773 protein-coding genes, 7 tRNA genes, 2 other RNA genes, 20 pseudogenes and 1 riboswitch (2 of these 803 cut by a window edge) are annotated in these 922,746 nt (G+C 60.2%); of the genes and pseudogenes, 418 read left to right on the forward strand and 384 right to left on the reverse strand.

The window, feature by feature from the left end:
• The 4 genes in view from PSH57_RS01225 to PSH57_RS01240 are tightly spaced (at most 40 nt apart) and all read left to right on the forward strand, a layout consistent with a single transcriptional unit that may run on beyond the window.
• Positions 1-5,478, forward strand: partial view of an Ig-like domain-containing protein gene (locus tag PSH57_RS01225; protein WP_305387349.1) — the 3' portion only. The gene continues 1,761 nt to the left of window position 1, outside the view; the window shows 5,478 of its 7,239 coding nt (coding positions 1,762-7,239); its start codon lies off the left edge, out of view; it ends in the stop codon at positions 5,476-5,478.
• Between the two features lie 40 nt (positions 5,479-5,518).
• Positions 5,519-7,030 (forward strand): TolC family protein, encoded by a 1,512-nt coding sequence (locus PSH57_RS01230; RefSeq protein WP_305387350.1) that lies wholly within the window; start codon positions 5,519-5,521, stop codon positions 7,028-7,030.
• A gap of 12 nt (positions 7,031-7,042) precedes the next feature.
• Positions 7,043-7,828, forward strand: a complete 786-nt coding sequence (locus PSH57_RS01235; RefSeq protein WP_305416285.1) for an aspartyl/asparaginyl beta-hydroxylase domain-containing protein — start codon at positions 7,043-7,045, stop codon at positions 7,826-7,828.
• Complete coding sequence (locus tag PSH57_RS01240) at positions 7,816-8,778, forward strand: sulfotransferase family protein (protein ID WP_305387352.1); 963 nt, start codon at positions 7,816-7,818, stop codon at positions 8,776-8,778. The genes PSH57_RS01235 and PSH57_RS01240 overlap by 13 nt, the downstream gene beginning before the upstream one ends.
• A 477-nt stretch (positions 8,779-9,255) precedes the next feature.
• Here the strand turns inward: PSH57_RS01240 and PSH57_RS01245 are convergent.
• From PSH57_RS01245 to PSH57_RS01255, 3 genes and pseudogenes are all read right to left on the reverse strand, one after another.
• A pseudogene (locus tag PSH57_RS01245) lies at positions 9,256-9,638 on the reverse strand (DUF6124 family protein).
• A gap of 461 nt (positions 9,639-10,099) precedes the next feature.
• Positions 10,100-10,861, reverse strand: coding sequence for a slipin family protein (locus tag PSH57_RS01250; RefSeq protein ID WP_256232415.1), 762 nt, complete (start codon positions 10,859-10,861; stop codon positions 10,100-10,102).
• A gap of 1 nt (position 10,862) precedes the next feature.
• Complete coding sequence (locus tag PSH57_RS01255; protein ID WP_305387354.1) at positions 10,863-11,387, reverse strand: NfeD family protein; 525 nt, start codon at positions 11,385-11,387, stop codon at positions 10,863-10,865.
• A gap of 146 nt (positions 11,388-11,533) precedes the next feature.
• Between PSH57_RS01255 and PSH57_RS01260 the strand changes: the two genes are divergently transcribed.
• The 6 genes from PSH57_RS01260 (at position 11,534) to PSH57_RS01285 (ending at position 20,482) form a co-directional block, all read left to right on the forward strand.
• Positions 11,534-11,779 carry a DUF2789 domain-containing protein gene (locus PSH57_RS01260; RefSeq protein ID WP_305387355.1) on the forward strand — a complete coding sequence of 82 codons (246 nt, stop codon included), beginning with the start codon at positions 11,534-11,536 and terminating at the stop codon, positions 11,777-11,779.
• Between the two features lie 216 nt (positions 11,780-11,995).
• A complete protein-coding gene (locus PSH57_RS01265) occupies positions 11,996-12,577 on the forward strand; it encodes an alpha/beta hydrolase (RefSeq protein WP_305387356.1) in 582 nt (193 codons plus the stop codon).
• A gap of 45 nt (positions 12,578-12,622) precedes the next feature.
• Positions 12,623-13,546: a sigma 54-interacting transcriptional regulator gene (locus PSH57_RS01270; RefSeq protein WP_305387357.1), complete on the forward strand. Its 924-nt coding sequence runs from the start codon at positions 12,623-12,625 to the stop codon at positions 13,544-13,546.
• Positions 13,547-13,803: 257 nt separating this feature from the next.
• Positions 13,804-14,751, forward strand: a complete 948-nt coding sequence (locus PSH57_RS01275) for a hypothetical protein (protein WP_305387358.1) — start codon at positions 13,804-13,806, stop codon at positions 14,749-14,751.
• Between the two features lie 35 nt (positions 14,752-14,786).
• Complete coding sequence (locus tag PSH57_RS01280; protein ID WP_305387359.1) at positions 14,787-19,517, forward strand: RHS repeat domain-containing protein; 4,731 nt, start codon at positions 14,787-14,789, stop codon at positions 19,515-19,517.
• 182 nt (positions 19,518-19,699) lie between these two features.
• Positions 19,700-20,482 (forward strand): MetQ/NlpA family ABC transporter substrate-binding protein, encoded by a 783-nt coding sequence (locus PSH57_RS01285; RefSeq protein ID WP_305387360.1) that lies wholly within the window; start codon positions 19,700-19,702, stop codon positions 20,480-20,482.
• 328 nt (positions 20,483-20,810) lie between these two features.
• Here PSH57_RS01285 and PSH57_RS01290 read toward each other — a convergent pair whose 3' ends face one another.
• Positions 20,811-21,971: an AAA family ATPase gene (locus tag PSH57_RS01290; protein WP_305387361.1), complete on the reverse strand. Its 1,161-nt coding sequence runs from the start codon at positions 21,969-21,971 to the stop codon at positions 20,811-20,813.
• A gap of 139 nt (positions 21,972-22,110) precedes the next feature.
• Between PSH57_RS01290 and PSH57_RS01295 the strand changes: the two genes are divergently transcribed.
• From PSH57_RS01295 to PSH57_RS01305, 3 genes are read left to right on the forward strand one after another with little or no spacing between them, the layout of a single operon-like run.
• The gene (locus PSH57_RS01295) at positions 22,111-23,214 is read left to right on the forward strand and encodes an efflux RND transporter periplasmic adaptor subunit (protein WP_305387362.1); all 1,104 of its coding nucleotides are present in this window, start codon (positions 22,111-22,113) and stop codon (positions 23,212-23,214) included.
• On the forward strand, positions 23,211-24,275 hold the full coding sequence (locus tag PSH57_RS01300; RefSeq protein ID WP_305387363.1) for an efflux RND transporter periplasmic adaptor subunit: 1,065 nt from the start codon (positions 23,211-23,213) through the stop codon (positions 24,273-24,275). The genes PSH57_RS01295 and PSH57_RS01300 overlap by 4 nt, the downstream gene beginning before the upstream one ends.
• Positions 24,272-27,319, forward strand: coding sequence for an efflux RND transporter permease subunit (locus PSH57_RS01305; RefSeq protein ID WP_305416286.1), 3,048 nt, complete (start codon positions 24,272-24,274; stop codon positions 27,317-27,319). Before PSH57_RS01300 ends, PSH57_RS01305 begins: the two co-directional genes overlap by 4 nt.
• Positions 27,320-27,478: 159 nt before the next feature.
• Here the strand turns inward: PSH57_RS01305 and PSH57_RS01310 are convergent, their stop codons facing one another.
• Positions 27,479-29,698 (reverse strand): heavy metal translocating P-type ATPase, encoded by a 2,220-nt coding sequence (locus PSH57_RS01310; protein WP_305387364.1) that lies wholly within the window; start codon positions 29,696-29,698, stop codon positions 27,479-27,481.
• A gap of 86 nt (positions 29,699-29,784) precedes the next feature.
• Here PSH57_RS01310 and cadR point away from each other — a divergent pair, with 86 nt between their 5' ends.
• Complete coding sequence (gene cadR / locus PSH57_RS01315; protein WP_305387365.1) at positions 29,785-30,231, forward strand: Cd(II)/Pb(II)-responsive transcriptional regulator; 447 nt, start codon at positions 29,785-29,787, stop codon at positions 30,229-30,231.
• Between the two features lie 193 nt (positions 30,232-30,424).
• On the opposite strand, the gene PSH57_RS01320 is transcribed toward cadR, so the two are convergent.
• The 3 genes from PSH57_RS01320 to PSH57_RS01330 form a co-directional block, all read right to left on the reverse strand.
• Positions 30,425-31,396 (reverse strand): thymidylate synthase, encoded by a 972-nt coding sequence (locus tag PSH57_RS01320; protein WP_305387366.1) that lies wholly within the window; start codon positions 31,394-31,396, stop codon positions 30,425-30,427.
• A gap of 48 nt (positions 31,397-31,444) precedes the next feature.
• Positions 31,445-32,254: a prolipoprotein diacylglyceryl transferase gene (gene lgt, locus PSH57_RS01325; protein ID WP_305387367.1), complete on the reverse strand. Its 810-nt coding sequence runs from the start codon at positions 32,252-32,254 to the stop codon at positions 31,445-31,447.
• A gap of 68 nt (positions 32,255-32,322) precedes the next feature.
• Entirely contained in the window at positions 32,323-33,105 is a 783-nt protein-coding gene (locus PSH57_RS01330) for a sulfite exporter TauE/SafE family protein (protein WP_305390253.1), read from the reverse strand.
• A gap of 299 nt (positions 33,106-33,404) precedes the next feature.
• Between PSH57_RS01330 and PSH57_RS01335 the strand changes: the two genes are divergently transcribed.
• Entirely contained in the window at positions 33,405-34,151 is a 747-nt protein-coding gene (locus PSH57_RS01335; protein WP_305416287.1) for an NRDE family protein, read from the forward strand.
• A gap of 131 nt (positions 34,152-34,282) precedes the next feature.
• Here PSH57_RS01335 and ptsP (PSH57_RS01340) read toward each other — a convergent pair whose 3' ends face one another.
• Together ptsP (PSH57_RS01340) and PSH57_RS01345 are read right to left on the reverse strand one after the other, a co-directional pair.
• On the reverse strand, positions 34,283-36,562 hold the full coding sequence (gene ptsP / locus PSH57_RS01340) for a phosphoenolpyruvate--protein phosphotransferase (RefSeq protein WP_047226814.1): 2,280 nt from the start codon (positions 36,560-36,562) through the stop codon (positions 34,283-34,285).
• Positions 36,563-36,584: 22 nt separating this feature from the next.
• The gene (locus tag PSH57_RS01345) at positions 36,585-37,064 is read right to left on the reverse strand and encodes an RNA pyrophosphohydrolase (RefSeq protein ID WP_003186867.1); all 480 of its coding nucleotides are present in this window, start codon (positions 37,062-37,064) and stop codon (positions 36,585-36,587) included.
• Between the two features lie 143 nt (positions 37,065-37,207).
• Here PSH57_RS01345 and PSH57_RS01350 point away from each other — a divergent pair.
• Positions 37,208-37,864: pseudogene (locus tag PSH57_RS01350) on the forward strand (histidinol-phosphatase).
• 120 nt (positions 37,865-37,984) lie between these two features.
• On the opposite strand, the gene PSH57_RS01355 reads toward PSH57_RS01350, so the two are convergent.
• Positions 37,985-38,410: a DUF2269 domain-containing protein gene (locus PSH57_RS01355; protein WP_305387370.1), complete on the reverse strand. Its 426-nt coding sequence runs from the start codon at positions 38,408-38,410 to the stop codon at positions 37,985-37,987.
• A 42-nt stretch (positions 38,411-38,452) separates the two neighbouring features.
• Positions 38,453-39,967 (reverse strand): threonine ammonia-lyase, biosynthetic, encoded by a 1,515-nt coding sequence (gene ilvA / locus PSH57_RS01360; RefSeq protein ID WP_305387371.1) that lies wholly within the window; start codon positions 39,965-39,967, stop codon positions 38,453-38,455.
• Positions 39,968-40,104: 137 nt separating this feature from the next.
• Here ilvA and rpiA point away from each other — a divergent pair, with 137 nt between their 5' ends.
• Positions 40,105-40,776 carry a ribose-5-phosphate isomerase RpiA gene (gene rpiA, locus PSH57_RS01365; protein ID WP_305387372.1) on the forward strand — a complete coding sequence of 224 codons (672 nt, stop codon included), beginning with the start codon at positions 40,105-40,107 and terminating at the stop codon, positions 40,774-40,776.
• A 173-nt stretch (positions 40,777-40,949) separates the two neighbouring features.
• Here rpiA and PSH57_RS01370 read toward each other — a convergent pair.
• From PSH57_RS01370 to PSH57_RS01385, 4 genes and pseudogenes are all read right to left on the reverse strand, one after another.
• A pseudogene (locus PSH57_RS01370) lies at positions 40,950-41,868 on the reverse strand (SdiA-regulated domain-containing protein).
• Between the two features lie 118 nt (positions 41,869-41,986).
• Positions 41,987-42,920 (reverse strand): annotated as a pseudogene (locus PSH57_RS01375) (SdiA-regulated domain-containing protein).
• A gap of 162 nt (positions 42,921-43,082) precedes the next feature.
• Positions 43,083-43,748, reverse strand: a complete 666-nt coding sequence (locus PSH57_RS01380) for a fumarylacetoacetate hydrolase family protein (protein WP_305387375.1) — start codon at positions 43,746-43,748, stop codon at positions 43,083-43,085.
• A 42-nt stretch (positions 43,749-43,790) separates the two neighbouring features.
• The gene (locus PSH57_RS01385; RefSeq protein WP_305387377.1) at positions 43,791-45,185 is read right to left on the reverse strand and encodes an FAD-binding oxidoreductase; all 1,395 of its coding nucleotides are present in this window, start codon (positions 45,183-45,185) and stop codon (positions 43,791-43,793) included.
• 205 nt (positions 45,186-45,390) lie between these two features.
• On the opposite strand from PSH57_RS01385, the gene serA reads away from it, so the two are divergent.
• Positions 45,391-46,620, forward strand: coding sequence for a phosphoglycerate dehydrogenase (serA, locus tag PSH57_RS01390; protein WP_305387378.1), 1,230 nt, complete (start codon positions 45,391-45,393; stop codon positions 46,618-46,620).
• A 130-nt stretch (positions 46,621-46,750) separates the two neighbouring features.
• On the opposite strand, the gene PSH57_RS01395 is transcribed toward serA, so the two are convergent.
• On the reverse strand, positions 46,751-47,176 hold the full coding sequence (locus PSH57_RS01395; RefSeq protein WP_305387379.1) for a DUF4399 domain-containing protein: 426 nt from the start codon (positions 47,174-47,176) through the stop codon (positions 46,751-46,753).
• Between the two features lie 133 nt (positions 47,177-47,309).
• Here PSH57_RS01395 and PSH57_RS01400 point away from each other — a divergent pair, with 133 nt between their 5' ends.
• Positions 47,310-47,876, forward strand: coding sequence for a transporter substrate-binding domain-containing protein (locus PSH57_RS01400; RefSeq protein WP_305387380.1), 567 nt, complete (start codon positions 47,310-47,312; stop codon positions 47,874-47,876).
• A 163-nt stretch (positions 47,877-48,039) separates the two neighbouring features.
• Here PSH57_RS01400 and PSH57_RS01405 read toward each other — a convergent pair whose 3' ends face one another.
• The 6 genes from PSH57_RS01405 to PSH57_RS01430 form a co-directional block, all read right to left on the reverse strand.
• Complete coding sequence (locus PSH57_RS01405) at positions 48,040-48,669, reverse strand: class I SAM-dependent methyltransferase (protein ID WP_305387381.1); 630 nt, start codon at positions 48,667-48,669, stop codon at positions 48,040-48,042.
• A gap of 100 nt (positions 48,670-48,769) precedes the next feature.
• The gene (locus PSH57_RS01410; protein WP_305387383.1) at positions 48,770-49,540 is read right to left on the reverse strand and encodes a hypothetical protein; all 771 of its coding nucleotides are present in this window, start codon (positions 49,538-49,540) and stop codon (positions 48,770-48,772) included.
• A 468-nt stretch (positions 49,541-50,008) separates the two neighbouring features.
• On the reverse strand, positions 50,009-50,770 hold the full coding sequence (gene tcyN / locus PSH57_RS01415; protein ID WP_305387384.1) for an L-cystine ABC transporter ATP-binding protein TcyN: 762 nt from the start codon (positions 50,768-50,770) through the stop codon (positions 50,009-50,011).
• A 3-nt stretch (positions 50,771-50,773) separates the two neighbouring features.
• On the reverse strand, positions 50,774-51,439 hold the full coding sequence (gene tcyL, locus PSH57_RS01420) for a cystine ABC transporter permease (RefSeq protein ID WP_047226833.1): 666 nt from the start codon (positions 51,437-51,439) through the stop codon (positions 50,774-50,776).
• On the reverse strand, positions 51,439-52,233 hold the full coding sequence (gene tcyJ, locus PSH57_RS01425) for a cystine ABC transporter substrate-binding protein (RefSeq protein ID WP_305387386.1): 795 nt from the start codon (positions 52,231-52,233) through the stop codon (positions 51,439-51,441). Before tcyJ ends, tcyL begins: the two co-directional genes overlap by 1 nt.
• 305 nt (positions 52,234-52,538) lie before the next feature.
• Entirely contained in the window at positions 52,539-53,537 is a 999-nt protein-coding gene (locus PSH57_RS01430) for a D-cysteine desulfhydrase (protein ID WP_305387388.1), read from the reverse strand.
• 481 nt (positions 53,538-54,018) lie between these two features.
• Here PSH57_RS01430 and betT point away from each other — a divergent pair, with 481 nt between their 5' ends.
• Entirely contained in the window at positions 54,019-55,980 is a 1,962-nt protein-coding gene (betT, locus tag PSH57_RS01435) for a choline transporter BetT (RefSeq protein ID WP_305390256.1), read from the forward strand.
• 12 nt (positions 55,981-55,992) lie between these two features.
• On the opposite strand, the gene PSH57_RS01440 is transcribed toward betT, so the two are convergent.
• A complete protein-coding gene (locus tag PSH57_RS01440; protein WP_305387389.1) occupies positions 55,993-56,733 on the reverse strand; it encodes an SDR family oxidoreductase in 741 nt (246 codons plus the stop codon).
• 433 nt (positions 56,734-57,166) lie between these two features.
• On the opposite strand from PSH57_RS01440, the gene mgrA reads away from it, so the two are divergent.
• A complete protein-coding gene (gene mgrA / locus PSH57_RS01445; RefSeq protein ID WP_305387390.1) occupies positions 57,167-58,204 on the forward strand; it encodes an L-glyceraldehyde 3-phosphate reductase in 1,038 nt (345 codons plus the stop codon).
• Between the two features lie 207 nt (positions 58,205-58,411).
• On the opposite strand, the gene gshA is transcribed toward mgrA, so the two are convergent.
• From gshA to PSH57_RS01460, 3 genes are all read right to left on the reverse strand, one after another.
• Positions 58,412-59,995, reverse strand: a complete 1,584-nt coding sequence (gene gshA / locus PSH57_RS01450; protein WP_305387392.1) for a glutamate--cysteine ligase — start codon at positions 59,993-59,995, stop codon at positions 58,412-58,414.
• Positions 59,996-60,205: 210 nt separating this feature from the next.
• Positions 60,206-60,589: a PaaI family thioesterase gene (locus tag PSH57_RS01455; protein WP_047226840.1), complete on the reverse strand. Its 384-nt coding sequence runs from the start codon at positions 60,587-60,589 to the stop codon at positions 60,206-60,208.
• On the reverse strand, positions 60,589-62,913 hold the full coding sequence (locus PSH57_RS01460) for a Tex family protein (protein ID WP_305387393.1): 2,325 nt from the start codon (positions 62,911-62,913) through the stop codon (positions 60,589-60,591). The genes PSH57_RS01455 and PSH57_RS01460 overlap by 1 nt, the downstream gene beginning before the upstream one ends.
• Positions 62,914-63,271: 358 nt before the next feature.
• On the opposite strand from PSH57_RS01460, the gene ompR reads away from it, so the two are divergent.
• Together ompR and PSH57_RS01470 are read left to right on the forward strand one after the other, a co-directional pair.
• Positions 63,272-64,012, forward strand: coding sequence for an osmolarity response regulator transcription factor OmpR (gene ompR, locus PSH57_RS01465; protein ID WP_025211284.1), 741 nt, complete (start codon positions 63,272-63,274; stop codon positions 64,010-64,012).
• A 113-nt stretch (positions 64,013-64,125) separates the two neighbouring features.
• A complete protein-coding gene (locus PSH57_RS01470; protein WP_139048809.1) occupies positions 64,126-65,439 on the forward strand; it encodes an ATP-binding protein in 1,314 nt (437 codons plus the stop codon).
• A 149-nt stretch (positions 65,440-65,588) separates the two neighbouring features.
• Here the strand turns inward: PSH57_RS01470 and rimK are convergent, their stop codons facing one another.
• Together rimK and rimB are read right to left on the reverse strand one after the other, a co-directional pair.
• Entirely contained in the window at positions 65,589-66,494 is a 906-nt protein-coding gene (gene rimK / locus PSH57_RS01475; protein WP_305387394.1) for a 30S ribosomal protein S6--L-glutamate ligase, read from the reverse strand.
• Positions 66,491-66,973 (reverse strand): retropepsin-like aspartic endopeptidase RimB, encoded by a 483-nt coding sequence (rimB, locus tag PSH57_RS01480; protein WP_025211286.1) that lies wholly within the window; start codon positions 66,971-66,973, stop codon positions 66,491-66,493. Before rimB ends, rimK begins: the two co-directional genes overlap by 4 nt.
• A gap of 233 nt (positions 66,974-67,206) precedes the next feature.
• Here rimB and PSH57_RS01485 point away from each other — a divergent pair, with 233 nt between their 5' ends.
• The 3 genes from PSH57_RS01485 to PSH57_RS01495 all read left to right on the forward strand — a co-directional run bounded on the left by PSH57_RS01485 (position 67,207) and on the right by PSH57_RS01495 (position 70,385).
• Positions 67,207-67,611 carry an RNA-binding S4 domain-containing protein gene (locus tag PSH57_RS01485; RefSeq protein ID WP_305387395.1) on the forward strand — a complete coding sequence of 135 codons (405 nt, stop codon included), beginning with the start codon at positions 67,207-67,209 and terminating at the stop codon, positions 67,609-67,611.
• Between the two features lie 148 nt (positions 67,612-67,759).
• Entirely contained in the window at positions 67,760-68,662 is a 903-nt protein-coding gene (hslO, locus tag PSH57_RS01490) for an Hsp33 family molecular chaperone HslO (protein WP_305416292.1), read from the forward strand.
• 178 nt (positions 68,663-68,840) lie between these two features.
• The gene (locus tag PSH57_RS01495) at positions 68,841-70,385 is read left to right on the forward strand and encodes a phosphoenolpyruvate carboxykinase (protein ID WP_305387397.1); all 1,545 of its coding nucleotides are present in this window, start codon (positions 68,841-68,843) and stop codon (positions 70,383-70,385) included.
• Between the two features lie 172 nt (positions 70,386-70,557).
• Here the strand turns inward: PSH57_RS01495 and PSH57_RS01500 are convergent, their stop codons facing one another.
• Positions 70,558-70,911, reverse strand: a complete 354-nt coding sequence (locus tag PSH57_RS01500; RefSeq protein ID WP_305387398.1) for a DUF1493 family protein — start codon at positions 70,909-70,911, stop codon at positions 70,558-70,560.
• A gap of 388 nt (positions 70,912-71,299) precedes the next feature.
• Here PSH57_RS01500 and PSH57_RS01505 point away from each other — a divergent pair, with 388 nt between their 5' ends.
• The 3 genes from PSH57_RS01505 (at position 71,300) to PSH57_RS01515 (ending at position 75,036) form a co-directional block, all read left to right on the forward strand.
• A complete protein-coding gene (locus PSH57_RS01505; RefSeq protein ID WP_305387399.1) occupies positions 71,300-73,228 on the forward strand; it encodes a RecQ family ATP-dependent DNA helicase in 1,929 nt (642 codons plus the stop codon).
• 107 nt (positions 73,229-73,335) lie between these two features.
• Positions 73,336-74,595 (forward strand): 3-hydroxyacyl-CoA dehydrogenase, encoded by a 1,260-nt coding sequence (locus PSH57_RS01510; protein WP_305387400.1) that lies wholly within the window; start codon positions 73,336-73,338, stop codon positions 74,593-74,595.
• Positions 74,596-74,616: 21 nt separating this feature from the next.
• On the forward strand, positions 74,617-75,036 hold the full coding sequence (locus PSH57_RS01515) for an acyl-CoA thioesterase (protein ID WP_305387401.1): 420 nt from the start codon (positions 74,617-74,619) through the stop codon (positions 75,034-75,036).
• Between the two features lie 85 nt (positions 75,037-75,121).
• On the opposite strand, the gene PSH57_RS01520 is transcribed toward PSH57_RS01515, so the two are convergent.
• From PSH57_RS01520 to PSH57_RS01535, 4 genes are all read right to left on the reverse strand, one after another.
• The gene (locus tag PSH57_RS01520) at positions 75,122-75,604 is read right to left on the reverse strand and encodes a glycine zipper domain-containing protein (RefSeq protein WP_256232368.1); all 483 of its coding nucleotides are present in this window, start codon (positions 75,602-75,604) and stop codon (positions 75,122-75,124) included.
• A gap of 338 nt (positions 75,605-75,942) precedes the next feature.
• Complete coding sequence (locus PSH57_RS01525; protein ID WP_305387402.1) at positions 75,943-78,291, reverse strand: FdhF/YdeP family oxidoreductase; 2,349 nt, start codon at positions 78,289-78,291, stop codon at positions 75,943-75,945.
• A complete protein-coding gene (gene fdhD / locus PSH57_RS01530; RefSeq protein WP_305387403.1) occupies positions 78,288-79,127 on the reverse strand; it encodes a formate dehydrogenase accessory sulfurtransferase FdhD in 840 nt (279 codons plus the stop codon). Before fdhD ends, PSH57_RS01525 begins: the two co-directional genes overlap by 4 nt.
• A gap of 93 nt (positions 79,128-79,220) precedes the next feature.
• Positions 79,221-80,108 carry a LysR family transcriptional regulator gene (locus PSH57_RS01535; protein ID WP_256232365.1) on the reverse strand — a complete coding sequence of 296 codons (888 nt, stop codon included), beginning with the start codon at positions 80,106-80,108 and terminating at the stop codon, positions 79,221-79,223.
• A gap of 133 nt (positions 80,109-80,241) precedes the next feature.
• Here PSH57_RS01535 and lysM point away from each other — a divergent pair, with 133 nt between their 5' ends.
• A complete protein-coding gene (lysM, locus tag PSH57_RS01540) occupies positions 80,242-80,682 on the forward strand; it encodes a peptidoglycan-binding protein LysM (protein ID WP_305387404.1) in 441 nt (146 codons plus the stop codon).
• Positions 80,683-80,795: 113 nt separating this feature from the next.
• Here lysM and yrfG read toward each other — a convergent pair whose 3' ends face one another.
• On the reverse strand, positions 80,796-81,458 hold the full coding sequence (gene yrfG, locus PSH57_RS01545) for a GMP/IMP nucleotidase (protein WP_305387405.1): 663 nt from the start codon (positions 81,456-81,458) through the stop codon (positions 80,796-80,798).
• Between the two features lie 88 nt (positions 81,459-81,546).
• On the opposite strand from yrfG, the gene nudE reads away from it, so the two are divergent.
• Together nudE and cysQ are read left to right on the forward strand one after the other, a co-directional pair.
• Positions 81,547-82,113: an ADP compounds hydrolase NudE gene (nudE, locus tag PSH57_RS01550; RefSeq protein WP_305387406.1), complete on the forward strand. Its 567-nt coding sequence runs from the start codon at positions 81,547-81,549 to the stop codon at positions 82,111-82,113.
• Positions 82,110-82,937 (forward strand): 3'(2'),5'-bisphosphate nucleotidase CysQ, encoded by an 828-nt coding sequence (gene cysQ, locus PSH57_RS01555; RefSeq protein WP_305387407.1) that lies wholly within the window; start codon positions 82,110-82,112, stop codon positions 82,935-82,937. The genes nudE and cysQ overlap by 4 nt, the downstream gene beginning before the upstream one ends.
• Positions 82,938-83,061: 124 nt before the next feature.
• Here the strand turns inward: cysQ and PSH57_RS01560 are convergent, their stop codons facing one another.
• Genes PSH57_RS01560 through rfbB form a run of 7 tightly spaced genes read right to left on the reverse strand, consistent with a single transcriptional unit; the run spans position 83,062 to position 90,172 of the window.
• A complete protein-coding gene (locus tag PSH57_RS01560; protein WP_305387408.1) occupies positions 83,062-83,517 on the reverse strand; it encodes a YiiD C-terminal domain-containing protein in 456 nt (151 codons plus the stop codon).
• 47 nt (positions 83,518-83,564) lie between these two features.
• A complete protein-coding gene (locus PSH57_RS01565) occupies positions 83,565-84,956 on the reverse strand; it encodes a sigma-54-dependent transcriptional regulator (RefSeq protein WP_305387409.1) in 1,392 nt (463 codons plus the stop codon).
• On the reverse strand, positions 84,953-86,761 hold the full coding sequence (locus PSH57_RS01570; RefSeq protein WP_305387410.1) for a sensor histidine kinase: 1,809 nt from the start codon (positions 86,759-86,761) through the stop codon (positions 84,953-84,955). The genes PSH57_RS01565 and PSH57_RS01570 overlap by 4 nt, the downstream gene beginning before the upstream one ends.
• Before the next feature lie 36 nt (positions 86,762-86,797).
• Positions 86,798-87,679: a dTDP-4-dehydrorhamnose reductase gene (gene rfbD, locus PSH57_RS01575; protein WP_305387411.1), complete on the reverse strand. Its 882-nt coding sequence runs from the start codon at positions 87,677-87,679 to the stop codon at positions 86,798-86,800.
• Positions 87,676-88,221 carry a dTDP-4-dehydrorhamnose 3,5-epimerase gene (rfbC, locus tag PSH57_RS01580; RefSeq protein WP_305387412.1) on the reverse strand — a complete coding sequence of 182 codons (546 nt, stop codon included), beginning with the start codon at positions 88,219-88,221 and terminating at the stop codon, positions 87,676-87,678. Before rfbC ends, rfbD begins: the two co-directional genes overlap by 4 nt.
• A complete protein-coding gene (rfbA, locus tag PSH57_RS01585; protein ID WP_305387413.1) occupies positions 88,218-89,093 on the reverse strand; it encodes a glucose-1-phosphate thymidylyltransferase RfbA in 876 nt (291 codons plus the stop codon). The genes rfbC and rfbA overlap by 4 nt, the downstream gene beginning before the upstream one ends.
• Complete coding sequence (gene rfbB / locus PSH57_RS01590; RefSeq protein ID WP_305387414.1) at positions 89,090-90,172, reverse strand: dTDP-glucose 4,6-dehydratase; 1,083 nt, start codon at positions 90,170-90,172, stop codon at positions 89,090-89,092. Before rfbB ends, rfbA begins: the two co-directional genes overlap by 4 nt.
• 188 nt (positions 90,173-90,360) lie before the next feature.
• On the opposite strand from rfbB, the gene PSH57_RS01595 reads away from it, so the two are divergent.
• The 9 genes from PSH57_RS01595 (at position 90,361) to PSH57_RS01635 (ending at position 100,020) form a co-directional block, all read left to right on the forward strand.
• Positions 90,361-93,273 (forward strand): aminotransferase, encoded by a 2,913-nt coding sequence (locus PSH57_RS01595; RefSeq protein ID WP_305387415.1) that lies wholly within the window; start codon positions 90,361-90,363, stop codon positions 93,271-93,273.
• A 246-nt stretch (positions 93,274-93,519) separates the two neighbouring features.
• A complete protein-coding gene (aguB, locus tag PSH57_RS01600; RefSeq protein WP_305387416.1) occupies positions 93,520-94,398 on the forward strand; it encodes an N-carbamoylputrescine amidase in 879 nt (292 codons plus the stop codon).
• A 3-nt stretch (positions 94,399-94,401) separates the two neighbouring features.
• Positions 94,402-95,508: an agmatine deiminase gene (gene aguA / locus PSH57_RS01605; RefSeq protein WP_305387417.1), complete on the forward strand. Its 1,107-nt coding sequence runs from the start codon at positions 94,402-94,404 to the stop codon at positions 95,506-95,508.
• Positions 95,509-95,752: 244 nt separating this feature from the next.
• A complete protein-coding gene (locus tag PSH57_RS01610) occupies positions 95,753-95,956 on the forward strand; it encodes a hypothetical protein (protein ID WP_305387418.1) in 204 nt (67 codons plus the stop codon).
• A 340-nt stretch (positions 95,957-96,296) separates the two neighbouring features.
• Positions 96,297-97,583 carry an OprD family porin gene (locus PSH57_RS01615; protein WP_305387419.1) on the forward strand — a complete coding sequence of 429 codons (1,287 nt, stop codon included), beginning with the start codon at positions 96,297-96,299 and terminating at the stop codon, positions 97,581-97,583.
• A 233-nt stretch (positions 97,584-97,816) separates the two neighbouring features.
• Positions 97,817-98,563: a 2OG-Fe dioxygenase family protein gene (locus tag PSH57_RS01620; protein ID WP_305387420.1), complete on the forward strand. Its 747-nt coding sequence runs from the start codon at positions 97,817-97,819 to the stop codon at positions 98,561-98,563.
• A 13-nt stretch (positions 98,564-98,576) separates the two neighbouring features.
• A complete protein-coding gene (locus PSH57_RS01625) occupies positions 98,577-99,014 on the forward strand; it encodes a GNAT family N-acetyltransferase (RefSeq protein WP_171061302.1) in 438 nt (145 codons plus the stop codon).
• A complete protein-coding gene (locus tag PSH57_RS01630; protein ID WP_305387421.1) occupies positions 99,011-99,724 on the forward strand; it encodes an AzlC family ABC transporter permease in 714 nt (237 codons plus the stop codon). The genes PSH57_RS01625 and PSH57_RS01630 overlap by 4 nt, the downstream gene beginning before the upstream one ends.
• A complete protein-coding gene (locus PSH57_RS01635) occupies positions 99,703-100,020 on the forward strand; it encodes an AzlD domain-containing protein (protein WP_047226873.1) in 318 nt (105 codons plus the stop codon). Before PSH57_RS01630 ends, PSH57_RS01635 begins: the two co-directional genes overlap by 22 nt.
• Here PSH57_RS01635 and PSH57_RS01640 read toward each other — a convergent pair.
• Positions 99,937-100,863: a LysR family transcriptional regulator gene (locus tag PSH57_RS01640; protein ID WP_305387422.1), complete on the reverse strand. Its 927-nt coding sequence runs from the start codon at positions 100,861-100,863 to the stop codon at positions 99,937-99,939. The genes PSH57_RS01635 and PSH57_RS01640 overlap by 84 nt on opposite strands.
• 449 nt (positions 100,864-101,312) lie before the next feature.
• On the opposite strand from PSH57_RS01640, the gene PSH57_RS01645 reads away from it, so the two are divergent.
• From PSH57_RS01645 to PSH57_RS01660, 4 genes are all read left to right on the forward strand, one after another.
• Positions 101,313-101,603: a type II toxin-antitoxin system RelB/DinJ family antitoxin gene (locus PSH57_RS01645; protein WP_305387423.1), complete on the forward strand. Its 291-nt coding sequence runs from the start codon at positions 101,313-101,315 to the stop codon at positions 101,601-101,603.
• Positions 101,569-101,883, forward strand: a complete 315-nt coding sequence (locus PSH57_RS01650) for a type II toxin-antitoxin system YafQ family toxin (RefSeq protein ID WP_256232344.1) — start codon at positions 101,569-101,571, stop codon at positions 101,881-101,883. The genes PSH57_RS01645 and PSH57_RS01650 overlap by 35 nt, the downstream gene beginning before the upstream one ends.
• 96 nt (positions 101,884-101,979) lie before the next feature.
• Positions 101,980-102,390, forward strand: coding sequence for an MbcA/ParS/Xre antitoxin family protein (locus tag PSH57_RS01655; RefSeq protein ID WP_305387424.1), 411 nt, complete (start codon positions 101,980-101,982; stop codon positions 102,388-102,390).
• On the forward strand, positions 102,390-103,067 hold the full coding sequence (locus tag PSH57_RS01660) for an RES family NAD+ phosphorylase (RefSeq protein WP_305387425.1): 678 nt from the start codon (positions 102,390-102,392) through the stop codon (positions 103,065-103,067). The genes PSH57_RS01655 and PSH57_RS01660 overlap by 1 nt, the downstream gene beginning before the upstream one ends.
• Positions 103,068-103,213: 146 nt before the next feature.
• Here PSH57_RS01660 and PSH57_RS01665 read toward each other — a convergent pair whose 3' ends face one another.
• Positions 103,214-104,821 carry a methyl-accepting chemotaxis protein gene (locus PSH57_RS01665; protein WP_305387427.1) on the reverse strand — a complete coding sequence of 536 codons (1,608 nt, stop codon included), beginning with the start codon at positions 104,819-104,821 and terminating at the stop codon, positions 103,214-103,216.
• A gap of 233 nt (positions 104,822-105,054) precedes the next feature.
• On the opposite strand from PSH57_RS01665, the gene PSH57_RS01670 reads away from it, so the two are divergent.
• A complete protein-coding gene (locus PSH57_RS01670; RefSeq protein ID WP_305390260.1) occupies positions 105,055-105,591 on the forward strand; it encodes a dihydrofolate reductase family protein in 537 nt (178 codons plus the stop codon).
• A gap of 296 nt (positions 105,592-105,887) precedes the next feature.
• On the opposite strand, the gene PSH57_RS01675 is transcribed toward PSH57_RS01670, so the two are convergent.
• Positions 105,888-106,166: a DUF3077 domain-containing protein gene (locus tag PSH57_RS01675; protein WP_305387428.1), complete on the reverse strand. Its 279-nt coding sequence runs from the start codon at positions 106,164-106,166 to the stop codon at positions 105,888-105,890.
• A gap of 1,155 nt (positions 106,167-107,321) precedes the next feature.
• Between PSH57_RS01675 and PSH57_RS01680 the strand changes: the two genes are divergently transcribed.
• Complete coding sequence (locus PSH57_RS01680; RefSeq protein ID WP_305387430.1) at positions 107,322-107,963, forward strand: BRCT domain-containing protein; 642 nt, start codon at positions 107,322-107,324, stop codon at positions 107,961-107,963.
• Positions 107,964-108,300: 337 nt separating this feature from the next.
• Here PSH57_RS01680 and PSH57_RS01685 read toward each other — a convergent pair whose 3' ends face one another.
• Complete coding sequence (locus tag PSH57_RS01685; protein WP_305387431.1) at positions 108,301-108,438, reverse strand: hypothetical protein; 138 nt, start codon at positions 108,436-108,438, stop codon at positions 108,301-108,303.
• Between the two features lie 146 nt (positions 108,439-108,584).
• Between PSH57_RS01685 and PSH57_RS01690 the strand changes: the two genes are divergently transcribed.
• Positions 108,585-109,484: a LysR family transcriptional regulator gene (locus PSH57_RS01690; protein WP_305387432.1), complete on the forward strand. Its 900-nt coding sequence runs from the start codon at positions 108,585-108,587 to the stop codon at positions 109,482-109,484.
• A gap of 33 nt (positions 109,485-109,517) precedes the next feature.
• The gene (locus tag PSH57_RS01695; protein WP_305387433.1) at positions 109,518-110,375 is read left to right on the forward strand and encodes a DMT family transporter; all 858 of its coding nucleotides are present in this window, start codon (positions 109,518-109,520) and stop codon (positions 110,373-110,375) included.
• Between the two features lie 42 nt (positions 110,376-110,417).
• Here PSH57_RS01695 and PSH57_RS01700 read toward each other — a convergent pair whose 3' ends face one another.
• The 29 genes and pseudogenes from PSH57_RS01700 to panM all read right to left on the reverse strand — a co-directional run bounded on the left by PSH57_RS01700 (position 110,418) and on the right by panM (position 134,594).
• Entirely contained in the window at positions 110,418-111,872 is a 1,455-nt protein-coding gene (locus tag PSH57_RS01700; RefSeq protein ID WP_305387434.1) for a glutamine synthetase family protein, read from the reverse strand.
• A gap of 24 nt (positions 111,873-111,896) precedes the next feature.
• Entirely contained in the window at positions 111,897-113,075 is a 1,179-nt protein-coding gene (locus tag PSH57_RS01705) for an aminotransferase class V-fold PLP-dependent enzyme (protein ID WP_305387435.1), read from the reverse strand.
• Positions 113,076-113,106: 31 nt separating this feature from the next.
• Positions 113,107-113,556: an ester cyclase gene (locus PSH57_RS01710; protein WP_305387436.1), complete on the reverse strand. Its 450-nt coding sequence runs from the start codon at positions 113,554-113,556 to the stop codon at positions 113,107-113,109.
• A gap of 11 nt (positions 113,557-113,567) precedes the next feature.
• Positions 113,568-113,969 carry an adenosylmethionine decarboxylase gene (speD, locus tag PSH57_RS01715; protein ID WP_305387437.1) on the reverse strand — a complete coding sequence of 134 codons (402 nt, stop codon included), beginning with the start codon at positions 113,967-113,969 and terminating at the stop codon, positions 113,568-113,570.
• 36 nt (positions 113,970-114,005) lie between these two features.
• Complete coding sequence (locus PSH57_RS01720; protein ID WP_305387438.1) at positions 114,006-114,767, reverse strand: 2OG-Fe dioxygenase family protein; 762 nt, start codon at positions 114,765-114,767, stop codon at positions 114,006-114,008.
• A 438-nt stretch (positions 114,768-115,205) separates the two neighbouring features.
• Positions 115,206-115,502 (reverse strand): hypothetical protein, encoded by a 297-nt coding sequence (locus PSH57_RS01725; RefSeq protein WP_305387439.1) that lies wholly within the window; start codon positions 115,500-115,502, stop codon positions 115,206-115,208.
• A complete protein-coding gene (locus PSH57_RS01730; protein WP_305387440.1) occupies positions 115,499-116,479 on the reverse strand; it encodes an integrase domain-containing protein in 981 nt (326 codons plus the stop codon). Before PSH57_RS01730 ends, PSH57_RS01725 begins: the two co-directional genes overlap by 4 nt.
• Before the next feature lie 896 nt (positions 116,480-117,375).
• The gene (locus PSH57_RS01735) at positions 117,376-117,705 is read right to left on the reverse strand and encodes a hypothetical protein (RefSeq protein ID WP_305387441.1); all 330 of its coding nucleotides are present in this window, start codon (positions 117,703-117,705) and stop codon (positions 117,376-117,378) included.
• 1 nt (position 117,706) lies between these two features.
• Positions 117,707-119,041, reverse strand: coding sequence for a tyrosine-type recombinase/integrase (locus PSH57_RS01740; RefSeq protein ID WP_305387442.1), 1,335 nt, complete (start codon positions 119,039-119,041; stop codon positions 117,707-117,709).
• A gap of 172 nt (positions 119,042-119,213) precedes the next feature.
• A tRNA-Thr gene (locus PSH57_RS01745) sits at positions 119,214-119,289 on the reverse strand.
• Positions 119,290-119,364: 75 nt separating this feature from the next.
• Entirely contained in the window at positions 119,365-120,189 is an 825-nt protein-coding gene (locus PSH57_RS01750; protein ID WP_305387443.1) for an FkbM family methyltransferase, read from the reverse strand.
• Positions 120,190-120,520: 331 nt separating this feature from the next.
• A complete protein-coding gene (locus PSH57_RS01755; protein WP_305387444.1) occupies positions 120,521-121,753 on the reverse strand; it encodes a methyltransferase in 1,233 nt (410 codons plus the stop codon).
• Complete coding sequence (locus PSH57_RS01760; RefSeq protein ID WP_256229479.1) at positions 121,734-122,423, reverse strand: ABC transporter permease; 690 nt, start codon at positions 122,421-122,423, stop codon at positions 121,734-121,736. The genes PSH57_RS01755 and PSH57_RS01760 overlap by 20 nt, the downstream gene beginning before the upstream one ends.
• On the reverse strand, positions 122,420-123,115 hold the full coding sequence (locus PSH57_RS01765) for an ABC transporter permease (protein ID WP_305387445.1): 696 nt from the start codon (positions 123,113-123,115) through the stop codon (positions 122,420-122,422). The genes PSH57_RS01760 and PSH57_RS01765 overlap by 4 nt, the downstream gene beginning before the upstream one ends.
• Before the next feature lie 78 nt (positions 123,116-123,193).
• Positions 123,194-123,961, reverse strand: coding sequence for an ABC transporter substrate-binding protein (locus PSH57_RS01770; protein ID WP_305387446.1), 768 nt, complete (start codon positions 123,959-123,961; stop codon positions 123,194-123,196).
• Positions 123,962-123,974: 13 nt separating this feature from the next.
• A complete protein-coding gene (locus PSH57_RS01775) occupies positions 123,975-124,748 on the reverse strand; it encodes an ABC transporter ATP-binding protein (protein ID WP_047226888.1) in 774 nt (257 codons plus the stop codon).
• 353 nt (positions 124,749-125,101) lie between these two features.
• Positions 125,102-125,548 carry a hypothetical protein gene (locus PSH57_RS01780; RefSeq protein ID WP_305387447.1) on the reverse strand — a complete coding sequence of 149 codons (447 nt, stop codon included), beginning with the start codon at positions 125,546-125,548 and terminating at the stop codon, positions 125,102-125,104.
• A 41-nt stretch (positions 125,549-125,589) separates the two neighbouring features.
• On the reverse strand, positions 125,590-127,824 hold the full coding sequence (locus PSH57_RS01785; RefSeq protein WP_305387448.1) for an ATP-binding protein: 2,235 nt from the start codon (positions 127,822-127,824) through the stop codon (positions 125,590-125,592).
• On the reverse strand, positions 127,821-128,426 hold the full coding sequence (locus tag PSH57_RS01790; protein WP_305387449.1) for a biliverdin-producing heme oxygenase: 606 nt from the start codon (positions 128,424-128,426) through the stop codon (positions 127,821-127,823). Before PSH57_RS01790 ends, PSH57_RS01785 begins: the two co-directional genes overlap by 4 nt.
• Before the next feature lie 110 nt (positions 128,427-128,536).
• Positions 128,537-129,091, reverse strand: a pseudogene (locus PSH57_RS01795) (PDDEXK nuclease domain-containing protein); the annotation flags it as partial.
• 298 nt (positions 129,092-129,389) lie between these two features.
• Positions 129,390-129,797, reverse strand: coding sequence for a hypothetical protein (locus tag PSH57_RS01800; protein ID WP_305387450.1), 408 nt, complete (start codon positions 129,795-129,797; stop codon positions 129,390-129,392).
• A 61-nt stretch (positions 129,798-129,858) separates the two neighbouring features.
• Positions 129,859-130,188: a DHCW motif cupin fold protein gene (locus PSH57_RS01805; protein ID WP_305387453.1), complete on the reverse strand. Its 330-nt coding sequence runs from the start codon at positions 130,186-130,188 to the stop codon at positions 129,859-129,861.
• A gap of 116 nt (positions 130,189-130,304) precedes the next feature.
• Positions 130,305-130,380, reverse strand: a tRNA-Phe gene (locus PSH57_RS01810).
• 102 nt (positions 130,381-130,482) lie between these two features.
• Entirely contained in the window at positions 130,483-130,755 is a 273-nt protein-coding gene (locus tag PSH57_RS01815) for an oxidative damage protection protein (protein WP_305387454.1), read from the reverse strand.
• Positions 130,752-131,819 (reverse strand): A/G-specific adenine glycosylase, encoded by a 1,068-nt coding sequence (mutY, locus tag PSH57_RS01820; RefSeq protein ID WP_305387455.1) that lies wholly within the window; start codon positions 131,817-131,819, stop codon positions 130,752-130,754. Before mutY ends, PSH57_RS01815 begins: the two co-directional genes overlap by 4 nt.
• Complete coding sequence (locus PSH57_RS29190) at positions 131,816-132,760, reverse strand: AsmA family protein (protein ID WP_422766064.1); 945 nt, start codon at positions 132,758-132,760, stop codon at positions 131,816-131,818. Before PSH57_RS29190 ends, mutY begins: the two co-directional genes overlap by 4 nt.
• 79 nt (positions 132,761-132,839) lie before the next feature.
• A pseudogene (locus PSH57_RS29435) lies at positions 132,840-133,118 on the reverse strand (AsmA family protein); the annotation flags it as partial.
• Positions 133,119-133,126: 8 nt separating this feature from the next.
• A complete protein-coding gene (locus tag PSH57_RS29200; RefSeq protein WP_422766066.1) occupies positions 133,127-134,053 on the reverse strand; it encodes an AsmA family protein in 927 nt (308 codons plus the stop codon).
• 141 nt (positions 134,054-134,194) lie between these two features.
• Positions 134,195-134,594, reverse strand: a pseudogene (gene panM, locus PSH57_RS01830) (aspartate 1-decarboxylase autocleavage activator PanM).
• A 261-nt stretch (positions 134,595-134,855) separates the two neighbouring features.
• On the opposite strand from panM, the gene PSH57_RS01835 reads away from it, so the two are divergent.
• From PSH57_RS01835 to PSH57_RS01865, 7 genes are all read left to right on the forward strand, one after another.
• Positions 134,856-136,517, forward strand: a complete 1,662-nt coding sequence (locus PSH57_RS01835) for an OFA family MFS transporter (RefSeq protein ID WP_305387459.1) — start codon at positions 134,856-134,858, stop codon at positions 136,515-136,517.
• Positions 136,518-136,790: 273 nt separating this feature from the next.
• Positions 136,791-137,384: an imidazoleglycerol-phosphate dehydratase HisB gene (hisB, locus tag PSH57_RS01840; protein WP_003186751.1), complete on the forward strand. Its 594-nt coding sequence runs from the start codon at positions 136,791-136,793 to the stop codon at positions 137,382-137,384.
• A complete protein-coding gene (gene hisH / locus PSH57_RS01845; protein ID WP_047226898.1) occupies positions 137,384-138,022 on the forward strand; it encodes an imidazole glycerol phosphate synthase subunit HisH in 639 nt (212 codons plus the stop codon). Before hisB ends, hisH begins: the two co-directional genes overlap by 1 nt.
• Positions 138,022-138,276 carry a DUF2164 domain-containing protein gene (locus PSH57_RS01850; protein WP_305387460.1) on the forward strand — a complete coding sequence of 85 codons (255 nt, stop codon included), beginning with the start codon at positions 138,022-138,024 and terminating at the stop codon, positions 138,274-138,276. Before hisH ends, PSH57_RS01850 begins: the two co-directional genes overlap by 1 nt.
• A 42-nt stretch (positions 138,277-138,318) precedes the next feature.
• Complete coding sequence (gene hisA, locus PSH57_RS01855; RefSeq protein ID WP_047226900.1) at positions 138,319-139,056, forward strand: 1-(5-phosphoribosyl)-5-[(5-phosphoribosylamino)methylideneamino]imidazole-4-carboxamide isomerase; 738 nt, start codon at positions 138,319-138,321, stop codon at positions 139,054-139,056.
• A gap of 9 nt (positions 139,057-139,065) precedes the next feature.
• Positions 139,066-139,836 (forward strand): imidazole glycerol phosphate synthase subunit HisF, encoded by a 771-nt coding sequence (gene hisF, locus PSH57_RS01860; protein WP_186658496.1) that lies wholly within the window; start codon positions 139,066-139,068, stop codon positions 139,834-139,836.
• Positions 139,837-139,899: 63 nt separating this feature from the next.
• Positions 139,900-140,646 carry a substrate-binding periplasmic protein gene (locus PSH57_RS01865; RefSeq protein WP_305387464.1) on the forward strand — a complete coding sequence of 249 codons (747 nt, stop codon included), beginning with the start codon at positions 139,900-139,902 and terminating at the stop codon, positions 140,644-140,646.
• 155 nt (positions 140,647-140,801) lie between these two features.
• Here PSH57_RS01865 and PSH57_RS01870 read toward each other — a convergent pair whose 3' ends face one another.
• The 4 genes from PSH57_RS01870 to gpmI all read right to left on the reverse strand — a co-directional run bounded on the left by PSH57_RS01870 (position 140,802) and on the right by gpmI (position 145,967).
• Positions 140,802-141,584: a divergent polysaccharide deacetylase family protein gene (locus PSH57_RS01870; RefSeq protein WP_305387465.1), complete on the reverse strand. Its 783-nt coding sequence runs from the start codon at positions 141,582-141,584 to the stop codon at positions 140,802-140,804.
• Between the two features lies 1 nt (position 141,585).
• A complete protein-coding gene (locus PSH57_RS01875) occupies positions 141,586-142,902 on the reverse strand; it encodes a S41 family peptidase (RefSeq protein ID WP_305387466.1) in 1,317 nt (438 codons plus the stop codon).
• Positions 142,903-142,934: 32 nt separating this feature from the next.
• Positions 142,935-144,221: a murein hydrolase activator EnvC family protein gene (locus PSH57_RS01880; RefSeq protein ID WP_305387467.1), complete on the reverse strand. Its 1,287-nt coding sequence runs from the start codon at positions 144,219-144,221 to the stop codon at positions 142,935-142,937.
• 216 nt (positions 144,222-144,437) lie between these two features.
• On the reverse strand, positions 144,438-145,967 hold the full coding sequence (gene gpmI / locus PSH57_RS01885; protein WP_305387468.1) for a 2,3-bisphosphoglycerate-independent phosphoglycerate mutase: 1,530 nt from the start codon (positions 145,965-145,967) through the stop codon (positions 144,438-144,440).
• A gap of 152 nt (positions 145,968-146,119) precedes the next feature.
• Here gpmI and PSH57_RS01890 point away from each other — a divergent pair, with 152 nt between their 5' ends.
• Genes PSH57_RS01890 through secB form a run of 3 tightly spaced genes read left to right on the forward strand, consistent with a single transcriptional unit; the run spans position 146,120 to position 147,310 of the window.
• On the forward strand, positions 146,120-146,533 hold the full coding sequence (locus PSH57_RS01890) for a rhodanese-like domain-containing protein (RefSeq protein ID WP_305387469.1): 414 nt from the start codon (positions 146,120-146,122) through the stop codon (positions 146,531-146,533).
• Position 146,534: 1 nt separating this feature from the next.
• Positions 146,535-146,789, forward strand: a complete 255-nt coding sequence (gene grxC / locus PSH57_RS01895) for a glutaredoxin 3 (RefSeq protein ID WP_047226909.1) — start codon at positions 146,535-146,537, stop codon at positions 146,787-146,789.
• 38 nt (positions 146,790-146,827) lie between these two features.
• Positions 146,828-147,310, forward strand: coding sequence for a protein-export chaperone SecB (gene secB / locus PSH57_RS01900; protein ID WP_047226910.1), 483 nt, complete (start codon positions 146,828-146,830; stop codon positions 147,308-147,310).
• Between the two features lie 103 nt (positions 147,311-147,413).
• Here secB and PSH57_RS01905 read toward each other — a convergent pair whose 3' ends face one another.
• The gene (locus PSH57_RS01905; protein WP_305387472.1) at positions 147,414-147,869 is read right to left on the reverse strand and encodes a tRNA (cytidine(34)-2'-O)-methyltransferase; all 456 of its coding nucleotides are present in this window, start codon (positions 147,867-147,869) and stop codon (positions 147,414-147,416) included.
• Between PSH57_RS01905 and PSH57_RS01910 the strand changes: the two genes are divergently transcribed.
• Entirely contained in the window at positions 147,868-148,308 is a 441-nt protein-coding gene (locus PSH57_RS01910) for a hypothetical protein (RefSeq protein ID WP_305387473.1), read from the forward strand. The two genes, PSH57_RS01905 and PSH57_RS01910, sit on opposite strands and share 2 nt — an antisense overlap.
• 507 nt (positions 148,309-148,815) lie before the next feature.
• Here PSH57_RS01910 and ntrC read toward each other — a convergent pair.
• The 7 genes from ntrC to glnA all read right to left on the reverse strand — a co-directional run bounded on the left by ntrC (position 148,816) and on the right by glnA (position 156,718).
• The gene (ntrC, locus tag PSH57_RS01915; protein WP_305387474.1) at positions 148,816-150,252 is read right to left on the reverse strand and encodes a nitrogen regulation protein NR(I); all 1,437 of its coding nucleotides are present in this window, start codon (positions 150,250-150,252) and stop codon (positions 148,816-148,818) included.
• Positions 150,249-151,334, reverse strand: a complete 1,086-nt coding sequence (glnL, locus tag PSH57_RS01920; RefSeq protein WP_025211354.1) for a nitrogen regulation protein NR(II) — start codon at positions 151,332-151,334, stop codon at positions 150,249-150,251. Before glnL ends, ntrC begins: the two co-directional genes overlap by 4 nt.
• A 231-nt stretch (positions 151,335-151,565) precedes the next feature.
• The gene (locus tag PSH57_RS01925) at positions 151,566-152,189 is read right to left on the reverse strand and encodes a DUF4124 domain-containing protein (RefSeq protein ID WP_305387478.1); all 624 of its coding nucleotides are present in this window, start codon (positions 152,187-152,189) and stop codon (positions 151,566-151,568) included.
• Positions 152,186-152,704: a DUF4124 domain-containing protein gene (locus tag PSH57_RS01930; protein ID WP_305387481.1), complete on the reverse strand. Its 519-nt coding sequence runs from the start codon at positions 152,702-152,704 to the stop codon at positions 152,186-152,188. Before PSH57_RS01930 ends, PSH57_RS01925 begins: the two co-directional genes overlap by 4 nt.
• Positions 152,705-153,104: 400 nt before the next feature.
• Complete coding sequence (locus tag PSH57_RS01935; RefSeq protein WP_305386055.1) at positions 153,105-154,067, reverse strand: IS110 family transposase; 963 nt, start codon at positions 154,065-154,067, stop codon at positions 153,105-153,107.
• A gap of 567 nt (positions 154,068-154,634) precedes the next feature.
• A complete protein-coding gene (locus PSH57_RS01940) occupies positions 154,635-155,189 on the reverse strand; it encodes a chorismate mutase (protein WP_305387482.1) in 555 nt (184 codons plus the stop codon).
• A gap of 122 nt (positions 155,190-155,311) precedes the next feature.
• A complete protein-coding gene (gene glnA, locus PSH57_RS01945) occupies positions 155,312-156,718 on the reverse strand; it encodes a type I glutamate--ammonia ligase (protein WP_186638815.1) in 1,407 nt (468 codons plus the stop codon).
• 328 nt (positions 156,719-157,046) lie between these two features.
• Here glnA and thiI point away from each other — a divergent pair, with 328 nt between their 5' ends.
• Positions 157,047-158,501, forward strand: coding sequence for a tRNA uracil 4-sulfurtransferase ThiI (thiI, locus tag PSH57_RS01950; RefSeq protein ID WP_305387484.1), 1,455 nt, complete (start codon positions 157,047-157,049; stop codon positions 158,499-158,501).
• Between the two features lie 138 nt (positions 158,502-158,639).
• The gene (gene typA / locus PSH57_RS01955) at positions 158,640-160,460 is read left to right on the forward strand and encodes a translational GTPase TypA (RefSeq protein WP_305387487.1); all 1,821 of its coding nucleotides are present in this window, start codon (positions 158,640-158,642) and stop codon (positions 160,458-160,460) included.
• Positions 160,461-160,685: 225 nt separating this feature from the next.
• Here the strand turns inward: typA and PSH57_RS01960 are convergent, their stop codons facing one another.
• Positions 160,686-161,123 (reverse strand): YkgJ family cysteine cluster protein, encoded by a 438-nt coding sequence (locus tag PSH57_RS01960; protein WP_305387489.1) that lies wholly within the window; start codon positions 161,121-161,123, stop codon positions 160,686-160,688.
• Between the two features lie 254 nt (positions 161,124-161,377).
• Here PSH57_RS01960 and PSH57_RS01965 point away from each other — a divergent pair, with 254 nt between their 5' ends.
• The 7 genes and pseudogenes from PSH57_RS01965 (at position 161,378) to PSH57_RS01995 (ending at position 172,119) form a co-directional block, all read left to right on the forward strand.
• Positions 161,378-163,828, forward strand: a complete 2,451-nt coding sequence (locus tag PSH57_RS01965; protein WP_305416296.1) for a glycogen/starch/alpha-glucan phosphorylase — start codon at positions 161,378-161,380, stop codon at positions 163,826-163,828.
• Positions 163,829-164,117: 289 nt separating this feature from the next.
• Positions 164,118-167,704, forward strand: a pseudogene (locus PSH57_RS01970) (DUF2339 domain-containing protein).
• Positions 167,701-169,062 (forward strand): DUF3999 domain-containing protein, encoded by a 1,362-nt coding sequence (locus PSH57_RS01975; protein WP_305416298.1) that lies wholly within the window; start codon positions 167,701-167,703, stop codon positions 169,060-169,062. The pseudogene PSH57_RS01970 and the gene PSH57_RS01975 overlap by 4 nt, the downstream one beginning before the upstream one ends.
• Before the next feature lie 240 nt (positions 169,063-169,302).
• Positions 169,303-170,313 (forward strand): class 1 fructose-bisphosphatase, encoded by a 1,011-nt coding sequence (locus tag PSH57_RS01980; RefSeq protein WP_305416300.1) that lies wholly within the window; start codon positions 169,303-169,305, stop codon positions 170,311-170,313.
• A gap of 3 nt (positions 170,314-170,316) precedes the next feature.
• Positions 170,317-170,913, forward strand: coding sequence for a DUF924 family protein (locus tag PSH57_RS01985; RefSeq protein WP_305387492.1), 597 nt, complete (start codon positions 170,317-170,319; stop codon positions 170,911-170,913).
• A gap of 350 nt (positions 170,914-171,263) precedes the next feature.
• Complete coding sequence (locus PSH57_RS01990; protein ID WP_025211369.1) at positions 171,264-171,518, forward strand: hypothetical protein; 255 nt, start codon at positions 171,264-171,266, stop codon at positions 171,516-171,518.
• 31 nt (positions 171,519-171,549) lie between these two features.
• Positions 171,550-172,119, forward strand: a complete 570-nt coding sequence (locus PSH57_RS01995) for a lipocalin family protein (protein ID WP_305387494.1) — start codon at positions 171,550-171,552, stop codon at positions 172,117-172,119.
• Positions 172,120-172,237: 118 nt separating this feature from the next.
• Here the strand turns inward: PSH57_RS01995 and PSH57_RS02000 are convergent, their stop codons facing one another.
• Positions 172,238-173,602, reverse strand: a complete 1,365-nt coding sequence (locus PSH57_RS02000; RefSeq protein ID WP_305387496.1) for a formimidoylglutamate deiminase — start codon at positions 173,600-173,602, stop codon at positions 172,238-172,240.
• Between the two features lie 144 nt (positions 173,603-173,746).
• Between PSH57_RS02000 and hutC the strand changes: the two genes are divergently transcribed.
• The 17 genes from hutC to mdoH all read left to right on the forward strand — a co-directional run bounded on the left by hutC (position 173,747) and on the right by mdoH (position 195,573).
• The gene (hutC, locus tag PSH57_RS02005; RefSeq protein WP_171061303.1) at positions 173,747-174,457 is read left to right on the forward strand and encodes a histidine utilization repressor; all 711 of its coding nucleotides are present in this window, start codon (positions 173,747-173,749) and stop codon (positions 174,455-174,457) included.
• Complete coding sequence (locus tag PSH57_RS02010) at positions 174,454-175,026, forward strand: HutD/Ves family protein (protein ID WP_422766067.1); 573 nt, start codon at positions 174,454-174,456, stop codon at positions 175,024-175,026. Before hutC ends, PSH57_RS02010 begins: the two co-directional genes overlap by 4 nt.
• A 398-nt stretch (positions 175,027-175,424) precedes the next feature.
• On the forward strand, positions 175,425-177,113 hold the full coding sequence (gene hutU / locus PSH57_RS02015) for a urocanate hydratase (protein WP_305387498.1): 1,689 nt from the start codon (positions 175,425-175,427) through the stop codon (positions 177,111-177,113).
• A 150-nt stretch (positions 177,114-177,263) separates the two neighbouring features.
• Positions 177,264-178,736, forward strand: coding sequence for a purine-cytosine permease family protein (locus PSH57_RS02020; RefSeq protein ID WP_305387499.1), 1,473 nt, complete (start codon positions 177,264-177,266; stop codon positions 178,734-178,736).
• 82 nt (positions 178,737-178,818) lie between these two features.
• On the forward strand, positions 178,819-179,787 hold the full coding sequence (locus tag PSH57_RS02025) for an ABC transporter substrate-binding protein (RefSeq protein ID WP_305387501.1): 969 nt from the start codon (positions 178,819-178,821) through the stop codon (positions 179,785-179,787).
• Positions 179,788-179,858: 71 nt separating this feature from the next.
• Positions 179,859-180,710, forward strand: a complete 852-nt coding sequence (locus tag PSH57_RS02030; protein ID WP_256229436.1) for an ABC transporter permease — start codon at positions 179,859-179,861, stop codon at positions 180,708-180,710.
• Positions 180,707-181,537 carry a quaternary amine ABC transporter ATP-binding protein gene (locus tag PSH57_RS02035; protein WP_305387502.1) on the forward strand — a complete coding sequence of 277 codons (831 nt, stop codon included), beginning with the start codon at positions 180,707-180,709 and terminating at the stop codon, positions 181,535-181,537. The genes PSH57_RS02030 and PSH57_RS02035 overlap by 4 nt, the downstream gene beginning before the upstream one ends.
• Positions 181,538-181,693: 156 nt before the next feature.
• Positions 181,694-183,217: a histidine ammonia-lyase gene (gene hutH, locus PSH57_RS02040; RefSeq protein WP_305387504.1), complete on the forward strand. Its 1,524-nt coding sequence runs from the start codon at positions 181,694-181,696 to the stop codon at positions 183,215-183,217.
• A gap of 115 nt (positions 183,218-183,332) precedes the next feature.
• A complete protein-coding gene (gene hutH / locus PSH57_RS02045; protein WP_047226936.1) occupies positions 183,333-184,865 on the forward strand; it encodes a histidine ammonia-lyase in 1,533 nt (510 codons plus the stop codon).
• Between the two features lie 207 nt (positions 184,866-185,072).
• On the forward strand, positions 185,073-186,275 hold the full coding sequence (gene hutI, locus PSH57_RS02050) for an imidazolonepropionase (RefSeq protein ID WP_305387505.1): 1,203 nt from the start codon (positions 185,073-185,075) through the stop codon (positions 186,273-186,275).
• 11 nt (positions 186,276-186,286) lie between these two features.
• Positions 186,287-187,090 carry an N-formylglutamate deformylase gene (hutG, locus tag PSH57_RS02055; RefSeq protein ID WP_305387507.1) on the forward strand — a complete coding sequence of 268 codons (804 nt, stop codon included), beginning with the start codon at positions 186,287-186,289 and terminating at the stop codon, positions 187,088-187,090.
• 258 nt (positions 187,091-187,348) lie between these two features.
• Positions 187,349-188,296 carry a choline ABC transporter substrate-binding protein gene (locus tag PSH57_RS02060; RefSeq protein ID WP_305387508.1) on the forward strand — a complete coding sequence of 316 codons (948 nt, stop codon included), beginning with the start codon at positions 187,349-187,351 and terminating at the stop codon, positions 188,294-188,296.
• 198 nt (positions 188,297-188,494) lie between these two features.
• Positions 188,495-189,409, forward strand: coding sequence for an alpha/beta hydrolase (locus PSH57_RS02065; RefSeq protein WP_305387510.1), 915 nt, complete (start codon positions 188,495-188,497; stop codon positions 189,407-189,409).
• Positions 189,410-189,514: 105 nt separating this feature from the next.
• Entirely contained in the window at positions 189,515-190,486 is a 972-nt protein-coding gene (gene pip / locus PSH57_RS02070; RefSeq protein WP_305387512.1) for a prolyl aminopeptidase, read from the forward strand.
• Positions 190,483-190,920, forward strand: coding sequence for a D-aminoacyl-tRNA deacylase (gene dtd, locus PSH57_RS02075; RefSeq protein WP_305416304.1), 438 nt, complete (start codon positions 190,483-190,485; stop codon positions 190,918-190,920). The genes pip and dtd overlap by 4 nt, the downstream gene beginning before the upstream one ends.
• Before the next feature lie 350 nt (positions 190,921-191,270).
• The gene (locus PSH57_RS02080; protein WP_305387515.1) at positions 191,271-193,010 is read left to right on the forward strand and encodes a glucan biosynthesis protein G; all 1,740 of its coding nucleotides are present in this window, start codon (positions 191,271-191,273) and stop codon (positions 193,008-193,010) included.
• Positions 193,003-195,573 carry a glucans biosynthesis glucosyltransferase MdoH gene (gene mdoH / locus PSH57_RS02085; RefSeq protein WP_305387516.1) on the forward strand — a complete coding sequence of 857 codons (2,571 nt, stop codon included), beginning with the start codon at positions 193,003-193,005 and terminating at the stop codon, positions 195,571-195,573. Before PSH57_RS02080 ends, mdoH begins: the two co-directional genes overlap by 8 nt.
• Before the next feature lie 140 nt (positions 195,574-195,713).
• On the opposite strand, the gene PSH57_RS02090 is transcribed toward mdoH, so the two are convergent.
• Entirely contained in the window at positions 195,714-196,637 is a 924-nt protein-coding gene (locus tag PSH57_RS02090; RefSeq protein ID WP_305444816.1) for a CgnE/CgnB domain-containing protein, read from the reverse strand.
• A gap of 442 nt (positions 196,638-197,079) precedes the next feature.
• On the opposite strand from PSH57_RS02090, the gene srmL reads away from it, so the two are divergent.
• Positions 197,080-198,228: a PheS-related mystery ligase SrmL gene (gene srmL / locus PSH57_RS02095; protein ID WP_305387519.1), complete on the forward strand. Its 1,149-nt coding sequence runs from the start codon at positions 197,080-197,082 to the stop codon at positions 198,226-198,228.
• A gap of 159 nt (positions 198,229-198,387) precedes the next feature.
• Here the strand turns inward: srmL and PSH57_RS02100 are convergent, their stop codons facing one another.
• The 11 genes and pseudogenes from PSH57_RS02100 to ubiE all read right to left on the reverse strand — a co-directional run bounded on the left by PSH57_RS02100 (position 198,388) and on the right by ubiE (position 208,325).
• Entirely contained in the window at positions 198,388-198,729 is a 342-nt protein-coding gene (locus tag PSH57_RS02100; RefSeq protein WP_305387521.1) for a DUF6124 family protein, read from the reverse strand.
• A 1,519-nt stretch (positions 198,730-200,248) separates the two neighbouring features.
• Positions 200,249-202,156, reverse strand: a complete 1,908-nt coding sequence (locus tag PSH57_RS02105) for a methyl-accepting chemotaxis protein (protein WP_422766086.1) — start codon at positions 202,154-202,156, stop codon at positions 200,249-200,251.
• A gap of 132 nt (positions 202,157-202,288) precedes the next feature.
• Positions 202,289-202,996: a 16S rRNA (uracil(1498)-N(3))-methyltransferase gene (locus tag PSH57_RS02110; protein WP_305387522.1), complete on the reverse strand. Its 708-nt coding sequence runs from the start codon at positions 202,994-202,996 to the stop codon at positions 202,289-202,291.
• Entirely contained in the window at positions 202,993-203,787 is a 795-nt protein-coding gene (gene tatC, locus PSH57_RS02115) for a twin-arginine translocase subunit TatC (RefSeq protein WP_256229421.1), read from the reverse strand. The genes PSH57_RS02110 and tatC overlap by 4 nt, the downstream gene beginning before the upstream one ends.
• Positions 203,784-204,203: a Sec-independent protein translocase protein TatB gene (gene tatB / locus PSH57_RS02120; RefSeq protein ID WP_305387524.1), complete on the reverse strand. Its 420-nt coding sequence runs from the start codon at positions 204,201-204,203 to the stop codon at positions 203,784-203,786. The genes tatC and tatB overlap by 4 nt, the downstream gene beginning before the upstream one ends.
• A gap of 10 nt (positions 204,204-204,213) precedes the next feature.
• Entirely contained in the window at positions 204,214-204,501 is a 288-nt protein-coding gene (locus PSH57_RS02125) for a twin-arginine translocase TatA/TatE family subunit (protein WP_305387525.1), read from the reverse strand.
• A 24-nt stretch (positions 204,502-204,525) separates the two neighbouring features.
• A complete protein-coding gene (locus tag PSH57_RS02130) occupies positions 204,526-204,858 on the reverse strand; it encodes a phosphoribosyl-ATP diphosphatase (protein ID WP_003186671.1) in 333 nt (110 codons plus the stop codon).
• The gene (gene hisI / locus PSH57_RS02135; protein ID WP_047736140.1) at positions 204,851-205,249 is read right to left on the reverse strand and encodes a phosphoribosyl-AMP cyclohydrolase; all 399 of its coding nucleotides are present in this window, start codon (positions 205,247-205,249) and stop codon (positions 204,851-204,853) included. Before hisI ends, PSH57_RS02130 begins: the two co-directional genes overlap by 8 nt.
• Positions 205,250-205,329: 80 nt before the next feature.
• Positions 205,330-206,934: a ubiquinone biosynthesis regulatory protein kinase UbiB gene (ubiB, locus tag PSH57_RS02140; protein ID WP_305387529.1), complete on the reverse strand. Its 1,605-nt coding sequence runs from the start codon at positions 206,932-206,934 to the stop codon at positions 205,330-205,332.
• Positions 206,931-207,555: pseudogene (locus tag PSH57_RS02145) on the reverse strand (ubiquinone biosynthesis accessory factor UbiJ). The gene ubiB and the pseudogene PSH57_RS02145 overlap by 4 nt, the downstream one beginning before the upstream one ends.
• On the reverse strand, positions 207,555-208,325 hold the full coding sequence (gene ubiE, locus PSH57_RS02150) for a bifunctional demethylmenaquinone methyltransferase/2-methoxy-6-polyprenyl-1,4-benzoquinol methylase UbiE (RefSeq protein WP_305416310.1): 771 nt from the start codon (positions 208,323-208,325) through the stop codon (positions 207,555-207,557). Before ubiE ends, PSH57_RS02145 begins: the two are co-directional and overlap by 1 nt.
• A 154-nt stretch (positions 208,326-208,479) precedes the next feature.
• On the opposite strand from ubiE, the gene PSH57_RS02155 reads away from it, so the two are divergent.
• The 3 genes from PSH57_RS02155 (at position 208,480) to PSH57_RS02165 (ending at position 210,358) form a co-directional block, all read left to right on the forward strand.
• A complete protein-coding gene (locus PSH57_RS02155) occupies positions 208,480-208,755 on the forward strand; it encodes a polyhydroxyalkanoic acid system family protein (RefSeq protein WP_305416312.1) in 276 nt (91 codons plus the stop codon).
• Positions 208,756-209,016: 261 nt separating this feature from the next.
• Positions 209,017-209,439 carry a phasin family protein gene (locus PSH57_RS02160; RefSeq protein WP_076383010.1) on the forward strand — a complete coding sequence of 141 codons (423 nt, stop codon included), beginning with the start codon at positions 209,017-209,019 and terminating at the stop codon, positions 209,437-209,439.
• Positions 209,440-209,449: 10 nt separating this feature from the next.
• Complete coding sequence (locus PSH57_RS02165; protein ID WP_305416315.1) at positions 209,450-210,358, forward strand: phasin family protein; 909 nt, start codon at positions 209,450-209,452, stop codon at positions 210,356-210,358.
• A 332-nt stretch (positions 210,359-210,690) separates the two neighbouring features.
• Here PSH57_RS02165 and PSH57_RS02170 read toward each other — a convergent pair whose 3' ends face one another.
• From PSH57_RS02170 to PSH57_RS02215, 10 genes are all read right to left on the reverse strand, one after another.
• A complete protein-coding gene (locus tag PSH57_RS02170) occupies positions 210,691-211,311 on the reverse strand; it encodes a TetR/AcrR family transcriptional regulator (RefSeq protein ID WP_305387534.1) in 621 nt (206 codons plus the stop codon).
• A 60-nt stretch (positions 211,312-211,371) separates the two neighbouring features.
• Positions 211,372-213,054: a class II poly(R)-hydroxyalkanoic acid synthase gene (gene phaC / locus PSH57_RS02175; RefSeq protein ID WP_305444819.1), complete on the reverse strand. Its 1,683-nt coding sequence runs from the start codon at positions 213,052-213,054 to the stop codon at positions 211,372-211,374.
• 112 nt (positions 213,055-213,166) lie between these two features.
• A complete protein-coding gene (gene phaZ, locus PSH57_RS02180; protein ID WP_047225979.1) occupies positions 213,167-214,024 on the reverse strand; it encodes a poly(3-hydroxyalkanoate) depolymerase in 858 nt (285 codons plus the stop codon).
• A 243-nt stretch (positions 214,025-214,267) separates the two neighbouring features.
• Positions 214,268-215,947: a class II poly(R)-hydroxyalkanoic acid synthase gene (gene phaC / locus PSH57_RS02185; RefSeq protein ID WP_305387537.1), complete on the reverse strand. Its 1,680-nt coding sequence runs from the start codon at positions 215,945-215,947 to the stop codon at positions 214,268-214,270.
• 275 nt (positions 215,948-216,222) lie between these two features.
• Positions 216,223-216,600, reverse strand: coding sequence for a gamma-butyrobetaine hydroxylase family protein (locus PSH57_RS02190; protein ID WP_047225977.1), 378 nt, complete (start codon positions 216,598-216,600; stop codon positions 216,223-216,225).
• 197 nt (positions 216,601-216,797) lie between these two features.
• A complete protein-coding gene (gene hslU, locus PSH57_RS02195) occupies positions 216,798-218,135 on the reverse strand; it encodes an ATP-dependent protease ATPase subunit HslU (RefSeq protein WP_305387539.1) in 1,338 nt (445 codons plus the stop codon).
• A gap of 38 nt (positions 218,136-218,173) precedes the next feature.
• Positions 218,174-218,704 (reverse strand): ATP-dependent protease subunit HslV, encoded by a 531-nt coding sequence (hslV, locus tag PSH57_RS02200; protein ID WP_003186641.1) that lies wholly within the window; start codon positions 218,702-218,704, stop codon positions 218,174-218,176.
• Positions 218,705-218,985: 281 nt separating this feature from the next.
• On the reverse strand, positions 218,986-219,690 hold the full coding sequence (locus PSH57_RS02205) for an SPOR domain-containing protein (protein ID WP_305387546.1): 705 nt from the start codon (positions 219,688-219,690) through the stop codon (positions 218,986-218,988).
• Position 219,691: 1 nt separating this feature from the next.
• On the reverse strand, positions 219,692-221,428 hold the full coding sequence (gene argS, locus PSH57_RS02210) for an arginine--tRNA ligase (RefSeq protein ID WP_305387547.1): 1,737 nt from the start codon (positions 221,426-221,428) through the stop codon (positions 219,692-219,694).
• 268 nt (positions 221,429-221,696) lie between these two features.
• Entirely contained in the window at positions 221,697-223,916 is a 2,220-nt protein-coding gene (locus tag PSH57_RS02215) for a primosomal protein N' (protein WP_305387549.1), read from the reverse strand.
• 287 nt (positions 223,917-224,203) lie between these two features.
• Here PSH57_RS02215 and rpmE point away from each other — a divergent pair, with 287 nt between their 5' ends.
• The 3 genes from rpmE (at position 224,204) to PSH57_RS02230 (ending at position 226,705) form a co-directional block, all read left to right on the forward strand.
• On the forward strand, positions 224,204-224,428 hold the full coding sequence (rpmE, locus tag PSH57_RS02220) for a 50S ribosomal protein L31 (protein ID WP_256229404.1): 225 nt from the start codon (positions 224,204-224,206) through the stop codon (positions 224,426-224,428).
• A 41-nt stretch (positions 224,429-224,469) separates the two neighbouring features.
• The gene (locus PSH57_RS02225) at positions 224,470-225,255 is read left to right on the forward strand and encodes a thermonuclease family protein (RefSeq protein WP_305387551.1); all 786 of its coding nucleotides are present in this window, start codon (positions 224,470-224,472) and stop codon (positions 225,253-225,255) included.
• Between the two features lie 181 nt (positions 225,256-225,436).
• Positions 225,437-226,705, forward strand: a complete 1,269-nt coding sequence (locus tag PSH57_RS02230) for a malic enzyme-like NAD(P)-binding protein (protein WP_305387553.1) — start codon at positions 225,437-225,439, stop codon at positions 226,703-226,705.
• 166 nt (positions 226,706-226,871) lie between these two features.
• On the opposite strand, the gene PSH57_RS02235 is transcribed toward PSH57_RS02230, so the two are convergent.
• Positions 226,872-229,316 (reverse strand): penicillin-binding protein 1A, encoded by a 2,445-nt coding sequence (locus tag PSH57_RS02235; RefSeq protein WP_305390263.1) that lies wholly within the window; start codon positions 229,314-229,316, stop codon positions 226,872-226,874.
• 207 nt (positions 229,317-229,523) lie between these two features.
• Between PSH57_RS02235 and PSH57_RS02240 the strand changes: the two genes are divergently transcribed.
• From PSH57_RS02240 to hemE, 11 genes are all read left to right on the forward strand, one after another.
• Positions 229,524-230,588 (forward strand): pilus assembly protein PilM, encoded by a 1,065-nt coding sequence (locus tag PSH57_RS02240; RefSeq protein ID WP_305416317.1) that lies wholly within the window; start codon positions 229,524-229,526, stop codon positions 230,586-230,588.
• Positions 230,588-231,154, forward strand: coding sequence for a PilN domain-containing protein (locus PSH57_RS02245; protein ID WP_305416320.1), 567 nt, complete (start codon positions 230,588-230,590; stop codon positions 231,152-231,154). The genes PSH57_RS02240 and PSH57_RS02245 overlap by 1 nt, the downstream gene beginning before the upstream one ends.
• Complete coding sequence (gene pilO / locus PSH57_RS02250; protein WP_305387555.1) at positions 231,151-231,774, forward strand: type 4a pilus biogenesis protein PilO; 624 nt, start codon at positions 231,151-231,153, stop codon at positions 231,772-231,774. Before PSH57_RS02245 ends, pilO begins: the two co-directional genes overlap by 4 nt.
• Positions 231,771-232,316: a pilus assembly protein PilP gene (locus PSH57_RS02255; protein WP_305387556.1), complete on the forward strand. Its 546-nt coding sequence runs from the start codon at positions 231,771-231,773 to the stop codon at positions 232,314-232,316. The genes pilO and PSH57_RS02255 overlap by 4 nt, the downstream gene beginning before the upstream one ends.
• Entirely contained in the window at positions 232,313-234,385 is a 2,073-nt protein-coding gene (locus tag PSH57_RS02260) for a type IV pilus secretin PilQ (RefSeq protein ID WP_305387557.1), read from the forward strand. Before PSH57_RS02255 ends, PSH57_RS02260 begins: the two co-directional genes overlap by 4 nt.
• 4 nt (positions 234,386-234,389) lie before the next feature.
• Positions 234,390-234,908: a shikimate kinase AroK gene (aroK, locus tag PSH57_RS02265; protein WP_003196983.1), complete on the forward strand. Its 519-nt coding sequence runs from the start codon at positions 234,390-234,392 to the stop codon at positions 234,906-234,908.
• 147 nt (positions 234,909-235,055) lie between these two features.
• Positions 235,056-236,156: a 3-dehydroquinate synthase gene (aroB, locus tag PSH57_RS02270; RefSeq protein WP_305387558.1), complete on the forward strand. Its 1,101-nt coding sequence runs from the start codon at positions 235,056-235,058 to the stop codon at positions 236,154-236,156.
• 10 nt (positions 236,157-236,166) lie between these two features.
• Positions 236,167-237,717, forward strand: coding sequence for an AAA family ATPase (locus tag PSH57_RS02275; protein ID WP_305387560.1), 1,551 nt, complete (start codon positions 236,167-236,169; stop codon positions 237,715-237,717).
• A gap of 349 nt (positions 237,718-238,066) precedes the next feature.
• A complete protein-coding gene (gltB, locus tag PSH57_RS02280) occupies positions 238,067-242,515 on the forward strand; it encodes a glutamate synthase large subunit (RefSeq protein ID WP_305387561.1) in 4,449 nt (1,482 codons plus the stop codon).
• Between the two features lie 33 nt (positions 242,516-242,548).
• Entirely contained in the window at positions 242,549-243,967 is a 1,419-nt protein-coding gene (locus tag PSH57_RS02285) for an FAD-dependent oxidoreductase (protein ID WP_305387562.1), read from the forward strand.
• Positions 243,968-244,236: 269 nt separating this feature from the next.
• Positions 244,237-245,301 (forward strand): uroporphyrinogen decarboxylase, encoded by a 1,065-nt coding sequence (hemE, locus tag PSH57_RS02290; protein WP_305387563.1) that lies wholly within the window; start codon positions 244,237-244,239, stop codon positions 245,299-245,301.
• Positions 245,302-245,489: 188 nt separating this feature from the next.
• On the opposite strand, the gene PSH57_RS02295 is transcribed toward hemE, so the two are convergent.
• Positions 245,490-246,743, reverse strand: coding sequence for an MFS transporter (locus PSH57_RS02295; RefSeq protein ID WP_422766087.1), 1,254 nt, complete (start codon positions 246,741-246,743; stop codon positions 245,490-245,492).
• Between the two features lie 140 nt (positions 246,744-246,883).
• Here PSH57_RS02295 and PSH57_RS02300 point away from each other — a divergent pair, with 140 nt between their 5' ends.
• Positions 246,884-247,774, forward strand: coding sequence for a LysR family transcriptional regulator (locus tag PSH57_RS02300; protein ID WP_305387565.1), 891 nt, complete (start codon positions 246,884-246,886; stop codon positions 247,772-247,774).
• Positions 247,775-247,943: 169 nt separating this feature from the next.
• Here PSH57_RS02300 and PSH57_RS02305 read toward each other — a convergent pair whose 3' ends face one another.
• The 3 genes from PSH57_RS02305 to PSH57_RS02315 form a co-directional block, all read right to left on the reverse strand.
• Entirely contained in the window at positions 247,944-248,486 is a 543-nt protein-coding gene (locus PSH57_RS02305) for a hypothetical protein (protein ID WP_305444820.1), read from the reverse strand.
• Positions 248,487-248,665: 179 nt separating this feature from the next.
• A complete protein-coding gene (locus PSH57_RS02310; RefSeq protein WP_305444822.1) occupies positions 248,666-251,788 on the reverse strand; it encodes a dermonecrotic toxin domain-containing protein in 3,123 nt (1,040 codons plus the stop codon).
• A gap of 373 nt (positions 251,789-252,161) precedes the next feature.
• Positions 252,162-253,139, reverse strand: coding sequence for an alpha/beta fold hydrolase (locus PSH57_RS02315; protein WP_305387569.1), 978 nt, complete (start codon positions 253,137-253,139; stop codon positions 252,162-252,164).
• 503 nt (positions 253,140-253,642) lie between these two features.
• Here PSH57_RS02315 and PSH57_RS02320 point away from each other — a divergent pair.
• The gene (locus PSH57_RS02320) at positions 253,643-253,855 is read left to right on the forward strand and encodes a PAAR domain-containing protein (protein WP_305387570.1); all 213 of its coding nucleotides are present in this window, start codon (positions 253,643-253,645) and stop codon (positions 253,853-253,855) included.
• Between the two features lie 119 nt (positions 253,856-253,974).
• On the opposite strand, the gene PSH57_RS02325 is transcribed toward PSH57_RS02320, so the two are convergent.
• From PSH57_RS02325 to PSH57_RS02415, 19 genes are all read right to left on the reverse strand, one after another.
• On the reverse strand, positions 253,975-255,201 hold the full coding sequence (locus PSH57_RS02325; RefSeq protein WP_305387571.1) for a beta-ketoacyl-ACP synthase: 1,227 nt from the start codon (positions 255,199-255,201) through the stop codon (positions 253,975-253,977).
• Positions 255,201-255,929: a 3-oxoacyl-ACP reductase FabG gene (gene fabG / locus PSH57_RS02330; RefSeq protein ID WP_305387572.1), complete on the reverse strand. Its 729-nt coding sequence runs from the start codon at positions 255,927-255,929 to the stop codon at positions 255,201-255,203. Before fabG ends, PSH57_RS02325 begins: the two co-directional genes overlap by 1 nt.
• On the reverse strand, positions 255,926-256,393 hold the full coding sequence (locus PSH57_RS02335) for a hotdog family protein (protein WP_305387573.1): 468 nt from the start codon (positions 256,391-256,393) through the stop codon (positions 255,926-255,928). The genes fabG and PSH57_RS02335 overlap by 4 nt, the downstream gene beginning before the upstream one ends.
• Positions 256,390-257,586, reverse strand: coding sequence for a beta-ketoacyl-[acyl-carrier-protein] synthase family protein (locus PSH57_RS02340; protein ID WP_305387574.1), 1,197 nt, complete (start codon positions 257,584-257,586; stop codon positions 256,390-256,392). The genes PSH57_RS02335 and PSH57_RS02340 overlap by 4 nt, the downstream gene beginning before the upstream one ends.
• The gene (locus PSH57_RS02345) at positions 257,583-258,065 is read right to left on the reverse strand and encodes a DUF3261 domain-containing protein (RefSeq protein WP_305387576.1); all 483 of its coding nucleotides are present in this window, start codon (positions 258,063-258,065) and stop codon (positions 257,583-257,585) included. The genes PSH57_RS02340 and PSH57_RS02345 overlap by 4 nt, the downstream gene beginning before the upstream one ends.
• Positions 258,062-258,790 (reverse strand): class I SAM-dependent methyltransferase, encoded by a 729-nt coding sequence (locus PSH57_RS02350; protein WP_305387578.1) that lies wholly within the window; start codon positions 258,788-258,790, stop codon positions 258,062-258,064. The genes PSH57_RS02345 and PSH57_RS02350 overlap by 4 nt, the downstream gene beginning before the upstream one ends.
• 10 nt (positions 258,791-258,800) lie before the next feature.
• Complete coding sequence (locus tag PSH57_RS02355; protein ID WP_305387580.1) at positions 258,801-260,048, reverse strand: NAD(P)/FAD-dependent oxidoreductase; 1,248 nt, start codon at positions 260,046-260,048, stop codon at positions 258,801-258,803.
• A gap of 23 nt (positions 260,049-260,071) precedes the next feature.
• A complete protein-coding gene (locus PSH57_RS02360) occupies positions 260,072-262,414 on the reverse strand; it encodes an MMPL family transporter (RefSeq protein ID WP_305387581.1) in 2,343 nt (780 codons plus the stop codon).
• Positions 262,398-262,991: an outer membrane lipoprotein carrier protein LolA gene (locus PSH57_RS02365; RefSeq protein ID WP_305387582.1), complete on the reverse strand. Its 594-nt coding sequence runs from the start codon at positions 262,989-262,991 to the stop codon at positions 262,398-262,400. The genes PSH57_RS02360 and PSH57_RS02365 overlap by 17 nt, the downstream gene beginning before the upstream one ends.
• Positions 262,988-263,413 carry an acyl-CoA thioesterase gene (locus PSH57_RS02370; protein WP_305387583.1) on the reverse strand — a complete coding sequence of 142 codons (426 nt, stop codon included), beginning with the start codon at positions 263,411-263,413 and terminating at the stop codon, positions 262,988-262,990. The genes PSH57_RS02365 and PSH57_RS02370 overlap by 4 nt, the downstream gene beginning before the upstream one ends.
• Entirely contained in the window at positions 263,406-264,950 is a 1,545-nt protein-coding gene (locus tag PSH57_RS02375; RefSeq protein WP_305387585.1) for an HAL/PAL/TAL family ammonia-lyase, read from the reverse strand. The genes PSH57_RS02370 and PSH57_RS02375 overlap by 8 nt, the downstream gene beginning before the upstream one ends.
• Positions 264,931-265,875, reverse strand: a complete 945-nt coding sequence (locus tag PSH57_RS02380) for an LpxL/LpxP family acyltransferase (protein WP_305387586.1) — start codon at positions 265,873-265,875, stop codon at positions 264,931-264,933. The genes PSH57_RS02375 and PSH57_RS02380 overlap by 20 nt, the downstream gene beginning before the upstream one ends.
• The gene (locus tag PSH57_RS02385) at positions 265,872-266,606 is read right to left on the reverse strand and encodes a glycosyltransferase family 2 protein (protein WP_305387588.1); all 735 of its coding nucleotides are present in this window, start codon (positions 266,604-266,606) and stop codon (positions 265,872-265,874) included. Before PSH57_RS02385 ends, PSH57_RS02380 begins: the two co-directional genes overlap by 4 nt.
• Positions 266,607-266,773: 167 nt before the next feature.
• Positions 266,774-268,453, reverse strand: a complete 1,680-nt coding sequence (locus PSH57_RS02390; protein ID WP_305387589.1) for an ApeI family dehydratase — start codon at positions 268,451-268,453, stop codon at positions 266,774-266,776.
• Positions 268,450-268,995: a COG4648 family protein gene (locus PSH57_RS02395; RefSeq protein ID WP_305387590.1), complete on the reverse strand. Its 546-nt coding sequence runs from the start codon at positions 268,993-268,995 to the stop codon at positions 268,450-268,452. The genes PSH57_RS02390 and PSH57_RS02395 overlap by 4 nt, the downstream gene beginning before the upstream one ends.
• A complete protein-coding gene (locus PSH57_RS02400) occupies positions 268,992-269,246 on the reverse strand; it encodes an acyl carrier protein (protein ID WP_305387592.1) in 255 nt (84 codons plus the stop codon). Before PSH57_RS02400 ends, PSH57_RS02395 begins: the two co-directional genes overlap by 4 nt.
• Positions 269,247-269,255: 9 nt before the next feature.
• Positions 269,256-269,516 (reverse strand): phosphopantetheine-binding protein, encoded by a 261-nt coding sequence (locus tag PSH57_RS02405; protein WP_305387593.1) that lies wholly within the window; start codon positions 269,514-269,516, stop codon positions 269,256-269,258.
• Entirely contained in the window at positions 269,497-270,306 is an 810-nt protein-coding gene (locus PSH57_RS02410; RefSeq protein ID WP_305387594.1) for a lysophospholipid acyltransferase family protein, read from the reverse strand. Before PSH57_RS02410 ends, PSH57_RS02405 begins: the two co-directional genes overlap by 20 nt.
• Complete coding sequence (locus PSH57_RS02415; RefSeq protein ID WP_305390265.1) at positions 270,282-271,001, reverse strand: beta-ketoacyl synthase chain length factor; 720 nt, start codon at positions 270,999-271,001, stop codon at positions 270,282-270,284. The genes PSH57_RS02410 and PSH57_RS02415 overlap by 25 nt, the downstream gene beginning before the upstream one ends.
• A 358-nt stretch (positions 271,002-271,359) precedes the next feature.
• Here PSH57_RS02415 and PSH57_RS02420 point away from each other — a divergent pair, with 358 nt between their 5' ends.
• Positions 271,360-272,130 (forward strand): ParA family protein, encoded by a 771-nt coding sequence (locus PSH57_RS02420; protein ID WP_305387595.1) that lies wholly within the window; start codon positions 271,360-271,362, stop codon positions 272,128-272,130.
• A gap of 151 nt (positions 272,131-272,281) precedes the next feature.
• On the opposite strand, the gene trxC is transcribed toward PSH57_RS02420, so the two are convergent.
• Both trxC and ycaC read right to left on the reverse strand, forming a co-directional pair.
• Positions 272,282-272,704, reverse strand: coding sequence for a thioredoxin TrxC (gene trxC / locus PSH57_RS02425; protein ID WP_256229352.1), 423 nt, complete (start codon positions 272,702-272,704; stop codon positions 272,282-272,284).
• Positions 272,705-272,821: 117 nt separating this feature from the next.
• Positions 272,822-273,448: an isochorismate family cysteine hydrolase YcaC gene (ycaC, locus tag PSH57_RS02430; protein WP_305387596.1), complete on the reverse strand. Its 627-nt coding sequence runs from the start codon at positions 273,446-273,448 to the stop codon at positions 272,822-272,824.
• A gap of 156 nt (positions 273,449-273,604) precedes the next feature.
• Here ycaC and PSH57_RS02435 point away from each other — a divergent pair, with 156 nt between their 5' ends.
• The 3 genes from PSH57_RS02435 (at position 273,605) to PSH57_RS02445 (ending at position 275,715) form a co-directional block, all read left to right on the forward strand.
• Positions 273,605-274,510 (forward strand): LysR family transcriptional regulator, encoded by a 906-nt coding sequence (locus PSH57_RS02435; RefSeq protein ID WP_305390266.1) that lies wholly within the window; start codon positions 273,605-273,607, stop codon positions 274,508-274,510.
• 248 nt (positions 274,511-274,758) lie between these two features.
• The gene (locus PSH57_RS02440; protein ID WP_305387597.1) at positions 274,759-275,040 is read left to right on the forward strand and encodes a hypothetical protein; all 282 of its coding nucleotides are present in this window, start codon (positions 274,759-274,761) and stop codon (positions 275,038-275,040) included.
• 273 nt (positions 275,041-275,313) lie between these two features.
• The gene (locus PSH57_RS02445; RefSeq protein ID WP_305387598.1) at positions 275,314-275,715 is read left to right on the forward strand and encodes a helix-turn-helix domain-containing protein; all 402 of its coding nucleotides are present in this window, start codon (positions 275,314-275,316) and stop codon (positions 275,713-275,715) included.
• Between the two features lie 139 nt (positions 275,716-275,854).
• On the opposite strand, the gene selO is transcribed toward PSH57_RS02445, so the two are convergent.
• The 4 genes from selO to PSH57_RS02465 all read right to left on the reverse strand — a co-directional run bounded on the left by selO (position 275,855) and on the right by PSH57_RS02465 (position 284,338).
• The gene (selO, locus tag PSH57_RS02450) at positions 275,855-277,318 is read right to left on the reverse strand and encodes a protein adenylyltransferase SelO (RefSeq protein ID WP_305387600.1); all 1,464 of its coding nucleotides are present in this window, start codon (positions 277,316-277,318) and stop codon (positions 275,855-275,857) included.
• Between the two features lie 37 nt (positions 277,319-277,355).
• Entirely contained in the window at positions 277,356-280,718 is a 3,363-nt protein-coding gene (gene mscK, locus PSH57_RS02455; protein WP_305387601.1) for a mechanosensitive channel MscK, read from the reverse strand.
• A gap of 34 nt (positions 280,719-280,752) precedes the next feature.
• A complete protein-coding gene (locus PSH57_RS02460) occupies positions 280,753-282,495 on the reverse strand; it encodes a potassium/proton antiporter (protein ID WP_305387602.1) in 1,743 nt (580 codons plus the stop codon).
• Between the two features lie 217 nt (positions 282,496-282,712).
• On the reverse strand, positions 282,713-284,338 hold the full coding sequence (locus tag PSH57_RS02465) for a methyl-accepting chemotaxis protein (RefSeq protein ID WP_305387603.1): 1,626 nt from the start codon (positions 284,336-284,338) through the stop codon (positions 282,713-282,715).
• Positions 284,339-284,596: 258 nt separating this feature from the next.
• Between PSH57_RS02465 and PSH57_RS02470 the strand changes: the two genes are divergently transcribed.
• Both PSH57_RS02470 and PSH57_RS02475 read left to right on the forward strand, forming a co-directional pair.
• Positions 284,597-284,827: a hypothetical protein gene (locus PSH57_RS02470; protein ID WP_305387605.1), complete on the forward strand. Its 231-nt coding sequence runs from the start codon at positions 284,597-284,599 to the stop codon at positions 284,825-284,827.
• A complete protein-coding gene (locus PSH57_RS02475) occupies positions 284,824-285,126 on the forward strand; it encodes a cell division protein ZapA (protein ID WP_305387607.1) in 303 nt (100 codons plus the stop codon). Before PSH57_RS02470 ends, PSH57_RS02475 begins: the two co-directional genes overlap by 4 nt.
• 212 nt (positions 285,127-285,338) lie before the next feature.
• Here the strand turns inward: PSH57_RS02475 and PSH57_RS02480 are convergent, their stop codons facing one another.
• Entirely contained in the window at positions 285,339-287,141 is a 1,803-nt protein-coding gene (locus PSH57_RS02480) for an acyl-CoA dehydrogenase (protein WP_305387609.1), read from the reverse strand.
• Between the two features lie 268 nt (positions 287,142-287,409).
• On the reverse strand, positions 287,410-291,363 hold the full coding sequence (putA, locus tag PSH57_RS02485) for a trifunctional transcriptional regulator/proline dehydrogenase/L-glutamate gamma-semialdehyde dehydrogenase (protein WP_305416327.1): 3,954 nt from the start codon (positions 291,361-291,363) through the stop codon (positions 287,410-287,412).
• A gap of 466 nt (positions 291,364-291,829) precedes the next feature.
• Between putA and putP the strand changes: the two genes are divergently transcribed.
• From putP to PSH57_RS02505, 4 genes are all read left to right on the forward strand, one after another.
• The gene (gene putP / locus PSH57_RS02490) at positions 291,830-293,314 is read left to right on the forward strand and encodes a sodium/proline symporter PutP (protein WP_305387611.1); all 1,485 of its coding nucleotides are present in this window, start codon (positions 291,830-291,832) and stop codon (positions 293,312-293,314) included.
• Between the two features lie 248 nt (positions 293,315-293,562).
• Positions 293,563-295,620: a type VI secretion system Vgr family protein gene (locus tag PSH57_RS02495; protein WP_305387613.1), complete on the forward strand. Its 2,058-nt coding sequence runs from the start codon at positions 293,563-293,565 to the stop codon at positions 295,618-295,620.
• Complete coding sequence (locus tag PSH57_RS02500; protein ID WP_305387615.1) at positions 295,617-296,351, forward strand: DUF4123 domain-containing protein; 735 nt, start codon at positions 295,617-295,619, stop codon at positions 296,349-296,351. The genes PSH57_RS02495 and PSH57_RS02500 overlap by 4 nt, the downstream gene beginning before the upstream one ends.
• Positions 296,352-296,445: 94 nt before the next feature.
• Positions 296,446-297,285 (forward strand): 23S rRNA (adenine(2030)-N(6))-methyltransferase RlmJ, encoded by an 840-nt coding sequence (locus PSH57_RS02505; protein ID WP_305387617.1) that lies wholly within the window; start codon positions 296,446-296,448, stop codon positions 297,283-297,285.
• Positions 297,286-297,425: 140 nt separating this feature from the next.
• On the opposite strand, the gene msrA is transcribed toward PSH57_RS02505, so the two are convergent.
• The 5 genes from msrA to aceE all read right to left on the reverse strand — a co-directional run bounded on the left by msrA (position 297,426) and on the right by aceE (position 307,041).
• Positions 297,426-298,073, reverse strand: a complete 648-nt coding sequence (msrA, locus tag PSH57_RS02510; RefSeq protein ID WP_305390268.1) for a peptide-methionine (S)-S-oxide reductase MsrA — start codon at positions 298,071-298,073, stop codon at positions 297,426-297,428.
• A 79-nt stretch (positions 298,074-298,152) separates the two neighbouring features.
• Entirely contained in the window at positions 298,153-300,846 is a 2,694-nt protein-coding gene (locus PSH57_RS02515; protein ID WP_305416329.1) for a putative bifunctional diguanylate cyclase/phosphodiesterase, read from the reverse strand.
• A gap of 182 nt (positions 300,847-301,028) precedes the next feature.
• Positions 301,029-302,435, reverse strand: coding sequence for an alkaline phosphatase D family protein (locus PSH57_RS02520; RefSeq protein WP_305416331.1), 1,407 nt, complete (start codon positions 302,433-302,435; stop codon positions 301,029-301,031).
• A gap of 305 nt (positions 302,436-302,740) precedes the next feature.
• The gene (gene aceF, locus PSH57_RS02525) at positions 302,741-304,384 is read right to left on the reverse strand and encodes a dihydrolipoyllysine-residue acetyltransferase (protein ID WP_305387620.1); all 1,644 of its coding nucleotides are present in this window, start codon (positions 304,382-304,384) and stop codon (positions 302,741-302,743) included.
• An 11-nt stretch (positions 304,385-304,395) separates the two neighbouring features.
• Positions 304,396-307,041, reverse strand: coding sequence for a pyruvate dehydrogenase (acetyl-transferring), homodimeric type (aceE, locus tag PSH57_RS02530; RefSeq protein ID WP_256229325.1), 2,646 nt, complete (start codon positions 307,039-307,041; stop codon positions 304,396-304,398).
• 382 nt (positions 307,042-307,423) lie between these two features.
• Here aceE and glnE point away from each other — a divergent pair, with 382 nt between their 5' ends.
• The 11 genes from glnE (at position 307,424) to PSH57_RS02585 (ending at position 321,828) form a co-directional block, all read left to right on the forward strand.
• Positions 307,424-310,363, forward strand: coding sequence for a bifunctional [glutamate--ammonia ligase]-adenylyl-L-tyrosine phosphorylase/[glutamate--ammonia-ligase] adenylyltransferase (gene glnE, locus PSH57_RS02535; protein ID WP_305387622.1), 2,940 nt, complete (start codon positions 307,424-307,426; stop codon positions 310,361-310,363).
• 342 nt (positions 310,364-310,705) lie between these two features.
• Positions 310,706-311,740: a lipopolysaccharide heptosyltransferase II gene (gene waaF / locus PSH57_RS02540; RefSeq protein WP_305387623.1), complete on the forward strand. Its 1,035-nt coding sequence runs from the start codon at positions 310,706-310,708 to the stop codon at positions 311,738-311,740.
• Position 311,741: 1 nt separating this feature from the next.
• On the forward strand, positions 311,742-312,800 hold the full coding sequence (gene waaC / locus PSH57_RS02545) for a lipopolysaccharide heptosyltransferase I (RefSeq protein ID WP_305387625.1): 1,059 nt from the start codon (positions 311,742-311,744) through the stop codon (positions 312,798-312,800).
• A complete protein-coding gene (locus PSH57_RS02550; protein ID WP_305387627.1) occupies positions 312,800-313,924 on the forward strand; it encodes a glycosyltransferase family 4 protein in 1,125 nt (374 codons plus the stop codon). The genes waaC and PSH57_RS02550 overlap by 1 nt, the downstream gene beginning before the upstream one ends.
• Complete coding sequence (gene rfaP / locus PSH57_RS02555) at positions 313,921-314,727, forward strand: lipopolysaccharide core heptose(I) kinase RfaP (RefSeq protein WP_305387629.1); 807 nt, start codon at positions 313,921-313,923, stop codon at positions 314,725-314,727. The genes PSH57_RS02550 and rfaP overlap by 4 nt, the downstream gene beginning before the upstream one ends.
• Positions 314,727-315,461, forward strand: coding sequence for a lipopolysaccharide kinase InaA family protein (locus PSH57_RS02560; protein WP_305387631.1), 735 nt, complete (start codon positions 314,727-314,729; stop codon positions 315,459-315,461). The genes rfaP and PSH57_RS02560 overlap by 1 nt, the downstream gene beginning before the upstream one ends.
• Positions 315,458-316,210, forward strand: a complete 753-nt coding sequence (locus tag PSH57_RS02565; protein ID WP_305387633.1) for a lipopolysaccharide kinase InaA family protein — start codon at positions 315,458-315,460, stop codon at positions 316,208-316,210. Before PSH57_RS02560 ends, PSH57_RS02565 begins: the two co-directional genes overlap by 4 nt.
• Positions 316,210-317,649 (forward strand): lipopolysaccharide kinase InaA family protein, encoded by a 1,440-nt coding sequence (locus tag PSH57_RS02570; protein ID WP_305387635.1) that lies wholly within the window; start codon positions 316,210-316,212, stop codon positions 317,647-317,649. Before PSH57_RS02565 ends, PSH57_RS02570 begins: the two co-directional genes overlap by 1 nt.
• A 252-nt stretch (positions 317,650-317,901) precedes the next feature.
• Positions 317,902-319,650 (forward strand): carbamoyltransferase family protein, encoded by a 1,749-nt coding sequence (locus tag PSH57_RS02575; protein ID WP_305416333.1) that lies wholly within the window; start codon positions 317,902-317,904, stop codon positions 319,648-319,650.
• Entirely contained in the window at positions 319,643-320,545 is a 903-nt protein-coding gene (locus tag PSH57_RS02580) for a glycosyltransferase family 2 protein (RefSeq protein ID WP_305387639.1), read from the forward strand. The genes PSH57_RS02575 and PSH57_RS02580 overlap by 8 nt, the downstream gene beginning before the upstream one ends.
• A gap of 566 nt (positions 320,546-321,111) precedes the next feature.
• On the forward strand, positions 321,112-321,828 hold the full coding sequence (locus PSH57_RS02585) for a hypothetical protein (RefSeq protein WP_305387640.1): 717 nt from the start codon (positions 321,112-321,114) through the stop codon (positions 321,826-321,828).
• 19 nt (positions 321,829-321,847) lie between these two features.
• Here PSH57_RS02585 and PSH57_RS02590 read toward each other — a convergent pair whose 3' ends face one another.
• Complete coding sequence (locus tag PSH57_RS02590) at positions 321,848-322,480, reverse strand: BUD32 family EKC/KEOPS complex subunit (protein ID WP_305387641.1); 633 nt, start codon at positions 322,478-322,480, stop codon at positions 321,848-321,850.
• Positions 322,481-322,759: 279 nt separating this feature from the next.
• Between PSH57_RS02590 and PSH57_RS02595 the strand changes: the two genes are divergently transcribed.
• The 5 genes and pseudogenes from PSH57_RS02595 (at position 322,760) to hldE (ending at position 329,146) form a co-directional block, all read left to right on the forward strand.
• The gene (locus PSH57_RS02595) at positions 322,760-323,872 is read left to right on the forward strand and encodes a capsular polysaccharide export protein, LipB/KpsS family (protein ID WP_305387642.1); all 1,113 of its coding nucleotides are present in this window, start codon (positions 322,760-322,762) and stop codon (positions 323,870-323,872) included.
• A gap of 113 nt (positions 323,873-323,985) precedes the next feature.
• On the forward strand, positions 323,986-325,062 hold the full coding sequence (locus tag PSH57_RS02600) for an O-antigen ligase family protein (RefSeq protein WP_305444825.1): 1,077 nt from the start codon (positions 323,986-323,988) through the stop codon (positions 325,060-325,062).
• A 129-nt stretch (positions 325,063-325,191) separates the two neighbouring features.
• Positions 325,192-326,986 (forward strand): annotated as a pseudogene (gene msbA, locus PSH57_RS02605) (lipid A export permease/ATP-binding protein MsbA).
• A gap of 60 nt (positions 326,987-327,046) precedes the next feature.
• Positions 327,047-327,625 carry an adenylyl-sulfate kinase gene (gene cysC / locus PSH57_RS02610; protein ID WP_422766068.1) on the forward strand — a complete coding sequence of 193 codons (579 nt, stop codon included), beginning with the start codon at positions 327,047-327,049 and terminating at the stop codon, positions 327,623-327,625.
• 99 nt (positions 327,626-327,724) lie between these two features.
• Positions 327,725-329,146, forward strand: a complete 1,422-nt coding sequence (gene hldE / locus PSH57_RS02615; protein WP_305387649.1) for a bifunctional D-glycero-beta-D-manno-heptose-7-phosphate kinase/D-glycero-beta-D-manno-heptose 1-phosphate adenylyltransferase HldE — start codon at positions 327,725-327,727, stop codon at positions 329,144-329,146.
• Positions 329,147-329,298: 152 nt separating this feature from the next.
• On the opposite strand, the gene PSH57_RS02620 is transcribed toward hldE, so the two are convergent.
• The 4 genes from PSH57_RS02620 to PSH57_RS02635 form a co-directional block, all read right to left on the reverse strand.
• On the reverse strand, positions 329,299-330,264 hold the full coding sequence (locus PSH57_RS02620; RefSeq protein ID WP_305387651.1) for a metal ABC transporter ATPase: 966 nt from the start codon (positions 330,262-330,264) through the stop codon (positions 329,299-329,301).
• 33 nt (positions 330,265-330,297) lie between these two features.
• Positions 330,298-331,110, reverse strand: a complete 813-nt coding sequence (locus PSH57_RS02625) for an aldo/keto reductase (protein WP_305387653.1) — start codon at positions 331,108-331,110, stop codon at positions 330,298-330,300.
• Positions 331,107-332,282 (reverse strand): NAD(P)/FAD-dependent oxidoreductase, encoded by a 1,176-nt coding sequence (locus tag PSH57_RS02630; protein WP_305387655.1) that lies wholly within the window; start codon positions 332,280-332,282, stop codon positions 331,107-331,109. Before PSH57_RS02630 ends, PSH57_RS02625 begins: the two co-directional genes overlap by 4 nt.
• A 208-nt stretch (positions 332,283-332,490) precedes the next feature.
• Complete coding sequence (locus PSH57_RS02635) at positions 332,491-332,823, reverse strand: DMT family transporter (protein WP_256229304.1); 333 nt, start codon at positions 332,821-332,823, stop codon at positions 332,491-332,493.
• Positions 332,824-332,927: 104 nt separating this feature from the next.
• On the opposite strand from PSH57_RS02635, the gene PSH57_RS02640 reads away from it, so the two are divergent.
• Both PSH57_RS02640 and waaA read left to right on the forward strand, forming a co-directional pair.
• A complete protein-coding gene (locus PSH57_RS02640) occupies positions 332,928-333,818 on the forward strand; it encodes a LysR family transcriptional regulator (RefSeq protein WP_305387656.1) in 891 nt (296 codons plus the stop codon).
• Positions 333,819-333,840: 22 nt separating this feature from the next.
• The gene (waaA, locus tag PSH57_RS02645) at positions 333,841-335,115 is read left to right on the forward strand and encodes a lipid IV(A) 3-deoxy-D-manno-octulosonic acid transferase (protein ID WP_305387657.1); all 1,275 of its coding nucleotides are present in this window, start codon (positions 333,841-333,843) and stop codon (positions 335,113-335,115) included.
• Positions 335,116-335,334: 219 nt separating this feature from the next.
• Here the strand turns inward: waaA and PSH57_RS02650 are convergent, their stop codons facing one another.
• Positions 335,335-336,774 carry a TolC family outer membrane protein gene (locus PSH57_RS02650; protein ID WP_305387659.1) on the reverse strand — a complete coding sequence of 480 codons (1,440 nt, stop codon included), beginning with the start codon at positions 336,772-336,774 and terminating at the stop codon, positions 335,335-335,337.
• A 154-nt stretch (positions 336,775-336,928) separates the two neighbouring features.
• A riboswitch (TPP riboswitch) is annotated at positions 336,929-337,034 on the forward strand.
• Between the two features lie 175 nt (positions 337,035-337,209).
• Here PSH57_RS02650 and thiC point away from each other — a divergent pair.
• Together thiC and cytX are read left to right on the forward strand one after the other, a co-directional pair.
• A complete protein-coding gene (gene thiC / locus PSH57_RS02655) occupies positions 337,210-339,099 on the forward strand; it encodes a phosphomethylpyrimidine synthase ThiC (RefSeq protein ID WP_305387661.1) in 1,890 nt (629 codons plus the stop codon).
• A gap of 170 nt (positions 339,100-339,269) precedes the next feature.
• Positions 339,270-340,562, forward strand: coding sequence for a putative hydroxymethylpyrimidine transporter CytX (gene cytX / locus PSH57_RS02660; RefSeq protein ID WP_305387663.1), 1,293 nt, complete (start codon positions 339,270-339,272; stop codon positions 340,560-340,562).
• Here the strand turns inward: cytX and PSH57_RS02665 are convergent.
• The gene (locus PSH57_RS02665; protein WP_305387665.1) at positions 340,531-341,277 is read right to left on the reverse strand and encodes a DUF3298 domain-containing protein; all 747 of its coding nucleotides are present in this window, start codon (positions 341,275-341,277) and stop codon (positions 340,531-340,533) included. The genes cytX and PSH57_RS02665 overlap by 32 nt on opposite strands.
• A gap of 214 nt (positions 341,278-341,491) precedes the next feature.
• Between PSH57_RS02665 and PSH57_RS02670 the strand changes: the two genes are divergently transcribed.
• From PSH57_RS02670 to PSH57_RS02715, 10 genes are all read left to right on the forward strand, one after another.
• Entirely contained in the window at positions 341,492-342,109 is a 618-nt protein-coding gene (locus PSH57_RS02670) for an NUDIX domain-containing protein (RefSeq protein ID WP_305387667.1), read from the forward strand.
• Positions 342,100-342,552, forward strand: a complete 453-nt coding sequence (locus PSH57_RS02675; RefSeq protein ID WP_024781420.1) for a DUF1249 domain-containing protein — start codon at positions 342,100-342,102, stop codon at positions 342,550-342,552. The genes PSH57_RS02670 and PSH57_RS02675 overlap by 10 nt, the downstream gene beginning before the upstream one ends.
• Positions 342,553-342,675: 123 nt before the next feature.
• Entirely contained in the window at positions 342,676-343,491 is an 816-nt protein-coding gene (cpdA, locus tag PSH57_RS02680) for a 3',5'-cyclic-AMP phosphodiesterase (RefSeq protein ID WP_305387670.1), read from the forward strand.
• Between the two features lie 584 nt (positions 343,492-344,075).
• Positions 344,076-344,432, forward strand: a complete 357-nt coding sequence (locus PSH57_RS02685; protein ID WP_305387672.1) for a DUF6124 family protein — start codon at positions 344,076-344,078, stop codon at positions 344,430-344,432.
• Between the two features lie 858 nt (positions 344,433-345,290).
• On the forward strand, positions 345,291-345,899 hold the full coding sequence (locus PSH57_RS02690) for a YqiA/YcfP family alpha/beta fold hydrolase (protein ID WP_305387673.1): 609 nt from the start codon (positions 345,291-345,293) through the stop codon (positions 345,897-345,899).
• A 41-nt stretch (positions 345,900-345,940) separates the two neighbouring features.
• Positions 345,941-347,845 (forward strand): DNA topoisomerase IV subunit B, encoded by a 1,905-nt coding sequence (parE, locus tag PSH57_RS02695; RefSeq protein WP_305387674.1) that lies wholly within the window; start codon positions 345,941-345,943, stop codon positions 347,843-347,845.
• Entirely contained in the window at positions 347,845-348,837 is a 993-nt protein-coding gene (locus tag PSH57_RS02700) for an esterase-like activity of phytase family protein (RefSeq protein ID WP_305387676.1), read from the forward strand. Before parE ends, PSH57_RS02700 begins: the two co-directional genes overlap by 1 nt.
• On the forward strand, positions 348,834-349,355 hold the full coding sequence (locus tag PSH57_RS02705) for a retropepsin-like aspartic protease family protein (RefSeq protein ID WP_256229289.1): 522 nt from the start codon (positions 348,834-348,836) through the stop codon (positions 349,353-349,355). Before PSH57_RS02700 ends, PSH57_RS02705 begins: the two co-directional genes overlap by 4 nt.
• 10 nt (positions 349,356-349,365) lie before the next feature.
• On the forward strand, positions 349,366-351,630 hold the full coding sequence (gene parC / locus PSH57_RS02710; RefSeq protein ID WP_305387678.1) for a DNA topoisomerase IV subunit A: 2,265 nt from the start codon (positions 349,366-349,368) through the stop codon (positions 351,628-351,630).
• Between the two features lie 179 nt (positions 351,631-351,809).
• On the forward strand, positions 351,810-352,514 hold the full coding sequence (locus PSH57_RS02715) for a PqiC family protein (protein ID WP_305387680.1): 705 nt from the start codon (positions 351,810-351,812) through the stop codon (positions 352,512-352,514).
• Between the two features lie 257 nt (positions 352,515-352,771).
• Here the strand turns inward: PSH57_RS02715 and PSH57_RS02720 are convergent, their stop codons facing one another.
• Positions 352,772-354,289: an AhpA/YtjB family protein gene (locus PSH57_RS02720; RefSeq protein WP_305387682.1), complete on the reverse strand. Its 1,518-nt coding sequence runs from the start codon at positions 354,287-354,289 to the stop codon at positions 352,772-352,774.
• A 133-nt stretch (positions 354,290-354,422) separates the two neighbouring features.
• Here PSH57_RS02720 and serB point away from each other — a divergent pair, with 133 nt between their 5' ends.
• On the forward strand, positions 354,423-355,637 hold the full coding sequence (gene serB, locus PSH57_RS02725; protein ID WP_305416336.1) for a phosphoserine phosphatase SerB: 1,215 nt from the start codon (positions 354,423-354,425) through the stop codon (positions 355,635-355,637).
• A gap of 156 nt (positions 355,638-355,793) precedes the next feature.
• On the opposite strand, the gene PSH57_RS02730 is transcribed toward serB, so the two are convergent.
• The 4 genes from PSH57_RS02730 to PSH57_RS02745 form a co-directional block, all read right to left on the reverse strand.
• Positions 355,794-357,554, reverse strand: a complete 1,761-nt coding sequence (locus PSH57_RS02730) for a molecular chaperone (protein WP_305387684.1) — start codon at positions 357,552-357,554, stop codon at positions 355,794-355,796.
• Between the two features lie 196 nt (positions 357,555-357,750).
• Entirely contained in the window at positions 357,751-358,611 is an 861-nt protein-coding gene (gene asd / locus PSH57_RS02735) for an archaetidylserine decarboxylase (RefSeq protein ID WP_305387686.1), read from the reverse strand.
• Positions 358,612-358,630: 19 nt separating this feature from the next.
• Positions 358,631-359,446, reverse strand: coding sequence for a thiosulfate sulfurtransferase (gene rhdA / locus PSH57_RS02740; protein ID WP_305387688.1), 816 nt, complete (start codon positions 359,444-359,446; stop codon positions 358,631-358,633).
• Between the two features lie 42 nt (positions 359,447-359,488).
• Positions 359,489-361,027 carry an HDOD domain-containing protein gene (locus PSH57_RS02745; RefSeq protein WP_305387689.1) on the reverse strand — a complete coding sequence of 513 codons (1,539 nt, stop codon included), beginning with the start codon at positions 361,025-361,027 and terminating at the stop codon, positions 359,489-359,491.
• A gap of 166 nt (positions 361,028-361,193) precedes the next feature.
• On the opposite strand from PSH57_RS02745, the gene motA reads away from it, so the two are divergent.
• Complete coding sequence (gene motA / locus PSH57_RS02750; protein ID WP_305387690.1) at positions 361,194-362,045, forward strand: flagellar motor stator protein MotA; 852 nt, start codon at positions 361,194-361,196, stop codon at positions 362,043-362,045.
• Between the two features lies 1 nt (position 362,046).
• Complete coding sequence (gene motB / locus PSH57_RS02755) at positions 362,047-363,084, forward strand: flagellar motor protein MotB (RefSeq protein ID WP_305387692.1); 1,038 nt, start codon at positions 362,047-362,049, stop codon at positions 363,082-363,084.
• A gap of 173 nt (positions 363,085-363,257) precedes the next feature.
• On the opposite strand, the gene rsgA is transcribed toward motB, so the two are convergent.
• Complete coding sequence (rsgA, locus tag PSH57_RS02760) at positions 363,258-364,289, reverse strand: small ribosomal subunit biogenesis GTPase RsgA (RefSeq protein ID WP_092395734.1); 1,032 nt, start codon at positions 364,287-364,289, stop codon at positions 363,258-363,260.
• A gap of 240 nt (positions 364,290-364,529) precedes the next feature.
• On the opposite strand from rsgA, the gene orn reads away from it, so the two are divergent.
• Both orn and PSH57_RS02770 read left to right on the forward strand, forming a co-directional pair.
• Positions 364,530-365,072 carry an oligoribonuclease gene (gene orn / locus PSH57_RS02765; protein ID WP_024780809.1) on the forward strand — a complete coding sequence of 181 codons (543 nt, stop codon included), beginning with the start codon at positions 364,530-364,532 and terminating at the stop codon, positions 365,070-365,072.
• 235 nt (positions 365,073-365,307) lie between these two features.
• Positions 365,308-365,922, forward strand: a complete 615-nt coding sequence (locus tag PSH57_RS02770; protein ID WP_186656755.1) for a trimeric intracellular cation channel family protein — start codon at positions 365,308-365,310, stop codon at positions 365,920-365,922.
• Here the strand turns inward: PSH57_RS02770 and queG are convergent.
• Positions 365,904-366,983, reverse strand: coding sequence for a tRNA epoxyqueuosine(34) reductase QueG (gene queG, locus PSH57_RS02775; protein WP_305387697.1), 1,080 nt, complete (start codon positions 366,981-366,983; stop codon positions 365,904-365,906). The two genes, PSH57_RS02770 and queG, sit on opposite strands and share 19 nt — an antisense overlap.
• Positions 366,984-367,046: 63 nt before the next feature.
• Here queG and PSH57_RS02780 point away from each other — a divergent pair, with 63 nt between their 5' ends.
• From PSH57_RS02780 to PSH57_RS02835, 12 genes are all read left to right on the forward strand, one after another.
• Complete coding sequence (locus PSH57_RS02780) at positions 367,047-368,546, forward strand: NAD(P)H-hydrate dehydratase (protein WP_305387699.1); 1,500 nt, start codon at positions 367,047-367,049, stop codon at positions 368,544-368,546.
• A complete protein-coding gene (tsaE, locus tag PSH57_RS02785; protein ID WP_305387701.1) occupies positions 368,534-369,004 on the forward strand; it encodes a tRNA (adenosine(37)-N6)-threonylcarbamoyltransferase complex ATPase subunit type 1 TsaE in 471 nt (156 codons plus the stop codon). The genes PSH57_RS02780 and tsaE overlap by 13 nt, the downstream gene beginning before the upstream one ends.
• Positions 369,004-370,434, forward strand: a complete 1,431-nt coding sequence (locus tag PSH57_RS02790) for an N-acetylmuramoyl-L-alanine amidase (protein ID WP_305387703.1) — start codon at positions 369,004-369,006, stop codon at positions 370,432-370,434. The genes tsaE and PSH57_RS02790 overlap by 1 nt, the downstream gene beginning before the upstream one ends.
• The gene (gene mutL, locus PSH57_RS02795; RefSeq protein WP_305387704.1) at positions 370,431-372,344 is read left to right on the forward strand and encodes a DNA mismatch repair endonuclease MutL; all 1,914 of its coding nucleotides are present in this window, start codon (positions 370,431-370,433) and stop codon (positions 372,342-372,344) included. Before PSH57_RS02790 ends, mutL begins: the two co-directional genes overlap by 4 nt.
• Positions 372,344-373,315, forward strand: a complete 972-nt coding sequence (miaA, locus tag PSH57_RS02800; protein WP_305387705.1) for a tRNA (adenosine(37)-N6)-dimethylallyltransferase MiaA — start codon at positions 372,344-372,346, stop codon at positions 373,313-373,315. Before mutL ends, miaA begins: the two co-directional genes overlap by 1 nt.
• 91 nt (positions 373,316-373,406) lie before the next feature.
• Positions 373,407-373,667, forward strand: a complete 261-nt coding sequence (gene hfq / locus PSH57_RS02805) for an RNA chaperone Hfq (protein WP_214913595.1) — start codon at positions 373,407-373,409, stop codon at positions 373,665-373,667.
• A 12-nt stretch (positions 373,668-373,679) separates the two neighbouring features.
• Entirely contained in the window at positions 373,680-374,981 is a 1,302-nt protein-coding gene (hflX, locus tag PSH57_RS02810) for a ribosome rescue GTPase HflX (RefSeq protein WP_305387706.1), read from the forward strand.
• Between the two features lie 85 nt (positions 374,982-375,066).
• Complete coding sequence (gene hflK / locus PSH57_RS02815; protein WP_305387707.1) at positions 375,067-376,236, forward strand: FtsH protease activity modulator HflK; 1,170 nt, start codon at positions 375,067-375,069, stop codon at positions 376,234-376,236.
• Positions 376,236-377,105, forward strand: a complete 870-nt coding sequence (gene hflC, locus PSH57_RS02820; RefSeq protein WP_305387709.1) for a protease modulator HflC — start codon at positions 376,236-376,238, stop codon at positions 377,103-377,105. The genes hflK and hflC overlap by 1 nt, the downstream gene beginning before the upstream one ends.
• Before the next feature lie 313 nt (positions 377,106-377,418).
• Positions 377,419-378,606: an ATP phosphoribosyltransferase regulatory subunit gene (locus tag PSH57_RS02825; protein ID WP_305387710.1), complete on the forward strand. Its 1,188-nt coding sequence runs from the start codon at positions 377,419-377,421 to the stop codon at positions 378,604-378,606.
• A gap of 54 nt (positions 378,607-378,660) precedes the next feature.
• Positions 378,661-379,953, forward strand: a complete 1,293-nt coding sequence (locus PSH57_RS02830; RefSeq protein WP_256229261.1) for an adenylosuccinate synthase — start codon at positions 378,661-378,663, stop codon at positions 379,951-379,953.
• Between the two features lie 150 nt (positions 379,954-380,103).
• Positions 380,104-382,038 (forward strand): methyl-accepting chemotaxis protein, encoded by a 1,935-nt coding sequence (locus PSH57_RS02835; RefSeq protein WP_305387712.1) that lies wholly within the window; start codon positions 380,104-380,106, stop codon positions 382,036-382,038.
• A 223-nt stretch (positions 382,039-382,261) separates the two neighbouring features.
• On the opposite strand, the gene PSH57_RS02840 is transcribed toward PSH57_RS02835, so the two are convergent.
• Together PSH57_RS02840 and PSH57_RS02845 are read right to left on the reverse strand one after the other, a co-directional pair.
• Positions 382,262-382,348 (reverse strand) — tRNA-Leu (locus tag PSH57_RS02840).
• Positions 382,349-382,523: 175 nt separating this feature from the next.
• Positions 382,524-382,610: transfer RNA gene (locus tag PSH57_RS02845), tRNA-Leu, on the reverse strand.
• Between the two features lie 226 nt (positions 382,611-382,836).
• On the opposite strand from PSH57_RS02845, the gene rnr reads away from it, so the two are divergent.
• From rnr to PSH57_RS02910, 13 genes are all read left to right on the forward strand, one after another.
• Entirely contained in the window at positions 382,837-385,482 is a 2,646-nt protein-coding gene (rnr, locus tag PSH57_RS02850) for a ribonuclease R (RefSeq protein ID WP_305387713.1), read from the forward strand.
• A complete protein-coding gene (gene rlmB, locus PSH57_RS02855) occupies positions 385,479-386,246 on the forward strand; it encodes a 23S rRNA (guanosine(2251)-2'-O)-methyltransferase RlmB (RefSeq protein ID WP_256229258.1) in 768 nt (255 codons plus the stop codon). The genes rnr and rlmB overlap by 4 nt, the downstream gene beginning before the upstream one ends.
• Positions 386,247-386,549: 303 nt before the next feature.
• A complete protein-coding gene (gene rpsF, locus PSH57_RS02860; protein WP_025211554.1) occupies positions 386,550-386,978 on the forward strand; it encodes a 30S ribosomal protein S6 in 429 nt (142 codons plus the stop codon).
• 28 nt (positions 386,979-387,006) lie between these two features.
• Positions 387,007-387,237 carry a 30S ribosomal protein S18 gene (gene rpsR / locus PSH57_RS02865; protein WP_002551829.1) on the forward strand — a complete coding sequence of 77 codons (231 nt, stop codon included), beginning with the start codon at positions 387,007-387,009 and terminating at the stop codon, positions 387,235-387,237.
• Between the two features lie 36 nt (positions 387,238-387,273).
• Positions 387,274-388,167 carry a YybS family protein gene (locus tag PSH57_RS02870; RefSeq protein ID WP_305387716.1) on the forward strand — a complete coding sequence of 298 codons (894 nt, stop codon included), beginning with the start codon at positions 387,274-387,276 and terminating at the stop codon, positions 388,165-388,167.
• Between the two features lie 18 nt (positions 388,168-388,185).
• Positions 388,186-388,632: a 50S ribosomal protein L9 gene (gene rplI, locus PSH57_RS02875; RefSeq protein WP_047227319.1), complete on the forward strand. Its 447-nt coding sequence runs from the start codon at positions 388,186-388,188 to the stop codon at positions 388,630-388,632.
• A 136-nt stretch (positions 388,633-388,768) separates the two neighbouring features.
• On the forward strand, positions 388,769-390,166 hold the full coding sequence (dnaB, locus tag PSH57_RS02880; RefSeq protein WP_003197253.1) for a replicative DNA helicase: 1,398 nt from the start codon (positions 388,769-388,771) through the stop codon (positions 390,164-390,166).
• Positions 390,167-390,356: 190 nt separating this feature from the next.
• The gene (locus PSH57_RS02885) at positions 390,357-392,657 is read left to right on the forward strand and encodes a YgiQ family radical SAM protein (RefSeq protein ID WP_305416344.1); all 2,301 of its coding nucleotides are present in this window, start codon (positions 390,357-390,359) and stop codon (positions 392,655-392,657) included.
• A 372-nt stretch (positions 392,658-393,029) separates the two neighbouring features.
• The gene (locus PSH57_RS02890; RefSeq protein ID WP_305387719.1) at positions 393,030-393,947 is read left to right on the forward strand and encodes an Ssp4 family T6SS effector; all 918 of its coding nucleotides are present in this window, start codon (positions 393,030-393,032) and stop codon (positions 393,945-393,947) included.
• On the forward strand, positions 393,947-394,408 hold the full coding sequence (locus tag PSH57_RS02895) for a hypothetical protein (protein WP_305387720.1): 462 nt from the start codon (positions 393,947-393,949) through the stop codon (positions 394,406-394,408). Before PSH57_RS02890 ends, PSH57_RS02895 begins: the two co-directional genes overlap by 1 nt.
• Before the next feature lie 175 nt (positions 394,409-394,583).
• Positions 394,584-397,859 (forward strand): transglutaminase family protein, encoded by a 3,276-nt coding sequence (locus PSH57_RS02900; RefSeq protein WP_305387722.1) that lies wholly within the window; start codon positions 394,584-394,586, stop codon positions 397,857-397,859.
• A gap of 101 nt (positions 397,860-397,960) precedes the next feature.
• On the forward strand, positions 397,961-400,447 hold the full coding sequence (locus tag PSH57_RS02905) for a circularly permuted type 2 ATP-grasp protein (protein ID WP_305387724.1): 2,487 nt from the start codon (positions 397,961-397,963) through the stop codon (positions 400,445-400,447).
• Positions 400,447-401,340: a transglutaminase family protein gene (locus PSH57_RS02910; RefSeq protein ID WP_305387725.1), complete on the forward strand. Its 894-nt coding sequence runs from the start codon at positions 400,447-400,449 to the stop codon at positions 401,338-401,340. The genes PSH57_RS02905 and PSH57_RS02910 overlap by 1 nt, the downstream gene beginning before the upstream one ends.
• 109 nt (positions 401,341-401,449) lie before the next feature.
• Here the strand turns inward: PSH57_RS02910 and PSH57_RS02915 are convergent, their stop codons facing one another.
• From PSH57_RS02915 to PSH57_RS02925, 3 genes are all read right to left on the reverse strand, one after another.
• Positions 401,450-401,641, reverse strand: coding sequence for a hypothetical protein (locus PSH57_RS02915; protein ID WP_047227327.1), 192 nt, complete (start codon positions 401,639-401,641; stop codon positions 401,450-401,452).
• 68 nt (positions 401,642-401,709) lie between these two features.
• The gene (locus tag PSH57_RS02920; RefSeq protein WP_305387727.1) at positions 401,710-402,297 is read right to left on the reverse strand and encodes an LOG family protein; all 588 of its coding nucleotides are present in this window, start codon (positions 402,295-402,297) and stop codon (positions 401,710-401,712) included.
• A 61-nt stretch (positions 402,298-402,358) separates the two neighbouring features.
• Entirely contained in the window at positions 402,359-402,484 is a 126-nt protein-coding gene (locus PSH57_RS02925; protein WP_305387729.1) for a hypothetical protein, read from the reverse strand.
• 156 nt (positions 402,485-402,640) lie between these two features.
• On the opposite strand from PSH57_RS02925, the gene azu reads away from it, so the two are divergent.
• Complete coding sequence (gene azu, locus PSH57_RS02930; protein ID WP_305387730.1) at positions 402,641-403,087, forward strand: azurin; 447 nt, start codon at positions 402,641-402,643, stop codon at positions 403,085-403,087.
• Positions 403,088-403,261: 174 nt separating this feature from the next.
• On the opposite strand, the gene nadE is transcribed toward azu, so the two are convergent.
• From nadE to PSH57_RS02945, 3 genes are all read right to left on the reverse strand, one after another.
• Positions 403,262-404,089 (reverse strand): ammonia-dependent NAD(+) synthetase, encoded by an 828-nt coding sequence (gene nadE, locus PSH57_RS02935; RefSeq protein WP_305387731.1) that lies wholly within the window; start codon positions 404,087-404,089, stop codon positions 403,262-403,264.
• Between the two features lie 23 nt (positions 404,090-404,112).
• Positions 404,113-405,318 carry a nicotinate phosphoribosyltransferase gene (gene pncB / locus PSH57_RS02940; RefSeq protein ID WP_305387732.1) on the reverse strand — a complete coding sequence of 402 codons (1,206 nt, stop codon included), beginning with the start codon at positions 405,316-405,318 and terminating at the stop codon, positions 404,113-404,115.
• Positions 405,319-405,561: 243 nt separating this feature from the next.
• On the reverse strand, positions 405,562-406,467 hold the full coding sequence (locus PSH57_RS02945) for a LysR family transcriptional regulator (protein ID WP_305387734.1): 906 nt from the start codon (positions 406,465-406,467) through the stop codon (positions 405,562-405,564).
• Positions 406,468-406,645: 178 nt separating this feature from the next.
• On the opposite strand from PSH57_RS02945, the gene amaB reads away from it, so the two are divergent.
• The 8 genes from amaB (at position 406,646) to PSH57_RS02985 (ending at position 416,651) form a co-directional block, all read left to right on the forward strand.
• Positions 406,646-408,136, forward strand: a complete 1,491-nt coding sequence (amaB, locus tag PSH57_RS02950; protein ID WP_305387735.1) for an L-piperidine-6-carboxylate dehydrogenase — start codon at positions 406,646-406,648, stop codon at positions 408,134-408,136.
• A 164-nt stretch (positions 408,137-408,300) separates the two neighbouring features.
• A complete protein-coding gene (gene amaA, locus PSH57_RS02955) occupies positions 408,301-409,584 on the forward strand; it encodes an L-pipecolate oxidase (RefSeq protein ID WP_305387737.1) in 1,284 nt (427 codons plus the stop codon).
• Positions 409,585-409,948: 364 nt separating this feature from the next.
• A complete protein-coding gene (locus tag PSH57_RS02960) occupies positions 409,949-411,085 on the forward strand; it encodes a branched-chain amino acid ABC transporter substrate-binding protein (RefSeq protein ID WP_305387738.1) in 1,137 nt (378 codons plus the stop codon).
• A gap of 170 nt (positions 411,086-411,255) precedes the next feature.
• Entirely contained in the window at positions 411,256-412,170 is a 915-nt protein-coding gene (locus PSH57_RS02965) for an ABC transporter permease subunit (RefSeq protein ID WP_256229239.1), read from the forward strand.
• 2 nt (positions 412,171-412,172) lie between these two features.
• Entirely contained in the window at positions 412,173-413,453 is a 1,281-nt protein-coding gene (gene livM / locus PSH57_RS02970; RefSeq protein WP_076382888.1) for a high-affinity branched-chain amino acid ABC transporter permease LivM, read from the forward strand.
• Positions 413,450-414,322 carry an ABC transporter ATP-binding protein gene (locus tag PSH57_RS02975; protein WP_305387740.1) on the forward strand — a complete coding sequence of 291 codons (873 nt, stop codon included), beginning with the start codon at positions 413,450-413,452 and terminating at the stop codon, positions 414,320-414,322. The genes livM and PSH57_RS02975 overlap by 4 nt, the downstream gene beginning before the upstream one ends.
• On the forward strand, positions 414,319-415,035 hold the full coding sequence (locus PSH57_RS02980) for an ABC transporter ATP-binding protein (RefSeq protein ID WP_076382886.1): 717 nt from the start codon (positions 414,319-414,321) through the stop codon (positions 415,033-415,035). Before PSH57_RS02975 ends, PSH57_RS02980 begins: the two co-directional genes overlap by 4 nt.
• A gap of 851 nt (positions 415,036-415,886) precedes the next feature.
• Positions 415,887-416,651, forward strand: a complete 765-nt coding sequence (locus PSH57_RS02985) for an SDR family oxidoreductase (RefSeq protein WP_214913572.1) — start codon at positions 415,887-415,889, stop codon at positions 416,649-416,651.
• A 158-nt stretch (positions 416,652-416,809) separates the two neighbouring features.
• On the opposite strand, the gene PSH57_RS02990 is transcribed toward PSH57_RS02985, so the two are convergent.
• The 7 genes from PSH57_RS02990 to PSH57_RS03020 form a co-directional block, all read right to left on the reverse strand.
• Positions 416,810-417,940, reverse strand: coding sequence for an AGE family epimerase/isomerase (locus PSH57_RS02990; RefSeq protein WP_305387743.1), 1,131 nt, complete (start codon positions 417,938-417,940; stop codon positions 416,810-416,812).
• 184 nt (positions 417,941-418,124) lie between these two features.
• A complete protein-coding gene (locus tag PSH57_RS02995; RefSeq protein ID WP_305387745.1) occupies positions 418,125-418,697 on the reverse strand; it encodes a HupE/UreJ family protein in 573 nt (190 codons plus the stop codon).
• Positions 418,698-418,741: 44 nt separating this feature from the next.
• A complete protein-coding gene (gene ureG, locus PSH57_RS03000; protein ID WP_077570691.1) occupies positions 418,742-419,356 on the reverse strand; it encodes an urease accessory protein UreG in 615 nt (204 codons plus the stop codon).
• Between the two features lie 9 nt (positions 419,357-419,365).
• On the reverse strand, positions 419,366-420,040 hold the full coding sequence (locus PSH57_RS03005; RefSeq protein WP_305387747.1) for an urease accessory protein UreF: 675 nt from the start codon (positions 420,038-420,040) through the stop codon (positions 419,366-419,368).
• Positions 420,037-420,537, reverse strand: a complete 501-nt coding sequence (gene ureE, locus PSH57_RS03010) for an urease accessory protein UreE (protein WP_305387748.1) — start codon at positions 420,535-420,537, stop codon at positions 420,037-420,039. The genes PSH57_RS03005 and ureE overlap by 4 nt, the downstream gene beginning before the upstream one ends.
• Positions 420,538-420,808: 271 nt before the next feature.
• The gene (locus tag PSH57_RS03015; protein ID WP_047227346.1) at positions 420,809-421,441 is read right to left on the reverse strand and encodes a TetR family transcriptional regulator; all 633 of its coding nucleotides are present in this window, start codon (positions 421,439-421,441) and stop codon (positions 420,809-420,811) included.
• Positions 421,442-421,595: 154 nt separating this feature from the next.
• Entirely contained in the window at positions 421,596-422,102 is a 507-nt protein-coding gene (locus PSH57_RS03020; protein ID WP_305387749.1) for a hypothetical protein, read from the reverse strand.
• 386 nt (positions 422,103-422,488) lie between these two features.
• Between PSH57_RS03020 and PSH57_RS03025 the strand changes: the two genes are divergently transcribed.
• Complete coding sequence (locus tag PSH57_RS03025) at positions 422,489-424,564, forward strand: AsmA family protein (RefSeq protein WP_305387750.1); 2,076 nt, start codon at positions 422,489-422,491, stop codon at positions 424,562-424,564.
• Between the two features lie 133 nt (positions 424,565-424,697).
• Here the strand turns inward: PSH57_RS03025 and PSH57_RS03030 are convergent, their stop codons facing one another.
• Both PSH57_RS03030 and PSH57_RS03035 read right to left on the reverse strand, forming a co-directional pair.
• Entirely contained in the window at positions 424,698-425,228 is a 531-nt protein-coding gene (locus PSH57_RS03030) for a ferritin-like domain-containing protein (RefSeq protein ID WP_256229230.1), read from the reverse strand.
• Positions 425,229-425,284: 56 nt separating this feature from the next.
• On the reverse strand, positions 425,285-426,226 hold the full coding sequence (locus PSH57_RS03035; protein ID WP_305387752.1) for a LysR substrate-binding domain-containing protein: 942 nt from the start codon (positions 426,224-426,226) through the stop codon (positions 425,285-425,287).
• A 138-nt stretch (positions 426,227-426,364) separates the two neighbouring features.
• Here PSH57_RS03035 and PSH57_RS03040 point away from each other — a divergent pair, with 138 nt between their 5' ends.
• The 4 genes from PSH57_RS03040 to PSH57_RS03055 all read left to right on the forward strand — a co-directional run bounded on the left by PSH57_RS03040 (position 426,365) and on the right by PSH57_RS03055 (position 429,710).
• Complete coding sequence (locus tag PSH57_RS03040) at positions 426,365-427,003, forward strand: FMN-dependent NADH-azoreductase (RefSeq protein WP_305387753.1); 639 nt, start codon at positions 426,365-426,367, stop codon at positions 427,001-427,003.
• Positions 427,004-427,072: 69 nt separating this feature from the next.
• Positions 427,073-427,963 carry an esterase/lipase family protein gene (locus PSH57_RS03045; protein WP_305387754.1) on the forward strand — a complete coding sequence of 297 codons (891 nt, stop codon included), beginning with the start codon at positions 427,073-427,075 and terminating at the stop codon, positions 427,961-427,963.
• 212 nt (positions 427,964-428,175) lie between these two features.
• On the forward strand, positions 428,176-428,466 hold the full coding sequence (locus PSH57_RS03050; protein WP_305387755.1) for a PsiF family protein: 291 nt from the start codon (positions 428,176-428,178) through the stop codon (positions 428,464-428,466).
• A 230-nt stretch (positions 428,467-428,696) separates the two neighbouring features.
• A complete protein-coding gene (locus PSH57_RS03055; protein WP_305387757.1) occupies positions 428,697-429,710 on the forward strand; it encodes an AI-2E family transporter in 1,014 nt (337 codons plus the stop codon).
• Between the two features lie 133 nt (positions 429,711-429,843).
• On the opposite strand, the gene PSH57_RS03060 is transcribed toward PSH57_RS03055, so the two are convergent.
• Positions 429,844-431,118, reverse strand: a complete 1,275-nt coding sequence (locus PSH57_RS03060; RefSeq protein WP_305416350.1) for an Hsp70 family protein — start codon at positions 431,116-431,118, stop codon at positions 429,844-429,846.
• A 297-nt stretch (positions 431,119-431,415) separates the two neighbouring features.
• On the opposite strand from PSH57_RS03060, the gene PSH57_RS03065 reads away from it, so the two are divergent.
• From PSH57_RS03065 to PSH57_RS03075, 3 genes are all read left to right on the forward strand, one after another.
• The gene (locus PSH57_RS03065) at positions 431,416-432,357 is read left to right on the forward strand and encodes a DnaJ C-terminal domain-containing protein (RefSeq protein ID WP_305387758.1); all 942 of its coding nucleotides are present in this window, start codon (positions 431,416-431,418) and stop codon (positions 432,355-432,357) included.
• A 138-nt stretch (positions 432,358-432,495) separates the two neighbouring features.
• Positions 432,496-432,795, forward strand: coding sequence for a chaperone modulator CbpM (locus tag PSH57_RS03070; protein WP_305387759.1), 300 nt, complete (start codon positions 432,496-432,498; stop codon positions 432,793-432,795).
• Positions 432,796-432,908: 113 nt separating this feature from the next.
• Positions 432,909-437,951 carry an NEL-type E3 ubiquitin ligase domain-containing protein gene (locus PSH57_RS03075; RefSeq protein WP_305387760.1) on the forward strand — a complete coding sequence of 1,681 codons (5,043 nt, stop codon included), beginning with the start codon at positions 432,909-432,911 and terminating at the stop codon, positions 437,949-437,951.
• Positions 437,952-438,150: 199 nt separating this feature from the next.
• Here PSH57_RS03075 and ureC read toward each other — a convergent pair whose 3' ends face one another.
• The 23 genes and pseudogenes from ureC to PSH57_RS03190 all read right to left on the reverse strand — a co-directional run bounded on the left by ureC (position 438,151) and on the right by PSH57_RS03190 (position 462,013).
• The gene (gene ureC, locus PSH57_RS03080) at positions 438,151-439,851 is read right to left on the reverse strand and encodes an urease subunit alpha (RefSeq protein WP_305387761.1); all 1,701 of its coding nucleotides are present in this window, start codon (positions 439,849-439,851) and stop codon (positions 438,151-438,153) included.
• 141 nt (positions 439,852-439,992) lie between these two features.
• Positions 439,993-440,298 (reverse strand): urease subunit beta, encoded by a 306-nt coding sequence (locus PSH57_RS03085; RefSeq protein WP_014336352.1) that lies wholly within the window; start codon positions 440,296-440,298, stop codon positions 439,993-439,995.
• Entirely contained in the window at positions 440,295-440,828 is a 534-nt protein-coding gene (locus PSH57_RS03090) for a GNAT family N-acetyltransferase (RefSeq protein WP_305387763.1), read from the reverse strand. Before PSH57_RS03090 ends, PSH57_RS03085 begins: the two co-directional genes overlap by 4 nt.
• A gap of 6 nt (positions 440,829-440,834) precedes the next feature.
• Positions 440,835-441,368, reverse strand: a complete 534-nt coding sequence (locus PSH57_RS03095) for a GNAT family N-acetyltransferase (protein WP_305387764.1) — start codon at positions 441,366-441,368, stop codon at positions 440,835-440,837.
• Positions 441,369-441,377: 9 nt separating this feature from the next.
• Positions 441,378-441,680, reverse strand: coding sequence for an urease subunit gamma (ureA, locus tag PSH57_RS03100; RefSeq protein ID WP_003197350.1), 303 nt, complete (start codon positions 441,678-441,680; stop codon positions 441,378-441,380).
• Positions 441,681-442,043: 363 nt separating this feature from the next.
• Positions 442,044-442,895, reverse strand: coding sequence for an urease accessory protein UreD (locus PSH57_RS03105; RefSeq protein WP_305387765.1), 852 nt, complete (start codon positions 442,893-442,895; stop codon positions 442,044-442,046).
• Positions 442,896-442,925: 30 nt separating this feature from the next.
• On the reverse strand, positions 442,926-443,624 hold the full coding sequence (urtE, locus tag PSH57_RS03110; protein ID WP_305387766.1) for an urea ABC transporter ATP-binding subunit UrtE: 699 nt from the start codon (positions 443,622-443,624) through the stop codon (positions 442,926-442,928).
• A gap of 200 nt (positions 443,625-443,824) precedes the next feature.
• Positions 443,825-444,685: an urea ABC transporter ATP-binding protein UrtD gene (urtD, locus tag PSH57_RS03115; RefSeq protein ID WP_305387767.1), complete on the reverse strand. Its 861-nt coding sequence runs from the start codon at positions 444,683-444,685 to the stop codon at positions 443,825-443,827.
• On the reverse strand, positions 444,682-445,761 hold the full coding sequence (gene urtC / locus PSH57_RS03120) for an urea ABC transporter permease subunit UrtC (RefSeq protein WP_305387769.1): 1,080 nt from the start codon (positions 445,759-445,761) through the stop codon (positions 444,682-444,684). Before urtC ends, urtD begins: the two co-directional genes overlap by 4 nt.
• Positions 445,761-447,260 carry an urea ABC transporter permease subunit UrtB gene (gene urtB / locus PSH57_RS03125; protein ID WP_305387771.1) on the reverse strand — a complete coding sequence of 500 codons (1,500 nt, stop codon included), beginning with the start codon at positions 447,258-447,260 and terminating at the stop codon, positions 445,761-445,763. Before urtB ends, urtC begins: the two co-directional genes overlap by 1 nt.
• Positions 447,261-447,386: 126 nt before the next feature.
• Positions 447,387-448,652 (reverse strand): urea ABC transporter substrate-binding protein, encoded by a 1,266-nt coding sequence (gene urtA / locus PSH57_RS03130; RefSeq protein WP_256229211.1) that lies wholly within the window; start codon positions 448,650-448,652, stop codon positions 447,387-447,389.
• A gap of 324 nt (positions 448,653-448,976) precedes the next feature.
• The gene (locus tag PSH57_RS03135; RefSeq protein WP_305387772.1) at positions 448,977-449,987 is read right to left on the reverse strand and encodes a FecCD family ABC transporter permease; all 1,011 of its coding nucleotides are present in this window, start codon (positions 449,985-449,987) and stop codon (positions 448,977-448,979) included.
• Positions 449,984-450,931 carry an ABC transporter substrate-binding protein gene (locus PSH57_RS03140; RefSeq protein ID WP_305387773.1) on the reverse strand — a complete coding sequence of 316 codons (948 nt, stop codon included), beginning with the start codon at positions 450,929-450,931 and terminating at the stop codon, positions 449,984-449,986. Before PSH57_RS03140 ends, PSH57_RS03135 begins: the two co-directional genes overlap by 4 nt.
• A complete protein-coding gene (locus PSH57_RS03145; protein WP_305416355.1) occupies positions 450,928-451,716 on the reverse strand; it encodes an ABC transporter ATP-binding protein in 789 nt (262 codons plus the stop codon). The genes PSH57_RS03140 and PSH57_RS03145 overlap by 4 nt, the downstream gene beginning before the upstream one ends.
• 203 nt (positions 451,717-451,919) lie before the next feature.
• Positions 451,920-453,299, reverse strand: coding sequence for a PepSY-associated TM helix domain-containing protein (locus tag PSH57_RS03150; RefSeq protein WP_305387774.1), 1,380 nt, complete (start codon positions 453,297-453,299; stop codon positions 451,920-451,922).
• Between the two features lie 353 nt (positions 453,300-453,652).
• Positions 453,653-455,779: a TonB-dependent copper receptor gene (locus PSH57_RS03155; RefSeq protein ID WP_305387775.1), complete on the reverse strand. Its 2,127-nt coding sequence runs from the start codon at positions 455,777-455,779 to the stop codon at positions 453,653-453,655.
• Positions 455,780-455,862: 83 nt separating this feature from the next.
• Entirely contained in the window at positions 455,863-456,255 is a 393-nt protein-coding gene (locus PSH57_RS03160; protein ID WP_305387776.1) for a DUF2946 domain-containing protein, read from the reverse strand.
• 57 nt (positions 456,256-456,312) lie between these two features.
• Positions 456,313-456,793: pseudogene (locus PSH57_RS03165) on the reverse strand (copper chaperone PCu(A)C).
• A gap of 47 nt (positions 456,794-456,840) precedes the next feature.
• Positions 456,841-457,245 carry a DUF2946 domain-containing protein gene (locus PSH57_RS03170; protein WP_305387778.1) on the reverse strand — a complete coding sequence of 135 codons (405 nt, stop codon included), beginning with the start codon at positions 457,243-457,245 and terminating at the stop codon, positions 456,841-456,843.
• 505 nt (positions 457,246-457,750) lie between these two features.
• Positions 457,751-458,473 (reverse strand): cobalt-precorrin-6A reductase, encoded by a 723-nt coding sequence (locus PSH57_RS03175; RefSeq protein WP_305387779.1) that lies wholly within the window; start codon positions 458,471-458,473, stop codon positions 457,751-457,753.
• On the reverse strand, positions 458,470-459,567 hold the full coding sequence (locus PSH57_RS03180; protein WP_305387780.1) for a cobalt-precorrin-5B (C(1))-methyltransferase: 1,098 nt from the start codon (positions 459,565-459,567) through the stop codon (positions 458,470-458,472). The genes PSH57_RS03175 and PSH57_RS03180 overlap by 4 nt, the downstream gene beginning before the upstream one ends.
• Positions 459,560-460,771 carry a precorrin-6y C5,15-methyltransferase (decarboxylating) subunit CbiE gene (gene cbiE / locus PSH57_RS03185; protein WP_305387781.1) on the reverse strand — a complete coding sequence of 404 codons (1,212 nt, stop codon included), beginning with the start codon at positions 460,769-460,771 and terminating at the stop codon, positions 459,560-459,562. The genes PSH57_RS03180 and cbiE overlap by 8 nt, the downstream gene beginning before the upstream one ends.
• Before the next feature lie 336 nt (positions 460,772-461,107).
• Complete coding sequence (locus PSH57_RS03190; RefSeq protein ID WP_305387782.1) at positions 461,108-462,013, reverse strand: zeta toxin family protein; 906 nt, start codon at positions 462,011-462,013, stop codon at positions 461,108-461,110.
• A gap of 403 nt (positions 462,014-462,416) precedes the next feature.
• Between PSH57_RS03190 and cobG the strand changes: the two genes are divergently transcribed.
• The 5 genes from cobG to PSH57_RS03215 all read left to right on the forward strand — a co-directional run bounded on the left by cobG (position 462,417) and on the right by PSH57_RS03215 (position 474,306).
• Positions 462,417-463,736 carry a precorrin-3B synthase gene (gene cobG / locus PSH57_RS03195; RefSeq protein WP_305387784.1) on the forward strand — a complete coding sequence of 440 codons (1,320 nt, stop codon included), beginning with the start codon at positions 462,417-462,419 and terminating at the stop codon, positions 463,734-463,736.
• Positions 463,729-464,355: a precorrin-8X methylmutase gene (locus tag PSH57_RS03200; protein WP_305387786.1), complete on the forward strand. Its 627-nt coding sequence runs from the start codon at positions 463,729-463,731 to the stop codon at positions 464,353-464,355. The genes cobG and PSH57_RS03200 overlap by 8 nt, the downstream gene beginning before the upstream one ends.
• The gene (locus tag PSH57_RS03205) at positions 464,355-465,086 is read left to right on the forward strand and encodes a precorrin-2 C(20)-methyltransferase (protein ID WP_305390273.1); all 732 of its coding nucleotides are present in this window, start codon (positions 464,355-464,357) and stop codon (positions 465,084-465,086) included. Before PSH57_RS03200 ends, PSH57_RS03205 begins: the two co-directional genes overlap by 1 nt.
• On the forward strand, positions 465,086-466,777 hold the full coding sequence (gene cobJ, locus PSH57_RS03210; protein ID WP_305387787.1) for a precorrin-3B C(17)-methyltransferase: 1,692 nt from the start codon (positions 465,086-465,088) through the stop codon (positions 466,775-466,777). Before PSH57_RS03205 ends, cobJ begins: the two co-directional genes overlap by 1 nt.
• Positions 466,778-467,232: 455 nt before the next feature.
• The gene (locus tag PSH57_RS03215) at positions 467,233-474,306 is read left to right on the forward strand and encodes a TcdA/TcdB pore-forming domain-containing protein (RefSeq protein ID WP_305387788.1); all 7,074 of its coding nucleotides are present in this window, start codon (positions 467,233-467,235) and stop codon (positions 474,304-474,306) included.
• A gap of 80 nt (positions 474,307-474,386) precedes the next feature.
• Here the strand turns inward: PSH57_RS03215 and PSH57_RS03220 are convergent, their stop codons facing one another.
• The gene (locus tag PSH57_RS03220; RefSeq protein ID WP_305387789.1) at positions 474,387-475,046 is read right to left on the reverse strand and encodes a hypothetical protein; all 660 of its coding nucleotides are present in this window, start codon (positions 475,044-475,046) and stop codon (positions 474,387-474,389) included.
• Between the two features lie 209 nt (positions 475,047-475,255).
• On the opposite strand from PSH57_RS03220, the gene PSH57_RS03225 reads away from it, so the two are divergent.
• A complete protein-coding gene (locus PSH57_RS03225; protein ID WP_305387790.1) occupies positions 475,256-476,104 on the forward strand; it encodes a hypothetical protein in 849 nt (282 codons plus the stop codon).
• Here the strand turns inward: PSH57_RS03225 and PSH57_RS03230 are convergent.
• The 8 genes from PSH57_RS03230 to prmA all read right to left on the reverse strand — a co-directional run bounded on the left by PSH57_RS03230 (position 476,082) and on the right by prmA (position 486,467).
• Entirely contained in the window at positions 476,082-476,678 is a 597-nt protein-coding gene (locus PSH57_RS03230) for a MarC family protein (RefSeq protein WP_076382842.1), read from the reverse strand. The genes PSH57_RS03225 and PSH57_RS03230 overlap by 23 nt on opposite strands.
• Positions 476,679-476,740: 62 nt before the next feature.
• Positions 476,741-479,515 carry a hybrid sensor histidine kinase/response regulator gene (locus tag PSH57_RS03235; RefSeq protein ID WP_305387791.1) on the reverse strand — a complete coding sequence of 925 codons (2,775 nt, stop codon included), beginning with the start codon at positions 479,513-479,515 and terminating at the stop codon, positions 476,741-476,743.
• Positions 479,516-479,614: 99 nt separating this feature from the next.
• Complete coding sequence (gene purD, locus PSH57_RS03240) at positions 479,615-480,910, reverse strand: phosphoribosylamine--glycine ligase (RefSeq protein ID WP_305387792.1); 1,296 nt, start codon at positions 480,908-480,910, stop codon at positions 479,615-479,617.
• Positions 480,911-481,127: 217 nt separating this feature from the next.
• Positions 481,128-482,735 carry a bifunctional phosphoribosylaminoimidazolecarboxamide formyltransferase/IMP cyclohydrolase gene (purH, locus tag PSH57_RS03245; RefSeq protein WP_305416357.1) on the reverse strand — a complete coding sequence of 536 codons (1,608 nt, stop codon included), beginning with the start codon at positions 482,733-482,735 and terminating at the stop codon, positions 481,128-481,130.
• Positions 482,736-482,818: 83 nt separating this feature from the next.
• Positions 482,819-483,139: a DNA-binding transcriptional regulator Fis gene (fis, locus tag PSH57_RS03250; RefSeq protein ID WP_025211617.1), complete on the reverse strand. Its 321-nt coding sequence runs from the start codon at positions 483,137-483,139 to the stop codon at positions 482,819-482,821.
• Positions 483,136-484,143 (reverse strand): tRNA dihydrouridine synthase DusB, encoded by a 1,008-nt coding sequence (dusB, locus tag PSH57_RS03255; protein WP_305387793.1) that lies wholly within the window; start codon positions 484,141-484,143, stop codon positions 483,136-483,138. Before dusB ends, fis begins: the two co-directional genes overlap by 4 nt.
• Before the next feature lie 185 nt (positions 484,144-484,328).
• Positions 484,329-485,558 carry a DUF3426 domain-containing protein gene (locus PSH57_RS03260; protein ID WP_305387794.1) on the reverse strand — a complete coding sequence of 410 codons (1,230 nt, stop codon included), beginning with the start codon at positions 485,556-485,558 and terminating at the stop codon, positions 484,329-484,331.
• Between the two features lie 30 nt (positions 485,559-485,588).
• Positions 485,589-486,467 (reverse strand): 50S ribosomal protein L11 methyltransferase, encoded by an 879-nt coding sequence (gene prmA / locus PSH57_RS03265; protein WP_305387795.1) that lies wholly within the window; start codon positions 486,465-486,467, stop codon positions 485,589-485,591.
• A 191-nt stretch (positions 486,468-486,658) separates the two neighbouring features.
• Between prmA and PSH57_RS03270 the strand changes: the two genes are divergently transcribed.
• Together PSH57_RS03270 and PSH57_RS03275 are read left to right on the forward strand one after the other, a co-directional pair.
• Positions 486,659-490,033, forward strand: a complete 3,375-nt coding sequence (locus tag PSH57_RS03270; RefSeq protein WP_305387796.1) for a dermonecrotic toxin domain-containing protein — start codon at positions 486,659-486,661, stop codon at positions 490,031-490,033.
• Between the two features lie 7 nt (positions 490,034-490,040).
• Entirely contained in the window at positions 490,041-490,634 is a 594-nt protein-coding gene (locus PSH57_RS03275; protein ID WP_305387797.1) for a hypothetical protein, read from the forward strand.
• Between the two features lie 80 nt (positions 490,635-490,714).
• On the opposite strand, the gene accC is transcribed toward PSH57_RS03275, so the two are convergent.
• The 3 genes from accC to aroQ are packed head-to-tail and all read right to left on the reverse strand — an operon-like array spanning position 490,715 to position 493,053.
• Complete coding sequence (gene accC / locus PSH57_RS03280) at positions 490,715-492,070, reverse strand: acetyl-CoA carboxylase biotin carboxylase subunit (RefSeq protein WP_305387799.1); 1,356 nt, start codon at positions 492,068-492,070, stop codon at positions 490,715-490,717.
• Between the two features lie 17 nt (positions 492,071-492,087).
• Positions 492,088-492,552, reverse strand: coding sequence for an acetyl-CoA carboxylase biotin carboxyl carrier protein (accB, locus tag PSH57_RS03285; protein ID WP_053118072.1), 465 nt, complete (start codon positions 492,550-492,552; stop codon positions 492,088-492,090).
• A 48-nt stretch (positions 492,553-492,600) separates the two neighbouring features.
• Complete coding sequence (gene aroQ / locus PSH57_RS03290) at positions 492,601-493,053, reverse strand: type II 3-dehydroquinate dehydratase (protein WP_063323112.1); 453 nt, start codon at positions 493,051-493,053, stop codon at positions 492,601-492,603.
• 659 nt (positions 493,054-493,712) lie between these two features.
• On the opposite strand from aroQ, the gene PSH57_RS03295 reads away from it, so the two are divergent.
• From PSH57_RS03295 to PSH57_RS03310, 4 genes are all read left to right on the forward strand, one after another.
• Positions 493,713-494,987 (forward strand): glycoside hydrolase family 68 protein, encoded by a 1,275-nt coding sequence (locus tag PSH57_RS03295; protein ID WP_305387802.1) that lies wholly within the window; start codon positions 493,713-493,715, stop codon positions 494,985-494,987.
• A gap of 635 nt (positions 494,988-495,622) precedes the next feature.
• On the forward strand, positions 495,623-495,982 hold the full coding sequence (locus tag PSH57_RS03300; RefSeq protein ID WP_305387803.1) for a DUF6124 family protein: 360 nt from the start codon (positions 495,623-495,625) through the stop codon (positions 495,980-495,982).
• Positions 495,983-496,213: 231 nt separating this feature from the next.
• Positions 496,214-496,480: a helix-turn-helix transcriptional regulator gene (locus PSH57_RS03305; protein ID WP_305387804.1), complete on the forward strand. Its 267-nt coding sequence runs from the start codon at positions 496,214-496,216 to the stop codon at positions 496,478-496,480.
• 574 nt (positions 496,481-497,054) lie between these two features.
• Complete coding sequence (locus PSH57_RS03310; protein ID WP_305387805.1) at positions 497,055-497,414, forward strand: DUF6124 family protein; 360 nt, start codon at positions 497,055-497,057, stop codon at positions 497,412-497,414.
• A 192-nt stretch (positions 497,415-497,606) separates the two neighbouring features.
• Here PSH57_RS03310 and darG read toward each other — a convergent pair whose 3' ends face one another.
• Genes darG through PSH57_RS03325 form a run of 3 tightly spaced genes read right to left on the reverse strand, consistent with a single transcriptional unit; the run spans position 497,607 to position 499,914 of the window.
• Positions 497,607-498,695 (reverse strand): type II toxin-antitoxin system antitoxin DNA ADP-ribosyl glycohydrolase DarG, encoded by a 1,089-nt coding sequence (darG, locus tag PSH57_RS03315; protein WP_305387806.1) that lies wholly within the window; start codon positions 498,693-498,695, stop codon positions 497,607-497,609.
• Positions 498,692-499,336, reverse strand: a complete 645-nt coding sequence (gene darT / locus PSH57_RS03320) for a type II toxin-antitoxin system toxin DNA ADP-ribosyl transferase DarT (protein WP_305387807.1) — start codon at positions 499,334-499,336, stop codon at positions 498,692-498,694. The genes darG and darT overlap by 4 nt, the downstream gene beginning before the upstream one ends.
• Positions 499,333-499,914 (reverse strand): DarT ssDNA thymidine ADP-ribosyltransferase family protein, encoded by a 582-nt coding sequence (locus PSH57_RS03325; RefSeq protein ID WP_305387808.1) that lies wholly within the window; start codon positions 499,912-499,914, stop codon positions 499,333-499,335. The genes darT and PSH57_RS03325 overlap by 4 nt, the downstream gene beginning before the upstream one ends.
• 226 nt (positions 499,915-500,140) lie before the next feature.
• Here PSH57_RS03325 and PSH57_RS03330 point away from each other — a divergent pair, with 226 nt between their 5' ends.
• Positions 500,141-501,256 (forward strand): endonuclease NucS domain-containing protein, encoded by a 1,116-nt coding sequence (locus PSH57_RS03330; protein ID WP_305387810.1) that lies wholly within the window; start codon positions 500,141-500,143, stop codon positions 501,254-501,256.
• Positions 501,257-501,425: 169 nt separating this feature from the next.
• Here the strand turns inward: PSH57_RS03330 and PSH57_RS03335 are convergent, their stop codons facing one another.
• The 3 genes from PSH57_RS03335 to PSH57_RS03345 are packed head-to-tail and all read right to left on the reverse strand — an operon-like array spanning position 501,426 to position 507,990.
• Complete coding sequence (locus tag PSH57_RS03335) at positions 501,426-504,626, reverse strand: type I restriction endonuclease subunit R (protein WP_305416359.1); 3,201 nt, start codon at positions 504,624-504,626, stop codon at positions 501,426-501,428.
• The gene (locus PSH57_RS03340; protein ID WP_305387813.1) at positions 504,626-506,017 is read right to left on the reverse strand and encodes a restriction endonuclease subunit S; all 1,392 of its coding nucleotides are present in this window, start codon (positions 506,015-506,017) and stop codon (positions 504,626-504,628) included. Before PSH57_RS03340 ends, PSH57_RS03335 begins: the two co-directional genes overlap by 1 nt.
• On the reverse strand, positions 506,014-507,990 hold the full coding sequence (locus PSH57_RS03345; protein WP_305387814.1) for a type I restriction-modification system subunit M: 1,977 nt from the start codon (positions 507,988-507,990) through the stop codon (positions 506,014-506,016). The genes PSH57_RS03340 and PSH57_RS03345 overlap by 4 nt, the downstream gene beginning before the upstream one ends.
• Here PSH57_RS03345 and PSH57_RS03350 point away from each other — a divergent pair.
• The 6 genes from PSH57_RS03350 (at position 507,983) to PSH57_RS03375 (ending at position 513,296) form a co-directional block, all read left to right on the forward strand.
• A complete protein-coding gene (locus PSH57_RS03350) occupies positions 507,983-508,231 on the forward strand; it encodes a hypothetical protein (RefSeq protein WP_305387816.1) in 249 nt (82 codons plus the stop codon). The genes PSH57_RS03345 and PSH57_RS03350 overlap by 8 nt on opposite strands.
• A 112-nt stretch (positions 508,232-508,343) precedes the next feature.
• Positions 508,344-509,606, forward strand: coding sequence for a tyrosine-type recombinase/integrase (locus PSH57_RS03355; RefSeq protein ID WP_305387817.1), 1,263 nt, complete (start codon positions 508,344-508,346; stop codon positions 509,604-509,606).
• 409 nt (positions 509,607-510,015) lie between these two features.
• Entirely contained in the window at positions 510,016-510,198 is a 183-nt protein-coding gene (locus tag PSH57_RS03360; RefSeq protein WP_305387818.1) for a helix-turn-helix transcriptional regulator, read from the forward strand.
• Positions 510,199-510,307: 109 nt separating this feature from the next.
• Positions 510,308-510,571 (forward strand): helix-turn-helix domain-containing protein, encoded by a 264-nt coding sequence (locus PSH57_RS03365; RefSeq protein WP_305416361.1) that lies wholly within the window; start codon positions 510,308-510,310, stop codon positions 510,569-510,571.
• Positions 510,568-512,724: a hypothetical protein gene (locus PSH57_RS03370; protein WP_305416363.1), complete on the forward strand. Its 2,157-nt coding sequence runs from the start codon at positions 510,568-510,570 to the stop codon at positions 512,722-512,724. The genes PSH57_RS03365 and PSH57_RS03370 overlap by 4 nt, the downstream gene beginning before the upstream one ends.
• 386 nt (positions 512,725-513,110) lie before the next feature.
• Positions 513,111-513,296 carry a hypothetical protein gene (locus tag PSH57_RS03375; RefSeq protein ID WP_305387822.1) on the forward strand — a complete coding sequence of 62 codons (186 nt, stop codon included), beginning with the start codon at positions 513,111-513,113 and terminating at the stop codon, positions 513,294-513,296.
• 52 nt (positions 513,297-513,348) lie between these two features.
• Here PSH57_RS03375 and PSH57_RS03380 read toward each other — a convergent pair whose 3' ends face one another.
• The gene (locus PSH57_RS03380; protein ID WP_305416365.1) at positions 513,349-513,606 is read right to left on the reverse strand and encodes a hypothetical protein; all 258 of its coding nucleotides are present in this window, start codon (positions 513,604-513,606) and stop codon (positions 513,349-513,351) included.
• A gap of 261 nt (positions 513,607-513,867) precedes the next feature.
• Between PSH57_RS03380 and PSH57_RS03385 the strand changes: the two genes are divergently transcribed.
• The 3 genes from PSH57_RS03385 to PSH57_RS03395 all read left to right on the forward strand — a co-directional run bounded on the left by PSH57_RS03385 (position 513,868) and on the right by PSH57_RS03395 (position 515,132).
• Complete coding sequence (locus tag PSH57_RS03385; protein WP_305387825.1) at positions 513,868-514,167, forward strand: hypothetical protein; 300 nt, start codon at positions 513,868-513,870, stop codon at positions 514,165-514,167.
• A gap of 133 nt (positions 514,168-514,300) precedes the next feature.
• The gene (locus tag PSH57_RS03390) at positions 514,301-514,822 is read left to right on the forward strand and encodes a hypothetical protein (RefSeq protein ID WP_305387827.1); all 522 of its coding nucleotides are present in this window, start codon (positions 514,301-514,303) and stop codon (positions 514,820-514,822) included.
• A 49-nt stretch (positions 514,823-514,871) separates the two neighbouring features.
• The gene (locus tag PSH57_RS03395; RefSeq protein WP_305387828.1) at positions 514,872-515,132 is read left to right on the forward strand and encodes a hypothetical protein; all 261 of its coding nucleotides are present in this window, start codon (positions 514,872-514,874) and stop codon (positions 515,130-515,132) included.
• Positions 515,133-515,224: 92 nt separating this feature from the next.
• Here PSH57_RS03395 and PSH57_RS03400 read toward each other — a convergent pair whose 3' ends face one another.
• The 10 genes from PSH57_RS03400 to exaC all read right to left on the reverse strand — a co-directional run bounded on the left by PSH57_RS03400 (position 515,225) and on the right by exaC (position 525,964).
• On the reverse strand, positions 515,225-515,536 hold the full coding sequence (locus PSH57_RS03400; protein ID WP_305387829.1) for a superinfection immunity protein: 312 nt from the start codon (positions 515,534-515,536) through the stop codon (positions 515,225-515,227).
• Between the two features lie 509 nt (positions 515,537-516,045).
• Positions 516,046-516,777 (reverse strand): LexA family transcriptional regulator, encoded by a 732-nt coding sequence (locus PSH57_RS03405; protein ID WP_305387830.1) that lies wholly within the window; start codon positions 516,775-516,777, stop codon positions 516,046-516,048.
• Between the two features lie 195 nt (positions 516,778-516,972).
• Positions 516,973-517,500, reverse strand: a complete 528-nt coding sequence (gene ppa, locus PSH57_RS03410) for an inorganic diphosphatase (RefSeq protein WP_045881121.1) — start codon at positions 517,498-517,500, stop codon at positions 516,973-516,975.
• A 111-nt stretch (positions 517,501-517,611) separates the two neighbouring features.
• Entirely contained in the window at positions 517,612-518,424 is an 813-nt protein-coding gene (locus tag PSH57_RS03415) for a M90 family metallopeptidase (protein WP_305387832.1), read from the reverse strand.
• 6 nt (positions 518,425-518,430) lie between these two features.
• Complete coding sequence (locus tag PSH57_RS03420; RefSeq protein WP_305387834.1) at positions 518,431-519,087, reverse strand: DedA family protein; 657 nt, start codon at positions 519,085-519,087, stop codon at positions 518,431-518,433.
• 769 nt (positions 519,088-519,856) lie between these two features.
• Positions 519,857-520,318, reverse strand: coding sequence for a GNAT family N-acetyltransferase (locus tag PSH57_RS03425; protein WP_305387835.1), 462 nt, complete (start codon positions 520,316-520,318; stop codon positions 519,857-519,859).
• A 106-nt stretch (positions 520,319-520,424) separates the two neighbouring features.
• Complete coding sequence (gene eutC / locus PSH57_RS03430; RefSeq protein WP_305387836.1) at positions 520,425-521,249, reverse strand: ethanolamine ammonia-lyase subunit EutC; 825 nt, start codon at positions 521,247-521,249, stop codon at positions 520,425-520,427.
• A 27-nt stretch (positions 521,250-521,276) separates the two neighbouring features.
• Positions 521,277-522,671: an ethanolamine ammonia-lyase subunit EutB gene (locus tag PSH57_RS03435; RefSeq protein ID WP_305387837.1), complete on the reverse strand. Its 1,395-nt coding sequence runs from the start codon at positions 522,669-522,671 to the stop codon at positions 521,277-521,279.
• 57 nt (positions 522,672-522,728) lie between these two features.
• On the reverse strand, positions 522,729-524,177 hold the full coding sequence (gene eat, locus PSH57_RS03440) for an ethanolamine permease (RefSeq protein ID WP_305387838.1): 1,449 nt from the start codon (positions 524,175-524,177) through the stop codon (positions 522,729-522,731).
• Positions 524,178-524,443: 266 nt separating this feature from the next.
• Positions 524,444-525,964 (reverse strand): acetaldehyde dehydrogenase ExaC, encoded by a 1,521-nt coding sequence (exaC, locus tag PSH57_RS03445; protein ID WP_305387839.1) that lies wholly within the window; start codon positions 525,962-525,964, stop codon positions 524,444-524,446.
• 506 nt (positions 525,965-526,470) lie between these two features.
• Between exaC and PSH57_RS03450 the strand changes: the two genes are divergently transcribed.
• The 4 genes from PSH57_RS03450 (at position 526,471) to PSH57_RS03465 (ending at position 530,907) form a co-directional block, all read left to right on the forward strand.
• Complete coding sequence (locus PSH57_RS03450; RefSeq protein WP_305387840.1) at positions 526,471-528,375, forward strand: sigma-54-dependent Fis family transcriptional regulator; 1,905 nt, start codon at positions 526,471-526,473, stop codon at positions 528,373-528,375.
• A 261-nt stretch (positions 528,376-528,636) separates the two neighbouring features.
• Positions 528,637-529,986, forward strand: coding sequence for a UDP-N-acetylmuramate:L-alanyl-gamma-D-glutamyl-meso-diaminopimelate ligase (gene mpl / locus PSH57_RS03455; protein WP_076383495.1), 1,350 nt, complete (start codon positions 528,637-528,639; stop codon positions 529,984-529,986).
• Entirely contained in the window at positions 529,983-530,630 is a 648-nt protein-coding gene (gene ubiX, locus PSH57_RS03460) for a flavin prenyltransferase UbiX (RefSeq protein ID WP_305387842.1), read from the forward strand. The genes mpl and ubiX overlap by 4 nt, the downstream gene beginning before the upstream one ends.
• The gene (locus PSH57_RS03465) at positions 530,623-530,907 is read left to right on the forward strand and encodes a YceK/YidQ family lipoprotein (RefSeq protein WP_305387843.1); all 285 of its coding nucleotides are present in this window, start codon (positions 530,623-530,625) and stop codon (positions 530,905-530,907) included. Before ubiX ends, PSH57_RS03465 begins: the two co-directional genes overlap by 8 nt.
• 212 nt (positions 530,908-531,119) lie before the next feature.
• Here the strand turns inward: PSH57_RS03465 and PSH57_RS03470 are convergent, their stop codons facing one another.
• The 3 genes from PSH57_RS03470 to PSH57_RS03480 form a co-directional block, all read right to left on the reverse strand.
• Positions 531,120-531,761 carry an oxidoreductase gene (locus PSH57_RS03470; RefSeq protein ID WP_305387844.1) on the reverse strand — a complete coding sequence of 214 codons (642 nt, stop codon included), beginning with the start codon at positions 531,759-531,761 and terminating at the stop codon, positions 531,120-531,122.
• 27 nt (positions 531,762-531,788) lie between these two features.
• Entirely contained in the window at positions 531,789-533,507 is a 1,719-nt protein-coding gene (locus PSH57_RS03475) for a C13 family peptidase (protein WP_305387845.1), read from the reverse strand.
• Positions 533,508-533,604: 97 nt separating this feature from the next.
• Complete coding sequence (locus tag PSH57_RS03480) at positions 533,605-534,060, reverse strand: MaoC family dehydratase (protein ID WP_092394624.1); 456 nt, start codon at positions 534,058-534,060, stop codon at positions 533,605-533,607.
• Between the two features lie 193 nt (positions 534,061-534,253).
• On the opposite strand from PSH57_RS03480, the gene PSH57_RS03485 reads away from it, so the two are divergent.
• The 3 genes and pseudogenes from PSH57_RS03485 to PSH57_RS03495 all read left to right on the forward strand — a co-directional run bounded on the left by PSH57_RS03485 (position 534,254) and on the right by PSH57_RS03495 (position 535,935).
• Positions 534,254-534,619: a CidA/LrgA family protein gene (locus PSH57_RS03485; protein WP_305387846.1), complete on the forward strand. Its 366-nt coding sequence runs from the start codon at positions 534,254-534,256 to the stop codon at positions 534,617-534,619.
• Positions 534,616-535,334 (forward strand): annotated as a pseudogene (locus PSH57_RS03490) (LrgB family protein). Before PSH57_RS03485 ends, PSH57_RS03490 begins: the two are co-directional and overlap by 4 nt.
• A gap of 10 nt (positions 535,335-535,344) precedes the next feature.
• Entirely contained in the window at positions 535,345-535,935 is a 591-nt protein-coding gene (locus PSH57_RS03495; RefSeq protein ID WP_305387850.1) for an LON peptidase substrate-binding domain-containing protein, read from the forward strand.
• Positions 535,936-536,089: 154 nt separating this feature from the next.
• Here the strand turns inward: PSH57_RS03495 and PSH57_RS03500 are convergent, their stop codons facing one another.
• The gene (locus tag PSH57_RS03500; RefSeq protein ID WP_305387851.1) at positions 536,090-537,406 is read right to left on the reverse strand and encodes a bifunctional DedA family/phosphatase PAP2 family protein; all 1,317 of its coding nucleotides are present in this window, start codon (positions 537,404-537,406) and stop codon (positions 536,090-536,092) included.
• A 177-nt stretch (positions 537,407-537,583) separates the two neighbouring features.
• The gene (locus tag PSH57_RS03505) at positions 537,584-538,264 is read right to left on the reverse strand and encodes a DNA-3-methyladenine glycosylase (RefSeq protein ID WP_305387853.1); all 681 of its coding nucleotides are present in this window, start codon (positions 538,262-538,264) and stop codon (positions 537,584-537,586) included.
• 186 nt (positions 538,265-538,450) lie between these two features.
• Here PSH57_RS03505 and PSH57_RS03510 point away from each other — a divergent pair.
• From PSH57_RS03510 to PSH57_RS03575, 14 genes and pseudogenes are all read left to right on the forward strand, one after another.
• Positions 538,451-539,724: pseudogene (locus PSH57_RS03510) on the forward strand (glutamate-5-semialdehyde dehydrogenase).
• Positions 539,725-539,752: 28 nt separating this feature from the next.
• Positions 539,753-540,427, forward strand: coding sequence for a nicotinate-nucleotide adenylyltransferase (gene nadD / locus PSH57_RS03515; protein ID WP_256231876.1), 675 nt, complete (start codon positions 539,753-539,755; stop codon positions 540,425-540,427).
• 72 nt (positions 540,428-540,499) lie between these two features.
• Entirely contained in the window at positions 540,500-540,994 is a 495-nt protein-coding gene (rsfS, locus tag PSH57_RS03520; protein ID WP_305387856.1) for a ribosome silencing factor, read from the forward strand.
• 9 nt (positions 540,995-541,003) lie between these two features.
• Complete coding sequence (gene rlmH / locus PSH57_RS03525) at positions 541,004-541,471, forward strand: 23S rRNA (pseudouridine(1915)-N(3))-methyltransferase RlmH (RefSeq protein WP_003185785.1); 468 nt, start codon at positions 541,004-541,006, stop codon at positions 541,469-541,471.
• Positions 541,472-541,481: 10 nt separating this feature from the next.
• Positions 541,482-543,377 (forward strand): penicillin-binding protein 2, encoded by a 1,896-nt coding sequence (gene mrdA, locus PSH57_RS03530; protein ID WP_305387857.1) that lies wholly within the window; start codon positions 541,482-541,484, stop codon positions 543,375-543,377.
• Positions 543,378-543,408: 31 nt separating this feature from the next.
• Positions 543,409-544,512: a rod shape-determining protein RodA gene (gene rodA / locus PSH57_RS03535; protein ID WP_214964344.1), complete on the forward strand. Its 1,104-nt coding sequence runs from the start codon at positions 543,409-543,411 to the stop codon at positions 544,510-544,512.
• Between the two features lie 17 nt (positions 544,513-544,529).
• Entirely contained in the window at positions 544,530-545,540 is a 1,011-nt protein-coding gene (mltB, locus tag PSH57_RS03540; protein WP_305387858.1) for a lytic murein transglycosylase B, read from the forward strand.
• A complete protein-coding gene (locus PSH57_RS03545) occupies positions 545,540-546,565 on the forward strand; it encodes a septal ring lytic transglycosylase RlpA family protein (protein ID WP_305387859.1) in 1,026 nt (341 codons plus the stop codon). Before mltB ends, PSH57_RS03545 begins: the two co-directional genes overlap by 1 nt.
• Before the next feature lie 170 nt (positions 546,566-546,735).
• Complete coding sequence (locus tag PSH57_RS03550; protein WP_305387861.1) at positions 546,736-547,893, forward strand: D-alanyl-D-alanine carboxypeptidase family protein; 1,158 nt, start codon at positions 546,736-546,738, stop codon at positions 547,891-547,893.
• A gap of 81 nt (positions 547,894-547,974) precedes the next feature.
• Complete coding sequence (locus PSH57_RS03555; protein WP_047229495.1) at positions 547,975-548,250, forward strand: DUF493 domain-containing protein; 276 nt, start codon at positions 547,975-547,977, stop codon at positions 548,248-548,250.
• Entirely contained in the window at positions 548,250-548,897 is a 648-nt protein-coding gene (gene lipB / locus PSH57_RS03560; RefSeq protein ID WP_305387863.1) for a lipoyl(octanoyl) transferase LipB, read from the forward strand. Before PSH57_RS03555 ends, lipB begins: the two co-directional genes overlap by 1 nt.
• 1 nt (position 548,898) lies before the next feature.
• Positions 548,899-549,921 carry a lipoyl synthase gene (gene lipA, locus PSH57_RS03565; protein WP_047229497.1) on the forward strand — a complete coding sequence of 341 codons (1,023 nt, stop codon included), beginning with the start codon at positions 548,899-548,901 and terminating at the stop codon, positions 549,919-549,921.
• A gap of 886 nt (positions 549,922-550,807) precedes the next feature.
• A pseudogene (locus tag PSH57_RS03570) lies at positions 550,808-552,359 on the forward strand (IS3 family transposase).
• Positions 552,360-553,135: 776 nt separating this feature from the next.
• Entirely contained in the window at positions 553,136-554,080 is a 945-nt protein-coding gene (locus tag PSH57_RS03575; RefSeq protein WP_305387864.1) for a S66 peptidase family protein, read from the forward strand.
• Positions 554,081-554,201: 121 nt separating this feature from the next.
• On the opposite strand, the gene PSH57_RS03580 is transcribed toward PSH57_RS03575, so the two are convergent.
• From PSH57_RS03580 to leuS, 5 genes are all read right to left on the reverse strand, one after another.
• Positions 554,202-555,524, reverse strand: a complete 1,323-nt coding sequence (locus PSH57_RS03580; RefSeq protein WP_305387865.1) for a lytic murein transglycosylase — start codon at positions 555,522-555,524, stop codon at positions 554,202-554,204.
• 73 nt (positions 555,525-555,597) lie between these two features.
• Complete coding sequence (arfA, locus tag PSH57_RS03585; protein ID WP_047229500.1) at positions 555,598-555,762, reverse strand: alternative ribosome rescue factor ArfA; 165 nt, start codon at positions 555,760-555,762, stop codon at positions 555,598-555,600.
• A gap of 255 nt (positions 555,763-556,017) precedes the next feature.
• Positions 556,018-557,055, reverse strand: a complete 1,038-nt coding sequence (holA, locus tag PSH57_RS03590; RefSeq protein ID WP_305387867.1) for a DNA polymerase III subunit delta — start codon at positions 557,053-557,055, stop codon at positions 556,018-556,020.
• Between the two features lie 39 nt (positions 557,056-557,094).
• Positions 557,095-557,700, reverse strand: coding sequence for an LPS-assembly lipoprotein LptE (locus PSH57_RS03595; protein ID WP_305387868.1), 606 nt, complete (start codon positions 557,698-557,700; stop codon positions 557,095-557,097).
• Between the two features lie 88 nt (positions 557,701-557,788).
• Complete coding sequence (gene leuS, locus PSH57_RS03600; RefSeq protein ID WP_305387869.1) at positions 557,789-560,395, reverse strand: leucine--tRNA ligase; 2,607 nt, start codon at positions 560,393-560,395, stop codon at positions 557,789-557,791.
• Positions 560,396-560,688: 293 nt separating this feature from the next.
• Here leuS and PSH57_RS03605 point away from each other — a divergent pair, with 293 nt between their 5' ends.
• A complete protein-coding gene (locus PSH57_RS03605) occupies positions 560,689-561,009 on the forward strand; it encodes a hypothetical protein (protein WP_047229504.1) in 321 nt (106 codons plus the stop codon).
• Between the two features lie 103 nt (positions 561,010-561,112).
• Positions 561,113-561,874 (forward strand): YdcF family protein, encoded by a 762-nt coding sequence (locus PSH57_RS03610; protein ID WP_305387870.1) that lies wholly within the window; start codon positions 561,113-561,115, stop codon positions 561,872-561,874.
• A 150-nt stretch (positions 561,875-562,024) separates the two neighbouring features.
• Here PSH57_RS03610 and lnt read toward each other — a convergent pair whose 3' ends face one another.
• The 5 genes from lnt to miaB all read right to left on the reverse strand — a co-directional run bounded on the left by lnt (position 562,025) and on the right by miaB (position 567,452).
• Entirely contained in the window at positions 562,025-563,548 is a 1,524-nt protein-coding gene (gene lnt / locus PSH57_RS03615) for an apolipoprotein N-acyltransferase (RefSeq protein WP_305387872.1), read from the reverse strand.
• Between the two features lie 27 nt (positions 563,549-563,575).
• Entirely contained in the window at positions 563,576-564,415 is an 840-nt protein-coding gene (locus PSH57_RS03620; RefSeq protein ID WP_025215634.1) for an HlyC/CorC family transporter, read from the reverse strand.
• A 40-nt stretch (positions 564,416-564,455) separates the two neighbouring features.
• Positions 564,456-564,914, reverse strand: a complete 459-nt coding sequence (gene ybeY, locus PSH57_RS03625) for an rRNA maturation RNase YbeY (protein ID WP_305387873.1) — start codon at positions 564,912-564,914, stop codon at positions 564,456-564,458.
• Positions 564,907-565,917 carry a PhoH family protein gene (locus PSH57_RS03630; protein ID WP_305387874.1) on the reverse strand — a complete coding sequence of 337 codons (1,011 nt, stop codon included), beginning with the start codon at positions 565,915-565,917 and terminating at the stop codon, positions 564,907-564,909. Before PSH57_RS03630 ends, ybeY begins: the two co-directional genes overlap by 8 nt.
• Positions 565,918-566,123: 206 nt before the next feature.
• Positions 566,124-567,452, reverse strand: a complete 1,329-nt coding sequence (miaB, locus tag PSH57_RS03635) for a tRNA (N6-isopentenyl adenosine(37)-C2)-methylthiotransferase MiaB (protein ID WP_305387876.1) — start codon at positions 567,450-567,452, stop codon at positions 566,124-566,126.
• Between the two features lie 133 nt (positions 567,453-567,585).
• On the opposite strand from miaB, the gene PSH57_RS03640 reads away from it, so the two are divergent.
• Positions 567,586-567,915: a DUF1820 family protein gene (locus tag PSH57_RS03640; protein WP_003185742.1), complete on the forward strand. Its 330-nt coding sequence runs from the start codon at positions 567,586-567,588 to the stop codon at positions 567,913-567,915.
• Between the two features lie 172 nt (positions 567,916-568,087).
• On the opposite strand, the gene PSH57_RS03645 is transcribed toward PSH57_RS03640, so the two are convergent.
• From PSH57_RS03645 to PSH57_RS03660, 4 genes are all read right to left on the reverse strand, one after another.
• A complete protein-coding gene (locus PSH57_RS03645) occupies positions 568,088-568,642 on the reverse strand; it encodes a tetratricopeptide repeat protein (protein WP_305387878.1) in 555 nt (184 codons plus the stop codon).
• Between the two features lie 218 nt (positions 568,643-568,860).
• On the reverse strand, positions 568,861-570,144 hold the full coding sequence (gene hemL / locus PSH57_RS03650; RefSeq protein WP_305387880.1) for a glutamate-1-semialdehyde 2,1-aminomutase: 1,284 nt from the start codon (positions 570,142-570,144) through the stop codon (positions 568,861-568,863).
• Between the two features lie 24 nt (positions 570,145-570,168).
• The gene (gene thiE, locus PSH57_RS03655; protein WP_305387881.1) at positions 570,169-570,795 is read right to left on the reverse strand and encodes a thiamine phosphate synthase; all 627 of its coding nucleotides are present in this window, start codon (positions 570,793-570,795) and stop codon (positions 570,169-570,171) included.
• A 16-nt stretch (positions 570,796-570,811) separates the two neighbouring features.
• Complete coding sequence (locus tag PSH57_RS03660) at positions 570,812-571,609, reverse strand: hydroxymethylpyrimidine/phosphomethylpyrimidine kinase (protein ID WP_076383510.1); 798 nt, start codon at positions 571,607-571,609, stop codon at positions 570,812-570,814.
• Between the two features lie 312 nt (positions 571,610-571,921).
• Between PSH57_RS03660 and PSH57_RS03665 the strand changes: the two genes are divergently transcribed.
• On the forward strand, positions 571,922-574,306 hold the full coding sequence (locus PSH57_RS03665; RefSeq protein ID WP_305387883.1) for a hybrid sensor histidine kinase/response regulator: 2,385 nt from the start codon (positions 571,922-571,924) through the stop codon (positions 574,304-574,306).
• A 74-nt stretch (positions 574,307-574,380) separates the two neighbouring features.
• The gene (locus tag PSH57_RS03670) at positions 574,381-576,030 is read left to right on the forward strand and encodes an acyl-CoA dehydrogenase family protein (RefSeq protein ID WP_305387885.1); all 1,650 of its coding nucleotides are present in this window, start codon (positions 574,381-574,383) and stop codon (positions 576,028-576,030) included.
• Between the two features lie 97 nt (positions 576,031-576,127).
• Here the strand turns inward: PSH57_RS03670 and PSH57_RS03675 are convergent, their stop codons facing one another.
• Entirely contained in the window at positions 576,128-577,336 is a 1,209-nt protein-coding gene (locus PSH57_RS03675) for an NHL repeat-containing protein (protein WP_305387886.1), read from the reverse strand.
• Between the two features lie 346 nt (positions 577,337-577,682).
• Between PSH57_RS03675 and amn the strand changes: the two genes are divergently transcribed.
• Together amn and PSH57_RS03685 are read left to right on the forward strand one after the other, a co-directional pair.
• Positions 577,683-579,182 carry an AMP nucleosidase gene (gene amn / locus PSH57_RS03680; protein ID WP_256231735.1) on the forward strand — a complete coding sequence of 500 codons (1,500 nt, stop codon included), beginning with the start codon at positions 577,683-577,685 and terminating at the stop codon, positions 579,180-579,182.
• Between the two features lie 158 nt (positions 579,183-579,340).
• Positions 579,341-579,907 (forward strand): pseudouridine synthase, encoded by a 567-nt coding sequence (locus PSH57_RS03685; protein WP_305390280.1) that lies wholly within the window; start codon positions 579,341-579,343, stop codon positions 579,905-579,907.
• Here the strand turns inward: PSH57_RS03685 and PSH57_RS03690 are convergent.
• Positions 579,902-580,111 (reverse strand): DUF2788 domain-containing protein, encoded by a 210-nt coding sequence (locus PSH57_RS03690; RefSeq protein WP_047230243.1) that lies wholly within the window; start codon positions 580,109-580,111, stop codon positions 579,902-579,904. The two genes, PSH57_RS03685 and PSH57_RS03690, sit on opposite strands and share 6 nt — an antisense overlap.
• A gap of 128 nt (positions 580,112-580,239) precedes the next feature.
• On the reverse strand, positions 580,240-581,685 hold the full coding sequence (locus PSH57_RS03695; RefSeq protein ID WP_305387887.1) for a SulP family inorganic anion transporter: 1,446 nt from the start codon (positions 581,683-581,685) through the stop codon (positions 580,240-580,242).
• Between the two features lie 281 nt (positions 581,686-581,966).
• Between PSH57_RS03695 and PSH57_RS03700 the strand changes: the two genes are divergently transcribed.
• The 4 genes from PSH57_RS03700 (at position 581,967) to PSH57_RS03715 (ending at position 586,171) form a co-directional block, all read left to right on the forward strand.
• The gene (locus PSH57_RS03700) at positions 581,967-583,316 is read left to right on the forward strand and encodes a GntT/GntP/DsdX family permease (RefSeq protein WP_305387888.1); all 1,350 of its coding nucleotides are present in this window, start codon (positions 581,967-581,969) and stop codon (positions 583,314-583,316) included.
• 27 nt (positions 583,317-583,343) lie between these two features.
• A complete protein-coding gene (locus tag PSH57_RS03705) occupies positions 583,344-584,204 on the forward strand; it encodes a MurR/RpiR family transcriptional regulator (RefSeq protein WP_305387889.1) in 861 nt (286 codons plus the stop codon).
• 1 nt (position 584,205) lies between these two features.
• Positions 584,206-585,678, forward strand: coding sequence for an N-acyl-D-amino-acid deacylase family protein (locus PSH57_RS03710; RefSeq protein ID WP_305387890.1), 1,473 nt, complete (start codon positions 584,206-584,208; stop codon positions 585,676-585,678).
• Positions 585,679-585,802: 124 nt separating this feature from the next.
• Positions 585,803-586,171, forward strand: coding sequence for a glyoxalase superfamily protein (locus tag PSH57_RS03715; RefSeq protein ID WP_305387892.1), 369 nt, complete (start codon positions 585,803-585,805; stop codon positions 586,169-586,171).
• 151 nt (positions 586,172-586,322) lie between these two features.
• On the opposite strand, the gene PSH57_RS29205 is transcribed toward PSH57_RS03715, so the two are convergent.
• From PSH57_RS29205 to katG, 3 genes and pseudogenes are all read right to left on the reverse strand, one after another.
• A complete protein-coding gene (locus PSH57_RS29205; RefSeq protein WP_422766088.1) occupies positions 586,323-587,186 on the reverse strand; it encodes a methyl-accepting chemotaxis protein in 864 nt (287 codons plus the stop codon).
• 42 nt (positions 587,187-587,228) lie between these two features.
• Positions 587,229-588,107 (reverse strand): annotated as a pseudogene (locus tag PSH57_RS29210) (methyl-accepting chemotaxis protein); the annotation flags it as partial.
• A 504-nt stretch (positions 588,108-588,611) separates the two neighbouring features.
• A complete protein-coding gene (gene katG, locus PSH57_RS03725; protein WP_305387894.1) occupies positions 588,612-590,876 on the reverse strand; it encodes a catalase/peroxidase HPI in 2,265 nt (754 codons plus the stop codon).
• 371 nt (positions 590,877-591,247) lie between these two features.
• Between katG and PSH57_RS03730 the strand changes: the two genes are divergently transcribed.
• Positions 591,248-591,886 (forward strand): hypothetical protein, encoded by a 639-nt coding sequence (locus PSH57_RS03730; RefSeq protein WP_305416369.1) that lies wholly within the window; start codon positions 591,248-591,250, stop codon positions 591,884-591,886.
• Positions 591,887-592,375: 489 nt separating this feature from the next.
• Positions 592,376-592,552 (forward strand): hypothetical protein, encoded by a 177-nt coding sequence (locus PSH57_RS03735; protein WP_305387896.1) that lies wholly within the window; start codon positions 592,376-592,378, stop codon positions 592,550-592,552.
• Here the strand turns inward: PSH57_RS03735 and pdxR are convergent.
• A complete protein-coding gene (pdxR, locus tag PSH57_RS03740) occupies positions 592,549-594,045 on the reverse strand; it encodes a MocR-like pyridoxine biosynthesis transcription factor PdxR (RefSeq protein WP_305387897.1) in 1,497 nt (498 codons plus the stop codon). The genes PSH57_RS03735 and pdxR overlap by 4 nt on opposite strands.
• 135 nt (positions 594,046-594,180) lie before the next feature.
• Between pdxR and serC the strand changes: the two genes are divergently transcribed.
• From serC to glyA, 5 genes are all read left to right on the forward strand, one after another.
• Positions 594,181-595,263, forward strand: a complete 1,083-nt coding sequence (gene serC, locus PSH57_RS03745) for a 3-phosphoserine/phosphohydroxythreonine transaminase (protein ID WP_305387899.1) — start codon at positions 594,181-594,183, stop codon at positions 595,261-595,263.
• Positions 595,264-595,386: 123 nt separating this feature from the next.
• Positions 595,387-596,640 (forward strand): benzoate/H(+) symporter BenE family transporter, encoded by a 1,254-nt coding sequence (locus PSH57_RS03750; RefSeq protein ID WP_305387900.1) that lies wholly within the window; start codon positions 595,387-595,389, stop codon positions 596,638-596,640.
• On the forward strand, positions 596,640-597,485 hold the full coding sequence (locus tag PSH57_RS03755) for a YggS family pyridoxal phosphate-dependent enzyme (RefSeq protein ID WP_305387901.1): 846 nt from the start codon (positions 596,640-596,642) through the stop codon (positions 597,483-597,485). Before PSH57_RS03750 ends, PSH57_RS03755 begins: the two co-directional genes overlap by 1 nt.
• Positions 597,486-597,509: 24 nt before the next feature.
• Positions 597,510-598,691 carry an aspartate aminotransferase family protein gene (locus PSH57_RS03760; protein ID WP_305387903.1) on the forward strand — a complete coding sequence of 394 codons (1,182 nt, stop codon included), beginning with the start codon at positions 597,510-597,512 and terminating at the stop codon, positions 598,689-598,691.
• Positions 598,692-598,715: 24 nt separating this feature from the next.
• Entirely contained in the window at positions 598,716-599,981 is a 1,266-nt protein-coding gene (glyA, locus tag PSH57_RS03765; protein ID WP_305387904.1) for a serine hydroxymethyltransferase, read from the forward strand.
• Position 599,982: 1 nt separating this feature from the next.
• Here the strand turns inward: glyA and PSH57_RS29215 are convergent, their stop codons facing one another.
• The gene (locus PSH57_RS29215; RefSeq protein ID WP_422766069.1) at positions 599,983-600,156 is read right to left on the reverse strand and encodes a YkgJ family cysteine cluster protein; all 174 of its coding nucleotides are present in this window, start codon (positions 600,154-600,156) and stop codon (positions 599,983-599,985) included.
• 15 nt (positions 600,157-600,171) lie between these two features.
• On the reverse strand, positions 600,172-600,681 hold the full coding sequence (locus PSH57_RS03775; protein ID WP_305387905.1) for an Lrp/AsnC family transcriptional regulator: 510 nt from the start codon (positions 600,679-600,681) through the stop codon (positions 600,172-600,174).
• 201 nt (positions 600,682-600,882) lie between these two features.
• On the opposite strand from PSH57_RS03775, the gene PSH57_RS03780 reads away from it, so the two are divergent.
• The 4 genes from PSH57_RS03780 (at position 600,883) to mdeB (ending at position 605,671) form a co-directional block, all read left to right on the forward strand.
• Complete coding sequence (locus tag PSH57_RS03780; RefSeq protein WP_256231695.1) at positions 600,883-601,899, forward strand: 1-aminocyclopropane-1-carboxylate deaminase; 1,017 nt, start codon at positions 600,883-600,885, stop codon at positions 601,897-601,899.
• A 129-nt stretch (positions 601,900-602,028) separates the two neighbouring features.
• Positions 602,029-602,493, forward strand: a complete 465-nt coding sequence (locus tag PSH57_RS03785; protein WP_305387906.1) for a transketolase — start codon at positions 602,029-602,031, stop codon at positions 602,491-602,493.
• Between the two features lie 59 nt (positions 602,494-602,552).
• A complete protein-coding gene (locus tag PSH57_RS03790; RefSeq protein ID WP_305387907.1) occupies positions 602,553-602,975 on the forward strand; it encodes a hypothetical protein in 423 nt (140 codons plus the stop codon).
• Positions 602,972-605,671: an alpha-ketoglutarate dehydrogenase gene (gene mdeB, locus PSH57_RS03795; RefSeq protein WP_305387908.1), complete on the forward strand. Its 2,700-nt coding sequence runs from the start codon at positions 602,972-602,974 to the stop codon at positions 605,669-605,671. The genes PSH57_RS03790 and mdeB overlap by 4 nt, the downstream gene beginning before the upstream one ends.
• Before the next feature lie 720 nt (positions 605,672-606,391).
• Here mdeB and PSH57_RS03800 read toward each other — a convergent pair.
• The 7 genes from PSH57_RS03800 to PSH57_RS03830 form a co-directional block, all read right to left on the reverse strand.
• Entirely contained in the window at positions 606,392-607,576 is a 1,185-nt protein-coding gene (locus tag PSH57_RS03800; RefSeq protein WP_305387909.1) for a M20 family metallopeptidase, read from the reverse strand.
• On the reverse strand, positions 607,573-608,997 hold the full coding sequence (locus PSH57_RS03805) for a M20 family metallopeptidase (protein WP_305387910.1): 1,425 nt from the start codon (positions 608,995-608,997) through the stop codon (positions 607,573-607,575). The genes PSH57_RS03800 and PSH57_RS03805 overlap by 4 nt, the downstream gene beginning before the upstream one ends.
• Positions 608,994-609,983: an ABC transporter ATP-binding protein gene (locus tag PSH57_RS03810; protein WP_305387911.1), complete on the reverse strand. Its 990-nt coding sequence runs from the start codon at positions 609,981-609,983 to the stop codon at positions 608,994-608,996. Before PSH57_RS03810 ends, PSH57_RS03805 begins: the two co-directional genes overlap by 4 nt.
• Entirely contained in the window at positions 609,980-610,996 is a 1,017-nt protein-coding gene (locus PSH57_RS03815; RefSeq protein ID WP_305387912.1) for an ABC transporter ATP-binding protein, read from the reverse strand. Before PSH57_RS03815 ends, PSH57_RS03810 begins: the two co-directional genes overlap by 4 nt.
• Positions 610,997-611,011: 15 nt before the next feature.
• Entirely contained in the window at positions 611,012-611,914 is a 903-nt protein-coding gene (locus PSH57_RS03820) for an ABC transporter permease (protein ID WP_305387914.1), read from the reverse strand.
• Between the two features lie 9 nt (positions 611,915-611,923).
• Positions 611,924-612,841, reverse strand: a complete 918-nt coding sequence (locus tag PSH57_RS03825) for an ABC transporter permease (RefSeq protein ID WP_305387915.1) — start codon at positions 612,839-612,841, stop codon at positions 611,924-611,926.
• Between the two features lie 85 nt (positions 612,842-612,926).
• Entirely contained in the window at positions 612,927-614,447 is a 1,521-nt protein-coding gene (locus PSH57_RS03830; protein WP_305387916.1) for an ABC transporter substrate-binding protein, read from the reverse strand.
• Between the two features lie 187 nt (positions 614,448-614,634).
• Between PSH57_RS03830 and PSH57_RS03835 the strand changes: the two genes are divergently transcribed.
• Complete coding sequence (locus PSH57_RS03835) at positions 614,635-615,552, forward strand: LysR substrate-binding domain-containing protein (RefSeq protein ID WP_305416371.1); 918 nt, start codon at positions 614,635-614,637, stop codon at positions 615,550-615,552.
• A 405-nt stretch (positions 615,553-615,957) separates the two neighbouring features.
• Here PSH57_RS03835 and PSH57_RS03840 read toward each other — a convergent pair whose 3' ends face one another.
• The 7 genes from PSH57_RS03840 to PSH57_RS03865 all read right to left on the reverse strand — a co-directional run bounded on the left by PSH57_RS03840 (position 615,958) and on the right by PSH57_RS03865 (position 620,794).
• Positions 615,958-616,230, reverse strand: a complete 273-nt coding sequence (locus tag PSH57_RS03840; RefSeq protein WP_305387919.1) for a heavy-metal-associated domain-containing protein — start codon at positions 616,228-616,230, stop codon at positions 615,958-615,960.
• A gap of 114 nt (positions 616,231-616,344) precedes the next feature.
• Positions 616,345-618,615, reverse strand: coding sequence for a heavy metal translocating P-type ATPase (locus tag PSH57_RS03845; protein WP_305387920.1), 2,271 nt, complete (start codon positions 618,613-618,615; stop codon positions 616,345-616,347).
• Positions 618,616-618,705: 90 nt separating this feature from the next.
• Positions 618,706-618,957, reverse strand: coding sequence for a DUF2933 domain-containing protein (locus tag PSH57_RS03850; protein ID WP_305387921.1), 252 nt, complete (start codon positions 618,955-618,957; stop codon positions 618,706-618,708).
• 125 nt (positions 618,958-619,082) lie between these two features.
• Positions 619,083-619,481 carry a hypothetical protein gene (locus PSH57_RS03855; RefSeq protein ID WP_305387923.1) on the reverse strand — a complete coding sequence of 133 codons (399 nt, stop codon included), beginning with the start codon at positions 619,479-619,481 and terminating at the stop codon, positions 619,083-619,085.
• 99 nt (positions 619,482-619,580) lie between these two features.
• A complete protein-coding gene (locus PSH57_RS03860; protein ID WP_305387924.1) occupies positions 619,581-619,976 on the reverse strand; it encodes a hypothetical protein in 396 nt (131 codons plus the stop codon).
• Positions 619,977-620,090: 114 nt separating this feature from the next.
• The gene (locus tag PSH57_RS29220) at positions 620,091-620,276 is read right to left on the reverse strand and encodes a DUF6538 domain-containing protein (RefSeq protein WP_422766089.1); all 186 of its coding nucleotides are present in this window, start codon (positions 620,274-620,276) and stop codon (positions 620,091-620,093) included.
• 344 nt (positions 620,277-620,620) lie between these two features.
• Positions 620,621-620,794, reverse strand: coding sequence for a hypothetical protein (locus tag PSH57_RS03865; RefSeq protein WP_305387926.1), 174 nt, complete (start codon positions 620,792-620,794; stop codon positions 620,621-620,623).
• A gap of 255 nt (positions 620,795-621,049) precedes the next feature.
• Here PSH57_RS03865 and PSH57_RS03870 point away from each other — a divergent pair, with 255 nt between their 5' ends.
• The 13 genes from PSH57_RS03870 (at position 621,050) to PSH57_RS03930 (ending at position 634,374) form a co-directional block, all read left to right on the forward strand.
• Positions 621,050-621,346: a hypothetical protein gene (locus tag PSH57_RS03870; protein WP_305387928.1), complete on the forward strand. Its 297-nt coding sequence runs from the start codon at positions 621,050-621,052 to the stop codon at positions 621,344-621,346.
• A 210-nt stretch (positions 621,347-621,556) separates the two neighbouring features.
• The gene (locus PSH57_RS03875) at positions 621,557-621,760 is read left to right on the forward strand and encodes a helix-turn-helix domain-containing protein (protein ID WP_159906430.1); all 204 of its coding nucleotides are present in this window, start codon (positions 621,557-621,559) and stop codon (positions 621,758-621,760) included.
• A 93-nt stretch (positions 621,761-621,853) separates the two neighbouring features.
• Positions 621,854-623,413, forward strand: a complete 1,560-nt coding sequence (locus tag PSH57_RS03880; protein WP_305387932.1) for a type I restriction-modification system subunit M — start codon at positions 621,854-621,856, stop codon at positions 623,411-623,413.
• Entirely contained in the window at positions 623,410-624,639 is a 1,230-nt protein-coding gene (locus tag PSH57_RS03885; protein WP_305387934.1) for a restriction endonuclease subunit S, read from the forward strand. Before PSH57_RS03880 ends, PSH57_RS03885 begins: the two co-directional genes overlap by 4 nt.
• A gap of 1 nt (position 624,640) precedes the next feature.
• Positions 624,641-625,216 (forward strand): hypothetical protein, encoded by a 576-nt coding sequence (locus PSH57_RS03890; RefSeq protein WP_305444829.1) that lies wholly within the window; start codon positions 624,641-624,643, stop codon positions 625,214-625,216.
• Positions 625,204-625,833: an ATP-binding protein gene (locus tag PSH57_RS03895; protein ID WP_305444832.1), complete on the forward strand. Its 630-nt coding sequence runs from the start codon at positions 625,204-625,206 to the stop codon at positions 625,831-625,833. The genes PSH57_RS03890 and PSH57_RS03895 overlap by 13 nt, the downstream gene beginning before the upstream one ends.
• 203 nt (positions 625,834-626,036) lie before the next feature.
• Complete coding sequence (locus PSH57_RS03900) at positions 626,037-626,213, forward strand: hypothetical protein (protein WP_305444834.1); 177 nt, start codon at positions 626,037-626,039, stop codon at positions 626,211-626,213.
• Positions 626,210-629,311, forward strand: coding sequence for a type I restriction endonuclease subunit R (locus tag PSH57_RS03905; protein WP_305387941.1), 3,102 nt, complete (start codon positions 626,210-626,212; stop codon positions 629,309-629,311). Before PSH57_RS03900 ends, PSH57_RS03905 begins: the two co-directional genes overlap by 4 nt.
• A gap of 482 nt (positions 629,312-629,793) precedes the next feature.
• Positions 629,794-630,330, forward strand: coding sequence for a LasR-specific antiactivator QslA (locus tag PSH57_RS03910; RefSeq protein ID WP_305387943.1), 537 nt, complete (start codon positions 629,794-629,796; stop codon positions 630,328-630,330).
• Positions 630,331-631,397: 1,067 nt separating this feature from the next.
• On the forward strand, positions 631,398-632,807 hold the full coding sequence (locus tag PSH57_RS03915) for a YfjI family protein (protein ID WP_305387945.1): 1,410 nt from the start codon (positions 631,398-631,400) through the stop codon (positions 632,805-632,807).
• The gene (locus PSH57_RS03920) at positions 632,791-633,144 is read left to right on the forward strand and encodes a hypothetical protein (RefSeq protein WP_305387946.1); all 354 of its coding nucleotides are present in this window, start codon (positions 632,791-632,793) and stop codon (positions 633,142-633,144) included. Before PSH57_RS03915 ends, PSH57_RS03920 begins: the two co-directional genes overlap by 17 nt.
• Entirely contained in the window at positions 633,128-634,108 is a 981-nt protein-coding gene (locus PSH57_RS03925) for an integrase domain-containing protein (RefSeq protein ID WP_305387948.1), read from the forward strand. The genes PSH57_RS03920 and PSH57_RS03925 overlap by 17 nt, the downstream gene beginning before the upstream one ends.
• Positions 634,105-634,374 (forward strand): hypothetical protein, encoded by a 270-nt coding sequence (locus tag PSH57_RS03930; RefSeq protein WP_305387950.1) that lies wholly within the window; start codon positions 634,105-634,107, stop codon positions 634,372-634,374. The genes PSH57_RS03925 and PSH57_RS03930 overlap by 4 nt, the downstream gene beginning before the upstream one ends.
• A gap of 166 nt (positions 634,375-634,540) precedes the next feature.
• Here the strand turns inward: PSH57_RS03930 and PSH57_RS03935 are convergent, their stop codons facing one another.
• The 8 genes from PSH57_RS03935 to PSH57_RS03970 all read right to left on the reverse strand — a co-directional run bounded on the left by PSH57_RS03935 (position 634,541) and on the right by PSH57_RS03970 (position 644,515).
• Positions 634,541-635,797 carry an integrase domain-containing protein gene (locus PSH57_RS03935; RefSeq protein ID WP_305387951.1) on the reverse strand — a complete coding sequence of 419 codons (1,257 nt, stop codon included), beginning with the start codon at positions 635,795-635,797 and terminating at the stop codon, positions 634,541-634,543.
• 186 nt (positions 635,798-635,983) lie between these two features.
• Positions 635,984-636,377: a transfer-messenger RNA gene (ssrA, locus tag PSH57_RS03940) on the reverse strand.
• A 96-nt stretch (positions 636,378-636,473) separates the two neighbouring features.
• Positions 636,474-636,761 (reverse strand): hypothetical protein, encoded by a 288-nt coding sequence (locus tag PSH57_RS03945; protein ID WP_256231732.1) that lies wholly within the window; start codon positions 636,759-636,761, stop codon positions 636,474-636,476.
• Positions 636,762-636,858: 97 nt separating this feature from the next.
• Positions 636,859-639,726: an FAD-binding and (Fe-S)-binding domain-containing protein gene (locus PSH57_RS03950; protein WP_305387953.1), complete on the reverse strand. Its 2,868-nt coding sequence runs from the start codon at positions 639,724-639,726 to the stop codon at positions 636,859-636,861.
• Complete coding sequence (locus PSH57_RS03955) at positions 639,723-640,394, reverse strand: LutC/YkgG family protein (protein WP_305387954.1); 672 nt, start codon at positions 640,392-640,394, stop codon at positions 639,723-639,725. The genes PSH57_RS03950 and PSH57_RS03955 overlap by 4 nt, the downstream gene beginning before the upstream one ends.
• The gene (locus tag PSH57_RS03960) at positions 640,391-641,848 is read right to left on the reverse strand and encodes a LutB/LldF family L-lactate oxidation iron-sulfur protein (RefSeq protein WP_305387955.1); all 1,458 of its coding nucleotides are present in this window, start codon (positions 641,846-641,848) and stop codon (positions 640,391-640,393) included. The genes PSH57_RS03955 and PSH57_RS03960 overlap by 4 nt, the downstream gene beginning before the upstream one ends.
• On the reverse strand, positions 641,845-642,669 hold the full coding sequence (locus PSH57_RS03965) for a (Fe-S)-binding protein (protein WP_305387956.1): 825 nt from the start codon (positions 642,667-642,669) through the stop codon (positions 641,845-641,847). The genes PSH57_RS03960 and PSH57_RS03965 overlap by 4 nt, the downstream gene beginning before the upstream one ends.
• 151 nt (positions 642,670-642,820) lie before the next feature.
• Positions 642,821-644,515, reverse strand: coding sequence for a lactate permease LctP family transporter (locus tag PSH57_RS03970; RefSeq protein WP_305387957.1), 1,695 nt, complete (start codon positions 644,513-644,515; stop codon positions 642,821-642,823).
• A gap of 263 nt (positions 644,516-644,778) precedes the next feature.
• Between PSH57_RS03970 and PSH57_RS03975 the strand changes: the two genes are divergently transcribed.
• On the forward strand, positions 644,779-645,546 hold the full coding sequence (locus PSH57_RS03975) for an FCD domain-containing protein (RefSeq protein ID WP_214963813.1): 768 nt from the start codon (positions 644,779-644,781) through the stop codon (positions 645,544-645,546).
• A 177-nt stretch (positions 645,547-645,723) separates the two neighbouring features.
• Here the strand turns inward: PSH57_RS03975 and smpB are convergent, their stop codons facing one another.
• Positions 645,724-646,206, reverse strand: a complete 483-nt coding sequence (gene smpB, locus PSH57_RS03980) for an SsrA-binding protein SmpB (protein WP_256231660.1) — start codon at positions 646,204-646,206, stop codon at positions 645,724-645,726.
• 118 nt (positions 646,207-646,324) lie between these two features.
• Here smpB and PSH57_RS03985 point away from each other — a divergent pair, with 118 nt between their 5' ends.
• The 3 genes from PSH57_RS03985 to PSH57_RS03995 are packed head-to-tail and all read left to right on the forward strand — an operon-like array spanning position 646,325 to position 648,478.
• Positions 646,325-647,728, forward strand: a complete 1,404-nt coding sequence (locus PSH57_RS03985; RefSeq protein ID WP_305387959.1) for a sodium-dependent transporter — start codon at positions 646,325-646,327, stop codon at positions 647,726-647,728.
• A gap of 7 nt (positions 647,729-647,735) precedes the next feature.
• Positions 647,736-648,179, forward strand: a complete 444-nt coding sequence (locus PSH57_RS03990) for a type II toxin-antitoxin system RatA family toxin (RefSeq protein WP_305387961.1) — start codon at positions 647,736-647,738, stop codon at positions 648,177-648,179.
• Positions 648,176-648,478 carry an RnfH family protein gene (locus PSH57_RS03995; RefSeq protein ID WP_305387962.1) on the forward strand — a complete coding sequence of 101 codons (303 nt, stop codon included), beginning with the start codon at positions 648,176-648,178 and terminating at the stop codon, positions 648,476-648,478. Before PSH57_RS03990 ends, PSH57_RS03995 begins: the two co-directional genes overlap by 4 nt.
• Positions 648,479-648,536: 58 nt before the next feature.
• Here the strand turns inward: PSH57_RS03995 and PSH57_RS04000 are convergent, their stop codons facing one another.
• Positions 648,537-649,064, reverse strand: coding sequence for an outer membrane protein assembly factor BamE (locus PSH57_RS04000; protein WP_305387963.1), 528 nt, complete (start codon positions 649,062-649,064; stop codon positions 648,537-648,539).
• A gap of 97 nt (positions 649,065-649,161) precedes the next feature.
• Between PSH57_RS04000 and fur the strand changes: the two genes are divergently transcribed.
• Positions 649,162-649,566 carry a ferric iron uptake transcriptional regulator gene (gene fur, locus PSH57_RS04005; RefSeq protein WP_003197684.1) on the forward strand — a complete coding sequence of 135 codons (405 nt, stop codon included), beginning with the start codon at positions 649,162-649,164 and terminating at the stop codon, positions 649,564-649,566.
• A 75-nt stretch (positions 649,567-649,641) separates the two neighbouring features.
• Here fur and recN read toward each other — a convergent pair whose 3' ends face one another.
• The gene (gene recN / locus PSH57_RS04010) at positions 649,642-651,315 is read right to left on the reverse strand and encodes a DNA repair protein RecN (protein ID WP_305387965.1); all 1,674 of its coding nucleotides are present in this window, start codon (positions 651,313-651,315) and stop codon (positions 649,642-649,644) included.
• Positions 651,316-651,556: 241 nt separating this feature from the next.
• On the opposite strand from recN, the gene grpE reads away from it, so the two are divergent.
• The 8 genes from grpE (at position 651,557) to PSH57_RS04050 (ending at position 662,073) form a co-directional block, all read left to right on the forward strand.
• Positions 651,557-652,123 carry a nucleotide exchange factor GrpE gene (grpE, locus tag PSH57_RS04015; RefSeq protein ID WP_092394299.1) on the forward strand — a complete coding sequence of 189 codons (567 nt, stop codon included), beginning with the start codon at positions 651,557-651,559 and terminating at the stop codon, positions 652,121-652,123.
• 101 nt (positions 652,124-652,224) lie between these two features.
• Positions 652,225-654,141 carry a molecular chaperone DnaK gene (dnaK, locus tag PSH57_RS04020; protein ID WP_092394296.1) on the forward strand — a complete coding sequence of 639 codons (1,917 nt, stop codon included), beginning with the start codon at positions 652,225-652,227 and terminating at the stop codon, positions 654,139-654,141.
• A gap of 321 nt (positions 654,142-654,462) precedes the next feature.
• Positions 654,463-655,587, forward strand: a complete 1,125-nt coding sequence (gene dnaJ / locus PSH57_RS04025; protein WP_047229065.1) for a molecular chaperone DnaJ — start codon at positions 654,463-654,465, stop codon at positions 655,585-655,587.
• A 9-nt stretch (positions 655,588-655,596) separates the two neighbouring features.
• Positions 655,597-656,403, forward strand: a complete 807-nt coding sequence (dapB, locus tag PSH57_RS04030) for a 4-hydroxy-tetrahydrodipicolinate reductase (protein ID WP_305387969.1) — start codon at positions 655,597-655,599, stop codon at positions 656,401-656,403.
• A gap of 294 nt (positions 656,404-656,697) precedes the next feature.
• Complete coding sequence (gene carA / locus PSH57_RS04035; protein WP_305387970.1) at positions 656,698-657,834, forward strand: glutamine-hydrolyzing carbamoyl-phosphate synthase small subunit; 1,137 nt, start codon at positions 656,698-656,700, stop codon at positions 657,832-657,834.
• Between the two features lie 105 nt (positions 657,835-657,939).
• Positions 657,940-661,161: a carbamoyl-phosphate synthase large subunit gene (gene carB, locus PSH57_RS04040; protein WP_305444836.1), complete on the forward strand. Its 3,222-nt coding sequence runs from the start codon at positions 657,940-657,942 to the stop codon at positions 661,159-661,161.
• Positions 661,162-661,163: 2 nt separating this feature from the next.
• Positions 661,164-661,640: a transcription elongation factor GreA gene (gene greA / locus PSH57_RS04045; RefSeq protein WP_305390284.1), complete on the forward strand. Its 477-nt coding sequence runs from the start codon at positions 661,164-661,166 to the stop codon at positions 661,638-661,640.
• 28 nt (positions 661,641-661,668) lie between these two features.
• Complete coding sequence (locus tag PSH57_RS04050; protein ID WP_305387972.1) at positions 661,669-662,073, forward strand: MFS transporter; 405 nt, start codon at positions 661,669-661,671, stop codon at positions 662,071-662,073.
• A 10-nt stretch (positions 662,074-662,083) separates the two neighbouring features.
• Here the strand turns inward: PSH57_RS04050 and PSH57_RS04055 are convergent, their stop codons facing one another.
• On the reverse strand, positions 662,084-662,392 hold the full coding sequence (locus PSH57_RS04055) for a YhbY family RNA-binding protein (protein WP_003177852.1): 309 nt from the start codon (positions 662,390-662,392) through the stop codon (positions 662,084-662,086).
• A 107-nt stretch (positions 662,393-662,499) separates the two neighbouring features.
• Here PSH57_RS04055 and rlmE point away from each other — a divergent pair, with 107 nt between their 5' ends.
• From rlmE to PSH57_RS04140, 17 genes are all read left to right on the forward strand, one after another.
• A complete protein-coding gene (gene rlmE / locus PSH57_RS04060; protein ID WP_047229060.1) occupies positions 662,500-663,150 on the forward strand; it encodes a 23S rRNA (uridine(2552)-2'-O)-methyltransferase RlmE in 651 nt (216 codons plus the stop codon).
• Positions 663,151-663,342: 192 nt separating this feature from the next.
• On the forward strand, positions 663,343-665,256 hold the full coding sequence (gene ftsH, locus PSH57_RS04065) for an ATP-dependent zinc metalloprotease FtsH (RefSeq protein ID WP_305387973.1): 1,914 nt from the start codon (positions 663,343-663,345) through the stop codon (positions 665,254-665,256).
• Between the two features lie 8 nt (positions 665,257-665,264).
• Positions 665,265-666,116 carry a dihydropteroate synthase gene (folP, locus tag PSH57_RS04070; RefSeq protein ID WP_305387975.1) on the forward strand — a complete coding sequence of 284 codons (852 nt, stop codon included), beginning with the start codon at positions 665,265-665,267 and terminating at the stop codon, positions 666,114-666,116.
• Between the two features lie 16 nt (positions 666,117-666,132).
• Positions 666,133-667,470: a phosphoglucosamine mutase gene (glmM, locus tag PSH57_RS04075; protein WP_305387977.1), complete on the forward strand. Its 1,338-nt coding sequence runs from the start codon at positions 666,133-666,135 to the stop codon at positions 667,468-667,470.
• A gap of 66 nt (positions 667,471-667,536) precedes the next feature.
• Complete coding sequence (gene tpiA, locus PSH57_RS04080) at positions 667,537-668,292, forward strand: triose-phosphate isomerase (protein WP_305387978.1); 756 nt, start codon at positions 667,537-667,539, stop codon at positions 668,290-668,292.
• Positions 668,293-668,296: 4 nt separating this feature from the next.
• Positions 668,297-668,680, forward strand: a complete 384-nt coding sequence (gene secG, locus PSH57_RS04085; protein WP_256231729.1) for a preprotein translocase subunit SecG — start codon at positions 668,297-668,299, stop codon at positions 668,678-668,680.
• A gap of 21 nt (positions 668,681-668,701) precedes the next feature.
• Positions 668,702-668,787, forward strand: a tRNA-Leu gene (locus PSH57_RS04090).
• Between the two features lie 97 nt (positions 668,788-668,884).
• Positions 668,885-668,961 (forward strand) — tRNA-Met (locus PSH57_RS04095).
• Positions 668,962-669,101: 140 nt separating this feature from the next.
• On the forward strand, positions 669,102-669,560 hold the full coding sequence (gene rimP, locus PSH57_RS04100) for a ribosome maturation factor RimP (RefSeq protein ID WP_305387979.1): 459 nt from the start codon (positions 669,102-669,104) through the stop codon (positions 669,558-669,560).
• Between the two features lie 59 nt (positions 669,561-669,619).
• A complete protein-coding gene (gene nusA / locus PSH57_RS04105; RefSeq protein WP_047229054.1) occupies positions 669,620-671,101 on the forward strand; it encodes a transcription termination factor NusA in 1,482 nt (493 codons plus the stop codon).
• 27 nt (positions 671,102-671,128) lie between these two features.
• A complete protein-coding gene (infB, locus tag PSH57_RS04110) occupies positions 671,129-673,651 on the forward strand; it encodes a translation initiation factor IF-2 (RefSeq protein ID WP_305387980.1) in 2,523 nt (840 codons plus the stop codon).
• 159 nt (positions 673,652-673,810) lie between these two features.
• Complete coding sequence (gene rbfA, locus PSH57_RS04115) at positions 673,811-674,212, forward strand: 30S ribosome-binding factor RbfA (RefSeq protein ID WP_003177871.1); 402 nt, start codon at positions 673,811-673,813, stop codon at positions 674,210-674,212.
• A 3-nt stretch (positions 674,213-674,215) separates the two neighbouring features.
• Positions 674,216-675,133 (forward strand): tRNA pseudouridine(55) synthase TruB, encoded by a 918-nt coding sequence (truB, locus tag PSH57_RS04120; RefSeq protein ID WP_305387981.1) that lies wholly within the window; start codon positions 674,216-674,218, stop codon positions 675,131-675,133.
• Between the two features lie 143 nt (positions 675,134-675,276).
• Positions 675,277-675,546 carry a 30S ribosomal protein S15 gene (rpsO, locus tag PSH57_RS04125; protein ID WP_003197723.1) on the forward strand — a complete coding sequence of 90 codons (270 nt, stop codon included), beginning with the start codon at positions 675,277-675,279 and terminating at the stop codon, positions 675,544-675,546.
• A gap of 194 nt (positions 675,547-675,740) precedes the next feature.
• Entirely contained in the window at positions 675,741-677,846 is a 2,106-nt protein-coding gene (pnp, locus tag PSH57_RS04130; protein ID WP_003197725.1) for a polyribonucleotide nucleotidyltransferase, read from the forward strand.
• A 125-nt stretch (positions 677,847-677,971) separates the two neighbouring features.
• A tRNA-Thr gene (locus tag PSH57_RS04135) sits at positions 677,972-678,047 on the forward strand.
• A 201-nt stretch (positions 678,048-678,248) separates the two neighbouring features.
• The gene (locus PSH57_RS04140; RefSeq protein WP_092394266.1) at positions 678,249-678,554 is read left to right on the forward strand and encodes a DUF6388 family protein; all 306 of its coding nucleotides are present in this window, start codon (positions 678,249-678,251) and stop codon (positions 678,552-678,554) included.
• 37 nt (positions 678,555-678,591) lie between these two features.
• Here the strand turns inward: PSH57_RS04140 and nadC are convergent, their stop codons facing one another.
• Positions 678,592-679,440: a carboxylating nicotinate-nucleotide diphosphorylase gene (gene nadC, locus PSH57_RS04145; protein ID WP_305387985.1), complete on the reverse strand. Its 849-nt coding sequence runs from the start codon at positions 679,438-679,440 to the stop codon at positions 678,592-678,594.
• 361 nt (positions 679,441-679,801) lie between these two features.
• On the opposite strand from nadC, the gene PSH57_RS04150 reads away from it, so the two are divergent.
• The 4 genes from PSH57_RS04150 (at position 679,802) to PSH57_RS29440 (ending at position 685,787) form a co-directional block, all read left to right on the forward strand.
• Complete coding sequence (locus PSH57_RS04150; protein WP_305416376.1) at positions 679,802-682,015, forward strand: DUF1631 domain-containing protein; 2,214 nt, start codon at positions 679,802-679,804, stop codon at positions 682,013-682,015.
• A 64-nt stretch (positions 682,016-682,079) separates the two neighbouring features.
• Positions 682,080-682,640: a 1,6-anhydro-N-acetylmuramyl-L-alanine amidase AmpD gene (gene ampD / locus PSH57_RS04155; protein ID WP_305387986.1), complete on the forward strand. Its 561-nt coding sequence runs from the start codon at positions 682,080-682,082 to the stop codon at positions 682,638-682,640.
• On the forward strand, positions 682,637-683,473 hold the full coding sequence (ampE, locus tag PSH57_RS04160; protein ID WP_305387988.1) for a regulatory signaling modulator protein AmpE: 837 nt from the start codon (positions 682,637-682,639) through the stop codon (positions 683,471-683,473). Before ampD ends, ampE begins: the two co-directional genes overlap by 4 nt.
• Before the next feature lie 283 nt (positions 683,474-683,756).
• A complete protein-coding gene (locus PSH57_RS29440) occupies positions 683,757-685,787 on the forward strand; it encodes a methyl-accepting chemotaxis protein (RefSeq protein ID WP_305387990.1) in 2,031 nt (676 codons plus the stop codon).
• Positions 685,788-686,043: 256 nt separating this feature from the next.
• On the opposite strand, the gene PSH57_RS04170 is transcribed toward PSH57_RS29440, so the two are convergent.
• On the reverse strand, positions 686,044-686,820 hold the full coding sequence (locus PSH57_RS04170; RefSeq protein WP_305387991.1) for a TatD family hydrolase: 777 nt from the start codon (positions 686,818-686,820) through the stop codon (positions 686,044-686,046).
• Positions 686,821-686,840: 20 nt separating this feature from the next.
• Positions 686,841-687,842 (reverse strand): annotated as a pseudogene (cra, locus tag PSH57_RS04175) (catabolite repressor/activator).
• Between the two features lie 289 nt (positions 687,843-688,131).
• Here cra and ptsP (PSH57_RS04180) point away from each other — a divergent pair.
• From ptsP (PSH57_RS04180) to PSH57_RS04195, 4 genes are all read left to right on the forward strand, one after another.
• A complete protein-coding gene (gene ptsP / locus PSH57_RS04180; protein WP_305387993.1) occupies positions 688,132-690,996 on the forward strand; it encodes a phosphoenolpyruvate--protein phosphotransferase in 2,865 nt (954 codons plus the stop codon).
• Positions 690,996-691,937: a 1-phosphofructokinase gene (gene pfkB / locus PSH57_RS04185; protein ID WP_305387994.1), complete on the forward strand. Its 942-nt coding sequence runs from the start codon at positions 690,996-690,998 to the stop codon at positions 691,935-691,937. The genes ptsP (PSH57_RS04180) and pfkB overlap by 1 nt, the downstream gene beginning before the upstream one ends.
• Positions 691,938-691,951: 14 nt before the next feature.
• Positions 691,952-693,694 carry a PTS fructose-like transporter subunit IIB gene (locus PSH57_RS04190; RefSeq protein WP_305387995.1) on the forward strand — a complete coding sequence of 581 codons (1,743 nt, stop codon included), beginning with the start codon at positions 691,952-691,954 and terminating at the stop codon, positions 693,692-693,694.
• A 200-nt stretch (positions 693,695-693,894) separates the two neighbouring features.
• Positions 693,895-695,436, forward strand: coding sequence for an alkaline phosphatase D family protein (locus tag PSH57_RS04195; RefSeq protein WP_305387996.1), 1,542 nt, complete (start codon positions 693,895-693,897; stop codon positions 695,434-695,436).
• Positions 695,437-695,603: 167 nt separating this feature from the next.
• Here the strand turns inward: PSH57_RS04195 and PSH57_RS04200 are convergent, their stop codons facing one another.
• From PSH57_RS04200 to PSH57_RS04225, 6 genes are all read right to left on the reverse strand, one after another.
• Entirely contained in the window at positions 695,604-698,129 is a 2,526-nt protein-coding gene (locus tag PSH57_RS04200; protein ID WP_305387997.1) for a sulfite reductase flavoprotein subunit alpha, read from the reverse strand.
• Between the two features lie 157 nt (positions 698,130-698,286).
• The gene (locus PSH57_RS04205) at positions 698,287-699,450 is read right to left on the reverse strand and encodes a type III PLP-dependent enzyme (RefSeq protein WP_214963741.1); all 1,164 of its coding nucleotides are present in this window, start codon (positions 699,448-699,450) and stop codon (positions 698,287-698,289) included.
• Between the two features lie 641 nt (positions 699,451-700,091).
• Positions 700,092-701,249: an osmoprotectant ABC transporter ATP-binding protein OsmV gene (locus tag PSH57_RS04210; protein WP_256233315.1), complete on the reverse strand. Its 1,158-nt coding sequence runs from the start codon at positions 701,247-701,249 to the stop codon at positions 700,092-700,094.
• Positions 701,246-701,899, reverse strand: coding sequence for an ABC transporter permease (locus PSH57_RS04215; RefSeq protein WP_139049130.1), 654 nt, complete (start codon positions 701,897-701,899; stop codon positions 701,246-701,248). Before PSH57_RS04215 ends, PSH57_RS04210 begins: the two co-directional genes overlap by 4 nt.
• Positions 701,900-701,914: 15 nt before the next feature.
• Positions 701,915-702,817 (reverse strand): glycine betaine ABC transporter substrate-binding protein, encoded by a 903-nt coding sequence (locus PSH57_RS04220; protein WP_305387998.1) that lies wholly within the window; start codon positions 702,815-702,817, stop codon positions 701,915-701,917.
• A gap of 25 nt (positions 702,818-702,842) precedes the next feature.
• Positions 702,843-703,559: an ABC transporter permease gene (locus PSH57_RS04225; RefSeq protein WP_305387999.1), complete on the reverse strand. Its 717-nt coding sequence runs from the start codon at positions 703,557-703,559 to the stop codon at positions 702,843-702,845.
• 331 nt (positions 703,560-703,890) lie between these two features.
• Between PSH57_RS04225 and PSH57_RS04230 the strand changes: the two genes are divergently transcribed.
• Positions 703,891-705,474, forward strand: coding sequence for a peptide chain release factor 3 (locus tag PSH57_RS04230; protein ID WP_305388000.1), 1,584 nt, complete (start codon positions 703,891-703,893; stop codon positions 705,472-705,474).
• 769 nt (positions 705,475-706,243) lie between these two features.
• Positions 706,244-706,486 (forward strand): hypothetical protein, encoded by a 243-nt coding sequence (locus PSH57_RS04235; protein WP_305388001.1) that lies wholly within the window; start codon positions 706,244-706,246, stop codon positions 706,484-706,486.
• Between the two features lie 165 nt (positions 706,487-706,651).
• Here PSH57_RS04235 and PSH57_RS04240 read toward each other — a convergent pair whose 3' ends face one another.
• The 8 genes from PSH57_RS04240 to PSH57_RS04275 all read right to left on the reverse strand — a co-directional run bounded on the left by PSH57_RS04240 (position 706,652) and on the right by PSH57_RS04275 (position 717,371).
• Complete coding sequence (locus tag PSH57_RS04240; protein ID WP_305388003.1) at positions 706,652-707,632, reverse strand: peptide ABC transporter ATP-binding protein; 981 nt, start codon at positions 707,630-707,632, stop codon at positions 706,652-706,654.
• Positions 707,632-708,600 carry an ABC transporter ATP-binding protein gene (locus PSH57_RS04245; RefSeq protein ID WP_305388004.1) on the reverse strand — a complete coding sequence of 323 codons (969 nt, stop codon included), beginning with the start codon at positions 708,598-708,600 and terminating at the stop codon, positions 707,632-707,634. The genes PSH57_RS04240 and PSH57_RS04245 overlap by 1 nt, the downstream gene beginning before the upstream one ends.
• 10 nt (positions 708,601-708,610) lie before the next feature.
• Positions 708,611-709,522, reverse strand: coding sequence for an ABC transporter permease subunit (locus PSH57_RS04250; RefSeq protein ID WP_256233324.1), 912 nt, complete (start codon positions 709,520-709,522; stop codon positions 708,611-708,613).
• 10 nt (positions 709,523-709,532) lie between these two features.
• Complete coding sequence (locus PSH57_RS04255) at positions 709,533-710,543, reverse strand: ABC transporter permease subunit (RefSeq protein WP_092394196.1); 1,011 nt, start codon at positions 710,541-710,543, stop codon at positions 709,533-709,535.
• Between the two features lie 74 nt (positions 710,544-710,617).
• Positions 710,618-712,213 carry an ABC transporter substrate-binding protein gene (locus PSH57_RS04260; protein ID WP_305388006.1) on the reverse strand — a complete coding sequence of 532 codons (1,596 nt, stop codon included), beginning with the start codon at positions 712,211-712,213 and terminating at the stop codon, positions 710,618-710,620.
• 75 nt (positions 712,214-712,288) lie between these two features.
• On the reverse strand, positions 712,289-713,668 hold the full coding sequence (locus PSH57_RS04265) for an OprD family porin (RefSeq protein WP_305388007.1): 1,380 nt from the start codon (positions 713,666-713,668) through the stop codon (positions 712,289-712,291).
• 171 nt (positions 713,669-713,839) lie between these two features.
• Positions 713,840-715,441, reverse strand: coding sequence for an ABC transporter substrate-binding protein (locus PSH57_RS04270; protein ID WP_305388008.1), 1,602 nt, complete (start codon positions 715,439-715,441; stop codon positions 713,840-713,842).
• Between the two features lie 304 nt (positions 715,442-715,745).
• Positions 715,746-717,371 carry an ABC transporter substrate-binding protein gene (locus PSH57_RS04275; RefSeq protein ID WP_305388010.1) on the reverse strand — a complete coding sequence of 542 codons (1,626 nt, stop codon included), beginning with the start codon at positions 717,369-717,371 and terminating at the stop codon, positions 715,746-715,748.
• 988 nt (positions 717,372-718,359) lie between these two features.
• Between PSH57_RS04275 and PSH57_RS04280 the strand changes: the two genes are divergently transcribed.
• Positions 718,360-718,746: a DUF6124 family protein gene (locus PSH57_RS04280; RefSeq protein ID WP_305416381.1), complete on the forward strand. Its 387-nt coding sequence runs from the start codon at positions 718,360-718,362 to the stop codon at positions 718,744-718,746.
• A 220-nt stretch (positions 718,747-718,966) separates the two neighbouring features.
• Here the strand turns inward: PSH57_RS04280 and PSH57_RS04285 are convergent, their stop codons facing one another.
• Positions 718,967-719,683 (reverse strand): SIMPL domain-containing protein, encoded by a 717-nt coding sequence (locus PSH57_RS04285; RefSeq protein WP_305388013.1) that lies wholly within the window; start codon positions 719,681-719,683, stop codon positions 718,967-718,969.
• A 366-nt stretch (positions 719,684-720,049) separates the two neighbouring features.
• Between PSH57_RS04285 and PSH57_RS04290 the strand changes: the two genes are divergently transcribed.
• The 4 genes from PSH57_RS04290 to PSH57_RS04305 all read left to right on the forward strand — a co-directional run bounded on the left by PSH57_RS04290 (position 720,050) and on the right by PSH57_RS04305 (position 724,688).
• Positions 720,050-721,312: an ATP-binding protein gene (locus PSH57_RS04290; RefSeq protein ID WP_305388015.1), complete on the forward strand. Its 1,263-nt coding sequence runs from the start codon at positions 720,050-720,052 to the stop codon at positions 721,310-721,312.
• Positions 721,305-721,865, forward strand: a complete 561-nt coding sequence (locus PSH57_RS04295; protein WP_047229017.1) for a response regulator transcription factor — start codon at positions 721,305-721,307, stop codon at positions 721,863-721,865. Before PSH57_RS04290 ends, PSH57_RS04295 begins: the two co-directional genes overlap by 8 nt.
• A gap of 93 nt (positions 721,866-721,958) precedes the next feature.
• Positions 721,959-723,686 carry an ABC transporter ATP-binding protein/permease gene (locus tag PSH57_RS04300; RefSeq protein WP_305416383.1) on the forward strand — a complete coding sequence of 576 codons (1,728 nt, stop codon included), beginning with the start codon at positions 721,959-721,961 and terminating at the stop codon, positions 723,684-723,686.
• A gap of 255 nt (positions 723,687-723,941) precedes the next feature.
• Positions 723,942-724,688: a FadR/GntR family transcriptional regulator gene (locus tag PSH57_RS04305; protein WP_305444839.1), complete on the forward strand. Its 747-nt coding sequence runs from the start codon at positions 723,942-723,944 to the stop codon at positions 724,686-724,688.
• 224 nt (positions 724,689-724,912) lie between these two features.
• Here PSH57_RS04305 and PSH57_RS04310 read toward each other — a convergent pair whose 3' ends face one another.
• Positions 724,913-725,311, reverse strand: a complete 399-nt coding sequence (locus PSH57_RS04310; protein ID WP_305388020.1) for a hypothetical protein — start codon at positions 725,309-725,311, stop codon at positions 724,913-724,915.
• Between the two features lie 374 nt (positions 725,312-725,685).
• Here PSH57_RS04310 and kdgD point away from each other — a divergent pair, with 374 nt between their 5' ends.
• The 5 genes and pseudogenes from kdgD (at position 725,686) to PSH57_RS04335 (ending at position 732,363) form a co-directional block, all read left to right on the forward strand.
• A complete protein-coding gene (kdgD, locus tag PSH57_RS04315; RefSeq protein WP_305388022.1) occupies positions 725,686-726,597 on the forward strand; it encodes a 5-dehydro-4-deoxyglucarate dehydratase in 912 nt (303 codons plus the stop codon).
• A gap of 67 nt (positions 726,598-726,664) precedes the next feature.
• Complete coding sequence (locus PSH57_RS04320) at positions 726,665-728,110, forward strand: aldehyde dehydrogenase family protein (protein ID WP_305388024.1); 1,446 nt, start codon at positions 726,665-726,667, stop codon at positions 728,108-728,110.
• 85 nt (positions 728,111-728,195) lie between these two features.
• A complete protein-coding gene (locus tag PSH57_RS04325) occupies positions 728,196-729,560 on the forward strand; it encodes an MFS transporter (protein WP_305388025.1) in 1,365 nt (454 codons plus the stop codon).
• 13 nt (positions 729,561-729,573) lie between these two features.
• Positions 729,574-731,125 (forward strand): annotated as a pseudogene (garD, locus tag PSH57_RS04330) (galactarate dehydratase).
• Between the two features lie 296 nt (positions 731,126-731,421).
• The gene (locus PSH57_RS04335; RefSeq protein WP_305388028.1) at positions 731,422-732,363 is read left to right on the forward strand and encodes an AEC family transporter; all 942 of its coding nucleotides are present in this window, start codon (positions 731,422-731,424) and stop codon (positions 732,361-732,363) included.
• Between the two features lie 143 nt (positions 732,364-732,506).
• Here PSH57_RS04335 and PSH57_RS04340 read toward each other — a convergent pair whose 3' ends face one another.
• From PSH57_RS04340 to gatC, 6 genes are all read right to left on the reverse strand, one after another.
• Positions 732,507-732,887 (reverse strand): carboxymuconolactone decarboxylase family protein, encoded by a 381-nt coding sequence (locus tag PSH57_RS04340; RefSeq protein ID WP_305388029.1) that lies wholly within the window; start codon positions 732,885-732,887, stop codon positions 732,507-732,509.
• Positions 732,884-733,945 carry a calcium/sodium antiporter gene (locus PSH57_RS04345; protein WP_305390287.1) on the reverse strand — a complete coding sequence of 354 codons (1,062 nt, stop codon included), beginning with the start codon at positions 733,943-733,945 and terminating at the stop codon, positions 732,884-732,886. Before PSH57_RS04345 ends, PSH57_RS04340 begins: the two co-directional genes overlap by 4 nt.
• Before the next feature lie 49 nt (positions 733,946-733,994).
• Positions 733,995-734,372, reverse strand: coding sequence for a septal ring lytic transglycosylase RlpA family protein (locus tag PSH57_RS04350; protein ID WP_092394136.1), 378 nt, complete (start codon positions 734,370-734,372; stop codon positions 733,995-733,997).
• Between the two features lie 284 nt (positions 734,373-734,656).
• Entirely contained in the window at positions 734,657-736,102 is a 1,446-nt protein-coding gene (gene gatB / locus PSH57_RS04355; RefSeq protein WP_305388030.1) for an Asp-tRNA(Asn)/Glu-tRNA(Gln) amidotransferase subunit GatB, read from the reverse strand.
• Between the two features lie 10 nt (positions 736,103-736,112).
• Positions 736,113-737,564: an Asp-tRNA(Asn)/Glu-tRNA(Gln) amidotransferase subunit GatA gene (gene gatA / locus PSH57_RS04360; protein WP_305388031.1), complete on the reverse strand. Its 1,452-nt coding sequence runs from the start codon at positions 737,562-737,564 to the stop codon at positions 736,113-736,115.
• A gap of 16 nt (positions 737,565-737,580) precedes the next feature.
• Positions 737,581-737,868 (reverse strand): Asp-tRNA(Asn)/Glu-tRNA(Gln) amidotransferase subunit GatC, encoded by a 288-nt coding sequence (gene gatC, locus PSH57_RS04365; protein ID WP_305388032.1) that lies wholly within the window; start codon positions 737,866-737,868, stop codon positions 737,581-737,583.
• 214 nt (positions 737,869-738,082) lie between these two features.
• On the opposite strand from gatC, the gene mreB reads away from it, so the two are divergent.
• The 8 genes from mreB to tldD all read left to right on the forward strand — a co-directional run bounded on the left by mreB (position 738,083) and on the right by tldD (position 749,264).
• Entirely contained in the window at positions 738,083-739,120 is a 1,038-nt protein-coding gene (gene mreB, locus PSH57_RS04370) for a rod shape-determining protein MreB (protein ID WP_002555108.1), read from the forward strand.
• 172 nt (positions 739,121-739,292) lie between these two features.
• Positions 739,293-740,360 carry a rod shape-determining protein MreC gene (gene mreC / locus PSH57_RS04375; RefSeq protein ID WP_305390288.1) on the forward strand — a complete coding sequence of 356 codons (1,068 nt, stop codon included), beginning with the start codon at positions 739,293-739,295 and terminating at the stop codon, positions 740,358-740,360.
• Positions 740,360-740,848 (forward strand): rod shape-determining protein MreD, encoded by a 489-nt coding sequence (gene mreD / locus PSH57_RS04380; RefSeq protein ID WP_092204996.1) that lies wholly within the window; start codon positions 740,360-740,362, stop codon positions 740,846-740,848. Before mreC ends, mreD begins: the two co-directional genes overlap by 1 nt.
• 43 nt (positions 740,849-740,891) lie before the next feature.
• A complete protein-coding gene (locus PSH57_RS04385; protein WP_305388034.1) occupies positions 740,892-741,488 on the forward strand; it encodes a Maf family protein in 597 nt (198 codons plus the stop codon).
• A 56-nt stretch (positions 741,489-741,544) separates the two neighbouring features.
• Positions 741,545-743,002: a ribonuclease G gene (gene rng / locus PSH57_RS04390; RefSeq protein ID WP_305388035.1), complete on the forward strand. Its 1,458-nt coding sequence runs from the start codon at positions 741,545-741,547 to the stop codon at positions 743,000-743,002.
• Between the two features lie 61 nt (positions 743,003-743,063).
• Complete coding sequence (locus tag PSH57_RS04395; protein WP_305388036.1) at positions 743,064-746,867, forward strand: YhdP family protein; 3,804 nt, start codon at positions 743,064-743,066, stop codon at positions 746,865-746,867.
• A gap of 85 nt (positions 746,868-746,952) precedes the next feature.
• The gene (locus PSH57_RS04400; protein ID WP_305388037.1) at positions 746,953-747,816 is read left to right on the forward strand and encodes a carbon-nitrogen hydrolase family protein; all 864 of its coding nucleotides are present in this window, start codon (positions 746,953-746,955) and stop codon (positions 747,814-747,816) included.
• Between the two features lie 5 nt (positions 747,817-747,821).
• Positions 747,822-749,264 carry a metalloprotease TldD gene (gene tldD / locus PSH57_RS04405; RefSeq protein ID WP_256232484.1) on the forward strand — a complete coding sequence of 481 codons (1,443 nt, stop codon included), beginning with the start codon at positions 747,822-747,824 and terminating at the stop codon, positions 749,262-749,264.
• 45 nt (positions 749,265-749,309) lie between these two features.
• On the opposite strand, the gene yjgA is transcribed toward tldD, so the two are convergent.
• Entirely contained in the window at positions 749,310-749,834 is a 525-nt protein-coding gene (gene yjgA, locus PSH57_RS04410) for a ribosome biogenesis factor YjgA (protein ID WP_092394115.1), read from the reverse strand.
• Between the two features lie 152 nt (positions 749,835-749,986).
• Here yjgA and pmbA point away from each other — a divergent pair, with 152 nt between their 5' ends.
• The gene (gene pmbA / locus PSH57_RS04415; RefSeq protein WP_305388040.1) at positions 749,987-751,333 is read left to right on the forward strand and encodes a metalloprotease PmbA; all 1,347 of its coding nucleotides are present in this window, start codon (positions 749,987-749,989) and stop codon (positions 751,331-751,333) included.
• Between the two features lie 123 nt (positions 751,334-751,456).
• Here pmbA and PSH57_RS04420 read toward each other — a convergent pair whose 3' ends face one another.
• From PSH57_RS04420 to PSH57_RS04465, 10 genes and pseudogenes are all read right to left on the reverse strand, one after another.
• Entirely contained in the window at positions 751,457-751,729 is a 273-nt protein-coding gene (locus PSH57_RS04420; protein WP_305388041.1) for an HPr family phosphocarrier protein, read from the reverse strand.
• A gap of 15 nt (positions 751,730-751,744) precedes the next feature.
• A complete protein-coding gene (rapZ, locus tag PSH57_RS04425; RefSeq protein WP_305388042.1) occupies positions 751,745-752,602 on the reverse strand; it encodes an RNase adapter RapZ in 858 nt (285 codons plus the stop codon).
• Positions 752,603-752,604: 2 nt separating this feature from the next.
• On the reverse strand, positions 752,605-753,069 hold the full coding sequence (gene ptsN, locus PSH57_RS04430; protein WP_305388043.1) for a PTS IIA-like nitrogen regulatory protein PtsN: 465 nt from the start codon (positions 753,067-753,069) through the stop codon (positions 752,605-752,607).
• A 12-nt stretch (positions 753,070-753,081) separates the two neighbouring features.
• Entirely contained in the window at positions 753,082-753,390 is a 309-nt protein-coding gene (gene hpf, locus PSH57_RS04435) for a ribosome hibernation-promoting factor, HPF/YfiA family (RefSeq protein WP_047228669.1), read from the reverse strand.
• Between the two features lie 76 nt (positions 753,391-753,466).
• Positions 753,467-754,960 (reverse strand): RNA polymerase factor sigma-54, encoded by a 1,494-nt coding sequence (locus tag PSH57_RS04440; protein ID WP_305388044.1) that lies wholly within the window; start codon positions 754,958-754,960, stop codon positions 753,467-753,469.
• Between the two features lie 163 nt (positions 754,961-755,123).
• Positions 755,124-755,849, reverse strand: coding sequence for an LPS export ABC transporter ATP-binding protein (lptB, locus tag PSH57_RS04445; protein WP_047228667.1), 726 nt, complete (start codon positions 755,847-755,849; stop codon positions 755,124-755,126).
• Positions 755,849-756,400, reverse strand: a pseudogene (lptA, locus tag PSH57_RS04450) (lipopolysaccharide transport periplasmic protein LptA). Before lptA ends, lptB begins: the two are co-directional and overlap by 1 nt.
• Entirely contained in the window at positions 756,387-756,959 is a 573-nt protein-coding gene (gene lptC / locus PSH57_RS04455) for an LPS export ABC transporter periplasmic protein LptC (RefSeq protein ID WP_305388047.1), read from the reverse strand. The pseudogene lptA and the gene lptC overlap by 14 nt, the downstream one beginning before the upstream one ends.
• Positions 756,960-756,966: 7 nt before the next feature.
• Positions 756,967-757,491: a KdsC family phosphatase gene (locus tag PSH57_RS04460; protein ID WP_047228664.1), complete on the reverse strand. Its 525-nt coding sequence runs from the start codon at positions 757,489-757,491 to the stop codon at positions 756,967-756,969.
• Entirely contained in the window at positions 757,492-758,466 is a 975-nt protein-coding gene (locus tag PSH57_RS04465) for a KpsF/GutQ family sugar-phosphate isomerase (RefSeq protein WP_305388050.1), read from the reverse strand.
• A 276-nt stretch (positions 758,467-758,742) separates the two neighbouring features.
• Between PSH57_RS04465 and PSH57_RS04470 the strand changes: the two genes are divergently transcribed.
• From PSH57_RS04470 to hisC, 10 genes are all read left to right on the forward strand, one after another.
• The gene (locus PSH57_RS04470) at positions 758,743-759,552 is read left to right on the forward strand and encodes an ATP-binding cassette domain-containing protein (RefSeq protein ID WP_305388051.1); all 810 of its coding nucleotides are present in this window, start codon (positions 758,743-758,745) and stop codon (positions 759,550-759,552) included.
• Positions 759,552-760,349, forward strand: a complete 798-nt coding sequence (gene mlaE, locus PSH57_RS04475; RefSeq protein ID WP_305416385.1) for a lipid asymmetry maintenance ABC transporter permease subunit MlaE — start codon at positions 759,552-759,554, stop codon at positions 760,347-760,349. The genes PSH57_RS04470 and mlaE overlap by 1 nt, the downstream gene beginning before the upstream one ends.
• On the forward strand, positions 760,349-760,816 hold the full coding sequence (mlaD, locus tag PSH57_RS04480) for an outer membrane lipid asymmetry maintenance protein MlaD (RefSeq protein WP_047228660.1): 468 nt from the start codon (positions 760,349-760,351) through the stop codon (positions 760,814-760,816). The genes mlaE and mlaD overlap by 1 nt, the downstream gene beginning before the upstream one ends.
• Positions 760,817-760,827: 11 nt before the next feature.
• Positions 760,828-761,481 (forward strand): MlaC/ttg2D family ABC transporter substrate-binding protein, encoded by a 654-nt coding sequence (locus tag PSH57_RS04485; RefSeq protein WP_305388052.1) that lies wholly within the window; start codon positions 760,828-760,830, stop codon positions 761,479-761,481.
• Positions 761,478-761,795, forward strand: a complete 318-nt coding sequence (locus tag PSH57_RS04490; protein ID WP_305388053.1) for an STAS domain-containing protein — start codon at positions 761,478-761,480, stop codon at positions 761,793-761,795. Before PSH57_RS04485 ends, PSH57_RS04490 begins: the two co-directional genes overlap by 4 nt.
• 115 nt (positions 761,796-761,910) lie before the next feature.
• Positions 761,911-762,150 (forward strand): BolA family protein, encoded by a 240-nt coding sequence (locus PSH57_RS04495; RefSeq protein WP_305388055.1) that lies wholly within the window; start codon positions 761,911-761,913, stop codon positions 762,148-762,150.
• 22 nt (positions 762,151-762,172) lie between these two features.
• Positions 762,173-763,438, forward strand: coding sequence for a UDP-N-acetylglucosamine 1-carboxyvinyltransferase (gene murA / locus PSH57_RS04500; protein WP_256232469.1), 1,266 nt, complete (start codon positions 762,173-762,175; stop codon positions 763,436-763,438).
• A 129-nt stretch (positions 763,439-763,567) separates the two neighbouring features.
• Positions 763,568-764,203: an ATP phosphoribosyltransferase gene (gene hisG / locus PSH57_RS04505; RefSeq protein WP_047228656.1), complete on the forward strand. Its 636-nt coding sequence runs from the start codon at positions 763,568-763,570 to the stop codon at positions 764,201-764,203.
• 123 nt (positions 764,204-764,326) lie between these two features.
• Complete coding sequence (gene hisD / locus PSH57_RS04510) at positions 764,327-765,670, forward strand: histidinol dehydrogenase (protein WP_305388057.1); 1,344 nt, start codon at positions 764,327-764,329, stop codon at positions 765,668-765,670.
• A complete protein-coding gene (gene hisC / locus PSH57_RS04515; RefSeq protein WP_305388059.1) occupies positions 765,667-766,719 on the forward strand; it encodes a histidinol-phosphate transaminase in 1,053 nt (350 codons plus the stop codon). The genes hisD and hisC overlap by 4 nt, the downstream gene beginning before the upstream one ends.
• Before the next feature lie 168 nt (positions 766,720-766,887).
• Here the strand turns inward: hisC and PSH57_RS04520 are convergent, their stop codons facing one another.
• The 3 genes from PSH57_RS04520 to algW form a co-directional block, all read right to left on the reverse strand.
• Positions 766,888-767,607: a DUF4198 domain-containing protein gene (locus PSH57_RS04520; RefSeq protein ID WP_305388060.1), complete on the reverse strand. Its 720-nt coding sequence runs from the start codon at positions 767,605-767,607 to the stop codon at positions 766,888-766,890.
• A gap of 12 nt (positions 767,608-767,619) precedes the next feature.
• The gene (locus PSH57_RS04525; RefSeq protein ID WP_305388061.1) at positions 767,620-769,725 is read right to left on the reverse strand and encodes a TonB-dependent siderophore receptor; all 2,106 of its coding nucleotides are present in this window, start codon (positions 769,723-769,725) and stop codon (positions 767,620-767,622) included.
• Between the two features lie 194 nt (positions 769,726-769,919).
• On the reverse strand, positions 769,920-771,080 hold the full coding sequence (gene algW / locus PSH57_RS04530; RefSeq protein ID WP_305388062.1) for a Do family serine endopeptidase AlgW: 1,161 nt from the start codon (positions 771,078-771,080) through the stop codon (positions 769,920-769,922).
• A gap of 104 nt (positions 771,081-771,184) precedes the next feature.
• Between algW and PSH57_RS04535 the strand changes: the two genes are divergently transcribed.
• From PSH57_RS04535 to cysN, 3 genes are all read left to right on the forward strand, one after another.
• Positions 771,185-771,943 (forward strand): Nif3-like dinuclear metal center hexameric protein, encoded by a 759-nt coding sequence (locus tag PSH57_RS04535; protein ID WP_305388063.1) that lies wholly within the window; start codon positions 771,185-771,187, stop codon positions 771,941-771,943.
• 275 nt (positions 771,944-772,218) lie between these two features.
• Positions 772,219-773,136, forward strand: coding sequence for a sulfate adenylyltransferase subunit CysD (gene cysD, locus PSH57_RS04540; protein WP_092394040.1), 918 nt, complete (start codon positions 772,219-772,221; stop codon positions 773,134-773,136).
• A gap of 9 nt (positions 773,137-773,145) precedes the next feature.
• Positions 773,146-775,044 (forward strand): sulfate adenylyltransferase subunit CysN, encoded by a 1,899-nt coding sequence (gene cysN, locus PSH57_RS04545; RefSeq protein WP_305388064.1) that lies wholly within the window; start codon positions 773,146-773,148, stop codon positions 775,042-775,044.
• A gap of 199 nt (positions 775,045-775,243) precedes the next feature.
• On the opposite strand, the gene PSH57_RS04550 is transcribed toward cysN, so the two are convergent.
• Genes PSH57_RS04550 through PSH57_RS04560 form a run of 3 tightly spaced genes read right to left on the reverse strand, consistent with a single transcriptional unit; the run spans position 775,244 to position 778,649 of the window.
• Entirely contained in the window at positions 775,244-776,152 is a 909-nt protein-coding gene (locus PSH57_RS04550) for an acyltransferase (protein WP_305388065.1), read from the reverse strand.
• Positions 776,153-778,252: a phosphate acetyltransferase gene (gene pta, locus PSH57_RS04555; RefSeq protein WP_305388066.1), complete on the reverse strand. Its 2,100-nt coding sequence runs from the start codon at positions 778,250-778,252 to the stop codon at positions 776,153-776,155.
• 58 nt (positions 778,253-778,310) lie between these two features.
• Positions 778,311-778,649, reverse strand: a complete 339-nt coding sequence (locus PSH57_RS04560; RefSeq protein ID WP_305388067.1) for a DUF3565 domain-containing protein — start codon at positions 778,647-778,649, stop codon at positions 778,311-778,313.
• On the opposite strand from PSH57_RS04560, the gene PSH57_RS04565 reads away from it, so the two are divergent.
• The 3 genes from PSH57_RS04565 to PSH57_RS04575 all read left to right on the forward strand — a co-directional run bounded on the left by PSH57_RS04565 (position 778,618) and on the right by PSH57_RS04575 (position 780,963).
• Entirely contained in the window at positions 778,618-779,103 is a 486-nt protein-coding gene (locus PSH57_RS04565) for an FKBP-type peptidyl-prolyl cis-trans isomerase (RefSeq protein WP_256232459.1), read from the forward strand. The two genes, PSH57_RS04560 and PSH57_RS04565, sit on opposite strands and share 32 nt — an antisense overlap.
• A gap of 115 nt (positions 779,104-779,218) precedes the next feature.
• Entirely contained in the window at positions 779,219-779,701 is a 483-nt protein-coding gene (locus tag PSH57_RS04570; protein WP_305388068.1) for a glutathione peroxidase, read from the forward strand.
• 158 nt (positions 779,702-779,859) lie between these two features.
• Positions 779,860-780,963 (forward strand): NADH:flavin oxidoreductase, encoded by a 1,104-nt coding sequence (locus tag PSH57_RS04575; protein ID WP_305388069.1) that lies wholly within the window; start codon positions 779,860-779,862, stop codon positions 780,961-780,963.
• A 115-nt stretch (positions 780,964-781,078) separates the two neighbouring features.
• Here the strand turns inward: PSH57_RS04575 and PSH57_RS04580 are convergent, their stop codons facing one another.
• A complete protein-coding gene (locus tag PSH57_RS04580) occupies positions 781,079-782,278 on the reverse strand; it encodes a glycosyltransferase family 4 protein (RefSeq protein ID WP_305388071.1) in 1,200 nt (399 codons plus the stop codon).
• A 39-nt stretch (positions 782,279-782,317) separates the two neighbouring features.
• Positions 782,318-783,073: a sulfate transporter CysZ gene (cysZ, locus tag PSH57_RS04585; RefSeq protein WP_305388073.1), complete on the reverse strand. Its 756-nt coding sequence runs from the start codon at positions 783,071-783,073 to the stop codon at positions 782,318-782,320.
• Between the two features lie 303 nt (positions 783,074-783,376).
• Here cysZ and trxB point away from each other — a divergent pair, with 303 nt between their 5' ends.
• A complete protein-coding gene (trxB, locus tag PSH57_RS04590; RefSeq protein WP_047228640.1) occupies positions 783,377-784,339 on the forward strand; it encodes a thioredoxin-disulfide reductase in 963 nt (320 codons plus the stop codon).
• A 170-nt stretch (positions 784,340-784,509) separates the two neighbouring features.
• Here trxB and PSH57_RS04595 read toward each other — a convergent pair whose 3' ends face one another.
• From PSH57_RS04595 to PSH57_RS04625, 7 genes are all read right to left on the reverse strand, one after another.
• Positions 784,510-785,760 carry a 2-aminoadipate transaminase gene (locus PSH57_RS04595; protein WP_305388074.1) on the reverse strand — a complete coding sequence of 417 codons (1,251 nt, stop codon included), beginning with the start codon at positions 785,758-785,760 and terminating at the stop codon, positions 784,510-784,512.
• 349 nt (positions 785,761-786,109) lie between these two features.
• Positions 786,110-786,448: a HopJ type III effector protein gene (locus PSH57_RS04600; protein ID WP_305388075.1), complete on the reverse strand. Its 339-nt coding sequence runs from the start codon at positions 786,446-786,448 to the stop codon at positions 786,110-786,112.
• Positions 786,441-786,737: a DUF1244 domain-containing protein gene (locus tag PSH57_RS04605; protein WP_076383573.1), complete on the reverse strand. Its 297-nt coding sequence runs from the start codon at positions 786,735-786,737 to the stop codon at positions 786,441-786,443. The genes PSH57_RS04600 and PSH57_RS04605 overlap by 8 nt, the downstream gene beginning before the upstream one ends.
• Positions 786,738-786,834: 97 nt before the next feature.
• Complete coding sequence (gene folX, locus PSH57_RS04610; RefSeq protein WP_047228636.1) at positions 786,835-787,215, reverse strand: dihydroneopterin triphosphate 2'-epimerase; 381 nt, start codon at positions 787,213-787,215, stop codon at positions 786,835-786,837.
• Positions 787,216-787,773: a GTP cyclohydrolase I FolE gene (gene folE, locus PSH57_RS04615; RefSeq protein ID WP_047228635.1), complete on the reverse strand. Its 558-nt coding sequence runs from the start codon at positions 787,771-787,773 to the stop codon at positions 787,216-787,218.
• A 20-nt stretch (positions 787,774-787,793) separates the two neighbouring features.
• A complete protein-coding gene (gene folM, locus PSH57_RS04620) occupies positions 787,794-788,504 on the reverse strand; it encodes a dihydromonapterin reductase (protein WP_305444840.1) in 711 nt (236 codons plus the stop codon).
• Positions 788,505-788,691: 187 nt separating this feature from the next.
• The gene (locus tag PSH57_RS04625) at positions 788,692-789,258 is read right to left on the reverse strand and encodes an antibiotic biosynthesis monooxygenase (protein WP_305388080.1); all 567 of its coding nucleotides are present in this window, start codon (positions 789,256-789,258) and stop codon (positions 788,692-788,694) included.
• A 220-nt stretch (positions 789,259-789,478) separates the two neighbouring features.
• Between PSH57_RS04625 and PSH57_RS04630 the strand changes: the two genes are divergently transcribed.
• On the forward strand, positions 789,479-790,438 hold the full coding sequence (locus tag PSH57_RS04630; RefSeq protein WP_305388081.1) for a MerR family transcriptional regulator: 960 nt from the start codon (positions 789,479-789,481) through the stop codon (positions 790,436-790,438).
• A gap of 26 nt (positions 790,439-790,464) precedes the next feature.
• Here PSH57_RS04630 and PSH57_RS04635 read toward each other — a convergent pair whose 3' ends face one another.
• Both PSH57_RS04635 and PSH57_RS04640 read right to left on the reverse strand, forming a co-directional pair.
• Positions 790,465-791,070 carry a hypothetical protein gene (locus PSH57_RS04635; protein ID WP_305388082.1) on the reverse strand — a complete coding sequence of 202 codons (606 nt, stop codon included), beginning with the start codon at positions 791,068-791,070 and terminating at the stop codon, positions 790,465-790,467.
• Between the two features lie 54 nt (positions 791,071-791,124).
• Positions 791,125-791,601 (reverse strand): PAS domain-containing protein, encoded by a 477-nt coding sequence (locus tag PSH57_RS04640; protein ID WP_305388083.1) that lies wholly within the window; start codon positions 791,599-791,601, stop codon positions 791,125-791,127.
• Between the two features lie 156 nt (positions 791,602-791,757).
• Here PSH57_RS04640 and PSH57_RS04645 point away from each other — a divergent pair, with 156 nt between their 5' ends.
• The 4 genes from PSH57_RS04645 (at position 791,758) to PSH57_RS04660 (ending at position 795,140) form a co-directional block, all read left to right on the forward strand.
• Positions 791,758-792,213, forward strand: coding sequence for a flavodoxin (locus tag PSH57_RS04645; RefSeq protein ID WP_305388084.1), 456 nt, complete (start codon positions 791,758-791,760; stop codon positions 792,211-792,213).
• 159 nt (positions 792,214-792,372) lie between these two features.
• Positions 792,373-793,155: a class II aldolase/adducin family protein gene (locus tag PSH57_RS04650; protein ID WP_305388086.1), complete on the forward strand. Its 783-nt coding sequence runs from the start codon at positions 792,373-792,375 to the stop codon at positions 793,153-793,155.
• Positions 793,155-794,057, forward strand: a complete 903-nt coding sequence (locus PSH57_RS04655; RefSeq protein ID WP_305388088.1) for an alpha/beta fold hydrolase — start codon at positions 793,155-793,157, stop codon at positions 794,055-794,057. The genes PSH57_RS04650 and PSH57_RS04655 overlap by 1 nt, the downstream gene beginning before the upstream one ends.
• 171 nt (positions 794,058-794,228) lie before the next feature.
• Positions 794,229-795,140, forward strand: a complete 912-nt coding sequence (locus PSH57_RS04660; RefSeq protein ID WP_305388089.1) for an SDR family oxidoreductase — start codon at positions 794,229-794,231, stop codon at positions 795,138-795,140.
• A gap of 43 nt (positions 795,141-795,183) precedes the next feature.
• Here the strand turns inward: PSH57_RS04660 and PSH57_RS04665 are convergent, their stop codons facing one another.
• The 3 genes and pseudogenes from PSH57_RS04665 to PSH57_RS29230 form a co-directional block, all read right to left on the reverse strand.
• Entirely contained in the window at positions 795,184-795,948 is a 765-nt protein-coding gene (locus PSH57_RS04665; protein ID WP_305416670.1) for an N-acetylmuramoyl-L-alanine amidase, read from the reverse strand.
• Between the two features lie 207 nt (positions 795,949-796,155).
• On the reverse strand, positions 796,156-796,407 hold the full coding sequence (locus PSH57_RS04670; RefSeq protein WP_305388090.1) for a bacteriocin immunity protein: 252 nt from the start codon (positions 796,405-796,407) through the stop codon (positions 796,156-796,158).
• Positions 796,404-797,488 (reverse strand): annotated as a pseudogene (locus PSH57_RS29230) (S-type pyocin domain-containing protein). Before PSH57_RS29230 ends, PSH57_RS04670 begins: the two are co-directional and overlap by 4 nt.
• Before the next feature lie 1,510 nt (positions 797,489-798,998).
• On the opposite strand from PSH57_RS29230, the gene PSH57_RS04680 reads away from it, so the two are divergent.
• The 3 genes from PSH57_RS04680 (at position 798,999) to PSH57_RS04690 (ending at position 805,011) form a co-directional block, all read left to right on the forward strand.
• Positions 798,999-800,792, forward strand: coding sequence for a DUF1302 domain-containing protein (locus PSH57_RS04680; protein WP_305388092.1), 1,794 nt, complete (start codon positions 798,999-799,001; stop codon positions 800,790-800,792).
• 22 nt (positions 800,793-800,814) lie between these two features.
• Entirely contained in the window at positions 800,815-802,182 is a 1,368-nt protein-coding gene (locus PSH57_RS04685) for a DUF1329 domain-containing protein (RefSeq protein WP_305388093.1), read from the forward strand.
• A 276-nt stretch (positions 802,183-802,458) separates the two neighbouring features.
• Entirely contained in the window at positions 802,459-805,011 is a 2,553-nt protein-coding gene (locus PSH57_RS04690) for a helix-turn-helix transcriptional regulator (RefSeq protein WP_305388095.1), read from the forward strand.
• Positions 805,012-805,033: 22 nt separating this feature from the next.
• On the opposite strand, the gene PSH57_RS04695 is transcribed toward PSH57_RS04690, so the two are convergent.
• Entirely contained in the window at positions 805,034-805,825 is a 792-nt protein-coding gene (locus PSH57_RS04695; RefSeq protein WP_305388096.1) for an IclR family transcriptional regulator, read from the reverse strand.
• 163 nt (positions 805,826-805,988) lie between these two features.
• Here PSH57_RS04695 and hmgA point away from each other — a divergent pair, with 163 nt between their 5' ends.
• The 3 genes from hmgA to maiA are packed head-to-tail and all read left to right on the forward strand — an operon-like array spanning position 805,989 to position 809,250.
• On the forward strand, positions 805,989-807,293 hold the full coding sequence (gene hmgA, locus PSH57_RS04700; protein WP_305388097.1) for a homogentisate 1,2-dioxygenase: 1,305 nt from the start codon (positions 805,989-805,991) through the stop codon (positions 807,291-807,293).
• A gap of 3 nt (positions 807,294-807,296) precedes the next feature.
• Positions 807,297-808,601: a fumarylacetoacetase gene (gene fahA, locus PSH57_RS04705; RefSeq protein WP_305388098.1), complete on the forward strand. Its 1,305-nt coding sequence runs from the start codon at positions 807,297-807,299 to the stop codon at positions 808,599-808,601.
• 10 nt (positions 808,602-808,611) lie between these two features.
• Positions 808,612-809,250: a maleylacetoacetate isomerase gene (gene maiA / locus PSH57_RS04710; protein ID WP_305388099.1), complete on the forward strand. Its 639-nt coding sequence runs from the start codon at positions 808,612-808,614 to the stop codon at positions 809,248-809,250.
• A gap of 142 nt (positions 809,251-809,392) precedes the next feature.
• On the opposite strand, the gene PSH57_RS04715 is transcribed toward maiA, so the two are convergent.
• On the reverse strand, positions 809,393-810,196 hold the full coding sequence (locus tag PSH57_RS04715; protein ID WP_305416390.1) for a SirB1 family protein: 804 nt from the start codon (positions 810,194-810,196) through the stop codon (positions 809,393-809,395).
• Between the two features lie 186 nt (positions 810,197-810,382).
• Between PSH57_RS04715 and PSH57_RS04720 the strand changes: the two genes are divergently transcribed.
• On the forward strand, positions 810,383-811,402 hold the full coding sequence (locus tag PSH57_RS04720) for a Glu/Leu/Phe/Val dehydrogenase family protein (RefSeq protein ID WP_305388100.1): 1,020 nt from the start codon (positions 810,383-810,385) through the stop codon (positions 811,400-811,402).
• A 71-nt stretch (positions 811,403-811,473) separates the two neighbouring features.
• Here the strand turns inward: PSH57_RS04720 and PSH57_RS04725 are convergent, their stop codons facing one another.
• Positions 811,474-811,734 carry a YebG family protein gene (locus PSH57_RS04725; RefSeq protein ID WP_047228616.1) on the reverse strand — a complete coding sequence of 87 codons (261 nt, stop codon included), beginning with the start codon at positions 811,732-811,734 and terminating at the stop codon, positions 811,474-811,476.
• A gap of 313 nt (positions 811,735-812,047) precedes the next feature.
• On the opposite strand from PSH57_RS04725, the gene PSH57_RS04730 reads away from it, so the two are divergent.
• Positions 812,048-812,548, forward strand: a complete 501-nt coding sequence (locus PSH57_RS04730) for a phosphate-starvation-inducible protein PsiE (protein ID WP_305388102.1) — start codon at positions 812,048-812,050, stop codon at positions 812,546-812,548.
• On the opposite strand, the gene PSH57_RS04735 is transcribed toward PSH57_RS04730, so the two are convergent.
• Entirely contained in the window at positions 812,545-812,862 is a 318-nt protein-coding gene (locus PSH57_RS04735; RefSeq protein WP_305388103.1) for a DUF3509 domain-containing protein, read from the reverse strand. The genes PSH57_RS04730 and PSH57_RS04735 overlap by 4 nt on opposite strands.
• Before the next feature lie 501 nt (positions 812,863-813,363).
• Here PSH57_RS04735 and PSH57_RS04740 point away from each other — a divergent pair.
• Positions 813,364-813,774 carry an HPF/RaiA family ribosome-associated protein gene (locus tag PSH57_RS04740; RefSeq protein WP_256232428.1) on the forward strand — a complete coding sequence of 137 codons (411 nt, stop codon included), beginning with the start codon at positions 813,364-813,366 and terminating at the stop codon, positions 813,772-813,774.
• A 225-nt stretch (positions 813,775-813,999) separates the two neighbouring features.
• Here the strand turns inward: PSH57_RS04740 and PSH57_RS04745 are convergent, their stop codons facing one another.
• Complete coding sequence (locus PSH57_RS04745) at positions 814,000-814,875, reverse strand: helix-turn-helix domain-containing protein (RefSeq protein ID WP_305388104.1); 876 nt, start codon at positions 814,873-814,875, stop codon at positions 814,000-814,002.
• A 139-nt stretch (positions 814,876-815,014) separates the two neighbouring features.
• On the opposite strand from PSH57_RS04745, the gene PSH57_RS04750 reads away from it, so the two are divergent.
• A complete protein-coding gene (locus PSH57_RS04750) occupies positions 815,015-815,917 on the forward strand; it encodes a DMT family transporter (RefSeq protein ID WP_305388105.1) in 903 nt (300 codons plus the stop codon).
• 42 nt (positions 815,918-815,959) lie between these two features.
• Here the strand turns inward: PSH57_RS04750 and PSH57_RS04755 are convergent, their stop codons facing one another.
• From PSH57_RS04755 to norR, 5 genes are all read right to left on the reverse strand, one after another.
• A complete protein-coding gene (locus PSH57_RS04755) occupies positions 815,960-816,931 on the reverse strand; it encodes a 2-hydroxyacid dehydrogenase (protein ID WP_305388106.1) in 972 nt (323 codons plus the stop codon).
• Positions 816,932-817,174: 243 nt separating this feature from the next.
• Positions 817,175-817,924 carry a YkgJ family cysteine cluster protein gene (locus PSH57_RS04760; RefSeq protein ID WP_305388107.1) on the reverse strand — a complete coding sequence of 250 codons (750 nt, stop codon included), beginning with the start codon at positions 817,922-817,924 and terminating at the stop codon, positions 817,175-817,177.
• A 77-nt stretch (positions 817,925-818,001) separates the two neighbouring features.
• The gene (locus tag PSH57_RS04765) at positions 818,002-818,328 is read right to left on the reverse strand and encodes a hypothetical protein (RefSeq protein ID WP_305388108.1); all 327 of its coding nucleotides are present in this window, start codon (positions 818,326-818,328) and stop codon (positions 818,002-818,004) included.
• A gap of 99 nt (positions 818,329-818,427) precedes the next feature.
• Positions 818,428-819,330: a chemotaxis protein CheV gene (locus PSH57_RS04770; protein ID WP_305388109.1), complete on the reverse strand. Its 903-nt coding sequence runs from the start codon at positions 819,328-819,330 to the stop codon at positions 818,428-818,430.
• A 200-nt stretch (positions 819,331-819,530) separates the two neighbouring features.
• Positions 819,531-821,087, reverse strand: a complete 1,557-nt coding sequence (gene norR / locus PSH57_RS04775) for a nitric oxide reductase transcriptional regulator NorR (protein WP_305388110.1) — start codon at positions 821,085-821,087, stop codon at positions 819,531-819,533.
• A 151-nt stretch (positions 821,088-821,238) separates the two neighbouring features.
• On the opposite strand from norR, the gene hmpA reads away from it, so the two are divergent.
• The 9 genes from hmpA (at position 821,239) to PSH57_RS04820 (ending at position 830,088) form a co-directional block, all read left to right on the forward strand.
• Positions 821,239-822,420: an NO-inducible flavohemoprotein gene (hmpA, locus tag PSH57_RS04780; protein WP_305388111.1), complete on the forward strand. Its 1,182-nt coding sequence runs from the start codon at positions 821,239-821,241 to the stop codon at positions 822,418-822,420.
• A gap of 728 nt (positions 822,421-823,148) precedes the next feature.
• Positions 823,149-823,658, forward strand: coding sequence for a disulfide bond formation protein B (locus tag PSH57_RS04785; RefSeq protein ID WP_305388112.1), 510 nt, complete (start codon positions 823,149-823,151; stop codon positions 823,656-823,658).
• Between the two features lie 792 nt (positions 823,659-824,450).
• Complete coding sequence (gene cyoA, locus PSH57_RS04790; RefSeq protein WP_256233194.1) at positions 824,451-825,395, forward strand: ubiquinol oxidase subunit II; 945 nt, start codon at positions 824,451-824,453, stop codon at positions 825,393-825,395.
• Between the two features lie 3 nt (positions 825,396-825,398).
• A complete protein-coding gene (gene cyoB / locus PSH57_RS04795) occupies positions 825,399-827,429 on the forward strand; it encodes a cytochrome o ubiquinol oxidase subunit I (RefSeq protein WP_305388113.1) in 2,031 nt (676 codons plus the stop codon).
• 3 nt (positions 827,430-827,432) lie between these two features.
• On the forward strand, positions 827,433-828,059 hold the full coding sequence (locus tag PSH57_RS04800) for a cytochrome o ubiquinol oxidase subunit III (RefSeq protein ID WP_014340103.1): 627 nt from the start codon (positions 827,433-827,435) through the stop codon (positions 828,057-828,059).
• Positions 828,060-828,395, forward strand: a complete 336-nt coding sequence (cyoD, locus tag PSH57_RS04805) for a cytochrome o ubiquinol oxidase subunit IV (RefSeq protein WP_214963438.1) — start codon at positions 828,060-828,062, stop codon at positions 828,393-828,395.
• Positions 828,396-828,405: 10 nt separating this feature from the next.
• A complete protein-coding gene (gene cyoE, locus PSH57_RS04810) occupies positions 828,406-829,293 on the forward strand; it encodes a heme o synthase (RefSeq protein WP_047228597.1) in 888 nt (295 codons plus the stop codon).
• A 139-nt stretch (positions 829,294-829,432) separates the two neighbouring features.
• Entirely contained in the window at positions 829,433-829,777 is a 345-nt protein-coding gene (locus tag PSH57_RS04815; protein ID WP_305388114.1) for a toxin, read from the forward strand.
• Positions 829,774-830,088: a helix-turn-helix domain-containing protein gene (locus PSH57_RS04820; RefSeq protein WP_305388115.1), complete on the forward strand. Its 315-nt coding sequence runs from the start codon at positions 829,774-829,776 to the stop codon at positions 830,086-830,088. The genes PSH57_RS04815 and PSH57_RS04820 overlap by 4 nt, the downstream gene beginning before the upstream one ends.
• A gap of 344 nt (positions 830,089-830,432) precedes the next feature.
• On the opposite strand, the gene PSH57_RS04830 is transcribed toward PSH57_RS04820, so the two are convergent.
• From PSH57_RS04830 to PSH57_RS04840, 3 genes are all read right to left on the reverse strand, one after another.
• Complete coding sequence (locus PSH57_RS04830; protein WP_186658520.1) at positions 830,433-831,137, reverse strand: hypothetical protein; 705 nt, start codon at positions 831,135-831,137, stop codon at positions 830,433-830,435.
• 138 nt (positions 831,138-831,275) lie between these two features.
• The gene (locus tag PSH57_RS04835; RefSeq protein ID WP_305444841.1) at positions 831,276-832,289 is read right to left on the reverse strand and encodes a GGDEF domain-containing protein; all 1,014 of its coding nucleotides are present in this window, start codon (positions 832,287-832,289) and stop codon (positions 831,276-831,278) included.
• A gap of 242 nt (positions 832,290-832,531) precedes the next feature.
• Positions 832,532-833,455 carry a LysR family transcriptional regulator gene (locus PSH57_RS04840; RefSeq protein WP_305416392.1) on the reverse strand — a complete coding sequence of 308 codons (924 nt, stop codon included), beginning with the start codon at positions 833,453-833,455 and terminating at the stop codon, positions 832,532-832,534.
• Positions 833,456-833,553: 98 nt separating this feature from the next.
• On the opposite strand from PSH57_RS04840, the gene PSH57_RS04845 reads away from it, so the two are divergent.
• Together PSH57_RS04845 and PSH57_RS04850 are read left to right on the forward strand one after the other, a co-directional pair.
• A complete protein-coding gene (locus PSH57_RS04845; protein WP_305388118.1) occupies positions 833,554-834,729 on the forward strand; it encodes an aspartate aminotransferase family protein in 1,176 nt (391 codons plus the stop codon).
• A gap of 113 nt (positions 834,730-834,842) precedes the next feature.
• Complete coding sequence (locus PSH57_RS04850) at positions 834,843-835,577, forward strand: YiaD family glycine zipper/OmpA-like lipoprotein (RefSeq protein WP_305388119.1); 735 nt, start codon at positions 834,843-834,845, stop codon at positions 835,575-835,577.
• A gap of 221 nt (positions 835,578-835,798) precedes the next feature.
• Here the strand turns inward: PSH57_RS04850 and ehuA are convergent, their stop codons facing one another.
• From ehuA to ehuB, 4 genes are all read right to left on the reverse strand, one after another.
• Positions 835,799-836,668 (reverse strand): ectoine/hydroxyectoine ABC transporter ATP-binding protein EhuA, encoded by an 870-nt coding sequence (ehuA, locus tag PSH57_RS04855; RefSeq protein WP_370695169.1) that lies wholly within the window; start codon positions 836,666-836,668, stop codon positions 835,799-835,801.
• Positions 836,668-837,324 carry an ectoine/hydroxyectoine ABC transporter permease subunit EhuD gene (ehuD, locus tag PSH57_RS04860; RefSeq protein ID WP_047228592.1) on the reverse strand — a complete coding sequence of 219 codons (657 nt, stop codon included), beginning with the start codon at positions 837,322-837,324 and terminating at the stop codon, positions 836,668-836,670. Before ehuD ends, ehuA begins: the two co-directional genes overlap by 1 nt.
• Entirely contained in the window at positions 837,321-837,980 is a 660-nt protein-coding gene (ehuC, locus tag PSH57_RS04865) for an ectoine/hydroxyectoine ABC transporter permease subunit EhuC (RefSeq protein WP_305388120.1), read from the reverse strand. The genes ehuD and ehuC overlap by 4 nt, the downstream gene beginning before the upstream one ends.
• Before the next feature lie 66 nt (positions 837,981-838,046).
• The gene (gene ehuB, locus PSH57_RS04870) at positions 838,047-838,904 is read right to left on the reverse strand and encodes an ectoine/hydroxyectoine ABC transporter substrate-binding protein EhuB (protein ID WP_047228590.1); all 858 of its coding nucleotides are present in this window, start codon (positions 838,902-838,904) and stop codon (positions 838,047-838,049) included.
• 290 nt (positions 838,905-839,194) lie between these two features.
• On the opposite strand from ehuB, the gene ehuR reads away from it, so the two are divergent.
• The 8 genes from ehuR (at position 839,195) to PSH57_RS04910 (ending at position 848,906) form a co-directional block, all read left to right on the forward strand.
• Entirely contained in the window at positions 839,195-840,589 is a 1,395-nt protein-coding gene (gene ehuR / locus PSH57_RS04875) for a MocR-like ectoine utilization transcription factor EhuR (RefSeq protein ID WP_305388121.1), read from the forward strand.
• 411 nt (positions 840,590-841,000) lie between these two features.
• Complete coding sequence (gene eutB, locus PSH57_RS04880) at positions 841,001-841,972, forward strand: hydroxyectoine utilization dehydratase EutB (protein WP_305388122.1); 972 nt, start codon at positions 841,001-841,003, stop codon at positions 841,970-841,972.
• Positions 841,973-841,996: 24 nt separating this feature from the next.
• On the forward strand, positions 841,997-842,989 hold the full coding sequence (locus tag PSH57_RS04885; RefSeq protein WP_305388123.1) for a cyclodeaminase: 993 nt from the start codon (positions 841,997-841,999) through the stop codon (positions 842,987-842,989).
• Positions 842,990-843,030: 41 nt separating this feature from the next.
• On the forward strand, positions 843,031-844,221 hold the full coding sequence (doeA, locus tag PSH57_RS04890) for an ectoine hydrolase DoeA (protein WP_305388124.1): 1,191 nt from the start codon (positions 843,031-843,033) through the stop codon (positions 844,219-844,221).
• A 3-nt stretch (positions 844,222-844,224) separates the two neighbouring features.
• A complete protein-coding gene (gene doeB / locus PSH57_RS04895) occupies positions 844,225-845,226 on the forward strand; it encodes a N(2)-acetyl-L-2,4-diaminobutanoate deacetylase DoeB (protein WP_305388125.1) in 1,002 nt (333 codons plus the stop codon).
• A gap of 200 nt (positions 845,227-845,426) precedes the next feature.
• Positions 845,427-845,906, forward strand: coding sequence for an Lrp/AsnC family transcriptional regulator (locus PSH57_RS04900; protein ID WP_305388126.1), 480 nt, complete (start codon positions 845,427-845,429; stop codon positions 845,904-845,906).
• 130 nt (positions 845,907-846,036) lie between these two features.
• Positions 846,037-847,524 carry an NAD-dependent succinate-semialdehyde dehydrogenase gene (locus tag PSH57_RS04905; protein ID WP_305388127.1) on the forward strand — a complete coding sequence of 496 codons (1,488 nt, stop codon included), beginning with the start codon at positions 846,037-846,039 and terminating at the stop codon, positions 847,522-847,524.
• Positions 847,521-848,906: an aspartate aminotransferase family protein gene (locus PSH57_RS04910; protein WP_305388128.1), complete on the forward strand. Its 1,386-nt coding sequence runs from the start codon at positions 847,521-847,523 to the stop codon at positions 848,904-848,906. Before PSH57_RS04905 ends, PSH57_RS04910 begins: the two co-directional genes overlap by 4 nt.
• Positions 848,907-849,521: 615 nt before the next feature.
• On the opposite strand, the gene PSH57_RS04915 is transcribed toward PSH57_RS04910, so the two are convergent.
• Positions 849,522-849,959 carry a Z-ring associated ZapG family protein gene (locus PSH57_RS04915; RefSeq protein WP_305388130.1) on the reverse strand — a complete coding sequence of 146 codons (438 nt, stop codon included), beginning with the start codon at positions 849,957-849,959 and terminating at the stop codon, positions 849,522-849,524.
• 148 nt (positions 849,960-850,107) lie between these two features.
• Between PSH57_RS04915 and PSH57_RS04920 the strand changes: the two genes are divergently transcribed.
• The 3 genes from PSH57_RS04920 to zapE all read left to right on the forward strand — a co-directional run bounded on the left by PSH57_RS04920 (position 850,108) and on the right by zapE (position 853,313).
• Positions 850,108-850,737: an alpha/beta hydrolase gene (locus tag PSH57_RS04920; protein ID WP_305390289.1), complete on the forward strand. Its 630-nt coding sequence runs from the start codon at positions 850,108-850,110 to the stop codon at positions 850,735-850,737.
• Between the two features lie 24 nt (positions 850,738-850,761).
• On the forward strand, positions 850,762-852,117 hold the full coding sequence (locus PSH57_RS04925; RefSeq protein WP_305416394.1) for a tryptophan--tRNA ligase: 1,356 nt from the start codon (positions 850,762-850,764) through the stop codon (positions 852,115-852,117).
• Positions 852,118-852,218: 101 nt separating this feature from the next.
• Positions 852,219-853,313 carry a cell division protein ZapE gene (zapE, locus tag PSH57_RS04930; protein WP_305388132.1) on the forward strand — a complete coding sequence of 365 codons (1,095 nt, stop codon included), beginning with the start codon at positions 852,219-852,221 and terminating at the stop codon, positions 853,311-853,313.
• Positions 853,314-853,502: 189 nt separating this feature from the next.
• Here zapE and PSH57_RS04935 read toward each other — a convergent pair whose 3' ends face one another.
• Complete coding sequence (locus PSH57_RS04935; protein ID WP_305390291.1) at positions 853,503-854,399, reverse strand: GlxA family transcriptional regulator; 897 nt, start codon at positions 854,397-854,399, stop codon at positions 853,503-853,505.
• Positions 854,400-854,644: 245 nt separating this feature from the next.
• Here PSH57_RS04935 and PSH57_RS04940 point away from each other — a divergent pair, with 245 nt between their 5' ends.
• On the forward strand, positions 854,645-855,781 hold the full coding sequence (locus PSH57_RS04940; RefSeq protein WP_305388134.1) for an acyl-CoA dehydrogenase family protein: 1,137 nt from the start codon (positions 854,645-854,647) through the stop codon (positions 855,779-855,781).
• Between the two features lie 134 nt (positions 855,782-855,915).
• On the opposite strand, the gene PSH57_RS04945 is transcribed toward PSH57_RS04940, so the two are convergent.
• A complete protein-coding gene (locus PSH57_RS04945) occupies positions 855,916-856,956 on the reverse strand; it encodes an NADP(H)-dependent aldo-keto reductase (protein WP_305388135.1) in 1,041 nt (346 codons plus the stop codon).
• Positions 856,957-857,201: 245 nt separating this feature from the next.
• On the opposite strand from PSH57_RS04945, the gene rplM reads away from it, so the two are divergent.
• The 7 genes and pseudogenes from rplM to PSH57_RS04980 all read left to right on the forward strand — a co-directional run bounded on the left by rplM (position 857,202) and on the right by PSH57_RS04980 (position 862,081).
• Complete coding sequence (rplM, locus tag PSH57_RS04950) at positions 857,202-857,630, forward strand: 50S ribosomal protein L13 (protein ID WP_003205365.1); 429 nt, start codon at positions 857,202-857,204, stop codon at positions 857,628-857,630.
• A gap of 14 nt (positions 857,631-857,644) precedes the next feature.
• A complete protein-coding gene (rpsI, locus tag PSH57_RS04955) occupies positions 857,645-858,037 on the forward strand; it encodes a 30S ribosomal protein S9 (protein ID WP_003205364.1) in 393 nt (130 codons plus the stop codon).
• Positions 858,038-858,293: 256 nt separating this feature from the next.
• Positions 858,294-858,887 (forward strand): ubiquinol-cytochrome c reductase iron-sulfur subunit, encoded by a 594-nt coding sequence (gene petA, locus PSH57_RS04960; protein WP_305388136.1) that lies wholly within the window; start codon positions 858,294-858,296, stop codon positions 858,885-858,887.
• Positions 858,887-860,098, forward strand: coding sequence for a cytochrome b (locus PSH57_RS04965; protein ID WP_305388138.1), 1,212 nt, complete (start codon positions 858,887-858,889; stop codon positions 860,096-860,098). Before petA ends, PSH57_RS04965 begins: the two co-directional genes overlap by 1 nt.
• Positions 860,098-860,880 carry a cytochrome c1 gene (locus PSH57_RS04970; protein ID WP_047228572.1) on the forward strand — a complete coding sequence of 261 codons (783 nt, stop codon included), beginning with the start codon at positions 860,098-860,100 and terminating at the stop codon, positions 860,878-860,880. Before PSH57_RS04965 ends, PSH57_RS04970 begins: the two co-directional genes overlap by 1 nt.
• A 152-nt stretch (positions 860,881-861,032) precedes the next feature.
• Positions 861,033-861,651, forward strand: a pseudogene (locus PSH57_RS04975) (glutathione S-transferase N-terminal domain-containing protein).
• 16 nt (positions 861,652-861,667) lie between these two features.
• Positions 861,668-862,081, forward strand: coding sequence for a ClpXP protease specificity-enhancing factor (locus PSH57_RS04980; protein WP_047228570.1), 414 nt, complete (start codon positions 861,668-861,670; stop codon positions 862,079-862,081).
• 1,047 nt (positions 862,082-863,128) lie between these two features.
• On the opposite strand, the gene PSH57_RS04985 is transcribed toward PSH57_RS04980, so the two are convergent.
• The 4 genes from PSH57_RS04985 to PSH57_RS05000 all read right to left on the reverse strand — a co-directional run bounded on the left by PSH57_RS04985 (position 863,129) and on the right by PSH57_RS05000 (position 866,583).
• Positions 863,129-863,707, reverse strand: coding sequence for a BON domain-containing protein (locus tag PSH57_RS04985; RefSeq protein ID WP_047228807.1), 579 nt, complete (start codon positions 863,705-863,707; stop codon positions 863,129-863,131).
• The gene (locus PSH57_RS04990; RefSeq protein ID WP_007928463.1) at positions 863,704-864,297 is read right to left on the reverse strand and encodes a phosphoheptose isomerase; all 594 of its coding nucleotides are present in this window, start codon (positions 864,295-864,297) and stop codon (positions 863,704-863,706) included. The genes PSH57_RS04985 and PSH57_RS04990 overlap by 4 nt, the downstream gene beginning before the upstream one ends.
• A 112-nt stretch (positions 864,298-864,409) precedes the next feature.
• A complete protein-coding gene (locus tag PSH57_RS04995) occupies positions 864,410-864,772 on the reverse strand; it encodes a YraN family protein (RefSeq protein WP_305388140.1) in 363 nt (120 codons plus the stop codon).
• Positions 864,772-866,583 carry a penicillin-binding protein activator gene (locus tag PSH57_RS05000; protein ID WP_305388141.1) on the reverse strand — a complete coding sequence of 604 codons (1,812 nt, stop codon included), beginning with the start codon at positions 866,581-866,583 and terminating at the stop codon, positions 864,772-864,774. Before PSH57_RS05000 ends, PSH57_RS04995 begins: the two co-directional genes overlap by 1 nt.
• Before the next feature lie 209 nt (positions 866,584-866,792).
• Between PSH57_RS05000 and rsmI the strand changes: the two genes are divergently transcribed.
• The 18 genes from rsmI (at position 866,793) to lpxC (ending at position 886,234) form a co-directional block, all read left to right on the forward strand.
• Positions 866,793-867,665, forward strand: coding sequence for a 16S rRNA (cytidine(1402)-2'-O)-methyltransferase (gene rsmI / locus PSH57_RS05005; RefSeq protein WP_305388142.1), 873 nt, complete (start codon positions 866,793-866,795; stop codon positions 867,663-867,665).
• 74 nt (positions 867,666-867,739) lie between these two features.
• An RNA gene (gene rnpB / locus PSH57_RS05010) (RNase P RNA component class A) lies at positions 867,740-868,093 on the forward strand.
• 308 nt (positions 868,094-868,401) lie between these two features.
• Entirely contained in the window at positions 868,402-868,857 is a 456-nt protein-coding gene (gene mraZ / locus PSH57_RS05015) for a division/cell wall cluster transcriptional repressor MraZ (protein ID WP_003205355.1), read from the forward strand.
• The gene (rsmH, locus tag PSH57_RS05020; protein WP_422766070.1) at positions 868,854-869,801 is read left to right on the forward strand and encodes a 16S rRNA (cytosine(1402)-N(4))-methyltransferase RsmH; all 948 of its coding nucleotides are present in this window, start codon (positions 868,854-868,856) and stop codon (positions 869,799-869,801) included. Before mraZ ends, rsmH begins: the two co-directional genes overlap by 4 nt.
• Complete coding sequence (gene ftsL / locus PSH57_RS05025) at positions 869,798-870,091, forward strand: cell division protein FtsL (RefSeq protein WP_256230642.1); 294 nt, start codon at positions 869,798-869,800, stop codon at positions 870,089-870,091. Before rsmH ends, ftsL begins: the two co-directional genes overlap by 4 nt.
• Positions 870,091-871,830 (forward strand): peptidoglycan D,D-transpeptidase FtsI family protein, encoded by a 1,740-nt coding sequence (locus tag PSH57_RS05030; protein WP_305390294.1) that lies wholly within the window; start codon positions 870,091-870,093, stop codon positions 871,828-871,830. Before ftsL ends, PSH57_RS05030 begins: the two co-directional genes overlap by 1 nt.
• Complete coding sequence (locus PSH57_RS05035; protein WP_305388143.1) at positions 871,830-873,293, forward strand: UDP-N-acetylmuramoyl-L-alanyl-D-glutamate--2,6-diaminopimelate ligase; 1,464 nt, start codon at positions 871,830-871,832, stop codon at positions 873,291-873,293. Before PSH57_RS05030 ends, PSH57_RS05035 begins: the two co-directional genes overlap by 1 nt.
• Positions 873,286-874,653 carry a UDP-N-acetylmuramoyl-tripeptide--D-alanyl-D-alanine ligase gene (locus tag PSH57_RS05040; RefSeq protein WP_305388144.1) on the forward strand — a complete coding sequence of 456 codons (1,368 nt, stop codon included), beginning with the start codon at positions 873,286-873,288 and terminating at the stop codon, positions 874,651-874,653. Before PSH57_RS05035 ends, PSH57_RS05040 begins: the two co-directional genes overlap by 8 nt.
• On the forward strand, positions 874,653-875,735 hold the full coding sequence (gene mraY / locus PSH57_RS05045; protein WP_305388145.1) for a phospho-N-acetylmuramoyl-pentapeptide-transferase: 1,083 nt from the start codon (positions 874,653-874,655) through the stop codon (positions 875,733-875,735). The genes PSH57_RS05040 and mraY overlap by 1 nt, the downstream gene beginning before the upstream one ends.
• Before the next feature lie 5 nt (positions 875,736-875,740).
• Entirely contained in the window at positions 875,741-877,087 is a 1,347-nt protein-coding gene (gene murD, locus PSH57_RS05050) for a UDP-N-acetylmuramoyl-L-alanine--D-glutamate ligase (RefSeq protein WP_305388146.1), read from the forward strand.
• Entirely contained in the window at positions 877,084-878,301 is a 1,218-nt protein-coding gene (ftsW, locus tag PSH57_RS05055) for a putative lipid II flippase FtsW (protein ID WP_422766071.1), read from the forward strand. The genes murD and ftsW overlap by 4 nt, the downstream gene beginning before the upstream one ends.
• Positions 878,291-879,361 carry an undecaprenyldiphospho-muramoylpentapeptide beta-N-acetylglucosaminyltransferase gene (gene murG / locus PSH57_RS05060; protein ID WP_305388148.1) on the forward strand — a complete coding sequence of 357 codons (1,071 nt, stop codon included), beginning with the start codon at positions 878,291-878,293 and terminating at the stop codon, positions 879,359-879,361. Before ftsW ends, murG begins: the two co-directional genes overlap by 11 nt.
• Positions 879,354-880,814, forward strand: a complete 1,461-nt coding sequence (gene murC / locus PSH57_RS05065; RefSeq protein WP_305388149.1) for a UDP-N-acetylmuramate--L-alanine ligase — start codon at positions 879,354-879,356, stop codon at positions 880,812-880,814. The genes murG and murC overlap by 8 nt, the downstream gene beginning before the upstream one ends.
• Positions 880,811-881,776, forward strand: coding sequence for a D-alanine--D-alanine ligase (locus tag PSH57_RS05070; RefSeq protein WP_305388150.1), 966 nt, complete (start codon positions 880,811-880,813; stop codon positions 881,774-881,776). Before murC ends, PSH57_RS05070 begins: the two co-directional genes overlap by 4 nt.
• Before the next feature lie 2 nt (positions 881,777-881,778).
• Entirely contained in the window at positions 881,779-882,645 is an 867-nt protein-coding gene (locus PSH57_RS05075; RefSeq protein ID WP_305388152.1) for a cell division protein FtsQ/DivIB, read from the forward strand.
• A 15-nt stretch (positions 882,646-882,660) separates the two neighbouring features.
• Positions 882,661-883,920, forward strand: a complete 1,260-nt coding sequence (gene ftsA, locus PSH57_RS05080) for a cell division protein FtsA (protein ID WP_076383614.1) — start codon at positions 882,661-882,663, stop codon at positions 883,918-883,920.
• A 96-nt stretch (positions 883,921-884,016) separates the two neighbouring features.
• Complete coding sequence (gene ftsZ / locus PSH57_RS05085) at positions 884,017-885,210, forward strand: cell division protein FtsZ (RefSeq protein ID WP_305388153.1); 1,194 nt, start codon at positions 884,017-884,019, stop codon at positions 885,208-885,210.
• A gap of 112 nt (positions 885,211-885,322) precedes the next feature.
• Entirely contained in the window at positions 885,323-886,234 is a 912-nt protein-coding gene (lpxC, locus tag PSH57_RS05090) for a UDP-3-O-acyl-N-acetylglucosamine deacetylase (RefSeq protein WP_003178240.1), read from the forward strand.
• Between the two features lie 783 nt (positions 886,235-887,017).
• Here lpxC and PSH57_RS05095 read toward each other — a convergent pair.
• The 5 genes from PSH57_RS05095 to PSH57_RS05115 form a co-directional block, all read right to left on the reverse strand.
• Complete coding sequence (locus PSH57_RS05095; protein WP_305388155.1) at positions 887,018-888,514, reverse strand: sensor domain-containing diguanylate cyclase; 1,497 nt, start codon at positions 888,512-888,514, stop codon at positions 887,018-887,020.
• Positions 888,515-888,665: 151 nt separating this feature from the next.
• Positions 888,666-890,033: a heavy metal sensor histidine kinase gene (locus PSH57_RS05100; RefSeq protein WP_305388156.1), complete on the reverse strand. Its 1,368-nt coding sequence runs from the start codon at positions 890,031-890,033 to the stop codon at positions 888,666-888,668.
• Entirely contained in the window at positions 890,030-890,701 is a 672-nt protein-coding gene (locus PSH57_RS05105; protein WP_305388157.1) for a heavy metal response regulator transcription factor, read from the reverse strand. Before PSH57_RS05105 ends, PSH57_RS05100 begins: the two co-directional genes overlap by 4 nt.
• Positions 890,702-890,710: 9 nt before the next feature.
• Positions 890,711-893,824 (reverse strand): multidrug efflux RND transporter permease subunit, encoded by a 3,114-nt coding sequence (locus PSH57_RS05110; protein ID WP_305388158.1) that lies wholly within the window; start codon positions 893,822-893,824, stop codon positions 890,711-890,713.
• A complete protein-coding gene (locus PSH57_RS05115) occupies positions 893,821-894,978 on the reverse strand; it encodes an efflux RND transporter periplasmic adaptor subunit (RefSeq protein ID WP_305388159.1) in 1,158 nt (385 codons plus the stop codon). Before PSH57_RS05115 ends, PSH57_RS05110 begins: the two co-directional genes overlap by 4 nt.
• A 236-nt stretch (positions 894,979-895,214) precedes the next feature.
• Between PSH57_RS05115 and PSH57_RS05120 the strand changes: the two genes are divergently transcribed.
• Complete coding sequence (locus PSH57_RS05120) at positions 895,215-895,469, forward strand: hypothetical protein (protein WP_305388161.1); 255 nt, start codon at positions 895,215-895,217, stop codon at positions 895,467-895,469.
• A 28-nt stretch (positions 895,470-895,497) separates the two neighbouring features.
• On the opposite strand, the gene PSH57_RS05125 is transcribed toward PSH57_RS05120, so the two are convergent.
• The gene (locus PSH57_RS05125) at positions 895,498-896,466 is read right to left on the reverse strand and encodes a LysR family transcriptional regulator (protein WP_305388162.1); all 969 of its coding nucleotides are present in this window, start codon (positions 896,464-896,466) and stop codon (positions 895,498-895,500) included.
• Between the two features lie 317 nt (positions 896,467-896,783).
• Between PSH57_RS05125 and PSH57_RS05130 the strand changes: the two genes are divergently transcribed.
• The 4 genes from PSH57_RS05130 to PSH57_RS05145 are packed head-to-tail and all read left to right on the forward strand — an operon-like array spanning position 896,784 to position 901,517.
• Complete coding sequence (locus tag PSH57_RS05130; RefSeq protein WP_305388163.1) at positions 896,784-898,253, forward strand: efflux transporter outer membrane subunit; 1,470 nt, start codon at positions 896,784-896,786, stop codon at positions 898,251-898,253.
• A gap of 7 nt (positions 898,254-898,260) precedes the next feature.
• Positions 898,261-900,453, forward strand: coding sequence for an FUSC family protein (locus tag PSH57_RS05135; protein ID WP_305416396.1), 2,193 nt, complete (start codon positions 898,261-898,263; stop codon positions 900,451-900,453).
• Positions 900,443-900,643, forward strand: coding sequence for a DUF1656 domain-containing protein (locus PSH57_RS05140; protein WP_024617598.1), 201 nt, complete (start codon positions 900,443-900,445; stop codon positions 900,641-900,643). Before PSH57_RS05135 ends, PSH57_RS05140 begins: the two co-directional genes overlap by 11 nt.
• Before the next feature lie 10 nt (positions 900,644-900,653).
• Positions 900,654-901,517 carry an efflux RND transporter periplasmic adaptor subunit gene (locus PSH57_RS05145; RefSeq protein WP_305388164.1) on the forward strand — a complete coding sequence of 288 codons (864 nt, stop codon included), beginning with the start codon at positions 900,654-900,656 and terminating at the stop codon, positions 901,515-901,517.
• A 223-nt stretch (positions 901,518-901,740) separates the two neighbouring features.
• Here PSH57_RS05145 and PSH57_RS05150 read toward each other — a convergent pair whose 3' ends face one another.
• Both PSH57_RS05150 and PSH57_RS05155 read right to left on the reverse strand, forming a co-directional pair.
• Positions 901,741-902,565: an SDR family oxidoreductase gene (locus tag PSH57_RS05150; protein WP_305388165.1), complete on the reverse strand. Its 825-nt coding sequence runs from the start codon at positions 902,563-902,565 to the stop codon at positions 901,741-901,743.
• A 31-nt stretch (positions 902,566-902,596) separates the two neighbouring features.
• The gene (locus PSH57_RS05155) at positions 902,597-903,061 is read right to left on the reverse strand and encodes a multidrug transporter (RefSeq protein ID WP_305388166.1); all 465 of its coding nucleotides are present in this window, start codon (positions 903,059-903,061) and stop codon (positions 902,597-902,599) included.
• Between the two features lie 173 nt (positions 903,062-903,234).
• Between PSH57_RS05155 and PSH57_RS05160 the strand changes: the two genes are divergently transcribed.
• Both PSH57_RS05160 and PSH57_RS05165 read left to right on the forward strand, forming a co-directional pair.
• Positions 903,235-906,057: an RHS repeat domain-containing protein gene (locus tag PSH57_RS05160; RefSeq protein ID WP_305388167.1), complete on the forward strand. Its 2,823-nt coding sequence runs from the start codon at positions 903,235-903,237 to the stop codon at positions 906,055-906,057.
• A 133-nt stretch (positions 906,058-906,190) separates the two neighbouring features.
• Complete coding sequence (locus tag PSH57_RS05165) at positions 906,191-908,968, forward strand: RHS repeat domain-containing protein (RefSeq protein ID WP_305388169.1); 2,778 nt, start codon at positions 906,191-906,193, stop codon at positions 908,966-908,968.
• Positions 908,969-909,046: 78 nt separating this feature from the next.
• On the opposite strand, the gene PSH57_RS05170 is transcribed toward PSH57_RS05165, so the two are convergent.
• The 10 genes from PSH57_RS05170 to PSH57_RS05215 form a co-directional block, all read right to left on the reverse strand.
• Complete coding sequence (locus tag PSH57_RS05170; protein ID WP_305388171.1) at positions 909,047-910,498, reverse strand: mannose-1-phosphate guanylyltransferase/mannose-6-phosphate isomerase; 1,452 nt, start codon at positions 910,496-910,498, stop codon at positions 909,047-909,049.
• Between the two features lie 220 nt (positions 910,499-910,718).
• On the reverse strand, positions 910,719-911,384 hold the full coding sequence (locus PSH57_RS05175) for an alginate O-acetyltransferase AlgF (RefSeq protein ID WP_305388172.1): 666 nt from the start codon (positions 911,382-911,384) through the stop codon (positions 910,719-910,721).
• A 14-nt stretch (positions 911,385-911,398) separates the two neighbouring features.
• Positions 911,399-912,574, reverse strand: a complete 1,176-nt coding sequence (locus PSH57_RS05180; RefSeq protein WP_305388174.1) for an alginate O-acetyltransferase — start codon at positions 912,572-912,574, stop codon at positions 911,399-911,401.
• Between the two features lie 11 nt (positions 912,575-912,585).
• Positions 912,586-914,151: an MBOAT family O-acyltransferase gene (locus PSH57_RS05185; protein WP_256230616.1), complete on the reverse strand. Its 1,566-nt coding sequence runs from the start codon at positions 914,149-914,151 to the stop codon at positions 912,586-912,588.
• Positions 914,152-914,371: 220 nt separating this feature from the next.
• Positions 914,372-915,496, reverse strand: coding sequence for a mannuronate-specific alginate lyase (locus PSH57_RS05190; RefSeq protein WP_305390297.1), 1,125 nt, complete (start codon positions 915,494-915,496; stop codon positions 914,372-914,374).
• A gap of 23 nt (positions 915,497-915,519) precedes the next feature.
• Positions 915,520-916,971, reverse strand: a complete 1,452-nt coding sequence (locus PSH57_RS05195) for an alginate O-acetyltransferase (RefSeq protein WP_305388176.1) — start codon at positions 916,969-916,971, stop codon at positions 915,520-915,522.
• 11 nt (positions 916,972-916,982) lie between these two features.
• Positions 916,983-918,575 (reverse strand): mannuronan 5-epimerase AlgG, encoded by a 1,593-nt coding sequence (gene algG, locus PSH57_RS05200; protein WP_305388177.1) that lies wholly within the window; start codon positions 918,573-918,575, stop codon positions 916,983-916,985.
• Between the two features lie 26 nt (positions 918,576-918,601).
• The gene (locus PSH57_RS05205; RefSeq protein WP_305390298.1) at positions 918,602-920,086 is read right to left on the reverse strand and encodes an alginate export family protein; all 1,485 of its coding nucleotides are present in this window, start codon (positions 920,084-920,086) and stop codon (positions 918,602-918,604) included.
• A 5-nt stretch (positions 920,087-920,091) separates the two neighbouring features.
• Positions 920,092-921,594, reverse strand: a complete 1,503-nt coding sequence (algK, locus tag PSH57_RS05210) for an alginate biosynthesis TPR repeat lipoprotein AlgK (RefSeq protein ID WP_422766072.1) — start codon at positions 921,592-921,594, stop codon at positions 920,092-920,094.
• Positions 921,595-921,609: 15 nt separating this feature from the next.
• Positions 921,610-922,746, reverse strand: the 3' portion of a protein-coding gene (locus tag PSH57_RS05215) for an alginate biosynthesis protein Alg44 (RefSeq protein ID WP_305388180.1). Its footprint extends 33 nt past the window's final position; the window shows 1,137 of its 1,170 coding nt (coding positions 34-1,170); its start codon lies off the right edge, out of view — the gene reads right to left on this strand; its stop codon occupies positions 921,610-921,612.

Consider the following 922,746-nt stretch of genomic DNA (forward strand, 5'->3'; position numbering starts at 1 on the left):
ACCATCAATACCAACTATGTGCCGGACGAAACGCCGCCCACCGCGACCGTCGTGGTGGCCAATACCAACCTCAACTCCGGTGGTACATCGACGGTCACCATCACCTTCTCCGAAGCCGTGACCGGCCTTACCGCGGCGGACCTGACGGTGCAGAACGGCAGCGTCGGCACCTTGACCAGTGGCGACGGTGGCATCACCTGGACCGGGACGTTGACTGCGGCCAGTGATATCGCCGACACCACCAACATCATCACCCTGAACAATACCGGCGTGGCCGACCTGGCCGGCAATGCCGGCGTGGGCACCACCGACTCGAACAACTACATCGTCAACGACACCGTGGCGCCGACGGCGTCCATCGTGGTGAGCGACACCGCCCTCAGGATTGGCGAGACCTCGACGGTCACCATCACCTTCAGCGAAGCGGTGAGCGGTTTCACCGCCGCCGACCTGACCGTCGCCAACGGTACCCTCAGCGGCCTGAGCAGTAGCGACGGCGGCATCACCTGGACGGCAACCTTCACACCGGACGCTGCGATTACCGACACTTCCAATCTCATTGTCCTGAATAACACTGGCGTGGCGGACCTCAATGGCAATGCTGGGGTGGGGACTACCAATTCCAACAACTACGCCGTTGACACGCAGCGCCCGACCGCCACCATCGTGGTGGCTGACACCGCGCTGCGCGTTGGTGAAACCTCGGTGGTGACCATCACCTTCACCGAGGCCGTGAGTGGTTTCACCACCGCCGACCTGACGGTCGCCAATGGCACGGTCACCGGCCTGAGCAGCAGTGACGGCGGCATTACCTGGACCGCTACGCTTACCCCGAGCGCCAGCATCACTGACACCAGCAACCTGATCACCCTGGATAACACCGGCATTGCGGACTCGGCGGGCAACGCCGGTAGCGGGACCACCGACTCCAACAACTACGCCATCGATACCCAGCGCCCGACCGCCACCATCGTGGTGGCCGATACCGCGCTGAACATCGGCGAAACCTCGCTGGTGACGATTACCTTCAGCGAGGCCGTCACGGGTTTCACCCTGGCGGACCTGACCGTTGCCAACGGCTCCTTGAGCGGCCTGAGCAGCAGCGACGGCGGCATCACCTGGACCGCGACGCTCACCCCGAGTTCCAGCATCAGCGACGCCACCAACCTGATCATCCTGGCCAATACCGGTGTGGCGGATGCGGCGGGCAACACCGGCAGTGGCACCACCAGCTCCAACAACTACGCGGTCGACACGCAGCGGCCAACCGCTAGCATCGTGGTAGCCGACACCTCCCTGAGCGTTGGCGAAACGTCCCTGGTGACCATCACCTTCAACGAAGCGGTGACAGGCTTTACCGCCGCCGTCCTGACGGTCGCCAACGGCACGGTCACTGGCCTGAGCAGCGGCGACGGCGGCATTACCTGGACCGGCACGCTCACGCCAAGCGCCAGCACCAGCGACACCAGCAACCTCATCACCCTGGATAACACCGGCGTGGCTGACGCGGCGGGCAACGCTGGCAGCGGCACCACCGACTCTAACAACTACGCCATCGACACCGCACGTCCGACCGCCACCATCGTGGTCGCCGACACGGCCATCGCCGTTGGCGAAACATCGGTGGTGACGATTACCTTCAGCGAACCCGTGACGGGCTTCACCCTGGCGGACCTGAGCGTCACCAATGGCAGCCTGAGCGGCCTGAGCACCAGCGACAACATCACCTACACCGCGACCTTCACGCCAAGCGCGGGTGTCAGCGATGCCACCAACCTGATCACGCTCAATAACACGGGCGTGGTGGATGGTGCGGGCAACGTCGGCAGCGGTACAACCGACTCCAACAACTACGCCGTCGACACCCAGCGTCCGACCGCCACCATCGTGGTCGCCGATACGACGCTGAGTGTCGGCGAGACGTCGCTGGTCACCATCACCTTCTCCGAAGCGGTGACGGGCTTCGACAATTCGGACCTGAGCATCGCCAACGGCACGCTGAGTGCGGTCAGTAGCAGTGATGGCGGCATCACCTGGACCGCCACTTTCACTCCGGCCCTCGGGGTCAGCGACACGTCCAACCTCATTGTCCTGAACAACACCGGCGTCAGCGATGGGGCGGGCAACACCGGCACCGGCACCACCAACTCCAACAACTACCAGGTCGACACCAACGTGCCGACGGCTACCATCGTGATTGCCGATAGCACGCTGAGCATCGGCGAGACGTCGTTGGTGACCGTGACCTTCAACTCGGCGGTCAGCGGTTTCGACAATTCGGACCTGACCGTCAGCAACGGCACGCTCAGCAGCATGAGCAGCACCGACGGCGGCGTCACCTGGACGGCCACCTTTACGCCTAGCGCCAGTATTTCCGATACCAGCAACGTGATCACCCTGGACAATACCGGCTTGATCAACGGCGCGGGCAACGCTGGCGTCGGCACCACGGACTCCAACAACTATGTGGTCGATACGGTGCGACCCACCGCGACCATCGTTGTGGCCGATACGGCTATTGCCGCAGGCGAGACCTCCCTGGTGACCATCACCTTCAGCGAGGCGGTGACGGCGTTCACCAGTGCCGACCTGACGGTTGCCAACGGCGTGATCTCCGGCCTGAGCAGCAGCGACGGCGGCATCACCTGGACGGCCACCTTCACGCCGAGCGCTGGCGTCACCGACACCAGCAACGTCATTTCGCTCAATAGCGGCGGCATCGTCGACCTGGCGGGCAACACCAACGTTGGCGCGACCGATTCGAACAACTATGCCATCGACACCGTGCGCCCAACGGCGACCATTGTCATGGCCGACGCCAACCTCAGCGTTGGCGAAACCTCGTTGGTGACCATCACCTTCAGCGAGGCGGTGACCGGTTTCACTAACGCTGATATGAGCGTTGCCAACGGCACCTTGAGCGCCGTCAGCAGCAGCGACGGCGGCCTGACCTGGACCGCGGTCTTCACCCCGACCCTCGGCGTGCGGGATATGTCCAACCTGATCATCCTGGACAACACCGGTGTGAGTGACGCGGCGGGCAACGGCGGAACCGGCACGACCAACTCGGCCAACTACGCCATCGACACGCAGGTGCCGACGGCGACCATCGTGGTGGCCGATACGTCCTTGAGCATCGGTGAAACCAGCCAGGTGACCATCACCTTCAACGAGGCGGTGAGCGGTTTCGACAACAGCGACCTGACCGTCAGCAACGGCACGTTGAGCAACGTGAGCAGTACCGACGGTGGCGTTACCTGGACAGGCACGTTCACGCCGAGCGCGAGTATTGCCGATACCAGCAACCTGATCACCCTGGACAATACCGGCGTCAGCAACATCTCAGGCAACGCCGGCGTCGGCACCACCGATTCGAACAACTATGCCATCGACACCGTGCGCCCAACGGCGACCATCGTTGTGGCCGATACGGCTATTGCCGCAGGCGAGACCTCCCTGGTGACCATCACCTTCAGCGAGGCGGTGACGGCGTTCACCAGTGCCGACCTGACGGTTGCCAACGGCGTGATCTCCGGCCTGAGCAGCAGCGACGGCGGCATCACCTGGACCGCGACCTTCACACCGACCGCTGGCGTCACGGACACCAGCAACGTCATCTCGCTCAACAGTGGTGGCATCATTGACCTGGCCGGCAACACCAACGTCGGTGGTACCGACTCCAATAACTACAGCATCGACAGCCAGCGTCCGACCGCCACCATTGTGCTGAGTGACGCTGCGTTGAGACCGGGCGAAACGGCTCAAGTGACCATCACCTTCAGCGAGGAAGTCACCGGCTTCAGCAACGCCGACCTGAGCGTGGCAAATGGCACATTGAGCGCCGTGAGCAGCAGCGACGGCGGCTTGACCTGGACGGCCACTTTCACGCCGGACCTGGGCGTGACCGACGCCAGCAACCTGATCGTCCTGGACAATACCGGCGTGAGCGACGCGGCGGGCAACACCGGGACAGGCACCACCAACTCGGCCAACTACGCGGTCGAGACGCGGGTGCCAACCGCCACCGTCGTGGTGGCTGATAACGCACTCAGTGTGGGGGAAACCTCGCTGGTGACGATCACCTTCTCGGAAGCGGTCAGCGGGTTCGACAATGCCGACCTGAGCGTGAGCAATGGCACACTGAGTAACGTCTCGTCCACCGATGGCGGCGTGACCTGGACAGCCACCTTCACCCCGGCCAGCAACATCAGCGACACCAGCAACCTGATCAGCCTGGACACCAGCGGCGTGGTCAACGTTTCGGGCAACAACGGTGTTGGCGTGGTGAACTCCAACAATTATGCGGTCGACACGGTACGCCCGGGCGCCACCATCGTGCTGGGCGACACTACGCTGGGTATCGGCCAAAGCACCACCGTGACCATTACCTTCACCGAGGCGGTGGCCGGCTTCGACCTCTCGGACCTCAGCGTTGCCAATGGTGTGCTGTCCAATCTCGCCAGCAGTGACGGTGGCCTGACCTGGACGGCGACCCTGACGCCTACCGCGGGCGTCAACGATGCCACCAACCTGATCCTGCTCGACGCCAGCAATGTGCAGGACCTGGCCGGCAACGCCGGCGTGGGCATCGCCATTTCCAGCAACTACGCACTCGATGCCACCCGGCCGACGGCAACCATCGTGGTCGCCGACCCGAACCTGACGGTGGGCGAGACGACCCAGGTGACGTTCACCTTCAGCGAAGCGGTGACTGATTTCGATCTGTCGGACCTGAGCGTCACCAACGGTGAGCTCACCAACCTGACCACCAGCGACGGCGGCAGGACCTGGACGGCAACGTTCACGCCAACGGTGAACCTCACCGACCCGAGCAACTTCATTGCCCTGGACACCAGTAACGTCAGCGACCTGACGGGCAACGCCGGAGCAAGCGTGGCGGTGTCCAACAATTACGCCATTGACACCGTGGTGGCCAACGATGTGAAGCCACCGCCCGAGTTCCTGACGTCGGATCCTGTCACGGTCGTGCCGCCATCCGAGGTGCCGTTGCAGCCGATCATCTTCACGCCGCCGACTGGTGACCTTGGCTCGCCGCTGGGCTTTCCACCCCTGTTTGAGCAACGGGACGTGGGCGGCGGCATTCGGCCGATTGGCGACATCTTCATCAACCGTGGTGCATTGGCGCCGAGCTTTATCGCCCAGGTATTCAGTACCGACGCTGCGGGCGATGGCTCCGGCCAAGGCTTCCTGGGGTTTGGTGGCGGTGATGGCGGGGTGTTTGGCAGTAGCACGATCGCCGGTCTGTTCAGCCAGGATGCCGGTTCCGATGGTGAATCGCTGGACGCCTTCGGCAGTCAGTCGATGCAGGGCGGTGATGTGTCCCAAGGGGTACGCGGGGTTTTCGGCGCACCGACCCTGGGTCAGCAACTGCAACAACTTAAAGACACTGAACAACGTCAGGTCGACAGCCTGGCAATGGCATTGCAACAGGTCGGCATCAGCCAGGCGCAGGCCTGAACAACTAAAAAAATTGGGGCAGCCAGGGGCAATCCAGGGAATGAATAGAAGTCAGAAGTTATTCGCAATGAGTGTGCTGGCGTTGACGGTCAGTGGATGTGCGGTCACCAGCGATCCGATCGAGCGTAGCGTCAGCGAACAGCGCGCCCGGACCGATCTGCAGAATATGTACAAGGATCAGGAGCCCCTCAGCGGGCCGCTGACCCTGCACCAGGCCATGGCCCGTGCGGTGAAGTACAACCTTGAAGGCCGCTTGAAGATCATGGAGGAAGCCCTGGCCAAGCGTCAGCTGGACCTGGCCAGTTTCGACATGCTGCCACGCATGGCCCTGGACGCCGGCTATGTGGGCCGCAATAACGTCAGCGCTTCCAGCAGCCAGAGCGTGGAAACCGGTACCCAGTCCCTGGAACCGTCGACCTCCCAGGACCGCGATCGCGAAGTGGCCGACCTGACCATGGTCTGGAACGTGCTCGATTTCGGCGTGAGCTACATCAGTGCCAAGCAGGCCGGGGACCAGCGGCTGATCGTGCAGGAGCGTCGGCGCAAGGTCATCAACACGATCGTCCAGGATGTGCGTTCGGCTTACTGGCGAGCCATGGCCGCCGAGCGCCTGCTCAAGCAGATCGACAGTCTGATGGTCCGGGTCGATACGGCCCGCGGCAACAGTCAGAGCATGAGCGAGCAACGCATTGGCGACCCGGTGCAGGCTTTGGGTTACCAGCGTTCGCTGATCCAGGCCACCCGCCAGCTCGAAGAGCAGCGACGGGCGTTGTCCCTGGCCAAGACGGAGCTGGCGACGCTGATCAACCTGCCCCTGGGCACTGAGCTGACCTTGGCCACTCAGGATGAATACGTGATCCCGGAACTCAAGGTCGACCTCGCGCGCCTTGAACAGGAAGCCCTGACCAGCCGTCCGGAACTGCGCGAGCAGGACTACCAGACGCGCATCACCGCTGCCGAAACCCGCAAGGCCATGCTGCGCCTGTTGCCGGGGCTGGAGTTTTCCGCTGGCGGGCATTACGACAGCAACTCGTTCCTGGTGGAGCAGGGCTGGGCTGACTATGGCGTGAAAGTCACCTGGAACCTGTTCAACGTAATCTCCGCCCCGGCGGCCATCAACGTCGCCAAGGCCGGTGAAGAGGTGGCGGCGGCGCGGCGTCAGGCCATGTCGATTGCCGTGCTGGCGCAGCTGTACGTGGCCAATGCCAATTACCGCGAGGCGCTGCGCCAGTTCAAGACCAGCCAGCAGTTATCGGATATCGATGGGCAGATCGTTGGTCAACTGCGCAACCGCTATCAGGCCGCCGGCTTGGGCGAGCTGGACCTGATCCAGGGCGAACTCAACACGCTGCAGGCGGATTTGCGGCGGGATCTGGCCTATGCCGACCTGCGCAACGCCTACGGCCAGATCTTTGCCAGCGCTGGCCTTGACCCGTTGCCCGATGAAGTGCAATCGACCCAAGTGCAGTCCATCGCCACGGCGCTGGCCAACCGCGAAGCGGCGTGGGCCCAGGGCGATATCGCGGCGCCGACGGCAGCGGTGACCCCATAACAGGCCGCCAGCATGGTGCGCCCGGCGTTTTCCCGGCTGCCGGTAACGGTGAACCTGCCCTTGCTGTTGCAGGCATTGGCAGCCGTTGAAGACGATCGTTGGCAAGGTCATTTCAACAGCGCCTATTACAGCGGCGACTGGAGTGGCGTGGCGCTGATTTCGGCGGTCGATGCCTTGACCCCGTTGTCTTGCGGGCGCGGTCAGCCCGTGCGCCGCGCGCCCTGGTCAGACGATGACCGTTGGCACGAAGCGTTGCGCGACTGGCCGCTGGAGATTGTCTCGGCACGGCTGCTGCGACTCGGCCCCGGCGGGTGTATCCACGAGCATCGCGATTATGACTTGGGTGGAGCGGACGCCGATCTGCGCCTGCATGTGCCGCTGCTCAGCCCGCCTGGCGTGGATTTCTGGCTGGATGGGCAACGCATTCCGATGACGGCGGGAGAATGTTGGTTTCTCGACCTGTCGCTGCCTCATCGCGTCGATAACCGCAGCAGTCAGCCGCGGATTCATCTGGTGCTCGATTGCCGCCCCAGCCCATGGTTGCAAAGGCAGGTTGCTGCAGGCCTGCTCAGCACACCGGCAATCGGGGCTGAGCGAAGTGATCTGGTGTGTTTTGAGCAACTCGTTGAAAGCGACCCTCAACTCGCCCGGACCCTGCAGAGCCTGCATGACGTGGACGCTTTCATTGAGTGTGCAATCGCGATGGCCGCCGAACGGGATTTGCACGTTACCCGCGAGCAATTGCAAGCGGCCATGCGCAACGGTCGCCGGCAGTGGAGTGACCAGTGGAAGGCCTGAGCCTGGATGGCTGGTTGCCGATCCGCGTGTGGCAAGCGACGGGGCAGTGGCGGGTTGACTGGTGCTGGTTCGGTGAGGCGCGATTGTCGCAACCGTTCTTCAGCGACGCGGTGGAGCAGGCCCTGCGGTTGCCCTTCAATCAGGCGTTCCGTCGCCAGACACCCTTGGGCGCTCTGGATCAGTGGAAGCAACAAAGCCCAGGTCTGCTTCCAAGTGCATTCATCTTCCATGCCTCCCGCTGTGGCTCGACATTGATCAGCCAGATGCTGGCGCAACTGGACGACCACATCGTCATTTCAGAACCGCCGCCTCTGGATACTCTGCTGCGCAGTGATATGGCGCACGCTGACCGGTGCATGGCACTCAGGGGGCTGATGTCGGCCTATGGGCAGCGCCGCCGCGGTGTGGAACAGCGGCTGGTGATCAAGCTCGACGCCTGGAACATCGGTGAGCTGGCGCTGCTGCGCGAATGTTTTCCCGATACGCCTTGGTTGTTCGTGTACCGCGACCCTTTGGAAATCGCCGTTTCCCATTTGCGTCGTCCCGGCATGCACATGGTGCCGGGGATGATCGGGACGAGCGTGCTGGACGACGGATTGCCCTTCAGCGGTCAGGAAGATTTCATCGCACGCCGACTGGGCCGATTGTTGCGGGTGGGGTTGGAGCGCTGCCATGAGTTTGCCGGGCTGGCGGTTAATTACGCTGAGTTGCCTGATGCGATGGCAGGGCGGCTGGCAGTGTTTTTCGGACTCGATGACGCCCAGCGCCGCCAAGTGTTTGCCATGGCGGGGCAGCATGCCAAGCAGCCGGGGCAGGCGTTTGCTGGTGACAGCGAGGACAAGCGTCGGGAGGCTTCATCAACGCTGCGTGATCAGGTGATGCATTGGGCGCAGGGGGCCTATGAGGCGCTCGAAACGTGGCGGCCTGATAGCCGGCCAGGATTTGGTTGACTGGGTACATATCCGTTGCTGCGGTAACGGCGGCTTAGGGTTCCGCCCTTACGGCGGGTCACTTTTGGCAAACGCCCCAAAAGTAACCAAAAGGTCTTGCCCCACCACTTGGTGCCTCGCCTAGGCTCGGCATGCCCGAACGCAGGCATTGCTCCGTGGGCCCGCCGCGAAGGGCCATCCATGGCCCAGCGCGGCTATCCCGGCATCCATGCCGGGATGCCCACTGCGCAATACCTGCGTTCGGCCAGCGTGGTTAACGGGGCCCCAAGATCAACATCCACCGCGAGGCGGCCTGACAGCCGGCCTGGCTTTAGCGGGTGTACACCCATCCGACCTGTTTGAGCAGAACCTGTGGGAGCAAAGCTTGCTCGCGAGGCGGCCTGATAGCCGACCTGTCTCTCCGGCCGTACCTCGATCCAATTGTGGGAGCGGGCTTGCTCGCGAAGGCGTCGGCACAGCTTGCATCAAAGCAAAGCGCTACCCCTTGGCCCCAGGCGCCGCCATCTCCTTCGTTTCCAAATGATCCAACGCTCGCTCAACCAACAACTGAACCCCATCGGCCATGCGGCTGATCGCCAGGGCTACGCAGCGGCGTGAGTCATCGACATCATCGGCCAGGTCGGCGGCGATGGTGCTGATGGAGAGCAGGTCTTCGGAGGCGTTGGCCAGCAGGGTTTCGGTGTCGATGTGAGGGGAGACGATGAAAAGCTGGTGTTTGTCGGGTTCGGGCGGTGAGGAAGGTTGGGGTTTGAGGTAGTAATCGAGGGCGCGGGTGGCGGCGTCTTCGAGCTTTTTTCTTCTTGCGCTTCGACGCGGGATTTGTGGCCGTTTTGCGGTGGGTTTGGAGTGACCTTGTACATAAATAATTACCCGATATGTAATTGAATGGAAACTGACACCTTTCGTTGCACCGAAAGAGGTGGCAGCTGTGCGCGGGTGTGCAAGACCGGGCATATCGGACCCCGGCAGACCTCGAGAGTCTCCCGCGCGCAGCCGCCATAAACGCGCCAATACGAGCATGAGCCGTTTGACGTGGTAGTTGCGCGCCGATATGTACCGGACTTGCACGTCCGTGTCACCGTTTTCTGGTGACGAACAAAGGTTATCGCCGCTCGAAAGCGCTGCCTAGTTCATGAACAACGCTGCGTATTGAAGGAAATGTCCGAGGGTTTGGCGGGGGAAAAGATCAAAGGATCGTCCGAACGCGGCCCGAGCCTTCGGCAGCTCCTACAGAAGTGGGTGTAGGAGCTACCCAAGGCTCGGGCCGCGTTCGGACGATCGTTTGATCTTTCGCCTGGGACTCCATGCCCTGCGCAACGGATCAAGACTTGTTGGGCGACAACTCCGCCATCCCCTTGAGCAACTCGATCGGCAGCGGAAAAACGATGGTGGAGGTTTTGTCGCCGGCAATGGAGCCCAGCGTCTGCATGTAGCGCAGTTGCATGGCGCCTGGCTGGCGACCAAGCATTTCGGCGGCTTGCATGAGTTTTTCCGAGGCTTGCAGCTCGCCCTCAGCGTGGATCACCTTGGCCCGTCGTTCCCGCTCGGCTTCGGCCTGTCGGGCGATGGCGCGGATCATCGATTCATTGAGGTCCACGTGCTTGATTTCCACGTTGGCCACTTTGATACCCCAGGCGTCGGTCTGGGCGTCCAGCACTTGCTGGATGTCGCTGTTCAATTGCTCGCGCTCGGCCAGCAACTGGTCCAGGTCATGTTTGCCGAGAACGGCGCGCAATGTGGTCTGGGCCAGTTGGCTGGTCGCCATGAGAAAGTTTTCGACCTGGATGATTGCTTTCTGCGGGTCGAGCACGCGAAAGTACAGCACCGCGTTGACCTTCACCGAGACGTTGTCGCGAGTGATCACGTCCTGCGACGGTACGTCGAGGACAATGGTGCGCAAGTCGACGCGGATCATCTGCTGCACCACGGGAATCAGCAGGATCAGCCCCGGTCCTTTGACCTGCCAGAACCGGCCAAGCTGAAAAACCACCCCGCGTTCGTATTCGCGCAGGATCCGGAACGTTGAAGCCGCCAGTGCTATCAACAGCAACAACAGCATCGTAAAACCGATTTGCATACCCATCTCAGCCTCCTTGGGAATCAGCGGCGGCCACTTCCAGTAGCAAACCCTTGCGTGCGATGACCCGCACAGCCTGGCCTGGCCGCAGCGGCGTCGCGCTTGCTACCTGCCAGCGTTCGCCTTCCAGCTGGATCCAGCCATGATGATTATTGCCGGTCTGTAACGCTGTCACCGCCGTGACACTGCCCAACAGCGCGGCATCGCCGCTGACGGGTTTGCGCGGTCGGGTTTTCAACGCGCGGATCAGCAGGACGATCAGCAAAAAGCCGCTGATCAGGCCCAGAGCGATCATCAGGGGGACCGGTACATCGGCGTTGGTCAGGATAACCGCGCCAATGACGCACAGAATGATGCCGCCCAACCCGGCGACTCCGTAGTTGGGCAAGGCAGCCTCGGCGATCAGCAAGGCCACGCCCACTGCAATCAGCCAGAAACCCAAGGGATTGGCCGCCAGTAGCGCGAGTCCATCGGCCGCCAATGCCGGCCCGCTCATGGCCAGCAGCGCGACCGTAAAGCAGTGAATGTTCACGGGACCTCCACAACGCATTCGTCGTGACGTTACCCAGAGTCTAGTCGAGTCAACGGTTGATTGAATTTTGATCAGTCTGAACGGTCATCAAAGGACTAGACTGCGGGGAAGAACCCAGCCATCTGCCCAATGCTCAGGAGTCCCGCATGGAATCCCCGATCCACAGCCTGCCCGCGCTGTTCAAACAATTGGGCCTGTCTGACGACCCTGTTGAGATCGAAAAATTCATCACGACCCATTCGCCCCTCAAGCCTGAACTGCACTTGGCTGACGCGTTTTTCTGGAGCACAAGCCAGCAGCAGTTACTGCGTGAAGAAATCCTCGAGGATGCGGACTGGGCGGAAGTGGTGGACCAGTTGAATGTGTTGCTGCGCAAGGGCCGCGATGAGTGACACGTAAGCAGAACCTGTGGGAGCGGCGGGCTTGCTCGCGAATGCGTCGTATCAGCCAGCATCACCGACAACTGGCCCAGTGCTTTCGCGAGCAAGCCCGCTCCCACAGAGAAAGGTGTTTATTCCTTATGATTATTAATAAATAGCTTCTTATTCCTTAAGCAATATAGCCCGCCTCCCTATACTCGCCTGCAACAGACACGCGGGAGAGTACCCATGCACAACGAATCGATTCGCTACCTGGTTGTGCCGGGCTGGCAAGGATCGCCGCTAAACCACTGGCAAACCCATTGGCAGAACAGCCTGCCCAATAGCGCCCGGGTCGAACAGGCCGACTGGTTGACCCCTCGGCGTGAAGACTGGGTTGCGGCGCTGACCCAAGCCATTGCCGCCGACAGCAGGCCGGTGATCCTCATTGCCCATAGCCTGGGTTGCATCACGGTTGCCCACTGGGCGGCCAGTGCGCCGATGCAGTTTCTGCGGCGGGTTCGCGGAGCGTTACTGGTGGCGCCGGCGGATGTCGAACGGCCGGCCTGCGCGCCTGCGTTGCGCAATTTTGCGCCGATTCCCACTGATCTGCTGCCGTTCCCAAGCCAGGTGGTCAGTTCCGACAATGACCCAGCCGTAAGCGTTGAGCGCGCGCTTGAGCTGGCGAGCCACTGGGGCGCCGACGCCGGGATTCTGGCCGGGGCCGGGCATATCAATGTGAAGTCTGGCCATCAGCGTTGGGAGCAGGGCTTCGCCTATCTCTATCGTTTGCAAAACCGCCTGGAGCGTCACGCCCTGCGTCGCGCCTGAGTTTTTTGCCCTCCCGTCTCCCGGCGGTTGGGCCGGGAGTCTGCCATGAGCTTGCATGAAACCTTGGGTCAGCCACTGCTGACGTTTCCCGACGCACAAAAAAGCCCCCTGAGCATCCGCGCCAAGGCGTTGGTGTTCGTCGACCCGCGTTCGCAGCAACTGCGCGACGCATTGGAGCAACTGGCGCCGCGCTCGATCGCGGTACTGATCCGCGGCCAAACCGGTACCGGCAAGGAGTTGCTTGCCCGTTACCTGCATCGTGAAAGCGCTCGCGGCGGGTTGTTCGTTTCGGTCAATTGCGCGGCTATCAGCCCGACTTACGCCGAAGCAGAATTGTTCGGTTATGCCGTCGGCAGCCACAGCGGCTCGGCCAGTAGCCGGGCCGGCTGGTTCGGCTCGGCCAATGGCGGCACCCTTTATCTGGATGAGATCGGCGATTTACCCCTGCCGATCCAGATCAAATTGCTGGCGGCCCTGGAAAACCACGAGGTCACCCGTGTCGGCGCCCACCAGCCCAGCCCCGTGGATGTGCGCCTGGTCGCGGCCACCAGCATTGATCTGGCGCAAGCGGTGGCCGTTGGAAAGTTTCACGAACGGCTCTATCACTACCTTCGCGAAGGTCAACTCGAGCTGCCGGCGCTGCACGAGCGGGTGGGCGATATTCTGCCCCTGGCTGAATATTTTCTGGGCATCTACAGCCAGCGCCTCGGTCTGAGCGTGCCTCTGATCAGCGAAATGGCGCAGCACGCGCTGGAGCGGCACAACTGGCCGGGCAACACCCGCGAATTGGAAAACGTCATTCATTTCGCATTGCTGGTAAGTAATGGCGATTACATATTGCCAGAGCATCTCAACTTGCCACATCCCACGGAACCTTCGGAGTTAATCAAGCACCTGGCGCTAACGTTGGTCGGGCAGGGTAAGCGTCAGCAACTTGAACAATTAAAGCAGTGGTTCGCTGGCCTCTGATTCGTACATCAATCTTGCCAGATTAATTAACCCCGATGATCTTTATGTTGTTGGGGTTTTTGTTATGTGAATATTAAGCGTGTTCGTGAGGTACGCGGTTTTTCATAAAATTGTAAGTTGTTCCTGCAAATAATTTGTGTGGCTTTCGAGCTTGATTGCTAACTCGGTAATTGTCATTAATTGAATGGCAAAAGCAAGGTGATCAACCGAACAGGAAGACGGTCACAATTCAATTAATAAATACCGAGTATTAGAAAATGAACGACAAAAATAACAAGCCTGTCATGGCACACGAATCGACATGGACGGATTTAAAACATTTTGGAATTGTTTCCGTAACGGGGGGTAATCAACTATACCGAAACGGCTATCAACAATTGCTGGTCAAAGTATTCATCGAGGTGACGGACTGGTGGGGATACAGCCTCCCTCTGACTCAGTCTGAATTTGATTCTATTGTGTTGATTGATGGCATCACCGGGGCGGCGTTAACTAAAGACAGGCATCGGGGTGACGTCGGTGTCTGGAAATACACTGAACAGCAAGACAGCCGTTTTCGCCAACTGCCTCCTAATGGTCCTGTCCAAGGGCCGGTGCCGTCGGGGGAGTTTGTCTACACAAAGGATTTTTATGTCACGTCCAGCTCCGACAGGCCGATTGACTTGCAGCTACGTATAGCGCGAGCAGACGGCGAACCGTTTCAGTCCGATAGGCAGAAAGATTTTGGCGCTCTTGCATTGGTTCCACTCGCTCCGGCCACTTATCGACCTGAGCAGTATTCGGTTCGTCGCACGTCGGCCCCCTATACCAGCCACGGAGATATCGAGAAGGTCGAGATTTTCAATCTGGAGCTGATAATTGATCAGCAGCGAATGGAGTTCGTAACGGATTTCAGTATGGGGGCTCATCTTCGGATAGGAAGCGCGGACAGCCGATATACAGGTTACTACGTTGCCGGGTATGGGAATGGACGATCCATACGAACGGGAATGCCGGTGTATTGGGATCTGCCGGATGCGCTGGGAAGGGACCGGAGCGAAAACTGGCGTGTTGCATGGGTGCTCGCCTATGGGAAACACGGTGGGCGCGTGTGGGTCCGAGACCCTGTGGCGAGAACCTCTTTCGAATTGCGCGATATGTATGGAAATCTCCATCAGTTGCACTTGGAACTCACCGAAAGCCCGCTGGCGGTTCGGATTTATTGATAAAAACAAAAACAACTTTTTCAAGGAAGAATCCCATGACTCTCTCGTCTTCTGCCGCCGGGCAATTAACTTCGGCGGCCTTCAAGTTTGACAGTTTCGTCCGCTCGGGCGTGGATCCCCGTACGGGGAGCTACAGTTGCAGCGTGGCGTTGGACGCGGCGCCGGATAACGCAACCGGGGGGGCGAAGGTCTCAATGACCCTTTCATACGATTCCTTTAATGATCAGAATCTTGGTCTAGGAATCGGGTGGTCCCTTCGCACCTGCAGCTACGATCAGCGCCGCCGGAAATTGACGCTGACAAACGGTGAGACTTATCAACTTTTCATGAGTGGAAGTCAGGTTGCTTTCCAGGATAAGAAACTCGATAACTTGAGGGTCACGGTGCAAGGTGACGAACTTGTTATTGAGCATATCGATGGCCGGGCCGAAATTCTGTCACGTCCGAGTACGGCTTATAACGAGTGGCTGCTGGCGCGTGAGTATTGCCCCGATGGCAAGGAAACACGTTATGAATATTGTCTTTTATCCGGACGACGACAGCTGGTGGCCGTCTATCATCAGCGTCGCCGCGTCATGCATATCGACTACGCCCAGAACAGACCGACGCCACCGACGATTACCGTGTGGCCGGATATTCCTGCCAAGAGGCTCCAGTACCTGTTTACCCTGGAGAGCGGAGTGCTCGAACGAATCAGGCGGGTCACCGCACAAAATAGTGCATCGGTCTGGTCCTTTGGTTATGTGCGAAGTCATGGTTATTTGGTAATGAACGAAGTTCGTCAGCCAAACGGTGCTCAGGAAAGACTTACCTACCTAGCTGACGGCCATAAGCTCCCCACTGGGGCGCCGGCAACCTACTTGCCCGTGGTCAGCCAGTCGGTTATGTCTCCTGGCGGCGGGCAGCCGACGATTACTAACGTTTACGAGTATTCCAGCAGCAACTTCCTTGGGTATGGTTCAGGGTTTCGTTGGTCCGCTGAACGTGATGTGCTTTATGACGTGCGGCGCAACTATGAATACTCCAGTACTCAAATTCAGATGGTTCCCGGCACCAGTGGTGGACGTGAGGCTTCTCGAATCATTCGCACCTACAATCGCTTTCATTCGATGATTTCGCAAAGGACCATCAGCGGCAGCATGATGCACCTGCGGGAAATCGAATATTACGCTGAACCCAATCTGGCTTTCAGTGATCAGCCCCCACAGTTCCAGATGCAGCGCGTTGTGCGTGACAGTTTTTTTGACTCCCGTGTGGCGCAGAGGGCGGGTCGCAGTCGTACCAGAAGTGAGGTTACCCGCACTTCTTATGATGAACATGGGAACCTGCTGGAAAAAACCAGCCCGTGCGGGGCGCGTGAGGTCTATGAGTATTTCCCGGCACAAGAGAGTGCGGATTGTCCTGCCAGCCCCATAGGCGTGCCTTGTTTTCTCAAGCAGAAGGCGATCATCGCCTCCCCTGATTTCGCCACCGCGCCGACGACGGTGGTTCGGTACACCTATACGCAACTGCCCTCGCTGCGTCCCGGTGATGGCGGCTGTATCCGGCTCGCCAGCGAAACACTGTACGAAGACGGCGTCAGCGAGCCACGGGTGAATTGTCGGTTACGGTACGTCAACAACAGCAAGGATTTCTTTCATGGACGGCTGCAAAGCAAGGTTGAAACCGTAGGCGGCGTGCGCAGTGAACACCGTTATGCATACCAGCGTGAAAACGATAACGTTCGCACCGATCTGACCTTTAGCGCTCAGGGCCTGAGCCATCGGCGGCAGGAATGGCATGACGAATGCGGCTGGCTGATCAAAATCTGTGAATCTGGCGGTAGTACCGTCAGCATGGAATACGATTCTCTGGGGCAACTGACCCGCGAAACGGTGATGCCCGACACTGACAGCTCAGCGTCCCGTCAATTCACCTATCGGGCAGCCACGTCCAGCGATCGGTTTGTCACCGTCACCGTCAAGGATGCCCGTGGCGGCCTGACAGCTACCCACAGCGACGGACTTGGTCGCACCATAAGGGTCGAGAAACAGGACGTCGATGAACCCGGCGCGCCCATGCGCGTGATCCATGAGGCCCAATACGACGGGCTCGGTCGCCTGCAGTCGGATAAACACACTGATTGGTTCAACGGCAAGCCGAAAACACTGGAGAGCCTGTATGAGTACGATCAGTGGGGGCACCAGAACCGGACCATTCGCCGTGGGCAAATGACCGTTCATGATGAGATTGATCCTGTAGCACGCACCCGTACCGAGTGGGTGGAGGGCGGCGGCAAGACTCGTACATTCATTAATGCCTTGGAGAAACCGTCGCGCGTCGAACGTGTGGACCTGTCAGGCGCTGTGCGAGAGGTAACCGCCTACGAATACGATGGTCTGGGACGGTGTATCAGGCAAACGGCTTCCGATGGGGCGGTTACCTGCTACACATACGACTTGGCCGGTCGCGTGCTGAGTACGATTTTACCCGACGGCACCGTGATCGGAAAAAGCTACGCGGCACAGAGCCAGGGTGACTACCCCACGCAAATCAGCGCAAATGACTATGTAGTGGGCAGTCGCACCTACGATGGACTGATGCGTATCACTGGCAACCAGTCAGGGGGGCGCACGGAACGGATGGTTTATGAAGGTTCCGGCAGGAGCGCTTCGCAGAAGATCACACCGGCCGGCAAAGTCCTGCGGTTCACCCTTGATCCCCTGTTGGGTGATTGCGTCACCGAGCGTTCAGGCAGCCAGGCGTCGGTTTTGACCAGGCACCGTTTTGATCCGAACACCGGCCTGCTCCAGGAGTCGGCCAACTCGCTGGTTCAGCGACGCTTGGAGTATTTTGCTTCCGGTCGGCTCAGCCGGGAGTCATGGGTAACCGCACTCGACCGGTTCGATAGTTTGCAAACCTATTCCTTGATGGGAAAGCCGATCGGTCATACGGATGTCAACGGCACGAACCGCACCTGCCTCTATGACGAGACGGGACGGTTGTCGGGAATCACTCAAGGCCCAATCGCTGTCACCTACTCGTACGACTCTCAAGGGCAGGTCAGTTGTATTGCCGTCACCGACTCTCAAACGGGTATTTCGATGGTTACCGATCTGGCGTACGACGAGTTTGGTCGCGAGATTCTTCGACGCTCCGGCTCGCAGGGAAATGACGCCATCGAGGTGGCGCAGTCGTTCGGCCCTGGCGATAAGCTCAGTCGGCGCACGCTCAAATCCAACAATGAAGTTCTGCGTCTTGAGTCGTTCACCTATGACTTACGGGGTCGCTTGACGCGTTACACCTGTGAGGGCAAGCAGGCACCCGTGGATACCCAGGGCAAAGTCATCGTTTCCCAGGACTACACCTACGACTATCTCGACAACATTTGTCAGGTGGTGACACGCTTCGCAGGCGGCGAAAACATTGCAAACTATCGATATGACCTGACTGACAAAACCCAACTGAGTGCTGTCACCCACAGTCATCCCGATTACGTGTCTGCCAATTCGACCTTCAATTACGACGTCGACGGCAATATGCTCAGTGATTCACAAGGGCGCAGGCTTTTTTACGACGAGTTGGGTCGCCTGGAAAACGTGACGTCGACAGACTCGAGGTCGACGTTGGCCTGCTATCGATATGATGCCTCGGACCGGCTCCATGCCTTTGAGTTGATGAATGAAAAGCCGTGTCGGCGTTTCTACCGTGAAGAGCAGTTGTGCGGCGAGGTTACAGGTGATGAGAGCCGCAGTGTCGTGCGCGAGGGGCAGCAGTTGTTGGCGTTGCTACAAGGTCCGCAGACGGCACTCTTGAGCACCGATGCCTATGGCAATGTCTTGCAGGCACTCTCTGGCGGCGACAATACCAGGCATGCCTATTCGCCCTATGGGCATCGCCCGGTGTCGGATGGATTGGTCAGCCTGTTCGGTTTTAGCGGCCAACCGCTTGACCCCGCGACCGGTTGTTACCTGCTCGGCAACGGCTATCGGGCCTACGATCCGGTACTCATGCGATTCCACCGGCCCGACAGTTGGAGCCCTTTCGATGGCGGCGGCCTCAATCCTTATGCCTACTGCCTCGGGGACCCGATCAATCTCAGCGATCCGACCGGCCATGTTTCTGTCTGGAGTTGGGTCAAGATAGGTCTTACTGCTGCTTTCGCCGTGGCTTCCGTCGCATTGACCATCGCGACCCTTGGCGCATCCGCGCCCTTGGTCGGGATGTCGTTTTCGGCCGCGACGGCGTTGACGCTGGAGGTGGTGTCAGGTGCGGTATCCATTGCATCGATGGTGTTGGAGGAAACGGCTCCGGACGCCGTGGCCACTCAGATCCTGAGTTACGCCAGCATTGCCTTGGGGGTTGCGTCCGGCGGGGCTTCCTTGGCGGGCAAAGTGCTAGGTAAAGGCACCTCAGTCGCGCTACGCAAAACCGTCGATTCGCTCGGTGACGTCGTGACAGTGAGTCGCCAAAATGCCTTGCGCGCCACACGCGTCGGAGCACATGCCAGGGCCGCGAGCCCTTTGATTCGTGGCGGCGGGCAGCGCAACCTCATCGCACTTCAATCAGAGCTGAGAAATGTACTGACAGCCAAGGATGTGGTCGGCTATGTCAAGTATCCGGTTGACGGCGTCAAGTATACGATCGATAGAGACCGGTACATCGAAAAGGCCAAAGGGTTTTTCCAGCAGGAGGACCCATGGTCAAGTAAGGACAGGAGCGGCCAGGCGTTCGACGACATCTATGGCGACGTCAGGGAACGAGGCTCGGACATCCGATTTGCATGAGGACGGGCAGGTGCACCTTTCTCTCCTATATGAGTTATCGGTCTAACTGTCTTAATAAAAGATATTGTTAGGGAATAAAAAATAACGGTATCGTCCACCTCACGCCAGCGATAGCACTTCGCTGGCACTTCCCTATTTTGACCGTGGTCCATGACGACGGTGATCTTCGATAAGGACACTGCATGAAAAAGGTTCTGTTATTCACCGCATTGGCAGCAGCCCTGACTTCGGGTCTGGCCCAGGCGGCGGAGAAACTGGTCGTGGCGGCCACCCCGGTGCCCCACGCTGAAATTCTTGAGCTGATCAAGCCGGCCTTGGCCAAAGAAGGCGTGGACCTGCAAATCAAGGTGTTCACCGACTACGTTCAACCCAACGTACAGGTTGATCAGAAGCACCTGGACGCCAACTACTTTCAGACCCTGCCGTACCTCAAGAGCTTCAACGAAGGCAAAGGCACCGATCTGGTGACCGTGATCGGCGTACATGTGGAACCGTTTGGTGGCTACTCGAAGAAAGTCAAAAGCCTGGCCGAACTCAAGGACGGCGCGACCATCGCCATTCCCAACGAAGGCAGCAACAGTGGTCGCGCCCTGATCCTGCTGCAGAAGGCTGGCCTGATCGAGCTCAAGGACCCGAAAAACGCCCTGGCGACGCCCAAGGACATCGCCAAGAATCCGAAGAACTTCCAGTTCAAGGAGCTGGAGTCGGCCATGCTGCCGCGTGTGCTGGATCAGGTCGACCTGGACATGATCAACACCAACTACGCTTTGGAAGCGGGTCTTAACCCGGCCAAGGATGCGCTGGTAATCGAAGGTTCGGATTCGCCGTATGTGAACTTCCTGGTGGCCCGCCCGGACAACAAGGACAGCCCGGCCATGCAGAAACTGGCCAAGGCCCTGACCAGTCCGGAAGTGAAGGCGTTTATCGAGAAGAAATACAGTGGCGCGGTATTGCCGGCGTTCTGATCGAACAGCAAGGATTTGAAGTTTCAACGCCGACGGCTTTGCCAGCGTCGGCGTTTTTTTGTGCCGACGCTCAGAACCCGTCTTCATCGACGCGGCTATGCAGGCGGTTTTTTCAATGCGCGGCGCAGGGCCACGAGCAGTTTGACGATGTCGCGTGGGTCGAGGTGCTGCGGGGCTTTCACGTCAGCCATTGTGATCTTCCTTGTGAGGGGGGGCAGGCAGTCTGGCCATAAGCTGCGGTTCCTTGGAGAGGTCCGTCGAGAAATAGACCTGTCCTACAGCCAGGGGAAAAATAGCCTTCTTACCTGGCCCCTGCAAATACCGTCGATCAATCCGGCCAACTCCAGGCCGGCGCATCCAGTATTCCCTGGCCGACGATCCCGGTCTGGCCCAGATCTTTCTCCAGCACGATGCAATTGCAGTCGCCGTCCTGCTGCAAGGCGGTGATCAAGCGTCGGGCATGGGAAACCACCCAGACCTGACAGTCCGCTGAAGCGCGGATGATCAACCGCGCCAGGGCCGGCAACAGGTCCGGGTGCAGGCTGGTTTCCGGTTCGTTGAGCACCATCAGCGAGGGTGGGCGCGGGGTGAGCAGTGCCGCTATCAGCAGCAGATAGCGCAGGGTTCCGTCTGAAAGTTCGGCGGCCGACAGCGGGCGCAGCAAGCCATGCTGATGAAACTCGATGCCGAAACGCCCGCCTTGCAGTTTCTCGATATGCAGCCGGGCACCGGGGAATGCGTCGCTGATGGACGAGTGCAAGGCTTGATCGTCGCCGATCTCAAGAATGGTTTGCAGGGCAGCGGCCAGGTCACGCCCGTCGTGGTGCAGCACCGGCGTGCGGGTGCCCAGTTGCGGCTGGCGCGCCGGGGCGTCGGCGTCGCTGCGAAAGTGATCGTAGAAGCGCCAGCGACGAATGAACTCGCGCATCTGCAGCACCTCCGGTGAGGCGCGCAAGCTGCCGACCTGGTCGAACAAACTGTCAAAAGTGGGCGTGTGCTGAGCCAGGACGTCCCAGGTGCGACCATCCCGGGCACGGATCATGGGCCCGTTGCGATCCACCAGCAGGCTGGCGGGACGAAACACCGGGCCGGCCCAGATGCATTCGCGCTTGATTTCAGGGTCCAGTGAAAACGCGGACAAACTCGGTTCCGGCAGGCCGAGGGAAATCGAATAGCTGAAATCTTCCCCGGCAAAACCCAGGCGCAGACGTTTCGTGCTGAGCCGCACCGTGGCCCCGATGGGCACCTCGCCGTTGCGCATACGCCGGCTGATCACTTCCGGCCCGGCCCAGAAGGTCGAGTCCAGCCCGCCTTCACGGGCCAGGGCGTTGACCACGCCGCCCTGGGCCGTCTCCGCCAACAGGCGCAGGGCGCGATACAGATTGGATTTGCCACTGCCGTTGGGGCCGGTGATCAGGTTCAGCCGGCCCAGGGGGATCACCAGTTTGTTGATCGAGCGGTAGTTGGCCACCGCCAGTGTCTTGAGCATGTGCAAATTTTCCCTGCTGCAGAGGCATTAGTCTGCCTGATTGGCGCATCCATTGTGATCCTGTGCTTGGTGTTGAACCCTGTTCTAAGCTCACAGTCGTAACGTCACTGGTACGTCCGTACAACGCAAAGGAGTCTGCATGGCTGGTCCTCGAAGCAAAGTTCTGGTTGGCCTTGGCTTGTGTGTGTTGTTGGCCGGATGCGGTGATGAAAAGCCCGAGGAAAAAGCCCTGCCGCGGGTTTTCGTGCAGCAAGCCGTGCCCTCCGAATATGCGGCCTCGGTGACCCTCACCGGGGATGTCCAGGCCCGGGTGCAGACCGATCTGTCGTTTCGCGTGGCCGGCAAGATCGTCGAGCGCAAGGTGGATGTCGGTGACCGGGTTTCGGCCCGGCAAGTGCTCGCCCGGCTCGACCCCCAGGACTTGCAGACCCGCGTTGATTCCGCCCAGGCTCAGGTGGCCGCCGAACAGGCGCGGGTCAAGCAGAGTGCGGCGGCGTTCGTGCGCCAGCAAAAACTCTTGCCCAAGGGCTATACCAGCCAGAGCGAATATGACACGGCCCAGGCGCAACTGCGCAGCAGTCAGAGTGCGCTGGCCGCTGCCCAGGCCCAGTTGGCCAACGCCCGCGAACAACTGAGCTATACGGCGCTGATTGCCGAGGCGCCGGGCATTATTACGGCGCGGCAGGCGGAGGTCGGTCAGGTGGTACAGGCGACGGAACCGATCTTCAGCCTGGCCCAGGACGGGGAGCGCGACGCCGTGTTTAATATCTACGAATCACTGTTGCGCGAACCTCCTTCGGACCCCGCCATCGTCATCAGCCTGCTGGATAACCCGGCCATCAAGACCACCGGTACGGTGCGCGAGATCACCCCGGCGGTCTCCGCCGAAACCGGCACCGTGCAGGTCAAGGTGACGCTCAGTGAGTTACCCGAAGGCATGCGCCTGGGTTCGGTGGTTAGTGCCACCGCCAAGTCTGCCGGCAAGACCGCCGTGGAACTGCCCTGGTCGGCGCTGACCAAGAACCTTCACGATCCGGCTGTGTGGCTGGTGGACGGCGAAGGCAAGGCGCAGTTGCACAATGTCACCGTCGGCCGGTATCTCACCGGTAAGGTCATCATCAGTGACGGGCTCAAGGGGGGTGAGAAAGTCGTCACCGCGGGTGGGCAATTGCTGCATCCCGGCGTGCGCGTCGAGATCGCTGAAAATACTTATGAGAAATCTCCGGCAGGAGCCCAGCCATGAAGCGTTTGTGGATGCTCTCAGCCGGCCTGTTGCTGGCAGCGTGCTCGAAGGAAGAGCCGCCACCTGAGCCGGTGCGCCCGGTGTTGTCCATCGAGGTTCGCGCGCTCGACCAGCAGGCCCTTGGGCGTTTCGCGGGCAGCATCCAGGCCCGTTACGAGAGCAATGTGGGTTTCCGCGTGCCGGGGCGGATCGCCAGTCGCAACGTCGATGTGGGCGCCGAAGTGAAGAAGGGCGACCTGCTCGCCACCCTCGACCCCACCGATCAACAGAACCAGTTGCGCGCCGCCCAGGGCGATCTGGCTCGGATCGAGGCGCAGTACATCAATGCCCAGGCCAATGCCCGTCGCCAGCAGCAATTGTTCGACCGAGGCGTCGGTGCCCAGGCGCAACTGGACATCGCCCAGACCGACCTGAAAACCACCGCAGCTTCCCTGGAACAGGCCCGTGCATCGGTGGAGCAGGCCCGCGACCAACTCAACTACAGCCAGTTGCACACCGACCACGATGCAGTCGTCACGGCCTGGAATGCCGAGGCCGGGCAGGTGGTTACTGCCGGCCAGCAAGTGGTGACCCTGGCTCGCCCGGACATCAAGGAAGCGGTGATCGACCTGCCGGCCGGCCTGGCTGAGCGTCTGCCCGCCGATGTCGTGTTCGAGGTCGCCGCGCAACTGGACCCGAGCATCCGCACGAGCGCCACCGTGCGCGAGATCGAACCCCAGGCCCAAAGTGCCACCCGCACGCGCCGCGCACGGCTGACTCTGAACGACACACCGCCCGGCTTTCGCCTGGGCACGGCCATCAGCGTGACCCTGAGTTCAACCATCGAGTCACGCATCGAGCTGCCGCTGAGTGCGTTGCAAGAGGTCGATGGCAAGGCGCGGATCTGGCTTGTCGATCCGCAGAGCCAGACCGTTTCCCCCCGTGAGGTGAGGATTCTCAGCCGCTCCACCGACTCGGTGCTGGTGGCCAATGGCATCAAGCCCGGCGACCGTGTGGTCAGCGCCGGTGTGAACAGCCTCCAGCCGGGGCAGAAAGTGAAACTCGACGAGGACGCACGATGAAAGGGCCTTTCAACTTATCCGAATGGGCCCTGCGGCATCAGTCGTTTGTCTGGTACTTAATGTTCGTCGCCCTGTTGATGGGGGTGTTTTCGTACATGAACCTGGGGCGCGAAGAAGACCCCTCGTTCACCATCAAGACCATGGTCATCCAGACCCGTTGGCCCGGCGCGACCCAGGAGGAAACCCTCAAACAGGTCACCGACCGCATCGAGAAGAAACTCGAAGAGCTCGACTCCCTCGACTACGTCAAAAGCTACACCCGGCCGGGCGAGTCGACGGTGTTCGTGTACTTGCGCGATACCACCGGCGCCGAGGAAATCCCCGGGATCTGGTATCAGGTTCGCAAGAAAATCGACGACATCCGTGGCGACTTCCCCCAAGGCCTGCAAGGCCCGGGATTCAACGATGAGTTCGGCGATGTGTACGGCTCGGTCTATGCCTTTACCGGCGACGGGCTTTCGATGCGTCAGTTGCGCGATTATGTGGAGCAAGTGCGCGCCGAGATCCGTGAGGTACCGGGCCTGGGCAAGGTCGAGATGGTGGGCGAGCAGGATGAAGTCCTGTACCTGAATTTTTCGACCCGCAAGCTCGCCGCGCTGGGTATTGATCAGCGCCAGGTGGTGCAGAGCCTGCAATCCCAGAACGCTGTGACCCCCGCCGGGGTGATCGACGCCGGGCCGGAGCGGATTTCCGTGCGCACTTCCGGGCAGTTCCAGTCGGAAAAGGACCTGGCCAACGTCAATCTGCGGCTCAATGATCGTTTTTATCGACTGGCCGATATCGCTGACATCAGTCGCGGATATGTCGACCCCGCGACCCCCATGTTTCGCTTCAATGGTACGCCGGCCATCGGCCTGGCCATTGCGATGAAGAAGGGCGGCAACATCCAGGAATTCGGCGAGTCACTGCACGCGCGCATGAACGAACTGACCGCCGATCTGCCAGTAGGCGTCGACGTGCATACCGTGTCGGACCAGGCTGAAGTGGTGGAGGAGGCGGTCGGCGGTTTCACCAGCGCGTTGTTCGAGGCGGTGATTATCGTGCTGGTGGTCAGCTTTATCAGCCTTGGCTTGCGGGCCGGGCTGGTGGTCGCCTGCTCGATTCCGCTGGTATTGGCGATGGTCTTTGTGTTCATGGAATACAGCGGCATCACCATGCAGCGGATTTCCCTCGGTGCGCTGATCATCGCTCTCGGCCTGCTGGTGGACGACGCGATGATCACCGTGGAAATGATGGTCACGCGCCTGGAGAAAGGCGAAACCAAGGAACAGGCCGCGACCTTCGCCTATACCTCAACGGCGTTCCCGATGCTCACCGGGACCCTGGTGACCGTGGCCGGGTTCGTGCCCATCGGCCTGAACGCCAGCTCCGCCGGCGAGTACACCTTTACCCTGTTTGCAGTCATTGCCGTGGCGATGCTGGTGTCGTGGATCGTCGCGGTGCTGTTCGCCCCGGTGATCGGCGTGCACATCCTCAGTACCAACGTCAAACCCCACAGCAATGAGCCGGGCCGGATCGGCCGGGCGTTCAATGGCGGCTTGCTGTGGTCGATGCGCAATCGCTGGTGGGCGATCGGCATCACCGTGCTGCTGTTTGTGTTGTCGGTGTTTTGCATGCGTTTTGTGCAGAACCAGTTCTTCCCGTCTTCGGACCGCCCGGAAATTCTGGTGGACCTGAACCTGCCGCAGAACGCTTCGATGGACGAGACCCGCAAAGCGGTTGATCGCCTGGAAGCGATCCTCAAGGGCGACCCGGACATCGAGCGCTGGAGCACTTACATCGGGGAGGGTGCGATTCGTTTTTACCTGCCGCTGGATCAGCAGTTGCAGAATCCGTACTACGCGCAGTTGGTGATTGTCAGCAAAGGCCTGGAGTCGCGCACGGCCCTCACCGAACGCCTGCAAAAGCGTTTGCGCGAGGACTTCGTCGGCATTGGCAGCTATGTGCAGGCGCTGGAGATGGGCCCGCCGGTGGGGCGGCCGATCCAGTACCGGGTCAGCGGCAAGGACATCGACCAGGTGCGCAAGCACGCCATTGAGCTGGCCAGTGAACTGGACAAGAACACCCACATCGGCGAAATCATTTACGACTGGAACGAGCCGGGCAAGGTGCTGCGTATCGACATTGCCCAGGACCGGGCGCGGCAACTGGGCTTGTCTTCGGAAGACGTGGCCAGGCTGATGAACAGTATCGTCAGCGGTTCGCCGGTGACCCAGGTCAATGACGATATATACCTGATCAACGTGGTCGGGCGTGCCGAAGACGCCGAGCGCGGTTCGCCGGAGACCCTGCAGAATTTACAGATCGTCACGCCGAGCGGCACCTCCATTCCGCTGCTGGCGTTCGCCACGGTGCGCTATGAACTGGAACAACCCTTGGTGTGGCGTCGCGACCGCAAGCCAACCATCACCATCAAGGCCGCGGTGCGCGATGAAATCCAGCCCACCGATCTGGTGAAGCAACTGCAACCGGCCATCGATCAATTCGCTGCCGGCCTGCCGGTGGGCTACAAGGTCGCCACTGGGGGGACGGTGGAAGAAAGCAGCAAAGCCCAAGGGCCGATTGCCAGCGTCGTGCCGCTGATGCTGTTTTTAATGGCGACGTTCCTGATGATCCAGCTGCACAGCGTGCAGAAAATGTTCCTGGTGGCCAGCGTCGCGCCCCTCGGGTTGATCGGCGTGGTGCTCGCGCTGGTGCCGACGGGCACGCCCATGGGCTTTGTGGCGATCCTCGGGATCCTCGCGTTGATCGGTATCATCATCCGCAACTCGGTGATCCTGGTGACCCAGATCGATGAGTATGAACGTGACGGGTACGAGCCCTGGGATGCCGTGGTGCAAGCCACCGAACATCGGCGCCGGCCGATCCTGCTCACGGCGGCCGCCGCGAGCCTGGGGATGATCCCGATTGCCCGGGAAGTGTTCTGGGGGCCGATGGCCTACGCGATGATTGGCGGGATCATCATCGCCACCCTGCTGACGTTGCTGTTCCTGCCGGCGCTGTATGTGGCCTGGTACAAGATTCGCGAGCCCCAGCGCGACTGAATAGGCGTTGAATCACTGGGGCTGCTGTGCAGCCCTATCGCGAGCAAGCTTTGCTCCCACAGCAGACCTGCAGTGATTTCAAAATGCTGTATTCACAAAGCTCCAACGGTGGGAGCAAAGCTTGCTCGCGATAGGGCCCGTCCAGCCACCCAGGACGTCTTACTTGCGCAACAACCGCAACCCATTGAACACCACCAGCAAGCTCACCCCCATGTCGGCAAACACCGCCATCCACATGGTGGCAACCCCGGCAAAGGTAAACCCGAGAAAGATCGCCTTGATGACCAGCGCCAAAGCGATGTTCTGTTTCAGGATGCTCGAAGTCTGCCGCGACAGGCGGATGAACGCCGGGATCTTGCGCAAATCATCGTCCATCAGGGCAACATCGGCGGTCTCAATGGCGGTGTCGGTGCCCGCCGCCGCCATGGCGAAGCCGATTTCCGAGCGGGCCAGGGCAGGGGCGTCGTTGATGCCATCGCCCACCATGCCGACCCGGTGACCCGAGGCATACAAGTCTTCGATGGCTTGCAGCTTGTCGCCTGGCAACAGGTCGCCTCGGGCCTGATCCATGCCCACCTGCGCCGCAATCGCTTCGGCGGTGTGGACGTTGTCGCCGGTAAGCATCAGGGTCTTGATGCCCAGCTCATGCAATTGCTGGATGGCTTCGCGGCTGGAGTCCTTGACCGTGTCGGCCACCGCAAACAATGCCAAGGGGCCTGAATTGTCGAGCAACAGCACCACGGACTTGCCTTGTTTTTCCAGGGCGAAGAGTTTCTCTTCCAGCGCGGGGGAGCACAGGCCCAGGTCCTCCACCAGACGGTGATTGCCCAAGTGATAAGTCTGACCGTTGATATCGCCGCGCACCCCACGTCCTGGCAGCGCTGCGAAGTTATCCACAGCGTGCGGCGCCAACTGGTTATCCACAGCTGCATTGGCGATCGCGTGAGAGACCGGATGGTCGGAACGGGTGGCAAGGCTGGCGGCCAAAGCGGGTGCGCTCGCTTCCACCGTCGGGTCGAGCGGTACATAGTCGGTCTGCACCGGCTTGCCATGGGTGATCGTGCCGGTCTTGTCCAGGGCCAGATAATCGAGCTTGTGGCCGCCCTCCAGATACACGCCGCCCTTGATCAGAATGCCTTTGCGCGCCGCTGCGGCGAGGCCGCTGACGATGGTCACCGGGGTGGAAATCACCAGCGCACACGGACAGGCCACCACCAATAGCACCAGCGCCCGGTAGATCCAGTCGAACCAGATCGCCCCCATGAACAGCGGCGGGATGATCGCCACGGCCAGCGCCAGGACAAACACCGCCGGGGTGTAGATTTTCGAGAATTGATCGACGAAACGTTGGGTGGGCGCGCGAGAGCCTTGGGCCTGCTCCACGGCGTGGATGATCCGCGCCAGGGTGGAGTGGTCGGCCGCGGCAGTCACGGTGTATTCCAGTTCGCCGGCCTGGTTGATGGTGCCGGCGAAGACCTTGTCGCCCACGGTTTTTTCCACCGGCAGGCTCTCGCCGGTAATGGGCGCCTGGTCGATGGTGGAGCGACCGGCGACGACGTCCCCGTCCAGACCCACCCGTTCGCCTGGGCGAATCCGCACCCGTGCGCCAAGGGTGATGGCCTTGACCGCTTGCACCTGCCAGGTGCCATCGGCCTGTTGCACAGTGGCCTGTTCCGGGGCCATCTGCATCAGGCCGCTGATGGCGTTGCGCGCCCGATCCAGGGACTTGGCCTCAATCAGCTCAGCCACCGTAAACAGGAACATCACCATCGCCGCTTCTGGCCATTGGCCGATCAGCACCGCACCGGTCACCGCGATGCTCATCAGCGCATTGATGTTCAGGTTGCGGTTTTTCAGCGCGATCCAGCCCTTCTTGTAGGTACCGAGACCGCCACTGAGGATCGATACCAATGCCACCATCGCGACCACCCACTCTGGCGCCGCGCTGGTGAAGTGGATCACCTCGGCACCCAGGGCGGTGACACCCGACAGTGCCAGCGGCCACCAGGGTTTGGCCGGGGCGGGCAGGTCGCTGGTTTCTTTTTCCTGGCCCGGGGTGAACGGCTCGGCCTGCATGCCCAGGGACTGGATGGCGGCGATGATCGGCGTGTCGTTGGGCAAGTCGTGGGTCACGCCCAGCACGCGGTTGATCAGGTTGAATTCCAGTTGTTGTACGCCTTCAAGTTTGCCGAGCTTGTTCTGGATCAGCGTCTGTTCGGTGGGGCAGTCCATGGCCTCGATGCGAAAATTGCTCAGCCGTGCGCCGTCCGTCGGGGCTTTGCCGAGGTTAACCACCGAAGGGGCCGCTTTCGCAGAGCAACAGGAATGCCCGTGGTCATGGCCGTGGTCGGGCTTGTGGGTGTGAATGGAATCGCTCATCGGGTTACGTCCGTGAAAAGTGCCTGTTGCACAGTAAAGACCCTGTAGCCACTATAGGGTCAAGCACCTGTTTTGGAGGCAACGCCATGAAGATCGGCGAACTGGCAAAAATCACCGACTGCCAGGTCGAAACCATTCGTTACTACGAGCGCGAAGGCTTACTGCCGGAGCCGGCCCGCAGCGACGGCAATTATCGCGTTTACACCCAGGCTCATGCCGAGCGGCTGACGTTTATCCGCAACTGCCGCACCCTGGACATGACCCTGGAAGAAATCCGCAGCCTCCTGGCGCTGCGCGACAGCCCCCAGGACCAGTGCGAAAGTGTCAACGCGCTGATCGACGAACACATCCACCACGTCAAGGCCCGCATCGACGGTCTGCTGGCGTTGCAGACACAACTGATCGACCTGCGCCATCGCTGCGGCGAAGGGCCGGACCTGGAGCAATGCGGGATCTTGCAGCGCCTGGAAGTGAGCGGAGCGGTGGCGCCGGAGGTGGCACATTCACATGTGGGGCGTAGTCACGGGCATTGAGCCCTTGCCGCCAATCCGAATACACAGAGCCGCCTATGGGCGAGCCTGTGGGAGCAAAGCTTGGCGCGACCTGTGGGAGCAAAGCTTGCTCGCGACGAACGATAACGCGATCTCCTGACGGATCGAGGCGTTTCCATCGCGAGCAAGCTTTGCTCCCACAGCCCCGCACACAGGGGCTGTTGGTGGGATTCTTTTAGACCGCCATCGGTGCCGTCATCGGTGCATGGTGCTGGTAGCCCTCGAGGGAGAAGTCGCTCGGTTCCACCTGCTCCAGCCACTCAGGCTGGTACACGCCGGTCCTGGCGAACTCCGGCACGCGCTCGGAAATCACCAGTTTGGGCATCGGGAACGGCTCGCGTGTGAGCTGTTCGTTGAGCATGTCCAAGTGGTTTTCGTAGACGTGGGCGTCGCCGATGAAATAGGTGAACCAGCGTGGCGTGTAGCCGGTCAGGCGGCCGATAAGGCTCAGCAGCGCGGCGCCTTCGGTGAGGTTGAACGGCGTGCCCAGGCCCAGGTCGTTGGAACGGATGTAGAGGGTCAGGGAGATTTCCTTCGTCTCGACATTCGGGTGGAACTGGTAGAGCAAATGGCAGGGCGGCAGGGCCATTTCATCGAGCTGGGCGCAGTTCCAGCCGTGGAACAGAATACGCCGGCTGCCCGGGTCCTTGATGATGGTGTCGACGCACTGGCGAATCTGATCGATGGCTTTGTACAGCACCACGTAGGCCTGACCGTTTTCCTCGCCCTCGGCGATTTGCCGGTAACCGTGGGCCAGGGTTTGCTCGATGGCTGCCGGGTTGCTCAACGGAATCTGTTTGTAGGCTGGCCACTTGCGCCATTGCACGCCGTAGATCTCGCCCAGGTCGTCTTCGCCCTGGCGAAACGGGTTGGCCAGCCATTGGGCGTTTTCGTTGGCGTTCTGGTCCCAGACCTTGCAGCCCAGGGCACGGAATTGGGCGGCGTTGTTGACCCCACGAAGAAAGCCGCACATCTCGCCGATGGCCGATTTGAAGGCCATTTTGCGCGTGGTGATGGCCGGGAATCCGTCCTTCAGGTCATAGCGCAACATGGCGCCGGGAAAGCTGATGGTGTTCACACCCGTGCGGTTGGCTTGCTTGGTGCCGTTCTTGATGACGTGGGCCACCAGATCGAGATATTGCTTCATGGGTTACCTGTGTCCTTGAACCCGGGACCAGCGCCCCGGGGTTCGAATTTAAATCTTGGCCGCCGCAGCCGGCGCACGATGATAAGCCAGCCAGATCAGTGCCAGGCCACCAACGATCATTGGCAGGCACAGCAACTGGCCCATGGTCAGCCAGTTCCAGGCCAGATAGCCGAGTTGGGCGTCTGGTACGCGGACGAACTCAACGATGAAACGGAAGATCCCGTAGAACAGCGCGAACATGCCCGACACCGCCATGGTCGGCCGTGGCTTGCGCGAGAACAGCCACAGGATGGCAAACAGTGCCACGCCTTCGAGCGCGAACTGGTACAGCTGCGAAGGATGACGGGGTAGCTGCGCCGGGTCGCTGAACGGCGGGAAGACCATCGCCCATGGCACGTCAGTGGCCTTGCCCCATAATTCGGCGTTGATGAAGTTGCCGATGCGCCCGGCCCCCAGGCCAATCGGCACCATTGGCGCGACGAAGTCCATCAGCTCGAAAAACGACTTGTTGTTGCGTTTGCCGAACCACAGCGCTGCCAGCATCACGCCGATGAACCCGCCGTGGAACGACATGCCGCCCTTCCAGACTTCGAAAATCAGCGTCGGGTTCGCCAGGTACGCGCTCAGGTCGTAGAACAAGACGTAACCCAGGCGTCCGCCGACGATCACGCCCATGGATAGCCAGAACACCAGGTCCGAGAGCTTTTCCTTGTTCCAGGTCGGATCGAAGCGGTTGAGCCGGCTCGACGCCAGCAGCCAGGCGCCGCCGATGCCGATCAGGTACATCAGGCCGTACCAGTGGATTTTCAGCGGGCCGATGGCCAGGGCCACCGGATCGATCTGCGGGTAAGGCAGCATTGATATTCCTCGTAAACGTCAAAAATATCCGGGCGACGCTGCCACCTCGGGATTAAGCCAGGATTGCGTCAGAGCAGAAAACTCAAGCCCACGCTGAACAGCAAAGCGGCGAACAGCCGTTTGAGCAAGCGCGGTGACAGGCGATGGGCCAGTCGCGCGCCGAAGCGGGCGAAAACCATGCTCGTCAGGGCGATGCCCAGTAGCGCCGGCAAATAAATAAAACCGAGACTATGGGCCGGCAGCAGCGGATCTTGCCAGCCCAGAATCATGAAACTTAATGCACTGACCAGCGCAATCGGCAAACCGCAGGCTGATGAAGTTGCCACCGCCTGTTGCATCGGCACGCTGCGCCAGGTCAGGAACGGCACGGTCAGCGAGCCGCCGCCGATGCCGAAAATCGCCGAGGCCCAGCCGATCACCGTACCTGCCACGGTCAACCCGGCCTTACCCGGCACCGTGCGGCTGGCCTTGGGCTTGAAGTCCAGGGCCAGTTGTACGGCGACGACCAAGGCGAACACGCCGATAATTTTTTGCAGGTTCGGGCCGGAAATCGCTTCGGCAGTGACAGCTCCGAAACCGGCACCGATCAGGATTCCTACGGTCATCCAGGCAAAAATCGGCCAGCGCACCGCGCCTTTACGCTGGTGCTCGCGCACGGCATTGACCGACGTGAAGATGATCGATGCCAGGGACGTGCCGACCGCCAGGTGCGTCAGCACCAGTGGGTCGAAGCCCTGCAAGGTAAAACTGAACACCAGCACCGGGACGATGATGATCCCGCCACCCACGCCGAACAGTCCGGCCAGCACGCCGGCACAGGCGCCGAGCAGCAGATAGAGCACAAATTCCACCAGCGTCCCTCGCCCATCCTCGAAACAAGAGCGGCATGGTAACGGATCCATGGCCCTGGGCTCCACTTAAGGCGATGGATGCGTCAGTGATGTATGGGTAGAGTGGCTAATGATTACTGTCCCTGTGGCGAGGGGATTTATCCCCGCTGGGCTGCGTAGCAGCCCTAAAACCTGGGAACTCGGTGTACCGGGTTGATCGAGTTGAAAGTTTTGGGGCTACTTCGTAGCCCAGCGGGGATAAATCCCCTCGCCACAAAAAGCAGTGTTGCTCAGCTCCATTTCTTACACAGGACAACCTGATGTGCCTGATCGTATTTGCCTGGCGACCCGGCCACGCCCGGCCGCTGATCGTGGCGGCCAACCGCGACGAGTTCTACGCGCGTCCGACCTTGCCCTTGGCGCAATGGCCTGACGCCCCTGATGTCCATGCCGGTCGCGATCTGGAGGCCGGGGGCACCTGGCTTGGCGTCGGTGCCGATGGCCGCTTCGCTGCCCTGACCAACATTCGCGACCCGGGACAATCGCCCGGCTTCAAGTCCCGGGGTGAGTTGGTGGCGCGATTTCTGAGCGGAAATAGTTCAATTGCCGATTATTTGAGCGAAGTGGTGCCCCGTGCCGGTGAGTACGGCGGGTTCAACTTGCTGTTGGGCGACGGCACCGAACTGTGGCACCACAACGCCCGCGATGCCCGGCCACAGAGGCTGGCCGAAGGTGTCTACGGCTTGTCGAACGCCGGGTTGAATACACCATGGCCCAAGCTGCTCAAGGCCCGGGCGGCGCTGGGTGAGGTACTGGATGACCCGCAGCCCCAGGCCCTGTTGACGCTGTTGAACGACCCGCAGCCTGCCCCGGTAGCCGAACTGCCGGACACCGGCGTGGGACTGGCGACCGAGACACTGTTGTCGAGTGTGTTCATCGCCAGTCCTGCTTACGGGACACGAGCGAGTACCGCGCTGATTGTCCATGCCGATGGGACGCGGCATTTGGTCGAGCGCAGTTACGGGCCGCTTGGGGGGCATTTGGGGGAGGTGGAGTTCAAGGTTTAGTTTTGTGGTGTTTGTGCCGGCCCCTTCGCGAGCAAGCCCGCTCCCACAGTGGATTTGGTCGTTCACAAAATATGTGGTCACCGAAGATCTACTGTGGGAGCGGGCTTGCTCGCGAAAGGGGCGCCGCAGATTCAGAGTGTTTTGTTCGAAGCCGGATTGATCATCCGCGCCAACCCAAGGTTCTTCAGCGCCAGTTGCAGGGAGCTGTGGATCACCTGCGGGTTATCGATCGTCATCACTTCGGCCAACAATTCCTGGGCCTTGCTGAGGTTGATCTGACGCAGCATCCACTTCACTTTCGGCAGGTTGGTGGCGTTCATCGACAGGCTGTCAAAGCCCATTGCCATCAGCAGCACCGCCGCCGCCGGGTCACCCGCCATTTCGCCGCAGATGCTCACCGGCTTGCCTTCGGCATGGGCGTCGCGTACCACGTTCTGCAGGGCTTGCAGCACCGCCGGGTGCAGATAGTCGTACAGGTCGGCGACCCGCGGATTGTTGCGGTCCACGGCCAGCAAGTATTGGGTCAGGTCGTTGGAGCCGACCGACAGGAAGTCTACCTGTCGCGCCAGTTCCTTGGTCTGGTAAACCGCCGCCGGAATCTCGATCATCACGCCAACCGGCGGCATCGGCACGTCGGTGCCTTCGTCGCGTACTTCGCCCCAGGCCCGGTGGATCAGGTGCAAGGCTTCTTCCAGCTCATGGGTGCCGGAAATCATCGGCAGCAGGATGCGCAGGTTATTCAGACCTTCGCTGGCCTTGAGCATGGCGCGGGCCTGGACCAGGAAGATTTCCGGGTGGTCCAGCGTCACGCGTATCCCGCGCCAGCCAAGGAACGGGTTGTCTTCCTTGATGGGGAAGTAGGACAGGGATTTGTCCCCGCCGATGTCCAGGCTGCGCATGGTCACCGGTTGCGGATGGAATGCGGCCAATTGTTCGCGATAGATCGCCAGCTGTTCCTTTTCGCTGGGGAAGCGCTGGTTGATCATGAAGGGCACTTCGGTGCGGTACAGGCCCACGCCCTCGGCGCCGCGCTTCTGCGCCCGGGCCACGTCGGCCAGCAGGCCGGTGTTGACCCACAGCGGCATGCGGTGGCCGTCGAGTGTCACGCAAGGCAAGTCCCGCAGCGCATCCAGGCCCAGGGACAGTTGCTTTTCTTCCTCCACCACATCGGCAAACTGCTTGCGCAGCAATTCGGTGGGGTTGGTGTAGACCTCGCCGTGGTAGCCGTCGACGATCATCTGGATGCCGTCGACCTTTGAATACGGCAGGTCCACCACGCCCATGACCGTCGGAATGCCCATGGCACGAGCCAGGATCGCGACGTGGGAGTTGCCCGAACCCAATACCGAGACCAGGCCCGCGAGCTTGCCTTCAGGCACCTCGCCGAGCATGGCCGGGGTCAATTCTTCGCTGATCAGGATGGTGTTATCGGGATAGACGAGGGTCTGCTGACGCTCCTGTTGCAAGTAGGCCAGCAGCCGGCGGCCGAGGTCCTTGACGTCGGAGGCGCGCTCGCGCAGGTAGGCGTCGTCCATCAGTTCGAAACGGTTGACGTGGTCGGTCACCACCTGGCGCAACGCACCCTGGGCCCACTGACCGGTCTTGATGACCGTGGTCACCTCGCTGCCCAAGGAGGCGTCGTCGAGCATCATCAGGTAAACGTCGAACAGCGCGCGCTCTTCAGGGCGCAGTTGCGTCGCCAGTTTCGCCGACAGCGCGCGCATGTCGGCCCGCACGCCCTCGATGGCCGTCTTGAACAGGCCCAATTCGGCGGGAATGTCGACAATGGTCTTGTCCGGCACTACATCGAGGTCGGCGGGCGGCAACATGACCACCGCCGTACCCACTGCCGCGCCCGGTGAGCCTGGCACGCCGACGAACTTGGCTTCCTGGATGCCCTTGCCCTGGCGGCCCAGGCCGCTGATCGAGCCGGTGGCTTCGGCGTGGGCGATAACCCCGGCCAATTGCGCGCTCATGGTCACGAGGAAGGCTTCTTCACCTTCGTCGAACTGGCGACGCTCCTTTTGCTGGATGACCAGCACGCCGACGACTCGGCGGTGGTGGATGATCGGCGCCCCGAGGAATGAGGCGTAGCGCTCTTCGCCGGTCTCGGCAAAATAGCGATAGCGCGGGTGATCCGCGGCATTTTCGAGGTTCAGGGGTTCTTCGCGCGTGCCGACCAGGCCGACCAGACCTTCATTGGGTGCCATGCTGACCTTGCCAATCGAGCGCTTGTTCAAGCCCTCGGTGGCCATCAGCACAAAACGGTTGGTCTCGGGGTCCAGCAGATAGACCGAGCAGACCTGGCTGCCCATGGCCTCTTTGACGCGCAATACAATAATCCCCAACGCCGCCTTGAGATCCTTGGCGGAGTTAACTTCCTGGACGATCTTGCGCAGCGTATTGAGCATGGCTCGGGGTCGAACTCCGTCGTCAGTCGCGCGTCAGCAGGCGCGGGGCAAGCTCTTTGAGGGCGCGTCGGTAGACCTCGCGCTTGAATGTCACCACCTGGCCCAACGGATACCAATAACTGACCCAGCGCCAGCCATCGAACTCCGGTTTACCGGTCAAATCCATCCGCACCCGCTGCTCGTTGGAGATCAGGCGCAGGAGAAACCATTTCTGCTTCTGGCCGATGCACAGCGGCTGGCTATGCGTTCTGACCAGGCGTTGCGGCAAACGATAACGCAACCAGCCCCGGGTGCAGGCGAGTATTTCGACATCTTCTCGCTCAAGCCCCACTTCTTCGTTCAACTCGCGGTACAAGGCCTCTTCGGGCGTCTCCTGAGGGTTGATCCCTCCCTGGGGAAACTGCCAGGCGTCTTGATTGATACGGCGAGCCCATAGCACCTGCCCTGCATCATTCGTAAGAATGATCCCCACATTGGGTCGGAAACCATCGGGATCGATCACGGCAACAACCTCGCAAACGCATGTCGCCGCATTGTTCCACAAAGGTTGTGAAAGCAGCAACGAGCCCGCCTACCTTATGTGCACTCTTGTGAAAAGTCCGTATTCTGGACGCCTTTCTTCAGATTCTTCAGCGAGTAACTGCAATGCGGCTGGCTTTATTCGACTTGGACAACACCTTGCTGGGCGGCGACAGCGACCACGCCTGGGGCGATTACCTGTGTGAGCGCGGCTTCCTCGACGCCGTTACGTACAAGGCGCGCAATGACGAGTTCTATCAGGATTAACTGGCCGGCAAGCTCGACAACGCCGAGTACCTGAATTTTTGCCTGGAAATCCTTGGCCGCACGGAGATGGAGGTGCTGGCACAGTGGCATCTGGACTACATGCGCGACTGCATCGAACCGATTGTGTTGCCCCAGGCAATCGAGCTGTTGAGTAAACACCGTGAGGCCGGCGACAAGCTGGTGATTATCACCGCCACCAATCGCTTCGTCACCGGACCTATCGCTGAGCGCCTGGGCGTCGAAACCCTGATCGCCACCGAGTGCGAAATGATCGACGGGCGCTACAGCGGGCGCAGTACCGACATTCCGTGTTTTCGCGAGGGCAAGGTGATGCGGCTCAATCGTTGGCTGGAGGAGACTGGCCATTCGCTGGATGGCAGTTACTTCTACAGTGACTCGATGAATGACCTGTCGCTGCTGGAAGTGGTGACCCATCCGGTGGCCGTGGATCCGGACCCGAACCTCAGGGCCGAAGCCCAGAAGCGGGGTTGGCCGGTGATTTCGTTGCGCGATTGACTGTGGGAGCAAGGCTTGCCCGCGATAGCTGTGGGAGCAAGGCTTGCCCGCGATGGGCTTTACGCGATGCAAAGGTACTGATGCCAATCGCGAGCAAGCCTTGCTCCAACAGACTGTGTATTAAACCGGCTTGGCCCCCATCAATCCCGCAATGGCGATAAAGCAGACAAAACTGAACAGCGCCAAAGCAAAGGTCAATTTCCCGTTACCTCCTGGCGCCTTGCGCAGTTTATTCAACCGCACCAATAACCAGAACCCCGCCAGCGCCGCCACGGTGTAGAGCACACTGGAAGCCAGCAACCAGGTCTGCCCCAGCGGCCAGCCGATCTGATGCACCATCCACCACCCCGTGAACGGCAGGCTCACCAAGGCAAGGGCCATCACCAGCCAGACAAACACCCGCGGGCGTTGCAGCGTGCGTGCGGCCGCCGTGGCATCGCCGTTACGGCGCGTCCTCCAGACCCAGATGGCCAGCCCCAGGGCACCCGCCAAGAGCAATACCGTGGCGACGACATGAGCGATCTTCAGCGCGGTTAACGTTTCCATCGTTGGATTTCCTTGAGTCTTGCGGGCCAGTCTAGCTCTGCTTTAGCCCAGGAACAGCTGATAGGCCGGGTTATCGCTTTCATCCCAGTACGGGTAGCCGATTTCTTCCAGGGCTGCCGGTACCAGATGACGTTCTTCGTGCGGTACTTGCAATCCCGCCACCACACGACCATCCGCCGCACCATGGTTGCGGTAGTGGAACATTGAGATATTCCAGCGTCCGCCCAGCTTATTGAGGAAGTTGAACAGCGCCCCCGGACGCTCCGGGAATTCGAAGCGCAGCACGACTTCGTCGATGACGTGGGCCGCATGCCCGCCCACCATGTGGCGAATGTGCAGTTTGGCCAGTTCGTTGTCGGTCAGGTCCACCACCGGGAAGCCTTGCTCGGTCAGGCTGGAGATCAGCGCGCTGCGCGGGTCGTTTTCCGGGTGCGTCTGCACGCCCACGAAGATGTGCGCTTCGCTGCCGGTGTTGTAGCGATAGTTGAATTCGGTGATCTGGCGCTTGCCGACGGCTTCGCAGAAGGCCTTGAAGCTGCCCGGCTTCTCGGGAATGGTCACCGCGATGATCGCCTCGCGGCCTTCGCCCAGCTCGGCGCGCTCGGCCACATGGCGCAAGCGGTCGAAATTGACGTTGGCGCCGGAGTCGATGGCTACCAGGGTCTGCCCGCTGATGCCGCGCGACTCGACATATTTCTTGATCCCGGCCACGCCCAAGGCGCCGGCAGGTTCGGTGATCGAGCGGGTATCGTCGTAGATATCCTTGATGGCCGCGCAGATTTCGTCGGTGCTGACGGTGATGACTTCATCCACGTAGTGCTTGCAGATGTCGAAGGTGTGCTGGCCGATCTGCGCCACGGCAACGCCGTCGGCAAACAGTCCCACCGTTGGCAGCACCACCCGCTCTCCGGCAGCCATGGCGGCTTGCAGGCAATTGGAGTCGTCCGGCTCGACGCCGATCACCTTGATCTCTGGTCGCAGGTATTTCACGTAGGCCGCGATCCCGGCGATCAGCCCGCCGCCGCCCACCGGGACGAAAATCGCATCCAGACGGCCCGGATGCTGGCGCAGGATCTCCATCGCCACTGTGCCCTGCCCGGCAATGGTGTGGGGATCGTCATACGGGTGAATGTAGACGTAGCCCTTTTCGTCGACCAGTTTCAGTGAATAGGCCAGGGCTTCGGGGAACGAGTCGCCATGTAGCACCACTTTGCCGCCACGGGAACGTACGCCTTCGACTTTGATTTCCGGAGTGGTCTTGGGCATCACGATGGTGGCTTTGACCCCCAGCACCTTGGCCGCCAGGGCCAGGCCCTGGGCGTGATTGCCCGCCGAAGCCGTGACCACGCCGCGTGCGCGCTCTTCGTCGCTGAGCTGGGTCAGCTTGTTGTAGGCGCCGCGAATCTTGAATGAGAACACCGGCTGCAAGTCTTCGCGCTTAAGCCAGATGTTGTTGCCCAGCCGCTCGGAGAGCTGGCGGGCAGTCTGCAATGGGGTTTCTACGGCAACGTCGTAAACGCGCGAGGTGAGGATCTTTTTGACGTACTGTTCAAGCATCGGAAAGCATCACTGAGCGGGTTGGGCAGGGCCAAGGAGTCTAACCCGGCTTTTGGCTGGGCGACCACACGAATCCCAAGGTTTTGTTGGGTTATACTCGCGCCCCTCTTTACTTCCCGCCCGCTTTCGGAGCCCGCATGACCCAGGATCAACTCAAACAGGCCGTGGCCCAGGCTGCTGTCGACCTCATCCTCCCGAAACTGGATGACAAGAGCATCGTTGGGGTCGGCACCGGCTCGACGGCCAATTGCTTCATCGACGCACTGGCACAGCACAAAGGCGCGTTCGATGGCGCGGTCGCCAGTTCCGAAGCCACCGCCGCGCGCCTGAAGGGCCACGGGATCCCGGTCTATGAGCTCAACACCGTGAGCGATCTGGAGTTCTATATTGACGGCGCCGATGAAAGCGACGCGCACCTGAACCTGATCAAGGGCGGCGGCGCGGCCCTGACCCGCGAGAAGATTGTCGCGGCCGTGGCCAAGACCTTCATCTGCATCGCCGACGCCAGCAAACTGGTACCAGTGCTCGGTGCGTTCCCGCTGCCGGTGGAAGTCATTCCGATGGCCCGCAGCCACGTGGCCCGCCAATTGGTGAAGCTGGGCGGCGACCCGGTATATCGCGAAGGCGTGCTGACCGATAACGGCAACATTATCCTGGATGTCCATAACCTGCAGATCACCAACCCGGTGGAACTGGAAAGCCAGATCAACGCCATCGTCGGCGTGGTCACCAATGGTTTGTTCGCTGCTCGCCCGGCGGATGTGTTGCTGCTGGGTACTCCTGAAGGGGTGAAGACCCTTAATGCTTGATCCGGTGGGATGACTGACGCAGTTGTGGCGAGGGGATTTATCCCCGCTGGGCTGCGTAGCAGCCCTGAAACCTGACTTTTCGGTGTCTCAGATAGGATGAGTTTCCTTGCTTGATTGGGGTTGCTTCGCAACCCGACGGGGATAAATCCCCTCGCCACAGGGTTCATTTTCGATCAATCGGGCTGCGGTTTTTTGAAGACGTAAAACAGATTCGGTTCACTCACCAGATAGAGGTTGCCATCGTCGTCCATGGCAACACCTTCGGCCTGGGGGACGGTTTTTTGCAGCCCTTGACGACCCTTGCTCAACGACAGCGTGCTCAGCGGCCGGCCGTCGATATCCAGTTCGATAATCAAGCGCGATTCATCGGACAGAGCCAGTAGATGGCCGCTGCGCTCGTCGTATTGCAGGCTCGAAAGATCGCGCACGAACAGTCCGGCATCGCGCTTGGGGTTGTTGATTACATGGACAGCGTAGGATTTGTCCGGTTTGTGATGGGGAAAGCCCCGTACTTCATAAATCAGCATGGGATCGCGCTCCTTGGCCACGAACAACCGTTTGCCTACTGAATCGTAGGCCAGCCCTTCGAACCCTTTGTTACCGTTCAGGTGCAGGCCAAGCGTCATTTGTTCTGCATCGGCGGCGTCGAGGAATTGGGTGTCGTCGTCCAAGTGAATCTTGATCAGCCGCTGCTGACGCTCGTCGGTGATGACGTAAATGTCTTCGCTGATGAACTCCACCGCCTCCGGGTCGCCAAAGCCAATCAGGGCGATACGCCTAAGGATCTTGCCGTCCAGTGACAGCTCGATCAGTTCGGCATTCTTGTTGGTAACGGTAAAGAGGCTCTTGCGGATCGGATCGTACGTCAGCGCCGAAACGTCAGTGTCCAGGCCTTCGATCACCTGCGCCTCAACCGTAACCCGATATTGGTCCAGGGCAATGGCCTGCTCGCTGGTTGGGCTGCCAGAGGGCATTGAAGTTGAACCAGGCACGTTCGAACAGGCGCAGGTATTGAGCCGCTGCGATCAAAGCGATTAGCACGATCGTTAACAGCAAGAGAATCAAGGGCTTTGGGCGGGCAAGTCGACGCATGTGGGTGGGCTCGGATGAGAACAGGTGGTTGGAAATACCACGGCTGCCTGAACTGAAGCTTAATGGCCGGATGCCACACCCTACAGCGAAGGATGAATTGCCTTACAGAGTTGCGCTATCAGCGTTGTTTTTCGAAACGATAGAACAGGTTCGGCTCGCTGACCACGTACAGGTTGCCAGCCTCATCGAGGGCGACGCCTTCGGCACGGGGGATCGTGTCTTTGATGCCGTTGAAGCCACCCAGTAACGTCATGAAACTGACCTGTTCGCCTTTATCGTCCAGTTCCAGCAACAGATGGGGAGTCGGCCGACAGCACCAGCGTGTGTCCCGTGCGAGGATCGATCGCCAGCGCCGACAGGTTGCGCAGGTCCAGTTCATCGCTGGCATGGATCTGTTTGTCGCCCTTGAGCAGTTGGCTGCCGTCGCTTTTCCAGGTAAACAGCGCTGGCGGACGCTCTTCGCCCAGGGCCAGTTGTTGGTTGCGGGGATCCCAGGCGACGCCTTCGAAGCCCTTGTTCTGGTTCTTTGAAGGGCCGAGATCGTACTGGGGAAAGTCTGTGCTGTTCAGTTCGCGGGTATCGGCATCGACCTGGATGATCGACAGCGTGTGTTTTCGCTCATCGGTAATCGCTAGCAGGCCATTCTCCATATAGGCCACGCCTTCAGGATTACTCCAGCCCACCAAGGGCATTTTGCGCAGCACGTCACCCTGCAGGGTCAGTTCCACCAGAGACGGGCGCTTGCCCATGACCGCGAACAGGGTTTTGGTCTGCGGGTTATAGGTCAGGTCGGAAGCTTCATCCTCTTCCATTCCTGGCAGGACCTTGGCGTCAATCACGGCGTGGTAGTTCGGCAGCCAGATGCTTTCCTGGCGCTGGGCGGGGCTCTCGAGACGTTCCGATGCCCACAGCAGGCCCCGGTCATCCCAGTGCATTGCATACGCCAGCCAGTAAAAGGCCCCGGCCGCTAACAGCGACCAGGCATACCAGGGCAGCGCCAAGCGAGAGCGGCGGACAGGGTTGGAGGAGGGCCGTGCTAGGGGGGTGGCCATCAGGGGATGCGTTCCAGGTATTCGGGCTAGGGAAATGAATGGCTCAGACGCCGTATTCCCCGGAATTATCCGGATGGCATGTGAAAAAAATGGTAAATGGCCGGGCCCGGCCATTCATGTGGGCACGAGCCGGCTCGCGCCCACAGGGGACAGGTCTTGCGGTTAGCGAACGCTGCTGTCGAAACGGCTCGCGCCTGGCAATTCCAGTACCAGTTCATCGCCGACGTTCAACGGTCCCACGCCCGCCGGAGTGCCGGTGAGGATCACGTCGCCGGCCTGCAATGAGAAGCAGCCGGCCATGTACTGGATCATTGGCACGATAGGGTTGAGCATCAGGCTGCTGTTGCCGTCCTGGCGCACTTCACCGTTGATGCTCAGGCGAACCGGGATGTCGGTCAGGTCGGCAAACGTGCCGTTGGATACGAAAGGTGCGATCACGGCCGCGCCGTCGAAAGATTTGGCGACTTCCCAAGGCAAGCCCTTGGCCTTGAGCTCGGCTTGCTTGTCCCGCAGGGTCAGGTCCAGGGCCGGGGCGAAGCCGGAGATGGCATCCAGTACTTCCTCGGCACTGGGCCGAGTCGACAGTGGCTTGCCGATCAGCACGGCAATCTCAGCTTCGTAATGCACCGCACCACGGTCGGCGGGGATGCTGAAACCGCCTTCCAGCGGCACCGCGCAGCTGCCAGGTTTAATGAACAGCAGGGGTTCGGTGGGAACCGGGTTGTCCAGCTCCTTGGCGTGTTCGGCGTAGTTACGGCCAATGCACACGATTTTTCCGACCGGGAAATGAATTCGGGTACCGTCGACATACTGGTGCTGATAGCTCATTACCGACTCCTGCTTCTGGGATTCATCAGGTGTTTTTTTGCATTAAACCGCGAAGATCTTGCCCGGGTTCATGATGCCGTTCGGGTCGAATACCGCCTTTACGGCCTTCATGTATTCGATTTCCACCGGCGAGCGACTGTAGGTCAGGTAGTCGCGTTTGGTCATGCCTACGCCGTGTTCCGCGGAGATCGAGCCGTTGTATTTCTCGACGGTTTCAAAGACCCACTTGTTCACGGTCGCGCACTTGGCGAAGAAATCGTCCTTGCTCAGGTTTTCTGGCTTGAGGATGTTCAAGTGCAAGTTGCCGTCGCCGATGTGGCCAAACCAGACGATCTCGAAATCCGGGTAGTGTTGACCGACGATCGTGTCGATGTCGCGCAAGAACCCCGGGACTTTCGAGACGGTAACCGAGATGTCGTTCTTGTACGGCGTCCAGTGGGAGATGGTCTCCGAGATGTACTCGCGCAACTTCCACAGGTTTTGCAGTTGGGTTTCGCTTTGGCTCATCACCCCATCCAGCACCCAGCCCTGTTCTACACAGTGTTCAAAAGTTTCCAGGGCGTGGTTGGCGACTTCTTCGGTGGTGGCTTCGAATTCCAGCAGGGCGTAGAACGGGCACTCGGTTTCGAATGGGGCCGGTACATCGCCCCGATCCAGGACCTTGGCCAGGGCTTTGTCGGAGAAAAATTCGAACGCCGTCAGGTCCAGCTTGCCTTGGAAGGCATGCAGTACGGGCATGATCGAGTCAAAATCGGCGGTGCCCAGGACCATGGCGGTGAGGTTCTTCGGCGCCCGGTCCAGGCGCATGGTGGCTTCGACCACGAACCCGAGGGTGCCTTCGGCGCCGATGAACAACTGCCGCAGATCGTAGCCAGTGGCGTTCTTGATCAGGTCCTTGTTCAGTTCCAGCAGGTCACCTTTACCGGTGACGACTTTCATGCCGGCTACCCAGTTGCGGGTCATGCCATAACGAATGACCTTGATTCCCCCGGCATTGGTGCCGATGTTGCCGCCAATCTGGCTGGAACCGGCCGAGGCGAAGTCCACCGGGTAGTACAGGCCGTGCTCTTCAGCCTTGTTCTGCAACTGTTCAGTGACCACGCCTGGCTGGCAGACGGCTGTGCGATCGGTGAGGTTCACGTCGAGAATCTGGTTCATGTAGTCGAATGACACGACCACTTCGCCGTTGGCTGCCACCGCGGCGGCGGACAACCCGGTACGCCCGCCCGATGGCACCAGCGCGACCTTGTGCTCATTGGCCCAGCGCACAATGGCCTGAACCTGTTCGGTGGTCTTGGGGAAGACGATGGCGCTCGGCGCCGGAGCGAAGTGTTTGGTCCAATCCTTGCCGTAAGCGTTCAGGGAGTCGGCATCGGTCAAGACTTTGCCAGGCTCAACCAGGGTCTTCAGCTCATCTATCACGGCAGGATTGGTCATCGACAGAACTCTCGAACAATTCATGGTCATCCTGAGAACGCTTCACGTCGCAGGAATGAGTGTTTAGCGGGGTGCGTATGCTAGCATACCGACCCCGCAGCGTAGTGCCCATTGGCTGTTCTGCGGCGACGGCTGTCATGCCGGTCGGACCAGCGTGCGCTGTCCGATTCCCTGCCATTTTTCTCCGGGACACAGGTTTACGCAGATGAGCAAGACTTCTCTCGATAAGAGCAAGATCAAGTTCCTTCTTCTCGAAGGCGTCCACCAATCGGCTGTCGACGTCCTCAAGTCGGCGGGCTACACCAGCATCGAGTACATCACCAGTTCTCTGCCGCAAGACCAGCTCAAGGAAAAGATCGCCGATGCTCATTTCATCGGTATTCGTTCCCGTACCCAATTGACCGAAGATATCTTCGACCACGCCAAGAAACTGGTCGCGGTCGGCTGCTTCTGCATCGGCACCAACCAGGTGGACCTCAATGCGGCGCGCGAGCGCGGTATCGCAGTGTTCAACGCGCCATACTCCAACACCCGTTCCGTTGCTGAACTGGTACTGGCCGAAGCGATCCTGCTGCTGCGCGGCATCCCCGAGAAGAACGCTTCCTGCCACCGTGGCGGCTGGATCAAGAGCGCGGCCAACTCCTTCGAGATCCGTGGCAAGAAGCTGGGTATCGTCGGCTATGGCTCGATCGGCACGCAGTTGTCGGTGTTGGCTGAAGGCCTTGGCATGCAGGTGTTTTTCTATGACACCGTGACCAAGCTGCCGCTGGGCAATGCCACCCAGGTCAACGACCTGCACGAGCTGCTGGGCATGTCCGACATCGTGACGTTGCATGTTCCGGAAACCGCCGCCACCCAGTGGATGATTGGTGAGAAGGAAATCCGTGCGATCAAGAAAGGCGGGATTCTGATCAACGCCGCTCGTGGCACCGTGGTCAAGCTCGACGCCCTGGCCGAAGCGATCAAGGACAAACACCTGATCGGCGCCGCCATCGACGTATTCCCGGTGGAGCCGCGCTCCAACGACGAGATCTTCGAGAGCCCGCTGCGTGGCCTGGACAATGTGATCCTGACCCCGCACATCGGCGGTTCTACTGCCGAAGCCCAGGCCAACATCGGTCTGGAAGTGGCGGAAAAGCTGGTCAAGTACAGCGACAACGGTACTTCGGTATCGTCCGTGAACTTCCCGGAAGTGGCCCTGCCGGCTCACCCTGGCAAGCACCGTCTGCTGCACATCCACGAAAACATCCCGGGTGTGATGAGCGAGATCAACAAGGTCTTCGCGGAAAACGGCATCAACATTTCCGGTCAGTTCCTGCAGACCAACGAGAAAGTCGGCTACGTCGTGATCGACGTCGATGCCGAATACTCTGACCTGGCGCAGGAGAAGCTGCAGCACATCAACGGCACCATTCGTAGCCGGGTGTTGTTCTAAGCAGGCCTGGCTTGCAATAAAAAACGGGAGCCCCAAAAAGGGCTCCCGTTTTTTTTGCCTGACACAACATCAAAACCCTGTGGGAGCAAGCTTTGCTCCCACAGGGTTTGTGTTGTGTCGACCGGTGCTGTTACTTCACATTCACCGTGATCTTCTTGGAAACGATCGTCGGATCGAACGGCATATGGCCGCTGTCGCCCAGTATCAGCTGCAAGGTGTGCTTGCCCGGTGCCAGTTTGATCGTGGCCTCGGTTTGCGCCTTGCCGAAATGCATATGGTTGGCGTCGGTTGGAATCGGCGCGCCTTCGGCGGGCAGTTTGTCGACATCGATCAGCAGATGGTGATGACCTGTATTTTTTGTCACATCACCGGCCGGGGCCAGTGCGATGTCCTTGACGCCGAACTTGACCTTGAATTCCTGGCCAACGGTGGCACCGTCTTCCGGGGAAACGATGAATACCTCTGCGCCCTTGGGCGCGGGGGTTGCGGCGGATGCCAGCATCGAAGCTCCCAGCAACAGGCCGGCCAAGGCCGCACGTGACATAAAGCTTTTCATTTTTTTCTCCAGTTTTTCCATGAAATCCGCGTGGTCATGACAACTTCATGACCATTCGTTGTCGAAGCCTGCAACAACCATAGCAAAGCGAGCCTGAAACGAGCGTCGCTTGTAACAATACAAAGGAGTGACCATGCGTTTTCTGCCTGGGCTGATCTGCCTGCTACCCCTCTTGAGCCCTCTGGCCCATGCCGAACTGATCGACGACGTCAACGACCGTGGCGAATTGCGCATCGCTCTGGAAGCCAACACCAGCCCTTTCAACTTCAAGGAAGACGGCAAACTTACCGGCTTCGAAGTGGAACTGGGTCAGATGCTGGCCGGTGAGCTCGATGTTCGCGCCGACTTTGTGGTCACTGATGCCGGGGATCTGTTGGCCGGCGTGGAAAGTGGCAAGTACGACGTTGCCATCAACCACATAGCAATGACCCCGGAATTGGCCGAACGTTTCGACACAAGCACCGCTTACAGCCAACCGGATGCGCAACTGCTGGTGCGCAAGGATGACTCGCAACGCCCGATGGTGATGGCGCAGTCTTTCCAGCCGGAAGAAAAAAACGACCCGGCACCGAGCCTGGTGATTCCGTTCCAGAAGGGCAACCCGGCGTTCAAGGCCAGCCTGGACAACGCTTTGGCGCGTATCAAGGACGACGGGCGATTGGAGCGGTTGTCGCAGAAGTGGTTGGGTAAGCAGGAGTAACAGTGGGGCGGTGGGCGACGGCGGTGTGTCAGTCGACATCAATGTTAATCCGCCGTCATCACGAGCAGGCTCGCTCCCACATTTGGATCATTGATGGTTCACCCATTTATGCTCGCAGTTGACCCATGTGGGAGCGAGCCTGCTCGCGATGCGTCCTGAAGCCTCAGTCAATCTTGCGCCAGACGCTTGCCAGCCAAGGCTGCTGTTCCCGTGGTAGCCCCGCCGGCCGGTAGTAATGCTCCAGTTCCTCAAAACCTGCCTCGGTGAGCAGCGCGCGCCAGGCCGTGAGATCGTGGTAGGCGCCGAAGCGCTGTCCGTTCCAGCCTTCCTGATTTTCTCCCCGAGGGTTGGAGCTGAACAGCACGCCGCCGGGCTTGAGGGTGGCGTGCAGTTGTTTGAGCACCCGAGGCAATTCCTGGACAGGGATATGAAACAGCACGGCGTTGGCGAAGACGCCATCGAAACGTTCGGGTGGCAGGTCGAGTTTCAAGAAGTCCTGTTGCCACACTTCACAGCCGCTGTCCTGGCGCGCCATTCGGGCAAATTCCTCCGAGCCGTCCAGACCGACTGCGACATGGCCCCTGTCGGTGAATGTCCGCAGGTCCCGCCCGGGGCCGCAACCGAAATCCAGAACGTGGAAGGGTGGCTGACCCTGGATATGCCGCAGCAACGCGTCGATATTCTGGCTGACGTCATGATCGCGGGTGCCTTCGCGAAAGCTCTCGGCGACCGCATTGTAATGGCCCAGGGTTGTGGCGGTGATGGTGTGCAGGTCGTCGGGGGTGTGTTTCATGGTCGTTGGCTTGGGTTAGGGAGCTTGGTCGGACTATACCGCAAGCAGCCTGGCCACTTCGCTGCCAATCATGACCAGGCTCGCCCCCGCATTGGGTCGATCAAGGATTTTTGCCGCGCGGTTCGGCAGCCATGAGCGCTTCTTTCTGCGGGGTTTTCAGATACGGATTGGCGCAACCGATTTTCAACGTTCGCGGCGGCGCCCATTGGGAATTGTTGCCCACGCGGTCGAGGATGCAGTAGGTCACTTCCAGGCGCAGGTCTTCCCCCGCCTCCAGGATGATCTGCGGCGGTACCCAGATATTGATGGGTAGGCCCACCTCACAAGGTTTGATGCGGGGCAGGTCCATGCGCACATCGCCCCAGCGCAAGGTAATCGCATCGTCAGCAGCCATGTTCAGATAGGGCTCTATGGTCAGGGGTACGCCACGTTTGATCTGACTCGGGTTCACGCCCTTGCGGCGGATAGCGTCAGGAATTCGCACCGGCGCCAGGCCCTGGTTTTCATCACCGCTCAGGGCCGACGGCTGGCCTCCGGGACAATCCAGCTTGACCTGCACCTGTTGCGTTGCTGACAGCGCCGGGCCGCGCCCCACTTGCATCACGCGATAATGGATGCGCGAAGTCCCATTGACGATGAAACTCTCGGGCACTCGCAACGTAACGCTACTTTGCGCATCGGCCTGTGACAACAGGCGGGAGCCGACGTAGCAGTTGTCCCAGAACAGCTCGATCAGATCCCCCGCGTCCATGCCGGGGTAGGGAGCAATCGCCACTTGCAAGTGCGCAGCGCTGGTAATGTTGATGCTGGTACGCAGGACGTTGGCCAGGGTGGGCGCAGCCAGTTCAGGAATATTCGACGTACATGTCATGGTGTTCTCCTTGATACTTTAAAACGAAGTCCGTTTCGGGAAGATCAAAGGCGCTTAATCATCGCGACATATTTTTATTGCGCAATATGGACCCTGTCTGCGGTTCATCGCGCAGAACTGAAATAGTTCGCATCGCCTGTGGGTGACTAGATAAGGGTTCGGCCGTTTCAGTGTCAATAGAGGAACTTGCTTAATAATTAATTGTATAAGGCTTCAGAAATGTCCTACGCCCTCAAGTTAAGAGTACGCGGCGTTGTACGCCCTTTTCCTCGGGCTCGTCCGTTTGGAAGAAAGGGGCGGCAGGAAGCCGGATAAATAGCGTGGCCCAACGAGAAGTATAATCAGAGGTATGTATATACCGCGCATCAACGCGGTGGGTATGTTAAATCCACTGGAAGTTTCAGTTTGTTGCGTTGGGATGTTAGTTGTTCCACTTCCATCCTTGGAAGTGGTGACAATATCAATAACTTACTGGGCGCCGTGTCCGGCTGAGAGGAACTTACTGAGGAACTGTCGAGTGCGTTCCTCCTTGGGGGCTGCAAACAAGGCCTTGGCTTCGCCTTGTTCGACGATCACGCCTTTGTCGAAAAATACCACGCGGTTCGCCACGTCTCGGGCGAAGCCCATTTCGTGAGTCACGATGACCATGGTGCGTTTTTCTTCGGCCAGGCCGCGAATCGTCGCCAGCACCTCGCCCACCAGCTCCGGGTCCAGGGCCGAGGTCGGCTCGTCGAACAGAATCACTTCAGGCTCCATCGCCAGCGCCCGGGCAATCGCCACGCGTTGTTGCTGACCACCGGAAAGACGTCGTGGATAGGCGTCCTCCTTGCCCGCCAGACCGACCTTGGCCAGCAGCTTACGGCCCAAGGCTTCAGCGTCGGCACGTGGGATCTTCTTTACCACCAGCGGGCCTTCGATGACGTTCTCCAGTGCAGTGCGATGGGGGAACAGATTGAAGTTCTGGAATACAAAGCCCACTTGTTGGCGCAAACGACGCACCAGGTTCTGCTGCTGGTTCAGCGGACGACTGCCATCGATTTCGATGTCGCCGACCTTGATCCGGCCACTGCTGGGTTCTTCGAGGAAGTTCAGGCAGCGCAGAAAGGTGGTCTTGCCCGAACCGCTGGGGCCGATGATCGCAACCACTTCGCCTTCTTTGATCTCCAGATCGATGCCGTTGAGCACCACCTGACCCTTGAACTGCTTTGTCAGTTTTTCCACGACAATCATGGGTCAAGACTCCTGGTCATGCCGATTGACCCGGGCTTCCAGGACGTTCTGCAGGTGCGCCAGCACGCTGGCCAGAATCCAGTAGATCAGCGCGGCGGCAAGATACATGGTGAAGATTTCGAAAGTACGGGCGGTGATCAACTGCGCCTGACGGAACAGCTCCGGCACCTGGATGGTCGCCGCCAGTGCGGTGTCCTTGACCAGGGAAATGAAGCTGTTGCCCAAAGGTGGCAAGGCCGTGCGTGCCGCCTGCGGCAGGATGGCCCGGCGCAGGGTCTGAGCGCGGGTCATGCCGATACTGGCTGCGGCTTCCCACTGGCCGCGCTCGATGGAGCTGATGGCGGCCCGCAGGATTTCACACGCATAGGCAGCCATGTTCAGCGAGAAGCCGATCAGCGCCGCCGGTAATGGATCCAGCTCGATGCCCAGTTGGGGTAACCCGTAATAGATCACGAACAACTGCACCAGCAGCGGCGTGCCGCGAAAAAACGACACGTAGATGCGAGCGATCCAGCTCACCAGTTTGAAGCGCGACAGGCGCATCAACGCCAGGCCGAAGCCCAGCAGCAAGCCGAAGAACATGCCGCCCAAACTGAGGATGACCGTGTAATACGCGCCCTTGAGCAAGAAGGGCGCGGAGTCCAGCGCGAGTTGAAAAGCCTCTTCCATTATTGGGTGACGTCAGCGTTGAAGTACTTCTGCGAAATTTTCGCCAGGGTGCCGTCGGCCCGCAGTTTATCGATGGCCTTGTTGATTGCGTCCAGCAGCTCAGGCTCGCCTTTGCGCAGGGCGATACCGGCTTCCTGGCGGGAGAACGGTTCGCCGGCCACAGCGGTGTCCTTGGCCTTGGCGGTCAGCTCCAACGCCGCCAGGCGGTCCACCAGAATGGCGTCGATACGGCCCACACGCAGGTCCTGGTATTTGGTCGGATCATCGTCATAAGTGCGGATGATGGCCTTGGGCTGATTTTCCTTGAGCCATTGCTCATAGTTGGTGCCCAGGCCAACGCCGACCTTCTTGCCGGCCAGGTCATCGGCGGTCTTGATGGCGTCTTTGTTCTTGGTCAGAACCAGCGCCTGGATACCGGAAACGGTGTAGGGCTGGGAGAAGTCGTACTTCTTCTTGCGCTCCTCGGAGATGGTGACCTGGTTGATCACTGCATCCAGGCGCTTGGATTCCAGCGCTGCGAGAATGCCGTCCCATTTGGTCGGTTGCAGTTTGACCTTCACGCCCAGCTCCTTGGCCAGGGCTTCGGAAAACTCCACTTCGAAACCGGCCAGCTTGCCGTCGGCGTCAACGAAACTGAACGGTGGATAAGTGCCTTCCAGACCGACGTTGATCACGCCCGCGTCCTTGATCTTTTGCAGTTGCTCACCGGCAACTGCCTGCCCCAGCAGACCGGAGCTCAGTGCCAGGCCCAGCGAACCCACCAACAGGTTGCGACGTAATGCGGAAAAATTCATGACAAGCCCCTGTGTTTTTTTATGGAGACGTTATTTCGAATGTAGAGAAGGCGTAGCCGCGATTAAAAAAAGATTGCCACATCCTGCCTCAAAGCAACCTGTGCGTCTCGTGGCAAATGCGCCGGTGGCGAGACTATAAGGCGGCTTTTATAGATTGGAAAATAATATTAAATCTTACAAGTATTCGAATTTTGAATGTTCCCCTGTGGAAGCGAGCCTGCTCGCGATAGCGGCGTGTCAGTCCAATCAATGCTGGCGGATCCAGCGCAATCGCGAGCAGGCTCGCTCCCACATTTAGAACTTCACTAAGCCTGGAACGCCGCGTTATACGCAAACAACGCTGGCGCGCCGCCCGTGTGCAGGAAGATGATCGGGCCGTCGTCGAAGCGGTCGCGGCCCATACCATCGAGCAGGCCGGCCATCGCCTTGCCGGTATAGACCGGATCCAGCAGCAGACCCTCCAGGCCTGCCAGCAGTTTGACTGCCGCCAGCGTACCGGCATTGGGCTCGCCGTAACGGGGGGCGAAATATTCGTCCCACAGGTTCACCTTGAAGGCTTCTGGAAGGGGTACATCAAGCAGTTGGGAGGTCCGTTCGGCCAAGCCCTGGACCTTGGGGCGCTGGTCTTCTTCGCTGCGTGACACCGTTATGCCAATCACCGGAAGTTGCGGCAGCGTTTCACTGAGCGCCAGCGTCAGGCCACTGTGAGTCCCGGCGCTGCCGGAGGCTAGCACCACGGCGGCGAAATTCAGACCGGTGTCCTTGATTTGCTCAGCCAGTTCCAGACCAGCACGCACATACCCCAACGCGCCCAGAGCGTTCGACCCGCCAATTGGTACCAGATACGGCTTCTTCCCATTGCTGCGCAGGCGCTCGGCGAGGGCTTGCAACTGCTCGTCGGCGTTGTCCAGGTTTTCTACCAATTCGACCTTGGCGTCGAACAACTCCAGCAGCAGCCGGTTGCCGTTGCTCAGGTAGTTGCTGTCGTCGGTGCCGATGGGGTTTTCCAGCAGGGCCACACAACCCAGGCCCAGCTTGGCCGCCAGTGCAGCAGTCTGGCGCACATGGTTGGACTGGATCGCACCGGCGGTGATGAGGGTGTCTGCGCCTTGCGCCAGGGCGTCGGCAGCCAGGTATTCGAGCTTGCGCAGCTTGTTGCCGCCCAAGGCCAGCGGGGTCAGGTCGTCGCGCTTGATATAGATGTCGCGACCGAGCCAGGTGGAAAGACGGTCGAGTTTTTCCAGGGGGGTTGGATGGCCGAGCAGGTCGAGACGGTTAAAGCGCGCCAGCTGTTGTTTGATCATGGGGCCGTACTGGTTGTAGGAAATCCATGGACTATAGGCACGCTGATATTGATGGGCAACCGCCAATCGTTTGCCGGGGCGTAAATGGGGGACGCATGAGAGGTGAGCACCGAAAACCTGTGGGAGCAAGCCTGCTCGCGATGGCGGTGGTTCAGTTGGTACATCTATTCGCTGACACACCGCCATCGTGAGCAGGCTAGCTCCCACAGGGGGCTGTTGAACACTGAACGAATGCTCTCCAGGCAACGTCATACCCTCCCGTAGGCTAGCGTAGGAAGCATGCCGCCCAGCCCCGGGATTAGTCCTTAGCTACCTATTTATGTTTAACTTGAACGTTCATTCAAGTTAAACCGTCGGTTTGCTGCCCGCTCACAACAGGAGGCTTGCCTTTGCCGAGTCCGTTTTCGATTTTCACGATTTCGCTTTCCGGGGGCCATCGCTCATGAGTGCCACGTCCCTTCCACCCAGCGGCCTGGTCCGTATGAATCCGCCGGTTTTTTACTTTGCAGCGACCTTCATTCTGCTGTTCGGCCTGGTGGTCATCGCCGTGCCGGAGCGGGCCGGTGCCTGGCTGCTGGCGGCGCAGAACTGGGCGGCCAATACGGTCGGCTGGTATTACATGTTGGCGATGACTCTGTATCTGGTCTTCGTGGTGGTCACCGCCTTGTCCGGCTACGGCAAGATCAAGCTCGGTGCTGACCACGACGAGCCCGAATTCAGTTACCTGTCCTGGGCCGGCATGCTGTTCGCTGCCGGTATCAGCATCACGCTGTTTTTTTTCTGTGTCTCCGAACCGCTGACCCATCTGGTGCAGCCACCGCAAGGCGAGGCCGGTACCGCGGATGCCGCGCGCCAGGCCATGCAGATCCTGTTTCTGCACTGGGGCCTGCACGGCTGGGGCGTGTTTGCTTTCGTCGGCATGGCCTTGGCGTACTTTGCCTACCGGCACAATTTGCCGTTGGCCCTGCGTTCAGCGCTGTACCCATTGATCGGCAAACGTATCAATGGCCCCATCGGCTACGCGGTGGACGGCTTTGGCATCATCGCGACCGTGTTCGGCCTCGGCGCGGACATGGGGTTTGGGGTGCTGCACCTCAATTCCGGGCTCGATTACCTGTTCGGCATCGCCCACACCCAATGGATTCAGGTCGGCCTGATCGTGCTGATGATGGGCGCGGCAATCATTGTGGCGGTGGCCGGCGTCGACAAAGGCGTGCGGGTCATGTCCGACATCAACATGCTGCTGGCCTGCGCGTTGTTGCTGTTCGTGCTGTTTGCCGGACCTACCCAGCATTTGCTCAACACGTTGATCCAGAACATCGGCGATTATCTCGGCGCACTGCCGATGAAGAGTTTTGACGTGTATGCCTACAACGAGCCCAGCGACTGGCTGGGCGGCTGGACGGTGTTCTACTGGGCCTGGTGGATCGCGTGGTCGCCGTTCGTGGGGCTGTTCATTGCGCGGATTTCTCGCGGGCGCACCATCCGCGAGTTCGTGTTTGGCGTGCTGCTGATTCCCCTGGGTTTCACCCTGGCGTGGATGTCGATCTTCGGTAACAGCGCCATCGACCAGGTGCTGAACCACGGCATGAGTGCCCTGGGTATGTCGGCCCTGGAAAACCCGTCGATGAGCCTTTATTTGCTGCTGGAAACCTATCCATGGAGCAAGACCGTCATCGCGGTGACTGTGTTTATCAGTTTCGTGTTCTTCGTCACGTCAGCCGACTCCGGCACGGTGGTGCTTTCGACGTTGTCGGCCAAGGGCGGCAACCCCGATGAAGACGGACCCAAGTGGCTGCGGGTGTTCTGGGGGGCAATGACGGCCCTGGTGACCAGTGCATTGCTGTTCTCCGGCAGCATCGATGCCTTGAAGTCGGCAGTGGTGCTGACTTCCTTGCCGTTCTCGCTGATTTTGCTGCTGATGATGTGGGGCCTGCACAAGGCGTTTTACCTCGAGTCCCAGAAGCAGATCGCGCAGTTGCATTCGCTGGCGCCGGTGTCGGCTTCTCGACGGGGTACGGGCGGCTGGCGACAGCGCTTGAGTCAGGCGGTGCATTTCCCGTCCCGCGATGAGGTCTACCGTTTTCTCGACACCACGGTGCGCCCGGCCATTGAAGAGGTGAAAGCGGTGTTCGCCGAGAAAGGCCTGACAGTGGTGACCCAACCAGACCCGGCCAACGACAGCGTCAGCCTGGAGATCGGCCACGGCGAGCAGCATCCGTTCATCTACCAGGTGCAGATGCGCGGCTACTTCACACCGTCCTTCGCCCGCGGCGGCATGGGCTCCAAGGAGCTCAACAACCGCCGTTACTACCGCGCCGAAGTGCACTTGAGCGAAGGTAGCCAGGACTACGATCTGGTGGGCTACACCAAGGAACAGATCATCAACGACATCCTCGACCAGTACGAGCGGCACATGCAGTTCCTGCACCTGGTGCGCTGAGTGGGCTGAACCTCAGACCAGGCCGCCGTTGGCTCGCAGGATTTGCCCGTTCACCCAGCCGGCGGCCGGGCTGACCAGGAAAGAAATGATGCTGGCGATGTCCTCCGGCTGACCGAGGCGTTCCAGGGGCGGCATTTTGGCGAAGTTCTGGATCTGTTCTTCGCTTTTGCCATGCAGGAACAGTTCGGTCGCGACCGGGCCGGGCGCCACGGCGTTGACCGTGATCTGGCGGCCGCGCAGTTCCTTGGCGAACACTTGTGTCAGCGATTCGACGGCGGCCTTGCTGGCGATGTACACCGAATAGCCGGGCAGGTTCAGGCCAACGGTGCTGCTGGAAAAATTCACGATCCGGCCACCGTCGTTCAAACGAGTTGCGGCTTCGCGCAGGGTGTTGAAGGTGCCGCGGGTGTTGATGGCGAATGTCTGGTCGAACAGCTCGTCACTGTGCTGGGCCAAGGGCATCACTTGCAGGGTACCAGCGTTATTGATCAGCACATCGACTTTGCCCAGGTGCGCTTCGGTCTCATCGAACATCCGGCAGACATCGACGGCAGAGGACACATCCGCCTTGATTGCTATGGCTTGGTGGCCGGCCTGGCGCAATTGCACCACCAGTTTCGAGGCTTCGGCGGCGCTGTTGGCGTAGTTGATGACGACGGCAAAACCATCGAGGGCCAATTGCTTGGCGATTTCGGCACCGATGCCGCGGGAGGCGCCGGTTACGATGGCAACTTTGGAGGATTGAGGGGGCATGGCAGGGGTCCTTTTGAAGTGGATGAAGCCAGATTCACATGTTTATCCTCGGCGATAAATGTCCGACGGTTGCCTTGACTGTTCAATAGTTGATAACAATAGCCGCGCTGGACGACTCCTCGTTGATTGGCCGACGCATTGCCAATCTGCGGCAGATCACCTGCGTCGACAAGCCCGCGTCCACACCTGATATGCGAACTTTCGGCCTGACGGAGGCGTCTGTGAGGTGTTAGCTTGCGCCTAGTGGCCTGTGTGGTTAGTTCGTTAGTTCAAGTTCGGATGCCAGAAGTCCATAGCCAAGGCGCTGTGACGAGTCATAGCCCGCTATGGCGAGGAACAGCAACGCAGGATATGGGCTTCTGGCGCCGAACTTGACTAACAGAACTAACCACACAGGCCACCAGCATCCGCCACCCGAACAGAGAGTCTTTCGATGACCTACACCGCTGCCGAGAACCGCTACGAGTCCATTCCTTATCGCCGTGTCGGCCGCAGTGGGCTGGTGCTGCCGGCGCTGTCGCTGGGGTTGTGGCACAACTTCGGCGACAGCACGCCGATCGACACGCAGCGTTCCCTGCTGCGTACGGCGTTTGACCTGGGTATCAATCACTTTGACCTGGCAAACAACTATGGCCCGCCCTACGGCAGCGCCGAGATCAATTTTGGCCGCTTGCTGCGCGAAGACTTCAAGCAGTACCGCGATGAGTTGATCATCTCCAGCAAGGCCGGTTGGGACATGTGGCCGGGTCCTTACGGCCAGGGTGGTGGTTCGCGCAAGTACGTGTTGGCCAGCCTGGACCAGAGCCTGCAACGCCTGGGCCTGGACTATGTGGATATCTTCTATTCCCACCGCTTCGACCCCGATACCCCGCTGGAAGAAACCGCCAGCGCGCTGGCCACGGCGGTGCAGCAGGGCAAGGCGTTGTACATTGGCATCTCTTCGTATTCCGGTGTGAAGACCCGGGAAATGGCTACGCTGCTCAAGGAGTGGAAAGTCCCACTGCTGATCCACCAACCGGCCTACAACCTGCTCAATCGCTGGGTGGAGAAGGACCTGCTGGACGCCACCGATGAACTGGGCGCGGGTGTGATTGCCTTTACGCCGCTGGCCCAGGGCCTGCTGACCGACAAGTACCTCAAGGGCATTCCGGTCGATGCACGGGTCAATCGCCCGGGTGGTGGTTCGTTGCAGGCTTCGCACCTGTCGCAGGAGAACATCGCCCATGTGCGTGCCCTCAATGAAATTGCCCAGCGTCGCGGCCAGAGCCTGGCGCAAATGGCCCTGGCCTGGACCCTGCGCGATCCACGGGTAACCTCCGCCCTGATCGGCGCCAGCCGGCCGGAGCAGATTATCGAGAACGTCGGGGCGTTGAAGAACCTGAGTTTCAGCGCTGAAGAACTGGCGCAGATCGATCGGTTTGCCCAAGAGGGCGGGATCAATCTGTGGGAGAAGCCTTCGTCGGCTGAATAACTCCTCTGCACGTCTAGAGAGCAACACAGTTCCCTGTGGCGAGGGGATTTATCCCCGCTGGGCTGCGAAGCAGCCCCAAACCTGAGCATGCGGCGCATCAGGTGGAATCAAGTTGGCTGCTTTAGGGCTGCTGCGCAACCCAGCGGGGATAAATCCCCTCGCCACAAAGTCATTCCCATGTGCGACATGGGAATGATTCATGAGCGCTTAGTGACTGACCGCCAGAATGCTCGCCTGGTACGCCCCGACAAACACATCGAAATCCTCCACTTCGCTCTGCTCAAGCTCAGCTTGCTGAATCAGGGATTGACGGGCGTTTTCTTCGAATGCGCTCTGTTGCGGGGTAGGCAACGGCTCGGCGCGGAAGAATTCGGCGTGGGCCTTGCTCTGGCGCAGGGAGAACTGGGCGAAACTTTCCTGGTGTTCTGCCATGGCGGCCAGGACTTGGGCGGAGGGGGTCAGTGACGGGTCCCGCACCTTCGCCAATTGCGCGTCCAATGCCTGGCGGTGGGCGTCGCTCCCCTGGCTCTGGTCGAGCAGCGATGCCAATGGCGCGATCTTCTCCAGAAGCTCGATAGCCCAGGCCTGCATGTCCACCGCTTGGCCTTGGCGTTGCAATTGCAAACCTGGCCGACGGCCTTCCTTGACCACCGTCAGGAAATTGTTCGTCGCATTGCTGCATTCGTTGTTTTCCAGGAGCGGACTGTCGTTGAGGCCGCAATACAGCAGGAACGCATCGAGGAAGCGCGATTCGGTGAGGTCGATGCCCATCGGCAGGAACGGGTTGATGTCCAGGCAACGGACTTCGACGTACTGGATGCCTCGGGCCACCAACGCCTGGACCGGGCGCTCGCCGGTATAGGTCACGCGTTTGGGGCGGATGTTGGAGTAGTACTCGTTTTCGATCTGCAAAATATTGGTGTTGAGCTGCACCCATTCACCGTTCTTATGCGTGCCGACCTCGACGTAGGGCGCGTACGGTGTCGCCACCGCCTTGCGCAGGCTGTCGGTGTAGCTCGTCAGGTCGTTGTAGCAGGGTGTCAGGCCGGCCTGGGCGTTGCTCTGGTAACCCAGGTCGCTCATGCGCAGGCTGGTGGCATACGGCAGGTACAAAGTGTCCGGGTCCAGCTGTTCCAACTGGTGCGGGCGGCCACGCAGGAAGCCGGCGTCCAGCGCCGGCGAGGCACCGAACAGGTACATCAGCAACCAGCTGTAGCGGCGGAAATTACGGATCAGCGCGATGTAGGCCGACGACTGGAAGTCGCGGTCGCTCGCTTCAATGTCTTCGGCCTGGCGCAGCAGCGGCCAGAGTTTTTCCGGCAGGGAAAAGTTGTAGTGGATCCCGGCGATGCATTGCATGGTCTTGCCATAGCGCAGGGCCAGACCCTGGCGGTAGACATACTTGAGTCGACCGATGTTCGAGGTGCCGTAATACGCGATCGGGATGTCTTCCTCCGCTGGCAGCGGGCACGGCATCGAAGGACTCCACAGGTACTCGTCGCCGAGCTTGCTGTAGGCAAACCGGTGGATCTTGTCGAGGCTGCGCAAGGTATCGGCTACGTCAGCCTGGGCCGGGGTGATGAACTCCAGCAACGACTCGGAATAGTCGGTGGTGATCTGCTCATTGGTCAGCGCCGAGCCCAGGGCCGCGGGGTGCGGGGTCTGCGCCAGATGCCCCGTGTCCGTGACGCGCAGGCATTCACGTTCGATGCCGTGCAGGCACTGCTCGAGCAGGGAGAGGTTGGCGCGCTCGCCGAGCAGAGCCAGGCGGCGGTTTAAAAGGTCGCTCAAGTTGAATTCCTTCACGCGTCAGTCGCCCCAATATGGGGGTGGTCAAGACGGTCTACAAGGGTGAAGTTAAAACTGGCGTTTTCGCCTGGTTTTTGTGCTGCCCAAGACAATTCGTCGCGGCCCCCTGTGGGAGCGAGCAAGCCCGCTCCCACAAGAGATTTCGGCACCGCATTCGCAGCGTCGAAATTACCGCAAATCGATGAGAGGGAGCTATAGGACTGCGAAGGTGCCTTGTGCTTTTGCGACCAGTTTGTCGCCTTGCATCACCTCAGCCTCGACCACCAGCGTGCGCCGGCCCGGGTGGATGACCCGGGCCGTGCAGAGCACCTCCCCGTCGGAGACGGCGCGAATGTAGTTGATCTTGCATTCGATGGTCGCGCTCTGCTGGTCAAAGCCGTGGACACTGGAGCAGGCCAGGCCCATGGCGATGTCCACCAGGCTGAACAGCGCTCCACCGTGCAGCTTGCCGCCACGATTGCGCAGCGGTGGCTCAAGGCTCAGGGCGACTTGCGCCACCCCGTCCCCGAGACTGTGCAGCCGGCAGCCGAGCAGCTTGAAAAACGCGCTTTCCACCAACCCGGCTGGCGCATCCATCAGCGTTTCTTCAACTGTTTGGCATTGGCGAACAGCGAGGCCATGGCGTTGTTCGCCGGGGTCTGCGTGGCGGTTTCCTTGCGCGGCGCGGTGTTTTGCGATTGGCGTGGCGTAGAACCGGGACGCGCCCCGCGGGCACCGTCGACTTTCTCGCCGGGCGTGTCGCTCATGCGCATCGACAGGCCAACGCGTTTGCGCGGGATGTCGACTTCCATGACCTTCACTTTCACCACATCACCGGCCTTCACCGCTTCGCGTGGGTCCTTGATGAACTTCTCCGACAGCGCCGAGATGTGCACCAGGCCGTCCTGATGCACGCCGATGTCGACGAAGGCACCGAAGTTGGTGACGTTGGTCACCACGCCTTCGAGGATCATGCCCGGTTGCAGGTCCTTGAGGTCTTCGACGCCGTCCTGGAACTCGGCGGTCTTGAACTCGGGTCGCGGGTCGCGGCCGGGTTTCTCCAGTTCCTGGAGGATGTCGGTCACGGTGGGCAGGCCGAAGGTTTCGTCGGTGAATTTTTTCGGGTCCAGGCGCTTGAGAAACGCCGCGTCACCGATCAGCGAGCGGATGTCGCGGTCAGTCTGGGCGGCGATGCGTTGCACCAACGGATACGCCTCAGGGTGGACCGCCGACGAATCCAGCGGGTTATCACCGCTCATGACACGCAGGAAACCGGCGGCCTGTTCGAAGGTTTTTTCACCCAGGCGCGGGACTTTCTTCAATGCGGCGCGGGTCTTGAACGCGCCGTGTTCGTCGCGGTGGGTGACGATGTTCTGCGCCAGCGTGGCGTTGAGGCCCGAGATACGCGCCAACAGGGCTACCGAAGCGGTGTTCACATCCACGCCCACGGCGTTCACGCAATCCTCCACCACAGCGTCCAGGCCACGGGCCAGTTTCAACTGGGAAACGTCGTGCTGGTACTGGCCGACACCGATGGATTTCGGGTCGATCTTCACCAGTTCCGCCAGCGGGTCCTGCAGGCGACGGGCGATGGACACCGCGCCACGGATCGACACGTCCAGATCCGGGAATTCCTTGGAGGCCAGTTCCGACGCCGAATAAACCGAAGCGCCGGCCTCGGAAACCATGACCTTGGTCATCTTCATAGCCGGGTATTTCTTGATCAGTTCGGCGGCCAGTTTGTCGGTCTCGCGGCTGGCCGTGCCGTTGCCGATGGCGATCAGGTCCACCGAATGCTTGGCGCACAACGCGGCGAGCACGGCGAGGGTCTGGTCCCACTTGTTATGCGGCACATGGGGGTAGACCGTGGCATGGTCCAGCAGCTTGCCGGTGGAGTCCACCACGGCCACTTTGCAACCGGTACGCAGGCCCGGGTCCAGGCCCAGGGTGGCGCGCGGCCCGGCCGGTGCGGCCAGCAGCAGGTCGTGCAGGTTGTGAGCGAAGACGTTGATCGCCTCGGTCTCGGCGTTGTCACGCAGCTCGCCCAGCAGATCGGTTTCCAGGTGAGTGTAGAGCTTGACCTTCCAGGTCCAGCGCACCACTTCGGACAGCCATTTGTCGGCGGCGCGGTTCTGGTTCTGAATGCCGAACTGCTGGCCGATCATGCCTTCGCAGGGGTGCATGGTGCCGGGCAATTCATCGCCTACCTTCAGCGCGGAGCTGAGAATGCCTTCGTTACGGCCGCGGAAAATCGCCAGGGCGCGGTGGGACGGCATGCTCTTGAGCGGCTCGTCGTGTTCGAAATAATCGCGGAACTTGGCGCCTTCCTCCTCTTTGCCAGCGATCACACGGGCGCTGAGAGTGGCTTCCTGCTTAAGGTAATTGCGCAGCTTTTCCAGCAGGTTGGCGTCTTCGGCGAAGCGCTCCATAAGGATGTACTTGGCGCCTTCCAGCGCCGCTTTCACGTCCGCCACACCTTTTTCGGCATCGACGAAACGCGCGGCTTCGGTTTCCGGGGCCAGGTTTGGATCGTTGAACAGGCCATCGGCCAGCTCGCCGAGACCGGCCTCCAGGGCGATCTGGCCCTTGGTGCGGCGTTTTTGCTTGTAGGGCAGGTACAAGTCTTCGAGACGGGTCTTGGTCTCGGCCAGCTTGATGTCGCGCTCAAGTTGCGGGGTCAGCTTGCCCTGTTCCTGGATGCTGGCCAGGATGCTGACGCGCCGCTCGTCGAGTTCTCGCAAGTAGCGCAGGCGCTCTTCCAGATGACGCAACTGGATGTCATCGAGGCTGCCGGTCACTTCTTTGCGGTAACGGGCGATAAAGGGCACCGTGGAGCCTTCATCCAGTAGCACGACGGCCGCTTCGACCTGTTGTGGGCGTACGCCGAGTTCCTCGGCGATGCGGCTGTTGATGCTGTCCATAAAACCACCTGAAAAATTGTGAAATCAGACTCGCCACCGCACAAAGCAGGGTTCGGCGCGACTGGTTGAGCGGCCTGGCGTGCGCCGCTGCCTGGGTCAAGAGGCTGCCTGTTGACCCGCGAAATTCAGAAAGTGCTGCCTGGGCAAGGGAAAAAACCATGTGCCGGGATCATGATCCGACATTCCCTGGCACAAAAGGCCGCGCATTATAACCAGCGTTGCGTTTCTTAGGGGGCACCATGGTCTGTAGGCTCGATACCCGGATTACTGGAGATAGAGGAAAAATCTGCTAACAATGCACACGGTGCGTATAACGGCAGCTAGGCCATAATGCGCGCCGAGATCAAAGGAGCTTCCTATGAGCAGCACAGCACAAACTGCTGAAGGCGAAAAAATTCTTATTGTTGACGACGATCCGGGGCTGAGCAGCCTGCTGGAGCGCTTTTTCGTCAGCAAGGGCTACCGCGCCCGCACCGTACCGAACACCGAACAAATGGATCGGTTGCTGGCCCGTGAAGTCTTCAACCTGGTGGTCCTCGACCTGATGTTGCCTGGTGAAGACGGTTTGACGGCCTGCCGTCGCCTGCGTGGTGCCAACAACCAGATCCCGATCATCATGCTCACTGCCAAGGGCGATGAGCTGAGCCGTATCAAGGGTCTGGAACTGGGCGCCGACGATTACCTGGCCAAGCCGTTCAACCCGGACGAGCTGATGGCCCGGGTCAAGGCGGTGTTGCGTCGTCAGTCGGCCCCGGTGCCTGGCGCCCCGGGCAGCGAAGATGAAAGCGTGACCTTCGGCGACTATGAACTGTCCCTGGCCACCCGCGAACTCAAGCGTGGCGACGAGATACACATGCTCACCACCGGTGAGTTCGCCGTGCTCAAGGCCCTGGTGATGAACGCCCGTCAGCCGCTGACCCGCGACAAGCTGATGAATCTGGCCCGTGGTCGTGAATGGGATGCACTGGAGCGCTCCATCGACGTGCAGATTTCCCGCCTGCGCCGGATGATCGAGCCCGATCCTTCCAAGCCGCGTTATATCCAGACCGTCTGGGGCGTGGGGTATGTCTTCGTGCCGGATGGCGCCGCCAGCAAGTGATCGGTGATTTGTAGGAGCGGGTGGCCCGGCTGGTTGAATGTCTTCCTCCAGGCGACTCGCGGTCCGTTATTGTGCGAGCATCGCTCGCTCCTGCAAGTGTGTAGCGGCTATTCATGAAAACCCCCGTTTGGTTCCCCCAGAGTTTCTTTTCCCGCACCCTCTGGCTGGTGCTGATTGTCGTGCTCTTTTCCAAGGCGCTGACGCTCGTCTACCTGCTGATGAACGAAGATGTGCTGGTGGACCGGCAGTACAGCCACGGTGTTGCCTTGACCCTTCGAGCCTATTGGGCCGCCGATGAAGCCAACCGGGAGAAGATTGCCGAAGCGGCGACCCTGATCCGGGTGGTTGGCGCCGGTGTGCCGGAAGGCGAGCAACACTGGCCTTACAGCGAGATCTATCAACGGCAGATGCAGGATGAACTCGGCGCCGATACCGAAGTGCGATTGCGCATGCACTCGCCTCCGGCGCTGTGGGTACGTGCGCCGAGCCTGGGGGATGGCTGGTTGAAAGTACCGTTGTACCCCCACCCGTTGCGCGGCCAGAAAATCTGGAACGTGCTTGGCTGGTTCCTGGCCATCGGCCTGTTGTCGACGGCCTCGGCGTGGATTTTCGTCAGCCAGCTCAATCAGCCGCTCAAACGCCTGGTCTACGCCGCCCGGCAACTGGGCCAGGGCCGTAGCGTGCGGTTGCCCATCAGCGACACTCCCAGTGAAATGACCGAGGTGTACCGTGCTTTCAACCAGATGGCCGAGGACGTCGAGCAGGCCGGGCGCGAGCGTGAACTGATGCTGGCGGGCGTCTCCCACGACCTGCGCACACCGTTGACCCGTTTACGGCTGTCGCTGGAGTTGATGGGCGAGCACACCGACCTGACCGATGAAATGGTCCGCGATATCGAAGACATGGACGCGATTCTCGATCAGTTCCTGGCGTTCATTCGCGACGGGCGGGACGAGTCCGTGGAAGAGGTCGACCTCAGCGAACTGGTACGGGAAGTGGCCGCGCCCTATAACCAGAACTCTGAAAAAGTGCACCTGCGCCTGGAACCGATCCAGCCGTTCCCGCTGCGCCGGGTGTCGATGAAGCGATTGCTGAATAACCTGATCGGCAATGCCCTGAATCACGCCGGCACGGGCGTCGAGGTGGCGGCCTATGTCTCCGGTGATACCAGCGCGCCCTATGTGGTGCTCAGCGTCATGGACCGGGGTGCCGGGATCGATCCGTCGGAACTGGAAGCCATTTTCAACCCCTTCACTCGGGGCGATCGCGCTCGGGGCGGAAAAGGCACGGGATTGGGCCTGGCCATTGTCAAGCGCATCGCTTCGATGCACGGCGGCAATGTCGAACTGCGCAACCGCGTCGGCGGTGGGCTTGAAGCGCGGGTGCGCTTGCCGTTGGGGTTGCTGCTACCACGGGATGCGGTGTGATAACTGGCTAACCGAGAACTTGTGGGAGCTGAGCTTATGTGGGAGCCAAGCTTGCTCGCGATGAACGATAACGCGGTAAACCGAGGTGCCTGCATCGCGAGCAAGCTTGGCTCCCACAAAAGCCCGCTCCCACAGGTTTTGTATTGGCGTTAACCCTTGCCTTTGGTCCGGGTCATGTTCGGCCCGCCATTCTTTTCCAGATGCTCGATGATGATCCCCGCCACGTTCTTGCTCGTGGTGGTTTCGATCCCTTCCAGGCCCGGTGAGGAGTTGACCTCCATCACCAGTGGCCCGTGATTGGAGCGCAGGATGTCTACGCCCGCCACGGCCAGGCCCATGACTTTGGCGGCGCGCAGGGCGGTCATGCGTTCTTCCGGGGTGATCTTGATCAGGCTGGCACTGCCGCCGCGATGCAGGTTGGAGCGAAACTCCCCGGGTTTGGCCTGACGCTTCATCGAGGCGATCACCTTGTCGCCGACCACGAAACAGCGAATGTCCGCGCCGCCGGCTTCCTTGATGTATTCCTGAACCATGATGTTCTGCTTCAGGCCCATGAACGCCTCGATCACCGACTCTGCCGCTGTCGCGGTTTCACACAAAACCACGCCGATACCCTGGGTGCCTTCCAGCACCTTGATGACCAGTGGCGCGCCGTTGACCATGGCAATCAGGTCAGGAATGTCGTCGGGAGAGTGGGCGAAACCGGTCACCGGCAAGCCGACCCCACGGCGGGACAACAATTGCAGCGAGCGTAGCTTGTCCCGGGAGCGGGCAATGGCCACGGACTCGTTGAGAGGAAACACGCCCATCATTTCGAACTGGCGCAGCACCGCGCAACCATAGAACGTTACCGACGCACCAATGCGCGGGATCACCGCATCGAACCCTTCCAGCGGCTTGCCACGGTAGTGGATCTGCGGCTTGTGGCTGGCAATGTTCATGTAGGCGCGCAGGGTATCGATCACCACCATTTCATGGCCGCGTTCGGTCCCGGCTTCAACCAGGCGACGAGTGGAATACAGACGCGGGTTACGCGACAGCACAGCGATCTTCATGCAACACCTGTGGCAGAGGTAGTGGACACCGGGAACACCGGCTTGTCTTGAACGTATTTGATGCCTGGATTGACTACCAACTGGCCGTCGATCAAGGCTTTTGAACCCAACAACAGGCGATATCGCATGGATTTGCGGCAGGCAAGGGTGAACTCTACTCGCCAGATCCGATCCCCCAGTGCCAGCGTCGTGCTGATCACGTAGCGGACCTGAGCGTGCCCGTTGGAGCTTTTTATCGTTTTGCGCGCCACCAACGGGGCTTCGCAGCGGCGATGGCGTAACTGCACCACCGTGCCCAGATGCGCGGTAAAACGCACCCATTTTTCACCGTCGCGCTCGAACGGCTCGATGTCGGTGGCGTGCAGGCTGGAGGTGCTGGCGCCGGTGTCGATTTTTGCCCGCAGGCCCGCGACACCCAAATCCGGGAGCGCCACCCACTCGCGCAGACCGACAACGGTCAGATGGTCAAAAGTCTTCAATAAAAAAACCTGCGATCAGTACATCGGATCGTGGAGCCCGCGAATCGCGGTATTCACGCAGAATAATCACAAAATGGCGACAGTTATCTACACACCTGTTTCCGCTCGTAACCGATACCGGCCCGCGTCGTGCCGCAAGTCAGTTCGGCCGACATTCTATCTGTCGGACCGAATTCGTGCGCTCGACAAAAACGGTAGTACAGTTCTGACTATTGGCTGAAAGAGGAATTGCAGTGGCACAAAAAAAGGAAGAAGACGACAAGGTCCGTCTCGATAAATGGTTGTGGGCAGCGCGATTCTATAAAACCCGCGCCCTGGCCAAGACCGCCATCGAAAGCGGCAAGGTCCATCACCGGGGCGAACGCTGCAAACCGGGCAAGGAGCCTCGCATCGGCGACGAATATGTCATTCGCACCGGGTTCGATGAAAAGACTGTGGTGGTCGAGGCTCTGTCGATCGTGCGTCGCGGCGCACCTGAAGCGCAGGCGTTGTACCGCGAAACCGAAGCCAGCATCGCCAAGCGTGAAACCGCCGCCGCCCAGCGCAAGGCCGGTGCCTTGGGGGTCAGCACCGATGGCAAGCCAAGCAAGAAGCAGCGTCGGGACCTGTTCAAGTTTCATGGCAGCAATAGCGAATAAAGGATCGGCAGTTTGGAGGCAGAGCGCCTGTGGCTCAGATGAGTACTCATCCCCATCCCGTCCGACAAACCTCGCCTTGCTTGGAACCCGCCCGGAATGTCCATAAAATGCCCGCCATCCTTTGTCTCCACCTCAGATACCAGACCCTATGACTGATTTGCCGGATACCGACTACACCCAACGCTTCATCTTTGATGACAGCGACACTCGCGGCGAACTGGTGGCGCTGGAGCGTAGCTACGCCGAAGTCCTTGCCAAACATCCCTATCCGGAACCGGTCGCGCAACTGCTCGGTGAACTGATGGCGGCTGCGGCGCTGCTGGTCGGCACCTTGAAATTCGATGGCTTGCTGATTCTCCAGGCGCGTTCCGAAGGCCCGGTGCCGCTGCTGATGATTGAATGCTCCAGCGAGCGCGAGATCCGTGGCCTGGCCCGCTATCACGCCGAGCAGATCGCCCCTGACGCGACCCTGGCCGACATGATGCCCGATGGTGTGCTGGCCCTGACGGTCGATCCAACCCACGGCAAGCGCTACCAGGGCATTGTCGATCTCGATGGCACATCCCTGGCTGAATGCTTCACCAACTACTTCGTCATGTCCCAACAGACCAACACTCGCTTCTGGCTCTACGCCGACGGGCGGCGCGCCCGCGGTCTGCTGCTGCAGCAATTGCCCGCCGACCGCCTTCGCGACCCGGAAGAGCGTGACGCCAGTTGGCAGCACATCACCGCTCTGGCCAGCACCCTGAGCGCCGATGAGCTGCTGAGTCTGGACAACGAAACCGTGCTGCATCGCCTCTACCACGAAGAGCAGGTGCGCCTGTTCGACGGTCAGTCGTTGCGCTTCCAATGCAGTTGCTCCCGTGAACGTTCCGCCAATGCGCTGGTCAGTCTGGGTCTGGAAGATGCGCAGCAACTGGTGATCGAGCATGGTGGTGCCATCGAGATTGATTGCCAGTTTTGCAACGAGCGCTACCTGTTCGACGCCGCGGACATCGCTCAATTGTTCGCCGGTGCGGGTGTCGACACACCGTCAGATACTCGTCACTAAAACGGTTCAGCGCAGGTAAATCTCCTGGCAAACGCCGGATTTACGCCGTACTGACGGGAGGGCCCTACTTTTTTTGGGCTTTTCTGGCATAATCCGGCCCACTTTTTTCGGGTAGTAGTGCGCGACTTCCTACTACAAAACGTTTGGAGCACTCGGCCACAGGCCGACGGGGAATCTCATGACGCAAGCCAATAACGCCGTGTACACCGATCTGAGTGTCGATGATCTGGTCAAAGAAGCCCTGAATCGCGGTGAAGGCGAGCTTGCCGATACTGGCGCGCTGGTTGTTCGTACGGGTCATCGTACCGGTCGTTCGCCGGTTGACCGTTTCATCGTTGAAGAGCCGACCACCCAGGACGCAATCGCCTGGGGCCCGATCAACCGCAAGTTCCCGGCCGACAAGTTCGATGCGCTGTGGGATCGTGTAGAAGCCTATCTGGGCGAGCGTGAGCGTTTTGTGTCCCACGTGCATGTAGGTTCCGATCCTGCGCACTACCTGCCGGTCAAGATGACCACCGAGACTGCCTGGCACAACCTGTTCGGCCGCTGCCTGTTCATCAATCCCGAGCAGTACAACGCCGGTGGCAAGGATGAATGGCAGATCCTCAACGCGCCGAACTTCGTCTGCGAGCCTGAGCGCGATGGCACCAATTCCGACGGCACCGTGATCATCAACTTCGCGGCCAAGAAAGTGCTGATCGCCGGCATGCGTTACGCCGGTGAAATGAAGAAAGCTCTGTTCTCCGTCCAGAACTTCCTGCTGCCAGCGGTTGACGTACTGCCGATGCACTGTGCGGCCAACATGGGCGAAGAGGGCGATGTGACCCTGTTCTTCGGCCTGTCGGGCACGGGTAAAACCACGCTGTCCGCCGATGAAAGCCGTTACCTGATCGGCGACGACGAGCACGGCTGGGGCGTTGGCGTGGTCTTCAACATCGAAGGTGGTTGCTATGCCAAGTGCATCGACTTGTCCGAGAAGAACGAGCCGGTTATCTGGAAAGCCATTCAGCACGGCGCCGTGCTGGAAAACGTCGTCCTCGACCCGGTCACCAAGAAAGCCGATTACGCCGACGACAGCCTGACCCAGAACAGCCGCGCCGCTTATCCGCGTGAACTGATCGAAAAACGCGCACCGAAAAACCTCGGTGGCGAGCCAAACGCGGTGATCTTCCTGACCTGCGACCTGACCGGCGTGCTGCCACCGGTATCGATCCTCAGTGAAGAACAAGCCGCCTACCACTTCCTGTCCGGCTATACCGCACTGGTGGGCTCGACCGAAATGGGGTCGGGCAGCGGCATCAAGTCGACGTTCTCCACCTGCTTCGGCGCCCCGTTCTTCCCGCGTCCTGCCGGTGAATACGCTGAGCTGCTGATCAAGCGTATCCGTGGCTTTGGCTCCAAGGTCTACCTGGTCAACACCGGCTGGACCGGCGGTGGCTACGGCGTCGGCAAGCGCTTCAACATCCCGACCACCCGTGCGGTGATCGCGGCAATCCAGAGCGGTGCGCTGATCGGTGTGGAAACCGAGCACCTGGACATCATCAACCTGGACGTGCCGCTGGCTGTTCCGGGCGTTGAGACTGGCCTGTTGAACCCACGCAACACCTGGACCGACAAGGCTGCGTACGACGAAGCCGCCAAAGCATTGGCCGGCTTGTTCATCGAGAACTTCAAGAAATTTGAAGTGAGCGACGCGATCAAGGCAGCTGGACCGCAGTTGTAAGGTTTGGTGAGCGAATGAAAAAACCGCCCTTTTCAGGGCGGTTTTTTGTGGGCGGGTTTTTTGTGGGGATGCGGACGCAAGGCTGCTCAGTTCCCGGTTCGAAAGCTGCCATTATTCCACCTGAAACCGGGGTAAACAGCCAGAATAATGCCACTTGCGGCATGCCGCTCGGCTACACCTCTTCCACTTCCTGCGTATCCCAGCGCTGAGCCTTGATTGCCTTGTAGAGCATTCCAATGGTCAGCGGAGTCTTGCTGCCACGGCCCTTGGCCCTGCGCTTTTGAAATACATCAAATCCTTCAGGCTGAAAATAGCGGTAGGCGTCGTAGTCGATGAGCTCGATGGCGAACCGCTCCTCCAAGGCCTCCATCAGATGCCGAGCATCCGCGCCATCGCAGCCAAGATCGAGATTGATCGCCGTGTCCAGGCGAAGGGTCTTGCGCTCCGGCAGGCCGATTTCTTCGTGGAGCAATTCCATGAGCTGGCGCATGGCGTGATCGTCGGGGAAGTCTGGGGCGAGGTGCATGGCGAGGTTTCCGGGGTGTATTGGGGCGCGTCTGTATGGGTGGAAAGTTTAGGGCGAAATCGTTGCTCGTTGGAAAAAGAAGAAACGTCTCACAGCAGTCTAGGAACTGTCTGCTGAGTAGCTCTCCGGGAAAAGCCAATGACGCCAATCGCCCAATTTCAATATTTTTATTTAACGTCGACTGACTGACCAGGATTGACGGCGAACCTTAACGCGCCAGGGCGTGGCGACGAGTGATCAACGTGCCCGGATTTGTATTGCCTCTTGGTAAGGCCTAGGGGGCTTCTGCCTGTATCATCCCGTATCGATTCGACCCCGACCTTTTCTCGACTCGCTGCGTTGTCCCGCTAGGCTTTGGGCATCGCAGCAGTCAAAGGAGCGACCGCGCATGCACAGCACCCTGGAACAGGTTTTCGGTTATCCACAGTTTCGTCCCGGTCAGGAGGCGGCCATTGGCGCCGTGCTGGCCGGTCGGTCGGCGGCGGCCATTTTTCCCACCGGCTCGGGCAAGTCCCTGTGTTATCAACTGTCGGCCCTGCTATTGCCGCACCTGACCCTGGTGGTCTCGCCGTTGCTGGCGCTGATGCAGGACCAACTGGCGTTCCTGCAGCGCCACGGCATTGCGTGCGCCACTATCGATTCGGCCCAGAGCCGTGATGAAGCCAACGACGCCATGGCAAGGGCCCGTTCGGGTGAGTTGAAGATTTTGATGATTTCTGTGGAGCGCCTGAAGAACGAGCGCTTTCGCAATTTCCTGCAGCAGGTGCCGATCTCGTTGCTGGTGGTGGACGAAGCCCACTGCATTTCGGAATGGGGGCATAACTTCCGACCGGACTACCTCAAGCTTCCCGATTACCAGCATGAGTTCAATATTCCTCAGGTATTGCTGCTGACGGCCACCGCCACACCCAAGGTCATCGCCGACATGCAGGCGAAATTCGCCATCGCTGCCGCCGATGTAGTGACGACCGGTTTCTACCGGCCCAACCTCAATCTGCTGGTCGAGCCGGTGAGTGGTGCCGACAAGCGCGCACGGCTGGTGCAATGGCTGGGCGAGCGAGCCGGGCAACCGAGCATTGTCTATGTCACCTTGCAGCGAACCGCCGAGCAGATTGCCGAGCATCTGAGCAGGCATGGAATTGGGGCCGAGGCTTATCACGCCGGCTTACCTCATGAACAACGCGAAACCATCCAGCGACGGTTCATGGGCGGCCAGTCCAATTGCATCGTCGCGACCATCGCTTTCGGCATGGGCATCGACAAGAGTGATATCCGCAACGTGGTGCATTTCGACCTGCCTAAATCCATCGAGAACTACAGTCAGGAGATCGGTCGGGCCGGGCGGGACGGGCAGCCGTCCGATTGCCTGGTGCTGGCCAACCGCGACAGCCTCAACGTGTTGGAAAACTTTGTTTATGGCGATACGCCGGAGCTTGTGGGTATTCGTTGCGTGCTCGACGAGTTGAAGGCCGCAGCTGCCGATGGGCAATGGGAGTTTTTGCTGGGGCCGCTGGCGGACAAGAGCAACATCCGCCAACTGCCGCTCAAGACGTTGCTGGTGCAGCTGGAGCTACGTCGGCTGATCGCACCGCGTTATGCCTATTTCGCGGAGTATCGCTTCAAGTTCCTGATCGAGCCACAGGTGCTGCTGGAGCACTTCGAAGGTGAGCGAAGGGACTTCGTCTCGGCCATCATCCAGACCTCCAGCCGCGCCAGAACCTGGGCCACGGTGGATTTCGACGGGATGTACCAGCAGTATCACGCCGAGCGTAACCGCGTGGTCAAGGCGCTGGATTACTTTCAGGAAAAGGGCTGGATCGAGCTGGAAAGCAAGCAGATGACCGAGGTGTATAACGTGCTTGAAGCAGGGTTCGACGTTCAGGCGCTGAGTGCCGAGTTGCACGACTATTTCACCCGGCACGAGCGTGGGGAAATCGCGCGGATCCACGCCATGCTCGAGCTGTTCGCCACTGATCGTTGCCTCGGTTATCGGTTGGCGCAGTATTTCGGCGATGAAAATGCTCCGCAGCGCTGTGGTCATTGTTCGGTGTGCGACGGACATGTCGCTCGTCTGCCGGAACCACCGGCACTGTCGTTACTGGTCGATAGAGACTTCGACGCACTGTGTAGCGACTTTATCAACAGGCACGAGCAACATACCGGCAGTGTGCCGTCTGCGGAACGGATGACCCGGTTCCTGTGCGGCATCAGCGTCCCGTTGTTCACCAAGCTGAAGGCGCGGACGATTCCAGGCTATGCGCAACTGGAGGATTACCCATACGCCGAAGTTCGCCGCTGGGTTCAAGCCGCTTTGTGATCTGCATCCATCCGATGAATGCCCGCCATCACACGAATAAATTTCAAAAATATTCTGCGGCTGACTAAGGTGAGGGCTGTCTTTGGATCGCCAACAAGAGAGCCAACATGAGCCAGACACCTTTCGATATTCAGCGCGCCGCCGTGGTCGGTGCAGGCACTATGGGGCGGGGCATCGTGATGTGCCTGGCCAACGCCGGCGTGACGGTGCAGTGGGTCGACAACAACCCGCAGATGCTGGAACAGGCGTTGGCTGCCGTGGCCGATACGTATGCCCATAACGTGCGCCAGGGCCGTATCGACCAGGGTGAAGCTGATGCCCGAATCGCACGGGTGACGCGGGCAGATGATTACGCGGCGATCCGCGATGTGGATCTGGTAATCGAGGCGGTTTACGAGAACCTTGAGCTCAAGCAGAAGATCTTCCGCGAGCTGGATGGCTTGCTCAAGCCCGAGGCGATTCTGGCGAGCAACACCTCGGCGCTGGACATCGATGCCATTGCCGCCGTCACCCGCCGGCCCAGCCAGGTGTTGGGTCTGCACTTCTTCAGCCCGGCCCACATCATGAAGTTGCTGGAAATCGTTCGTGGTGCGCAAACCTCCCAAGCAGTGCTGGATGCAGCCCTGGCATTGGGCAAGCGCATGGGCAAGGTCAGCGTGGTGTCGGGCAATTGCCATGGGTTCATCGGCAACCGGATGCTTCACCCCTATGTGCTGGAGGCGCGCAAGATGCTGCTGGAAGGGGCGTTTCCCCATCAGGTGGATGCTGCATTGCAAGGTTTCGGCTTCGCCATGGGACCGTTTCGCATGTACGACGTTGTCGGGATCGACCTGGAGTGGCGCGCCCGGGAACTGGCGGGCAAAGGCCAGGACGCGCCCGAGGTGCAGGTGGACAACCGCTTGTGCGAACTGGGGCGGTTCGGCCAGAAAAGTGGCAACGGGTACTATCACTACGAAGCCGGCAGTCGGCAGGCCGAGCATGATGTTGAGGTCGATGCGCTCGTGCAGCAGGTCAGCGAAGCGTTGGGTTTTCAGCGTCGCGAGATCGGACCCGAGGAAGTTCTCGAGCGTTGTTTGCTGGCGCTGGTCAATGAAGGTGCGAAGATCCTGCAGGAAGGTATTGCCGAATCGGCTCACGACATCGACCTGGTGTACCTCAACGGCTACGGATTCCCTGTGGACAAGGGCGGCCCTATGGCCTGGGCCGATCGGCAGGGACTTGAAGACATCCATGCACGGTTGCTGGAGCTCGAAACGAAGCAGGGGGACCAATGGAAGCCTGCGCGTCTGATCGGGGAGCTGGCGGCACAGGGCAAGGGATTTGCACAATGCCAAGCTTCAATTCCTGCACAACGTAAGAACCATTGAGCAACCGTAAAGGTCCCCCTGATGCCCCAACGTAGCGAATACCCACACCTGCAACCCATCACCACGCGCTGGCATGACAACGACGTGTACGGTCACGTCAATAACGTCACGTACTACAGTTTTTTCGACACTGCGGTGAACACCTACCTGATCGAGGTCGGTGGCCTGGATATCCATGATGGGGAGGTGGTGGGGTTCGTGGTGAGTTCGGCGTGTGACTACTTTGCCTCAATCGCCTTTCCTGACCGGATTGAAATCGGTCTGCGAGTCGGGAAGCTCGGCAGCAGTTCGGTGCAGTATGAGCTGGCGGTGTTCAAGGAAGGGGAGCAAGAGGCCTGTGCGGCGGGGCGCTTTGTGCATGTTTTTGTGGATCGGTCTTCGAATCGGCCAGTGGCGATTCCGGATCGGTTGCGCGGGGCGTTGGAACGGCTGGTGATTTAAACGAAAAATCGCAGCCTCCTGTCAGGCTCTTGAGCAGAGCTGCCGAAGGCTGCGATTTTTTACCCGCAGGTATTAAACCCAGCGGTCAGTCACGATAGCGATGTTTATGCTTGTGCTTGCGATGCCCGTAGGCATGGCCTCGGCCCGGATGGCCGTCACGGTAGTAGCGGCGATCACCACGGCGACCGTCATAACGACGGTCGTCGTCATCGTCCTTGCCCATGTAGTTGCCCAGCGCGCCGCCCGCGCCACCGCCTGCTGCAGCACCGATCAGGCTGCCGGTGGTGCCACCTACGCTACGGCCGACCACGTTACCGCCGGCTGCGCCCAGCGCGCCGCCGATCGCTGCTTCGCCGCGGCTGCGTTTATCCGCACCGACGGCACTGCCACCCGCGCCGCCCAAGGCTGCGCCGATGGTGGAACCGGTGTTGCCGCCCAAAGACTGGCCGACGACTGAGCCCAGAACCCCGCCCAATGCGCCGCCCACGCCTGCTTCGGTGGTGCCACCGGCAGAGGCTACGCCACTGACCAGGCCAAGGGACAACAAGAGAATCGAGGAGAACTTCATAGAGGAGCCTCAAAGGGATGACGGCGCGATCCTGAGGCTGGCTTCGCTTGGTTACAATCAAAATCCGACGAGTAACACGACTTGTGCACAATTCGATAAGTTATTGTTTTTTAGGCGGAACTTAACGGTTTTTCGCCGGTCTTTAGCTACTTCGGACAGGCCGTTTTCTATGGAAAACGGCCTTTTTTGTGGGCGTTCGAACACTATGATTGTGGGAGCAACGCTGTGTGGGAGCAAAGCTTGCTCGCGACACAGGCGACTCTATTTCTGAAAGACCGCACCGCTTTCATCGCGGGCAAGCCTTGCTCCCACACAACCTCATCTCCTCGCACGTTGGGTCAGGCCGATTTGGCCAGGATCAGTCCATTCTCGCTCGCCGCTTCCAGGCGGATTGCCACGAATTTCGAGGTCGGGGTATGGCTGCCGTCGCCAGTGCTCTCCAACGGCACCAACGGATTCACTTCAGGGTAATAGGCGGCGGCCTGTCCGGCGGGAATGTCGAATGCCAGCAGGGTAAAGCCTTTGACCCGTCGCTCGCGCCCGTCGTCCCAGAGCGAAACGATGTCGGCTTTCTGCCCTGGCTTGAAGCCCAGGCGAATGATGTCCGCCTCGTTGACGAACAACACGTCACGCTGGCCCTTCACGCCGCGATAGCGGTCATCGAGGCCATAGATGGTGGTGTTGTACTGATCGTGGGAGCGCATGGATTGCATGATCAGGTCAGGCAACTGGCCGGTGGCGCGGGTACGTTCATGCACCAGATCGGTTGGCAACCGGTTGGGCTTGAAGTTGGCGCGGCCGGAGGCAGTGTTCCAGCGACGCGCGCCGGCGCTGTTGCCCAGGTAGAAGCCGCCGGGGTTCTGGAGCTTCTCGTTGAAGTCTTTGAAGCCTGGGATGGTGTCGGCGATCAGGTCGCGGATGCGGTTGTAGTCGGCCACCAGCCAGTTCCAGTCCACCGGGCGACTGCCCAGCGTGGCGGCGGCGATGCCGGCGATGATCCAGGGCTCGGAACGCATCTGGTTTGACAGCGGCTGCAATTGGCCATTCGACGCGTGGACCATGCTGAAGGAGTCTTCCACGGTCACCGCTTGCGCGCCTTCGACTTGCAGGTCGATGTCGGTACGGCCCAGGCACGGCAGGATCAGTGCTTGTTTCCCGTGAGCCAGATGGCTGCGGTTGAGCTTGGTGCTGATTTGCACGGTCAGGTCGCAATTGCCCAAGGCCTGGAACGTCCGATGACTGTCCGGAGTGGCCTGGGCGAAGTTGCCGCCCAGAGCGATGAAGACCTTCGCCCGGCCGTCAGCCATGGCGTGGATTGCTTCGACCACGTTGTGGCCGTTCTCGCGCGGCACCTTGAACTGGAAGCGACGCTCCAGCGAGTCAAGGAACGCCGCCGGCGGACGCTCGTTGATGCCCATGGTTCGGTCGCCCTGCACGTTACTGTGGCCGCGCACCGGGCACAGGCCCGCGCCCGGCCGGCCAATGTTGCCGCGCAGCATCATCAGGTTGGCGATTTCCTGGATGGTTGCCACCGAGTGGCGATGCTGGGTGATGCCCATTGCCCAGCACATGATCACGTTCTTGCTGATGGCGTACATACGCGCCGCTTGCTCGATCTCGACCAGGGTCAAACCCGACTGCTCAACGATCTGCTCCCATGGCGTGTCATCGACCACGGCCAGGTAATCCAGCACGTCGATGCTGTGTTCGTTCAGGAACGCGTGGTCGAACACCGCTGCCGCGCCGCTGTTTTGCGCCTCACGTTCCCATTGCAGCAGGAACTTCGCCATGCCCCGCAAGACGGCCATGTCGCCACCCAGGGCCGGACGGAAATAGGCGGAATTGGTCGGTTTATCCCCGTTGGTGAGCATTTCGATGGGGTTTTGTGGATGCTGGAAACGCTCCAGACCACGCTCCTTGAGCGGGTTGATGCACACCACCTGGGCGCCGCGTTTCACTGCTTCACGCAGCGGCTCGAGCATCCGTGGATGGTTGGTGCCCGGGTTCTGGCCCCAGACGAAAATTGCGTCGGCGTGCTCGAAATCGTCGAAAGTTACGGTGCCTTTGCCCACGCCGACACTCTGGGACAACGCCACGCCGCTGGCTTCATGGCACATGTTCGAGCAGTCGGGGAAGTTGTTGGTGCCATAGGCGCGCACAAACAACTGATAGAGGTAGGCTGCTTCGTTGCTGGCCCGGCCCGAGGTGTAGAACTCGGCCTGGTTCGGGCTGCTAAGCCCCTGCAAGTGTTTACCGATCAGGGCAAATGCCGCTTCCCAACTGATGGGTTTGTAGCGGTCGGTTTCGGCGTCGTAGCTCAGTGGCTCGGTCAGGCGCCCTTGGTATTCGAGCCAGTAGTCGCTCTGCTCCAGCAGCGACGTCACGCTGTGTTTTGCGAAGAATGCGCCATCGACACGGCGCTTGGTCGCTTCCCAGTTCACGGCTTTGGCGCCGTTCTCGCAGAACTTGACCATGCCGCTTTCCGGCGAGTCGCCCCAGGCACAGCCTGGGCAGTCAAAGCCGCCGTTCTGGTTGGTCTTGAGCATCATGCGCAGGTTCTTCAGCGCATTGTCGCTGGTCAGCCAGGCCTGAGCGACGCTGATCAGCGCGCCCCAACCACCGGCCGGGCCCTTGTAGGGCTTATAGCGTGGTACGGGTTTCTGATCGGCTTGTTGATGATTGCTCACGCTTGATTCTCCATCGCAGGGCTGTAGACCCGCGGCGCACTTTTTTGCGGCAGGTGGATGAGATTGAGGTTGTGTCGGCGCGCCCATTGCACGGCAAGGCCGGTGGGTGAGGACAGGCTGACCAGGGTCTGGATGCCGGCGCGCAACACTTTCTGGATCAATTCGAGGCTGCAACGACTGGTGACGATCGCCACGCCTCCGTTCACTGGGATCTGTTGTCGGATCAGCGCGCCGATCAGTTTGTCCAGAGCGTTGTGCCGGCCGATGTCTTCACGCCCCAGTAGCAATTCCCCCTCGGCGTTCATGAACAGTGCCGCGTGTACTGCGCCGCAATGCTGGCCCAAGGGCTGGAACTGGCCAATGCGTTGACGCAGACCTTCCAGCCACTGGGGCGGTGGCAATGGTGCGCCGGGCAGCGCTTTGAGCTCCGGCAGTGCCTGCTCTACCGCTTCCACCCCGCAAAGTCCGCAGCCACTGGTGCCGGCCAGTTGTCGGCGTTGCTGCTTGAGGCTCCAGAAGGCGCGGTTGGCAATGGTTACCTGGGCGTATTGCGCAGAACCTGCACCGCTCAGTTGCACGTCATAGATGTCCGCAGGGTCTTCAATGATGCCGCTGCCGAGGCTGAAGCCGACGATGAAGTCTTCAAGGTCAGAGGGCGTGACCAGCATGACGGCCTGACTGATGCCGTTATAGGCGATCGCGAGCGCCACTTCCTCGGCCAGCGCGGCGCTGTCCGATTGGGAATGGTCCAGGTTGCAGTAGCGATAGCTCTGGCTGGCGGCTGGCGCGGGTGTTTTCTCCGCAGGCGCAGAACAGACCGGAGGCTTGTCGTTCATAGGCATCACTGACAGTGGGAATAGTGATAAGACTAAATGCGGCAATCTGCCACGTCTAATTGCTATTACTGATCTATCAATAGATGACGTCGATCAAGATGTCGCTGGTGATTTCTGATAGAGGGCGAAGCAAGCTTCCGCCAAAGCCGAGCGTGGAGCGCCGCGGCGCATGATCAGCCCCAGCGGGACCAGGGTTTGCGCGTCTTCGATGGGCTGGATGCGCAAGTCCTGGGTCAGGATACCCAGGCCACTGTCCAGCGGCATCACCGCGCAACACAGTCCGCCGTGTACGGCTTGTAACAATTGATGCACCGCGTCGGTTTGCAGCAGAGGGCGGGGTGTGAGGCCCCGACTGTGGAAGTTGTGGTCGATGGACTGACGAAAATGCATGCCGCTGGTGAGCATGCCCAAGGGCAACTCGATCAGCGCTTCCCAGCTCAGCGGCTGCTCACCGAAATAGAAGTATCGCTGGTCATAGAGCAGGCCCATGCGCGTATGGCTGAAGGGCAGGGAGTCGAAGCGCTCGGTGTCCAGGCGCTCCAGATAGGAAATGCCCAGGTCGATGCGGTTGTTCGCCAACTGTTCGAGGATGCGTTCGGAGCTCAGGGATGACAACTCGAAATGCAGGTTAGGGTGCTCGCTGTGCAGGCGCTGCATCATCGACAACGGGTCGAAGTCCGACAACGGCACCACCCCCAGGCGCAGAGTCCCCACCAGGTTGCCACGGCAGGCCGCCGCTTCGGCCTGTAGGCCGTCATAGGCAGCCATCACCGTGCGTGCCCAGGCCAGCACCCGTTCCCCTGGTGCGGTGAAACCTTCAAAGCGCTGACCTCGATTGACCAGCGGCAGATCAAGCTCCTCTTCAAGACTGCGCAGGCGCATTGACAAGGTGGGTTGGGTGATGTGGCAGCGCGCAGCAGCCTGGCCGAAGTGGCGGGTTTCGTCGAGCGCGATGAGAAATTTCAGCTGCTTGATGTCCATCTTCGTTCCAGGGCGCGGGAAGGTTCGGATTCTAGCGCTTGCGCGTGGTGGGGTCATTGGTCGGTTGGGAACCGGGTTCGTTTCGCCTGGTCTAGTCTTTGCGTCTGGACACTTAAATCAAGGAGCGTGTGCCATGAGTATCTTTAGCTTTGTGAAGGAAGCCGGTGAAAAGCTGATCGATCTGCTGACCCCCGGCAATGCCAATGCCAGCGAACAACTGAAAGAACATATTGAAAAGGTCGGCCTGGGTAATCCGAATGTCCAGGCGACCATCGAGGGCGACAAAGTCATTGTCACTGGTGAAGTCGCGAGCCAGGAAGAGAAGGAAAAGATCCTGTTGGCGGTGGGCAACATCGAAGGTGTCGGCAGTGTCGACGATCAGATCACGGTGACCGGGCCAGTGGCCCAGGCCGCTCGCTTTGTTACCGTAAAAAAGGGCGACACACTCAGCGCCATCTCCAAAGCCGAATATGGCGACGCGAACAAGTACAACAAGATATTTGAAGCCAACAAACCGATGCTGTCGCATCCGGACAAGATCTATCCGGGGCAGGTACTGCGTATTCCCGAGTAAAGCTTAAGGTCTGCGTCGTATCCATCGCGAGCAGGCTCGCTCCCACACTGGATCTGTGGCGAACAAGGAGTCCTTGTGGGAGCGAGCCTGCTCGCGATGAAGGTAGTGCGGTATCAAAGCCCGGCAATCAAATCCCGATAATCCCCCAACGCCTCAAACTCCCCGGTATCTTTCGGCCCTTTGCGGCTGTCCGGTACGCTAACCGCCAGCAGGTGCGCCACGCCAAATTCCCGGGCGCTACGCAGCACCGGCAAGGTGTCGTCGATAAACAGGCTGCGGGCCGGGTCGAAGTTCAGGTCGGCTTGCAGCGCATCCCAGAACTGCGGGCTTTCCTTGGGAAAGCCGTAGTCGTGGGAGCTGATCAAACGCTCGAAGTAGGGGGCCAGCTCGATGCGTTCCAGCTTCAGGGACAACGAATCGCGATGAGCGTTGGTGATCATCACCACCCGTTTACCAGCCCGCTGGATTGCCGTCAGGAATGTGTCGGCGTCCGGGCGCAGGGCAATCAGGTGCGCGGTTTCCAGCTTCAGTTCGCGCACCGGCAGTTTCAGCTCGGCGCTCCAGAAGTCCAGGCAATACCACTGCAATTGACCGGCGTTGCGCTCGAACAGCGGCTGCAACTCCAGCTCGGCCATGGCCCGGCTCACGCCATGCAGTTCGGCGTAGCGCTGGGGCAAGTGTTCCATCCAGAAATGGTTGTCGTAATGCAGGTCCAGCAGGGTGCCGTCCATGTCCAGCAGCACCGTATCGATCTCGTGCCAGGGCAGCAAGGCCATAAAACTTCTCCAGCGGTAATCGGATATCCGACTCAAACAATCAGAATAGGCCGGGTATAGTAGCCCGCTATCGCCCAGGGAGCCGTTTATGCGCCAGAAACCCACCATACTCGATCGACGGATCGTCGCCACCAGCCGCCTGTTTTGCGTGGAAGAACTGAAACTGCGGTTTTCCAACGGCGTGGAGCGTACCTATGAGCGTTTGGCGGGCAAGGGCGCCGGTTACGGCGCGGTGATGATCGTGGCGATGCTCGACGCCGATCACGCCGTGTTGGTGGAAGAATACTGCGGCGGCACCGATGCCTACGAATTGTCCCTGCCCAAGGGCTTGATCGAGCCGGGTGAAGACGTGCTGGCGGCGGCTGAGCGGGAGCTTAAGGAAGAGGCCGGTTATGGTGCGCGCCAATTGGAACACTTGACTGAACTGTCCTTGTCGCCCGGCTACATGAGTCAGAAGATCCAGGTGGTGCTGGCGACCGATCTCTATGAAGAGCGGCTGGAAGGCGATGAGCCTGAGCCGATGCGCGTGGACAAGGTCAACCTGCGTGAGTTGTCGGCCTTGGCGCAAAACCCCCAATTCACTGAGGGCCGGGCCTTGGCGGCGCTGTACCTGGTCCGCGACCTGCTGACCCAGCGCGGAGCGTTCCTGTCATGAATTTCCCCCATCCCCTGATGGCCCCCGTGGTCGAGTTGGCGCTCAAGGCCGGTGAGGCGATCCTGCCGTTCTGGCGAGCCAATGTGCAGGTCAGCCACAAGGCCGATGCGTCGCCAGTGACCGCCGCGGACATGGCCGCTCACGATGTGATTGTGGCCGGGCTGAGAGCACTGGCGCCGGATATTGCAATTCTCTCCGAAGAGGACGCCAACATTGCGCAAAGCGTGCGCGCCGGTTGGCAACGCTGGTGGCTGGTGGACCCGCTGGACGGCACCAAGGAGTTCATTTCCGGTAGCGAGGAGTTCACCGTCAATATCGCACTGGTCGAGCAGGGTCGGGTGGTGTTTGGCGTAGTGTCGATGCCCACCAATGGCCGCTTCTACGTCGGTGGTGCGGGGCTTGGTGCCTGGCGCGGCGACAAGGGAGGCGAGCCTTTGCCGATCGAAGTGCGTAACGTGCCAGCGCCGGGTGAGGCCTTCGCGGTGGTCGCCAGCCGTCGCCATACCAGTCCGGAGCAGGAGCGCCTCTTGGGTGGCTTGAGCGAGAGCCTCGGTGAGTTGCAGCTGACCAGTATCGGCAGCTCGTTGAAGTTCTGTCTGCTGGCCGAGGGCGCGGCCGATTGCTATCCGCGACTGGCGCCGACGTCCCAGTGGGACACCGCCGCCGCCCAGGGTGTGCTGGAGGGCGCGGGGGGCGCGGTGCTGGATCTGAGCGGCGAGCCGTTCTGGTATCCGCCGCGGGAGTCGCTGTTGAATGAATCTTTCCTGGCGTTGCCGGCAAAGGCGGCGTGGAGGGCAAAGCTATTGGAGCTCGCCCGCTCTTAAGCCGCCTCCGATCCTCTGTGGCAAGGGGATTTATCCCCGTTGGGGCGCGAAGCGGCCCTGTTTTTTGGGGGCTGCTGCGCAGCCCAACGGGGATAAATCCCCTCGCCACAGAGGCTGCGTTGCTTCAGCGGTGCAACACATACTGCCCCACAAATTGCACTGCAGGGGCTTCGCTTCCGGCATTTATCACTTGGGTCTGCAAGGTCAGCCGCGCGCGTCCGTAACGCCGGTAAGTGGCCAGGAAGCGGTTCCAGACCTTTTCTTCGGGGGCCTGGCAAATCACCGTGGCGTCGCTCGTGACCGGCAGGGGATAGCTGATCTGCCCTTCCTGAATGACGATATGTCCGTCCTCAATGCCTTCTTCGCGCAAGGCCAGGTGCAGCCAGCCCCAGCCGCCCAGCACCGCGCCGCAGTACAGGCTGCCGCCGAACATGGTGCTCTTGTGGTTGACGTTGGCTTGCAGCGGTAAAAACAGGAGCAATTGCCGGGCCTGCCAGTCGAGCACCTTCAGGCCCATGTCCCGCGTCAACGGGATGTCGTGGTGCAGGATCGATTCCAGGTAGCGACTGTCGCGGTTCATGCAGGGCCTCTTGTTTGAAAGGGAAGATGCAATAACTCAAGCAGGACTTAATCGGTCTCGTCGGCAGTGCCATGGCTGTTGTCGCCGAAATTCAGCCCATGCTTGCGTAACTTGTCGTGCAACGTCTTGCGCGGAATGCCCAAGGCTTCTGCGAGGCTGCGCACCGAGCTGTGGGGGCGGGCCAGTTCGGCGGCGATCAGGGTTTTCTCGAAGTTCTCCACCTGCTCACTCAAGCCGCCGCTGACCACCGCGATCGGTGCGCCGGGGTTGCCTTCCGGCGCGCTGTTGTCCAGGGCCAGTTCCAGGCCCAGGGCAAAGCGTTCGGCGGCGTTCTGCAATTCTCGCACGTTGCCCGGCCAGCTATGGCGCAGAAGCAGCGCCCGTTGCGCCGGTTGCAACGCGTGGGGTGGCAGGCCGTGACGGGTGCTGGCTTCGTCGGCGAAATGCTGGAACAGCATCAGGGCATCCTCGCCGCGTTCACGTAGCGGGGGTATGCGCAGCGGTGCGACGTTCAGGCGGTAATACAGGTCGGCGCGAAAACGACCCTGATCAGCGGCCTGGCGCAGGTCTTCCTTGGTGGCAGCGATGACGCGGATGTCCAACGGGATCTGTTGATTGCCCCCCAGTCGCTCCACTACCCGCTCTTGCAGCAGACGCAGCAGCTTGACCTGAACGTCCAGGCTCATGCTTTCGATTTCATCGAGAAACAGCGTACCGCCGTTGGCGAACTCGAACTTGCCGATGCGGCGCTTCTGCGCGCCGGTGAAAGCGCCGGGCTCGTGACCGAACAGCTCGCTTTCCACCACCGACTCGGCCAGCGCCCCGGCGTTGATCGCGACGAAGGGGCCGTTGCGCCGGCCCGACAGATCGTGCAGGGCTCGGGCGACTACCTCTTTGCCGGCCCCGGTTTCACCGAGAATCAGTACGTCGGCGCGGGTCGCCGCCAGCGCCCCGATCTGCTCGCGCAGGCGCAGCATCGAGGGCGACTGGCCGACGAGCCGGGCGCTGAGTTCATGACGGTCGCTCAGGGCCAGGCGCAGGCTGCGGTTGTCCAGCACCAGGCGCCGCAAAGCCAGGGCCCGGCGCACGCTGTCGAGCAAGTGATCACTGGGGAAAGGTTTCTCAAGGAAGTCATAAGCCCCAGCGCGCATGGCCTGGACCGCCAGCGGCACGTCGCCGTGACCGGTGATCAGCAACACCGGCAGCTCAGGGTCCTGGGCATGGAGTTCGCTCAGCAACTCAAGGCCGTCAATGCCCGGCATGCGGATGTCACTGACCACCACACCCGGCCAGTCGCGGGACAGTTGCCCGGCCACACCCTTGGCCTCGGCCAGGGGCAGGATTTTCAGGCCGGCCAGGTCGAGGGTCTGGCTCAAGGCCTGACGCAAGTGGGGATCGTCATCGATCAGCACCACCTCAATCCGGTTATCGATGGTCATACGCTACGGTCCTCGGACGGTTGCAGGCTCACACCGGGCGCGCCAGCGCGCAACTTCAGGGTGATCAGGGCGCCGCCTTCCTTGTGATTGGCGAACGACAGTTCACCGCCGAAGGCGCGCATCAGGGTGTCGCAAATCGCCAGCCCCAGACCAAGGCCCTGGGTGCGGGTCTTGGTGGTGTAGAAAGGCTCGCCGGCGCGGCCAAGGGCTTCCATGCAAAACCCCGGGCCGTTATCGCGGATGTACAGGTTGACGCCGGTTTCGGTGGCTTCGGCACTGAGCCAGAGTTTGCGCGGCGGGCCTTTTTCCGTCAGGGCGTCGAGAGCGTTGGCCAGCAGGTTGCCGAGCACCTGGCGCAAGCGCGTCTCCCCGGCCTCGACCCATAACGTGGCGGCCGGCAGGTCGCGGATCAACTCCACTTCCATGCTGCGACGACGTTTGGCGAGCAGTGCCAGGGCATCGTCCAGCGCCGGTTGCAGGGCGACGCTTTCCGGGGCATGACGGTCGCGGCGGGCGAAAGCGCGCAAGTGGGCGATGATCGAGGCCATGCGGCTGGTCAGCTCACTGATCAGCTTGAGGTTGCCCCGGGCGTCCTCGGTGCGCTGGTGATCGAGCAATATTTCGGCGTTTTCGGCATAGCTACGGATCGCCGCCAGCGGTTGGTTGAGTTCGTGGCTGATGCTGGCCGACATGGTGCCCAGGGCCGACAGCTTGCCGGCCTGTACCAGATCATCCTGGGCGCGGACCAGTTCCTGCTGGGCCTGCTCGCGTTCCAGCACCTCTTGCTTGAGACGCCGGTTCAGGCCTTCCAAGTCGCTGGTGCGCTCGGCCACACGGCCTTCCAGCTCCTGACGGGCCTTGGCTTCGAAGGCGATACGATCCAGGTAATGCCGCCGGCGCTGCATCATCAACCCGAGCAACAGCATCAAGACCAGTAACGCCGCGCCGCCGATGACCACCACGGTGCGCACCGGACGGTCGATCAGGGTGCGCGGGGCGAGAATGCTCACGCTCCAGCCGGTCTCTTCGATGGACTCGGTCTGGGTCAGCCAGGCGTTCGCATTCAGGTTCAGCGGCTTGGGATCGCGGGTCGGGTAGGGCTGTACGGCACTGATGGACTGGCGTTCTGCGTCACTTAAGGGGCGGGTCGAGCGGAATCGCCATTCCTGTCGCGAAGTGAGGATCACCACGCCGTTGTGATCGGTTACCAGCAGTTGCTCAGGGGTTTTGCCCCAGAGGCTTTCGGTGTGGTCCAGATCAACCTTGACCACCAGCACACCGATCACTTTTTCACGGTCGCGCACGGCAGCGGCGAAGAAATAACCGCGTTTGGCCGAGGTGGTGCCCAAGCCGAAGAAACGCCCTAGCCGCCCGGCCATCGCTTCGATGTAATACGGCCGGAAGGCAAAATTGCGTCCGACAAAACTGTCGTGTTTGTCCCAGTTCGATGCCGCCAGGGTCTTGCCGGTGGGGTCCATCAGGTACATGACTTCTGCACCGGTCTGGGCGCTGATGTTTTTCAGCAGTCGATTGGCGTTGCCCTGGATGATGCCGTCGTCCGGTGTCAGTAATGTCGCGCGCAGGGCCGGCAGTTCACCGAGAATCTGCGGCAGCACTTCATAGCGGTGCAGGGTGCCTAACAGGTTGGCGACGTAGAGATCGAGGGTCTGGCGGTTCTGCCCGGCCAGTTCACTGCGGTAGTAACGCTCGGCCAGATGCTCCAGCGGCCACAGCAACGGCGCCAGGCACAGCGCAAGCAAGGCCAGGCTGCGCCAGCGGGGTCTGCGGGGAAGAGTGGAATTCATGAGCATCAGGCGCCTGTGGGGACAGGCGCATTATGCCTAGTGTCCGGCGGCAAGGCACTGGTGCAACGCGCTTCGCCAGTCTGGCTGACTCACACCCCATTGCTGAAGCAGGCGCGTGCAATCGAGACGCGAGTTCAGCGGTCGTGGGGCCGGAGTCGGATAAGCGCGGGACGGGATGGGCTCAAGCACCGCGCACGGTTTGTGCTGCTCGATCAGGTGTTCGCCGATGGCCTGGGCAAAGCCGAACCAGGACGTCTCACCTTGCGCGGTCAAATGATAAGTCCCCCACGCACCACACTGGCCGGCCTGCCAGTGTTCGATCAAGTGGGCGGTGCTGTCGGCGATAGTCCCGGCCCAGGTCGGTGCGCCGATCTGATCGTCCACCACCCGCAGGTGCGATTTTTCCTGCAGCAGTCGTTGCATGGTCAACAGGAAGTTGCGGCCTTCGCTGGAGTACACCCAACTGGTGCGCAAAATCAGGTGCTGCCCGGCGGCGTCGCGAATGGCGTCCTCGCCGGACAGCTTGCTGCGCCCGTAGACACTCAGCGGATTGGGTGTATCGGCCTCGGTGTAGGGCTCACGCTTGCGGCCATCGAAGACGTAGTCGGTGGAGTAGTGGATCAGCGGGACACCCAACTCGACCGCCACTTGAGCCAGGACGCCCGGCGCCGTGGCATTGATGGCGAAGGCCCGCTCCGGTTCGCTCTCGGCCTGGTCGACGGCTGTGTGGGCGGCGGCGTTGATGATCAGGTCAGGCCGCAGGGCATTGATGGGCGAACGAAGGTGATCGGGGCGCGCCAGGTCGAGTTGGTCGCTGCCGCGCACGATCAACTCACCCATGCCGGCCAGGCGCGACTGGAGTGCTCGGGAGACTTGGCCGTTCTGGCCGATGATCAGGATACGCAGGGAGGTACTCATGGGAACAGGTCGGCCTCGTGCAGAGCCTTGCCGGCCTGGTCCTTGGGCGACAGGATCGGCGCGCTTGCCAGTTCCCAGTCGATGGCCAGGTCCGGGTCGTCCCAGCGAATGCAGCGCTCGGCCGAGGGCGCGTAGTAGTCGGTGGTTTTGTAGAGAAAATCAGCGTAATCGCTGAGCACGACAAAGCCATGGGCGAAGCCAGGTGGGACCCACAGTTGCCGATGGTTCTGCGCTGACAGGCGTACCCCCACCCATTGCCCGAAAGTGGCCGAACTGCGACGAATGTCCACCGCCACGTCGAGCACCTCCCCGGCCGTGACCCGCACCAGTTTTCCCTGGGCCTGTTCGATTTGATAATGCAGGCCGCGCAACACGCCCCTGGCCGAGCGCGAGTGGTTATCCTGGACGAACTGCAACGCGCAGCCGGTGGCCTCGATAAACGCCCTGGCGTTGAAACTCTCATAGAAAAAGCCGCGATCATCACCGAAAACCTTCGGCTCGATGATCAGGACTTCAGGCAGTCGGGTGGCGATGACGTTCAACGTGTCTCTCCAGCGATCTGGAACAGGTATTGGCCGTAACCGGTCTTGCCGAAGTACTGGGCGCGCTCAAGGATATGCTCGCGGCTGACCCAGCCCTGTTGGTAGGCAATTTCTTCCAGGCAGGCGACTTTCAAGCCTTGGCGGTGTTCGATGGTTTGCACATATTGCGAAGCCTCCAGCAGGCTGTCGTGGGTGCCGGTGTCCAACCAGGCGAAACCACGGCCGAAACGCTCGACATGCAGGTCGCCGCGCTGCAGGTAGACGTTGTTGAGGTCGGTGATTTCCAGTTCGCCTCGTTTAGAGGGTTTGATGGTCTTGGCAATCTGGATCACGTCGTTATCGTAGAAATACAGGCCGGTTACCGCGTAGCTGGATTTGGGCGCGGTAGGTTTTTCTTCAATGGAAATGGCCCGCCCTTGAGCATCGAAATCGATCACGCCAAAACGCTCAGGGTCTTTGACCCAGTAACCGAATACCGTCGCGCCAGTTTGCCGGGTGGCGGCCGTCTGCAGTTGTTCGCCGAAATGCTGGCCGTGAAAAATGTTGTCGCCCAGGATCAGGCACACCGGATCGTTACCGATAAATTGCTCACCAATCAGGAAAGCCTGGGCCAGGCCGTCGGGCGATGGCTGCTCGGCGTAGTTGAATTGCACGCCAAACTGGCTGCCGTCGCCCAACAGATTGCGGTATTGCGGCAAGTCCTGAGGGGTGGAAATCACCAGGATGTCCTTGATGCCGGCGAGCATCAGCACCGAAATCGGGTAATAGATCATCGGCTTGTCGTAAACCGGTAATAACTGCTTGGAAACCCCAAGAGTAATCGGGTGCAGTCGGGTGCCGGAGCCGCCGGCCAGAACAATGCCTTTCATCATGCAATCGCATCCTTGTTGTCGAGCGAGCCCAGGCGCTCGCCCTGGTAGCTACCGTCCTGGACACGTCGGCACCACAGCAGGTTTTCGAGGTACCACTGCACGGTTTTGCGCAGGCCGGTCTCGAAGGTTTCCCGGGGCGTCCAGCCCAGTTCACGCTCGATCTTGCCGGCATCGATGGCGTAGCGCAGGTCGTGGCCGGGGCGGTCTTTGACGAAAGTGATCAGGTCGGCATAGTGCTCCACGCCGTCGGGCTTGTGGGGCGCCAGTTCTTCGAGCAGGGCGCAGATGCCGCGCACCACGTCGATGTTCTTCTGTTCATTGTGGCCGCCGATGTTGTAGGTCTCGCCCACCGCACCCTCGGTCACGACCTTGAGCAGTGCCCGGGCGTGGTCTTCGACGTACAGCCAGTCGCGCACTTGTTGGCCGTCGCCGTATACCGGCAACGGTTTACCGGCCAACGCATTGAGGATCACCAGCGGAATCAGCTTCTCGGGAAAGTGAAACGGCCCATAGTTGTTGGAGCAGTTGGTTAGCAGCACGGGCAAGCCGTAGGTGCGTTGCCAGGCGCGTACCAGATGGTCGGAAGCCGCCTTGCTCGCCGAGTACGGCGAGCTGGGGGCGTAGGCGGTGGTTTCGGTGAACAAATCATCCACGCCGTGCAGGTCGCCATACACTTCGTCGGTGGAAATGTGATGGAAGCGAAATGTGCTCTTCTGCGGCTCGGCCAGGGTCTGCCAATAGGCGCGGGTGGCTTCCAGCAGGCTGTAGGTGCCCACGATATTGGTCTGGATGAAGTCTGCCGGGCCGTCGATGGAACGGTCCACGTGGGATTCGGCCGCCAGATGCATGATGGCCTCAGGCTTGAACCGTTCCAGTATTGCACTGATCGCCGGTTGATCGACGATATCAGCCTGGACGAACTCGTAGCGGCTGTCGTGATCGATGCTGCTCAGCGATTCGAGATTGCCGGCATAGGTCAGCTTGTCGAGGTTCAGGACCTGATGTCCGGTATCAAGAATCAAGTGCCGTATAAGCGCCGAACCGATAAAACCGGCACCGCCAGTGATGAGAATACGCATCGGATCAAGCCTTTTTCCGTGGAACAACAAAGCATTGGAGCATAGCTTGTCGGCATGTTGAGGGCGGTGCAAGCGGGATATTTCGGGGGATGTACGCGCGTTTGGCAATTGAGCTGTGGCAAGGGGTTGCTTATCCCCCGACTCAATGGCGAGATAGACATCCGATAAAACCATTCAGGGGTCGTTGTATGCCGCTCGCCACGTTGGTTCACCGTGCCAGTTTGCCAAGCCCACAGATCAGTGCCGAACAGGCGGTGGTGCTGCTGCGCTCGAATTACGGACTCAGCGGTGACCTGCGACCCTTGGGCAGCCAGCAGGACCTCAACTATCGCGTCGACAGCGAGCGCGGACGGTTTGTACTGAAGATTTGCCATGGCGACTACGCCGTTCAGGAACTCCAGGCCCAGCATGCCGCCCTCAAGCACCTGGCCGAGCACGGCGCGGTGAAAGTGCCGCGGGTGCTCGCCGCCAACAATGGCCAGGATCTGTTGACCCTGGAGATAGCAGGGCAAGCGGTTCATGTGCGACTGCTGGAATACATCGACGGCCAGCCGCTCACCCAGCTCAACCATTGGGGACCTGAACTGGTCACGGGGCTGGGGCGGTTGTGCGCACAAATCGACCTGGCGCTGGCCACGTTCGATCACCCTGGCCTGGAACGTACCCTGCAATGGGATGCCCGCCACGCCAACGCGCTGATCGGTCATTTACTGCCTGTCATCGACGATGATCAAGCGCGCAACCTGATCGCCGAGGCGGCGCAACAGGCTGAACGACGTTTGCAGCCGCTCAAGGCCAGCCTGCCGGTGCAGGCGATCCACATGGACATCACCGATGACAACGTGGTCTGGCAGCGCGATGTCCAGCGCCAATGGCAATTGCAGGGTGTCATCGATTTCGGCGACCTGATCCGCACCTGGCGCGTTACCGATCTGTCGGTGACCTGTGCAGCCTTGTTGCACCATGCCGACGGCGATCCGTTTTTCATCCTGCCGGCGATCAAGGCCTACAACGCGCTCAACCCACTGCAACATGAGGAGTTGCTGGCGCTTTGGCCGCTAATCGTTGCCCGCGCTGCCGTGCTGGTGCTCAGCGGTGAACAGCAGGTATCCATTGACCCGGACAATCAATACAGCCGCGACAACCTGGACCATGAGTGGGAAATTTTCCGGATTGCTCAGTCGGTGCCGTTCGAACTGATGGAAGCGGCGATCCTCACGGCTGTCGGCCATGACCTGCCACCCGTTGTCAGCGAAGGTTTCGTGCCGCTGTTGCCGACTTTGGTGGGCCGCGAGTTCGCCCTGATCGACCTGGGTGTGCTGAGCCCGCATTTCGAAGCCGGCAACTGGGAGCAGGAGGGGGTCGACCAGCGGCTGCTGAGCGAAGCCGCCGCGGTCCATGGATTGGCCGCCAGCCGCTACGGGCAGTACCGATTGTCTCGGACCCGGCCGGACAGCGCCGTTGAACCGGATACTTATCCATTACACGTGGAATTGCAGGTACCGCGGGGCACGCCACTGGAGTCGCCGTTCGCCGGGGTGGTGCACAAGGCCGCCGACGGCATGCTGCAACTGGACAGCGTACAACTGAGCGTTCGGCTGTGGGGCGTAACATCGCCGCTGCATTCCGGGGCTGCGCTGGTCAAGGGCCAGGTCTTGGGCGAAGTCGATGGGCCGTTGCGGGTGCAGTTGTGTCGCGGCGTCCAACTGAACCCGCCGTTGTTCTGCACGCCATCCAGGGCGCCGGCCTGGCAGGCGCTTTGCCCCTCGCCGGCGGTGCTGCTGGGGCTTGCCTGCGATGCCGAGCCAGAGATCGACCCCCAGGAGCTGCTGGCCCGTCGCGAGGCAAGCTTTGCCCGCTCGCAGAAGCACTATTACGTTGATCCGCCGCGCATTGAGCGCGGCTGGCGCAATCACCTGATCGACATGCAGGGCCGCTCTTACCTGGACATGCTCAACAACGTCGCAGTGCTGGGGCACGGGCATCCGCGCATGGCGGCGGTGGCCGCCCGGCAATGGTCGTTGCTCAACACCAACTCACGCTTTCACTATGCCGCGATTGCCGAGTTTTCCGAGCGTTTGCTGGCACTGGCGCCGCCCGGCATGGACCGGGTGTTTCTGGTCAACAGCGGCACCGAGGCCAACGACCTGGCGATCCGCCTGGCCTGGGCCTACAGCGGCGGTCGGGACATGCTCAGTGTGCTGGAGGCCTATCACGGTTGGTCGGTAGCGGCCGATGCGGTCTCGACGTCCATTGCCGACAACCCCCAGGCTTTGAGCAGTCGCCCGGATTGGGTGCATCCGGTGACCGCGCCGAACACGTATCGCGGTGAATTCCGCGGCCCCAACAGCGCGCCGGACTACGTGCGCAGCGTCGAGCACAACCTGGCGAAAATCGCCGAACACAAGCGCCAGCTCGCCGGCTTCATCTGCGAACCGGTGTACGGCAATGCCGGCGGGATCGCATTGCCGCCGGGGTACCTGAAGCAGGTCTACGCGCTGGTGCGCGAGCGCGGCGGTGTCTGCATCGCTGACGAGGTGCAGGTCGGCTACGGGCGCATGGGCGAATTTTTCTGGGGGTTCGAAGAGCAAGATGTAGTGCCGGACATCATCACCATGGCCAAGGGCATGGGTAACGGCCAGCCGCTGGGTGCAGTCATCACCCGCCGGGAAATCGCCGAGGCGCTGGAAGCAGAAGGGTATTTCTTCTCGTCGGCCGGCGGCAGTCCGGTCAGTTGCCAGATCGGCATGGCCGTTCTGGATGTCATGGAAGAAGAAAAGCTGTGGGAAAACGCCCAGGTGGTGGGCGGGCATTTCAAGGCCCGTCTGCAAGCCTTGATCGACCAATATCCGTTGGTCGGTGCGGTGCATGGCTCCGGTTTTTACCTGGGCGTGGAGTTGATCCGCAACCGCGACACCCTTGAGCCGGCCACTGAAGAAACCACAGCGCTGTGCAATCGCCTACGAGAGCTGGGCATTTTCATGCAACCGACTGGCGACTACCTGAACATCCTCAAGATCAAACCGCCGATGGTCACCAGCCGCCAGAGCGTGGATTTCTTTGTCGATATGTTGGCGAAGGTGTTGGAGGAGGGGTTTTGACTAACTGAGGCAAATGATTTCCTGTGGGAGCGGGCTTGCTCGCGAAAGCGGTGGGGCAGTTGTAGGCGATGTTGGATGTGCCGCCGTCTTCGCGAGCAAGCCCGCTCCCACAGGGTCTAGCATGTTTAGAATCGATTTTTGTCGAGTTTTTAGACATGAGATGCCAGTAGTTGAGTGATTTTGACTTTTAATGCCGATTTTTATCGGCTATAAAGTCGACACCACCCATGCTCTGGAGCTCCATTGATGAGTCGTATCGTCACCGTCGCCGCCACCCAGATGGCCTGTTCCTGGGATCTGGAGGCGAATATCGAGATCGCTGAACAGCGGGTCCGCGAGGCCGCCGCCAAAGGCGCGCAGATCATCCTGCTCCAGGAGTTGTTCGAGACGCCGTACTTTTGCCAGAAGCCCAACCCGGACTACCTGCAATTGGCGACCCCGGTCGAAGAAAACGTCGCCATCAGGCATTTCCAGAAAGTCGCCAGGGAGCTTCAGGTCGTCTTGCCCATCAGCTTTTTTGAACGGGCCGGTCGTGCGCGTTTCAACAGTATTGCGATCATTGATGCCGATGGCCGTAACCTGGGGGTATACCGCAAGAGTCACATCCCGGACGGTCCTGGTTACCATGAGAAGTACTACTTCAACCCTGGCGATACCGGTTTCAAGGTTTGGAATACTCGCTACGCCAGGATCGGCGTGGGCATCTGCTGGGACCAGTGGTTTCCCGAGTGCGCCCGCAGCATGGCGCTGCAAGGCGCGGAAATTCTGTTCTACCCGACCGCCATTGGCAGCGAGCCGCACGACAAAAGTATTTCGTCCCGCGATCACTGGCAGCGTGTGCAACAAGGCCATGCCGGTGCGAACCTGATGCCGCTGGTGGCCAGCAACCGCATCGGCAACGAAGAGCAGGACGGCTACGACATCACGTTCTACGGCTCCTCGTTCATCGCCAATCAGTTCGGTGAAAAGGTCCAGGAATTGAACGAAACCGAAGATGGCCTGTTGGTGCACAGTTTTGACCTGGACGAGCTGGAACACATTCGCAGTGCCTGGGGCACTTTTCGTGATCGTCGTGCGGACCTGTACGGCTCGATCAAAACCCTCGATGGCTCACTGGAGTCCTGATTTATGACAACGTTGCACAGCACTCCCCGCGTGGATGGTTTCCACATGCCCGCCGAGTGGGCACCTCAGACCCAGGTCTGGATGGTCTGGCCCGAGCGCCCGGACAACTGGCGCCTGGGCGGCAAGCCCGCGCAGGCCGCTCATGTGGCGGTCGCCAAAGCCATCGCCCGCTTCGAGCCGGTGACCGTGGCGGTGTCCGCGAGTCAATACGAAAATGCCCGGGCGCGCCTCGACGTGCCGAATATCCGCGTGGTGGAAATGTCCAGCGACGACGCCTGGGTCCGGGACACCGGCCCGACGTTCGTCATCAACGACAGTGGCGAAGTGCACGGTGTCGACTGGGATTTCAACGCCTGGGGTGGTTTTGAGGGTGGCCTGTATGCGCCGTGGAACCGGGATTCACAAGTAGCCAGCAAGATTCTCGAGATTGAACGCAGCCCGCGTTACCGCACCGAAGGCTTCGTGCTTGAGGGCGGCTCGATTCACGTCGATGGCGAGGGCACCTTGATCACCACCGAGGAATGCCTGCTCAACCGCAATCGCAACCCGCACCTTAGCCGTGAAGAAATCGAGGCGGTACTCAGCGCGCAGTTGGCGGTGGACAAGATCATCTGGCTGCCGGACGGCCTGTTCAACGACGAAACCGATGGGCATGTGGATAACTTCTGCTGCTACGTGCGCCCTGGCGAAGTATTGCTGGCCTGGACCGACGACCCGCAGGACCCGAACCACACTCGCTGCCACGCCGCGCTGGAGGTGCTGCAAAACAGCACTGACGCCAAGGGACGCCCGTTCACAGTGCACAAAATGCCGATTCCGGGGCCGCTGTATGCCACCGAAGAGGAATGCGCCGGCGTAGATGCGGTGCAAGGCTCCCAGGAGCGCAATCCGACCGTGCGGTTGGCCGGTTCCTACGTGAATTTCCTGATCGTCAACGGCGGCATAATCGCGCCGAGCTTTGACGATCCGCTGGATGGTGCGGCGCAGGCGCTTCTGCAAAGCCTTTTTCCACAGCACGAAGTGGTCATGGTGCCGGGTCGCGAACTGTTACTGGGGGGCGGAAACATCCACTGCCTTACCCAACAGCAGCCTGCACCGTGCACAAAATGAGTGGTGATGTAACAGCTTGGGAATAGCGCTGGCGGCGGCTCTGCGCCGGGTTTTTGGATCCATTTTGCTTTGGCCCGCGGCCTGATGGGGGACGCGGGCTTTTTTATGTCTGTCTACCGGCTGCGCGGACAGATTGGCACAGCTCTTGTATCTGCTTCCTGGCAGTTCTGGGGAGCGGAGCTGAGTTGTTTTGTCATAAACCTTGGATAAATTGGCCGCTCATCAACCAGGAGAGGGCGCTGGAATGAATATGATAAGCGAGCGCACATACCATCCCTTGGCCGTTGTGAATGGTGAGTCGCTTAAAGCCTTGGCACAGTGGTTGAAGTCCAACGGAACGCGTCAGATCAGAGAACCCGACCCGCGTCGGATGATCATGGAACGCTATCCCGCTGGCTTGTTCAGCGAGGCTGAGCTGGATGCGCTGTGGGACGTGATGCAAGGATAGAATTCGATGGATTGATAAAAGGCGTTTGCCAGGATGGCAGCGCTTTTTTTGTGGCTGATGGTTTTGTGTCGAACCCTGATCCCCATTTGAAAATTGTTTTAGCGGTTTTTCGCCTGATGACAGACGATTCACGAAATTGACACATTGTTGAAGGCGGGACTAGGATTCGTCCACGCCTGTGGCTAACAGCCATGACTCTTAAATAATAAAAAGGCCCGCCCCGATCATTCGTGGGCGGGCCTTTTCATTATTTTCAGGAGCAAGAGTCCGAAAAAGAGCGCAAAAGCGCCGTTTCGGCTGCCCGTCGCAGTGCGTATCAACCCGTACAAGGAAAATAATCATGTTGAACAAGCGCATTGCTCTGATCGCACTGGGGATTTTAAACACGACATACGCCATGGCCAGCGACCAGGCTGAGTCCAAGGGATTCGTTGAGGACAGCAGCCTGAACGTGCTGTTACGCAACGCTTATATCAATCGCGACTACAAAAACGGTAACCAAGACAAAGCCGAATGGGGCCAGGCCGCCATCGGAACGTTCTCGTCCGGTTTTACCCAAGGCACTGTAGGTGTGGGTGTTGACGCCTTCGGTCTGTACGCGCTGCGTCTGGATGGCGGCAAAGGTCGCAGCGGTGCGGGCGGCATCGACTTCTTTAAACAAGGCGACAGCGGCAACGCGGCCGATGACCTGTCCAAGTTTGGTGCGGCGGTCAAATTCCGTGTTTCCAATACCGTGTTGGCCTACGGCGACCAGATGCCGGCCCTGCCCGTGCTGAACTATGACAACTCGCGCCTGCTGCCGGAAAGCTACACAGGCACGCTGATCACCTCCAAAGAGATCAAGGGCCTGGAGCTGAACGCTGGACGCTTCACCGCCGAGTCGCGCAAGAGCGCCGAGGGTCGTGACAGCGGTGGTCTGAAGTCGATCAATGTATTGGGCGGCAGCTATCAGTTCACCGAGCAGTTCAAGGCTTCGCTCTATGCCTCGGATGTCGAGGACGTGTTGAAGAAACAGTACGTGAACGCCAACTACGTATTCCCGCTGGCCAAGGATCAGTCCCTGACCCTGGACTTCAATGGCTATCGCACCAAGCTGGACAACAGCTATGTTCGCGAAAACAACGTCACTGGCGACGACAACAAGATCTGGAGCCTGGCCGCCACTTTCGCCACCGGGCCGCACAGTTTCACCCTCGCTCACCAGCGCAGCACCGGCGACAGCAACCTGGGCTACGCCTACGGCGGTTATCAGCGTGAGCAGAATCGTGTGGGTGACGGCGGCAATACGATCTACCTGGCCAACTCCTACTGGTCCGACTTCAATGCAGAAGACGAGCGCAGCTGGCAACTGGGTTATGGCCTGGATTTCACCACGTTCGGGGTTCCCGGCCTGACGTACAACGTGGCTTATGTGCGTGGCGATAACATCACCACCTCCACCAGCGAAGGCGGCACCGAGCGCGAGATCTTCAACCAGTTCAAGTACGTGGTCCAGAACGGCCCCGCCAAAGACCTGAGCGTGCGGTTGCGCAGTTCGTTCCTGCGTGTTTCGCAGAAATCCAGCGAGTACAACGTCAGCGGCAACGAGCTGCGGGTGTTCGTGGATTATCCGATCAGCGTCTTCTGATGCCTGATCACGTTACAAACGCCTGATGAAAAACCCCGAGCGCAAACTCGGGGTTTTTTCTTTGGGCGGCGAAAATACCGTTGAAACAGTCTGTTTTCCCGAGAAAAAGTCGTACTAATGAAACTTTCTGCACCGTTTCAAGCACGGCTTGAAATGCCTCAAATACTTTCTCATGGACGTAAATCCTGTACCTACTAGATTAGGCCGCTCAATGCAGTGGAGACCTATGAAAAATGATCGTTCTGAACAGGGAAGTAGGCGAAGCACTGAGGCGTGACAAATACGTCAACGTCCGCGGTGGAGACTTCAATCTCTACGGTCATTTCGGCGACTTTGTCCGGCTGACCAAAAGCTGGGAAAACATGGAGCCCGACAGCTACTACGGCCAGTCCGAGTCAGGCATGCGTTTTCGCCGCTACAGCGACTTCGAATACAACCCCAGGACCCGCGACCTCGCGCAGCTCGAGCACCGGGCCTACATTCAGTCCAAGACCAACAACAGCTATGTCGGTGGACTGGAGCGGCACTTCCAGGACTTTTCCAACGAAGTGATCAACTCGCCGGTGATGCGCAGTCTGATCGACACGGACTTTGAGGTGTACAAGAACGTCCTCCCCCAGGAACTGCACGAGGAAATCTGGCAGTGCCAGATCCATCAGATCCGTATCGAGATCAAGCCGGGCAAGCAACTGGAAATCACCCCTGAGGGGATCCATTGCGACGGGTATCCGTTCAGCGGCGTGCATTTCTGGGGCCGTCATAATGTGGCCGGCGCAGAGAGTCGTCTGTACACCGCCCAGGAAGAACAACTGGCGGCGATGACTTACGAGGACATTCTCGACACCACGTTCTTCCTCGACCGCGACATGCGTCATTACGTCACCCCGGCCCGGAACGCCCACAGCCATGAAATGGCTTTCAGGCAGATCCTGGCGATTTCCTTCTCGCGGCCCGGGACCGCTTTTGACATTGTTCGCTGAACAGCTCGAACCCATGGACGATCTGGAGCAACAGGTTCTGTTGCGCCGGGCAATGGTCAGGGACGCCGAACGACTGGAGCAATTCTTTCGCGGTTTCGACGAAGTGTCGTTCTGCGAGTGGCAGGATGCCCGATTCTTGCGTGGGGTGTTGTTGCAGGACACCACCACTGCGTACCTGGCCGTCGATGTCAGCGGTGAAGTGGTGGGGGCAGTGATTGGCGGCATGCTCGGCACCCGTGGCACCATCAATCACCTGGCCGTCAGCCCAGGGCATCGCACCCGAGGCCTGGGCCAGCGTCTGGTAGAGGCTGCATCGGCCGACATGAAACGGGTCGGCGTACTGCGCATGTTCCTGTTCGTCGACGATGCTAATCTGGCCGGCAAGCGGTTTTGGGCAGCCCAAGGCTTTTGCGAGCCTCGGGGTGAAATCACTTTCGAGAGGGATCTATGAGCAAGACTTCCAGCCAGCCGCTGGTGGTCGAACAACAAGCCTCGCGTACCTTTGCTGAAGCCAGTCCGGTGGTAGCGGGTTATTTTACGGTTTCGTTTGTGTTCGGTCTGATGGCGGTCAACGCCGGGTTGCCCTTGTGGCTGCCGGTGGCGATGTGCCTGTTCGTTTACGCGGGCGCTTCACAATTTGCCGCGCTGGCGTTGATTTCCAGCGGAGCCTCGCTGACCACCATCGTGCTCACCACCTTTCTGATCAACGCGCGACACATGCTGATGTCGGTGTACATGGCCAAGGCATTGCGTGCGTTGGGGCTCAGTCGTTTCGAGCGCTGGTGCTACGCGGCGGGGCTCACGGATGAGTCGTTCGCCTTCCACAGCGTCAAGCTCGGCACCGGGGCACCGGTCAGCGTGCGTTACCTGATCGGCTTCAACCTCTTTTGCCACACCTCCTGGGTGCTTGGCGGCCTGTTGGGAGCGGTGTGTGCGCAATACGCGGCGCACCTGATCAAATACCAGCTCGACTACGCCCTGACCGCGATGATGCTCTACGTGCTGGTTTCGCTGTGCAACACCCGTAACAAACTGATCGCCGCCCTGGCGGCGGTCGCCTGCATGGGCGGGCTGAGCCTGCTGGGCAGCTCGCCGTTCAATGTCTTCATTGCCACGTTCGTTGGCTGCGGGGTGGGCGTATGCCTGACCAAACGTTCCTGATCCTGGTCGTGGCCCTGATGATGGCGGTGACCTTTCTGCCACGGGCCCTGCCGCTACAGGTCAACACTGAAAACTGGCCGCCTTTCGTCGCCCGAGCCCTGGAGTACCTGCCGGTGGCGATCGTCGCTGCCATCAGCCTCACCCCGTTGTTGATCAAGGATCAGCAGATACAACTCGACCGCCCGGAATTCTATGCCGCGATTCCGACGCTGTTATGTGCGTACTTCAGCCGCAACCTGTTTCTCAGTGTGGCGGTGGGCACGGCGGCGTACATCGCGCTCGGTTCGTTCCTTTAGCGTCAGGTCCACAACATCGTGCAGTGCCTGGCCGGACAACTCCGGATTATTCACCGCCAGGCGGACTTCGAGGAAATCCTCGAAGTCCGGGAAAATCGTCAAGTCGTTACGCAGCGCCGCTTCCCGGGACACCAGTCCCAGGCCATCGAGCTGAGTGATCAACGACAACGTCAGCGTTTCACTGCAGGAATACACCATTCGCTGGCTCGAGCCGTACTCGCCCAGCCCGGCATCCAGAAAGCGAAGGAAGCTGTGGGAATACGGACACTCTTCGGCCGGACGCACCTGAAACTTATCGCCGAGCAAACCGAGGGAATCGTCCTCCTCGCCGCAATGGGCGCCGACCACCTGTACCTGAACATCCGGCATGGTGATGCTGGAAAAGCCGCTCTGCTGTGGGCCGATCAGGATCGCCAGGTCAAAATCTTCATTCTTGAGCTTGCTCAGGTTCTCCATCGACTCGGCGTAACTGAACTCCAACTGATATTGGGGAAACACGGCGATCAGCCGATCGATCATCCGCCGGTTGAACTCCGCCGGCAGGGTGGTATTGAGCGCCACTCTCAGGGTGCGCTGCCGGGGCGTCTTCAGCGCCGCGACCTTCTCTTCCAACTGCCGCGTGGCAACCAGCACCTGATCCATGAACGGCGTCAGTTCCGAGCCTTGGCTCGTCAACGTCAAGCCCTTGTTCGAACGCCGGAACAGCCGGAAGCCAAACTGCTCCTCAACTTTGTTCAACTGTGCCGCCAATGCCTGCACCGTGAGGCACGAATGTTCCGCCGCCGCCGACAAGGAGCCGGTCTGCACGATGCGCATGAGGTTGCGTAAGGTTCTGCTATCCATAAGGTAATGCCCTCTGCTTAAGTGGGCTCGCTATTGTTGTGCACCTGGCCCGGGTCAGGCAGTGCATGCCGGCTATCATCATGTACCTTGCCACGATTGTCGCGGTTTTGTGGCGAAAAGCTCCGGCAGACGATGGTTGGAGCTTATGCGGGATTTGGGGATTTTGCCCAGTTGGTGCTGACCAGGATCAGTTAGCGGGGGCATATGGGGCGGCCTTGCGAAAAATCCTGCACGGATCTCGGAGCACTCTCAGTCTCATGGCTGATCGCTCTGATATTCGCCCTTGGAAACTCATGTTGAAATAGACCCCTTAATGCAGACGATGCCAAACCTGCCTTTTATCCATACAGGCCGCTTATCCACCTGACGTTGACCCATGGCGGCAGTCCTACCACAATGCTCTGAGGTAGCGCCAATGTAGCTACAAAGTTAATGATGAGGTTTATTCCATGGGTGCATTATTGAAAACCACCGACGTGCGTTGCCGCATTGATGAGGAATTGAAGGCCCGTGCCACCGAGGTTTTGAACGCTTGCGGATTGAGTGTTAGCGACGCGATGCGTCTTTTCCTGCGTCAGGTTGTTGAGACTCAGGGGCTTCCATTCGAGGTGCGAGTGCCTTCGGACAAGACCGCCCGGGCCATGATTGAGGCACGGGACATCCGTCAACGATTCAATTCGATAGACGACATGCTGAGAGAGGCTGATGGCGAAACCGGGAGAAAAGCAAAAGCGCGCTGAATTACCGAAGCAATGCGCATATACCTCTGAATTCAAAAAGTCCTGGGAGCGTTACAAAAGGGCAGGGCGGCGCGATATGAATGAAGTGCGGCATGTGATGGTTATGCTTTTTTTGGGTGAGCAGCTACCGAGTGAATACATGGATCATGCATTGACTGGTAACTGGGATGGATTTCGAGAGTGCCATATTGGCGGTGACTTCCTTTTGATTTATGAGCATTCGCGCTCGGACTTGGTTACGTTTGTTGACTTGGGAAGCCATGCCGAGTTGTTCAGATAAGAGGTCGATCGAATCCATTTGCGAATAAAAACTTACGAATGCTCCATATCTGTACTATCCTCTAAGCATCACCCCGCGACAAAGGAGCCCAACCTCATGGCGACTTCCTCCATCACCCTCAACCCACAGCAACAATTGGACTCTCCAGACGCGGGTCGGGTCGCGTTGAAGTTTTTCTTCAACCTCATGGCGTTGTGGGGCTGCAGCGTCGAGCAGCAGCGCACGTTGCTGGGCAAGGTAGGCAACACGACTTTCTATAAGTACAAACAATTACCGGAAAACGTAAGGCTGCCTCACGACACACTGGAGCGCATTTCCTACCTCATGGGTATTCACAAGGCGCTGAGCATCATCTTCAGCAACAGCCGGGACCGCGCTTACCAGTGGGTCAACAGCCCCAATACCGCTGCGCCCTTCAACGGCCAGTCGGCACTGGCCTACATGCTCGCCGGGCGGGTGGTGGACATTGCCGATGTGCGGCGTTATCTCGACGGAGTGCGCGGTTGATGACGCCACGACTGGCGGACCCGCAATGGAAGCGTGCCTACCGGATCGTCAACAGCAGCTTCCCGCCGATTGCGCTATTCGAAGACGTGCTTGATCCCGAGGACCTGCCCACCGCGTATGCCCTGGAAGCACTGACCAACGACCGGCTCATGGAAGAAGCCGGCGTGCTGTCCCGGGTCCGTCCCGAGGACCGCATTTCCGGGCCCGGCTCCTCGCCGGTGATGGCCGCGTTTACCCATATCGGCAAAAGCAGCCGCTTCAGCGATGGCACCTTCGGCGTCTACTACGCCGCCAGCAGCCAGGAAGCCGCCATTGCCGAGACCTGCTACCACCAGGCGCGATTCCTCGGGGCGACCAACGAGCCGGATCTGGAATTGACCATGCGCACGTACGTCAACAAGGTCATCAAGCCGCTGCACGACATCCGCCACGACTACCCGCACCTGCACGACCCGGACCCCACCGCCTACGGTCCGTCCCAGGTGTTCGCCCGGCAACTGCGCGAAACCTTGTCCTGGGGCTTGCTGTACAACAGCGTCCGCCTGTCCGGGCACGAATGCGTGGCGGCGTTTCGCCCTCCGGCGGTTTCGGTTCCGGTGCAGGGCAAGCATATCCGGTACGTCTGGAGCGCCCAGAAGCGGGAGATTTCGTTTGTGTTTGAGGTAAGTGAAGTGTGAGTCAGGCTTTTAGGGTGTTTTATGGCTGGGCAATAATTATTGCCCAGCCATAATTTTCAATAATTCGCGATTATTGAAAGCAGACGCTGCTACACAACCCAGCAGGAGCAAGCGTACTCGCCACAAATGTGAATGCAGCCGATTGATCAAATCTTGAACTGCTGCACCGAAGACTGCATCGACCCCGCCGCATCGTTCAGTTGATCCGCTGTTTGCGTCAGGTTGTGAATCGAGCGGGTGTTCTCGCGGGACTGCTCGGCAATCGACTCCACCCTCTGAGCCATTTCATCGCTGGCTTTGGATTGTTCGGCAATGGTCTGGGAAATTTCCTCCACCACTTCTGCCGCATGCCGGGCACCGGTGCGGATTTCGCTGATGGACACCCCGGCCTGCTGGGCCAGTGAGACGCCTTCGTCCACGCGGCTGACGCAAGCCTGCATGTTCGCCACCGCATCCCGGGCGCTGGTCTGGATGCGTTCGATCATCGCGGTGATTTCCTGGGTGGACTGGGTGGTGCGCGCCGCCAGGTTACGCACCTCATCGGCCACCACCGCAAAACCACGCCCCGCCTCCCCGGCGCGGGCGGCTTCGATGGCGGCGTTGAGCGCCAGCAGGTTGGTTTGCTCGGCGATGCTCTTGATCACCTGAATGATGGAGTGAATGTCTTCGGACGACGCATCCAGCGCGGTGATCTTGCTGGACGACTGATTGACCACTTCGGCGATCCTGTTCATGCCCTCCACCACGCCGAGAATCACTTGCCCGCCGCTGCTGGCCAGCTGTTCGGACTGCGCCGAAATCGTCCGGGCGCTGTCGGCGTGCTGATGGATCTGGCTGATGTTGGCCATCATCTGCTCCATGCTCGCCGCCATGCTGGTCGCGCTCTGAGCCTGATGATCGGCGCTGGACACAATTTGCCGCGCCGTATCGCCCAGCACGCGCGACGTGCCATGCAACTCGTCACTCTGGCTGCGGATCGTGGCGATCATCTGCCGCAAATTGACCTGCATCTGCTCGATCACACCTTGCAACTGACCCAGCTCATCCTTGCTTTGAGCCCCCATCGAGCGCTGCAAATCCCCTTGGGAAATCGCCTGGGTGTTGAGGATGATTTTATTCAGCGGCGTAAGCACCGCCTTGAGCAGGCTCCACGACAACAGCGCCAACGCCACGCAGGTGGCCAGCAACGTGAAAACCAGCCAGCGCTCCGACGTTTGAATGCTGTGGTCCTGATGCTCGCGGGTTTCATGGGCCTGGCTCTCGATCAACTCGCTCACCGCCTCGTTACGCTCCTCCAGCGCCGAAAACGCACCGTCGAACTCCGTCCGCAACGCCCGGCCGTCCTGGGCGCCAGCCAGCGCCTTATCGATCACCTGCTGCGCCGACGCGATATAACTTTCGACTTGTGGTTTCAACTCGGTAACGGCCTGGGCGATCGCTTGCGGCAACTGGGCCTCGGCATTCTCGGCGATGACCTTGCGCATCCGTTGCGCATGCTCATCGAACGCCTCTTTCACCTCCTTGGCTCCCGCGGCATCCCCCGGCGCCACCAGCAAAGCGGCCAACACATCACCACGAATGGCGTCGTGCATCATGTCCGCCTCCATGTGCTTGCGCATCGCCGAAATACTGGTCTCACTGCGTGCCAGGGCGCTGGTCATGCTGATATAGCCCCACAAGCCGATACCGCCGAGCACTAGGGCAAAGAAAAGGCTGATCAACCCCGAGCCTATGATCTTGGTCCTGATCTTCATCGCCTACTACTCCAGAGGGGACGGGATTTCAGGGCAAGTGTAGTTGAGGGCCGGCGGAGCGCTCGGAGGTTCGCTTTGATTGCTTCGGGCGCTCACGCCCGCTTGCCGATAACGCCAACGACCGACGGGCCCGAAGACAAGCGATGGGAGCGATTGCACAATGGATGATCAATGCCAGCAGGTGTTTCTCGACGCCGGGCATCGAAATACCCCGTATGAATAAGGAGATCCTGATGGCCACTGCACATGTTTTCATCGCCACCAGCCTGGATGGCTTCATCGCCAGGCCCGACGGTGACATCGACTGGCATTTACAGCGCGATGATCAAACCGAGGACCATGGCTACTCAGACTTCATCGCTGACAAGGACGTGATCGTGATGGGACGCGGAACCTATGAGAAGGTTCGGACCTTCGACACCTGGTTCTACGAGCGCCCCGTGGTGGTGCTGTCTGAAAGCCTGTTGGATGCGCCAGTGCCCGAGGCGCTGAAGGGCAAGCTCCGGTTCTCTAGCCTCGCGCCCAAGGACGTGATGGAGGAACTGACGAGACAAGGCGTACGTCGGGTCTATGTCGATGGCGGACAGGTGGTGCAGTCATTCCTGCGCGATGGATTAATCACCGACATGGTGATTACCACTGTACCTGTGCTGATCGGCTCCGGAAGGCCATTGTTCGGGGCTCTTGGGCAGGACGTAGATCTGAAACTGGTATCCAGCCGCTGGTTTGCTTCGGGGTTGGTGCAGTCTACCTATCGCTTGGCGACATGATGCGCTTGCGTGGGTATTGGGCCCGCAGCGCCAGAGCGTTCTTGTAGGAAACGGGGGACAGACCATGGTTGATTTGGTGTCCGCCTATTCATTACTGCCAGTAATCGTGCTCTGTCCGTAGCCCCCGTGGCGAGGGAGTGGCCGCCGCGTCTTCGACGCTGCGCTGTCGCGCAGTGAACCAGGTTCTGTGGCGAGGGGATTTATCCTCGTTGGGCTGCGCAGCGGCCCTTCGTTAATCCGCTCCTGCAAATAAAATTCAATGCTGCCCCCTCGGAGCAGCATTGCCCCCGCAGCTCTTAAGCAGGATGACTCCCCGGCGCCTCCAGCACCTTCACCACGTCATCAATCACCGCTTTGCTCATATCCTGCAAATAACACGACGCCCAGGCGTACCGATCCGTGCTGCGAATCATCGCCGCGTCCTCGGCCAAGAGCTTGGCAACGTGGAGCAGGTCGGAGGCGTGGGACAGGGCTTCGCCGATGGGAATGCCGCTGTTGACGCGGAACAATGGGCGATCGGAGTGGAAGGAGAAGGGGGTTAGGCCTGGGGTTTTGAGGTCTTGCGGGTTTGGCATTGTCTGGCTCCTTGACTTGAAAGAGCTGCCACCGACCTTCTCACAGGTTGGGGTGGCAGCCATGCGCGGGGTGAGAATCCGGCAATCAAGGCAACCGGTAGACCCGAAGGTCTCCCACGCACGGCCGCCATAAAACGACATCGCAGACGAAAAAAAACGCCACGATGGATTATGGGCGCTTTTGCGCCTTGATTGTTTCGGGTTCTCACGCCCGGTCGCTGAATTGGCAGCGACGGTCAGAGAGTAACGGGCGATTGGGAAGGCTGCAATCGTGGCGCGATGCTGGCGGGTGAGGTTTAGGTATTTTTATGGATGGGCAATAATTTACGTCGTTGTGGATGTCACCTGCCAACCACGGGGTAAAGGCAAGCGGTGAGAGTAATCAGCAAGGAATGATGAATGTAAGCATTCCGCAAGATTTGTTCGATTCTGTGCATCAAATGACAGCCGCGGAATCGGCTCGTCTGAGTGAGCGAGTTGAAACAGAGGATAGAGATGATGGAAAAGAATTTATTCGGCCGGCTGGTCGAGAGCATGACGCAAATGGACGAAATTGAGCGAAATAAGCGCCCACCTTCTCGCGTGCACCATTTCGAAGTGGCGAAAGACAAAGCGATTCGTGTCCGAGCTAAGGTCGCGAAATCAGTGAAGCAGTAAATTAATCGTGGTCTGTTCCTGGGAGTCTTACACCAGACACCATTGCTGCTGACGTTTCCAATCATTCGGAAACCCCATGAGTGTCAAATAACCCTGTTTCTGTTGATCCATGATTTCGGTGAGGCGAGACTTCCATTGGCTGTCCGTGTTGATCAAGTCGGTTACATCACATCGTTTTTAACTCAGAAAAAACCCGCACGATTTGAGCATGCTGATCGAGTCAACCTAGGCTTGGCGGGTATTTGGTAGGCATTTTAGGTTGCTGGGGGAGGGCGTCAACGTCCTGATGAGTTGGATTTGTAACCCTGGATACGATGTGGGTGGGGCCATCTGGCAGGAGCCCAGGGATTGTGGATCACTGGGTGTCACTAGCGAGGGGATAGCATCTGGTCGGACAGAGCGAGCTTGCGCATGTATGGCAGAGTGCTAGCTTTATTTGGTGTTGCCGTAAATGATCGCGCTTAGCGCCGAGCCAACACCCTCCAAGGAACGCTCGTAATGGACCTACACAACGAATTCGAAAACAGTAAGTTCTTCCACTGCGCCCGTATTGATCGACGCGCTGCTGACGCATTGGTCGGGCTGGCTGCCGGGATTGCGGCAGATGGTGTTGTGAATACCACTGAAGCGATGTTCCTGAAGCAATGGTTGGAAAGCAATCTGGCGCACCTGAACGATCCGGTGATCAATCTGTTGTATTCGCGTTTGGCGTGCATGCTTCAGGACGATGTTCTGGACCCGGATGAGGCTCTTGAGCTGCTTAATATCCTGCATGGTTTTTCTGGACTGGACATAGAGAGGCCAAAGGTCGGCGGTGCTGTTGCCGTTGCTCCTACGGATCTTCCATTCAACACGCCGGCTCCTGAGTTGGTGTGGGATGGCCGGATGTTTGTGTTTACGGGAGTCATGGCCTTTGGGCCGCGCAAAGATTGCCAGGCGTTAGTCGAAGAACGGGGTGGTTTGATTGGGGGCGGCGTGAGTAAGAAGGTGCATTACCTGGTGGTCGGCAGCGTGGGTAATGAGCAGTGGCGCCACAGTACCTACGGAACGAAGATCATGAAGGCAGTGGAACTGCGGGAGGCGGGGGCTTCGATCGCCATTGTGGGTGAGGATCATTGGCTAAAGGTGTTGTTTGGTTGAGGTTGTTTCGGGCGTGGTGCTTCAGGACGGACAGCTCTCCATCCCGGCCGGCAGAGTGTCGGTGGTGGTGATGGCCTCATCGCGAGCAGGCTCGCTCCCACAGAGTTCCGTGTGGGGACAGAAAGTGGACGTGCAGGAGCAGCAAAGCCCTCGATTTTTTTGCGAGGGCTTCGTTTTGTATGGTGGCACCAGGAGTCGAAGCAAACCATAACCTGCTGATAATTAGTATTTTATAAACGCTATGGGCTCAGGCTTATCTCAAAATCTACCCTTATGATGGCATTGACACCCGCGCTCCGTTGTCCGAGTGCAGCACAAGCGGTTCGCGTAAACACTGCTAGCCGATCACGCTGCGTTGCAGTAGCTCAGCGGTTTTCTCGCCGCTTTCCTCCTCGTAAACCTCCCAGCCCAGGGGCTCAGCGAGGGAAGCAGTCTTGAGTAATGCGGCTTTGCGTTCAGCTGAAAAGTACGGCACGACCAGTCTCTTTTCGCCCCCCCGAGGCGACAACTATCCTGACGCCGGAGTATGATTGCTACGCCAATTGTCAATGTGTATTGTACGGTACATGGTGTCGAGCACTAGCTAACTGCAAACTCAACGATCCAAGGACTGGAGCGACAATGGACTTTAACTACAATAGGGTTCTTGCTTACCTCAAAGTTGCCGAATTCAAATCGTTTTCCCGTGCGGCAGCGCAGCTCAATATTAGTACCAGTATGGTCAGTGTTCACATCAAAGAGCTTGAGCTTTCCCTGGGCACAACCTTAATCAGCAGAACCACTCGGTCGTTGGCCATAACAGAAGCCGGACAGCGTTTCTACGATGACTTTATCGACATCAAACAGAGAATCGACTGCTCAATTGAAACCTTGAAAGGCGAATCAGAGCACGTCTGCGGCGTACTGCGGGTTGTATCACCCAGGGAGTATGGCTCACGTTTTATTGTGCCGATCATCGCCGAATTCTCGAAGTTATATCCTCAGTTAAAAATCGTCCATGATGTCGGCCTGCCGCTTTCCAGTCTTGCCAGTGGAAAACACGACCTAGCTATTTGCCTTGGTAATCTCCAGGATTCGTCATTCAAGTACCGAAAGATATCGGAATTCCAGAGCTATCTGATCGCGAGTCCGGAGTTCACCGAACAACACTCCCTGGAGGACATTAGCTGCCTTAATACCCTGCCGTGGATTACCAACGAAAAATTCTATAAAGAAGGAAAGTGGATTCTAAGAAAAAGTCGGACAGAACAGTTTGTCATAAAACCCACCATTCGCTATGGCTCGAACTCGCTAACGTTAATTCACCGAATGGCACTTTTTTCTCTTGGGATAACCGCCCTGCCAGCCTGGATGATAAAAGACGATATCCAGGCCAACAAACTGATCCGGTTATTTCCAAACTATGAGCTTGCCGTGCTACCCGTTAATGTTCTTTACTCTAGCTGCATAAAATTGCCGTTAAAGGCTCGCCGTTTTATTGATTATCTGGTCGCCAAACTGGGCACCGTTCATCATGGATAACAAGAGCAATGACTGAGTAAAAAAGGATCGCAAATGCATCAAGTAAAACTGTCGTTAATTGGAGCATTATGGATGGTAGCGAGCCTGCTCTCATTCATTGGCATGGCCGTCGCCTCCAGAGAGCTTTCCGTGTTCATGTCGATCTTCGAGATCCTGTTCTTCAGGTCCTTTGTCGGACTGATCATTATTTCTCCGGTTATTTACAAACAGCGCGCTCAACTCAGGCAGGCGCTGGACTTGGGTCTGCAGGTCGGCAGGAATGTGGTTCATTTCGCCGGACAATATGCCTGGACCGTTGGCGTGGCGTCGCTTCCGTTGGTTAAGGTCTTTGCCCTGGAGTTCACCACCCCGATATGGGTTTCCCTGCTGGCATTTTTATTCTTGAAAGAAAGGCTCTCCGCCGCCAGGATGCTCGCCGCCATCGGCGGTTTTATCGGCGTGCTGGTCGTTCTGAGGCCTGGCTTTGACACTATTGAACCCGCAGCGCTTATCGTTCTGCTAGCCGCTGTCGGTTATGCAACGTCCATCATCATGGTAAAAAAACTGACGTTGACCAGCAGCCCCGCCATCATCGTGAGCTGGATGGTGCTTCTACAGTTGCCCTTGGGCTTTGTGCTATCTCTTGCACAATGGCGAACACCTACGCTCGAATGCACCCCATGGATTTTGTTGTTAGGTGTAACGGGTTTAAGCGCGCACTTCGCCATGGCCAAAGCACTGAGCGTCATGGACGCGTCCATTGCCATACCGATTGATTTTTTCAGGGTGCCGCTCATTGCCGTGGTGGGATTTTTTCTCTATGGCGAGAGCCTTGAAATCTGGGTATTAGTCGGAGCCTTGATTATTTTCGCCTCAAATTATCTGGCCTTCCGGATCGAGCAAAAGAACTAAGTATCCCGACAAGAGTACTCGCCCATGTCGGGGACAAGGCTGTTAGGGCGTGTGATCCAAGTAGGTGTCGAAATCCCAGCGGGTGACGGTGGCTAGGAACTCATCCCACTCATTCATTTTTATCTTGCGGAACAAATTACTCATGTCGCCGGGAAGGGCTGATAACACCACGGGGTCGTTATCTAGTGCTTCCAACGCTTGCCCGAGGTTTCGGGGGACGAAGGCCGTAGCAGCGGGATGATCCGAATAGCTGTCAGCGTCCGTTGCCGGGCCCGGTTCATGTTGGTTGGACAGGCCATCGTCGATTGCCTTCAACAATGCACCAGCCATGAGGTACGGATTGACAATGGCATCGGCGGTTCGGTACTCCACCCGGTCCGGCGCAGAAACTCGAATCGCGCAGGTACGGTTCTGGTAACCCCAATTGGCCCGTACCGGCGCCCAGAAACCGGTTTCCCACAGACGCTTGTAGGAATTGACCGTGGGCGCGGCAATGGCGGTTAAAGCCTTAAGGTGTTTCTGGATGCCGCCAATCGCGTACTTCCCGATATCGGTGAGGCCCGAATCGCTTGCGCTCGGCAGAAACAGGTTATTGCCGCCTTCATAATGGCAATAGACCTCTTCCATTCCATATTTCCGGGCAAACACACCCTCGCGAAACACCTTCCGCCCACCGTCCCATAACGACAAATTAAAGTGGCACCCGGAACCCGATACCCCGGAAAACGGCTTGGGTAGAAAGCATGCCACCAGATCGAACTCTTGCGCGACCTGATGACAGATTTGCCGGTAGGTCATCAGTCGGTCGCAACTGTCGAGCACATCGTCGAAGGCAAAATTAAGCTCCAGTTGACCCGGCGCATCTTCATGATCACCTTGAATCATATCCAGGCCCATGGCCTCGGCATACTCCAGGACTTTCATATACACCGGGCGCAAGGTTTCAAACTGACCGATGTGATAACAGCGCGGATCGGTCACGCCCACGTACTGGTGCTCGCCCTCCAGTTTGCGCAGCCACATCATTTCAGGTTCCATCCCGGCCCGCAGTTGCAGGCCATGACTGGCTTGAAAGGCTTGATGAATAGCCCGCAGGTTACCCCGGCAGTCAGCGTCGAGTCGCTGGCCCGGAAAGTCCCGGTCCCTTGGGTTGCGAAACAGGGTGCAGAACACCCGTGCGACGCGTTTATCCCACGGCAACTGAACCAGCGTCTCAGGTTCAGGGTAGGCCAGCAGTTCCGAGGCGTTGGGTGGATAGCCCAGGTAATTGCCGAATCGATCCAGCGCCACATTCACCGTGGCTCCGTACACCATGGAGAAGCCTTTCTCACAGATCTCGACAAAGTGCTTGGCCGGAATCCCCTTGCCCTGAAGGCGTCCGGTGATGGAGGAAAACTGCATATAAACGTATTGGATACCGTTTTTCTCAATGTATTCCCTGGCCCTGAGCAGGTTGTCTTTTCGCTCCGGCGAGTCCCTGAATACTTCATGCTCCATAGATCCATCCTCCCTTAGCTGAATTCAGTGCCGGCTTAGCAAATAATTTAGTATTTCAGCCGTTTGCTGCAGGTCATCCAGAGACGTGTAGAGCGGATTGAAGGCGATACGCAGCAGATCCGGATAGCGATATTCCGTCACGATATTTTCCGCCATCAAGCTATGGTGCAGCGCCTCGGCGTCCTTGACCTTAAAACCGATATGACCGCTGACGTTGCTGCGCTGAACATCGTGCAAGAGGTTGACTCTCCCTTTGCGCACATGGAGTTCGAGCGCTGCCATGAAGGTATCAAACAGCTCCCGGCTGTCGTGCTCGACAAGCTGTATTCCAGCCTCCAGCAGCAGATCCACGCCCTCCTCCAACGCGACCAGGGAAAAGGTGGTGGGCGTTCCGACCTGCAAGCGCTTGATCCCACTGGCCGGCACGTAATCGTCACTAAAGACAAAGGGGGCGGCATGCCCCAACCACCCTTGAATCGGGTTGCTTAGTCTATTCTGGAGGTCTGTTTTGACGTAAACGAAGGCTGGGGCACCCGGGCCGCCATTCAAGTATTTGTACCCGCAGCCCACCGCCATATCGACACCGCTGCTGTTGAAGTCCAGCGCCATGATGCCCACGCTGTGGGACACGTCCCAGAGCGTCAACGTCCCCAAAGATCTGGCTTTTTCATTGAACAAAGCCATGTCATAGGCTTGCCCCGAGCGATAGTCGACATGGGAAAGCATCAACACAGCAATGGACCGATCAAGGGTATCGACTATTGATGACCGCGGCACGATACGAACTTCGACATCGTGATGGATCAGGCCGACGCTCTTGGCGACGTAGAGATCGGTAGAAAAATTGCTATTGTCCGTCAGTATGACTTTGCGTTGAGGATTGACTGCCAGCGCCGCGTTCAAGAGTTTGAATAGATTGATTGAGGTGCTGTCGCACACCAGAGTCGTGCCCTGGTCAGCGCCTAATAACACCGAAATCTTGTCCCCAATGTTCTCCGGGGCGCTCAGCCACCCGTTTTTCTTCCAGGCGCCTGCCAGGTGCTGACCCCATTGATCGTTGCTGGTGTGCACCAGGCGATCCGCGATTGAGGCGATAGCGGGGCCCAACGAGTTGCCGGCCAAATAAGTGAGGCCCTTGGGCATGACGAACTTCTCACGTCGGTAGGCCTTTTCGGTTGCGCGATACATGTCTTCGTTACCCATGATTACTCCCATGCCCAGGGTTCTATATGGCCTAGATCTTTTTTTTTCGTTCGGCATCAGCCGCCAGGATCGGTTTGATAAAGGTGTCGAAATCCTCTTCATGCCACCAATGGCGCACCAGACCGTTCTCGAAGCCAAAGATGTCTATCCCAGTCAAGCTCACCGGGACGCCTGTGCCCTGAATGCCAAGAATCACTCCCGTATGGGTCCCCTCTGCGACATAACGAGCGGCAAGGAGATTCCCCTGGATGATCACGTCTTCAATGTTGAAGACCACGTCCGGGAACGCCTGATGCCAGTCGGCAGCCATCAACTTATGACCCTCGACATTGCCAGGGAACTGGGGAATGGGGCGATGATCTTCAAAGTCAGGGTGAAAAATCGAATCAACAAAGTTAACATTGCCCTTGTTCCAGACTTCCCCAATCCAGATATTTACATAGGTGTTACGCATTTTTTCTCGAGCGAAATCAATCGACATGATGCAACTCCTTAGAGGATATTTTTACCGCGACGAATCTCATCAACGAGCACTTTCGAAGGTGAGAATGATTGTTTTAATACTTCAACCGCCTTGTGCGGATCGGCATCGCCACACATAAAAATGTCCACCGCGGCATAGTTAAATTCCGGCCAGCTATGGATAGAAATATGGGACTCGGCAAGTACACACACACCGGACACCCCGCCATTGGGCGTAAAGTAATGGAAGTACTGATGCAGCAAGGTCGCTCTGGCAGCCTTGACCCCGGCAACCAATGCTTGACTGACACTCTCGACATTATCGATATTTTGCGCACCATATAAATCAACCAATAGATGTTTACCGGCATAGACACCCAGTTGATCCGACAGTAGATACAAGTTCGCGGCAACACATTCATTGTTTTGCATAATTCCCCCTGAAACAGTAATGAATAGCAGCCAACATTATTCCTTGACCGGATTCAGGGAAAAGCCACAAATGTCCCTGAGCCCAATGCTCGCTTGGTCCTGACAGTGGATGGGCGTGACATCGTGCAAGCCTTTCGCGTCGTCAAACAGCGCGGTTTCAAGGGGGCTCTTCAAGGTGTGCCGTAACCGGACAGTGGCCGTCTGGTCGAAAAACAGGCTCTCGCCGCCCTCTACGTTGTGCCGGTTCACCAGAGTAATGGAGGTGAACTCGTGGCCGTCACGGTGTGGCCCTTCCGGCACGGGATGGCCCGGTGCATCAGGCTGTGCGGTAATCCGGTACAGGTGGATACCAATATCCCATACCCGGGAAACACCCCTGCGCTCGGCAGGCAAGAGCAAGTACATATCGACGATCAGTTGATGCAGAAACGGATTACTGATCGTCGAAAGTTCAAGAGGCTGGTAGATCCGATCGACCCCGCCCGAATAGCCATTGACTGTGGTGGCTTGATAAAAACCTCGCAGCGGTTTCAATGTCAGCGAAATCCACTCGCCTTCGTCTCGAAGCAGCACTTCATTAAAGCGACGCCGACGGTAGGTATCGCCCTCTTTCATATATTCGTCGAGGGGCAAATTATCGAAATCGGTCTGAAACCTCAGAAAGTCTTGGTACAGCGAATCCTGCTTATCCAGGGTATGTTGTTTTAGTGCAACTTGTGAGTGCAAGAACGAGATCGACGGATCAAATATGCCAAGACGAGCGGGCACGACAGCCTTATCAAATACTTTGAGATCCATTTCTGAGTCCTTTGTTGGTCTTATAATTTTATTTGCATAAGCCAGCACTAGAGGCCTTAACCCAAAAACCGGTTATTCACCTCGCTTTTAATACCAAAAAGAATATGCGTTAGTGCACGAGTAATCCTGGCTAACTTACAATTGTTTGGTCAACACCCTTACTCAAAAAAAGCCCACCGACAAAATCATGGGCAGTAAAAACATCACAAAAACAGTGCCTTATGATTTTTCAATAGGATTAAACTGTGTGTTTAATATTTTTGCTCCATGCAAGTACTTATTTGTCAGCTAGCGACCCCCGCATGTTGAGTGTTCTCGCTCCAATAGGCCTTCTAAACAGATTCCCCGATGTTTTGTGATTGCTACGGCGCCCCCGGGCGCCCCATTCCAAATCCTTCAAGATCCAGGTTATTCAAGCGTGTGCCCACCCCCGCGCTTCTATTGCCAGCATTGCACTCGGCCGCGTTTGAAATCCCAAGATTTTCCTAGGCGCAGAGTGATCAGATTTGTGGTCAGCAGGTAGTAATAGCGCGTCGATTCAGTGCGTCGGTTTAGGTGGTGATTCAAAAACCACGCCAGATGTTTTCTCTTCCAAGTCCATGGATTGTCGCGTTGCCAGCGCTCAGCGATTGCTGTTTGGATAGCCTTCGCCTGACGCAGGTGGCGTCGGCGTGTGGTACGTGACCCGGTCAAGACGCCCGCCAGGAACAGGTCCATCTCGAATGCCGTGCTCATGCTCGACCGCCAATGTAAGCGGCCACCACGACGATACGGCCGTGCCCCAACTCATAGCTGATTTGTACTCGGGCCTCCTGATCGAGATGTCGGTTGAGCTGATAGCAATGACCTCCGTTGATGGGCGCGGGATGGTGCGTGATTTGCTCATAGCGTTCGCACGCATAGGCTGTCCGCAATTCGTGGAAGCCTTTGAGGTCGTGCTTATGGATGATGTCCCGCGCGGGGCGGACGACTCCCTGCAAGAAATCGAGGTAGCGTTCGTTCGGTGCAAGTAGGTTGCGGCTACCGTCCGGCGAGACCTTTTCGGCAAACCTCAGTGCGTCACGAATATGATCATCTACCGTAATCCAACGAGGTGCCGACGCGCCTGATCGGCCACCTTTGGTGCCATCCTGGATGTTGATCTTGCCGTACTGTTCGGCCTCACGTTTTAGACGGGGAAGGCCGGCCAAAATCGCCTCGCGTAAACGCATACCGGTGGCTCGCGCTAACTGAGCGATGGCCGCGGCGCGCGCCTGCTGGTTTTCGCAAAGCACCTCTACGATCCGCTTCACCTGTTCGCGGTCTTGGCCTTGCGGCACTGAACGACGAACACTGGTGCGGCGCATTCCCAGCGCCTTGCTCGGGCCCGGCACTTTCACATACTGATCACCGCGAAGCGCGGCCATGGTCCGATTCACACTGGACAACCGGTTTTGCGCAGTGGCGATGGCCAACTCACCTTGTTCAACTTGTTGGCGCAGATGCTCGGCGTAGTCCAGTAAGGTCTGCCAATTAATCTGCCGCGCATCGTTAAACATCGGCCCTTCCTCCGACCGACACCAGCGTACAAACGCCTGCCAGCGATCACTGTGCGCCTTGACCGTGCCGTAATGCCCGCCACCAAACAGATCGCGCAACGCCTGTGGCCCGGCATAACTCAATTGCCGGCCATAGCCAAAATTCCGCCCATCCCGTCTGCCTACCAATGCCATGATCAATCTCCTCTCGAAGCCAAAACCTTTGAAACCTTCCCCACGTCATCCCGCCACGAATGTTGAGTGTTATCAGGGATCAAGGCCCCTGCGACCTGTGAGGGTTGTCCACTAACGCGGGACTGGCGGCTCTTTACGACCGGGAGCTTGGGCATCTCATGATCTGGCCTCCTGAACACTTCCGGAGAAGTGGGCGGGTGGAGGCTGCACTGGCTGACGAGACCAACGCCGCGAGATCCTGAGTCGGGTGAAGGCAGTGATGCGATGACTGGGGCTACCTGACTGTCAGTCAGGTGCAGTCCATTCCTTGGGCTGCGGCGCCATCATCTACATCGCTGTTACGGGTGACTTCGGTGTTTGTCACGCCGATTGTCACGAGGGGGAATGCCGCAAAGCCTTGTACGAGTTGGGCTGCAGCAGCGGTAGGAGCGCCCGTCTCTTTCCGGGGGAAAGAGACGGGCGCAGGTTGGCACAATGAAATGGCCAAGCGGATAGATTGCTGCAGGGCAGCTATGAAAGGGTATGAGTTGCCGCAGTGGGCACACTGATAAAAGTAGGCATCCATCACATAGTTGTGACCGTGCGAGCTGCCGGACGCTAATCGCACTTTGGGCGAACCACCACGGTGTGGCGTAGCCTTAAAGGTTCTGGCTACCTGGGTTGCTGTCAACGACAGCGCTTTGCCAGATCTTTTCTACGCCTGTGGATAATTTGGGTCAAGGCTCGAATTTTCGGGAGCTCTGCGGCTGTGGATGAAATTATCCACCGGTGGAAATCAGTGGTTTTCCACAGACAGTTGCGTGGGCTTTAGATTTTTTAAGTGAGGTCCATCCAAGCAGGGCGGCTTTGCAGCCCTGTTTGGATGGACCCGCGTGGCAGAGCAGATTGCGAGAGTCTTACGGATGTACGCTTGCTTTACTGCGGCACTTTAAAAGCCAAAGCAGTGTTAGCACCGTCGGCCAAAACAACGTGTTGAGAACGTCGTGAGCGCTTGCCTGCCAGCGCCAGTATCCGAAGCTTCCAATATCGTCTCGCCGATCTACCCACTCGCCAGCACACGCGATGATGAAAACAACCAGCCAGCCAAGGTATGGCCTGAATCGTCGGGTGCCAACGATCAACGTTAAATAGACCGCCATGCCCAAATAGACATGCAGCGCGTCTTTTGACAGTCCGGTTGCCGACACAATGGTGAGCTTGATGCTTTGTGCGGTTGAGATATCCATATCAATTCCTCCTCTCTGCGCCAATGCCAGGCTTCGCCTTTATCCGAGTAACGTTATCCCCAATCTGGTTCGCGAATTCGTGTGGAGTGACATGCTCCTGCCGGTTGGCCTCCAGGTACCGGCTCCACCAGTTCATGATCAGCCTGCGCTCCTCGATGAACTCGGCCTTGTGGATGTAAGCGGCGCGGACGTTGTTGCGCTCCTTGTGGCTCATCTGCCGCTCAATGGCTGTCTCCGACCACAATCCTGACTCGATCAGTGCGCTGCAGGCCATCGAACGAAATCCATGCCCGCAGATATCGGTTTTGGTGTCGTATCCCATCGTCCGAAGCGCGTTGTTCACGGTATTTTCGGACATGGGCTTCCAGGGTTTGGCATCCCCTGCGAAGACCAATGCGAATTTACCGGTGAGGGCGTGGATCTGTTCAAGCAGAGTCACCGCTTGCGGCGATAAGGGTACTAAATGGATATCCCCTGCCATCTTCGTACCCCTTGTGGAAAAGGGTACTCCCTCCAACGCGGGTCGAGTGTCCGGTATCTCCCAGGTGCCCCGTTTGAGGTCGAACTCGCTCCAGCGTGCGAAACGCAGTTCGCTGGATCGTACAAACACATGCAGCGACAGCATCACCGTCAGGCGGGTAAGTGCCCGGCCTTTATAGGTGTCGATCCGCTCCTGCAGTTCCGGCAGTCGCGATAAGGGTAGAGCGGGGCGATGCACCACCCGCGGGGCCTTGATCGAGCCTTCGAGGTCGTAAGCAGGGTTTGCGGTGATAAGCCGGAGGCGTTTTGCCTCGCGCATGATGCTCTGCAGGTAGTTTTGTACCCTTAAAGCGACGTCTATCGTTCCGCGCTTCTTGATCGCTTCCAAGGGCTGCATGAGGTCATGGGTGTCGAGGTCGACAATGGCGCGGGCGCCGATCAGCGGGAACACGTGGGTTTTGAGGCGGCTCATCACTGTCTTGGAATGGCCTGGTGCCCACTTGGCCGACATTTCCGTATGCCAGTCGAGCGCAACACTTTCAAAGGTTCGGCCTTTGATTACGGCTTCCGCCTTAGCTTGGTGCTTGGTCTCTATAGGATCAACGCCATCCGCCAGCATCCGCTTCATTTCCAAGCGCTTGCGGCGCGCATCGGCGAGGCCAATGACGGGGTAGTTGCCGAACGAGGTCAGTCCTTCGCGTCCGTCAGGTTTGACGTAACGGAGCCGCCAGCCTTTGCGGCCATTGGGTTGGACTAGGAGGTAGAGGCCATCGCCGTCGAAAAGCTTGTAGGCGCGGTCTGTAGGTTTTGCCAAGCGGCAAGCTGCGTCGGAGAGCGGAGCTGTGGTGCGCGACATAAGGGTACTCCCTTTTATCGAAGTGACCTGTATCCCAAACTCTACCCTTAAAACGGTTGGAATCCACCAGTTTCTGACGGAAACCGATGGAACGCCAAAACGAAAAAACCCGCCAGAAGGCGGGTTTTTCGGGGGTTCCAGAGATTTTGAAAGCCTTCTCTGGAACCTTGGATGGTGCCGGCACCAGGAGTCGAACCCGGGACCTACTGATTACAAGTCAGTTGCTCTACCAACTGAGCTATACCGGCGTGTGGGCGACGATTATAGCGATTGGGTGCGTTCTGTAAACCCCTGAATTCTGACTATTTTTGCAGGGCCTCGGCTCATGCGCGGCGCACGAGGCTGCGTACTTTCTGCAAGGTTCGCCAGGTGCGGCTGTTTTGCAGGGCATGGAGTTGGGCTTCGGCCCGTTCGGCGCGTTGCAGGGCGGCGCTGAGTTGCTGGTCGGGTTCGCTGAGGGGGTGGCTGAATTTGTGGCCTTTGCAGAACTGGAACTCGTCGAGGTTGCACGGCGGGATGTCGAAAGCGGGTTTGAGCGCCAAGTGCTCTTCGGCGAGGTAGAAGGTGTTGAGGCCGTCGAACAGGATGGATTGGTAGCCGGCGTCGGTCACCAGGTTTTCCCAGGTCTGGTCGCGGGCCCAGGGGGTTTCGATGAGGATGATCCAAGGGCGCCAGCGGGTGAAGTCCATGCCGCGCAGCACGGTTTCTTCGTGGCCTTCGACGTCGATTTTCAGAAAGTGGATGGGGCGGTCCTGGGCGTATTGCTCGCAGATCGAAGTCAGGGTGCGGGACTGGACGGTCCGCTTGCTTACCTTCATGCCGGCGTCGCGGTGCTGTTGGGCGACGCTGGCTTCGACGGTGGACAGGCCCGTGTCGGCGATGGTGTAGAAGGTCAGGCCGTCGGCGTTTTCGCCGGCCACGCATTGCAGGTTGATGTCGTTGGGCCGCGCTTGGCAGAGAGCGTCGTAGTAGGCCTGCACTGGTTCGATGTTGATCCCGCGCCAGCCGTGATCGTAGAACGCCCGGGTCACGGAATCTTCTGTCGGATGGTTGGCCCCGACGTCGAGATAAAAACCGTTCTTTTCCGACTTAAGGGCGCGCCACAGGCGTATGTCTTCGAAGTTTTGTGCGTAGGAAATGAACGTCACGGCCAGTCCTTGTGTGTGTCGGCATTGTGTCAATCACGATACGTAAGGCTGTTGTACTGCACGGGCGCGGTGGGCGCAATTGTTGGCGTGCGGGAGCACTGAGTTCGGCGGTTATGTCGTTTTGCTTGAACGCTTATGCACAACGGGCGGGGCGGGGCGGCTGCCATCTTGCGATTTTGTGACAGCTTTCTCGTTTGCTCGCAAATGCCTGTTTTAATGGTTTTTTATCCATATGAACAAAAAATGACCAGCCTCAGTTGTAGAGGAAAAACGCGGATTTATTGGATCCAGGACTATTTCATCAACAGAGTTATCCACAGGCTGTGTCGTCTCAGTAACGCTCGGCGAGCAACATCAGATTTCGTGGCGTGAGGGGCGTTTCGCAGAAGGTGCCGAGGCGGACGTGGTAGTTTTTCTGGCTGAGGAAAAGCGCCCGATCCAGCACCAGCCACAGCTCCAGAGGCCGTCGGAAAAGACCTCGGACCAGTTCCAGGTTGCGCACTTCGGCCAGGCGTTGATGACCGGCCGCTTCCAGTGCCGACCAGTCAGGCGAGCCGACTGTGGATAAGTCTTTCAGGACTGCCAGATCGGTGCAGTACCGGATGAAGGATTTTTCCAGCCAGGCGCTGGGGAGCGAGGGGGTGGGCAGATAGTCGTCGCTGCCCCGGATCTGTCGTTGCAGCAGGTCAAAGCTCAGGCGCCGGGCCATGGACTGGTCCCGTTGCCGCCGGATGCGGGCGCCAGCGGTGACGGTTTCGGTCAGTGGCAGGCTGAGATCATCGAGCGTTAGCTGAAGGGCCGAAGCCTTGGCAGCGTCGGACAGTGGTTGATAACGTTCAGCACGGATGCGGTTGTAGCAGCACGGGGCGATTGCCAATTGCGTGCAGCCAGCGGCGCTCGCCAATTGCATCAGGCGCACATGCAGGTCGCCGCAGGCGTGCAAGGCTACCGGCGTGTGCTCAGGGCGGATCGCCTGGGCTGCTTCTGGTGCCAGCACGTCTTGCTGTAAATGCGTGGCGGGCAGACGGTGGCGTTGGCTCAGTTGCTGGCCGCTGGCGACCAGCGCGGGGTCGTACTCCAGGCACGTCAGTTGTTGTTCATCGTGCAGCAAGCGTCGGCCGAGGTGACCTTTGCCGGCGCACCAATCGAGCCAGTGGGTCGGTTTGGCAACGAAGTGCAGCCGGCTGGCGAAGGCTTCGATTTGCTGCCATTTGCGCCCTGGCACGTCGACGCTGAGGCGATGGGTGGCGGCTTCGAGCCCTTTGCCCGGCAGTTCTTCGACGGCGCTCAACGCATGGGAAATGGCCGCCAGCTCGGGAAATGGCGCGGGTGCATGTTCAATCAGCCAGGGTTGGTGATGGTCGTTTTCTGCATCTTCCAGCGAACGTTGGCGTAGCCATTGGGCCAGCTCCGGGTAGGACCCTTCCCAGGGCAGTTGCAGATGGGTGAACGGACGCGGTTTCCACAATGCCTGGTGCGTTGTGAGAAAAGCATCCAGCGCGGTGAAACGGGCGAGTAACGCCTCGCCCGTCAGCACGCTGCTGTCAGCGCCCTTGGCAGGCATCGACGCGCAACCAGCGCTCCAGCTGTTTGAAGCCCTGCACCAGCACGAACGCCATCAGCAGGTAGAACATGCCGGCCGCGAAGAAGATTTCCACCGGCAGGTAGGTCCGGGCAATGATCGTGCGCGCCATGCCGGTGAGCTCCAGCAGGGTCACGGTGCTCGCCAATGCGCTGGCCTTGAGCATCAGGATCACTTCGTTGCTGTAGGCCGGCAGGCCGATGCGCGCTGCACGCGGCAGGATGATGTAGAACAACGCCTTGGGTCGGGACATGCCCAGGGCTCGCGCGGCCTCGATTTCACCACGAGGGATGGCCTGGATCGCGCCGCGCAGGATCTCGGCGATGTAGGCGGCGGTGTGCAGGGTCATGGTGGCCGTGGCGCACCAGAACGGATCCCGCAGGTACGGCCACAGCGCGCTGCTACGCACGGCGTCAAACTGCGCCAGGCCGTAGTAGACCAAAAACAGCTGAACCAATAACGGCGTGCCACGGAAAAAGAAAATGTAGGCGTAGGGTAAAGCCCGCACGTACCACAGGCGTGAGGAGCGGGCGATGCCCAGCGGAATCGCCAGCAGCAGACCGGCGATCACGGCGATGGCCACCAGCTCCAGGGTCAGTGTCGCGCCCTGGGCCAGTTTCGGCAGCCACTTGATGATGACTTCCCAGTTCATTGGGTGCTCCTGGCAAAGCCGCGAGCGGCACGTCGTTCCAGCAAATGCATGCCGATCATGGCGAGCACGGTAAGGCCCAGGTACATGAACGCGGCCACCATATAGAAGGTGAACGGTTGCTTGGACACGGTCACGCCGATTTGTGCGTGCCGCATGATTTCTTCCAGGCCGATCACCGACACCAGCGCCGTGTCTTTCATCAGGATCATGAACAGGTTACCCAGCCCGGGCAGGGCGATGCGCCACATCTGCGGCATGATCAGCCGTGTGAAGATCCGCCACTTGGACAACCCCAGCGCCACGCCAGCTTCGCGATGGCCTTTGGGAATTGCCAGGATCGCGCCGCGAAATACTTCCGTGGCGTAGGCGCCAAAGCACAGGCCCAGGGCGATGACGCCGGCGGCGAAGGCGTTAAGGGAAAGGTCCGGGTTACCGAAGTATTCGCCCAGGGCACGCATGAGGTTGACGGTGCCGAAGTAGATCAGCAGCACCCAGAGCAATTCGGGAATGCCGCGAACCAGTGTCGAATAAGTACCGCCAAGCCATTGCAGCGGCTTGTACGGGGAAGTCTTGGCCAAGGCGCCGAGCAAGCCGAGCACCAGCCCCAGGCAGAGGGCCGAGAGCGCCAGTTTGACGGTCATCAGCGCGCCGGCGGCGAGCGCCGGGCCGAATCCGTAGAGATCGATCATCATGGGTGTGTGTTCATATCGCGGCAGGCTTTGCTAAGGGCCGGCGCCGCAGTGAAGCAGCGCCGGCCAGGCACGTCAGTATCAATAGATGCTGAACGGGAAGTACTTGTCGTTGATCTTTTTGTAGGTGCCGTCGGCAACGATTTCCTTGAGCGCGGCGTTCAGCTTGTTGCGCAGTTCGTCGTCACCCTTGCGCACGGCGATGCCGATCTTGTCGCTTTCCACCACCGGGTCGCCTTTGAATTCGTAGGCGGCGCCGTCTTTGCTCTTGAGCCATTCGTACTGCACGTATTTGTCCGCCAGGATGGCGTCAACGCGGCCCGAGAGCAGGTCGAGGTAGGCGTTTTCCTGAGTGTCGTAGAGCGTGACCTTGATGTTGTAGTCATCTTCCATGTTGCGGTCGTCCAGCCAGGTACCGGCCAGCGTCGCGCGTTGTGCGCCAATGGTCTTGCCGCTCAGGTACGCCTTGTCGGTCTTGAAATCGGTGGTGGCCTTCGGCGCGATGAATTGCAGTTTGTTGGAGTAGTACGGCTCGGTGAAGTCCACGGCCTGCTTGCGTTCCTCGGTAATCGACAGCGAGGAGATCAGGAAGTCGAACTTCTTGGCGTTCAGGGCCGGAATGATGCCGTCCCAGTCGGAGGTCACTACGCTGCATTCGACTTTCATCTTGGCGCACAGGGCGTCGCCAATGTCCTTGTCGAAGCCGACCACGTTGCCACTGGCATCTTTGTTATTGAACGGCGGGTAGGCCGCTTCGATGCCCATCTTCAGTTGTTCCGCGGCCATGGCGCTGGCCGAGAAGACCAGGCTGGCGGCAGCGGCCAGGAGGAATTTCTTGTAGGTCTGCATATGTACTGCTCCGTTAGCGGTTGCTGGACATGAATTGTTTGCAGCGCGCCGAAAGCGGGTTTTCGAAGACCTGCTGTGGCGATCCTTGCTCCTCGACCAGGCCTTGATGAAGGAACACCACTTCGCTGGAAACCTGACGGGCGAAGCCCATTTCATGGGTCACCAGCAGCATGGTGCGGCCTTCTTCGGCCAGGGCGCGGATCACACTAAGTACTTCCTGGACCATTTCCGGGTCAAGGGCAGAGGTGGGCTCGTCGAACAGAATCACTTTAGGTTGCATCGCCAGCGTGCGGGCGATGGCGGCGCGCTGCTGCTGACCGCCGGACAGCTCGGCAGGGTAGGCATGCCGCTTGTCGGCGATGCCGACCTTGGCCAGCAGGGCTTCGGCCACTTCCACGGCCTCGGCCTTGCTCTGGCCGAGCACTCGGCGCGGCGCTTCGATGATGTTGTCGAGCACGCTCATGTGCGGCCAGAGGTTAAAGTTTTGAAACACAAAACCGATTTCGCTGCGCATGCGGTTGATCTGTTTGCCATCGGCGGCCACCAGTTCACCGTTTTTTGCGGCCTTGAGCTTGAGTTCTTCGCCGGCCACCAGGATCTGTCCTTGGTTGGGATTTTCCAGCAGGTTGATACAGCGCAGGAATGTTGACTTGCCGGAACCGGAGGAACCCAGGATCGAGATCACATCGCCGTCGCGGGCGGTCAGCGAGACGCCTTTGAGCACCTCAAGCTTTCCGTAGCGTTTGTGCAGGTTGCGGATTTCAAGCGCGGGCGTGGCCTGGGCCATGTGCGGTCCTCATGGTGTGTGCTCCCTTGCTGTTGGCGGCCTTCCTGGCGAGGCGGCCAAGCTAGCATAGCGGCCGAATGGCAGCCAACAGCGCTACGGGGGGTAAACCGTGAATGTGCGGCAGGTTGTCGCATCGGCGCAGCAGACTGTCGCGCCATCAACAACCGAACGGCCGTTCGAACTCTGTTTACCGGTAAAAACCCCGGGGAGTCGCGTAAAAAAAGGCGCGATGGTGCCAGCTTTGGCTGGGGGTTGGAAGGGTTAATCGGATGAGCGTGCCGTTGCGCTTTTCCTTCTGCACAATTAATCGGTCCGATGATTCTCCGGGCAGTGATGACGAGTCACCGGCCAGCTTATTCGCTGGCAGGTTCCTCCATCGACTGACGATAACGATCCAGCGCCTCGCTGAAGTCCTTGATGAACTCCGGGGTGCTGAGCCAGCGCTGGGCCGTCTCGCGGTCCATGTCGTCGGCCCACATGCGGTAGTCCACCAGCATGTCCGCGGCAAGGTTGGTGGCGGCCATGCTTTCGTTCTCGGCGTTTTTCAGGTCCAGCAGGCCGGGGCGTTCGCTGATCATCTCGCTTACGGATGCGAGCAGGGTATCGAGCATTTCACTGCGGCCAACGGCCTCGGCTTCGCGTAGCTTGGCGAACAGCTCGAGCACGTAGACCGGTGGCTGGGCGGTGGCGTGGGCCGGGTCGCCATACATAGGGATGGATTTACGCCCGCTCATGCGCAGTTGCTTGGCTTTGTCTTTGGCACGCTTGGCGCGTTTTTGCTGTTTGTTCAGTGAGGCCATTGGGCTTCGGTTTCCAGTTTGTTAGGGGGGCGATGCCCGGCTCAGTTGATTTTCGGCACGGTAAAGCTGAATTCGCTGCCCTTGCCTGGCTGGCTTTCGGCGTGCAGTTTACCGCCATGGGCCTGGACAATCCCCTTGGAAATATACAACCCCAGCCCGGTGCCGTTCGGGTTGCCTTCCTTGACTGTCCAGTAGCGATCAAACACGTGAGGTAGCTGCTCCGGCTCGATGCCTTCGCCGGTATCACGAACGCTGAACACGATCTCGTCACCCACCGACATCGCGCTGATGCCCACGCTGCCTTGCTGGGGGGTGAACTTGATGGCATTTCCGATCAGGTTGGACAGCACCTGGAACAATCGTTCGGGGTCGGCATTGATCTTCAGGTTGGGTTCGGCGTGGAACGAAATATCGATGGCCTTGGCGGTTGCCAGCGGCGTCAGCAGCGAGCAGGCGTCTTCGAATATCTGGCTGACGTCCATCGGCTGGGGATTGATCGTGTAGCGCCCGGCGTCGATGCGCGAAGTGTCCAGCAGGTCTTCGAGCAGTACGTTCATGCGGCTGGCGGCCTGTTGCATGGTGTCGATGGCCGAGGCAATTCGCTTGGAACTATGGGAGCCGTCGGAGCTGAAGGCCTTTTGCATCATGCCGCAGAGCATGGATATGACCGTCATCGGGTTGCGCAGGTCATGGGACACCACCGCCACCAGTTCATCGCGGGCCTGCACGGCCTGGCGCTCCTTGTGCACTTGGCGGGCCAGGTCATTTTCCAGGGCCGAGCGGCGCAGGTCGTTGGCGGCAAACAGATCGCCGTGGGTCCATTTGGTGCTGATGCCGGCCATTTCGACTTTCCATATTTCGAAAGACGTCCGCGGTCGCAAGCGCAAACCTGTCTCGTTGCTTTCCAGGTCCAAGGGTTTTTGCGGGTCGCCGCTCCACTGAATGGTTTGTTTCACCTCCGGGCGGAACCACAGCACGCCATTTTCCACAGGCTTGGGCAAGTGGATCGCCAGTACACCACTGGCCACGTCCTGGTAAGCCTGGGCCGGAGCGAAAGCGCTGCTCAGGTTGTGGTGGGAGAAAACGGGCTGGCCGGTCTCCAGCATCCATTTATGCAGCTCGCGGATCTGCTCCGCTTCCGGGCACTGGCCATGGCGGTGCAGCTTGTTGTCCTCAAGGATCGCGACGCCGGTGGCGCCGGTCAGGTCCATCAGCCGTTGGGGTTCATGGGACAAGCCGTCAAAGACATTGTCGCTGGACTCGGCCATGGCCGTGGCGAGAACCTTGAGGTCCTCAAGCTTGGCGTCCCGTTGGCGGGTCAGCTCCAGTGCTTGCATGGCGCTGATCTGCAGCGACAGCACTTGGCCGATGGTCTGGCAGGCCATGCGCATTTCATGGGGCACGAGCAGGGGTTGACGGTTGCCGCAACTGATCAGGCCCCACAGTCGGTCGCCTTCCATCAGGGAAATGCTCATGGACGACAGCACACCCATGTTTTTCATGTATTGGCGGTGGATCGGCGAGACACTGCGCAAGGTGGAAAAGCTCAGGTCCAGGGGTGTTTGAGTGTCGGGGCGCAACGGCGGGACCAGCGGTACCGGCGTGTAGTCAGCGTTGGGGATGATCCGCAGCCAGTTGGTGCGATACAGCTCCCGGGCCTGTTCAGGGATATCCGATGCCGGAAAAAAAAGGCCTTTGTAGAGTTCCATCGACGGCGCGCTGGCCTCGGCGATCACCTGGCCGTGGCCCTCTTCTTCGAAGCGATAGATCAACACCCGGTCGTAGCCGGTCATGGCCTGAATTTCCCGAACGCTGATTTCGTACAGAGCCTGAAGGCTTTTCGCGCCTTGCAGGCGTTGCAGCATGCGCCCCAGGTTGGCTTCGCCGCTGACACCTTCGGGACGGTAGTCGCTCAGGTGCTGTTCCAGTTCGACGATCAGGGCGCCTTGATGGCGGTGGACCAGGGCGTCAAAACGCAGCTGGTTCACGACAATCTCCACGGGCGCGTTATCGCCATCCGCATCGGCGCGACAGACCGTGAGGATGGCTTGGGCCTGCTGCTGCCCGAACAGTGCGTCCAGCGTCTGGCCGGGGAGATCGTGAGGATCGTGTCCCATCAATTGCAATACGTTGGCGCTGACCTGCCGGATGACGAAGTCAGGTTCGGACAGCATCAGTAGCACGCCATGAGGCTGGATGGCCCCAGGGAAGCGAATCGGCTCGTCTGCACAATTGGCCAGCAGTTCTTCGAAGGCTTCCTGGTTCTCCGGGGTCATAACAATACCTTTTGGCTGTCCAGCCAGTGCTCAAAATGGGTAAACGTCGCTTTGGCGGCACGTGTGACTTCGAGCGTTTGGGCGTCGCCAAGGTTCCTGTCGCCCAGATATTGAAGGAAATCCTTCCAGCGCCGGCCGGTGAGTTCGCCATACACATTGAGAAAGGCCGCGCCGCTGGAGGCGTCAAGACCAAGCTGCCCGGCCACCCTGCGTCGAAGGATTTGACCGCCAAGAGTCGCGCCTTCCAGCACGTAGGAAACGCCGAGGGCGGCGGCTCGGGAGTCGATTCTTGGCAGTGCCTGGCAGGTGGGCAATGCCTCGATAGCGGTTTCATCCAGGCCCAGGGCTTTGAGGTCGGCTCGCAATACCGGGAGTTTGATGCGCAAGGATTGGTCCAGCCCGGTTGGAATCAGCGCCAGCACATGAAGCCGTTGCTCCAGCGGCTGATAAAAACCGTAGTAGGCCGCCATCAGGCGCTGGTACAGGTCGAGGTCCAGTTGTTCGGAGAAAAACGGCAAGCGTTTCTCCAGGGCGACGTGCAGCTCAGCGGTTTCGGTCCGCAATGCCTGAATCAGAGAAGGGGGAGGCGCGGCCGGTGACATGCGGGATAGAGCTCGTTGACTGGAGCGTTGCTGGAAAAAAGCGCATCAATCTTACACAGGTTTTTTACCTTCGAGCGGTCATCAGCTGTCGGCTTTCAATTCGCCCGTCGTCAGACCCGTTTGTGATGCTTAAGCCTTGCCCGCTCACGATCCAGCTCATTGCGCAGCTCTTCCTCCGTAGGGAGCACCAGCTTGTACTGGCTGGCGAACAATTGTTCGTTGCCTTGCAGTACGGAGTAACGCGCCACCGACTCATCCTTTTGGGCGCAGAGAATAATGCCAACGGTGGGTTTGTCATCGGGACTGCGCTTGAGGTCGTCGTAGAGACGCACATACATGTCCATCTGCCCAATGTCCTGATGGCTCAGCTCACCGCGCTTGAGGTCGATGATCACAAAGCACTTGAGCAGGTAATTGTAAAAGACCAGATCGAGATAGAAGTCTTTGCTTTCGGTGCTGATGCGTTGCTGACGGGCAATGAAGGCGAAACCCTTGCCCAGCTCAAGAAGGAAACCCGGCAGTTGGTCGATCAAGGCCTGCTCCAGTTCCGTTTCTGGAAGGGTGCCGGCATTGGGCAGCCCGAGGAGTTTCAGGACAGCCGGATCCCTGACGATGTCCCCGGTGCCGAGGCTCATCTCCCTGATATGGGTGATGGCCTCCTGGCGTGCCTGGCGAATCAGCTCGCCGAGTTGGTTGATCAAGGGGGCGAGCTGTGGGTCGTCTTGGGGCAGCAGTGGTGTCATCGCAGTGTCCAGCCATTGAGAGGGGCGGACCGCAAGGATGCTCCAGGCGACGTTTCGATGATGCCGGACGGGGCTGATTGTTTGGGAGGAAAAATAGCGGATTGACGCAGGACGGGTATGACGCCGCCCCATGTTGGTTGACCTTGGCTTGTAGGAACTATTCCCGCAGCCTGTCAGCCACCGCGAACCCCTTCGGCACAAAGCGCTTGGCGGGCGAGAGTCAGACCTTACCTTGCGCCAGAGCCTGGGATGCGGCCACATAATCAGCCTGGAATTGCTTGCTCTCGACCCAGTCCAGCGCAGTCTGCTCGTCGACACCCGTGGTCAGGCGGCGATATTCGATCAGGGCCGTAATGATGAAGTCAGTGGCTTCTTCCTCACCTTCCTGCTCCAGCACCAACTCCAGCAGTGGATGCCCCAGGAAGACCGTGCACATGGCCTGCTGGCTGATCTTTTCGGCTGCGCCCATGAGTCGGAACATGTCCGACAGGTCCACGGTTTCCAGATCGATGCGCTCATCGTTCGGGTCCAGGAAATCGTTCGGTGCAGCAGCACGCTGGATGCGGTTCTTCTTGGCTTTCGCCTTGGCGCGCTGGCTGCGCTTCTGCTGTTTGTTCGCCGATGACATGGTCGAATTCCTGATGGATAAGGCCATCTATCCTACAGCGTCAGTGCGGACGCTTCGAATCTCAATCCACTACGAAGAGCGTAGCCCCCGATGAAGTGGAGGATCGATGGGGCTCGGCCTGGTCGGCGACCTGATAGCTCATGCCGGGCTTGAGCGAAAATTGCCGACCGTCTTCGAGTTCAGTATTGAGCTCGCCCTTGAGGCAAAACAGGATGTGACCCTTGGTGCACCAATGGTCGGCCAGATACCCGGCTGTGTATTCCACCATCCGTACCCGAATATTCCCGAATTGCCGCGTGCGCCAATAGGCGGTTCCGGTGACGCCTTTGTGCTCGGTAGGTTCGATGGTTGACCAATCGGTAGTGCCGAAGGGGATGCCGGTGATATCCATGTCGACTCGCTTGCTAGAGGGGAGCGGACGAATGTAGCTGAGTCGACAATGCACAGGAAGAAAACCCCGGGCAATAAAAAACCCCGATCAATTTCTTGATCGGGGTTTTCGGTATTTGGTGCCCAGAGACGGAATCGAACCGCCGACACGGGGATTTTCAATCCCCTGCTCTACCGACTGAGCTATCTGGGCAACGGGGCGCATTAAACGGGTTTTTCAGGGGGTCGTCAAGCACGTTCTCAAAAAATATTTAACTATTACCGTCGCTTACGATCCGCCCCGGTTCTGGATGGCCTATTCGGACGGCGGCACATAGCCTTCGGCCTTGGCGTATTCTTCGCCGGAAAAGAACTTGTCCATTTCGCCTTGAAGGTATTTGCGGTCTTCGGCGTTCATCATGTTCAGGCGTTTTTCGTTGATCAGCAGGGTCTGGTGTTTTTGCCAGTCGGCCCAGGCCTTGGCCGAGACATTGTCGTAGATGTCCTGGCCTTTGATGCCCGGAAACGGCGCGCGCTCCAGGCCTTCGAGTTGTTCTTTGTACTTGCGGCACATGATGGTGCGGGTCATTGCAACTCTCCTGCGTTCAATACGGCGGCCGCGCGTTCGAGCAAGGTTTTGACCGGGGCGGCAAGGCCCAGGCGCGGCGGGGTGGCGAGGTTATACCAGAGCCAGTCGGCCTCGGCCACGTGATGGCCGGTTTCCCGGACCCGGACCAGCCAGGGTTCGATTGCCAACTGGAAGTGGCTGAAAGTGTGTACCAGATTCGGCATCTGCTGGTGGTTGCCCAGCTCCAGCGAGTGTTGCAGGGCCAGGTGTTGCAGGTCGTCGAGATCGTCGAGTTCCGGCAGACTCCATAAGCCGCCCCACAGGCCCGTGGAGGGGCGACGGTAAAGCAGAATCGCACCTTCGCGGTTGGCCAGCATCGGCATCAGGGTGCGTTTTTTGGGTACTTCCTTGCGTGGCTTGGGAATCGGGTAGCGGGTCTCCAGGCCAAGCATGTGGGCTTCGCAGCCTTTTTTAAGCGGGCAGAGCAGGCAACTGGGTTTGCTGCGGGTACAGAGCGTGGCGCCCAGGTCCATCATTGCCTGGGTGTAAGCGTTGACCCGGTCTTGAGGCGTGAAACGCTCAGCGGTCGCCCACAGTTGCTTCGCGACCTTCGGTTCGCCCGGGTAACCTTCCTGGGCGGTGAAGCGCGCCAGCACCCGCTTGACGTTGCCATCGAGGATCGGTGCTCGCAGGCCCATGCTGATGCTGGCGATCGCGCCGGCTGTGGACAGTCCGATACCCGGTAACTCGGTGAGTTTTTCCACGTCGCGGGGGAATTCACCACCATATTGGTCGACAACGATCTTTGCGGTCTTCTGCAGATTACGGGCGCGGGTGTAGTAGCCCAGGCCGGTCCACAGGTGCAGCACTTCGTCCTCCGGTGCGGCGGCCAAGGCTTGCACGGTGGGCAGCGAGGCCATGAACCGGTCGAAATAATTGAGCACGGTGCTGACCTGGGTCTGCTGCAACATGATCTCCGAGACCCACACCCGATACGCAGTGATGTCTTGCTGCCAGGGCAGGTCATGGCGTCCGTGGCGGTCGAACCAGTCCAGTACGGCGCTGGAAAACTGCTCGGCTGTCATCGCTTGAACAACCCCTTGAGCGCGTCCTTCAGTTCGGGGCTGACCTTGTCGCCGAGCTTCTCGTCGATCTTCTCATTGAGCTTGTCGCCGAGGCGGTCGCCGGCCAGCTTCGCGGCGACTTTGCCCAGGCCTTCGTTGTCCAGGCGGCAGGCCTTCGCGCCCAGCTCCAGCGGACCGCGGCAGCGCAACGGCCATTCGACATCGACGTAACGTTCGTTGACCTGGCAAGCCGGGTCGGGCATGTCGCTCTTGTCGCCTTCGATGATGATGCCGACGCGGTAATCCATGCCCAGCACGCGCAGGTCGATATCGCCGTTGCCGTTGACGGTCATGCCCGGGATGCGGACTTTCAGGTCCGGGTTGCTGGCCACGCCGCTGCGAAAGGTCAGATTGCCATTGAGTTGCTGGAACGGCGTGTCCTTGCCTCGGGGTTCGCCACTGAGGGTTTTACGATTGAGGGTGGCGATGCCTCTGCACAATTGCTGCTCGAGGTTGGCGTTGAGCAGGACACCGTCGTTGATGACGAAGCCGGCAGTGCCGTTGAGGCTGTCGATCAGGGCTTTCTGGCTGTTGCCGCTGGCGGTTATGGCGCTGTTGAGCGTCACCAGACCTTTGACCGGCGGATTCTTGCCCTGGCTTTCGATGATTTTCTCGGCCGGCACGCGGTTGATGCGGGTTTGCAGGCTCAACTGCGGCATGGGCTGGCGCACGTCCAGCGTGCCTTTGACTTCGAAGTTGCCGTTGTACAGATCGCCCCGCAGGTTTTCCAGGGTCAGCAGGCCGCCCTGACCGGTGGCCTTGAGGGCGGCATTCTGGATTGGCAGCTTGTCGAGGGTCAGCTGGCCGAAGGTCAGGTCGGCGTCCAGGTCCAGTTTGCCCAGGCGTTCCACCGGAAACAGCCGGTCGTTGCTCCAGGCGCCCTGGGTCGGCGCGCTCGGCAACGGTTGTGCTGCCGGCCCCCGCCATGGCGCTGGCTTCGGTGTTGCTGACTTCCGCCTCACGGGCCGCCTTGGTGCTGTCGGCCTCGACGGATTTTGCCGGCAGGTAGCGGTCAACGTTGAAGGTGTCGGCCTTGAGCTGCGCCCGCAGTGACTGTTTGGCAAAGTCTTCCACGGCGATACGGCCGCTGAAGGTGCTGTCGTCGATTTTCAGATTGATGCTATTGAATTCGGCGCTGGTCGGCGTGGCCGCAATGCGGGTGACCAGTTCGACTTTGCTCAAGCTGCCTTCGGCCATGGCCGGCAGTTTCTGACCGATGCTGTCGACAAATTTCGCCAGGTCGAATTGGGCGATCGACATGCCGCCGCTCAATGCGGGGTTTTGTCCAGATCATTGACCTTCAGTTCGCCCAAGGCACGCAGTTGATTGATAGAAAGCTTGATACCAGTCCATTCGGCGACGTTCGCCGCTTTATCAAGGAGTAACTGCCCGTGTGCCGCGAAGGTCAGGGTCTTGCCTTGCAAAGGGTCGCCCGTGGCTTCGCCGGACAGCTTCAGGTCTTCAAACTTGTAGCGCTGCAAGGCGCGCTCAAAGCGCAGCTCACCCGTGACTTCGGTACGTACGCGCACAGCTGGCTGGTTGCTGGCCAGGAATGCGGTCAGCGTAACCGGGATGTTGGTGGAGTCATGGACCGGGCCGGTGCTCAGTTGGATGCTTTCGGCGGTGAACTGCTTGCCGGTCTGCTCGTCGGTGTACTCGACCCGCGCGTTGTTCACGGTCAGGCTGTCGATGTCCAGACGGGTTGGCTGGGCCGGTTTCTGCGCCGGGGTGCTGTCCCCAGGGGCAGGCTGTTCGGCCGGTGCCGGGGTGTTCGCCGTCGTTGTAGAGGCGGGTGCCTTGCCGATGTCTTCCCAGTTGCCGTGGCCGTTCTTGTCACGGTTGAGTCGCAGGTTCAGGCCTTCGACCCGCACGTCGCTCATTTGCACTTCCCGGCGCAGCAGCGGAATCACGCGCACGGAAAGGCCGAGCATCTGCAGATCGGCGAACGGTTGTGTCGGGTTTGCCAGGGTAGCGACACTGGCTTCGTGCAATTCCAGACCCAGCCACGGGAAAAGGCTCCAGCCGATGTCGCCATTGAGGGTCAGCTCAATATGGGCCTTGTCGCGGGCTATCTGGCGGATCTCTTCTTTATAGTCGTTGGGATCGAAGAGGTGGGTCAGGGCAAAGCCCAAGGCCACAATGACCAGCAACAGCCCGAGAAGTACCAGACCCAGGATTTTGCCGAACGCTTTCATGGGCGAGTCCTTGTAGGTTGAGTTCAAAATTTAGCCTGGGAGTATAACGCCCTGACCTGATGGCGCGTTGAGTGATCGTTCTTTCTGACAGGCCTGTGGAACATAGAGCATATGGCGAGGGCTGCGCTTGGCCTCCCGGATCTAGGTTTGCTCCAGCGCCAGTTGCAATTTGGTCGCCAGGGCCTGGGCTGCCAGATGGCCGGATGGGGCCAAGAGTTTCAGTTCAGCGCCGTGTTGCGTGGCCATTCTCCGCGCTTCGCTGACCAAACGTTCCGCCACCCCACGGCGACGGGTGACGTTTCGCACACACATTTGGGACAAGTGCCAGACGCTCTGGTGCCGTTGCAGCCGCGCGGCGCGCGAGCAACCGATCATTGAAGCGGGCTGCGATCAACGCGCCGTCTTCCAGGCATTGCTCTATCAATTGTGTGCCGTCAGTGAACGGCTCGAACAGCCAGGCCGGGGCATCCTGGTAGATTTTGTGCAGGTCCTGCCGGTCCCGACAGGTGGGTTCATTCAGCTGCTCAACAACGATGGGCATATAAATTCCTGAAAAATAAACGATTCACACCCTACAGAAACCGTGCAACGGCGCGATAAGACAGAAGATGTAAAAAAGGTGATAGCACTTTGGCTTTTCTGTCATAAGCAAATGGTAACCTTTACCTGTTCGCCCGTCCTTCTGCGACTCAATGTCGCACCAAAATGAAGCTTCACCAGAAAATACAGTCGTGCTTTGCGTGCAATAAGACTGAAGGTGATGCATGGCTGGCGAGCCATACCAATAACTGGGGGATACACAATGAGCACGAGCATCACGGCGGACGGCATTGCCGACCAGCCTGCGTTCCTCTCCAAGGAACGCATTATCGCCAAGCCCGGATTCAACCGGTGGCTGGTTCCACCGGCCGCACTGGCCATCCACCTCTGCATCGGCATGGCCTACGGCTTTTCGGTGTTCTGGTTGCCGCTGTCCAAGGCACTGGGTGTCACCAAGCCTGTAGCCTGTGCGCCGGACATGAGCTTCATCGCACAAGTCTTTTCATCCCAATGTGACTGGCCGATCTCAATGCTCGGCTGGATCTACACCCTGTTCTTCATCTTCCTGGGTTGCTCGGCAGCCATCTGGGGCGGCTGGCTGGAACACGCCGGGCCACGTAAGGCTGGCGTTGTATCGGCCTTGTGCTGGTGCGGCGGTCTGCTGATTTCCGCGCTGGGTATCTACACTCACCAGATATGGCTGATGTGGGTCGGCTCCGGGGTAATCGGTGGTATCGGCCTGGGGCTGGGCTACATCTCCCCGGTTTCGACGCTGATCAAGTGGTTCCCGGACAAGCGTGGCATGGCCACCGGTATGGCGATCATGGGCTTCGGCGGCGGCGCGATGGTAGGTGCTCCGCTGGCTGCAGCGCTGATGAGCCATTTCTCTTCGCCGACTGAAGTGGGCGTATGGCAAAGCTTCCTGGTCATGGCCGCGATCTACTTCGTATTCATGATCGGTGGCGCCCTGTCGTACCGTGTTCCGCCGACCGGCTGGAAGCCTGAAGGCTGGACTCCGGCGCCGAAGAAAGCCGCGAACGCGATGATCACCCATCGCCACGTTCACGTGAACGTAGCCTGGAAAACCCCGCAGTTCCGTCTGGTATGGCTGGTGCTGTGCCTGAACGTATCGGCCGGTATCGGCATCATCGGCATGGCATCGCCACTGTTGCAGGAAGTGTTCGGCGGCAAGTTGCTCGGCAATGACTTGCCTTTCGGTCAGTTGGATGCTGCGCAACTGGGTCAGATCGCGGCCATTGCGGCCGGTTTCACTGGTCTGCTGAGCCTGTTCAACATCGGTGGGCGGTTCTTCTGGGCATCCTGCTCGGATTACCTGGGTCGCAAGAACACCTATTTCGTGTTCTTCGCCCTGGGCATTGCCTTGTACGCGCTGATCCCGAACCTGGGTCACCTGGGCAGCGTCGCGCTGTTCGTTGCGGCGTTCTGCATCATCCTGTCGATGTACGGCGGCGGTTTCGCCACTGTGCCGGCCTACCTGGCGGACCTGTTCGGTACGCAAATGGTCGGTGCAATCCACGGTCGCCTGCTGACCGCTTGGGCAGCGGCAGGCGTGCTGGGTCCGGTACTGGTGAACTACCTGCGTGAGTATCAACTGAGCATCGGCGTTGAACGTGCCGCGGCCTATGACATCACCTTGTACATCCTCGCCGGCCTGCTGGTGCTGGGCTTGCTGTGCAACCTGCTGGTCCGTCCGGTCGCCGACAAGTACTTCATGACCGACGCCGAACTGGCCGCCGAACAGGCGCTGGGCCATGACAAAGGCGCCGACAGCAGCACTTCGCTGGAGTGGAAAGCCGCGCCGGGCACCAGGCCTTTGGCGATCGCCGCCTGGCTGGTGGTGGGCATTCCGTTGGCGTGGGGTGTCTGGATAACCCTGCAGAAGACGGCGGTGTTGTTCCAGTAATGCGCTAGCCCGAACCCGTTGGGGTGAGGGCGAACCTTGTGGGAGCGAGCCTGCTCGCGATGAGGGAGTGTCAGCCGACATCATTGTCGGCTGATCCACCGCTATCGCGAGCAGGCTCGCTCCCACATTTGTTTTGGCTGATGGCCTCAATTGCTTGTACGGACATGTCTATCGCCGACAACCCGTCAGGGATATCACCTCCCGTGTTTCTGTTTGCCGCTCGCGCCCCTATAATGGCTGCCTTTTTCGCCCAATGATTTTGCGGAGCTGGTGATGGCCGAACGTAAGGCGTCTGTCGAGCGCGACACTCTGGAAACCCAGATCAAAGCCTCGATTAACCTGGATGGCACCGGAAAGGCCCGGTTTGATATCGGCGTGCCTTTTCTTGAGCACATGCTGGACCAGATCGCCCGTCATGGGCTGATCGACCTGGATATCGTCAGCAAGGGTGACCTGCACATCGACGACCACCACACGGTGGAAGACGTCGGTATTACCCTGGGGCAGGCTTTCACCAAAGCCATCGGCGACAAAAAAGGCATCCGTCGCTACGGCCACGCCTACGTGCCGCTCGATGAGGCGCTGTCACGCGTGGTCATCGACTTCTCCGGTCGCCCGGGCCTGCAAATGCATGTGCCATACACCCGTGCCACCGTTGGCGGTTTTGACGTGGACCTGTTCCAGGAATTTTTCCAGGGCTTCGTCAACCACGCCAATGTGACCCTGCACATCGACAACTTGCGCGGGCACAACACCCACCACCAGATCGAAACCGTGTTCAAGGCTTTCGGCCGCGCGCTGCGCATGGCCGTGGAGCTCGATGACCGCATGGCCGGGCAAATGCCCTCCACCAAGGGCGTTCTGTAATGCAGACGGTCGCGGTTATCGATTACGGCATGGGCAACCTGCACTCGGTGGCCAAGGCCCTTGAGCACGTAGGTGCCGGTAAGGTACTGATCACCAGCGATGCCGACGTGATTCGCGAAGCCGACCGGGTGGTCTTTCCCGGCGTCGGTGCGATTCGTGACTGTATGGCCGAGATCCGTCGCCTGGGCTTCGATTCGCTGGTGCATGAAGTCAGCCAGGACCGTCCGTTCCTTGGCATTTGCGTGGGCATGCAGGCCTTGCTTGAGAGCAGCGAGGAGAACGACGGTGTCGATTGCATCGCGATGTTTCCAGGCCAGGTGAAGTTCTTCGGCAAGGATCTGCACGAAGACGGCGAACACCTGAAAGTCCCGCACATGGGCTGGAACGAGGTGAAACAGACGGTGGATCACCCGCTGTGGCACAACATTCCAGACCTGGCGCGTTTCTACTTCGTGCACAGCTACTACATCGCGGCCGGTAATGCCCGGCAGGTGGTGGGCGGCGGTCACTATGGCGTCGACTTCGCCGCGGCCCTGGCCGACGGTTCACGCTTCGCCGTGCAGTTCCACCCGGAGAAGAGCCATACCCATGGCCTGCAATTGCTGCAGAACTTCGCGGCGTGGGACGGTCGCTGGTAATGGCTCGCAAGAAACCGCCGATCCTCACCCTCACGTCCGAGCAGGAGAGTGAGGCGAACCTCAAGATCCAGCGGTTCATGGAGGAGCGTTTCGAACTGGACCTGGGTTCGTTCGAAGCGGCGGAAATTCTTGAGCTGTTTACTCGCGAGATTGCTCCGCACTATTACAACAGGGCGATTTTCGATGTGCAGGCGCACCTTAAAGAAAGGTTCGAAAGCATCGAAAGCGACTTGTGGGCGCTCGAGAAAAACTGATTTCCGAGCCAAGCTGAACATTCGAATTTGAAGGTTTGCCAGATGCTGATTATCCCCGCTATCGATCTCAAGGACGGCGCTTGCGTACGTCTGCGTCAGGGCCGGATGGAAGACTCCACGGTGTTCTCCGATGACCCGGTGAGCATGGCCGCCAAGTGGGTGGAGGGCGGCTGCCGTCGCCTGCATCTGGTTGACCTGAACGGTGCCTTCGAAGGGCAGCCGGTGAACGGCGAAGTGGTCACGGCCATTGCCAAGCGCTACCCGAACCTGCCGATTCAGATCGGCGGCGGTATCCGCTCGCTGGAAACCATCGAACACTACGTCAAGGCTGGCGTGAGCTATGTGATCATCGGCACCAAGGCGGTGAAAGATCCGGCGTTTGTCGCTGAGGCCTGCCGCGCCTTCCCGGGCAAGGTCATCGTTGGCCTGGATGCCAAGGACGGTTTCGTCGCCACTGACGGTTGGGCTGAAGTCAGCACCGTGCAGGTGATTGACCTGGCCAAGCGTTTCGAGGCCGATGGGGTGTCTGCCATCGTCTACACCGACATCGCCAAAGACGGCATGATGCAGGGCTGCAACGTTCCGTTCACCGCCGCCCTGGCCGCCGCCACGAAGATTCCGGTGATCGCCTCCGGCGGCATTCATAACCTGGGCGACATCAAGGCGCTGCTCGACGCCAAGGCGCCAGGCATCATCGGTGCGATTACCGGTCGCGCGATCTACGAAGGCACGCTGGATGTCGCTGAGGCCCAGGCCTTCTGCGATTCCTACAAAGGCTGAGGACTGACCATGGCGCTGGCCAAACGCATCATCCCTTGCCTGGACGTGGACAACGGCCGGGTGGTCAAGGGCGTCAAGTTCGAGAACATCCGCGACGCTGGCGACCCGGTGGAAATCGCTCGTCGCTATGACGAGCAGGGCGCGGACGAGATTACCTTCCTCGACATCACGGCCAGCGTCGACGGCCGCGATACCACGTTGCATACCGTCGAGCGCATGGCCAGCCAGGTGTTCATCCCGCTGACCGTGGGCGGTGGCGTGCGCACCGTGCAGGACATTCGCAACTTGCTCAACGCCGGTGCGGACAAGGTGTCCATCAACACCGCTGCGGTGTTCAACCCGGAATTCGTCGGCGAAGCGGCCCAGCGTTTTGGCTCGCAGTGCATTGTTGTGGCCATCGACGCGAAGAAGGTGTCCGGCCCGGGCGAAACCCCGCGCTGGGAAATCTTCACCCACGGCGGGCGCAAACCCACCGGCCTGGACGCCGTTGAATGGGCGAAGAAGATGGAAGGCCTGGGCGCCGGTGAGATTCTGCTGACCAGCATGGACCAGGACGGCATGAAAAACGGTTTCGACCTGGGCGTCACCCGTGCCATCAGCGATGCCCTGGGCATTCCGGTCATCGCCTCCGGCGGCGTTGGCAACCTGCAGCACCTGGCCGATGGCATCCTTGAAGGCCATGCCAGTGCGGTATTGGCGGCGAGCATTTTCCACTTCGGCGAATACACCGTGCCGGAAGCCAAGGCTTACATGGCGCAGCGCGGTATCTGCATTCGCTGATTGCTGGACACCATGGCGGGCCCAAGGCACTCTTGGGTACACCATGGATTACGGTCGCCCGATATGCTCAAACGCTTCGTTCTTGCCTTTGCCGGCGTCACGTTGTTGCTGGCAGGCACCGCCCGTGCTACCGAGTCTTCGCTGGTGTTGCTGACGGAAAATTTCCCGCCTTACAACATGGCCAAGAATGGTAAAAACTTCGCTCAGGACGAGAACATCAATGGCATCGCAGTGGACATCGTCCGCGAGATATTCAAGCGTGCCGATATCAGCTACAGCCTGACGCTGCGTTTCCCGTGGGAGCGTATTTATAAGCTGGCCCTGGATAATCCCGGGTACGGTGTGTTTGTCACGGCACGATTGCCCGAGCGTGAAAAACTCTTCAAATGGGTCGGTCCGATTGGCCCGGACGACTGGATCATGCTCGCCAAGGCCGACAGCAAGATTTCCCTGGACTCGTTGGAGCAGGCGCGTCAATACAGGATCGGGGCCTATAAAGGCGACGCGATTGCCGAGACATTGGCCAGGCAAGGACTGAACCCGATTGTCGTATTACGCGATCAGGACAACGCCAGGAAGCTGGTCAAAGGTCAAATCGATCTTTGGGCCACTGGGGACCCGGCCGGGCGGTACCTGGCGCGTCAGGAAGGGGTGGACGATCTCAAGACCGTGCTGCGGTTCAACAGTGCCCAGTTGTACCTGGCCCTGAACAAAAACGTGCCCGACGACGTGGTCGCCCGTCTTCAAGCGGCCCTGGATGAGCTGCGCAAGGAAGGCGCGGTGGACGCGATCATGGCGCGGTATCTCTGAAGACTGCGCCACCGCCATCGCGAGCAGGCTCCCACAGGGATCAGGTCGTTTGCAAATTAATGACTCACCGCAGATCCAGTGTGGGAGCGAGCCTGCTCGCGATGGCGGCGGCGCGGTTTAAGCTAGAGCCTATACAGCCGCCCAAATGCCAACCGCTACCGATAAACCCCATCTTTGCCATGCCCGGCCATCGCCCGATTGCTGCGCAAGCTGATCATCGACTTGATGTCGATCCATTCGATGCCCTGGGCCTTGAGCCTGGGCAGTTCGCGTTCGAGCACCGCCAGGGTCTGCGGATAGGGATGGCCAATCATCACCGCAGAACCCTGCTGGCGGGCCAGTTCTATGGCGACCTGAAGCTGATGCGCGATGGCCGCTTCGGTGCGCTCATCGTCCAGGAACACATCGCGCGACACGCTGGCGAGGCCGATCTTCTGCGCCTCGGCGGCGGCGACTGTCTGGGCGCTGGTGCGGCTGTCGACGAAGAACTTGTGTCGCTGCTGCAAGTTCGCCATCAACCACGCCATGGCCCGCGGTTGGGAAGTCATGCGGCTGCCCATGTGGTTATTGATCCCGCTGGTGAAGGGTACCGCGGCGAATGCGGCGTCGAGGCGCTTTCCCAGCTCTTCAAGGGGCAGTTCCGGATGCCAGGCGAACGGCCCGGTGGCCGGGTCCATGGGCATGTGCAGCATGACGACCTTGCCGGCGCGATGGGCCTCGCGGGCAAACTCGGCAGCGTGGGGCGTATCGGGCATGATCGCTGCGGTGACTGGGCCGGGCAGGGCCAGCACGCGGCGATCCCGAGGCAGGTTTTGCCCCAGGTCGTCGATGATCAGGCTCAGGTAGGCCTTGTGCGGTGCGGGTGGTGGTGTGGCGGGCGCGGCAAAGGCAGCGCCCGCCAGACAGCACATCAGGCCCAGGATGACGCGCAGGCCCATCTCAGCGGCCGGAGGTGATGTTCAGTCCTTTGAGCAGGCTCAGGGCCTGGGCCAACTGATAGTCGTCATCCTGCGGCATCGGCTTGGCCTTGGCACCGGAGCCGGTCGGTTTGTCGGCGCCGCCGTTGCCATTGCCCAAATGCCCCTGCAAGTCAGCTTCCTTGAAGTACTCGCTGTCCTGCTCGCTGGTGATCTTGGCCTTGCGCACCTCGATGTCCGGAACGATGCCCTGGGCCTGGATGGAGCGGCCGTTAGGGGTGTAGTACAGCGCGGTGGTGATCTTCAGGGCGCGGTCATTGTTGAGCGGCAAGACGGTCTGCACCGAGCCCTTGCCGAAACTGGTGGTGCCCATGACGACACCGCGCTTCTGGTCCTGCAGGGCGCCGGCGACGATTTCCGATGCCGAAGCGCTGCCACCGTTGATCAGTACCACCAATGACACGGCTTCGCTCAGGTCGTTGCCGGTGGCCGAAAAGCGCAGCTCGGAATTGGCGATGCGGCCCTTGGTGTAGACGATCAGGCCCTTGGTGATGAAATGGTCGACTACTTCCACCGCCGATTGCAGTACGCCGCCGGGGTTGTTACGCAGATCCAGAACCATACCGTTGAGTTTCTTGCCGTTGTCCTTGCGCAGCTTGGCCAGGGCCTTGGCGACTTCTTCGCCGGTCTTGACCTGGAACTGGGTGATGCGGATGTACCCGTAGCCCGATTCCAGCAACTGGCTCTTCACGCTTTTGACCTGGATGATCGCGCGGGTCAGGGTCACGTCGAACGGCGTGCCGCCATCGCGCACCAGGGTCAGGGTAATCTTCTGGCCGATCTTGCCGCGCATCTTGTCCACGGCTTCGGTCATGCTCTGGCCGCGAGTCGGCTGGCCGTTGATCTTGACGATGAAATCGCCAGCCTGGATGCCGGCCTTGGAAGCGGGCGTGTCGTCGATGGGCGAAACCACTTTGACGAAGCCGTCTTCGCTGCCGACTTCGATGCCCAGGCCGCCGAACTCGCCGCTGGTGCTTTCCTGCAGTTCGGCGAAATCTTCCGGCCCCAGGTAGGCGGAGTGAGGATCAAGGTTGCTGAGCATGCCTTTGATGGCGTTCTCCAGCAGCATCTTGTCGTCCACCGGTTCCACGTAGGCGGCCTTGATCCGGTCCATGACTTCGGCGAAGGTGCGCAGTTCGTCCAGCGGCAGCGGTGCCTTGGTGGTCGCGGCCGTAGCGGCTGTCGACGAGGGGACCGGTTCAGCGGCGAACGCCAGGGGCGCACCGATCACAAGGGCGATCGTCAGGGCCAGCGAGGTGAGGCGGGACAAATGCAGCATGTCGAACGAACTCCTGAGTTGGATGGGCGCGCTTATCCTTGCGCACGACACCATTGGGTCGGGTCGCTGGGGCGACCCTGCTGACGAATAGCGAAATACAGCGCTGGCGTATCCTGCCCGCCACTGTTACCAACCGTAGAGATGGACTCGCCGGCCTTGACCACATCGCCGGCAGCCTTGAGCAGCGTCTGGTTATGGCCGTACAGGCTCAAATAGCCGTTACCGTGATCCAGGATCACCAGCAGGCCGGCGCCGCGCAGCCAGTCGGCGAACACCACGCGTCCTCCGTGCACGGCATGCACTTGGCTGCCGGCAGTGGCGCTGATCATCACACCGTCCCATTTGGTGCGGGTGTCATCGCCGCGGGTTTGACCGAAGCGTGCAAGCAATCGACCATTGACCGGCCATGGAAGTTTGCCCCGTGCCGAAGCAAAAGCGCCGCCGAAGGTTTCACCGCCCGTGGAAACCAACGGGCCGGGGCTTGATCGGGCAGGCTTGCGCGGCGCATCGCTGGCGTCGGCCTGGGCCTCACGCAAGCGCTTTTTTTCGGCTTCCTGCTGGGCGATCAGCGCCTTCTGGCGTGCTTCTTCCGCCTCTCGAGCCTGGCGTGCCAGGGTCTCTTCGATGGTCTTCAAGACTTTTGCCAGTTGAGCCTGGTCCTGCTCGCGAGCCTTGAGCTTGCTGTCGCGGGCCTTCACGTCCTCATTGAGCTTAGCCAGGGCGAGCTGACGCTCCTTGCGAACCTTCTCCAGCTCTTCGCGCTGGGTGTCGAGGCTGCTTTTCTGCACCAGCAACTGCGCCTGCTGCAATTCAATCTCTTTTTCGACATTGGCCAATTGGCGCAGGGTTTCGTTAAAGCTCTTGAGTTGCTCCAGGCGTGCCTGGCTCAGGTAATCGTAATAAGTCAGCGTGCGGGCGAACTTCTCGGGGTTCTGCTGATTGAGCAGCAGCTTGAGATATTCCTGCCGGCCGTTCTGGTAGGCCGCCCGGGCCTGGATGGCAATCAGCTTTTGCTGTTCAGTGCGCGCGCTCTGGAGTTTTTTTTTCTCTCCATCGAGCCGCTGCAGCTCGGATTCACTTTTTTTCAGCTCTTTTTGCAGGGCGTCGACCTGTTTCTCCAGCTTGCCCATCTCGGTCTCGGTGCCGCGCAGGTCTTTCTGCACACCGGACTTCTCCTCCTGCAGCTTGCCCAGAAGCTTTTTCAGCTCGGCAATGTCCTGACGCGTGGCGTCCAACTGCTGTTGGGTTTGCGCGCGCTCGTCAGCAAAGGCCGGTTGGAGCAGGCAGGTCAGAACGAGGGCTATCAGAACGCGAAGCATAGAGGCGGGCGACACCAGGGAAAGGGACGGCCTAGTATGCCCGCCCCACGCTGCAAAAAAAACGCCCATTTGGGGCTGTGTGATAACTGGCCCAAAAAACACCTTGAACCCTGTGGGAGCGAGCCTGCTCGCGATGAGTCCATAACATCCAACATAGATGTTGACTGTAATACCGCTATCGCGAGCAGGCTCGCTCCCACATTGGTAAGTGTTGGGTCAGACCAGGATCGACGTCCCGGTCATCTCCGCCGGCTTCTCCATGCCCAACAGCATCAGCATGGTTGGCGCCACGTCAGCCAGCACGCCGCCATCGCGGACCTTGAAGTTGCGCTTGCCGACATAGATGAATGGCACCGGCTCGGTGGTGTGGGCGGTGTGGGCCTGGCCGGTGGACTCGTCGGACATTTGCTCGACATTCCCGTGGTCGGCGGTGATCAGCGCTTCACCGCCGACTTTTTCCAGCGCCTCGACGATGCGCCCGACGCAGGTGTCCAGGCATTCCACGGCTTTGACCGCGGCGTCGAACACACCGCTGTGGCCGACCATGTCGCCGTTGGCGTAGTTGACCACGATCACGTCGTAGCGCTGGTTCTTAATGGCATCGACGATGCGGTCGGTGACTTCCGGGGCGCTCATCTCCGGTTGCAGGTCATAGGTGGCGACTTTCGGCGACGGGATCAGGATGCGTTCTTCGCCGGGGAAGGGCTCTTCACGGCCACCGGAGAAGAAGAACGTCACGTGGGCATACTTCTCGGTTTCAGCGATGCGCAGTTGGGTCTTGCCGTTCTTCGCCAGGTAATCGCCCAGCACGTTTTCCAGGCTGCCGGCGGCGAAGGCCGACGGTGCCGGGATGCTGGCGGCGTATTGAGTCAACATCACGAAGCCGGCCAGTTTCGGCTGGCGGGCGCGTTCGAACTCCTTGAAATCGTCTTCGACAAACACGCGGGTCAGTTCGCGGGCACGGTCGGCGCGGAAATTCATGAACACCACGGCGTCGCCGTCTTCGACTTTGACCGGCTCACCGATGGTGGTGGCTTTGACGAACTCGTCGCTTTCACCCCGTTCGTAGGCGGCTTGCAGGCCTTCCTGGGCGGTGGCAGCGTTGAACTCGGCGTTGCCGTCGACAATCAGGTTGTAGGCCTGGGCCACCCGATCCCAGCGGTTATCGCGGTCCATGGCGTAGTAGCGGCCGACGATGCTGGCAATACGGCCCTTGCCGAGGGCCTGGAAAGTGCTGTCGAGCAGTTTGATCGACGACGTGGCGCTTTTTGGCGGGGTGTCACGGCCATCGAGGAACGCGTGCAGGTAGATTTTTTCGGCGCCGCGCTTGGAGGCCAGTTCGGCCATGGCGATCAGGTGATCCTGATGGCTGTGCACGCCGCCATCGGACAGCAGGCCCATGAAGTGCACGGCTTTACCGGCCGCCACGGCTTTATCCACAGCAGCGCAGATGGTCGGGTTTTCAAAGAATTCGCCGTCGCGGATCGCTTTGGTCACACGGGTGAAGTCCTGATACACCACGCGGCCCGCGCCGAGGTTCATGTGGCCGACCTCGGAGTTGCCCATCTGTCCGTCGGGCAGGCCAACGTCCATGCCGCTGCCGGAGATCAGGCCGTTCGGCACGGTGGCCCCCAGACGGTCCAGCACAGGCTTGCGGGCCGCGTACACGGCATTGGATTCGTGGCTGTCACTGTGACCGAAGCCGTCGAGAATCATCAGGACCAAAGGTTTAGGCGTGGTAGTCATGGAATCCACTCGTGGCTGATTAAAAGAAGGCGATGGAAAAGGGACGGGCAGTTTAAAGGTAAGTTCCGGTGCCGTCACCGCCGGGCGGGGTTTGGCCGACCTTGTGTGCTGTGTATACTGGCCGACATTTTAACGCCCTGGAACCTCCTTCGATGGTTGCTCACCTGATTGAATTTGCCACTAACCACTACCTTCTCGTCGGTATCTTCGTCGTACTGCTGGCGTTGCTGGTTGCCCATACGATGCAGGGCGGCGGCCGCAGCCTCAGTACTGGCGAGCTGACGGCACTGGTCAACAAGGACACCGGCGTGGTGGTAGACATCCGCCCGAGCAAGGATTACGCCGCTGGTCACATTGTCGGCGCGGTGAACATTCCTCAGGACAAACTGATCGCCCGTATCGGTGAACTGGAAAAGCACAAAGCCAAGACGCTGATCCTGGTGGATGCCCAGGGCCAGCACGCAGGCACTCATGCCCGTGAACTGATGAAGTCCGGCTTTACCGCCGCCAAGCTGTCTGGTGGCGTTGCAAGCTGGAAAGCCGACAATCTGCCCCTGGTGAAGTGAGATGACCCACGTCGTTGTCTATTCCAGCGATTACTGCCCCTATTGCTCCCGAGCCAAGTTCCTGCTCAAGAACAAAGGCGTGGCTTTCGAAGAGATCAAGGTCGACGGCAAGCCGCAACTGCGTGCCGAAATGACTCAAAAGGCCGGACGCACCTCCGTGCCGCAGATCTGGATCGGTAGCACCCACGTGGGCGGTTGCGATGATCTGTTTGCCCTGGATCGCGCCGGCAAGCTCGATGCGATGCTCAAGGCCTGAATTCCCTACTAAGAACCTGAAAGTAAGAAGGATCTGCGATGACTGACCAACAGAACACAGCTGCCAGCGAAGAAGAAACCGCACCGCAATTCTCCTTGCAGCGCATTTACGTACGTGACCTGTCCTTCGAAGCCCCGAAAAGCCCGGCGATCTTTCGCCAGCAGTGGGAACCTAGCGTCGGCCTGGATCTGAACACCCGCCAGAAAGCCCTGGAAGATGACTTCCACGAAGTGGTGCTGACCCTGTCGGTCACCGTGAAGAACGGTGACGAAGTGGCATTCATTGCCGAAGTGCAGCAGGCCGGGATCTTCCTGATCAAGAACCTGGATGCCGCTTCGATGAGCCACACCCTGGGTGCGTTCTGCCCGAACATTCTGTTCCCGTACGCCCGCGAAACCCTCGACAGCCTGGTGACCCGCGGTTCGTTCCCGGCCCTGATGCTGGCCCCGGTGAACTTCGATGCCTTGTATGCGCAAGAACTGCAGCGCATGCAACAAGAAGGCGCCGCAACCGTTCAGTAAGCGGCGCTGCCAGCCCGGCACAAACCCTGTGGGGGCGAGCCCTGTGGGAGCTAACTCAGCTCCCACAGGCTCGCTCCCACAGGTGTTTCTGGCTGACAGGGGCTCAGGCGAAACCGTTCTGCCGCCAGGCCTCGTAAACCGCCACTGCCACGGTGTTGGACAGGTTCAGGCTGCGACAGCCCTCGCGCATCGGCAGGCGCAGACGCTGGTCGGCGGGCAGGGCGTCCAGTACCTCGCCCGGCAGGCCACGGCTTTCCGGGCCGAACAGGAATGCATCGCCGGCGACGAAACGGGCGTCATGAAACGGCCGCGAGCCCTTGGTGGTGAAGGCGAACAGTCGCGGATGCCCCAGGCTTTCCAGACAGCTGGCGAGGTCGGCGTGGCGCTGCAGAGTGGCATACTCGTGATAGTCGAGGCCGGCACGGCGCAAGCGCTTGTCGTCCATCTCGAAGCCCAATGGTTCGATCAAATGCAGGTGGCAGCCGCTGTTGGCGCACAGCCTGATGACGTTGCCGGTGTTCGGCGGAATTTCCGGTTGAAAAAGGATGACGTGAAACATGCACGGCTCCGCAGATAAAGATGAGCGGCATTCTACGCCGCAAACCGATCGGCGTTCGAAGCTATTGCCTCGGGTGATGGGGTCTTTGGCGATCTTCGGTCTGATGCTCGGCTTGATGATCGGTCGCCTGACCACGCCCGACCCAAGCGTGCTGCAACAGGTCGAGGTGACCGATGGGACGCTGGTGGCCTGGTTCAACAACGAACCCAAGCTGCACGGGGAAATGATCGACGGCTCCGTGGCGCTGTTATTCCAGGCAGAAGGCCGCCCGCAGAAGGGCCAGCTCAAACTCAACGGCAAGGACGTGAACTGGCGGGTGCGTTTGAGTGACAAGGGGTTGTTGCTGACGCTGGTAGCGGCGCGCTCGTTGCGAGGGGAGTGGGCGGGTAGCGAGGTCGATGACCGCTGGCGGCTGGAGGTCCGTCTCCAGGAGCAATAAAAGAGGGAATCCCCGGCCTGCCTGTACCAAGGTCCCCAAACGGGAGGGCTTGCGCTAAACGCGTGGCCCCGGATGTAAAGAAGGGAAACCTTGACCTGCCTGTATCAAGGCCCCCAAAACAGTGGGCTCGATGAGCCCGATATAAAATGGGGAATCCCCGGCCTGCCTGTACCAAGGTCCCCGAAACTGGGTAGTGATTGAGCTATTGCAGGGGGCGTGCCAGTTTTAAATGACTTGTCACAAAAAGACTGCTGGTGATGCGAAAAGCCCCGTATTCCGGGGCTTTTGCTTTTGTTTGTGCGGTTTTTTTAGAGCGGGGCCGATGGGGTTTGGCTTGTGATGCATGTGCAATTGCGGTTCGCAGTGCATTGATGCGGTGCATCAAACCTTCAAAAGCATCGCGAGCAGGCTCGCTCCCACAAGATAGTCGCAACACCGCAAACCTTTGTGGGAGCGAGCCTGCTCGCGATTGGCCTTCAAGATCAGCGAAGACCTAAAGACTGTTTTTCAACCCTCATCCCCTTCCTCGTCATCCCCGCCATCAACCTTCATTCCCAATTCCTTGATCTTGCGGGTCAAGGTATTGCGGCCCCAGCCCAGCAGCACGGCGGCGTCGCGGCGGCGGCCGGCGGTGTGCTTGAGGGCCGTCTCGATCATGATGCGTTCGAAACTTGGTACGGCGCTGTCCAGCAGGTTCGATTGGCCGCGGGCCAGGGCCTGGTCGGCCCACTGGCGAAGGGCCTGTTCCCAATTGGTCACCGGAGCCGAGTCCTGAGGCAGGCTCAGCAGTTCCGGCGGCAGATCGCTGATGTGCACTTCGCGACCGGACGCCATCACCGTGATCCACCGGCAGGTGTTCTCCAGTTGGCGCACGTTGCCGGGCCAAGGCAGGTTCTTGAGGTATTCCTCGGTTTCGCTCTTGAGCAGCTTGGGCTCCACCGCCAGCTCCTGGGCGGCGCGGCTGAGGAAGTGCCGGGCCAGGGTCGGGATGTCTTCGCGACGGTCCGCCATGCGTGGGATATGAATGCGGATCACGTTCAGGCGATGGAACAAGTCTTCACGGAATTTTCCCGCGTGGACCAGGGTTTCCAGGTTCTGGTGGGTGGCGGCGATGATGCGTACATCGACCTTGACCGGGGTATGGCCGCCCACCCGATAGAACTCGCCGTCCGCCAGCACGCGCAACAGCCGGGTCTGAGTGTCGGCCGGCATGTCGCCGATTTCGTCGAGGAACAAGGTACCGCCGTCGGCTTGTTCGAAGCGTCCGCGCCGCAGGTTGGCCGCGCCGGTGAACGCACCTTTCTCGTGGCCGAACAACTCGGACTCCATCAGGTCCTTGGGGATCGCCGCCATGTTCAGTGCGATGAACGGTGATGCCGCCCGTGGACTGTGGCGGTGCAGGGCATGGGCGACCAGTTCTTTACCGGTGCCCGATTCGCCGTTGATCAGCACGGTGATATTGGAGTGGCTCAAGCGCCCAATGGCGCGAAACACTTCCTGCATCGCCGGCGCTTCGCCGATGATTTCCGGGGTGCGGGCCAGCGCCGGCACCTCCTCCATACCCTGTTGTTCCTGGGCGTGCTGGTTGGCGCGCTTGACCAGTGACACCGCTTCGTCAACGTCGAACGGCTTGGGCAGGTATTCGAAGGCGCCGCCCTGGTAGGACGCCACCGCGCTGTCCAGGTCTGAGTGGGCGGTCATGATGATCACTGGCAGCCGGGGGTGCTGCTCGCGAATCCGCGCCAGCAGGTCCAGGCCGCTGGCGCCGGGCATGCGGATGTCGGAGATGATGACGTCCGGTTGCTGACGGGCCAGGCGGCTCATCACCCCATCGGCGCTGTCGAAGCTCTGGGTGGTCATGCCTTCCTGTTGCAAGGCTTTTTCCAGGACCCAACGGATAGAACGGTCGTCATCGACGATCCACACGGTTTCACTACGGCTCATGTCGATGTGGCTCCTTGTTCCAGTGGCAGGAAGATCGAAAAGGTGGTGTGGCCGGGGTGGCTCTCACATTCGATCAAGCCCTGATGCTGACTGATGATGTTCTGGGTAATGGACAGGCCCAGCCCGGTACCGTCCGGGCGGCCGCTGACCATGGGAAAGAAGATGGTTTCCTGCAACTCCGTGGGAATGCCCGGACCGTTGTCGATGATTTCGATCTTGGTCACCAGACGGTGGCGCACGTGGCCGATGGTGAACTGGCGCATGGCGCGGGTGCGCAGGCTGATACGGCCCAGGCGCAGCTCGTTCTGGCTGCTGATGGCCTGCATGGCATTGCGCACGATGTTCAGCACCGCCTGGATCATCTGTTCGCGGTCGATCAATACATCGGGAATGCTCGGGTCGTAGTCGCGCACCAAGGTGATGCACCCCTGGCTCTCGGCTTCCACCAGGCTGCTGACGCGCTCCAGTACCTCGTGGACATTGCACATCGCCAGGGACGGCAGCTTGTTGGAGCCGAGCATGCGATCCACCAGATTGCGCAAGCGGTCGGCTTCTTCAATGATGACGTTGGTGTAGTCCTTGAGGCTTTCTTCCGGCAGTTCCCGGGCCAGCAGTTGCGCGGCGCCGCGAATCCCGCCGAGGGGGTTCTTGATCTCATGGGCCAGGCCGCGCACCAGCATCTTGCTGGTTTCCTGCTTGGACAACTGGGCTTCTTCCTTGGTGATGCGCAGCAGCCGATCACGCGGATGCACCTCCAGCAGCAACAGCGTGGCACCGTTGTTCAGGATCGGTGTTACCGCGTAATCCACCGTCAGGGTCTGGCCGGTCAGGGCGGTGAGCATCGCTTCGCGTTTGGTGAACGGATGCGCCTGTTCCACGGCTTGACGCAAGGAGTTGAGCGCCTCGGCCGATTCGGTGAACAGCTCGCTGATGAACTGCCCGTGGCTGCGCTGGCCGCTGACAGCCAGCAGCATCTCCGCTGCCGGGTTCATGTACTCAAGGCGCAATTGGGCATCGAGCAGGATGGTAGCGGTGGTGAGGTTGTCGAGTAGCAAGCGGTGTAGTGCGTCGCTAATGGTCATCAGGACCTCTTTTGGAGCGTAAGCAAGCACGCGTATGACGCGCCGGTACAAGGAAAATGCAAAAACCAAACCAAGGCTCCGAAAAGAAGCGTTTAGAGCCTCAAACGAACCTTTTCCGCCCGATCGCGTGGCGTTCTGCCAGCTTTTTCGGGTACTTTCGAACCAAAATGGGCTGGAATTTGAGTAGGGTGCAGACACTTGCACCAATATAGTGCGCCATCCGGGAGGGCGTTAGAAGAACGGCAGGATGCTGCTTTGCTCTTCAGCCGGCTTATCGGCGAGGGGGCATTCGGGACGCTGGCCGTAATCGGCTGTGGCGCAGGGTTTGATGCGGCGTTTTTGCGCCAGGGAAATGCGCTGCATGTGGAAGGGTTGGTTGGCGGTGCGTTCGACGATACGGCCCTGCTCATCGAGGATCTCTACCGCCAGATGATGGCTGCCTCGATCGATGTTGCTCAGCGCGAACACTGGGCTGGGCCCCGGTTCGCCAGTGGGGTTGCCGTCCAGTAGCAGGCGGTAGCGGTGGCCTTTTTGCAAACCGGGTTCGCTGGTGACAGTGACGATCAGTTCCCCTGCTGTACTGCGTATCGTGGCATCCGGTTCGGGGATCAGCAGCCGCAGCATTTCGTAACGGAACATTGGATCGGGTTTTTCTGCAGGCGCCGGCGCCGAGGCTGCGCCGGGGGGCGGTGTCGCCATCCGGTTGGCGGGTGGCAGTTGCACTTTTTGGGCGTTGCCGGGACGCGGTTGATCGGTGAAGACGCGATTGCCCTGAGCGTCGATGTAGGTATAGATCTGCGCCAACCCCGGCAGCGTGGCCAGAGACAGGCACAGCGCGAGCAGCCAGCGGATCATGGACGATGAACCCGTTGCACCGTGAAGATGACGGTTTCGCTCTGTTGCACAAGATGTTCGCCATCGATGACCTGCACCGCCAGGCTGTGCTCGCCCCGGTCGATATTGACCAATTGCAGGCGCGGTACATTGCTCGGCTGGCCATAGGGCTGGCCGTCCAGCAACAACCTGAACAGATGAGGACTTTGCAGGCGCGGCCGAGCCAGGACGCCAACGGTAAAGGTGCCGTTGTTGGCGCGCAGGGCCTCTTCGCTGGGGATGTCCGTCAATTCCAGGGTTTCGTAGGCATCGGCTGATTCGTCGTGGGTCGAGGCGGGTGTGGGTACATCCGTCGTGGCCGGGGGCTGCGGTTCGACGCTGTTGAGCGGCGGCAGGTCCACCGCCTGGGCCGGCACGCCATCAGGCGGCTGGTTGCTATAGGCGGTGTTGCCGTCGGCGTCGGTGTATTTGTAGATCTGTGCGGCGGCTGGCAGTGACAACAGCAACAACAGAATTCCTGGAAAACCACGACCCATAAAATCAACCGAAAACCAAAAGTGTTGGATTGCAGCATAGGTCAGGGGAGGCGCTTGGCCCAAGTTGTTGCACGCAATCCCTTGGGGAGCCGTGTCACAGCCTCCTGGCTCGACACTGGACCCCTGTGGGAGCGGGCTTGCTCGCGAAAGCGGAGTGTCAGTCACTGGAGTGCTGGATGTGCCGGCCCCTTCGCGAGCAAGCCCGCTCCCACATTGGAGTTGCGGTGTCCGCAGCCTCCAGGTTCGACACCCTCCTGTGGGAGCGAGCCTGCTCGCGAAGGCAGTTTGTCGGTCACTGAGATGTTGGCTGTGCCGGCCCCTTCGCGAGCAAGCCCTCTCCCACATTGGAGTTGCGGTGTCCGCAGCCTCCAGGTTCGACACTTCCCCCCTGTGGGAGATTCTATGTTGCAGGGCAACCCTGCAACATAGGTGTCGGCTGGTACTCGCTCTGATTTTTCATCAAAGCAAATGCCACCCGGCATAACTTTCGGGCCAGCACCACCAATGCCTGGGTTTTTGAGAAACCTCTCGCCAGGTATGACTCGTAGAACGGCTTCCATCTAGGCGAGCGGCGTGCTGTCATTGCAGCGATATGAGCCAATCGGCGTATCTCTGAATCGCCCTTCTTGGTGAGGTGCCGTTGACCCTTCTTTTTTCCGGAGTCATCGACCCTCAAGTCCATCCCCAAAAACGCGATAAATGCATCGCTGTCCGCAAAATCACCTCGCATGAAACTCGTCGCCAATCCAGTAGCGACCAGTTCACCAACGCCCTCGATGGCTTTGCAGCGGCCGATATTCGCCTCAATTCCCGCTTCTTTGCTGACTTTTCGTAGCAACTTCTGAATGGCCTGAATCGCCTGTTCGAACGCCTTTTGCTGAGTGGCCAGCGTTTTTTTTAACAGAGGCTCATCGTGCCAGCTCAACATCAGGCCGGTATGGTTCTTGACCAGCGTCGCACGCCTATGAAGCAGGCTTTTTAACGTCGTGTAGGCTTTCGGTGGCGGGCTCCAGAGCCGCAACTCGTGCTGTTCATTGGTTAAATACCGCGCCAGCAGACGAGCATCACAAGGATCGTTCTTAGCCCGCTGGCCGATGCCGCGACGATAATTGCTCACCCGATAAGCATCCACGACATAGACCTGATGCCCCATCGCATGAGCCAGCTCGACGGTGTCCAGGTGGTAGATGTTGGTTGCTTCGACGGCTAGAGCACTTTGGGCGGGCAACGTTTTAAGCCAGCGTTTGAGGGATGTTCGGTCATTCTTGATGGTGTCAGTGGTTTGCAGGTCATAGCGATAAACAACAACTTCGGCCTTGGCTATATCAATACCAACAACCGTCTGCGAGGTAAGGATTGTCATAGCGAATCCTCGGAGCTAGGGTTTAGGTGCTTGTCGGGGTCTACCTTTGCGCTGGCTTGCCTCTATTGTCGGTTTTACCGATGAATTCCTTATTGGCGCTTTGGGTAGAAGGGGCGGGACGAGAAGTCTCCCACGGTCCGTACTGGCTAGAGTCGGAATCGAGCTTTTAGTCCCGCCCACCCCTTCAAGTCTAAACATACAAGCGAGCCTGCTCGCGAAGGCAGTTTGTCGGTCACTGAGATGTTGGCTGTGCCGGCCCCTTCGCGAGCAAGCCCGCTTCACATTGGAGTTGCGGCGTCCGCAGCCTCCTGGCTCGACACTGGACCCCTGTGGGAGCGGGCTTGCTCGCGAAAGCGGAGTGTCAGTCACTGGAGTGCTGGATGTGCCGGCCCCTTCGCGAGCAAGCCCGCTCCCACATTGGAGTTGCGGCGTCCGCAGCCTTCAGGTTCGACACTGCCCCCCTGTGGGAGCGGGCTTGCTCGCGAAAGCGGAGTGTCAGTCACTGGAGTGCTGAATGTGCCGGTCTCTTCGCGAGCAGGCTCGGCCACAGGGGAAAGATGTGTGGGCTCAGGTTTTTTTGAGCACACACAGCTCTGCGGTCGCCCGAACCAGGGCCATTTGCCGCAGCGGGTCGTTATCGGTATGGGTGGCCTGGGCCAGCCATTGTGGGCATTGCGGGTCGGTGCGGTAGGGGCTGAAGTCGGCCAGTTGTTGCAGTAGACGTTTTTGCAGTTGATCCAGTTGCGGGCGGATCTGCCCAATCAGGTCCGGGCGCGGGGCGCCCGGGGCTTTGCCCTGCAGTTGCCAGTCGGACAGGTGCGCGTATTGCACCAGTTTGTTGGCTTCTATTTGCGCGGCAAAAAACGCCTCTACCGCTGCGCTGCTCAGTTTGTAAGCCGGTGCCTGGGCGACGGCGGCGGTGATCACCTCGCGTTCGCGCTGGCGATCTTCCACGGGTTTGCGGCTGTCCCATTTGCTCAAGGCGACTTGGTCGGCAATGGTCAGGCGCTCGCCTATGGTGCCCAGCAGCGGGGCGAGGGTGGCGGGTGCGGTGGCGGCCTGGGCGGCGGTGCCCAGCAACGCGGCAGACAGAGCAAGGCAGAGTGAAAGGCGGGAAGTCATGGGTGATCTCGTCTTCGAACAGTGGAGGGCGCAGACAATCATGCACGTAACTTGCGCCCATAAAAAAGGCCTCCCGAAGGAGGCCTCTCTTTGTTCACGCCGCGTGGGGCGGCACTACCGGATCAGCAGCTGTAGTACAGCTCATATTCCAGTGGGTGTACGAAGGTGCGAACCTTGATTTCTTCTTCGCTTTTCAGTGCGATGTAAGCGTCGATGAAATCATCGCTGAATACGCCGCCCTTGGTCAGGAACGCACGGCCCTTGTCCAGTTCTTCCAGGGCTTCTTTGAGGCTGCCACATACCTGTGGAATTTCCTTGGCCTCTTCAGGCGGCAGGTCATACAGGTTTTTGTCGGCGGCATCGCCAGGGTGGATCTTGTTCTGGATACCGTCCAGGCCGGCCATCATCAGTGCGGCGAAGGCCAGGTACGGGTTGGCAGCCGGATCCGGGAAGCGGGCTTCGATACGGCGAGCCTTAGGGCTGTTGACGTAAGGAATACGGATCGAGGCGGAGCGGTTGCGAGCCGAGTAGGCCAGCATGACCGGCGCTTCAAAGCCTGGTACCAGACGCTTGTAGGAGTTGGTCGACGGGTTGGTGAAGCCGTTCAGGGCCTTACCGTGCTTGATGATACCGCCGATGAAGTACAGGGCGGTGTCCGACAGGCCGGCATAACCTTCGCCTGCGAAGGTGTTCTTGCCGTCTTTGGAGATCGACATGTGCACGTGCATGCCCGAACCGTTGTCGCCGTACAGTGGCTTAGGCATGAAGGTCGCGGTGCGGCCGTAGGCGTCAGCAACGTTGTGTACGCAGTACTTCAGGGTCTGGACTTCGTCAGCCTTCTTGACCAGCGTGTTGAATTTCACGCCGATTTCGTTCTGGCCGGCAGTCGCCACTTCGTGGTGGTGAACTTCGACGGTCTGGCCCATCTCTTCCAGTGCGTTGCACATCGAGGTACGGATTTCGTGGTCGAAGTCGAACGGTGGAACCGGGAAGTAGCCGCCTTTGACGCCTGGACGGTGGCCTTTGTTGCCGCCTTCCACGTCCTGGTCGGACATCCACGAACCCTGTTCGGAGAAGATCTTGAACATGGAACCGGAGATGTCGGACTTGAACTTGACCGAGTCGAAGATGAAGAACTCAGGCTCAGGACCGAAGAATGCGGTGTCGCCGATACCGGTAGACTTCAGGTATTCCTCGGCGCGGTGGGCGATGGCGCGTGGGTCGCGGTCATAGCCTTGCATGGTCGAAGGTTCGATGATGTCGCAGACCAGGATCAGGGTCGGCTCTTCGGTGAACGGGTCCAGGACAGCAGTTTCGTCGTCCGGCATCAGGATCATGTCGGAGGCTTCGATGCCTTTCCAGCCAGAGATGGAGGAGCCGTCGAACATCTTCCCGATTTCAAAGAATTCGTCGTCCAGCGCATCACGGGCCGGCATGGTCACGTGATGTTGAGTGCCTTTGGTGTCAGTGAAGCGCAGATCAATCCACTTGACGTCATGATCTTTGATGAGTTGAACCGACTTCGACATATGTCCTCCGGGTGGCTTCGGGCGGGTAATGGTGTGCCCTTAGATATGGGTGATGCCGGCGCGAATACTCTGCCAAGGCAACCTGCCTCACAAGGGAGCAATTTGCATGCCAGTGCCCCAGCATGGGTTTTTTGCACCAAATCCACGCTTTTCAAGCCTTGAAACCCGGATTGTCGAACAATTGCGCACTGCAATGTGGCGCAGCTTGTGATCTATGACCTGTTTTGGTGCACCGAAAACCGAGTGCAGATTAACTGGTTAAACCTTGAGCAATTTCCGCTATAATCCGCGCCCCCCTTTTTCGGCTGGCCGTTCGCGCGCTGTTTTCATGAAACTAATCGTAAAAGTCTTCCCCGAGATCACCATCAAGAGCCGCCCGGTACGGATGCGTTTCATCCGCCAGTTGGCCAAGAACATCCGTGCCGTGCTCCGCGATCTGGACCCGGCTGTGGTGGTGAACGGCGTGTGGGACAACCTCGAGCTGGAAACCCGCGTCAGCGAACCCAAGATCCTCAAGGAAATGACCGAGCGCCTGAGCTGCATGCCGGGCATTGCGCATTTCCTGCAGGTCGATGAATACCCGCTGGGGGATTTCGACGACATTCTCGCCAAGTGCAAGCTTCATTACGGTGATGCCCTGGCCGGCAAGATTTTCTCGGTGCGTTGCAAGCGCGCCGGCAAACACCCGTTCAGCTCGATGGACGTGGAGAGATACGTCGGCAGCCAGTTGCGCAAGCAATGCGGCGCCGCCGGAATTTCATTGAAAGACCCGCAAATTGAAGTGCGCATCGAAATTCGCGACCAACGGTTGTTCGTGATCCACAGTCAGCACGACAGCATTGGCGGTTATCCGCTGGGTTCGCTGGAACAGACCCTGGTGTTGATGTCCGGCGGTTTCGATTCCACGGTCGCGGCCTACCAGATCATGCGTCGCGGGCTGATGAGCCATTTCTGCTTCTTCAATCTCGGCGGGCGCGCCCATGAACTGGGCGTAATGGAAGTGGCGCACTTCATCTGGAAGAAGTATGGCAGCTCCCAACGCGTGTTATTTGTGAGCGTACCGTTCGAGGAAGTCTTGGGCGAGATTCTCGGCAAAGTCGATAACAGTCATATGGGCGTCATTTTGAAGCGTATGATGTTGCGTGCCGCGTCCAGCATCGCCGATCGGTTGCACATCGATGCGCTGGTCACCGGCGAGGCGATCTCGCAGGTGTCGAGCCAGACGCTGCCGAACCTGTCAGTGATCGACTGCGTGACCGAAAAACTGGTGCTGCGCCCACTGATCGCCAGCCACAAGCAGGACATCATCGACCAGGCCAATGAAATCGGCACCGCCGAGTTTGCCCGGCACATGCCGGAGTACTGCGGGGTCATCTCGGTCAATCCGAAGACGGCGGCCAAGCGCGGGCGGGTGGAGCACGAAGAGAAAGAATTCGACATGGCGGTGCTCGAGCGTGCGCTCGAAAACGCCAGGCTGGTACCAATCGATCGGGTGATCGATGAGTTGGGCCAGGACATACAGATTGAAGAAGTCGGCGAAGCGCTGGCCGGTCAGATCATCATCGACATCCGTCACCCGGATGACGCTGAAGACGACCCGCTGAGTGTCGCCGGTATCGAGGTACAAACGATGCCGTTCTATGCAGTGAACGCGCGTTTCAAGGAACTGGACCCTACTCGCCAGTACCTGTTGTATTGCGACAAAGGCGTGATGAGTCGCCTGCATGCCCACCATTTGCTCAGTGAGGGGCATGCCAATGTGCGCGTTTATCGACCGAGCTAAGTGCCCGGGGCTGTTTGCCTGTGGCCTGCGTCACCGGCCCCCCGACGCCGCCGGCAAGCTGTAACGGCTTTGTCGGACTCAACGTAAATCGCTGCCACGACCTGTCAGCACACCGAATCCTCTGATCGAGATACACAAGTGATCGAAAATCTACGCAACATCGCCATCATTGCTCACGTTGACCATGGTAAGACCACCCTGGTAGACAAACTCTTGCGTCAATCCGGCACCCTGGAGCGCAACGAGCTCAACGACGAGCGCGTGATGGACTCCAACGACCAGGAAAAAGAGCGCGGTATTACCATCCTGGCGAAAAACACCGCCATCAACTGGAATGGCTACCACATCAACATCGTGGACACCCCGGGCCACGCCGACTTCGGTGGTGAAGTAGAGCGCGTAATGTCGATGGTCGACTCCGTGCTGCTGCTGGTCGATGCCCAGGACGGCCCTATGCCGCAAACCCGTTTCGTGACCAAGAAGGCTTTCGAAGCCGGCCTGCGTCCGATCGTGGTCATCAACAAGGTTGACCGTCCAGGCGCGCGTCCGGACTGGGTTCTGGACCAGATTTTCGACCTGTTCGACAACCTGGGCGCCACCGAAGAACAGCTGGACTTCAAAGTCGTCTACGCCTCGGCCCTGAACGGCATTGCCGGTCTGGACCACACCAACATGGCCGAAGACATGACCCCGCTGTACCAGTCGATCGTCGACGACGTACCTGCGCCGAAAGTCGACCGTGACGGTCCGTTCCAGATGCAAATCTCGGCCCTGGACTACAACAGCTTCCTGGGTGTGATCGGTGTTGGCCGCATCGCCCGTGGTCGCGTCAAGCCGAACACTCCGGTCGTGGCTATCGACGCCGACGGCAAGAAGCGCAACGGTCGTATCCTCAAGCTGATGGGTCACCACGGCCTGCACCGCATCGACGTTGACGAGGCAGCTGCCGGCGACATCGTCTGCATCAGCGGCTTCGAGCAGCTGTTCATCTCCGACACTCTGTGCGACCCACTGAACGTCGAAGCGATGAAGCCGTTGACCGTCGACGAGCCAACCGTTTCCATGACCTTCCAGGTCAACGACTCGCCATTCTGCGGTAAAGAAGGCAAGTTCGTGACCAGCCGTAACATCAAGGAGCGTCTGGACAAGGAGCTGCTCTACAACGTGGCACTGCGCGTTGAAGAAGGCGACTCGGCCGACAAGTTCAAGGTTTCCGGCCGTGGTGAGCTGCACCTCTCGGTTCTGATCGAAACCATGCGTCGCGAAGGCTTCGAAATGGGCGTAGGTCGTCCTGAAGTGATCATCCGTATGGTTGACGGCGTCAAGCACGAACCGTACGAAAACGTGACCATCGACCTGCCGGAAGAATCCCAGGGCGCGATCATGGAACAAATGGGCCTGCGCAAGGGCGACCTGACCAACATGGTTCCGGATGGCAAGGGCCGTGTGCGCCTTGAGTACAACATCCCGGCCCGTGGCCTGATCGGTTTCCGTAACGAATTCCTGACCCTGACCTCCGGTGGCGGCATCCTGACTTCGATCTTCGATCGTTACGACGTGATGAAGTCCGGCGACATGTCCGGCCGTCAGAACGGTGTTCTGGTATCGGTTGCTACCGGCAAGGCACTGACCTACTCGCTGGAAACCCTGCAAGCGCGCGGCAAGCTGTTCGTCGAGCACGGCCAGGATATCTACGAAGGTCAAATCGTCGGCCTCAACAGCCGCGACAACGACCTGGGCGTGAACCCGACCAAGGGCAAGAAGCTCGACAACATGCGTGCTTCGGGCAAAGACGAAACCATCGCCCTGGTTCCGCCGGTCAAGTTCACCCTGGAGCAAGCGCTGGAGTTCGTGCAGGAAGACGAACTGTGCGAAGTGACGCCTAAGTCGATTCGCCTGCGTAAGAAGATCCTTGGCGAAAGCGAGCGTACCCGCGCTGCCAAGAAAAGCGGTAACTGAGTTTCGACTTAGTTAATGGCTGAAAAAAACGCCCCTGATTGTGAGGTCAGGGGCGTTTTTTTATGCCTGGAATTTGTGCGTCACTTCTTAGGGCCCTATCGCGAGCAGGCTCGCTCCCACAGTGGATTTTCAGCGGATACAGATGTTGTGTCCGGCATAAGTCCAGTGTGGGAGCGAGCCTGCTCGCGATGACAATGGTTCAGGCACTAAAGAGTCAGCGGCTGATCAGAACTTGTCCAACGTCCGCGGATTACGCTCGCGCACCACTTCCTTGGGCTTGTACGCGCAATACCCCGGCCTCGGCCCGACTCGCGGATGGTTGCGGCAGGTGTCCGGGCGTTTCTCGTAAATGGTGCACAACCGGCTCTTGCGATCCAGATACAGGCAATCGTTGTTGCTCATGCGCTGGAGCGTGAAGATTTCGGATTTCTGGTTATAGCGCTCGACGATCCCTTCCTTTTGCAGGCGTTTGGCGATGTTTTTCGGCGGGTCGCCCAGCTCGAACTCATCGACGATGCCGATCCGGATCAGGTCCTTGATCTTGACCTCCACCGGCAGTGTGCAGCAGCTCGACACGCAGGAACCGCACATTGGCGCGGAGTACTTGGCCCAGGTATCGATTCGGTCGATCTCCGCGGCGGCGATCAGGTTGGGCTTCATCATCAAGGTTTACCAGCATGCATCAGGGCGCGCGATCATACCGGGACTGGTGAAATTTTGAACGACCATCTGCCGGTTTTTTTTCGAGCCCGGCAAAACTTTTCCTGGACCGGCACGGCCCCTGCATTCATTCGCTCATATGGCAATTCCCTGGCGGCGATTCTCCGGCACCGCGGAAAAACCAACGAACCTGCGCCTGTAGCGCCTGTCAGACCGTCTAGGCTCAGACAATTTCATGCTCGTTCGAGGTCTCACCAATGACTCAAGAACCACTTGTTCGCGAAGCCGAAGTGGCTGCATTTCGCGATGCCGTGTTGACCAAACTCACTTACGCCGTTGGCAAGGACCCGGATCATGCGTTTGATCACGACTGGTTCGAAGCCATTGCCCTGGCCGCCCGCGACCATATGGTCGAGCACTGGATGGACCACACGCGACAGATCTACCGCAAGGGCCAGAAACGCGTCTATTACCTTTCCCTGGAATTTCTCATCGGTCGCTTGCTCTATGACAGCCTGAGCAACCTCGGTCTACTGGACACCGCCCGCGAAGCCTTGACCGAGCTGGGCGTGGATCTGGAGCGCATTCGGCTGCTCGAACCCGATGCGGCGTTGGGCAACGGCGGCCTCGGCCGGTTGGCGGCATGTTTCATGGAAAGCATGTCCACCCTGGGCATTGCCGGCCATGGCTACGGCATTCGTTACGAACACGGCCTGTTTCGCCAGGCGATCGTCGATGGCTGGCAGCAGGAGCAAACCGAACACTGGCTGGATTTCGGCAACCCCTGGGAGTTCGAGCGGCCTGAAGTGGTCTACCCGATCGGCTTCGGCGGCAGCGTCGAGACCGTGACCGACGCCTCCGGCAATACCAAGCAAGTGTGGTCCCCGGGCGAAACCGTGCGAGCCATCGCCTATGACACGCCCGTGGTGGGTTGGCGCGGTGCCAGCGTCAACACCCTGCGTCTGTGGCGCGCCCGGGCCATGGAAGAGCTGCACCTGGAGCGTTTCAATGCCGGCGACCATTTGGGCGCCGTGGCGGAAGTGGCCCGGGCCGAAAGTATCTCCCGCGTGCTGTACCCGGCCGACAGCACCGAGGCGGGCCAGGAACTACGCCTGCGCCAGGAGTATTTCTTTGTCGCCGCCTCATTGCAGGATTTGTTGCGCCGTCATCGCAACATGCACACCTCGGTGTTGACCCTGGGTGATCACGCGGCGATTCAGCTCAACGACACCCACCCGTCCATCGCCGTGGCCGAATTGATGCGTCAATTGGTGGACGTCTACGACGTGGCCTGGGACGCCGCCTGGCAGATCACCCAGGACACGCTCTCCTACACCAACCACACGCTGTTGCCAGAAGCCCTGGAAACCTGGCCGGTGGGGCTGATGGAACGCATGTTGCCGCGGCACATGCAGATCATCTACCTGATCAACGCCCAGCACATCGATTCTCTGCGGTCCAAGGGCGTGCACGATTTCGACGTGCTGCGCGCGGTGTCACTGATTGAGGAAGACAATGGCCGCCGGGTGCGCATGGGCAACCTCGCGTTCCTCGGTTCCCACAGTGTCAACGGCGTATCGGCGTTGCACACACAATTGATGCGCAACACGGTGTTTTCCGAGCTGCACACGCTCTACCCCGAACGGATCAACAACAAGACCAATGGCATCACTTTCCGCCGCTGGTTGTTCCAGGCCAACGCTGAATTGACCTCGATGATGGTCGATGCCCTGGGGCCGAGCGTGCTCGACAACCCCGAGGAGCGCCTGATTGAGCTTGAGCCGTTCGCTGATCAACCGGCGTTCCGCAAACAGTTCGCCGAACAGCGCCTGCACAGCAAAAAGGCCTTGGCGCACCTGATTCACGAGCGGTTGGGTGTTGCCGTGAACCCGGCGGCGATGTTCGACGTGCAGGTCAAACGGATCCATGAATACAAGCGCCAGTTGCTCAACCTGATGCACACCGTGGCGCTGTACCAGGCAATCCGCGCCGAACCGGAAGTGGACTGGGTGCCACGGGTGAAAATCTTCGCCGGCAAGGCCGCCGCCAGTTATCACCAGGCCAAGTTGATCATCAAGCTGACCAACGATATTGCCCGCGTGGTGAACAACGACCCGACCGTGCGCGGCCTGCTCAAAGTGGTGTTCCTGCCCAACTACAACGTCAGCCTGGCCGAGAGCATCATCCCGGCGGCGGACCTTTCCGAGCAGATTTCCACGGCCGGTTTTGAAGCGTCAGGCACCAGTAACATGAAGTTCGGTCTTAACGGTGCGCTGACCATCGGCACCATGGACGGCGCCAACGTGGAGATGCATGAGCGTGTGGGCGGTGAGCACATGTTCATCTTCGGCCTGACGGCCGAGCAGGTGGAGGCCCGCAAGCAGAACGGCGAGTTCAGCGCCGCGCCGGACATTGCCGCGTCTCATCGCCTCAACGATGTGTTGCAGGCCATTCGCGGCGGAGTGTTTTCGCCAGACGATCCGATGCGTTACACCGGGCTTGTCGATTCACTGGTGGATTACGATCGCTTTCTGGTCTGCGCCGACTTCGACGCTTACTGGGATGCCCAGGCCAGGGTCGAAGAGCGCTGGCACGACGCCCAGCAATGGTGGCGTTCGGCGGTGCTCAACACGGCGCGCATGGGCTGGTTTTCCTCCGACCGGACCATCCGTGAATACGCCACCGACATCTGGAAAGCCTTGGAGTAGCAGTTGCAGGAAATGTGAGCGAAGCCCAACGGTGGTTGGGCTTGGTCGATATACTAAGCGCCAGTTTCGCCGGGCTGTGTGGCCGGGTTCAGTAATTGGAAACACCGGTAACCTCATGTGGGAGCGGGCTTGCTCGCGAAGGCGGCGTGTCAGGCAATGTTGATGTTGTCTGGCACACCGCCTTCGCGAGCAAGCCCGCTCCCACAAGGTTTGTGTGGTTCCTCTAGACTGAAGCAGACACCGCATCACTCCGGTTACGTCAGCAAAGGGCCGCTTAGGGATATCGACCATGCAATGGATCTTAACGCTGTTGGGCCTGGCACTCGGCTGGGTGGTGGATGAGTCGTTCGCCGATGCGCTGATAGGCGCGTTGCTGGGCCTTGGCGTTGCTCAGGGCATTCGTCTCAGCCGCCTCGGTGCTCACGCCGCCGAACAGCAGAACCAGTTGCAAACGGCCCAGCGCGCCTTGAGCGCACTGGAGCAGCGGCTGATCGTGCTTGAGCGCAGTACTGTCGCCGCCTCGGGCGAACCTGCGCCATCGCCCGAGATCGTCGTGGCTCAGGTTCCAGAGCCCGAAATCCAATCCGAACCGGAGCTGGTCTGGGAACTGCCGCCGGACCTTGAAGCTGTTCCCGCGATGACTGCACAAACCGGCCAGCCGTTGCCCGACGACGTATGGCGGCCTACACCGGTCGTCTCCAAACCCGTTCAATCGGAGCCGGCTGTCCCTCGTGATCCGAGTCTGCTCGAGCGTGCCTTGGCGCGGGCGCGCGTAACTGGCTGTTTGGCGGTAATACCGTGCTGCGGGTCGGCGTGGTGCTGTTGTTCCTCGGTTTGGCATTTCTGCTGCGCTATGCCACGGAAGGCATGGTCGTGCCCATCGAGTTGCGTTATGCCGGCGTCGCGGCCAGTGCGTTGGGCCTGCTAGGCCTGGGCTGGTGGCTGCGCCAGCGCAACAGCAACTACGCGCTGATGTTGCAGGGCACCGGGATCGCGGTGCTGTACCTGACCGTGTTCGCCGCCATGCGCCTGCATCCGCTGCTCGACTCCAAAGCGGCCTTGGGCTTGCTGGTGGCGGTCACGGTGTTCTCGGCGATTCTGGCGGTGAGCCAAAATGCCCTCGGCCTTGCTGCGGTAGCGGCGCTGGGCGGGTTTGCCGCGCCGATCCTGACGTCCACCGGCAGCGGTAACCATGTCGCGCTGTTCAGCTACTTCATCCTGCTCAATGCCGGCATCCTGGCGATTGCCTGGTTCAAGGCCTGGCGTCTGCTCAACCTGATTGGTTTTGTCGGCACCTTCGGCATCGGTTTTGCCTGGGGCTTGCGCTCTTATGGGCCAGAACTGCTCTGGAGCACCGAGCCGTTCCTGATTGTTTTCTTCCTGATGTACCTGGCGATCGGCTTGCTGTTCACCCGACGCAAGTTGCTGGAAATGGGCGATGGCCCCGAGGACGAAAGCCGCGATGCGCTGTTGCGCTGGTCGGCCCGCAAGGGCGACTACGTGGACGGCACGATGCTGTTCGGTCCGCCGCTGGTGGGGTTCGGTTTGCAGTTCGCGCTGGTGCAGCATCTGGAGTTCGCCGCTGCGTTTAGCGCCTTGGCCCTGGGCATGATCTACATGGGGCTGGCGCGGGTATTGATGGGTGGCCGCGCCGTCCTGTTGGCCGAAACCTGCCTCGCTCTGGGGGTGATTTTTGCCAGCCTGGCGATTCCCCTGGGCCTCGACGCCCGGTGGACCGCGGCGGCATGGGCTGTGGAAGGTGCGGGGATTTTCTGGTTGGGCCTGCGTCAGCAGCGGCCTTTGGCCCGGGCTTTTGCCTTGCTGCTGCAACTGGGCTCGGCGCTGGCCTTTGTCAGCGAGTTGCGTCAGGGCGACAGCAGCCTGATCGATGGCGCGCCGCTGGGCGCGTTGATGCTGGGTGGCGCCTTGCTGTTCAGTTTCTACCAATTGCGCAAGACCGCGCCTGAGCACACCACACGTTGGGAGCGCCAGGGCCTGCCGGTGCTGGCTGTGCTGGGGTTGAGCTTTCTCTATCTGCTGGCGCCGCTGTTCTTGTTCACTCACGGCACCGCCATTGCCTGGGCCCTGGCCGGTCTGGCGACGCTGTTCGCGGGCCTGCGCCTGCAATCGCGCAGCTTCCTGTTTACCGCGTTCGCGGTGCAGTTGCTGGGTGGCGCGCTGTTCCTGTTGCGTTTGCAGGGTGCCGAAGGGGATTCGACAGCCGTGTTCAGCGCTGGCTGGAGCGGTTTGCTCAGCGCCTCCCTGATTGGCTTGGCGCTGATTGGCGGCATGCTGCTGGCGGCGCGCGATGACATGGTACGCAACGATGTGCGGTTGCTGCGCGGGTTGTCGGTGGTGCTGCTGGCGGGGTTGGTGCTGATCAACCTCGCCGTGCTTTTCGTCCTGCCCTGGCAAACGGCGAGCGGTGTATGGGCGGCCAGCGGCCTGTTGATCATCTGGCTGAGCCTGTACCTGAAGCAGCGCGTGAGTTTTGTGTTTGGCCTGCTGTTGCAGTTGATCGGCGGCGCGGCGTTCCTTGCCGCCGGGTCGGCGCTGCTCGGGCCACTGAGTGCCGAGGATCTGCGGCCCTTGGCTCACAGCGGGTTCTGGACGCCGCTGGTGCTGGGGTTGGCGGCACTGGTGGGCGCATGGCGATTGCAGCGCGGTCATCCTTCGGCGGTATTCCAGGCCTTGAGCTTGCAGCGTTTGTCCGAGTTGCTGCTGGTCTGGGGCGCAGGCTGGTGGGCGCTGGCGTGGGTCAGCGAAGTGCTCCGCTTTGCACCGCAGCACCTGCAAGGTCATTTGTTGCTGATCGTCGCGGCAATCAGTGTGGCGCTGTGGACATTGCTGGCGCTGCGTTTGAAATGGCCGGCGATGGGGTTGCTATGCACCTTGCTGATTCTGGTGGCGGGCTGCGTGCTGGTCGCGACCGGGCACAGCCGTTATCACCCGGCGGCGGATTTCGGCTGGCTGGCCTGGTTCGCTGTGTTCGCCGTACATTTCCTTTCTCTGAAACGCCTGGCGCCGATACTGCCGGCCCGGGCGTGCAGCACCGCCCATGTGCTCGGTTGCTGGCTGCTGATCGGTGTGCTGGCGCTGGAGGTGCGTTACGGCCTGCTGCTGTTGTCCGAGCAGTACAACGCCTGGCGCTGGCTGGGTTGGGCGATTCTGCCGAGCCTGTACCTGGTGCTGATGGCCGCGCCGCGCACCTGGCCATGGCCGGTCTCGGCTTACCCTCGCGAATATCGCGTGTACGCGGCGGCGCCGCTGGCGCTGTTGATGCTGGGCTGGTTCTGGCTGGCCAACACTTTCAGCGACGGCAGTGCCGAACCGTTGCCCTATGTGCCGCTGCTCAACCCGTTGGAGCTGGGCTTGCTGTTCGCCTTGTTTGGCGTCTACGTATGGACTCGCAGCGCGGTGTCGCAACTGGCAATCCGATGGGGTCATGCCGGACACGTCGCCCAGTTGATCGCTGGCGTGTCGCTGTTCACGTTCTTCACCGCCATGGTGATGCGCAGTGCTCACCATTGGATCGGTGTGCCGTTCGAGCTGGAGGCGTTGCTCGAATCCATGTTTGTGCAGGCCGGGCTGTCCATCGTCTGGACCCTGATTGCCCTGGGCCTGATGATCGGTGGGCATCTGCGCCATCGTCGTGAGGTGTGGCTGATCGGTGCGGCGTTGATCGCCGTGGTGGTGGCCAAGCTGTTCTTTGTCGAGTTGAGTAACCGTGGCGGTCTGGCGCGGATTGTGTCGTTTATCGGCGTGGGTGTATTGCTGTTGGTAGTGGGCTACTTCGCGCCGCTGCCGCCAAAACGCCCGGAAGGGGGCTCGCGGACCGAGCCGCCAATACCTGTCAGTGAGGGAGTGTCGTCTTGAGTCGCAAGTTGAGTCGGATCGGGTTGGGCGTGGCGGGGTTGTGGGTGGCCTTGTCGGTGACGGCCCAGGAACAACCGGCGGATTTCGCCCATCAGGTGCCATTGTCCTTGAGCGGCGAGGGGCCGTGGTATCGCCTGGCGTTGCCCCTGGGGATTCAGTTGCAAGCGCGACAGACCGACCTGAGCGACCTGCGGGTGTTCAACGCCGCCGGGCAGGCCCAGGCCTATGCCTTGGTTCGCGAGACTGCCCAGAGCCGGGAAAACCGCACCACCGACGTGAAGTGGTTCCCGTTGTACAACGCCGCCGATGACAACGAGCGCGCGCCCAGCGTACGGGTGCAATCGAGCGCCAGCGGCACGCTGGTGCAGGTGCAGCCGTCCAGCAGGCTCGAAGCGGGGGAGGAGGAGCTGCGCGGCTGGCTGCTGGATGCCAGTGCGATCAAGGCGCCCTTGCAGCAGTTGATCCTCGACTGGACCAGCGAGCGCGACGGCTTCCAGCGCTTCACCATCGAAGCCAGTGACGACTTGCAACAGTGGCAGGCGTGGGGCGAAGGCCAAGTGGCGCGGCTGACCTTTGCCGATGAGCGAGTGGAGCAGCATGAGGTCAGCTTGCCAGGACAACCGGCGCGTTATCTGCGGTTGCTGTGGCAATCGCCGTCATCGGCGCCGGTGTTGACCTCGGCCCAGTTGCAGAGCGGCAGTCGCGAAAGCCTGCCGTTGCCGTTGGTCTGGTCGCAGCCTTTGGCCGGCAGCACCACGAAGGCTGGGCAGTACACCTGGCAGTTGCCCATGGGGCTGAATGTCGAGCAGGTGCAGGTCGAACTGAACCAGGCCAACAGCCTGGCGCCGGTGACCCTGGCCGGACGGCGTGAAAGCAGCCAGCCGTGGCAAACACTGAACAGCGGTTTGCTGTATCGCCTGACCCAGAACGGCGAGGATGTGCTGCAAAACCAACTGCAACTGTCGGGGCAGACCGTGCAGCAATTGAAGCTGACGGTGGACGAACGGGGCGGCGGCCTCGGTGCCGAAGCGCCAGCCTTGCGTTTTGCCGTGCGCCCGACCCAAGTGGTGTTCCTGGCACGGGGCGAGGGCCCCTACAGCCTGGCACTGGGCAATGCGACGGTGAAAGCGGCCAGCCTGCCACTGGCCACGCTGGTGCCCGATTACAAACCGTCACGCCTGGCGACGCTGGGTACGGCGAAGGCTAATGGCGGAACGACCTCGGCGCCGGCTGCCGCAACACCCACTGTCGAGACCAGCTGGAAGAAAATCGGCTTGTGGGCGGTGTTGCTGATCAGCGTACTGGTCCTCGCGGCGATGGCCTTCAGCTTGCTGCGCAAGCCACCGGTCAAATCCTGAGCCTGGGGCAACCGATAAACCGAGTCGCCTGCTTCGCGAGCAAGCCCGCTCCCACAGGAGTCCGCATTCCAATGTGGGAGCGGGCTTGCTCGCGAAAGCGATCTTCCAGCCACCCAAAATCCACGAGCAACCGCCACCCCGTGAACTCAATCCTCCATTCCCCGTCTCATAGGAGGAATTAAGTCCCGACTCGCGCTAAACTGCGCAGGTTTTTCCGCCCCCTATTCTTCGGAGCCGTCCATGTCCCGCGTTACCTTGAGTCGCTATTTGATTGAGCAGACCCGCAGCAACAACACCCCTGCCGATCTGCGCTTTTTGATCGAAGTGGTGGCGCGTGCATGCAAGGAGATCAGCCACGCCGTATCCAAAGGCGCCCTGGGTGGTGTCCTGGGCAGCATGGGTACCGAAAACGTGCAGGGCGAAGTGCAGAAAAAGCTCGACGTGCTCTCTAACGAAATCCTGCTCGAAGCCAACGAATGGGGCGGTCACCTGGCCGGCATGGCGTCCGAGGAAATGGACAACGCCTACCAGATTCCAGGCAAATACCCCAAGGGTGCTTACCTGCTGGTGTTCGACCCACTGGACGGTTCGTCGAACATCGATATCAACGCGCCGGTGGGCACCATCTTCTCGGTACTGCGTTGCCCGAACGAATACCTGAGCCAAAACGAAGCCTTGAATGAAAAGGCGTTCCTGCAACCAGGCACCGAGCAGGTAGCCGCCGGTTATGCCATCTACGGCCCGCAGACCATGTTGGTGCTGACCCTGGGCGACGGCGTCAAAGGTTTCACTCTGGACCGTGAGATGGGCAGCTTCGTACTGACCCACGAAGACATCACCATTCCGGAAAGCACCCAGGAATTCGCCATCAACATGTCCAATCAGCGTCACTGGGAAGCCCCGGTACAACGCTACGTTGGCGAATTGCTGGCCGGTGAAGAAGGTCCGCTGAAAAAGAACTACAACATGCGCTGGGTCGCCGCGATGGTCGCCGACGTACACCGCATCCTGACCCGTGGCGGTCTGTTCATGTACCCGCGCGACAGCCGCGAGCCGTCCAAGCCGGGCAAACTGCGCCTGATGTACGAAGCCAACCCGATGTCGTTCCTGGTGGAACAGGCTGGCGGTGCCTCCACTGACGGTCACCAGCGTATTCTCGACATCCAGCCTGAAGGCCTGCACCAGCGTGTGGCGGTGTTCCTGGGTTCGAAGGAAGAAGTCGCCCGCGCCACGGCCTACCACAAGGAATAAATCATGGCCCAGCCCTGGCAGTCGTTGCTCGATTGGTGGTTTGGCTCAGCCAAATCGCCGGACGAAATAGCCGCTGACAAAGGCAAGCTGTGGTTTGGCAAACGCCATGATCGCCAGGCGCACGAGCGCTTCGGCGATCAGGTCGAGCAGGCACTGGCCGGCGAATTGACCGACTGGGCGCAACGCCCCGAAGGCTGGCTGGCCCTGGTGCTGTTGCTCGATCAGCTCCCGCGAATGATCTTTCGCGACACCCCCAAGGCTTTTTCCGGTGACCTGCGTGCCCAAGCGCTGGTGGCCCAAGGCATGGCGGCGGGCTTTGACCGGCAACTCGAACCGATCCAGCGGGTATTCATCTACCTGGTGCTCGAACATTGTGAAAACCTGGCGGTGCAGAATGAAGCGGTTTCCCGTTTCATCGAACTGACCCGCGAGCAGCCCGAGGCGGATCGGGCGGTGTTCGAAGACAACCTGGATTACGCCGAGCGGCATCAGAAGATCATTGCGCGGTTTGGGCGCTTTCCCCATCGCAATGCGGTGTTGGGGCGTGAGTCTACGGCTGATGAACAGGAATTCTTGGGCAGGCCTGGGTCGAGGTTCTGAATTTTCTGCGACGCTGATGCCGTCTTCGCGAGCAAGCCCGCTCCCACAGTCGATCGCGTTTCCCTGGTAGAGCGCGGTCAACTGTGGGAGCGGGCTTGCTCGCGAAAGGGCCCTTGAAAGCGCTAGATCCGGAAACTGCCCACCAACTGCTTTAACCGCGCCGCTTGCTGTTCAAGGTCGGCACAGCCCCGACGAAATACACGACGGCGTCACAAACGGGTTGATTCACCCATGAAACACCTGCTCAACCCCCAACAAATACTGGGTCTGTCGGGGAACCAGATAGGGGTTTTCTCTTCTAAGGTTCTGGTTGGCACCCTGCCACCCCCTTCCGTTCCAGGAGTTACACCATGTCGCTGCGATCTATCGCCTTGTTGTCCTTGTGCGTCTTGTTGACGGCATGCAGCAAGGTCAACCAGGAAAACTATTCGAAACTGTCTGCCGGCATGCCCAAGGCCGAAGTCGAAACGTTACTGGGGAAACCGACCGATTGTTCGGGCGCGCTCGGCATGTCCAGTTGCACCTGGGGCGACCAGAAGAGCTTTATCAGCGTGCAGTACGCCGGTGACAAAGTGTTGATGTTTTCCGGCCAAGGCCTGAAGTAAACCGGGGCCAGCGGCCCGCGGGAGAAAAATAATGATGCGGTTATTGTTAGGGCTTTTTGCCGGCCTGGTATTGGCTGGCTGTGCCACTTCTGGCGAAGACCCGTTGGCGCCAAAGACTGTCAACAGCGTCGACCTCAAGCGTTACCAAGGGACCTGGTACGAGTTGGCCCGTCTACCGATGTACTTCCAGCGCAACTGCGCGCAATCCGAAGCGCACTACACCCTCAAGCCCGACGGCGAGGTGGATGTGTTCAACCGTTGCCTGACCTCGGACTGGCAGTGGGAGGAAGCCAGGGGCACCGCAACGGCTCAAGTGCCGGGCAAGACCGACAAGCTCTGGGTCGAGTTTGATAACTGGTTTTCGCGGATCGTGCCGGGCGTGGCGAAGGGGCAATACTGGGTCCTGTATGTCAGCGATGACTACAAGACCGCCATCGTCGGTGACCCGAGCCGTCGTTACATGTGGCTGCTGTCCCGTACCCCGACGGTCAATGGCGTTGTGCGCGAAGAACTGCTGAGCAAGGCACGCCAGCAGGGTTACGACACGACACGGTTGATCTGGCGTGCGTCGGATCGGCAGATGGCCAAGACTTCGGATTGATAGTCACCGGGATCAAATGTGGGAGCGAGCCCGCTCGCGATGAGGTCGTCACATTCAACACGGATGTTGACTGATAGACCGCCATCGCGAGCAGGCTCGCTCCCACAGGTTTTTGTGGTCAACCCAACAGTTCGCGCAAGACTTGAGTGAACGCTCGGGCGCTTTGTTCTTCTTCGGCATGGCTGCCATCCCGCACCACCCATTGCCCTCCAACCATCACATCGCGCACCTGACGATCCCCGCCGGCAAACAGCCAGCGATTGAGAATCCCATCGCCCTTGGCGGTGGCCAGGTACGGATCGTTGCCATCGAGCACCAGCCAGTCGGCGCGCTTGCCGACTTCGAGGGCGCCGATCGCTTGTCCCAAAGCCTGGGCTCCACCTTCCAGCGCGGCATCGAACAAGGTGCGCCCGACCATTGGTTGATCCGCCCGATACAAGCGGTTGCGCCGCTGATCTCGCAGACGCTGGCCGTATTCCAGCCAACGCAACTCTTCCACCACGCTCAAGGACACATGGCTGTCGGAACCGATACCCAGGCGTCCGCCCTGGGCGAGGAAATCCACGGCCGGGAAAATCCCGTCGCCCAGGTTGGCTTCGGTGGTCAGGCACAGGCCGGCAATCGCTTGGCTCCTGGCCATGAGGCTGACTTCGTGAGCATTGGCGTGGGTGGCGTGGACCAGGCACCAGCGCTGATCCACCTCGGTGTTTTCGTACAGCCATTGCAGCGGACGGGCGCCACTCCAGCTCAAGCAGTCGTCGACTTCCTTTTGCTGCTCGGCAATGTGGATGTGCACCGGGCAATGGCGGTCGCTGGCGGCGAGCACTTCCTGGATTTGCCCGGGCGTCACGGCGCGCAGGGAGTGGAAACACAAACCCAGCGCCTGGGCCGGTTGTCCGGCCAGGATCGGCTGCAAGCGTGACTGAAGTTTCAAGTAGTTTTCGGTGCTGTTGATGAATCGACGTTGCCCGTCATTGGGGGCCTGGCCGCCGAAACCTGCGTGGCTGTAGAGCACCGGCAGCAGGGTCAGGCCGATACCGGCGGCGCTTGCGGCCTGGCTGATGCGCAGGGCCAGTTCCGCCGGGTCGGCGTAAGGCGTGCCGTCGGTGTCGTGGTGTACATAATGGAATTCGGCGACCGAGGTGTAACCGGCCTTGAGCATTTCGATGTACAGCTGTCGGGCGATGATGCCGAGCTGATCGGGGCTGATTTTGCCGACGAGGCGGTACATCAGGTCTCGCCAGGTCCAGAAACTGTCATTGGGATTGCCCGCTACTTCCGCCAGCCCGGCCATGGCCCGCTGAAAAGCGTGGGAGTGCAGGTTCGGCATGCCAGGCAGCAGTGGCCCGCCCAGCCGCTCGGCACCGTCTGCCTGGGAGTTGGCCTGGATATGAGTCAAGACGCCGCAGGCATCGACTTCAAAACGTACATCATCGGCCCATCCATTAGGCAGCAGTGCGCGTTCGGCAAAGAAGGCGGACATGGTTCAACCTCATCGTGCGTAATTTGTATATACATATACAGACGTTTGCCTGCCCGGTAAACTCCGGCAAGCTAGCACCCTTCTTTTGCAGAACAAGGAACCGCCGTGCCGACTCCGCCTGCCAAACCGCCGCTGGCCGCAAACATGGGTGACAGTCCGGCGCCCTTGTACGCCCGCGTCAAACAGATGATCACCCAGCAGATCGACAGTGGAAACTGGCCGCCGCATTACCGCGTGCCGTCGGAAAGCGAACTGGTCAGCCAACTGGGTTTCAGTCGCATGACCATCAACCGTGCCCTGCGTGAGATGACTGCCGACGGCTTGTTGGTGCGCATGCAAGGCGTCGGCACCTTCGTGGCCGAGCCCAAGAGCCAGTCGGCGTTGTTCGAAGTGCATAACATTGCCGACGAGATTGCGTCCCGAGGCCATCGCCATACGTGCAAGGTCATCACCCTGGAGGAAGAAGCCGCCGGTTCCGAGCGCGCCCTGGCCCTGGACATGCGCGAAGGCCAGAAGGTGTTCCACTCGCTGATCGTGCATTTCGAAAACGACATCCCCGTGCAAATCGAGGACCGTTTCGTCAATGCCCTGGTGGCACCGGACTACCTCAAGCAGGACTTCACCCTGCAAACGCCCTACGCCTACCTGAACCAGGTTGCGCCGCTGACCGAAGGCGAGCACGTGGTTGAAGCGATTCTCGCTGAAGCGAGCGAGTGCAAGCTGCTGCAGATCGAGCGGGGCGAGCCGTGCCTGTTGATCCGCCGCCGCACCTGGTCGGGGCGTCAGCCGGTAACCGCCGCGCGCCTGATTCACCCCGGTTCCCGTCATCGTCTGGAAGGACGCTTTCATAAATGATCAAGCAGATGAACGTTCTGCGCGCCGCCGATTATCCACGCATGCCCTGGAAAAACGGCGGCGGCAGCACCGAAGAAATTACCCGGGATTCAGGCTCCGGCCTGGACGGTTTCGGTTGGCGCCTGTCGATCGCCGATATCGGTGAGTCGGGCGGCTTTTCGACCTTTGCCGGGTACGAGCGAATCATCAGCGTGTTGCAGGGCGACGGCATGACGCTGACGGTCGATGGTCAGGCCACGCGTTCTTTGCACCCTCTGGATCCCTTTGCATTCAGTGGCGAAAGTCATGTGACGTGCACCTTGCTGGGCGGAGCGATTCGCGACTTCAACCTGATCTACGCGCCAAAGCGTTACCGCGCACGGTTGCAGTGGATGGGCGGCCAGCAGCGGTTTTTCAGCGAGGCGGGGACGGTGTTGGTGTTCAGTGCCGCTCCGGGGTTAGCTATCAAGATCGATGAGTCCGCCGTTGACTTGGGCCTCTACGACTGTTTGCAACTGAGCGGTAACACCGGGTTGGTAGATGTCTCCACCCACGGTCAATGCTGCGTGATTGAGCTGACGGCCCACTAATTTCAGCTTCTTAAGTACCCTGTGGGAGCAAGGCAAGCCTTGCTCCCACAAATAAATCCCCTCGCCACAAGGTGCCTGCCTGCTGTTTCTTCTGCGCACCAACTTGTTACCGAATGCCCCAGCCTGGCGCAACGCCACGCTTTATTGCCCTTTCTCCCAGCTCCAGAAAAACCTCTTCAGAAATTTCATCTTCCGCTAGAGCCCTTCTGATACGGGCCCTATAGCCACACTCACGATTTTCCCAAGGGCGCCTTCAACAAGTTGGCCGCTTGATTGCATATGCTTGTACATACAAGTAAAGACGTATGCGTATGAGTCACCGCCGCTCAACGTAACGTGCCTGGAAATCGCGCCCATTGCCTGGGCTGGTCTGGATTGATCGCTGAGGAGTTTTTGCTGTGACCGACGCTACCCGCAAACCTGAAAAATACCGTGACGTTGAAATCCGTGCTCCACGCGGTAACACCCTGACCGCCAAGAGCTGGCTGACCGAAGCGCCGCTGCGCATGTTGATGAACAACCTCGACCCGGAAGTGGCCGAGAACCCCAAGGAGCTGGTGGTTTACGGTGGCATCGGCCGCGCGGCGCGCAATTGGGAGTGCTACGACAAGATCGTCGAAAGCCTGACCAACCTCAATGACGACGAAACCCTGCTGGTGCAATCCGGCAAGCCGGTGGGCGTGTTCAAGACCCACAGCAACGCTCCTCGCGTGTTGATCGCCAACTCCAACCTGGTGCCGCACTGGGCCAGTTGGGAACACTTCAACGAACTGGACGCCAAGGGCCTGGCCATGTATGGCCAGATGACCGCCGGCAGTTGGATCTACATCGGCAGCCAGGGCATCGTCCAAGGCACCTATGAAACCTTCGTCGAGGCCGGTCGTCAGCATTACGATGCCAACCTCAAGGGGCGCTGGGTCCTGACCGCCGGTCTGGGCGGCATGGGCGGTGCGCAGCCGTTGGCCGCGACGCTGGCTGGCGCCTGCTCGCTGAACATCGAATGCCAGCAGGTGAGCATCGATTTCCGCCTCAAGACTCGTTATGTCGACGAACAGGCCACTGACCTGGACGACGCCCTGGCCCGCATCGAGAAATACACCGCAGAAGGCAAGGCGATCTCCATCGCGCTCTGTGGTAACGCCGCCGAGATCCTGCCGGAAATGGTCCGTCGCGGTGTGCGCCCGGACATGGTCACCGACCAGACCAGCGCCCACGACCCGCTCAACGGTTACCTGCCAGCCGGCTGGACCTGGGACGAATACCGCGCCCGCGCCAAGACTGAACCGGCTGCCGTGGTCAAAGCGGCCAAGCAATCGATGGCCGTCCACGTCAAAGCCATGCTGGCTTTCCAGAAAATGGGCGTGCCGACCTTCGACTACGGCAACAACATCCGCCAGATGGCCCAGGAAGAGGGCGTCGAAAATGCCTTCGATTTCCCAGGGTTCGTGCCGGCGTATATCCGTCCGCTGTTTTGCCGTGGCATCGGTCCGTTCCGTTGGGCCGCGCTGTCGGGTGACCCACAGGACATTTACAAGACCGACGCCAAGGTCAAGGAACTGATCCCCGACGACGCGCATCTGCACAACTGGCTGGACATGGCCCGCGAGCGCATCAGCTTCCAGGGTCTGCCGGCGCGTATCTGCTGGGTCGGCCTGGGCCAGCGTGCCAAGCTGGGCCTGGCGTTCAACGAAATGGTGCGCAGCGGCGAATTGTCGGCCCCAATCGTGATCGGTCGCGACCACCTGGACTCCGGTTCCGTGGCCAGCCCCAACCGCGAGACCGAAGCCATGCAGGATGGCTCCGATGCCGTGTCTGATTGGCCGCTGCTCAACGCCTTGCTCAACACCGCCAGCGGCGCGACCTGGGTTTCGCTGCACCACGGCGGCGGCGTCGGCATGGGCTTCTCCCAGCATTCGGGCATGGTGATTGTCTGCGACGGCACCGACGAAGCGGCCGAGCGAATTGCCCGCGTGCTGCACAACGACCCGGCCACTGGCGTGATGCGTCATGCCGATGCCGGTTACCAGATCGCCATTGATTGCGCCAAGGAACAGGGGCTGAACCTGCCGATGATCACCGGCAAGTAACGCAAATTCCCCTGTGGGAGCGGGCTTGCTCGCGAAGGCGGCTTTATATCCAACACATGTGTTGAATGACACACCGCGTTCGCGAGCAAGCCCGCTCCCACAGGGAAGCAGTTCTACAGTAACCCCAGAACAATCCACAGAGGTTGAACCATGGCTGTCACCAGCACACGCGCAAGCAGCAAGCCGTTGATCGAGAAACGTTCGATCGACTACATCCCGGAGGCGGAGAGACATGGTCGGCTGTTGAGCCAGTTCACCCTCTGGATGGGTGCCAACCTGCAAATCACTGCAATCGTCACCGGTGCATTGGCGGTGGTGCTTGGCGGTGATGTGTTCTGGTCGTTGATCGGTTTGCTGATCGGCCAACTGCTCGGCGGTGGCGTCATGGCATTGCATGCCGCGCAAGGGCCCAAGCTTGGCCTGCCGCAAATGATCTCCAGCCGGGTGCAGTTTGGTGTGTATGGCGCGGCCATCCCGATCGTACTGGTGTGCCTGATGTACCTGGGTTTCACCGCAACGGGAACCGTGCTCTCCGGCCAGGCGCTGGGCCAGTTGTTCGGCGTCAGCGACAGTGTCGGCATCCTCGTTTTCGCCAGTGTCATCGTGCTGGTCACGGTGCTCGGTTATCGGGTGATTCACTTCATTGGCCGTGTTGCCAGCATCCTTGGTGTGATTGCCTTTGTTTACCTGTTCGCTCGCCTGATCAGCCAGACAGACGTCGGCGCACTCCTGCAAATCCGCCATTTCAGCTGGAGCAGTTTTCTGCTTGCGGTGTCGCTCGCGGCATCCTGGCAGATCGCCTTTGGCCCCTACGTAGCAGACTATTCGCGTTACCTGCCGAGCAAGACTTCTTCAGCGAAAACTTTTTTTGCCGCAGGCGCCGGTTCGGTTATTGGTGCACAGGTGGCGATGACCCTCGGCGTATTTGCCGCAGCCTCGGCCAATGGGCAGTTCGCGGGTCACGAAGTGGCCTACATCGTTGGCCTGGGAGGGGCCGGCGCCACCGCCGCGCTGCTGTACTTCAGCATCGCGTTCGGCAAGGTCACCATCTCCACGCTGAACTCCTACGGCAGCTTCATGTGCATTGCGACCATCATTAGCGGTTTTCGTGGTCACCTGAACGTAACGCGCTTGCAGCGTCTGGCCTTCGTGCTGGTCATCGTCGGCGCTGCGACCCTGATCGCGCTGCTCGGTCAGCATTCGTTCCTCGGTGCGTTCAAGTCCTTCATCCTGTTCTTGCTGGCGTTCTTTACGCCTTGGAGCGCGATCAACCTGGTGGACTACTACTGCATTACTCGCGAGCGCTATGACGTGCCGGCACTGGCCGACCCGAACGGTCGCTATGGTCGCTGGAACGCCCTCGGCATCAGCGTCTATGTCTTCGGCGTACTGGTTCAACTGCCGTTCATCGCCACCAAGTTCTATACCGGTCCGCTGGTGGACGCCATGGGTGGTGTGGATATTTCCTGGATCATCGGTCTGGTGCTTCCCGCAGCCCTGTATTACCTGTGCGCGAAAAAATGGCACGGCACGGTACCCGATCAACTGATTCTGCCGGTTGAGCCAACCTGCGTTGCACAACCTATAACAAGCGGGGCTGGTCGCGCTGCGGCGCAGGCCTGATTGGACGTGGAAAGGGCTGGATGCCTCTTGACTGCCGTAAGCCATTTCAATGACCAAACTCAATGAGTAGGAGCGTCACATAATGAAATCGAACAAGACCCTGCTGACCACATTGCTTTGCATGGGCCTGCTGGCCAGCGCCGGCGCCGCGCAAGCGGCGGGTTGGTGCGAGTCGGGCAAACCGGTGAAATTCGCCGGCCTGAACTGGGAAAGCGGCATGTTGCTGACCGACGTCATGCAAGTGGTGCTGGAAAAAGGCTACGGCTGCAAGGTCGACAGTCTGCCGGGCAACTCGATCACCATGGAAAATGCCTTGAGCAGCAACGACATCCAGGTGTTCGCCGAAGAATGGGTCGGTCGCAGTGAAGTCTGGAACAAGGCCGAGAAGGCCGGCAAGGTCGTCGGCGTCGGTGCCCCGGTGGTGGGGGCTATCGAAGGCTGGTACGTGCCGCGCTATGTGATCGAGGGCGACGCCAAGCGCAAGCTCGAACCTAAGGCGCCGGGCCTGAAGAATATCGCTGACCTGGGTCAGTACGCCGCTGTGTTCAAGGACCAGGAAGAGCCGTCCAAGGGCCGCTTCTACAACTGCCCGGCCGGCTGGACCTGTGAGCTGGACAACAGCGAAATGCTCAAAAGCTATGGTCTGGAAAAAACCTACACCAACTTCCGTCCGGGCACCGGTCCGGCCCTGGATGCGGCGGTGCTGTCGAGCTACAAGCGCGGCGAGCCGATCCTGTTCTACTACTGGTCGCCCACCCCGCTCATGGGCCAGGTAGACCTGGTGAAACTGGAAGAAAAACCGGGCGTGGACAAAAGCGTGAGCATCAAGGTGGGCCTGTCCAAGACCTTCCACGACGAAGCGCCTGAACTGGTGGCGGTGCTGGAAAAGGTCAACCTGCCTATCGACATCCTGAACCAGAACCTGGGCCGCATGGCCAAAGAGCGGATCGAGTCGCCGAAACTGGCGAAGATCTTCCTGAAGGAACATCCTGAAGTCTGGCACGCCTGGGTAAGCGAAGACGCTGCCAGGAAAATCGACGCGGCTCTGTAGGTCGAGTACTTCCCGGCCCACCGAAGGGCTGGCCGGGACGTTCACCGCATCCATTTGATCGAGAGTCTCTTATGTTTCCCGAAAGCTTTACCTTCTCCATCGCCAACTGGGTCAACGGTTGGGTCGACTCCCTGGTGACCAACTACGGTGATGTGTTCCGGCACATCTCCGACACCATGCTATGGGCCATCGTCAACCTTGAAGGCCTGCTGCGCATGGCCCCCTGGTGGTTAATGCTGGCTATCGTCGGCGGCATTACCTGGCACGCCACTCGCAAGGTTGTGACCACGGCGGTGATTGTCGGCCTGCTGTTCCTGGTGGGTGCGGTAGGCCTGTGGGACAAACTGATGCAGACCCTCGCCCTGATGCTGGTGGCGACATTTATTTCGGTGTTGATCGGCATTCCGTTGGGCATCCTTTCGGCGCGCAGCAATCGCCTGCGTTCGGTGCTGATGCCGTTGCTGGACATCATGCAAACCATGCCGAGCTTCGTGTACCTGATTCCGGTATTGATGCTGTTCGGCCTGGGCAAGGTCCCGGCGATTTTTGCCACGGTGATCTACGCCGCACCACCGTTGATTCGCCTGACCGACCTGGGCATTCGCCAGGTGGACGGTGAAGTGATGGAAGCCATCAATGCGTTCGGCGCCAACCGCTGGCAACAGCTGTTCGGCGTACAACTGCCCCTGGCCTTGCCAAGCATCATGGCCGGGATCAACCAGACCACCATGATGGCGCTGTCGATGGTCGTCATAGCCTCGATGATCGGCGCCCGTGGCCTGGGCGAGGACGTGCTAGTGGGGATCCAGACGCTCAACGTCGGCCGCGGCCTCGAAGCGGGGCTGGCGATCGTGATTCTCGCCGTAGTCATCGACCGCATTACCCAGGCCTATGGTCGTCCTCGGCATGAGGTGAGCAAATGAGCAACGCAGCCATCAGCAAGATCGAAGTCAAAAACGTCTTCAAGATTTTCGGCAATCGGTCCAAGGAAGCCCTGGAACTGATCCGCCAGAACAAGACCAAGGACCAGGTGCTGGCCGAAACCGGTTGTGTGGTGGGCGTGAACGACCTGTCGCTGAGCATCGACACTGGCGAGATCTTCGTGATCATGGGCCTGTCCGGCTCTGGCAAGTCCACCCTGGTGCGGCACTTCAACCGGCTGATCGACCCCACCAGCGGCGCGATCCTGGTGGACGGCGAAGACATCCTGCAGCTGGACATGGACGCCCTGCGCGAATTTCGCCGGCACAAGATCAGCATGGTGTTCCAGAGCTTCGGTTTGCTGCCCCACAAGAGCGTACTGGACAACGTCGCCTACGGCTTGAAAGTGCGCGGCGAGAGCAAGCAGGTCTGCACTGAGCGGGCGCTGCACTGGATCAATACCGTGGGTCTCAAGGGCTACGAGAACAAATATCCGCATCAGCTTTCCGGCGGCATGCGCCAGCGTGTGGGCCTGGCCCGTGCGTTGGCGGCGGACACCGACATCATCCTGATGGACGAAGCCTTCAGCGCTCTCGATCCGCTGATCCGCGCCGAAATGCAGGACCAGTTGCTGGAGCTGCAGAAGACCCTGCACAAGACCATCGTGTTCATCACCCACGACCTCGACGAAGCCGTGCGCATCGGCAACCGCATCGCGATTCTCAAGGATGGCAAGCTGATCCAGGTCGGCACGCCCCGGGAGATCCTGCACTCGCCGGCGGATGAGTATGTTGATCGGTTTGTGCAGCGCAGGGCTGCGGTGGTTTGAGGCCGGATGCAGTTGTGGGAGCAAAGCTTGCTCGCGATACAGACACTTCGGTTCCAGTGAGAGCGCGTCGTTCTTATCGCGGGCAAGCCTTGCTCCCACAGATAAATCCCCTCGCCACCCATGTTATTGGCAACTTATATGTGCATGAGGCTTTAGATGTCCCAGGCTGAAAAAATCGTTATCGCCGACGCTCCGTTGCGTTGGCAGGATGTGGTCGCCGTCGCACGCTGCGGCGCGCCTCTGGAGTTGTCGGCCGAGGCCTGGGCGCGGATCGACAATGCCCAGGCCATCGTCCAGCGCATCGTCGAAAGCGGCGAGCGTGCCTATGGCGTCAACACCGGCCTGGGTGCCTTGTGCAATGTCTCGCTCAAGGACGAACAGCTCAGCCAACTGTCGCGCAACACACTGCTCAGTCATGCCTGTGGCGTCGGCGCGCCGCTGGCCGATGAACAGACCCGGGCGATTCTCTGCGCGGCCATCCTCAACTACAGCCAGGGCAAGTCCGGCATTCATCGCAGGGTCGTCGAAGCCCTGCTGGCGCTGCTCAATCGCGGGATCACGCCGCAGGTGCCATCCCAGGGGTCGGTGGGCTACCTGACCCACATGGCCCATATCAGCATCGCGTTGTTGGGCGTTGGTAATGTCAGCTATCGCGGGCAAATCGTTTCGGCGCAACAGGCCCTGGCCGCAGAGGGCTTGCAGCCGGTACAGCTGGGGGCCAAGGACGGCTTATGCCTGGTCAACGGCACGCCGTGCATGACCGGCCTCAGTTGCCTGGCCCTGGCCGATGCGACGCGGCTGCTGCAATGGGCCGACGTGATCGGTGCCATGAGCTTCGAGGCCCAGCGTGGACAGATCGCGGCGTTCGATGCCCAGATCATCGGCCTCAAGCCGCACCCCGGCATGCAACAGGTCGGCATTAACTTGCGGGCACTGCTGGACGGCAGCGAAGTCATCGCTTCGAGCCTGGGCATTCGCACCCAGGATGCGTTGAGCATCCGCTCGATTCCTCAGGTTCACGGTGCCGCGCGCGACCAACTGGCGCACGCCCGGCAACAGATCGAAACCGAACTCAACGCCACCACCGATAACCCGCTGTTGCTGGGCACGCCGGAGAGCTTCCGGGTCGTGTCCCAGGCCAACCCCCACGGTCAGTCGGTGGCCTTGGCGGCGGATCTGCTGGCGATTGCCATGGCCGAAATCGGCTCCATCGCCGAACGCCGGCTCGACCGCTTGATCAACCCTCACGTCAGCGGCCTGCCGGCGTTCCTGGTGGCCAACCCCGGGGTGAACTCGGGGATGATGATCGTGCAATACGTCGCCGCGTCGCTGTGTGCGGAAAATCGCCAACTCGCCCAGCCGGCGGTGCTCGACAACTTCGTCACCTCGGGCTTGCAGGAAGATCACCTGAGCATGGGCACCAACGCCGCCCTGAAGCTGCACCGGGCGCTGGAAAACTGCACGCAGATCCTCGCTATCGAATACCTGCTGGCCGCCCAGGCTTTTGAGTTTCTCAAGACGCAGCGGTTCGGGGCCGGCACTGACGTTGCCTGGAAACTGCTGCGCGAGCATGTGCCGGCCTACGACCAGGACCGCTGGCTGGCGCCGGACATCGCCAGCGCCGCCGCGCTGCTTAAAGATCCAGCCGTGCTGCACAACGCTTTACCGAATTTGAATTGATCAAAAAACCGCCAGCGTGCCAAGGCATCCACCGCCCACAAGGCGAGGGTGACGGATAACGGAACATTCCGGAGCGACTGGCGGGTGAAAACAAAACTCTCAAAAGGAGCAATACATGACTGCCTTAAACCTGATTCCCGGCCAATTGAGCCTGGCTCAATTGCGTGACATCTATCAGCAACCCGTGACCCTGAGCCTCGACGCCAGCGCGTCGGCACAGATCGAAGCCAGCGTCGCCTGCGTGGAGCAGATTCTCGCCGAGAATCGCACGGCCTATGGCATCAACACCGGTTTTGGTCTGCTGGCCTCGACCCGTATCGCCAGTGAAGACCTGGAAAACCTGCAACGCTCTCTGGTGCTGTCCCATGCCGCTGGTGTGGGCGAGCCGATCAGCGATGCGCTGGTGCGGTTGGTCATGGTGCTCAAGGTCAATAGTCTGAGCCGGGGTTTTTCCGGCATCCGTCGGCAGGTGATCGATGCGCTGATTGCGCTGATCAATGCCGAGGTCTATCCGCACATTCCGTTGAAAGGCTCGGTCGGCGCTTCGGGTGATCTGGCGCCGCTGGCCCACATGTCCCTGGTGCTGTTGGGCGAAGGCAAGGCCCGTTACAAAGGTGAATGGTTGCCGGCTGTCGAAGCGCTGAAAGTGGCCGGGCTCGCACCCTTGACCCTGGCTGCAAAAGAAGGACTGGCGCTGCTCAACGGCACCCAGGTGTCCACTGCGTTTGCCCTGCGTGGCCTGTTCGAAGGCGAAGACCTGTTTGCCGGTGCCCTGGCCCTGGGCAGCTTGACGGTAGAAGCGGTGCTCGGTTCCCGTTCGCCATTCGATGCGCGTATTCACGCCGCGCGCGGCCAGAAGGGCCAGATCGATGCCGCCGCCGCTTATCGCGATCTACTGGGCGAGCGCAGCGAAGTCTCCGCTTCCCACCAGAATTGCGACAAGGTCCAGGATCCGTATTCCCTGCGCTGCCAGCCACAAGTGATGGGTGCCTGCCTGACCCAGTTCCGCCAGGCCGCTGAGGTACTGGTGATCGAAGCCAACGCCGTGTCGGATAACCCGCTGGTATTCGCCGCCGAGGGCGATGTGATTTCCGGTGGCAACTTCCACGCCGAACCGGTGGCAATGGCCGCTGACAACATGGCCCTGGCAATCGCCGAAATTGGTTCCCTGAGTGAGCGGCGTATCTCGCTGATGATGGACAAACACATGTCGCAACTGCCGCCGTTTCTGGTGGCCAATGGCGGGGTGAACTCGGGCTTTATGATCGCCCAGGTCACGGCCGCCGCCCTGGCCAGTGAAAACAAGGCGTTGTCCCATCCCCATTCGGTGGACAGCCTGCCGACTTCGGCCAACCAGGAAGACCATGTGTCCATGGCCCCCGCCGCCGGTAAGCGGCTGTGGGAAATGGCCGAGAACACCCGTGGGATTTTGGCGGTGGAGTGGCTCGCTGCCTGTCAGGGATTGGACCTGCGAGGTGGCTTGAAGACTTCCGCTAAGCTGGAGCAGGCCCGCGCGCTCTTGCGCGCAGAAGTGCCGTTCTATGAGAAGGACCGGTTCTTCGCGCCTGACATCAATGCGGCGAGCGAGTTGTTGGCCAGTCGTTGCCTGAATGAACTGGTCACGGCGCAGTTGTTGCCGAGCCTGTAAGGACCTTGTCGCGAGCAGGTACAGATGATGTTTGATCAGCTTCGATACCTGTGGGAGCGGGCTTGCTCGCGAAGCGGTGGGTCAGCTTGTATCAATGTCGAATGTGCCGCCGTCTTCGCGAGCAAGCCCGCTCTCACAGGTTCCGCGCAGTCCTTGTGGGGGCGAGCCTGCTCGCGATTCGATCTTCAATAATTCGAGGAAACCGGGATGAAAACCCTCTGGCAAAACTGCCACGCCGCCACCATGGCCCAGGGCGTCTACTCGATCATCGAAGACGCCGCCATCGTCACCCACGGTGAGCACATCCAGTGGATTGGCCCGCGCGCCGAGCTGCCGGCCGGTGACTACCCGGCCGTCAATGACCTCAAGGGCGCCTGGGTCACTCCGGGGCTGATCGACTGCCACACCCACGCGGTGTTCGGCGGCAACCGCAGCGGTGAATTCGAACAGCGCCTGCAGGGCGTCAGCTATGCCGAGATCGCAGCCGCCGGCGGGGGCATCGCCAGCACCGTGCGCGCTACCCGGGCCGCCAGTGAAGATGAACTGTTCAGCAGCGCCGCCAAACGCCTGAAAAGCCTGATGCGCGATGGCGTGACCACGGTGGAAATCAAGTCCGGCTACGGTCTTGACCTGGCCAGCGAACGCAAGATCCTGCGGGTCATCCGTCGTCTCGCTGAACAGCTGCCGGTCAGCGTGCGCAGCACGTGCCTGGCGGCCCACGCCTTGCCGCCGGAATACGCTGATCGGGCCGATGACTACATCGAGCACATCTGCACCGAGATGCTCCCGGCGCTGGCCGCCGAAGGGCTGGTGGATGCGGTGGATGCATTTTGCGAGTACCTGGCATTTTCCCCGGCGCAGGTCGAGCGGGTGTTTATCACTGCCCAACAACTGGGCCTGCCAGTAAAACTGCACGCCGAACAATTGTCGTCGCTGCACGGTTCAAGCCTGGCGGCCCGTTATCAGGCGCTGTCGGCCGATCATCTGGAGTTCATGACCGAGGACGACGCCAGGGCCATGGCCGAATCCGGCACGGTGGCGGTGCTGCTGCCGGGGGCATTTTATTTCCTGCGCGAAACCCAGCTGCCGCCCATGGACGCCCTGCGCAAGCACGGCGTGAAGATCGCCGTGGCCAGCGACCTCAACCCCGGCACCTCGCCGGCGCTGTCGTTACGCTTGATGTTGAACATGGCCTGCACCTGCTTTCGCATGACCCCTGAAGAAGCCCTGGCCGGGGCGACGATTCATGCGGCCAGAGCCCTGGGCATGGCCGCTACCCACGGTTCGCTGGAGGCCGGAAAAGTGGCGGATTTTGTCGCCTGGCAGATCGACCGCCCGGCCGACCTGTCGTACTGGCTCGGTGGCGATCTGGAAAAACGCGTCGTGCGTCACGGCGTCGAAATCGATTAAGGAGAACGGTTGTGGAGAAGGTCCTGAATTTCAAGCAAGGGCGCGTGCCGCTGTTGATCAGCATGCCTCACGGCGGCCTGCGCCTGACGCCGGCGGTGCAGGCCGGTTTGATCCCCGAGGCGCAAAGCCTGCCGGACACCGACTGGCATATTCCTAAACTCTACGAATTCGCCGCCGAACTGGGGGCCAGTACCCTGGCCGCTGAATATTCACGGTTCGTGATTGATCTGAACCGCCCCGACGATGACAAGCCGATGTACGTCGGCGCCACCACCGGTTTGTATCCTTCGATCCTGTTCGATGGCATACCGTTGTTTCGCCAGGGGCTGGAGCCGTCCACCGCGGAGCGGGCAACTTATCTGCAGCAGATCTGGGTGCCTTACCACCAGGCCCTGCGGCAGGAGCTGGCGCGGCTCAAGGCCGAATTCGGCTATGCCTTGCTGTTCGACGCCCACTCGATCCGTTCGGTGATCCCACACCTGTTCGATGGCAAGTTGCCGGACTTCAACCTGGGCACTTTCAACGGCGCCAGTTGCGACCCTGCATTGGCCCACCAGCTCGAAGCCATCTGCGCTCGCCACGGCGAGTTCACCCATGTGCTCAATGGGCGCTTCAAGGGCGGACACATCACGCGGCACTACGGCAACCCGGCCGAGGATATCCACGCGGTGCAACTGGAACTGTGCCAGAGCACCTACATGGAAGAGTTCGAGCCGTTCAACTACCGTGCGGATCTGGCGGAACCGACCCAGGTGGTGCTCAGGGAGTTGCTGGAAGGCTTGCTGGCGTGGGGGCAGCAGACCTACAAGAAATAATGCCTGTTAGGGGGCTGTGGGAACAAGGCTTGCCCGCGATGAAGTTAATGCAGTCTCTGGGAGTCGAGGTGCCTGCATCGCGGGCAAGCCTTGCTCCCACAGATAGATGTGTCCTTGAGCCTCGCAGGGGAACTGTCGCCACCGTGCAAAACCGGGTCGCCACAGTTCACCTTTCTCCCCTCGGCGCTGCGTAATGTTCCAGGCACGGTGCAGCAAGACACCGGCCTACAATAATCGCTGCCACACGAGACCTTCCCGATGAAAAGACTGTTCAAACGCTGGCTGTCGATCTTCTGCGGTAGCGCAATACTCAGCACCGGGGTGATGGCCGCGGAGCCTGCGTCCTGCCAGACCGTACGCATGGGCGTGGTCAACTGGACCGACGTGATCGCCACCAGTGGCATGGCTGACGTGTTGCTCACGGGCCTGGGCTATGAAAGCAAACAGACCAGCGCCGTGCAGCAGATCATCTTCGCCGGCATCCGTGACAAGCGCCTCGATATTTTCCTGGGCTACTGGAAACCGGCGATGGACAACAACATCGCGCCGTTCCTGGCGGCCAACCAGGTGAGGGTCCTGGATCAGCCGAGCCTGGCCGATGCCCAGGCCACGCTGGCGGTGCCGGACTATGTGGCCGCAGCCGGCCTCAAGACGTTCACTGACATCGCCCGATTCAAGGACCAGCTTGGCGGCAAAATCTACGGCATCGAGCCGGGCAGCGGCGCCAACACCACCATCAAGACCATGATTGAAACCAATCACTTCGGTCTGAAGGACTTCAAGCTGATCGAGTCCGGTGAGGCCGGGATGCTGGCGGCGGTGCAGCGCGCAGTGAACCGCAAGGAGTTCGTGGTGTTCGTCGGTTGGACCCCGCACCCGATGAACATCAATATGAACATCACCTACCTGACGGGCAGCGAAGATGTCTACGGTCCGAACGAAGGCGCCGCAACCGTCTCCACCGTGACCGCGCCGGATTACGCCCAGCGCTGCCCGAATGTGAGCCGGCTGCTGGATAACCTGACGTTTACCGCGGCCCAGGAAAGTCAGTTGATGGTGCCGATCATGGCGCGCCAGACACCCCAGGACGTCGCCCGGCAATGGCTGCGCGATCATCCCGAGGATTTGCAGAAATGGCTGGCCGGAGTCACCAGTTTCGACGGCAAGGATGGCGTGGCGGCAGTGCAGGCCAGTCTCAAAAATTGACCTGCCTAGCTGTGGCGGGGTGATCTATCTGTGGCGGGATGATTTATCTGTGGCGGGATGATTTATCTGGGTGGAGTGATTTATCTGTGGGAGCAAGGCTTGCCCGCGATAGCAATGTGTCAGTCGACATCACTATTGGATGCGCCACCGCCATCGCGGGCAAGCCTTGCTCCCACATTTTAATAGCTGGTGTTCTTCATGGCCTCATATCCACTCTCTGAACAGATGTCCGCCTTCATCGACAAAACCCTGAGCTTCAACAGCCCGGACGACAGCCTCGCCGGTTTGCGCCAGGCCTACAGCCAAATGTGCCGGGCGTTCACCCCGGCATGCCCGCCGACGCTGGTCATCGAGGATCTGGAGCTGGCCGGCGTGGCCGTACGGGCCTATCACCCGCGGCGTGCCGCGCCGCTCGCAGGCTGGCCGTGCTTGCTCTATCTGCACGGTGGCGGTTGGGTGGTGGGCGATCTGGACTCCCACGACTTCATCTGCATGGAGCTGGCCGCGACCCTCGGCGCGTTGGTGCTGGCGGTGGATTATCGGCTGGCCCCGGAGCATCCATTTCCGGCGGGTTTGGACGATTGTCTCGCGGTGTGGCGCCATTTGGCGGATGTCCCCTTTGCCATCGACCCGCGTCGCCGGCTGGTGGCCGGCGACAGTGCCGGTGGTAATCTTGCCGCCGCGTTATGCCTGGCCTTGCGTGATGCCGGGCAAGCGCTGCCACGGGTGCAGGTGCTGATTTACCCCGCGCTCGGTGGCTCCGCGCACCTGCCTTCACGCCACGAATGTGCCGACGCGCCGCTGCTGAGCAGCAGCGACCTGGATGGGTACAGCGCGCTCTACCTGCGCGGCATGCAACCATCCTGCTACGCCATGCCGTTGCTCGCCGATGACCTGAGCGGCCTGCCGCCAGCGCTGGTCGTCGTGGCGCAATGGGACCCGTTGCGCGATGACGGCGTCCTTTATAGCGAGCGGTTGAACATCGCCGGGGTGAGCGCTTCCTTGTATGTCGGCGAAGGCCTGATCCATGGCTGCCTGCGGGGCCGAGGCCTGGTGCCGGAGGTCGATCAGATGTATCGCACACTGCTGGCTTATCTGGCTGACACGCTTTGACTGCGTAGCGGACATGCTCATTCGGGTAATTCGGGTTTATGATGCCGGACGGCAGATTAAATAGAAGTCCCCCCAGGGATGACTCGACCCCTTACGGAGCGCGCAATGCAGACTTTGTACCCGCAGATCAAACCTCATGCCCGGCACGATCTGGCTGTCGATGACACCCACACGCTCTATGTCGATGAAAGCGGTTCCCCGGAAGGGCTGCCTGTGGTGTTCATTCACGGCGGCCCGGGTGCCGGTTGCGATGCCCAGAGTCGCCGCTATTTCGATCCGAACCTGTATCGCATCGTCACCTTCGATCAGCGCGGCTGTGGTCGTTCCACTCCTCATGCCAGCCTTGAAAACAACACCACCTGGGATCTGGTCGAAGACCTGGAGCGCATCCGCAAACATCTGGGCATCGAAAAATGGGTGCTGTTTGGCGGTTCCTGGGGCTCGACCCTGGCCTTGGCTTACGCCCAGACCCATCCCGAGCGGGTACACGGCCTGATTCTGCGTGGGATCTTTCTCTGCCGTCCGCAGGAAATCGAGTGGTTCTACCAAGCCGGGGCCAGTCGCCTGTTCCCCGATTACTGGCAGGATTACATCGCGCCGATCCCCCTCGACGAACGCGACGACCTGCTCGGTGCCTTCCACAAACGCCTGACGGGCAATGACCAGATCGCCCAGATGCACGCGGCCAAGGCCTGGTCGGCCTGGGAGGGCCGCACCGCAACCCTGCGCCCGAACCCGCTGGTGGTCGATCGCTTCTCCGAGCCACAGCGTGCGTTGTCGATTGCCCGGATCGAGTGCCATTACTTCACCAACAATGCTTTTCTCGAACCCAACCAGTTGATCCGTGACATGGGCAAGATCGCCCATTTGCCGGGCGTCATCGTGCACGGCCGCTACGACGTGATCTGCCCGCTGGACAATGCCTGGGAACTGCATCAGAACTGGCCCAACAGTGAGTTGCAGGTGATCCGCGACGCCGGTCACGCCGCTTCGGAGCCGGGCATCACCGACGCGCTGGTGCGCGCCGCCGCACAAATGGCCAGGCGCCTGCTCGATCTGCCGCCCGAAGAAGCATGAAGGGCTTGTTGCAGCGGGTTCGCGGTGCCCGTGTCGAGGTCGCGGGGGAAATCGTTGGCGCGGTGGATCAGGGCCTGCTGGTGCTGGTGGCGGTCGAGCCCGAGGATACCCAGGCCAGTGCCGACAAACTGCTGCACAAATTGTTGAACTATCGAGTGTTCAGCGACGCCGAAGGCAAGATGAACCTGTCCTTGGCGGATGTCGGTGGCGGCCTGCTGCTGGTGTCGCAGTTCACGCTGGCGGCGGATACCAAAAGTGGTCTGCGTCCAAGCTTTTCGACGGCTGCGCCTCCGGCCTTGGGCGAATCGTTATTCAGCTATCTGGTAAGCCAGGCGAAACAGGTGCATGGCACTGTGGCATCAGGTAGATTCGGCGCCGACATGCAGGTGCATCTGGTCAACGACGGCCCGGTAACCTTCCTGTTACAGGTCTGAAAGCGTTTGAAACATCTTTTCGGTCCTGTTTCGAGGCAAAACAGGGAGTTTTCTCGATAAATACTTTGGTCCCCCTGATGCGTTGTCACGCGGGCTACTAGATAATCGCGCGCTACGGGGGACCAGCGTTCGCTGGTCCATTTGACTTAGGTAGAGACTTGTCCTGGGCCGTTTGGGGAATCATTTTGCCCCATCGGAGTCGGAACAATGCTCGCCAACTTGGCAAGAGTGGCCTGCAGGTGCGGTTTTTCAATGCCGATACCTTGCAGATACTTTATCTGGCCGTTGGTTTTTTGATCTGTTTTCGGCGAGGGTTGCTCGTGATTGTTAGTCCCTGTAATGCACCAAAAATGACTGCCAAACGGTTTAGAAACGCTCTGGTAGCGGGCTCGGCCCTGCTGTGCCTGTTTGGCGCGGGCCAACTGTGGGCATTCAGCCTGGATGATGTATCGGCGAAGGCTCAAGAACTGGCCGGGCAAAAATTCGAAGCCCCGCGCAGCAATCTGCCGAACGAATTCCGCGAAATGAAATTCGCTGACTATCAAAAAATCCGTTTCCGCACCGAAAAAGCCGAATGGGCCGATCAGAAGACGCCGTTCAGGCTGTCCTTCTATCATCAGGGCATGCATTTCGACACGCCGGTGAAGATCAACGAGATCACCGCGACCACCGTCGATGAAATCAAGTATGACCCGACGCGCTTCGATTTCGGCGACGTCAAGTTCGACCCAAAGTCCACGGAAAAACTCGGCTACGCGGGTTTTCGCGTGCTGTACCCGATCAACAAGGCCGACAAGCAAGACGAAATCATGACCATGCTGGGCGCGAGCTATTTCCGCGTCATCGGCAAAGGCCAGGTTTATGGCTTGTCCGCCCGTGGCCTGGCCATCGACACCGCCCTGCCATCGGGTGAAGAATTCCCGCGCTTTCGCGAGTTCTGGATCCAGCGTCCGAGGCCGACCGACAAGCACCTGGTGATCTTCGCCCTGCTGGATTCGCCACGGGCTACCGGCGCCTATCGCATGATCCTGCGTCCGGGTACTGACACCGTCGTCGACGTGAAATCGCGCGTGTTCTTGCGAGATCGCGTAACCAAGCTCGGCATCGCTCCGTTGACCAGCATGTTCCTGTTCGGCGCCAACCAGCCGTCCAAGATTCTGAACTACCGTCGAGAGCTGCACGATTCCAGCGGCCTGTCGATCCATGCCGGCAACGGCGAGTGGATCTGGCGCCCGTTGAACAACCCGAAACACCTGGCCGTGAGCAACTTCTCGGTGGAGAACCCGCGCGGTTTCGGCCTGCTGCAACGCGGTCGTGACTTCAGCCACTACGAAGACCTCGATGACCGCTATGACAAGCGTCCAAGTGCCTGGATCGAACCGAAAGGCGATTGGGGCAAGGGCTCGGTCGATCTGGTTGAAATTCCGACCGCTGACGAAACCAACGACAACATCGTGGCGTTCTGGAGCCCGGAAAAGCTGCCTGAGCCAGGTCAGCCGCTGGACTTCGCCTACCGTCTGCACTGGACCCTCGACGAAGCCAACCTGCATTCGCCGGACAGCGCCTGGGTCAAGCAGACCCTGCGTTCGACCGGTGACGTGAAGCAGTCCAACCTGATCCGTCAGCCGGATGGCAGCGTGGCTTATCTGGTGGATTTCGAAGGCCCTTCCCTGCAAGCCCTGCCGGAAGACGCCGAAGTGCGTAGTCAGGTGAGCGTCGGCGAAAACGGCGAGATCGTCGAGAATAATGTGCGCTACAACCCTGAAACCAAGGGCTGGCGCCTGACCTTGCGACTGAAGATCAAAGACCCGAAACAGTCCACTGAATTGCGCGCTGCGCTGGTCCGTCCACTGGTTCCGGTTGAAGCTCCAGCCGCGTCCCATTCGGTGACCACCACCCTTGCCAAGGCTGACAAGGTCGCCAGGCAGCAGAGCGATAAGGAAACCGCGAAAGAAAAAGAGCAGGAAAAAGAAGCCAAGGCCGATAACGCGTCCACTGCCGCTGAGTCGACCCCAACCCCGCAGGAACCGGAACCGACTGAACAAGTCCTGACCGAGACCTGGAGCTATCAGTTGCCAGCCGATGAGTAATACTCCAGTACAGCCAGAGACGCTCAGCGAGTATCTGGCTCATTTGCCGATGACCGATGCGCAGCGTGCCGAGTTGGCGGGCTGCAAGTCTTTCAGCCAGCTGCACGAGCGTCTTTCGTCTTCGACCTTCGATGCACCCACCGAGGCGGCGCAAGCCTCGGTGGGCCGTCGGCTGACCCTGAGCACCGCCGAAGAACTCGAGGACGCCGAAATGCTGGCACTCGATGCCAGCGGGCGTGTCTGTCTCAAAGCCACGCCACCGATTCGTCGGACCAAGGTTGTACCGGAGCCATGGCGCACCAATATCCTGGTGCGCGCTTGGCGTCGCCTCACAGGTCGCACCAACCCGCCGAAGCCGCCCAAGGATGAGCGCGTGCTGCCGCACGCACGCTGGCGCACCGTGGGTTCGATCCGTCGCTATATCCTGCTGATATTGATGCTCGGCCAGACCATCGTCGCCGGCTGGTACATGAAGGGCATCATGCCGTACCAGGGCTGGTCGTTGGTCGACCTGAACGAAGTCCTGCACCAGCCGCTGTTGCAGACTGCCACCCAGGTGCTGCCCTATGCATTGCAGACCAGCATCCTGATTCTGTTCGGGATCCTGTTCTGCTGGGTATCGGCCGGTTTCTGGACGGCGCTGATGGGTTTCCTTGAGTTGCTCACCGGGCACGACAAGTACCGCATCTCCGGTGCCAGTGCTGGCAACGAGCCGATTCCCAAGGACGCCCGCACCGCGCTGGTGATGCCGATCTGCAACGAGGACGTGCCGCGAGTGTTCGCCGGTTTGCGCGCCACGTTCGAGTCGGTTGCGGCCACCGGGGACCTGGACCGTTTCGACTTCTTCGTGCTCAGCGACAGTAACGAAACCGATATCTGCGTCGCCGAGCAGCAAGCCTGGCTGGACGTCTGCCGCGAAGCCGGAGGTTTCGGCAAGATTTTCTATCGCCGTCGTCGTCGTCGCGTCAAGCGCAAGAGCGGTAACCTCGACGACTTCTGCCGTCGCTGGGGCAGTGACTACAAGTACATGGTCGTGCTCGACGCCGACAGCGTGATGAGCGGCGAGTGCCTGACCAGCCTGGTGCGCCTGATGGAAGCCACGCCGGATGCCGGCATCATTCAGACCGCGCCACGCGCCTCGGGCATGGACACGCTGTATGCGCGCATGCAGCAATTCGCCACCCGGGTGTACGGTCCGCTGTTCACCGCCGGCCTGCACTTCTGGCAGTTGGGGGAATCCCACTACTGGGGTCACAACGCGATCATTCGGATGAAGCCATTCATCGAGCACTGCGCCCTGGCGCCGTTGCCCGGTAAAGGGGCGTTCGCCGGGGCCATCCTGTCCCACGACTTCGTCGAAGCCGCGCTGATGCGCCGTGCCGGCTGGGGCGTCTGGATTGCCTACGATTTGCCGGGCAGCTATGAAGAGTTGCCACCGAACCTGCTGGACGAACTCAAGCGTGACCGCCGCTGGTGCCACGGTAACCTGATGAACTTCCGGCTGTTCCTGGTCAAGGGCATGCACCCGGTACACCGCGCGGTATTCCTGACCGGCGTGATGTCCTATCTGTCGGCACCGCTGTGGTTCTTCTTCCTGGTGCTATCCACCGCGCTGCTGGCGGTGAACACGCTGATGGAGCCGCAATACTTCCTCGAGCCACGCCAGCTGTATCCGTTGTGGCCGCAGTGGCATCCGGAAAAAGCCATCGCCCTGTTTTCCACCACCATCGTGTTGCTGTTCCTGCCCAAGCTGCTGAGCATCATCCTGATCTGGGCCAAGGGCGCGAAAGAGTTTGGTGGCAAATTCAAAGTAACGATGTCGATGCTGCTGGAGATGTTGTTCTCCATGCTGCTGGCGCCGGTGCGGATGATTTTCCACACCCGCTTCGTGCTCGCCGCCTTCCTGGGCTGGGCCGCGACCTGGAACTCGCCCAAGCGTGACGACGACTCCACGCCCTGGAGTGAAGCCTTCAAGCGCCACGGCCCGCAAACCCTGTTGGGCTTCCTCTGGGCCTTGCTGGTGATCTGGCTGAACCCGAGCTTTTTGTGGTGGCTGGTGCCGATCGTCGGTTCGCTGATGCTGTCGATTCCGGTATCGGTGATCTCCAGCCGTGTGGGCCTGGGCTTGAAGTCCCGCGACGAGAGCCTGTTCCTGATCCCTGAGGAATACGCACCGCCACAGGAGTTGCTGTCGACTGACCAGTACACCCATGAAAACCGTTGGCATGCGCTGAACGACGGTTTCATCCGGGCAGTGGTCGATCCGCAACAGAACGCCCTGGCCTTTGCCCTGGCCACATCGCGTCACGGCCAGGCCGAGCCGATCGAATGGCTGCGGATCGAACGGGTTCGCCACGCCCTCAAGGTTGGCCCGGCGGGCCTGAACAACAGCGAGCGACTGGCGCTGCTGAGCGACCCGGTGACCCTGTCCCGCCTGCATGAGCAGATCTGGAGCGAGGGACATGCCGAATGGCTGGCGGCGTGGCGTGCATCGGTCAAGTCCGATCCCCATGCGCCGCTACTGCCGCTTCAGCCCATGAGCGCACAGCCTCAACTGGCCTGATACGCAAAAAGCCCCGCTTCTGAAAGGAAGCGGGGCTTTTTGTTGGACACACGATTCCTGACTTGTAGACACCGCACTTTGTGGCGAGGGATTTTATCCCCGCTGGCTTCGACGCAGACTTAAAGGAACTGTAAGGGCTATCAAACAATAGGGGTGACCCTAACAGCAGGACTGAGGAAATCAATGTGAAAGCCACTGGAGCCATCCCCAATAGCCAAATGGATACCGTCAATACCTTCATTTAGCTGAGAGTTTACTTTGTAATCTATTAAAGGTGCTATTTCCTCGTTGACACCAATCGCGAACTCGGTTAGCTCGATTCCACGGATTCCGCTAGCTAACTTCAAGGTTTCTATATGTTCGCTGTTGCCGACTTGTAGGGATGTGATTTTATTCTCTTCGATTGTGAGTAATCCGCCGCCCTTAGCAACTGTATTTGATAGCTGCTGAAGTCTTGACTTTATGTTTTCGGGAAGCAACGGGTTAGCTCTCCTCAACACAGTCAGAAGCCCAGAGATGCGAAGTTTTCCATTGAAATTAAATGGGCAGGGGGCTTGGGGGGTAATGTGGGCGTAATGGACTTCAAAAAATTCGGCGACAGAGTATATGAAGTTGTTAGAAATATCCTCGTCGATCAAGGCATAGGGCTTGGCTTGGGGATTAAGGGTGAGGTGTCCGCAGGATCCTTTGCCTCTTATCGAAAATGAGTTATGAGAGTTGAGCATATTTAATATGAATCGTTGCCTTTTTAAGGCTTTTTCGAAGTCGCTGTTTAGTAATAAGTTCAAGCTGTAGTTTGCGCAGTGATGAGAGGGTTCAAAGACTTGTGTTGCGCAGAAAATACTTCTCTTTTCAGGCGTGGCTTTCGCGATTTCCAAGGTGCGCTTGGCTGCACTATCACTAAAAGAAAATATTATGCTGTTTCGAGGAAGTGTTTCGGTCTCGGAGAGGTGGAGGATATTTAATCCTTGGTTGCCGCACGCATTCAGGAATTTGTGTGAGTCTGCAAGGATCCAAAAATCTTCCGGCCCAAAAAGTGTATGAATATTGGACATTGATGACATGAGTTCGCTCCTTGTGAAAGATGGGGTGGCATATCCATGCCACCCTCTGGATTAATAGGTATTAATCCTCTGTGTAAGCCCAGGCTAATGGAGCCCATCCGAAATTTTCCGGCCCCGAGGTAAGGCGATTAAGCTTCTCCGAAGTGTCTATTTGGGTTTTCATGGTTTCTCCTTTGGGTTAAGTGCCCCTTATGATGAAGGGGTCGTATTATTTATTCAGATGTTTTTTGATTTTGGAATCGCTATTTGAGAATGTTTTTAGAACTAATAATTCTGCTTTTTGTGTTGCTGGCTTTAGGTTGGTTATTTGTGTAGGAGTCTTCTGTAATTACCTTCTGAAAATAACATAATCTGATCTGTGAAGTTGTTAGGTCGTTCTAGTGTTGATAGGTTTCGGCTTTGGTCGTTCGAACCAAATTTGATACCAATTAAGAGGTCGATAATGGCTGGTACAAAAAAACATTTGTCCGACGTAATGCTTCAGCAGGCGTTATCAATAGTGGATCTAACGGAGGCGAATGCCCCTGTTCATGCGATCCGGCTAATCGTGAATGAGGTTGTTGGAGGGTTGATCCGTAGCGGCTGGCCTCCTGCGCAGATCCAGACCGGTCCGCGAATTGTGTCTGCCGAAGAAAACTACGGATTACTCGGCTACGATCCCGCAGAAATCACCTTAGGCAGTGAACACACTCGCTGGGTGAGCGAGCACTCGCTGTTGCGCACCCAAACTACGAGCCAGATTCCTCTCGCACTTCAGAACGCGGCTCAAGGACGTAAATCTGGAGAGATGATTTTGCTGGCCGCGCCGGGAATTACGTTTCGCCGCGATAGCCGGGATCGCTGGCACTGTGCCGAGCCGCATCAGATGGACATATGGGTGCTGGGTGATCCCGAGCTGTCGGCACGGGAGCACCTGTTGCGTTTGGTTGGCGATATTTTACGTGCCGCCGTTCCCGATAAGGCCTGGGTGTACAGTGACAGTCCGCATCACTACACCGAAGGCGGTATTGAAGTGAACGTAATGCACGATGGCTCTGCTGTCGAAGTGCTGGAATGTGGTGTTATTGCGACTTCGTTATTGAACCGGTTAGGTATCGATCCCCTGCGCCATGGCGGACTTGCGTTGGGAATGGGGTTGGACCGGTTGACTATGCTACGAAAGGGAATTCCGGATATACGTCTGTTGCGTGATCCAAACGAACGGGTGCAAGCCCAGATGCGGGATTTGCGACCGTGGAATGCAGTCTCGCGCTTGCCTTCGATTACTCGAGATATTTCAGTAGCGGTAACCCCGGGATTGAGTGAGGAAGTGCTAACTGAAAAGATGTTACAGGCCGCTGGTGACTGCTCTGGCTGGATTGAGGAAATGCAGGTTAAGGGGCGCTGGGCTTCGTCTGAATTGCCACCGCAAGCTATTGAGCGACTTGGTCTTTTGCCTGATCAGGAAAATGTCCTGTTGCGCGTTGTGCTACGTGATTGTTCACGGTCAATCACTACTGCCGAGGCCAACGCTCTGTATGAAAAAATCCAGGCGGCGCTGCACGAGGGCGTGCCGGGAGCGGGATACCGGATGGATTTGACGATGCGTTAACTTACCCGATATCTCAAGGTATAGATGTTGTGGTTGGCAAGTTAAATGCCCTCACCACAACATCGTGTTTGCTTTCAGATTTTGACCGTTGCTTTTAGAGCGGTTGCTGCGCTACCAAGCGGGGAGAGCAAGCTCCCCTCGCCATAATTTGTGGTGCGGTCAGGGTTGTGTATTGACCTTGTCCAGCACTCGATTCGCCAACAAGCCACTCAACTCGATCAGTTGCTGAATGCCGAGGGCAACATGGCGCCGCGAGCCTTTCAGGTCGAACGCAAGGTCGCTAACCATGGCATCGGCTGAGGCCAGGGTTTCGCTGAGGTTGGCCAGCAGGCTTTCGGTGTCGATGCCGTCGACGACGGTGAAGAGCTGGTCTGGCGACGGTTTATTCTCGGATTTGGCCTGTTTGGGGTTCAGGTAGTAATCGAGCGTGCGATCAGTGGCTTCCCGGAGTTTCTTGGGGTCGGTTTCTGGTTCTGGTGGGTTGGGTGTGACCTTGTGCATTATTGACGCTCCTTGATTATGGAGCCGCCAGACATCGCTGCTAAACGAAAAGGGTGGCGGCAGTACGCGGGTTAGCAGACCAGGAATCAAGGAACCCGGCGCACCGAAGTGCCCCACGCACAGCCGCCATAAAGCGGACCTGCGTGCCTTGATATTGTGCCGAGCTGCTAAACCCGATCGCTGAACTGACAGCGACTGGCAAACATTAGAGCCCAGGCCCAAGGCGCACAAGCCGGCGGATTCTGGCGTAGTTGTAGGCAATGGCGCAAGGCGCCGTAGCCTTGGGATGACGGATTGTGGGGCGCAGGTGTTTTTGTATGTATATCCGTTATTTAGGTAACGGCTACTTAGGGTTCCGCCCTTACGGCGGGTCACTTTCGAAAATCCGGAAGCCGGCCCAGGCGAAAGTAACCAAAGCGCTTCTGCCCCACCACTTGGTGCCTCGCCTAGGCTCGGCATGCCCGAACGAAGGCATTGCTCCGTGGGCCCGCCGCGAAGGGCCATCCATGGCCCAGCGCGGCTACCTCGGCATCCATGCCGAGGTGCCCACTCCACAATGCCTGCGTTCGGCCAGCGTGGTTAACGGGGCGCCGAGATCAACGTCCACCGCGAGGCGGCCTTATAGCCGGCCTGGTTCTCCCGGTCGTACACCCATCAGATCTGTTTGAGCAGGGCCTGTGGGAGCAAAGCTTGCTCGCGAGGCGGCCTGACAGCCGACCTGGCTCTCCCGGTCGTACACCCATCAGATCTGTTTGAGCAGGGCCTGTGGGAGCAAAGCTTGCTCGCGAGGCGGCCTGACAGCCGGCCTGGCTCTCACGGTCGTACACCCATCAGATCTGTTTGAGCAGGGCCTGTGGGAGCAAAGCTTGCTCGCGAGGCGGCCTGACAGCCGGCCTGGCTCTCACGATCGTACCCCAATCCAATTGTGGGAGCGGGCTTGCTCGCGAAGGCGGCGGCACATTTAGCATTGATGTGAGCTGGCCCACCGCCATCGCGAGCAAGCTTTGCTCCCACAGGACTGGCGGTGGGCACGGATCTTATAAACGACCGAGACTAATGTGGGAGCGAGCCTGCTCGCGAAGGGGTCAGTACATGCAACATCTTCATCGACGGTGATATCGTCATCGCGAGCAAGCTTTGCTCCCACAGGATTGGCGGTGGGCACGGATCTTATAAACGGCCGAAACTAATGTGGGAGCGAGCCTGCTCGCGATGAAGCCGTCATCTCCAATATCTTCATCGACGGTTACAACGCCTTCGCGAGCAAGCCCGCTCCCACAGGAGGAACGCGGTCCCCATCAAGAACCAGGTTGGCTATCAGGCCGCCTCGCGGTGGACGTTGATCTGGGGCTGTGCTTTTTGGACAGGTAATCAGCGATGAACATCACTTTAAGGTCCATAGGTTTCAGCTCTCTTCAGGGCATGGTCAGATCCTCGTGAAATCGACCATGCCAGTTAAAAACTGTTACCTATGTGCGTGAACTGATTTGTAACCCATGTGGGTGTGTCATACCCCAAGTTAAACCCTGAACCGCCCCACCAACGTCTGCAAATGCACCCCCAACCGCGCCAGCTCAGCACTGGAGGCGGCGGTCTCTTCACTGGACGACGCAGTTTGCTCCGACACATCGCGTACGTTCAGCACGCTGCGGTTGATCTCTTCGGCCACAGCACTCTGCTGCTCAGCCGCCGCAGCGATCTGCTGGTTCATCGACTGAATGGCCGAGACCGTGCGGGTGATGTTTTCCAGGGATCCACCGGCGCGGCGGGTCAGTTCGACGCTGTTGTCGGTCAGGCTGCGGCTGTTGTCCATGATGGTCGCGACCTGCTCGGTGCCCGACTGCAGGCCGATGATCAGTTCTTCGATTTCTTCAGTGGACTTCTGGGTACGCTGGGCCAGGCTGCGGACCTCGTCAGCCACCACCGCGAAACCACGTCCGGCTTCGCCGGCACGGGCCGCTTCGATAGCTGCGTTAAGGGCCAGCAGGTTGGTTTGCTGGGCTACGGACTTGATCACGTCCAGCACGCTGCCAATCTTGTCGCTTTCGCGCTTGAGGTCGCCCATCGCAGTGGTGGAGTTACCCACTTCGACGGCCAGGCGTTCGATCTGGGCGATGGCTTCACCGACCACTTTTTCACCCTCGCGTGCCTGCTGGTCAGCCGCGACGGCCGCTTCGGAAGCTTCCTCGGCATTGCGCGCCACTTCCTGCACCGTGGCGGTCATTTCGTGCATGGCGGTGGCAACCTGGTCGGTTTCCACTTTCTGGCTGTTGACCCCGGCGCTGGTCTGTTCGGTCACGGCCGAGAGTTGTTCGGCGGCGCTGGCGATTTGCGTAACGCCGTCGCTGATGCCGCCGATCAATTGCCGCAGGCCCACGGTCATGCTCTGCATGGCGCGCTGTAATTGGCCCAGTTCGTCGCGGCGCTCGGAGGTGAGGTTGTGGGTCAGGTCGCCCGCAGCAACGCGCTCGGCGACTTTGAGGGTCTGGTCCAGCGGGCCGACGATCTGCCGGGTGATGACCAATGCTGCGATCACGCCGAACAACATGGCCAGCAGGGCAGCCGATACCAGGACAGTCTTGGCCTTGGTGGCGTCGTGGTCGCGCACGGCGGTCTGGGACACGGTCAGGCTTTTGCTGGACTCAAGCAATACCTCGCCTTGCTCGGTCATGCGCTTGAGCGCCGCGGCGGTATCAAGCTGGGAGTCGCGGAACTGGCTGACTGCTGCACGGTAGGCGTTGATCGAATCGCTGGCCTGCTGCAGGTTGGCGGAATGCTCCTCAGGCAACTGCGCCGGCAGGCGTGCAAGAAGTTTGAGGGCATCGGTAATGGCGTCAAGGGCCGGTTGCTGGGCTTCGCTTTTGCCGCTGTAGGTGTAGCCGCGAACCTGGTAGCGCGCTTGCTGGATCGCCTTGCTCAGGGATACCACGTTGTTGAACTGGGCGATGTTCTCGCTTTGTAGCATCGCTTTTTCAACTTCGGCGATGCGGGCCACGGCGTTGTCGGCACTGGCGCCGAGTTTGCTGCGAGCATCTTCACGGCTGACGGTGGCGTTGGCCATCTCGGCGAAGGCGCTTTTGTACTCGGCCACGGCGGCCAGCTGTTTGTCGATCAGCGCCACGTCGGCCGGCTGCTCGATCATCTGGCGTGCGGCGGTCAGGCCGGCCTCGAGTTTGGCTAGCAGATCGTTGACTTCCTGGGGACCGTTCTCGCCCCGTGTGGTGTAGTAGTCCAGGCGCGCCAGGCGCAGGTCCTTGCTCAACTCGTTCAGGGTGGAAATGTAGCCCAGCTTGTCGCCACGGCTGATGACATTGCCCAGACCGCTCCAGCCGGTGAAAGCGATCATCAAGGTTAGAAATAGCACCAGACCGAAGCCGAAGCCGAGTTTGCGATTGACGCCTACGTTTCCCAGACTCTGGGTAAGCATTCGGAACATGCTGATTTCTCCCTTGCTGCACTGAATTGGTTTTATGGGAGCTGTATCGGCGGGACGGGAGGGATCTGTAGAAATGAACTGAGGGTCCTGGAGCTTGCCCTAAAAAGTTTGCAAGCTGCGGGCTCAGAACAGCCGTGCGAGCAGCGCGGTGACGGCAGTTTCGACGCGCAGGATACGTTCGCCCAGTTGTACCGGTTGCAGCCCGGCCTTGGCCAGCAGGTCAATTTCGTAAGGAATCCAGCCGCCTTCGGGGCCGATGGCCAGGGTCACGGATTCGTCCAGTGCGCGAGGGCAGGGGGGGTAGTTTCCTGGATGACCGACCAGACCACGGGTGCCGTTCGCCATGGCCGGCAGGCGGTCTTCAACGAAGGGCTTGAAGCGCTTTTCGATGATGATCTCTGGCAGCACGCTGTCGCGCGCCTGCTCCAGGCCAAGGATCAGTTGTTCGCGAATGGCCTCGGGCTCCAGGAATGGGGTTTGCCAGAAGCTCTTTTCCACACGATAGCTGTTGACCAGCACCACGCGCGGCACACCCATGGTGGCGATGGTCTGGAACACCCGCCGGAGCATTTTTGGTCGAGGCAAGGCCAGTACCAGCGTCAGCGGCAGCTTGGCTGGCGCAGGTTGGTCGAGTGTCACTTGCAGTTCGGCTTCGCGGGCTTCCAGGCGCAGCACCTGGGCCGTGCCCATCAACCCGCCGATACGCCCGACCCGCAGGCTGTCGCCGACGGCGCTGCGGTGCACTTGCTGCATGTGGGTCAAGCGGCGATCGCTCAGCACGACGCGGTCGGGCCCGATGAAGTCGGCCTCTTCAAGCAGCAGCAGGTTCACGCTTGGGTCGCTGGCGGCTGGTCGTTATGGTCGTCGACCGGTTGATCGTCTGCTTCTTCCCGGCGCTTGCGCACCAGGCCGCCGAACAGGATGCCGATCTCGAACAGCAGCCACATCGGCACGGCCAGCAGGGTCTGGGAGAAAATGTCCGGCGGGGTCAGGATCATGCCGACCACGAAGCAGCCGATGATCACGTACGGACGGATTTTCTTCAGGTACGCAACGTCGACCACGCCGATCCACACCAGCAGCACCACGGCTACCGGGATTTCGAACGCCACGCCGAAGGCGAAGAACAGCGTCATGACGAAATCCAGGTAACTGGTGATGTCGGTCATCATTTCCACGCCCGCGGGCGTGGCGGCGGCGAAGAACTTGAAGATCAGCGGGAACACCAGGTAATAGGCGAAGGCCATGCCGGTGTAGAACAGCAGAATGCTGGACATCAGCAGCGGCACGGCGATGCGTTTTTCATGCTTGTACAGGCCTGGCGCGATGAAGCCCCAGATCTGGTGCAGGATCACCGGGATCGCCAGGAACAGCGAGACCATCATCGTCAGCTTGAGCGGCGTCAGGAACGGTGACGACACGTCGGTGGCGATCATCGTCGCGCCTTCCGGCAGGTACTGACGCAGCGGTGTGGAAACGAAGGTGTAGATCTGTTGGGTGAAGGCAAACAGCCCGGCGAAGATGACGAAAATCGCCGCCACACAGCGCAACAGGCGGGTGCGCAACTCGGTGAGGTGCGATACCAGCGGCATCGGCTGGTCGTTTTCAGGAATATCGCTCATGGGGCTCGCGGCGGCAAAGTAGGGTCGTTGGGAACTGCTGGCGTTGCCACTGTCGGGGCGGGCTCCACGGGGTTCGCGGGCTCGGATCCCACAGGCGGCGTGTCATCCACCGGCGCCTGTGGGGCAATCGTCGGCTCGACCGCTGGCTGAACCGGTGTCGGCTCCTGCTGGGTCGGGGTGAAGATTTTCCGCGCTTCCTGCTCCAAGGACAGAATGTGTTCGTTGTGAAGTTGCCGACGAATGTCGTCGGCCCCGATTTCACGTTCAACTTCCTGTTTGATCGCATTGAAACTGCGCTTGAGCCGCCCGATCCATAGACCTGCGGTGCGCGCAGCGCCCGGCAGCCGCTCGGGGCCCAGCACCAGCAGGGCAACGAGGCCGACGAGCAGCAGTTCAGTGAAGCTGATCCCAAACATTAGTCAGTGCTCACGAGTCTTTGCGGGCCGGCTCTTCGACTTTCTGTGCCTGCACATCGATGGTGTGCGGGGCATTCACAGGTTGAGTGGCCTGTGGGTGTACCGGTTGGGTCGGCTGCGCCGGTTGAGCGGGTGTTGCTGCCGGGTCGGCCGGTTTTTCGTCGTCGTTCATGGCCTTGCGAAAGCCCTTGATCGACTCGCCAACGTCAGTGCCCAGGTTCTTGAGTTTCTTGGTGCCGAACACCAGGACCACGACCACCAGAATGACGACCCAGTGTTTCCAGTCAAAAATACCCATGTGGCTATTCCTCTTGTAAGTTGATCAGGCGGACGGACGCGAGGCTTTCTCGACGTGTCCGGACAGACCGAAGCGACGGTCCAGTTCATCCAGTACAGCCTGCGGGTGTTGCCCCAGTTGGGCAAGCATGACCAGGCTATGGAACCACAGGTCGGCGGTCTCGTAGATCACGTCGCTGCAGTCACCGCTGATGGCGGCGTCCTTGGCGGCGATGATGGTCTCGACCGACTCTTCACCGACCTTTTCCAGAATTTTGTTCAAACCCTTGTGGTACAGGCTGGCGACATAGGAGCTGTCGGCCGCTGCGCCTTTGCGCTCTTCCAGCACCTGGGCCAGGCGGGTCAGGGTGTCACTCATGGGGATGTCCTGAATAAATGGCATGCGGGTCCTTGAGCACCGGGTCGACGGTTTTCCAGTCGCCGTTCTCGAAGACACGATAGAAGCAGCTTTGACGGCCGGTATGGCAGGCGATCTCACCGACTTGCTCGACCATCAGGATGATGACGTCGCCGTCGCAGTCCAGGCGCATCTCGTGCAGGTGCTGCACGTGCCCGGACTCCTCGCCCTTGCGCCACAGCTTGCCACGGGAACGTGACCAATAGATGGCGCGGTTCTCGGCGGCGGTCAGGGCCAGCGCTTCGCGGTTCATCCAGGCCATCATCAGCACGCGCCCGGTCTTGTGATCCTGGGCGATGGCCGGCACCAGGCCGTCAGCGTCCCATTTGATCTCGTCCTGCCAGTTTTTCATCTTCGACTCCGACAATGGGCCGTGCATCTGAAGTCGACGGCCCAGCCTTGAAACAGTGTGCCAGCGTGAACCGGTGCTGGCTATCGACGAACGACCAGATACAAACCAACGATGACCATGATGCCGGCGGGCCAGTGACCCAGTTGGCTCAACGGCCCCCCGCTCGCCAATACCGCACCGCCACCCAGGTGAGCGGCGCCGAGCAGGCGCATGAACCAGTCGTCCCCGCGCTCTTTCCACGGCGGCGCGGGGTCGCGGGCGTGGGGTTGGGACATGCGTTCGAGCAGGTCGCGGGTCATGTTGGCCAGGTGCGGGATCTGCTCGAACTGGCTCTGTACGTTGCCCAGCAGGGTCTTGGGGCTCACGCGCTCGCGCATCCAGCGTTCGAGGAACGGCTGGGCGGTGTTCCACAGGTCCAGATCCGGGTATAGCTGGCGACCGAGGCCTTCGATGTTCAGCAAGGTTTTCTGCAACAGTACCAGCTGCGGCTGAACCTCCATGTTGAAGCGACGCGCGGTCTGGAACAGGCGCATCAGCACCTGGCCGAATGAAATATCTTTTAACGGTTTTTCGAAGATCGGTTCGCATACGGTGCGGATCGCCGCTTCGAATTCGTTGAGTTTGGTCTCGGCCGGCACCCAGCCAGAGTCGATGTGCAGTTGTGCGACGCGGCGGTAGTCGCGCTTGAAGAAGGCGAACAAGTTGCGGGCCAGATAGTCCTGGTCTTCGGGGGTCAGGCTGCCGACGATGCCACAGTCGATGGCAATGTATTGCGGGCTCCAGGGCTGCACGGTGCTGACGAAGATGTTGCCCGGGTGCATGTCGGCGTGGAAGAAGCTGTCACGGAACACTTGGGTGAAGAAAATCTCCACGCCGCGTTCGGCCAGCAGTTTCATGTCGGTGCGCTGGTCGGCCAGGGTTTCCAGGTCGGTCACCTGGATGCCGTAGATGCGCTCCATCACCAGCACTTTCGGACGACACCAGTCCCAATAGACTTGCGGCACATAGAGCAGCGGCGAGCCTTCGAAGTTACGGCGCAGTTGGCTGGCGTTGGCGGCTTCGCGCAGCAGGTCGAGTTCGTCGTAGATGGTTTTTTCGTAGTCCAGGACCACGTCAACCGGGTGCAACAGGCGTGCATCGGCCGACAGCCGCTCGGCGGCCCTGGCGAGGATAAACAGCCACGCCAGGTCCTGGGCAATGATCGGCTTGAGGCCCGGGCGGATAACTTTTACCACCACTTCTTCGCCGCTTTTGAGCTGCGCAGCGTGAACCTGGGCCACGGAGGCCGAGGCCAACGGCTCGACGTCGAAACGGCTGAACACTTCGCTGATCTTCTTGCCCAGCTGCTCTTCGATCAGGGCCACCGACACTTTCGAATCGAACGGCGGCACGCGGTCTTGAAGCATCATCAGTTCATCGGCGATGTCTTCGGGCAACAGGTCGCGACGGGTCGAGAGGATCTGCCCAAACTTGATGAAGATTGGCCCCAGGTCCTGCAAGGCCAGGCGCAGGCGTGCACCGCGACTCAGGTCCAGCGTTCGCCGGGGAAACCAGCGCCACGGCAGCACGAAGCGTAGCGCCAGCAAAAACCAGGGCAGCGGCAGGGCGAACAGCAGGTCATCGAGGCGGTAACGAATCACGACGCGCTGGATGCGCAACAAACGGCGGACGGCAAGCAGCTTCATGCGTTATCGCTTGGTTTCAAGGGAGCGGGAAAGGCGCTCGAAACGCGCCTCGAGACGTTCCAGGTCAAGTTTGATCTGGTCCAGTTCATTAAAGCGGGCGTCGGCTTCGCGTTGGCCTACGAGAGTACGCGATTCCTCGGCCAGGTATTCACTCAGATTCTGCCCCAGGCTGGCGAAGCCCTGGCGATACCAGCGAGTGCGGCTGCGCAAATGGCCACTGAGTAACTGAGTGGCCACCGGCCCGAGCCAGCGGGACACTTCATATTCCCAGTCCAGCTCCAGGTCCTGGAGAATCGCCGCCAGCTCCAGCAGTACGCCGCTGTCGCCGTCGAGTTCCACCTCAGGACCGTGCAACACGGCGGTCTTGTCCTTGCTCAGGGCCAGGTTCACCAGGCTCGATGCCGGGGCGCGCAGGGTGCAGTGTGCCTCGGCTTCCCAGTGTGCGGCGAGCATCAGGCCTTCGTCGCTGGGCAGGATGAACAGTTGCAACGCCGGGCTGCGGCAGTCCACGGCAATCACCTGGCCGCTCAAGCGTGCCAGGCGCGCAAGCGCCGTACTGTCCAGGCGCAGGACGCGATTGACGCCCAGTTCGACGCTGGCAAGCAGGCCGGTGAGCAGCATCAGGGCTTGATACCGCGGTGCAGGGCCACGATGCCCGAGGTCATGTTGTGGTAGGTCACGCGGTCGAAACCGGCCTCGACCATCATCGACTTCAGGGTTTCCTGGTCCGGGTGCATGCGGATCGATTCGGCCAGGTAGCGATAGCTTTCCGAGTCGTTGGTGATCAGCTTGCCCATCAGTGGCATGAAGGCGAACGAGTAAGCGTCGTAGGCCTTGGACATCAGCCTGTTGGTCGGTTTGGAGAATTCCAGCACCAGCAGGCGGCCGCCGGGCTTGAGTACTCGCAGCATCGAGCGCAGGGCGTCTTCCTTATGGGTGACGTTGCGCAGGCCGAAGGCGATGGTGACGCAGTCGAAATGGTTGTCGGGGAAGGGCAGCTTCTCGGCGTCGGCCTGGACGAACTCGACATTGCCGGCCACACCCAGGTCCAGCAGGCGGTCACGACCGACCTTGAGCATGGACTCGTTGATGTCGGCGAGCACCACCTGACCGGCCGGCCCGACAATGTGGGAAAACTTCTTCGTCAGGTCGCCCGTGCCACCGGCGATGTCCAGCACGCGATTACCGCTGCGCACACCCGACAGCTCGATCGCGAAACGCTTCCACAGACGGTGCATGCCACCCGAGAGCAGATCGTTCATCAAGTCATATTTGGCGGCTACCGAGTGGAAAACCTCAGCGACTTTTTCCGCCTTCTGGCTTTCCGGCACGTTCTTGAAGCCGAAGTGAGTGGTGGGTTCGGCATCGCTGCCTTTGCGCTGATCAGTCATATCGCTGTCACCAAAAAAGAATGCGGGACATTCTAATCCCGGTGGAGGGCTTTGTCTTGGCAAGCCTGAAGGTAAGATGGGCGACCGCCGGGACGTTTTGACGCAGCCAGGGTCAGAAACGTACAGGCAAGTCCCGATAAAAAGGAGTCATCAGATGGCCCGTATAACAGTTGAGCGTGCCCATGGCCTGGGCAAGGAAGCGGCCCGCGCAAAAGCCGACCAGTTGGCGCAAAAACTGTCCGACAGCTACGGCCTGGCGCCGCAGTGGTCGGGCGACACGCTGAAGCTCAAGCGCTCCGGGGTCAACGGCGAGGTGCATGTGGGCGAGGACTCGATCCGTGTCGATGTCGAACTGGGCATGTTGATGTCGGCCATGAGTGGCACGATCAAGACGGAAATTGAAAAAGCTTTGGATAAAGCGTTGGTTTGATTGATTGGGGGTGGGTACAGAGCTGAAGTTCACCACGATCCAAATGTGGGAGCGAGCCTGCTCGCGATTGCAGTGTGTCATTCAACATCAATGTTGCTGGTCCATCGCTATCGCGAGCAGGCTCGCTCCCACAGGGAAGTCATCGCCCTCAGGTTTTGTGTCAGTTGTTAGGGTGCCGTTTCTAATTATTGTCACTACTTTGTGCCTGAGCCCGACCGTGTACGGGCAGTTCCTCAAACCTGTTATCGAGTGAGGTGCACCATGGCCAAAGTTATTTTGAAGAAAAAAACCGACGTTGAATCTTCCACGCTCAGCGACGTGAAAACCTACGCGCGCAAAATCTGGCTGGCTGGCCTGGGCGCCTACACCAAGGTCGGTCAGGAAGGCAGCGAGTACTTCCAGGAACTGGTAAAAGCCGGTGAAGTTGTTGAAACCAAAGGTAAAAAGAACATTGCCGGAAAACTTGAAGCGGCCAACAGCGAACTGATTGAAGCCAAGACCGACGTCAATACATTCAAGGCCCGGGTTGAAGTACAGCTCGACAAAGTCGAGAAGGTCTTCGACGCCCGTGTTGCAAGTGCCTTGAATCGTATCGGCATTCCGTCTAAACATGACGTTGAGACACTCTCTGCTAAGCTCGATGAGCTGACGGCATTGCTCGAACGTGTCGCGCGTAAACATTAAGGAGAACGGGATGGCTGGCAAAAAAATTACCGAAAAAGAAGGCAGCTCGTGGGCCGGGAAGATTGAAAAGTATTCCCGCAAAATCTGGCTTGCTGGTTTAGGCGTGTACTCGAAGATCGACACTGACGGCAGCAAACTCTTCGAGTCCCTGGTTAAGGACGGCGAGAAGGCCGAAAAACTCACCAAGACGGCGGTCGGCAAACAGGTCGATGCCGCCAAGGGCTCTGCCGAGTCCGCCAAGTCGCGAATGGGCGGCGTGAAGGATCGGGCGATGGGCAAATGGGACGAACTGGAAGGGGCTTTCGACAAGCGCCTGAACAGCGCGATCTCACGTCTGGGCGTGCCGAGCCGCAATGAAGTCAAGGCGCTGCACAGCAAGGTCGATACCCTGACCAAGCAGATCGAAAAACTCACCGGCGCCAAGGTCGCGCCAGTGGCAGCCAAGACTGCGGCAGCCAAGCCTGCCACCAAGCCTGCCACCAAGCCGGCCGCCAAACCATTGGTCAAGGCCGCGGCGAAAACCGTCGCTAAACCTGCGGCAAAAGCAGCGGCCAAACCGGCGGCGAAAACCGCAGCGGCTAAACCTGCCGCCAAGACGGCAGCCAAACCGGTAGCGGCCAAGCCTGCGGCCAAAGCGGCAGCCAAGCCTGCCGCCAAACCCGCTGCTAAAACCGCGGCGGCCAAACCGGCAGCGAAACCAGCCGCCAAGCCTGCAGCAAAAGCGGCGGCCAAACCTGCTGCGGCGAAAAAACCGGCCGTGAAAAAGCCGGCCGCGCCAAAAGCAGCTGCACCGAAGGCGCCGACCGCGGCCGCCAAACCGGCTACCCCGACGAGCCCGGCGAACTCCGCGTCGGCTCCGACGCCGGCTGCCACTCCAACCCCAGCGCCGGTTTCAACGACGCCTACCCCCCAGTCCTGATTTTGGAGGACCTGCAAAAACGCCCGGCCTGTGGAGGTCGGGCGTTTTTGTGTGCATGGGCATTTGAATGCACCGCAGATCCAACCTGTGGGAGCGGGCTTGCTCGCGAAAGCAGTCGTTCATTCAATATTGATGTTGGCTGATCCACCGCTTTCGCGAGCAAACCCGCTCCCACAGGGGGGTGGTGGTGATGCAAATATTGAAATCATCCAGAAAACAATGTGGGAGCGAGCCTGCTCGCGAATAACGGTGTGTCAGCCACATTGATATTGGATGTGCGGCCGTCATCGCGAGCAGGCTCGCTCCCACAATGGATCTTCCACTGCTGGTCGTTAGTCGTGCTCTTCCAGGTATCGCAGAGCCAATCGTTCGGTCGCCACCTTGGTCGCGGGTGGCAGGTGTGGGGCCACCAGCATCATGACCTGATAGACCACCAGTCGAACCTCACCCTCGCGGTCGAGGATGCGCTGATAGTCCAGCGAGAACAGCAGGGTCATGGTGATCTGTTCCACCAGTTGCCCCAATGCCTGGGTGTCGCTGACCAGCATCCCCTGGGCCTTGAGTTGCGCCAACAGCGAGGCCAGGGTGCGTTTCAGGGCGTTGAGCAACTGGCGGATGCCCTTGGCCAGTTTCGGCAGGCGTCCGGCCAGGTTCGACAGGTCCTGGAACAGAAAACGGTATTGAGCCAGGCGTTCGACGATCAGGTGCAGGAACAGCCAATAGTCCTCCGGCGCCAGTTGTACATCTGCCGGTGGGTCCAGCAGCGGTGCCAGCTCGCCCTGGAAACGCTCGAACAAACCGAGGATGAGGGGCTCCTTGCCATGAAAGTGGTAATAGAGGTTGCCTGGGCTGATGCCTATTTCGTTGGCGACTTCCATGGTGGAAACGTTCGGTTCGCCCTTCTCATTGAACAACTGCAGGGCGCATTCAAGAATGCGGTCGCGGGTTTTCATCCGGTCTTCTTAGTGATGGAAATCGTGCCACGGGCCAGTGCCTGGCCGTGGAGTGAGCCCCTAGCGCACGCGCACATAGGTCCCCGGCGCCGCCTCCAGGGGCGGGTAGTTCGCGTTGCCCAGGGTCATCTGTGTTTCGCGCTGGGCGCCGGAGCGCTCCTGGACCCAACCCAGCCACTGGGCCCACCAACTGCCTTCGACATGCTTGGCATCGTAATACCAGGCTCGCGGGTCGCTGCTCAGTTTCGGGTTTTCGACGTAATTGGCCTTGGGGTTGCCCGGCGGGTTGAGGATGCTCTGGACGTGGCCGCTGTTGGACAGCACGAAGCGTCGTTCGCCACCCAGCAGCAACGTGGAACGATAAACCGCATCCCATGGCGTGATGTGGTCATTGATGCCCGCCACGCTGAAGCTGTCCACCGTCACTTTGCGCAGGTCGATTGGTGTGCCGCACACTTCCAGGCCGCCGGGTTGGGTCAGGGGGTTGTGCTTGAAAAAGTCCAACAGATCGCCATGGTAGGCCGCCGGCAGTCGGGTGCAGTCGTTGTTCCAGTAGAGGATGTCGAACGCCGGCGGCTCCTTGCCCAGCAGGTAGTTATTGATGAAATAAGTCCAGATCAGGTCATTGGGGCGCATCCAGGCAAACACCCGGGCCATGTCGCGGCCATCGAGGATGCCTTTCTGGTAGGAACGGCGCTTGGCGGCCTCAAGGGTCTGCTCGTCAGTGAACAGCGTGGCCGGGCTCTCCATCTGGCTGTCCAGCAGGCTCACCAGGTAAGTGGCGCTGGCGACCCGGCGCAGTTGGCGCTTGGCTTGCAGATGGCCTTGCAGGGCGGCGATGGTCATGCCGCCAGCGCAGGCCCCCATCAGGTTGACCTCGCGGGCACCGGTGATCGCCCGGCAGACATTCATGGCCTCTTCCGTCGCCTCGACATAGCTGGACAGGCCCCATTCGCGGTGACGTACATCGGGGTTACGCCAACTGATGATGAACACCTGCAAACCGTTTTTCAGGGCGTACTGGACGAAGCTGTTGGAAGGGCTCAGGTCGAAGATGTAGAACTTGTTGATCTGCGGCGGCACGATCAGCAACGGCTTGGCGTATTGCTTTTCGCTCATGGACTTGTACTGGATCAGCTCGAGCATTTCGTTGCGAAACACCACCGCCCCCGATGTGGTCGCCAGGGTCTTGCCGACTTCGAAGGCATGGGGCGTGACTTGCCTCGGCAGCCCGTCGTTGTGCAGCAGGTCGTCCACCAGGTGGCTGATGCCACGAATCAGGCTGGTACCGCCGGAGTTGAACAGCTCCTTGACCGCCAGCGGGTTGAGCAGGGTGTTGGAAGGCGATACGGCATCATTGAGCAGGGCGAAAGCGAAGTGAGCCCGGGCACGGTCATCGGGGCTCATGTCGCATTCGTCGATCCAGCTCTTCATCTGTTTCTGCCAGCTCAGGTAGGCCTGCAGGCTACGACGATAGAACGGATTCAGCTCCCAGGTGGGATCGGCGAAGCGCTTGTCGTTGGGGTTGGTCGGGTGCAGGGTTTCCCCTAGCAGCACGCGGCCCAACTGGTTGCCCAGCTTCAACGCATGCCGGGCGCTGTGCAGCGGGTTGCGCAAGCTGTGTGCGGCAACGCTGCGCAGGGTGGAAAGCAGGTCCCTGCCCCGCAGGCCGGTGACCGCACTTTGTGCATTGATGAAGTTGGCAGGGGCGGGCATGGAACCCTTCGCCGGTTTGTCGCGCATGAGTCAACTCCTTCGTCATCAGGCTAAAAACAAACACACCGAACCAGACAACATAGTCGCTGTTTCGGGTAGTTGCGCGATCCGGCGTCCTGCCAGGCGCTTTTGGGCGGTGTCAGCCGCCACCCAGCGGCGCGGGATGCGGGTGCATGACCGCGCGCTGACGTTCTTCCTCCAGAAACTTCATGATGATCGGCGCCACAGCCTCGGCCCGGGTAATCAGGAACAGATGACCGTCGTCGATGATGTGCAGTTGGGCGTTGGGGATGCGCCAGGCCAGCATGCGCATGTTGATCAACGGGATCAGCGGATCGTCGTCGCCGGCCAGCACCAGGGTCGGCTGGTGGATCTTGTGCAGCCAGTGGATGCTGGTCCAGCCCAGGCCGGCGAACAGTTGCCAGTAATAACCCAGCTTGCCGGCCGAACGAACCTTGGCCGCGTGACTGGCCGCCAGGCTTGGGTCACGGCGGAACGAGCCGCCGTAGATCAGTGGGGCGATGCGCATAACGTGGGACGGCTGCACATAGCGTCGAGGACTTGCCATCATCCACAGCACTTTCGGTTTGCCCGGCACCATCACCGCGCCAGCGGCGGTGGCCGCCAGCACCAGCTTTTTGCAGCGCTCAGGGTAGTCATGGGCAAATTGCTGGGCCAGGGCGCCGCCCCAGGACACGCCGATCACGTTGACCTGCCCGTAATCGAGGTAATCGAGCATCCGCGCGGTGAGTTTTGCCAGGCCGGGAAAGCGATAGGGCCGGCTGGGCGTCGACGAGCCGCCAACGCCGGGCACGTCAAAGGCGATGACTTCCAGGTCCGGGTCCAGGGCCTGGATGAACGGGAACACCAGCTCAAGGTTGGCGCCGATGCCGTTGAAAATCAGCAGGGGCGTCAAATGAGGCTTGCCGGGACGTACCGCGGTGCGCAAGGTCTGGCCATCCAGATCGACGGTACGGAAGATGTACGGTTGCGGCATGCTTCAAGCCCTGTGGGTCATGTCTCGGTTTACCTGTGTTCGGTCTGTCGGACCGAGTCGCGGCCTTCGCGAGCAAGCCCGCTCCCACACTTGATCGGCTGCGAACTCCAAACTCATGTTCGCAGCAAAACCAATGTGGGAGCGGGCTTGCTCGCGAAGACGGCCTTGCATTCAACAATTAATGTCGGCTGTTGACGTGCTTTCGTGAGCAACCTCACGACCACAGCAGACGAGTTGCATCAGTTACCGCTCATGCACATAAGTGCCGGGCGCCGCTTCTCCCGCTGGATAAGTCTTGTTGCCCAACACCGTGGGGGCCTTCTTCAGTTTCCCCGAGCGCTCTGCCTGCCACGCCTGCCAATGCAGCCACCAGGAGTCGGTGTGTTTGGTGGAGTTCTCCTGCCAGTCCTCGGCCTTGGTCGGCATGTCCTCGCTGGTCATGTAGCGCGACTTGGGGTTGCCCGGTGGGTTGAGGATGCTTTGGATGTGACCGCTGCTCGACAACACGAACTCCACCTTGCCGCCAAACAGTTGCGCGGACTTGTAGCAGGACTTCCACGGGGTGATGTGGTCGTTGGTGCCGGCGAGGGAGAAGATGTCGGCGGTGACCTGCTTGAGGTCGATCGGTGTACCGCACACTTCCAGTGCATTGGGCCGGATCAGCGGGTTGTTCTTGAACATCTCGATGAGGTCGCCATGGAACGCCGCCGGCAGCCGGGTGGTGTCGTTGTTCCAGAACAGGATGTCGAACACCGGCGGTTCGTTGCCCAGCAGATAGTTGTTGACCCAGTAGTTCCAGATCAGGTCGTTGGGACGCATCCAGGCGAAGACCTTGGCCATGTCGCGACCTTCGAGCACGCCGGCCTGATAGGAGTGACGCTTGGCCGCTTCCAGGGTCTGCTCGTCGACGAACAGCGCCACGTCGGTGTCCAGGGTGGTGTCGAGCACGCTCACCAGCAAGGTCAGGGCGTTGACCTTCTTCTCGCCCAGGGCGGCGTAGTGCCCCAGTAGCGCGGTGCAGGTGATGCCGCCCGAGCAGGCACCGAGCATGTTCACATCCTTGCTGCCGGTGATGGCCGTGACCACGTCCACCGCTTCCTTGAGCGCTTCGATATACGTCGACAGGCCCCACTCGCGCTGCTCCTTGGTGGGGTTGCGCCAGCTGACAATGAACGTCTGCACGTTGCTGCGCAGGCAGAAGCGCGCCAGGCTCTTGTCCGGGCTCAGGTCGAAGACATAGAACTTGTTGATCTGCGGCGGTACCACCAGCAGTGGGCGCTCATGGACCTGTTCGGTGATGGGCCGGTACTGGATCAACTCCAGCACGTCGTTGCGAAACACCACGGCGCCTTCCGTCACGCCCAGGCTCTTGCCGACTTCGAATGCGCCCATGTCGACCTGGCTCGGCATCCCGCCGTTGTTTACCAGGTCCTTGGCCAGGTGCGAAAGGCCGTCCAGCAGGCTCTTGCCGCCGGTTTCGAAGAAGCGTTTGACCGCCGCCGGGTTGGCTGCCGAATTGGTCGGGGCCATGGCTTCGGTCATCAGGTTGATCACGAAGTGACCGCGGCTGATGTCCTGGGGCGAAAGGCTGCTGTCGTCGATCCAGGCGTGCAGCTCCTTGCGCCACGCCAGGTAGGTTTGCAGATAGCGTTTGTAGAGCGGGTTCTGGCTCCAGGCCGGGTCGTTGAAGCGACGGTCATCGCCCGCAGGTTGCAGTTCGGATCTGCCGAACAGGACGTTCTTGAGTTCGACGCCGAAATGGGCGACGTGCTTGACGCTGTGCAACGGTTGTTTGATGGCCTGGGTCAGCACCATTCGGGCAGAGGCCAGCAGATCTTTTCTGCGCAAGCCGACGACAGGATTCAACCCCAGGGTATTTTCCGAGGCCTGGTACTTCAGGTCATCGTTGTTCTTGTTGCTCATCTACGACGCTCCATTGTCCTTCAGACGAGTACCTGGGCCATGCCAGAAAGCCCACAGCCAATACCAGGTACGCTGCTCGGGTGACCGTTAATTCCGCATCGAGGCAATGAGGAAACGTGTGCAAGGAATTCGCCGATTCCACTGCAGGGAACTTGCCAGCTCCATTGGTTACCCGAGTTTAATTTTTTTCGCAAGCAGGCCAGTCATTGACGTTGCCGCGGGGGCATTCAAGCAGATGAGTTTAGAAAATTCGCCCTAAAGCGCCAGCCCTTGAGTTAGAGCATCAGCTTGACGACTGACTCGTTCGGGTCGCGGGTTTTTCCGGCCGCCTTGAGTTCGGCAAGATAGTCGTTCCACAGGTCCTCTTGGCGTACCGCCAACTGGTACAGGTAGTCCCAGGTGAACAATCCGCTGTCGTGGCCGTCGTCGAAGGTCAGTTTCAGTGCGTACTGGCCGGCCGGCTCGACCTTGGTCAGGCCGACGCCGATTTTTCCGTATTGCAGGATCGGTTTGCCGTGGCCCTGGACCTCGGCGGAAGGCGAGTGCACCCGCAAGAATTCGGCGGGCAGGTGATACTCCTCGTCCGGTGCGTATTTGAGCGTCAGGGTCTTGGAGGCTTTGTGCAGGTTGATGGCGCTGGGGAGTTTGGTCATGGCTTGGGATCCGTCTCTGAAGGACGCCTTGATCGATAAAGCGACACCGTCGAATGTGGGAGCGGGCTGTGTGGGAGCAAGGCTTGCCCGCGATGAAAACGCCGCGGTCTCTTGAGGACCGCAGCGCCTGGATCGCGAGCAAGCTTTGCTCCCACACAGCCCGCTCCCACAGGTCTGCGTTCGCCTGTAATTGCTACTTACAGGATATACCGCGACAGGTCTTCGTTCTCTGCCAATTCACCCAGGTGGCTGTTGACGTACTCGGCATCGATGATGATCGGTGCTTCGTCGTGAGCGCTGGCCAGGTCGCCGGCGCTGAACGAGACTTCTTCGAGCAGGCGTTCGAGCAGCGTGTGCAGGCGACGGGCGCCGATGTTCTCGGTCTTCTCGTTGACCTGCCAGGCGATCTGCGCCAGACGTTTGATGCCTTCCGGTGCGAACTCGATGTTCAGGCCTTCAGTCTTGAGCAGGGCACAATACTGTTCGGTCAGGGACGCATGGGGCTCACTCAGGATGCGTTCGAAGTCTTCCGGCGTCAGTGCCTTGAGCTCGACACGGATCGGCAGGCGACCCTGCAGCTCGGGCACCAGGTCACTGGGTTTGCTCAGGTGGAACGCACCGGAGGCGATGAACAGGATGTGGTCGGTCTTGACCATGCCCAGCTTGGTGTTGACCGTGCAGCCTTCGATCAGCGGCAGCAGGTCGCGTTGCACGCCTTCGCGGGACACATCGGCACCGCCGACATTGCCGCGCTTGGCGACCTTGTCGATTTCGTCGATGAACACGATGCCGTGCTGCTCGACGGCCTCCAGGGCCTTGGCTTTCAATTCTTCTTCGTTGACCAGGCGACTGGCTTCTTCATCGCGAACCAGTTTCAGCGCTTCCTTGACCTTGAGCTTGCGGTTCTTGCGCTTGCCCTTGCCCATGTTGGCGAACAGGCTTTGCAATTGATTGGTCATTTCCTCCATGCCCGGCGGCGCGGAGATGTCGACGCCGGCCATTTCGGCCACCTCGATCTCGATTTCCTTGTCGTCCAGTTGGCCTTCGCGCAGGCGCTTGCGGAACAGCTGGCGGGTGTTGGAATCCTGGGTCGCCGCGGACTCGGCGTTGAAGCCCATGCGCGCCGGCGGCAGCAGTGCATCGAGGATGCGCTCTTCGGCGGCATCTTCGGCACGGTGGCGGACCTTGGTGATTTCCTGTTCGCGCAGCAGCTTGATGGCGGCATCGGCCAGGTCGCGGATGATCGATTCGACGTCGCGACCGACATAACCGACTTCGGTGAACTTGGTGGCTTCGACCTTGATGAACGGCGCGTTGGCGAGTTTGGCCAGGCGACGGGCGATCTCGGTTTTACCGACACCGGTCGGGCCGATCATCAGGATGTTCTTGGGGGTCACTTCAACGCGCAGCTCTTCAGGCAGCTGCATCCGGCGCCAGCGGTTACGCAGGGCGATGGCGACGGCGCGCTTGGCATCGTCCTGGCCGATGATATGGCGGTTGAGTTCGTGGACGATTTCGCGGGGAGTCATGGACATAGTATTTGGCGGTTCTCAAGCAAGAATGAGCAGATGGCTTATTCCGCGAGATCCTGCTCCTCAATGGTCTGGGTGTGGTTGGTGAAGACGCAGATGTCGCCGGCGATGCCCAGCGCTGTCTCGACGATTTCGCGGGCCGACAGATCGGTCTTTTTCAACAGGGCACTGGCTGCGGCCTGGGCGTAGGCACCGCCGGAGCCCATGGCGATCAGGCCATCCTCGGGTTCAACGACGTCACCGTTGCCGGTGATGATCAGCGAGGCGTCCTTGTTGGCGACCGCGAGCATGGCTTCGAGGCGGCTCAGGGAGCGGTCGGTGCGCCATTCCTTGGCCAGCTCCACGGCAGCACGTACCAGATGGCCCTGATGTTTCTCAAGCTGGCCTTCGAAACGTTCGAACAGGGTGAAAGCATCGGCAGTGGCCCCGGCGAAGCCGGCGATGACCTGGCCGTGGTACAGGCGGCGGACTTTCTTCGCGTTGCCTTTCATCACGGTATTGCCTAGTGAAACCTGGCCGTCGCCGCCCATGACGACTTTGCCATGACGGCGGACTGAAACGATGGTGGTCAAGGGAAGAGTCTCCACGCAGCGGGGCGAAAATGCCCGGATGGAACTCATATGGGGGTGGCGTGGGTTTTTTCAACCGTGGGGTGGGAGAGGGGATGAGTGGCTTGTTTTGCTTTGAGGGCAGATCATGGCCCCTGTGGCGAGGGGATTTATCCCCGCTGGGGCGCGCAGCGCCCCTAAGATCTGCGACGCGGTATGGCAGGTCTATCGCATCAAGCCTTTAGGGGTTGCTGCGCAGCCCAGCGGGGATAAATTCCCTCGCCACAGGGCTGCGTTCACCTGCTTCAGCGGCTCTGGCGCTGTTGTAACAACAGGTTGCTGAAACCGCTGCCGGCCAGTTGCTTTTGGGCCTTTGTCAGTTCTTCGCGGTTGCTGAATGGACCGACCAGCACCCGATACCAGGTTTCTTCCTTCACCGTACCGGACTCCACCGCCACGGACTGGCCCAGCAGAATGATCTGCGCCCGGACCTTGTCGGCGTCGGCTTCCTTGCGGAACGAGCCGGCCTGCAGGAAGAACTTCGTCACCGGAGCGGCCTTCTGCACCGGCGGTGCCGGTGGCGGCGTGATGCCGGCCAGGGCAGCCTGGGCGCGGGCGGTGTCGATCTTCGCCGCTTCGGCCGGGGTCACCGGTGTGGTGGGCACCTGCGGCACTTGCGGCGTCGGTAGGGTCTTCTCCGGCACGGCATCGGGCGGCACGATGACTTCCGATTCCGGCAGCAGGGTATAGAAGTCGTATTTGGGCTTGACCGGTTGCGTCGGGCTCGGCGGGGTCTTGTTGGCCTCGGCGATGCGCGTGGCCTTCTGCTGCTCTTGGCGCACGCGCTTGACGTCATCGCCCTGGCCCGGTTCCAGTTTCATCAGAAACACAATGAAAGCGCCAACGGTCAGGCCGATGGCCATCCACAACCAGCCCGGAATCGGCTGTTTGGCTGGAGGCTGGTAACGACTGGCGCCACGTTTGGGTGCAGGTTTTTTCTTGGCGGCCAACTTACATGCGCTCCAGCGTTTCCAGGCCCAGCAGTTCCAGGCCTTGCTTGAGGGTGCGCCCGGTCAGTGCGGCGAGGCGCAGGCGGCTCTGCATTTGCTCTGGCGTTTCGGCGTTGAGGATCGGGCAGTTCTCGTAGAAGCTGGAGAACAGACCGGCCACATCGTACAGGTACGCGCACAGGGTGTGTGGGGTGCCTTTGTCAGCGACGTTGTTCAGCACTTCACCGAACTGCGCGAGTCTGGCTGCCAGCTCCTGTTCGTGAGGGGCTTGAAGCACAATCTGGCCTTCCACCTCATCGAAGCGTTTGCCCAGCTTGCGGAACACCCCGGCCACGCGAGTGTAGGCGTACAGCAGGTACGGCGCGGTGTTGCCCTCGAAATTGAGCATCAGGTCGAAGTTGAAGCTGTAGTCGCTGGTGCGGTGCTTGGACAGGTCGGCGTACTTCACCGCGTCGATGCCCACGACCTTGGCGATCTGGCGCAGTTCGTCTTCGGCCAGGTCCGGGTTCTTGCCCTTGACCAGGGTGTAGGCGCGGTCCTGGGCTTCGGTCAGCAGGTCGATGAGTTTGACCGTGCCGCCGTCGCGGGTCTTGAACGGGCGGCCGTCGGCGCCGTTCATGGTGCCGAAGCCCATGTGCTCCATCTCCATCGGATGGCTCACGAAACCGGCCAGGCGCGCCACTTCGAACACTTGCTGGAAGTGCAGGGCCTGACGCTGGTCGACAAAGTACAGGACCCGGTCCGCCTTGAGCACGCTGTTGCGGTAGCGCACGGCCGCCAGGTCGGTGGTGGCGTAGAGGTAGCCGCCGTCCGCCTTGACGATGATCACTGGCAGTGGCTCGCCGTCAGCGGTCTTGAACTGCTCGAGGAACACGCACTGGGCGCCGTTGCTTTCCACCAGCATGCCCTTGGCCTTGAGGTCGTTGACCACGTTGATCAGGTCATCGTTGTAGGCGCTTTCGCCCATCACGTCAGCCATGGTCAGTTTGACGTTCAGCAACTCGTAGATTTTCTGGCAGTGGGACAGGGAGATGTCCTTGAACTTGCTCCACAGCGCCAGGCACTCGGTATCGCCGGCCTGCAGCTTGACCACCAGACCACGGGCGCGGTCGGCAAATTCGGGCGATTCGTCGAAGCGTTGCTTGGCGGCCCGGTAAAAGTTCTCCAGGTCCGACAGCTCATCGCTGGTGATTGGATTTTCCTGCAAATAGGCCATCAGCATGCCGAACTGGGTGCCCCAGTCGCCGACATGGTTCTGGCGGATCACCGTGTCGCCGAGAAACTCCAGTACGCGGGCCACGCCGTCACCAATGATGGTCGAGCGCAGATGGCCGACATGCATTTCCTTGGCAAGGTTGGGGGCCGAAAGGTCGACCACAGTGCGTTGCAACGGGCCGGCCTTGCGCACGCCGATGCGTTCGTCGGCCAGCGCCGCGTCCAGGCGTGAGGCCAGGGCCTGGGTGTTCTGGAAGAAATTGATGAAGCCTGGGCCGGCAATGTCAGCCTTGCTGACGTTTTCGTCGGCCGGAAGCGCGGCGATGATTTTTTCGGCCAGGTCCCGCGGTTTCATGCCGGCCGGTTTGGCGAGCATCATCGCGATGTTGCTGGCGAAGTCGCCGTGGGTCTTGTCACGGGTATTTTCGACCTGAATCGCCGGCGACAGGCCTTCTGGCAGCACACCTTCAGTGACGAGTTGGGCGATGGCTTGCTGGATGAGCTGGCGAATGGTGTCTTTCATGGTCTTCTCTTTACCGCAGGCGCGGCGGCGCTTCGATGCGCTGGTGGAAAAACTGGGCATTATCCGTGGCGAAGGCAAGCTTGCCAACTGTAGCGGGTCGGGTGGGGATATGTGGTGGCTATTCTTGGTAGCCTGGATGTACTCGGTCCCCTTGTGGGAGCGGGCTTGCTCGCGAAAGCGGCGGCACAGCCAACATCATCGCAAACTGATCCACCGCCTTCGCGAGCAAGCCCGCTCCCACAGGGGGCAAAGCTTGCGATCTGCTCATTCAGTACAAATCCACCGGATCCACATCCAGCGACCAGCGCACCGCTCGTCCGCTGGGCATCTGCTCCAGCGCCAGCAGCCAGGCACTTAATAGCCGATGCAACGGTGCCCGGGCATTGGCTTGTAATAGAAGTTGAGCCCTATAACGCCCCGCCCGCCGTTCCATCGGAGCCGGCACCGGGCCCAAGAGTTCGATGCCCGTGAGGTTCTGTTGCCCTAGCAAACGCTCGGCCTCGCTGCAGGCTTCGTCAAGGAACGCTTCGGCCTGCCCCGGCTTATGGGCTTCGGCCCGCAACAACGCCAGGTGAGCAAACGGCGGCAGGCCGGCAGCGCGACGTTCGCTCAAGGCTTGCTCGGCGAAGGCGAAGTAGCCTTGTTCGGTCAGTTGTATCAGCAGCGGATGGTCGGCCAGGTGGGTCTGGATAATCACCTTGCCTGGTTCTTCGGCGCGTCCCGCCCGGCCTGCGACTTGGACGATCAACTGCGCCATGCGCTCGCTGGCACGGAAGTCACCGGAGAACAGGCCGCCGTCGGCATCAAGGATTGACACCAGCGTGACCCGGGGAAAGTGATGCCCCTTGGCGAGCATCTGCGTGCCCACCAGGATGCATGGCTGGCCCTTCTGAATCGTGGCGAACAACTGATTCATGGCGTCCTTGCGCGAAGTGCTGTCGCGATCGACCCGCAGTACCGGGTAATCGGGAAACAGGATGCCCAGCCGTTCTTCGGCGCGTTCGGTGCCGGCCCCCACCGGGCGCAGGTCCACTTTGCCGCATTGTGGACAATGCCTCGGCACTCGCTCGGCGTGGCCGCAGTGATGGCAGCGCAGCTCGCCGTGGCGTTGATGCACGGTCATTCGTGCGTCGCAGCGCTCGCACCCCGACATCCAGCCGCAGTCATGACACAGCAGGGTCGGGGCGAAACCCCGGCGGTTGAGGAACACCAAGACCTGTTGCCCGGCGGCCAGGGTCTGGCCGATGGCTTGTTGCATCGGCCCGGAAATGCCGCTGTCCAGCGGACGACTTTTTACATCCAGGCGCAGGAACCGTGGCTGCTTGGCGCCGCCGGCCCGTTCGTTCAGGCGCAGGAGCCCGTAGCGGCCGGTGTAGGCGTTGTGCAGGCTTTCCAGGGATGGCGTGGCCGAACCGAGAACAATGGGGATGTTTTCCTGGCGTGCCCGCACCAGTGCCAGGTCGCGGGCGTGGTAGCGCAGGCCTTCCTGCTGTTTATAGGAGCCGTCATGTTCTTCGTCGATGATGATCAGGCCGGGGTTTTTCATCGGTGTGAACAGAGCCGAGCGGGTGCCGATGATGATGTCGGCTTCACCGTCCCGGGCGGCGAGCCAGGCTTCCAGGCGTTCACGGTCGTTGACCGCCGAATGCACCAGGGCGATCCGCGCGTTGAAGCGTTGTTCGAAGCGCGCCAGGGTTTGTGGCCCAAGGTTGATTTCCGGAATCAGCACCAGGGCCTGCTTGCCAGCTTCCAGGGTCTGACGGATCAGTTGCAGATAGACTTCGGTCTTACCGCTGCCGGTGACGCCGGCCAGTAGAAAGGCGTGATAGCTGTCGAAACCTGCGCGAATCGCCTCGCAAGCGGCCCGCTGTTCGGCATTGAGCGGCAGTTCCGGCTGGGCCAGCCAATGTTCATGGCGAGCGCCTGGGGCGTGCCTGCGGATTTCCACCTGGACCAGATCCTTGGCCAGCAGCAGGTCCAGGCTGTCCTTGCTGAGCATCAGTTTGCTCAATAGCTGATGGGCCACGCCGTGGGGATGCTGGGCCAGGGTCGCCAGGGCCTCACGCTGACGCGGGGCGCGGGCGATACGCGGGTCGTCCAGCGAGGCGCCCGGTGCTACCGACCAGAACCGCTCCTGGCGTGCCTCGGCCGGTTCGCCCTGGCGCAACAATACCGGCAGCGCCCAGCTCAGGGTGTCGCCGAGGCTGTGCTGATAGTACTGAGAGGTCCACAGACAGAGCTTGAACAGCGAGGCGGGCAGCGGCGGCGTTGCGTCGAGCAGGGCCAGGGCTGGCTTCAGCTTGTCGGCCGGGACTTCGCTGTGGTCGGCGACCTCCACCAGAATCCCGATCATCTCCCGCCGGCCGAACGGCACCCGCAGGCGCATGCCCGGATGCAACTGCTCACGCAGGACTCCCGCCGGGGCGCGGTAGTCGAACAGGCGACGCAGAGGCGAGGGCAGGGCGAGGCGCAGGATGGCGTCGGGCACGCGGGGGATCTCAATAAACAGGCATTTGGTGAGGCTGGCGCTGAATGTGGGAGCGGGCTTGCTCGCAAAGGCGGAGTATCAGACAGAAATGATGTGCCTGACACACCGCCTTCGCGAGCAAGCCCGCTCCCACAGAAGAGCTTGCGCATGAGGCGGGGAGCCTAGCAGACGGTTGGTACAAGTCATAGCTTGCGTGATTGATGTTGTCTGGTAGAATCCGCGGCCTAATTACGTGCGGTATTCAACAATAGTGTTGGGTGGCGGCACGCTAGCCTGAGGAAAACACCATGAAAACCGATATCCATCCGGAATACCCAGAAATTGCCGTGACCTGCAGCTGCGGCAATAAGTTCGAAACTCGTTCGACCTACGGCAAAGCCCTGTCGATCGACGTTTGCAACGAATGCCACCCGTTCTACACCGGTAAGCAAAAGACTCTGGATACCGGCGGCCGCGTTCAGAAGTTCGCCGATCGTTTCGGTGCTTTTGGCAAAGCAGCTCCAAAGGCCTGAGGCTAATCATTTTGGATGGTCGTCTCGACTGCTCCAGACTGATGAAGAAGGCGTCCCTTGCGGGCGCCTTTTTTGTGTCCGCGATTTGGCTGAGCGGCGCCCAGGCTTTCTGCCCGGTTCCACCTGCCCTGGCCCAGGTGCAGGTCCAGCGAGTGGTGGATGGCGATACCTTGCGCCTGGCAGATGGCCGCAGCGTGCGCATGATCGGACTAAACAGTCCTGAGCTGGGCCGGCAAGGGCGTTCCGACGAGCCGTTCGCCGTCGCTGCACGTCGACGCCTTGAAACGTTGGTGCGCGCCAGTGAGGGGCGCGTAGGATTGATACCCGGCAAGGAAGGCAAAGATCGCTACGGTCGCACGTTGGCCCATGTCTACAACGCCGACGGTCAGAATCTGGAAGCGCAGTTGCTTGCCGAGGGCTTGGGGTTTCACGTGGTGGTCGCGCCGAATGTCGATCTGGCGCACTGCCAGCGCGCTGCCGAACGTCAGGCGCGGGAAGCGGGTCTCGGGGTGTGGAAGCGTTCGCCTGTGCTCCAGGCGCAACAGATCAGGGCATCAGGCTTTGCCGTACTCACCGGCCGTGTGAGCGGGGTCACGCGCAATCGTGGTGGTATTTGGGTCCAGTTGGAGGGGCCGGTTGTATTGCGCGTTGCCCCCAATCTGGTGAGCCGCTTCGATATGGCCTCGCTTGAGCGCCTCAAAGGCAAGCGTATCGAAGCGCGTGGCTGGGTGGTCGACCGTTCGCGACGTGGCAGGCTTGAACCGGGGCACGCGCGCTGGTTGTTGCCGTTGACCGATCCAGGGATGTTGAGCGGCGGGTCTCGATAAAAAATTGTAGACATTTATCGCTGGCATTGTATGCACTCAGACCTTGTGTTCTGTGGCTCTTGGCCCAAAGTCGTAGGGCGGCGCGCTTGACAGGGGTGACTGGTCAGTCTTGTAGGGACTTTGCGAGGCGCGTATCCTCGGCGGTCCGTCTGTCCAACACAGTAAAAAGCGGAATGCCCACATGTCTGATCTGAAAACTGCCGCTCTCGAATATCACGCTAATCCTCGTCCAGGGAAGCTGAGTGTCGAGCTCACCAAGGCCACCGCTACTGCCCGCGATCTGTCGCTGGCCTACAGCCCCGGCGTAGCCGAACCAGTACGCGAAATCGCTCGCGACCCTGAGCTGGCCTACAAATACACCGGCAAGGGCAACCTGGTGGCAGTCATTTCCGACGGCACCGCGATTCTCGGCCTGGGCAACCTCGGCCCATTGGCCTCCAAGCCGGTCATGGAAGGCAAGGGCGTTTTGTTCAAGCGTTTCGCCGGTATTGACGTGTTCGACATCGAAGTCGACTCCGAAAGCCCGCAAGCCTTCATCGACACCGTCAAGCGTATCTCCATTACCTTCGGCGGCATCAACCTGGAAGACATCAAGGCACCTGAGTGCTTTGAGATCGAACGTGCCCTGATCGAGCAGTGCGACATTCCAGTGTTCCACGATGACCAGCACGGCACCGCGATCGTAACCGCGGCCGGCATGATCAATGCCCTGGAAATCGCTGGCAAAACCCTGCCACAAGCCAAGATCGTCTGCCTGGGCGCCGGCGCTGCTGCCATCTCCTGCATGAAGTTGCTGGTGAGCATGGGTGCCAAGATCGAAAACATCTTCATGGTTGACCGTACCGGTGTGATCCACTCCGGCCGTGACGACCTGAACCAGTACAAGGCTGTGTTTGCCCACCCCACCGACAAGCGCTCCCTGGCCGACGCGCTGGACGGTGCCGACGTATTCGTTGGTCTGTCGGGTCCGAACCTGCTGAGCGCGGAAAACCTGCTGCGCATGGCGCCGAACCCGATCGTGTTTGCATGCTCGAACCCGGATCCGGAAATCGCCCCAGAGCTGGCTCACGCAACCCGCAACGACGTGATCATGGCCACCGGCCGTTCGGACTACCCGAACCAGGTCAACAACGTACTGGGCTTCCCGTTCATTTTCCGCGGTGCCCTGGACGTTCGCGCCAAGCGCATCAACGAAGAGATGAAAGTCGCGGCCGCCAACGCCCTGCGCGAATTGGCCAAGCTGCCAGTGCCTCAGGAAGTGTGCGATGCCTACGGCGGCATCAAGCTGGAATTCGGTCGTGAGTACATCATTCCGAAACCAATGGACGCACGCCTGATCACCCTGATCTCCGACGCCGTGGCCAAGGCCGCGATCGAGACCGGCGTGGCAACCCTGCCGTATCCGAAGAACTACCCGCTCAAGAGCGTGGATGATGTGTTCAACGGTTAAGCCGTTGTAGCGTTCAATAAAAAGCCCCGGCTCTCTTTGAGTCGGGGCTTTTTTGTACCTGCCGATTTTGTCTGAGCACCGCTACTCCCACAGGAATGTGTGTAATTTGAGGGCCTGAAAAAAGCCCCGCACTTCTTTCGAAGGCGGAGCTTTTTAGGCGCAGCGGTCAGAACAAATCGATTGGCGCCGCTTCGTCCGCTGGCAGTGGGCTGCCTGGCACGATGCCGTTGTCCAGCTCGTTGATCGACGGTGGGGTGTCTTCGCTCTTGAACAGTTCGAAGTAGGCGCCTGGAGTGCTTGGAGTGGCTGCGCGGCCGCTGACCGGGTCGACCCGCAGGCTGAGGATGCCTTCCGGTTCCGGTTGGGTGTGTGGGGGTTTGTCCTTGAGGGCGGCGCCCATGTAACTCATCCAGATCGGCAGCGCCACGGTGCCCCCGTACTCGCGCCGACCCAGGCTTTCGGGCTGGTCGAAACCGGTCCAGACGGTGGTGACGTAATCGCCGTTATAGCCCGAGAACCAGGCGTCCTTGGATTCGTTGGTGGTACCGGTCTTGCCGGCCAGGTCGGTACGGCCCAGGGCCAGGGCGCGGCGGCCGGTGCCAAGCTTGATCACGTCCTGCAGCATGCTGTTGAGAATGTAGGTGGTACGGCCATCGATAATGCGTTCAGCGATGACCGGCGCTTGCGGTACGGCTGGCGCTGTCGTGGCTTCGCCCGGTGTCGCCTCTACCGTGAACGTCTCGCTGGCCGGTGCGGCGACGCCGTCGCTGGCCTGCTCGCCTGAAGGCACCCGTGGCGGGTTGGCGAGGAACAGCGTGTCACCGTTGCGGCTTTCGATTTTGTCGATGAGGTATGGGGTGATTTTGTATCCGCCATTGGCGAACGTGCTCCAGCCCGTGGCGATCTCCATCGGGGTCAGGGTTGCGGTGCCCAGGGCCAGCGACAGGTTGCGCGGCAGGTCCTGCTTGTTGAAGCCGAACTTGCTGATGTAGTCGATGGTGCGGTCCACGCCCAGCGCCTGCAGCAAGCGGATCGACACCAGATTGCGCGACTTGTACAGCGCTTCGCGCATGCGGATCGGGCCCAGGAAGGTATTGGTGTCGTTCTTCGGGCGCCAGACCTTGTCCAGGTATTCGTCGACAAACACGATCGGTGCGTCGTTCACCAGGCTGGCGGCCGTGTAACCGTTATCCAGAGCCGCGCTGTACACGAACGGCTTGAAGCTTGAGCCCGGCTGGCGCTTGGCCTGCATCGCGCGATTGTAATTGCTCTGCTCGAAGGCGAAGCCCCCCACCAGCGAACGAATGGCACCGTCCCGCGGGTCGAGAGATACCAGTGCACCCTGGGCCGCCGGGATCTGGCTGAACTTGAGGGTGTTATCCGGCTGGCGCTGTACCCGGATCAGATCGCCCACCTGGGCGACGTCCGACGGCTGTCGGGGGGTGGCGCCCATGCTGTTGGTGTTGAGGAATGGGCGCGCCCATTTCATGGTGTCCCAGCTCACGTGCTCTTCCAGCTCGCCATTGCGGGTCAGCACCAGGATGCCGTCCTTGTCCACCTGCGTGACGATCGCCGGTTCCAGGCTGCTGATGGTGCGCTGCTTGGTCAGCTCCTGGGCCCAGGCTTCTTTGGTCTTGCCGGGCAGGCGCGATTCAGGTCCACGGTAGCCGTGGCGCTGATCGTAGGTGATCAGGCCTTCATGCAGGGCGGTGTTGGCCATCTCCTGCAGATTGCTCGGCACCGTGGTGACCACGCGGAAACCCTCGGTGTAGGCGTCGCTGCCATAACGCCCGACCATCTCGGCACGGGCCATTTCGGCGATGTACGGCGCGTTCACCTCAGGGGTCGGCACGTGGTAACTGGCGTTCAGAGGCTCGTTGACCGCGGCGGTGTATTCGGCCTCGCTGATCTTGCCCAGCTTGTACATGCGCCCCAGGATCCAGTCACGACGCTCTTTGCTGCGCGCCGGGTTGGCCAGCGGATTGAAGCGCGACGGTGCCTTGGGCAGGCCCGCGATCATCGCCATCTGCGCCAGGCTCACATCTCGGATCGATTTGCCGTAGTACACCTGCGCCGCCGCCTCGATGCCGTAGGCGCGGTTGCCCAGGTAGATCTTGTTGACGTACAGCTCCAGGATTTCGTCCTTGGTCAGCTGTCGCTCGATTTGCAGGGCCAGGAGGATCTCGGTGGTCTTGCGCGAGAAGCTGCGCTCACTGGTCAGGAAGAAGTTTTTCGCCACCTGCATGGTGATGGTGCTGCCACCGGACTGGATGTGGCCACTTTTGATCAGCTGGCTCGCCGCCCGCATCAAGCTGCCCGGATCGACGCCGTAGTGATTGGCGAAGTTGTCGTCTTCAGCACTTAGTAACGCATTGATGAAATTGGGGGGAATGTCGGCGAAACGGATCGGTGTGCGGCGCATTTCGCCAAACTCTGCGATCAACTTGTCGTCGCTGCTGTACACCCGCAGGGGAATCTGCAACTGAATACTTCTCAGGGCCTCCACGGACGGCAATCCCGGACTAAGGTAAAGAAACGCCCCGCTCAGACCCAGGAGCAGTCCGCAGAAAACGGCGACGATGGACCATCCGAAAAATTTCAGCAGACGAATCAAGGCTTTTGGATATCCAGGCAAAGAATGAAAAGGCGCCAGGTGCAGGGAAGGACCCGTGCTTGCAACAAAGCGAAAAAAAACGCTGGGCATTATAAGCATTTTTTTCCGTTGGTAACGCCACCCGGACGTCCGTCGGGCCGGAGTGATTGAACGCAACGCATATTAGAGAGTCCGTAACTCACGGATAGTCATAGGGAATTGGTAGTGCTACGACTCTTCAATAAAAAAGCCCATACGCTTTTGGGGATAGACATCAGTTCCACGTCAGTGAAGCTGCTCGAGTTGAGCCGCCAGGGTGACCGCTACCGTGTCGAGTCCTACGCGGTCGAGCCGTTGCCGGCCAACGCCGTGGTCGAAAAAAACATTGCCGAGCTCGAAGGCGTGGGCCAGGCATTGTCACGGGTGCTCGCCAAGGCCAGGACACCCTTGCGCAACGTGGCGGTGGCTGTAGCGGGGTCGGCGGTGATCACCAAGACCATCGAGATGGACGCCGGACTTTCCGACGACGACATGGAAAACCAGCTTAAGATCGAAGCCGATCAATACATTCCTTATCCGCTGGACGAGGTGGCCATCGACTTCGAAGTCCTGGGCGTTTCACCGCGCAGCGCCGAGCGGGTCGAGGTGCTGTTGGCCGCCTGTCGCAAGGAGAATGTCGAGGTTCGCGAGGCCGCGCTGGCGCTCGCGGGGTTGACCGCCAAGGTGGTCGATGTGGAGGCCTACGCGCTGGAGCGCGCCTTTGGGCTGCTTGCCACGCAACTGGCCGCGTCCCAGGAGCGGCTGACGGTAGCGGTGATCGACATCGGCGCCACCATGACCACTCTGAGCGTGCTGCATAACGGGCGCATCATCTATACCCGTGAACAATTGTTCGGTGGTCGCCAGCTCACCGAAGAAATCCAGCGCCGCTACGGCCTGTCGCCCGAGCAGGCCGGCCAGGCAAAGAAACAGGGTGGCCTGCCGGATGATTACCTCGGTGAAGTCCTGCAACCTTTTCGCGAGGCCCTGGTGCAACAGGTATCGCGTTCCTTGCAGTTTTTCTTTGCGTCGGGCCAGTACAGTGCGGTGGACCACATCCTCTTGGCCGGAGGCACCGCCTCGGTCGCGGGCCTGGACCGGCTGATCGAACAGCGCCTGGGCACGCCGACCCAGGTGGCCAATCCGTTTTCCAGCATGGCCCTGGGTAGCAAGGTCAATGCCGGTGCCCTGGCCAGTGATGCACCGGCCTTGATGATTGCCTGCGGGCTGGCCCTCAGGAGCTTTGACTGATGGCGCGGATCAACCTTCTTCCCTGGCGAGAGGAGCTGCGTGAGGAGCGTCGCAAGCGCTTTTTGCTGGCATTGCTAGGCGCATTGGTCGGGGCGGTAGGGCTGACGCTGATCGCGGTCCGATACCTGGACAGCGCCATTGACCACCAAGTGGCTCGCAACAGTCACATCAGCGAGCAGATCGCCGTGCTGGACGAGCGCATCAAGCAGATCAGCGAACTCAAGGCCCGCCGCCAGCAACTGCTGGCGCGCATGCGCATCATCCAGGACTTGCAGGGAAACCGGCCGGTGAGCGGGCGCATCTTCGATCAACTGGCGCGAACCCTGCCGGACGGGGTGTATTTCACCGAAGTGAAGATGGAAGACAAGACGCTCTCGATCAAGGGCGCCGCGGAATCGAACAACCGGGTCTCGGACCTGATGCGTAACCTGGACGCCTCGAACCTGTTCGATGCGCCCAGCCTGACGGAAGTCAAGGCCACCACGGCCGGTCAGCTCGATCAGGCCAACGTCTTCCAGCTGACGGTTCGCCAGACCCGTCCGGCCGTTGTCGAGGACGTCCAATGAAGCCGGGAGAGTGGTTCGAAGCGCTGCGCAAGATCGACATCAGTGAGCTGGACACCAACAACATTGGCTCCTGGCCGATGCCGGTCAAATGGTTGACCGGCATCCTGCTGGTCATCCTGGTATTGGGGTTGGGCTATAACTTTGCCTTGAGTGACCTGGAGAACCAGCTGCAACAAGTGCGCGGGGAAGAAAACACCCTCAAGGCACAGTTTGCGGGCAAAGCTCACATGGCCGCGAATCTGGAACGCTACACCGAACAGATGAAGCAGATGGAAGCCTCCTTCGGCGTGCTGTTGCGGCAATTGCCCAGTGACACCGAAGTGCCTGGCCTGCTGGAGGACATCACCCGAACCGGTCTGGGCAGTGGCCTGGAATTCGAGGAGATCAAGCTGTTACCGGAGGTCACCCAGCCGTTTTACATCGAACTGCCGATCCAGATCACCGTGACCGGCGACTACCATGACCTGGCAACCTTCGTCAGCGGCGTTGCCGGGCTGCCACGGATCGTCACGCTGCACGATTTTGACATCGTCCCGATGGAGCCCGACGCGGGGAAAAAACTGCGCATGAGCATCCAGGCCAAGACCTACCGGTACAACGAGCAGGAGGTGCAGCCATGAAGCCGGCTTGTCGCATTTTCCTGCTGGCAGGGCTGGTCGCGCTGGCGGGCTGCAACAACGATAGCGGCTTCAGCGACCTGGACGCCTACATGAACGAAGTTCGTCTGCGCCCGCCCGGCAAGATCGAGCCAACACCGACGTTCAGGCCTTACGAAACCTTCACTTACAGCGCCGCCGACCTGCGCAGCCCGTTTTCACGCCAGGTCAGGGTGGATCAGGCCGGCCGCCAGAAGGGCGCGCGCAACGTCCGGCCCGACCCGGCCCGGGTCAAGCAATACCTGGAGGGCTTCAACATCGAGCAGTTTGAAATGGTCGGGACGATCTCCAACCTCAGCGGCTCCTTCGCGCTGCTACGCGGTGCGGGCGGGGTGCACCGGCTCAAGGTCGGTGACTATCTGGGACGCAACGACGGGCGGATCGTCGGCATCAGCGCCACTCAGGTCGATGTGCTCGAAATCGTTCCTGATGGCGAGGGCGCCTGGCTGGAACGGCCACGGACCATTCCTCTGAAAGAGCACTCAATAGTGGAACTCGAACAATGAACAGGATTTTTCCAACCCTCGGTATGTCGCTATGGATAGCGCTGCTGTCGCCGATGGTTCATGCGGCCAATCTGAAAACGCTGGATGTCGCGGCGCTGCCCGGGGACCGTATCGAGTTGAAGCTCACCTTCGACGGGCCGCCACCTGCGCCCCGGGGCTATACCACCGAGCAACCGGCCCGGATCGCCCTGGATCTGCCAGGGGTAACCAGCCAGTTGGCCCACAAGAGACATGATCTTGGCGCTGGCAATGCACGAAGCGCCACGGTGGTCGAGGCTAGGGATCGTACCCGCTTGATCATCGGCCTTACCCAGCTTGCGCCATATACCGCGCGGGTCGAGGGCAACGCCCTGCTCGTGGTGGTTGGCAAGGGTGCGGCTCCCCGCGCCACTTCCCAGGCTTCACGCCCGCCAGCCCCCAGTGTTGTGCCCGCCAGAGCCAGTGCGCCGGCGGGCAAGGCCATTCGAGGGGTTGATTTCCAGCGCGGCACTCAGGGCGAAGGCAACGTGGTGATCGATCTGTCGGACCCCTCCATCACCCCTGACATTCAGGAGCGTGAGGGCAAGATCATCCTCAACTTCGCCAAGACCCAGTTGCCCGAACCGCTGCGAGTGCGCCTGGACGTCAAGGATTTCGCCACCCCGGTGCAGTTCGTCAACGCCAGTGCGGGCGCCGACCGGACCACCATCAGCATCGAACCCAGCGGCACTTTCGATTACTCCACCTACCAGACGGATAACAAGCTGACCGTCAGTGTCCGGCCCATGACTGTCGAGGACCTGCAGAAACGCGATGCCGGTCGCGCGGCCTACAGCGGTGAAAAGTTGTCCCTCAACTTTCAGGACATCGAGGTGCGCTCGGTCCTTCAACTGATTGCCGATTTCACCAACCTTAACCTGGTGGCCAGTGACACGGTGCAGGGCGGCATTACCCTGCGCTTGCAAAATGTGCCCTGGGACCAGGCGCTGGACCTGGTGCTCAAGACCAAAGGGCTGGACAAGCGCAAGGTTGGCAATGTGCTGCTGGTGGCGCCTGCCGACGAAATTGCGGCGCGTGAGCGCCAGGAGCTCGAATCCCAGAAGCAGATTGCCGACCTGGCGCCGCTAAGGCGTGAGCTCTTGCAGGTCAACTATGCGAAGGCTGCGGACATTGCCAAGCTGTTCCAGTCGGTGACCAGCGCCGAAGCCAAGGCCGATGAGCGCGGTACGATCACCGTTGATGAGCGAACCAACAACATCATTGCCTACCAGACCCAGGACCGGCTCGATGAGCTGCGCCGGATCGTGGCGCAGTTGGATATCCCGGTGCGCCAGGTCATGATCGAGGCGCGGATTGTCGAGGCCAACGTCGACTACGACAAGAGCCTGGGCGTGCGCTGGGGTGGGTCGATACAGAACAAGGGCAACTGGAATTCCTCCGGGGTCACCACCGGCGACTCCACCACCATCGGCACGCCGGGCAGCACCAGCACCAACCAGCCGTTTGTCGATCTGGGCGCGTCGGGCAATACATCCGGCATCGGCATCGCCTTCATCACCGACAATGTACTGCTGGACCTGGAATTGACGGCCATGGAGAAAACCGGCAACGGGGAAATCGTCTCCCAGCCCAAGGTGGTGACGTCCGACAAAGAGACGGCAAAGATCCTCAAAGGTACGGAGATTCCCTATCAGGAAGCCAGTTCCAGCGGTGCTACCTCGGTGTCGTTCAAGGAGGCCTCGCTGTCCCTGGAGGTGACCCCGCAGATCACTCCGGACAACCGCATCATCATGGAGGTCAAGGTCACCAAGGATGAGCCGGATTACCTGAACATGGTGCAGGATGTGCCGCCGATCAAGAAAAACGAAGTCAACGCCAAGGTGCTGGTCAATGACGGCGAGACCATTGTGATTGGCGGGGTTTTCTCAAATACTCAGAGCAAGGTCGTAGATAAGGTGCCATTTCTTGGCGATGTGCCGTATCTTGGCCGCCTTTTCCGGCGTGATGTGGTTTCGGAGAAAAAATCCGAGCTGTTGGTATTCCTCACTCCGCGTATCATGAATAACCAGGCGATTGCTGTGAGTCGTTGATTCTGTGCGAAATTTGATTCTTGTTGGGCCGATGGGCGCTGGAAAAAGCACCATCGGCCGTTTGCTGGCCAAAGAGCTGCGCCTGCCATTCAAAGATTCCGACAAGGAAATTGAATTGCGCACGGGCGCCAATATCCCATGGATCTTCGATAAGGAAGGCGAGCCCGGCTTTCGTGACCGCGAGCAGGCGATGATCGCCGAACTGTGCGCGTTCGACGGTGTGGTGCTGGCCACCGGTGGCGGCGCGGTGATGCGCGAGGCCAATCGTCGGGCATTGCATGCCGGCGGACGAGTGGTTTATCTGCACGCTTCTGTCGAACAGCAAGTCGGTCGCACCGCTCGGGATCGTAACCGTCCGCTGTTGCGCACCGCCGACCCGGCCAAGACCTTGCGCGACCTGCTGGAGCTGCGTGATCCGCTCTACCGGGAGATCGCTGATCTGGTGGTGGAAACCGACGAGCGGCCGCCGCGAATGGTGGTGCTGGACATTCTTGATCGCCTGCAGCAACTGCCGCCCCGTTAATGCGTCGCGGGAAATGCGTTATCCTCGGCGTCCCGTCGTGGCCCGCCGGGACGTGGCCGATAGCCACCGATTGACATCGCAACAGGCACCGTGGACTTTCGTTAATTGCAGGCAGGACGCCTGATTCCATCTTCACTGTGGGGACACATGCAGACACTTAAGGTCGACCTGGGCGAGCGCAGCTACCCGATTCACATTGGCGAAGGTTTGCTGGACCGGCCCGACTTGCTGGCGCCGCATATCGCCGGACGGCAAGTGGCGATTATCTCCAACGAAACCGTCGCACCTTTGTATCTGGAGCGTCTGACCCGCAGCCTGTCGGCTTTCTCGGTCATTTCCGTGGTGCTGCCCGACGGCGAAGCCTTCAAGAATTGGGAAACCCTGCAGCTTATTTTCGATGGCCTGTTGACCGCGCGGCATGACCGCCGCACCACGGTGGTGGCCCTGGGTGGTGGCGTGATCGGCGACATGGCCGGTTTCGCCGCCGCTTGTTATCAGCGCGGTGTTGATTTCATCCAGATCCCCACCACCCTGTTGTCGCAGGTGGACTCGTCGGTGGGCGGCAAGACCGGGATCAACCATCCGCTGGGCAAAAACATGGTGGGTGCTTTCTACCAGCCCAACGTGGTGCTGATCGACACCGCAACCCTCAATACATTGCCCGCCCGTGAGCTGTCTGCGGGGCTGGCGGAAGTCATCAAGTACGGGCTGATCTGCGACGAACCGTTCCTGGGTTGGCTGGAAGAAAATGTCGACCGCCTGCGTGCGCTGGATCAGGTCGCCCTGACCTACGCCATCGAGCGTTCCTGTGCGGCCAAGGCTGCGGTGGTCGGTGCCGATGAGCGCGAGTCGGGCGTGCGCGCCACGCTCAACCTTGGCCACACCTTTGGCCACGCCATCGAAACCCACATGGGCTATGGTGTCTGGCTCCATGGCGAAGCGGTTGCGGCGGGTACGGTCATGGCCCTGGAGATGTCCGCGCGTTTGGGCTGGATCAGTGAACAGGAACGCGATCGCGGTATTGCTCTGTTCCAGCGCGCCGGGTTGCCGGTAATCCCGCCCGAAGAAATGAGCGAAGCCGATTTTCTCGAACACATGGCAATCGACAAAAAAGTGATCGACGGTCGCCTGCGTCTGGTGCTGCTGCGCCGCATGGGCGAAGCTGTGGTGACCGACGATTATCCGAAAGAGGTTCTACAGGCCACGCTGGGAGCGGATTATCGCGCCCTGGCTCAGCTTAAAGGTTAATAAGATTCCGATGACTAGTTTGCATGCCGACGAGGCTTTCCTCGGCCATTTCCAGTTGAGTCATGACCCTTTCGCGCCACGGGTTCCAGGCTTCAAGTTTTTCCCCGCCCAGCGCAAGCCGGTCCTGGGCCAGTTACATCACCTGGCGCGTTACAGCCAGTTGTTGCTGGTGGTCACTGGTCCTCAAGGCAGCGGCAAGACCTTGCTGCGCCAGGCCCTGGTGGCCAGCACCAACAAACAGTCGGTGCAAAGCGTGGTGGTATCGGCCCGCGGCGCCGGTGACGCGGCCGGTGTGTTGCGTCAGGTGGCCCAGGCGCTGAATGTCGCCCAGGCTGAAGTCGGTGCGATTCTGGATCAGATCGTGCAACTGGCACTGACCGGGCAGGAAGTCTACCTGTTGGTGGACGACGCCGAGCAACTCGACGAGTCGGCCCTCGAAGCCTTGCTGGCCCTGGCTGCCGGTGCGCCGGAAGGCCGTCCCCACGTTTTCCTGTTTGGCGAGTCGTCGCTGATCGCCGATCTGGAGCAACTGAATCTTGAGCAAGAGCGCTTTCACGTCATTGAGCTGGCGCCCTACACCGAAGAAGAAACCCGTGAATATCTGGCCCAACGCCTTGAAGGCGCCGGTCGGGGTATCGAACTTTTCACTGCGGATCAGATCTCTGAGATTCACGAAAGCTCCGACGGCTGGCCTGGAAATATTAACCAGGTGGCCCGTGATGCGCTCATTGAAGTCATGATTGCCAGCCGCTCAGCGGTTAAGCGTCCAAGTATGGGGTTCAACATGCCGAAGAAACACGTATTGGCGATTTCCGCCGTTGTCGTGGTCGCGATCGCCGCCGCCTGGCTGATGCCGGGTCGCAGCAAGGCGCCGACCACGGGAGCGCCGGCCAACGAACAGGCCCAATTGCCCCTGGGCCAGGATGCAGCGCCAGCCAATGGCGCTGCTCCCGAGGTGGAATTTGCCGGTAACACCCAGCCGATGCCGCTGCCGCTGGTCGGGCAGTCGCAACCGGTCATGCGCAGTCCCCTGGCTGAGGCCGCCGGCGGCATCACCGAAGGCGACGACGGTACGGCACCACCGATCGATGACACCAGCGATACGCCGCCAACCGTGACCACCACCGCGCCACCGACGGGAGTGCCGGCCGGTCCGTCACCCACGCCGACCCCGGCGCCCGCTCCGGCCGCCAAGCCAGCACCGGCCCCCGCACAGGTGGCCACCGCCAAACCTGCTCCAGCCCCGGCCGCCAAACCGGCCACCCAGGCCGCGGGCGGTAGCTGGTATGCCGGTCAGGCTCCAGGCAGCTACGTGGTACAGATCCTCGGCACCAGCTCCGAAGCGTCTGCGCAAAAATTCGTCAAGGAGCAGGGCGGCGAGTACCGTTATTTCAAGAAAATGCTTAACGGCAAACCGCTTTATGTCATCACCTACGGCAATTTCGCCAACCGTGATGCAGCCGTTTCCGCCATCAAAGCCTTGCCAGCGAAGGTTCAGGCTGGTAAACCTTGGCCTCGCACTGTCGCCAGCGTCCAACAGGAACTGGCAGCAACTCGCTGAAGATTCGGCGGCCTTACCCAGGTCGCCTCTCCCGGCACCTCAAAATTTCCGCAAGGGCGAGCGACCTTTCAGGTCGCGCGCCTTGTGGTGTCTGCGTCACAGTAGCGTTTGAGTCGCAGCGGTCGAACCCAAAAAAGTTTTGACTAGCACAGCGTATGGCTTTAAACCTTTCACAAATGCGACATGGATTTGCGACGTTTCGTCGTCAAATTTGTGAGCCCTTGTGTCGGTGTGTACAATGACCTCCCTTTTGCCCCCGCAAAGCTGGCGTACGTTCAGCGCGGCACGCAACTGGCTGAATTGAAAAGAAATTTGCCTCGATAAGAGGCAGCCTGGTGAGAAAGTGTCTATGAAAGCAGGTCTGTACCAACCAGATGAATTCAAGGATAACTGCGGTTTCGGCCTGATTGCTCATATGCAGGGCGAGCCCAGCCATACCCTTTTACAAACGGCCATCGAGGCCCTGACCTGCATGACCCACCGTGGTGGGATCAACGCCGACGGCAAGACCGGTGACGGTTGTGGCTTGCTGATTCAAAAGCCTGACGAGTTCCTGCGTGCCGTTGCCCAGGAAACGTTTGGCGTGACCCTGCCCAAGCAGTACGCGGTGGGCATGGTGTTCTTCAATCAGGACCCGGTGAAGGCCCAGGCGGCTCGCGAAAACATGAATCGCGAGATCCTGGCCGCCGGCCTGCAATTGGTCGGCTGGCGCAAGGTGCCGATCAACACCAGCGTTCTGGGGCGCCTGGCCCTTGAGCGTCTGCCGCAGATCGAGCAAGTGTTCATCGCGGGCGAAGGCCTGAGCGACCAGGACATGTCGATCAAGCTGTTCAGCTCCCGCCGTCGTTCGTCCGTGGCCAACGCGGCCGACACCGATCACTACATCTGCAGTTTTTCCCACAAAACCATCATCTATAAAGGCCTGATGATGCCGGCGGACCTCACCGCCTTCTATCCGGACCTGAGCGACGAGCGCCTGAAAACTGCGATCTGCGTGTTCCACCAGCGCTTCTCCACCAACACCCTGCCGAAATGGCCGCTGGCCCAGCCATTCCGCTTCCTCGCCCACAACGGCGAGATCAACACCATCACCGGCAACCGTAACTGGGCCGTGGCCCGTCGGACCAAGTTCGCCAACGACCTGATGCCGGATCTCGAAGAACTCGGCCCGCTGGTCAACCGCGTGGGTTCGGACTCCTCGAGCATGGACAACATGCTGGAGCTGATGGTCACCGGCGGCATCGACCTGTTCCGTGGCGTGCGCATGCTGGTGCCGCCGGCCTGGCAGAACGTCGAGACCATGGACCCGGACCTGCGTGCGTTCTACGAATACAACTCCATGCACATGGAACCGTGGGACGGCCCGGCCGGTATCGTCATGACCGACGGTCGTTATGCCGTGTGCCTGCTGGACCGTAACGGTCTGCGTCCGGCGCGCTGGGTGACCACCACCAACGGTTTCATCACCCTGGCTTCGGAAATCGGTGTCTGGAACTACCAGCCCGAAGACGTCATCGCCAAGGGCCGCGTGGGCCCGGGCCAGATTTTTGCCGTGGACACTGAAACCGGGCAGATCCTCGACACCGACGCCATCGACAACCGTCTCAAGTCCCGTCATCCGTACAAGCAATGGCTGCGCAAGAACGCCCTGCGCATCCAGGCGACCATGGAGGACAACGATCACGGTTCGGCTTTCTACGACGTCGATCAACTCAAGCAGTACATGAAGATGTATCAGGTGACGTTCGAAGAGCGTGACCAGGTGCTGCGTCCGCTGGGTGAGCAGGGCTACGAAGCGGTCGGCTCCATGGGCGACGACACGCCGATGGCCGTGCTTTCGCAGCGCGTGCGCACGCCATACGATTATTTCCGCCAGCAGTTCGCCCAGGTGACCAACCCGCCGATCGACCCGCTGCGCGAAGCGATCGTGATGTCCTTGGAAATCTGCCTCGGTGCCGAGCGCAACATCTTCCAGGAGTCGCCGGAACATGCCTCGCGTGTGATCCTCAGCTCGCCGGTCATTTCCCCGGCCAAGTGGCGCTCGCTGACCAACCTCGACCGTCCGGGCTTTGCGCGCCAGGTCATCGACCTGAACTACGACGAAAGCGTCGGCCTCGAAGCGGCGATCCGCAACGTTGCCGACCAGGCTGAAGAAGCCGCGCGCGCCGGTCGCACCCAGATCGTGCTGACCGACCGTCACATCGCCCCGGGCAAGCTGCCGATCCACGCCTCGCTGGCCACTGGTGCGGTGCACCATCGCCTGACCGAAAAAGGCCTGCGCTGCGATTCCAACATCCTGGTGGAAACCGCCACCGCTCGCGATCCGCATCACTTTGCGGTGCTGATCGGTTTCGGTGCTTCGGCGGTGTATCCATTCCTGGCCTATGAAGTGCTGGGTGACCTGATCCGTACCGGTGAAGTGCTGGGCGACCTCTATGAGGTGTTCAAGAACTACCGCAAAGGCATCACCAAGGGCCTGCTCAAGATTCTGTCGAAGATGGGCATTTCGACCATCGCTTCGTACCGCGGTGCGCAATTGTTCGAGGCCATCGGCCTGTCCGAAGAAGTCTGCGAACTGAGCTTCCGTGGCGTGCCAAGCCGCATCAAGGGTGCACGTTTCGTCGACATCGAAGCCGAACAGAAAGCCCTGGCGGCCGAAGCCTGGAGCCCGCGTAAGCCGATCCAGCAAGGCGGCCTGCTGAAGTTCGTCCACGGTGGCGAATATCACGCCTACAATCCGGACGTGGTCAACACCTTGCAAGCCGCCGTGCAGCAGGGCGACTACGGCAAGTTCAAGGAATACACCTCGCTGGTGGACAATCGTCCGGTGTCGATGATTCGCGACCTGCTCAAGGTCAAGACCCTGGATACGCCACTGGACATCAGTGAAATCGAGCCGCTCGAATCGGTGCTCAAGCGCTTCGATTCCGCCGGTATTTCCTTGGGTGCCTTGTCCCCGGAAGCTCATGAAGCCCTGGCCGAAGCCATGAACCGCCTTGGCGCGCGTTCCAACTCCGGCGAAGGTGGTGAAGACCCGGCGCGCTACGGCACCATCAAGAGTTCGAAGATCAAGCAGGTTGCCACCGGCCGCTTTGGTGTGACGCCGGAGTACCTGGTCAACGCTGAAGTGCTGCAGATCAAGGTTGCCCAGGGTGCCAAGCCCGGCGAAGGCGGCCAGCTGCCCGGCGGCAAGGTCAACGGTCTGATCGCCAAACTGCGTTACGCGGTACCCGGCGTGACCCTGATCTCGCCGCCGCCGCATCACGACATCTATTCGATCGAAGACTTGTCGCAACTGATCTTCGACCTCAAGCAGGTGAACCCGAAGGCGCTGGTCTCGGTGAAACTGGTGGCAGAAGCCGGCGTTGGCACCATCGCCGCCGGTGTGGCCAAGGCCTATGCCGACCTGATCACCATCTCCGGCTATGACGGCGGCACTGGCGCATCGCCGCTGACCTCGATCAAATACGCCGGCGCCCCGTGGGAACTGGGCCTGGCCGAAACTCACCAGACCCTGCGTGGCAACGACTTGCGCGGCAAGGTCCGGGTGCAGACCGATGGCGGCCTGAAAACCGGCCTGGACGTGATCAAGGCGGCCATCCTCGGCGCCGAGAGCTTCGGCTTCGGCACCGCGCCGATGATCGCCCTGGGTTGCAAATACCTGCGTATCTGCCACCTGAACAACTGTGCCACCGGCGTGGCGACCCAGAACGAAAAGCTGCGCAAGGACCACTACATCGGTACCGTCGACATGGTGGTGAACTTCTTCACCTACGTGGCCGAGGAAACCCGCGAGTGGCTGGCGAAGCTGGGCGTGCGTTCGCTCGAAGAGCTGATCGGTCGTACCGACCTGCTGGAAGTGCTCGAGGGCCAGACCGCCAAGCAGCATCACCTGGACCTGACGCCGTTGCTGGGCAGCGATCTCATCCCGGCGGACAAACCACAGTTCTGCCAGGTTGATCGCAACCCGCCGTTCGACAAGGGCGAGCTGGCCGAGAAGATGGTCGTCATGGCCGCTTCGGCGATCAACGACCTCAGTGGTGCCGAGTTCGACCTGGATATCTGCAACTGCGACCGTTCCATCGGCGCGCGGATCTCCGGCGAAATCGCTCGCAAGCACGGCAACCAGGGCATGGCCAAGGCGCCGGTCACCTTCCGTTTCAAGGGCACCGCAGGCCAGAGCTTCGGCGTCTGGAACGCCGGTGGCCTGGATATGTACCTGGAAGGCGATGCCAACGACTACGTGGGTAAGGGCATGACCGGCGGCAAACTGGTCATCGTTCCGCCCAAGGCCAGTGTCTACAAGACTCAGGACAGTGCCATCATCGGCAACACCTGCCTGTACGGCGCCACCGGCGGTAAGCTGTTCGCCGCTGGCACTGCGGGCGAGCGTTTCGCCGTGCGTAACTCCGGGGCCCACACTGTGGTGGAGGGCACCGGTGATCATTGCTGCGAGTACATGACCGGTGGTTTCGTCTGTGTCTTGGGCAAGACCGGTTACAACTTCGGCTCTGGGATGACCGGCGGTTTCGCCTACGTGCTCGACCAGGACAACACCTTCGTTGACCGAGTCAATCACGAACTGGTGGAAATCCAGCGGATCAGCGGCGAGGCGATGGAAGCCTACCGCAGTCACCTGCAGCGCGTGCTGGACGAATACGTCGAGGAAACCGACAGCGAGTGGGGTCGTGAACTCGCCGAAAACCTCGATGACTATCTGCGCCGTTTCTGGCTGGTCAAGCCCAAGGCTGCCAACCTGAAGTCGTTGCTTTCCAGCACCCGTGCCAACCCGCAGTGATATGCGCCTGAAGAGTTTGATGAGGTTTTAACAATGGCTGAACGTCTGAGTAATGACTTCCAGTTCATCGATGTCGGGCGCAAGGATCCGAAGAAGAAACTGTTGCGTCAACGCAAGAAAGAGTTCGTGGAAATCTACGAGCCTTTCAAACCCCAGCAGTCGGCCGACCAGGCCCACCGCTGCCTGGGCTGCGGTAACCCGTACTGCGAATGGAAGTGCCCGGTGCACAACTTCATTCCCAACTGGCTGAAGCTGGTGGCCGAGGGCAACATCCTCCAGGCCGCCGAGTTGTCCCACCAGACCAACACCCTGCCGGAAGTCTGCGGCCGGGTGTGCCCGCAGGATCGCCTGTGTGAAGGTGCATGCACCCTCAACGACGGTTTTGGTGCGGTGACCATCGGTTCGGTGGAGAAATACATCACCGACACCGCGTTCGCCATGGGCTGGCGCCCGGACATGTCCAAGGTCAAGCCGACCGGCAAGCGTGTCGCCATCATCGGTGCGGGTCCGGCGGGCCTGGGCTGCGCCGACGTGCTGGTGCGCGGTGGCGTGACCCCGGTGGTGTTCGACAAGAACCCGGAAATCGGCGGCCTGCTGACCTTCGGCATCCCTGAGTTCAAGCTGGAAAAGACCGTGCTGAGCAATCGTCGCGAAGTCTTCACCGGCATGGGCATCGAGTTTCGCCTGAACACCGAAGTGGGCACGGACGTGACCATGGAGCAACTGCTCGAAGAGTACGATGCAGTATTCATGGGCATGGGCACCTACACCTACATGAAGGGCGGCTTTGCCGGTGAGGACCTGCCGGGCGTCTACGACGCGCTGGACTTCCTGATCGCCAACGTCAACCGCAACCTGGGCTTTGAAAAGTCGCCGGAAGATTTCGTCGACATGAAAGGCAAGAAGGTCGTGGTGCTGGGCGGCGGTGACACGGCGATGGACTGCAACCGCACTTCGATTCGCCAGGGCGCCAAGTCGGTGACCTGCGCCTATCGTCGTGACGAAGCCAACATGCCCGGCTCACGCAAAGAAGTGAAGAACGCCAAGGAAGAGGGCGTGAAGTTCCTCTACAACCGTCAGCCCATCGCCATTGTTGGTGAGGACAAGGTCGAAGGCGTGAAGGTGGTCGAGACCCGTCTCGGTGAGCCGGATGCCCGCGGTCGTCGCAGCCCCGAGCCGATCCCGGGTTCTGAAGAGATCATCCCGGCCGATGCCGTGGTCATCGCCTTCGGCTTCCGCCCAAGTCCGGCGCCGTGGTTCGAACAGTTCAGCATCCAGACCGACAGCCAGGGCCGCGTCGTGGCCCCCGAACAGGGCCAGTACAAACACCAGACCAGCAACCCGAAGATCTTCGCCGGCGGCGACATGGTCCGTGGTTCGGACCTGGTGGTGACGGCCATCTTCGAAGGCCGCAATGCCGCTGAAGGCATTCTGGATTACCTGGAGGTCTGATCAGGCCACACAAAAAACCTATGGGGCGAGCTCTGTGGGAGCAAAGCTTGCTCGCGATCCAGGCGCCTCGGTCCCCAAGAGACCGAGGTGTTTTCATCGCGGGCAAGTCTTGCTCCCACAAGAAACTGTCCTCACAGTTGTTTTCGTGGTGTTGCGAACACTGCTTTGCCCCGCGACAAATTGCCCCGATAGATAAAAGGCACGGCTCTTGCCGTGCCTTTTGCGTCGCGCTCTGAGAAAATGCCCGCACTTTTTTTCCGGATGCCGACATGACTGCCCTGAAGAACGACCGTTTCCTCCGTGCCCTGCTCAAGCAACCCGTAGACGTCACCCCAGTGTGGATGATGCGTCAGGCCGGCCGCTACCTGCCGGAATACCGCGCCAGTCGGGCCAAGGCCGGCGACTTCATGAGCCTGTGCATGAATCCCCAGTTCGCCTGCGAAGTCACGATGCAGCCGCTGGATCGCTACCCGCAGCTGGACGCGGCGATTCTGTTTTCCGACATCCTCACCATTCCCGACGCCATGGGCCAGGGTCTGTATTTCGAGACGGGCGAAGGCCCACGCTTCAAGAAAGTCGTCAGCACCCTGGCCGACATCGAAGCCCTGCCGATTCCCGATCCGCAGAAGGACCTGGGCTATGTCATGGACGCGGTCAGCACCATCCGTCGAGAACTCAACGGTCGCGTGCCGCTGATCGGCTTCTCCGGTAGCCCCTGGACCCTGGCCACCTACATGGTCGAAGGCGGCTCGTCGAAAGACTTCCGCAAGACCAAGGCGATGCTCTACGACAACCCGCAAGCCATGCACCTGCTGCTGGACAAGCTGGCCCAGTCGGTGACGTCTTACCTCAACGGGCAGATCCTGGCCGGTGCGCAAGCGGTACAGATTTTCGACACATGGGGCGGCAACCTCTCGGCGGCGGCGTACCAGGAGTTTTCCCTGGCTTACATGCGCAAGATCGTCAGCGGCCTGATCCGCGAACATGAAGGTCGCAAAGTACCGGTGATCCTGTTCACCAAGAACGGCGGTCTGTGGCTGGAAAGCATTGCCGATGCCGGTGCCGACGCCCTGGGCCTGGACTGGACCTGCGACATTGGCAACGCCCGCGCGCGTGTCGGCAGCAAAGTCGCTCTGCAAGGCAACATGGATCCGACGGTGCTTTACGCCAAACCCGAAGCCATCCGTACCGAAGTCGGGCGCATCCTCGCCAGTTATGGCAAGGGCAGCGGTCATGTGTTCAACCTCGGCCATGGCATCACTCCCGAAGTCGACCCGGAACACGCCGGTGCTTTCCTGCGGGCTGTCCATGAGTTGTCGGCGCAATATCACTGATAATCGCACCTGATTGCCCAGCCTGTCCGGACTCGCGTCGGACAGGCTTTTTATTGCCTGTTATTTATCGATCCAGTGTGGAAAAAACGCAGCCTCTTCAGAGGCCTGTGCTCGTTGTTTAATAACCGCAATACGAACCACCAAGCACGGGTGAAACTTTCAAAGGCTTTTTCCCGATGGCGCGATCGCTAAACCTGCACATTGCCCGGTAACAACGGCAATTTCGCCAGTTTCACCGCCACCCCCAACGCGACCACCAACAAACCACCGATAAACAAGCCGACACCGTTCCACCCACCCAGGTGCCAGGCCACGCCGCCGGCCGTCCCCGCCACGCTGGAGCCGGCGTAATAGCTGAACAGATAAAGTGACGAAGCCTGGCCCTTGGCCTTGAGGGCGCGGCGGCCGATCCAACTGCTGGCGACCGAGTGGGCGCCGAAGAAACCGAAGGTGAACACCAGCATGCCCAGGACTACCAGCCACAGCGGGGTGGCCATGGTCAGCACGAGGCCGGCCAGCATCAGCGCGATGGTTGCCCAGAGCATTTTGCGTCGGCCGAGTTTGTCCGCCAATGCGCCGACCTTGGCCGAGCTGTAGATGCCCGACAGGTACACCACCGCCAACAACCCGACAGAGGCCTGATCCAAATGATAAGGCGCAGCCAGCAAGCGGTAGCCGATGTAGTTGAACAGCGTCACGAACGCGCCCATCAATACGAAGGCTTCAAGAAACAGCAGCGGCAACCCGGCGTCGCGAAAGTGCATGGTGAAACCGTTCAGCAGGCTGCGCGGGTGCAGTGAGCGAGGACGGAAATTGCGTGACTCGGGAAGAATCCTCCAGAACACCGCCGCCGCGATCAGCGCCAGGCCACCGATCACCAGCATCGCGGTGTGCCAGCTCACGAAATCAATCAACACCCCGGCGATCAAACGGCCGCTCATACCGCCGATGGCATTGCCGGCAATGTACAAACCCATCGCCAGGCCGATGTGCCTGGGATGGATTTCTTCACCCAGGTAGGTCATCGCGACCGCCGCCACGCCGCTCAACGACAGCCCGACCAAGGCGCGCAGCACCAGTACACCTTGCCAGGTTGGCATCAGCGCACTGGCAATGGTGCACAGCGCCGCGGCAAACAGCGCCGCGACCATCAACGACTTGCGGCCGATGCGATCAGAAATCGGGCCTGTGATCAGCAAGCCGATGGCGAGCAGGCCGGTTGCCACCGACAAGATCAGGCTGCTCTGCGCGGCGTTGATGGAAAACTCTTCGGACAGCAGCGGCATCATAGGCTGCACGCAATACAACAGGGCGAAGGTCGCGAAACCGCCACAGAACAACGCCATCACCGTACGCATGAACAGCGGGGTGCCTTTTTCGATGTAGATGTCGTTCCGTTCGGCGGCAACATTATCGGCGGGAGGCGGGATTTCATGGGCCAGTGGAGCGACAGCAGTTTTCACGGTGGACCTCGCAGGAGCACGACCAGGCAGGCAATGAAAAAAGCATATAGCCGGCTAATGATTCTATCCAATATATTGTTCGACCTGTTTAAGACGTTTTGCGACCTATTGGATTGCCCATGGAATTGCGTCACCTGCGTTACTTCATCGCGGTTGCCGAAGAACTGCATTTCGGCCGTGCCGCGCTGGCCCTAGGCATCTCCCAGCCACCCTTGAGCCAGCAGATCCAGGCGCTGGAGCAGGAGATTGGCGCACGGCTGTTCGAGCGCACCAATCGTCGGGTCGAATTGAGCGAGGCCGGACGGTTGTTCCTTGAAGAAGCGCGGCGGGTATTGGTCCAGGTCGACAAGGCCGCCGACGTCGCCCGGCGCGCCCAACTGGGGGAACTGGGCGAGCTGAAAATCGGCTTCACCTCCTCGGCACCTTTCAACTCCACCATCCCCCAGGCAATTTTTTCATTCCGCCAACGCTTCCCGGCTGTGCATCTGAACCTGCGGGAAATGAGCAGTACCCAAGTGGCCGACGCGCTGGTGGACGAAGTGATCGAGGTGGGCATCATGCGACCGTTGCCGTTGCCCGACTCCTTGACGGAAATCGAACTCAGCCGCGAACCGCTGGTGGCCGTGCTCAGCGCCAAACATCCCCTGGCCCAGGGCAACGAAGAAGGCCTGTTTCTTTCGGCCTTGGCCCAGGAGCCGTTCGTGTTTTTCCCCCGCAGCTACGGCAGCGGCCTCTACGCCCAACTGCTGAACCTGGCCCGTGACGCCGGCTTCAGCCCGCATTTCGCTCAGGAAGCCGGCGAAGCCATGACCATCATCGGTTTGGTGGCGGCGGGGCTGGGTGTCTCGGTATTGCCAGCGTCCTACCAGCGTATACGTATCGACGGGGTGGTCTATCGACCGCTACTTGATCCGGCGGCGGTGTCGGCGGTGTGGCTGGTACAACGCAAGGACCAGCACTCGCCGATGGCGCAGGCGTTTGTGGCGTTGCTGACTGGAAATACCGAGTAGCGGGTTAAGCGGAAAAATGCCTGTGGAAGCGAGCTTGCTCGCGATAGCGGTGTATCAGAAGCACAGATGTTGGATGTACCGACGCCTTCGCGAGCAGGCTCGCTCCCACATTTTGATCAGTGTTGAGCTCCAATTCCCTGGCCGCCGCCAATCCCCTGTGGGAGCGGGCTCAATCCCCCCAGACGGTTGCCGGTTTGTTTACGTGATAGTTATAAAAACCCTGGAGTGTCCATGCATCGCCCTGGCGTTCGAAAGCGGCGCGCCACAATCCTCTGCCACCTCCCGGAACCAGTCGAGCCATGTCGTACCAGTAGTGCTGATTGATTCGCTTTGTTGTCACTCTGCCGGCACGAATGTCATCCATGATTTCCACAACTTTCGCTCTGGCTGTTTCAGGGAAGTTATCGTAGGACATCTGCGCGTCAGCCACTGGGCTGGTATTGACCTTAAATTTGTCGGTTGCAGGCGAAGGAACAGCTGAAGTTGGCGGCGTGGTTGGGGGCCGGGTGCCCGTCACTCTGTTTGCACGGGCCTGCGTCACCACCTCGATGTCGAACGCCTCATAGCGGGACAAGTTTGTCGTGAATTTTGTAATTTCCTCCTCGGTAACAACCATCATTCTGCGCTGTGACTTGCCTTTGTTGGCGATGATGTAAGGGATTTCATGTCGCCTGATTTCGGTCAGTAGCCCGAGTCTGTTTCTACGGCGCATTTCCGTACTGAAGGCATTGATGAATTTTATTCTGTATTCATCTTGGTGGTTCGGGTGAATTAATGTATTTTCTCTTGGCGGCCTCTACATCAGGGCCGCTCCCTGGGAATAGCGGTTCCAGTTCGTCCAGGAGTCTGGCTTGTGCGATATCCAATATTTCGGTGTGGGCGTCTGCAATTTTACGGACGGCGTCTCGCTTTTTTTCCTCGCTCGGGGGTGATCGCCAGAAAGACCGCACCGGTAACATTATCTGGCAATAGGGTGATAGCTGTATTGAACTCACCTTTATGATTGAACAGCTTGTCGCCAAGTATTTCTATCTTGTCAAATATCAGTATTTGTTGGGCGGCTGTCAGGCTGAAGCCATCGGCCCTTGATTCGATGACGTTGGTGGCAGTGTCGACGTGCACCCATATATTGATTTTATGCCTCAAGTTCGCATGTGGAACTACGTGCGTTTGATAGAGGGAGCTTATTTGTGCGCGATAAGTGTCTAAGTCTCGCAGGCCTACATCAGCCATGCTCTCATGAAGTATTCGTACAACCAGTTCATCCGGCATTGAATCAATCAGGTTCTTTACGGTGTTGACCAATTCGACGGAGGGCCTGCGCTGGTCTGCCAAAGCGCCTTCCAGCAATATGTTGCATCTCTTCTGTTGCGGGGTTTCTGGAGACCAACCGATCAGGCTCTGTAAAGCTCCGCCACCCCGCAATCGGTGTCGCGCCTCAACCTGCCATCTGCCGTTTTTCCAGGTCACCGTCCGCTGGTTCGTACGGTTGTTAGGCGCGTAGATAATCCGCTCGCCTCCCTGCACTGCTGATTTGTAGTAATCCTTGCCTATCGTCAGATAACCCTGTCCGTTGGTGTCCCTGTACCGATTGCGGCCTTCGGCGATCAACCCCTTGCTGTCAAATCCTCTGAGGTGAAAAGGCTCCAACTCCGGATCCGGCATGCGGGGCAGGGACGAGAGCGTCGGGCGTGCCTGATGACGCCTTGCGCGAGCCATGATCAAGTCCTGCCCGGCTTCGGCGATGACCTCACCTAGTCCGCTGATAAAGTCACGTATCCACTGGCTGACGTGACCGCCTTCGATATCGATTGCCGTCACCGCCGCCCCTGCGGCTATCGTCGGCAGGATCGCGCGTCCCAGTATCCCGCCCAGCCGGCCCACAGGCGCCATCGACATCGCGCCGGTCAACAGCATGACGCCGTTTCTGCGCCCCTCCCGAGCGGCTGCGCTGTCGCGTTCGGCGTTAGTCACCGTCAACATGTCCGCGGTTTTCATCGCGTGAGTTATTTGCGTTTCATGCAATGCCTGGAGCAGGTTCCCTTCAACCACGGGCGAGGCGATTTTCGTCGCAAAATCGTTCTGTGCCCTGGCCCTCGCCCAGACGAAGGCAGACTGTGTGACTTTTCTTATCTTCTGCTCGAACGTCAGTTTTTCCGAGGCTGGCACCATGCTGGCAAGCTGCACGGCCTGCTCCAGCAGCGGCAGTTGCGAAATGAGCCAGCGGGTCATTTGCGGCGTGGCAGTGAGTGTCTGCGCCAGGGTGGTTTCCAACGTTCGGCCGCTGGCCGCATCCATGTCCCTGAACACCTTGCCGTCCGGTGCCCCCGGTGTGTACAGCGTCAACGACGGGCGGCTCGACACGGTCTTCACCCCAAACGCCAGTATCGACTTCAGCACGCTGTTGCCCCACTGCAGTTGGCGGACCACCACTTCGTGCCCGCTGACCTTGGCGCGCCGATCCGGTGTCGGACTGTCCAGCGCCGCCAGCACCAGGTTCAGTCCGATATTGTCCTTGTCGTGCCTCAGGTCACCCGAGATATGGGCGGTCCACGCCTGGACCCGGATCTGTTTCGCTTTCAGGGCCATCCATTGCGTTTGTGATTCCCGGGCGGCGAGCTGCACATCGGCCGCAAGCCGGGTGCCGATGTCTGCCCGCTCGATGGTTTCTGCAATCTGCGCAAAGCTCAGCGGCCCGACGACGGCAGGGTGAGCGGCGTTGCGTTCGTCCCGGGTCAGGTTGGACATCGCCCACTCGGTCATGGAACGACGGTCATCCATGACGCCTCTCACGCTGCCTTGCGAAACCCCTGACCCGAACGGCGACGCGCCCGTTGGCGCATGCGGGTCAGTCAGTTCTTTTCTGATATTCAGCCACACATCTTCAGGGTCGGCCGGCGGGTATTTCTCCCCGATGAAGCCGGCGAGCAGTCGGCGGGTCCGCTCCCGCAGCGCCTGCGCGGTGGCCAGTGTCACCGGATCCACTGGGGGCGGTGTATCGACCATGCTGTTGTGCAGAGCCTGCGCCGCCTTCCACCATGCCAGGCGGTCATCACCGGTGATGTATGGGAGGTCGTGCAGCCAGTCGTTCAGTTTTTTCAGGTTCAGCCGCAGCTCGCGCTCATCCATGGCGCCCGCCAGGTCCAGCTTATCGCTGATGTCCGCCGCCGCATCCAGCCTGCTTACCCAGACGGCGATTTCCTCTTCGTTAGCCGGGCCGTTCAGCAAGGTATGGCTCACGGCTGTTTTCTGCGACACCCGCAAATCGCTGACTAAACGAGCAAGAAAGTGCTCGGCTATGGGGGTGATGTTCCATTCATTGTCAGCGTCATCGTCGTCCTTCAGGCTGGTCTTCAGTTCCGCGAGGCTGGTGTACACCTCCAGCGGATTACCTGGACGGTACAGCACTGCATCCGCCGAGAGGCTGGCGTTGTCGGGCCGTGTCAGCACGACGGCACCCGGCACCGGTACACTGAACTCCCAGCCTTCTGGAGTAAGGCTCAGGCTGAAAACCCCGGACCTGTTGGGCTCCGCTGCCAGATGGTCTGTCACTGCCTTGTGCATTGCCTGGCTCAGCGTTGTATCCAGCAAATGAAGATCCGCTTGTACCTTAAATTGCGTACCGAGTTCTTCCGCCAGCCAGTCACCGACGTTGCGGCCCTGGGTGAAATCGGCCGGGCGGCTCCAGAAGTCGTCCAACACCCGTGTCAGCAGCCGTTCATAAGACGCGGGCGTGGTGTTCAGCAGCCGCTTGATTTCATACTTTGCCTCACGGCTATTCAGGGCTGCGGGTACTTGGGGGGCGTTGTCTTTCGTCACGATAATCTCCAGGTTGTCGATATCGAGGAAAAACTCACGGGTATTCATCTGACCGGCAACGGCGCGCCAGAAAAGGGTCTCGAGGAAGACAATGTCCGTCACTGTTCGCCGGGACGTTGATCCGTTGGCAGTGCGCTCAGATGGGGGGATGACCTCCTCTTGCAGCGTGCGTACCGACAACGTTTCGACGGCCATGTTGCCCGCCAAGGCGGGGAAGGTTCTTCTGAACCAATAGTCCAGATGTCGCCTCGTGGCCGTTGAGGCCCACATGGAATGGCGCTATTCAAGCCGATCATGTGTTGCTGCGAGGTCGTGAGCCGGCTTGTCAGTGAGGCACTGAGGTCAGTGGCGCTGTCGGCCTGCGGCGTGTTGAAAGAAGGTATGGGTGAGGTGTCTTCCTGCATGTGCTCTTCCTGAGACGTTTTCGGAAGATCAACCTATTGGAGGCAAGCGACGGTAGGGTGGTAGATAGATACCGCACCCAGGCAAGGGAAGCGGTGTACGAAAGCTCGTGGGCGCGCCTCTGTTAAAAAATTCCTCGCCTCGAGGGCTTTTTAGCGCATTGGAATTATTTTCTATTGTGCAAGAAAGCCAGGATAGCCTCACGGGTAGCCTGCGTTTGCTCTTCCAGCACCCAATGCCCGGTATTTTTCAATATCAATGAGTGAGGTTGCGTTGTGATGTGCGTGGCCTGTTCGGCCAGGGTTTTTCCTCTTGAATGGTCCCCGCCGATGGTGAGTAGCGGAGCAGTCAACGTGTTCTTGGAAAATTCCTGATTGTCGTTCGCATCATTTTCTATCCAGGCTGAATAAAGCTTGAATGCAGCTTCCATGCGTCCAGGGCGGGAGTAATCGTTCACCAGCGCCGCCCGCACCTCATCACTGACTTTATTGTTGCCCTCGAATACAAAGTCGTCAAAAAACATATCCAGATAGGTCATTTCCTGTCCTTGGATCAGGCTCATGGCTGTCTTGCCAAAAAAGCGGAAATGCCATTTGCTTGCAATACCGGCTGCAGGATTCCCGTTATAAGCGGTTTCCCACCCAGGGACGCCTGGAATAAACCCATCCATCAAAATGATGTGCTGGGTTTCATTCGGATAAAGTGCCGCGTAGGCATAGGCAATGATCAAGCCCATGTCGTGGCCAACAATATCGACCTGCTTGATGTTCAGGAGGGTTACCAGTTCGTGCAGATCATCCGCCATGCTTCTTTTGTCATAGCCGCCTGTTGAAATATCAGTTTCACCAGCACCGCGATAATCAGGAACGATCGGCGTAAAACCAGCACGCACCAATGGCCCCATCAATGCCTCCCAACTGCGCCAGCTGCCCGGAAACCCATGCACCAGCAATACCGGGCGTTCGCCATTACCGCTCATAAGATAGTGAAGGCGAATGCCGTTCACGTAGGCGTAGGCACGTGTACATGTCACGCCATCAACAACAATGCTGCTGTGTTCCACGGAGGACGATGTGGCTTGGCGTTGAGAAGACACGGCTGTGGTGCCTGACCAAGCTATTGTATTCATCAGTTTCTTATCCATTTTTGAAACCGGATTTAATTTATAAGCATACGAAGTACTGCTCATAAGGCCGAACAGGTTGACCGGACGTTAACTTGTAAGACATCTGAAAATGGAGAGGCGTTTTTTCAGGTGGTTAGAGCCTGAGGGGATCCTGAGTCCCACCGATACTGTCGAAGATGACAGTTCCGACAAACGGCGAAGCCGCTGCTTCGATTGTGATCAGCAGGGCAGCGGCGGATAAAACAGGGTAGGACTGCGTCAGACTCCTCTCGACTGTAGGAAAGCGCGCATTTTCTTTTCCGAAATTTCCTGTTCTCTCCTAATGCCCTTGCTGTTGCCAATAGCAACATCGCGCTGGTCGCCAGCCGCCTGAGCAATGGCGACGAGAGCATTAATACGCTTCAGAGACGTTTTTTGTTCATCGCGCGTGAAGGTGTGCTGATGGCAGAAGATTGCTTGCCCGCCCTCAAACTAGCGGATGTTCACCGCCTGTACTCGAATGAGATGAAGGAGAACATCCAATGAACGTCGGTTACTTCATCAGTCAAGGTGACAAGACCACTTGCGGCGGGAAAGTGCTGGATGGCGATGGCAAGGTCAATATGTTGGGCCTAAAGCACGCCCGCGAAGGTGACCGCGTCTCGTGTGGAAAGAACGGGAAAACCTATCAGATCAGGGGCGGTATTGGGCACATGGTCCGCCATGGCAGGCATATGGCCGGCACCCTGGGATAGCCACAGTACCTGCCCCTGCAAAGCGCGACTGATCCCCTTGGTATTCTGGGTCACCTACAAAAATGCAGACTCCGCTCCCGCAAGCCAGCCGAACCGCTCAACCAGTTTGTGAATCCGATTCAGTGCCAGCGGCGGAAAATCAGCGAAGTGTTGACCCCTCCGAAGGCGAAGTTGTTGTTCATCACGTATTCGTGGCTCATCGGCCGGAATTCGTTGCGCAGGTAATCGAGTTTGCCGCATTGGGGATCAACCTCATCGAGGTTGAAGGTGTGCACGTAGAGGTCGCGGTTCATCATTTCGATGCTGAACCAGGATTCCAGTGCCCCGCAGGCACCCAGGGTGTGACCGAGGAAACTCTTCTGCGAGCTGATGGGCATCTGCTCGCCAAACAGGCTGCTGGTGGCCAGGGTTTCGGCAATGTCGCCTTGTTCGGTGGCGGTGCCGTGGCCGTTGACGTAGCCGATGGCCGAGGGTTTCAGACCAGCATCCTCCAAGGCCAGCTCCATGGCCCGGCGCATGGTGCTCAGTTCGGGGCGAGTGGCGTGCTGACCGTCGGCGTTGCTGCCGAAGCCGACGATTTCGGCATGGATCCGTGCGCCACGGGCCAGGGCGTGTTCCAGTTCTTCAAGCACGAGCATGCCCGCGCCTTCACCGATCACCAGGCCATCGCGGTCCTTGTCATAGGGCCGTGGGCTGGTCTGCGGTGCATCGTTTTTCAGGCTGGTGGCGTACAGCGCATCGAAGACCATCGCTTCGGTGGGGCAGAGTTCTTCCGCGCCTCCGGCAAGCATCAACGGCAGGCGACCGAACTTGATCGCCTCATAGGCATAGCCGATGCCATGGCTGCCGCTGGTGCAGGCGCTGGAGGTGGGAATCAGCCGTCCGGTAAGCCCGAAGAAGATACTGATATTGGCCGCCGTGGTGTGGGGCATCATCCGTACATAGGAGTTGGCGTTCAGCCCTTCGGCCACGCTGTTGAGCAGCATGTTGCCGAACGCCTTGATCTCGTCGGTACTGCCGGTGGACGAACCGCAGGACACGCCCATGCGTCCGTCCTTGATCGACTCATCGCCCAACAGGCCCGCATCGGCCAGGGCCTGTTCCGCGGCGCCGACGGCCAGGCGCGATACCCGGCCCATGCTGCGCAGTTGCTTGCGCGTCCAGTGCGGTGGGACCTGGAAGTCGTCGATAGGCCCGGCCAGGCGGGTGTTCAGTTCGGTGAACCGGTCCCACTCATCCATGCGCCGGATGCCGCTGCGGTTGGCGGCGAAGTTGGCGGCGATGGTCTCCCAGTCGCTGCCTATGGAGGTGATGCCGGCCATGCCGGTGACGACGACGCGCTTCATCAACACAGGCCTCCGTTGACGGCCAGAACCTGCCGGGTGATGTAGCCGGCCTCGGCGGACATCAGGAAATTCACCGCGCCCGCCACTTCTTCCGGGGTACCCATGCGCTGGGCAGGGATCATTTTCATCAGTTCTTCCACGGGCACATTTTCATCGAGCATGGCGGTGTCGATCAGCCCGGGCGCGACGCAATTGACAGTGATCTTGCGCTTGCCCAACTCGATTGCCAACGCCTTTGCCGCGCCGATCAGGCCGGCCTTCGACGCGCTGTAATTGACCTGGCCGCGATTGCCGATCAGCCCCGAAACAGAGGTGATACAAACAATTCGCCCGGCGGCGCGGCGACGAATCATCGGCATCATCACCGGGTGCAGTACGTTGTAGAAACCGTCCAGGTTGGTACGCATCACCACATCCCAGTCGTCCTCGCTCAAGGCCGGGAATGCGCCGTCGCGGGTCAGTCCGGCGTTGAGCACCACGCCGTAGTAGGCGCCGTGGGTTTCAACATCAGCCTCGAGAATGGTTTTGCACGCGCTGCGGTCCGACACGTCGAACTGCAGCACCCGGGCGTTGCGCCCGAGGGCTTGGATTTCGCCCTGGACGGCCTCAACCTCCGCGCGTCCGCTGCGGCAGTGCAGCACGATGTCGTGCCCGGCCTGGGCCAGACGCAGGGCGATGGCACGGCCGATGCCACGGCTGGAGCCGGTGACCAGTACGGATTCAGTCATGGCGTATTTCCTGTTGCGGACGGTTCATGAAGGTAATGCGCTGGCTGAGGTGGCCGGAACACATTCAACCGGGCCGTGGCATGGATACCCGGGGCGTTGATATGGCATTCGAACACGCCCATGCCGTTGTCGTCTTCCAGCGAGCGCAAACCGTGGATAGTCAACTCGGTACCGGCCGGGAAGAATTCGACATTGCATTCGAACTTGCGGGTGCCGAGCAAAAAGCCCAGCGCCACGGCATCACCACGTTGGCGTGCATGGCAACCGGCAAACGCCGCGACACTCTGGGCCATCAGCTCGATGCCGACCCAGGCCGGCAGCCCACCGTCATCGCGGCTGAACAACCCGTCGGGCTTGACGGTGGCGAGGGTATGGATCTGCTCATCATCGAACGCCAGGATGCGGTCGATGAGAATCATGTCGCCGGCATGGGGCAGCAGTTCGGCGAGCGGCCAGTCAATCATGGGGCGTCTCCGATAATCAGGCTGACGTTGTTGCCGCCGAAAGCGAACGAATTGCTCATCAGGCGGCGCGGTGATGTCGGGTTCAGGCGGGTGCTGCTAGTTACCCACTTTAACGCCGGCAGTTCAGAATCGGCCTGGCCGTCCCAGACATGAGGCGGCAAGGCCTGGGCAGCGTTTTGTGTGCTCAGGCTCAACCAGCAGAACGCCGCTTCCAGCGCCCCGGCCGCCCCGAGGGTATGGCCGGTCATGGGCTTGGTCGACGAACAGGGTACTCCCGCTGGAAACAGCCCGGCCACTGCCTGGCTTTCCATGGCATCGTTGTGTTGCGTGGCGGTGCCGTGCAGGTTCAGGTAATCGATCTGGCCGGGTTGCAGGCCGGCACGACGCAAGGCTTTTTCCATGGCCTGGCGAGCGCCGCGACCACTGGGCTCCGGCGCGGAAATATGGTGGGCATCGGAGCTGGCGCCGTCACCCAGCAAGGCAATTGGTGCCGGATGTCCTGGTGTCCTGCTCATGAGAAACAGCACGGCGGCCTCACCGATGTTGATGCCACTGCGGTTGACCGAAAACGGATTACAGCGCTCGCCCGACACCGCTTCCAGCGCCGAAAAACCGTTGAGGGTCAGTTTGCACAGGCTGTCCACGCCACCGCAGAGCACCGCATCGCACAGGCCCACGTCCAGCAGGCGCCGGGCGCTCATCAATGCCCGGGCGCTGGATGTGCAGGCGGTGGATATCACGTAGGACGGGCCGCTCAGATCCAGCCAGTCGGAAAGGAAGTTGGCCGGCGCGCTCAGTTCCTGTTGCTGGTAGTCGTAGCCGTCGGGGAAGTGCTGCTCACGCAGGTAATGGGCAATGCCCTGACTGGCTTCATCGATGCCCGAGGTACTGGTGCCCAGCACGACACCGATGCGAGCGCGACCGTAAGTCTCGATGGCCTGATCGATCTCGTCGCGAATCTGTAGCCCTGCTTCGAGCAGCAACTGATTGTTGCGGCTGCGGTGCGCGATCAAGGATTGCGGTATGCAAGCGAGTTCACCCGGCACCGAGGCCACCGGCAATTTGCGCTCGGCCACCCAGCCATCCTGCACGCGCACGCCGGAGCAGTCGCCGGCAAACAGGTTGCGTGCTACTTCATCTTTACCCCGGCCCAGGGCGCAAACCACCCCGAGGGCATTCAAATAAGCGGTCATGGGGTGCTCTCGGTCAACGGCATGATGCGGTAGTGCGGGCCTTGGGGCAGGCGCAGTTCAAAATCCAGCGGTTGCGTGTAGCGCACTTGCCAGCGTTGGCCCAGGGTGCGTTGCCGAGCCTCTTGCCGGGCGGTGGGGTAGTTGCCCGGCAGTTCGGTTTCGGGCGTCAGGGCAAACAACAGCGCGGCGAAAAGCTCACGGGCTTCGGCGTTGGGTGGCAGCAGTCCGTCGGCTTGCCACTGGCCGTCCACCAGGCGTTGGCGGGCCAGGGGAATACCTAACGGGTCCATCATCGACCAGCGGATGCCGGCGCCTTCGCGCTGGATCACCAGCAGCCAATCCTGACGCTGCCCGGCCAGTTGCCGCTCGATATGCAACTGCAGCGGCAGTGCCAGGGTCGGCGTGCGTTCCGGCAGCGGCGCCTGACTGGCGCAGGCACTGAGCAACAGCAAGCAGCCAAAAAGCAGCGCACGAATCATTCGACAGCCCCTTCAACGGGTTTACGGGCCACTACATTGACCAGGGTTTCCTCCCGTTCGCCAAAGGGTCTGGGGCGGCGCAGGCCGAAGCGTTCGAGAAGGCCGAAATCCTTGGCGCGGCTCCACCACAGATAGGGATACGAGACGTTGGCGGCTTCGAACTGAAAACCCTGACCGCGGATCATCTCCAGGTATTGCGCGGCACTTTTTTGCACGTGCATGGGATGACGGAACAGCCAGCGGATCACCCAGGTATCGATGTAAGCCGCAGTGGACTCCGCGAACATCAGATAGCCGCCGGGCTTGAGCACGCGATAGAACTCGGCGAGGGCTTTTTCCTGTTCCACCAGGTGATGAAAGGTTTGATGGCAGAACAGCAGGTCGACGCTGTCGTCAGGCACCGTCAACGTCGCGCAATCGCTGCCGATCAGTTCCACGGCCATGCCTTGGCGTGCGGCTTCCGCAAGACTCAGGTCCAGGCTGTGAGGGTCGGCGTCGACGCCGATCAGGCGCTGTGGTGCGAACACCTGGCGCAAGTACTGGAACGACTTGCCCTGGCCGCAACCGGCATCCAGCAGCACCGGCGCCACCGGCAACGGGCCGCTGAAAAGGTTGCGCAGGTCATTGATCGCCACCCGCAAGACATGGTGCTGCCAGGTGTGGCTGCGCAGGAACCAGAAGCCGAAACGGGTTTCTTCGACGTAGTTGTCGCTCAGGTAGCTCATGGTTGTTTGCTCATGGCGCCGTGCTCGCACAGATTTCCGAGAGCATGCGCAGGCGTCTTTTGGGTTCGCTGACGAACGGATTGCGCTCATCCCAGGCGTACCCGGCCAGGATCGCACTGATCATGCGGCGAATGTCTGGCGAGCCGTCGGTGTAGAAAATCACGTCCTGGAAGGTGCCGGCGTACCAGCCCTCGACGTAGCAGCGGAAGGTATCGACACCACGTTTGAGTGGCTCGGCGAATTCGCTTTGCCAGTCCACGCGTTCACCTTGCAACTGACGATGCAGCACGCCGGCAGCCATGCTGGCCGAGCGCATGGCGATGGTTACGCCGGAAGAGAACACCGGGTCGAGGAATTCCGCAGCGTTGCCCAGCAGTGCGAACCCAGGGCCATGCAGCGTTTTGACGTTGGCCGAGTAGCCGCCAATGGTCCGCGCCGGGGTGTCCCATACCGCGTTGGTGAGCACGCCGGCCAGGCTTGGCGTTTCGTTGATGAAGCCGCGCAGGCAAGCGTCAAGATCGTCAGTGCGACCGGCGAAATGCTCTGCCGCCGCCACCACACCGACGGAACAGCGCCCGCCGCTGAATGGAATGGTCCAGAACCACACATCGCGCTGGGTCGGATGAGTGGTGATGAGGATTTTTTCGCGGTCGAAGGTGGGGGTATCGATGCAATCTTCGATGTGGGTGAACACCGCCTGGCGTAGCGGGAAGTTCGAGGGTGCCTCAAGGTCCAGCAGGCGTGGCAAGACCCGGCCATAGCCGCTGGCGTCGAGGACGAAATCGGCCTCGACACGGTACTCGCTGCCGTCTTCGCGCTGCACGCCCAGTTGTGGACGGGCAAGTGTGAAGTCGGCACGGGTGATGGCCTGCCCATAACGGATCTCGACACCTTGCAGCGCCGCCTGATCGGCCAGCAGTTTGTCGAAGTCGGCGCGCTGCACCTGGAAGGTGGTGGGCTTGCCTTTGCTGAAGGTGTCGCCGAAATCGAAGGCGCTGTAGCGCTCGCCCCAGGCGAACGCCGCGCCGTTCTTGCGCTGAAACCCGGCGGCATTCACGGCGTCGAGCATGCCGGCCTCTTCGACGAAGTCCAGGCAATGGGACAACAGGCTTTCGCCGATGGAAAACCGTGGGAAGTGCTGGCGCTCAATGACCAGCACATCGTGGCCCTTACGCTTGAGCAGCGCGGCGGCGATGGCGCCGGAGGGGCCTGCGCCGATGACGACGACCTGGCGACGTTCCGTTTCAATAACAGGCATTGGAATTCCTTTAGTATCGGCAATCATCGTGGGACTGGCCCTTGTACAGGCGCGCGGTGTTCTTGACGTCCGACCCACGGCGCCAGCATGAAACTGAACGCCAGCCCCAGGCTGACCGCCAGGCCGAAGTTACTCACCGCCGGCGTGCTGGAAACCGCCAGCAGCCCGAACGACAGCCAGGTGGTGACTGCCGCCAGCAGGGTGCCCAGCAGGCTCACCGCCGCGCCGCCAATCTGTTCACGCATCAGGATCGCGTAATCGACGCCGATGGCGGTGACCAGCAACAGGCCGAACAGGCTGAACAGCGTCAGTGGCTGGCCCAGCCAGCCGAGGCTCGCCAGGCTGCACAGCGCGGCCAACAACGGCAGGGCGACGATGCGAAGGGCGCCGCCGACACCGAAGGGCCAGATCAATAACAGCAGGATGAGCACGCAGGAGGCCAGTTTCAACTCGGCGGCGCTGACCTGCGTGGCGGCAAAGACCCGGTTCAAGTCCCCCAGGCGATCAACCAGTTGTACGCCAGGCAGATCCAGCGTCTGTACTCTGAGCAGCGCTGCATCATTCAAGCCTTGCAGGCTGACCACCGCCGCCACGCCATCCGTCGTCGGACCGAGCCAGAGTGTGCGGTACGGTTCGGCCAGGGGACCGGTCAGCGCGGTATCGATGTCTGTCACCGGCAAGGCCTGCAATTGCGCCAGTTCGGCTTGCAGTGCGGCGACCGGCACACCCAGGTCCAGCAGCGGTTGCCAGAACGCCGGCAGCCGGGTCAGGGCCTCGCGCACTTTCTGTTGTTCGGCGGGCGGGCTGACCAGTTGGTTCAGCGACAGGTAGCCCTCAAGCTTCTCCAGGCCAATCAACTGCTCCAGCCGCTCGTTGAGCACCGTCTGACGTTCCAGCAGGTGTTGCTGGTCATTGGCGCGGATCAGGAAGAACTGGCTGGTGGGTTGGAAACCGGTGATCCGGGCGATGGCCTGGGCTTCGTCGGCCAACCGCTCAGGCGTACCGATCCACTGGCGCATGTCGTTTTTCATGGTCAGTTGCCAGAGGCCGCCGGCGCAGAAGATCAGCAAGAGCCCCAACAAGACCGGTGTACGCACCCGGGCCAGCAATGCTTCGCGCGCCCTGAGCAGGTGTTCGCACAGCCGCAGCGGCCACTGGGCCGGGCGTAAGTCCACGCCCTTGAGCAGCGCCGGCAAGAGGCAAACCGCTGTCAGGTAAGCGCCGATCAAACCGGCGGCGGAAAATATCGCGATCTGGGTCAGGGCCGGGAAAGGCGTCCAGGCCAGAGCCAGGTAGCCGATGCAGGTGGTCGCCAGGCTCAGGCTCAGCCCCGGCAGGGTCAGGCGCAGAGCCGACCAACTGCGCCACGGTGTGAGGCTCCAGCTTTTGGACAGGTAGTGCAGCGGGTAATCCACCGCCACGCCAATCAGGCTGGCCCCCAGCACCAACGTCATGACATGCATGCGTCCGAACAGTGCCACGCAGGCCACCGCGCCGAACAGGATACCCACCAGCACTGGCACGAACGCCAGCCACGCCCGCAAGCGTCCGAAGGCCAGCAACAGCAACAGCAAAATGCCGAGCGTCGCCCCACCGCCCACCCAGGTGATTTCCCGCGAAGCCTGTTGTTGAGCGCTGGCGGCGTACAGCAGCCCACTGGCCGCCAGCAGATGCCCGTGTGCCTGTTCCGTCTGCTCACGGCTGCGTTGCAGCAGATCGGCCACTTGCAGCGGCAGGTTCATGTCGAAGGCGTTGCCATGGGTGCGGGCTCGTAGCAGCACCCAGTTTTTGCCGTCGGCTTCAGCGATCAGCGCGCCGCTGCTCACGTCCAGTTGTATCGCACCGCGTTGCGGCTGGCTGCTCTGGATGCGCCCGGTCAGGCCCAGCCAGTCGTCCTGGCTCGGCACCAGGCTGAAGCCGCTGAACGGGTCGAAGAGCGCCTGTACCCGTTGCTGGATGAAGGCCTGGGGCTGATCGATCAGTTGTTGCCGGTCCGCTGCCGAGAGCATTGCCAGCCGGCCCTTGAGCAATTGCGTGCGCAAGGCCGGCAGGTCGGCCTGCAACGTCCACTGGACCTTGTCGAACAAACCACTGGCCAGCCACTGCTCACCAAGGGTTTGCGCCAGGGCGATGGCGTGCTGGCGGTCGGTGTGCCCGACCAGTAGCAGCACCTCGCGGTTGAGGGGTTCTTGCATGCGTTGTTCGGCGATGAGCTCAAGCGCATCAGGAGCGGTGCCCGGCACCAGTTCCATGAGGTTGGCCGACAGGGGCGCGCCATTGCGCCACTGCCAACCGGCCAGCGCCAGCACTGCCAGCAACAGGATCAGGAACAGTCGCGGCAGACTGCGTTCACTCGGCAAAGTCATGTTGCTCCGCTTTGCTCAAGGCCTTCGCGCTGGTGCTGTCCTGCATGCGCAGCACGGTACGGTCACCCTGGGTTTCCAGCAGTTCGATACGCTGCACCAGTTCGCCGCCATCGATGTTGATCTGGTCGAAGATTTGTTTGAGCAGCACCGAGCGCGGGGTCAGGGTCAGCTTCCACTGCTGCGGTTGGCCCGACAGACTGAGGTCGAAGTCCCGTTGCAGGCCACTGCTGTCGCCCTGTAGCACCGCAAGGAACAAACGATTCTGCTCGGCGCCGGCACTCTTGTTTGGCAGTGTCTGCCAAGTGTCGCCATCGCGCCGGGCGATTCCCTGGGGGGTGATGCGGTAATCCTGTTGCAGCGGGGTTTGCAGCAGCCACAGCAGGCCGTGGTTCTTCGCCAGCACGAAACGGCCCTTGCTGGTGAGGGGCTGGGGCAGGGCGCGCAAGTGTTTTTCCTGGATGAACTGGCCGTGGATCACGTCCGGGCGGGCCAGTTGTTCGCTCAACTGTTGCAAGTCGAACGCCTGGACAAAGGGCGACAGGCCCCACAGCAGCAGCCAGATGAACAGGCGCTTCACGGTAGTTTCCTTTCGACGGCTTGGACAAAGACCCGCGGCGAGGCCAGCAGCATCTCGCGACTGGCGACGTCCACCGCCACTTGCACCGAGCTGGCGCGGGTCAGGCGTTCGCCGGTGGCGGCGTCGCTGATCAGGTAATTGATCTTCAAACGGTTTTCCCATTCCACCAGGCTGGCGCGCACAGTCAGTGTCTGACCGAACACGGCGCTGCGCACGTAGCGCAGTTGCAGGTCGATCACCGGCCACGCATGGCCGGAGGCGAGCATGTCGTTGTAGTTATGGCCGATCAGGTCGAGCAAGGCGCAGCGGGCCACTTCCAGGTACTTGACGTAGTGACCGTGCCAGACCACGTTCATCGAATCGACATCGAAAAACGGCACCACGATCTGCGTTTCAACGTGTAATACCCCCTGGCTACGCATGCAGCCTCCAGTGTTGCTCGGCGATGCGTTGCAAGCACAGGCGCAATTCGCCTTCCAGAGCGCGGTCTTCGATGACCGGCGGGAAATCCACGGCCAGTTGTTTGTGCATGTCGGCCAGGGCTGGCGGCAGCGGTCGGGCATCTTCGGCACGGCTGCGCAGCCACACGCCCTGGTTGGCGGCCAGCAGTGTCGCGGCGGCGACTTGTTCGGTCAGTTCCAGCACGCGGATCGCATCCCGGGCAGCGATGGTGCCCATGCTCACTTTGTCCTGGTTGTGGCATTCGGTGGAGCGCGAGAACACGCTGGCCGGCATGGTGTTTTTCAAGGCTTCGGCGGTCCAGGCGCTGGTGCCGATCTGCACCGCCTTGAAGCCATGGTTGAGCATCGCTCGCTCGGCGCTGGCGCCGGACAGGTTGCTCGGCAGGCCGTGGTTGTAGCGTTCGTCCACCAATAGCGCGAGCTGGCGGTCCAGCAGATCGGCGACGTTGGCCACCAGGTTCTTGAGGCTGTCCATGGCAAAGGCGATATGCCCGCCGTAGAAATGGCCGCCGTGCAGTACGCGCTCGGCTTCGGCGTCGATGATCGGGTTGTCGTTGGCGCTGTTGAGCTCGATTTCGATGAACGAGCGCAACCAGTTCAGGCTGTCGGCCAGCACGCCGAGCACGTGGGGGGCGCAGCGCAGCGAGTAGCGATCCTGCAGGCGATGCAGCGGTGCGGTCGGGGCGTCGATCGCCAGGTCCTTGCGCAGCCACGCGGCCACTTGCATCTGCCCCGGATGCGGCTTGGCGGCGAACAGGCGCTCGTCGAAGTGTTCCGGGTTGCCTTGCAGCGCGACCACGTTCAGCGCGGTGATGCGGGTCGCCAGTTGCAACAGATAGTCGGCCCGGGCGAAGGCCAGGCAGGCCAGGCCGGTCATCACGGCGGTGCCGTTCATCAGCGCGAGGGCTTCCTTGGGGCGCAGCACCAGCGCCGTCCAGCCCAGCTCGCGATGCACATCGGCGGCCAGCCGACGCTCGCCACGGAACATGACTTCCCGTTCGCCGGACAGTGTGGCGGCGACGTAGGACAGTGGCGTCAGGTCCCCGCTGGCGCCCACCGAGCCTTCTTCCGGAATCAACGGCAGGATGTCATGTTCGAGAAAAGCCTGGAGCCGCTCCAGCAGTTCCACGCGCACCCCGGACACGCCGTGGCACAGTGACTGCAAACGCGCGGCCAGCACGGCGCGGGTGGCCTGCGGGTCCAGCAGTTTGCCCAGGCCGCAACCGTGGAACGTATACAAGTGACGTGGCAGGGCCTCGACGTGATGCAACGGCACGGCCACCACGCAGGAGTCGCCATAGCCGGTGGTCACGCCGTAGATCACGCCTTCCTTGGTCAGCAACGAGTCGAGGAATTGCGCACCCTTGGCGATGCGCTGGCGGAATGCCGGGTCATCCTGCAACCGCGTCTGCGCCTGACGGTTGGCCAGGGCCAGCACGTCTTCGATGCGCAAGGGGCGTTCGCCGAAGGTTACCGGCTCAAGAGTGGGCATCGTCATCGGTTTTCCAGAAAGGGTAAAAGTTGAACCACTGTTGCGGCGCCTGCAGGCAATAATGCGCCAGGCGCTGGGCGTAGAGGCCGGCCCAATGGGCGATGACCTGCTCGCGGTCGCTGCGTTTCCACACCACGGCCTCGGCGAAGGGTTCGAGGGTGACTCGATAGCGTCCCTCGTGCTTGAGGCACATCAGCAGGTTGATCGGGCATTTCAACAGCCCGGCCAGCAGCCAGGGCCCTTGGGGGAAAGCCGCCGGGCGACCCATGAAGTCCACGGTCACGCTACGTCCGCCGTGCAGCGGTATGCGGTCGCCGGCTATCGCCAGCCACTCGCCGCGCTCCAGGCGTTCGCTCAGTTGCAGCATGATCACCGGGTCCAGCTCGCTGACCTGGATCAGTCGCAGATGCGTGGCGCCGGCCTCCCCCAGCAAACGATTGAACTGTTCGGCGTGCTTGGTGTGCACCAGCACGTTCATGGTCACTTTCTCACCCAGCTCGGCCAGGGCCCGGCACATTTCCAGGTTGCCCAGGTGCGCGCCTACCAGCATCTGCCCACGGCTGTCGCGCAGATGATTGCGCAGCAATGCCGGATCGACGATTTCGATCTGTTCCAGGCTCAGCTTGCCGTTCCAGACGTCGAGCTTGTCCAACAGGGAGTCGGCAAACGCCATGAACTGCCCGAACACCCGCCAATGGCTTGGGCGCAGCTCGGTGCGGCCGCTCCAGTCGGCCAGGCGCTGTTGATATTGCCAGGCTGCCTGCCGGGCGCTGCGGCCGAAAATGAAGAAGTACAGGACGATGCCGTACAGCAACGGGCTTAGTAAGCGACGGCCCAACACCTTGGCGGCGAACGCGGTGAGCTTCATCAGCCAGAAACTGCCGCGCTCCTGGCGGTCGGCCCAGTGCTGCTTGTCTGTCTCAAGGCTCATGTTCGCCACCGTCGCCAGAGAATCAGGGGAGAGCGCACCAGCATGCCGAAGAACAACCGGGTGTGCATGCTGGAAATCAGCACGTTGTCGTGGAACAGGCGGAAGTGCGAAACCCCGTCCAAGGGGTAGTGAACCCGGGTACGCAACCAGCGCATCGGCTGATTGCGCCAGGCCAGGCGTACCAGGATGTCGGAGTCGAAATCCATGCGCTTGCCAATGTTCGCCGAATCGATCAGCGTCAGTACCGGTGGCAAGGGGTAGACCCGAAAGCCGCACATGGAGTCGCGGATTTGCAGGGACAGGCTGTTGATCCAGACCATGACATGCGTCAGGTAGCGTGCATACAAGCGGCCTTTGGGCACGCTCTCATCGTATTGCGGATAACCGCAGATCACCGCATCCGGGTGAGTACGGGATTGCTCGATGAAGGTTTTCACGTCGCCCAGATCGTGTTGCCCGTCGGCATCGACCTGCAAGGCATGGCTGAAGCCCAGGCGCGAAGCCTCGCGCAGACCGGACATCACAGCGCCACCCTTGCCTTGATTGACCGCCAGCCTGACCAGATGAACCCGCTCGCCGTCGGCCAGCCGCTCCAGTACCGCCGCGCAGACCGGGCTACTGGCGTCGTCCACCAGCACGCAGGGCAGGCCGTTGGCGAGCAGGGACTGCACCACGGCCGCAATGGCGGTTTCGTGGTTGTAGACCGGGATGACGGCGCAGGGGTTATGCATAATTTTCGTCCTGCCCCATTCCATTGTGGCGAGGGGGTTTATCCCCGCTGGGTTGCGCAGCAACCCCAAATTCTGTGCAACGACGCAGACTGATGGCGAGCGCTTCGCACTCGAGCGGGGCGGTGCGACGGTTCGCTAAATCCCCTCGCCACAGGGGGGCGGTGCAATCAGTCATTGGCCACCCCCAGGACAATCCGCCCGCTGGAACAGGCCGCCGTGTCATTGCGATAAGCGAAGTACAGCTTGCCGCGCTCGCGGTCGAAGCGCAGGTGCAGCTGGATTTCATCGCCGGGGCGCACCAGTTGCTGGAATTTCAGCACTTCCATGCCAACAAACCGCGGCGGCAAGTCCATCAGTTGTCGGCCCAGGCTCAAGGCCCAATCGACCTGTACCACACCGGGCAGTACCGGTGCGGTGGGAAAGTGGCCGCTGAAATAAGCCAGGTCTGGAGGCACCACCAGTTGCAGGCTCCATTGTCCGTCGGTTTCGATTTGTTCGAGCACTTGCGGGGCTTTGGGGCGCGCAGCCATCAGCAGGGCTTCGACCGCGGCCTGGGGCAGTTTGCCTTGGGCGTTGAGCGGCAACTGCCGCAGCCAGCGCCAGCGCCGAGGCAAGGCGAGCGTTTCGCAGTGCTCGCTCAAGTGACGACGCAAGGTGTCGGTCACGGCGCGTCGGCCCAGGTTGCGCAAGGCGTGCAGGCCGCTTTCGCTCAGCACCAGCAGCGCCCCGAGGGAGGCGCGATTTTCCTGGACCACCCCTAGCCGTGCTTCGCTGACCCAGTCGTGGGCCATCAACGCCTGTTCCAGCATGGGCAGTGAAATGCGTTTTTCTTCAAGCTTGACGATGCGGTCCAGTCGTCCGAGCAGTTCAAAGCGTCCATCCTCGGCGATCCGTGCCGCGTCGGCGGTGTGTTCCACGTGGTCGACCGGCAGATAGGGCGAGGTGACCAGCAACGCGCCGTCGCTGTCCTGGCTCAGCTTTACGTCGGCAAACGGCTGCCATAATCCGCCGCCCTGACGCCAGGCGATGCCGCCGGTTTCCGAGCTGCCAAAGATCTCCGTCGGCCATTGCCCCAGTCGCTGGTGCAGGCTTTGGGCAGCCTCGGTCGGCAAGGCTCCACCGGAGGAAAATACCTGGCGTACACAGCTTAATGCTGGCCAGTCGAGGTTATTGCCCATGCGCTTGAGCAAGGCCGGGCTGGCGACCCAGGCAAAAGCCGGGTACGGGCGGCTGGCGCGTTGCAGGTCTTCGGGAAAAGCCAGTTGCCGGCGTACGAATGTACGCCCGGCGCACAGCGGCCACAGCACCCGGAACAGCAGGCCGTAGATATGCTGGGTGGCAACGCTGCCGATCATGCAGGCCGGGCCCAGGCCGGCGCCCCACAATTGCTCCAAAGCCTGGACTTCGTTACTCAACTGACGCAGGGTTTTCTCGATGCGCTTGGGCTCGCCGCTTGACCCGGAGGTGCACAGGCTCAGTTTGCACTGGTCGAGGTCCAGTTCAGCAGCCTCCAGGGGGGCTTGTCGCAGGTCATCGGGACGGATGTCCGTGGGCTCATCGGTCAACCACAGGTCAACGTCCGACGACCAGCGCTGGCGGGTCTGGGTCTGCAGGTCGGCCGGGAGCAGGACGCTGGCCCCGGCACGCCAGGCGCCGAGCAGGGCCACCGCCAGGTCGGCGGCATCTTCCAGATGCACCGCCACCCGCCGTACGCCTCGAGTCTGCAGACCGGCGGCCAGGCTCAGCGCCGCGTCTCGCAGCTGCGAGTGGCTCAGGGCCGGGTCGACGGCCACAGCACGTTCCGGCTGGGCGCTGAGCAATATCTGCTCAAGTGTTATCCAATTCATGGGCGGCCTCTTACCCGTTGTCGTATGAGCCATTCAATGGCAAACAGCAGCCCCATCAATCCGTAGGAAATCAGGCCGGTGTACAACATCCACCAGCTCAGCGGCGCCCAGAGGGTCAGGGCGGCGGCGAGCAAGCCGTTACACAGGAAAAATACACTCCAGGCCACCGTGACCTGGCGGGTATACACCACCGCTTTGGCCGGTAGCTGCGGTTCGCGCAGACGAGCCAGGCGTTCGACCATCGGTGGACCGTATTTCAGGCTCAGGGCGAACAGCCCAAGCATGAAGGCGCTGATCAGCACCGGATACCAGCGCAGCAGGAGCGGGCTGTCGAACAGCGCGAGTAAGACGCTGAACACAATCGCCGTAGCCGCCATCCAGCGGCTGCCGGGCCCGCCTTTGCCGAGCAAGGCCCGGGCCAGCCACAGGCTACCCAGCAGCAGGCCGAACTGCCACGGGGCGAAATGCTCCATGCCGAAATACACCGCAAAGGGGTACAGCAGGCCCACTAACAGCAGGCCGAGGCCAATCAGCCGAGTCATGCGGCCGGTTGAACCAGTCGATAGACCGCCTCGACCACGTCCTTGACGGTGCGTACCGACTTGAATTCTTCGGCGGCGATTTTCTTGCCGGTCTGGCGCTTGATGTGGTCGATCAGGTCGACCGCGTCGATGCTGTCGATTTCCAGGTCCTGGTACAGGTTCGACTCCAGCGTCACGCGCTCAGGGTCCAGTTCGAAAAGCTCGACCAAGGCATCGCGCAGGGTGTTGAAAATGTCGTCACGAGTTTGCATGGTCCGGTCTCAGGCTACGCGTTTTGCAGTGACGAAGGCCGCAAGGCTTGCCACATTGCTGAAATGGTTGCGGGTGTCCTTGGCGTCGGCATCGATCTTGATGCCGTACTGTTTCTGGATCGCTAGGCCAAGCTCCAGGGCATCCACCGAGTCCAGGCCCAGGCCTTCGCCAAACAGGGTCTGGTGGTCGCCGATGTCGTCGGTACTGATGTCCTCCAGGCCGAGGGCGTCGATGATCAGCTGTTTGATGTCACGGTACAGATCGCTCATCTTCGGCGAGCTCCTTGATGTAATAGTGATGCAGAAAATCGTTGAGCCTGCGCGAAGCCTGCGGCGGGGGGCCGAGCGCGGCGAACGCCTGTGGATCTATATCGGCCCCCACGTGAAAACTGAAGTGCACGCGGCGTTGTGGGATGCGATACCAGGGTTCGGCCTTGGTCAAGGTAGTGGGGCAGACCTTGATGGTCACCGGAGTGAGGATTTTCGCACCTCGCAGGGCGATGGCCGCTGCGCCCCGATGAAAGGCCGGCGGCTGGCCTGGCTGAGTGCGGGTGCCTTCGGGGAACACGATCAGGCTCTGGCCGTCCTGCAGGGCGTCGCTGGCGGCATCGAGCATGTCCATGCTGCCGTCGTTGCTGATGTATTGGGTCGAGCGCAGCGGACCGCGGGTGAAGGGGTTTTTCCACAGGCTCTGTTTGACTACGCAGTTGGCGTCGCGCACCAGGCCGATCAGGAACACCACGTCGATCAGCGACGGATGGTTGGCGATGATCATTTGTCCGGGGCGACCGAGTTTCTCTGCGCCGTCGATCTGGTAGGTGAGCACGCCGGTGCGCGCCATGAAACGGATAAAGAACCAGAACAATCGCCCCACGGTACGACGGGCCCGCAGGCGGTGGGCCTGGGCGTCGCCGGGCAGCCAGGTCAGCAACGGAAATACCAGCAGTCGCAGGCACAGCCCACCCAGCCCGAACAGGACGAAGCTTGCTGCGGTCGCGAACAGGCGCCAGTAGTAGGCGTCGCGATGTTTACCGTTCACCGGTTGCGTTGCCAGGTCCATACACGATTCTTCCAGGCATGTTGGCAGGTGGTTTCGTTGTTCAGCAGGGTACGCAACAGATCCAGGGCATGGGGCCAGTCACGGGCGGGCCTTTGATCGGCCTGGGTGGACAGGTCCAGTTGCCAGTCATCGCCCGGGGTCAGCAGCAGGCCCATGGCATAGGGAAACGGCACGTCATCGACCCACGGTGCATAGACTTGCGGAGGTTGTTCTTCGGTGATCACCAGCAGCACCGCAGGCGATCCTTCGTTCAACAGCGCGACGGCCTCCAGCACGCCGTGTTCCAACCCGTCGCCGGTAGCGGCCAGGGCCGTCATTTCGCTGGTTTCGCCGCGCATGATCGACCACAGGCCAATCACCGCGTTGTGCACCGACAGACTGAATTGGGTCGGTGACAAAGGCTGGTCGGTTGCCAGGTCCTTGAGAATCTCGAAAGTGCGCGGGGTTTCGCCGTGGCGGGAAATAAAGACCAACGGTAGGTCCGGCCGACCCTCGGCCAGCGGCCAGCCGACACTGAAGGCCATCCGCGCCAGGCGGCTGAGGCGCCGGCGCTGCATGGCCGGCAGGAACGAAACGTCAGGGGCGGCATCGCTGGCCGGCAATATGACCGGCTGTCGGCTCCATGCCTGCCAATCGTCCACGCTTTCGAGCCCAGGGGCCCACGCGCGCCATTGGGCGATGTTGAAATTGATCACAAATACACCCCACCCCTGCGGGCTTTTATTGTCACGGTCCAGTGGCTTGACCCGCGTCCAACCCTGCATGGTCTTGCGACCCAAGTGGCGCGCATTATCCCGGTGCGATTGGCTTGTAGCAAATACTGGTTACATTTTGCTCAGCGAAATGTACCGGTTCGTTCGTCCAGGCGCAGACAAGAGCCATTGCCGCGATTTTGAGGAGCATGTATGTCGGACACTTCTTTCGTTCGCGGGCTGAACTGACGCTTCATTGTTCGAAAAAGCCACCGACGTCGTAGTCCAACGACACCGAAGGTAGCGAAGCGGTATCGTGGCCTACTACACTCGGGAATCTTTGATACACGGAGGTTTTGACATGCGGCGTGTGGTGTTTAATCAGAAAGGTGGCGTGGGCAAGTCCAGCATCGCCTGCAATCTGGCGGCGGTCAGTGCCAGCGAGGGGTATCGCACGCTGTTGGTGGACCTGGATGCCCAGGCCAATTCCACTCAGTACCTGACGGGTCTTACCGGCGACGACATTCCCATGGGTATCGCCGATTTCTTCAAGCAAACCCTGTCATCCGGGCCTTTCTCGAAAAAGAACAAGGTGGATATCTACGAAACGCCATTCGACAACCTGCACGTCATCACCGCCACCGCCGAGCTGACGGATCTGCAACCCAAGCTCGAGGCGAAACACAAGATCAACAAACTGCGCAAGTTGCTCGAAGAACTCGACGAGGATTACGAGCGGATTTATCTGGACACGCCTCCGTCCCTGAATTTTTATGCGGTTTCGGCGTTGATCGCCGCCGATCGGGTATTGATTCCTTTTGACTGCGATAGCTTTTCCCGTCAGGCGTTGTACGGTCTGCTGGCGGAAATAGAAGAACTCAAGGACGACCACAACGAAGGTCTGGAGGTCGAAGGGATCGTGGTCAACCAGTTCCAGGCCCGCGCCAGCCTGCCGCAGCAGATCCTTGACGAGCTCATTGCCGAAGGCTTGCCGGTATTGCCGGTATACCTGAGCAGCTCGGTGCGCATGCGTGAATCCCATCAGGCGAGCCTGCCGCTGATCCATCTGGACCCACGGCACAAGCTGACCCAGCAGTTTGTGGAATTGCATAGCCTGCTGGAAAGCGCCTGATTCTGGGCTGTGCAAAACCCATGTGGGAGCAACTGTGTGGGAGCAAGGCTTGCCCGCGATGAAAACGCCGCGGTCTTTTGAGGACCGCAGCGCCTGGATCGCGAGCAAGCTTTGCTCCCACAAAGCCCGCTCCCACATTTATCTCACGGCTTCAAATCCCTTGGCTACGCAACCAGCTCATCAACTGCGGCAACGGCAGCGCCCCGCTCTGGCGCGCCACTTCCCGGCCGTCCTTGAACAGGATCAGGCTGGGAATCGAGCGGATCCCCAACTGCGCGGATAATTGCTGATTGGCTTCGCTGTCGAGCTTGGCCAGCCGGCATTTACCCACCAATTGCGTGGCGGCCTGTTCAAACACGGGCGCGAAGGACTTGCACGGCCCGCACCACTCGGCCCACACATCCACCAGCAACGGCAGGTCACCCTTGATCTGGCTTGCGTAGTCGCCTTGCTTGAGTTCGAACGGTTTGCTCAACAGCACCTGGGCCTTGCAACGCCCGCACTTGGGCTCATCACCCAGGCGTTCGGCGGGGATGCGGTTGAGTCCGTTGCAGTGGGGGCAGGGGATCAGCATCAGGTCAGTCTCCAGGAAAAATCATTGGCACAGATTGAACACTATATAGAAACGACCGCAAAACCCCCTGTGGGAGCGAGCAAGCCCGCTCCCACAGGGGTAGTTCAGTGTTGCTGATTATTTCGCGCTAGTCAGCGTGTTGTAGCTGGTCATCAGGTTGCGGTAGTCCGGGATGTGGTTGGAGAACAAAGTCGCCAGCCCTTCCACATCGTTGCGCCAGTCGCGGTGCAGTTCGCAGGCCAGACCGAACCAGGTCATCAATTGCGCACCCGAGGAAGACATGCGATCCCAGGCCGATTGACGGGTCAGCTCGTTGAATGTGCCAGAGGCATCGGTGACCACGAACACCTCGAAACCTTCGGCCAGGGCCGACAGTGCCGGGAAGGCTACACAGACTTCAGTGACGACGCCGGCGATGATCAGTTGCTTCTTGCCGGTGGCCTTGATCGCCTTGACGAAATCTTCGTTGTCCCAGGCGTTGATCTGGCCGGGACGAGCGATGTATGGCGCGTCCGGGAACAGAGTCTTGAGCTCTGGCATCAATGGGCCGTTGGGACCGGTTTCGAAACTGGTGGTAAGGATGGTCGGCAGCTCGAAGTATTTGGCCAGGTCGGCCAGGGCCAGCACGTTGTTCTTGAAGCGGTCCGGGTCGATGTCACGCACCAGCGACAGCAGGCCAGCCTGGTGGTCCACCAGCAGAACGGCGGCGTTATCTTTGTCGAGACGGTTGTAGGAAGTGGTCATGGCGTTAGTCCTCTGGGTTTTGGCTGCCGAGCGGTTCGGCTTGGTTAAGGTTTTCAGTGTTGGTGTGTTGCTAAGCGATGGACATAGATTAAAACTGGCACCTTTGATGCGCTAGACTGCAAAAATCAGCCTTAGCGTTCTATTTGGAGAACGATCATCGAAGACCTCAACACGCTTTATTACTTCACCCAAGTGGTCGAGCACGGCGGTTTCGCCGCCGCCGGTCGGGCGCTGGACATGCCCAAATCGAAGCTCAGCCGGCGGATTGCCCAGCTGGAAGAACGCCTTGGGGTGCGGTTGATCCATCGCACCAGTCGTCACTGTTCGTTGACGGAGATCGGCCAGGCCTACTACCAGCGCTGCCTGGCGATGCGGGTCGAGGCCGAGAGCGCGGCCGAAGTGATCGAGCGCAACCGCTCCGAGCCCCAGGGGCTGGTGCGCCTCAGTTGCCCGACAGCGTTGCTCAACAGTTGGGTCGGGCCGATGCTGACCCGCTACATGCTCAAGTACCCGCGGGTGGAGTTATTCATCGAGAGCACCAACCGCCGGGTCGACCTGATCCATGAAGGGTTCGATATCGCCTTGCGGGTGCGCTTTCCGCCGCTGGAAAACACCGACATGGTCATGAAAGTACTGGGCAACAGCACCCAGTGCCTAGTGGGCAGCCCGGCCTACTGCGAACGCCTGTCCTCACCCGCTTCACCGGCGGACCTGCACGGTTTGCCGAGCGTGCACTGGGGGGCAGCGCAGCGCGAATACCAGTGGGAATTGTTTGGGCCGGACGGTACCAGCGCGCTGATCCGCCATGAACCGCGCATGGTCACCGATGACCTGCTGGCCCTGCGTCACGCTGTACTGGCGGGTATCGGCATCGCTCACCTGCCCGCTGTGGTGGTGCGCGAAGACCTGGCTGCTGGACGGCTGGTGGAATTGGTACCGGGCTGGACGCCCAAGTGCGGGATCGTCCATGCGATCTTCGCCTCCCGGCGCGGGTTGCTGCCATCGGTGCGCACGCTGATTGATTTTCTGGCCGAAGAATTCAGCCAGAGTGATATGGCATAGGGCTGGAATCCTTGCGTGAGCGTGCTTCTGTGGGAGCTGAGCTTGCTCGCGATGAACGATAACGCGGTCTTCTGCTGGAACGAGGTGCCTTCATCGCGAGCAAGCTTGGCCCCCACAGGCTTTTTACCGACCTTCCTTCCGGGGTTCGCCAAAGGTAGCCAAGGTTGCCATTCATCAGGTGCGCCGCACTGAAAACGCCCCATGCCCTCAAAAAACACACAGCACCTGTTTGCAACCCAGGAGGCCCCATGAGCAATCCTCAAGACCCAACTATCCCCCAGGCACCAACCAACCCCAACGACGACGGCTTCGTACTCGGCACCGCCGGTCGCGACGAAGACCCCAATGCTGCCCCATCCTACGCCATCGACCGTCGCCACGAACGGGATGAACTGACCCCCGAAGACGCCCGCGGCATGCCCGGTTACCCAGAGAAAAAACCACCGGAAAAACCGGCTGGCGAAGCGGAGAGTGACGAGGCTGAACCGGGCATCGAGACGCCTGAGCAAGGGAACGATAAGGTGGGGTGAGCAGGTAGCCCGGTTTGTGCTGATGATGAATCACTCAAAGCCAGTTAGAAACCTGTGGCGAGGGGATTTATCGAAACGTCGCACCGCCCCGCTGGGTTGCGCCGCGGCCCCAAAAAGTGGCTTATCTCAGGGCTGCTATCGCAGCCCAACGGGGATAAATCCCCTCGCCACAAAAGCTGCGCCTGGTTTCATTTCTCTTGTTGGGATTATCGCATTTTGCGATAAATTCAATCTGTGTTTAACTCGTCTATAGCAAAATGAGATGAGAAAAAGATGAGTCCGCTAATCGAACAAGTCGCCGCCCATTGGGAGTTTGTGTCGCCCCTGCTGCGCAAACCCAGGAACGAGGAGGACTACGACCGGTTGGTCGCAGCTCTCGATGAATTACTGGAATTGATCGGTGAAGACGAAGACCATCCCCTTATGAGCCTGGTGGACATCATCGGCGAATGGATCGAGGCGTGGGATCACCAACATCGTCCAATGCCCAAGGCCAGTGGCGTCGAGACACTTCGCTACCTGATGCGCGAGCATGGCATGAGCCAGAGCGACTTGCCGGGCGTCGGCACCCAGTCGGTGGTATCGGAGGTATTGAGCGGCAAGCGCCAGCTCAATTTGAGGCAGATACGCTGGTTGGCGGGGCGCTTCGGCGTATCGGTTGAAACCTTCATTTGACGGTTCGCTGTGGGAGCAAAGCTTGCTCGCGATACAGGCTCCTCGGTTTTTGGGGAAGACCGAGTTGCTTTCATCGCGGGCAAGCCTTGCTCCCACATGTCTTGCTCCCACATGTATTGCCCTCGCAAGACTGAAGCCTTTACGACGAACAACTGATCTCCAGATGTTTGCCCCACTCCGGCGGACGTTGCGCGTAGCTGTCCATGCCCGGTTGCTCTTCGAACGGCTTGCTCAGTACGGTGTGCAGGCGGCGGACTTCTTCGTAGTCACCTGACTCGGCGGCGTCGATGGCTTTCTGCGCCAGGTAGTTGCGCAGCACATACAGTGGGTTCACCGCGTGCATGCGGGCGCGGCGCTTGTCTTGATCGACAGCGCCCTCGCGGCTGACGCGGGCGACGTAAAGCTCACCCCAGGCGTCGAAGCCCTTGAGGTCGACGAAGTCGTCGCGCAGGGCGGCGACGGCCTGCTCGGGGGATTGGTCGCCGAGCCGGCGGAAGAACAGGCTGTAGTCGACGCCGCTGTTTTGCATCAGTTGCAGCAGGCGCTCCACCAGTTTCTGGTCATCCTCCTCGGCGCGGGTCAGGCCGAGCCGGCGGCGCATCAGGTCCAGGTAGTGGGCCTGGTACAGCGGCAAATACAAACCGAGGGTTTCACGCAGAGCCTCGACGCTGATGAACGGCGTCAGGGCCTGGGCCAGGGCGCTGAGGTTCCATTGGCCGATCGGCACCTGGTTGCTGAACGAGTAGCGGCCCTGGTCGTCGGAGTGGTTGCAGATGAAGTTGGCGTCGAAGTCGTCGAGGAAGGCGAACGGGCCGAAGTCGAAAGTGATGCCCAGGATCGACATGTTGTCGGTGTTCATCACACCGTGGCAGAAGCCATAGGCTTGCCATTTGGCGATCAGCTCGGCGTTGCGCTCGACGATTTCGCGGAACATCGCCAGGTACGGCTCCGGTTGTTCGCGGCACTCGGCAAAGTGCATGTTCAGCACATGTTCTGCGAGGGTGGCATGCAGCTCGGGCTTCTTGGTGTAGTAAAAGTATTCGAAATGCCCGAAGCGCACATGGCTCGGCGCCATACGCAGCACCATGGCGGCGCGTTCCTGCTTCTCGCGCCACACCGGGGTGTCGGAGCCGATCACGCACAAGGCGCGTGTAGTGGGTATGCCCAGGGCGTGCAGCGCTTCGGACGCCAGGAACTCGCGGATTGAGGAGCGCAATACCGCTCGCCCATCGCCCATGCGTGAGAAGGGTGTCTGGCCGGCGCCCTTGAGGTGCAGGTCCCAGTGTTGCCCGGTCTCGTTGTACACCTCGCCCAGTAGCAGCCCGCGGCCATCCCCCAACTGCGGGTTGTAATGGCCGAACTGGTGCCCCGAATACACCATTGCCCGGGGTTCGGTTTCAGCCCACAGCTTGTGGCCGCCGAAAATTTCGGCAAACAGTGGTGTCTCGGCGTGCGCCGGATCCAGGTCCAGCAAGGCCATGGCTTGTGGGCTGGCCACGACCAGTCGGGGGTTGTCGATGGGCTCGGGCAGTACATGAGCCGAGAAACCGTCGCCAAGACGGGCGAAGCGGTTATCGAAGGTCAAGGTTTCCAGGGTTTTCATGGCCGTCTCCGGCGCGGTGCCCGCAGGCATCGCGCGATCAGTCGAGGGTGGCTGCCGGCGGCTCTGGCAAGGACTTGGGTCCTGACGTGAGGGGAGGCTCGGGCGTCGTTGTCTGGTCTTGTGGCAAGACTGGCACCAGTTTGTATTCCAGGCCTTGAACGTTTTTCAACGAAACCTCCACCTGCCGGAACGCAATGCTGATGTTCTGCTTTTTGAATTCGCGGCTGATGAACCGGTTGATCTCGTCCAGTACAGGGTTGCGGTCGCCCAGGTCACGCACATGCATGCGCAGCTCGTGGTCCAGGGTGCTTTCCCCGAAGTTCAGGAAGTACACCAGTGGTTCCGGCTCCTTCAGCACCCGTGGGTTTTCCCGGGCTCCCTTGAGCAGCAGCTCCTTGACCAGGTCCAGGTCCGACCCATAGTCGACACCCACCTTGAGAGTCACCCGCGTAACGGTATCGGTCAGCGACCAGTTGATCAATTGCCCGGTGATGAACGTTTTGTTCGGAACGATGATGTCCTTGCGGTCGAAGTCGGTGATGGTGGTGGCGCGGATACGGATTTTGCTGACCGTGCCCGACAGGTTGCCAATGGTGATGGTGTCGCCGATGCGCACCGGACGTTCGAACAGGATCATGATCCCGGAGATGAAGTTGGCGAAGATTTCCTGCATGCCGAAGCCCAGGCCCACCGATAACGCGGCCACCAGCCATTGCAGCTTGTCCCAGCTCACGCCCAGGGTGGACAGTGTGGTGACGAAGCCGATGCCGGCGATCACATAGGACAGCAGCGTGGTGGCGGCATAGGCGCTGCCCTGGGCCAGGTTGAGCTTGGACAGGACAAACACTTCCAGCAGTCCCGGCAGGTTGCGTGCCAGGGCGAAGGTGATGCCGATGATGATCAGCGCACCGAGCATGTCACCGATGCTGATGGGCACCATGCTCATGGCGGCCCCGGTACCGCTGGTGTACTCGTAGAGGGTGATGTTGTCCAGGTACGAGAACACGCTGATCAGGTCCGACCAGACCCAGTACAGCGCGGCAATGAAGCCGCCCAGCAGGGCCAGGCGGATCAGGCGCAGGGACTGTTCGTTGACCTTTTCGATGTCCAGGGTCGGTTCCTCGACCACTGCTTCGCCATCACCGGCTTCCTTGGTCGCCTGACGCTTGGCCAGGGCGCGCTGGTAGGCCAGGCGCCGCGCCGCGACGGACAGGCCGCGCACGAAGGTGGCCTCGATCACCAGCCAGAACATCAGCAGGTACAGGGTATTGATCAGTCGGTCGCTGAGTTTGAGCGCGGTGTAGTAGTAGCCGAAGCACACGGCTACGAACAAGGCGATGGGCAGCGCGGTGAACATCACCCCGACGGCCTTGCGGAACAGCGAGGTGTTCTGGTGGGTCGGGCTGCTGAGCAACAGGCGGCTGAGCAGCCAGGCCATCAGGGCGTAGCAGGTCAGCACCACCGGCATGCCCAATACATCGTCGGCCAGGGCCGAGGGTTGCAATTCGGCCACGGCCACCACCGCGACCAGCGCCAGTACCACCAGCCCGAGCCGGCGGATCCAGCCCTGGAGGAATTCGACCTGGGGTTTTTCCCAGCGGAAATGCAATTCGGCCACGCCACCGGGCGCCAGCACCCTATAGGCGGTATAGAACACCAACCAGGCCTGGCCGATCTGCAGCAGCGCCGCGCCAAGGTTGGCGTTCTGGCCCCGGGCGTCGATCTGCAGGGCATAGCCGCACAGGGCCAGCGTCAGGGCTACCGGCATCGCCAGGAGGATGTTGATCAGGATCGCCTGGGGTGTGTGCCACTGACTGTCGCGCTTGAAGTGGCCGACGTCCTGGTGAACCTTGTTCAGCCGGGCATACAGACTCTTGCGCCGCCACAGCAACGCACCGATGAGCAGCGCCAGGGGCAGGAACAGGAGCGGTCGCTGGGTCAGGCCGTCCGTCAGCTCACTGAGACTCGAGGCCCAGGGTAGCGAGTCGACCTGTTTTTCCAGGCGAGCCGGCACGCCACGCATCCATTCGAAATCCAGCGGCTTGTTGCTGGGAATCCAGAACATTTGCTCTTCGAGGGTCGCCCGCAAGTTTTGGGCGGTACTGAGCAGTTGCTTCTGATTGAGCTGCAAGGTGATGGATTCGTTCAGCACCGCGCTCAACTCACGGTTCAGACGCTCCAGCAGGTCAACCCGGGTCAGGGCCAGCTCCAGCAGGGTCTTGCGCAGTTGTGGCGTGACTTGCTCGGCAGGCTGTGACGCCAGCAGATTGTCGACATAGGCGCTTGGATTGTTCAGTAGCTCGCGTTGCTGGCTGACTTCGAACTGGTACAGGCGGATGTCGGCGATCTGGTCCGCCAGATTCTTGTCCAGTTCCAGGCGCGGCAAGGTCTGGCGCTGTTTGTAGAGAATCTTGGACAGCAGCAGGCTGCCCTTTAGCACGCTGATTTGCTCGTCCAGGGCCGCATCGGTCTGGGTGACGCTGTCCAGCAGTTGCTTGGTCTGCAGGTTCTGCTGGGTGACCTCATTGAGGCGGTCGGTGCTTTTGAGCAGGTAATCGGAAAGCTTGAGGTTGGCCGCGCTTTCGGTCGCCAGCAGGCTGCTGCCGCCGGCCTTTTGGGCTTCGATGGATTGCTGGGTCACCGTTTCCTGGGACTGGGCCAGGCGCTTCTGGTTGATCAGCGTTTGCAGGTCCTGGATTTCCTGCTCCATGCGGTCGATCTTTTCCGTCAGCAAGTCGTGCTGGCTGTTGCCCAGGTCTTGCAACTGGCTGTTGCCAGCCAGTTCCTGGCGACGCAGCGGAATCAGCGCATTGAGTGCCGCCAGTTCGGCGTTGAGCTGGTCGCGTTGTTCGCCGTTAAGGGTTTTACCGGCGTCCTTGCCCGTCTTGAGGATGGTGTTGATCTGCTGGATGCGGGTCTGGCTGCTGGCGATTTCGGCCTGGGCGCGTTCGGGGCGAGTCTGGGCGGTGATGATCAGGCTGTTGGCATCGGCCAGGGCTTTTTGCAGGTCACTCTGCTGGGTGGAGCGATCCGTCAGCATCTGTTCGAGCTGGGGAACCGGCAGGTTGGCGTAACGCTGCGCCACCGGCACCACGGGCGTGCTCTTGAGCCGGGCCAGCTCGCGCTGGTTTTCAATATTTTGCTTGGGGGCACTGGCCAGTTGCTGCTTGAGGTCGACCAGCTTCTGCTCGTATTCGGCCTTGCTGGTGAGCTGGGCCAGGGTCTTTTGCAGCACCTCTTGCAAGGCCTTTTGTTCGGCTTCCGGCAGTTTGCGATCAGCGATCTTGTCCAGGCTGGCCTGGACCGATGCGCTGGTGAGCGGTTCAGCGGCTTGCAGTGGGCAGACGGAAAGACTCAAGCCCAGCAGGGCGATGGCGAAAAAGGAGCGCAGGGTAGGCATAGAGACCGGTCGAGCAAGTGAGAGTGGGAGCAGTTTAGAGGAACAAGCCGGGACCCGGGCGACTTCCTTCGGGGAATCTGACGCCCACTTTGCCGATCTTGTTCCCGTCCATGACCGCAACGGTCCAGAGGGTGTTGTTCCAATCCACCTGGTCACCGACCACTGGCGCGCCACCGACTTTCTGGGCGATGAAACGGCCCAGGGACATGTCCGGATCGATGCCGTCCAGCTTCAGCCCGTAGAGGGCCGCAACCGCGGCCAGCTGGGCGTCTCCTTCGAGTACGAAGTCACCGAAGAAACGCAGATCCAGGCCCCTTTGCGGTGCCTGGCTGAACAGCTTCCCAAGGGCCGGCAAATTGTGTTCATGGCCGATAACACAGAGCAAATCACCGACTTCCAACACCGTACTACCCGACGGATGGAGCAGTTGCTGGCCACGGAACAGGGCTGCGATCCGTGTGCCGTCGGGCATTTTCAGATCCCGCAGGGGTGAGCCGATGCACCATTTCTCCGCGCCGAGGCGATAAATGAACAGTTCCCACTCGCTGGTGACGTGGACCTCCAGCGCTGCGCGGGAAATCGGCAGGGGTTCTGGCGGGACGGTGACGTGCAACAGTTTGGCGACCCACGGCAGGCTCGTGCCCTGCACCAGCAACGACACCAGCACGATAAAGAACGCCAGGTTGAAGTAGAGCTGGGCGTTGGGCAGGCCGGCCATCAATGGGAACACTGCCAGGATGATCGGCACCGCGCCGCGTAGGCCGACCCAGGAAATGAACACTTTCTCGCGGCCATGGAATGCCTTGAACGGCAACAGCCCCACCATCACCGAGAGAGGGCGTGCAAACAAAATCATCCACAGGGCCAGGCCCAGGGCGGGCAGGGCGATCGGTAGCAGGTCATGGGGCGTGACCAGCAGCCCCAGCACCAGGAACATACCGATTTGCGCCAGCCAGGCCATGCCATCGAGCATGTGCAGGATGCCATGACGGCTGCGCACCGGGCGGTTGCCGATCACCAGGCCGCACAGGTAGACCGCCAGGAAGCCGCTGCCGTGCAGGGCGTTGGTCAGGGCGAACACTGCCAGGCCGCCGCTGATCACGAGGATCGGGTAGAGACCATTGGCCAGGTTGATGCGGTTGACCAGTTGCAGCATCAGCCAGCCACCGCCCAGGCCGATCACCCCGCCAATGCCGAACTCACGTAGCAAGTGCCCCAGCAGGTTCCAATGCAGACCGGTTTCACCGCTGGCAAGCATGCCGATCAGGGTCACGGTCAGGAACACCGCCATGGGGTCGTTACTGCCGGACTCGATCTCCAGCGTCGCGCTGACCCGCTCGTTCAGGCCCTTGCCGCCCAACAGCGAAAACACTGCCGCGGCATCGGTCGAGCCAACGATGGCACCGATCAGCAGGCCTTGCATCAGGCTCAGATTGAACAGCCACGCCGCCGCCAGGCCGGTCAGCCCGGTGGTGATCAGCACGCCAACGGTGGCCAGCGACAAGGCTGGCCACAACGCCACGCGAAAGCTCGACACCCGCGTGCGCAGGCCACCGTCCAGCAGAATAACGGCCAGCGCTAGGTTGCCGACCAGATAGGCCGTGGCGTAGTTATCGAAAAGAATCCCGGCGCCGTCGACACCGGCGAGCATGCCCACGGCCAGGATGATCACCAGAATCGGGATGCCCAGGCGGGACGAAAGGGAACTGACCAGAATGCTCGCACCCACCAGCAACGCGCCGATCAAGAACAGGCTGTTGATGGTCGTCGCAGTCAAAGGCAGTACTCCGAGCAAGCGTGGGGGGCGGGCGCAAACTGACCATGCAGTCTGCGTGCCAGCGATTCTAACCTGTTGAAATGTGATGCTGTCAAAAAAGGTTGGGGATTGGGGTACAAGCGCGGCAGCAATACCGTGGCGAGGGAGCAAGCACCCTCGCCACAAAAGCTGGAGGGTTGATCGCTCATGGTCTGTGGACGATCAACCGTTACGCGGTTTAAAGGCTGAACCGCCCAACCATGCTGTTCAAGTCCACGGCCAGGCGCGACAGTTCGGCACTGGCGGCGCTGGTCTGGTTGGCGCCAGTGGCCGATTGCACCGACAGGTCGCGGATGTTCACCAGGTTGCGGTCCACTTCACGGGCCACCTGGGCCTGTTCTTCGGCGGCGCTGGCGATCACCAGGTTGCGCTCGTTGATTTCAACGATGGCGGTGTTAATGGTGTCCAGGGACAGGCCGGCACCGCGGGCGATGTTCAGCGTCGACTCGGCACGTTCGGTGCTGTTGCGCATCGAATCCACGGCGTGTTCGGTGCCGCTCTGGATGCTGCCGATCATGCGTTCGATCTCGCTGGTCGACTGCTGGGTGCGATGGGCCAGGGCGCGTACTTCGTCGGCCACCACGGCGAAACCACGACCGGCCTCACCGGCACGGGCCGCTTCGATGGCGGCGTTCAAGGCCAGCAGGTTGGTCTGGTCAGCCAGGCCGCGGATCACGTCCAGCACCTTGCCGATGTCACGGGACTCATTGGCCAGGTCGCCGATCAACGTGGCAGTGCTTTGTACATCGGCGCTCATGCGTTCGATGGCGCTGACGGTTTCCTGCACCAGGTCGCGACCGTCACCCGCAGAGGCGGTGGCGTCTTTCGAGGCTTCGGAGGTGCTGACCGCGTTGCGCGCCACTTCTTCGACCGCGCTGGTCATCTCGTTGACCGCGGTGGCGGCCTGTTCGATTTCATTGTTCTGCTGGGTGAGGCCACGGGCGCTTTCGTCGGTGACGCTGTTGAGCTCTTCGGCGGCGGAGGCCAGTTGGGTGGCCGAGCCGGAGATCCGTTGCAGCGTGTCGCGCAGTTTGTCCTGCATGGTCGACATCGCCCGCAGCAGGCGACCGGCTTCGTCGTTGCCATCCACGGTAATCGGCCGGGTCAGGTTGCCCTTGGCGATTTCTTCGGCGGCGTCCAGGGCGCTGCCGATCGGGCGGGTAATGCTGTTGGTCAGCAACCAGGCGAACAGCAGGGTCAGGCCGGTGGCGATGACCAGTAGCGTGACCACCCAATTGAAGGCCGTTGAATATTGTTGGGTCGCACCCTGATCGAGGGCTTCGGCTTGCTGGTTGTTGATTTCCACCAGGCGATTGATTGCCACGTTGATCGCGTCGGAGTTGCTCAGCAGTTCAGTGTTGAGCAGGGCTCGCAATTCATCGAGCTGATTATTGCGCGAAAGGGTTTTCATCCGCTCTTCGAGCTGACGGTATTGGTTGAGCAACTGAACGTACTGATCGTAGGCGGCTCGTTCTGGCGCAGAGCTTATGAGCTTTTCATAGGTGCTCTGGGCGGCCTGGATCTGCTGGTTGCGTTGCTCGAACAAGCTGAAGGTTTTCTGCTGGATGTCCGGTTCGCGGTTGACCAGCAAGCGATAGGACAGCACGCGCAGGCGCAGGGTCAGCGAGGTGAATTCATCCAGAGCCTTGATGCTGGGCACACTGTTCTGGACGATGCTTTCGCCGGATGCACGGATTTTGCTCATCTGGCTCAGGGCGAACACCCCGAGGGCCAGCATCAGGGCGCCGATCAGGGCAAACCCCAGAAACGCCCGCGGCGCGATATTCATATTACGTAGGGACATGGAAAGTACCGGAAGGGGGCGCGTCCGTGCGGGGGTGGTGACAGGTGTCTCCTGACTTATCGGTCATACGACTAAAGTCTTGAGTCGCTGCGTGCTTTTGTCGCAGGGCAACGCCTGCTGTACGACGAAGGGCGGGAACCAGATCAGCCATTCACAGTCTTTACAGCTCGCCAGCGAAGCACCGCCGCCCCAAGTCGTGGCATTGACGGTGACTTTTCTTTATCGTACGCGCCCCCTTGAAAAAGCCTGGAAATCAATATGTTGGAAACATCCCTCAGCCAACTGGAACAACTGGTCAACGACCTGGTGCAACAGAATCGTCACCTCGCCGGCCTGAATGAAACGCTGAACGCGGAACTTGCCAAGGCCAAGGATGAAAATGAAAGCCTGCAACTGAACCTGATGGAACAGGAAGAACTGCACGGCACTACCGCCGCGCGCATCCAGGCCCTGATCGAGCGCGCCAGCGCCGGGCCTGTCAGCGCATGAAGCACGGCGCCGAAGGGGTGACGGTCGTCTCCATTCTGGGAGAGGACTATTCAATCAAGGCACCGGTCGGGCAGGAGCAAGCCTTGCTGGACGCCGCTTCGATGCTCAAGGCCGCCTTGGCCGACACCAAAAGGAAATACCCGACGCTGATCGGTGATCGCCTGCTGGTGCTGGCGGCCATGAACCTGTGTTCGCAGCAGATGGAAATGCAGAAGCAGCATCAAGCGGAACTCGACCGTTACCAAGAGCAAGTCAGCGCCACGGTCGAGGTCATTGCCAAGACGATTCAGCAGGCTTGAAGGCTAAAGTCTAACGCAGACCCAACTGTGGGAGCGGGCTTGCTCGCGAAGGCGGTGTGTCAATCGCAATTGATTTGTCTGATTCACCGCTTTCGCGAGCAGGCTCGCTCCCACAGTGGATACGTTGTGAACGCAAATGTTGTGTTCACTGAGGATCCCTGTGGGAGCGAGCCTGCTCGCGATTGGGCTTGAGTCGCGCTGCAAGGCTCGGATCAGAACCACTGATCCCGCATCTCCAGGCAGGTATCATCCCGCGCTTCAAGCAGCGCCAGCTCATGCTGACAACCCGGCACTTCCCAGGTCAGGAAATACCGCGCCGCTTGCAGCTTGCCTTTATAGAAGTCGGTGTCCGCCGCGTTCCCCTTGGCCAGGCCTTCCTCGGCCCGAATCGCCTGTTCCAGCCAGCGCCAGCCAATCACCATGTGACCAAACACCTTGAGATAGAGCGCCGAGTTGGCGAGGCTGCTGTTGACCTTGCCTTGAGCCAGGTCCGTCAGCAGGCCGAGGGTGACCGTTTGCAGGCGCGCCACCAGAGCTTCCAGCGGTTGGCGCAACGCCGTCAGTGATTCGTACGCCTGGGCGCGTTCGCTGGTGTCGGCCACCAGGCGGATCAGTTGCTTGAGCCCGGCACCGCCGTTTTGCGCCAGTTTGCGGCCCAGCAGGTCCAGGGACTGGATGCCGTGGGTGCCTTCGTGGATCGGGTTCAAGCGGTTGTCGCGGTAATACTGCTCGACCGGGTATTCGCGGGTGTAGCCGTGGCCGCCCAGAATCTGGATCGCCAGCTCGTTGGCTTTCAGGCAAAACTCCGATGGCCAGGATTTGACAATGGGGGTCAGCAGATCCAGCAACTCATGGGCGCGTCTGCGCTCGGCCTCGCTTTCAAGGGTGGTGGTGTCGTCGAACAGGCGTGCGGCGTACAGACCCAGGTCAAACGAACCTTCGACGTAGGCCTTCTGGGTCAGCAGCATGCGGCGCACATCGGCGTGCTGGATGATTGCCACGGGCGCGGTGGTGGGGTCCTTGCTGTCGGGCACCCGGCCCTGCGGACGTTCGCGGGCGTATTCAAGGGAATACAGGTAGCCGGCGTAACCCAGCATTACCGCACCCATGCCAACGCCGATCCGCGCTTCGTTCATCATCTGGAACATGTAGCTCAGGCCGTGGTGCGGTTTTCCTACCAGGTAACCGACGCATTCGCCGTTGTCGCCGAAATTCAGCGCCGTGGAGGTGGTGCCGCGCCAGCCCATCTTGTGGAACAATCCGGCCAGCAGCACGTCGTTACGCTGGCCGAGGCTGCCGTCGTCGTTGACCAGAAACTTGGGCACGATAAACAGCGAGATGCCCTTAACGCCGGGCGGCGCGTCCGGCAGTTTCGCCAGGACCATGTGTACGATATTTTCCGACAACGGATGATCGCCGCCGGAGATGAAAATCTTGTTGCCCTTGAGCCGATAAGTGCCGTCGGATGCCGGCTCAGCACGGGTACGAATATCCGACAGCGAAGAGCCCGCGTGGGGTTCGGTCAGGGCCATGGTGCCGAAGAAACGGCCATCGATCATCGGTTGCAGAAAGCGTTGTTTCTGCTCTTCGCTGCCGAAACTTTCGATCAGGTTCGCCGCGCCCATGGTCAGGAACGGGTAAGAAGTCGACGCGGCGTTGGCCGATTGGAAATGCGCGAAGCAGGCCTGGGACAGCAGCGTCGGCAATTGCATGCCGCCGGCGTCGAAACTGCGTGCGGCGTTGAGAAAACCGGCCTCCAGGAAGGCATCCACCGCCGGTTTCACTTCCGGGATCAGGATCGCCTGACCGTTCTCGTAGCGCGGTTCGTTTTCATCGTTCTTGCGGTTATGCGGTGCGAAATATTTTTCGGCGATGCTGCGGGCTGTGCCGATGGCCGCGTCGAAGGTCTCGCGATTGTGCTCGGCGAACCGCTCGCGCTGGGTCAAGCCCTCGGCATCAAGGACTTCATACAGCTCGAAAGCCAGATTTCGGGAACTGAGCAACGTCTCGGACATGGCGGCTTACCTTTTTTTGGAATGGGCCGAGTCTAGGCGTGGCAATAGAGGCTGAACAGGATGATTGATTTGGGTGATGGAGGAGAGAGGGCGACGCTAATCAAAATGTGGGAGCGAGGTCTGTGGGAGCAAGGCTTGCCCGCGATGAAAACGCTGCGGTTTCTTGAGGATCGCAGCGCCTGGATCGCGAGCAAGCTTTGCTCCCACAAAGCTCCCCACAGGGGTTCGATTGCCAGGCACCCGGTGTAGGTGCCTGGCTTGCAGCGGTTTAGCCGATAGTCATCAGACTGGCGTTACCACCCGCCGCAGCAGTGTTGACGCTCAAGGCACGCTCGATCACCAAACGTTCCAGCGCAATGTTGGTTTCGCCCTGGGACAAACCATGCACCCCAACGATGGCGCCGGCACGTTTGGCCACTTGCTGGCAAACGCTGCGCAGTTGATCCGAGTCGCCATGATGCAGGACCGCGTCGTATACCACTTCGTCCTTGGCCCAGTCGGAAACCCGCTGGATGCGTGCCTGAATCTCTTTCGGCAAGCGTGCGAACAAAGCCTTGCTGGTGTCGGTTTCCGGCCACACGGCCGAACCGCCTACAGCCAGTACCGCCGCCAGTTGCGTCAGCAGGTCGCCCTCTACGTCCGCCAGGCACAGCACGTGCTCGCGGGGCAGGATGGCGTAGCTGTTGCGTTCGCCGGTCGGACCGGTCAGCTGGCGGGTGATACCGCTTTGCGACTGGGCCGCGAACTGTACGCACAGGGCGCTCAGTTCGGCGAGCTTCTGGCTGTCTGCCCAGGCTTGCAGGGCGGTCAGCGGTTTGCTCATGGCGTCGCGCAACCGCAGGTCTGGCGCGTTGAGGGCGTCGTCACGGACGAACGACTGCTGGATCGCATCGGTAGGACGTGTCGACAGCAGGCGGTACAGGTACAGCGGACCACCGGCCTTGGGACCGGTGCCCGACAAGCCTTCGCCACCGAACGGTTGCACGCCGACCACGGCACCCACGATGTTGCGGTTCACGTAGACGTTACCGGCATGGACGTTATCGATCACCTTGGCGATGGTCTCGTCGATGCGGGTGTGTACGCCCAGGGTCAGGCCATAACCGGAGGCATTGATCTGGTTGATCAGTTGATCCAGTTCCTTGCGCTTGTAGCGCACCACGTGCAACACCGGACCAAAGATCTCGCGCTGCAGCTCGTCGAAGCTTTCCAGCTCGATCAGGGTCGGCATCACAAACGTGCCGCGCTTGCACTCGGCGCTGTCGGCGATTGCCATCTGATAAACCGTGCGACCTTTGTCGCGCATGGCCTGGATGTGTTTCTCGATACCAGCCTTGGCTTCAGCGTCGATCACCGGGCCGATGTCTACCGACAGGCGCTCCGGGTTGCCGAGGCGGGACTCAGCCATGGCTCCCTTGAGCATTTCGATGACACGGTCAGCGGAGTCTTCCTGCAAGCACAGGACCCGCAGGGCGGAGCAGCGTTGGCCGGCGCTGTCGAATGCCGAGGATACCACGTCGATGACCACTTGTTCGGTCAGGGCCGAGGAGTCGACGATCATGGCGTTCTGGCCACCGGTTTCGGCGATCAGCGGGATCGGACGACCCTGGCTGTCCAGGCGCCCGGCAATGTTGCGTTGCAGCAGGCGAGCGACTTCGGTGGAGCCGGTGAACATCACCCCTTTGACCCGATCGTCACCCACCAGGCGGGCACCGACGGTTTCGCCACGGCCCGGCAGCAGTTGCAACACGCCTTCCGGAATACCGGCTTCGAGCATCAGGCGCACGGCTTGGGCAGCCACCAGCGGCGTCTGTTCGGCAGGCTTGGCCAGTACCGGGTTACCGGCGGCCAGTGCGGCGGCCACTTGGCCGCTGAAAATCGCCAGCGGGAAGTTCCACGGGCTGATGCAAACCACCGGGCCCAGTGGGCGGTGGGCATCATTTGTGAAGTCGTTACGCGCCTGCACTGCGTAGTAACGCAGGAAGTCCACGGCTTCACGCACCTCGGCGATGGCGTTGGCGAAGGTCTTGCCGGCTTCGCGGGCCAGCAAGCCCATCAGCGGCTGGATCTCACCTTCCATCAGGTCGGCGGCGCGCTCCAGGATCGCAGCGCGTTCAGCCGGCGGCGTGGCCTGCCAGATCGGTGCCGCGTTGAGGGCGCACTGGATGGCGTTGTCGACGTCTGCGACCGTGGCTTCCTGCACATGGCCGACTACGTCACGGTGATCGGACGGGTTCAGCACCGCTGCCGGTGTTTCTTCGCTGGCTGCGCAACCGAGCATCGGCGCGGCTTTCCAGTTGTTATGGGCGGTGGCCAGCAGGGCGCAGGACAGCGAGGCCAGGCGATGTTCGTTGGCCAGGTCGATGCCGCTGGAGTTGGCGCGTTCGCTGCCATACAGGTCACGCGGCAGCGGAATACGCGGGTGTGGCAGGCCGAAACCGCCTTCCAGGGTTGCCATCTGCTCGATGCTGGCAACCGGATCGGCCACCAGTTCCTGAATGGAAATTGACTGGTCGGCGATGCGGTTGACGAACGAGGTGTTGGCACCGTTCTCCAACAGGCGACGAACCAGATAAGCCAGCAGCGTTTCGTGGGTGCCAACCGGAGCGTACACGCGGCACGGACGGTTCAACTTGCCTTCGGAAACTTTGCCTACAACCTGTTCGTACAGTGGTTCACCCATGCCGTGCAGGCACTGGAACTCATACTGGCCCGGGTAATAGTTCTGACCGGCGATGTGGTAGATAGCCGACAGGGTATGGGCGTTGTGCGTGGCGAATTGCGGATAGATGGCTTCCGGTACCGACAGCAGTTTGCGGGCGCAGGCGATGTAGGAAACGTCGGTGTACACCTTGCGGGTGTAGACCGGATAGCCTTCCAGGCCTTCGACCTGGGCGCGTTTGATCTCGCTGTCCCAGTAGGCGCCTTTCACCAGGCGGATCATCAGGCGGTGACGGCTGCGGCGGGCCAGATCGATGACGTAGTCGATCACGTACGGGCAACGCTTCTGGTACGCCTGGATCACGAAGCCAATGCCGTTCCAGCCGGTCAGCTGCGGCTCGAAGCACAGGCGCTCCAGCAGGTCCAGGGACAGTTCGAGGCGGTCGGCTTCTTCGGCGTCGATGTTCAGGCCGATGTCGTATTGCTTGGCCAACAGGGTCAGCGACAGCAGGCGCGGGTACAGCTCCTCCATGACGCGCTCGTACTGGGCGCGGCTGTAACGGGGGTGCAGGGCCGAGAGCTTGATGGAAATGCCTGGGCCTTCATAAATCCCGCGGCCGTGGGACGCCTTGCCGATCGAGTGGATGGCTTGTTCGTACGAGGCCAGGTACTTCTGGGCGTCATGTTCGGTGAGTGCGGCTTCACCCAGCATGTCGTAGGAATAGCGGAAGCCCTTGGTCTCGAATTTGTTGGCGTTGGCCAGGGCTTCGGCGATGGTTTCACCGGTGACGAACTGCTCGCCCATCAGGCGCATGGCCATGTCGACGCCCTTGCGGATCATCGGCTCGCCACTCTTGCCGATGATGCGGCTCAGGGAGGAGGTCAGGCCCGCTTCATTATGGGTGGCGACCAGTTTGCCAGTCAGCAGCAGGCCCCAGGTAGCGGCGTTGACGAACAGCGACGGGCTGTTGCCCAAGTGCGGGTGCCAGTTGCCGGTGCTGATCTTGTCGCGGATCAGTGCGTCGCGAGTACCTTTGTCCGGGATACGCAGCAGCGCTTCGGCCAGGCACATCAGCGCCACGCCTTCCTGGGACGACAGGGAAAACTCCTGCAGCAGGCCCTGAACAATACCGGCACGACCGCCGGCACTCTTCTGGTTACGCAGTTTTTCAGCAATTGAGGCGGCCAGCTTGTTGGTGGCTTCGGCCATGTCGACCGGCAGGCGCGCCTGCTCGATCAGCATCGGCACCACTTCCGGTTCCGGGCGACGGTAAGCGGCGGTGATCGAGGCGCGCAGGACCGATTGCGGCAAAATGCTTTCGGCAAACTCCAGGAAACACTGGTGCGCGTGGTCGACCTGGACGTCGCCGGCCTCATCGTTGTCGGCGCGGGTCGAACCGTTCAGCTCGGTCAGGGTTGCACCACCCTCGAGTTTTTCCAGGTAATTGAAAATTGCCTGCTTGATCAGCCAATGGGGCGTGCGATCAATCGAGGTTGCGGCCGCCTTGAGGCGTTCGCGGGTCGGGTCATCGAGTTTGACCCCAAGGGTGGTGGTAGCCATATTTTTATCCTCATGTTTACCACGTATTGCGTGGCATCAGCTGGCGGCAAGATTAGCTGCGAGCTGATCGAGGTGCAACCGGGTGCAACCCTTTTTCGTCGAAAAAATAAGCAGCTCATCAGGAAAATAAAATTCACGGGTCGAGCGGCGCATCTGCTTAGTGCATTGGCTTCTAGCAACAGGTCAATACCGCACTAAAAGGGAGCAAAAAACAGTCATTTGGCGAAAAAACCGACTAGGTGCAACTGATTCGAACGAAACTGGTTGCACCTTATTTCATTTGTTGAATAGCATTCGTCGCCAAGGTGCAACCGGCTCGAAGTCGAGGGGCATCGGCTGATGGCTTTCCTGGGGAAACATCAGTCATAAATTCGCGGGTCCTGGAAACGTCAAACAAGGTCTATGGTTGTCTTGTCGACGCTTCCTACTGCCACCGCTACATAAAAACAAAGCCAGGGCGTAACTCATGAGTGTTAGTAATCCCACCCTGATCACTTTCGTGATCTATATCGCAGTAATGGTCCTGATCGGCCTGATGGCTTATCGCTCCACCAATAACCTTTCCGATTACATCCTGGGCGGTCGCAGCCTGGGCAGCGTCGTGACTGCATTGTCCGCCGGTGCCTCCGACATGAGCGGCTGGCTGTTGATGGGCTTGCCCGGTGCTATCTACATGTCCGGCCTGTCGGAAGGCTGGATCGCCATCGGCCTGATCATCGGTGCCTACCTGAACTGGCTGTTCGTGGCCGGTCGCCTGCGGGTACAGACCGAGCACAACGGTGATGCGCTGACACTGCCGGATTACTTCTCCAGCCGTTTTGAAGATACCAGCGGCCTGCTGCGGATCATCTCTGCGGTGGTGATCCTGGTGTTCTTCACCATCTACTGCGCTTCCGGCATCGTGGCCGGTGCCCGTCTGTTTGAAAGCACCTTCGGCATGTCCTACGAGACCGCGCTGTGGGCCGGTGCGGCGGCAACCATTGCCTACACCTTCATCGGTGGCTTCCTGGCCGTGAGCTGGACCGACACCGTACAAGCGACCCTGATGATCTTCGCGCTGATCCTTACGCCGATCATCGTGCTGCTGGCTACTGGCGGCGTGGATACCACGTTCCTGGCCATCGAAGCGAAAGACCCTACCGCCTTCGACATGCTGAAAAACACCACGTTCATCGGCGTGATCTCGCTGATGGGCTGGGGCCTTGGCTACTTCGGACAGCCGCACATCCTGGCGCGTTTCATGGCTGCCGATTCGGTCAAGTCCATCGCCAAGGCCCGTCGTATCTCGATGGCCTGGATGATCCTCTGCCTGGGCGGCACCGTGGCTGTCGGCTTCTTCGGTATTGCTTACTTCTCGGCACACCCGGAAGTGGCCGGTCCTGTCACCGAGAACCCTGAGCGCGTGTTCATCGAGCTGGCCAAGCTGCTGTTCAACCCATGGGTTGCCGGTGTACTGCTGTCGGCCATTCTGGCGGCCGTCATGAGCACCTTGAGCTGCCAGTTGCTGGTGTGCTCCAGTGCCCTGACCGAAGACTTCTACAAGGCTTTCCTGCGCAAGAGTGCTTCCCAGGTGGAACTGGTCTGGGTCGGCCGTGCCATGGTGTTGCTGGTGGCGTTGGTTGCCATCTTCCTGGCTGCCAACCCGGAGAACCGTGTTCTGGGTCTGGTGAGCTACGCCTGGGCCGGTTTCGGTGCGGCCTTCGGCCCTGTCGTCCTGATCTCGGTGATCTGGAAAAACATGACCCGTAACGGCGCGCTGGCAGGCATCCTGGTGGGGGCGATCACCGTGATCGTCTGGAAACACTTCGAGCTGCTGGGCCTGTACGAAATCATCCCGGGCTTCATCTTCGCCAGCCTGGCTATCTACTTCGTCAGCAAGATGGGCTCGCCTACCGCCGGTATGCTGCAGCGTTTCGACGCGGCTGAGAAAGACTTCCGCCTGAACCAGTAAGACTTCCAGCGAGGCCTTGACGGCTCGCGCGAAGGGTTTGAATAAAGAAACGGCCCGTCCTCCATGGAGACGGGCCGTTTTTTTATGGGCATTAATCCAGCTCTGCGGGATGTCTGTCGGAAAACACAGCGCGCGATGCGGCTTTTATCTCATTGGATGTAAGGCAAATCTGTTTTTCCTGACCTCCGATCAACTCTCCCTGTTGCTCATGCAGAATCGGCCGCTTTTATTCAGCAGAGGCACATCGGATGTTCGCGCCTGCCAACCAACCGCGTTTCACCCTGGCACTCGACAGCGGGCCGAATGAACTCAAGGTGCTTGAGTTCAGGGGCAAGGAAGCCATCAGTCAACCTTATTGCTTTGATCTGGAACTGGTCAGTGAGCGGCCGGATCTGGCGCTGGAAGAGCTCCTGCATCGTCAGGCCTTTCTGGCTTTCGATGATCAGGGTCGGGGGATACACGGCCAGGTTTATAGTGCGGCCCAGGGCGACTCGGGCAAGCGCTTGACCCGTTACCAGATCAGTCTGGTACCACGCCTGGCTTACCTGGACCATCGAATCAACCGACGGATTTTCCAGCATCTGAGTGTGCCGGCGATCATTACTCTGATCTTGAAGGATCACGGCATCCAGGGCGATGCGTTCCAGTTCAGTCTCGGTGGGCAGTACCCCGAGCGGGAATACTGTGTGCAGTTTGGGGAAAGTGACCTGGCCTTCATCGGGCGAATCTGTGCCGAGGTCGGGATCCACTATCACTTCCGGCACAGTCACGACGGCCATCTGTTGGTGTTCGGTGACGACCAGACGGTATTTCCCCGTCTGCCCGAGTCGACGTTGTATCTGCCCGGCAGTGGCATGGCCGCCGGCGAGCCAGCGATCAAGCGCCTGGCTGTGCGACTGCAGACCCGGACCACTGCGGTGACGCTACGTGACTACGATTTCCACAAGCCGGGTCTGCTGTTGCAAACCAGTCTGGACAGTCAGCGGCAACCGGTACTGGAGGAGTATCGTTACCCCGGCCGGTTTTCCGACCGCGACCATGGCAGGCATCTCACCCAGCGCGCACTGGAACGCCATGGCGCCGACCACCGTCTGGCCGAGGGGCGCAGCGACCAATGCGCACTCGTCAGTGGGCACTTCCTCCAAATCAACGGGCATCCCCGAGCGCAATGGAATGATCTCTGGCTGCTCACGCAAATCACCCACCATGGTCGCCAGCCACAAGTGCTGGAGGAAACGGTCAGTGACAGTGCGGATGAGTTCCAGGGCTACAGCAATACGTTCCTCGCCACCCCGTGGGACGTTTTCTTTCGTCCGTCCCTGGCCCACGAAAAGCCACCGGCCCATGGTTATCAGTCGGCGGTGGTGACGGGACCGGTGGACAGCGAGATCCATTGCGACGAATACGGACGGGTCAAGGTGCAATTGATCTGGGATCGTGACGGTCAGCGCGACGAACACTCCAGTTGCTGGCTAAGGGTGGCCTCGGGCTGGGCTCATGATCGCTACGGCAGTGTGATGATTCCCCGGGTCGGCATGGAGGTGCTGGTGGGCTTCATCGATGGTGATGTGGACAAACCGCTGGTGGTGGGCTGTTTGCCCAACGGCGCCAACCCGGTGCCCCTGGACCTGCCGGCGGATCAAACCCGCAGCATCTTGCGCAGTCAGAGCAGCCCTGGCGGGGGCGGCTATAACGAGTTGCGCATCGAGGATCGCAAGGGCGCCGAGGAGATTTACCTGCGGGCCCAGCGCAACTGGACCCAGCATGTGCTGCATGATCAGCGGGTGCAGGTTGATCACGAGCGCAGCATCGTCGTCACCGGCACCGCGCGGCACGAGCTCAAGACTGATGAGTTGCGCATCACCCATGGCCAGCGCCAGGTTGAGGTCAGGCAGGATGATCATCTGGTGGTGGCCGGAGAGCGGCATATTCGGGTAACCAGTCAGGCCCTCAACGCCACTCAGCAATTTCACGTCAGCGCCGGGCAGCAAGTGGTGCTGGATGGCGGCGTCAGCGCGACCATTCAGGCCGGTGGGCATTGGATCAACATCGGGGCGGGGGGGATTTTCAGCAGCGTGCCGATCCAGGTCGGTGGTGCGGCCATGACGGCCATGAGTGCCGCGCCAGGCTCACCCGGCAGTCCCGAAAAACTTGTCGCGGCCGCAGCCGCTCAACTTTCCCTCGCGCAAGTTTTCAGCCTGCAGGGGCAGGCGCCATTCTGCGAAGAGTGTGAGCGTTGCAAGGGGGGTGTTTGCGGGGTATCGCCGGTCGCCCGCAAGCCCGCCTATATTCAGGAGCGTCCATGAGCATCGGTCAATCTTCTCGCGCCTGGCTTGAGCAACAACCCTTGCAGGCATCCGAGCAGCTCTACGCCATTTTCAGCAGCGCCAGTACCGCCAAACCGCTGATGGCCTGGAGGCGTTCGATGACGGTGGCGCCCAGCCCGATCTGGGCCGATACCCCTTACGCTGACTGGGAAACGGTCATGCCTTATGTCGGTGCTGTCGCCCCGGACAGCGAGTTTCTTGACTGGGTCGCGACGACCGATTCGCTCGATTGGGGCTGGCTGGCAGTGACTTCTTGCAACCAGCAAAGCCTTGCCGAACATTTACGCGGGCTCACCCAGGTTCTGCTGCCGGGTGGCAAGTCGGTGTTTTTCCGCTTTTGGGATGGGCGTTTTATTCAGCCCATCCTGCGATCGGACGTGGTGGATGTCGGTCAGCTATTACCCTCCATCAGCCGCTGCCTGATCAACGGTCAGGCCTTTGATATCACGGCAAATGCCCTGCGCCCGGCCCGGACGTTCCCGTGGTGGGAAGTGCCTGCGCTGTTGTTGCAGGAGCTGGCCGGGGATACGACAGATTGCTTGCTCAATAATCTGCTCAAGTGGTTGGGCGAAGAGCATCCGTATCTGTTTGAACAGGTCGACGAGAACATCCTGCGATGCAAGATCAGGCATTTTCTTGGGGAGCCAGGGATGGCCCATGGGCCAAAAGCCCCCCTGCGAGAATATTTGCTGCAGGAATTGAGCGGATGACCACCGGGTCTGGTCACGGCTCGTCCGCTCGGCTGCGAACCCCTGACGTTGGGCGCGCTTCAAGGTAAACTCCTCGGCCTTCGCAGGAGCCGCCATGAATTATCGCCACGCCTTCCACGCCGGCAATCACGCCGATGTGTTCAAACACCTGACCTTGACCCGCCTCATCGCTTTGATGTCGCGCAAGGAGCAGCCCTTCGCCTACCTCGATACCCATGCGGGCATCGGGCTGTACGACTTGCAGGGCGACCAGGCCAATCGTACCGGCGAATACCTTGAAGGCATCGCGCGGTTGTGGGGCCAGGAGGATCTGCCGGCGCTGACCGCCGACTACATGAACGTGCTGCACGAGATGAACCCGGACGGTCAGTTGCGTTACTACCCGGGGTCACCGGAGCTGGCGCGGCGCCTGACCCGGTCGCAGGATCGGGTGCTTCTGAACGAAAAACATCCAGAAGACGGTGTGCTGCTCAAGGACAACATGAAAGGCGATCGTCGCGTGGCGGTGCATCTGGGCGAAGGCTGGCATGTGCCCCGGGCGCTGCTGCCGGTGGCGGAAAAACGCGGCCTGATGTTGATCGATCCGCCTTTTGAACAGCTTGACGAGATGCAACGCTGCGCCGCGTCACTCAAGGAGGCCATTGGCCGGATGCGCCAGACAGTGGCGGCGATCTGGTACCCGGTGAAGGACCAGCGAATGTTGCGCCGTTTCTATCAGGACCTGGCCGGCACCGGTGCGCCGAAATTGTTGCGTGTGGAATTGCTGGTACATCCGCTGGCCACGCCCAATAGCCTGAACGGCTCCGGTTTGGCGATTGCCAATCCGCCGTGGGGGCTGGAGGAGGAATTACGCGAGCTGTTGCCTTGGTTATCGAAAAAACTTGGACAGACCCAGGGCGGCTGGCAGATGGATTGGTTGATTGCTGAAAGCTGATATGCATCGATGGCGTCTGGAAGGCCGCCATCGCGAGCAGGCTCGCTCCCACATGGTTCTGTGTCTGACCACAGTCTTATGATCAACATAGATCTCATGTGGGAGCGGGCTTGCTCGCGAAGCTTTTCAGCGGCAAAAAGTCAGATCGGACAAGTCACGCCCGTACCGCCAATCCCGCAATAACCTTCAGGATTCTTCGCCAGATATTGCTGGTGATAGGCCTCGGCGAAGAAGAACGTCGGGGCTTCTTCGATTTCGGTGGTAATGACGCCCTTACCGGCCTTGGTCAATTCAGCCTGAAATACTTGCGCGCTGTGTTTGGCGGCAGCCAGTTGGGTTGGGTTGGTGGCATAGATCACCGAGCGGTACTGGGTGCCGATGTCATTGCCCTGGCGCATGCCCTGGGTCGGGTTGTGCAGCTCCCAGAACATCTTCAGAAGCTGCTCGTAGCTGACTTTTTCCGGCTCGTAGACCACCAGGACCACTTCGCTGTGGCCGGTAAGGCCCGAGCAGACCTCTTCATACGTCGGGTTCGGCGTAAAGCCACCGGCGTAACCCACCGCTGTACTGACCACGCCTTCGCGCTGCCAGAATTTACGTTCCGCGCCCCAGAAACAGCCCAGGCCGAAGATCGCGAAATCTACGTCCATGGCAAACGGACCCAGCAGCGGCGCATCGTGGACGAAGTGTTTTTCCGGCACGGTCATGGGGCTTTCGCGGCCAGGCAGAGCTTGTTCTTGAGTAGGGAGCACGTTTTTGTTCACCAGAATTTCCGAGCGCAAGACCATCATCAGTCCTCTCAGTCAGATTGAGTTGAGCGAATGTAAGCAATGAGACCGTCAGTGTGCCCGAGTGTTACACCGCTTGTCAGACAATTGGGCCGCGCGGGTAACGCTTGAGCTTTTCGATCAGCTCCGCTCCCGGGATCGGTCGGTCGAACAGGTAGCCCTGGCCGACGTCGCAGCGGTGGCGCCGCAGAAACGCCAGTTGCTGTGCGGTTTCGATACCTTCGGCCACGACCTTGAGTTTCAGGTTGTGGGCCATGGCGATCACCGCGGAAGTGATTTCCATGTCGTCCTGGTTGTCCGGGATCTCGTGGATGAAGCTGCGATCGATCTTGATGATGTCGATCGGGAATTTTTTCAGGTAACTCAGGGATGAATAACCGGTGCCGAAGTCGTCCATGGCCAGGGTCAGGCCCAGGCGCTTGAGTTGGTCGAGCTGCAGGTGGGTGTCTTCGGTGGCCTCCAGCAGCAGGCCTTCGGTCAGTTCCAGTTCCAGCAGGCGGGCCGGCAGTTGTTCTTCCTTGAGGATGCTGGCGATCGAGGCGACCAGGTCCGGGTCGGAGAACTGCTTGGGCGAGAGGTTGATCGCCACTTGCAGGTTGCCCAGGCCGGCGGCGGTCAATTGCTTGCTCATGCGGCAAGCCTGACGGGCGATCCATTTGCCGATGGGGATGATCAGGCCGGTTTCTTCGGCCACGCTGATGAACTGGTCCGGGCGGATCATGCCCTTCTCGGGATGGTTCCAGCGCAGCAGCGCCTCCATGCCCAGCAAGCGACCGCTGCGCAGGCACAGTTTTGGCTGATAGAACACGTCCAGCTCGTTCTGGGTCAAGGCGCGGCGCAGGTTGTTTTCCACGAACAGCTTGTAGCTGGCCTCGGCGTTCAGCGCCTCGGTGAATACCTGGACCTGATGCTTGCCGTTGGCTTTGGCTTTGTGCAGGGCGAGTCCGGCGTTGCGCATCAGGGTCTGGGGGTCGCGGCCGTGCAGTGGCGCGCAGGCCAGGCCCACGGAACCGGTCACGCTGATCAGCTGGTTATCGACGAACATTGGCTTGTCGAGCGTCATCAGCAGTTGGCTGGCGATCTGCTGCCCAGCCTCCAGGTCGGTGTCGTCCAGCAGTACGGCGAATTCATTACTGGCGAACCGTGCCAGGCTGCCGCTGGGACTCAAGCTGTTGCGCAAGCGTCGGGCCAGGCTGATCAGCAGCTTGTCTCCGGTCTGGTGGCCGAGGCTGTCATTGATGCGCTTGAAGTTGTCGATGTCCACCAGCAGCAGGCTGATGGGCGAATCGCTGTCCCGGGCAAAGCGCTCATCGAGGTTGCGGATGAACGCCGGGCGGTTGCCCAGGTTGGTCAGGTTGTCGGTGTAGGCCAGGCGCTCAATGCGCTGCTGGGCCAGTTTGGTCTGGGTAATGTCTTCGTAAATGCCGATGTAGTGGGTCAGTTCACGGTTATCGCCATAAACCTTGGAAATCGACAATTGGCCCCAGTAGGGTTCCAGATTCTTGCGCCTGCTCTTGAATTCACCTTGCCAGCTATTGCTCTGGGCCAGTGCCGACGGTGCATCGAACAGCAGCTCGCTGAGGTTTTCCAGGGCCGGCAGTTCCGACAGGCGCTGGCCGTGGACTTCCTCGGTGGAATATTGGGTGATGGCGGTGAAGCTGGGGTTGACGTATTCCACCACGCCGTCGCAATTGACCAGCAGGAACGCGTTGGCGCTCTGCTCCACGGCACGCTGGAACAGGTGCAGGGCGTTGGTGGCGGTCCGTCGGTTGTGGTTGTTGATGACCTGGGCGAACTGGTCAGCCAGTTCACCGGCAAAGGCGATCTCATCGGACTGCCAGGCGCGCGTGACACCTATTTGCTCCAGGCACAGTACGCCCACCACCTGGCCGTCGATACGAACGCTGGCATCGAGCATGGCGTTGACTTCGCGGGTGCGCAGGCTTGCGGCCATTTCCCGGGTACGCGGGTCGCGCATCGCATTATGCGCGTCGATGGCGCGGCAGGTCTGCAGCGCCTCCATGTAATCAGGAAACTCGTTGGCGTTGATCACGTCCGGCAGAAAGTAGTCCTGGGAGGCGCGGTTATAAGCCGAAATCGGCACCAACTGGCCATCTTCCAGGTTCCAGATGCTGGCGCAATCAATCTGGTAGATGTCGCAGGCGCTGCGGGTGATGAGCTCGGCGGCTTCCTGCAGGGAGTTGTTGGCGCTGTAGCGCTGGCGGGTCAGCAGCAGGATCAGGTCCTGTTGCGCGCGCACCCGGTCCAGGTGTTGAAGCTGCTCTTGCTGGGCGCGTTGGTTCAGTTCCAGGGCAATTTGCAGGCGCGAGTTTTGAGTTTCCAGGTCCAGGGCCGGCATCGACGGCTCGCCTGCCAACAAATCGTCCACTGCCAGCAGATAGCCGCGTAGTAGATGGCGATTGTGCTGTTTATACGGCTCGCCCATTTCCAGCAGGTTCATGGAGCCCTTGGCGGTGTGGAGTGTGTAGCGGATCAGGTAATGCGGGGCCTGGCCCAGTTGCTGCTGGATCGCATCGTGGAGTTGATAGCGTGCTTCGGGCTCCATCAGGCTGGCGTAGGGCGAGCTGACCAGCGAGCAAAGCTCGACGGCCGGCAGGCCGAAATAACGTTCGCAGTTGGGATCGAGGAACAGCAGCGCCCAGCTTGCTTCATTCAGCCGTTCGAAACGCAGCATGCCGAGCCGCGAGGGCACCGGTAACTGCGTCACTACCTCGGCCGCCATACGGCTGGCGGCATCGGGTTGGCTTTTCATGGGGAAACTCGCTTCGAAAATGCTGATCGCGCCGGGCTGACGCCCTCGTTATTACGGACTGCCGCAAGGTTGCATCATTGCGGCACTGGCTGACAAGAGAGATGAAGGCCAAGTGCTATAAACCTTTTATCGGCCGACAAGCGAATTTCTCCAGCGCTCGACCGATCAGAGGGGCCGGGTGGTTATACCACTCGTCCGCGCAAGGGGATATCAACCGTCTGCAGTGAAGTGCCGTCACGGTCGTGAAAAGTGACCTGAACGCTCTGGTCCGCGACATGCAGCCGGGCGAAGTTGTCCTGGCTGATCACTTTGCTGGTCAGTTCGTACTGGTATTCACCGCCCCCGGCACGGGCCATGGCTCTGTCGAAAATAAAATCGGATGGTTTTGCAAAGGGCAGCAGTTTGCTGTTGTAAAACGGCGAGGCAATGATGGTATGGACTTCGAAATCGAGGTCTTGGCTGTGACCCAGGCGGCTGGTCATGGAGCCGTGAATGTCGCCCGACACGAAAATCACGTTCTTGATCCCATGGCCCCGGATGGTCTCCAGAAGGCGCAGACGTTGGGCCGGGAAGGCCTGCCAGGCATCACCGTCATTGTGTTTGCTATCGGGGAAGAACAGGACGCTGGTCACGACGAATTTGACTCGGGCGGGGCTGTTGATAAGCCAGCCAAGCAGTGACTGCTCCTGTTCCTCGTCGAGGATGCGTCGGTCGTGCGCTGACAGGTTGCGTCGGGTCCGGCTGTCAGTGACGAACCATTCGATATCGCCGTGAGTGAAGGTGTACCAGAACTGTTTCAACGGTTTCTTTAATGTGCCATCGCTTAAAAGTTCATGGGCTGGACTATGGCTGGCTTGATAAAGTCCATAAGCGCTCATGGCATTGGCATATAAAATTTCATCTTTGGCGCTTTGGTTAGCTGGCCAGTTATCTTCAATTTCATGGTCGTCGAGGATCATGTAAGTCGGCACGCCGGACATGAGTTTTTTAATGTGGGGCTGGGAAAAAACGGTGCGGTACTTGAACAGAATGTCCTGATAGGTCCGGTCCGGGGCGAGAATATTCAAATCGTCGAGGTAAACCTGGTCCCCGGTCATCAAAATGCCGCTGATCGGCGGGTCGGCCTGGTCCACGACACGGTTGATGCCGGCAAATGTCCGATCCCCGAGTTCGGGGGTCGATGGGGTGCCGGCAGTGACCCGCAGGTAGCGACAAGAACCGACGATATAGGCGCGTGTTGCGCCGATTTTGCTGGAAGGGGTGCGGAACTGGTAAATATTTGCGGGCCATTGCAGCGGCCGCTCCTGGATGGTTTCCACGGTGTGGGTCGGGCTCAGAGGGGTGAGCCAGCCGGCCTGATATTCATAAACAGTGTCGGCTTGAAGACCTTTTAATACGATGACATCGGACATGTCGCGGTAACTGTTCAACAGTACAAAGTGTCCTTTAGACCATGTGGTATCGCCTTGACGCCGGTGACGAATGCCGGCAAATGTCAGGTTGCCGTTGCCCTTGTCTCCTCGCAGGAATATGCGCGCGTGATCAGTTGTTGTGTGACCAACGATGGGGCCAACAGTGGGTTTAAACATATTCGAATCCATTCGAAGTTCGGTATTTTTAAAGTTTGGGTGTGTGCGGTTAGTGAACTAAGAATGCTAAGGCGTGGCGGGGAATAAATATTGAGAGGGGAGGGGGCGTAAGTTGTGGGTAATGACTAACAGGGGGTGTAGTCATTAATCCCGGCCGGGGTAGGAAATTGGTCGAGACGTTTCCTGTGCGCGGGCGTTTTTACCCAGGCAAAAAAAGCCCCGCCAAACGGGCGGGGTTGAGGTACGAGCGTGGCGCTCGGAAAACAGCGGTCCGAAGGGCCCTCCGTGGCGAGGGCCGCCCGGTGTTACAGCAAGATGGTACGGATGTCGCCCAGCAGGTCGCTCAGACGCTTGGTGAAGCGTGCAGCGGCGGCGCCGTTGATCACACGGTGATCGTAGGACAGCGACAGCGGCAGCATCAGCTTCGGCTGGAAGGCCTTACCGTCCCAGACAGGCTGGATGGTGGCCTTGGAGACACCCAAGATCGCCACTTCCGGCGCGTTGACGATCGGCGTGAAGCCGGTGCCGCCAATGTGGCCGAGGCTGGAAATGGTGAAGCAGGCACCCTGCATGTCGTCGGCGGTGAGCTTCTTGTTCCGGGCCTTTTCGGCCAGGGCAGCGGCTTCGCCAGCCAGTTGCAGCAGGCTCTTCTGGTCGACGTTGCGGATGACCGGTACCAGCAGGCCTTCCGGGGTGTCGACGGCAAAACCGATATGCACGTATTTCTTGCGAATAACAGCCTTGCCGCTTGGGGCCAGGGAACTGTTGAAGTCCGGCAGCTCCTTGAGCAGGTGCGCACAGGCCTTGAGCAGCAGTGGCAGAACGGTCAGCTTGACGCCAGCCTTCTCCGCTACAGCTTTTTGCGCGACGCGGAAAGCTTCCAGCTCGGTGATGTCGGCCTGGTCGAACTGAGTGACGTGCGGAATGTTCAGCCAGCTGCGATGCAGGCTCGACGCGCCGATTTGCATCAGGCGAGTCATTGCCACTTCTTCGGTTTCGCCGAAGCGGCTGAAATCCACCGCCGGGATCGGCGGGATGCCCGCACCACCGGTGGCGCCTTCGGCCGGAGCGTTCTTGGCCTTCTGCATCATGGCCTTGACGTAAGCCTGCACGTCTTCCTTCAGCACACGACCGTGTGGGCCGCTTGGGCCGACGGCGGACAGCTCGACACCAAATTCACGGGCCAGCTGACGCACCGCAGGGCCCGCGTGGACCTTGGCACCGCTAGGTGCGGGTGCGGCGGCAGGAGCAGGAGCAGGAGCCGCCTCGGCCTTGGCGGCAGGCGCGGCAGCCGGAGCAGGAGCAGCTTCGGCCTTGGCGGCAGGCGCAGCAGCCTGGGCTGGGGCAGCAGGTGCCGCAGCACCGGCCACTTTCAGCTTCAGGATCAGGTCACCGGTGCCAACTTCGTCTTCCAGCTTGATCTCGACGCTTTCCACCACGCCGGCAGCCGGCGAGGGGATTTCCATGCTGGCCTTGTCGGATTCCAGGGTGATCAGCGACTGGTCGGCTTCGACGGTGTCGCCGGCCTTGACCAGCACTTCGATGATCTTGGCCTTGCCCGAGGAGCCGATGTCCGGAACATGAATGTCCTGGACCGTGGCAGCGGCAGGCGCGGCAGCAGGGGCAGGAGCCGCCTCGGCAACCGGTGCAGCGGCAGGCTTTTCAGCCGCCGCCGGGGCCGCAGCGGGCGCCGCTGCTTCAGGCGCCGCAGCGGCGCCCTCGACTTCCAGCTCCAGCAGTTCGTCGCCTTCTTTCAGGCGATCACCCAGCTTCACTTTCAGGCTTTTAACGATACCGGCCTTCGGCGCAGGCACTTCCATGCTGGCCTTGTCCGATTCAAGCGTCAGGATGCTCTGCTCGGCTTCGATGCGGTCGCCGACCTTCACAAACAGTTCAATTACTTCACCTTCACCGCTGCCGATGTCAGGTACGCGAATGAGTTCGCTCACGGAAATTCTCCTCAGCAGTCCAGTGGGTTGCGTTTTTCCGGATCGATGCCGAACTTGACGATGGCCTCGGCCACCACCTTGGGTTCGATATCGCCACGGTCAGCCAGGGCTTCCAGGGCTGCCAACACAACGAACTTACGGTCAACTTCGAAGAAGTGACGCAGCTTCTTGCGGCTGTCGCTACGACCGAAGCCGTCGGTGCCCAGCACCTTGAATTCCTTGGAAGGAACCCACTGACGGATCTGCTCGGCGAACAGCTTCATGTAGTCGGTGGAGGCGATGACCGGACCTTTGCGACCGTTCAGGCATTCTTCGACATAGCTCAGTTTCGGCTTCTGGCCTGGGTGCAGACGGTTGCTGCGCTCTACGGCCAGGCCGTCGCGACGCAGTTCGTTGAAACTGGTGACGCTCCAGACGTCGGCGCCGACGTTGAACTCTTCACGCAGGATCTTCGCCGCTTCACGGACTTCGCGCAGGATGGTGCCGGAGCCCATCAGCTGGACGTGGTGCGCCGCTTCGCGAGTGTCTTCCTCGAGCAGGTACATGCCCTTGATGATGCCTTCCTCCACACCGGCCGGCATGGCTGGCTGCTGGTAGGACTCGTTCATCACGGTGATGTAGTAGAAAACGTCCTGCTGCTCTTCGGTCATCTTCTTCATGCCGTCCTGGATGATCACCGCCAGCTCGTAGCCGTAGGTTGGATCAAAGGTGCGGCAGTTCGGGATGGTGGCAGCCAGGATGTGGCTGTGGCCGTCTTCGTGTTGCAGGCCTTCGCCGTTGAGCGTGGTTCTGCCTGCGGTACCGCCGATCAGGAAACCACGGGTCCGGCTGTCGCCAGCGGCCCAGGCCAGGTCGCCGATACGCTGGAAACCGAACATCGAGTAGAAGATGTAGAACGGCAGCATCGGCTGGTTGTGGCTGGAGTACGAAGTACCGGCGGCGATGAACGAGCTCATGGCGCCCGCTTCGTTGATGCCTTCTTCGAGAATCTGGCCCTTCTTGTCTTCCTTGTAGAACATCACCTGGTCTTTATCGACTGGCTCGTAGAGCTGGCCGACGGAGGAGTAGATGCCTAACTGACGGAACATGCCTTCCATGCCGAAGGTGCGGGCTTCGTCCGGGATGATCGGAACGATGCGCGGGCCGATTTCCTTGTCCTTGACCAGTTGCGCGAGGATCCGCACGAACGCCATGGTGGTGGAAATTTCACGGTCGCCCGAGCCGTCAAGGATGGCCTTGAGGGTATCGAGTGATGGGGTCGGCACGCTGAAACTCTGCGCGCGGCGCTGGGGTACGAAACCACCCAGTGCGGTGCGACGCTCGCTCAGGTAGCGGGCTTCGGCGCTATTGGGCTCCGGCTTGAAGAACGGCAGGTTTTCCAGTTCCTCGTCCTTGACCGGGATGTCGAAGCGGTCGCGGAACAACTTCAGGCTGTCGACGTCGACTTTCTTGGTGTTGTGCGCAGTGTTTTTCGCTTCGCCAGCACCGGTGCCATAACCCTTGATGGTCTTGGCCAGGATGACGGTCGGTTGTTCCTTGTGGTTGACCGCTTCGTGGTACGCCGCGTAGACCTTGTACGGGTCGTGGCCGCCACGGTTGAGCTTCCAGATCTCGTCGTCGGACAGATCGGCAACCATTGCCTTGAGTTCAGGCGTGTTGAAGAAGTGCTCACGGACGAACGCGCCGTCCTTGGCCTTGTAGTTCTGGTATTCGCCGTCGATGACTTCGTCCATGCGGCGTTGCAGGATGCCGTCGACGTCCTTGGCCAGCAGTGGATCCCAGAAACGGCCCCAGATGACTTTGGTCACGTTCCACTGGGCGCCGCGGAACACGCCTTCGAGTTCCTGGATGATCTTGCCGTTGCCGCGAACCGGGCCGTCGAGGCGCTGCAGGTTGCAGTTGATGACGAAGATCAGGTTGTCCAGCTTCTCGCGGCCAGCCAGGGAGATCGCGCCCAGGGATTCCGGCTCGTCGCACTCGCCGTCGCCCAGGAAACACCAGACTTTCTGCTTGCCTTCGGGAATGAAACCACGGGCTTCCAGGTACTTCATGAAACGCGCCTGGTAGATGGCCTGGATCGGGCCCAGCCCCATGGATACTGTCGGGAACTGCCAGAAATCAGGCATCAGCCAAGGGTGCGGATAGGACGACAGGCCCTGACCGTCCACTTCCTGACGGAAGTTGTTCATCTGGTCTTCGCTGATGCGGCCTTCCATGAATGCACGGGCGTAAACGCCTGGCGAGGTGTGGCCCTGGAAGTAGATCAGGTCGCCGCCATGTTCGTCGGTCGGGGCCTGGAAGAAATAGTTGAAGCCGATGTCGTACAAGGTTGCGCTGGAGGCGAAGCTGGAGATGTGACCGCCCAGGTCAGAATCTTTCAGGTTCGTACGCATCACCATGGCCATCGCGTTCCAGCGTACCAGCGAGCGAATGCGGCGTTCCATGAACAGGTCGCCGGGCATGCGTGCTTCGTGGGTAACGGGGATTGTGTTGCGGTATGGCGTGGTGATGGCGTAAGGCAATTGCGAACCGCTGCGGGTTGCGAGTTCGCCCATACGGGTCATCAGATAGTGAGCACGGTCTTCGCCTTCTTTGTCGAGAACCGATTCCAGGGCGTCCAGCCATTCCTGGGTTTCGACGGGATCGAGGTCTTGCATGGCTTGCTCCAGGGCGGAAAGGCTACCAGAATCGGTTGCCTGAGTTTGCGACTGGCCTTGTGGGCAGACGGTATAAATTCTTGGATTGCCGAAGGTTGTTTCGGCGGCGTGTAGTTTTACTACAAATCGTCGGCCGTTTCAGCCTTTCGAATGTATAGACGAGTAGTAAAACTACACATGAGCGGCTTGTGGCCCCTCGCTTCGTTGTGAGAATAATCGTTACTGTTGGTCGTTAGCCAACTCGTACAGGTAAAAACTTGATGTCGGCTGCCAATAAAATCAGATTTTCAGCTATTTATCATCTTTGTTCGACAGTCGATCAGGTAGTGCCGTCTGAAAAAACACTACATCCAGCCTTTCCCGCGCCGATCAAGGATAGACCATGAGCCTGCCCTCGCTTACCGAAGTTCCGGTCATTCTCCAGTCATTGGTCAGTCGTGCCGAGCAGTCGTTCCGTGCGGCGGTCGCTTCCCTGGACGACGACCACGGGTTGTCCGCCTGGGCGCCCCAGCGCTGGGATGAGTTCCACCGTATCGCCGCCGCCAGTGATTTTGTTATCGAACAGAGTGTTCGTGACCCCTCGATGCTGCTGGAGCTGGTACGCAGCGGCGAACTGGACCGCAGTCTGGCTCCCGGCCAAATGTGCGCGCAGATTAGCGCCGCCGTCCAGGCCGCCGAGACCGAAGACGACCTGGGCCGCGTCCTGCGTCGCCAACGCACACGCCAGCAGATACGGATCATCTGGCGCGACCTGAACCGCCAGGCCGATCTGGTCCAGACCTGTCGTGACCTCTCCGACATGGCCGATACCTGTATCGACCAAGCCTATCAATGGCTGTACCAGCGTCATTGCCAGCAATTCGGCACGCCCACCGGCCGGCGCAGCGGTGAACCGCAGCACATGGTCATCCTGGGCATGGGCAAGCTCGGTGCTGTAGAGCTGAACCTGTCATCGGATATCGACCTGATTTTTGCCTACCCCGAGGGCGGCGAGACCGTTGGCGCCAAGCGAGCACTGGATAACCAGGAGTTCTTCATTCGCGTGGGGCAGCGCCTGATCAAGGCCCTGGACCCGATGACCGTCGACGGTTTCGTGTTCCGTGTCGACATGCGCCTGCGCCCCTACGGTTCGGCCGGTGCGCTGGTGCTGAGCTTCAATGCGCTGGAGCAGTATTATCAGGACCAGGGCCGCGACTGGGAGCGCTACGCGATGATCAAGGCGCGGGTGGTGGCGGGTGACCAAGTGGCCGGTGCGCAACTGCTCGACATGCTGCGCCCGTTCGTTTATCGCCGTTACCTGGATTTTTCTGCCATCGAAGCGCTGCGCACCATGAAGCAACTGATCCAGCAGGAAGTGCGGCGCAAGGGTATGGCCGACAACATCAAGCTGGGTTCGGGTGGCATCCGCGAGGTGGAGTTCATTGCCCAGGCGTTCCAGTTGATCCATGGCGGTCGTGACTTGAGCTTGCAGCAGCGCCCGCTGTTGAAAGTGCTGGGCACCCTGGAAGGCCAGGGTTATCTGCCGGCCAAGGTGGTCGATGAGTTGCGCCAGGGTTATGAATTCTTGCGTTACACCGAGCACGCAATCCAGGCCATCGCCGACCGCCAGACCCAGATGCTGCCGGACAGCCCGCAGGACCAGGCGCGCATTGCGTTCATGCTGGGTTTTACCGACTGGGCGGCCTTCCATGAGCAATTGATGTACTGGCGCGGTCGCGTGGCCTGGCACTTCGGCCAGGTCATCGCCGACCCGGATGAAGAACAGGACGGTGAAAGCGAGGTCATGGTGGGCGGCGAATGGTTGCCGCTGTGGGAAGACAGCCAGGATGAAGGGGCGGCGTGTCGTCAACTGGAGGAGGGCGGCTTCGTCGATGCACCCAAGGCGCTCAAGGCCCTGGCCGCCCTGCGCGGCAGTGCGCAGTTACGCGCCATGCAGCGTCTGGGGCGTGAGCGTCTGGATGCGTTTATCCCGCGCTTATTGGCCCAGGCGGTGGAGCATGCCAACCCGGACCTGGTGCTTGAGCGCGTATTGCCGCTGGTGGAAGCCGTGGCGCGCCGTTCGGCCTATCTGGTGCTGCTGACGGAAAATCCCGGTGCGCTGCGACGTTTGCTGACGCTGTGCGCGGCGAGCCCGTGGATTGCCGAGCAGATCACCCGCTTTCCCCTGTTGCTTGATGAATTGCTCAACGAGGGTCGCCTGTTCAAGCCGCCCCTGGCGCCGGAACTGGCGGCAGAGTTGCGTGAGCGTCTGACACGCATCCCCGAAGATGACCTCGAACAGCAAATGGAAGCCCTACGGCATTTCAAGCTTGCGCACCGTTTGCGGGTGGCGGCCTCGGAAATTGCCGGCAGCCTGCCGTTGATGAAAGTCAGCGATTACCTGACCTGGCTGGCCGAGGCGATTCTTGAGCAAGTGCTGGCCCTGGCCTGGCGCCAGACCGTGGCCAAATATGGCGTGCCGCTGCGCACTGACGGCAGCCTGTGCGATCCGGGCTTCATCATTGTCGGTTATGGGAAAGTCGGCGGCCTGGAGTTTGGGCATGGTTCCGACCTGGATCTGGTGTTCATCCACGATGGCGATCCGCAGGCGGAAACCGATGGCCCGAAACCCATCGACGGCGCGCAGTTCTTCACCCGGCTGGGCCAGCGAATCATCCATTTGCTGACGGCCCAGACCAACTCCGGACAGCTCTACGAAGTGGATATGCGCTTGCGGCCGTCTGGGGCGTCAGGGTTGCTGGTCAGCTCCCTCGGGGCTTTTGCGCGCTATCAGGAGAACGAGGCCTGGACCTGGGAGCATCAGGCCTTGGTGCGGGCCCGGGTGCTGGTGGGCAGCCAGGACGTGGGGCAGGCGTTCGAGAAAGTCCGCGCCCAAGTGCTGGGTCGCAAGCGTGATTTGCCGACGCTGCGTCAGGAGGTCAGCGAGATGCGCGCCAAGATGCGCGATAACCTTGGCAGCAAGGCCACCGCAGCCGGAACCGCGGCGAACGCCTTCCAAGCCACGGCACCCTTCGACCTCAAGCAGGATGCCGGAGGTATCGTCGACATTGAATTTATGGTGCAATACGCGGCCCTGGCGTGGTCCGAGGAGCACCCATCGCTGCTGCGCTACACCGATAACATCCGCATTCTGGAAGGGTTGCAAGAGGTCGGGCTGATGCCGGTCGAAGACGCTACCCTATTGCGCGAGGCGTACAAAGCCTATCGCTCCGCCGCCCACCGCCAGGCGCTACAGAAAGACGCCGGGGTGATTGCAGGCGACCAGTTTGTGGATGAGCGCAGGCAGGTGCTGCGAATCTGGCGAGAATTGGGGCTGAGCTGAAGATTTAAATGTGGGAGCGGGCTTGCTCGCGAAGGCGGAGTGTCAGGCGACATTGATGTTGGAGGTGTGGCCCCATCGCGAGCAGGCTCGCTCCCACAGTGGATTTGCGGTGTTGCACCGTGCTGAAGACATATGCAGACCCCTTGTGGGAGCGAGCCTGCTCGCGATAGCGGAGTATCAGGCAACATTGATGTTGGATGTGCCGGCCTCATCGCGAGCGGGCTCGCTCCCACAGTAGATTCGCGGTGTGTTGTAGAGTGACGGCAACAGGCAGCGTCCTAAGCCACAGTGATTGTCGAGGCGGGGAGGCGTAGGCCTCCCCGCATCGTTTTTGGAAAGCTCATGAATATTCTGATCGTAGGGCCCAGTTGGGTCGGTGACATGGTGATGGCGCAGACACTGTTCCAGTGCCTCAAGCAGCGCCACCCACAGTGCGAAATCGACGTGCTGGCCCCCGAGTGGAGTCGGCCGATTCTTGAACGCATGCCCCAGGTGCGCAAGGCCTTGAGCTTCCCGCTCGGCCATGGTGTGCTGGAGCTGGCGACCCGTCGACGCATCGGCAAATCCCTGGCCGGGCAATATGACCAGGCGATCCTGCTGCCCAATTCGTTGAAGTCGGCATTGGTGCCATTCTTCGCCAGCATCCCCACGCGCACCGGCTGGCGCGGCGAGTTTCGCTACGGCTTGCTCAACGACGTGCGCACGCTGGATAAAGACCGCTACCCGCTGATGATCGAACGCTTTATGGCCCTGGCCTACGAGCCGGGCGCCGAAATACCCAAGCCGTATCCGCGTCCAAGCCTTGCGATAGACCCGGTGAGCCGCGAAGCGGCGCTGGCCAAGTTCGGTTTGAGCCTGGACCGCCCGGTGTTGGCCCTCTGCCCAGGCGCCGAATTCGGTGAGTCCAAGCGCTGGCCGGCGGAGCATTACGCCCAGGTCGCCGAGACGAAGATTCGCGAAGGCTGGCAGGTCTGGCTGTTCGGTTCGAAAAACGATCATTCGGTAGGCGAAGACATCCGCTCGCGGCTGATCCCGGGTCTGCGGGAGGAGTCGGTGAATCTGAGCGGTGATACCTCCCTGGCCGAGGCCATCGACCTGATGTCCTGCGCCGATTCGGTGGTGTCCAACGACTCCGGCCTGATGCACGTGGCCGCCGCCCTGAACCGGCCACTGGTAGCGGTGTATGGTTCCACTTCGCCGGGCTTTACGCCGCCGCTGGCCGAAAAAGTCGAAGTCGTACGCCTGGGCATCGAATGCAGCCCGTGCTTCGACCGTACCTGCCGCTTCGGTCATTACAACTGCCTGCGCCAGCTCATGCCACCGTCGGTGAACGATGCCCTGGGGCGTTTGCAGGGCGCACCGGTGGAGGTTCAGTAACTTGCGGGTATTGCTGATCAAGACTTCTTCGCTGGGGGATGTAGTTCACACCCTGCCGGCGCTGACCGACGCGGCGCGGGCGATTCCCGGCATCAGGTTCGACTGGGTGGTGGAAGAAGGCTTTGCCGAAATTCCCACCTGGCACCCGGCGGTGGACAAAGTCATCCCGGTGGCGATTCGTCGCTGGCGCAAGAACCTCTGGCAAACCATCAAAAGCGGCGAGTGGCGGCGCTTCAAGCAGAGCGTGCGTGCCGAGAAGTACGATCTGGTCATCGACGCCCAGGGCCTGCTGAAAAGCGCTTGGCTGACCCGCTACGTCAAAGCCCCGGTGGCGGGCCTGGATAAAGATTCGGCCCGGGAACCCGTGGCCGCGCGTTTCTATTCCCGCCGCCTGGCCGTGGCTCGCGGTCAGCATGCGGTAGAGCGCGTGCGCCAGTTGTTTGCCGTGGCACTGGGTTATGACCTGCCCAAAACCATGGGCAGCTACGGCCTGAATGTCGATCGCCTGGTGGAGTTGCCGCGCAGATACCCCTATGTGGTGTTCCTGCATGGCACGACTTGGGAATCCAAACACTGGCCTGAGCTCTACTGGCGTCAACTCGTTGAGCGCATGGGCCAGTTCGGCGTCGTGGTGAAGCTGCCATGGGGCAGCCCGCTGGAGAAAGCCCGGGCCGAGCGGATTGCCAGTGGCCTGCGCAACGCCCTGGTACTGCCAAAACTGAATCTGGGCGGGATGGGCAAGGTGTTGGCCGGTGCCCAGGCCTGTGTGGCTGTGGACACAGGCCTTGGTCATCTGGCTGCAGCCCTGGATGTGCCGACCATTTCACTGCTCGGCCCCACCAACCCGGTGCTGACCGGTGCCTATGGCAAGGGGCAGATTCACCTTGCCAGCGATTTCCCCTGCGCGCCCTGCATGCAGAAACAATGCACTTACCCGCCGACCGCCGAAGATGCCCGGCGGTTTGACCTGAAACGCGAGCAGCCCCTGTGCTTCACGCGTCTGAATCCCGAGCGTGTTGCCAGCCACTTGAGCACGTTATTGGCTGAGGAACCACGCTGATGCAATTGGCTTTTGTCCTTTATAAATACTTCCCCTTCGGCGGCCTGCAGCGTGACTTCATGCGCATCGCCCTGGAATGCCAGCGGCGCGGTCACCAGATCCGCGTCTACACGCTGATCTGGGAAGGTGACGTCCCGCCGGGCTTTGAAGTGCTGGTGGCACCGGTCAAGGCGCTGTTCAACCACCGTCGCAACGAGAAACTCAGTGCGTGGATGGAAAACGACCTGGCCAAGCGTCCTGTCGACCGTTTGATCGGCTTCAATAAAATGCCCGGCCTAGACGTGTATTACGCCGCTGACGGCTGCTTTGAAGACAAGGCGCAGAACCTGCGCAATTCGCTGTACCGGCGTTGGGGGCGTTACCGCCACTTTGCCGAGTACGAGCGAGCGGTATTCGCCAAGGATGCCAAGACCGAAGTACTGATGATTTCCGAAGTGCAACAGCCTTTGTTCATCAAGCACTACGACACGCCGCTGGAGCGCTTTCACCTGCTGCCACCGGGCATCGCTCAGGATCGTCGCCGGCCCGCCGACGCTGATGAGGTTCGCGCCGCGTTCCGCACCGAATTCGAACTGGCCGATGATGACCTGCTGCTGGTGCAAATTGGTTCCGGGTTCAAGACCAAGGGCGTGGATCGCAGCCTCAAGGCTCTGGCCGCGCTGCCTTCGCAGCTTAAAAAACGCACCCGGCTGTTTGTAATCGGCCAGGACGACCCCAAAGTATTCCAATTGCAGAGCGCCGCGTTGGGGCTCGGTGACAACGTAAGCTTCCTCAAGGGCCGTAGCGACATTCCGCGTTTCCTGCTGGGCGCCGACCTGTTGATTCACCCGGCGTACAACGAGAACACCGGCACCGTACTGCTCGAAGCACTGGTGGCCGGCTTGCCGGTGCTGGTCAGCGCGGTGTGCGGATATGCCCATTACATCACCGAGGCCGACAGTGGCCTGGTGCTGGACGAGCCGTTCGAACAGGCGCAGCTCACCGAGTACCTGGGGCGAATGTTGGGTGACGCCGACGCACGAGCGGCCTGGAGCCGCAACGGTCTGGCCTTCGCCGAGACGGCCGACCTCTACAGCATGCCGCAGCATGCGGCCGATGTAATATTGGCGGAGCACGCACGATGAAATTGATGCTGGCCGAACCGTTCAAGAGCCTTTGGGCCGGACGCGATGCGTTCGCCGAAGTCGAGGCGCTCAAGGGCGAGGTCTATCGCGAGCTGGAAGCCCGGCGCACCTTGCGCACGGAGGTGGACGGTCGCGGCTTTTTCGTGAAGATCCACCGTGGCATCGGTTGGCGCGAGATCTTCAAGAACCTGCTGACCGCCAAGTTGCCGGTACTCGGCGCGGGACAGGAATGGAAAGCCATCCAGCGCCTGCAGCAAGTCGGTGTGCCGACCATGACCGCCGTTGCGTATGGCGAGAAAGGCAGCAACCCGGCCGACCAGCATTCGTTCATCGTCACCGAAGAACTGGCGCCGACCGTCAGTCTCGAAGATCTCAGCATGGACTGGGCCAAGCAGCCGCCACAGCCGAAACTCAAGCGAGCCCTGATCGCCGAAGTGGCGCGCATGACCGGCATGATGCACCGGGCCGGGGTCAACCATCGCGACTGCTACATCTGCCACTTTTTGCTGCACACCGATAAGCCCGTGACCGCCACGGATTTCAAACTTTCTGTGATCGACCTGCACCGTGCGCAGATCCGCCCGGCCATCCCCCTTCGTTGGCGCAACAAGGACCTGGCGGCGCTGTATTTCTCTGCGATGGACATCGGTCTGACCCGTCGTGACAAGTTGCGTTTCCTCAAGGGGTATTTCCAGCAGCCGCTAAGGCGGATCCTGGCCGAAGAAGCGTCGCTGTTGACCTGGCTCGAAGGTAAAGCCAACAGGCTTTATGCGCGCAAGCTGCGGTACGGGGGCGCGCTCTGATGTCGGGTTGGGTACTGGAGCCTGCCTACGCTGAGCTGGCAGGGGATTTCGGCAGTCTTGATGCAGTGTTCGCCCTAGAGGGAGAGCGTCTGACGCGGGACCCGCTGTCAGAGGTGATTCGGGTACAGCGCAACGGCGTGAATTATTACGTCAAGCGCTACACCGGAGCCGGCAAGGGCTTGCGGCGCTATCTGGGTAAACCACGGGTCAAGTCCGAATGGCAGAACCTCAAGCGCTTCGCCAAGTGGGGCATCCCCACCGCCGAAATCGTCGCCTGGGGGCTGGAGCGACGTGGCGCAGCCTATGACCGTGGCGCGATGATCACGCGCGAGCTGCCTGGTACCGAAGACCTCTCGGCATTGGCCAGACGTCACGATTCGAGGCTGGCGGATCGTGCCTGGGTTGACGGGGTGAGTCGGCAACTGGCCGGCTATACGCGGACCATGCACGAAAATCGCTTCACCCATAACGACCTGAAGTGGCGCAACTTGTTGATCGACGATCAGTCACGGCTGTTTTTTATCGATTGTCCGAACGGTGATTTCTGGCGCGGCTTCTGGCTCAAGTATCGCATCACCAAAGACCTGGCGTGCCTGGACAAGGTGGCCAAATATCATTTGTCGGCTACTCAGCGGCTGCGTTTTTACCTGCAATATCGCCAGCGCAACCGACTCGATGCGTGTGACAAGAAGCGCATCCGTCACGTAGTGAGATTTTTCGAGGGGCGTGAATGACTGATTTTCTGGCGACCGAAGACCAGTCATTGTTGCAGCGTCACGGCCTGGATAGCTTCGAAGCCCTTTGGAACCTGCCATTGGATGCGGTGGATGAACCCAACACCGCGGGCGGCGGCTGGAGCAGTGTGTTCCGGCTGGAACTGGAAGGGCGGGGTTATTACCTCAAACGCCAGAGTAACTACCTGACCAGGACGTGGTCCCGGCCCTTCGGCGAACCAAGTTTTTCCCGGGAGTTTCGCAACATCAGCCGTTACCGCCAACTGGGGATTCCGGCCCTGCAAGCGGTGTTCCATGGCCAGCGCAAGGTCGAGGGTGAGGTGCGGGCGATTCTGCTGACGCGTGCCCTGGACGGTTGGGATGACCTGGATTCATTGCTGCAACGCTGGTCGAGCCTGACGGCGGCGCAACGTTCAATCGTCCTGCAGGCTTGCGGGCAGTTGGCGCGGCGCCTGCACGGCATGCACCAGATCCATGGTTGCTTCTACCCCAAGCACATTTTTCTGCAAGCCACCGCCAGCGGCTATCAGGCGCAGTTGATCGATCTCGAAAAGACTCGACCACTATTGTTCGGTCAGCGGGATCGAATCAAGGACCTGGAGCCCTTGCTGCGTCGCGCGCGAGTCTGGAGTGACGACGATGTGCGTCAAATGCTCTGCACCTATCTGGATCAACCGCCCAAGAGTGTGCTGGTTGACCGCTGGATGACCCGCCTGATCGCCCGGCGTAGCCATAAGGAGGCTCGTTGATGCATTTATCTGAATTGAAGAACGCCGGCCGTAGCCCCAGCCTGCCTTTGAGCCTGGAGCTGGCGGACGCCGCCGGCCCGGCGCAATTGCAGCTGCTTTCCCTGTTGCGTGTGTTACCGGGACAGCGCTACGTCGGTGCGGGCATCTGGCGCGGCCGTCCGGTGTTGGCCAAGTTGCTGGTAGGCAGCAAAGCGGGCAGGCACTTTCATCGCGAACTGCAAGGCGTGCGCCTGCTGGCCGAGCAGGGGCTGACTACGCCGCTGTTGCTGGCCGATGGCCTGAAAGAAAGCGAGGGTGGCTGGCTGCTATTCGAATTGCTTGAGGGGGCCGAAAGCCTCGGGGACGCCTGGAAACAGGTCGAGGGCCTGCCATTGCTCGCCGACGAACAAACGGCGGTACTGGCCGAGGCGTTGGGGGCGATTGCGCAACTGCACAGCAAAGGCCTGTGGCAGGAAGATCTGCACTTGGACAATCTGTTGCGTCACGGCGGCAAGCTCTATTTGATCGACGGCGCCGGCATCCGTGCCGAAACCCCGGGTCAACCGTTGTCGCGCAACAAAGTGCTCGAAAACCTGGGGGTGTTTTTCGCCCAGTTACCCAAATCCCTCGAGCCTTTCAACGAAGAGTTGTTGGTGCATTACCTGCTGGGCAACGCCGAGCACGCATTGCCCATGGAGGCGCTGCAAAAACAGATCGACAAGGTGCAGGCCTGGCGTCTGAAAGACTTTCTGGAAAAGGTCGGGCGCGAGTGCAGTCTGTTCAGCGTGCAGCGGGGGCCGTTCAGTCTGCGGGCGATTCGTCGTGATGAAGAGGCGGTGATGGCGCCGGTACTGGAGCAGGCCGATGCCTTGCTTGATCAGGGCCACTTATACAAGACCGGTGGGTCGGCGAGCGTGGGTAAAGTCGATGTGAACGGGCGGTCTCTGCTGATCAAGCGCTATAACATCAAAAACTTCGCCCACTGGCTCAAGCGCTTCTGGCGTCCGAGCCGCGCCTGGCATGCCTGGCGCGAAGGTCATCGCCTGACTTTCCTCGGTATTGCCACACCCAAGCCGCTGGCACTGCTGGAAAAGCGTTTTCTGTGGCTACGTCGCGGCGCCTACCTGGTGACCGAGCATCTGCCGGGGCCTGACATCATCGAGCGCCTGGCCCCTTACGTCGAAAGCGGCGCCGCTCCCGAGCCGGAGTTACTGGCGCTGGACCGGCTGTTCGCCGGCCTGATCCGCGAACGCATCAGTCACGGTGACTTCAAGGGCCACAACCTGCTCTGGCAGGACGATCGCTGGGCGCTGATCGACCTGGACTCCATGTGCCAGCACCGCAGCCTCTCCAGTTTCACCCCAGCCTATGCCAGGGATCGCGCGCGGTTCATGCGCAACTGGCCGCAGGACAGTGCGTTGTATCAGGTGATTGATCAGCGGTTGCCCAAAAGTTTTTGAATGGTGCCCCGATAGCTGCATCGGCACGTTCCCTGTGTGGATCTTCCCAGGGCTGCGATCTTTGGTTTACCACTTGAGGTTCAAGGGAAAGATCAAAATCAAAAGATCGCAGCCTTCGGCAGCACCTACGAGGCTTGCCAACGCTTTTAAGCTATAATCGCGCCCTTTAGCTGCCCCGCGCCCCCGGCGTGTGGCACATCCTTTTTCGAGGCGCTTGTCGCCCGTATACAGACATTAAGAGGCTAGACCCCTGTGGCATTGACGATTCTTGGCCTGTCCGGCGCCCTTAGCCATGATCCTTCCGCAGCGCTGTACATCGACGGCAAGCTGATCGCGGCGGCCGAGGAAGAGCGCTTCGTACGCGATAAACATGCAAAGAACCGCATGCCCTATGAGTCGGCGAAGTTCTGCCTGGAGCAGGCCGGAATCAAGCCGTCCGACGTCGATGTGGTGGCAATTCCGTTCGCGCCGATCAGCCTGTTCGGCGAAGCGCGCTGGCACTACGCCAAGCGATACTGGTACGCCCCGGATCGCGCCCTTGATGCGATCCTGATGGGCAACCGTCGTTATAAGCGCTATCGCCGCAAGATCGTCTGGTGCCTGGAGCAGTTGGGTTTTGATCCGAAAAAAATCAAGATCGAACCGGTCGAGCACCACTTGGCCCACGCTTCCAGCGCCTACCACTGCTCGGGCTTTCAGGAAAAAACCGCGATCCTGGGCATCGACGGCAAAGGCGAATACGCCACGACCTTCTTCGGCTACGGCGAAAACGGCAAGATCCACAAGATCAAGGAATTTTTCGACCCTGATTCTTTGGGCGGCCTGTATGGGGCGATCACCGAGTTCCTGGGTTTTGAAATGCTCGACGGTGAGTTCAAGGTCATGGGCATGGCGCCTTACGGCGATGCCAGCAAGTATGATTTCTCGCGCCTGGCCTCGTTTGAAAATGGCGAACTGGTGATCAATACCGACTACGCCAACGTGATCGGTCTGCGTCGCTATAAAGAGAAGGGCAAGGGTTTCTACTTCTCGCCGAAGCTGATCGAATGGCTCGGTCCCAAGCGCGAAGGCGACATCGCCGACGAGCCGTACATCCATTACGCGGCCAGCATGCAGGCGCTGTTCGAGAAACTTGCACTGCAGATGATCGATCACTATCTGGGCGACGTGCTCAAGGAAACCGGCAAGCTGGCTTTCGCTGGCGGCTGCGCATTGAACGTCAAGCTGAATCAGAAAATCATCGCCCGTGACGACGTCAAGGAACTGTTCGTGCAGCCGGCTTCCGGCGACGCCGGCACCGCAGTGGGGGCGGCAGCTTATGTGTCCCACGCCCGTGGCGTGCCGGTAGAGAAGATGGAACACGTCTACCTCGGCCCGGCCTACAGCAACGAAGACGTCATCGCCGCGTGCGCCCGTCATCCGAGCAAACCTGTGTGGCGCAAGATCGACAATACCCCCGAGCGCATTGCCAGGATCATGGTCGACGGTAACCCGGTGGCCTGGTTCCAGGGGCGCATGGAGTTTGGCCCGCGTGCCTTGGGTGGTCGTTCGATCATCGGGTGCCCAAGCGCCAGCGGCGTGGCCAACCGCATCAACGAACAGATCAAGTTCCGCGAGCGCTGGAGGCCTTTCTGCCCGTCGATGCTCGATACGGTCGCACCGCAGATGATCAAGGTCGATCACCCTGCACCGTTCATGACCTTCACCTTCGAAGTGGCCGAAGAGTGGAAAACCCGCGTACCGGAAGTCGTCCACGAAGACGGCACATCCCGGGCCCAGGTACTCAAGCGTGAATACAACCCGCGCTATTACGACATGATGAAGGCCCTGGAAGTCCTGACCGGCAACGGCGTGTCCCTGAACACCTCACTCAACCGCCGTGGCGAACCGATGATCTGCTCGCCTACGGACGCACTGAACATGTTCTTTGGCTCTGACCTGCAATATCTGATCATGGAAGATATTCTGGTGGTCAAAGAGGGAGTGGATGTTTATGACTGAGGTTTTGATCAGTGTGGTCATCCCTGCTTATAACTACGCCGATACCTTGCCTCGGGCGGTGAACTCGGTGGTAGGGCAACTGAGCGATGCACAGGCGGAGTTGTTGGTAATCGATGATGGCTCCACTGATGCAACGCCACAGGTCCTGGAGCAGCTCCAAGCTGAGCATGCCGGTTGCTTTCGGGTTTTGCGCAAGCCCAATGGTGGTTTGTCCTCGGTACGTAATCGTGGGATCGAGGAGGCTCGTGGGCCATACCTGATTTTCCTTGATGCCGACGATGAGATGGCGCCTGGTGCTTTGGCTGCGTTGACTCGGCATATCTCCAGCAATCCCACCAGCCGCATGATTATCGGTGGCCACTGGTCGGTATTCGCTGATGGTCGTCGTGTCCTGCACGCCGTACAACCCTTGCCCGCCACCCCGCGCGAGCGGGTACGTGGTTATCTGCTGGACAAGACGGTATCGCTGTCCAACGGTGCCTGTGCAATGCATCGAGAAGTGTTCGGGCCGGGCAACTACCCTGAACATTTGCGCTGTGTCGAAGATATTCCGGTGTTTGCTCAGGTGCTGGCGGGTTTCCCGTGCAGTGTGCTCGATGCGCCACTGGCGCTGATCCACAAGCATGACGACAGCATGCGTCATGACCTCAAGCAAGCCCTGGCGGCCGGCGTGGGGATGGTTGACGAGGTATTTTCTCCGGCACGTCAGCCGCAATTGCAGGATCTGCGCCGGGCTTTCCTGGCTCAACGTTGTCTGTCGCTGTTCCGCGCTTGCTACAGCGCTGGTGATTATGTCAACGCCAAGGCTTTTTATATCCAAGCCGTGCGTACCGATGTTCGCTCGCTCACGCGCTGGACCTATACGCGCAAGGCTATTCGGTTGTTGTTCAAGTGAATTCGCCGTGCCCTGGCGAAGATGTGTTCCAAGACCAAGGGTGCTGGGCACAAAAGGCGCGTGAGCTGGACCGATATCGCTGGAAATTGTTGCGCCAGCGCCATGGTCGCTTCGCCAGCTTGCTACGGCTGGGTCGTGATGCGCTGGTGGAGTTCGCGCTCGGCATTCGCGCGAGGGTTTGTTTGAGCGATTCGGTTGTCGCCATGCCCTGTGACGTGTTGTTGCTGCATTCGGCGCCGAAATCCATGGCGTTGCAACGCAAGAATATTCTGATCAGAGCCCTACGCAGCCGGGGGCATCTTCTGTCAGAGGCGGCGTTGCGCTCACCGTCGGATGCCTGTGCCCGACGTATGCTCATGGCGCCACCGCAGTCTGTACCGCTGCGTTATCTGGCATACGCTGCCCACGCCCAGTGGCTGGTGATGACGTATTCACCCAAGGTACTGATCAATGAGCGCAACGGTAGCCTTCATGCCCCGTTCTTGCGCTTGGCGCTGGCTGCGCGTGGGGCTCGGCTGCTACAACTGGCTCATGCCACAACCCTGGAATCTTCAGGGCGACTGGGCATGAACGACTACGACTATTACGGTGTTTTTGGTCGTAGCTCGCTGGTTGCATTGCAAGAGCGAAGATTGCGGTTCGGTGAGTCGACGGTGGTGTTGGTCGGCTCTTACCTTGCTGATGAAACTTATGATCTGCCGGTCGCTGATCCTGCTCTTAAAACGTTATTGATTCTGGGGGTTGGCCCTGACCGGGAAAAAAAATCGGGTTATCAGGACACCTATCGATTGCTGCGCGATTGGGCTGGACAGAATCCGGGCTATCGTTTGCTGTTCAAGCGCCACCCTCGCAGCAAAGCGAGATTCTGGAGCGATGCCGCTGCGCAGTTTGCCAACATTGAGTTGCTGGATACCCAGTGTTCACTGGCCCAGGCTTTGGCGCAGGCCAGCGTCGTCATCAATATCATGTCCAATGCGGGTATTGAGGCGGGTCTGGCGGGCCGGCCAGTGATTCACGTGAATGCGGGCAGCGATGTGGATATTTTTTCTCACTCGTTGTTTTTCGGGCCTCAAGTGAGCGATGAACAGGGTTTTTCCCGGCAGTTGAAAGCGCTTGAACAGGATTACCAACGCCATTCGGCTCAAGCCCGACGTTTTGCTGATTACCATCTGGTGCACGGTGCCCAGGGCCTGCTGAAGACCACTCAGTTGGTCGATGACCTGCTCCACGGCTCCGATCCCGCGTGCAACTTCGAGACCTTCAGGTTGGCCGCCGCTGGCTGACACCGGCGCCTGGAGGAGCTCAGGGGTTGAGCACGAGGTTCAGCTCATGTTCGTTGCAAACCTGCTGACTGTTCAGGTAGTGCTCAAGGAATTGCTTGTCCTGGAGCAGCCACTCGCGGTCCTGGCGATAGCGCAATATATGCTTGAAGTTGCGCAGGCGAAGGCTTTTGCGAAGTGGCTTGCCCTGGAAGCGCAGGTCTGCGACATCGATCAGCCCAAGCGTGTTATGGGGCGTCAATACCAGGTTACCCAGGTGTGCGGAGCGGAAGTAGATGCCGTGGTCATGTAGGCTGGCAATGAACTCGCCCAGCCGTGCGCGAAGATCGTCATTGCCCTCGACCCCTAGCAACTGACGCAGGGTTCGCCCAGGCAATGGGTCGTAATGCACCGCGTCGCGTTCGATGCTGGGGATGCGATAAATCCGACGAATGTTTGGGCACTCGATTTTACGTTCTTGCAGTGCTCGGCAGTTGTCGGCGAAGCGCTTGGCGTAGGGTGCCCAGAGGGCAGAGGTCAGCAGGCGTTTGCGGCGAAATAGCTTGAGTATCGATCCATCGGCAAGGCGCAGAACTTTGTCCCCTTTACCGTCGGCTTCGAGAACGTCAGCATCTTCGCGCATGCTGAGGTAAGAAATGTGATCGAGCGTTTGCATCAAGGCTCCAAGGCATGCCCGTGGTAGGCAGCCAAGTATGTTACCGCAGTGTGCATGCTGCAAAAAACCGCTGTGGTATAGTCGTGCCAATTTTCAGGGGGGCATGCCCCTGTTTGCTGGGTCGCCCGGCACTGTCACCGAGTAATTATCTTTTGATTCATGTTGTAACCCTCCTATGCGCCGGCCGGTGAATAACAGGATGTTAATGTCTGCGGACTGGTCGCCCGGCGGTTATGGAACACTTTGGCAGGTGAATGCGGCCTACTTTCTGGACACCCTATGACGAAAATGCTGTTCATTTCCCTGGCCAAACATCAGGGGCTTTATTTCAATCGATTGCTTAATGAGACCGAGTTACAAGGTACCGTCGTTACTCCTCCAGAGATGCCCTGGCCGAGATCCTTACGAATATCCAGGGTTCTTTCGCGAATCGACAGCCCGAACCTGATCGAAAGGAAATGCGAGGAGCGGCGCGTCAAGAATAAGAACACCGGTCGCTTGTATCGCCTATTGTTACGTCTTGAACTCCTCTGGGTTGCGTTACGTGTCCAGGCTTTGCTCGACCGTGAGCGCCCCGATGTGCTGGTATTCTGGAATGGGGCTCATCGATATTGCCAATTGCTAATGGCGTTGGCTGCGCCTGGGTGTAAGACGTTTTTCTTTGAGAATGGCTTGTTACCCGATACCACAACTGTTGACCCCCAGGGTGTGAACTTCCTGAACACCGTTCCGCGTGAGGTCGATTTCTACCTCAATTATCCTTATTCGGTACCTGACGACCAGTCAGCGCCTGTCCTGATCCCTCGTAAACCCCGTGCCAGCGGCCCTCCCCCGATAGTATTACCTGAGCAATTCATCTTTATTCCGTTTCAGGATGACCGCGACAGTCAGGTTCGGTTGTTTTCTCCTTGGGTTCGCAACATGCAGGAGATGTTTACCCTGGGTGAGCGCCTGGCCAACGAGACCGGTTTGACAGTGGTCTTCAAAGAACATCCATCCAGCCGCCAGCATTATCCCGAGTTGCATGAGCGTACTCACGCTCACCTGTTGTTCGCCAATGGCAACCCCACCCAGCAACTGATCGAGGCCAGTCAGTTTGTGGTCACGCTGAACTCAACGGTGGGCCTTGAAGCTTTGCTTTTGGGTAAGCCGGTGCTGACATTGGGCCAGGCGTTCTTCAATATCGAGGGGTTGGTGATGCACGCCGATAATGCCGAGCAACTAATGGGACTGGCGCGCGCGTTTCCGCAATGGCCGCTCAATGATCGGTTGAGGCGCAACTTCCTTCACTACCTCTCTGAGCACTATTGCATCAAGGGTGGCTGGAAGAATGCCGACAAAGCCCAGTTGCAGCGGGTCGCTAACAGAATGCTGGGGAAAACCGAGTGCTAGCAGCAGTGAGAAGGCTCATCGACAAAGATGTACTGACGCTGTGGGCATCAATCGGATTCTTGATATTGCTATGTGGGGCGTGGGTACTGCCGAGTAACAAGCTGTATCACCAGATGTTGATTTTCCTGTTGTGGCTACCCGCCCTGTTGGCACTGTTTCGTCGGGATTTTCGCTTATTACTCAGGCAGCCGGAATGTCTGCTCTTCATCTTATTTGTGGCCTGGACGCTATTGGTATTGACGCTGGAGGGGGGGGATGACGTCTTCGGCAAAAGCAAGGTGACGCTTTACGCTGCGCTAAGCCTGCTGGGCGTATTGTTGGCTGCGCAGAGCCGTAAGTGGCGGTTCGAGTCCATGCTGCTGTACGCATCGATTGTCGGAGGTTTTTTTGCAGCAGCTTCATGGGTTTACTTCTATCAACTATCCGCCATGCCATTTAACGCCCGAGTGACTGCCATAGGCTTGTGGGACGCTACGATCATGGCCGCGCATGCGGTGGGGGCCTTGGCGATTATTGGCGCCTTCACGTTTCAGACCAAGCGCTTCAGTCCCCGCGTAATGGTGTTGTTGCTGATTCCGGCTCTGGGGTATGCCCTGTTCCTTGGCTTTAGCCAGACTCGCGGTGTGTGGATCGGTTTGTTGGCGTGTCTATTTGTAATGGGGGGGGCGCGACCGTCACGCTTGTGGGCCGCGTTGATCTTTCTGGTAATCCTGGGCGTGGCATCTGTTGCTCTATTCAAGCCACAGATCCTTCTCCAGCGCGGTGTTTCCTTTCGTCCGGAGCTATGGCACGGCGGCGTTCAATTGATGCTTGAACACTGGGCGTTGGGGTTGGGATCCCAAGAATATCTCATCTCTGTTCCTGAAATCGGACGTGCATTCAAGCATCCCCATAACCTCTTCCTGGATATCGGCGTGCGTCTCGGTGTGCCTGGTTTGCTGTTATTCGGATGGCTGTGGTTGGCGGTTGGCTGGCGTGGTTGGATTTCGCGCGCGCAACCGCTGGGGCAAATGTTGCTGGCTCTTTGGGTTTTTTCCGGGGCATCGTTACTGACTGATGGCATTGGCCTTTGGCTAAAACCCAATGCGGACTGGTTGATCACGTGGCTGCCGATCGCCGTAAGTATCGTATTGGCGGCTCGTGGGAATACGGAAGCTACAGACGCCAAGCAAAGCGCTTCCGTTTCTTGATGCCTGCGGCGCTAACGCGAAGACGGTCTCTGCGCTTTTGGCGGTCGTCCTGACTGAGCCGATGTTGTAATGGATTCGCTGTTACAATCCGCAGCTTGTCTCTTTTTTCAAATGTCCGAGGCGCACCGAATGGCCAATCCTGACCAGCAATCGAGCATGAAGATTTACCTGCGATTGCTGAAATACGTGCTCCCTTATTGGGGGGCTTTTGCCATCAGTATCATCGGCTTCGTGCTGTTCGCATCCAGTCAACCGATGTTGGCGGACATGCTCAAGCACTTTCTCGACGCTTTGCAAAAGCCCAGTGACACCCAGTTTATGGGGATTTCACTGGTGCTCGGCGTGCCATTGTTGATTGTACTCATTGCGATCTACCAAGGCATAGGCTCATTTCTAGGTAACTACTACCTGGCCAAGGTCGCCCGTGGCGTGGTTCATGACCTGCGTTGTGCCCTGTTCGACAACCTGCTGACCCTGCCTAACCGCTACTTTGACAACCATAACTCGGGCCACCTGATTTCCCGTATCACCTATAACGTGACCATGGTCACCGGTGCCGCCACCGATGCGATCAAAGTGGTGATTCGCGAAGGCCTGACCGTCGTATTCCTCTTCGGTTACCTGCTTTATAGCAACTGGAAAATGACTCTCGTTTTGCTGGCGATCCTTCCTTTCATCGCGTTGATGGTCAGTAGTGCGAGCAAGAAATTTCGCAAGCAGAGCAAGAAAATCCAGGTGGCGATGGGTGATGTGACTCATGTGGCTTCGGAGACGATCCAGGGCTACCGTGTCGTTCGCAGTTTTGGCGGTGAAACCTACGAAATCGAACGGTTCCACAAGGCCAGTGCCGACAACATGAACCGCAGCCTGGGCATGACCCGCACCCAGTCGATCTATACGCCCGATGCTGCAACTGGTGATTTATATTGGTATGGCCGTACTGATGTACTTGGTGCTTTATCTTCGCGGCGATGCTTCCGCCGGTGAGCTGGTCGCCTATATCACTGCTGCGGGTTTGTTGCCCAAGCCTATTCGTCAACTGTCGGAAGTCAGCGCCACGATCCAGAAAGGATTGGCGGCAGCGGACAGTATTTTCGAGCAACTCGACGAAGAGCCGGAAGTGGATACGGGGACTCAGGAAATCGCTCGTGTAAACGGTCGCCTCGAGGTGCGCAACCTGAGCTTCCAGTATCCAGGCACCGAAAAGCTCGTGCTCGACGACATTTCCTTTAGCGCCGAAGAAGGGCAAATGATCGCTCTGGTAGGGCGTTCAGGCAGCGGCAAGTCGACCTTGGCCAACCTGATACCGCGCTTTTATCATCATGACAAAGGTCAGATCCTGCTCGACGGTTTGGACGTAGAGCAATACAAGTTGACCAACCTGCGCCGTCACATTGCTCTGGTGACCCAGCAGGTTACGTTGTTCAACGACAGTGTTTCCAACAACATCGCCTATGGTGACCTCGCTGGCGCTCCCTTTGAAGACGTGCGCAAGGCAGCCGAAGATGCCTACGCGGCGGAGTTCATTGAGCAAATGCCTCAGGGTTACGACACCTTGGTGGGCGAAAATGGTGTCCTGCTTTCCGGTGGCCAGCGTCAGCGCCTGGCGATCGCTCGGGCCCTGCTCAAGAACGCTCCCCTGTTGATTTTGGATGAGGCCACTTCGGCCCTCGACACCGAGTCTGAACGCCACATCCAGGGGGCTCTGGATCAAGTGATGATGAAGGGACGCACCACGCTAGTGATCGCCCACCGCTTGTCTACCATCGAGAAGGCTGACTTGATCCTGTTGATGGACAAGGGGCGTATTGTCGAACGAGGCACTCATTCAGAGTTGTTGGCACTGAACGGTTTATACGCACGCTTGCATGAGAAGGATTTCATCGATGGCACCGACGACGTGACGAAAGGTACCTTCGCCTGATTTCGGTTTTCCGCGATTCCAATATTCGCGAGAGGCTCGGCTATGGATGGAAAGGCAAAGATGTCGCTACAACAGTCGCATGGGCTATCGATCTCTCCCGAGGCCCGTGCGGCGATCAAATCCCAGCAACCGCGCTGCATATGGTTGACCGGACTTTCCGGGGCGGGAAAATCGACACTGGCCAATGCGCTGGAAGTACGGCTTCACGGTAATGGCCTTCATACCTGCCTGCTTGATGGCGACAACTTGCGCCGAGGCTTGTGCGATGACCTGGGCATGACGCCTGAAGCCCGCAAGGAAAACGTCCGGCGTATCGCCGAAGTGGCACGGTTGATGGTCGACGCCGGACTGATTGTCATCGTTGCGGCTATTTCACCATTTCGCGCCGACCGCGAAGCGGCACGCAAGTTGTTTCCCGAAGGTACTTTCCTTGAAGTCTATGTCAGCACGTCTTTCGAGGTTTGCGCCCGACGTGATCCCAAGGGGCTTTATCGGGAAGCGCGTGCCGGACGGTTGAAAAATTTCACCGGTCTCGACAGCCCGTACGAAGCCCCTCTGGAGCCCGATTGCGATATCGACACGGGTGACCTGGCGCTGAGCGAGGCCTGCCAGCGGTTGTGGGCATTGCTACATTGCTGACTCCAGAACTGCTGTCGCATCCGCTTACAGCCATGGAAGAGCCTTCGCCAACCCTGTGCTAATATCGCGCCCCTGTTCATTTTGTATGTGGGATGCTCCATGAAGTTGTCCATGCCGCGATTCGATCAAGCCCCTGTATTGGTGGTCGGCGATGTCATGCTCGACCGCTATTGGCATGGCGGTACCTCACGGATTTCCCCTGAGGCGCCGGTTCCGGTGGTGAAGGTCGAGCACATCGAGGACCGTCCCGGTGGTGCCGCCAACGTTGCCTTGAACATCGCCGCCCTCGGTGCGCCGGCTTCCCTGGTGGGGGTGACCGGTGACGACGAAGCCGCCGACAGCCTGACCAACAGCCTCAATGGCGCAGGCGTGCGGGCGATATTCCAGCGTGTTGCGCACCAGCCGACCATCGTCAAGCTGCGGGTCATGAGCCGTCACCAGCAACTGTTGCGGATCGATTTCGAAGAACCGTTCGCCACCGACCCCGTGGCCCTCGGGGTCGAGGTCGATAATCTGCTCGAAGGCGTCAAGGTGCTGGTGTTGTCGGACTATGGCAAAGGTGCGTTGAAAAACCATCAGGCGCTGATCCAGGCCGCTCGTGCCCGTGGCATTCCGGTACTGGCTGACCCCAAGGGCAAGGATTTCTCCATCTACCGCGGCGCGAGCGTGATCACGCCGAATCTCAGCGAATTCGAAACCATCGTCGGCGGGTGCGCCGATGAGCACGAACTGGTGAGCAAAGGCGCACAGCTGATGCAAGACCTCGACCTCGGCGCCTTGCTGGTGACCCGTGGTGAGCATGGCATGACTCTGCTGCGCCCTGATCATCCAGCGCTGCACCTGCCGGCTCGTGCCCGTGAAGTGTTCGACGTGACCGGTGCCGGCGACACCGTTATCTCCACCCTGGCCGCAGCCATCGCCGCCGGCGAGGAACTGCCCCATGCGGTGGCCCTGGCGAACCTGGCGGCGGGCATTGTCGTCGGCAAGCTCGGTACTGCCGCCATCAGCGCCCCGGAGCTACGTCGCGCGATCCAGCGCGAAGAAGGTTCCGAGCGGGGCGTGCTGGGCCTGGAGCAATTGCTGCTGGCCGTCGACGACGCCCGCGCTCACAACGAGACGATCGTGTTCACCAACGGCTGCTTCGACATCCTGCATGCCGGCCACGTGACCTACCTCGAGCAGGCCCGGGCCCAGGGCGATCGCCTGATCGTCGCGGTCAATGACGATGCATCCGTGAGTCGTCTCAAAGGACCGGGTCGGCCGATCAACAGCGTCGATCGGCGCATGGCGGTCCTGGCCGGTCTTGGCGCGGTGGACTGGGTGATCAGCTTCAGCGAAGGCACGCCGGAAAACCTGCTGCGCGAGGTCAAGCCGGATGTGCTGGTCAAGGGCGGTGACTACGGGATCGATCAGGTCGTGGGCGCGGACATCGTCGCGGCCTACGGCGGCACGGTGAAGGTGTTGGGTCTGGTGGAAAACAGCTCGACGACGGCGATTGTGGAAAAGATCCGCAATCATTGAGCTTTTGCTGGTGACAATGTGTCAGGCAAGGCGCCAACCTGTGGGAGCGAGCTTGCTCGCGATGGCGTTGGACCCGTCAGCCTCGATTTGGCTGACACATCGCTATCGCGAGCAGGCTCGCTCCCACAGGGCCCATCATCAACTCGATGACCTTAACGAGCCACCTTGCGCGGCACGATCTTCTTGAGTAATTGCCGAGCCTTGCCCCTCAAGCGTGTTAGGCCCGACTCCTTGCCCGGGGGCGTCAGCCCCTGCTGGCGCAGCCAGTCCTTCCAGCGAATCCGCTCGTCTCGTACCAGCCAACCGTCCTGTTTGGCGAAACTCTCCGCCAGGTACAACCCACGGGTGCTGGCCGGGTACAGTTGATCCTTCTTCAAGGTATACAGCTCGGGCAAGGGTTGGCCGTCCTGTAGCGGCATCAGGTACAGATCGGGTCGCTTGCGGTCCAGGCGCGCCACCAGTTGGTCTCCCTCCAGGCGCTCATCCACATGAAACAGGCTCAGGGACTTGGCTTCCTTGGGCACATCCAGGCGCAAATCGTAAATCAGTTGCAGCGAGGCCGTCGGCAGATGCACGTAGGCGCGTGGTCGCTCGATCAGTTGCAGGTTGGCACTGCGCACCGGGCGGGCCGAGCCGGACAGCGGCGTCAGGCGAAACGGCAAGGCTTCGCGGTAATGCAGGGCCGTGGCGTAGGGCGCGGGCAACCAGGTGTCATTGAAACGTCCGCCAAGCCAGCCCTCGGGGGTTTCCAGAAGGCACTCTTCGGCAATTTCACTGATGGCGGTGAGCAGCGGCAGGTTTAGCTCATGGGCCGGGACATAACCGGAAATCAGCTTGAGCACCACATCGCCACGATCCTGTCGACGCTGGCGCACCAGCACCCAATAGTCGCGGTTCTGCCAGTGCAGGGTGAGGCGCACCGAGACGCCCAGGTTTGCCAGCTCCAGGGAAAAACGCTCGGCATCGTCCACCGTCACCGGACGGCGCCGTTGCAAGGTCTGGGAAAAATTCAATGGCATCCCGACGCTCTGGTAAGTCAGGCCTTCGGGTGTCGCTTCGACGAACAGGGGCAGAGTCTTGAAGTTGCTGGGATTTTTTCTGATGAGCGTACGCGGCATGTCGGCTCCTGCTTAATGCCGCGCAGGGCGGCGTCAGTTTCTACGAAGGACCTTGGCAGCGGTCGCGACGTTATGGGCGAGGTGCAGCGGATTGATGGTGCCGACAATAGCACTGGCGACACCGGGATGCTCAAACAACAGTTCGAAGCTGGCCCGGACCGGGTCCACACCAGGGTTCAGGCAGACGTGGCCGCTGGCCAAGGCTTTCTTCACCAGAATCGCCTTGCCATGCTCGGCTGCGTAGTCAATGACAGCCTTCTCGTTTCGTTCGTTCAGATTGTAGGTGACCATCGCGCAATCGCCTTGCTCCAGCGCTTTCAAACCGCCCTCGACGGTCTTGCCGGAAAAACCGAAGCTGCCGATCTTGCCCTCGCGCTTGAGCGCCGCCAGGGTCGGGTAGACCTCGCTGTCGTTGAGGATCGCCAGATCGTTGCCGTCGGAGTGCACCAGCACCAGGTCGATGTAGTCCGTTTCCAGGCGCTTGAGGCTGCGTTCCACCGAGAGTCGGGTGTGGGCGGCACTGAAATCGTGGTGCGACTGGCCGTCACTGAATTCTTCTCCGACCTTGCTGACAATCACCCAATCCTGACGCTGGCCGCGTAACAACGGGCCCAGGCGCTCTTCGCTGCGGCCATAGGCCGGCGCGGTGTCGATCAGGTTGATGCCCAGGTCACGCGCCAGTTTGAGCAGCATGCGCGCTTCGTCGTCATCGGGAATCTGGAAACCGTTGGGGTATTTGACCCCCTGGTCGCGGCCGAGCTTGACGGTGCCCAGGCCCAGGGGGGAAACCCGCGGGCCGTTATTGCCCAGCGGGCGATGCAAGTCATGCAGGGTCGGTTGGCTCATGGCAGCAGTTGCTCCCAGGCAGGGACGCCCATGGGCGGTTTCGGCAGGTCCGGCAATGGCGCCGGATGGCTGGGGGCGATGCCATCGCGTTGCAGCGTGGCGATCACTCGATCGGCAAAGTCCGGGGCCAGGGCCAGCTTGGTCGGCCAGCCCACCAACAGGCGATCCTGTTCGGCGAGAAAGGCGTTGTCCGGGCGGGTCAGGCCTGATTGCCGTGGTTCGGCGCGGTCGACCCGCAGCGTGGCCCATTGTGCGGTGCTGAGGTCGACCCAGGGCAGCAATTGGCCAAGCTCTTTCTGAGCGGTGGCGATCTGCGCGGCGGGCTCGCGGGCCACACCGTCGGTTTCGGCGATGTCGCCGCCCAGGTACCAGACCCATTGGCCATCGGCGGCCGGGTGGGTGGTCACGGTGATGCGCGGCTTCGGCCCGCCGCCCAGGCAGTGGGCGTAAAGTGGCTTGAGGCTCGGTCCCTTGACCAGCACCATGTGTAACGGCCGGCGCTGCATGGCCGGTTGCTCCAGGCCCAGGGCACTGAGCAGATCGGCAGTGCCGGCTCCGGCGCTGAGGACGATGCGCTGGGCGCGGATCTCGCGGCCATCAACCTTAAGGCCGATCAGTTCGTCGCCGTCGCGCAATGGTTCGATATCTTTCCCGGCGAGCAGGCCATCGCCGGCCAGGTCCGCCAGCCGTGCAAGCAGGCTGGGGACGTCCACTACCAGTTCGGCCAGACGATAGACCTTGCCCTTGAAGCGTTTGTCTTGCAGGGCCGGCGGCAGTTGCTCGCCCTTGACCTGATCGACCCGCCCGCGCACGGCCTTGCTGGCGAAGAAGCTGGTGAGGTTGCCGACCAGGGTGCCGGGAGACCAGAGGTAGTGAGCTTCGGACAGCAGGCGCACGCCGGACAGATCCAGTTCGCCCTCGCCGCTCAGGGCTTCGCGCCAGCGGCGTGGCATGTCGGCGATGGCTTCCGAGGCTCCGGTGAGGGCACCGTGCAAGGCGTACTTGGCGCCACCATGGATGATGCCCTGGGATTTGATGCTCTGCCCGCCGCCGAGGCTGGCGCTTTCCACCAGCACGGTCGAAAAACCCTGGCGGCGCAGGCGCGCATTCAGCCAGAGGCCGGCGACTCCGGCGCCGACAATCAGAACGTCGGTGGAAATAACGGATGGCATGCAGCGACCTCAGTGTTCAAGACGAGGGCGCAGTATACAGACTCGATGCAGAGGGCATTTGTTAGCGATCAACTTGTGGGAGCAAAGCTTGCTCGCGATGCAGGCGCCTCGGTCCCAGAGATACCGTGCAGATTTCATCGCGGGCAAGCCTTGCTCCCACCGATTTCCTTTGTCCAAACCGGTGTTTTCAGCCCTGTTGATCAGTGTTTCAGTGCCCGGCAGTTTTGGAAAAGAGTTGAATCACCACAACCCCCAGCACAATCAACGCCATCCCCAGCATCGCCGGCACGTCCAGCTTTTGCCCGTAGATGAACAGCGCCGCCACGCTGACCATGACGATACCCATCCCGGCCCAGACCGCATACGCCACGCCCACCGGGACGGTGCGCACCACCAGGGTCAGCATCCAGAATGCGATGCCGTACCCGGTGATGACCAGCAGCAGAGGCAGGGGGGTGCTCAAGCCTTTGATCGCTTTCATCGACACGGTGGCGATCACTTCGGCGCAGATGGCGATGGCCAGGTAGTAGTAAGCGTTCATAGGCGAAAATCCTCTTGAAGGGGGCGTCTTTCGATGTCGACATTTTAGAGGTCTGTCAGATGGGGTAAAGTCATTACCTATCTGTATAGGAGATAGGTTGCGCCATGAGTGTTCAGTGGAATCTGGATCAATTGCGGCTGTTTGTCGGTGTCGCCGAGAAACGTTCGTTTTCCGCCGTGGCGCGGGACCAGCGCAAGGCTCAATCGGCCATTAGCAGCGCGATTGCGTTGTTGGAAACCGATCTGGGTGTGACGCTGTTCGAGCGCAGCAGTGGCCGTCAGCCGAAGCTCACCGAAGCCGGCGAGGCCTTGCTGGAAGAGGCGCGGGAAGTGCTGCGCCAGTGCGAGCGTCTCAATGGCCGGGCCCTGGCCCTGATGCGCGGTCAGGAGGCGATGTTGCGCCTGGCTCAGGATGAGGCGATGCCCTATCAGCCGGTCATCGACAGCCTGGCGGCCCTGGCCGAGCGGTTCCCGACCCTCGAAGTGCAACTGGCCAGCGCCGCGCAGGGTGATGTGGCGCGCAAACTGGTGGAACGCCGTGCTGACCTGGGGTTGTTGTTTTATCACGATCAGATCCCCGAGGCGCTGGAGCGCCGGGTGCTGGGCAGCGTCGAGATGGTCACGGTCTGCGGCAGGGGCCATCCACTGGCGAACCATGATTACGTGACCTGCCTGGAAATGGCCCGGCATCGGCAATTGCTCATGGCGACCCAGTCCAGTGTCTATCCTGGAAGCGAACAGGCCAGCCCGCAGGTCTGGCGCGCCGACAGCTTCTACGTTTTGGCCGAATGGCTGAGGAGCGGCCTGGGCTGGGCGTGGCTGCCACGGCATGTGGTGCAGTACCCGGCGTACCTGGGGGATATGGTTGAGCTCAACAGCGAGTGGACCCCGCCGGCCCTGGTGGTTGAACTGGTCTGGCGTCGCGACGAGCCTTTGGGCCCGGCCGCGCGCTGGCTAGCGGAACGTTTTGCCGTGCAGTTGCAGGCGCTCGGCTGAAAAACCGATAAACTCCGCCGCCATGAACAGAACTCTCTATAGCGCATTGTTTTATCTGGGGCTGCCACTGGTAGCGATTCGGCTCTGGTTGCGGGCACGCAAGGCGCCGGCCTATGCGCGGCGCATCGGCGAGCGGTTTTCCTGGGGCTTGCCGGTGATGGTGCCGGGAGGCATCTGGGTCCACGCCGTGTCAGTGGGCGAGAGCATTGCCGCCGCGCCGATGATCCGCGCCTTGCTGCAACGTTATCCACAGTTGCCGATCACGGTCACCTGCATGACGCCCACCGGTTCCGAGCGCATCCAGGCGTTGTTCGCCAACGAACCGCGCATCCAGCATTGCTATTTGCCCTACGACTTGCCCTGCGCGGCCAACCGTTTCCTCGATCGGGTTCGCCCGGTGCTCGCGGTGATCATGGAAACCGAGTTGTGGCCCAACCACATTCATCAATGCGCCAAGCGCGGCATTCCTGTTGCCCTGGCCAACGCACGACTGTCGGAGCGTTCTGCACGCGGTTATGCACGTTTGCCCAAACTCACCCGGCCGATGCTCGCTGAGATGAGCCTGTTCGCTGTCCAGACCGAAGCCGAGGCCGAGCGTTTGCGCCAGTTGGGTGCCCGGGCGCAGACCGTCGAGGTCACCGGCTCGATCAAGTTCGACCTGACCATTGACCCGCAACTGCTGGAAAGCGCCAGCGCCTTGCGCCGTGAGTGGCAAGCGACGGAGCGCCCGGTGTGGATCGCCGCCAGTACCCATGAAGGTGAAGATGAGGTGGTGCTGGCCGCCCACCGTCGGTTGCTCGCCAGCTATCCCGATGCGTTGCTGATCCTGGTGCCGCGCCATCCCGAGCGTTTCGATTCAGTGCATCAATTGTGTGAAAGCGAAGGTTTCGCCACGGTCCGGCGTTCCAGCGCACAGCCGGTCACTGCCCGGACGTCGGTGCTGCTGGGCGATACCATGGGCGAACTGTTGTTTCTCTACGCGTTGGCCGATAGCGCTTTTGTCGGCGGCAGTCTGGTACCCAACGGCGGCCATAACCTGCTGGAGCCGGCGGCACTGGCCAAACCGGTGCTCAGCGGGCCGCATCTGTTCAACTTCCTCGAAATCGCCACGCAACTTCGGGCTGCCGGGGCACTGGCGGAAGTCGAAGATGCCGAAAGCTTGGCCCTGGCGGTACAACGCCTGTTCGAACTGCCCCGCGATGCCCAGCGCATGACTGAGGCGGGGCTTGCGGTGATGCGCACCAATCAGGGCGCGTTGCAGCGGTTGCTGGACGGGTTAGGGCGGTTGATTGACTGAGTCTCTAGGGAGGTGAGGGAAGGCTTTTACAGAACCTCCTGTGGGAGCAAAGCTTGCTCGCGATGCAAGCGCCTCGGTTCCAGAGAGACCGCGCTGTATTCATCGCGGGCAAGCCTTGCTCCCACACCGGCTTTGCTCCCGCAGGGGAGCTGGGCAAGCCTTGCTCCCACACCGGCTTTGCTCCCACAGGGGAGCTGGACAAGCCTTGCCTCAGTGAGGTTACTGAGCCGGCCGCGAGCGCAGTTGCTCCGCCGCAGCCTGCGCCAGATCCGGCGGTAAAAAGTCCCTGTCCGGGTTGTAGTCGGGTTTTAGATAGCGCGACAGGTCCTGCAAATCCGAAGGGCTCAAAGTGCCCGCTGCCTGCTTGAGCCGCAGATTGTCGAGGATGTAGTCGTAGCGGGCGTTGTTGTAGTTGCGCACCGAGGTGTACAGCTGACGCTGGGCATCGAGTACATCGACGATGTTGCGCGTGCCTACCTGATAACCGATCTCCGTGGCTTCCACTGCGCTCTGGTTGGAGATGATGGACTGGCGGCGGGCCTGGACCTGTTCCACATCGGTATTCACCGCCCGGTGCAGGTTGCGGGTGTTCTCCACCACCTGCCGGCGCAGGGCCTCGCGCTGCTGTTCGGTCTGAGTCAGTTGCGAATAGGATTCGCGAACCTGAGAGCTGGTCAGCCCGCCGCTGTAGATCGGGATGCTCAATTGCAGGCCGATGGTGCGTTGCTCGGCATCGCCACCATAACGCTGACCGGTGGGGCTGGGGTTGGTAAAGCCGAGGCCATCGTTGTCGCCTTTTTTGTATTGGGCGATCGCATCGAGGGTCGGGGCATGACCGGACTTGCGCTGACGCAGGGTGTCCTCGGCAGCCGTGACGGCGTAGTTGCTGGCCAGCAGATTGAGGTTCTGCTTGGCGGCCGTATCGACCCAGGCCTTGGCGTCGTTCGGTGCTGGCGGCAGGATCGGCAGCGTGTGGACGATGCCCTGGAGCGAGTTGTACTGGCGGTTGGTCAGGGTGATCAGGGCTTCGAAGGCGTCGTCGACCTGACGCTGGGCCAGGATCCGGTTGGCTCGCGCGGTGTCGTAGCTGGCCTGGGATTGCAGCACGTCGGTCTTGTCCGACAGGCCCACGTCGAAGCGCTCGTTGGACTGGTCGAGCTGACGCTTGAACGCCGCCTCCTCGGCCTTGGTCGAGGCCAGGTTGTCTTGGCTGCGCAGCACGGTGAAATAGCTCTCGGCGCTCTGCAGGATCATGTTCTGTTCAGTGGCTGAGAGTTGCAGCGACGCTTGTTCGTTGACCGATTTTGCCGCCTGGAACTGAAACCAGCGATCGGCACGGAAAATCGGCTGGGACAGCGTGGCCTGGTAGACCGTGCCGCTACGGGTGGCGGTCATGGCTGGCTGGTCGAGCTCGGTCCGGGTGTTGTTCAGGTCGGCACCGGCCGAAAGGTTGGGCAACAACCCCGCGCGGGCCTGCGGCACCACTTCCTTCTGGGCACCATACTGGGCACGGGCGGCGGCCAGGTCGGCGTTGTTGTCCACCGCTTCCTGATACACGCTCACCAGATCGGTTTTGGTGGTCAAGGGCGCTTCGGCAGCCCAGGCCATTCCATTGGACGCACAAGACACGGCAAGGGCCAGTGAGAGTTTGCGCAGCATGAGGCTTTCCCTACTTCTCAAATGATTGCGCACAAGAGGCGCGGCGTAGCGAGTGTAGTTGCGCTGGCCCATGGCAACAATCCTGTATATGCGCCATTCATCACGCCTTTTGCCGTCGCGATGGCGTTCTGCGGTGGTTGTGTCTAGACTGGCCGGGTTCTTGTCGGGGTGCCTTGCTATGAGGCTGAGATCGAATAATTTCGGATCCCGTTGAACCTGATCAGGTTAGCGCCTGCGTAGGGAACAAGATTTCTCGTCACCCGGCGAGTCCTCTTGTGCTTCGTCCGGGATGTTGTTCGACAATCGACTTTCGATCTTCGAGCATCCTCGAGCAGCAAGCACAGCATCCGCACAGTCGTGTAAGGGTGCGTCCATTCGTTACAGGTTCGCTCCGACAAAAATCCACCGCCTGGATGTGTGTCTGGAGAGCCCGTGATGACGACAAAATCAAAAAACGCGACCAACCTCAGTGATTCGGCCAAGGTCGATGAGCAATCGGTTCAGCCCTTTACCCGCTCGCAAAAAATCTATGTCCAGGGCAGCCGCCCGGATATTCGCGTGCCCATGCGCGAAATCAGCCTCGACGTGACCCCCACCGACTTTGGCGGCGAAATCAATGCGCCAGTGGTGGTGTACGACACCTCGGGTCCCTACACCGACCCGAACGTGATCATCGACGTGCGCAAAGGCCTGGCCGATGTGCGCTCAACGTGGATCGAAGCCCGTGGCGACACCGAGCGCCTGGCGGGACTGAGCTCCAACTTCGGCCAGGAACGCCTGGCCGATCCCGAGCTGACCAAACTGCGCTTTGCCCATGTGAACAATCCGCGTCGCGCCAAGTCCGGCGCCAACGTCAGCCAGATGCACTATGCGCGCAAAGGCATCATCACCGCCGAGATGGAATACGTCGCCATCCGCGAAAACATGAAGCTGGAAGTGGCCCGCGCCGCCGGCCTGCTGGACCAGCAACACGCCGGCCACAGCTTCGGTGCCAGTGTGCCGAAAGTCATCACCCCGGAATTTGTGCGTGACGAAATCGCTCGGGGTCGCGCGATCATCCCGGCCAACATCAACCACACCGAACTGGAACCGATGATCATCGGCCGTAACTTCCTGGTGAAGATCAACGGCAACATCGGCAACAGCGCACTGGGCTCGTCCATCGAAGAAGAAGTGGCCAAGCTGACCTGGGGCATTCGCTGGGGTTCGGACACGGTCATGGACCTGTCCACTGGCAAGCACATCCACGAAACCCGCGAGTGGATCATCCGCAACTCGCCAGTTCCGATCGGCACCGTGCCGATTTATCAGGCCCTTGAGAAAGTCGGTGGCGCGGCCGAAGATCTGACCTGGGAGCTGTTTCGCGACACGCTGATCGAACAGGCCGAGCAGGGCGTCGACTACTTCACCATTCATGCCGGTGTGCTGTTGCGCTATGTACCGCTGACCGCCAAGCGCGTCACCGGCATCGTCAGCCGTGGTGGTTCGATCATGGCCAAGTGGTGCCTGGCGCACCACAAAGAGAACTTCCTCTACACCCACTTCGAAGACATCTGCGAAATCATGAAGGCCTACGACGTCAGCTTCTCGCTGGGTGATGGCCTGCGTCCGGGCTCGATTGCCGACGCCAACGACGAAGCGCAGTTCGGTGAGCTGGAAACCCTCGGTGAGTTGACCAAGATTGCCTGGAAGCATGACGTGCAATGCATGATCGAAGGCCCGGGCCACGTGCCGATGCAGTTGATCAAGGAGAACATGGACAAGCAGCTCGAGTGCTGCGACGAGGCGCCGTTCTATACCCTCGGCCCGCTGACCACCGACATTGCGCCGGGCTACGACCACATCACCTCCGGTATCGGCGCGGCGATGATCGGCTGGTTCGGTTGCGCCATGCTCTGCTACGTAACCCCGAAAGAACACTTGGGGCTGCCGAACAAGGATGACGTGAAGACCGGGATCATTACCTACAAGATCGCCGCCCACGCGGCCGACCTTGCCAAAGGGCATCCGGGCGCGCAGATCCGCGACAACGCGTTGAGCAAGGCGCGTTTCGAGTTTCGCTGGGAAGACCAGTTCAACCTTGGCCTGGACCCGGACACCGCCCGCTCGTACCACGACGAAACCCTGCCCAAGGACTCGGCCAAGGTCGCGCATTTCTGCTCGATGTGCGGGCCGAAGTTCTGCTCGATGAAGATCACCCAGGAAGTGCGCGAATACGCAGCCAACCAGCGCATTGAAGCGGTGGATGTGGACGTCGCCCAGGGCTTGGCGGAGCAGGCTGAGCGGTTCAAGAAGGAAGGTAGTCAGCTTTACAAGAAAGTGTGATGTGAGCCGAAGGCGGCGGTGATCTCACTGCCGCCTTCGCGAGCAAGCCCGCTCCCACAGTAGATCGCTGGTGAACGCAGCTTTTGTGTTCACAGCAGGTCCATTGTGGGAGCGGGCTTGCTCGCGAAGGCGATCATCAGAACAACAAATATCCTTCTGAGATAACAACTTTGAACATCCAACCCAGCACCTATTCCCCCGACACCGCCGTCCCCCTGGACAAGCGCGTCTTCGGCGCCCGCGATCTGTTTTCCCTGTGGTTCTCCCTCGGCATCGGCCTGATGGTCTTGCAGGTGGGCGCCTTGCTCGCGCCCGGCCTGGGCTTGAGCGGTTCGTTGCTGGCGATTTTCCTCGGCACGCTGGTGGGCGTCCTGCTGCTGGCGGCCGTCGGGGTGATCGGCAGCGACACCGGCCTGTCGGCCATGGCTGCGCTCAAGCTCAGCCTCGGTGGCAAGGGCGCGAGCGTGCCGGCGGTGTTGAACCTGCTGCAGTTGATCGGTTGGGGCTCATTCGAAATCATCGTCATGCGTGACGCCGCCAGCCTGCTCGGCGCCCGGGCCTTCAGCGAGGGCAGCTTGGGGTCGAACCCACTGCTGTGGACGTTGTTTTTCGGCGCACTGGCAACCCTGCTGGCGGTGAGCGGGCCGCTGACGTTCGTGCGTAAGGTTCTGCGCAAGTGGGGCATCTGGCTGCTGTTGGCGGCGTGCGTCTGGCTGACCTGGAACCTGTTCGCCAAGGCTGATCTGGCGGCGTTGTGGGCACGGGCGGGAGATGGTTCGATGCCGTTTGCCGTCGGTTTCGACATTGCGATAGCCATGCCGCTGTCCTGGTTGCCGCTGATTGCCGACTACTCACGCTTCGGCAAACGCGCAAAAAATGTCTTCGGCGGCACCGCGCTGGGGTTCTTCATCGGTAATTTCTGGCTGATGAGCCTGGGCGTGGCCTACACCCTGGCGTTCGCGCCGAGCGGTGAAGTCAACGCGCTGCTGTTGGCCCTGGCCGGTGCCGGATTGGGCATCCCGCTGTTGCTGATTTTGCTGGATGAATCGGAAAATGCCTTTGCCGACATTCACTCGGCGGCGGTGTCCAGCGGGATGCTGACGGGGTTGAAAGTCGAGCACCTGGCCTTGGCGATTGGCGTCATCTGCACCTTGATCGCCTGCTTCGCGCCGTTGGCGCAGTATCAGAATTTCCTGTTGCTGATCGGCTCGGTGTTCGCACCGCTGTTCGGTGTGGTGCTGGTGGACCACTTCATCCTGCGCAAGCGCGGCAGCCGGGTCGTGTCAGCGGCGTTGTGCTGGCCGGCATTGTTAGCCTGGCTGGGCGGGGTGAGCACCTATCATCTGCTGGCCAACTTCTACCCGGACATCGGCGCAACCCTGCCGTCGCTGATCCTGGCAGGGTTGCTGCAACTGATACTGGGCCGGGCTTTCAACTACGGCCGGGAAACAGCTCGGGCTTGAGGATGCCGTTGAGGCGCGGGTAAGCGATCTTCAGTTCGATGTGGCCCAGGGCGTATGGCGCGATGGTGCTCACTTGGTACTTGAGGATCACGCCGCCGTAGGTCAGCGCCACGTTCGGGGTTTTCTGGAACGGCCACTGCTTCACGAACTCCGGTTCCTGATCCAGTTTGGTGCTGATCAGCCAGCTGTTGTGGGCGACCTGCGCGGCTTTCCAGAACGCCTCTTCCTGTCCCGGCAGCAGCATGTCCGACAGCGTCAATACCTTGTGCTGCTGGCGCGAATAGTTGATGAAACCGCGCCCCGGCGTACCGTGCGCCCCGCCAGTGTCCAGGTAACTGGACAATTCGATGATCACCAAGCCGTCATGCTGCTCCCGTACCTTGGCTTGCAGGTAACTGCTGTTGCGCGGCGCTGCGCTGCGCAAAAACTGCTCGCGGTAGGCGGCCAGCGTTGGCGCCACTGGGGCGTCGGGAGTCGTTCGGGTCAATTGCAGCAGGCGCTTTTCGATAATGCCGTCAAGGGCCGGCTCGGCGGGAAAGCGCAGGGTGTCGATGTTCACCAATGGGCAGTCGGCGCTGGCGCATCCTGGTTGCAGTTGTTCCGAGGCATCGCGGGTGGTTTCCAGCGGAGCGCGGTAGTTGGGTTGGAACAGGCTTTGGCAAGCGCCCAGGGTCAGGGCAATAGCAGCCACGCAAAGGGTTTTGAAAAGCGACATGGGCGTCCTTCATGAAACAGGGAAAGGCGAAAAGTTACCCGCTTCGACTGTCGGCAGGGCAATCAGTTCGCCACTAAGCTCATTAGAGTGGCTTTGAGGATAGCCGTCTATCCCGATGACTGGAAAGGGGCTGCATCAAACGGTACGGGCGCGTTAGGATGGCGCGAAGCCGAGGCTGGAACCTCGCATCGATCCGCTGCAAACGAGGACTGTCATGACCGATTTCGCCAATGCCACACCGAGCGCCGTGGACATCGTCAAGCGTGAAAACTGCTTTCAGGGTTTCTACAAACTCGATCGCGTCCACCTGCGCCACGAGTTGTTTGCCGGTGGCATGAGCCGTGAAATCAGCCGTGAACTGTTCGTGCGTCATGACGCGGTGTGTGTGCTGCCCTACGATCCGCAACGCGATGAGGTGGTGTTGATCGAGCAGTTTCGCGTCGGCGCCATTGGCAAGACGAGCAACCCCTGGCTGGTGGAACTGGTGGCCGGCCTGATCGACAAGGACGAGCAACCGGAAGAGGTTGCTCATCGCGAAGCGCAGGAGGAAGCTGGGCTTGTCTTCGCTGCGCTCTGGCCGATGACCCAATATTTTCCATCGCCGGGCGGCAGCAATGAATTCGTGCATCTTTACCTGGGGCGTTGCGACAGTGCGGGGGCCGGTGGCCTGCATGGGCTTGTGGAAGAGGCCGAAGACATTCGTGTGAAGGTCTGGGCTTTCGAAGATGCCTTGCAAGCAGTGCGCGACGGGCAGATCTGCAACGCGGCCAGCATCATTGCCTTGCAATGGCTGGCCTTGAATCGCGATGAAGTGAGGGGGCTATGGTCTTAAGCAAGCTGCGCGACCGTTATCGCGTCGATCTGGTCGGGTTGCAGGCCGCCTGCGAGGCCAACTACGCCCGCCTGATGCGCTTGTTGCCGGACATGCGCAACGACCCTGCGCCCCGGCGCATCGCCGTGACCCATGGCGACCAGATGCTCGGCGTGCTGGCCCTTGAAGTGCTGCAAACCTGTCCGTACACCACCACCTTGCAAGTGCGCCAGGAACACAGCCTGCCGTGGCTGCCGGTGCCGCAGCTGGAAGTGCAGGTCTATCACGATGCGCGCATGGCCGAAGTCGTGAGCGCCGAACATGCGCGACGCTTTCGCGGTATCTATCCTTATCCCAATGCGTCAATGCACCAGCCGGATGAAAAGGCCCAGTTGAATCTGTTCTTGGGTGAATGGCTGAGTCATTGCCTGGCGCTGGGTCACGAATTCGAGGTCGTTCGGTAGTTACCAGTCAAATACTGGGCGCTGGTTGTGAACCGGTTCCGGTTCGCGGGTTTCCCCTTTCGATCATCACCAGCATAATTGCCGCTTCATCCAATGGCGTGACTGCGCCTGGGAGAGAGCGATTTGCCGAGCGTACCCACCTTGACCACCGCCGATGCGGCGCTGCTGGTCCAACTGTCCGACAGTCACCTGTTTGCCGAGGCCGATGCCTCGTTGCTGGGCATGAACACCCGCGACAGCCTGCAGGCGGTTATTGATCTGGTGCTCAGACAGCAGCCAAACATTGACCTGATGCTTGCCACTGGGGATTTGTCCCAGGACGGGACGCAGCAGTCCTATGAGGCGTTTCGGCAACTGAGTGCGCGCATCGACGCGCCGGCGCGTTGGATTCCGGGCAATCATGACGAGCCGCAAGTGATGGTCAAGGCGGCGGTCAAGAGCGCGTTGCTTGATCCGGTGGTGGATATTGGCAACTGGCGCGTGACGATGCTCGACTCCGCCGTGCCCGGGTCGGTGCCGGGTTTTTTGGCCGAGGAGCAATTGATACTGTTGGCCAATGCCTTGAGTGAGGCGCCGCAGCGGCATCATTTGGTGTGCCTGCATCATCATCCTGTTTCGATTGGGTGTGCGTGGATGGAGCCGATTGGGTTGCGTAATCCTGAGGCGTTGTTTGCGGTGCTGGATCGGTTTCCTCAGGTGCGTGCTGTTCTGTGGGGGCATGTGCATCAGGAGATTGATCAGGTGCGCGAGGGGGTTCGTTTGTTGGCTTCGCCTTCGACCTGTATTCAGTTTGAGCCTGGGAGTGAGGATTTTGCGGTGGGCACGCAGGCGCCGGGGTATCGGTGGTTGCGGCTTTTGCCGGATGGGCGGTTGGAGACGGGGGTTGAGCGGGTGGTTGGGTTTGCGTTTACCCCTGACTATGGTTCCAACGGGTATTGAAGACGAGGCGGCCTTATAGCCGGCCTGTTTCTCCCTGGCGTACACCCGTCAGACCTGTTTGAGCAGGACCTGTGGGAGCACAGCTTGCTCGCGAGGCGGCCTTATAGCCGACCTGCTTCTCCCTGGCGTACACCTGTCAGACCTGTTTGAGCGGGACCTGTGGGAGCCAAGCTTGCTCGCGAGGCGGCCTTATAGCCGGCCTGGCTCTTGCGGGTGTACTCCCATCCAATTGTGGGAGCGGGCTTGCTCGCGAAGGCGGCGGTACATTCGGCATTGATGCAAGCAGACCCACCGCTATCGCGAGCAAGCTTTGCTCCCACAAGATTGGCGGTGGACACTGATCTTATAAACGACCGAAACCAGTGTGGGAGCGAGCCTGCTCGCGATGGCGGCCTGACAGCCGACCAGGGTTGTGGGAATGGTCGGACAAGCGTCCTGACGCAAGCAGATTTTTCCGACGATTTCTGGCGGTTGCCGGGTGGGAAGGGCTGTCGCTAACCTTCTCCCGTCGCTGCAAATTCAGTGGCCGGGCCTGGAAATCCGAAAGAAAAAGGGCGTTATTTCAATCCTAGTGGAGCGCCAACATGTCTGAAGATAACTCTGGGCCAACAAAAAACGATTCCATCTCTCCCGAAGCCAGCCAGAACACCAAAAAACTCGATGAAGCCGCCAAGCGCGCCCTCGACTTTTATCTCGACCCCAAACCTCAACCCAAAAAGAAACCAGCGGCAGACCAACTGTTCACCGTCGTGGAAGTTCTCGACAGCGAAACGCTGTTGGCCAATCTCAGCGAAACCCTCGCCTCAGCCAGCGCCATGCTCAACCACTTGGCCTTCGACTTGGATGGCCCGCGCCGGCATTTTGCTTTCGGCATCCAGCAGATGATCGAGCTGAGTGAGTTGTTGGCGAATCGGGCGCTGGATGTTGTTGATCCGAAATAAAGCTGGACATCTTGTGGCGAGGGGATTTATTCCCCAGCCGTTGCGGGGTGACAGGTGAATCGCATTCAAGCTTTTGGGGCTGCTGCGCTGCCCGACGGGGATAAATCCCCTCGCCACAGCTTCATCTACTTTCTTAAATGAACAGCATTGGGCTTATAGCCGACCTGTTTCTCTGGGGGGTATTCCAATATGTGAGCAGACTCGCTCAGAAGGCGGCGTAACATTCAGCACTGACACAACTTGACTCACCGCTTTGGCTAGCAAGCGGGCTCCCACAGGATAAACGCGATCCCACTAAAACCAGGCCGGCTATAAGGCCGCCTCGCGGAGGACGTTGATCTCGGCGCCCCGTTAACCACGCTGGCCGAACGCAGGCATTGTGGAGTGGGCATCCCGGCATGGATGCCGGGATAGCCGCGCTGGGCCATGGATGGCCCTTCGCGGCGGGCCCACGGAGCAATGCCTTCGTTCGGGCATGCCGAGCCTAGGCGAGGCACCAAGTGGTGGGGCATGAGCGCTTTGGTTACTTTCGCCTGGGCCGGCTTCCGGATTTTCGAAAGTGACCCGCCGTCAGGGCGGAACCCTAAGTGGCCGTTACCGCAGCAATGGATATGTACCCGGTCAACAACATCCTGGCCGGCTGTAAGGCCGCCATCGCGAGCAGGCTCGCTCCCACAGTTTGATCGAAGTACAACCGGGAGAAACAGGTCGGCTATAAGGCCGCCTCGTGAGCAAGCTTTGCTCCCACAGGTGCATTGATCGACGGGTCATAGGAGGCGACAACACGGGCAAATCCCCCCCAATCACCGCAATCTCCCTGTAAACTCCGCCCTTTGCCCAACACCCAGGGATTCGGCAATGTCGGGTTCGATCCTTTATATCCATGGCTTCAACAGCGCCCCGGCGTCGACCAAGGCCAGTCAGTTGATCGACGTGATGGCACGCCTTGGCCTGAGTGACCAACTGCTGGTGCCAGCCTTACATCACCACCCGCGCCAGGCCATCGGTCAGCTGGAACAGGCGATTGCACAACTGGGCCGCCCACTGCTGGTCGGCAGCTCGCTCGGCGGCTACTATGCGACTCACTTGGCCGAGCGCCACGGGCTCAAGGCCCTGCTGGTCAACCCTGCGGTCAGCCCGCATCGGATGTTCGACGGTTACCTGGGCACGCAGAAGAATTTGTACACCGATGAAACCTGGGAGTTGACCCACGACCACGTCACGGCCCTGGCCGAGCTGGAAGTGCCGGCGCCCCAGGATCCGCAGCGGTATCAGGTATGGTTGCAAACCGGTGACGAAACGCTGGATTATCGCCACGCCCAGCAGTATTACCGTGCCTGTGCCTTGCGCATCCAGGCCGGCGGTGACCACAGTTTCCAAGGGTTTGCACAGCAGTTGCCGGCGCTGTTGAGTTTTGCCGGCATTGGCGCCGATTTGTACCAGGCGATCGACTTCACGTCGCTGTGAGCCATCGCCCCTTTTTCATTGAACACTGACGACGAGACCCCATGGCCACTCCCAGCGCTAGCTCTTATAACGCAGACGCCATCGAAGTCCTCTCGGGCCTCGACCCGGTGCGCAAGCGCCCCGGCATGTACACCGACACCAGTCGGCCGAACCACCTTGCCCAGGAAGTCATCGACAACAGCGTCGACGAAGCCTTGGCCGGGCACGCCTGTTCGGTGCAGGTGATCCTGCACGCCGACCACTCGCTGGAAGTCAGCGACGACGGCCGCGGTATGCCGGTGGATATTCACGCTGAAGAAGGCGTGTCGGGCGTCGAGCTGATCCTCACCAAGCTCCACGCGGGCGGCAAGTTTTCCAACAAGAACTACCAGTTCTCCGGCGGTCTGCATGGGGTGGGTATTTCCGTGGTCAACGCCTTGTCGACCCTGGTCCGCGTGCGGGTCAAGCGTGACGGCAACGAGTACCAGATGACCTTCGCCGACGGCTATAAGGCCACCGAACTGGAAGTGGTCGGCACCGTCGGCAAGCGCAACACCGGGACCAGCGTGTATTTCGCCCCGGACCCGAAGTATTTCGATTCACCGAAGTTTTCCGTCAGCCGCCTCAAGCATGTGCTCAAGGCCAAGGCCGTGTTGTGCCCGGGGCTGCTGGTCAGCTTCGAGGACAAGGCCACCGGCGAGAAAGTCGAGTGGCATTACGAAGACGGCCTGCGTTCTTACCTGGTGGACGCGGTCAACGGTTTCGAACGCCTGCCTGATGAGCCGTTCTGCGGCAGTCTGGCCGGTAACAAGGAAGCGGTGGACTGGGCGCTGTTGTGGCTGCCCGAAGGTGGCGAAAGCGTCCAGGAAAGCTACGTCAACCTGATCCCCACCGCTCAGGGCGGCACCCACGTCAATGGTTTGCGCCAGGGTTTGCTCGACGCCATGCGCGAGTTCTGCGAGTTCCGCAACCTGTTGCCCCGTGGCGTGAAGCTGGCGCCGGAAGACGTCTGGGAGCGCATCGCCTTTGTGCTGTCGATGAAAATGCAGGAACCGCAGTTCTCCGGCCAGACCAAGGAGCGTCTGTCGTCCCGCGAAGCGGCGGCGTTTGTTTCCGGGGTGGTCAAGGATGCGTTCAGCCTGTGGCTCAACGCCAACCCGGAGACCGGCCTGGCCCTGGCGGAGCTGGCGATCAACAACGCCGGGCGTCGCCTCAAGGCCAGCAAGAAGGTCGAGCGCAAGCGCATCACCCAGGGGCCGGCGTTGCCCGGCAAGCTTGCTGACTGTGCCGGGCAGGACCCGATGCGTTCCGAGCTGTTCCTGGTCGAAGGTGATTCCGCCGGCGGTTCGGCCAAGCAGGCGCGGGATAAAGAGTTCCAGGCGATCCTGCCGTTGCGCGGCAAGATCCTCAATACCTGGGAAGTGGACGGCAGCGAAGTGCTGGCCAGCCAGGAAGTGCATAACATTGCCGTGGCCATCGGTGTCGACCCGGGCGCCGCGGACATGAGCCAGCTGCGTTACGGCAAGATCTGCATCCTCGCCGACGCCGACTCCGACGGTCTGCACATCGCCACATTGTTGTGCGCCTTGTTCGTCCAGCATTTCCGTCCGCTGGTGGACGCCGGTCACGTCTACGTCGCGATGCCACCGCTGTACCGTATCGACCTGGGCAAAGAGATCTACTACGCCCTGGATGAGGCCGAGCGCGATGGCATTCTTGATCGTTTGGTGGCCGAAAAGAAACGCGGCAAACCGCAGGTCACTCGATTCAAAGGCCTTGGCGAGATGAACCCGCCGCAACTGCGTGAAACCACCATGGACCCCAACACGCGCCGTCTGGTGCAGTTGACCCTGGATGATTTCGAAGCGACTTCGGAGATGATGGACATGCTGCTGGCGAAGAAGCGCGCCGGCGATCGCAAGTCCTGGCTCGAATCCAAAGGGGACCTGGCCGAGGTGCTGGCCTGATGCGCAACGGTTTCGCCCTGGCGTTGTTGCTGTGGGCGGGGGCGGGGGCGGTGGTCGCAGATCCTGCACCGCAATTGAAGTTGCTGTCCGAGCATGCCGTCGAGGATTTGCGTGGCGGTAACTTGTCCGGGCTGGCCGTGTGCGGCGGCGCAATGTGGACGGTGTCGGATCGCGATGATGATCGGATCTACCGCCTCAAGTCCTCTGATGCGCCGGTCTGGCAGGCAGAAGCCGTTGAAATCCAGGTGCCGCCGGTGCCGGACAGCGGTTTGCCGTGGGGTTTGAGATCGCGGACCTGGGCGGCGTCGTACCTGCGCGGCGGCGAGCTGGATTTCGAAGGCATCAGCTGTGACAGCGCCGGCAATCGCTACGTGGTCAGTGAATCCCATGCGGCGGTGTTGCAGGTGCCGCCGACGGGCGCCGCGTCCTGGTTGAAAATCGCACCGGCGATGATTCGTCAGGCGCGGGCCAGCGGCATGTTGCTGCATTTCAACGCTTTGTTTGAAGGCTTGGCGATCAATCCTGCCGGCGATCAGCTATGGCTGGCGGCTGAGCGTGAGCGTCGCGGCGTGTTGCTGATCAAGCGTCAGCAAGCGGTATGGAACTGTGATGGCAACTGCGTGTTACTGAGTGAAGCGGGGAAGCAGATGCAGCCGGCGCAGTTCCTCAATGCCCAGGCGGTATCACGGGACTTCGCGGATCTGTCACTGTTCGACGGCAAGCTGTTTACTCTGGAGCGCAACGCTTATCAGATCTGCCGGCGTGACGCGCAAAGCGCTCAGGTAGAGCGTTGCTGGTCGTTCGCCGACGAAGCGTTGCAGGAGAACCGACGTTATCCACAGGACTATGGCCTGGCCGAAGCGTTGGTGGTGGATGCCGAGGGCGCCTGGATTGGCCTGGATAACAACGACGGCGCACGGGCCGACGGCGAACAGCGGCCGATCATCTGGCGCTTTGCCGCGCCGGACGGTGGCTGGAGTGCCAAGCCATGAGTCCGCAGCCGCCAGGCAAGCGCGCTGGCCGGGTGCTGATGATACTGGCCTGGTGCGCGGCACTGTTTCTGGCAACGCGGTTTTTTGCCCAGTGGGAGCAGCGTGCGCAGAATCCCAATACCGAGGTGTACTCGCAAAAGGGTGAAGGTTTTATCGAGGTGAAGCTGGTCAGCAATAAACAGGGGCATTTTGTCGCCAGCGGTCAGATCAACGGCCAGCCGGTGGACTTCATGCTCGACACCGGCGCCACGGACGTGGCGATCCCGCAGGAGCTGGCCGCGCGCCTCAAGCTGGAAAAAGGTTTCGGTGTGACGTTGAGCACCGCCAACGGTTTGAGTGAGGGTTATCGCACCCGTATCGACCGGCTGCAATTGGGTGACATCGTGTTGCGCGATGTTCGTGCCCTGGTGGCGCCAGGCCTGGGCGGCACGCAAGTGCTGCTGGGCATGAGCGCCCTGAATAAACTTGAATTTACCCAGCGCGGCGGCACCATGTTGCTGCGCCAGACAACGAACTGATGAGGCCCGCATGAGCGACATTCTTGCAGACAGCTTAGACGGCGTAGAGCGCCGGTCGCTGGCTGACTTCACCGAAAGTGCCTACCTCAACTACTCCATGTACGTGATCATGGACCGCGCCCTGCCGCACATCGGCGATGGCCTTAAACCGGTTCAGCGGCGGATCATCTACGCCATGAGTGAACTGGGGCTGGACGCCGATTCCAAGCACAAGAAGTCGGCGCGTACCGTCGGTGACGTGCTCGGCAAGTTCCACCCCCACGGCGACTCGGCCTGCTACGAAGCCATGGTGTTGATGGCCCAGCCGTTCAGCTACCGCTACACCTTGGTGGACGGTCAGGGTAACTGGGGTGCGCCAGACGATCCCAAGTCTTTCGCCGCCATGCGTTACACCGAGGCGCGGTTGTCGCGTTATTCCGAAGTGCTGCTCAGCGAGTTGGGCCAGGGCACCGCGGACTGGGGACCGAACTTCGACGGCACCCTTGATGAACCCTTGGTATTGCCGGCACGTTTGCCGAACATCCTGCTCAATGGCACCACCGGCATCGCCGTCGGCATGGCCACCGACGTGCCGCCCCACAACCTGCGGGAAGTGGCCACCGCGTGCGTGCGCCTGCTGGACGAGCCCAAAGCTACGGTGGAGCAGCTCTGCGAACACATTCAGGGCCCGGACTACCCGACCGAAGCGGAAATCATCACCCCGCGCGCCGACCTGCTGAAGATCTACGAAACCGGTCGCGGTTCGGTGCGCATGCGCGCGGTGTACCACATCGAAGACGGCGATATCATCGTCACCGCGTTGCCACATCAGGTTTCCGGGGCGAAGGTGTTGGAACAAATTGCCGCGATGATGCAGGCAAAGCCGTCGAAAGCACCACAAGTCGCTGACCTTCGCGATGAGTCCGACCACGAGAACCCCTGCCGGATCGTGATCATTCCGGTCAACAACCGGGTTGATCATGACGCGCTGATGCAGCACCTGTTCGCCAGTACCGATCTTGAGTCCAGCTACCGGGTCAACATCAACATCATCGGCCTGGACGGCAAGCCGCAGCTGAAAAACCTGCGGGCACTGCTGGTGGAATGGCTGGAGTTTCGCGTAAGGACCGTGCGTCGGCGCTTGCAATTTCGCCTGGACAAGGTCGAGCGTCGCCTGCACCTGTTGGACGGTTTGCTGATTGCCTACCTCAATCTGGATGAAGTGATCCACATCATCCGCACCGAGGAGCACCCCAAGGCCAGCCTGATCGCGCGTTTCGCCTTGAGCGAAATCCAGGCCGACTACATCCTCGATACCCGCCTGCGGCAACTGGCGCGGCTGGAAGAAATGAAGCTGCGGGCCGAGCAGGATGAATTGCTCAAGGAGCAGGCCAAGCTGCAAGCTTTGCTGGGCAGCGAAGCCAAGCTCAAGAAACTGGTGCGCACCGAGCTGCTCAAGGATGCTGAAACCTACGGCGACGACCGTCGTTCGCCCATCGTCGAGCGCGCCGAAGCCAAGGCGCTGAGCGAACATGATCTGTTGCCGAACGAGAAAGTGACTGTCGTGCTGTCAGAAAAAGGTTGGGTGCGCTCCGCCAAAGGTCATGATATTGACGCGACGGGGCTTTCCTACAAGGCTGGGGATGGTTTCAAGGCTCTGGCGGCCGGGCGTTCCAACCAATTTGCGGTGTTCGTCGATTCCACCGGGCGCAGTTATTCGGTGCCGGCGCATACCCTGCCATCGGCTCGCGGCCAAGGCGAGCCACTGACCGGTCGATTAACTCCACCACCGGGTGCAACTTTTGAATGCGTGCTGATGCCTGATGATGACGGGCTGTACGTTATTGCGTCGGACGCCGGCTACGGGTTTGTCGTCAAGGGTGAGGACCTGCAAGCCAAGAACAAGGCGGGCAAGGCGTTGTTGAGCCTGCCAAACAACGCCAAGGTTATAGCACCGCGACCTGTATCCGATCGCGAGAACAACTGGCTGGCTTCGGTGACGACCGAAGGTCGGTTGCTGGTCTTCAAAATCAGTGACTTGCCGCAGTTGGGTAAAGGTAAGGGCAACAAGATCATCGGTATTTCCGGCGAACGGGTGGCAAGTCGTGAGGAATATGTCACGGATATTGCAGTGTTACCGGAAGGCGCCACGCTTGTGCTGCAGGCTGGAAAGCGTACGCTTTCGTTGAAGGCGGACGATCTTGAACACTACAAAGGTGAACGCGGTCGGCGGGGCAACAAGCTTCCGAGAGGGTTTCAGCGGGTCGATGCACTGCTCGTCGAAAACCTCAATTAAGCGTGCTAGAGCGCTCGGTCTGCGATTAAAAGCCGCAGATCGACGCTTTCGCGCTGGAGTCGGAGCGCATATTCACGGATGATAGGCCCTTTCAAGCGCCGGCGTGGCCGAGCGTTCTTCATATTGACCGAGTATTTTTTCACTGTGGTAAGCCTTGTGGCCGCCACCTGGACGGGACGATGACTGCTCTGCGCCTTCCTATTTTGTGGCTCGCCGGCCTGCTTGGCCTGGCGGGTTGCAGCGTCAATCAGCCAGTATCGCTGTATCAACTCGACAGCGGAAATCCGGCCCAGCCTGCGCAAAGTGCAGGCATGGCGGTATTGCTGGGCCCGGTATTGATTGCCGATTACCTGCAACGCGAAACCCTATTGCAACGCCAACCGGACGGCAGCCTGCAGGCCGCCACCGATGGTCGTTGGGCCGGTAGCCTGTCCTCGGACATCGACCAGTTGCTGCTGCGTCAGGTCGCCGGGCACCTGGACAGCCAGCGCGTGGTACTGGCGCCGGCCACCCAGGGCTTTACCCCGGATGTCCAGGTGTTGTTGTCGATTACCCGCCTGGATTCGGGCGAATCGCAACCGGCAGTGCTGGATGCCCAATGGCGGCTGATTGACCGTCGCGGTAAGGTTCGCGAGAACCGTATCGTTCATCTGCAAGAGCAACATGCCGGCGGTACCGCTGCGCAGGTCCAGGCTCAGGGCGTGCTGCTGCAGCGCCTGGCCGAACAACTGTCCACGGCGCTCAAGCCTTTGGCCAACCAGCCTGCTGTCGCAGATGTGCCTCGCAAATCCGCTCCTGCTGCGACCAAGAAGGTCGAGAAGGAAAAGGACAAGATTCCTATGGCCTTGCCGATCCGTACGGACATGGAAGTGTTCAGGTTCTGATGGTTGAACTGGATGCAAAACAAAGCCCGCGTTGATGCGGGCTTTGTTGTTTCTGCCATTAGGAATCTGTGGTGTCTGTGCTGGCCCTTTCGCGAGCAAGCCCGCTCCCACACTCGATCTTCAATTGGGCGCAGATCTCGTAGCCAATGGAGGTTCACTGTGGGAGCGGGCTTGCTCGCGAAGAGGCCAGTGACGGCAATAAAAAAGCCCGCAGACAATCACTCATCTGCGGGCTTCGCTATTTCAAGTGCTGAGGCTCAGGCCTGGCGCTCATGCATCCGCGCCAGTTGTCGCTCCAGCATCGACGGGTAAGGCTCCATCAGCCTCTCGACGCAGCATGCGCCTTCCGGGCTGGCGATCGGGCGGATGCGGGCGCGCTGGCGGATCAGGGCGTCGTCGTTGATCTTGCGCTCCACCAGCAGCAGGTTGCGGCTGTGCTGCGACAGGGCGAGGGCGTCCTGGGCGGTTTCGGTCAGCAACAGGTCGATCTGGCTCAGGCCGAACAACCCGTCGCCCAAGGTCAGGCCTAATTGCAATTGCAGGGTGATGCCGCTGTCGGCGACTTCGATCTGCAACTGGTGGCCGAGGGCTCGGAGCAACTCGCCGCAGCAAATGGCATTGGTAAGGTAGTCATCCCCGCTGTCTTCGGTGTGGAACAGCATCAGCGTGCTGCCATCGTTCAGGGTGTGCAGTTGGCCCTGATAAAGCGATGCGGCCTGGTCCAGGCAGTCGCGGTAGCGCTCAAGCAGTTCCTTCAGGCGCGCCTGGGGCAGGCGGCGCAGTTGGTCCTGGGCGCCCAGTTGCACGGCCAGTACGGCGCTGTGTTGTGGCAGGTCCGAGGCGACGGGTCTGGCGACCGATTGCGGCTCATCGGCGATTGAGTCGTCACGCAGATCGGCGAAAGCATCGTCGTCTTCATCGTCCTCCACCGTGCGTACCACGCGGCGTAGAGCGGGTTTGGAAACGGGGACCGGTTGGCTTTCGTCGAAGTCCGGGTCACGCAGGTTACGCACTTCGAAACCGGGTTCGGCTTCGTCGTCATCAATGTAGTCGATGTCTTCAGGCTCTGGCACGGGCTCAGGTTCCGGCGCGAAGCTGGCGTGCAGTTGCCGGGCCAGATCGCCTATTTCGTCTTGGCGCTGGGTGGCTGGGGTGTGTTCGTCGATGTCCCGCAACCAGACACGCAATTGCAGCAGCGGCGTAGAAATGTGTCGTCCCAGGCGCAGGCTCAGTGCCAGTGCCAGCGCCAGCAATATCGCGCTGAGGATGCCCATGCTTTGCAGGCTGATGGTCATCGGTTGCTGGAACTGGTCCATGTCCAGGCTGATGCGCAGTTGCCCGGCGGTCACGTCCTGGAAGGTGATCTTGCTTTGGTACATACCGCCGGATTCGCCCAGCAGGCCCGGCTTGGGGCGTTGACCGGCTTCGGCGAGGATGCGGTTGTCCACGCTATAGATGGCGGCGTGTGCCACCAGTTTGTTTTTGGTGAGGTTGTTGAGCAGCACGTTGAGGCTGAGGATGTCGTTGGACACCAGCAGCTCGGTGGCGGAGGTGGCGGTCTGCGTGGTCAGGCTCTCGCCCAGGGCATCAGCCTGCTCGTGCATTGCCTGCTTGAACTGCAGGCCCATCACGCAGGCATAGATCACCAGGGCCAGGGCGACCAGGATCACGTTATGGCTGGCAATGCGTAATGCAATCGGCACGCGACGGTGGCGCAGTGCACGGAAGATCAGCAGAAAGAAATTGTCGGTTTTGACTGGCGTGGGCCGGTTCACTGAGCTCGGCTCTTTGTCCGTGAAATTGACGCGCAGTATAGCGACAGCCCCATGACCGGCAAAGCACCGACGGTGCCCGATGGTCACTGAAAGTGGGTAGAATGCGGTTTTTTTCCACCTGCGGGGGTGCGCCTTGCGCGAAATCGTCCTGATAAACATCACTGGCAGTGACCGTCCGGGTCTGACTGCGGCCATTACCGGCGTTCTGGCCCAGGGTGGTGTGAACATTCTCGACATTGGTCAGGCGGTGATTCACGACACATTGTCGTTCGGCATCCTGGTTGAAATCCCCGACGCCGAACAGAGCAAGTCGGTGCTCAAGGACATCCTGTTCACCGCCTACAAGCTCGACCAACAGGTGCGTTTCACCCCGGTGTCCGAAGCTGATTACCAACATTGGGTGAGCGGCCAGGGCAAGACACGCCACATCGTGACCCTGTTGACCCGCAAGGTCACCGCCGAGCAATTGCAGAGAGTCAGTTCGATCACTGCCAAATACGACCTGAACATCGACCACATCGACCGGTTGTCCGGGCGCATGCCGCTGGATACGCCGGATGACCAGGGCAAGGGCTGCATCGAGTTCTCCGTACGCGGCGAGCCGGCCGATCCCCAGGCGCTGCGTGCCGAATTCCTCAGCGTGGCCCAGGAGCTGAACGTCGACATCGCGTTCCAGGAAGACTCACTGTTTCGGCGTAACCGCCGTCTGGCCGTGTTCGACATGGATTCGACGTTGATCGAAGCCGAGGTCATTGATGAGCTGGCCAAGGCCGCCGGCGTGGGCGATAAGGTGTCGGCCATCACTGAGCGAGCCATGGCTGGTGAGTTGGATTTTCGCGCCAGCTTCAAGGAGCGCCTGGCGCTGCTCAAGGGGCTGGACGTCAGCGTGCTGGACTCCATTGGCGCTTCGCTGCGCCTGACCGAAGGCGCCGAAACCCTGTTCGCCGAACTCAAGCGTTTGGGCTACAAAACCGCGATCCTGTCCGGTGGTTTCACTTACTTCGCCAAGCAATTGCAGGCCAAACTCGGCATCGACTACGTGTTCGCCAATGAACTGGAAGTAGTGGATGGTAAGGTCACTGGCGTGGCGGTCGAACCGATCGTTGATGCCCAGCGCAAGGCCGATCTATTGCGCGAACTGGTCGAGAAGGAAGGCCTGCGCCTGGAGCAGACCATCGCCGTGGGCGACGGTGCCAACGACCTGCCAATGCTGGCGATCGCCGGTCTGGGCGTGGCGTTCCGGGCTAAACCGCTGGTCAAGCAGTCGGCCCGGCAGGCGATCTCCACCCTGGGGTTGGATGGGGTGTTGTATCTGCTCGGCTTCAGGGATCGCGACGGGCAGCTTTGACTCAATCTCCTGTGGCAAGGGAATTCATCTGTGGGAGCAAGGCTTGCCTGCGATAAACGACAACGCGGCCTATAAAAAAGCCGCGGTGCCTGCATCGCGAGCAAGCTTTGCTCCCACACAGAGCTCTCTCTTCACAAAGGGTTATGTGTTGGCGGTCTAAAGCGACTTCCACAACGAATCAAAATTCCCTTCATTGTCGTGGCCATCTACGGTGGTCCCTGAATCCTCCTGGCGATAAGCAAACTGGTTGAAGCTGTGCGTGCTGGTCACCCGTCGGTCCAGGCTGGCGCGGCGTTCCTGGCCGTTAGTATTGATCAGCACTTGCTGACCTTCCTGGAAAGGCAGGCGGGGCGCGATCATGGTGGGTGGCAGGTCAATGGCGCTGATCTCGGGCAGCAACAGTCCTCGCAGGTAGTGATTCTGCTCATCCTTCTCTCGTACCAGTTGCAGCCCGCAAGGCTGGGCATGGGGCGCGACCAGCTCGATACCCATTTGCATGGCACCATTGCGCACCTGTCTGATCCAGCGCACTACGGCGATGCTCCAGGCTTGATCGTTAGTGTCGCGAATGCCGACCATTTCCCCGGCCTGCAGTTGCTCGGGTACCTCTTTCGGCCAGCCGAGGCAGTAACCTCCTGGGCTGTGGTTGATGATGGGCAGGTCGTACGTCGCAAAGTGATGCCGGTTGTCGGAGCTGGCACCGTCGTCATCGGCCGGATTGACCGGATACTCGATTTCTTCATAGGGCAACAGATCACTGTCCCCGGCCGGAGCGGCGTCGAAGGCCTGGCTCCAGGCGTCGTTGGTCTTGCTCGGTGATGCTTCGAACCGGGCCTTGCGCGTTGCAGTGTCCTTCAGGATTTCGCTGAAAGAGCGCTCGCCGCCTAGGTAATAGTGCAAAGCGCTCATGCCCACGCAGAGCGTCAGCGTGCCATTGCCCTCTGTGCGCTGGAAGCTGCGCTCGACCGCTTCGCCCCAGGCGGCTTGCAGGTGATGCAAGGTGTCGGCGCTCATTGCACCAGGCACTGGCAGGGTGTGATCGTCAGGTTGTTCCAGATGAGTGGCAATGGCACGCACCAGTGGCTGTGGATCGAAGCCCAGCAGGCTTGGTTGTTGCTCGGCTCTGAACTTGGAGCGATAGCGCGGCCCGACATCCAGTTGCGGTGCAACGGCGAACAGACTCATGGCGGTGACCGTGGGGTCCAGTGTGACCCTTTGACTCCAGGATTCCAGCACCTCGACGAGCCGCGCAATCTGGCCCTGGCGCAGTTGATTACTGCGTGAGGCGCCCAGCAGCAGGGCGACCACGTAGGTTTGCTCGGCACTCAACTGGTGAACCTGGCTGGCCAGTTCATCGCTGACGCTGAGGTGTTGCAGCCGATGGTGGCAGGCGACTCGATATAGCTGATGCAAATCAAGCCACAGTCCTTCAGGTACCGGGCTATACAACTGGCTGACACGCAGCAGCGCGCCGTCCAGGGCATGCATCGCGCGCTGCAGCGCGGTGCTCAGCAGGCGGGCGCGGTCCTTGGTGTATTTCGGCGAGATACGCGCGACGATCTGTTTATAACCCATGGCCAATTGAGTTTGCAGGGCCTGGCACAGGTTGACGATCTTGCGCGAGCGCTCATCCAGGACGATGGCCTGTTGCAGAAAATGCCGCTCCAGGTGTTTGCAGACGTAATACACCTCGGGTCGCAGCAATTCGAGCAGTTGCAGGCGATTATCGCTGGGCGTGAGCAACTGGTTGAGTTCGCCGATGGCCTGGTACAACAGACGTGCGGTTTCGCCGATATTGGCCTTGGGCAGGTTGGCGATCCAGCGCTTGAGTTCGCGCGGCGTGGCATCGCAGAACGACAGGCGTGACTGTGTCGGTGTCAGAACGCGCGTTAACTGGAGAGGGCTGGTCTCATTCATGCCGTGGATGGGCTCCGGCGGGAAATGAAGGGATGTTTCCAACTCTAGCAGTTGACAGGGAAGCGCGCCGCGCTGGATGTGCTGCGGGAGCAAAGCTTGCTCGCGATGCAGGCGCCGCAGTCTTTTTCAGGCTGCGTTATCGTTCATCGCGGCCAAGCCTTGCTCCCACAGGCCTGCTTCCAAGGGCGGGCGTGAATCAGGCTTTTGGCAATGCCAACCCCTGGCCCATCTGCACAGGCGAACCTGCCACCAGGTCTTCAACCCATTTCACCTGATCCGGGCCGAACAGCACGATGGCGGTCGATCCCAGTTTGAAGCGGCCCAGTTCGGCACCTTTCTCCAGGTGGATCGGCGCGCGGGCGGTTTCGTCGTAGCGGAAGGTTTTCAGCTCGCGCTTGGGCGGAGTCACCAGCCCGGCCCAGACGGTTTCGATGGAGGCAACGATCATCGCGCCCACCAGCACCACGGCCATGGGGCCGCGCTCGGTGTCGAAAATGCACGCCACGCGCTCGTTACGGGCGAACAGCTCCGGAACGTTCTCGGCGGTGGTCTGGTTCACCGAGAAAATCCGCCCCGGGATGTAGACCATTTCCCGCAGGGTGCCGGCCAGCGGCATGTGCACGCGGTGGTAATCCTTGGGCGACAGGTAGATGGTGGCGAAATCACCGCCCATGAACGGCGCTGCGTTGGCCGCGTCGCCGCCCAGCAGTTCCAGCACACTGAAGCTGTGGCCCTTGGCCTGGAATACCCGCCCGTGCTCAATCGGGCCGAGTTGGCTGACGGAACCGTCGGCGGGGCTGAGGATGGCCCCTGGGGTTTGGTCCAGTGGGCGGGCGCCTTCTTTCAGCGCTCGAGTGAAGAACGCATTGAAATGCTCGTAGGCGGTGAGGTCTTCGACCAGCGCCTGGGACATGTCCACCTGATAACGTTTGGCGAACCACTGGGTGAAGGCATTCTTGAACCAGCGCACGCGGCATTCGGCAATGCAGCCGGCCAGGCGAGACAGCAGGTGGTGAGGGAGCAGGTATTGGCTGAGGATGAACAAACGGTTTTTCATTAACTGTCCTTAGGAACCTTCAGAGCTCGATGGGGGTGTCGGGGTGGTTGCCCCATTCGCCCCAGGAACCGGCATAGCCTTTGACTCGCGGATAACCGAGCGCCTTGGCCACCAGATAGGTGAAGCCAGAGCGGTGGTGGGTCTGGCAGTGGGTGATGATTTCTTTATCAGGCGTGATGCCCAATTGTTCGAGGATCTGCGGCATGTCGCTGCGGATGCGCAGGTTGCGCGCCTGATCCATGCCGGCGGTCCACTCGAAGTTGATCGCGCCGGGAATATGCCCGCCTCTGGCCGCTACGACTTTCTCGCCGGAATATTCCAGCGGTCCGCGTGCGTCCCAGATCGCCAGGTCAGCGGCACCGAGGCGGCTTTGCAGGTATTCGCGGGTGGCGGTGGGTTCATCGTGCAGGGTCAGGCTCACCGGGCCTGCGCCGGGCGCCGGCACTTCAGTGGAGACCGGCAGGCCTTCGTCCAGCCACGACAGCAAGCCGCCGTCGAGGTAGTGGTAGTTCGAATGGCCGATCACATCCAGCAGCCAGATAAAACGTCCGGCCCAGCCGCCACCTTCATCGTCATAGACCACGTAGACCGCGTCCGGGTTATGCCCGAGTTCACCGAACAGTGCCTCAAGATCGGCCTTTGCCGGCAACAGGCCCGGCGCCGGGGGCTGGCCCAGTTGGGTGCGCTTGGGGTCGACAAAACGTGCGCGGGGGATGTGCCCGGTGCTATAGCGGGCTGCGCTGGTCAGGTCCACCAGGATCAGTTCGCGGGCGTCGAGGCGCGAGAGCAGGTCGCTCGGCTCGATCACCAGCGGCAAGCCAGAGAAGTCAGGCATGTGAGGTCTCCAGAGGCGCAAAGGGAAAGGATTGTATCAAGATCAGCGGCCGCGGTTGGTAAAGCTGTGCAGGGCTCGTTCGATGCATTGCACGGTTTTGCCGAAGGCCTGCACCGTCACGTCCGAGAACGGCCCGCCGCCCTGGTCCACCGCCACCAGCATGATCACCCGGCCGTTGCAGGTCAGTGAGCGAAGCAGCAGGTGTTCGCCGCGGAACAGGCTGCGTAGTCCCGGCGGCAGCAATGCCGAAAACTGGGCGTTGTTGTCCGGGTTCAGGCGAACTTGGGCCTGTTGGGCCTGCAACCGTTGCAACACCTTGCTTTGGCTGATGGAAAAACTCATGGCCGCCGCTTCTTTGGGCAGGCCGGCGATCTGATGCACGCGCAGGCTGGTCTGGCTGCGGTCGGCCATCAGAATCATCACCCTGCGCATGCCGCATGCCACCAGTGCGTCCCGTGCCGATGTGGTCAGATGCATGGCGTTGCTGAACGGGCTCGGTTCTACCAGCAGTTCGGCGCATTGCTTGCGCCACTGGGTCAGGTCTTCGGCGCTGGGCGGGGCGGCTGGCAGCAGCCCCGGGTGGACGCGCCGGCTGCCCCGGGGCCAGATCAACGCCACGGCCGGATGCCAGAGGTCTGGCATGGTGTTATGACGGGCGCTGTTGACGGCTTGCTGGTGCAATTGCTGCTGGACGTCATCCATGGACATTTGCAGATACAAACTAGTGAGATATTGCCAGCGGGTACTGTGAGGGCCATCCCACGCCTGTTGTGCTGAAAGGGCCAGGCCGTTGGCCAGCAGCACTGTGTTGGCCGGCTGATTGAGCCAGCGCCGCAGGGTCGGGTCATCGTCCAGGCGATTGCGCTGGCGCAGCGGGTGTTCGCTATCGCGGGCTATACGCAGCACTTGCACCAGTTCGCGACGTTCGTTGAGCAGCAGGCGGTAGCCCTGCGCCACCCAGATCGGCAGGCGCCAGGTCTCCACCAGTGCCAGGCAGATTTTCAGCAGGCCGACGCCGAACAACTCGCGCTCCACCTTGCTCGCAGACTGGCCTTTGTGGACAACCCGCAACTCCCACTCTCCCAGCAATCCTGGATGAGTCAGGGCCAGCGGCCAGAGCGGTGACAGAAACAACAGGCTGCCCCAGTGGATGTCTTGCCACAGCCGCGCCAGGCGGCTGGCAAAGAAGCCATTGGCCTGTTGCGTTGCATGCTGGCTGATCAATTGCAGCTGGCGCAGGGCGATGGGTATCTGCTGCTCGGGCAACGAGGGCAGGCGCGCGAGCAATTCTTCGGTGCGCTTGAGGCCGAGGCGGTTGATGGCCACTTCGAGGTTTTCTGCCGGTTCCGCAAAGTTGCCATGGGTGTGATGGTTGGCTTCACGGATGACGCTCAGCGCCAGGGCAGGGCTGTCCTGGATCAGCTCGGCAATGTCACGCAGTGAGCGGTTGCTGTCGGCAATGGCTTTGCAGACCAGGTCATGACTGGCCTGGGGTACTGGCAGATGGACGCCCTCGAGCAGCTTTACCCAGCCTTCGAGCGTGGTCGGTCGTGGAGTTGGAACCTTCGTTTCGTTAGCCATGGCTGGACGCGATCATCATAGGGAGTATCTACGCCCGGAACGGGGCAAATTGGCTTTTCGCCTGAACTGACTATAGTCTGGCGCAGTTTTGCCGATAAGTAGAAGAAGAGATTTTTCAGCTTCCGAATATGACCTTGAACCCGACTTAAATAAGTACTTTCTATCTATGGCTAAAATTATCGGCATCATTGTCGTGTTCGCGAGCGTTCTGGGCGGATACGTGCTTTCCCATGGCAAGATTGCCGCCCTGGTCCAGCCCTTTGAGGTTCTGATCATCGGCGGTGCGGCCCTTGGCGCATTTTTGCAGGCCAACCCCGGCTACATGACGATGCACGTGCTCAAGAAGTCCTTGAGCATGTTCGGCTCGCGTTTCAGCCACACCTTCTACCTTGAGGTGCTGGGGCTGATCTACGAGATCCTCAACAAGAGCCGCCGCGAAGGCATGATGGCGATCGAAGGGGATATCGAAGACGCGGCGTCCAGCCCGATCTTCGCCAAGTACCCCACGGTGCTCAAGGACGATCGCATGACGGCGTTCGTCTGTGACTACCTGCGCATCATGTCGTCCGGCAACATGGCTCCCCATGAGCTCGAAGGCCTGTTCGACATGGAACTGTACAGCCTCAAGGAAGACCTGGAGCACCCGTCTCACGCGGTCAACGGCATTGCCGACGGCATGCCGGGTTTCGGTATCGTTGCGGCGGTATTGGGCATCGTGGTGACCATGGCCTCCCTGGGTGAAGGCGACCAGGCATCTATCGGTCTGCACGTAGGGGCGGCACTGGTAGGTACCTTCTTCGGTATTCTCGCCGCGTATGGCTTCTTCGGCCCGTTGGCCCATTCCCTGGCCCACGACGCCAAGGAAGAACTCAATGTCTACGAAGCCATCAAGGCTTCGCTCGTAGCCTCGGCTTCGGGCATGCCGCCATCGCTGGCTGTGGAGTTCGGTCGCAAGGTTCTGTACCCGGCGCACCGTCCAAGCTTCGCCGAGTTAGAACAAGCGGTTCGCGGTCGCTAAGATGGAAAATAACCAGCCGATCATTATCAAGCGCGTCAAGCGCATAGCCGGTGGGCATCACGGGGGCGCCTGGAAAATCGCCTTCGCCGACTTCGCGACGGCGATGATGGCGTTCTTCCTGGTGCTGTGGCTGCTATCTACCGCCACCCCGGAGCAGAAAATCGCCATTGCCGGTTACTTCAAGGATCCGGTGGGTTTTTCCGAAAGCGGCACGCCCTACATTATCGACCTCGGCGGTTCGCCGACCCTGGCGCCGGAAAATACCCTCAACCCTGAAGTCGAGTCCCAGCCCCAGCCTGACAAGGTCAAGGTGGACGCCGATCAGGCCGAAGGCATGGCCGAGGAGGTTGAGCGCGAGCGTCTGGAGTTGTTGCTGCAAGAGTTGCAGAACAAAGTCGAAGAGAACCCTGAACTGCAGAAGTTCAAGGACCAGATCCTGTTCGAAATCACGCCCAACGGCTTGCGCATCCAGATCATGGACGCCGAGAACCGTCCGATGTTCGACTCTGGCAGCGCGCGCCTGAAACCATACTTCGAAGATATTCTGCTGGCCATGGCCGACACCATCAAAGCGGTGCCGAACAAGATCAGTATCAGTGGTCATACCGATGCCAAGCCCTTCATCGGCAAAGGCGATTTCGGTAACTGGGAGCTTTCCGCCAATCGTGCCAACGCGGCGCGTCGGGCCTTGGTGGCCGGCAGCTATCCGGACGAGCAGGTGGCGCGGGTGGTCGGTTATGCCTCCTCGGCGCTGTTCGACCGCAAAGACCCGTTCAACCCGGTCAACCGGCGTATCGACATCGTGGTGTTGACCAAAAAGGCCCAGAAAGCCATTGAAGGTTCGCAAACCGATGACCCGGCGCCGGACCCGGCCCAAGGCGAGGGCGCGCCAGGTGAAGTGCCGGCAATGCCAGGTGCGGCGGCTGATCCGAACGCATTGCCGGCGGACCAGCAGCCTGTTCCGGCCCATGAGGTGCGCGAGCGTCTGAACCTGTTCGATGATCTCGCGCCGAAACCGGCGGAGCCGCCTGCGCAGTGACCTGACTGGCGAGCGCAAACCTGTGGCGAGGGGATTTATCCCCGTTGGGCTGCGAAGCAGCCCCTCTTTTTTTCATCTGATATTCGGGGTTGAATAAAAAGGGGGGGCGCTTCGCGCCCCAGCGGGGATAAATCTCCTCGCCACAACTGTGTCCGGCTTGCCTTCCTTTCAGATCAGTAACTGCTTTCCGGCAAGCTGGCGATGATCGAGCGGTAGCTGTTCATCCGTTGCTGTTGCACACGACCGTCTTCCAGCGCCTTGAGCAGGGCGCAACCGGGTTCGCGGTCGTGCTTGCAGTCGCGGAAGCGGCAGGTGCCGATCAGGTCGTTGAACTCGATGAACCCCGCTTCCACATCGGCTCGGCTGACATGGCCCAGGCCAAATTCGCGGATGCCCGGCGAGTCGATCAGTTCACCGCCGCCGGGGAAGTGGAACAACCGCGCAGTGGTGGTGGTGTGAGTGCCCTGGCCGGACAGCTCGGACAACGGCCCGACGCGCGTCTCGACTTCCGGCAGCAGGCTGTTGACCAGCGACGACTTGCCGACACCAGACTGGCCGACGAATACGCTGATGCGCCCGTCCAGTTGTTCCTGCAATTTCTCCATGCCGTCGCCGTGGTGGGCCGAAACTTCCAGCACCGGGTAGCCCAATTGCCGATAGACCGAGAGCAAGGCGTTCAGCGCCGGGGCGTTGTGCTCGTCGATCAGGTCGAATTTGTTGAGCAGCAACAGTGGGCGGATGCCGGCGTGTTCGGCTGCCACCAGATAACGGTCGATCAGGTTGGCGTGGGGCTCGGGCAGCGGGGCGAAGACGATGACGATCATGTCGACGTTGGCCGCTACCGGCTTGAGCTGGCCTCGGCTGTCCGGGCGGCACAGCTCGGTGTGGCGCGGCAGTTGTGCCACGATCACGCCGATGCCTTGGTTGCCGGCACGCCAGACCACCTGGTCGCCGGTGACCAGGGCCGGCAGGTTGGCTCGCAGATGGCAGCGGAATACCTGGCCGGCCAATTCGCCTTCACGGGCCTCGACCTCGACCTGTACCCCGAAGTGCGCGATCACCAGACCTGTCTGTTCCGGGCCGAGGTCGCCGCCCTCAAGCGCTTGTACCGCGCTGGATTCGCGTTTGGCGGCGCGGGCGGCGCGCTCGCCCTGGATCTTTTCGATGCGCCAGTTTTGACGACGATTGAGTTGGCGTTTGGCCATGGGTGTTCCGTATGAAGAATGCAGCGATTAGGTAAAACGGCCGCGAGTTTAGCACGCCCAGGGGCCCGCCTCGGGTTTGAACGAAAAGTCGCCGAGCGGCGATCAGGCAAGGCGAAAACAGGCGAGGAAGCGGCGTTGATGAGCATTCCGAGCCTGTTTTCAACGCAGCCTGATCGTCGCGCAGGCACTTTTCGTTCAAAGCCTAAGCTAAACTGCGCAGCTACGCCGAGGAGCTCCCCCATGCAAAACCCGCAGAACCTGATCTGGATCGACCTGGAAATGACCGGTCTGAACCCGGACACCGATGTCATCATCGAAATGGCCACTATCGTCACCGACAGTGACCTCAACACCCTGGCCGAAGGCCCTGTGATCGCGATCCATCACAGCGACGAAATCCTGGCCGGTATGGACGAATGGAACACCCGCCAGCACGGCGGCTCCGGGCTGACCCAGCGGGTGCGCGAGAGCAAAATCAGCATGGCTGAGGCCGAAGCCCAGACCATCGCCTTTCTGGAGCAGTGGGTGCCAAAGGGCAAATCACCGATCTGCGGCAACAGCATCTGCCAGGATCGGCGCTTCCTCTATACCCACATGAAATCCCTGGAAAGCTACTTCCACTACCGCAACCTGGACGTCTCCACCCTCAAGGAGCTGGCCGCCCGCTGGGCTCCAGAGGTGCGTGACAGCTTCCAGAAGGGCGGCAGCCACCTGGCCCTGGACGACATCCGCGAGTCCATCGCCGAGTTGCAGCATTACCGCAAGCATTTCATCAAGTTCTGATTGAAGCACACGGCGCTCTTGTGGCGAGCGGGGTGTGGGAGCAAGGCTTGTGGGAGCAAAGCTTGCTCGCGAAACAGGCGCCTCGGTCTCTGAAAGACCGCAGCGCCATCATCGCGGGCAAGCCTTGCGCCCACAACTCTCCTCGCCACTGGGATTGTGTTGGACATGTCGGAGCCGCCCTCTTTTGGTGCCTGCCCAAACTGGCTAGACTGCGCGCCTTCCTGCAAGGACCGCCATCATGTTGCTGATGCTTTATCTGATCGCCATCACCGCTGAAGCGATGACCGGTGCCTTGTCTGCCGGGCGTCGTGGCATGGACTGGTTTGGCGTGGTGCTGATCGCCTGCGTCACCGCGTTGGGGGGTGGCTCGGTGCGCGATGTGCTGCTCGGTCATTACCCGCTCACCTGGGTCAAGCACCCGGAATACCTGGTGCTGACCACCGCGGCGGCGATGCTGACGGTGATCCTGGCGCGCTGGATGCGCCATTTGCGCTCGTTGTTCCTGGTGCTCGATGCCGTGGGCTTGGTGGCGTTCACCCTGATCGGCTGCATGACCGCCCTGGAAATGGGCCACGGCATGTTGGTGGCTTCGGTCAGCGGTGTGATTACCGGCGTTTTCGGTGGCATCTTGCGGGACATTTTCTGCAACGACATCCCGCTGATCTTCCGCCGCGAGCTCTATGCCAGCGTCTCGTTTGCCGCGGCGTGGTGCTACATGCTGTGTGTCTATCTGCAGTTGCCGAGTGAGCAGGCGATCCTTATCACTCTGTTCGGCGGTTTCCTGTTGCGGCTCCTGGCGATCCGCTTTCACTGGGAAATGCCGAAGTTCGTCTACAACGACGAGGTCTGACGCTCGGCGTGTTGGCGCAACGCCCACTCGACATGCTCGCGCACCAGTTCCGATGGGTAATCGCGCCGCGCTTCAAGCGCTTGCAAGACCGGGATGGTTGAAGGTGCATTCCCCAATCCCACCGCCAGGTTGCGCAGCCAGCTTTCGTACCCGGCTCGGCGCAGGGGCGAGCCTTCGGTACTGCTGAGGAATTTTTCCTCGTCCCACATGAACAGCTCGGCCAACCCGGCATTGTCCAGGTTGTGTCGCGGCTTGAAGTCGCTTTCTCCGGACGGCCGGGCGAAGCGGTTCCACGGGCAGACGATCTGGCAGTCATCGCAACCGAACACCCGATTACCGATCAACGGCCGCAGTTCTTCGGGGATGGCGCTTTTGAGTTCGATGGTGAGGTAGGAAATGCAGCGTCGGGCATCCAGGACGTAGGGGCCGACGAAGGCATTCGTAGGGCAGATGTCCAGGCATGCGGTGCATTTTCCGCAGTGTTCGCTGGCGTGGGGCGGGTCCGCCGGCAGCGGCAGGTCGACGAACAACTCGCTCAGGAAAAAATAACTACCGGCCTTGCGGTTCAATACCAAGGTGTTTTTACCGATCCAGCCCAGCCCGGCCTGTTCGGCGATGGCTTTTTCCAGCACCGGCGCGCTGTCGACGAAGGCGCGATAGCCGAAGGGGCCGATGGCCGCCTGGATTTTTTCTGCCAGTTGTTGCACGCGTTTACGGATCAATTTGTGGTAATCGCGGCCCAACGCATAGCGCGAGACGTAGGCTTTTTCCGGTTGGGCGAGCCTCTGCGCCATTTGCGTGTCTCCCGGCAGGTAGTCCATGCGCAGGGAAACCACGCGCAATGTGCCCGGCACCAGCTCCTCGGGGTGCGAGCGTTTGCTGCCGTGGGCACCCATGTATTGCATTTCGCCGTGGTAGCCGGCGTCGAGCCAGCGTTGCAGGTGGTGCTCATGCTCGGCCAGGTCCAGGCCGCTGATGCCGACCTGCTGGAAACCCAGCTCGCGACCCCAGTCCTTGATGGATTGGGCGAGGGCGGGGAGATCTATGGGAATGACAGGCATGAGGCGAGAGAAACCGGAGCTGAGATGCGTATAATTCTGCCAGACATCGGAGCCTGAAGACGCATGCCGCACACTAAAGATGATTTTCCCGACGCGCTGTACAGTGCCGCGCAGGTCCGGGACCTCGACGCACAACTGATCGCGGCAGGCACGACTGGCTTCGAATTGATGCAGCGTGCGGCCCGCGCCACCTGGCGGGCCATTGTCCGGCGCTGGCCAGACGCCAGGGAGCTGACCGTGCTGGCCGGGCATGGCAACAACGCCGGCGATGGTTATCTGGTGGCGACCCTGGCCCGACGCGCCGGTTGGTCAGTGCGGGTGCTAACGGTGGGCGAGCCCCGGCGGTTGCAGGGGGATGCCGCCAATGCCCACGCCGAGGCGGTGGCGGTAGGTGTGCCGGTGGAGTCATGGTCGGACGAGTCCGACTTGCGCGGTGTGCTGCTCGACGCCTTGCTCGGCACCGGATTGAGTGGCGAAGTACGCGAGCCCTACGTTCGGGCAATCGATACCATCAATGTCAGTGGTCTGCCAGTGGCCGCGGTGGATATCCCTTCGGGGCTGTGTGCCGACACGGGACGGGTGCTGGGTACGGCAGTGGCGGCCGACCTGACCGTAACCTTTATTGGCCTGAAGCTGGGCCTGTTCACTGGCGATGCGGCGGACCGGGTCGGTGAACTGATATTCAATGATCTGCATGCCGATCCCGACATCGTCGAGGCAGCGCCAGCCACGGCCCGGCTTCTGCTGCCCCATAATCTGCCGTCCCTGACGCCTCGTGCGCGCACATCCCACAAAGGCAAGTTCGGTCATGTCCTGTTGATCGGCGGCGACCGAGGTTTTGGCGGCGCCATCCAGATGAGCGCCGAAAGTGCCCTGCGCTGCGGCGCGGGGATGGTCTCCATGGCCACTCGCAACGAGCATGTGTCCGCTGCGCTGACGCGTTTACCCGAAGTCATGGTGCAGGGCACCCACTCGGCCAACCAATTGATGGGGTTGCTTGAGCAGGCCACGGTGTTGGTGGTTGGTCCGGGCCTGGGCCAGGCTGCGTGGGGGCGTAGCCTGTTGTCGGCGGCGGCCAACACATCACTGCCCCAGGTGTGGGATGCCGATGCGCTGAACCTGCTGAGCAGTGGCGCGGTCAGTTTGCCCGAGCACTGTGTGATCACCCCTCATCCGGGCGAGGCGGCGCGGCTTCTGGGTATCTCCACGGCCCAGGTGCAGGCCGATCGTCCGGCGGCAGCCCACGCCTTGAGCAAAAAGTACGCGGCCACGGTGATTCTCAAGGGCGCTGGCAGTCTGATTGCCAGTGCGGACGGTCGCCTGTCGGTTTGCGGTCAGGGCCATCCGGCCATGGCTACGGCAGGCCTCGGGGATGTGCTGGCCGGGGTGGTCGGCGCGTTGCTCGCCCAAGGCATGGAGGGCTTCGATGCCGCCTGCCTGGGAGTGTGGTTGCATGCCAATGCCGGTGTGCAAACCGGTCAGTCGGGCCGGGGGTTGGCGGCGACCGATCTGATCCCGGCCATTCGTCAGTTGTTGGAGGAGCATTCACCGTGTCTGAAGTAACCCTGTACGTGGCGGACGAACAAGCCATGACACAATTGGGGGAGCGCATTGCGCGTACCACGGCAGGCCATGGTCTGATTTTTCTGGAGGGCGACCTCGGCGCGGGAAAAACCACCCTGTCCCGCGGCATTATTCGTGGCTTGGGACACATCGGCGCAGTGAAAAGTCCTACGTTCACGTTGGTTGAGCCCTACGAGATCGGCGACATTCGTGCCTTCCATTTCGACCTGTATCGACTGGTGGATCCTGAAGAATTGGAATTCCTCGGTATCCGCGATTACTTCGAAGATGACGCCTTGTGTCTGATCGAATGGCCCCAGAAAGGTGCAGGCTTTTTGCCAAAGCCTGACCTGACCATTACCATTGGCGCGCAGAACGGCGGGCGTTCGTTGATACTGACGCCGCAAGGCTCGCGCGGCGAGTCGTGGTGTGCCGCTTTGGCATTGGAAACTAATTGATGATGGGGTTTGGTATGCGCTTTCGCGCGGTGGTTGCTGTCGTAGGAATGTTGCTTACGGCACTGGCCGTCGATGCTGTGGCTCAGACGAAGGTCAGCAGCGTTCGTCTGTGGCGGGCGCCGGACAACACTCGGCTGGTGTTCGACCTGACGGGGCCGGTGCAGCACAGCGTATTCACCCTGACCGCTCCGGATCGCCTGGTGATCGACATCAATGGCGCGTCCCTGGGGGCGCCGCTGACTGCCGCCACCGCCAACACGCCGATCACGGCCATTCGCTCGGCTCAGCGCACGCCGACTGACCTGCGGGTCGTCATCGACCTGAAAAAGGCCGTGACCCCGAAAAGCTTCACCCTGACGCCCAACGCCCAGTACGGCAATCGGCTGGTGGTGGATCTGTTCGACAACCCGGCCGATGCCGCGCCACCGCCTCCACCTCCGACCAAAGTCGCCACAGTGCCAGCGGTACCGGTCACGCCAACCGAGCCTGCTCTCAAGCTACCGCCGATGCCGTCCGGCAAGCGCGACATCATCGTTGTGATCGATGCCGGTCACGGTGGTGAGGACCCTGGCGCCTCTGGCTCGCGCGGGCAACGTGAAAAGGACGTGGTGTTGTCCATCGCCCGTGAGTTGCAGCGCCAGGTCAACGGCATGAAAGGCTTTCGCGCCGAGTTGACACGTACCGGCGACTACTTCATCCCGTTGCGTGGCCGTACCGAAATCGCCCGCAAGAAGGGCGCGGACCTGTTCGTTTCGATCCATGCCGACGCCGCCCCTTCAAAAGCCGCGTTCGGGGCCTCGGTGTTTGCCCTGTCCGACCGGGGTGCCACCTCCGAGACCGCCCGTTGGCTGGCTGACAGCGAAAACCGTTCCGACCTGATTGGCGGCGCCGGCAACGTCAGCCTCGATGACAAGGACCGCATGCTCGCTGGCGTGCTGCTCGATCTGTCAATGACGGCCTCGCTGACGTCCAGCCTTAACGTCGGCCAAAAAGTCTTGAGCAACATTGGGCGCGTCACGCCGCTGCACAAGCGGCGCGTCGAACAGGCAGGGTTCATGGTGCTCAAGTCGCCGGATATTCCGTCGATCCTGGTGGAAACCGGGTTCATCTCCAATGCCAACGAAGCCTCGAAGCTGACGTCCTCCAGTCATCAACAGGCCCTGGCCCGGTCCATCAGCAGCGGCGTGCGCCAGTTCTTCCAGCAGAACCCGCCACCGGGCACCTACATCGCCTGGCTGCGAGACTCCGGCAAGATCGCCCAGGGACCACGGGATCATCGGGTCAATCCTGGCGAAACCCTGGCCATGATCGCCGTGCGCTATCAGGTGTCGCCCGCGTCCCTGCGCAGTGCCAATAATCTTAAGAGCGACGACCTCAAGATCGGCCAGACCCTGACTATTCCCGGCAACGACGTGGTGGTCAAGCAATGAGCGATGAACTGACCGGCAGCAACGCCCGCATCGAACTGCTCAGCCCCCGGCTGGCGAACCAGATCGCCGCCGGTGAGGTGGTCGAGCGTCCGGCGTCGGTCATCAAGGAGTTGCTGGAGAACAGTCTCGACTCCGGGGCCAAACGCATCGATGTGGATATCGAGCAGGGCGGCGTCAAGCTGTTGCGAGTGCGCGATGACGGTGGCGGCATTCCTGCCGACGACCTGCCATTGGCCCTGGCGCGCCACGCCACCAGCAAGATCCGCGACCTGGAAGACCTCGAGCGGGTCATGAGCCTGGGGTTCCGTGGCGAGGCACTGGCCTCCATCAGTTCGGTGTCGCGCCTGACACTCACCTCCCGTACCCGTGAAGCCGACCAGGCCTGGCAGGTCGAAACCGAAGGGCGGGACATGGCGTCCCGCGTCCAGCCTGCGGCCCATCCGGTGGGCACCTCGGTGGAAGTACGCGACCTGTTCTTCAATACCCCGGCCCGACGCAAGTTTCTCAAGGCTGAGAAGACTGAATTCGATCATTTGCAGGAAGTCATCAAGCGCCTGGCCCTGGCGCGTTTTGACGTGGCGTTCCATTTGCGCCACAACGGCAAGACCATCCTCAGCCTGCACGAGGCCCATGATGATGCGGCCCGGGCGCGACGCGTCGGCGCGGTGTGCGGTGCGGGCTTCCTGGAGCAGGCATTGCCCATCGAAGTGGAGCGCAATGGCCTGCACCTGTGGGGTTGGGTCGGGCTGCCGACTTTTTCTCGCAGCCAGGCGGACTTGCAGTACTTCTACGTAAACGGGCGCGCGGTGCGCGACAAACTGGTGGCCCACGCGGTGCGCCAGGCCTATCGCGACGTGTTGTTCAACGGTCGGCATCCGACCTTCGTGCTGTTTTTCGAAGTCGACCCCGCGGTGGTGGACGTCAACGTGCACCCGACCAAGCATGAAGTGCGCTTTCGTGACGGGCGCATGGTGCACGATTTCCTCTACGGCACCTTGCACCGCGCCTTGGGTGATGTGCGCCCCGAAGATCAATTGGCGGCACCGGCGGCAGTGGCCGGCATGGTCCGGCCAACGGGGCTGGAGGCTGGCGAATTCGGACCTCAAGGCGAAATGCGTCTGGCCGCCAACGCACTGCTGGAACAACCCCAGCCCCAGCCGACCTACAACGCCGCCGGGACCGGCGCCGGCAGCGGTTACCAGTACCAATACACCCCGCGTGCGCAATCGAGCGTGCCCGCCGCCGAAGCTCAGGCGGCTTATCGCGAGTTTTTCAAACCCCTGCCTGAGACCGGTGCGGCGGCGTTGCCGGACGGCCAGGGTGACATTCCGCCACTGGGTTATGCCCTGGCGCAGCTCAAAGGGATCTATATCCTCTCGGAAAATGCCCAGGGCCTGGTCCTGGTAGACATGCATGCCGCCCACGAGCGGATCATGTACGAGCGCCTGAAAATCGCCATGGCCAGTGAAGGCCTTAGCGGGCAACCGCTGCTGGTGCCTGAATCCCTGGCGGTCAGCCAGCGTGAGGCCGATTGCGCCGAGGAGCATGTGAGCTGGTTCCAGCGCCTGGGCTTTGAGCTGCAGCGCCTGGGCCCGGAAACCCTGGCGATCCGGCAGATCCCGGCCCTGTTGAAACAGGCCGAGGCCAACCGACTGGTCAGCGACGTGCTGGCGGACCTGATGGAGTACGGCACCAGCGACCGGATCCAGGCGCACCTGAACGAACTGCTCGGCACCATGGCCTGTCACGGCGCAATCCGCGCCAACCGGCGCCTGGCCTTGCCGGAAATGAACGGTCTGCTGCGGGACATGGAAAATACTGAGCGCAGCGGTCAATGCAACCATGGCCGGCCGACCTGGACCCAACTGGGCCTGGACGACCTGGACAAACTGTTCCTGCGCGGTCGTTGATGAGCCAATTACCTCCTGCGATCTTTCTGATGGGGCCAACCGCTGCCGGTAAGACCGACCTGGCCATTGAATTGACCAAAGTACTGCCCTGCGAGCTGATCAGCGTCGATTCGGCCTTGGTCTACCGGGGTATGGATATCGGCACCGCCAAGCCGTCAAAAGAGCTGCTGGCTGAGTTCCCACACCGACTGATCGACATCCTGGATCCGGCCGAGGCTTACTCGGCAGCGGATTTTCGCCGCGATGCCCTTCAGGCCATGGCCGAAATCACCGCCAGAGGCAAGATTCCGCTGCTGGTGGGCGGCACGATGCTGTATTACAAGGCCCTGGTCGAGGGGTTGGCGGATATGCCGGCAGCCGATCCCAGCGTGCGTGCGCAGATCGAAGAAGAGGCTGCACGCCTTGGCTGGCAAGCTTTGCACGAACAATTGGCGGTCATCGACCCGGAGTCGGCAGCGCGTATTCACCCCAACGACCCGCAGCGGCTCAGTCGGGCGCTGGAGGTTTATCGGGTCAGCGGTCAGAGCATGACCGCTCTGCGACAGCGACAATCTGCGCAAAGTACTGAAGCAGCCGCTTCGGGAATGCAACAATTGCCCTATACTGTCGCCAATCTGGCCATCGCTCCGGCGAACCGGCAAGTGCTTCATCGGCGAATTGAACAAAGATTCACATTAATGTTGGAACAGGGATTCATAGACGAGGTCGTAGCCCTGCGTGAGCGAAGTGACCTGCATGCCGGGTTGCCGTCTATACGTGCGGTGGGCTATCGACAAGTCTGGGACTATCTTGACGGCAAGCTGACGTTAGCCGAGATGCAGGAGCGTGGAATCATTGCCACGCGCCAATTGGCGAAACGCCAGTTCACCTGGCTGCGCAGCTGGACTGACCTGCACTGGCTTGACAGTCTCGATTGCGACAATCTGCCACGCGCCTTGAAATACCTTGGGACCATCTCCATATTGAGCTGAGTCCTTGCAATTGCCGTCTATCCTTGGGGGTGTGACGGCCCAAGCCATCTGATTCCGATTTTAATTATTGATCCTTAAAGGAGTGCGGCACATGTCAAAAGGGCATTCGCTACAAGACCCTTACTTGAACACTTTACGTAAAGAGAAAGTTGGGGTGTCCATCTATCTGGTCAACGGGATCAAACTGCAAGGCCAGATCGAGTCTTTCGACCAGTTCGTCATCCTTCTGAAAAACACCGTCAGCCAGATGGTCTACAAGCACGCGATCTCGACAGTAGTGCCCGTCCGAGCGATTCGTCTGCCTAGCGCGACCGAATCCGAAGCCGGTGATGCTGAACCGGGTAACGCTTGATAGGAGTCTCCTTTGTTCTTTGAGCGCCACGGTGGGGGTGAGCGGGCCATTCTCGTTCACTTGGATGGACAAGACCCTGAGGCGCGCGAAGATCCGCAGGAGTTTCAGGAATTGGCACTTTCGGCCGGCGCCGAGACCGTCGCGTTTTTTAACGTGCCGCGTCATCGGCCAACCGCCAAATACCTGATAGGCAGCGGCAAGGTCGAGGAATTGCGCGACCTGGTCAAAACCGAACAGGTCGACCTGGTGATTTTCAATCACATTCTCACGCCCAGTCAGGAGCGTAACCTCGAACGTGTGTTCGAGTGTCGCGTGATCGACCGCACAGGGCTGATTCTCGACATCTTCGCCCAACGCGCCCGTACCCATGAAGGCAAGCTCCAGGTCGAACTGGCCCAGCTTGAACACATGAGTACGCGGCTGGTTCGTGGCTGGACCCACCTTGAGCGGCAGAAGGGCGGTATCGGTCTGCGCGGTCCGGGTGAGACCCAGCTGGAAACCGACCGGCGTCTGCTGCGGGTTCGCCTGCGCCAGATCAAGGGGCGCCTGGAAAAGGTCCGCAGTCAGCGTGAGCAATCACGACGCGGCCGCAAGCGTGCTGATATCCCGACGGTTTCACTGGTGGGTTATACCAACGCCGGTAAATCGACGCTGTTCAATAACGTGACCCAATCCGACGTCTACGCCGCCGACCAGTTGTTCGCCACGCTCGATCCGACCCTGCGCCGGCTCGATCTGGACGACCTCGGGCCGATTGTGCTGGCCGACACCGTGGGCTTCATTCGGCACCTGCCGCATAAGCTGGTCGAGGCTTTTCGGGCTACGCTCGAAGAGTCGAGCAACTCCGACCTGCTGCTGCACGTGATCGATGCCGCCGAGCCGGACCGGATGCTGCAGATCGAGCAGGTCATGGTGGTGCTGGGCGAGATCGGAGCCCAGGACTTGCCGATCCTTGAGGTATACAACAAACTCGATTTGCTCGAAGGCGTGGAGCCGCAGATCCAGCGCGATGCCGATGGCAAACCGCAGCGGGTCTGGTTATCGGCCCGCGACGGTTCTGGTCTGGATCTGCTCAAGCAGGCCGTGGCGGAGCTATTGGGCAACGACCTGTTTGTCGGCACGCTGAAGTTGCCGCAACGTTTTGCCCGGCTGCGGGCCCAGTTCTTTGAACTCGGAGCGGTGCAGAAAGAAGAACATGATGAAGAAGGCATCTGCCTGCTGGCGGTTCGCCTGCCTCGGGCGGAGCTCAATCGACTGGTCAGTCGCGAAGGGCTGCAGCCGATGGAATTCATCGAGCAACACACTTTGCAATAAAAGCCTGAGAAAGCGGTGTCAGGCATTCTGTAGCATTGGTCGGCGCGCCGTGGGTGCGTCTTTGCTTTATCAGATGGAGAGCGCTATGGCTTGGAATGAGCCGGGTGGCAACTCGAATAATCAGGATCCCTGGGGTGGCAAACGTCGTAACAACGGCGACCGCAAGGGACCGCCGGATCTCGACGAGGCCTTCCGAAAGCTGCAGGAAAGCCTGAACGGTTTGTTCGGTGGTGGTAAGAAACGCGGTGACGATGGGGGTGGTCGTTCGGGCAAGGGCGGCGGTTTCGGCCTGCTCGGCATCGGTCTCGTCGTGCTCGCAGCTGTCTGGCTGTATAGCGCGGTTTATGTCGTGGACGAGCAGGAGCAGGCTGTAGTGCTGCGCTTTGGCAAGTACTACGAAACTGTCGGGCCGGGCCTGAATATCTATTTCCCGCCGATCGACAAGAAGTTCATGGAAAACGTCACGCGTGAGCGTGCCTACACCAAGCAGGGCCAGATGCTCACTGAAGACGAAAACATCGTCGAAGTGCCGCTGACCGTGCAATACAAGATCTCCAATCTGCAAGACTTCGTCCTGAACGTCGACCAGCCGGAAATCAGCCTGCAGCACGCAACTGAAAGCGCCTTGCGCCATGTGGTGGGCTCCACCGCCATGGATCAGGTGCTGACAGAAGGTCGTGAGTTGATGGCCAGCGAAATCAAGGAGCGCCTGCAACGGTTCCTCGACACCTATCGCACCGGTATCACCGTTACCCAGGTCAACGTTCAGAGCGCAGCGGCACCGCGTGAAGTCCAGGAAGCCTTCGATGACGTGATCCGTGCCCGTGAAGACGAGCAGCGTTCGCGTAACCAGGCCGAGACCTACGCCAACGGCGTCGTGCCGGAAGCCCGTGGTCAGGCCCAGCGCATCATTGAAGATGCCAACGGTTATCGCGACGAAGTGGTTTCCCGTGCCAAGGGTGAGGCGGACCGCTTCACCAAGCTGGTGGCCGAGTACCGCAAGGCGCCTGAAGTGACCCGCGAGCGTCTCTATCTGGACACCATGCAGGAAGTCTTCAGCAACACCAGCAAGGTCCTCGTGACCGGCAACAAGAACGGCCAGAGCAATCTGCTGTACTTGCCGCTGGACAAGATGGTCGAAGGCGGTCGTAAAACCGGCACGCCGCCGTCCAGCACGGCCGCCGCCGGCAATGAAGCCAATGCCCGCGCGGCGGAGCAGCAGCAACAGCAAGCACGTACCAGGGAGAGTCGCTGATGAGCAATAAATCGCTGATCGCCCTTATTGTCGGTGTCGTCGTGGCGATCGCTGCCTGGAACTGCTTCTACATCGTGGCTCAGACCGAGCGTGCGGTGTTACTGCAATTCGGTCGCGTGGTCGAGGCGGATGTCCAGCCGGGCCTGCATGTGAAGGTGCCGTACGTCAACAAGGTGCGCAAGTTCGATGGCCGCCTGATGACGCTGGATGCGCCGACACAACGCTTCCTGACGCTGGAAAAGAAAGCCGTGATGGTGGACGCCTACGCCAAGTGGCGGGTGAAAGATGCCGAGCGCTTCTACACCGCGACTTCCGGCCTCAAGCAGATCGCCGACGAGCGTCTGTCCCGTCGTCTGGAATCGGGCCTGCGTGACCAGTTCGGTAAGCGCACGCTGCATGAAGTCGTGTCCGGTGAGCGTGATGCGCTCATGGCCGACATCACCCGTTCGCTGAACGCAATGGCGGAAAAAGAGCTGGGTATCGAAGTTGTCGATGTCCGGGTCAAGGCCATCGACCTGCCGAAGGAAGTGAACCGCAGCGTGTTCGAGCGGATGAGTACTGAGCGTGAGCGTGAAGCTCGCGAGCACCGCGCCAAGGGTAACGAGCTGGCTGAAGGCATCCGTGCCGACGCCGATCGCCAACGTCGCGTGTTGCTGGCCGAAGCCTATCGTGAATCGGAAGAGCTGCGTGGTGATGGTGATGCCCAGGCCGCTTCGATCTACGCCAATGCCTACGGCCAGGATCAGGAGTTCTACGCGTTCTACCGTAGCCTGCGTGCCTACCGTGAAAGCTTTGCGGACAAATCCGACGTCCTGGTCCTTGACCCAAGCAGCGACTTCTTCCAGTACCTGGAAAAGTCCAAGCCTTGACGCGACGTTGACCTGAAACACTCCGCCCGGCGGCTAAAGCGTCGGGCGGGGTGATCCTTTGGGAAAACGTGTGTATGATGCGGCAGCCGGGAAATTCCCGGCTTTTTTGCGTCTGCACGTTCGATTGCGGTTTTGGTTGCAGGCGTCGGGTTGTACGACTCGACAGGTTTTTCGAGGAAAGTGCTTGGCGAGGCCGACTACAGGCCATTCGTCACGTTGCTCATGCGCGGGGTTTGCGTGTGGGCGGAGCATTTTCTGCTTCACTCAAGGCTTGCCCGAGGGCTGGCCGCCCGGACCATAGGGGAATGGCGTAATGGCAACGGTAGACCGCTGGCTGCTGCCAGATGGCATCGAAGAAGTACTGCCACCGGAAGCTACGCGTATCGAAGTAGCGCGTCGGCAGGTGTTGGATCTGTTCCAGAGCTGGGGTTACGAATTCGTCGTTACCCCGCATATCGAGTACCTGGAATCCCTGCTGACCGGCGCGGGCCAGGACCTGGATCTGCGCACCTTCAAGGTTATCGACCCGCAGTCGGGCCGGCAGATGGGCTTTCGTGCTGACATCACCCCGCAGGTAGCGCGTATCGACGCCCACACCCTGCGTCGTGAAGGCCCGAGTCGCCTGTGCTACGCCGGCAGCGTGCTGCACGCCCAGCCGCGCGCCCTGTCGTCTTCGCGCAGTCCGATCCAGCTGGGTGCCGAGTTGTATGGCGATGCCAGCCCGAGCAGCGACGTAGAAGTCATCAGCCTGATGTTGGCCATGCTGCAACTGGCTGACGTGCCGGATGTCCACATGGATCTGGGGCATGTTGGCATCTATCGTGGCTTGGCGCGGGCGGCCGGTTTGTCCGGCGAAGTGGAGCAGCAGTTGTTCGATGCCTTGCAGCGCAAGGCCATCGATGAAGTGATCAGTCTGACCGAAGGCCTGCCGGCCGATCTGTCCGGCATGTTGCGGGCGCTGGTAGACCTCTGCGGAGGTCGCGAAGTGCTGGCCGCTGCCCGCGAACGGCTGGCCCATGCGCCGGCACCTGTACTCGCGGCACTGGACGATTTGCTGGCGATTGCCGAGCGCCTGTCGGTGCGTTTCCCCGAGTTGCCGCTGTATTTCGACCTGGGCGAATTGCGCGGTTATCACTACCACACTGGCGTAGTCTTCGCGGTGTTTGTACCGGGCGTGGGTCAGTCCATCGCTCAGGGTGGTCGCTACGATGATATCGGCGCCGACTTCGGTCGTGCCCGTCCGGCGACCGGCTTCTCTACCGATTTGAAAACCCTGGTGACCCTGGGGCGTGCTGAAGTCGAGCTACCGTCTGGCGGTATCTGGATGCCCGACAGTACGGATGCAGCACTCTGGCAGACGGTCTGCCAGTTGCGCAGTGAGGGTCAGCGTGTCGTCCAGGCCTTGCCTGGGCAGCCTCTGGCCGCCGCCCGTGAAGCGGACTGCGACCGGCAATTGATTCAGCAGAACGGGCTTTGGCAAGTATTGCCGCTGGCTTCTTGAGTTTTCCTGCCGGCCGCGGCCGGCACCAAGTTTGCGCGAATGAGGACAAGTGTTATGGGTAAGAATGTCGTAGTCCTGGGCACCCAGTGGGGTGATGAGGGCAAAGGCAAGATCGTTGATCTGCTGACCGAACATGCTGCCGCCGTAGTGCGCTACCAGGGTGGCCACAACGCAGGTCACACCTTGGTGATCGACGGTGAGAAAACCGTTCTGCACCTGATCCCGTCGGGCGTGCTGCGCGAAGGCGTGCAATGCCTGATCGGCAACGGCGTGGTGGTTGCCCCCGACGCCTTGCTGCGGGAAATCATCAAGCTGGAAGAGAAAGGCGTACCGGTGCGCGAGCGCCTGCGTATCAGCCCGTCCTGCCCGCTGATCCTGTCCTATCACGTCGCGCTGGACCAGGCTCGTGAAAAGGCCCGTGGCGAGCTGAAGATCGGCACCACCGGCCGTGGCATCGGCCCGGCCTACGAAGACAAGGTGGCCCGTCGTGGCCTGCGCATCGGTGACCTGTTCCACCGTGAGCGCTTCGCCGCCAAGCTGGGCGAGTTGCTGGACTACCACAACTTTGTTCTGGTCAATTACTACAAAGAGCCGGCCATCGATTTCCAGAAGACCCTGGACGAGTGCATGGAATACGCCGAGTTGCTCCAGCCGATGATGCTCGACGTCACTGCCGAGTTGCACGAGCTGCGTCGCGCGGGCAAGGACATCATGTTCGAAGGCGCCCAGGGTTCGCTGCTGGACATCGATCACGGTACCTATCCGTACGTCACCAGTTCCAACACCACTGCCGGCGGCATCGCCACCGGTTCGGGTTTTGGACCGATGTACCTGGATTACATCCTGGGTATCACCAAGGCCTACACCACTCGCGTCGGTTCGGGTCCGTTCCCGACCGAGCTGTTCGATGACGTCGGTGCGTTCCTGGCCAAGCGTGGTCATGAGTTCGGCGCCACCACCGGTCGTGCCCGTCGTTGCGGCTGGTTCGATGCCGTCATCCTGCGTCGCGCTATTGATGTCAACAGCATCTCGGGCCTGTGCCTGACCAAGCTGGACGTGCTGGACGGCCTGGAAACCATCAATATCTGCGTGGGTTACAAGAACCAGGACGGCGCGGTTATCGACGCACCGACCGACGCTGACAGCTACATCGGCCTTGAGCCGGTGTACGAGCAGATGCCAGGCTGGACCGAATCGACCGTCGGCGCCAAGACCCTGGAAGAGCTGCCAGTGGCGGCCCGCAACTACATCAAGCGCGTTGAAGAGTTGGTCGGTGCGCCGATTGACATTATTTCGACGGGACCGGACCGCAACGAAACCATCGTTCTGCGTCATCCTTTTGCCTGATAAGTCGTTGATGTAAAAAACAAAGGACCCTCGTTTGGGTCCTTTGTCATATCTGGCTGCCAGGCGGCACGACACTTGCTATACAGCTTAAATAATAAGTGCTTTTTTTGAAGTGCTAGCAATTTAATGGCGTTAGTAGAGGGATTCCCTGTGTCGGCCGTTCTCTCATTGTTACAAAGCCGCCTGTTGCGGCCCGTATTCGTTACTCTCGGTGTCGCCCTTTTGGTGCAGGTCCTGGTGGCTGTCGCGCTGACGCGAAGCACGGTCACTGCGCTGGAGGCCGATCTAGAGGCTCGGCTCGGGGGCGACAGTCAGAAATTGTCTGGCGAACTGGAGCAGGCCGGGCGTGAAGTCACCTCAAGCCTGGACAGCTTGTCTTCCAGCACCCGCCAGCGTCTCACCGCCGGTTTATCCACACGTTTGAAGGATGAGCAGGCGCAGTTGCGCGCGACGCTGGAAAAGTCGCTCAAGGATTCCGCCAATGATATGGCGCAGCTTCTGGCTTCGGTCGCGCCGCGCGCCATGTGGGACAGCGACGTGCCGGCCCTCTCTGAGTTTGCCCGTCGGGCCCAGCGCAATCCCAACGTACTCTTCGTCATTTATGACGACGCCACCGGCCAGCACCTGACCCGCTACCTGAATCGGCAAAACCCGATCAACAAGGCTTTGCTGGAAAAAGGCAAGGGCGATCGAGCGCTGGACAAGGTGCTGGATGCGGCGAAGAACGATCCCTCGGTGTATTACCTTGAAGCATCGATCAGCCCCAACGGCGTAGAGATCGGCAAGGTGTTGATGGGGGTTTCCACGGCCTCCGTTGAAGCCGATCTGAAGGCGCTGGACCAACGCTTCTCGGCCCTGATAGCCAGTGGTGATCAGTTGGTCGGGGATAGCCTCAAGGGTGCGGCAGCCGACAGTGCCACTGCGATGCGCGGGCGCCTGGAATCGGCTCAGGCCACGGCCACGCAAATGCAGGTCAACACCGCCACCACCGTCCAGGACGCTGCGGGCACTTTGCGCTGGCGCATCGGTCTGGGCCTGGCGCTGGTGGGGTTTGGCGTGCTGGTGCTGCTGGCTGTGGTGTTGGGGCGCCGAGTAGTCAATCGCTTGAAGCTGTTGATTACCGCGATGAACGATCTGGCGGCAGGCGAGGGCGACTTGACCAAGCGCGTGCAAATCAACAGCAAGGACGAAATCGGCGACATGGCCTCGGCGGTCAATCGTTTTGTGGATAAGTTGCAGCCTATTGTGCGGGAAGCGGGTGATGTGGCCCAGCGTACGGGCGTGGAAATCGGTGCCATGACCTTGCGCAACTCCGGTGCTGATGCAGCGGCCGGGATGCAGCGTGATGAAGTGGCCGAGAGCCTGCGGGCGTTATCGCAGATGGCCGACGAAGCGCAATCGGAAAGCCAGGCGATGCAGGCTGCCTTGCAGCAGGTGGTGGAGATTCGCAAGGCCACCGACGAAAACACTCGTACATCGGCCAAGGTTGGCGGTTTGATCGAGGCACTGGCCGGGCAGGTCGATACGGGGGCGAAAGTCATCGAGCGGCTGGCGCAGCAGAGCGAGCAGATCGAAGTGGTGCTCACCGTCATTCACGGCATTGCCGAACAAACCAACCTGCTGGCCCTGAACGCGGCCATCGAAGCGGCGCGGGCCGGGGAAACCGGGCGCGGGTTCGCGGTGGTGGCGGACGAGGTGCGGGCGCTGGCGAGCAAGACACAGAGTTCGACCGGCGACATCCAGGCTCACATCGTGGCGCTGCAGCAGGGCGCGCGCGAGGCGGTGGCCGCCATCGGCCAGGCCGGGCGCCAGGCCAGTGAAGGGTTGTTGGTGCTGCGTGACAGCGCGCGCTTGCAGCAGTCGGTACAGACCTCCGTAGAGCGGGTGCATGCGGCCATCGGCTTGGCGACGCAAGCGGCGGCCCATCAGGCTCAAGGCGCGCAAGCGGTACGCGGGCGGGTGGAAACCATTCACGCCCAGGCCGAGAAAGCGGCTCAGGCCGTGGTCGAGACCACGGCCAGCGGCAAGATATTGGATAGTTTGGCGGCGCAGTTGAAGGCGAGCCTGGGGCAGTTCAGGGCTTGATGGGCTGATCGGGCTGGCCCCTTCGCGAGCAAGCCCGCTCCCACAGTAGATCGAGTACTTCATGAGTACGCCACCAACTGTGGGAGCGGGCTTGCTCGCGAAGGCGGTTTTAGCGGCTCAGATACATCCGAGTTGTCAGCCAATGAATCGACAACCCCAGAAACGCAAAAACCCGCTTTCGCGGGTTTCTGTGAGTTCAAGGCCGTAACCTTGAAGCTTGAATTGGTGCCCAGAAGAAGACTCGAACTTCCACGACCTTGCGGTCACCAGCACCTGAAGCTGGCGTGTCTACCAATTTCACCATCTGGGCAGCATCTTCAGCGTTGCCGCTGTCGATGTGGCGCACTATACGGAGCGAGTTTTGATCTGTAAACCCCTGTTTTTGTTTTAGTAATTACCAGCCAGATTCCAGGGGCCGGAAATGCAAAAACCCGCTTTCGCGGGTTTTTTTGGAGCTAGCAGATCATTGATCTGCTGCTCGAAATTGGTGCCCAGAAGAAGACTCGAACTTCCACGACCTTGCGGTCACCAGCACCTGAAGCTGGCGTGTCTACCAATTTCACCATCTGGGCAGTATCGGCAACGTGTGTACGTCATCGATGGCGCGCACTATACGGAGCGTGTTTTTAACTGTAAACCCCTCCCGCAAAAAAAACCGGTAAATTTCACGAGCGGTGCATTTCCTGGCTTCAAGAGGGGTCAAAAGACTTCAGGGAACGGCATCGGATGCTTGAAATTTCCCGTTTCATTACGCCTATGCCAAACTAACCCGCATATAGACAAGGTGAAAACTCTCTAATGGCCGATTGGCAGTCCCTCGATCCCGAGGCCGCTCGTGAAGCGGAAAAATACGAAAACCCTATTCCTAGCCGCGAACTGATCCTGGCGCATCTCGCCGATCGGGGTTCGCCTGCTAGCCGCGAGCAACTGGTCGAAGAGTTCGGTCTGACCACCGAAGACCAGCTCGAAGCCCTGCGCCGCCGTCTGCGCGCCATGGAGCGCGATGCTCAGTTGATCTATACCCGGCGCGGCACCTATGCGCCCGTGGACAAGCTTGACCTGATCCTGGGCCGCATCGCCGGTCACCGCGACGGTTTCGGCTTCCTGATCCCGGACGACGGCAGCGACGATCTGTTCATGAGCCCGGCGCAGATGCGTCTGGTGTTCGACGGTGACCGGGCCCTGGCCCGGGTGTCCGGCCTGGACCGCCGTGGTCGCCGTGAGGGTGTGATCGTCGAAGTGGTGTCCCGTGCCCACGAAAGCATCGTCGGTCGCTACTTTGAAGAGGGCGGCATCGGTTTTGTCGTCGCGGACAACCCGAAGATCCAGCAGGAAGTGCTGGTCACCCCGGGCCGCAACGCCAACGCCAAGGTCGGTCAGTTTGTCGAGGTGAAAATCACCCACTGGCCAACCCCACGCTTCCAGCCCCAGGGCGATGTGGTGGAAGTGGTCGGTAACTACATGGCGCCGGGTATGGAAATCGATGTTGCCTTGCGCACCTACGACATTCCTCACGTCTGGCCCGAAGCGGTCCTGAAAGAAGCCGCCAAGCTCAAGCCTGAAGTCGAAGAGAAAGATAAAGAGAAGCGCATCGACCTGCGCCACTTGCCGTTCGTCACCATCGACGGCGAAGACGCCCGGGATTTCGACGATGCGGTTTTCTGCGAAGCCAAGCCGGGCAAATTGCGCCTGTTCTCCGGCGGCTGGAAGTTGTACGTGGCGATTGCCGACGTTTCCAGCTACGTGAAACTCGGTTCGGCGCTGGACGCCGAAGCCCAGGTGCGCGGTAACTCGGTGTACTTCCCTGAGCGTGTCGTACCGATGCTGCCAGAGCAACTGTCCAACGGTTTGTGCTCGCTCAATCCTCACGTCGATCGTCTGGCCATGGTTTGCGAGATGACCATCTCCAAATCTGGCGAAATGACCGACTACTGCTTCTACGAAGCCGTGATCCATTCCCACGCCCGCCTGACCTACAACAAAGTCAGCGCGATGCTGGAAACCCCGAAACTTGCCGAATCGCGCAAACTTCGCGGCGAATACACCGATGTCGTGCCGCATCTCAAAGAGCTGTACTCGCTCTATAAAGTGCTGCTGGCGGCGCGTCATGTACGTGGCGCGATCGACTTTGAAACCCAGGAAACCCGGATCATTTTCGGCTCCGAGCGCAAGATCGCCGAGATTCGTCCGACGGTGCGCAACGATGCCCACAAGCTGATCGAGGAATGCATGCTGGCCGCCAACGTGGCCACTGCTGAGTTCCTGAAGAAGCATGAAATTCCTGCGTTGTACCGGGTCCACGATGGCCCGCCGCCGGAGCGTCTGGAAAAACTGCGCGCCTTCCTCGGTGAGCTCGGCTTGTCCCTGCACAAAGGCAAGGACGGTCCGTCGCCCAAGGATTACCAGGCCCTGCTGGCCGGTATCAAGGATCGCCCGGATTTCCACCTGATCCAGACCGTGATGCTGCGCTCGTTGAGCCAGGCGGTATACAGCGCCGATAACCAGGGTCACTTCGGCCTGAACTACGAAGCCTATACCCACTTCACATCGCCGATCCGTCGCTATCCTGACTTGCTCACGCATCGGGCGATCCGCAGCGTGATCCATTCGAAGATGAACACCCCACACGTCAAGCGTGCCGGTGCGATGACCATCCCCAAGGCGCGCATCTACCCGTACGACGAGGCGGCCCTGGAGCAACTCGGCGAGCAATGCTCGATGAGCGAGCGCCGTGCCGATGAAGCGACTCGCGACGTTGTGAACTGGCTCAAGTGCGAGTTCATGAAAGATCGCGTGGGTGAGTCGTTCCCGGGCGTGATCACTGCCGTGACCGGTTTTGGCCTGTTCGTCGAACTGACCGACATCTACGTCGAAGGCCTGGTGCACGTCACCGCGCTGCCGGGCGATTACTACCACTTCGACCCAGTGCATCACCGCTTGGCGGGTGAACGTACTGGTCGCAGCTTCCGCCTCGGCGATACGGTCGAAGTGCGGGTCATGCGCGTTGATCTCGACGAGCGCAAGATCGACTTCGAGATGGCAGAAAAAACCATCAGCGCGCCGATTGGCCGCAAGAAGCGCGGTACCGAAACTTCTGCGCCTGCGGCCAAGACCGCCGCCGAGCCTGCTGCGGCCAAGACCGCCGCCGAGCCTGCTGCGGCCAAATCCGGGCGTCGTGGTCCGGCCAAGGAAAAAGCCGTCGAAGCCTATCGCCCGAGCGATGCGGCGGCGAAAAACGCCGAGCTGCGCAAAAGCCGTGAGATGAAACAGGCGTTGCTGGCCGAAGCCAAGAGCGGCGGTAAAGCGGCGTCTGGGGGAAAGACCGGACGGTCGGCGCCGGACAAGGCGACCGGCAAGCCGAGCAAACACCGTAAAGGCCCGCCCAAAGCAGGCTCGGCCCCAGCCAAGAGCGGCGGGGCGCGCAAACCCAAGGCCAAGTCATGAGTCAGTTGGAAAAAATCTACGGCGTGCATGCCGTGGAAGCATTGCTGCGTCACCATCCCAAGCGGGTCAAGCAGATCTGGCTGGCGGAGGGGCGTAGTGATCCGCGGGTCCAGACCCTGATCGAACTGGCCAGCGAGAATCGCGTGGCGGTCGGCCAGGCTGAACGGCGGGAAATGGACGCCTGGGTCGAAGGTGTGCACCAGGGTGTCGTGGCAGAGGTCAGCCCGAGCCAGGTCTGGGGCGAGGCGATGCTCGACGAGCTGCTCGATCGCACCGAAGGCGCGCCATTGTTGCTGGTACTGGACGGCGTGACCGATCCTCACAACCTCGGCGCTTGCCTGCGTTCGGCGGATGCGGCTGGCGCGTTGGCGGTGATCGTGCCCAAAGACAAGTCGGCAACGTTGACGCCAGTGGTGCGTAAAGTCGCCTGCGGCGCGGCGGAAGTGATTCCACTGGTGGCCGTGACCAACCTGGCGCGTACCCTGGAGAAACTCCAGCAGCGCGGCCTGTGGGTGGTCGGCACGGCGGGCGAGGCTGAGGTCAGCATTTATGACCAGGACCTGACGGGCCCGACCATCCTGATCATGGGTGCCGAAGGCAAGGGCATGCGCCGCCTGACCCGCGAGCATTGCGACTACCTGGTCAAGCTGCCGATGGCCGGCAGTGTCAGCAGCCTCAACGTCTCGGTCGCGACCGGCGTGTGCCTGTTCGAGGCCCAGCGCCAGCGTAGCGTCAAGGTTGCTGCGGCCGCCAAAAAATCCTGATCCGATTGTAGTCCCTGTGGGAGCGAGCCTGCTCGCGATAGCGGAGTGTCGTTCAACGCAAATGTTGAATGTGGCGCCCTCATCGCGAGCAGGCTCGCTCCCACATTGGTTTGTGTGGGTAAGCATTGGGGATTGTTCAAATAATCACCAATCACCTTGCGCCGCCCTCGGCCCTTCTCTACAATTGCGCCCCTTGCTGTGATGGCAGGCACTTTTGTGTCTAGCGTCCACAAGTCCATAAGTGTCATTCACTCCTTGTCTGACCGTTTTTGAGCGGCAGGCTACAACCCGTAAGGAGCATTCATGCGTCATTACGAAATCATCTTTTTGGTCCACCCGGATCAAAGCGAGCAAGTCGGCGGCATGGTTGAGCGTTACACCAAGCTGATCGAAGAAGACGGCGGCAAAATCCACCGTCTGGAAGATTGGGGCCGTCGTCAACTGGCCTACGCAATCAACAATGTTCACAAGGCTCACTACGTGATGCTGAACGTTGAGTGCACCGGCAAGGCCCTGGCCGAGCTGGAAGACAACTTCCGCTACAACGATGCAGTGATCCGTAACCTGGTCATCCGCCGCGAAGAAGCCGTCACCGGCCAATCCGAGATGCTCAAGGCTGAAGAAAACCGCAGTGAGCGCCGTGAGCGTCGCGACCGTCCTGAGCACTCTGACAGCGCCGAAGGCGATGACAGCGATAGCGACAGCGACAACAGCGATAACGCTGACGAGTAATCCACGGACCTTTTAAGGAGCCAATCACATGGCACGTTTCTTCCGTCGTCGTAAATTCTGCCGCTTCACCGCTGAAGACGTGAAAGAGATCGATTACAAAGATCTCAACACTCTGAAAGCCTACGTATCCGAGACCGGCAAAATCGTTCCAAGCCGTATCACCGGTACCAAAGCTCGTTATCAGCGTCAGCTGGCCACCGCTATCAAGCGCGCCCGCTTCCTGGCCCTGCTGGCCTACACCGACAGCCACGGCCGCTGAGACCGGGCAGTCGACACGTAGCAAAGGATTGAATGCATGCGCGCCTTAGCTGAGTTCATCATGCGCGGTCGTATGCAGGCCACTCTGGTAGTGGCTGGATGCGCGGCATTGCCGTTGTTGTATTGGTTGGGTGCTGCCGCGGTGAGTCTTGTACTTCTGCGGCGCGGATTGAAGGACGCCCTTGGCGTTCTTGCTCTGGGACTGCTGCCGGCTTTGCTCTGGTGGCTGTATTCCGCTGACCCGCGGGCACTGATGGTGCTTCTGGGGTCTTCGGCGCTGGCGTTGGTGTTGCGCGCAAGCGAATCCTGGAACCGCGTGCTGCTGGTCAGCATAGCGATGGGAGTGGTGTTTTCAGTGGTGCTCGGGGTGGCTTTCGCGCCCCAGATCGAGATGCTGTCGCAGGCTTTGATAAAAATCCTGCCCGAGGCCCTCGGTGATCTCTACCAGCAGATGTCGGTAGAGGAGCAAGCGCGCTTCGCGTCCCTGATCGCACCGGTCCTGACCGGCCTGATTGCGGCCTTGTTACAAATCGTCAGTGTGCTGAGCCTGATTATCGGGCGCTACTGGCAGGCGTTGTTGTACAACCCGGGTGGTTTTGGTCGCGAATTTCGCGCCATCCGTTTCCCGCTTGGGCTGGCGATGTTGCTGCTGGCGGGCATGCTTCTGGGACCGAACTTCGGTCCGCAGATGGCCATGCTCACGCCGTTGTGCAGTGTACCGCTGGTATTTGCCGCTCTGGCCCTGATTCACGGGCTGGTGGCGAAAAAGCGGCTGGGCCGGTTCTGGCTGGTGGGGTTGTACGTCACGTTGTTGCTGTTCATGCAGCTGATCTATCCGTTGCTGGTGGTCCTGGCCATCGTCGACAGCCTGATTGATTTTCGCGGTCGTATGGCGCCGAAAGATGCCGACAACGCGAACGGTGAAGGTTAAAAGTTAGAGGATTTTCACATGCAACTGATCCTTCTGGAAAAAGTCACCAACCTGGGCAACCTGGGTGACAAAGTAAACGTTAAGGCCGGTTACGGCCGTAACTACCTGCTGCCTTACGGCAAAGCCACCGCTGCGACCGCTGCCAACCTGGCCGCGTTCGAAGAGCGTCGCGCTGAGCTGGAAAAAGCGGCAGCAGACCGTAAAACCTCGGCTGAAAGCCGTGCTGCCCAACTGGCTGAGCTGGAAGTGACCATCACTGCCACCGCTGGCGACGAAGGCAAGCTGTTCGGTTCGATCGGTACTCACGACATCGCTGACGCACTGACCGCCTCTGGCGTTGAAGTGTCGAAGAGCGAAGTTCGTCTGCCGAACGGCACCATCCGCAACGTAGGCGAATTCGACGTAGCCGTGCACCTGCACGCTGAAGTTGAAGCCACCGTACGCGTTGTCGTGGTAGCAGCTTAAGCAATACCTGTCGGCTGGCACCCTCGGGTACTAGTCGGTAACATCGGGCACGATCCTGTTTACAGGTCGTGCCCTTTGTCTTTCTGCAATTGCTGATTTTCAAAACCCCCTGCGTTTCCAAAAGAATCAAGTGGCCATGAACGAAATCACCGCTCCCGAGCAATACGATCTGCAAACCGCTGCCCTGAAGGTGCCTCCGCACTCCATCGAGGCCGAACAGGCCGTGCTCGGTGGTCTGATGCTGGACAACAACGCCTGGGAACGCGTGCTCGATCAAGTATCCGACGGCGATTTCTACCGGCATGACCACCGCCTGATTTTCCGTGCCATCGCAAGATTGGCCGATCAGAACATGCCGATCGACGTGGTAACCCTGGCCGAGCAATTGGACAAGGAAGGCCAGACGTCTCAGGTTGGCGGCCTCGGTTATCTGGGTGAGCTGGCAAAAAACACGCCGTCTGTCGCCAACATCAAGGCCTATGCCCAGATCGTGCGTGAACGGGCGACCTTGCGCCAATTGATCGGCATCAGCACTGAAATCGCTGACAGCGCCTTCAACCCGGAAGGCCGAACCGCTGCCGAGATCCTCGACGAAGCGGAACGGCAAATCTTCCAGATCGCCGAGGCCCGGCCAAAAACCGGTGGCCCGGTGAGCGTCAACGATCTTTTGACCAAGGCCATCGATCGCATCGACACCCTGTTCAACACCGACAACGCCATCACCGGCCTGTCCACCGGCTACACCGACCTCGATGAGAAGACCAGCGGCTTGCAGCCATCGGACCTGGTCATCGTCGCCGGCCGTCCGTCGATGGGTAAAACCACTTTTGCAATGAACCTGGTAGAAAACGCGGTGTTGCGCAGCGACAAGGCTGTTCTGGTGTACTCCCTGGAGATGCCAGGTGAATCGCTGATCATGCGTATGCTCTCGTCCCTGGGTCGTATCGACCAGACCAAGGTCCGTTCCGGCCAACTGGAAGATGACGACTGGCCGCGCTTGACTTCGGCGGTCAACCTGCTCAACGACCGCAAGCTGTTCATCGACGATACTGCCGGTATCAGCCCATCGGAAATGCGCGCCCGAACCCGTCGTCTGGTGCGTGAGCACGGTGACATCGCGCTGATCATGATCGACTACCTGCAGTTGATGCAGATCCCGGGGTCCAGCGGCGACAACCGGACCAACGAGATTTCCGAAATCTCCCGTTCCCTCAAGGCCCTGGCCAAGGAATTCAACTGCCCGGTGGTGGCTCTCTCCCAGTTGAACCGTTCCCTGGAACAGCGCCCCAACAAACGTCCGGTGAACTCCGACTTGCGGGAATCCGGAGCGATCGAGCAGGACGCCGACGTGATCATGTTCGTCTACCGTGACGAGGTGTATCACCCTGAGACGGAACACAAGGGCATCGCCGAAATCATCATCGGCAAGCAGCGTAACGGCCCGATCGGCTTCATCCGCCTGGCCTTTATCGGCAAGTACACGCGCTTCGAAAACCTGGCGCCGGGTAGCTACAATTTTGATGACGACGAGTAACCTGTGGGAGCGGGCTTGCTCGCGAAGGCGGCGTGCCAGACAACCTTAGCGTCGACTGACACACCGCCTTCGCGAGCAAGCCCGCTCCCACAGGGGAGTGCGCAATTTCCGACCATAGCCGTCGGAATTGGTTATTTTTTGTGCTATATTCCGCGCCCGCGATTTTTCATCTTTTATACCGGTCATCGACATGCAAGCAGCCAAGCCGTTATTTGACTATCCCAAGTACTGGGCCGAATGTTTCGGCCCAGCGCCGTTCCTGCCCATGAGCAGGGAGGAGATGGATCAGCTCGGCTGGGATTCGTGCGACATCATCATCGTGACCGGTGATGCCTACGTCGATCACCCATCGTTCGGCATGGCGATCATCGGTCGGTTGTTGGAGGCCCAAGGCTTTCGCGTCGGGATCATTGCCCAGCCAAACTGGCAGTCCAAAGACGATTTCATGAAGCTCGGCGAGCCCAACCTGTTTTTTGGCGTCGCGGCCGGCAACATGGACTCGATGATCAACCGCTACACCGCCGACAAGAAAATTCGTTCCGATGACGCCTACACCCCCGGTGGCATGGCGGGCAAGCGGCCGGACCGCGCGAGCCTGGTCTACAGCCAGCGCTGCAAGGAAGCCTACAAGCATGTGCCGATCGTGCTCGGCGGTATCGAAGCGTCCCTGCGTCGTATCGCGCATTACGATTACTGGCAGGACCGCGTGCGCAACTCGATCCTGATTGACGCCAGCGCCGATATCCTGCTCTACGGCAACGCCGAGCGGGCGATTGTCGAAGTCGCCCAGCGTCTGTCTTACGGTCACAAGATCGAAGACATCACGGATGTGCGCGGCACGGCATTCATCCGCCGTGACACCCCGCAAGGCTGGTACGAGGTCGATTCCACGCGCATCGACCGTCCGGGCAAGATCGACAAGATCATCAACCCGTACGTGAACACCCAGGACACCGCTGCCTGCGCTATCGAGCAAGAGAAGGGGCCGGTCGAAGATCCGAGCGAAGCCAAGGTCGTACAAATCCTGGCAAGCCCGCGCATGACCCGCGACAAAACCGTGATCCGTCTGCCGTCGGTGGAAAAGGTCCGCGGCGATGCGGTGCTCTACGCTCACGCCAACCGCGTGCTGCATCTGGAAACCAACCCGGGCAATGCCCGTGCCTTGGTGCAGAAGCATGGTGAAGTCGATGTCTGGTTCAATCCGCCGCCCATTCCGATGACCACTGAGGAAATGGACTACGTGTTTGGCATGCCTTACGCACGTGTTCCCCATCCGGCGTATGGCAAGGAAAAAATCCCGGCTTACGAGATGATCCGTTTCTCGGTGAACATCATGCGGGGCTGCTTTGGCGGCTGCACCTTCTGCTCGATCACCGAGCATGAAGGCCGGATCATCCAGAACCGCTCTGAAGAATCGATCATTCGCGAGATTGAAGAGATTCGCGACAAGGTCCCGGGTTTCACCGGTGTCATCTCCGACCTCGGCGGTCCGACCGCGAACATGTATCGCATTGCCTGCAAGAGCCCGGAAATCGAATCCGCCTGCCGCAAGCCGTCTTGTGTGTTCCCCGGTATCTGCCCGAACCTCAATACCGACCATTCTTCGCTGATCCAGCTGTACCGCAGCGCCCGGGCATTGCCTGGGGTGAAGAAGATTCTGATTGCCTCCGGCCTGCGTTACGACCTGGCGGTCGAGTCGCCGGAATACGTCAAGGAACTGGTGACCCACCATGTGGGTGGTTATCTGAAGATCGCCCCGGAGCACACCGAGGAAGGTCCGCTCAACCAGATGATGAAACCGGGTATCGGCAGCTATGACAAATTCAAGCGGATGTTCGAGAAGTACACCAAGGAAGCCGGGAAAGAGCAGTACCTGATTCCGTACTTCATCGCCGCTCACCCGGGCACCACCGACGAAGACATGATGAACCTGGCGCTGTGGCTCAAGGGCAACGGTTTCCGCGCCGACCAGGTGCAGGCGTTCTATCCGTCGCCGATGGCCACGGCCACGGCCATGTACCATTCGGGCAAGAACCCGCTGCGCAAGGTCACCTACAAGAGCGACGCGGTGACCATCGTCAAGAGCGAGGAGCAGCGCCGCCTGCACAAGGCCTTCCTGCGTTATCACGACCCCAAGGGCTGGCCGATGCTGCGCGAAGCGCTGACCCGCATGGGCCGCGCCGACCTGATCGGGCCGGGCAAGAACCAGTTGATCCCGTTGCATCAGCCGGCCGCCGACAGCTACCAGAGCGCCCGTCGCAAAAACTCGACGCCGGCTGGCAGCCACAAGGTGGGCAAGGAAACCACCAAGATCCTGACCCAGCACACCGGTCTGCCACCGCGCGCCAGCGACGGCGGCAACCCGTGGGACAAGCGCGAGCAGGCCAAGGCCGCGGCATTCGCTCGCAACCAGCAGGCCGCCAAGGAGCGCAAGGACGCCGCCAAGGGCAAGGGGCCGAAACCGGCGCGCAAGCCTGTCGTGCCGCGCTAATCGCCAAGCCACATTGCAAACGCCAGCTTAAAAGCTGGCGTTTTGCTTTCTAGCGGCTGTGCTACTCGTTTGCTATCGTGGCGACCGCCAATGCCAGTCAGTACCGTGCAGTAAAGCCCTACACCGCTCTTGTGGCGAGGGAGTGGCCGCCGCGTCTGCGACGCTGCGCTGTCGCGCAGTGAACCAGGTCCTGTGGCGAGGGGATTTATCCCCGCTGGGCTGCGCAGCAGCCCCCAAACCAGGCAACTCGGTGTGCCAGGAAGATTGAGTTAACTGCATTAGGGCCGCTGCGCAGCCCAGCGGGGATAAATCCCCTCGCCACAAGTGTGTATTGATCAAGTTATCACCCTCGGATTTTCAAGGACGATTCATATGAGCACCCCTTTACCGGGTATCGGCATGGACTACAGCCCCTCCCAGTTCATGGCTCGCCAACGCATCGAAAGCCAGATCAACCTGCCGCGCCTGTTCGCGGCCATCGACGCCGATCCCAGTATCGTCGGCGCTGGCGTGGTGTACATCGATGCCGAATTCAACGTGGTGACCCTGCGCGAGTTCAAGCCGATTTGCAGTATCAAGCCCAAGCGGATCATCTTGCGCGAGGCGCAGAAGTACATTGCGCCGGCTCAGTTTGCGCAGCAGGTGCAGGACAATCCTCGTGAATCGCGATTGGTGGCTGAGGCGGTGAATACCGGTTTGGCCTGCGCTGCTGCATTTATCAGCTGGACCGTTGTTCTAAGCGGTACCGTGCTGATTCCGTTCAGTGCTGGAGCCAGTACAGTAGTGTCTGTAATTGCTTACACCGCAGCGGCGGCAAGTACCGTCCAGTGTGTTGGTAGTGGTTACCGGGCTCGCAATGAAATAGTCGACCCAGCCATGAATGACTACCTTGATGGCGAAGCTTGGTATCAGAACGTAATGATTGGATTGGACGCAGCATCACTGCTGGGTGTAGGGGCTAGTGCACTCACAACCGTCAGATTGGTCACTGTAGCAAAAGCAACTACAGGAAAAAGCTTGCGCGATGTTCTGAAAGGCTTAAATCGCCAGGAACGAGCAAAGCTGACCCAGGAACTGCTAAGTATCAAACACCCGGAAATGTCTCGCAGGATGATTAAGCTGAAGCAACTAGCCGGGGGGCTTCCCAAACGTTACACGCCCACTCAGCTTCGGCATGGCACCGTTACTCAGATACAGGACTCCTTAGGCGCCGCATTGGGGTTCACCGGCAGTGCCTTATCCGGCAATGTAAAAACTATTGCAGTGGGTCTTTATGAGGAGATGGAGTAGTGAAGCAGAACCAGACTATTCGTAGTTTTCTGGCGCGTTACCTCATTGTTTTCATGGGGGTGATTTTTGCAGGCTGCTTCGCTGCTTCGGCAACGGTATCGTTAGCGATGAGCACTTATTTCAGATCTGTCCCAGTGGATGTCAGGGCGACTACCGGGTGGGCGACGACCGTTGTCATCGCCATGGTCATCGTGCATAGCAACTATTTGATCGTTCGAGGACGACCTTGGTGCGCATGGGTCATGGTCGCCGTATTTGCTGCTTGCTTGCTAACGGTTCTGCCGACTATCCAATATGAGCCGCACAAGTTTATTTACACCGAGGGGGTGTTTTGGCCCTTGCTCGGGCTGCTATTGCTCAACAGCAAGCGTCACCGCGAAATGCGCAGCAAACTGGTAGAAGTCCGCCGCCAACGCGAGCTCTTCATCCAGGCCGCCAAGACCTCCCGCTCACGGCGTTGAGTCGATTCGCTACCGCCGCTGCTACATTTATGTGCTTGCCTTTGCACCCGAATGCGAGCATCGCGCGCTTTTAGTGCTCTACTGCCTTGAGTAGACGAAGAAAGTGTCCGGCCTGCCTGCATGGCATAAGTCTTGCGCCGCTTTCGATAACGCCCAGGCTCGCAGGAGGTACGTCGTGTCGATTCACGTCGCGTTGCACCATGTCACGCATTACCGATACGACCGCGCTGTCGAGCTCGGTCCGCAGATCGTTCGCCTGCGCCCGGCGGCCCACAGCCGCACGCGCATCCTTTCTTATGCACTGAAGGTCGCGCCCGATCAGCATTTCATCAACTGGCAGCAGGATCCCCAGGGCAATTACCTGGCGCGGTTGGTGTTTCCCGAGAAAACCCGGGAGCTGCGCATTGAAGTCGATCTGCTGGCTGAAATGGCGGTGTTCAATCCGTTCGACTTTTTCCTGGAACCCTACGCGGAAAAAATTCCGTTCACCTATGCCGCCGACGAACGCAAGGAGTTGGCGTCTTACCTTGAAACCCTGCCGTTGACACCGAGATTCCAGGCCTATCTGGACGGCATCGACCGCACGCCGTTGCCAGCGGTGGATTTTCTGGTGGCGCTCAACCAGCGCCTGAGCGAAGACATCAACTACCTGATCCGCATGGAACCGGGCGTCCAGACCCCGGAGCACACGCTGGAACATGCGTCCGGTTCCTGCCGCGACTCGGCCTGGTTGCTGGTGCAGTTGTTGCGCAACCTCGGCCTGGCCGCGCGGTTTGTTTCCGGTTACCTGATCCAGTTGACCGCCGATGTGAAAAGCCTCGACGGTCCGTCCGGTACCGAGGTGGATTTCACCGACTTGCATGCCTGGTGCGAGGTCTATCTGCCCGGTGCCGGCTGGATCGGCCTGGATGCGACGTCCGGCTTGTTCGCCGGTGAAGGGCATATCCCGTTGGCCTGTAGTCCCGATCCGTCCTCGGCGGCGCCCATCAGTGGCTTGGTGGAACCGTGCGAGTGCGAATTCAGCCACGAAATGTCCGTCGAGCGGATCTGGGAAGCGCCACGGGTCACCAAGCCCTACACCGAAGAGCAATGGTTGGCGATTCAGGCGTTGGGCAGGCAAATTGATGCCGATCTGCTGGAAGGCGATGTGCGCCTGACCATGGGTGGCGAACCGACTTTCGTCTCGATCGACGATCCGGACGGCGCTGAATGGAACACTGCCGCGCTCGGGCCGGATAAACGTCGGCTCTCCGCTGAGTTGTTCCAGCGCATGCGCAAGCACTATGCGCCCCAGGGGCTTGTGCATTTCGGCCAGGGCAAGTGGTACCCCGGTGAGCAGTTGCCGCGCTGGTCGCTCAACTGCTATTGGCGGCGTGACGGGGTGCCGATCTGGCACAACAGCGCGTTGATCGCCGACGAGCAGCAGGACTACGGCGCCGACGGCGAAATGGCCGAGCGCTTTCTGACAAGCGTTGCCGAGCGCTTGAAAATTCCTGCGCGATTCGTGTTCCCAGCCTACGAGGACAACTTCTACTACCTCTGGCGCGAAGGTGCATTGCCATCGAATGTCACGGCCCAGGACCCACGTCTGGAAGATGCCCTGGAGCGGGAACGGTTGCGCAAGGTCTTCAGTCAGGGCCTGGACAAAGTGATCGGGCAGGTCCTGCCGCTGGCGCGTACCGCCAAGGGCGATCAATGGCAAAGCGGTCGATGGTACCTGCGCGATAGTCACTGCCGGTTGGTACCGGGGGATTCGCCCCTGGGCTATCGCCTGCCATTGGCTTCCCAGCCCTGGGTGACAGCGGCCGAATACCCCTTCATTCACTCCAGCGACCCGAACCAGGACCTGCCGACGCTGCCCGATGCTGAACGCTTGGCTCGTCATGGTGAGCCGGCAACCGAGCAGGATCGCGTCCCGCAGATCGATGAATCCGCCGACTGGCTGACCCGCACGGCATTTTGTGCCGAGGCTCGCGAGGGGCGCTTGTACCTGTTCATGCCGCCCCTGGAGCGGGTCGAGGATTATCTGGAGCTGGTCAGCGCCATCGAGGCGACAGCCGAGCAGCTGCATTGCCCGGTGCTGTTGGAAGGCTATGAGCCGCCGAGCGACCCGCGCCTGAGTAACTTTCGCATCACCCCCGATCCGGGCGTGATCGAGGTCAACGTGCAGCCGTCCGCGACCTGGGATGAGCTGGTCGAGCGCACCGAGTTTCTTTACCAAGAGGCGCGACAAACCCGGCTGACCAGCGAGAAATTCATGATCGACGGTCGGCACACCGGCACTGGTGGTGGCAACCATTTCGTACTGGGGGGCGCGACCCCGGCCGACTCTCCCTTTCTACGGCGCCCGGACCTGCTGCGCAGCCTGATCAGTTACTGGCATAACCACCCGTCACTGTCCTACCTGTTTTCCGGCTTGTTCATCGGTCCGACGTCCCAGGCGCCGCGGGTGGACGAAGCGCGCAACGATGCGTTGTATGAGCTGGAAATTGCCTTCGCACAAATGCCGCAGCCTGGCGAAGAATGTCCGCCCTGGCTGGTTGATCGGTTGTTGCGCAACCTGTTGATCGACGTGACCGGCAACACCCACCGTGCCGAGTTCTGCATCGACAAGCTCTATTCGCCGGACGGCGCCACCGGGCGTCTCGGTCTATTGGAGCTGCGTGCTTTTGAAATGCCGCCCCATGCCCGTATGAGCCTGGCCCAGCAATTATTGCTGCGCGCGCTGGTGGCGCGGTTCTGGCGTGAGCCCTACCTGCCTGCGAAGCTGGCGCGCTGGGGCACCGAGCTGCATGACCGCTTCCTGTTGCCGCATTTTATCGAACAGGATTTTGCCGACGTCATCAACGAACTGAGTGCCGCCGGTTACCCGCTGCGGGCCGAGTGGTTCGCCGCGCACCTGGAGTTTCGCTTTCCCAAGGTGGGCGATTACGCGGTCAGCGGCATCGAACTGCAATTGCGCCAGGCCCTTGAGCCCTGGCATGTACTGGGAGAAGAAGGGGCGGTGGGCGGCACCGTGCGGTATGTGGACTCTTCTCTTGAGCGCTTGCAGGTCAAGCTCAGCGGCCTGGCACCGCAACGGTATATGCTGACCTGCAACGGTATCCCGGTGCCGCTTCAAGCCACCGGCCGGGTCGGCGAATTCGTCGCCGGAGTGCGTTTTCGCGCCTGGCAACCGGCCAACTGCCTGCAACCGACCATTGCGGTCCATGCGCCGCTGGTCTTCGATTTACTCGACACCTGGACGCAACGGTCGGTGGGGGGGTGCCAGTATCACGTGGCCCATCCGGGGGGACGCAATTACGACAGCCTGCCGGTGAATGCCAACGAGGCTGAGAGCCGGCGAATGGCGCGTTTTTTCCGTCTCGGACACACGCCAGGGAAACTTCCGATACCCAACCTGGCAGTGGATGACGAGTTTCCCCTCACGCTCGATCTGCGACGTTTTTGAGAGCGCTCCCTAAGTCGTACACGACACCCGGATATTTCAACTATCCGGGCGTCATGCGCTTGCGCTAGTCTCACGTTTCATTGCTGTCTGCCGAGCTTTCCATGCCTGACCTGCTTGACCGTTACCCGCTGACGACGGGCACCTATCACGAACTGTTGGACGACAGCGGCGCGGTGCGCGGGCACTGGCGGCGCCTGCTCGACCATTTGCAGCGCAGTACGCCGGCCCAACTGCTTCAGCGTCAGGCACTGTTGGCCCGGCAGATCCAGGAAAACGGTGTCACCTACAACGTCTATGCAGACCCGAAGGGCGCCGACCGGCCGTGGGAGCTGGACCTGCTGCCCCACGTGATTGATGCGCAAGAGTGGAAACAACTGTCGGCGGGCATTGCCCAGCGTGCACGCTTGCTCAATGCAGTACTGGCCGACCTGTACGGGCCGCAACGGCTGATCAGTGAAGGGCTGCTGCCGGCGGAACTGGTGTTCGGGCACAACAACTTTCTCTGGCCGTGCCAGGGCATCACGCCGCCGGACGGCATTTTCCTGCACCTGTATGCCGTGGACCTGGCCCGTACGCCCGATGGTCGCTGGTGGGTCACGGCGGATCGGACCCAGGCGCCTTCGGGGGCCGGGTATGCGCTGGAAAACCGCATGATCGTCTCCCGCGCCTTTCCCGACTTGTATCGTGACCTGAAGGTCAAGCACCTGTCCGGTTTCTTCCGCACCTTGCAGCAGACCCTTGCGCGACAGGCCCCCAGTGATGGCGAGTCGCCGCTGGTGGTGCTGTTGACGCCCGGGCGGTTCAACGAAAGCTATTTCGAACACCTTTACCTGGCGCGCCAACTGGGCTATCCGCTGGTGGAGGGGAGCGACCTGACCGTTCGCGACGCCACGGTCTATCTCAAGACCCTGAGCGGACTACGACGGGTCCACGCCATCATGCGCCGGCTCGACGATGATTTCTGCGACCCGCTGGAGCTGCGCACCGATTCGGCCCTGGGCGTACCGGGGTTGCTGGAGGCGGTGCGCCAGGGCCGGGTGCTGGTGGCCAATGCGTTAGGCAGCGGCGTGCTGGAATCACCGGGCCTGTTGGGCTTTTTGCCAAAGATCAGCCAGTTTCTGTTCGGTGAGGAACTGATACTGCCGTCCATCGCCACCTGGTGGTGCGGTGAGCCGCCGGTACTGGCCCAGGCCTTGGAAAAGCTGCCGCATTTGCTGATCAAGCCGGCGTTTCCTTCCCAAAGTTTCAGCCCGGTATTGGGGCGCGACCTGAACGAACAACAGCGCGCTCTTCTGGCGGCGCGCATACAGGCGCGTCCCTACGCCTATGTCGCCCAGGAGCTGGCGCAGCTGTCCCAGGCGCCGGTCTGGCAGGCCGAAGGCGGTCAGCTTCAGCCGCGGGCCATCGGCATGCGCGTGTATGCCGTTTCCGGAGAGGATGATTATCGGGTGCTGCCGGGTGGCCTGACCCGCGTGGCTGCCGAGGCGGACGCCGAAGTGGTGTCGATGCAGCGAGGTGGCGCCAGTAAGGACACTTGGGTCTTGGGAGAACAGGCGCCCAGTGGCGAACAATGGAAGGCCCAGCGAACCGTGGGCGTCCACGATCTGGTTCGACGTGATCCGTACCTGCCGTCCCGCGTCGTGGAAAACCTGTTCTGGTTCGGTCGGTACTGCGAGCGTTGTGACGACAGCGCGCGGCTGCTGCGGATCATGCTGGCGCGCTATGTCGATGGCGACGACCCGCAAGCGCTGCAGTCGGCGGTGTCCCTGGGGGAAAGCCTGATGCTGTTGCCGGAGGAGGGTGAGCTGCCCGAGCGTCTGCTGGCAGCGTTGTTGGGGGATGATTGGTCGTTCAGCCTGCGTTCCAACCTGCAGCGATTGCAGTGGGCGGCCTCCCAGGTTCGCGGCAAGCTGTCCCGGGAGAACTGGCAGGCACTGGTGGAGTTGCAACGCGAAGCCATGGAACTGGAAACCGCGGAGCCGGACTTTGGGGAGTTGCTGGATTTTCTCAACCGATTGGTGATGTCCCTGGCGGCGTTGTCCGGATTCGCCTTGGACGACATGACCCGTGACGAGGGCTGGCGTTTCCTGATGATCGGTCGTCGCCTGGAGCGCCTGCAATTTCTCAGCAGCAGCCTGGCGGCGTTCCTGCGAGGTGATGCGGTGTTCGACCAGGCCGGGCTGGACTGGCTGCTGGAACTGGGCAACAGCAGCATCACCTATCGTTCGCGTTACCTGGCGGTGGCCCAGTTGATCCCGGTGCTCGACCTGCTGTTGCTGGACGAACAAAACCCTCACGCGGTGCTCTTCCAGTTGAAACTGGTGGCCCGTACCCTCAAGCGCTTGAACGATGACTTCGGTGCGCCCAGGGAAACCGCATTGCCGGAACTGGTCGCTCGCCTGTCATGCTTTGACTTGCGTTGCCTGGAGAATCCGCTGTTCGGCGAGGCCAGCCTGCGCGCTGCGCTCGATGGGTTGGCCGATCTGTTGCAGGAAGTGGCCGACGTCAGCGGCCAGGTGTCCGATCGCCTGGCCTTGCGTCATTTCGCTCACGTCGATGACGTCAGCCAGCGCACGGTGTCCGTCTGATGAGCGCTCGTTACCAGATTTTTCACGACACCCATTACCACTACGACAGCCCGGTGTCCCTGGCCCAGCAGCTTGCCCACCTGTGGCCACGGGCCTGTGAATGGCAGCGTTGCACCGAGCAGCAGTTGTTGATCAGCCCGGAGCCGACGACCCGTCGCGATGAGCTGGATGTATTCGGCAACCCACTGACCCGCCTGGCTTTTGAACGGCCCCATGACGAGTTGCTGGTTAACGCACGTCTGAGCGTGGAGGTGCTGGCGCGTCCAGAACTGGATTTCAACCTGTCCCCAGCCTGGGAGTCGACCTGTCAGGCGCTGACCTACAGCGGCCGGCCACTGACTGCTCCGTTGCTGGATGCGTGCCGCTATCGTTTCGAGTCACCCTACGTGCATCTCAAGCGTAGTTTTGTCGAGTTCTCAGAAAGCTGTTTCGTCCCAGGGCGCCCATTGATGTTCGGCGTGCAGGCTTTGATGGAAAAGATTTTCCAGGAGTTCACCTTCGACGCCGAGGCGACCCAGGTGGCGACGCCACTGGTGGAGGTGCTGGAACGGCGGCGGGGCGTGTGCCAGGATTTTGCTCACCTGATGCTGGCCTGCGTGCGCTCCCGTGGGTTGGCGGCGCGTTACGTCAGCGGCTACCTGTTGACTCAACCACCGCCGGGCCAGCCACGGTTGATTGGTGCCGATGCCTCGCACGCCTGGATCTCGGTGTTTTGCCCGGTGCTGGGCTGGGTAGATTTCGACCCGACCAACAACGTTCAGCCGGCGCTGGAACACATCACGTTGGCCTGGGGCCGGGATTTTTCCGATGTGTCGCCGTTGCGGGGAGTCATTCTGGGCGGCGGTGATCATGACCCCGAAGTGCGGGTGACGGTGATGCCGCTTGAATCGTAGATAGACCCATTGTGGGAACGGACTGGCCTGTGAGGGCCGGCAGCGAGGCTGCCGGCCCTGGACACAGAACCGGGGTGGGGCCGGATCGGATCATCGGGCCCGGAGAGGCTCAGGCGTCTGGCGTCTGATCTTTCGGTGCATCAACATCAACGTCTGCTGCCACGTCGCCTTCGGTATCCGGGGTCAGTGCTGCTGCTTCTTCTTCAGCGGTAGCTTTCTTGCGCTGAAGCTTTTCCTCTTTCTTCTGCTCCTTGGCCAAATCTCTCTGACGTTTGGCGAAGGAATAATTGGGTTTAGCCATGGGCGATCCTCTGGGGTCGAAGGTGAGGTTGAGCGGCGCGTATTCTGCCCTGTATCGGGGTCGAGCCGTTAGCTGGGTTTTTGTTCGGCCCACTTTGGCTGTAGCGACGGTTGCCATTCGTCCAGCGCATCGAGCAGGTTATGCGGTGATTCGCTCACTTGCAGCATGTCACGATGGGGCGCGCGGACGAAGCCTTCGCCGACGATATGATCAAGAAAACCGGTGAGTTTGCTGTAGAAACCGTTCACTTCCAGCAGCCCCAGCGGTTTTCCGTGATAGCCGAGCTGGCCCCAGGTCCAGACTTCGAACAACTCCTCCAGCGTGCCGAGGCCACCGGGCAGGGCGATAAAGGCATCGCTGAGCTGAGCCATGCGTGCCTTGCGGGCATGCATGCCGTCCACCACTTCCAGGCGGGTCAGGCCACTGTGGCCGATTTCCTTGTCTTTAAGGCTCTGCGGGATGATCCCGATCACTTCGCCGCCAGCCGCCAGAGCCGCATCGGCGACGATGCCCATCAAGCCGACCGCCCCGCCGCCATAGACCAGCGTCAGCTTTCGTTCCGCCAACGCACGCCCTAAGGCCTGCGCCGCTTCACGATAGGCCGGATGGTTACCGGTGCTGGCGCCGCAAAATACACAAACAGACGCTAAAGACATGCCTTACTCCGTGGTCAGTTACTGTTCCAGAGTAAAGCCTGGCTTTGGTTGCGCAAAGCAATTAAACCTCGCGCCGGGGTTTTTCGTAGGTGCCACTGGCGCCGCAGGCGTAGGCGGCGAGCAAGCTGCACAGCAGGCTGTTGAGGTTCATGACGGGATACTCCAGAGAGGTGATGGAGTCGATCATATGGGCACGTCATACCTTTGGCTGGTTGATTATGCTCATCAGGCTGATAGCCTTAAGTTGTATACAATCTTTGACTCAGGTCATAGGAACTTGTCTGAAATTCAGGCAGTCTTCCCCATTGACGGAATTTTTCTAACCATGCCTTGGAGATTCACCATGTTCGCCAAACTTGCTGCAGTATCCCTGTTGACGCTGGCCAGCAGCCAGCTGATGGCTGCCGAGTGCAAGACCACCATCGACTCGACCGACCAGATGTCCTTCAGCACCAAGGCCATCGAGATCGACAAGAGCTGCAAGACCTTCACCGTAGAACTGACTCACTCAGGCAGCTTGCCGAAGAACGTCATGGGCCATAACTGGGTACTGAGCAAAGAGGCTGACATGCAGCCGATTGCTACCGATGGCCTGGCAGCCGGTATCGACAAGGACTATCTGAAAGAAGGTGATGCGCGCATCATTGCTCACACCAAGCTTATCGGGGCCAAGGAGAAGGATTCGGTGACCTTCGATGTGTCGAAACTGAGCGCCGATGAGAAATACGGCTTCTTCTGCTCGTTCCCAGGCCACATCTCGATGATGAAGGGCACCGTTACCCTGAAGTAATTCTTCAGGCATAAAAAAAGCGCCCCATCGCAGGGCGCTTTTTTTATGCAAAATAACCCCTGTGGGAGCGGGCTTGCTCGCGAAGGCGGTGGTTCAGGCAATCTCAATGTTGACCGTGCCGACGTCTTCGCGAGCAAGCCCGCTCCCACAAAGGAATTGCGACCATAGCGCCAGTCAAGGGGCGTACGGCATCACCCGCTTGTGCTCGGTCTTGCGATAGGTCTCGCAAATGATTCGGGCGGCTTCTTCGCGCACCGGCAGTCCATGCAGGAACGCATCGATCTCACCATAGGTCACGCCATGGGCGGCTTCGTCGGGCTTGCCGGGCGACAGGTCCTCAAGGTCGGCAGTGGGGACTTTTTCCACCAGCGATTCCGGCGCGCCGAAGTCTCGGGCGATGGCCCGAACCTGATTTTTCACCAGGCCGCTCAACGGGGCCAGGTCACAGGCGCCGTCACCGAACTTGGTGAAGAAACCCATCACCGCTTCGGCCGCATGGTCGGTGCCGATTACCAGGCCTTGCTCGGCGCCGGCGATGGAGTACTGCGCCACCATGCGCATCCGCGCCTTGGTATTGCCCAGCACGAAGTCCCGGGAGCCCGGCGCTTTGCCTTCGAACGCCAACACTTCCTTGGCCAGTGCCTTGACCGCCGGGCCGATGTTGACGGTATGACGCTCGTCCGGCTCGATGAAGTCCACGCAGGCCTGGGCTTCATGTTCGTCGAACTGGGTTTCGTACGGCAGGCGCACGGCGATGAACTTGTAGGCGGCGTTGCCGGTTTTTTCCCGCAGCTCGCGCGCGGCGCGTTGGGCCAGCAGGCCGGCGGTCAGCGAATCGACCCCGCCGCTGATGCCCAGTACGAGGGTCTTGAGTCCGGAGTTGACCAGACATTCCTGGATAAAACTCACCCGACGAGCGACTTCGGCCTTGAGGGCAGCGTCATCGGCGAACGGCGGCTGAACCTTGAGCTGTTCAGCAATCTCACGCTGTACGGCTTGCATGAATTCACTCCTTGCTTGGTGTGTCAAAGGGCGGCAGGTACTTGGAAAACGTGTCGCATGTAGGCGACGAAATTCGGGTCCTTGCAGTGGGTCTTGCCGGGCTCATCTGAAATCTTGGCCACGGGTTGCCCGTCACAGCTGATCATTTTAAGCACGATGCTCATCGGCTCCACACCCGGAATGTCACACGTCAGGTTGGTGCCAATACCGAAGCTGACATTAATGCGACCACGCAGTGCCCGAAAAATCTCCAGGCATTTGGGCAGCGTCAGGCTATCGGAAAACACCAGCGTCTTGCTCATCGGGTCGATACCGAGCTTGTGGTAGTGAGCAATGGCTTTTTCGGCCCAGATGACCGGGTCACCAGAGTCATGGCGCAAACCGTCGAACAGCTTGGCAAAGAACAGATCGAAGTCCTTGAGGAAGGCGTCCATGGTGATGCAATCGGTCAGTGCGATCCCCAGCAGGCCCCGGTACTCACGCACCCAGCAATCGAGGGCGGCGATCTGACTGTCGATCAGCCGCGGGCCCAGTTGCTGATGGGCCATGATCCATTCGTGGGCCATGGTGCCCAGGGGTTTCATGTCCAGTTCCCGGGACAGGTGCACATTACTGGTGCCGACGAAGCGCCCGGGGAAATCGTGCTTGAGCACGTTCACCACTTCTTCCTGAACGCGGTAGGAAAATCGCCGGCGGGTGCCGAAGTCCGCGACCTGCAGTTCGGACAATTCCTCGGCACTGGCGTTGGCGGTCAGCCAGTCGAACTTGCGATACAGCTGCTCGCGCGCCTGCTCCAGAACGATTTCGCGGTAGCGATAGCGGTTGCGTACTTCGCTGACAATGGCCAGCAGCGGCACTTCGAACAGAATCACATGCAACCATGGCCCACGCAGGCGGATAAACAGCTCGCCGTTCTCGATGCCGGTGTGCATGTAGCGCAGATTGAAACGGAACAGGCCCAGAAAACGCAGGAAGTCGGGTTTCAGGAAGCTGATGCGCTCCAGGAAACCCAACTGGTCGGCGCTCAGGCTCAGCTCGGCCAGGCGTTCGATCTGAACACGGATCTCTGCCAGGTATGGCCGCAGATCCTCGCTGTTGCGGCAGCGAAATTCCCATTCGACTTCGACGTTGGGGTAGTTGTGCAGCACCGCCTGCATCATCGTCAGTTTGTAGAAGTCGGTGTCGAGCAGGTTCTGCACGATGCGATCGGCAAACACACTCTCGCTCATAGCGGGAATCTCCAGACAGGCCGCTGCGGCGGGCAGCGGGGTGCAGCGGTTTGTGGTGAAGGGGCTAGTGGCGCATAACCGTGGTGAGTATTGCCAGCGATTTTTTAACGGCGGGTACCCCGCTGGAGTGTCTGGATATGCCCACGGGCCTCATCGCGGGCAAGCCTTGCTCCCACTGGAGAGTGGGCGACTGGCAGCTTTGTACACACCCTGTGGGAGCAAGGCTTGCCCGCGATAGCATTCTCAAGGTGTCATCGAAACCTCGATCTGCTCCAGCATCCACTCCACAAAAAGCCGGACCTTGGGCACTTCCGCCGAATGCTCAGGATAGGCCAGGTAATAGGCATCGGTACTGGGCATCGCATATTGCCAGGGGATCACCAGCTTGCCATCAGCCAGTTCTTCTTCCACCAGAAAACGCGGCAGCAGGGCGACGCCGCAGCCAACCTGGGCGGCCCGGATGCACATGTAGAAAGTTTCGAAGCGCGGCCCGTGGTAGCTGTGTTCGGTGTGATAGCCCTGGCTGTCGAACCAGTCGTGCCAGGCCTGGGGGCGCGAGGCGTTTTGCAGCAGCACCAGATCGGCCAGTTGCGTCGGGTCGGTGAAGGGCTGGGTTGGCAAGCTGCCCGGAGCGCAGACTGCCACGAGCTCTTCACCGAACAGTTTCAGAGATTCGCTGCCGGGCCGTGAGCCCTGGCCGAAATAGAACGCCAGGTCGCTGCGCCCCTGGAGCAAGTCGTCGGCCTCCTGCTCGCTGCACAGGTCCAGATGAATTTTCGGGTGCCGCAGGCGCCAACCTTTGAGCCGTGGGACCAGCCAGCGAGCACCGAAGGTCGGAGGCGTGGAAACCCGTAGGACTTCGGTATCGCCGCCGTAGGAGCGCAGATAGTGGGTGGACATCTCCACCTGAGTGAGGATTTTTCTCACTTCTCCCAAGTACAGTTCCCCGGCCGGCGTCAACTGCAAGCGTCGACGTACGCGGCGAAACAGCAAATGCTGTAGCAGTTCCTCCAACTGGGCGACCTGTTTGCTGACGGCGCTCTGAGTCAGATTCAGCTCTTCGGCGGCGCGAGTGAAGCTCAGGTGTCGGGTCACCGCTTCGAAGCACTGTAGCGCCGTGATCGACGGCAAATAGCGTTTATTGATCATGATGAGGCCTTAATTTCTTGTGGCTCTGCGTATCCGGTCATGGCCAGCATGAATAAACGGAATGATATCTCGCTTAAAGGTCGTTTGTTGGCAAGTCTTGGGCCAGCTACAACTACAGGTCTGATCAGCCGTGATTGTCCGGCTGCCAATTCTTTGTCTTTTGTTTGAGGAATTAACCATGGTTGCTGCATTGCTTGATCGTCTGGGTGTCGAACCGGCCTTGTACCAGAGCGGCACACAACCGGTGCATTCGCCCATTGATGGCAGTCGCATCGGCGCCGTGAACTGGGAAGGCGCTGCAGAGGTCGAGCAGCAGGTCAGCCGCGCCGAGCATGCGTTCGACCTGTGGCGCCAGGTGCCGGCCCCGCGTCGCGGCGAGCTGGTGCGTCAATTCGGCGACCTGTTGCGTGAATACAAGGCCGACCTCGGCGAGCTGGTGTCGTGGGAAGCCGGCAAGATCACCCAGGAAGGCCTGGGTGAAGTGCAAGAGATGATCGACATCTGCGACTTCGCGGTCGGTCTGTCCCGCCAGTTGTACGGCCTGACCATCGCCTCCGAGCGTCCGGGCCACCACATGCGTGAATCCTGGCATCCGCTGGGCGTGGTCGGTGTGATCAGCGCTTTCAACTTCCCGGTGGCGGTCTGGGCCTGGAACACGACGCTGGCTCTGGTGTGCGGCAACGCGGTGATCTGGAAACCCTCGGAAAAGACCCCGCTCACCGCCCTGGCCTGCCAGGCGTTGTTCGAGCGTGTGCTGAAGAACTTCAGTGATGCGCCACCGTACCTCAGTCAAGTGATCATCGGCGGCCGCGATGCCGGTGAAGCGTTGGTGGACGATCCGCGCGTGGCGTTGATCAGCGCCACCGGCAGCACCCGCATGGGCCGTGAAGTGGCGCCGAAAGTCGCCGCGCGCTTTGCCCGCAGCATCCTCGAGCTGGGTGGCAACAATGCGATGATCCTGGCCCCCAGCGCCGATCTGGACATGGCCGTGCGCGCCATCCTGTTCAGCGCCGTCGGCACCGCCGGCCAGCGTTGCACAACGCTGCGTCGCCTGATTGCCCATGAGTCGGTGAAAGAAGAGATCGTCACCCGGCTCAAGGCCGCTTATTCGAAAGTGCGCATCGGCCATCCGTTGGAAGGCAACCTGGTAGGGCCGCTGATCGATAAGCAGAGCTTCCAGGGCATGCAGGATGCGCTGGAGCAGGCGTTAAGCGAAGGCGGCAAGGTATTTGGCGGTAAACGCCAGTTGGAAGACCAGTTCCCGAACGCCTATTACGTATCGCCGGCCATCGTCGAGATGCCGGAGCAGAGCGACGTGGTGCGCCACGAAACCTTCGCGCCGATCCTTTATGTGGTCGGCTACAAGGATTTTGCCCAGGCCCTGCAACTCAATAACGCCGTGCCTCAAGGCCTGTCGTCCTGCATCTTCACCACGGACGTGCGTGAAGCCGAGCAGTTCATGTCGGCGGTGGGCAGCGACTGCGGCATCGCCAACGTCAACATCGGCCCGAGCGGCGCGGAAATCGGCGGCGCGTTCGGCGGCGAGAAAGAGACCGGCGGCGGACGTGAGTCGGGTTCCGATGCATGGCGCGGCTACATGCGTCGCCAGACCAACACCGTGAACTACTCGCTGGAGCTGCCGTTGGCGCAGGGGATTACTTTCGACTGAGAAACCGGATCTTCGACCTATGAAGATCCCCTGTGGGAGCGGGCTTGCTCGCGAAAGCGGACTGTCATTCAACATCAATGTCGACTGGTCTGCCGCCTTCGCGAGCAAGCCCGCTCCCACAATTGAACTGTGCAGTGGTTGGGTTTCATTTCCGGAGTCTGGCAATGCCGTTACGCGAAGAATGTCTGTGGGAAAAACTCACGCCGCAACGACCTGAAAATACTGCGCTGACTGGCGAAATCATGGTGGATGTCTGCGTAATAGGCGCAGGCTTTACCGGTTTGTCGGCGGCGGTGCATTTGCTGGAGCAAGGCAAGCGCGTCGCGGTGCTGGAGGCTCATCGGGCCGGGCATGGTGGGTCGGGGCGCAATGTCGGTTTGGTCAACGCCGGCTTGTGGATCCCGCCGGACGAGATAGAAGCCGGCTTCGGCGAAGCGGTGGGCAGCCAGCTCAATCGCATGCTGGGAGCGGCACCGGCGCTGGTGTTCAGCCTCGTCGATAAATACAACATTGATTGCCAGCTACGGCGCGAAGGCACGCTGCACATGGCCCACAACGCCAGGGGCGAAGCGGATCTGCGCAGTCGTGAAGAACAATGGAAGCGCCGTGGCGCCCCGGTGGAGTTGCTCACCGGCCAGGCATGTGCCCAGGCCACCGGCACCTCGAAAATCGCTGCGGCGTTGCTCGACCGGCGTGCCGGCACGCTCAATCCGATGGCCTACACCAGTGGGCTGGCCAAGGCTGCCAGCGACCTTGGCGGCCAGTTGTTTGATCATTCCCCCGTGACGCGCCTGGAACGCCAGGGCCAGCGCTGGTCGGTGCAAACTGCCCAGGGTTCGGTACTGGCCGAGCAAGTGGTGATCGCCTCCAATGCCTACACCGAAGGTGACTGGACCGAGCTGCGGCGCAATTTCTTCCCCGGTTATTACTACCAGGTCGCCTCCGCTCCGCTGACCGAGGAGGCGGCGCAGCGCATCCTGCCGGGTGGCCAGGGCTCGTGGGACACTCGCCAGGTATTGAGCAGCATTCGTCGGGACAAGGACGGGCGTCTTTTACTGGGTAGCCTGGGTAATGGCAATCGCAAGCCCACCTGGTTCCTCAAGGCGTGGGCCGACCGTGTGCAACAGCACTATTTCCCTTACCTCAAGCCGGTGGAATGGGAATGCACCTGGACCGGTTGTATCGCCTTCACCCCCGATCATCTGATGCGCCTGTTCGAGCCGGCCCCCGGTCTGGTGGCCGTGACGGGGTACAACGGCCGGGGTGTGACAACCGGCACAGTGGTGGGCAAAGCCTTTGCCGACTATCTGTGCCACGGCAACGCCAGCGCGCTGCCAGTTCCCTTCGCTGCCATGCGTCCACTGGCCGGGACAGGCTTGCGCAGTTGTTTGTATGAAGCCGGTTTTTCGCTGTATCACGCCGGCCAGTGCCTGCGGATTGTCATCTGAATGTTGAAAAATGTTGCCGTAGCACTCGTTTTCCACCACAACGTCTAGCCTGTTATGGTGCGGGTTGTAGCAGTTGTGCACCGCCAGTGTGCAGTTAGGTGACGCGGGTTGTTACAGGCGGGTTGCACGTCGTTTCGTGTGATGGTTGCAATGATGGCTCAGGGAGGGTTGTACCCATTTGGTTCTATGGTTGTACCTTGTGCGGTTTAGACGGTTGCACGCCCAATAAAAAAGGGCTCGAAACAGTCGAAATAACAATAAAGCAGCGACTTTTTTCAGAATAAAAAACCGATGGCACGGCGCTTGCTCTGAGCTTTTCAGTGAAGTCGCAGTGCCAACTAAAAAAACCTTGGAGCACCACCTCATGTCCCAGACGTTTTACAAGAAAGGCTTTCTGGCCCTCGCAGTGGCAGCTGCGCTGGGTGTTTCTGCGTTTGCTCAGGCCGACATCAAGATCGGCGTAGCGGGTCCGATGACCGGTGCCAACGCGGCATTTGGCGAGCAGTACATGAAAGGCGCACAGGCTGCGGCCGATGCAGTCAACGAAGCAGGCGGCGTGAACGGCGAGAAAATCAAGTTGGTGGCCGGCGATGACGCCTGCGAACCGAAGCAGGCTGTGGCCGTGGCCAACCGTTTTGTCGACCAGGACAAGGTTCTCGCCGTGGTCGGTCACTTCTGCTCCTCGTCCACCATCCCGGCGTCCGAGGTCTACGGTGATGCTGGCATCATTTCCATCACCCCGGGTTCCACCAACCCGCAGGTCACCGAGCGCGGCCTGAGCGCGATGTTCCGTATGTGCGGTCGTGACGACCAGCAGGGCATCGTTGCCGGCGACTACATCGTTGATGTGCTCAAGGGCAAGAAAGTCGTCGTCCTGCACGACAAGGACACCTATGGCCAGGGCCTGGCGGATGCTACCAAGGCGCAGTTGGCCAAGCGTGGCGTTGAGCCGGTGCTGTACGAAGGCCTGACCCGTGGCGAGAAAGACTTCAGCGCCGTGGTCACCAAGATCCGTGCGGCCGGTGCCGACGTGGTCTACTTCGGCGGTCTGCACCCGGAAGCCGGCCCTCTGGTCCGCCAGTTGCGTGAGCAAGGCCTCAAGGACGTGAAATTCATGTCCGATGACGGCATCGTCACCGACGAACTGGTCACCACCGCTGGCGGCCCGCAATTCGTCGACGGCGTATACATGACCTTCGGCGCCGACCCGCGCCTGCTGCCAGACAGCAAGGCCGTGGTGGACGCGTTCCGTGCCAAGGGCACCGAGCCTGAAGGCTACACCCTGTACGCTTACGCCTCGATCCAGGCCCTGGCTGCCGGTTTCAACGGTGCCGGGAAAAACGACGGCGAAGCCGCGGCTGAATGGCTCAAGGCCAATCCGGTCCAGACCGTGATGGGCAAGAAGGAGTGGGATTCCAAGGGTGACCTGAAAGTCTCCGACTACGTGGTTTACCAGTGGGACAAAGACGGCAAATACCATCAGCTGGAAAAACAGAAGTGACATGAACGGCTGAATCGCCCGGCGTCCCAGGTGCCGGGCGATTTACCCGTGTCCATGCAGTACCTGTCTTTTCTTCCGAGAGCTGCGCGCACATCGTGCAGCGTCGGCGGCTGAACCCCGGTCCGTCGCAGCGGTGTGCTTGCAGTCTCTCAAATGCGTGAGATTGCGTTATGGATGGTATTTTCCTGCAGCAACTGATCAATGGCCTGACCCTCGGGTCGGTCTATGGTCTGATCGCCATCGGCTACACAATGGTCTACGGCATCATCGGCATGATCAACTTCGCCCACGGCGAGGTTTACATGATCTCTGCGTACCTCGCGGCGATCAGTCTGGCTCTGCTGGCCTGGTTCGGTATCGAATCCTTCCCCCTCATGATTCTCGGCACGCTGGTGTTCACCGTGGTGGTGACCGGCGTCTATGGCTGGGTGATCGAACGCGTCGCCTACAAACCCCTGCGTAACTCCACTCGCCTGGCACCGCTGATCAGTGCCATCGGCATCTCGCTGATCCTGCAGAACTATGCCCAGATCAGTCAGGGCGCTCGCCAACAGGGCGTGCCCACGTTGCTCGAAGGCGCCATGCGCGTGGACATCGGCAGCGGCTTCGTCCAGCTCACCTACACCAAGATATTCATCCTGATCGCCGCATTCGCCGGGATGGCCTTGCTGACCTACATCATCAAGTACACCAAGCTCGGCCGCATGTGCCGCGCCACCCAGCAAGACCGCAAGATGGCCTCCATCCTCGGGATCAACACCGACCGGGTGATTTCCTACGTGTTCATCATCGGTGCGGCCATGGCGGCCCTGGCCGGTGTGCTGATCACCATGAACTACGGCACGTTCGACTTCTATGCCGGCTTCATCATCGGCATCAAGGCGTTCACCGCAGCGGTACTCGGCGGCATCGGTTCCCTGCCTGGGGCGATGTTGGGCGGGATCATTCTCGGTATCTCCGAGTCGCTGTTCGCCGGTCTGATCAACTCGGACTACAAAGACGTGTTCAGTTTCTCGCTGCTGGTGCTGATTCTGATTTTCCGTCCCCAAGGCCTGTTGGGTCGCCCACACGTGGCGAAGGTATAAGTATGTCTGCTGCCAATAAACCGATTGATATCAAAAAGAGCGTCATCGACGCGATCCTGGCCGGCCTGATCTCGCTGATCGTGTTCGGGCCGATTGTCGGCGTAGTGCTCGACGGCTACAGCTTCAACCTGCAACCGGCTCGCGTGGGCTGGCTGGTGGCGATCGTGATGGTCGGGCGCTTTGCCTTGAGCCTGTTTCTGCAAACCCCCAAGGGACTGAAGATTCTCCAGGGTTTCGAAAGCACCAGCTCCGGCGTGCATGTGCTGCCCCCGGACTACAAATCGCGTCTGCGCTGGATCATCCCGGCGCTGATCGTGATCGCCATCGTGTTCCCGTTTTTTGCCAACAAATACGTGCTTACGGTGGTCATCCTCGGGCTGATTTATGTATTGCTGGGCCTGGGCCTGAACATCGTGGTCGGCCTGGCCGGGCTGCTCGACCTGGGTTACGTGGCGTTCTATGCCATCGGCGCCTATGGCCTGGCGCTGGGTTACCAATACCTGGGGCTGGGGTTCTGGACGGTGCTGCCGCTGGCGGCGATTGCGGCGGCGATGGCCGGGTGCATATTAGGATTCCCGGTGTTGCGAATGCACGGTGACTACCTGGCCATCGTGACCCTGGGGTTTGGCGAGATCATCCGGCTGGTGCTCAACAACTGGCTATCGTTTACCGGCGGGCCGAACGGCATGCCGGTGCCGTCGCCGACCTTCTTCGGCCTGGAGTTCGGCCGGCGAGCGAAGGAGGGCGGGGTGCCGTTCCACGAGTTCTTCGGCATGGCCTACAACCCTAACGTCAAATTCCTGTTCATCTACATCGTGCTGTTCATCACCGTGCTGCTGGTGCTCTATGTCAAACATCGCCTGACCCGCATGCCGGTCGGTCGCGCCTGGGAAGCCTTGCGCGAAGACGAGATCGCCTGTCGCTCCATGGGCCTGAACCATGTGCTGGTCAAGCTCTCGGCGTTCACCATTGGTGCTTCCACAGCGGGTCTGGCAGGCGTGTTCTTCGCCAGTTACCAGGGCTTCGTCAACCCGTCGTCGTTCACCTTCTTCGAGTCGGCGCTGATTCTGGCGATCGTGGTATTGGGCGGCATGGGGTCGACAGTGGGCGTGGTCATCGCCGCATTTGTCCTCACCGTGGCGCCGGAGTTGCTGCGCAGCTTCTCGGAATACCGGGTGCTGCTGTTCGGCGTGCTGATGGTGTTGATGATGATCTGGCGCCCTCGCGGCCTGATTCGCATCAGTCGTACCGGGGTGACGCCGCGTAAGGGAGTAGCGCCATGAGCGAAGTAGTGCTTAGCGTTGAAAATCTGATGATGCAGTTTGGTGGGATCAAGGCCCTCAGCGACGTCAGCCTGCAAGTCAAGCGCAACTCGATCTTCGCCCTGATCGGCCCCAACGGTGCGGGCAAGACCACGGTGTTCAACTGCCTGACCGGTTTCTACAAGGCCACAGGCGGCAAAATCGAGCTCAACGTGCGCGGCGAACGGACCGATGTCATCAAACTGTTGGGCGAACCGTTTCGTCCCACCGACTTCGTGTCCCCCAAAACCTTCGCCAGCCGGGTGTTCTACAAGATGTTCGGCGGCACCCACCTGGTGAACCGCGCAGGTCTGGCGCGGACCTTCCAGAACATTCGCTTGTTCAAGGAAATGTCCGTGCTGGAGAACCTGTTAGTGGCCCAGCACATGTGGGTCAATCGAAGTCTGGTGGCGGGCGTGCTCAACACCAAGGGGTACCGTCAGGCAGAAAGCGATGCCCTGGACCATGCCTTTTACTGGCTGGAAGTGGTGAACCTGGTGGATTGCGCGAACCGGCTGGCGGGTGAGCTTTCCTACGGCCAGCAACGGCGCCTGGAAATTGCCCGTGCCATGTGCACTCGTCCGCAGATCATCTGCCTCGACGAACCGGCCGCCGGCCTCAACCCTCAGGAAACCGAAGCGCTGAGCGCGATGATCCGGCTGCTGCGCGACGAGCACGATCTGACCGTGGTGCTGATCGAACACGACATGGGCATGGTAATGAGCATTTCCGACCACATCGTGGTGCTGGACCACGGCAACGTGATCGCCGAGGGCGGTCCCGAGGCGATTCGCAACGATCCGAAGGTGATCGCGGCCTACCTGGGTGCCGATGAAGAGGAGCTGGTATGAGTGGACCTATCCTCGAACTCAAGGAGCTGGACGTATTCTACGGGCCGATCCAGGCCCTGAAAAAAGTCTCGATGCACATTGGGGAAGGCGAAACCGTCAGCCTGATTGGCTCCAACGGTGCCGGCAAGTCCACGTTGCTGATGTCGATCTTCGGCCAGCCGCGGGCGGCGAGTGGGCAGATTATCTATCAGGGCGTGGACATCACGCATAAATCGTCCCACTACATTGCTTCCAACGGCATCGCCCAATCGCCGGAAGGGCGGCGGGTATTCCCTGACATGACGGTTGAGGAAAACCTGTTGATGGGCACCATTCCCATCGGTGACAAGCACGCCAGCGAGGACATGCAGCGCATGTTCGAGCTGTTTCCGCGACTCAAGGAGCGGCGCAACCAGCGGGCCATGACCATGTCCGGCGGCGAGCAGCAGATGCTCGCCATCGCCCGGGCGCTGATGAGCCGGCCCAAGTTGTTGCTGCTCGATGAACCCAGCCTGGGGCTGGCGCCGATCGTGGTGAAACAGATTTTCGCCACTTTGCGTGAACTGGCGTCCACTGGCATGACGATCTTTCTGGTGGAGCAGAACGCCAATCATGCCCTCAGGCTGTCGGACCGGGCCTATGTAATGGTCAACGGTGAAATCCGCCTGACCGGCACAGGCAAGGAACTGCTGGTCAATGAAGAGGTGCGCAACGCGTATCTGGGCGGGCATTGACACGAACCAGCCATGAAAAAACCGGCGAGAGATCGCCGGTTTTTTTATCTCCTGTGCCCGCCACAGATCCCCTGTGGGAGCGGGCTTGCTCGCGAAGGCGGTAGATCAGACATATTGATGTCGACTGACACGCCGCTTTCGCGAGCAAGCCCGCTCCCACATGAAGATTTTCGGGTGTCGGTGGCAATTGTGGACAACAATCCTGAGCCCCTGCGAAACCGCGACATAAAGTCGCCGCAAACAGTTGTTTTGTCACGGTTTTGACTTGTCCCCGTTTGCTGTGGAACCGGCTGTGGGTAACGTGGGAGTAGCTGGCTGTAAGCCTCTAGATACGTGGCTTTCAAGCCTGTGGTTGTTTTTTGATCAGGGTTTTTTGGTCAAGCGCGAGCGATGGTTGTCAACACTTTTATGAGTACCGCAAAAGGTTTGAAAATCTGTGCGCAAGCCTGTGGATAAGTCTGTGATTAAACTCTGGAAAGACCGCGCTGAGGGCCGAGTTTACTGGCTTGAAGCCATCGTTGTTTTTACCATCGGCTTATAGCAGATAAGTCGATCTGCACAACCGGCATTCCAGGGTCAAGGGAAAAAATTTTCCAAACCCTTCGCAAAGCCTTATGCACAGCGGCTTGTAGAATTTGCACTTGCCCCCGATTGCTGTGGACCTGCCTGTGGATAAGGTGCGGGCAACCGGCTGTGGCCCTTGTTTCATAAGGCCTGGAGCCGTTTGGTTGTTTTATGAGCAATCTTTGGGTGGAACCTCGTCTCCAGAAGTCTTGCCCCTACCGTGCCAGGCCGGGCATGCTGGGGGTCGATTTCCATCCATTGGCTGTTTGAGCCCCAAGGAGAACACGATGTCCAACACCCTGTTTATTACCGGCGCAACGTCCGGTTTCGGTGAAGCCTGTGCCCGTCGTTTTGCCGAGGCAGGCTGGAAACTGGTGCTGACCGGTCGTCGTGAAGAACGCCTCAATGCCCTGTGTGCCGAGCTGTCGAAGCAGACCGAAGTGCATGGTCTGGTGCTTGACGTGCGTGATCGCAAAGCCATGGAAGAGGCCATCGCCAACCTGCCGCCGTCCTTCGCCAAGTTGCGGGGGTTGATCAACAACGCTGGCCTGGCCCTGGGCGTTGATCCTGCGCCCAAGTGCGACCTTGATGACTGGGACACGATGGTCGATACCAACGTGAAAGGCTTGATCTACAGCACCCGTCTGCTGTTGCCGCGGCTGATCGCCCATGGCCGTGGTGCCGGGATCGTCAACCTGGGATCCATCGCCGGCAACTATCCATACCCTGGCAGCCACGTGTACGGGGCGAGTAAGGCGTTCGTCAAACAGTTCTCCCTGAACCTGCGTTGCGATCTGCAAGGTACAGGCGTGCGGGTGAGCAACATCGAGCCAGGCCTGTGCGAGAGCGAGTTTTCCCTGGTGCGCTTTGCCGGTGATCAGGAGCGCTACAACGCGACCTATGCCGGGGCTGAGCCGATCCAGCCGCAGGATATCGCCGACACCATTTTCTGGGTGCTCAACACACCGGCCCACATCAACATCAACAGCCTGGAGCTGATGCCGGTGAGCCAAACTTGGGCCGGGTTTGCCATCGAGCGCAACAAGGCGTAAGACCGCGTTATCGTTCATCGCGGGCAAGCCTTGCTCCCACAGAGTTGAATCATCTATGGGGGACAAGCCTTGCTCCCACAGAGTTGACTCATCCATGGGGGACAAGGTCGGTCAAATCCCTGTGGGAGCAAGGCTTGCCCGCGACAGCGATTTACCGGTCAGCCCAGATAATCAGCCAACCCGCGATAGCAGGTCAGCAGGTGATACGGCGTGGTGGAGGGCATGTCCTGGCGGCTGACAGTGCCGTCAGCGTCCAGGCATTCATGCCAGCCTTCGGGGTGCAGGAAGTGTTGCTGCAACGCCTGCAACTGGCGCAGCAACGTCTGGCTTTCGGGGCGCAGGGTCAACGCGCGCAGATACTCGGCCTGGGCCCAGATGCGCTGGGTGGCGTCCCGCGGCGCAACCTGTGCTCCCAGGCTCAGCATGGCGCACACCGCGCCGGATTGCGGGCTCACGCCCTGCTGTTCGGTACGGCTGAAGCTGCTCTCAAGGGCTGTGTGCAGCTTGCTGCCGCGCAACATGGGCGATGAGGCCAGCAAGTAATACCACTCGAACTGATGGCCTGGCTCAAACCAGTTATCCACAGCCTTCACCGGTTTCTCCATCATGACGCGCTGCTGCGGGTCAATGAAGTGCTTGAACATGGCATCGCACAGGGCCAGCAATGCCTGACGCACGTTGACGTCGTCGCGAACCGAGAGGGTGGCGAGGAAGGCTTCGGCCAGGTGCATCAGCGGGTTTTGCAACGGGCCGGACTCGCGTGTCGACCAATCGCGTCCCAGGCTGGCCTCGTAAAGACCGTCTCCGGTCGCAAAGCGCCGGGTGATGACTTCCAGGGCTGCGTTGAGCACCGACTCCACCAGCGGTTCGCGAACCTTGCTCCAGTAATGGGCGCAGGCAAACAGGATGAAAGCGTGGGTGTAGAGATCTTTGCCGGTGTCCAGCGGTACACCTTGGGGGTCAATGCTGTAGAACCAGCCGCCATGTTCGCCATCATGGAAGTGCCGCTGCAGCGAGCGGAACAGTGCGCCAGCCCGTTCTTCGGCCTGTGGTACTTCGCCGATCAGGCTGGCGAACACATACAACTGCCGCGCACAGGCCATGGCCCGGTAGCGCTGGGGCGCGAGCGGCTTGTGCCGGGTATCGAGAGATTCATAGGGCAGCGCCAGCTCGGCATTCCATCCCGGGCCTTGCCACATCGGCACGATCACGTCGTGAAAGTGCTGGCGTACCGTGGCGAACAGGGCAGTCAGTTCAGGCGCAGGAGCGGGGCGGGAAGCATCGGGCATTGGCGGACGTCGTCACGGCTGGAGGGTGATTGCGCGACATGGTAGCAGAGTGGCAAGTTCGAGAGAGGCGGGGCCCTCCAGTCCGTCATCGCGAGCAGGCTCGCTCCCACAGTTGATCGGTGTACACCGTACCTGCGTGGGAGCGGGCTTGCTCGCGAAGGGGCCCTTGACGGCGCCGATGAAATCAACCCGCCAACAACCACACCCCAGCCGCCGCCGAACCTGCTCCGGCCAGACGCACCAGTGGCGCGGCCGCTCGCGGCAAGACGCGAACCACGGCGTAGCCAGCGCCATGCAACGCCGCCGTCGCCGCGACAAAACCGGCCGCGTAAGCCCAGGGACTGGTCATGTCCGGCAGTTCCAGACCATGGGCCACGCCATGGAACAGCGCAAACACCGCCGTCGCGCCAATCGCCAGGCTCAGCGGCGGGCGCACCGCCAGCGCCACTGCCAGGCCCAAGGCCAGCACCGAGGCGGCAATTGCGCTTTCCAGTGCGGGCAGGTCCAGGCCTTCAAAGCCGAGCAAACCGCCGATCAGCATGCTGGCGACGAAGGTGCACGGCAGCGCCCAGCGCGCCGCGCCTTGTTGTTGGGCGGCCCACAAGCCGACCGCCAACATCGCCAGCAGATGATCGAGCCCGCCGATGGGGTGACCGAGGCCGGCCATCAGGCCGTTATCGCCGTGGCCGGGGTGGGCGAAGGCCAAGGCCGGAGTCAGCAACAGGGCGAGGGCGCCAAGCAGGCGTTTGAATGTCATGGATAAGCTTCCTTGTTGAAGGTGTGAACAGTTGAAGTTGAAAGTCAGGCGGCGGTCAGCAAGCCCTGGCGTTCGATGAAGGCGATGATCTGCTCCAGGCCCTGGCCGGTTTTCTGGTTGCTGAACACGAACGGCTTGCCGTTGCGCATCCGTTGGGTGTCGCTGTCCATCATTTCCAGGGACGCTCCCACCAGTGGCGCCAGGTCGATCTTGTTGATCACCAGCAGGTCGGATTTACAGATGCCCGGCCCGCCTTTGCGCGGCAGCTTGTCGCCGGCCGAGACATCGATCACGTAAATGGTCAGGTCCGACAGCTCCGGGCTGAAGGTCGCCGAAAGGTTGTCGCCACCCGATTCCACCAGGATCAGATCCAGCCCCGGAAACCGCCGGTTCAATTGATCCACGGCCTCAAGGTTGATCGAGGCGTCTTCGCGAATCGCCGTGTGCGGGCAACCGCCGGTTTCCACACCGATGATCCGCTCTGGCGCCAGGGCTTCGTTGCGCACCAGAAAGTCGGCATCTTCGCGGGTGTAGATGTCGTTGGTGACCACCGCCAGGTTGTAGCGTTCACGTAGAGCCAGGCACAGGGCCAGGGTCAGTGCGGTTTTGCCGGAACCCACCGGGCCGCCGATACCGACGCGCAGAGGTTGTGTGTTCATGAGGGTCTCCTAGGAACGGAACAGGCGGCTGTACTGGCGCTCATGGGCCATGCTCGCCAGGGACAGGCCAAACGCGGCGCTGCCGTAGTGGTCGGGATCGATGTTTGAGGCGTCGTGCTGGGCCTGTTGCAGCAGCGGCAGCAGTTCGCTGGTCAGGCGCTGGGCGGCTTGCTGGCCCAGGGGCAGGGTCTTCATCAGCACCGCCAACTGGTTTTCCAGCCAACTCCATAACCAGGCAGCAAGAGCGTCCTGAGGGCTGATGTGCCAGGCACGGGCGGCCAAGGCCCAGCCCAGGGCCAGGTGCGGTTCGGTACGTTGTTCAAAAAAACTCCGTGCCGCGGTATCGAGTTCTGGCAGGCCGCCCAACAACTGCTGCAACGAATAGCCCATCTGCCGACTTTCCTGATGCAGCTCACGGGTTTCCCGGCTGGCGCGGTGTTCTTCGCAGTGTTGCCGCAAGGTGTCCCAGTCGTCGGCCGCGGCGGCGGTGCAGTGGGCCAGCAGCAAAGGCGCCTCGAAGCGTGCCAGGTTCAACAGCAACTGATCGCTGATCCAGCGACGGGCCTCGTCGCAGGTTTTGATCTGGCCGTTATCCACCGCCATCTCCAGTCCCTGGGAATAGCTGTAACCGCCGATCGGCAATTGCGGGCTGGCCAGACGCAGCAGCGCCCACGCCGGATTCATGTGCGTACGCCGAACTGATGCAGGCGTGGCGCGTAGTTGAAATCTTCGTCGCCGTGTCGGGAGTGATGATGGCCGCCGCCATACGCGCCGTGTTCCGGTTGGAACGGCGCCTCAATGTTTTCGGCGCTGGCACCCAGTTGTTCGAGCATCGCCTTGAGCACGTAGTCGTCCAGCAGGCGCAGCCAGCCATCGCCCACTTGCAGGGCAACATGGCGATTGCCCAGGTGATAGGCCGCACGGGTCAGTTCAAATGCATTGGCGCAGGTGACATGCAGCAATTGTTCGGGGAGGGCGCAGACGCGCACGATGCGCCCGTCTTCAGCTTGCAGGCATTCGCCATCGTAGAGCGGCGGCTGGCCTCGCTCCAAAAACAGACCCACGTCCTCACCTTCGGCACTGAAACAGCGCAGACGGCTTTTGCTGCGGGCCTCGAAGGTCAGGTGCAGCTCGGCGTCCCAGCGGGGTTGAGTGTCGATTCTGCGATGAATCACCAGCATCGGAAGGCTTCCAGCAATGAACGGTGCTGTGTTTAGAGCAAGGGGCTTGCCAATAGAAGGAGATGTAGGAAATAGCTGGGGTGGCGTTTCAGGATGGTTCGGATTGCGTGCCGTTATGGTGCGCTTGCTGGTGTCGCGCACCATTTTGCAGCTTGCGCGAAATACTGTGGGAGCGCGCCGCTCGCGATTGCGGTGCATCGGTGGAATCAATGTTGACTGACCCACCGCTATCGCGAGCAGGCTCGCTCCCACAAAGGAAACATCTCGGCGGCTACTCGGTACTGCCCAGCCCTTGCCAATGTTTGAGACCAATAAAGATGAACCGCAGTTGCTGGGTAATCTTCGCCTGGGGCGTGAGGTGTTCGGGGAGAGCGTGAGCGGGCGGGTCGATGATGTCAGGCAGGGTGGCAAACACGCTTTTGACGATGAGGTCGGCCATTACGCTCAATGCGGCAAGGTCCAGGTGCTGCAACTTGGGCATCAATGCCAGGTCGGCGGCCAGGTCCGAGCTGATGCCTTCACGCAGACAGGCGATGGCCTTGCGCACGGGCAGCGAGCCGCCGTATTGCTCACGGGCCAAAAACAGGAATTGCGAACGGTTGGCCTGCACCACGTCGAGAAAAATCCGCACCGAGGCATCAATGATGCCGCCCATGACGAATTCGTTGTGGCGCACCAGCCGGATGGTCTCGCGAAAGGTCTGGCCGACTTCGCTGACCAGTGCCAGGCCCAGTTGGTCCATGTCGTCGAAATGCCGGTAGAACCCGGTGGGGACGATGCCGGCGGTCCTGGCGACTTCCCGCAGGCTCAGGCTGCCGAACCCTCGGCCGCACTCCATCAAATGACGGGCTGCATCCATCAAGGCATTTCGGGTCTGTTGTTTCTGTTCGGCGCGGGGCAGCATCGCAGGGCTGACTTCTGATTCACGGAAGCGATGCACTCTAGCAAATCGGCTTTGCCGACGTCGAACGGTAGAGGGGATCTAGCGGGGAAACGAGGTTCTCGGAAAGTAAAAGCCCGATTGCAGGAATCGGGCTTTTTTCCAGGCCACCATGGGCTCAGCTCAAGGCGCTGTTGCGTTCGATTACACGGTCACCACCACCTTCGGCAATGGCGCCCTGTGGGGTGCGCTCGTAGCCACCTTCAACCAGGCCTTTTTCTTCCAGGCGGTCACGGCCACCTTCAGCTACTTCCTGACCCTGAGGGGTACGCTCGTAGCCACCTTCAGCAACTGCCTGGCCCTGAGGGGTACGTTCGTAACCATCTTCAGCTACTTCCTGACCCTGAGGGGTGCGTTCGTAGCCACCTTCAGCGACTGCCTGGCCCTGAGGGGTGCGTTCGTAGCCACCTTCAGCGACTGCCTGACCCTGAGGGGTACGCTCGTAACCGCCTTCAGCCAGTTCCTTACCTTGACGGGTCTGGTCGTAGCCATCATCAGCAACGGTCTGGCTATAGACCGAGCGGCTGTCCTTGATCTGTGGCGTGGCTTGTTCGGAGGCTGGCAGTGCGAAAGCGGTCGAGGCCAGCATTGAAAGGGTGAGGCTCATCAGTAATTGGCGTTTCATGATCATTGCTCCTTGGGGGGGCGATAAAGTGGGTACGGAGGCAATGCTACTCTCGATAAGTCGATATAAAAGTTCATAAACGCAATGGTAATAATCAACGGAATTGATTGTTTGGCCGGAAGGCTCTAGAACGGGTGTTTCCGAGGCGATGTTTTGCACCGCAGTGGGTATTTTGTACCCAATCACGCCTCGCAAAAGTGCGGGGTCGGTAACACGTAGCTGGCGGTTCGGTCAGGTTTTTCGAGTTTTTTGTGCCGTTCATCGCCCATAGAGTTAAACCTGTTGGCTGTTTCGCCAGTCCTACTCTTCACAACGAGCCGATTACAGGTTCGTGCTTCCAAGGCGTCGCTTGTCCGGACGCAGACTTGTCATCAGGAGCCTTGTGCATGACGCGCACCTCAAAAATCCTCGCCTGGACCTTCGCCAGCCTTGTTGTCCTGCTGGCCGTGCTGGTGCTGGTCATCGCGTTCTTTGATTGGAACCGGATCAAGCCGCCGCTCAACGCCAAGGTTTCCGAGGAGTTGCATCGCCCGTTCGCCATCAATGGCAACCTGGCGGTGGTCTGGCAGCGCGAACCGGAGGAGGGCGGCTGGCGGGCCTGGGTGCCGTGGCCCCATGTGGTGGCCGAAGACTTGAGCCTGGGCAACCCGGACTGGTCGAAAACCGCGCAAATGGTCACGCTCAAGCGCGTCGAATTGCGCATCTCGCCCCTGGCCTTGCTGGCGCAGCGAGTAGCGATTCCCCGCATCGACCTGACCGAGCCCGACGCCAACCTGCAACGCCTGGCCGATGGCCGTGCCAACTGGACGTTTGAGTTCGATCCGAAAGACCCGGACGCCGAACCGTCCAGCTGGGTGGTGGACGTCGGCACCATCGGCTTCGACAAGGGCCACGTCACCCTTGACGACCAGACGCTGAAAACCCGGTTGGACCTGCTGATTGACCCGTTGGGCAAACCCATCCCGTTCAGCGATATCGTCGGTGACAAGACTGCGAAAAAAGCCCGGGACGCAGGCGCGGCGCCCCAGGATTATGCGTTTGCCTTCAAGGTCAACGGCCAGTACCACGGACAGAGCCTGGCAGGCTCCGGCAAGGTCGGTGGCTTGTTGGCGCTACAGGATGCGTCGCAACCTTTTCCGTTGCAGGCCCAGGCGAAAGTCGGCGATACCCGTGTCGAACTGGCCGGCACGCTGACCGACCCGATGAACCTGGGCGCGCTGGATCTGCGCTTGAAACTGGCCGGTAGCAGCCTGGCCAATCTTTACCCGCTGACCGGCGTGACCTTGCCGGATTCGCCGCCGTATTCCACCGATGGCCGCCTGATCGCCAAGCTCCACGAGCCCGGCGGGGCACTGTTTCGTTATGAAGCCTTCAACGGCAAGATCGGCGATAGCGATATCCACGGTGACCTGGCCTATGTTGCCAGCCTGCCGCGGCCAAAACTCAGTGGCGCGCTGGTGTCCAATCAACTGTTGTTCAGCGACCTGGCACCCCTGATCGGAGCCGATTCCAACGCTGAACAAAAGGCCCGGGGTGGGGCGAGCAAACAGCCGTCCGACAAAGTACTGCCCGTGGAAGAATTTCGTACCGAGCGCTGGGGCGTAATGGACGCCGACGTGGAGTTCACCGGCAAGCGCATCGTCCACAGTGAGCAGTTACCCTTCACTGACCTTTACACGCATCTGCTGCTCAACGACGGCCAACTAAGCCTCGAACCCCTGCGCTTCGGTGTGGCCGGTGGCCGGCTCGATGCGCAGATCCGCCTCAACGGCCGCACCCGGCCCCTTGAAGGCCAGGCGAAGCTGACGGCGCGGGGTTTCAAGCTCAAACAGTTATTCCCCGGTTTCGCGCCGATGGAAACCAGCTTCGGCGAACTGAACGGTGATGCCGATATCACCGGCCGTGGCAATTCGGTGGCGGCGTTGCTGGGCACCTCCAACGGTACTTTGAAAATGCTCATCAATGACGGCGCCATCAGTCGGGAGCTGATGGAACTGGCAGGGCTGAACGTCGGCAACTACGTGGTGGGGAAAATCTTTGGCGACGAGGAAGTGAAGATCAACTGCGCGGCGGCGGACTTCGATATCAAGGCCGGCCTGGCGACCACCCGCCTGTTCGTGTTCGACACCGCGAACGCGATCATTTACGTCGATGGCACGGCGAACATGGCCACCGAACAACTGGACCTGACCATTACGCCGGAGTCCAAGGGCTGGCGCTTGATTTCCCTGCGCTCGCCCTTGTACGTGCGAGGCACCTTCGCCAAGCCCGCGGCGGGCGTCAAGGCCGTGCCGTTGATACTGCGTGGGGCCGGGATGGTGGCGCTGGGCGTCATTGCCGCGCCGGCGGCCGGGTTGTTGGCCCTGGTTGCGCCCAGCGGTGGTGAGCCGAACCAGTGCGCGCCATTGCTGGAACAGATGAAGGCCGGCAAGGCGCCGGTGACGGTCAAGCCAACCCGCTAGCCGATGGATTGTTGTGATGAGGCTTAGGGCCCCTTCGCGAGCAAGCCCGCTCCCACATTTTGACCGGGTTTCTTCAGAATGAATGCGGTCAAGTGTGGGAGCGGGCTTGCTCGCGAAGAGGCCTGTGAGGGTGTTACAAGTCGGCCAGAATGTCGGCCATGTCATCGGCATGCTCTTCTTCCTGAGCCAGGATGTCTTCGAAGATTCGCCGGGTCGTCGGGTCTTTTTCACCGATGTACTGGATGATTTCCCGGTAGCTGTCGATGGCGATCCGTTCGGCGACCAGGTCTTCGTAGACCATTTCCTTGAGGGTGTTGCCCGCCACGTACTGGGCGTGGGAGTTGCGCGTCAACAGGTCGGGGTTGAACTCCGGCTCGCCGCCCAACTGCACAATGCGCTCAGCGAGCTTGTCGGCGTGTTCGGCTTCCTGGTTTGCGTGTTCGAGGAACTCGCTGGCCGCCACGCTGGCCTTGAGGCCGGTGGCCATGAAGTAGTGGCGCTTGTAGCGCAGCACGCACACCAGTTCCGTGGCCAGCGCTTCGTTGAGCAGGCGAATGACTTCCTGTCGATCAGCGCTATAACCCTCGGTCACGGCGCCGTTCTGCACGTTCTGCCGCGCCCGTTCGCGCAGGGTGGTTACATCGGATAGGTGCATGTCGCTCATCTCGTTCTCCTGGAGGCTGATCCGGTAGGGCGTCACGCTCTGCAGGCGTGATCGCTCTAAATCTGAGTGACGCGATCCTCGAAAAGTTTTACTGAGTTTTTCAGTGCATGAGCGGATTGCCGCGCCTCTTGTTCCAGCCACTGGAAGAATGCCCGCACCGGCGGATGGCGTTCACGGCCCGGAACGCACAGGGCGCTGTAGCCGGCGCCGTTGACCTGGATCTGCGGCCGATAAGCCACCAACAGGCCGCTGGCGACGCTTTCAGAAGCCAGGATATTGCTCGCCAGTACCAGGCCTTGTCCGGCGATTGCCGCTTGCAGGGCGTAATGCTCCTCGTCGTACTCGCGTACGCAAGGTTGCTGGGCCAGCCAGGTTTCGCCGGCCTGGGCGCACCAGGCCTCCCAGCCATGGGCATACAGTTTGGCGTTGTGCCAGCGCACGCTGATCAGCGTGGGCGGCCTCTGCGCGGCCAGGGCCACTTGCTCCGGCGAGCCATACACGCCGAAGTTTTCATCGAAAAGACACAAGCCATACAGGTTCGTGTAACTGTCCAGGCTGTAGCGCACCACCAGATCGACACTGGCGTCCTGATGCAAATCGACCACTTCGCAATGGGTGTCCAGGCGCACGTTGATATTCGGGTGACGTGCATAAAACCGGCCCAGGCGCGGCACCAGCCACAGGCTGGCAAACGCTGCGGTGGTGGAAAGGGTCAGGTGAGTGTTGGTGCGTTGCGGACGCAGGGTGTCGACGCTTTGCGCCACTTCCAGCAGGGCCCCGTGCAGGCTGTGGAACAAGCGTTGGCCGCCGTCGGTGAGCCGCACCTGGCGCGGCAGCCGTTCGAACAGTTGCAGGCCCAGCCAAGTTTCCAGGGCGCGAATCTGATGGGAGACCGCCGTGGGCGTCACCGACAGTTCCGCCGCCGCTGCCTTGAAGCTGAGCAGTCGCGCGGCAGACTCAAAGACGCGCAGTGCGTTGAGGGGCAGCGTGGCAAACATTGCTGATCTCCTGAATTGCGATGAATGAATTTATCTCATCTAGCGTGACGAGCACTCATTTGCCCGGCCGCAGCGTTCGACATCAAGCTGCAAGCCGAAAAGATCTATTGATTCTAGTCGCAATCCAAGGAGATTCAGATGAGCAAAATTCTTGTCGTGCACGGCAGCCCTCGTGGTGAGCGCTCTCACTCCCGACGCCTGACCGAGCGTTTTGTCTCGGCCTGGCAGGCGGCCCATCCGCATGGCCAACTGACCCGTCGCGAAGTGGGGCGCACTGTGATTCCTCCGGTCAACGAAGCATTCATCGCGGCGGCGTTCTACCCCGAACCGCAAGCCCGACCGTTGACCATGCAGGCGGATCTGGCACTCAGTGATGCATTGGTGACGGAACTGCAGGCCCATGATCGGTTGGTCATCTCCGCGCCCATGCACAACTTCAGCGTGCCCAGCGGCGTGAAAGCGTGGATCGACCAGATTGTGCGGATCGGGCTGACGTTCAATCACAGCCTGGATAACGGTGTGTCGCAGTACGAGCCGCTGGTGTTGGGCAAGAAAGCGCTGATCGTGACCAGTCGTGGCGATTTCGGTTTCGGGCCCGGTGGACAGCTTGAAGGGATGAACCACGCCGACACGCTGCTGCGCACTGTGCTGGGCTTTATCGGTATCACCGAGGTGACGGTGGTTGCCGCCGAAGGCGAGGAGTCGGCCGAGCGCAGTTTCGCCCAGTCCTGCGCCGAGGCTGAGCAACGCCTGCTGGGGTTGGCGCAGACGTTCTGATGGCGCGGGTGTCATAGACTGGTCATCATCGATACCGATGCTGACCACCTATTGATCAAGGATGTCGCCATGTCACAACAGTGCGCCACTCGTTACCCGCTGGTGCTGGTCCCCGGAATGCTCGGGTTCATTCGTCTGGTGCTGTATCCGTATTGGTATGGGATCGTTTCGGCGCTGCGCCGGGGAGGGGCAACGGTGATTGCTGTGCAGGTGTCGCCGCTGCACTCATCCGAGGTACGCGGCGAGCAGTTGCTGGGGCGGATCGAGGAGATCCTCAAGCAAACCGGTGCACAGAAAGTCAACCTGATCGGCCATAGCCAGGGCGCCCTCACGGCACGTTACGCGGCGGCCAAGCGCCCGGACCTGGTGGCATCGGTCACCTCGGTGGCCGGCACCAACCATGGTTCCGAACTGGCTGATTACCTGCAGACCCATTACCCGGCCAACAGCGCCAAGGGCCGCTTGCTCAGTGCCTTGCTTCGGTTGATCGGCGCCCTGATGAGCCTGCTGGAAACCGGTTATCGCGGGCCCAGGTTGCCGGTGGATATCCAGGCGTCCCACGGCTCTCTCACTACCGCAGGCGTGGCCCTGTTCAACCAGCAATATCCCCAGGGCCTGCCAGAAACGTGGGGCGGGAACGGACCGGAAGTGGTCAGTGGTGTGCGTTATTACTCCTGGTCCGGGACCTTGCAGCCAGGCAAGACCGACAAGGGACGTAACCTGTTTGATGGCACCCACCGCAGTTGCCGGCTGTTCGCCCGCACCTTCGTGCGTGAGGCCGGGCAATGCGACGGCATGGTCGGGCGCTACAGCTCGCACTTGGGCACGGTGATCGGCGATGACTATCCGCTGGATCACTTCGATATCGTCAACCAGTCGCTGGGACTGGTGGGCAGGGGCGCCGAGCCGGTTCGTTTGTTCGTCGAGCATGCGCAGCGGTTGAAGGCTGCCGGGGTGTAGCCAGTCGGACCGCGTTATCGTTCTTCGCGAGCAAGCCCGCTCCCACAGTTGATCGCATTCTTTCTGAAGAAACTCAGTCAACTGTGGGAGCGAGCCTGCTCGCGATGGCGGTAGATCAGGCACCGAAATTCGCGCAGATGAAGGTGTAACAGGCGTTGTCTACACTGCATCTCATCGCCGTACCCATCGTGCGGCAGCCAGGAGAAAACATCATGAAGATGCTGCGTGCCCCTTTGTTGATGATCGGTTTGCTGTTGTGTTCCCAGGGCTTCGCCGCCACGGCCCAACAGAACAAGATGACCACCTGCAATGCCGACGCTACCGCCAAGGCCCTCAAGGGCGACGAGCGCAAAGCTTTCATGAGCAACTGTCTCAAAGCCACCCCGGCCGCTGCGAGTACCCCGCAGGAACGCATGAAAACCTGCAACGCCACGGCCGCGACCCAAGCGCTGAAAGGCGATGCGCGTAAAGCGTTCATGAGTGAGTGCCTGAAGAAAAAATAACCGCTGGGATTTTCTTCAGCCTGAAGGCCTTATCGCGAGCAGGCTCGCTCCCACAGTAGATTTGCGCTTCCCGGTCCATTGTGGGAGCGGGCCTGCTCGCGATAAGTCTTCACCGGCGCTACAAAAAAACACCTGCACTGTGATCGAGGTCAGCCGATACAATTCCTAGTGCTGTTGGTGGAACGCTGGCAGACTGCCGATCCTTTCACGCCGTTTTGTTCTGAGGCTGTATGCCAACGTTTTCTCAGCGTCATGTCTTGTTGGTGATCAGTTGGGTGATCATTTTTGGTGGGTTGTTGCTGGTGCTGCCGCTGCGCCTGTTGCCGAGCCTGTTGGCCGGTTTGCTGGTGTTCGAGCTGGTCAACATGCTCACTCCGCAGTTGCAACGGCTGATCGAAGGCCGGCGTGCCCGCTGGTTGGCGGTGGCGCTGCTGGGCACGCTGGTGGTCAGTGTGCTGACGTTGATTTTCGCCGGGGCCATCAGTTTCCTGCTCCATGAAGCGGAAAACCCTGGCGCGTCCCTGGACATGTTCATGGCGGTGGTCGACCGCGCCCGGGGCCAGTTGCCACCGTTCATCGACGCCTACCTGCCGGCCAGCGCGGCCGAGTTCCGGGTGGCCATTGGCGACTGGATGAGCAAGCACCTGAGCGACTTGCAGTTGGTGGGCAAGGATGCGGCCCACATGTTCGTGACGTTGTTGATCGGTATGGTCCTGGGGGCCATCGTCGCTCTGCAGCGCATCCCCGACCTGACCAAGCGCAAGCCCCTGGCCGCGGCACTGTTCGACCGTCTGAACCTGTTGGTCAAGGCGTTTCGCAACATCGTGTTCGCCCAGATCAAGATTTCCCTGCTCAACACCTTCTTCACCGGGATTTTCCTGGCGGTGGTGCTGCCGCTGTTCGGTATCCACCTGCCGTTGACCAAGACCCTGATCGTCATGACGTTCCTGTTGGGGCTGCTGCCGGTCATTGGCAACCTGATGTCCAACACCCTGATCACCATCGTCGCCTTGTCGCTGTCGATCTGGGTGGCAATGGCGGCGCTGGGCTACCTTATCGTGATCCACAAGCTCGAATACTTCCTCAATGCCCGCATCGTCGGTGGGCAGATCAGCGCCAAGTCCTGGGAATTGCTCATGGCGATGCTGGTGTTCGAAGCCGCGTTCGGCCTGCCGGGCGTGGTGGCGGGGCCGATCTACTATGCGTATCTCAAGAGTGAGTTGAAGCAGGTGGGGATGGTTTGATCTGATCGGCGTTGCCTGTTCTGACGCCATCGCGAGCAGGCTCGCTCCCACAGTTTGACCGAGTTCCTTCAGAGGGAATGCGGTTCAATGTGGGAGCGAGCCCGCTCGCGATGGCCGCGCCGCAGAGCTCGGATCAGGCCTGGGTGCCGTACCGCTTCATCGCCTCGATCGCCAGCCCGCTGCCGATGCTGCCGAAGATGTTGCCTTCCACATGCCGGGCCAGGGGCAGCATGGCCGAGACGCTGTTGCGCAGCGCCGGGATGCCGCTGGAGCCGCCGGTAAAGAACACCGTATCCACCTGATCGACGCGCACATTGGCATCGTTGAGCAATTGCGTGACGCTACCGCGCACCCGCTCCAGCAGGCCGTCGATGGCCGATTCAAACAGTCCCCGGCTCAGGTCCACGCTCAGCCCCGCCTCGATCCGGTCCAGCGGCACGTGGCGCTGGTCGGTGTGGGTCAGCTGGATCTTGGTTTCTTCCACTTCCATCGCCAGCCAGTGCCCGGCGCGTTGTTCGATCAACTTGAACAGCCGGTCGATGCCCCCGGTGTCTTCGATGTCGTAGCGCATGCTGGCCAGGGCCAGGGTGGATTTTTGTGAGTACACGCCGTTGATGGTGTGCCAGGTCGCCAGGTTCATGTGGTGGCTGGTGGGCATGTAGGCGCCGCTTTTCATGCGGCTGCCGTAGCCGAAGAGCGGCATCAGGCCGGCCAGCGAGAGCTGCTTGTCAAAATCAGTCCCGCCGATGTGCACGCCGCCGGTGGCGAGGATGTCCGCGTGGCGGTTGTCGTGGGTGCGGCGCTCGGGCGACAGGCGCACCAGGGAGAAGTCGGAAGTACCGCCGCCGATGTCGACGATCAGCACCAGCTCCTCTTTCTCGATGGTCGACTCATAGTCGAATGCTGCCGCGATGGGCTCATATTGGAACGAGACTTCCTTGAAACCGATGGCGCGGGCCACGTCCACCAGGGTGTTTTCCGCTTCCTGATCGGCCATTTCATCGTCGTCGACGAAAAACACCGGGCGACCCAGGACCACTTCTTCGAATTCCCGACCGGCGGTGGCCTCGGCGCGTTTCTTCAGTTGGCCAATGAACAGCCCCAGCAGATCCTTGAACGGCATGGCCGTACCCAGCACGCTGGTGTCGTGCTTGATCAGCTTGGAACCCAGCAGACTCTTGAGCGAGCGCATCAGCCGGCCTTCGTAGCCTTCCAGGTATTCGTGCAGGGCCAGGCGGCCATACACTGGGCGGCGTTCCTCGAGATTGAAAAAGACCACCGAGGGCAGGGTGATCTTGTCGTCCTCCAGCGCAATCAGCGTTTCCATGCCGGGGCGCAGCCAGCCGACAGTGGAGTTGGACGTGCCGAAGTCGATGCCGCAGGCACGGGCCGGGGATGCGTTTTTCATGTCTTTCGGGTTCCAGTTGAAAAAACGGCCGCGCAGTGTATGTCAGTGCGGCGCGGATTCGAAGGCCGGTTATCTGCTAATTCGCAAACATCGGCCTTGAAAGACCGTGTCTGACCCCCAAACTTGCTGGCATGAGCCTGGTAGCCACAGGGCGGGTACAAGAACCGCCACCGGCTGCCGATAAACTTCTGAAGCGCCGCCCGGTCACAAACCTTGAGATCGGTCAAACCCCAGGACTTGTATCACGAGCATGCTGCGGGTGGCGGTGCGATATCGATAACGGATGGTGATCCTTCGATGGACTTCAAAGACTATTACAAGATTCTGGGTGTGGAGCCGACGGCTGATGACGCCACGATCAAGGCTGCTTATCGCAAACTGGCGCGCAAATACCACCCGGATGTGAGTAAGGAGAAAGATGCCGAGACCAAGTTCAAGGACGTCTCCGAAGCCTATGAGGCGCTGAAAAGCGCCGACAAGCGCGCCGAATACGACGACCTGCGCCGCTACGGCCAGCACGGCCAGCCTTTCCAGGGACCGCCGGGCTGGCAAAGCCGGGGCGGTTTTGGCGGTGGCCAGGACACCGGCGATTTTTCGGATTTCTTCAGTTCGATTTTTGGTAATCGCGGGCCGGGTTTCGGTGGTGGACAGTCAGGCCGCAGCACCGGCCGTCGAGGGCAAGACGTGGAAATGGAATTACCGATCTTCCTGGAAGAGACCCTGTCGAGCGATTCGAAAAAGGTCAGCTTCCAGGTGCCGCAGTACAACGCCGCCGGCCAGCATGTCAGCAATACCAGCAAAAGCCTGAACGTGAAGATTCCCCTGGGCGTGACCGACGGCGAACGCATCCGCCTCAAGGGCCAGGGTGCGCCGGGTATCGGTGGCGGTGCCAATGGTGATTTGTACCTGATCATTCGCTTTGCCCCGCACCCCAAGTTCGACGTCGAAGGCCAGGACCTGATCATCACCTTGCCCCTGGCGCCTTGGGAATTGGCGCTGGGCACTGAGGTGGCGGTGCCGACCCTCACCGGCAAGATCAATCTCAAGGTCCCGGCCGGTAGCCAGAACGGCCAGCGCATGCGCGCCAAGGGCCACGGTTTGCGCAACAAAGCGGGCGAGCGCGGCTACCTGTTCGTGCAGCTCAAGGCGGTGATGCCCAAGACCAGCGACGAGGCGGTCAAGGCGCTGTGGGCGGAACTGGCGAAGAAAGCTGCGTTTGATCCGCGGGAGAATTTCTGACCGCGGTCAACTGTGGGAGCAAGGCTTGCCCGCGATGATTCAACGCGGTTTCTCAAGAACGAGGCGCCTGTATCGCGAGCAAGCTTTGCTCCCACAGGGGGCTAGACTCGACAGTTACAGCATTGGGAGAAGCAGACCATGAACAACCCGATCATTGAACTGAACCTGATGGAGTTCTGCGAGGCCGCTGCGTTGGCGGATATCCATGTGATTGAAATCGTCGAGCATGGCATTCTCGAACCCCATGGCGCGGCTCCAGCGGATTGGCGTTTCACCGATTACGAACTGCTCCTGGCCAAGCGTGCCGCCAAGCTGCGTCACGACTTGGACCTGGAGTGGGAAGGCGTCGCCCTGGCCCTGGATTTGCTGGAGGAAGTCCAACAGTTGCGCACCGAAAATCGCCGGCTGCGACAGCAACTGAAACGCTGGGTGGGATGACTGGCGGTGGATCCTGTGGGTCATACCCAGTCGAAAAAGCGATAGATAGTTACCACCTTCAGCGGTGAGGCACTGAGTAGGCTCGGGTTTTCCAACATCAAGGATGACCCGATATGCCAGAACCGATTCTTGGCCCTGTGCGCCCTGAAAGCCGCAGCCTGCACTTCGACCTGCTCAAGACCCGAATTCCCGGCTGGTACAGCGGCGCTATCGTGCAGCGCCAGCAGGAGCTGAGCGACCATACGCTGGAACTGCCAGACTGGTACGTGAAGGCCTCCCACCAAACCCGGGCCCGCCTCAAGCACAGTCACGCCCGCTACCGCGAAACCCTGAACCAGATCGACAATGTGTTGGGCAACATCCAGGACCTGCGCGCCTTTGCCGAGCCGCTGCTCAACCAGGCGATCCAGGATGAATTCAAGCGCACCTTGAACGTCAACCAGGTTTATTTCGTTCGCAAATACGGGCGCCAGGCGCGCGGTGATTTTTTTGGCGCGTTGGTACTCGACAGCGAAGGCAGCCATTTCGATCGTTACGAATACCGCGGAACTTCGCTGCTGGAGGCCGCGCTGGCCAATTTCTCGTCCGACGAAGAACACAAATCCGGCTGTGACGACTGCAACCTCATCACTACGGTACGTCCGTTTTATGGCGGCGAGGTTGTCCCGGCTGTCAGCGCCTTTCGTGCCGGGGCGTTGCCGATCGCACCTGACGCCTTTGCCAGGCTGTGCCGCAAGCTGGACCTGGGGCGCCAGTATCAGGAACACATCAACGCCATCGTACGGCCGATCAATCACGAGGTACGCAGCCAGTTGGATCGCCAACTGCGCGAACATCACAAAGAGGGATTGGCGCTTTGTGTCGAGGTCGCCTGGGCCAAGGGTGACATCAGTCTGGCCGCCTACCGAATGTTGCAGCAGGTGGTCAGCGACCAACGCGCGATCATGCTCGATGGCCGGCCGGTGACGTTCACCTCATTGAGCATTTTCGGGGTCGGGCTGGTTGGCCCGGTGCTGATCGGGCCCGACCGTGAAAGCAGTCGTCGGGTGGAACGGGTCGTGGCCTACATGCCGGGCGATCCCGAGCAACCCCTCAAGGAATATGCCGCCAGCGGCGAATTCATGGCCGACCTGCGACAGCGTTTGCATCGCGTTGCTTACCGGCGCTTCTTCAGTCGTTTTGTACCGTTGGGCCAGTTGAGCGGATTTTTCCAGCAGTTCAACCACCTCTATCAACCCGGCGCGCAAGCGGATGCCCGGGCCGATTACCCGCTCAAGTCGAAATTGCCGGCATTGCCTATGCAGACCTCATCCATTCCCGAGCCGTTGTGGGAGTCGCTGCGTCTCAGGCAGATCCAGAAGATCCAGGCCGACGCCCGAACGGTGGCGGTACCCACGGGGGATGAAGACAAGAAGGCGCGCCTGGCGCGGCTGGACAGTTACCTGGATTCGGTAGTCGATGTTTTCAACCTGGCTGCGTTCGTGGTGCCAGGGCTTGGGCCGCTGATGCTGACGGTGGGCGCGGTGCAGATGTGCAACGAGGCGTTCGAGGGCATCGAAGCGTTCGAGCGGGGGGAGACCAGGGAGATGTGGGCGCATTTCTCCAGCGTGGCCCTCAACACGGCATTCGTCGCCACAGGCGCGGCGGTGCTGCCGCACATTCAATGGTCGAGCACGGTGGAGCAGTTGGAACCGGTGCAACTGGCCAATGGCGATTCACACCTCTGGCGCCCTGACCTGAAGCCTTACCAGAGTACGCTGGAGCTGCCTGCGACTTCGGTCCCGGACCCTCAAGGGCTGTACCTTGTCGACGGTCGAGAAGTCGTGCCGCTGGACGGCCAGAATTATCAGGTGCAACAGGACCCGACGACCCAGCGCTATCACATTCGTCATCCTTCCCGGGGGCCGGACGCCTATCAGCCTGGGCTGACGGACAACGGCAGTGGTGCCTGGAGCCATGAGCTGGAACAACCGCGCAGTTGGGAAGGGGCGACGCTGATGCGCCGGCTCGGTTACTGCGTCAAAGATTTCAGCAACGCTGAGCTGGAGCAGATCCGTACGGCCAGTGGCACGAGCGAGCAGGTGCTGCGGCGGCTGCATGTCGAGGGCGAACCGATGCCAGCTTTGCTGGCCGACACGATCAAGCGCTTCGACCTGTGCCGGCAAGTCGACTATTTCATCGGGCAACTGCAAAGCGAAGATCCGCTGCAGTATGAACACGCCGATCCGATGACCCAGTTGCATCTACTCACGGGCTACGGTCCGTGGCCAAAAGGGCTCAAGCTCAAAGTGGTCGACGGTGCGGGCAAGACGCTTTGGGAATACGTTCGCCCATCGCAAGAAGGGGGCCGGGTTCGCGACGTCATCATTCCTGAGAGGAAAGTCCGCACACCCTGGGTGTTGAAGAATCTGATCGAGACGGTGGACGCTGCGGGGGGCGATCTGTTGGTTGGCACGAGCCCGGCGATTGCGAAAACCAATATGGACGCTCGGATCCAGCAGCTGCGCAAGACACTCGCCGCCGTGGTGGTGCGGGAAAAGGTGAACGTGCTTAACGACTACTACGCCAAAGGCGACATGTCGAGCGACCCGCGTGCAGCGCTGATTAAATCCCGTTTTCCCTCGGTTCCAGCGGCGGCCATCGATCAGGTGGTGGCGTTTGCCAGCCCGACCGAGCAACAGCAGATGGCCGCTTGGCACTTGGCGGATGCGACCCAGACCAAACCCATCCCGCTGCGCATCGCCGAGGAGCTGCGTGACTACCAGCGAACGCTGCGCTTGAACCGGGCTTACGAGGGGCTCTATCGAGAGGCGCTGGTCACGGCCGACACGCCCCGACTGGTGTTGGCGACCCTGAAGAGCTTGCCCGGCTGGAACGACGCGGTACGCATCGAGCTGCGCGAGGAGGAGTTTTCAGGTGCCTTGATCGACAGCGTCGGTGCCCAAGGCGCAATGCAGACCAAGGTCGTGGTCAAGAACGGTGAGCGCTACAAAGCTTTCGACGACAACGGCAATGAACTGAGTCATTGGGATAGCCTCTACGATGCCTTGCAGCATGCGCTCCCGGATGCCGAGCGGCGGGCCATGGGCCGACCTTCGATTCATCAGGGCGTCCTCCTGCAAAAGGCTATCGGCACCATGCCATTGAGCCGAGCTTCGCTGGCGAAGCACTTGAAGATGCAACCGCGCAAGCCCTCCTTCAAATCACCGATGCGCCTGGCCTCGGGCAAGGTTGGCTACCCCATGAGCGGCGTGCGGGAGCGGTTGGGCCTGGGCCGGTCACCGGAGCGTCGGGTGCTGGACTTGTACCCGGATTATACGAGCGAGCAAGTCCAGGCCCTGTTGCGGTCCCTGGGGGATCAAGCCGTTCCCGAGCTCAAGCGACGCAAAGTCGAGCTGGATACGCTGATCCGGGATCTGGACCGCTGGGCCAGCACACCCGTATGGTTTGATGCGGGTAATGATCGTGTCGAGCAACTGCTACCCGCGATCAAGCGGGGCATGGCTAATCGAATCGAATGGTGCTGGCGGCGCCAAGGCCCGATCGTTACGGCGGTGGATGGCAGCAGGGTCGGCTATGAGCTTAATCTGAGCGGAGTGGCGTTAGGGACGCTGCCAGGTCTGTCGGCCGACTTCAGCCATGTGGTCTCGCTGAAGCTGCGTAGCATGTACTTGGCCGAACCCTCCTGCGACAAGTTCCTTAAGAGCTTCTCCGCGCTTCGTTGGTTGGACATGTCGTTCAACAGACTGAACGATCTTCCTCCCTCGGTGGAATTGATGGAGGGGTTGACCCGGCTGCACCTGGCGATGAACGAAATCACCCTGTCAGCGCGTAGCATTCAGATCCTTGAAGGACGTACCCGGCTGAAAATCCTCGACCTGAAATGGAACCCCCTGGGCCAATTACCGGATTTCAGCCGGTTGCCCGACCTGCGTGGGCTGAATCTGAACGGTACCGATATCAGCACTTGGCCGACTGGCCTGCGCGACCTGCCGCTGGAAGAGCTGGATTTGCGCAACAACCAGCTGACCGAAGTACCGACCGAACTGACTGATCCACCGGCCGAGCGTGCTCAAGCCACGGCACGGGTCAATGGCGTGACCCTGCTGCAGAGCAATCCGCTGAACGAGGCGACCCAGCAGCGCTTGCGTGACTATTGGACGAACCTCTTGCCGGCGCATCCCGAATGGGCGGCCTTTCGTTTGCCCGGTGCGTTCGAACATGTCCCAGGGGGAAGGCTATTGGATGTGGATCGATGGCTGCTAGACCTGCCCAGGGAGCAACATCAGGACAAAAATACGCTGTGGCGGAGCCTGGAGGCTGAAACGCAATCCAGGGAATTTTTCCAGCTGTTGAACCGATTGGCCGGTTCTTACCAGGAAGTGGAAAATTATCCGGACCTCCAGGCGCGTGTCTGGCAGATGCTTGAAGCGATCAGGGATTCCACCGACTTGCGCCGTGAACTGTTCGACCTGGCTGGCGCGCCGGCGTGTGAGGATCGCGCCGCGTTGTCCTTCAGCTACCTGGAAATCAAATTGATGATCCATAACGCCAAGGCCCTGACAGCGGGAGAGCAGGAGGCTGCGACGCTGATCCGGCTGGCCAAGGGGTTGTTTCGCCTCGATGAGGTGGAGCGAATTGCCCTGCAGGACATCCAGCAGCGGCGTGACACGATCAATGCCCGTGAGGATCTCACCACCGCGCAAAAGAACCGACGCATAAGGCAGATCGAGGAAGTGGAGGTGCGTCTGGCCTACCGTGTCGGTCTCAAGGATCGACTGGAACTGCCGGGACAGCCCAAGGGTGGGCGTTTTATCCAGATGGCGGGCGTTACGGCTCAGATGCTCAATGCGGCGGCGGCCGAAATCCTGGCGCTGGATGATTCGCCGAAGCAATTGCAGTCGCTGGTTGGCCGGGACTTCTGGATCGATTACGTGAAGCAAAAACGCGCGAGCCTTTTCCAGGCGATGAATGATGCCCTCATCGCCAATCAGCTTGCGCTGGATGAGGCGAAAGCGGCCGGAACCCTGGAGGAGCCTGACTATGTCAGTCAATCCGAAACACTGGGCTTGCAACACAAGGTCAAGGAAGCGGAGCTGATTCAGTTATTGACCGAAGAGGAGCTGGACGCCCTGGTGGAGAGCACGGACCTGTAAGACGACGCCATTCCCGCCTGGATCAATGAACCCTGTGGCGAGGGGATTTATCCCCGCTGGGCTGCGAAGCAGCCCCAAAGCCGGCCACCGCGATGTATCAGGTTGATGTGATCAGTTTTTTAGGGCTGCTGTGCAGCCCAGCGGGGATAAATCCCCTCGCCACATGTAACTGTTGGCCGGATACCCAGTGTGATTCAACTCAAAACAGGAAGTAGCGCTGCGCCATCGGCAGCACTTCAGCCGGTTCGCACCACAACAATACGCCGTCGGCCTTGACCTGATAGGTCTGTGGGTCGACGTCGATGCTCGGCAAGTAATCGTTGTGAATCAGGTCGGTTTTCTGCACGTCGCGGCAGCCTTTGACCACAGCGATTTTCTTCTTCAGCCCAAGCTGTTCCGGCAAGCCAGCCTCGGCGGCGGCCTGGCTGATGAAGGTCAGGCAGGTGGCATGCCGCGAGCCGCCGTAGCTTGCGAACATCGGCCGGTAGTGCACCGGCTGCGGTGTCGGGATCGAGGCGTTGGCGTCGCCCATCAGGCTGGCGGCAATCGCCCCGCCCTTGAGGATCAACGTCGGCTTGACGCCGAAGAACGCCGGACGCCATAGCACCAGATCGGCCCACTTGCCCACTTCGATGGAGCCCACTTCATGACTGATGCCATGGGTGATCGCCGGGTTGATGGTGTACTTGGCGATGTAGCGCTTGATGCGGAAATTGTCGTTGCCTTCGCCGTCGCCGGGCAGGGCGCCGCGCTGCTTCTTCATTTTGTCGGCGGTCTGCCAGGTGCGGGTGATGACTTCGCCGACGCGGCCCATGGCCTGGCTGTCGGAACTGATCATCGAAAACGCGCCCAAGTCGTGGAGGATGTCCTCGGCGGCGATGGTTTCGCGACGGATACGGCTTTCGGCGAAGGCCACGTCCTCGGCAATGCTCGGGTCCAGGTGATGGCAGACCATCAGCATGTCCAGGTGTTCGTCGATGGTGTTGCGGGTGAAGGGCCGGGTCGGGTTGGTGGAACTGGGTAGCACGTTGGCGAAGCCGCAGGCCTTGATGATGTCCGGCGCATGACCGCCACCGGCACCCTCGGTGTGGTAGGTGTGGATGGTGCGGCCCTTGAACGCGGCCAGGGTGGTTTCGACGAAGCCGGACTCGTTGAGGGTGTCGGTGTGGATCGCCACCTGCACGTCGTACTGGTCGGCCACGCTCAGGCAATTGTCGATGGCCGCCGGGGTGGTGCCCCAGTCCTCGTGCAGCTTCAGGCCGATGGCACCGGCCTTGACTTGCTCGACCAACGGCTCCGGCAGGCTGGCGTTGCCCTTGCCGGTGAAGCCGATGTTCATCGGAAAAGCGTCGGCAGCCTGGAGCATGCGCGCCAGGTGCCACGGGCCGGAGGTGCAGGTGGTGGCATTGGTCCCGGTGGCCGGGCCCGTACCGCCGCCGATCATGGTGGTGACGCCGCTCATCAGCGCTTCTTCGATCTGCTGCGGGCAGATGAAATGGATGTGAGTGTCGATACCGCCGGCCGTGAGAATCATCCCTTCACCGGCGATCACTTCGGTGCTGGCGCCGATGGCGATGGTCACGTCAGGCTGTATGTCCGGGTTGCCGGCCTTGCCGATGGCTTTGACGCGCCCGTCCTTGAGGCCGACATCGGCCTTGACGATGCCCCAGTGGTCGATAATCAGCGCGTTGGTGATCAGGGTGTCCACGACCTCGGCGGCCAACAGCTGACTCTGGCCCATGCCGTCGCGAATCACCTTGCCGCCGCCGAATTTCACTTCTTCGCCGTAGGTGGTGAAGTCCTTTTCCACTTCGATCCACAGTTCAGTGTCGGCCAGGCGGACCTTGTCACCGACGGTGGGGCCGAACATGTCGGCGTAGGCTTGGCGGGAGATTTTCATGTGTTCGCCTTGAGATTCAATTGAATTTGAGACCGTTCGCTTCGCTCACAGATTCGCGAGCAAACCCGCTCCCACATTTGATCGCATTCCAATGTGGGAGCGAGCCTGCTCGCGAAGGGGCCAGTGCAGACACCCGATGACTTACAGGTCGCCCATCACCCGCCCGGCAAACCCGAACACCCGCCGATGCCCGGCCAGGTCCACCAGTTCCACCTCGCGGCTCTGGCCCGGTTCGAAGCGTACGGCGGTGCCGGCCGGGATGTTCAGGCGCATGCCACGGCTGGCGGCGCGGTCGAAGGTCAGGGCGTCGTTGGTTTCGAAAAAGTGATAGTGCGAGCCGACCTGGATCGGCCGGTCGCCGCTGTTGGCCACGTTCAGCGTGAGGGTGCGGCGACCGACGTTGAGTTCGATGTCGCCAGGCTGGACCTGGTATTGCCCTGGAATCATTGTGGTTGCCCCAAAGTCTTGTAGTAAATGGTGGTCGGGGTGTAGGTCCCGTCCGGGCTCTGGCAGTAGTCGGGCAGTTCGCCGACGCGGATGTAACCCATGGCGCGGTAGAACGCTTCGGCTTCAGAACCGGCCTCGGTATCGAGGTACAGCAGGCCGCGCTTGTGTTGGCGGGCACCGAGTTCCAGGGCGCTCATCAATTGTTGGCCCAGCCCCCGGCGGCGCGCGTCGCCGCGCACCAGCAATTTTTGCACTTCGGCGCGGTTGAGGCCGTTGGGCTTCTGGCACAGGGCAAGCTGCACGCTGGCCTGCACTTGCTCATCCTTGACCACCACCCACAGCAACAGGCTGCCCTGGTCGAGGCAAGCCTGGACCTCGTCGAAATAGGCGCGGGCCTGGACCGCATCAAGGTCGGCCATGAAGCCCACGCTGGCGCCGTAGCCGACGGCATCGAGCAACAGATCGATCAGGCCCTGGCGATAGTGCGCAAAGCTTTCAGCGGGGACTCGACGCAACTGGGCGGCGTTCATCGGTTATCACTCCTTGTCGACGGCAGGCGGTAGCGCCCCTGGGTTGAGGATCAACTGCATGAAGGTCAAATCCAGCCAGCGGCCGAACTTGGTGCCCACCTGGGGCATCTGCCCGGTGGTGATGAAGCCAGCCCGCTCATGCAGGCGAATCGAGGCGGCGTTGGCGCTTTCGATGGCCGCGACCATGACGTGCTTGCCGCACGCCCTGGCACGCTCGATCAGCGCCGTTATCAACAGTGAGCCCAGGCCGTTGCCGCGTTGATCGTCACGCACGTACACCGAATGCTCCACGGTGTGCCGGAAGCCGTCGAAGGGCCGCCAGTCGCCGAACGAGGCATAGCCGAGCACGTTGTCCTCGTCGTCGACCACCACCAGCACCGGATAGCCTTGCGATTGTCGGGCGCTGAACCAGGCCTGGCGATTGCCCAGGTCCACGGCCTGTTCGTTCCAGATCGCCGTGGTGCTCAGCACCGCGTCGTTGTAGATGTCACGGATCGCTGGCAAGTCGGCGTGCCGGGCGTCACGAATGTCATAGGTCATGGCGCAGCCTCACGCGATCGGCTGGTGGACGGTGACCAGTTTGGTGCCGTCGGGAAACGTTGCTTCGACCTGGATCTCCGGGATCATTTCCGGGATGCCCTCCATCACCTGTTCGCGGCTCAGCAGCGTGGTGCCGTAATGCATCAGCTCGGCCACGGTCTGGCCGTCGCGGGCACCTTCGAGCAGCGCGGCGGAAATATAGGCCATCGCCTCCGGATAATTGAGCTTCAAGCCACGAGCCAACCGCCGCTCGGCGACGAGGCCGGCGGTGAAGATCAGCAGCTTGTCTTTTTCGCGTGGGGTCAGGTCCATGTGCAATCCATAAGGGCAGATAAATAATTAGGGCTAAAAACAGTTTCCTGCGGGAGCGAACCTGCGGGAGCAAAGCCTGTGGGCGCAAACCTTGTGGGAGCAAACCTATGGGAGCAAAGCCTGTGGGAGCAAAGCTTGCTCGCGATAGCAGCGCCTCGGTCGATCGCAAGGACCGCGTTATCGTTCATCGCGAGCAAGCTTTGCTCCCACAGAAAGTCATTGCTTGCACACCATTGCTGCTCCCACAGAAAGTCATTGCTTGCACACCATTGCTGCTCCCACAGAAAGTCATTGCTTGCGCACCATTGCTGCTTCCACAGAAAGTCATTGCTTGCACGCCATTGCTCCCACAGAAAAGCAAATTCAGGTACTCCAGATTCTCGGTGGTACGGCCTCTCGACCCAGCAACGCCGGGCGCAGAAGCCGCCACACTTCAATCAACCATCCCCGCGCCAGCAGCGCCTCGCTCGCCAGGCACCGGGCCACGACCAGGCCTGGCAACTGGGTCAGATCACCGCGCACTTCATGGCCCAGGGAACGGCACCGTTCCAGCAACTGGCTATCAATCTCCCCCGTCACCAACAACGTGGCAAACACCGGATCGCCGCCCAGCCCGATGGGCGAGTCGAGCAACCCGTCACCGCCCACAATGCGCTGGCGTTCATGCCAGAGCAACTGCCCGTCGCGGCGGATGTCCAGCCGCGACTGAAAGTGCCCCAGGTCAAATCGCTCACCGCTGGCCGGCCGACCGAGGGCCACCATGTCCCAGTAGAACAAGCGCCCATCACCCTGCAGGTCGATGCTGGTGTTGAGTTCGGCCTGGGCGGCGCTGAAGACGATGGTTTCCTGGGGCAGCCATTCCAGGGTCGCCCCCGCGGCCACGCTCAGGTTCAGTTGCTGATAGGCCGGGCCGGCGGCGCGATACCACTTGGCCGCGCCGGGGCTGGTCAACTGCGCCCAGGCACCGGGGCCGACGTGGGCCGCGAGGTCCAGTCGGTCACCGCCGGCAATGCCTCCGGGCGGGTGGACGATAATGTGCTGGCACACTTCGGGGCCTTCGGCGTACAGGTGCTTTTGCACCCGCAGCGGGCCTTTGTGGCGGCGCTGCACCGGGCGCGTGCAGTCACCGAACCGGGCGTAACCCAGTTCCAGCTCGGCATGCCAGCTGGGGGTGAACAGGGGCGAAGGCGCCAGTGAGAAGATAGGTAGGTTCATGATTTCTGATTATCGTTAGAGCGCTACAGACTAGATCGTAACCAGCCCGCGCACACCCTCGGCTGCCATATTTTCTCCGCGCCCCTGCTGCACGATCTCGCCCCGGGACATCACCAGGTATTGATCGGCCAGCTCGGCGGCGAAGTCGTAGAACTGCTCCACCAGCAAAATTGCCATGTCGCCCCGGGCCGCCAGTTTCTTGATGACCACGCCGATCTCCTTGATCACCGATGGCTGGATGCCTTCTGTAGGCTCGTCGAGGATTAGCAGGCGCGGGCGGCTGGCCAGGGCCCGGCCAATGGCAAGTTGCTGTTGCTGGCCGCCGGACAAGTCACCGCCGCGGCGCAGTTTCATCTGCTGCAGCACGGGGAATAACTCGTAGATGAACGCTGGCACCTCCTTGGCCTCGGAACCCGGAAAACGCGACAGACCCATCAGCAGGTTCTCTTCCACCGTCAGCCGGCCGAAAATTTCCCGGCCCTGGGGCACGTAGGCAATGCCGGCGTGCACCCGTTGGTGTGGCTTGAAGGTGGTGATGGGTTTGCCTTCCCAGCTCACCGCCCCTTCCTTGGCCGGCAACAGGCCCATCAGGCATTTGAGCAGGGTGGTCTTGCCCACGCCGTTGCGGCCCAGCAGGCACGTCACCTCGCCGACCTTCACGTCGAACGACAGGCCGCGCAGGATGTGGCTACCGCCGTAGTATTGGTGCAGCTTGTCGACTTGCAGCATGTCTTGAATCCCCCTCAAGTTCCCTGTGGAAGCAATACTTTTCTGTAGAAGCAATACCTTTCTGTGGGAGCAAAGCTTGCTCGCGATGAACGATAACGCGGTCCTTCCGATAGACCGAGGCGCTGCTATCGCGAGCAAGCTTTGCTCCCACAGGCTCACTTCCACAGGCGCGCTCCCACAGGGGGAATGTGTTTGCGGGTCTATCGACCGAGATACACCTCGATCACCCGCTCATTGTCCTGCACCTGCGCCAGCGATCCTTCGGCCAGCACGCTGCCCTGATGCAACACCGTGACGTGGTCGGCAATCGCGCCGACGAAGCCCATGTCGTGTTCCACCACCATCAGCGAATGCTTGCCCGCCAAGGACTTGAACAGTTCGGCGGTGAACTCGGTTTCGGCGTCGGTCATGCCCGCCACCGGTTCGTCGAGCAGCAGTAGCTGTGGGTCCTGCACCAGCAGCATGCCGATCTCCAGGAACTGTTTTTGCCCGTGGGACAGCAACCCGGCGGGGCGATTGACCGAAGTCGTGAGGCGAATGGTCTCCAGCACCTCATTGATGCGTGCGTGCTGCTCGCCGGTCAGTTTTGCCCGCAGGCTGGCCCACACTGACTTGTCGGTTTTCAGCGCCAGCTCCAGGTTCTCGAATACGCTCAGGGCTTCGAACACCGTGGGTTTCTGGAACTTGCGACCGATGCCGGCCTGGGCGATCTGCACTTCGCTCATGCTCGTCAGGTCCAGGGTTTCACCGAACCAGGCCTTGCCGTCGCTGGGCCGGGTCTTGCCGGTGATCACGTCCATCAGCGTGGTCTTACCCGCGCCGTTGGGGCCGATGATGCAGCGCAGTTCACCGACGCCGATGTACAGGTTCAGAGCGTTCAGGGCCTTGAAACCGTCGAAGCTGACGCTGATGTCTTCCAGGGTCAGGATGGTGCCGTGACGGGTGTTCAATCCCTTGCCGGCAGCCTGACCGAGGCCGATGGCGTCGCGACTGCTGCCTTGGTCTTTGTTGGGTTCAAGGATGGGTTCGAGCATGAAATCGGCGGTTGGAGTGATTCTCATGATTCGCCTCTTTTCTTCAGTAGCCCGATCACACCCTTGGGCAGATACAGGGTCACGACGATGAACAGCGCGCCGAGGAAGAACAGCCAGTACTCGGGAAAGGCCACGGTGAACCAGCTCTTCATGCCGTTGACCACACCGGCCCCCAGCAGCGGCCCGATCAGCGTGCCGCGCCCACCAAGGGCCACCCACACGGCGGCCTCGATGGAGTTGGTTGGCGACATTTCGCTGGGGTTGATGATGCCCACCTGCGGCACGTACAACGCCCCGGCCAGGCCGCACAACACGGCGCTCAGTACCCAGACGAACAACTTGAAGCCCCGGGGATCGTAGCCGCAAAACATCAGGCGGTTTTCCGCATCCCGCACAGCGGTCAATACGCGGCCGAACTTGCTGCGAGCCAGACGCCAGCCGATAAACAGGCTCGCCACCAAGAGCAGCACCGTGGCCAGGAACAGCACCGCCCGAGTGCCCGGTTCAGTGATGCCAAAGCCCAGGATCGAGCGGAAATTGGTGAAACCATTGTTACCGCCGAACCCGGTTTCATTACGGAAAAACAGCAGCATCCCGGCAAACGTCAGGGCCTGGGTCATGATCGAGAAGTACACGCCCTTGATCCGCGAGCGGAAGGCGAAGAAGCCGAACACCAGCGCCAGCAAACCCGGCGCCAGCACTACCAGGCACATGGCCCAGAGGAAGCTGTCGGTGCCGCTCCAGTACCAGGGCAATTCGCTCCACGACAGAAAGGTCATGAACGCCGGCAAGCCGTCACCGGCGGCCTGGCGCATCAGGTACATGCCCATGGCATAGCCGCCCAGGGCGAAGAACAGGCCGTGGCCCAGGGACAACAGGCCGGCGTAGCCCCAGACCAGGTCCAGCGCCAGGGCGACGATGGCGTAGCAGAGAATCTTGCCCACCAGGGTCAGGGTGTAAGCCGAAACGTGCAGCGGGTTATCCACCGCCAACAGCGACAGCAGCGGCAGGCTCATCAGCACTGCCAGGATCACTACGCCGACGGCGATGGTGATTTTGGGGCCGGCCTTTTGCGAGGCCGTGAGCATCAGGGGCTGGTTCATCAGTCGATTACCCGTCCTTTGAGCGCGAAGAGGCCTTGCGGACGCTTCTGGATGAACAGAATGATCAGCGCGAGGATCAGGATTTTGCCGAGCACGGCGCCGATCTGCGGTTCAAGAATCTTGTTGGCGATGCCCAGGCCGAACGCGGCGAACACACTGCCGGCCAACTGACCGACGCCACCGAGCACCACCACCAGGAACGAGTCGATGATGTAGCTCTGGCCCAGGTCCGGGCCAACGTTACCGATCTGGCTCAGGGCCACGCCGCCGAGCCCGGCGATGCCCGAGCCGAGGCCGAAGGCGAGCATGTCCACGCGGCCGGTGGGTACCCCGCAGCAGGCGGCCATGTTGCGGTTCTGGGTCACGGCGCGCACGTTCAGGCCCAGGCGGGTCTTGTTCAACAGCAGCCAGGTCAACACCACCACGAACAAGGCAAAGGCGATGATCACGATGCGGTTGTACGGCAGCACCAGGTTGGGCAATACCTGGATGCCGCCGGACAGCCAGGCCGGGTTGGCGACTTCGACGTTCTGCGCGCCGAACATCAGGCGCACCAGCTGGATCAGCATCAGGCTGATGCCCCAGGTGGCGAGCAGGGTCTCCAAGGGGCGCCCATAGAGGTGACGGATCACCGTGCGCTCCAGGACCATGCCGATGGCGGCGGTGATGAAAAACGCCACCGGCAGTGCGATCAGCGGGTAGAACTCGATGGCGTTCGGAGCGAAGCGCTGGAACAGCATCTGCACCACGTACGTGGAGTAGGCGCCGAGCATCAGCATCTCACCGTGGGCCATGTTGATCACACCCAGCAAACCGAAAGTAATTGCCAGGCCCAGGGCGGCCAAGAGCAGGATCGAGCCCAGCGACATGCCGCTGAAGGCCTGGCCCAGCAATTCGCCGATCAGCAGCTTGCGCTTGACCTGGCCGAGGCTGGTTTCGGCGGCGGTGCGCACCGCCGCATCGGTTTCAACGCCGGGTTCGAGCAGGCCTTCGAGGCGGGTGCGGGCCAGCGGATCGCCGGTTTCCCCCAGCAGCCGGACGGCGGCCAGGCGAACTGACGGGTTGGGGTCCACCAGTTGCAGGTTCGCCAACGCCAGGCTCAGGGCGGCATGCACGTCTTCGTTTTGCTCGCCGGCCAGTTGCCGGTCGAGAAACGCCAGTTGGGCCGGGCGTGCGCTTTTTTGCAGTTGCTGGGCGGCGGCCAGGCGCACATTGGCGTCGGCGGCGAGCAGTTGATGACTGGCCAGGGCGGTTTCGATCAGCCCTCGCAAGCGATTGTTCAGACGCAGGGTCTTGGGCTGGCCGTCGATGGTCAACTGGCCTTGTTGCAAGGCGTTGATCAGTTCGACACGCTCAGGTTCCGGTTGCGCGGCCCAGGTTTGCAGCAGCTTGGCTTGCTGGGGCGGCTTGGCGGCGACGAAATCTTCGGCGTCACCGGCGTGGGCGCCTATCGGCAACAGCAGACAGGCAAGAAGAAGGAGCAAACGATAAAGGGACATAGCTACGTCCTGTAAGACTGCGACGGACCCTGTGGGAGCAAAGCTTGCTCGCGACAGCGGTATGTCTGGAGGACCGCTATCGCGAGCAAGCTTTGCTCCCACAGGGCTAGGGGCATGTTCCCGAACTCAGTTGCTCTTCACCGCATAGTCAGGCTTCTTGTCGTTGCCTTCGATGAACGGGCTCCACGGCTGGGCGCGGATCGGGCCCTCGGTCTGCCAGACCACGTTGAACTGGCCGTCGGCCTGGATCTCGCCGATCATCACCGGCTTGTGCAGGTGGTGGTTGGTCTTGTCCATGGTCAGGGTGTAGCCCGACGGTGCGTCGAACGTCTGGCCGGCCAGGGCTTCGCGGACTTTGTCGACGTCGGTGGACTTGGCCTTCTCAGCCGCTTGCGCCCACATATGGATGCCGACGTAGGTGGCTTCCATCGGGTCGTTGGTCACCGCTTTGTCGGCGCCTGGCAGGTTCTTGGCCTTGGCGTAGGCTTTCCAGGAATCGACGAATTTCTTGTTCGCCGGGTTCTCCACGGATTCGAAGTAGTTCCACGCCGCCAGGTTACCCACCAGCGGTTTGGTGTCGATGCCGCGCAGCTCCTCTTCGCCTACCGAGAATGCCACCACCGGTACGTCGGTGGCTTTGAGGCCCTGGTTCGCCAGTTCTTTATAGAACGGCACGTTGGAGTCGCCGTTGACCGTGGAGATGACCGCGGTCTTGCCGCCGGCCGAGAACTTTTTGATGTTGGCCACGATGGTCTGGTAGTCGCTGTGACCGAACGGGGTGTAGACCTCTTCGATGTCCTTGTCCGCCACGCCTTTGGAATGCAGGAACGAGCGCAGGATCTTGTTGGTGGTACGCGGGTAGACGTAGTCGGTGCCCAGCAGGAAGTAGCGCTTGGCGCTGCCGCCTTCTTCGCTCATCAGGTATTCCACCGCCGGAATCGCCTGCTGGTTCGGCGCCGCGCCGGTGTAGAAGACGTTAGGCGACATCTCTTCGCCTTCGTATTGCACCGGGTAGAACAGCAGGCCGTTGAGCTCTTCGAACACCGGCAACACGGATTTGCGCGACACCGACGTCCAGCAGCCGAACACCACCGCGACCTTGTCCTGGGTCAGCAACTGGCGACCCTTTTCCGCAAACAGCGGCCAGTTCGATGCCGGGTCCACGACCACCGCTTCGAGCTGCTTGCCGTTTACCCCACCCTTGGCGTTGATCTCGTCGATGGTCATCAGCGCCATGTCCTTGAGGGACGTCTCGGAGATCGCCATGGTGCCGGACAATGAATGCAGGATGCCGACCTTGATGGTTTCGGCGGCCTGGACGGTCCAGGCCATGCCCATCGCGGCAATGCTTGCCGAGAGTGTAAAAGCCTTGATCAAGCTACGACGCTTCATTGTGCGATCTCCGTGCAATTATGAGTTTTTTTCGATGGCAGATGCAGACGCTGAAGGGGCTTTTGCAAGGGGTGTGCCCGGTTCGAGAAAGGCTTGGGAATGCGGGGCCGGTGCGATGGGGGACAGTGCCGGCGCACCACGATCGAACGCAGCATGGGCGTTGGTGCGAAGGGATGCGCCACATTGGGGCGAAGGATTGCAGTTCCCCTGTGCGAGCCTGCTCGCGATGGCGGTGGATCAGCAGTACAGAGGTGACTGACGCACCGCTATCGCGAGCAGGCTCGCTCCCACAGGTTATTTGCAAGTCAGGGAAACAGGGGGGGCTTAGCGACGACGCATCAGGCCGATGAAGAACAGACCACCGATAGCGGCAGTGGCGACGCCAATGGGCAAGTCCTCCGGTGCGATCAGGGTCCGGGCGGCCACATCCACCCACACCAGGAACAGGCTGCCGAGCAGCACACACGCCGGCAACAGCCGACGGTGCTCGGCGCCCACCAGGCGCCTGGCAATGTGCGGCACCATCAGCCCGACAAAACCGATCGAGCCGCTGATGGACACCAGCACGCCGGTCATCAGTGAGGCGATCAGAAAGAGCCACCACCGCACCTTCGCCGCGTTCAGGCCCAAGGTTACGGCGGTCTGTTCGCCAGCCATCAGTGCGTTCAGCGGCCGGGCCATGCCCAGCAGCAATACCAGTCCCAACAACACGCTGGCGGCTGGCACCGCCAGCAGTTCCCAGCGCGCCAGGCCCAGGCCGCCGAGCATCCAGAACATCACCGCAGAACTGGCGCGATGGTCACCCAAAAACAGCAACAGGTTGGCCGCCGCCATCATCACGAATGACACCGCCACGCCGCACAGCAACAGGCGATCGCTTTCCAGGCGACCCTGGCGGCTGGCGATGGCCAGCACCAGCAGCATGCTCAACAATGCGCCGATGAACGCGGCCAGCGGCAGGGTCAGCAAGCCGATGATTTCGCCGACATGCAGCACCACGATGACCGCCCCCAACGTCGCGCCGGAGGTGACCCCCAGCAGGTGCGGATCGGCCAGGGGGTTGCGCGTGACCGCTTGCAGTACTGCACCGATCAACGCCAGCCCCGCGCCCACCAGGGCTCCGAGCAGCAGGCGCGGTACGCGGATCAGCCAAACGATATGCTCCTGGCCGGGCGTCCAGTACACGTCACCCACACCCAAAGCCTTGTTCAGCAGGATGTCCCAGACCACCGCCACCGGCACCCGCGCCGGACCGAACCCCAGGGATACCACGCACGACACCAGCATCAGCGCGCCGAGGCAGAGCAGCAGAGCGCCATAGCGACGATCGTTCATTGGCCGTGGAAACCCTTCGCCAGGGTTTGTACCGCCAGCCCGTTATCGATGCCCGGCGTGGCCTGGACGTAGGGGATCACGATGAAGCGCCGGTGCTTGATGGCATCCACCGATTGCAGGGCCGGGTTGTTCAGCAAAAACTGTTGCTTCTGCTCGGCGCTGACTTCACCGTAATCGACAATCACGATCACTTCGGGGTTGCGCTCGACCACGTTCTCCCAGTTCACCCGGGTCCAACTGGTCTGCACGTCATCGAGAATATTGCGCCCGCCGGCCGCATCGATCAGGGCCTGGGGCATGCCGAGACGGCCGGAGGTCATGGCGCGGTCTTCGCCGCTGTCGTACAGGAACACCCGAGGCTGATCGGCGGGCAGTTGCTTGCGCACTTGCGCCACCTGGGCCTGCATCGAGGCGATCAACTCATTGGCGCGATCCTGCACGTCGAAAATCTTCCCCAGATTACGCAGGTCGTTGTAGGTATCTTCCAGCGAGGCTGGCGGACGTTTCATCACGAACGCGCAGGATTCGGTTAGCTCGTACACGTTGATGCCCAGCGGTTGCAGGGTCTGCGGCGTCAAGTCGCCGCCCACCCGCATGCCGTAGTCCCAGCCGGCGAAGAAGAAATCCACGTTGGCATTGAGCAGGGTTTCCACCGACGGGTATTTGGCTGCCAGCTCCGGCAGGCCATCGAGGATTTTCTCCATCTGCGGCGTTACCGATTTCCAGCCACTGATGCCGCTGTAACCCACCATGCGCGACTTGAGCCCCAGGGCGAGCATCATCTGGGTCATGTTGATGTCATGGCTGACGGCGTGTTTCGGCGCCTGGTTGAAGGTCACTTCGCGGTTGCAACTGTGGATTGTCAACGGGTAGCGGGTGGCCTCGGCCAAGGCCTGTGCACTGCCGAGCAGCAGCGGCAGGAGTAGCAGGGAACGCAAGGTCATGATTGGGTTATCCAAGTGATTCGGGGGTGGGCGGCCAAGGGGTGTTCGTCAATTAGCGCCTGGACGCCAAATACGTCGCGCAACAGCGTGGCCGTCAGTACTTCCTTGGGCGTGCCGCTGGCGACGATGTGTCCGTGGTCGATGACGTAGAGCCGATCACAGAACGCGGCGGCCAGGTTCAGGTCATGGATGCTGGCGAGGGTGCCGATCCCCAGGCGCTTGATCAGTTGCAGCAGTTGGAGTTGATAACGCGGGTCGAGATGATTGGTCGGCTCATCGAGGATCAGCAACTGCGGCTGTTGGGCCAGGGCGCGGGCCAGGATCACCCGCTGCTTTTCCCCGCCCGAGAGCGTAGCGAAAGCATGCTCGCCAAAACCTTGCAGCCCCACCGATTCCAGTGACTGGCTGACCAGGCGCAAGTCTTGCTGATTGTCGCCATCGAACAGGCCTTTGTGGGGCGTGCGCCCCATGGCGACCACTTCCTGGACCGTCAGGCCGAAGGCGTCGGGAAACTCTTGCAACACCACGGCGATGCGTTGGGCGCACCAGCGCGAGGACTGTTTCCAGACGTTGTGATGGTCGAGTTTTACCTCGCCTGCCTCCGGCTGACTGAACCGATAGGCGCAGCGCAACAGACTGGTCTTGCCGCTGCCATTGGGCCCGATCAACCCGACAAACTCCCCGGCGCCCACTTGCAACGTGGCGTCACGCAGTTGGAACTGGTGATGGCAGTGGCCATGGCCCAGGGGTGTCCAGGCGAGATGGGAGAGGGTTAGGGCGGTCATGCATTCACTCAAGTTATCGGGCTGAAACACAATCCCATTGTGGGAGCGGGCTTGCTCGCGAAAGCGGTGTATTTGTCACATCAATGTTGGATGTACCGACCTCTTCGCGAGCAAGCCCGCTCCCACATTTGGACGGTGTTCACAGTTTGGAAAGCGGGCGCGATTGTAGAGGTTTCGCGCCGCCTTTCGTTAACGCGCTGTCTTCAACTTGAAGATGAAAGCACCTCAGGCTGGCGATTGAAACGGGTGACGAGCCGATCCAGCAACCACACCACCACCAGCGAAGCCCCTACCAGTGGAAACACCACCGCCAGGGCCAGCATGATGAACACGCCGGTCTTCCAGGTCGGCAGGTCGTGACGCAGCGGTGGTACACCGAATTTGCCCAAGGGCCGACGCTTCCACCAGATCACTACGCCGCTGACGGCGCTGAGCAGGATCATCAGGCAAATCAGCAGCACGATGATCTGGTTCAGCGGGCCGAACATCTTGCCTTCGTGCAGCATCACGCCGGTTTCGGTGGCGCGGGCGACGGCGCCGTAATGTTCCCAGCGCACATCCGCCAGGACCTTGCCGGTGTACTGGTCCACGTGCAGGGTCGCGTCGTTGCGCGGGTCGTCGGCGAATACCGCGATGGTGAATACGCCGGTGGCGGTGGTCGGCAGGGTGATGCTGTAGCCAGGTTCCACTTTGCGTTCGGTGGCGATGTCTTGCACCGCTTGCAGGCTGACAGTCGGCGCGGCGGGACCTTCATGGGCGCCGCCGTGGGCCATGTGTTCGGCATGGTCGCCGGACATCGGCATCGGGGTATTTTCCACGGCCCAGGGTACGGTCTGGCGGTGGGCATTGTTGAGGCTGCCGGCCGCGACGTCGGACTTGGGCATGTCGTTCCACATGGCCGCCGGGAAGCGGTTCCAGAGGTCAGCGTATTGCTTGCCCCAGAAGCCGGTCCAGGTCATGCCGCTGAGCAGCATCACCAGCAGAAACGCCGCGCCCCAGAAGCCGACGACCCCATGCACGTCACGCCAGAACACGCGACCGCGAGCGCTCCAGCGTGGCCACAGCACCCCGGCCGACGATTGCCCGCGAGGCCACCACAAGTACAGGCCCGACACCACCAGCACCACGCCCCAGCCGGCGGCCATTTCCACCAGTCGGTCACCCACGGTGCCGATCATCAATTCACCGTGGATGGCCCGGGCCATGGCTTGCAGGTTGTCTTTGGCGTCCTGCTCACCGAGGACATCGCCATGGTAGGGGTCGATGAATACGTTCAATTCCCGGCCCTTGTCGATCACCACGAACTGCGCGCTGCGCTCGGCATTGATCGGCGGCAGGTACTGTTTGACCTGGCCTTCAGGGTAGGCCTGGCTGACCTGTTTGAGCAACTCGTCCGCAGGCATCGTGTGATGGCCGGCCGGCACATTCAGCAGGCTGCCGTACATCAGAGGGTCGAGTTGCGGCTTGAACAGGTAAATGATGCCGGTCAGGGCCAGCATCACCATGAACGGCGCCACGAACAGCCCGGCATAAAAATGCCAGCGCCAGGCCAGGTGGTAGAAATTGGGTTTCGGTTGGCTCATTTTAAAAGCGCTCCGCAGGGCAAATGTGATCGTTATGTTTTTTGCGGTTGCTGCGCAACCGATCGCGGGCAAGCCTTGCTCCCACAGTTTTTGACATTGCTGTGGGACAAGCCATGCTCTCTCAGCAATGGAGTCCCTGTGGGGCAAACCCTGCTCTCTCAGCAATGGAGTCCCTGTGGGACAAGCCTTGCTCTCTCAGCAATGGAGCCCCTGAGGGACAAGTCTTGCTCTCTCAGCAATGGAGTCCCTGAGGGACAAACCATGTCCCCTCAGCAATGGAGTCCCTGTGGGGCAAACCATGCTCCCTCAGCAATGAAATACCTGTGGGAGCAAGGCTTGCCCGCGATGCTTTTTTAGAAACTCATATCCACCTTGGTCCAGAGCGTGCGCCCCGGTTCGTTGATGGCTTGCGGGTCACTCGCCGGGTAGCCGAACCCGGCGTTGCCGGCCAGGTTCAGATGTTCGGCGTAGGCTTTGCCGAACAGATTGTCGACGCCGCTGCTGACCTTCCAGTGCTTATTGATGCGGTAGGCACCGTTGAGGGAGAACACCCCGAACCCGGAGCTTTTGCCGTAGTCCTTGCCGACTACGTTGCCCTTGTTTTCGTCGACACGGTTTTGCCCGGCCACCACGCGCCACAGGGCACCCGCGCTCCAGCGGTCTTCGCTGTAGGTCAGGCCCAGGCGGGCATCCAGCGGCGGCATCTGCGCCAGGGCGCTGCCATCGCTGCTGTTCTTGCCCCAGGCGTAGGCCAGGGTGGCATCGGCCTTCCAGCGCTCGGTCAGCTTGTAGGCCGCGCCCAGCTCACCGCCCATGATCCGTGCATCGATGTTCTCGGCCCGAGAGGTGGTGCCCATCATTCCGGGCGTGTAATCGAACAGGATGTAGTCGCGCACCTGCCCGACATAACCCGACGCCCAGGCTTCGAGGGTTTCGGTCTTGTACTGCAGGCCGAAGTCGAGTTGGGTGGTTTTCTCCGGTTTGATCGAGTCGAAAGCATTCAGCGAACCGGCGGGGCCGGTGTTGGCCGAAAACAGCTCCCAGTAGTCCGGGAAACGTTGCGCGTGGCCCAGGCCCGCATAGAGAGTGGCAGGGCTGTCGGCCAGATCGTGTTCGTAGCGTACGAAACCACTGGGCAGGGTGTCGGCACGGGTTTGGTCGGCAGTGGGATTGGGCCGGGCGGACATGCCGGAGCCGATGCTTTGGCGGTAATCCTTGGCCGAGGCGCGGTCGAGGCGGGCGCCAGTGATCAGCCTGTCGCGGTCGGCGGCGTACCAGGTCAATTCACCGAACACGCCGTAATTGTGAAAGTCGGCGTCCTTGGTGCGCGGCCGTTCCTTGTAGGTGTCGATGCCCATGCTGCTGCGTTGACGATGCTCGTTGGTCTGGGCGTCCAGGCCACTGATCAATTGCACATCGGCCCAGCGCCAGGTGGCCTTGATGCGTGCGCCGAGGGTGCGGCGGTCAACGTTGGACGCCATGGGGCCGGCCATCATCCCGGTGCCGGACGGCGTGCGCAGTGTGTAGTTGTCCATCACATGGTCGGCGTAGTTGTAGTAGACCTGCGCCTCGATCGTATCCAGCACATCGCCAATGTCCGAACGCTCGAAACGCAAGCCCAGGCTTTCACGCTTGAACTGCGAGCCGTCCATGCCACGCCCGGCGTAGCGCGCTTCACCGTCGCCCTTGCCAGCGGTCAGTTCCAGCAGGGTATCGGCATCCGGCGTCCAGCCCAGCGTCACGTCGCCGTTCCACTTGTCGTAGCGCGACGGCACCGTGTCGTTGTTGCCGTCACGGTAATCGTCCGAATGAGCGGTGTTGCCGATCACTCGCACGTAACCCAAAGGCCCGCCGGCAGCCGCATCCACGACCTTGTCGAAGCGCCCGTTGGAACCGGCCAGTACGCTGGCGTTCACCCGGGTGCCCAGTTCACCGAACTGCTCCGGCTCACGCTCGAACAGGACGGTCCCGGCCGATGCGCCAGGGCCCCAGAGCACGGTTTGCGGACCCTTGATCACGGTGAGCTTGTCGTAGGTTTCCGGCGAAATATAGGACGTCGGCGCGTCCATCCGACCCGGGCAGGCACCCAGCAGCATGCTGCCGTTGGTGAGAATGTTCAGCCGCGAGCCGAACATGCCCCGCAGTACCGGGTCGCCATTGGTGCCGCCGTTGCGCACCAGGGCGAAACCGGGAATGGTCTTGAGATAATCGCCGCCGTCGCTGGCCGGCACCGGTTGGCGCGGATCCTTGGGGTTGGTGACGACGGTCAGGGGCGAGCTGGGGGCGACGGCGGTAATGACCGTCGGGCTCAGCTCTTCGATCTGAGCTTCAGGGTGAGCATGCTCGTCGGCCAGCGCACAGGGCGTGAGCAGCAGGCCGCACAGTGCGGTTGCGGTGTAGCGAAAACGAACCCGTGATTCGTTCGGGGGGCAGCGAACCTGGGCTGCGCCCAATGCGATGACGGCAGAAAACCTGGACATGATGATTCCATCGAACAGACGTAAACGACACGGTCGGGCAACCTGAGGCTGTCTTTGCGACCGGGTGAGGTAAGTGTCGGGGTCTACGCGACGAGGGGCGGTGCGCGGGGGCGGGCACCCGGGAAAAATGACGTCCGGGCATGGCCCAGGCGTGGGGAAGGGCTGGTGTAGGTGTTGGTCGGCGGTGTGTCGAAGGCGGCGAAGGTGTGACCGCCCGGCAGCGCTGGGCAGTTGAACAGCAGGCTGCAATAGCCGCACTTTTCCCACAGAGCGTGATGCTCGCTCTGGGGCGGGCAGTGCTCGGCCACTGGCGCCTCATGCTCGGCGTGGGCACCCGCCGACATGTCCATCTCCATGCTCATGCTCATGGACGAAGACATGCGCTGATCCATCGGCATCGACTGAGAAATCAGTGGACCGATAAAGATCATCAGCATGGCGAACAGGCTGATCCAGCTGCCGCGTGTCAGTCGCATGGGCTGACGTCGGGGCATGGCGGGCCTGGCGCGGGGACTACCCATGAGCAGGCGTGATCAGTGGGCGTGCATTTGGGTTTGGGTATTGTCGGGGGCTTTTTTCTGCACCGCGACATCGACCGTGACATTTCCCGCTTTTTCGAAATGCAGCGTCAGAGGGAAGCGTTTGCCGTCGCTGAGCAGACTGCGATCCTCAAGCCCCAGCAGCATCACGTGATACGCCATTGGCGCGAAGGTGATGGTCGCGCCGGGAGCGATCTCTACGGCAGTTACTTGCTGCATCTTCATCAGATCGTCTTGCTTTACATGCTCATGGAGCTCGGCTTTGCCGGCAATCGGCGTGTCGACACCGAGCAGTCGGTCGGCGGTCTTGCCGTTGTTGTGGATCACGAAATACGCGGCCACGGTCGGCGCGTTGGGCGGCAGTTCCTGGGACCAGGGGGTGAGCGATCTCAAGCTCGCCGACCTTGTATTGATGGGCTTGGGCGAAGCCGACGGGAAGCAGCAGGGCAGCCAGCAGGATAAGTCTGTTCAGCATGGGTCATTCTCCGGAACGATTCAGGACGCAGGGTTATGCGGAAAGAATCAGGCCAGAGGTGAGGCGCGGGGATTGAGGCTCGGCCATTGCTGGCGCGGTGTGGGGCTGTCGAGCAGTGGATGGGCAGTGCCGCGATGGGCCGGCTGAGCATCCAGATACAACTGCGGGACGTGGCCGGTGAGCGCCACCAAGGGCGGTGAGCCTGAGCAGCACCAGCAATGCTGCATCGTCGAGTGATCGTCGTTCTGCGGCGTGCTCTGCTCGAACTTGCCCAAGGAAATCGCCACCCGTTTCGTGCCGCTGGAGGAGCAGAAACTACCCCACAGCAATTGCTCGGCTGGCGACTGGGCCTGTGCCATCGCGCCACCGCTGCCGGAAAGCGGCATGGCAAGCATGTTGAACAGCACTGCGAAGCAGGCGATCCAGGCAAATGCAAGCCGTTGTCGGGACATGGGGCAATCCGCTCGATGGGCGATCAGGTGGCGGTATTTAGCCTGATCGGGGTTGATAAGTAAAAAGAGCGCGTGCGGTGTAGGGTCGCAGGGCTCGCGTTAACAGTAGCAACAGATCTTCAAGGGAGTGCTTTTATGGCAATGGATTTTGATCAGTAGGTACGCACTCTTTGTGGCGAGGGGATTTATCCCCGTTGGGCTGCGCAGCAGTCCAAAAATCTGATCTCGCGGTTTGTCTGATGAACTACATTCACTGCTCTTGGGGCTGCTGCGCAGCCCAACGGGGATAAATCCCCTCGCCACAGGATTGGGTTTGACCAATCGTTTTTGATCAAACCCAAGCCTCTGTCGCTTATCTCGGGTCGACCACATCCAGCGCGCACAAGCCGGCGAATTCTGGCGTAGTTGTAGGCAGCGACGCAGGGCAATGTAGCCTTCTGGCGTAGTTCCGACGGGACAGGTTGTAGGAAGATGCAGGTTTGCGGCGTTGCAACAAAAAAGACGGTCAGGCCAGTTGCCGAAGCCCCTGCAACACCTCATCCACCGTCCCAAATTCCCGATCCACCACCGGCAACACCGGTCGCCGCAAAACCAACACCGGCACCCCCCGCTCCCGCGCCACTTCCAGCTTCGGCTCGGTGGCCGTGCTGCCGCTGTTCTTGCTGATCAGCACATCGATCTGCCGCCGCTCGAACAGCTCGCGCTCGCCCTCGATGTGAAACGGCCCACGGGCATCAATGACTTCGCAGCGCTCATTACCGGGGTAAACGTCCAGGGCACGCAGGGTCCAGAATTGCTCGGGCGGGATTTCGTGCAGGTGTTGCAGCGGCTCGCGGCCAAGGGTGAACAGGGGGCGGTGGAACGGTTGCAGGGCCTGGATCAGTTCGGCCCAGTCGGCCACTTCGCGCCAGTCATCCCCGGCCTGGGGTTGCCATGCCGGACGGCGCAGGGCCCAGCAGGGAGTGCTGCAAGCGCGGGCTGCGTGGGCGGCGTTGTGGCTGATTTGCGCGGCGTAGGGGTGAGTCGCATCCAGCAACAGGTCGATGTCTTGGTCTTGAATGAATTGCGCCAGCCCTTCGGCGCCGCCGTAGCCGCCGACGCGCACCTGACAGATCAGGTCGGTGGGAACGCGGCCGATCCCCGCCAGGCTGTAGATGTGTGTTGGGCCCAGGGTGCGGGCGATGGCCAGCGCTTCGGTGACACCGCCCAGCAGCAGGATGCGTTTCATTTAAAAGCTCCGGCGTGACCGACAACTGCGCCCTGGCGGTCGATGGCGAAGACTTCGACCTGGACCTGGGCCGGCACGATGCTACGGGCGAAGGCCAAGGCGTGTCCGCAGACAGCGTCGCCGAGGGCGATGCCAGCGGCGCTGGCCATCGCCAGGGCTTGCTGGCTGGTGTTGGCCTCGCGAATGCCTTGCTGTAATGCCTGATTGGCACCGATTGCCGCCGCCCATTGCGCCAGTTGTGGCAGGTCGATACTTGAATGACGGCTGTGCAGGTCCATGTGACCGGCGGCCAATTTGCTGATTTTGCCAAAACCGCCACAGAGGCTGAGCTTCTCCACGGGCACCTTTCGCACATGCTTGAGCACCGCCCCGACGAAATCGCCCATTTCGATCAGGGCGATTTCCGGCAGGTTGTAGATCCGGCGCATGGTGTCTTCGCTGGCGTTGCCGGTGCAGGCGGCGATGTGCAGATAACCATTGGTTTTCGCCACGTCGATGCCTTGGTGGATCGAGGCAATGTAGGCCGCGCAGGAGAACGGTCGGACGATGCCGCTGGTGCCGAGGATCGACAGCCCGCCGAGGATTCCCAGCCGGGGATTCATGGTTTTCAGCGCCAGGGCTTCGCCGCCCTCGACGTTGACGGTGACCTCGAAGCCGCCGGTATAGCCAACTTCCTCAGCCAGCCGTCCCAGGTGGTCGCCGATCATTTTGCGCGGCACCGGGTTGATCGCAGGCTCACCGACTTCCAGTACCAACCCCGGCCGCGTCACGGTGCCCACGCCACGCCCGGCAATGAAACGCACCCCCGGCTCGGTGATCAGCCGCACCTGGGAAAATAGCAGCGCGCCGTGGGTCACGTCCGGGTCATCGCCGGCGTCCTTGATCGTCCCGGCTTCGGCACCCAGCTCGGTCAGGCGACAGAAATCCAGGCGCATCTGCACGTGCTTGCCTTTGGGTAGCACGATCTCCACGGCGTCGGCCTGGATGCCGCAAAGCAGTAGCCGGGCGGCCGCCAGACTGGTGGCGGTGGCACAACTGCCGGTGGTCAGGCCGCTGCGCAGGGGCGCGGGTTGTTCGGCTGTTTCGTCACGCATCGAGAGGTTTCGTCAGGTCCAGCAAGGTGATTGGCAATGCCTGGCGCCAGGTGTCGAACTCGCCCAATGGCTGGGCCTGGGCGACGTGGATACGGGTCAGATCGCCGCCATGAAGTTCGCGCCAGTTCATCAGCGTCATCTCACTTTGCAGTGTCACGGCGTTGGCCACCAGCCGTCCGCCGGGCTTGAGCTGGGCCCAGCAAGCGTCGAGCACGCCTTCGCGGGTTACGCCGCCGCCGATGAATACTGCGTCCGGCGGCTCCAGCCCTTCCAGGGCCTGCGGTGCCCGCCCGCGGATCAGTTGCAGGCCGGGCACGCCAAGGGCGTCGCGGTTACGTTCGATCAACCCTTGGCGGCCTTCGTCGGCCTCGATGGCCAGGGCTCGGCAGCTGGGGTGGGCGCGCATCCATTCGATACCGATGGAGCCGCTGCCCGCCCCCACGTCCCAGAGCAGTTCAGCGGGCATCGGGGCCAGGCGGGCGAGGGTAATGGCGCGCACGTCGCGCTTGGTCAGTTGGCCGTCATGCTCAAACGCAGCGTCCGGCAAACCGGCCAGGCGCGACAGACGCAACGCCGAGGGTTCGGCCCGGCATTCGACGGCGATCAGGTTGAGGTCCGCGACAGCGGGATCGGACCAGTGTGCCGCGCAGCTTTCGATCCGCCGCTCGGCCGTGCCACCGAGGTGTTCGAGCATGGTCATGGGGCTGGGGCCGAACCCGCGCTCGCGAAGTAACGCCGCCACGGCGGCAGGACTGTGGCGGTCATTGCTCAGCAGCAACAGCCGGACGCCTGTGGATAAATGCGCGTTGAGTGCCGCCAGGGGCCGCGCCACCAGCGACAGGGTGACCACATCCTGTAAGGGCCAACCCATGCGTGCCGCCGCCAGCGAACAGGACGAAGGCGCTGGAATGACCAGCATCTGCTCGCCAGGCAGCTGTTTGGCGAGGCTGGCGCCTACGCCGTAGAACATGGGATCGCCGCTGGCCAGCACGCACATGGCTTCGCCGCGCCGCGCCAGCAGCGGTTCGAGGGAAAATGGACTGGGCCACAGCTCCCGTTCGCCGCGGATGCACACCGGTAATAGCGCCAGCTGGCGCTCGCTGCCCAGAATACGCGACGCCCGCAGCAAAGCGTGGCGAGCCGCCCGGCCCAGGCCCTTGAAGCCGTCTTCACCGATGCCCACTACGGTCAGCCAGGGGGTCATCTCTGTTCCTCGAATGGATAGGTTTGATCGGCGGGCTTATTGCGCGCGCGAACCGGGCCGCCATCATACCGTGCGCCATCCGTTATGGCGTGGGCCGTTGGGAGCCTGCCGACAATACGACGGCACATTCAACCGCGCCGATTCAGACAGACCGCTATCGCGAGCAGGCTCGCTCCCACAGTTTTGATTGGGGAAGGCACAAGGTCCGTGTTTGCCACAGACCCCTTGTCGGAAGCGTTCACAGAGTCTGTGGCCGCCACAAATCCCTTGTGGGAGCGAGCCTGCTCGCGATGGCGCCGACACATTCAACATCATTCTCTCAAGCAGACACCCGATTTATCGGTAAACGTATTTGAGGATATAGGCATACAGATCGTTGTAGACCGAGTCGGGCACGTGTTCAGCATGGGCCTGGGTCTTGAGCAGTGCCAGGTGGCACTCTTTCACCATTTCTTCGCGGTCGCCGATAAGGTGGAGCCGGTTGTTAATGATGATCTCAAAGGCTTCTGCATAAACCACCTTCGGTCCCGCGATGATCAAGGTCCCGTCCGGACCGATGGTATAGCTGCTTTGAGTGCGCAGGATCCGTTCCTTCAAAGGGCCGAACCCGCGTTCATACAAGAATATCTGCGAGCCGCTGACTGTTTTGGCGGCTGTCTCGAAAGCCAACAGGGTCGCTTGGGCATTGCCCAGGCTGGTATTGAGGGCCGAGAGCGTGACGAACCGTTCCATCTCCTGTTTCTCCAGACTTCTGAGTGCTCTTTTGATACTCGATAGATGAGCGAACTCTTTTTTGCAGGCGATGATGTGGGTTTCGAGCTGATAGCCCGCTGCCGTGGCCATCGCAGGGAAGGCCGCGAAATCGAGGCCGTCGAACGCGCATTCCATGATGATGTTGTATTTGTTCTTGAACGCCTCTGCGAAGATTTTCGAGCAAACTTCTCGAACAAAGGCCTCTGTATGCTCATAAGCATGCAGGACACCGCGTTTGATCATCTCGGCGTAGTGAGGGTGTTTTTCCCGATACTCGGGCAGGTACAGGCGAACATAATTGGCGTAGCGCCTGGAGGGCAGGAGGCTTTTTTCCAGCAGATAGGTTTTACCCGAACCTTGCGATCCGGCGACGATCAGCATTTTGGGGACGGACTGGGCCATGATGCCATTGAACAGCGTGGCGGTGATTTCGGTGAATGCGGTCGTGATCTGTTCCAGGGTGTAGGCGTAATTCGATGCGTGTGGCATATCTTGATGTCCTTATCAAAGATTCCCATGAAGTGAGTGGGTGCCCTTTGAATAAAGCGGGGTTTTACGGCTTGTTCAAATGAGCTTGTGTTCCGGGATATGTACATGTTTTTTAAGGTAAAAATTCTTACGGGAAAGATGTCGGTAACTCACGTCAGCATGGCCGACACAGAACCTCAGTGAGCGCGGGCTTGCTCGCGAAGGCCTGAGCACATTCAACATCATCGTTTCAGGTGGACCGCTATCGCGAGCAGGCTTGCTCCCACCGTTTTGGATCGGTCACCAGCTTCCTGACGGAGCGCGATGCCTGCAATCCGACCAGCAAGCTTTTCATGCCCCCCGGCAAAGCAGGCATAATGGCCGGCCTTCGCCGTTGCGGCGTGCCTTATCGACCGGTTTGCCCTTGAACGAACATCCATCATCCAGCGTCATACGCCCCTCGGGTTGTCCGGGGTTGCTGCGTGTCGTCCAGGCGCTGGACGGTGGGATCTGCCGGGTCAAGCTCGACGGTGGTTCTATCCAGGCGGATCAGGCCGACGCCGTGGCGTTGGCGGCCGAGCGGTTCGCCGGTGGCGTTATCGAGGCGACCAACCGCGCCAATCTGCAAATCCGCGGGATTGGTCCCCAGCATGACGCGCTGATCGAGTCATTGTTGAACGCCGGACTTGGCCCCCGCAAACCGGCCGGCGATGACGTGCGCAACCTGATGCTCAGTCCCTCTGCCGGGATCGACCGGCAGATGTTGCTCGATACCCGCCCGTTGGCCGAGCGGATTCTTCTTACCTTGCAAACCCATGAACGCTTCCATGAGCTGTCGGCCAAGTTCGCCGTGCAATTGGACGGCGGGGAGGGGTTGGCGATGCTTGAACATCACCACGACCTATGGCTCTGCGCTCTGGTTCGCGACGGCGAGCCGTGGCTGGCCTTCGGGCTGGCCGGCGCCCCGCTGGATAAGCCGGACAGCGCCGTGCCCTTGGCCTTGGGACTTGGCTTGGTGGTGGCGGTGCTGGAGTTGTTTCTCGACCTGGCCCGCCCCGACCAGACGCGCATGCGTCACTTGCTGGCCGAAATCCCGAGGGATGAATTGCTCGTTCAGTTGGCCCGCCGCGTGCCGTTGCAACCCTGTCCGGATTGGCGGCGGGGCGCGTCCATCGACGGACTGCACATCGGCATCCACTCCCAGCACGACGACCGGGTCTACGTTGGCGCGGCGGCGCCTTTAGGCCGGCTCGACGCTGTCATGCTGCGCGCAGCGGCGCAATTGGCGCGGGACAAGGGCGATGCCAGCCTGCGTTTCAGCCCCTGGCAGAGCCTGCTGCTGCCCAATGTGCGCCGCGAGGATGCGCACGAGGTGCTGGCGCGGCTCGAGGAACTGGGGCTGTTGGGCTCGGTCGATCAACCCCTGGCGCAACTCATCGCTTGCACCGGCTCCAGTGGCTGCGGCAAAGCCCTGGCCGACACCAAAGCCGATGCCCGTCAGTTGGCTGAGCTGCTGCAACGCCAAGGCCGCGGCCTGAAGGTCCATCTGTCGGGCTGTCCGCGTTCCTGCGCGGCGGCCCATGTCGCCCCCGCCACCTTGCTGGCAGTCGCCCCCGGTCGTTACGACCTGTATTTTCGCGATGCGACGCTGCCGGGTTTCGGCGCGTTGCAGGCGCACGATCTAACTATTGAAGCGCTCGGCCACTGGCTCGACGCTCGCCCCCGGAGCCCCCTTGATGCTTGATTACATCCGCGACGGTCAGGAGATCTATCGCAACTCTTTCGCGATCATTCGCGCCGAGGCCAACCTGGCGCGCATACCGGCCGATCTGGAGAAACTCGCGGTGCGGGTGATTCACGCTTGCGGCATGGTCGAGGCCATCGATGGCCTGCAGTTTTCCGAAGACGCCGGCACGGCGGGGCGCCAGGCGCTGGCCGCCGGTGCGCCGATCCTGTGCGATGCGCGGATGGTCAGCGAGGGCGTGACCCGCGCTCGCCTGCCAGCGAACAATCCGGTGATCTGTACCTTGCGCGACGAGAGCGTGCCGGCGTTGGCCCTTGAATTGGGCAACACCCGTTCGGCGGCCGCTCTGGAGCTTTGGCGTCCGCATCTGGAAGGCAGCGTCGTGGTGATCGGCAACGCGCCGACCGCCCTGTTCTATCTGTTGGAAATGCTCGATGCCGGCGCGCCGAAACCGGCACTGATCCTGGGCTTCCCGGTGGGCTTCGTCGGGGCCGCGGAGTCCAAGGCGATGCTGGCGGCCAACAGCCGTGGTGTGCCGTTCGTGATCATGCAAGGCCGGCTCGGCGGCAGCGCCATGGCCGCCGCCGCCGTCAACGCCCTCGCTACGGAGATTGAATGATGCAGCAGCCTGGACGTCTGATCGGCCTCGGCGTAGGCCCCGGTGACCCGGAACTGATTACGGTCAAGGCCCTGCGCCTGCTGCGCGAATCGCCGGTGGTGGCGTACTTCGTCGCCAAGGGCAAGAAGGGCAACGCCTTCGGCATCATCGAGGCGCATTTGCAGGAGGCGCAAACGTTGTTGCCGCTGGTCTATCCGGTGACCACCGAAGCGTTGCCCGCACCGTTGTCCTATGAACAGGTCATCGCCGACTTCTACGACACCGCCGCCCAACAGTTGGCCGTGCATCTGGACGCCGGTCGCGACGTCGCGGTGATCTGCGAGGGCGATCCGTTCTTCTACGGCTCCTACATGTACCTGCACGATCGCTTGGCCGAGCGCTATGACGCCGAAGTGATTCCTGGCGTGTGCTCGATGCTCGGTGGTGCCTCGGTGCTGGGTGCGCCGCTGGTCTATCGCAACCAGAGCCTGTCGGTGCTCTCCGGCGTCTTGCCCCACGACGATCTCAAGCGTCGCCTGGGCGATGCCGATGCGGCGGTGATCATGAAGCTGGGGCGTAACTTCCCCAAGGTCCGGCAGGTGCTCCAGGAACTGGGCCTGGACGGTCGGGCGTTGTACGTCGAGCGGGCAACCATGGCCAACCAGAAGATCGTACCGCTGGACGAAGTCGAGCCCATGTCCTCGCCGTACTTCTCGCTGATCATCGTGCCGGGCGAACGGTGGCAAGGTTGATGGCGTCCAGGGCGCCGGCGATCGTCATTCTCGGCCCGGGCAGCCTCGCAACGGCCCGGCGGATCCAGCAGCGCTACCCTGATGCCTTGATCCACGGCCTGGCCGGACGGGTTGACGGTGTGGACAGTCAATACCACGAGTTCGGCGCGACACTGCGCGAGCTCTATCAACAGGACACGCCGATCATCGCCCTGTGTGCGGCCGGCATCGTTATCCGCACGCTGGCGCCGCTACTGCTGGAGAAAGGCGTCGAACCGCCGGTACTGGCGGTGGCCGAGGATGGCAGCGCGGTGGTGCCGCTGCTTGGCGGGTTGGGCGGGGTCAATGTCATGGCCCGTGAGATCGCGACGGCGCTGCAAGTCGCTCCGGCAATCACTACCAGCGGCGAATTGCGTTTCGGCACTTGCCTGCTCAATCCGCCGAGCGGTTACAGCCTCGGCGACCTGGAGCAGGGCAAACGCTTTGTGTCCGACCTGCTGGCCGGTGAGTCGGTGCGTATTGAGGGGACTGCGCCATGGCTGGATCAGGCGCAACTGCCCCAGGATGAACAGGCGCGACTGGCCATTCGTATCGACAGCGCTGCGGGTACGCCCGTGAAGGACGAATTACGGATTTATCCGCGCAATGTGGTGGTGGCGGTGCCTGCGGGGGCGCCGGTGTCCATTGACGGGGCCTTGGGTGAGGCCGGTTTGGCAGTGCAATCGCTGGCGTGCCTGTTGGCGGTGGACAGCGACATGGCGCGTCCGGAATTACATGCAGCCGCATCAGCCTTGAACGTGCCGCTACGGTTCGCAGCGGCCAGTGATGACGTGGCCCAATGGTTGAGCGATACCCTTGATCAACCGGCCTCGGTGCGCAGGGTGGGTGATTACGTTATCGCCGTGACCGAGCAGCCCCTCGACGCACAACAGATCGGTCGCCCGCGCGGACGTCTTGCCGTGATTGGCCTTGGCCCGGGCGCTGCCGAGTTGATGGTGCCGGCGGTGCGCGCCGAACTCGAGCGTGCCACCGATGTGCTGGGCTACGAAACCTACGTGCGCATGGCCGGTCCCTTTCGGTCCGATCAGGTTCAGCACTGCACCGACAACCGCGAAGAAATGCAGCGTGCCCGCCACGCCTTCGAATTGGCGGCCCAAGGGCGATCGGTTGTGGTGGTGTCCTCCGGTGATCCGGGTGTGTTCGCCATGGCCGCGGCGGTGCTCGAAGCGCTGCACGAGTCGACGGATGCCCACTGGCACAAGGTCGACCTGCAGATCCTTCCAGGCGTCTCGGCTTCCCTGGCCACCGCGGCCCAGGCCGGTGCACCGCTGGGCCATGATTTTTGCGTGATGTCGCTGTCGGACAATCTCAAGCCGTGGTCGATCATCGAGAAACGCCTGGATCTGGCGGCTGAAGCAGACCTGGCCCTGGCGTTCTACAACCCGATCTCCCGTTCCCGTCCGTGGCAATTGGGGCGAGCGCTGGAGATCGTTGCACAACATCGCACGCCGGCCACGCCGGTGGTGCTGGGGCGTGATATCGGTCGTCCGGGCCAGACCCTACGGGTCACGACGTTGGGACAGTTGACCCCGGAACAGGTGGACATGCGCACCATGGTGTTGATCGGTTCCTCCACCACATGCGTATTTCCGCGCGCCGAAGGGGGCGACTGGGTGTACACACCGCGCTGGTATGGCAGCAAGCCGCTCTGATGAAACCTGGTGGCCCGCATGGGCCACCTCTATCTGCCTTCGTCATATTCGAATCTTCGTGCGTGCAAGACTCCCCGCTGTTTGACGATGTAGATGTTGTGAATGTCTGGTTGCTTGAGTATTGAAATAACTGTTCGACGCACTGGCGCTAAGTACATGGTGTTCGGAAACTTATTGAATTCCTTGTGAGTTGAAGCGCGTTCGAAGTGTGGGCTATGTTTGCTTCCACTTTAAAAATGATCAAGGCTGTAAAGTACTGTTTGCGGCCTAAGTGAACGCTGTTGTTGGATCGCACAGCGGATGGCGGGTGCTTATCTATTGCAGGAGAACGGCGCAACTTCTCCTGACAAGAGTATTTCTTTGGATTGCTTGATACAGATGCTGCCCGAGTGCCTGGGGGCGATCATCGTGCAAGGCTGTCCTGTATTTATATACGATAAATGGAAGTATTGTTTATGAATGAATCTAAGGTTTCATCGGCGGATAACTACGTCGATTTTGTGGGTTTTTTGAAACTAAAGGATCTTGAACAGGCATTAATACCGCACAAGGGCTCCGATCAATATGATTCGGTGCTTCGGTATTACTTCGGTTGTATCGCCCTGTTGGATTCTCCACGCATGTTGGAACCGTTGGGGCTGCTCAAGCAAGCGGTGGCAACCTTACAGGGAAGCAGCCGGCACCGTCGTGCGCCGGAGCCGCTGAGCGCCGATGGCGCCGGGTCTACGAACCTGGCGCAGATACAAACCAAAATCGAGGGATTCGAAGCGCGCCTGCACAACAGCGTCGAGCAGTTGAAACTACCCGCCATCGAAGTGCCAAAAAACCTGCATTTTGTCTGGCTTGGGGGAGGCGTCGGAGCGATTCAGCGTGACTACATCAATATCTGGAAACAGGTGATGGGCCCGGAGGGTTATCGCCTCAGCCTCTGGTATGACAGCGATGCGCTGCTGGCCTATGAGACTAACCGGATCATTGTCGAAGCCGCCAAGGCCGATGCCATGGCCAATGGCGCACAGGCCAGTACCGATGCGCTGGCGTTGGGTGACCGGTATGAAGAACGCGCCATCGTTCTGAAGCAGCAAATGTATGCGCATATCACCAAGGCCATGAAAAACGGCGACAGCGCCGATGAGGCGAGAATCGATCTACTGGTTCGCGCCTACGGTCAGGATAAGGCGCGGCTCAAGACCTTGAGGAACGATAACCGCCTCAGCCTCACGGCCTTGGCTGAGGGGTGTCTGACCTTGCGCGACGTTGCCATCGGTCAGGCACCTCTGCACTTGCGGGATATCTACGAACGCGAGATCAGTCTGCGTGGGATGTTTGCCGGGGGCTCCGATATCGTGCGCATCGAAGCCCTGTTCGCCGAAGGTGGCAGCTATGTCGATATCGATCACCTGCCGCCCCTGCTGGAGAAACTGGGTGAGGTGGACATTGGTGGGTTCAAGACCGACGCGCGCCTGGGGGTGCTGCAGTTGCTGCTTGATCGAAACCCCGAATGGATGCCCGGCCGTCAGGCATTGCGCAGTCAATACACGGATTACTTCAACGCGATCCCGTCGCAGCATCGCGATGCACTGGAGCGTTTCGCTAAAAGCCGGCCGGAGTTGAGCCGCGTTTTCCGCCCGCCGGTGGAGCGCCTGGCTCGCCCGTACGAGCTGCGCGCCGTTGCCGCGCGAAACTCGTTGAGCAACGCTTTTTTGATGGGCCACCCTGGGGCGGCGATGCTCAAAACCGTGCTTGAGCGTTTCAGGCGCAACTATGAAATCGTCGATGCCACCGCTCGCCTGGCCGATGAGCAGAACGTTGCCCTTACCGATGCCGAGACCATGATCGGTCTTGCACGTCAGGCCGCGACGCAGGTTTTCGGTGCATTTCATGAGCTGTCACCGGAAGCGGAAATGGCCGCGGCTTTCCTGGTGGAGGCGGCCGCCACTTACTACAGCGACGGTATTCGTCCCCAGAGCGAAGTGACGATCTATCTGACCGGACCTGCCGCGATGCGTGAGGGGATGACCGATTACCAACGGGCGCATTTTACCCCTCGAACCGCCGAGCAGTGGCGCGCCGAGGCGGTCATTGCGGCCGTCGGCAGCGTCAACGGGGCCACCGAGGAGGAGCTGGATCACTCCTGGAAGGAAAACGAAAGTGACACCGGGCAATGGCTCGATAACGAGAAAAAACGCTGGCGAGAGGGCCAGTTCAAGGCTCGTTATGCCGGTGATATGGCCGAACTGCTCAAATACCGCACGCTCCAGTTCGATGAAGGCTGGCCGGTGGTCGAGGGGCGACATGTGTTGTCCACCGAGCTGCTGCAGCATCTGGCCGATGAGCTGGGTAAACCGTTCATGCAGATGATGAGTCTGAGCCATGACGGTACGGTGATTTTCGACAAGGCCATACCCCTGGGTTTTGATGAGCGTCAGTCGATCCTCACCCAAAGCGCCAGTGCGTTGCCGCCTGCGTCATTGAGCAATCAGCACACGCGCCCGTTGTCCGTCGTTGAGCTTCTGGAGCGCCTCGCCAAAGGCAATGTCGAAGTCGCTCAATTGAGCCCCCTGCAACGGCTGCTGCTGGGGGCCTTGACCGGTGCCAAGGCATTGGATAACCGCAGTTTCGATGCGGTCCGTCCGCAGTTGGATAACCTGGCCAACAACGTCGCAAATCAGGGGAGTGCCGGCGCTTATGCAACGATCGAGCATGCGTTGTATCAACATAAGGCGCCGGCTTTTCTGGCCGGGCTTGCCAGTGCGGCTGAGCATCCGCCCGGGCATGAGGAAACCGCCCTGATCCTGAAGAAAAACGCCCTGGAGCAGTCTTTGACATTGCGCCAATGGGGCCGGCACGTCGCCCGGATCCGGCAGGTGGCGAAGCTTGAGTACCGTGTCCGGATTGTGGAACGCCTCGGCACTGTCCTGGACGGTTTCGACGCCGACACGATCAAGCTTGTACCCCAGGATCTGCTGCTCCAGGGCGATGGCGACAGGGTGGGCGGACGTTGCTATCCCTTGGCCCTGGCAATGGCGGCCGCCTTGTCGCAGGACAAGGTCGCGGTCAACACCTTGCGTGAGCGGTTCTACCTGGGGGTGATTGAGCCTCAGGCCAGTGATTCGCAGACTTTCCTGAACTGCGTGGAGTCATTGCGCAACGTGCAGATCGGCGATGTCGGCAGTGGGTTGGTGCGCTCGGATCTGAATGCGGTCGTCGACATTCTGCAAGCCAGGACAACGACCAGCACGCTGATGCTCAACTCCGACAATCACGCCATGCTGGTGGCCAAAACCATAGAGGGTGAGCGCAGCACTTACCACTTCTACGATCCGAATTTTGGCGTATTCGAGTTCGAGCATTCGACACGCTTCAGCAAAGCGCTGGAGCAGTTTTTCCTCCAGCAGGAGATGGCCAGTCATTACGCCGCGTATGGCGATGCGGCGCGTCCGACCTTCGATCTGATCGAACTGGACGGCGCCAAGGTGGCGAGCCTGGCATTGCCTGACGCCATTGAAGTCTCGAAATTGCTGCAACCCGGCGCGCTGCCGGGGCAGTCGCAGCGCCCCGTCAGACAGCGGTTGGCCAATGCTCGGGGGCAGTCGCTGCAGAGTAATCCTCGACTGGGCAGTTGTCTGCTGGCGCTGGATGGCCATTGGTGGGGGCAGCAGATTACGCAAGCAACGGCCGATCTTCAGCAGACGAATCAATTGGCATCAGACCTTGTGCCGTTGTTCGAAACCCTGGAGGTCATGCCGAACGGATCGTACCGGATGAGCCTGATCGATCCTGAGAGTCCCGAGCACCTGGTACGGGTCACCACTGACGACCATCGATTCTTGCGTATAAAAAGCTATCTCTCGGAACGGTTTTGCGCCTTGGCCAATAAACCGTCCGCGCCCAGCGATCCCACCGAAGTGGGCAGCGTCCACACCCTGAACGCCGGTTTCGCCATACAGGCGTTGATGAATGCGTTGAGGAGACAGGAAGGACCTGATCGCTCCTTGACGCTGGCGGTGCGCCTGCATGCCTATGTCAATTACGCGCAATTGGTCCATGGCAACGTGGTTGATGTGGCGGGCCTGGTGGGGCTGGTTCGCCAGGCACTGGCTGAAGAAAAACTGATTGCCCGTACCGTTGCGCCAGTGGTCAAGGCCGCAGTGGGGACCAGCGTGAGCGAGGCGACAGGGGGACTGCTGCAACTGGCGAATGTCGGCTTCGATATCTATCAGTTGTCGACCGCCGACAGTGAAGTGGCACGCGCTCAGTTTGGCACGCAACTGGCGTTCGACTCGGCCGGGCTGGCGTTGTCGATGGGTGCCTACGCCGTCGGTGCTACCACCGCCGGAGCGTTTCTGGGTGGTGCCGCGGTGATTCTGGGCGGATTGGCGGTGGGGGCGGCGGCGCTGGCTCAGGGTTTCGCCACCATTGCTGAAGAAGCCAGGCAAGTCGGGCTGTTCTTCGATGAGGTCACAAAAGTTCATCTTCAGCCCTATCGCTTTGACGCCATCAGTGGGGCATGGCTGCCGCGTTCTTCGTTGATCGTTCAGACATTGGATCTGACCCGCTCCGAGCTCGCGCTGGGCAGCCCCAGACTGTATCCGCTGCGGGATCATTTCGGAGTGCCGACTTTCGATGACGATTACGCCCGGGCAATCGATATCCGTCGAGAGCTGAATCTGCCAGGTCGAGTCAAGTTCACGCCGCCGCTGGGCCAGGTCGTCGTCCTGCCCTGCACACCGCAAACCTGTTATCGCTACGAGTACAAGGCACTGCCCTTCGCGAGCCTGCGCCATGACAGCGGTTTTGACACGGCGCGGCGTCTGGAGAAAAGGAAAGCGGATGGCGGCTGGCTGTTCCTGTTTTCGTTCTATTCGTTTCCCAGCGATTACATTCTCTACCGCATGGTGCCTGACTATCGACCCACAGTGATCGAGGTCTGGCTCGACGGCGTGGATCGCTCGCTGGTGGTGCCCGTGCTCCCTCCCGTCTGGCACGCAAAGGTCGCCTATCGGATTCGGGGCGCGGGAAAACGATGCGCGTTGGTACTCAATCCCGGCGTGAGCCTGACGCTTGAGTCGATGCCTGCGCAGAAGTCCAGTTGGGTATTGAATGCCCTTTGGGTCGGCGAGAGCGACATCCGCTTCGAGGGTTCAGGGAAGCTGTTTATCGGTGAACTCCAGGTAACGTTCACAGGGACGGGGAGCCATGAAGTCCTGCTCAAGATCACCGACAATCAGGTGCTTCAGGTTGACCTGAACGCACGCAAGCTCACCCTTGTCGAGCAGGATGTGCCGTCGGGCATGAATCGAAAGGCGTTGCAGGGACACCTCAAGACCCTGGCTCAAGAACACCGCCTGGTGATGCCGTATACAGCGGTTCACCACTATCTGATTCCGTTCGAGGCACCGGACGAGCCCCGCTATATCACGGCATGGTACGACGCGAGAGAGGACCGCTTCCTGTACATTCGTGACGATATGCCAGGCGTCGACGACGCCATATTGGGGGCGGTGGCGGGTGGCTCCTGCTATTTCTACGACCCACAGAACCTGATCATCTGGCAAGTCGATGCACTGACCGGGCTGTTGAGCCATCGCTATTGGCTGTGGGGTGCAAACAATGTGACAAGCACCATCAAGAGCGTCGAGGCGGATGCGCAGGGGGTGATTCATGTCGTACAGCAAATCACCCGCGAGGATCAGACCAGCGATGTGCTGGTCTATGTGATCCATGATGGGCAACTGCTGCTCAGCTCGGTCACTCGCGACCTGGACCTGGCGTTGGAGTCGGTCCTGAGTGCCAGACCGACACTGGCCGACTGGTCGCAGGTACTGGGTAACGGCTACCCTTTTACACCGTCTGTTGGCGAAAACGACACCTTCATCACCGTCAATTGGCAGCCGGCCCCTTTCGTTTCAGTCTGCTGGAAGCCCGAGGCACAGTGGCGGGACATGGCGTGGGTTCGCCGTAGCGATAGTTTGATCATCCGTCCCTCTCCCAGACGTAATCATCACCGTGGCTGGGCCGACTCGATCAGGAACATGACGGACCTGACACTGCTCACACCGGCGGGCGACATCGATGTGTTTGTCATCTACGACAGGCTCAGACAGGAACTGTGCCGCAAGCAACATACCGTGGTGGCGGGAAAAGGGCACTGGTCCGAAACATGGATGCGGCCGCGCAAGCTGGACAACGTTCTGGCGGTTGACGGTGGTTACGTGGCGCTGACGGCAGAGGGCCTGTTCTTCAATATGACGAGCCAGGGAAGACTGGCGTTGGGCGGTTTGAGTGAAGGGTGGCTCAAGGACCGGGCGCACTGGTGGTCCGCATTGGAACCACTGGCCCGACAACACGCGACCGACAGCTTTGCCCTGATCGGTTTGACCAACTTCATAGGTGACGCGAGGCTGTGTGCCTGGTACGTCGGCAACCGCTTGTTGCTGGCTGATCTGGGGCACGGCAAGCAAGTGCGCCTGCTCGGTGTAACCCCCGATAGCGAGGCAGCCTGGTTATTTGATGTGTCCAATGGCGACGTCTATCGCCAGCCATTTATCGATCCGCAGAAGCTGGAGGCTGCTTTCGGCACGGGTTCGCAATTGCTGCGGGCCGAGGCGTTGCCCCGCGCGGAGCGGGTGTGGGGGCCCTGGCAGTTTGTCGAGTTGACGGTCGAAGGGGCGGGGCTGCGTGGCGTAACGTTCGAAGGCGTGGTGGTTGCGTTACGAGACCGGGCGCCGGCATTGATTACCGGGGTTACTCACGAATGGGTCGTCGCGCAAGGTGGCCGGGAGTACGAGGGCCTCAGGAAGTTAGTGGCCCAACCATTTCATAGCGCACTGCTGTCAGTGGAGGAGCCCGGCAACCTGCAATGGTTCGTCGCCGAGACCGAACGTGTGATTCGGGTCCCCAAGACGGTCATTCCAGAGTCCTTCGAACTATTGGGCACACAGCAGCGGACCCACGTGCTGCTTCATGAGAGCGAGAATGGAAAGCTGCTGACGTTGCCGGGTGTGGGGCGTCTAGGGCCACTCAGCTATATCCGGCGTGATGCCGAGGTTCTGGCCATTGAGGGCCAAATGAGGATCGATGATCTCCTGCCGCTGATGCCGGACGATGTCACGACCCTGGTCCTGCGCATGGGTCAAGGCGCGGTGAGTTACAGGTTGTCGAAAGCGGTCTGGTTGCGGGTCAAGTCGGTCATCCTCGACTGTCGGCATTCGCTGGGCAGCGCGGTGACAAACCCCGGCAAGCTGATCTGGGCGCACGATGAGCCTGACCAGTTGCTGCTCAGTCGTATCCATGAACACTTGGTAATCATTGATCCGTACAGCGGGCACAGTGTGATTTTTCGTGAGGTGTATGTGGCCGATGTCAATTTGCGCGCAGAGGCCTTGCTCAGTTTTGGAGGGCGACGGCAGTACAGCGTTTCGACACTGATACAGCGGTTGGATGCTCTGCCGGACGCCCGGAACGGCGTCACGCTGAAGGCGTTGTCAGCGGTATCGGCTGCCGTGGAAAACAACCTGGCGGGCTGAGTGGGTCATTCTCTAAAGTCGGCTTGGTGCAAAAAAAGGGTTGCAGGTGGTAGGACCTGCAACCCTTTTTTCTGCGCTGATTAATGGTTCGGCAGGCGGGTCTTTCTCAAAGGAAAGCGGCGCATGAGGTGCTCATGCAGCAGTTGGTTAATGAGCGCTCTTTTGCTGTCCAGTGCGCGCCTGTTCAACGTCAGGAAGGCCCTGCGTTGAACGATTTTGGCTGAGCGTTTTTCCCGGTCCCAGAAGAGAAAACGGCGTCTTTTTATATCAACGCTCAGTTCAAGTTTATAAAGGGCGATCTGAAGGTTGCCTTGTGAGTCGTATCGGGCCGGGATGATTTGAAAGGTCTCGCCTTCCCGGGTTTCCTGGTCAAAAGTCAGCAGGGCCGGTTCATCGGTTTTCAAGGTGTCGAGCGTATCGATCATCGCGTTCGCCTGTCGTGAATCCCTCATGGCTTGAGCGCTCTCTACCAGGAAGTCCGCTACGGAGCCCGTGACGATATGTTGGGTGGTTGTTTGGATGGAGTCGCCATACAGGGACCAGCCCAGGAAATCCAGCGTGCGGACATATTCTTCAAACCAGCCTTGGGCGTCGGTATAGCGATTATGGCCAAGGTCGGCCGAGCGAGTGGCGATGTTATTGCAGTCTGCGAGGTCGTTATGGTCGTGCAGTGAAGGTGTTTCGATGTACGAAACCAGGTTGGGGCCTGTGACCAATCCGGCCAGGTGTATGTTGTTCATGAAGACGCTCCGTGGGTCAGTAGTTGTTTTTTATAAATACAACACTGGCCGCTGACTTCAAGTATGTGGAGTCGTTAAATAAAAACCGGATGTGTGAGGGTGGAGTTACATACAATGTAATTGGTTGGGGTTTTAATTGTTCTTGGGAATAAATTAGATTGGTGCTTGTTCGCAGGAGCGGACATGAATATAACCAAGGAAGTGATGAGATGGAAAAGTTTGAAAGTGAAGTTGGTGTTGCGCAGAGTGCTGAATTGATCCAGGCGCGTATTAACAGGCGCAAGACACTGGCCACCGCTGGCCGGCGTGTACGCAGGTCCATCGAGCAGTCTGACAGCCCGACCAGGAGTCTGGATGCGCTGGTGCTGGGAGATACACTCGTAGGCTACGGCAATAACATGTCGCTCACTAATATGGCGATCATGGAAAACCTGATGAGCATGGCAATCATGGAGGCTAACTTCGAGGTTCCCGGCGGCAAGAACACCCACGCGTGGTATGACGCTTTTATCCAATGCTTGCATGATCTTGGGTGTTTTGTGGCCGACGATGGTTATACCCGCTACTCCGAGAGTTCCCGGCGTGTGGACATGGACTTGGTGATCAGCGATATCGTCAAGGGGCTCATCGACGGCGTAAAGGCCAGTATGCCGGCCGCGACGGTGCTCGGGGCCGTGGTGAACACCACGATTGACGGACTGAAGAACGATAAGGAAACCATCGATCTGTTCGACAGCCAGGTCAAGACGGCCGACGGCACGCGTTTATCCGTCATCCCTTGCGAAGAGTTGGCCAGCGGCCTGCTGATCGCCTCGTCCGCCTCGATAAAGCAGTCCGGTTCTTCGAGTAACGGCGGCGTGCTGTTCGTAAACTGGCAATCTTCAGCGCGGGAGATCTTTCGCGGTAAATCGTTCGTTACCTTCAACCCTGCCCGTTACGAGGCGTTCAGGCAGGACATCGAAGAGTACCTGGGCGTACACCGCAGGGAGGTGCTGAGAAAGCGATTCAACCGTCGCAAGCAAGCCGCGGCTGTTGTTATGGCACCAGATAGCCTCTGACCCCGGTAAAGATGATCTGCGCGGCCAACGCGCAGACAAACAGACCCATCAGGCGGCTGACGATCTGTAAGCCCTGGTCACCCAGAATCCGCTCGATGCGGCTGGACAAGTAAAGCACCACGCCGACGGTGAAGCTGGCCAGGGCGATGCTGATGATGGCCATGAGTTTGTCGTCCCAGTGCGGCTGGCTCACGCCCATCACCAGCAGGGCGCCAATGGTGCCGGGGCCGACAGTCAAGGGAATGGTCAGCGGGACGATGGTCACGTCCTGCTGAACATTATCGGTCTGTACGGCTGACTTGCCTTGGGCCATGCCCAGCGCCGAAATGAACAGCACGCTGCCGGCGCCGATTCGGAACGCATCCACGGTGATGCCGAACACGCTGAAAATCACCCGTCCGAACAAGTACAGCAATACGCTGGACACCAGCGTCGCGATCGCGACTTTCCAGGCCAGGCGCCGTTGTTCCTTGCGCGAGTAGCCGCGAGTCAGGCTGATAAAACACGACAGCACGAAGAAGGGGCTGTAGAGCACCAGCATCTTCAGGTAAACGCTGAACAACACATGAAGCATGGTCGAGGCTCAAGACAGAGAAGGACGTCGGGAGTCTATCAGGCGTTTTGGTGTCTGTCGGCTCAGGACGTCTGCGCGGTACGATTCTGCTGGTCGCGCTGGGCCACCCAATGTTCGATCAGCTCGCGCAGTTGCGACAGCTCCACTGGTTTGGCCATGTGCCCGTCCATCCCGGCCTGACGGGCGCGCTCTTTGTGCTCGGCCAGGATGTGCGCGGTGAGCGCGACCACCGGGGTGCGGGTCCGCTGGTTACCCATTTCCCAGGCACGCAGTTGCTGAGTGGCGGAAAAGCCGTCGAGGATCGGCATTTCACAGTCCATCAAGACCAGGTCGTAGCGTTGCTCCTTCATGGCCTTGAGGGCTTCCTCACCGTTGCTGGCGGTGTCGGGTTGCAGGTTGAGCTTGCCGAGCATGCCGCGGATGACCTTGGTGGAAATGCTGTTGTCTTCGGCCACCAGGATGCGGAAGTCGCTGGGCACTTTTACCGGGACGACAGGCCCGGCGCTCAGCGGGATGTTCGGCGCCTGGCCTTTGTTGCGCTGGTTCAGTTCGTCCGCCAGGGTGGTCTTGAGGGTATAACCGGCCACCGGTTTGGCGAGGATGCGCTTGACTCCGCTGTTGCGCGCCACGATCTTGCTCGGCGCGTTGCTGATGCCGGTGAGCATGATCAACAGGATGTCGTGATTCAGGCTCGGGTCTTCCTTGATCTTGGCCGCCAGTTGCATGCCGGTCATGCCGGGCATGTTCTGGTCCAGCAGCACCACGTCGAAATAGTCCCGAAGGTGAGCCTTGGTACGCAGCAGCGCCAGGGCTTCCTTGCCCGATGGTACCGCGCTGACGTTCAGGCCCCAGGCGCTGCACTGCTGCACCAGCACTTTGCGGCAGGTGTCATTGTCGTCGACGATCAACACCCGCGCCCCTTGCAGCGGACCATCTAGGTCGGAAGTCGGATGTTCGAGGCGATCCGGGTCCAGCGGCAAGGTGAGCCACAAGGTGCTGCCCTGGTTGCTGCCGCTTTTGATGCCGAACTCCCCATGCATCAGTATGATCAGTTGGCGGGCGATGACCAGACCCAGATTACCGCCCAGGCGGGTGGCCGAGAGGAAGTTCTTGCTGTGCAGTTCGGCGTGCATCAGCGTGTCGCGCTCTTCGGCGTCCATGGGTGTTCCGCTGTCCTGCACCGCGATGCGCAGGCGCGGCTGATTGCTGCGCTCGTCCAGCGCCACGACGATCAGCACTTCACCCTCGTCGGTTTTTTTCAGGGCGTTTTCCAGCAGGCTCAGCAACGCCTGGCGCAACCGTGTCGGGTCACCGCTGATCACTCGCGGCACCTGGGGCTGGATAAAGCTGATCAATTCGACATTCTGCTGTTCGGCCTTGGCGCGGAAGATGCTCAGGCAGTCCTCGATCAGCGCATTGAGGTCGAATTGCACGTCGTCCAGTTCGATCTGCCCGGACTCCAGCCGGGAAATGTCGAGGATCTCGTTGATCAGGGTCAGCAGTTCATTGCCGGCGCTGTGGATCGTCTGCACGTAATCGCGCTGCTTGACCGACAGCGGTGTGCCCAGCAACAGTTCGGTCATGCCCAGCACGCCATTCATTGGCGTACGGATCTCGTGACTGATCTTGGCCAGGAACTCGGCCTTGGCATTGATCTCGGCGTTGCTCGCCGCCAGGTCGCGGCTGATGCTGAAACGGCTCTCGTTGATTGAACGCTGGCGCTCGCCCAGGGCGACACTCATCAGCAGTCCGCTGACGCAGATGAACCCCAGTAGTGTGATGATCAGGCCCTGGGGGGCGACTTGCGTGAGCCCTTGCAGGGCTGGAAGGATGATCAGCGTGCCCAGGTTGAAGACCACCATGGCCGCGACAAACAGCCGTGCCGGGCGGTAGCCCTTTTGCCAGTGCCAGGCGCTGACGAACAGCATGCTCAGGCCGGCCAGGGCCACCAGGGCATAGGTCATGATATTGAGCGGCAGTGTGTTCACGAACAACAGCAGCAGGCTGCAGAGCGTGATGAACACGATGTCTCCCAGCAGCAGCCGGTTCAACGGATGCGGGCCCAGGGGCGCGAAGAAGCGGTAGGCGAACATCAGGCCGCAGGGCGCGGTCAGCAGCAGGGCCAAGTAGGCCCCCGGCGTTTGAATCGCCGGCCAGTCGGGCAGCCAGGCGCCAGCCAGGTTCAACAGCAGCACCAGGCTCAGCATCAACAGCCCTTCACAGGCCGCCAGCCACAGGCAACTGCGTGAACGGGTATAGGCGTAGCGGGTGAGATTGTGCAGGATCAGCATCGCGATGCAGCCGAACAGCAACCCATAGATCAGCGTCTGGTTCTGATTGGCGGCTGCCTGTATCGCCGGTTCCAGAGTGACATTGGGCCGCAGTTCGTGGCGGGACGACAGTCGCAGGTAGACGTCCAGCTGTTTGTCGCTGCGAGGCAGGGCCAGCAGGTAATCGCTGCTGGGTACGGGGTGTTCGATACGGGGCAGGGCATCGCCACCGACTTGTTGGTCTACCAGGGCATCGCCGTCCAGCACATAGAGGTTCAGGCGAGACAGGTCTGGCGCAAAGATGCGCAGTATTTGTTCATGCGGGTCGGGGGCCAGCCGGAACCGCAGCCACAATGCCCCGCCCGGCCCGGCGGCCTTCAGGCTGTCCAGGTCGATGGGGCTGAATTGGTTGGTGTAGCGGGCAGAACGGATGTCGCTCAGCTTCAGGTCACCCTGTTCGTCGAGCAATACCGCCCAGCCACTGCCTGGCGCGGCCTGGGCCGGGAGCGTGCAGAGCAGCGTCAGCAGGGTGACGGTTAAACCTATGGCAATCCTGAGCCAGCGCACGGCGAAATCCCTTCGTAGGTTGATGCCAGATTATAACTATGCGCGGCGCCGGAGCAGACAGGCAAGGGCCATGGGCGCTTGCCTGTCTGAATGGCCGGGTTATTCCAGACTTTCGCCACGCTCGCGGGCAATGGCCCGGTAGCCAATGTCCTTGCGGTAGAAACAGCCTTCCCAATCGATCTCGGCGGCAAGCTTGTAGGCCTGCTGCTGAGCCGCGTCGACGCTGGACCCCATGGCGGTGGCGCAAAGCACGCGACCGCCGGCGGTGACTACCTGGCCATCCTTCAGCGCGGTCCCCGCATGGAAAACCTTGCCTTCCAGCCCGGCTGCAGCCTCCAGGCCTTGTATCGCATTACCTTTAGCGTAGTCGCCCGGATAACCCCCGGCTGCCAGCACCACACCGACGCTTGGACGCGGATCCCATTGGGCTTCGACCTTGTCCAGTGCCTGGGCCAGAGCCGCTTCGACCAGCAGCACCAGGCTCGATTGCAGGCGCAGCATCACCGGTTGGGTCTCAGGATCGCCGAAACGGCAGTTGAATTCGATGACTTTTGGGTTACCAGCCTTGTCGATCATCAGGCCGGCATACAGGAAGCCGGTGTAGACGTTGCCTTCCTCGGCCATGCCGCGCACGGTCGGCCAGATAACCTGGTCCATGACCCGCTGATGGACCTCAGTGGTGACCACCGGGGCAGGGGAGTAGGCACCCATGCCACCGGTGTTCGGGCCGCTGTCGCCATCGCCAACACGTTTGTGGTCCTGGCTGGTGGCCATTGGCAGGACGTTCTTGCCATCGACCATGACGATGAAGCTGGCTTCTTCGCCGTCGAGGAACTCTTCGATCACCACCCGGGAACCGGCATCCCCGAAGGCATTGCCGGCCAGCATGTCGCGCACGGCGTCTTCGGCTTCGGCCAGGGTCATGGCTACGATCACGCCTTTACCGGCGGCCAGACCGTCGGCCTTGATCACGATCGGTGCGCCTTTTTCGCGCAGGTAAGCCAGGGCCGGATCGATCTCGGTAAAGTTCTGGTAGTCGGCGGTCGGAATCTTGTGACGTGCCAGGAAATCCTTGGTGAACGCTTTCGAGCCTTCCAGTTGCGCGGCGCCGGACGTTGGGCCGAAGCAGTCCAGGCCACGGGAGCGGAACAGATCGACCACACCGGCGACCAGCGGCACTTCCGGGCCGACGATGGTCAGCGAGACGTTCTTCTCGGCGAAGTCGGCCAGTTGTTCCAGGGCCAGCACGTCGATGGCGACGTTTTCGCACTTGGCTTCGATGGCGGTGCCGGCATTGCCCGGTGCCACGAAAACCTTCTGCACACGCGGATCCTGAGCCACTTTCCAGGCCAGGGCGTGTTCACGGCCACCGCTGCCAATGATCAAAACATTCATTTCAAAAACCTCGGATGACGCTGATTCTGTTGAGCACCTCAGGGATGCTTTTCTGTGGGAGCGAGTTTGTGTGGAGCTGGGCTGGTGTGGGAGCTGGGCTTGCCCGCGATAGCATCACCTCGGTTTGCCTGATAGACCGAGTTGCCTGTATCGCGGGCAAGCCTTGCTCCCACAAAGCCTTGCACCCACATAAATCCAGCTCCCACATTGATCGATGTTAGTGACGGAAGTGGCGCATGCCGGTGAATACCATGGCGATGCCGGCCTCATCAGCGGCGGCGATCACTTCGCTGTCACGCATCGAACCGCCCGGCTGGATCACCGCAGTGATGCCGACCTTGGCCGCGTTGTCGATGCCGTCGCGGAACGGGAAGAACGCATCGGAGGCCATGACCGCGCCCTGTACCTGCAAGCCTGCGTGTTCGGCCTTGATCGCGGCGATGCGGGCCGAGTTCACGCGGCTCATCTGGCCGGCGCCGACGCCGATGGTCTGGCGGTTCTTGGCGTAGACGATGGCGTTGGACTTGACGTACTTGGCGACTTTCCAGGCGAAGATCAAATCGTTGATTTCCTGCTCGCTTGGGGCGCGCTTGGTCACCACTTTCAAATCTTCGCTGCCGATCATGCCGATGTCGCGACTTTGTACCAGCAGGCCGCCGTTGACGCGCTTGTAGTCCCAGGCCGGCGCACGGTCGGCCGACCATTGACCGCAGGCCAGCAGGCGTACGTTGGCCTTGGCGGCGACGATGGCGCGGGCTTCTTCGCTGACCGAAGGGGCGATGATCACTTCGACGAACTGACGCTCGACGATGGCTTTGGCGGTTTCGGCGTCCAGTTCACGGTTGAAGGCGATGATGCCGCCGAATGCCGATTCGGTGTCGGTGGCGTAGGCCAGTTCGTAGGCCTGGCGAATGCCGCCCTCGGCGTCCGGGCTAACGGCCACGCCGCACGGGTTGGCGTGCTTGACGATCACACAGGCTGGCTTGACGAAGCTCTTGACGCATTCCAGCGCCGCATCGGTGTCGGCCACGTTGTTGAACGACAGTTCCTTGCCTTGCAGTTGGGTGGCGGTGGCGATGCCGACTTCGGCTGGCTTGGCTTCCACGTAGAACGCCGCGCTCTGGTGCGGGTTCTCGCCGTAGCGCATTTCCTGGGCCTTGACGAACTGGGTGTTGAAGGTGCGCGGGAATTCGCTGCGACCTTCCGTGCCCAGGGTTTCGGCCGCCTGGTTCACGGTGCCCATGTAGTTGGCGATCATGCCGTCATAGGCCGCAGTGTGTTCGAAGGCCTTGAGCATCAGGTCGAAGCGCTGAGCGTAGGTCAGGCCACCGGCCTTGAGGTTATCCAGTACGCTGGCGTAGTCGCTGGCATTGACCACGATGGCTACGTCTTTGTGGTTCTTGGCCGCCGAGCGGACCATGGTCGGGCCGCCGATGTCGATGTTTTCAATGGCGGTCGGCAGGTCGCAGCCTGGCTTGTTGATGGTGGCTTCGAACGGGTAGAGGTTGACGGCCACCAGGTCGATCGGCTTGATGCCGTGCTCGTTCATGATGGCGTCGTCGATGCCGCGACGACCCAGGATCCCGCCATGGATCTTCGGGTGCAGGGTCTTGACCCGACCATCCATCATTTCTGCAAAACCGGTGTAGTCCGCGACTTCCACTGCGGCGACGCCGTTGTCCTGCAGCAGCTTGAAGGTCCCGCCGGTGGAGAGAATCTCGACGCCCAGCTGTTGCAGTTCGCGGGCGAATTCGAGGATCCCGGTCTTGTCGGAGACGCTGATCAAGGCGCGGCGGATCGGCAGGCGGGTGGTCTGGTCGGTCATTTCAATTTCCATCAAAAGCAAGGGAAGTCAGCAAAAAAGGCGACCGTTTTTTACGCGGGCGCCTTTCTGGTTTGATTGAATGCTTACAGCAGATCGTACTGCTTGAGTTTCTTGCGCAGGGTGCCGCGGTTCAGGCCCAGCAGCTCACTGGCCTTGGTCTGGTTGCCCTTGACGTAGTTCATCACGCTTTCGAGCAGAGGTGCCTCGACTTCCGAAAGCACCAGGTTGTACACATCCGTGACGGCAGCGCCCTCAAGGTGGGCGAAATAATTGTGCAGCGCCTTCTCGACACTCCCGCGAAGGGTCTGACCTTCTTCGCTGGGCGTATTGAGGTGCTGTTTCAAATTTACGTTGTCGCTCACGGGTGTTATTCCACTCACTAAAGTCTCGGTCATCATCGTCATGCGGCCACCCCTTCGTCCCCTGTCAGGCTCTTGTAACGCTCAGCGAAGAACGCCTGAACGTCGGCGCATTGTGCTTGCGTACCATCCAAACGATTGAAACGGGCGCGAAACTCCCTGGCGCCCGGCAGGGTTGCGAGATACCAGCCCACATGCTTGCGAGCGATGCGTACACCCATGACTTCTCCGTAGAAGGCATGCAGCGCGGCCAGATGCTCTAGCAGAATACGTTCCACCTCGGACAATTGCGGCGCAGCGAGCTTTTCGCCAGTGCGCAGGAAGTGTTCGATTTCACGAAAAATCCATGGCCGCCCCTGGGCAGCCCGGCCGATCAACAGCCCGTCGGCACCCGTCGCGTCGAGCACGTACCGGGCCTTTTCGGGCGAATCGACGTCGCCGTTGGCAAAGACCGGAATCGACACCGCCTGCTTGATCGCGGCAATGGTGTCGTACTCGGCCTCGCCGGTGTACAGGTCGGCACGGGTGCGGCCATGCACCGCCAGCGCCGTGATGCCTGCCTGTTCGGCAATCTTCGCCACCGTCAGGCCGTTCTTGTTCTCCCGGTCCCACCCGGTGCGGATCTTCAGGGTCACCGGCACATCGACCGCAGCGACGACCGCCTGCAGGATCTCGGTGACCAGCGCTTCGTCTTTCAACAGCGCCGACCCGGCGGCTTTGTTGCAGACCTTCTTCGCCGGACAGCCCATGTTGATGTCAATGATCTGTGCGCCCAGCTCGACATTGGCCCGGGCCGCCTGCGCCAGCATCTGGGCGTCGCCACCGGCGATCTGCACCGAGCGGGGCTCGGGATCGCCTTCGTGGATCATGCGCAGACGCGATTTGCGGGTGTTCCACAAACTCATGTCGCTGGTAACCATTTCCGAAACTACAAGGCCGGCGCCCAGTCGCTTGCACAGCTGACGAAAGGGCTGGTCAGTGACGCCCGCCATAGGGGCGAGAACCAGGCCGTTCTGTAATGTATATGGGCCGATGCGTACCGCCGACATAGGACTTCCCTGAAGTGGGGCCGGATCATGAGACTTCGAAAAAGGGTTGGCATGATACCCGCTCTCGATGACTGGATAAAGGTCGAATTGGATAAAATCTGAACAGCTATTTTGTTATCGCCAGCGGTTTGGTTCGGCTGCGCTGAGTCAGAAAGCTGCCGCCAATCGTCCGGCCCTGATGTGCATCACTCTGGTGAATGAAAGCTCAGGCTGTAGTTCACCGCTTTAGGTCCCGGGTCGAGGATATCCAGGGCGATATGAATGGGAGTCTGCGGCGGCATTTCCCCCAGGCCTTCGGCATCGCCGCCAAGATATTCACCGGGTTTGAAACGGCGACTGGCGATCAGATGTCCGTTGAGGTCGGCGAATCGCAGCTCCAGCAGCGGGAAAGGCTGGGAGAACGGCGCACGGTTGTAGATGATTGCGTCTACCACCAGGGCGCCGCTGAACTCCGGATGGCTGCGCACCACCAGGTTACTGCTTTTGATTTTGGCGATGTCGACCTTGGACGGCACGTCACAGCCGATGGTCGGGCAAATCTGCAGGAACCAGGGGCGATACTGGTCCTGACGGGCCAGTTCTTCGAAGTGGTAGGCGATGTACTGACCGGCCAGGGCCGCGGCGGCAAACAGTATCAACAGACCCCACAACAAGCGCCGGCCCCAGGGCGAGCGGCGTTTGCGCCAGTCCAGTTGCAGCGGGTCGTCATCCAGGTCCTGAAGGGCCTCGGCGCGTATTCCGGGCTCATGGCGCTCGCGGGCCTTGCGCATCGGCCCCGGTTGCCGCGGTGCTTCGTCGTGATCGTCGCTGGCAGACAAACTTTCCAGGTGTTCGTGGGGCTCGTCGTCCGGCTCCAGGCGTAGCGGGGCGAGCGGCTCGTCGTCCGGTTCCAGCGGTTCCAGCGCCAGGGACAAGGACGGTTCGGTGCGCGGAGGCCGGGCCGGTTCATGGGGGGCGAACGGTTCGACCGGGGGCTGGAGGGCCGTTTCGTCGCGCTCGCTGGCAGACTCGCTGTACAGGCTGTCGGACCAGGGTTCCTGTTCGTTCAGGAGGGGCTCACGCTGTGCGTTCAGATTGTCTTCACGGCGCCGGCCGAAAGTATCCGGTGCCCGGTTGTCACGCCGTTCCAGGCGAGCCAGTTCCTTGTCCAGGTCATCGAGGTCCAGCTCGGCGGCAGTCCATTGCTTTTGGCTGATCGCTCGGGGCGGGGATTCGGCGACGGGCGTCTTGATCGGTGGCGCCAGGGGCGTGACGGTTTCCTTGGCAGCATGCTGTTCCAGCAATTGCCGTGCGGCATTGAACACTTGCAGGCACGAGCCACAGCGAACCACCCCGCGGGCCACGCTCAATTGAGTATGGCTGACGCGAAAACTGGTGTGGCAATGCGGGCACTGGGTGACGAAGCTGTCAGTCATGCGGCAATCCGGTTGATACAGGCGCCCATTCTAGCGCCGACGACCGGTGATGCGCACCCAGCCATCGCGATTGGCGATGGGGTCCAGATTAAAGTCCGCAGCATATGCGGCGGCGACTTCTTCGCCCTGTTCAGCCAGGATGCCCGACAGCGCCAGGCGCCCGCCCGGTTTGACCAGGCTCGCCAGTTGCGGCGCCAGGGATACCAGCGGACCGGCCAGGATATTGGCCACCAGTACGTCGGCCTGAACCTGTGGCAAGTCTTGCGGCAAGTACAGTGGGAACAGCTCTTGGGCAATGTTGTTACGCCCGGCGTTGTCGCGGGATGCTTCCAGGGCCTGGACGTCGATGTCGGTGCCGACCGCTTCCTTGGCGCCCAACAGCAGCGCGGCAATGGCCAGGATCCCCGAGCCGCAGCCGAAGTCGAGCACGTTGCAGTCTTTGAGGTCCTGGCCGTCGAGCCATTCCAGGCACAGCGCGGTGGTCGGGTGTGTGCCAGTGCCGAACGCCAGGCCCGGGTCCAGCAGCAGGTTCACTGCGTCCGGCTGCGGCGCGGCATGCCAGCTCGGCACGATCCACAGGCGCTGACCGAAGCGCATCGGCTGGAAGTTATCCATCCAGCTGCGTTCCCAATCCTGGTCTTCGATCACTTCGCTGTGATGCTCGGGCAACGGGCTGCCGGTGAGCAGCTCCAGATGTGCCAGCACGCTGGCCGGCTCGGTGCCGCCTTCGAACAGGGCCAGCAGGTGAGTGTGGGACCACAACGGAGTGGTATTGAGTTCCGGTTCGAAGATCGGCTGGTCCTCGGCGTCCATAAAGGTTACCGATACGGCGCCGACTTCAAGAAACGCGTCTTCGTAGGTTTCGGCTTGTTCCGGGCTGATGGCCAGACGTACTTGCAGCCAAGGCATGGCGGGCACCTTTGGGAAAAATCTACAGGAGGCAGCACAGGGCTGCAAAGGCGCGCAGTGTACGCCAGGTCGCCATCAAAGTGGATAAGCGAGTCTCGTGCCGCGGGCGTGGTGTTTCGATATATATATGTATGACATGGGGGCAATGCAGGGCGGATAAGGTGCGGGTCCACACAACAGGGAGGAATGTGATGGACAGCACTGCCGAACGGCAAAGAAACATGGAGGGCGCGGGGCCGGAATCTTTCCCGCCGGTGGCCACTGCTCAGGCGACTCTGGAGAAATTGGCGCAATGGCAGGCGGCTATCAACGCGCGACTGCAAACCCAGATGAGCTTGCTGGAGGTACTGGAAGAGTACCTGCTGGTCGAGCTGCGCACCCACTATTACCAAGGCAACATCGATCCACACTTCATTGGCACCCTGCTCGACACGGTACTGCAACGGATGATCGACCAGACACCTCTGGTTCATGACGACGAGCAGGATGCGCCCTACCGCTGGCCCGAGGGGGCTGACCTGAGTTTTTCGGCCGAGCGCCGGGAGTTCGTTGCCCAGGTGGTGGAAAGCGCGGCGTCGAGGTTTGTCGGTCACTACAAGGATTATTTGCGGCGGCATTGGCGAATGGTGTCGCGGGATGTTTCGCTCGAAGCACTGGTCAGGCAGAAGCTTGATGAGCATCGGGTCGCGGTCGACGGGCTTTTCCAGCCTGACCATCTGGCCTGCCTGGACGTCGATCAGTTGCGAGAGCAGATCGAAGAGCTCCAGGACGCCTGGCGCCAGACGAGTCGCTTGACGGCGTTGGCAACAACCCGTGAGCGGCGGGATCTTGGAGCGGTCGCGCGATTGCAATTGCCGCATTGGCTGCGTGGACTGAGCAATCCAGATCGTGAACGGCTGCGGGCTTTTGAAAACCAGGCCGCACTGGCGCAGGCACAGGTCGACGAGCTGGTCGATGGTCTGGGTTCGCTACGGGCCTTCGCTCGGCAATTGGCCAGGGACTATGTCAGGGATGAATTGGACATGGCGGTCGAGCCCGACGGTATTCGCGTGCAGTTGCAGTGGCGAACGGTGATGGGGCAGCCGGCACACACCTACAGCCTGAGTGAGCTGGTGGCGGCAGGCCCGGTAAGGCCGGACGCGGTGTCGGTGTTCCTGGTGGAAAATGGCGGCATGCTGCGTAACCAGTCCCTTTCGCCAGCCTTCATCGGTCGATTGTTGGCGAACGTCGATGCGCCTGCCGGGTACCTGCAAGCACTGGCCGACCGATATGAGTGGGCGGACCTGAAAGCGGCCATGTTCGATTGGTTTTTGGCGCGGCAGCAGCACAGTGCGTTTATCGCGCGTTGTGCGGGCCAGTTGTCGGCGACCGGCCATGACGCTCTCAGCGCCCTATGGGCGAGCGACGTTGCGACGCCAACCGCCAGCGTGTTGCGTGTCGCCGGCCTCGTGCTTCCCAATGGCCTGAAGTGTGCCGATCTTCTTCTGTTCTACCGCGAAGACGTGGGCGACGACGTCAGCGACCTGCTGCTGTACGCCCCCGGTAAACCCGATGGCCAGGAATGGGTCGAATTGACCTCGCTTCGGGCGCTGAGCGGAGAAGTCGGTGCCTGGACCCAAAACGAAGCCGGTCGCGAGTATCTGCTGCAGCAACTCTCTGCGACCGATCATGGGCGGGCCCGGGAATACTTTGCCGGCGTGGCTGAGAAACCAGCCTGGTGGGACCTGGGCAAAGACCTCAGGGGGGCGGTCACCGGTTTCAGGGCCAGTCTTCAGAACGCGGTCTTGACCGGCCTGGCCAATAACCTGACGCAAGTGGAACTGAACGAGTCGCCACGCTGGTACTCGGCCTTGCCGCTTGAGTCCCGGCGCAACATCAGCGGCTTGAACCAGGAGCTTCTGGTTCAGCGGCAGGTGTTCGATGAGCAACTGGTCGATTATGAAGTCTTCATCGATTTCGCTAAGCGCACCTTCGCCCATTTGATTGCGCCGTACCTGCGCAGCAAGGGGGGGCTTGAAGCGGTCGATCCGGCCACTGTGCTCATCGACTACAGCACAGGGCTGGCAACCGAGAGAAAAACGGCCAGCCTGTTGGACCTCGCCATTTTTGGATACGAGCACAGCTCGGATATCGACGACCCCGCAAAAGGCGTGCGTTCTTCTATCGGGCAGGACTTGAAGCAGGTTCGCAGCGCCGAACTGGCGTCATACATTCGCGTGGCTTACCTGGGGGAGCGATATGCCAAGCACATCCGCGCCAGTTTTCTCGATGCCAAGGCCCCTGAGTATTCGAAACGCCGCGAGGCTTACCGCTACATGCTGTTGGCCGGGATGGATCGCGACCTGCGTGTGGCCCATGGCAAGTCGATGTTGAACACCGATGAATTCCAGTGGCTCACCCGGCAAGTCACGCTGCTGAGCGATGGGCGGCCGGTGAGCAGCGCTACGCACCCTGGTGCTGTCGTGACGCGCGAAGGCGTGATCAAGCTGACCGTCGGCGGTCATGTCGTACAAGGGGTGTATGTTTTCACCTACTTCGACCCTCAGGTTTTTTACTGGTTGTACACACCTGACGCTCCGGACGGGATCCTGTTTCGCAAGTACCCGGATTTCTCCGGGAGCATCGCAGCGCAACTGCATCATTACGTACTGGAGCGGGTCGCACTGAGCGCGCGTGCCGCTGTAGGACGTTCGCTGGTGGCTCTGGCGAGCGGGAGCACGCGCGTCGATACCTTGCGCGAATTCAATCGGGTCATGAACATCAGCGACGAATTCGATGCCTGCATCGAGCGCGCTGTCACCGATGTGGAGGACATCACCACAAGCCGTGCCGAAATGATCAGGGATCAGGTGTTCAAGGGGCTGATCTTCGCGGCGGCGCCTGTGTGCATGGTCTACCCACCGTTTGCCTTGTTGCTGGATATTGGCTTGGTGGCTGTCAGCGCCGGGCAGGCGGTCGAGGCGCATGCGCAGGGCGATACGGAAGGCGCGCTTGGCCACTGGCTGGCCGCGACCTGGGGGACGCTGTTTGCCACGCTCGGTGCCGCAAGCATGGCCGCGCTGCTAGGGCGCTCGGCCAGGAACCTGAAGCTCGCCGTGAAACCTTTGTCGTTGTCCGCTCAACGCTTGAGGCGCGCGACATCAAGCGTCGCCAGGGAGGCCGGACCGGTAGTCCCGTCCATACGCCTGACGCGGCGCCAGGCGGTCAGCAGAACACCCCAGAACCTGCAGCCAGTGACCGAGGAAGGGATTTTTTTGGGCACCTATCGCAGCCTGCCCAGCGCAACGCAACCGCGCCGTGCTCACTACATACGGAGCAAGGGCAGGTACTACCAGGTGATGGAGGATCCCTACTTCGGCGGTTTGTGCCTGGTGGATGCCAGACGTCCCGGCGCGTTATACAAACTGCCCATCCGCAGGCTGGCGAATGGCAAATGGATCCATAACAAGGTCGGCTTGAGAGGCGGCAATGACCATGTGCGCAACCTCGGGCGAGTGGGGGATCTGCGGGAGGCGTTTGCCGGGCATGTCTTCCCGGATGTGACAAGGGGGGGCGTTGCAGGGTGAGGCCGTGGTGGCGAGGTTCAGCGAGACCGCGGCGGACAACTATCTGTTTTCCCTGAACGCACAGACGTGTGTGATCGCTTCCTTGTACAACCCGACCACCAAGGTTGGGGCGGTCATCCATTTCGATCACAACATCCGCGCACTGATCGAACGCAGTGTCCGCGATGTGACGCGGCACCTGGGGGGCGCGGCCAAGGATATCCGCGCCACCTTGGTCGGCGGGGACTGGCTGACGGGGGCCGACATCGGCGAGCCGGTCAGGATGGTGATGAGGCAACACGGGCTGCGACCGACCTGGGATCACTGGTCGTATTCTTCCTGCCTCGGCAATACCTATGGCGTGTCACTGGATCTGCGCAACGGGGTCACTTCGGTGTTCAAGACCTCACGCAGTCAAGTCGAGCGCTATTACACACCCGTACTGACGAGGGCGAAGCAGGGTTCTGACCCAGTGTCGGTGCGCGCTCGGGGGTTCATGGCGCGCGTGCGCAGCGAGACGTTGGTGGCCAATGCCAACGGTGCCGTTCGCACTCAGCGGGGCAGGCCTGCGACGAGAGCGCAGATCGAAGCGCAAGCATTCCCTACGGTGACGCTGGGCTGATCCTTCACGGTCACCCTGAAAAACAGGCAAAAAAAGACCCCGGCCAAAAGGCCGGGGTCCTTTTTACATCACTCGGGACATCAAGCCTGGTCGGCCAGCTTGTGTTCCAGGTAATGGATGTTGACACCACCTTTGCAGAAGCCTTCGTCACGAACCAGGTCGCGGTGCAGCGGGATGTTGGTTTTGATCCCGTCTACCACGATTTCGTCCAGTGCATTGCGCATGCGCGCCATGGCTTCGTCACGGGTTGCGCCGTAGGTGATCAGCTTGCCGATCAACGAGTCGTAGTTCGGCGGAACCGCATAACCGCTGTACAGGTGCGAGTCGACGCGAACGCCATTGCCGCCCGGGGCATGGAAATGCTTGACCGTGCCAGGGCTTGGCATGAAGGTTTTCGGGTCTTCGGCGTTGATCCGGCATTCCAGCGAGTGACCGCGGATGACCACGTCGTCCTGGGTAAACGACAGTTTGTTGCCAGCGGCGATGCTGAGCATCTCCTTGACGATGTCGATACCGGTGACCATTTCCGAAACCGGGTGCTCCACCTGAACACGGGTGTTCATTTCGATGAAGTAGAAACGACCGTTCTCGTAGAGGAACTCGAAGGTGCCGGCGCCGCGGTAGCCGATGTCGATGCAGGCCTTGACGCAGCGTGCCAGGACTTCTTCGCGAGCCTGCTCGTCGATGCCCGGTGCCGGCGCTTCTTCGAGGACCTTCTGGTGACGACGTTGCAGCGAGCAGTCGCGGTCACCCAGGTGGATGGCCTGGCCCTGGCCGTCGGACAGCACCTGGACTTCGACGTGACGCGGGTTGGTCAGGAATTTTTCCAGATAGACCATCGGGTTGCCGAACGCCGCGCCCGCTTCGGAGCGGGTCAGTTTCGCCGAGGAAATCAGGTCTTCTTCCTTGTGTACCACACGCATGCCGCGACCACCGCCGCCACCGGCGGCCTTGATGATCACCGGATAGCCGACTTCGCGACCGATGCGCAGAGCCGTTTCTTCGTCTTCAGGCAGCGGGCCGTCGGAGCCCGGAACGGTAGGTACCCCGGCGGCGATCATGGCGTGCTTGGCCGACACCTTGTCGCCCATCAGGCGGATGGTGTCGGCTTTTGGACCAATGAAGGCAAAACCGGAGTTTTCGACCTGTTCGGCGAAGTCGGCGTTTTCCGCCAGGAAACCGTAGCCAGGGTGAATGGCGGTGGCGCCGGTCACTTCAGCGGCGGCGATGATCGCCGGGATGTGCAGGTAAGAGTGCGCAGCCGACGCCGGACCGATGCAGACGGACTCGTCCGCCAGGCCCAGGTGCATCAGTTCCTTGTCGGCCTTGGAATAAACGGCGACGGTCTTGATGCCCATCTCTTTGCAGGCACGCAGAATCCGCAGGGCAATTTCACCGCGGTTAGCGATCAGGACTTTTTCCAACTTCGCAGTCATCAAAGGCTCTCCGCGGTTCAAACGATGGTGAACAGCGGTTGGTCGTACTCAACCGGCTGGCCGTCTTCAACGAGGATGGATTCGATCACACCGCTGGTTTCAGCTTCGATGTGGTTCATCATCTTCATGGCTTCGACGATGCACAGGGTGTCGCCTTTCTTCACGGTCTGGCCGACTTCAACGAAGGACGGCGAGGACGGGGAAGACTTGCGATAGAACGTGCCTACCATTGGCGAACGGGCAACGGTGCCGTTGAGCGTTGGCGCGGCAGGTGCTGCTGGAGCGGCGGCGGCAACCGGGGCTGCTGCCGGAGCAGGTGCGGCGGCCGGAGCCTGCATCGGTGCCGGCGCGTAGAACTGCTGGGCCGGGGTCTTGCTGTGACGGCTGATACGTACGGACTCTTCGCCTTCCTTGATCTCGAGCTCGTCGATGCCGGACTCTTCCAGCAATTCGATCAGTTTCTTAACTTTACGGATATCCATGAATCATCAACTCCCAAGGGTCGGTCAGGGGCGTTTAACGCTTGTTGTTCAAGCCGTTGCCTGTCTTTCAAGCTGCTCTAGGGCGGCCTCCAGAGCCAGTCGGTAACCGCTGGCGCCAAGGCCGCAGATCACTCCCACCGCTACATCGGAGAAGTAGGAGTGATGGCGGAAAGGTTCGCGTTTGTGCACGTTGGACAAATGCACTTCGATGAATGGGATGCTCACCGCCAGCAGCGCGTCACGTAATGCGACACTTGTGTGGGTAAAAGCTGCGGGATTGATCAAAATGAAATCCACGCCTTCGCCACGCGCGGCATGGATGCGGTCGATCAATTCGTATTCGGCGTTGCTTTGCAGATAGAGCAAATGATGGCCGGCGGCGCGGGCCCGCTGCTCCAGGTCCTGGTTGATCTGGGCCAGTGTCACGGCCCCGTAGACGCCCGGTTCGCGGGTGCCCAGCAGGTTCAGGTTGGGTCCGTGCAGGACCAATAGGGTCGCCATCTGCTGTTCCTTGTTATCTGTGAGCAGGTGTCAGAACCCGGCGACTATGCCGCAAAGCCTTTATGACTGTCCAGTTCTCTGCAATAGCCAGCACGATGACCGATGTTTGCGCGAAATTTGTGACCATGGTCCTTGATCCGGTCACCTGTTCTCGGGAAGCCAAGGCTAAACCCAGTGGGAGCGAGCCTGCTCGCGATGGCGATACACCAGTCAACATCAGTGCCACTGATTCACCACCTCGCGAGCAGACCACGGCGACCCGTTTCCCTTCATGTCGCCGACGGCGACAAATCGAGCTTTTTATTCCGCGCTGTGTTGCTCCCCCTCCTTGTTGGGCTTTTGCGCAGGACGCGCTGGTTCAGTTGACCTATCTCTCCAGGCACTACTTCCACCCGTTGTCGAGTTACCCGCGCCTTCCACCACCCAGCGGTTCAGAGCGCCGAGTGTGCAGGCAACGTCGGCGATCTCCCCTGGAATTAACTTCTGCGAACGTTCATGGCTGAAACGTATCAGCTTCAATAAAAACCAAAATATGCACAAATGCATTTTTTTGCTTGACCCGCATGGGTGGGCCTCTATAAGGTGGCTTAACTGTATGTACATACAGTATTTCTAAAGCGTCATTTATTTGAATCCATTCATGGACGAGGCAATAACTTATGAAAACCAACACTGAAAAATTTGGTGTAACCCCCCATCAACCCAGCCTTTGGACCCGCGCTGATGCGTTGAAAGTCCGGGCGGACGATCCCACCACCACTCAGCCGCTGGTCAGCGCGGATTTCCCGGTATTGAGCAACGACGTGTTTATCTGGGACACCATGCCCCTGCGCGACTTGGACGGTAACGTGACGTCCGTCGATGGCTGGTCGGTGATCTTCACCCTGACGGCCGATCGTCATCCAAACGACCCGCAGTATCTCGACGAGGACGGTAACTACGACATCCTCCGCGATTGGAACGATCGTCACGGTCGGGCAAAGATGTACTACTGGTTTTCTCGTACCGGCAAGAACTGGGAATTCGGTGGCCGTGTGATGGCCGAAGGGGTTTCGCCGACCGCTCGCGAATGGGCCGGTACGCCGATCCTGTTGAACGACCGCGGTGAAGTGGACCTGTATTACACCGCCGTCACCCCGGGCGCGACCATCGTCAAGGTGCGCGGTCGGGTGGTGACCACTGAACATGGTGTCAGCATGGTCGGCTTCGAGAAGGTCAAGCCGCTGTTCGAGGCTGACGGCAACATGTACCAGACCGAAGCACAAAACGCGTTCTGGGGTTTCCGAGATCCATGGCCTTTCCGCGACCCGAAAGATGGCAAGCTGTACATGCTGTTCGAGGGTAACGTGGCCGGTGAGCGCGGTTCGCACAAAGTGGGAGAAGCAGAAATCGGCGACGTGCCGCCGGGTTATGAAGATGTCGGCAACTCGCGCTTCCAGACCGCCTGTGTTGGCATCGCCGTAGCCCGCGACGCGGACGGTGACGACTGGGAAATGTTGCCGCCACTGCTGACCGCCGTGGGGGTAAACGACCAGACCGAGCGCCCGCACTTCGTGTTCCAGGATGGCAAGTACTACCTGTTCACGATCAGCCATACCTTCACCTATGCCGACGGTGTGACCGGGCCGGACGGCGTGTACGGTTTCGTCGCGGACTCGCTGTTCGGCCCTTACGTGCCGCTGAACGGATCCGGCCTGGTGCTGGGCAACCCGTCCTCCCAGCCATTCCAGACCTACTCGCACTATGTAATGCCAAACGGCCTGGTGACCTCCTTCATCGACAGCGTACCGACCGACGAAACCGGCACGCAGATTCGTGTGGGTGGCACCGAGGCACCCACGGTGGGCATGAAAATAAAAGGGCAGCAGACGTTCGTGGTGGCCGAGTACGACTACGGTTACATCCCGCCGATGCTCGACGTCACGCTCAAGTAACAGCAACGCCGGGGTTTCAGGCAGCGGGTTTGAGGTCGATGACAAAACCGTTGTGGATATGATCGAGATATCCCGCCTGATTCATTGCGACGTTGCTCGCAAGCCCCATTGAACAACGCGTCGTAACCCTCTTCGCGACTGGCTGCAAGGATGCAGCCAGTCGCGAATGCATTCCCTCGAGCAAACCCGCTCTGCCATTCCTATGTTTGAAATGCCTGACTCTGTGGGAGCGAGCCTGCTCGCGATAGCGGCTCATCAGCCAAATAGATCAGCAGCCTACAGACCAATCTGCAGCCCCGACACAACCCCAATATCCAGCCGACACCGCCTTGCGCCATTGCCTACAACTACGCCAGAATCCGCCGGCTTGTGCGTTTTGGGGCCCGTCGGTAGTTTGAGTCTTGTCACTGCTCATCAGTGATCGGGTTTCGCAGCCCGGACTCTATAGGCGCACAACGTCACCTTCGAAAGCAGATCGCCCATGTCTGTGATTTCGTCAGAGGTGGCTGTGCGTGGGAGACCCTCGGGTCTGCCGGTCCCTAGAGTCCCGGTCTGCGAACCCGCGTACAGCTGCCACCCAACACTTCGTTTCGCAGCGAATGGTGGTAGCTCCAATAGACTCTAGGAGCTTTACCATGGTCAAAATTACACCGAACCCGCCATCTGAAGACGAAACCGTGTCTCGTGTTCAGTCGGCTCGTAACAAGAAACTCGATGATGCTGCCAATCGGGCTTTGGATTTCTATCTGAAGCCTACGCCGAAGAACGAAACGTCTGACAAACCCAACACCATCTTTCGTATCGCACCTGATGTTGATTCGGAATGTCTGCTTGCCAATCTCAGTGAAAACCTGGCTTCGGCCAATGCCATGATCAGTGATTTGGCGTTTGATCTTGAGGGATCGCGACGACATTTTGCGTTGGGGATTTTGCAGGTGATTGAGGTGAGTGAGCTGTTGGCGAATCGGGCTTTGGATATTGTTGAGGTGAGGTAACAAGGGGCCGCGCTTACCCCAGGTATGAAAAAAGGTCTTGCTCGGCAAGACCTTTTTTGTAGGTGAGAGATTGGAATAAAGGTCCGTCAGGTTTAGGAGCATCCAGGAATTCGTCGCTCAGTTTGTGCAACAAGGTGCTGCACTAATCACGAATCAAAAAACACGTAACGTTGTGTCCCTAGGGCTACAGCAATCATAAAAATATAGATGTTTGATGCTCGAGGGCTACAAATGACCACCCTGTTTGATGTGGCCGAAATGCTGAAACAGGCTCGAGGTGAGGCCCATTTGAGCCAGGAAGCCTTGGCCAGTCGCGCTGGCGTCTCACGTTCAACGGTGGCGCGTATGGAAACAATGGCTAAAGGGGATATGAGCGTCTCGGCCCTTGTCCGGTTATTGGAAGCGGCCGGATACGATTTGAAACTGGCGAAGGCAGGTCATGAACGCACGGTTGAGGACATCCTGGCCGAGCAGCGTTCCGGGGCAAGCGAGTCCTAGTCACAGACGTAAAGCCGATAGAGAAGTTGTGCAAGTACCTCTTGCACAATTTCACCCTCTCCGCATCGTCGTTCCTTGCTCGCGACGCGCCATGCTGGCCAACATAAATGACGCTGACGCACCGCATTCACGAGTAAACCCGCTCCGCCATTCCTATGTTTGAAATGCCTGACGCAAGCTCCTCTGTGGGAGCGAGCTTGCTCGCGATAGCGGTGCATCAACAACATTTCGGCCAGCTGTTTATCGTGTCTCCACGAGACTAGCCACGACCGACATCACCTTGCGCCATTGCCTACAACTACGCCAGAATCCGCCGGCTTGTGCGCCCTTGGCCGCGTCGGTAGTTTTGATCCTGTCACTGCCCATCAGTGATCGGGTTTAGCAGCCCGTCGAGTTGAGTCGCATCAAGCTTCATCAGTCAGGTATTACCATCCCTGCATTTGATGGTGGCTGTGCGTGGGGCGCCCCCGGGCGCGCCGATTTCTTAACTCGTCGGTCTGCTAACCCGCGCACAGCTGCCACCCACTCGTTTAGCAGCGAGAGGGTTGTGGCCTCACCAAAGAGAGTTAAGGCTATGGTCAAAATTACACCGAATCCTCCGACCACAGATGAGCATGTGTCTCGCGCTCAGTCTGCTCGTAACAACAAGCTTGATGATGCTGCCAACCGGGCGCTGGATTACTACCTGAAGCCTACGCCGAAGGACGAAACGTCCGACAAACCCAACACCATCCTCCGTATCGCACCGGATGTTGATTCGGAATGTCTGCTGGCCAATCTCAGTGAAAACCTGGCTTCGGTGAATGCCATGATCAGTGACTTGGCGTTTGGACTTGAGGGATCACGACGGCATTTCGCGTTGGGGATTTTGCAGGTGATTGAGGTGAGTGAGCTGTTGGCTAATCGGGCTTTGGATATTGTTGAGGTGAGGTAACAAGGGGCCGCGCTTACCCCGGGTATGAAAAAAGGTCTTGCTCGTCAAGACCTTTTTGTCTTCGAGAGTCCCCGAAACGATGAGCTCTAATTGTGCAAGAGGTACTTGCACAATTACGGAACGTCATCGAGGCGATGAACGCTGAGATTGTCCAACAACCTGTTGGATAATTGTCCAAGTCACACGTTACCCCTAACAGGTCGCAACCTCCGGCCTGAAACTACTGGAAGTCAGCCGCTTCAGCGCGATATCAAGCGCCTGATCATCGAACAGCTTGCTTTTACGAGCCGCAGCACCTGCTCCGCCATCCCAATGCTTCAACGCCTCGCGCACGGCAGGAACAGTCGGGGAAATCCCATCCTGGCTCAGCAACCAATCAACCGTTGCCAACAATTCCATGCCGAAAGGCGACTCAAAGCCATCGATCAACTCGGCGGTACGCTCCAAGGCCTGGGTGTATTCCTTGGCCTCTGTTTGAAGATAGGTCTGCAAGAATGCTTTGCGCCCTTCGTCAAACCAGATCACGTCGCTAATACCCGCATCACTGATGCGTTTGTCACAATGCAGATAGCTGCCATCCAGGTTATTGAGCAAATGTTCCAACCGGTTGGCATACGGCCCGTACTTATGAGCAACAAACTGAAGATTCAGAGGGTTTTCGGTGTTTGGCAGCTTTTCGATGGCGCGCTCAAGAAACCAGGCCAGTTTCTGAATCTCAAGCAGGCTGCATTCCATACCCAAAACCCAGTAGCGACGAACCAGTTCGGCAATCAATGCACGAGCCGGCGTGAGCTTTTCCACACCGTTACGCTTGGCGACGTTCAAATATTGGTTAGAAGGCTCAAACACCAGCACGTCGACATCCAGATCGCTCAAGACTTCAACAATCTGCTCGCGAACCTCGGGCCATTTCAAACCACCGTTGCCAGCCCCTAGCGGTGGAACCGCTACGGACTTCACATGGTTTTCAATCAGGAAACGACGCAGGTCTTGCAACCCCTCGGTTATCCACGCCATCTGCGACGGTGACCGCCAGTGCCGTTTGGTCGGGAAGTTCACGATCCATCGCGGCCCTTCCAGCTCATTGACCGCCGTCACGTGAACCTTGCCTGTCTCCACTTCGTTAGCCTTGCAGGCAGCCAAGTACAGGCGGTAATTCTCGGCGAAGCGCTCCTTGAACATCAGCGCGATACCTTTACCCATCACGCCCACGGTATTCACCGTGTTGACTAGGGCTTCGGTTTTGGCTTCCAGAAGGTTGCCTTGGGTAAAACGGATCATTGGAAATACCATCCCGGACGCGCATGGACAGGCAGCGCCAGGCCTCTGGCGGCCACGTCCTGCTCTATGCGTTCTTTCATTGCATCGGTGTAGCACATGATGCCAAGGAGTCCTGTAATGGGTAGATGATTGTGGATCAGCGCTTCGGCCTGATACCGCTCCATCTTCTGAGGGTCGTCAGGATCGCGCTTGAAGTCGCGTCGTTGAATGATAGACCAATCGATCTGGCCGAGATTTGCCAAGTCGCTGTAGTAGTCTGTCCAATCGGGGTAGGCATGGGCAGTCGTGTAGACAAACGGAAGGCCCATCTGCTCAATGCGGTACAGGCTAGAGACCAGAATCACGATCTCATCATTGCTGCGCTGCTGAACACTCCGCCCCGAGTGGATGTTTTTCATCATCACAGAGAAGGGCGTGAAATAGAAGGGCACGTAGTCGGCCAGCACCCCTCCCGGAGCTATGGGGACGTGGCGGGTTCGGCGCTTGTCGATCAAGTCAGGGTTGCCGATGTTTACGTACTGCGGTGACTGAACGTTCGAATTTGCACAGTGCAGACCGTTGTCCAGAATCCAAGGCAGGTTGTCCCGATGGACGATACGCCAAATCAGAGCCTTCTCTGGATTCAGTCTGCTGTAGATCATTTGCGAAACATTCCGGGATTCACGGTGAGGCGTACATTAACACCGGCCTCCCGCATTTTTTCTGTGCAAAGCGCCTCGACATCAGAATTCGGAACAAAAAGTGTAGAAAAGTCATTCGGAGCGATGATGCCGGGAGAGAGGCATTCAGCCATGCAAATGCTCTTGCAGTCGTGGTCCTGGTAGTCTCGGGTGCTCATGACCTCCCAGTTGATGGCTTCGAAGCCCTGGTCGTACTCAAGTAGCTGAATCTCATCGTTTGCCAGCGGATGGCGAGGAATGACTTTCCAACCATTTTTTTGGGCATGTGATCGGTAAACCGAGATCAGTACAAATGTTGTTTTCGGTCTGTTGAACTGCACACTCCCGTCAAATGGATTTGCAGCAAACCAGTGAAAGGGCACATAGCGATCAAGCTCAAGGGCTTGGCGTTTTTTCAGAATTTCGCTGTCGGCTACGTCAATAAAGGTGGTGAGAGCAGCCCGAGGTTTCAGGCCTTCCCTAAATATGCCGTCGAGGTTCTCAGTCGAGGTGAGGTGGTACAGAAGCTTTTGATCCTTGATATTTCTGACTTCTGACATGGCTGGTCTCCTTGACCTATGTATCTAATCTGAGCAGGCTTTAGCCCCTCATTATTGTTCGATCTAGCAAATGGCAAGTTCCCCTGTAGAAATTAGTAAAGCATTTTATGTGATTCTGTTGTGCCATTATTCGGGAGGGACGGCTCACTCCCTTGTCTTTGACTAGTCACCAAGGTGGCCATCACCCTTCATCGCTCGGTTACGTAAATTCCAAAGGACTCAAAACTTGCCTATCAAAACGGATGTCTGGACCGTCGGTCTTGTACCGAACAAGCTTCGCCAAAGCCGATTGGCCAGCGAGCAGCTACTTGAAGAAATGATCATCAGCTCTCCCAGCATTCTTTCTGAGGAGTGGATGCTGATAGGCAGGCAAGAGTCCACCGGAATGGGCGGCCGCATTGACCTACTGGCCATTGCACCTGATGGAAACCTGGTTCTCATTGAGCTCAAAAGAGATCGCACCCCCCGTGAAGTCGTTGCTCAGGCCCTCGACTATGCCGTTTGGGTAGAAAGTCTGCGTGAGAACGAAATCGCGGCGATTTATCAACGGTTCCGACCTGGGAGCAGCTTGTATGCAGATTTTTTCGCGCGCTTTGGTCGTGTGCTCGACGATGATGATCTGAATAAGAGTCATCAACTCATCATCGTCGCCACAGAACTAGACGCCAGTAGCGAACGAATCGTTGAATACCTCAGCAAGCGAGATATTCCGATCAACGTACTTTGCTTCCAGGTTTTCCAGGTGGGTGATCAGCAGTTGCTGAGTCGGTCCTGGTTACTCGATCCTGTTCAGACTCAGGTAAACGCCGTATCGACGAGTGAAGGACACGGCGAGCCTTGGAATGGAGAGTTTTACTGTTCGTTCGGCGACTCTGTCTCGCGCTCATGGGCTGATGCCGTGGAGTTCGGTTTCATTTCTGGTGGTGGCGGTGCGTGGTACAGCAAGACCTTGCAACTCCTCTCTCCGGGAGATCGGATCTGGGTAAATATTCCCCAGCAAGGTTACGTCGGTGTTGGTCGTGTTTTGGGAACATCTACGCCTGCAAACGAGTTTACAGTCATGCAGGGTGGCGAGGAGCGGCCGGTATTAGAGGTTGCGAAACGCGCTACCTATCATGCTGAGTTTGCCGACGATCCGGAGCGCTGCGATTACTTTGTTCCGGTTCAGTGGCTGCAAAGTGTGCCCTTAAGTCAGGCTGTGCGGGAGGTCGGCATGTTTGGTAATCAGAACACGATTTGTCGTCCCACTACTCCTAAATGGCGATGGACGATTGAGCGACTGAAGCAACGATTTCCGCATTACGACGAAGTGGCTGTTGCCGAGGATGTGAGCAAGCGGTAGCGGCGTCTATATTCGCACGGTGGGGGAAGGGAATCGCGCTGAAAATGGGCCGCCTCGCTGTCAAAGCGTAAGCCATTGTGTAGCCCCGGGTGAGTGGTGCAGCAGAGCTTTCCTGCACCGCAAATTCCCCCGTCGTTTTAGTAATTGAGTTTTCCCGATAAATAACCCATCAGGCACCGTGCCGTGGATCCTCATCGAAGCCCGCCGTCGTCTTCAGCATCTTTAAAATCACCAGCGCAAACGCCCGACTTTTGGTTTCGTTGTCCAAAACCTCCAGCGACAGTTTTTCGTGATCGGTCATGGCGTCCAGTACGGTGTTCAGCACTCGCTTCGGGAATAGGCCGTGCATCACTTGTTCGATCGAGTGGTTGTTTACCTGTGCCATCACATCTTCCTGACGACTGATGCGTTGAGCAATGCCGGCAAGGAATTGCAACTGGTCGTCGTCACTCACTTCGGCGCCAAATATTTCGTTGAGGGCCTCAATGATCTCAGATAAACGCTTTTTCTCCGGGTCGTGAGGTTTACCGCTGCCCACGTCGCTGCCAGGTTTTAGCTGATACTTACCTTGTTCCTCGCTCAGGTGCAGTTGATGCTCGGCACGCTTACTCAGTCGGTAATGGGTCAGTCGCAGCTCGCCCACGTCCACGTCGTCTTGTTGCAGACGATCCAGGCGCAGCAGTGGGTGCAAATGCTTGGCATACACACAAAGCTGCTCCAGTTCGCGGTCCTCGTAAGCCACAATCTGCGAGAGGAATTCGTACAGACGTACGAAGCTCTGTAAGTTTTTTCGGAACAGGTCGAGTTGATCTATTTGTTCGCCGGCCTCTTTCAGCGTGAACTCAGCTTTTTTAAGTCCGTTATCATCACCGTTGGCTTCGGCCGTACGTTTGAAATCTAGCGCTTGCTGGCGGGACTCCAACGAGAGGGCGTAGCGCTTGGCAAAGCGCTTCTTGGCCGGCGTGCAGTAATAGCTGAGCTTACTGGCCGCAGCCTTAGGGTCGAAGAAAGCCATGGCGAACGCCTCGACCTCCTGCCAGTAGTAAATTCCCTCGGCATCCAGCTTCTTCTGAAGGTCATAGATGATTTGTGGGTCGGTTACATCACTCAGCTCGGCCTTGGTGTAGTACGGCAAGAAGGCGTCGAGAATATCCTGCGGTTCGTTGAAGAAGTCGAGGATGAAGGTTTCCTTGCTGTCACCGAAAGTCCGGTTCAGCCGTGACAGAGTTTGTACGCAGTCCACGCCTTGCAGCTTCTTGTCCACGTACATGGCACATAGCTTGGGCTGATCGAATCCAGTCTGATATTTGTTGGCCGCGATCATCACGTTGAAGTCTGGGGTATCGAACGCCAGGGCCAGGTCGCGGCCATTTAGGCCAGGGTTGAGCAGGCTGCTGTTTTCCGTCACCTCTTCAGGGATCGCCTCATCTGGTAGTACGCTGCCAGAGAATGCCACCAGCGGGTGCACATCGTTGTAGCCCATCTGCTTTACATAAGCTCTCACCGCTAACTGATAACGCACCGCTTCCTGGCGGCTGCTGGTCACCACCATCGCCTTGGCTTGGCCATTGAGCAGATTGCGGATATTGGCGCGGAAGTGCTCGACGATCACCTCAACCTTTTGACTAATGTTGTACGGATGCAAGCGCACCCAGCGCGCTAGCTTGATACGTGCCTTCTTGCTTTCCACCTCATCGTCTTCGCCATCCGGGTGGGCGATCTTCCAGGCGGTGTTATAGGTGGTGTAGTTGCGCAGCACATCGAGGATGAAACCTTCCTCGATAGCTTGGCGCATGGAGTAAAGGTGGAAAGGCTCCGGCTTATTACTGGAACTGGCCGGCAGCGTAGGATCAGCCGGACGACCGAACAGCTCCAGGGTCTTGGGTTTGGGCGTCGCAGTGAAAGCGTAGTAGCTGATGCGCTCGTTCGGTTGGCGCGCTTGTACAGCAGCGTCCAATAATTCTTCGGTGCTAATTTCCTCGGCGTCTTGCGCATCGCTACCGAGAATCTGCTTCAGCTTGCTAGCTGAGGAGCCGGTCTGCGAAGAGTGCGCTTCGTCGGCGATTACCGCGTAGCGCCCGCTAGCCAGCTTGGGATACTTGTCTAACGCATCGAACAGTGCGGGAAAAGTCTGGATGGTGACGATGATGATGCGCGACTGTTCAGCCAGCGCCTCCGCCAATTGTTCGGACTTGCTTTGGTTGCCGACGTCGCGACTAATTGGTTTGACAACGCCCTGGGCATGCTCGAATTGGTAGATGGTGTTCTGCAACTGGCTATCGAGCACTGTTCGGTCAGTGACTACGATCACCGAGTTAAACAGGCGCTGACCGGCATCGTCGTACAGCGAAGCCAGTTGATGCGCCGTCCAGGCGATGGAGTTGGACTTGCCTGAGCCGGCGCTGTGTTGGATCAGGTAGCGCTTGCCCGGGCCTTCGGCGCGGGTCGTATCAATCAGTGTGTTGACCACCTCCCATTGGTGGTAACGCGGGAAGATCATCGTTTCCTTGGTCACCGGCGTGCCGTCGAAGCCTTCGCTGGTCTTCTTGTCCAAGTGCAGGAAGCGGCCCAGCACCTTGAGCCAGGCATCCGGCTGCAACAGGCGTTGCCACAGATAGTTGGTGGCATATTGGCTGTCGTCGGCAGGCATTGGGTTGCCTGCGCCGCCTTCCTCACTGCCGAGGTTAAACGGTAGGAAGAAGGTGTCCTTACTGGCAAGTTTGGTGGTCATAGCCACTTCATTCTGGCCCACGGCGAAGTGCACCAGTGCGCCACGTTTGAAGGTCAGCAATGGTTCGGGTTTGCGCGTCAGCGGGTCTTTTACCGGGCGGTCGTAGCGATACTGACGTTTGGCGTTTTCCACCGACTGCTTGAATTCGCTTTTTAGCTCCAGCGTGGCGGTGGGGATGCCGTTGACGAATAGCACCAGGTCCAGCCGCGGGTCGTAGCTTTGCCCGCCGCTGCCGGTTTCACGCGCATGAGGGGAATAAGATACCTCTGGCACCACGCGCAGGCGGTTGCACTTATAGCGCTTGAGGGTGTCTGGGTTCATGTCGTGGTCAGGCTGGAAGCTGCAAAGCTCCACCTTCACTGCTGGCAGCTTAAAGCCATGGCGTAGCACATCCAGGGTGCCGCTTTGCTCGAGCTCGCGCACCAGCTTTTGTACCAGCACATCATCCGGGTTGTTCGGGTTGGCCTTGGCGAATTTGTCCCAACGCTCCGGCCAAGCGTCTTTGAAGTAGCCCAGCACATCTTCGGTGTACAACGCCGTGCAGCGGTCGTAGCCGCTGGCCGTGCCGACTAACCAGCCTAGGGCGGCCAGGGCCTCGATGATGTCCTGTTGAAACTGCGCTTCCTTGCTGTCCGCCATTACACGGCCTCTTGTGCTAATTCGGGGGATGGTTTACTGACTGGTGGCTGCCAGCCGCGCACGTCGATTTTGCCGGTGACGGCGGCGGAGATTAGGGCGGTGCGGCGCTCTTGGAGCAACGAAATACTCTCGATTGCTTGCTTACAAGTTTCATCCAATAAACCAGCGTGCCGAGAAACGAATTGGTCAATCTGTATTTGCTCATTTTCAGGCGGTAAAGGCACTGGTGTTCGCCTCAATGCATCAAGAGTGATTTCTTTAAATGTTGCACCTTTGGCCATTAAGTCGAAGTAGTTTTGAGTAGCCTCGGCATTAAGGAATGCGAGAAGAAAATTTCTAGTAATTTGCTTGCCTACTGAGATTTTTGCCGTGCCTTGCGTGAGGTTAGCAATTTTCAACTCATTAGGAACCGGCAAACATTTTCCGACCGATGCGCGTATAGACATGACAATGTCTCCTGGCCGCACACGCGATCGTGCATAAGACTCATCAATATCTGGAGAGGTGAGGGGATAACCCGAAACAGGAAGCTCTTCTCCGCTCATATCACTGGTCCGAATGTATGGGATGCCACCTTCAAACTCTGGACCAGCTTGAACGATTCCATAGGTGATCGAGGTACTCGGATCTACTACATGCTTGAGTTGTTTTACTTTCCAATGCGCCGGCACTTCGCCTAGCCATTCCACGCCAGAATCTTTCATTGGCATCGTAGGGTTGAGGCCTTTAGTGACGGCCTGGGAGATCAAGGCTTGGCGCTTTTCCTTGAGCAGTTCGATCAGACGCTGCTGTTCTTCGATCAGCGCGTGGATGCGGGCGGTTTCATAGTCGAGAAAACGGGCGATTTGGGTTTGTTCTGTGAGCGAAGGAGTGACAACTCGAATGTTACCTAGGAGTCCACGGCTAATTCTTTGCATCGTGGCACCACGCGCGAGATTGCCTGTGTGCTTGAAATATTCTTCACTGCTGAACAAATAAACGATGAATTTTTTATGATATTTAGAGTCCGGCCTAAAAATCACATTATCTACAGAGGTCACTACTCTCCCGCCGAGGTCTGGAGCTACACACGCTCTTCCAATCGGGTTGTTCAGGCGCGAAATTAGGACATCGCCCTCATGGACCTCGGTGCAACTAAGTGAGTGAAACGTTTCCTCTGAAATGAACCCTGCACCTTGTTCTTTGTAAACGCCCTCGCCAACGTTTCCCGTTGTTATGTAACGAATTCCCTCTGATGAAATATCCTTGCTCTCAATCCAGTCGCCATCTAAGAATAATGACTTTCGTTCAAGTGCCATGTACTTAATGGGAACGCTGCACCAATGTTTAGGCACCTCGCCTAACCATTCAACACCAGATTCTCTGTATTCTGGATAACAGGGAAACGTCATGCCGATAGCCCCTCAATCATCTGCTTGATACGATCGGTGCAAGCTTTCAGGTCGCGGTCGATCTTGTCCAGTGGACGCGGTGGCTGGAACACATAAAAGTGACGGTTAAAAGTAATCTCAAAGCCAACAATGCCGACTTCGCCATCCAGAGCGTCGGTCTTGCTCTCGTCGATCCAGGCATCTGGCACATGGGGGATGACTTCGCGCTGGAAGTAGTCGTACACCGACTCGCCCAACGGCACGTTCTCGTTATCGCGCAGGCCGGCGTCTGCTTCGGGTTGGCCTTTGGTGGTGCAGATATCCGCCTCGGGGTCGCGCTCGCTTAGGGCATTGAGTAGGGCTTTTAGCTCCGGGGTACTGAGGCTTACGCTGTGCGTGGTTAGGGCCTTTTTCAGCAGGTTGCTGAACTGCTCGCGGTTTCGGTGCAGCGCGCTGGTGTCCATGGTTTGCAAGGTCGCCATCAGTTGCTGCTGGGCGGTGCCGTCGAGTTTTTGCAGGGCTTTTTCGTCCAGTACCCGCTCAATACGCTCGGCACTGATTTGGAAGTTTAAGCGCAACGGGCGTTCGACGGTAATGCGGCGGTAGCCGAAGGCGTCGATGGGGAAAATTTTGCTCTGCGCAGTGTGCTCGAAGCTGCCATACAGGCGTACCAGCTCGCCGATTTGATCCTCGGTGATGTACTGGCGCTTGCTGCCCAGCGACTTGCGCATTTTGGCGTAGTGCTGACTACCATCGATCAACTGCACTTTGCCTTGGCGTGCAGTGGCCTTGTGATTGCTGAGTATCCATATATAGGTTGCGATGCCGGTGTTGTAGAACATGTCCGTTGGCAACGCAACGATGGCTTCGACCAGATCGTTCTGTAGCAGATAGCGGCGAATCTCCGACTCACCCGAACCCGCGCCACCGGTAAACAGCGGCGAGCCATTGAGGATGATGCCGATGCGCGAGCCACCGTGGCGTGGGTCACGCATTTTGCTGACCAGGTGTAGGAGGAACAGTAGCGAACCGTCGGACACCCTTGGCAATCCTGGGCCAAAGCGGCCGTCGAAACCTTTGTGGGTGTGCTCGTCGGTGATTTGCTTTTGCACCTTTTTCCATTCCACACCGAAGGGCGGATTGCTGAGCATGAAGTCGAAACGTTTGCCGGCCAATTGATCGTTAGACAGCGTGTTGCCAAGCTTGATGCTTGCCACATCCTGGCCCTTGATCAGCATGTCCGCTTTGCAGATGGCGTAAGACTCGGGATTTAGCTCCTGGCCATGTAGGGAAACGCTGACTTTTTCGCTGATGGACTGAATGTACTCATCACCTTCTGACAGAAAACCACCCGTGCCCGCCGTTGGGTCGTAGATGGTGACGATGCTGTTGGGCGTGAGTTTGTGATCCTGATTTGTAATCACCAGGGAAGTAGTCAGGTGCACGATATCGCGTGGGGTAAAATGCTCCCCGGCAGTTTCGTTGGAGCTTTCCGCAAACTTGCGGATCAGCTCTTCGAAAATGATGCCCATACCGAAGTTGCTGATGCGCTCGGGACTCAGGTCGGTAGCAGCAAATCGTTGCACCACTTGATAGAGCAGGTTGGCGCTGGACAACTGCTGAACGAAGTCTTCGAAGTGGAAGTGTTCGAAAATTTCGCGGGCGTCCTTGCTGAAGGCTTGTACGTAACTCATTAAGTCGGCGGCGGTCTGGGTGTCCGACAGGGTTCCTAGCGTCAACGGCGAAGCATTGAAAAATTGCTGACCTGCGGAGCGCAGCAGGATCATTTCGCGCACGGTATCTGGACGGCCTTCCTGGGCGAAGGTTTGCTTGATCACCTCGTCTTTCGTCGGTGCCAGTACACACTCCATACGGCGCAATAAAGTGAACGGTAGGATGATGCGGCCATACTGGGATTGCTTGAAATCACCACGCAGCAGGTCGGCAATCGACCAGAGAAAGGCGGCCGTCTGGGAATGATTTTCCGTGTTCACGCAGCAACTCCTTGGAGTAGGCAAAAAAGCCGAGTTTAACCCGCTGGACTGCCTACATGTCATAGGCGATGCAGGATTGATAGGTTCTTGGAGATATCTGGGCGTTGATAGCTCGGAGGCGAGCTGGGTTTGGGGTTGGGGCAAAGACGGGATGAAAGTTCAGACATTAAAAAGCCGGCTTATGGCCGGCATTGTTAGTGTTTCCACTGCTTTCGCCTTGTTCCCCGTTATCCGTCTGTAAGTGCCGTATTTACTGGATTAAACCATTTCGTTTGTTTCATAATGTCCGCTAAGAGTTTTCGGCGTGCCGGCTTTTTATGGCGGGTGATGTGGCGGGTGAGAAAGGAGAGGTCATGGGCAGTCTGACGACGAGAAGTGTAGAGAAGCTAATCAGGGCCGCAGTGCCGGGTAATACCAGTGATGGGGCAGGGCTTTACTTGCAAATCAGCAAGCCCCGCAAGGTTGGGGGCGGCGTGGTGGCGAGCTGGCTTTTCCGCTATCAACTCGAAAGACGTCGCCGCGAAATGGGTTTGGGTGCCTGTGCCGACGTTACCCTAGCCGAAGCACGCAGCAAGGCGGGAGATGCTCGCAAGTTGCTAACCGCAGGCAAAGACCCTTTAGCCGCTCGTGATGCCGATAGAGAAGCTCAGCGCGAAGCCGAGCGTTTGAGCGAATCGCGCAGGATCACATTTAAGACGTTGGCGCTTGATTATCACAAGTCGCACTCTACGAGTTGGTCTGCTAGATGGGCAGCAGGCTGGCTAAGGAAGCTGGAGCTGTATGCCTTCCCGCGCATTGGAAAGCTACCCACCTTTGAAGTTGAAACCGCCCACATCCTAAAAATCCTGCAACCAATATGGGCGGAAAAGACCCGCACCGCTGACGAAGTGCGCGGGCAGATTGAACAAGTCCTCGATGCCGCGAAAGCTCGGGGACTGCGTACAGGTGAAAACCCGGCCCGCTGGCGAGGGCATTTAGAAAACCTGTTGAGCAAAGCGGAGAAGAAGAAGGCTCGCAAGCGCCAGCACTTTGCCGCTATGAAGTGGCAGGACATCCCAGAGCTTATGAGCAGGCTGGCGGAAATTGAAACGCGGGATGCCTTTGCCGCACGACTGCTGATTCTGACGGGCGCACGGGCGCATATGGTTAGGTTTGCCGCGTGGGATGAATTTGATTTGCAGGCCTGTGTATGGAGGCTGCCTGCTGAGCGTATGAAAATGCGCCAAGCCTTCGATGTACCGTTAGCGCCGGAAGTGGTTACGCTGTTAAACGCTTTGCCTCGTGACGAAGACAGCCCTTATCTATTTCCCGGTCAAGGAAAGAGCGGCGTTATGCACGCGAATGCTGTGCGCAGCTTGCTGCACGGGATGGGGCACGACGACATTACCCGTCACGGCTTTCGGTCTAGTTTTCGTGATTGGGCAGCCGAGCGCACCACCTATCCCCGTGAGGTTTGCGAACTGGCACTAGCGCATGACGAGCGCGATCAGACTGAGGGTGCATATTCCCGAACGGACTTCATTGAGAAGCGCCGCGCATTGATGGCGGATTGGGCGCAGTACGCAACAGGCAGGCTTGCTGAGGTGGTGCAGGGGGCTTTCGGTAGGCGGGCGTAAGGCTGAAAAAGTTGGTTTTCATAGGCGCAAACTTACACAGGCGCGACATAAAAACTTGCATGAATGCGACATATTCGCGACTTAAAAATAAATTATCGTTAATAATCAATAAGTTGCGACATATCAAAGATCGAGGTTTTTTCGACTACTGGTCAATCGTCAGGGTGCCTGTAACCATCTGGTAGAATGGGCAATAACTGGAAACAAGCTCTGGTTATTTCCGTCGGCAAAACCGATAGATAACAAAAGGCCCCGGTAGGACGGGGCCAGTTAGTCAGGACGTTAAGCCGATTTTTCTAACTTAGTCCCGTTCGCGCATTTCATCTAGCAGTGAGGATGGTAAGCCCACTTATTGGGTAGGTCAATGCCATTTTAGCGCGACGCGACAGACGACACAGGAACACTCTACATGTCTGACCGCAGCTTTATTCCCGCCTCCCGCGTCTGCGAGAAGTATGACATTAGCCGTACTACCGTGTGGCGGATAGTTAATGATCCCAGCTTCCCTAAAGAGGCTATTCGCCGTGTAGGCCGTGCCGTTCGCTATGACATAGCACTGCTCGATGCCTTCCTGAACCCTCAGGAGGCTTAACTTATGACGCTTAAAAAACTGCGCCATACGGTGCGGCACGCACCCTTTCGGCCGCAATTCGGATCCTCTTTTGATCCAGTCGTATGGTCATTGATGACTGGGGTGGTTTATGCCTGAGGCCGTCAACTTGTTGGACACCAGCAATGATGCGCAGGTGAAGCGCACAGCAGAGGCCGTGCGCGTGCACCAACCCACTACCCATGAATTGCGCGATGTTTGGAATGTGATGCATGGAGCGGGACGTGTTTACACGTTGCGTCACCAATATGGCTGGGATATTCGCACTGTGCCGACTATTTCGGTGGACGCTCAAGGTCGCACGCATAAAGGGGTGGCCCGTTATGTGCTGGTTAAGGAGGGGGTGTCGGTATGAGCGCCTCATTTATTTCTGGCTTCGGCCAATACCACAGCGACCGCGCCGGAGTTAATCCCCGGCCTTATGTGACGTTCGACTGGCAACAGTTCGGGGACATGCTAAACACCCCCCCAAGTGTGGCTAAGGAGGCCGCGCAATGGGTGATTTTCTCCGAGCTGGCGACACGAGTATCTGCTGAGCAGCGCACCGAAGGGCGTTTTCATGCGCTCTGGTGCGATATTGACGACGCTCAAGGTCGTACCATTGCAGAAACTGCACAACTTGCCTGTGACGCTGTAGGAGGCGCTCAACTGGTCTGTTATGCGAGTCGAAGCGCAACGGAAGAAAACCAGAAAGCGCGGATCGTTATTCCGCTAGCCGGTCTGTTGGGTGGCGCTGATTTTGAGCCGATGCAAAAGGTTCTGAATGATCGTCTAGAAACCGCCGGCCTGATTCCTGATCGTGCGACCGAGCGAGCGAATCAGGTGATGTATCTGCCGAATCGGGGCGCGTTCTACGATCAAGTGCAACTCAAGGGAGCGCGTCTGGACGCTTGCTCCGTGTTCGCTGCTGACCTGGATGCTGAGCGTCAGCGTCTGCAAGCCGAGGAGCAGCGCCAGACAGAAGCCCGAGAGCAATCTAGACTCAAGGCGGCTGAGCGCATGGCGAGCGGGGGGACTAGCCCAGTTGATGCATTCAACGCGGGGTATGACCTAGAGCTAATGCTTACAACCTTTGGCTATCGCAAGCGTGGCAATCGCCATCTATCGCCTCTTTCCACGTCTGGCGTGGCTGGCGTAACGATCAAGGATGGCATTCGCTGGGTTAGCACTCACGGAAGCGACGTATCGGCAGGCATTGGAAAGGTGTCCGGCTCGCAATGCTCCGGCGACGTGTTCGACCTGTTTGTATTTTTCGAGCATGGGGGCGACTACGGGGCCGCCGTTAAGGCTGCTGGTGAGATGTTTACCACTGTCGATGGCATCACTATTACCCAGGCAAACCAACGTGCTCATATGCAAGCGCAAGAAGCCACAGTAGCTCCGGTGGACCTAGCGAGCGTTGGGGGGATGGCGCCCCCCAGTCCGGTTAAAGAGCCTATGCCGGCTAATGAAGATGTTTTCGATCTTAGCCAATTCGCACTAAACGGACAATCCGCACAACTGGAGGCAAAAATGCTTGAAGATACTTTCGTTCTAGGACGTCTTGCCATCCTTGGGCAGGCGACGGCTTTTTACGCAAAACCGAACAGCGGTAAAACACTATTGGTTCTTTGGTTGCTGATTCGCGCTATTGAGGCGGGAGAAGTAAATCCGAAGGATGTTTTCTATATCAACGCAGATGACAACTTTAGAGGGCTAGTGACAAAACTGAAATTAGCCGAGATGTATGGCTTTAACCAACTAGCGCCGGACTTCAATGGCTTTAAGTCCGATATGTTTTTGCGCTACCTGCAAAAAATGATTGAGGATGGAACCGCCAGCGGCAAAGTAGTGATTCTCGACACGCTTAAGAAATTCACAGACGTAATGGACAAGACCATTGCGACCGCTTTCGGGAAGGTTATGCGGGCGTTTGTATCTAATGGTGGCACTGTTATTATGCTTGCGCACACTAATAAACATAGAGGGAGTGACGATAAACTAGTGGTGTCAGGTACTAGCGATATTGTGGATGATGCCGACTGCGCCTATACGCTGGACGTTATTGAAAGCGACGTACTAAATAATGTGAAGACAGTGATTTTTGAGAATATCAAGGCGCGGGGTGATGTTGCCGATTCCGCAACCTATACCTATTCGACGCAAAAAGGCCAGGGCTTTGGTTATGAGGAGTTGCTAGCGTCGGTGCAGGAAGTAACGCAAGCTGAAGCGGAGGAAGCTCGCAGGCGAGAGCAGGCTGAGGAACTAGTACGCAAGAATGCTGACATTATCGATGCAATTTCCGAAGCGATTGGCGAGGGTGTGACGCTGAAAACTGATCTTATCGATGCCGCAGCCGAGCGCAGTGGGATCAGTAAGGCCAAGGTGTCACGGGCGCTGCGGGATCATACGGGAACCAATTATGCAGCGGGGAATCGCTGGAACGTAGGCAAGGGTGATAAAAACGCACAGCCCTATAGCCTGTTGATGTCATTCAGTGCGCCACCTCGACATGCCACGGGCTGGTAAATATAAGGCCACCTTCGGGTGGCTTTTTTGTATCTATACCCCCTCACTCAAAAACATGAGAAGTTTAGGAATTTAGATAAATAGCGGAGCTGTGAGTACACGTTAGGGGCGTTTGCTAGCCTGTCTGGGTTGTGCTTGCCGGACATCCTGTCTCTCTACAGCCTGCGTGGTTGCTGAGTTTCCTAAACTTCTTCATAATTTCTAATTTCTCAAATATCTTTAATGTTCTATGGTTTTCATACCTGTCAGTAGTGGAAACTCCATCACCCTTCAGCTTGGCTAGAGGGAGAAAGACTGAGCGACATCTGAGGGTTTGGCATCTATATAGAGGATTTGCCTGTCTAGTAGCGATTTGCTACTGTTCTGCATTCACATAAGGAGAAACCATGAACACTCTAATTCTGATGGCGAAAGACATCATTGCCCTGATAATCCCGGTTATGGCCGCATTTTTTGCATATTTCGGTTACATCTTTGGTGGTGGTATAGGTGCTGGATTGGCAGGCGCATCGGGCTTCTTTATAGGTCTCGTCGGCTATGCGGTATTTCAAGCAGCAGTTTCCAAGCAGTAGCGCTGTCCACAGTAGTCTGCCGTCCCTGGCTAGCTTCTCTATGAGTTAGTAGTCAAGGCATTACGGGTTTGGCAAACCGCTGCCGAATGATAGACATTGCCTCGGTGGAACGCTCCTGTACTGCCCTAGGGCCATTGTAGTGAAAATTGGTGAAGTCTAAAACATCGAAGAATGAAGCTGTCGCTCTTTCTCGTTCTTCGGTGTTTTTAAGACTATCTGCGTACTCCTCCAAATCCTTTATGCTTGCTCTACCACTCGTGTAGGCCAACACAATCTCGTGGAATCTATCTTCTTCGAAATTCTCATCCATTGGAAACGCTCCCTATTTTAATGGTTGAGGAGTCATACCACCCTCACGACCTTTTTGGCAAGGCGAGGAGTTTTATCGCGCTCAGTGGAACCCATAGGTGCTGATGACCAACTGCCTATGGTGACGCTAGGAAATCCTGACCGATATATCGCCATATAGATAGCTTGCTAACTGTTCTCGTGTTATTTCCCATACTAATAGACGTGTTTTTACTTGCGATATAATAGGCGCTCTTAATTAATTATATGCAGGTAAATTAACATGGCTCGACAGCTTGTAAATGCTTCAGCTTCGATTGGTTCTAACGATTTGGAACCACTGGTTAGGCTTCTGGAAGGATTGACAAAAGACATTGCGTCTATCAAGTCGGATCTGACTTTCCTTAAGTCTGAAAATATTGAAGCTAATAGAAAAATCGTCAGCGAAAAGTACGGTGAAACAGTAGCTAAAGGGATGGCGAACAACGCGAAGGCATTAGCCGAACTCGCTAATAAGCCTGTGCCAATCACAGAGAAGCTCACCCCGGACCTAAACGAATATTTTTCCGGGAGAGCTTTCTGATGGCCGCCGAAATCCGCAAACCTGGGCGTCCCGTAGGCACCAGTAACCGCAACCTGCTGCAAAGCCTGCTACACCGTATGGCTATGATTGAGGCCAGCCTAGGACTCATCATGGTTCGTTTGGAGGCCCGAGCATGAGCACCGTCGAATTGATTGCCAGCCATGAACAGCAACTAATCGATGCCGAGTTGTTGCTAGCGTCCCTGAATGAACAATGGGAGTCCGCTTGCCGAGCTGGTGAAGACGTGGCGGCGCTAGAGGATCAGATTGATACGACAGCACGGCTAACAAAGCGACTGAGCCTGCGCCTGGAGGCTCTTCAGGATCAGAAAGTCAGCGAAGCCACCCAGGCAAAGATTGACGCCGCCAATGCTCAAGCCGCCGAGGCAATGGAGGCCGTGGAGCGCTTAGTCATGGCTCGCAAATCAATTGCCCAGCTTGTCGAGAAGATGAAGCCATTGATTGACACCCACAACGCGGCATTCCAGGTCATCGCTGATCGTTCGCAGCTTGCCGGGCACACGGTTAGCCTCGCTGCCGTTCGTAAGTCTCTAGAGGCTATCCAGCCGCTGGACATGGGCAACGTTGCGGCGATCACTAACTTGATGGGTACGAAACAGACCCTGGATATCGTCGTTGGTGGTTCTAGCCACTGATCCATCCGCCCGACTCTGACCGGTCGGGCAATACCACAATGGGCCTTATATGCACGTGATCGATGAGTTTGAGCCTGAAGACGATCAGCCCAGTGATGAGCAGTTGCTTATCTGGGCTATCGAAGCCGCCGAGGTAATGCCACCAAGGCGCTGGCTCGCTCGCTGGGGCGGTTTTCTGACGCCGAGGATGTGCGTGAGCAATGGTAAGACAAAGCGGCGCTACAACGATTTAGTGAAGGGTATAGCGAAGGCCACGAAACCGGTGCCAGACCGGGATGCCTCGCCTTATCCGGGAGTGATGTGGGCATAGATGAAAAACTAAATGTGTGCCCGCTGCTCAATTCAGTTACGGGGCCCGTATAGGAATCTCAGCGTCTCCACGCTTTCATGGCGTTAATGCAGTTAGATGAGTTTAGCTTTTTCGCGCTCAAATTCTTCCTGTGAGAGCAATCCCTTCTCCCTCAGCTCGGCTAGCTTGAACAGATCATTCGTTGATTTTTCCTCCTTTGATTTGCTGGGCTCACTGACTGGCATAAAGGCCGAAAGCGACCAGACCAGAGCCACAAGCCATCCGAGAAGCGTCCAGCCAGTCAAAAGGTTTAGAGCCGCTATTGCATTGCCTGAGGGGTGTTCACGCTTGATCGCTATAAACAGCGGTATGAAATAGAACGCAACCGCGACTCCAATCATGATTAATCCGTAAACGAAATCCATACTCAGTTCCTTTTGATAAGCTCAGCCTCGATCTTAGCGTGCGGATGCTCGGTTTGGTAAGGCGAGTAAGCGAGGGAGTGGTTTACGCTGAGTGGCGGGTGAAGTGGTGGGTGATACTTAGACTATTTTTATACCCCTTGCCATTCGTGCCTTCCAGACATTAAAAAGCCGGCTTATGGCCGGCTTCTCGTTGACTAACTCAGTTCGTTTTTGACAAACCTCACCAGCCTTCAAAACGTACATCCGGCTCTTGCGGCCGGCTGTGGGACTTGGTCAGAAAGTGATCTGCCTTGTCGGTGCGAGGTGTGGGCTCGCAAATGTGGGGCGGAGGATACGCGGGTTTGCTTCAGAATCCCAGTGGTAAGTGGTGTGGAATCATTGGGTTAGGGGTGATTCAGATAAAGAGCAGGGGCTGCTGCGCAGCCCAGCGGGGATAAATCCCCTCGCCACAAAAGCTCCTGCCACAGCTCCTTCTGCAGTTCCTGCCACGGTTTCTGGTCTTGGGTGGGTTAGTCGAACACCGGCGGTCTCTGTTTGTTGAGGGTTGACCACCAGAACACCCAGCCGATCACGTGGATGTGTTGCGCGTCGATCTGTTCTGCGCTGAAGACCTCGTCGGGATACGCAGCGCTGTTGTGGCTGCGCAGGCGCAGTCGGTTGCCGGGGATGCGGTGCAGGTATTTGATGCGCAGCATGCCGTCGTGTTCGAGGGCGTAGATTTGGCCGTCGACGATTTGGGTCAGGCCGCGGTCGATGGCGAGGGTGGAGCCGTCTTCGATGCGTTCGGCCATGCTGTCGCCGACCATGGTGGTGCAGATGGCGTCGCTGGGGTTGATGTCGAGGGTTTCGAGGTGGCTGCGGGGCAGGCGGATGGTTTGGTCGGGGATTTCGATGATGTGGGTTTTGGTTGCGCCGGGGGCTATGGGGGCTTCCTTGTAGAGGGGCAGTTCGATGTCCGTGGTTTCCTGCACGCTGTAGACGCCATCGTTTTCGGCGGCTTCATAGGTGACGCCGGGGCCCAGGCCCAGTGGGGTCTGCGGGCCTTCGCCGGTGGCGAGCCATTGCGGGCTGACGGTCAGCAGGCTGGCGATGGAGTAGATGCGCCCTGGCGGGATGCCACGGTTGAACCAGTTGTTTATGTGCTGGGATTTCACGCCGTATAACTTCGCGAAGTCGGCGGAACGGATATGGGCTTCTTTTAGAAGGGCTCTGAAGCGGTCGCCACTGGAAAGTATTTTCATAAACGGAAAGTTTAGGGGCGACTGTGTTTTCGGCAATAAACATGTCGTTCAAATATATAAGACGATCTTTCCGTTTGCAGGATTTGAAAGGGGCGGGCTAAACGCTGTTAAACTTTATTAATACAACTTCGTATTTGTCATCATTAAGACATAAAAAAACCCCGGTGCAAACCGGGGTTCTTCTTTACTTCAGTCTCAGCCTTTGTAGGCGGCAACCGACTTGGTGATCGCTTCGCGGGCGGCGTCAGCACCGGCCCAGCCTTCGATCTTGACCCACTTGCCTTTTTCGAGATCTTTGTAGTTCGCGAAGAAGTGCTCGATCTGCTGGATCAGCAGCGGTGGCAGGTCGGTGTATTCCTTCACGTCGACGTACAGTTGCGACAGTTTGTCGTGCGGTACGGCGATGACTTTGGCATCGCCGCCGCCGTCGTCGGTCATGTTCAGGACGCCGACCGGACGGGCGCGGATGACCGAGCCAGGGGCGACTGGGTAAGGGGTCACGACCAGCACGTCGAGGGGGTCGCCGTCGTCGGCCAGGGTGTTGGGGATGAAACCGTAGTTGGCCGGGTAGAACATTGGGGTGGCCATGAAACGGTCAACGAACAGGCAGTCGCTGTCTTTGTCGATTTCGTATTTGATCGGGGCGTGGTTGGCCGGGATTTCGATCGCGACGTAGATGTCGTTCGGCAGGTCTTTGCCAGCCGGAATCTTGCTGTAGCTCATTGGGCGGTGCCCCCGTTAGTTGACCAAATGACTGGTCGGATTGACCAAAAAGTGGCGGCGATTATAGGCATATTCGGCCGTCGATGCCACGTTACAAGGGTCTTAGAGACCTTAGTATGACGCCTGATAGACCGGATCTTCGGCTTGAAGTTGCCGCAGCCGGGCCAGCGGGTCCTGGCGGTAGAACGCCTTGAGCTGTTCATAGACCCGCGGGTACGCCTGGTGCAGCAGGTCTGGGGCGCTGAAGAAGTATTCGCTGGTGACGGCGAAGAATTCTGCCGGATTCTCCGCTGCGTAGGGATCGATGACGGTTTCTGCGTCCGGATCCTGGTCCAATTGGCGGTTGAGGTCATCGAAAGCCTGTTGCATGGCCTCGGCCCAGTCTTTGACCCGCATGTCGGCATGCAGCGGCGGCAGGCCATTGGCGTCGCCGTTGAGCATGTCGAGTTTGTGCGCCAGTTCGTGGATCACCAGGTTGTAGCCGTCCCAGCCGCCGCTGGCCAGCACGCCGTCCCAGGCCAGGATGATCGGGCCTTGGGGCCAGGCTTCGCCGCTGTGTTCGCCGTCCCATTCGTGCTCGATGCCGCTGGCGTCGCGGTAGCGCTGGGGGCTGAGGAAGTCGTCGGGGTAGAGCACGATTTCGTGAAAGCCCTGGTACCAGTTCAGTTCGCCCAGGTGCATCAACGGCAATTGGGCCTGGGCGGCGAGCAGCAGGCGTTGTTCCTGATGCAGTTCGACGCCGGGCAGAGCGCTCAGGTGTTTGTCATGCAGGAACAGCACGCAGGCTTCGCGCAGCCATTGGTCCTCGGTGGCGTTGATGCCGTCGAGAAAGCTCAGCTGGTGGCGCACCCGCTGCCAGGTTTCCTCGCTGACGGGATGTTTGGCGAGGGTGCGTTGCCGGCGCCAACCGCTCAGGGACCACATGGGCGATCAGCGCGGGTGAGCTTTCGAGGCGCTGGCGGCCAGGCGGCTGCGGATTACGCCGATGACCATCGGCACCAGCGACAGCAGGATGATGCCCAGCACCAGCAGCGACAGGTTCTGCTTGATAAATGGCACATTGCCGAAGAAGAACCCGAGGCTGACCAGGCCGCCGACCCACAGGATGGTGCCCAGGACGCTGAAGGCGAAAAAGCGCGGGTAAGGCATTTTTGCCACGCCAGCGACGAAGGGCGCGAAGGTGCGCAGGATCGGCAGGAAGCGCGCCAGGGTCACGGTTTTGCCGCCGTGCTTGTCGTAGAAGTCGTGGGTTTGTTGCAGGTAGTCGCGGCGGAAGATTTTCGAGTTCGGGTTGCTGAACAGCCGTTCGCCTGCGGTGCGGCCGATGATGTAGTTGGTGCTGTCGCCGAGGATCGCCGCCAGCATCAGCAGGCCGCCGAGCAGCACCGGGTCCATGCCGCCGCCGGCGGCTACCGCGCCGGCGATGAACAGCAGCGAGTCGCCCGGCAGGAAGGGCATCACCACCAGGCCGGTTTCGCAGAAGATCACCAGGAACAGGATGGCGTAGATCCACGGCCCGTAGTTGGTCACCAGCAGGTCGAGGTACACGTCGAGATGCAGAATGAGGTCGAGGGGGTTGAAATCCATGCAAAGCACCTGTGGTCGCGGCCTGACTGGGTTGGGCCTGTGGGTCGGGCTTCGAGTAAGGCTACAGCGCGTGTAGCTTTTTCTTACAAGCCGGGAAGAGCGGCATTATACGAGGTCGAGGGAGGCGTGCGTGGTGAGTTTGTAGCGGGGGATGTCGGTGGCGTGTGGCTGGGTGAAACACCCTGTGGGAGCAAAGCTTGCTCGCGAAGATGGTGGCACATTCAACATTGATGCTGGCTGCTCCACCGCTATCGTGAGCAAGCTTTGCTCCCACAGGTCTGACGGGTGTATGAGCGGGAGAATCAGGCTGGCTGTTAGGCCGCCTTCGCGAGCAAGCCCGCTCCCACAATGGGAACGGGGTACGACTGGGAGAGCCAGGCCGGCTGTCAGGCCGTCTCGCGAGCAAGCTTTGCTCCCACAGATCTAACGGATGTACGACTGGGAGAGCCAGGTCGGCCGTTAGGCCGCCTCGCGGTGGACGTTGATCTCGGCGCCCCGTTAACCACGCTGGCCGAACGCAGGCTTTGCGGAGTGGGCATCCCGGCATGGATGCCGGGATAGCCGCGCTGGGCCATGGATGGCCCTTCGCGGCGGGCCCACGGAGCAATGCCGGAGTGAGGGCATGCCGAGCCTAAGCGAGGCACCAAGTGGTGGGGCAGGAGCGTTTTGCTTACTTTTGCGCTTCTCAAAAGTGAGCCGCCGTCAGGGCGGAACCCTAAGCCGCCGTTACCGCAGCAATGGATATGTCCCCGATCATTGCTCTAGCGGCTCAGATCCCCTCGCTGATCGGCAACACGTAGTTCTTGAACTCGGTGTCTTCCTTGAACCCAATCGACTCGTAGGTCTTCTGCGCCACGTCGTTGTTGCTGCTGGTGGAGACGCGCATGCGTACGGCGTTGGTTTCCTTGGCCATTTTTTTTGCGGTGCGGATCAGGTTGTCGGCCACCAGTTGGCGGCGGGCGTCTTCGGCGACGTAGATGTCGTTGAGGATCCACACGCGCTTGAGCGACAGTGACGAGAAGCTCGGGTAGAGCTGGCAGAAGCCCAGCAACCGGCTGTCATCGTCATCGGGTAACGCCAGGTAGATCACCGATTCCTTGCGGCGCAGGCGTTTTTCGAGGAAGGCTCGGGACGAATCCGGGTAGGGCAGCGAGCCATAGAATTCCCGGTATTTGACGAACAATGGGGTCAGCAGGTCCAGGTGTTCCAGGGTCGCTTGGATAATCCGCATAGTAGGTCTCGTCTGCAAAGGTCGACAGATACTCGGACAGCAACGGCGTTCTGCCGTGCTTCGATGCTGCCTGAAAGCGGATCAAAAACGCAATGTTGTAAACGGATCAGCTTCGGGGCGGCATCAGTAGGAAATTACCTTTCATATCGGCGGCGTTTTCCGAGTCTAAAGTTTGGACCTGGGCGTCGTCCTTCAGATTGACCCCCGAGAGCTGTCTGCGGCAGGCCTCGCGCATCAGGTAGATCAGGCGATGGGCGGCCATGCCGTAGCTCAAACCTTCGAGCCGGACGTTGGAAATGCAGTTGCGATACGCATCGGTCAGGCCGACCTTGGGGTTGTAGGTGAAATACAAACCCAGGCTGTCGGGGGAACTGAGGCCGGGGCGTTCGCCGATCAGGATTACCGACATTTTTGCGCCGAGCCGCTGCGCCACCTCATCGGCCACCGCGACGCGGCCCTGTTCCACCAGAATCACCGGCGAGGTTGACCAACCATCAGCGGCGGTCTGTTCTTCCAGCCGCGCCAGGAACGGCAGCGTATGCCGATGCACCGCCAGCGCCGACAGGCCGTCGGCCACCACGATGGCCAGGTCTGCGCCGCCGGGATTGGCCGCGACGTGGTCCTGCAGGATCTGCACGGAGGCTTCATCGAGCCGCCGACCCAGGTCCGGGCGTTGCAGGTAGCTGTTGCGGTCGCTGGCGGCGCTGTGCAGCAGCAGGCTTTCGCGGCCGCGTTCAGTCAGTTGCGCGCGAATGCCTTCATGGTCGAAGGCCAGGTGCACGGCGTCCCGAGCCTGGGCGTGGGCGTACTGGAAGTCCAGTTGCGCCTGGGTTGGCAGGCTGGTGCCGGTGCGGCCCAGGGCGATGCGCGCCGGGGTGAGGGTGCGCAGATTCAGCCAAGGGTTTTGTGGATCTACAGGTTTTTTATCCATGGGCAGTTCTCTCATCCCAAATGCGGCTTATCCCAAATGAGCTAATGCGTGACGAAACGCCGGTGGCAGGTTGTCGCCGAACCGCACCCGGCCATCGGCCTGGGTGAAGATGCCCATGTTCGCCAGCCAGGTCTCGAATTCCGGCGCCGGCTTCAGGCCCAGGGTCTGGCGGGCATAGAGGGCGTCGTGGAACGAGGTGGTCTGGTAGTTGAGCATGATGTCGTCGGAGCCGGGGATGCCCATGATGAAGTTGATCCCGGCCACGGCCAGCAGGGTCAGCAGGGTGTCCATGTCGTCCTGGTCGGCTTCGGCGTGGTTGGTGTAGCAGATGTCGCAACCCATCGGCACGCCCAGCAACTTGCCGCAGAAGTGATCTTCCAGGCCGGCGCGGATGATCTGTTTGCCGTTGTACAGGTATTCCGGGCCGATAAACCCTACGACGGTATTCACCAGAAACGGGTTGAAATGCCGTGCCACGGCGTAGGCCCGGGTTTCGCAGGTCTGTTGATCGACGCCGTGGTGGGCGTTGGCTGACAGGGCGCTGCCCTGGCCGGTTTCGAAATACATCAGGTTGTTGCCCAAAGTACCGCGATTCAGGCTCAGCCCGGCCTCGTAGCCTTCCTGCAAGACGTTCAGGTTGATGCCGAAACTGGCGTTGGCCGCTTCGGTGCCGGCAATGGACTGGAACACCAGGTCCAGGGGCACGCCACGGTTCGCCGCTTCAATGGAGGTGGTGACGTGGGTCAGCACGCAGCCTTGGGTCGGGATGTCGTAGCGCTGGATGATGGCGTCGAGCATTTCCAGCATGGCGCAGATCGACGCTGTGCTGTCGGTGGCCGGGTTGATGCCGATCATGGCGTCGCCGTTGCCGAAGAGCAGGCCGTCGAGAATGCTCGCGGCGATCCCGGCGGGTTCGTCGGTGGGGTGGTTGGGTTGCAGGCGGGTGGACAGGCGCCCGCGCAGGCCGAGGGTGCCGCGAAATTTCGTCACCACGCGGATTTTCTGCGCCACCAGCACCAGATCCTGCACGCGCATGATCTTCGACACGGCGGCGACCATTTCCGGGGTCAGGCCCGGGGCCAGCGCCCGCAGGCTGTGTTCGTCGGCCGCGTCGCTGAGCAGCCAGTCGCGAAAACCGCCGACCGTAAGATGGCTGACGGCGGCGAAGGCCTGTTTATCGTGGGTGTCGACGATCAGCCGGGTGACTTCGTCGTCCTCGTAAGGAATCAGCATTTCTTGCAGGAAATGGCTGAGGGGCAGGTCGGCCAAGGCCATTTGCGCCGCCACTCGTTCACCATCGTTGAGCGCCGCGACCTCGGCCAGAAAATCCCCGGAACGCGCCGGGCTGGCCTTGGCCATCAAGTCTTTGAGGCTGTCGAAGCGGTAGGTCTGGGCGCCGACCGTGTGTGCAAAACTGGCCATACAGGTTCTCCGTGACGGCGCCGCTGGGCGGCGCCGTGGTTTTCGGCGTTTTACAACTTAGTGCAAGGCTTCTTCAGCTTTCTGAATGGCCGCGAATTCTTCTTCGGGCGTGCCTGCTACCAAGTGGTGCCGACTGTAGAACGCGAAGTAAGCAATTAACACTCCATAGATGATCGCGGCGCCGATGACCACCCGCGGATCCACCAGAAAGCCCGCCACCACGGCGATGCACGCCAGCACCAGGGCCACGCCCGAGGTGAAGATGCCGCCCGGTGTGCGGTATGGCCGGTCCATTTTGGGGCGACGGATGCGCAGGGTGATGTGCGCGGCCATCATCAGCACGTAGGAGATGGTGGCGCCGAACACCGCCACCAGAATCAGCAGATCGCCCTGGCCGGTCAGGGACAGCCCGAAACCGATGATACCGGGGATGATCAGCGCCAAGACCGGTGCTTTGCTTTTATTGGTTTCGGAGAGCTTGCGTGGCAGGTAACCGGCGCGAGACAACGCGAAGATCTGCCGCGAGTAGGCGTAGATGATCGAGAAGAAGCTGGCGATCAGGCCCGCCAGGCCCACAAGGTTGACGAAGTTGCCCATCCAGGTCGAGCCGCCGTAGGCCTTGGCCAGGGCTTCCACCAGCGGGTTGCCCGAAGCCATCAGCGCATTGGAACCCGCGCCGCCTGGGCCGATCACCAGAATCAGCAGGGCGAACGCCACCAGCACCAGCATGGCGCCGATCAGGCCGCGTGGCAGGTCGCGCTTGGGGTTCTTGGTTTCTTCAGCCGCCAGCGGTACACCTTCTACGGCCAGGAAAAACCAGATGGCATACGGAATGGCCGCCCACACGCCGACATAGCCGAACGGCAGGAATGGGCTGGCGCCCGTGGCCGCCGTGACCGGGATGTCCAGCAGGTTGGCGACGTCGAAATGCGGCACCATTGCCACCAGAAACACGCCCAGTGCCAGGGCGGCGACGGCGGTGATGATGAACATCAGTTTGAGCGCTTCACCCACGCCGAATATGTGGATGGCGATGAAGATGATGTAGAACGCCAGGTAGATCATCCAGCCGCCAATGCCAAATAGCGATTGGCAATACGCGCCGATGAACACCGCAATCGCCGCTGGGGCGATGGCGTACTCGATCAGGATCGCCGTGCCCGTGAGAAACCCGCCCCAGGGCCCGAATGCGCTACGGGCAAAGCCATAGCCGCCGCCGGCGGTAGGAATCATCGAGGACAGCTCGGCCAGGGAAAAGCACATGCACAGGTACATCGCGGCCATCAGCAGTGTGGCGAGGAACATCCCGCCCCAACCGCCCTGGGCCAGGCCGAAGTTCCAGCCGGCGTAGTCCCCGGAAATGACATACGCCACCCCCAGGCCCACCAGCAGGACCCAGCCCGCCGCGCCTTTTTTCAGTTCACGTTGTTGGAAATATTCGGAGCCGACTTTTTCGAAGTCGACTGAGGACGTTGCCGGTTGCGGGTTTGCATGATCGCTTGGCATAAGGGTTTACCTGTTTTTATTGTTTTTTGTCCAACCTGATCGCCGATTTAGCGCAGTCCCCTGTGGGAGCGGGCTTGCTCGCGAAGGCGGCGGCACCTTGAGCAACTGTGTGACTGACACACCGCTTTCGCGAGCAGGCTCGCTCCCACAGGGGGAAGTGGGCCAGCCAAAACTGGAGCGCCATCCACAAATCCTGTGTGGGAGCGAGCCTGCTCGCGAAAGCTATCTAAAGGGCGAAGCAGAACCACCTGCCTCGCCCCAATGCCTTAGAAGAACCCCAACGGATTGATGTCGTAGCTCACCAGCAGGTTCTTGGTCTGCTGGTAGTGGTCGAGCATCATCTTGTGGGTTTCACGACCCACCCCGGACTTCTTGTAACCACCAAACGCGGCATGCGCCGGATACAGGTGGTAGCAGTTGGTCCAGACGCGACCGGCCTTGATCGCCCGGCCCATGCGGTAGGCGCGGTTGATGTCGCGGGTCCAGAGACCGGCGCCGAGGCCGAACTCGGTGTCGTTGGCGATCGCCAGGGCTTCGGCTTCATCCTTAAAGGTGGTGATGCTCACCACCGGGCCGAAGATTTCTTCCTGGAACACGCGCATCTTGTTGGTGCCCTTGAGCAGGGTTGGCTGGATGTAATAACCCGTGGCCAGGTTGCCCTCGAGTTTTTCCACCTTGCCGCCAGTCAGCAGCTCGGCGCCTTCGCCCTTGGCGATTTCCAGGTACGAAAGAATCTTGTCGAATTGCTGCTCGGACGCCTGGGCGCCGACCATGGTGTCGGTGTCCAGCGGGTCGCCGCGCTTGATCTGCAGGACTTTGTTCATCACAACCTTCATGAACTCGTCGTAGATCGACTCCTGCACCAAGGCGCGGGAAGGGCAAGTGCAGACTTCACCCTGGTTGAAGAACGCCAGCACCAGACCTTCGGCCGCTTTTTCGATGAAGCTCGGCTCGGCCTGCATGATGTCTTCGAAGAAGATGTTCGGCGACTTGCCGCCCAGTTCCACGGTGGACGGGATGATGTTTTCGGCCGCGCATTTCATGATGTGCGAGCCGACCGGGGTCGAGCCGGTAAAGGCGATTTTGGCGATGCGCTTGCTGGTGGCGAGGGCTTCGCCGGCTTCTTTGCCGAAACCTTGCACCACGTTCAGCACGCCGGGCGGCAGGAGGTCGCCGATCAGCTCCATCAGCACCGTAATACCCAATGGAGTTTGCTCGGCCGGCTTGAGCACCACGCAGTTACCGGCGGCCAGGGCCGGGGCGAGTTTCCAGGCGGCCATCAGGATCGGGAAGTTCCACGGGATGATCTGCCCGACCACGCCCAGCGGTTCATGGATGTGATAGGCCACGGTGTTGCCGTCGATTTCGGCGGCGCTGCCTTCCTGGGCGCGGATGCAACCGGCGAAGTAGCGGAAATGGTCAGCGGCCAGCGGTATATCGGCGTTGAGGGTTTCGCGCACGGCCTTGCCGTTGTCCCAGGACTCGGTGATCGCCAAAACCTCAAGGTTGGCTTCGATGCGGTCGGCGATTTTCAGCAGGACCAGCGAACGGGCCTGGGCGGACGTGGCGCCCCAGGCATCAGCGGCGGCGTGGGCGGCGTCCAGGGCCTTTTCGATGTCTTCGGCCGTGGAGCGCGGGAATTCGGCAATGGGCTGGCCATTGACCGGGGAAGTATTGGTGAAGTACTGACCTTTGACAGGCGCGACGAACTCGCCGCCGATGTAGTTACCGTATTTGCTCTTGAACGAAACGATAGCGCCTTCAGTACCGGGGTGAGCGTAACGCATGATGAGTTCTCCTTGGCTTTTGTGCTTATAAGGGAGCCGCGCCAATAAGCGCTGGTATTAAGCCTAGAGCAAAGGTTGGGCCATCGCCTCGCAGGGCCCGTAAATCAAGACTTTAGGAGGAGTTCGTCGGACAAACGGATGCCGTGCGTGACGATACCGATACAGCGGGTGTGACAGTTTGTGCCAGATGCGAGACAGTCTGTGACTGACAGGTCGCGCCAGCATTGCAAAGGTGGGTGGGCTGGAGGATGCTGGGCCTCACCAGTTGGCCTGCCCAGCAAAGTTGTGGCGAGGGGATTTATCTGTGGCGAGGGGATTTATCCCCGCTGGGCTGCGAAGCAGCCCCCAAAGCAGCCCCCAAGGCAGCCAACTCGATCAATCTGATACACCGCATGCTTAGGTTTCAGGGCTGCTTCGCAGCCCTGCGGGGATAAATCCCCTCGCCACAGGTTAAATGTTAAACAGTTGCTCCAGTGAGGCAGGTCCTTCGGGGAGAATAATAAGAAATGCACAGCAACCACTTGAGTCGCCATGCCCAGCAAGTCCTGACGGTCACCCAGGGCAAGGCCCATTTGCAGGGCCCAGGCAGCGATCCGTCGATTGCCCGCTCCTGGCTGCGCTGCCTTGAGGACTATCACCTCGACCCGGCGCAGAACCTGGCGCCGACGGTGCTTGAGCATGGGCGGGTGCTGGAAAGCCGCGAGCGCCTGCAACAGGTGTTGCACATTGCCGGCACGGAAATGACCAGCCTGCATCAGCAACTCTCCGGCGCCGGCCACGCGGTGCTGCTGACCGACGCTCGCGGCGTGATCCTCAACTGCGTCACCGCCCCCAGCGAGCGCAAGATTTTCGAACGGGCTGGCCTCTGGCTCGGCGCCGACTGGAGCGAAGCCTGCGAAGGCACCAACGGCATTGGCACCTGCCTGGTGGAGCGCCAGGCCCTGACGATTCATCAGGAAGAACACTTTCGTGGCCGCCACACCGGCCTGACCTGCTCGGCCAGCCCGGTTTTCGACCCCCATGGCGAACTGCTCGCGGTGCTTGATGTGTCCTCGGCCCGGCCGGACGTGTCGCGCCAGAGCCAGTTCCACACCATGGCCTTGGTCAACCTCTCGGCAAAAATGATCGAGAGCTGCTATTTCCTGCGCTGCTTCGATAATCAATGGCTGTTGCGCTTTCACTTGCAGGCCGAGTCCGTGGGGTTGTTCAGCGAGGGGTTGCTGGCGTTTGACGGCGAAGGGCGGATCAGCGCGGTCAACCAGAGCGCGCTGAACCTGTTGGGGCATATTCGCGGTGGCTTGCTGGGTCAGCGGGTGGAGGACTTTTTCGATTGTTCACTGGATGAACTGCTCGCGCGGGCCAGTGCCCATGCCAGCGCCAGTTGGCCGTTGCGCACCCGTGACGGGCGGCATTTGTTTGCCGTGCTGCGGGGGCAGCCGCGCAACGTGCCGGTGCCGGTCGTCCCTGCGCTCAAAGCCATCGAGCCTGCCCGGTTGCCGGGCATCTGTCTGGGGGATGCGGCGTTGCAGGAACATTTTCGCAAGGCGCTGCGGGTGTTCGAGCGCGATGTGCCGTTGCTGATCCATGGCGAAACCGGCTCCGGCAAAGAAGCTTTCGCCAAGGCAGTGCATCATGCCAGCCAGCGCGCCGGGAAAAACTTCGTGGCGCTTAACTGCGCAGCCATCCCGGAAAGCCTGATCGAGAGCGAGCTGTTTGGTTATCGCGGCGGCAGCTTCACCGGCGCCCGCAAGGAAGGCATGCGCGGCAAGCTGCAACAGGCCGACGGTGGCACGCTGTTTCTGGATGAAATCGGTGACATGCCCCTGGCCTTGCAGACCCGTTTGCTGCGGGTGCTGGAAGATCGTCAGGTGGTGCCCATCGGCGGCGAGCCCGAAGCAGTCAACGTGCGCATCATCAGCGCCACCCACCGTCAGTTGCTTGATCGGGTGCGCGACGGCAGTTTTCGCGAGGACTTGTACTACCGACTTAACGGCCTGGAAATCCCCTTGCCGGCGTTGCGCGAGCGCAGCGACAAGTCGCAGTTGCTGGATTTTCTGTTGGCCGAAGAGGCGGGCGCCGAAGCGGTGTCCATCGACGAACCGGCGCGCCAGGCGCTGCTGGGGTTCGACTGGCCGGGCAACGTGCGGCAACTGCGCAATGTGCTGCGCACCCTCGCCGCGTTATGTGACGGCGGGCGGATTGGGCTGGAGGATCTGCCAGCGATGATTCGCCAGAGCCCGTCGGTGGTGGTTGAAACGGTGGCGGAACGCCCGCTGGAAGATGCCGAGCGGTTGGCGCTGCTCGATGCCCTGGAACGCCAGCGCTGGCACATGACCCACACCGCCGAGCAACTGGGCATCAGCCGCAACACCCTCTACCGAAAACTGCGCAAGCACGCCATCGCCCGCTGAACCGCGTCGCGACCATTCGCGAGCAAGCCCGCTCCCACATTCTGACCGCATTCTTCCTGAAAGAACTCGGTCAACTGTGGGAGCGAGCCTGCTCGCGATGGCGGCGGCACATTCAGCATCAATGCAAACTGACCCACCGCTATCGCGAGCAGGCTCGCTCCCACAGGGGATTCGCGCTGTCCTGATGGTTGCAGTTCGAAACACAAGGTGCGATTTCCCCCTCCCTACGCTAACCTGCGGCCATGTTTTACGAGGTCGACTATGCACATCCATATTCTCGGTATTTGCGGCACTTTCATGGGTTCGATGGCGGTATTGGCCAAGGAACTGGGCCATCACGTGACCGGTTCCGACGCCAACGTCTACCCGCCGATGAGCACGCAGCTGGAGGCCCAGGGCATTGAATTGACCCAAGGCTACGACCCGGCGCAACTGGACCCGGCGCCGGACCTGGTGGTCATCGGCAACGCCATGTCCCGCGGCAATCCGGCGGTTGAATACGTGCTCAACAAAGGCTTGCCTTACGTGTCCGGTCCGCAATGGCTGGCCGATCATGTGTTGCAGGGCCGTTGGGTCCTGGCCGTGGCCGGCACCCATGGCAAGACCACCACCAGCAGTATGCTCGCCTGGGTGCTGGAGCACGCGGGCATGAGCCCGGGCTTTTTGATCGGCGGCGTGCCGCAGAATTTCTCGGTATCGGCGCGCCTGGGTGGCACACCGTTTTTCGTGATCGAGGCCGACGAATACGACAGCGCGTTCTTCGACAAACGTTCGAAGTTTGTCCACTACCGCCCACGTACCGCGATCCTCAACAACCTTGAGTTCGATCACGCCGACATCTTCCCGGATCTGCCAGCCATCGAGCGGCAATTCCACCATTTGGTGCGCACCATCCCGAGTGAAGGCCTGGTGATCCATCCGACCACCGAGCCGGCCTTGCAGCGCGTCATCGAGATGGGCTGCTGGACCCCGGTACAAACCACCGGTGCCGGCGGGCAGTGGCAAGTGAAGCTGCTCAAGGACGACGGTTCGCAGTTCGAAGTCATGTTCGAAGGCGTGGCCCAAGGTGTGGTCGATTGGGACATGACCGGTCAGCACAACGTCGCCAACGCTCTGGCCACTCTGGCGGCGGCTCGTCATGTCGGCGTGGTGCCGTCCATGGGCATCGCCGCGCTGAGTGCGTTCAAAAGCGTGAAGCGGCGGATGGAAAAGGTCGCTGAAGTGCGCGGCATCACCATCTATGACGACTTCGCCCACCACCCGACGGCCATCGCCACCACCCTCGACGGTTTGCGCAAGCGCATCGGCGATGCACCGCTGATTGCCATCATCGAGCCGCGTTCCAACTCCATGAAACTCGGCGCCCACCGCGACGGCCTGCCGGAAAGCGTGGTGGATGCCGATCAGGTGATCTGGTACGCGCCGGCCAACCTGGGTTGGGACCTGGGCGCCACCGCCGCGTTGTGCACGGTGCCGTCGATTGTCAGCGATTCGCTGGAAGGCATCATCGAGCGCGTGAAGAGCCAGGCCCAGCCCGGTACTCACGTGGTGATCATGAGCAACGGCGGCTTCGGCGGCCTGCACGGCAAACTGGCCGAGGCACTGAAATGAACACTCGCCTGGAGAGCAATGGCCCCGAACGCATCACGCTGGCGATGACCGGTGCTTCCGGCGCCCAGTACGGCTTGCGCCTGCTCGATTGCCTGGTGCGCGAAGACCGCGAGGTGCATTTCCTCATCTCCAAGGCGGCGCAATTGGTGATGGCTACCGAGACCGACGTTACCCTGCCGGCCAAGACCCAGATGATGCAGGCCTTCCTCACCGAATACACCGGTGCGGCGGCGGGGCAGATTCGCGTGTACGGCAAGGAAGACTGGATGTCGCCAGTGGCCTCGGGCTCCGGCGCGCCGGCGGCGATGGTGGTGGTGCCGTGTTCCACCGGCACGCTCTCGGCGATTGCCACCGGTGCCTGCAACAACCTGATCGAACGCGCCGCCGACGTGACGCTCAAGGAGCGCCGCCAGTTGATCCTGGTGCCGCGTGAGGCGCCGTATTCGAGTATTCATCTGGAGCACATGCTCAAGCTGTCGAACATGGGTGTGACGATTCTGCCGGCCTCGCCGGGTTTTTATCACCAGCCACAGACCATCGATGACCTGATCGATTTTGTGGTCGCGCGGATTCTCAATCTGCTGAACATCCCCCAAGACATGCTGCCGCGCTGGGGCGAGTACCATTTGAGCAGTGATGAATAAGCTGCTGATGGTAGTGCTGGCGCTGCAACTGACCGGCTGCGCCACCGCCCGCACCCTGGACGCCGCCAAACCCGGCGCGCCAGTGGTGTATGCCGGGACGCGCCTGGATCTCTACGCCCTTAATGGCGGTTGCTGCGCCATGGACCGTTTTGGTGCGCAAGCCCCGAGCTATCCAGGTCTTGATCTGCCGGGCAGTGCGTTGCTCGACACCCTGTTGTTGCCCTTGTCATTGCTGACGGCACTGGGGGTGGGGTTTCAGGCTACGGGTGGGTTGTAGCACCAACCCTGACTTAAGAAGATCTAACTGTGTCGAGGGGTTTATCTGTGGCGAGGGGATTTATCCCCGCTGGACTGCGAAGCAGTCCCCAAAGACGGGGTTATTGCTCCTGAGCAACGGCATGACACTGGGTTGTGCCAGTTGGGGCCGCTTCGCGGCCCAGCGGGGATAAATCCCCTCGCCACAATGATCGCGCTGTCCCAGGTGTCACTTTATTTGCCCAGCTTACGCAACTCATCCGACTCCACCACCCGCACCCCTTCCTGTTCTTCCAGGGCCAGGCGCCACATGGCTCGGGCCAGTTGGCAGGCTTCGATGCCGTGGTACTTGCCGGGGATCAGCCTCGACAAGGGGCCGGCCAATTGTTCGGCCAACCGCGGTTCGGTGCGTTCGCCCAGTAGCAGGGAAGGGCGGCAAAGGGTCAATTGTGGCCAGTCCTGGGCCTTGAGGGCGGCTTCCATTTCGCCCTTGACCCGGTTGTAGAAGATCGAAGAGGTCGGGTCAGCCCCCAGCGCACTGATCACAATCAGGTGCCTTGCGCCCAGCTCCCGGGCGCGCTTGGCGAAGGCCACTACCAGGTCCAGGTCCACCGCGCGAAACGCCTGTTCCGAACCGGCCTTCTTGATGGTCGTACCAAGGCAGCAAAAAGCGATGTCCACCTGGCCACTGAGGCGGGACAGCAGTTCTGCCGGTTCTCCGACCGGGTTTTCCAGGTGTGGATGCTCGGCCAGCGGCCGGCGTGAAGGCGCCAATACACGTGTGATGGTCGGTTCGTTGAGCAGCCGGTCCAGTAGATGTTCCCCGGTCAGCCCGGTAGCTCCGGCAAGCAAAACATGCTGAGGCGTCAAGTACATAGTGTTTCCCCCTTGATACGATTCAGCTTAGTTGCTCTTTTGGGCCTCGTCGTTCAATGCCGTACTTTGTAATGCTTTGCGCGCTTGTTGCTTGCGCAATAGCTGCCAATGAGAAAGGACGGTCCTGGGCGCCCAGATCTGCGGTTCGGAGGCTTCGAAATTGTCCGCCTGCTCCCGCTCGGCAACGGTGGCCTTGGCGCGCTTGAAGGCTTGCTCAAGGTCGTCGGTCTGGTTCAGTGCCTGGGCGAACAGCGCGTCGCCGAAGTAGGTGAAGTTGGCCTCCTCGGAGCAGCCGAAAGACACCCGGTCGGCGCGCGAAGCGGTCATGATCAAGGTGCGTTCATTTTTGAGCGCCGGGATGAAACCGCCGGAATAACACGCCGAAATCACCACGATCTTGTCGCGATCCTTCAGCGGCGCCAGTACCACGGCCAGTTCATCGGCGGGCAGGTCGGCCAGTTCCATGCGCGGTTGGTCGAGCACCAGTTCGTGTTCGCTGGTGCCGTGGCTGGTCAGGTAGATGAAGATCAGGTCTTCCGGGCCGCTGCGTTCGGCCAAGGTGCTGGCGGCGCGGCGCAGGCTTTCGCGAGTGGCCATGGGCCGGTCACCGAGGTGATCGCGGTGGTTGACCAGGCGGATCTGGCCGAACGCGCCAAAACGGCTGGTGAGCATGTTGGCGACGTAGTCGGACTCGCGCAGGAACACACTCTGCTTGCCGTCGCCGCCCACCGTCAGGCTGTACAGCTCCACCGCGGGCGTCGAGGCCGGAATATTGGCCAGGGCATTTTCCAGCAGGCGCCCCTGGGCCAGGAGGCCGAGTTCGAGCACATCCGGCAACAGTCGGCCGCCAGCGTCACGCACTCGCAGGCCGTTGGCCCAGGTGCCGCTTTGCACGGTGCCATCGGTCAGCGCCAGAGTGCCGCGCCCGTGGTAGGTGTCGTTCTCGAACTGGCCGATATAAAAACTGCCGTCGGGCAGGTTCAGGCGACCCTGGCCGCTAAAGCGCCAGTCATTGAATTGGCCGAGGTAGTGGCTGCCGTCGGCGCCGATCAGTTGGCCCTTGCCGGTGAGCGCGCCTTCCTTGAACTGGCCGATCCAGACATCGCCGTCGGCATTTTCATAGCGACCGCGACCGCTGAGCTGATTGTTCTTGAAACCGCCGATGTAGACATCGCCCTCGGCGCTGTTGAAGGTGCCCTTGCCCTGGAGCTGGCCATCGACGAAATTTCCGGTGAACTGGTTGCCGCTGGCGTCGAAACGCTGGCCTTCACCGTTGGGCTTGCCGTTGACGAACGGCCCCTGATACTGGCTGCCGTCCTCAAGCTCCAGGCGCCCGAAGCCGGAATAGCGGTCGGCCTTGAATTCGCCGCGGTAGATCATCCCGTGTTCTTTGAGCATGCCCTCACCGTCGCGCCGGCCTTGCTTGAAGCCGCCGGTGTAGCTGCTGGTGGGCGTGGTCAGGCTACCCTGGCCGTTGAACAGGCCCTGCTGGAACTCGCCGCGATAGACCTCGCCATTGCTGCCGTGCCATTCCCCGGTGCCGTGCCACTGGCCTTTGTCGAACTGCCCGGCGTACCAACTGCCGTTGGGGTAGTCGACACGTCCCTGGCCTTGCAGCAATCCGTCCACCAGCTCGCCGCGATAGCGTCCGCCGTCGGGCAGGCGCGCGTCGGGTGGCAACAGCGATTCGCCGTCGCCGCAAGCGGTGAGCAGCAGGGTCAGGGCCAAGAGGGCAAATGAGCGCATAACGGGATCCAAGTCATCAGGTCACGAGTATGCCGCAGCTATGCGCGTCAGGAGAAGCGATGCGAAACTGCCGCAGCGGCTTCGCATCCACGAGGGGCTACACGAAGCAGAGCGACAGGGGTTCAGCGATGTAGGCCGGTTTGTCCGAACCCTCGATTTCCAGGGTAGCGGTGGCCTTGAGCAGCCATTGGCCGGGTTTCTTCTCGGTAACGTCCACCAGGTCGACCTTGAGGCGGACCTTGGAGTCGACTTTCACGGGCTGGATGAAACGCACGCTGTCCAGTCCGTAGTTGACGACCATCTTCACGCCTTCGGGCAGGATCAGGATGTCTTCCATCAGCTTGGGCATCAGCGACAGCGACAGGAAACCGTGGGCGATGGTGCTGCCAAACGGTGTCTGCGCGGCCTTGACCGGATCGACGTGGATGAACTGAAAGTCGCCAGTGGCTTCGGCGAACAGGTTAATGCGCTCCTGATCGATGGTAAGCCATTCGGAACGTCCAAGTTCCTTGCCGACATAATCTTTGAGCGCTGCAACGGGAACATAGGGCATTGAGACTCTCCTTGGTTCATCGGTTTTGTCTTTTTTGGAACGGGGATCGGCGTCCCCGGAGAACCACTGTAGATCAACATGACGGGCAGGGAAGGTCATCGACCATGCTTTTTACGAATGCCGACCCATAGCGCGGGCGTGCTTATAATGCGCGCGCATTGTTTGAGTACGTGTTGCAGGGGAGAGATGAAGGATGTTGCTACGGGGCCTGACCTGGCTGGTGCTGTTCCAATTGCTGGGCACCGCCATCAATCATTTGTTCCTGCCGGTGTTGCCGGGGCCGATCATTGGCCTGCTATTGCTGCTGGGCTATCTGGTCATCCGTGGTGAAGTCGGCGAGCCACTGAACCTGGCAGCCGGCAGCCTGCTGCGTTACTTACCGTTGCTGCTGGTGCCGCCAGCGGTCGGGGTGATGGTGTACGCCCGGGCCATTGCCGCCGATTTCTGGGCCATTGTCGGCGCACTGGTGCTGTCGTTGATCCTGTCCATGGCGTTTACCGGCGTGCTGATGCAACGCCTGGCCCGGCGTCACACCCTCGAGTCGGAGGATGGGCAATGATGCTTGATTGGCAGGGCGCCTGGAGCTCGGTGATCCATCATCCGCTGTTCGGTATCGGCATTACCCTGGGCGCCTATCAACTGGTGCTGGCGGCGTTCGAAAAGACCCGTTGGGTGTTCCTGCAGCCGGTGCTGATGTCGATGTTGCTGCTGATCGGTGGTGCTGGTCAGCTGCGGCATCAGCTACGCCGAGTACCGTGAGAGCACGGAAATTCTTAGCATTCTGCTGGGGCCGGCCACCGTCGCGCTGGCGGTGCCCTTGTACTTGAACCTGCGACGGATCCGGCAATTGTTCTGGCCGATTTTTACTACGCTGGTGATAGGCGGGGTGTTCGCCACGGCCTCTGCGGTGGTGTTGGGCTGGGCTTTTGGCGCCGAACACATGATCCTGATGACCATGGCGCCCAAATCGGTGACTTCGCCGATCGCCATGCTGGTGGCCGAGCAGATCGGCGGCGTAGCGGCCATGGCGGCGGTGTTTGTGTTGATCACCGGGGTGCTCGGGGGCGATTCTGGGCCCGAGCATTCTGACGAAGCTGGGTGTCCATAGCCCTGAAGCCCGTGGCATGGCCCTGGGCTTGACCGCTCACGCGGTTGGCACGTCCGTGGCGTTGCAGGAAAGCGAAGAGTCCGGCGCCTTTGCGGCGCTGGCGATGAGTCTGATGGGCGTGGCCACGGCGGTGTTGCTGCCGTTGGTGGTGTCGATGACGGTTTAAGGAACTGCTTATGAGCTTGCCGCTTTTCCCGTTGAACACGGTACTGTTCCCCGGTTGCATCCTCGATTTGCAGATTTTCGAGGCGCGTTACCTCGACATGATCGGTCGCTGCATGAAAATGGGCGAGGGGTTCGGGGTGGTGTGCATCCTTGATGGTGAGGAAGTCGGCATCGCTCCTGACGGATTTGCGCGGGTGGGTTGTGAAGCGCGAATCACCGATTTCTCCCAACAGGACAACGGTCTGCTGGGCATCCGCGTGCAGGGTGGACGACGTTTTATCGTACACCGCAGCAGTGTCCAGGCCGATCAACTGACCGTCGCTGAAGTCGAGTGGCTGGAGGATGAACCGGAACAGCCGCTGCAGGATGAGGATGCTGACCTGGTGGCGCTGCTCAAGGCCCTGGCCGAACATCCGATGGTCGAGGCCCTGAACATGGGCACCGAAGCCACCGGCCAGCAGTCGCTCGCCAATCAACTGGCCTACCTGCTGCCCTTCAATGAGCTGGACAAGCTCGACCTGCTGCAGCTCGATGACCCGCAGCAGCGGCTGGATGCGATCCAGGTCCTGCTCGATGAGTTGCAGGGCGAACTCTTCGCCTGACCCAATTCATATTTCACTGAACAACACTGATCCTTTGTGGGAGCGGGCTTGCTCGCGAAAGCGGTGGGTCATCCGACACAGGTGTTAAATGACCCCCCGCCTTCGCGAGCAAGCCCGCTCCCACATGGATCTCCGGTGTTCATTGGCCCGCCGCTCAATAGGCATACCGCAGCAGCCCATTGGGCAGGTGCCGCAGTGCGAAGAAGCTGAACGCCGCCACCATCGCCGGCAGGATCAACCACCAGATTTTCGGCGGCATGGCCGGCAGCGGGGTCTGGCGCTGGCTCAGCCACAGCACCGCCGCGCAGACGCAGGCGGCGAGCATGGCGCCGGCGACGATGTCGCTCGGCCAATGGGCGCCGAGGTACACCCGCGACAAGGCAATGGCCAACGCCGGCAAACAGCCCAGCAACAGCCAGGTCAGGCGCAGGCGTGGCGGTTGTCCGCGTCCGGCCAGGACGGCCAGGGCCAGGAAAAGGGCAAAGGCGCCGGAGGCATGACCGCTGGGCATGCTGTAGCTGGTCAGCGGCTCGGTCAGGACTTCCGGGCGTACACGGGCGAAAAAGTGCTTGGTGCCGGTATTGGCCAGGGCGGTGAACAGCAGCGTGGCCCCGGCAAAGATTGCCTGGCGCCATTGGCGCGCCAGTAACAGCAGCCCGGTCAGCAAGGCGCTGAAAATCAACATGTAGTGGAATTCGCCGATCAGCGTGAAGGTCACGGCGATTTCATCCAGGGTCGGGCTGCGATGCTCCTGGACCAGAGCCACCAGCCCCTGATCGAACGCTGTGAGATAGCGAAAGCCGATGAACAGCCCGATCAGAATCAACAGGCCCAGGCCTGCAATCAGCGCCGCGGCATGTCGATGGCGCCGCAGGCTGCTGTTGACACTCAACCCGATCATCACCGCGATGCTGCCAATCACGACACCGGCCTGCGGCCAGAAACCTTCGGGCAACGGCAGGCGGATCGCTGCGCCAGTGGCCCAGCCTGGCAACAGATACGCCACGCTCCAGCCGGCGGCGGCCAGCAGACTGACGGCGGCGAAGCGCGGGAAGGGCATGTCGAACATCCCGGCCACCATCGGCAACATTGGCCGTAACGGGCCGATGAAGCGCCCCACCAGCAGGCTGGCGATGCCATAGCGCTGGAAATAGCTTTCCGCCGCGCTCATCCATTCCGGGTGATGCCGCAACCCCGGCAGGCGCCGGATGTTCTGGTGAAAATGCCTGCCCAGGAAATACGACACCAAGTCCCCCAGCAAACCGCCCAGCAGGCCCAGCAGCAATGTCTCGCCCAGCGACAACGCTCCGCTGCCGGCCAGTACCGCGACCGCAAACAACAGCACCGTACCCGGCACGAGCAGCCCGGCGATGGCCAGGCACTCCACACACGCAACGATAAACACCGCCGCCGCCAGCCATTGCGGGTTGGCGGTCAGCCAGCCGGTGATGCTATCGAGCCATGGGCCCATAAAAACAACTCCATTGAATAGTGATGGGCATGCATTTTTTACTGTGGGGAGAGCTTGTGGGAGCAAAGCTTGCTCGCGACGAACGATGACGCGACCTTACTGTCGATCCGTGTCGCCTGCATCGCGGGCAAGCCTTGCTCCCACAAGCCTGCTCCCACAGGGGGATGCGGTATTTCATCAGGGCAACAAAAAATAATCCCGCCCTTCGACCTGTCCGCGACGCAGCGGGTTCCGCGTGCACCAGGGTGCGTAAGCGGCGTCGACGAAGCGGTAGAACAGGTGTTCGTCCCGCCCCAGTGGGATGCCCAGGCGGGTGGTCTGGATCACATTGACCGTCGGCACGCCCACGTCTTCCACCAGCAAGCGCTCGGGGTCGAAGCGTTTGGCGTCCCATTGCGGCACTTTCAGCCCCAGGGCCTTGCACAGCAATGTCTGGCCGGCGCAAAGCTTTTGCGAGGGGCGCGGGCGACCTTGGGCATCGGGATTGTTGAGCAGCATCTGCGCCAGGCTCGCCGGCCCGGAAATAGTGTCGACCCACGGGTACGCCGATTTGATCAGCACCGCATTGCCGGGGCCGTGGGCGCTGAAATTCAGTGAATCGCCACCCCGGGCGTAATACATATAGATGTGGCCGCCATCCAGAAACAAAGCCTTACGTTTTTCCGTGTAGCCCAGCGAAGCGTGGCTGCCCTTTTCGGCGAAGTAATAGGCTTCGGTTTCGATGATCCGTGCGCTGAGCCACAAGTCACCGACCTTGTGGCGGATGACTTTGCCCAGCAGGTCCCGGGCGAGCACCTGGGCATCGCGATCAAAAAAACCGTGGGGAAGGGCGTTTGGCAGTGGCGGCGAATCGGTCATGGCGTGAGACGAAGTGAGGCCAAAGGAAGCGCGATCATAGCAATGGAAAGCTTAATCAGTGCTGAACAGCGACTATTTGCGCAGGTTTTGGTCTTCCGCCGGTCACCACTGTGAGTCCACGCTGTTAGTCGAGGGATACGACAGCTATAATCTGCCGCTTTCCCCTTTGCCAAGACCACACAGACCATGACTGAGTCCGTTCTTGACTACATGACCCGCCTGGGTCGCGCCGCTCGCCAGGCGTCGCGCATCATCGGCCGTGCCAGCACCGCGCAGAAAAACCGCGCCCTGCTGGCCGCCGCCAATGCGCTGGACGCTGCTCGCGCCGAGTTGTCCGCCGCCAATGAGCTGGACCTGGCCGCGGGCCGGGCCAACGGCCTCGAGCCGGCCATGCTCGAACGCCTGGCGCTGACCCCGGCGCGCATCGACGGCATGATCGTCGGTCTGCGCCAGGTCGCGGCGCTGCCGGACCCGGTCGGGGCGATCCGCGACATGAGCTATCGGCCGTCGGGTATCCAGGTCGGGAAGATGCGCGTGCCCCTGGGTGTGGTCGGCATCATCTACGAGTCGCGGCCAAACGTGACCATTGACGCCGCCAGCCTGTGCTTGAAGTCGGGTAACGCGACCATCCTGCGCGGTGGTTCCGAGGCTATTCATTCCAACCGCGCGATTGCCGCCTGCATCCAGCGCGGCCTGGCCGAAGCCGATCTGCCGGCTGCCGTGGTGCAAGTGGTGGAAACCACTGACCGCGCCGCGGTCGGCGCACTGATCACCATGCCCGAGTTCGTCGACGTCATCGTGCCCCGGTGGCGGCAAGGGCCTGATCGAACGGGTCAGCCGCGACGCCCGCGTGCCGGTGATCAAGCACCTGGACGGCATCTGCCACGTTTACGTCAGCGCCCACGCCGAGCTGCCCAAAGCCCAGCGCATTGCCTTCAACGCCAAAGACTTACCGCTATGGCATCTGCGGCGCGATGGAAACCCTGCTGGTGGACCAGGCCGTCGCTCAGGACTTCCTGCCGGCGATGGCCGTCCAGTTCCGCGAAAAAGGCGTCGAGCTGCGCGGTTGCCAGCGCACCCGGGCAATCATCGAGGCGGCAGAGGCCACCGAAGAGGACTGGAACACCGAGTACCTGGCGCCGATCTTGTCGATCCGTGTGGTCGACGGGTTGAACCAGGCCATCGAGCACATCAATCGCCATGGTTCCCACCACACCGACTCCATCGTCAGCGAACACCAGGGCGAAACCCGGCGCTTCGTGGCCGAAGTGGACTCGGCGTCAGTGATGATCAACACTCCGACCTGTTTCGCCGACGGCTTCGAATACGGATTGGGTGCCGAGATCGGCATTTCTACTGATAAGCTGCACGCCCGTGGCCCGGTGGGTCTCGAAGGCTTGACCTGCGAGAAGTACATCGTGGTCGGTGACGGCCAGTTGCGCGGACAGGAGCCGGTCTGACTTGGGCGATCTCGACCCACTGGCCTCTGTGACTACGACCGCTGTGACGGCGACCACCGCGCCAAAGCGCATCGGCATCCTGGGCGGCACGTTCGACCCGGTGCACATCGGCCATTTGCGCGGTGCGCTGGAAGTCGCCGATGCCCTGGCCCTCGATGAGTTACGCCTGACGCCCAGCGCCAGGCCGCCTCACCGGGATACGCCGCAGGTATCGGCTCAAGACCGTCTGGCGATGGTCGAGTGCGCGGTGGCCGGTGTGGCGCCGTTGGTGGTGGACGCCCGCGAATTGCTGCGGGACAAACCGTCCTACACCATGGATACCCTGGAGCTGATGCGCGCCGAACTGGCCGCCGATGCCCAGGTTTTTCTGCTTTTGGGCTGGGACGCATTTTGCGGCCTGCCCACTTGGCATCGCTGGGAAGAGTTGCTCCAGCATTGCCACATCCTGGTGTTGCAACGCCCGGATGCCGACAGCGAGCCGCCGGATGCCTTGCGCAACCTGCTGGCGGCGCGCTCGGTGAGCGACCCGCTGGCCCTGAAAGGGCCGAGCGGACAGATTGCATTCGTCTGGCAGACGCCGCTCGCGGTTTCCGCCACCCAGATCCGTCAACTGCTGGCCAGCGGTAAGTCGGTACGTTTCCTGGTGCCCGACGCGGTCCTGGCCTACATCGATGCGCACGGGCTGTACCGTGCGTCGAACTGAAAAAGGGCGCGCTTCAAGGCACGTGAATGCGTGTAGCGAAGCGCCCGAACATACGAGCAAAACGAGTTTTATATGACTGACAAAGACGTAAGCAAAGTAAAGCGCAAGGGCACGTTCAAGAGCGCCCCGCTTCCCGTAGAAGCTCATACTGGCGTGGTACTGGCCGGCGACGAGCTGGTCAAGGTTGCCGTGGCGGCCCTGGAAGACGTCAAGGCCCAGGACATCCAGGTGATCGACGTTCGCGAGAAGCAGAGCATCACGGACTACATGATCATCGCCACCGGTACCTCCAACCGCCAGATCGGCGCGATGCTGGATAAGGTTCGCGAAGCGGTCAAGGCCCAGGGCGTCAAGCCATTGGGTGAAGAAGGCAAGGGCGACAGCGACTGGGTGTTGCTGGATATGGACGACGTCATCGTGCACATGATGACCGCCTCGGCACGCCAGTTCTATGACCTGGAGCGCCTGTGGGCCGGTGCCGAGCAGAGCCGTTCGGCCAGCGCCGCGCACCACAGCCCGGAAAACACCCATGAGCATTTCACCAAGCTCAACAAAGACCAGCAATAAGGGATCGCTGTGCGACTGCGCCTGATTGCCGTCGGTTCCCGCATGCCCAAGTGGGTGGAAGAAGGCTGGCATGAATATGCCAAGCGTCTTCCTTCCGAGCTGGCTCTGGAACTGGTGGAAATTCCGCTCAATACCCGCGGCAAGAACGCCGATGTGGCGCGCTTTATCCGTCAGGAAGGCGAAGCCATGCTGGCCAAGGTCGGGCCGAACGAGCGGATCGTTACGCTCGAAGTGCACGGCAAACCCTGGAGCACCGAGCAACTGGCGGTCGAACTCGATCGCTGGCGGCTGGACTCGCGCACGGTCAACTTCATGGTCGGTGGCCCGGAAGGGTTGGCGCCGGAGGTTTGTGCCCGGGCCGATCAGCGCTGGTCGTTGTCGCCTTTGACGTTGCCGCACCCGCTGGTGCGGATTCTGATCGGCGAACAGTTGTATCGTGCCTGGACAGTCCTGTCCGGGCACCCTTACCACAAGTAATCCAGCCCTCATGCCTCAGCCGATCCGCATCAAGGACCACGAAAAAGACGCCCGCCTGGTGCGTGGTCGCGTCGTGTTCGGTGCAATTGCGGTCGTGGCGCTGATTGGTGTGCTGATCGCGCGCCTGTATTTCCTCCAGGTGATTCAGTACGAGTACCACTCGACCCTGTCGGAAAACAATCGCGTGCATGTGCAGCCGATTCCGCCGACTCGCGGGTTGATTTTCGACCGCAACGGCGTGGTGGTGGCTGATAACCGGCCCAGCTTCAGCCTGAGCGTGACCCGTGAGCGGTCCGGGGATTGGCAGAAAGTGCTCGACGTGATCGTCGAAGTGCTGCAACTGACACCCGAGGACCGGGCGATTTTCGAGAAGCGCATGCGCCAGGGGCGGCGCCCGTTCGAGCCAGTGCCGATCCTGTTCGAGCTGACCGAAGAGCAGATCGCCCTGATCGCCGTGAACCAGTTCCGCCTGCCGGGCGTTGAGGTGGTGGCGCAGTTGGTGCGTCACTACCCTCAAGGGGCGCATTTTGCCCACTCGGTTGGCTACATGGGACGGATCAACGAAAAAGAGCTCAAGAACCTCGATCCGGTCAATTACAGCGGTACCCACCACATTGGCAAGACCGGCATCGAGCGCTTCTACGAGGCCGAGCTGCACGGCCAGGTGGGTTATGAGGAAGTCGAGACCAACGCCCGTGGCCGCGTGTTGCGGGTGCTTAAGCGCACCGACCCGATCCCCGGCAAGGACATCGTTCTGAGCCTGGACATCAAGTTGCAGGAAGCCGCCGAAGCCGCGTTGGGCGGGCGTCGCGGCGCTGTCGTGGCGCTGGATCCGAACACCGGCGAGGTCCTGGCGATGGTCAGCCAGCCGAGTTTCGACCCGAACCTGTTCGTCACCGGCATCAGTTTCAAGGCCTATGCCGAGTTGCGCGATTCCATCGATCGGCCACTGTTCAACCGCGTGCTGCGCGGCCTCTATCCGCCGGGTTCGACCATCAAGCCGGCCGTGGCGATTGCCGGGCTGGACTCGGGTGTGATCACCGCCTCCAGCCGGGTCTACGACCCCGGCTATTACCAACTGCCGAACTACGACCACAAGTATCGCAACTGGAATCGTAGCGGCGACGGGTACGTGGACCTGGAAACGGCGATCATGCGGTCCAACGACACCTACTTCTATGACCTGGCCCATAAGTTGGGGATCGACCGGCTGGCGTCTTACATGGGCAAATTCGGGCTCGGTCAGAAAGTCTCCCTGGACATGTTCGAAGAGTCGCCGGGCCTGATGCCGTCCCGGGAGTGGAAGCGGACGACCCGACGCCAGCCGTGGTTCCCGGGTGAGACGCTGATCCTGGGAATCGGCCAGGGCTACATGCAGGCGACGCCGCTGCAACTGGCCCAGGCCACAGCCCTGGTGGCGAGCAAAGGCAAGTGGTATCGCCCGCACCTGGCCAAGACCATCGAAGGCCAGAAGCCCGTGGACCCCAACCCGGTGCCGGACATCATCCTGCGTAATCCGTCGGACTGGCAGAAGGTCAATATCGGCATGCAGCAGGTGATGCATGGTGCCCGGGGCACCGCGCGCAAGGCCGCCATCGGTGCGCAATACCGGATTGCCGGCAAGAGCGGTACGGCCCAGGTGGTCGCCATCAAGCAGGGCGAGAAGTACGACCGCTCCAAGGTCCAGGAGCGCCACCGTGACCATGCCTTGTTCGTCGGTTTTGCGCCGGCTGAAAACCCGAAAATCGTTGTGGCGGTGATGGTCGAGAACGGCGAGTCCGGCTCCGGCGTTGCCGCGCCGGTTGTGCGCCAGATCATGGACGCCTGGCTGCTGGATGAACACGGCCAGCTCAAGCCCGAATACGCAAGCCCCACCACTGCGGAGGCTACGGCCCGTGAAGAATAATTTCGACCGGATCCTCTCCAGCGAAGATGTGATGCGTCGTCGCGCCACCCTGCTGCAGCGCATGCACATTGATGGCCCGTTGTTGATCCTGCTGCTGACATTGGCCGCCGGCAGCCTGTTCGTGCTGTATTCGGCCAGCGGCAAGAACTGGGACCTGCTGGCCAAGCAGGCCACTTCGTTTGGCATTGGCCTGGTGTCCATGGTCCTCATCGCTCAACTGGAACCTCGGTTCATGGCACGCTGGGTGCCCCTGGCCTATGTGGGTGGCGTGGTCTTGTTGGTGATCGTGGACATCATGGGCCATAACGCCATGGGGGCGACGCGCTGGATCAACATTCCCGGAGTGATCCGCTTCCAGCCTTCCGAGTTCCTGAAAATCATCATGCCGGCGACCATCGCCTGGTACCTGTCCAAACGCACCTTGCCGCCGCAGCTCAAGCACGTGGGCATCAGTTTGCTGCTGATTGGGGTCCCGTTCATCCTGATCGTGCGCCAGCCGGATCTTGGCACCTCGTTGCTGATTCTGGCCGGCGGCGCCTTCGTGCTGTTTATGGGCGGGTTGCGCTGGCGCTGGATCCTCAGCGTGATCGCAGCCGCCGTGCCGGTGTCCGTGGCCATGTGGTACTTCGTGATGCACGACTACCAGAAGCAGCGGGTCCTGACGTTCCTCGATCCGGAGAGTGATCCGCTGGGCACCGGCTGGAACATCATTCAGTCCAAGGCCGCCATCGGTTCCGGCGGGGTATTCGGCAAAGGGTGGTTGCTGGGTACCCAGTCGCACCTGGACTTTCTGCCGGAAAGCCACACTGACTTCATCATCGCCGTGTTGGGCGAAGAGTTCGGTCTGGTGGGTATTTGCGTGTTGCTGCTGATCTACCTGTTGTTGATCGGCCGTGGTCTGGTGATTACGGCCCAGGCCCAGACATTGTTCGGCAAATTGCTCGCGGGCAGTCTGACCATGACGTTTTTTGTTTATGTTTTCGTCAATATCGGTATGGTCAGTGGCCTGTTGCCGGTCGTGGGGGTGCCGTTGCCATTCATTAGCTACGGAGGAACTTCGCTGGTGACGCTACTGTCAGCGTTTGGGGTTTTGATGTCGATCCATACCCATCGCAAGTGGATCGCGCAGGTTTGAATAAGGTGAAGAGTTCAATGCAAGCAATGCGTGGCTGGTCGACGCGATATGCGCCATGGGTCGGCCTGGTCGGCCTCCTGGGCGGTGCGTCGCACGCCCTGGCCGGCGAATATGAAGGTTCGCCGCAAGTAGCCGAATTCGTTGGTGAGATGACCCGCGACTACGGTTTTGCCGGTGAACAGCTGATGGGCGTGTTCCGCGAGGCTCAGCGCAAGCAGTCGATTCTCGACGCGATCTCCCGGCCTGCCGAGCGGGTCAAGCAGTGGAGCGAGTATCGGCCGATGTTCATCTCCGAAGCCCGCATCGCCCGGGGTGTGGACTTCTGGCGCCAGCACGAGGCCGTGCTGGCTCGCGCCGAGCAGGAGTATGGCGTGCCGGCCCAGGTCATCGTGTCTATTATTGGTGTCGAGACCTTTTTTGGTCGCAATACCGGGAATTTCCGGGTGGTCGATGCGCTGTCGACCCTGGGCTTCGATTATCCGCCGCGCGCCGAGTTCTTCCGCAAGGAGCTGCGCGAGTTCTTGCTGCTGGCTCGCGAGGAACAGGTCGATCCGTTGACCCTCAAGGGTTCCTATGCCGGGGCCATGGGCCTGCCGCAGTTCATGCCCAGCAGTTTCCGCGCCTACGCGGTGGACTTCGACGGGGATGGCCACATTAATATCTGGACCAACCCGACCGACGCCATCGGCAGTGTTGCCAGCTATTTCAAGCGCCACGGCTGGGAGTCTGGCGAGCCGGTGGTCAGCCGTGCAGACGTGCGTGGTGACCAGGTCGACGAGGGCCTGACCACAGGCATCGAGCCGACGAAAACCGTCGGGGAGTTGCGGGCGCTGGGTTGGTCGAGTCATGATGCGCTGCGTGACGACATGCTAGTCACCGCGATTCGCCTGGAAGGCGAACAAGGCCCCGAGTACTGGATGGGCCTGAAGAATTTCTACGCGATTACGCGTTATAACCGCAGTGTGATGTACGCCATGGCCGTGCATCAGCTGTCTGAAGAGCTGGTCAAAGCACGGGGCGTCAAATAATGCGGGCATTGCCTACCTATCAACCCCTGAAAGCCGGACCCCTGAAACTGGTAGCGCTGGCTGCGCTATCGTTGCTGGTTGTCAGTTGCTCCACCAGTCGCCCGCCGGCCCAGAAAAGCTCCACTGCCGTGCGCGCCACACCGGGCCTGGACATCAACCGGGCCCACAAGGACGGCGCGCCGTGGTGGGACGTGGATGTTTCACGCATTCCCGACGCCACGCCAACTCTGCACACCGGCCCCTACAAGGCCAATCCGTACACGGTGCTGGGCAAGACGTATTTCCCGATGGCCGAATCCAAGCGTTACGTCGCTTCGGGCACGGCGTCCTGGTATGGCACCAAGTTCCACGGCCAGAACACCGCCAATGGCGAGGTGTATGACCTGTATGGCATGAGCGCGGCCCACAAGACCTTGCCACTGCCCAGTTATGTGCGGGTGACCAACCTGGACAACAACAAGGCAGTGATCCTGCGGGTCAATGACCGTGGGCCGTTCTATTCCGACCGCATCATCGACTTGTCGTATGCGGCGGCGAAAAAACTTGGTTACGCTGAATCCGGCACCGCGCGGGTCAAGGTAGAAGGCATCGATCCGCAGGAATGGTGGGCAAAACGGGGCCGTCCGGCGCCTTTGATGCTCAACGAGCCGAAAGTGGCGCAAACTGCCGCGCCGACCGTAACGGCTTCCACCGGTACGGTCGAGCAATGGTCCCCACCGCCGCAGCAACACGCCGCGACCGTGGTGCCTGTGCCGATCGACGCAAAAAAAAACGCTTCTGCAACAGCGTCTGGCCAGTATCTGCAAGTCGGCGCGTTCGCCAACCCGGACGCTGCCGAACTGTTGAGATCCAAGCTCAGCTCGATGGTCAGCGCGCCGGTGTTCATCAGCTCCATCGTGCGCAACCAGCAGACACTGCATCGGGTACGCCTGGGACCGATCGGTTCGCCGGATGAAGTCCAGCAGGTGCAGAACAGTGTGCGCTTGGCTAATCTCGGTTCGCCGAGCGTGGTCAGCGCGGAATGATTTGATTGAAGGCCCGCTAGCGGTTGGAGCGGGCCAGGTTGTTGGCTCCATGAATAACAAAAGCCCGGCAAGGGATGTGAGTGAGCAGCTTAAATACGCGGCGACCCGTTAGAAGGTTGCCTGTTTAGTATTGCCTTCGGGCAGTTTCCATTAGCGATTTCGAGAGACGGATGAACATCACCACCTTTGCCAAACGCCTTTGCCTGCTAGTCCCGCTGCTTCTCTCACCTGCTGCGTTCGCGGTCGAGATGATGCCCGCCCCTCCTCAATTGGCCGCCAAATCCTTTGTGCTCATGGATGCCAGCAGCGGCGAGGTCCTGGTGGAGAACAACGGTGACCAGCGCCTGCCTCCGGCCAGCCTGACCAAACTGATGACCGCCTACATCGCCACCCTGGAAATCCGTCGCGGCCAGATCGGTGAAAACGATCCGGTGACCGTCAGCGAAAACGCCTGGCGCACCGGCGGTTCGCGGATGTTCATCAAGGTCGGCTCGCAAGTGACCGTCAGCGACCTGCTGCACGGCATCATCATCCAGTCCGGCAACGACGCCAGCGTCGCCCTGGCCGAGCACATCGCCGGCAGCGAAGATGCGTTCGCCGACATGATGAACAAAACCGCCAGCGACCTGGGTCTGACCAACAGCCACTTCATGAACCCGACCGGCTTGCCGAACCCGGAGCATTACTCCTCGGCTCACGATATGGCGATTCTGGCGCGAGCGATCATTCACGAAGACCCGGCGCACTACGCCATCTACTCCCAGAAGGAATTCTTCTGGAACAACATCAAGCAGCCTAACCGCAACCTGCTGTTGTGGCGCGACAAGACTGTCGATGGCCTGAAGACCGGCCACACCGAAGAGGCCGGCTATTGCATGGTGTCTTCGGCCGTTCGTGACGGTATGCGCCTGATCGCCGTGGTCTTTGGCACCAACAGCGAAGTGTCCCGTGCCGCCGAAACCCAGAAGCTCTTGACCTACGGTTTCCGCTTCTTCGAAACCCAGACCTTCTACCAGAAAGGCACCGAACTGGCTCAGGCCCAGGTGTGGAAAGGCACCACCAATCAGGTGAAGGCCGGCTTGGCCCAAGACCTGACCATGACCCTGCCGAAAGGCCAGCTCAAAAAGCTGGTTGCAACCATGACCATGAATCCGCAGATGATCGCGCCAATCGCCAAGGGCGACGTGATCGGCAAGGTGGAAGTCAAACTGGACGACAAAGTGGTGCACAGTGCCGACCTGATTGCGCTGGACGCGGTCGAGGAAGGTGGTATCTTCCGCCGCATGTGGGATAGCATCCGTCTATTCTTCTACGGCTTGTTCAACTGATTGAAGTGTTGACCTGCATGGCCCCGTTCCTGTCCGGTACGGGGCCATGTGCGTTATCACGGCTTACGAGGCCGTTACGCCATGACAGACTCAGAAGTAAAGGCGCCAAAGATCGAGTTCCCTTGCGAGGATTATCCGATCAAGGTAATTGGCGACACTGGTGTGGGTTTCAAGGACAAGATCATCGCGATTCTTGAAAAACACGCCACCGTTGATCACAAGACCCTGGCCGAACGCCAGAGTACCAACGGCAAGTACACGACGATTCAGTTGCACATCATTGCCACCGGTCAGGAACAGCTGTACGACATCAACAGCGAGTTGCGAGCGACCGGGTTCGTGCACATGGTGTTGTGATGCCGGGCACGCTGGGCTTTCGCGAGCTGGGCCAGATGGCTTACGAGCCAGTCTGGCAGGCCATGCAACGCTTCACCAACGACCGCGGCACCACCGCTGGTGATGAAGTCTGGCTGGTGCAACACCCGCCGGTGTTCACCCAGGGCCAGGCCGGCAAGGCCGAACACCTGTTACTGCCAGGAGATATCCCGGTGGTGAAGACCGACCGCGGTGGCCAGGTGACTTACCATGGCCCCGGACAGTTGGTGGCCTATCTGTTGCTGGACGTACGCAAGCTGGGGTTCGGCGTACGCGAGCTGGTTACCCGCATGGAGACCTGCCTGATCGAACTGCTGGCCAGCTACGGCGTGACAGCAGCGGCCAAGCCGGATGCTCCGGGTGTCTACGTCGACGGGGCGAAAATTGCTTCTCTGGGTTTGCGGATCCGCCATGGTTGTTCGTTTCACGGCCTGGCGTTGAACGTGGACATGGACATGGAGCCGTTTCGAAGGATTAATCCCTGTGGCTATGCGGGGCTGGCGATGACCCAGCTGTGCGATCACACAGGATCGATTGAATTTGCCGAGGTAAGTGCCCGGCTGCGCGCGCAGCTCGTCAAACACCTCGACTACGCTGAGCAGACGACCCTCACGGGCGGAATCGACTGATATGACTACTGATGCTGTGCAAACCATGATCCCGACGCTGGATGTTACCGAGCGTCCCGCCCCGCGTGCCAAGGTCGAGGCCGGCGTAAAGCTGCGCGGCGCCGAGAAAGTTGCACGCATCCCGGTCAAGATCATCCCGACCACCGAACTGCCGAAGAAACCCGACTGGATCCGCGTGCGCATCCCGGTTTCGCCGGAAGTCGACCGCATCAAGGCGCTGCTGCGCAAACACAAACTGCACAGCGTCTGTGAAGAAGCGTCCTGCCCGAACCTGGGGGAATGCTTCTCCGGCGGCACCGCCACGTTCATGATCATGGGCGACATCTGCACCCGTCGCTGCCCGTTCTGTGACGTCGGCCATGGTCGGCCAAAGCCATTGGACGTGAACGAACCAGAAAGCCTGGCCATTGCCATCGCCGACCTCAAGCTCAAGTACGTGGTCATCACCTCGGTGGACCGCGACGACCTGCGTGACGGTGGTGCCCAGCACTTTGCTGACTGCATCCGCGAGATCCGCAAGCTGTCGCCGAACGTGCAGCTTGAGACTTTGGTGCCGGACTATCGCGGTCGCATGGACATCGCACTGCAAATCACCGCCGCCGAGCCGCCGGATGTGTTCAACCACAACCTGGAAACCGTACCGCGCCTGTACAAGGCTGCGCGTCCGGGTTCGGACTACCAGTGGTCGTTGACCCTGCTGCAACGCTTCAAGCAGATGATGCCGCACATTCCGACCAAATCCGGCTTGATGCTGGGCCTGGGGGAAACCGACGAAGAAGTCATCGAAGTCATGAAGCGCATGCGCGAGCACGACATCGATATGCTGACCCTGGGCCAGTATCTGCAGCCTTCGCGTAGTCACTTGCCGGTGCAGCGGTTTGTGCACCCGGATACCTTTGCCTGGTTTGCTGAGGAAGGGTACAAGATGGGCTTCAAGAACGTTGCTTCCGGGCCGTTGGTGCGGTCTTCGTATCATGCGGATGAGCAGGCGAAGTTGGTTAAGGCTGAGTTGCTCGGGTCTTGATTTTCTAGCGTTGGTTTTTGGAGTGGTGTGTATATCCGTTTCTTCGGTAACGGCTACTTATGGTTCCGCCCTTACGGCGGGTCACTTTTGAAAAGCGCCAAAAGTAACCAAAAACGCTTTGCCCCACCACTCGGCACCTCGCTTAGGCTCGGTGTGCCCTCACTCCGGCATTGCTCCGTGGGCCGCCGCGAAGGGCCATCCATGGCCCAGCGCGGCTAACCCGGCATCCATGCCGGGTTGCCCACGAACCAATGCCTGCGTTCAGCCAGCGTGGTTAACGGGGCGCCCCAGATCAACGTCCACCGCGAGGCGGCCTGACAGCCGGCCTGGTTTGGGGGTATCGCGTTTCCCCTGTGGGAGCGAGCCTGCTCGCGAAAGCGGTGGTTCAGTCACATGGGTGTTGGGCTTGCTGGCCTCTTCGCGAGCAAGCCCGCTCCCACAGTGGGTCTGCGGTTTACATGAGTTTTGTGGCTGCTGAAGATCACGTGTGCGGGCTTGCTGGCGAAAGCGGTGGTTCAGTTACATGGATACTGGCTTTACTGGCCTCATCGCGAGCAGGCTCGCACACAGTGGGTCTGCGGTTTACATGAGTTTTGTGGTTGCTGAAGATCAAGTGTGGGAGCGGGCTTGCTGGCGAAAGCGGTGGTTCAGTTACATGGATACTGGCTTTACTGGCCTCATCGCGAGCAGGCTCGCTCCCACAGTGAGTCTGCGGTTTACATGAGTTTTGTGGTTGCTGAAGATCACGTGTGGGAGCGGGCTTGCTCGCGAAAGCGGTGGTTCAGTTACATGGATACTGGCTTTGCTGGCCTCTTCCCCCGGTGTCAGGCTAGTTGTCGCCTCTCCAGATTCCTAAAAGCATTTCGGGGGCGGCAAGAGTATGGTCATGCCTTTCTATTCACCTGAACGTAAAGCCGCACTACTGAAAATGATGCTTCCGCCCCTTAGCCTCTCCGCAAAAGAGGTCGCGCGCCGCGAGGGTTGTAGCGATTTTTCTCTCTATCAATGGCGCAAACAGGCTGCTGCCCGAGGCTCTCAATTGTCCGAAAAAAAGCAACCGATAGAGAACTGGTCAGCTGAGTCAAAACTGACAGCGATCATCGAAACATCAGCACTGTCGGAACTGGAACTGGGTGAATATTGCCGCCGCATGGGCATTTTCCCTGAGCAGATTGCCGCTTGGCGCAACGCGTTTATCACCAACAGCGCCAATCAGCCTACAGCTAAAAAAGTTGATGCCGCGCAAGTGCGCGAAGACAAGAAACGCATTCAACAACTGGAGCGTGAACTGCGCCGCAAAGATGCCGCTCTCGCTGAAACCGCAGCCCTGCTGGTGCTGCGAAAAAAGCTCAATGCCTACTGGGGGAGCGACGACGGGGACAACTGACCTTGTTGCCAGAACGGTATTTACTCGTGGGCTGGCTCAACGAAGCCATCACGGCGGGCGCCCGTAGGGCGCCTGCTTGTCAGGAAGTTGGTATTTCGCTCAGGACGCTGCAACGCTGGAGCTTACCGTCCGAAATCCTCGCCGATGGCCGTACGACAACGGTCAGGCCAATACCCTGTAATGCGCTCAGTGAGTTGGAGCGCCAAAGCATCCTGATGCTGTGCAACAGCAAAGCCTATGCTCATCTGCCGCCGAGTCAGATCGTTCCGCAATTGGCAGATGAAGGGCGCTATCTCGCTTCGGAAGCCACGTTTTATCGGGTGCTCAAGGCTGCGGACCAACAGCAACATCGGTCGCGAGCCAAGAGACCACAGCATCATGCTGCACCGACGACGTATGCCGCGACGTCGGCCAATCAGGTGTGGTCCTGGGATATTACCTATCTGCCCACGCCGATTCGTGGGCAGTTTTACTATCTCTACTTGATCGAGGACATCTACAGCCGCAAAGCCGTGGGCTGGAAGTCTACGAAGCAGAAAGCGGAGAAAAAGCGGCGGTATTACTGCAGCGAAGTGTGACTCAGGAAAAATGTTGGCAGCAGCCGTTGGTGCTCCACTCGGATAATGGCGCGCCCATGAAGTCGGTGACCCTGCTGTCCAAGATGTACGATTTGGGCATTACGCCTTCGCGAGGGCGACCTCGCGTCAGCAACGACAACCCTTATTCCGAGTCGTTGTTCAGAACATTGAAATACTGTCCGCAGTGGCCCTTGGGCGGGTTTGACAGTCTGGATGATGCACGTGTCTGGGTGCGGGACTTTATGGTCTGGTACAACACCGTGCATCGCCATAGCAGAATCCGCTTCGTCACCCCGGCCCAGCGTCATGAAGGTAAGGACAATGAAGTCCTCGCCCGCCGCGACACTGTTTACAGATTAGCTAGAGCGAAAAATCCTGGACGGTGGTCAGGAGAAACACGCAATTGGAGGCCAGTAGGGACGGTGTATCTGAACCCTGAAAGAGAGCTTACTGTGACTGCAAAAGTGGCATAACAAAACGGTGTACGCGACAACTACCTTGAAAAACGCCGTCTTCGCGAGCAGGCTCGCTCCCACAGTGGGTCTGCGGTTTACATGAGTTTTGTGGTTGCTGAAGATCACGTGTGGGAGCGGGCTTGCTCGCGAAAGCGGTGGTTCAGTTACATGGATACTGGCTTTGCTGGCCTCATCGCGAGCAGGCTCGCTCCCACAGTGGGTCTGCGGTTTACATGAGTTTTGTGGTTGCTGAAGATCAAGTGTGGGAGCGAGCCTGCTCGCGAAAGCGGTGGTTCAGTTACATGGATATTGGTTTTGCTGGCCTCATCGCGAGCAGGCTCGCTCCCACAGTGGGTCTGCGGTTTACATGAGTTTTGTGGCTGCTGAAGATCACGTGTGGGAGCGGGCTTGCTCGCGAAAGCGGTGGTTCAGCCACATAGATGCTGGACATGCCCAGCTCTTGCTTTGCTTTGCTTTGCTTTGGATCTTGATCTTGATCTGGACGCCCCGTTAAACCACGCTGGCCGAACGCAGGTATTGCGCAGTGGGCATCCCGGCATGGATGCCGGGATAGCCGCGCTGGGCCATGGATGGCCCTTCGCGGCGAGCCCACGGAGCAATGCCTTCGTTCGGGCACACCGAGCCTAAGCGAGGTGCCGAGTGGTGGGGCAAAGCGTTTTTGGTTACTTTTGGCGCTCTTCCAAAAGTGACCCGCTGTAAGAGCGGAACCGCCAGCCGCCGTTACGCAAAAAACGGATATACACCCATAAGCATGCCTAAAAATCGGGAGACTCATGGAACCCACTCACACCCTAAATCCACATCACCCCGTCCCAGCCCTCCCGCCCGAAGGCCTGATCGCCGTGATCGCCCCCGCCGGTCCAGCAAACCTGGAAACGGACAAAGCCATCCAATGGATGCGCGCCCGGGGCCATGAGCTGCGTATATTCCCGGGTGTGTACGAAAAGGACGGCTACCTGGCCGGCAGCGACGAGGTACGCCTCAACGACCTGCATGCCGCATTCGCCGACCCAGAAGTAAAAGCGATCATTTGCCTGCGCGGTGGCTACGGCACTCCACGCCTGCTGGATCGCATCGATTTCGACCTGTTGCGGCGCAACGCCAAGCCCTTCGTCGGCTACAGCGACATCACCGCTTTGCACCTGGCCATCAGCCGTTATGCAGGGTTCGTCACTTTTCACGGGCCGTTGCTCAACGCCGATCTTCTGGGCGACAAGGAACCGCCAACCGTCACTTCCTTTTTCAGCCTGCTGCGCGGGCAGTTGAAGGCCGGCAGTGTACTGAGCCATCCTGCGGCTTATCCGTTGACCACCGTGGCACCCGGTATCGCCTGCGGACGCTTGTTGGGGGGCAACTTGTCGATGATTGCCGCGACCATGGGCACACCCTACGAAATTGATGCCGAAGGCGTGATCCTGTTGGTGGAGGACATCAACGAGCCGCTTTACCGCATCGACCGTCTGCTGACCCAGTTGCGGCTGGCCGGCACGCTGACAAAGCTGCGAGGTGTGTTGGTGGGGGATATCGCCGGGGTGGACGTCGAGGCGTTGAACAAGCTGTTCAAGCAGACCTTCGAGCCGTTTGGCATCCCGGTGTTGTCCGGTTGGCGCAGTGGGCATTGCGACCCGAACCTGACGTTGCCCATGGGCGCGTTGGTGAGGCTGGATGCGGGGGAGAAGAGGTTGGTGCTGGAGCAGGACGTGGTGGTCGGCCGCTAATTGTGTGTTGTTGGCCAGTCAGTCTTCGCGAGCAAGCCCGCTCCCACAGAGTGACCGCGTTCCTTCAGAAGAATACGGTCGCACTGTGGGAGCGCGAAAGCGGTAGTTGCCATAAGGCGATCTAGCGGTTACGCAACCCTTCCAGCAGCTTGTGCGTCGGATACCCATCCGCTGGCCAGCCGAACGACTGCTGGGCGCTGCGTATTGCCTTGCGGGTGTTGGCGCCGATGATGCCGTCGGGCGTGCCTGCGTCGAAGTTGTGTTTGCCCAGCAAGGTCTGCAGTTCGAAACGTTCACTGCGGCTCAACGGCAGATCGTCCTTTGGCCATTGCCCGCTGATCAGCCCCGCGCCCGCGAAGCGCTCTGACAGCAGACTCACCGCCAAAGCGTACGACGAGGAGTTGTTGTACTTGAGGATGGCGCGGAAGTTGTCGAGCACCAGGAAGGCCGGCCCGCGATAGCCGGCCGGCAGCAGCAGGGCCGCCGACAAGTGTTCGGCGCCGGCTGGGACCTGGCTGCCGTTGGGCAGGCTGACGCCCAGTTGCAGCCATTCGGAGACGGGTTTGCGGATCGCGCCATCGGCCAACGGGTAGTCGAACCCTTCTTTGAGCCGTACCTCGAAGCCCCACGGTTGCCCGCGCTGCCAGCCAGAGCTTTGCAGGTAGTGCGCGGTCGAGGCCAGGGCGTCGGTGGCGCTGCCCCAGATATCGCGGCGGCCGTCACCATCGAAGTCCACCGCATGGGTGTTGTACGTGGTGGGAATGAATTGGGTCTGGCCCATGGCGCCGGCCCAGGAACCGAGCATTTTTTCCGGAGCGATATCGCCCTGCTGCAGGATCTGCAGCGCGGCGATCAGTTGCGCATGGGCAAAACCTGGGCGCCGCCCTTCATAGGCCAGGGTCGCCAGGGAATTGATCACCGACTTGGTGCCCTGGAACTGACCGAAATTGCTTTCCATGCCCCATACCGCCACCAGCGCCTGGCGATCGACGCCATAGCGCTGCTCGATGCTTTGCAGGATGTCGGCATGTTGTTGGACCAGGGTCTGGCCCCGGCGTACTCGCAGTGGCGACAGGGCTCCATCGAGGTATTCCCACACCGGACGGCTGAATTCCGGCTGGCTGCGGTCGGCCTTGATGACGCTCATGTCCGGGCTGACGCCGATAAAGGCGCGATCAAACAGGTCGGCACGGATCCCGGCGGTCAGGGCTTGCTTGCGAAAACCGGCTTGCCATTCGGCGAAAGTTTGCGTGGGTGCGATGACCAGGTTGTCACCGGTCGGAACCACCGGCGGCACGATGGCCGGAGCAGGCACGGCAGGGACGGTCTTGAGCGGTTGGGCGTCGGCGGCGGTAGGTTTCTCTGCGCAGGCAACAAGCAGAACGACGCTTGTGGCTGCAATCAATTGGCGCAAGGGCCAACGACGGGAAAGACAAAAGGGCATGCACGGGTCCAGATAAACAAATCAGATGCTGACCTTATCATGCGCAAAGGAGAATAGGGCTGGTCCGGGTGTTTCAAGCCGCCACAAAGCAAGAAGCCTCCCAGTTGTCAGACTGGAAGGCTTCGCGGCGGTAGCTGCCTTTGCCCTTGGCGGGTCGTTCCTGGCGGCTACGGAACAGGGGCTGGGCGATGATGGATTTGGCCTTGTTGGGGCCATGCTTGGATGGCTTTTTGCTCATGATGGGTCTCTCGTGGGTGGGTTTTACGGGGCAAATCATGGGGCAGCGTTGGGTGGTTGTCCAGTCCCTGCATTGTGCAGAAAGTGTCATTCAGACGGACACATGACCTGTGGCGAGAGGAATTGCCCCTCTCTGTGGGAGCAAAGCTTGCTCGCGATACAGACACCTCGGTTTCAGACGCACCGCGTTGCTTTCATCGCGGGCAAGCCTTGCTCCCACAGATATCTGCGCAGCAGAACAGTCTTCAGTGAGTGCTTACTCGGCAGGCAATGCCAATCGCTGCCCAGCCATCAACAGTGACAAGCGACTGAGGCTCATCCACGGTGAACCGGCGGCTTGGCCCTTGATCTGCGCATCGATACGCTGGGCTTCGAGCAGCAGTTGCGCCCAGCGCGATGCCGAATAGCGTTGCAGGGCCTTGCTCATCAGTGGCTTGCGTTTGTCCCACACCGGCGGGCGGGCCTGGCTGAAGGCCTTGTCCAACGGTACCCCCTGGCTGTATTGCAGTGAGAGGTTGGCCAGCAGGCGCAACTCCCGGGCCAGCGCCCAGAGGATCACCGGTGGCTCGACGCCCTCGCCCCGCAGGCCTTCAAGCATGCGCAGAGCGTGGGCGGCTTCACCGTTGAGGATCGCATCGGTCAGCCCGAACACATCGAAACGCGCACTGTCGGCCACGGCGGCCTGTACCGTTTCCACGGTGATCTGTCCGCCCTCGGCCATCAGCTTGAGTTTTTCGATTTCCTGAGCGGCGGCCAGCAGGTTGCCTTCGACCCGGGCAGCGATCAGTTCCACTGCATCCTGGCTGGCCGAGAGGCCGGCCTGGGACAGGCGCTGGCGGATCCAGCTGGGCAACTGGCTGACGTCCACCGGCCAGATCTGTACGAACTGGGTCTGCTGACCCTCGACCAGGGCCTTGCCCCATTTGGTTTTCTGCGCACTGCCATCGAGTTTTGGCAGGCTGATGAGCAGCACCGTGTCCTCGGCCGGACGTGAGCAATATTCGATCAGCGCGGCGGCGCCTTTGTCTCCGGGTTTGCCAGACGGCAAGCGCAGTTCCAGCAGGCGTTTTTCCGCGAACAGCGACATGCTCGCCCCGGCCTGCAACAGCGTGCCCCAGTCAAAACTGGCGTCGGCGGCGAACACCTGGCGTTCGTCGAAGCCTTGCTGACGAGCGGCAGAGCGGATGGCGTCGGCGGCTTCCTGACACAGCAGCGGATCATCACCACTGATGATGTAGACCGGCGCGAGGGCGCCTTGCAGGTGTTTGCCGAGTTGGGCGGGAGCGAGCTTCATAAGAGAAGGCGAGCGGGGCGCCGGAGCGCCCCGCAAGGCTTATTCAGACGGGATTTGCATTGGCGACTGTTGCGGGGTTTCCGCCTCAGCCTTGCGTGCTGCTTCCAGTGCGTCGGCTTCTGCCTTGGCGCGGGCGTCGGCGGTCTGCTGCAACTGGTCCAGTTGGGCCGGGGTCAGTTGTTGCAGGCGCAGCATCATGCGTTGCACGAGGTCACGACGCATTTCGCCACGCACTTCACTCGATTCCTGGTCGGAGCCGGTGATGTTATTGCCATCGTGCAGGTAGACCTTCTGCACTTGCAGTTTGTCGTCCAGCAGCACCAGGTTGTTCTGGCCGCGGATCTCATAGTTCAGGACGTTGTTGAGTTCGTACTCGGCCGAACGGCCGGCACCGGCATAACTCAAGCTGCGCTGGCTTTGCTGTTCGCTGGTCAGCACCAGTTTGTACGGAGCGCCGTTGTAGACCTTCACGCCGCTGTTCTCCAGCGTGTCGCGCAGCATCTTCACGGTATCGCCATAAGCGTCCCGGGCGCTGAGGTCCAGCTCCGTGATGGCCAGTTCGGTGGTGCCGGTGCCGCGCAGTTGGAAGCCGCAGGCGCTCAACAGGACCGCCAGGCCCATTACCAGCAGATTACGTTTGATCATCTTGTTGCTCCCCTTGAAACCCTATGGCTCGACAGTGCGGCCCCGCAGGTTATATTCGGCGCCCGGCCCAAGCCGGCGCCCGATCCAATTAGCTTGCGACGATGTTGACCAGTTTGCCGGGCACGACGATCACTTTGCGGATCGTCAGGCCATCGACGAAGCGCAACACGTTTTCATTGGCCCGTGCGGCGGCTTCGACTTCTTCGCGAGTGGCGGCGGCCGGCATTTCGATCTGGCCGCGCAGCTTGCCGTTGACCTGGATGACCAGGGTCAGGCTGTCCTGCACCAGCGCGGATTCGTCCACCACCGGCCAGCCGGCATCAATCACCGGGTCAGCGTGACCCAGGCGGTTCCACAGCTCGTGGCTGATGTGCGGCGTGATCGGAGCCAGCAGCAGCGTCACGGCTTCCAGGCCTTCGTGAACCAGTGCGCGATCCTGTTCGGTGCCTTGCGCGGCTTTTTCCAGAACATTCATCAGCGTCATCACCTGGGCGATGGCGGTGTTGAATTTGTGGTTCTGGCCGACGTCATGGCTGGCCTGCTTGATCGCCAGGTGGATCGAACGGCGAATGGCTTTCTGCTCGTCGTTCAGGCCGGCGACGTCCAGTTTGCCCGGCAGACCCTGAGTGACGTGGGCTTGAGCCAGGCGCCAGACGCGTTTGAGGAAGCGGTGCGAACCCTCGACGCCGGAGTCGGACCATTCCGCGCTCATGTCGGGTGGCGAGGCGAACATCATGAACAGGCGGCAGGTGTCGGCGCCGAACTGGTCGATCATCGACTGTGGGTCGACGCCGTTGTTCTTCGATTTGGCCATCTTCTCGGTGCCGCCGATTTCCACCGGCAGGCCGTCAGCGATCAGTTTGGCGCTGATGACCTTGGCTTTGCTGTCGCGTTCGAGTTCGACGTCGGTCGGGTTGTACCAGGTGTAGGCACCGTTGGCTTCGCGACGATAGTAAGTCTCGGCGATCACCATGCCTTGGGTCAGCAGGTTCTTGAACGGCTCGTTGGAGCTCACCAGGCCTTCGTCACGCATCAGCTTGTGGAAGAAGCGCGCGTAGAGCAGGTGGAGAATGGCGTGTTCGATGCCGCCGATATACTGATCCACCGGCAACCAGTGGTCAGCCGCGGATTTTTCCACCAGGCCGCCTTCATAGTGCGGCGAGGCGTAGCGGGCGTAGTACCACGAGGACTCGACGAACGTGTCCATGGTGTCGGTTTCACGCCTGGCCGGCGCGCCGCATTTCGGGCAACTGCACTCGTAGAATTCGGGCATGCGCGCCAAGGGCGAGCCGGCGCCGTCGGGTACCACGTCTTCGGGCAGGACCACGGGCAGTTGATCTTCCGGTACCGGTACGTCACCGCAAGTATCGCAGTGCACGATCGGAATCGGGCAGCCCCAGTAGCGCTGGCGGCTGATGCCCCAGTCCCGCAGGCGGAACTGGGTGCGGGAGGCGCCGAGGTTTTTCTTGATCAGAGCCACTTCAATGGCATCGAACGCGCCGGGGAAGTCCAGGCCGTCGAACTCGCCGGAGTTGATCAGTTCGCCGTGCTCGCCATAAGCGTCCTGCCATGGCGCCGGGGTCTGGTCACCGGCGCTGGTACGCACCACGGCCTTGATCGGCAGGTTGTACTTGTGGGCGAACTCGAAATCGCGTTCGTCGTGGGCCGGAACAGCCATTACGGCGCCGTCGCCGTAGTGCATCAGCACGTAGTTGGCGACCCATACCGGGAGTTTTTCGCCGGTGAGCGGGTGTTCGACGAACAGCGAGGTCGGCAGGCCTTTCTTCTCTTGAGTGGCGACATCGGCTTCAGCGACGCTGCCACCTTTGCATTCGGCAATAAACGCCTGCAGCTCGGGATTGTTGTGGGCTGCCAGGGTCGCCAGCGGATGCTCGGCGGCCACGGCGACATACGTGGCGCCCATCAGGGTGTCCGGACGGGTGGTGAAGACTTTCAGGCTACCCGCTTCGCCAATGGAGGCAACGTCGTAGGGGAACTGCACTTCCATGCCCCGGGACTTGCCGATCCAGTTGCGCTGCATGGTCTTGACCTGTTCAGGCCAGCCGGTCAGCTCGTCGAGACTCTCCAGCAGTTCATCCGCATAGGCGGTGATCTTGAAGTAGTACATCGGGATTTCGCGCTTTTCGATCAGCGCGCCGGAGCGCCAGCCGCGACCGTCAATCACCTGCTCGTTGGCCAGTACGGTCTGGTCCACCGGGTCCCAGTTCACCGTGCCGTTCTTGCGGTAGATCACGCCTTTTTCGAATAGGCGGGTGAACAGCCATTGTTCCCAGCGGTAGTAATCAGGCTTGCAGGTGGTGACCTCGCGGGACCAGTCCACCGCCAGGCCCAGGCTGCGCAGCTGGGTCTTCATATAGGCGATGTTTTCGTAGGTCCACTTGGCGGGGGCCACGTTGTTCTTCATCGCGGCGTTTTCCGCCGGCATGCCGAAGGCGTCCCAACCCATGGGTTGCAGGACGTTCTTGCCTAGCATGCGCTGGTAGCGGGAGATCACATCGCCGATGGTGTAGTTGCGCACGTGCCCCATGTGTAGCTTGCCGCTGGGGTAAGGGAACATCGACAGGCAGTAGTAAGTCTCCTTGCCTGGCTGTTCACTGACTTCAAAGGACTTTTGCTCGTCCCAGAACGACTGGGCGGCGGCTTCGATTTCACGGGGCTGATAGTGTTCGTGCATGGCTACTTTTGTACTGAATGGGGTGGCCCAATCCTCTTCGTTGCCATGCTGGACGCAGACGACGCCTGATGCGGCGTTTTCGATGCCCAGCCGAGCTGGAAGTGGAGTTACAGGAAGCGCCGTAGCATACATGACCGTGCTCTGCCGAGGGAAACCCTGATTGCGTGCCGAGGCATTGTCGATACCCGGTGACCGCCGCTGTTCAGGGCCGTTGGTCGCGGCGCCCTGCCGGTTTGCCCAGCGAAGCTAAGCTTCTCAATGGGGAGTGAGTCTTATCTTCAATGAGGTGAGGGATGGTTGAATCACAACGAAAAGTAACTACACCTGAGTTGTACGAAAAACTGATCGATCGTCTCGGGGTGGCCCTGGACGCTGCAAGAACCGCCGGTCGCTTGCGCGATGAACGCCCGGCAGAGTTGGAACTGCGTGGCTTGACCCCCGCGGAGTTCGAGCTGGTCAAGGCTTACCTTGAGCAGGTCGGGCATCAAGCCCCCACCAGTGGGGCCCAGCTACTCAAGCGCCTCGATACGCCCCGTTCGGCCAAGGTTGTATGGCTCAAGGATCGGACACCCACCAGGGATGCTGTAAAAGTCCGGTCACTGCAGTTCAAGTAAAGCCGGATTCACGCTTGTCGCTTTTTTTGATTCAAGGTTATTTCGAATCTGTTGTCGCTTTGCGTCAACCCACCTAGGCTTCGGGCATCTATGGAGATGCCCGATGCCGTTTCGCTATTTCATCAAACAACTTTTATTGCCGCCCGGCATTCTTTTGCTGCTGTTGGTGCTTGCCTGGTGGTGGCGCAACTCCCGGCCGCGCCTGGCGCGCCTGTGTTTCATTGCAGGGGTGGGCGGTTTCTGGCTGATGAGTTTGCCCGTGGTGGTGCAATGGAGCGCCAAGGCGCTGGAGCGCGAGCCGCCGCTGCCTCGCAGCGAATGGGGGACGCTGGCACAACGTGCCGATGCCATCGTGGTGCTCGGTTCGGGCCGTGATCGCGGTGACCTGGCCTGGGGCACCGACCAGCCCACCGGCATCGGTCTGGAGCGCCAGCGGTATGCGGCGCGACTGGCCAAGGCGTCGGGATTACCGGTGCTGACCAGCGGCGGCCTGCACTATGGCTCCCCGCCGAGTGAGGCGAAATTGATGGCCGATTCGATGCTCGATGATTTTGGTGTCACCGTGCGCTGGCAGGAAGGGCGCAGCCGCACGACCTGGGAAAACGCCCGAATGAGCGCCGAAATCTTAATACCGCAGGGGATCAGACGAGTCGTGGTGGTGACCCATGCGTCGCACATGCCACGGGCGGTCTGGAGTTTCGAGCGCTCGGGGTTTGAAGTGGTGCCTGCACCGGTGGGTTTTCTGGGGCAGGACAATGCCCGCCCGCTGGGCGGCTGGATGCCGGAGTTCAAGTCGATCTGGCAGTCGGGGCAGTTGATGAACGAGGCGGTGGGGCAGGTGGGGTACAGGTTGTTCTATCGCTGAGTATTTGGAGGGGCGGGACCTCTGTGGGAGCAAGGCTTGCCCGCGATGAAATCGACGCGGTCCTGCCGTGGGAACAGGGCGTCTGCATCGCGGGCAAGCCTTGCTCCCACAGGAAACTTGTTGACCCCAAGAGGTTTGCCCGCCGCGGGATCAAACCGTCTTGGCCATCCGGCTGGCGATCAAGGCCCAGCCCAGCAGCAACACACACACGATGATCAGCGGCCACGAGCGCCATTGCAGGTATGGCGTCAGCCCGTGCATCGGCACCACTTCGCCGTACAGGATGCCACGCTCGAATTGCGGGATCTGTGCGGTGATCTGGCCGAAGGGGTTGATCAGGCCGGTGACGCCGTTGTTGGTGGAGCGGATCATCCAGCGACCGGCTTCCAGGGCGCGCATCTGCGCCATTTGCAGGTGTTGCAGCGGGCCGATCGAGGTGCCGAACCAGGTGTCGTTGCTGATGGTCAGCAGCAGGTCGCTGCGCGCCGAGAGGCCAGCGGCGAACTCCGGGTAGACCACTTCATAACAGATGAACGGCGCGATCTGGTAGCCCTTGGCTTGCAGCAAAGGCTGGTCGGCCGGGCCCCGGGCGAAGTCGGACATGGGGAGATCGAAGAACGCGATCAAGCCACGCAGGATGTCCTGCAACGGCACATATTCACCAAAGGGCACCAGTTTTTGCTTCAGGTAAGTGCCATCACCTTCGCCGGTCACGGTGATGCCGTTGAAATAACGCTTCTGCTGGTGCACCAGTTGGCGAATCGGGACGCCGGTAATCAGCGCCGAATTTCGCTCAGCGGCAAAGGTGCCCATCATGTCCAGGTAGCCCTGGGCCGATTCCTTGAGCACCGGGACTGCCGTTTCCGGCCAGATCAACAGGTCGACGCGTTTGGAGGCAAAACTCATGTCGCGGTACAACGCCAGTTGCGCGTTGAGCTGCTCCGGGTCCCACTTCATGCTTTGTTCGATGTTGCCCTGGATCGCCGCGACGCTCAGCGGATCGCCCGAAGGGCTGGTCCAGGCATGGCCTTTGAGCGCCATGCCGGCGACCCACGGGCCGATCAGCAGGACCACGCCCGCTGCGATAAAGCCTTTGCGCCTGGTGCGGATCAACCGTGGCGCGTTGTACAGCAGCGCGGCGGTCAGGGCCAGGGTGAAGGACATCAGCCACATCCCGCCCAACGGCGCGAGGCCGGCCAACGGGCCGTCAAGTTGGCTGTAACCGGAATACAGCCACGGAAACCCGGTGAGGAACCAGCCGCGAAAGGCTTCCTGGCCCAGCCACAGGGCGGCGAAGGCCAGGGCGTCGGCCAGCGGGGCTTCGTTACGCCGTAGCCACCGCGCCCAGAGCCAGGCGGGCAGGGCGAAAAACCAGGCAATGGCGGCGATGAACAGCAGCATCAAAAAACCGGCGAGCAGCACCGAGGCGCCGCCGAAGTTGTGAATGCTGACGTAGATCCAGCTGGTGCCGGCGCCAAACAGGCCGAAACCGAAGCACCAGCCACGGCCGATGGCCTGGCGCGGTGAAAGCTCGCGCAGACCCGCATAGAACAACCCGACCGCCAGCAGTGCCAGTGGCCAGATGTCGAACGGCGCCAGGGCCAGGGTGGTGATCGCGCCAGCCGCCATGGCCAGCAGGTTACCGGGCCAGCCGGGGCGGGTTATCCAGCGCATGTGTGTCCTTAGCGGGTCTCGCAGGGTTTATCGGGCAATGGGTGACAGGCGCAGCAAGTGAATCCGACGGCTGTCGGCGTTCAGGATGCGAAAGCGCCAGGAGCCGATTTCCGTGGTTTCATTGCGCTTGGGCAGATGCCCGAAAGCACTCATCACCAGGCCGCCGACGGTGTCGAACTCATCGTCGGAGAATTGGCTGTCGAAGAACTCGTTGAAGTTCTCGATCGGCGTCAGGGCCTTGATCAGGAAGTCGCCGCTGGGCAGCGGCTTGATGTAGCTGTCTTCCTCGACGTCGTGCTCGTCTTCGATGTCGCCGACGATCTGCTCAAGCACGTCTTCGATGGTGACCAGCCCGGCCACGCCGCCATATTCGTCGATGACGATGGCCATGTGGTTGTGGTTGGCGCGAAATTCACGCAGCAGCACGTTCAGGCGCTTGGACTCGGGCACGAAGGTGGCCGGGCGCAGCAAGTCTTTGATGTTGAAGCTGTCGCCGTTCTCCTGAAGGATCAGCGGCAGCAGATCCTTGGCCAGCAGCACGCCCATGACGTCGTCATGGCTCTCGCCGACGACCGGGTAGCGCGAGTGAGCGGAATCAACCACGGCGGGCAGGAATTCGCGAGGTGTCTGGGTCGCCTTGATGCTGACCATCTGCGAACGGGGGACCATGATGTCCCGCACTTGCAGGTCAGCGACCTGGATGGCGCCTTCGACGATGGCCAGCGCTTCGCTGTCCAGCAGTTTGTTCTGGTGTGCATCGCGCAGCAGCTCCAGCAGCTCCTGGCGGTTTTTCGGCTCATGGGCAAAAGCCTGGGTGAGCTTGCCCAGCCATGACTTCTGCCCGTTGCTCGATCGATCTTCGCTCATAGCGATTACTCTGAATCCTTTGTCGTTACAGGTTGATGTATCAGTCTTCGTCGCCGGCGTAGGGGTCGGGGTGACCCAGCTCTGCAAGCAACGTTCGTTCCAGTGATTCCATTTCCAGGGCTTCGTCATCTTCTATATGGTCGTAACCCAGCAGATGCAAGCAGCCGTGAATCACCAGATGGGCCCAGTGGGCCTCAGCGGTCTTGCCTTGTTCGGCAGCTTCGCGCTCCACCACCGGGATGCAGATCACCAGATCGCCCAGCAGCGGTATGTCGAGAAGTTCGTCGGGCACGTCGGCGGGGAACGACAACACATTGGTGGCGTAGTCTTTCTGCCGCCAGGTGTGGTTCAGCTCGCGACCTTCGGCCTCGTCCACCAGGCGGATGGTCAGTTCCGAGTCGGCGCTGCGCTGGCGCAGGGCCAGCTCGCACCATTGGCGCAACTGAGCTTCGCTGGGGGCGGGTCGTTCGCTGGCCAGTTGCAGGTCAAGTTCAAGCATCGTGGCGATTGCCCTTGTCTGCGGTCGCCAGCTCATCCTGATGATTCTCGAAGCGCTCGTAGGCTTCGACGATGCGCTGCACCAATGGATGGCGCACGACGTCCTTGGGCATGAAATGCGTGAAACTGATGCCCGGCACGTCCTTGAGCACCTGAATCACATGGTTCAGCCCGGATTTGGTGCCGCGGGGCAGGTCGACCTGGGTGATGTCCCCGGTGATGACCGCGGTGGAGCCGAAGCCGATCCGAGTCAGAAACATTTTCATCTGCTCGACGGTGGTGTTCTGGCTTTCGTCGAGGATGATGAAGCTGTTGTTCAGCGTACGACCGCGCATGTAGGCCAGCGGCGCGACCTCGATGACCTGGCGTTCGATCAGCTTGGCGACATATTCGAAGCCGAGCATTTCGTACAGCGCGTCATACAGCGGACGCAAATACGGGTCGATTTTCTGCGCCAGATCCCCAGGCAGGAAGCCGAGTTTTTCCCCCGCTTCAACCGCCGGGCGCACCAGCAGGATGCGGCGCACCTGTTCGCGCTCCAGCGCATCGACGGCGCAGGCCACAGCCAGGTAGGTCTTGCCGGTACCGGCCGGACCGATGCCGAAGTTGATGTCGTTGCCCAGGATTTCCTTCACGTAGCGCTGCTGATTCAAGCCGCGAGGGCGAATCATGCCTTTTTTCGTGCGCAAGGCCACGGCAGGTTCCGACGGAGCGTGGTTATCGAGCTCTTCCAGGGCCGACTCCTGCAGGAACAGGTGGACGGTGTCCGGCGACAACTCGTTTCCCTTGGTTTCCCGATAGAGACGGCGCAGCAGATTTTCCGCGGAGGTGGTGTGCTTGGGTTCGCCGATCAGTTCGAACTGGTTTCCGCGGTTGCGGATCTCGATGGCCAGGCGCTGTTCGATCAAGCGCAGATGCTCGTCGAATTGCCCGCACAGATTGGCGAAGCGGCGAGCCTCAAAGGGCTCGAGAATGAAACGATGTGGTTCGATGGGTGCGTTCAAGGTCGTTTTTAGCCGCCCTGGGGCAATTAAGATGAAATCAAGGATAACGCCAGTAGGCTGGGGGCGAAAGCTCTTAATAAACCGAGCAATCTGGTGGGAGCAAGGCTTGAGCGCGATGAATGCCACTCGGTCCCTCAAGAGTTGAGGCGCCTGTATCGCGGGCAAGCCTTGCTCCCACAAGTTCTGTGTTCACAGGAAATCGGGGGTTACTGGATCAGCGAACCGCGCAGGGAGTGCGGTTGCGCGGCGTCGATGTGTACGTCGGCGAACTGGCCGATCAGGGCCGGGGTGTCGCAGCGGAAGTTGACGATGCGGTTGTTTTCGGTCCGTCCTTGCAATTCGCCCGGGTCTTTTTTCGAGTAATCGGTCACCAGAATCCGCTGGACGGAGCCGACCATCTGTCGGCTGATCTCGAAACCTTGCTGGTTCAAGCGATGTTGCAAGGCGTTGAGCCGTTCTTTTTTCAGTTCTTCGGGGGTCTCATCCGTCAGGTCGGCCGCCGGGGTGCCGGGGCGCTGGCTGTAGACGAAAGAATAGGAAAAATCGAAACCCACGTCTTCGATCAGCTTCATGGTCTGCTGGAAATCTTTCTCGGTTTCGCCGGGGAAGCCGACGATAAAGTCCGAACTGATGCAGATCCCCGGCACTGCCGCCCGCAGTTTGCGCAGCTTGGATTTGTACTCCAGTGCCGTGTGGTTGCGCTTCATGGCCGCCAGGATCCGGTCCGAGCCCGATTGCACCGGCAGGTGCAGATGCTTGACCAGCTCGGGAACCTCGGCGTGGGCCTGGATCAGGCTGTCGGAGAATTCCAGCGGGTGCGACGTGGTGTAGCGGATACGGTCGATGCCCTCCACGGCCGCCACCACGCGGATCAGCTCGGCGAGGTCTGCCAGGCGCCCGTCATGGGTCAGTCCGCGATAACCGTTGACGTTCTGCCCCAGCAGCGTCACTTCGCGCACGCCGTTTTCCGCCAGGTGGATGATCTCGGCGATCACGTCGTCGAACGGCCGGCTGACTTCTTCACCACGGGTATAGGGCACCACGCAGAACGTGCAGTACTTGCTGCAACCTTCCATCACCGACACATAGGCGCTCGGGCCGTCGATGCGGGGTTCGGGCAGGTGGTCGAATTTTTCGATTTCCGGGAACGAAACGTCCACCTGCGGCAGTTTGGTGCTGCGCGCGGCGTCGATCATCTCCGGCAGGCGGTGCAGGGTCTGCGGGCCGAAGACCACGTCGACGTAGGGCGCGCGGTCACGAATGGCGGCGCCTTCCTGGCTGGCCACGCAACCGCCCACGGCGATGACCATTTCCGGGTTGGCCAGTTTCAGCTCACGCCAGCGGCCGAGCTGGGAGTACACCCGGTCCTGGGCGCGCTCACGGATTGAACAGGTGTTGAGCAGGATCACGTCGGCGTCTTCGGCGCGGGCAGTGACTTCCAGGGCCTGGTGTTCACCCAGCAGATCGACCATGCGCGAGCTGTCGTACTCGTTCATCTGGCAACCGTGGGTTTCGATGTAAAGCTTCTTGGCCATGGACGGAGTCATCACGTGATTCAAAGAACCGCGCATTATAGGGAACAAGTCACCGGGTTCCTACCGCTGTGCGAGCAGTGGCTATGCTATAGTTCGCGCCCTAATTTTTACCCGCCGATGTGTTTCGCCAGCCATGACCAAACGTGAAGCTCCAATCTACAAGGTGATTTTCCTCAACCAGGGCCAGGTGTTCGAAATGTACGCCAAGCAGATCTATCAAAGTGATCTGTGGGGCTTCCTGGAAGTCGAAGAATTCGTCTTTGGCGAGCGCACGCAAGTGGTCGTCGATCCGAGCGAAGAAAAGCTCAAGGCGCAGTTCGAAGGCGTGGTACGCAGCTTCGTGCCGATGCATTCGATCGTGCGCATCGACGAGGTCGAGCGCCTGGGCACGCCGAAAATCAGCGAAGCCCGCGGCGCGGTCGGCAATGTCATGCCGTTTCCGATGCCGATGCCTGAGAAGTAAACCTGTCGATAAGTTGAGCGCAGTCCTTTGTGGCGAGGGGATTTATCCCCGCTGGGGCGCGAAGCGGCCCTAAAACCTGACACCTCGGTATTAGAGATTGAGTTGACTGCTTTCGGGCCGCTTCGCTGCCCAGCGGGGATAAATCCCCTCGCCACAGGGGCCTGCGGTGGATTCAGGGCAGTGGTGAGAAAGGCGTGCGCCCGTCGGCGTTCTGCAATTCCATCAGGTATTTGCGGAAGATCTGCCCCAGCACCTGGGTCGCGACCTCCAATTCATCGCGAGGCATCTGTTCGGCGACTTCGTCGGCGGTGTCCAGGGCTTCTTCGGCGCCATTGACCGCTGCCATCTTCAAGACAATGTAGGCCTGCACATTATTGGCCTGCACGCCTTCGCCATGGAAGAACATGCCGCCCAGCTTGTATTGCGCCTGGGCATGGCCTTGCAGTGAGGCTTTCTCGAAGTAGCTGAGAGCCAGCTTGAGGTCGCGCGGCGCAGCCTTGCCGTTGTAGTAGAACTCGCCCAGCTCGTATTGCGCTTGTGCATCGCCCGCGTCCGCCGCTTTTTGACAGGCGTCGAGTGCCGGTGCGAGATCTTGTGGCTGGGTGTTGAGCGTGCAACGGCCCATCGCCGGGATCAACAACGAGTTACCGCCTGCTTGTGCGTTCGCCAGCAGCGGCGGAAGGAGCAACAGGCAGCCCAGGGCAAGGGTGCGGCCGGTGCGGTTCATGGGAATCGACTTACCTCTGAGGGGCACGCGGACCCTCCGGGGGATCCAATAAGCGCGCATTATGAAATAAGCAGGGCCATCCTTACAAAGTCTTTACTCGTTTTTCTGCTGCGAGGGTGCGCCAACGGCTACTTCGGGGGTCAATACGTAGGAAAAGGGGGAAGAAGTTGTCGTCAATCACTGACGCCAGCGTCAGCCAGCGTCAGTTATCCACAGGCTTATTTCAACGCGGCGAAGGCCCGCTCGGCAGCGTCAAGGGTGATCTTCAGTTCGGCCTCGCCATGGGCGATGGAGGTGAAGCCGGCTTCGAACGCGCTCGGTGCCAGGTACACGCCAGCGTCGAGCATCAGGTGGAAGAAGCGCTTGAAGCGGTCAGCGTCGCTGGCCATCACATCTTCGAACGTCACGATGTCATCGGCGCCACTGAAGTACAGGCCGAACATGCCACCGGCCTGGGTGGTCACGAACGGAATGCCCGCCGCGTCGGCACGAATCTGCAAACCGTCGAGCAGACGAGTGGTGTAGTCGGTCAGCTCGGCGTGAAAGCCCGGGCGGCTGATCAGGCGCAGGGTGGTCAGGCCGGCGGCCATCGCCAGCGGGTTGCCCGACAGTGTGCCGGCCTGGTAGACCGGCCCCAGTGGCGCGATGCATTCCATGATGGCGCGCTTGCCGCCGAAGCAGCCGACCGGCATGCCGCCGCCGATGATCTTGCCGAAGGTGCTCAGGTCCGGTGTTACGCCGTAATGGGCCTGGGCGCCGCCGAGGGCCACGCGGAAACCGGTCATCACTTCGTCGAAAATCAGCACCACGCCGTGCTGGTCGCACAAGCTGCGCAGACCTTCGAGGAAACCCGGCGCTGGCGGTACGCAGTTCATGTTGCCGGCCACCGGCTCGACGATGATGCAGGCCACTTCCCGGCCGACGTCGGCGAGCATCTTCTCGACTTCTTCGAGGTCATTGAAGGGCAGGGTCAGGGTGTGTTTGGCGAACGCCGCCGGTACGCCGGCCGAACTCGGTACGCCTTGGGTGAGCGCGCCGGAACCGGCCTTGACCAGCAGGCTGTCGGAGTGACCGTGGTAGCAGCCTTCGAACTTGATGATGCTGTCGCGACCGGTGAAGCCCCGCGCCAGGCGTATCGCACTCATGGTCGCCTCGGTGCCGGAGCTGACCATGCGCACCATTTCCATCGACGGCACGATCGAGCAGACCAGATCGGCCATCTCGGTTTCCATGGCGGTCGGGGCTCCGTAGGACAGACCGTGCTGCAACTGGTTGCGCACCGCTTCCAGCACGTCTGGATGGCTGTGGCCCAGGATCATCGGCCCCCACGAACCGACGTAGTCCACATAGCGTTTGTCATCTTCGTCCGTCACGTACGCGCCTTCGGCGTGCTTGAAGAACAGCGGGGTGCCGCCGACACTCTTGAACGCACGAACGGGGGAGTTCACGCCGCCGGGGATGTGTTTCTGGGCGTTGGCAAACAGGGTTTCGGAACGGGACATGGTTGGGCTCTCGAAAACGGAAAATTATTTGATCTGCAACAGATCGTTGAAGGCACGGGCGCGGCGCGTCACTTCCAGGGGGCTGTCGGCGCCGAACAGGCCGTGGACCACGGCCAGCAGGTCGACGCCGTGAGCGACCAGTGGGGCGGCGTTGTCCAGCGTGATGCCGCCGATGGCGCACACCGGTATATGCAGTTTGATACGGGCCTGGTCGAGCAGTTCAAGGTTTGCACTGGGTGCGCCGGGCTTGGTGTTGGAGTTGAAGAAGCGTCCGAACGCCACATAGCTGGCGCCCTCGCTCGCTGCCTGTTCGGCCAGTTCCAGGCTGGCGTGACAGGTGGAGCCGATGATTGCGTCGCGCCCCAGCAGCGCCCGTACCGGCGCCAGCGGGCCATCGGTCTGGCCCAGGTGAACGCCGACGCCCAGGCGCGCGGCCAGTTCAGCGTCGTCGTTGATGATCAACCGGGTCTTGTAGCGCTCGCACAGATTGCGCAGCGCTTCGGCTTCGCGCAGACGGCGGGCTTCGTCGCTGCTTTTATCGCGGTATTGCAGCAGGGTGACGCCACCTTCCAGTGCCGCTTGTACATAAGCGAGAAATTTGCCGGCCAGCAGTTGGCTATCGGTGATGGCGTAAAGGCCACGTAGTTTCATTCCACAGCCTCCGGGGCTACGAGCAGAAATCCAGCGGCAGGCGACGCGGTACGAACTGGCCTTTGCCCAGCTGTTCGGCATCGCGCAGGGTGCGCCAGGTGTAATCCAGTGCGGTCTTGACCGCGCTGGCGAGGTGTTCGCCCTGGGCCAGCCGTCCGGCCAGGGCGCTGGCCAGGGTGCAGCCGGAACCATGGTAGCTGCCGGGCAAGCGCTGGCAGGTGAAAGTTTCGCGGCGACCATCGCGGCTGTACAGGCGATTGTGGACTTCATGTTCGTCGCCGTGACCACCGGTGATCAACAGGTGCTTGACGAAGGGCAGCAGTTTTTCCGCGCACTCATCGGCGCTGCCCTCGGGCAGTTCGGCGAGGATGCGTGCTTCAGGCAGGTTGGGGGTGGCGATGATTGCCAAGGGCAGCAGGCGTTCGCGCATGGCGTAGCCGACTTCATCCTTGCCCAATCGTCCGCCGCCACCGGCACGCAGCACTGGATCGCAGACCATGGGCAAGTGCGGGTGCGCCTGAAGCAGTTCGACCACCGTGTCGACCATTTCCAGTGAGCCAAGCATCCCCAGCTTGACCGCCGCTACCTGCGAATCGTTGAGCACGGCATTGGCTTGTGCCAGCACCCACTCCCGATCGAGCACGCGGAAATCACTCACGTTCACCGTGTCTTGCACGGTCAACGCGGTAACGGCCGGAGCGGCATGACAACCCTGGGCGAGCAGGGCTTCGATATCTGCCTGCAAACCGGCGCCACCACTGGGGTCGTGGCCGGAGAGACAGAGGACAACGGGGCGAGAGCTGTAGATATTCATGGTGCGCGAGCTTACCACCAAACCCCTCGGAGAGGCGCACACCTGTGGCGAGGGGATAAATCCCCTCGCCACAGACTAGGTCTGGTTCCAGGGTTATATTTCAATCTGACCAAAGCAACAGCTCTATCTCAATGCCTGGCGCTGGAACGCCCGTTCTAGAGCCCTCTGTAGGAAAAATTTCAATGGTGCAAATTGGCCATCAACGGCTATGCTAGAAGTGGATCCAACCAATAACAGGTAATGCCGGTTTTACGTCTACTCAGGGAATGGGGGGCTTCCTGATTCAACCGGACAGGCCACGCTGGGGCTTAAATGCGCTATTTGCTGATGTTGCTGCTGTGCTTGCCCCCTTTGGCAAGCGCCCTCGAGTTCGATGAGTTCACCCAAAGCCTGCCCTTGGGTCATGCCCTGCAGGTGTTCGAAGACACCAACGGTACGGCCACCATCGACGATGTCCTGGCAGAGGCTGCGGCGGGTCACTTCAAATCCCATGACAAAGCCACGCTGAACGCCGGTTATTCGCGCTCGGCATTCTGGCTGAAAATAGACCTGAACTACCGTCCCGGCAATCCGGACGCCCAGCGCACCTGGTTGCTGGAACTGGCCTATCCACCGCTGGACCATCTGGACTTGTATCTGCCTGATAGCGCCGGGGCGTATCGCCTGGTTCGCCAGACCGGCGATGCCTTGCCGTTCGCCAGCCGTGAAATTCGCCAGAACAACTACCTGTTCAGCCTGGACTTCAAACCCGGGCAACGTCAGTCCGTGTACCTGCGCCTGCAAAGCCAAGGTTCGATCCAGGCGCCGCTGACGTTGTGGTCGAGCACGGCCTATCTCGAGCAACAGCCTGTGCGCTTGTACGTATTGGGCATCATCTATGGCGTACTGCTGGGGATGCTGGTCTACAACCTGTTCATCTATCTGAGCGTGCGCGACACCAGCTACCTTTATTACATCGTATATATCGCTTCGTTCGGCTTGTATCAGTTGTCGGTCAACGGGGCGGCCGTTGAGTATTTCTGGCCGGACAATCCCTGGTGGGCCAATGCCGCGACGCCATTTTTCATTGGTTGTGCGGGCCTGTTCGGCAGCCAGTTTGCGCGCAGCTTCCTGCAAACCGCGCAACACAGTCGTTGGCTTGACCGGCTGCTGCTGGCGCTGATCGTCTACAGCGCGGTAGTGGTGGGCCTGTCGCTGATGACCAGTTACGCGCTGGCCCTGCGCCTGGCGACGGCATTGGCGCTGGTGTTTACCGTGGTGATCTTCGCCGCCGGGCTGTTCGCCTGGTGGCGCGGCCTGCGGGTGGCGCGTTATTTCATCATCGCCTGGTCGGCGTTCCTGCTGGGGGGCGTCGTCAACACGATGATGGTCCTAGGTTATCTGCCGAACGTGTTCCTGACCATGTACGCCAGCCAGATCGGCTCGGCCATCGAAGTGGCGCTGTTGTCCCTGGCCCTGGCCGATCGCATCAATGCCATGCGCGAGCAACAGGCCCAGACCCTGTTCGACGCCGGGCAGAAACTTGAAGTGCTCAACCAGCAACTGGCCCACAGCAACAAACTCAAGGATGAATTCCTCGCTACGTTGACCCATGAGCTGCGTACGCCGATGAATGGCGTGATCGGTTCGCTGGAGTTGATGGAAACCGTCGAAATGAACGAGGAGTTGACCCAGTATCAACAGACCGCCGCAGGTTCTGCGCGGGACATGATGCGCATGGTCAACGGCATCCTCACCCTTACCGAGTTGCAGGCCGGCAAGCTCAAGGTCTACCCGGCACCGTTCAGCCTGCGCGCGATGGTCGACGCCTTGCAGGTGCAGTTCGGTGCCAATGCAGCGGTCAAGAACCTGGATTTCAAGGTCGACGTGGCACCCGGCCTGACGGACCGGCTGATCGCTGACAGCGGCAAGCTGGCCCAATGCCTGGAATGCCTGCTGGACAACGCCGTCAAGTTCACCCGCACTGGGGGCCTGGCGCTGCGTGTCAGTGGCAGGCCGTCGGGGCTCGATCGGCTGGCGCTGTCCTTTGCCGTGATCGACACCGGTATCGGTTTCACTGACCTTGGGGAGGCGAGCTTGTACCAGCGCTTCTTCCAGCTTGACGGCTCGATGACCCGGGAATACGGCGGCCTCGGTGTGGGGCTGGCGATCTGCCGACAACTGGTGGAATTACTGGGCGGACGCCTGACCCACACCTCCGAACCCGGTCGCGGCAGCCGCTTCCAGTTGGATGTCGAGGTGGAAATGGCATTCCCTGTGGAGGTTCCCGCGCCAACCTCATTCAGCCCGCGAGAAAGCGCGCGATTGCCCCAGGATTGCACGGTGTTGCTGGCTGACGACAACAGCATTGATCTGCTGGTGATGCGCGGCATGTTGCTCAAGCTCGGTTACCGGGTGCGTACCGCCGACAGCGGCCGCGCAGCACTGGATATGCTGCAGGGCGAGAATGTTGACGCGGTGCTGCTCGATTGCCAGTCACCACCGCTGGATGGCGTGTCGGTCTGCTGTCAGATCCGTACGCTCGCTGGCTGCGAGGACCTGCCGGTGTTTGTGATCAGTCCCAATCCGAATCACGAGCGCTGCACGTCGGGAGCATTGACCGATTACCTGAGCAAACCGGTGAAATTCGAAGTGTTGCGCACGATTCTGCAACGGCGGGTGCTTTGTCCAAAACAGGGTGAAAGCGCCGATATTTAGGCGGGTATGACACTTTGTTCGGCCTTGGGGCGGTGCTTAACTGAACCTCTGCTGGCCGACCAAGGAGCCCTGTCATGAACCTGCACCAGTTCGCCGAAACTCACGACGTCACCAATCAGCCACCGTCCCTGGATGGCGCCAATCTCTATCGCATCGACCTGCCGCTGCAACAGTGGTCGCAGCGTTTCGGTGCGGGCTGGGCGCAAGGGCGGATCGATGCGTATGGCGAACTGGCCGGCGGGCCGCTGATGGAGGCGGGGTTTCTGGCGAACCAGAACAAACCAGTGTTTTCCAGCCACGACCGCTATGGTCATCGCATCGACCTGGTGGAATTTCATCCCGCTTACCACCAGTTGATGCGCACCGCTGTCGAGCATGGCCTGCCCAGCCTGCCATGGGCTCACCCGCAACCCGGCGCCCACGTCGCCCGGGCCTCGATGACTTATCTGCACAGTCAGGCTGAAGCCGGCACCGGTTGTCCGCTGACCATGACCTTCGCCAGCGTCCCGGCGTTGCGCTTGCAACCGGACCTGGCCGAGCATTGGGTGCCCAAAGCGCTCGCCACCGAGTACGACCCGCGTAACGTCGGCATGGCCCACAAGGCCGGCGTCACCCTCGGCATGGCGATGACTGAAAAGCAGGGCGGCACCGACGTGCGGGCCAACACCACCAAGGCTTATCCGGTGGGCGCCAACGGTCCCGGCCAGGCCTATGAACTGGTGGGCCACAAGTGGTTCTGTTCGGCGCCGATGTGCGATGCCTTCCTGACCCTGGCCCAGACCGACAAGGGCCTGAGCTGCTTCCTGCTGCCGCGCCATCGCCCGGACGACACGCGAAATCAGTTCTATATCCAGCGGCTGAAGAACAAGCTGGGCAACTGTTCCAACGCTTCCAGCGAAGTCGAATTCCGTGGTGCGCTGGCCTGGATGGTCGGTGAAGAAGGGCGAGGCGTGCCGACGATCATTGAGATGGTCGCTATGACTCGCTTCGATTGCATGGTCGGTTCCAGTGCTCTGATGCGCCAGGCCTTGACCCAGGCCAGCCATCACTGCGCGCATCGGCGGGTTGGCGGCAAGCTGTTGAGTGAGCAACCGTTGATGCAAAACGTATTGGCCGACCTGGCGCTGGAAAGCGAAGCCGCCCTGGCGCTGAGTTTGCGCATGGGCCGGGCGCTGGACCACTTGAGTGACGAACACGAGGCCAAGTTCGCGCGGCTGGTGACGGCGGTGGGCAAATACTGGATCTGCAAACGCGCCCCGGCGATGATCAACGAAGCCGCCGAATGCATGGGCGGCGCCGGTTACGTCGAAGACAGCATCCTGCCGCGCCTGTACCGTGAAGCACCGGTGAACTCGACCTGGGAAGGCTCCGGCAATGTGCAGTGCCTGGATGTGCTGCGCGCCTTGTCCAAGGAGCCGGGCATGCTGGAGGTATTGTTCAGCGAATTGGGTGATGGCCACGGCGACAAGCGCCTGGCTGGCCACATCCACCAATTGCACGCCGCGTTCAAGGACACCGACGACATCCAGTACCGCGCCCGGCAATTGACCGAAGACATCGCCGTGGGCCTGCAGGCCAAGCTGTTGCTCGAAGCGGGGAACAGCGAGGTCAGCGATGGTTTTATTGCCAGTCGATTGGCGGGAGGAGGGCGGGTCTACGGCACATTGCCCCGTGGGGTTGATGTGGAGGCGATAGTGGGGCGTTCGACCCCGCAGGGGTTCTGACAGCCCGATTATCCCGATCTACTGCATAGGGCTGTAGTTTGAACCTTGACGTGACGAGGGAGGCTGATAACTCCCTCTTCACCGTGATTGGTTTTGATTAACCTAGCAGGCGGACAATGGCGCCCATGCCGTTGTTCGAGCCAGAAACCAATATTTTCGCGTCAGGTTGTATCTGGATGACAGGACTTGGCCTGTACTCCATTAGTTGGAGTTCAGGGGGGATGAAGTTGGCGTCCGGAGAGCCATCCTTCATATATCTTAGTAAGGCGGTTTTGCTGGATTTTTGGCACAGTACTATAAGTTTTTCGTCAAGTTGTGCCGTTGTATGCAAGGCTTGCCATCCGTAGTCTGATTCGTCGGTTACGAATATTTCCAGGGCGTTTCCGCCGTTAAACGTATCGTCTTGAGTGCCGTCTGCGTTAACGCGTGACAGAAGAGGTAACGTCCCCAGCAGGTTGCCCATATTTCCTTTGAAAATATATCCTGCAGCCAAGGTCTTTCCGTCGGGCTGCTGTGCCAGGTGAATGAGTTCTACATGAGCGCCTCCCGTGCCATCAATCAAGACAAATCCGTGATTGAAGCCGCCGTAACTCAAGTCAGGCTCGCCCTGGTTGGTATAGCGGGCAATGAGCCCGCCTTTTTGGTATATGCCGCTGACCAATACCTTGTCTGCCTGTAAGGCGATGGATTGAAAGCTGGCGCCCGGCATTGAGTACACCACGCCGTTGTTGCCGAAAGTCTCATCCGGCTTGCCCGCTGCATCGAGGCCAAAAATCACGCCGTCACGCCCGGCTCCAGTATCTCTGGTTTCCGTTGCTACAAAAATGCTTCCATCGTCCCTAGCGGCTATTCCCGTTCTATGACGATCCGCGAGCTCTGTGTTGAAGGAAGTGACGCCACCGGTGCCAAACATAAGATCCAGGCGGCCATCGGGAAGCAGGCGAGCGAACAGCGCCCCCTTGAAAAAATAGGAGAACCCATCACCAAGGCCTCCAACTACAACAATTTTTCCGTTTTCTAGTACTAAAAAGTTCAGGAGTGTCAAATAGTCGTTTATTGGAAGCCGAGTATAAACCACACCCCCACTGCCAAACGTGGTGTCTAGAACGCCCTCCGGCGTGTGTTTCACAATAGCCAGGGTGTCCAATTGCTCGGTCACCGAAATTGAAAGTATTTTTCCATCCGGCAGTAGCCTGGATGTACCCTGAAATGGCCCGGACGGAAGTTGAATTCGAACAACACCTTGAGTTCCGAAGCTGTTATCAAAACTACCCGGCGCGGTGCTTTGATTGTTTGATATGTTCATTGGAATAGACCTTGGTTGCTTGGTAGAGGGGCCTTTACAACGCGATCCACTGAAATTCGAAACGTCTTAATGAATGGCAGCATTCACAAGAACAGAATTCACATAAATTACCGGTCTGTATACTGTCAAGAATGACAGCTATTATGAGCGTGGCGTCGATAGCGCCATACAATGGCGGCGAGTTGTTCTCGATTTAATTCTCGAAAGTGATGAGCGCGGACCTGATCAATTTGTCTCCGGCCGGTGCCAGGCCGCCATCGCGAGCAGGCTCGCTCCCGTAATGAGAGGGAGAATGATCGAACGCGCCAATACGCCACTGTTCCCGTTGGACGATGATGCAGGCAAGATGAAGGCCTGCAAGTCAGAACACAGGAAGCTGATCGTGACCGAAGCGTTTATTGTCGTTCAAACCGCCGAACAAGCCGTGGATCGTCTGGCGGCCCTGCACGAGCGTGCGACCACTGCGCTGAACCAGGCGCTCAAGCGGTACCTCAAGGATCGCATCGAGCCGGATGCCGAGCAGCGGGCATTGTTTCGCTATCCCGCCCTGCGACTGACCTATCACTGCCATGGCGAAGTCCCGCAAACCACCCGCGCCTACGCCAAGGTCCAGTTGCCGGGCACCTACAGTGTCACCGTCACCCATCCTGCTGCGTTCCGTAAATACCTGCTGGAGCAGTTGGTCCCGCTGATGCACGACTTTACCGTCACCGTGGAAGTGGGTGTCAGCGAGCAGAATATCCCCTATCCGTACGTGGTGGAGCAGGGTGATGAACTGGCCGGCTCCGGCGTGACCGCCGCCGTGCTGGCGCGAGTGTTCCCCAGCACCGACCTGTCGGCCGCCACCGATGGCATTGCCGACGGCCTCTACGACTGGGAAAACACCGACCCGCTGCCGCTGGCACTGTTCGACGCGGCGCGGGTGGACTTTTCCCTGCGTCGGCTGGTGCATTACACCGGCAGCGACTGGCGCCATGTGCAGCCCTGGATCCTGCTGACCAACTATCACCGTTATGTGGACCAGTTCATTGTCCATGGCCTGGAGCAACTGCGCAGCGACCCGCGTTTTGTGCGCATGGTCCTGCCGGGCAACGTGATCATCGAAAAGGGCATGGACCACGGTGAAGCCTCGGCGATCGCCGCGGGCGTGGTCTGGCACCGCTATCAGATGCCGGCCTATCACCTGCAGGCTAACGATGGCCATGGCGTGACCCTGGTGAACATCGGCGTCGGGCCGTCCAACGCCAAGAACATTACCGACCACCTGGCCGTACTGCGGCCCCACTGCTGGCTGATGATCGGTCACTGCGGCGGGCTGCGGCAGTCGCAGACCATCGGCGACTACGTGCTGGCCCACGCTTACATGCGTCGCGATGGCATCCTCGACCGGGTCGTGCCGCCGAATATTCCGATCCCCGCCCTGGCTGAAGTGCAGATGGCTTTGCAGCAAGCGGCGGCCAATGTCACCGGTGAAAAGGGCGACGAGCTGAAAAAACGCCTGCGCACCGGCACCGTGCTGACCTACGACGACCGCAACTGGGAATTGCGCTGGGCCCAGGAGCGCCCGTTGATCAACCTGTCCCGCGCCGTTGCGGTGGACATGGAAAGCGGCACCATCGCCGCTCAGGGATACCGCTTGCGGGTGCCGTACGGCACGTTGCTTTGTGTCTCGGACAAACCTCTGCACAGCGAGATCAAATTGCCGGGTTCGGCCAACGCGTTCTACGAACGGGCGGTCAACCAGCACCTGAAGATTGGCATCGCGGCGCTGGACCTGCTGCGCAACGAACTCAATTCGCTGCACTCGCGCAAGTTGCGCAGCTTCGACGAACCGCCGTTCCGCTGATGAACGGATGCCCTATTTAAGGGACAGTGGTTATTTAACGGTCGGGCCACTAGCATGGTCGGCCCAGACCGTTAGATGTTGTGTTTGCCATGCCCCGTCCGCCACGTCCCGCTTCCCGCCGTCCTGGCGCGAAACCTCCCGCATCCGCCCCGCGCCGTGTGGCCAAGGCCCCGCCGGCCGAGCCGAGGCTGATCCTGTTCAACAAACCCTTCGATGTGCTGACGCAATTTCGTGACGATCAGGGGCGGGCGACGCTCAAGGACTTTATCGACGTGCCCGGCATTTATCCCGCCGGGCGGCTGGATCGCGACAGCGAAGGGTTGCTGCTGCTCACCAACGACGGGCAACTGCAGGCCCGCATCGCCGACCCCCGGCACAAACTGGCCAAGACCTATTGGGTGCAAGTCGAAGGTGAGCCCAGTGCCGAGCAATTGCAGCGTCTGTGCGATGGCGTGGAGCTGAATGACGGCATGACCTTGCCCGCACAAGCGCGACAACTGGACGAGCCACAACTATGGCCGCGCAACCCGCCGGTGCGCTTTCGTAAAAGTGTGCCGACCAGTTGGCTGGAATTGGTGATTCGCGAGGGGCGCAACCGTCAGGTGCGGCGCATGACCGCTGCGGTGGGCTTGCCGACATTGCGCCTGGTGCGGGTCAGGATCGGTGACTGGACGCTCGACGGGCTGGATCACGGCCAGTGGAAGGAAGTGCCGGCGCGGTTATAAGGTGCCCGTCTCGATCAGGCCGATCACCACGCTCTTGATGACGAATGCCGCCACGCCCAGCCCCAGCACGAAAAACAGGATGAACGAGCCGAAACGCCCGGCCTTGGACTTCTTCGCCAGATCCCAGACGATGAAACCCATGAAAATGATCAGGATGCTGACAAGGCCCGTCATCATCCACTCTTCGAAAACCACAGGATCCATCGAAACACTCCGGCGTGGGCGAGGTTAAAAAGGCGGGGCGAGTATACGGCATGGGAAGAGTGCGAAGGATTGGGCTGCGACGGTGTGTCGCAGCTATTCATCGCCTGGGTGACGCAGCGGCGATCTCTTCAGTCGTGGTGGACATCCGCCCGTTTGAGCATCTGTTTGCAGCGTTCGGACAAGTGAAACACCCGCAGGTGCTTGCCAGCCTTGCTATAGCGTTCACGCAGGGTTTTCAGTGCCGCGATGGCCGAATAGTCGACAAAGCTCAAGTGGCGACAGTCCAGGGTCACCTGGGAGGGATCGTTGGCCGGGTCGAACTGGTTGAGAAACGGCGTGGTCGAGGCGAAGAACAGGGTGCCGTGCAGGCGATAGAGCTTGCTGCCGTCCGCTTCCAGATGCGTGTCGGCGTACAGCTCCCGGGCCTGTTGCCAGGCAAAGTTGAGCGCCGCAATGATAATGCCGCACAGCACCGCGGTTGCCAGATCGGTGAACACCGTGATGGTCGTCACCGCGATGATCACCAACACGTCATTGACGGGCACTTTGTTGATCACCCGCAGCGAGGCCCAGGCAAAGGTCTGCTGGGACACCACGAACATCACGCCCACTAGCGCGGCCAACGGGATGCGTTCGATCAACGGCGACAGAAACAACACGAACAGCAGAACCATCACCCCGGCCACCACGCCGGACAATCGGCCGCGCCCGCCCGAACTCAGGTTGATCACGGTCTGGCCGATCATCGCGCAACCGCCCATGCCACCAAACAGCCCGGAGGCCATGTTGGCCGCGCCCAACGCCACACACTCGCGGTCCGGGTAGCCGCGGCTCTCGGTGATCTCGTCGGTCAGGTTCAGGGTCAGCAGGGTTTCCAGCAGACCGACCATCGCCATTACCACCGCATAGGGCGCGATGATCCGCAAGGTCTCCAGGTTCCAGGGAATGTCCGGCCAGACAAAGGCCGGCAGGCCGCCGGCGATATGCGCCATATCACCCAGGGTGCGGGTCGGCAGACCGAAGAAGTAGACCGCCAGGCCAACCCCCAGGATCGCCACCAGGGCCGGCGGAACACTGCGGGTCAGGCGTGGCAACAAGTAGACGATGGCCATGGTCAGCGCCACCAGGCCGATCATCAGGTACAACGGGCCGCCGCTCAGCCAGGTCTCGCCAGTCTTGAAGTGCTCCAGTTGCGCCAGGGCGATGATGATCGCCAGCCCGTTGACGAAACCGAGCATCACCGGGTGCGGCACCATGCGCACCAGTTTGCCCAGCCGCAACAGCCCGAACGCCATCATGATCAACCCGCCCAGCAGCACAGTCGCCAGCAGGTATTGCACACCGTGCTGCACCACCAGCGCGACAATCACCACGGCCATCGATCCCGCCGCGCCAGAGACCATGCCTGGCCGCCCGCCGAACAGCGCGGTTAGCGTGCAGATGATGAAAGCGCCATACAAGCCCATCAGCGGGTTGAGATGGGCGACCAGGGCGAACGCGATGCATTCGGGCAGCAAGGCAAAAGAAGTGGTGAGGCCGGCGAGGGCGTCGGCGCGAAGACGTGCTGGTTTCATGATTTTCCTGGCGGGGCAGCGCTTGAACATCGGCTGCCGTGGGCGTGGTGCAAAAACAGGGTGGGGATGGTACGGAATTGAGTGCGATGCGGCCAGCCGCAAGAGAACGGTTTTGCATGAAAGTCTTGCGCTGAATTTTCATCAGCGCCGTGTCGCGATGTCCATCAGCGACATTTCTTGTCCGTGTACGAAAATTACTTTCAGTACGTTTGAAGATCGATCCTCGAAATGATTTATGAGTTTCACAACACGACGACGTGACCCCATTCGAGGAGTAACGCATGGCACCTGCATTCGGTTATTGGCTGTTGGTCTACGCGGCCATCGCCATCATTGCGCTGATCGTTTTGATCGCCCGATACCGGCTTAATCCGTTCATTGTGATTACGCTGGTGTCCATTGGTCTGGCGCTGCTGGCCGGGATGCCGCCGTCCAGTGTGGTCGGGGCATATGAGGCGGGCGTGGGCAAGACCCTGGGGCACATCGCGCTGGTCGTGGCCTTGGGCACGATGCTCGGCAAGATGATGGCCGAGTCCGGCGGGGCCGAGCGCATGGCGCAGACGCTGATCGAACGCTTCGGCGAGCGCAACGCCCATTGGGCGATGGTGTGCATTGCCTTCCTGGTGGGGCTGCCGTTGTTTTTCGAAGTCGGTTTCGTGCTGCTGGTGCCCATCGCGTTCACCATTGCCCGGCGCGTGGGCGTGTCGATCCTGATGGTGGGGTTGCCGATGGTCGCCGGTCTCTCGGTGGTGCATGCCCTGGTGCCGCCGCACCCGGCGGCGATGCTGGCGGTGCAGGCGTTCCAGGCCTCGGTGGGGCAGACCTTGCTGTACGCGATCCTGATCGGTATTCCTACCGCGATCATCGCCGGTCCTGTGTATGCCAAGTTCATCGTGCCGCGCATCCAACTGCCGGACGATAACCCGCTGGAGCGACAATTCCTCGACCGTGAGCCCCGGCCCAATCTGCCGGGTTTCGGTATCACCCTGGGGACCATCCTGCTGCCGGTGATTCTGATGTTGATCGGCGGTTGGGCTAACCTGATCTCCGAGCCGGGCAGCGGCTTCAATCAGTTCCTGCTATTCATCGGCAACTCGGTGATTGCCTTGCTGCTGGCGACCCTTCTCAGCTTCTGGACGCTGGGCCTGGCCCAGGGCTTCAACCGTGAATCGATCCTCAAGTTCACCAATGAGTGCCTGGCGCCGACGGCCAGCATTACGTTGCTGGTGGGCGCTGGCGGTGGTTTGAACCGGATCCTGGTGGACGCCGGGGTCACTCAACAAATCGTCGGCCTGGCCCAGGAATTTCAATTGTCACCGCTGGTCATGGGCTGGCTGTTCGCCGCCCTGATGCGTGTCGCCACCGGCTCGGCCACGGTGGCGATGACCACGGCCTCGGGCATCGTCGCGCCCGTGGCGATCGGTCTGGGCTATCCCCATCCCGAGTTGCTGGTGCTGGCCACCGGTGCCGGGTCGGTGATCTTTTCCCACGTCAACGACGGCGGCTTCTGGCTGATCAAGGAATACTTCAATATGACCGTCACTCAAACTTTCAAGACCTGGACCGTACTCGAAACGCTGATCTCCCTGGTCGCGTTCGGCCTGACCCTAGGACTTGCACGCTTGCTTTAATCACAGCGCTCCAACACAGGTGCCGTCATGGACATCCTTTACCAGATTCGCTCCCGTCAGGATTCCTTCAGCGCCGGAGAAGGAAGAATCGCCCGGTTGATGCTCGACGACGTAGGGTTCGCCGCCTCGGCCAGCCTGGATGAACTGGCCCAGCGCGCCGAAGTCAGCAGCGCCACGCTGTCGCGTTTCGCCCGAACCGTTGGCTGCCGCGACCTGCGGGACTTGCGCCTGCAACTGGCTCAGGCCAGCGGCGTTGGCAGCCGGTTTCTCGACCCCGCCGGCGCGCCCGAGCAATCGGCGTTTTATGGGCAGATCGTCGGCGATATCGAGACGACCCTGCGTCAGCACCTGTCGGCATTCGAAGAGTCTCGGTTCAGCGACGCGGTGCGGATGCTCGGCAAGGCGCGGATGATTCATGCGTTCGGGCTCGGTGGTTGGTCGGCGTTGTGCGGTGAGGAGTTACAGGTACGGCTGGTGCGTTTTGGCTACTCGATTGCCGCCTGCCGGGATCCGGTGATGATGCGCATCACCGCCACGTCATTGAGCCAGGAGCATTTGGTCATCGCCTGTTCACTCACCGGCATCACCCCGGAACTGCTCGGCGCGGTTGAACTGGCGCGCAGTTATGGTGCGGCGATCCTGGCCATCACCCGTGCCGACTCGCCGTTGGCCCGGCTGGCCGATGTGGTGCTGCCCCTGCAAGGCGCCGAAACCTCGTTCATTTATAAGCCCACGGCGGCGCGCTACGGCATGCTGCTGGCTATCGATGTGCTCGCCACCGAGCTTGCACTGGCCCACCCCGAAGACAATCAAGAACGCCTGCGACGAGTCAAACTCGCCCTGGACGATTACCGCGGCGGCGACGATCACTTGCCGCTGGGAGACTGAGATGCTGTACGACACGCTTATCCGCAACGCACGGGTCATTGATGGCAGCAACACCCCCGGTTACAGCGCCGACGTGGCGATCCGCGCCGGTCGCATCGAGCGCATCGCCGACCTGCGCGATGCCCGGGCAATTGAAGAGATCGATGCCGCCGGCTGTGTGCTGGCGCCAGGGTTCATCGATGTGCACACCCACGACGACACGGTGGTCATTCGTCAGCCGCAGATGCTGCCCAAACTCAGCCAGGGCGTGACCACGGTGATCGTCGGCAATTGCGGCATCAGCGCTTCACCGGTGAGCCTGCGGGGCGAGCCGCCGGACCCGATGAACTTGCTTGGCGCGGCCCAAGCGTTCGCCTATCCGCGTTTCGAAGATTATCGTGCGGCGGTGGAGGCAGCCACGCCGGCGGTCAACGTGGCGGCGCTGGTGGGGCACACGGCGCTGCGCAGCAACCACATGGACGATTTGTTGCGCACAGCCAGCGTGGGAGAAATCACCGCCATGCGTCAGCAACTGCGCGAAAGCCTGGAGGCCGGCGCGCTGGGGTTGTCCACCGGCCTGGCCTACGCCAACGCATTTTCGGCCTCCACCGACGAAGTCATGCAACTGACCCAGGAGCTGAGCGCATTCGGTGCGGTCTACACCACCCACCTGCGCAGCGAATTCGAACCGGTGCTCGAGGCCATGGACGAGGCGTTCCAGATCGGCCGTCACGCCCAAAGCCCGGTGATCATTTCCCACCTTAAATGCGCGGGTGCCGGTAACTGGGGGCGAAGTCCGCAGGTGCTCGCGGCGCTGGAGAATGCGGCGAAAACCCACCCGGTCGGTTGTGACTGCTATCCCTATGCGGCCAGTTCCTCGACCCTGGATCTCAAACAAGTGACCGATGCCCATCGCATCACCATCACCTGGTCGACGGCTCATCCGCACATGGGCGGCCGCGACCTGGCTGACATCGCCGCCGAATGGGAAGTGCCGCTGCTCGATGCAGCGCGGCGCCTGCAACCGGCCGGCGCGGTGTACTACGGCATGGACGAAGGCGACGTACGACGAATCCTCGCCCATCCGTTGTCCATGGTCGGCTCCGACGGTTTGCCGGAGGATCCGTTCCCGCATCCGCGCTTGTGGGGCGCTTTCCCGCGGGTACTGGGGCATTTCAGTCGTGACGTCGGGCTTTTCCCGCTGCACATCGCCGTACACAAAATGACCGGCCTGTCGGCGGCGCGCTTCGGCCTCAAGCAACGGGGTGAAATCCGTGAAGGCCATTGGGCGGACCTGGTGTTGTTCAATCCACACACCATTCGCGACGTGGCCGATTTCAACGAACCTCAACGGGCTGCCGAAGGGATTGATGGCGTGTGGGTCAATGGTGTCTTGAGCTATCGTGAAGGGCAGGCGAACGGGCGCCGGGAAGGGCGGTTCCTGGCGCGCGAGGGCGATCTGCGCCAGGGGTTCAGTCCATCGAATGGCGTTTAAGCGGCTGAGATTGGGTAAATTGGCGCCACAATAATGGCACTGCGACACTAAAGAAGCCGGATCCAAGGCCGAAGCACTAAGGTCAACCCATCTACACTGGGTCTTTTCAGCCAGGGAGCAACCCATGAGCTTCGGTAAAACCACCCCGATCCTGCGGATCTTCGATGAAACCAAGGCATTGGCGTTCTATGTCGATTTCCTGGGCTTTACCCTCGACTGGCAACATCGCTTTGGTGACGACTTTCCGCTGTACCTGCAAGTCTCCCGCGACGGATGCGTGTTGCACCTGTCCGAACACCATGGCGACTGCACCCCGGGCTCGGCGCTGCGTATCGAAACGGATGAACTGGAAGCTTTCCAGGCGCAACTGCTCGCCAAGCAATACCCCTTCGCCCACCCCCATATCCAGGCCATGCCGTGGGGCAGCCAGGACATGACGGTGGTCGATCCGTTTGGCAATCGATTGGTGTTTACCAATGCGATTAGTGTGTAACGACGGCTGGACCCATTGATGGGCGAGCGGGGGCGTTGTGCTGGATCTGCCGCGACGTGACGAAAGCGCCAAGGCGATGGCTCTTTTTGAATGATTTTAATGACATTACCCAAGGCGCCCATTTCTTCCGGGAAATGGGCGCTTGTCGTGATCAGACCCGGAAGTGACTCACCATCATCTGCAACTGATTGCCCAAGCGTGCCAGTTCAACACTGGACGCTGCGGTTTCTTCGCTGGCGGCGGCGGTCTGTTCGGACACGTCGCGCACGTTGATGATGCTGCGGCTGATCTCCTCGGCCACGGCGCTTTGTTCTTCGGCAGCGGCGGCGATCTGCTGGTTCATCGACTGGATGTTCGACACCGTGCGGGTGATGTTTTCCAGTGATACGCCGGCCTTGCGGGTCAGGGCTACGCTGCTGTCGGTGAGGCTGCGGCTATTGTTCATCACGGCGGCCACTTGTTGGGTGCCATTCTGCAGACCGGCCACCAGCCCTTCGATTTCCTCGGTGGACTTCTGCGTGCGCTGGGCCAGGCCACGGACTTCGTCGGCAACCACCGCGAAGCCACGACCGGCTTCACCGGCACGCGCCGCTTCGATCGCCGCGTTCAGGGCCAACAGGTTGGTTTGTTCGGCGACGGCCTTGATCACGTCCATGACGCTGCCGATCTTGTCGCTTTCCTGTTGCAGCACGGTCATGGCGTCGGTGGAACGCTCCACTTCACTGGCCAGGCGTTCGATCTGGGCGATGGCTTCGTTGACCACCTGGTCGCCGGCCCGGGCTTCACCGTCTGCGGCGGCGGCTGCCTGGGACGCCTCTTCGGCGTTGCGGGCGACTTCCTGAACCGTGGCGGTCATCTCGTGCATGGCGGTCGCCACCTGATCGGTCTCGACTTTCTGGCTGTTGACCCCGGCGCTGGTCTGCTCGGTCACCGCGGACAGTTCTTCGGCGGCGCTGGCGATCTGAGTCACGCCATCACGGATGCCGCTGATCAAGTCGCGCAGGGTCACGCCCATGCGCGCGATGCCTTGTTGCAGTACGCCCAGTTCATCGCGACGGGTGACCACGACGTTTTGCGACAGGTCGCCACTGGCAATACGATCAACCACGGCCAGGGTTTCGCGCAGTGGTCGGGTGATCTGGCGAGTGATGATGACCGCCGCGATGATGCCTACCAGCAATGCCAACAAAGTGCTGACCAGTTGCAGGGTGCGGGCCTGGGCGCTTTCGGCATCGCGACGGTCGAGCTGGATCTGATACAGCTGTTCGCTCAGGGAGACGATGGTCGTGCCCTGGTCGGTCATTTCCTTGCGGGCCTGCGCTGCCTCGGCAATGGCCAGGGTGAAAGCCTGGACGGAGCTGCGGTATTGCGTCAGGACAGCTTCGAGCTGACGCAGCTCATCTTGCCGGGTGCTGGCGAAATACACATTCAGCGGTTGGAGCGAAGCGATGGCGGCGTCCAGTTGGGCGACGGCCTTGCGTTCGTTTTCGGCGTTGCTCTTGGCGGTGTAGCCGCGCACTTCATAGCGGGCCAACATGAACGCCTGCTTGGCCTCGGTGATGGCCTGGTACTGTTCGAAGCGCTGGTCGCTCGAGAGCATTTGCTGAACGTCAGTATTGATCGTCTCGATCAGCTTGTAAGCGGTCCCGGCGTTGGCGGTCATCGTGCCGCGGGCGGTGTTGCCGGTGCGGTAGGCGTTGCGCATTTTGTTCAGGGAAACCTGATAGGCGCTGATCGTCGCGCTCTGCTCCTTGAGCAGCTTGACGTTTTCCGGGCTCTTGAAGCTGCTTAGCAGTGCGTTCTGTTGCGCCACGAAACCATCGAGGGTGGTTTGCACATTCTGTGCGGCGGTCTCGTCGCCATTGGTCAGCATGTATTGCAGGCGCACGACGCGAAGTTTGGTCAGACCGGCATTCAGCTTGGTGATGTCGCTCATCCAGTTGCTGCGGTCGATCAGCCCTCCCAGGCTGGTCCAACTGGTCAGCGCCAGGACGCAGGTCAGTGCCAGCACCAGGCCAAAGCCCAGGCCCAGTTTCATGTTGACGCTAATGTTGCCAAACCAGCTATTCATCAAATTCCTCCAGGAACGTTGTGTTGCTTGATCGTCGGTACGCTGGAAGATTGTTGTTTTTGAGCCAGCTAAAACGTGTAACAGGGCTGTATCGGCTGGCGACTCTGGATCTGAAAGGATTTTTTTCGGGTGTCAGGCATTGGCTGAGGATTTTGCTGCGCGCCTCAGGCTTATCCTGAATTTCAGACAAAAAAAAGCCCGCGGGAGGGCGGGCTAAAACCTTAGTTTCTTGAATGAGCGAGGGGACTTTACCCAATCACGCGAACGTGTGGGGTGAAGAAAAGTTCATGAGGGACGGGTTTCAATGAGCAGGGAAACGAAGCCCTCAACCTGGATCAGATTGAGGGCTTCTCTCAGCGCCTGACAGCCTCAGCCGAGATCAAACCGATCCAGGTTCATCACCTTGACCCATGCCGCGATGAAGTCACTGACGAACTGCTCCTGCGCATCGGCGCTGGCATACACTTCGGCCAGGGCTCGTAGTTGAGCGTTGGAGCCGAAGACCAGATCGACACGAGTGCCGGTCCATTTGGCTTGACCGGTCTTGCGGTCACGGGCTTCGAACGTTTGCTGGTCGTCCGAGAGCGGTTTCCATTCCACGCCCATGTCCAGCAGATTGACGAAGAAGTCGTTGGTCAACGCCCCTGGCCGTTGGGTAAAAACCCCATGCCGGGTTTGGCCGACATTGGTATCAAGCACGCGCAGGCCGCCGATCAGCGCGGTCATCTCCGGGGCGCTGAGGGTCAGCAGTTGCGCCTTGTCGATCAGCAGTGCCTCGGCGGATACGCGATACCTGCCCTTGAGGTAGTTGCGAAAGCCATCGGCGATGGGTTCAAGAAAGCCGAACGACTCGACGTCGGTCTGCTCCTGGCTGGCGTCCATACGCCCCGGCGAAAAAGGCACCGTCACGCTGAATCCGGCATTTTTCGCCGCCTGTTCGATGCCGGCGCTGCCGGCCAGCACGATCAGGTCCGCCAGGGAGATTTTTTTGCCACCGGACTGGGCCCCGTTGAATTCGCTCCGGACCTTTTCGAGCGTCGCCAGCACCGGCGCCAATTGTTCCGGCTGGTTGGCCGGCCAGTCCTTCTGCGGGGCCAGGCGCAGCCGGCCACCGTTGGCGCCGCCGCGTTTGTCGGAGCCACGGAAGCTCGACGCGGCCGCCCAGGCGGTGGACACCAGTTGTGAAACCGACAGGCCCGAGGCCAACAGCTTGTCCTTGAGGGCCGCGATGTCGCTGTCGTTGACCAGGGTATGATCCACTGCCGGGATAGGATCCTGCCAGAGCAGCTCTTCGTTGGGCAGTTCCGGGCCGAGGTAGCGCGAGAGCGGGCCCATGTCGCGGTGGATCAACTTGAACCAGGCGCGGGCAAAGGCGTCGGACAACTGCTCTGGATTTTCCAGGAAGCGCCGTGAGATTTTTTCGTAGATCGGGTCGAAGCGCAGCGCCAGGTCGGTGGTGAGCATGGTCGGATTGCGGCGCTTGGCCGGATCGTGGGCGTCCGGAATGATGCCCGCGCCAGCTCCGTTTTTCGGTGTCCACTGGTGCGCCCCGGCCGGGCTCTTGGTCAGCTCCCACTCAAACCCGAACAGGTTCTCCAGGTAGTTGTTGCTCCAGCGGGTGGGCGTGGTGGTCCAGGTCACTTCCAGGCCACTGGTGATGGTATCGGGACCTTTGCCGGTGCCGAATGCGTTCTTCCAGCCCAGGCCCTGTTGTTCCAGGCCAGCGGCTTCAGGCTCGGCGCCGACATTGTCCGCGGGCCCTGCGCCGTGGGTCTTGCCGAAGGCGTGGCCGCCGGCAATCAGCGCCACGGTTTCTTCATCGTTCATGGCCATGCGGGCGAAGGTTTCTCGGATGTCCACCCCGGCGGCGACCGGGTCCGGTTGACCCTCGGGGCCTTCCGGGTTGACGTAGATCAGCCCCATTTGCACGGCCGCCAGCGGGTTCTCCAGATTGCGTCCCAGGTCGGTACGGCTTTCTTCATTGCCGGGTTCGGCCACCAGTTGTCCTTCGCCGGGATCTTGCATCGCGGCTTTATCCGGTTTGCCGTAGCGGGTGTCGCCGCCCAACCATTTGTTTTCGGAACCCCAGTAGACGTCTTCATCCGGCTCCCAGACGTCGGGACGACCGCCGGAAAAACCGAAGGTCTTGAAGCCCATGGATTCCAGCGCGACGTTGCCGGTGAGCACGATCAGGTCGGCCCAGGAAATGTTGCGACCGTATTTCTGTTTGATCGGCCATAACAGCCGGCGCGCCTTGTCGAGGCTGACGTTGTCCGGCCAACTGTTGAGAGGCGCAAAACGCTGCTGGCCGGAGCCCGCGCCACCGCGCCCGTCACCGGTGCGGTAGGTGCCGGCGCTGTGCCAGGCCATGCGGACAAAGAGCGGCCCGTAGTGCCCGAAGTCCGCCGGCCACCAGTCCTGGGAGTCGGTCATCAACGCATTCAGGTCATTTTTCAGGGCCTGGAAATCCAGGCTTTTGAATGCTTCGGTGTAGTTGAAATCCTCGCCCATGGGGTCGGACAACGGGGAGTGCTGGTGCAGGATCTTCAGGTTCAGCTGGTTGGGCCACCAGTCACGGTTCGTGGTGCCACCACCCGCGGCGTGGTTGAACGGGCATTTCGATTCGTTTGCCATGAGGAGCTACCTTCGGTCGTATTCATCCAGCTATCCAGCCCGGCGGGGCTTCGAATAGCGACAGGCGAAATAAATGACACAGGGCGCAGGGCTCACAGTTCGCTCAACTGATTGTGTATGGCCACACGGCAACGCGCGACGGCGGTCTGGTTGCCAGTACGGTGGCCCACGGCAAGCCCAGTACGGTTCTGAACGCTTCCTATCTCTTGTCAGGTTTCACGGGCCGGATTACACCAGCCTGAATTCAGGCTAGTCCCCCTTTGCCAGATAGCTAATAGGCGCAGTATTAACGGTCGATAGGGATAATCTTTTATCGGGGCCCAGCGGTGAGGCAGATGATATGAATGGCGCCTGCCGTGACGGACCCAACAATGAACAAATGCCCGCGCAGCACGGCCTTCCATGAAGCGGGTCACGCCCTGGCCTTTTGGTGGAACGGCCAACCGATAAAACGCATCACTGTGCGTACCAAGGTCGAGGCCTGCACAGGGCCCCTGTTCGACCTGCGCGGCAACCCGCAATACGCAGAAGGGTTGGTCGAAGCTGACTACCTTGTCCCACGTCCCGCCTTCGACGCCCCGGGGATCGCTGAATACCTGCCCTCGATGGTCGATGCCATTGAACGTGACTTGCTCCATTGCTTCGCGGGGCCCGTGGCCGAAGCGGTCTACCGGCACCGCAGGTCCGACCGGCTGATCAGGGGCAGCGGCCGGGGAGACCTGGACCGGGGGCACGAATTGATCAGCCTGTTGCCACCGCGCAAGCTACTTGTTGCCGAATCCCAGGCCATCGCCCGCAGCAGTTGTCTGGTGCATCGTTACTGGCCTGCTGTGTGTGCGGTGGCGAATCTTCTGCAAGCGCGAGGCATGGTCGAAGGCCACGTTGTGACGGCGCTGTTGTGTGAGATCACCGGGGAGTCGCCCAGCGTGCTGGGCAATGGGGTTAAAAGCCTTGATTCGCGAGCGGGAAGCCGCAAAGGCGTTGATCTGTTCACAGCGCCACTCACCTAAGAAAACGATGAATCCGTGGCCCATCAACATGTCCAGTATGTCGGTGGTCGAAGACATGGTTGTGTTGGCGCTGTTTGAGGAGATTTTGGCGCAGTTATGGCGCAGTTCTCAGAACTGCGCCATTTTTGGATGAAAGAAGTGGCGCAGTTTTGACGAACTGCGCCACAGCTCATCGCAGCAGAGGGATGTATTGTCTTTCGGCAGCTGTATTTCCCTCTTTGCGGCTATCAACGGGGGCGAGCCAGCCGTCCACTCGGCACATCGTCATGGCTAAAGAGGTGACCGTGGCGAGGGAGCAAGCACCCTCGCCACAGGGTGAAATCGATAGCCGCTCACCACAACCACCGACAATAAATCTCTCGCCCCTGTGCAATTGACGAGAATACGGCGTTATACCTCCGCGGCAGCGATTCGTGAAGGTATCAACGACCTGACCAAGCGTTTCAGGCTGCCGTATTAATCGCCTGCGTTTTTTGAAAGGGAATTCCAATGCCTAGCATCATCCCCACCGGCCGCTTGGCGGCCACCCGCACGTCTCGGTTCAGATTGTTCACCACCGCCAAGCCTCAACCCGTCATCGCGGTTGAATGCCCCAAGCAGCCCAGGCGTGCGCGGATGGCCGCTCAGGCCCAGCAGCTGCTGATGAACTATGCGCTGGGCCATTAGATTTTCAGGGCGTTGGCCAGGCGCAACATGGCGGCCTCAATTTCATACGCGGTCAGGGAGGAATAACCCAGCAGCCAGCCCAGTTGCTTCGGCTCGCCCGCGTACAGGCCGCTGAGGCCGGACAGTTGCACGCCGGCAGTGGCGGCCTGACGGATGGTTTTTTCCTCGGACCATCCGGCTTTCAGCAGACAGGGGATTTGTAACCCGCCCGGCGGCAGTTCGGCGGTAACCACCGTGCTCAAGTACGTGCCGATGGCATCGTGCATGATCGACCGGCGTCCGGCATACAGCTTGCGCATGGCCCGGACATGCGCGTTGTAATGGCCGTCTTCCATAAAGCGCGCCAGCGTCAGTTGCAGCGTTTGCGGAGTGTGGCCGTCCATCATGCTGCGCGCATAGGCAAAGGGCTTGACCAGTTCGGAGGGCAGCACCATATACCCCATGCGCAGGCCGGGGTAGAGGGTCTTGCTGAACGTGCCGATGTAGAGCGTGCGCTGATACTTGTCCAGACCCTGCACGCACGCCGTGGGTTGCCCGTCGTAATGGAACTCGCTGTCGTAGTCATCCTCGATGATCCACTTGCCTTTTTGCGCCGCCCAATTGATCAACTCAAGACGCCGCTCCAGCGGCAACGTCACGCCGGTGGGGTATTGGTGCGAGGGCGTGACATACACGCAATTGGCGCCGCTGCGGTCGGCGTACAGCAGGTCGGTGCGGATGCCCCGTTCATCGACATCAATGGGCAGCACCTTGGTTTCGGCGATTTCGAAGGCCTTGCGGGCGCCGTAATAGCCGGGGTTTTCCAGCAGAATCGGCTTGCCGGCGTCTACCAGCAACTGCGCGCACAGATACAACGCCTGGCGCGTACTGCTCAATACCAGCACCTGGTCGGGGGAGCATTTGGCCCCGCGTTCGAGGTTCAGGTAGGTGGCAATCGCTTTGCGCAGGGGCTCGGCCCCTTGTGGATCGCCATGCAGCAGCACGTTCGCGCGATAGTCCTTCATGACCTGGCGTTGCAAACGCTCCCAGACATCCGTCGGGAAGCTACGGGTTTCCGGCAGGCCGGTGGCGAATGCCTTGATGACTTGCTGATCGCGCACGCCGCCGGTGTCGAAGATCATCCGCCCGCGTTGGCTGAGTCCGGCGCCCGGTGCGGCGACGCTGCTCCTGACTTCCTGAGCCTTGAGGCGTCGGCGGCCGGCACCGCGCAATTCGACGCCCACCATGTCGCAGACGTAACTGCCGGCGCCTTCGCGGCGCACGATAAACCCGTCCCGATGCAACTGCACATAAGCGTTCTCAACGGTGTCGCGAGCGCAGCCCAGTGACTTGGACAGCACCCGCGTGGCGGGCAGTTTCAAACCGGGGCCGAGGGCTCCGTCGAGAATCAGCGCACGCAATGCACGTTGGATCCGCTGGTGCAAATCCAGCAACTGAAACTCAGCGTCGTTGAGGCGCATCTTCAGGGTTTCCAGCTCGAAGGTCTTTGCCATGTGGTCTGCTCTCTTTCCATGAACTGGCAGGTAAAGGCAGGCCAGTTTATCCGTAGACTCTGGCCCTCGCCACCCTAGGCTTTACCTCGGTGATTACGCACAGGGCGAGTGTTCTTGAACAGGGGTTACTCAACCATGGTCCGGTCACACAACTTCAGCGCAGGCCCCACCGCTGTGCCGTTGGATGTCCTCACTAAGGCGCACGAGGAGTTTTTTGATTTCGCCGGAACCGGCATGTCGGTGATGGAAATCAGCCACCGTTCGCAGATGTTCATGGCGGTGGCCCGCGAGGCCGAACAGGACCTGCGCGATATCCTCGGGGTGCCTGCGGCCTACAAAGTGCTATTCCTGCAGGGCGGCGCCTCGTTGCAGTTCGCTCAAGTGCCGATGAACCTGATCGGCGATAAAGGCACTGCGGACTACCTGCACACCGGCCTCTGGTCGGGCAAGGCGATCGAGGCGGCGCGGCGCTACTGCGATGTGCGTGTGGTCGCCAGTGCCCACGCGTCCGGTTTCGACCACGTGCCCCACGCCTCGGACTGGCGGCTCAACGCCGACGCTGCCTACTTGCACTACACCGAGAACGAGACGGTGCACGGCGTGCAGTTCATCGACACGCCCGCGAGCGATGCGCCGCTGGTGTGCGATGCCTGTTCAAGCCTGTTGTCCAAGCCGATCGACATCGCCCGCCATGGCCTGGTGTATGCCGCCGCGCAGAAAAACATGGGCGTGGCCGGGCTGACAGTGGTCATCGTGGACCCGGCGTTGCTCGAGCGGTCCCATGCCTTCACCCCGGACATTCTCAACTACGCGCGCATCAGCGACGCGCAGTCGATGCTCAATACCCCGGCGACTTTTCCCTGGTACCTCACCGGCCTGACGCTCAAGTGGGTCAAGCAAAGCGGCGGTCTGCAGGCCCTGCATCAGCGCAACCAGGCCAAGGCTCGAATGCTGTACCACGCCATCGATACGAGTGACGGGTTTTATCGCAACCCTGTGCAGTTGCCGTACCGCTCCATCAACAACGTGCCTTTCCGGCTGGCCGAGGCGGCGCTGGAGAAGACCTTTTTGCGGCGCGCCGAGCAGGCCGGCCTCAATGGCCTCAAGGGCCACGCCAGCGTTGGTGGCCTGCGCGCCAGCCTTTACAACGCCGTTTCAGTGCCGGCGGTCGAGGCGCTGTGCGATTTCATGAACGCGTTTGCGCGTGAGCATGGCTGAGCCGACCGCGCAAAGTGGTCTGGCCTGCTGCGTTAAAGCGTAGGGGGGAAACGTGCCATTCAACGGCTATAAATGACCGCCTACCAGCGGCCGGATACATCGTCCAGCAAGGAGCCAAGACTTATGACATCTACTCAATCCCAATCTTCCCCGCGTCTGCGGGACCTGCTTCACCCGATGGTTGCCGGGCTGATTTCGGTGCTCGTCAATTACGGCGGCACCTTCATCCTGGTCTTTCAGGCCGCCAAGGTCGCAGGGCTCAGCCCTGAGTTGACGGCCTCGTGGGTTTGGTCCGTGTCGATCGGGGTAGGGCTGACCGGGCTGTTCCTCAGTTGGGTGAGCCGCGAGCCGATCATCACCGCCTGGTCAACCCCGGCGGCGGCTTTTTTGATCGTCGCCTTGGCCACCACGCCCTACGCCGAGGCCATCGGGGCGTACATGATTTCGGCCGCAGCGTTCGTGCTGCTGGGCGTGTCCGGCTACTTTGAAAAAGCCGTTCGCCTGATCCCGCCCGGCGTGGCGGCGGGGCTGTTGGGCGGCATCCTGCTGCAATTCGGCATCGGCGCGTTCGCCAGCATGACCGTCGACCCGGTATTGGTCGGGGTGTTGATTGGTGCCTACATCCTGTTCAAGCGCTTGAGCGCGCGCTACGCGGTGGTCGGCATTCTGGTGCTGGGGCTTGGCTTTCTGCTGATGCAGGGGCGAGTGGATTTTACGGGGCTGGCGCTGGAGTTTGCGACACCTGTGTTCACGCGCCCTGAGTTCTCGGTCAATGCGTTGTTGAGCGTGGCGTTGCCGCTTTTTCTGATCACCCTCACGGGCCAGTACATGCCGGGCATGCTGGTGCTGCGCAATGACGGGTTCAACACCAGTGCCAACCCGATCCTCAGCGTGACAGGGCTGGGTTCTTTGCTGATGGCGCCGTTCGGTTCCCATGCCTTCAACATTGCGGCGATCACGGCCGCGATCTGCACCGGTAAGGAAGCCTCCGAAGACCCGTCCAAGCGCTGGATCGCCGGCGTGGCCGCAGGCATTTTCTACATCCTGGTGGGTATTTTTGGCGTGACCCTGGCGGCGGTGTTCATGGCCTTCCCGGCAACCTTCATCACCACCCTGGCCGGGCTGGCCCTATTGGGCACTATCGGCGCGAGCCTGGCCAATGCCATGGCGGACGTGAAATCGCGGGAAGCGTCGCTGATCACCTTTCTGGCCTGCGCGGCCAATATCACCCTGCTGGGCATCGGCGGTGCGTTCTGGGGGCTGGTCATCGGCCTGGCGGCCTACGCCGTACTCAATGGGCAGTTGCCGCGTCGTGAAAAGACTGTTGTCCCTCAGGCCGAACCGCTTGCAGGACACACCAAAGGAGCGGCGAACTGATGCCTGATCAAACCCAAGACTTCAACACCCTGCATGCGCGCCATGGTCGTTACCCACAAGCCGACAGTGTCGAGGACTTTCGCCGCAACCTGGCCGCCGTGCAGCAACGCATTGTCGAGGCGTGCCGTCGGGTAGGGCGGGATCCGGCCGGTGTGCGCTTGCTGCCGGTCAGCAAAACCTTTGATGAAGCTCATCTGCGTCTGGCCTATGCCGCCGGTTGCCGCCTGCTGGGTGAGAACAAGGTGCAGGAAGCACAGCGCAAGTGGGAAGCCATGACCGATCTGCAAGACCTGCAATGGTCGGTGATCGGCCACTTGCAGACCAACAAGGCCAAGCAGGTCGCACGCTTCGCCAGCGAGTTCCAGGCCCTGGACAGTCTACGGGTGGCCGAGGCGCTGGATCATCGCCTGCGCATCGAAGGTCGGCAGATGGACGTCTTCGTCCAGGTCAACACCTCGGGCGAAGCCAGTAAATACGGGCTGGCGCCGGATGATGTAGCGGCGTTCCTGAAAGCCATGCCAGCGTTCCCGAGACTGCGGATTCGCGGGTTGATGACTCTGGCGCTGTTCTCAGCCGACGTGGTGCGTGTGCGCCCGTGCTTTGTCCGGCTGCGTGAATTGCGTGACCGCTTGCTTGAGCACGCCCCTGATGGTGTGTCGCTAAAAGAGCTGTCGATGGGCATGTCGGGGGATTTTGAAATCGCCATTGAAGAGGGCGCGACCGTGGTGCGCGTCGGGCAGGCGATCTTCGGTGCCCGCGCCATGCCGGATGCGTACTACTGGCCGACCGCCGATGCATGCCCCCTCGATGACGACACGCCGTTGTCGATCACTCCCGGCTGTTGATCCATTTCTACAGGAAGGCCCGCAATGTCCGCTGCACCCGCTTACCTCATGCACACTTCAGCCCGCCAACCGGTTTCGTTCAGCCGAGGCCAGGGTGCCTCGTTGTGGGACACCGAGGGTGTTGAATATCTGGATGCCATCGCCGGCGTGGCGGTGACGAGCCTGGGGCATGCCAACCCCGAAATCGCCGCGGCCATCGCCGATCAGGCCAAGGTTTTACTGCACACGACGAACCTGTTTCGCATCCCATGGCAAGAGCAATTGGGCGAACGACTGTGCCTGCTTTCGGGCATGCAAAGGGCGTTTTTCTGCAATTCCGGCGCGGAGGCCAACGAGGCGGCGCTCAAACTGGCCCGTCTGCACGCCAATGCCCGACAGGTGACCCAACCGCAAGTGCTGGTGATGGACAACAGCTTTCACGGGCGCACCCTGGCCACTCTCGCGGCCACCGGCAATCCCGCCGTGCATCGCGGATTCGAGCCCCTGATACCGGGCTTTGTGCGAGTGCCCTACGACAACATCGAGGCGATTCGCCAGGTCGCGGCGCAGTCACCCGATATCGTCGCGGTGCTCGTCGAGCCGGTGCAGGGAGAGGGGGGCGTGCACGCCGCCTCTGCCGGCTACCTGCAGGCCCTGCGCCAACTGTGTGATGAACACGACTGGCTGATGATGATCGATGAAGTGCAAACCGGGCTGGGCCGAACCGGTACCTGGTTTGGTTTTGAACATGCGGACATCGAACCGGACGTCATCACCCTGGCCAAAGCGCTGGGTAACGGTTTCCCCATCGGCGCGTGCCTGGCGCGGGGCAAGGCCGCCGAGCTGTTTTCCCCCGGCCACCATGCGTCCACCTTCGGCGGTAACCCGCTGGCGTGCCGCGTAGCCTGCACAGTGCTCGACATCATGCAGCGCGATCACCTCCCGCAACGTGCTGCCGCCTCGGGCCGCCGCTTGTTGGCGGCCTTGAAGCTCGCGCTACGCAACCATCCTGAGGTGGTGTCCATTCGCGGCATTGGCTTGATGGTAGGCATCGAACTCAATCGCCCGTGCGCTGAACTGGTCGGCCGGGCCCGTGAAGAACAACGTCTGCTGATCACCGTCACACGGGGCACCACCGTGCGCCTGTTGCCGCCGCTGATCTGCGATGACGCACAGATCGACGACATCGCTGCGCGCATCACGCGCCTGCTGTCCCCCGCAGCTTGAATTCTTGACCAAGGACACTTGCACATGTACGACTCGACGCTGACCCTCAACGCTTTCGACCCTGAGCTGTATGAATCGATTCACAATGAAGAGCATCGCCAGGAAGACCATATCGAACTGATCGCTTCGGAGAACTACGCCAGCCCGCTGGTGATGAAAACCCAAAGCACAGTGCTCACCAACAAGTACGCCGAAGGCTACCCCGGCAAGCGCTATTACAGTGGCTGCGAATACGTCGATGTGGCCGAGCGGCTGGCCATCAAGCGGGTCAAGGCTCTGTTCAACTGCGACTACGCCAACGTGCAACCCCATGCGGGTGCCCAGGCCAATGCGGCAGTCTTCCTTGCACTGATCAACCCCGGTGATACGGTGATGGGCATGAACCTGGCCCAGGGCGGTCACCTTACCCACGGTAACCCGGCCAATTTTTCGGGGCGTCACTACACCATCGTGCCTTACGGGCTGGACCCGAAAACCGGCTTTCTTGACTATGACGAGATGGAGCGCATCGCCCTGCAGACACGCCCCAAAATGTTGATCGGCGGTTTTTCCGCGTATTCGCGGTATAAGGACTGGGCACGCATGCGCAGCATTGCCGACAAGGTAGGAGCTATCTTCTGGGTCGATATGGCCCACGTCGCCGGGTTGGTCGCGACGGGCGAATACCCGGACCCGCTGCCCCATGCGCATGTGGTTACCAGCACTACGCACAAAACTCTGCGTGGGCCACGCGGCGGTTTGATTTTGTCCAAGGGACAGGATGAAGCCTTCTACAAAAAGCTCGATAGCGCTGTGTTTCCCGGCGTGCAGGGCGGACCGCTGATGCACCAGATCGCGGCCAAGGCCGTGGCGTTCAAGGAAGCGCTTGCGCCGGAGTTCAGCACCTACCAGACCCAAGTGGTCGTCAACGCCCGCGCCATGGCGGGGGTGTTGCAAAAGCGCGGGTACAAGATCGTCTCGGGCGGCACCGACAACCATATGATGCTGATCGACCTGTCCGATAAGCCCTACACCGGCAAGGAGGCCGACGCGGCCCTAAGCAGTGCCTATATCACCGCCAACAAAAACTCGGTGCCGAATGACCCGCGCTCACCGTTTGTGACATCCGGCCTTCGTATCGGCACCCCGGCGGTGACCACCCGTGGGTTTGGTGTGGAGGCTTGCGAGCAAGTGGCCGGCTGGTTGTGCGACGTACTGGACGCCCTGGAAAACGGAGACAGCGACAGGGTCGGGCACCACGTGCGCGAACAGGTTGTCGCGCTGTGCCGTCGTTTTCCGGTCTATCGCTGAGTCAGGCCCGGCCATTGCCTTGGCAGATATCCGGCCGTGTCGCGTAGATCAGGCAGTGCTTGTCGGCATCATTGTAGTGCCGACACACTCCGTCCCCCCGATCCAGATACTGTGGTGTTGACGGTTTCGTGAGTGGTTTGCAAGTTGCTGCTCTGGTTCGCCAGTTCCACGCCACGGGCTAATCTGAGCCTCAAAGGGGAATGTGGGTTGTCGACAAAACCTGACGCAACCCCATGAACGAGCGAATCTGGCGAACCCCGGGCAGGTAAAGCAATTGCTCCGCGTGGAGCCGGTTGAAACTGTTGCTGTCCTTGGTTCGTATCAACATGAAGTAATCGAATTCCCCTGTCACCACATGGCATTCCATGCAGCCGGACACCTTTTGCGCCGCGGCTTCGAAGGCTGCGAAGGATTCTGGCGTCGAGCGGTCCAGCACCACGCCGATCAACACCACCATCCCTGCATCGAGCGCTTGATTGTCCAGCAACGCGACAATGTCCTTGATCAGGCCCGCCTGCTTGAGGCGTTCGACTCGTCGCAGGCAGGCCGGCGCGCTCAGTTTCACCTTCTCGGCGAGCGCCACATTGGAGATAGAGGCGTCTCGCTGCAGGGTCTTGAGAATGGCGCGGTCGGTCCGGTCCAGCGGGGGCGGCTCTGCGCCTGGGGTGCCGGGTTTCTTGTGGCTGTTTATTGCGTTCATATTTGATTCCGCAAAATAAAAATATGTTCATAATGCTATTTGATGATTTATGTTTCTTTAACTGATTAAAACTTGCAACACATATTTTCAGCTTTGTTCTTAATATTGAACTTGTCGAAGCCGCTCTGAAAGCACCTGGAACGCAGCCTTTTTTGCCTTTCGGTCTGGCGCTTGGATATTCAATAAACAAGGAGCAGAGTCATGAACCTGAATCGTTTTAAACGTTATCCGCTGACCTTCGGTCCTTCTCCCATCACGCCCTTGAAACGCCTCAGCGAACACCTGGGCGGCAAGGTCGAGTTGTATGCCAAACGTGAAGACTGCAACAGTGGCCTGGCCTTCGGCGGTAACAAGACGCGCAAGCTCGAATACCTGATTCCCGAGGCGCTCGAACAGGGCTGCGACACCCTGGTGTCCATCGGCGGAATCCAGTCGAACCAGACCCGCCAGGTCGCTGCCGTCGCCGCACATCTGGGCATGAAGTGCGTGCTGGTTCAGGAAAACTGGGTGAACTACTCCGATGCGGTGTATGACCGCGTTGGCAATATCGAGATGTCTCGCATCATGGGCGCGGATGTACGACTGGACGCCGCCGGGTTCGACATCGGCATCCGGCCCAGTTGGGAGAAGGCCATGGACGATGTGGTGGCGCGGGGTGGCAAGCCGTTCCCGATACCGGCAGGTTGTTCCGAACATCCCTACGGCGGCCTCGGGTTTGTCGGCTTTGCCGAGGAAGTACGGGAGCAGGAAAAACAACTGGGGTTCAAGTTCGACTACATCGTGGTCTGCTCCGTGACCGGCAGTACCCAGGCCGGCATGGTCGTCGGTTTCGCCGCGGATGGCCGCTCGAAGAACGTCATCGGCATTGATGCTTCGGCCAAGCCAGAGAAAACCAAGGCACAGATACTGCGTATCGCCCGGCACACCGCTGAGCTGGTGGACCTGGGTCGTGAGATCACCGAAGACGACGTGGTGCTCGATACACGCTTCGCCTACCCGGAATATGGGTTGCCCAACGAAGGTACGCTGGAAGCCATTCGTCTGTGTGGCAGCCTCGAAGGGGTGTTGACCGACCCGGTGTATGAAGGCAAATCCATGCACGGGATGATTGAAATGGTCCGCCGTGGCGAGTTCCCCGAAGGCTCGAAAGTGCTTTACGCACACTTGGGCGGGGCACCTGCGCTGAACGCCTACAGCTTCCTGTTCCGCAACGGCTGATTAACGCCAATAACCTGGAGGAGCGAGTTTGTTCACGAAGCGCTGGGTTAGTCGGCATCGATGTTGAATGTCACGGCCTCATCGCCGCCCGGAGCAAGTTGCTCCTACCAAGCCGCCGGGAGTACCGCCATGCATGCGATATCGCAATCTGCAATCTGGATCAAGGAGCCTTCGGTGGATGCCGGAGTGGTCATCGTTACCAGCGCCGCGTTGCCCAAATACATGATCGACAAGCTGCACGTGGCAATAGATGACTGGGACCAGGTGGCTTATCTAGCCGTCAAGCAATCCGAGGCGTTGATGGTCGACTGGTTGCGGGTCGGGTCTGGCCCGGAACAATCTGCTGGGGGCTACGCGTGTTATGCCAGCCAACTGTTGCACTGCGTCTCCCACGAAAGTTTTTTACTGGATGTCGAAGTCGGCCCGGTTCCCGGCTTGGCCTGGCTGGGGTCCGTGCGCGGTCACCCGTTGCGCGTCGTCGAACTGGCAACGATAGCCTCATCCACCGCAGCGATGGATCAACAGGTAGAACAAGTGCTTTCGGCGACCCGCCGTCTGGCAAAAAGCGTGCTGCAGGCGCGCGGCGTCATTTAGCCAATGTCCGCGCCAATTCACCTGTTGAATCAACCACCCAAACAACAAAGGCCACGCCTATGAGCCAAGCTGCCGGCTGTCGCAGCAACGCCCTGAAGTGGGTGCGCGAGCCTTCAAATTGCACGCGTGTCGTGGTCATCGCGTGCGGGCTTGATAGCGATCACATTGACTTGATCCATCAGGGGTTCAGCTGTTTTGACAATGTTGCACTGATCCATATCGATGCTGTGAACACGCTGCCTGGCCAGCTCGCTGAAGTGCGAGTGGCCAAGGCTGACTATTGTTTTGTAGTGCTCGGTGAACTGGATGAGCGTTTATTGCGCGACCTTTCCATTGGTCAGCCCTGCATCTACCCGATTGCTTCAGACGGGACGGCCGAACGTTCGATTATTGCGGCGGTAGAACAGGTGAAAAGCCTCGCCCGGGTGAATCGTTCGCACCACCTTGAAGTGTTACCCGACACCTGCAGGAGCTGCTCATGAGCGCGTCCGATATCCAGACCCAATTGCCGGGCCAGACAGTTGAAGATGAACAGGAAATGGCCGAGTGGCAGGAAGCGTTGCTGTCCGTTATCGCTCACGGTGGCAAGGTCCGAGCAAAACAGATCCTCGACAGGCTGGTGGCCTTGGCCGGCACTTGCGAGATCGGTTGGCGACCCAGCCACGGCACGCCTTATATCAATACGATCAGCGTCGAGCAGCAGCCGGTGTTTCCGGGCGACCTGGCGCTGGAAGAGCGACTGGCGTCGATCATGCGCTGGAACGCGCTGGTCATGGTCGCCAGAGCCAACCAGGCCTATGGGGAACTGGGTGGCCACATCGCCAGTTACGCCAGCGCCGCCGATTTGTTTGAAGTGGGCTTCAACCATTTTTTCAAGGCGCGCACCGACACGCGCGGCGGTGATCTGGTGTTTTACCAGCCGCACTCGGCACCGGGCGTTTATGCGCGGGCCTTTCTGGAAGGACGCCTCGAGGAACAGGATCTGCAACATTATCGGCAAGAGATCAGCGCTCGTGCCAATGGCGCTCGGGGTTTGTCGAGTTACCCGCACCCGTGGTTGATGCCAGACTTCTGGCAGTTCCCGACCGGCTCGATGGGCATCGGTCCGATCAGCTCGATCTACCAGGCGCGTTTCATGCGTTATCTGGAACACCGCGGCCTGCAAAATACCTCGGGACGAACCGTCTGGGGGGTGTTTGGCGACGGTGAAATGGATGAGCCGGAAAGCATGTCAGCACTGACCCTGGCGGCGCGTGAAGGGCTGGATAATCTGGTGTGGGTGGTCAACTGCAACCTTCAGCGCCTGGACGGTCCGGTGCGGGGTAACGGTCGCATCATCGATGAGTTGGAGGCTCTGTTCGGCGGGGCCGGCTGGAATGTCATCAAACTGGTCTGGGGCTCCGACTGGGACGGATTGTTTGCCCGGGATAAAGACGGCGCGCTGGTCCGGGCATTGTCGGCGACGGTCGATGGCCAGTTCCAGACGTTCGCGGCCAAGGATGGGCGCTTCAACCGTGAGCATTTTTTCGGCCAGGACGAAGCCCTGGCGCATTTGGCCCAAGGCCTGACCGACGAGCAGATCGACCGCCTCAAGCGCGGTGGTCATGACCTGGTGAAAATCTTTGCCGCGTATCAAAGCGCAATGCTCGAGGGCAAGAAGCCTACGGTCATCCTCGCCCAGACCAAGAAGGGTTTCGGCATGGGCGACGCCGGGCAGGGCAAGATGACCGTGCACCAGCAGAAGAAACTCGATAATGAGGCGTTGATCGCATTCCGCAACCGTTTCAACCTGCCGTTGACCGATGAACAGGCTATCTCGCTGAGCTTCTTCAAGCCGGGCGACGGCAGTGCCGAAATACGCTACCTGCATGAGCGCCGCCGTGCGTTGGGCGGTTACATGCCTACGCGACCGTCGACCTGCGAGTCATTGGCCGTCCCCGATGTAGACAGCTACGCCGGGTTTGCCATCGCCGCCGAAGGCAAGGAAATGTCCACCACCATGGCCTTCGTGCGCATGCTCAGCGGATTGCTGCGGGACAAGCAATTGGGGCCGCGAATCGTACCGATCGTGGCGGATGAAGCGCGTACCTTCGGCATGGCCAGCCTGTTCAAGCAGATCGGCATCTACTCCAGCGTGGGGCAGCGTTATGAGCCGGAGGACATTGGTTCGATCCTGAGTTATCGAGAAGCCCTGGACGGGCAGATTCTCGAAGAGGGCATCAGCGAGGCTGGCGCCATCAGTTCCTGGGTGGCTGCCGCGACCAGCTACTCGGTGCATGGCCTGCCGATGTTGCCGTTCTACATCTATTACTCGATGTTCGGCTTCCAGCGCATCGGCGACCTGATCTGGGCGGCGGCGGATCAGCGCGCTCGCGGGTTCCTGCTCGGCGCGACTGCAGGGCGCACAACCCTGGGCGGCGAAGGCTTGCAGCACCAGGACGGTAACAGTCATGTGATGGCGTCGATGGTGCCCAACTGTCGCGCCTACGATCCCGCGTTCGCCGGTGAGTTTGCGGTGATTCTGGATCACGGCATGCGCCAGATGCTGGAGCGCCAGGTCGACGAGTTTTACTACGTCACCTTGATGAACGAGAACTACCCGCAGCCCAACCTTCCCGAAGGCGTCGAACAGGCGATCATCAAGGGCATGTACGCATTTGCCCGGCATGAAGTGACGAATACGCGCGGCACCGTGCAGTTGCTGGGTTCCGGCACGATCCTGCGCGAAGTCATTGCCGCCGCCGAGTTGCTGGCCCATGACTGGAGCATCGACAGTCAGGTCTGGAGCGTCACCAGCTTCAGCGAGTTGGCCCGGGATGCGCGGGAAGTGGAACGCTGGAATCGCCTGCATCCCGGACAACCTGCCAAATGCAGTCATGTTCAGGAATGCCTCGACGACTCGGCACCGATCATTGCCTGTACCGATTACGTGCGCGCCTTGCCCCAGTTGATCGCCAGTTATCTCGAGGCCCGTTACACCGTGCTCGGCACCGACGGGTTTGGCCGCAGCGATACCCGCAACCAACTGCGCAGGTTCTTCGAAGTGGACCGCCACCAGATTGTCTTGAGTGCGCTGACCTCACTGGTCCATGAGGGGCGTCTGGACGCCAGTGTCTGTGCCGAGGCGATTGCGCGCTATGCCATTGATGTTGATGACGTCGCGCCTTGGGACGCTTGAAACCGACTTCAGACAGAATCGAATTTTCAGGAAAGGGTTATGAAGTGAATCAGTTTGCGATGATGTTGGCTGTGCCGACGCCTTCGCGAGCAAGCCCGCTCCCACCGGTTTTTGTGTTGAGTCCGGATGTTGTGAACACCCGCAACCCCATGTGGGAGCGGGCTTGCTCGCGAAAGCGGTGAGTCAGTTTGCGATGATGTTGGCTGTGCCGACGCCTTCGCGAGCAAGCCCGCTCCCACAGGTTTTTTGTGTTGAGTCCGGATGCTGTGGGCACCCGCAATCCCTTGTGGGAGCGAGCCTGCTCGCGAAAGCGGTGAATCAGCTTGTGATGATGTTGGCAGTGCCGCCGCCTTCGCGAGCAAGCCCGCTCCCACAGGTTTTTGTGTCGTGTTCAGATGTTGTGAACACCTGCAATCCCTTGTGGGAGCGGGCTTGCTCGCGAAAGCGGTGGATCAGCTTGTGATGATGTTGGATGTGCCGGCGTCATCGCGAGCAGGCTCGCTCCCACAGTTTTTTGTGTTGAGTCCGGATGCTGTGGGCACCCGCAATCCCTTGTGGGAGCGGGCTTGCTCGCGAAAGCGGTGGATCAGTTTGTGATGATGTTGGATGTGCCAACGCCTTCGCGAGCAAGCCCGCTCCCACAGTTTTTTGTGTCGTGTTCAGATGTTGTGAACACCTGCAACCCCATGTGGGAGCGGGCTTGCTCGCGAAAGCGGTGTATCAGTTTGCGATGATGTTGGCTGTGCCGACTGAACTGCTCTCGCCGACAGCCAGAATAGTCGCCACCAAGGCCTGCGCGCGAGGCACCAGGGTGTCCAGTTCCAGGTATTCACGATCGGTGTGGACCTTGCCACCCACCGGCCCGAGGCCACACAGGGTTGGAATGCCCAGGCTGGCCGTGAATCCAGAGTCGGCGCAACCGCCGGTGAACTCGCCTTCGACGCTGAAACCCAGCGCCAGCGCTTTTTGTTGGTAGATGTGCAGCAGCCGTTCGCTGTGATGGGCTTCCATCGGTAGAAAGGTCGTCGCTTCCTTGAGGATGGCGCGGGTGCCGATCAGTTCTTCTTCTGCGACGATGGCCTGGATTGCGCTAAAGATCTGATCCCAGTGCTTGAGTTCGATGAAGCGCACGTCCAGCCGGGCGCAGGCGCTAGGCGCAACGGTGTTGCTGGACGTGCCACCGGACATCAGGCCCACATTAGTCGTGATGCCTGCCGAGTAATCGGTCAAGGCATGCAGCTTGACGATCTTGCGTGCCAGGGCCTCGATGGCGCTGGCTCCGTCGGCATGGTTGACCCCGGCATGCGCCGCGCGGCCGCTGACTTCGATGATCAATGTGGCTCCGCCTTTGCGCGCGCTGACCACGTTACCGCTGGCCCGGCCGGGTTCGGTATTGAGCACGGCGCGGGCGGCACGGGCGGCGTTTTCGATATGGGCTCTGGCGCTGCCGGAGCCGATTTCTTCGTCACCGGTGAACAGAACCTGCACCGGATAGGGCAACTGACCGGCGCGTTTGAGTGCCTTGAGCGCGAAGCAATTGAGCACCAGGCCGCCTTTCATGTCGGCGACGCCGGGGCCATAGGCGAGGATGGCGTCGCGGCTATAGCCGCGAGTGGTGGTGGTGCCTTTGGGGAACACCGTGTCGCGATGGCCCAGCAACAGCACCGGCTTTCCAGGTTCGCCTGGCACTTGGGCAAGCATCACGTCGCCAAAACCATCGACCGGCAGGCGCTTGAGCAGGATACCGTCGGCTTCCAGTTCAGCCGCGAGCAGCGCGCCCACCGCGTCGACGCCCGCCTTGTCATAGCTGTTGGAGTCGGTGTCGACGATACGCTGCAGCAGCGCTTCCATGGCTTGGCGCTGGCCAGCAAGCCAGTCCAGCGCCTGTTGTGGAGTGGCGCTCATTGCGCCTGCTCCCGCAACTGATGTTCCTGAGTCAGGCGTGCCGCGTCGTTGCCCAGGTCCCAGAATAGCCCGGCCATGATTTGCAGGCTTTCCTTGACCACCGGTGCGAGCAAGTGCTCGTTCGGCGCATGTTGTGAGCAGGCCGGGTACGAGTGCGGCACCCACAATGTTGGCAGGCCGAGCACGTCCGCGAACACATCGTTGGGCAGCGATCCACCGAGGTTTGGCAGCAGCGCAGGTTTTTTGCCGGTGGTCTGTGTCAGGGAGCTGAGCGCCCAATTGACCCATGGGCTTTGCGGGTCTAGCCGAGTGGCATGCATCACATCGATGCGGCTTTGCCTGACCTCGACATTGCTGAAACCATGAGCGTCCAGGTGGGTGCGCACAGCCGGGATGAAGGTCGTGTAGTCGCTGTTCACCACGAAGCGGATATGGCAGTGGGCGTTGGCCTTGCCAGGGATCGCATGCACGGGGGCGTCCGGGTTGCCGGTCTTGAAGGCGATGACGTCGAGGGTGTTCCAGCCGAACACCTTTTCGCTCAGCGAGAGCTGCGGATTACCCCAGTTGGCGTCGATTTCCGGATCGCCCGGCCCGCCACCCACGTCAATATCGGCCAGTGCCTGGCGAACCGGCTCCGGCAGTGTCTCGGGCATCAGCCCCGCCACTTTCACCCGACCGTGTTCATCGACCATGCTCGCGATGGCATTGGCCAGAATAATGCCGGGGTTGGCCAGCAACCCGCCCCAGTTACCAGAGTGATGAGCGCCCTCGCGCAAGTTGACCGCCAACTCGAAGTTGAACACCCCGCGTGAGCCGAGAAAAATCGTCGGTCGTGATGCCGCCAGGCGCGGGCCGTCCGAGGCGATGAAAATATCTGCCGCGAGCTCTTTGCTGTGCGCGGCACAGAATGCATTCAAGCCCGGCGAGCCCTCTTCTTCGCCCATTTCCAGCAGCAGTTTGACGTTGAAACCCAGCTTGCCGTCGCGAGCCTTGAGCGTTTGCTCCAGTGCGGTCAGGTTGATCAGGTGCTGGCCTTTGTTATCTGCCGTGCCACGACCGTACCAGCGATCGCCCTCAACCGTGACTTGCCACGGCGACAGGCCTTCCCGCCATTGCGCTTCATAGCCACGCACCACATCACCATGGCCGTAACTGAGAACGGTCGGCAGTTCTGGATGTTCAATGCGTGTGGCGATCATGAAGGGACCGCGCTCTGCCACCGGGTTGTCATAGATCTTGACGCTGAAGCCCATCGCCTCGACATGCGGGGTGATGAAGTCATTGAGGTAGCGGTACAACTCAGGCTGGCTGTCCGTTGCCTGGCTTTCGGTGTGCAAGGCGACGCTACGTTCGAGCAGGTTAAAAAATGCGCCGTTGTCAAATTGCTCTGTGGTGTTGCTGATGGCCAGTGAACGACTCATGAGTGGACAAGCTCCAGTGTTTGGGCAGGAATGTCGTGAAGGTGGCAACGCACGTTGCCGCCGATAATCGAATCATTGGCCGGGTAGGCCGTTTTGCACGGTGCGAAGCAGCTCGGGCAGCGTGGATGGAAAGCGCAACCGGACGGCGGTGACATCGGATTGGGAAAAGTCCCGTGCAGGCCGATTTCGGGAATGCCCAGGCGCGGATCGGGCGTGAGCACCGAATCCAGCAAGGCGCGGGTATAAGGGTGGCCGGGTTGAGCGAACAACGCTTCGCGACTGCGTTCTTCGACGATGCGCCCCAGATACATCACCGCGACCCGGTCGGCGAGGTGTTCGATGACCGCCAGGTTATGGCTGATCAGCAGATAGGTCAGGCCGAATTCGCGCTTGAGGTCTTGCAGCAGGTTGAGAATCTGCGCCTGCACCGAAACGTCCAGCGCCGAGGTGGGTTCGTCGCAGATCAACACGTCAGGGCGCATGATCAACGCCCGGGCAATGGCCACCCGTTGCCGCTGACCGCCAGACAGTTGGCTCGGATAGCTGTCAATGACCCGTTTGGGCAGACCGACCACATCGAGCATCTCTTCGGTCTTCTTACGCCGCTCGGCGGTGCTGCCGATGTCATGCACGATCAGCGGCAGGGTAACGATTTCGCGCAGTGTCTTGCGTGGGTTCAGCGAGGAATACGGGTCCTGGAATATCGGCTGAATGTGCCGGGACATTTCCTTGCGATCAGTCGCCGCCAGATGTTTGCCATTGACCAGCACATCGCCGCTGGTAGGTGGCAACAGCCCGAGCAGCATCTTTGCCAGGGTACTTTTTCCACAACCGGATTCGCCTACCAGACCGAGGGTCTCGCCACGCATCAGGCGCAGGGAAACGCCATCTACGGCCTTCAGGGTGGCGGCGGGTTTGAAAAAGCCCTTGTTGATCCGAAACTCACGACGGATGTCACACAGCTCCAAAGCGATGTCTTTTTTCATGACCGTGCACGCTCCTGAAGGCGAATCGGTGCCGGGGCCGGTGCGGCGAACAGGCAGCGCGCCATGTGTCCGTCCTGTTCGACTGCGGGGATGTTTTGCGCGCAGGCTGGAATCGCCTGAGCGCAGCGATTGCGGAACGCACAACCTTGCTGTTCGCCTACCAGGCTCGGCACCAGGCCTGGAATCGAACCCAGCGCCTCACCCGGTTTGGTCCGGCCAGGGATAGGAATACTGGCCAGCAGACCACGGGTGTACGGATGCTGCGGGTTCTCGAACAGTTGTAAGGCAGGAGCGGTTTCGACGATTTCCCCGGCATACATCACGGCGACCCGATCGGCGATCCGTGCCACCAGCCCAAGGTCGTGGGTGATGAAGATCACCGCCAGACCGAGTTCTTTCTGAATGTCGCGGATCAAGCGCAATATCTGCGCTTGGATGGTCACGTCCAGTGCCGTGGTTGGCTCATCCGCGATGATCAGGTCCGGTTCACACATCAACGCCATGGCGATGATCACCCGCTGGCGCAAACCGCCAGACAGTTGATGCGGATACTGACGCAAGCGCTCGGCAGCATTGCTGATACCGACTTTCTCCAGCATCTGAGCGGCGCGAGCCAGGGCATCCTTGCGTGACACCTTACGATGCTGAGTCAGCACTTCGCTGAGCTGATCGCCAATGCTGTAGGCCGGGTTCAACGAGGTCATCGGTTCCTGGAAGATCATCGCCAGACGGTTGCCGCGCAGGTCACACATGCGCCGTTCGCTCTGGCCCAGCATGTCGATACCGTCCAGCGTCAGCCGGGACGCGGTGCGTTTGGCCTTGCGCGGCAACAGGTCCATCAGCGCCAGCGAGGTCAGGGATTTACCGCAGCCGGATTCGCCAACGATGCACAACATTTCACCGCGCTCGACTTCAAAATCCAGACCGCGCACGGCATGCAGCATGTCATCCGGCGTCGGGCTGTTGCCCATGGGAATGTCCACGCGCAGGTTTTTTACATGGAGTAGTGCCATGTTAGGTTCCCTCTATCAATTACGGCCGTCGGGCAGGATCAGATCGCGCAGGCCATCGCCGACCAGGTTGATGCCCAACACCAGAATCATCAGGGCGACGCCGGGAATGGCGATGACCCATGGGGAAAAGAACATGTAGGGTTTGCCTTCGGCGATCATCAAACCCCAGGACGGCGTCGGCGGTTGCACGCCCACCCCGAGGAACGACAGCGCCGACTCCAGCAGGATCGCGTGAGCCATTTCCAGCGTCGCGACGACGATCAGCGCGCCGACCAGATTGGGCAGAATTTCACTCACCAGAATGCGCAGGGTCGAGCAGCCAAGAGCCTGGGCCGACGCCACATATTCAGCATCGCGAATCTGCTGCACCGAAGCCCTGACCACCACCGCGAAGCGATCCCATAACAGGCAGCCGAGCAGCACGATGACCACTTTCAGTGAGCCGCCCATCAGCGAGGCTGAGGCCAGCGCGACCATCACGACCGGCATCGCCAGCCGGGTGGTGATCAGGTAACTGATGAAGGCATCAACCTTGCCGCCGTAGTAACCCGCCAACAGCCCCATGACGGTACCTATAAAGCCGGAAATCAGCGCCGCGGCAATGCCGATGAACAGCGAAATACGTGCGCCGTAGAGCAGTCGCGACAGGTAGTCGCGGCCCAGCTTGTCGGTGCCGAGGACGTATTCCCAGGTGCCGTTAGCCATCCATACCGGCGGTTTCATGCGCAGCATCACGTCTTGCGCATAAGGGTCGTAAGGTGCCAGCCATGGGGCGAACAGTGCGCCAGCGAAGATGATCAGCAACAACACCGCGCCGATGGCGAAACCACGATGACGAAAGCTCTTGCCAATTACTCGGCTCAGGCTGCTCGGTGGTGGCAGGTAGTCATTGATCGCGAGGGTCGTGGGGGTGCTCATGTAAGCCTCCTAGCGCACGCGAATGCGCGGGTCGAGCAGTGCGTTGAGCACATCGGCCAGCAAGGTGAGGATGATGTAGATCACCGCAATCAGCAGGACCACGGCCTGTACCACCGGAAAGTCGTCACGGGCGATAGCGTCCCAGGCGAGTTGTCCGATGCCTTGCAGGGAGAACACGGTTTCGATCACCACCGAGCCGCCGAGCATGAAGCCGAACTCCACCGCCGCCAGCGCGACGACCGGAATCAAGGCGTTGCGCAGTGCATGCTTGAACAACACGCGGGCAGGGCGCAGACCCTTGGCGCGGGCGGTGCGGATGTAATCGGAGCTGAGCACATCAAGCATGCCTGCGCGGGTCAGGCGCATGATTGCCGGAGTCGCGTAGTAGCCCAAGGCAATGGCCGGCATGACGAAGTGCAGCAGGGTCGAGTTACCGGACACTGGCAGCCACTTGAGCGTCACCGCAAACACCACGATCAGCATCAGCGCAAACCAGAAACTTGGCATTGCCTGACCCAGGACGGCAATGCTCAACGCCAGGCGGTCAATCCAGGTGTCGCGTTTGACGGCGGCCAGCACCCCAAGCGGAATCGCCACCAGTAGCGCAATGCCCAATGCCATCGCCCCCAGCCCGAGGGTGATTGGCAGGCGGTTGACGATCAGGTTGTAGACCGATTCCTGAAAGAAAAAAGAGTCGCCCAGATCCAACCGCAGCAAATCGCCCAGCCAGTTGAAGTACTGGGTCGGCAGCGGTTTGTCCAAACCGTACTGCACGCGGATCTGTTCGATCTGTTCGCTGCTGGCTTCCGGTCCGCCAATGGCCGTGGCCAGGTCGCCGGACAGATGCAAAAGAGAAAAACTGATCACCGACACGGTAATTGCAACGCAAAATGCGATACCCAGACGGCGCAGAAGGAATCCAAGCATGGCAAGTTTCCTCGTATCCATTGGCTGATAGGTGTGGGGGACTTGCCGTAGCACGGTTAACACCGCGCGTCACGGCACCTGTCGATTACTTCCAGCTGGACAGAACGAAACGCGGTAGCTCATCCGGGTAGGGCGTGAACGCCAGGTCGGAGGTATAGGCGTAGTTCATCGAGTAATTGAACAGCGGCGCCCAATAGGCCTGCTCGCTGATGCGCTGCAACGCCTTGCGGTAGTTGTCCTTGCGCACTTGCGGGTCGAGGGCGTTGTCGGCGGTCTGCAACCAGCCCTGGACTTGCGGATCCTTGATGTTGTCGTCCGGGTTGCCTTTGAACCAGGTCCCAGCGGACGCCGAGGTGTCGAGAATCGAGAACGAACCCCAGGCCTGGAACGAGATCGGCACTTTGCCGCCACGTTGCTGATCGCGCAGGGCGGCGTACTTCAAGTAGCGCAGCTTGGCGTTGATGCCCACGGCACGCAGGTTGCCGATGATCGCTTCGACATAATCACGGTCGCGGTAAGCGAAGATTTCTGTCTCAAAGCCATTCGGATAACCGGCTTCAGCGAGCAGCGCCTTGGCCTTGACCGGGTCATAGTTGTAGACCGTGGCTGCCGTGGTGTCGCAACCGAACTGCCCCGGATAGCAGGCGACTTGCAAGGGTTTGGCTTCGCCGCCCACCAGTTGTGAGGCCAGTGCATCGCGGTTGATAGCGTGGTTGATGGCCTGACGCACCTTAAGGTTTTTCATCGGGGAGTTTTCAGTCGAGGTGCCACGAGCATCGAGGATCAGGAAACCGATGCGCATGGTTTCGCCGCTGGCCACGGTCAGGTTCGGCATGCTCTTGAGGTTGACTGCCTGGTCCGGTGCGACGCGCCAGGTCCAGTCGACACCGCCGGTCATCAGTTCGGCCAGACGGGTTTCCGCATCAGGGATCACCCGGAACTTGAGGTGGCCGATATGCGGTTGGCCTTGTGGGCTGTCCTTGAAGTAGTCCTTATTGAGCGCCATGGTCACGCCTTCGCCCGCCACTACTGACACCGCTTTATAGGGACCGGTGCCAATCGGTTTACGACTGAATTCAGCCAGGCCGACTTTCTCGAAATACGTTTTGGGGAACATCGGTACGGCGTTGGACAGGTATTCCAGTGCCGCGGGAAAAGCTTTTTTCAGATGAAGACGGACGCTGTAGTCACCGGTCTTTTCCGCGCTTTTGATCCAGTCGACGTTTTGCACGGTAACGACTTTCGCTTCGGGCGATACCACGTAGTTGAGGGTGAACACCACGTCGTCGGCGGTGAAGGCGTCGCCGTTGTGAAATTTGACGCCTTTGCGCAGCTCAAAGTCGATGGTGGTGTCGTCGACCTGTTTCCAGCTGGTGGCCAGCATGGGTTTGTATTCGCTGCTTTCAGGATCGCGGTAGATCAGGTTGTCCCAGATCAGCCGGCCGAGAATCACCCCTTCGCGTAAATCGTTGTGATAGGGGCTGACGTTTTCAGGCTCGCTGTCGGAAGCGTAAACCAGGGTGTCGTTGGCTTTACCGGCATGAGCCGGAAAACTGCTGATGAGGCCCATCAGCGCAAAACTGCAGGCGAAACCTTTGATGCCCATGCCGTCGTCTCCGTTGGCGAGAGTGGTTGAATCAAAGGGCAGCGAATCGCAAATGCGGTAAACGAGGAGGAGAAGCTCAGGCGTAGTTTTTTTTGGTCTGGACACGAATGTAGGGAAAGGCTATCAATGCCACAAGTACAATCTTTCGATACTTGCTTTGCCGAAAAGGCAACCCTCGGGGGCTCCGATGCAGCTGTATGGCGTGCAATCCACGGCGTTGCGCTATTTTCTGGAAGTCGCGCGGTGCGGATCGATCAGCGAAGCGTCGGTGCGGCTCAATGTTGCAGCGTCAGCGGTAAGCCGACAGATTTCCAAGCTGGAGTTGGCCCTGGATGCCAGCCTGTTTGAGCGTCGCGCCCGAGGCATGGTGCTCAGCGAGGCAGGGACGAGACTGGCGGCTTATGCGCGCAAATCGCAACTTGAGGCCGAGCAGGTGGTGCTGGAAATTACCGAGCTGCACGGCTTGCAACGGGGACATGTGCATGTCGCCTGCTCGGAAGGTTTTGCCCTGGAATACATGCCCAGGAACATTAGCGCGTTCAGGCGTGAGTATCAGGGCATTCATTTCACGCTGGAGGTCTGTGCGCCTGCTGAGGCGACGGAGAAGGTTCGTTCCGGAGAAGCCGATCTGGCGATGACCTTCAGTCTGACGCCGCAAAAGGAAGTCAAGGTCGAACATTTCCTAAGCGGGGCTATTTTTGCCGTGGTCTCCAATTCGCATCCCTTGGCCGGGCGTGAAGCGGTCAGCCTCGCCGAGTTGCAACCCTGGCCCATCGCGTTGCCGAAGGCCGATACCACGATACGGCAACTGTTCGATATCTGTTGCGGTGTACAGGGGTTGTTGTTCGACCCGGTCTTGACCACTAATTACGTTGCCGCACTTTATAGCTTCGTCCGCGAAGAAGGCGTGATTAGCCTGGCCAGCGAAATGACCTTGCACAAACAGGTAGCGGACAAGCAGTTGCAATGCTTGCCGATCCTCGATGAAGGCATGCAGGCACGGCGCATCGAACTGCAGAGCATGGCGGGACGCAATTTACCGGCGGCGGTTTCTGCGTTCAGGGATTTTTTGATTGCTGATTTGGCGAAGGCGAAGCGTCGTTGACATGCGAGGAAGGTGAGTTTCCCGGCCCTTATCCCGCATCTAGCTACCCGGAATAACGATTGCCCGCGGTGGCAGAGCCATCAGCGGGAAATAAAACGTCAGGCAGTGTGATTCAGCAGCCGCTCTGCGACGGTAGCGAAAGCGCTATAGCAGCGTTGGAAATCCGGCTTATCCGCGGTATAGAGCAGCGGCTTCAGGCGCTGCTCGAAGTTCGCCTTTAGCCCTTCGTGGTTAGCAGCTGAGGCCAAGCTTCGCCGAAGCACCGCGTATGGGTCCTGAGGTGACCGGGATGATAACCGTGAGAGCATCCGACCAGCGCGCGTTGCATGTCTATACGCCTAGTGTCGTAAACACAGCGATACGCAGACTGGTATTCATGGGGGGGCTCCAGTTTAAACATAATGCTTACCGGCAGCAGCAACCGCCGCCGTTCCCGCCACAGCCCGAGGTTTTCTTACTCGCTACGCTTTCCACTGTCGCCAGCTGTGCTGGATAGCCCGCGTCCTCCAGGGCTGTAAGCAGCGCATGGCTGTCCGAATCGCCGCTGACCTTCACCCGTCCGGCTTGTAGATCCACTGTTACGTCACTGACGCCTTCAAGTGGGTGCAGTGCTTCGGTGACATGTTTGACACATGAACCACAGCTCATGCCTTGGACTTGCAGTTCAACAGTTTTCATGGGCGACTCCTCACAATAAAGTTGATCATGGAAAGACTGACGCATAAGGCTTTTCTGCGGCGTTGGCTTATCCTCAACCTTGCTGCCATGGCAAGGTCAAGCGGTCGTTTTCACTCAATCAATGGAAGCCTGGCGCAGACGCAAGGCGTTGAATACCACCGACGCCGAGCTCACGCTCATGGCCAGTGCGGCAATGAGTGGTGACAGAAGGTGGCCGGTAAGAGGGAAGAACAAGCCGGCGGCTAGTGGGATGCCCATGGCGTTGTAAAGGAAGGCGAAGGTCAGGTTTTGGTGCATATTTCTCACCGTTGCTACTGACAGGCTGCGAGCACGCAGGATGCCGAGCAGATCGCCCTTGACCAGGGTGACCTGAGCGCTGTTCATCGCCACGTCAGTGCCAGTGCCCATGGCGATACCTACATCAGCGCGAGCCAATGCGGGGGCATCATTAATGCCGTCGCCGGCCATCGCCACGCGGTGTCCGGCTTGTTGCAGAGATGCCACCAGACGTTCTTTATCTTGCGGTTTGACCTCGCCATGCACCTCCTCGATGCCCAACTGGCGAGCTACCGAGCGAGCAGTCGTAAGACCGTCGCCAGTGGCCATGATGACCTTGACGCCATCCGCCTGCAGACGCTCGACGGCCAGTTTCGTGGTGGGTTTGATGGGGTCAGCAACAGCCAGCAAACCCGCCAGGGCGCCATTGACTGCCAGGTACATGATGCTCGTACCGTCGCCGCGTAACTTCTCGGCATGTACTTGCAAGATTTCGGTGGAAACGCCCGCCTCCTGCATCAACGCGGTATTGCCTAGCATCAGGCGGCGACCCTCGACCTGACCGCTTACACCAATACCTGAGGCTGACTCGAAGGTTTCAGGTGTCACCAGTTTCAACCCTGCGGCGCGGGCCTGCTCGACGATGGCGTGGGCCAATGGATGCTCACTGCCCTGATCGAGACTTGCGGCCAACCGCAGCACTTCATCCTGAGTAAATCCGGGCACGGCCTCGACGCTATGGAACGCTGGTCGACCTTCAGTGAGGGTGCCGGTTTTGTCGACTATCAAGGTGTCTATCTTGCGCAGGTTTTCGATGGCGCTTGCATCGCGAAACAATACGCCGCTGCCAGCAGCTTTCCCTGTGGCGACCATGACTGACATCGGAGTCGCTAGGCCAAGGGCACAGGGACAGGCGATGATCATGACCGCGACAGCGTTGATCAGTCCGAACACCCAACTTGGCTCGGGCCCCCACAGCCCCCAACCGAGTAGAGTCAGCGCGGCGATAGTAATCACCACAATCACGAAGTAACTGGCAATCACGTCTGCCAGCCGTTGCATCGGCGCTTTTGAGCGTTGTGCCTGCACAACCATCTGCACAATCTGTGCGAGCAGGGTCGCCGACCCGATCTTCTGCGCCTGCATCACCAGACTGCCGTGGATGTTGAGAGTGGCGCCAATCAGTGCGTCGCCGGCCCTCTTCATGATCGGTATCGGTTCGCCGGTGAGCATCGACTCATCTACAGCGCTTTCGCCTTGCAACACCTGACCGTCGACAGGCACTTTTTCGCCCGGTCGCACACGTAACGTATCGCCGCTGTGTACGTGTGTCAGAGGGATGTCTTCTTCCGTGCCGTCGGCATTGATCCGTCGGGCAGTTTTGGGTGCCAGTCCAAGCAGCGACTTGACGGCAGCCGAGGTTTGCGAGCGAGCCTTGAACTCGAGCATCTGGCCGAGAAGGGTCAGTGAGATGATCACAGCCGCCGCTTCAAAGTACACCCCGATGCGGCCCTCCATCATGAAGTTACTGGGGAATACATCGGGGGCCAGGGTGGCCACAACGCTGTAAAGAAAGGCCGCCGCCGTGCCGAGGGCGATCAGCGTCCACATGTTCGGACTTCGCTGAATCACCGAGCGCACGCCGCGCACATAAAACGGCCAGCCAGCCCAAAGCACCACGGGTGTGGCCAGTCCCAACTCGATCCAGTTTTGCGTGGGGCCGTGAAACAGCACCAAGGCATGGCCGCCCATGGCTAAAACAGTGACGATTATTGTCAGTGGCAATGTCCGCCAAAAGCGCTGAGTGAAGTCCTTGAGTTCTAAGTTCTCTTCTTCCTCCAATTCGGGGATCACCGGTTCTAAGGTCATGCCGCACTTAGGGCAGACGCCGGGGCCGATCTGTCGAATTTCCGGATGCATGGGACATGTGTATTCAGCGGCACCCGTTACTGGTGCAGCTGTTGTCTGATGGACTTGTCCAGTTTTCAGTTGAGATATTCGATAACGCTCGGGCGCTGCCCTGAAGGTCGTTTGGCATTTCTGGCTGCAGAACCGGTAGTTTTGCCCCTCATAATCCGTGCTGAACGGGCTGTCGTTGCTGACGGTCATGCCACATACCGGGTCATGGGAACCGGTGAATTGAGGGGCAGAGTTCTGTATTGGGCCGTGCGCTTGACGAACCTCACGGGGGTGCATGAGCTAACTCCTGTTCGCATCATTGGTTGAGGCTGAGGTTTCGCCGTGATGACTGTGACCACCGTGGCGGTGGCCGAAAAAATGCATCAGCGGGCACAACAGCAAAATCATGTATGGCAGCAAGCCCAGCACATGGCCGTAGTGTTCTCTTGCCAGATAGAACAGCACGATCACCAGCAGCATGCCCAGCGCTATGCCGGGTTTGCTCCTCCAAAATGTTGGAGACCTGTTAGCGGAACGTGGTGAATTCATCATGATTCTGTACTCCTGAGGGAGTGCTTTTTAGTGACGCGTTGTACAGATGCAACGGGCGGCGGTTTTGTCCTTGGCTTATTGGCTAAGGTAAAACCGTCGCGGCATCGCCTACAGGCTTGTACGCGTCACTTGCTCATCGGCAGCTTCATCATGCTCGATTGCTGATCCATCATTCTCATCATCATGTTCATCATTCCCATCCCCATGCCGTCTTTGTTGCCGGCCATGCCCATGCCAGGACAGTTCATATGCATCATGGCCATGCTGTCCTTCATCGTCTTCATGCTCTCCTGCATGGCGGCGTGTCGCTCGGCAGGGGTCTTGGCGGCGGCTGCCTTGTCGTGTGCAGCCTGCATTTTTTGCATTTGCTCGGTCATGACATTGTTTTGCATCGGCGTAGCTGCTTCGCCTGTCTGGGCGGGAGCGGTCGGCGTCTGCTCCGGGTGATGCTCATCGACTGCCGAGGCCATGAGTGGGCTGCTCACGAGCAGAGTGGCGAGGATAAATTTCAATGAGGCATTCATGGCAATCTCCAAAGGGTGAGGACAACTCAGGTAATACCAAGCCGCACCGGGTTGGCGCAGTCAGACAGTGCGCCGAAGATCGGCGCGCAGAAGGTCGGATTAATCGTTGAAACGGACGAAAATCAGGCGGGCAGGCGGGCTGGCCGGTACAGGGCGCTGTAATGCAAGAAAGGCAAAAGCGGAGGGGGTGGCGGGATACAAAATCAGCAACGCAGGGATCAGGAACAGAAACGTCCAACTGAACAGGTCAAATATTTGAAGATGGAGCGAAGGGCTTACAGCTATCGCCGCATCGGCGCAGTGCTGAAGGCAACCGAGGGTATGGGCTTCGTGGCTATCGTGATCTTGCGCGGTGTTCAGCGAAACATGAGTTGTAGCCGGATTGTGGCTGGGCTGTACCAGACATCCCTGGGTCGCTGCCAGACCAAACGCTAACACCCACAGCACGATGGCGAGGCGTATGAACGCTGGTTGACAATGGCGAAACCAGAACATGGAGAATCTCCGGTACTGATTAACGGGTTTTATGTTTTCAACATACAGCACATCGAAGTGCCAAAGTTGATCCATATCAATGTATGCAGCCGGGTGTCGACTCTCGTGGTGTGGTCAAATTGTATGGTTTAGAGCTGGCTTTTGGCTGTCGGTTTTTAGTGACCGCCAAATTTCGCGGTTGCCCTTAACGGCTGCTCGTATTGATGCGGGGATGACTATCCAGAAATAGTACGTGCCGTGGCGGTTTCGTGAGAGGTACGAGGGGACTGGTTTCAAGGGGGGCACCGGTTGATGCCTCATCAGAGTGTCACGCCTTGATGGCGCATCTGCTGAAAATGCCAGCTTCAGATAGCACAGTGCACCGAGAACGCGGCGCTGTGCCGGGGTAATTTGAACCAATCATGTAACTAACTGATATAAATCATATCTTTAGGTTGTGGAGTTCGCCTGGAATACTGTTTGGAATACAGAGTTTTGATGCTGTTGCGTCAGGGCAGTGTCGGGTGATGTGAGCCCGTCACCTATCAGCAAAAGGAGGCTCATGGGGTGCTGGCTAATAATCAAGGTGTATCCCTGCTTCGAATTCACCGGATATCAGCCGCACTATGACTTGCGGTCGCTTCAGTTTGTGCCTTGCGGCCCATTCACCCAGCTGGGCGATCACCGCTATCGGGATTATTACGTGAGCTGTTTCTTGTCTGGATTTTCTTGTCTGGATTGCGCGCGTCGAGCTGCTTGCGATTCCATCTCTTTTTTATCTCATTGATGATCGCCTTTTGCTCGTTACGCCCGAGCAGCCTTTCTCCATCGAAAAACATGAGTAGCTCTTTGTAATTTGTAATGGGGGTGTCTCGCTGAGACCAAAGGCGGTTGTCTTTCTCCAGCTGCTCCCAAGCGCATGCGCTGCGTTTGGCACCTTCCTTTTTGTCTTCGAACTCGAATGCACTGTCCTTTGCCTTGTGCCTAAATCATTCTTTGCGAAGAGATTCGACTCCCTACGCCTTCTCCTTTAGTGTCAGCATTCCAAATATCAATTATGGCAATCCGAACTCGCCAGCTTGGCCCCCAGCCGGGTGCTGCATTTCGAAAAAGCAGTCAGTGTCGAGCTACCGTTACACCTCGCTAGTCATAACCCGGAAACCCTCAGATGGGCGATTCGCTACGCGAAGCTGTTTGAGCGTACGGAGTCGCCGCTCTGGCTTGCCATGCGTGCGTTGCTCGCAGGGGATGAGTGGCAAGTTTTCTTCGGTGTTTGCGACCGTTTATTGGATCAACTCAAGCCTTTTGATGAGCTGATTGTCCGCTCTGAAAAACAGCTTAAGCATTTATCGCTGCTTGAGTTGTTTTCCTACCTCAGCGTGCTGGCTTAGGGGATAACCCACGAAGGTGCTTGCCGAATAGTGGCTGGGCGGATCTCCTGCTTGGACTCGATCTCGCACTGGTCTCCAGGCAAACCCAAAGCCGATAAGAAGTTAGTTTTGGCTGCAAAATTTTAGTTTGACTAGCAAAATGTCACGCTAAGAAAAGCCACCGTGTTACCCTCGGGGTTCACGAGAAGACTAATTTCCAGGGGCACAGCCATGATCCGCTGCCATCTCGCCCGCATGATGGGCGAGCACAAAATGCGTATTGCTGACGTAGCCAGAGAAACGGGGCTCAGCCGCGCCACGGTGACCCTGCTCTACAAAGAAACAGCGCAGAAAGTGGATCTGGAAGCCATTGAGAAACTGTGCCTAATGTTTGAATGTCAAGTAGGCGACCTGCTTGAGCTGAAACCAGCATAGACACCGCTGCTGCCACAGCTCCGGATCACACAGCAAGCGCCTTAACGACATCCAATAAACGACTAAATCCTAGAAAATCAACAGGGAAACCGCATGACCAGCACCCAACAACGCGCCGCTCTGCAGCGCCAGATATGGGCCATTGCCAACGATGTCCGTGGCGCCGTCGATGGCTGGGACTTCAAGCAATACGTGCTCGGCACCCTGTTCTACCGCTTCATCAGCGAAAACTTCGCTGATTACATGACGGGCGGCGATGAGTCAGTCGATTACGCAGCCATGGATAATGGCGACAAGAATATCGCGGCAGTCAAAGACGATGCCATAAGGACGAAGGGTTACTTCATCTACCCCAGCCAGATGTTTGCCAATGTCGTCGCCAGCGCCAATACCAACGAAAGCCTGAACACCGACCTGGCTAACATCTTTAAAGACATTGAAGCGTCCGCCAATGGCTACCCCTCCGAACGCGATATCAAAGGCCTGTTTGCCGACTTCGACACCACCAGCAACCGCTTGGGCAATACCGTCAAGGACAAGAATGCGCGCCTCGCTGACGTGCTCAAAGGCGTAGCCGGGTTGGATTTTGGCACCTTTGACGAAAGCCACATCGACCTGTTTGGCGACGCTTACGAATTCCTCATCTCCAACTACGCCGCCAATGCCGGCAAATCGGGCGGTGAGTTCTTCACTCCGCAGCAGGTCTCCAAGCTGATCGCCCAGCTCGCCATGCACAAGCAAACCAGTATCAACAAGATCTACGATCCCGCTTGCGGCTCGGGCTCGCTGCTGCTGCAAGCCAAGAGGCACTTTGATGAACACATCATCGAAGACGGTTTTTTCGGTCAGGAACTCAACCACACCACGTATAACCTGGCGCGGATGAACATGTTCCTTCACAACGTCAACTACGACAAATTCAACATCCAGCTAGGCGACACCCTAGCCGAGCCACACTTTGGCGATGATAAACCTTTCGATGCCATCGTCTCCAACCCGCCCTACTCGGTGAAGTGGAAGGGCATGGACGACCCCACCCTGATCAACGACGACCGCTTTGCCCCGGCCGGCGTGCTTGCGCCGAAGTCCAAGGCCGACTTTGCTTTTGTGCTGCACGCCCTCAGCTACCTCTCGGCCAAAGGTCGCGCTGCCATCGTCTGCTTCCCCGGCATTTTCTACCGGGGCGGAGCCGAGCAGAAGATCCGCCAATACTTAGTGGACAACAACTATGTGGAAAGCGTGATTTCGCTTGCCCCCAACCTATTTTATGGCACCTCCATCGCCGTGAATATTCTGGTGCTGTCCAAACACAAGACGGACACCACCACTCAATTTATCGACGCCAGCGGTCTGCTCAAGAAAGAAGCCAACAACAACGTGCTGCTGGACAGGCATATCGAGCAGATCATGCAGGTGTTCGACAGCAAGGCGAATGTGGATCACTTTGCCCAATCCGTTCCTTTGGAGAAGGTAGCTGCCAACGACTACAACCTGTCCGTTAGCAGCTATATCGATGCCAAGGACACCCGTGACGTGGTGAATATCGCTCAGCTCAATGCCGACCTGAAAACCACGGTTGCTAGGATCGATCAACTGCGGGCCGAGATTGATGCCATCGTTGCGGAGATTGAAGGTGAGGAGTTGGGGGTATGAGCGGCGTGAGCTTTTTGGAGAGGCTGCTGGATGGTGTAGTGGTGGAGTGGCTACCACTTGGTGACGTTACGAAATATGAACAACCAACTAAGTATTTAGTAGCAACAAAGAACTACAGCGACGACTTTGAAACCCCCGTTCTGACTGCTGGAAAAACCTTTGTACTCGGCTACACGGACGAGGCTCACGGTATCTATAAGGCATCTGAAACGCCTGTAATAATATTTGATGACTTTACGACCGCTAATAAATGGGTGGACTTTGATTTCAAAGCCAAATCATCGGCCATGAAGATGATTACCTCAAGTGACGAAGGTAAGACGTTAATTAAATATATTTACTTCTGGCTTAACACATTGCCAAGCGAACTGGTTGATGGCGACCACAAACGCCAGTGGATCAGTAATTATGCATGCAAAAAAATCCCGATCCCTTGCCCAGAAAATCCCAAGAAATCGCTTGAAATCCAGGCCGAAATCGTTCGTATACTGGATATTTTTACTGAGATGACCGCCGAGCTGACCGCCGAGCTGACCGCGCGAAAAAAGCAATACAACTATTACCGTGACCAACTGTTGAGCTTTAAAAATAGGAATGTAGAATGGAAGGCGCTGTGCGAAGTTGGTGAGTTTATCCGTGGCAAGCGTTTTACCAAGGCTGACTATGTGGAAGACGGAATCAGCGTTATCCATTACGGCGAAATATACACGCGTTACGGCGTTTTTACGACACAAGCTTTTTCTCAGGTCAGAAACAATATGGCTGGGTCACTGCGCTATGCAGAGCCGGGCGATGTAGTGATAACTGACGTGGGTGAGACTGTTGATGATGTTGGTAAGGCAGTGGCATGGCTCGGAGATGAAAAGGTCGCTATTCACGACCATTGCTATGCTTTTCGGCATTCAATGAATCCGAAGTTTGTTTCCTATTGCATGCAAGCGACATCGTTCGTTGCCGAGAAGGCGAAATATATAGCCAGAACCAAAGTGAATACATTGCTGGTTAATGGATTTTCAAAGATTAAAATCCCTGTTCCGTATCCAGATGATCTGGATAAATCCCTTGCAGAACAAGCCCGCATCGTCGCTATCCTCGATAAATTATACGTGTTGACAAACTCCGTCAGCAAAGGCTTGCCGTGCGAAATTGCTTTGCGCCAAAAACAATACGCGTATTATCGCGACTTACTTTTGAGTTTCCCCAGGCCAGAAGAGGTAGCGGCGTAATATGGGCAAGACGCTATCGGAAATAGCTCAACAGTTGAGCACCCCTAAAACGGTTCAAAAAACCGTTCCTGAAAAGACGAAGGTGATAGAAGAGGCTAAACCTGTGCCCAAGGTGCAGCTTATCTATGCCTTTAACGGTACGGGCAAAACACGCCTGTCGCGTGAGTTAAAGCAGCTAATTGCACCGAAGGGCGATGGCGGAGACGGAGCTGGTGAGGCAGATCAGCTTGAGTTATCTCGTAACAAAATTCTTTATTACAATGCGTTTACCGAAGACTTGTTCTTTTGGGATAACGATTTGGCGGGAGATGCAGAGCCCAAGCTGAAGATTCAACCGAATTCATACACGGATTGGTTGCTCGCGCTACTTAAAGATTTGGGGCAGGACGGAAACATTGTCAAGTATTTCCAGCGCTATGCGAATGACAAACTAACGCCACATTTTAGTGAAGACTTCACAGAGGTAAGCTTTTCTCTGGGCGTGGCGATAACGAACGATCTGGCTATATCAAGATATCCAAGGGGGAGGAAAGTAATTTCGTATGGAGTGTCTTTTATGCCCTGTTGGATCAAGTAATCACGATTCTAAATTTCGCCGAGCCTGAAGGCCGGGAGACCAACCAGTTTGACCGCTTGGAATACGTCTTTATTGATGATCCGGTCAGCTCTCTTGACGACAACCATTTGATCGAATTGGCGGTCAACTTAGGCGGGTTGATCAAATCCAGTCGATCCGACCTGAAGTTTATTGTTACGACGCACAGCCCGTTGTTCTACAACGTATTATTCAATGAGCTGAAAAATAAGGTCTGCTATTTGCTAGAGCATCTTGATGATGGAACTTATGCTCTCACTGAAAAGCCCGGCGACTCTAACAAGAGCTTTTCCTATCATCTACATTTGAAGCAAACGATAGAGCAGGCGATTGCTGAAAACAAAGTTGAAAGGTATCACTTCACTTTGCTGCGCAATCTCTACGAAAAAACTTCCAGCTTTTTGGGGTATCCCAATTGGTCGGAGCTCTTGCCTGATGACAAGCAGCTCTATCTGGGCAGGGTCATGAATTTTACAAGCCATAGCACGTTGTCTAATGAGGCCGTTGCAGAACCCACTCCAGCAGAAAAAGCCATGGTCAAGTTGTTGCTCGATAATTTGAAAGACAAATACGGCTTTTGGAAGCAAGAGGGCGTATGAAGGCAGGACCGCCATCATTCCCAGTGATTACCACCGACGCTGGTAGCCATCAAGCAGCGCCCACGCGCTTAGGTGAATGTACGCACCCTGCGTGCTACAACACGAGAGAACGACCATGTCCAAGTACAACCTTACATTGCGCGATCAAACCACTGAGTTCTGCTCTACACCGCGTCTAATGGCGCGCTATAAAGGTAGAGGTATTGCTCAGCAATGAGAATATTTGGCTGACGCAGAAGCGGCTACGGCACGGTGTGCGCCAGCAGGCGGAACAGAAAACCCTCGCCGAGTATGAAAAGTTCAATACACAGCAGCGCATCGAATCTGATTTCGACCGCGACGTGAAAAAGCTGTTGCAGAAAAGGGACGCGCAAGAATGAGCGATTACACGACCATCGCCGAATCGAAAAGCTTCATCGTTCTGGACCAGTACACAAAGGAATCGCAGGTAGCCGAAAGCTATCAGAGCGAAGCCGATTTGGAGCGTGAGTTTATTGAGGATCTGGTCAATCAGGGTTATGAATACCTGCCCGGCCTGAACACGCCCCAAGCCCTGCTGGTCAATGTGCGCATGCAGCTGCAAACGCTTAATAACGCGCAGTTTTCCGACAGTGAGTGGCAGCGCTTTGTTGAGAGCTGGCTGGACAAGTCCAGTGATGGCCTCAATGAGAAAACCCGCAAGATCCATGACGACTACATTCATGACTTCGTCTTTGACGATGGCCGTATCCAGAACATCTACCTGCTGGACAAGAAAAACGTTCTGCGCAACAAGATGCAGGTGATCAAGCAGTTTGAGCAAAAGGGCAGCCACGCCAATCGCTACGACGTGACGATTCTGATCAATGGCTTGCCCCTGGTGCAGGTGGAATTGAAGAAGCGTGGTGTGGCGATTCGTGAGGCCTTCAATCAGGTGCACCGCTACAGCAAGGAGAGCTTGAATAGTGAGCATTCCTTGTTCAAATACCTGCAGCTAGTCGTGATCTCCAACGGCACCGACAGCCGTTACTTTGCCAACACCACTCAGCGCAACAAGAACAGCTTCGACTTCACCATGAACTGGGCGAGGGCCGATAACAGCCTGATCAAAGATCTGAAAGACTTTACCGCCACCTTCTTCCAGAAAGACACCTTGCTGAAGGTGCTGCTGCGCTATTCGGTTTTCGATACCAGCAACACACTGCTGGTGATGCGCCCGTACCAGATTGCCGCCACAGAACGCATTTTGTGGACGATCAACTGCGCGTATCAGGCCAAGAACTGGAGCAAGCGCGAAGGTGGCGGCTTCATCTGGCACACCACAGGCTCCGGCAAGACGCTGACCAGCTTCAAGGCGGCTCGTCTGGCCACTGAGCTGGCGTTTGTCGACAAGGTGTTCTTCGTGGTGGACCGCAAGGATCTGGATTACCAGACCATGAAGGAATACCAGCGCTTTTCCCCGGAAAGCGTGAATGGTTCGGACAGCACGGCGGGCCTGAAGCGTAACCTGGACAAGGACGACAACAAGATCATCGTCACCACCATCCAGAAGCTCAACAACCTCATGAAGAGCGAGCCCGACCTGCCCATTTACGGGAAACAGGTGGTGTTCATTTTCGACGAGTGCCACCGTAGCCAGTTTGGTGAAGCGCAGAAGAACCTGAAGAAGAAGTTCAAGAAGTTTTATCAGTTCGGCTTTACCGGCACGCCGATCTTTGCAGGCCATAACGCCTTAGGTGCGGAAGATACGGCAGGCGTGTTTGGCCGTGAATTGCACTCGTACGTGATCACCGATGCGATTCGCGACCAAAAGGTGCTCAAGTTTAAGGTCGATTACAACGATGTGCGGCCGCAGTTCAAGGCCATTGAAACCGAGCAGGATGAGAAAAAACTCAGCGCGGCTGAAAACAAGCAGGCGTTGCTGCACCCCGAGCGTATCCGAGAGATCACGCAGTACATTCTGAACAGCTACCGGCAGAAAACTCACCGCCTGCACGCGGGAAATAAGGGCTTCAACGCCATGTTCGCGGTCAGCAGCGTGGACGCTGCCAAGCTGTACTACGAGTCTTTCAGGACGTTACAGAAGGGCAGTGACAAGCCTTTGAGGGTGGCCACTATCTTCTCGTTCGCGGCCAATGAGGAGCAGGATGCGGTCGGTGAGATCGAGGACGAAAGCTTCGATGTTTCTGCCATGAACAGCAGCGCCAAGGAGTTTTTGAATGCGGCTATTGCGGACTACAACGGGCTGTTCAAAACCAACTTCAGCGTCGACAGCAACGGCTTTCAGAACTACTACCGCGACCTGGCTAAGCAAGTCAAAGCCAGGGAAATTGACCTGTTGATCGTGGTGGGCATGTTCCTCACCGGCTTCGATGCGCCCACGCTCAACACGCTGTTCGTCGACAAGAACCTGCGCTACCACGGCCTGATACAGGCCTATTCGCGCACCAACCGGATTTTTGATGCGACCAAGACCTTTGGCAATATCGTGACTTTCCGCGATCTGGAACAGGCGACCATCGATGCCATCACCTTGTTCGGCAACAGCAATACCCGAAACGTGGTGCTGGAGAAGAGCTACAAGGAGTACATGGAGGGCTTTACCGATGTGCTAACGGGCGAGGCGCGGCGTGGTTTCGTTGAGGTCGTTACAGAGCTGGAGCAGCGCTTCCCCAATCCTGCAGCGATTGAAAAAGAGTCTGATAAAAAGGCCTTTACCAAGCTGTTTGGCGAGTACTTGCGCGTGGAGAACGTGCTCCAGAACTACGATGAATTCGCCAGTCTGAAGGCCTTGCAAAGCTTGGACATGAACGATTCGGCGGCAATTGAGGCGTTCAAGGCACAGCATTATTTGAGCGATGAAGATCTTGCCGCACTGCAAGCGATCAAAATGCCGGCGGAGCGGAAAATCCAGGATTACCGCTCAACCTATAACGATGTGCGTGATTGGCTGCGCCGGGAAAAAGCGGGCGCAGAAAAGGAAAAATCCACCATCGATTGGGATGATGTGGTCTTTGAAGTGGACCTGCTCAAATCGCAGGAAATCAATCTAGATTACATCCTGGAGCTGATTTTTGAGCACAACAAGAAGATCAAGAGCAAATCGGATCTGGTGGATGAAGTGCGCCGGGTGATTCGTGCCAGTTTGGGTAATCGCGCGAAGGAAAGCTTGTTGGTCGATTTCATCAACCAGACCGATCTGGATCAGATTGGCGACAAGGCCAGCGTGATCGACGCCTTCTTCAGCTTTGCTCAAGCGGAACAGCTGCGTGAGGCACAAGATCTGATCTGCACCGAGAATCTGAATACCGAGGCGGCTAGACGCTATATCACCACCTCGCTCAAGCGTGAGTTTGCCAGTGACAGTGGTACTGAGCTCAATGCTGTCCTGCCAAAGATGAGCCCATTGAATCCGCAGTACCTGACCAAAAAGCAAAGTGTTTTCCAGAAAATCGCAGCATTTGTTGAGAAGTTTAAAGGGGTGGGCGGGAGCGTTTAAAAATATGAAGCTTAGTCTTGAACCATAACCTCGATATGTAAAAAAAAGCCCTAAAGCCTTTTATTTACGGGGCTGTAAGGCTTTTTTTTGCTCTTTCGAATTCAGCGCTAATTGACACTCATGCTTGTGTTGTCGCCGCTTCACATTTACGCTTTGTCCCGTCGCGGTCAATCCCGTGACCGGGTGTCAGAACCTGAATCAAAACCAAGGCGCGGTTTCTTCCATTCCGCACAGCCAGTGCTTCGTGCGCTAGCTGCTGCTTTTCTATGGCGGACCGTGCGGGGCAGGCTTCGGCCTGGCCGGTTCCTTGGTTTCCGGTTTCTGACCCCCGTACGGTTTGCCACCCTTTATCGCGTCAGAACGGTGGATGGCAATCCTTAATCAAACCAAGGAGATAAGGAAAATGGCATGCCCACCTTTTAAGCTCGTGCGCCACCCCGGCCCAATGGTTCAAGCTGCAAACTATCTCGGAGGATTCCGCGATGTTTGATCTTTCGCTTCTCATCGGTCTTCCCAAGCCCAACAGCATCGATACTTCATCGCTTACCCCTGAAGATGCAGCGATTAAACTGCGGCAGGCTGCCACTCTACGGCTTAACGGAGCCCAGAGTATTCTGCTTCATTTTCCGCAAGACGTTGAGTTGGCAGTAGAGCTGTTGGATGACGCAGCCGTGTTGTACGACAAGGCATTCCGAAATTTAACTGGTATTCCAGCTCAAAGCGTTCACCAACAGATCCATGAGTATGTCTCTGTCCCATCTGCTGAAGGCTCTCCTGCGATCCAAACCCCGTGGGGCGATGAGTTCGCTCCGATAATTAAGGACGGTGTTCGTTGCGCAGAGACTTGGCTTGAAGGCTCATCATTACCGTTATGGTGGGCGCTGTCTCAGAATAGAAAACGCCATCGTCCAGGTGATCCCCAAGAGGCATTTGAAGCAGGTTTTTTGCTGCGGCTGCAGCAGACGCTGATCATGCGACGTGAGGCCCTCGCTTCCCAATCAACCCGCTTTGATGCCTGAGTCTGTAATTGACGTTTAAGATTTGCTTTTCCCGCCAAACCCTTCGATCAAGCGATCTTTGATCGCGCTGATCGGAGGGTTCACTCGCTTTTTTCTCGAAGCCTCCGCGTTCCACCCTCCCATTTTCAAATTTGATTAACGCCACGCTTGCTTTCACCCGTCAGTAATCCCCACGATCCTGTCGGGTGCAACGCTATTCAGTGTATGTGCGAATCTTTTCGTTGGGCATGGGTGTAGGTGTGGCGACAGCGGCGACGCCGGCGACAACCCACGTAGAGTGTGGCCTGGGGAATGGCGACAGAAGTGGCGACAGTCGCCACTTTCTCAGCGCATTGACCGTGACGCTTGACCGCCTTTTCGTGTGGGTATAAAAATTGGCGCACGGATCGTTGTCGTTGACAGCACCAGCCCAGGTAGCCAGAACCTTGAAGGCTACGCCACTCGCGTGGTGGTTCTTCCCCAAGTGCGATTAGCGTCCGGCGGCTCGCACGGTCACTCCCCAAGAGTGATGGATGCCTACTCGACCAATCTGCCCATTGCGGCAGACGATGGACCTACCTCGCTGCATTGCAGCAACCTCACCTCTTGGCACACTTCGCTGCGCCAGACCTCGCCCGTCTCTTTCTCCAGGAAAGAGACGGGCGCTCGTACCATTGTTGCAAGCCGCGTCGTACAGGGCATTGCCGCAACTCTCCTCGTGACAATCTGCCTGACAACTCCGATTCGTCGCCATCCGCAACGACGCAGGCGCCGGTGCCGCAGCCCATGGATAGGCTGCACCTGACTGACAGTCAGGCGTGCCCCAGGTGTCGATGTTGTTGCTTTCTCCCACCCAGGATCTCTAGGTGCCGAACTCGTCAGTCGGCACAGTCTCCACCCGCCCGCATCTTCAGATGCGTCTAAGGAGGCCAGATTCATGGTTTTTGCCCTTGCTCCCGGTCGTAAGGAGCCGTTCGTTCCGCGTCAGTGAACACCTCACCGGCCGCAGGGGCCTTGATCCCTGATAACACTCAACAGCCGTGGCGGGACTACGTGAGGAAAACCAGCAATGAACGAGGAGAGGGCCCATGCAGCAGTTAGACCCGAAGCTTGAACTACCACAATCCCCTCGACCGCTGATTGAGTCGAATCCCGTGGCCCAGCCTTATCCGGTGCAGGCTCTGGGTGGGATTCTTGGGCCTGCGGTTGAGCGCATGGCCGAGGTCATCGGTGTCCCTCAGGCACTAGCCGCGCAATCGGTGTTGGCTGCCTCGGCGCTGGCCACCCAAGGTCATGCGGGCTTACAGCTCGACGGACGCAGTTATCCGCTGTCGCTGTACCTGATCACGGTCGCTGCGTCAGGTGATCGTAAGACCGCAGCGGATCGATTTGCACTGCTGCCAGCACGGCAATGGGAGCGTGAACAGTGGCAGCGCTATCGCGAACACCTTGCCCGATACCTTGCCGCACAGCGACAGGCGCAACGTATCAAACCTGGCGATCCTGAGTCCGCGAGCGCAATGTCGCTCGAAGCGGAGCCCTCAGCCCCTAGACTGATCACCACGGACCCGACTATCGAGGCCCTGATCAAGGGGCTTTGTCATGACTTGCCGAGCATGGGCCTGTTCTGTGACGAAGGCGGGCAATTCCTCGGCAGCAGCACCATGAATAGGGATAACCGTTTAAAAGCCGTGACGACCTTATCGTCGCTCTGGGACGGTAGCCCGATTGATCGTGCGCGCTCGATGGCTGGCGAAAGCCTGCGAGCCTACGACCGACGCTTGAGCCTGCACCTGATGCTGCAACCGTATCTAGCCATGCAGTTACTCTGTGACCCGTTGCTGCAGGGGCAAGGCATTCTCGGGCGCTGCCTGATGACTTGGCCCACTAGCCTAGCCGGACAACGCAGCTACCAGGCTGTCGACTTGTCCAAAGACGCTGCCCTAACGCGCTATTACCACCGCCTTTCGGCGCTGTTTCATCAGCCGTGGTCATTGTCTCCTGATGGTGCTCTACAGCTATCACTGCTGACCCTCAGTCCATTGGCCCGTCGTCGCTGGATTGATCTGCATGATGCTATCGAGGCCCAGCTGGGTGAGTTTGGCGAACTAGCAAGCGTGCGGCCTAGCGGATCGAAGGCTGCCGACAACCTGCTGCGTGTCGCCAGCATCCTTGCCGTGGTGGAGGAGAGCAGCGTCGTGGAGGTCGACCACATCCAACGGGCCTCGACCTTAATTGGTTATTACCTTACCGAGATCCAGCGCCTGACCGAACAGGAACCGGTGTGTCGGGTAAAGGAAGAAGCAGATCGGCTGCTGCGCTGGCTCAAGGTCAAAGATTGGAAGCGTTTTAGTATCCGGGACCTGAATCGCAATGGTCCTCGCTTTGCCCGTAAGAGCAGCCGCCATACCACCAAACTGTTGGTCGAGTTGCTTGATCATCACTGGCTGATCACCGACGGTCAGACCTTCGAGGTGCGCCATGTTCAATCTCGATGAAGCACTGCACAACCACTTAGCTCAACGCCAAAAGTATCCGAAAGCGCGGTTTGTCGCCGCGACTGTCGCCACTTTGTCGCCACGCTCAAAGCCAGGCAAGACAAAGGTTGTCGCCGCTGTCGCCGATGTCGCCACCCTCCGGAAAGCTATCACCTCGACGACAGACATCATTCAGTGGTTGAAAGACGAGGGCGCGCTTCTCTACATCGCCGAAAACACGCTGTGTTTTCGCCCGACTGATTGGGCCCAGTTCGCTATTGTGAGTGCGCACTGGCGGGTCCTTTTGCGTGAGCTCGCGGCTGTCGATCAGGAACAGAAAAATGGCTCGCGTCGGTAAGCGATCTGGGCGCAATTTTGGCTTCGGTCGCCAGCTCAGCTATGCCGGCCCTCAAGCTCTGAAAGATCTATTTGGCGACGGCCATTTTGCTACCGTCAAAGCCCATAGCGATCGCTGGCAAGCATTCGTGCGTTGGTGTCGATCCGAGGAAGGGCCGAGGCTTAATGACGCGCGACAGATCGACCGCGAGATCCTCATGCGTTACGCCGCCTGTATGCGGGAGCAAGTTGACCAGGGCAACGTCGGCATCGCCACCGCGCAGAACCGACTGTCAAGCGTGAACCGAACGATGGCTGCGCTGCGCGGTGATCAGTACGTCAAAATCCCCAGTCCGAGCAAGGCGCTGGGCTTGCAGCGCTCAAGCGTGCGCGGGGAGGTCCCGCAAGGCCAAGATCGTGATCAGATCGAGTTGATCGCACGCGTACTGTCAGAGCGAGGTCAGCAACGTGTGGCCACAATTGTGCTTCTGGCCCGGGATACTGGTATGCGCCTGCGTGAAGCGATCTTGGCGGACCTGCCCCGACTGCAACGTGAGGTTCGGCAACTGGGCAAGATCAACATCCAGGATGGCACCAAAGGTGGTCGATCAGGGGCCTCGGCACCGCGCTGGATTACGGTAACGGATCAAGTTCGCGATGCCCTGGATTGGGCCAGCGCGAACTCACCCAATGGCAGCCGGAATTTGTTGGCGTCCGACGAAAGCTACAAAGACTTTATGCAGGCAGTTGTGCGACCGGCACGGGACATCCTGCATGAGCATGGATTGAAAGGTTTTCATGAGCTGCGGGCGGCTTACGCCTGTGAGCGCTATGAGCAACTAGTCGGCTTTCCTGCACCCGTTAATGGTGGTCGTGTTCATCAAGAGGATCGAGCACTCGATCAGCGAGCCCGTAAGCAGATCAGCCACGAATTGGGACATAACCGCATTGATGTGGTGAGTGCCTACATCGGAGGTCGGCGATGATGGCCGAGTTCGACATAGCGTTGTTTCTGCGCCCCGTGCTCAAAGGTGCACATGCCACGCAGCATCGGCACATCAGGCAAGCAGAAAGGATGCACAAGGTGATTCGTGAGCGCTGGGGTTGCGCGACTCCCTGGTCCTGGAGAGAAAAGCACGTGAGATGGTTTCTGGAGCACTACCTGCGATGCTCAGCTCCAGCTACCGTCTATTACTACGACTTAACAGCAGGGTTGATCCGCCGCAGAAAGGCAAAAGTCGTGGTTGCCTGATAGACCTTTAAGCGTGAGCCCCTGAGTATGGGAATGCGGAGCCTTCCCATACTCAGGGGCTTGGCTGAAAAAGCGCATGCATACCAGAGATCTGGCAACTGTCGTCACTCCTTTCGCCCTGCTACACGACACGGATCGTAGCCGGTGGCGCGTACCTTTTGGATGTTCAGCGAATCGGTATGACGTTGCGATCTCTGGTTTGATTGATGGCCGATGCTGACAGGCTGCCGGTGGCCGCCTTCTGGATATGTTCACTCCACCAAGCCATCATCGGACGCCGGCGTTCGATGTAATCCGTCCGGTTGTAGGCGCTACGAACTTCGTCCTTGTCGACATGCGCCAGTGCGACCTCGATCAGCTCCGGATCCCAGCCATGCTCATTCAGGATGGTGCTCGCCATCGAGCGCAAGCCGTGGCTGACTAGACGGTCCTGAAAGCCCATGCGCTTCAACGCCATGTTGGCGGTCTGGCTATTGGCATGGGTGCGGGGGTTTCTATCTGACGGGAACACGTACTCTCTGTTACCGCTGAGTTGCTTGAGTGTCTCCAGTAAAGAAAGTGCCTGATCGGTAAGAGGGATTGTGTGCGGCCGACGCTTTTTCATGCGCTCTGGCGGAATGGTCCAAATGCGCTTGTCGAAGTCGATATCTGCCCATCGCGCGGTGGCTGCTTCGGCAGGGCGGGTCATCGTGTGCAGTTGCCATTCGATCAGGCAGCGGGTCGTGCGTTTGATGCTGGCGTTCGCGATTTCCATCATGAGCTCGGGAAGCTCCTCAGGTGGTAGCGCAGCCATGTTCTCTTTCTTGGGTTTCTTGAACACCGCCCGAATTCCATTGAGGGGGTTCGCGAGTATCAACCCGGAGTTGACCCCGTAGGTCATGATCTCGTTGAGTCGTTGGCTCAATCGTTTCACGGTTTCGAGACTCCCTTTGGCCTCGATTGGACGAAGGATCTTGATAACCATCGGAGCAGTGATTTTAGAGAGCGGCGTTGTTTTCATGCTTGGGAAAACATGAAGCGTCAGCGATCTCCAAATGTCTTCGGCGTAGGCTTTGGTTACGGAGTCTTTCTTCAGCTCGAACCAGGCCGTGGCCACCTTCTCGAAAGTGTGTTCACTCTCCGCAAGTTTGGCTTGCCTTACCTCATCACGCTGGGTTTTGGGATCAATGCCCAAAGCGAGTAACTCACGCGCCTCTGCGGCTTTCTTCCGGGCGTTGGCTAGCGAGAGGTCGGGGTATGGACCAAGCGCCATGTTGATACGGCTTCTGGTCAACGGCTCACGGTAATTGAAATTCCACATCATCGAGCCGCTGGCGCGTACTCGAAGCTGCAAGCCATCGCCGTCGCTGAGGACGAAGTCTTTACCAGTTGCCTTGACTGCCTTGAGCTGGCGATCGGAGAGGCGGGTTGCGTTAGTAGGCATAGGGGCTACCTCCAGCACCGTTTTGGTATCCTGAAAATAGCATTTGGTAGTCCGGGATACCACCTGGGATACCAAAGCGCCTGGAACTCAGAAATCCTCGAAAGCCCCAAAAAGCGCTGAACCCCCTGTATTCACTGGATTTTAGGCACAAAAAAAGACGTCCGTGGACGTCTTTAGATGTTGAAGTGGTGGAGCCGGGGGGATTTGAACCCCCGTCCGCCAGTACTCCGCTGTCGGTACTACATGCTTAGCCGTGTCTATTAAGTTAACCCTCAGCGACCCGACGGGCAGGGTGCTTTGGGCGAGTTGTGTAAGTTTTAGCCGATTCGTCCACAACGTACTGCACGGCGATTCCGTTCTATATGACAATCACTTTGGGTTTACGGACATCCCCTGGTGATTGCTGGACCCGAAGGTACCAGAAGGGAAGGGCTAAGGCTGCTTACGCAGCGAGAGCGTATTCCCCGTAGGTTTCGTCATTGGCAACTATAGGAAGTTGCAACAGTGGATTTACGAGTTCTGTTACCAACTCGGCATGCACCTAAAGTTTCGCAACCGGCGTCGAATCCTAAACGGCCCCGAGCCTGTAGCTCCGTGAATCAGTTGGAGCGACAAGCCTGTGCAGTGTACGCCAATACGTAGCTGAGGCCAACCCGAAGGTTGGCCTCACGCAAGGTTACTGCTGATCGCCCTTGTTGTTGTTCTGCAGTTTCTGAAGAGCCTGGGTGGTCAGCGAGATGCAGTTTTCGACGCCTTCCTTGGTGCCTTTGGCCTGCTCGGCCTTGGCTTGGCTCACTGTGGCGGTAACGTCGGTCTTCAAGCCTTCGCTCATTTGTTGAGCGGTGGTCATGTTGTTGTCAATTTTTTGCAGATTGGTATCGCAAAGGGTTGTTTCCGCTGCAAACACCGGAGAGGCCAACAGTGCCGCGGAAATGAACAAGCCAGCAAATGCAGTGTGCTTCATGTGTATCTCCTTGAACGTTTGGTCTCGGTGCTGGCGGATGGACGTGGCCAGGCCCGAGTCAATAAAGGGCCCGACGGCGTCGGGCCTATTCAAGTGACTACAGTGAAACGCAGGAATTCGATTTTTCTTCGGGGGCGATGGGGAGCCCTTCAGCGTCAGTGGATTTGGGCCGGGTGACGCGATCCACCAGATACACCAGGCCGTGGTAGTCGATTTCGCCATGGCGCGTCAGACCGATCTCGCAGGTGCGGCTGGTGGAGACGCCTTCACTGCAATGCTGCACCGCGTCCTTGAGGGTTCGCAGTGAGTGGGCGTTGAGCTCGGGTGTGGTGAAGCCTTTGTCTCCGGCAAAACCACAGCAATGGATGCCTTCGGGGATCACGACTTGCTTGCTGCATTTGCGCGCCAGGTCGATCAGTGCCTGGCTCTCGCCCAGGTGCTGGGTACTGCAAGTGACGTGTACGGCAATCGCTGCATCCTGCGGGGTGAATTCGAGACGGTCCATCAAGTGCGTACGAATGAATCGCACCGGGTCGTACAGGTCCAGTCGAACATTTCCCAGGTCCTGGACCAGGCGCAGCGTGCAAGGGCTGGTGTCGCAGTAGATCGGGTCAATTCCGCCGCGGCTGGCGTGGAGCAAGGCGCCGATCAACTCCTGGCGCTTGTGCTCGGCCTGTTCTGCGTAGCCTTTGGATGCGAAAGGCTGGCCGCAGCAAAGGTTGTCCACGTTGTCTGGAAAGACCACTTGATAGCCGGCTTTTTCCAGCAGGCGCTGGGTTTTTTCGTACAGCGACATCTGTTCTTTATCACCCGCCGCCGGCGCCATGGCGCGCGACACACACGCGGCCAGATAGACCACGCGCGGGCGTTCGTCGCAGACGGCCGGGCTGAAGCGGATGGCTTTTTCCGGCTGCGGCATGGCGTTATCCCACTGGGGGACCTGCCCCTTCGACAGCCGGGTCAGGCCGGCTGACAGGCGGGCCAGTCGCGGTGCGCCCAGCAGCATTCGGGCGCCGTTGGCGACGTGCAGGGTAAAGCGTGCGCCTTGCAGGGCGATGGCGAAATTGCTTGCCAGCCAATCGGCGGTTTTCGTACGCGTTGCGCTGCGGCTACGGAGTTTTTTCACCAGCTCGCCGGTGTTGATGCCGACCGGGCAACGTTGTGCGCATAACCCGGTGGCGGCGCAGGTGTCGATGCCGTGATATTGATAGGCCGTTTCCAGCGCAGAGGTGTCGATGCCTGCGCGCTTTTTCGCCTGGATGTCCCGCCAGATCACGATGCGCTGGCGCGGGCTCAGGGTCAGGTCTTTGGACGGGCAGACCGGCTCGCAGAAGCCGCACTCGATGCACTTGTCCACTATCTCGTCGGCCGCTGGCAGCGGCTTGAGGTGCTTGAGGTGGATTTGTGGATCTTCGCTGAGCACCACGTCCGGGTTGAGGATGCCGTTAGGGTCGAGCAGGCGTTTGAGTTGCCACATCAACTGGTAGGCGTCGCTGCCCCACTCCAGCTCGACGAATGGCGCCATGTTGCGTCCGGTGCCGTGTTCGGCCTTCAGCGAACCGCCGAACTCCACCGCCACCAACTGCGCCACGTCATCCATGAACGCTTGATAGCGCGCGACTTCTTCGGCGTTATTGAAGCCTTGGGTGAAGACGAAGTGCAGATTGCCTTCCAGCGCGTGTCCGAAAAGGATCGCTTCGTCGTAGTGATGTTTGTCGAACAGCTCGATCAGGCGGTTCACGCCCATGGCCAGTTGCTCGACCGGAAAGGTCACGTCTTCGATGATCACCGTGGTCCCGGTTTTGCGGACCGCGCCCACTGCTGGAAAAGTGTCTTTGCGGATGGCCCAGAGTCGGGCGTTTTCTCGCGGGTCTTCGGTGAAGTCGACCTGTTTTTCCACAGGGAAACCGGCCAGCGATGCCATGATCCGGGCCAGTTGCTCTTGCAGCAAAGAGGACGAAGCCGCGCGGGACTCAATCAGCAGGGCGCAGGCATTTGTCGACAGATGCTGTACGAAATCCGGCATGCCCGGTTTGTCCTGCACCGAACGCAAGCTGCGGCGGTCCAGCAACTCCACCGCCGATACCGGTTGGCTTTTCAACACCGTGACTGCATTGCAGCAGGTTTCCACGTCCGGGAAGACGATCAGCGCCGAGGCTTTGTTCGGATGATCGATGACGGTGTTGTAGGTCACCGCGCTGATGAAGCCGAGTGTGCCTTCGGAACCCACCAGCAGGTGGCTCAAGATATCCACAGGCTCGTCGTAATCCACCAAGGCATTGAGCGACAGGCCGGTGGTATTTTTCAGACGGTACTTGTGGCGAATTCGAGCGGCCAGTTCGGTGTTGGCGCGGGTCTCACGGCCAAGGGTTGCCAGACGTTCCAGCAGTTCGCCATGGCTTGTACGAAAGGCCGCCACGCTGGCTTCATCTTCAGTGTCCAGGCGGGTGCCATCGGCCAGTACCAGGCGGATGCCGGCGAGGGTGTGATAGGTGTTTTGCGCTGTGCCGCAGCACATGCCGCTGGCATTGTTGGCGACGATGCCGCCGATCTTGCAGGCGTTGATCGATGCCGGATCGGGGCCGATCTTGCGGCCGAATGGGGCTAGCCAGGCATTGGCCTGAGCGCCGATCACGCCGGGCTGCAAGCGGATCTGCATGCCTTCTTGGCGAATTTCGCGAGCGTTCCAGTTATCCCCCAGCACGATCAGCACCGAGTCGCTGATGGCTTGCCCCGACAGGCTGGTGCCGGCCGCGCGGAAAGTGACCGGCACCTGGTCGCGTTGGGCCAGTTGCAGCAGGGCTACCACTTCGTTTTCGGATTCGACGCGTATCACCAGTTTCGGAACCAGTCGATAGAAACTGGCATCGGTGCCGAAGGCCAATGTCGACAGCGGGTCGTCGAAACGGCGCTTTTGCGGGATTAGCTGGTGTACGTCGCGCAAGAAAGGGGCCGGAAGCGTCATTGGTCCTCCAGAATCAGAACCACCAGATCCTTCGGACCGTGGGCGCCATAGGCCAGCACCTGTTCGATGTCGGCCGTCTTGGAGGGACCCGAGACCAGCAGCGCGTTGGTGGGCATGCCCTGGGCCCATTCGAATTCCTGTTGCACTTCATAGAAGTTGTCGCGGATTTCGCTGGCCTTGAGCACAGCAAAATGCACCGGCGGAACCAGGCTCATCAGCCGCGGTTCTTCCCGCGTCGGCCAGAGAATCAGGCTTCCGGTCGCCGCAATGGCACCCAAGGTCCCGGTCAGGCTGGCGGGGGTGTCGTTGAACAGTTCGGCCTTCCATTGCTCGACAGGTCGGTCGTAGGCCTTGAGGGTTGGCAGCTCGGGATTGTTCGCCCAGAACTGGGTGATTTTTTGCCCGTGAGGCGTCGTCGGGGCGATGAGCAGGCTTGGCAATTGACGGTCGCGCAGCAACTGCGCCAGCAGCGCCGGCCAACCTTCGCCAGACGTCAGGTGGATTTCAGTGTGCACCGCTTCCATCAGTTTGCGCAGTTGAGCTATGCGCTCCTCGGGGGCGTAACGATAGGTTTTCGTCACCAGGTCGACATCGAAGTTGTCGGCCACAGGCGTGGTGCCGGTCAGGCTTTTACGCAGCTTGGCGAGGATATTGTCCTTGGCGCTCATCGACGGTCTCCCTGCTGGTTCAGGTGTTCGCGGGCCAGGTCATGCAATGAGCGGGCGGCGGGTTTGGGGGCGCTGTGGTTCTGCGTCCATGGGCCGACGTTGTTGGGCGTCAGGGCGCGCAGGCGCGTGGCGAGGAAAGCGAACAGCCGATACAGACGCGGCGAGCTGTTGAGCCGGGCCCAGGCATTCCAGATGAAACGTTCCTTGGGCGAATACTTACTGCCCTGGCCGCGCATCACTGGGTTCGGGCTGTCCGGTGCCTTGACGTTTTCTTCGCGCAGTCGCCGCAACAGCGCCGGAATGGGAATCTTCACCGGGCACACTTCGCCACAGGCACCGCACAGCGAAGAGGCGCTTGGGTGATCCGGCACTTTGGCCAGGCCCACCATGTGCGGTGTGATGATTTTTCCGATAGGCCCCGGGTAAACCTCGCCGTAGGCATGACCACCGATTCGGGTGTAGACCGGGCAATGATTCATACAGGCGCCGCAACGAATGCAGTTCAGGGTCTGGCGCAGTTCGCTGTCGGCAAATGCCTGGCTGCGCCCGTTGTCCAGCAGGACCAGGTGGACTTCCTGGGGGCCGTCCAGTTCGTCGGCCTTGCGCGGGCCGGAGATCATGTTGACGTAGGTGGTGATCGGCTGGCCGAGGGCCGAGCGGGTCAGCAGCGAGAGCAGCGGCACCACGTCTCGCAGGTTCTCCACGACTTTTTCGATGCCGGTCACGGCAATGTGAACCGGCGGCACGGTGGTGGACATCCGCCCGTTGCCTTCGTTTTCCACCAGCAGCAGCGTGCCGGTTTCAGCCACGGCGAAGTTGACGCCAGAGACGCCGATGTCAGCCTCGAAGAACTTCTGCCGCAAGACCTTGCGACCGATCTGAATGAGTTGGTCAACGTCCTTGGTGTACTCCACGCCAAGTTTGTCGTGGAACAAGGACGCGACCTGACCGGCGTTCTTGTGGATCGCCGGCATAATGATGTGTGAAGGCTTCTCGTGGTCGAGCTGGACGATGTATTCCCCCATGTCGGACTCGAGACATTCGATGTCCCGACCCTCGAGGAAATGGTTCATCTCCATCTCTTCGCTGACCATCGATTTGCCCTTGATCACTTGCCGCGCCTCGTGAGCGCGGATGATCGAGAGGACGATGCCATTGGCTTCGTCCACCGTTTCCGCCCAATGTACTTTCACACCGTTGCGGGTCAGGTTGGTTTCAAGCTGCTCGAGCAGGTCGGGCAACTTCGATAACGCACGAGCGCGGACGGCATTGCCCAGCACTCGCAGATGTTCTCTTTCGTGGGCATCGCTGAAGGACGCTGCCCGCTTGGTCATCAGTGAATCCATCGCCGTGCGAAAGTTGTTTCGCAGTTGCGTGTCGTCCAGGGCCTTGTGGGCCCGGGCGCGAAAATCTTCCTGCACCTCAACGGTCGGAATCAGCGTCGGCGTGCTCATACGACACCCCCGGTACGCTGCCAGAGGAAGCTCGCCAGGTGCTGCCCGCGTAACGCTTGCTGCTGTTTCTCCAGGGCGCCGTTGATATTCATCAGGCAACCGCAGTCGGCACTGACGACCTGGTGCGCGCCGGACTCCTTCAGCGCGCGGGTCTTGTCGGCCACCATCGCGCCGGAAATATCCGGCATGCGAACGCTGAACGTTCCTCCAAACCCACAGCATTCACTTTCATGGCTGTGTTCGACGCGCTCCACGTTGTCCAGCTGCGCCAGCAAGGCACGGCCATGCAGGTGGGTGTTCATTTCCCGTCGTGCCGAGCAGGACGTGTGCAGCGCGACCTTCACCGGTTCGCCACTGTCGTTCAACTGCACTTTGCAGACAAACAGCAGGAACTCGGCCAACTCATAGGTCCGGGCCGCCAGGGCCTGGACCTGTTTGAGCGTATCGGGCTCGTCCTTGAACAGGTCGGCGTAATGCTCGCGCAGCATGCCGGCACAGGAGCCCGACGGCACCACCACCGGATAATCCCCGGCAAACAACGCCAATTGCGCCCGCGCTACCGTCCGGGCCTGCTCGGTGTAACCCGAGGTGTACGCCGGTTGCCCGCAACAGGTTTGCCCTTGCGGGTAGTCCACCCGGATCCCTTCGCGCTCCAAAAGATGAATCGCGTCCATCCCGGCTTCGGGATAGAACAGGTCCACCACGCAGGTTCCGAACAGGTAAACCCGTTCGGGCTTTTTGCTGGGGTACTGCCGAGGCTCGGGCAATGGCGGGGCGACACGGGTCGCATTCGGCACGGCGTTGTAAAAAAGCTCGCTCATCAGGCGTGTCTCCGGGTGGTCCCGGTTATCCGTCCGCTGAGGCTGCTGAATATAGATAAGGAATCTTTCAGCAGCCTTGCAGACCCGGTTATCAATAGCAGACGCCGAATCGTGGTTCGGCGTCGTTCTTTTTCGGTGTTAGCTGTTGTGCTTAGTGCACCAGCATGCCGGTTAACCAGTAGGCTTGGGCCAAGGTGATCAAGCCCACGATCGTTGCAAAGAATAGGCTGTGTTTCAGGGTGAAACGGAATAGATCCGATTCTTTGCCCACCAGGCCGGTTGCAGCACAGGCCACGGCAATGGACTGTGGCGAAATCATCTTGCCGGTCACACCGCCGCTGGTATTGGCGGCTACCAGCAAGGTGTCGTTGACGCCGATCTGGTGTGCGGTAGTGGCTTGCAGCGAGCCGAACAGTGCGTTGGACGATGTGTCAGAACCGGTCAGGAACACCCCCAGCCACCCCAGGAACGGCGAGAAGAACGGGAACGCCGCGCCCGTGCCGGCCAGCACCAGGGCCATGGTGGACGACATGCCCGAAAAATTGGTGACGAAGGCGAACGCCAACACCATGCCAATGGACAGGATAGGCCAGCGTAGCTCGTAGAAGGTTTCTTTTAAAGTGGTAAGACCAGTTCTGAGGTTGATCTTCAGCACCAGCATCGAGATCAAGGCCGAAAAGAAAATCGCCGTGCCGGTGGCGGAAATCGGATCAAGTTTGAAGATCGCCGGGATGGCCGTTGGATTGGTCACGATCGGCGCGACCTTGATCACCATCTGATCCAGGTGCGGGATGGCAAAATTGAACACCCAGCCGTACATCGATCCACCCGGGGCGAACATCGCCTTGAACGGTTTGAGCGTCCAGATCGTCACCAGCACGGTGAGGATCAGGAACGGTGACCAGGCCTTAATGATTTCACCCAGGCTGTAGGGGGAAACCACGGTGCTGCGCGGCTGGCCGAAACCGCCGACGCTGGCGGTAATGGCTGCGCTGGAGGTGGCGCCGGCAATCTGGGCACCCGCGGTGCGTTTTGGCTGCCAGACTTTCAGGAACAGGGTCAGGGAAACCAGGCTGGCCAGGGCCGAAGTGATGTCCGGCAGCTCCGGGCCGATGAAGTTGGAGGTGAAGTATTGGGTGATGGCGAAGCTCAAGCCTGCCACCAGCGCTGCCGGCCAGGTTTCCCGAACGCCGCGCAGGCCGTCCATCATGAACACCAGCCAGAACGGTACGAACAGCGACAACAATGGCAACTGACGGCCCGTCATGGCGCCGATCTTGAACGCGTCGATTCCGGTGACCTGTCCGGCCACGATGATCGGAATGCCCAAGGCGCCGAACGCCACGGGGGCGGTGTTGGCAATCAAGCACAGGCCGGCGGCGTATAGGGGATTGAAGCCCAGGCCGACCAACAGCGCTGCAGTAATCGCTACCGGCGCGCCGAAGCCGGCGGCGCCTTCCAGAAAAGCACCGAAGCAAAAACCGATCAACAACACCTGAAGGCGCTGGTCATCGGTAATCGACAGCACCGAGCTGCGGATCACTTCGAACTGGCCGCTCTTGACGGTCAGTTTGTAGAGAAATACCGCCGCGACGATGATCCAGGCGATAGGCCACAGGCCATAGGCAAAACCATAGCCGGCAGCAGCGAACGCCATGTCCACTGGCATTTGAAACGCGAAGATCGCTACGGCAATCGCCAAGGCCAGGGTGATGCTGCCGGCCACATGTCCCTTGAGGCGAAACACCGCCAGGGCCAGGAAGAAAAATACGATGGGGATAACGGCCGCAAGTGCGGACAAGCCGAGGCTGCCGAGCGGGCTGTAGAGCTGTTGCCAGGTTTGCATAGTGGGTGGGCCCCTAATTGTTGTTGGTCAGGCACTGGTCAGCGATTTTGGGTAATTGGTAAGACCAATTTACAAGCGCTGTCGGCTAGGGTAAAAGCCTTGGTTGTCGCGTGTCAATTTGCCGCTCTCAAACTTTCGTCGAATGAGTGCGGCCGATGGCATCTGATCTGTAGGTATAAGTGGCTTCTGGAGGGTGTCGGCGGGGCGCGGATAGGCCAGAATAGGGAGCCCGGCGAACCGTCGGGATCGTGGAGAGTCGAGTTATGGGGTTTGATCAGATTCGTCAGCGCCGTTTGTCTGACGATATTGTCGAGCGGCTTGAAGGAATGATCCTTGAAGGCACGCTGAAATCCGGCGAGCGCCTGCCCGCCGAGCGTACCTTGGCCGAGCAGTTCGGCGTGTCACGCCCTTCGTTGCGCGAGGCGATCCAGAAGCTGGCGGCCAAGGGTTTGCTGGTCAGCCGCCAGGGCGGTGGCAACTATGTGGTGGAGTCGCTGGGCTCAACCTTCAGTGATCCACTGTTGCAGTTGTTGGAAAGCAATCCTGAAGCGCAACGTGATTTGTTGGAGTTTCGCCATACCCTGGAAGCTTCCTGCGCTTATTACGCGGCACAGCGGGCCACGGACGTGGATCGCGAGCGGCTGACGGCGGCGTTCGAGGAGCTTCAGGATTGCTATTCACGTCATGAAAATGTGAGCCGGGCCGAGGAGGGCGCCGCGGATGCCCGGTTTCACCTGGCCATCGCCGAGGCCAGTCACAATGCAGTGTTGCTGCATACGATTCGTGGTCTGTTCGATTTGCTCAAGCGCAACGTCGTCACCAACATTGGCGGCATGTACAAACAGCGCAGCGAAACCCGAGACATGCTGATCAGTCAGCATCGGGAGTTGTATCAAGCTATTATGGGCGGGCACGCCGAGCAGGCGCGGGAAGTCTCCAGCCGGCATATTCTGTATGTGCAGGAAGTCTTGGAAGAGGTCCGTCAGGAGGTGCAGCGAGTGGCGCGGGCGGAGCGGCGCAAGGGGATGTAGTCAGCTGGTTCTATAGTGATTGCGGACTTCTGTGGGAGCGAGCCTGCTCGCGAAAGCGGTCTGTCTGACACATCAAGGTTGCATGTGCCTCCGTCATCGCGAGCAGGCTCGCTCCCACATTGGATCTTCAGCGAACACAGAATGTGAGTTCGCAAAAGCGCTCCCCAGGCGAAAGAATCAGTCTTCCTTGCCCTTGTTACGCACCGCGCGTTGCAGTTCGCGACCGGCATCGCGTTCGCGCTCGGTATCACGCTTGTCGTATTCCTTCTTGCCTTTGCCCAGCGCAATTTCGCACTTGATCAAATGCTTGCTCCAGTACAGCGACGTGCAGACGCAGGCGTAGCCTTTTTGCTGCACGGCCGCGAAGAGCTTTTCCAGCTCGCGCTTGTTGAGCAGCAGCTTGCGCGACCGCGTCGGATCGGCGATCACGTGGGTGCTGGCGGTGGTCAGGGGCGTGATATGGCTACCCAGCAGCCAGGCCTCGCCGTCCTTGAGCAGCACATAACTGTCGACCAGTTGTGCCTTGCCAGCACGCAAGCTCTTTACTTCCCAGCCGGCCAGGACCATGCCAGCCTCGAAACGCTGTTCGATGAAGTAGTCGTGTCGCGCCTTTTTATTTTGCGCGATGGTCCCTGTGGGGTGTTTCTTCTGTTTAGCCATAGGGGCGGCATTATAGGCAGTTGCGGGCGTGTCGGCTACGGTGAAGCTGCGTGCTTGAGCAGGTTGAATGAATCCCGGACAATGCGGCCTCTTTTTCGAACGCTTGGGCGTGATCACGATGTCGACAGACAAGGTTTCTGTCCACGGCAGTTGGGCTAGCCGCTGGGTCTTCATATTCGCCGCAACCGGTTCGGCCGTGGGGCTGGGCAGTATCTGGAAGTTTCCCTACATGGTCGGCGTCTATGGTGGCGGTGCCTTTGTATTGATGTTTCTGGCATGCATCGCGCTCATCGGCGCGCCGGTGATGCTGGCCGAGACCCTCATCGGTCGCCGCGCCCGGCAAAGCCCGGCCAATGCCCTGAAGGTACTGGCAGTGGAGGCCGGGCACTCGGCCAAGTGGTCGTGGGGCGCGTTTGCCGGAATGATCACGGCGCTGCTGATCCTGTCTTTTTACAGTGTGGTCGGTGGCTGGTCGCTGGACTACATCATCGATATGGGGCGAGGGGACTTTCAGGGTGTGACACCCGATCAGGTCGGCGCCTACTTCGGCGATGTGATCTCCGACCCCTGGCGGCTGACGCTTTGGCATACGATTTTCATGGTGCTCTCCGCGGTAGTGATTGCCCGCGGGGTGGTGGCGGGGCTTGAGCGCAGCCTGCGAATCATGATGCCGCTGCTGTTCGTGATGATCCTGGTATTGCTGGGTTACAGCATGACCACCGGGCACTTCATGGAAGGTGTTCACTTCATGTTCGATTTCCAGCCGGAGAAAGTCATGGACGGCCTGCTGCCAGCCATGGGGCATGCGTTTTTCTCCCTGAGCGTGGGGGTGGGCTCGATCATGATCTATGGGGCCTACATGCCCAAGAACGCTTCCTTGACCAAGACCGTGGTGGGCGTTGCGCTGCTGGATACCTTTGTATCGTTGCTGGCCGGGCTGGCGTTGTTTCCGATTGTCTTCGCCGCCGGCCTGAATCCCAGCGAAGGGCCGGGGCTGATGTTTGTCAGCCTGCCATTCGCCTTCGGCAACATGGCGTTTGGTCAATTCATGGGAGTGGTGTTTTTCCTCCTGGTGGCCATTGCCGCCTGGAGTTCGGCCATTTCCCTGCTGGAGCCCATGGTCGCTTATCTGGTTGAGCGAACCCGGCTCAGTCGCGCCTGGGTGACGTTCTGGCTGGCTTTTACCTGTTGGTTCGTTGGCCTGGGCACGGTGTTTTCCTTCAATATATGGAAACAAGCGAAGTTTTTCGTGAACGAAGGCGGGCTGTTCCATCTCTACCAGTGGGGAGCAACCGGAGGGCTGGATTTCTTCGGCGTGATTGATTTCTTCACCTCACGGATCATGCTGCCGCTGGGTGGTTTGTGTTTCGTGGTGTTTGCAGGATGGGTCATGGGGCGTGAGGCGGTGCGTGATGAATTGTCGCTGCGCAGCCCTGTATTGTTTACCTTGAGCCTGTTCTTGATGCGCTATGTAGCGCCCATCGGCATTCTTGTAGTGTTTGCCGCCCAGCTGTGGAAGTGACGCTTACATGACGACACATATTCAACGTTCGGCCTTGCTGCCCTATCCGGCGCAGGCGTTGTACGACCTGGTCAACGATGTAGCAAGTTACCCGCAATTTTTGCCTTGGTGCTCGTCTGCCGAAGTGCTCGAAAGCTCTGAAACCCATATGCGCGCCAGTCTCAATGTCGCCAAGGGCGGATTGAGCCAGCACTTTGTCACGCGCAATACCCTGGTGCCGGGACAGTCCATTGAAATGAACCTGGAAGAGGGGCCTTTCAATCAGCTCCACGGTGTCTGGGTGTTCAAGGCGCTGGGAGAGAAAGCCTGCAAGATCAGCCTGGATCTGTCGTTCGACTACGCAGGCCCGCTGGTGCGAGCCACGCTGGGCCCGCTGTTCAATCAGGCGGCCAATACTCTGGTCGACGCATTCTGTCAGCGTGCCAAGCAACACGCAGAGCTTGCGCGTTGATTGAGCTGGAGGTGGTGTATGCCGGCGTCGATCGTCAGGTCTTGCGCGTATTTTCCGTGCCGCAAGGCACCAGTGTTCGAGCGGCGTTAGAGGCGTCCGGAATTGCTGCTGAGTTTCCGGAGCTGGATCTGGCCACTTGCCCGGTGGGGATTTTTGGCAAGGTGGTTGCCGATCCGGATCGCCAGCCGGTGCGGGCGGCTGATCGACTTGAAATCTATCGACCGTTATTGGCTGACCCAAAAGAAATTCGTCGATTGCGCGCCGCCAAGGCGGCTCAGGCGCGTCAACCTGATCAATAGCCAGGTCTGAATCGCAGGCAACAAAAAACCCGGCAAGCCGGGTTTTTTATTGAGCAATTTATTGCGGCGAGGTATCCAGTGGTTCTGGCGTCGGGACAGGCACGGTCTCGACGTTGTCCACGTCCTTCTGGATCTGGTCGAGCAACGAGCCTGGCTTGACCGGTTTTTCCGGTTTCGGCTGCTCGGCATTCTGGGTTGGGTCGGTCACCGTAGTGCCGCTGTCCTGGCCCATAATGGCCTCGTCGCGACTCACACCGGGCATGAAATCGCCCGACAGGCTGACAAGTTGGTCATTGGCGTCGAAGATAACGCTGATGCGTTCCTGTTGGCGTTCACCACCACCTGGTTGCAGGCTGTACAAATAATCCCAGCGATCGGCATGGAACGTGTCGGTCAGCAGAGGGTTACCCATGATAAACCGTACTTGCCGACGGGTCATTCCCGGGCGTAACTGGTCTATCATGTCCTGCGTGACGACATTGCCCTGCTGGATGTCGATTTTGTAAACCCCGGGGAATGAACAACCGGCGAGTGCGAGCAGTCCCACAAAGGTGAAACTGGTTAGCAAGAGCTTGGTGTTTTGCATCGGTGGGCGACTTCCACTATCTTGGCTGGGACAACGTAAACGCCGATCATACCCGCATTAAGAGAAGCTGCGAAGCAGCATCGCGAGAAAGCTGACCATGGTTGAAAATAGCGAACTACGCAAAGCCGGCCTCAAAGTGACCCTGCCACGGGTCAAAATTCTGCAGATGCTCGATTCCGCCGAGCAACGCCACATGAGTGCCGAGGATGTCTACAAGGCGCTTATGGAAGCTGGCGAGGACGTCGGTCTGGCCACGGTTTACCGTGTCCTGACTCAGTTCGAGGCAGCAGGTCTTGTGGTGCGGCATAACTTCGACGGAGGCCATGCGGTCTTTGAACTGGACGACGGCAAGCATCACGACCATATGGTCAACGTCGAGACCAGTGAAGTCATCGAATTCTTCGACGAAGAAATCGAGCGGCTGCAGAAAGCAATCGTCGACAAGTATGGCTTCGAGATGGTTGATCACAATCTTGTGCTGTACGTACGCAAGAAAAAGTAAGCATGTCGCGCGGACTTAAGGTTCGCGAAACGAACGAAGGCGACCCCAGGGTCGCCTTCGTGCTTTCTGTCGTTCTCAGGTTTTCGCGGTAACGACCATTTTTTTCGCGTGGGCCAGGGATTCCTTGGTGAGGTCGATGCCCCCGAGCATCCGTGCCACTTCTTCCACCCGCTCATTTTTGTTGAGCTTGGACACGGCGGTACGAGTGGCGTCCTCGCCACGCACCTTGTGCACAAATAAATGCTGGTGTCCTTGGGCGGCGACCTGGGGCAGGTGAGTGACCGTCAGCACCTGGCCGCGCTCCCCGAGTCGGCGCAGCAACTGGCCGACAATTTCCGCTGTCGGGCCACCGATGCCCACGTCCACTTCGTCGAATACCAGCGTCGGTACGCGAGAGGTTTGTGCGGTGATGACCTGGATGGCCAGGCTGATTCGCGACAACTCACCACCGGAGGCGACTTTGGCCAGGGCCTTGAGCGGCTGTCCGGGGTTGGCACTGACCAGCAATTCCACCTGTTCCAGCCCATTGGGTTGGAGGTCGTCACCGGCGTTGGGGCGCAATTCGATGGTGAAGCGTCCGCCCGGCATGCCCAGGCGCTGAATCTCCTGCTCAACGGCGCTGGCCAGTCCTGTCGCGGCCTGGCGTCGCAATTCACTGAGATCCCTGGCCTTCTCCTGATAATGACGGGCATAAGACGCCAGTTCGTCCCCCAGGCGCTCGATGGATTCGTCGTTAGCGTTCAGGGTTTCCAGTTCTTCCAGCAGGCGCTGTTGCAGTTCGGCGACATCGGTTGGCTGGACGCGGTGCTTGCGCGCCAGCGTATAGATAGTGTCCAGACGTTCTTCCAGATATTGCAGGCGCGCCGGGTCGGCATCGAAATGATCCAGAAACCGGTTCAGTTCCCCCACAGCCTCTTCGACCTGGATCTGCGCACTCGTCAGCAGATTGGTTGCTTCGTTCAGGGCCCCCACCGAATTGTTCACGCTGGAGAGCCGGTTCAGGCTGGCTGTCAGTGCATTGAGCACGTTACCCGAGTCGTTTTCGCTGCATTGCTCGACCACTTGCCGGCAAATACCCAGCAGGGTTTCGGCATTGGTCAGGTTCTTGTGTTCCTGTTCCAGCTCCGCCAGTTCATTTTCACCCAGGGCCAGGTTCTCCAGCTCTTCGAGCTGATAGCTCAGCAACTGGTGACGGGCACGTTGTTCGTCACCGGAGTTGGAAAGCCGATCCAGTTCCTGTCGGGTCTGGCGCCATCGCTGGGCGGCCAGTTGAACCTGGCGCGCCAGGTCGGTGGCGCCGGCGTATTCGTCGAGCAGGCGGCGGTGGGTGTCGGTCTTGAGCAGGGATTGGTGTTCATGCTGGCTGTGAATGTCGATCAGCAGCTCGCCCAGGGCCTTGAGATCGCCCAGGGGGCAGGGCGTACCGTTGATGTAACCCCGGGAGCGGCCTTCGGCGGTGATGACCCGGCGCAATATGCACAGGCCGTCGGTGTCCAGATCGCGCTCGGCCAGCCAGGTGCTGGCCTCGGGGATGTCGATCAGGTCGAAGGTGGCCAGGATGTCGGCCTTGTCTGCGCCGGGGCGTACTACGCCGCTGTCGGCGCGATCACCCAGGGTCAGGCCCAGGGCGTCGAGCATGATCGATTTGCCGGCACCGGTTTCACCGGTGATCACGCTCATGCCCCGATCAAGTTCGAGGTCGAGGTGTTCGACGATGGCGTAGTTGTGTACGGACAGGTGCACCAGCATAAAGGCCGCTCCCAGGCTTAGGTCTGGTTATTTATACAGTGTTTTGTTTCGGGCTGACAATGCCTTCGCTTAGCTCGATTTGCTTGGGTGAATGACTTTCTTAGCGCCGGGAGGAATGACTATGCAGCTGCTTTTTGTAAGGTTAATTCGTCGGGCCGCCCTTGAAGCTGAAAAACACGGCCCCATATACCGGGGCAGAAGCGCGAGTTGAGCTCGCGGACGAAGTTGAAAGGAGAAATCTATGGCTGACGAACAGACGCAGGACACGCAAAATCTAGACGCCAATCAGGCTCCCCAGGATTCGGGTGACGACTTGGCGGCACGTGTACAAGTGCTCGAAGAGCAACTGGCCGGTGCGCAGGATCAGGCATTGCGTGTAGCAGCCGACCTGCAGAATGTCCGCCGTCGCGCCGAGCAAGATGTGGAAAAGGCTCACAAATTCGCCCTTGAGCGTTTCGCAGGCGACCTGTTGCCGATCATCGACAGCCTGGAGCGCGGCCTGGAGCTGTCCAATCCAGACGACGAAAACATTCGTCCGATGCGTGAAGGTATCGAGCTGACCCTGAAGATGTTTCAGGACACGCTCAAGCGCTATCAGCTTGAAGCCATTGATCCGCATGGCGAACCCTTCAACGCCGAGCATCACCAGGCCATGGCGATGCAGGAAAGTGCAGACGTCGAGCCCAACAGCGTATTGAAGGTTTTCCAGAAGGGCTATCTGCTCAACGGTCGCTTGCTGCGCCCTGCCATGGTTGTGGTCAGCAAGGCGCCGGCTCCGGTTTCGCCTTCTATTGATGAGCAGGCTTGAAATCGAGCGTAGCGGCCCCATTTAGAAGTCAAGCGTTTAAGTGCTACCGCAGTTAGCCACCACTGCTGCGGCAACAAAATCCAAGTTCCGGGAGAGTTAACATGGGCAAGATTATCGGTATCGACCTGGGGACCACCAACTCGTGCGTCTCCGTGCTGGAAAACGGCAAGGCCAAAGTGATTGAAAACGCTGAAGGCGCGCGTACTACGCCGTCGATCATCGCGTACGCCAACGATGGCGAAATTCTGGTTGGCCAGTCGGCCAAGCGTCAGGCAGTGACCAATCCGCATAACACCCTGTACGCGGTGAAGCGTCTGATCGGTCGCAAGTTCGACGAAGAAGTCGTTCAGAAAGACATCAAGATGGTGCCTTACAAAATCGCCAAGGCTGACAACGGCGACGCCTGGGTGGAAGTGAACGGCCAGAAAATGGCACCGCCACAGATCTCGGCTGAAATCCTCAAGAAAATGAAGAAGACCGCCGAAGATTACCTCGGCGAAGCGGTGACCGAAGCGGTCATCACTGTTCCGGCCTACTTCAACGACAGTCAGCGTCAGGCCACCAAAGACGCCGGCCGCATCGCGGGCCTGGACGTCAAGCGTATCATCAACGAACCAACCGCAGCCGCTCTGGCTTACGGTATGGACAAGGCCAAGGGCGATCACACCGTGATCGTTTATGACCTGGGTGGCGGTACCTTCGACGTCTCCGTGATCGAGATCGCTGAAGTCGATGGCGAGCACCAGTTCGAAGTACTGGCCACCAACGGTGACACCTTCCTCGGTGGTGAAGACTTCGACATTCGTCTGATCGACTACCTCGTCGACGAATTCAAGAAAGAAAGCGGCATGAACCTCAAGGGTGATCCGCTGGCCATGCAGCGCCTGAAAGAAGCCGCTGAAAAAGCCAAGATCGAGCTGTCTTCGAGCCAGTCGACCGACGTGAACCTGCCATACATCACTGCAGATGCCACGGGTCCGAAGCACCTGAACGTGAAAATTTCCCGCGCCAAGCTCGAAGCGCTGGTGGAAGACCTGGTTCAGCGCACCATCGAACCTTGCCGCATTGCAATGAAAGACGCCGGTATCGACGTTGGCTCGATCAACGACGTGATCCTGGTCGGCGGCCAGACCCGTATGCCGCTGGTTCAGAAGCTGGTGACCGATTTCTTCGGTAAAGAAGCGCGTAAAGACGTGAACCCGGACGAAGCCGTCGCCATGGGTGCCGCCATCCAGGGTGCTGTTCTGGCCGGTGACGTGAAAGACGTTCTGCTGCTCGACGTCAGCCCGCTGACCCTGGGTATCGAAACCATGGGTGGCGTGATGACCGCGCTGATCGAGAAAAACACCACGATTCCTACCAAGAAATCCCAGGTGTTCTCGACTGCCGATGACAACCAGAACGCCGTGACCATTCACGTGCTGCAGGGTGAGCGCAAGCAAGCTGCCCAGAACAAATCCCTGGGCAAGTTCGACCTGGCCGAGATTCCACCGGCTCCACGTGGCGTGCCACAAATCGAAGTGACCTTCGACATCGACGCCAACGGCATTTTGCACGTCGGCGCGAAAGACAAGGCCACCGGCAAGACCCAGTCGATCGTGATCAAGGCCAACTCCGGTCTGTCCGAGGAAGAAATTCAGCAGATGGTTCGCGATGCTGAAGTCAACGCCGAAGAAGACCGCAAGTTCGAAGAGCTGGCCAGTGCCCGCAACCAGGGTGATGCCCTGGTGCACTCGACTCGCAAGATGATCGCTGACGCTGGCGACAAAGTGACCGCTGAAGAGAAAACCGCCATCGAGGCAGCCGTGGTTGCTCTTGAAGCGGCGGTCAAAGGCGACGACAAGGCGGCCATCGAGGCGAAAATCGAAGAGCTGTCCAAGGTCTCCGCTCCAGTGGCTCAGAAGATGTACGCCGAGCAGGCTCAGCCGGCTGAAGGCGCGGCGCAGCAAGGCGAGTCGGCCGAAAAAGCCGATGATGTCGTCGATGCTGAGTTCGAAGAAGTGAAAGACCACAAGTAATCGCTTGTTGGTCGGCCGGTTGACTGCATTTGTGCGGTGACTGGTAGGATGTCGCCGCGCGGGAGCTTGCTCCCGCGTTGGCGTGTCTGGAGTCAGTGAATTTTTACAGCATGCGACAGCGTTCGGATGTTGGCGGTGTGATCGGGAATGCTCCTGCTTTCCGAACGAGAGGCACTGCGTTTTGGCCGGTTCCCTGGCTGAAAGTTTAAGACCAGGATCGTTGAATCGACGTGAGTTGGGTCCGGGCCTGTATTGGGGCTCAACGAGTTTGGCGAGGCTCAGGAGAGGTTTGCCGAACGTCCTACAAGAGTGCAAAGACTAATGGCAAAGCGTGACTATTACGAAGTATTGGGTGTCGAGCGTGGTTCAAGCGACGCGGACCTGAAGAAGGCCTACCGTCGCCTGGCAATGAAGCACCACCCGGACCGTAATCCCGACGACAAAGCGTCGGAAGAGTTGTTCAAGGAAGCCAACGAGGCTTACGAAGTACTGTCCGATTCCAGCAAGCGTGCGGCTTACGACCAATACGGTCATGCCGGCGTCGACCCGAGCATGGGTGGCGGCGGTGCCGGTTTTGGCGGGCAAAACTTCTCCGATATTTTTGGCGACGTGTTCAGCGATTTCTTCGGTGGCGGTCGCGGTGGTGCTCGTGGCGGCGCCCAGCGTGGCAGCGATTTGCGCTACACGCTGGAGTTGAACCTGGAAGAGGCGGTGCGCGGTACCACCGTCAACATCCGCGTTCCCACGCTGGTCAATTGCAAGCCATGTGACGGTTCGGGCGCCAAGAAGGGCTCCTCGCCCGTCACTTGCCCGACTTGCGGCGGCATCGGTCAGGTGCGCATGCAGCAGGGTTTCTTCTCTGTGCAGCAGACCTGCCCGCGTTGCCATGGCCAAGGCAAGATCATTTCCGATCCGTGCGATTCCTGCCACGGCGAAGGGCGAGTCGAAGAGTACAAGACGCTGTCGGTGAAAGTGCCGGCCGGTGTCGATACCGGTGACCGCATTCGTTTGTCAGGCGAAGGCGAGGCGGGTGCCCAGGGCGGTCCGACTGGCGACTTGTACGTGGTCATCAATGTGCGCGAGCACGCTATTTTCCAGCGCGACGGTAAGCATCTGTTCTGCGAAGTGCCGATCAGTTTCGTCGATGCGGCCTTGGGCGGTGAGCTTGAGATCCCGACCCTCGATGGTCGCGTGAAGCTGAAAATCCCCGAGGGCACGCAAACCGGCAAGCAGTTCCGGATTCGCGGCAAGGGTGTCGCGCCGGTGCGTGGCGGCGGTGCGGGTGACCTGATGTGCCGTGTTGCGGTGGAAACTCCGGTCAATCTGAGCCGGCGTCAGCGCGAACTGCTGGAGGAATTCCGCAGCTCCCTGGCGGATGACAATAGCCACTCCCCGAAAACCACGGGGTGGTTCGAAGGCGTGAAGCGCTTCTTCGGCGATCTGTAAGGAGCTCGCATGCGACGTATAGCTGTGATGGGCGCTGCCGGGCGCATGGGCAAGGCGTTGGTCGAGGCGGTGCAGCAGCGCTCGCCGCTCTCGGGGCTGACAGCCGCTATCGTCCGGCCCGACAGTACGCTGGTCGGTGCTGATGCGGGTGAGCTGGCATCGTTGGGGCGTATCGGCGTCCCGATGTCCGGTGGCCTGGAGAAGGTCTTGGATGAGTTCGATGTCCTGATCGACTTCACCTTGCCGCAAGTGATGCTGAAAAACCTTGCCATTTGCCGCAAGCATGGCAAGGCCATGGTCATTGGCACGACCGGGCTGGATGCTGCGCAAAAGCAGTTGCTGGCCGAGGCTGGCAAAGATATTCCGATCGTGTTTGCCGCGAACTTCAGCGTAGGTGTGAACCTGTCGCTCAAGCTGTTGGATCTGGCCGCTCGGGTCCTGGGTGACGATGCGGATATCGAAATCATCGAAGCTCACCACCGGCACAAGATCGACGCGCCTTCGGGCACGGCTCTGCGCATGGGCGAAGTGATTGCCGAGGCCTTGGGGCGCGATCTGCAGAAGGTGGCTGTCTACGGGCGCGAAGGGCATACCGGTGCCCGTGAGCGAGACACCATCGGTTTCGCCACGGTTCGTGGTGGTGATGTGGTGGGGGATCACACCGTGCTGTTCGCCACTGAGGGCGAGCGTCTGGAGATCACTCACAAGGCGTCAAGCCGGATGACCTTCGCCAAGGGGGCGGTGCGTGCCGCGTTGTGGCTGGATGGTCGCGAGGCTGGTCTGTACGACATGCAGGATGTTCTCGACCTGCGTTGATGTTTCGGTGTGCTGTCTCGCAAACCTTTTGCCAGGCGCAGCACCAGAAAGCGGGGTTCAGGTTATACTGAGCCCCGTTTTACACCGCCTCGCGACGACCTGTCGCATTCCCCTGCCTTTAAGGCTCATTAGCGGTGGACCAAAAAAGCCTTTTTCTGTAAGCTACAGCTTTAGTGTGTCCACTAAAAGCGCGCAGAATAATTCAGTGAACAAGCGGGGTGACGTGTCCATACGTCACTCCGCTTTTTTACAACCTGCGATCGCCCTTTCAGGCTTTATTTACGGGAGGTCTTCTTGACTAAGCCAGCCATACTCGCCCTTGCTGATGGCAGCATCTTTCGCGGCGAAGCCATTGGAGCCGACGGCCAGACCGTTGGTGAGGTGGTGTTTAACACCGCAATGACCGGCTATCAGGAAATTCTTACCGATCCTTCCTACGCCCAGCAAATCGTTACTTTGACTTACCCGCACATCGGCAACACCGGCACTACGCCGCAAGATGCCGAGTCCGATCGTGTCTGGTCCGCCGGCCTGGTCATCCGTGACCTGCCGCTGGTAGCGAGCAACTGGCGTAACACCATGTCCCTGTCCGACTACCTGAAAGCCAACAATGTTGTGGCAATCGCCGGTATCGACACCCGTCGCCTGACCCGCATCCTTCGTGAGAAAGGCGCGCAGAACGGCTGCATCATGGCTGGTGACAACATCACCGAAGAAGCCGCCATCGCCGCTGCCCAGGGCTTCCCTGGCCTTAAAGGCATGGATCTGGCGAAAGTCGTCAGCACCAAGAAGCAGTACGAGTGGCGCTCCACGGTCTGGGACCTGAAAACCGACAGCCACGCGACGATCGAAGCTTCCGAGCTGCCATACCACGTGGTTGCCTACGACTACGGCGTCAAGCTCAACATCCTGCGCATGCTCGTTGAGCGTGGTTGCCGCGTGACCGTGGTGCCAGCGCAAACCCCGGCGGCAGATGTCCTGGCCCTCAGTCCTGACGGCGTGTTCCTGTCCAACGGTCCGGGTGACCCCGAGCCTTGCGACTACGCTATCCAGGCGATCAAGGACGTGCTGGAAACCGAGATTCCGGTGTTCGGCATCTGCCTCGGTCATCAGTTGCTGGCCCTCGCGTCGGGTGCCAAGACCTTGAAAATGGGTCACGGCCACCACGGTGCCAACCACCCGGTCCAGGACCTGGATACTGGTGTGGTGATGATCACCAGCCAGAACCACGGCTTTGCGGTGGATGAAGCGACCCTGCCGGCAAACGTGCGGGCGATCCATAAGTCGCTGTTCGATGGCACGCTGCAAGGCATCGAGCGTACCGACAAGAGCGCATTCAGCTTCCAGGGCCACCCTGAAGCGAGCCCGGGCCCGAACGATGTAGCGCCGCTGTTCGATCGCTTCATCACCGAGATGGCCAAGCGACGCTGACCGCGTGAAGCCCGAGGGCGGCCCCGAAACCGGTGGTCCCCTTGGGCGCTGCAAAGATTGTTCGACGGCCTAGCCGACTGACCTGCGGATTTGAGTGACAAACCCATGCCAAAACGTACAGACATAAAAAGCATCCTGATTCTCGGCGCTGGCCCGATCGTGATCGGCCAGGCCTGCGAATTCGACTACTCCGGCGCCCAGGCCTGTAAAGCCCTGCGCGAAGAGGGTTATCGCGTCATCCTGGTGAACTCCAACCCGGCCACCATCATGACCGACCCGGCCATGGCCGACGCCACCTACATCGAGCCGATCAAGTGGCAGACCGTTGCCAAGATCATCGAAAAGGAACGTCCGGACGCATTGCTGCCGACCATGGGTGGCCAGACTGCATTGAACTGCGCCCTGGACCTGGAGCGTGAAGGCGTCCTGGAAAAATTCGGTGTGGAAATGATCGGCGCCAACGCCGACACCATCGACAAGGCCGAAGACCGTTCGCGCTTCGACAAGGCAATGAAATCCATCGGCCTGGACTGCCCACGCTCGGGCATCGCCCACAGCATGGAAGAAGCCAACGCCGTCCTGGAGCGCCTCGGCTTTCCATGCATCATCCGCCCGTCGTTCACTATGGGCGGCACTGGTGGCGGCATCGCTTACAACCGTGAAGAGTTCGAAGAAATCTGCGCTCGTGGCCTGGATCTGTCGCCAACCAAAGAGCTGCTGATTGACGAATCCTTGATCGGCTGGAAAGAATATGAAATGGAAGTTGTCCGCGATAAAAAGGACAACTGCATCATCGTCTGCTCCATCGAAAACTTCGACCCGATGGGCGTGCACACCGGTGACTCCATCACCGTCGCACCAGCCCAGACCCTGACGGACAAGGAATACCAGATCCTGCGTAACGCCTCCCTGGCGGTACTGCGCGAGATCGGCGTGGAAACCGGCGGCTCCAACGTCCAGTTCGGCATCTGCCCGAACACCGGTCGCATGGTGGTCATCGAGATGAACCCACGGGTATCCCGCTCCTCGGCCCTGGCCTCGAAAGCCACCGGCTTCCCAATCGCCAAGGTCGCGGCCAAGCTGGCTGTGGGTTACACCCTGGACGAATTGTCGAACGACATCACCGGTGGCAAGACCCCGGCGTCTTTCGAGCCGTCCATCGACTACGTCGTCACCAAGCTGCCACGTTTCGCCTTTGAGAAGTTCGCCAAGGCCGACGCCCGCCTGACCACTCAGATGAAGTCGGTCGGTGAAGTCATGGCCATCGGCCGGACTTTCCAGGAGTCCCTGCAGAAAGCCCTTCGTGGTCTGGAAGTGGGTGTTTGCGGCCTCGATCCGAAGCTGGATCTGAGCCACCCGGACGCCATGAGTGAGCTCAAGCGTGAGCTGACCGTGCCGGGCGCCGAGCGGATCTGGTACGTGGCGGACGCCTTCCGTGCCGGCATGACCGTCGAGCAGATCTTCGGCATGAACATGATCGACCCTTGGTTCCTGGTACAGATCGAAGATCTGATCAAGGAAGAAGAGAAGGTCAAGACCCTGAGCATGTCCAGCATCGACCACGACACGATGTTCCGCCTCAAGCGCAAGGGCTTCTCCGACATGCGCCTGGCAAAATTGCTGGGTGTGACCGAGAAGAGCCTGCGGGCTCATCGTCACAAGCTTGACGTGTTCCCAGTCTACAAGCGCGTTGACACCTGCGCCGCCGAATTCGCCACCGACACCGCTTACCTGTACTCCACGTACGAAGAAGAGTGTGAAGCCGCGCCGTCGACTCGTGACAAGATCATGATCCTGGGCGGCGGTCCTAACCGGATCGGCCAGGGCATCGAGTTTGACTACTGCTGCGTGCACGCGGCACTGGCCCTGCGCGAGGACGGGTACGAGACCATCATGGTCAACTGCAACCCGGAAACCGTGTCCACCGACTACGACACCTCCGATCGCCTGTATTTCGAACCAGTGACCCTGGAAGACGTGCTGGAAATCGTCCGCGTCGAGAAGCCAAAAGGCGTGATCGTCCAGTACGGTGGCCAGACCCCTCTGAAACTCGCGCGTGCTCTTGAAGCGGCCGGCGTGCCGATCATCGGGACCAGTCCGGATGCCATCGACCGTGCCGAAGACCGTGAGCGCTTCCAGCAGATGGTCGAGCGTCTGAACCTGCGTCAGCCGCCTAACGCTACCGTGCGCAGCGAAGACGAAGCGATTCGCGCCGCCGCCAAGATCGGCTATCCGCTGGTGGTACGTCCGTCCTATGTACTGGGCGGTCGGGCGATGGAAATCGTTTACCAGGAAGACGAACTCAAGCGCTACCTGCGTGAAGCGGTTCAGGTGTCCAATGACAGCCCGGTGCTGCTGGATCACTTCCTCAACTGCGCCATCGAAATGGACGTGGATGCGGTCTGTGACGGCAAGGACGTGGTGATCGGCGCGATCATGCAGCACATCGAGCAGGCCGGTGTTCACTCCGGTGACTCCGCCTGTTCGCTGCCGCCTTATTCGTTGCCGGCTCACATCCAGGACGAAATGCGCGAGCAGGTCAAGAAAATGGCCCTGGAACTGGGTGTGGTCGGCCTGATGAACGTGCAACTGGCCTTGCAGGGCGAGGACATCTACGTCATTGAGGTCAACCCGCGCGCTTCCCGTACCGTACCGTTCGTCTCCAAGTGCATCGGTGTTTCCCTGGCGATGATCGCTGCGCGGGTGATGGCCGGTAAGACCCTGAAAGAGCTGAACTTCACCAAGGAAATCATTCCGAACTTCTACAGCGTCAAAGAAGCGGTGTTCCCGTTCGCCAAGTTCCCCGGCGTGGACCCGATCCTCGGCCCTGAAATGAAGTCCACCGGCGAAGTCATGGGCGTGGGCGATACCTTCGGCGAAGCTTTTGCCAAGGCCCAGATGGGCGCCAGCGAAGTGCTACCGACTGGCGGCACGGCGTTCATCAGCGTGCGTGATGACGATAAGCCGCTGGTTGCAGGTGTGGCCCGTGATCTGATCAACTTGGGCTTCGAAGTGGTCGCCACTGCCGGTACCGCCAAACTGATCGAGGCGGCTGGCTTGAAGGTGCGCCGCGTGAACAAGGTGACCGAGGGGCGTCCGCACGTGGTCGACATGATCAAGAATGACGAAGTCACGCTGATCATCAACACCACTGAAGGTCGCCAGTCGATCGCCGATTCGTATTCCATTCGTCGCAACGCGCTGCAGCACAAGATTTACTGCACCACGACCATTGCTGCGGGCGAAGCTATCTGTGAAGCGCTCAAGTTCGGTCCCGAGAAGACCGTGCGTCGCGTGCAGGATCTACATGCAGGATTGAAGGCATGAGCATAACCAAGTACCCGATGACTGTTCAGGGCGCCAAGGCCCTGGAAGAAGAACACGCTCACCTGACCAAGGTCGAGCGTCCGCGCTTGAGCCAGGCGATTGGTGAAGCGCGTGAGCTGGGCGATCTCAAGGAGAACGCCGAGTACCATGCTGCCCGCGAGGAGCAGGGTATGGTCGAGGCGCGTGTCCGTGATATCGAAGGTCGCATGCAGAATGCCGTGATCATCGATGTCACGACGATCCCACATACCGGCAAGGTCATTTTTGGCACCACAGTGGAAATCGCTAACGTTGAGACCGATGAGAGCGTCACCTACCAGATCGTTGGTGAGGACGAGGCAGACATCAAGCTCGGCAAGATTTCTGTCGGTTCTCCCATTGCTCGCGCCTTGATTGCCAAGGAAGAGGGTGATGTGGTGGCTGTGAAGACGCCGGGTGGTGTCATCGAGTATGAGATTGTCGAAGTCCGTCACATCTGAACGAAGGCGTCCGCTGCGAGCCGGCGCCATGATCTGGCAGCTCACCCAGATGTTGTGGGTGGGCGGCGTTTGGTTGTTGCATGTCGGTTTGCTGCCGGTGCTGGGTCGAGTCGGCCTGGCGCCGCTGCTCATCGATGAAATCGCAGCTATGCTGACGTCGCTTCTGGTGGGTTTTTCCTCGGCATGCGTAGTGTTTCAGGCTTTGGTGCTGGTTCAGGCCGAGGGCCTTGACAGTCTATGGCGCGACATTCGTGGGCAGTTGCTGCTCATGTCGTTGTATGCGTGCGGGATGTTTCTTGCTGTGCGTCTCGGCTGGCCGGATGCGAACCTGTGGCAGGTATTCAGTTACCTGGTGCTGGGCTTTTCCGGGCTGGTGCTGGTGTTGCAACCAGTACCCGGATGGAGCAGCAGGGCGCGCGAAGCGCACCCTTGACCCTTTGGCATTACTTGAAGCGGTGAACGTTCGACAGTTGTTTGTTGACGCTGAAATTCTTGCGATAAATCAGTGCCATCTTGCCGATGACCTGCACCAGGTCTGCCTTGCCGGTCTTGCACAGTTCGGCAACGGCAGCCAGGCGGGCTTCGCGATCGAGAATATTGAGCTTGATCTTGATAAGCTCATGATCGCCCAAGGCGCGTTCCAGTTCAGCTAGAACACCTTCAGTCAAACCGTTGTCAGCCACAGTCAAAACCGGTTTCAGATGGTGGCCAATGGATTTGTATTGTTTCTTCTGCTCTTGAGTGAGCGGCATAATCTGACCCCTGCGTCTGATCTTGTAAAAAGCGGCGGCCAGTTTACCCGAGCGAGTCCGGGACCGCCCAGTTAATCACGACCCGTTTTATTTTTTAGAGGTGGCCCGTGGCCCGTTCCAAGACTAGCCAGAACTGGCTCAGAGAGCATTTCAACGATCCGTACGTCAAAATGGCGCAAAAAGACGGCTATCGTTCTCGTGCCAGCTATAAATTGCTCGAAATTCAGGAAAAGGATCGTCTGATCCGCCCTGGCATGACCGTGATCGACCTCGGTGCCGCGCCAGGGGGGTGGTCTCAGGTGACCAGTCGTCTGATCGGCGGTCAGGGACGATTGATTGCTTCCGATATTCTGGAAATGGACAGCATCCCCGACGTGACCTTCATCCAGGGCGATTTCACGGAAGATGCCGTGCTGGCGCAGATTCTCGAGGCGGTCGGAAATACGCAGGTTGACCTTGTGATTTCCGATATGGCCCCCAATATGAGTGGATTGGCAGCTGTCGACATGCCTCGGGCAATGTTCCTCAGCGAGCTGGCCCTGGATCTTGCCGGGCGGGTGTTGCGCCCGGGTGGTGATTTTTTGATCAAGGTCTTCCAGGGTGAAGGTTTTGATGAATACCACAAGGGGATGCGCAAGCTGTTCGACAAGGTGCAGATGCGCAAGCCATTGTCGTCGCGCGATCGCTCTCGTGAGCAGTATCTGCTGGCGCGGGGCTTTCGCGGAATCGAAGGCGCAGCCAGTGATGAGCGTCTTTGATAAAGGCCGATAGTTTTTTTTGTCTCGCCTTGTAAGAGCCGTGTTACGAAAATTACGCGGTCAGAGTTTCACAAAGGGTTACAGACGGCGCCTGCCAGAGTCGTAGGTAATGTAGTAAGTTAGGCCGGTGAATATCATGCGAAGCGCGCGCCAGTAGCGGAGCTTGCTTCAGAGGGTAGTTAATTGAACGATATGGCAAAGAATCTGATCCTGTGGTTGATCATCGCTGCTGTCCTTGTGACTGTGATGAACAACTTCTCCAGCCCTAACGAGCCGCAGACCCTCAACTATTCCGACTTCATCCAGCAAGTCAAGGATGGCAAGGTCGAGCGCGTTGCCGTCGACGGTTATGTGATTACCGGCAAGCGCACCGATGGCGACAGCTTCAAGACCATTCGTCCGGCGATTCAGGACAACGGCCTGATCGGCGACCTGGTGGACAATCATGTCGTGGTCGAAGGCAAGCAACCTGAGCAGCAGAGCATCTGGACCCAGCTTCTGGTGGCCAGCTTCCCGATCCTGGTGATCATCGCGGTGTTCATGTTCTTCATGCGCCAGATGCAGGGCGGTGCCGGTGGCAAGGGCGGGCCGATGAGTTTCGGCAAAAGCAAGGCCCGACTGCTCTCTGAAGACCAGGTGAAGACCACCCTGGCCGATGTCGCTGGTTGCGACGAGGCCAAGGAAGAGGTCGGCGAGCTGGTTGAATTCCTGCGTGATCCGGGCAAGTTCCAGCGCCTGGGCGGCCGTATCCCGCGCGGCGTGCTGATGGTCGGTCCTCCGGGTACCGGTAAAACCTTGCTGGCCAAAGCGATTGCCGGCGAAGCCAAAGTGCCGTTCTTCACGATTTCCGGTTCCGACTTCGTTGAAATGTTCGTCGGCGTGGGTGCCAGTCGTGTTCGTGACATGTTCGAACAGGCCAAGAAACACGCGCCTTGCATCATCTTCATCGACGAAATCGACGCGGTCGGTCGCCATCGTGGCGCCGGCATGGGTGGTGGTCACGACGAGCGCGAGCAGACCCTCAACCAATTGCTGGTCGAGATGGACGGTTTCGAAATGAATGACGGCATCATCGTGATTGCCGCCACCAACCGTCCGGACGTGCTCGACCCTGCGCTGTTGCGTCCTGGCCGTTTTGACCGCCAGGTTGTGGTGGGGCTGCCGGACATCCGCGGTCGTGAGCAGATCCTCAAGGTTCATATGCGTAAGGTGCCAATGGGTGACGATGTCGCTCCGGCAGTGATCGCTCGTGGTACACCGGGTTTTTCCGGTGCCGACCTTGCGAACCTGGTTAACGAGGCGTCGCTGTTCGCTGCTCGTACCGGCAAGCGTGTCGTTGAAATGAAAGAGTTCGAACTGGCCAAGGACAAGATCATGATGGGCGCGGAGCGCAAATCCATGGTCATGTCCGAGAAAGAAAAGCAGAACACGGCGTACCACGAAGCGGGTCACGCGATCGTTGGTCGTGTGGTGCCCGAGCATGATCCGGTCTACAAGGTCTCGATCATTCCGCGCGGTCGTGCCTTGGGTGTGACCATGTTCCTGCCGGAAGAGGATCGTTACAGCCTGTCCAAGCGTGCGCTGATCAGCCAGATATGTTCGCTCTACGGCGGCCGTATTGCGGAAGAAATGACGCTGGGCTTTGACGGTGTAACCACGGGCGCGTCCAACGACATCATGCGTGCCAGCCAGATCGCCCGGAACATGGTCACCAAGTGGGGTCTGTCCGAGAAACTGGGTCCGCTGATGTACGCTGAAGAAGAGGGTGAGGTGTTCCTTGGTCGCGGTGGTGGCGGTCAGCACGCAAGTTTCTCCGGTGAGACGGCAAAGCTGATCGACTCCGAGGTGCGTAGCATCATCGATCAGTGCTATGGCACCGCCAAGCAGATCCTCACGGACAACCGTGACAAGCTCGACGCCATGGCTGATGCCCTGATGAAGTATGAAACCATTGACGCCGAGCAGATCGACGACATCATGGCAGGTCGCTCGCCTCGCGAGCCTCGTGACTGGTCCGGCGGCGGCACCGGTACGTCGGGTACGCCTCCAGCGGTACAGGGCGAGCGTCCGGAAACACCGATTGGCGGTCCGGCTGCTGACGTTTAAGGCTTGAAATGACTTCTGTTCAGTCCTCAACCCGGTTGCCTTGCGGCAATCGGGTTCTTGATTTGTCCCATGTCCATGTCATGGGCATCCTCAATGTCACTCCCGATTCCTTTTCCGACGGCGGTCGATTCAGTCAGCTTGATGCTGCGTTGCGGCATGCCGAGGCCATGGTCGCCGCGGGCGCGACACTGATCGATGTCGGCGGTGAGTCGACCCGACCAGGCGCGCGGGCGGTTTCGCCTACCGAAGAGCTGGAGCGTGTGGCGCCGATTGTCGAGCGCATCCACCGCGAGCTTGATGTCATAATCTCGGTGGATACATCCACGCCAGCGGTCATTCGTGAAACGGCGCGACTTGGAGCGGGGCTGATCAACGACGTTCGTTCCTTGCAGCGCGAGGGTGCCCTGGATGCCGCTGCGGCTACGGGGTTGCCGGTGTGCCTGATGCATATGCTGGGCGAGCCCGGAACCATGCAGAACGACCCGCACTATCATGATGTGGTTAGAGAAGTCGGTGAGTTTCTGGTAGAACGCCTGGATCAATGTGCCGTCGCAGGCATTCCTGCGCAGCGGATCATTCTTGATCCCGGGTTCGGCTTTGCCAAAACACTGGCTCACAACCTGAGCCTGTTCAAACATATGCAAGCTTTACATGCCCTGGGGCGGCCCCTGTTGGTCGGCGTTTCGCGAAAGAGCATGATAGGCAATGCCCTGGGTCGCCCCGTGGGGGAGCGCCTGTACGGCGGTCTTGCGCTGGCGGCACTGGCCATTACAAAAGGTGCGCGCATATTGCGGGTGCATGATGTGGCCGAAACGATGGATGTTGTGCGGATGATCGCAGCAGTGGATTCAGCCGAATAAGAATGACGGAGCACTTATGAGCAAGAAATACTTTGGCACCGACGGTATTCGTGGTCGGGTCGGCGAATACCCCATTACCCCTGATTTCATGCTCAAGCTCGGTTGGGCTGCCGGTATGGCGTTCCGCAAGATGGGTGCCTGCAAAGTGCTGGTTGGCAAGGACACGCGAATTTCCGGCTACATGTTCGAATCGGCGCTTGAGGCTGGCCTGACCTCGGCGGGCGCCGATGTGATGCTGTTGGGGCCGATGCCGACGCCGGCTATTGCCTACCTGACGCGTACGTTCCAGGCCCAGGCAGGCATCGTGATCAGTGCTTCGCACAACCCGCATGATGACAACGGCATTAAGTTCTTCTCCGGCCAGGGCACCAAGCTGCCGGATGATATCGAGCTGATGATCGAAGAGCTGCTGGACACGCCGATGACTGTGGTTGAGTCGAGCAAGATCGGCAAAGTGTCGCGGATCAACGATGCGTCGGGTCGTTACATCGAGTTCTGCAAAGGCAGTGTGCCGACCGGCACCAGTTTTTCTGGCCTGAAAATCGTCGTCGATTGCGCCCACGGGGCAACCTATAAGGTCGCGCCGAGCGTCTTTCGCGAGCTGGGCGCCGAGGTGGTGGTGCTTTCCGCGCAGCCTAACGGTCTGAACATCAATGACAACTGTGGCTCCACCCATACCGAGGCGTTGCAGGCTGCGGTGCTGGCCGAGCAGGCCGATCTCGGGATCGCTTTCGATGGCGACGGTGATCGGGTCCTGATGGTTGATCATACCGGTACGGTCGTCGATGGTGACGAGCTGCTGTTCATCATTGCTCGCGACCTGCATGGGCGTGGCAAGCTGCAGGGCGGCGTGGTCGGTACGTTGATGAGCAACCTCGGCCTCGAACTGGCCCTGGCGGACCTGGATATCCCGTTCGTGCGAGCCAATGTGGGCGACCGCTACGTGATTTCGGAGCTGCTGGAGCGCAACTGGGTGATCGGGGGCGAGAACTCCGGTCACATCGTGTGCTTCGACCATACCACCACGGGTGATGCGATCATTGCGGCCCTGCAAGTGCTGATGGCGCTCAAGGCGCGTAACGAAGGGCTCGCACAGTCGCGCCAGGCATTGCGCAAATGCCCGCAAGTGTTGATCAACGTGCGTTTCGGTGGCGGTGTGAATCCTCTCGAGCATGCGAAGGTCAAGCAGGCCGGCGAGCGTGTAACGCAGGCTATGGCCGGGCGTGGGCGCGTGCTACTGCGCAAGTCGGGTACCGAGCCGTTGGTGCGGGTCATGGTCGAAGGCGAGGATGAAGCACAGGTCCGCGGTTATGCTGAAGAGCTGGCGAAGCTTGTTACTGAAGTTTCTGCCTGAATTCGGCTTGCCAGTCATCAATCGGTTGGGTAACATCTGCGCCCACTTTGACCGACGAGGTACAGCATGCGTCGCCCTATGGTAGCTGGTAACTGGAAGATGCACGGTACCCGCGCCAGCGTCGCTGAGCTGATCAAAGGCCTTCGTCATCTGGCCTTGTCAAGCGGTGTTGACGTCGCGGTATTCCCGCCTTGCCTGTATATCAATCAAGTGGTTGATGGCTTGAAAGGCAAGTCGATTGCGGTTGGTGCACAGAATTCCGCGGTGGAATCCATGCAGGGCGCATTGACTGGTGAAATCGCGCCGAGTCAGCTGGTGGATGCAGGCTGTTCCCTGGTCTTGGTCGGGCACTCTGAGCGTCGCATGATCATGGGTGAGCAGGACAAGGCTCTGATTCGCAAGTTTGCTGCGGCTCAGGGCAGTGGTCTGATTCCGGTGTTGTGCGTAGGGGAAACCCTTGAACAGCGTGAGGCCGGGAAGACCCTTGAGGTTGTCGGGCGTCAGCTGGGCAGTATCATTGAGGATCTGGGTGTCGGTGCTTTTGCAAAGGCAGTCATAGCTTACGAGCCGGTCTGGGCCATTGGCACCGGGCTGACTGCTTCGCCGCAACAGGCGCAGGATGTGCACGCCGCCATCCGCGCGCAGTTGGCGGCAGAGAATTCTGAGGTGGCACGAGGTGTGCGACTTCTATACGGCGGCAGCGTGAAGGCGGCCAATGCGGTCGAACTGTTCGGCATGCCGGATATCGATGGGGGGCTCATTGGTGGAGCGTCCCTGAATGCAGATGAGTTCGGTGCGATCTGTCGCGCCGCGGGAAACTGAAAAAATGCTGGAAACAGTCGTAGTCGTTTTTCATCTGCTGGGTGCATTGGGTGTAGTTGCCCTGGTATTGCTGCAGCAGGGTAAAGGTGCGGATGCTGGTGCGTCTTTCGGTGCAGGTGCTTCAAATACTGTGTTCGGAAGCCAAGGTTCCTCTACCTTTCTTAGTAAACTTACTGCTATACTCGCCGCCGGTTTCTTCATAACCAGCTTGGGGTTAGGTTACTTTGCTAAAGAGAAGGCTCAAGAGCTGACTCAAGTAGGTTTACCAAACCCGGCAGTGTTGGAAGTGCCAAAGCAACAGCCGGCTTCTGATGATGTTCCGGTGCTTCAAGAGCAACAGTCGGCCAATCCGGCGACTGACGTACCTCCAGCTCAAGAGCAGAAGTAAGAAGGTTTCAAACGCTGTATTGCCGAGGTGGTGGAATTGGTAGACACGCAACCTTGAGGTGGTTGTGCCCATAGGGTGTAGGGGTTCGAGTCCCCTTCTCGGTACCAATTATCAGGAGAGCCCGCGATTGCGGGCTTTCTTGTAGGTGGAAGGGTTACATTGACCCTGTAAGGGATCGGTCGTATACTTCCGCCCCAGCTTTGTCGCGGGATGGAGCAGTCTGGTAGCTCGTCGGGCTCATAACCCGAAGGTCGTCGGTTCAAATCCGGCTCCCGCAACCAGTTTCAGGGGCCCCTTCCAAGGGGCTTTTTGTTAGCTGGACACTTTATAACGCCGCTGTTCAACGGCGTTTCAGGGATGGGCTATTCGCCCATTTTTTTTTATTTGCACAGCATGCACAAACATGCACGAGGGGGTTCAGGTGTCGAGCAAGCTAGAACAGTTGCAGGCCTTGTTGGCCCCGGTGGTCGTGGCCCTTGGCTATGAATGCTGGGGTATTGAGTTTTCGGCTCAAGGTCGCCACTCACTGTTGCGCGTTTATATCGATAAGGAAGGCGGCGTATTGGTGGATGACTGCGCCATCGTCAGCCGTCAGATCAGCGGTGTATTGGATGTCGAAGATCCAATCACCTCCGAATACACCCTTGAAGTTTCCTCGCCTGGCATGGAACGCCCTCTGTTCTCCCTTGAACAGTTCGCTTCGTTTGCCGGTGAACAAGTGAAGATCAAGCTGCGCTCGCCTTTCGAAGGTCGACGCAACTTTCAAGGCCTTCTGCGCGGTGTAGAAGAGCAGGACGTCGTGGTGCAGGTAGAAGACCATGAGTTCCTGTTGCCGATCGATATGATCGACAAGGCCAACATTATTCCCAGTTTTGACTGATACGTGCCAGATACTGCGGATCCCGCGGATCCAATGGCTTGCGAAAGGCGAGGCGTACGATGAGCAAAGAAGTACTGCTGGTTGTTGAGTCGGTATCCAATGAAAAGGGCGTACCGGCTAACGTTATTTTTGAAGCGCTGGAGCTGGCTCTGGCCACTGCTACCAAGAAGCGGTTTGAAGACGAAGTTGATTTGCGTGTGGAAATCAATCGCCACACCGGAGCCTATGAGACTTTCCGTCGCTGGACGGTCGTCGAAGAGGCCGACCTGGACGATCCGGCTATCGAAACCTGGCCAAGCAAGGTTGCAGAAACGCACCCTGGCGCCAAAGTAGGTGATGTAGTCGAGGAAAAGATCGAATCCATCGAGTTCGGTCGTATTGCTGCGCAGACCGCCAAGCAGGTCATTGTGCAGAAAGTTCGCGAAGCCGAGCGTGCGCAAGTCGTCGATGCTTATCGCGAGCGCCTGGGGGAAATCATCTCCGGCACCGTGAAAAAAGTCACCCGCGACAACGTGATCGTCGACCTGGGCAACAACGCCGAAGCGTTGCTGGCTCGTGAAGACATCATTTCTCGCGAAACTTTCCGGGTTGGCGTGCGACTGCGTGCGCTGCTCAAGGAAATCCGCACCGAGAACCGGGGCCCGCAGTTGATCCTGTCGCGTACCGCGCCGGAAATGCTGATCGAGTTGTTCCGCATCGAAGTGCCGGAAATTGCTGAAGGCCTGATCGAAGTAATGGCCGCCTCCCGTGATCCGGGTTCGCGTGCCAAGATCGCGGTCCGCTCCAAGGACAAGCGTATCGACCCGCAAGGTGCCTGTATTGGCATGCGTGGTTCGCGTGTCCAGGCCGTATCCGGCGAGTTGGGCGGTGAGCGTGTGGATATCGTCTTGTGGGACGACAACCCGGCTCAGTTCGTGATCAACGCCATGTCGCCAGCTGAAGTGGCGGCAATTATCGTCGACGAAGATGCCCATGCCATGGACATCGCCGTTGGCGCAGACAATCTCGCTCAGGCCATCGGTCGCGGTGGTCAGAACGTGCGTCTGGCTAGCCAATTGACTGGCTGGACCCTGAACGTGATGACCGAATCGGACATCCAGGCTAAGCAGCAAGCTGAAACCGGCGATATCCTGCGCAACTTCATCGAAGAGCTTGAGGTCGATGAAGAGCTGGCACAGGTGCTGGTAGATGAAGGCTTTACCAGCCTGGAAGAGATTGCCTACGTACCGGTGGAGGAAATGCTCAACATCGACGGCTTTGACGAGGACATCGTCAACGAGCTTCGCGCTCGGGCCAAGGATCGTTTGTTGACCAAAGCCATCGCTACTGAGGAAAAGCTGGCAGACGCCCATCCGGCCGAAGACCTGCTCTCGCTTGAGGGCATGGACAAGGATCTGGCGATGGAACTGGCGGTGCGCGGCGTAATTACCCGCGAAGACCTGGCCGAGCAGTCTATTGACGATCTGCTCGACATCGACGGCATTGACGATGATCGTGCCGGCAAGTTGATCATGGCCGCCCGAGCCCACTGGTTCGAGTAATTAGGCGCGGCCTGAGGAGAGAAGTGCATGACGCAAGTCACGGTGAAACAACTGGCCGATGAGGTCAAAACACCGGTAGAGCGCCTGTTGCAGCAGATGCGTGAGGCAGGTCTGCCGCACACCGCCGCCGAGGAACATGTGACCGACAGTGAGAAGCAGTCTCTGCTGACTCACTTGAAGAGCAGTCACAAGGCGAAAGTGGAAGAACCGCGCAAGATCACTCTGCAGCGTAAAACCACCAGCACCCTGCGTGTTGCCGGTAGCAAAAGCATCAGCGTTGAAGTACGCAAGAAGAAAGTCTTCGTACAGCGCAGCCCGGAAGAAATCGAAGCCGAGCGCAAACGCGAACTGGAAGAACGTCGCGCAGTAGAAAATGCTGCACGTCAGAAGGCTGAAGAAGAAGCCAAGCGTCGCGCCGAAGAAGAAGCGCGTCGCCAGCCTGCTGCTGCGCAATCCGCTCCGGCCGAAGCCGTTGCGGCTCCAGCCCCGGCAGCCGAGCCAGTGCGTGAAAGCGCGCCGGTCCAGGCGCCAGCTCCAGCACCTGCGGCCGATACTCGCAAGCGCGACGAACAGCGCCGTCCGGACAAGCCACGTGCCGACGACAACCGTCGGGGCAGTGGCGATGGCGAGCGCAAAAACGCTCCTCATCGTGCTTCGGTCAAGGAAAAGGCACCAGCGCCACGCGTTGCGCCACGTACCACCGACGAAGAAAGCGATGGCTTCCGTCGTGGCGGTCGCGGCAAGGCCAAGCTGAAGAAACGCAACGCCCACGGTTTCCAGAGCCCTACCGGCCCTGTCGTGCGTGAAGTGAAGATCGGCGAGACCATCACTGTGGGCGATCTGGCCCAGCAGATGTCGGTCAAGGCAGCTGAAATCATCAAGTTCATGTTCAAGCTGGGTACGCCGGCCACCATCAACCAGGTACTGGATCAGGAAACTGCCCAACTGGTTGCTGAAGAGCTGGGCCACAAAGTGACCCTGGTCAGCGACACTGCCCTGGAAGATTCCCTGGCCGAGTCCCTGAAGTTTGAAGGTGAGGCGGTTTCCCGTGCACCGGTCGTGACCGTAATGGGCCACGTCGACCACGGTAAAACTTCCCTGCTCGACTATATCCGTCGTGCGAAGGTTGCGGCAGGCGAGGCGGGTGGTATTACCCAGCACATCGGCGCCTACCACGTTGAAACCGACCGCGGCATGGTGACGTTCCTCGACACCCCGGGTCACGCTGCGTTTACCGCAATGCGTGCCCGTGGTGCCAAAGCGACCGACATCGTGATCCTGGTGGTCGCGGCGGACGACGGCGTGATGCCACAAACCATCGAAGCCGTTCAGCATGCCAAGGCAGCTGGCGTACCTCTGGTGGTTGCGGTGAACAAGATCGACAAGCCGGGCGCCGATCTCGATCGCATCCGTAGCGAACTGTCGGTTCACGGCGTGACTTCCGAAGAGTGGGGTGGCGACACTCCATTCGTACCGGTCTCTGCGAAGATGGGTACCGGCGTTGACGAACTGCTCGAAGCCGTTCTGTTGCAAGCCGAGGTTCTGGAACTGACCGCTACACCTTCGGCCCCTGGCCGTGGTGTGGTTGTTGAGTCCCGTCTCGACAAGGGCCGTGGCCCGGTTGCGACCGTTCTGGTTCAGGACGGTACCCTGCGCCAGGGCGACATGGTGCTGGTCGGTTCGAACTATGGCCGCGTGCGCGCCATGCTCGACGAGAACGGCAAGCCCATCAAGGAAGCCGGTCCTGCTATCCCGGTCGAGATCCTCGGCCTGGACGGCACCCCGGATGCTGGCGACGAGATGAGCGTTGTGGCTGACGAGAAGAAGGCCCGCGAAGTGGCTCTGTTCCGTCAGGGCAAGTTCCGCGAAGTCAAACTGGCTCGCGCTCACGCTGGCAAGCTGGAAAACATCTTCGAGAACATGGGTCAGGAAGAGAAGAAGACGCTCAACATCGTCCTCAAATCCGACGTCCGTGGCTCGCTGGAAGCGTTGAACGGCGCCTTGAACGGCCTGGGTAACGACGAAGTGCAAGTGCGTGTGGTCGGTGGCGGTGTCGGTGGTATCACCGAATCCGATGCCAACCTGGCCCTGGCCTCCAACGCTGTACTGTTTGGCTTCAACGTGCGTGCCGATGCCGGCGCTCGCAAGATCGTCGAGCAGGAAGGCCTGGATATGCGTTACTACAACGTGATCTACGACATCATCGAAGACGTCAAGAAAGCCCTCACCGGTATGCTGGGCAGCGATGTTCGCGAGAACATCCTGGGTACCGCTGAAGTGCGTGACGTGTTCCGTTCGCCGAAGTTTGGCGCGATCGCCGGTTGCATGGTGATCGAGGGTGTTGTTCACCGTAACCGTCCAATCCGTGTACTGCGCGAAGACATCGTTATCTTCGAAGGCGAGCTGGAATCCCTGCGCCGCTTCAAGGATGACGCTTCGGAAGTCCGTGCCGGCATGGAATGCGGTATTGGCGTCAAGAGCTACAACGACGTCAAAGTCGGCGACAAGATCGAAGTCTTCGAGAAGGTCCAGGTTGCTCGCAGCCTCTGACTCGCGTACTTCAAGAGCCGCACCGGGCAGTCGCATGAATATGCGCTGCCTCTCAGGCGGACTCTAAACGCAACGCCCGGTCTGGCTTTTGTCAGGCCGGGCGTTTGCCGCTTTCAGACCTCACGGGTTTGACCGTGGGGCAGTAACAGGTAACAAGACATGGCAAAAGAATATAGCCGTACCCAACGAATTGGCGATCAGATGCAGCGCGAGCTGGCCCAACTGATCCGTCGCGAAGTCAAAGACCCGCGCGTCGGCCTGGTCACCATTACCGCAGTGGAAGTCAGCCGTGACGTCGGTCATGCGAAGATTTTCATCACCGTGATGGGCCAGGACAGCGCCGAAGAAATCGCCCAAAGCATCAAGGTGCTCAACTCGGCTGCCGGTTTCCTGCGTATGCAGCTGGCCCGGGAGATGAAGTTGCGCAGCGTTCCACAGTTGCACTTCCATTACGACGAAAGCGTCGTGCGGGGTGCGCATCTGTCGGCACTGATCGAACGCGCCGTGGCTGAAGACAGCCAGCACCCGGTTGCGGCTGAACCCGAAGACACCAAGGAGTAATCGGTGGCTCAGGTCAAACGTATCCGCCGTAACGTCAGCGGCATCATCCTGCTCGACAAACCGCTGGGGTTCACCTCCAACGCGGCGTTGCAGAAGGTGCGCTGGCTGCTCAATGCCGAGAAAGCCGGGCACACCGGCAGTCTCGATCCGCTGGCCACCGGCGTGCTACCGCTGTGCTTTGGCGAGGCGACCAAGTTCTCTCAGTATTTGCTCGATTCCGACAAGGGTTATGAAACCCTGGCGCAACTGGGCAAGACCACTACCACGGCGGACGCCGAAGGTGAGATTTTGCTGGAGCGGCCGGTGACCGTTGGTCAGGCTGATATCGAGGCTGTGCTGCCGGCTTTTCGCGGACAAATCAGCCAGATACCGCCGATGTACTCTGCTCTCAAGCGTGATGGCCAGCCGTTATACAAGCTGGCCCGTGCAGGCGAAGTAGTGGAGCGTGAACCGCGTTCTGTTACTATTGCGCGCTTGGAATTGCTGGCCTTTGACGGTAATACTGCGCGGCTTGCTGTCGATTGCAGCAAAGGCACCTATATCCGGACCCTGGTGGAGGATATTGGTGAACAGCTCGGCTGTGGCGCGTACGTGGCAGAATTGCGACGGACCCAGGCCGGGCCTTTCACGTTGGCCCAGACGGTCACGCTGGAAGAACTCGAAGCGGTACATGCCGAGGGCGGCAACGAAGCGGTCGACCGTTTCCTGATGCCATCGGACAGCGGCCTGCTGGATTGGCCGCTGTTGCAGTTCTCCGAGCACAGTGCGTTCTATTGGCTCAACGGCCAACCGGTACGTGCTCCGGATGCACCGAAGTTCGGCATGGTGCGGGTACAGGATCACAATGGCCGCTTCATCGGTATCGGTGAAGTGAGCGAAGACGGGCGCATTGCGCCGCGTCGACTGATTCGGTCGGAATGACCGGAACCAGCCTGTGTAACAGCAGGCTGGCGAGTGTGGCTGTTAACAGGCACGGTCACTACTCATTTATAGATACAGGGATTTGTCCCTGGCCTGTTGAAGCTGTTTCTTTGAAACAGTTTCCTGACTAAAAGGATTGCCTCATGGCTCTCGACGTTCAAGAAAAAGCTCAAATCGTAGCTGACTACCAGCAAGCTGTTGGTGACACCGGTTCGCCAGAAGTGCAAGTTGCACTGCTGACCCACAACATCAACAAACTGCAAGGTCACTTCAAGGCCAACGGTAAGGATCACCACTCCCGTCGTGGTCTGATCCGCATGGTAAACCAGCGTCGTAAGCTGCTGGACTACCTGAAAGGCAAGGACGTGAGCCGTTACAGCGCTCTGATCGCTCGCCTGGGTCTGCGTCGCTAATCAGCGATTGCGCTAGAGGTTGGTTGTCTGTCGTACGTCAGTGGGTTTTCCGCTGGCGCATGGCAGGCTCCCAGCCTCAAGTTTTATCTGGATACACGTTTTACCCTGGACAGACGTCGGGCCGATTCCCGCCATTGCCCAAGAATTTCGCAAGAAGACAAGTTCCCCAAGAGCCACAAAGAAGGTAGGACACCGTGAACCCGGTAATCAAAAAATTCCAGTTCGGTCAGTCGACCGTTACCCTCGAGACTGGCCGTATCGCCCGTCAGGCCTCCGGCGCAGTGCTGGTCACCGTTGACGACGACGTCAGCGTATTGGTGACCGTTGTCGGTGCCAAGCAAGCCGATCCAGGCAAGGGCTTCTTCCCTCTGTCTGTCCACTACCAGGAAAAGACTTACGCTGCCGGTAAGATCCCTGGCGGTTTCTTCAAGCGCGAAGGCCGTCCTTCCGAGAAGGAAACCCTGACTTCCCGACTGATCGACCGTCCGATCCGTCCGCTTTTCCCTGAAGGTTTCATGAACGAAGTGCAGGTTGTCTGCACCGTCGTTTCCACCAGCAAGAAGACCGATCCGGACATCGCTGCGATGATCGGTACTTCGGCTGCACTGGCAATCTCCGGCATCCCTTTCGATGGCCCAATCGGCGCTGCCCGCGTTGCGTTCCACGAAAGCACCGGCTACCTGCTGAACCCGACCTACGAGCAACTGAAAGCTTCGAGCCTGGACATGGTCGTGGCCGGTACCTCCGAAGCCGTGCTGATGGTTGAATCCGAAGCCAAAGAGCTGACCGAAGACCAGATGCTGGGCGCCGTACTGTTCGCCCACGACGAGTTCCAGGTGGTGATCAACGCCGTCAAGGAACTGGCCGCCGAAGCCGCCAAGCCAACCTGGACCTGGGCTCCGCAAGCCGAAGCCACCGAACTGCTGGGCGCGATCCGTGCCGAATTCGGCGAAGCGATCTCCCAGGCTTACACCATCACCGTCAAGGCCGATCGTTATGCGCGCCTGGGCGAGCTGAAAGACCAGGTGGTTGCCAAGCTGTCCGGTGAAGAAGGCCAGCCATCGGCCAGCGACGTCAAAGCCGCTTTCGGTGAAATCGAATACCGCACCGTTCGCGAAAACATCGTCAACGGCAAGCCGCGTATCGACGGTCGCGACACTCGCACCGTGCGTCCTCTGAACATTGAAGTCGGCGTCCTGCCAAAGACCCACGGTTCGGCGCTGTTCACCCGTGGCGAAACCCAGGCCCTGGTCGTTGCCACACTGGGCACCGCCCGTGACGCGCAACTGCTGGACACCCTGGAAGGCGAGAAAAAAGACCCGTTCATGCTGCACTACAACTTCCCTCCGTTCTCGGTGGGCGAGTGTGGTCGCATGGGTGGCGCCGGTCGTCGCGAAATCGGTCACGGCCGTCTGGCCCGTCGTTCGGTCCAGGCCATGCTGCCAGCCGCTGACGTGTTCCCGTACACCATTCGCGTGGTATCGGAAATCACCGAGTCCAACGGTTCGAGCTCCATGGCTTCGGTCTGCGGCGCTTCCCTGGCCCTGATGGACGCCGGTGTGCCGATGAAGGCTCCGGTTGCCGGTATCGCCATGGGTCTGGTGAAAGAAGGCGAGAAGTTCGCCGTCCTGACCGACATCCTGGGTGACGAAGACCACCTGGGTGACATGGACTTCAAAGTGGCCGGTACCGCCAAAGGCGTTACCGCACTGCAGATGGACATCAAGATCAAGGGCATCACCGAAGAGATCATGGAGATCGCCCTGGGCCAAGCCCTGGAAGCGCGCCTGAACATCCTCGGCCAGATGAACCAGATCATTGGTCAGTCGCGTACCGAGTTGTCGGAAAACGCTCCGACCATGATCGCGATGAAAATCGACACCGACAAAATCCGTGATGTCATCGGTAAAGGCGGCGCGACCATCCGTGCGATCTGTGAAGAAACCAAGGCTTCGATCGACATCGAAGACGACGGTTCGATCAAGATCTTCGGCGAAACCAAGGAAGCGGCAGAAGCAGCACGTCAGCGCGTCCTGGGCATCACCGCAGAAGCCGAGATCGGCAAGATCTATGTGGGCAAGGTTGAGCGCATCGTCGACTTCGGCGCCTTCGTCAACATCCTGCCGGGCAAGGACGGTCTGGTTCACATCTCCATGCTGAGCGATGCTCGCGTCGAGAAAGTGACCGACATCCTCAAAGAAGGTCAGGAAGTGGAAGTGCTGGTACTGGACGTGGACAACCGCGGCCGTATCAAGCTGTCCATCAAGGACGTAGCAGCAGCCAAGGCGTCGGGCGTTTAATCACCCCCTCGCTTAGCCGCTGAACAAGCAAACGCCCCGACTGGTTCGGGGCGTTTTGCTATGCGCGGGAAATCACCGCGTCGCAGGTTGCCTGGCCATAAGCTCAGTGCTAGGTTTAGCCCACCGCCCGTGTAGCTCAGCCGGTAGAGCAGCGCACTCGTAACGCGAAGGTCGCAGGTTCGATTCCTGTCTCGGGCACCAGGTTCTTCTCACTTGCGGTTGTTGCACAGGCTTGCGTCTCTGTTAGGATTCCCTTGTCCCAAAAAGGAAACACATTTGTTTTCAGATGATCCCCGAATGGTTCTGAAGGCCAGATAAACCGGGCTCCACACGGTTTTTTGCGTCAGAGAGATCCTTGATGATCCAGATCCATCTTCCATTCCCCAGATCAACGAGAACGCCATGACTGTGAAAGAGTTGACCCAGGAAGCCAGGCACGAAGAAGCGCTGAAGAAGTACGTGCTGGATGCGCCCCAGTTGCTGGAAGAGATCAAGGACCTGAGCGCCGACGATCAGAAAGACCAGATCCAATGGGCGTTCGAGGACGAGGCCGAAGCCCAGGGGTTGCAACCTTGGGAGTTGACGCTCAAGTACACCAGCACGCCTGAAGAGTTCGAGGAACAGCGCCTTGCCTTGCACAAGGAAGCGGCCGAGGTGCTGGGTGTGGAATGGGATGAATACTGCGAGATGAATAATCTGGTGGTCTGATAAAAACGCCAGCCTTTGAGGCTGGCGTTTTTTGTTGTCAGAGGCTGAGCCGCATCGACAGGTCCACCGCTTTCACATCCTTGGTCATTGCCCCGATCGAGATGTAGTCCACCCCGGTCTCGGCAATCGGGCGCAACGTACTTTCGTTGATCCCGCCGCTGGCCTCCAGCTTCGCCTTGCCGCCGTTCAGGCGCACGGCTTCGCGCATGTCGTCCAGGCTCAGTTCGTCGAGCATGATGATGTCGGCATTGGCCGCCAGCGCTTCTTTCAATTCGGTCAGGCTTTCCACTTCGATTTCCACCGGCTTGCCCGGTGCGATCTTGTGGGCGGCGGCGATGGCCTGGGCGATGCCGCCGCAGGCTGCGATGTGGTTTTCCTTGATCAGGAAGGCATCGTAGAGGCCGATGCGGTGGTTATGGCAGCCGCCGCAGGTAACGGCGTACTTCTGGGCCAGCCGCAGCCCAGGGAGGGTTTTGCGGGTGTCCAGCAGCTTGACCTGGGTGTCGGCAACAAAGTCGGCCAGGTAGCGGGCCCGGGTGGCCACGCCAGAAAGCATTTGCAGAAAGTTCAGCGCGCTGCGTTCGCCGGTCAGCAGCGAGCGGGCCGGCCCTTCGAGGTGGAACAGCGCCTGGTCGGGGCTTGCCCGGTCGCCATCGCGCACTTGCCAATGCACGGCGACGCGCGGGTCCAGTTGCCGGAACACGGCATCGACCCAGGCCGTGCCGCTGATGACTGCGGCGTCGCGGGTAATGATGGTGGCTTTGGCCAGGCGTTCGGCGGGGATCAGTTGCGCGGTGATGTCGCCGCTGCCGATGTCTTCGAGCAACGCGCGGCGCACGTTGGCCTCGATTTCAGCGGTCAGATCGGCGAGACGTAGATTCGGCATAACGGGCTCCACAAACAAAGTGGCCCGATTATAGGGCCAGTGGCCTGTCTCACAAACAATGTTCCTTATGGCTGACGTCTGTTGCCGTCATGCTGCGTGAGCGCTCCGCGCGCAGTCTTGCCTGACGACCCCGGCCCAATCCAATCCACGGCGCCGGATGTCTGTGCCAGGCATCGAAACCTGCATTTGGTCGCATCCTCGCAACATTTCCCCGATTGCCCGGTCACTTATTGCGGAGTATTTCGACCTGGGTCACAGAGTCTGCTGGCATGACCGGGTTCTTTTACCAGATAATCCGCCTTTCAATTGACGTCATGGCTTTGACGTTTCGAGCTCAAAAGCACCCTTTCAGGAGACCAGGATGCACAACGACGGGAATGTAGTGCCTTTGCACAAGGTTTCTACCGATCAGGCGAACCCTTCGCCGCTCGCCCGCCTGCCTGTGATTCTGCTTCAGGTACGCGACAAGGCCGCCCAGCAGTTGCGCCTTGGCTTGCAGGGGCTGTTCGACAATGCCGACGACACGCTGTTTGAAATGGCCGATCGGGCGCGCAACGATGTCGATCAGAATCTGTTCTTCGAGGCCATGCGAGACTTGCGCCTGAAGCGCAAAAGCATTGAGCGCGAATTTATCGAGCAGTTTTTCGAAGCGTTCGTCAGTCTTGCGCAATACGACCTGACCCAAGCCACCTTGACGCCTGCCCAAGCGCCAAACCCCCAGGCTCAGCGCACGCATGATGACCTCGAGCGTCATCTGGCGGTGGAGGCTATGGTCACCCGCGTGCTCAGCCGCGATGGCGCGTCTCTTGAGCAACTGACGGCGCGGCTCAGCGTCCTGCTGACCAGGCCGCTGGCAAACCAGCAGAATCCTTTGAGCCCGGCGCTGCTGTGTGAAAACTTTCTACAGGCCGCTCGTAATCTGGGGGTGGAAATCAAGGTCAAGCTGATCTTGCTCAAATTGTTCGAGCGCTATGTGCTCAGCGAGTGCGATCAACTGTATACCGAGGCCAACCAGTTGTTGGCCGCTACGGGCATCCTGCCGGATCTGAAGGTTTCACCGTTGCGACGGGCATCGGATCGAGCTGACGAAGCCCCGCGTACCAAGGCTGAGAGTGCAGCCGGCCCCAAGGCTGCCGAAGTCGACGACAGCGTGCAGGAAGTGTTTGCTGCGTTGCAGAAACTATTGATGCAGGTGCGTGGCAGTGTGGCACCGACCCTGGAGGCCAGCGCACCGGCCCAGCCGATCTCGACCCGTGACCTGCTGCGCCTGCTTTCCCATTTGCAACAGTACGTGCCGGCGCCAGCCATTGAAGATGAGTTCGACCTGCGCAGCCAGCTCGAACAACTGCTGACCCGGGTGAGCGTCAGGAGTGGCAAGTCGCGAGTGGTCGACGACGCCGATGAGGACGTGATCAACCTGATCTCGATGATGTTCGAATTCATCCTCGACGACCATGATTTGCCGGATTCCTTCAAGGCTTTGATCGGCCGTTTGCAGATTCCGATGCTCAAGGTCGCGGTGCAGGACAAGAGCTTCTTCAGCCGGGGCAACCATCCGGCCCGGCGGCTGCTCAATGAAATCGCCGCTGCGGCCACGGGTTGGGGCGATTGCGACGATCATCAGCGCGACAGCCTCTATCTGCGCATCGAGCAGGTGGTGCAGCGGTTATTGAATGATTTTGTCGATGACCCGGCGATTTTCTCTGAATTGCTGGCCGATTTCCTGGCTTTCACCAGCGATGAAAGACGTCGCAGCGAGCTGCTCGAACAACGCATTCGTGACGCCGAAGAAGGCCGCGCCAAGGCCGAACTGGCGCGTCTGCGCGTCGAAGGGGTACTCAATCAGGTCATGCTGGGCAAGGTGTTGCCGCAGGCGGTGGTGGAGTTCGTGCAACATGCCTGGAGTCAGGTGTTGTTGCTGACCTGCTTCAAGCACGGCAAATATTCAGCCGAGTGGCAGGCCGACGTATTGACCCTGGAACAACTGATCTGGAGCGTCCAGCATCACGAGGAGCCGGATGCCGGCCTGCGCTTGCTCACGATAGTGCCGCAGCTGCTTAAAGCCTTGCGTGAAGGCCTGAGCCGTTCGGCGTTCGACCCGTTTGCCACCGGCGAATTTTTCAGCGAGCTGGAAGCCCTCCACGTGCTGGCCCTCGAACGTATGGGGCAGGTGACGGAACAGGCCCAGCCGTTCAATTCGCCGATCATGGTCCAGGTCTCGGAGAAAATAGTCCTGCGCACCGCTCAAAAGGCCCCGGAGGACAGTGTGGCGGTGCACCTGCCGGCCGATGATGTGGGCCTGATTCAGGTCGATCAGTTGCGGTTGGGGAGCTGGGTTGAGTTCCAGGAGGAAGATGACAACAGCCTGCGCTGCAAACTGGCGGCGATCATCGAGGCTACCGGCAAATACGTTTTCGTCAACCGCACTGGCCTCAAAGTGCTGGAGCACAGCCGCACCAGCCTGGCCCTGGAGTTTCGCCGGGGGACGGCGCGTCTGTTGGACGACACCTTGCTGTTCGACCGGGCGCTGGAATCGGTGCTGGGCAATCTGCGTCAGCTCAATCGCGGCAAGTGATCGCGCAGCCAGGGCCGATCGCGGCATACTGGCGGCATTCACCGACGTCATCGAAGGAACCTGTATGCAGTTGGACCCCGCCAGTGGTTGGTGCGATGGCGTGCGGCATTGCCCATCACCCAACTTCAATGCGCGCCCCGAGGGCGAAATTTCACTGCTGGTGATCCACAACATCAGCCTGCCGCCGGCACAGTTTTCCACGGGCAAGGTGCAGGAGTTTTTCCAGAATCGTCTGGATGTCACGCAACATCCCTATTTTGCCGGTATCGCCGATCTGCGTGTGTCTGCGCATTTTCTGATCGAGCGTGACGGCGTGGTTACCCAGTTTGTCTCCTGTCTGGATCGTGCGTGGCATGCGGGCGTTTCGTGCTTTGAAGGGCGGGAGACGTGTAACGATTTTTCCATAGGCATCGAGCTGGAAGGCACCGATGATCTGCCCTTCACTGACGCGCAATATGCCGCATTGGTCTGCCTGACCTGGCAGTTGCAGGCGGCGTTCAGGGCGATCACGCTGCCGCGCATCTGTGGCCACAGCGACATCGCCCCGGGTCGCAAGACCGATCCGGGGCCGGCATTCGACTGGGCGCGCTACCGCGCGGCCCTGACAGAAGGGGAAGGGCAATGAGTTTTCTGGTGCTGCTGCTGGCGATCTGGATCGAGAAGTTCTCGGCCTTGCGCCATCGGGTCCAGCGTGACGGCGGTTGGCTGCGCGAACTGAACAAACTCGAGACCGGACCGCGCTGGATCAACCGGCCCTGGCTGGTGCTGGTTGTGCTGATCTTGCTACCCGTGGCGCTGCTGGCATTGTTGCTGTGGGTGTTGGAGCCGGTGGCCTATGGTCTGCTGGCGCTGCCGGTGCATCTGTTGGTGGTGATTTACAGCCTGGGTCGAGGGGATCTGCTGGCTGACCTGGGACCGTTTCGTGACGCGTGGCGTCGGGAAGACCTGCAAGCAGCCGATCATGTGGCCAAGCGCGATCTGAACATTGAAGCCGACAGTGGTGAGCAGTTGCTGGAGCAGGTCCAAGGGCATCTGCTGTGGCAGGCTTATCAGAGTTTTTTCGCGGTGATTTTCTGGTATTTCCTGTTGGGGCCGGTCGCGGCCCTGAGCTATCGCCTACTGGCGCTGGCCGCCGAGCACAGTCAGAACCCCGGCGTGGCCGAGCGGGCGGCGCAGTTGCGCCATGCCTTCGATTGGGTACCGGTGCGGCTGCTAGCTGCGAGCTTCGCCCTGGTGGGCAACTTCGTGGCCGTCAGCCGGGTCATGCTGCATGAATTGCTGAACTGGAACATCAGCGCCGCCCACCTGATCGGCAAGGTCGGGCTGGTGGCCGGTGAGATCCCCGATCCCGTCGCCGGGCCGGACGGCATCAACAGCCTGGATCGGCTATGGGAACTGTTGTTGCGTGCAGCGGTGCTCTGGTATGCCGGTTTTGCGCTGTGGACGGTGCTGGCTTAGGCAAGCGCGCGCTCTGTGGCGAGAGGGATTCTGTGGGAGCAAGGCTTGCCCGCGATACAGCGATGCGGTCTTTCAGAAATCGAGGCGCCTGCATCGCGGGCAAGCCTTGCTCCCACAGATAAATGCCTTCGCCACCGAATCATGTCAGGCCTGTCTCGTTAACCTTAAGTTACAAATCTTCCCGCCGATTTAGGCTATACAGGGACAGCGCCCAAATAGTGGCTTTCTGCTGCCCCTGTGCGCATGCCCATAAAAACAAGAAATACAACCGGGAGACTTCCTTGTGAAGAGTTTGCTCTGGCCCGCCGTCGCGCTGATGAACCGCCTGAGCTTCGGCATGAAGTTCAGCCTGATCAGCGTGTTATTTCTGCTGCCGATGCTGGTGACCAACTTCTTTTTGGTGCGCGATTCCTATCGCGAATTCCAGGGCACGCAAGTGGAGCTGCAAAGCCTCGATCTGCTGGGCAGCAGCCTGACCCTGCGGCGGGACCTGGAAACCCTGAACAACCTGGTGCAGATCAATGCCAGCCTCGGTCAGTCCGGCAAGGCCGGGGACGTAGAGGCGAAGATCGGCACCCTCGAAAAACAGGTCCTGGCGCGGTTACAGAGCTTGAAGGCCATGACCGTTGACCCTGAACAGGTCGGCGCTTTCGATGCCAAGCGCGACGAAATGATTGCCGCTTTCAAGGCCCAGCAGGCCGAACGCTCCCTGCAAAGCAAAAGCGCACTGATCGGCAAGCTGCTCAACAGCGCGCAGATGTTCAGTCAAATCATTGCCAGCCAGGCTGGCCTGAGCCGCGACAACCAAGGCGACATCCGCCAACTGAGCGAACTGATCATCGGTGTGACCCCCAACGTTACCCAAACCCTGGGTGAGGGCCGTGCGCTGGGCGCTGCGTCCCTGGGCCTGGGCTTTCTCAATTCGGCGTCGAGCACCCGCTTCGACGAGTTGCTGGGGCAAATCGAAAAGCTCCAGGGTGAATATGATCTCAAGCTCCAGGACGCCCTGGGTTCTAGCAAGGCCGCCGAGCAGGCGCTTGCCACTCAGGCCGAAAGCAGCAAGGCGACCCTGAAGAAAGCCGGTGAATTGATCGAAGATCAGGTGGTGATGGCTGACACGCTGGATGCCCCATGGCTGCCGTTTTACGAGCAGGTCAGCAGTCTGATGGAACAGACCTACCGACTGAACGACGTGACTCTGGGTTTTCTGGACGTTCAGCTGCAGCATCGCCTGGAGCAGAACCGCAGTCACATGGTGCTGCAAGCGGTTGCGCTGGTCGCCGTATTCCTGCTGATTTTTTACCTGTACGCCGGCTTCTACGCCTCGACCCGCACCACCCTCAAGCATCTCGGCGAAATGATGGATAAGGTCGCAGCGGGCGACATGACGGTCAACTTCGTGGCGCGCAGCAAGGATGAGTTGGGGGAGTTGGGTGAAGTGTTCAATGGCACGGTGGCGAAGATCCATGACCTGATCGAACAGGTCGGCCACACCGTTGCCGAGGTCGAGCGCCAGGCCGGACAGGTGGAGGCGGTGTCGGCCCAGAGTAATCAGGCCGTTTCCGGGCAGCGCAGTCAGATCGAGCTGGTCGCCACGGCGATGAACCAGATGTCGGCCACTGCCCAGGAAGTGGCTCGCAGCGCCGCCGCGGCGGTCAGTAGCGCCCACAGCGTGAACGACGAAACCCTCAGCGGGCGCGGGTTGGTGGAGTCGCAACAGAGCAGTATCGTGCGCTTGGCCAGCGAGATCGATCAGTCGGTGCAGGTGATCAATCAACTGGCGACTGACAGCCAGGCCATCAGTCGTGTGCTGGACGTGATCAAGAGCATCGCCGAGCAGACTAACCTGCTGGCGCTCAACGCCGCGATCGAAGCGGCACGGGCCGGAGAGCAGGGGCGCGGTTTTGCGGTGGTGGCCGACGAAGTGCGGACCCTGGCCAAGCGGACTCAGCAATCGACCGAAGAAATCGAAGAGATGATCACCCGCCTGCACGGCGGCGTGGGTGCGGCCGTCAAAGCCATGGGCACCAGCCATGAGATGGCCAGTGGCACGGTGGGACAGTCGGAAAAGGTCCAGCAGGCGCTGGAAAACATTCTCGGCGCCGTCGGTATGATCGTCGACCAGAACCAGCAGATCGCCGCCGCAGTGGAGCAGCAGACGGCCGTGGCCCATGACATTGACCAGAACATCGTCGAGATCAATCGTGCCGGTGAACGCACCGCCGAAGGCGCGCACCAGACCGAGGACGCCAGCCGTGAATTGTCCGCCCAGGTGGTGCAGCTCAAGCAGTTGATCAATGCGTTTCGGGTGTGAGTCTGGCTGATTCGCCGCAAATCCAATGTGGGAGCGGGCTTGCTCGCGAAGGCGTTGGCCCATTCAGCATCAGCTTTTCAGGCAGACCGCTATCGCGAGCAGGCTCGCTCCCACAGTTTTTATCGGTGGTGTTCACAAATTTTGCGTCCGCCGCAATTCCCCTGTGGGAGCGAGCCTGCTCGCGATGACAGCGTCACATTCAGCATCGCCGGTTCAGACAGATCGCTTTCGCGAGCAAGCCCGCTCCCACAGGGGGTCACCAATTGAACAGTTGGCGGGCGTTGGCCGTGCTGGCCTCGGCCAGTTGCTCAGGGCTGATGGTCATAATCCCCGCCAAGGCTTCGCAAATAGCCGGCAAATGCACCGGACTGTTGCGCTGGCCGGGGAACATCGCCGGAGCCATGTCCGGTGAGTCGGTTTCCAGCACCACCGCGTCCAGCGGCAGTTTCGCCAGCACCCGGTGCATGCGCAGGGCCTGGGGCCAGGTGGCGGCGCCACCGAGGCCGAGCTTGAAACCGAGCTTGATGTATTCGCGGGCCTCTTCAAAGCTGCCAGCGAAGGCGTGGATAATCCCCCCGCGCTTGAGGTCAATGCGCTTGAGGGTGGCGATCACGGCGGCATGGCTGCGGCGCACGTGGATCAGCGCCGGCAATTGGAATTCCGCCGCCAGTTGTAGCTGCGCCTCGAACAACGCCTGCTGGCGCTCGCGGTCCAGGGTCTGGATGAAGTAGTCCAGACCGATTTCCCCCACCGCACACAACTGCCGATGCCCGGCCAGGCGGATCAGCCATTGGCGCAATTGCCCCAGGTCATCGGGACGATGCTGATCGAGATACACCGGATGCAGGCCCAGCGCGGCGTGCAGGTCAGGGTCGCGTTGCACCAGATCCCAAACCCGTTGCCAGTTATCCCGGTACACCCCCAGCACCACCATCTGCCGGACGCCCAAGGCGCGGCTTTCGGCCAGCAACGCCGGGCGGTCCGCGTCGAAGTCGGGGAAATCCAGATGGGTGTGGGTATCGATCAGTTCCATGCTTCAATCCTGAAGAATGCTCAGCCCTGATGAATGCGCTGCTTGAACGTACGTGCGATGGCCTGTACACCGGGTTGGTAATCATCGTTTTCGATGGCGGCCAGCGCCAGCGCCAGGGCCTTGTCGGCGATCAGTTGATGCTGCTGGGACATGGCGTTGACCGGCAGCGGCAGGAAGTCCAGTAGTTGTGTATCACCAAAGGTGCCCAAACGTAGCGGGCGCGACTTGAGCGGGAAGTCGTGCAGGGCGTCGAACACCCCTTGCAGCAGCACATAGGAGGTGGGTGATCAATGCGTCCGGCAGGTGCCCCAGTCGTGCGAGCAATTCATCCATCAACTGGCGACCGCATTCACGGCTGAACGACTCGCCGTGCTCGATCAACACCTGGCCTTGGAATCCGGCCAGGGCTTCGTTGAACCCGGCGGTGCGTTCCTGGCCTGGCTGATGCTCAACTCGGGCCGGGCGCTGATCAGCGCGATCTGGCGGGGATTGGTTTCCAGCAGGCTACGGGTCAGTTGCAGGCTGGCCTGGCGGTCATCGCTGATCACCGAGCAGAAATGTGCAGGCTCCATCACCCGGTCGATGGCAATGATCGGGATGCCCTTGGCCTGCAACTGGCGATAACTGTCGTCCCCGGCCGGCAGGCAACTGGCGACGATCAGCGCATCGCAGCGCCGGGCGCGGAACAGTTGCAACAGTTGTCGCTCGCTCTCGGGCGCATCGTCGGAGCTGGCGATCAGCAATTGATAGCCCCGCGCCCGGGCGCCCTGTTCCAGCAGCTTGGCGATGCGGGCGTAACTGGGGTTTTCCAGGTCCGGCAAGATGAAGCCCAAGGTGCGGGTGTGCCGGCTGCGCAACCCGGCAGCCTGGGGGTTGGGCGTGAAGCCATGTTCCTCGACCACCGCGCGCACACGTTCGACGGTGGCGCTGCTGATGCGTTGCTGTTCGGCCTTGCCGTTGATGACATAGCTGGCGGTGGTTACGGACACACCGGCCAACTGGGCGATATCACTGAGTTTCAACCCGGTTTTCCTTGTTTTTTCGAGTATGCCCCGACAATGAGGGGCATCCTACCCGATTCAGGACGACGGTGACTGTCGCGACGGCGGCGACAAGTTGCACTTCAAGGATGAGAGATTATCGAGTAACGTGCCAATCTTTCTAGATTAAACGTTTCAGCAGGCGTATTTTCAAGGTTAGCAGGATTTTTTGGCCCGTCTGCCGCGATAGCGCCAAAAGCCATTCTGTAACGCTAAGCTGATTCATTCAAAACAATACCTGGCGCCAACCCGACGCCAAAAAGGAGAAAGCATGCTCGAGCTCACTCTAGAGCAGATATCCATGGCCCAGACGGCAGTGGATAAAGACGCCGCGCTGCAATTGCTCGCTGACAAACTGGTGGCCGATGGCCTGGTAGCCGAGGGTTACCTGGCCGGCTTGCAGGCTCGCGAGGCCCAGGGCTCGACTTTTCTTGGCCAAGGTATTGCCATCCCCCACGGCACCCCGCAAACCCGCGATCTTGTTTACTCCACCGGGGTGCGTTTGCTGCAGTTCCCCGACGGCGTGGACTGGGGCGACGGGCAGATCGTTTACCTGGCGATCGGTATCGCGGCCAAGTCCGACGAACACTTGCGTCTGCTGCAACTGCTGACCCGCGCCCTCGGCGAGACGGACCTGGGCCAGGCCCTGCGCCGCGCAGGTTCGGCCGAAGCGCTGTTGAAGCTGCTGCAAGGCGCGCCACAGGAGCTGGCTCTGGATGCACAAATGATTGGCCTCGGCGTGTCGGCCGACGATTTCGAAGAGTTGGTCTGGCGCGGCGCCCGTCTGCTGCGCCAGGCCGATTGTGTGAGCAACGGCTTTGCTGGCGTGTTGCAGCAGGTCGAGGCGTTGCCATTGGGCGATGGTCTGTGGTGGCTGCACAGCGAACAGACCGTCAAACGCCCGGGCCTGGCCTTCGTCACGCCGGACAAGCCCATCCGTTATCTCGGTCAGCCATTGAGCGGTCTGTTCTGTCTCGCCAGCCTCGGCGAGGCGCACCAGGCTTTGCTCGAACGGCTCTGCGCGTTGTTGATCGAAGGCCGCGGCCATGAACTGGGCCGCGCCACCAGCAGCCGCAAGGTGCTGGAAGTGTTGGGCGGCGAACTGCCCGCCGACTGGCCCAGCGCGCGCATCGGCCTGGCCAATGCCCACGGCTTGCATGCGCGCCCGGCGAAGATCCTCGCGCAACTGGCGAAAAGCTTCGAAGGCGAGATCCGCGTGCGCATCGTCGACGGCCAGGACAGCGCCGTGTCGGTCAAGAGCCTGAGCAAATTGCTAAGCCTGGGAGCCCGTCGGGGTCAGGTGCTGGAGTTCATCGCCGAACCCGGCATCGCCGCCGACGCCTTGCCGGCCCTGTTGGCCGCGATCGAGGAAGGCCTTGGCGAGGAAGTCGAGCCGCTGCCGCCACCGAGTGCGCCACAGCAAACCACTATGGCCGAAGTTGCCAGCGTCATGCTGGCGCCCGAGTCCGGCAGCCTGATCCAGGCCGTTGCCGCGGCCCCGGGCATTGCCATCGGCCCGGCTCACATCCAGGTGTTGCAGGCCATCGATTATCCGCTGCGCGGCGAGTCGGCGGCCATCGAGCGTGAGCGCCTGCAAAACGCCTTGAACCAGGTGCGCCGCGATATCGAAGGTCTGGTCGAACGCGCCAAGTCCAAGGCCATCCGCGAAATCTTTATCACCCATCAGGAGATGCTCGACGATCCGGCGCTGACCGACGAAGTCGACACCCGATTGAAGCTGGGCGAGAGTGCGCAAGCGGCATGGATGGGCGTGATCGAAGCCGCCGCCAAAGAACAGGAGGCGTTGCAGGACGCACTGCTCGCCGAACGTGCCGCCGACCTGCGGGACGTCGGTCGGCGTGTGCTGGCGCAATTGTGCGGCGTCGAAACCCCGAGCGAACCCGAGCAACCTTACATTCTGGTGATGGACGAGGTGGGCCCGTCCGACGTCGCCCGTCTGGATCCCGCCCGCGTGGCGGGGATTCTCACCGCGCGTGGCGGCGCCACCGCCCACAGCGCCATCGTCGCCCGGGCCCTGGGTATCCCGGCGCTGGTGGGGGCCGGTGCGGCGGTGCTGCTGCTGGCGCCGGGCACTTCACTGTTGCTGGACGGCCAGCGCGGTCGCCTGCACGTGGACCCCGACGCGGCCACGCTGCAACGGGCCACCGAAGAGCGCGACACCCGCGAGCAACGTCTCAAGGTGGCCGCTGAACAACGTCATCAACCGGCGCTGACCCGTGACGGTCATGCCGTGGAAGTGTTCGCCAACATTGGCGAGAGCGCCGGTGTCACCAGTGCGGTGGAGCAGGGGGCCGAAGGCATTGGCCTGCTGCGCACCGAACTGATTTTCATGGCTCACACCCAGGCCCCGGATGAAGCGACTCAGGAAGCCGAATACCGCAAGGTGCTCGATGGCCTGGCCGGTCGCCCGCTGGTGGTACGCACCCTCGATGTGGGCGGCGACAAACCGCTGCCGTACTGGCCGATCGCGAAAGAGGAGAACCCGTTCCTCGGCGTGCGTGGCATTCGTCTGACCTTGCAACGTCCGCAGATCATGGAAGCGCAATTGCGCGCCTTGTTGCGTTCTGCCGACAACCGTCCGTTGCGGATCATGTTCCCGATGGTGGGCAGCGTCGATGAGTGGCGCCAGGCCCGGGACATGACCGAGCGCCTGCGCCTGGAGATCCCGGTGGCCGACCTGCAACTGGGCATCATGATCGAGGTGCCATCCGCTGCACTGCTGGCGCCGGTGCTTGCCAAGGAAGTCGACTTCTTCAGCGTCGGTACCAACGACCTGACCCAATACACCTTGGCCATCGACCGCGGTCACCCAACCCTTTCGGCCCAGGCTGACGGCCTGCACCCGGCGGTGCTGCAACTGATCGACATCACCGTGCGTGCCGCCCATGCTCATGGCAAGTGGGTCGGTGTGTGCGGTGAGCTGGCGGCCGACCCGTTGGCGGTGCCGGTGCTGGTGGGCCTGGGGGTGGATGAGCTGAGCGTTTCGGCCCGCAGCATTGCCGAAGTCAAGGCGCGGGTGCGCGAAGTGAGCCTGGCGCAGGTAAAAATCCTGGCCCAAGAGGCCTTGGCCGTGGGCAGCGCCAATGACGTGCGCGCATTAGTGGAGGCGCTGTAATGGCCAAGATCCTTACCTTGACCCTCAACCCGGCGCTTGACCTCACGGTGCAACTGGCGCGCCTGGAGCCTGGTCAGGTCAACCGCAGCGATGCCATGCACAGCCACGCCGCTGGCAAGGGCGTGAACGTGGCCCAGGTGCTGGCTGACCTCGGCCACACCCTGACCGTCAGTGGCTTTCTCGGTGCAGACAACGCCCAGGCGTTCGAAACGCTGTTCACCCAGCGCGGTTTTGTCGACGCCTTTATCCGCGTCCCGGGAGAGACCCGCAGCAACATCAAGCTGGCCGAGCAGGACGGACGCATCACTGACCTCAACGGTCCAGGCCCGGTGGTTGATGACGTCGCACAGCAAGCGTTGCTTGAGCGACTGGAACAAATCGCCCCGGACCACGATGTCGTGGTGGTGGCGGGCAGCCTGCCCCGAGGTGTCAGCCCGCAATGGTTGCGGGACTTGATCACTCGCTTGAAGGAATTGGGCTTGAACGTGGCCCTCGACACCAGCGGCGAAGCCTTGCGCGTCGCCCTCGCGGCGGGGCCGTGGCTGATCAAGCCAAACACCGAGGAACTGGCCGATGCGCTGGGTTGCGACGTGGTGAGCGAATTTGCCCAGGCTGAAGCGGCGCAACGATTGCACGCCCAAGGCATCGAGCATGTGGTGATTTCCCACGGCGCCGACGGCGTGAACTGGTTCAGTGTCGGTTCGGCGCTGCATGCCTCACCGCCCAGCGTCACTGTCGCCAGCACCGTGGGGGCCGGCGATTCGCTGCTGGCCGGCATGCTGCATGGCCTGCTCAACGCCGATACGCCGCAGCAGACCCTGCGCACCGCCACGGCCATCGCCGCCATGGCCGTGACGCAGATCGGTTTTGGCATCCATGACACCGCGTTGCTGGCGTCGCTTGAACAGGGCGTGCGCGTGCGCCCCCTGACAGAACAATAAGAGGGTTCGCAAGAATGAAATTAGCCATTGTGACGGCCTGCCCGAACGGCATGGTCACCAGTGTGTTGTGCGCCCGCCTGCTGGACGCGGCGGCCCAGCGCCAGGGGTGGAGCACCAGCGTGGAAGTCCATGACGCGGCTCATCCTGAACGCCAATTGTCGGCCGCGACCCTCGAAGCGGCTGAGTGGGTTTTGTTGGTTGCCAGCGGCCCGGTGGACCTGTCGCGGTTCGTCGGCAAACGTCTGTTTCGCAGCACCCCGGCCCAGGCCCTGCAAGACGTTGACTCGTTGCTGCGCCGTGGCGCCGAAGAGGCTGAAGTGTTGGTCGAATCCGAGGTGCTGGAGCAGACGCCGGCGGTCTCGGCTGAGCGCGCCCCGCGCCTGGTCGCCATCACCGCGTGTCCGACTGGCGTCGCTCACACGTTCATGGCCGCCGAGGCGTTGCAGCAAGCAGCGAAGAAACTCGGTTACGACCTGCAAGTGGAGACCCAGGGTTCGGTGGGGGCTCGCAACCCGCTGAGTGCCGAGGCTATCGCCGCGGCCGACGTGGTGCTGCTGGCCACCGACATCGAAGTCGCCACCGAGCGTTTTGCCGGCAAGAAAATCTATCGCTGCGGCACCGGCGTCGCCTTGAAACAGGCCGAAGCCACGCTGAACAAGGCGCTTGCCGAAGGCCGCCAGGAAAGCGCCTCGGGCGCTGGCAGCGCTGCGGCAAAAGCGGAGAAGACCGGCGTCTATAAGCACCTGCTGACCGGCGTGTCGTTCATGTTGCCAATGGTGGTGGCCGGTGGTCTGTTGATCGCCTTGTCGTTCGTGTTTGGCATTACCGCGTTCAAGGAACCCGGCACGCTGGCGGCGGCGCTGATGCAGATCGGCGGCGACACCGCGTTCAAACTGATGGTGCCGTTGCTGGCCGGCTACATCGCCTATTCCATCGCCGACCGTCCTGGCCTGGCGCCCGGCATGATCGGCGGGATGCTGGCAAGCACCTTGGGCGCGGGGTTCATCGGCGGGATCATCGCCGGTTTCCTGGCCGGTTACGCCGCCAAGGCGATCAACCGCTACGCGCGTCTGCCCCAGAGCCTGGAAGCGCTCAAGCCGATCCTGATCATCCCGCTGCTGGCGAGCCTGTTTACCGGTCTGGTGATGATCTACATCGTCGGCAAGCCGGTGGCGGGCATGCTGGATGGCTTGACCCATTTCCTCGACAGCATGGGCACCACCAACGCGATCCTGCTGGGTGTTTTGCTGGGGGCGATGATGTGTGTCGACCTTGGCGGGCCGATCAACAAGGCCGCCTATGCATTTTCGGTGGGGCTGCTGGCATCGCAAAGTTATGCACCGATGGCGGCGGCCATGGCCGCAGGCATGGTGCCGCCGATTGGCCTGGGCATCGCCACCTTTATCGCCCGCCGCAAGTTTGCCCAGACCGAACGCGAGGCCGGTAAAGCGGCGCTGGTGCTCGGGCTGTGCTTCATTTCCGAAGGGGCGATTCCGTTCGCCGCCAAGGACCCGTTGCGGGTGATCCCGGCCAGCATCGCCGGCGGTGCGCTGACCGGTGCGCTGTCGATGTACTTCGGCTGCAAACTCATGGCGCCCCACGGTGGCCTGTTCGTGATGCTGATCCCCAACGCCATTAACCATGCGTTGTTGTATTTGCTGGCGATCGTGGCGGGAAGTCTGCTGACGGCGGTGTCCTATGCGCTGCTCAAGCGGCCGGAAGTCGTGGAGATGGCGCTGGAGCCGGCCAAGGCCTGACCACTTTAGTTTGAACAATGAAAATTCCCTGTGGGAGCGAGCCTGCTCGCGATAGCGGTGTATCAGTCGACAATGGGTCGCCAGACACTCTGCAATCGCGAGCAGGCTCGCTCCCACAGTGGTTTTGGGGTGTTCACAAGATCCCTGTCACACCCGATTAACACGACCATGCTTAAGTTTTCCCTTTTAGGGGAAACACCATGAGCGAATTCGACCTGGGCCGTCGCCGTGTGATGCAAGCCGTGGGTGCGGGGTTGTTGTTGCCGGGGCTGGCGCCGGCGGTGATTGCCTCGGTCAAGGATCGCCCGGTGCTCACCGATGGCGTGCAGTCTGGCGATTTGCAGGGCGACCGGGCGATGATCTGGAGCCGCTGCGACCGCCCGGCCCGGATGGTGGTGGAGTGGGACACCCGCAGCCAGTTGCCCAACCCGCGGCGTTTCGTCTCACCACTGGCCGACAGCCGCAGCGATTTTACCGCCCGGGTTGAACTCACCGGACTGCCGGCCGACCAGGCGATTTTCTACCGGGTGCATTTTGAAGATGCCCAAAGTGGCGTAGCCAGTGAACCCTGGTTGGGTCACCTGCGTAGCGTGCCGCAGTTCAAACGCAACATCCGGTTTGTCTGGAGCGGCGATACCGTCGGCCAAGGCTTCGGCATCAACCCGGACATCGGCGGCATGCGCATCTACGAAGCCATGCGCCTGCGCCTGCCGGATTTTTTTATCCACAGTGGCGACACCATTTACGCTGACGGTCCGGTGCCGGCCCAGATCACCACCGAAGGCGGGCGCATCTGGCGCAACCTCACCACTGAAGCCAAGAGCAAGGTCGCCGAGACCCTGGACGAATATCGTGGCAACTACCGCTACAACCTGATGGACGAGAACGTGCGCCGCTTCAACGCCCAAGTGCCGCAGATCTGGCAATGGGACGACCATGAGGTGGTCAACAACTGGTCGCCGGGCAAGCAACTGGATGAACGCTACCAGACCAAGGATATCCACAGCCTTGTGGGCCGTGCGCGGCAGGCCTGGCTGGAATACGCCCCCATGCGCTTGCAGAAGGCCGACGCAGGCGCACGGATCTACCGCAAGCTCGCTTACGGGCCGATGCTGGATGTGTTCGTGCTGGACATGCGCAGCTACCGCGAAGCCAACGACGCCAACCTCGGCGGGGCCAAGCCCTTTCTCGGTCGGGAGCAGTTGGACTGGCTCAAGGGCGAATTGAAGCAGTCCCGTGCCCAGTGGAAAGTCATTGCCGCCGACATGCCCATCGGCCTGGGAGTGCCCGACGGCGAAGTCAGTCCCGGCGTGCCACGCTGGGAAGCGGTGGCCAACGGTGATCCGGGGCCGGCCCAGGGCCGTGAACTGGAGATCGCCGAGTTGCTCGGCTACCTGCGCAAGCATCAGGTGCGCAACTACGTCTGGCTCACCGCTGACGTGCACTATTGCGCCGCCCATCACTACCATCCGGAACAGGCCGCGTTCCAGGAATTCGAACCCTTCTGGGAGTTCGTCGCCGGGCCGTTGAACGCCGGCAGCTTCGGGCCCAATCCTCTGGACAAGACGTTCGGCCCCGAAGTGGTGTTCCACAAAGCCCCCCCGACCCAGAACACGTCGCCGTTTGCCGGGTACCAGTTCTTTGGCGAGGTGAACATCGACGGCCAGAGCGGGGAGATGAGCGTGGTGTTGCGGGACTTGGAAGGCCTGGCTGTGTTCGAGAAGAAGTTGCAGCCGGTTTGACTGTTGGTCCGCGCCAGGAACCTCTGTGGGAGAAGCCTCTGTGGGAGAGGCTTCTGTGGGAGCAAAGCTTGCTCGCGATGGCGGTATATCTGTCTAGAAATGGCTACTGACAGTCCGCCATCGCGAGCAAGCTTTGCTCCCACAGGGGTACTAAAGATGGGCGTTTGTCAGTAGACATCCCGCCGATACCGGCCTTGCTCGATCAAGCGCTCCACTGCCGCGGCTCCGAGCACGTCGTTGAGCACCTGGTCCACGCCTGACGCCATGCCCTGCAAGCTGCCGCAGACATAGATCACCGCACCGTCGGCCAGCCATTGCTTGAGCAGCGCGGTTGATTCCAGCAGGCGGTCCTGGACGTAGATCTTCTGTTCCTGATCCCGGGAAAACGCCAGATCCAGACGTTCCAGATCGCCGGATGTCACCCATTCCTGCAACTCGTCACGGCAGTGGAAATCATGCTCGCGCTGGCGCTCGCCAAACAGCAGCCAGTTGCGCTGCATGCCCTCGGCCACGCGCGCCTTGAGCAGGCTGCGCAGGCCGGCCAGACCGGTGCCGTTGCCCAGCAATATCATGGGCACGCCCTGAGGCGGCAGGTGGAAGCCGCTGTTGCGGCGTACCCGCAGGCTAATGGCGCTGCCCAGCGGCGCATGCTCGGTGAGCCAACCGGAGCCAATACCCAAGTTGCCGTCGGCGTGACGTTCCTGGCGCACAATCAGTTCCAGCAGGCCATCGGCGGGAATCGAAGCGATGGAATATTCGCGCAGTGCCAGTGGCGCCAGGGCATCCACCAGCGCCTGGGCATGCATGCCCACCAGATGGGCGCGATTTTCCGGCAGTTGGCGGTTGGCCAGGGCCTGATCGAGACGTTGGGACAAGCCATCGACCTGCACGCGAGCAACGCCGGCGATGCCCAGGCCCTCCAGGAAATGCTCGATGGCCGACAGGTCGTTACGCGGCAGGATTTCCACCAGGTCACCGGCCAGCCAACTGCTCGGGCCGGGCGCGGTGAGGCCCAGCAGATACACGCCAGAGCCGCTACTGTCGGGGTTGAGCAAGGTACGCTGGTGCAGGGTCCAGTTCTCGAAACTGGGCGCCTGCCAGATGTCCAGCGGAGCCTGGCCGGTCAGTTCGGCCAATTGCTGCTGCCAGTGACGCAAGGCGTAAGGATCGCCACTGTCGACTTCCACTGGGGCGAACAGGGTCTTGCCGCCGTGCTCCGACAGCCAGGCGTGCAGGCGTCGGGCGAAGCCGCAGAAGTTTTCGTATTGCCGATCGCCCAGGCCCAGTACCGAATACTGCAGGCCCTCCAGGCTCATGGCCCGGCCCAGTATTTTGCGCTCGAACCCCCGGGCGCTGTCCGGTCCTTCGCCGTCGCCAAAGGTGCTGACGACGAACAAGGCGTGGCTGCAATTGCTCAGCTCCTGCTCGCTGACGCCGGCCAGCGGCTGAACCTTCACCGGCAAGCCGGCGGCCTGGAGCTGGCTGGCGGTCTGCCAGGCCAGTTGCTCGGCGAAACCGCTCTGGCTGGCGAACCCGATCAGCCACGCCGGTGCGTCGCTGTGGTGGGCGGCCAGTTCCTGGCGCGCAGTCTTGACCTGGCGCTTCTTGCGGCGACGATCCAGGTACAGCAACCAGCCGGTGACGAAGAACAGCGGCATGGTCAGCGCCGCGACCGTCACCAGGATTCGCCCGATCAGGCCGAAATAACTGCCGATATGCAGGGCATAGACGCTGGTCAGCAACTGCGCCTTGAGGCTCTTGTCGCTGTAGCGGCTGTGATGACTGATGACACCGGTGGCCGGGTCGAGGGTGAGCTGGTTCAGCGCCCGGTCATGAGGCGAGTTTCTCAGCAGGTAGTACACCGTCGCCGGCTGCCCGGCCACCGGCGGCATACGCACGTTGTAGGAAGTCAGGCCAGGGCCGGCGGCGCTGTAGATGCTGCTCCACATGGCCCGGTAATCGGCCACCGGCGGCGGGCCGCTCGGCACTGGGCCGCGGTTGCGCACCCGTTCTTCTTTGGGGGAATCGGAGAGCAGGCGGGTTACGCCTTTGTTGTACCAATCGTAGGACCAGGTCAGGCCGGTCAGGGCCGCCAGCAGATAAAACGCCAGGCACCAGGTGCCCGCCACCGAGTGCAGGTCCCAATTGAAACTGCGGCCTTTTTTCGCCCAGTCGAGGGTCAGCCAGGCACGCCAGCTTTTCCATTGGCGCGGCCAGCGCAGGTACAGCCCGGACAGGCAGAAAAACACCAGGATCAGCGTACAGGCACCGGTAATCTGCCGACCCACATCCTCCAGGGCCAGGACGCGGTGCAGCCTGAGCATCAGGCCGAAGAGATCCTGGCCCATTACATCGCCCATGAACTGTGCGTTGTACGGGTTGAAATAGCGCATGGGCCCGCGCTTTTCCCCAGGCGGGGCGGCGAAAATCGCCCGTGCGGCGTGACCGCTGTCGGTCTCGACCCAAAGCATGGCGACGGTTTTACCGGAAGCGGCCTCGATCTGTTGCACCAGCTCGGCAGGCGGCAGGACGCCTTCCGGTTGTTTCGGGACCATCAACACCTGGGGGTTCAACGCCCGCAGGATTTCGTCCTGAAATGACACCGCGGCACCGGTAATGCCCATAAACGCCAGGACCAGCCCGGCGCTGATGCCGAAAAACCAGTGCAACTGGAACAGGGTTTTCTTAAACACGTCGCCCGCCTTTCAGTCAGTGCTGTTCATCACGGCGCGCATGTTATCGAGAACCATTCATAAATACACATAAAAGCCACGCTTATGGGCGCGTTTCGCGCTATTGCAAAAAAGCCCGTGACACAGTCACGGGCTTTCGGGTCCTGCGATCAGCGAATCACACGTAGAACGATTTCAGCGGCGGGAAGCCATTGAATTCCACCGCGCTGTAGCTGGTGGTGTAGGCACCGGTCGACAGCCAGTACAGACGGTCACCGATGGCCAGGTTCAGCGGCAAACCGTACTTGTAGTTTTCGTACATGATGTCGGCGCTGTCGCAGGTTGGGCCGGCGATGACCACTTCTTCCATTTCGCCTTTCTTCTCGGTCCAGATCGGGAACTTGATGGCTTCGTCCATGGTTTCGATCAGGCCGGAGAATTTGCCCACGTCCGTGTATACCCAGCGCTCGACGGCGGTACGCGATTTTCGGGCCACCAGCACCACTTCGCTGACCAGGATGCCGGCGTTGGCGATCAGCGAACGGCCCGGCTCCAGGATGATCTCCGGCAGTTCGTCGCCGAAGTCTTCCTTGAGGAAGCGGATGATTTCCTCGGCGTAGGTTTCCAGGCTGTTGGTGCGGGTGATGTAGTTGGCCGGGAAGCCACCGCCCATGTTGATCAGCTTCAATACGATGCCGTCTTCTTCTTTCAGGCGCTCGAAGATCACCTTGACCTTGGCAATCGCTGCGTCCCAGACGCTGATGTCGCGCTGTTGCGAGCCGACGTGGAAGGAAATGCCGTACGGCACCAGGCCCAGGTCGCGGGCCAGGATCAGCAGGTCCATGGCCATGTCGGTCTGGCAGCCGAACTTGCGCGACAGCGGCCAGTCAGCGGTGGTCGAGCCTTCGGTAAGAATGCGCACATAGACTTTCGAACCCGGCGCGGCTTTGGCGATGTTGCGCAGGTCGGCTTCGGAGTCGGTGGCATACAGGCGCACGCCCTTCTCGTAGAAGTAGCGGATGTCCCGGGATTTCTTGATGGTGTTGCCATAGCTGATCTGATCCGGGCCTACGCCACGGCTCATGACTTTATCCAGCTCATAGATCGAAGCGATGTCGAAGTTCGAGCCTTTATCCTTGAGCAGGTCGATGATTTCCACCGCCGGGTTGGCCTTGACGGCGTAATAGACTTTGGCGAAGTCGAAACCGGCGCGCAGGTCGTCATAGGCCTTGGAGATCATCGCGGTGTCGATCACCACGAACGGGGTTTCCTGCTTGTCGGCGAACGCCTTCATTTTCTGAAAGGTTTCGCGCGCAAAATAATCTTCGACCTGGATCGACATACTTGGGACTCCTACTGGCAAACATCAGGATCAATGGGTGTGAGGGCAAGCAGCCCTCGTGAACGTCCTCCGTATCCCCACTTTGGTTCGCCTACTTCCCAAGGCATTGCCGCCGAAAGCAAAAAGGCCATCCAGGTCGTTTGAGAGCTACTGCGTGCTGTGCGCCTTCGGCGCTACGCGAGCAATACTGCGTTGGAAAGAGGCTCGGAATGCTCATTTACAATCAGTAAACTCCGCTTCCTCGCCTCTTCCCGCCTTGTCTTGCCTGCGCTCGCTACGCTCTCAAACGACCTGGAATTTGATGCCCTTGGCCTTGCTGTCTCGTCGTCAGTACTTGAGCCGGATGGATCGTTTCCAGCATGGACGTTCGGCGCGAACTTTAGGGCGTGAGGGGCCTGAGATCAACAAAAAATGTCGCGTTTTTGCACTCATTCGTCGTGTGCCCCGCGACAGCTCCTGATGTAACCGACCTGTGTGACAGATTGATGTTCCCGTTGAAGTTGTTTTTGAGGTATTTCAGGGGCATTTGTGCGGCCCCATTCGCGAGCAAGCCCGCTCCCACACTGGGCCCGCGGGCAACCACAAAATAGTAGGCTGACGCAAATCCAGTGTGGGAGCGGGCTTGCTCGCGAAGGCGTCCGTCAGGCCACAGCAGTCTCGGCTGGCGAAACAATACTGGTCTTGCCTCCACGGGACTTGCCGGAGCTCAGGTACTCGGCAATCGATTCCTGCGTCACCTCGCCGAGGAATACCCGCTCGGCATCCATCACCGGCAGCCACGAACGGTTGAACTCGTACATGCGCGACAACAGGATCCGCAGGTGTTCATCGTAAGCCGCTGTGGCGTTGAATTCGCTCAGGTACTGCGAGCAGGCGCCGGTCTGACGGTGCAGGTCGCGACGTCGTACAAAGCCCAGGGCTTTGTTCTCGGCGCAGGTTACTACCAGGTAGCGACGGTCATGTTCGTCCATCAACTCCAGCGCCTCGGCCACCGGTGTCTCGGGGCTGACCGCTGGTGCGTTGTCCGCCGCGTCTTCAGCCCGGACCAGCAACAAGCGCTTGAGGGTACTGTCCTGGCCGACAAAATTGCTGACGAACTCGTCGGCAGGGTGCGCCAGCAGCGTGTCGGGGTGATCGAACTGGATCAGCTTGCCGGCGCGGAAGATCGCAATCTTGTCCCCCAGCTTGATGGCTTCGTCGATGTCGTGGCTGACCATGATCACGGTCTTGTTCAGTGCCCGTTGCATCTCGAAGAACTCGTTCTGGATCATCTCGCGGTTGATCGGGTCCACCGCGCCGAACGGTTCGTCCATCAGCAGCAGCGGCGCATCGGCCGCCAGTGCGCGGATCACGCCGATCCGTTGCTGCTGGCCGCCCGACAGTTCACGCGGGTAACGATGCAGGTACTGCTTGGGTTCAAGCTTGATCATGCTCATCAATTCGCGGGCGCGGTCGTGGCATTTTTGCTTGTCCCAGCCCAGCAGGCGCGGGACCACGGTGATGTTTTCCTCGATGGTCATGTTCGGGAACAGGCCGATCTGCTGGATCACATAGCCGATGTTGCGGCGCAGGGTCACTTCGTCCAGACCGGTGGTGTCTTCACCGTTGATCAAGACCTTGCCCGAGGTGGGCGCGATCAGGCGGTTGATCATCTTCAGCGTGGTGCTTTTGCCACAGCCCGATGGCCCGAGGAACACGCAGATCTCGCCTTCGTTGACGGTCAGGCTCACCGAGTCCACGGCCTTGACGTCCTTGCCGTTGCTCTTGAAGGTTTTGCTGAGGTTTTGAAGTTCGATCATTTCAGTAATCCTTTTGGGGTCAGCGAACGTTGCAGCCATTGCAGAAGCAAGTCGGCGAAGATGGCCAGGAGACTGACCAGCACGGCGCCGACGATCAGCATCGACATATCGCTGCGGCTGATGGAAGCGAGGATGAGTACGCCCAGGCCACCGGCACCGATGGTGGCGGCGATGGTCATGACACCGATGTTCATGACCACGGCGGTGCGCACGCCGGCCAGGATCACTGGCACGGCGATGGGCAGCTCGACCATGCGCAGGCGCTGGCCGAAGGTCATGCCGATGCCACGGGCGGCTTCGCGGATGCCGGGTTCCACACCCGTCAGGGCCAGGTAGGTGTTGCGCATGATCGGCAACAGGGAATAGAGGAACACGGCGGTGATCGCCGGCATCGGCCCCAGGCCTTGGCCGAATGTGGAATAGACCGGCAGCAGCAGGCCGAACAAGGCGATCGACGGAATGGTCAGCAGCACCGTGGCGCTGGCCTGTAAGGGGCCGGCGAGAGCCGGAAAGCGGGTCATGAAAATGCCCAGCGGTACGCCGACCACAATTGCCAGGGTCACGGCGATGCCCACCAGGGTGATGTGCTGCAGGGTCAGGTGCAGCACCAGCGGCCAGTCCAGATGGGAAAAGGCGTCAAGAAAATCCATGGCTTTTCCTCCAGGTCATTGGGTTGAGAGCAGGGAATGCTGGCGCAGGAAATCGGCGGCAACGGCGGAAGGGCTTTCGTGGTTGACGTCCACGCGGGCGTTGAGCTGGCGCATGGTTTCATCGTCAAACAATTCGGCCAGGGGTTTGAGCTGCGCGGCCAATTGCGGATTTGCATCCAGAGTCGTCTGGCGCACCACGGGCGCGGCGGTGTAGTCCGGGAAGTACTGCTTGTCGTCTTCCAGCAGTTTGAGTTTGAACGCGCTCAGGCGCCCGTCGGTGGTGTACACCAGGCCGGCGAATACCTGGCCGTTGCGCAGGGCGGTGTAGACCAGGCCCGCGTCCATTTGCCGGAGGTTCTCGCGGGTCAGGTTCATGCCGTACAGCTCGACCATGCCATCCAGCCCGTCGGAACGGTTGGCGAACTCGGTGTCCAGGGCCACCAGGTGATTTTCATCGGCCTCGGCCTGTAACACGGTGTTCAATTGGCTGATGGTGTTGATCTGTGGATATTGCTGCGCGATCTTTTCCGGCAAGGCCAGGGCATAGGTGTTACTGAATTTCGACGGCGTCAGCCAGGTCAGGCCTTTTTTTGCGTCGATTTCTTTCACCCGGGCGTAGGACTGGGCGCTGTCGAGTTTCTCCGTGATGTGGTTGTAGGACACCAGCGACACGCCGGTGTATTCCCAGAGCAGGTCCAGTTGTCCGCTCTCTTGGGCGCTGCGGGCCAGGTTGCTGCCAAGTCCACCGGTGATCTGCGCGTCGTAGCCTTTGCCGCGCAGGTATTGGGCGGTGATTTCTGCCAGCAGCGTCTGCTCGGTGAACACCCGGGCGCCGAGGCGAATCAGCGGTTTTTCAGCGGCCTGGGCAAATCCTGCGAACAGCAGGACGCAGCCCAGTATCAAGCTCAACTTCTTCATAACGATTCCTTTATTGCAGCCGGGTCTATGACGCTCGCAGACCGCGTTCCAGCCAGAGGCGGCTGGCCAGTGTCACCAGGCCGTCGAGCAGCAATGCCAGCAGGGCGGTGCACACCGCGCCGAGCAGCAGTTGCGGCTGATTGTTCAAGGCGATGCCGGGGAAGATCAGGCTGCCAAGGCTGTTGGCGCCGATCAGGAACGCCAGTGGGGCTGTGCCGACGTTGATCGCCAGTGCCACCCGCACACCACCGACGATGATCGGCACGGCGTTGGGCAGCTCGACTTTCCACAGCACCTGGCGCGGGGTCATGCCGATGCCGACGGCGGCTTCCTTGAGGGAGCCCTGGACGTTCTTCAGGCCTTCGTAGGTGTTGCGCACGATGGGCAGCAGCGAGGCGAGGAACAGGGCGAAGATGGCGGGGCCGCTGCCGATACCCAGGAAGCCCAGGGCGATGGCCAGTACGGCCAGGGGCGGCACGGTGTTGCCGATGTTGAAGACTTGCATGAAGCGTTCGGCGCGCCCGACCATCGCAGGGCGACTGAGGGCGATGCCGGCGGGGATGCCCACGATCAGCGCCGCCATCATGGAGGCCACAACGAGCATCAGGTGAGCTTGCAGGTAAAACAGTAAATCGTCGTGGTAACGCTCAATCGTATCGATACCAATCCAATAGACCAGCAGGGCCAGGAGAGCGACGACGATCGCGCCCCCTGTCAGCCCTTTGCCATAGCGGATAGCCACAGGCGGACTCCTTTGTATTTCAGTCGGCGCGCGCTTTCCCGTGCGGCAAACCGTCAAGGTTGCCGGGAAAACGTTCGCGAGAAGCAGCTCTGTTCAGTGCCGGTAAAACGGCCTGTAAATGGAGCCATAAGCGCAGCCTCGTCAGGCTAACTTGCTGATTTTGCAGACCCTGACGAACAGCCGTATCAGGGAGGTGGACGTCTTCACGGGGCGAAAGGTTCCCACGTAAAGGGGCATTTGGCCACCCCGGATGTGCCCAATGGTTCGGTTCCTGGCACAAGTTGAGCTATAATCGCCGCCCTTTTTTGAATCACCTGCCAGGCGATTTCCCATGACCAAACAGGCCGCCGAAGTCGCGAAACGCCGCACTTTCGCCATTATTTCCCACCCCGATGCCGGTAAGACCACCATCACTGAAAAGCTCTTGCTGATGGGCAAGGCGATTGCAGTGGCCGGCACGGTGAAATCTCGCAAGTCCGACCGCCATGCCACCTCCGACTGGATGGAAATGGAAAAACAACGGGGTATTTCCATTACCACGTCGGTCATGCAGTTCCCGTATCGCGATCACATGATCAACCTGCTCGATACCCCGGGCCACGAAGACTTCTCCGAAGACACCTATCGCACCCTGACTGCGGTGGACTCGGCGCTGATGGTCCTCGACGGCGGTAAAGGCGTCGAGCCACGGACCATCGCCCTGATGGATGTCTGCCGGCTGCGGGACACGCCGATTGTCAGCTTCATCAACAAACTGGACCGTGACATCCGCGACCCGATCGAACTGCTCGACGAGATCGAAGCGGTCCTGAAGATCAAGGCCGCGCCGATCACCTGGCCGATCGGCTGCTACCGTGACTTCAAGGGCGTGTACCACCTGGCCGACGACTACATCATCGTCTACACCGCCGGGCATGGTCATGAACGCACCGAAACCAAAATCATCGAGAAGCTCGACTCCGACGAGGCCCGCGCCCACCTGGGCGATGAGTACGAGCGTTTTGTCGAGCAACTGGAGCTGGTGCAGGGCGCCTGCCATGAATTCAACCAGCAGGAGTTCCTCGACGGCCAACTGACGCCGGTGTTCTTCGGTACTGCGTTGGGCAACTTTGGTGTGGACCACGTACTCGACGCCGTGGTCAATTGGGCGCCGCGCCCGCTGCCGCGCGTGGCCAACGAGCGCACCGTAGAACCGGTGGAAGAGAAGTTCACCGGCTTTGTGTTCAAGATCCAGGCGAACATGGACCCCAAGCACCGCGACCGCATTGCGTTTATGCGCATCTGTTCCGGCAAATACGAAAAAGGCATGAAGATGCGCCACGTGCGCACCGGCAAGGACGTGCGCATCGGCGACGCCCTGACGTTCTTCTCCTCGGAACGCGAGCAACTGGAAGAAGCCTTTGCCGGTGACATCATCGGCCTGCACAACCATGGCACCATCCAGATCGGCGACACCTTCACCGAAGGCGAAGTCCTGAGCTACACCGGCATCCCGCACTTCGCCCCGGAGCTGTTCCGCCGCGTGCGCCTGAAGGATCCGCTCAAGTCCAAACAACTGCGCCAGGGCCTGCAGCAACTGGCCGAGGAAGGCGCCACCCAGGTGTTCTTCCCGACCCGCAGCAACGACATCATCCTCGGCGCCGTCGGTGTGCTGCAGTTCGACGTCGTCGCCAGCCGCTTGAAAGAGGAATACAAGGTCGAGTGCTCCTACGAGCCCATCACCGTATGGTCCGCCCGCTGGGTCGATTGCGCCGACAAGAAGAAATTCGAAGAGTTTTCCAACAAGGCCGTGGAAAACCTCGCGCTCGACGGCGGTGGTCACCTGACCTACCTGGCGCCGACCCGGGTCAACCTGGCGCTGATGGAAGAACGCTGGCCGGATGTGAACTTCCGTGCGACCCGTGAGCATCACTAAGCGCTGAGCTATACCCCAAAACCCCGCACCGAAAGCTGCGGGGTTTTTTATTTCCGCCTGGGCACCACCAATCCCCTGTGGGAGCAAAGCTTGCTCGCGATAGCGGAGTGTCAGTCGGTCCCAATGTTGCTGACCCACCGCCATCGCGAGCAGGCTCGCTCCCACACTGGAACTTCGGCGGGCAAAAAAATTATGCTCGACACAGATTCCCTGTGGGAGCAAAGCTTGCTCGCGATAGCAGATTGTCAGGCAATTCAGTGGTGGCTGACCCACCGCCATCGCGAGCAGGCTCGCTCCCACACTGGAACTTCGGCGGGCAAAAAAATTATGCTCGACACAGATTCCCTGTGGGAGCAAAGCTTGCTCGCGATAGCAGAGTGTCAGGAAATTCAGTGGTGGCTGACCCACCGCCATCGCGAGCAGGCTCGCTCCCACACTGGAACTTCGGCGGGCAAAAAAAATTGTGTTTGGCATAGATCCGTCTGTGGGAGCAAAGCTTGCTCGCGATAGCGCTGGGACAGCTTGTGAAGATGTTGAATGTGCCTTCGCCATCGCGGGCAAGCCTTGCTCCCACAAGGTTTCTGGGGTGGGTTGGTAAGCAAACTCAGTTCATAACCGTTCGGGATAAACGTTATGCGAAACCATTCTGTCAGCGGACGGCATTTCTGCCTGCGCATGGGCGTCTTATCTGAGGAACCGACCGTTCAGAAGCAGCGTTTCCTGAACGCCGTCAGGCTTGGGCTTTAACCAGAAAAAAAGGGAATCGGCTATGAACACATTTCTACGCGCGATGATTTTGCTGAAGGTTTTGCTGATGCTGTCCCTCGGTTCATCAGCGGCCTGGGCCGAATGCGATGAGCATGAAAAACAAGCGGCGAACGGGCAAGTGGCGCAGGGCGAATGGATGCTCGCTGCCAATGAAGAACAGCAACCCGGCGATCAGGATGATGACGACTCGACGATTGATGACCCTGATGCCGACGATGGTGATGAGGGTGATAGCCAGACGTAGGGTTCAGACCACAAAAAAACCCTTCCGGCCGATTGATGTTTGATCGGAGGGAAGGGGTTAGTTGTGTTCCAGCCTTATAGACCAAGGCGGTCAATTTGGGGCCGTTGCGCGCCCCAGCGGGGATAAACCCCCTCGCCACAGGGGCGCGCTTGGTCCTTTACGGGTTTACGCCGCGCCGTCGAGGAACTGCTCGGCGTGGTGACACGCCACTTGGCGGTTGTCGAGCAGGCGCAGGGCCGGTTCTTCAGTTTGGCAGCGCTCGGTGGCGTACGGGCAGCGCTTGTGGAAGGCACAGCCGGACGGTGGGTCGAGCGGGTTGGGCAGTTCGCCGACGATCTTGATTTTCGGCTTGTTCGGGTCCGGGTGGATGGTCGGTGTGGCCGACAGCAGCGCCTGGGTGTAGGGATGCAGCGGACGGCTGTAGATGGACTCGTTAGGGCCCATTTCCACCGGGCGACCGAGGTACATCACCATTACGTCGTCGGCCACGTGTTGCACCACGGCCAGGTTGTGGGAAATGAACACATAGGCGGTGTTGAATTCCTGCTGCAGATCCATGAACAGGTTCAGCACCTGAGCCTGGATCGACACGTCCAGCGCCGATGTCGGTTCGTCCGCCACCAGCACCTTGGGTTGCAGCATCATGGCGCGGGCCAGGGCGATGCGCTGGCGCTGACCGCCGGAGAACATGTGCGGGTAGCGCTGGTAATGCTCGGGACGCAGGCCCACCTGCTTCATCATCGCCTGGACTTTTTCCCGCCGCTCGGTGGCCGACAGGTTGGTGTTGATGAGCAAAGGCTCGGCCAGTTGATCACCGACTTTCTGCCGTGGGTTGAGGGACGCATACGGGCTCTGGAACACCATCTGCACGTCTTTGCGCAACTGCTTGCGTTCGGCCTTGTTCGCGCCGGCCACTTCCTGGCCGGCGATTTTCAGGGAGCCGGTGGACGGTTCCTCGATCAGCGTCAGGGCTCGGGCAAGGGTGGATTTGCCGCAACCGGATTCGCCCACCACGGCCAGGGTCTTGCCAGCTTCGAGTTCGAACGACACGCCGTTGAGGGCGCGCACGGTCGCATGGCCCTTGAACATGCCACGGGACACTTCGTAATGACGGGTCAGGTCACGGGCGGTAAGTACGACGGCCATCACGCCACCTCCTGGTTCAACGGGTAGAAGCAGCGGGCGAGGCTGGCGGCTTTCGGGTCAAGGTTGGGGCGCTGCTGACGGCAGTTGTCCTGCACATACGGGCAGCGCGGCGAGAGCAGGCAGCCCTGCGGACGGTCGTAGCGACCGGGGACGATACCCGGCAGCGTCGCCAGGCGCTCGGCGCCCATGCTGTGTTCCGGAATCGCCGCCAGCAGCGCTTCGCTGTACGGGTGGGCCGGGATGTCGAACAGCTCGGGGACCTTGCCCACTTCCACCGCCTGGCCGGCGTACATCACGCACACGCGCTGGGCGGTTTCAGCCACCACGGCCAGGTCATGGGTGATCAACACCAGGCCCATGTTCTGCTCTTTTTGCAGGGCCAGCAGCAGGTCCATGATCTGCGCCTGGATGGTCACGTCCAGGGCGGTGGTCGGTTCGTCGGCGATCAACAGTTTCGGCTCGCCGGCAATGGCCATGGCAATCGCCACGCGCTGGCTCATGCCGCCGGACAGTTGATGGGGGTAGGCGTTCATGCGACTGGCGGCGCCCGGGATTTCGACTTTCTCCAGCAGTTCGATGGCGCGCTGGCGGGCGGCCTTGCCGGACATCTTCAGGTGCAGGCGCAGCACTTCTTCGATCTGGAAACCCACGGTGTAGCTGGGGTTGAGCGCGGTCATCGGATCCTGGAACACCATCGCCAGGTCCTTGCCGACGATCTGCCGACGCTGGCGGTTGCTCAGCTTGAGCATGTTCTTGCCATCGAAGTTCAGCGCGTCGGCGGTAACGATGCCTGGGTGCTCGATCAGGCCCATCAGCGCCATCATGGTCACGGATTTACCCGAGCCCGATTCACCGACGATGGCCAGGACTTCACCCTTTTCCACGGTCAGGTCCAGACCGTCGACCACCGGCACGGCGGTGGCGTCGCCGAAGCGAACGTTGAGATTCTTGATTTCTAGCAGTGACATGGGAATCTCCTCAGGCGGCATTCTTGAGTTTCGGGTCCAGCGCATCGCGCAAACCGTCGCCCATCAGGTTGATTGCCAGCACGCTGAGCAAAATGGTCAAGCCAGGCAGACTCACCACCCACCAGGCGCGTTCGATGTAGTCCCGGGCCGAAGCCAGCATGGTGCCCCACTCCGGGGTTGGCGGCTGGACGCCCAGGCCGAGGAAGCCCAGGGCGGCGGCGTCGAGGATTGCCGAGGAAAAGCTCAAGGTTGCCTGCACGATCAGCGGCGCCATGCAGTTGGGCAGCACGGTGATGAACATCAGGCGCGGCAGGCCGGCACCGGCCAGGCGGGCGGCGGTCACGTAGTCACGGTTGAGTTCGCCCATCACCGCGGCGCGGGTCAGGCGCACGTAGGACGGCAGCGACACGATGGCGATGGCGATCACGGTGTTGATCAGGCCAGGGCCGAGGATGGCGACAATCGCCACGGCCAGCAGCAGCGAGGGCAAGGCCAGCATGATGTCCATCAAACGCATGATGGTCGGGCCGAGCAGACGCGGGAAAAACCCGGCGAACAGCCCCAGCAGGATGCCCGGAATCAGCGACATCACCACCGACGACAAACCGATCAGCAGCGACAGGCGCGAACCCTGGATCAGTCGCGACAGCAAGTCGCGGCCCAGTTCGTCGGTGCCCAGCAGGAACTGGATTTGCCCGCCTTCAAGCCACACCGGTGGCGTCAGCAAAAAGTCGCGGTACTGCTCGCTCGGGTCATGGGGGGCGACCCACGGGGCGAAGAGCGCGCAGAACACGATCAGGGTCATGAACATCAGCCCGGCCACGGCGCCCTTGTTGCGGGAGAACGCATGCCAGAATTCTTTGTACGGGGACGGGTACAGCAGGCTTTGATCGACTGCTACCGAGGTAGTTGGAGTACTCATGGTTTTGATCTCAGCGCTGGTGACGGATACGTGGGTTGGCAAAGCCGTAGAGCACGTCCACGACGAAGTTGACCAGAATCACCAGGCAGGCGATTAACAGGATGCCGTTCTGCACCACGGGATAGTCCCGGGCGCCGATGGCTTCGATCAGCCACTTGCCGATGCCCGGCCAGGAGAAGATCGTTTCGGTCAGGACCGCACCGGCCAGCAGTGTGCCGACTTGCAGGCCGACCACGGTCAGCACCGGGATCAGCGCGTTGCGCAGGCCATGCACGAATACCACTCGCGACGGCGACAGGCCCTTGGCGCGCGCAGTGCGGATGTAGTCTTCGCGCAGCACTTCGAGCATCGAGGAGCGGGTCATGCGGGCGATCACCGCCAGCGGAATAGTACCCAGCACGATGGCCGGCAGGATCAGGTGGTGCAGGGCGTCGAGGAACGCGCCCGGCTCATCGGCCAGCAGCGTGTCGATCAGCATGAAGCCGGTTTTCGGCTCGATGTCGTACAACAGGTCGATGCGCCCCGACACCGGTGTCCAGCCCAGGGACACCGAGAAGAACATGATCAGGATCAGGCCCCACCAGAAGATCGGCATCGAATACCCCGCCAGGGAGATGCCCATCACCCCATGGTCGAACAGGGATCCTCGCTTGAGTGCCGCGATCACCCCGGCCAAAAGGCCCAGGATACCGGCGAACAACAGGGCGGCCAGGGACAGTTCCAGGGTCGCGGGAAACAGGGAACTGAACTCGGTCCAGACGCTTTCGCGGGTGCGCAGCGATTCGCCGAGATCGCCCTGGGCCAGTTTGCCGATGTAGTCCAGGTACTGGGCATACAGCGGTTTGTTCAGGCCAAGGCGTTCCATTGCCTGAGCGTGCATTTCGGGATCGACCCGACGTTCGCCCATCATCACTTCCACGGGGTCGCCGGGGATCATGCGAATCAACGCGAAAGTCAGCAAGGTGATGCCGAAAAACGTGGGGATCAATAATCCCAGTCGGCGGGCAATAAAACTAAACATCTTAAGGTGTACCTCATCAGCCGGTTAGGCGTGCCCGACAGCTCCTGGATAAGAGTTGCCGGGCGTTTTCTTATCTACTTCACCTGGGTGGTGGCGAAGTTATTGGTCGTAAGCGGGCTAATCACATAGCCCTCTACGTTCTTGCGCATTGCGGTAAACATTCGGGTGTGGGCCATGCTGATCCATGGCTGGTCCTGGTTGAAAAGCACCTGGGCCTGTTCATAGAGCTTGGTGCGCTCCTCTGGGTTCACTGTGGCGCGGGCCTGGTCGATCAGCGCCTGGAACTTCTCATTGCACCAGCGCGCGTAGTTTTCGCCGTTCTTGGCCGCTTCGCAACTGAGCATAGGCGTCAGGAAGTTATCCGGGTCGCCGTTATCGCCCGCCCATCCGGCGGAAACCATGTCGTGCTCGCCGTTCTTGGCGCGCTTGAGCATTTCGCCCCACTCCATCACGCGGATGTCGACCTTGATCCCGACTTTCGCCAGGTCGGCCTGCATCATCTGCGCGCCGAGCATCGGGTTGGGGTTGGTCGGGCCGCCGCCGTTACGGGTGAACAGAGTGAACACGGTGCCTTCCGGTACGCCGGCTTCCTTGAGCAGTTGACGGGCCTTGTCCAGGTCCCGAGGCGGGTTTTTCAAATCATGATTGAAGCCCAGCAGCGTCGGCGGGTACGGGTTGACCGCCACGGTGGCGTTGCCCTTGCCAAACAGCGCGTTGACGTAGGCTTCCTTATCGAAGGCCAGGTCGATGGCTTTGCGCACCCGCACATCGCTCATGTATTTGTGGCTGGTGTTCAGGGCGGTGTAGGAGACGGTCATCGCGTCCAGTTCCGCGACCTTCAGGTTGGGATCTTTTTTGATGCTCGGAATATCGTCGGGTTTGGGGTACAGCGCGATCTGGCACTCGTTGGTCTTGAGCTTTTGCATGCGCACGTTGTTGTCGGTGGCGATGGCCAGGATCAGCGCATCAGCCGGTGGCTTGCCACGGAAGTAATCCGGGTTGGCCTTGAAACGAACCTGGGCATCCTTGTTGTAGCGCTGGAAAATGAATGGGCCGGTGCCGATCGGCTTGCTGTTGAGGTCGCCGGTCTTGTTTGCCTTGAGCAACTGGTCGGCGTATTCGGCCGGGTAGATCGAGGAGAAGGCCATGGCGATGTCCGCCAGAAATGGCGCTTCGCGGCGGGTCAGGCTGAACTTGACCGTGTGCTCGTCGACTTTCTCGACGCTTTTGAGCAGCTCTTTGAAGCCCATGCTTTCAAAGTAGGGGAAGCCTACGCTCGACAGCTTGTGCCATGGATGATTCGGGTCCAGCTGGCGCTGGAAACTCCAGACCACGTCGTCGGCATTCATGTCGCGGGTCGGCTTGAAATAATCGGTGGTGTGGAACTTGACGCCTTTGCGCAGATGAAACGTGTACGTCAGGCCGTCGTCACTGATGTCCCAGGATTCGGCCAGGGCCGGAATCACTTCGGTGGTGCCGGGCTTGAAGTCGGCCAGGCGATTGAAGATGGTTTCTGCCACGGCATCGGCAGTGACTGCAGTCGTGTACTGGACCATGTCGAAGCCTTCCGGGCTGGCTTCTGTGCAAACCACCAGGGGTTTGGCCGTGGCGCCTACGGCGACACTCAGCAACGCAGCGGCGATGGCTGCGCGTAGGGGATTCATGTTCATCGGCAATCCTCTGCAATCGGTTCAATGGCAAAAACCGAACGACCGACCTCGTGAGTCGGCCGTTCGGTGGAGGGTTTAGAGAATGTTGAACGGGATGGTGGTGACCAGGCGGAATTCGTTGATGTTGCCATCAGCCTGGTTTTCGCTGGCGCGGTGCGTGGTGTAGGTCGCGCGTACCGCGGTAGCTTTCAGCGGCCCGCTTTGTACGGCGTAAGACGCCCCGATGCCGTATTCGTAATGATGCTCACCGTCCATGGCTCTCACGTCGGTATAGCCGGTGCTGTTGTAATGCGTCCCGTCGATGCCCCAGCCGCGGGCCTGATAGATGTTGAATTTCAGGCCCGGCACACCGTATTCAGCCATGTTCAGACCATAGGCGATCTGGAAGGATTTCTCGTTCGGGCCGTTGAAGTCCGACAGCAGGGAGTTGGCCAGGTAGATGCCGTTGGTTTCGTTCAGGTAGTCGAAGTACTCGTTACCGTCCACTTCCTGGTATGAGAACGTCAGGCTGTGGGCCTGGTGCGTCAGACCAAACGACAGGGAGTAGGTGTTGTTGTCGATATCACCCAGTTTGCTTTTGCCCGAATCCACAGTCCTGTAGTAGTTCAGGCCGGTGGTCAGGCTCAGCACCGAGCTGTCGCCCAATTCGTGGCTGGCGCCGAAGTAGTATTGGTTCCACAGGTCTTCGGCCTGGGTGCCCCACAGGCTGGTGGTGAGGCTGGCGAACGGCTGGTAAGTGATACCGGCGGTGTTCACATGATCAGCTTCGGCCAAGGAACTGCCGTATCCGGAGCGGAACTTGGCGAGGCTTTGCTCGGTACGGGGAGAGCTGCGGTCGAAGGTCGCGACGTCGAATGCCAGGTTTTCCAGTTCTTCGCTGTGCAGGCTCACGCCCTGGAAGCTTGAAGGCAGGGCACGGTTGCCGATGACGTCGACCATCGGGCTGCTGAAGTTTTGACGACCGGCGGTCAGGGTGGTGTTGGAAACCCGCGCCTTGACGTTCGCCAGACCCAGTTTGCTCCACTGGTCGACGGCGTCGCCGTCGGAGTGCGCCAGGGTCCGGTTGGAACCGCCCATGATGTCATCGTGATCACCGAGCAACGCGATCGCGTTGTAGGCGGCGACTTCGGTGCTGAAGCCGACGGTGCCCTGGGTAAAGCCGGAGGTGTAGTTCAGGATGGTGCCTTGAACCCAGTTGGTCCGGCGCGAATCGCTGCGTGTAACGCCGTCGCGCGTATAGCTGAAGGCGCTACCGCGGCGTCGCAATTCGTTGGAATACCAGTTGCGAGTGCTGCCGCTGACCGACTGTCCTTCTACGAAACCGGTGGCTTCGGATTGAGCACTGGTGGTCTTGACGGTCACCGGATTGAACGCCTGGCTCTGCGATTCTGCGTACGCCGTGGCGGTGACGCTGCTGATGGCCAAGGCCAGTAACGCGGTGCTGCTCAGTTTCATGGGTAAAGCTCCTTTTCTTTCTTTTTAATGCCGGTCTTTTTTAGTGATACGGCTATCGGTTTTTACAACTCATCTTCGCTTCGCAAACGTTTGCACTGCGCCTGAACGGTGAATTTCGGCAAGACGTCTGCGTGAGGGCCCCAAATGGGGCCCCGCGGTATGGCTAATCGGTTATGGGTTCAGGCTGACGCCCGAGAACACGCTGCGACCGAAGGGACTGACCTTGAACCCTTCGACTTTGACGCTCAGCGGCTGGTTGACCGTCGAGTGGGCGACAGGGGTGATCGGCACTTGCTGCTTGAGCAACTGCTGGGCCTGTTTGTAGAGCACGGTGCGCTGGTCGCGATCGGTGACGACCTTGGCCTGCTTGATCAGCTTGTCGTATTCCTGATCACACCACATGGAGTAGTTGTTGCCGCCAATGGCATCGCAGCTGTACAGCGTGCCTAGCCAGTTGTCCGGGTCCCCGTTGTCACCGGTCCAGCCGATCAGGCTGACATCGTGCTCGCCGTTCTTGGTGCGCTTGATGTACTCGCCCCATTCGTAGCTGACAATCTTCACCTTCAGACCGATTTTCGCCCAGTCGGCCTGAAGCATTTCGGCCATCAGCTTGGCGTTGGGGTTGTACGGACGTTGTACCGGCATGGCCCAGAGGGTGATTTCGGTGCCTTCCTTGACCCCGGCAGCCTTGAGCAGCTCCTTGGCTTTTTCCGGGTTGTAGGGCGTGTCCTTGATCGTGTCGTCGTAGGACCATTGGGTCGGTGGCATGGCGTTGACCGCCAGTTGCCCCGCGCCCTGGTACACGGCGTTGAGGATGCTCTGCTTGTTCACCGCCATGTCCAGCGCCCGACGTACTTCGACCTGGTCGAACGGTTTGTGACGGGTGTTATAGGCGATGTAGCCGAGGTTGAAACCCGGTTTCTCGATCAGTTGCAGTTTCGGGTCGTTTTTCAAGGCCGGCACATCGGCCGGACGCGGGTGCAGGGTGACCTGGCATTCGTTGGCCTTGAGTTTCTGCACCCGTACCGAGGCATCGGTGTTGATGGAGAAAATCAGGTTTTTCAGCTTGACCCGTTCCGGCGCCCAGTACTGCTGGTTGGCGACGTAGCGGATGTTGGAGTCTTTCTGGTAGCTCTTGAACTCGAACGGCCCGGTGCCGATCGGCTTCTGGTTGATGTCGCTGGGCTTGCCGGTCTTGAGCAACTGATCGGCGTATTCGGCCGACAGGATCGCGGCGAAGCTCATGGCGATGTTCTGGATGAACGCGGCGTCCACGCTGTTGAGCGTCATGACCACGGTCAACGGCCCGGTGGCCTCGACCTTGGCGATGTTCTTGTTCAGGCTCATACCGTTGAAGTACGGAAACTCGGTCGGGTAGGCCTTGCGGAAGGGCTGCTGCGGGTCAAGCATGCGGTTGAAGGTGAACAGCACATCGTCGGCGTTGAAATCCCGGGTCGGCGTGAAGTAATCGGTGGTATGAAACTTCACCCCTTCACGCAGGTGAAAGGTGTATTTCAGGCCGTCTTCGGAAATGTCCCAACTAGTCGCCAGGCCAGGCACGACGTTGGTCGCGCCTTTTTCGAATTCGGCCAGGCGGTTGTACAGCGGTTCGGCGGCATCGTTGTCAGTGGCGGTGGTGTACTGCGCGGTGTCGAAACCGGCGGGGCTGCCTTCGGAACAGAACACCAGGCTGCCGCCGGCTGCCTGGGCCATGGAGGTGGTGGCCAGCAGGCCGGTGCCCAGCAATGCGGATAAAACCAAGGTATGGCGCATGACGCTCCCTCTCTCTATGGGGTGTTTAACAGTGACCGGCGCCCTTGCAGGACATGTCCGGGCACTGAGTTCAGTCCATTGCGAACAGCGATGCCGCAGGGCCAGCAGATCGACCTGGCTCCCGACGGTATGGGCCGCGGGCCAGGCAGTAAATGCGTAACGCCTGAAAGACTTGTGGGAAAAGGCGATACGTCCTAAACCAGCTGCTGTGGTACGCAGTGCTTTTGGATGTGGGCGTTTTCCTGAGTCTTGGTCTCGGCAGATAAAGCAACGGCGCCGTCAGAAACGCCGCCGTTGCCTACCTTTATTTGCTGACGCTGACGCCGTAGAAGGAGTTCAAGCCAAACGGGCTGATCTTGAAGTCCTGCACATTGGCGCGCATGGGTTGATACACCGTCGAGTGAGCGATAGGTGTCATTGGCACGGCGTCCTTGAGGACGTGTTGCGCCTGTTTGTACAGTTCGGTGCGCTTGGCTTGGTCGGTGGTGCGTTTGGCTTGCTTGACGAGGTCGTCGAACTTCTTGTCGCACCATTTGGAGAAGTTGTTGCCGGCCAGGGAGTCGCAGCCGAACAGCACGTTGAGCCAGTTGTCCGGGTCACCGTTGTCACCGCTCCAGCCAATGATCATCGCCTGGTTCTCGCCGCCCTTGGAACGCTTGATGTACTCGCCCCATTCGTAGCTGACGATGTTGACGTTCAGGCCGATCTTCTTCCAGTCGGACTGCAGCATTTCAGCCATCAGCTTGGCGTTCGGGTTGTACGGACGCTGCACCGGCATCGCCCACAGGGTGATGTTGGTGCCTTCCTTGACGCCGGCTTCCTTGAGCAGCGCCTTGGCTTTCTCAGGGTCGTACTTGGCGTCCTTGATGGTGGTGTCGTAGGACCATTGGGTCGGCGGCATGGCGTTGACCGCCAGTTGGCCGGCGCCCTGATAGACCGAATCGATGATCTGTGGCTTGTTGACCGACATGTCCAGCGCCTGGCGAACTTTCAGGTCAGCCAGAATGTTCGGCTCGTTGCTGCCCTTGATCTTGTCCATCACGTTGTAAGCGATGTAGCCCAGGTTGAAACCCGCCTGGTCAGGCATCTTCAACGCCTTGTCTTCCTTCAGCGCCTTGAGGTCGGCGGGGCGTGGGAAGAGGGTGATCTGGCACTCGTTCTTCTTCAGCTTCTGGATACGTACCGACGGGTCGGTGGTGATGGCGAAGATCAGGTTGTCGATCTTCACGTCTTCAGGCTTCCAGTAGTCCTTGTTCCCGGTGTAGCGGATGTTGGAGTCTTTCTGGTAGCTCTTGAACACGAACGGGCCGGTGCCGACCGGTTTCTGGTTGATGTCGGCAGCCTTGCCTTCCTTGAGCAGTTGGGCCGCGTACTCGGCGGACTGGATCGAGGCGAAGCTCATGGCCATGTTCTGAATGAACGCGGCGTCAACATCCTTGAGGGTGAACTTGACGGTGTGGTCGTCGACTTTATCGATCTTGGTGATGTTGGTGTCCATCCCCATGTCGGTGAAGTACGGGAACTCGGTCGGATAGGCCTTACGGAACGGGTCATCCTTGCTGATCATGCGATTGAAGGTGAACAGCACGTCGTCGGCGTTGAATTCACGTGTCGGCTTGAAATACGGGGTGGTGTGGAACTTGACGCCTTCACGCAGGTGGAAGGTGTAGGTGAGGCCGTCTTCGGAAATGTCCCACTTGGTTGCCAGGCCAGGAATCACAGCGGTGCCGCCGCGTTCGAACTGGGTCAGGCGGTTGAACATGGTTTCTGCAGAGGCGTCGAAGTCGGTTCCGGTGGTGTACTGACCAGGGTCAAAACCGGCCGGGCTCCCTTCGGAGCAGAACACCAGGTTAGTCGCCGCATGGGCGAAAGGTGCGCTGGCTAATAAACCTGCGCTGACTAAAAACGGAATGACCGCTTGTTTAAGCATGTTGGCCTCATGATTTGTTGTCATTTTTGGATTTGAGGGCGACCTCGTGAGTCGACCTGCGGATACTTATGCAGGCCCCATACCCAATGCAAGATCCAGAGCCGTTACAAGCCTGAAACAGTGGCACGGACGTACCTTAATGTCGCATCTGTGTAACTTCTGACGCATTTGATCGTTTGCGTGGCCGTTTTCGATACAAGTCGCGCCCGATTCCTGTGCGCCCAGAAGGTATTGATGCACCGCATTGGGGCGGGTATCACCCCATGAAACCCGCGAGATAGAGGGGTGCAACCCAAGGGTCTTTGGGTGTTTAGCGACGCGGTCTTTGTGTGTATCGCTGGTCCCCTGTGGGAGCAAAGCTTGCTCGCGATGGCGGCCTGACAGCCGGGCACGTTCCGCAGCCTGTACCCAGTTCCTACTGTGCGAGCCTGCTCGCGAAGGCGGTCTTGCAGCCGACGCCTTCGCTTCGTCGATCATCAAATCCGTGGCGAGGGAGCTTGCTCCCGCTGGACTGCGTAGCAGCCCCAAAACCTGACACCTCGGTTTTTCAGATGAGTGGAGTGGCTGTTTTTAGGGCCGCTTCGCGCCCCAGCGGGAGCAAGCTCCCTCGCCACGGGGTTTGCGGCGTCAGGAAGCGGCACGAGTCATTCATTTGCGTCAGAAGGATCACCGGCCTCGAACCGAAACATCCCACAGTTTTTTAGGGTTGCCGCTCGGAAGTGCGCTCTCTAACCTTTTTCTTGTCGCTGCGACTCAGCGACCGGGCGTGAGAAACCCGAATAATAGGCATCCAGCCTCTGTACCTGCATAATTGCCGCCAGCTTATCCGCTGCCTGTAGTAGATGCGTTATGGCGGCTGTGTGCGGGCAGGCCTCGGTCTGGCCGAGTACCTATTTCTCGGATTTCTCACCCCTGCACACAGCTGCCACCACTTTGCCGAGTGAGAAACGGCAAGTGATGGTCCTCATCACTAAATAGGTACAAATAAATGGATAAGTCAGTCCCCGACCCACCCTTCAACAAAACCAACCCCCTTTCCGGCTTCGATTCCATCGAAGACCTACTCAAAGACCGCGCCGCCGCCGAGCGGGCGCTTAACCATTACCTCAATCCAAAAAAACCTGAGCCAAGCACCGACCCGCGCATCGACAGCCTGTTTTCCGTCACCGCCAAAGCCGACGCCGACACGCTGCTGAGCAGCACCTCCGAAACCCTGGCCTCGATAAAAGCCATGGCTGAGGACCTGGCCTTTGAAGTGGAGGGCACGCGGCGCAGTGTGGCGTTGGGGATTCATCAGTTGGTGGAGTTGTGCCAGTTGCTGGTGGACAAGGCGTTGGATCAGCTTGAAGTGCCGGCCAGTCCGGTTGAGGTGTAGCGAGAGGGGACGGTACGTCCGACCTATCAACTCAAGGTCGGACACAACCTGTGGCGAGGGGATTTATCCCCGCTGGACTGCGCAGCGGCCCCAACCCTGACACCCTGGTGTGTCAGGTAGATTGAGTCGCTGCCTTTGAGGCTGCTGCGCAGCCCAACGGGGATAAATCCCCTCGCCACAAGGGTATTTCACTGGGCTGGATGTCTCTGTCAGCCCATCCTTACTGCATCAACACCTCAACCACCCCGTCCGCTGTCATGTTCACTTTACTCGTGCCTGCTTCGACTTCCGGGGTGACGGACTCGGCATCCATGGACGCGGCTTTCATCATCATCTGCGGGCGCATGTAGGGCTGTGGGTAGCCGTTGCTGTTGAGGTTCAGGTTGACGATTTTGTAACCCTTGCCGCCCAGGGCTTCGGTGGCCAGTTGGGCGCGGGCTTTGAAGGCGTTGACGGCGTCCTTGAGCAGGGCGTCTTCGCTGGTCTGGCGGGTGGCGGTGGAAATGGTGAAGTCCATGCCGCCCATTTTCAGGTCGGTGAGTAACTCGCCAGTGAGTTTGGACAGGGCCGCGAAGTCGGCGCTTTCCAGGCGCAGTTCGGCGCGTTCGCGCCAGCCGGTGATTTTCTGGCCTTTGTTGTCGTAGACCGGGTAGCTGTTGCGGCTGCCCTGGCGCAGGGTGATGTCCTTGACCTGCTTGGCTTGGCCGATGGCTTTGTTCAGCGTGGTGCTGACGGCCGCGGCGAGTTTGGCCGGGTCGGTGTTTTGCTCCTCCGTGTAGAGGGTGACGATCATCAGGTCGCGGGCGACTTCCTGGCTGGCTTCGGCGCGCAGGGAAATCTGGTTGTAGTGAAGCTCATCGGCGGCCAGGGCCGGCAGGCTGGCGACGGTGCCGAGGCTGAGGGCGAGCAGGGCGGCGTGACGACTGAACGTTTGCATGAAAGCTCCTTGGATGAGGCGCAGGGGTGAGATCCGGACCTGCGTGAACGGTAAGACTCTAGCTTTTATGGGCGGGTTCGCACAGTTACAACTTCTATACAGATTGCAGGTGAGAGGCTTTTTTGTGGCGAGGGGATTTATCCCCGCTGGACTGCGCAGCAGTCCCAGAATTGTCATGATCTAGCTCAGCGTGGTGCTCGACCTTATTTTGGGGGCCGCTTCGCGCCCCAGCGGGGATAAATCCCCTCGCCACAATGGTTGGTGTGTCATTTCGGGGCTGTGGCGCTTTGCCGCATAGCTGCCTGTGCACGCCGCGCCTTGGTTATACTCCGTGCGATCCGCCTGGAGCGCTCATCAGGAGAGCTCATGCTCGCCCCTTTGCAAATGACTTCCGCCTCTCGCCAGAACCTCTGGCGTCTGACGTTTATCCGAATTCTGGTCCTGGCCGCCCAGGCCGGGTCTGTGGGGCTTGCCTATTGGTTCGACCTGCTGCCGCTGCCCTGGCTGCAATTGGCGATCACCCTGGCCTGCTCTTCGATACTGTGCGCGCTGACCGCCATCCGTCTGCGCACCTCGTGGCCGGTGACTGAGCTGGAATACGCCGTGCAACTGGCCTGTGACCTGTTTATCCACAGTGCGTTGCTGTATTTCTCCGGCGGCTCCACCAACCCTTTCGTGTCCTATTACCTGGTGCCGCTGACCATCGCCGCGGTGACGTTGCCGTGGCGGTATTCGCTGATCCTGTCCGGCATCGCCCTGGCGCTGTACACCTTGTTGCTGGCGCGGTTCTATCCGCTGGAAACCTTCCCCATTGCCCGGGAAAACCTGCAGATATACGGCATGTGGCTGAGTTTCGCCCTGGCGGCGGCGGTCATTACGTTTTTTGCCGCGCGCATGGCCGAAGAGTTGCGCCGCCAGGAAGAGCTGCGGGCCATTCGCCGTGAAGAGGGTCTGCGGGACGAGCAATTGCTGGCCGTGGCGACCCAGGCCGCGGGTGCCGCTCATGAGTTGGGCACGCCATTGGCCACCATGAGCGTACTGCTCAAGGAGATGCGCCAGGATCACCACGACCCGGCGCTGCAGGAAGACCTCGGTGTATTGCAGGATCAGGTCCAGCTCTGCAAGGAAACCCTGCAGTACCTGGTGCGTGCCGCCGAGGCCAATCGCCGGCTGGCCATCGACATGCAGGACGTCACCGACTGGCTCGACGAGGCCCTGAATCGCTGGCACCTGATGCGCCCTGAGGCCAGCTATCGCTTCCAGCGTCTGGGTCAAGGACCGGTGCCGCGCATGGCGCCGCCGCCGGACCTGACCCAGGCGTTGCTCAACTTGTTGAACAACGCCGCCGACGCCTGCCCCGAAGGCCTGGAAGTGGCGCTGGACTGGAATGTCTACGAGCTGACCATCAGCATCCGCGACCATGGCGCCGGTGTGCCGCTGGCGATTGCCGAGCAAATCGGCAAGCCGTTCTACACCACCAAGGGCAAAGGTTTCGGCCTGGGCCTGTTTTTGAGCAAGGCCAGCGTGACACGCGCCGGCGGCTCGGTGAAACTCTACCCCCATGAGGAAGGCGGCACGCTCACCGAGCTGCGCCTGCCCCATGCCGACCGAGGAGACGAACATGAGTGACGAGATCCAAGTCGACGGCGAAGAACTGCCGCATCTGTTGCTGGTGGACGACGACGCCACCTTCACCCGCGTCATGGCCCGGGCCATGTCCCGTCGGGGCTTTCGCGTGAGCACCGCAGGTTCTGCGGAAGAGGGCTTGAGCATCGCCCAGGCCGACCTGCCGGACTATGCCGCGCTGGATTTGAAGATGGACGGCGACTCGGGCCTGGTGCTGTTGCCCAAGCTGCTGGAGCTGGACCCGGAAATGCGCGTGGTGATCCTCACCGGCTATTCGAGCATTGCCACCGCGGTGGAGGCGATCAAGCGCGGCGCCTGCAATTACCTGTGCAAACCGGCCGACGCCGATGACGTGCTGGCGGCGCTGTTGTCCGAGCACGCCGACCTGGACACCCTGGTGCCGGAAAACCCCATGTCGGTGGACCGCCTGCAGTGGGAGCACATCCAGCGGGTGCTGACCGAACACGAAGGCAACATCTCCGCCACTGCCCGCGCCCTGGGCATGCACCGGCGCACCTTGCAGCGCAAATTACAGAAGCGCCCCGTGCGTCGCTGAACCTGCGCTGAACAGATGTTGTCCACCCTCGCGGCAAATCGGGCCGTTGTTCTATGATCGGCCCGAGTTTTTTTTCTTTACAGAGCCTTAACCATGAATCAGAACGCTGAATATTCCGCGGTCAATGATGCGGTGCGCGGGCAGTTTTTCCGCCGTGTCTGGCAAATGACCACGCCGTACTGGCGCAGTGAGGAGAAGGGCAAGGCCTGGACGCTGTTAATCGCCGTCATCGTGCTGTCGTTGTTCAGCGTGGCGATTTCGGTGTGGATCAACAGTTGGTACAAGGATTTCTACAACGCCTTGCAGGAGAAGGACAGCGTCGCGTTCTGGCGGTTGATCCTGTATTTCTGCGGCATCGCCGCGGTGGCGATCCTGGGCGCGGTGTATCGCTTGTACCTCACGCAGATGCTCACCATCCGCTGGCGGGCCTGGCTCACGGAGAAACACTTCGCCCGCTGGCTCAATGACAAGAATTACTACCGGCTGGAGCAGGGCGGCTACACCGACAACCCGGACCAGCGGATTTCCGAAGACCTCAACAGTTTTACCAGCAACACCTTGGGCTTGGGCCTGGGGCTGCTGCGCACCGTGGTCAGCCTGGTGTCGTTCTCGATCATCTTGTGGGGCGTGTCGGGCAGCATCCAGGTGTTGGGCTACACCATCCCCGGCTACATGTTCTGGTGTGCGCTGGTGTATGCGGCGGTGGGCAGTTGGCTGACGCACTTGATTGGCCGTCGCTTGATCGGCCTGAACAACAACCAGCAACGCTTTGAAGCCGACCTGCGTTTTTCCATGGTGCGGGTGCGCGAGAATGCCGAGAGCATTGCCTTGTACAACGGCGAACCCAACGAGAACCGGCGTCTGAGTGGCCGCTTTGGCCTGGTCTGGCACAACTTCTGGGACATCATGCGGGTGTCCAAGCGCCTGACTTTCTTCACCTCCGGCTACGGCCAGATCGCGATCATCTTCCCGTTCATCGTCGCCGCGCCGCGCTACTTCGCTGGCAAGATCCAGCTGGGCGAGCTCATGCAGATCAATTCAGCGTTCGGCAATGTGCAGGAGAATTTCAGCTGGTTCATCAGCGCGTACACCGACCTCGCCGCGTGGCGCGCCACGTGTGACCGTCTGTTGAGCTTCCGCCAAGCTATGAGCGACAACGAAGACCGCGTGCCGGCCATCGACGTGCAGAACCAGGGCCATGCATTGAAAGTGCAAAACCTGGGGTTGGACCTGGCCGATGGCCGCCATCTGCTCAGCCATACCGACATGACCGTCGAGCCGGGCGAGCGGGTGATGCTCAGTGGACGTTCGGGCAGCGGTAAATCCACCCTGTTCCGGGCAATGGGGCATTTGTGGCCGGATGGCCACGGCGCGATCCGGTTGCCGGCGGCGCGTTATCTGTTCCTGCCGCAAAAACCTTATCTGCCTATTGGCACCTTGCGCGAGGCGCTGAGTTATCCACAGCCGGGCGACACGTACCCGCCAGAGCGATATGCGCAAGTGCTGGAAACCTGTCGCCTGCCGCATCTGGTGTCGCGACTGGACGAAGCCAACCACTGGCAGCGCATGCTTTCGCCCGGCGAGCAGCAACGCCTGGCGTTCGCCCGCGCATTGCTCTACGCACCACAATGGTTGTATATGGACGAAGCCACATCGGCGATGGACGAAGAAGATGAAGCGACGCTGTACCAGGCGCTGATTGACCAGTTGCCGGGGCTGAGCATTGTCAGCGTTGGCCATCGCAGCAGTTTGAAACGGTTCCATCCGCGACATGTGCGTATCGAAAATGGCCACTTGGTGGAGCAAGCTGTAGTCGCCTGATTGTCACTGCCGAACACCGTTGTGGCGAGGGGATTTATCCCCGTTGGGTGCGAAGCGCCCTTCAAAATCAAAGGTCAACGATATTGATTTGCTGGTAGATCAAGAGGGCTGCTCCGCAGCCCAGCGGGGATAAATCCCCTCGCCACAACGGTGCATGGCGGCAAACTTTGCCAAGACCGTCAGGGAGCACGGTGATCGTACAACCACGTTGCGCTATCATGATGCGCATTCAGCCGCTTGCCGAGACACAGACACATGGAAAGACCGATCGACGTACCACGCCTTCCCCGCAAGCGCCGCAGCCTGGCGCAGGAGCTGGTGACGGTGCTGTCCGAGCAGATTCGCGACGGCCTGCTCAAGCGTGGCGATAAATTGCCCACCGAGTCGGCGATCATGGAAGCCCATGGTGTCAGCCGCACCGTTGTGCGCGAGGCGATTTCCCGTTTGCAGGCCGCCGGCCAGGTGGAAACCCGCCACGGCATCGGCACCTTCGTGCTGGACACGCCCAGCCCGAGCGGCTTTCGCATCGACCCGGCGACGGTGGTCACGTTGCGTGACGTGCTGGCGATCCTGGAGTTGCGCATCAGTCTGGAAGTGGAATCGGCAGGCCTTGCAGCCCAGCGCCGCAGCGACGAGCAACTGGCTGCGATGCGCGCAGCCCTGGATGCGCTGAACGAAAGCGCGTCCCACGCCAGCGACGCGGTGGCCTCGGATTTCGCTTTCCACCTGGAAATCGCCCTGTCCACTGGCAACCGCTACTTCACCGACATCATGACCCACCTGGGCACCAGCATCATCCCGCGCACCCGGCTGAACTCGGCGCGCCTGGCTCACGAAGACCACCAGCACTACATGGATCGCCTGAGCCGCGAGCACGAGGAAATCTACGAAGCCATCGCCCGTCAGGACTCCGACGCGGCCCGCGCCGCCATGCGCTTGCACCTGACCAACAGCCGCGAGCGGCTGCGCCAGGCTCATGAGGAAGCGCAGGCGCAGGGCTAGCTTCTGTCAGTTGCGATGAGGTGAGTCACTGATCCTGTGGCGAGGGGATTTATCCCCGCTGGGCTGCGCAGCAGCCCTCAGGGGCGGCGACTCAATCCGATCAGACATCCAGGTGTGCCAATTTTGGGGCTGCTTCGCAACCCAGCGGGGATAAATCCCCTCGCCACAGGGGAGTGGTGTCGGGCTTTATATCTGTGCCTGTCTGCCAGATATGGCGTGCAGGCCTACGCCTTGATCCGCAACATTTGCGGCTCGGATGTATCGGGATCCCATCCGCTCGCGTAAGTAAACGTGTAACGAAGCTCAACCCCTTCTTCGCCGCTGAACGCTTTCAACTCGTCGCTGCGCAATGTCAGTGTCACCCCCTTGCGTAACTCGGGCTCCTCGAAGTTGTCCGGATGAGTCTCGGGCGTCTTCTTAACAAGCATGGACTCATAAGGACCTACTGATTTAGGCGGCTTCGAGGGGGCGGTGACGGTCAGTTGGACTGACGAGTCCGGCGAGCTGGGGGCTCCCGGGATCTGGACGGTTAACGTCTCTGTCTTCGACAAGTTGATCGTGACTTCCCCCGTGGCTGGATCGACTGGAAAATCTTTGACCGTTGGTTTCTCAAGCGTCGACATGCTGTCACTCCTTGTGAGACGACCGTGATCGTCGCGTACGGGCGACTCACCTTAGGTATGCGGAAAAGGACCACGGCCGGGCGTGTGCACGGCCCCATCCGCGTTATGCGCCCTTCCTGTAACCCTGCCTACTGACAGAGTTGACAGTCGCGATGAGCGGTCCGCTGCCCTCGGATGGCAACATTCCTCAGTCTGCCAGCAAACCTCAAAGGCCCGATCTAAAAGGCTTCTCGCCAAACTCCGCGCGCCTGCCCCCCGACAAAAGACGAAATGCAGTTGACGTTCGTATTTTAAGTTGTACGATGACTTACAACTTCTCTTGAAGCTGAACCGTTTCCTACAACACAAACATTTGCGTCCAGGGTGTTCGAATAATGAATCCACAAGAACTGAAGTCCATCCTCTCGTCTGGCCTGCTGTCTTTCCCGGTCACCGATTTCACGGCTCAAGGCGATTTCAATCGCGACAGCTACATCAAGCGCCTCGAGTGGCTGGCCCCGTATGGCGCCTCGGCACTTTTCGCGGCCGGTGGCACCGGTGAGTTTTTCTCCCTGGCCGCCAGCGAGTATTCGCAAGTCATCAAAACGGCCGTTGATACCTGCGCCACCAGCGTGCCAATCCTCGCCGGTGTCGGCGGTGCGACCCGCCAGGCCATCGAATACGCTCAGGAAGCCGAGCGTCTGGGCGCCAAGGGCCTGTTGCTGCTGCCGCACTACCTGACCGAAGCCAGCCAGGACGGCGTCGCCGCCCACGTTGAAGCCGTGTGCAAATCGGTGAAGATCGGCGTGGTGGTGTACAACCGCAACGTCTGCCGCCTGAACGCCACGCACCTGGAGCAACTGGCTGAACGCTGCCCGAACCTGATCGGCTATAAGGATGGCCTGGGCGATATCGAACTGATGGTGTCGATCCGCCGTCGTCTCGGCGATCGTTTCAGCTACCTGGGCGGCCTGCCGACCGCCGAAGTCTATGCCGCGGCCTACAAGGCCCTGGGCGTGCCGGTCTACTCCTCGGCGGTGTTCAACTTCATTCCGAAAACCGCGATGGATTTCTACCACGCCATTTCCCGTGAAGATCACGAGACCGTCGGCAAGATCATCGATGACTTCTTCCTGCCTTACCTGGACATCCGTAACCGCAAGGCCGGTTATGCAGTGAGCATCGTCAAGGCAGGCGCGAAGATCGTCGGCTACGACGCAGGTCCTGTGCGTACACCGTTGACCGACCTGCTGCCGGAAGAATACGAAGCCCTGGCCGCGCTGATCGACAAGCAAGGCAAGCAGTAACAGATCCGACAAGGCCGCTGAGCAATCAGCGGCTTTTTGCGTAAGGCCTTTTGTAAGGAGAAGCTCTGTGGCAGATGCAAAGCGTTTCGATAACTACATCAACGGTCAGTGGGTGGCCGGTGCCGACTATTGCACCAACATCAACCCGTCTGATTTGTCCGATGTCATTGGTGAATACGCCAAGGCTGATGCAGCTCAAGTCAATGCCGCCATCGAAGCCGCCCGCGCCGCGTTCCCGGCCTGGTCGACCTCGGGTATCCAGGCCCGTCACGATGCGCTGGACAAAGTCGGCAGCGAAATCCTCGCCCGCCGCGAAGAACTCGGCCAACTGCTAGCCCGGGAAGAGGGCAAGACCCTGCCCGAAGCCATTGGCGAAGTGACCCGCGCCGGCAACATTTTCAAATTTTTCGCTGGTGAGTGCCTGCGCCTGTCGGGCGATTACCTGCCGTCGGTGCGTCCGGGCGTCAACGTCGAAGTCACCCGTGAAGCGTTGGGTGTGGTTGGCCTGATCACGCCGTGGAACTTCCCGATCGCAATCCCCGCCTGGAAGATCGCTCCGGCGCTGGCCTACGGCAACTGCGTGGTGATCAAGCCCGCCGAACTGGTGCCAGGTTGTGCCTGGGCCCTGGCGGACATCATTTCCCGCGCCGGTTTCCCGGCCGGTGTGTTCAACCTGGTGATGGGCAGCGGCCGTGTGGTCGGTGAAGTCCTGGTCAACAGCCCGAAAGTCGACGGTATCAGCTTCACCGGTTCCGTGGGCGTGGGTCGGCAGATCGCGGTCAATTGCGTGGCGCGCCAGGCCAAGGTGCAACTGGAGATGGGCGGCAAGAACCCGCAGATCATCCTCGACGACGCTGACCTCAAGCAGGCCGTCGAACTGGCGGTGCAGAGCGCGTTCTACTCCACCGGCCAGCGTTGCACGGCCTCGAGCCGCCTGATCGTGACCGCCGGCATCCACGACAAGTTTGTCGCCGCCATGGCCGAGCGTATGCAATCGATCAAGGTTGGTCATGCCTTGAAGGCCGGCACCGATATCGGGCCGGTGGTTTCCGAAGCCCAGCTCAACCAGGACTTGAAGTACATCGACATCGGCCAGAGCGAAGGTGCGCGGCTGGTCAGCGGTGGCGGCCTGGTGACGTGCGACACCGAAGGTTATTTCCTGGCGCCGACGCTGTTTGCCGACAGCGAAGCCTCGATGCGTATCAGCCGCGAAGAAATCTTTGGCCCGGTGGCCAACGTCGTGCGCGTGGCCGATTATGAAGCGGCGCTGGCGATGGCCAACGACACCGAATTCGGTCTGTCCGCCGGTATCGCCACCACCTCGCTCAAATATGCCAACCACTTCAAGCGTCATTCCCAGGCGGGCATGGTGATGGTCAATCTGCCAACCGCCGGCGTGGATTACCATGTACCGTTTGGCGGCCGCAAAGGTTCGTCGTACGGCTCGCGCGAGCAAGGTCGCTATGCGCAAGAGTTCTACACCGTGGTGAAAACTTCTTACATCGGATCGTAATTGCGACACCGGCCGGAGCGGGGCAATCCGCCCGGCCGTACAACCAGATTTCCCGTATAAAAATAAATAGTGGAAGTAGATTTACATGCAAGAAACCAAGCCGACTCGCGTCCGCTATTTGATCCTGCTCATGCTGTTCCTGGTGACGACGATCAATTACGCCGACCGCGCAACCATCGCTATCGCCGGCTCCAGCCTGCAGAAAGACCTAGGCATCGATGCCGTTACCCTCGGTTATATCTTCTCCGCCTTCGGCTGGGCCTATGTGGCCGGGCAGATCCCGGGCGGCTGGTTGCTTGACCGGTTCGGGTCGAAAAAAATCTATGCCTTGAGCATTTTTACCTGGTCGCTGTTCACCGTGCTGCAAGGTTATGTCGGTGAATTCGGCGTCTCCACCGCCGTGGTGGCGCTGTTCATGCTGCGTTTTCTGGTCGGGCTGGCCGAGGCGCCGTCCTTCCCGGGCAACGCCCGAATTGTCGCGGCCTGGTTCCCCACCGCTGAGCGCGGCACCGCTTCGGCGATTTTCAACTCGGCCCAGTATTTCGCCACGGTGTTGTTTGCGCCGCTGATGGGCTGGATTGTCTACCGTTTCGGCTGGCAGCACGTGTTCATCGTGATGGGCGTGGTCGGTATCGTGTTCTCGCTGGTCTGGCTGAAGGTTATCCACAGCCCGCGTCAGCACCCGATGATCAACGAGGCCGAGTTCAATCACATCGCCGCCAACGGCGCGATGGTCGACATGGACCAGGACAAGGGCAAAGGTAAAAAGACCGACGGTCCGAAGTGGGATTACATCCGCCAACTGCTGACCAACCGCATGATGCTCGGCGTCTACCTGGGCCAATACTGCATCAACGGCATCACCTATTTCTTCCTGACCTGGTTCCCGGTGTACCTGGTGCAGGAGCGCGGCATGACCATCCTCAAGGCTGGTTTCATCGCCTCCTTGCCGGCGATCTGCGGTTTTATCGGCGGCGTGCTCGGTGGGGTGATTTCCGATTACCTGCTGCGCAAGGGCCACTCGCTGACCTTCGCCCGCAAGGCGCCGATCATCGCCGGCCTGCTGGTGTCCAGCAGCATCGTGGCGTGCAACTACGTGGACATCGAATGGATGGTGGTGGGCTTCATGGCCCTGGCCTTCTTCGGTAAAGGCGTAGGCGCGCTGGGTTGGGCCGTGGTGTCCGACACTTCGCCAAAACAGATCGCCGGTCTGAGCGGCGGCCTGTTCAACACCTTCGGCAACCTGGCGTCGATCACCACGCCGATCGTCATCGGCTACATCATCAGCTCCACCGGTTCGTTCAAATGGGCGCTGGTGTTCGTGGGCTGCAACGCGCTGATGGCGGTGTTCAGCTACCTGGTGATCGTCGGGCCGATCAAGCGTGTCGTGCTCAAAGAACCCTCGGCCAGGGATGACCAACTTTCCAGCCTGTCTGAAGCGAAATCCTGAAGGAGCGATGTCGATGCAACTGATTGAACATGCCGATTCGCCCCGTTACATCCGCCTGAATGAGCGGGACAACGTGGTCATTGTGGTGAACGACCAAGGCGTGCCAGCCGGGACTGAGTTCCCGGATGGCCTGGTCACCGTGGACTTTGTACCGCAGAGCCATAAGGTCACCCTGGAAGATATTCCCGAGGGCGGCGAGGTGATTCGCTACGGCCAGGTCATTGGCTACGCGCTGCAACCGATCCCCCGTGGCAGTTGGGTCAAGGAAGACCAGCTGCGCATGCCCACCGCGCCGCCGCTGGACAGCCTGCCGCTGTCCACCGACGTGCCGGCGGCCGATGCGCCGTTGGAAGGCTACACCTTCGAGGGCTATCGCAACGCCGACGGTACCGTGGGCACGCGCAACATCCTGGGCATCACCACCACGGTGCAGTGCGTGACCGGGGGTGCTGGACCATGCGGTCAAGCGCATCAAGGACGAATTGCTGCCCAAGTACCCGAACGTCGATGACGTGGTGGCGCTGACCCACAGCTACGGCTGCGTGGCGATCACCGCCACCGACGCGTACATCCCGATCCGCACCGTGCGTAACCTGGCGCGCAACCCGAACCTGGGCGGCGAAGCGCTGGTGATCAGCCTGGGCTGCGAGAAGTTGCAGGCCGGGCAGGTGATGCATGAGAACGACAGCTCGGTGGACCTCAGCGAGCCGTGGTTGTATCGCTTGCAGGATTCCAGTCACGGTTTCACCGAAATGATCGAGCAGATCATGGCGCTAGCGGAAACCCGGCTGAAGAAACTCGACCAGCGCCGCCGCGAAACCGTGCCGGCCTCGGAGCTGATCCTGGGCATGCAGTGCGGCGGCAGCGATGCATTTTCCGGTATCACCGCCAACCCGGCCTTGGGCTATGCCTCGGACCTGTTGCTGCGGGCCGGGGCGACGGTGATGTTTTCCGAAGTCACCGAAGTGCGCGATGCGATCTACCTGCTGACCTCCCGGGCACAGACCCGGGAAGTCGCTCAGGAACTGGTACGCGAGATGGACTGGTACGACCGTTACCTGGCCAAGGGCGAGGCCGATCGCAGTGCCAACACCACGCCGGGCAACAAGAAGGGCGGGCTGTCGAACATCGTCGAAAAATCCCTGGGCTCGATCGTCAAGTCCGGCAGCAGCGCAATCAATGGCGTGCTTGGCCCGGGCGAGCGCTTCAAGCAAAAGGGCTTGATCTTCTGCGCGACACCGGCCAGTGATTTTGTCTGCGGTACGTTGCAATTGGCGGCGGGGATGAACCTGCACGTGTTCACCACTGGCCGTGGTACACCTTACGGTTTGGCCATGGCGCCGGTGGTGAAGGTCTCGACCCGCACCGAACTGGCCCAGCGCTGGCCGGACCTGATCGACATCGACGCCGGACGCATCGCCACCGGACGTGCTTCCATCGAGGAGCTGGGCTGGGAGCTGTTCCATTACTACCTGGACGTGGCCAGCGGCAAGAAACAAACCTGGGCCGAGCGGCACAAGCTGTACAACGACATCACCTTGTTCAACCCTGCGCCGATTACTTGATGATTTCGTGATCGCTGGAGATCCAGTGTGTGGGCTTGCTCGCGAATGCGATGGTTCAGCTAGCATTGAGGTTGGATGTGCCGCCGTCTTCGCGAGCAAGCCCGCTCCCACAGGGGGGGGCGGTGAGTGTGAACTCTGCATCCATCCACAGGGGATTTGCGGTGAGTGCGGATTCTGCATTCACCCACGAGCAAAATGTGGGAGCGAGCCCTGCTCGCGATAGCGGTCTACCAGACGCCAGTGTCGTTAGTGGCTATCATTAGCCACCTAACGACACCCTTCTCAAGGTCCCCGGCATGCTGGCAATTTTCCTCGAAACCCTGAACATCACCGCGCCGGTGTTTGCCATGTTGTTTCTGGGGACGCTGCTCAAGCGCATCTACTGGATCAACGACAATTTCATCCACATGGCCTCGTCCCTGGTGTTCAACGTCACCATGCCGGCGTTGTTGTTTCTCGGCATCCTGCATGCCGATCTCCACGCGGCATTGCAGCCGGACCTGCTGATCTATTTTTCCATTGCCACCCTGGTGTGCTTTGCCGTGGCCTGGGGCTGGGCGATCTGGCGTTGTCCGCATGAGGACCGTGGCATCTATACCCAGGGCGCCTTTCGCGGCAACAACGGCGTGATCGGTCTGGCACTGGCGGCGAGTATGTACGGCGACTACGGGATTTCTCTGGGGTCGATTCTCGCGGCGCTGGTGATTCTGTTCTACAACACGTTGTCGACCATCGTGCTGGCGGTCTACAGCCCGGTGATCAAGTCCGACCCCTGGAGCATCTGCAAAAGCGTGGTCAGCAACCCGCTGATCATCAGTGTGGTTGTGGCCGCGCCGTTGGCCTATTGGCAGATAGGCCTGCCAAACTGGTTCGAAACCTCGGCCAAATACCTTGCCCAGATGACCTTGCCGCTGGCGTTGATCTGCATCGGCGGCACGCTGTCGCTGGCGGCGCTGCGCAAAAGCGGCAAGATGGCCCTGAGTTCGAGCCTGGTGAAGATGGTCGGCCTGCCACTGCTGGCCACCCTCGGCGCCTGGCTCTGGGGCTTTCGTGGGGCGGAGCTAGGGATTCTGTTCCTGTACTTTGGCAGTCCCACCGCCGCCGCCAGTTATGTCATGGCCCGCGCGGCCGATGGCAACCATGAACTGGCGGCGGCGATCATCGTCATCACCACGCTGATGGCGGCGATTACCACCAACCTGGGGATTTTTGTGTTGCAGTGGGGCGGGTGGATCTAGCTTCAGATTTGCAGTGCTCTTTCGATCCATTCGCGAGCAAGCCCGCTCCCACATTCGACCGCGTTTCCATGGAAGAACGCAGTCAATGTGGGAGCGGGCTTGCTCGCGAAGAGGCCTGACCTACCACTGCAAGACTCAGGCTTTTACTCAGGCTTCTGGTAGCTATCGATCACTTCCTGCGCCGCCCTGAATGCATCAATCGCCGCTGGCACGCCCGCATACACCGCGCAATGCAGCAACGCCTCGCGAATCTCCTCAACCGTACAGCCGTTGTTCAATGCCCCGCGCACGTGGCCTTTCAACTCTTGCGGGCATTTGAGGGCGGTGAGGGCGGCGAGGGTGATCAGGCTGCGGGTTTTGAGCGGCAAGCCTTCGCGGCTCCAGACGCTGCCCCAGGCGTGCTCGTTGACGAAGTCCTGCAACGGCTGGGTGAATTCGCTGGCGTTGCCCAGGGCGCGGTCGACGAACGCGTCGCCCATCACTTGGCGGCGCATGTCCAGGCCGGTCTTTGGAGTGTCGGTCATGGCAAATCCCTCTTGTGGTGTTGACGGCGCCAGGCGCGCAAGGAGCTGAACAACAAAAACGCGAGCAGGGCCGGCAGCACATAGAACAGCATCAGGCGTTCCAGTTGGCCGGCCAGGGGCATACCGGTAGTGAACGACACCACATGCAGCCCATAGGCCAGGTACAAGCTCAAGAACAACAGACCTTCGGCGCGGGTGACGCGGTAGCCGGAATAGAACACTGGCAGGCACAGCACCGCCACGCCGAGCATCACCGGCAGGTCGAAATCCAAAGCATTGGGGGAAACCGAGAGGGGCGATGGGGCGGCGAGGGCGGTCACCCCCAGCACGCCCAGCAGGTTGAACAGGTTGCTGCCGATCACGTTGCCCACGGCAATGTCTCGCTGGCCCCGCAGGGCGGCGATCAGCGAGGTGGCGAGTTCCGGCAGCGAGGTGCCGACGGCGACGATGGTCAGGCCGATGATGCGTTCCGACAGCCCCAGGTCCGTCGCCACCTCCACTGCCGCACCCAACAGCAGGTGCCCGGCGAAAACCAGCATTGCCAGCCCCAGGATCATCATCGACAGACTCTTGAACCAGGACACCTGCGCCACGTCGACCCCCACGGGGTGCGGTCGTGCCGAATGCCGCGACTGGCGCAGCAACAGGCCCAGGTACACCACCAGGGCCATCAACAGCAGCGCGCCGTCCAGTGGCGTCAGTTCCTCGTTCCAGGCCAGTACGAACACCAGCAGGCTGGCGCCGATCATCAGCGGGATGTCCAGGCGCACCAGTTGACGCGAGACGCGCAGCGGAATGATCAGGGCCGACAACCCGAGGGTGACGAGGATATTGAAGATGCTGCTGCCGATCACGCTGCCCACGGCGATGTCGGCGTTCTGCGCCAGGGTCGCTTGCAGGCTGACGGCCATTTGCGGGGCGCTGCTGCCAAAGGCGACCACGGTCAGGCCGATGATCAGCGGCCGCACCTGCAAGCGCGCCGCCAGGCCCACGGCGGCGCGCACCAGCAGTTCGGCACCGGCGATCAGCAACAGCAGACCACCGAACAGTTCGATCAGGCTCAGCAGCGGGATGGCATTGAGTAGGGAAATGACCGGGCTCCGTCTATCAATCGTCGAGGGCTTGCACGCGCACCCGTGCGGTGCCACTGCGTAACATGCCCAGTTGCTCGGCGGCCGCGCGGGACACGTCGATCAGGCGGCCACGGGTGTAGGGGCCGCGGTCGTTGATGCGGACCACGACACTGTCGTTGTTTTTCAGATTGGTGACTTTCACCCGTGTGCCAAACGGCAACTGGCGATGGGCGGCGGTCAGGCCATGCTGGTTGAAGCGCTCGCCGCTGGCGGTGCGCTTGCCATGGTGCCTGGCACCGTAATAAGAGGCGACGCCGGTCTGGTCATAGCCGTGTGGATCGACCGTCCCGCTCTGGCTGGCACAACCGGCCAGCAGGGACAGCAGGGCGCAGGCGCCGAGGAGACGCTTCATGTGGGGTTTCCAACTACAGATAGGGGAGCTGGCCAGTGGGGGCAAGGCCTGTGGGAACAAAGTCAGTGGGAACAAAGCCCTGTGGGAGCAAAACCAGTGGGAGCAAAACCAGTGGGAGTAAAGCCAGTGGGAGTAAAACCTGTGGGAGCAAAGCTTGCTCGCGATGAACGATAACGCGGTCCACTGATGGATCGAGGTGTCTTCATCGCGAGCAAGCTTTGCTCCCACAGGCTCGCTCCCGCAAGAGCGAAGGGAGCCAGGCTTGAAATCTGGCCCCATGGTCATCAGCCCTCGAGTTTGCTTTTAAGCAGTTCGTTGACCTGTTGCGGGTTGGCCTTGCCCTTGGAGGCTTTCATGGCCTGGCCGACGAAGAAGCCGAACATCTTGCCGCGCTTGGCTTCGTCTGCCGCACGGTATTGCTCGACCTGCTCGGCGTTGGCCGCAAGCATTTCATCGAGTACGGCACTGATCGCACCGGTGTCGGTGACTTGCTTCAAGCCGCGCTTCTCAATGATCTCATCGGCGCTGCCTTCACCATTGGCCATGGCTTCGAAGACCATTTTGGCGATCTTGCCGGAAATGGTGTTGTCCTTGATCCGCAACAACATGCCGCCCAGTTGCTCGGCCGACACCGGCGACTGGTCGATTTCCAGACCCTGCTTGTTCAGCAGACTGCCCAACTCGACCATCACCCAGTTGGCCGCCAGCTTGGCGTCGCCGCCGATGCTCACGACTTTTTCGAAGTAATCGGCCTGTTCGCGGCTGGTGGCCAGGACGTTGGCGTCATAGCTCGACAGCCCGAACTGCGCCTGGAAGCGCTCGCGCTTCTGCGGTGGCAGCTCCGGCAGAGTGGCGCGCACGTCGTTGAGGAACGAGTCCTCGATGACCACCGGCAGCAGGTCCGGGTCGGGGAAGTAACGGTAGTCGTTGGCTTCCTCTTTACTGCGCATCGGACGGGTCTCGTCCTTGTTCGGGTCGTACAGGCGAGTCTGCTGGATGACCTTGCCGCCGTCCTCGATCAGTTCGATCTGGCGCTGCACTTCGGTGTTGATCGCTTTCTCGATGAAGCGGAACGAGTTGACGTTCTTGATCTCGCAGCGGGTGCTGAACTCAACCTGGCCCTTGGGCCGGATCGACACGTTGCAGTCGCAGCGCAGCGAGCCTTCGGCCATGTTGCCGTCGCAGATGCCCAGATAACGCACCAGCGCATGGATTGCCTTGACGTAAGCCACGGCTTCCTTGGCGCTGCGCATGTCCGGTTCGGAGACGATTTCCAGCAACGGCGTGCCGGCACGGTTCAGGTCGATGCCGGTGGCGCCGTTGAATTCTTCGTGCAGGCTCTTGCCGGCGTCTTCTTCCAGGTGCGCACGGGTGATACCGACGCGCTTGACCGTGCCGTCTTCCAGGGCGATGTCCAGGTGGCCCTTGCCGACAATCGGCAACTCCATCTGACTGATCTGGTAGCCCTTGGGCAGGTCCGGGTAGAAGTAGTTCTTGCGGGCGAATACGTTGTGCTGGCCGATCTCGGCGTCAATCGCCAGGCCAAACATCACCGCCATGCGCACGGCTTCGGCGTTGAGCACCGGCAGCACGCCGGGCATGCCCAGGTCGACCAGGCTGGCCTGGGTGTTGGGCTCGGAACCGAAGGTGGTGGAGCTACCGGAAAAGATTTTCGACCGGGTGGTGAGCTGGGTATGAATCTCCAGCCCGATCACGACTTCCCATTGCATGTGTTTCTCCTCAGAAGCCGGTTGGGGTGCGGGTGTGCCAGTCGGTATTGAGCTGGTACTGGTGCGCCACATTGAGCAGGCGGCCTTCCTGGAAGTACGGCGCGAGCAACTGCACGCCCACCGGCAGGCCATCGACGAAACCGGCCGGCATGGACAGGCCCGGCAGGCCAGCGAGGTTGGCGGTGATGGTGTAGACGTCTTCCAGGTATTCAGCGACCGGGTCGCTGCTCTTGGCGCCGAGTTTCCAGGCCGGGTTAGGCGTGGTTGGGCCGAGGATGATGTCGACCTCGTTGAAGGCGGCCATGAAGTCGTTCTTCACCAGGCGACGGATTTTCTGCGCCTTGAGGTAGTAGGCATCGTAGTAGCCGGCGGACAGCGCGTAGGCACCGACCATGATCCGGCGTTGTACTTCGGCGCCGAAGCCTTCGCCACGGGAACGCTTGTACAGGTCGATCAGGTTTTCCGGGTTCTCGCAGCGATAGCCGAAGCGCACGCCGTCGAAACGCGACAGGTTCGAGGACGCTTCTGCCGGGGCGATCACGTAGTACGCGGGAATTGCATGCTGCATGTTCGGCAGGCTGATTGGCTTGATCACCGCGCCGAGCTTCTCCAGCTCCTTGATGCTGTTGTGGATCAGCTCGGCGATGCGCGGGTCCAGGCCGGCGCTGAAATATTCCTTCGGCACGCCGATGCGCAGGCCTTGCAGCGAACCGTTGAGACTGGCGCTGTAGTCCGGCACCGGTTCATCGATGCTGGTGGAGTCGTTCGGATCGAAGCCGGCCATGCCTTGCAGCAGGATCGCACAGTCTTCGGCGGTGCGGGCCAGCGGGCCGCCCTGGTCGAGGCTGGAGGCGTAGGCGATCATGCCCCAGCGCGATACACGGCCATAGGTCGGCTTGAGGCCCGTGAGGTTGGTGAATGCCGCCGGCTGGCGAATCGAGCCGCCGGTGTCGGTGGCAGTGGCTGCCGGCAACAGGCGCGCGGCCACGGCGGCGGCGGAACCGCCAGACGAACCACCCGGTACGTGTTCCAGGTTCCACGGGTTTTTCACTGCGCCGTAGTAGCTCGACTCGTTGGCCGAACCCATGGCGAATTCGTCCATGTTGGTCTTACCCAGGGTCACGGCGCCGGCGGCGGCCAGTTTGGCGACCACGGTGGCATCGTACGGGGCCTTGAAATTGTCGAGCATCTTCGAGCCGCAGCTGGTGCGGATGCCCTGGGTGCAGAACAGATCCTTGTGGGCAATCGGTGCGCCGAGCAGGGCGCCGCTCTCACCGTTGGCGCGACGGACGTCGGCAGCCTTGGCCTGGCTCAGGGCCAGCTCTTCGGTGAGGCTGATGAAGCTGTTGAGCTGCGGGTCGAGCTGGGCGATGCGCGCCAGCAGGACCTTGGTCAGCTCTTCGGAGGAAAACTTTTTATCGGCGAGTCCGCGGGCGATCTCGGCCAGGGTCATGTGATGCATGAGAGGCTCTTTCCCTTTAGTCGATGACTTTCGGAACCAGGTACAGGCCGTTTTCGACCGCTGGTGCGATGGACTGGTAGGCCTCGCGGTGATTGGACTCGGTCACGACGTCGACGCGCAGGCGCTGGCTGGCTTCCAGTGGGTGGGCCAGGGGTTCGATGCCGTCGGTATTGACCGCCTGCATCTCGTCGACCAGCCCCAGAATGCTGTTCAGGGCAGAAGTAATGTGTGGAAGATCGGCTTCATTGAGGCCCAGACAGGCCAGATGAGCGATTTTTTCCACGTCGGAGCGTTCAAGCGCCATGGGATTCTCCAGTGGAAAACAAAACGGACGCAGTCTGTCCGTGTGTTAGATTGTCGGAACACTACCGCATTTCTACGGCCCTATGGCCGCGATTGTGGGGTTTGGTGCACAGAAAAGCGGCCAATTTAACATATTGGCGCCTTGCCCAAAATCCCTGTCGTTGTTAGAGTTTGCCGCACTTTTTTACCCACGCGTTGCCTAGGGTCCCTTTCCCATGTTCAAGAAACTGCGTGGCATGTTTTCCAGCGATCTTTCCATTGACCTGGGCACTGCCAACACCCTTATTTACGTGCGCGAGCGCGGTATCGTCCTGAATGAACCCTCGGTCGTGGCCATCCGCACCCACGGTAACCAGAAGAGCGTCGTGGCTGTCGGTACCGAAGCCAAGCGCATGCTGGGCCGTACACCGGGCAACATTGCGGCCATTCGTCCCATGAAGGATGGTGTGATCGCCGACTTCAGCGTCTGCGAAAAGATGCTGCAGTACTTCATCAACAAAGTTCACGAAAACAGCTTCCTGCAGCCCAGCCCTCGTGTGCTGATCTGCGTGCCATGCAAGTCCACCCAGGTGGAGCGTCGCGCCATCCGTGAATCGGCCCTTGGCGCTGGTGCCCGTGAAGTGTTCCTGATCGAAGAGCCGATGGCCGCTGCCATCGGTGCCGGCCTGCCGGTCGAAGAGGCCCGTGGTTCGATGGTCGTCGACATCGGTGGTGGTACCACTGAAATCGCCTTGATCTCCCTCAACGGTGTGGTTTATGCCGAGTCCGTACGTGTGGGCGGCGACCGTTTCGACGAAGCGATCATCACCTACGTGCGCCGCAACTACGGCAGCCTGATCGGCGAATCCACCGCCGAGCGTATCAAGCAGGAAATCGGCACAGCCTATCCGGGCGGCGAAGTGCGTGAAGTCGACGTTCGCGGCCGCAACCTGGCTGAAGGCGTTCCACGCGCGTTCACCCTCAACTCCAACGAAGTGCTCGAAGCGCTGCAAGAGTCGCTGGCGACCATCGTCCAGGCGGTCAAGAGCGCCCTGGAACAGTCGCCGCCGGAACTGGCGTCGGACATCGCCGAGCGCGGCCTGGTGCTGACCGGTGGTGGCGCGTTGCTGCGCGACCTCGACAAACTGCTGGCCCAGGAAACCGGCCTGCCAGTGATCGTTGCCGAAGACCCGCTGACTTGCGTCGCCCGTGGCGGTGGCCGTGCATTGGAAATGATGGACAAGCACACCATGGATCTGCTCTCCAGCGAATAAGTCCGTCTGGATGGTCTATGTTGTTCGCTCCCCGGGCAGCACTTTGCAGTGCTGCCCGTTGACGTTTATCTTCTGTCATTCGTATCCAGGCCGGTTTGATGCCGTATGAATAAAGAAAACATTTGCCTGGGAGGAGCGGCTTATTAAACCGCTTTTTACCAAAGGCCCCTCGCTGGGTGTGCGCCTGCTGGTGCTGACCGTGCTGTCGGTTGCGCTGATGGTGGTCGATGCCCGTTTCACGCTGCTCAAGCCAGTGCGTAGCCAGATGTCGCTGGTATTGATGGAATCCTACTGGATCACCGATTTGCCGCAGCGCTTGTGGCAGGGTGTGGCCAGCCAGTTTGGCAGCCGGACCGAGCTGGTGGCCGAAAACGAAAAACTCAAGACCGAAAACCTGCTGTTGCAGGGGCGCATGCAGAAGCTGGCGGCCCTCACCGAGCAGAACGTGCGGCTGCGCGAGTTGCTCAACTCTTCGGCGCTGGTCAACGAGAAGGTCGAAGTGGCCGAGTTGATCGGCATGGACCCCAACCCCTTTACCCACCGCATCATCATCAACAAGGGTGAGCGCGACGGTGTTGTCCTCGGCCAGCCGGTGCTCGATGCCCGCGGCCTGATGGGGCAGGTGGTGGAGTTGATGCCCTACACATCCCGCGTCCTGCTGTTGACCGATACCACCCACAGCATTCCCGTGCAGGTCAACCGCAACGGCTTGCGGGCGATTGCCAGCGGCACCGGTAACCCGGAGCGCCTGGAACTGCGGCATGTTGCGGACACCGCCGACATCAAGGAAGGTGACCTGCTGGTCAGCTCCGGTCTCGGCCAGCGATTCCCGGCCGGGTATCCGGTGGCGACGGTCAAGGAGGTCATACACGACTCCGGCCAGCCATTCGCCATCGTGCGTGCGGTGCCGACGGCGGCGTTGAATCGCAGCCGATACCTGCTGTTGGTATTCAGCGATCCCCGCACCCCGGAAGAGCGCGCCAACGACGCCGCCGCGGCCCAGGAGGCCGAGGATCGGCAGAACGGCGAGTCGACCGCGGCCCCGGTTACCCCGGCGACAGTCCCAGGCACGACACCGGCCCCCCACGCACCGGCATCGACCCCGACTACAACGCCGGCTGCCGCTCCGGCTGCGACGCCGGCCACGCAAGCGCCGGCGACTCAACCCGCAAGGCCCGCGGCCAAACCGCCTGTCTCCACGCCGGCCGCCGCGCCAGCCACCAGGGGAGCACGAGAATAATGAGCAGTACTCAATCGGGTAACGGCTGGATAGTCTGGCTGACGTTCGCCATCGGCCTGTTGCTCAGCGTTTCACCGCTGCCACAATTCATGGAAATCCTGCGCCCGCTGTGGCTGGCCCTGTTGCTGGCATTCTGGGCGCTGGCGCTGCCGCACAAGGTCGGCATGGTCACCGCCTGGTGCCTGGGGCTGGCCGAAGACGTGCTGTATGGCACGTTGCTGGGGCAGAACGCGCTGATCCTGACGCTGATCACGTTCCTGGTGTTGTCGCTGCAACAACGTTTGCGGATGTTTCCCATGTGGCAGCAGTGCCTGGTGATCCTGGTGATTTTCGGCCTGGCGCAGTTGGTGCAGTTGTGGCTCAGCGCACTGACCGGCAATCGCCAGCCGACCCTGGCGCTGGTGCTGCCGGCGCTGGTCAGTGCCTTGCTCTGGCCGTGGGTCAGCTTCGGTTTGCGTGGCTTGCGCCTGCGTTTCAAAATCAACTGATTCGGTCAGGCATTGGCCCGCACCTTGAGAGGGAGATGTCCTGATGAAACCGCTTTACCTCGCCTCAGGCTCGCCGCGTCGGCGTGAGTTGCTCGCGCAGATCGGTGTGTCATTCACCGCCGTCGGCGCAGACATCGACGAAACGCCCCTGGATGACGAAACCCCCTCGGCCTACGTCGAACGTCTGGCGCGCGGCAAGGCCGAGGCCGGGCGACGTGCTTTGGCAACAGGCGTGGACGGCTGCGTGCTGGGCGCCGACACCGCCGTGGTGCTGGACGGGCGGATACTTGGCAAGCCGCTGGATCAGGCCGACGCCATGGCAATGCTCTTGAGCCTGTCCGGTCGTGACCATGAGGTGCTGACCGCCATCGCGGTACTGGACGGGCAACGTTGTGAATCCCGAGTGGTCCGCAGCCGGGTGAGCTTTCGCGCCATCACCGAACAACAAGCGCTAGCCTATTGGAACAGCGGTGAGCCCCGGGACAAGGCCGGCGGTTATGGTATTCAGGGCTTGGGGGCGGTATTCGTCGCCGGGCTTGAAGGCAGCTATTCAGCCGTGGTCGGCCTGCCGCTGTGCGAAACCTCGGAGCTGTTGAGCCATTTCGGCATACCCTGTTGGCAAACCCTGAGCGCGCGCTGAGCGCCGTCTGACTTGATGCGGCCATTATCGTGAACACGCCTGAACGAGACCCTGCCATGAGTGAAGAGATCCTGATCAACATCACGCCGATGGAATCGCGCGTGGCGGTGGTTGAAAACGGTGTTCTGCAAGAAGTTCACGTCGAGCGCACGCAAAAGCGCGGCATTGTCGGCAATATCTATAAAGGCAAGGTGGTGCGGGTGTTGCCGGGTATGCAGGCGGCGTTCGTCGACATTGGCCTGGACCGCGCGGCATTCATTCATGCCTCGGAAATATCCATGCGTGAAGGTCCTGCCGTGGAGAGCATCAGCGCGCTGGTTCATGAAGGCCAGAGCCTGGTGGTACAGGTCACCAAGGACCCCATCGGTTCCAAGGGCGCGCGCCTGACCACGCAATTGTCGATTCCGTCGCGCTACCTGGTGTACATGCCGCGTACCGCTCACGTCGGCATTTCCTTGAAGATCGAAGAGGAAGCCGAGCGTGAACGCCTCAAGCAGGTGGTCAGCGATTGTGTGGAGAAAGAGGGCATCAAGGAGGCCGGAGGCTTCATCCTGCGCACCGCCGCCGAAGGGGCCGGGGCTGATGAGATTCTCATGGACATCCGTTACCTGCGCCGGCTCTGGGACCAGATAGCCGATCAGATCAAGACCATCGCCACCCCCAGTGTGATCTACGAAGACCTCGGTCTGGCGCTGCGGACCCTGCGGGATCTGGTCAGCCCCAAGATCGAGAAAATCCGCATCGATTCCCGGGAAACCTTCCAGAAAACCACCCAGTTTGTCGCGGAACTGATGCCGGAAATCGCTGATCGTCTCGAGCATTACCCTGGCGAGCGGCCGATTTTCGACTTGTACGGCGTCGAAGACGAAATTCAGAAGGCCCTGGAGCGCAAAGTACCGCTCAAGTCCGGCGGCTACCTGGTGGTGGACCCGGCCGAGGCCATGAGCACCATTGATGTCAACACCGGGGCATTTGTCGGCCATCGCAACCTGGAAGAAACCATCTTCAAGACCAACCTGGAAGCGGCCACCGCCATCGCTCGCCAACTGCGCCTGCGCAATCTGGGCGGAATCATCATCATCGACTTCATCGACATGGAGCATGAAGAGCACCAGCGCCAAGTGCTGCGGACCCTGGAAAAACAACTCGAGCGCGACCACGCCAAGACCAACATCATCGGTATCACCGAGCTGGGCCTGGTGCAGATGACCCGCAAGCGCACCCGTGAGAGCCTTGAGCAGGTTCTGTGCGAACCGTGCAGCAGTTGCCAGGGCCGGGGCAAGCTCAAGACCCCGGAAACCGTGTGTTACGAAATCTTCCGGGAAATCCTCCGGGAGGCACGCGCTTACCAAGCCACAGGTTATAGAGTGTTGGCGAACCAGAAAGTGGTGGACCGCCTGCTCGATGAAGAGTCAGGGAACGTTGCGGAGCTGGAGGCCTTTATCGGTCGTACGATTCGCTTTCAGGTGGAAACCATGTATTCCCAGGAACAATACGACGTGGTGCTGCTCTGAAGTGGCTTCATGAGCGGCAGACCCGCGGATTTGAATACCTTTGCCAGGGGAGCCCGCTGACATGGAGCGTCTGACACGCATTTTGGCCGTGCTGACCCGTTGGGGCCTGGGCCTGTGCGCGCTGCTGTTGGTGCTGGTGGCACTGTATGTCAGCCTCGGCCGGGAACTGGCTCCGCTGGTGGCCGAATACCGCGCCGAAGTCCAGACCCGCGCCAGCGAAGCATTGGGCATCCCCGTGCATATCGGGAGCCTGGACGGTAGCTGGAGCGCCCTGGCGCCCATCCTGCTGGCCCACGACGTGGTGATCGGCGACGGCGCCAATGCCTTGCACCTGGATCAGGTGCGGGCCGTGCCGGACTTGTGGGGCAGCCTGGTGGCGCGTCAGGTGCGCATTGCTCACCTGGAGCTCAGCGGCCTGAAGATCAGCCTCAAGGAAGGCGCAGACGGCAAATGGGCCCTGGAGGGGCTGCCGGTGCAGGACGATCAGCCACTGGATCCCCAGCAACTGCTCGAACGCATGCAGATGATCTCGAAGCTGTCGGTGCTCGACAGCCAGGTGACCTTGCAGCCGCTGGAGCAAGCGCCGCTGACCCTGACCTACGTTGGCCTGAGTCTGCGCTCCGGGGTCGCCCGTCAGCGTCTGGATGCACGACTGACCCTGCCTGACGGCCAGCCCGTCGCGATCAACCTGCGCACCCGTATCCGCGCCAGCGACTGGAAGAACGGCCAGGCCGATGTCTACCTGAGCCTGCCGCAAAGCGATTGGGCCAAATGGCTGCCGGAACGCCTGACGCAGCAATGGCATTTTTCCCGGATCAAGGCTGGCGCAGAGCTCTGGCTGAGCTGGGGGGCAGGCACCGTGCAAAGCGCGGCCATTCGACTGAATGCGCCGGACATCCAGGGCGCGTATGCCGAGCGCAAGCCGGTGCAGATCCATAACCTGGCGCTCAACGGGTATTTTCAGCGCAGTAGCCAGGGATTCACCGCGACCTTCGATTCCCTGGCAATGAGCCTGGGCGAAACCCGTTGGGAATCGCGCCTGCAATTGCAACAGAACAACGCCAGCGAAAAAACCGAAGAACGCTGGCACGTGCAGGCTGATCGCCTCGACCTCACGCCGCTTACGCCGTTGATCCATGCCCTGGCGCCGTTGCCCGAAGGCGTTGCCACGGCGATTGACCGGCTCAAGTTCACGGGTGGCCTGCGCAATGTGCTGGTGGACTACCGCCCGCAGAACAGCGGTGATCAGAAGGTCAGTTTCGCCACCAACCTGGACACCGTGGGCTTTGATGCCTATCGCGGCGCCCCGGCGGCGCGCAATGTGTCCGGGAGTCTGAGCGGCGACCTCGGTGGCGGCGAACTGCGCATGGACAGCAAGGATTTTTCCCTGCATCTGGACCCGATCTTCGCCAAGCCCTGGCAATACTTGCAGGCCAACGCCCGGCTGACCTGGAAGCTGGACAAGCAAGGTTTCACGCTGATAGCGCCGTACCTGAAGGTGCTGGGGGAGGAGGGCCGGATTGCTGGCGACTTCCTGATCCGCCTGCATTTCGACCACAGCCAGGAAGACTACATGGACTTGCGGGTCGGCCTGGTGGATGGCGACGGACGTTATACCGCCAAGTATTTGCCCGCCGGCCTGAGTCCGGCACTGGACGAGTGGCTGCGCACGGCAATCGTCAAGGGCGCGGTGGATCAGGGTTTTTTCCAGTACCAAGGCTCGCTGAACCACGGCGCCGAAGACGCGGCCCGCAGCATCAGTCTGTTTTTCAAGGTGCATGATGCCGAGCTGGCCTTCCAGCCGGGTTGGCCTTCGGTGAGCAAGGTCAGCGGTGATGTTTTCGTCGAAGACAGCGGCGTGCGCATCTTTGCAAGCCAGGGGCAGTTGCTGGACACCCAGGTCAGGAATGTGTCGGTGAACATCCCTCATGTCCCCACCGGCCAGAATTCCCATCTGTTGTTGGACGGCGAGTTTGCCGGTGGCTTGGGCGACGGTTTGAAAATCCTGCAGACGGCGCCGATTGGCACGGCCGAGACGTTCGCCGGCTGGGAAGGCGAGGGCGATCTGCAAGGCAGTGTGAAGCTCGATATTCCGTTGGCTAAAGGCGAACAACCGAAGATCCTGGTGGACTTCAAGACCGACAAGGCCAGGCTCAAGCTCAGCGAGCCGGAGTTGGAGCTGACCCAGCTCAAGGGCGATTTCCGTTTCGACAGCAACAAAGGGTTGAGCGGTAAAAATATCGCGGCTCGGGCGTTCGACCGGCCCGTGACCGCGCAGATTTTTGCCGAAGGCCGTTCCGGTGAACTGACTACACGGGTGGCCGCCTCTGGACAGGTGGAGGTCAAGAAACTCACTGACTGGCTGAAGGTTACCCAGCCATTGCCGGTGGCAGGCGTGGTGCCGTATCAGCTACAGGTGATCCTTGACGGCGCCGACAGCCAACTGTCGGTCAGTTCCAGTCTCAAGGGCGTGACCGTGGATCTGCCCGCGCCCTTCGGGTTGGCGGCCGATGCCGGGCGTGACACGGTATTTCGCATGACCTTGCAAGGCGCGGAGCGCCGTTATTGGGTGGATTATGGCGACCTGGCCAGCTTCACTTACGCAGCGCCGAGCGGACAGGTTGCAGACGGTCGCGGTGAGCTCTTGCTCGGGAACGGTGATGCGGTTTTGCCAGGCGGCAAGGGTCTGCGCCTGCGCGGGACGCTGTCGCAGCTGGATGTGAGTCCGTGGCAGGATCTGGTGGGCAAGTATGCAGGGCAGGATCCGGGCGGGAGCGCCAAACAACTGCTTAGCAGCGTCGATCTGAACATCGGCAAGCTCACTGCCATGGGCACGACCCTGGATCGGGCTTCAGTGCAACTGGACCGCAAGCCCGACGCCTGGGCTTTGCGGCTCGCCAGCCAGCAGGCCAAGGGCACCGCCAGTCTGCCGGACGCGAAGGCCGCGCCGATCGGTATCAAGCTTGACTACATTCGCCTGCCGGCCGCCGATCCGACGGTCCAGGCCGACGAAAACGCACCGGACCCGCTGGCCTCGGTCGACCCCAGCAAGATCCCGGCCATGGATATTGCCATCGACCAGTTGTTCCAGGGGCCTGACCTCATAGGTGCCTGGTCGTTGAAGGTGCGCCCGACAGGCAAGGGGATTACGCTGAACAGCCTGGACATGGGGCTCAAGGGCATGGTCTTGAGCGGCAATGGCGGTTGGGAAGGCGTGCCCGGTTCCACCAGCAGTTGGTACAAGGGCCGCATCGGTGGCAAGAACCTGGCCGATGTGCTCAAGGGCTGGGGCTACGCGCCGAGCGTGACCAGCGAGAAATTCCGCCTGGACGTCGATGGTCGCTGGCCCGGCTCACCGGCGTGGGTCGCGACCAAGCGTTTTTCCGGCAACCTCGATGCGTCGCTGAGCAAGGGCCAGTTCGTCGAGTTGGAAGGTGGCGCCCAGGCGCTGCGGGTATTTGGCCTGCTGAACTTCAACTCCATCGGCCGCCGCTTGCGCCTGGACTTCTCCGACCTGTTCGGCAAAGGCTTGAGCTACGATCGGGTCAAGGGACTGCTGGTGGCGAGTGACGGTGTCTACGTGACCCGTGAACCCATCACCCTGACAGGGCCGTCAAGTAACCTGGAACTCAACGGCACTCTGGACATGGTCGCCGACCGGGTCGACGCCAAGTTGCAGGTGACGCTGCCGGTGACCAACAACCTGCCGATTGCAGCGCTGATTGTCGGCGCGCCAGCGGTGGGCGGGGCGTTGTTTCTGATCGACAAACTGATTGGCGACCGCGTAGCGCGTTTTGCCAGCGTAAGATACGACGTAAAGGGCCCGTGGAAAGAGCCGAAGATTACCTTCGACAAGCCGTTTTGACAGTTCGACGCCAACTCCTTTCTCATCGCGAGCAAGCTTTGCTCCCACAGCCACCTTGGGTGAGGATAAAAAAGAGGGACGCTTCATGCCAGTGGCAGTGATTCAAATGGTCAGCCAAAGCGATGTGCTCGCCAATCTGGCCCGCGCTCGTGTGCTGCTGGAACAGGCTGCCGCTGGCGGCGCAAGGCTGGCGGTGCTGCCTGAAAACTTCGCGGCCATGGGCCGGCGGGATGTGGCAGACATTGGTCGTGCCGAAGCCTTTGGTCAGGGGCCGATCCTGCCCTGGTTGAAACAGGCCGCCCGTGACCTCAAGTTATGGATTGTGGCCGGCACGTTGCCGTTGCCGCCGGTGGACCAACCGGACGCCAGGGTGCATGCCTGTTCGTTGCTGATCGACGATCAGGGCCAGATCGTCGCGCGCTACGACAAGCTGCACCTGTTTGACGTGGACGTGGCGGACAATCGCGGGCGTTATCGCGAGTCCGATGACTATGCTTATGGCTACAACGTGGTAGTGGCCGATACACCCGTAGGACGGGTTGGCCTGACGGTCTGTTATGACTTGCGTTTCCCGGAACTCTATAGCGAGCTGCGCGCCGCCGGGGCTGAACTGATCACCGCGCCCTCGGCGTTTACCGCAGTGACCGGCGCCGCCCATTGGGAGGTACTGATTCGCGCCCGGGCCATCGAGACCCAGTGTTATGTGCTGGCAGCCGCCCAGGGCGGGATGCATCCGGGGCCACGGGAAACCTTTGGCCATGCAGCGATTGTCGACCCCTGGGGGCGCGTACTGGCTCAACAGGATCAAGGCGAAGCGGTGCTGCTGGCCGAGCGCGACAGCATTGAACAGGCGTCCATCCGGACGCGCATGCCGGTGGCCAGCCATCGGCGCTTTTTCTCGCAGGGCGCTCGACAGCGGCCTGTCCAAGACGACGAATTCAAGGCGTAGAACATATGAGCGGGTTGTTGTCCTCAGTCAGTGAACACCTTTTAGCCCCCGGCGGCGTAACCCTCGAAAGCCTGCAAGGCGTGCTGGGCGACTTGGCCGGCCCGGGCATCGATGCTGCCGATCTGTATTTCCAGGGGCAGATATCCGAGTCCTGGTCGCTGGAAGACGGCATCGTCAAGGAAGGCAGTTTCAATCTTGACCAGGGTGTGGGTGTTCGCGCCCAGTCCGGGGAAAAAACCGGCTTCGCCTACAGCAACGCCATCACCCTTGAAGCACTGGGCGCCGCAGCCCGTGCTGCTCGCTCGATCTCCCGGGCCGGGCAGAACGGCAAGGTACAGGCTTTCAGCAGCCAGGACGTGGCGCAACTGTATGCGCCGGACAACCCGCTTGAAGTCATGAGTCGCGCCGAAAAGGTCGAGCTGCTCAAGCGCATCGACGTCGCCACTCGCGCCCTCGATCCACGCATCCAGCAAGTATCAGTGAGCATGGCCGGGGTCTGGGAACGGATTCTGGTGGCCTCCACCGACGGTGGTCTGGCGGCGGACGTCCGGCCACTGGTGCGTTTTAATGTCAGCGTGATCGTTGAGCAGAACGGTCGTCGCGAACGCGGCGGCCACGGCGGCGGCGGACGCACTGATTATCGTTATTTCCTCAGCGAAGACCGCGCCATGGGCTACGCCCGCGAAGCGCTGCGCCAGGCACTGGTCAACCTTGAGGCGATCCCGGCGCCGGCCGGTACATTGCCGGTGGTGTTGGGTTCCGGCTGGTCCGGCGTGCTGCTGCACGAAGCGGTGGGCCACGGTCTTGAAGGTGATTTCAACCGCAAGGGAAGCTCAGCCTACAGCGGGCGCATGGGCGAAATGGTCGCCTCGAAACTCTGCACCATTGTCGATGATGGCACCCTGGCCGGGCGTCGCGGCTCCCTGAGCGTCGACGATGAAGGCACCCCGACCGAGTGCACCACCCTGATCGAGAACGGCGTGCTCAAGGGCTACATGCAAGACAAGCTCAACGCCCGCCTGATGGGCGTGGCACGCACCGGCAATGGTCGCCGTGAGTCTTACGCGCATTTGCCGATGCCGCGCATGACCAACACCTACATGCTGGGCGGCCAGAGCGATCCGGCGGAAATCATCGCTTCGGTGAAAAAGGGTATTTATTGCGCCAACCTCGGCGGCGGCCAGGTGGACATTACCAGCGGCAAATTCGTGTTTTCCACCAGTGAGGCTTACCTGATCGAAGACGGCAAGATCACCGCACCGGTCAAGGGTGCGACCCTGATCGGCAACGGGCCGGAGGCGATGAGCAAGGTGTCGATGGTCGGTAACGATCTGGCGCTGGACAGCGGCGTGGGGACGTGCGGCAAGGACGGGCAATCGGTGCCGGTGGGTGTCGGTCAGCCGACCTTGAAGATTGATGCGATTACCGTGGGTGGCACGGGCGCATGACGGGAGCGCTGGGTGGAGTGCGAGGCCTCCACCCACGGTCGTTACTCAGCGCAGGCCGCGTTGAGTCTCGTCCAGTTCACGAATGTACTTGAAGATTTTACGGCTCGAGGCCGGTGGCTTGTTATGCGCCAGTTCGTGCTGGGCCTGACGGATCAGGGAGCGCAATTGCTGACGGTCAGCCTCCGGGTAGTCGATGACGAACTTTTCCAGCACGCCGTCATCGCCCGCGATCAGGCGATCGCGCCAGCGCTCCAGGCCATGGAAACGTTCGTTGTACTGCCGGGTGGAGGCATCGAGTTGATCGAGCAGAACCAGGATGGCGTCAGTATCCTGGTCGCGCATCAGTTTGCCGATGAATTGCAGGTGCCGTTTACGCGCGATATTCGCGGTGTGCTTGGGCGCATCGGCCAGGGCCCGGCGCAAGGCGTCGGTCAGGGGCAGTTTGGCCAGCAAGTCAGGCTTGAGTGTTGTCAGGCGCTCGCCGAGGTCAACCAGAGCATGCAGCTCGCGTTTGACCTGGGATTTGCTTTTTTCACCCTCGTAGAGGGAGTCGTCGTAAGAATCAACCATGGTGGCAGTCCGCAAAGAAACGCCGCCATGATAACCAGTCGGGGGCCGCTTGTCCGGCCCGGTCGCTCGAAGGCCTCAGGTTTGTACGCAAAGTCGCGAAGGCACTATTCGTACAAACCCTGACCGAAAGCAGAATTTGAGTGGAGAACACCATGAGTGCAGTTCAGAGCGTCGGCCCGCAAGCATTGCCGGCACTGCAGGAACAAGTCGAGCAGATCCTTGCCGAAGCCAAGCGACAGGGCGCCAGTGCGTGTGAGGTGGCGGTGTCCCTGGAACAAGGCTTGTCGACGTCGGTACGCCAGCGCGAGGTGGAAACCGTCGAGTTCAATCGCGACCAGGGGTTCGGCATCACCTTGTACGCCGGTCAGCGCAAGGGCTCGGCCAGCACGTCAGCCAGTGGTCCTGAGGCCATTCGTGAAACCGTCGCCGCTGCGCTGGCGATTGCCCAGCACACCTCCGAAGACGAAGCGTCGGGCCTGGCCGATGCCGCGCTGATGTGCAAGGAATTGCGAGACTTCGATCTGTTCCACGCCTGGGACATCACCCCGGAACAGGCCATTGAGCAGGCGTTGCGCTGTGAGGCGGCGGCCTTCGACGCCGACGCTCGAATCAAGAACGCCGATGGCACGACCCTCAATACCCATCAGGGCTGCCGCGTATACGGTAACAGCCACGGTTTTATCGGCGGTTATGCATCGACCCGCCACAGCCTCAGTTGCGTCATGATCGCCGAAGCCAACGGCCAGATGCAGCGCGATTACTGGTACGACGTGAACCGCCAGGGCACATTGCTGGCGGACCCGGTGAGCATCGGCCAGAAAGCCGCGCTACGGGCGGCCAGCCGCTTGGGCGCGCGGCCAGTGCCGACCTGTGAAGTGCCAGTGTTGTTTGCCGCCGAGTTGGCCGGCGGGTTGTTCGGCAGCTTCCTGTCAGCGGTGTCCGGCGGTAATTTGTATCGCAAATCATCGTTTCTCGAAGGCGCGCTGGGCCAGAAACTGTTCCCGGAGTGGATGACCATCGATGAGCGTCCGCACCTGATGCAGGCCATGGGCAGCTCGGCCTTCGACGGCGACGGCCTGGCCACCTACGCCAAGCCATTCGTGGAGAATGGCGAACTGGTGTCCTACATCCTCGGCACCTATTCGGGTCGCAAGCTCGGCATGCCCAGCACCGCCAATGCCGGTGGCGTGCATAACCTGTTCGTGACCCATGGCGAAGAGGACCAGGCGGCCTTGCTGCGTCGTATGGGCCGTGGCCTGCTGGTGACAGAACTGATGGGCCATGGCCTGAACATGGTCACCGGGGACTATTCCCGCGGCGCGGCGGGGTTCTGGGTCGAGAACGGGGAGATTCAGTTTCCGGTTCAGGAAGTGACCATCGCCGGTAACATGCGCGATATGTTCAAGCAGATACTGGCGGTGGGTAACGACCTGGAACTGCGCAGTAACATCCGCACCGGCTCGGTGTTGATCGAGCGAATGACGGTGGCGGGTAGCTGACCTTCATCGCAGTAAAAAAGGCGCGTCATCCAAGCGGATGACGCGCCTTTTTTATATTTAGAGAAGCCCTGTGGCGAGGGGATTTATCCCCTCGCCACAATGAATCTGCTTCGGACCTGAAGGTTACTCGCCTTCGTCGAAGTAGTTGTTGATCAGTGCTACCAGCGCATCCAGCGCCTCCTGCTCCTGTTCCCCTTCGGTTCGCAGATGGATTTTGGTGCCTTGGCCGGCGGCCAGCATCATCATCGCCATGATGCTTTTGCCGTTGATCATTTTCTCAGGATCACGGCCCACGACGATGTCGCAAGGAAACTGACCTGCCACACCCACGAACTTGGCGGACGCGCGGGCATGCAAGCCCAGCTTGTTGATGATTTCAATTTCCAGAGCAGGCATCGCGATGTGAATCCTTTAGCTGAGGTCGCGGTGGCGAACCTGGACGTTCTTCAGGGACTGTTGCAGGAGCTGACCCAAACGTTCGGTCAGGTAGACGGAGCGGTGATGGCCACCGGTACAGCCGATGGCTATCGTGACGTAGGAGCGGTTGCTCGCGGCAAAGCGCGGCAGCCATTTGAGCAGGTAGCTGGAGATATCCTGGTACATTTCCTCGACATCCGGCTGGGCGGCCAGGTAGTCGACCACCGGCTGGTCGAGCCCTGATTGCTCGCGCAATTCCGGTTTCCAGTAGGGGTTGGGCAAACAGCGCACGTCAAACACCAGGTCGGCGTCTACTGGCATTCCGCGCTTGAAACCGAACGACTCCACCAGAAACGCCGTCCCCGGTTCCGGCTGGTTCAGCAGGCGTAACTTGATGGTGTCGCGCAGTTGATACAGATTCAGGTGGGTGGTGTTGACCTTCAGGTCCGCCAGGTCGGCGATCGGCCCCAGCAGTTGGCTTTCGTCATGGATGGCTTCGGCCAGGGAGCGGCTCGCGTTACTCAGGGGATGACGCCGGCGGGTTTCGGAAAAGCGCTTGAGTAGCGTCTCCTCATCGGCATCCAGGTACAGCACATCGCACTGGATGTGCCGGTTGCGTACTTCCGCGAGCAGTTCGGGGAAGCGCGACAGGTGGCTCGGCAGATTACGTGCATCGATGGACACTGCCACCAGCGGTTGAGCCAGCTCGGTATGGATCAGGGCGCGCTCGGCCAACTCCGGCAGCAGGCCGGCGGGCAGATTGTCGATGCAATAGTAGCCGCTGTCCTCAAGCACGTTAAGCGCCGTGCTTTTACCGGAGCCGGAGCGTCCGCTGACAATGATCATGCGCATGTTTAATGACCGTTCTGCTCGTCCAGGACAACCTGATACAAGGCTTCGTTGCTCTCTGCGCTGCGCAATTTCTCGCGCACTTCCTTGCGGTCCAGCATGCTGGCAATCTGGCGCAGCAGCTCAAGGTGCGCATCGGTCGCCGCTTCCGGTACCAGCAGTACGAACAGCAGGTCGACCGGTGCGCCGTCGATGGCGTCGAAATCTATGGGCGCTTCAAGGTGCAACAGCGCACTGATCGGCGCTGTACAGGTCTTGAGGCGACAGTGGGGAATGGCGATACCGTTGCCAAACCCGGTGGAGCCCAGTTTTTCACGGGCAAACAGGGCCTCGAAGACGTCCTGCATTTCCAGATCCGGCACCTCGCGGTGGATCAGGTTGGCAATTTGTTCGAGGGCTTTCTTTTTACTGCCACCCGGCACGTTCACCTGGGAACGGCCGGGGGTCAGGATGAGTTCTAGTCGGATCATGGATTAGGGGGGTTAACGACCGGTTGCGCCCTGGAGGAGGCTCTGGGTCTTTTCCTTATGCTTTTTGAGTTGGCGATCCAGCTTGTCGGTCAGCAGGTCAATCGCGGCATACATGTCTTCATGTGCAGCGTTGGCAACCACTTCTCCGCCGGGGATATGCAGCGTGGCTTCGATTTTCTGCAGCAGCTTCTCGACGTTCATCGTGACTTGCACGTTGGTGATCTTGTCGAAATGCCTTTCCAATCGTTCGAGTTTCTCGCCGATGTATTCGCGCAGAGGTTCGGTCACTTCCAGTTGGTGTCCACTGATGTTGACTTGCATACAGCTTCTCCTTCGTTGCCAGTGCATAAAGCGGCAGGCAGAAATACCTGCCACTGGAACGCTGTGGCGTGGCCTGTTACATCAACCGCTTGCGTTCGCTCGAAGGTGCGATCCCGAGGGATTCGCGGTATTTGGCGACGGTACGGCGGGCCACCTGAATGCCTTGTGCCTCCAGTAAACCAGCGATCTTGCTGTCACTCAACGGCTTTTTCTGATTTTCCGCGGCCACCAGTTTTTTGATGATCGCGCGGATGGCTGTGGACGAGCATTCGCCGCCTTCGGAGGTGCTGACGTGGCTGGAGAAAAAGTATTTCAGTTCATAGATACCCCGTGGGGTATGCATGAATTTCTGGGTGGTCACCCGCGAAATGGTTGATTCGTGCATGCCCACTGCCTCGGCAATGTCGTGCAGGACCAACGGTTTCATCGCTTCGTCGCCGTATTCCAGGAAACCGCGCTGATGCTCGACGATCTGGGTGGCTACTTTCATCAGGGTTTCGTTGCGGCTTTGCAGGCTCTTGATGAACCAGCGCGCTTCCTGCAACTGGTTGCGCATGAAGGTGTTGTCGGCGCTGGTGTCGGCGCGTTTTACGAAGCCGGCATATTGGGCGTTGACCCGCAACTTGGGCATCGACTCCTGGTTCAGTTCCACCAGCCAGCGGTCGTTGTGCTTGCGCACGATTACGTCGGGAACCACGTATTCGGGTTCGGTGGACTCGATCTGCGAGCCCGGGCGCGGGTTGAGGCTCTGGACCAGTTCGATCACCTGGCGCAGTTCATCTTCCTTGAGCTTCATGCGACGCATCAACTGGCTGTAGTCGCGACCGCCCAGCAGGTCGATGTAGTCGGTGACCAGTCGCTTGGCTTCGGCCAGCCAAGGCGTCTTGGCGGGCAACTGGCGCAATTGCAGCATCAGGCACTCGCCCAGGTTGCGGGCACCAATGCCGGCCGGTTCGAACTGCTGAATGCGATGCAGGACGGCTTCGATCTCGTCCAGCTCAATGTCCAGCTCGGGGTCAAAAGCTTCGAGAATTTCTTCGAGCGTCTCGTCCAGGTAGCCCTGATTGTTGATGCAGTCGATCAGGGTCACGGCGATCAGACGATCGGTGTCGGACATCGGCGCCAGGTTCAGTTGCCACAGCAAGTGGCTCTGCAGGCTTTCGCCGGTGGAGGTACGGGTGGTGAAGTCCCACTCGTCATCATCGCTGCTGGGCAGGCTGCTGGCGCTGGTCTGGTAGACGTCTTCCCAGGCCGTATCCACGGGCAGATCGTTGGGGATACGTTCATTCCATTCGCCATCCTCAAGGTTATCCACCGTCGGGGCGGCTTCCTGGTAGGACGGTTCCGGGATTTCGGTGTTGGTCTTCTGCTCGACGTTATCGGCCAGCGGATCGGTGTTGTCGAAGTCGTCGCCTTCTTCCTGGCGTTCGAGCATCGGATTGGACTCCAGGGCCTCCTGGATTTCCTGTTGCAGGTCCAGGGTCGACAATTGGAGCAGGCGGATGGCCTGTTGCAGCTGCGGTGTCATCGTCAGCTGCTGGCCCATTCTCAAGACTAGCGATGGTTTCATGGCTGGGGCTTAACACCTTATTCGCCGGCGCACATGCGCCATCCACTACAGGGCGCCGAAGCGCCAAACATAAGCAAATTATATGCCTGAAACTGAAGTGTTTGCCTAGGGCGTCGCGTAATAAAAATAGCGACGCCGGGGCGATTGACCAGACACTTTTCGCTTACAGGCGGAACTCATGGCCCAAATACACTTCCTTGACCAGTTCATTGGCCAGGATGGTCGCGGAGTCGCCTTCGGCAATCAACTGGCCGTCATTGACGATATAGGCGGTTTCACAGATATCCAGCGTCTCGCGTACGTTGTGGTCGGTGATCAGTACGCCGATGCCCTTGGCCTTGAGATGGTGGATGATCTGCTTGATGTCGCCCACCGAAATCGGGTCCACGCCGGCAAATGGTTCGTCCAGCAGGATGAATTTCGGTGCGGTGGCCAAGGCGCGAGCGATTTCCACGCGGCGTCGTTCGCCACCGGACAGGCTCATGCCCAGGTTGTCGCGGATGTGGCTGATGTGGAATTCCTGCAGCAGGCTTTCCAGTTCCTGGCGCCGGCCAGCCTTGTCGAGTTCCTTGCGGGTCTCCAGGATCGCCATGATGTTGTCGGCAACCGACAGCTTGCGGAAGATCGACGCTTCTTGCGGCAGATAGCCGATACCGGCCTTCGCCCGACCATGCATCGGCTGGTGGCTGACGTCCAGGTCGTCGATCAGTACGCGGCCCTGATCGGCCTGGACCAGGCCGACGATCATGTAGAAACAGGTGGTCTTGCCCGCGCCGTTGGGGCCGAGCAGGCCGACGATCTGGCCGCTGTCGATGGACAGGCTGACATCACGCACGACTTGACGGCTCTTGTAGCTCTTGGCCAGGTGCTGAGCTTTCAGAGTTGCCATTACGGGGCCTTCTGTTCGTCGGTTTTCTTTTTCGGCTGGAGATGACCATGTCGATCCGTGGGCGCTGCTCGGTGACCTTGCTGCCAGTGGCACGACCGGCGCTGGCCAGCTTTTTGTTCGTGTCGTAGACGATTTTTCTCGCCTTGGGTGGTGTTGCCGTCCTTGTCGATAACCTTGGCGCGATCGATCAGTACGACGCGGTCTTTGGCAGCGTGATACTGGATGGTCACCCCGTAGCCCTGCACCGGCTTGGTGTCGCCTGCGGTTTGCATCTGCTCGAAGTAGGCCAGGTTGCCCACCGAGGTCACCACGTCGATATCGCCAGACTGGGTACGGGTGATGGTCACGGTATTGCCGGTGACCTTCATTGAGCCCTGGGTGATGATCACGTCACCCTTGTAGGTGGCCACACCGTTCTTGTCGTCCAGTTGGGCGTCGTCGGCCTGGATGCGGATAGGCTGGTCGCGGTCGGTCGGGAGGGCCCAGGCGCTCGCGCTTCCCAGTGCTGCGCCCAGACTGAGCAAAATAGGGAGGGTTTTAGCGAGCTTCATACTGTCCTCTTACGTTCGATAGCAGGTGTATCCTGCTTTCCTTCAGATACGCTTTCATTCCCGTGCCGGTCGATACACCACCGGCGCCGTCGATTCTAACGGGTTGCTCGGTCTGCGCATATTCTCGCTGCGGGAAGACTGTCATACGACTGCTGGTGATGATGGTGGTGCGGTTTTTCTCATCGGTCCGGGCGATGCGTACCGAGTCAATCAGCTCTACTTCGGTCCCGTCGGGATTGACTTCGGCGCGCTCGCTCTGCACATGCCACGGAAACTCGGTGCCGCGAAACATGTTCAGGTCTGGCTTGGTGACCAATGTGATCTCGCTGGCCTTGACGTGGTCGACCTTGTCGGACGTCATTTCATACTGCACCTTGCCATCGGGCAGGTATTGCAGGGTATGCGTGTTGGTCGCATACCAGTCGATATCATTTTCCTGGACCTTGACCGCAGGCCGGTCGAGGAAGCGTTCCGGGCTGATGTTCCAATAGCCCACCGCCGCGAAAATCGCTGCGATGCAGCCGAACACCACGACGGTGCGAATTTTCTTGTTCAGCATAAATGGCTCACAGATACGCGGCGTTAGCCGCCTCGAGGCGACCTTGGGCGCGCAGGATCAGTTCACAGAATTCACGAGCCGCACCTTCACCGCCTCGCGCCGTGGTGATGCCGTGGGCGTGCTCGCGCACAAAGCCGGCCGCGTTTGCCACCGCCATGCCCAGGCCGACCCGGCGGATCACCGGCAAGTCCGGCAGGTCGTCACCGAGGTAGGCGACCTGTTCATAGCTTAGGTTGAGTTGGCCCAGAAGCTCGTCCAGAACCACCAGTTTATCTTCGCGTCCCTGATAAAGGTGGGGGATGCCGAGATTCTTTGCGCGCCGCTCGACCACCGGGGTCTTGCGGCCGCTGATGATGGCGGTCTGCACGCCGGCGGCCATCAGCATCTTGATGCCTTGGCCGTCGAGGGTGTTGAAGGTCTTGAATTCGCTGCCATCTTCGAGGAAATAAAGGCGGCCGTCGGTCAGGACGCCGTCCACGTCGAACACGGCCAGTTTGATCGCTTTGCCACGTTGCAGCAGGTCTGTGTTCATTTACATGACTCCGGCACGCAGCAAGTCGTGCATGTTCAGGGCGCCCACCGGGCGGTCTTCGTCGTCGACCACCACCAGGGCGCTGATCTTATGGTCTTCCATGATTTTCAAGGCCTCGGCGGCGAGCATTTCGGCGCGGGCAGTCTTGCCGTGAGGCGTCATGACTTGCTCGATGGTCGCGCTGTGAATGTCGACGGAGTGGTCCAGGGTGCGACGCAGATCACCGTCGGTGAAGATCCCGGCGAGTTTGCCGTCGGCTTCGAGAATGACCGTCATGCCCAGACCCTTGCGGGTCATTTCCATGAGTGCATCCTTGAGCAGCGTGCCGCGTTGCACTTGTGGCAGCTCCTGGCCTGCGTGCATCACGTTTTCAACTTTCAGCAGCAGACGACGGCCCAAGGCGCCGCCGGGGTGGGAGAAGGCGAAATCTTCAGCGGTAAACCCCCTGGCTTCCAGCAGGGCCACGGCCAGGGCGTCGCCCATGACCAGGGTGGCGGTGGTGGAGGAGGTCGGCGCCAGGTTCAGCGGGCAGGCTTCGTGCTCGACATGAACATTGAGATTCACCTCGGCGGCTTTGGCCAAGGCCGATTCCGGGTTGCCGGTGACGCTGATCAGTTGGATGCCCAGGCGCTTGATCAGCGGCAGCAATGTAATGATCTCATTGGTGGAGCCGGAGTTGGACAGGGCCAGGATGATGTCCTCCCGGGTGATCATCCCCATGTCGCCGTGGCTGGCTTCGGCCGGGTGAACAAAGAACGCCGGAGTGCCTGTGCTGGCCAGGGTGGCGGCGATCTTGTTGCCGATGTGGCCGGACTTGCCCATGCCGACCACGACCACCCGACCCTTGCTGGTCAGAATCATCTCGCAGGCACGTACGAAATCAGCGTCGATATGGGGCAGCAAACCTTGTACGGCTTCAAGCTCGAGGCGAATGGTACGTTGTGCCGATTGAATCAGGTCGCTGGTTTGGTTCATGTCAGAGATCGTATGGGCCGATGAAAAGGCGGCGATTATAGCGGCAATGAGCAATTCCCTCACGTTTGTTCGTCATGCTTTGTTCGAACGATTCACATGGCTTGATACAAAGTGTCGCCTTTTTACCTGTATCCGGACTGAACGGGCGCCGGCTTGGGCCTTGGGCGCTTGGCTGTTGCAGTGATATAGTTCGCCGCCGGTTCGGGTGCCCGGCAGTCCGGCGTTTGCCGGTTGGCCAGGACATTCGGATGTGAGGCTGCATCGCAAGGAGTTTAGATGAGTGCCGACAACGCCTACGCGGTCGAGCTGAAGGGGCTGTCCTTCAAGCGAGGGACGCGCAGCATTTTCAATGATATCGATATCCGCATTCCCCGCGGCAAGGTAACCGGCATCATGGGGCCTTCCGGGTGCGGCAAGACCACGCTGTTGCGGCTGATGGGCGCACAGCTGCGCCCCAGCGCCGGCGAAGTCTGGGTCAATGGCCTGAATCTTCCAAAGCTGTCGCGCAGTGATCTGTTCGATGCGCGCAAACACATGGGCGTACTGTTCCAGAGTGGCGCGTTGTTCACCGATCTCGATGTGTTCGAGAATGTGGCGTTCCCGTTGCGGGTCCATACCGACCTGCCGGAAGAGATGATTCGCGACATCGTCCTGCTCAAGTTGCAGGCGGTCGGGTTGCGTGGCGCCCTCGATTTGATGCCGGACGAGCTGTCCGGTGGCATGAAGCGCCGGGTCGCGCTGGCCCGGGCGATTGCTCTCGACCCGAAGATTCTCATGTATGACGAACCCTTCGTCGGCCAGGACCCGATCGCCATGGGTGTGCTGGTGCGCCTGATCCGCCTGCTCAACGACGCGCTGGGCATCACCAGCATCGTGGTGTCCCACGATCTGGCCGAAACTGCGAGCATTGCCGACTACATCTATGTCATCGGCGATGGCCAGGTGCTGGGGCAGGGCACGCCCCAGGAGCTGAAGGATTCGGACAGCCCGCGCATTCGTCAATTCATGAAGGGTGATCCGGACGGGCCTGTGGCGTTTCATTTTCCGGCCACGGATTACCGTACCGATCTGCTGGGGAAGCGCTGATGCGCAAGAAGTCACTGATAGAAAGAGTTCGCTTGTTCGGTCGTTCCGGCATTGATGTGGTGGCCGTGCTGGGCCGTTCCTCGCTGTTTCTGATGCACGCCCTGTTTGGCCGTAATTCGACAGGCGGCGGTTTTGGTCTGCTGGTGAAGCAGCTGCACTCGGTGGGCGTGATGTCCCTGGTGATCATCGTGGTCTCCGGGATCTTCATCGGCATGGTACTGGCGCTGCAGGGTTTCAGCATCCTGTCCAGTTATGGCTCGGAGCAGGCGGTTGGGCAAATGGTTGCGCTGACCCTGTTGCGCGAGCTTGGCCCCGTGGTGACTGCGCTGCTGTTTGCCGGGCGCGCCGGTTCGGCGCTGACGGCTGAAATCGGCAACATGAAGTCCACCGAGCAATTGTCAAGTCTGGAAATGATCGGTGTCGACCCGCTTAAGTACATTATTGCCCCGCGCCTGTGGGCCGGCTTCATTTCCCTGCCGGTGCTGGCGATAATATTCAGCGTCGTGGGGATCTGGGGCGGCTCGTGGGTGGCCGTCGACTGGCTGGGGGTCTACGAAGGTTCCTACTGGTCCAACATGCAGAACAGCGTCGACTTCCTCGATGACGTGCTCAATGGCGTCATCAAGAGTGCCGTATTCGCTTTCGTGGTGACCTGGATCGCCGTGTTTCAAGGCTATGACTGTGAGCCCACGTCAGAGGGGATCAGCCGTGCCACAACCAAGACCGTGGTGTACGCCTCGCTGGCGGTCCTGGGCCTTGACTTTATTCTGACCGCCTTGATGTTTGGAGATTTCTGATGCAAAACCGCACCCTGGAAATCGGTGTCGGCCTTTTCTTGCTGGCTGGCATCCTGGCTTTGCTGCTCTTGGCCCTGCGGGTCAGTGGCCTGGCGCCGACCGCGAGCACCGATACTTATAAACTTTATGCTTATTTTGACAATATCGCCGGTTTGACGGTCAGAGCCAAGGTGACCATGGCTGGTGTAACCATCGGCAAGGTCACGGCAATCGATCTGGACCGCGACAGTTTCACTGGTCGGGTGACGCTGCAGCTGGAAAAGCGCGTGGATAACCTGCCGACTGACTCCACTGCATCCATCCTCACGGCTGGGCTGCTGGGCGAGAAATACATCGGTATCAGCGTCGGCGGGGAAGAAGCCCTGCTCAAGGACGGCGGGACCATCCACGATACGCAGTCGTCACTGGTGCTTGAGGACCTTATCGGTAAATTCCTGCTCAATACCGTTAGCAAAGACGCCAAATGAGGAGCTTTTGAATGATCTCTATCTTGCGACGTAGCCTGTTGGTGCTGCTCGCGGCGCTGCCGTTGATGGCTAACGCCATGGCCGCGCCTTCGGCCCACGAAATCATCCAGGACACCACGAGCCGGCTGCTGGCAGACCTGGCCGCCAACAAAGAGCAATACAAACAGGATCCGAGTGCGTTCTATGATGCGCTGAACGGCATCGTCGGCCCCGTGGTGGATGCCGACGGTATCTCCCGAAGCATCATGACCGTCAAGTACTCACGCAAGGCAACCCCTGCGCAGATGACCCGGTTCCAGGAAAACTTCAAGCGCAGCCTGATGCAGTTCTATGGCAACGCCTTGCTCGAATACAACAACCAGGGCATCACCGTTTCGCCGGCCAAGGACGAAAGCGGCAACCGCACCAGTGTCGACATGCAGGTCAAGGGCAATAACGGCGCGGTCTACCCTGTGTCCTACACACTCGAGAAAATCAACGGCGAGTGGAAGGTGCGTAACGTGATCATCAATGGCATCAACATCGGCAAGCTGTTCCGCGATCAGTTCGCTGATGCGATGCAGCACAACGGCAACGATCTGGACAAAACCATCGATGGTTGGGCCGGTGAAGTCGCCAAGGCCAAGGAAGTTGCCCAGGATGCTCAAGAGAAGCAGGCGCAATGAGTGAGTTGGCGAGTGAGTCGGCCGTTCGTCTGGGCGAATCCGGCGAGTTGTTGATCAGTGGCGTGCTGGATTACCGCACCGGCCCGGCCTTGCGCAAGCAGGGCCAGGCGCTGATCAGGTCGGCCGGTACCGCCGAGTTGGTCATTGATTGCTCGGCGGTGCAGAAATCCAGCAGTGTCGGCCTGTCGCTGTTGCTGTGTTTCATGCGTGACGCCAAGGCTGCCGGAAAAACCTGGAGCATCCGTGGGATGCCCGAAGACATGCGCGAAATAGCCCAGGTCAGCGAATTGACCGAGCTGTTGGTGCACCCCTGACCCACATCTCTGAAAAAGCCCCCCCGTCAGAGTCCTGCTTCGCGGGGTTCGCAGGCGCGGGGCTTTTTTGTATGATGTGCGACCCGTGCGCACAGGGCGCCGATAGAGGTTGAGCATGCAGGCCGTAGAAGTGAAGAGCTTCCTTGAAGGAAAGCTGCCCGGAACTGTCATTGAAGTTGAGGGCGAAGGCTGCAACTTTCAGCTGAACGTGTTCAGCGATGAACTGGCAGCGTTACGCCCAGTCCAGCGTCAGCAGAGCATCTATGCCCATTTGAACCCGTGGATCGCCGATGGCAGCATCCATGCGGTCACTATGAAATTTTTCAGCAGCGCGGCCTGGGCCGAGCGCACCTGAGCCCAAGGGCGTCGAGATTCTTATGGATAAACTGATTATTACCGGCGGCGTTCGTCTTGATGGCGAAATCCGTATCTCCGGGGCAAAGAACTCCGCCCTGCCGATCCTGGCCGCGACGTTGCTGTGCGATGGCCCGGTGACCGTGGCGAACCTGCCGCACCTGCACGACATCACCACGATGATCGAGCTGTTCGGGCGCATGGGCATTGAACCGGTAATCGACGAGAAGCTCAGTGTCGAAATCGACCCGCGTACCATCAAGACCCTGATCGCTCCGTACGAGCTGGTGAAAACCATGCGTGCGTCGATCCTGGTACTGGGACCGATGGTCGCCCGTTTCGGTGAAGCCGAAGTCGCATTGCCCGGCGGTTGCGCCATCGGCTCGCGTCCGGTGGACCTGCACATCCGTGGCCTGGAAGCCATGGGTGCGATCATCGATGTCGAAGGCGGCTATATCAAGGCCAAGGCACCTGAAGGCGGCCTGCGTGGCGCGCACTTCTTCTTCGATACCGTCAGCGTGACCGGCACCGAGAACATCATGATGGCCGCGGCACTGGCCAAGGGCCGTAGCGTGCTGCAAAACGCCGCCCGTGAACCTGAAGTGGTAGACCTTGCGAACTTCCTGATCGCCATGGGCGCCAAGATCAGCGGTGCCGGCACCGATACCATCACCATCGATGGCGTCGAGCGCCTGCATTCGGCCACTTATAAGGTGATGCCGGACCGGATCGAAACCGGCACCTACCTGGTGGCTGCTGCGGTCACCGGTGGCCGTGTCAAGGTCAAGGACACCGATCCGACCATTCTTGAAGCCGTCCTGGAGAAACTCAAGGAAGCTGGTGCCGAAGTCACCTGCGGCGAAGACTGGATCGAAGTGAACATGCACGGCAAGCGGCCTAAAGCCGTCAACGTGCGTACCGCTCCGTACCCGGCGTTCCCGACCGACATGCAGGCGCAGTTCATCTCCCTCAACGCCATTGCCGAAGGCACCGGTGCGGTGATCGAGACGATCTTCGAAAACCGTTTCATGCACGTGTACGAGCTGCACCGCATGGGTGCCAAGATCCAGGTCGAAGGCAACACCGCCATTGTGACCGGTACCGAGAAACTCAAGGGCGCGCCAGTGATGGCCACCGACCTGCGGGCCTCGGCCAGCCTGGTGATTTCGGCTCTGGTCGCCGAAGGCGACACCCTGATCGATCGCATCTACCACATCGACCGTGGTTATGAGTGCATCGAAGAGAAACTGCAGATGCTCGGCGCCAAGATCCGCCGCGTACCGGGCTAGGTCCGGCTGCATGGGCGCAGGGACGCGCCTGTTGATTTCGTTTCAGGTCGAGGGTGGTAACACCCTCGATGTGTGTCCGGCGCCGCTTGCGACCGGGCATGAGTACCTTGATAAGGACTGACGTTTCCCATGTTGACCATTGCACTGTCCAAGGGCCGCATCCTTGACGACACCTTGCCGCTTCTGGCTGAAGCGGGCATCGTGCCGACCGAGAATCCGGACAAGAGCCGCAAGCTGATCATCCCCACGACTCAAGCCGATGTACGCTTGCTGATCGTGCGCGCCACCGATGTTCCGACTTACGTTGAGCATGGCGCCGCCGACCTGGGCGTCGCGGGCAAGGACGTGCTGATGGAGTACGGCGGCCAGGGCCTGTACGAGCCCCTGGACCTGCGGATCGCCCGCTGCAAACTGATGACCGCCGGTAAAGTCGGCGCGCCAGAGCCCAAGGGGCGTTTGCGGGTGGCGACCAAGTTCGTCAACATTGCCAAGCGTTATTACGCCGAGCAGGGCCGTCAGGTCGATATCATCAAGTTGTACGGTTCGATGGAACTGGCGCCGCTGATCGGTCTGGCGGACAAGATCATCGACGTGGTCGACACCGGCAACACCCTGCGGGCCAATGGCCTGGAACCCCAGGATTTCATCGCCGACATCACCTCCCGGCTGATCGTCAACAAGGCTTCGATGAAAATGCAGCACGCCCGTATTCAGGCTCTGATCGATACCCTGCGCAAGGCAGTGGAATCGCGACACCGCGGCTGATTCACCTGCGCGACCTTGAGTCGCGCCCGTCTATCCGTGTCATAGCCAATTTTCTCAGGTGCCCACGCGAATGGACTGGTAGCTTAGGGCGCCTGAGCATTTGCCATTAATGAGGCCCTCGCTATGACCGCTCCCACTTCGATTCGCCGACTCAATGCTGCCGACCCGGATTTTGCACATCATCTGGATCATCTGCTGAGCTGGGAAAGTGTGTCTGACGACTCGGTCAACGAGCGGGTGCTGGACATCATCAAGGCCGTGCGCGAGCGTGGTGATGAGGCGTTGGTGGAGTTCACCCAGAAATTCGACGGCCTGCAGGTGGCGTCCATGGCTGATCTGATCCTGCCGCGCGAGCGTCTGGAGCTGGCCCTGACGCGGATCACCGTGCCGCAGCGCGAAGCCCTGGAAAAAGCCGCATCCCGGGTGCGCAGTTATCACGAAAGACAGAAACAGGACTCCTGGACTTACACCGAAGCCGACGGCACGGTGCTGGGCCAAAAGGTCACGCCGCTGGACCGCGCCGGCCTCTACGTGCCGGGGGGCAAGGCATCGTATCCGTCCTCGGTGCTGATGAATGCGATTCCGGCCAAGGTCGCCGGCGTGACCGAAGTGGTCATGGTGGTGCCGACCCCGCGCGGCGAAATCAATGAACTGGTGCTGGCCGCTGCCTGCATCGCCGGGGTGGATCGGGTGTTCACCATCGGTGGCGCCCAGGCCGTGGCCGCGTTGGCCTATGGCACCGAGAGCGTGCCGCGGGTCGACAAGGTGGTCGGCCCGGGCAACATCTATGTCGCCACCGCCAAGCGCCACGTGTTCGGCCAGGTCGGTATCGATATGATCGCCGGTCCGTCGGAGATCCTGGTGGTGTGTGACGGCCAGACCGACCCGGACTGGATTGCCATGGACCTGTTTTCCCAGGCCGAGCACGACGAAGACGCCCAGGCGATTCTGGTCAGCCCGGACGCCGAGTTCCTCGACAAGGTTGCCGCCAGCATCGACAAGCTGCTGCCGACCATGGACCGCGCCGAGATCATCACCACCTCGATCAACGGTCGCGGCGCGCTGATCAAGGTCAAAGACATGGATCAGGCCATTGAGGTCGCCAACCGCATCGCGCCTGAGCACCTGGAGCTGTCGGTCGCTGATCCGCAGGCCTGGTTGCCGCAGATCCGCCACGCCGGTGCGATCTTCATGGGCCGCCACACCAGCGAAGCCCTGGGTGACTACTGCGCAGGTCCCAACCACGTGTTGCCGACTTCCGGTACGGCGCGTTTCTCATCGCCACTGGGGGTGTATGACTTCCAGAAACGTTCGTCGATCATCTTCTGCTCCGAGCAAGGTGCGTCCGAACTGGGCAAGACCGCTTCGGTGCTGGCCCGTGGCGAGTCGCTGAGCGCCCACGCCCGCAGTGCCGAGTACCGCATTGTTGATGAGCTCGCCATTGAAGGGCAGGGGAAACTGAAATGAGTAAATTCTGGAGCCCGTTCGTCAAGAACCTGGTGCCTTACGTGCCGGGCGAACAGCCGAAGCTGACCCGCCTGGTCAAGCTCAACACCAACGAAAATCCCTACGGCCCTTCGCCCAAGGCCCTGGCGGCGATGCAAACCGAGCTGAACGATAACCTGCGCCTGTACCCGGACCCCAACAGCGATCTGCTGAAGAACGCCGTGGCCCGCTATTACGGTGTGCAGGGCAATCAAGTGTTCCTGGGCAACGGTTCGGACGAAGTGCTGGCGCACATTTTCCACGGGCTGCTGCAACACGATCAGCCGCTGTTGTTCCCGGACATCAGTTACAGCTTTTATCCGGTCTATTGCGGGCTGTACGGCATCCGGTTCGATGCAGTGCCGCTGGACGCGCAGTTCCGAATCGATCCGGCGGACTATGCCAAACCAAATGGGGGGATCATCTTCCCCAACCCGAATGCCCCAACCGGTTGCCTGTTGGCCCTGGAGGCGGTCGAGCAGATCCTTAAAGCCAGTCCGGACTCGGTGGTGGTGGTCGATGAGGCCTATATCGACTTCGGTGGCGAGACTGCCATCAGTCTGGTGGACCGCTACCCGAACCTGCTGGTCACCCAGACCTTGTCCAAGTCCCGTTCATTGGCCGGGTTGCGAGTGGGCCTGGCGGTGGGCCATCCGGATCTGATCGAAGCGCTGGAGCGGATCAAGAACAGCTTCAACTCCTACCCGTTGGATCGCCTGGCGAATGTCGGCGGCGCGGCGGCGTTCGATGATCGAGAGCATTTTGAACAGACCTGCCGGTTGGTCATCGAGCACCGCGAATGGGTGGTGGCGCAACTGCAGGCCAAGGGTTTTGAAGTGTTGCCTTCGGCGGCCAACTTCATCTTCGTCCGTCACCCCCGGCACGATGCGGCAGGGCTGGCGGTGAAATTGCGCGAGCAAGGCGTGATCGTGCGGCACTTCAAGCAGGAACGGATTGCCCAGTTCCTGCGGATCAGCATTGGCACGCCGGAGCAGAACCAGGCGCTGATCGAAGCCCTGGGTGAGCTCTAAAAGCCCGGTGAAAATCCCTGTGGGAGCAAGGCTTGCCCGCGATGGCGCAGTGCCAGTCAACTTAAATGTTGCCTGAGCTACCGCTATCGCGGGCAAGCCTTGCTCCCACAGGTCAATCTTTCCCACAGGTCAATCTTTCCGACTGATTAATGTGTCTATTAGTCTGGGTTACTCGTGATGCTCTTCACCGAGGAATGTCAGCGAAGTAAACACCCCCCGCGTCGCTACGTCCTTATCGTCCTTGAGCGCGATTTCCATCTGCGCGGCGATCACATTCAACCCCTCGTTACGCACCAGCACCTTGGCCCGGCCTTCGGCGTCGGTTTCTGTTGAGACGGTATCGGGCGCGCTGCGGTAATCACCCACCAGCTTCACGCCGGCCGCCGGTTTGCCGTCCAGCAGCACCCGCACCGGCAATGACTGGCCCGGGCCTACGGTCAGCGGGTCGACTTCCGGCAGGATCAGGAACTTGACCTGATCGAGTTTCGGTAACTTCGCCCCCGGCTCGTAGATCGCCAGGCTGTATTTGAAGGTGTGGGTCGATTCAATCGCCCCGGGCACCTTGCTGCGGCCTTCGTTGATCCATTTCTTGTCGGCGGTCTGGGACCACATGCCGTTGTCCAGTTCCACGGCCATCACGGCCGGTGGCTTGAGGGGTTGCAGGCGAGCATGGTCGGGCAGGCGTTCGACGGTGACCGGGATCATCTTGCCGCCCAGGTCATAGGCCCAGGCACCGCTGATTTTCTGCGCCTTGAAGGCATTGTCTTCGGCGCCGTGGCCGTAGATCACTTCGATGTTGCCGCGCCGTTGTTCGGTCCACAGGCCATGGGCCGAGGCTTGTGTGGCCAGGAACAGGCTGAGGAGGGCGAAGGTCTTGGGGTATTTCATTGACTTTCCTTTTTACAGATCAAGGGTGAGGCTGACGGTGAAGTTGCGCGGCTCGCCGGGGTTGACCCAGTAGTTGCTGTACGAGCGCTCGTAATATTTTTCGTCGAAGACGTTATTCAGGTTCAGGCCCACGGTGACGTTGTCGCTGGCCTTGTAATGGGCCAGCAGATCCACTGTGTGGTAGGCCGGCAGTTGAAAATCGCTGCCGGCTTCGCCCGAGCGGTCCCCGACGTATGTGAATGCTGCACCAACGTCGGAACCGCGCAGGTGTCCGTCCTGAAATTCGTAGACGCCCAGCAGACTGCCGCTGCGCTTGGCGACGCCAAGGATCCGGCTGCCGGTGGGAATGGTTTCGTCACCCTTGGTCACCTCGGCATCGATGTAGGCGAAGGCGCCGATCACCCGGATGGCGTCAGTCACCTGTCCGGTGACCTGCAGGTCGAACCCCTGACTGCGGGCCTTGCCCATGGCGCGGCTGGCGTCAGTCCCCGGGTCCAACGCCAGGACGTTTTGCTTCTCTATATGGAATGCTGCCAGGGTGGTGCTCAGGCGGTCGTCGAATAGCTCGCTCTTGATTCCGACTTCATAGCCAACGCCTTCCTCCGGGTCGAAGGTCTTGCCACCGGCATCCAGGCCATTGTTGGGCTTGAACGAGGTGGAGGCATTAGCGAACAACCCGACCTCGGGTGTCAGTTGATACAGCAGGCCGGCCCGCTGGGTGAAGGCGTCATGACGTTGGCGGCTGGTGAGCTGCGTGGTGTGATCGTCAATGCTCTGCTCGAAATGCTCATAACGCATACCGATCATCCCCCGCAGCTTGTCGGTGAAGACGATCTGGTCCTGAAGGTTTAGCGCGCGACTTTGTACACGCTCGAAGAAGTCGCTGCCGATACGCTCACCGGCGGGTTTCGGCTGGCCGTAGACCGGCTGATAGATGTCGATGGGGTAACTGCCGCCATTGATCGTGGTCACGCGCTCGTTCTTGCGATAGTCCTCGTATTCGGTACCGATCAACAGTTCGTGCTGCCAAGGACCGAGGTCGAGCAGCCCGCGTAATTCAAGCTGGGTAATGCTGTCGTGCCAATTGTTGTCGCGCTCGCGGTAGCGGCGGTTCACCGTACGACCGTCGGCGTTCAGCGGCCGCGCTTCTGAGGCGAATCCCCAGAGTTCGCCCTGCTTGTAATGGCTGGCCAGGCGCAATTGCCAGGCGTCGTTAAGCTGATGTTCGAGGGCGGCCTGGAGCATGTTGTTGTGGTTGTCGATGTCGCCGTCGTTGGGTTCGCCCAGGAAGGTCGAGCGGGAAACCCCGCTCCAACGGTTGTTCGGCGCAACGATGCCGCGATCGAACGTTGAACTGTGGCGCACGATTTCGCTTTCCAGCAGCAGGCGCGTGTCGGGGCTCAGCTGCCAGTTAAGGGAGGGGGCAACGAAGACGCGCTTGCTCTGGACGTGATCGCGAAAGCTATGATTGTCCTCGACCGCCAGGTTGACCCGCGACAGCAGGTTGCCTTCGGCGTCCAGAGGCGTGTTGATGTCCAGCGCGGTGCGGTAGCGATCCCAGCTACCGGCGCTGGTTTGCAGGGTGGTGAAGGCTTCGGGCTGGGGTTTCTTGGTGACGATGTTCACGGTGCCGCCGGGGTCGCCGCGCCCGTAAAGGCTGGCCGCCGGACCTTTGAGCACCTCGATGCGCTCAATGCTGGCCGCGTCCGGGGTACTCGGATAACCGCGGTTGGCGCTAAAGCCGTCCTTGTAGAATTCCGAAGTGGTAAAGCCACGCACGCTGTATTCGTAGAGTGTCAGGCCGCCGAAGTTGTTTTGCTTGGACACGCCGCCAGCATATTCCAGGGCCCGTTCAACGTTGGTGCTGCCCAGGTCCTTGAGGACGCTGGCGGGAATCACGCTGATCGATTGCGGGATGTCCCGCAGGGCGGTGTCGGTTTTGGTGGCGCTGGCGGAGCGAGTGGCGCGATAGCCCGTTACGGGACCGGTAGGGGATTCGTAGTCGGCAGAGACATTGATGGCGTCCAGTTCCATCGGCTGGATTTCCTCGGCGATTACCGGGTCACCCAGCAGACCCAAGGCCAGGCTGGCGAGGGAAATCCGTTTTAGAGATGACATGTTATGTTGTTCCAATTCCAAGAATTGAAACAATATAACACTACCAATGAGAATTTATGCTATTGCTGACTTACTAAAATAATCGAGGCGAACACGTTTTTTGTGGCGAGGGAGTGGCCGCCGCGTCTGCGACGCTGCGCTAAATCCCCTCGCCACAAGGGACTTTTGGCCGGCAAGCCGTTCCTATCGCGCAGTTACTCTTCTTCCTTGAGCACCACCGGTGCCGGCGGTGGGCGCAAACCGATTTCAGCGGTGAGCTTGAGCTCCTTGCCGTTGCGCATCACTTGGATGGTGACTTTGTCGGTGGGCTTGATCCGCGCCACCTGGTTCATCGAGCGGCGACCGTCGCCGGCCGGTTCGCCGTCGATGTTCAGGATCACATCGCCCAGTTGCAGGCCTGCCTTCTGGGCCGGGCCATCGCGGAATATGCCTGCCACCACGATCCCGGGACGCCCGGACAGGCCGAAAGATTCCGCCAGCTCCTGGGACAGCGGCTGGACTTCAATACCCAGCCAGCCACGAATCACCTGGCCATGTTCGATGATGGACTTCATCACTTCCATCGCCAGTTTCACCGGAATCGCAAAACCGATGCCCTGGCTGCCGCCGGATTTGGAGAAGATTGCGGTGTTGATCCCGGTAAGGTTTCCGTTGGCATCCACCAGCGCGCCGCCCGAGTTGCCGGGGTTGATCGCGGCATCGGTCTGGATGAAGTCTTCGTAATTGTTCAGGCCCAATTGATTGCGCCCAGTGGCGCTGATGATGCCCATGGTCACGGTCTGGCCCACGCCGAAGGGGTTGCCGATGGCCAGGGCGACATCGCCAATGCGGATGCTGTCCGAACGCCCGATGGTGATGGCCGGCAGGTTCTTCAGGTCGATTTTCAGCACCGCGAGGTCGGTTTCCGGGTCGCTGCCGATCACCCGGGCCAGGGTTTCGCGACCATCCTTGAGGGCCACCACGATCTGGTCGGCACCGCTGGTGACGTGGTTGTTGGTCAGGATATAACCTTCGGGGCTCATGATCACGCCCGACCCCAGGCTCGACTCCATGCGTTTCTGCTTGGGTGAGTTGTCACCGAAGAAGCGCCGGAACTGCGGGTCTTCGAACAGTGGATGGTTGGATTTGTTGACGACCTTGGTGGTGTACAGATTGACCACGGCCGGTGCGGCGGTTGTCACGGCATCGGCATAGGACACCGGCCCCTGCTGCAGCGCCTTGGTCTGTGGCGCTTGCTGCAGATTGACGTCCAGGCTCGGCAGGCCGACCCACTCCGGATAACGCTGGATAATCAGTAGAGCGACAAGCACGCCGGCCAACAGAGGCCAGCCGGAAAAACGCAGCGCCTTGAGCATTAAGCACGTCCTACAAAGGTTGCAGGCGGAGTGAGACCGCCCATAATGTCGCGCATTATACGAGGCCGCGCGCGCCTCTGAACGGGATATTTAGGAGTCTTTTCATGGCCGTAGCCCTGAACACCCTGGTAGAAGAAGCGGATCGTTATCTGGCCGCCGCCAGGATTGCCGATTACTGCCCCAACGGTTTGCAGGTCGAAGGCGCCCCTCAGGTGACGCGCATTGTCAGCGGCGTGACTGCCAGCCAGGCGTTGCTCGATGCTGCAGTGGAGGCTGACGCTGATCTGGTGCTGGTGCATCACGGGTATTTCTGGAAAGGCGAAAATCCGTGCGTCACCGGCATGAAGCAGCGTCGCCTTAAAACCCTGCTCAAGCACGATATCAGCCTGCTGGCCTATCACTTGCCGCTGGATCTGCATGCCGAGGTGGGCAATAACGTGCAATTGGCCCGCCAGTTGGACATCACCGTCGAGGGGCCGCTGGACCCGGACAACCCCAAGGTCGTCGGCCTGGTGGGTTCCTTGTCCGAAGCGATGACACCTCGGGACTTCGCCCGTAAAGTGCAGGAAGTCATGGGCCGCGAGCCTTTACTGATCGAAGGCGAGCAGATGATCCGCCGGGTCGGCTGGTGCACCGGCGGGGGCCAGGGCTACATCGATCAGGCAGTGCTGGCTGGGGTTGATCTGTACCTCAGCGGCGAAGCGTCCGAGCAGACTTTCCACAGCGCCCGGGAAAACGGCATCAGCTTCATCGCCGCCGGGCACCATGCGACCGAACGCTACGGTGTGCAGGCGCTGGGCGATTACCTGGCGCGGCGCTTTGCCTTGGAACACATCTTCATTGATTGCCCGAATCCGATCTGACTAACGCTGAACTGAATGCGGGAGCGGGTCTGTGGAAGCAAAGCTTGCTCGCGATGACGTCGGCACATGCAACACCGCTATCGCGAGCAAGCTTTGCTCCCACAGAGGCTCCCACAGAGGCTCCCACAGAGTCCACCGCAATGCCCGAACCCCCAGGCATATCCATATGCTGTTTCGATCTAGTTGGCGCCCTGATTAGAAGAGGTTGCTGTGCTAGGATTCCCCGCTCGAACACGGCCCGCTGGCCGTTCATAAGAAAGTTTTCGTGAGTAGCCATGGTCGACAAACTGACGCATCTGAAACAGCTGGAGGCGGAAAGCATCCACATCATCCGCGAGGTGGCCGCCGAGTTCGATAACCCGGTGATGCTGTACTCCATCGGTAAAGACTCCGCCGTGATGCTGCACCTGGCACGCAAGGCGTTTTTCCCCGGCAAGCTGCCGTTTCCGGTGATGCATGTCGACACCCGCTGGAAATTCCAGGAAATGTACAAGTTCCGCGACCGCATGGTTGAAGAACTGGGCCTGGACCTGATCACTCACGTGAACCCGGACGGCGTGGCGCAAGGTATCAACCCGTTTACTCACGGTAGTGCCAAGCACACCGACATCATGAAGACCGAAGGCCTGAAACAGGCTTTGGACAAGCATGGTTTCGACGCCGCTTTTGGTGGTGCCCGCCGCGATGAAGAGAAATCCCGCGCCAAGGAGCGCGTGTACTCGTTCCGCGACAGCAAGCATCGCTGGGATCCGAAGAACCAGCGCCCGGAGCTGTGGAACGTCTACAACGGCAAGGTCAACAAGGGCGAGTCGATCCGGGTATTCCCCCTGTCGAACTGGACCGAATTGGATATCTGGCAATACATCTACCTCGAAGGCATCCCGATCGTGCCGCTGTACTTCGCCGCCGAGCGTGAAGTGATCGAGAAGAACGGCACGCTGATCATGATTGACGACGAGCGCATCCTCGAGCACCTGTCCGATGAAGACAAAGCCCGTATCGTCAAAAAGAAAGTGCGTTTCCGTACCCTTGGCTGCTACCCGTTGACGGGCGCGGTGGAGTCCGAGGCCGAAAGCCTGACGGACATCATTCAGGAAATGCTCCTGACGCGAACTTCCGAGCGCCAGGGCCGGGTCATCGACCACGATGGCGCAGGCTCGATGGAAGATAAGAAACGTCAAGGTTATTTCTAAGGGGCTGTCATGTCGCATCAATCTGATTTGATCAGCGAGGACATCCTCGCTTACCTGGGCCAGCACGAGCGCAAAGAGCTGCTGCGTTTTTTGACCTGCGGTAACGTCGACGACGGCAAGAGCACCCTGATCGGGCGCTTGCTGCACGACTCCAAGATGATCTACGAAGATCACCTGGAAGCTATCACCCGCGATTCGAAGAAAGTCGGCACCACCGGTGATGACATCGACCTGGCGCTGCTGGTCGACGGCCTGCAGGCTGAGCGCGAGCAAGGCATCACCATCGATGTTGCGTACCGCTATTTCTCCACGGCCAAGCGCAAGTTCGTCATCGCCGACACCCCCGGCCATGAGCAGTACACCCGCAACATGGCCACCGGTGCTTCCACCTGTGACCTGGCGATCATTCTGGTGGATGCCCGCTACGGCGTGCAGACCCAGACCCGTCGCCACAGCTTCATCGCCTCGTTGCTGGGCATCAAGCACATCGTCGTGGCCATCAACAAGATGGACCTCAAGGACTTTGACCAAGGCGTGTTCGAGTCGATCAAGGCCGACTACCTGAAGTTCGCCGAAGGCTTGAAGATGAAGCCCACCAGCATGCACTTTGTGCCGATGTCGGCCCTCAAAGGCGACAACGTGGTGAACAGGTCCGAGCGCTCGCCGTGGTACACCGGCCAGTCGCTGATGGAAATCCTCGAGACCGTGGAAGTGGCGGGTGACCGTAACTTCACCGACCTGCGTTTCCCGGTGCAGTACGTCAATCGTCCGAACCTGAACTTCCGCGGTTTTGCCGGCACCCTGGCCAGCGGCATCGTGCACAAGGGCGACGAAGTGGTGGTGCTGCCTTCGGGCAAGAGCAGCCGCGTTAAATCCATCGTCACCTTCGAAGGCGAGCTGGAACACGCCGGCCCTGGCCAGGCCGTGACGCTGACCATGGAAGACGAGATCGACATCTCCCGTGGCGACCTGCTGGTGCATGCCGACAGCGTGCCGCCGGTCACCGACAGCTTCGAAGCGATGCTGGTGTGGATGGCCGAAGAGCCCATGCTGCCGGGCAAGAAATACGACATCAAGCGCGCCACCAGTTACGTACCGGGCTCGATTGCCAGCATTGTTAACAAGGTCGACGTGAATACCTTGGAAGAAGGCCCGGCCAGCGCGTTGCAGCTCAACGAAATTGGCAAGGTGAAGATCGCCCTGGATGCGCCGATCGCCCTGGATGGTTACGAGAGCAATCGCACCACCGGCGCGTTCATCATCATCGATCGCCTGACTAATGGCACGGTGGGCGCCGGCATGATCGTGGCCCAGCCTTTGGCCCACGGCCACAGTACCCATCACGGCAAACTGGCCCACGTGTCGGTGGAAGAACGCGCCCAGCGCTTCGGCCAGCAACCGGCCACGGTGCTGTTCAGCGGCCTGTCGGGCGCTGGCAAAAGCACGCTGGCCTATGCGGTGGAACGCAAACTGTTCGACATGGGCCGTGCGGTCTTCGTGCTCGATGGCCAGAACCTGCGTCATGACTTGAACAAGGGCTTGCCGCAGGACCGTGCCGGGCGTACTGAAAACTGGCGTCGGGCGGCTCATGTCGCCCGCCAGTTCAACGAAGCCGGGCTGCTGACCCTCGCCGCGTTCGTCGCGCCGAATGCAGAAGGGCGCGAGCAGGCCAAAGACCTGATCGGCAAGGAACGTCTGCTGACGGTCTATGTCCAGGCCTCGCCAATCGTCTGCGCCCAGCGTGATCCGCAAGGCCTGTACGCTGCTGCCGGCGACAACATCCCCGGTGAGTCTTTCCCGTATGACGTGCCGCTGGACGCCGATCTGGTGATCGACACCCAGGCGCTGTCGTTGGAAGAGAGCGTCAAGCAAGTGCTGGATCTGCTGCGCAAGCGTGGGGCGATCTAAGGAACGCCGCTGCAAGCTTCTAGCTTCAAGCGACAAGAAAAAGCCCGCAGATGAGTGATCGTCTGCGGGCTTTTTGTTTATCTGGAGCTCAACTCGGTCAACTGTGGGAGCGGGCTTGCTCGCGAAGGCGGTGTATCAGCTAACAAATATGCTGTCTGACACTCCGCCTTCGCGAGCAAGCCCGCTCCCACAGGGGGAGTTAGTGATGGTCTGGATACTCGCGATGCATCTGCTCAAGCAACGCGTCCTTGTCCTGCCACAACTGGTTGATCCAGCCCTGGAACTCCAGGCGATAGGCGCCGTCCTGGTCGTAGTTTCTGCCGATGAACTGCGGCGGGATTTTCAACTCCTGAAAATGCACCACCACTTCGTCAACCTTGCCGCAGAGCAAATCCCAGTACCCCGGTCGGTCGCCTGGATAGTGGATGGTCACGTTGATGATCGACTCCAGCTGTTCGCCCATCGCGTCGAGCACAAATGCGATGCCCCCGGCTTTGGGCTTGAGCAGGTAGCGAAACGGTGACTGTTGCTGGGCATGCTTGCCTTCGGTGAAGCGCGTGCCTTCGACGAAGTTGAAGATGCCCACAGGGTTGTTGCGAAATTTCGCGCAGGTCTTGCGAGTGGTTTCCAGGTCCTTGCCTTTCTTCTCCGGGTATTTCTCCAGGTAAGCCTTGGAGTAGCGCTTCATGAACGGGAACCCCAGGGCCCACCAGGCCAGGCCGATCACCGGCACCCAGATCAGTTCCTGCTTGAGAAAGAACTTCAATGGACGGATGCGCCGGTTCAGCACGTATTGCAACACCATGATGTCGACCCAACTCTGGTGGTTGCTGGTGATCAGGTACGAATGCTGGTAGTCCAGGTCTTCCAGGCCGCTAAGGTGCCAGCGGGTGCGGCGCAGCAGGTTCATCCAGGCCTTGTTGTTGCTGATCCAGGCTTCATGAATGTGGCTCATCAGCCAGTCGGTGAAACGCTGGGCGGCGGGGAAGGGCAGCAACAGTTTGAAGATTGCCACGATGAACAGCGGTGTGCAGCAGGCGATGGTGTTCAACGCCAACAGCAGCGAGGCAATGACGCCGCGCACGGGGGCAGGCAGGAAATCCAGCATTTAAATATCCATGGGTCGGTTGGCGGCCTGGATCGCGGTCAGGGCGATGGTGTACACGATGTCGTCGACCTGAGCGCCGCGGGGCAAGTCGTTCACCGGTTTGCGCAGGCCTTGCAGCATGGGCCCGAGGCTGACGCAATCGGCGCTGCGTTGCACGGCCTTGTGGGTGGTGTTGCCGGTGTTCAGGTCCGGGAAGATGAACACCGTCGCCCGACCGGCCACCTGGCTATTGGGTGCCAGTTGTCGGGCCACGGTTTCGTTGGCGGCGGCGTCGTATTGCAGCGGCCCGTCGATCAGCAAACCGTGTTGCGCTTCGTGGGCCAGCAGGGTGGCTTCGCGGACTTTCTCCACCTCTTCACCGCTGGCCGACTCGCCGCTGGAATAACTGAGCATTGCCACCCGTGGCGTGATGCCGAACGCGGCAGCCGAGTCGGCGCTTTGCAGGGCAATCTCCGCCAGCTCCGCGGCGCTGGGGTGCGGGTTCATCACACAGTCGCCATAGACCAGCACTTCTTCGGGAAACAGCATGAAAAATACTGAAGACACCAGCGAGCATCCCGGGGCGGTCTTGATCAGTTGCAAGGCCGGGCGGATGGTGTTGGCGGTGGAGTGGATAACACCGGACACCAGCCCGTCGACCTCATCGAGCGCCAGCATCATGGTGCCAATCACCACGGTGTCTTCCAGTTGCTGCTCGGCCATCGGCGCGTTCAGGCTTTTACTCTTGCGCAGCCGCACCATTGGTTCGACGTAACGCTCGCGAATCGAATCCGGGTCGAGGATCTCCAGCCCCGGCGGCAGTTCGATGCCCTGGGCACGAGCCACTGCCTCGACGTCCGCCGGTTTGGCCAGCAGCACGCAGCGAGCGATGCCCCGGGCCTGGCAAATGGCAGCGGCCTGGACGGTCAGCGGTTCGCTACCCTCAGGCAGCACAATGCGTTTGTCGGCGGCCTGGGCGCGCTGGATCAATTGATAGCGGAACACGGCCGGCGACAACCGCATTTCCCGTGGCGTACCGCAACGCTGATGCAGCCACTTGGCATCCAGGTGGCTGGCGACGAAATCGGTGATGATCTCCGCACGTTCGCGGTCGTCGATTGGAATTTCCTTGTTCAAGCCATTGAGCAGGTTAGCGGTGTCGTAAGACCCGGTACTGACCGACAGCACCGGAAGGCCCGCCTGCAAGGCGCCTCGACACAGGTCCATGATGCGCGGGTCGGGCAGGGTGTCGCTGGTCAGCAGCAGGCCGGCCAACGGTACGCCGTTAAGCGCTGCCAGGCTCACGGCCAGGATGATGTCGTCGCGATCACCAGGGGTCACCACCAGCACGCCGGGTTTAAGCAGCTCCACGGTGTTGCGCATGGTGCGGGCGCAAATGATGATGTTGCTCATGCGCCGGGTTTCGTAATCGCCGGCATTGAGCACCTGCGCGCCCATCAAGTCGGCCACGTCGCGGGTGCGCGGGGCGTTGAGTTCGGGGCGGAACGGGATGCAACCCAGCAGGCGGAAATCGCCGCTGCGCAACAGCGGCGAGTGCTCCTTGAGCCGCGCGGAGAAGACCTCCATGCTTTCCTCGGTGTGGACTTTGTTCAGGATCACGCCGAGGACTTTCGGGTCTTTCGGCCCGCCGAACAGTTGCGCCTGCAGCTCGACGCGACCGGAAAGCTCGGTCAGCACTTCGTTCTCCGGCGCCGACACCAGGATGACCTCGGCGTCCAGACTCTTGGCCAGGTGCAGGTTGACCCGCGCGGCATAGCTGGCATTGCGGGTCGGAACCATGCCTTCGACGACCAGCACGTCCTTGCCGATGGCGGCCTGCTGGTAGAGGGTGATGATTTCTTCCAGCAGCTCATCGAGCTGGCCGTCGCCAAGCATGCGTTCGACGTGTGCCAGGCCCAGGGGCTGTGGCGGCTTGAGGCCATGGGTGCGGGCCACCAGTTCGGTGGAGCGTTCCGGCCCGGTATCGCCGGGATGGGGCTGGGCGATGGGCTTGAAAAAACCGACTTTCAGCCCGGCCCGTTCGAGTGTGCGCACCAGCCCGAGGCTGATGGAGGTCAGACCCACACCAAAATCGGTGGGCGCGATAAAAAAAGTTTGCATGCGGATTCTCTAAAGGTGCATGGCAAAGGCGAGGCTATAACTGCCGTCTACCGTCAATTCAGGCGCCAAGGTTATCGCTAACCGGGGCCTGTGCGCACCAGCCGCAGTTAAAGGACTGGCCAATTTTTTCAGTACGTTGGACAGGATCCAGCACCCAGTTGCGTGATTGCCACGGTGGCTGGTGGCGCAGGTGCTGGGTATGGCCGCAGGACAGCTCGACCACCCAGTGCCCGTCCTCATCCTTATGGAAACCTGTGACCGTTGGTCTGTTCGAGCAGGGCCGTTTGTCCGGGTTCCGTTCGCTTTCGGGCAAATCCTTGTTTAGACTTGTCCGTTCTTCATTCTTATGCAAAAGGTCTCGCCCCATGCTGATCGCCGCCAATAAGGCTGTCTCCATCGACTATACCCTGACCAACGACGCTGGTGAGGTCATCGACAGCTCTGCCGGCGGCGCTCCGCTGGTCTACCTGCATGGCGCAGGCAACATCATCCAGGGGTTGGAAAAAGCCCTGGAAGGCAAAACTTCCGGTGACGAGCTGAACGTTACCGTTGAGCCGGAAGATGCTTATGGCGAATACTCCGCCGAGCTGGTCAGCACCCTGAGTCGCAGCATGTTCGAAGGCGTGGATGAGCTGGAAGTGGGCATGCAGTTTCACGCCTCGGCGCCCGATGGCCAGATGCAGATCGTCACCATCCGCGATCTGGAAGGCGATGACGTCACCGTTGACGGCAACCACCCACTGGCCGGTCAACGCTTGAACTTCCAGGTCAAGATTGTCGACATTCGTGAAGCCAGCCAGGAAGAAATCGCTCATGGTCACGTCCATGGCGAAGGTGGTCATCACCACTGATTTGTGCGCTACGCTCAAGTGAACTGGAAAGGCGCCTGACGGCGCCTTTTTAGTAGGTTGCTGCTAGCATCGCCCCATGGCTGTTCGAAAAGATCCGTAAACCCTGGAGTTCGTCATGAGTGCTTTTCACGACCTTAAACTTAAAGCCCTGGATGGTCAGGAGCTTGATCTGGCGCCGTTCAAGGGGCAAGTCGTGCTGGTGGTCAATGTCGCCTCCAAATGTGGCCTGACACCTCAGTACGCTGCGTTGGAAAACCTCTATCAGCAATACAACGCCAAGGGCTTCTGTGTGCTGGGCCTGCCTTGTAATCAGTTCGCCGGACAGGAACCGGGGACGGAACAGGAAATCCAGGATTTCTGCAGCCTCAATTATGGTGTGACGTTCCCGTTGTCCAGCAAGCTGGAAGTGAACGGGCCTGACCGTCATCAGTTGTACCGGCTGCTGGCGGGCGAGGGGGCCGAGTTTCCCGGGGACATCACCTGGAACTTCGAGAAATTCCTGCTGGGCAAGGACGGTCGGGTGCTGGCGCGTTTCTCACCGCGCACGACGCCGGATGATCCGGCCGTGATCCAGGCTATCGAAAAAGCCTTGGGCTGAACCTCTGGAGCAACCGCCCTGTGGCGAGTTTGGGCACACTCTTGCGGGCATCCTTTTGATCCTCAATCATTCAAATCAATAGTGCTACCCAATGCTCTCCATGGGCCATATTATCGCTGTCATATTCGACCTGCGACCCTGTTTCCGTGGAGTGTCCCATGCCTGTAAAAGCTTTGTTCAAACCCTTTCATCTCGGTGCACTGGAGCTGCCGACCCGGGTAGTGATGGCGCCGATGACTCGCTCCTTTTCCCCAGGCGGCGTGCCGAACGCCAAGGTCGTGGAGTATTACCGCCGTCGTGCGGCGGCTGGCGTCGGTCTGATCATCACCGAAGGTACGACCATCGGCCACAAGGCCTCCAACGGTTATCCGAACGTGCCACATTTTTACGGCGATGCCGCGCTGGCCGGCTGGAAGCAAGTGGTTGATGCAGTGCATGCCGAAGGCGGCAAGATCGTCCCGCAGCTCTGGCATGTCGGTAACGTGCGGAAATTGGGGACCGAGCCGGACGCCAGCGTGCCGGGCTATGGCCCGTCGGAAAAACTCAAGGACGGCCAGGTCGTGGTTCACGGCATGACCCAAGCGGATATCGACGAAGTCATCGCAGCGTTCGCCCAGGCGGCGAAAGATGCCCAGAGCATCGGCATGGACGGCGTGGAAATTCACGGCGCCCATGGCTACCTGGTGGACCAGTTCTTCTGGGAGGGCAGCAACCAGCGCACCGACGGTTACGGTGGAAATCTGGCCAACCGTTCGCGCTTCGCCATCGAACTGATCCGCGCCGTGCGTGCGGCGGTGGGCGAAGGGTTCCCGATCATCTTCCGTTTCTCCCAATGGAAGCAGCAGGATTACACCGCGCGCCTGGTGCAAACACCAGAAGCCCTGGGCGAATTCCTCAAACCGTTGGCCGAAGCCGGTGTGGATATTTTTCACTGCTCGACACGTCGTTTCTGGGAACCTGAATTCGAAGGTTCCGAGCTGAACCTGGCGGGCTGGACCCGCACCCTCACCGGCAAGCCAACCATCACCGTCGGCAGCGTTGGCCTGGATGGCGAGTTCCTGCAATTTATGGTCAACACCGACAAAGTCGCGCAGCCGGCCAGTCTGGAGAAACTGCTGGAGCGCCTGAATAATGATGAGTTCGACCTGGTGGCGGTGGGACGTGCGCTGCTGGTGGACCCGGATTGGGCGCAAAAAGTGCGTGAAGGGCGCGAGCAGGAGATCTTGCCGTTCAGCCGTGAGGCGTTGATGACGCTGGTTTAAGCGGCCTTGTAGGGCCTCATCGCGGGCAAGCCTTGCTCCCACACTATCTTCAGTGAGCACACTATATGTGAGCGACTGATAACTCTGTGGGAGCCAGGCTTGCCCGCGATGCTTTTCAGCGCGGCGAGACCACCTGGGGCAACGATGACTCGATCTGACAAACCCCGCGCAACTGCGTCTCGAACTGCTCGATCACCGATGGCCAGCCCTGGCGACTGGCATGCTGGCGCGCATTGAGCCGCACGCAACGCAAGGTTTCACGCTCCTCCAGCAGCCACCGGGCCGCGTCGCAGAATGCCTCTTCATCCCCCGGCATGGCCAGCACGCCGTTATGACCATGGCGGATGTGTTGTGCCGCGGCGGCCTGATCGTAGGCCACCACACCTAACCCGGATGCCAGTGCTTCCAGCACGACATTGCCGAAGGTTTCGGTCAGGCTCGGAAAGACGAATACATCCCCGGACGCATAATGGCTGGCCAACGACTCGCCACGCTGGGCCCCACAAAAAATCGCTTCGGGCAGTTCCTGTTCCAGCGTGGCTCGTTGTGGACCGTCACCGACCACCACCAGTTTCAGCCGCCGTTCCGGGAAAGCGCTGCACAGTGTTTTGAAACTGCGTTTGAGCAAGTTCAGGTTCTTTTCCGGCGCCAGACGCCCGACATGGATCAGTGCAATATCGTCGTCGCCCAAGCCCCAGGCCTCACGCAAGGTTGTCGAGCGTTTGATCGGGTGGAACAGTTGGCTGTCCACACCGCGGGACAACAGCGCCACGCGCTCGAAATGCCGGCGTTCCAGCTCCATGCGCTGACTGAGGCTCGGCACCAGGGTCAGGCTGGAACGGTTGTGGAACCAACGCAGGTAATGGGTGAGCGCGCGACTCAATAACCCGAGGCCATACTGTTGGGTATATTGCTGGAAATTGGTGTGGAAGCCACTGACCACCGAGATGCCCAGGCGCCGCGCCGCTCGCAATGCCGATAAACCCAGCGGCCCTTCCGTGGCGATGTACAGCACGTCCGGACGATGACGTTTCCAGCGCCGCAGCAGCTTGTGCATCGAAGCCTGGCCCCACTGCAAGCCCGGATACCCCGGTAACGGCCAGCCGCGGCACAGCAACAACTGCTCGTCACTGGCCTGGCGCTGGTCGCCAGCCTGACGGGGCCGTATCAATTCCACCTGATGCCCGCGGGCGCGCAAGCCGTCGCACAGGCGGCCCAGGGTATTGGCCACGCCATTGATTTCCGGCGGGAAGGTTTCGGTGATGAGGGTGATATGCAGGTGTGTGATCATGACCCCAGTGTCGACCGGGGCCATTTCGCCATTATGACGCTTGGATGATGGATTTGTGACCGGTCAGCCTTGCCGGGCCAACGCGGTCTCGGCGCCTTGCTCGCGGACCCAGAACAAGGTCGCCCCGGCCACCGCCGCCGGCATCATCAGGATGTTGACCACCGGGATCAGCAGCACCAGGTACACGCTGCCACCAAAGCCCAGGCTCTGCCAGCGTTTTTCCCGCAGCCAGGCGAGCATTTCGTTCCAGCCCAGCTTGTGGTTGTCCGCCGGGTAGTCGATGTACTGGATCGCCATCATCCACACCCCGAACAGCAGCCACAACGGCGCGGCCACGATATTGATCACCGGAATGAAGGACAGCACCAGCAGGCCCAGGGCGCGAGGCAGGAAATAGCCGAGCTTGCGTGCCTCCCGGGCCAGGGTGCGCGGGATCATGGCGATCAACTCGGCCCAACTGAAGGCCGGGAAATCGTCGCTGCCACGGATCACCACTTCGACTTTCTCCGCGAGAAAACCGTTGAACGGCGCGGCGATGATATTGGCAAGCATGGTGAAGGTGAAAAACACCATCAGCACCACGAGCACCACGAACAGCGGCCACAGGACATAGTTGAGAAAGCTCAGCCAATCCGGCAACGACGGCATCAGCGTGTCGACCCACAGGCTGAACTGGTGGCCGGCCAGGTAGATCAATCCGACGAACAGCACCAGGTTGATCATCAATGGCAATAGCACAAACAATCGCAGACCCGGGCTTAAGACCAGTTTGAGGCCTTCTTGCAAATATTGCGGGCCGGACAGGACGGGGGCGGGCATAGGAGGCTCCGAGCGAAGATGAACGCGCCGACCATACCGGCTTTGCCGGGCTCGGGAAAGCATCGACATGGCGTGTAACAACGTTTGCCGAGTTTATTGAGCTGACCGGTCTGGATAGAGCTCACCTATGAGCTGGATTGTTAAACCGTATTTCCTTAATCTTCGCTCCCTCGATACGCTGCACCCATTCTTTTTTCAGGACTGTCGAACCAAAGCCTTCCCCAAGTGCGTCAACAGTCCCTTTTTATTCGCGCCGCTCACCCGGCGTCCCGGTCCGCCAGGTCCGGTCAACAGGAGCAGGTCATGTCTGAAGTGCGTCATTCGCGAGTGATTATTCTCGGTTCCGGCCCCGCCGGTTACAGCGCTGCGGTGTATGCGGCCCGTGCCAACCTCAAGCCACTGCTGATCACCGGCATGCAGGCCGGTGGTCAATTGACCACCACCACGGAAGTTGACAACTGGCCGGGCGACGTCCACGGCCTGACCGGCCCGGTGTTGATGGAGCGCATGAAAGAGCATGCCGAGCGCTTCGAGACCGAGATCGTTTTCGACCACATCAATGCTGTGGATTTCGCCGCCAAGCCTTACACCCTGACCGGCGACAGCGCGACCTACACCTGCGATGCCCTGATCATTGCAACCGGCGCCAGCGCTCGTTACCTGGGCCTGCCGTCGGAAGAAGCGTTCATGGGCAAAGGCGTTTCCGCCTGCGCCACTTGCGACGGTTTCTTCTATCGCAACAAGCCAGTGGCTGTGGTCGGTGGCGGCAACACCGCCGTTGAGGAAGCCCTGTACCTGGCCAACATCGCCAGCACGGTCACCCTGATCCACCGTCGCGAAACCTTCCGCGCCGAGAAGATCCTGATCGACAAGCTCAATGCCCGCGTGGCTGAAGGCAAGATCATCCTCAAGCTCAACGCCACCCTGGATGAAGTGCTGGGCGACAACATGGGCGTGACCGGTGCTCGTCTGAAGAACAACGACGGCAGCTTTGACGAGATCAAAGTCGACGGCGTGTTCATCGCCATCGGCCACACCCCGAACACCTCGCTGTTCGAAGGCCAACTGGAACTCAAGGACGGTTACCTGGTGGTCAAGGGCGGCCGCGACGGCAACGCCACCGCCACCAGCGTCGAAGGTATCTTCGCGGCTGGCGACGTGGCCGACCACGTTTACCGCCAGGCGATTACCTCGGCGGGTGCCGGTTGCATGGCAGCCCTGGACACCGAGCGTTACCTGGACGGTCTGCAGAACGCTTCGTTCTGATTCAACAGGTACAAAAAAACCGGCTTCGGCCGGTTTTTTTATGCGCGGGTGTTCAACACCGGCCTCCTGTGGGAGCGGGCTTGCTCGCGAAGGCGGTGTGTCTGTTGACATTGATGTCGACTGGAGCACCGCTTTCGCGAGCAAGCCCGCTCCCACAGTTTTTTTGCATTTCAGGAAAGTTGCGCCAGGCACGCCTCCAGAATATCCAACCCTTCCTCCAACACCGCCGCCTCAGTCGTCAATGGCGCCAGCAGCCGAATGATGTGTCGGGATTTGCCGCTGGGCATCAGCAACAAACCAGCCTCCCGCGCCAAGGCCAGCAATTGCGTCACTTGTGCCGATGCCGGGGTGCCGTCGGCATGGGCCAGTTCGATGCCGCGCATCGCGCCGACGCCGGTCAGGCGCCCCAGGTAAGGTGACAGCCCGCGGCTGCGCCATGACTCGTAGCGGCTGACAATCGCCTCTTCCTGTTGCGTGCCCCAGGCTTGCAGGTTTGCGTCGGTCATTTCCTCCAGGGTTGCCAATGCGGCGGCGCAGGCGATGGGATTGCCTGAATAAGTGCCGCCCAGGCCGCCTTTGGGCAGATTGTCCAGCAGCGACTTGCGCCCCACCACGGCGCCCAGGGGGACGCCGCCGGCAATGCTTTTACCCAGCAGGATCAGGTCCGGCTCGATGCCCAGTCGGGAGAACGCAAAGCGCTGGCCGGTGCGGCCGAAGCCGGACTGGATTTCATCGATGATCAGCACGATGCCTTTCTCGTCGCAGAACTGCCGCAGGGCCTGGGCAAAGGTAATATCCATCGGCAGGAAACCGGCTTCGCCTTGCACCGGCTCGACGATGAAACACGCGACGTCACTCACGTCGATCTCGACGCTGAACAACCGCTCCATGGCCTTCAACGCCTCTTCGCGGGTGACGCCATTGTCTTTGCTGGGGTAGGGCAGGTGATAGACCGGTCCGGGCAGTACGCCGACTTTCTGTTTGTAGGGGGCGACTTTGCCGTTGAGGTTGAGGGTGGCCAGGGTTCTGCCGTGGAAACCGCCATCAAAGGCGATGACGGCGGTGCGGCCCGTGGCGCCACGCACGATCTTCAAGGCGTTTTCCGCAGCTTCGGCGCCGCTGTTGGTGAGCATGCCGCTGACCGGGTAATCCACCGGGACAAACGCTGCCAGGCGTTCCATCAGTTCGATGTAGGGCGCGTGCGGGGCGGCGTTGAAGGCGTAATGCGTCAGCCGGGTCGCCTGTTCGCGGATGGCTTCGACAATACGAGGATGGCAGTGGCCGAGGTTCAACACGCCGATGCCGCCCACGAAATCGATGTAGCGTTTGCCGTCGGTGTCCCAGACCTCGGCATTTTTGCCGTGGCTGAGGCTGACAGGGTGCACGACGGAAATCGATTGGCTGATGGTTTCACTGCTCATGGATGACGGCCCGAAGGAAGAAAAGATTCCGTTTATCTAAGCCGCGAGCAGAGGTGGTCGGCAAACGAAATAAAGTTGCCGGGTCAATCTTAAAAGTCGGGATGTGGAGCGACGACTTTCAATGGAAAGAACGCGGCCCTTGTGGCGAGGGGATTTATCCGTGGGAATCAGACCTGTGGGAGTCAGACCTGTGGGAGCATGGCTTGCCCGCGATGAACGATAACGCGGTTCAGCTGTTAAACCTCGGCGCGCCCATCGCGGGCAAGCCATGCTCCCACAGAGAAATCCCCTCAGCACAAAAGCCATGCTCCCACAGAGAAATCCCCTCACCACAAAAGCGGGGCTCGGATCAGCGCCGCCGCAACGGCTGAGCCTCGAACTTCACGCCTGCCAAGCCATGGGCCATCAACGCCCGGATATTGCTGTGGTCGCTGCCCTCTGGCGTGGTCAGTACCGACCGGTAATGTTCGCCAAACGCCAGCAGCGCTTCTTCATCGCTCAAGCCTTCGAGCAGAGCCAGGCCCAGGGTTTTGCAAGAGCCTTCGTTCTGTCCGGCGGTGTTGTCGACGTCACCGTTCTTGAAAGCCTGAGGCTGGTAGTCGTAGCCACTGGCAATAAACGCCAGGGTGTCGGCAAAAATATGTTCGCCGCTCTTGAGGCTGGCGCGCAGGGTGTTCAGGTCAGGCATCGGGTTTTCCTTTGGCAAACGCCGCTTGCTGTTCGGCGCTGGCTTCTTGCTGGTATTGGGCTTTCCACTCGGCGTAAGGCATGCCGTAAACCACTTCACGGGCGTCATCGAGGCTGACCTCGATCTGGCGTTCATCGGCAGCTGCCTTGTACCACTTGGACAGGCAGTTGCGGCAGAAGCCGGCGAGGTTCATCAGGTCGATGTTCTGCACATCCTTGCGGCTGTCCAGGTGGGCAACCAGCCGACGGAAAGCGGCGGCTTCAAGTTCGAGGCGTTGTTGGTCGTTCATGGTGGTCTCTGCGAGACAGCTTCAAGTGGCACGCTTCAAGCTGCAAGTGGGTTTGCGGTCATCAGGGTTAAAGCTTACAGCTTGAAGCTTTTAGCGGCTACGAAGTAGCCCGACTGGCCGCGAGCGTAATCGACACCGACTCGGCAAATCGCAAGGCGTGGGGCTTGTCGACTTCGACTTCGGCATACAGCACCGATTCGTTGGCCATGACCAGATCGAGCAATTCCTGGGTCAGGCGTTCGAGCAGGGCGAAGCGGTTGCCTTCCACGTGGGCGATGATTGCCTTGGTGATGGTGCGGTAGTTCAGTGCGTGGTCGATGTCGTTGTCGCGTACCGCATCCTGGGCGGCATAGAGGATGGTCAGATTGATCAGCACATCCTGCTTGTTGAGGATTTCGTCCTCGTTGATGCCGATGAAAGTGCGCAAGCGCAGGTCCTTGACCTTGATGCGCGCCATGGCGGGTTGAAGTTGTGGCATTTACTTGCTCCGTCGAATCAATTGCAGGAACTCCTGGCGGGTGGTGCTGGACTCGCGAAAGACGCCGAGCATCACTGAGGTGTTCATGGTCGAGTTCTGTTTTTCGACACCGCGCATCATCATGCACATGTGCTGGGCTTCAATCACCACTGCAACGCCGGCAGCCTGGGTGACCTGCTGCACCGCGTCGGCAATTTGCCGGGTGAGATTTTCCTGGATTTGCAGGCGGCGGGCGAACATGTCCACCAGCCGGGCGATCTTCGACAGCCCCAGGACCTTGCCCGTAGGAATATAAGCCACATGAGCCTTGCCGATGAAGGGCAGCAGGTGATGTTCGCACAGGGAATAGAGTTCGATGTCGGCGACGATCACCATTTCATCGCTGTCGGAGGCGAACAGGGCACCGTTGACGATCTGTTCGACGCTTTGTTCATAGCCGTGACAAAGGTACTGCATGGCCTTGGCCGCGCGCACCGGAGTATCCAGCAGGCCTTCGCGTTCCGGGTCTTCGCCCAGGCCGATGAGGATCTCGCGATAATTCTGGGGCGATAGCGCCATGGTGCATCCTCGAAGCAAGGCTATTTGACGTGCCGTCCGCCGTTGACGGTCAGGGTCGTGCCGGTGACATAGGGGTTGTCCAGCAGATAACGCAGGCTCTGATAGATCACTTCGCTGCCGGGCTCAATGCCCAGCGCGGACTTGGCCAGGGCCTTGGTGCGGTAAGCCGCGTCGTCTTCGGGATTGAACAGTAGCAGGGCCGGGGCAATTGCGTTGACCTTGATGTGCGGCGCGTACTTCGCTGCGAACGACAGGGTCAGGCTTTCGAGTCCGGCCTTGGTGGCGCAATAGGCGATATGCTTGCTGCTGCCCTTGCGCGTGACGTCATCGCTGATGTGCACGATATCTGCCAGGGTTGAACGTTGCAGCAGTTCGGCACAATGCAGGTTGATCAGATAGGGCGCGAGCATGTGTACGGCGAACATGGCATTGAACGCTGCCGCTTCGTCGCCTGGCGCCTCGGCCAGCCACGCGGAGGCGTTGTGCACAATGGCCCGCAACCGGTCGGTGTGCTGCTTGAGCTGTTCGATGAAGGACAGGATCCCGGCTTCAGAGGAAAAGTCAGCGAACAGGACGGTCACCCCCAGATCCCGTAGCGTCTGCACTCCTGGGCGCTCGGTGCGGTAGGTGGCGATCACCGGGTGACCGTCTTCGAGCAATCGACGGGCGCAATGCAAGCCGACGCGCTGGGCAGCGCCAGTGATCAGGATCGGAGCGGTGGCGCTGGGCATAGGACGGCTCGGTTCACGGCAATCGCAAAACTATAACAGCCACGCAGGGCAGCGACGACTCTGTGGGAGCGGGCTTGCTCGCGAAAGCGGTGTGTCAGTCAAGCTGATGTTGACTGACAGGCCACTTTCGTAAACATGGGGATCACTGCTGAAGCCGAACTCTGCGATCGGCGAAGACTACGCAGCATCACTGATTCTGTGTAGACGGCTTGGTTGGCAGTGCTTTGGGCGCTGCACCGTTCAACCAACCCGCCAGCAGATGCGTCGACATCGGGATAAACAGGTAGACCATCAGCGGCGTCAGAATGAGTGTGCTGATCAACACGCGGCTCATCATCCCCAGCTCACTGAGCAACGGTCCCAGCAGGAAATTGAACAGCAGTGACACTGGAAAGAACGCGAGCCAGATGGCTACGGCCTGTTTCCAGCGCGGTGGACGTTGGCCGCTGCCGAACCAACCATCGATACCCCGCACCCTGTGTTCCGAAGGATGGGCAAACAGATCGCTGCCTCGTCCCAGCCAGGCCGTGCGCGAGGCTGAGTGCTCCCAGGCATGCAGGGTCTGCTCGTCGGCAAAACGGAAAATAATCTGGAATTCATCGTCCTGGGGCGGTGGCGCGAGCACGCCGGAGCCCAGGTAGCCGGGGAAGTCGGTAGCCAGCTCTTCGCCTTCACGCAACCAGGCGATCAGGTCCTGATAGCGTCCATTGGCGACACGGCGGGCAACCATCAGGGTGACGGGTGAGGTAGACATTATGTATCTCCGTAAAACAGGTGCGGTACTCCGGGTAGGAGATTCGCGGGAACGCCCCCGGGTGGTGGGTAGCGTCCGTTCGCCAAAAAAGCAGGCAAGGTTTATTCCATATTGAGCGAAAAGCAACAAAGTCGCACGTCGGCTGTGTTTGCTCTTGTCATCATATGACGCAGAGGGAGTACACTGGGATCCAATTTGCCAGCCGGAACTGTCTGCCAAAATGAGCGTAATCACAGAGGATAACTTCGTTTTCCAGGCATCCACTGCCTTGAAGCAGGAGGAACTGTTCCCGATCCGCGAAGTAGCGCGGCTGACCGGCGTGAATCCCGTAACCTTGCGCGCATGGGAGCGTCGCTACGGTCTGATCCAGCCCACTCGCACCGAAAGCGGGCATCGCTTGTACTCTCTGGGCGATATCGAAAAGGTGCGCAGCATCCTCGGCTGGATCGAGCGTGGGGTGGCCGTGAGCAAAGTGGGAAAGATCCTGACCAAGACCGCGTCGGTGCAGCCTGTCTCCGCGCTTATTTCCCCCGATCTGGTAAAAGCCGATTACGCCCAGTGGCAACAACAGGTGGCGGACGCGGTTGGCAACTTTGACGATATAGAGTTGGATCGTCTCTACGGGCAGATATTTTCCACCTATGCGGTGCCGATCGTATTCCAGGACATCCTGATGCCGATCTGGCGGCAGTTGCAGCAACGCCAGCAGGAGTTCGGACAAACCAGCGAATGGGTGTTTTTCGATGGGTTCCTGCGATCACGCATCATCCAGCGACTCTTGCTCAAACGCGAAGCCCATACGCGGCGCGTGCTAGTGGTTGGCATTGTCGGTCAATGCCGAGAGCTGGAGTTGCTGGTCACGGCGCTGTTCGTCTCCAAGGCGGAGGTAGGCGTCAGGGTGTTGACCATCGGGCTGCCGTTCGACGAGCTGACCCTGGTATGCCAGAAAATCCAGCCTTTGGCGTTGGTGCTGGTTTCCAATCATGCACCGCTTCCTGAGTTGCCCAAGCGCCTGAACAAACTGGCGATGGGCCTGGACTGCCCGCTGATGCTGGCCGGTGATGTGTCCGATCTGCTCCAGGGCAGCCTGGCGGGATCGTCAATCGGTTGCCTGGGCGGTGAAGGGACGTTGATGCGCCAGAGGTTGCGACAACTCTTGGCGGGTAGTCTGGATACCTGATGAGCGGCTGGTGAGGCCGCGCTAGGCTAGATATGCATGGCCGGATGGGTCAGACGGTGTTGCTGAAGGATGTATTGGCGCAGGCGTTCGGTCTCATCCTCGTCATTCTGGCTCAGATGGTAGGCGTACAGGCCTTGATCGTTTTCCCGTTCCAGCGTGCCGCGCAGGGAAATCCTTTCATAACCTGACGGGCTGAACCACAAGGCAAATTGCTTTGGTGGCTTGGTGCGACTGCGGTTTTCCAGCAGGATACCTTTGCAGGACACCTCATGGGCCCAGAGCGGACCCGGCTGGCCTCTGGCATTCTCCAGTGCCACCGGTTCGTCAAGGGTGAGGCGCCATGGACGAATCTTCGGCCCGTCTTCGTAGATGCTGGGCACGCCCAGACGCAGGTGCATCGCGTGGAATTCGTCTTCCACCAGATGCAACGGAAAAGTCATTTGCTGGTTTTCAAAGTTGGCGTGCAGCGTGACCTGCTCGTTAGCCGCCAGGCGCGTCAGCAAGTCACGAATTTGCGACCCGCCGTTTACCAGCAAGCTCGACGTTACATCCCGCTCGTTGAGTTGCGGGTTGTGCTGCATGGTCCGGATGAAATCCAATTCATCCTGCGTCAGGAGGGCATCGCGTTGCATGGTGTGCTCGAAATGAGTATTTACATTTTCACTGGTGATTGTAGTGACTGACCGCTAATTCGCCGTTTTGTTTGCGCCGTTCGTCGCTTCGAGCCGGGCGATGGTTGCTCGTGCTTCAGCCAGCTCCTTCTCTAGTTGGGCGACGCGCTGCTGAGCCTTGACCTGCGCCGTCACGTCTTTTTGCACGCCGACGAAATAAGTGCGTCCGTCCGCCTCGCTTTGCACCGTCGATAGAGATAACTCATTCCAGAAAGGGCTGCCGTCCTTGCGGTAGTTGCGCAGTATCTCCCGGCAAGCATCGCCCTGCTTCAGGGCCGTGCGAATCTGTTCCAGAGCCGGCTGATCGCGATCTCCCGACTGCAGGAAACGGCAGTCCTGATAAAGGATCTCGTCGCTGCTGTAGCCGGTCAGCCGTTCGAAAGCCGGGTTTACGTAGATCAGGATATTGTCTTCGTCGCCTTCTTTTTCAGCGATGACGATGCCGTCGTTCGAAGCGTTGATGACCAGTTGCATCAGTTGAGCGTTAATCATGGGCGACATCCCTTGAACATCCCTGTGTGCGCTGCATTTTAGAAGAACCTGGCACTATGTCTACTGGCCATTATCGGTTGTTGAGAGTCAATCGCAGCGTTGCGTCTGAGCCTGTTACTATCGCCGCTCTTTTTATTCCGGTTCAGGATCAGATTGATGAAAGTCGCCATCCTTTCGGGTTCCGTCTACGGGACCGCCGAAGAAGTCGCCCGGCACGCCGCCAAACTGCTCGGTGACGCGGGTTTCGAAACGCTGCACAACCCGCGCGCAAGCCTTGTGGACATTCAGGCATTTGGTCCGGAGGCCTTGCTGGCCGTGACTTCCACGACGGGCATGGGAGAGTTGCCGGACAACTTGATGCCGTTATATTCGACAATTCGCGACCAATTGCCTGCCGCGTTTCGTGACTTGCCCGGCGCCGTAATAGGCCTGGGCGATGCCAGCTATGGCGATACCTTCTGTGGTGGTGGCGAACAGATGCGCGAGTTGTTCGCCGAGCTGGGTGTGCGTGAGGTATTGCCTATGTTGCGTCTGGATGCCAGCGAAAGCGTCACCCCGGAAACCGATGCCGAACCCTGGCTGGAGGAGTTGATCAACGCGTTGCGTGGTTGATGCGATGGTGGGTACGGCCACTGCGTTGATGACTCGCTCGGCCATTAAGCTGGCTGCCAATGCAACTACCGGCCCGGCCGGAGCTGACTAGACTGGGTTAGCTTGTTCATGACTGTTTCAGAACAAGTACCTATAACTAGAAAGCCAGAGGTCAGAGCCGTGAGCGTAGCGCCCGTCCCATCGACACTCAGCATCAAAGATCAGGTCAGTGCCGCCGAATGGCAAACCCGCGTCGATCTGGCCGCCTGTTACCGGCTTGTCGCCATGCATGGCTGGGATGACCTGATTTTCACGCATATATCCGCCAAGGTGCCCGGTACCGATGATTTTTTGATCAACCCGTTCGGGTTGATGTTTCATGAGGTCACCGCCTCTAGCCTGGTCAAGGTCGATCAGGCCGGCAACAAGCTGATGGACAGCCCCTACGAGATCAATCCGGCCGGTTATACCATCCACAGTGCGGTGCATGAGGTGCGGCACGACGTGGCTTGTGTGCTGCATACCCACACCGCGGCCGGGGTCGCCGTGTCGGCACAGAAGCAGGGTGTGTTGCCCATCAGCCAGCAATCGTTGTTTGTATTGTCGAGTCTGGCGTATCACGCTTATGAAGGTGTGGCCCTCAACCACGAAGAGAAGGCCCGCCTGCAGGCGGATCTGGGCGACAATAATTTCCTGATGCTGCACAACCATGGTCTGCTGACCTGCGGCGGCAGCATTGCCGACGCCTTCCTCATGATGTTCACCTTCCAGCGAGCCTGTGACATCCAGGTCCTGGCGCACAGTGGTGGGGCTGAACTGATTGCCATCGAGCCGCAGATACTGGCCGGCGCTCGAGCAATGATTGCCGGGGTGACCAAAAGCGCCCAAGGCATGGGAGGCGCGTTGGCATGGCCGGCGTTGCTGCGCAAGCTCGATCAACAAGATTCGGGTTATAGAAACTGATGCCTCTGGTTCAGATTCCTCTGCGTATTTGGCGCCAGCGCAGCCAGACAATGATGTTCCGTGGCCACGCTATCCGGTATTGGGTGGCGGGGCACGGCGAGCCGCTGCTGCTTATCCATGGTTTCCCCACGGCCAGTTGGGACTGGCATTACTTGTGGCAGCCGCTGGCGCAGCGTTATCGAGTGATTGCCTGCGACATGCTCGGTTTTGGCGACTCGGCCAAGCCGACGGATCATGTCTACAGCCTGCTGGAGCAGGCTGATCTGCAGCAGGCCTTGCTGGCACATCTGAATGTGAAGCAAGCGGTGCACGTACTGGCCCATGATTATGGTGACAGCGTGGCCCAGGAACTGATCGCCCGTCACTACGAAGCGCGCATCGAACTTGCCAGTTGTGTCTTTCTCAACGGTGGCCTGTTCCCTGAAACCCATCGTCCGGTGTTGATGCAAAAACTGTTGCTCAGCCCCTTGGGCTGGCTACTCGGCCGGGCTTTTTCCCGAGAGGGCCTGGTCAAGAGTTTCCGCCAGATATTCGGCCCCAGGACCGGCCCGACCGAAAGCGAAATGGACGATTACTGGAGCCTGGTCGAAGCCCATCACGGACCGCGGATCATGCACAAACTCATCGCCTATATTCCCGAGCGGCGTGTACAGCGAGACCGCTGGGTGCTGGCCATGCAGCGCGACCAAGTGCCGTTGCGGGTGATCGATGGCGCGGTCGATCCGATTTCCGGTGAGCACATGGTGGCGCGCTATGAGGCGCTGATCCCCAACCCTGACACCGTACTGCTGCCCGACATCGGCCACTACCCACACACCGAAGCCCCGGTGCAGGTACTCAAGCATTACCTGGAGTTTCGTGAAAACCTGGCCGAGCCGGTCAGGCAGGTGGTCTGCTCATAAGCCCTGAAGTTTGAAGCACTATTGCGAGCAGGTTCGCACACACAGCAAATCCGGTTCGCATCATCCCCTCACCTTATTGCCCACCATTCACTGGCAACCCTGTTGATTGTGACCGGCCGCCCTGTGCCCGACACTCGGGGCATTGTCCTATTGCCTGCTGGAGTTCTGCCCATGAGTGAATCTGTGCGCTTCGAAGATAAAGTCGTGATCGTCACGGGAGCCGGCGGTGGCCTGGGGCGAGCCCATGCCCTGTTGTTCGCCAGGCAAGGGGCTAAAGTGCTGGTCAACGACCTCGGTGGCTCTGCCCAGGGAGAAGGAGCCAACGCCTCGGCGGCGGATCGGGTGGTCGCTGAAATTCGCCAGGCCGGCGGCATTGCCGAGGCGAACCACGACTCCGTCACCGATGGCGACAAACTGGTGCAGAATGCCCTTGATGCGTTCGGCCGGGTCGATGTAGTGGTCAACAACGCCGGGATCCTGCGAGACAAGACCTTCCACAAAATGGAGGACGCCGACTGGGATCTGGTCTACCGCGTCCATGTCGAGGGTGCCTACAAAGTCACCCGCGCCGCCTGGCCACATTTGCGTGAGCAAAATTACGGGCGGGTGATTTTTACGGCCTCCACGTCCGGCATCTACGGCAACTTCGGTCAATCCAACTACGGCATGGCCAAGCTCGGCCTGTATGGCCTGACGCGCACCCTGGCCATCGAAGGCCGCAAGAACAATATTCTGGTCAATGCAATCGCCCCCACCGGCGGCACCCGCATGACCGAAGGCCTGATCCCGCCGCAGGTGTTCGAACAGCTCAAGCCTGAACTCGTCAGCCCGTTGGTGGTGTACCTGGCCAGCGAGGCCTGCCAGGAAACCTCCGGATTGTTCGAAGTGGGCGGCGGCTGGATGGGCAAGGTGCGTTGGGAGCGCAGCCTGGGTGCCGGCTTCGATCCAAGCAAAGGTTTCTCGCCCGAAGACGTCGCGGCCCACTGGCAACAGATCTGTGATTTCGAGGGTGCGGTACACCCCAACGACAACCTTGAGGCATTGAAGGAAATGATGGCGAATTTGCAGCGCTACACCGTTTGACCTTGCGGCCTCGACCCGTTGCCGTCACGCGCGGCAACGGTGGTCAGGGGACGTATTTCTTCACCAGCGCCGCCAGATTCGCGGCAGTCTCGATGTCCATCACACCGTCGTATTTCGCTGGACGAAAGTGCAGCTGAAAGGCTCGCACCAAACGCTGAAAACCCGCACTTGTGGCGGCTGCCGACGTGTCATACCCATATTTGCGGAACAAGCCGAGCAGTTGCTCGCGAGTCGGCAGGCCGTTGCATTGGTAGGCGCGGGTGTAAGCTTTCTGCGTGGGTTCATCGAACCAGGCGCCGATGCCCTTCAGATACAGCGTATGCCAGGGGAACATCGGGCCGGGATCGCTTTTTCTGCCAGCAGCAATGTCCGAATGCCCCACGACGTTGACCGGGTTTATTTCTGGATAGCGCTTGAGGATGTTCAACGCTAGGTACTCGATGGCCTCGACTTGCTGGGGTTGATAAGGCGGGAAGGTAAATTGCCCTTGGTTATCGGTCGCCAGGTTGACTACCTCCACGCCGATCGAGCTGTCGTTCAGGTTGCTGCGATTACCCCAACTGCTCACACCTGCATGCCAGGCCCGCTGTTTTTCGTCCACCAAGTTGAAAATCTGTGGTTCCTTGAAACCCGCTTTCAAATAGATTGGGTCGCTAAAGTCGGGAATCAGGTAATGGGCGCTGACCGACGGGCCTGTCAGTGCATTGATGGACGACGCGAAATTGCCGGCGGTGTAATGGAAAACCAAAAAACGAACGCGACTGTTAAAACCTTTTTTTGAACGATAGCTTGTATTGTTTATTTGCATTCTCTGTAACTCACTGGTCAATAAATCGAAGCGAAATGCTGCGATTGATTTCAGCGTAGCAGTGGGTTTTTTATGTGCGCGTAGTTGGATTCTGGCTTTGTTGTAGGAACGGGCGCTAAGAGGCTAAGGATTTTAATAATGGCAATAGAAAACCCTTTTGCTGCGGGCTGTCAGCAGCAAAAGGGCGCTGATTGGTTTTTCATTGGATTAGGGTTGCTTGAATCCCGGTTTTCCGTTGGCGGCGCGCCATTTCTTTACTTCCTTCACCACAGCCTCAGGTCCGCTCTTTCCTGCTTCTGGGTAATACAATAAATCTGATCCAGAAGGATGTTCTGAAATTCGTTCAAATTCTAAGACTGCATGAGTGTGAGCCTCTTCTGGATAGAAATCAGCTTCATATATTTTTTTGACAAAAGCCAAAAATTCTAACTCGCTAATCTCGCTTATTGTTGAGTTCATATTTTGTTCTCCTGATGCGTTTGGATGTGCTGTCGAGGTGTCATTAGCCTGATGTTTTCAAGGTGGTAAACATCTCCGCCCAGCGAAATGTATTGCTTGTGATGCAGCTCGTATTTAATGCGAGCGCCAACTCGCTCTGTTTTTTTGACGAATGCTCCATATCCGTTCTTCATATGAGCTAGGCTGCCCGGATCAAACTGTTGAGAAAGTATGGATCGCCAGCAACCGCCTTCCAAAAACTCTCCCGAAACTCCCTGAAATGTCTAAACTCCTTCCCCCTCAACTGATCCGCAATCTGCGACGGAATGGGTGCTCCTTCGCCTTTCGATGCTGCGTCCGTCCACACGCCTGAAACCGGGGTACCCGATCCCAGCGCAACCCCAGGGTCTTCCCGTCGATCCCTGAACATGATGTACAGAGGCGGCAGGCCTGAGTCGATTGGGAAAACAAAAATATAATCATCAAAGCTGTTCTCGGTTATCTCAGGGAATGGATCAATCCTTCCCGCAACAGGCGTTATCGATGCACCTGTAAAAACAGGCGTGGTAGGAGGTTCAATGGGAAGCGCTGTGGGACTGTTTCCGGGTTGAACAATTGGTGTCCAGGTTAAGGTTTTTGGGGAAATACCTGCGGTCGTAGCGATGTAGATATTGTGTTGGGCGTTGTAAGTAACCGGCACTAACGTGACTGCTGAGGGGCTACTCATACCGGCAGTGTTGACTACAAAAATTTCCGACTGGCCATCTGCTGCTACCTGGGAACTAAGGCGTACAGGCAAATCAATGGCCTCGCCAGCATCAGCCATGTCATGTAAATCATCGTTTTGCGTCGGCGTGAGGTCTGAGAGTGGTGTACTGAAAGCAAACCGCTCCGGCAGCTCACCGTTCGCTAACGTGGGTGAATAAAGCAGGGCAGCGAATCCAGCCAAAGCCGGCGCTGCTACTGCGGTGGCCGTTTCGACGGCCATGGCGATCGCGGTTCGTAACGCAGTCTGGATTGCCGAGGTCATTGCCGGGCTTGTGGCCAGGCTACTACCAGCGATCGCAAACACTGGACCAGCTACGGCTGCGGTGCCCGGCATTGGAAATGCACGACCGGCCAGGGCCTGTCGCAGTGCTTGTGCCTGGGCCACGCGTAGTCTCTCGGCTTCGGCGACCTTGCGTGCTTGCGCCGCGGTAATGCGTTTGGCTTCGGCCTGGGCTTCTGCTTGAGCTGCGGCTTCCTCAGCTGCTGCTAGGCGTTGCGCCTCTGCCGCAAGCCGTGCTCGTTCTTCAGCAGCGCGTCTAGCCTCGGCTTCGGCAGCCTTGCGCGCCTGTTCCTGAGCCAAGCGTTGGGCTTCAGCCTGGGCCTTTGCCCGAGCCTCTGCGGCTGCTTTTGCGTTTGCCTCGGCAATGGCATTGTTGTGTGTGATTAAGCGAGCATCCAGTAGCTTGATTTGCTCAGCCAGAAATTTTGCCTCGTACGCCGCAGCATAAGAGACATTCCACTTGGCAATTGCGTTGTAGTAAGTCCTTTGTCCTCCTCGGCGGCCAATGAGCTCGAAACCCTTATAACGAACGTCTTGAACTTTGTGAGTCAGTGGATCATGACCATAATAAGTATTGGCTATTGCTATGTGTTCTTGATGATCTGTCCTCGCTTTGAAAAGTTGTAGTTTGAGTGTTCGTAATTCAATTTCGATCGCATCGGTTCCAGGAGGGACCACCGCAGCAACGGCCGCTCTTGTTTTTGCGAGTTCTGTGTTGGTTATATGAGCGATGTTTCTGATGTTTTCGTTGAAGAGCTCTTCGGTGGAAGTGTTGCTTTCATCCAGTCAATCAAGAGCATAGTCAACGGCATCGTATGCACGATCGGAGTGGTCTGGGCCTGACACGCGCCTTGCGTTAAACCCAAACCCGTCAGGTGACGAAGGCGTGCGAGGTATACCTCTATTTACAAGGATGTTTTTTTCTTGCTGCATATCGAGTTCCTTTCGAATCGAATCTGAATAGCCACACCGTCATTCAGCACGTGCGATCGTTCATGGCTATTTGTGTGGTCACCCATCCTGGGCGACCAAGGAAACTATAAGTTCGATCTCTTAATGCAAGCAGGTGAGCCTTTCCGACAACAACGTAGGAAACAAGAAGTTTTAACTCGGAAATAGCCGCACATAAAAAAGGCCGCTGCAAAAAGCAGCGGCCTGAAAATGACGTTGCAAAGGAGCAAAAACCAACGTCAGTGAACACGGGAGGTGATGGACCGATGCACCAATCCATCCGAAGGACGGTGCGTCAGGCACGAGGGGGCCATGACGACTTGTGCTTGCAGGCCCGTTGCCCTGAAAGCCCGGCCAGCATAGGGATTGGGCATCAGCGGAAACAGCCCGGATCCGGACATGCACCGTTGCAGGGCATGCAACAGTTAACAGGCCCGATGAATATGCGCGGCGCTGATAACCCATCATCCAGTGCGTCCATGGCCGGCGCAAAGCCCCGTATCCCATGGCCTGTAATCCTTTCGGGGTACAGCGCGAATACCTCCTTGGTGCGCTTATCGCTCATGTCGTGCGGCAGTAGGGTGAAGGCTCTGTCACTCACCGGGGAAGACGCATGACAACAATAACAATGCGCGCCATCTTCAAACCGCAGGCGCTGGCCGTCGCGGTGGCCTTGGGTTGCTCTGCCCAGGCGCAGGCCGTTTCATTCAATATTGGCGAGATCGAGGGGCAGTTCGACTCCTCGTTGTCCGTGGGCGCGAGCTGGGGCATGCGCGACGCCGACCGGGACTTGGTCGGCAGCGTCAACGGCGGTACGGGGCAGTCTTCCACCGGTGACGATGGGCGGCTGAACTTCAAGAAGGGCGAGACCTTTTCCAAGATATTCAAAGGCCTGCACGATCTCGAACTCAAGTACGGCGATACTGGCGTGTTCGTGCGCGGCAAGTATTGGTATGACTTCGAACTCAAGGACGAAAGCCGCCCGTTCAAGGACATCAGCGACAGCAACCGCAAGGAAGGTTCCAAGTCGTCAGGGGCGCAGCTTCTCGATGCGTTTGTCTATCACAATTATTCCATCGCCGACTTGCCGGGTACGGTGCGTGCGGGCAAGCAGGTGGTCAGTTGGGGTGAAAGTACCTTCATCGGCAACTCCATCAACAGCATCAACCCGGTGGATGTCTCCGCGTTCCGCCGTCCGGGTGCCGAGATCAAGGAAGGCTTGATCCCGGTAAATATGTTGTTCGCCTCCCAGGGCTTGACCGACAAGCTCACCATCGAAGGTTTCTACCAACTGGAGTGGGACCAGACAGTCGTCGATAACTGCGGCACTTTCTTCGGCAACGACGTGGTGGCCGATGGCTGCACCAGCGGCTACACCGTGGGCAGCCCGGCGATTGCGCCGTTCCAGCCGTTGACGGAGGCGTTCGGTCAGGGCATCGAGGTCTCCAGTGAAGGGGTGATCATTTCCCGTGGTGGCGACCGCGACGCCCGTGACTCCGGGCAGTGGGGCACGGCACTGCGCTGGCTCGGCGATGACACCGAGTACGGCCTGTACTTCATGAATTACCACAGCCGCACGCCAACCGTGGGCACCACCACCGCTGGCCTGTCTACCTTGTCGGCACTGCCGGGAATGGTCGCGATTGCAGAAGGGCTGGCCCCTGGCAGCGGTGCCGGCCTGGCGCAAAGCGTGATGTTGGGGCGTGGTCAGTATTACCTTGAATACCCCGAGGACATCCGTCTGTACGGTGCCAGCTTCGCCACCACGCTGCCTACCGGCACCGCGTGGACCGGGGAAATCAGCTACCGTCCCAACGCGCCGGTGCAACTCAACACCAATGACCTGACCCTGGCGCTGGTCAACCCGATTGCCGGTGGCGCGGCGTCGCCCATCGCGACCTCGCCCGGGGCCGATAACACCGGCTACCGGCGCAAGGAAATAACTCAGATCCAGAGCACCCTGACGCACTTCGTCGATCAGGTCATGGGCGCCGATCGCCTGACTCTGGTGGGCGAGGCTGCGGTAGTGCATGTGGGGGGGCTGGAATCCAAGGACAAGCTGCGTTATGGCCGTGACTCGGTCTACGGCCAGTATGGCTTTGGCGGTGACACCGACGGTTTCGTCACCTCGACCTCCTGGGGCTATCGTGCCCGGGCGATTCTTGACTACTCCAACGTCGTTGCCGGTATCAACTTCAAGCCCAACGTCTCCTGGTCCCATGACGTCGCCGGCTACGGCCCCAACGGCCTGTTCAACGAAGGCGCCAAGGCCATCAGCGTCGGTGTCGATGCCGACTACCGCAACACCTACACCGCCAGCCTGAGTTACACCGACTTTTTCGGCGGCGACTACAACGTTCTCGAAGACCGCGACTTCCTCGCGTTGAGCTTTGGCGTGAACTTCTGATCTGGCTGACAAGGAAAAACCAATGCGCAAGATGATTCTGCAATGCGGCGCCCTGGCCCTGAGCCTGCTTGCCGCGAACGTGATGGCGGCGGTTTCGCCGGATGAAGCGAACAAACTGGGCACCAGCCTCACGCCGCTGGGCGCGGAAATGGCAGGCAATGCCGATGGCTCGATTCCGGCCTGGACCGGAGGCATCGCCAAAGACGCCGGGGCGGTGGACAGCAAAGGCTTTTTGGCCGATCCCTTTGCCGGTGAAAAACCGCTGTTCACCATCACCGCCGAGACCGTGGACAAGTACAAGGACAAGCTTTCCGAAGGCCAGATCGCGATGTTCAAGCGCTATCCGCAAACCTACAAGATCCCGGTCTATCCGACTCATCGCAGCGTCTCGCTACCGCCCGAGATCTACGAGTCGGCCAAGCGCAGCGCCCTCAACGTAACCACCATCAATGACGGCAACGGTCTGGCCAATTTCACCGGTAACCGTTATTACGCATTCCCGATCCCCAAGAACGGCGTGGAAGTGCTGTGGAACCACGTCACCCGCTATCACGGTGGCAACGTGCGGCGGATCATCACCCAGGCTACCCCGCAAACCAACGGCAGCTTCACACCGATCCGCTTCGAAGAAGAGATCGCCGTGCCGTTTCTGATCAAAGACGCCGATCCGGAAAAGGCCAGCAACGTGCTGACCTATTTCAAACAGTCGGTCACCGCGCCGGCGCGTCTGGCCGGTAACGTGCTGCTGGTGCATGAGACACTCGACCAGGTGAAGGAGCCGCGCCTGGCCTGGATCTACAACGCCGGCCAGCGCCGTGTGCGTCGCGCCCCGCAAGTGGCCTATGACGGCCCGGGCACCGCCGCTGACGGGTTACGTACTTCCGATAACTTCGACCTGTTTTCGGGGGCACCGGACCGCTACGACTGGAAGTTGGTGGGGAAGAAGGAAATGTACATCCCCTACAACAGCTACAAACTTGATTCCCCCAGCCTCAAGTACGACGACGTGATCAAGGCCGGCCACATCAACCAGGATCTGACCCGCTATGAGTTGCATCGGGTCTGGGAAGTGGTCGGTACGGTCAAGCCAAACGAACGTCACATCTACGCCAAGCGCCACATGTATTTCGATGAGGATAGCTGGCAGGCGGCGCTGGTGGACCACTACGACGGTCGCGGTCAACTGTGGCGGGTGGCCGAAGGTCATGCCCAGTTCTACTACGCCAACCAGAACCCGGGCTACACCCTTGAGGCGCTCTACGACATCATCGCCGGCCGCTACATTGCGCTGGGGATGAAGAACGAAGAGAAGCGCAGTTACGAGTACGGTTTCCAAACCAGGGCTGCGGACTTCACGCCAGCGGCGCTGCGCTCGAGTGGGGTTCGTTAGTTCTGGCAGCTTTGTCACTGTGGCGAGAGGTTTTATCTGTGGGAGCATGGCTTGCCCGCGATGAACGATAACGCGGTTCAATTGCTGAACCGCGGCGCGGCCATCGCGGGCAAGCCATGCTCCCACTGAATTGAGCCTGACGTTAGATAATCGTGATGACCGGCAATCGATTTGCCGGTCTTTTTTTATGGGCGCCAATCAGCGCGCTGAATATTTCTCCAAAGGTGAGCGCCACAGGACTAGGGTGATGAAACAATAATAAACAGGACTTCGCACATGACCGCCATGACCCCGTGTCCGGACCGTCCTGGATTGCTGCCCCGGCTGTCTTCGACCCATGTGCCGCGCAAGGCCTTGAGCGAGCCCTTGCTGGCCTCCGAGGCGCGGGTAAAACTGCTTTGCGCACCGGCGGGCAGTGGCAAGAGTGCGTTGTTCGCTGAATGTTTCCTGCAGGCGCCCGCCGGGTGCCGGTTGCATTGGCTGCCGTTGGGGGGCGCGACGCTGGACGCGGCGCAAATGTGCGAGCGTCTGGCGCAGACCCTTGGGCTGCCGCCGCTGGATGAAGGGGGCCTGTTGGCTCACCTGGCGGGCTTGCAAGCGCCGACCTGGCTGTTCCTGGATGATTATTGCCGGGTACCCAATCCCGAGCTGGACCAGTTTCTCGATCGTCTGTTGAGCATCAGCAGTCCGGCGCTGCACCTTTGGTTGAATGGTCGCCGCCGTCCTCACTGTAACTGGCCGCGCCTGTTGCTTGATGACGAACTGCATGAGTTCGATGCGCAGGCACTGGTCTTCACCCATGACGATGTCCAGCAGTTGCTCAAGCATCTGCCCGGGCCCCAGGGAGCCCGCACCGCTCGCGAGGTGATACAGCGCAGTGGCGGTTGGTGCGCCGGGGTGCGCATCGCCCTGCTTGAACGTTGTGAATGGGCGCGCAGCCACGCGTCGCCGGGGCGGCCCGGGACCCTGCATGACTACCTTGAGTACGAGTTGTTCAGTACGCTGACCCCGGACCTGGCGCAAGCCTGGCGAGTGCTGGCGCATCTGCCCCGCTTCAATGCCCGGCTCTGCGAGCATCTGTTTGGTGACACGGTGGGCGCCGAATGCCTGCCCTTGTTGCTGGACCTGGGCTGTTTTATCGAACCGTGGGAGCAGTCTTCGGACTGGTTGCAGATTTTCCCGGCTCTGGCCCGACTGGTGCGTGACGAACCCTGGCCGCAGGGACGCTCCTGGCATCGCCGGGCTTGCCAGTGGTTTGCCGCCGAGCAGGACTGGCAAATGGCATTCGAGCACGCCATGCAAGCCCAAGAGTTCGAGGCTGCTGTCAGTTTCCTGCAGCATTTGAATTTTGAGCACGTATTGCAGCGCAGCAACGTGACGCTATTGCTGAAGCTGCATGATCAACAAGGCGAAGCGCTGACACTCGGCACACCGCAATCAGTGGGGCTGGTCACGGCGTCGTTGCTGTTCGCCGGACGCTTCGATCAGGCATCGGCGTGCATTGAACAACTGGCCAGGTTCATGCCGCAGCCATCGGCCTGCCAGCAGCGACAACTGCTGGCCCGGTGGCAGGTGCTGCGGGGCTGGCTGCTGCACCTTTCGGGCGATGGCGAGCAGTCCCGCGAACACTTGCTCCAGGCCCAGACGAGCCTGGACCCAGAGGCCTGGGCCTTACAGCTGTTGTGTCTGTTGGGGCTGACACAGCAGGCACTGCTCAAAGGTGAACTGGCGTCTGCCCAATGGATCAACCGTCAGGCGCTTTGCCTGGCGCGTGCCCAAGGCTCGCTGGTCTTCGAGGGGTTGCTGGAACTGGATCACGCTCAAATACTGGAGCAACGCGGCGCTCCTCACCGGGCCGACCATCTGTTGTGCGCGGTTCAGGCGTTGCTCGATAAGCCGGGGCAGGACTTTTCTGCGTTACTGGGGCGTATTGCCCTGCGCCGTGGTCGCCTGGCATTGCGCATGGGGTTTGCCGAGCGGGCTGCCGAGCAGTTTCAGGCGGGTCTGGAAACGGGCCTGCATTGCCAGGACAAACAGGTGCTTTATGGCTTTCTCGGCAAAGCCATCCTGGCGGCCAATAGCGGCGACTATGGCGAGGCTTTCCTGCAACTGCGCGATGCCGAGCGGATCATGCAACAGCGGCACATCCCCGACACCGTGTACCGTGGCGTGCTGTTGCAAACCAGTTGCCAGTTCTGGCTGCAACAAGGCCGTCCGGAGCTGGCCCATGAAGCCTTGACCCGGGTCTTGCGTCACTTTCGCGGGCCGCAGGCCAAGCATGCGCCTCCTGCGACCCTTGAGTTGATTGCGCGACTTGAGTACCTGCTGGTGCTGACCGAGGTCTACCTGCATCAGGCGCAAGACCCGCAAGCTCAACTCAAGGCAATGATCGCCCGGGCACAGCACTGTGAAATGCATGGCCTGGAAACCGAACTGTATCTGGCGCTGGCTGAAGTCGTCTGGCTGTCCGCTGATCGCTCCCAGGCGCGATCGCTCGTGGAAGAGGGGCTCAAGCGAGTTGCCTGTTGGCGGGCCGAGCAAGCCTTGTGCGAGTTGCGCGCGCGCCAGCCTGATCTGTTGTGCTGGGCGCAATCGGCTGAGCACATCGAGCAGCCGGCGGTGGCAGTCGAAGACACGTTGTTGAGTCATCGCGAACTGGAAGTGCTGGAACTCATTGCGCAGGGCTATTCAAATCAGCAGATTGCCGAACGTTTGTTCATATCCTTGCACACGGTAAAAACCCATTCGCGCCGGATACACAGCAAGTTAGGCGTCCAGCGGCGCACGCAGGCGGTCGCCAAGGCCAAAGTCATGGGCGTTATGCGATAAAAAATTCCCAGGGGGAGGACGATTATTTGCCTGCCCCTGCCTCATACCCCATCCGCCAGCTCACGGCCCGGGTCGCCGCCAGCAGTCGTTGCGCCGCCGGGCCGCTCTCGTCGGCATGGAACAGGGAGGTCGGGCCGACGATGGTCATCACTGCCGTCACTTGGCCGACGGCATTGAATACCGGGGCTGACAAGGCATCCACGCCGGGCATCAGCAAGCCATGCACATGGTGCAGGCCGCGACTGCGGATCTGCTGACACAGGGCGGCATAGGCCTGGTCGTCGGCCAGGGCATGGGCGGTGGAGGCGCTCACTTCCTGCTCGCGCAACCCGATCGTTTCGCGCGTCGGCAGGTAGGCGCTGAACACCAGCCCCGTGGACGAGCTGAGCAGCGGCAATACCGACCCCAGTTGCGTCACCACGGTCACTGCTCGTATGGCGGGTTCGATCCGAACGACGGTGGCGCCGTGGTTGCCCCACACCGCCAGGAAACACGTTTCGTTCAAGTCGTCACGCAATTCAGCCAAGGGCAGGGCGGCCACTTGCAACACGTCCATGCCATTCAATGCCGCCAGGCCCACGCGCAAGGCTTCGCGCCCGAGGCCGTAGTGGTTGGTGGAGGTGTTCTGTTCAGCGAAACCGCTGGCGATCAAGGCCTGCAGGTATCGATGAACCTTGCTCGCCGGCATCTGCACGTGTTCGGCCAGGCGCGACAGTGACGTGGAGGGCGACAGCTCGGCCAGGGCCTTGAGGATGTCGGTGCCGACTTCGGCCGAGCGGACTTTCTGTTTACCGTTGCTGAGCGGGGTTTCCATGGAGGCGCTGAGTCCAGAGGCGAATGGGCGTCTTTATAGCTTGACGGTCGCTGTCGAGCAAATTACGTTATGCGTAATTGAATTACGATAAAGATAACTTGTGCGCCTGACGTTTCTTCGTGAAGCGACGAGGTCGTACCCAGTCCTGTGTTCAGGAGGCTCCATGACCCTCGATTCCACAGTGTCGGACCTGGCTTATCAGTCAGGCTTTGGCAATGAATTTGCCAGTGAGGCGCTGCCCGGCGCCTTGCCCGTTGGCCAGAACTCCCCGCAGAAAGCCCCTTACGGTCTCTATGCCGAGTTGTTCTCCGGCACTGCCTTCACCATGGTTCGCAGCGAAGCGCGGCGGACCTGGATGTATCGCATCCGGCCGTCGGCCAATCATCCGGCCTTCGTCAAGCTTGAACATCAGACAGCGGGCGGTCCTCTGGGGGAGGTCACGCCCAATCGCCTGCGCTGGAACCCGTTGGATATCCCCGTCGAGCCGACCGATTTCATCGATGGGCTGGTGCGCATGGCGGCCAATGCCGGCTCGGACAAACCGGCCGGCATCAGCCTCTACCATTACCGCGCCAACCGTTCCATGGAACGGGTGTTCTTCAATGCCGACGGGGAATGGCTGATCGTGCCGCAACTGGGACGGCTGCGCATCGCCACCGAACTGGGGATGCTGGAACTGGCGCCACTGGAAATTGCCGTGATACCCCGGGGCCTGAAATTTCGCGTTGAGCTGCTTGATCCGCAAGCTCGCGGCTATATTGCCGAAAACCATGGCGCGCCGTTGCGCCTGCCGGACCTCGGGCCGATCGGCAGCAACGGCCTGGCCAACCCACGGGATTTTCTGGCGCCGGTCGCTCATTACGAAAACCTTGCCCGCCCGACCACGCTGGTGCAGAAATTCCTCGGTGAGTTGTGGGGGTGTGAACTGGATCATTCGCCCTTCGATGTAGTGGCCTGGCATGGCAACAACGTGCCATACAAATATGACCTGTGCCGATTCAACACCATCGGCACGGTCAGCTTCGACCATCCGGACCCCTCGATTTTCACCGTGCTGACGTCACCCACCAGCGTCCATGGGCTGGCCAATCTCGACTTCGTAATCTTCCCGCCGCGCTGGATGGTGGCTGAAAACACCTTCCGTCCGCCGTGGTTTCACCGCAACCTGATGAACGAGTTCATGGGGTTGATCCAGGGCGCCTATGATGCCAAGGCCGAAGGTTTTCTGCCGGGCGGTGCGTCCTTGCACAGTTGCATGAGTGCCCATGGTCCGGACGGCGAAACCTGCACCAAGGCCATCAATGCTGCGCTTGAACCCGTGAAAATCGACAACACCATGGCCTTCATGTTCGAGACCAGCCAAGTGTTGCGACCGAGCCGTTTCGCCCTGGATTGCCCACAATTGCAGATTGACTACGACGCCTGCTGGGCCTCGCTGCCGGTCACCTTCGACCCGACCCGGAGATAACCCATGACTCACGTTTCCCCTGCCCGTAGCTGGGTGGCCTCCGCCAACGGCCATGCCGATTTCCCCCTGCAAAACCTGCCGCTGGGCGTTTTCAGCGTGCAAGGCGACAGCCCTCGTAGCGGCGTGGCCATAGGCGAGCAGATTTTCGATTTGCAGGCCGCACTGCAGGCGGGCCTGTTTGACGGCGCCGCGCGCGATGCTGTTGAAGCCATGAGTGGCGGACAGTTAAATGCGTTCTTCGAGCTGGGCCGCGATGCTCGGGTGGCCTTGCGCGAACGGCTGCTGGACCTGCTGCGCGAAGACAGCCCGTTGCGGGACCAGATCCAGGCCCAGGGTGCGAAGCTGCTGGTGCTCGCTGCCGACTGCCAGATGCACCTGCCGGCAAAAATCAACGACTACACCGACTTCTACGTGGGTATCGAACACGCGCAAAACGTCGGTAAGTTGTTCCGTCCCGACAATCCGCTGTTGCCCAACTACAAGTATGTGCCCATCGGTTATCACGGTCGTGCCTCGACCATTCGCCCGTCCGGCACCGATGTGCGTCGTCCCAATGGCCAGACCCTGCCGGCCGGCCAGACCGAGCCGACTTTCGGCCCGTGCGCGCGGCTGGATTATGAGTTGGAGCTGGGCATCTGGATAGGCAAGGGCAACGCACTGGGCGAAGCCATCGCCATCGGCGATGCCGCCGAGCACATCGGCGGCTTCTGCCTGCTCAACGATTGGTCGGCCCGGGATATCCAGGCCTGGGAATACCAGCCGCTGGGGCCGTTTCTGTCAAAGAGTTTCCTGACCAGTATTTCGCCGTGGGTGGTGACCGCCGAAGCCCTAGAACCGTTCCGTCGCCCGCAACCGGCGCGCCCGGCAGGCGATCCGCAGCCATTGCCGTACCTGCTGGATAAGCGTGACCAGGCCGGTGGGGCGTTCGACATCGAACTGGAAGTCCTGCTGCTGACCGAAGCCATGCGCGAGCAGAACCTGCCGGCCCACCGCCTGACGTTGAGCAACACCCAGTACATGTACTGGACCGTGGCGCAGATGGTCGCCCACCACAGCGTCAATGGTTGCCAGTTGCAGGCCGGAGATCTGTTCGGCTCGGGCACCCTGTCGGGGCCTGAAAGTGGGCAGTTCGGCAGCCTGCTGGAAATCACTGAAGGCGGCAAAAAGCCAATCGAGCTGGCTTCTGGCGAAGTACGCAAATTCCTTGAGGACGGTGACGAGATCATCCTGCGGGCCCGTTGCAGCCGCGAAGGTGTTGCGTCCATCGGCTTCGGCGAATGCCGGGGCAAGATCCTGCCGGCGCGCTGAGGGACAGGGCATGGAACTCTACACCTACTACCGTTCCACTTCGTCCTACCGGGTGCGCATTGCCCTGGCGCTAAAAGGCCTGGATTACCAGGCCTTGCCGGTCAACCTGATCGCTGTGCCTGGGGGCGAGCATCGTCAGCCGGCCTACTTGGCAATCAATCCTCAGGGCCGGGTTCCGGCGCTGCGTACCGACGAAGGCAGGTTGCTGGTGCAGTCACCCGCGATCATCGAGTACCTGGAGGAGCGTTATCCACAGGTGCCGCTGCTCAACGCAGACCTGGCGCTCCGTGCCCGTGAGCGCGGCATCGCGGCGTTGATCGGTTGTGATATTCATCCGCTGCACAACGTCAGCGTGCTCAACATGCTGCGGCAGTGGGGCCACGATGAAACGCAGGTGACACAGTGGATCGGGCATTGGATCAGCCAGGGGCTGGCGGCGGTGGAGCAGTTGATTGGGGATGACGGCTACTGCTTCGGTACGACACCCGGGATCGCGGACGTGTATCTGATCCCGCAGTTGTACGCGGCCGAACGGTTCAATGTTTCCCTGGAGGCGTATCCACGGATTCGTCGCGTTGCGGCGCTGGCGGCCACGCATCCAGCGTTCCAACAGGCGCATCCGGCAAATCAGCCCGATACACCAGCTTGACATTGATGTTGACCGACCTACCGTTTTCGCGAGCAAGCCCGCTCCCACATTGATTCGGGCGTACGCAGATCAAGTGTGGGAGCGGGCTTGCTCGCGAAGGCTATTTAACAGTCGACGAAGGTGCGCAGGCCTCACACCCCGCTCAATGCACAATCGAATTGGGCGGCAGATGCCCCAGCCGTTCCGTCAGCCGTATTCGCTGGATTGGATCGTCACTGAGCATCAGTGCATGTTCCAGGTCGAAGCGTTCGGCGTTGGGGCAGTCGAGTCGTTGGTACAGACTGGCGCGGGCCAGGTAATCGGCGGCGCTGGCGTTGCCCAGTTCCAGCACCCGTTCGGCGTCGATCAGCGCAGCAATGTAATCGTCGTTAGTCAGATGCAATTGGCGAAGATTGCGCGACAGGCGCTGGAGCATCTGCATGGGCTCGGCACTGACCAGATGCTCGGCTTTGAGTGGCATGTTGGCGCCGTATTGGCGTTGCAGCAATTCCCGACAGTCGTTGGGGTACAACCGGCGCCCGCCACACGGGTCGAGCAGGTGATCGGCACCGGGGACCCGCAACAGGAAGTGACCGGGGAAATTGACACCGACCATCGGAATTTCCAGGCCACGAGCCAGCTCCAGGGCGATCAGGCCGAGGGCGAGGGGCTGTCCACGTTTACGCGTCAACACCTTGTCGAGCAACGCGGCCCTCGGGCGCAGAGGCGTGAAATCGTCCTGGGCGAATCCAAGGTCATTGAGGCGTCGCAGCAAGTGTTGGCCCAGTTCGCTGACGGGCAGCATCGGCAGGTCATGGCTGACACGCTGTTGCAGATCCTTGAAATCCTTCAGCAACGCCGGTACGTCCACTTCGTGATCATGTTCGGCAGCAATCCACAACGCTGCTTCGAACAGCGCCGGTGGGGAGCGGTGCAGGCAATCAAAAAAGGCTTGGCGCGGTGTCATCACAGTCTCCGGGCTATGCCTCGTTTTTAGCTCTGCTGCGGGCTTTCGTCCAGTCTCATCCAGGGAAGGAATCAGGTTATGCCCAAAAGACTGGCCGCCGTGGCGACTTATTCCGGCGCGCTCCAGCAAATTTTGAGCGCACGCCTATACTGGCGGAACAAACAAAAGTGATTCGGGAGCCTGTCGATGTTTGCTCTCATGCAAAGCTCCCGCCTTGAATCGCTGCACCTGAGCGTAGACCCGGCCACCGGGTTGAAGGCGGTGATTGCCATTCATTGCAGCCGTCCTGGGCCTGCTCTGGGTGGATGTCGTTATCTTTCCTACCCCGACGATGAAAGTGCCGTGGTCGACGCCGTGCGCCTGGCTCAGGGCATGAGCTACAAGGCCGCACTGGCGGGCTTGCCGGTGGGCGGCGGCGTGGCGGTGATCATGCGTCCGGCCCATGTCGAAAGCCGGGCCGCTCTGTTTGAGGCGTTTGGGCGCTGCATCGAGCAACTGGATGGCCGCTATATCACTGCCATCGACAGCGGCACTTCGGTGGCGGACATGGACTGTATCGCCCAGCAGACCCGTCATGTGACCAGCACCACGGCTTCGGGAGACCCGGCGCCCCACGCGGCGATGGGGGTATTCGCTGGCATCCGTGCCACGGCCATGGCCCGCCTGGGCAGCGATAACCTGGAAAGCCTGCGGGTAGCGATCCAGGGCCTGGGCAATGTCGGTTTCGCCCTGGCCGAACAGCTACACGCAGCGGGTGCCGAACTGTTGGTCAGCGACATTGACCCTGGCAAGGTTCAACTGGCGATGGAGCAACTGGGCGCGCATCCGATCGCCAACGACGCGTTGCTCAGTACCCCGTGCGACATCCTCGCCCCTTGTGGCCTGGGTGGTGTGCTCAATAGCAACAGCGTGGCTCAGCTACGCTGCTCGGCGGTCGCCGGGTCGGCCCATAACCAGTTGAGCAACCTGCAAGTGGCCGATCAGTTGGAAAGACGTGGAATCCTCTATGCGCCGGACTACGTGATCAACTCTGGCGGCCTGATCTACGTCGCCTTGAAGCATCGCGGCGAAGAGCTGTCGACGATCACCGCGCATTTGTCGAAAATCGGCGCCCGGCTTACGGAAGTCTTTGCTCACGCCCAGGCAGAAAAGCGCTCACCGGCCAGGGTGGCCGATGAACTGGCAGAGCGTTTGTTGTACCGATAAAAAAGATCGCAGCCTTCGGCAGCTCCAGGGGTATTCCATGGAGCTGCCGAAGGCTGCGATCTTTTTAAGGCTTATTCAGCAGGGGCATTGAGCAGTTCGGACAAGGCGTCCGGCTGACTCTTGAACGCCTTGGCGAATACATCGCGATTCTTCGCCATGTAGATGCCGGCTTCCTCAACCTGTTTCTCGCTCAGCGATGGAACGGCTTTTTGCAACACTTCGGCCAGCAATTCGGCGAGTTCCAGCATTTTGTCATGACGGTCAGCTTCGGCTTTATCCATGAACAAGCGCTCCAGATCTCGGCTGCTGCGGTATACCACTTCGACGGCCATTCACCACCTCACATGCCTTCACATTGGTTATCTTTGTGACTACTGTATTTATATACAGCCAAAAGGATAAGCGAATCCCTTCCCTTTGGATAGTGGCTTTTTAATGTAGACCGGTTTCCGCATTTGTCGCGAGGTAGCTGCGCTTGTGTGGGAGCGAGCCCACTCGCGATAGGAGCAGGATCAACCTCACAAAAGTGTCCGGTTGCGGCCCATTGCCATCTCACCCTCAGCCGCTGGCCTTTTTTCTGCATGCAGAACAACCGTCACGTCCAACCCGCATCATCCGGTCGAGTCGACCTAAGGAAACTACATCGTGAAAATCAACTGGGCCGAGAATCTGCGCCAGAACGTACATCAGCTGGCCGAATCCCTGGGCAACCTGTTCGTCGAGACCTTCCATTACCTGGCACTGTTCGCCATCGGCGCGGTGACGGCGTGGGCGGCAGTGATGGAGTTTTTGCAGATGCTCGAGCAGGGGCACATCAAGATCGATGACATCCTGCTGCTGTTCATCTATCTGGAATTGGGGGCGATGGTCGGGATCTACTTCAAGACCAACCACATGCCGGTGCGGTTTCTGATCTACGTGGCGATCACGGCGCTGACGCGCTTGCTGATTTCCAACGTCTCTCACCACAGCCCGCCTGACCTGGGCATCATCTACCTGTGCGGCGGCATCTTGCTGCTGGCGTTCGCGATCCTGGTGGTGCGTTACGCCTCGTCGCAGTTCCCTTCGGTGAAAATGGAGCACCCGCACCGCAAGGTTGGCGCGGGTTCCAGCGAGCATGCCGAAGTGGAGAAGGGCGAGATCTAGAGGCCGGTGGGGGCGGATGTCGCCCTCTGCGTCTGCGGTGGTGGCAGCTTGACGGTGTCACCGCCGGTCATGGCTTCGAGGATCGCCACAGCACTGTGACCTTGCTCAATGGCGATGCCGAACTGAATGCTCTGGACCAGGCGCCGCAGGCGTTCCGGGTCATTGCGTTGCTGGGCGCTGATCATACGCTTGGCGACGATGCGCCCGGCTTTGGACAGGGTCAGCATGATGCTGCCGTCCAGGCCCTGGATGCTCAGGTTGATTTGATACTGCGGCGCAAAAGCGTCGGTTATGAGCTGAAAAGGGTTGTCCATGATGCGTCACCGCCTGATTGAACGTGCAGTTGTTGACCGGCCGTGATCGGGATTAGTTCGCAATACCGGACCACCGGCCATTCCATGATCATGCTTCATCCGGAAGCCATGCTGGTGCTGGACTGGAAGATCCCCAACCTGCGACAGCTCCTGCAGAGAAGTAGCAAGGGGCATGCCGGAAAAACTGTCGGACAATGATCACGGCGCATAGGCGCTGAAGGCTTTGGCAGGCGGGCCGGCGGGATGCCCGTTTCGGGGCAGGAACGGGCGAGTGGTCGCTGACGGTGCAGGGTAAGCGCAGATTTTTCGCGGGGTAAGCAAGGCGAGGTAACTCCCGACAGTAACAGCGCTTTTGCCCGTTGTCCGGCTTTATTTGCATATGAATATTTATCTTTTCGAAGGGGTTGAATTGTTCTGTCGCCAGCCCGACTCTGTATTCAAGGGGTTGTCGCGCTAACGTCGATTGGCCCCTGGCGAGCTAGCCGAAATAAGGGATGAACTATGCAAATCCAAGTCAACAGCGATAACCATATTCAAAGCAGCATCCGACTGGAGGAGTGGGTACGTACTACCATCGAAAGCACGCTCGAACGTTATGAAGAAGACCTGACACGGGTTGAGGTTCATTTGCGGGACGAGAACGGCGATAAGCCCGGTCCCCATGACTTGCGTTGTCAGCTGGAGGCACGGCCAAAGGGCCTGCAACCGGTATCGGTGACACACAAGGCCGATACACTGGAACTGGCCATCGAAGGTGCGGCCACCAAGCTTGAACATGCCCTGGAGCATCTGTTCGGCAAACTTCGCGTCAAGCGCGCGACCGTTGAGACACCGACCGAATCCGTGGCCTTGGCCGATGCGATGCTGGAGGAAGAATTCCTGGAGAACGAACGGGCTGCCCTCAACGGCTGAGCCTAATTCTTTTTACTGACCTACCGAAAACGGGCCTGCCATCGCAGGCCCGTTTTGTTTTTATCGGTCCAGTGTGGCGAGCAAGCCCACCTGCATTGATCGCATTCTCCTGTGGGAGCGGGCTTGCTCGCGAAAGCGGTGGGTCAGCTTGGAAAGTTGTTGAATGTACTGACGCCTTCGCGAGCAAGCCCGCTCCCACAGGGGATTTGGGGGGAGTACCGGGCGCTAGCGCAAAAACGCCTGCCGATATTCGCCAGGCGTCGCGCCCAGGGCCTGGCGGAAGCGATTCGTAAAGTGGCTGGCGCTGGCGAACCCGCAGGCCAACGCCACCTCGCCCAGCGGTTTTGACGTGCTGCGCAGCCAGTGCCGCGCGTGTGCCAGACGTCGAGCCAGCACGTATTGGTGGGGCGGTAGGCCGAAGCTTTCGCGGAACATCCGGGCAAAGTGGTATTCGGACAGCGCACACAGGGCTGCCAGTTGGCCGAGGCTGATGGCATCGGCCAGGTGGCTGTCGATGTAGTCCACCAGCATTCGCCGCTGGTGAGCGGCCAGCCCACCCTTGAGGCGAAGCCCCTGGCGCTGGCCAACCTGACTCAATAGCAGATGGTTGAGTAGGTCATGGGCCAGGCTGGTGGTCAGCAGGCGTTCACCGGGCTCCTCCCAGTTCAGGGCGATCAACTGGCGAAAGCGCTGTGCCTGTTGCGGGTCGTCGAGAAAGGTGGCTTCGCGCAGCTGCACTTGCCGGGGCTCGCGATCCAGTAGCGTGACGCAACCGAGGGCGAATTGCTCAGGGCTGAAGTACAGGTGGGCGAGGCGAATGTCGCCATTGATGACCCAGGCCGATTCATGCCCGGCCGGCAGGACGCAGAGTTTGCCGGGTGCCCCGGTGGTCTCGGGTCGTTCGCGGCGAAATGTGCCGGTGCCACCGGCGATGTAGCACGACAGCGTGTGGTGAGTCGGCGCCTCGTAGTCCTGGGCGTCGTGATGGTTGCTCCACAAAGCGACCGCCATGCCGTCCCCCAGCTCGGCACTGTGCTCAAGGCGAGCATTGGGCGAACTGTTGAGGGCTTGAAAAACTTGCAGGGTTTGCAGTGTGGGCATGATCGGTTCTCTCCAACGCCTTGCATCCTACTCCGTCGATCAGCCTATGCCAGCTTGCCAGCCGACAAAACCGCAAGTTTACGCAAGCGCCCGGTGGTTGGCGGCGCAACACTGGCGGTCATTGTCAGGAGTTGCCGTCATGAACCTCTCGTTGTATCTGCTTACCGTGCTCATCTGGGGCACTACCTGGATTGCGCTGAAATTGCAGTTGGGCGTGGTCGCCATCCCCGTGTCGATTGTCTATCGTTTCGGTCTGGCGGCGCTGATTCTGTTTGTGATGCTCTTGCTCAGCCGGCGTCTGCAAGTGATGAACCGGCGGGGGCATTTGATTTGCCTGGCCCAGGGCCTGTGCCTGTTCTGCATCAACTTTATGTGTTTCCTCTCCGCCAGCCAGTGGATTCCCAGCGGGTTGGTCGCGGTGGTGTTCTCTACAGCCACGCTCTGGAATGCCCTCAATGCCCGCGTGTTCTTTGGGCAAAGGATCGCCCGCAACGTCATGCTGGGCGGCGCTTTGGGGCTGCTGGGGCTGGCGCTGCTGTTCTGGCCGGAGCTCGCTGGCCATAGCGCGAGCCCGCAAACGCTGTTCGGACTGGCGTTGGCGCTATTGGGAACCTTGTGCTTTTCGGCCGGCAACATGCTCTCGAGCTTGCAACAGAAGGCCGGTCTCAAACCGTTGACCACCAACGCCTGGGGCATGGCTTATGGTGCGGCGATGCTGGCGGTGTGGTGCCTCTTCAAAGGCATCCCGTTTGATATGGAATGGAACGCGCGCTATGTCGGCTCGCTGCTGTACCTGGTGATTCCAGGCTCAGTGATCGGCTTTACCGCCTACCTGACGCTGGTGGGGCGCATGGGCCCGGAAAAGGCGGCGTACTGCACGGTGCTGTTTCCGGTGGTGGCGTTGAATGTTTCGGCGTTAGTCGAGGGCTACCAATGGACGGCGCCGGCACTGCTCGGGTTAGTCCTGGTGATGCTGGGGAATGTGCTGGTGTTCCGCAAACCCCGGCCCGTGGCGACGGAAGTCGCCTTGGGCGCGCGCTGAACCAGGAAATGGCAGGCCCGTACAAGGGGCCTGCCGGTTGGTTTACTTCCAGACTTGCGGGTTCACCAGGTTCTTCGGTCGCTCGCCCAGCAAAGCGCTGCGCAAGTTTTCCACCGCAAGATTGGCCATGGCTTCACGGGTTTCGTGGGTGGCCGAGCCGATGTGGGGCAGGGTTACGGCGTTTTTCAGCTGGAACAGCGGCGACTCGGCCAATGGCTCTTTCTCGTAAACGTCCAGCCCGGCGCCGCGGATGCGGTTGTTCTGCAAGGCTTCGATCAGCGCCGGTTCGTCCACCACCGGGCCGCGGGAAATATTGATCAGAATGGCACTTGGTTTCATCAGGGCCAGTTCACGCTGGCCAATCAGGTGGCGGGTCTTCTCGCTCAATGGCACCACGAGGCAAACAAAGTCCGCTTCGGCCAGCAACTGATCCAGCTCACGAAATTGTGCGCCCAACTGGTTTTCCAGTTCAGGCTTGCGACTGTTGCCGCTATAAAGAATCGGCATGTTGAACCCCAGCCGCCCACGCCGGGCAATGGCCGCGCCGATGTTGCCCATACCGACGATGCCCAACGTCTTGCCGTGCACGTCGCTGCCGAACAGTTGCGGGCCGACCGTCGCTTGCCATTGGCCGGCCTTGGTCCAGGCGTCCAGTTCAGCGACGCGCCGGGCACTGCTCATCAGCAAGGCGAAGGCCAGGTCGGCGGTGCTTTCAGTGAGTACGTCAGGGGTGTTGGTGAGCATGAGCCCACGCTCATTGAAGTAGGCCAGGTCATAGTTGTCGTAACCCACCGACACACTGGACACCACTTGCAGGTTCGTGGCGTTCTGCAATTGCTCGCGGCCGAGTTTGCGACCGACACCGATCAGGCCATGCACGTGGGGCAGGGCTTCGTTGAACTGTGCGTTGATGTCGCCGTTCGACGGGTTTGGCACGATCACGTCGAAATCCTGTTGCAGACGTTCGACCATCTTGGGCGTGATACGGCTGAAGGCAAGTACGGTTTTTTTCATCGCAGAAGGCTCATCGGGCAAGGAATACCAAGCACGCTAACATTCTGCATGTGGGTTAGGCGAGAGGGGGAGCGTCGATTGAGGCGAGTCAGTGGCAGGAGTGGAGTACTTATGGGCAGTACCTATGTGGGAGCGAGCCTGCTCGCGATGACGGCGGCACATCCACCATCACTGCAAACTGATCCACCGCTATCGCGAGCAGGCTCGCTCCCACAAGGGATCTTTATTTCATCCCTGGGGTGCTTACGCCGCCCGCAGCGAAATAAACGCGTAGTTGACCGGTGCCTCAGTGACGACCCGGGCTCCGCTGGCCAGGATCTGGCAGGCCACGTCATCGCCGGACAGATGGAACAGCCATTCAGTGGTTTCCTGCTCCAGCGGCTTCAAGCGCACTTGATCGAGGACTGTGGCGAATGCGCTCATGTCCGGCAGGTACGCGGTAAACCCGTCGCCTTTCAGGGCGGTGGTGCGAATGCCCAACGACGCACAGATTTGATCCTTGATCCGGATTTCCTCGCGATCGGCCTGACGTGAACGCTCGATCAACTGCGCCAGTTCCCTGTCGACCAGTTCACCGCCGAGTATCAGTTGCGGTCCGGTCTCCCACGACTCTGGCGGGCATTCCTTTACGGCGGTATTGAGGGGGATGTGCGGGTTGATCTCCATCGGATAGATGCGGCACACCAAGGGGCGGCGCTCGTAGATGCGGCAGAGGTTTTCTTCGTCAAGATTGCGGCAGCGACCCGCGTTATAGGCAGCAAAGGTGATCGCCACGAGGGCTTCGGTGGTGCCGCTGTGGACCCGCGCCGAACGGCGTTCAGCGTGCTCGCGTTGCCCTGCCGGCAGGCCCAGGCCATTGGCCAGGAAGGCTTCCACCAGAACAATCACCTGGCCGCCGTCGTCAGCCCACATCCGCGCCTCGTCGAGGGTCAGGGGGACATGGTGATCGGTGCAGCATTTGCCGCACCCTACGCAGGAAAACGTTGTGTTCATTGAACGCCCGGTCAAAAGCTGGAAAGCGGCGACAGAAAAACGCCGCGATTAACCATTGCGAAGCAAGTTGTGCGCCATCACCGGCTGTTGTCGGCGGGGCGGATGGAGTCCCACTCGGTCACGTAGGCGGTTTTGGATTTTTTGCGGTAAAGGCAAAGCTCGGTGCCCGTCGCGCCTTTCATGTGTTCCTGCGGATACTGGCCTTGCAGCAACAGCGCGGTGTAGCCCACCCGGTCATCGAACTGCGCAGCAGTGCCCACAGGTTCGGCGTTCTTCAGGCCACTGGCCTTGATGCAACTGGCAAGCACGGCTTTGTCATGGATGGCCCAGGCTTCTGGGCTGGAGGCGTGGGCCTGGGCGGCGAGGGCTGTGAAGCCCAAGAACATGAGGGTGTGGGTTTTCATCAGCAAGATCCTTGTTCTGGGAAGCCAGGACGGGAGTATGCCTGAGGTTGGACGGGGGATTTGGGGCGTTATCGCGGGCAAGGCCTGCCCGCGACGATCTCAGTGACCTTGCTCGGCAACCGCTTTGGCCGCCGTGATCAGGCATTTGGTCAGTTCCGGCGAGGAGAACTTGGTCAGTACCCCATTGGCACCGGACAACCGAGCCTTCTCACTGTTCATGGCGCTGTCCAGCGAGGTGTGCAGCAACACATAGAGGTGGGCGAAGTCCGGCGTTTCCCGCAAGGTCCGGGTGAGGGCATAGCCGTCCATCTCCGACATTTCGATGTCGGAGACAATCAGGTTGATCTGTTGCGCAGTGCCTTGCAGGTCCAGAAGGCATTCGATGGCTTCCTTGGCGCTGCGAGCGGTGTGGCATTGCAGGCCGAGGTTACGCAAGGTGTATACCGATTGTTGCAACGCCACCTGACTGTCATCGACCACCAGGATCCGCGCGTTGCCCAGGACTTCGGCGTCTTCCATGCTCAGTTCGGTAGGCGCGGTTTCAATTTGCGCCGGGGCGATGCCGTGGATGACCTTTTCGATGTCCAGCACTTGCACCAGCGTGCCATCCACCGAAGTCACGCCAGTGATGAAGGCGCGGACGCCGCCTGAGCCGAAAGGCGGTGGTTTGATGTCGGTGGTCAGGCAATGCACGATCTTGCTCACCGCCTGCACATGCAAGCCCTGCTTGGAGCGGCTCACATCGGTGACGATCAGGCACCCACCGTCGGGATCTTCCAGTGGCCGTTCGCCGATGGCGCGGCTCAGGTCAATCACCGACAACGAGGCTCCGCGCAGGGTCGCGATGCCTTTGACGTGCGGGTGCGACTCCGGCAGTTTGGTCAGCGGCGGGCAGGGAATGATTTCGCTGACTTTGAGCAGGTTGATTGCCATCAGCTTGCCGCTGCGCAAGGTAAACAGCAGAAGCGAAAGTGAATCTGCGCGGCCTTTGTTGGAAGACATAAAAACCTTCTGTGGAAAAAGGTGGGGCGAGCGTGACGAACGCCAAAACAGCTTTTGATATTGGGTTATCGACTCGTTGGGGGCTGGCTTTAGGGCGAAACCCACAGACAATCGATTTCAAGTCAGTGGCTTGTGAATACACACTCTGTGGCCAGGAGATAAATCCCCTCGCCACAAGGGCCGCGGTGGCAGAAAAGGTTCTATTTTAAGCCCAACCGCCTGGCCATCCGCCCCAGGTTCGCCCGGTCCAGACCCAGTTCCCGGGCGGCGCTGGCCCAGTTGTGCTGGTGTCGTTCCAGGCTGGCGACGATCAGCTTGCGCTGAAAATCGTCCATGGCTTCGCGCAGATCCCCCGCGACCCCCTCCAGGGCCGGTGCAGGGCTGGCGGATGAAGGTGCCGGACTTTGCTCCGGGCTTTGGGGCAAGTCCAGATCCTGGGCGCTGAGGCTGAGAATCTTTGGCCGAACCGGACACCGGCCCAACGCTTTCAAGGCGCTGCGTCCGATCAGGTGCTCCAGTTCGCGCACGTTCCCCGGCCAGTCATACGCCAGCAATGCGGTCTGGGCGTCACTGGTCAGGCGCAGGCTGCCCAGGCCCATGCGCGAACGGTTCTGTTCCAGGAAGAAACCGCTGAGCAGCAGCACATCGCGCCCGCGATCGCGCAGCGCCGGCACCAGCAACGGGTACACGCTCAGGCGATGATAGAAGTCGGCGCGATATCGCCCGTTGCGCACTTCTTCGGCCAGATCGCGATTGGTGGCCGCGATCAGGCGTACATCGACCCGATGTTCCTTGTCCGAGCCCAGGCGTTGCAACTGGCCGCTCTGCAACACTCGCAGCAGCTTGGCCTGCACGGTCAAGGACAGCTCGCCCACCTCATCGAGAAACAACGTGCCGCCATCGGCCAGTTCGAATTTGCCGCGCCGGTCGTTCGTGGCGCCAGTGAAGGCGCCGCGTACATGGCCGAAAAGCTCGCTTTCCACCAGGGTATCCGGCAGGGCGGCGCAATTGAGGCTGATAAGCGGCTGCTCGGCGCGCTTGGACGCTGCGTGGATGGCTTGGGCGACCAGTTCCTTGCCGACTCCGGTTTCGCCGGTGATCAGCACCGTCAGGTCGCTGCCACCCACCAGGTTGATTTCTTCGACCAATCGCTTGTGGGCCTTGCTCTGGCCGACCATGTCGCGAGGTTGCTGGCCGCTGGCCTGGCGGTAGACCTCGGCGCGGCGATGCTCGTCTTCGGCTTTCAAGGCCAGCCGATCGATGCGTTCGGCGGCGCTGACCGTGGCGGCGGCCAGACTGGCAAAGGCCTGCAAGGCGCTCAGGTCGATGGGCTCGAAGCGTTCCGGGTTCAGGGCGTCGAGGGTCAGCAGGCCCCACGGTTGCTCGTCGACGAACAGTGGGCAGCCCATGCAGTCGTGGACCTCCAAGTGCTCATCAAGACCTTCGACCAATCCGTCGTACGGGTCGGGCAACTCACTGTCGGCGGCGAAGCGGGTGGGTTGCGGGTTGGCCAGCAGTGCCTGGAAACGTGGGTGTTCGCTGATCCGGAATCGCCGGCCCAGTGTGTCTGTACTCAAGCCGTCGACCGCCAGAGGAACCAGGCAGTCCCCGTCCAGACGTAACAGCGCGGCAGCGTCGCACGGTAGGAGGGCTCGCAAAGCGCCCAGCAGGCGACGATAACGCTCGCCTTCAGGTAATTCGCGAGACAGGTCGGCTACCAGTGGAAGCAACGAGGTTAGCAAGGAGGTTGCGGTCATAATGACTCCATGTTGTCCTTAAGACTATACGTCGCGCCGTGTCTTTATGACTATCTTGTTTGTAATTGCTTGAAAAATATCAATAATTTTTATGGCATGGAATCTGATAAGGCATAGGTATCCATTTCTGTAGCCCGCGAGGAATCACCCTATGCTCAGCCGAGAAGAACGCGCCATCATCCGCTCCACCGTTCCATTGCTTGAAAGCGGTGGTGAGGCGCTCATTACTCACTTCTATCGCATGATGCTGTCCGAATACCCGCAGGTGCGCCCGCTGTTCAACCAGGCTCACCAGGCCAGCGGTGATCAGCCCCGCGCCCTGGCCAACGGCGTATTGATGTATGCCCGGCACATTGACCAACTCGATCAGTTGGGTGATCTGGTGGCGAAAATCGTCAACAAACACGTCGCCCTGCAGATCGAGCCCCAACATTACCCCATTGTGGGTTCCTGCCTGCTGCGTGCGATCGCCGAGGTATTGGGTCAAGAGATTGCCACGCCCCAAGTGATTGCCGCATGGGGCGCTGCCTATAACCAGTTGGCCGATATCCTGATCGGTGCCGAAGCGGGCATGTATGACCAGAAAGCCGCGGCGCCGGGCGGCTGGCGGGGTGAGCGTGAGTTCATCCTGACGGCCAGGGTGCAGGAGAGCTCGGAAATCACTTCTTTCTACTTCGAACCGACGGACAAAGGAGCGATCCTGGTAGCCGAACCAGGCCAGTACATCGGCATGAAACTGATGTTGGATGGCGAGGAGGTGCGCCGCAATTATTCGCTGTCGGCGCTGGCGGACAACGGTCAGTATCGCATCAGCGTCAAGCGCGAGCCCGGCGGGCGCGTGTCCAACCACCTGCACCATCATTTCCCGATTGGCAGCAGCATCCAGTTGTTTCCGCCGTCAGGGGAGTTCTTCCTGACCCAGAGCGACAAGCCACTGGTACTGATCAGCGGCGGCGTCGGCATCACCCCGACCCTGGCGATGTTGCAGGCGGCGTTGCAAACTGAGCGCCCTGTGCATTTTATCCACTGCGCGCGCAATGGCGGCGCACATGCCTTTCGCGACTGGATCGATGACCTGGCCCAGCGGCATCCACAACTCAAGCGCTTTTATTGCTACGACGAAGATGACGGCTTGAGCCCGGCGGCTGACAAGGTCGGGTTGTTGAGCCAGGAGCAACTGGCGCAATGGTTGCCAGAGCAGCGTGACCTGGATGCCTACTTCCTGGGGCCCAAAGGCTTCATGGCCGCCGTCAAGCGCCACCTCAAGGCACTGGGCGTACCGGACGGGCAGAGCCGCTACGAATTCTTCGGCCCGGCGGCGGCGCTGGAATAACGTCGGGGCGAGCCTGGGAGACAGGTTCGCCTGCATCGCGAGCAGGCTCGCTCCCACAAGGGATTTTGGTGGTGAACGCGATGGGTGAACACCGCAGAAAACTGTGGGAGCGGGCTTGCTCGCGAAGGCGGTTTGTCTGAAACAGTCATGCTGGATGTGCTGGCCTCTTCGCGAGCAGGCTCGCTCCCACAAGGGATTTTGGTGGTGAACGCGATGGGTGAACACCGCAGAAAACTGTGGGAGCGGGCTTGCTCGCGAAGGCGGTTTGTCTGAAGCAGTGATGCTGGATGTACTGGCTTCTTCGCGAGCAAGCCCGCTCCCATAACGGGTTTTGGTGGTGAACACGATGGGTGAGCACCGCAGAAAACTGTGGGAGCGGGCTTGCTCGCGAAGGCGGTTTGTCTGAAACAGTGATGCTGGATGTGCTGGCTTCTTCGCGAGCAGGCTCGCTCCCACAAGGGATTTTGGTGGTGAACGCGATGGGTGAACACCGCAGAAAACTGTGGGAGCGAGCCTGCTCGCGATAGCGGCGGCAGGTTCAACCCCATCCTGCCTGACTCCCCCAGGCAAAATTAATCCGTACTTAACCTTCCTCCTGTTTATTCCCCTCAATATGGGCGGCAGCCGCTCGTTCTCTGTCATGGTCAGCGTGTAGACTTTGGCCATCCGACAGTGCGCCGAGGCTCTCCAGGCTGCGCGTCGATCCAATGCAGACAAAGGGAAACGCAATGAATGAGCAAATGATGCGCTTAGGCCGTGAACGGCGCTATCTGGTGCTGTTGGGGCTGATCTGTCTGGCGCTGATCGGAGGTGCGCTGTATATGCAGGTGGCGCTCGGTGAGGCGCCTTGCCCGCTGTGCATCCTGCAGCGGTATGCATTGTTGCTGATCGCGATTTTCGCCTTCATTGGCGCGGCCATGCGCACCCGTCGTAGCCTGACGGTTTTCGAAGGCCTGGTCGTGCTCAGCGCCCTGGCCGGTGCGGCGGTAGCGGGGCATCACGTGTACACCCAGTTCTTCCCGGCGGTCAGCTGTGGCGTCGACGTGCTGCAACCGATTGTCGATGACCTCCCGCTGGCGAAGATCTTCCCGTTGGGCTTCCAGGTCGATGGTTTTTGCTCCACCCCGTATCCGCCGATCCTGGGCTTGTCCCTGGCACAGTGGGCACTGGTAGCGTTCGTCCTTACGGTGATCCTGGTGCCGTTGCTGGTATCGCGCAATCGCAAACAATTACGCTAGAGCGCCTCAATCAAACGCCCCGGTTTTCTGTAGGACGCCGGGGCGTTTTGCGTTTCAGTCTTAAGGCATGCCAGCCTTGATCCGAGACAAGGATGAGCTGCGACAGCGTGCGACACGTTGTCACACATTTGCTGTTGACCGGCCACTCGCTGCACGAATAAGCACCTTGTCCTGCAATAAAAAATCAGCCGAGGCAGCCTTCGTTCGACTGGCTGCTTCCCCACGTAGCAGGCATTTTTAACAATCGGGCGCCTTGCCGCTCAACCCCCGAATGACGCGGGGTCTACGGGTATAAAAAGCCTCTGGAATCAGCGCAGGCTGTCTAAAACGGGTGTAGTAGACCTACGTTTTCTGGGGTTCTTGTTGAGAATTAATTTCGATAAGATGATGGCTCGTTGCAATTTCTGTGAAAGATTGTTGCTCAATCAGATGAAATTTATTTCAGGATAAGACATGGTTTCCGCCGCCTCAGCTCACTACAATCGCCCGCACCGAATTTCCGACCCGGCTCAAGCTTGAGCCCGTGGGGTGGTCGAAGGGCTCAAAGCCCCATGCGACCCCAGGTGTCGGTGCCTTCCAACTACCCGCACCAAATGGAATTGGGCTGTAACAAGGCCTTTGACCTACGAATTCGAATAAGAACTCACTGCTGGCCCGGGATGTGTCGAACAGCGTCTGACGCTGCGACGGTCAGCCCTTATTCAATCCAAGAAAAATGCCAACCCTTGGCAGGGTGAAGTGTTGGCGATCAAAACCCAACTGCATTGCGCAAGCTGCTTTAGAGGTCGTGAGATGAGTAAAAACAGGTACCCCCGATTACTAGGCTTGTTGCCACTGCTCGGCATGTTGTTGCTGGGGGGCTGCAACATGACGTTGCTCGATCCCAAGGGTCAGGTCGGCCTGGATGAACGAAACCTGATCATCACCGCCACGCTGTTGATGTTGCTGGTCGTGGTGCCGGTTATCGTCATGACCTTCCTGTTCGCCTGGAAATACCGTGCGTCCAACACCAGTGCCACGTACACACCCAAGTGGTCGCATTCGACCAAGATCGAAGTGGCGGTGTGGACCATTCCAGTACTGATCATCATTGCCCTGGGTTACATCACCTATAAGTCGACCCACGCCCTTGACCCGTATCGTCCGCTGGATTCCGACGTCAAGCCGATCACCATTGAAGTGGTCTCCATGGACTGGAAGTGGCTGTTCATCTATCCGGAACAAGGCATTGCCACCGTCAACAAGATCGTGTTCCCGGCCCACACGCCGATCAATTTCAAAGTCACCTCCGACACCGTGATGAACTCGTTCTTCATTCCGGGCCTGGGTGGCCAGATCTACGCGATGGCGGGCATGCAGACCAAGCTGCACTTGATCGCCAACCAAAACGCCGAACTCGACGGTATCTCCGCCAACTACAGCGGCGCGGGTTTTACCGGCATGAAGTTCAAAGCAATCGCCACGACCCAGGAAGAGTTCGACGCCTGGGTCAACGATGTGAAAAAGGCACCTAAACAGCTTGAAAAAGCTGAATACGAAGCCCTTTCCAAGCCAAGCCAGAACAACCCAGTCGAGCTCTACTCCTCGGTCACGCCGAACCTGTTCCAGACCATCATCGACAAATATGAGGGCATGAAACCGGGCAAGCTGATCCACGAGAAGAAAGAGAAAGAAGTGGCCCACAACACGCAAGGGTTGGATTCGAGTTCGCATTCAGCTGCCGGGGCAGAGGAGTAAACGATGTTTGGTAAATTAAGTTGGGAAGCGATCCCGTTCCACGAGCCGATTGTCATGGTGACCCTCGCCATCATCGCGCTCGGTGGTCTGGCATTGTTCGCCGGGATCACTTACTTCAAGAAGTGGACCTACCTGTGGACCGAGTGGCTGACGTCGGTCGACCACAAGAAAATCGGCGTGATGTACATCATCGTTGCCATGGTCATGCTGCTGCGTGGTTTTGCCGACGCGATCATGATGCGTACCCAGTTGGCCATGGCCACCGAGGGTTCGCCGGGCTACCTGCCGCCTGAACACTATGACCAGATCTTCACCGCCCACGGCGTGATCATGATCATCTTCATGGCGATGCCATTCTTCACCGGCCTGATGAACCTTGCAGTGCCGCTGCAGATCGGCGCGCGTGACGTGGCCTATCCCTTCCTGAACTCCCTGAGCTTCTGGTTGCTGGTTTCCGGCGTGGTGTTGATCAACCTGTCCCTGGGCGTTGGCGAATTCGCCAAGACCGGTTGGGTTGCTTATCCACCGTTGTCGGGGCTGCAATACAGTCCGGGCGTGGGGATGGATTACTACATCTGGGCGCTACAGCTATCCGGGCTGGGTACGACGCTAACGGGGGTCAACTTCCTGGCAACCGTGCTGAAGATGCGTACCCCTGGCATGAAACTGATGGACATGCCGATCTTCACCTGGACCTGCACCTGGGCCAACGTCCTGATCGTCGCTTCGTTCCCGATCCTGACCGCTACCCTGGCTCTGCTGACGCTTGACCGCTACATGGATTTCCACATTTTCACCAATGAACTGGGTGGAAATCCGATGATGTACGTCAACCTGTTCTGGGCCTGGGGTCACCCCGAGGTGTACATCCTGATTCTGCCGGCGTTCGGGATTTTCTCCGAAGTCATCTCGGCGTTCTCCGGCAAGAAACTGTTCGGCCACCACTCGATGATCTACGCCAGCGGCGCGATCTCGGTGCTGGGCTTCATGGTCTGGCTGCACCACTTCTTCACCATGGGTTCGGGTGCCAGCGTCAACGCCTTCTTCGGCCTGGCGACGATGCTGATTTCGATCCCCACGGGTGTGAAGCTGTTCAACTGGCTGTTCACCATCTACCAGGGCCGTCTGCGTTTCACCAGCCACGTGCTGTGGACCCTGGGCTTCATGGTGACCTTCGCCATCGGCGGCATGACCGGCGTACTGCTGGCCATCCCGGGTGCGGACTTTGTGCTGCACAACAGCCTGTTCGTGATCGCGCATTTCCATAACGTGATCATCGGCGGCGCTGTCTTCGGCTACATCGCCGGCTTCGCCTTCTACTTCCCGAAAGCGTTCGGCTTCAAGCTGCACGAGGGTTGGGGCAAGGCTGCATTCTGGTTCTGGATCTCGGGCTTCTTCGTCGCGTTCATGCCGCTCTATGCACTGGGCTTCATGGGCATGACCCGTCGTCTGAACGCCACCACCAACCCTGAGTGGGTCCCGTACCTGTACGTCGCCATGTTCGGTGCGGTGATGATTGCCGTGGGTATCGCCTGCCAACTGATCCAGTTGTACGTCAGTGTGCGTGACCGCAAAAAGCCAGAGAACATGTGCGAACACGGCGATCCGTGGAATGGCCATACCCTGGAATGGTCGACCTCCTCGCCACCACCGTTCTACAACTTTGCCGTGCTGCCGAAAGCGGACGTCATCGACCCGTTCACCGAAGCCAAGGAAAACGGTACCGCGTACCAGGCTCCGGCCAAGTACACGCCGATCCACATGCCCAACAACACCGCGACCGGTGTGGTCATGGGGGCACTGCTGACCGTGTTCGGTTTCGCGATGATCTGGCACATCTGGTGGCTGGCGATCGCCAGCCTGGTCGGCACCGTGGTGTATTTCACTATCCATGCCGCCCGTGACGATCAGGGCTACATGGTGCCGGTGGATGTCATCGAGCGCATCGAAGCCGAGCAGCACAAACGTCTGGTCGCGGCCGGGAAAGTCCCAGCCACCGCCACCCGTGTTGAAACCTCGTTGGAACAGGCTTAAACCATGTCGAACTTAGTGACCACTGTTGGACACGCCCATGGTCATGACCATGGGCACGATGACCATCACCATGACTCGGGCGAGATGACCGTATTCGGTTTCTGGCTCTACCTGATGACCGACTGCATTCTGTTTGCGTCGATCTTCGCGGTGTACGCGGTGCTGGTTAACAACGTCGCCGGTGGCCCGTCGGGCCACGACATCTTCGAGCTGCCGTACGTGCTGGGCGAAACCGCACTGCTGTTGTTCAGCTCGATCACCTACGGCTTCGCCATGCTGGCGTTGTTCAAGGGTAAGAAGACCCAGGTACTGGGCTGGTTGGCCATGACCTTCCTGCTGGGCGCCGGCTTTATCGCCATGGAGATCAACGAGTTCCACATCCTGATCGCCGAAGGCTACGGCCCTAGCCGCAGCGGCTTCCTGTCCGGGTTCTTCACCCTGGTCGGCACCCACGGTCTGCACGTGACCAGCGGTCTGATCTGGATGGCGATCATGATGTACCAGGTCCACAAAAACGGCCTGACCGCCACCAACAAGACGCGCCTGAGCTGCCTGAGTCTGTTCTGGCACTTCCTGGACGTGGTGTGGATCTGCGTATTCACCGTTGTTTATCTGATGGGGACCCTGTAAATGGCTAACGCACATTCCCATGATGGCCATGACGCCGGCCACGGCAGCGTCAAGTCCTACGCCATCGGTTTCATCCTGTCGGTGATCCTGACCGTCATTCCATTCGGTCTGGTGATGTACCCGTCACTGCCCAAAAGCCTGACCTTGTGGATCATCCTGATCTTCGCCGTGGTCCAGGTACTGGTGCATCTGGTGTACTTCCTGCACCTGGACCGCTCTGCAGCCCAGCGCAACAACGTGGTCGCGTTTGTCTTTGCCGCGATTGTGATTGTCCTGCTGGTCGGCCTGTCGTTGTGGATCATGTTCAGCATCCACACCAACATGATGGCGAAGTGAGGTAGACCCGATGTCGCTCAAGCACTTTATCCAAATCACCAAACCGGGGATCATTTTCGGTAACGTGCTTTCTGTGGCAGGCGGGTTCTTCCTGGCCTCGAAAGGGCATGTCGATCTGGCCATTTTCCTGGCCGCAATGATCGGCACTTCCCTGGTGGTGGCATCCGGTTGTGTATTCAACAACTGCATCGACCGCGACATCGATATCAAAATGGAGCGCACCAAGAACCGCGCCCTGGTCCAGGGCCTGATCCCGGTGCAACTGGCCCTGGCGTTTGCCACGGTGCTGGGTGTGGCCGGTGTGGCGCTGCTGTACTGGGTGGCCAACCCGTTGGCCGCGCTGTTCGCGGTGATCGGTTTTGTCATCTATGTCGGTTTCTATAGCCTGTACCTCAAGCGCAAGTCGGTCCACGGTACGCTGGTGGGCAGTCTGTCGGGGGCGATGCCGCCAGTGATCGGTTACGTGGCGGTCAGCAACAGCTTCGACATGGCTGCGCTGACGCTGCTGGTGATGTTCAGCCTGTGGCAGATGCCGCATTCCTACGCCATCGCGATCTTCCGCTTCAACGACTACCTGGCAGCCTCGATTCCGGTGCTACCGGTCAAGCGCGGCATCCAGGTGGCCAAGAAGCACATCCTGCTCTACATCCTGGCGTTCCTCGTGGCGACCTTGATGCTGACCTTCAGCGGCTACGCCGGCATGAGCTACCTCGCCGTCGCCGCCGCCATGGGCATGTACTGGCTGTACATGGCCTGGACCGGCTACAAGGCGGTGGATGACACGGTCTGGGCACGCAAGCTGTTCGTGTTCTCGATCTTCACCATCACCGCCCTGAGCGTCATGATGTCCCTGGACTTCAAAGTGCCGAGTGAGTTGTTGCTGACTTACGCGCCTTAAGCTTCAGACGCTGCACAAAAAGCCCCGCCTTCGAGAGAAGCGCGGGGCTTTTTGTCTAGGTGGGGTATGGATTGGCTGTCATTCGTCGTAATAGATTATGGTTGGTTGAACTATACGCAATTTGTCTATAGTTTCTGCCATGCGTACCCTATTTTTTGAAACGACTACGTTCACCGCTATGGTTGGCAATTACCTGACTGACGATGAATATCGCCTGCTTCAGTCCTATATGCTGCAGCATCCAGAGGTTGGTGACGTCATGCCACGTACCGGCGGCTTTCGTAAGCTGCGCTGGTTCGATGAACGTCGTGGCAAGGGGAAGCGAGGTGGGTTGCGAGTCATTTACTATTGGCTCATGAACGATCGTCAGTTCTGGATGTTCGCGATTTATGACAAGGACGAGTTGGAAAACCTGACCTCCGAGCAAGAGAAGACGCTCAAGCGCGCCATAGAAGCTGAGTTGAAAGTGCGAGGTACCTTATGAAAAAGCGCGATCTGTTTGCCGAGATGATGCAAGGCGTCGAGGAGATGGCCGCTCACCGCGAGGGCAAGATTACCCTTCGCCAGATATCGATCGAAGACAAACCGGCTCCCGAGGTGTCGGCCCAAGAAATTGTAGCTTTGCGCGACAAGCTCCACATGTCTCAAGCCGTTTTCGCCAAGAGCATCAGGGCCAGTCCAGGTACCCTTAGAAATTGGGAGCAGGAAAAATCCAAGCCTAATGCCCAGGCGGCTTTGTTGATCAAACTGGTTGAAAAGTTTCCAGACATGGTCGAGCGGCTCGCAGCTGTTTGATCAGCTCAGGTTTTTTGAAAAAGCCCCGCCTTCGAGAGAAGCGCGGGGCTTTTTTCATGAGTGTTGCCTGGGCTGATGATGGCCTGTGGGAGCGGGCTTGCTCGCGAATGCGGTGGGTCAGTTGACGGTGATGTTGGCTGACACGACGCCTTCGCGAGCAAGCCCGCTCCCACAGGTGCTACGGCGAGCACATAATCGTCAAGCGCCGCTGAGTCAGTGTGGGAGCGAGCCTGCTCGCGATGAGGCTGGCACCTTCACATCGATGCAAGCTGAACCACCGCTATCGCGAGCAGGCTCGTTCCCACAGGTATCGGCGGCAGACTGACAACCGCAAAAAAGAAGGCTTATTGCTGGGCGATGCTATAGCCGTCGAACGCCTTTTGCTGTTGCAGGGCGGTGACGATGCTTTTGCGGGTGACCGGTTGTTCGGTGCCGTCGTTGTCCAGGAAAATGTCATTTTCCAGCTCGGCTTGATCGCCTTCGCCGACGAAACTGAAGCCCAGGAATTCGAAGGCCTCGCGGTCGACGTTCGGCTTGGAGCGTGGCGTGCGCAAGGGCAGGGTGACGCTGATGCCGTCCTTGCTGATGACAAACACTTCGGCCTCTTTCTTGGGGCGCGAGGCTTTGCCTTTGCTGCCGCTCGGGTTGCTGATGGCCTGGTGGGTCTGGTTCAGCACTTTCAGGGCCAGGCCATAAACCAGTTCCTGGAAGGCCGGGTCGTCCTTGTAGCTGGACAGGATACGGCTGATGGGGAAGCGGCTGCTCAGGTCTTCCAGTGCCGCGAAATCGGCGGCTTCGGCGTCCTTGAGCTGCTTGAGCTGGCCCATCAGTTCGTAGGCCTTGTCGTCGTCGAAGGCATCGTGGGCCTGGCGGATGGCGTTGCGCAGCTCGCGGATCTGGTCGCTTTCGCGGTTCGACTGGAACGCATCGAGAACCATCTCACTGATGCTTTTGGCCTGAGGCAGATGCTGTGAAAGATTGATGGAGTTTTCGTATTCCGCTTTGGACGACAGAGTGACTACGGATTCAGCGGTATTGGAATCGGACATTGAAATTTCACTACTTCTGTTAGCTGGATGAGGCGGGAAAGGCGTTGAGCTTTTTTCCGGTCGCCTAATCTATTGGACCCGGGCGGCGTTGTCACGGTTGAACCGGTGGCAGGTCGGTATTTGTTGTTCAGGTACGCATCATTGGCAGATCACATTCTTGCCGGCCATCTTGGAGCGATACAACGCCTGGTCCGCCCGGTCCAGCAGCACGGTGTGTTGTTCATCCTCGCGCCGCTGGACCACACCGAAGCTCATAGTGACCTGGAAGTCGCCCACCGGCAGCAGGTCGGACAGGCTCCGGCGAATGGTTTCGGCCATCAGGCAAGCGTTGGCCAGGGAGGTGTTGTGCAAAATCATGATGAATTCATCGCCGCCCCAGCGTACGAGCAAGTCGCCGTCGCGTTCGCAGCGTTTAACGGCCTGTACCACTTGCACCAGCGCCGCATCGCCGAAAGCATGACCGTAACGATCATTGATGTCCTTGAAGTCATCGACGTCCATGGCGATCAGTGACAAGGACTCGCGAAAGCGCTGGGCACGCTCGCAGGCCAGCGGTAGGGCCTGTTCGAGGCGATAGCGGTTGGCGACCCCCGTCAGGGCATCGGTTTCGGCGAGCCTGCGGTTTTCGTCGAGCTGGATCTGCAACTGGTGGTTGACCCGGGACAGTTCCAGGGTGCGCTCCTGGATGACGGCTTCCAGCGATTTGTTGCGCCGTTCCAGTTGTTCGAACAGACGCTTTTTGTCGTCAATGCTGCGATGGGCGCCAATCATCCGCGCCACCGTGCCGTCGGGGTTGCGGGCGATCACATAGCCTCGGTCCTCGATCCACATCCAGGAACCGTCGCGCGTGCGACAGCGGTATTCGGCCTGATAGTGGTGGGAGCGTTGTTGCAGGTGGTCGTCGAACAAAGCCATCACCTGCGGATAATCATCGGGATGGATCACGCTTTCCCACGTCAGCACGGTGTTATCGAGTGAGTGGGGCAGATACCCCAGCATCGTGTACCAGCCGGGATTGCGGTAGACGAACCCGGTGTTGGCGTTCCAGTCCCAGATGCCATCGCTGACCAGCTCAAGGATGGTGTGCAGCACACTTTCGTCCAGACCGGACAGGTCGAGGCGCAGCATATCGATGTTCGAGGCGTCGCCCATCGTCGTTTCCTCAATCAGCCTTGATATCAAAATGCTCGTCCAAGGAAGAAGAGTAGCCGATGGGGCGAGGGGGCACTAGCGGGGGATATTCAGACGGGGTTTGCTGTTGTGGCGAGGGGATTTATCCCCGCTGGGTTGCGTAGCAACCCCAAGGCTGTCGGTTCACATGGCAGGTGAGTCGGGTTTGATGACTTTTGGGGCCGCTACGCGACCCAGCGGGGATAAATCCCCTCGCCACATCATCATTGGGCTTGGGCTTGGGCTTGGGTTTTGCCCCATTGCTGCATCGCAAATTCGACAAAGCTGCGCAGCTTCGGCAGCCGGTAGCGATCTTGGGCATACATCAGGTTCATTGGCCGATGGGGAAGTTGATAGTCCTGCAGCAGCGCTACCAGATGGCCTTCCTTCAGGTCTTGGGCCACCAGTGCATCGGGCAGCATGACCACGCCCATGCCGGCCAGGGCCGCGCGATGCAGGCCCGAGGAGCTGTTGATCAGCATCGGTCCGGTCACCGGCACCTTGATTTCACCTTCCGGCCCGTTGATGGGCCAATGATCCTGGGCGAAGCGCCATTCGTCGTCGGCGGAATAGGCGAACGACAGGCAGTCGTGCAGCTCAAGGTCGGCGGGTTTTTGCGGTGTGCCTCGGCGCGCCAGGTAGGCCCGGGATGCGCAGATGGTCAGGGTGTAGTCCATCAATGGGCGGGCGATCAGCTTCGGGTCGGGAGGGCCGAGACGGATGGCGACGTCGAAACCTTGATCCAGCAGGTCCAGGCGTTGGTTGGTCAGCACCACGTCGAGTTTAAGCTGGGGATGGAGCCGGCTGAATTCGGCCAGCGCGGGGGCAAGGCGCTCGGTGCCAAAGGTCAGTGGCGCGGTGATGCGCAAGGTGCCGGTGGGCTCGCCTTGCGTCTGCTCGGCCAGTCGTTCGGAATCGGCCACCAGCCCGAGTACTTCCAGGCAGCGCTGATAGTAGGACGAGCCGAATTCCGTCAGGCGCTGGCGCCGAGTCGTACGGTTGATCAGGCGCACGCCAAGGCGTTGTTCCAGTGCGCGAAGGTGATTACCTACCATGGTGGTGGACATTTCGCATGCCTGGGCCGCCGCTGTCAGGCTCCCGGTTTCCACCACCTTGACGTAAACCGTCATTGCCTGAAAAAGATCCATTATCAAGTCTGGCTTTAAAATGATTGAAGGAAAGCAGCGTTTATCCAGCAAGAGTGGCTAACCATACTGGAAAAAACCACCTGATGGAGCTTGAAGTCATGACCGCCACCTGCCTGATGACCACTTACCAACCCCTGGCGCTGAATTTTACCCACGGGTTGGGTACGCGCCTGTGGGATCAGGACGGTCGCGAGTATCTGGATGCGGTGGCGGGCGTGGCAGTGACCAATGTCGGCCATTCCCACCCTCGGTTGGTGGCAGCTATCAGCGAGCAGGCTGGCCTGCTGCTGCACACCTCCAACCTGTACGGCATCGACTGGCAGCAACGGCTGGCACAAAAACTCACTCAGCTCTCAGGGATGGAACGGGTGTTTTTTAACAACTCCGGTGCCGAGGCCAACGAAACCGCTCTGAAACTGGCGCGTCTTTATGGCTGGCACAAAGGTGTCGAGCAGCCGTTGGTGGTGGTCATGGAGAATGCGTTTCACGGCCGCACATTGGGCACCTTGTCCGCCAGTGATGGCCCAGCGGTGCGCTTGGGCTTCAATCGGTTACCGGGGGACTTCATCAAGGTGCCATTCGGTGATCTGGCGGCGCTGGAGCATATCCAGCAGGTCCACGCCGAGCGCATCGTTGCGGTCCTGGTGGAACCGATCCAGGGCGAAAGCGGCGTGCAAGTGGCACCGCCGGGCTATCTCAAGGCCTTGCGCCAACTGTGCACACGGCGCGCCTGGTTGCTGATGCTCGACGAGATCCAGACCGGCATCGGCCGCACCGGCCAATGGTTTGCGTTCCAGCACGAAGGCATCGTGCCGGACGTCATGACCCTGGCCAAGGGCTTGGGCAACGGCGTGCCCATCGGCGCCTGTGTGGCCCGGGGCAAAGCGGCCGAACTGTTTACGCCCGGCAGTCATGGCAGCACCTTCGGCGGTAATCCGCTGGCCTGCCGGGTCGGCTGCACGGTGCTGGATATCATCCAGGAGCAAGGTCTGCTGGACAACGCCAGGCATCAGGGTGAACAGTTGCTCAACCGGCTGACGGCCGAACTGGCGGACAACCCGAACGTGCTGGCGATTCGTGGCCAGGGCTTGATGATCGGCGTCGAACTCAAGCAACCGGTCCGCGACCTGAGCCTTTGCGCCGCTCGCGACCACGGTTTGCTGATCAATGTCACTCGCGGCAAGACCATCCGTCTGCTGCCGCCGTTGACCATTGATGGACGGGAAGTGGAAATGATCGTCAGGGGCGTGAGCCGGTGCCTGAAGATAGACTAGGCCAGGCGCGACACGGCTGGACGGAATTTTTGCCAATTGCCGCGTTCCAACGCCAGCCAGAGTCGATAGCCTAAGCTCTGACACTTCAGAATTAAAATACCAGGAGCATCTTCATGTTCACCTCGCGTCGCTTGATTGTTGTCGCAACCGCTGTGGCCCTGCTGTCCGGCTGCGCGTCGCCTAATCCCTATGACAACCAGGGGCAGGCCTCCACAGAGTCCTCCGGCATGAGCAAGACTGCCAAGTACGGCGGCCTCGGTGCCCTGGCTGGTGCGTTGGCCGGTGCGGCCATCGGTCACGATAACCGTGGCAAGGGTGCATTGATCGGCGCTGCGGTCGTGGGGGCTTCCGCGGCCGGTTACGGTTACTACGCCGACCAGCAGGAAAAGAAACTGCGTGCCAGCATGGCCAATACCGGCGTTGAAGTGCAGCGCCAGGGCGACCAGATCAAACTGATCATGCCGGGCAACATCACTTTCGCCACCGACTCGGCGAACATTGCCTCCAGCTTCTACCAGCCGCTGAACAACCTGGCCAACTCCCTCAGGGAGTTCAACCAGAATCAGATCGAAATCGTGGGTTATACCGACAGCACCGGCAGCCGTCAGCACAACATGGATCTGTCTCAGCGTCGTGCACAGAGCGTGGCGACCTACCTGACGTCCCAGGGCGTGAGCGGTGCCAACCTGACCGCCCGCGGTGCCGGCCCGGACAATCCGGTGGCCAGCAACGCCGACGTCAATGGCCGTGCGCAAAACCGCCGTGTCGAAGTCAACCTCAAGGCTATTCCGGGCCAGCAATATCAGGCACCGGCGCAGCAGGGGCAGACTTACCAGCAGTACCCATAACCGCTAAGCTGCAAACGAAAACGGGGGCCATGGAAACATGGCCCCTCTTTTTTGCGCTCGGTTTCTATCCGCCTGATGCCGACCCCTGTGGCGAGGGGATTTGTGGGAGCAAAGCTTGCTCGCGACACAGGCGCCTCGATTCCTGAAAGACCGCATCGGCTTTATCGCGGGCAAGCCTTGCTCCCACAAATTCCCTCGGCACAAAGGTGTTCACATGGGGCTCAATTCGCCTCTTTCACCGCACTCAAGAACGCACACGTGCGCTCCTGCTGCGGGTTTTCGAAGATCTGCGCCGGAGTGCCCTGTTCGTGGATCTGCCCTTTGTAGAAGAAGCACACCCGGTCGGCGAATTCCCGGGCGAAGCCCATCTGGTGGGTCACCATCAGCATCGTCAGGTTGTGCTCGGCCCCCAGTTTGCGGATCACATTCAGCACTTCACCGCACAACTCCGGATCGAGCGCCGAGGTCACTTCGTCAAACAGCATCACCTTGGGTCGCATCGCCAGCGCCCGGGCAATCGCCACCCGTTGTTGCTGGCCGCCAGACAACTGCGAAGGGTAGTGGTCGAGTTTGCTGCCCAGCCCCACCAGCTCCAATAAATCGGCGGCGCGCTCCCGTGCTTCTTTCGGGTTCATGCCCAGCACCTGCACGGGGGCCTCGATGACGTTTTGCAGCGCGGTCATGTGGGGGAACAGGTTGAAGCTCTGGAACACCATGCCGATCTTGCCGCGCACCCGGCGGATGTGCCGGTCGTTGGCCGGCACCAGCACGCCGTTGCGGTTGGGCATGTGAGTCAGGGAGTCATCTTCGATGCGGATCTGGCCCTGGTCGATGCCTTCCAGGGTCATCAGCACCCGCAACAATGTCGACTTGCCCGAGCCGCTGGGGCCGATGATCGCGACTTTTTCACCGGGCGCGACATCCAGGTTCAGATGGTCGAGTACCGTAAAACTGCCATAGCTTTTGGTCACGTCCTGGAAACTTACAATCGGCCGGGACGGGGTCTGATCTTGCATGGCCGGGGCCTCCTGCTGCGACGCCAGCGTGCTGCGCCGGGACAAATCGGTGGGCGAGGACAGGGGTAAAGTCATTAGCGTAGCTCCATGCGCGTTTCAAGGCGCCGTACCAGATAGGCCAAGGCGAGGCTCAGGGCGAGGAAGAACAGACCGACCATGGTGATCGGCTCCAGGTAGCGGAAATGCTCGGAGCCGATGTTCTTGGCCTGCTGCATGATTTCCACCACGGTGATCGCCGACAGCACCGGCGTGTCCTTGAGCATCGCCACCAGGTAATTGCCCAGCGGCGGTATGATCGGCCGCAGCGCCTGGGGCAGGATGATGTTGCGGTAAGCGTTGTACGGAGCGATGTTCAGTGCCGTCACCGCTTCCCACTGCGCCCGCGGCACCGCGTCAAGGCCGCTGCGATAGACCTCGGCGATATAGCAGGCGTAGTGCAGGCCGATGCCGAGGATGCCGACTTGCATGGCCGTCAGGCTCAAGCCGTAGTTAGGCAGCACGTAATAGAGGAAGTACACCTGGATCAGCAGCGGTGTGCTGCGGATGAATTCGATCACGGCGGTGGCCGGCCATGACAGCCAGACTTTTCGACTGCGCCGACCAATTGCCAGGAACAGTCCCAGGACAATCGCGATCAGAAAACCGATCAGGGTGATGCCCACCGTGTTGAGCGAGGCGCGCAGCAAGTCCGGCAGGATCTGTGCGGCGTAGGACCAGTCGAACAGGGTCATGACAGACCTCCACGCATCCGGCCCCGGCTCAGTCGTCGCTCGACATGGCGCATGCCCAGGTTAATGGCCTGGGCAAGGATGAAATACATCACCAGTGCCAGGCTGAAGATCTCCAGGGTCTGGAAGGTTGCCTGATCCAGCTGCCGCGCGCGAAAGCTCAGGTCGGACAACGTGATCAACGACACCAGCGACGTGTTCTTCAGCAATTCGATCAGCAGGTTGGTGCCCGGTGGAATCGCCGCCAGCAGGGCCTGGGGCAGGATGATCCGTTTGAAACGCTTGAAACCGCTGAAATTCAGCGCCGTGCAGGCTTCGTATTGCCCTTTGGCCACCGAGCTGATGGCGCCGCGCATGACTTCGGCACCATACGCGCCGATGTGCAGGCCCAGGCCGACAATCGCCACGGCGTAGGGGCTCAACTCAATGTTGAACGGCGGCAGTGGCAGCACGAAGAACAACCAGAACAGTTGCACCAGCAGCGACGTGCCACGAAACACTTCGATGTAAGTGATGGAAAACCAGCGCAGCGCTCGCCATGGCGACAGTCGTCCCAGGGCCGCCAGTACCGCGCTGACAATTGCCAGCAGCGAGCCGAAAAAGGTCACCTGAAGCGTGACCCAGGCCCCTTGAATCAATAACGGAAGTAATTCGCCCATGGTTCAACCCGATATCCGATGAAGCAGGGAACAGGCATCACGCACCGCGCGTCATGCCTGTTTCGGCTATGGCTGAGCGCAGAGCTCGGCCGCGGTTTTGCTGGTCACGTTGGATTTGTCGAAACCGAACGGCGCAACGGCCTTGAGGTGTTCTTCAGAGCCTAGCCATTTCTTCAGCTCGGCATTGACCGCATCGCGCAGGTCTTTGTCTTCGGGGCGGAAGGCGAGGGCGCCGTAGCCAATGTGCGACGGGTCGTCCTTGAACTCGGTCATTGCCTCAACCTTGTCTCCGCCCTTGCTGGCCAGGCCCTTCATGGTCAGTTGCGTGCCGACGGCAGCGTCCGCACGGCCGGCGCGCACCGCTTGCAACTGCGCGGTGGTGTCGGGGACCTGGAGAATCTGCTCATCCTTGACCCCGGAATCCCGGGCGTACGCCAGGTTCACCGTACCGGCCATGATTGCCAGCTTCACGTCCGGTTGTTTGGCGATGTCTTCATAGCTGTGGAGTTGTTTCGGATTGCCCTTGGCCACGAGCAGGGCATCGGGTAACTGGTATTGCGGATCGGTGAACAACACCTGCTTGCAGCGCGCCGGGGTGATGTACATCCCCGCGGCAATGACATCGAATCGGCCGGCGCGCAGGCCGGGAATCAGCGAGCCCCATTCGGTGAGCACGCCGTTGACCTGCTTGATGCCCATCTTGGCGAAGATGATCTTGGCGATTTCCGGCGATTCACCGGTGACAGTGCCGTCGGTTTCGGTGAAGGCGAACGGGGTTTCGTTGGCGTAGCCGATCCGGATGCTGCTGTTGCTTTTGACGGTATCGAGGGTGGCGGCGTGAACGCTGCCAGCCAGGCCAAGTACGGCACAGGTCATTAAGAGCCGACGCAGGGGCGCGCATGTGGCGGGAAGGAAATTGCTCATCGATAAAATCTCCTGTTTCTTGTGGATCCGTCGTTTGACGGCTCTGTGGTAGGAGGCAGTGTTACAAGAGCAAAGCGTACAGCGGCTGATCCGGCCATGGCCTGGAATCGGGGACGGCGCCGGTACAGGTCGATCCGGCTTTTTTGTCGGGGTGGTGAACCCGCCTGGATGACGACCTTGGACCGAGCATACAAAAGCCCCGGCACCGATTGCATTGCACTAGGACAATTGCTTTGTCGCGATTGTCGCGGGATGCTGTGCGCACCAGAACACACGCGGGTTGCAGCGTCATGGATAAGTGGAAATCAGCCTTGGACATTGCCCGTAGCGGTGAGTCCAAATACAAGATTCTGGTACAGGCCATTGCCGACGATATCGAGCAGGGCTCCCTGGCCAATGACCAGCGCTTGCCGCCGCAACGGCAAGTGGCCGACGCCATGGGCATCAGTGTGCAGACTGTCACCAATGCCTACAAGGAGCTGGAGCGTCAGGGCCTGGTGCGCTGTGAAGTGGGACGCGGCAGCTTCGTTTCGCGGCGCATGAGCGACCGGGTCGCGACCTACATTCTCGATAGCCCCGAGCGCGCGCTGGTGGATTTTTCCATCACGCGAATCATGCACACCCGCGAGCACGACCAGTTCTGGCGCGACACCTGCCTTGAACTGAGCACCGAAGAAGACCAGCCGTGGATTCATGCTTTTCGTCCGATCGCAGGTTTTGAATCCCATCGTGAAGCGGCCGCCCAGTGGATTGGTCGCCAAAGGTTGAAGGTTGATCGCAACGACATCTTGATCACCAACGGCGCAGCCCATGGGATCTTTCTTGCCCTCGCTTCCCTGGCCGGGCCCGATGATGTGGTGCTCTGCGAAGGCGTGACTGACCACGGGGTGATCGGCAATTCCCAAGTGTTGGGTTTCACCCTCAAGGGCCTGGAAATGGATCGCTATGGCATCGACCCTGAACACTTCGAGGACATGTGCAGCAACGAGCGCATCACCGCGCTGGTGTGCACGCCGAACCTGAACAACCCCACCACCAGTCTGATGCCCGACACTCGCCGACGGGAAATCGCCGAGATTGCCCGGCGCTTTGGTGTGCACATCATCGAAGACGACGTCTACGGTCCGCTGCTGGACGAACGCCGTGCGCCGCCCATCAGCCACTACCTGCCGGAGCTGTCGTTCTATTGCACCAGCATGACCAAGTCGGTGCTCACGGGGCTGCGGATCGGTTATCTGGTGGTGCCCAAGCGCCTGGCGCTGCGTACCGAGAGCATCCTGCGGGTCAATAGCTGGATGGCCACGCCCATGGTGTCGGAAATCGCCGCCCGCTGGATCCGTGATGGCCGCGCCGAGTCGCTGGTGCATTTGCAGCGCCGGCTGTTGGCCGGTCGCCAGGCGATGGTCACCGAGTACATGGGCGAGCATTTGCTGGGCCAGCATCCCCACGCCTTGAACGCCTGGGTCGGCATCCCGTCCCATTGGGAAGTGGACAGCCTGGTGCGGGCGCTACGGCACAAGCACATCGCCGTGACCTCCCCCGACCCGTTCACCGTGCGCGGCACCCCCAAACCCCGTGCGGTGCGAGTATGTGTAGGCGCCGAATGCAGTGATGAGGAAATGCGCCATGCGCTGATCGGCATGCGGGAAATTTTCAACCAATACCCGCAGATCCATGATTTTTAATGCACAAGATTTTTGAACAACACAACCCTCCTGTGGGAGCGGGCTTGCTCGCGAAGACGGTGGCACATCCAGTATTGATGTGACGGGTAGACCGCTTTCGCGAGCAAGCCCGCTCCCACAGGGGAATGGCGGTGGTCGCAGGATTTGTGTTTGCCCCGGCCAAAATGTGGGAGCGGGCTTGCTCGCGAAGGCGGTGGCACATCCAGCATTGATGTGACGGGTAGACCGCTTTCGCGAGCAAGCCCGCTCCCACAGGAGGGTTGTGGGGGGGCTCGGAATCTGTGTTCACCCCAGTCAAATTGTGGGGGGCTGGAGGGGATTCAAGTAATCGAATTAAATTGCCCTAGTACATTCATCACCACAATCCAGCCCTCTTAGACTGCGCCCAACACATCAGCTCGGGACGCGGTCATGGCAGTGTTGCAGCTACAGGATGTCTATCTCGCTCGCCAGCGCATCGAATCGCTGGTGCGGCGTACGCCCATGGAGCATTCCCCCAGCCTGTCACGGCTGATGGGGGTGGCGGTGTACCTCAAACTCGAATCTCTGCAAATCACCGGCAGCTTCAAGCTGCGCGGCGCGACTAATGCTGTGGCCCAGCTCAGCCCCGAGCAACAGGCCCTGGGCGTGGTCACCGCCTCGACCGGCAATCACGGGCGGGCGCTGGCCCATGCGGCTTCCCGCCAGGGAGTCAAGGCGATTGTCTGCCTGTCGAACCTGGTGCCGGCCAATAAGGTGCAGGCGATTCGCGACCTGGGGGCCGAGGTGTGCATCGTCGGTCAGTCCCAGGACGATGCCCAGCGCGAAGCCGAACGCATCGCCAGAGAACAGGGGGCGACCTTCCTGCCGCCCTTCGATCACCCGGCGATCATCGCCGGCCAGGGCACCCTCGGCCTGGAAATCCTCGAACAGCAGCCGGACGTGGCCCAGGTGCTGGTGCCGTTGTCCGGTGGCGGCCTGTTCGCCGGCGTGGCCCTGGCGCTCAAAAGTGCGAATCCGGCGATTCAGGTGCATGGCATCAGCATGGCCCGAGGCGCCGCGATGGGTGCCAGCCTCGCCGCCGGGCAGCCGGTGGAGGTCGAGGAGTTGCCCACGCTGGCGGATTCCCTCGGCGGCGGCATCGGCCTGGATAACCGCTACACCTTCGACATGACCCGACACCTGAGCGATGACCTGCACCTGCTTTCAGAAGCTTCCATCGCCAACGCTTTGCGCCACGCCTATCACGAAGAACGCCTGGTGCTTGAGGGCGCTGCCGTGGTGGGCATTGCCGCTCTGCTCGACGGCCTGATCGAACCGCGTGGACCTATTGTGCTGGTGGTCAGCGGGCGCAACGTCGACACCGAACAACATGCCCGCGTACTCGCTGGGGCCCAGCAATAACCATCAGCCGCAACGGAGCCAGCCATGAGTGAAGTCACCCTATTGAGCGAAGCGGATCTGCGCAGTTGCGTGGCCCTCGACCTGCCCAGCATCGACGCCATCGAACAGGCCTTCGTGCTGCTGGCAACGGCGGCCGTGGCGATGCCGCCGATCCTGCGGCTGGACATCCCCGAACATAACGGTGAGGTGGACGTGAAGACCGCTTACCTGCCGGGCCTGGAGCGGTTTGCGATCAAGGTCAGCCCGGGCTTTTTCGATAATCCGAAACTCGGCCTGCCCAGCCTCAACGGCATGATGATGCTGCTGTCGGCGCGCACCGGTCTGCTGGAGGCGCTGTTGCTGGACAACGGTTATCTCACCGCCGTGCGCACGGCAGCCGCCGGAGCGGTGGCGGCGCGCTGCCTGTCTCGCGAGCAGAGCCGCAGTGTCGCGTTGATCGGCGCCGGCGAACAGGCGGCGTTGCAGCTTCAGGCGCTGCGTCTGGTGCGGCCCATTGAAGAGGTGCGGGTCTGGGCTCGCGATGCACAAAAGGCCCAAGCCTTCAGTGCTGAACTTGCGCGTGATACGGGGCTTTCGGTGACGCCGTGCACAACGGTCGACGCCGCGCTGGAAGGTGTGGACATCGCCATCACCTGCACCCCCAGTCGTGAGCCGCTGATCGAAGCCCGGCACCTGCATCCCGGCCTGCATATCACCGCGATGGGCTCGGACGCGGAACACAAGAACGAGATTTGCCCGCAAGCCCTGGCGGCCGTCGACTGCTACGTCGCCGATCGTCTGAGCCAGACCCGTGTGCTCGGTGAACTGCATCACGCCCTGGCGGCCGGTGTTGTCGGCGATGAGTCGGCGTTGATGGAGCTGGGCCAGGTGTTGGCGGGGCAGCGGGCCGGGCGAACCGATGAGGCGCAAGTCACCTTGTGCGACCTCACCGGCACCGGTGCCCAGGACACCGCCATTGCCAACCTGGCCTTCGAGCGGGCGCGGGCAGCGGGCAAGGGTTTCCCATTCGGTCGTTAACCGATTTTTTATTCGTGCGTCATTGATCAGAGGGCAGGTGGATGTCAGAGATAGTCGTCAATCTTCCGTTCCAGCGGGAGGAATACGCTCAGCGCCTGGCGAAGGTCCGCGTGGCCATGCAGGTCCAGGGCCTGGAGCTGTTGCTGGTCACCGATCCGTCGAACATGGCCTGGCTCACCGGCTACGACGGTTGGTCGTTCTACGTACACCAGTGCGTGCTGGTGGCACTGGACGGCGAGCCCGTGTGGTTCGGTCGCGGCCAGGATGCCAACGGTGCCAAACGCACGGTGTTCATGCAGGCCGATAATATCGTCGGCTACCCGGACATCTACGTGCAGTCGCGCGAACGTCATCCCATGGATTACCTGTCCCGGGAAGTGATCACCGCTCGTGGCTGGGGCGCGTTGACCATCGGCGTGGAGATGGACAACTACTACTTCAGCGCCGCCGCGTACCTGTCGCTGCAAAAGCATTTGCCGCAGGCCAAACTGGTGGACGCGGTGGGTTTGGTGAACTGGCAGCGGGCGGTCAAGTCCCCCCAGGAAATCGCCTACATGCGCATCGCCGCGCGCATCGTCGAGAACATGCATGGCCGGATTCTGGAGCGGATCGAGCCGGGTATGCGCAAGAACGAACTGGTGGCCGAGATCTACAGCAGCGGCATCCTCGGGGCCGATGGCCATGGCGGTGATTACCCGGCCATCGTGCCATTGCTGCCCACCGGTGCCGACGCCAGTGCGCCGCACCTGACCTGGGACGATTCGCCGTTCGAGAAGGGTGCCGGGACTTTTTTTGAGATCGCCGGTTGCTACAAGCGTTACCACTGCCCACTGTCGCGCACCATCTACCTGGGCAAGCCGCCGCAACATTTTCTCGATGGCGAAAAAGCCGTGGTCGAGGGCATCGCCGCCGGCCTGGACGCGGCCAAGCCGGGCAACACCACGGGCGACATTGCCGTGGCATTTTTCAAAGTGCTGGAGAAGTTCGGCATCCATAAGGACAGCCGTTGCGGCTACCCGATCGGTATCAGCTATCCGCCGGATTGGGGCGAGCGCACCATGAGCCTGCGCCCCGGCGACACCAGCGTATTGCAGCCGGGCATGACGTTCCACTTCATGCCAGGTTTGTGGATGGACGATTGGGGACTGGAAATCACCGAAAGCATTCTGATCACTGAAACCGGCGTCGAGACGCTGTGCAACGTGCCTCGTCAATTGTTCGTGAAGGATTGAGCCATGACTGACTTGCCTGCCAATCCCATCAGCGCCACGGTCGATTTCAGCCGCGAGGGCGTGCAGCACGGTTTTCTCAAACTGCCGTATTCGCGAGACGATTCGGCCTGGGGCGCGGTGATGATTCCCATCACCGTGATCCAGCGCGGCAGTGGCCCGACGGCGCTGCTCAGTGGTGGCAACCACGGCGATGAGTACGAAGGCCCGGTGGCCCTGAGCAAACTGGCGCAGCGGCTGACCGCGCAAGAGGTGAGCGGCAGGGTGATTATCGTGCCGTTCATGAACACCCCGGCGTTCCATGCCGCTCGCCGTACCTCGCCCATCGACAAGGGCAACCTCAATCGCAGTTTTCCCGGCAAGCCGGACGGCACGGTTACCGAGAAAATCGCTGACTATTTCAACCGTACGTTGCTGCCTTTGGCTGACATCGTCCTGGACATCCACTCCGGTGGCCGGACCCTGGACTTCCTGCCGTTCGCCGCCTGCCACGTGTTGCCGGACAAGCAGCAACAGGCCCGTTGCGAGGCGGGGATGCTGGCATTCAATGCGCCGTATTGCATGCGCATGCTGGAACTGGACGCCGGGGCGATGTACGACACCGCCGCCGAATCCCAGGGCAAGGTGTTTGTCACCACCGAACTGGGCGGTGGCGGCTCATCGACGGCCCGCAGCGTGGCGATTGCCGAACGCGGGGTACGCAACCTGCTGATCCACGCCGGCATCCTGCGCGGCGAGATCGAGTTGCAGCCATCGTTGATGCTCGACATGCCCGATGCCAGTTGCTTCATCGCCAGCGAACACGACGGCCTGCTGGAGATGTGCCGCGACCTGGGCGACCACGTGACCGGGGGCGAGGTGGTGGCGCGCATTCACGATGCCACCCGCAGCGGCGTCGCCCCCATTGAATACCGCGCCGCCCGCAGCGGTCTGCTGGCGGCCCGGCACTTTCCGGGGCTGGTGCAATGCGGCGATACGTTGGCGGTGATTGCGGATGTGTTGGCGTGAGTCAGGTTGAGCACAGCACCTGTGGCGAGGGGATTTATCCCCGCTGGGTTGCGCAGCGACCCTAAAACCTGACGCCTCGGTATGCCAGACAAATTGAATTCAATAGTTTGGGGGCTGCTGCGCAACCCAGCGGGGATAAATCCCCTCGCCACAATTGATGTATGTCTAGAAGTTTTATGTAACCGCCCGGAGCCCGGCCCATGCACAAGCTCGACCGCTATGACCTCAAGATCCTGCAGACCCTCGCCGAGGACGGGCGGATCACCAAGTCGAGCCTGGCCGAGGCGATCAACCTTTCGGTGACGCCGGCCTGGGAGCGGGTACGCAAGCTGGAAATGGCAGGGTTGATCACCGGCTATCAGGCGCAGATCGACTGGGGCGCGGTGTTCAAGCGTCAACAGGTGCTGGTGGAAATCACCCTGGCCCGACACACCGCCCAGGACATGCGCCGCTTCGAGCAGCGCATGGCCGCCGCCCCGCAAGTCGCGTTCTGTTACGCCACCGGAGGCGGGGTGGATTACCTGGCGATGATCCAGTCTCCGGATATCGATCACTACCAACGCTTTGTCGATCAACTGCTGCTCGAAGACCTCGGTATCGAGCGCTACTTCACCTACATCGTCACCAAAACCATCAAGACCAGCGGCGCCTTGCCAGCGGAGCTGGCGCCGTCAACCTGAGCACCGCAGAAATCACTTTTGCGTACCCTTGTTTCAGAAAAAAACCGAGGTATGACCCACGACAAACACCCGATTACCCAAGCGCCGCTGCCCTAGCATGGTTCCACGCACACGGTTTGGAGTGAACGTCATGACTTATCAACATCCGCTGCTGTTCAAAGCGCTCTGCTACGTCGACGGCCAGTGGGTCCACAGCGACAGCGGCCACAGCATTGCCGTGCACAACCCCGCCACACGTACGGTGATCGGCCATGTGCCGATGCTTGATCAGCCGCAGATTGTCGCGGCGGTGGATGCGGCCCACCGGGCATTCCCGGGGTGGCGTGAACAGAGCCTGGACGTCCGGGGCAAGATTTTACGACGCTGGGCAGCGTTGATCGTCGAACACAGCGAAGACCTGGCGCGGATCCTCAGTCTGGAGCAGGGCAAATCCCTGGCTGAGTCCCGGGGTGAAATCGCCTATGCCGCAAGCTTCATTCCCTGGTTCGCTGAAGAAGCCCGGCGCCTGTATGGGCAGAATATCCCCAGCCATATTCCCAATGCTCACCTGGGTACGATCAAAGAACCGGTGGGCGTCTGTGCGCTGCTGACACCCTGGAACTTTCCGTCGGCGATGATCACCCGCAAGGCCGCCGCCGCCCTGGCTGCCGGTTGCACCGTGGTGATCAAACCGGCCCACGAAACGCCGTACTCGGCTTTGGCCCTGGCGCAACTGGCCGAGGAAGCGGGGTTCCCCGCCGGGGTCTTCAACGTGGTGCTGGGTGAGCCGCAGATGACCATGGAAACCCTGGTCAAGGATCGCCGTGTCCGCTCCGTGAGCTTCACCGGTTCGACTCGGGTCGGCAAACTGGTGCTGCAAGCCGCCGCCCATGATGTGAAGAAAGTCGCCCTGGAGTTGGGCGGCAACGCGCCGTTCATTGTCTGCGCCGATGCTGACCTGGCGCTGGCGGTGAAAGTCGCCGTGGAGGCGAAATTCCAGACCTCGGGCCAGGATTGCTGCGCGGCGAACCGGATTATGGTCCAACGTCCGGTTTATCAGGCGTTCCTCAGCCGTTTCGCCGCGGCGGTACGGGCGTTGCGGGTCGGCCCGGCCATGGTGGATCAGCAGGAGCAGGACGTGGACGTCGGCCCGTTGATGCACCAGGCCGCGCTCGATGGGACTGTCGACCGGGTTGCCGATGCACTGGCCCTTGGCGCCCAGCGCCTGGTCGGTGGTGAAGCCCATGCCTTGGGCGGGTTGTTCTATCAGCCGACCGTGCTGGCTGATGTCACGCCGCAAATGCGCATCTACCGCGAAGAAAATTTCGCGCCCATCGCCGGGGTGATGCCGTTCGACACCCTGGACGAAGCCATCGAAATGGCCAATGACACCGAATACGGTCTGGCGGCCTATATTTGCTCCAACCGCCTGGACCTCATTTATCCACTGATTCGCCGTCTCGACCACGCCATGGTCGCGGTCAACGGCGTCAAGTTTACCGGCCATCCGATTCCCTTCGGTGGCATGAAAGCCTCGGGCCTTGGCCGCGAGGGTGGCAGCGAGGGCTTCGAGCCCTTCGTCGAAACCAAATACTTTTGCCTGCATCATCAAGGCCAGTTCCCAGGAGAGCCCGCATGAGCCAAGAACTCAATACTCTGTTTGAACAAGACCGCGCGCATTTCATGCACCCGTCGACCCACGCCCACGACCATGCCAGTGGTGCGCTCAAGGGCCGGATCATCAAAAGCGCATCGGGCATCCGCATTCGCGACCATGAAGGCCGTGACTTCATCGACGCCTTTGCCGGCCTCTACTGCGTGAACATCGGTTACGGCCGCACCGAAGTGGCCGATGCCATCTACAAGCAGGCCAAGGAGCTTGCCTACTACCACACCTACGTCGGCCACTCGAGCGAGGCGATCATCGAACTGTCCAGTCGCATCATGGACTGGGCGCCAGAAGGGATGAAGAAGGTCTACTACGGCCTGTCCGGTTCCGATGCCAACGAAACCCAGGTCAAACTGGTGCGTTACTACAACAACGTGCTGGGCCGGCCGCAGAAGAAAAAAATCATCTCCCGCGATCGTGGCTACCATGGCTCGGGCATCATGACCGGCAGCCTGACCGGGCTTGCGACCTTCCACCAGCATTTCGACCTGCCGGTGGAAGGGGTCAAGCACACCGTGTGTCCCCACTGGTATCGCAAGGCCCCGGCGGGCATGGACGAAGGGACGTTCGTGCGCTACTGCGCCGATGAGTTGGAAAAAATGATCCTGGCTGAAGGGCCGGACACCGTGGCGGCGTTCATTGGTGAGCCACTGATGGGCACGGGCGGCATCATTGTTCCTCCGGCCGGTTATTGGGACGCGATCCAGGCGGTGTTGAAGAAGTACGATGTGCTGTTGATTGCCGATGAAGTGGTCTGCGCGTTCGGCCGCCTGGGTTCGAAGATGGGCAGTCAGCGCTACGGCATGAAGCCGGACCTGATCACCACCGCTAAAGGCCTGACCAGCGCGTATGCACCGTTGTCGGCGGTGATCATCGGGGAAAAAGTCTGGAGCGTGATCGAAAAAGCCTCCCAGACCGAAGGCGCCATGGGGCACGGCTGGACCTATTCAGGGCATCCGATCTGTGCGGCGGCGGCACTGGCCAACCTCGACATTCTCGAGCGGGAAAACCTCACGGCCAACGCCGAGGATGTCGGCGGCTACCTGAACCGCCGGCTGCGTGAAAGCCTCGAAGGCCATCCGCTGGTGGGTGAAGTGCGCGGTGACGGCATGCTCGCGGCGGTGGAGTTCATGGCTGATCGCGAGCAGCGCAGCGCTTTTGATCCAGCGCTGAAAGTCGGCCCCAGGGTCTCGGCCGCTTGTCTGGAACGCGGCATGATCGCCCGCGCCATGCCCCACGGCGACATCCTGGGCTTCGCCCCACCCCTGATCCTGACCCGCGAAGATGCGGACCTGATCGTCGACATCACCAAAGGGGCTATCGATCAGGTGGCGGGTGAAGTATTGGCTTGAGATTTGTGGTGAACGCGAAATTTTTGAACATCTGCGATCCAGTGTGGGAGCGAGCCTGCTCGCGAAAGCGGTCTGTCTGAGACGGTGATGGTGAATGTGCCGTCGCCATCGCGAGCGGGCTCGCTCCCACAGGAGATTTTCGGTGGTCGCAGGATTTGTGTTCCCCTCGACCAAACTGTGGGAGCGGGCTTGCTCGCGAAAGCGGTCTGTCTGAGACGGTGATGGTGAATGTGCCGTCGCCATCGCGAGCAAGCCCGCTCCCACAGGAGATTTTCGGTGGTTGCAGGATTTGTGTTCACCACGGCCAAAGTGTGGGAGCGAGCCTGCTCGCGAAAGCGGTCTGTCTGAGACGGTGATGGTGAATGTGCCGTCGCCATCGCGAGCAAGCCCGCTCCCACAGGAGGTTTTCGGTGGTCGCAGGATTTGTGTTCCCCACGACCAAACTGTGGGAGCGAGCCTGCTCGCGAAAGGGGTCTGTCTGAGACGGTGATGGTGAATGTGCCGTCGCCATCGCGAGCGGGCTCGCTCCCACAAGGGATCTGCGGTGATTTGAAGAGCCAATAAAAAGCCCGCCCGATCATCTGATCGGGCGGGCTTTTTGGTGGCGCTTGAAAATTACTTCTTCAAACCGTAATGCTCATCAAGCATGCCGGGCGAATTCGGGGATTTGGGGGCGTAGTCCCGGGGCGGTTCCTGGACCTCTTTTGGCGGGGTCAGGCGTTCCCGTGGCGTCTGTGCCGCATCAGCGTGCAGGGCGGCCAGCAAGCGCTGGCGAGTCTGCTCGTCGAGCGCCAGGCGATTGGCACCCTCGGACAAATGATCCTGGACGTCCTGATAGCTCTGGGTGAGTTTTTTCACCAGAGAAGCGGTGCTGTTGAAGTGAGTGACCACTTCATTCTGATAACTGTCGAAACGTTCCTGAATGTCGTCCAGCTGACGTTGCGTGCTGTTAGGCACCGCATTGGGCAGCAGTCGGGCAAGCAGGAATCCAATGGCGACACCGGCAACCAGGGCAAGAGTCGGCAACAGCCAAACTAAGAGCGAGTGTTCCACGAGTCCTTCCTCTATAAACGGCTTTGCTTTACGTTAACGGCTCGGACCTGCGCTGTATACCGCGAAGAATATCGCAATCATGCCAGGCACAGACTTTTAGCTAGACGAGTCGACCCTATTCGGGGTCACGGAGTTCTTTCCCTTGCTTATGCGCGAAACCCCTGTAGTCATTGATGGCCCCGTGGGCCAACTGGAAGCCTTGTACCTGGACAACGAAGCGCCCCGTGGCCTGGCGCTGATCTGCCACCCCAACCCGGTGCAGGGCGGGACCATGCTCAACAAAGTCGTCTCGACCCTGCAACGCACTGCCCGTGATGCTGGCCTGGTTACGTTGCGTTTCAATTATCGCGGCGTCGGCGCCAGTGCCGGTAGCCATGACATGGGCACCGGCGAAGTTGACGACGCCCAGGCCGCAGCCGATTGGCTGCAAAAAAAATACCCGCAACTGCCGCTCACCCTGTTCGGTTTTTCGTTTGGCGGCTTCGTGGCCGCAAGCCTTGGCGGACGTCTGGAAGCCCAAGGCCAACCACCCAGGCACCTGTTCATGGTGGCCCCGGCGGTGATGCGCCTGGACGCGCAATCGCCCTTGCCAATGAGCGGCGAGTTGACCGTGATCCAGCCGGAAACCGACGAAGTGGTCGATCCTCAGCTGGTTTACCAATGGTCGGACGCGCTCCAGCGCCCCCATGAGCTGCTGAAAGTGGCAGAATGCGGACACTTTTTCCATGGCAAGCTGACCGATCTCAAGGATCTGCTCCTGCCGCGCCTCTCGAATTGACAGCAGTCTGACAAGCGATAACCCATGACGACTCGTACCCGCATCCTGACCGGCATCACCACCACCGGCACCCCGCACCTGGGCAACTACGCCGGCGCTATCCGTCCGGCGATCCTCGCCAGCCGCGACAGCAACGCCGATTCGTTCTACTTCCTGGCCGACTACCACGCCCTGATCAAATGCGATGACCCGCTGCGCATCCAGCGTTCGCGCCTGGAAATCGCCGCGACCTGGCTGGCCGGTGGCCTGGATGTGGACCGCGTGACCTTCTATCGCCAGTCCGACATTCCTGAAATCCCGGAACTGACCTGGCTGCTGACCTGCGTCGCCGCCAAGGGCCTGCTCAATCGCGCCCACGCCTACAAGGCTTCGGTGGACAAGAACGTTGAGGCCGGTGAAGACCCGGATGCCGGCATCACCATGGGGCTGTACAGCTACCCGGTGCTGATGGCCGCGGACATCCTGATGTTCAACGCTCACAAGGTGCCGGTCGGTCGCGACCAGATCCAGCACGTGGAAATGGCCCGCGACATCGGCCAGCGCTTCAACCATCTGTTCGGTCAGGGCAAGGAGTTTTTCACCATGCCCGAGGCGCTGATCGAAGAAAGCGTCGCCACGCTGCCGGGCCTCGATGGCCGCAAGATGTCCAAGAGCTACGACAACACCATCCCGTTGTTCAGCAGCGCCAAGGACATGAAGGACGCGATTTCGCGGATCGTCACCGACTCCCGCGCACCGGGCGAGGCGAAGGATCCGGACAACGCCCACCTGTTCACCTTGTTCCAGGCCTTCGCCACGCCGGCGCAGTCCGATGAGTTCCGTAGCGAGCTGTTGCAGGGCCTGGGTTGGGGCGAAGCCAAGAACCGCCTGTTCCAGTTGCTCGACAGTGAACTGGGCGAGTCCCGCGAACGTTATCACCAGTTGATCGAACGCCCGGCGGACCTTGAAGACATCTTGCAGCTGGGCGCGAAAAAAGCCCGGGCCGTGGCCACACCATTTCTCAACGAACTGCGCGAGGCCGTTGGCCTGCGTTCGTTTGTCAGCCAGGTTCAGGTGGCGACCGGCACGAAAAAGAAAGCGGTCAAAACCGCGCGCTTCGTGAGCTTTCGCGAAGACGACGGCAGTTTCCGCTTCCGTCTGCTGGCCGCCGATGGCGAGCAATTGGTGTTGTCGCGCAATTTTGCCGATGGCAAGGCCGCGGGTCAGGTCACCAAGCAATTGCAATCCGGCCAGCCACTGGATGTGCGCAGCGACGAGCTGAGTTTCAGTGTCTGGCTCGACGGCGCATGTGTGGCCGACAGTCCGGCTTTTGCCGACAGCGCCGCTCGGGACGCTGCCATCGAGGCGCTACGCGTTGCCCTGACGCCGGTTCAGGACTAAATCGGGGGCTATTCCGACCATCGGCTCGAATAAGGGCCGATTGCCATTCCCGCGGGCCGTCGCTACAGTGACGGCCCGTTTTTGTTGCCTTGCTAACGAATATGACGCCCCTAGAACGATATCAAGCTGATCTGAAACGCCCGGAGTTCTTCCACGACGCAGCCCAGGAAACGGCAGTGCGGCATTTGCAGCGCCTGTACGACGACCTGGTCGCCGCGTCGAACAACAAGCCGGGCTTGTTGGGCAAACTGTTCGGCAAGAAGAATCAGGCCCCGGTTAAGGGCCTGTATTTCTGGGGCGGTGTCGGCCGTGGCAAAACCTACCTGGTCGACACCTTCTTCGAGGCGTTGCCGTTCAAGGAGAAGACGCGGACGCACTTCCACCGCTTCATGAAGCGTGTGCATGAAGAAATGAAGACCCTGGGCGGTGAGAAGAACCCGCTGACCATCATCGCCAAGCGGTTCTCTGACGAGACGCGGGTGATCTGCTTCGATGAGTTTTTCGTTTCCGATATCACCGACGCCATGATCCTCGGCACCTTGATGGAAGAGTTGTTCAAGAACGGCGTGACTCTGGTCGCCACCTCGAACATCGTACCGGACGGCCTTTACAAGGACGGCCTGCAACGCGCGCGCTTCCTGCCGGCCATTGCGCTGATCAAGGAACACACCGACATCGTTAACGTCGACAGCGGTGTGGATTATCGCCTGCGTCATCTGGAGCAAGCGGAGCTGTTTCACTTCCCCCTGGACGCCGCAGCTGAAGAAAGCCTGCGCAAGAGCTTCCGGGCCCTGACGCCGGAATGCACCCAGGCGGTCGAAAACGATGTGTTGGTCATCGAGAATCGCGAGATCCGCGCCGTGCGTACCTGCGATGACGTGGCCTGGTTCGACTTTCGCGAACTGTGCGACGGCCCTCGTAGCCAGAACGACTACATCGAGCTGGGCAAGATCTTCCACGCGGTACTGCTCAGCAACGTGGAGCAAATGAGTGTCACCACCGACGACATTGCCCGCCGATTCATCAACATGGTTGACGAATTCTACGACCGTAACGTGAAGCTGATCATTTCAGCCGAAGTCGAACTCAAGGATCTCTACACCGGCGGTCGCCTGACTTTTGAGTTCCAGCGAACCTTGAGTCGTTTGCTGGAAATGCAATCACACGAATTCCTGGCGCGGGCGCATAAGCCGTAATCCGGTTCGGATAAAAGAAAGGCCTGCAATTGCAGGTCTTTTTTGTGCGCGTAAGATCAGCGGGTCACCGCAAAACCCTGTGGGAGCGGGCTTGCTCGCGAAGGGGACGGCATGTTCAGCATAGATGCAAGCTGACCCACCGCTTTCGCGAGCAAGCCCGCTCCCACAGGGAATGTATTCAGCTCTGGCTCACGCCGCCTGCTGAAACTGCTGCCGATACTGGTTCGGCGACAACTCGGTATGTTGGCGGAACAGCCGTGCGAAGAAGCTCGCATCGTCGTAGCCGACTTCATAGCTAATGGTCTTGATGCTCTTGCGACTGCCGGACAACAAGCCCTTGGCGGTCTCTATACGCAGCCGTTGCAGGTAATGCAGTGGTTTGTCCCCCGTGGCGGTCTGGAAGCGGCGCATGAAGTTGCGGATGCTCATACCGTGCTCCCGGGCGACGTCCTCGAAACGAAATTTGTCGGCAAAGTGTTCTTCGAGCCAGTGCTGGATCTGCAGGATGATCACATCCTGGTGCAGCTTCTGGCCCCCGAAGCCGATTCTTCCCGGTGAGTAGCTGCGCTGCACTTCATACAGAATGTCTCGTGCCACGGCCTGGGCCACGTTGGCGCCGCAGAACCGTTCGATGAGGTAGATATAGAGGTCGCAGGCCGAGGTCGTGCCGCCGGCGCAGAACAGATTGTCGGCGTCGGTCAGGTGCTTGTCCTGATTCAGGTGTACCTGGGGAAAGCGCTCCTTGAAGGCGCTGAAGAACCGCCAGTACGTGGTGGCCTCCTTGCCATCGAGCAGCCCGGCCTCGGCCAGCCAGAACACCCCGGTGGCCTCGCCGCAGAGCACTGCACCACGGGCATGCTGTTCCCGCAGCCAGGGCAGGACCTGTGGATAACGTTGACAGAGGGTGGCGAAATCATCCCAAAAAGCCGGGAGGATGATCACATCGGTATTTTCCAGGCCGCCGTCCACCGGCATGATTACGTCGCTGAAGCTGTTCACCGGTTTGCCGTCGGGGCTGACCAGCCGGGTTTCGAACGCCGGTGTCAGGCCGTGGCCCAGTTGTTTGCCGTAGCGCAAGCTGGCCAGATGGAAAAAATCCTTGGCTTGCATGAGGGTGGAAGCGAAAACCCGGTCGATAGCCAGGATGCTGACGCGCCGTAAGGGCGTGGAGACGTGCTTGGACATAGTTGATCTTTATTTTTATAGGGGAAAGTGGTCACCAGACGGCTGGATCGTCTTATTTTTTGTCGGATGTGTCCAGTGTCCTGTCATCCCCCGCAGGCTTAGGCTCTGTTGGATAACCCCACCGAACAATAATGAAAAGGTGCGCCATGATCCCAAGAACCCTGTTCAGTCCCGAACACGAACTGTTTCGAGACAGCGTACGAACCTTCCTCGAAAAAGAAGCGGTGCCGTACCACAGTCAGTGGGAAAAACAGGGGCATGTGGACCGTCAGTTGTGGAACAAGGCGGGGGAGGCGGGGATGTTGTGTTCGCATCTGCCGGAAGCTTATGGCGGGCTGGATGCCGATTTTCTCTACAGCACTGTGGTGATTGAAGAAATCGGACGGCTGGGGCTGACAGGCATCGGTTTCTCGCTGCACTCCGACATTGTGGCGCCTTACATCCTGCACTACGGCAGTGAAGCGCTGAAACTCAAGTACCTGCCCAGGCTGGTGTCCGGTGAGATGGTCACGGCCATCGCCATGACCGAGCCGGGGGCCGGTTCCGACCTGCAAGGTGTAAAGACCACGGCGGTGCTGGACGGTGATGAATACGTCATCAACGGCTCGAAGACCTTCATCACCAACGGCTTTCTGGCCGACCTGGTGATCGTGGTTGCCAAGACCGATCCAAAGGCCGGCGCCAAAGGCACCAGTCTGTTCCTGGTGGAGGCGGGCACGCCCGGCTTCGAAAAAGGCAAGCGCCTGGAGAAGGTTGGAATGAAGGCCCAGGACACCTCGGAGCTGTTCTTCCAGGATGTTCGCGTGCCAAAGGAAAACCTGCTCGGGCAGGCGGGGATGGGCTTCGCCTACCTGATGCAGGAATTGCCCCAGGAGCGTCTGACGGTGGCGATCGGCGGCCTGGCGTCGGCCGAAGCGGCGCTGCAATGGACGCTGGACTACACCCGCGATCGCAAGGCTTTCGGTAAATCCATCGCCGACTTTCAGAACACCCGTTTCAAACTGGCGGAAATGGCGACCGAGATCCAGATTGGCCGGGTTTTCGTCGACCGTTGCCTGGAACTGCACCTGCAAGGCAAGCTCGACGTGCCGACGGCGGCGATGGCCAAGTACTGGGGCACTGACCTGCAATGCAAGGTGCTCGACGAATGCGTGCAACTGCACGGCGGCTACGGGTTCATGTGGGAATACCCGATCGCCCGGGCGTGGGCCGACGCGCGGGTGCAGCGGATTTATGCCGGGACCAATGAAATCATGAAGGAGATCATTGCGCGGTCGCTTTGACTATGCGGTGAGTTGAGGGGCGCCTTCGCGAGCAAGCCCGCTCCCACAGTGGTTCTGTGTCGATCACCCAATGGTGCCCAGACACAAATCCCCCGTGGGAGCGGGCTTGCTCGCGAAGGCTTTTTACCAGTCGATCAAGGCGCCGGGTTCGGATGATCCTTGTGGATCGCTTCAATCCCCGCCAGCACTTCATCCGAGAGCTTCAGGTCGACGCTGGCGATGTTGCTGTCCAGTTGCTCAAGGGTCGTGGCGCCGATGATGTTGCTGGTCACGAACGGTTGCCGAGTGACAAACGCCAGGGCCATCTGCGCCGGGTCCAGGCCGTGTTCCCGCGCCAGGGCCACATAACGACTGCATGCGGCTTCCGATTGTGGATTGAAATAGCGCATGAAGCGGCTGTAGAGCGTCAGGCGGCCCCTGGCTGGGCGTGCGCCGCCTTCATACTTGCCCGACAGGAAGCCGAACGCCAATGGCGAATAAGCCAGCAGGCCGCACTGCTCGCGGATGGCAATTTCCGAAAGCCCGATCTCGAAACTGCGGTTGAGCAGGTTGTAGGGGTTCTGGATCGACACTGCCCGCGGCCAGCCACGGGCTTCGGCCAGGGCGAGGAATTTCATGGTGCCCCACGGCGTTTCGTTGGACAGGCCGATGTGGCGGATCTTGCCGGCCCGTACCTGCTCGTCCAGGGCTTCAAGGGTTTCTTCCAGCGGGGTGAAATCTTCGTCGGTTTTGTGCTGGTAGCCCAATTGGCCAAAAAAATTGGTGCTGCGCTCTGGCCAATGCAGTTGATAGAGATCGATCCAGTCGGTCTGCAGGCGCTTGAGGCTGGCGTCCACCGCTTCGACGATATGGCGACGGTTGTGCTTGAGGTTTTTGTCGCGGATGTAGTCGATGGTGTTGCCGGGACCTGCGATTTTGCTCGCCAGAATCCAGTCCGCGCGGTCGCCGCGACGCTTGAAGTAGTTGCCGATGTAGCGTTCGGTGGTGGCGTAGGTCTCGGCCTTGGGCGGCACCGGGTACATCTCGGCGGTGTCGATGAAATTGATCCCGGCACCCTTGGCGCGTTCGATCTGGGCGAAGGCCTCGGCCTCGCTGTTCTGCTCACCCCAAGTCATGGTTCCGAGGCACAGGGCGCTCACGTTTAGATCGGTACGGCCTAGCTGGCGATAATCCATCGGGAACTCCTTGGGCAAAACAATCATAAAAGCAGGTTGAATTATTTTTCGCAATCTGCATAATTGCGCACCTCTTTCTGCAGTGGAAGTGATGCGCCGCCGCCGAAGAATCTTGCCGTTGAACGGACGCGCCGACCCGAGCCCCCGAAAGCGTCTGTATCCGGCTGCCTTTGACTTGTCAAAGTACGCACTATTCAGTAAGATCCGCCGTCTAATTTACAGGGCGGCCCCTGAGGCTATAAAGAATGAAAACTTTTACTGCTAAACCGGAAACAGTAAAGCGCGACTGGTTTGTCGTCGACGCTGCTGGTCAGACCCTGGGTCGTCTGGCCACCGAAATCGCGAGCCGTCTGCGTGGCAAGCACAAGCCTGAGTACACCCCTCACGTCGACACCGGTGACTACATCGTCGTCATCAACGCTGAGCAAGTACGTGTTACTGGCGCTAAAACCACTGACAAAATGTACTACTCCCACTCCGGTTTTCCTGGCGGCATCAAGTCGATCAACTTCGAAAAGCTGATCGCCAAAGCCCCTGAGCGCGTGATCGAGACCGCGGTTAAAGGCATGCTGCCTAAAAACCCACTGGGTCGCGACATGTATCGTAAGCTGAAGGTTTATGCGGGCGCTGCTCACCCTCATACTGCTCAGCAGCCCCAAGAACTGAAGTTTTAACGGAATAGTTCATTATGTCGGCGACTCAAAATTACGGCACTGGCCGTCGCAAGACTGCAACCGCACGCGTTTTCCTGCGTCCGGGCACTGGTAACATCTCCATCAACAACCGCTCCCTGGATAACTTCTTCGGCCGCGAAACTGCCCGCATGGTAGTTCGTCAGCCGCTGGAACTGACCGAGACCGTCGAAAAATTCGACATCTACGTCACTGTTATCGGTGGTGGTGTAAGTGGTCAGGCTGGCGCAATCCGCCACGGTATCACTCGCGCCCTGATGGATTACGACGAAACTCTGCGTGGTGCGCTGCGCAAAGCCGGCTTCGTAACTCGCGATGCTCGTGAAGTTGAACGTAAGAAAGTCGGTCTGCGTAAAGCGCGTAAGCGTCCGCAGTACTCGAAGCGTTAATTTCGCTTTCGCGTTCAAAAGGCGCCCAGTTCCTCACGGAGCTGGGCGTTTTTTTATGGGCGAAATATTTATGCTGTGACAACTTGCCACATCCGTGAAGCCCCTATACTTCAAGGCTTGGCGGTTGAGCCGCTTGGTAATTACCTTGTCAGAACTGGGGCTTTTCATTACCATTCGGCAAAATTTTTATAAGTTCAGATTTTTACTTAGTAGACGCCTGATTTAACAGGCCACAAAGCTGATGGGAGAGGACTGAATGAGCAATGACGGCGTGAATGCAGGCCGGCGTCGCTTCTTGGTAGCAGCCACATCCGTGGTGGGTGCTGCAGGAGCGGTGGGGGCTGCGGTCCCGTTCGTGGGGTCATGGTTTCCCAGTGCCAAGGCGAAAGCCGCAGGTGCACCGGTGAAAGTGAATGTCAGCAAGATCGAGCCAGGCCAGCAGATGATTGCTGAGTGGCGCGGTCAGCCGGTGTTCATCGTCCGCCGTACAGAGGAAATCCTGGGGAATCTGAAAAAGATCGAGGGGCAGCTGTCTGACCCCACCTCCAAGAACTCGATGCAACCGACCTATGTCGACCCGGAGACGCGTTCGATCAAGCCGCAAATCCTGCTGCTGATCGGGATTTGTACGCACCTGGGCTGCTCGCCAACGTTCCGTCCCGAAGTGGCGCCTGCCGACTTGGGCAAGGACTGGGTAGGTGGTTATTTCTGCCCTTGCCACGGCTCCCACTACGATCTGGCTGGTCGCGTCTACAAATCGCAGCCTGCACCTCTGAACCTGCCAGTTCCCCCGCATTCCTATGAAACCGATGACATCATTGTCGTTGGCGTCGATACGGAGACAGCGTGATGAGCAAATTCATGGATTGGGTTGATGCGCGCTTTCCCGCGACCAAGATGTGGGAAGACCATCTCAGCAAGTATTACGCTCCGAAAAACTTCAACTTCTTCTACTTCTTTGGCTCTCTGGCCCTGCTCGTTCTGGTCAACCAGATCGTCACCGGTGTCTGGCTGACCATGAGCTACACCCCTTCGGCGGAAGAAGCGTTTGCTTCCGTCGAATACATCATGCGCGACGTCGAGTACGGCTCGATCCTGCGTCTGTTGCACTCCACCGGCGCTTCGGCGTTCTTCATCGTGGTCTACCTGCATATGTTCCGTGGCTTGCTCTACGGTTCGTACCAGAAGCCGCGTGAACTGGTGTGGGTCTTCGGCATGCTGATCTACCTGGCGCTGATGGCCGAAGCCTTCATGGGCTACCTGCTGCCGTGGGGCCAGATGTCCTACTGGGGCGCCCAGGTGATTATCTCGCTGTTCGGTGCAATCCCGGTCATCGGCGATGACCTGACCCAGTGGATTCGCGGTGACTACCTGATCTCGGGCATTACCCTGAACCGCTTCTTCGCCTTGCATGTGGTGGCCCTGCCGATCGTGATCCTCGGTCTGGTGGTGCTGCATATCCTGGCGCTGCACGAAGTCGGCTCGAACAACCCCGATGGCGTGGACATCAAGAAGCACAAGGACGAGAACGGCGTACCGCTGGACGGCATTGCCTTCCACCCGTACTACACCGTGAAAGATATCGTCGGCGTGGTGGTGTTCCTGTTCATTTTCTGCTCCATCGTGTTCTTCTTCCCGGAGATGGGTGGTTACTTCCTCGAGAAGCCTAACTTCGAGCAGGCAAACGCCTTCAAGACCCCTGAACACATTGCTCCGGTCTGGTACTTCACACCGTTCTACGCGATCCTGCGGGCGATTCCGGACAAGCTGCTGGGCGTCATCGCCATGGGTGCGGCGATCGCCGTGCTGTTCGTCCTGCCGTGGCTGGACCGCAGTCCGGTCAAGTCGATGCGCTACAAAGGCTGGCTGAGCAAAATCTGGCTCTGGGTGTTCTGCATCTCGTTCGTGATCCTGGGCGTGCTGGGCGTACTCGCTCCAACGCCGGGCCGGACGCTGCTGTCGCAGGTCTGCACCTTCCTGTACTTCGCCTACTTCATTCTGATGCCGTTCTACACCAGGCTCGAGAAGACCAAACCGGTTCCGGAAAGGGTGACTGGCTGATGAAAAAGCTATTTTCTGTACTGATTCTTGCTGCTATGCCTGTACTGTCCTTTGCGTCCGCATCCGGTGGTCCTGAGCTGGAAAAAGTCGACATCGACGTTTCCGACAAAGCTGCCATGCAGGATGGCGCACGTACGTTCGCCAACTACTGCATGGGCTGCCACAGCGCCAAGTTCCAGCGTTATGAGCGTGTAGCTGATGACCTGGGCATTCCCCATGAGTTGATGCTCGAGAAGCTGGTGTTCACTGGCGCCAAGCTGGGCGATCACATGAACATCGGCATGCAGCCGGCAGACGCCAAGACCTGGTTCGGGGCTGCGCCGCCCGACCTCACCCTGGTGGCTCGCGTACGTGGCACCGACTGGCTCTACGGTTACCTGCGTTCGTTCTATGAAGATCCCGCGCGTCCTTGGGGTGTGAACAACAAGGTCTTCCCGAACGTCGGTATGCCGAACGTTCTGGTCGGCCTGCAGGGTCGTCAGGTGGTAGGCTGCAAACAGGTTCAAATCGTCGAGGACGGCAAGAAGCAATACGATCCGCTGACTGGCACGGCTTTGACTCACGAAGCCTGCGACCAGTTGACCGTATTGCCCAACACCGGCAGCCTGACTGAAGAGCAGTTCGACGAGAAGGTCAAGAATCTGGTGACCTTCCTGGCCTACTCGGCCAACCCGGTGAAGCTGGAGCATCAGCGCATCGGTACTTATGTGTTGCTGTATTTGGCGTTCTTCTTCGTATTCGCTTACCTGCTCAAGCGCGAATACTGGAAAGACGTGCATTGATAAAGCAGCTGTAAACCGTTGCTGTTAACCGTGCGCGCCCAAGGGCGTCTCTGGATGTAACGAACCTGGTCAGCCGGGTGTTACGGGAGGCGCCCTTTGGGCGCGCTCGTTTTTCCGTTTTTCGATAATTTCAACAAGCGAGGAGGATCGCCATGGGCGTGACCAATCGGTTGGCCTGTTACTCCGACCCCGCCGACCACTACTCCCACCGGGTACGCATCGTACTGGCAGAGAAGGGTGTCAGCGCCGAGATCATTTATGTCGAAGCGGGCCGTCAGCCGCCGAAGCTGATCGAAGTGAAACCCTTACGGTAGCCTGCCCACGCTGGTCGATCGTGATCTGGCATTGTGGGAGTCGACAGTGGTGATGGAATACCTGGATGAGCGTTATCCGCATCCGCCTTTACTGCCGGTGTACCCTGTCGCGCGAGCCAACAGCCGTTTGCTGATCCATCGCATCCAGCGTGACTGGTGCGGTTTGGTGGATCTGATCCTGGATTCACGAAGCAAGGAGCCGGCGCGGGTCGTGGCGCGCAAAGAATTGCGTGAAAGCCTGACTGGCGTATCGCCGCTGTTTGTCGACAAACCGTTCTTTCTCAGTGAGGAACAAAGTCTGGTGGATTGCTGCCTATTACCCATACTCTGGCGTTTGCCGATTCTGGGTATCGAACTGCCGCGGCCTGCCAAGCCGCTGCTTGATTATATGGAGCGCCAATTTGCGCGCGAGGCTTTCCAGGCGAGTCTGTCTGGTGTCGAACGTGACATGCGCTAAGGCTTAGGGAGCCGCTATGAACTCCAGTCGACCTTATCTGGTCCGCGCGCTCTATGAGTGGATTGTGGACAACGATTGCACCCCGCACATGCTGGTCAACGCCGAGTATCCATCGGTGCAGGTGCCGCAGGGTTTTGCCAACGACGGGCAAATTGTCTTGAACGTATCGCCGGCCGCCGTGCGTCATTTGCACATGGACAACGATGCGGTCAGTTTTGAGGGGCGTTTTGGGGGTGTGCCACACACCCTGTACGTGCCTATCGCTTCGATCCTGGGGATTTATGCTCGGGAGAATGGCCAGGGTATGGTGTTCGAGCTGGAATCGCCGCTGGATGGCGAAGAAGAGTTCGAGGCTGATGATGACCTGCCGCCACCGGATGACGAGCCGCCGCGTCCTAGCGGGCGGCCGAGTTTGAAAGTGGTGAAATAGCGGGCTGTGCTAAAGGCCATTCAGTCATGGACTGGGTGAAGGCCTGGCAGCTTGGTTAGGAAAATGCCTGTGTCGTGAGATGCGGGCATTTTTTTGTGGTGTCATGGTTTTTGTGTGTATATCCGTTTCTGCGGTAACGGCGACTTAGGGTTCCGCTCTTACAGCGGCTCACTTTTGGAAAAGCGCCAAAAGTAAGCAAAAACGCTTTGCCCCACCACTCGGCACCTCGCCTAGGCTCGGTGTGCCCGAACGCAGGCATTGCTCCGTGGGCCCGCCGCGAAGGGCCATCCATGGCCCAGCGCGGCTATCCCGGCATCCATGCCGGGATGCCCACTGCGCAATACCTGCGTTCGGCCAGCGTGGTTAATGGGGCGGCGAGATCAAGATCAAGATCAAGATCAAAAGCAGAGCAAAAGCAAAAGCAAAAGCAAAAGCTGGGTAGATGCCAGTATCTATTTAGCGGAACCACCGCTATCGCGAGCAGGCTCGCTCCCACAGGGGTTTGTGGGGGTTCACAGTATCTGCAAGCGACACAAAAACCTGTGGGAGCGAGCCTGCTCGCGATGACGCCGGTACATCCAACATGACTGCAAACTGACCTTCCGCGAACAAGCCCGCTCCCACAGGGAAGCGCGTTCGCTCCAGAACAGGCCGGCTGCCAGGCCGCCTCGCTTTTGATTTTGATCTCGGGCGCCCCGTTAACCACGATGGCTGAACGCAGGCATTGGTTCGAGGGCACCTCGGCATGGATGCCGAGGTAGCCGCGCTGGGCCATGGATGGCCCTTCGCGGCGGCCCACGAACCAATGCCGGAGTGAGGGCATGCCGAGCCTAAGCGAGGCACCGAGTGGTGGGGCAAAAGCGTTTTGCTTACTTTTGCGCTTCTCAAAAGTGAGCCGCTGTAAGAGCGGAACCATCAGTGGCCGTTACCACAGAAACGGATATACACCCCGATCAAACTCTCCCCCCCAAAAAAATGAAGCCAAAAAAAACGGCGCTTTCCGTCTCGGAAAAAGCGCCGTTTTTCTTGAGTACCTGAAGTTCAGTATCAGTCAATGTACTCAAACAACTTGACGATCTTCTGCACCCCGGAAACCCCTTGCACCAGGTTGGTCGCCTGCGCAGCCTCCTGCTTGGTCAGCAGCCCCAGCAGATAGACAATGCCATTCTCGGTCACAACCTTGATGCGCGAGCCGGGAATGCTGGCGTCGGTGAGCATCTGCGTCTTGATCTTGGTGGTCAGCCAGGCATCGTTCTGACGCGCCAGCAGCGAGGAGGGTGGCAGGACCTGCAGTTCGTTATGCACGGTCTTGACCCGCTGCACGGCGCTTGCAGCCTGTTCGGCCTTGGCCTTGAGGTCTGCGCGTGGGGTCTGGCCGGCCAGCAGCACGACACCGTTGAAGCTGGTGACGACGATGTGCGAGTTGTTGTCCAGGTCCGGGTCGGCCTTGGCGATGTTCACGCCTGCCTTGGTTTCGATCAACGAGTCGTCGATCTTGCTACCGAAGGTGCGGGTGCCGCGGTCGTCTTCAATCGGCTTTTCCCGGCTGGCGTTAACCACCGATGTGCAGCCGCTGATGCCGAGGCACAGGGTCAGGGCCAGAAGGCCTAGGCGATTAGGGGTCATTCTTCACTCCCGAACAGTTGGCTGTCGATCAAGTCGCAAAGACAATGAATCGCCAGCAGATGGACTTCCTGGATACGTGCGGTGACATTGGCCGGTACGCGAATCTCGACGTCTTCGGGCAGCAGCAGTGAGGCCATGCCGCCGCCATCGCGACCGGTCAATGCTACGACAATCATTTCTCGATCATGTGCGGCCTGGATCGCCTGAATAATATTGGCCGAGTTACCGCTGGTGGAAATAGCCAGCAACACATCGCCGGGCTGGCCCAGGGCGCGGATCTGTTTGGAAAACACTTCGTTGTAGCTGTAGTCATTGGCGATCGAGGTGATCGTCGAGCTGTCGGTGGTCAGTGCGATCGCTGGCAGGCTGGGGCGCTCGCGCTCGAAGCGGTTGAGCAGCTCCGACGAGAAGTGCTGGGCGTCGCCGGCAGAACCGCCGTTGCCGCATGAGAGCATTTTGCCTTCGTTGAGCAGGGCGTTGACCATCACTTGGCTGGCTTGCTCGATGTGCGGTGCAAGTACGTCCATCGCCTGTTGCTTGGTGTCGATACTGGCCTGAAAAAGCTGGCGAATTCGCGATTGCATGTCCATCAGTGTGACCTTAAGTAGCGCGGCTTATCGGCACAAACATGTGCGGCGCGCAAAGCAAAGAGCAAAAAATTGGGTGAAGGTGTCCGGCTCGGCTCGCCATGGGTGTTGACGCTCAACTGTCGAAGGCGTTCTGCAGCCAGTTCAACTGATCAGCGTTGCTGTCGATGGCAACCACGTCGAAACGGCAGGGGTGATCGGCCCAGCGAGACTCGATTTGCAGGAAATACTGCGCGGCGAAAATCAGTTTCTGGCGCTTGCGTGCGTCGATGCTGTCGAGCGCGCCACCCCATTGAGTATTTTTTCTGTAGCGGACTTCGACGAATACTACTGTATCGCCGTCAAGCATGACCAGATCAAGCTCACCACGTTTACACAGCCAGTTCTGCGCCAGTAGCCGCAGACCCTGCTGTTGAAGATGCGCGAGAGCCTGGCCCTCGGCATCCCGTCCGCTTTGCTGGCGTGATCGGTCAGGCATCAGCGCTGAGTGTCCGGCAGGCGCTGCACCTGGCCGTTGACGAATTCGGCCCACGGCAGTTGACGTTGCACACGCTGGGACTGCGACACTGCCAGGCTGCCCGACAGGCCTTCGATACGACTGTCCGGCAATGCCTTGAGCTGGCCCAGGCGCGGAGCCAGGCGATAGGCGTCTGCGCCCATCGCGTACAACCGGCCCAGGCTACCGGCCGCTTGGGGCCACTGGGCGGTGACCTGCTTGCGCAGCGGGTCGTTGGCATCGAGCAGCCACGGGGTTTCGCAGAAGCGCACGCCGCTCATGTCGTTGTACTGATTCTGGTCGCCACTGGCGCTGAATACATGGGAAGTGGCGTACACAGGCACGTCGCCGGCGTACTGGAAGTTCAGGGTCGGCTTGATCTGCTGGGCCTGTTGCGGGGTCGAGGCCAGGAACAGGAACTCGATGTCCTGGCGTCGGGACGGCTGGGCCGCCACCGTGGTGTCGACTGTGCTTTGCAGGCGCTTGGCGCGACCTTCGCTCTGGCGCAGATGGAACATGTCGGCGATCTGCTGGGCCAGTTGCACTGGCTGGTCGATGCGTTCGACAGCGATGATGGTGCCACCATTGGCCTGCCAGTCCTGGCTGAAGGCTTTGAGGACACGATCACCCCATTCACCTTTCGGCACCATGACTGCGGCACGATGCAGACCGTCCACACGGGCGCGGCGCGACACTTCGCGGGCTTCGTCTTCAGCGGCCAGGCCAAACTGGAAGAGCTGTGCCGGGCCTTGCTCGCCTTCGCTGTAGTTCAGCGCCAGGGTTGTGATCGGCAGTTGCGGGCGGGTGCTCAACTGCTTGACCAGTGGTTTTTCCAGCGGGCCGACCACTAGTTGCACGCCGTCGGCCTGGGCCTTGCGATAGAAGTCATCCAGGGACGTCAGGCGCGAGCTGTCATAAAACTGAATGCTCGGCGGGTTTTGCCCGGCCTGTTGGGCCTGATAGTGGGCAGCCATGAAACCTTCGCGCAGGGCTCTGGCGACTGAGGACAGTGGGCCGTCCTGAGGCAGTAACAGGGCGATCTTGCCCAGAGGTTGGCTGGCCAGCTCCTTGAGCTTGATCAGCGGTGTCGGCAACTGAAGAGCGGCCGGGTGCTTCGGGTTCTGTTCACGCCAGCTATCGATAGCCGCCTGTTGTTGCTCCAGCGTGCCAGCGGTTTTTACGGTCTGGGCCAGGCTCAGCCAGCCACCGAGGTCGTCGGTGGTGGTCGGTTGCAACTGGTCGGTGGGCAGCGAGGCGATCAGCGACCAGATCGCCTCGTGATTTTTTGCCGCTGCTTCATTTTCGAGCAGAGGCGCAATGAAGATCCGCTCCTTGGCGGCTGCCAGGGTCTGGCCATCGGCCTCAAGGGCGCGGGCGTGGACGGTGCCGGTGCGGACCTGTTGTTCCACCGGCAGCTCGCTCAGGTGTTGCAGGCTCGGGTGGCTCAGGGCAGTCAGTGCTGCTTTGGGTTGATTGCGCGTCATTGCCAGTTCGGCCGCCAGGGTGCTGGCGAAAATCTGCTGGCCGGGCTTGAGTTGTTCCATCGGCACCTGTTGCAGGATCTGCGCGGACTGGCCGGCATTGCCCTGGCGGTAGGCCAGGTCTGCTGCACTCAGGCGCAATAGCGCGGCTTCTTCCGGGGTTTTGCTTTGGGTGGCCTGTTCGAGCAACTGCTCGATACTGGCATCTGGGGTCCGTGGAAGTTCGCCAAGGCTGGAGGAGGGCGAACTGGCGCAGGCCGCCAAAAGGGCAGCGAGGCAGAGGGCGGAGAGCAGCCGCAGGCAAGCGATCATGTAAATGTTCCTGATACGAGATCAAATTAGCGTCGAATTGTACCCAAGCACTGGCCGGGGCGCGATGTTAGTGGCGTGAATCGATCAATTTAGGTATTTCAAATGTTTCGGCGGAGCACAAGCGGCCATCGGACAGCGAGGCGCTGCGGGCAGTCGTGACGCACTCGACGCGCTACAATGGCGGTTTTACCGATCATGAGGTGTGCGCTTTGACTGCTCCAGGTGCTTTGAATTCCGCTGCCGGCTCGCTTTATGTGGTGGCGACGCCCATCGGCAACCTGGACGATATCAGTGCCCGGGCGCTGAAAATCTTGCAGGAGGTGGCCCTGATTGCGGCCGAAGACACGCGCCACTCTCAGCGCTTGTTGCAACATTTCGGCATTTCAACGCCCTTGGCGGCTTGTCATGAGCACAACGAGCGGGAGGAAGGCAGTCGTTTTATCACTCGCCTGTTGGCGGGCGATAACGTCGCGCTGATTTCCGACGCGGGTACGCCGCTGATTTCCGACCCTGGTTATCATCTGGTACGCCAGGCTCGGGCGGCCGGCATCAATGTAGTGCCGGTACCGGGGGCCTGCGCCCTGATCGCGGCGCTTTCGGCGGCGGGCCTGCCGTCGGACCGTTTCATCTTCGAAGGTTTTCTGCCGGCCAAGGCGGTGGGGCGACGGGCGCGCCTGGAGTCTATAAAGGAAGAGCCGCGTACGTTGATCTTTTATGAGGCGCCGCACCGCATTCTTGAGTGTCTGCAAGACATGGAGCTGGTGTTTGGTCCTGAGCGCCCGGCGCTGCTCGCCAGGGAGCTGACCAAAACCTTCGAAACTCTCAAGGGGTTGCCCTTGGCGCAGTTGCGCGCCTTCGTCGAAAGCGATAGCAACCAGCAGCGCGGTGAATGCGTTGTGCTGGTGGCGGGCTGGACGGCGCCGGAAAGTGAAGAGGCTGTCAGCGGCGAAGCGATGCGCATCCTCGACCTGCTGCTTGAGGAAATGCCCCTCAAGCGCGCCGCCGCCCTGGCCGCGCAAATCACCGGCGAGCGCAAGAATGTGCTGTATCAGGTTGCGTTGGAAAAACAGAAGGACCAGTGAAACCGGGGCGCGGGGCTGGCCAAGGGCTTTTAGCGCTTGTTCTTCAGGCGGTCTGCCGTTAACCTTCGCGGCGGAGAGTCGATCGGACAGTCGCTGCCCTCTATGAAAATTAGGGGGGGGAGGAAAGTCCGGGCTCCATAGGGCGAAGTGCCAGGTAATGCCTGGGAGGCGTGAGCCTACGGAAAGTGCCACAGAAAATAACCGCCTAAGCGTTTCGGCGCCGGTAAGGGTGAAAAGGTGCGGTAAGAGCGCACCGCACGGCTGGCAACAGTTCGTGGCTAGGTAAACCCCACTTGGAGCAAGACCAAATAGGGTCCCAAGGCGTGGCCCGCGCTGGGACCGGGTAGGTTGCTAAAGATGTCCAGTGATGGCCATCGTAGACGAATGACTGTTCAAGACAGAACCCGGCTTACAGATCGACTCTCCACCTTTTCCCCTCCTGCCAGAATCGCTGGCAGACGCAGTTGCTAAGACCAAAAAAATCTTACTCTTAACAAATCACTTTAACTTCTGAGCGCAGCTTCCTGTGTTCGCTGAAGTTGTGGCGAAAAATCCTACGTCAGATTCCCATCGCCCCTCCAAATACGCTCCTAAATCTCCGATCTATAAGGCTTTTCCTTCAATCCGCGCCTTGACGGTGCGGTGGGCGCATTCCTATAGTGTGCGCAAGTGGCGGAAAGTGGCATGAAGTGGGTTTTTTGAGCTTAAAACGCAAAATTTTTGGAGAAACGCTGACGTGTTTCGCGGAGCTAACGCTATCAGTCTCGATGCAAAGGGCCGTCTCGCCATGCCGAGCCGGTACCGTGACGAGCTCGTTTCGCGGAGTTCCGGGCAATTAATCGTCACGATCGACGCCGTTGACCCATGTTTGTGTGTTTATCCTCTTGATGAGTGGGAAATCATCGAAACCAAACTGCGCGCACTGCCTTCGCTGCGTGAAGAGAACCGCCGCTTGCAACGCTTGCTGATCGGTAACGCCGTCGATCTCGAACTCGACGGCAGCGGTCGTTTCCTGGTTCCACCGCGTCTGCGCGAGTACGCCAAGCTGGACAAGCGCGCAATGCTGGTGGGCCAACTGAACAAGTTCCAACTGTGGGACGAAGATGCCTGGAATGCGGTCTCTGCCGCTGACCTCGCTGCTATTCAACAACCGGGCGCGATGCCTGATGAACTGCGTGATTTGATCCTGTGACTATTGATAGCGGCTTTAACCACATCACCGTACTGCTTGACGAAGCCGTCGAGGCTCTCGCCGTACGTCCTGATGGCTGCTATCTGGATGGCACGTTCGGGCGCGGCGGGCACAGCCGGCTGATCCTCAGCAAGCTCGGTCCGGACGGCCGGCTGCTGGGGTTCGACAAGGATCCTCAAGCGATTGCCACCGGGCAAGCGCTAGCGGCCGAAGACGGCCGCTTTGTCGTTGTGCAGCGCAGCTTTGCGGAGCTGGGATCGGAAGTCGCCCAGCGTGGCCTGGCCGGCAAGGTCAGTGGCGTCCTGCTTGACCTGGGCGTGTCTTCGCCGCAGTTGGACGACCCTGAGCGCGGCTTCAGTTTTCTCAATGATGGCCCGCTGGACATGCGCATGGATCCGTCCCGCGGAATCAGCGCTGCCGAATTCGTCAATACCGCCGCGGCGGAAGAAATCGCCCGTGTGTTCAAGGAATACGGCGAAGAACGTTTTTCCGGCCGCATGGCGCGGGCCGTGGTCGAGCGTCGTGACATCAAGCCGTTCGAGCGCACCGGCGATCTGGCCGAAGTGCTGAAGGTTGCCAACCCGGCATGGGAGAAGGGTAAGAACCCGGCTACCCGGGCTTTCCAGGGTTTGCGCATCCACGTCAATAATGAGCTGGGTGATCTCGAGGCTGGCCTTGAAGCGGCACTTGAAGCGCTTGAGATCGGTGGTCGACTGGTGGTGATCAGCTTCCATTCCCTGGAAGACCGTATCGTCAAACTGTTCATGCGCAAGCTCACCAAGGGTGAGGCCGATAACCTGCCGCGCAACCTGCCGGTGCGTTTCGAAGCCTTCGTGCCGAAAATCAAGATCCATGGCAAGGCGCAGTTTGCCTCCGAGGCCGAGCTCAAGGCCAACCCGCGCGCCCGTAGCGCCGTTATGCGTGTTGCGGAGAAGTTGCGGTGAGCAGGCTCTTCGCCAAGCCCCTGCCTGGCGGCAGCTTTTTTATGCTGCTGCTGTTTATCGGCGTGCTCGTGTCGGCCATCGCCGTGTCCTACAGCGCGCACTGGAACCGGCAGTTGCTCAATAACCTGTACAGCGAACTGAGCGTGCGCGACAAGGCCCAGGCCGAGTGGGGCCGGTTGATCCTGGAGCAAAGCACCTGGACCGCGCATAGTCGCATCGAAGTCCTGGCGACCGAACAGCTGAAGATGCGCATTCCTGGCGCTGCCGAAGTGCAGATGGTGGCGCCATGATGAAGCTCGAAGGGGCACTCTTTCCGTGGCGCTTCCGCCTGGTCCTGGGGTTGCTCGGGATCATGGTGGGGGCTATCGTCTGGCGCATCATCGATTTGCAGGTGGTCGATCGTGATTTCCTTCAGGAGCAAGGCGACGCCCGCAGCTTGCGTCATATTCCGATTCCTGCTCACCGTGGCCTGATCACCGACCGCAATGGCGAGCCGTTAGCCGTGAGCACCCCGGTAACGACCTTGTGGGCAAACGCCAAGGAAATGCAGCAGGCCAAGGAAAAGTGGCCGGCCCTGGCCGCCGCTCTTGGGCAGGACCCCAAGGCCCTGGCTCAGCGTCTTGAAGCCCAGGCCAATAAAGAATTCATCTATCTGGTGCGCGGGTTGACGCCCGAGCAAGGTCAGAGGGTGCTCGACCTGAAAGTACCGGGCGTCTACGGCATCGAAGAATTCCGGCGTTTCTACCCGGCCGGTGAAGTGACGGCCCACATGGTCGGCTTTACGGACATTGACGACCGGGGGCGAGAAGGGGTCGAGTTGGCCTACGACGAATGGCTCGCCGGGGTTCCCGGCAAGCGTCAGGTCATCAAGGATCGGCGGGGCAGGCTGATCAAGGATGTCCAGGTCACCAAAAACGCCAAGGCCGGCAAGCCCTTGGCGTTGTCCATTGATCTGCGCCTGCAATACCTGGCCAACCGTGAGCTGCGTAATGCCATCGTCGAAAACGGTGCCAAGGCCGGCAGCCTGGTGATCCTCGACGTGAAGACCGGCGAGGTCCTGGCCATGGTCAACCAGCCGACCTACAACCCGAACAATCGCCGTAACCTGCAGCCGGCGATGATGCGCAACCGCGCGATGATCGATGTGTTCGAGCCGGGCTCGACCATGAAAGCCGTTTCCATGGCGGCGGCTCTGGAAACCGGGCGCTGGAAGCCGGGTGACACGGTCGAGGTATATCCGGGCACCTTGCAGATCGGCAAGTACACCATTCGGGACGTTTCCAGGAGCGAAGGCCCGGTGCTTGACCTGACTGGCATCCTGATCAACTCCAGTAACGTGGGCATGAGCAAGATCGCCTTCGATATCGGCGGGGAAACGATTTACCGGCTCGCCCAGAAAATCGGTCTTGGTCAGGGTACTGGCCTGGGCTTTCCTGGCGAGCGTGTCGGCAATCTGCCGAATTACCGCGAGTGGCGTAAGGCTGAAACGGCCACGTTGTCATACGGCTACGGTGTTTCCGTGACCGCGATCCAGTTGGCCCACGCGTTTTCGGTGCTGGCCAACAACGGCCGCATGACACCGCTGTCGCTGATCAAAACCGACAAGGCCCCGGAGTCCACTCAGGTCATTCCGGAGGATGTCGCCAAGACGATGCAAGGCATGCTGCAACAGGTGATCGAAGCGCCGCGTGGGGTGTACCGCGCCCAAGTGCCGGCCTATCACGTGGCAGGCAAGTCGGGTACGGCCCGCAAAACCTCCGCGGGCGTCAAGGGCTATGCCGAGAATTCCTACCGTTCGCTGTTTGCCGGTTTTGGCCCGATGAGCGACCCGCGCTACGCCGTCGTGGTGGTCATCGACGAACCGAGCAAGGCCGGCTACTTCGGGGGGCTGGTTTCGGCGCCGGTGTTCAGCAAAGTGATGTCCGGCACCCTGCGCTTGATGAACATCACCCCCGATAACCTGCCGCCGACCCAGCAGGCCAATACCGCCCCGGTCGTACCCTTGAAAGCTGAAGGAGGGCGTGGCTGATGTCCCTGAGCCTGAACAAGATTTTTGCCCATGCCGGCCACGATCTGCTGATTCGCGAATTGGCCCTGGACAGTCGCCACGTGCGTGCCGGGGATCTGTTCCTGGCCGTGCCGGGCGCCCGTTTTGACGGCCGCGCCCACATCGCCGACGCCTTGAAGCGCGGTGCGGCTGCCGTGGCTTATGAAGTCGACGGCGCGACCGTGCTACCGATCACTGATGTGCCGCTGATTCCGGTCAAGGGACTGGCGGCCCAATTGTCGGACATCGCCGGGCGTTTTTACGGCGACCCGAGTCGTCACCTGAACCTGATTGGCGTGACCGGCACCAACGGCAAGACCAGCGTTACCCAGCTAGTGGCCCAGGCCCTGGATCTGCTGGGCCAGCATTGCGGCATCGTCGGGACCTTGGGTAACGGTTTCCACGGTGCGCTGGAGAGTGGCCTGCACACCACGCCGAACCCGATCGCCGTGCAGGCAACCCTGGCCGACCTGAAAAAGGCCGGAGCCAAGGCCGTTGCGATGGAAGTCTCTTCCCATGGCCTGGACCAGGGTCGCGTGACGGCCCTGGCGTTTGACGTCGCGGTATTGACCAACCTGTCGCGCGATCACCTGGATTACCACGGCAGCATGCAGGCTTACGGCGAAGCCAAGGCCAGGTTGTTTGCCTGGAATGACTTGAAGTGCCGGGTCCTCAACCTTGATGACGCGTTCGGCCGACAATTGGCCGCCGATAAGCGCGAGTCCCGGTTGATCACCTACAGCCTGGAAGATGCCAGCGCCTACCTTTATGTACGCCAGGCGCAATTCGATGACGAAGGCGTGCGCGCCACGCTGGTTACGCCCCAAGGCGAGCATCACTTGCGCAGCACTTTGCTCGGTCGTTTCAACCTGAGCAATGTCCTGGCGGCCATTGGTGCCTTGCTCGGCCTGGACTACGCGCTGGATGAAATCCTCAAGGTCCTGCCCAAACTCGAAGGGCCTACCGGGCGCATGCAACGGTTGGGTGGTGGAACGCAACCGTTGGTGGTGGTCGATTACGCCCATACCCCGGATGCGTTGGAAAAAGTTCTGATGGCCCTGCGGCCACACGCCAAGGGCAAGTTGCTGTGTCTGTTCGGCTGCGGCGGCGATCGTGACCGTGGCAAGCGTGCGCTGATGGCCGAAGTGGTGGAGCGCTTGGCCGACGGTGTAGTGGTCACGGACGACAATCCGCGCAGCGAAGACCCGTCGCAGATTTTCGACGACATCCGCGCCGGCTTCTCGGCAGTGGACAACGTCACCTTCGTGGCCGGTCGCGGCCAGGCAATTGCCCAGTTGATTGGCGGTGCGTCGGCGGACGATGTCGTCGTCCTGGCCGGTAAAGGCCATGAGGACTATCAGGAAATCAACGGCGAACGCCATGCCTTTTCCGATCTGGTGGAAGCCGATCACGCTCTGACCGCGTGGGAGGTGGCCCATGCTTAAGGCTTTGAAGCTCAGCGAGCTGACCAATGCTCTGCAGGCGCGTCTGATCGCGGCTGACGCCAGTTTCGATGGGGTAAGCATCGACAGCCGGGCGATTGCGCCGGGACAATTGTTCGTTGCCCTGGCCGGGCCGCGTTTCGACGGCCACGATTACCTGAACGACGTGGCCGCCAAAGGCGCGGTTGCGGCACTGGTCGAGCGGGAAGTGACCAACAGCACGCTGGCGCAATTGCAGGTCAATGACACTCGCCAGGCCCTGGGCCAGCTCGGTGCATTGAACCGCGCCGCATACCGCAACCCGGTCGCGGCCATCACCGGCTCCAGTGGCAAGACCACGGTCAAGGAAATGCTCGCGAGCATCCTGCGCACCCGCGGTCCGGTGTTGGCCACTCGTGGCAACCTCAATAATGACCTGGGTGTACCCCTGACATTGCTGGAACTGGCACCGCAACACAGTGCCGCCGTCATTGAACTCGGTGCCTCGCGGCTCGGTGAGATCGCCTACACCGTGGGCCTGACCAAACCCCACGTGGCCGTGATCAACAACGCCGGGACCGCCCACGTCGGTGAGTTCGGTGGCCCGGACAAAATCGTTGAGGCCAAGGGTGAGATTCTCGAGGGGCTGGATGCCGATGGCGTCGCCGTGCTGAATCTTGACGACAAGGCCTTCGAAACCTGGAAGGCCCGGGCGGGCGGGCGCAAGGTGTTGACGTTTGCCTTGAGCAATCTCGCCGCGAATTTTTACGCCAGCGACCTGGATCGCGATGCTCGCGGCTGCCCGGCCTTCAACCTGCACTGTCCCGACGGCGCAGAGCGGGTCCAGTTGAACCTGCTTGGCACCCATAACGTCGCCAACGCCCTGGCCGCTGCGGCCGCCGCCCATGCTTTAGGCGTGTCGCTGCCGGGCATCGTTGCCGGCTTGAACGCGGTGCAACCGGTCAAGGGGCGTTCCGTTGCGCAGTTGGCCAGCAACGGCATGCGCGTGATCGACGACACCTATAACGCCAACCCGACGTCCATGTGCGCGGCGGTGGATATTCTCGCCGGTTTCCCCGGCCGTACCGTGCTGGTGCTGGGGGATATCGGCGAGTTGGGCGAATGGGCGCAACAGGGACATCACGACGTCGGCGCCTATGCGCGTGGCAAGGTCGATGCGCTGTATGCCGTCGGCCCGATGATGGCCCATGCGGTGGCCGCGTTTGGCGAACACGCACAACATTTCAGCACTCAGGCCGAGTTGATCCAGGCCCTGAGCGCCGAGCAAGACCCGAACACCACCTTATTGATCAAGGGCTCACGCAGTGCCGCGATGGAAAACATCGTCGCCGCGCTGTGCGGTTCCCGTATGGAGAAACATTAATGCTGCTGCTGCTAGCGGAGTACCTGCAACAGTTCCACAAAGGCTTCGCGGTCTTCCAGTACCTGACCCTGCGCGGGATCCTGGGTGTGCTGACCGCGTTGTCGTTGTCGCTGTTCCTGGGCCCGTGGATGATCCGCACCTTGCAGAGCCTGCAAATCGGCCAGTCGGTCCGTAACGACGGCCCGCAATCGCACCTGTCCAAATCCGGTACCCCGACCATGGGCGGCGCGCTGATCCTGTCGTCCATCGGCATCAGTACCGTGCTCTGGGCTGACCTGGCGAACCGGTACGTGTGGGTGGTGTTGCTGGTGACCTTGCTGTTCGGCGCCATCGGCTGGGTCGACGACTACCGCAAGGTCATCGAGAAGAATTCCCGGGGGCTGCCGAGCCGCTGGAAGTATTTCTGGCAGTCGGTATTCGGCCTCGGCGCGGCGATCTTCCTTTATATGACCGCCGCCTCACCGGTGGAAACCACCCTGATCCTGCCGATGCTCAAGGATTACAGCATTCCGCTGGGCGCAGGCTTCATCGTGTTGACCTACCTGGTGATCGTCGGTTCGAGCAACGCGGTCAACCTGACCGATGGCCTCGACGGCCTGGCGATCATGCCGACCGTGATGGTGGGCGGCGCGTTGGGGATCTTCTGCTACCTGTCGGGTAACGTGAAATTCGCCGAATACCTGCTGATTCCCTATGTGCCGGGGGCCGGCGAACTGATCGTGTTCTGCGGTGCGCTGATCGGTGCCGGGCTGGGTTTCCTGTGGTTCAACACCTACCCGGCGCAGGTCTTCATGGGCGATGTCGGCGCGCTGGCGCTGGGCGCGGCCCTGGGCACTATCGCCGTCATCGTTCGCCAGGAAATCGTCCTGTTCATCATGGGCGGTGTGTTCGTGATGGAGACCCTGTCAGTCGTCATTCAGGTTGCTTCCTTTAAATTGACCGGCCGCCGGGTATTTCGCATGGCGCCGATCCACCACCACTTTGAACTCAAGGGCTGGCCCGAGCCGCGCGTGATTGTCCGTTTCTGGATCATCACCGTGATTCTGGTCCTGGTCGGCCTTGCCACCCTGAAGCTGAGGTAGAACGAGTGTCCCTGATCGCTTCTGACCACTTCCGCATCGTTGTCGGCCTCGGCAAGAGCGGCATGTCCCTGGTTCGCTTCCTGGCGAACCGGGGCGTGTCGTTTGCTGTAGCCGATACGCGGGAAAATCCACCTGAGCTGGCCACGCTGCGTCGTGACTACCCGCAGGTGGACGTGCGTTGTGGCGAGCTGGATGTCGAGTTCCTGTGCCGCGCCGACGAGCTCTACGTGAGCCCCGGCCTTGCGCTGGCGACCCCGGCCTTGCAGGCCGCCGCCGCTCGTGGCGTGAAGTTGTCCGGTGACATCGAGCTGTTCGCCCGTCACGCCAACGCGCCGATCATCGCCATCAGCGGTTCCAACGCAAAAAGCACCGTCACCACCCTGGTGGGTGAAATGGCTGCGGCGGCCGGTAAGCGGGTTGCCGTGGGTGGCAACCTGGGAACCCCGGCGCTGGACCTGCTCAGTGATGACGTCGAGCTGTACGTGATGGAACTGTCGAGCTTCCAGCTCGAAACCACCGACCACCTGGGCGCCGAAGTGGCAACCGTGCTCAACATCAGCGAAGACCACATGGACCGCTACAGCGGCCTGCCGGCCTATCACCTGGCCAAACACCGGATCTTTCGCGGGGCCCGGCAGTTTGTGGTCAACCGTCAGGACGCCTTGAGCCGTCCGCTGATGGGCGAGGGGCAACCGTGCTGGACCTTCGGCCTGGGCCAGCCGGATTTCAAAGGCTTCGGGCTGCGGGAAGAGAACGGCGAGAAATACCTGGCTTTCGAATTCCAGAATCTGATGCCGGTACGCGAACTGAAGATTCGCGGTGCCCACAACCAGGCCAACGCCCTGGCGGCCCTGGCCCTGGGACATGCGGTCGGTCTGCCGTTCGACGCCATGCTGTCGGCCCTGCGCACCTTCGCCGGTCTTGAACACCGCTGCCAATGGGTTCGCGATCTCGACGGGGTGGCCTGGTACAACGATTCCAAGGCCACCAACGTTGGCGCCGCTCTGGCTGCCATCGAAGGTCTGGGCGCGGACATTGACGGCAAGCTCGTGCTGATCGCCGGCGGCGACGGCAAGGGCGCCGACTTCAAGGACTTGCGCGATCCGGTGGCGGCCAACTGCCGTGCCGTGGTGCTGCTGGGCCGTGACCGCGAATTGATCGCCCAGGCCCTCGGCGACGGCGTGCCGCTGGTTCGCGTCGCTTCGCTGGACGAAGCGGTGCAGCAATGCCGCGCCCTCGCACAACCGGGCGATGCGGTGCTGTTGTCGCCGGCCTGCGCCAGTTTCGACATGTTCAAGAACTACGAAGAGCGCGGGCAACTGTTCGCCCGGGCCGTGGGGGACTTGGCATGAACCTGATGAACATCATCAAGCCATACCCGTCCCCGCTGATCACCGGGCGCGGCATCGACCTGGATTTCCCGATGCTCGTCGGTTGCCTGGCGCTGCTGGGCCTGGGCCTGGTAATGATCACTTCCGCGTCATCGGAAGTGGCTGCCGTGCAATCGGGCAACACCCTTTATCACATGATTCGTCACCTGATTTACCTGGTGATTGGCCTGGTCGCGTGCATTGTCACCATGATGGTGCCGATCGCCACCTGGCAACGCCTGGGCTGGATGATGTTGCTCGGCGCCTTTGGCCTGTTGGTGATGGTGCTGCTGCCGGGCATCGGTCGCGAGGTCAACGGCTCGATGCGCTGGATTGGCTTCAGCTTCTTCAACGTACAGCCTTCGGAAATCGCCAAGGTCTTCGTGGTGATCTACCTCGCCGGGTATCTGGTGCGTCGCCAGAAAGAAGTGCGCGAGAGCTGGATGGGCTTTTTCAAGCCCTTCATCGTGTTGCTGCCGATGGCCGGCCTGCTGCTGATGGAACCGGACTTCGGGGCCACGGTGGTGATGATGGGCGCGGCGGCGGCAATGCTGTTTCTAGGCGGCGTCGGGCTGTTTCGCTTCACCCTGATGGTGGCGCTGGCGGTCGGCGCAGTGACGGTGCTGGTGCAGGCGCAACCCTACCGGATGGCGCGTCTGATCACCTTTACCGACCCGTGGGCCGACCAGTTCGGTTCCGGCTATCAATTGACCCAGGCCCTGATCGCCTTCGGTCGTGGCGAGTGGCTGGGTGTAGGCCTGGGCAACAGCGTGCAAAAGCAGTTCTACCTGCCCGAAGCCCATACCGATTTCGTGTTCTCGGTATTGGCCGAGGAACTGGGCGTGGTTGGTTCGCTGCTTACCGTCGCGCTGTTCGTCTTCGTCTGTGTGCGCGGCATGTACATCGGTTTGTGGGCCGAGCGGGCCAAGCAGTATTTCGCCGCGTACGTGGCGTATGGCCTGTCGTTCCTGTGGATCGGTCAGTTCCTGATCAACATTGGCGTGAACGTCGGCCTGTTGCCGACCAAGGGCCTGACGCTGCCGTTCCTCAGTTACGGCGGCAGTTCCCTGGTGATTTGCTGTGCCTGTCTGGGCTTGTTGTTGCGCATCGAATGGGAGAGTCGAACCCACTTGGGCAGCGAAGATATGGAATTCCAGGAGAGCGACTTCGCCGAGGAGCCGACTCATGGGCGCTAACGTGTTGATCATGGCGGGCGGAACCGGTGGGCATGTGTTCCCGGCGCTGGCCTGTGCCCGGGAGTTCCAGGCGCGTGGTTACACCGTGCACTGGCTGGGCACCCCACGGGGCATCGAAAACGAACTGGTGCCCGCCGCCGGCCTGGAGCTGCACCAGATCAACGCCAGCGGTTTGCGGGGCAAAGGCAAGTTGTCGCTGCTCAAGGCGCCGCTGATGCTGCTCAAGTCGATCTGGCAGGCACGGGCGATCATCCGTCGGTTGCGGCCGGTATGCGTGGTGGGCTTTGGTGGTTATGTGACCGGTCCTGGCGGTGTCGCGGCGAAACTGGCCGGGGTGCCGGTGATCGTTCACGAGCAGAACGCCGTGGCCGGTACCGCCAATCGGTTACTGGTGCCGTTGGCCGCTCGAGTCTGTGAAGCCTTTCCCGACACCTTTACCCTGTCGGGCAGTCGTCGCACCACCGGTAACCCGGTGCGGACCGAGCTGTTCCTCGATACACCGCGCCCGGCCCTGGCCGGACGCAAGGCGCGTTTGCTGATCCTGGGTGGAAGCCTGGGGGCAGAGCCGTTGAACAAATTGCTGCCCGAAGCCTTGTCGCAGGTCGCTCCCGAACTGCGGCCCGAGGTGTTTCACCAGGCCGGCAAAAACCACGATGAGGTCACCGCCGAGCGCTACCGCGCCGCAGGCGTCGAGGCGCAAGTGCAGCCTTTCATCAAAGACATGGCCCAAGCCTATGGCTGGGCCGACCTGGTGGTCTGCCGCGCAGGCGCGTTGACCATCAGCGAACTGGCTGCCGCCGGTCTGCCCTCGATGCTGGTGCCTTTGCCCCACGCCATCGACGACCACCAGACCCGCAACGCCGATTATTTGGCCCGCGAAGGCGCTGCCTTCCTGATGCCACAAAGAACGACTGGTGCCGCGGATCTTGCCGCGCGCCTGACAGAGGTTTTGATGCAACCGCAAACAATCGAAGACATGGCCCGCGCCGCCCGCCGCCTGGCCAAACCCGACGCCACGACCCAAGTGGTCGATACCTGCCTGGAGGTGGCCCATGGTTGAGAATCGCAAAGCCATGCCGCAACCGGAAATGCGCCGTATCCGCCGCATCCATTTCGTCGGTATCGGCGGCGTGGGCATGTGCGGGATCGCCGAAGTGTTGCTGAACCTGGGCTATGACGTCTCCGGTTCCGACCTCAAAGCCTCGCCGGTCACCGAGCGCCTGGAGTCCTTTGGTGCGCAGATTTTCATCGGCCACCGCTCCGAGAACGCCGCCAACGCTGATGTGCTGGTGGTCTCCAGCGCCGTGAACACGTCCAACCCGGAAGTCGCGACCGCCCTGGAGCGGCGCATTCCCGTGGTGCCACGCGCCGAGATGCTGGCCGAGCTGATGCGCTACCGCCACGGCATCGCCGTTGCCGGTACCCACGGCAAAACCACTACCACCAGCCTGATCGCCTCGGTGTTCGCCGCCGGCGGTCTGGACCCGACCTTCGTGATCGGCGGTCGCCTGAATGCCGCGGGCACCAATGCCCAGCTGGGCACCAGCCGTTACCTGATCGCCGAAGCCGACGAAAGCGATGCGAGTTTCTTGCACCTGCAGCCGCTGGTGGCCGTGGTCACCAACATCGACGCTGACCACATGGCGACCTACGACGGTGACTTCAACAAGCTGAAGAAAACCTTCGTCGAGTTCCTCCACAACCTGCCGTTCTACGGTTTGGCGGTGGTGTGCCTGGACGATCCGGTGGTGCGCGAGATCCTGCCGCTGATCAAGCGTCCGACCGTGACCTATGGGTTCGGCGAAGAGGCCGACGTGCGCGCCATCAACGTGCGCCAGCAGGGCATGCAGACGTTCTTCACCGTGCTGCGCCCTGACCGCGAGCCGCTGGATGTGTCGGTGAACATGCCGGGCAACCACAACGTGCTCAATGCACTGGCCACCATTTGCATCGCCACCGACGAAGGCGTCAGCGACGAAGCCATTCTCCAGGGCCTGTCCGGGTTCCAGGGCGTGGGTCGTCGCTTCCAGGTCTACGGCGAACTGCCGGTGGACGGCGGCAACGTGATGCTGGTGGACGACTACGGCCATCACCCGACGGAAGTCGCAGCGGTGATCAAGGCCGTGCGCGGTGGCTGGCCGGAGCGGCGCCTGGTGATGGTTTACCAGCCGCACCGCTATAGCCGTACCCGCGACCTGTACGACGATTTCGTCCAGGTATTGGCCGACGCCAACGTGCTGCTGCTGATGGAAGTCTATCCGGCCGGCGAAGAGCCGATCCCGGGTGCCGACAGCCGGCAGCTGTGCCACAGCATTCGCCAGCGCGGTCAGTTGGACCCGATCTACATCGAACGCGGCGTGGACCTCGCACCGCTGGTCAAACCGCTGCTGCGCGCCGGCGACATCCTGCTGTGCCAAGGCGCCGGTGACATCGGTGGCCTGGCCCCGAAACTGTTGAAAAGTCCGTTATTCGCCGGGGCAATCGTGGCATCCAGCGAGGGGAAACTGAAATGACTGCTGCCTACGCCAACCTGGTTTCGACCCTGGACCCGAAAGCCTTCGGCCGCGTCGCCGTGCTGTTCGGCGGCAAGAGCGCCGAGCGCGAAGTGTCCCTCAAGTCGGGCAACGCCGTGCTGCAAGCCCTGCAAAGCGCCGGTGTCGACGCGTTCGGCATCGACGTAGGCGACGACTTTTTGCAGCGCCTGCTGAACGAAAAAATCGACCGTGCGTTCATCATTCTGCATGGCCGCGGCGGCGAAGACGGCAGCATGCAGGGCCTGCTCGAATGCCTGGGTATCCCTTACACCGGCAGCGGCATCCTGGCGTCTGCCTTGGCGATGGACAAGCTGCGCACCAAACAGGTCTGGCACAGCCTCGGCATTCCCACGCCCCGTCACGCCGTGTTGGCCTGCGAGGCCGATTGTATTTCGGCGGCCACGGAACTGGGCTTCCCTTTGATCGTCAAACCGGCCCATGAAGGTTCAAGTATCGGCATGGCGAAAGTGACTTCGCTGCCTGAGTTGACCGCGGCATGGAAAGACGCCAGTTCCTACGATTCGCAAGTGTTGGTCGAGCAGTGGATCACCGGTCCCGAGTTCACCATCGCCACCCTGCGTGACCAGGTGTTGCCCCCGATTGCCCTGGGTACGCCGCACACGTTCTACGACTACGACGCCAAGTACGTGGCCAATGACACCCAGTACCGCATTCCATGCGGGCTGGACAGCGCCAAGGAAAAACAACTGATGGACCTCACGGCCAAGGCCTGTGAGGCGCTGGGTATCGCCGGTTGGGGACGGGCGGACGTGATGCAGGACGCCGACGGGCAGTTCTGGTTCCTGGAAGTCAACACCGCCCCAGGCATGACCGATCACAGCCTGGTACCGATGGCGGCCCGTGCCGCGGGCCTGGATTTCCAGCAACTGGTGCTGTCGATCCTGGCCGCCAGTGTCGGCTCTCAAGAGCCAAGAGGTTAAGCATGCAAGGCGCATCGCTTCGTCATCAGCCATCCGCACCCGGTCGCAAGCCGGTGCCGCGGGGCGCCAGCCGAATGGTGGCCAAAGAGCCGATGTCGGCGCGCCTGCCGAAAGCCAACTTTGGTTTTCTCAAGAGTCTGTTCTGGCCGGTGCTGTTGGTGGCGTTGGGGTTCGGTACGTATGAAGGGGCCCAGCGGCTGTTGCCCTACGCGGACCGGCCGATCGCGCGGATCAGCGTCCAGGGCGACCTGAGCTACATCAGCCAGCAAGCGGTGCAGCAGCGGATCGCCCCATTTGTGGCGTCGAGCTTCTTCACCATCGACCTGGCAGGCATGCGCAAGGAACTGGAGCAGATGCCCTGGATCGCCCATGCCGAAGTACGGCGGGTATGGCCTGACCAGGTATCGATCCGTCTGGAAGAACAACTGCCCGTGGCCCGCTGGGGTGACGAGTCGCTGTTGAACAACCAGGGCCAGGCGTTCACGCCGCGGGAGCTGGCCAACTACGAACATTTACCACAACTGTTCGGCCCTCAGCGGGCCCAGCAGAAAGTCATGCAGCAGTACCAGGTGTTGAGTCAGATGTTGCGGCCGCTGGGCTTCTCCATCGCGCGCCTGGAGTTGCGTGAGCGCGGCAGCTGGTTCCTGACCACTGGCGCAGGCAGCTCGGGGCCGGGCATCGAGCTGCTGCTCGGGCGCGGCAACCAGGTGGAAAAGATGCGCCGCTTCATTGCCATCTATGACAAGACGCTCAAAGACCAGATTACGAACATTGCGCGCATCGATCTGCGCTACGCCAACGGCCTGGCTGTTGGCTGGCGGGAACCTGTAGCGCCCACGACGGCCGAACCCGCCGTCGCGAAGAATTAAGAAGAGGCAGGACCCATGGCAAACGTGCAAAGCGGAAAAATGATCGTCGGTCTGGATATCGGCACTTCCAAGGTGGTTGCGCTGGTAGGCGAGGTCGCGGACGACGGCACGCTGGTCATCGTCGGGATCGGTACCCATCCGTCCCGTGGCTTGAAAAAAGGCGTGGTGGTGAACATCGAGTCCACCGTGCAATCGATCCAGCGCGCCATCGAAGAGGCGCAGCTGATGGCCGGTTGCCGGATCCACTCGGCGTTCGTCGGCGTGGCGGGCAATCACATTCGCAGCCTGAACTCCCACGGCATCGTGGCGATTCGAGACCGTGAAGTCAGCTCCGCTGACCTTGAGCGTGTGCTCGACGCGGCGCAGGCCGTGGCGATCCCGGCCGACCAGCGTGTGTTGCACACCCTGCCGCAGGACTACGTGATCGATAACCAGGAAGGCGTGCGTGAGCCCCTGGGCATGTCCGGCGTGCGCCTGGAAGCCAAGGTCCACGTGGTGACCTGTGCCGTGAACGCTGCGCAGAACATCGAGAAATGCGTGCGCCGTTGCGGCCTGGAAATCGACGACATCATCCTCGAGCAACTGGCCTCGGCCTACTCGGTACTGACCGACGACGAGAAGGAACTGGGCGTGTGCCTGGTGGACATCGGCGGCGGCACCACCGACATCGCGATCTTCACCGAAGGCGCCATCCGCCACACGGCGGTGATCCCGATTGCCGGTGACCAGGTGACCAATGACATCGCCATGGCCTTGCGCACGCCGACCCAGTACGCCGAAGAAATCAAGATCCGCTACGCCTGCGCCCTGGCGAAACTGGCCGGTGCCGGTGAAACCATCAAAGTGCCAAGCGTTGGTGAGCGTCCTCCGCGCGAGTTGTCCCGCCAGGCTTTGGCCGAAGTGGTCGAGCCGCGTTACGACGAACTGTTCACGCTGATCCAGGCTGAGCTGCGTCGCAGTGGCTACGAAGACCTGATCCCGGCCGGCATCGTGCTGACCGGCGGCACGTCGAAGATGGAAGGCGCGGTCGAACTGGCCGAAGAGATTTTCCACATGCCGGTGCGCCTGGGCGTGCCCCATGGTGTCAAGGGCCTGGATGACGTGGTGCGCAACCCGATTTACTCCACCGGCGTTGGCCTGTTGATGTACGGCCTGCAGAAGCAGTCCGACGGGGTTTCGTTCTCGGGCATCGGTAGCCGCGACAGCTACAACAGCGACGAGCCGAAGGCACCGCTGTTCGAGCGGCTCCAGGCTTGGGTCAAAGGCAACTTCTAAAGATTTAAAACTTCAGGTGTCAGGTTTCAGGCCTGGCGCGGGAAGATGCAACAAACGCAGTAGGCGAAAAAACTAGAGAATGTAAGGAGAGGGAAAATGTTTGAACTCGTAGACAACATCCCCGCTAGCCCGGTTATCAAAGTAATCGGAGTCGGCGGTGGCGGCGGCAACGCTGTCAACCACATGGTCAAGAGCAACATTGAAGGCGTTGAATTCATCTGCGCCAACACTGATGCCCAGGCGCTGAAATCCATCGGCGCGCGGACCATCCTGCAACTGGGCACCGGCGTGACCAAAGGTCTGGGCGCTGGCGCCAACCCTGAAGTCGGTCGTCAGGCCGCTCTCGAAGACCGCGAACGCATTGCCGAAGTCCTGCAGGGCACCAACATGGTGTTCATCACCACGGGCATGGGCGGCGGTACCGGTACCGGTGCGGCGCCGATCATTGCCGAAGTGGCCAAGGAAATGGGGATCCTCACCGTTGCGGTGGTGACTCGTCCGTTCCCGTTCGAAGGCCGCAAGCGCATGCAGATCGCCGACGAAGGTATCCGTCTGTTGTCTGAAAGCGTCGACTCGTTGATCACCATTCCCAACGAGAAGCTGCTGACCATCCTCGGTAAAGACGCCAGCCTCTTGTCGGCTTTCGCCAAGGCTGACGATGTACTGGCCGGTGCCGTTCGCGGTATCTCCGACATCATCAAGCGTCCGGGCATGATCAACGTCGACTTTGCCGACGTACGGACTGTCATGAGCGAAATGGGCATGGCGATGATGGGCACTGGCTGCGCCAGCGGTCCGAACCGTGCACGCGAGGCCACCGAAGCGGCCATTCGCAACCCGTTGCTCGAAGACGTGAACCTGCAAGGTGCACGCGGCATCCTGGTGAACATCACCGCCGGCCCTGACCTGTCCCTGGGTGAGTACTCCGACGTGGGTAGCATCATCGAAGCCTTCGCTTCCGAGCACGCGATGGTCAAGGTCGGTACCGTTATCGATCCGGACATGCGCGACGAGTTGCACGTTACCGTGGTTGCCACCGGTCTGGGCGCGAAAATCGAGAAACCTGTGAAGGTCATCGACAATACCGTTCACACCTCCATGGCTTCGCAACCGCAACAACAAGTGTCTTCCCGTCAGGACGCACCCGCGGTGAACTACCGTGACCTGGACCGTCCGACCGTCATGCGCAACCAGGCCCAGGCCGGTGCTGCGACTGCCGCGAAGATGAATCCGCAAGACGATCTGGATTACCTGGACATCCCGGCATTCCTGCGTCGTCAGGCCGATTGATGAAATGTATCAGGGGGATACGGGTGATTGGTGTTCAGCAAAGGTCTGGTCTGCTATTATCGCCAGCCTTTGTTGATACCAGTTCGCAATTTGCGCTGAAGCGGCCCATGCCATGATTAAACAACGCACCCTGAAGAATATTATCCGTGCCACAGGTGTCGGCTTGCACTCCGGTGAGAAGGTCTACCTGACCCTCAAACCCGCGCCTATCGATACCGGCATCGTGTTTTGTCGTGCCGACCTCGACCCTGTGGTGCAGATTCCTGCTCGCGCGGAAAACGTTGGTGAAACCACTATGTCGACCACACTGGTCAACGGTGACACCAAAGTGGACACGGTGGAGCATTTGCTCTCGGCCATGGCTGGCCTGGGCATCGATAACGCCTACGTCGAGCTCTCCGCGTCCGAAGTCCCGATCATGGATGGCAGTGCCGGACCCTTCGTATTCCTGATTCAATCGGCTGGCCTGGAAGAGCAGGACGCAGCCAAGAAGTTCATCCGTATCCTGCGGGAAGTGACAGTAGAAGATGGCGACAAACGCGCCACTTTCGTCCCTTTCGAAGGTTTCAAGGTGAGCTTCGAGATCGATTTCGATCACCCGGTTTTCCGTGACCGCACCCAGAGTGCAAGCGTGGATTTTTCCAGCACTTCGTTCGTAAAAGAAGTCAGCCGCGCCCGTACCTTTGGTTTCATGAGTGACATCGAGTACCTGCGCAAGCACAACCTCGCACTCGGCGGCAGTGTTGAAAACGCGATCGTGGTCGATTCCGATGGCGTGTTGAACGAGGACGGCCTTCGTTATGAAGATGAATTCGTCAAGCACAAGATTCTCGATGCAATCGGCGACCTCTACCTGCTGGGCAATAGCCTGATTGGTGAGTTCAAGGGCTTCAAGTCCGGCCACGCGCTGAACAACCAGCTGCTGCGCAAGTTGATTGAGCAGAAAGATGCTTGGGAAGTCGTGACGTTCGAAGACGCCAGCACCGCACCAATCTCTTACATGCGCCCTGTAGCGGCCGTGTAAGCATAAAAACCTCTCTAGTTTTTAAAGGCTGCCTTCGGGTGGCCTTTTTTTATGGCTGTTTTCTGGGACGTCTGTGGCGATAAGGGGTAATGCTGTTTTTTGGGTTGGGCTGGTTGGGTTACATATCCGTTGCTGTGGTAACGGTTGCTTAGGGTTGCGCCCTGACGGCGGCTCACTTTTGAAAAGCCGGGAGCCGGTCGGCCATCGTGGTTAACGGGGCGCCGAGATCAACGTCCGTAGCGAGGCGGCCTTATAGCCAACCCATCAGACCTGTGGGAGCAAAGCTTGCTCGCGATGGGGCCAGTCAGCTCAACTTCCATGTGACTGAACCACCGCCATCGCGAGCAGCTCGCTCCCATATTCAATCTTCAGCGGACACAAAACTTATATTCAACACAGAACCACTGTGGGAGCGGGCTTGCTCGCGAAGAGGCCAGCACATTCAGCATCTTCATCGACTGTGATACTGCTTTCGCGAGCAAGCCCGCTCCCACAGGGGAGACGCGGTCTCACCAGGAACCAGATCGGCTATCAGGCCGACTCGGGTTAGCCGCGGGCCCTTCGCGGCTGCCCACGGAGCAATGCCTGCGTTCAGGCATGCCGAGCCTAGGCGAGGCACCAAGGGGTGGGGCACAAGCGCTTTGGTTACTTTTGCCTGGGCCGGCTTCCGGCTTTTCGAAAGTGAGCCGCCGTCAGGGCGGAACCCTAAGCCGCCGTTACCGAAATAACGGATATACACACCAACCAAGCGCTATAAAAAAACAGCCACAGAGGCTGAGGGCATTACATCGCGCAAACCACACGATTACGCCCACTGGCCTTGGCCTGGTATAGCGCCTTGTCGGCAGCGAACATGAGTTGTTCGAGGTCGCCATACGGCCCTTGGGCCCAAGTGGCAATGCCGATGCTGACTGTCATGGGAGCATCGCCGTCGCGGGCCGGCGGCAGTTGCTCCACCGCCTCACGAACGTTCTGGGCCATGGTAAAGGCGCCAGCGGTGGTGGTTTCCGGCAGTACCACCGAGAACTCCTCACCACCGTAACGCGCTGCCAGGTCGGCCGGTCGACGGACATGCCTGCCGATCAGCTGCGCCAGGGTGCGCAAGGCCTCATCACCACTTTGGTGGCCATGACGATCGTTGAATGCCTTGAAGTGATCGGCATCAATCATCATGACTGACAGCGGTTGGCCCGAGCGCTGGGCCCGCAGCCATTCCTGTTGCAGCGTCTCGTCCAGGGTCCGGCGGTTGGCCAGGCCCGTCAGCGAGTCGACGGACGCCAGTTGCGCCAGTTCCCGCTCGGCATGGTGGCGCCGCCTCAGTTCATGACGCAGCAGCCAGGTGAGCCAGAGCAAGCCGATGCACAATGCCCCCGTAGCCCCGCTGACCAGCAGCGCCGTGCGTTTCCATGAGGCGAAGACCTCATCGGAGGAGAGCGCCACCACCACGATCAACGGCAAGTCGCCGACTTGGGAAAACGTGTACAGGCGCTGCGCCTGATCAAGGCTGGAGACACTGGTGAAGCTGCCGTTGCCTTCGCGCAGGATGCGCATGAAGTTCGCTCGTTTGCTGAAATCCTTGCCGATCAGGTCTTCGGCCAAGGGCGGTTCCTGTGCCAATAGAAAACCGTCGCTGCTGACCAGGTTGACCGAGCCGCCATGACCGATGTTTAGGCTCTTGAACAGCTGGCTGAAGTAACTCAAGCGCATCGCCGCCTCGGCTACCCCTAAAAACTCGCCTCGTTCATTACTCAGCCGATGGCTGAAACTGATGCGCCAGTCCTGCTCTGCACCTCTGGAGCGGAACGGACGGCTGATCTTCATGCCCAGGCTTGGGTCATGGACGTGGGGCTTGAAATACTCCCGATCGGCATAATTGCCTTTGCGCGGTTCGATCGAGGCAGAGTCGGCGATCACATCTCCGTGTTTGTCCAATAGCAATATTTCGCCTTTATAGGGCGCGGCGGTGGAGCGGTCGAACAGGGCCAAGTGGCGAATTGTCGGAGAAACGTCTTCCATGTCGTCGCGTTTGGTAGCGCTGATCAGGCCTTGCAGCGACAGTTGGTACAGTTCGACATTGCGCAGCACGTCGGCGTCGATCAATTGAACGATATTGTTCGCCGCACGTGTCGCCTCCTGTCGGGCGCTGGTGTGTTCGCGGATCAGCAGAAAGCTCACGATACTCAGAATGGTCAATACAACCAGCGAGCTGGCAACTATCAGTACCCGTTCCGAGCGTATCGAAAACGGGGTGATGCCGGGTGTCGCACTACTCACACTCATGGTTCCGATGTCTGCATTGTCATATGGCGATCCGCCCCAGGGCTGCTCATCGTGTAAATCCTGGGCAACTGACCGGTATCAGACAAATGCTGGCCTTTTGCAGGATTGTGCGTGGACCGCCCAAATAGGGCAATCCACCTAATGGCTTATTTCAAGCCGGCAAACGGATTCCGAAGGTATTGGCTCCGTGGTCACTGCGTACGAATACATCCCCGCCATGCATCAGTGCGATTGCCTTGACGATGGCCAGTCCCAGGCCATGGTTGGCCCCACTGTTGCTGCGGGAAGCATCCACCCGGTAGAACCGTTCGAACAGGCGCGGCAGGTGTTCGTCGGTAATCGGTTCTCCTGGGTTGGTGACGCCGAGGCTGACTTGGTCGCCAAGGGCTTCAATGCACACCTCGATGACTTGCCCTGGCGCGGTGTGTTGCACCGCGTTGCTCAGCAAGTTGATCAGCGCCCGGCGCAGATGAGCGATCTCGATCTTGGCCTGGGCATCGCCGCTGACCCGGACCTGGACCTGAGCGTCTTCGAGGATGAAGTCCAGGTAGTCGAGGGTGGTCGCTACTTCACCGGCCAGGGAGGTGCTGGTGAGTTTGGTGGCTTTGCTGCCCTGGTCGGCGCTGGCGAGGAACAGCATGTCGTTGATGATCGAGCGCAGTCGCTCCAGCTCTTCGAGATTCGATTGCAGCACCTCGAAGTAATGCTCGGCCGAGCGCCCACGGGTCAGCGCCACCTGGGTCTGGCCGATCAGGTTGGTCAGGGGCGAGCGCAGTTCATGGGCGACATCGGCGTTGAACGACTCCAACCGTGAATACGCCTGTTCGACCCGGTCGAGGGTGGCGTTGAAGGAACTGACGAACTGACTGAGCTCCGGCGGCAAAGGTGACATCTGCAAGCGCCCGGACAGGCGGGGCGGGGTCAGGCGTTGGGCTTCATCGGACAGCCTGATCAGCGGCTTGAGACCGATGCGCGCCACCCAGTAGCCCAGCAGGGAAGCCAGGATCACCCCGACAATCGCCAGGCTCACCAACGCCACCAGCAAATGGTGCTGGGTCTGGTAGAACGTCAGGGTGTCGATGCCGATCATGAAGCGCAGCGGTGGACGCTGGTCCTTGGCCGGGAACTGGCTCACGAGCACTTTCATCGGGTATTGCTGCTCCGTCAGTTTCAGGTCGCGCTTGCCCAGCGGACCTTCGGCGAAGGCGCGGATCTGCGGATCGGGGCTGCCATATTCAAAGCGCGGATCGCCGCTGACGATCCAGAAGTGGATGCGCTTGTCTTCCTCGCCCAGCAACCGCAGCTTGTTATTGATTTTTACCCAGTGCTCGGGCGTGCCGTAGCGGCCAACCGTGGACTCGAGCACGCTGTAGCGCGCATCGAGTTCGGCTTCCGGCAACAGGCCCAGGCCCTTTTCGACTTGCTGGTACAAGGCCCCGCCGATCAACAGGAACACCAATGCCGCCACCAGCGTGAACATGCCGCTCAGGCGCAGGGCGATACTGTCGGGCAAAGTCATTCTCTGCTCTCCAGTACATAACCCATCCCGCGAATCGTGTGCAGCAATTTCTGTTCAAACGGCCCGTCGAGCTTGGCTCGCAGGCGTTTGATCGCCACTTCCACCACGTTGGCGTCGCTGTCGAAGTTGATGTCCCAGACCATCTCGGCAATGGCGGTTTTCGACAGTATTTCGCCCTGGCGGCGCGCCAGGACGCTGAGCAGCGAAAATTCCTTGGCGGTCAGGTCCAGGCGTTGGCCTGAGCGGGTGGCTTTGCGGCTGATCAGGTCGACCCACAGGTCGGCGATGCTGACCTGCACCGGTTCATGGCTGCCGCTGCGGCGGGTCAGGGCTTGCAGGCGGGCCACCAGTTCCAGGAAGGAAAACGGTTTTCCCAGGTAGTCATCGGCGCCGTCGCGCAGGCCCCTGATGCGGTCTTCGACCCGTTCGCGGGCGGTGAGCATGATCACCGGCGTCTGCTTGCGGGCGCGCAGGGCACGCAGCACGCCGAAGCCGTCCAGGCCTGGCAGCATCACGTCTAGCACGATCACTGCGTAATCGCTTTCCAGCGCCAGGTGCAGCCCCTCGACGCCGTCCGGCGCCACGTCCACGGTGTAGCCCTGTTCGGTCAGGCCGCGATGCAGATAATCCGCGGTTTTTTCTTCATCTTCGATGATCAGAACGCGCATGGCCCCGCCTCAGTCTGTGGTTGCCAGCGCCGCCGTCGGCGCGGGTCCGGGCTGCTGGACGGGCCGATGGAACAGTCGCTCCAGCCATAAGTATATGACCGGTGTGGTGAACAGCGTCAGCGCCTGGCTCACCAGCAGGCCGCCGACCACCGCAATGCCCAGCGGCTGGCGCAGTTCCGCGCCGGGACCGGAGCCGAGCATCAGCGGCAGGGCGCCGAGCAGAGCGGCGAGGGTCGTCATGATGATCGGGCGAAACCGGGTCAGGCACGCCTGGAAAATCGCTTCCTGGGGCGTCAACCCTCCCTTGCGCTGGGCGTCGAGGGCGAAGTCGATCATCAGGATGCCGTTTTTCTTGACGATGCCGATCAGCAGCACCAGCCCGATCAGCGCCATGATCGAAAAATCCTGGCCCAGCAACCACAGCATGACCAGCGCGCCGAGGCCGGCCGAGGGCAGGGTGGAGATGATCGTTAGCGGGTGCACAAAACTCTCGTAGAGCACGCCGAGGATGATGTACACCGCCAACAGCGCGGCGAGGATCAGCCACGGCTGGCTGGCCAGGGAGCTTTGGAACGCCTGGGCCGCGCCCTGGAAGTTGCCGGTGATGGAGGCCGGCATGCCGATCTCGTTCTTGGCCTGGTCGAGCATGCGCACCGCATCCCCCAGCGCCACGCCAGGCGCGAGGTTGAATGACAGGTTGGCGGCAGGGAACATGCCGTCGTGGGCAATGGACAGCGGGCCGTTGGTCGGCGCATCGAAGCGGGCCAGGGCTGAAAGCGGGACCATCTCACCGCTGAGCGGTGAGCGCAGATAGAAATACGCCAGGCTCTCGGCCTTGCCGCGTTGCGCGGTGTCGAGCTCCAGGATCACGTTGTATTGATTGGTCTCAGTCTGGAATTCGTTGATCTGCCGCTGGCCGAAGGCGTCGTACAGGGCCTGGTCGACATCGCTGGCGGTGAGGCCAAAGCGCGCCGCCGCGCTGCGGTCGATGTTGATGTGGGTGATGCTGCCGCCCAGTTGCAGATCGTTGGAGACGTCCCGGAACGCGGGGTTGCCGCGCAGCCTGTCGGTGAGTTTTTGTGTCCAGGTGTTGAGCGTCGGGCCGTCGTTGCTCTTGAGCACGTATTGATACTGGGCGCGGCTCGGACCGGAACTGAGGTTGATGTCCTGCCCGGCCCTCAGGTACAGCACCACGCCGGGAATGCCCAGCAGTTTGGGGCGGATCCGGTCGATGAAGCCGCTGGCCGATACGTCGCGCTGATCCCGGGGCTTGAGGGCGATCCAGAAGCGCCCATTGGCGATGGTCTGGTTGGAACCCGAGACGCCGACGGCATGAGAAAAGGTCTGCACCGCCGGGTCGGCGGCGACGATCGCGGCCAGGGCCTTGTGTTTGGCGACCATGTCGGGGAACGACACATCGGCGGCGGCTTCACTGGTGCCAAGCACCAGGCCGGTGTCTTGTACCGGGAAGAATCCCTTGGGAATGAACACGTAGCCCGCCACTGCCAGCGCCAGGGTCACACCGAACACGCCGATCATCAGCCTCTGGTGGGCCAGGGCCCGACGCAGTATCCGTTCATACCCGCCCAGCAGGCGCTCGCCGAAACTTCGCTTGCTGTGGGCATGATGCACCGGCGCGCGCATGAACAGCGCGGCCAGGGTCGGTGCCAGGGTCAGGGACACCACTACCGAAATCAGGATGGTCGAGGTGGCGGTCAGGGCAAACTCCTTGAACAGACGCCCAACCACGCCGCCCATGAAGAGCAACGGGATGAACGCGGCGATCAGCGAGAAGCTGATGGAAATCACCGTGAAGCCGATTTCGCCGGCGCCCTTGATCGCCGCCTCACGCATGCCCTCGCCGGCCTCCAGGTGCCGGTGGATGTTCTCCACCACTACGATCGCATCATCCACCACGAATCCCACCGAGATCACGATGGCCACCAGGGTCAGGTTGTTCAGGCTGAAACCCATCACATACATCAGGGCGAAACTGGCGATCAGTGACACGCCCAGTACCGCCGAGACAATCAGGGTCGCCGAGAGCTGGCGCAGGAACAGCGCCATCACTGCCACCACCAGCAGCACCGCGATCAGCAAGGTGATCTCCACCTCATGCAGCGAAGCGCGGATGGTCTGGGTACGGTCGTTCAGCATGTTGACCTGCACAGCGGCGGGCAGCATGGCCTCCAGCGTGGGCAAGGCGGCCTGGATGCGGTCGACGGTGTCGACGATGTTCGCCCCCGGCTGACGGAAGATCACCAGGTTGAGCCCCGGCTGCTCGTCGGACCAGGCCTGAATGTAGGCGTCTTCCGAACCGTTGATGACTTTGGCGACGTCCTTGAGATGAACCGGTGCCCCATCCTTGTAGGACACGATCAACTCGCCATATTCCTCGGGCTGGAACAACTGATCGTTGGTGGACAGGGTGGAAACGCTCGACTCGCCATAAAGCGCCCCCTTGGCCAGGTTGAGGCTGGCCTGCTGGAGCGCCACGCGGATGTCGGCCAGGGTCAGACCGATGGCTGCGAGTCGGTCCGCTGAGGCCTGCACCCGGATCGCCGGACGTTGCTGACCGGTAATGTAGATTTGTCCTACGCCATCGATTTGGCTGATTTGGCGGGCGAGCAGGGTTTCGACGTAGTCGCTCAGTTCGGTGCCGGGCATCAGGCTGGAGCTGATGCTGAGGATCAACACCGGGCTGTCGGCCGGGTTGACTTTGCGCCAAGTGGGCAGGTTTGGCATGTCCTGGGGCAGTTTGCCAGCGGCGGTATTGATGGCCGCCTGCACTTCCTGGGCGGCGGTGTCGATGCTTTTGTCGAGGCTGAATTGCAAAGTCAGGTTGGTCGAGCCCAGGGCACTGCTGGAGGTCATCTGGGTAATGCCGGGGATGGCGCTGAATTGTACTTCCAGCGGGGTCGCCACCGACGAAGCCATGGTTTCGGGGCTGGCACCGGGCAACAGAGCCCTGACCTGGATGGTCGGGAATTCCGCTTCAGGCAATGGCGCGACAGGCAGGCGAGGAAAGGCGATCAATCCCAGCAGTATCAGGGCGAACGTCAACAATACCGTGGCGATGGGGTGGTCGATGCACCACGCCGAAACTGAACCGCGGCCCTTCATGGTTTTGGTTCCGACACATTGGCCTGGGCCACTGGGTCACCGAGCACCTGGATGCGGGTGCCCGGCTTGAGCCGTGACTGACCGTCGCTCACCAACTGATCACCCGCGCTCACCCCTTTTATGATGTGCAGGTCGCTGTCCTGATACACCATCACCACCGGTACGTTCTCTACCTGGTCACCCTTGATCCGGTACACGAAAGGGTGCTCCAGGCCGCGCTGAACCACGGTCGGCGGCACCACCAGGGCGTTCTTGTCGAGGGCGGTCTGGATCTTCAACGTCACCAACTGCCCTGGCCACAGCCGTTGCGCGGCGTTGCTGAATTCAGCCTTGGCCCGCAGGGTGCCGGTGTTGGCATTGATCTGGTTGTCGATCAGGCTCAGGCGGCCCTCGCCGAGCATTTCGCCGGAGGTACCATCGGCGCCTATGTAGGCCTGGACCAGCGCTTGCTCGGGTGCGGCCATCAACCGTTGCAAGGTGGGCAGCATTTGTTGGGGCAAGGCGAACTCCACCGCGATAGGGTCGATCTGGGTCACGGTGAACAGGCCGTCCGTGTCGCTGGTGCGCAGGAAGTTACCTTCGTCCACGTTGCGGATGCCGACGCGACCGGTTACCGGGGAGCGGATCCGGGTGTAGGACAACTGCACCTGGGCGGCATCGATGGCCGCCTGATTACCTTGGGCGGTGGCCTTGAGCTGATTGACCAGCGCCTGTTGCTGATCGTAGGTCTGCTTCGATACGCCGTCGTCGACACTGAGCAATTTGTAGCGTTTGAGATTGATCTGGGCCACCGCCAGTTGTGCCTGGCTCTCACCGAGCTGGGCCCTGGCCTGGTCGAGGCTGGCGCGGATGGAACGGTCGTCGATGGTCGCCAGCAGGTCGTCCTTCTTGACCTGTTGCCCTTCCTTGACCAGCAGTCGGGTGAGGATGCCGTCGATCTGCGGGCGGATCACCACGCTGTGCAGCGATAGCACCGTGCCGATGCCACTGGCAAAGCGCGGCACATCCTTTTGCACCACGCTGACAACCCTTACCGGAACGGCCACGGGGGCACCGGATTTGGCGGTGACGGGCTTCATGACATACCAGAAGGCCAGAGCCGCCAGGGCGACCAGGAGCACGACGAGCAGGACGGTTTTTTTCTGGATGTGCATGGATGTGGGAGGCCGGTTCAGGACGGAGGGATTCTTATCTTTCTTATATAGCGTTGCGAGGGGGTCAGGAAGGTGACGCCTAACTGACGGGCTTGTCAGTTTTGTCCCGACTTACTGTCAGACGAGTGGAGGGCTGATTGAATCCGCCCTGCGCGCGCCGGTGTCGGGCGGGTATACTGCCGGCTTTCGCGGCTCGCTCTCCGGGCCCGACTCGCACGCATTACCCGGAGCTTTACATGACTTCCCCAACACCTTCGCCCGCGGACGAACATCCGAACGGCGAACAGGCCGACCGGCTCGACAGCGATGTTTCCAGCGGCGAGAGCGTCAACGCGATCCCGACCTTCAAGTTTCCGTTCAAGCCTGGTGACCTGGCTGCGGCCAAAGGGGCCGGGCAGCAGCCTTGGTACAAGAACGGCGCGAAGAACGGTCACACCAAGACCCCTGGCGCCGCGCCTCCCGGCACACGTCGATCGATGGGCAAGCGCTGAGTATTGCCCTTGGAGCACGGGCGCGAAATCAGTTCGCGACCCGTGCACCGGCCAGACTTCCACTCAACTCATAAGCCGTCAGTTCGGCCTGGTGCGCCGCGAGGATTTCCGGCAGCGAACCGCGCAGATACTCCACCCAGGTCTTGATCTTCGCATCCAGATACTGGCGCGAAGGATAGATGGCGTAGAGGTTCAGTTCCTGGGAGCGATAGTTGGGCATGACCCGCACTAGCGTGCCGTTGCGCAGGCCTTCGATGGCGGCGTAGACCGGCAACACGCCCACGCCCATGCCACTGGTAATCGCGGTTTTCATGGCATCGGCGGAATTCACCAGGAACGGTGAGTTGTTGATGGTGACCATCTCTTGGCCTTCGGGGCCGTCAAATACCCATTTCTCCAGCGGAATGACCGGGCTGACCAGGCGCAGGCAGGCGTGGTTGAGCAGATCGCCGGGTTTTTGCGGGCAGCCGCTGGCTTTCACGTAGGCAGGTGATGCGCAGACGATGCTGTAGGTGATTCCCAGGCGCTGGGAGACAAAGCCCGAGTCTGGCAATTCGCTGGCCAGCACGATGGAGACGTCGTATCCCTCGTCCAGGATGTCCGGCACGCGGTTGGCCAGGGTCAGGTCGAAGGTCACGTCCGGATGGGTTTTACGATAGCGGGCGATGGCGTCAATCACGAAATGTTGGCCAATGCCGGTCATGGTATGCACCTTCAGCTGTCCAGCGGGACGCGCATGGGCGTCGCTGGCCTCGGCTTCAGCCTCCTCGACATACGCCAGGATCTGCTCGCAACGCAGCAGATAGCGTTTGCCAGCCTCAGTCAGGGCGATGCGGCGGGTGGTGCGGTTGAGCAGGCGGGTTTGCAGATGGGCTTCCAGGTTGGAAACCGCGCGCGACACGTTGGCTGTGGTGGTATCGAGTTGCGCGGCGGCGGCAGTGAAACTGCCAGCTTCGGCAACACAACTGAACGCACGCATGTTTTGCAAAGTGTCCATGGAGGGCTCTCTTGGGCGGTGGCAAATTGTGACACGAAGTTACAGTGCAGCCGACCCCGACTAATGGATTATCGCAGTAACGGTAACAAAGATTCGCAGAAAGGTCGGCTTATCGCCGTTCGGTGGGTTGCCTAGAATTGCGGCCAATCCTGGATCGCTGATTACTGTGGGAGCGAGCCTGCTCGCGATGGCGGCATCACATTCCCCTCAATGTGTCTGCCTGGACGCTATCGCGAGCAGGCTCGCTCCCACAGGTGCGTCATCAGGCATGCATCCTCCCGACTCTTCACACCCCCCATCTCAGGAATTTTGCGCAAGTGCCGCGTTGCATCAGCAGAGAGCTGAAGACTCTCAGTGTTTGGCTTTTAACGTTAACCATCAGCGGTTGCCTCGGCACGGGAGGGATTGCGCCGCAAGGCCAGGCATTGTCGGCCAATCAACTGGCCACCGATGAAGCGATCCGCGAGGCTGCCCGCGATGCCCACTGGCCCAGTCGCCAGTGGTGGAATGCCTATGGCGACCGGCAACTGGATCGCTGGATTGACCTGGCCGTGCATGACAGCCCGAGCCTGGCCCTGGCCGCCGCGCGCGTGCGGCAGGCCAAGGCCATGGCCGGTGTCGTCGAGGCTGCCGAGTCGCTACAGATCAATGGTCAGGCGACCCTCAAGCGCCACAACTGGCCCAGCGATCAGTTCTATGGCCCTGGCGAGTTGGCCGATACCACCACTTGGGACAATAACGCGGGCCTGGGCTTGAGCTATGCCCTGGACCTGTGGGGCCGCGAGCGCAACGCCAGTGAGCGGGCCGTCGACCTGGCCCATGTCAGCGTAGCCGAGGCGCGGCAGGCGCAGTTGGAGTTGCAGAACAACATCGTGCGCGCCTATGTCCAGTTCTCGTTGCACTACGCCCAGCGCGATATCGCCGTGGCGACCCTCCATCAACAGGAGCAGATTCTCGACCTGGCGCAAAAGCGTCTGGACGGCGGCATCGGCACCCATTTCGAAGTCAGCCAGGCCCAGGCGCCATTGCCCGAGACCCATCGGCAACTCGACGCCCTCGACGAAGCCATCGCCTTGAGCCGCAATCAATTGGCGGCGCTGGCGGGCAAAGGGCCAGGAGAGGGGGCGCGACTGCAGCGTCCGACCCTGGCCCTCGGTGCGCCCTTGAAGCTGCCATCGGCATTGCCCGCCGAACTGCTTGGCCAGCGTCCGGACGTGGTGGCCGGACGTTGGCAAGTGGCCGCTCAGGCGCGGGGCATCGATGTCGCGCGTGCCGGGTTTTATCCCAATGTCGATCTGCTGGGCAGTATCGGCTACATGGCGACCGGTGGCGGGGCGCTGGAGTTCTTGACCGGCAAGAAACTCAACTACAGCGTCGGACCGGCCATCACACTGCCGATTTTCGACGGTGGGCGCCTGCGTTCACAGCTCGGGCAGGCGGCGGCCGGTTATGACATCGCCGTGGCCCGCTATAACCAGACGCTGGTCGATGCGCTCAAGAGCATTTCCGATCAGTTGATCCGCCGTGAGTCCATGGACAAGCAACACGTCTTCGCTGCTGAGTCGGTGGCGGCCGCGCAACGCACCTACGACATCGCGATGGTTGCGTTCCAGCGCGGACTCACCGACTACCTCAACGTGCTCAACGCCCAAAGCCTGTTGTTCAAGCAGCAACAGGTGCAGCAGCAAGTGGAGGCGGCGCGCCTGACGACCCATGCCGACCTGGTGACGGCGTTGGGCGGTGGGCTGGAAGCCGGCAACGACACCCCTCGCCACGATGCTGAGTAGGCCTTTTGTGACGTCTTTACTTATCCCCGCACGCTGGCTGCACCGTCTGGAATGGCGCCGTGGTTTCTTTGAATGGGCCCGCAGCGACGGGGTGACCTGGGTCTACATTTTCAAAGTGCTGCTTGCCGCGTTCCTGACGTTGTGGCTGGCGATGCGCCTGGAGCTGCCGCAACCACGCACGGCCATGATCACGGTGTTTATCGTCATGCAGCCCCAGAGCGGGCAGGTGTTCGCCAAGAGTTTCTATCGCTTGCTCGGCACCCTGGCGGGCTCGGCGGTGATGGTGGCGCTGATTGCTTTGTTTGCCCAGAGCACTGAGTTGTTCTTGGGCAGCCTGGCGATCTGGGTCGGCGTCTGTTCAGCGGGCGCGGCGCGTTATCGCAACTTCCGGGCCTATGGTTTTGTGCTGGCCGGCTACACCGCGGCCATGATTGGTCTGCCGGCCCTGGCTCATCCGGAAGGCGCGTTCATGGCGGCGGTCTGGCGTGTGCTGGAGATTTCCCTGGGGATTCTCTGCGCGACCCTGATCAGCGCCGCGATCCTGCCGCAAACCGCCAGCGCCGCCATGCGCAACGCCCTGTACCAACGCTTTGGAGTGTTTGCCCTGTTTGTCACGGATGGCTTGCGTGGGCGCAGTAAACGCGAGGTATTCGAGGCGCGTAACGTCGGCTTCATTGCCGAAGCCGTCGGCCTGGAAAGCCTGCGTAGCGTGACGGTGTTCGAAGACCCGCACATGCGTCGGCGCAACGGTCGGCTCAGTCGCTTGAACAGCGAATTCATGGGCATCACCACCCGATTCAACGCCTTGCACCAGTTGCTCGAGCGTTTGCGTAGCCGCCGGGCCGAACAGGTGGTGCATGCCATCAAACCGGGTTTGCAAACGCTGGCCGAGTTGCTGGACGGTTTTAGCGCCCGCGCCCTGACCGATGAAGATGCTGCGCGCCTGGCGGCGGAGCTGGCAACCTATAAAGCCGATTTGCCGGCACAGGTCCGCAGGCTGCGTGGGGTGTTCGAAGAAACAGATCCGAGCGAAGCGCAACGGCTGGACTTCCACACCGCCTACGAGCTGCTGTATCGCTTCGTCGATGACTTGCACGGCTACGCCCAGACCCATGCGTCGCTGGCGAATCATCGCCACGAACGCGAGCGATGGGACGAACCTTTCATACCGCAGACCAACGGTCTGGCGGCTGCGGCGTCGGGGTTTCGGGCAGCGTTCATCCTGCTGGTACTGGGCAGCTATTGGGTCGCCACGGCCTGGCCGAGTGGCGCGACCATGACGATGATTGCCGCCGCCACGATGGGCTTGTCGGCTGCCACGCCCAACCCCAAACGCATGGCGTTCCAGATGGCGTGTGGCACGCTGTTCGGGGCCTTGATCGGTTTCGTCGAGATGTTTTTCATCTTCCCACTGATCGACGGCTTTCCCTTGCTCTGCGTGATGTTGGCGCCGGTGATCATGTTGGGCTCATTCCTCAGCTCGCGACCGCAATACGCCGGGGTCGGGCTGGGGCTGCTGATCTTTTTCTGCACAGGCTCGGTGCCCGACAACCTGACGGTCTACAACCCCTACACCTTCATCAACGATTACCTCGCGATGATCCTTGGCATGCTGGTATGCGCCGCCGCCGGGGCAATCATTCTGCCGCCCAACAGCCGCTGGTTGTGGCGCCGACTCGAACAAGACCTGCGCGAGCAGGTGGTGTTTGCCATCAGCGGCCGGCTCAAGGGCCTGGCTTCGGGTTTTGAAAGTCGCACCCGGGACTTGCTGCATCAGGCTTATGGGCTGGCTGCGGGGCAGCCTCGGGTACAGCGGGATCTGTTGCGCTGGATGTTCGTGGTACTGGAGGTCGGCCACGCGATTATCGAATTGCGCAAGGAACAGGCGATCTTGCCGGTGCATCCGGCCTATGCCCCAAGCCAGCCGTGGCGCCAGGCGATCCGCGTGATGGGGCGGGCGCTGGTGCGGCTGTTCCGCCAGCCCGGCCAGAGCAATCTGGAGCGCGCCCTGCTGGCGGTCGACCACGCCATCAGCCGCGTACAGGCCAGTGACGAACCCTTCGCCCCGCATTTCGACACCTCGGCCCTGCGCCGGGTGAAAAGCTATCTGCATTTCATCCGTACTTCGCTTTTGGACCCGCAATCGCCATTGGCGGCCTACGTCAGGCCGCTGCCCCAGGAACCTGAACATGCCTCGTGAAATCGCCTTCCATGGCGTGTACATGCCCACCATGACCCTGATGTTTTTCATCGCCGCCGCCCTGGCTTGGGCCCTGGACCGTTTTTTGTCCGGGCTGGACCTGTACCGCTTCTTCTGGCACCCGGCGCTGCTGCGCCTGAGTCTGTTTACCTGCTTGTTTGGCGCGCTGGCGCTGACGGTCTACCGTTGAGATCAATGCGATGAAAAAGTTTTTCAGCCTGCTTGCGACGCTGTTGGTGCTTGCCCTTGCCCTGTGGATCGGCCGGGCGTTGTGGGTGCATTACATGAACACTCCGTGGACCCGTGATGGTCGGGTACGCGCCGATATCATCAACGTCGCCGCCGATGTCAGCGGTGAGGTGGTCGAGGTGCCGGTGCGTGATAACCAGTTGGTAAAAAAGGGCGAGCTGCTGATGCGCATCGACCCTGAGCATTACCGCATTGCGGTGAAACAGGCTCGCTCTTTGGTGGCCTCGCGCAAGGCGACCTGGGAAATGCGCAAGGTCAACGCTCATCGGCGTGCCGACCTGGACAGCCTGGTGATCTCCCGGGAAAACCGTGACGACGCCAGTAACATTGCCGACTCGGCCCTGGCCGATTACCAGTACGCCCGGGCACAACTGGAAGCCGCCGAGCTGAATCTCGCGCGTACCCAGGTCCGCGCGGCGGTGGACGGTTACGTCACCAACCTCAACGTGCATCGGGGCGACTATGCGCGCATCGGCGAGGCGAAAATGGCCGTGGTGGACATGAATTCGTTCTGGGTCTACGGCTTCTTCGAAGAAACCAAGTTGCCCAAGGTGCGGGTCGGTGATTCGGCGCAATTGCAGTTGATGAGCGGTGAGGTGCTCAAGGGGCATGTGCAAAGCATCTCGCGCGGCATCTACGACCGTGACAACCCCGAAAGCCGCGAGTTGATCGCCGATGTGAACCCGACCTTCAACTGGGTTCGTCTGGCGCAGCGGGTGCCGGTGCGGATCCATATCGACGAAGTGCCAGAGGGCGTGCTGCTGGCGGCGGGGATGACCTGCACGGTCGTGGTCGAACCTCATGCCGTGCTCTGAGGCATCGCATCAGTGGGTTGATGGTGAGATTTGATACACACCACAGATCCCCTGTGGGAGCGGGCTTGCTCGCGAAAGCGGTAGTTCAGCTTGCACTGATATTGACTGTGCCGACGTCTTCGCGAGCAAGCCCGCTCCCACATTGGATCTTCGCCGGAGATGCGTTTTGCGTTCGCCCCCAATCCCCTCGCCACAGAAGCAATGCCTGTTACTCCTCCGGTACTTACAACGACCCACCTAGCCCGAACCGCTTCATCAAGCCTTTTTCCAGCAACCCCTTGGGCAGCAAACCGGCCATCATCGGCAACACCCGGCTGCCATTGCCCAGGCGCAGCAGGCGCGGGGGGCTGGGTTGCTGCACGGCCTTGAGCAGTCCTGCGGCAAAATCGCTGGCCAGGGTCGGGTTGTCCTGGGAGGCCTTGGCACGGCTGCGGATGCCGTCGCGCAGAGGCCACCAGGGTGACTGTTCGCTGATCAGTTGCTCGGCTTCATGGCCGGCATTTTTGGCGAAGCTGGAGGCGATCGCACCGGGCTGGACTTCCATCACGCGGATGCCGAACGGCGCCAGTTCCATGCGCAATGCATCGCTCAAGGCATGCACCGCCGCCTTCGAGGCGCAATAGGCACCAGCAAATGGCGTCACCAGCACGCCGGAAACGCTGCCGATGTTCACCACCAATCCCTTGGCTCGGCGCAGCACCGGGAACAGTGCGCGGGTCACTCCGACGATGGCGAACACGTTGGTTTCGAACTGGCGCTGCATGGCCGGTACGCCACCGTCCAATAACGGTCCCATGGCGCCGTAACCGGCATTGTTGATCAGCACATCAAGGCCGCCGTGTTGCTGGTTGATGCGTTCGCTCAACTGTTCCAAGGCCTGGCCGTCATTGACGTCCAGTTGTACGGCGGTGAACCCGGCAGCGCTGAGCAGCGCCACGTCCTCATCCTTGCGTGCACTGGCCCATACTTGATAGCCGGCGGCCTTGAAGGCATCGGCGAGGGCGCGGCCGATGCCGCTGGAACATCCGGTAATCAACGCAACGGGCATGGCCATTCCTTATGCAAACAGTGGGAGGGGATCAGTTGGAGAAGTTGCCTTGCAATCGTTCGGCGCGAAACTCCAGGGTTTGTGGACGATAGCCAGGACGCAGCGGTGGCAGGGACAGGCAGTCTTGCCAGTCAGCGCCGGGCTGCAACTCACCAGGGCCGCGATAACGCGGTGCGGTGTACTGATTGTCGGCCAGGTTGATGGTATCGCCGGGTGCGTAGGCCGCGATCCGCCAGCGCAGTTCGATCAGCGGTACATCGTTGCCATTTGTCATGGTCAGCAACAACGGACGGTCGGCCGGGCAGCGTTCGGGGGCGTAAGTGACACGCAGATCCAGACGCGCCAGTTGTCGGGTTTCGCGGCTGTCCTCCCAGAGTACCCACGCGGCCACCAGCCCCAGCCCGACGAACGCCGCCAGGGACACTGGCAGCGCCTTGGCCGGATAGCGCAGCAGCAGGATGAGCCAGGTGATGACCAGCAAGACGCCGATAAGCATGGTTGAAGCCTCCGTTACCGTCACCCCATCCTACCGGAGGGGACGGGCCGTGGATATTCATCCGTCTCGGGCCACCGGTCGCCACTGTCATATCTGACAGTAGGCAAGGGTTGCTTGCCCTTGTTAGATGCCGGGTACGACGCAGCGGTGCCACAACCAAGAGGCCTGATGAGATGGGCATGGATCAGCGAACCCCGAGGCTGATGGCCTTTGACCCAAGGAATTTACCGGTTCGTTCGGTCGACTATTGGCGCAACATCGAGAACGGACCCACGCAACAGCGCATCACCCGCAATCTTTTTGAGGCCGCCGGCCGTTTGGCAAAACAATGGGATCCTCGATTGTGGTTCTTACAACAAGACGATCAGTCGGCACCGGCCAACCTTTCGACGGTTTATTCGCTATCCGCTGCCGCGCTGCGTACCGATAGCGTCGATGCGGGCATGCAGATCGATTTACCAGGACTCGCCGGTGAGGGCTTGCGGGCGTGGGACGGCCGAGGGATGCATCGCGAGGTGGTCTACGACGACTTGCTCCGTCCCGTGGTGGTGCTCGAACAGGGCGCCGGGCAACCGCGCCGATGTGTCGAGCGTCTGAAGTATGGTTATCCGGGGCAGGGCGATCAGAACCACAACCAGTATGGCCAGCTGATCCGTCACGACGACACAGCGGGTACGTTGTTACTGGCGTCGTTTGCCTTGACCGGGCGAAACCTCATGCAGGACCGCCGTTACATCTTCGATGCGGCTTTGCCCGATTGGCCGGAGCCGGTATCCGATCGCGAACAACTCATTGAGCCTGGAAGCGGTGCCGTTTCGACGTGGCGTGTGGGGCCGCTGAGCGATGTGCTGGAGCAAGTCGACGCCCGGGGAAATCGACAACGCCAACACCTTACGCTCGATGGCCGGCTGTCCGGCAGCCAACTGCTATTGGCGGGGCAGGGCGATTGGCAGACGCTGGTGAGTGATATTCGCTACGATGCCCTTGGACAGATCGAGGGGGAAACAGCCGGCAACGGCGTGCAAACCACCCTTATCTACAGCCCTGAAGACGGGCGCCTGGCAGAGCGCCAAGCCCTGCGTTCCGGCCAGGTACTGCAACACTTGCGCTACGTTTATGACCCGATGGGCAACGTGTTGAGCATCGAGGACGCAGCCCTGGCATTCCGCTACTTTGCCAACCAGCGCATCGACCCGATCAGTCGCTTTGTCTACGACAGTCTCTATCAACTGATCGAAGCCACCGGTTGGGAGGCGGGCTCGGTGAACCAAGGGCCCGACTCGCTGAGGCACAACGACCCGGCGGCGGTTAGCAATTACCAGCAGACCTACCGCTACGACGAAGGCGGCAATCTGTTGGCGCTGGTCCACGTCGGGGCACAAAGCCATGGTCGGGAAATCCAAGCTGCGCGCTATAGCAATCGCTGCCTGCCGTACCGCAATGGCGTGCCGCCCACCGAGGACGAAATTGCCGCGGCGTTCGATGCGCGGGGCAATTGCCTGGAGCTGGACGCGGGACGGTTCCTGGCGTGGGACTTGCGTAACCAGCTTGGCTCGGTCACGACCATCGAACGCGCTTCGGGCCTTAATGACAGTGAGGCTTATATCTACGACGGCGGCGGGCAACGTGTGCGCAAGTTGCGCACGCTTCAGACCGGTGCTCGCACGCTCGCCGCCGAGGTCCGTTATTTGCCGGGGCTGGAACTGCGCGCCGACAGCGGCACGGGCGAGGCGCTGCAAGTGATCACTGCCCAGGGCGGGCTCAGCGATGTTCGGGTGTTGCATTGGGAAAGCGCGCCGCCGACCGGCGAGAACGACTGCTATCGATACAGCGTTGCCGATCATTTGGGCTCGGTCGGACTGGAGCTTGCCCAGGATGGGCGGGTCATCAGCCGGGAGCATTATTATCCTTTTGGCGAAACGGCTTATCTGGCTGGGGAGGACGTGGTCGAGGTGGGCTACAAGACGGTGCGTTATTCAGGTAAGGAACGGGATGCGACGGGGTTCTATTACTACGGCTATCGCTACTACATGCCTGGCTTGCAGCGCTGGCTCAATCCGGATCCGGCCGGGGCTGTAGATGGTCTGAACCTGTACTGGATGACCCGGAACAACTCGGTCAGTTTTATCGATGACGATGGCGCCGTTACCAGGAAAAAACTGTCCAACGGATTGTGGAGTCCGGTGATTGCGGTGGGTGCTGAACGAAACATCCCAGGGGCACAGCCTGTTGATATCGGAACTCTACAGCGAAATCTGCCTGCCGCCGCAAAGACGACCAGTATCCATAACGCGCTAACCGAAACCGAACTCAACAGGGTCGAAGTCACCACCCAGTTGTTGAATACCGCGCATAACATTTCTTCTGAATTGAACAACAGACAAGGCGGGGCCAAGCTCCTGTTCACGATGGAAAAACTCACCTATTCCGGAGCAAGTAGTGGAGCACTTAATGCCCTGAGAGTTGTGGAAAATCCGCGGAATATCCCCGAAAAAAACAACGCAATATTGGCCTTCTGGGCGCCTCAAGGCGGCTATGTAGACATACCGGTAGACCCCGGTCGGAGCCATCCCGACTACGTGTTCACCCCAGGGTTCAGCGGTTGTTCACTGACGGTGGATCAGCTCAACGACAATGTGCTCCGTGTTCGCCATGTCCAAGGCGGTAAGGAAAGCGCCGAATACAATGATTTACCTGGCAGAGAACATGGGCTAGGGCTTGGCGCGATGATGGAATACATGGATTACGGCTATGCCTTGAACACCAGGGGTCAAACGGAAGAGGTCATCACCGCTTTCGCTTTTATGAAATTTGACCGTGGAGCTGGTGCCTGGAAGATTTTTCACCAGAGCACCCAGGGGGCTGCTTCGATCGAAAGCTATTCCCCCGGCAGGAAAATCTCTCTGTTCAATCGCTCGAACGCGTCGGTCACGGTTTTTTCAAAGACGAGGGTTCGCAAAGTTCAGTCCAAGCAGATGCTCATAGCGAACCGGTAAGTGCAAAAAAACATGTCTGCTCATCTGTATCGCGACTACCTCTCCGCTGGTCGTCACTGTCATATCTGACAGTAGGCAACGGTGTTTCCTCTTGTTAGATATCCAGTGGCGCTAAGACCAAGAGGCCGGATCGATGGGCATGGATCACAAAACCCCGAGGCTCACGGCCTTCGACTCGCGCAGCTTGGCGGTCCGTTCCGTCGACTATTGCCGCAGCATCGAGCGTGGACCGACGCAAGAGCGCATCACTCGCAATCTTTTCGATGTCGCCGGTCGTTTGGCAAAACAGTGGGATCCTCGATTGTGGTTCTTACAACAAGACGATCAGTTGGCACCGGCCAACCTTTCGACGGTTTATTCGCTATCCGCTGCCACGCTGCGTACCGATAGCGTCGATGCGGGCATGCAGATCGATCTACCAGGGCTCGCCGGTGAGGGCTTGCGGGCGTGGGACGGCCGAGGGACGCAGCGCGAGGTGGTCTACGACGACTTGCTCCGTCCCGTGGTGGTGCTCGAACAGGGCGCCGGGCAACCGCGCCGATGTGTCGAGCGTCTGAAGTATGGTTATCCGGGGCAGGGCAGTGGCGACCACAATCAGTACCGGCAGTTGATCCGCCACGATGACCCGGCGGGTAGCGTGTTGCTGGAATCGTTTTCCCTCACTGCTCAGAACCTTGTCCAGAGCCGTCGCTTCGTCCTTGACGCCGTCGTCCCTGACTGGCCGGAGCCCGAAGCCGATCGCGAAACACTGCTTGAGCCCGGCGAGGGAGCCCGCTCGACCTGGTGCCTTGGCCCCCACGACGACGTGCTGGAGCAGATCGATGCCAGGGGCAATCGACAACGCCAGAGACTGACCCGCGATGGCCGGTTGCGTGAAAATCACTTGTTATTAAACGGGCAGGACGCTTGGCAGCCGCTGGTCAGAGATATCCGGTACAACGCCGAGGGGCAAATAGAGCAGGAAACGGCTGGTAACGGCGTGCAGACCACACTTAAATACAGTCCCGATGATGGCCGGTTGATGGAACGGCATGCCAGACGCACCGACCAGGTGCTGCAAGACCTGTTCTACACCTATGACCCCATGGGTAACGTGTTGAGCATCGAGGACAAGGCCCTGCCGGTGCGCTACTTCGCCAACCAGCGTGTCGAGCCCGCCAGCCGCTTCAGGTACGACAGTCTCTATCAGGTGACCGAAGCCACCGGGTGGGAGGCGGGCGCTGCCAACCAGGGACCGGAGTCCGTCGGCCGCGTCGACCCGGCGGCGGTCAGCAACTACCGGCAGACCTACCGCTACGATGAGTGCGGCAATCTGCTGGAGCTGATCCACGTCGGTGTCCAAGACCATGGCCGTCGGATGAAAACGGCCCGCTACAGCAATCGCTGCTTGCCTTACCGCAGCGGCGTCCCGCCGACAGAGGAAGAAATCGCCGCCGCGTTCGACGCGCGGGGTAATTGCCTGGAGTTGGACGTGGGACGGTTCCTGGCCTGGGACCTGCGCAACCAGTTGAGTTCGGTCACACCGATCGAACGCGCCTTGGGGATCGATGACAGTGAGGTTTATGTCTGCGATGGCAACGGTCTGCGCGTGCGCAAACGCCGTACGCTTCACACCGGTGCGCGCACGCTGGTCGCCGAAGTGCACTATTTGCCTACCTTGGAACTGCGCACCGACACCGGTACCGGGGAGGTGCTGCAGGTCATTACGGCTCAGGGAGGGCTCAACAGTGTTCGGGTATTGCACTGGGAAAGCACACCGCCTTCAGGGGGAAACGACCTCTATCGATACAGTTTTACCGATCACTTGGGCTCGATCGGTCTGGAGCTTGCACAGGACGGGCGAATCATCAGCCGGGAGAGCTTCTACCCCTTCGGCGAGACCGCGTATCTGGATGAGACCGAAGTCAGTTACAAAACGGTTCGTTACTCAGGCAAGGAGCGGGACGCGACGGGGCTTTATTACTACGGTTTCAGGTATTACGCGCCGTGGCTGCAGCGTTGGATCAATCCTGATCCGGCCGGGGCGGTGGATGGGTTAAATCTATATCGAATGGTCAGGAATAATCCAACAGTGCTATTTGATGCAAATGGACTTGCGCCTCAAAAGGGTGACAAAAATAAGTTGAGTGTTTCCAGGCTCAGGGAGTCGTTCGAGTCCTCCGTGGCAACCCAGCTACCGGGGGCGTTAGGCACGCGGACCTTGCCGGCCCCGGTTGCGCTTTGGAACACCTCACCCTTAAGACAAATTACAAACCAGCTCCAACAAGTATCCGTGAACCAGGCAGCCTCGAGAGCTATCCCCTCTCTCGTAAAAAATACACCTGCTGCGCCCGTGCCGGATATGTCCTCAGGAGCGAATCCGGTCCATGCCGAGGGGAAGATGTCCGTTGGTTCACATTCACTGACGCTCACTAAGGGGAAAGTTGTAGTCATGCGAGGGGATGATCGTTCGCCGACGGAAATACATAAAGCGGGTGGTTTTTTCCCCAGGGACAATAGAGGAGCAGCAATCAAGCGGGAGTTCAGAGACGCTTTGGTAACGAAAAAATTTAACACCCTGGCCAATGAACACGTAAGAAGTCCGGTCGCGGGTTATGTATCTACTGGGATGGATGAAGATTCGGGAGGGTACGGTGATACTCGGAACTATCTTTACCGAATGGAGATTCCAGGATTGAAGGAGCGGAGCGTTGACGATCAAACGTTGGGACTTAATTCAACTTTCACGTTCACCCCAAAAGGACGGCTGGACGCTCGTTTGTTAATGAGTGATGCCACTCTTGATCAATCGGAATTCGTTGCGATGATTCCTCCCATGACGGTGGAGGTCACATTCATCACGCCGATCCCGAGCGCTTATATAGTTTCTTTCAGAAAAAGGGGAAGCAGCACTTGGGAAGCGTTTCATTGATGTAAAAAAGCCCCCACCCAACCCACTGCGGATAGGGGACGCAGTGGGCTGGACGGGGGCTTCTTGTACGGCTGATCGTTATTGGGCGATGGTTTTCACCGAGACGCCGCGTTCGATCGGGGTAGAGCGACCGTAGATGTCTTCGAAGCGCTCGATGTCGTCTTCGCCCAGATAGCTACCGGACTGCACTTCGATGATTTCCAGCGGGATCTTGCCCGGGTTGCGCAGGCGATGAACCGAGGCAATCGGGATGTAGGTCGACTGGTTTTCGCAGAGCAGGAACACGTTCTCGTCGCAGGTCACTTCGGCGGTGCCGCTGACCACGATCCAGTGTTCGGCACGGTGGTGGTGCATCTGCAGCGACAGGCACGCGCCCGGCTTGACCGAGATGTGCTTGACCTGGAAGCGACCGCCCATGTCCACCGAGTCATAGGAACCCCATGGACGATAGACCTCGCAGTGGTTCTGGGTTTCGGTACGACCCTGGGCGTTGAGGGTGTTGACCATTTGTTTCACGCCTTGGACCTTGTCCTTGTGGGCGATCATCATGGCGTCCTTGGTTTCGACCACCACGATGTTGTCCAGGCCGATCACCGACACCAGCTTGCCGTTGCCGTGGATCATGCAGTTGCGGCTGTCCTGGACGACGACGTCGCCCTTGGTGACGTTGCCGTTGACGTCCTTGGGGTTGACTTCCCACAGCGACGACCAGCAGCCGACATCGCTCCAGCCGGCCGACAGCGGCACCACGCAGGCGCGCTGGGTCTTTTCCATCACCGCATAGTCGATGGAGTTGTCCGGGCAGCAAGCGAAAGTGGCTTCGTCAAAGGTGATGGTGTCGGCCGTCTGTTCGCTGCGCTCCAGCGTCAGCAGGCAAGTGTCATAGATATCCGGGTCGTGTTTTTTCAGCTCTTCGAGGAAACGGCTGGCGCGGAACAGGAACATGCCGCTGTTCCAGAAGTAACCGCCGGCTTCGACGAACTCGGTGGCGCGCTTGACGTCGGGTTTTTCGACGAAGTGCGAAACCCGGCTCACCCCTTCAGGCAGCAGCGCATCGTTGGTCGACTTGATGTAGCCATAACCGGTTTCCGGTTTGGTGGCCGGTACGCCGAACAGCACCATTTCGCCACGCTCGGCGGCCACGGTGGCCAGCGCCAACGCGCGTTGCAGGGCTTTCTGGTCTTCCAGCACGTGGTCGGCCGGCAGGACCAGCATCAGCTCGTCGCGACCTTCATTGACCAGCATCATGGCGGTCAGCGCCACGGCGGGTGCGGTGTTGCGTCCGAACGGTTCCATCAGGATGCGCTGGGCTTCCAGATTGCGGTTGCTCAACTGTTCGTTGACGATGAACCGGTGGTCTTTGTTGCAGACCACGATCGGGGTGTCCATGCCTTCGAACACCAGGCGTTCGAGGGTCTGTTGGAACAAAGTGTGTTCGCCGGTCAGGGCCAGGAACTGTTTAGGGAATTGCTTGCGCGAAAGCGGCCAAAGACGTGAGCCGCTACCACCTGACAAGATCACCGGAATCATGTTTGTTACTCCTACAAATCGAAATGGTTTTTAGAGCTACTGCGTTCTGTCGTTTCACTCTCTTGTTGTTGTTCCGTACCCGAATGACACCCCGATTCAGGGTGGGGGCGGGCTTGCTCGCGAAAAGCGGTGGTTCAGCCAACATCAATGTTGAATGTGAGACCGTATTCGCGAGCAAGCCCGCTCCCACAGGGGGGGCAACGTCAATCAGGTGAATTGATCAGCGGGTCGACACCGGGCGTTTTACCCACACTGGCGACAGGCTGCTGCCGGAGCCGGTGACGTACAGCACGGCTGCTTCGCCGCGTTCCAGGGCCACGGGCTTGAGGTCGCCGACTTTCTTGTCGCCGTCGAACAGCGCCAGGCTCACTTTCACCGGGTTGATTTCACGTTCGCCACGGCCCTTGGCCGCCACGGTCTTGACCACTTCGGTCTTGCCATCGGCGGTCTTGAGGGTCAGTGCCTTGTCGCTGAGGTTCTGCACGCGTACCAGGGACTTCTGCTTGTTCTTGAACGGTGGTTCTTCGATCAACTGAGGCTGGCCGCTGGCATTGTTGACCAGGGTGTAATAGTGATCGGGGGCCAGTTTGACCGGGACGGTCTGGCTGCCGACCTTGGCGCTGTAGTCGCCGCCGGGCATGAAGCTGAAGTCGCTGCTGGCCAGTGGTGCTACGTCGCTGAGGTTGGTGCTGCCGACGGTGGCGCTGACTTCGGCGTTGCTGGCGTTGTAGATCCGCACGAAGCTCGAGCCTTTTGGCGCAACCGGGCCGTACAGGGCCGCGTCACCGGCAAAGGCGGACAGTGAAAGGGCGCTCATGCTGGCAACCAGGGCAACGGCCTTGAGGGAGCGAGCGGCGAGACGGCGAGGAGTTGTAGTGAAAGTCATGGTGGACCTCTCTTTCAGTTTTGCGCCCGGTCGGGCGTCTCGGATGGGGTGTTGGCAGCTACGTTTTGTTGACGCGCGCCGGCTTGTTTGAGTTCTGCGACCCACTGCGGGTCGGCGTCACCGATTTCGTTGTTCACAGGCAGATAACGTTCAGGAAACTCCCAGATCAGCACCTGTGGCGGGCTGTTCTTGAAGGCGTCGCTCTTGAGGTAGCTGAGCATCGGCAGAATCGGGCCATGGCCGTCTTCGGCATAGTTCACGACGTCGCTGTGCAGGGCCTGCTTGAGGGCACCGACGAAGTTCCAGTTGGGGTTGGCGCTGTAGCTGGTGCCGATCAACGCCACGGGCACTTGGGCATCGGCAAACAGCGCGTCATCGCTGGCCGGCTGGTCGTCGGCTTCGCGGGTGGTACGTTTGGCCAGCGGCTCCTGGGCTGGCATCAGGTTTTCGAACAACGGGTCCAGGGGCAGGAACTGACGCAGGTCGCCCTTGTGAATGACTTTTTCCGCTGGCGTTGTCACGAAGCGTTGTGGCTCGCCGTGAAGTGGCGTGCGCTCGGCAATCGTCTTGGCCAGCTTCTCGGCGGCGACCTGTGCGCCTTCCGGGGTCCAGTGGGTGTCGGTGCGCAGGAACACTTGCTGGCCGCTTTGCTTGGCCTGTTGCATCGGGCCGAGCAGGTCAGGGGCCAGGATCTTGTCCGCCGCCACACGGGCGTGGAAATCCTGATAGAGGTTGGCGTGAATGCTGGACGGCTTCACTTCACCCAAGTGTTCCGGGTAGAGGCGCACCTTGGCAGGCACGATCGCCATCACCAGGGTGATGCCCTGTTCCTTGAGCTTCTGGCGCACGCCTTCGACCAGCGCGTAGTTGCCTTGCAGGTTCTGCTCTTCGTTGACGATCGGGTTGAACTCTTCGTCGCTGTACAGCCACTGATCGCGGCCCAGGACCACGCCTTTGCGACCCTCGTTGAACAGCTTGTAGTCCAGTGCCGCCCAGATGTTGGTGCCCAGGCGCTTGATCGGGAACTCCTCGTCGTAGTGGGTCTCGACGGCTTTGGTCCAGCGACCGTTGAGCACGGTCGCGTCGGGGTTGGTGCTGAAGCCGAAGAAGCTGCGCACCGACCACAGGCCCAGGACCGTCAAGGTCAGCAGGAACAGTGCGATGTAGAAGATGCGTAATGAGCGGGTCATGTTCAGATCCCTCAGAACTGGAAGTAAAGGAACGGCGAGAAGCTTTGCGCCGAGAGTTTGAGAATCGAAGCGATGAACAGCACCAGCACCAGGGTGCGCATCACGTAGCGCGGCCAGTCAGCGACCCAGTACGCCGGTTGCACCTGCGCTTCGACGCCCACGGTGTAGCCCGGTTGATGAATGCTCGACGGGTTATCGCCCGGTACGGCCTTGATCAGTCCCGGTTGTGCGGTGGCCGGGCCATCGGCCTCGGTGTTCACTTCAGGTTTGGTCTTGACCGGTGGACGATTGGTGTAGAGATCGCGCAGGCCGAAGAAGGCGAGGGTGGCGTAGGCCACCACCAGCGTGGCGATTTGCAGGCCGGTGAGGTTGGCACGGGTCAGTTCCGACAGCGACCAGTCGCCGAAGCTGAACATGGCGCCATACATGCGGCCGGCCACGTGCAGGTTCTCGGCACGGAAGATTACCCAGCCCATCACCACCAGCAGGAACGTCAGTGCCCAGCGGATCGGATTGATGCTGCGTGGCATGGTGTTGATGCCCACCGCTTTTTCGATGGCCAGCCACATACCGTGCCAGGCACCCCAGATCACGTAGGTGATGTTCGCGCCGTGCCACAGACCACCGAGCAGCATGGTCAGGAACAGGTTGCGATAGGTCATCAGCGTGCCTTTGCGATTGCCGCCCAGGGTGATGTAGAGGTAATCGCGCAGCCAGGTCGACAGGCTGATGTGCCAGCGTCGCCAGAACTCGGTAATCGACTGGCTGATGTAGGGCTGCTTGAAGTTTTCCATGAAACGGAAACCCATCATCAAGCCCAGGCCGATAGCCATGTCGCTGTAGCCGGAGAAGTCGAAGTACAGTTGCGCGGTGTAGGCCAGGGCACCGAGCCAGGCATCGCCCGTGGTCGGGTTATCCAGGGCAAAGCAATGATCGGCCACCACCGCCAGGGTGTCGGCGATGAACACTTTCTTGATGAAACCCTGCATGAAGCGCGTGCAGCCCTCGGAGAACTTGTCCAGGGTGTGGGTGCGGTTGTTGAACTGATCAGCCAGGTCGCGGAAACGCAACACGGGGCCGGCGATCAGGTGCGGGAAGATCGCCACGAACGCTGCGAAGTCGATCAGGTTGTGGGTCGCCGGCGTATCACCGCGATAAACGTCGATGATGTAGCTGATGGACTCGAAAATGTAGAACGAGATCCCGATCGGCAACAGCACGTGGGTCAGGATGAACGGATTGAGACCGAAGCCGCTGATGATCGCGTTGAGGCTGTCCACACCGAAGTTGGCGTACTTGAAGTAGCCCAGGATGCACAGGTCCACGCCCACACCGAGCAACAGCCAGCGCTGGGCCGGTTTGGTACGCACGCCGGCGGCGCCGACTTTCAGGCCGATCCAGTAGTTCCACAGGGTGACGCCGGCGAACAGCGCCAGGAAGTCCACGCGCCACCAGGCATAGAACACATAGCTGGCCAGCAATAACAGCAGGTTGCGATAGCGTTGCCCGCTCAAGTAGTACAAGCCGAGAAAGATCGGCAGGAACAGGAACAGGAACACATTGGATGAAAATACCATCCCGATCTCTCCATGTTGAATCAACAGTCAAGGGCCAGAGCCCCCCCAAACCCCCCCATGAAAACCGGGGGGTTCATTACCTTTCAGACGCCGTGATTACTGTGGGAGCAAGGCTTGCCCGCGATGAACGATGACGCAGTTCATTCAGTGCCCCCCGCGTCATGGCTATCGCGGGCAAGCCTTGTTCCCACAGGTCCCCTGCCAGGCAGGAGATAGGGCATCAGCTACCTTTTTCGCCTTTTTCCCATGACGGGTCGTACACCTTGGTCAAGTCCCCGCCGAGGCGGAACGTCTTGAACGGTTGCATTTCATGCTTGCGTTCCAGCACATCCTCGGGGCAGGTGTAGAGGCTGCAGAACGGTTCGAGCCAGGCGAACTTGGAATCGACTTTCAGATCCTTCATGTCCTGTTCATCGCCGTTCTTGTCTTCGAATATCTCCGGGTCTTTCACCCCGGCCAGCACCTGATCGCCCAGACGCTTGAGGGCGCCGTTGTTTTCCTGGCGCAGGTCCACGCCGTTGACCTGGGCGAAACTGGCGATCATCGCCAGTGGCGGCAGGGCATAGTTGTGGTAGGACAGGGCCCGTTGCTTGCGCTTGAGTTCGTTGGGCAAGAAGCCCTCGGCGTCGACCTGGTTAACGCCGACCTTGTATTCCTTGACGGCCCAGTCGAACAGGTCGCGACGGTTGGTCGCCACGGAGGTGGCCATCACCGACCAGGCGGCCCAGTAGGAGTGGTTGTTGATTTTTTTCAGCGGCAGATTGTCCCAGTCGCTGACCACCTGATCGGCCATCTTGCTGAACCAGCCTTCGATCAGTTGTGCCTGTTCCTGATGATTGGCCAGTGGGCGAGACTCGGAGAACTTCAGGCGTACATAGGCCGAAGCCATGCTGCCCAGGGCCCATTTGCGCATGGACTTGCCGGTGTGGTTGAAGTCCTTGGACATCAGCGCATCGGACTTGGCCCAGGCGGTCAGCCAGTTCAGGGTGCATTCGAGCTGCTCGGGGCGGCCGTCGCGCATGAATTGCATCACTTGCTTGCTGACGCCGCGCTCGATCCGGGTGATGTCGGAAGTAGCATCGCGGAAGGCCTTTTCCGATTTCACGTTCAGCGTTGCGCGGGCCTTGTCGGAGCCCTCGTACTTGCTGCGAAATTGCAGGGCGCCGGTGTAGGGCGTCGGTACCGCCTCACAGCGCTCGTCAGAGCTGCCCGTCTTGAATTTTTCAATCGGTGCGAAGTAACCCTGGGGCGGGCGTAGCGGGGCCGCGGCCTGCGTCGCTCCGGCGAATATCGCCAGGGTCAGCAGGGACGGCGCCAGCAGCGTTTTCAACGTTCGGGTGCGCATGGTTCTGGTCATGAGACGAGACCTCATTGTCCGATTTGAGCCGTTTGTTGCCCGGCTTGCGGAGATGCGTTGCGTTTGCAGACTTTCGCTTCGATTTGCTGTGGCTCGGCACCGGCTTCAGGTCCCTGGACTTCTACAGCCAGCAGGTTCTGGGAAGCCCAGTCCTCGTCAGTGCGCAATTGGAAGGCGAAACGTCCGTCGGTTTCGGAAGTGTCCGGTTTTTCGATCTTGATATCCTCGTGGCGCCCATTCATGTACCAGAGGGTGGCTTGTAAGGTTTTCACCGACGTATCGGCGAAGCGGATATCGATCTGGTGGCTGCCGTTACGCAGGTCCATGTTCTTGCTGTTGACCATCAATTCGTTCTTGCCGGGCTTGAGGGCAGTCTTGCTGCTCATCAGCGCGGGCTTGCCTTCGCAACCGTTGTTGTCCAGCAACGCCATCATCTGGCGGTAGATGGTTTCCTGGTCCAGGCGATACAGCGGCGAGAATTCCCAGATCAGGATTTTCGGCGGGCTCTTCTGGAATTCTTCGCTGCCCAGGTACTGGATCATCGCGCCTTCCAGACCGCCGCCGGGGAAGGCGACGTTGAGGATGTCGGCGCCGATGGCTTCTTGAAGGAAGCCGGCGAAGTTGTAGTTCTTGCCGCTGTGACTGGTGCCGACGAGGGTGATCTGCGGATCACTGGAGTCGCCGAACAGGTCGCCATCGCCGGCTTCGCCTTTAGGCTCGGTGGTGAACTGGTCCATGTACTGGACCGCATAGCTGGTGCCGCACAGTTGGCCGGCCATGTTGTGCAGGGTGCCGGTCTTGCCCATGCGGCCGGACTTCTTGGTCTCGAACTCACGCTTGGGAATGTCGGCAAAGGCCGGGATCTGCTTGACCTTCTCAGCCACGATCTTCGCCGTGCGCTGGGCGCCGTACGGCGTCCAGTGCTGGTCGCCACGGAAGTAGAAATCGTGGGCCGGCAGGGTGTCAGGCAGGCTTTCGTTGGTCAGCGGCGACAGGTCCGGCACCACATAGCCCATCTGCGCGAAACGCCCGAGCATGGTCTTGTAGTTGGTCAGGGCCTTGTCGAAGTCGTAACTGGCCTTTTCCTGGGGGTTGAGTTTATTGCGGTTCACCAGGCCCCGGGTCGGTTGATAAACGAGCACCAGCTCAACGCCTTTTTTCTTGAACGCGTCGTGCAACTGCTGCATGCGCTTGTAGCCGGCCGGGGTGGTATTGAATTCGGTACGCAGGTCTTCCTGGGTACGGAACAGCCAATCGCCCTGGGCCTGTACCAGTGTGGTGAAGTTCTGCTGATAGCGCGTGGTGTAGTTCTTCGCGTCATGGGCGGCAGGGCACAGGTTGCAGCACGGTTCGGCAGTAAACACAGGCGCTGTGATTTCATCGGCGCGCGCGCCGCTTGTGGCGGCGAGAATGCCGGCAGTCAGGGCGGACAGGCCCAAAAGTTTGATCATCTGTGGGTTCATAAAGGTCATCCTCAGTCCCGCAATTCAGTCTGGCGTTCGACAGGGTCGATCAGCACGGCTTTCTGCTGGCGCACCAGCAGGTCGAGAATTTCATCCTGGCGCTCGCCCAGGATCCCCGAGAAGCTGATGCCGCTGGATTTGGTCGGCGCGAGCATGGACACCCGGTACAGCTCAACGCTCAACGGTGAGTCAATGGACAATGGGCCGCTGCCGTTGGCAGCCAGTTCGCCACCGACCACGATCAGCGAGACCTGGGCGTCGAACGGGTCGAGCTTGATGTCCCGGTCCGTGTCGGACAGATCCTTGATGTGGCCGTAAAGACCGGTCAGGCCGTTGGCCATGGACACGTTTTCGTAAAGGCGGATGTTCACGCTGTTACGAATCCGGATGCCGTGGCGCCGGTTGCTGATCACTTTGTTGCCCCACAACAGGTTGTCACCACTCTCGTAAAGCGTGATGCCGTCGGTGTGGTTCTTGTAGATCTCGTTGTAGGCGATCACGTTGTTCACGCTGTTACGGTCGATCACCAGGCCCGAGAGTTTGTTGTCGTAGCTGCGGTTGTTGAAAATGAAGCTGTCGTTGACCTCACGGGAAATAATGATCCCGTGCTTTTTCTTGGTCCCGTAGACGGTGTTGTCGGCGATGATCAGACGATGGGAACGGTCGTGGGGGTCAATGCCGTAGACGATGTTGTCCTTGTAGGTGTTGCCCTTGACTACAAAGTCGTTGGTTTCGTAGCAGTAGAAGCCGTACCACATGTCCGAGAACTCGGAATCGATGATCCAGCCGGTCGGTTCCGGGCGCTTGAGGACCTTGGCCATGTTGGGCGTGTACTGGGAAATACTCACCCCGTACGACTTACTGTTGGCGTAGCCGAAGCTGGCCATTTTGGTATTGACGATGTAAGTCTCGGTGCCGCCCCAGGACAGCAGGAACGGACGGAATTCGTTGGCCGAACGGAACGTGGCGGGGCCATTGTCCTTTTCGCGCCAGCCGGTGACTTTGGTGTCGCGGATGAACATCTTTCCATCGTTGACCAGGAAGGAGCCGCCCTCTTGGGACAGGCGCAGTTCCTGGGTCTGCTTGTCGATTTCCAGGATGCCTTTTTCACCCACCACAATGGGAATCCTGGCCAGGAACACACCGGGCGAGGTTTCCTTGAGGTATTGCTTGGGCACTTTCTTGGCCAGGTCCTTGAGGTTCATGTAGCCATCGTCGATGAAGATGGCCTGTGGGATGCCGTGCTGGCGCACCACCCACTCGGCCATCTTGTTGTCGCCGCCGATGAAGTCCTTCAAGGCGTTTTCCTGCATCATCCGGCGCACGCTGACCTTGCCGGCCTTGCTGCGCACGATCTTGGCCGCGGCCGCTTCGGCGGTGAAGCCTGTGAGGTCGGGCAGGGTCGGCGCAGCCAGTTCCAGCGGAGCGGTCGGCGCGCTGCTGACGGTGTAGGTCTTGGCCTGCTGCAGTTCCTTGACCACGTTGCCCGGCTTGACCACCGGTTCAACGTTGGCGAACGCCGACGAGCCGGCCAGCAGCATCGCTGCGGCCAACAGGCTGATCGAACCTTTCATCGCCTGGCTGTTCCTGAGGTAGCGGTTCATATCGGGCACTCCCATGGTCATTCGCATCAGAAGCGCCAGATCACGTCGACAAAGGCGCGATGCATGTATGAATCGACCTCTTTGCCGTAGGCGTCGCCTGGCTTGAACACGCCGCCACGAAAGCGCACCAGCGCCGACGGTTCGTCGATGGACTGGCTCAGCGCGGCCGGCAGCAGGCCTTGCTTGAAGTACTTGGTGACCACAAGGTCGACTTCCTGGCCCAGGTCCTTGTTACCGTCGCGCAGTGGCAGGGACGAGGTGGACAGGATCGCGCCGGTTACATCGTCGGTGTTGTTTTCCACCGCGTTGATGCCGTTACTGCCCACAGGCTTGTTGCCGTCCACGCGCCAGAACTTGTGGTACACCAGGCTTGCGTCGTACTCGTCGCGCAACTGCCAGGAACCGAACAGGCTGGCGCTCTGGGTGTTGGCCATTTCGCCCCGGAAGGCTTCACCAAAACGGTGGACGCGCGAACGGGTACCGGTGTAGTTGGCGCGGTTGCTTTGCAGACCGTTCTGTTCGTAGTCCTCGCTGGCGCGGGCATAGGCCGCACCGACTTGCCACTGCGGATCCAGGCGCAGACGGATGCCCAGGTCGGTGGCCCAGCCATCGACGTCGTCACTGCGCTTGAGTTGCGTGGGGCGCGTGCCGTCAGCGTTGAGCGGGTTGACGGTGTCGCGATCGCCAGTCATGCCGGTCAGGCTGGCCCAGTAGTTGACGGTGTTGGTATTCCGCCAGTTGTAGGCGTCACTGTTGGCCTCCAGGCCCAGCCAGGACAGGTCACCGTTCTGGGTCTTGTCCAGGGAGTCGGTGGCTTCGCCTGGAGTCGGGTAGTCGAGGCTGCCATTGTCGTGGGTGTGGTGGGCACGGATCCCGGCCCACTGGCCTGGCATCCACTGGTAGCCCACGTCGCCGTAGACGTGCAGGCGATCCTTGTCGTCAGGCGCCAGTTCCTTGAGGTCGGTGCGGTATTCGCTGAAACGCTCGGCGACACCCAGGTTGGCCCGTAACAAGGTGGTGTCGAAGGTCCAGTTCAAGGCTTCGATATTGGTGTCGCGCCATTGGCCGTCTTCGTTGCGCAGGCGTTGGCGACCGAACTTCAACTGCTCGCCCGGGTAAGGGGTCAGGCCCCGATAGCCAATCCAGAATTCGCGCATGGCCAGGTAGTTCTTCTTGACTTCGCGATCACCGCTGTCGGTTTGCGCGGTCGTGTCATCGGACTGCTGCAGGGTGTCGGTCTCGATGGTGTCGGTTGACGTCACGGCCTGGGCCATGGCGTAAGCGCTCCAGGCACCGCGCTCACCGTAGATCCATGGACGCAGGTCCAGACCGACACCGTTGACGTCGCCCCCACGCTGGGTGCCCAGGTCTCGATCGTCTTCGGACTGGCCGGTGATTTTTACGTCGAGGCCGAAGTTCTGGTCATCGGTCAGGGCCGCCAGGGTCGGACACGACCACAGCAGGGCGAACGTCAGGCCAATGCCGGCCTGCACAAAAGGATTGAGCTTCAAAGGCTTCATAGAGGTTCCTCGCCGTCATCTTCTTTTAGGGCTTGCAGTTCCAGCGTATCGGGGCTCATGGCGCCGCGAATGGCCTGCTCTTGTTGCAGCAGGCGCTGGGCTTGTGCAAGCTGGTTCGGCGGTAATTGGGTCTCGAGGGTCTGGGCAAGCTCGATGGCTTGCGGGGTGTTCTGGACCTTGGCCAATTGACTGAACACATAGGCATTGACCGGGTCGGGCTTGGTGCCCTTGCCTTGGGAGAACAACTGGGCAATGGCGAAGTCCGCGCTGTTCTGGCCGTTGCGGGCGGCCTTGAGCAGATGGTCCAGGGCTTTTTGCGAGTACACCTGGCCCAGGTAACCGCGGCGATAGATCTGGCCGAGGTAGTAATCGGCGGCCACTTCGCGGCCAACGGCTTTCTGGAAATGCGCTTCGGCGACCTTGGCGTCAGCCGGCACCCATTTGCCTTCGTAGTACAGCTTGCCCAGCAACAGATCGGCACGCGGCTGATCGGCGGCGCGGCCGTTTTCCAGGTACTGCATCATCTTGTCGACGTCACCCAGCTCGGGGAAATCATAGAGAATCTGCGCCAGGCTGACCCAGGCAGCGGGATAGCCGGGGGCGATGTCTTCGAGCAACGACTGGGCGGTTTTTTCGTCGGTCTTGCCCAGGCTCGCATCGGCCAGGACGCGGGCGACGCTGTCCACGCGCTGGGCAGACACGGTGCCACTCTGGTGACCGGCCTGCATGTGCTTGAGCAACTCGGCCTGCTGTTCTGGCTGGCCGCGTTTCTGATAGACCGTGGCCAGTTCGACGTAGCAGATGTCGGTGGTGGCCAACGCGGCCTTGCAGACTTTTTCCACTTCATCCAGATGCTGGTCGTAGGTGCCCTGGGTGCGATAGAGCAGAATCTGCGCCAGGCCCGCTTCCGGGTAGCCGGCACTGCGCCATTGGTTGATCTGCTGCTGAGCGTTCACGTTCGGAAAACTTTGAGGGTATTGCAGGTACAGCATCGCCAGCGGGATCAAGGTGTTGCCTTGGCCGTTGGCAAAGGCTTTCTTCAGCAACCCTTCGGCTTCGTGTTTTTCAGCTTCGGTGGAGCCGGGCTTGGCCACCAGCAGGCGACCCAGGCGAGCCTGAGCGCGCGGCGAAATATCGGCCGCGGCGCGGTAAGTCGCCTCGGCTTTTTTCATCTGCTCGGGATCGCGGCTGTTGACCTGAATATCGGCCAGGCCGACCTGGGCTTCGCTGTAACCCAGGTTGGCCAGTTGCTGATAGTTCTGCTGCGCCAGCGTCGTGTCACCGCGCTTGAGGGCTTCGTTGGCCAAGCGCTGGTCGGGCAGGCCGGCACAGCCGGCCAGGCTCACGGCCAGCGCCAGCGCACAGAATGCACGTGTGTGGGAGCGAGCCTGCTCGCGATGCAGGCCGCTCGGTGTACCAGACAGACCGCGTCGATCCCATCGCGAGCAGGCTCGCTCCCACAGGGAATGCGGTGCATTGTTGTTTTGTGGAGTGATCACGGGCATATCCTCGACTTAAATACCGACGGCCATGGCTTTGTCGATCAGCCAGTTCAGGTTCGGGCCTCGGTCGCTGGTGACTTCTACCGGCCGGCCAGCCAGCGAGCTGTCCAGGGGTTCGTCAGGCTGGATCAGTACACGGATATCAGAGGACAGGTCGGCACTTTTCAGGCTGGTGCTGCTGACGATCTTGCCGGTACGGATGGCATCTTCGCCGGCGACCTGGAAGCTGACCGGGGTGCCTGGGCGCACATCGCCGAACTGGCGATAGGAGAAGCGAGCCTCGACGTTGGCTTCGCTGTTACGCGGTACCAGTTGGAAGATCACGTCACCCTTGCTGGCGTACTGACCGTCGGACACCACTTGCTGGGCCACGATGCAGTCGCACGGCGAGGTCAGGGTGCCGGTCATTTGCTTGCCGAACAGTTCCTCGACCTTGGCCGGTTGCAGCTGGTTGTCGTCCAGATGGCCCTTGAGCACATCGAGCATGCTGGTGCTGAAGGTGGCCAGCGGGGCACCTTTGGCGGCCACGCCGTCGGCCTGGACCAGGCTCTGCACGGTGCCGTCGCGCGGCATGGTGATGGACATGCCGGTTACATTCACCAGGCCCGCCTGGGCGTGGCTGACGAAGTACATGCCGTACACCGACTTGAAGATGAAGCCGAACGCCGCCAGGCCGACGATAAAAATCGCCAGGCTGAAAGTCACGGCCCGCAGGCGGCCCAGGGCGGTCATGCCACCGTTGTCATCCTTCTGCTTGCGCGCCTTGGTGAAGTTGTCGCGTTGCAAGGTCGCCAGCACATCACCGACGCCAACGATGTCGCCGGCCAGGTGCGAGGTGATGATGTGACGCAGCGTCGAGATGTCCCGAGGCTCCAGATTCTGGAACTGGCAACCGGTACGACCGGTCTGGCGGTCGTAGGAGCGAACCTGCAGTTCAACGTCCATGGCCAGGCCAAGGTTGTCGATCACGAATTGCAGGCGACCCTTGTACGCTTCGCCCACCTTGAGCGGCATCTGGCCGGCGTTGAAGCACAGGCCTCCGGCGGACAGGTCCAGGACCTTGACTTCCATGGGTGTACGGTCGGGACCGAAGAAACGCAATTTGGCCGGGATTTTCACTCGGGCGTGTTGGCGCTGGGCTTCGGATTC

This window comes from Pseudomonas hefeiensis (assembly GCF_030687835.1).
GTDB classification, from domain to species: Bacteria; Pseudomonadota; Gammaproteobacteria; order Pseudomonadales; family Pseudomonadaceae; genus Aquipseudomonas; species Aquipseudomonas hefeiensis.

Excerpts from the sequence above, each read along its gene's own strand:
- PSH57_RS04665 (WP_305416670.1), bottom strand. The coding sequence starts at position 795,948 with ATGCAAATAAACAATACAAGCTATCGTTCAAAAAAAGGTTTTAACAGT.
- PSH57_RS01675 (WP_305387428.1), bottom strand. The coding sequence starts at position 106,166 with ATGCCAAACCCGCAAGACCTCAAAACCCCAGGCCTAACCCCCTTCTCC.
- PSH57_RS01570 (WP_305387410.1), bottom strand. The coding sequence starts at position 86,761 with ATGAATTCCACTCTTCCCCGCAGACCCCGCTGGCGCAGCCTGGCCTTG.
- cysC (WP_422766068.1), top strand. The coding sequence starts at position 327,047 with ATGTCGCTACAACAGTCGCATGGGCTATCGATCTCTCCCGAGGCCCGT.
- ureA (WP_003197350.1), bottom strand. The coding sequence starts at position 441,680 with ATGGACCTGACCCCACGCGAAAAAGACAAGCTGCTGATCTTCACCGCC.
- eat (WP_305387838.1), bottom strand. The coding sequence starts at position 524,177 with ATGCCAAGCGATCATGCAAACCCGCAACCGGCAACGTCCTCAGTCGAC.
- PSH57_RS04830 (WP_186658520.1), bottom strand. The coding sequence starts at position 831,137 with ATGTCCGATTCCAATACCGCTGAATCCGTAGTCACTCTGTCGTCCAAA.
- PSH57_RS02650 (WP_305387659.1), bottom strand. The coding sequence starts at position 336,774 with ATGCTGCGCAAACTCTCACTGGCCCTTGCCGTGTCTTGTGCGTCCAAT.
- argS (WP_305387547.1), bottom strand. The coding sequence starts at position 221,428 with ATGAAAGACACCATTCGCCAGCTCATCCAGCAAGCCATCGCCCAACTC.
- PSH57_RS03215 (WP_305387788.1), top strand. The coding sequence starts at position 467,233 with ATGAATGAATCTAAGGTTTCATCGGCGGATAACTACGTCGATTTTGTG.
- PSH57_RS03935 (WP_305387951.1), bottom strand. The coding sequence starts at position 635,797 with ATGCCTACTAACGCAACCCGCCTCTCCGATCGCCAGCTCAAGGCAGTC.
- PSH57_RS29220 (WP_422766089.1), bottom strand. The coding sequence starts at position 620,276 with ATGAGGCATCAACCGGTGCCCCCCTTGAAACCAGTCCCCTCGTACCTC.
- PSH57_RS03300 (WP_305387803.1), top strand. The coding sequence starts at position 495,623 with ATGGTCAAAATTACACCGAACCCGCCATCTGAAGACGAAACCGTGTCT.
- PSH57_RS04995 (WP_305388140.1), bottom strand. The coding sequence starts at position 864,772 with ATGCCTGACCGATCACGCCAGCAAAGCGGACGGGATGCCGAGGGCCAG.
- nusA (WP_047229054.1), top strand. The coding sequence starts at position 669,620 with ATGAGCAAAGAAGTACTGCTGGTTGTTGAGTCGGTATCCAATGAAAAG.
- PSH57_RS03890 (WP_305444829.1), top strand. The coding sequence starts at position 624,641 with ATGGGCAAGACGCTATCGGAAATAGCTCAACAGTTGAGCACCCCTAAA.
- PSH57_RS03370 (WP_305416363.1), top strand. The coding sequence starts at position 510,568 with ATGAGCGCCTCATTTATTTCTGGCTTCGGCCAATACCACAGCGACCGC.
- PSH57_RS03295 (WP_305387802.1), top strand. The coding sequence starts at position 493,713 with ATGAAAACCAACACTGAAAAATTTGGTGTAACCCCCCATCAACCCAGC.
- PSH57_RS01510 (WP_305387400.1), top strand. The coding sequence starts at position 73,336 with ATGAGCCAGACACCTTTCGATATTCAGCGCGCCGCCGTGGTCGGTGCA.
- serA (WP_305387378.1), top strand. The coding sequence starts at position 45,391 with ATGAGCAAGACTTCTCTCGATAAGAGCAAGATCAAGTTCCTTCTTCTC.
- pmbA (WP_305388040.1), top strand. The coding sequence starts at position 749,987 with ATGAGTGCAGTTCAGAGCGTCGGCCCGCAAGCATTGCCGGCACTGCAG.
- PSH57_RS03760 (WP_305387903.1), top strand. The coding sequence starts at position 597,510 with ATGTCCGCTGCACCCGCTTACCTCATGCACACTTCAGCCCGCCAACCG.
- PSH57_RS03920 (WP_305387946.1), top strand. The coding sequence starts at position 632,791 with ATGTTCAATCTCGATGAAGCACTGCACAACCACTTAGCTCAACGCCAA.
- PSH57_RS01440 (WP_305387389.1), bottom strand. The coding sequence starts at position 56,733 with ATGCCCCCTCAATCCTCCAAAGTTGCCATCGTAACCGGCGCCTCCCGC.
- PSH57_RS01595 (WP_305387415.1), top strand. The coding sequence starts at position 90,361 with ATGCCGCTCGCCACGTTGGTTCACCGTGCCAGTTTGCCAAGCCCACAG.
- PSH57_RS03575 (WP_305387864.1), top strand. The coding sequence starts at position 553,136 with ATGGAACCCACTCACACCCTAAATCCACATCACCCCGTCCCAGCCCTC.
- algG (WP_305388177.1), bottom strand. The coding sequence starts at position 918,575 with ATGAACCGCTACCTCAGGAACAGCCAGGCGATGAAAGGTTCGATCAGC.
- mlaD (WP_047228660.1), top strand. The coding sequence starts at position 760,349 with ATGCAAAACCGCACCCTGGAAATCGGTGTCGGCCTTTTCTTGCTGGCT.
- recN (WP_305387965.1), bottom strand. The coding sequence starts at position 651,315 with ATGCTGGTGCACCTGTCCGTACACAACTACGCCATCGTCGAACACCTC.
- PSH57_RS01290 (WP_305387361.1), bottom strand. The coding sequence starts at position 21,971 with ATGCTCAAGACACTGGCGGTGGCCAACTACCGCTCGATCAACAAACTG.
- PSH57_RS01705 (WP_305387435.1), bottom strand. The coding sequence starts at position 113,075 with ATGGGTAACGAAGACATGTATCGCGCAACCGAAAAGGCCTACCGACGT.
- PSH57_RS01800 (WP_305387450.1), bottom strand. The coding sequence starts at position 129,797 with ATGTCATCGGCGAACAAACAGCAGAAGCGCAGCCAGCGCGCCAAGGCG.
- PSH57_RS03420 (WP_305387834.1), bottom strand. The coding sequence starts at position 519,087 with ATGGATTTCAACCCCCTCGACCTCATTCTGCATCTCGACGTGTACCTC.
- PSH57_RS03915 (WP_305387945.1), top strand. The coding sequence starts at position 631,398 with ATGCAGCAGTTAGACCCGAAGCTTGAACTACCACAATCCCCTCGACCG.
- PSH57_RS01565 (WP_305387409.1), bottom strand. The coding sequence starts at position 84,956 with ATGACCATCGATAACCGGATTGAGGTGGTGCTGATCGATGACGATCCC.
- PSH57_RS03825 (WP_305387915.1), bottom strand. The coding sequence starts at position 612,841 with ATGCTTGGATTCCTTCTGCGCCGTCTGGGTATCGCATTTTGCGTTGCA.
- PSH57_RS02595 (WP_305387642.1), top strand. The coding sequence starts at position 322,760 with ATGACGAAAATGCTGTTCATTTCCCTGGCCAAACATCAGGGGCTTTAT.
- pncB (WP_305387732.1), bottom strand. The coding sequence starts at position 405,318 with ATGAGCGAGAGTGTGTTTGCCGATCGCATCGTGCAGAACCTGCTCGAC.
- lpxC (WP_003178240.1), top strand. The coding sequence starts at position 885,323 with ATGATTAAACAACGCACCCTGAAGAATATTATCCGTGCCACAGGTGTC.
- PSH57_RS04695 (WP_305388096.1), bottom strand. The coding sequence starts at position 805,825 with ATGGAAACCCCGCTCAGCAACGGTAAACAGAAAGTCCGCTCGGCCGAA.
- PSH57_RS03030 (WP_256229230.1), bottom strand. The coding sequence starts at position 425,228 with ATGAGCGACATGCACCTATCCGATGTAACCACCCTGCGCGAACGGGCG.
- PSH57_RS01305 (WP_305416286.1), top strand. The coding sequence starts at position 24,272 with ATGAAAGGGCCTTTCAACTTATCCGAATGGGCCCTGCGGCATCAGTCG.
- arfA (WP_047229500.1), bottom strand. The coding sequence starts at position 555,762 with ATGAGCAAAAAGCCATCCAAGCATGGCCCCAACAAGGCCAAATCCATC.
- cadR (WP_305387365.1), top strand. The coding sequence starts at position 29,785 with ATGAAGATCGGCGAACTGGCAAAAATCACCGACTGCCAGGTCGAAACC.
- PSH57_RS03335 (WP_305416359.1), bottom strand. The coding sequence starts at position 504,626 with ATGGCGGACAGCAAGGAAGCGCAGTTTCAACAGGACATCATCGAGGCC.
- PSH57_RS03735 (WP_305387896.1), top strand. The coding sequence starts at position 592,376 with ATGCCTAGCATCATCCCCACCGGCCGCTTGGCGGCCACCCGCACGTCT.
- pip (WP_305387512.1), top strand. The coding sequence starts at position 189,515 with ATGCAGACTTTGTACCCGCAGATCAAACCTCATGCCCGGCACGATCTG.
- PSH57_RS01755 (WP_305387444.1), bottom strand. The coding sequence starts at position 121,753 with ATGCCTGCCAAGGGCGCTGACAGCAGCGTGCTGACGGGCGAGGCGTTA.
- ycaC (WP_305387596.1), bottom strand. The coding sequence starts at position 273,448 with ATGACCACTTCCTACAACCGTCTCGACAAAGATAACGCCGCCGTTCTG.
- PSH57_RS04630 (WP_305388081.1), top strand. The coding sequence starts at position 789,479 with ATGAGCGTAATCACAGAGGATAACTTCGTTTTCCAGGCATCCACTGCC.
- PSH57_RS01790 (WP_305387449.1), bottom strand. The coding sequence starts at position 128,426 with ATGTCACCGGCCGCGCCTCCCCCTTCTCTGATTCAGGCATTGCGGACC.
- PSH57_RS05115 (WP_305388159.1), bottom strand. The coding sequence starts at position 894,978 with ATGCACATCCAGAAAAAAACCGTCCTGCTCGTCGTGCTCCTGGTCGCC.
- PSH57_RS04235 (WP_305388001.1), top strand. The coding sequence starts at position 706,244 with ATGAACACATTTCTACGCGCGATGATTTTGCTGAAGGTTTTGCTGATG.
- PSH57_RS02585 (WP_305387640.1), top strand. The coding sequence starts at position 321,112 with ATGAACGACTACGACTATTACGGTGTTTTTGGTCGTAGCTCGCTGGTT.
- doeB (WP_305388125.1), top strand. The coding sequence starts at position 844,225 with ATGACTGACTTGCCTGCCAATCCCATCAGCGCCACGGTCGATTTCAGC.
- grpE (WP_092394299.1), top strand. The coding sequence starts at position 651,557 with ATGGCTGACGAACAGACGCAGGACACGCAAAATCTAGACGCCAATCAG.
- PSH57_RS03040 (WP_305387753.1), top strand. The coding sequence starts at position 426,365 with ATGAGCAAAATTCTTGTCGTGCACGGCAGCCCTCGTGGTGAGCGCTCT.
- fabG (WP_305387572.1), bottom strand. The coding sequence starts at position 255,929 with ATGACTGAATCCGTACTGGTCACCGGCTCCAGCCGTGGCATCGGCCGT.
- PSH57_RS04260 (WP_305388006.1), bottom strand. The coding sequence starts at position 712,213 with ATGAACATGAATCCCCTACGCGCAGCCATCGCCGCTGCGTTGCTGAGT.
- waaA (WP_305387657.1), top strand. The coding sequence starts at position 333,841 with ATGAACAGAACTCTCTATAGCGCATTGTTTTATCTGGGGCTGCCACTG.
- PSH57_RS04520 (WP_305388060.1), bottom strand. The coding sequence starts at position 767,607 with ATGAAATACCCCAAGACCTTCGCCCTCCTCAGCCTGTTCCTGGCCACA.
- PSH57_RS03670 (WP_305387885.1), top strand. The coding sequence starts at position 574,381 with ATGAACCTGCACCAGTTCGCCGAAACTCACGACGTCACCAATCAGCCA.
- PSH57_RS02565 (WP_305387633.1), top strand. The coding sequence starts at position 315,458 with ATGACTGATTTTCTGGCGACCGAAGACCAGTCATTGTTGCAGCGTCAC.
- PSH57_RS04270 (WP_305388008.1), bottom strand. The coding sequence starts at position 715,441 with ATGCGCCATACCTTGGTTTTATCCGCATTGCTGGGCACCGGCCTGCTG.
- PSH57_RS02320 (WP_305387570.1), top strand. The coding sequence starts at position 253,643 with ATGAACGTCGGTTACTTCATCAGTCAAGGTGACAAGACCACTTGCGGC.
- ftsZ (WP_305388153.1), top strand. The coding sequence starts at position 884,017 with ATGTTTGAACTCGTAGACAACATCCCCGCTAGCCCGGTTATCAAAGTA.
- ilvA (WP_305387371.1), bottom strand. The coding sequence starts at position 39,967 with ATGCTTGAACAGTACGTCAAAAAGATCCTCACCTCGCGCGTTTACGAC.
- PSH57_RS02345 (WP_305387576.1), bottom strand. The coding sequence starts at position 258,065 with ATGATTCGTGCGCTGCTTTTTGGCTGCTTGCTGTTGCTCAGTGCCTGC.
- aceE (WP_256229325.1), bottom strand. The coding sequence starts at position 307,041 with ATGCAAGACCTCGATCCCGTCGAAACCCAGGAATGGCTGGACGCCCTG.
- lysM (WP_305387404.1), top strand. The coding sequence starts at position 80,242 with ATGAGTATCTTTAGCTTTGTGAAGGAAGCCGGTGAAAAGCTGATCGAT.
- rimK (WP_305387394.1), bottom strand. The coding sequence starts at position 66,494 with ATGAAGATCGCTGTGCTGTCGCGTAACCCGCGTCTGTATTCCACTCGT.
- PSH57_RS02375 (WP_305387585.1), bottom strand. The coding sequence starts at position 264,950 with ATGACGATGCCCACTCTTGAGCCGGTAACCTTCGGCGAACGCCCCTTG.
- urtB (WP_305387771.1), bottom strand. The coding sequence starts at position 447,260 with ATGTCCCTTTATCGTTTGCTCCTTCTTCTTGCCTGTCTGCTGTTGCCG.
- PSH57_RS04280 (WP_305416381.1), top strand. The coding sequence starts at position 718,360 with ATGGATAAGTCAGTCCCCGACCCACCCTTCAACAAAACCAACCCCCTT.
- PSH57_RS03055 (WP_305387757.1), top strand. The coding sequence starts at position 428,697 with ATGCCAACGTTTTCTCAGCGTCATGTCTTGTTGGTGATCAGTTGGGTG.
- PSH57_RS02025 (WP_305387501.1), top strand. The coding sequence starts at position 178,819 with ATGAAATCGAACAAGACCCTGCTGACCACATTGCTTTGCATGGGCCTG.
- PSH57_RS03930 (WP_305387950.1), top strand. The coding sequence starts at position 634,105 with ATGATGGCCGAGTTCGACATAGCGTTGTTTCTGCGCCCCGTGCTCAAA.
- PSH57_RS01775 (WP_047226888.1), bottom strand. The coding sequence starts at position 124,748 with ATGGCCCAGGCCACGCCCGCGCTTGAAATCCGCAACCTGCACAAACGC.
- PSH57_RS01905 (WP_305387472.1), bottom strand. The coding sequence starts at position 147,869 with ATGTTTCACGTCATCCTTTTTCAACCGGAAATTCCGCCGAACACCGGC.
- PSH57_RS05070 (WP_305388150.1), top strand. The coding sequence starts at position 880,811 with ATGACTGCTGCCTACGCCAACCTGGTTTCGACCCTGGACCCGAAAGCC.
- PSH57_RS01260 (WP_305387355.1), top strand. The coding sequence starts at position 11,534 with ATGGAATCCCCGATCCACAGCCTGCCCGCGCTGTTCAAACAATTGGGC.
- PSH57_RS03305 (WP_305387804.1), top strand. The coding sequence starts at position 496,214 with ATGACCACCCTGTTTGATGTGGCCGAAATGCTGAAACAGGCTCGAGGT.
- PSH57_RS01645 (WP_305387423.1), top strand. The coding sequence starts at position 101,313 with ATGGGTGCATTATTGAAAACCACCGACGTGCGTTGCCGCATTGATGAG.
- PSH57_RS03840 (WP_305387919.1), bottom strand. The coding sequence starts at position 616,230 with ATGAAAACTGTTGAACTGCAAGTCCAAGGCATGAGCTGTGGTTCATGT.
- PSH57_RS03675 (WP_305387886.1), bottom strand. The coding sequence starts at position 577,336 with ATGAACATATCAAACAATCAAAGCACCGCGCCGGGTAGTTTTGATAAC.
- PSH57_RS02635 (WP_256229304.1), bottom strand. The coding sequence starts at position 332,823 with ATGAACGCTTACTACTACCTGGCCATCGCCATCTGCGCCGAAGTGATC.
- waaF (WP_305387623.1), top strand. The coding sequence starts at position 310,706 with ATGAATATTCTGATCGTAGGGCCCAGTTGGGTCGGTGACATGGTGATG.
- accC (WP_305387799.1), bottom strand. The coding sequence starts at position 492,070 with ATGACTGCGAAGTTGGAAAAAGTCCTGATCGCTAACCGCGGTGAAATT.
- eutC (WP_305387836.1), bottom strand. The coding sequence starts at position 521,249 with ATGGATAAAAAACCTGTAGATCCACAAAACCCTTGGCTGAATCTGCGC.
- hmpA (WP_305388111.1), top strand. The coding sequence starts at position 821,239 with ATGCTCAGCCGAGAAGAACGCGCCATCATCCGCTCCACCGTTCCATTG.
- ureC (WP_305387761.1), bottom strand. The coding sequence starts at position 439,851 with ATGAAAATCTCCCGCCAAGCCTACGCCGACATGTTCGGCCCCACCGTC.
- dnaK (WP_092394296.1), top strand. The coding sequence starts at position 652,225 with ATGGGCAAGATTATCGGTATCGACCTGGGGACCACCAACTCGTGCGTC.
- PSH57_RS04680 (WP_305388092.1), top strand. The coding sequence starts at position 798,999 with ATGACAACAATAACAATGCGCGCCATCTTCAAACCGCAGGCGCTGGCC.
- PSH57_RS03180 (WP_305387780.1), bottom strand. The coding sequence starts at position 459,567 with ATGCGTGACGAAACAGCCGAACAACCCGCGCCCCTGCGCAGCGGCCTG.
- urtA (WP_256229211.1), bottom strand. The coding sequence starts at position 448,652 with ATGAAGCGTCGTAGCTTGATCAAGGCTTTTACACTCTCGGCAAGCATT.
- dtd (WP_305416304.1), top strand. The coding sequence starts at position 190,483 with ATGAAGGGCTTGTTGCAGCGGGTTCGCGGTGCCCGTGTCGAGGTCGCG.
- PSH57_RS03385 (WP_305387825.1), top strand. The coding sequence starts at position 513,868 with ATGGCTCGACAGCTTGTAAATGCTTCAGCTTCGATTGGTTCTAACGAT.
- zapE (WP_305388132.1), top strand. The coding sequence starts at position 852,219 with ATGACGCCCCTAGAACGATATCAAGCTGATCTGAAACGCCCGGAGTTC.
- PSH57_RS01655 (WP_305387424.1), top strand. The coding sequence starts at position 101,980 with ATGGCGACTTCCTCCATCACCCTCAACCCACAGCAACAATTGGACTCT.
- dnaJ (WP_047229065.1), top strand. The coding sequence starts at position 654,463 with ATGGCAAAGCGTGACTATTACGAAGTATTGGGTGTCGAGCGTGGTTCA.
- rhdA (WP_305387688.1), bottom strand. The coding sequence starts at position 359,446 with ATGCCTGACTTCTCTGGCTTGCCGCTGGTGATCGAGCCGAGCGACCTG.
- PSH57_RS01815 (WP_305387454.1), bottom strand. The coding sequence starts at position 130,755 with ATGACCCGCACCATCATGTGCCGCAAGTACAAAGAACAACTCGAAGGC.
- hldE (WP_305387649.1), top strand. The coding sequence starts at position 327,725 with ATGAAGTTGTCCATGCCGCGATTCGATCAAGCCCCTGTATTGGTGGTC.
- ehuD (WP_047228592.1), bottom strand. The coding sequence starts at position 837,324 with ATGACCCTGTTCGACTGGTCCTACGCCGCACAGATCCTGCCGGACTTG.
- thiE (WP_305387881.1), bottom strand. The coding sequence starts at position 570,795 with ATGAAACTACGTGGCCTTTACGCCATCACCGATAGCCAACTGCTGGCC.
- PSH57_RS03400 (WP_305387829.1), bottom strand. The coding sequence starts at position 515,536 with ATGGATTTCGTTTACGGATTAATCATGATTGGAGTCGCGGTTGCGTTC.
- PSH57_RS02360 (WP_305387581.1), bottom strand. The coding sequence starts at position 262,414 with ATGACTTTGCCGAGTGAACGCAGTCTGCCGCGACTGTTCCTGATCCTG.
- PSH57_RS03645 (WP_305387878.1), bottom strand. The coding sequence starts at position 568,642 with ATGAACCGCACCGGCCGCACCCTTGCCCTGGGCTGCCTGTTGCTCCTT.
- ompR (WP_025211284.1), top strand. The coding sequence starts at position 63,272 with ATGAGCAGCACAGCACAAACTGCTGAAGGCGAAAAAATTCTTATTGTT.
- PSH57_RS01835 (WP_305387459.1), top strand. The coding sequence starts at position 134,856 with ATGAGCACGAGCATCACGGCGGACGGCATTGCCGACCAGCCTGCGTTC.
- PSH57_RS05180 (WP_305388174.1), bottom strand. The coding sequence starts at position 912,574 with ATGACCCGCTCATTACGCATCTTCTACATCGCACTGTTCCTGCTGACC.
- PSH57_RS04800 (WP_014340103.1), top strand. The coding sequence starts at position 827,433 with ATGTCGAACTTAGTGACCACTGTTGGACACGCCCATGGTCATGACCAT.
- norR (WP_305388110.1), bottom strand. The coding sequence starts at position 821,087 with ATGACCGCAACCTCCTTGCTAACCTCGTTGCTTCCACTGGTAGCCGAC.
- hflK (WP_305387707.1), top strand. The coding sequence starts at position 375,067 with ATGGCTTGGAATGAGCCGGGTGGCAACTCGAATAATCAGGATCCCTGG.
- PSH57_RS01250 (WP_256232415.1), bottom strand. The coding sequence starts at position 10,861 with ATGGGTATGCAAATCGGTTTTACGATGCTGTTGTTGCTGTTGATAGCA.
- PSH57_RS03060 (WP_305416350.1), bottom strand. The coding sequence starts at position 431,118 with ATGAAAAACGCATCCCCGGCCCGTGCCTGCGGCATCGACTTCGGCACG.
- PSH57_RS01730 (WP_305387440.1), bottom strand. The coding sequence starts at position 116,479 with ATGGCATTGGTAGGCAGACGGGATGGGCGGAATTTTGGCTATGGCCGG.
- PSH57_RS01470 (WP_139048809.1), top strand. The coding sequence starts at position 64,126 with ATGAAAACCCCCGTTTGGTTCCCCCAGAGTTTCTTTTCCCGCACCCTC.
- srmL (WP_305387519.1), top strand. The coding sequence starts at position 197,080 with ATGGCTGGTACAAAAAAACATTTGTCCGACGTAATGCTTCAGCAGGCG.
- hisF (WP_186658496.1), top strand. The coding sequence starts at position 139,066 with ATGGCGCTGGCCAAACGCATCATCCCTTGCCTGGACGTGGACAACGGC.
- PSH57_RS04570 (WP_305388068.1), top strand. The coding sequence starts at position 779,219 with ATGAGTGCTTTTCACGACCTTAAACTTAAAGCCCTGGATGGTCAGGAG.
- PSH57_RS02400 (WP_305387592.1), bottom strand. The coding sequence starts at position 269,246 with ATGCAAACTCGTGACGACATTTTCAACACCCTGCGCGATGCCTTGGTC.
- PSH57_RS02010 (WP_422766067.1), top strand. The coding sequence starts at position 174,454 with ATGATCAAGCAGATGAACGTTCTGCGCGCCGCCGATTATCCACGCATG.
- mrdA (WP_305387857.1), top strand. The coding sequence starts at position 541,482 with ATGCCTCAGCCGATCCGCATCAAGGACCACGAAAAAGACGCCCGCCTG.
- folP (WP_305387975.1), top strand. The coding sequence starts at position 665,265 with ATGACTTCTGTTCAGTCCTCAACCCGGTTGCCTTGCGGCAATCGGGTT.
- PSH57_RS02945 (WP_305387734.1), bottom strand. The coding sequence starts at position 406,467 with ATGATCAATAAACGCTATTTGCCGTCGATCACGGCGCTACAGTGCTTC.
- ubiX (WP_305387842.1), top strand. The coding sequence starts at position 529,983 with ATGAACACTCGCCTGGAGAGCAATGGCCCCGAACGCATCACGCTGGCG.
- murA (WP_256232469.1), top strand. The coding sequence starts at position 762,173 with ATGGATAAACTGATTATTACCGGCGGCGTTCGTCTTGATGGCGAAATC.
- PSH57_RS02515 (WP_305416329.1), bottom strand. The coding sequence starts at position 300,846 with ATGAAAAGCCAACCCGATGCCGCCAGCCGTATGGCGGCCGAGGTAGTG.
- PSH57_RS03230 (WP_076382842.1), bottom strand. The coding sequence starts at position 476,678 with ATGCTTCATGTGTTGTTCAGCGTTTACCTGAAGATGCTGGTGCTCTAC.
- glnA (WP_186638815.1), bottom strand. The coding sequence starts at position 156,718 with ATGTCGAAGTCGGTTCAACTCATCAAAGATCATGACGTCAAGTGGATT.
- PSH57_RS02385 (WP_305387588.1), bottom strand. The coding sequence starts at position 266,606 with ATGCATAACCCCTGCGCCGTCATCCCGGTCTACAACCACGAAACCGCC.
- mscK (WP_305387601.1), bottom strand. The coding sequence starts at position 280,718 with ATGCCTACCCTGCGCTCCTTTTTCGCCATCGCCCTGCTGGGCTTGAGT.
- PSH57_RS02170 (WP_305387534.1), bottom strand. The coding sequence starts at position 211,311 with ATGAAAACCCGCGACCGCATTCTTGAATGCGCCCTGCAGTTGTTCAAT.
- PSH57_RS03325 (WP_305387808.1), bottom strand. The coding sequence starts at position 499,914 with ATGTCAGAAGTCAGAAATATCAAGGATCAAAAGCTTCTGTACCACCTC.
- thiC (WP_305387661.1), top strand. The coding sequence starts at position 337,210 with ATGACGACAAAATCAAAAAACGCGACCAACCTCAGTGATTCGGCCAAG.
- PSH57_RS03150 (WP_305387774.1), bottom strand. The coding sequence starts at position 453,299 with ATGAGCCAACCGAAACCCAATTTCTACCACCTGGCCTGGCGCTGGCAT.
- dusB (WP_305387793.1), bottom strand. The coding sequence starts at position 484,143 with ATGTCGGCGGTACGCATCGGCCCATATACATTACAGAACGGCCTGGTT.
- PSH57_RS02350 (WP_305387578.1), bottom strand. The coding sequence starts at position 258,790 with ATGAGCTACCTGAGCGACAACTACGTCGAAGAAACCCGTTTCGGCTTC.
- PSH57_RS02990 (WP_305387743.1), bottom strand. The coding sequence starts at position 417,940 with ATGCCCGATGCTTCCCGCCCCGCTCCTGCGCCTGAACTGACTGCCCTG.
- PSH57_RS01495 (WP_305387397.1), top strand. The coding sequence starts at position 68,841 with ATGACGCAAGCCAATAACGCCGTGTACACCGATCTGAGTGTCGATGAT.
- PSH57_RS02475 (WP_305387607.1), top strand. The coding sequence starts at position 284,824 with ATGAAGCACGGCGCCGAAGGGGTGACGGTCGTCTCCATTCTGGGAGAG.
- PSH57_RS03360 (WP_305387818.1), top strand. The coding sequence starts at position 510,016 with ATGTCTGACCGCAGCTTTATTCCCGCCTCCCGCGTCTGCGAGAAGTAT.
- orn (WP_024780809.1), top strand. The coding sequence starts at position 364,530 with ATGCAAAACCCGCAGAACCTGATCTGGATCGACCTGGAAATGACCGGT.
- miaB (WP_305387876.1), bottom strand. The coding sequence starts at position 567,452 with ATGGCCAAGAAGCTTTACATCGAAACCCACGGTTGCCAGATGAACGAG.
- PSH57_RS04485 (WP_305388052.1), top strand. The coding sequence starts at position 760,828 with ATGATCTCTATCTTGCGACGTAGCCTGTTGGTGCTGCTCGCGGCGCTG.
- PSH57_RS01335 (WP_305416287.1), top strand. The coding sequence starts at position 33,405 with ATGTGCCTGATCGTATTTGCCTGGCGACCCGGCCACGCCCGGCCGCTG.
- PSH57_RS01235 (WP_305416285.1), top strand. The coding sequence starts at position 7,043 with ATGGTGCGCCCGGCGTTTTCCCGGCTGCCGGTAACGGTGAACCTGCCC.
- PSH57_RS01395 (WP_305387379.1), bottom strand. The coding sequence starts at position 47,176 with ATGAAAAGCTTTATGTCACGTGCGGCCTTGGCCGGCCTGTTGCTGGGA.
- ftsA (WP_076383614.1), top strand. The coding sequence starts at position 882,661 with ATGGCAAACGTGCAAAGCGGAAAAATGATCGTCGGTCTGGATATCGGC.
- hutC (WP_171061303.1), top strand. The coding sequence starts at position 173,747 with ATGGGTGACAGTCCGGCGCCCTTGTACGCCCGCGTCAAACAGATGATC.
- urtD (WP_305387767.1), bottom strand. The coding sequence starts at position 444,685 with ATGAGAATCACTCCAACCGCCGATTTCATGCTCGAACCCATCCTTGAA.
- PSH57_RS02065 (WP_305387510.1), top strand. The coding sequence starts at position 188,495 with ATGGCCTCATATCCACTCTCTGAACAGATGTCCGCCTTCATCGACAAA.
- PSH57_RS03880 (WP_305387932.1), top strand. The coding sequence starts at position 621,854 with ATGACCAGCACCCAACAACGCGCCGCTCTGCAGCGCCAGATATGGGCC.
- leuS (WP_305387869.1), bottom strand. The coding sequence starts at position 560,395 with ATGCACGAACACTATCAGCCCCGTGAAATCGAAGCCGCCGCCCAGTCG.
- glmM (WP_305387977.1), top strand. The coding sequence starts at position 666,133 with ATGAGCAAGAAATACTTTGGCACCGACGGTATTCGTGGTCGGGTCGGC.
- hutH (WP_047226936.1), top strand. The coding sequence starts at position 183,333 with ATGACTGCCTTAAACCTGATTCCCGGCCAATTGAGCCTGGCTCAATTG.
- holA (WP_305387867.1), bottom strand. The coding sequence starts at position 557,055 with ATGAAGCTCGCTCCCGCCCAACTCGGCAAACACCTGCAAGGCGCCCTC.
- PSH57_RS02630 (WP_305387655.1), bottom strand. The coding sequence starts at position 332,282 with ATGCCATCCGTTATTTCCACCGACGTTCTGATTGTCGGCGCCGGAGTC.
- amaA (WP_305387737.1), top strand. The coding sequence starts at position 408,301 with ATGCCGTTACGCGAAGAATGTCTGTGGGAAAAACTCACGCCGCAACGA.
- PSH57_RS03375 (WP_305387822.1), top strand. The coding sequence starts at position 513,111 with ATGAACACTCTAATTCTGATGGCGAAAGACATCATTGCCCTGATAATC.
- PSH57_RS03620 (WP_025215634.1), bottom strand. The coding sequence starts at position 564,415 with ATGAGCGAAGATCGATCGAGCAACGGGCAGAAGTCATGGCTGGGCAAG.
- PSH57_RS05165 (WP_305388169.1), top strand. The coding sequence starts at position 906,191 with ATGGGCATGGATCACAAAACCCCGAGGCTCACGGCCTTCGACTCGCGC.
- PSH57_RS01385 (WP_305387377.1), bottom strand. The coding sequence starts at position 45,185 with ATGACCAATCCTGCCGTGATAGATGAGCTGAAGACCCTGGTTGAGCCT.
- PSH57_RS02960 (WP_305387738.1), top strand. The coding sequence starts at position 409,949 with ATGTCCCAGACGTTTTACAAGAAAGGCTTTCTGGCCCTCGCAGTGGCA.
- PSH57_RS05190 (WP_305390297.1), bottom strand. The coding sequence starts at position 915,496 with ATGCGCACCCGAACGTTGAAAACGCTGCTGGCGCCGTCCCTGCTGACC.
- PSH57_RS02285 (WP_305387562.1), top strand. The coding sequence starts at position 242,549 with ATGGCTGAACGTCTGAGTAATGACTTCCAGTTCATCGATGTCGGGCGC.
- lptC (WP_305388047.1), bottom strand. The coding sequence starts at position 756,959 with ATGCTGAACAAGAAAATTCGCACCGTCGTGGTGTTCGGCTGCATCGCA.
- PSH57_RS05185 (WP_256230616.1), bottom strand. The coding sequence starts at position 914,151 with ATGGTATTTTCATCCAATGTGTTCCTGTTCCTGTTCCTGCCGATCTTT.
- putA (WP_305416327.1), bottom strand. The coding sequence starts at position 291,363 with ATGGCTACCACCACCCTTGGGGTCAAACTCGATGACCCGACCCGCGAA.
- PSH57_RS04625 (WP_305388080.1), bottom strand. The coding sequence starts at position 789,258 with ATGTCTACCTCACCCGTCACCCTGATGGTTGCCCGCCGTGTCGCCAAT.
- PSH57_RS04550 (WP_305388065.1), bottom strand. The coding sequence starts at position 776,152 with ATGCTGGATTTCCTGCCTGCCCCCGTGCGCGGCGTCATTGCCTCGCTG.
- rlmB (WP_256229258.1), top strand. The coding sequence starts at position 385,479 with ATGAGTCAGTTGGAAAAAATCTACGGCGTGCATGCCGTGGAAGCATTG.
- PSH57_RS04940 (WP_305388134.1), top strand. The coding sequence starts at position 854,645 with ATGATCCCAAGAACCCTGTTCAGTCCCGAACACGAACTGTTTCGAGAC.
- PSH57_RS04715 (WP_305416390.1), bottom strand. The coding sequence starts at position 810,196 with ATGACACCGCGCCAAGCCTTTTTTGATTGCCTGCACCGCTCCCCACCG.
- PSH57_RS04580 (WP_305388071.1), bottom strand. The coding sequence starts at position 782,278 with ATGGCCCCGGTCGACACTGGGGTCATGATCACACACCTGCATATCACC.
- ehuB (WP_047228590.1), bottom strand. The coding sequence starts at position 838,904 with ATGAGCAATTTCCTTCCCGCCACATGCGCGCCCCTGCGTCGGCTCTTA.
- mutY (WP_305387455.1), bottom strand. The coding sequence starts at position 131,819 with ATGACAGCCGAGCAGTTTTCCAGCGCCGTACTGGACTGGTTCGACCGC.
- PSH57_RS03925 (WP_305387948.1), top strand. The coding sequence starts at position 633,128 with ATGGCTCGCGTCGGTAAGCGATCTGGGCGCAATTTTGGCTTCGGTCGC.
- PSH57_RS05140 (WP_024617598.1), top strand. The coding sequence starts at position 900,443 with ATGCCTCGTGAAATCGCCTTCCATGGCGTGTACATGCCCACCATGACC.
- PSH57_RS01265 (WP_305387356.1), top strand. The coding sequence starts at position 11,996 with ATGCACAACGAATCGATTCGCTACCTGGTTGTGCCGGGCTGGCAAGGA.
- PSH57_RS01615 (WP_305387419.1), top strand. The coding sequence starts at position 96,297 with ATGTTGAACAAGCGCATTGCTCTGATCGCACTGGGGATTTTAAACACG.
- PSH57_RS04980 (WP_047228570.1), top strand. The coding sequence starts at position 861,668 with ATGAACTCCAGTCGACCTTATCTGGTCCGCGCGCTCTATGAGTGGATT.
- asd (WP_305387686.1), bottom strand. The coding sequence starts at position 358,611 with ATGAAAAACCGTTTGTTCATCCTCAGCCAATACCTGCTCCCTCACCAC.
- PSH57_RS01320 (WP_305387366.1), bottom strand. The coding sequence starts at position 31,396 with ATGAAGCAATATCTCGATCTGGTGGCCCACGTCATCAAGAACGGCACC.
- PSH57_RS03035 (WP_305387752.1), bottom strand. The coding sequence starts at position 426,226 with ATGTTTGCCACGCTGCCCCTCAACGCACTGCGCGTCTTTGAGTCTGCC.
- PSH57_RS04760 (WP_305388107.1), bottom strand. The coding sequence starts at position 817,924 with ATGAACACAACGTTTTCCTGCGTAGGGTGCGGCAAATGCTGCACCGAT.
- PSH57_RS03775 (WP_305387905.1), bottom strand. The coding sequence starts at position 600,681 with ATGAACGCAATAAACAGCCACAAGAAACCCGGCACCCCAGGCGCAGAG.
- PSH57_RS04440 (WP_305388044.1), bottom strand. The coding sequence starts at position 754,960 with ATGAAACCATCGCTAGTCTTGAGAATGGGCCAGCAGCTGACGATGACA.
- PSH57_RS02505 (WP_305387617.1), top strand. The coding sequence starts at position 296,446 with ATGAATTATCGCCACGCCTTCCACGCCGGCAATCACGCCGATGTGTTC.
- PSH57_RS03395 (WP_305387828.1), top strand. The coding sequence starts at position 514,872 with ATGCACGTGATCGATGAGTTTGAGCCTGAAGACGATCAGCCCAGTGAT.
- PSH57_RS02915 (WP_047227327.1), bottom strand. The coding sequence starts at position 401,641 with ATGGCTAAACCCAATTATTCCTTCGCCAAACGTCAGAGAGATTTGGCC.
- PSH57_RS01875 (WP_305387466.1), bottom strand. The coding sequence starts at position 142,902 with ATGCTGCATTTGTCCCGCCTCACCTCGCTGGCCCTGACGATCGCCCTT.
- PSH57_RS05150 (WP_305388165.1), bottom strand. The coding sequence starts at position 902,565 with ATGCCCGTTGCGTTGATTACCGGATGTTCCAGCGGCATCGGCCGCGCC.
- ftsW (WP_422766071.1), top strand. The coding sequence starts at position 877,084 with ATGAACCTGATGAACATCATCAAGCCATACCCGTCCCCGCTGATCACC.
- PSH57_RS01280 (WP_305387359.1), top strand. The coding sequence starts at position 14,787 with ATGACTCTCTCGTCTTCTGCCGCCGGGCAATTAACTTCGGCGGCCTTC.
- PSH57_RS03470 (WP_305387844.1), bottom strand. The coding sequence starts at position 531,761 with ATGTACTTGACGCCTCAGCATGTTTTGCTTGCCGGAGCTACCGGGCTG.
- PSH57_RS02625 (WP_305387653.1), bottom strand. The coding sequence starts at position 331,110 with ATGAGCCAACCGACCCTGCATGACTTGCATCGCCCGCTGGGCAATAAC.
- tpiA (WP_305387978.1), top strand. The coding sequence starts at position 667,537 with ATGCGTCGCCCTATGGTAGCTGGTAACTGGAAGATGCACGGTACCCGC.
- tcyJ (WP_305387386.1), bottom strand. The coding sequence starts at position 52,233 with ATGAATTTTTCCGCATTACGTCGCAACCTGTTGGTGGGTTCGCTGGGC.
- motB (WP_305387692.1), top strand. The coding sequence starts at position 362,047 with ATGGAAAATAACCAGCCGATCATTATCAAGCGCGTCAAGCGCATAGCC.
- PSH57_RS03800 (WP_305387909.1), bottom strand. The coding sequence starts at position 607,576 with ATGAGCGCCACTCCACAACAGGCGCTGGACTGGCTTGCTGGCCAGCGC.
- dapB (WP_305387969.1), top strand. The coding sequence starts at position 655,597 with ATGCGACGTATAGCTGTGATGGGCGCTGCCGGGCGCATGGGCAAGGCG.
- PSH57_RS01980 (WP_305416300.1), top strand. The coding sequence starts at position 169,303 with ATGTCCCGCGTTACCTTGAGTCGCTATTTGATTGAGCAGACCCGCAGC.
- PSH57_RS05105 (WP_305388157.1), bottom strand. The coding sequence starts at position 890,701 with ATGCGCGTTCTGATCATCGAAGATGAAGAAAAAACCGCGGATTATCTG.
- PSH57_RS01635 (WP_047226873.1), top strand. The coding sequence starts at position 99,703 with ATGCCTGACCAAACGTTCCTGATCCTGGTCGTGGCCCTGATGATGGCG.
- PSH57_RS01710 (WP_305387436.1), bottom strand. The coding sequence starts at position 113,556 with ATGTCGATTGATTTCGCTCGAGAAAAAATGCGTAACACCTATGTAAAT.
- folM (WP_305444840.1), bottom strand. The coding sequence starts at position 788,504 with ATGCCCAGCGCCACCGCTCCGATCCTGATCACTGGCGCTGCCCAGCGC.
- PSH57_RS02730 (WP_305387684.1), bottom strand. The coding sequence starts at position 357,554 with ATGAATGAGACCAGCCCTCTCCAGTTAACGCGCGTTCTGACACCGACA.
- secG (WP_256231729.1), top strand. The coding sequence starts at position 668,297 with ATGCTGGAAACAGTCGTAGTCGTTTTTCATCTGCTGGGTGCATTGGGT.
- PSH57_RS04785 (WP_305388112.1), top strand. The coding sequence starts at position 823,149 with ATGAATGAGCAAATGATGCGCTTAGGCCGTGAACGGCGCTATCTGGTG.
- PSH57_RS03965 (WP_305387956.1), bottom strand. The coding sequence starts at position 642,669 with ATGAGCGAGCTTTTTTACAACGCCGTGCCGAATGCGACCCGTGTCGCC.
- PSH57_RS02225 (WP_305387551.1), top strand. The coding sequence starts at position 224,470 with ATGAAGAAGGCGTCCCTTGCGGGCGCCTTTTTTGTGTCCGCGATTTGG.
- PSH57_RS02130 (WP_003186671.1), bottom strand. The coding sequence starts at position 204,858 with ATGAGTGACACCCTGACCCGCCTGGCCCAGGTGCTGGAAGAGCGCAAA.
- PSH57_RS03015 (WP_047227346.1), bottom strand. The coding sequence starts at position 421,441 with ATGCTGCCCCGCGCCGAACAGAAACAACAGACCCGAAATGCCTTGATG.
- PSH57_RS04420 (WP_305388041.1), bottom strand. The coding sequence starts at position 751,729 with ATGCCTGCTCTGGAAATTGAAATCATCAACAAGCTGGGCTTGCATGCC.
- PSH57_RS02560 (WP_305387631.1), top strand. The coding sequence starts at position 314,727 with ATGTCGGGTTGGGTACTGGAGCCTGCCTACGCTGAGCTGGCAGGGGAT.
- PSH57_RS03790 (WP_305387907.1), top strand. The coding sequence starts at position 602,553 with ATGAGCCAAGCTGCCGGCTGTCGCAGCAACGCCCTGAAGTGGGTGCGC.
- PSH57_RS03970 (WP_305387957.1), bottom strand. The coding sequence starts at position 644,515 with ATGCAAACCTGGCAACAGCTCTACAGCCCGCTCGGCAGCCTCGGCTTG.
- PSH57_RS05110 (WP_305388158.1), bottom strand. The coding sequence starts at position 893,824 with ATGAAGGGCCGCGGTTCAGTTTCGGCGTGGTGCATCGACCACCCCATC.
- gatA (WP_305388031.1), bottom strand. The coding sequence starts at position 737,564 with ATGCATCACATGACCCTGGCCGAGATCGCCCGCGGACTCGCCGATAAA.
- PSH57_RS01520 (WP_256232368.1), bottom strand. The coding sequence starts at position 75,604 with ATGAAGTTCTCCTCGATTCTCTTGTTGTCCCTTGGCCTGGTCAGTGGC.
- lgt (WP_305387367.1), bottom strand. The coding sequence starts at position 32,254 with ATGCTGCCTTACCCGCAGATCGATCCGGTGGCCCTGGCCATCGGCCCG.
- PSH57_RS02260 (WP_305387557.1), top strand. The coding sequence starts at position 232,313 with ATGAACAGGATTTTTCCAACCCTCGGTATGTCGCTATGGATAGCGCTG.
- PSH57_RS02790 (WP_305387703.1), top strand. The coding sequence starts at position 369,004 with ATGATGGGGTTTGGTATGCGCTTTCGCGCGGTGGTTGCTGTCGTAGGA.
- PSH57_RS04050 (WP_305387972.1), top strand. The coding sequence starts at position 661,669 with ATGATCTGGCAGCTCACCCAGATGTTGTGGGTGGGCGGCGTTTGGTTG.
- PSH57_RS01735 (WP_305387441.1), bottom strand. The coding sequence starts at position 117,705 with ATGGATATCTCAACCGCACAAAGCATCAAGCTCACCATTGTGTCGGCA.
- PSH57_RS01275 (WP_305387358.1), top strand. The coding sequence starts at position 13,804 with ATGAACGACAAAAATAACAAGCCTGTCATGGCACACGAATCGACATGG.
- PSH57_RS03885 (WP_305387934.1), top strand. The coding sequence starts at position 623,410 with ATGAGCGGCGTGAGCTTTTTGGAGAGGCTGCTGGATGGTGTAGTGGTG.
- PSH57_RS02370 (WP_305387583.1), bottom strand. The coding sequence starts at position 263,413 with ATGCGTAGCCAGGGGGTATTACACGTTGAAACGCAGATCGTGGTGCCG.
- PSH57_RS01760 (WP_256229479.1), bottom strand. The coding sequence starts at position 122,423 with ATGAACTGGGAAGTCATCATCAAGTGGCTGCCGAAACTGGCCCAGGGC.
- PSH57_RS05160 (WP_305388167.1), top strand. The coding sequence starts at position 903,235 with ATGGGCATGGATCAGCGAACCCCGAGGCTGATGGCCTTTGACCCAAGG.
- PSH57_RS04335 (WP_305388028.1), top strand. The coding sequence starts at position 731,422 with ATGCTGGCAATTTTCCTCGAAACCCTGAACATCACCGCGCCGGTGTTT.
- pta (WP_305388066.1), bottom strand. The coding sequence starts at position 778,252 with ATGCAAACTTTTTTTATCGCGCCCACCGATTTTGGTGTGGGTCTGACC.
- hutI (WP_305387505.1), top strand. The coding sequence starts at position 185,073 with ATGAAAACCCTCTGGCAAAACTGCCACGCCGCCACCATGGCCCAGGGC.
- PSH57_RS03845 (WP_305387920.1), bottom strand. The coding sequence starts at position 618,615 with ATGACCGTCAGCAACGACAGCCCGTTCAGCACGGATTATGAGGGGCAA.
- PSH57_RS02620 (WP_305387651.1), bottom strand. The coding sequence starts at position 330,264 with ATGCCGCGTACGCTCATCAGAAAAAATCCCAGCAACTTCAAGACTCTG.
- PSH57_RS04490 (WP_305388053.1), top strand. The coding sequence starts at position 761,478 with ATGAGTGAGTTGGCGAGTGAGTCGGCCGTTCGTCTGGGCGAATCCGGC.
- PSH57_RS03610 (WP_305387870.1), top strand. The coding sequence starts at position 561,113 with ATGCCGTTTCGCTATTTCATCAAACAACTTTTATTGCCGCCCGGCATT.
- PSH57_RS01925 (WP_305387478.1), bottom strand. The coding sequence starts at position 152,189 with ATGATCCGCTGGCTGCTCGCGCTGTGCCTGTCTCTGGCCACGCTGCCG.
- PSH57_RS02000 (WP_305387496.1), bottom strand. The coding sequence starts at position 173,602 with ATGTCCGCCTTCTTTGCCGAACGCGCACTGCTGCCTAATGGATGGGCC.
- ampE (WP_305387988.1), top strand. The coding sequence starts at position 682,637 with ATGAGTTTTCTGGTGCTGCTGCTGGCGATCTGGATCGAGAAGTTCTCG.
- PSH57_RS04275 (WP_305388010.1), bottom strand. The coding sequence starts at position 717,371 with ATGCTTAAACAAGCGGTCATTCCGTTTTTAGTCAGCGCAGGTTTATTA.
- PSH57_RS03550 (WP_305387861.1), top strand. The coding sequence starts at position 546,736 with ATGAACATCACCACCTTTGCCAAACGCCTTTGCCTGCTAGTCCCGCTG.
- PSH57_RS01380 (WP_305387375.1), bottom strand. The coding sequence starts at position 43,748 with ATGAGCTATCAGCACCAGTATGTCGACGGTACCCGAATTCATTTCCCG.
- PSH57_RS05120 (WP_305388161.1), top strand. The coding sequence starts at position 895,215 with ATGACTTCCCCAACACCTTCGCCCGCGGACGAACATCCGAACGGCGAA.
- PSH57_RS04735 (WP_305388103.1), bottom strand. The coding sequence starts at position 812,862 with ATGGACAACCCTTTTCAGCTCATAACCGACGCTTTTGCGCCGCAGTAT.
- cysD (WP_092394040.1), top strand. The coding sequence starts at position 772,219 with ATGGTCGACAAACTGACGCATCTGAAACAGCTGGAGGCGGAAAGCATC.
- PSH57_RS04255 (WP_092394196.1), bottom strand. The coding sequence starts at position 710,543 with ATGTTTAGTTTTATTGCCCGCCGACTGGGATTATTGATCCCCACGTTT.
- pfkB (WP_305387994.1), top strand. The coding sequence starts at position 690,996 with ATGGCCAAGATCCTTACCTTGACCCTCAACCCGGCGCTTGACCTCACG.
- PSH57_RS02305 (WP_305444820.1), bottom strand. The coding sequence starts at position 248,486 with ATGCGCCGTAGAAACAGACTCGGGCTACTGACCGAAATCAGGCGACAT.
- PSH57_RS02030 (WP_256229436.1), top strand. The coding sequence starts at position 179,859 with ATGTTTCCCGAAAGCTTTACCTTCTCCATCGCCAACTGGGTCAACGGT.
- gatC (WP_305388032.1), bottom strand. The coding sequence starts at position 737,868 with ATGGCGCTTGAACGCTCCGACGTGGAAAAAATCGCTCATCTGGCCTGT.
- PSH57_RS02155 (WP_305416312.1), top strand. The coding sequence starts at position 208,480 with ATGGCCCGTATAACAGTTGAGCGTGCCCATGGCCTGGGCAAGGAAGCG.
- rfbA (WP_305387413.1), bottom strand. The coding sequence starts at position 89,093 with ATGATGAAAGGCATTGTTCTGGCCGGCGGCTCCGGCACCCGACTGCAC.
- PSH57_RS01785 (WP_305387448.1), bottom strand. The coding sequence starts at position 127,824 with ATGACCCCGGAGAACCAGGAAGCCTTCGAAGAACTGCTGGCCAATTGT.
- PSH57_RS02780 (WP_305387699.1), top strand. The coding sequence starts at position 367,047 with ATGCCGCACACTAAAGATGATTTTCCCGACGCGCTGTACAGTGCCGCG.
- rbfA (WP_003177871.1), top strand. The coding sequence starts at position 673,811 with ATGGCAAAAGAATATAGCCGTACCCAACGAATTGGCGATCAGATGCAG.
- mdeB (WP_305387908.1), top strand. The coding sequence starts at position 602,972 with ATGAGCGCGTCCGATATCCAGACCCAATTGCCGGGCCAGACAGTTGAA.
- PSH57_RS02600 (WP_305444825.1), top strand. The coding sequence starts at position 323,986 with ATGTTGATTTTCCTGTTGTGGCTACCCGCCCTGTTGGCACTGTTTCGT.
- PSH57_RS04460 (WP_047228664.1), bottom strand. The coding sequence starts at position 757,491 with ATGAACACAGACCTGCTGCAACGTGGCAAAGCGATCAAACTGGCCGTG.
- PSH57_RS02255 (WP_305387556.1), top strand. The coding sequence starts at position 231,771 with ATGAAGCCGGCTTGTCGCATTTTCCTGCTGGCAGGGCTGGTCGCGCTG.
- rpmE (WP_256229404.1), top strand. The coding sequence starts at position 224,204 with ATGAAAACCGATATCCATCCGGAATACCCAGAAATTGCCGTGACCTGC.
- PSH57_RS02390 (WP_305387589.1), bottom strand. The coding sequence starts at position 268,453 with ATGAATTGGATAACACTTGAGCAGATATTGCTCAGCGCCCAGCCGGAA.
- PSH57_RS02685 (WP_305387672.1), top strand. The coding sequence starts at position 344,076 with ATGTCTGAAGATAACTCTGGGCCAACAAAAAACGATTCCATCTCTCCC.
- PSH57_RS02670 (WP_305387667.1), top strand. The coding sequence starts at position 341,492 with ATGACCGATTTCGCCAATGCCACACCGAGCGCCGTGGACATCGTCAAG.
- rfaP (WP_305387629.1), top strand. The coding sequence starts at position 313,921 with ATGAAATTGATGCTGGCCGAACCGTTCAAGAGCCTTTGGGCCGGACGC.
- tcyN (WP_305387384.1), bottom strand. The coding sequence starts at position 50,770 with ATGATTGTCGTGGAAAAACTGACAAAGCAGTTCAAGGGTCAGGTGGTG.
- PSH57_RS03045 (WP_305387754.1), top strand. The coding sequence starts at position 427,073 with ATGTCACAACAGTGCGCCACTCGTTACCCGCTGGTGCTGGTCCCCGGA.
- purD (WP_305387792.1), bottom strand. The coding sequence starts at position 480,910 with ATGAATGTTTTGATCATTGGCAGCGGTGGCCGTGAACACGCCCTGGCC.
- PSH57_RS03990 (WP_305387961.1), top strand. The coding sequence starts at position 647,736 with ATGACGACACATATTCAACGTTCGGCCTTGCTGCCCTATCCGGCGCAG.
- PSH57_RS04495 (WP_305388055.1), top strand. The coding sequence starts at position 761,911 with ATGCAGGCCGTAGAAGTGAAGAGCTTCCTTGAAGGAAAGCTGCCCGGA.
- mlaE (WP_305416385.1), top strand. The coding sequence starts at position 759,552 with ATGCGCAAGAAGTCACTGATAGAAAGAGTTCGCTTGTTCGGTCGTTCC.
- PSH57_RS04990 (WP_007928463.1), bottom strand. The coding sequence starts at position 864,297 with ATGGACATGCAATCGCGAATTCGCCAGCTTTTTCAGGCCAGTATCGAC.
- urtC (WP_305387769.1), bottom strand. The coding sequence starts at position 445,761 with ATGAACCAGCCCCTGATGCTCACGGCCTCGCAAAAGGCCGGCCCCAAA.
- PSH57_RS01850 (WP_305387460.1), top strand. The coding sequence starts at position 138,022 with ATGGCTCGCAAGAAACCGCCGATCCTCACCCTCACGTCCGAGCAGGAG.
- cbiE (WP_305387781.1), bottom strand. The coding sequence starts at position 460,771 with ATGACCCCCTGGCTGACCGTAGTGGGCATCGGTGAAGACGGCTTCAAG.
- lnt (WP_305387872.1), bottom strand. The coding sequence starts at position 563,548 with ATGCGCTGGATAACCCGCCCCGGCTGGCCCGGTAACCTGCTGGCCATG.
- rplI (WP_047227319.1), top strand. The coding sequence starts at position 388,186 with ATGCAACTGATCCTTCTGGAAAAAGTCACCAACCTGGGCAACCTGGGT.
- PSH57_RS04720 (WP_305388100.1), top strand. The coding sequence starts at position 810,383 with ATGTTTGCTCTCATGCAAAGCTCCCGCCTTGAATCGCTGCACCTGAGC.
- PSH57_RS03465 (WP_305387843.1), top strand. The coding sequence starts at position 530,623 with ATGAATAAGCTGCTGATGGTAGTGCTGGCGCTGCAACTGACCGGCTGC.
- PSH57_RS04400 (WP_305388037.1), top strand. The coding sequence starts at position 746,953 with ATGCCAGTGGCAGTGATTCAAATGGTCAGCCAAAGCGATGTGCTCGCC.
- PSH57_RS03170 (WP_305387778.1), bottom strand. The coding sequence starts at position 457,245 with ATGTCCCGACAACGGCTTGCATTTGCCTGGATCGCCTGCTTCGCAGTG.
- PSH57_RS04725 (WP_047228616.1), bottom strand. The coding sequence starts at position 811,734 with ATGGCCGTCGAAGTGGTATACCGCAGCAGCCGAGATCTGGAGCGCTTG.
- hisB (WP_003186751.1), top strand. The coding sequence starts at position 136,791 with ATGGCCGAACGTAAGGCGTCTGTCGAGCGCGACACTCTGGAAACCCAG.
- PSH57_RS02745 (WP_305387689.1), bottom strand. The coding sequence starts at position 361,027 with ATGGCTAACGAAACGAAGGTTCCAACTCCACGACCGACCACGCTCGAA.
- serC (WP_305387899.1), top strand. The coding sequence starts at position 594,181 with ATGGTCCGGTCACACAACTTCAGCGCAGGCCCCACCGCTGTGCCGTTG.
- PSH57_RS04850 (WP_305388119.1), top strand. The coding sequence starts at position 834,843 with ATGTTCACCTCGCGTCGCTTGATTGTTGTCGCAACCGCTGTGGCCCTG.
- dnaB (WP_003197253.1), top strand. The coding sequence starts at position 388,769 with ATGAACGAAATCACCGCTCCCGAGCAATACGATCTGCAAACCGCTGCC.
- PSH57_RS03175 (WP_305387779.1), bottom strand. The coding sequence starts at position 458,473 with ATGAAACGCATCCTGCTGCTGGGCGGTGTCACCGAAGCGCTGGCCATC.
- mraY (WP_305388145.1), top strand. The coding sequence starts at position 874,653 with ATGCTGCTGCTGCTAGCGGAGTACCTGCAACAGTTCCACAAAGGCTTC.
- PSH57_RS01640 (WP_305387422.1), bottom strand. The coding sequence starts at position 100,863 with ATGGATAGCAGAACCTTACGCAACCTCATGCGCATCGTGCAGACCGGC.
- PSH57_RS02580 (WP_305387639.1), top strand. The coding sequence starts at position 319,643 with ATGACTGAGGTTTTGATCAGTGTGGTCATCCCTGCTTATAACTACGCC.
- PSH57_RS05100 (WP_305388156.1), bottom strand. The coding sequence starts at position 890,033 with ATGACTTTGCCCGACAGTATCGCCCTGCGCCTGAGCGGCATGTTCACG.
- mltB (WP_305387858.1), top strand. The coding sequence starts at position 544,530 with ATGCAAGCAATGCGTGGCTGGTCGACGCGATATGCGCCATGGGTCGGC.
- PSH57_RS03260 (WP_305387794.1), bottom strand. The coding sequence starts at position 485,558 with ATGACTGACAGCTTCGTCACCCAGTGCCCGCATTGCCACACCAGTTTT.
- PSH57_RS02080 (WP_305387515.1), top strand. The coding sequence starts at position 191,271 with ATGACTGCCAAACGGTTTAGAAACGCTCTGGTAGCGGGCTCGGCCCTG.
- PSH57_RS01680 (WP_305387430.1), top strand. The coding sequence starts at position 107,322 with ATGGACCTACACAACGAATTCGAAAACAGTAAGTTCTTCCACTGCGCC.
- PSH57_RS04170 (WP_305387991.1), bottom strand. The coding sequence starts at position 686,820 with ATGGAACTGATCGATACCCACACCCATCTGGATTTCCCCGACTTCGAC.
- ptsP (WP_047226814.1), bottom strand. The coding sequence starts at position 36,562 with ATGCTCAATACGCTGCGCAAGATCGTCCAGGAAGTTAACTCCGCCAAG.
- PSH57_RS04885 (WP_305388123.1), top strand. The coding sequence starts at position 841,997 with ATGAGTGAAGTCACCCTATTGAGCGAAGCGGATCTGCGCAGTTGCGTG.
- PSH57_RS01505 (WP_305387399.1), top strand. The coding sequence starts at position 71,300 with ATGCACAGCACCCTGGAACAGGTTTTCGGTTATCCACAGTTTCGTCCC.
- fdhD (WP_305387403.1), bottom strand. The coding sequence starts at position 79,127 with ATGAACGACAAGCCTCCGGTCTGTTCTGCGCCTGCGGAGAAAACACCC.
- PSH57_RS05075 (WP_305388152.1), top strand. The coding sequence starts at position 881,779 with ATGCAAGGCGCATCGCTTCGTCATCAGCCATCCGCACCCGGTCGCAAG.
- hisG (WP_047228656.1), top strand. The coding sequence starts at position 763,568 with ATGTTGACCATTGCACTGTCCAAGGGCCGCATCCTTGACGACACCTTG.
- gpmI (WP_305387468.1), bottom strand. The coding sequence starts at position 145,967 with ATGACTACCACGCCTAAACCTTTGGTCCTGATGATTCTCGACGGCTTC.
- PSH57_RS03785 (WP_305387906.1), top strand. The coding sequence starts at position 602,029 with ATGCATGCGATATCGCAATCTGCAATCTGGATCAAGGAGCCTTCGGTG.
- PSH57_RS03605 (WP_047229504.1), top strand. The coding sequence starts at position 560,689 with ATGGTTGAATCACAACGAAAAGTAACTACACCTGAGTTGTACGAAAAA.
- PSH57_RS02300 (WP_305387565.1), top strand. The coding sequence starts at position 246,884 with ATGGAATTGCGTCACCTGCGTTACTTCATCGCGGTTGCCGAAGAACTG.
- PSH57_RS01880 (WP_305387467.1), bottom strand. The coding sequence starts at position 144,221 with ATGCTTCGCGTTCTGATAGCCCTCGTTCTGACCTGCCTGCTCCAACCG.
- PSH57_RS05155 (WP_305388166.1), bottom strand. The coding sequence starts at position 903,061 with ATGCTTATCGGCGTCTTGCTGGTCATCACCTGGCTCATCCTGCTGCTG.
- PSH57_RS04190 (WP_305387995.1), top strand. The coding sequence starts at position 691,952 with ATGAAATTAGCCATTGTGACGGCCTGCCCGAACGGCATGGTCACCAGT.
- queG (WP_305387697.1), bottom strand. The coding sequence starts at position 366,983 with ATGCCTGTCATTCCCATAGATCTCCCCGCCCTCGCCCAATCCATCAAG.
- PSH57_RS05175 (WP_305388172.1), bottom strand. The coding sequence starts at position 911,384 with ATGACTTTCACTACAACTCCTCGCCGTCTCGCCGCTCGCTCCCTCAAG.
- PSH57_RS03475 (WP_305387845.1), bottom strand. The coding sequence starts at position 533,507 with ATGCGCTCATTTGCCCTCTTGGCCCTGACCCTGCTGCTCACCGCTTGC.
- lipA (WP_047229497.1), top strand. The coding sequence starts at position 548,899 with ATGACTACTGATGCTGTGCAAACCATGATCCCGACGCTGGATGTTACC.
- PSH57_RS03310 (WP_305387805.1), top strand. The coding sequence starts at position 497,055 with ATGGTCAAAATTACACCGAATCCTCCGACCACAGATGAGCATGTGTCT.
- PSH57_RS02275 (WP_305387560.1), top strand. The coding sequence starts at position 236,167 with ATGACTAGTTTGCATGCCGACGAGGCTTTCCTCGGCCATTTCCAGTTG.
- petA (WP_305388136.1), top strand. The coding sequence starts at position 858,294 with ATGAGCAATGACGGCGTGAATGCAGGCCGGCGTCGCTTCTTGGTAGCA.
- PSH57_RS01990 (WP_025211369.1), top strand. The coding sequence starts at position 171,264 with ATGTCGCTGCGATCTATCGCCTTGTTGTCCTTGTGCGTCTTGTTGACG.
- PSH57_RS03860 (WP_305387924.1), bottom strand. The coding sequence starts at position 619,976 with ATGTTCTGGTTTCGCCATTGTCAACCAGCGTTCATACGCCTCGCCATC.
- PSH57_RS02995 (WP_305387745.1), bottom strand. The coding sequence starts at position 418,697 with ATGACATTCAAACGCCTGCTTGGCGCCCTCGCCCTGTTGCTGACTCCG.
- phaC (WP_305387537.1), bottom strand. The coding sequence starts at position 215,947 with ATGAGCAACAAGAACAACGATGACCTGAAGTACCAGGCCTCGGAAAAT.
- azu (WP_305387730.1), top strand. The coding sequence starts at position 402,641 with ATGTTCGCCAAACTTGCTGCAGTATCCCTGTTGACGCTGGCCAGCAGC.
- ybeY (WP_305387873.1), bottom strand. The coding sequence starts at position 564,914 with ATGCTTGAACTTGACCTGCAACTGGCCAGCGAACGACCCGCCCCCAGC.
- PSH57_RS01650 (WP_256232344.1), top strand. The coding sequence starts at position 101,569 with ATGGCGAAACCGGGAGAAAAGCAAAAGCGCGCTGAATTACCGAAGCAA.
- PSH57_RS03780 (WP_256231695.1), top strand. The coding sequence starts at position 600,883 with ATGAACCTGAATCGTTTTAAACGTTATCCGCTGACCTTCGGTCCTTCT.
- PSH57_RS02965 (WP_256229239.1), top strand. The coding sequence starts at position 411,256 with ATGGATGGTATTTTCCTGCAGCAACTGATCAATGGCCTGACCCTCGGG.
- ntrC (WP_305387474.1), bottom strand. The coding sequence starts at position 150,252 with ATGAGCCGTAGTGAAACCGTGTGGATCGTCGATGACGACCGTTCTATC.
- PSH57_RS01935 (WP_305386055.1), bottom strand. The coding sequence starts at position 154,067 with ATGACAATCCTTACCTCGCAGACGGTTGTTGGTATTGATATAGCCAAG.
- murC (WP_305388149.1), top strand. The coding sequence starts at position 879,354 with ATGGTTGAGAATCGCAAAGCCATGCCGCAACCGGAAATGCGCCGTATC.
- PSH57_RS05170 (WP_305388171.1), bottom strand. The coding sequence starts at position 910,498 with ATGATTCCGGTGATCTTGTCAGGTGGTAGCGGCTCACGTCTTTGGCCG.
- PSH57_RS03390 (WP_305387827.1), top strand. The coding sequence starts at position 514,301 with ATGAGCACCGTCGAATTGATTGCCAGCCATGAACAGCAACTAATCGAT.
- PSH57_RS01355 (WP_305387370.1), bottom strand. The coding sequence starts at position 38,410 with ATGGAAACGTTAACCGCGCTGAAGATCGCTCATGTCGTCGCCACGGTA.
- PSH57_RS01285 (WP_305387360.1), top strand. The coding sequence starts at position 19,700 with ATGAAAAAGGTTCTGTTATTCACCGCATTGGCAGCAGCCCTGACTTCG.
- ehuA (WP_370695169.1), bottom strand. The coding sequence starts at position 836,668 with ATGACTTTACCCCTGTCCTCGCCCACCGATTTGTCCCGGCGCAGCACG.
- rplM (WP_003205365.1), top strand. The coding sequence starts at position 857,202 with ATGAAAACTTTTACTGCTAAACCGGAAACAGTAAAGCGCGACTGGTTT.
- PSH57_RS03075 (WP_305387760.1), top strand. The coding sequence starts at position 432,909 with ATGCCAGAACCGATTCTTGGCCCTGTGCGCCCTGAAAGCCGCAGCCTG.
- PSH57_RS02405 (WP_305387593.1), bottom strand. The coding sequence starts at position 269,516 with ATGAGCGATCTGTACCGTGACATCAAACAGCTGATCATCGACGCCCTC.
- pilO (WP_305387555.1), top strand. The coding sequence starts at position 231,151 with ATGAAGCCGGGAGAGTGGTTCGAAGCGCTGCGCAAGATCGACATCAGT.
- PSH57_RS05145 (WP_305388164.1), top strand. The coding sequence starts at position 900,654 with ATGAAAAAGTTTTTCAGCCTGCTTGCGACGCTGTTGGTGCTTGCCCTT.
- PSH57_RS02700 (WP_305387676.1), top strand. The coding sequence starts at position 347,845 with ATGCGCAACGGTTTCGCCCTGGCGTTGTTGCTGTGGGCGGGGGCGGGG.
- PSH57_RS05000 (WP_305388141.1), bottom strand. The coding sequence starts at position 866,583 with ATGATCGCTTGCCTGCGGCTGCTCTCCGCCCTCTGCCTCGCTGCCCTT.
- PSH57_RS01270 (WP_305387357.1), top strand. The coding sequence starts at position 12,623 with ATGAGCTTGCATGAAACCTTGGGTCAGCCACTGCTGACGTTTCCCGAC.
- PSH57_RS03050 (WP_305387755.1), top strand. The coding sequence starts at position 428,176 with ATGAAGATGCTGCGTGCCCCTTTGTTGATGATCGGTTTGCTGTTGTGT.
- PSH57_RS01780 (WP_305387447.1), bottom strand. The coding sequence starts at position 125,548 with ATGGCCTCACTGAACAAACAGCAAAAACGCGCCAAGCGTGCCAAAGAC.
- accB (WP_053118072.1), bottom strand. The coding sequence starts at position 492,552 with ATGGATATCCGTAAAGTTAAGAAACTGATCGAATTGCTGGAAGAGTCC.
- PSH57_RS02590 (WP_305387641.1), bottom strand. The coding sequence starts at position 322,480 with ATGCAAACGCTCGATCACATTTCTTACCTCAGCATGCGCGAAGATGCT.
- aguA (WP_305387417.1), top strand. The coding sequence starts at position 94,402 with ATGACAACGTTGCACAGCACTCCCCGCGTGGATGGTTTCCACATGCCC.
- PSH57_RS02885 (WP_305416344.1), top strand. The coding sequence starts at position 390,357 with ATGCAAGCAGCCAAGCCGTTATTTGACTATCCCAAGTACTGGGCCGAA.
- PSH57_RS01965 (WP_305416296.1), top strand. The coding sequence starts at position 161,378 with ATGACTCAAGAACCACTTGTTCGCGAAGCCGAAGTGGCTGCATTTCGC.
- PSH57_RS04745 (WP_305388104.1), bottom strand. The coding sequence starts at position 814,875 with ATGCCCACACTGCAAACCCTGCAAGTTTTTCAAGCCCTCAACAGTTCG.
- PSH57_RS03220 (WP_305387789.1), bottom strand. The coding sequence starts at position 475,046 with ATGAACAACATACACCTGGCCGGATTGGTCACAGGCCCCAACCTGGTT.
- PSH57_RS03545 (WP_305387859.1), top strand. The coding sequence starts at position 545,540 with ATGCGGGCATTGCCTACCTATCAACCCCTGAAAGCCGGACCCCTGAAA.
- thiI (WP_305387484.1), top strand. The coding sequence starts at position 157,047 with ATGAAACTAATCGTAAAAGTCTTCCCCGAGATCACCATCAAGAGCCGC.
- PSH57_RS02445 (WP_305387598.1), top strand. The coding sequence starts at position 275,314 with ATGAGTCCGCTAATCGAACAAGTCGCCGCCCATTGGGAGTTTGTGTCG.
- PSH57_RS03450 (WP_305387840.1), top strand. The coding sequence starts at position 526,471 with ATGCACAGCAACCACTTGAGTCGCCATGCCCAGCAAGTCCTGACGGTC.
- PSH57_RS04740 (WP_256232428.1), top strand. The coding sequence starts at position 813,364 with ATGCAAATCCAAGTCAACAGCGATAACCATATTCAAAGCAGCATCCGA.
- PSH57_RS04140 (WP_092394266.1), top strand. The coding sequence starts at position 678,249 with ATGACTGTGAAAGAGTTGACCCAGGAAGCCAGGCACGAAGAAGCGCTG.
- PSH57_RS03820 (WP_305387914.1), bottom strand. The coding sequence starts at position 611,914 with ATGAGCACCCCCACGACCCTCGCGATCAATGACTACCTGCCACCACCG.
- PSH57_RS04900 (WP_305388126.1), top strand. The coding sequence starts at position 845,427 with ATGCACAAGCTCGACCGCTATGACCTCAAGATCCTGCAGACCCTCGCC.
- PSH57_RS04350 (WP_092394136.1), bottom strand. The coding sequence starts at position 734,372 with ATGAAGCGTCTCCTCGGCGCCTGCGCCCTGCTGTCCCTGCTGGCCGGT.
- rpsR (WP_002551829.1), top strand. The coding sequence starts at position 387,007 with ATGGCACGTTTCTTCCGTCGTCGTAAATTCTGCCGCTTCACCGCTGAA.
- PSH57_RS01960 (WP_305387489.1), bottom strand. The coding sequence starts at position 161,123 with ATGATGAAGCCCAACCTGATCGCCGCCGCGGAGATCGACCGAATCGAT.
- rng (WP_305388035.1), top strand. The coding sequence starts at position 741,545 with ATGAGTGAAGAGATCCTGATCAACATCACGCCGATGGAATCGCGCGTG.
- PSH57_RS03380 (WP_305416365.1), bottom strand. The coding sequence starts at position 513,606 with ATGGATGAGAATTTCGAAGAAGATAGATTCCACGAGATTGTGTTGGCC.
- phaC (WP_305444819.1), bottom strand. The coding sequence starts at position 213,054 with ATGCGCGACAAACCGGCGAAGGGTTCCATGCCCGCCCCTGCCAACTTC.
- infB (WP_305387980.1), top strand. The coding sequence starts at position 671,129 with ATGACGCAAGTCACGGTGAAACAACTGGCCGATGAGGTCAAAACACCG.
- PSH57_RS02870 (WP_305387716.1), top strand. The coding sequence starts at position 387,274 with ATGCGCGCCTTAGCTGAGTTCATCATGCGCGGTCGTATGCAGGCCACT.
- cyoE (WP_047228597.1), top strand. The coding sequence starts at position 828,406 with ATGTCGCTCAAGCACTTTATCCAAATCACCAAACCGGGGATCATTTTC.
- PSH57_RS03505 (WP_305387853.1), bottom strand. The coding sequence starts at position 538,264 with ATGACCGATTCGCCGCCACTGCCAAACGCCCTTCCCCACGGTTTTTTT.
- PSH57_RS01400 (WP_305387380.1), top strand. The coding sequence starts at position 47,310 with ATGCGTTTTCTGCCTGGGCTGATCTGCCTGCTACCCCTCTTGAGCCCT.
- PSH57_RS04560 (WP_305388067.1), bottom strand. The coding sequence starts at position 778,649 with ATGGAGACAGCCTTATTGGCGGCGATCAGCATGGGGCGAGACCTTTTG.
- ubiE (WP_305416310.1), bottom strand. The coding sequence starts at position 208,325 with ATGACTGATCAGCGCAAAGGCAGCGATGCCGAACCCACCACTCACTTC.
- PSH57_RS03850 (WP_305387921.1), bottom strand. The coding sequence starts at position 618,957 with ATGATGAATTCACCACGTTCCGCTAACAGGTCTCCAACATTTTGGAGG.
- PSH57_RS03705 (WP_305387889.1), top strand. The coding sequence starts at position 583,344 with ATGGACATCCTTTACCAGATTCGCTCCCGTCAGGATTCCTTCAGCGCC.
- PSH57_RS04055 (WP_003177852.1), bottom strand. The coding sequence starts at position 662,392 with ATGCCGCTCACTCAAGAGCAGAAGAAACAATACAAATCCATTGGCCAC.
- PSH57_RS02410 (WP_305387594.1), bottom strand. The coding sequence starts at position 270,306 with ATGGACCTGGCAACGCAACCGGTGAACGGTAAACATCGCGACGCCTAC.
- cobJ (WP_305387787.1), top strand. The coding sequence starts at position 465,086 with ATGGCGTCCAGGGCGCCGGCGATCGTCATTCTCGGCCCGGGCAGCCTC.
- gltB (WP_305387561.1), top strand. The coding sequence starts at position 238,067 with ATGAAAGCAGGTCTGTACCAACCAGATGAATTCAAGGATAACTGCGGT.
- PSH57_RS29200 (WP_422766066.1), bottom strand. The coding sequence starts at position 134,053 with ATGAAAGCGTTCGGCAAAATCCTGGGTCTGGTACTTCTCGGGCTGTTG.
- aroQ (WP_063323112.1), bottom strand. The coding sequence starts at position 493,053 with ATGGCGACCCTATTGGTCCTGCACGGACCCAACCTGAACCTGCTGGGC.
- PSH57_RS02035 (WP_305387502.1), top strand. The coding sequence starts at position 180,707 with ATGAGCAACGCAGCCATCAGCAAGATCGAAGTCAAAAACGTCTTCAAG.
- PSH57_RS04285 (WP_305388013.1), bottom strand. The coding sequence starts at position 719,683 with ATGCAAACGTTCAGTCGTCACGCCGCCCTGCTCGCCCTCAGCCTCGGC.
- PSH57_RS03730 (WP_305416369.1), top strand. The coding sequence starts at position 591,248 with ATGAACAAATGCCCGCGCAGCACGGCCTTCCATGAAGCGGGTCACGCC.
- PSH57_RS05030 (WP_305390294.1), top strand. The coding sequence starts at position 870,091 with ATGAAGCTCGAAGGGGCACTCTTTCCGTGGCGCTTCCGCCTGGTCCTG.
- PSH57_RS02190 (WP_047225977.1), bottom strand. The coding sequence starts at position 216,600 with ATGACCAAACTCCCCAGCGCCATCAACCTGCACAAAGCCTCCAAGACC.
- PSH57_RS03855 (WP_305387923.1), bottom strand. The coding sequence starts at position 619,481 with ATGAATGCCTCATTGAAATTTATCCTCGCCACTCTGCTCGTGAGCAGC.
- PSH57_RS04230 (WP_305388000.1), top strand. The coding sequence starts at position 703,891 with ATGACCAAACAGGCCGCCGAAGTCGCGAAACGCCGCACTTTCGCCATT.
- tcyL (WP_047226833.1), bottom strand. The coding sequence starts at position 51,439 with ATGGAAGAGGCTTTTCAACTCGCGCTGGACTCCGCGCCCTTCTTGCTC.
- trxB (WP_047228640.1), top strand. The coding sequence starts at position 783,377 with ATGTCTGAAGTGCGTCATTCGCGAGTGATTATTCTCGGTTCCGGCCCC.
- putP (WP_305387611.1), top strand. The coding sequence starts at position 291,830 with ATGAGTGTTAGTAATCCCACCCTGATCACTTTCGTGATCTATATCGCA.
- PSH57_RS04575 (WP_305388069.1), top strand. The coding sequence starts at position 779,860 with ATGCCTGTAAAAGCTTTGTTCAAACCCTTTCATCTCGGTGCACTGGAG.
- PSH57_RS01610 (WP_305387418.1), top strand. The coding sequence starts at position 95,753 with ATGAATATGATAAGCGAGCGCACATACCATCCCTTGGCCGTTGTGAAT.
- PSH57_RS03755 (WP_305387901.1), top strand. The coding sequence starts at position 596,640 with ATGCCTGATCAAACCCAAGACTTCAACACCCTGCATGCGCGCCATGGT.
- algW (WP_305388062.1), bottom strand. The coding sequence starts at position 771,080 with ATGCTCAAGGCGCTGCGTTTTTCCGGCTGGCCTCTGTTGGCCGGCGTG.
- PSH57_RS03155 (WP_305387775.1), bottom strand. The coding sequence starts at position 455,779 with ATGTCCAGGTTTTCTGCCGTCATCGCATTGGGCGCAGCCCAGGTTCGC.
- PSH57_RS03665 (WP_305387883.1), top strand. The coding sequence starts at position 571,922 with ATGCGCTATTTGCTGATGTTGCTGCTGTGCTTGCCCCCTTTGGCAAGC.
- PSH57_RS01410 (WP_305387383.1), bottom strand. The coding sequence starts at position 49,540 with ATGACATGTACGTCGAATATTCCTGAACTGGCTGCGCCCACCCTGGCC.
- PSH57_RS03145 (WP_305416355.1), bottom strand. The coding sequence starts at position 451,716 with ATGACCGCCCTAACCCTCTCCCATCTCGCCTGGACACCCCTGGGCCAT.
- PSH57_RS03160 (WP_305387776.1), bottom strand. The coding sequence starts at position 456,255 with ATGCGACTGACACGCGGCAGCTGGATCAGCCTGTTCGCCATGCTGATG.
- purH (WP_305416357.1), bottom strand. The coding sequence starts at position 482,735 with ATGACCGACCAGACCACCCGCCTGCCGATCCGCCGCGCCTTGATCAGC.
- yrfG (WP_305387405.1), bottom strand. The coding sequence starts at position 81,458 with ATGGCCTTGCTGCCCTGGCACGAGATCGATACGGTGCTGCTGGACATG.
- PSH57_RS03805 (WP_305387910.1), bottom strand. The coding sequence starts at position 608,997 with ATGAGTCGTTCACTGGCCATCAGCAACACCACAGAGCAATTTGACAAC.
- hslU (WP_305387539.1), bottom strand. The coding sequence starts at position 218,135 with ATGTCCATGACTCCCCGCGAAATCGTCCACGAACTCAACCGCCATATC.
- rsfS (WP_305387856.1), top strand. The coding sequence starts at position 540,500 with ATGACTGACAAAGACGTAAGCAAAGTAAAGCGCAAGGGCACGTTCAAG.
- PSH57_RS04910 (WP_305388128.1), top strand. The coding sequence starts at position 847,521 with ATGAGCCAAGAACTCAATACTCTGTTTGAACAAGACCGCGCGCATTTC.
- PSH57_RS04295 (WP_047229017.1), top strand. The coding sequence starts at position 721,305 with ATGAGTGACGAGATCCAAGTCGACGGCGAAGAACTGCCGCATCTGTTG.
- PSH57_RS02465 (WP_305387603.1), bottom strand. The coding sequence starts at position 284,338 with ATGTCCCTACGTAATATGAATATCGCGCCGCGGGCGTTTCTGGGGTTT.
- PSH57_RS02230 (WP_305387553.1), top strand. The coding sequence starts at position 225,437 with ATGTCTGATCTGAAAACTGCCGCTCTCGAATATCACGCTAATCCTCGT.
- PSH57_RS01460 (WP_305387393.1), bottom strand. The coding sequence starts at position 62,913 with ATGGACAGCATCAACAGCCGCATCGCCGAGGAACTCGGCGTACGCCCA.
- PSH57_RS02380 (WP_305387586.1), bottom strand. The coding sequence starts at position 265,875 with ATGAGCCTTGAGACAGACAAGCAGCACTGGGCCGACCGCCAGGAGCGC.
- katG (WP_305387894.1), bottom strand. The coding sequence starts at position 590,876 with ATGGCAAACGAATCGAAATGCCCGTTCAACCACGCCGCGGGTGGTGGC.
- PSH57_RS04000 (WP_305387963.1), bottom strand. The coding sequence starts at position 649,064 with ATGCAAAACACCAAGCTCTTGCTAACCAGTTTCACCTTTGTGGGACTG.
- PSH57_RS03190 (WP_305387782.1), bottom strand. The coding sequence starts at position 462,013 with ATGCCACACGCATCGAATTACGCCTACACCCTGGAACAGATCACGACC.
- hutH (WP_305387504.1), top strand. The coding sequence starts at position 181,694 with ATGTCCCAGGCTGAAAAAATCGTTATCGCCGACGCTCCGTTGCGTTGG.
- carB (WP_305444836.1), top strand. The coding sequence starts at position 657,940 with ATGCCAAAACGTACAGACATAAAAAGCATCCTGATTCTCGGCGCTGGC.
- PSH57_RS04755 (WP_305388106.1), bottom strand. The coding sequence starts at position 816,931 with ATGAAAAAAACCGTACTTGCCTTCAGCCGTATCACGCCCAAGATGGTC.
- PSH57_RS04525 (WP_305388061.1), bottom strand. The coding sequence starts at position 769,725 with ATGTCATCTCTAAAACGGATTTCCCTCGCCAGCCTGGCCTTGGGTCTG.
- rpiA (WP_305387372.1), top strand. The coding sequence starts at position 40,105 with ATGACCCAGGATCAACTCAAACAGGCCGTGGCCCAGGCTGCTGTCGAC.
- PSH57_RS02160 (WP_076383010.1), top strand. The coding sequence starts at position 209,017 with ATGGCCAAAGTTATTTTGAAGAAAAAAACCGACGTTGAATCTTCCACG.
- PSH57_RS02495 (WP_305387613.1), top strand. The coding sequence starts at position 293,563 with ATGTTCGCGCCTGCCAACCAACCGCGTTTCACCCTGGCACTCGACAGC.
- PSH57_RS02090 (WP_305444816.1), bottom strand. The coding sequence starts at position 196,637 with ATGTCATCAATGTCCAATATTCATACACTTTTTGGGCCGGAAGATTTT.
- PSH57_RS04150 (WP_305416376.1), top strand. The coding sequence starts at position 679,802 with ATGCACAACGACGGGAATGTAGTGCCTTTGCACAAGGTTTCTACCGAT.
- PSH57_RS03270 (WP_305387796.1), top strand. The coding sequence starts at position 486,659 with ATGGACAGCACTGCCGAACGGCAAAGAAACATGGAGGGCGCGGGGCCG.
- hflC (WP_305387709.1), top strand. The coding sequence starts at position 376,236 with ATGAGCAATAAATCGCTGATCGCCCTTATTGTCGGTGTCGTCGTGGCG.
- hemL (WP_305387880.1), bottom strand. The coding sequence starts at position 570,144 with ATGTCCCGTTCCGAAACCCTGTTTGCCAACGCCCAGAAACACATCCCC.
- PSH57_RS02890 (WP_305387719.1), top strand. The coding sequence starts at position 393,030 with ATGAGCACCCCTTTACCGGGTATCGGCATGGACTACAGCCCCTCCCAG.
- PSH57_RS02550 (WP_305387627.1), top strand. The coding sequence starts at position 312,800 with ATGCAATTGGCTTTTGTCCTTTATAAATACTTCCCCTTCGGCGGCCTG.
- hisI (WP_047736140.1), bottom strand. The coding sequence starts at position 205,249 with ATGAAAAACTGGCAGGACGAGATCAAATGGGACGCTGACGGCCTGGTG.
- PSH57_RS03875 (WP_159906430.1), top strand. The coding sequence starts at position 621,557 with ATGATCCGCTGCCATCTCGCCCGCATGATGGGCGAGCACAAAATGCGT.
- PSH57_RS03020 (WP_305387749.1), bottom strand. The coding sequence starts at position 422,102 with ATGAAACGCCAATTACTGATGAGCCTCACCCTTTCAATGCTGGCCTCG.
- miaA (WP_305387705.1), top strand. The coding sequence starts at position 372,344 with ATGAGCCAATTACCTCCTGCGATCTTTCTGATGGGGCCAACCGCTGCC.
- PSH57_RS03090 (WP_305387763.1), bottom strand. The coding sequence starts at position 440,828 with ATGAACGCCGCCCAGTTGCGTCGAGTCCCCGCTGAAAGCTTTGCGCAC.
- PSH57_RS04265 (WP_305388007.1), bottom strand. The coding sequence starts at position 713,668 with ATGAAACTGAGCAGCACCGCGTTACTGGCCTTGGCCATCAGCAGCGTC.
- PSH57_RS04840 (WP_305416392.1), bottom strand. The coding sequence starts at position 833,455 with ATGGATCTTTTTCAGGCAATGACGGTTTACGTCAAGGTGGTGGAAACC.
- PSH57_RS03905 (WP_305387941.1), top strand. The coding sequence starts at position 626,210 with ATGAGCGATTACACGACCATCGCCGAATCGAAAAGCTTCATCGTTCTG.
- PSH57_RS02665 (WP_305387665.1), bottom strand. The coding sequence starts at position 341,277 with ATGTCGCTTTTCAAAACCCTTTGCGTGGCTGCTATTGCCCTGACCCTG.
- PSH57_RS02675 (WP_024781420.1), top strand. The coding sequence starts at position 342,100 with ATGGTCTTAAGCAAGCTGCGCGACCGTTATCGCGTCGATCTGGTCGGG.
- PSH57_RS03500 (WP_305387851.1), bottom strand. The coding sequence starts at position 537,406 with ATGGGCCCATGGCTCGATAGCATCACCGGCTGGCTGACCGCCAACCCG.
- PSH57_RS04240 (WP_305388003.1), bottom strand. The coding sequence starts at position 707,632 with ATGGCCGTCGTACTTACCGCCCGTGACCTGACCCGTCATTACGAAGTG.
- PSH57_RS05040 (WP_305388144.1), top strand. The coding sequence starts at position 873,286 with ATGCTTAAGGCTTTGAAGCTCAGCGAGCTGACCAATGCTCTGCAGGCG.
- hisC (WP_305388059.1), top strand. The coding sequence starts at position 765,667 with ATGAGTAAATTCTGGAGCCCGTTCGTCAAGAACCTGGTGCCTTACGTG.
- PSH57_RS04340 (WP_305388029.1), bottom strand. The coding sequence starts at position 732,887 with ATGACCGACACTCCAAAGACCGGCCTGGACATGCGCCGCCAAGTGATG.
- PSH57_RS03690 (WP_047230243.1), bottom strand. The coding sequence starts at position 580,111 with ATGGATCCTGTGGTTTTCGAAGAGTGGATGATGACGGGCCTTGTCAGC.
- glyA (WP_305387904.1), top strand. The coding sequence starts at position 598,716 with ATGTACGACTCGACGCTGACCCTCAACGCTTTCGACCCTGAGCTGTAT.
- PSH57_RS05195 (WP_305388176.1), bottom strand. The coding sequence starts at position 916,971 with ATGAACCCACAGATGATCAAACTTTTGGGCCTGTCCGCCCTGACTGCC.
- parE (WP_305387674.1), top strand. The coding sequence starts at position 345,941 with ATGGCCACTCCCAGCGCTAGCTCTTATAACGCAGACGCCATCGAAGTC.
- ptsN (WP_305388043.1), bottom strand. The coding sequence starts at position 753,069 with ATGATCCGACTAGAACTCATCCTGACCCCCGGCCGTTCCCAGGTGAAC.
- darG (WP_305387806.1), bottom strand. The coding sequence starts at position 498,695 with ATGATCCGTTTTACCCAAGGCAACCTTCTGGAAGCCAAAACCGAAGCC.
- yjgA (WP_092394115.1), bottom strand. The coding sequence starts at position 749,834 with ATGGTTGATTCTTACGACGACTCCCTCTACGAGGGTGAAAAAAGCAAA.
- PSH57_RS03415 (WP_305387832.1), bottom strand. The coding sequence starts at position 518,424 with ATGTGGTCCCTGAGCGGTTGGCGCCGGCAACGCACCCTCGCCAAACAT.
- PSH57_RS01695 (WP_305387433.1), top strand. The coding sequence starts at position 109,518 with ATGCATCAAGTAAAACTGTCGTTAATTGGAGCATTATGGATGGTAGCG.
- PSH57_RS02440 (WP_305387597.1), top strand. The coding sequence starts at position 274,759 with ATGAGCAATCCTCAAGACCCAACTATCCCCCAGGCACCAACCAACCCC.
- PSH57_RS01630 (WP_305387421.1), top strand. The coding sequence starts at position 99,011 with ATGAGCAAGACTTCCAGCCAGCCGCTGGTGGTCGAACAACAAGCCTCG.
- glnE (WP_305387622.1), top strand. The coding sequence starts at position 307,424 with ATGAGCCTGCCCTCGCTTACCGAAGTTCCGGTCATTCTCCAGTCATTG.
- PSH57_RS01930 (WP_305387481.1), bottom strand. The coding sequence starts at position 152,704 with ATGGGTCGTGGTTTTCCAGGAATTCTGTTGTTGCTGTTGTCACTGCCA.
- rpsF (WP_025211554.1), top strand. The coding sequence starts at position 386,550 with ATGCGTCATTACGAAATCATCTTTTTGGTCCACCCGGATCAAAGCGAG.
- aroB (WP_305387558.1), top strand. The coding sequence starts at position 235,056 with ATGCAGACACTTAAGGTCGACCTGGGCGAGCGCAGCTACCCGATTCAC.
- PSH57_RS04845 (WP_305388118.1), top strand. The coding sequence starts at position 833,554 with ATGACCGCCACCTGCCTGATGACCACTTACCAACCCCTGGCGCTGAAT.
- mreD (WP_092204996.1), top strand. The coding sequence starts at position 740,360 with ATGAGCAGTACTCAATCGGGTAACGGCTGGATAGTCTGGCTGACGTTC.
- PSH57_RS29205 (WP_422766088.1), bottom strand. The coding sequence starts at position 587,186 with ATGGGCGTGACCCTGCGCGACTTGATCAGCGGCATCCGTGATGGCGTG.
- PSH57_RS01805 (WP_305387453.1), bottom strand. The coding sequence starts at position 130,188 with ATGGATATCACCGGCATCCCCTTCGGCACTACCGATTGGTCAACCATC.
- hemE (WP_305387563.1), top strand. The coding sequence starts at position 244,237 with ATGACTGCCCTGAAGAACGACCGTTTCCTCCGTGCCCTGCTCAAGCAA.
- speD (WP_305387437.1), bottom strand. The coding sequence starts at position 113,969 with ATGCAAAACAATGAATGTGTTGCCGCGAACTTGTATCTACTGTCGGAT.
- PSH57_RS04670 (WP_305388090.1), bottom strand. The coding sequence starts at position 796,407 with ATGAACTCAACAATAAGCGAGATTAGCGAGTTAGAATTTTTGGCTTTT.
- maiA (WP_305388099.1), top strand. The coding sequence starts at position 808,612 with ATGGAACTCTACACCTACTACCGTTCCACTTCGTCCTACCGGGTGCGC.
- PSH57_RS03225 (WP_305387790.1), top strand. The coding sequence starts at position 475,256 with ATGGAAAAGTTTGAAAGTGAAGTTGGTGTTGCGCAGAGTGCTGAATTG.
- rfbB (WP_305387414.1), bottom strand. The coding sequence starts at position 90,172 with ATGCGTATTCTCATCACTGGCGGTGCCGGTTTTATCGGTTCGGCGCTT.
- PSH57_RS02125 (WP_305387525.1), bottom strand. The coding sequence starts at position 204,501 with ATGGGTATTTTTGACTGGAAACACTGGGTCGTCATTCTGGTGGTCGTG.
- PSH57_RS04195 (WP_305387996.1), top strand. The coding sequence starts at position 693,895 with ATGAGCGAATTCGACCTGGGCCGTCGCCGTGTGATGCAAGCCGTGGGT.
- PSH57_RS03830 (WP_305387916.1), bottom strand. The coding sequence starts at position 614,447 with ATGGGCATCAAAGGTTTCGCCTGCAGTTTTGCGCTGATGGGCCTCATC.
- rfbD (WP_305387411.1), bottom strand. The coding sequence starts at position 87,679 with ATGAGTACCTCCCTGCGTATCCTGATCATCGGCCAGAACGGCCAAGTC.
- ubiB (WP_305387529.1), bottom strand. The coding sequence starts at position 206,934 with ATGAAGCTGCTTGCCGTCCGCCGTTTGTTGCGCATCCAGCGCGTCGTG.
- PSH57_RS02020 (WP_305387499.1), top strand. The coding sequence starts at position 177,264 with ATGGCTGTCACCAGCACACGCGCAAGCAGCAAGCCGTTGATCGAGAAA.
- doeA (WP_305388124.1), top strand. The coding sequence starts at position 843,031 with ATGTCAGAGATAGTCGTCAATCTTCCGTTCCAGCGGGAGGAATACGCT.
- PSH57_RS04770 (WP_305388109.1), bottom strand. The coding sequence starts at position 819,330 with ATGTCTTCCAACAAAGGCCGCGCAGATTCACTTTCGCTTCTGCTGTTT.
- cysZ (WP_305388073.1), bottom strand. The coding sequence starts at position 783,073 with ATGCCCGCCCCCGTCCTGTCCGGCCCGCAATATTTGCAAGAAGGCCTC.
- PSH57_RS01720 (WP_305387438.1), bottom strand. The coding sequence starts at position 114,767 with ATGGATCTCAAAGTATTTGATAAGGCTGTCGTGCCCGCTCGTCTTGGC.
- ftsH (WP_305387973.1), top strand. The coding sequence starts at position 663,343 with ATGGCAAAGAATCTGATCCTGTGGTTGATCATCGCTGCTGTCCTTGTG.
- PSH57_RS01890 (WP_305387469.1), top strand. The coding sequence starts at position 146,120 with ATGGTTGCTCACCTGATTGAATTTGCCACTAACCACTACCTTCTCGTC.
- PSH57_RS02165 (WP_305416315.1), top strand. The coding sequence starts at position 209,450 with ATGGCTGGCAAAAAAATTACCGAAAAAGAAGGCAGCTCGTGGGCCGGG.
- PSH57_RS04250 (WP_256233324.1), bottom strand. The coding sequence starts at position 709,522 with ATGAGTACTCCAACTACCTCGGTAGCAGTCGATCAAAGCCTGCTGTAC.
- PSH57_RS03355 (WP_305387817.1), top strand. The coding sequence starts at position 508,344 with ATGGGCAGTCTGACGACGAGAAGTGTAGAGAAGCTAATCAGGGCCGCA.
- PSH57_RS03955 (WP_305387954.1), bottom strand. The coding sequence starts at position 640,394 with ATGAGCGCCAAGGACAATATCCTCGCCAAGCTGCGTAAAAGCCTGACC.
- PSH57_RS03985 (WP_305387959.1), top strand. The coding sequence starts at position 646,325 with ATGTCGACAGACAAGGTTTCTGTCCACGGCAGTTGGGCTAGCCGCTGG.
- PSH57_RS01690 (WP_305387432.1), top strand. The coding sequence starts at position 108,585 with ATGGACTTTAACTACAATAGGGTTCTTGCTTACCTCAAAGTTGCCGAA.
- PSH57_RS04655 (WP_305388088.1), top strand. The coding sequence starts at position 793,155 with ATGCCTCTGGTTCAGATTCCTCTGCGTATTTGGCGCCAGCGCAGCCAG.
- cyoA (WP_256233194.1), top strand. The coding sequence starts at position 824,451 with ATGAGTAAAAACAGGTACCCCCGATTACTAGGCTTGTTGCCACTGCTC.
- urtE (WP_305387766.1), bottom strand. The coding sequence starts at position 443,624 with ATGCTGCAAGTCGACAAGCTGCACCAATACTACGGCGGTAGCCACATC.
- PSH57_RS01560 (WP_305387408.1), bottom strand. The coding sequence starts at position 83,517 with ATGAACCGCGACAGTCGCTACCTGGAATCGATCCTGCACCACGACATC.
- PSH57_RS02340 (WP_305387574.1), bottom strand. The coding sequence starts at position 257,586 with ATGACCGCTTATTTGAATGCCCTCGGGGTGGTTTGCGCCCTGGGCCGG.
- PSH57_RS04595 (WP_305388074.1), bottom strand. The coding sequence starts at position 785,760 with ATGAGCAGTGAAACCATCAGCCAATCGATTTCCGTCGTGCACCCTGTC.
- PSH57_RS03950 (WP_305387953.1), bottom strand. The coding sequence starts at position 639,726 with ATGACGCTTCCGGCCCCTTTCTTGCGCGACGTACACCAGCTAATCCCG.
- PSH57_RS04245 (WP_305388004.1), bottom strand. The coding sequence starts at position 708,600 with ATGTCACTGCTAGAAATCAAGAATCTCAACGTTCGCTTCGGCGACGCC.
- PSH57_RS04535 (WP_305388063.1), top strand. The coding sequence starts at position 771,185 with ATGGCCGTAGCCCTGAACACCCTGGTAGAAGAAGCGGATCGTTATCTG.
- PSH57_RS03340 (WP_305387813.1), bottom strand. The coding sequence starts at position 506,017 with ATGACGTTTCCCTGTTATCCAGAATACAGAGAATCTGGTGTTGAATGG.
- amaB (WP_305387735.1), top strand. The coding sequence starts at position 406,646 with ATGGTTGCTGCATTGCTTGATCGTCTGGGTGTCGAACCGGCCTTGTAC.
- PSH57_RS03695 (WP_305387887.1), bottom strand. The coding sequence starts at position 581,685 with ATGAAACCAGCACGTCTTCGCGCCGACGCCCTCGCCGGCCTCACCACT.
- PSH57_RS03025 (WP_305387750.1), top strand. The coding sequence starts at position 422,489 with ATGACGCGCACCTCAAAAATCCTCGCCTGGACCTTCGCCAGCCTTGTT.
- PSH57_RS02325 (WP_305387571.1), bottom strand. The coding sequence starts at position 255,201 with ATGAAGCGCGTCGTCGTCACCGGCATGGCCGGCATCACCTCCATAGGC.
- ppa (WP_045881121.1), bottom strand. The coding sequence starts at position 517,500 with ATGAGCTACAGCAAGATTCCGGCTGGCAAAGACCTGCCGAACGACATC.
- PSH57_RS02500 (WP_305387615.1), top strand. The coding sequence starts at position 295,617 with ATGAGCATCGGTCAATCTTCTCGCGCCTGGCTTGAGCAACAACCCTTG.
- PSH57_RS03960 (WP_305387955.1), bottom strand. The coding sequence starts at position 641,848 with ATGAGCACGCCGACGCTGATTCCGACCGTTGAGGTGCAGGAAGATTTT.
- PSH57_RS02310 (WP_305444822.1), bottom strand. The coding sequence starts at position 251,788 with ATGGCCGTCGAAACGTTGTCGGTACGCACGCTGCAAGAGGAGGTCATC.
- PSH57_RS01430 (WP_305387388.1), bottom strand. The coding sequence starts at position 53,537 with ATGATCAAACAACAGCTGGCGCGCTTTAACCGTCTCGACCTGCTCGGC.
- tldD (WP_256232484.1), top strand. The coding sequence starts at position 747,822 with ATGAGCGGGTTGTTGTCCTCAGTCAGTGAACACCTTTTAGCCCCCGGC.
- PSH57_RS02715 (WP_305387680.1), top strand. The coding sequence starts at position 351,810 with ATGACTGCTCTGCGCCTTCCTATTTTGTGGCTCGCCGGCCTGCTTGGC.
- PSH57_RS03480 (WP_092394624.1), bottom strand. The coding sequence starts at position 534,060 with ATGCCCTATGTTCCCGTTGCAGCGCTCAAAGATTATGTCGGCAAGGAA.
- PSH57_RS03815 (WP_305387912.1), bottom strand. The coding sequence starts at position 610,996 with ATGGCACTACTCCATGTAAAAAACCTGCGCGTGGACATTCCCATGGGC.
- PSH57_RS04645 (WP_305388084.1), top strand. The coding sequence starts at position 791,758 with ATGAAAGTCGCCATCCTTTCGGGTTCCGTCTACGGGACCGCCGAAGAA.
- tatC (WP_256229421.1), bottom strand. The coding sequence starts at position 203,787 with ATGAGCGATATTCCTGAAAACGACCAGCCGATGCCGCTGGTATCGCAC.
- PSH57_RS04750 (WP_305388105.1), top strand. The coding sequence starts at position 815,015 with ATGAACCTCTCGTTGTATCTGCTTACCGTGCTCATCTGGGGCACTACC.
- PSH57_RS03835 (WP_305416371.1), top strand. The coding sequence starts at position 614,635 with ATGCAGCTGTATGGCGTGCAATCCACGGCGTTGCGCTATTTTCTGGAA.
- PSH57_RS05035 (WP_305388143.1), top strand. The coding sequence starts at position 871,830 with ATGTCCCTGAGCCTGAACAAGATTTTTGCCCATGCCGGCCACGATCTG.
- hisH (WP_047226898.1), top strand. The coding sequence starts at position 137,384 with ATGCAGACGGTCGCGGTTATCGATTACGGCATGGGCAACCTGCACTCG.
- PSH57_RS02920 (WP_305387727.1), bottom strand. The coding sequence starts at position 402,297 with ATGTCTTTAGCGTCTGTTTGTGTATTTTGCGGCGCCAGCACCGGTAAC.
- PSH57_RS04325 (WP_305388025.1), top strand. The coding sequence starts at position 728,196 with ATGCAAGAAACCAAGCCGACTCGCGTCCGCTATTTGATCCTGCTCATG.
- PSH57_RS02355 (WP_305387580.1), bottom strand. The coding sequence starts at position 260,048 with ATGCCTGTTATTGAAACGGAACGTCGCCAGGTCGTCGTCATCGGCGCA.
- PSH57_RS01455 (WP_047226840.1), bottom strand. The coding sequence starts at position 60,589 with ATGGATGCGCCAGCCGGGTTGGTGGAAAGCGCGTTTTTCAAGCTGCTC.
- ureE (WP_305387748.1), bottom strand. The coding sequence starts at position 420,537 with ATGCTGGTGATTCATCGCAGAATCGACACTCAACCCCGCTGGGACGCC.
- PSH57_RS01870 (WP_305387465.1), bottom strand. The coding sequence starts at position 141,584 with ATGGGCCTGCGCGTCATCCTGGGCCTGATGTGCTGTCTGGCGGGCGCT.
- mreB (WP_002555108.1), top strand. The coding sequence starts at position 738,083 with ATGTTCAAGAAACTGCGTGGCATGTTTTCCAGCGATCTTTCCATTGAC.
- PSH57_RS05125 (WP_305388162.1), bottom strand. The coding sequence starts at position 896,466 with ATGGACACTTTGCAAAACATGCGTGCGTTCAGTTGTGTTGCCGAAGCT.
- kdgD (WP_305388022.1), top strand. The coding sequence starts at position 725,686 with ATGAATCCACAAGAACTGAAGTCCATCCTCTCGTCTGGCCTGCTGTCT.
- PSH57_RS01725 (WP_305387439.1), bottom strand. The coding sequence starts at position 115,502 with ATGAGCACGGCATTCGAGATGGACCTGTTCCTGGCGGGCGTCTTGACC.
- PSH57_RS01660 (WP_305387425.1), top strand. The coding sequence starts at position 102,390 with ATGACGCCACGACTGGCGGACCCGCAATGGAAGCGTGCCTACCGGATC.
- PSH57_RS01310 (WP_305387364.1), bottom strand. The coding sequence starts at position 29,698 with ATGAGCGATTCCATTCACACCCACAAGCCCGACCACGGCCATGACCAC.
- fahA (WP_305388098.1), top strand. The coding sequence starts at position 807,297 with ATGACTCACGTTTCCCCTGCCCGTAGCTGGGTGGCCTCCGCCAACGGC.
- PSH57_RS01765 (WP_305387445.1), bottom strand. The coding sequence starts at position 123,115 with ATGATGATCGATCTCTACGGATTCGGCCCGGCGCTCGCCGCCGGCGCG.
- PSH57_RS02980 (WP_076382886.1), top strand. The coding sequence starts at position 414,319 with ATGAGTGGACCTATCCTCGAACTCAAGGAGCTGGACGTATTCTACGGG.
- cyoD (WP_214963438.1), top strand. The coding sequence starts at position 828,060 with ATGGCTAACGCACATTCCCATGATGGCCATGACGCCGGCCACGGCAGC.
- rpsI (WP_003205364.1), top strand. The coding sequence starts at position 857,645 with ATGTCGGCGACTCAAAATTACGGCACTGGCCGTCGCAAGACTGCAACC.
- PSH57_RS01405 (WP_305387381.1), bottom strand. The coding sequence starts at position 48,669 with ATGAAACACACCCCCGACGACCTGCACACCATCACCGCCACAACCCTG.
- PSH57_RS01995 (WP_305387494.1), top strand. The coding sequence starts at position 171,550 with ATGATGCGGTTATTGTTAGGGCTTTTTGCCGGCCTGGTATTGGCTGGC.
- PSH57_RS02690 (WP_305387673.1), top strand. The coding sequence starts at position 345,291 with ATGTCGGGTTCGATCCTTTATATCCATGGCTTCAACAGCGCCCCGGCG.
- PSH57_RS02925 (WP_305387729.1), bottom strand. The coding sequence starts at position 402,484 with ATGATCGACTCCATCACCTCTCTGGAGTATCCCGTCATGAACCTCAAC.
- exaC (WP_305387839.1), bottom strand. The coding sequence starts at position 525,964 with ATGCGTTACGCTCACCCCGGTACTGAAGGCGCTATCGTTTCGTTCAAG.
- PSH57_RS02705 (WP_256229289.1), top strand. The coding sequence starts at position 348,834 with ATGAGTCCGCAGCCGCCAGGCAAGCGCGCTGGCCGGGTGCTGATGATA.
- hisA (WP_047226900.1), top strand. The coding sequence starts at position 138,319 with ATGCTGATTATCCCCGCTATCGATCTCAAGGACGGCGCTTGCGTACGT.
- PSH57_RS05095 (WP_305388155.1), bottom strand. The coding sequence starts at position 888,514 with ATGAGTGTGAGTAGTGCGACACCCGGCATCACCCCGTTTTCGATACGC.
- PSH57_RS01620 (WP_305387420.1), top strand. The coding sequence starts at position 97,817 with ATGATCGTTCTGAACAGGGAAGTAGGCGAAGCACTGAGGCGTGACAAA.
- PSH57_RS04600 (WP_305388075.1), bottom strand. The coding sequence starts at position 786,448 with ATGCCTGACCTGAACACCCTGCGCGCCAGCCTCAAGAGCGGCGAACAT.
- PSH57_RS04815 (WP_305388114.1), top strand. The coding sequence starts at position 829,433 with ATGCGTACCCTATTTTTTGAAACGACTACGTTCACCGCTATGGTTGGC.
- PSH57_RS02395 (WP_305387590.1), bottom strand. The coding sequence starts at position 268,995 with ATGACTCGGCTGATTGGCCTCGGCCTGCTGTTAGTGGGCCTGCTGTAC.
- PSH57_RS03640 (WP_003185742.1), top strand. The coding sequence starts at position 567,586 with ATGACCAAACGTGAAGCTCCAATCTACAAGGTGATTTTCCTCAACCAG.
- PSH57_RS01940 (WP_305387482.1), bottom strand. The coding sequence starts at position 155,189 with ATGACTTCCCGCCTTTCACTCTGCCTTGCTCTGTCTGCCGCGTTGCTG.
- PSH57_RS03365 (WP_305416361.1), top strand. The coding sequence starts at position 510,308 with ATGCCTGAGGCCGTCAACTTGTTGGACACCAGCAATGATGCGCAGGTG.
- murG (WP_305388148.1), top strand. The coding sequence starts at position 878,291 with ATGGGCGCTAACGTGTTGATCATGGCGGGCGGAACCGGTGGGCATGTG.
- PSH57_RS03975 (WP_214963813.1), top strand. The coding sequence starts at position 644,779 with ATGGGGTTTGATCAGATTCGTCAGCGCCGTTTGTCTGACGATATTGTC.
- PSH57_RS02245 (WP_305416320.1), top strand. The coding sequence starts at position 230,588 with ATGGCGCGGATCAACCTTCTTCCCTGGCGAGAGGAGCTGCGTGAGGAG.
- PSH57_RS04835 (WP_305444841.1), bottom strand. The coding sequence starts at position 832,289 with ATGGGCGACGCCTCGAACATCGATATGCTGCGCCTCGACCTGTCCGGT.
- ampD (WP_305387986.1), top strand. The coding sequence starts at position 682,080 with ATGCAGTTGGACCCCGCCAGTGGTTGGTGCGATGGCGTGCGGCATTGC.
- PSH57_RS02105 (WP_422766086.1), bottom strand. The coding sequence starts at position 202,156 with ATGCTTACCCAGAGTCTGGGAAACGTAGGCGTCAATCGCAAACTCGGC.
- PSH57_RS01770 (WP_305387446.1), bottom strand. The coding sequence starts at position 123,961 with ATGCAGACCTACAAGAAATTCCTCCTGGCCGCTGCCGCCAGCCTGGTC.
- PSH57_RS03095 (WP_305387764.1), bottom strand. The coding sequence starts at position 441,368 with ATGACCTATGACATTCGTGACGCCCGGCACGCCGACTTGCCAGCGATC.
- fis (WP_025211617.1), bottom strand. The coding sequence starts at position 483,139 with ATGACGATGATGACCGAGACTTTAGTGAGTGGAATAACACCCGTGAGC.
- PSH57_RS03425 (WP_305387835.1), bottom strand. The coding sequence starts at position 520,318 with ATGCGGATTATCCAAGCGACCCTGGAACACCTGGACCTGCTGACCCCA.
- PSH57_RS03065 (WP_305387758.1), top strand. The coding sequence starts at position 431,416 with ATGGACTTCAAAGACTATTACAAGATTCTGGGTGTGGAGCCGACGGCT.
- trxC (WP_256229352.1), bottom strand. The coding sequence starts at position 272,704 with ATGCTGATCCCCTGCCCCCACTGCAACGGACTCAACCGCATCCCCGCC.
- PSH57_RS02905 (WP_305387724.1), top strand. The coding sequence starts at position 397,961 with ATGCCTGACCTGCTTGACCGTTACCCGCTGACGACGGGCACCTATCAC.
- PSH57_RS03555 (WP_047229495.1), top strand. The coding sequence starts at position 547,975 with ATGACAGACTCAGAAGTAAAGGCGCCAAAGATCGAGTTCCCTTGCGAG.
- phaZ (WP_047225979.1), bottom strand. The coding sequence starts at position 214,024 with ATGCCGCAACCGTACATCTTCCGTACCGTCGATCTGGATGGCCAGACC.
- PSH57_RS03715 (WP_305387892.1), top strand. The coding sequence starts at position 585,803 with ATGAGCTTCGGTAAAACCACCCCGATCCTGCGGATCTTCGATGAAACC.
- PSH57_RS04925 (WP_305416394.1), top strand. The coding sequence starts at position 850,762 with ATGACGACTCGTACCCGCATCCTGACCGGCATCACCACCACCGGCACC.
- PSH57_RS01515 (WP_305387401.1), top strand. The coding sequence starts at position 74,617 with ATGCCCCAACGTAGCGAATACCCACACCTGCAACCCATCACCACGCGC.
- PSH57_RS02420 (WP_305387595.1), top strand. The coding sequence starts at position 271,360 with ATGCGGCGTGTGGTGTTTAATCAGAAAGGTGGCGTGGGCAAGTCCAGC.
- PSH57_RS02480 (WP_305387609.1), bottom strand. The coding sequence starts at position 287,141 with ATGTCCGAGACGTTGCTCAGTTCCCGAAATCTGGCTTTCGAGCTGTAT.
- PSH57_RS04635 (WP_305388082.1), bottom strand. The coding sequence starts at position 791,070 with ATGCAACGCGATGCCCTCCTGACGCAGGATGAATTGGATTTCATCCGG.
- PSH57_RS04985 (WP_047228807.1), bottom strand. The coding sequence starts at position 863,707 with ATGACCCCTAATCGCCTAGGCCTTCTGGCCCTGACCCTGTGCCTCGGC.
- PSH57_RS04970 (WP_047228572.1), top strand. The coding sequence starts at position 860,098 with ATGAAAAAGCTATTTTCTGTACTGATTCTTGCTGCTATGCCTGTACTG.
- ureG (WP_077570691.1), bottom strand. The coding sequence starts at position 419,356 with ATGAACACACAACCTCTGCGCGTCGGTATCGGCGGCCCGGTGGGTTCC.
- PSH57_RS03865 (WP_305387926.1), bottom strand. The coding sequence starts at position 620,794 with ATGTTTTTCGATGGAGAAAGGCTGCTCGGGCGTAACGAGCAAAAGGCG.
- hfq (WP_214913595.1), top strand. The coding sequence starts at position 373,407 with ATGTCAAAAGGGCATTCGCTACAAGACCCTTACTTGAACACTTTACGT.
- PSH57_RS03200 (WP_305387786.1), top strand. The coding sequence starts at position 463,729 with ATGCTTGATTACATCCGCGACGGTCAGGAGATCTATCGCAACTCTTTC.
- PSH57_RS03810 (WP_305387911.1), bottom strand. The coding sequence starts at position 609,983 with ATGAAAAAAGACATCGCTTTGGAGCTGTGTGACATCCGTCGTGAGTTT.
- rodA (WP_214964344.1), top strand. The coding sequence starts at position 543,409 with ATGCGTCGTCGCGCCACCCTGCTGCAGCGCATGCACATTGATGGCCCG.
- PSH57_RS02825 (WP_305387710.1), top strand. The coding sequence starts at position 377,419 with ATGGCAACGGTAGACCGCTGGCTGCTGCCAGATGGCATCGAAGAAGTA.
- selO (WP_305387600.1), bottom strand. The coding sequence starts at position 277,318 with ATGAAAACCCTGGAAACCTTGACCTTCGATAACCGCTTCGCCCGTCTT.
- PSH57_RS01665 (WP_305387427.1), bottom strand. The coding sequence starts at position 104,821 with ATGAAGATCAGGACCAAGATCATAGGCTCGGGGTTGATCAGCCTTTTC.
- PSH57_RS04685 (WP_305388093.1), top strand. The coding sequence starts at position 800,815 with ATGCGCAAGATGATTCTGCAATGCGGCGCCCTGGCCCTGAGCCTGCTT.
- betT (WP_305390256.1), top strand. The coding sequence starts at position 54,019 with ATGAATCCGCCGGTTTTTTACTTTGCAGCGACCTTCATTCTGCTGTTC.
- hpf (WP_047228669.1), bottom strand. The coding sequence starts at position 753,390 with ATGCAAGTCAACATCAGTGGACACCAACTGGAAGTGACCGAACCTCTG.
- PSH57_RS02910 (WP_305387725.1), top strand. The coding sequence starts at position 400,447 with ATGAGCGCTCGTTACCAGATTTTTCACGACACCCATTACCACTACGAC.
- PSH57_RS02520 (WP_305416331.1), bottom strand. The coding sequence starts at position 302,435 with ATGTTTAAACCCACTGTTGGCCCCATCGTTGGTCACACAACAACTGAT.
- mutL (WP_305387704.1), top strand. The coding sequence starts at position 370,431 with ATGAGCGATGAACTGACCGGCAGCAACGCCCGCATCGAACTGCTCAGC.
- PSH57_RS02570 (WP_305387635.1), top strand. The coding sequence starts at position 316,210 with ATGCATTTATCTGAATTGAAGAACGCCGGCCGTAGCCCCAGCCTGCCT.
- PSH57_RS03495 (WP_305387850.1), top strand. The coding sequence starts at position 535,345 with ATGAGCTTGCCGCTTTTCCCGTTGAACACGGTACTGTTCCCCGGTTGC.
- PSH57_RS04220 (WP_305387998.1), bottom strand. The coding sequence starts at position 702,817 with ATGAAGAAGTTGAGCTTGATACTGGGCTGCGTCCTGCTGTTCGCAGGA.
- PSH57_RS04765 (WP_305388108.1), bottom strand. The coding sequence starts at position 818,328 with ATGAAAACCCACACCCTCATGTTCTTGGGCTTCACAGCCCTCGCCGCC.
- PSH57_RS04640 (WP_305388083.1), bottom strand. The coding sequence starts at position 791,601 with ATGATTAACGCTCAACTGATGCAACTGGTCATCAACGCTTCGAACGAC.
- msrA (WP_305390268.1), bottom strand. The coding sequence starts at position 298,073 with ATGGTCTTGCGCTCGGAAATTCTGGTGAACAAAAACGTGCTCCCTACT.
- rpsO (WP_003197723.1), top strand. The coding sequence starts at position 675,277 with ATGGCTCTCGACGTTCAAGAAAAAGCTCAAATCGTAGCTGACTACCAG.
- smpB (WP_256231660.1), bottom strand. The coding sequence starts at position 646,206 with ATGGCTAAACAGAAGAAACACCCCACAGGGACCATCGCGCAAAATAAA.
- PSH57_RS04210 (WP_256233315.1), bottom strand. The coding sequence starts at position 701,249 with ATGATCGAACTTCAAAACCTCAGCAAAACCTTCAAGAGCAACGGCAAG.
- PSH57_RS02100 (WP_305387521.1), bottom strand. The coding sequence starts at position 198,729 with ATGCACAAGGTCACACCCAACCCACCAGAACCAGAAACCGACCCCAAG.
- rnr (WP_305387713.1), top strand. The coding sequence starts at position 382,837 with ATGGCCGATTGGCAGTCCCTCGATCCCGAGGCCGCTCGTGAAGCGGAA.
- PSH57_RS03005 (WP_305387747.1), bottom strand. The coding sequence starts at position 420,040 with ATGAATCCGGCGTGGGCGCTGCTGCGTCTGGCCAGCCCGCAATTGCCG.
- fur (WP_003197684.1), top strand. The coding sequence starts at position 649,162 with ATGGTTGAAAATAGCGAACTACGCAAAGCCGGCCTCAAAGTGACCCTG.
- PSH57_RS03435 (WP_305387837.1), bottom strand. The coding sequence starts at position 522,671 with ATGGCCAGTTTTGCACACACGGTCGGCGCCCAGACCTACCGCTTCGAC.
- mpl (WP_076383495.1), top strand. The coding sequence starts at position 528,637 with ATGCACATCCATATTCTCGGTATTTGCGGCACTTTCATGGGTTCGATG.
- PSH57_RS01535 (WP_256232365.1), bottom strand. The coding sequence starts at position 80,108 with ATGGACATCAAGCAGCTGAAATTTCTCATCGCGCTCGACGAAACCCGC.
- PSH57_RS02640 (WP_305387656.1), top strand. The coding sequence starts at position 332,928 with ATGAGTGTTCAGTGGAATCTGGATCAATTGCGGCTGTTTGTCGGTGTC.
- parC (WP_305387678.1), top strand. The coding sequence starts at position 349,366 with ATGAGCGACATTCTTGCAGACAGCTTAGACGGCGTAGAGCGCCGGTCG.
- PSH57_RS01985 (WP_305387492.1), top strand. The coding sequence starts at position 170,317 with ATGGCCCAGCCCTGGCAGTCGTTGCTCGATTGGTGGTTTGGCTCAGCC.
- PSH57_RS04945 (WP_305388135.1), bottom strand. The coding sequence starts at position 856,956 with ATGGATTATCGCCAGCTAGGCCGTACCGATCTAAACGTGAGCGCCCTG.
- ptsP (WP_305387993.1), top strand. The coding sequence starts at position 688,132 with ATGCTCGAGCTCACTCTAGAGCAGATATCCATGGCCCAGACGGCAGTG.
- PSH57_RS02315 (WP_305387569.1), bottom strand. The coding sequence starts at position 253,139 with ATGGATAAGAAACTGATGAATACAATAGCTTGGTCAGGCACCACAGCC.
- mdoH (WP_305387516.1), top strand. The coding sequence starts at position 193,003 with ATGAGTAATACTCCAGTACAGCCAGAGACGCTCAGCGAGTATCTGGCT.
- pdxR (WP_305387897.1), bottom strand. The coding sequence starts at position 594,045 with ATGGCAAAGACCTTCGAGCTGGAAACCCTGAAGATGCGCCTCAACGAC.
- PSH57_RS04290 (WP_305388015.1), top strand. The coding sequence starts at position 720,050 with ATGCTCGCCCCTTTGCAAATGACTTCCGCCTCTCGCCAGAACCTCTGG.
- PSH57_RS04385 (WP_305388034.1), top strand. The coding sequence starts at position 740,892 with ATGAAACCGCTTTACCTCGCCTCAGGCTCGCCGCGTCGGCGTGAGTTG.
- lipB (WP_305387863.1), top strand. The coding sequence starts at position 548,250 with ATGCCGGGCACGCTGGGCTTTCGCGAGCTGGGCCAGATGGCTTACGAG.
- PSH57_RS03205 (WP_305390273.1), top strand. The coding sequence starts at position 464,355 with ATGCAGCAGCCTGGACGTCTGATCGGCCTCGGCGTAGGCCCCGGTGAC.
- PSH57_RS03660 (WP_076383510.1), bottom strand. The coding sequence starts at position 571,609 with ATGAATATCTACAGCTCTCGCCCCGTTGTCCTCTGTCTCTCCGGCCAC.
- hisD (WP_305388057.1), top strand. The coding sequence starts at position 764,327 with ATGACCGCTCCCACTTCGATTCGCCGACTCAATGCTGCCGACCCGGAT.
- PSH57_RS03710 (WP_305387890.1), top strand. The coding sequence starts at position 584,206 with ATGCTGTACGACACGCTTATCCGCAACGCACGGGTCATTGATGGCAGC.
- PSH57_RS03070 (WP_305387759.1), top strand. The coding sequence starts at position 432,496 with ATGAACAACCCGATCATTGAACTGAACCTGATGGAGTTCTGCGAGGCC.
- cysN (WP_305388064.1), top strand. The coding sequence starts at position 773,146 with ATGTCGCATCAATCTGATTTGATCAGCGAGGACATCCTCGCTTACCTG.
- lptB (WP_047228667.1), bottom strand. The coding sequence starts at position 755,849 with ATGGCAACTCTGAAAGCTCAGCACCTGGCCAAGAGCTACAAGAGCCGT.
- aguB (WP_305387416.1), top strand. The coding sequence starts at position 93,520 with ATGAGTCGTATCGTCACCGTCGCCGCCACCCAGATGGCCTGTTCCTGG.
- PSH57_RS03105 (WP_305387765.1), bottom strand. The coding sequence starts at position 442,895 with ATGAACCTACCTATCTTCTCACTGGCGCCTTCGCCCCTGTTCACCCCC.
- PSH57_RS01865 (WP_305387464.1), top strand. The coding sequence starts at position 139,900 with ATGCTCAAACGCTTCGTTCTTGCCTTTGCCGGCGTCACGTTGTTGCTG.
- nudE (WP_305387406.1), top strand. The coding sequence starts at position 81,547 with ATGCGCCAGAAACCCACCATACTCGATCGACGGATCGTCGCCACCAGC.
- PSH57_RS03750 (WP_305387900.1), top strand. The coding sequence starts at position 595,387 with ATGACATCTACTCAATCCCAATCTTCCCCGCGTCTGCGGGACCTGCTT.
- nadE (WP_305387731.1), bottom strand. The coding sequence starts at position 404,089 with ATGCAAGCCGTACAGCGTGAGATTGCTGAACAGCTCAAGGTTCAGCCG.
- PSH57_RS04465 (WP_305388050.1), bottom strand. The coding sequence starts at position 758,466 with ATGAACCAAACCAGCGACCTGATTCAATCGGCACAACGTACCATTCGC.
- PSH57_RS03910 (WP_305387943.1), top strand. The coding sequence starts at position 629,794 with ATGTTTGATCTTTCGCTTCTCATCGGTCTTCCCAAGCCCAACAGCATC.
- PSH57_RS04215 (WP_139049130.1), bottom strand. The coding sequence starts at position 701,899 with ATGGATTTTCTTGACGCCTTTTCCCATCTGGACTGGCCGCTGGTGCTG.
- PSH57_RS03135 (WP_305387772.1), bottom strand. The coding sequence starts at position 449,987 with ATGAACGATCGTCGCTATGGCGCTCTGCTGCTCTGCCTCGGCGCGCTG.
- folE (WP_047228635.1), bottom strand. The coding sequence starts at position 787,773 with ATGGCGCTATCGCCCCAGAATTATCGCGAGATCCTCATCGGCCTGGGC.
- darT (WP_305387807.1), bottom strand. The coding sequence starts at position 499,336 with ATGATCTACAGCAGACTGAATCCAGAGAAGGCTCTGATTTGGCGTATC.
- amn (WP_256231735.1), top strand. The coding sequence starts at position 577,683 with ATGAAGGCCTGCAAGTCAGAACACAGGAAGCTGATCGTGACCGAAGCG.
- livM (WP_076382888.1), top strand. The coding sequence starts at position 412,173 with ATGTCTGCTGCCAATAAACCGATTGATATCAAAAAGAGCGTCATCGAC.
- PSH57_RS04965 (WP_305388138.1), top strand. The coding sequence starts at position 858,887 with ATGAGCAAATTCATGGATTGGGTTGATGCGCGCTTTCCCGCGACCAAG.
- PSH57_RS03700 (WP_305387888.1), top strand. The coding sequence starts at position 581,967 with ATGGCACCTGCATTCGGTTATTGGCTGTTGGTCTACGCGGCCATCGCC.
- PSH57_RS02335 (WP_305387573.1), bottom strand. The coding sequence starts at position 256,393 with ATGATTGACTGGCCGCTCGCCGAACTGCTGCCCCATGCCGGCGACATG.
- glnL (WP_025211354.1), bottom strand. The coding sequence starts at position 151,334 with ATGACCATTAGCGACGCACTACACCGCTTGCTACTCGACAACCTCACC.
- PSH57_RS04920 (WP_305390289.1), top strand. The coding sequence starts at position 850,108 with ATGCGCGAAACCCCTGTAGTCATTGATGGCCCCGTGGGCCAACTGGAA.
- tatB (WP_305387524.1), bottom strand. The coding sequence starts at position 204,203 with ATGTTTGGGATCAGCTTCACTGAACTGCTGCTCGTCGGCCTCGTTGCC.
- rapZ (WP_305388042.1), bottom strand. The coding sequence starts at position 752,602 with ATGCGCATGATCATTGTCAGCGGACGCTCCGGCTCCGGTAAAAGCACG.
- PSH57_RS01910 (WP_305387473.1), top strand. The coding sequence starts at position 147,868 with ATGCACGGCTCCGCAGATAAAGATGAGCGGCATTCTACGCCGCAAACC.
- motA (WP_305387690.1), top strand. The coding sequence starts at position 361,194 with ATGGCTAAAATTATCGGCATCATTGTCGTGTTCGCGAGCGTTCTGGGC.
- PSH57_RS01500 (WP_305387398.1), bottom strand. The coding sequence starts at position 70,911 with ATGCACCTCGCCCCAGACTTCCCCGACGATCACGCCATGCGCCAGCTC.
- mgrA (WP_305387390.1), top strand. The coding sequence starts at position 57,167 with ATGACCTACACCGCTGCCGAGAACCGCTACGAGTCCATTCCTTATCGC.
- PSH57_RS03140 (WP_305387773.1), bottom strand. The coding sequence starts at position 450,931 with ATGACCTTGCGTTCCCTGCTACTCCTGCCGCTGCTGCTCGGCAGTGCA.
- PSH57_RS04690 (WP_305388095.1), top strand. The coding sequence starts at position 802,459 with ATGACCGCCATGACCCCGTGTCCGGACCGTCCTGGATTGCTGCCCCGG.
- PSH57_RS01300 (WP_305387363.1), top strand. The coding sequence starts at position 23,211 with ATGAAGCGTTTGTGGATGCTCTCAGCCGGCCTGTTGCTGGCAGCGTGC.
- PSH57_RS04395 (WP_305388036.1), top strand. The coding sequence starts at position 743,064 with ATGGAGCGTCTGACACGCATTTTGGCCGTGCTGACCCGTTGGGGCCTG.
- PSH57_RS04820 (WP_305388115.1), top strand. The coding sequence starts at position 829,774 with ATGAAAAAGCGCGATCTGTTTGCCGAGATGATGCAAGGCGTCGAGGAG.
- PSH57_RS02985 (WP_214913572.1), top strand. The coding sequence starts at position 415,887 with ATGTCCAACACCCTGTTTATTACCGGCGCAACGTCCGGTTTCGGTGAA.
- PSH57_RS02060 (WP_305387508.1), top strand. The coding sequence starts at position 187,349 with ATGAAAAGACTGTTCAAACGCTGGCTGTCGATCTTCTGCGGTAGCGCA.
- PSH57_RS03085 (WP_014336352.1), bottom strand. The coding sequence starts at position 440,298 with ATGATTCCAGGGCAATACCAGGTCCAGCCTGGCGACATCGAACTCAAC.
- PSH57_RS04310 (WP_305388020.1), bottom strand. The coding sequence starts at position 725,311 with ATGTCGACGCTTGAGAAACCAACGGTCAAAGATTTTCCAGTCGATCCA.
- PSH57_RS04660 (WP_305388089.1), top strand. The coding sequence starts at position 794,229 with ATGAGTGAATCTGTGCGCTTCGAAGATAAAGTCGTGATCGTCACGGGA.
- PSH57_RS04205 (WP_214963741.1), bottom strand. The coding sequence starts at position 699,450 with ATGTCGATCCAGGTCGAAGATTATTTTGCGCGCGAAACCTTTCAGAAA.
- PSH57_RS02975 (WP_305387740.1), top strand. The coding sequence starts at position 413,450 with ATGAGCGAAGTAGTGCTTAGCGTTGAAAATCTGATGATGCAGTTTGGT.
- PSH57_RS01230 (WP_305387350.1), top strand. The coding sequence starts at position 5,519 with ATGAATAGAAGTCAGAAGTTATTCGCAATGAGTGTGCTGGCGTTGACG.
- eutB (WP_305388122.1), top strand. The coding sequence starts at position 841,001 with ATGGCAGTGTTGCAGCTACAGGATGTCTATCTCGCTCGCCAGCGCATC.
- folX (WP_047228636.1), bottom strand. The coding sequence starts at position 787,215 with ATGCCACAACTTCAACCCGCCATGGCGCGCATCAAGGTCAAGGACCTG.
- PSH57_RS02470 (WP_305387605.1), top strand. The coding sequence starts at position 284,597 with ATGTTGGAAACATCCCTCAGCCAACTGGAACAACTGGTCAACGACCTG.
- PSH57_RS01740 (WP_305387442.1), bottom strand. The coding sequence starts at position 119,041 with ATGTCGCGCACCACAGCTCCGCTCTCCGACGCAGCTTGCCGCTTGGCA.
- PSH57_RS01670 (WP_305390260.1), top strand. The coding sequence starts at position 105,055 with ATGGCCACTGCACATGTTTTCATCGCCACCAGCCTGGATGGCTTCATC.
- PSH57_RS03485 (WP_305387846.1), top strand. The coding sequence starts at position 534,254 with ATGTTGCTACGGGGCCTGACCTGGCTGGTGCTGTTCCAATTGCTGGGC.
- PSH57_RS01625 (WP_171061302.1), top strand. The coding sequence starts at position 98,577 with ATGGACGATCTGGAGCAACAGGTTCTGTTGCGCCGGGCAATGGTCAGG.
- PSH57_RS04605 (WP_076383573.1), bottom strand. The coding sequence starts at position 786,737 with ATGAACGACCAACAACGCCTCGAACTTGAAGCCGCCGCTTTCCGTCGG.
- nadC (WP_305387985.1), bottom strand. The coding sequence starts at position 679,440 with ATGCCGAATCTACGTCTCGCCGATCTGACCGCTGAAATCGAGGCCAAC.
- rsgA (WP_092395734.1), bottom strand. The coding sequence starts at position 364,289 with ATGGCCAAACGCCAACTCAATCGTCGTCAAAACTGGCGCATCGAAAAG.
- secB (WP_047226910.1), top strand. The coding sequence starts at position 146,828 with ATGACTGACCAACAGAACACAGCTGCCAGCGAAGAAGAAACCGCACCG.
- prmA (WP_305387795.1), bottom strand. The coding sequence starts at position 486,467 with ATGCCTTGGCTGCAAGTACGTCTGGCCATCAGCCCGGAACAAGCCGAA.
- PSH57_RS01295 (WP_305387362.1), top strand. The coding sequence starts at position 22,111 with ATGGCTGGTCCTCGAAGCAAAGTTCTGGTTGGCCTTGGCTTGTGTGTG.
- PSH57_RS04565 (WP_256232459.1), top strand. The coding sequence starts at position 778,618 with ATGCTGATCGCCGCCAATAAGGCTGTCTCCATCGACTATACCCTGACC.
- hmgA (WP_305388097.1), top strand. The coding sequence starts at position 805,989 with ATGACCCTCGATTCCACAGTGTCGGACCTGGCTTATCAGTCAGGCTTT.
- PSH57_RS03595 (WP_305387868.1), bottom strand. The coding sequence starts at position 557,700 with ATGATCAAACGTAATCTGCTGGTAATGGGCCTGGCGGTCCTGTTGAGC.
- ehuR (WP_305388121.1), top strand. The coding sequence starts at position 839,195 with ATGGATAAGTGGAAATCAGCCTTGGACATTGCCCGTAGCGGTGAGTCC.
- cysQ (WP_305387407.1), top strand. The coding sequence starts at position 82,110 with ATGAATTTCCCCCATCCCCTGATGGCCCCCGTGGTCGAGTTGGCGCTC.
- ehuC (WP_305388120.1), bottom strand. The coding sequence starts at position 837,980 with ATGGGCGAATTACTTCCGTTATTGATTCAAGGGGCCTGGGTCACGCTT.
- PSH57_RS03945 (WP_256231732.1), bottom strand. The coding sequence starts at position 636,761 with ATGAAGCACACTGCATTTGCTGGCTTGTTCATTTCCGCGGCACTGTTG.
- PSH57_RS01700 (WP_305387434.1), bottom strand. The coding sequence starts at position 111,872 with ATGGAGCATGAAGTATTCAGGGACTCGCCGGAGCGAAAAGACAACCTG.
- PSH57_RS04305 (WP_305444839.1), top strand. The coding sequence starts at position 723,942 with ATGGAAAGACCGATCGACGTACCACGCCTTCCCCGCAAGCGCCGCAGC.
- grxC (WP_047226909.1), top strand. The coding sequence starts at position 146,535 with ATGACCCACGTCGTTGTCTATTCCAGCGATTACTGCCCCTATTGCTCC.
- hslO (WP_305416292.1), top strand. The coding sequence starts at position 67,760 with ATGACTGATTTGCCGGATACCGACTACACCCAACGCTTCATCTTTGAT.
- PSH57_RS04300 (WP_305416383.1), top strand. The coding sequence starts at position 721,959 with ATGAATCAGAACGCTGAATATTCCGCGGTCAATGATGCGGTGCGCGGG.
- PSH57_RS02830 (WP_256229261.1), top strand. The coding sequence starts at position 378,661 with ATGGGTAAGAATGTCGTAGTCCTGGGCACCCAGTGGGGTGATGAGGGC.
- PSH57_RS04905 (WP_305388127.1), top strand. The coding sequence starts at position 846,037 with ATGACTTATCAACATCCGCTGCTGTTCAAAGCGCTCTGCTACGTCGAC.
- PSH57_RS04470 (WP_305388051.1), top strand. The coding sequence starts at position 758,743 with ATGAGTGCCGACAACGCCTACGCGGTCGAGCTGAAGGGGCTGTCCTTC.
- PSH57_RS03580 (WP_305387865.1), bottom strand. The coding sequence starts at position 555,524 with ATGCCCTTTTGTCTTTCCCGTCGTTGGCCCTTGCGCCAATTGATTGCA.
- gatB (WP_305388030.1), bottom strand. The coding sequence starts at position 736,102 with ATGCAATGGGAAGTCGTGATCGGGCTGGAGATTCATACCCAGCTCACC.
- PSH57_RS03405 (WP_305387830.1), bottom strand. The coding sequence starts at position 516,777 with ATGAAAATACTTTCCAGTGGCGACCGCTTCAGAGCCCTTCTAAAAGAA.
- cyoB (WP_305388113.1), top strand. The coding sequence starts at position 825,399 with ATGTTTGGTAAATTAAGTTGGGAAGCGATCCCGTTCCACGAGCCGATT.